Source organism: Roseateles sp. UC29_93 (assembly GCF_042695725.1).
GTDB lineage: Bacteria > Pseudomonadota > Gammaproteobacteria > Burkholderiales > Burkholderiaceae_C > Roseateles > Roseateles noduli_A.
The window spans coordinates 1022851-1932231 of the sequence record NZ_CP170545.1; the positions used below are offsets into that span (position 1 = coordinate 1022851).

At 68.6% G+C, this 909381-nt stretch carries 768 protein-coding genes, 5 tRNA genes, 1 other RNA gene, 79 pseudogenes and 3 riboswitches (2 of these 856 cut by a window edge); of the genes and pseudogenes, 409 read left to right on the forward strand and 444 right to left on the reverse strand.

Translation table 11 applies throughout. From position 1 onward, the window contains the following. The 7 genes from rplD to rpsL all read right to left on the reverse strand — a co-directional run. Window positions 1-360: the 5' portion of a 50S ribosomal protein L4 gene (rplD, locus tag ACFJIX_RS04770; protein WP_377158106.1), read on the reverse strand. 261 nt of this gene lie to the left of the window's left edge; 360 of the gene's 621 nt are visible here — the first part of the coding sequence; it begins with the start codon at window positions 358-360; its stop codon lies beyond the left edge, outside the window. Continuing rightward, window positions 360-1031 (reverse strand): 50S ribosomal protein L3, encoded by a 672-nt coding sequence (gene rplC / locus ACFJIX_RS04775; RefSeq protein ID WP_377158107.1) that lies wholly within the window; start codon window positions 1029-1031, stop codon window positions 360-362. The genes rplD and rplC overlap by 1 nt, the downstream gene beginning before the upstream one ends. A 306-nt stretch (window positions 1032-1337) precedes the next feature. Then, complete coding sequence (gene rpsJ, locus ACFJIX_RS04780) at window positions 1338-1652, reverse strand: 30S ribosomal protein S10 (RefSeq protein WP_067278868.1); 315 nt, start codon at window positions 1650-1652, stop codon at window positions 1338-1340. Between the two features lie 134 nt (window positions 1653-1786). After that, a complete protein-coding gene (gene tuf / locus ACFJIX_RS04785) occupies window positions 1787-2977 on the reverse strand; it encodes an elongation factor Tu (protein ID WP_377158110.1) in 1191 nt (396 codons plus the stop codon). A gap of 157 nt (window positions 2978-3134) precedes the next feature. Further along, window positions 3135-5240: an elongation factor G gene (gene fusA / locus ACFJIX_RS04790; RefSeq protein WP_377158111.1), complete on the reverse strand. Its 2106-nt coding sequence runs from the start codon at window positions 5238-5240 to the stop codon at window positions 3135-3137. A 69-nt stretch (window positions 5241-5309) separates the two neighbouring features. Then, entirely contained in the window at window positions 5310-5780 is a 471-nt protein-coding gene (gene rpsG / locus ACFJIX_RS04795) for a 30S ribosomal protein S7 (protein WP_067070490.1), read from the reverse strand. Window positions 5781-5940: 160 nt separating this feature from the next. Continuing rightward, window positions 5941-6315, reverse strand: coding sequence for a 30S ribosomal protein S12 (rpsL, locus tag ACFJIX_RS04800; RefSeq protein WP_067278874.1), 375 nt, complete (start codon window positions 6313-6315; stop codon window positions 5941-5943). A gap of 233 nt (window positions 6316-6548) precedes the next feature. On the opposite strand from rpsL, the gene ACFJIX_RS04805 reads away from it, so the two are divergent. Beyond that, window positions 6549-7052: a putative toxin-antitoxin system toxin component, PIN family gene (locus tag ACFJIX_RS04805; RefSeq protein ID WP_377158114.1), complete on the forward strand. Its 504-nt coding sequence runs from the start codon at window positions 6549-6551 to the stop codon at window positions 7050-7052. Between the two features lie 88 nt (window positions 7053-7140). On the opposite strand, the gene rpoC is transcribed toward ACFJIX_RS04805, so the two are convergent. The 13 genes from rpoC to ACFJIX_RS04870 all read right to left on the reverse strand — a co-directional run bounded on the left by rpoC (window position 7141) and on the right by ACFJIX_RS04870 (window position 21337). After that, window positions 7141-11358 carry a DNA-directed RNA polymerase subunit beta' gene (gene rpoC, locus ACFJIX_RS04810; RefSeq protein WP_377158116.1) on the reverse strand — a complete coding sequence of 1406 codons (4218 nt, stop codon included), beginning with the start codon at window positions 11356-11358 and terminating at the stop codon, window positions 7141-7143. A gap of 18 nt (window positions 11359-11376) precedes the next feature. After that, on the reverse strand, window positions 11377-15498 hold the full coding sequence (rpoB, locus tag ACFJIX_RS04815) for a DNA-directed RNA polymerase subunit beta (RefSeq protein ID WP_377158118.1): 4122 nt from the start codon (window positions 15496-15498) through the stop codon (window positions 11377-11379). Between the two features lie 380 nt (window positions 15499-15878). Continuing rightward, window positions 15879-16259: a 50S ribosomal protein L7/L12 gene (rplL, locus tag ACFJIX_RS04820; RefSeq protein ID WP_067278882.1), complete on the reverse strand. Its 381-nt coding sequence runs from the start codon at window positions 16257-16259 to the stop codon at window positions 15879-15881. Window positions 16260-16308: 49 nt separating this feature from the next. Next, window positions 16309-16836: a 50S ribosomal protein L10 gene (gene rplJ / locus ACFJIX_RS04825; protein ID WP_377158119.1), complete on the reverse strand. Its 528-nt coding sequence runs from the start codon at window positions 16834-16836 to the stop codon at window positions 16309-16311. 290 nt (window positions 16837-17126) lie between these two features. Then, window positions 17127-17834, reverse strand: coding sequence for a 50S ribosomal protein L1 (gene rplA / locus ACFJIX_RS04830; protein WP_377158121.1), 708 nt, complete (start codon window positions 17832-17834; stop codon window positions 17127-17129). Window position 17835: 1 nt separating this feature from the next. Further along, the gene (gene rplK, locus ACFJIX_RS04835; RefSeq protein ID WP_067278896.1) at window positions 17836-18267 is read right to left on the reverse strand and encodes a 50S ribosomal protein L11; all 432 of its coding nucleotides are present in this window, start codon (window positions 18265-18267) and stop codon (window positions 17836-17838) included. A 212-nt stretch (window positions 18268-18479) separates the two neighbouring features. Beyond that, the gene (gene nusG / locus ACFJIX_RS04840; RefSeq protein WP_377158123.1) at window positions 18480-19064 is read right to left on the reverse strand and encodes a transcription termination/antitermination protein NusG; all 585 of its coding nucleotides are present in this window, start codon (window positions 19062-19064) and stop codon (window positions 18480-18482) included. A 22-nt stretch (window positions 19065-19086) separates the two neighbouring features. Then, complete coding sequence (gene secE / locus ACFJIX_RS04845; protein WP_377158125.1) at window positions 19087-19470, reverse strand: preprotein translocase subunit SecE; 384 nt, start codon at window positions 19468-19470, stop codon at window positions 19087-19089. A gap of 146 nt (window positions 19471-19616) precedes the next feature. Then, window positions 19617-19692 (reverse strand) — tRNA-Trp (locus ACFJIX_RS04850). A gap of 17 nt (window positions 19693-19709) precedes the next feature. Continuing rightward, window positions 19710-20900 carry an elongation factor Tu gene (gene tuf, locus ACFJIX_RS04855; protein ID WP_377158110.1) on the reverse strand — a complete coding sequence of 397 codons (1191 nt, stop codon included), beginning with the start codon at window positions 20898-20900 and terminating at the stop codon, window positions 19710-19712. 49 nt (window positions 20901-20949) lie between these two features. Beyond that, a tRNA-Thr gene (locus ACFJIX_RS04860) sits at window positions 20950-21024 on the reverse strand. A 71-nt stretch (window positions 21025-21095) separates the two neighbouring features. Continuing rightward, window positions 21096-21169 (reverse strand) — tRNA-Gly (locus ACFJIX_RS04865). A gap of 82 nt (window positions 21170-21251) precedes the next feature. Then, window positions 21252-21337: transfer RNA gene (locus tag ACFJIX_RS04870), tRNA-Tyr, on the reverse strand. Between the two features lie 486 nt (window positions 21338-21823). Here ACFJIX_RS04870 and ACFJIX_RS04875 point away from each other — a divergent pair. Next, window positions 21824-24463 (forward strand): TonB-dependent receptor, encoded by a 2640-nt coding sequence (locus tag ACFJIX_RS04875; protein WP_377158127.1) that lies wholly within the window; start codon window positions 21824-21826, stop codon window positions 24461-24463. Between the two features lie 128 nt (window positions 24464-24591). Here ACFJIX_RS04875 and ACFJIX_RS04880 read toward each other — a convergent pair whose 3' ends face one another. From ACFJIX_RS04880 to trpE, 15 genes and pseudogenes are all read right to left on the reverse strand, one after another. Further along, the gene (locus tag ACFJIX_RS04880; protein ID WP_377158129.1) at window positions 24592-25302 is read right to left on the reverse strand and encodes a DUF6445 family protein; all 711 of its coding nucleotides are present in this window, start codon (window positions 25300-25302) and stop codon (window positions 24592-24594) included. A 28-nt stretch (window positions 25303-25330) separates the two neighbouring features. Further along, entirely contained in the window at window positions 25331-26404 is a 1074-nt protein-coding gene (locus tag ACFJIX_RS04885) for an acyltransferase family protein (RefSeq protein WP_377158131.1), read from the reverse strand. A gap of 19 nt (window positions 26405-26423) precedes the next feature. Next, entirely contained in the window at window positions 26424-27218 is a 795-nt protein-coding gene (locus ACFJIX_RS04890; protein WP_377158133.1) for a glycoside hydrolase family 16 protein, read from the reverse strand. 224 nt (window positions 27219-27442) lie between these two features. Further along, window positions 27443-28792 carry an MFS transporter gene (locus ACFJIX_RS04895; RefSeq protein ID WP_377158134.1) on the reverse strand — a complete coding sequence of 450 codons (1350 nt, stop codon included), beginning with the start codon at window positions 28790-28792 and terminating at the stop codon, window positions 27443-27445. A 52-nt stretch (window positions 28793-28844) separates the two neighbouring features. Continuing rightward, complete coding sequence (gene nagZ, locus ACFJIX_RS04900; RefSeq protein WP_377158136.1) at window positions 28845-30326, reverse strand: beta-N-acetylhexosaminidase; 1482 nt, start codon at window positions 30324-30326, stop codon at window positions 28845-28847. Window positions 30327-30420: 94 nt separating this feature from the next. Next, entirely contained in the window at window positions 30421-31431 is a 1011-nt protein-coding gene (locus ACFJIX_RS04905; RefSeq protein WP_377161612.1) for an SIS domain-containing protein, read from the reverse strand. Continuing rightward, a pseudogene (nagA, locus tag ACFJIX_RS04910) lies at window positions 31421-32642 on the reverse strand (N-acetylglucosamine-6-phosphate deacetylase). The gene ACFJIX_RS04905 and the pseudogene nagA overlap by 11 nt, the downstream one beginning before the upstream one ends. Next, entirely contained in the window at window positions 32639-33382 is a 744-nt protein-coding gene (locus ACFJIX_RS04915; RefSeq protein ID WP_377158138.1) for a GntR family transcriptional regulator, read from the reverse strand. The pseudogene nagA and the gene ACFJIX_RS04915 overlap by 4 nt, the downstream one beginning before the upstream one ends. Window positions 33383-33396: 14 nt before the next feature. Beyond that, window positions 33397-34341: a BadF/BadG/BcrA/BcrD ATPase family protein gene (locus tag ACFJIX_RS04920; RefSeq protein WP_377158140.1), complete on the reverse strand. Its 945-nt coding sequence runs from the start codon at window positions 34339-34341 to the stop codon at window positions 33397-33399. Between the two features lie 175 nt (window positions 34342-34516). Further along, window positions 34517-35218 carry a uracil-DNA glycosylase gene (locus ACFJIX_RS04925; protein ID WP_377158141.1) on the reverse strand — a complete coding sequence of 234 codons (702 nt, stop codon included), beginning with the start codon at window positions 35216-35218 and terminating at the stop codon, window positions 34517-34519. Between the two features lie 40 nt (window positions 35219-35258). After that, window positions 35259-36050, reverse strand: a complete 792-nt coding sequence (gene trpC, locus ACFJIX_RS04930; RefSeq protein WP_377158143.1) for an indole-3-glycerol phosphate synthase TrpC — start codon at window positions 36048-36050, stop codon at window positions 35259-35261. Window positions 36051-36130: 80 nt separating this feature from the next. Continuing rightward, window positions 36131-37171, reverse strand: coding sequence for an anthranilate phosphoribosyltransferase (trpD, locus tag ACFJIX_RS04935; RefSeq protein ID WP_377158145.1), 1041 nt, complete (start codon window positions 37169-37171; stop codon window positions 36131-36133). A 13-nt stretch (window positions 37172-37184) separates the two neighbouring features. Continuing rightward, window positions 37185-38255, reverse strand: a complete 1071-nt coding sequence (gene ltaE, locus ACFJIX_RS04940; RefSeq protein WP_377158147.1) for a low-specificity L-threonine aldolase — start codon at window positions 38253-38255, stop codon at window positions 37185-37187. Then, window positions 38252-38836 (reverse strand): anthranilate synthase component II, encoded by a 585-nt coding sequence (locus tag ACFJIX_RS04945; protein WP_377158149.1) that lies wholly within the window; start codon window positions 38834-38836, stop codon window positions 38252-38254. The genes ltaE and ACFJIX_RS04945 overlap by 4 nt, the downstream gene beginning before the upstream one ends. A 27-nt stretch (window positions 38837-38863) precedes the next feature. After that, window positions 38864-40348, reverse strand: a complete 1485-nt coding sequence (trpE, locus tag ACFJIX_RS04950; protein WP_377158150.1) for an anthranilate synthase component I — start codon at window positions 40346-40348, stop codon at window positions 38864-38866. 480 nt (window positions 40349-40828) lie between these two features. Here trpE and ACFJIX_RS04955 point away from each other — a divergent pair. Next, a pseudogene (locus ACFJIX_RS04955) lies at window positions 40829-41418 on the forward strand (chalcone isomerase family protein); the annotation flags it as partial. Window positions 41419-41463: 45 nt separating this feature from the next. Here ACFJIX_RS04955 and gph read toward each other — a convergent pair. Beyond that, the gene (gph, locus tag ACFJIX_RS04960) at window positions 41464-42123 is read right to left on the reverse strand and encodes a phosphoglycolate phosphatase (protein ID WP_377158152.1); all 660 of its coding nucleotides are present in this window, start codon (window positions 42121-42123) and stop codon (window positions 41464-41466) included. A 20-nt stretch (window positions 42124-42143) separates the two neighbouring features. After that, complete coding sequence (locus tag ACFJIX_RS04965) at window positions 42144-43076, reverse strand: LysR family transcriptional regulator (RefSeq protein ID WP_377158153.1); 933 nt, start codon at window positions 43074-43076, stop codon at window positions 42144-42146. 156 nt (window positions 43077-43232) lie between these two features. On the opposite strand from ACFJIX_RS04965, the pseudogene ACFJIX_RS04970 reads away from it, so the two are divergent. Beyond that, window positions 43233-44341 (forward strand): annotated as a pseudogene (locus ACFJIX_RS04970) (alkene reductase). A 43-nt stretch (window positions 44342-44384) separates the two neighbouring features. Here ACFJIX_RS04970 and ACFJIX_RS04975 read toward each other — a convergent pair. Together ACFJIX_RS04975 and ACFJIX_RS04980 are read right to left on the reverse strand one after the other, a co-directional pair. After that, window positions 44385-45903, reverse strand: a pseudogene (locus ACFJIX_RS04975) (methyl-accepting chemotaxis protein). Between the two features lie 105 nt (window positions 45904-46008). Continuing rightward, window positions 46009-46650: an ATP-binding protein gene (locus tag ACFJIX_RS04980; RefSeq protein WP_377158155.1), complete on the reverse strand. Its 642-nt coding sequence runs from the start codon at window positions 46648-46650 to the stop codon at window positions 46009-46011. Window positions 46651-46700: 50 nt separating this feature from the next. Between ACFJIX_RS04980 and ACFJIX_RS04985 the strand changes: the two genes are divergently transcribed. Then, window positions 46701-46994 (forward strand): hypothetical protein, encoded by a 294-nt coding sequence (locus ACFJIX_RS04985; RefSeq protein WP_377158157.1) that lies wholly within the window; start codon window positions 46701-46703, stop codon window positions 46992-46994. 40 nt (window positions 46995-47034) lie between these two features. Here ACFJIX_RS04985 and ACFJIX_RS04990 read toward each other — a convergent pair whose 3' ends face one another. From ACFJIX_RS04990 to ACFJIX_RS05000, 3 genes and pseudogenes are all read right to left on the reverse strand, one after another. After that, on the reverse strand, window positions 47035-47568 hold the full coding sequence (locus ACFJIX_RS04990) for a hypothetical protein (RefSeq protein ID WP_377158159.1): 534 nt from the start codon (window positions 47566-47568) through the stop codon (window positions 47035-47037). Next, a complete protein-coding gene (locus ACFJIX_RS04995) occupies window positions 47543-48244 on the reverse strand; it encodes a heavy metal response regulator transcription factor (RefSeq protein ID WP_377158160.1) in 702 nt (233 codons plus the stop codon). Before ACFJIX_RS04995 ends, ACFJIX_RS04990 begins: the two co-directional genes overlap by 26 nt. A gap of 73 nt (window positions 48245-48317) precedes the next feature. Beyond that, window positions 48318-49407: pseudogene (locus ACFJIX_RS05000) on the reverse strand (alpha/beta fold hydrolase). Between the two features lie 41 nt (window positions 49408-49448). Here ACFJIX_RS05000 and ACFJIX_RS05005 point away from each other — a divergent pair. Together ACFJIX_RS05005 and ACFJIX_RS05010 are read left to right on the forward strand one after the other, a co-directional pair. Continuing rightward, the gene (locus tag ACFJIX_RS05005) at window positions 49449-50576 is read left to right on the forward strand and encodes a patatin-like phospholipase family protein (RefSeq protein WP_377158162.1); all 1128 of its coding nucleotides are present in this window, start codon (window positions 49449-49451) and stop codon (window positions 50574-50576) included. A gap of 23 nt (window positions 50577-50599) precedes the next feature. Further along, complete coding sequence (locus ACFJIX_RS05010) at window positions 50600-51769, forward strand: hypothetical protein (protein WP_377158164.1); 1170 nt, start codon at window positions 50600-50602, stop codon at window positions 51767-51769. Here ACFJIX_RS05010 and ACFJIX_RS05015 read toward each other — a convergent pair. Together ACFJIX_RS05015 and ACFJIX_RS05020 are read right to left on the reverse strand one after the other, a co-directional pair. Next, the gene (locus tag ACFJIX_RS05015) at window positions 51747-53354 is read right to left on the reverse strand and encodes a CHAT domain-containing protein (protein ID WP_377158166.1); all 1608 of its coding nucleotides are present in this window, start codon (window positions 53352-53354) and stop codon (window positions 51747-51749) included. The two genes, ACFJIX_RS05010 and ACFJIX_RS05015, sit on opposite strands and share 23 nt — an antisense overlap. Beyond that, a complete protein-coding gene (locus ACFJIX_RS05020) occupies window positions 53347-55845 on the reverse strand; it encodes a GAF domain-containing protein (protein WP_377158168.1) in 2499 nt (832 codons plus the stop codon). The genes ACFJIX_RS05015 and ACFJIX_RS05020 overlap by 8 nt, the downstream gene beginning before the upstream one ends. A 331-nt stretch (window positions 55846-56176) precedes the next feature. Between ACFJIX_RS05020 and ACFJIX_RS05025 the strand changes: the two genes are divergently transcribed. Next, on the forward strand, window positions 56177-58555 hold the full coding sequence (locus tag ACFJIX_RS05025) for an FdhF/YdeP family oxidoreductase (protein WP_377161614.1): 2379 nt from the start codon (window positions 56177-56179) through the stop codon (window positions 58553-58555). Between the two features lie 13 nt (window positions 58556-58568). Continuing rightward, window positions 58569-59480 carry a bestrophin family protein gene (locus tag ACFJIX_RS05030; protein ID WP_377158170.1) on the forward strand — a complete coding sequence of 304 codons (912 nt, stop codon included), beginning with the start codon at window positions 58569-58571 and terminating at the stop codon, window positions 59478-59480. An 87-nt stretch (window positions 59481-59567) separates the two neighbouring features. Here the strand turns inward: ACFJIX_RS05030 and ACFJIX_RS05035 are convergent, their stop codons facing one another. Further along, window positions 59568-60995: a PLP-dependent aminotransferase family protein gene (locus ACFJIX_RS05035; protein ID WP_377158172.1), complete on the reverse strand. Its 1428-nt coding sequence runs from the start codon at window positions 60993-60995 to the stop codon at window positions 59568-59570. A gap of 300 nt (window positions 60996-61295) precedes the next feature. Between ACFJIX_RS05035 and ACFJIX_RS05040 the strand changes: the two genes are divergently transcribed. Together ACFJIX_RS05040 and ACFJIX_RS05045 are read left to right on the forward strand one after the other, a co-directional pair. After that, window positions 61296-62156 (forward strand): endonuclease/exonuclease/phosphatase family protein, encoded by an 861-nt coding sequence (locus tag ACFJIX_RS05040; protein ID WP_377158174.1) that lies wholly within the window; start codon window positions 61296-61298, stop codon window positions 62154-62156. After that, window positions 62153-62563: a hypothetical protein gene (locus ACFJIX_RS05045; protein ID WP_377158176.1), complete on the forward strand. Its 411-nt coding sequence runs from the start codon at window positions 62153-62155 to the stop codon at window positions 62561-62563. Before ACFJIX_RS05040 ends, ACFJIX_RS05045 begins: the two co-directional genes overlap by 4 nt. Window positions 62564-62768: 205 nt before the next feature. Here the strand turns inward: ACFJIX_RS05045 and ACFJIX_RS05050 are convergent, their stop codons facing one another. After that, window positions 62769-64928, reverse strand: coding sequence for a sigma-54-dependent Fis family transcriptional regulator (locus tag ACFJIX_RS05050; protein WP_377158178.1), 2160 nt, complete (start codon window positions 64926-64928; stop codon window positions 62769-62771). A gap of 271 nt (window positions 64929-65199) precedes the next feature. On the opposite strand from ACFJIX_RS05050, the gene adh reads away from it, so the two are divergent. Beyond that, window positions 65200-66720 carry an aldehyde dehydrogenase gene (adh, locus tag ACFJIX_RS05055; RefSeq protein ID WP_377158180.1) on the forward strand — a complete coding sequence of 507 codons (1521 nt, stop codon included), beginning with the start codon at window positions 65200-65202 and terminating at the stop codon, window positions 66718-66720. Window positions 66721-66849: 129 nt separating this feature from the next. On the opposite strand, the pseudogene ACFJIX_RS05060 reads toward adh, so the two are convergent. Next, window positions 66850-68341: pseudogene (locus ACFJIX_RS05060) on the reverse strand (methyl-accepting chemotaxis protein). Window positions 68342-68590: 249 nt separating this feature from the next. On the opposite strand from ACFJIX_RS05060, the gene ACFJIX_RS05065 reads away from it, so the two are divergent. From ACFJIX_RS05065 to ACFJIX_RS05085, 5 genes are all read left to right on the forward strand, one after another. Next, entirely contained in the window at window positions 68591-69691 is a 1101-nt protein-coding gene (locus ACFJIX_RS05065) for a carbohydrate kinase (RefSeq protein ID WP_377158182.1), read from the forward strand. Window positions 69692-69768: 77 nt separating this feature from the next. Beyond that, on the forward strand, window positions 69769-70698 hold the full coding sequence (locus ACFJIX_RS05070) for a pseudouridine-5'-phosphate glycosidase (RefSeq protein ID WP_377158184.1): 930 nt from the start codon (window positions 69769-69771) through the stop codon (window positions 70696-70698). 230 nt (window positions 70699-70928) lie between these two features. Further along, complete coding sequence (locus ACFJIX_RS05075) at window positions 70929-72239, forward strand: efflux RND transporter periplasmic adaptor subunit (RefSeq protein WP_377158186.1); 1311 nt, start codon at window positions 70929-70931, stop codon at window positions 72237-72239. 69 nt (window positions 72240-72308) lie between these two features. Next, window positions 72309-75398: an efflux RND transporter permease subunit gene (locus ACFJIX_RS05080; RefSeq protein WP_377158187.1), complete on the forward strand. Its 3090-nt coding sequence runs from the start codon at window positions 72309-72311 to the stop codon at window positions 75396-75398. A gap of 320 nt (window positions 75399-75718) precedes the next feature. Continuing rightward, window positions 75719-76201, forward strand: a complete 483-nt coding sequence (locus ACFJIX_RS05085) for a hypothetical protein (RefSeq protein WP_377158188.1) — start codon at window positions 75719-75721, stop codon at window positions 76199-76201. A 26-nt stretch (window positions 76202-76227) separates the two neighbouring features. On the opposite strand, the pseudogene ACFJIX_RS05090 reads toward ACFJIX_RS05085, so the two are convergent. Continuing rightward, window positions 76228-76834 (reverse strand): annotated as a pseudogene (locus ACFJIX_RS05090) (DNA-3-methyladenine glycosylase I). A 134-nt stretch (window positions 76835-76968) separates the two neighbouring features. Further along, window positions 76969-77307: a hypothetical protein gene (locus ACFJIX_RS05095; RefSeq protein WP_377158190.1), complete on the reverse strand. Its 339-nt coding sequence runs from the start codon at window positions 77305-77307 to the stop codon at window positions 76969-76971. Here ACFJIX_RS05095 and ACFJIX_RS05100 point away from each other — a divergent pair. From ACFJIX_RS05100 to ACFJIX_RS05110, 3 genes are all read left to right on the forward strand, one after another. Further along, complete coding sequence (locus tag ACFJIX_RS05100; protein ID WP_377158192.1) at window positions 77302-79203, forward strand: hypothetical protein; 1902 nt, start codon at window positions 77302-77304, stop codon at window positions 79201-79203. The genes ACFJIX_RS05095 and ACFJIX_RS05100 overlap by 6 nt on opposite strands. A 79-nt stretch (window positions 79204-79282) precedes the next feature. Further along, window positions 79283-81565, forward strand: coding sequence for a hypothetical protein (locus ACFJIX_RS05105; protein ID WP_377158194.1), 2283 nt, complete (start codon window positions 79283-79285; stop codon window positions 81563-81565). Between the two features lie 56 nt (window positions 81566-81621). Further along, window positions 81622-82080 (forward strand): hypothetical protein, encoded by a 459-nt coding sequence (locus ACFJIX_RS05110; RefSeq protein WP_377158196.1) that lies wholly within the window; start codon window positions 81622-81624, stop codon window positions 82078-82080. Here ACFJIX_RS05110 and ACFJIX_RS05115 read toward each other — a convergent pair. From ACFJIX_RS05115 to ACFJIX_RS05125, 3 genes are all read right to left on the reverse strand, one after another. Further along, the gene (locus tag ACFJIX_RS05115) at window positions 82077-82553 is read right to left on the reverse strand and encodes a low molecular weight protein-tyrosine-phosphatase (protein ID WP_377158198.1); all 477 of its coding nucleotides are present in this window, start codon (window positions 82551-82553) and stop codon (window positions 82077-82079) included. The two genes, ACFJIX_RS05110 and ACFJIX_RS05115, sit on opposite strands and share 4 nt — an antisense overlap. Before the next feature lie 19 nt (window positions 82554-82572). Then, window positions 82573-83259 (reverse strand): ribulose-phosphate 3-epimerase, encoded by a 687-nt coding sequence (gene rpe / locus ACFJIX_RS05120; protein ID WP_377158199.1) that lies wholly within the window; start codon window positions 83257-83259, stop codon window positions 82573-82575. Between the two features lie 113 nt (window positions 83260-83372). Continuing rightward, entirely contained in the window at window positions 83373-84056 is a 684-nt protein-coding gene (locus ACFJIX_RS05125) for a substrate-binding periplasmic protein (RefSeq protein ID WP_377158201.1), read from the reverse strand. A 10-nt stretch (window positions 84057-84066) separates the two neighbouring features. Between ACFJIX_RS05125 and ACFJIX_RS05130 the strand changes: the two genes are divergently transcribed. The 4 genes from ACFJIX_RS05130 (at window position 84067) to ACFJIX_RS05145 (ending at window position 88150) form a co-directional block, all read left to right on the forward strand. Next, window positions 84067-84201, forward strand: a complete 135-nt coding sequence (locus ACFJIX_RS05130) for a hypothetical protein (RefSeq protein ID WP_377158202.1) — start codon at window positions 84067-84069, stop codon at window positions 84199-84201. Window positions 84202-84362: 161 nt separating this feature from the next. Then, complete coding sequence (gene apaG, locus ACFJIX_RS05135; protein ID WP_377158204.1) at window positions 84363-84737, forward strand: Co2+/Mg2+ efflux protein ApaG; 375 nt, start codon at window positions 84363-84365, stop codon at window positions 84735-84737. After that, on the forward strand, window positions 84737-86812 hold the full coding sequence (locus tag ACFJIX_RS05140) for a site-specific recombinase (RefSeq protein WP_377158206.1): 2076 nt from the start codon (window positions 84737-84739) through the stop codon (window positions 86810-86812). Before apaG ends, ACFJIX_RS05140 begins: the two co-directional genes overlap by 1 nt. A 165-nt stretch (window positions 86813-86977) precedes the next feature. Next, a complete protein-coding gene (locus ACFJIX_RS05145) occupies window positions 86978-88150 on the forward strand; it encodes a murein transglycosylase A (RefSeq protein WP_377158208.1) in 1173 nt (390 codons plus the stop codon). Here ACFJIX_RS05145 and ACFJIX_RS05150 read toward each other — a convergent pair. Next, a complete protein-coding gene (locus ACFJIX_RS05150) occupies window positions 88140-88421 on the reverse strand; it encodes a DUF427 domain-containing protein (RefSeq protein ID WP_377158210.1) in 282 nt (93 codons plus the stop codon). The genes ACFJIX_RS05145 and ACFJIX_RS05150 overlap by 11 nt on opposite strands. A gap of 11 nt (window positions 88422-88432) precedes the next feature. On the opposite strand from ACFJIX_RS05150, the gene ACFJIX_RS05155 reads away from it, so the two are divergent. Together ACFJIX_RS05155 and ACFJIX_RS05160 are read left to right on the forward strand one after the other, a co-directional pair. Next, on the forward strand, window positions 88433-88699 hold the full coding sequence (locus tag ACFJIX_RS05155; protein WP_377158212.1) for a hypothetical protein: 267 nt from the start codon (window positions 88433-88435) through the stop codon (window positions 88697-88699). Window positions 88700-88789: 90 nt separating this feature from the next. Continuing rightward, window positions 88790-89401: a Fic family protein gene (locus tag ACFJIX_RS05160; protein WP_377158214.1), complete on the forward strand. Its 612-nt coding sequence runs from the start codon at window positions 88790-88792 to the stop codon at window positions 89399-89401. Between the two features lie 3 nt (window positions 89402-89404). On the opposite strand, the gene ACFJIX_RS05165 is transcribed toward ACFJIX_RS05160, so the two are convergent. Together ACFJIX_RS05165 and ACFJIX_RS05170 are read right to left on the reverse strand one after the other, a co-directional pair. After that, window positions 89405-91075 (reverse strand): GDYXXLXY domain-containing protein, encoded by a 1671-nt coding sequence (locus ACFJIX_RS05165; protein WP_377158216.1) that lies wholly within the window; start codon window positions 91073-91075, stop codon window positions 89405-89407. Beyond that, the gene (locus ACFJIX_RS05170; protein WP_377158218.1) at window positions 91072-92022 is read right to left on the reverse strand and encodes a DUF2157 domain-containing protein; all 951 of its coding nucleotides are present in this window, start codon (window positions 92020-92022) and stop codon (window positions 91072-91074) included. Before ACFJIX_RS05170 ends, ACFJIX_RS05165 begins: the two co-directional genes overlap by 4 nt. Before the next feature lie 112 nt (window positions 92023-92134). Here ACFJIX_RS05170 and ACFJIX_RS05175 point away from each other — a divergent pair, with 112 nt between their 5' ends. Further along, window positions 92135-92806, forward strand: coding sequence for a dienelactone hydrolase family protein (locus tag ACFJIX_RS05175; protein ID WP_377158220.1), 672 nt, complete (start codon window positions 92135-92137; stop codon window positions 92804-92806). 12 nt (window positions 92807-92818) lie between these two features. After that, window positions 92819-94312 (forward strand): M28 family peptidase, encoded by a 1494-nt coding sequence (locus tag ACFJIX_RS05180; RefSeq protein WP_377158222.1) that lies wholly within the window; start codon window positions 92819-92821, stop codon window positions 94310-94312. A gap of 130 nt (window positions 94313-94442) precedes the next feature. On the opposite strand, the gene ACFJIX_RS05185 is transcribed toward ACFJIX_RS05180, so the two are convergent. The 7 genes from ACFJIX_RS05185 to ACFJIX_RS05215 form a co-directional block, all read right to left on the reverse strand. Next, complete coding sequence (locus ACFJIX_RS05185) at window positions 94443-95129, reverse strand: YciI family protein (protein ID WP_377158224.1); 687 nt, start codon at window positions 95127-95129, stop codon at window positions 94443-94445. Between the two features lie 60 nt (window positions 95130-95189). Continuing rightward, complete coding sequence (locus ACFJIX_RS05190; RefSeq protein ID WP_377158226.1) at window positions 95190-95633, reverse strand: methylglyoxal synthase; 444 nt, start codon at window positions 95631-95633, stop codon at window positions 95190-95192. Window positions 95634-95669: 36 nt separating this feature from the next. Then, entirely contained in the window at window positions 95670-97028 is a 1359-nt protein-coding gene (locus tag ACFJIX_RS05195) for a glycoside hydrolase family 18 protein (protein WP_377158228.1), read from the reverse strand. A 98-nt stretch (window positions 97029-97126) separates the two neighbouring features. Further along, window positions 97127-97834, reverse strand: coding sequence for a hypothetical protein (locus ACFJIX_RS05200; protein ID WP_377158230.1), 708 nt, complete (start codon window positions 97832-97834; stop codon window positions 97127-97129). A gap of 73 nt (window positions 97835-97907) precedes the next feature. Beyond that, window positions 97908-98561, reverse strand: a complete 654-nt coding sequence (locus ACFJIX_RS05205; RefSeq protein WP_377158231.1) for a hypothetical protein — start codon at window positions 98559-98561, stop codon at window positions 97908-97910. 117 nt (window positions 98562-98678) lie between these two features. Next, a complete protein-coding gene (locus ACFJIX_RS05210; protein ID WP_377158233.1) occupies window positions 98679-99569 on the reverse strand; it encodes an EamA family transporter in 891 nt (296 codons plus the stop codon). Window positions 99570-99765: 196 nt separating this feature from the next. Then, window positions 99766-100341, reverse strand: a complete 576-nt coding sequence (locus tag ACFJIX_RS05215) for an Lrp/AsnC family transcriptional regulator (protein ID WP_377161616.1) — start codon at window positions 100339-100341, stop codon at window positions 99766-99768. Window positions 100342-100581: 240 nt separating this feature from the next. Here ACFJIX_RS05215 and ACFJIX_RS05220 point away from each other — a divergent pair, with 240 nt between their 5' ends. The 3 genes from ACFJIX_RS05220 to ACFJIX_RS05230 all read left to right on the forward strand — a co-directional run bounded on the left by ACFJIX_RS05220 (window position 100582) and on the right by ACFJIX_RS05230 (window position 105993). Next, complete coding sequence (locus ACFJIX_RS05220; protein ID WP_377158236.1) at window positions 100582-104142, forward strand: indolepyruvate ferredoxin oxidoreductase family protein; 3561 nt, start codon at window positions 100582-100584, stop codon at window positions 104140-104142. 197 nt (window positions 104143-104339) lie between these two features. Beyond that, complete coding sequence (locus ACFJIX_RS05225) at window positions 104340-105254, forward strand: DUF2167 domain-containing protein (RefSeq protein WP_377161618.1); 915 nt, start codon at window positions 104340-104342, stop codon at window positions 105252-105254. Between the two features lie 4 nt (window positions 105255-105258). Then, complete coding sequence (locus tag ACFJIX_RS05230; protein ID WP_377158238.1) at window positions 105259-105993, forward strand: site-2 protease family protein; 735 nt, start codon at window positions 105259-105261, stop codon at window positions 105991-105993. Between the two features lie 22 nt (window positions 105994-106015). On the opposite strand, the gene ACFJIX_RS05235 is transcribed toward ACFJIX_RS05230, so the two are convergent. The 6 genes from ACFJIX_RS05235 to ACFJIX_RS05260 form a co-directional block, all read right to left on the reverse strand. Continuing rightward, complete coding sequence (locus tag ACFJIX_RS05235) at window positions 106016-106531, reverse strand: hypothetical protein (protein WP_377158240.1); 516 nt, start codon at window positions 106529-106531, stop codon at window positions 106016-106018. 97 nt (window positions 106532-106628) lie between these two features. Then, window positions 106629-108236, reverse strand: coding sequence for a CYTH domain-containing protein (locus ACFJIX_RS05240; protein WP_377158242.1), 1608 nt, complete (start codon window positions 108234-108236; stop codon window positions 106629-106631). Beyond that, on the reverse strand, window positions 108236-109972 hold the full coding sequence (locus ACFJIX_RS05245; RefSeq protein WP_377158244.1) for an alkaline phosphatase D family protein: 1737 nt from the start codon (window positions 109970-109972) through the stop codon (window positions 108236-108238). Before ACFJIX_RS05245 ends, ACFJIX_RS05240 begins: the two co-directional genes overlap by 1 nt. Next, the gene (locus tag ACFJIX_RS05250) at window positions 109969-113739 is read right to left on the reverse strand and encodes an alpha/beta fold hydrolase (protein WP_377158246.1); all 3771 of its coding nucleotides are present in this window, start codon (window positions 113737-113739) and stop codon (window positions 109969-109971) included. Before ACFJIX_RS05250 ends, ACFJIX_RS05245 begins: the two co-directional genes overlap by 4 nt. A gap of 350 nt (window positions 113740-114089) precedes the next feature. After that, the gene (locus ACFJIX_RS05255) at window positions 114090-115892 is read right to left on the reverse strand and encodes a hybrid sensor histidine kinase/response regulator (protein ID WP_377158248.1); all 1803 of its coding nucleotides are present in this window, start codon (window positions 115890-115892) and stop codon (window positions 114090-114092) included. 327 nt (window positions 115893-116219) lie between these two features. After that, on the reverse strand, window positions 116220-116798 hold the full coding sequence (locus ACFJIX_RS05260; protein WP_377158250.1) for an HD domain-containing protein: 579 nt from the start codon (window positions 116796-116798) through the stop codon (window positions 116220-116222). Window positions 116799-117125: 327 nt separating this feature from the next. Here ACFJIX_RS05260 and ACFJIX_RS05265 point away from each other — a divergent pair, with 327 nt between their 5' ends. The 3 genes from ACFJIX_RS05265 to ACFJIX_RS05275 all read left to right on the forward strand — a co-directional run bounded on the left by ACFJIX_RS05265 (window position 117126) and on the right by ACFJIX_RS05275 (window position 119129). Beyond that, a complete protein-coding gene (locus tag ACFJIX_RS05265; RefSeq protein WP_377161620.1) occupies window positions 117126-117689 on the forward strand; it encodes a cytochrome b in 564 nt (187 codons plus the stop codon). Between the two features lie 169 nt (window positions 117690-117858). After that, on the forward strand, window positions 117859-118419 hold the full coding sequence (locus tag ACFJIX_RS05270; RefSeq protein WP_377161622.1) for a YceI family protein: 561 nt from the start codon (window positions 117859-117861) through the stop codon (window positions 118417-118419). A gap of 140 nt (window positions 118420-118559) precedes the next feature. Beyond that, window positions 118560-119129 (forward strand): YceI family protein, encoded by a 570-nt coding sequence (locus tag ACFJIX_RS05275; RefSeq protein ID WP_377161624.1) that lies wholly within the window; start codon window positions 118560-118562, stop codon window positions 119127-119129. Window positions 119130-119199: 70 nt separating this feature from the next. On the opposite strand, the gene ACFJIX_RS05280 is transcribed toward ACFJIX_RS05275, so the two are convergent. Continuing rightward, window positions 119200-120015: a hypothetical protein gene (locus ACFJIX_RS05280; RefSeq protein ID WP_377158252.1), complete on the reverse strand. Its 816-nt coding sequence runs from the start codon at window positions 120013-120015 to the stop codon at window positions 119200-119202. 546 nt (window positions 120016-120561) lie between these two features. On the opposite strand from ACFJIX_RS05280, the gene ACFJIX_RS05285 reads away from it, so the two are divergent. From ACFJIX_RS05285 to ACFJIX_RS05295, 3 genes are read left to right on the forward strand one after another with little or no spacing between them, the layout of a single operon-like run. Further along, complete coding sequence (locus tag ACFJIX_RS05285) at window positions 120562-122040, forward strand: sensor histidine kinase (protein ID WP_377158254.1); 1479 nt, start codon at window positions 120562-120564, stop codon at window positions 122038-122040. Then, on the forward strand, window positions 122037-122492 hold the full coding sequence (locus ACFJIX_RS05290) for a hypothetical protein (protein ID WP_377158255.1): 456 nt from the start codon (window positions 122037-122039) through the stop codon (window positions 122490-122492). Before ACFJIX_RS05285 ends, ACFJIX_RS05290 begins: the two co-directional genes overlap by 4 nt. Before the next feature lie 56 nt (window positions 122493-122548). After that, window positions 122549-123385 carry a LytR/AlgR family response regulator transcription factor gene (locus tag ACFJIX_RS05295; RefSeq protein ID WP_377158257.1) on the forward strand — a complete coding sequence of 279 codons (837 nt, stop codon included), beginning with the start codon at window positions 122549-122551 and terminating at the stop codon, window positions 123383-123385. A gap of 26 nt (window positions 123386-123411) precedes the next feature. On the opposite strand, the gene ACFJIX_RS05300 is transcribed toward ACFJIX_RS05295, so the two are convergent. Further along, window positions 123412-123903 (reverse strand): hypothetical protein, encoded by a 492-nt coding sequence (locus ACFJIX_RS05300; RefSeq protein ID WP_377158259.1) that lies wholly within the window; start codon window positions 123901-123903, stop codon window positions 123412-123414. On the opposite strand from ACFJIX_RS05300, the gene ACFJIX_RS05305 reads away from it, so the two are divergent. From ACFJIX_RS05305 to ACFJIX_RS05315, 3 genes are all read left to right on the forward strand, one after another. Continuing rightward, window positions 123869-125419 (forward strand): hypothetical protein, encoded by a 1551-nt coding sequence (locus ACFJIX_RS05305; protein WP_377158261.1) that lies wholly within the window; start codon window positions 123869-123871, stop codon window positions 125417-125419. The two genes, ACFJIX_RS05300 and ACFJIX_RS05305, sit on opposite strands and share 35 nt — an antisense overlap. A gap of 55 nt (window positions 125420-125474) precedes the next feature. Beyond that, on the forward strand, window positions 125475-125747 hold the full coding sequence (locus tag ACFJIX_RS05310; RefSeq protein ID WP_377158263.1) for a hypothetical protein: 273 nt from the start codon (window positions 125475-125477) through the stop codon (window positions 125745-125747). Between the two features lie 96 nt (window positions 125748-125843). After that, entirely contained in the window at window positions 125844-125984 is a 141-nt protein-coding gene (locus ACFJIX_RS05315; RefSeq protein WP_377158265.1) for a hypothetical protein, read from the forward strand. Window positions 125985-126072: 88 nt separating this feature from the next. Here ACFJIX_RS05315 and ACFJIX_RS05320 read toward each other — a convergent pair whose 3' ends face one another. The 3 genes from ACFJIX_RS05320 to ACFJIX_RS05330 form a co-directional block, all read right to left on the reverse strand. Next, window positions 126073-126771: a lysoplasmalogenase gene (locus tag ACFJIX_RS05320; protein ID WP_377158267.1), complete on the reverse strand. Its 699-nt coding sequence runs from the start codon at window positions 126769-126771 to the stop codon at window positions 126073-126075. A 162-nt stretch (window positions 126772-126933) separates the two neighbouring features. Next, a complete protein-coding gene (locus ACFJIX_RS05325; RefSeq protein ID WP_377158269.1) occupies window positions 126934-127497 on the reverse strand; it encodes an ImmA/IrrE family metallo-endopeptidase in 564 nt (187 codons plus the stop codon). Between the two features lie 98 nt (window positions 127498-127595). Continuing rightward, the gene (locus ACFJIX_RS05330; RefSeq protein ID WP_377158271.1) at window positions 127596-129692 is read right to left on the reverse strand and encodes an ATP-dependent helicase; all 2097 of its coding nucleotides are present in this window, start codon (window positions 129690-129692) and stop codon (window positions 127596-127598) included. Window positions 129693-129756: 64 nt separating this feature from the next. Between ACFJIX_RS05330 and ACFJIX_RS05335 the strand changes: the two genes are divergently transcribed. Continuing rightward, complete coding sequence (locus tag ACFJIX_RS05335) at window positions 129757-130125, forward strand: DUF1304 domain-containing protein (protein WP_377158273.1); 369 nt, start codon at window positions 129757-129759, stop codon at window positions 130123-130125. A gap of 140 nt (window positions 130126-130265) precedes the next feature. Here ACFJIX_RS05335 and ACFJIX_RS05340 read toward each other — a convergent pair whose 3' ends face one another. The 3 genes from ACFJIX_RS05340 to ACFJIX_RS05350 form a co-directional block, all read right to left on the reverse strand. Next, on the reverse strand, window positions 130266-131084 hold the full coding sequence (locus ACFJIX_RS05340; protein WP_377158274.1) for a substrate-binding periplasmic protein: 819 nt from the start codon (window positions 131082-131084) through the stop codon (window positions 130266-130268). 68 nt (window positions 131085-131152) lie between these two features. Then, the gene (locus ACFJIX_RS05345) at window positions 131153-131635 is read right to left on the reverse strand and encodes a hypothetical protein (RefSeq protein ID WP_377158275.1); all 483 of its coding nucleotides are present in this window, start codon (window positions 131633-131635) and stop codon (window positions 131153-131155) included. Window positions 131636-131883: 248 nt separating this feature from the next. Then, on the reverse strand, window positions 131884-132900 hold the full coding sequence (locus ACFJIX_RS05350) for a hypothetical protein (protein ID WP_377158277.1): 1017 nt from the start codon (window positions 132898-132900) through the stop codon (window positions 131884-131886). A 210-nt stretch (window positions 132901-133110) separates the two neighbouring features. Here ACFJIX_RS05350 and ACFJIX_RS05355 point away from each other — a divergent pair, with 210 nt between their 5' ends. The 3 genes from ACFJIX_RS05355 to ACFJIX_RS05365 are packed head-to-tail and all read left to right on the forward strand — an operon-like array spanning window position 133111 to window position 135522. Further along, a complete protein-coding gene (locus ACFJIX_RS05355) occupies window positions 133111-134151 on the forward strand; it encodes a hypothetical protein (RefSeq protein WP_377158278.1) in 1041 nt (346 codons plus the stop codon). Next, complete coding sequence (locus ACFJIX_RS05360) at window positions 134151-134777, forward strand: hypothetical protein (protein WP_377158279.1); 627 nt, start codon at window positions 134151-134153, stop codon at window positions 134775-134777. Before ACFJIX_RS05355 ends, ACFJIX_RS05360 begins: the two co-directional genes overlap by 1 nt. Next, window positions 134746-135522 (forward strand): alpha/beta hydrolase family protein, encoded by a 777-nt coding sequence (locus ACFJIX_RS05365; protein ID WP_377161626.1) that lies wholly within the window; start codon window positions 134746-134748, stop codon window positions 135520-135522. Before ACFJIX_RS05360 ends, ACFJIX_RS05365 begins: the two co-directional genes overlap by 32 nt. Before the next feature lie 166 nt (window positions 135523-135688). Here ACFJIX_RS05365 and ACFJIX_RS05370 read toward each other — a convergent pair. From ACFJIX_RS05370 to ACFJIX_RS05385, 4 genes and pseudogenes are all read right to left on the reverse strand, one after another. Then, window positions 135689-136581 (reverse strand): annotated as a pseudogene (locus ACFJIX_RS05370) (neutral zinc metallopeptidase). After that, entirely contained in the window at window positions 136578-137771 is a 1194-nt protein-coding gene (locus ACFJIX_RS05375; protein ID WP_377158281.1) for an ATP-binding protein, read from the reverse strand. Before ACFJIX_RS05375 ends, ACFJIX_RS05370 begins: the two are co-directional and overlap by 4 nt. Further along, window positions 137768-138889: a hypothetical protein gene (locus ACFJIX_RS05380; RefSeq protein ID WP_377158283.1), complete on the reverse strand. Its 1122-nt coding sequence runs from the start codon at window positions 138887-138889 to the stop codon at window positions 137768-137770. The genes ACFJIX_RS05375 and ACFJIX_RS05380 overlap by 4 nt, the downstream gene beginning before the upstream one ends. A gap of 15 nt (window positions 138890-138904) precedes the next feature. After that, on the reverse strand, window positions 138905-139762 hold the full coding sequence (locus tag ACFJIX_RS05385) for a substrate-binding periplasmic protein (protein WP_377158284.1): 858 nt from the start codon (window positions 139760-139762) through the stop codon (window positions 138905-138907). A 187-nt stretch (window positions 139763-139949) separates the two neighbouring features. Between ACFJIX_RS05385 and ACFJIX_RS05390 the strand changes: the two genes are divergently transcribed. Together ACFJIX_RS05390 and ACFJIX_RS05395 are read left to right on the forward strand one after the other, a co-directional pair. Then, window positions 139950-140567 carry a helix-turn-helix domain-containing protein gene (locus tag ACFJIX_RS05390; RefSeq protein ID WP_377158285.1) on the forward strand — a complete coding sequence of 206 codons (618 nt, stop codon included), beginning with the start codon at window positions 139950-139952 and terminating at the stop codon, window positions 140565-140567. Window positions 140568-140595: 28 nt separating this feature from the next. Then, entirely contained in the window at window positions 140596-141315 is a 720-nt protein-coding gene (locus ACFJIX_RS05395) for a response regulator (RefSeq protein WP_377158286.1), read from the forward strand. Between the two features lie 21 nt (window positions 141316-141336). Here ACFJIX_RS05395 and ACFJIX_RS05400 read toward each other — a convergent pair whose 3' ends face one another. Further along, on the reverse strand, window positions 141337-143451 hold the full coding sequence (locus ACFJIX_RS05400; RefSeq protein ID WP_377158288.1) for a primosomal protein N': 2115 nt from the start codon (window positions 143449-143451) through the stop codon (window positions 141337-141339). Window positions 143452-143769: 318 nt separating this feature from the next. After that, a complete protein-coding gene (gene hemE / locus ACFJIX_RS05405) occupies window positions 143770-144864 on the reverse strand; it encodes a uroporphyrinogen decarboxylase (RefSeq protein WP_377158289.1) in 1095 nt (364 codons plus the stop codon). 172 nt (window positions 144865-145036) lie between these two features. On the opposite strand from hemE, the pseudogene ACFJIX_RS05410 reads away from it, so the two are divergent. The 3 genes and pseudogenes from ACFJIX_RS05410 (at window position 145037) to ACFJIX_RS05420 (ending at window position 147237) form a co-directional block, all read left to right on the forward strand. Further along, window positions 145037-145659: pseudogene (locus ACFJIX_RS05410) on the forward strand (LemA family protein). A 124-nt stretch (window positions 145660-145783) separates the two neighbouring features. Then, entirely contained in the window at window positions 145784-146689 is a 906-nt protein-coding gene (locus tag ACFJIX_RS05415; RefSeq protein WP_377161628.1) for a TPM domain-containing protein, read from the forward strand. Next, the gene (locus ACFJIX_RS05420; protein WP_377158291.1) at window positions 146689-147237 is read left to right on the forward strand and encodes a TPM domain-containing protein; all 549 of its coding nucleotides are present in this window, start codon (window positions 146689-146691) and stop codon (window positions 147235-147237) included. The genes ACFJIX_RS05415 and ACFJIX_RS05420 overlap by 1 nt, the downstream gene beginning before the upstream one ends. A gap of 3 nt (window positions 147238-147240) precedes the next feature. On the opposite strand, the gene ppk2 is transcribed toward ACFJIX_RS05420, so the two are convergent. The 42 genes and pseudogenes from ppk2 to ACFJIX_RS05630 all read right to left on the reverse strand — a co-directional run bounded on the left by ppk2 (window position 147241) and on the right by ACFJIX_RS05630 (window position 181960). Continuing rightward, the gene (gene ppk2, locus ACFJIX_RS05425) at window positions 147241-148131 is read right to left on the reverse strand and encodes a polyphosphate kinase 2 (protein ID WP_377158293.1); all 891 of its coding nucleotides are present in this window, start codon (window positions 148129-148131) and stop codon (window positions 147241-147243) included. 133 nt (window positions 148132-148264) lie between these two features. Then, window positions 148265-149110, reverse strand: coding sequence for a D-hexose-6-phosphate mutarotase (locus ACFJIX_RS05430; RefSeq protein WP_377158295.1), 846 nt, complete (start codon window positions 149108-149110; stop codon window positions 148265-148267). Between the two features lie 14 nt (window positions 149111-149124). Then, window positions 149125-149880 carry a 4'-phosphopantetheinyl transferase family protein gene (locus ACFJIX_RS05435; protein WP_377158297.1) on the reverse strand — a complete coding sequence of 252 codons (756 nt, stop codon included), beginning with the start codon at window positions 149878-149880 and terminating at the stop codon, window positions 149125-149127. 29 nt (window positions 149881-149909) lie between these two features. Continuing rightward, a complete protein-coding gene (locus ACFJIX_RS05440) occupies window positions 149910-150512 on the reverse strand; it encodes a hypothetical protein (RefSeq protein ID WP_377158298.1) in 603 nt (200 codons plus the stop codon). 55 nt (window positions 150513-150567) lie between these two features. After that, window positions 150568-150975 carry a hypothetical protein gene (locus ACFJIX_RS05445; protein ID WP_377158300.1) on the reverse strand — a complete coding sequence of 136 codons (408 nt, stop codon included), beginning with the start codon at window positions 150973-150975 and terminating at the stop codon, window positions 150568-150570. Between the two features lie 13 nt (window positions 150976-150988). Beyond that, a complete protein-coding gene (locus tag ACFJIX_RS05450) occupies window positions 150989-151459 on the reverse strand; it encodes an excinuclease ATPase subunit (protein WP_377158302.1) in 471 nt (156 codons plus the stop codon). A gap of 55 nt (window positions 151460-151514) precedes the next feature. Further along, a complete protein-coding gene (locus ACFJIX_RS05455; RefSeq protein ID WP_377158303.1) occupies window positions 151515-152744 on the reverse strand; it encodes a beta-ketoacyl-ACP synthase in 1230 nt (409 codons plus the stop codon). Beyond that, the gene (gene fabG / locus ACFJIX_RS05460; RefSeq protein ID WP_377158305.1) at window positions 152741-153487 is read right to left on the reverse strand and encodes a 3-oxoacyl-ACP reductase FabG; all 747 of its coding nucleotides are present in this window, start codon (window positions 153485-153487) and stop codon (window positions 152741-152743) included. Before fabG ends, ACFJIX_RS05455 begins: the two co-directional genes overlap by 4 nt. Window positions 153488-153561: 74 nt before the next feature. After that, window positions 153562-154119: a 3-hydroxylacyl-ACP dehydratase gene (locus ACFJIX_RS05465; protein WP_377158307.1), complete on the reverse strand. Its 558-nt coding sequence runs from the start codon at window positions 154117-154119 to the stop codon at window positions 153562-153564. Beyond that, window positions 154112-155309: pseudogene (locus tag ACFJIX_RS05470) on the reverse strand (beta-ketoacyl-ACP synthase). The gene ACFJIX_RS05465 and the pseudogene ACFJIX_RS05470 overlap by 8 nt, the downstream one beginning before the upstream one ends. Window positions 155310-155311: 2 nt before the next feature. Next, window positions 155312-155971 (reverse strand): DUF3261 domain-containing protein, encoded by a 660-nt coding sequence (locus ACFJIX_RS05475; protein ID WP_377158309.1) that lies wholly within the window; start codon window positions 155969-155971, stop codon window positions 155312-155314. Window positions 155972-155979: 8 nt separating this feature from the next. Then, entirely contained in the window at window positions 155980-157101 is a 1122-nt protein-coding gene (locus ACFJIX_RS05480; protein ID WP_377158311.1) for a class I SAM-dependent methyltransferase, read from the reverse strand. Beyond that, the gene (locus ACFJIX_RS05485; RefSeq protein ID WP_377158313.1) at window positions 157098-158795 is read right to left on the reverse strand and encodes an MMPL family transporter; all 1698 of its coding nucleotides are present in this window, start codon (window positions 158793-158795) and stop codon (window positions 157098-157100) included. Before ACFJIX_RS05485 ends, ACFJIX_RS05480 begins: the two co-directional genes overlap by 4 nt. Next, window positions 158789-159511: a hypothetical protein gene (locus tag ACFJIX_RS05490; RefSeq protein ID WP_377158315.1), complete on the reverse strand. Its 723-nt coding sequence runs from the start codon at window positions 159509-159511 to the stop codon at window positions 158789-158791. The genes ACFJIX_RS05485 and ACFJIX_RS05490 overlap by 7 nt, the downstream gene beginning before the upstream one ends. 7 nt (window positions 159512-159518) lie before the next feature. Beyond that, a complete protein-coding gene (locus ACFJIX_RS05495) occupies window positions 159519-159920 on the reverse strand; it encodes an outer membrane lipoprotein carrier protein LolA (protein ID WP_377158317.1) in 402 nt (133 codons plus the stop codon). 267 nt (window positions 159921-160187) lie between these two features. After that, entirely contained in the window at window positions 160188-160652 is a 465-nt protein-coding gene (locus tag ACFJIX_RS05500; RefSeq protein ID WP_377158318.1) for an acyl-CoA thioesterase, read from the reverse strand. Further along, window positions 160642-162198 (reverse strand): histidine ammonia-lyase, encoded by a 1557-nt coding sequence (gene hutH / locus ACFJIX_RS05505; protein ID WP_377158319.1) that lies wholly within the window; start codon window positions 162196-162198, stop codon window positions 160642-160644. The genes ACFJIX_RS05500 and hutH overlap by 11 nt, the downstream gene beginning before the upstream one ends. After that, window positions 162185-163168, reverse strand: coding sequence for an acyltransferase (locus ACFJIX_RS05510; RefSeq protein ID WP_377158321.1), 984 nt, complete (start codon window positions 163166-163168; stop codon window positions 162185-162187). Before ACFJIX_RS05510 ends, hutH begins: the two co-directional genes overlap by 14 nt. Beyond that, window positions 163165-163899: a glycosyltransferase family 2 protein gene (locus ACFJIX_RS05515; protein WP_377161630.1), complete on the reverse strand. Its 735-nt coding sequence runs from the start codon at window positions 163897-163899 to the stop codon at window positions 163165-163167. The genes ACFJIX_RS05510 and ACFJIX_RS05515 overlap by 4 nt, the downstream gene beginning before the upstream one ends. Continuing rightward, complete coding sequence (locus ACFJIX_RS05520) at window positions 163896-164249, reverse strand: 3-hydroxyacyl-ACP dehydratase FabZ family protein (RefSeq protein WP_377161632.1); 354 nt, start codon at window positions 164247-164249, stop codon at window positions 163896-163898. The genes ACFJIX_RS05515 and ACFJIX_RS05520 overlap by 4 nt, the downstream gene beginning before the upstream one ends. Before the next feature lie 505 nt (window positions 164250-164754). After that, window positions 164755-165654 (reverse strand): annotated as a pseudogene (locus ACFJIX_RS05525) (AMP-binding protein); the annotation flags it as partial. Between the two features lie 83 nt (window positions 165655-165737). Continuing rightward, window positions 165738-166295: a hypothetical protein gene (locus ACFJIX_RS05530; protein ID WP_377158322.1), complete on the reverse strand. Its 558-nt coding sequence runs from the start codon at window positions 166293-166295 to the stop codon at window positions 165738-165740. Window positions 166296-166301: 6 nt separating this feature from the next. Then, window positions 166302-166565: an acyl carrier protein gene (locus ACFJIX_RS05535; RefSeq protein ID WP_377158324.1), complete on the reverse strand. Its 264-nt coding sequence runs from the start codon at window positions 166563-166565 to the stop codon at window positions 166302-166304. Between the two features lie 27 nt (window positions 166566-166592). Beyond that, entirely contained in the window at window positions 166593-166859 is a 267-nt protein-coding gene (locus ACFJIX_RS05540; protein ID WP_067279176.1) for a phosphopantetheine-binding protein, read from the reverse strand. Next, window positions 166840-167649, reverse strand: a complete 810-nt coding sequence (locus ACFJIX_RS05545) for a lysophospholipid acyltransferase family protein (protein WP_377158326.1) — start codon at window positions 167647-167649, stop codon at window positions 166840-166842. Before ACFJIX_RS05545 ends, ACFJIX_RS05540 begins: the two co-directional genes overlap by 20 nt. A 9-nt stretch (window positions 167650-167658) precedes the next feature. After that, window positions 167659-168471: a beta-ketoacyl synthase chain length factor gene (locus ACFJIX_RS05550; RefSeq protein WP_377158328.1), complete on the reverse strand. Its 813-nt coding sequence runs from the start codon at window positions 168469-168471 to the stop codon at window positions 167659-167661. Window positions 168472-168531: 60 nt separating this feature from the next. Next, complete coding sequence (locus ACFJIX_RS05555; protein WP_088405913.1) at window positions 168532-168948, reverse strand: F0F1 ATP synthase subunit epsilon; 417 nt, start codon at window positions 168946-168948, stop codon at window positions 168532-168534. Window positions 168949-169029: 81 nt separating this feature from the next. Beyond that, entirely contained in the window at window positions 169030-170442 is a 1413-nt protein-coding gene (gene atpD / locus ACFJIX_RS05560) for a F0F1 ATP synthase subunit beta (protein ID WP_377158329.1), read from the reverse strand. Window positions 170443-170490: 48 nt separating this feature from the next. Further along, window positions 170491-171366, reverse strand: a complete 876-nt coding sequence (atpG, locus tag ACFJIX_RS05565; RefSeq protein ID WP_297530792.1) for a F0F1 ATP synthase subunit gamma — start codon at window positions 171364-171366, stop codon at window positions 170491-170493. 59 nt (window positions 171367-171425) lie between these two features. Next, entirely contained in the window at window positions 171426-172979 is a 1554-nt protein-coding gene (gene atpA, locus ACFJIX_RS05570; protein ID WP_377158330.1) for a F0F1 ATP synthase subunit alpha, read from the reverse strand. A gap of 91 nt (window positions 172980-173070) precedes the next feature. Next, complete coding sequence (locus ACFJIX_RS05575) at window positions 173071-173604, reverse strand: F0F1 ATP synthase subunit delta (RefSeq protein WP_377158332.1); 534 nt, start codon at window positions 173602-173604, stop codon at window positions 173071-173073. Window positions 173605-173606: 2 nt separating this feature from the next. Further along, window positions 173607-174077, reverse strand: a complete 471-nt coding sequence (locus ACFJIX_RS05580; RefSeq protein WP_377158334.1) for a F0F1 ATP synthase subunit B — start codon at window positions 174075-174077, stop codon at window positions 173607-173609. Between the two features lie 38 nt (window positions 174078-174115). Beyond that, window positions 174116-174385, reverse strand: coding sequence for a F0F1 ATP synthase subunit C (gene atpE / locus ACFJIX_RS05585; RefSeq protein ID WP_067066400.1), 270 nt, complete (start codon window positions 174383-174385; stop codon window positions 174116-174118). A gap of 80 nt (window positions 174386-174465) precedes the next feature. Further along, the gene (gene atpB / locus ACFJIX_RS05590; protein WP_377158336.1) at window positions 174466-175335 is read right to left on the reverse strand and encodes a F0F1 ATP synthase subunit A; all 870 of its coding nucleotides are present in this window, start codon (window positions 175333-175335) and stop codon (window positions 174466-174468) included. A gap of 16 nt (window positions 175336-175351) precedes the next feature. Beyond that, a complete protein-coding gene (locus ACFJIX_RS05595; protein WP_377158338.1) occupies window positions 175352-175843 on the reverse strand; it encodes an ATP synthase subunit I in 492 nt (163 codons plus the stop codon). A gap of 180 nt (window positions 175844-176023) precedes the next feature. Beyond that, window positions 176024-177064, reverse strand: a complete 1041-nt coding sequence (locus tag ACFJIX_RS05600; protein WP_377158340.1) for an SMP-30/gluconolactonase/LRE family protein — start codon at window positions 177062-177064, stop codon at window positions 176024-176026. An 81-nt stretch (window positions 177065-177145) separates the two neighbouring features. Further along, entirely contained in the window at window positions 177146-177637 is a 492-nt protein-coding gene (locus ACFJIX_RS05605) for a GNAT family N-acetyltransferase (protein WP_377158342.1), read from the reverse strand. A 58-nt stretch (window positions 177638-177695) separates the two neighbouring features. Next, a complete protein-coding gene (locus ACFJIX_RS05610; protein ID WP_377158344.1) occupies window positions 177696-178358 on the reverse strand; it encodes a glutathione S-transferase C-terminal domain-containing protein in 663 nt (220 codons plus the stop codon). Beyond that, complete coding sequence (locus tag ACFJIX_RS05615) at window positions 178355-179098, reverse strand: alanyl-tRNA editing protein (RefSeq protein WP_377158346.1); 744 nt, start codon at window positions 179096-179098, stop codon at window positions 178355-178357. Before ACFJIX_RS05615 ends, ACFJIX_RS05610 begins: the two co-directional genes overlap by 4 nt. Before the next feature lie 40 nt (window positions 179099-179138). Beyond that, window positions 179139-179774 carry a VOC family protein gene (locus tag ACFJIX_RS05620; protein ID WP_377158347.1) on the reverse strand — a complete coding sequence of 212 codons (636 nt, stop codon included), beginning with the start codon at window positions 179772-179774 and terminating at the stop codon, window positions 179139-179141. A 4-nt stretch (window positions 179775-179778) separates the two neighbouring features. Continuing rightward, window positions 179779-180618: a PhzF family phenazine biosynthesis protein gene (locus ACFJIX_RS05625; RefSeq protein ID WP_377158348.1), complete on the reverse strand. Its 840-nt coding sequence runs from the start codon at window positions 180616-180618 to the stop codon at window positions 179779-179781. A 127-nt stretch (window positions 180619-180745) separates the two neighbouring features. Next, the gene (locus ACFJIX_RS05630; protein ID WP_377158350.1) at window positions 180746-181960 is read right to left on the reverse strand and encodes a PLP-dependent aminotransferase family protein; all 1215 of its coding nucleotides are present in this window, start codon (window positions 181958-181960) and stop codon (window positions 180746-180748) included. Between the two features lie 119 nt (window positions 181961-182079). Here ACFJIX_RS05630 and ACFJIX_RS05635 point away from each other — a divergent pair. Next, window positions 182080-183523 (forward strand): annotated as a pseudogene (locus tag ACFJIX_RS05635) (PLP-dependent aminotransferase family protein). Window positions 183524-183658: 135 nt separating this feature from the next. Here ACFJIX_RS05635 and ACFJIX_RS05640 read toward each other — a convergent pair. Next, a complete protein-coding gene (locus ACFJIX_RS05640; RefSeq protein WP_377158352.1) occupies window positions 183659-183997 on the reverse strand; it encodes a hypothetical protein in 339 nt (112 codons plus the stop codon). Window positions 183998-184092: 95 nt separating this feature from the next. Between ACFJIX_RS05640 and ACFJIX_RS05645 the strand changes: the two genes are divergently transcribed. Next, window positions 184093-184878, forward strand: coding sequence for a fumarylacetoacetate hydrolase family protein (locus ACFJIX_RS05645; protein WP_377158353.1), 786 nt, complete (start codon window positions 184093-184095; stop codon window positions 184876-184878). Between the two features lie 981 nt (window positions 184879-185859). On the opposite strand, the pseudogene ACFJIX_RS05650 reads toward ACFJIX_RS05645, so the two are convergent. After that, window positions 185860-187738: pseudogene (locus ACFJIX_RS05650) on the reverse strand (ATP-binding cassette domain-containing protein). A 116-nt stretch (window positions 187739-187854) separates the two neighbouring features. Then, entirely contained in the window at window positions 187855-188787 is a 933-nt protein-coding gene (locus ACFJIX_RS05655; RefSeq protein ID WP_377158354.1) for a helix-turn-helix domain-containing protein, read from the reverse strand. Between the two features lie 146 nt (window positions 188788-188933). Here ACFJIX_RS05655 and ACFJIX_RS05660 point away from each other — a divergent pair, with 146 nt between their 5' ends. Continuing rightward, window positions 188934-190361 (forward strand): cytochrome P450, encoded by a 1428-nt coding sequence (locus ACFJIX_RS05660; RefSeq protein ID WP_377158355.1) that lies wholly within the window; start codon window positions 188934-188936, stop codon window positions 190359-190361. 5 nt (window positions 190362-190366) lie between these two features. Here ACFJIX_RS05660 and ACFJIX_RS05665 read toward each other — a convergent pair whose 3' ends face one another. After that, entirely contained in the window at window positions 190367-190984 is a 618-nt protein-coding gene (locus tag ACFJIX_RS05665) for a helix-turn-helix domain-containing protein (protein WP_377158356.1), read from the reverse strand. A gap of 92 nt (window positions 190985-191076) precedes the next feature. Here ACFJIX_RS05665 and ACFJIX_RS05670 point away from each other — a divergent pair, with 92 nt between their 5' ends. Next, window positions 191077-192297: an MFS transporter gene (locus ACFJIX_RS05670; RefSeq protein ID WP_377158357.1), complete on the forward strand. Its 1221-nt coding sequence runs from the start codon at window positions 191077-191079 to the stop codon at window positions 192295-192297. On the opposite strand, the gene ACFJIX_RS05675 is transcribed toward ACFJIX_RS05670, so the two are convergent. Together ACFJIX_RS05675 and ACFJIX_RS05680 are read right to left on the reverse strand one after the other, a co-directional pair. Then, on the reverse strand, window positions 192219-193214 hold the full coding sequence (locus ACFJIX_RS05675) for a Bug family tripartite tricarboxylate transporter substrate binding protein (RefSeq protein ID WP_377158358.1): 996 nt from the start codon (window positions 193212-193214) through the stop codon (window positions 192219-192221). The two genes, ACFJIX_RS05670 and ACFJIX_RS05675, sit on opposite strands and share 79 nt — an antisense overlap. Window positions 193215-193310: 96 nt before the next feature. Further along, the gene (locus tag ACFJIX_RS05680; RefSeq protein WP_377158359.1) at window positions 193311-193832 is read right to left on the reverse strand and encodes a MarR family winged helix-turn-helix transcriptional regulator; all 522 of its coding nucleotides are present in this window, start codon (window positions 193830-193832) and stop codon (window positions 193311-193313) included. A gap of 72 nt (window positions 193833-193904) precedes the next feature. On the opposite strand from ACFJIX_RS05680, the gene ACFJIX_RS05685 reads away from it, so the two are divergent. The 4 genes from ACFJIX_RS05685 to ACFJIX_RS05700 all read left to right on the forward strand — a co-directional run bounded on the left by ACFJIX_RS05685 (window position 193905) and on the right by ACFJIX_RS05700 (window position 197248). Then, a complete protein-coding gene (locus tag ACFJIX_RS05685) occupies window positions 193905-195191 on the forward strand; it encodes a flavin-dependent oxidoreductase (RefSeq protein WP_377158360.1) in 1287 nt (428 codons plus the stop codon). Window positions 195192-195338: 147 nt separating this feature from the next. Further along, on the forward strand, window positions 195339-195800 hold the full coding sequence (locus tag ACFJIX_RS05690; RefSeq protein ID WP_377158361.1) for a hypothetical protein: 462 nt from the start codon (window positions 195339-195341) through the stop codon (window positions 195798-195800). A gap of 83 nt (window positions 195801-195883) precedes the next feature. After that, window positions 195884-196195 carry a hypothetical protein gene (locus tag ACFJIX_RS05695; protein WP_377158362.1) on the forward strand — a complete coding sequence of 104 codons (312 nt, stop codon included), beginning with the start codon at window positions 195884-195886 and terminating at the stop codon, window positions 196193-196195. Between the two features lie 333 nt (window positions 196196-196528). Next, on the forward strand, window positions 196529-197248 hold the full coding sequence (locus ACFJIX_RS05700; protein ID WP_377158363.1) for a Uma2 family endonuclease: 720 nt from the start codon (window positions 196529-196531) through the stop codon (window positions 197246-197248). 42 nt (window positions 197249-197290) lie between these two features. Here the strand turns inward: ACFJIX_RS05700 and ACFJIX_RS05705 are convergent, their stop codons facing one another. From ACFJIX_RS05705 to ACFJIX_RS05740, 8 genes and pseudogenes are all read right to left on the reverse strand, one after another. Beyond that, on the reverse strand, window positions 197291-198034 hold the full coding sequence (locus ACFJIX_RS05705) for a metallophosphoesterase family protein (RefSeq protein ID WP_377158364.1): 744 nt from the start codon (window positions 198032-198034) through the stop codon (window positions 197291-197293). A gap of 32 nt (window positions 198035-198066) precedes the next feature. Continuing rightward, the gene (locus ACFJIX_RS05710; RefSeq protein WP_377158365.1) at window positions 198067-199581 is read right to left on the reverse strand and encodes a hypothetical protein; all 1515 of its coding nucleotides are present in this window, start codon (window positions 199579-199581) and stop codon (window positions 198067-198069) included. Between the two features lie 17 nt (window positions 199582-199598). Beyond that, on the reverse strand, window positions 199599-200459 hold the full coding sequence (gene fghA / locus ACFJIX_RS05715; protein ID WP_377158366.1) for an S-formylglutathione hydrolase: 861 nt from the start codon (window positions 200457-200459) through the stop codon (window positions 199599-199601). 61 nt (window positions 200460-200520) lie between these two features. Further along, window positions 200521-201504: a glutathione synthase gene (gshB, locus tag ACFJIX_RS05720; protein WP_377158368.1), complete on the reverse strand. Its 984-nt coding sequence runs from the start codon at window positions 201502-201504 to the stop codon at window positions 200521-200523. 23 nt (window positions 201505-201527) lie between these two features. Next, window positions 201528-202695: pseudogene (locus ACFJIX_RS05725) on the reverse strand (benzoate/H(+) symporter BenE family transporter). Between the two features lie 10 nt (window positions 202696-202705). Then, a pseudogene (locus tag ACFJIX_RS05730) lies at window positions 202706-204588 on the reverse strand (potassium transporter Kup). Window positions 204589-204704: 116 nt separating this feature from the next. Next, window positions 204705-206663, reverse strand: coding sequence for a TonB-dependent receptor domain-containing protein (locus ACFJIX_RS05735; protein ID WP_377158369.1), 1959 nt, complete (start codon window positions 206661-206663; stop codon window positions 204705-204707). Then, window positions 206566-207660: a TonB-dependent receptor plug domain-containing protein gene (locus ACFJIX_RS05740; RefSeq protein WP_377158371.1), complete on the reverse strand. Its 1095-nt coding sequence runs from the start codon at window positions 207658-207660 to the stop codon at window positions 206566-206568. The genes ACFJIX_RS05735 and ACFJIX_RS05740 overlap by 98 nt, the downstream gene beginning before the upstream one ends. A gap of 211 nt (window positions 207661-207871) precedes the next feature. On the opposite strand from ACFJIX_RS05740, the gene ACFJIX_RS05745 reads away from it, so the two are divergent. Further along, complete coding sequence (locus ACFJIX_RS05745; RefSeq protein WP_377158372.1) at window positions 207872-208780, forward strand: LysR family transcriptional regulator; 909 nt, start codon at window positions 207872-207874, stop codon at window positions 208778-208780. Between the two features lie 438 nt (window positions 208781-209218). Further along, a complete protein-coding gene (locus ACFJIX_RS05750) occupies window positions 209219-209476 on the forward strand; it encodes a hypothetical protein (RefSeq protein WP_377158374.1) in 258 nt (85 codons plus the stop codon). Here ACFJIX_RS05750 and gshA read toward each other — a convergent pair. Next, on the reverse strand, window positions 209467-210762 hold the full coding sequence (gshA, locus tag ACFJIX_RS05755; protein ID WP_377158375.1) for a glutamate--cysteine ligase: 1296 nt from the start codon (window positions 210760-210762) through the stop codon (window positions 209467-209469). The genes ACFJIX_RS05750 and gshA overlap by 10 nt on opposite strands. Window positions 210763-211089: 327 nt before the next feature. Between gshA and ACFJIX_RS05760 the strand changes: the two genes are divergently transcribed. After that, complete coding sequence (locus ACFJIX_RS05760; protein ID WP_377158376.1) at window positions 211090-211884, forward strand: hypothetical protein; 795 nt, start codon at window positions 211090-211092, stop codon at window positions 211882-211884. On the opposite strand, the gene ACFJIX_RS05765 is transcribed toward ACFJIX_RS05760, so the two are convergent. The 7 genes and pseudogenes from ACFJIX_RS05765 to ACFJIX_RS05795 form a co-directional block, all read right to left on the reverse strand. Then, window positions 211863-215516, reverse strand: a complete 3654-nt coding sequence (locus tag ACFJIX_RS05765; RefSeq protein WP_377158377.1) for a hydantoinase B/oxoprolinase family protein — start codon at window positions 215514-215516, stop codon at window positions 211863-211865. The two genes, ACFJIX_RS05760 and ACFJIX_RS05765, sit on opposite strands and share 22 nt — an antisense overlap. Before the next feature lie 21 nt (window positions 215517-215537). Beyond that, entirely contained in the window at window positions 215538-216776 is a 1239-nt protein-coding gene (locus tag ACFJIX_RS05770) for an MFS transporter (protein ID WP_377158378.1), read from the reverse strand. Window positions 216777-216804: 28 nt separating this feature from the next. Next, a pseudogene (locus ACFJIX_RS05775) lies at window positions 216805-217618 on the reverse strand (putative hydro-lyase). Between the two features lie 123 nt (window positions 217619-217741). Further along, window positions 217742-218686, reverse strand: coding sequence for a LysR family transcriptional regulator (locus tag ACFJIX_RS05780; protein WP_377158379.1), 945 nt, complete (start codon window positions 218684-218686; stop codon window positions 217742-217744). 95 nt (window positions 218687-218781) lie between these two features. Continuing rightward, the gene (amt, locus tag ACFJIX_RS05785; protein WP_377158381.1) at window positions 218782-220326 is read right to left on the reverse strand and encodes an ammonium transporter; all 1545 of its coding nucleotides are present in this window, start codon (window positions 220324-220326) and stop codon (window positions 218782-218784) included. A 123-nt stretch (window positions 220327-220449) separates the two neighbouring features. Next, window positions 220450-220788 (reverse strand): P-II family nitrogen regulator, encoded by a 339-nt coding sequence (gene glnK / locus ACFJIX_RS05790; RefSeq protein ID WP_067279313.1) that lies wholly within the window; start codon window positions 220786-220788, stop codon window positions 220450-220452. A gap of 10 nt (window positions 220789-220798) precedes the next feature. Next, window positions 220799-221521, reverse strand: a complete 723-nt coding sequence (locus tag ACFJIX_RS05795) for a TorF family putative porin (RefSeq protein WP_377158382.1) — start codon at window positions 221519-221521, stop codon at window positions 220799-220801. Window positions 221522-221757: 236 nt separating this feature from the next. Here ACFJIX_RS05795 and ACFJIX_RS05800 point away from each other — a divergent pair, with 236 nt between their 5' ends. The 6 genes and pseudogenes from ACFJIX_RS05800 (at window position 221758) to ACFJIX_RS05825 (ending at window position 226910) form a co-directional block, all read left to right on the forward strand. Then, window positions 221758-222381 (forward strand): ImmA/IrrE family metallo-endopeptidase, encoded by a 624-nt coding sequence (locus tag ACFJIX_RS05800; RefSeq protein WP_377158384.1) that lies wholly within the window; start codon window positions 221758-221760, stop codon window positions 222379-222381. Between the two features lie 35 nt (window positions 222382-222416). After that, window positions 222417-222950, forward strand: a complete 534-nt coding sequence (locus tag ACFJIX_RS05805; protein ID WP_377158386.1) for a hypothetical protein — start codon at window positions 222417-222419, stop codon at window positions 222948-222950. A gap of 22 nt (window positions 222951-222972) precedes the next feature. Then, window positions 222973-223635: pseudogene (locus tag ACFJIX_RS05810) on the forward strand (magnesium chelatase domain-containing protein); the annotation flags it as partial. A gap of 36 nt (window positions 223636-223671) precedes the next feature. Further along, window positions 223672-225309, forward strand: a complete 1638-nt coding sequence (locus ACFJIX_RS05815) for a recombinase family protein (RefSeq protein ID WP_377158388.1) — start codon at window positions 223672-223674, stop codon at window positions 225307-225309. Between the two features lie 170 nt (window positions 225310-225479). Further along, window positions 225480-226121 carry a hypothetical protein gene (locus ACFJIX_RS05820; protein ID WP_377158390.1) on the forward strand — a complete coding sequence of 214 codons (642 nt, stop codon included), beginning with the start codon at window positions 225480-225482 and terminating at the stop codon, window positions 226119-226121. 3 nt (window positions 226122-226124) lie between these two features. Continuing rightward, the gene (locus tag ACFJIX_RS05825; RefSeq protein ID WP_377158392.1) at window positions 226125-226910 is read left to right on the forward strand and encodes a hypothetical protein; all 786 of its coding nucleotides are present in this window, start codon (window positions 226125-226127) and stop codon (window positions 226908-226910) included. A 181-nt stretch (window positions 226911-227091) separates the two neighbouring features. Here the strand turns inward: ACFJIX_RS05825 and ACFJIX_RS05830 are convergent, their stop codons facing one another. Beyond that, a complete protein-coding gene (locus ACFJIX_RS05830; protein ID WP_377158394.1) occupies window positions 227092-227472 on the reverse strand; it encodes a helix-turn-helix domain-containing protein in 381 nt (126 codons plus the stop codon). 321 nt (window positions 227473-227793) lie between these two features. Between ACFJIX_RS05830 and ACFJIX_RS05835 the strand changes: the two genes are divergently transcribed. Further along, the gene (locus ACFJIX_RS05835) at window positions 227794-228552 is read left to right on the forward strand and encodes a hypothetical protein (RefSeq protein ID WP_377158396.1); all 759 of its coding nucleotides are present in this window, start codon (window positions 227794-227796) and stop codon (window positions 228550-228552) included. Window positions 228553-228585: 33 nt separating this feature from the next. Here the strand turns inward: ACFJIX_RS05835 and ACFJIX_RS05840 are convergent, their stop codons facing one another. Then, a complete protein-coding gene (locus ACFJIX_RS05840; RefSeq protein ID WP_377158397.1) occupies window positions 228586-229992 on the reverse strand; it encodes a hypothetical protein in 1407 nt (468 codons plus the stop codon). Window positions 229993-230788: 796 nt separating this feature from the next. On the opposite strand from ACFJIX_RS05840, the gene ACFJIX_RS05845 reads away from it, so the two are divergent. After that, on the forward strand, window positions 230789-232201 hold the full coding sequence (locus tag ACFJIX_RS05845; RefSeq protein ID WP_377158399.1) for a hypothetical protein: 1413 nt from the start codon (window positions 230789-230791) through the stop codon (window positions 232199-232201). Between the two features lie 387 nt (window positions 232202-232588). After that, a pseudogene (locus ACFJIX_RS05850) lies at window positions 232589-232798 on the forward strand (ATP-binding protein); the annotation flags it as partial. A 514-nt stretch (window positions 232799-233312) separates the two neighbouring features. On the opposite strand, the gene ACFJIX_RS05855 reads toward ACFJIX_RS05850, so the two are convergent. Further along, a complete protein-coding gene (locus ACFJIX_RS05855; RefSeq protein ID WP_377161634.1) occupies window positions 233313-233732 on the reverse strand; it encodes an HAD domain-containing protein in 420 nt (139 codons plus the stop codon). 76 nt (window positions 233733-233808) lie between these two features. Beyond that, window positions 233809-234450 (reverse strand): hypothetical protein, encoded by a 642-nt coding sequence (locus tag ACFJIX_RS05860; protein ID WP_377158400.1) that lies wholly within the window; start codon window positions 234448-234450, stop codon window positions 233809-233811. 78 nt (window positions 234451-234528) lie between these two features. On the opposite strand from ACFJIX_RS05860, the gene ACFJIX_RS05865 reads away from it, so the two are divergent. Continuing rightward, the gene (locus tag ACFJIX_RS05865; RefSeq protein WP_377158401.1) at window positions 234529-234783 is read left to right on the forward strand and encodes a helix-turn-helix domain-containing protein; all 255 of its coding nucleotides are present in this window, start codon (window positions 234529-234531) and stop codon (window positions 234781-234783) included. A gap of 36 nt (window positions 234784-234819) precedes the next feature. Here ACFJIX_RS05865 and ACFJIX_RS05870 read toward each other — a convergent pair whose 3' ends face one another. The 8 genes from ACFJIX_RS05870 to ACFJIX_RS05905 form a co-directional block, all read right to left on the reverse strand. Next, window positions 234820-235035, reverse strand: a complete 216-nt coding sequence (locus ACFJIX_RS05870; RefSeq protein WP_377158402.1) for an antitoxin Xre/MbcA/ParS toxin-binding domain-containing protein — start codon at window positions 235033-235035, stop codon at window positions 234820-234822. Window positions 235036-235893: 858 nt separating this feature from the next. Continuing rightward, window positions 235894-236292 (reverse strand): DUF3331 domain-containing protein, encoded by a 399-nt coding sequence (locus ACFJIX_RS05875; RefSeq protein ID WP_377158404.1) that lies wholly within the window; start codon window positions 236290-236292, stop codon window positions 235894-235896. Window positions 236293-236368: 76 nt separating this feature from the next. Then, entirely contained in the window at window positions 236369-238024 is a 1656-nt protein-coding gene (locus ACFJIX_RS05880) for an HAD-IIIC family phosphatase (RefSeq protein WP_377158406.1), read from the reverse strand. Window positions 238025-238351: 327 nt separating this feature from the next. Then, entirely contained in the window at window positions 238352-239716 is a 1365-nt protein-coding gene (locus ACFJIX_RS05885) for a patatin-like phospholipase family protein (protein WP_377158408.1), read from the reverse strand. An 89-nt stretch (window positions 239717-239805) separates the two neighbouring features. Beyond that, complete coding sequence (locus ACFJIX_RS05890) at window positions 239806-241083, reverse strand: NAD(P)/FAD-dependent oxidoreductase (RefSeq protein ID WP_377158410.1); 1278 nt, start codon at window positions 241081-241083, stop codon at window positions 239806-239808. Further along, window positions 241080-242534, reverse strand: coding sequence for a TolC family protein (locus ACFJIX_RS05895; RefSeq protein WP_377158411.1), 1455 nt, complete (start codon window positions 242532-242534; stop codon window positions 241080-241082). Before ACFJIX_RS05895 ends, ACFJIX_RS05890 begins: the two co-directional genes overlap by 4 nt. Before the next feature lie 12 nt (window positions 242535-242546). After that, window positions 242547-245606, reverse strand: coding sequence for an efflux RND transporter permease subunit (locus tag ACFJIX_RS05900; RefSeq protein WP_377158413.1), 3060 nt, complete (start codon window positions 245604-245606; stop codon window positions 242547-242549). Between the two features lie 10 nt (window positions 245607-245616). Continuing rightward, window positions 245617-246642, reverse strand: coding sequence for an efflux RND transporter periplasmic adaptor subunit (locus tag ACFJIX_RS05905; RefSeq protein ID WP_377158415.1), 1026 nt, complete (start codon window positions 246640-246642; stop codon window positions 245617-245619). 331 nt (window positions 246643-246973) lie between these two features. Between ACFJIX_RS05905 and ACFJIX_RS05910 the strand changes: the two genes are divergently transcribed. Further along, a complete protein-coding gene (locus ACFJIX_RS05910) occupies window positions 246974-248011 on the forward strand; it encodes an AraC family transcriptional regulator (protein WP_377158417.1) in 1038 nt (345 codons plus the stop codon). Here the strand turns inward: ACFJIX_RS05910 and ACFJIX_RS05915 are convergent. After that, the gene (locus ACFJIX_RS05915; RefSeq protein ID WP_377158418.1) at window positions 247994-248344 is read right to left on the reverse strand and encodes a hypothetical protein; all 351 of its coding nucleotides are present in this window, start codon (window positions 248342-248344) and stop codon (window positions 247994-247996) included. The two genes, ACFJIX_RS05910 and ACFJIX_RS05915, sit on opposite strands and share 18 nt — an antisense overlap. After that, entirely contained in the window at window positions 248337-248867 is a 531-nt protein-coding gene (locus ACFJIX_RS05920; protein ID WP_377158419.1) for a heteromeric transposase endonuclease subunit TnsA, read from the reverse strand. Before ACFJIX_RS05920 ends, ACFJIX_RS05915 begins: the two co-directional genes overlap by 8 nt. Window positions 248868-249150: 283 nt before the next feature. Here ACFJIX_RS05920 and ACFJIX_RS05925 point away from each other — a divergent pair. Then, window positions 249151-249816, forward strand: a pseudogene (locus ACFJIX_RS05925) (ATP-binding protein); the annotation flags it as partial. Window positions 249817-249963: 147 nt separating this feature from the next. Here the strand turns inward: ACFJIX_RS05925 and ACFJIX_RS05930 are convergent. Together ACFJIX_RS05930 and metH are read right to left on the reverse strand one after the other, a co-directional pair. Continuing rightward, window positions 249964-250632 (reverse strand): glycine zipper 2TM domain-containing protein, encoded by a 669-nt coding sequence (locus ACFJIX_RS05930; RefSeq protein ID WP_377158421.1) that lies wholly within the window; start codon window positions 250630-250632, stop codon window positions 249964-249966. A 163-nt stretch (window positions 250633-250795) separates the two neighbouring features. After that, the gene (gene metH, locus ACFJIX_RS05935; protein ID WP_377158422.1) at window positions 250796-253579 is read right to left on the reverse strand and encodes a methionine synthase; all 2784 of its coding nucleotides are present in this window, start codon (window positions 253577-253579) and stop codon (window positions 250796-250798) included. 81 nt (window positions 253580-253660) lie between these two features. After that, window positions 253661-253765: riboswitch (S-adenosyl-L-homocysteine riboswitch) on the reverse strand. 166 nt (window positions 253766-253931) lie between these two features. On the opposite strand from metH, the gene ACFJIX_RS05940 reads away from it, so the two are divergent. Beyond that, a complete protein-coding gene (locus ACFJIX_RS05940) occupies window positions 253932-255137 on the forward strand; it encodes a hypothetical protein (RefSeq protein ID WP_377158424.1) in 1206 nt (401 codons plus the stop codon). Between the two features lie 3 nt (window positions 255138-255140). Here the strand turns inward: ACFJIX_RS05940 and ACFJIX_RS05945 are convergent, their stop codons facing one another. The 3 genes from ACFJIX_RS05945 to ACFJIX_RS05955 are packed head-to-tail and all read right to left on the reverse strand — an operon-like array spanning window position 255141 to window position 258004. After that, window positions 255141-256217: a homocysteine S-methyltransferase family protein gene (locus ACFJIX_RS05945; protein ID WP_377158425.1), complete on the reverse strand. Its 1077-nt coding sequence runs from the start codon at window positions 256215-256217 to the stop codon at window positions 255141-255143. A gap of 40 nt (window positions 256218-256257) precedes the next feature. Then, window positions 256258-256935, reverse strand: a complete 678-nt coding sequence (locus ACFJIX_RS05950) for a DUF4197 domain-containing protein (RefSeq protein ID WP_377158426.1) — start codon at window positions 256933-256935, stop codon at window positions 256258-256260. Then, window positions 256916-258004: a fumarylacetoacetate hydrolase family protein gene (locus ACFJIX_RS05955; RefSeq protein WP_377158427.1), complete on the reverse strand. Its 1089-nt coding sequence runs from the start codon at window positions 258002-258004 to the stop codon at window positions 256916-256918. Before ACFJIX_RS05955 ends, ACFJIX_RS05950 begins: the two co-directional genes overlap by 20 nt. Before the next feature lie 34 nt (window positions 258005-258038). Between ACFJIX_RS05955 and ACFJIX_RS05960 the strand changes: the two genes are divergently transcribed. The 19 genes and pseudogenes from ACFJIX_RS05960 to pssA all read left to right on the forward strand — a co-directional run bounded on the left by ACFJIX_RS05960 (window position 258039) and on the right by pssA (window position 279230). Continuing rightward, a complete protein-coding gene (locus ACFJIX_RS05960) occupies window positions 258039-258917 on the forward strand; it encodes a hypothetical protein (protein ID WP_377158428.1) in 879 nt (292 codons plus the stop codon). 218 nt (window positions 258918-259135) lie between these two features. Further along, window positions 259136-259441: a DUF3567 domain-containing protein gene (locus ACFJIX_RS05965; RefSeq protein ID WP_067279348.1), complete on the forward strand. Its 306-nt coding sequence runs from the start codon at window positions 259136-259138 to the stop codon at window positions 259439-259441. Window positions 259442-259760: 319 nt separating this feature from the next. Further along, window positions 259761-262095: pseudogene (locus ACFJIX_RS05970) on the forward strand (ATP-binding protein). Window positions 262096-262201: 106 nt separating this feature from the next. Next, window positions 262202-262390, forward strand: coding sequence for a hypothetical protein (locus ACFJIX_RS05975; RefSeq protein ID WP_377158430.1), 189 nt, complete (start codon window positions 262202-262204; stop codon window positions 262388-262390). After that, window positions 262390-263346, forward strand: coding sequence for a TraB/GumN family protein (locus ACFJIX_RS05980; protein ID WP_377158432.1), 957 nt, complete (start codon window positions 262390-262392; stop codon window positions 263344-263346). Before ACFJIX_RS05975 ends, ACFJIX_RS05980 begins: the two co-directional genes overlap by 1 nt. Then, window positions 263298-263969, forward strand: coding sequence for a MarC family protein (locus ACFJIX_RS05985; RefSeq protein ID WP_377158433.1), 672 nt, complete (start codon window positions 263298-263300; stop codon window positions 263967-263969). The genes ACFJIX_RS05980 and ACFJIX_RS05985 overlap by 49 nt, the downstream gene beginning before the upstream one ends. A gap of 126 nt (window positions 263970-264095) precedes the next feature. Beyond that, complete coding sequence (locus tag ACFJIX_RS05990; protein ID WP_377158435.1) at window positions 264096-264824, forward strand: PhaM family polyhydroxyalkanoate granule multifunctional regulatory protein; 729 nt, start codon at window positions 264096-264098, stop codon at window positions 264822-264824. A 29-nt stretch (window positions 264825-264853) separates the two neighbouring features. Further along, on the forward strand, window positions 264854-265993 hold the full coding sequence (locus tag ACFJIX_RS05995) for an FIST N-terminal domain-containing protein (RefSeq protein WP_377158437.1): 1140 nt from the start codon (window positions 264854-264856) through the stop codon (window positions 265991-265993). Continuing rightward, window positions 265993-266934, forward strand: a complete 942-nt coding sequence (locus ACFJIX_RS06000; protein WP_377158439.1) for a substrate-binding periplasmic protein — start codon at window positions 265993-265995, stop codon at window positions 266932-266934. The genes ACFJIX_RS05995 and ACFJIX_RS06000 overlap by 1 nt, the downstream gene beginning before the upstream one ends. Before the next feature lie 47 nt (window positions 266935-266981). After that, on the forward strand, window positions 266982-268508 hold the full coding sequence (locus ACFJIX_RS06005; protein ID WP_377158440.1) for an FAD-linked oxidase C-terminal domain-containing protein: 1527 nt from the start codon (window positions 266982-266984) through the stop codon (window positions 268506-268508). Between the two features lie 74 nt (window positions 268509-268582). Next, on the forward strand, window positions 268583-269671 hold the full coding sequence (gene glcE / locus ACFJIX_RS06010) for a glycolate oxidase subunit GlcE (protein ID WP_377161636.1): 1089 nt from the start codon (window positions 268583-268585) through the stop codon (window positions 269669-269671). A gap of 95 nt (window positions 269672-269766) precedes the next feature. After that, window positions 269767-271024 (forward strand): annotated as a pseudogene (glcF, locus tag ACFJIX_RS06015) (glycolate oxidase subunit GlcF). 407 nt (window positions 271025-271431) lie between these two features. Beyond that, window positions 271432-273249, forward strand: coding sequence for an alkaline phosphatase family protein (locus ACFJIX_RS06020; protein WP_377158442.1), 1818 nt, complete (start codon window positions 271432-271434; stop codon window positions 273247-273249). A gap of 114 nt (window positions 273250-273363) precedes the next feature. Next, window positions 273364-275238: an ABC transporter ATP-binding protein gene (locus ACFJIX_RS06025; protein ID WP_377158444.1), complete on the forward strand. Its 1875-nt coding sequence runs from the start codon at window positions 273364-273366 to the stop codon at window positions 275236-275238. Window positions 275239-275416: 178 nt separating this feature from the next. Beyond that, complete coding sequence (locus ACFJIX_RS06030; RefSeq protein WP_377158446.1) at window positions 275417-276091, forward strand: hypothetical protein; 675 nt, start codon at window positions 275417-275419, stop codon at window positions 276089-276091. Between the two features lie 41 nt (window positions 276092-276132). Beyond that, entirely contained in the window at window positions 276133-276432 is a 300-nt protein-coding gene (locus ACFJIX_RS06035) for an HPr-rel-A system PqqD family peptide chaperone (RefSeq protein ID WP_377158448.1), read from the forward strand. Further along, window positions 276429-277343: an HprK-related kinase A gene (locus tag ACFJIX_RS06040; protein WP_377158450.1), complete on the forward strand. Its 915-nt coding sequence runs from the start codon at window positions 276429-276431 to the stop codon at window positions 277341-277343. The genes ACFJIX_RS06035 and ACFJIX_RS06040 overlap by 4 nt, the downstream gene beginning before the upstream one ends. Continuing rightward, complete coding sequence (locus tag ACFJIX_RS06045; protein ID WP_377158452.1) at window positions 277340-278494, forward strand: nucleotidyltransferase family protein; 1155 nt, start codon at window positions 277340-277342, stop codon at window positions 278492-278494. Before ACFJIX_RS06040 ends, ACFJIX_RS06045 begins: the two co-directional genes overlap by 4 nt. Window positions 278495-278635: 141 nt before the next feature. After that, window positions 278636-279230: pseudogene (gene pssA, locus ACFJIX_RS06050) on the forward strand (CDP-diacylglycerol--serine O-phosphatidyltransferase). 74 nt (window positions 279231-279304) lie between these two features. Here pssA and ACFJIX_RS06055 read toward each other — a convergent pair. Then, entirely contained in the window at window positions 279305-280726 is a 1422-nt protein-coding gene (locus ACFJIX_RS06055) for a S41 family peptidase (RefSeq protein ID WP_377158454.1), read from the reverse strand. Here ACFJIX_RS06055 and ACFJIX_RS06060 point away from each other — a divergent pair. Next, the gene (locus ACFJIX_RS06060; RefSeq protein ID WP_377158456.1) at window positions 280703-281488 is read left to right on the forward strand and encodes a hypothetical protein; all 786 of its coding nucleotides are present in this window, start codon (window positions 280703-280705) and stop codon (window positions 281486-281488) included. The two genes, ACFJIX_RS06055 and ACFJIX_RS06060, sit on opposite strands and share 24 nt — an antisense overlap. A gap of 18 nt (window positions 281489-281506) precedes the next feature. Here the strand turns inward: ACFJIX_RS06060 and ACFJIX_RS06065 are convergent, their stop codons facing one another. Continuing rightward, window positions 281507-282892, reverse strand: a complete 1386-nt coding sequence (locus tag ACFJIX_RS06065) for a S41 family peptidase (protein WP_377158458.1) — start codon at window positions 282890-282892, stop codon at window positions 281507-281509. A gap of 409 nt (window positions 282893-283301) precedes the next feature. Then, window positions 283302-283532, reverse strand: a complete 231-nt coding sequence (locus ACFJIX_RS06070; protein ID WP_377158460.1) for a DUF2917 domain-containing protein — start codon at window positions 283530-283532, stop codon at window positions 283302-283304. 257 nt (window positions 283533-283789) lie between these two features. On the opposite strand from ACFJIX_RS06070, the gene ACFJIX_RS06075 reads away from it, so the two are divergent. Continuing rightward, on the forward strand, window positions 283790-285253 hold the full coding sequence (locus tag ACFJIX_RS06075; protein WP_377158462.1) for a PLP-dependent aminotransferase family protein: 1464 nt from the start codon (window positions 283790-283792) through the stop codon (window positions 285251-285253). A 7-nt stretch (window positions 285254-285260) separates the two neighbouring features. Here ACFJIX_RS06075 and ACFJIX_RS06080 read toward each other — a convergent pair whose 3' ends face one another. From ACFJIX_RS06080 to ACFJIX_RS06105, 6 genes and pseudogenes are all read right to left on the reverse strand, one after another. Beyond that, the gene (locus ACFJIX_RS06080) at window positions 285261-286295 is read right to left on the reverse strand and encodes an alpha/beta hydrolase family protein (RefSeq protein WP_377158464.1); all 1035 of its coding nucleotides are present in this window, start codon (window positions 286293-286295) and stop codon (window positions 285261-285263) included. Next, the gene (locus ACFJIX_RS06085) at window positions 286292-287278 is read right to left on the reverse strand and encodes a DMT family transporter (RefSeq protein WP_377158466.1); all 987 of its coding nucleotides are present in this window, start codon (window positions 287276-287278) and stop codon (window positions 286292-286294) included. The genes ACFJIX_RS06080 and ACFJIX_RS06085 overlap by 4 nt, the downstream gene beginning before the upstream one ends. Window positions 287279-287299: 21 nt before the next feature. Next, window positions 287300-287695: a helix-turn-helix domain-containing protein gene (locus tag ACFJIX_RS06090; RefSeq protein WP_377158468.1), complete on the reverse strand. Its 396-nt coding sequence runs from the start codon at window positions 287693-287695 to the stop codon at window positions 287300-287302. A 97-nt stretch (window positions 287696-287792) separates the two neighbouring features. Continuing rightward, window positions 287793-288128, reverse strand: a pseudogene (locus ACFJIX_RS06095) (AraC family ligand binding domain-containing protein); the annotation flags it as partial. Between the two features lie 78 nt (window positions 288129-288206). Beyond that, the gene (locus tag ACFJIX_RS06100; protein WP_377158470.1) at window positions 288207-289331 is read right to left on the reverse strand and encodes an AraC family transcriptional regulator ligand-binding domain-containing protein; all 1125 of its coding nucleotides are present in this window, start codon (window positions 289329-289331) and stop codon (window positions 288207-288209) included. Then, on the reverse strand, window positions 289328-290257 hold the full coding sequence (locus ACFJIX_RS06105) for a GGDEF domain-containing protein (RefSeq protein WP_377158472.1): 930 nt from the start codon (window positions 290255-290257) through the stop codon (window positions 289328-289330). Before ACFJIX_RS06105 ends, ACFJIX_RS06100 begins: the two co-directional genes overlap by 4 nt. A gap of 132 nt (window positions 290258-290389) precedes the next feature. On the opposite strand from ACFJIX_RS06105, the gene ACFJIX_RS06110 reads away from it, so the two are divergent. From ACFJIX_RS06110 to ACFJIX_RS06125, 4 genes are all read left to right on the forward strand, one after another. Beyond that, window positions 290390-291259: a hypothetical protein gene (locus ACFJIX_RS06110; RefSeq protein WP_377158473.1), complete on the forward strand. Its 870-nt coding sequence runs from the start codon at window positions 290390-290392 to the stop codon at window positions 291257-291259. Further along, window positions 291256-292005 (forward strand): hypothetical protein, encoded by a 750-nt coding sequence (locus ACFJIX_RS06115; protein WP_377158475.1) that lies wholly within the window; start codon window positions 291256-291258, stop codon window positions 292003-292005. The genes ACFJIX_RS06110 and ACFJIX_RS06115 overlap by 4 nt, the downstream gene beginning before the upstream one ends. Before the next feature lie 156 nt (window positions 292006-292161). Beyond that, window positions 292162-293049: a TonB-dependent receptor plug domain-containing protein gene (locus ACFJIX_RS06120; protein ID WP_377158476.1), complete on the forward strand. Its 888-nt coding sequence runs from the start codon at window positions 292162-292164 to the stop codon at window positions 293047-293049. Beyond that, the gene (locus ACFJIX_RS06125; RefSeq protein WP_377161638.1) at window positions 293027-294772 is read left to right on the forward strand and encodes a TonB-dependent receptor; all 1746 of its coding nucleotides are present in this window, start codon (window positions 293027-293029) and stop codon (window positions 294770-294772) included. Before ACFJIX_RS06120 ends, ACFJIX_RS06125 begins: the two co-directional genes overlap by 23 nt. Here ACFJIX_RS06125 and ACFJIX_RS06130 read toward each other — a convergent pair. After that, window positions 294739-295461: a hypothetical protein gene (locus ACFJIX_RS06130; protein WP_377158478.1), complete on the reverse strand. Its 723-nt coding sequence runs from the start codon at window positions 295459-295461 to the stop codon at window positions 294739-294741. The two genes, ACFJIX_RS06125 and ACFJIX_RS06130, sit on opposite strands and share 34 nt — an antisense overlap. Here ACFJIX_RS06130 and ACFJIX_RS06135 point away from each other — a divergent pair. After that, window positions 295424-296485: a phytase gene (locus ACFJIX_RS06135; protein ID WP_377158479.1), complete on the forward strand. Its 1062-nt coding sequence runs from the start codon at window positions 295424-295426 to the stop codon at window positions 296483-296485. The two genes, ACFJIX_RS06130 and ACFJIX_RS06135, sit on opposite strands and share 38 nt — an antisense overlap. 105 nt (window positions 296486-296590) lie before the next feature. Beyond that, window positions 296591-297052: a GNAT family N-acetyltransferase gene (locus tag ACFJIX_RS06140; RefSeq protein WP_377158480.1), complete on the forward strand. Its 462-nt coding sequence runs from the start codon at window positions 296591-296593 to the stop codon at window positions 297050-297052. A gap of 46 nt (window positions 297053-297098) precedes the next feature. On the opposite strand, the gene ACFJIX_RS06145 is transcribed toward ACFJIX_RS06140, so the two are convergent. After that, on the reverse strand, window positions 297099-297707 hold the full coding sequence (locus tag ACFJIX_RS06145) for a diguanylate cyclase domain-containing protein (protein WP_377158482.1): 609 nt from the start codon (window positions 297705-297707) through the stop codon (window positions 297099-297101). Between the two features lie 311 nt (window positions 297708-298018). Between ACFJIX_RS06145 and ACFJIX_RS06150 the strand changes: the two genes are divergently transcribed. The 3 genes from ACFJIX_RS06150 to ACFJIX_RS06160 are packed head-to-tail and all read left to right on the forward strand — an operon-like array spanning window position 298019 to window position 301769. Further along, entirely contained in the window at window positions 298019-298573 is a 555-nt protein-coding gene (locus ACFJIX_RS06150; RefSeq protein ID WP_377158483.1) for an ECF-type sigma factor, read from the forward strand. Between the two features lie 58 nt (window positions 298574-298631). Further along, window positions 298632-301358, forward strand: a complete 2727-nt coding sequence (locus ACFJIX_RS06155; protein WP_377158484.1) for a serine/threonine protein kinase — start codon at window positions 298632-298634, stop codon at window positions 301356-301358. Between the two features lie 30 nt (window positions 301359-301388). Continuing rightward, on the forward strand, window positions 301389-301769 hold the full coding sequence (locus ACFJIX_RS06160; RefSeq protein ID WP_377158485.1) for a hypothetical protein: 381 nt from the start codon (window positions 301389-301391) through the stop codon (window positions 301767-301769). Between the two features lie 140 nt (window positions 301770-301909). Here the strand turns inward: ACFJIX_RS06160 and ACFJIX_RS06165 are convergent, their stop codons facing one another. Beyond that, the gene (locus tag ACFJIX_RS06165; RefSeq protein WP_377158487.1) at window positions 301910-302512 is read right to left on the reverse strand and encodes a hypothetical protein; all 603 of its coding nucleotides are present in this window, start codon (window positions 302510-302512) and stop codon (window positions 301910-301912) included. Between the two features lie 63 nt (window positions 302513-302575). Here ACFJIX_RS06165 and ACFJIX_RS06170 point away from each other — a divergent pair, with 63 nt between their 5' ends. Continuing rightward, a complete protein-coding gene (locus tag ACFJIX_RS06170) occupies window positions 302576-303100 on the forward strand; it encodes an outer membrane protein assembly factor BamE (protein ID WP_377158488.1) in 525 nt (174 codons plus the stop codon). A 169-nt stretch (window positions 303101-303269) separates the two neighbouring features. Further along, on the forward strand, window positions 303270-305246 hold the full coding sequence (locus tag ACFJIX_RS06175; protein WP_377158489.1) for an RDD family protein: 1977 nt from the start codon (window positions 303270-303272) through the stop codon (window positions 305244-305246). A gap of 88 nt (window positions 305247-305334) precedes the next feature. Here the strand turns inward: ACFJIX_RS06175 and ACFJIX_RS06180 are convergent, their stop codons facing one another. From ACFJIX_RS06180 to glpD, 8 genes and pseudogenes are all read right to left on the reverse strand, one after another. Beyond that, window positions 305335-305811 (reverse strand): TerB family tellurite resistance protein, encoded by a 477-nt coding sequence (locus ACFJIX_RS06180; RefSeq protein WP_377158491.1) that lies wholly within the window; start codon window positions 305809-305811, stop codon window positions 305335-305337. Between the two features lie 111 nt (window positions 305812-305922). After that, window positions 305923-307696 (reverse strand): annotated as a pseudogene (locus ACFJIX_RS06185) (ABC transporter substrate-binding protein). Window positions 307697-307759: 63 nt separating this feature from the next. Beyond that, the gene (locus ACFJIX_RS06190) at window positions 307760-308068 is read right to left on the reverse strand and encodes a DUF2160 domain-containing protein (RefSeq protein ID WP_377158493.1); all 309 of its coding nucleotides are present in this window, start codon (window positions 308066-308068) and stop codon (window positions 307760-307762) included. Window positions 308069-308080: 12 nt separating this feature from the next. Then, window positions 308081-308893, reverse strand: coding sequence for a carbohydrate ABC transporter permease (locus ACFJIX_RS06195; protein ID WP_297526369.1), 813 nt, complete (start codon window positions 308891-308893; stop codon window positions 308081-308083). Then, window positions 308886-309770: a carbohydrate ABC transporter permease gene (locus ACFJIX_RS06200; RefSeq protein ID WP_377158496.1), complete on the reverse strand. Its 885-nt coding sequence runs from the start codon at window positions 309768-309770 to the stop codon at window positions 308886-308888. Before ACFJIX_RS06200 ends, ACFJIX_RS06195 begins: the two co-directional genes overlap by 8 nt. Beyond that, a complete protein-coding gene (locus ACFJIX_RS06205; protein WP_377158498.1) occupies window positions 309767-310942 on the reverse strand; it encodes an ABC transporter ATP-binding protein in 1176 nt (391 codons plus the stop codon). The genes ACFJIX_RS06200 and ACFJIX_RS06205 overlap by 4 nt, the downstream gene beginning before the upstream one ends. Next, complete coding sequence (locus tag ACFJIX_RS06210) at window positions 310942-312012, reverse strand: ABC transporter ATP-binding protein (RefSeq protein ID WP_377158499.1); 1071 nt, start codon at window positions 312010-312012, stop codon at window positions 310942-310944. Before ACFJIX_RS06210 ends, ACFJIX_RS06205 begins: the two co-directional genes overlap by 1 nt. A gap of 105 nt (window positions 312013-312117) precedes the next feature. Then, complete coding sequence (gene glpD, locus ACFJIX_RS06215) at window positions 312118-313701, reverse strand: glycerol-3-phosphate dehydrogenase (RefSeq protein WP_377161640.1); 1584 nt, start codon at window positions 313699-313701, stop codon at window positions 312118-312120. A gap of 255 nt (window positions 313702-313956) precedes the next feature. Between glpD and ACFJIX_RS06220 the strand changes: the two genes are divergently transcribed. Continuing rightward, window positions 313957-314721 carry a DeoR/GlpR family DNA-binding transcription regulator gene (locus tag ACFJIX_RS06220; RefSeq protein ID WP_377158500.1) on the forward strand — a complete coding sequence of 255 codons (765 nt, stop codon included), beginning with the start codon at window positions 313957-313959 and terminating at the stop codon, window positions 314719-314721. 56 nt (window positions 314722-314777) lie between these two features. After that, on the forward strand, window positions 314778-316271 hold the full coding sequence (glpK, locus tag ACFJIX_RS06225) for a glycerol kinase GlpK (RefSeq protein ID WP_377158501.1): 1494 nt from the start codon (window positions 314778-314780) through the stop codon (window positions 316269-316271). Window positions 316272-316731: 460 nt separating this feature from the next. Here the strand turns inward: glpK and ACFJIX_RS06230 are convergent, their stop codons facing one another. From ACFJIX_RS06230 to ACFJIX_RS06240, 3 genes are all read right to left on the reverse strand, one after another. Next, entirely contained in the window at window positions 316732-317310 is a 579-nt protein-coding gene (locus ACFJIX_RS06230; RefSeq protein WP_377158503.1) for a TMEM165/GDT1 family protein, read from the reverse strand. Between the two features lie 78 nt (window positions 317311-317388). Further along, a riboswitch (yybP-ykoY riboswitch) is annotated at window positions 317389-317523 on the reverse strand. Further along, on the reverse strand, window positions 317503-318915 hold the full coding sequence (locus tag ACFJIX_RS06235) for a M16 family metallopeptidase (protein ID WP_377158505.1): 1413 nt from the start codon (window positions 318913-318915) through the stop codon (window positions 317503-317505). Its footprint overlaps the riboswitch before it by 21 nt. Then, a complete protein-coding gene (locus tag ACFJIX_RS06240; protein WP_377158507.1) occupies window positions 318912-320189 on the reverse strand; it encodes a M16 family metallopeptidase in 1278 nt (425 codons plus the stop codon). The genes ACFJIX_RS06235 and ACFJIX_RS06240 overlap by 4 nt, the downstream gene beginning before the upstream one ends. 199 nt (window positions 320190-320388) lie before the next feature. On the opposite strand from ACFJIX_RS06240, the gene ACFJIX_RS06245 reads away from it, so the two are divergent. After that, window positions 320389-320772: a VOC family protein gene (locus tag ACFJIX_RS06245; protein ID WP_377161642.1), complete on the forward strand. Its 384-nt coding sequence runs from the start codon at window positions 320389-320391 to the stop codon at window positions 320770-320772. Window positions 320773-320800: 28 nt separating this feature from the next. Here ACFJIX_RS06245 and ACFJIX_RS06250 read toward each other — a convergent pair. Beyond that, window positions 320801-322109 (reverse strand): annotated as a pseudogene (locus ACFJIX_RS06250) (NAD(P)/FAD-dependent oxidoreductase). A 62-nt stretch (window positions 322110-322171) separates the two neighbouring features. Here ACFJIX_RS06250 and ACFJIX_RS06255 point away from each other — a divergent pair. Then, window positions 322172-322864, forward strand: a complete 693-nt coding sequence (locus ACFJIX_RS06255; RefSeq protein ID WP_377161644.1) for a helix-turn-helix transcriptional regulator — start codon at window positions 322172-322174, stop codon at window positions 322862-322864. A 72-nt stretch (window positions 322865-322936) separates the two neighbouring features. Here ACFJIX_RS06255 and ACFJIX_RS06260 read toward each other — a convergent pair whose 3' ends face one another. Next, window positions 322937-324076: an acyltransferase family protein gene (locus ACFJIX_RS06260; protein WP_377158509.1), complete on the reverse strand. Its 1140-nt coding sequence runs from the start codon at window positions 324074-324076 to the stop codon at window positions 322937-322939. Between the two features lie 124 nt (window positions 324077-324200). Further along, window positions 324201-324770, reverse strand: coding sequence for a CoxG family protein (locus tag ACFJIX_RS06265; protein ID WP_377158510.1), 570 nt, complete (start codon window positions 324768-324770; stop codon window positions 324201-324203). A gap of 67 nt (window positions 324771-324837) precedes the next feature. Between ACFJIX_RS06265 and ACFJIX_RS06270 the strand changes: the two genes are divergently transcribed. Continuing rightward, window positions 324838-325845 carry an XdhC family protein gene (locus ACFJIX_RS06270; protein ID WP_377158512.1) on the forward strand — a complete coding sequence of 336 codons (1008 nt, stop codon included), beginning with the start codon at window positions 324838-324840 and terminating at the stop codon, window positions 325843-325845. Between the two features lie 33 nt (window positions 325846-325878). Here ACFJIX_RS06270 and ACFJIX_RS06275 read toward each other — a convergent pair whose 3' ends face one another. From ACFJIX_RS06275 to ACFJIX_RS06295, 5 genes are all read right to left on the reverse strand, one after another. Beyond that, a complete protein-coding gene (locus ACFJIX_RS06275; protein WP_377158514.1) occupies window positions 325879-326256 on the reverse strand; it encodes a type II toxin-antitoxin system VapC family toxin in 378 nt (125 codons plus the stop codon). Continuing rightward, entirely contained in the window at window positions 326253-326465 is a 213-nt protein-coding gene (locus tag ACFJIX_RS06280) for a hypothetical protein (protein WP_377158515.1), read from the reverse strand. The genes ACFJIX_RS06275 and ACFJIX_RS06280 overlap by 4 nt, the downstream gene beginning before the upstream one ends. Before the next feature lie 274 nt (window positions 326466-326739). Continuing rightward, entirely contained in the window at window positions 326740-327252 is a 513-nt protein-coding gene (locus ACFJIX_RS06285; RefSeq protein WP_377158516.1) for a hypothetical protein, read from the reverse strand. A gap of 14 nt (window positions 327253-327266) precedes the next feature. Then, window positions 327267-327674, reverse strand: coding sequence for a metalloregulator ArsR/SmtB family transcription factor (locus ACFJIX_RS06290; protein WP_377158517.1), 408 nt, complete (start codon window positions 327672-327674; stop codon window positions 327267-327269). Window positions 327675-327810: 136 nt separating this feature from the next. Continuing rightward, complete coding sequence (locus ACFJIX_RS06295) at window positions 327811-328425, reverse strand: DUF6515 family protein (RefSeq protein ID WP_377158518.1); 615 nt, start codon at window positions 328423-328425, stop codon at window positions 327811-327813. A gap of 313 nt (window positions 328426-328738) precedes the next feature. Between ACFJIX_RS06295 and ACFJIX_RS06300 the strand changes: the two genes are divergently transcribed. Next, a complete protein-coding gene (locus ACFJIX_RS06300; protein ID WP_377158520.1) occupies window positions 328739-329401 on the forward strand; it encodes a glutathione S-transferase family protein in 663 nt (220 codons plus the stop codon). Between the two features lie 67 nt (window positions 329402-329468). Here ACFJIX_RS06300 and ACFJIX_RS06305 read toward each other — a convergent pair whose 3' ends face one another. The 10 genes and pseudogenes from ACFJIX_RS06305 to ACFJIX_RS06350 all read right to left on the reverse strand — a co-directional run bounded on the left by ACFJIX_RS06305 (window position 329469) and on the right by ACFJIX_RS06350 (window position 338700). Next, window positions 329469-330248, reverse strand: coding sequence for a hypothetical protein (locus tag ACFJIX_RS06305; protein WP_377158521.1), 780 nt, complete (start codon window positions 330246-330248; stop codon window positions 329469-329471). A 102-nt stretch (window positions 330249-330350) separates the two neighbouring features. Next, window positions 330351-331088 carry a penicillin acylase family protein gene (locus tag ACFJIX_RS06310; protein ID WP_377158523.1) on the reverse strand — a complete coding sequence of 246 codons (738 nt, stop codon included), beginning with the start codon at window positions 331086-331088 and terminating at the stop codon, window positions 330351-330353. Window positions 331089-331207: 119 nt separating this feature from the next. After that, a pseudogene (locus tag ACFJIX_RS06315) lies at window positions 331208-332790 on the reverse strand (penicillin acylase family protein). Next, window positions 332787-333383: a response regulator gene (locus ACFJIX_RS06320; RefSeq protein ID WP_377158525.1), complete on the reverse strand. Its 597-nt coding sequence runs from the start codon at window positions 333381-333383 to the stop codon at window positions 332787-332789. Before ACFJIX_RS06320 ends, ACFJIX_RS06315 begins: the two are co-directional and overlap by 4 nt. A gap of 230 nt (window positions 333384-333613) precedes the next feature. Next, window positions 333614-335137, reverse strand: a complete 1524-nt coding sequence (locus ACFJIX_RS06325) for an ABC transporter substrate-binding protein (protein WP_377158527.1) — start codon at window positions 335135-335137, stop codon at window positions 333614-333616. A 9-nt stretch (window positions 335138-335146) separates the two neighbouring features. Next, the gene (locus ACFJIX_RS06330; RefSeq protein ID WP_377158528.1) at window positions 335147-335791 is read right to left on the reverse strand and encodes an ABC transporter ATP-binding protein; all 645 of its coding nucleotides are present in this window, start codon (window positions 335789-335791) and stop codon (window positions 335147-335149) included. Between the two features lie 159 nt (window positions 335792-335950). Beyond that, a complete protein-coding gene (locus tag ACFJIX_RS06335; protein ID WP_377161646.1) occupies window positions 335951-336406 on the reverse strand; it encodes an oligopeptide/dipeptide ABC transporter ATP-binding protein in 456 nt (151 codons plus the stop codon). A gap of 9 nt (window positions 336407-336415) precedes the next feature. Continuing rightward, window positions 336416-336869, reverse strand: a pseudogene (locus tag ACFJIX_RS06340) (ATP-binding cassette domain-containing protein); the annotation flags it as partial. A 33-nt stretch (window positions 336870-336902) separates the two neighbouring features. Beyond that, window positions 336903-337712 carry an ABC transporter permease gene (locus ACFJIX_RS06345; protein ID WP_377158530.1) on the reverse strand — a complete coding sequence of 270 codons (810 nt, stop codon included), beginning with the start codon at window positions 337710-337712 and terminating at the stop codon, window positions 336903-336905. A gap of 10 nt (window positions 337713-337722) precedes the next feature. Further along, window positions 337723-338700, reverse strand: coding sequence for an ABC transporter permease (locus ACFJIX_RS06350; protein ID WP_377158532.1), 978 nt, complete (start codon window positions 338698-338700; stop codon window positions 337723-337725). Between the two features lie 224 nt (window positions 338701-338924). On the opposite strand from ACFJIX_RS06350, the gene ACFJIX_RS06355 reads away from it, so the two are divergent. Further along, window positions 338925-339653, forward strand: coding sequence for a cistern family PEP-CTERM protein (locus tag ACFJIX_RS06355; RefSeq protein ID WP_377158534.1), 729 nt, complete (start codon window positions 338925-338927; stop codon window positions 339651-339653). Between the two features lie 53 nt (window positions 339654-339706). Here ACFJIX_RS06355 and ACFJIX_RS06360 read toward each other — a convergent pair whose 3' ends face one another. The 4 genes from ACFJIX_RS06360 to ACFJIX_RS06375 form a co-directional block, all read right to left on the reverse strand. Then, the gene (locus ACFJIX_RS06360; protein WP_377158535.1) at window positions 339707-341947 is read right to left on the reverse strand and encodes a S8 family serine peptidase; all 2241 of its coding nucleotides are present in this window, start codon (window positions 341945-341947) and stop codon (window positions 339707-339709) included. A 229-nt stretch (window positions 341948-342176) separates the two neighbouring features. Next, window positions 342177-343556, reverse strand: coding sequence for an MATE family efflux transporter (locus tag ACFJIX_RS06365; protein WP_377158537.1), 1380 nt, complete (start codon window positions 343554-343556; stop codon window positions 342177-342179). A 202-nt stretch (window positions 343557-343758) separates the two neighbouring features. After that, a complete protein-coding gene (locus ACFJIX_RS06370; protein WP_377158538.1) occupies window positions 343759-344022 on the reverse strand; it encodes a hypothetical protein in 264 nt (87 codons plus the stop codon). A gap of 93 nt (window positions 344023-344115) precedes the next feature. Then, window positions 344116-345324, reverse strand: coding sequence for a phospholipase A (locus ACFJIX_RS06375; RefSeq protein ID WP_377158539.1), 1209 nt, complete (start codon window positions 345322-345324; stop codon window positions 344116-344118). Window positions 345325-345422: 98 nt separating this feature from the next. Here ACFJIX_RS06375 and ACFJIX_RS06380 point away from each other — a divergent pair, with 98 nt between their 5' ends. The 7 genes and pseudogenes from ACFJIX_RS06380 to ACFJIX_RS06410 all read left to right on the forward strand — a co-directional run. Beyond that, on the forward strand, window positions 345423-346826 hold the full coding sequence (locus ACFJIX_RS06380; protein ID WP_377158541.1) for a hypothetical protein: 1404 nt from the start codon (window positions 345423-345425) through the stop codon (window positions 346824-346826). A 193-nt stretch (window positions 346827-347019) separates the two neighbouring features. Continuing rightward, complete coding sequence (locus tag ACFJIX_RS06385; RefSeq protein ID WP_377158543.1) at window positions 347020-347838, forward strand: N-acetylmuramic acid 6-phosphate etherase; 819 nt, start codon at window positions 347020-347022, stop codon at window positions 347836-347838. A 98-nt stretch (window positions 347839-347936) separates the two neighbouring features. Beyond that, window positions 347937-349238 carry an MFS transporter gene (locus ACFJIX_RS06390; RefSeq protein WP_377158545.1) on the forward strand — a complete coding sequence of 434 codons (1302 nt, stop codon included), beginning with the start codon at window positions 347937-347939 and terminating at the stop codon, window positions 349236-349238. Beyond that, window positions 349235-350413, forward strand: a complete 1179-nt coding sequence (locus ACFJIX_RS06395) for an acyltransferase family protein (protein WP_377158547.1) — start codon at window positions 349235-349237, stop codon at window positions 350411-350413. The genes ACFJIX_RS06390 and ACFJIX_RS06395 overlap by 4 nt, the downstream gene beginning before the upstream one ends. Before the next feature lie 53 nt (window positions 350414-350466). Beyond that, a complete protein-coding gene (locus tag ACFJIX_RS06400; protein ID WP_377158549.1) occupies window positions 350467-352083 on the forward strand; it encodes a glycoside hydrolase family 10 protein in 1617 nt (538 codons plus the stop codon). Between the two features lie 510 nt (window positions 352084-352593). Beyond that, entirely contained in the window at window positions 352594-355068 is a 2475-nt protein-coding gene (locus tag ACFJIX_RS06405; protein ID WP_377158551.1) for a TonB-dependent receptor, read from the forward strand. A gap of 278 nt (window positions 355069-355346) precedes the next feature. Then, window positions 355347-355823: pseudogene (locus ACFJIX_RS06410) on the forward strand (ATPase); the annotation flags it as partial. On the opposite strand, the gene ACFJIX_RS06415 reads toward ACFJIX_RS06410, so the two are convergent. Then, a complete protein-coding gene (locus ACFJIX_RS06415; RefSeq protein WP_377158553.1) occupies window positions 355733-356176 on the reverse strand; it encodes a hypothetical protein in 444 nt (147 codons plus the stop codon). The pseudogene ACFJIX_RS06410 and the gene ACFJIX_RS06415 overlap by 91 nt on opposite strands. A gap of 107 nt (window positions 356177-356283) precedes the next feature. On the opposite strand from ACFJIX_RS06415, the gene ACFJIX_RS06420 reads away from it, so the two are divergent. From ACFJIX_RS06420 to ACFJIX_RS06470, 11 genes and pseudogenes are all read left to right on the forward strand, one after another. Next, window positions 356284-357132, forward strand: coding sequence for an N-acetylmuramoyl-L-alanine amidase (locus tag ACFJIX_RS06420; protein WP_377158555.1), 849 nt, complete (start codon window positions 356284-356286; stop codon window positions 357130-357132). 45 nt (window positions 357133-357177) lie between these two features. After that, window positions 357178-358183: pseudogene (locus ACFJIX_RS06425) on the forward strand (ABC transporter permease subunit). Window positions 358184-358270: 87 nt separating this feature from the next. Beyond that, complete coding sequence (locus ACFJIX_RS06430) at window positions 358271-359182, forward strand: ABC transporter permease subunit (RefSeq protein WP_377158557.1); 912 nt, start codon at window positions 358271-358273, stop codon at window positions 359180-359182. Further along, window positions 359182-360126 carry an ABC transporter ATP-binding protein gene (locus ACFJIX_RS06435; RefSeq protein ID WP_377158559.1) on the forward strand — a complete coding sequence of 315 codons (945 nt, stop codon included), beginning with the start codon at window positions 359182-359184 and terminating at the stop codon, window positions 360124-360126. Before ACFJIX_RS06430 ends, ACFJIX_RS06435 begins: the two co-directional genes overlap by 1 nt. Further along, on the forward strand, window positions 360123-361109 hold the full coding sequence (locus tag ACFJIX_RS06440; protein WP_377158561.1) for a dipeptide ABC transporter ATP-binding protein: 987 nt from the start codon (window positions 360123-360125) through the stop codon (window positions 361107-361109). Before ACFJIX_RS06435 ends, ACFJIX_RS06440 begins: the two co-directional genes overlap by 4 nt. 118 nt (window positions 361110-361227) lie before the next feature. Continuing rightward, window positions 361228-362826, forward strand: a complete 1599-nt coding sequence (locus ACFJIX_RS06445; RefSeq protein WP_377158563.1) for an ABC transporter substrate-binding protein — start codon at window positions 361228-361230, stop codon at window positions 362824-362826. A gap of 141 nt (window positions 362827-362967) precedes the next feature. Continuing rightward, window positions 362968-363363 (forward strand): annotated as a pseudogene (locus ACFJIX_RS06450) (LysR family transcriptional regulator); the annotation flags it as partial. Window positions 363364-363490: 127 nt separating this feature from the next. After that, window positions 363491-363832 carry a LysR substrate-binding domain-containing protein gene (locus ACFJIX_RS06455; protein ID WP_377161648.1) on the forward strand — a complete coding sequence of 114 codons (342 nt, stop codon included), beginning with the start codon at window positions 363491-363493 and terminating at the stop codon, window positions 363830-363832. 40 nt (window positions 363833-363872) lie between these two features. Beyond that, window positions 363873-364511, forward strand: a complete 639-nt coding sequence (locus tag ACFJIX_RS06460) for a M15 family metallopeptidase (RefSeq protein WP_377158565.1) — start codon at window positions 363873-363875, stop codon at window positions 364509-364511. A gap of 18 nt (window positions 364512-364529) precedes the next feature. Further along, a complete protein-coding gene (locus ACFJIX_RS06465) occupies window positions 364530-365582 on the forward strand; it encodes an LD-carboxypeptidase (protein ID WP_377158566.1) in 1053 nt (350 codons plus the stop codon). Between the two features lie 69 nt (window positions 365583-365651). Continuing rightward, window positions 365652-366281, forward strand: coding sequence for a hypothetical protein (locus ACFJIX_RS06470; RefSeq protein WP_377158568.1), 630 nt, complete (start codon window positions 365652-365654; stop codon window positions 366279-366281). 13 nt (window positions 366282-366294) lie between these two features. On the opposite strand, the gene dacB is transcribed toward ACFJIX_RS06470, so the two are convergent. Further along, window positions 366295-367728, reverse strand: coding sequence for a D-alanyl-D-alanine carboxypeptidase/D-alanyl-D-alanine-endopeptidase (dacB, locus tag ACFJIX_RS06475; RefSeq protein WP_377158570.1), 1434 nt, complete (start codon window positions 367726-367728; stop codon window positions 366295-366297). A gap of 236 nt (window positions 367729-367964) precedes the next feature. Here dacB and ACFJIX_RS06480 point away from each other — a divergent pair, with 236 nt between their 5' ends. Beyond that, window positions 367965-370826, forward strand: coding sequence for a TonB-dependent receptor domain-containing protein (locus ACFJIX_RS06480; RefSeq protein WP_377158572.1), 2862 nt, complete (start codon window positions 367965-367967; stop codon window positions 370824-370826). On the opposite strand, the gene ACFJIX_RS06485 is transcribed toward ACFJIX_RS06480, so the two are convergent. Both ACFJIX_RS06485 and ACFJIX_RS06490 read right to left on the reverse strand, forming a co-directional pair. Beyond that, entirely contained in the window at window positions 370827-371243 is a 417-nt protein-coding gene (locus ACFJIX_RS06485; protein ID WP_377158574.1) for a helix-turn-helix domain-containing protein, read from the reverse strand. Beyond that, window positions 371215-371610 carry a type II toxin-antitoxin system RelE/ParE family toxin gene (locus ACFJIX_RS06490; protein ID WP_377161650.1) on the reverse strand — a complete coding sequence of 132 codons (396 nt, stop codon included), beginning with the start codon at window positions 371608-371610 and terminating at the stop codon, window positions 371215-371217. Before ACFJIX_RS06490 ends, ACFJIX_RS06485 begins: the two co-directional genes overlap by 29 nt. A 175-nt stretch (window positions 371611-371785) precedes the next feature. Here ACFJIX_RS06490 and ACFJIX_RS06495 point away from each other — a divergent pair, with 175 nt between their 5' ends. Together ACFJIX_RS06495 and ACFJIX_RS06500 are read left to right on the forward strand one after the other, a co-directional pair. Further along, window positions 371786-372115, forward strand: a complete 330-nt coding sequence (locus tag ACFJIX_RS06495) for a hypothetical protein (RefSeq protein WP_377158576.1) — start codon at window positions 371786-371788, stop codon at window positions 372113-372115. Then, on the forward strand, window positions 372105-372584 hold the full coding sequence (locus ACFJIX_RS06500) for a hypothetical protein (RefSeq protein WP_377158578.1): 480 nt from the start codon (window positions 372105-372107) through the stop codon (window positions 372582-372584). The genes ACFJIX_RS06495 and ACFJIX_RS06500 overlap by 11 nt, the downstream gene beginning before the upstream one ends. On the opposite strand, the gene ACFJIX_RS06505 is transcribed toward ACFJIX_RS06500, so the two are convergent. From ACFJIX_RS06505 to ACFJIX_RS06535, 7 genes and pseudogenes are all read right to left on the reverse strand, one after another. Beyond that, a complete protein-coding gene (locus ACFJIX_RS06505; protein ID WP_377158580.1) occupies window positions 372574-372933 on the reverse strand; it encodes a hypothetical protein in 360 nt (119 codons plus the stop codon). The genes ACFJIX_RS06500 and ACFJIX_RS06505 overlap by 11 nt on opposite strands. A 17-nt stretch (window positions 372934-372950) precedes the next feature. Beyond that, window positions 372951-373481, reverse strand: a complete 531-nt coding sequence (locus ACFJIX_RS06510) for an LD-carboxypeptidase (protein ID WP_377158582.1) — start codon at window positions 373479-373481, stop codon at window positions 372951-372953. A 52-nt stretch (window positions 373482-373533) separates the two neighbouring features. Further along, the gene (locus ACFJIX_RS06515; protein WP_377158584.1) at window positions 373534-374790 is read right to left on the reverse strand and encodes a hypothetical protein; all 1257 of its coding nucleotides are present in this window, start codon (window positions 374788-374790) and stop codon (window positions 373534-373536) included. Between the two features lie 9 nt (window positions 374791-374799). Then, entirely contained in the window at window positions 374800-375303 is a 504-nt protein-coding gene (locus ACFJIX_RS06520) for an FAD-dependent oxidoreductase (protein WP_377158586.1), read from the reverse strand. A 79-nt stretch (window positions 375304-375382) separates the two neighbouring features. Next, window positions 375383-376066 (reverse strand): annotated as a pseudogene (locus tag ACFJIX_RS06525) (FAD-dependent oxidoreductase); the annotation flags it as partial. A 38-nt stretch (window positions 376067-376104) separates the two neighbouring features. After that, complete coding sequence (locus tag ACFJIX_RS06530; RefSeq protein ID WP_377158588.1) at window positions 376105-377418, reverse strand: hypothetical protein; 1314 nt, start codon at window positions 377416-377418, stop codon at window positions 376105-376107. Window positions 377419-377546: 128 nt separating this feature from the next. Continuing rightward, window positions 377547-378740 (reverse strand): aromatic amino acid transaminase, encoded by a 1194-nt coding sequence (locus ACFJIX_RS06535; RefSeq protein ID WP_377158590.1) that lies wholly within the window; start codon window positions 378738-378740, stop codon window positions 377547-377549. Window positions 378741-378880: 140 nt separating this feature from the next. Between ACFJIX_RS06535 and ACFJIX_RS06540 the strand changes: the two genes are divergently transcribed. Continuing rightward, the gene (locus tag ACFJIX_RS06540) at window positions 378881-379282 is read left to right on the forward strand and encodes a PaaI family thioesterase (protein ID WP_377158592.1); all 402 of its coding nucleotides are present in this window, start codon (window positions 378881-378883) and stop codon (window positions 379280-379282) included. A gap of 136 nt (window positions 379283-379418) precedes the next feature. On the opposite strand, the gene ACFJIX_RS06545 is transcribed toward ACFJIX_RS06540, so the two are convergent. Further along, complete coding sequence (locus ACFJIX_RS06545; RefSeq protein WP_377158593.1) at window positions 379419-380726, reverse strand: glutamate carboxypeptidase; 1308 nt, start codon at window positions 380724-380726, stop codon at window positions 379419-379421. 174 nt (window positions 380727-380900) lie between these two features. Between ACFJIX_RS06545 and ACFJIX_RS06550 the strand changes: the two genes are divergently transcribed. Further along, window positions 380901-381218 (forward strand): putative quinol monooxygenase, encoded by a 318-nt coding sequence (locus tag ACFJIX_RS06550; protein ID WP_377158595.1) that lies wholly within the window; start codon window positions 380901-380903, stop codon window positions 381216-381218. 22 nt (window positions 381219-381240) lie between these two features. Here ACFJIX_RS06550 and ACFJIX_RS06555 read toward each other — a convergent pair whose 3' ends face one another. The 4 genes from ACFJIX_RS06555 to ACFJIX_RS06570 form a co-directional block, all read right to left on the reverse strand. Next, entirely contained in the window at window positions 381241-382380 is a 1140-nt protein-coding gene (locus ACFJIX_RS06555) for a DUF2332 domain-containing protein (RefSeq protein WP_377158596.1), read from the reverse strand. A 43-nt stretch (window positions 382381-382423) separates the two neighbouring features. Then, a complete protein-coding gene (locus tag ACFJIX_RS06560) occupies window positions 382424-382921 on the reverse strand; it encodes a glutathione peroxidase (protein ID WP_377158597.1) in 498 nt (165 codons plus the stop codon). A gap of 60 nt (window positions 382922-382981) precedes the next feature. Beyond that, on the reverse strand, window positions 382982-383119 hold the full coding sequence (locus ACFJIX_RS06565) for a hypothetical protein (RefSeq protein ID WP_377158599.1): 138 nt from the start codon (window positions 383117-383119) through the stop codon (window positions 382982-382984). 264 nt (window positions 383120-383383) lie between these two features. Next, window positions 383384-383842 (reverse strand): DMT family transporter, encoded by a 459-nt coding sequence (locus ACFJIX_RS06570; protein ID WP_377158600.1) that lies wholly within the window; start codon window positions 383840-383842, stop codon window positions 383384-383386. A gap of 477 nt (window positions 383843-384319) precedes the next feature. Here ACFJIX_RS06570 and ACFJIX_RS06575 point away from each other — a divergent pair, with 477 nt between their 5' ends. Then, entirely contained in the window at window positions 384320-385015 is a 696-nt protein-coding gene (locus ACFJIX_RS06575) for a hypothetical protein (RefSeq protein ID WP_377158602.1), read from the forward strand. 164 nt (window positions 385016-385179) lie between these two features. Here ACFJIX_RS06575 and lplT read toward each other — a convergent pair. Continuing rightward, a pseudogene (gene lplT / locus ACFJIX_RS06580) lies at window positions 385180-386456 on the reverse strand (lysophospholipid transporter LplT). 218 nt (window positions 386457-386674) lie between these two features. Here lplT and alr point away from each other — a divergent pair. From alr to ACFJIX_RS06615, 7 genes and pseudogenes are all read left to right on the forward strand, one after another. Beyond that, window positions 386675-387778 (forward strand): alanine racemase, encoded by a 1104-nt coding sequence (alr, locus tag ACFJIX_RS06585; RefSeq protein ID WP_377158604.1) that lies wholly within the window; start codon window positions 386675-386677, stop codon window positions 387776-387778. Window positions 387779-387809: 31 nt separating this feature from the next. Next, entirely contained in the window at window positions 387810-388217 is a 408-nt protein-coding gene (arfB, locus tag ACFJIX_RS06590; protein ID WP_377158606.1) for an alternative ribosome rescue aminoacyl-tRNA hydrolase ArfB, read from the forward strand. A 36-nt stretch (window positions 388218-388253) separates the two neighbouring features. Further along, window positions 388254-389021, forward strand: coding sequence for a hypothetical protein (locus ACFJIX_RS06595; protein WP_377158607.1), 768 nt, complete (start codon window positions 388254-388256; stop codon window positions 389019-389021). Window positions 389022-389113: 92 nt separating this feature from the next. After that, the gene (locus tag ACFJIX_RS06600) at window positions 389114-389983 is read left to right on the forward strand and encodes a PEPxxWA-CTERM sorting domain-containing protein (protein WP_377158609.1); all 870 of its coding nucleotides are present in this window, start codon (window positions 389114-389116) and stop codon (window positions 389981-389983) included. Between the two features lie 46 nt (window positions 389984-390029). Beyond that, complete coding sequence (locus tag ACFJIX_RS06605; protein WP_377158610.1) at window positions 390030-390875, forward strand: PEP-CTERM sorting domain-containing protein; 846 nt, start codon at window positions 390030-390032, stop codon at window positions 390873-390875. Window positions 390876-390929: 54 nt separating this feature from the next. Next, entirely contained in the window at window positions 390930-391160 is a 231-nt protein-coding gene (locus ACFJIX_RS06610) for a hypothetical protein (protein ID WP_377158612.1), read from the forward strand. A gap of 516 nt (window positions 391161-391676) precedes the next feature. Continuing rightward, window positions 391677-391799 (forward strand): annotated as a pseudogene (locus ACFJIX_RS06615) (PEP-CTERM sorting domain-containing protein); the annotation flags it as partial. Here the strand turns inward: ACFJIX_RS06615 and ACFJIX_RS06620 are convergent. The 4 genes from ACFJIX_RS06620 to ACFJIX_RS06635 form a co-directional block, all read right to left on the reverse strand. Continuing rightward, on the reverse strand, window positions 391789-392187 hold the full coding sequence (locus ACFJIX_RS06620; RefSeq protein ID WP_377158614.1) for a type II TA system antitoxin MqsA family protein: 399 nt from the start codon (window positions 392185-392187) through the stop codon (window positions 391789-391791). The pseudogene ACFJIX_RS06615 and the gene ACFJIX_RS06620 overlap by 11 nt on opposite strands. A gap of 1 nt (window position 392188) precedes the next feature. Next, window positions 392189-392485, reverse strand: a complete 297-nt coding sequence (locus tag ACFJIX_RS06625) for a type II toxin-antitoxin system MqsR family toxin (protein WP_377158616.1) — start codon at window positions 392483-392485, stop codon at window positions 392189-392191. A 196-nt stretch (window positions 392486-392681) separates the two neighbouring features. Continuing rightward, entirely contained in the window at window positions 392682-393566 is an 885-nt protein-coding gene (locus ACFJIX_RS06630) for a DMT family transporter (protein WP_377158618.1), read from the reverse strand. A gap of 146 nt (window positions 393567-393712) precedes the next feature. Continuing rightward, window positions 393713-394345, reverse strand: coding sequence for a LysE family transporter (locus tag ACFJIX_RS06635; protein ID WP_377158620.1), 633 nt, complete (start codon window positions 394343-394345; stop codon window positions 393713-393715). A 203-nt stretch (window positions 394346-394548) separates the two neighbouring features. Here ACFJIX_RS06635 and ACFJIX_RS06640 point away from each other — a divergent pair, with 203 nt between their 5' ends. From ACFJIX_RS06640 to ACFJIX_RS06680, 9 genes are all read left to right on the forward strand, one after another. After that, window positions 394549-396024 (forward strand): sodium:solute symporter, encoded by a 1476-nt coding sequence (locus ACFJIX_RS06640; RefSeq protein WP_377158622.1) that lies wholly within the window; start codon window positions 394549-394551, stop codon window positions 396022-396024. Between the two features lie 25 nt (window positions 396025-396049). Continuing rightward, window positions 396050-396994, forward strand: a complete 945-nt coding sequence (locus ACFJIX_RS06645) for a hypothetical protein (RefSeq protein WP_377158623.1) — start codon at window positions 396050-396052, stop codon at window positions 396992-396994. Between the two features lie 61 nt (window positions 396995-397055). Then, window positions 397056-398414: a DNA repair protein RadA gene (gene radA / locus ACFJIX_RS06650; RefSeq protein WP_377158625.1), complete on the forward strand. Its 1359-nt coding sequence runs from the start codon at window positions 397056-397058 to the stop codon at window positions 398412-398414. Window positions 398415-398557: 143 nt separating this feature from the next. Continuing rightward, window positions 398558-398965, forward strand: coding sequence for a hypothetical protein (locus tag ACFJIX_RS06655; RefSeq protein WP_377158626.1), 408 nt, complete (start codon window positions 398558-398560; stop codon window positions 398963-398965). Between the two features lie 52 nt (window positions 398966-399017). After that, window positions 399018-399941, forward strand: a complete 924-nt coding sequence (locus ACFJIX_RS06660; RefSeq protein ID WP_377158628.1) for a branched-chain amino acid transaminase — start codon at window positions 399018-399020, stop codon at window positions 399939-399941. Window positions 399942-400005: 64 nt separating this feature from the next. Next, complete coding sequence (locus ACFJIX_RS06665) at window positions 400006-400224, forward strand: zinc-finger domain-containing protein (protein WP_067279675.1); 219 nt, start codon at window positions 400006-400008, stop codon at window positions 400222-400224. A gap of 64 nt (window positions 400225-400288) precedes the next feature. Continuing rightward, window positions 400289-400750, forward strand: coding sequence for a YybH family protein (locus tag ACFJIX_RS06670; protein WP_377158630.1), 462 nt, complete (start codon window positions 400289-400291; stop codon window positions 400748-400750). Between the two features lie 11 nt (window positions 400751-400761). Then, window positions 400762-401736: a YheT family hydrolase gene (locus tag ACFJIX_RS06675; protein ID WP_377158632.1), complete on the forward strand. Its 975-nt coding sequence runs from the start codon at window positions 400762-400764 to the stop codon at window positions 401734-401736. Window positions 401737-401795: 59 nt separating this feature from the next. After that, window positions 401796-402335: a DUF2946 family protein gene (locus ACFJIX_RS06680; RefSeq protein WP_377158634.1), complete on the forward strand. Its 540-nt coding sequence runs from the start codon at window positions 401796-401798 to the stop codon at window positions 402333-402335. A 56-nt stretch (window positions 402336-402391) separates the two neighbouring features. On the opposite strand, the gene ACFJIX_RS06685 is transcribed toward ACFJIX_RS06680, so the two are convergent. After that, window positions 402392-402997: a c-type cytochrome gene (locus ACFJIX_RS06685; RefSeq protein WP_377158635.1), complete on the reverse strand. Its 606-nt coding sequence runs from the start codon at window positions 402995-402997 to the stop codon at window positions 402392-402394. Between the two features lie 285 nt (window positions 402998-403282). Between ACFJIX_RS06685 and ACFJIX_RS06690 the strand changes: the two genes are divergently transcribed. From ACFJIX_RS06690 to ACFJIX_RS06705, 4 genes are all read left to right on the forward strand, one after another. Beyond that, window positions 403283-403357, forward strand: a tRNA-Arg gene (locus ACFJIX_RS06690). Window positions 403358-403595: 238 nt separating this feature from the next. Continuing rightward, window positions 403596-404171, forward strand: coding sequence for a hypothetical protein (locus ACFJIX_RS06695; protein WP_377158636.1), 576 nt, complete (start codon window positions 403596-403598; stop codon window positions 404169-404171). Beyond that, complete coding sequence (locus ACFJIX_RS06700; RefSeq protein ID WP_377158637.1) at window positions 404161-404457, forward strand: hypothetical protein; 297 nt, start codon at window positions 404161-404163, stop codon at window positions 404455-404457. The genes ACFJIX_RS06695 and ACFJIX_RS06700 overlap by 11 nt, the downstream gene beginning before the upstream one ends. A 51-nt stretch (window positions 404458-404508) precedes the next feature. Next, window positions 404509-405534: an NAD-dependent epimerase/dehydratase family protein gene (locus ACFJIX_RS06705; RefSeq protein ID WP_377158638.1), complete on the forward strand. Its 1026-nt coding sequence runs from the start codon at window positions 404509-404511 to the stop codon at window positions 405532-405534. Here ACFJIX_RS06705 and ACFJIX_RS06710 read toward each other — a convergent pair. The 7 genes from ACFJIX_RS06710 to ACFJIX_RS06740 form a co-directional block, all read right to left on the reverse strand. Continuing rightward, window positions 405521-407074: a methyl-accepting chemotaxis protein gene (locus ACFJIX_RS06710; RefSeq protein ID WP_377158639.1), complete on the reverse strand. Its 1554-nt coding sequence runs from the start codon at window positions 407072-407074 to the stop codon at window positions 405521-405523. The genes ACFJIX_RS06705 and ACFJIX_RS06710 overlap by 14 nt on opposite strands. 141 nt (window positions 407075-407215) lie before the next feature. Then, the gene (locus ACFJIX_RS06715; protein ID WP_377158641.1) at window positions 407216-409021 is read right to left on the reverse strand and encodes a hypothetical protein; all 1806 of its coding nucleotides are present in this window, start codon (window positions 409019-409021) and stop codon (window positions 407216-407218) included. A 271-nt stretch (window positions 409022-409292) separates the two neighbouring features. Further along, window positions 409293-409976 (reverse strand): sulfate/molybdate ABC transporter ATP-binding protein, encoded by a 684-nt coding sequence (locus ACFJIX_RS06720; RefSeq protein WP_377158643.1) that lies wholly within the window; start codon window positions 409974-409976, stop codon window positions 409293-409295. Beyond that, entirely contained in the window at window positions 409973-410641 is a 669-nt protein-coding gene (modB, locus tag ACFJIX_RS06725) for a molybdate ABC transporter permease subunit (RefSeq protein WP_377158645.1), read from the reverse strand. Before modB ends, ACFJIX_RS06720 begins: the two co-directional genes overlap by 4 nt. 36 nt (window positions 410642-410677) lie before the next feature. Further along, window positions 410678-411448 (reverse strand): molybdate ABC transporter substrate-binding protein, encoded by a 771-nt coding sequence (modA, locus tag ACFJIX_RS06730; protein WP_377158647.1) that lies wholly within the window; start codon window positions 411446-411448, stop codon window positions 410678-410680. Between the two features lie 61 nt (window positions 411449-411509). After that, complete coding sequence (locus tag ACFJIX_RS06735) at window positions 411510-411833, reverse strand: winged helix-turn-helix domain-containing protein (RefSeq protein ID WP_377158649.1); 324 nt, start codon at window positions 411831-411833, stop codon at window positions 411510-411512. 108 nt (window positions 411834-411941) lie between these two features. Further along, on the reverse strand, window positions 411942-414008 hold the full coding sequence (locus ACFJIX_RS06740) for a diguanylate cyclase domain-containing protein (RefSeq protein ID WP_377158651.1): 2067 nt from the start codon (window positions 414006-414008) through the stop codon (window positions 411942-411944). A 301-nt stretch (window positions 414009-414309) separates the two neighbouring features. Between ACFJIX_RS06740 and ACFJIX_RS06745 the strand changes: the two genes are divergently transcribed. From ACFJIX_RS06745 to ACFJIX_RS06760, 4 genes are all read left to right on the forward strand, one after another. Further along, window positions 414310-415737, forward strand: coding sequence for a circularly permuted type 2 ATP-grasp protein (locus ACFJIX_RS06745; RefSeq protein WP_377158653.1), 1428 nt, complete (start codon window positions 414310-414312; stop codon window positions 415735-415737). Between the two features lie 83 nt (window positions 415738-415820). Beyond that, window positions 415821-416789, forward strand: a complete 969-nt coding sequence (locus ACFJIX_RS06750) for an alpha-E domain-containing protein (protein WP_377158654.1) — start codon at window positions 415821-415823, stop codon at window positions 416787-416789. Between the two features lie 79 nt (window positions 416790-416868). Further along, window positions 416869-417708, forward strand: a complete 840-nt coding sequence (locus ACFJIX_RS06755; RefSeq protein WP_377158656.1) for a transglutaminase N-terminal domain-containing protein — start codon at window positions 416869-416871, stop codon at window positions 417706-417708. Between the two features lie 50 nt (window positions 417709-417758). After that, window positions 417759-418493: a peptidase gene (locus tag ACFJIX_RS06760; RefSeq protein ID WP_377158657.1), complete on the forward strand. Its 735-nt coding sequence runs from the start codon at window positions 417759-417761 to the stop codon at window positions 418491-418493. A gap of 24 nt (window positions 418494-418517) precedes the next feature. On the opposite strand, the gene ACFJIX_RS06765 is transcribed toward ACFJIX_RS06760, so the two are convergent. From ACFJIX_RS06765 to ACFJIX_RS06825, 13 genes are all read right to left on the reverse strand, one after another. Continuing rightward, a complete protein-coding gene (locus ACFJIX_RS06765) occupies window positions 418518-419195 on the reverse strand; it encodes a penicillin-insensitive murein endopeptidase (RefSeq protein WP_377158658.1) in 678 nt (225 codons plus the stop codon). 50 nt (window positions 419196-419245) lie between these two features. Then, window positions 419246-419812: a TlpA family protein disulfide reductase gene (locus ACFJIX_RS06770; protein ID WP_377158659.1), complete on the reverse strand. Its 567-nt coding sequence runs from the start codon at window positions 419810-419812 to the stop codon at window positions 419246-419248. 55 nt (window positions 419813-419867) lie between these two features. Next, window positions 419868-420287, reverse strand: a complete 420-nt coding sequence (locus ACFJIX_RS06775) for a YybH family protein (RefSeq protein WP_377158661.1) — start codon at window positions 420285-420287, stop codon at window positions 419868-419870. Window positions 420288-420405: 118 nt separating this feature from the next. Continuing rightward, window positions 420406-420816 (reverse strand): hypothetical protein, encoded by a 411-nt coding sequence (locus tag ACFJIX_RS06780; RefSeq protein WP_377158662.1) that lies wholly within the window; start codon window positions 420814-420816, stop codon window positions 420406-420408. Continuing rightward, window positions 420813-421520 (reverse strand): DUF433 domain-containing protein, encoded by a 708-nt coding sequence (locus ACFJIX_RS06785; protein ID WP_377158663.1) that lies wholly within the window; start codon window positions 421518-421520, stop codon window positions 420813-420815. The genes ACFJIX_RS06780 and ACFJIX_RS06785 overlap by 4 nt, the downstream gene beginning before the upstream one ends. Before the next feature lie 100 nt (window positions 421521-421620). Next, on the reverse strand, window positions 421621-422370 hold the full coding sequence (locus ACFJIX_RS06790; RefSeq protein ID WP_377161652.1) for an amino acid ABC transporter ATP-binding protein: 750 nt from the start codon (window positions 422368-422370) through the stop codon (window positions 421621-421623). Window positions 422371-422452: 82 nt separating this feature from the next. Next, window positions 422453-423106 (reverse strand): amino acid ABC transporter permease, encoded by a 654-nt coding sequence (locus ACFJIX_RS06795; protein ID WP_377158664.1) that lies wholly within the window; start codon window positions 423104-423106, stop codon window positions 422453-422455. Further along, window positions 423099-423833 carry an amino acid ABC transporter permease gene (locus tag ACFJIX_RS06800; RefSeq protein ID WP_377158665.1) on the reverse strand — a complete coding sequence of 245 codons (735 nt, stop codon included), beginning with the start codon at window positions 423831-423833 and terminating at the stop codon, window positions 423099-423101. Before ACFJIX_RS06800 ends, ACFJIX_RS06795 begins: the two co-directional genes overlap by 8 nt. Window positions 423834-423893: 60 nt before the next feature. After that, complete coding sequence (locus ACFJIX_RS06805) at window positions 423894-424682, reverse strand: transporter substrate-binding domain-containing protein (RefSeq protein ID WP_377158666.1); 789 nt, start codon at window positions 424680-424682, stop codon at window positions 423894-423896. 32 nt (window positions 424683-424714) lie between these two features. Next, the gene (locus tag ACFJIX_RS06810) at window positions 424715-425509 is read right to left on the reverse strand and encodes a GntR family transcriptional regulator (RefSeq protein ID WP_377158667.1); all 795 of its coding nucleotides are present in this window, start codon (window positions 425507-425509) and stop codon (window positions 424715-424717) included. 156 nt (window positions 425510-425665) lie between these two features. Then, window positions 425666-426424, reverse strand: a complete 759-nt coding sequence (locus ACFJIX_RS06815) for a hypothetical protein (protein ID WP_377158668.1) — start codon at window positions 426422-426424, stop codon at window positions 425666-425668. 98 nt (window positions 426425-426522) lie between these two features. Next, window positions 426523-427383 (reverse strand): carboxylating nicotinate-nucleotide diphosphorylase, encoded by an 861-nt coding sequence (gene nadC, locus ACFJIX_RS06820; protein ID WP_377158669.1) that lies wholly within the window; start codon window positions 427381-427383, stop codon window positions 426523-426525. A 27-nt stretch (window positions 427384-427410) separates the two neighbouring features. After that, window positions 427411-428109 carry a fumarylacetoacetate hydrolase family protein gene (locus tag ACFJIX_RS06825; protein ID WP_377158670.1) on the reverse strand — a complete coding sequence of 233 codons (699 nt, stop codon included), beginning with the start codon at window positions 428107-428109 and terminating at the stop codon, window positions 427411-427413. A gap of 99 nt (window positions 428110-428208) precedes the next feature. Between ACFJIX_RS06825 and ACFJIX_RS06830 the strand changes: the two genes are divergently transcribed. Beyond that, window positions 428209-429465 (forward strand): septal ring lytic transglycosylase RlpA family protein, encoded by a 1257-nt coding sequence (locus tag ACFJIX_RS06830; protein WP_377158671.1) that lies wholly within the window; start codon window positions 428209-428211, stop codon window positions 429463-429465. Between the two features lie 4 nt (window positions 429466-429469). Here the strand turns inward: ACFJIX_RS06830 and ACFJIX_RS06835 are convergent, their stop codons facing one another. After that, the gene (locus ACFJIX_RS06835) at window positions 429470-430291 is read right to left on the reverse strand and encodes an SDR family oxidoreductase (protein ID WP_377158672.1); all 822 of its coding nucleotides are present in this window, start codon (window positions 430289-430291) and stop codon (window positions 429470-429472) included. A gap of 44 nt (window positions 430292-430335) precedes the next feature. On the opposite strand from ACFJIX_RS06835, the gene ACFJIX_RS06840 reads away from it, so the two are divergent. The 3 genes from ACFJIX_RS06840 to ACFJIX_RS06850 all read left to right on the forward strand — a co-directional run bounded on the left by ACFJIX_RS06840 (window position 430336) and on the right by ACFJIX_RS06850 (window position 432679). After that, window positions 430336-430860: a hypothetical protein gene (locus tag ACFJIX_RS06840; RefSeq protein WP_377158674.1), complete on the forward strand. Its 525-nt coding sequence runs from the start codon at window positions 430336-430338 to the stop codon at window positions 430858-430860. Window positions 430861-430970: 110 nt separating this feature from the next. After that, entirely contained in the window at window positions 430971-431489 is a 519-nt protein-coding gene (locus tag ACFJIX_RS06845; protein ID WP_377161654.1) for a GGDEF domain-containing protein, read from the forward strand. Continuing rightward, complete coding sequence (locus ACFJIX_RS06850) at window positions 431489-432679, forward strand: GGDEF domain-containing protein (RefSeq protein ID WP_377158675.1); 1191 nt, start codon at window positions 431489-431491, stop codon at window positions 432677-432679. The genes ACFJIX_RS06845 and ACFJIX_RS06850 overlap by 1 nt, the downstream gene beginning before the upstream one ends. Window positions 432680-432776: 97 nt before the next feature. Here the strand turns inward: ACFJIX_RS06850 and ACFJIX_RS06855 are convergent, their stop codons facing one another. The 3 genes from ACFJIX_RS06855 to ACFJIX_RS06865 all read right to left on the reverse strand — a co-directional run bounded on the left by ACFJIX_RS06855 (window position 432777) and on the right by ACFJIX_RS06865 (window position 438731). Further along, window positions 432777-434960 (reverse strand): TonB-dependent siderophore receptor, encoded by a 2184-nt coding sequence (locus ACFJIX_RS06855; protein WP_377158676.1) that lies wholly within the window; start codon window positions 434958-434960, stop codon window positions 432777-432779. Between the two features lie 508 nt (window positions 434961-435468). Further along, a complete protein-coding gene (locus tag ACFJIX_RS06860) occupies window positions 435469-437145 on the reverse strand; it encodes a diguanylate cyclase domain-containing protein (RefSeq protein WP_377158677.1) in 1677 nt (558 codons plus the stop codon). A 53-nt stretch (window positions 437146-437198) separates the two neighbouring features. Then, a complete protein-coding gene (locus ACFJIX_RS06865) occupies window positions 437199-438731 on the reverse strand; it encodes a CoA-acylating methylmalonate-semialdehyde dehydrogenase (protein WP_377158678.1) in 1533 nt (510 codons plus the stop codon). Between the two features lie 212 nt (window positions 438732-438943). Here ACFJIX_RS06865 and ACFJIX_RS06870 point away from each other — a divergent pair, with 212 nt between their 5' ends. Continuing rightward, window positions 438944-439852, forward strand: a complete 909-nt coding sequence (locus ACFJIX_RS06870; protein ID WP_377158679.1) for a LysR substrate-binding domain-containing protein — start codon at window positions 438944-438946, stop codon at window positions 439850-439852. Here ACFJIX_RS06870 and ACFJIX_RS06875 read toward each other — a convergent pair. Further along, window positions 439833-440402, reverse strand: coding sequence for a hypothetical protein (locus ACFJIX_RS06875; protein ID WP_377158680.1), 570 nt, complete (start codon window positions 440400-440402; stop codon window positions 439833-439835). The two genes, ACFJIX_RS06870 and ACFJIX_RS06875, sit on opposite strands and share 20 nt — an antisense overlap. A gap of 210 nt (window positions 440403-440612) precedes the next feature. On the opposite strand from ACFJIX_RS06875, the gene ACFJIX_RS06880 reads away from it, so the two are divergent. After that, entirely contained in the window at window positions 440613-441122 is a 510-nt protein-coding gene (locus ACFJIX_RS06880; protein ID WP_377158681.1) for a DinB family protein, read from the forward strand. On the opposite strand, the gene ACFJIX_RS06885 is transcribed toward ACFJIX_RS06880, so the two are convergent. Then, a complete protein-coding gene (locus tag ACFJIX_RS06885; protein ID WP_377158682.1) occupies window positions 441119-441595 on the reverse strand; it encodes a GNAT family N-acetyltransferase in 477 nt (158 codons plus the stop codon). The two genes, ACFJIX_RS06880 and ACFJIX_RS06885, sit on opposite strands and share 4 nt — an antisense overlap. A 402-nt stretch (window positions 441596-441997) precedes the next feature. On the opposite strand from ACFJIX_RS06885, the gene ACFJIX_RS06890 reads away from it, so the two are divergent. After that, window positions 441998-442834 carry a YecA family protein gene (locus ACFJIX_RS06890; protein WP_377158684.1) on the forward strand — a complete coding sequence of 279 codons (837 nt, stop codon included), beginning with the start codon at window positions 441998-442000 and terminating at the stop codon, window positions 442832-442834. 28 nt (window positions 442835-442862) lie between these two features. Here the strand turns inward: ACFJIX_RS06890 and ACFJIX_RS06895 are convergent, their stop codons facing one another. The 5 genes and pseudogenes from ACFJIX_RS06895 to ACFJIX_RS06915 all read right to left on the reverse strand — a co-directional run bounded on the left by ACFJIX_RS06895 (window position 442863) and on the right by ACFJIX_RS06915 (window position 448911). Beyond that, complete coding sequence (locus ACFJIX_RS06895) at window positions 442863-445367, reverse strand: prolyl oligopeptidase family serine peptidase (RefSeq protein ID WP_377158686.1); 2505 nt, start codon at window positions 445365-445367, stop codon at window positions 442863-442865. A gap of 114 nt (window positions 445368-445481) precedes the next feature. Beyond that, a pseudogene (locus tag ACFJIX_RS06900) lies at window positions 445482-446811 on the reverse strand (Hsp70 family protein). Window positions 446812-446908: 97 nt separating this feature from the next. Further along, window positions 446909-448234: a D-amino acid dehydrogenase gene (locus ACFJIX_RS06905; RefSeq protein WP_377158688.1), complete on the reverse strand. Its 1326-nt coding sequence runs from the start codon at window positions 448232-448234 to the stop codon at window positions 446909-446911. Window positions 448235-448291: 57 nt separating this feature from the next. Next, complete coding sequence (locus ACFJIX_RS06910; RefSeq protein WP_377158689.1) at window positions 448292-448555, reverse strand: LysE/ArgO family amino acid transporter; 264 nt, start codon at window positions 448553-448555, stop codon at window positions 448292-448294. Next, window positions 448552-448911 carry a LysE/ArgO family amino acid transporter gene (locus tag ACFJIX_RS06915; protein WP_377158691.1) on the reverse strand — a complete coding sequence of 120 codons (360 nt, stop codon included), beginning with the start codon at window positions 448909-448911 and terminating at the stop codon, window positions 448552-448554. The genes ACFJIX_RS06910 and ACFJIX_RS06915 overlap by 4 nt, the downstream gene beginning before the upstream one ends. Window positions 448912-449061: 150 nt before the next feature. Between ACFJIX_RS06915 and ACFJIX_RS06920 the strand changes: the two genes are divergently transcribed. After that, the gene (locus ACFJIX_RS06920) at window positions 449062-450045 is read left to right on the forward strand and encodes a LysR family transcriptional regulator ArgP (protein WP_377158692.1); all 984 of its coding nucleotides are present in this window, start codon (window positions 449062-449064) and stop codon (window positions 450043-450045) included. Here ACFJIX_RS06920 and ACFJIX_RS06925 read toward each other — a convergent pair whose 3' ends face one another. Continuing rightward, window positions 450046-450249, reverse strand: a complete 204-nt coding sequence (locus ACFJIX_RS06925) for a hypothetical protein (RefSeq protein WP_377158693.1) — start codon at window positions 450247-450249, stop codon at window positions 450046-450048. Window positions 450250-450544: 295 nt separating this feature from the next. Between ACFJIX_RS06925 and ACFJIX_RS06930 the strand changes: the two genes are divergently transcribed. Beyond that, window positions 450545-450766, forward strand: a complete 222-nt coding sequence (locus tag ACFJIX_RS06930; protein WP_377158694.1) for a hypothetical protein — start codon at window positions 450545-450547, stop codon at window positions 450764-450766. A gap of 71 nt (window positions 450767-450837) precedes the next feature. Here the strand turns inward: ACFJIX_RS06930 and ACFJIX_RS06935 are convergent. Continuing rightward, window positions 450838-451261: pseudogene (locus ACFJIX_RS06935) on the reverse strand (universal stress protein). Between the two features lie 141 nt (window positions 451262-451402). On the opposite strand from ACFJIX_RS06935, the gene ACFJIX_RS06940 reads away from it, so the two are divergent. Beyond that, window positions 451403-452245 (forward strand): metallophosphoesterase, encoded by an 843-nt coding sequence (locus ACFJIX_RS06940; RefSeq protein ID WP_377158695.1) that lies wholly within the window; start codon window positions 451403-451405, stop codon window positions 452243-452245. A 54-nt stretch (window positions 452246-452299) separates the two neighbouring features. Here ACFJIX_RS06940 and ACFJIX_RS06945 read toward each other — a convergent pair. From ACFJIX_RS06945 to ACFJIX_RS06960, 4 genes and pseudogenes are all read right to left on the reverse strand, one after another. Beyond that, a pseudogene (locus ACFJIX_RS06945) lies at window positions 452300-453094 on the reverse strand (citryl-CoA lyase); the annotation flags it as partial. A 52-nt stretch (window positions 453095-453146) separates the two neighbouring features. Next, a pseudogene (locus ACFJIX_RS06950) lies at window positions 453147-454350 on the reverse strand (CaiB/BaiF CoA transferase family protein). A gap of 19 nt (window positions 454351-454369) precedes the next feature. Beyond that, a pseudogene (locus ACFJIX_RS06955) lies at window positions 454370-455204 on the reverse strand (Bug family tripartite tricarboxylate transporter substrate binding protein). Further along, a complete protein-coding gene (locus ACFJIX_RS06960; RefSeq protein WP_377158697.1) occupies window positions 455192-455359 on the reverse strand; it encodes a hypothetical protein in 168 nt (55 codons plus the stop codon). Before ACFJIX_RS06960 ends, ACFJIX_RS06955 begins: the two are co-directional and overlap by 13 nt. 93 nt (window positions 455360-455452) lie before the next feature. Here ACFJIX_RS06960 and ACFJIX_RS06965 point away from each other — a divergent pair, with 93 nt between their 5' ends. Further along, window positions 455453-456253 carry an IclR family transcriptional regulator gene (locus ACFJIX_RS06965; protein WP_377158698.1) on the forward strand — a complete coding sequence of 267 codons (801 nt, stop codon included), beginning with the start codon at window positions 455453-455455 and terminating at the stop codon, window positions 456251-456253. 78 nt (window positions 456254-456331) lie between these two features. On the opposite strand, the pseudogene ACFJIX_RS06970 reads toward ACFJIX_RS06965, so the two are convergent. The 3 genes and pseudogenes from ACFJIX_RS06970 to ACFJIX_RS06980 form a co-directional block, all read right to left on the reverse strand. Further along, window positions 456332-456430, reverse strand: a pseudogene (locus ACFJIX_RS06970) (SEC-C metal-binding domain-containing protein); the annotation flags it as partial. Between the two features lie 97 nt (window positions 456431-456527). Next, the gene (locus tag ACFJIX_RS06975) at window positions 456528-456902 is read right to left on the reverse strand and encodes a hypothetical protein (RefSeq protein ID WP_377158700.1); all 375 of its coding nucleotides are present in this window, start codon (window positions 456900-456902) and stop codon (window positions 456528-456530) included. Next, complete coding sequence (locus ACFJIX_RS06980) at window positions 456878-458113, reverse strand: LysR family transcriptional regulator (RefSeq protein ID WP_377158702.1); 1236 nt, start codon at window positions 458111-458113, stop codon at window positions 456878-456880. Before ACFJIX_RS06980 ends, ACFJIX_RS06975 begins: the two co-directional genes overlap by 25 nt. Window positions 458114-458395: 282 nt before the next feature. On the opposite strand from ACFJIX_RS06980, the gene ACFJIX_RS06985 reads away from it, so the two are divergent. Then, a complete protein-coding gene (locus ACFJIX_RS06985; protein WP_067279865.1) occupies window positions 458396-458638 on the forward strand; it encodes a hypothetical protein in 243 nt (80 codons plus the stop codon). Window positions 458639-458841: 203 nt separating this feature from the next. Here ACFJIX_RS06985 and ACFJIX_RS06990 read toward each other — a convergent pair. After that, window positions 458842-460706: pseudogene (locus ACFJIX_RS06990) on the reverse strand (phosphoenolpyruvate carboxykinase (GTP)). A gap of 529 nt (window positions 460707-461235) precedes the next feature. Here ACFJIX_RS06990 and istA point away from each other — a divergent pair. Then, window positions 461236-462768: pseudogene (istA, locus tag ACFJIX_RS06995) on the forward strand (IS21 family transposase). Beyond that, window positions 462761-463549 carry an IS21-like element helper ATPase IstB gene (gene istB / locus ACFJIX_RS07000; protein ID WP_377155421.1) on the forward strand — a complete coding sequence of 263 codons (789 nt, stop codon included), beginning with the start codon at window positions 462761-462763 and terminating at the stop codon, window positions 463547-463549. Before istA ends, istB begins: the two are co-directional and overlap by 8 nt. Before the next feature lie 82 nt (window positions 463550-463631). On the opposite strand, the gene ACFJIX_RS07005 is transcribed toward istB, so the two are convergent. Further along, window positions 463632-463892, reverse strand: a complete 261-nt coding sequence (locus ACFJIX_RS07005) for a DNA-binding protein (RefSeq protein ID WP_377158703.1) — start codon at window positions 463890-463892, stop codon at window positions 463632-463634. A gap of 422 nt (window positions 463893-464314) precedes the next feature. On the opposite strand from ACFJIX_RS07005, the gene ACFJIX_RS07010 reads away from it, so the two are divergent. The 5 genes from ACFJIX_RS07010 (at window position 464315) to ACFJIX_RS07030 (ending at window position 467787) form a co-directional block, all read left to right on the forward strand. After that, entirely contained in the window at window positions 464315-464830 is a 516-nt protein-coding gene (locus ACFJIX_RS07010) for a hypothetical protein (RefSeq protein WP_377158704.1), read from the forward strand. Further along, on the forward strand, window positions 464827-465066 hold the full coding sequence (locus tag ACFJIX_RS07015) for a hypothetical protein (protein WP_377158706.1): 240 nt from the start codon (window positions 464827-464829) through the stop codon (window positions 465064-465066). Before ACFJIX_RS07010 ends, ACFJIX_RS07015 begins: the two co-directional genes overlap by 4 nt. Next, on the forward strand, window positions 465063-465608 hold the full coding sequence (locus ACFJIX_RS07020; protein WP_377158708.1) for a hypothetical protein: 546 nt from the start codon (window positions 465063-465065) through the stop codon (window positions 465606-465608). Before ACFJIX_RS07015 ends, ACFJIX_RS07020 begins: the two co-directional genes overlap by 4 nt. Window positions 465609-465899: 291 nt before the next feature. After that, entirely contained in the window at window positions 465900-467255 is a 1356-nt protein-coding gene (locus ACFJIX_RS07025; protein WP_377158710.1) for a GAF domain-containing protein, read from the forward strand. Beyond that, a complete protein-coding gene (locus ACFJIX_RS07030; RefSeq protein ID WP_377158711.1) occupies window positions 467221-467787 on the forward strand; it encodes an MOSC domain-containing protein in 567 nt (188 codons plus the stop codon). The genes ACFJIX_RS07025 and ACFJIX_RS07030 overlap by 35 nt, the downstream gene beginning before the upstream one ends. Before the next feature lie 77 nt (window positions 467788-467864). Here the strand turns inward: ACFJIX_RS07030 and ACFJIX_RS07035 are convergent, their stop codons facing one another. After that, window positions 467865-468941, reverse strand: coding sequence for an alkene reductase (locus ACFJIX_RS07035; protein WP_377158712.1), 1077 nt, complete (start codon window positions 468939-468941; stop codon window positions 467865-467867). Window positions 468942-469866: 925 nt separating this feature from the next. Here ACFJIX_RS07035 and ACFJIX_RS07040 point away from each other — a divergent pair. Beyond that, window positions 469867-470376: a hypothetical protein gene (locus ACFJIX_RS07040; RefSeq protein WP_377158713.1), complete on the forward strand. Its 510-nt coding sequence runs from the start codon at window positions 469867-469869 to the stop codon at window positions 470374-470376. Between the two features lie 4 nt (window positions 470377-470380). On the opposite strand, the gene ACFJIX_RS07045 is transcribed toward ACFJIX_RS07040, so the two are convergent. Continuing rightward, the gene (locus ACFJIX_RS07045) at window positions 470381-470578 is read right to left on the reverse strand and encodes a hypothetical protein (protein WP_377158714.1); all 198 of its coding nucleotides are present in this window, start codon (window positions 470576-470578) and stop codon (window positions 470381-470383) included. Beyond that, window positions 470565-472226: an anti-phage dCTP deaminase gene (locus ACFJIX_RS07050; protein WP_377158715.1), complete on the reverse strand. Its 1662-nt coding sequence runs from the start codon at window positions 472224-472226 to the stop codon at window positions 470565-470567. Before ACFJIX_RS07050 ends, ACFJIX_RS07045 begins: the two co-directional genes overlap by 14 nt. 258 nt (window positions 472227-472484) lie before the next feature. Between ACFJIX_RS07050 and ACFJIX_RS07055 the strand changes: the two genes are divergently transcribed. Beyond that, window positions 472485-473339, forward strand: coding sequence for a 23S rRNA (adenine(2030)-N(6))-methyltransferase RlmJ (locus tag ACFJIX_RS07055; protein WP_377158716.1), 855 nt, complete (start codon window positions 472485-472487; stop codon window positions 473337-473339). Window positions 473340-473517: 178 nt separating this feature from the next. On the opposite strand, the pseudogene ACFJIX_RS07060 reads toward ACFJIX_RS07055, so the two are convergent. After that, a pseudogene (locus ACFJIX_RS07060) lies at window positions 473518-474160 on the reverse strand (NAD(P)-dependent oxidoreductase). Between the two features lie 142 nt (window positions 474161-474302). Between ACFJIX_RS07060 and ACFJIX_RS07065 the strand changes: the two are divergent. From ACFJIX_RS07065 to ACFJIX_RS07080, 4 genes are read left to right on the forward strand one after another with little or no spacing between them, the layout of a single operon-like run. Beyond that, window positions 474303-475274, forward strand: a complete 972-nt coding sequence (locus ACFJIX_RS07065; protein WP_377158717.1) for a LysR family transcriptional regulator — start codon at window positions 474303-474305, stop codon at window positions 475272-475274. Continuing rightward, entirely contained in the window at window positions 475264-476115 is an 852-nt protein-coding gene (locus ACFJIX_RS07070; RefSeq protein WP_377158718.1) for an AraC family ligand binding domain-containing protein, read from the forward strand. The genes ACFJIX_RS07065 and ACFJIX_RS07070 overlap by 11 nt, the downstream gene beginning before the upstream one ends. Before the next feature lie 40 nt (window positions 476116-476155). Continuing rightward, window positions 476156-476563 (forward strand): DUF2000 family protein, encoded by a 408-nt coding sequence (locus tag ACFJIX_RS07075; RefSeq protein ID WP_377158719.1) that lies wholly within the window; start codon window positions 476156-476158, stop codon window positions 476561-476563. Between the two features lie 54 nt (window positions 476564-476617). Beyond that, complete coding sequence (locus ACFJIX_RS07080; protein WP_377158721.1) at window positions 476618-477292, forward strand: CAAX prenyl protease-related protein; 675 nt, start codon at window positions 476618-476620, stop codon at window positions 477290-477292. Window positions 477293-477313: 21 nt separating this feature from the next. Here the strand turns inward: ACFJIX_RS07080 and ACFJIX_RS07085 are convergent, their stop codons facing one another. Next, window positions 477314-478078 carry a helix-turn-helix domain-containing protein gene (locus ACFJIX_RS07085; protein ID WP_377158722.1) on the reverse strand — a complete coding sequence of 255 codons (765 nt, stop codon included), beginning with the start codon at window positions 478076-478078 and terminating at the stop codon, window positions 477314-477316. Between the two features lie 152 nt (window positions 478079-478230). Here ACFJIX_RS07085 and ACFJIX_RS07090 point away from each other — a divergent pair, with 152 nt between their 5' ends. The 5 genes from ACFJIX_RS07090 to ACFJIX_RS07110 all read left to right on the forward strand — a co-directional run bounded on the left by ACFJIX_RS07090 (window position 478231) and on the right by ACFJIX_RS07110 (window position 483497). Next, window positions 478231-479652 (forward strand): amidohydrolase family protein, encoded by a 1422-nt coding sequence (locus ACFJIX_RS07090; RefSeq protein ID WP_377158724.1) that lies wholly within the window; start codon window positions 478231-478233, stop codon window positions 479650-479652. 53 nt (window positions 479653-479705) lie between these two features. Further along, window positions 479706-480179, forward strand: coding sequence for a YiaA/YiaB family inner membrane protein (locus ACFJIX_RS07095; RefSeq protein ID WP_377158725.1), 474 nt, complete (start codon window positions 479706-479708; stop codon window positions 480177-480179). Window positions 480180-480241: 62 nt separating this feature from the next. Next, a complete protein-coding gene (locus tag ACFJIX_RS07100) occupies window positions 480242-480685 on the forward strand; it encodes a hypothetical protein (protein WP_377158727.1) in 444 nt (147 codons plus the stop codon). Next, entirely contained in the window at window positions 480682-481512 is an 831-nt protein-coding gene (locus ACFJIX_RS07105; RefSeq protein ID WP_377158729.1) for a DUF2145 domain-containing protein, read from the forward strand. Before ACFJIX_RS07100 ends, ACFJIX_RS07105 begins: the two co-directional genes overlap by 4 nt. A gap of 59 nt (window positions 481513-481571) precedes the next feature. Then, on the forward strand, window positions 481572-483497 hold the full coding sequence (locus ACFJIX_RS07110; RefSeq protein WP_377158730.1) for an MFS transporter: 1926 nt from the start codon (window positions 481572-481574) through the stop codon (window positions 483495-483497). A gap of 460 nt (window positions 483498-483957) precedes the next feature. On the opposite strand, the gene ACFJIX_RS07115 is transcribed toward ACFJIX_RS07110, so the two are convergent. From ACFJIX_RS07115 to tgt, 3 genes are all read right to left on the reverse strand, one after another. Further along, a complete protein-coding gene (locus ACFJIX_RS07115; protein WP_377158731.1) occupies window positions 483958-484419 on the reverse strand; it encodes an STY0301 family protein in 462 nt (153 codons plus the stop codon). Between the two features lie 64 nt (window positions 484420-484483). Beyond that, complete coding sequence (locus ACFJIX_RS07120) at window positions 484484-484984, reverse strand: hypothetical protein (RefSeq protein ID WP_377158733.1); 501 nt, start codon at window positions 484982-484984, stop codon at window positions 484484-484486. A gap of 182 nt (window positions 484985-485166) precedes the next feature. Beyond that, window positions 485167-486294, reverse strand: coding sequence for a tRNA guanosine(34) transglycosylase Tgt (tgt, locus tag ACFJIX_RS07125; RefSeq protein WP_377158735.1), 1128 nt, complete (start codon window positions 486292-486294; stop codon window positions 485167-485169). A 112-nt stretch (window positions 486295-486406) separates the two neighbouring features. Between tgt and ACFJIX_RS07130 the strand changes: the two genes are divergently transcribed. The 3 genes and pseudogenes from ACFJIX_RS07130 (at window position 486407) to argG (ending at window position 489276) form a co-directional block, all read left to right on the forward strand. Then, window positions 486407-487189, forward strand: a complete 783-nt coding sequence (locus ACFJIX_RS07130; protein ID WP_377158737.1) for a substrate-binding periplasmic protein — start codon at window positions 486407-486409, stop codon at window positions 487187-487189. 40 nt (window positions 487190-487229) lie between these two features. Next, entirely contained in the window at window positions 487230-487823 is a 594-nt protein-coding gene (locus tag ACFJIX_RS07135) for an IMPACT family protein (RefSeq protein WP_377158738.1), read from the forward strand. 111 nt (window positions 487824-487934) lie between these two features. Next, a pseudogene (gene argG / locus ACFJIX_RS07140) lies at window positions 487935-489276 on the forward strand (argininosuccinate synthase). 91 nt (window positions 489277-489367) lie between these two features. Here argG and ACFJIX_RS07145 read toward each other — a convergent pair. From ACFJIX_RS07145 to ACFJIX_RS07170, 6 genes and pseudogenes are all read right to left on the reverse strand, one after another. Continuing rightward, window positions 489368-490042 (reverse strand): PEP-CTERM sorting domain-containing protein, encoded by a 675-nt coding sequence (locus ACFJIX_RS07145; protein WP_377158740.1) that lies wholly within the window; start codon window positions 490040-490042, stop codon window positions 489368-489370. 195 nt (window positions 490043-490237) lie between these two features. Next, window positions 490238-490648 (reverse strand): hypothetical protein, encoded by a 411-nt coding sequence (locus ACFJIX_RS07150; protein ID WP_377162143.1) that lies wholly within the window; start codon window positions 490646-490648, stop codon window positions 490238-490240. Between the two features lie 123 nt (window positions 490649-490771). After that, window positions 490772-491086 (reverse strand): annotated as a pseudogene (locus ACFJIX_RS07155) (hypothetical protein); the annotation flags it as partial. Then, window positions 491044-491265 (reverse strand): annotated as a pseudogene (locus ACFJIX_RS07160) (sigma factor); the annotation flags it as partial. The pseudogenes ACFJIX_RS07155 and ACFJIX_RS07160, both read right to left, overlap by 43 nt. Window positions 491266-491391: 126 nt before the next feature. Beyond that, window positions 491392-492435: a tRNA preQ1(34) S-adenosylmethionine ribosyltransferase-isomerase QueA gene (gene queA / locus ACFJIX_RS07165; RefSeq protein WP_377158742.1), complete on the reverse strand. Its 1044-nt coding sequence runs from the start codon at window positions 492433-492435 to the stop codon at window positions 491392-491394. 16 nt (window positions 492436-492451) lie between these two features. Continuing rightward, window positions 492452-493204: a substrate-binding periplasmic protein gene (locus tag ACFJIX_RS07170; RefSeq protein WP_377158743.1), complete on the reverse strand. Its 753-nt coding sequence runs from the start codon at window positions 493202-493204 to the stop codon at window positions 492452-492454. 260 nt (window positions 493205-493464) lie between these two features. Between ACFJIX_RS07170 and recG the strand changes: the two genes are divergently transcribed. Next, window positions 493465-495612, forward strand: coding sequence for an ATP-dependent DNA helicase RecG (recG, locus tag ACFJIX_RS07175; protein ID WP_377158745.1), 2148 nt, complete (start codon window positions 493465-493467; stop codon window positions 495610-495612). Between the two features lie 45 nt (window positions 495613-495657). On the opposite strand, the gene ACFJIX_RS07180 is transcribed toward recG, so the two are convergent. The 3 genes and pseudogenes from ACFJIX_RS07180 to panB form a co-directional block, all read right to left on the reverse strand. Further along, entirely contained in the window at window positions 495658-496377 is a 720-nt protein-coding gene (locus ACFJIX_RS07180) for a peptidylprolyl isomerase (RefSeq protein WP_377158747.1), read from the reverse strand. A 208-nt stretch (window positions 496378-496585) separates the two neighbouring features. Beyond that, a pseudogene (gene panC / locus ACFJIX_RS07185) lies at window positions 496586-497418 on the reverse strand (pantoate--beta-alanine ligase). Between the two features lie 2 nt (window positions 497419-497420). After that, window positions 497421-498183, reverse strand: a pseudogene (gene panB / locus ACFJIX_RS07190) (3-methyl-2-oxobutanoate hydroxymethyltransferase). A gap of 201 nt (window positions 498184-498384) precedes the next feature. Between panB and ACFJIX_RS07195 the strand changes: the two are divergent. The 3 genes from ACFJIX_RS07195 (at window position 498385) to ACFJIX_RS07205 (ending at window position 501766) form a co-directional block, all read left to right on the forward strand. After that, a complete protein-coding gene (locus ACFJIX_RS07195) occupies window positions 498385-499305 on the forward strand; it encodes a hydrogen peroxide-inducible genes activator (RefSeq protein WP_297532779.1) in 921 nt (306 codons plus the stop codon). Window positions 499306-499517: 212 nt separating this feature from the next. After that, a complete protein-coding gene (locus tag ACFJIX_RS07200; protein ID WP_377158748.1) occupies window positions 499518-501002 on the forward strand; it encodes a catalase in 1485 nt (494 codons plus the stop codon). A gap of 239 nt (window positions 501003-501241) precedes the next feature. After that, window positions 501242-501766, forward strand: coding sequence for a Dps family protein (locus ACFJIX_RS07205; protein WP_067280034.1), 525 nt, complete (start codon window positions 501242-501244; stop codon window positions 501764-501766). Here the strand turns inward: ACFJIX_RS07205 and ACFJIX_RS07210 are convergent, their stop codons facing one another. Further along, window positions 501767-502720: a phosphate acetyltransferase gene (locus ACFJIX_RS07210; RefSeq protein WP_377158750.1), complete on the reverse strand. Its 954-nt coding sequence runs from the start codon at window positions 502718-502720 to the stop codon at window positions 501767-501769. A gap of 119 nt (window positions 502721-502839) precedes the next feature. Here ACFJIX_RS07210 and ACFJIX_RS07215 point away from each other — a divergent pair, with 119 nt between their 5' ends. From ACFJIX_RS07215 to ACFJIX_RS07245, 7 genes and pseudogenes are all read left to right on the forward strand, one after another. Next, window positions 502840-505116, forward strand: coding sequence for a DUF3141 domain-containing protein (locus ACFJIX_RS07215; RefSeq protein ID WP_377158751.1), 2277 nt, complete (start codon window positions 502840-502842; stop codon window positions 505114-505116). Beyond that, window positions 505113-505904 (forward strand): enoyl-ACP reductase FabI, encoded by a 792-nt coding sequence (fabI, locus tag ACFJIX_RS07220; RefSeq protein WP_377158752.1) that lies wholly within the window; start codon window positions 505113-505115, stop codon window positions 505902-505904. Before ACFJIX_RS07215 ends, fabI begins: the two co-directional genes overlap by 4 nt. A 3-nt stretch (window positions 505905-505907) precedes the next feature. Further along, window positions 505908-507131: an acetate/propionate family kinase gene (locus ACFJIX_RS07225; RefSeq protein ID WP_377158753.1), complete on the forward strand. Its 1224-nt coding sequence runs from the start codon at window positions 505908-505910 to the stop codon at window positions 507129-507131. A 2-nt stretch (window positions 507132-507133) separates the two neighbouring features. Continuing rightward, on the forward strand, window positions 507134-507511 hold the full coding sequence (locus ACFJIX_RS07230) for a hypothetical protein (protein WP_377158754.1): 378 nt from the start codon (window positions 507134-507136) through the stop codon (window positions 507509-507511). A gap of 77 nt (window positions 507512-507588) precedes the next feature. Continuing rightward, a complete protein-coding gene (locus tag ACFJIX_RS07235) occupies window positions 507589-508194 on the forward strand; it encodes a DJ-1/PfpI family protein (RefSeq protein WP_377158756.1) in 606 nt (201 codons plus the stop codon). Window positions 508195-508367: 173 nt separating this feature from the next. Further along, window positions 508368-510004: pseudogene (locus tag ACFJIX_RS07240) on the forward strand (peptide chain release factor 3). Between the two features lie 147 nt (window positions 510005-510151). After that, window positions 510152-510973 carry a substrate-binding periplasmic protein gene (locus ACFJIX_RS07245; protein WP_377158757.1) on the forward strand — a complete coding sequence of 274 codons (822 nt, stop codon included), beginning with the start codon at window positions 510152-510154 and terminating at the stop codon, window positions 510971-510973. Here ACFJIX_RS07245 and ACFJIX_RS07250 read toward each other — a convergent pair. Then, entirely contained in the window at window positions 510924-512033 is a 1110-nt protein-coding gene (locus ACFJIX_RS07250; protein WP_377161656.1) for an NAD-dependent epimerase/dehydratase family protein, read from the reverse strand. The genes ACFJIX_RS07245 and ACFJIX_RS07250 overlap by 50 nt on opposite strands. Window positions 512034-512158: 125 nt before the next feature. Here ACFJIX_RS07250 and ACFJIX_RS07255 point away from each other — a divergent pair. After that, window positions 512159-513147: pseudogene (locus ACFJIX_RS07255) on the forward strand (LysR family transcriptional regulator). On the opposite strand, the gene ACFJIX_RS07260 reads toward ACFJIX_RS07255, so the two are convergent. Next, window positions 513148-514101: an MBL fold metallo-hydrolase gene (locus ACFJIX_RS07260; RefSeq protein ID WP_377158759.1), complete on the reverse strand. Its 954-nt coding sequence runs from the start codon at window positions 514099-514101 to the stop codon at window positions 513148-513150. It lies immediately after the preceding pseudogene. A gap of 434 nt (window positions 514102-514535) precedes the next feature. Here ACFJIX_RS07260 and ACFJIX_RS07265 point away from each other — a divergent pair. The 8 genes and pseudogenes from ACFJIX_RS07265 (at window position 514536) to ubiA (ending at window position 522136) form a co-directional block, all read left to right on the forward strand. Continuing rightward, window positions 514536-515308: pseudogene (locus tag ACFJIX_RS07265) on the forward strand (ABC transporter ATP-binding protein). Between the two features lie 106 nt (window positions 515309-515414). Next, window positions 515415-516122, forward strand: coding sequence for an ABC transporter ATP-binding protein (locus ACFJIX_RS07270; RefSeq protein WP_377158760.1), 708 nt, complete (start codon window positions 515415-515417; stop codon window positions 516120-516122). A 117-nt stretch (window positions 516123-516239) separates the two neighbouring features. Continuing rightward, window positions 516240-517448, forward strand: a pseudogene (locus ACFJIX_RS07275) (ABC transporter substrate-binding protein). 20 nt (window positions 517449-517468) lie between these two features. Continuing rightward, window positions 517469-518355: pseudogene (locus ACFJIX_RS07280) on the forward strand (branched-chain amino acid ABC transporter permease). Further along, complete coding sequence (locus ACFJIX_RS07285) at window positions 518352-519338, forward strand: branched-chain amino acid ABC transporter permease (RefSeq protein ID WP_377158762.1); 987 nt, start codon at window positions 518352-518354, stop codon at window positions 519336-519338. Before ACFJIX_RS07280 ends, ACFJIX_RS07285 begins: the two are co-directional and overlap by 4 nt. A gap of 122 nt (window positions 519339-519460) precedes the next feature. Further along, window positions 519461-519802, forward strand: a complete 342-nt coding sequence (locus tag ACFJIX_RS07290; RefSeq protein ID WP_377158763.1) for a helix-turn-helix domain-containing protein — start codon at window positions 519461-519463, stop codon at window positions 519800-519802. A gap of 10 nt (window positions 519803-519812) precedes the next feature. Further along, a complete protein-coding gene (locus tag ACFJIX_RS07295) occupies window positions 519813-521162 on the forward strand; it encodes a type II toxin-antitoxin system HipA family toxin (protein WP_377158765.1) in 1350 nt (449 codons plus the stop codon). 47 nt (window positions 521163-521209) lie between these two features. Further along, a complete protein-coding gene (ubiA, locus tag ACFJIX_RS07300) occupies window positions 521210-522136 on the forward strand; it encodes a 4-hydroxybenzoate octaprenyltransferase (protein ID WP_377158767.1) in 927 nt (308 codons plus the stop codon). A 45-nt stretch (window positions 522137-522181) separates the two neighbouring features. Here the strand turns inward: ubiA and ACFJIX_RS07305 are convergent. The 8 genes and pseudogenes from ACFJIX_RS07305 to ACFJIX_RS07340 all read right to left on the reverse strand — a co-directional run bounded on the left by ACFJIX_RS07305 (window position 522182) and on the right by ACFJIX_RS07340 (window position 529901). Further along, window positions 522182-523008, reverse strand: a pseudogene (locus tag ACFJIX_RS07305) (ATP-binding protein). A gap of 462 nt (window positions 523009-523470) precedes the next feature. Further along, window positions 523471-524385 (reverse strand): tetratricopeptide repeat protein, encoded by a 915-nt coding sequence (locus ACFJIX_RS07310; protein WP_377158768.1) that lies wholly within the window; start codon window positions 524383-524385, stop codon window positions 523471-523473. After that, complete coding sequence (locus tag ACFJIX_RS07315) at window positions 524385-524864, reverse strand: hypothetical protein (protein WP_377158770.1); 480 nt, start codon at window positions 524862-524864, stop codon at window positions 524385-524387. The genes ACFJIX_RS07310 and ACFJIX_RS07315 overlap by 1 nt, the downstream gene beginning before the upstream one ends. 173 nt (window positions 524865-525037) lie before the next feature. Then, complete coding sequence (locus tag ACFJIX_RS07320) at window positions 525038-525652, reverse strand: DUF4337 domain-containing protein (RefSeq protein WP_377158771.1); 615 nt, start codon at window positions 525650-525652, stop codon at window positions 525038-525040. A gap of 145 nt (window positions 525653-525797) precedes the next feature. Next, window positions 525798-526964, reverse strand: a complete 1167-nt coding sequence (locus ACFJIX_RS07325; RefSeq protein WP_377161658.1) for an HPP family protein — start codon at window positions 526962-526964, stop codon at window positions 525798-525800. Window positions 526965-527180: 216 nt separating this feature from the next. After that, window positions 527181-527525: pseudogene (locus tag ACFJIX_RS07330) on the reverse strand (chorismate--pyruvate lyase family protein); the annotation flags it as partial. Window positions 527526-527594: 69 nt separating this feature from the next. Then, window positions 527595-528314 carry a pyrroline-5-carboxylate reductase gene (proC, locus tag ACFJIX_RS07335; protein ID WP_377158773.1) on the reverse strand — a complete coding sequence of 240 codons (720 nt, stop codon included), beginning with the start codon at window positions 528312-528314 and terminating at the stop codon, window positions 527595-527597. Between the two features lie 147 nt (window positions 528315-528461). Then, window positions 528462-529901 (reverse strand): annotated as a pseudogene (locus ACFJIX_RS07340) (PLP-dependent aminotransferase family protein). Between the two features lie 132 nt (window positions 529902-530033). Between ACFJIX_RS07340 and ACFJIX_RS07345 the strand changes: the two are divergent. Then, window positions 530034-530483, forward strand: coding sequence for a hypothetical protein (locus ACFJIX_RS07345; protein ID WP_377158775.1), 450 nt, complete (start codon window positions 530034-530036; stop codon window positions 530481-530483). A 571-nt stretch (window positions 530484-531054) separates the two neighbouring features. On the opposite strand, the pseudogene ACFJIX_RS07350 reads toward ACFJIX_RS07345, so the two are convergent. Beyond that, window positions 531055-534018: pseudogene (locus ACFJIX_RS07350) on the reverse strand (L-glutamate gamma-semialdehyde dehydrogenase); the annotation flags it as partial. Between the two features lie 114 nt (window positions 534019-534132). Between ACFJIX_RS07350 and ACFJIX_RS07355 the strand changes: the two are divergent. Together ACFJIX_RS07355 and ACFJIX_RS07360 are read left to right on the forward strand one after the other, a co-directional pair. Then, window positions 534133-534603 carry an Lrp/AsnC ligand binding domain-containing protein gene (locus ACFJIX_RS07355; RefSeq protein WP_377158776.1) on the forward strand — a complete coding sequence of 157 codons (471 nt, stop codon included), beginning with the start codon at window positions 534133-534135 and terminating at the stop codon, window positions 534601-534603. A 163-nt stretch (window positions 534604-534766) separates the two neighbouring features. Beyond that, on the forward strand, window positions 534767-535144 hold the full coding sequence (locus ACFJIX_RS07360) for a hypothetical protein (protein WP_377158778.1): 378 nt from the start codon (window positions 534767-534769) through the stop codon (window positions 535142-535144). 27 nt (window positions 535145-535171) lie between these two features. Here the strand turns inward: ACFJIX_RS07360 and ACFJIX_RS07365 are convergent, their stop codons facing one another. Together ACFJIX_RS07365 and ACFJIX_RS07370 are read right to left on the reverse strand one after the other, a co-directional pair. Then, window positions 535172-537475 (reverse strand): EAL domain-containing protein, encoded by a 2304-nt coding sequence (locus ACFJIX_RS07365; RefSeq protein ID WP_377158780.1) that lies wholly within the window; start codon window positions 537473-537475, stop codon window positions 535172-535174. A gap of 172 nt (window positions 537476-537647) precedes the next feature. Continuing rightward, window positions 537648-539709, reverse strand: a pseudogene (locus ACFJIX_RS07370) (FAD-dependent oxidoreductase). Window positions 539710-539928: 219 nt separating this feature from the next. On the opposite strand from ACFJIX_RS07370, the gene ACFJIX_RS07375 reads away from it, so the two are divergent. From ACFJIX_RS07375 to ACFJIX_RS07390, 4 genes are all read left to right on the forward strand, one after another. Beyond that, the gene (locus ACFJIX_RS07375) at window positions 539929-541218 is read left to right on the forward strand and encodes a DUF4397 domain-containing protein (protein ID WP_377158782.1); all 1290 of its coding nucleotides are present in this window, start codon (window positions 539929-539931) and stop codon (window positions 541216-541218) included. Between the two features lie 359 nt (window positions 541219-541577). After that, window positions 541578-542852 carry a DUF4397 domain-containing protein gene (locus ACFJIX_RS07380; protein WP_377158784.1) on the forward strand — a complete coding sequence of 425 codons (1275 nt, stop codon included), beginning with the start codon at window positions 541578-541580 and terminating at the stop codon, window positions 542850-542852. A 91-nt stretch (window positions 542853-542943) separates the two neighbouring features. Then, window positions 542944-543678, forward strand: a complete 735-nt coding sequence (locus ACFJIX_RS07385) for a hypothetical protein (RefSeq protein ID WP_377158786.1) — start codon at window positions 542944-542946, stop codon at window positions 543676-543678. 109 nt (window positions 543679-543787) lie between these two features. Next, window positions 543788-544333, forward strand: coding sequence for a GFA family protein (locus ACFJIX_RS07390; RefSeq protein ID WP_377158788.1), 546 nt, complete (start codon window positions 543788-543790; stop codon window positions 544331-544333). Here ACFJIX_RS07390 and ACFJIX_RS07395 read toward each other — a convergent pair. Next, a complete protein-coding gene (locus ACFJIX_RS07395) occupies window positions 544309-545148 on the reverse strand; it encodes a hypothetical protein (RefSeq protein ID WP_377158790.1) in 840 nt (279 codons plus the stop codon). The two genes, ACFJIX_RS07390 and ACFJIX_RS07395, sit on opposite strands and share 25 nt — an antisense overlap. Before the next feature lie 317 nt (window positions 545149-545465). Between ACFJIX_RS07395 and ACFJIX_RS07400 the strand changes: the two genes are divergently transcribed. After that, window positions 545466-547058, forward strand: a complete 1593-nt coding sequence (locus ACFJIX_RS07400) for a thioredoxin family protein (RefSeq protein ID WP_377158791.1) — start codon at window positions 545466-545468, stop codon at window positions 547056-547058. A gap of 19 nt (window positions 547059-547077) precedes the next feature. Here the strand turns inward: ACFJIX_RS07400 and gstA are convergent, their stop codons facing one another. Then, window positions 547078-547686: a glutathione transferase GstA gene (gene gstA, locus ACFJIX_RS07405; protein WP_377158793.1), complete on the reverse strand. Its 609-nt coding sequence runs from the start codon at window positions 547684-547686 to the stop codon at window positions 547078-547080. A 74-nt stretch (window positions 547687-547760) separates the two neighbouring features. On the opposite strand from gstA, the gene ACFJIX_RS07410 reads away from it, so the two are divergent. The 5 genes from ACFJIX_RS07410 (at window position 547761) to ACFJIX_RS07430 (ending at window position 551837) form a co-directional block, all read left to right on the forward strand. Then, a complete protein-coding gene (locus ACFJIX_RS07410) occupies window positions 547761-548240 on the forward strand; it encodes a MaoC family dehydratase (protein ID WP_377158795.1) in 480 nt (159 codons plus the stop codon). 66 nt (window positions 548241-548306) lie between these two features. Further along, complete coding sequence (locus tag ACFJIX_RS07415) at window positions 548307-549629, forward strand: alpha/beta fold hydrolase (protein ID WP_377158797.1); 1323 nt, start codon at window positions 548307-548309, stop codon at window positions 549627-549629. Then, window positions 549511-549855, forward strand: a complete 345-nt coding sequence (locus tag ACFJIX_RS07420) for an alpha/beta hydrolase (protein ID WP_377158799.1) — start codon at window positions 549511-549513, stop codon at window positions 549853-549855. Before ACFJIX_RS07415 ends, ACFJIX_RS07420 begins: the two co-directional genes overlap by 119 nt. Then, window positions 549852-550661 carry an ATP-binding cassette domain-containing protein gene (locus ACFJIX_RS07425; protein ID WP_377158801.1) on the forward strand — a complete coding sequence of 270 codons (810 nt, stop codon included), beginning with the start codon at window positions 549852-549854 and terminating at the stop codon, window positions 550659-550661. The genes ACFJIX_RS07420 and ACFJIX_RS07425 overlap by 4 nt, the downstream gene beginning before the upstream one ends. 402 nt (window positions 550662-551063) lie before the next feature. Continuing rightward, window positions 551064-551837, forward strand: a complete 774-nt coding sequence (locus tag ACFJIX_RS07430) for an ABC transporter permease (protein WP_377158803.1) — start codon at window positions 551064-551066, stop codon at window positions 551835-551837. A 15-nt stretch (window positions 551838-551852) separates the two neighbouring features. On the opposite strand, the gene ACFJIX_RS07435 is transcribed toward ACFJIX_RS07430, so the two are convergent. Then, window positions 551853-552143, reverse strand: coding sequence for a hypothetical protein (locus ACFJIX_RS07435; protein ID WP_331614106.1), 291 nt, complete (start codon window positions 552141-552143; stop codon window positions 551853-551855). 313 nt (window positions 552144-552456) lie between these two features. On the opposite strand from ACFJIX_RS07435, the gene ACFJIX_RS07440 reads away from it, so the two are divergent. The 4 genes from ACFJIX_RS07440 to ACFJIX_RS07455 all read left to right on the forward strand — a co-directional run bounded on the left by ACFJIX_RS07440 (window position 552457) and on the right by ACFJIX_RS07455 (window position 556940). Next, on the forward strand, window positions 552457-553170 hold the full coding sequence (locus ACFJIX_RS07440) for a helix-turn-helix transcriptional regulator (RefSeq protein ID WP_377158805.1): 714 nt from the start codon (window positions 552457-552459) through the stop codon (window positions 553168-553170). Window positions 553171-553295: 125 nt separating this feature from the next. After that, complete coding sequence (locus tag ACFJIX_RS07445) at window positions 553296-553481, forward strand: hypothetical protein (RefSeq protein ID WP_377158806.1); 186 nt, start codon at window positions 553296-553298, stop codon at window positions 553479-553481. A gap of 50 nt (window positions 553482-553531) precedes the next feature. Then, a complete protein-coding gene (locus tag ACFJIX_RS07450) occupies window positions 553532-554779 on the forward strand; it encodes an HlyD family secretion protein (RefSeq protein WP_377158808.1) in 1248 nt (415 codons plus the stop codon). After that, window positions 554772-556940 carry a peptidase domain-containing ABC transporter gene (locus ACFJIX_RS07455; RefSeq protein WP_377158810.1) on the forward strand — a complete coding sequence of 723 codons (2169 nt, stop codon included), beginning with the start codon at window positions 554772-554774 and terminating at the stop codon, window positions 556938-556940. Before ACFJIX_RS07450 ends, ACFJIX_RS07455 begins: the two co-directional genes overlap by 8 nt. A 30-nt stretch (window positions 556941-556970) precedes the next feature. On the opposite strand, the gene ACFJIX_RS07460 is transcribed toward ACFJIX_RS07455, so the two are convergent. After that, entirely contained in the window at window positions 556971-557972 is a 1002-nt protein-coding gene (locus tag ACFJIX_RS07460; RefSeq protein ID WP_377158812.1) for a Bug family tripartite tricarboxylate transporter substrate binding protein, read from the reverse strand. A 125-nt stretch (window positions 557973-558097) separates the two neighbouring features. Next, on the reverse strand, window positions 558098-558355 hold the full coding sequence (locus ACFJIX_RS07465) for a YkgJ family cysteine cluster protein (protein WP_377161660.1): 258 nt from the start codon (window positions 558353-558355) through the stop codon (window positions 558098-558100). Between the two features lie 209 nt (window positions 558356-558564). Between ACFJIX_RS07465 and mnmG the strand changes: the two genes are divergently transcribed. From mnmG to ACFJIX_RS07485, 4 genes are all read left to right on the forward strand, one after another. Beyond that, window positions 558565-560529, forward strand: a complete 1965-nt coding sequence (mnmG, locus tag ACFJIX_RS07470) for a tRNA uridine-5-carboxymethylaminomethyl(34) synthesis enzyme MnmG (RefSeq protein WP_377161662.1) — start codon at window positions 558565-558567, stop codon at window positions 560527-560529. Window positions 560530-560551: 22 nt separating this feature from the next. Beyond that, window positions 560552-561220: a 16S rRNA (guanine(527)-N(7))-methyltransferase RsmG gene (gene rsmG / locus ACFJIX_RS07475; RefSeq protein WP_377158814.1), complete on the forward strand. Its 669-nt coding sequence runs from the start codon at window positions 560552-560554 to the stop codon at window positions 561218-561220. Between the two features lie 38 nt (window positions 561221-561258). Next, window positions 561259-562032 carry a ParA family protein gene (locus tag ACFJIX_RS07480; protein WP_377158816.1) on the forward strand — a complete coding sequence of 258 codons (774 nt, stop codon included), beginning with the start codon at window positions 561259-561261 and terminating at the stop codon, window positions 562030-562032. A 138-nt stretch (window positions 562033-562170) separates the two neighbouring features. After that, window positions 562171-562821 (forward strand): GNAT family N-acetyltransferase, encoded by a 651-nt coding sequence (locus tag ACFJIX_RS07485; protein WP_377158818.1) that lies wholly within the window; start codon window positions 562171-562173, stop codon window positions 562819-562821. Window positions 562822-562825: 4 nt separating this feature from the next. Here the strand turns inward: ACFJIX_RS07485 and ACFJIX_RS07490 are convergent, their stop codons facing one another. Both ACFJIX_RS07490 and argC read right to left on the reverse strand, forming a co-directional pair. Beyond that, entirely contained in the window at window positions 562826-563272 is a 447-nt protein-coding gene (locus tag ACFJIX_RS07490) for a GNAT family N-acetyltransferase (protein WP_377158819.1), read from the reverse strand. After that, window positions 563272-564237, reverse strand: coding sequence for an N-acetyl-gamma-glutamyl-phosphate reductase (gene argC, locus ACFJIX_RS07495; RefSeq protein WP_377158821.1), 966 nt, complete (start codon window positions 564235-564237; stop codon window positions 563272-563274). Before argC ends, ACFJIX_RS07490 begins: the two co-directional genes overlap by 1 nt. 68 nt (window positions 564238-564305) lie before the next feature. On the opposite strand from argC, the gene ACFJIX_RS07500 reads away from it, so the two are divergent. The 5 genes from ACFJIX_RS07500 (at window position 564306) to ACFJIX_RS07520 (ending at window position 571166) form a co-directional block, all read left to right on the forward strand. Next, a complete protein-coding gene (locus tag ACFJIX_RS07500) occupies window positions 564306-564896 on the forward strand; it encodes an RBBP9/YdeN family alpha/beta hydrolase (protein WP_377158823.1) in 591 nt (196 codons plus the stop codon). 69 nt (window positions 564897-564965) lie between these two features. Then, entirely contained in the window at window positions 564966-565874 is a 909-nt protein-coding gene (locus tag ACFJIX_RS07505) for a ParB/RepB/Spo0J family partition protein (protein WP_331614092.1), read from the forward strand. A gap of 425 nt (window positions 565875-566299) precedes the next feature. Continuing rightward, a complete protein-coding gene (locus ACFJIX_RS07510) occupies window positions 566300-568222 on the forward strand; it encodes a PrkA family serine protein kinase (RefSeq protein ID WP_377158825.1) in 1923 nt (640 codons plus the stop codon). 32 nt (window positions 568223-568254) lie between these two features. Beyond that, on the forward strand, window positions 568255-569544 hold the full coding sequence (locus ACFJIX_RS07515; RefSeq protein ID WP_377158827.1) for a YeaH/YhbH family protein: 1290 nt from the start codon (window positions 568255-568257) through the stop codon (window positions 569542-569544). A gap of 113 nt (window positions 569545-569657) precedes the next feature. Then, complete coding sequence (locus ACFJIX_RS07520; protein ID WP_377161664.1) at window positions 569658-571166, forward strand: SpoVR family protein; 1509 nt, start codon at window positions 569658-569660, stop codon at window positions 571164-571166. Between the two features lie 13 nt (window positions 571167-571179). Here the strand turns inward: ACFJIX_RS07520 and ACFJIX_RS07525 are convergent, their stop codons facing one another. Then, window positions 571180-572625 carry an FAD-binding oxidoreductase gene (locus tag ACFJIX_RS07525; RefSeq protein WP_377158829.1) on the reverse strand — a complete coding sequence of 482 codons (1446 nt, stop codon included), beginning with the start codon at window positions 572623-572625 and terminating at the stop codon, window positions 571180-571182. 177 nt (window positions 572626-572802) lie between these two features. On the opposite strand from ACFJIX_RS07525, the gene ACFJIX_RS07530 reads away from it, so the two are divergent. Both ACFJIX_RS07530 and ACFJIX_RS07535 read left to right on the forward strand, forming a co-directional pair. After that, a complete protein-coding gene (locus ACFJIX_RS07530) occupies window positions 572803-573111 on the forward strand; it encodes a hypothetical protein (RefSeq protein ID WP_377158831.1) in 309 nt (102 codons plus the stop codon). An 85-nt stretch (window positions 573112-573196) separates the two neighbouring features. Then, window positions 573197-573817 carry a cob(I)yrinic acid a,c-diamide adenosyltransferase gene (locus ACFJIX_RS07535; protein ID WP_377158834.1) on the forward strand — a complete coding sequence of 207 codons (621 nt, stop codon included), beginning with the start codon at window positions 573197-573199 and terminating at the stop codon, window positions 573815-573817. Between the two features lie 18 nt (window positions 573818-573835). Here the strand turns inward: ACFJIX_RS07535 and ACFJIX_RS07540 are convergent, their stop codons facing one another. Then, complete coding sequence (locus tag ACFJIX_RS07540) at window positions 573836-574816, reverse strand: helix-turn-helix transcriptional regulator (RefSeq protein WP_377158837.1); 981 nt, start codon at window positions 574814-574816, stop codon at window positions 573836-573838. A 161-nt stretch (window positions 574817-574977) separates the two neighbouring features. On the opposite strand from ACFJIX_RS07540, the gene ACFJIX_RS07545 reads away from it, so the two are divergent. After that, window positions 574978-576066, forward strand: a complete 1089-nt coding sequence (locus ACFJIX_RS07545; protein WP_377158840.1) for a hypothetical protein — start codon at window positions 574978-574980, stop codon at window positions 576064-576066. Window positions 576067-576081: 15 nt separating this feature from the next. Here the strand turns inward: ACFJIX_RS07545 and ACFJIX_RS07550 are convergent, their stop codons facing one another. The 9 genes and pseudogenes from ACFJIX_RS07550 to ACFJIX_RS07590 form a co-directional block, all read right to left on the reverse strand. Beyond that, a complete protein-coding gene (locus ACFJIX_RS07550; protein WP_377158843.1) occupies window positions 576082-576300 on the reverse strand; it encodes a hypothetical protein in 219 nt (72 codons plus the stop codon). Between the two features lie 15 nt (window positions 576301-576315). Next, window positions 576316-576798, reverse strand: coding sequence for a putative toxin-antitoxin system toxin component, PIN family (locus ACFJIX_RS07555; RefSeq protein ID WP_377158846.1), 483 nt, complete (start codon window positions 576796-576798; stop codon window positions 576316-576318). Then, entirely contained in the window at window positions 576795-577115 is a 321-nt protein-coding gene (locus ACFJIX_RS07560; protein WP_377158849.1) for an AbrB/MazE/SpoVT family DNA-binding domain-containing protein, read from the reverse strand. The genes ACFJIX_RS07555 and ACFJIX_RS07560 overlap by 4 nt, the downstream gene beginning before the upstream one ends. 4 nt (window positions 577116-577119) lie before the next feature. After that, window positions 577120-577638, reverse strand: a complete 519-nt coding sequence (locus tag ACFJIX_RS07565) for a GNAT family N-acetyltransferase (protein ID WP_377158852.1) — start codon at window positions 577636-577638, stop codon at window positions 577120-577122. A 152-nt stretch (window positions 577639-577790) separates the two neighbouring features. Next, window positions 577791-578453 carry a PolC-type DNA polymerase III gene (locus ACFJIX_RS07570; RefSeq protein WP_377158854.1) on the reverse strand — a complete coding sequence of 221 codons (663 nt, stop codon included), beginning with the start codon at window positions 578451-578453 and terminating at the stop codon, window positions 577791-577793. Next, window positions 578450-578764: a nucleotide pyrophosphohydrolase gene (locus ACFJIX_RS07575; protein ID WP_377158857.1), complete on the reverse strand. Its 315-nt coding sequence runs from the start codon at window positions 578762-578764 to the stop codon at window positions 578450-578452. The genes ACFJIX_RS07570 and ACFJIX_RS07575 overlap by 4 nt, the downstream gene beginning before the upstream one ends. 383 nt (window positions 578765-579147) lie before the next feature. Beyond that, window positions 579148-579794, reverse strand: a pseudogene (gene queE / locus ACFJIX_RS07580) (7-carboxy-7-deazaguanine synthase). Next, window positions 579791-580912 (reverse strand): 6-pyruvoyl tetrahydropterin synthase family protein, encoded by a 1122-nt coding sequence (locus ACFJIX_RS07585; protein WP_377158859.1) that lies wholly within the window; start codon window positions 580910-580912, stop codon window positions 579791-579793. The pseudogene queE and the gene ACFJIX_RS07585 overlap by 4 nt, the downstream one beginning before the upstream one ends. Window positions 580913-581253: 341 nt before the next feature. Continuing rightward, window positions 581254-582303 (reverse strand): S1/P1 nuclease, encoded by a 1050-nt coding sequence (locus ACFJIX_RS07590; RefSeq protein WP_377158862.1) that lies wholly within the window; start codon window positions 582301-582303, stop codon window positions 581254-581256. A gap of 284 nt (window positions 582304-582587) precedes the next feature. Here ACFJIX_RS07590 and ACFJIX_RS07595 point away from each other — a divergent pair, with 284 nt between their 5' ends. The 7 genes and pseudogenes from ACFJIX_RS07595 (at window position 582588) to ACFJIX_RS07625 (ending at window position 592945) form a co-directional block, all read left to right on the forward strand. Then, window positions 582588-582806, forward strand: coding sequence for a molybdopterin-binding protein (locus ACFJIX_RS07595; protein WP_377158865.1), 219 nt, complete (start codon window positions 582588-582590; stop codon window positions 582804-582806). A 31-nt stretch (window positions 582807-582837) separates the two neighbouring features. After that, window positions 582838-583458, forward strand: coding sequence for an RBBP9/YdeN family alpha/beta hydrolase (locus ACFJIX_RS07600; RefSeq protein WP_377158868.1), 621 nt, complete (start codon window positions 582838-582840; stop codon window positions 583456-583458). A gap of 149 nt (window positions 583459-583607) precedes the next feature. Next, a complete protein-coding gene (locus tag ACFJIX_RS07605) occupies window positions 583608-584054 on the forward strand; it encodes an SRPBCC family protein (protein WP_377158871.1) in 447 nt (148 codons plus the stop codon). Window positions 584055-584365: 311 nt separating this feature from the next. Then, a pseudogene (locus ACFJIX_RS07610) lies at window positions 584366-584839 on the forward strand (protein-disulfide reductase DsbD domain-containing protein); the annotation flags it as partial. 1195 nt (window positions 584840-586034) lie between these two features. Beyond that, window positions 586035-586535 (forward strand): thioredoxin family protein, encoded by a 501-nt coding sequence (locus tag ACFJIX_RS07615; RefSeq protein WP_377161666.1) that lies wholly within the window; start codon window positions 586035-586037, stop codon window positions 586533-586535. 194 nt (window positions 586536-586729) lie between these two features. Beyond that, window positions 586730-587254 (forward strand): annotated as a pseudogene (locus tag ACFJIX_RS07620) (redoxin domain-containing protein); the annotation flags it as partial. Window positions 587255-587524: 270 nt separating this feature from the next. Beyond that, complete coding sequence (locus ACFJIX_RS07625) at window positions 587525-592945, forward strand: diguanylate cyclase (RefSeq protein WP_377158874.1); 5421 nt, start codon at window positions 587525-587527, stop codon at window positions 592943-592945. A 99-nt stretch (window positions 592946-593044) separates the two neighbouring features. Here the strand turns inward: ACFJIX_RS07625 and ACFJIX_RS07630 are convergent, their stop codons facing one another. The 9 genes and pseudogenes from ACFJIX_RS07630 to ACFJIX_RS07670 all read right to left on the reverse strand — a co-directional run bounded on the left by ACFJIX_RS07630 (window position 593045) and on the right by ACFJIX_RS07670 (window position 604332). After that, window positions 593045-593971 (reverse strand): TIGR02285 family protein, encoded by a 927-nt coding sequence (locus tag ACFJIX_RS07630; protein ID WP_377158877.1) that lies wholly within the window; start codon window positions 593969-593971, stop codon window positions 593045-593047. Window positions 593972-594209: 238 nt separating this feature from the next. Further along, window positions 594210-595169: a sulfate ABC transporter substrate-binding protein gene (locus tag ACFJIX_RS07635; RefSeq protein WP_377161668.1), complete on the reverse strand. Its 960-nt coding sequence runs from the start codon at window positions 595167-595169 to the stop codon at window positions 594210-594212. Between the two features lie 255 nt (window positions 595170-595424). Then, entirely contained in the window at window positions 595425-598196 is a 2772-nt protein-coding gene (locus ACFJIX_RS07640) for a TonB-dependent receptor plug domain-containing protein (RefSeq protein ID WP_377158880.1), read from the reverse strand. Window positions 598197-598360: 164 nt separating this feature from the next. Beyond that, window positions 598361-599308 (reverse strand): CysB family HTH-type transcriptional regulator, encoded by a 948-nt coding sequence (locus ACFJIX_RS07645; RefSeq protein WP_377161670.1) that lies wholly within the window; start codon window positions 599306-599308, stop codon window positions 598361-598363. A gap of 267 nt (window positions 599309-599575) precedes the next feature. Then, a pseudogene (locus ACFJIX_RS07650) lies at window positions 599576-600463 on the reverse strand (CysB family HTH-type transcriptional regulator); the annotation flags it as partial. Then, complete coding sequence (locus tag ACFJIX_RS07655; protein ID WP_377158882.1) at window positions 600460-601533, reverse strand: sulfate/molybdate ABC transporter ATP-binding protein; 1074 nt, start codon at window positions 601531-601533, stop codon at window positions 600460-600462. The pseudogene ACFJIX_RS07650 and the gene ACFJIX_RS07655, both read right to left, overlap by 4 nt. Then, window positions 601530-602420: a sulfate ABC transporter permease subunit CysW gene (gene cysW / locus ACFJIX_RS07660; protein ID WP_377158884.1), complete on the reverse strand. Its 891-nt coding sequence runs from the start codon at window positions 602418-602420 to the stop codon at window positions 601530-601532. The genes ACFJIX_RS07655 and cysW overlap by 4 nt, the downstream gene beginning before the upstream one ends. 1 nt (window position 602421) lies before the next feature. Then, a complete protein-coding gene (gene cysT / locus ACFJIX_RS07665) occupies window positions 602422-603303 on the reverse strand; it encodes a sulfate ABC transporter permease subunit CysT (protein WP_377158887.1) in 882 nt (293 codons plus the stop codon). A 36-nt stretch (window positions 603304-603339) separates the two neighbouring features. After that, complete coding sequence (locus ACFJIX_RS07670; RefSeq protein WP_377161672.1) at window positions 603340-604332, reverse strand: sulfate ABC transporter substrate-binding protein; 993 nt, start codon at window positions 604330-604332, stop codon at window positions 603340-603342. A 623-nt stretch (window positions 604333-604955) separates the two neighbouring features. Here ACFJIX_RS07670 and ACFJIX_RS07675 point away from each other — a divergent pair. Then, a complete protein-coding gene (locus ACFJIX_RS07675; RefSeq protein WP_377158890.1) occupies window positions 604956-605459 on the forward strand; it encodes a GAF domain-containing protein in 504 nt (167 codons plus the stop codon). Beyond that, window positions 605459-605866 carry a hypothetical protein gene (locus tag ACFJIX_RS07680; protein ID WP_377158892.1) on the forward strand — a complete coding sequence of 136 codons (408 nt, stop codon included), beginning with the start codon at window positions 605459-605461 and terminating at the stop codon, window positions 605864-605866. The genes ACFJIX_RS07675 and ACFJIX_RS07680 overlap by 1 nt, the downstream gene beginning before the upstream one ends. 13 nt (window positions 605867-605879) lie before the next feature. Here the strand turns inward: ACFJIX_RS07680 and ACFJIX_RS07685 are convergent, their stop codons facing one another. Next, window positions 605880-606692, reverse strand: coding sequence for a glycosyl transferase (locus ACFJIX_RS07685; RefSeq protein WP_377158894.1), 813 nt, complete (start codon window positions 606690-606692; stop codon window positions 605880-605882). A gap of 255 nt (window positions 606693-606947) precedes the next feature. Here ACFJIX_RS07685 and ACFJIX_RS07690 point away from each other — a divergent pair, with 255 nt between their 5' ends. The 4 genes from ACFJIX_RS07690 to ACFJIX_RS07705 are packed head-to-tail and all read left to right on the forward strand — an operon-like array spanning window position 606948 to window position 610724. After that, window positions 606948-607898 carry a TauD/TfdA dioxygenase family protein gene (locus ACFJIX_RS07690; RefSeq protein ID WP_377158897.1) on the forward strand — a complete coding sequence of 317 codons (951 nt, stop codon included), beginning with the start codon at window positions 606948-606950 and terminating at the stop codon, window positions 607896-607898. 57 nt (window positions 607899-607955) lie between these two features. After that, a complete protein-coding gene (locus ACFJIX_RS07695) occupies window positions 607956-608912 on the forward strand; it encodes an ABC transporter substrate-binding protein (protein WP_377158900.1) in 957 nt (318 codons plus the stop codon). A 2-nt stretch (window positions 608913-608914) separates the two neighbouring features. Beyond that, window positions 608915-609823 carry an ABC transporter ATP-binding protein gene (locus ACFJIX_RS07700; protein ID WP_377158903.1) on the forward strand — a complete coding sequence of 303 codons (909 nt, stop codon included), beginning with the start codon at window positions 608915-608917 and terminating at the stop codon, window positions 609821-609823. A gap of 10 nt (window positions 609824-609833) precedes the next feature. Beyond that, window positions 609834-610724, forward strand: a complete 891-nt coding sequence (locus ACFJIX_RS07705) for an ABC transporter permease (protein ID WP_377158906.1) — start codon at window positions 609834-609836, stop codon at window positions 610722-610724. A 14-nt stretch (window positions 610725-610738) separates the two neighbouring features. Here the strand turns inward: ACFJIX_RS07705 and ACFJIX_RS07710 are convergent, their stop codons facing one another. From ACFJIX_RS07710 to ACFJIX_RS07730, 5 genes are all read right to left on the reverse strand, one after another. Continuing rightward, window positions 610739-611137, reverse strand: a complete 399-nt coding sequence (locus ACFJIX_RS07710) for a type II toxin-antitoxin system VapC family toxin (RefSeq protein WP_377158909.1) — start codon at window positions 611135-611137, stop codon at window positions 610739-610741. Next, a complete protein-coding gene (locus ACFJIX_RS07715) occupies window positions 611137-611346 on the reverse strand; it encodes a type II toxin-antitoxin system VapB family antitoxin (protein WP_377158912.1) in 210 nt (69 codons plus the stop codon). The genes ACFJIX_RS07710 and ACFJIX_RS07715 overlap by 1 nt, the downstream gene beginning before the upstream one ends. Before the next feature lie 95 nt (window positions 611347-611441). Then, window positions 611442-612236 (reverse strand): amino acid ABC transporter permease, encoded by a 795-nt coding sequence (locus tag ACFJIX_RS07720; RefSeq protein WP_377158914.1) that lies wholly within the window; start codon window positions 612234-612236, stop codon window positions 611442-611444. Window positions 612237-612266: 30 nt separating this feature from the next. Continuing rightward, complete coding sequence (locus tag ACFJIX_RS07725) at window positions 612267-612968, reverse strand: amino acid ABC transporter permease (RefSeq protein ID WP_377158916.1); 702 nt, start codon at window positions 612966-612968, stop codon at window positions 612267-612269. 94 nt (window positions 612969-613062) lie between these two features. Then, window positions 613063-613899 carry an ABC transporter substrate-binding protein gene (locus tag ACFJIX_RS07730; RefSeq protein ID WP_377158919.1) on the reverse strand — a complete coding sequence of 279 codons (837 nt, stop codon included), beginning with the start codon at window positions 613897-613899 and terminating at the stop codon, window positions 613063-613065. A 175-nt stretch (window positions 613900-614074) separates the two neighbouring features. Between ACFJIX_RS07730 and ACFJIX_RS07735 the strand changes: the two genes are divergently transcribed. The 6 genes and pseudogenes from ACFJIX_RS07735 to ACFJIX_RS07760 all read left to right on the forward strand — a co-directional run bounded on the left by ACFJIX_RS07735 (window position 614075) and on the right by ACFJIX_RS07760 (window position 620375). Continuing rightward, window positions 614075-615097 (forward strand): isopenicillin N synthase family dioxygenase, encoded by a 1023-nt coding sequence (locus tag ACFJIX_RS07735; protein WP_377158922.1) that lies wholly within the window; start codon window positions 614075-614077, stop codon window positions 615095-615097. A gap of 191 nt (window positions 615098-615288) precedes the next feature. After that, entirely contained in the window at window positions 615289-616665 is a 1377-nt protein-coding gene (locus ACFJIX_RS07740) for a pyridoxal-phosphate dependent enzyme (RefSeq protein ID WP_377158925.1), read from the forward strand. Further along, the gene (locus tag ACFJIX_RS07745) at window positions 616662-617867 is read left to right on the forward strand and encodes a trans-sulfuration enzyme family protein (RefSeq protein WP_377158928.1); all 1206 of its coding nucleotides are present in this window, start codon (window positions 616662-616664) and stop codon (window positions 617865-617867) included. Before ACFJIX_RS07740 ends, ACFJIX_RS07745 begins: the two co-directional genes overlap by 4 nt. A gap of 313 nt (window positions 617868-618180) precedes the next feature. Continuing rightward, window positions 618181-619120, forward strand: a pseudogene (locus tag ACFJIX_RS07750) (LysR family transcriptional regulator). A 117-nt stretch (window positions 619121-619237) separates the two neighbouring features. Next, window positions 619238-619951, forward strand: a complete 714-nt coding sequence (locus tag ACFJIX_RS07755; protein ID WP_377158930.1) for a Bax inhibitor-1/YccA family protein — start codon at window positions 619238-619240, stop codon at window positions 619949-619951. A 22-nt stretch (window positions 619952-619973) separates the two neighbouring features. Beyond that, window positions 619974-620375, forward strand: a complete 402-nt coding sequence (locus ACFJIX_RS07760; RefSeq protein WP_377158932.1) for a hypothetical protein — start codon at window positions 619974-619976, stop codon at window positions 620373-620375. 13 nt (window positions 620376-620388) lie between these two features. Here ACFJIX_RS07760 and ACFJIX_RS07765 read toward each other — a convergent pair whose 3' ends face one another. The 4 genes from ACFJIX_RS07765 to ACFJIX_RS07780 form a co-directional block, all read right to left on the reverse strand. Beyond that, a complete protein-coding gene (locus ACFJIX_RS07765; protein WP_377158935.1) occupies window positions 620389-621030 on the reverse strand; it encodes a glutathione S-transferase family protein in 642 nt (213 codons plus the stop codon). 62 nt (window positions 621031-621092) lie between these two features. After that, window positions 621093-621653 carry a GNAT family N-acetyltransferase gene (locus ACFJIX_RS07770; RefSeq protein ID WP_377158937.1) on the reverse strand — a complete coding sequence of 187 codons (561 nt, stop codon included), beginning with the start codon at window positions 621651-621653 and terminating at the stop codon, window positions 621093-621095. 11 nt (window positions 621654-621664) lie between these two features. Beyond that, window positions 621665-622228 (reverse strand): hypothetical protein, encoded by a 564-nt coding sequence (locus tag ACFJIX_RS07775; protein WP_377161674.1) that lies wholly within the window; start codon window positions 622226-622228, stop codon window positions 621665-621667. Further along, a complete protein-coding gene (locus tag ACFJIX_RS07780; protein ID WP_377158940.1) occupies window positions 622138-622707 on the reverse strand; it encodes a Gfo/Idh/MocA family protein in 570 nt (189 codons plus the stop codon). Before ACFJIX_RS07780 ends, ACFJIX_RS07775 begins: the two co-directional genes overlap by 91 nt. Before the next feature lie 193 nt (window positions 622708-622900). Here ACFJIX_RS07780 and ACFJIX_RS07785 point away from each other — a divergent pair, with 193 nt between their 5' ends. Then, on the forward strand, window positions 622901-625150 hold the full coding sequence (locus ACFJIX_RS07785) for a M3 family metallopeptidase (RefSeq protein WP_377158943.1): 2250 nt from the start codon (window positions 622901-622903) through the stop codon (window positions 625148-625150). A gap of 92 nt (window positions 625151-625242) precedes the next feature. Here the strand turns inward: ACFJIX_RS07785 and ACFJIX_RS07790 are convergent, their stop codons facing one another. Further along, the gene (locus ACFJIX_RS07790) at window positions 625243-625800 is read right to left on the reverse strand and encodes a DUF2242 domain-containing protein (protein ID WP_377158946.1); all 558 of its coding nucleotides are present in this window, start codon (window positions 625798-625800) and stop codon (window positions 625243-625245) included. 164 nt (window positions 625801-625964) lie between these two features. Further along, window positions 625965-626312: a hypothetical protein gene (locus tag ACFJIX_RS07795; protein WP_377158949.1), complete on the reverse strand. Its 348-nt coding sequence runs from the start codon at window positions 626310-626312 to the stop codon at window positions 625965-625967. A 229-nt stretch (window positions 626313-626541) separates the two neighbouring features. On the opposite strand from ACFJIX_RS07795, the gene ACFJIX_RS07800 reads away from it, so the two are divergent. The 3 genes from ACFJIX_RS07800 to ACFJIX_RS07810 all read left to right on the forward strand — a co-directional run bounded on the left by ACFJIX_RS07800 (window position 626542) and on the right by ACFJIX_RS07810 (window position 627674). Next, complete coding sequence (locus tag ACFJIX_RS07800) at window positions 626542-626736, forward strand: hypothetical protein (protein ID WP_377158952.1); 195 nt, start codon at window positions 626542-626544, stop codon at window positions 626734-626736. Between the two features lie 37 nt (window positions 626737-626773). Next, window positions 626774-627088, forward strand: coding sequence for a BON domain-containing protein (locus ACFJIX_RS07805; RefSeq protein ID WP_297524751.1), 315 nt, complete (start codon window positions 626774-626776; stop codon window positions 627086-627088). Window positions 627089-627233: 145 nt separating this feature from the next. Beyond that, a complete protein-coding gene (locus tag ACFJIX_RS07810; protein ID WP_377158955.1) occupies window positions 627234-627674 on the forward strand; it encodes a response regulator transcription factor in 441 nt (146 codons plus the stop codon). On the opposite strand, the gene ACFJIX_RS07815 is transcribed toward ACFJIX_RS07810, so the two are convergent. Further along, window positions 627652-628284 (reverse strand): response regulator, encoded by a 633-nt coding sequence (locus ACFJIX_RS07815; RefSeq protein ID WP_377158957.1) that lies wholly within the window; start codon window positions 628282-628284, stop codon window positions 627652-627654. The two genes, ACFJIX_RS07810 and ACFJIX_RS07815, sit on opposite strands and share 23 nt — an antisense overlap. Before the next feature lie 45 nt (window positions 628285-628329). Here ACFJIX_RS07815 and ACFJIX_RS07820 point away from each other — a divergent pair, with 45 nt between their 5' ends. The 6 genes from ACFJIX_RS07820 to ACFJIX_RS07845 all read left to right on the forward strand — a co-directional run bounded on the left by ACFJIX_RS07820 (window position 628330) and on the right by ACFJIX_RS07845 (window position 637136). After that, on the forward strand, window positions 628330-629835 hold the full coding sequence (locus ACFJIX_RS07820) for a CHASE3 domain-containing protein (RefSeq protein ID WP_377158960.1): 1506 nt from the start codon (window positions 628330-628332) through the stop codon (window positions 629833-629835). Between the two features lie 189 nt (window positions 629836-630024). Beyond that, on the forward strand, window positions 630025-630471 hold the full coding sequence (locus ACFJIX_RS07825) for a BON domain-containing protein (RefSeq protein WP_377158963.1): 447 nt from the start codon (window positions 630025-630027) through the stop codon (window positions 630469-630471). 249 nt (window positions 630472-630720) lie between these two features. Beyond that, the gene (locus ACFJIX_RS07830) at window positions 630721-632859 is read left to right on the forward strand and encodes an esterase-like activity of phytase family protein (RefSeq protein ID WP_377158966.1); all 2139 of its coding nucleotides are present in this window, start codon (window positions 630721-630723) and stop codon (window positions 632857-632859) included. Window positions 632860-633029: 170 nt separating this feature from the next. Then, on the forward strand, window positions 633030-633854 hold the full coding sequence (locus ACFJIX_RS07835; RefSeq protein ID WP_377158969.1) for a hypothetical protein: 825 nt from the start codon (window positions 633030-633032) through the stop codon (window positions 633852-633854). Window positions 633855-633967: 113 nt separating this feature from the next. Then, window positions 633968-636094: a M13 family metallopeptidase gene (locus tag ACFJIX_RS07840; protein WP_377158972.1), complete on the forward strand. Its 2127-nt coding sequence runs from the start codon at window positions 633968-633970 to the stop codon at window positions 636092-636094. 43 nt (window positions 636095-636137) lie between these two features. Beyond that, window positions 636138-637136 carry a hypothetical protein gene (locus ACFJIX_RS07845; protein ID WP_377158975.1) on the forward strand — a complete coding sequence of 333 codons (999 nt, stop codon included), beginning with the start codon at window positions 636138-636140 and terminating at the stop codon, window positions 637134-637136. On the opposite strand, the gene ACFJIX_RS07850 is transcribed toward ACFJIX_RS07845, so the two are convergent. After that, complete coding sequence (locus ACFJIX_RS07850) at window positions 637129-637500, reverse strand: H-NS family nucleoid-associated regulatory protein (RefSeq protein WP_377158978.1); 372 nt, start codon at window positions 637498-637500, stop codon at window positions 637129-637131. The genes ACFJIX_RS07845 and ACFJIX_RS07850 overlap by 8 nt on opposite strands. A gap of 318 nt (window positions 637501-637818) precedes the next feature. Here ACFJIX_RS07850 and ACFJIX_RS07855 point away from each other — a divergent pair, with 318 nt between their 5' ends. Then, complete coding sequence (locus ACFJIX_RS07855; protein WP_377158981.1) at window positions 637819-638529, forward strand: GntR family transcriptional regulator; 711 nt, start codon at window positions 637819-637821, stop codon at window positions 638527-638529. A 24-nt stretch (window positions 638530-638553) separates the two neighbouring features. Here the strand turns inward: ACFJIX_RS07855 and ACFJIX_RS07860 are convergent, their stop codons facing one another. Further along, window positions 638554-639021, reverse strand: a complete 468-nt coding sequence (locus ACFJIX_RS07860; protein WP_377158984.1) for an Lrp/AsnC family transcriptional regulator — start codon at window positions 639019-639021, stop codon at window positions 638554-638556. A 90-nt stretch (window positions 639022-639111) separates the two neighbouring features. Here ACFJIX_RS07860 and ilvB point away from each other — a divergent pair, with 90 nt between their 5' ends. Next, window positions 639112-640845, forward strand: a complete 1734-nt coding sequence (ilvB, locus tag ACFJIX_RS07865; RefSeq protein ID WP_377158987.1) for a biosynthetic-type acetolactate synthase large subunit — start codon at window positions 639112-639114, stop codon at window positions 640843-640845. A gap of 40 nt (window positions 640846-640885) precedes the next feature. On the opposite strand, the gene ACFJIX_RS07870 is transcribed toward ilvB, so the two are convergent. Beyond that, window positions 640886-643366 carry a BACON domain-containing protein gene (locus ACFJIX_RS07870; RefSeq protein WP_377158990.1) on the reverse strand — a complete coding sequence of 827 codons (2481 nt, stop codon included), beginning with the start codon at window positions 643364-643366 and terminating at the stop codon, window positions 640886-640888. A 230-nt stretch (window positions 643367-643596) separates the two neighbouring features. Beyond that, window positions 643597-644760 (reverse strand): mandelate racemase/muconate lactonizing enzyme family protein, encoded by a 1164-nt coding sequence (locus ACFJIX_RS07875; protein ID WP_377158993.1) that lies wholly within the window; start codon window positions 644758-644760, stop codon window positions 643597-643599. A 136-nt stretch (window positions 644761-644896) separates the two neighbouring features. On the opposite strand from ACFJIX_RS07875, the gene ACFJIX_RS07880 reads away from it, so the two are divergent. Both ACFJIX_RS07880 and ACFJIX_RS07885 read left to right on the forward strand, forming a co-directional pair. After that, window positions 644897-645850, forward strand: coding sequence for a LysR substrate-binding domain-containing protein (locus tag ACFJIX_RS07880; RefSeq protein ID WP_377158996.1), 954 nt, complete (start codon window positions 644897-644899; stop codon window positions 645848-645850). 90 nt (window positions 645851-645940) lie between these two features. Then, window positions 645941-646930 (forward strand): tripartite tricarboxylate transporter substrate-binding protein, encoded by a 990-nt coding sequence (locus ACFJIX_RS07885; RefSeq protein ID WP_377158999.1) that lies wholly within the window; start codon window positions 645941-645943, stop codon window positions 646928-646930. 48 nt (window positions 646931-646978) lie between these two features. Here the strand turns inward: ACFJIX_RS07885 and ACFJIX_RS07890 are convergent, their stop codons facing one another. Beyond that, window positions 646979-647638 carry a GntR family transcriptional regulator gene (locus ACFJIX_RS07890; protein WP_377159002.1) on the reverse strand — a complete coding sequence of 220 codons (660 nt, stop codon included), beginning with the start codon at window positions 647636-647638 and terminating at the stop codon, window positions 646979-646981. Between the two features lie 204 nt (window positions 647639-647842). Between ACFJIX_RS07890 and pcaC the strand changes: the two genes are divergently transcribed. The 5 genes from pcaC to ACFJIX_RS07915 all read left to right on the forward strand — a co-directional run bounded on the left by pcaC (window position 647843) and on the right by ACFJIX_RS07915 (window position 652505). After that, window positions 647843-648241 carry a 4-carboxymuconolactone decarboxylase gene (gene pcaC / locus ACFJIX_RS07895; RefSeq protein ID WP_377159003.1) on the forward strand — a complete coding sequence of 133 codons (399 nt, stop codon included), beginning with the start codon at window positions 647843-647845 and terminating at the stop codon, window positions 648239-648241. Between the two features lie 12 nt (window positions 648242-648253). Then, window positions 648254-649117 (forward strand): NAD(P)-dependent oxidoreductase, encoded by an 864-nt coding sequence (locus tag ACFJIX_RS07900; RefSeq protein ID WP_377159005.1) that lies wholly within the window; start codon window positions 648254-648256, stop codon window positions 649115-649117. A 4-nt stretch (window positions 649118-649121) separates the two neighbouring features. Continuing rightward, the gene (locus ACFJIX_RS07905) at window positions 649122-650513 is read left to right on the forward strand and encodes an NAD-dependent succinate-semialdehyde dehydrogenase (RefSeq protein WP_377159007.1); all 1392 of its coding nucleotides are present in this window, start codon (window positions 649122-649124) and stop codon (window positions 650511-650513) included. Window positions 650514-650662: 149 nt separating this feature from the next. Further along, complete coding sequence (locus tag ACFJIX_RS07910) at window positions 650663-651595, forward strand: tripartite tricarboxylate transporter substrate-binding protein (RefSeq protein ID WP_377161676.1); 933 nt, start codon at window positions 650663-650665, stop codon at window positions 651593-651595. 43 nt (window positions 651596-651638) lie between these two features. Next, window positions 651639-652505, forward strand: coding sequence for a GNAT family N-acetyltransferase (locus ACFJIX_RS07915; protein ID WP_377159009.1), 867 nt, complete (start codon window positions 651639-651641; stop codon window positions 652503-652505). Here ACFJIX_RS07915 and ACFJIX_RS07920 read toward each other — a convergent pair. Then, on the reverse strand, window positions 652453-653157 hold the full coding sequence (locus ACFJIX_RS07920) for an SDR family oxidoreductase (RefSeq protein ID WP_377159011.1): 705 nt from the start codon (window positions 653155-653157) through the stop codon (window positions 652453-652455). The two genes, ACFJIX_RS07915 and ACFJIX_RS07920, sit on opposite strands and share 53 nt — an antisense overlap. Before the next feature lie 101 nt (window positions 653158-653258). Beyond that, a complete protein-coding gene (locus ACFJIX_RS07925; protein WP_377159013.1) occupies window positions 653259-653924 on the reverse strand; it encodes a TetR/AcrR family transcriptional regulator in 666 nt (221 codons plus the stop codon). A 381-nt stretch (window positions 653925-654305) separates the two neighbouring features. Here ACFJIX_RS07925 and ACFJIX_RS07930 point away from each other — a divergent pair, with 381 nt between their 5' ends. Next, a complete protein-coding gene (locus tag ACFJIX_RS07930) occupies window positions 654306-655733 on the forward strand; it encodes an aldehyde dehydrogenase family protein (protein ID WP_377159015.1) in 1428 nt (475 codons plus the stop codon). A gap of 45 nt (window positions 655734-655778) precedes the next feature. Here the strand turns inward: ACFJIX_RS07930 and ACFJIX_RS07935 are convergent, their stop codons facing one another. Continuing rightward, entirely contained in the window at window positions 655779-657143 is a 1365-nt protein-coding gene (locus ACFJIX_RS07935) for an alpha/beta fold hydrolase (RefSeq protein ID WP_377159017.1), read from the reverse strand. 233 nt (window positions 657144-657376) lie between these two features. On the opposite strand from ACFJIX_RS07935, the gene ACFJIX_RS07940 reads away from it, so the two are divergent. From ACFJIX_RS07940 to ACFJIX_RS07965, 6 genes and pseudogenes are all read left to right on the forward strand, one after another. Then, entirely contained in the window at window positions 657377-660568 is a 3192-nt protein-coding gene (locus ACFJIX_RS07940) for an ATP-binding protein (protein WP_377159019.1), read from the forward strand. Window positions 660569-661313: 745 nt separating this feature from the next. Then, window positions 661314-662606 carry a sensor histidine kinase gene (locus ACFJIX_RS07945; protein ID WP_377161678.1) on the forward strand — a complete coding sequence of 431 codons (1293 nt, stop codon included), beginning with the start codon at window positions 661314-661316 and terminating at the stop codon, window positions 662604-662606. A 311-nt stretch (window positions 662607-662917) separates the two neighbouring features. Further along, window positions 662918-663589: a DUF4148 domain-containing protein gene (locus ACFJIX_RS07950; RefSeq protein WP_377159021.1), complete on the forward strand. Its 672-nt coding sequence runs from the start codon at window positions 662918-662920 to the stop codon at window positions 663587-663589. Window positions 663590-663672: 83 nt separating this feature from the next. Beyond that, window positions 663673-665517, forward strand: a complete 1845-nt coding sequence (locus ACFJIX_RS07955) for a cytochrome c biogenesis protein DipZ (protein ID WP_377159023.1) — start codon at window positions 663673-663675, stop codon at window positions 665515-665517. A 93-nt stretch (window positions 665518-665610) separates the two neighbouring features. Next, window positions 665611-666298, forward strand: a pseudogene (locus tag ACFJIX_RS07960) (response regulator transcription factor). A gap of 8 nt (window positions 666299-666306) precedes the next feature. Next, window positions 666307-666711 carry a response regulator transcription factor gene (locus ACFJIX_RS07965; RefSeq protein ID WP_377159024.1) on the forward strand — a complete coding sequence of 135 codons (405 nt, stop codon included), beginning with the start codon at window positions 666307-666309 and terminating at the stop codon, window positions 666709-666711. 33 nt (window positions 666712-666744) lie between these two features. Here the strand turns inward: ACFJIX_RS07965 and ACFJIX_RS07970 are convergent. The 6 genes and pseudogenes from ACFJIX_RS07970 to ACFJIX_RS07995 all read right to left on the reverse strand — a co-directional run bounded on the left by ACFJIX_RS07970 (window position 666745) and on the right by ACFJIX_RS07995 (window position 673178). Next, window positions 666745-668231 (reverse strand): annotated as a pseudogene (locus ACFJIX_RS07970) (sodium:solute symporter). Beyond that, on the reverse strand, window positions 668228-668443 hold the full coding sequence (locus ACFJIX_RS07975; protein WP_377159025.1) for a DUF3311 domain-containing protein: 216 nt from the start codon (window positions 668441-668443) through the stop codon (window positions 668228-668230). Before ACFJIX_RS07975 ends, ACFJIX_RS07970 begins: the two are co-directional and overlap by 4 nt. Window positions 668444-668447: 4 nt before the next feature. Further along, window positions 668448-671296, reverse strand: a pseudogene (locus tag ACFJIX_RS07980) (molybdopterin-dependent oxidoreductase). Then, on the reverse strand, window positions 671196-672056 hold the full coding sequence (locus ACFJIX_RS07985) for an FAD binding domain-containing protein (RefSeq protein WP_377159026.1): 861 nt from the start codon (window positions 672054-672056) through the stop codon (window positions 671196-671198). The pseudogene ACFJIX_RS07980 and the gene ACFJIX_RS07985 overlap by 101 nt, the downstream one beginning before the upstream one ends. A gap of 41 nt (window positions 672057-672097) precedes the next feature. Next, window positions 672098-672766 carry a TetR/AcrR family transcriptional regulator gene (locus tag ACFJIX_RS07990; protein WP_377159027.1) on the reverse strand — a complete coding sequence of 223 codons (669 nt, stop codon included), beginning with the start codon at window positions 672764-672766 and terminating at the stop codon, window positions 672098-672100. A gap of 223 nt (window positions 672767-672989) precedes the next feature. After that, window positions 672990-673178, reverse strand: a complete 189-nt coding sequence (locus ACFJIX_RS07995; RefSeq protein ID WP_377159029.1) for a hypothetical protein — start codon at window positions 673176-673178, stop codon at window positions 672990-672992. Window positions 673179-673349: 171 nt separating this feature from the next. Here ACFJIX_RS07995 and ACFJIX_RS08000 point away from each other — a divergent pair, with 171 nt between their 5' ends. From ACFJIX_RS08000 to ACFJIX_RS08015, 4 genes are all read left to right on the forward strand, one after another. Further along, window positions 673350-673805, forward strand: a complete 456-nt coding sequence (locus ACFJIX_RS08000; protein WP_377161680.1) for an alpha/beta fold hydrolase — start codon at window positions 673350-673352, stop codon at window positions 673803-673805. A gap of 20 nt (window positions 673806-673825) precedes the next feature. Beyond that, window positions 673826-674839, forward strand: coding sequence for an alpha/beta fold hydrolase (locus ACFJIX_RS08005; protein ID WP_377159031.1), 1014 nt, complete (start codon window positions 673826-673828; stop codon window positions 674837-674839). Window positions 674840-674903: 64 nt separating this feature from the next. Beyond that, on the forward strand, window positions 674904-675326 hold the full coding sequence (locus tag ACFJIX_RS08010) for an organic hydroperoxide resistance protein (RefSeq protein WP_377159033.1): 423 nt from the start codon (window positions 674904-674906) through the stop codon (window positions 675324-675326). A gap of 40 nt (window positions 675327-675366) precedes the next feature. Beyond that, window positions 675367-675873: a cytochrome P460 family protein gene (locus tag ACFJIX_RS08015; protein WP_377159034.1), complete on the forward strand. Its 507-nt coding sequence runs from the start codon at window positions 675367-675369 to the stop codon at window positions 675871-675873. Window positions 675874-676010: 137 nt separating this feature from the next. Here ACFJIX_RS08015 and gyrB read toward each other — a convergent pair whose 3' ends face one another. From gyrB to dnaA, 3 genes are all read right to left on the reverse strand, one after another. Beyond that, window positions 676011-678539: a DNA topoisomerase (ATP-hydrolyzing) subunit B gene (gene gyrB / locus ACFJIX_RS08020; protein WP_377159036.1), complete on the reverse strand. Its 2529-nt coding sequence runs from the start codon at window positions 678537-678539 to the stop codon at window positions 676011-676013. A 120-nt stretch (window positions 678540-678659) separates the two neighbouring features. Beyond that, window positions 678660-679784 carry a DNA polymerase III subunit beta gene (gene dnaN / locus ACFJIX_RS08025; RefSeq protein WP_377159037.1) on the reverse strand — a complete coding sequence of 375 codons (1125 nt, stop codon included), beginning with the start codon at window positions 679782-679784 and terminating at the stop codon, window positions 678660-678662. A gap of 70 nt (window positions 679785-679854) precedes the next feature. After that, window positions 679855-681381: a chromosomal replication initiator protein DnaA gene (dnaA, locus tag ACFJIX_RS08030; RefSeq protein ID WP_377159039.1), complete on the reverse strand. Its 1527-nt coding sequence runs from the start codon at window positions 681379-681381 to the stop codon at window positions 679855-679857. 302 nt (window positions 681382-681683) lie between these two features. On the opposite strand from dnaA, the gene rpmH reads away from it, so the two are divergent. The 5 genes from rpmH to mnmE all read left to right on the forward strand — a co-directional run bounded on the left by rpmH (window position 681684) and on the right by mnmE (window position 686035). Then, entirely contained in the window at window positions 681684-681818 is a 135-nt protein-coding gene (rpmH, locus tag ACFJIX_RS08035; protein ID WP_067065970.1) for a 50S ribosomal protein L34, read from the forward strand. 209 nt (window positions 681819-682027) lie between these two features. Then, entirely contained in the window at window positions 682028-682357 is a 330-nt protein-coding gene (locus ACFJIX_RS08040; protein WP_377159041.1) for a ribonuclease P protein component, read from the forward strand. Between the two features lie 26 nt (window positions 682358-682383). Next, the gene (yidD, locus tag ACFJIX_RS08045) at window positions 682384-682710 is read left to right on the forward strand and encodes a membrane protein insertion efficiency factor YidD (RefSeq protein ID WP_377159043.1); all 327 of its coding nucleotides are present in this window, start codon (window positions 682384-682386) and stop codon (window positions 682708-682710) included. Further along, window positions 682703-684385, forward strand: a complete 1683-nt coding sequence (yidC, locus tag ACFJIX_RS08050; RefSeq protein ID WP_377159044.1) for a membrane protein insertase YidC — start codon at window positions 682703-682705, stop codon at window positions 684383-684385. The genes yidD and yidC overlap by 8 nt, the downstream gene beginning before the upstream one ends. A 273-nt stretch (window positions 684386-684658) precedes the next feature. Continuing rightward, window positions 684659-686035, forward strand: coding sequence for a tRNA uridine-5-carboxymethylaminomethyl(34) synthesis GTPase MnmE (mnmE, locus tag ACFJIX_RS08055; protein ID WP_377159046.1), 1377 nt, complete (start codon window positions 684659-684661; stop codon window positions 686033-686035). A 6-nt stretch (window positions 686036-686041) separates the two neighbouring features. Here the strand turns inward: mnmE and ACFJIX_RS08060 are convergent, their stop codons facing one another. The 5 genes from ACFJIX_RS08060 to ACFJIX_RS08080 all read right to left on the reverse strand — a co-directional run bounded on the left by ACFJIX_RS08060 (window position 686042) and on the right by ACFJIX_RS08080 (window position 690328). After that, entirely contained in the window at window positions 686042-686602 is a 561-nt protein-coding gene (locus ACFJIX_RS08060; RefSeq protein WP_377159047.1) for an adenine phosphoribosyltransferase, read from the reverse strand. A 35-nt stretch (window positions 686603-686637) separates the two neighbouring features. After that, on the reverse strand, window positions 686638-687183 hold the full coding sequence (locus ACFJIX_RS08065; RefSeq protein ID WP_377159049.1) for a GGDEF domain-containing protein: 546 nt from the start codon (window positions 687181-687183) through the stop codon (window positions 686638-686640). Beyond that, window positions 687167-688153, reverse strand: coding sequence for a PAS domain-containing protein (locus tag ACFJIX_RS08070; RefSeq protein ID WP_377159050.1), 987 nt, complete (start codon window positions 688151-688153; stop codon window positions 687167-687169). Before ACFJIX_RS08070 ends, ACFJIX_RS08065 begins: the two co-directional genes overlap by 17 nt. A gap of 157 nt (window positions 688154-688310) precedes the next feature. Further along, window positions 688311-689570: an acyl-CoA dehydrogenase family protein gene (locus ACFJIX_RS08075; RefSeq protein ID WP_377159051.1), complete on the reverse strand. Its 1260-nt coding sequence runs from the start codon at window positions 689568-689570 to the stop codon at window positions 688311-688313. Window positions 689571-689581: 11 nt separating this feature from the next. Continuing rightward, window positions 689582-690328, reverse strand: a complete 747-nt coding sequence (locus ACFJIX_RS08080) for a histidine phosphatase family protein (RefSeq protein WP_377159052.1) — start codon at window positions 690326-690328, stop codon at window positions 689582-689584. Between the two features lie 234 nt (window positions 690329-690562). On the opposite strand from ACFJIX_RS08080, the gene ACFJIX_RS08085 reads away from it, so the two are divergent. Continuing rightward, window positions 690563-692650, forward strand: a complete 2088-nt coding sequence (locus tag ACFJIX_RS08085) for an acyltransferase family protein (RefSeq protein WP_377159054.1) — start codon at window positions 690563-690565, stop codon at window positions 692648-692650. A 115-nt stretch (window positions 692651-692765) separates the two neighbouring features. Here ACFJIX_RS08085 and ACFJIX_RS08090 read toward each other — a convergent pair whose 3' ends face one another. Then, window positions 692766-694763: a cation:proton antiporter gene (locus ACFJIX_RS08090; protein WP_377159056.1), complete on the reverse strand. Its 1998-nt coding sequence runs from the start codon at window positions 694761-694763 to the stop codon at window positions 692766-692768. A 133-nt stretch (window positions 694764-694896) separates the two neighbouring features. Here ACFJIX_RS08090 and ACFJIX_RS08095 point away from each other — a divergent pair, with 133 nt between their 5' ends. The 3 genes from ACFJIX_RS08095 (at window position 694897) to ACFJIX_RS08105 (ending at window position 697734) form a co-directional block, all read left to right on the forward strand. Further along, window positions 694897-695508: a hypothetical protein gene (locus tag ACFJIX_RS08095; RefSeq protein WP_377159057.1), complete on the forward strand. Its 612-nt coding sequence runs from the start codon at window positions 694897-694899 to the stop codon at window positions 695506-695508. Window positions 695509-695619: 111 nt separating this feature from the next. After that, window positions 695620-696204: a hypothetical protein gene (locus ACFJIX_RS08100; protein WP_377159058.1), complete on the forward strand. Its 585-nt coding sequence runs from the start codon at window positions 695620-695622 to the stop codon at window positions 696202-696204. Between the two features lie 258 nt (window positions 696205-696462). Continuing rightward, window positions 696463-697734 carry a Glu/Leu/Phe/Val dehydrogenase gene (locus ACFJIX_RS08105; protein ID WP_377159060.1) on the forward strand — a complete coding sequence of 424 codons (1272 nt, stop codon included), beginning with the start codon at window positions 696463-696465 and terminating at the stop codon, window positions 697732-697734. Between the two features lie 76 nt (window positions 697735-697810). Here ACFJIX_RS08105 and ACFJIX_RS08110 read toward each other — a convergent pair whose 3' ends face one another. After that, window positions 697811-698389: a DJ-1/PfpI family protein gene (locus ACFJIX_RS08110; protein ID WP_377159061.1), complete on the reverse strand. Its 579-nt coding sequence runs from the start codon at window positions 698387-698389 to the stop codon at window positions 697811-697813. 69 nt (window positions 698390-698458) lie between these two features. After that, on the reverse strand, window positions 698459-699208 hold the full coding sequence (locus ACFJIX_RS08115; protein WP_377159063.1) for a phosphatase PAP2 family protein: 750 nt from the start codon (window positions 699206-699208) through the stop codon (window positions 698459-698461). 162 nt (window positions 699209-699370) lie between these two features. On the opposite strand from ACFJIX_RS08115, the gene ACFJIX_RS08120 reads away from it, so the two are divergent. The 6 genes from ACFJIX_RS08120 to ACFJIX_RS08145 are packed head-to-tail and all read left to right on the forward strand — an operon-like array spanning window position 699371 to window position 704586. Further along, window positions 699371-700033, forward strand: a complete 663-nt coding sequence (locus ACFJIX_RS08120) for a response regulator transcription factor (protein WP_377159064.1) — start codon at window positions 699371-699373, stop codon at window positions 700031-700033. Beyond that, complete coding sequence (locus ACFJIX_RS08125; RefSeq protein ID WP_377159065.1) at window positions 700030-701367, forward strand: sensor histidine kinase; 1338 nt, start codon at window positions 700030-700032, stop codon at window positions 701365-701367. The genes ACFJIX_RS08120 and ACFJIX_RS08125 overlap by 4 nt, the downstream gene beginning before the upstream one ends. Window positions 701368-701397: 30 nt before the next feature. Next, window positions 701398-702387 (forward strand): SIS domain-containing protein, encoded by a 990-nt coding sequence (locus tag ACFJIX_RS08130; protein WP_377159066.1) that lies wholly within the window; start codon window positions 701398-701400, stop codon window positions 702385-702387. Window positions 702388-702431: 44 nt separating this feature from the next. Further along, entirely contained in the window at window positions 702432-703031 is a 600-nt protein-coding gene (locus ACFJIX_RS08135) for a KdsC family phosphatase (protein WP_377161682.1), read from the forward strand. Continuing rightward, a complete protein-coding gene (gene lptC / locus ACFJIX_RS08140) occupies window positions 703031-703813 on the forward strand; it encodes an LPS export ABC transporter periplasmic protein LptC (RefSeq protein ID WP_377159067.1) in 783 nt (260 codons plus the stop codon). The genes ACFJIX_RS08135 and lptC overlap by 1 nt, the downstream gene beginning before the upstream one ends. Further along, entirely contained in the window at window positions 703810-704586 is a 777-nt protein-coding gene (locus tag ACFJIX_RS08145; RefSeq protein WP_377159069.1) for an SDR family oxidoreductase, read from the forward strand. The genes lptC and ACFJIX_RS08145 overlap by 4 nt, the downstream gene beginning before the upstream one ends. Window positions 704587-704788: 202 nt before the next feature. Here ACFJIX_RS08145 and ACFJIX_RS08150 read toward each other — a convergent pair whose 3' ends face one another. Continuing rightward, entirely contained in the window at window positions 704789-705307 is a 519-nt protein-coding gene (locus ACFJIX_RS08150) for an RNA-binding protein (protein WP_067280428.1), read from the reverse strand. Window positions 705308-705655: 348 nt separating this feature from the next. Between ACFJIX_RS08150 and ACFJIX_RS08155 the strand changes: the two genes are divergently transcribed. From ACFJIX_RS08155 to ACFJIX_RS08185, 7 genes and pseudogenes are all read left to right on the forward strand, one after another. Further along, window positions 705656-706528, forward strand: a complete 873-nt coding sequence (locus ACFJIX_RS08155; protein ID WP_377161684.1) for a helical backbone metal receptor — start codon at window positions 705656-705658, stop codon at window positions 706526-706528. Window positions 706529-706536: 8 nt separating this feature from the next. Then, the gene (gene creB, locus ACFJIX_RS08160) at window positions 706537-707271 is read left to right on the forward strand and encodes a two-component system response regulator CreB (RefSeq protein WP_377159071.1); all 735 of its coding nucleotides are present in this window, start codon (window positions 706537-706539) and stop codon (window positions 707269-707271) included. Window positions 707272-707946: 675 nt separating this feature from the next. Beyond that, window positions 707947-708021, forward strand: a pseudogene (locus ACFJIX_RS08165) (hypothetical protein); the annotation flags it as partial. Window positions 708022-708121: 100 nt separating this feature from the next. Next, window positions 708122-708223 (forward strand): annotated as a pseudogene (locus ACFJIX_RS08170) (hypothetical protein); the annotation flags it as partial. Between the two features lie 90 nt (window positions 708224-708313). After that, window positions 708314-708796 carry an ATP-binding protein gene (locus ACFJIX_RS08175; protein WP_377161686.1) on the forward strand — a complete coding sequence of 161 codons (483 nt, stop codon included), beginning with the start codon at window positions 708314-708316 and terminating at the stop codon, window positions 708794-708796. A 62-nt stretch (window positions 708797-708858) separates the two neighbouring features. Beyond that, window positions 708859-710283, forward strand: coding sequence for a cell envelope integrity protein CreD (gene creD, locus ACFJIX_RS08180; protein WP_377159072.1), 1425 nt, complete (start codon window positions 708859-708861; stop codon window positions 710281-710283). Window positions 710284-710353: 70 nt separating this feature from the next. After that, window positions 710354-712057 (forward strand): GMC family oxidoreductase, encoded by a 1704-nt coding sequence (locus tag ACFJIX_RS08185; protein WP_377159073.1) that lies wholly within the window; start codon window positions 710354-710356, stop codon window positions 712055-712057. 10 nt (window positions 712058-712067) lie between these two features. Here the strand turns inward: ACFJIX_RS08185 and ACFJIX_RS08190 are convergent, their stop codons facing one another. After that, window positions 712068-713444 (reverse strand): leucyl aminopeptidase family protein, encoded by a 1377-nt coding sequence (locus ACFJIX_RS08190; protein WP_377159075.1) that lies wholly within the window; start codon window positions 713442-713444, stop codon window positions 712068-712070. A 201-nt stretch (window positions 713445-713645) separates the two neighbouring features. Beyond that, entirely contained in the window at window positions 713646-714056 is a 411-nt protein-coding gene (locus tag ACFJIX_RS08195; RefSeq protein ID WP_377159077.1) for a thioredoxin family protein, read from the reverse strand. A 221-nt stretch (window positions 714057-714277) separates the two neighbouring features. Between ACFJIX_RS08195 and ACFJIX_RS08200 the strand changes: the two genes are divergently transcribed. After that, a complete protein-coding gene (locus tag ACFJIX_RS08200) occupies window positions 714278-714442 on the forward strand; it encodes a hypothetical protein (protein ID WP_377159078.1) in 165 nt (54 codons plus the stop codon). 54 nt (window positions 714443-714496) lie between these two features. Here ACFJIX_RS08200 and ACFJIX_RS08205 read toward each other — a convergent pair whose 3' ends face one another. The 4 genes from ACFJIX_RS08205 to ACFJIX_RS08220 form a co-directional block, all read right to left on the reverse strand. Next, window positions 714497-716827: a DEAD/DEAH box helicase gene (locus tag ACFJIX_RS08205; RefSeq protein ID WP_377159079.1), complete on the reverse strand. Its 2331-nt coding sequence runs from the start codon at window positions 716825-716827 to the stop codon at window positions 714497-714499. Between the two features lie 50 nt (window positions 716828-716877). Beyond that, window positions 716878-718029 (reverse strand): hypothetical protein, encoded by a 1152-nt coding sequence (locus ACFJIX_RS08210; protein WP_377159081.1) that lies wholly within the window; start codon window positions 718027-718029, stop codon window positions 716878-716880. An 81-nt stretch (window positions 718030-718110) separates the two neighbouring features. Further along, a complete protein-coding gene (locus ACFJIX_RS08215; RefSeq protein ID WP_377159082.1) occupies window positions 718111-718614 on the reverse strand; it encodes a hypothetical protein in 504 nt (167 codons plus the stop codon). Further along, window positions 718611-719294, reverse strand: coding sequence for an RNA polymerase sigma factor (locus ACFJIX_RS08220; RefSeq protein ID WP_377159083.1), 684 nt, complete (start codon window positions 719292-719294; stop codon window positions 718611-718613). The genes ACFJIX_RS08215 and ACFJIX_RS08220 overlap by 4 nt, the downstream gene beginning before the upstream one ends. 603 nt (window positions 719295-719897) lie before the next feature. Between ACFJIX_RS08220 and ACFJIX_RS08225 the strand changes: the two genes are divergently transcribed. Then, window positions 719898-720659 carry a TSUP family transporter gene (locus tag ACFJIX_RS08225; protein WP_377159085.1) on the forward strand — a complete coding sequence of 254 codons (762 nt, stop codon included), beginning with the start codon at window positions 719898-719900 and terminating at the stop codon, window positions 720657-720659. Between the two features lie 127 nt (window positions 720660-720786). After that, window positions 720787-721605 carry an HDOD domain-containing protein gene (locus ACFJIX_RS08230; protein WP_331612937.1) on the forward strand — a complete coding sequence of 273 codons (819 nt, stop codon included), beginning with the start codon at window positions 720787-720789 and terminating at the stop codon, window positions 721603-721605. A gap of 45 nt (window positions 721606-721650) precedes the next feature. On the opposite strand, the gene ACFJIX_RS08235 is transcribed toward ACFJIX_RS08230, so the two are convergent. Beyond that, on the reverse strand, window positions 721651-722961 hold the full coding sequence (locus ACFJIX_RS08235) for a diguanylate cyclase domain-containing protein (RefSeq protein ID WP_377159087.1): 1311 nt from the start codon (window positions 722959-722961) through the stop codon (window positions 721651-721653). 309 nt (window positions 722962-723270) lie between these two features. After that, a riboswitch (FMN riboswitch) is annotated at window positions 723271-723443 on the forward strand. A gap of 104 nt (window positions 723444-723547) precedes the next feature. Between ACFJIX_RS08235 and ACFJIX_RS08240 the strand changes: the two genes are divergently transcribed. Further along, the gene (locus ACFJIX_RS08240) at window positions 723548-724033 is read left to right on the forward strand and encodes a 6,7-dimethyl-8-ribityllumazine synthase (RefSeq protein WP_377159088.1); all 486 of its coding nucleotides are present in this window, start codon (window positions 723548-723550) and stop codon (window positions 724031-724033) included. A gap of 32 nt (window positions 724034-724065) precedes the next feature. Here the strand turns inward: ACFJIX_RS08240 and ACFJIX_RS08245 are convergent, their stop codons facing one another. From ACFJIX_RS08245 to ACFJIX_RS08255, 3 genes are read right to left on the reverse strand one after another with little or no spacing between them, the layout of a single operon-like run. Further along, the gene (locus ACFJIX_RS08245; protein ID WP_377159089.1) at window positions 724066-725007 is read right to left on the reverse strand and encodes a pseudouridine synthase; all 942 of its coding nucleotides are present in this window, start codon (window positions 725005-725007) and stop codon (window positions 724066-724068) included. Window positions 725008-725037: 30 nt separating this feature from the next. Next, the gene (locus ACFJIX_RS08250) at window positions 725038-725934 is read right to left on the reverse strand and encodes a TIGR02285 family protein (RefSeq protein ID WP_377159090.1); all 897 of its coding nucleotides are present in this window, start codon (window positions 725932-725934) and stop codon (window positions 725038-725040) included. Window positions 725935-725942: 8 nt separating this feature from the next. Beyond that, window positions 725943-727244: a UDP-N-acetylglucosamine 1-carboxyvinyltransferase gene (locus ACFJIX_RS08255; protein WP_377159091.1), complete on the reverse strand. Its 1302-nt coding sequence runs from the start codon at window positions 727242-727244 to the stop codon at window positions 725943-725945. A 300-nt stretch (window positions 727245-727544) separates the two neighbouring features. Between ACFJIX_RS08255 and ACFJIX_RS08260 the strand changes: the two genes are divergently transcribed. Genes ACFJIX_RS08260 through ACFJIX_RS08270 form a run of 3 tightly spaced genes read left to right on the forward strand, consistent with a single transcriptional unit; the run spans window position 727545 to window position 730505 of the window. Next, window positions 727545-729140, forward strand: coding sequence for an anti-phage dCTP deaminase (locus ACFJIX_RS08260; RefSeq protein ID WP_377159092.1), 1596 nt, complete (start codon window positions 727545-727547; stop codon window positions 729138-729140). A 2-nt stretch (window positions 729141-729142) separates the two neighbouring features. Further along, entirely contained in the window at window positions 729143-729352 is a 210-nt protein-coding gene (locus ACFJIX_RS08265; protein WP_377159093.1) for a hypothetical protein, read from the forward strand. Between the two features lie 49 nt (window positions 729353-729401). Then, window positions 729402-730505: an RDD family protein gene (locus tag ACFJIX_RS08270; RefSeq protein WP_377159094.1), complete on the forward strand. Its 1104-nt coding sequence runs from the start codon at window positions 729402-729404 to the stop codon at window positions 730503-730505. 2 nt (window positions 730506-730507) lie between these two features. On the opposite strand, the gene ACFJIX_RS08275 is transcribed toward ACFJIX_RS08270, so the two are convergent. Next, complete coding sequence (locus tag ACFJIX_RS08275; RefSeq protein ID WP_377159095.1) at window positions 730508-731425, reverse strand: rhodanese-related sulfurtransferase; 918 nt, start codon at window positions 731423-731425, stop codon at window positions 730508-730510. Window positions 731426-731553: 128 nt separating this feature from the next. On the opposite strand from ACFJIX_RS08275, the gene asd reads away from it, so the two are divergent. From asd to ACFJIX_RS08295, 4 genes and pseudogenes are all read left to right on the forward strand, one after another. Further along, on the forward strand, window positions 731554-732402 hold the full coding sequence (asd, locus tag ACFJIX_RS08280) for an archaetidylserine decarboxylase (RefSeq protein ID WP_377159096.1): 849 nt from the start codon (window positions 731554-731556) through the stop codon (window positions 732400-732402). Between the two features lie 90 nt (window positions 732403-732492). Beyond that, window positions 732493-733807 (forward strand): annotated as a pseudogene (locus ACFJIX_RS08285) (tryptophan--tRNA ligase). 148 nt (window positions 733808-733955) lie between these two features. Next, on the forward strand, window positions 733956-735662 hold the full coding sequence (locus ACFJIX_RS08290) for an AMP-binding protein (RefSeq protein ID WP_377159097.1): 1707 nt from the start codon (window positions 733956-733958) through the stop codon (window positions 735660-735662). A gap of 34 nt (window positions 735663-735696) precedes the next feature. After that, window positions 735697-736098 (forward strand): YkvA family protein, encoded by a 402-nt coding sequence (locus ACFJIX_RS08295; protein WP_377159098.1) that lies wholly within the window; start codon window positions 735697-735699, stop codon window positions 736096-736098. A 22-nt stretch (window positions 736099-736120) separates the two neighbouring features. On the opposite strand, the gene ACFJIX_RS08300 is transcribed toward ACFJIX_RS08295, so the two are convergent. Both ACFJIX_RS08300 and ACFJIX_RS08305 read right to left on the reverse strand, forming a co-directional pair. Beyond that, window positions 736121-737017 (reverse strand): LysR family transcriptional regulator, encoded by an 897-nt coding sequence (locus ACFJIX_RS08300; RefSeq protein ID WP_377159099.1) that lies wholly within the window; start codon window positions 737015-737017, stop codon window positions 736121-736123. A 429-nt stretch (window positions 737018-737446) separates the two neighbouring features. After that, window positions 737447-737770: a DUF4148 domain-containing protein gene (locus tag ACFJIX_RS08305; protein WP_377159100.1), complete on the reverse strand. Its 324-nt coding sequence runs from the start codon at window positions 737768-737770 to the stop codon at window positions 737447-737449. A gap of 324 nt (window positions 737771-738094) precedes the next feature. Here ACFJIX_RS08305 and ACFJIX_RS08310 point away from each other — a divergent pair, with 324 nt between their 5' ends. Both ACFJIX_RS08310 and ACFJIX_RS08315 read left to right on the forward strand, forming a co-directional pair. After that, a complete protein-coding gene (locus ACFJIX_RS08310) occupies window positions 738095-738763 on the forward strand; it encodes a LysE family translocator (protein WP_377159101.1) in 669 nt (222 codons plus the stop codon). Between the two features lie 78 nt (window positions 738764-738841). Next, window positions 738842-740188, forward strand: a complete 1347-nt coding sequence (locus tag ACFJIX_RS08315; protein WP_377159102.1) for an MFS family transporter — start codon at window positions 738842-738844, stop codon at window positions 740186-740188. A 3-nt stretch (window positions 740189-740191) separates the two neighbouring features. Here the strand turns inward: ACFJIX_RS08315 and ACFJIX_RS08320 are convergent, their stop codons facing one another. The 5 genes from ACFJIX_RS08320 to ACFJIX_RS08340 all read right to left on the reverse strand — a co-directional run bounded on the left by ACFJIX_RS08320 (window position 740192) and on the right by ACFJIX_RS08340 (window position 746066). Further along, window positions 740192-741835, reverse strand: a complete 1644-nt coding sequence (locus ACFJIX_RS08320; protein WP_377159103.1) for a SulP family inorganic anion transporter — start codon at window positions 741833-741835, stop codon at window positions 740192-740194. A 100-nt stretch (window positions 741836-741935) separates the two neighbouring features. After that, window positions 741936-742730 (reverse strand): hypothetical protein, encoded by a 795-nt coding sequence (locus ACFJIX_RS08325; protein ID WP_377159104.1) that lies wholly within the window; start codon window positions 742728-742730, stop codon window positions 741936-741938. A 136-nt stretch (window positions 742731-742866) separates the two neighbouring features. Further along, window positions 742867-744009, reverse strand: a complete 1143-nt coding sequence (locus tag ACFJIX_RS08330; RefSeq protein WP_377159105.1) for an HD-GYP domain-containing protein — start codon at window positions 744007-744009, stop codon at window positions 742867-742869. A 192-nt stretch (window positions 744010-744201) separates the two neighbouring features. Beyond that, window positions 744202-745323 carry an alkene reductase gene (locus ACFJIX_RS08335; protein WP_377159106.1) on the reverse strand — a complete coding sequence of 374 codons (1122 nt, stop codon included), beginning with the start codon at window positions 745321-745323 and terminating at the stop codon, window positions 744202-744204. A gap of 38 nt (window positions 745324-745361) precedes the next feature. Next, window positions 745362-746066 (reverse strand): SDR family oxidoreductase, encoded by a 705-nt coding sequence (locus ACFJIX_RS08340; RefSeq protein ID WP_377159107.1) that lies wholly within the window; start codon window positions 746064-746066, stop codon window positions 745362-745364. Between the two features lie 96 nt (window positions 746067-746162). On the opposite strand from ACFJIX_RS08340, the gene ACFJIX_RS08345 reads away from it, so the two are divergent. Beyond that, on the forward strand, window positions 746163-747074 hold the full coding sequence (locus tag ACFJIX_RS08345) for a LysR family transcriptional regulator (protein ID WP_377159108.1): 912 nt from the start codon (window positions 746163-746165) through the stop codon (window positions 747072-747074). A 58-nt stretch (window positions 747075-747132) separates the two neighbouring features. On the opposite strand, the gene ACFJIX_RS08350 is transcribed toward ACFJIX_RS08345, so the two are convergent. Further along, window positions 747133-747999, reverse strand: coding sequence for an alpha/beta fold hydrolase (locus tag ACFJIX_RS08350; protein WP_377159109.1), 867 nt, complete (start codon window positions 747997-747999; stop codon window positions 747133-747135). A 182-nt stretch (window positions 748000-748181) separates the two neighbouring features. Between ACFJIX_RS08350 and ACFJIX_RS08355 the strand changes: the two are divergent. Together ACFJIX_RS08355 and ACFJIX_RS08360 are read left to right on the forward strand one after the other, a co-directional pair. Then, window positions 748182-748784, forward strand: a pseudogene (locus ACFJIX_RS08355) (LysR substrate-binding domain-containing protein); the annotation flags it as partial. Between the two features lie 55 nt (window positions 748785-748839). Then, window positions 748840-749082 carry a LysR substrate-binding domain-containing protein gene (locus ACFJIX_RS08360; protein ID WP_377159110.1) on the forward strand — a complete coding sequence of 81 codons (243 nt, stop codon included), beginning with the start codon at window positions 748840-748842 and terminating at the stop codon, window positions 749080-749082. Window positions 749083-749085: 3 nt separating this feature from the next. On the opposite strand, the gene ACFJIX_RS08365 is transcribed toward ACFJIX_RS08360, so the two are convergent. Further along, on the reverse strand, window positions 749086-749553 hold the full coding sequence (locus tag ACFJIX_RS08365) for a Cd(II)/Pb(II)-responsive transcriptional regulator (protein WP_377159111.1): 468 nt from the start codon (window positions 749551-749553) through the stop codon (window positions 749086-749088). Between the two features lie 56 nt (window positions 749554-749609). On the opposite strand from ACFJIX_RS08365, the gene ACFJIX_RS08370 reads away from it, so the two are divergent. From ACFJIX_RS08370 to ACFJIX_RS08390, 5 genes are all read left to right on the forward strand, one after another. Continuing rightward, the gene (locus ACFJIX_RS08370; protein ID WP_377159112.1) at window positions 749610-752024 is read left to right on the forward strand and encodes a heavy metal translocating P-type ATPase; all 2415 of its coding nucleotides are present in this window, start codon (window positions 749610-749612) and stop codon (window positions 752022-752024) included. Between the two features lie 217 nt (window positions 752025-752241). Continuing rightward, window positions 752242-753783, forward strand: coding sequence for a peptide MFS transporter (locus tag ACFJIX_RS08375; RefSeq protein WP_377159113.1), 1542 nt, complete (start codon window positions 752242-752244; stop codon window positions 753781-753783). 351 nt (window positions 753784-754134) lie between these two features. After that, entirely contained in the window at window positions 754135-755328 is a 1194-nt protein-coding gene (locus ACFJIX_RS08380) for an efflux RND transporter periplasmic adaptor subunit (protein WP_377159114.1), read from the forward strand. Between the two features lie 18 nt (window positions 755329-755346). Next, on the forward strand, window positions 755347-758643 hold the full coding sequence (locus ACFJIX_RS08385; protein ID WP_377159115.1) for an efflux RND transporter permease subunit: 3297 nt from the start codon (window positions 755347-755349) through the stop codon (window positions 758641-758643). A 20-nt stretch (window positions 758644-758663) separates the two neighbouring features. Then, window positions 758664-760079, forward strand: a complete 1416-nt coding sequence (locus tag ACFJIX_RS08390; RefSeq protein WP_377159116.1) for an efflux transporter outer membrane subunit — start codon at window positions 758664-758666, stop codon at window positions 760077-760079. A 1-nt stretch (window position 760080) separates the two neighbouring features. On the opposite strand, the gene ACFJIX_RS08395 is transcribed toward ACFJIX_RS08390, so the two are convergent. The 10 genes and pseudogenes from ACFJIX_RS08395 to ACFJIX_RS08440 form a co-directional block, all read right to left on the reverse strand. After that, window positions 760081-761997 (reverse strand): alpha/beta hydrolase domain-containing protein, encoded by a 1917-nt coding sequence (locus ACFJIX_RS08395; protein WP_377159117.1) that lies wholly within the window; start codon window positions 761995-761997, stop codon window positions 760081-760083. A gap of 201 nt (window positions 761998-762198) precedes the next feature. Next, window positions 762199-763020: a LytR/AlgR family response regulator transcription factor gene (locus ACFJIX_RS08400; protein WP_377159118.1), complete on the reverse strand. Its 822-nt coding sequence runs from the start codon at window positions 763018-763020 to the stop codon at window positions 762199-762201. An 84-nt stretch (window positions 763021-763104) separates the two neighbouring features. Further along, on the reverse strand, window positions 763105-764283 hold the full coding sequence (locus ACFJIX_RS08405; protein ID WP_377159119.1) for a sensor histidine kinase: 1179 nt from the start codon (window positions 764281-764283) through the stop codon (window positions 763105-763107). Window positions 764284-764472: 189 nt separating this feature from the next. Next, window positions 764473-765228 (reverse strand): class II glutamine amidotransferase, encoded by a 756-nt coding sequence (locus tag ACFJIX_RS08410; protein ID WP_377159120.1) that lies wholly within the window; start codon window positions 765226-765228, stop codon window positions 764473-764475. A 54-nt stretch (window positions 765229-765282) separates the two neighbouring features. After that, window positions 765283-766530 (reverse strand): NAD(P)/FAD-dependent oxidoreductase, encoded by a 1248-nt coding sequence (locus ACFJIX_RS08415; protein ID WP_377159121.1) that lies wholly within the window; start codon window positions 766528-766530, stop codon window positions 765283-765285. Between the two features lie 187 nt (window positions 766531-766717). Next, window positions 766718-769396 (reverse strand): TonB-dependent receptor plug domain-containing protein, encoded by a 2679-nt coding sequence (locus ACFJIX_RS08420; protein WP_377159122.1) that lies wholly within the window; start codon window positions 769394-769396, stop codon window positions 766718-766720. A gap of 427 nt (window positions 769397-769823) precedes the next feature. After that, window positions 769824-772730 carry a TonB-dependent receptor domain-containing protein gene (locus ACFJIX_RS08425; protein ID WP_377159123.1) on the reverse strand — a complete coding sequence of 969 codons (2907 nt, stop codon included), beginning with the start codon at window positions 772728-772730 and terminating at the stop codon, window positions 769824-769826. Between the two features lie 364 nt (window positions 772731-773094). After that, entirely contained in the window at window positions 773095-774981 is a 1887-nt protein-coding gene (locus ACFJIX_RS08430; RefSeq protein WP_377159124.1) for a TonB-dependent receptor domain-containing protein, read from the reverse strand. Window positions 774982-775105: 124 nt separating this feature from the next. Then, entirely contained in the window at window positions 775106-775783 is a 678-nt protein-coding gene (locus tag ACFJIX_RS08435) for a TonB-dependent receptor plug domain-containing protein (RefSeq protein ID WP_377159125.1), read from the reverse strand. A 334-nt stretch (window positions 775784-776117) separates the two neighbouring features. Then, window positions 776118-778325 (reverse strand): annotated as a pseudogene (locus ACFJIX_RS08440) (malate synthase G). A gap of 173 nt (window positions 778326-778498) precedes the next feature. Between ACFJIX_RS08440 and ACFJIX_RS08445 the strand changes: the two are divergent. Together ACFJIX_RS08445 and ACFJIX_RS08450 are read left to right on the forward strand one after the other, a co-directional pair. After that, complete coding sequence (locus tag ACFJIX_RS08445; protein ID WP_377159126.1) at window positions 778499-779425, forward strand: LysR family transcriptional regulator; 927 nt, start codon at window positions 778499-778501, stop codon at window positions 779423-779425. After that, complete coding sequence (locus tag ACFJIX_RS08450) at window positions 779422-779877, forward strand: DUF2214 family protein (protein ID WP_377159127.1); 456 nt, start codon at window positions 779422-779424, stop codon at window positions 779875-779877. The genes ACFJIX_RS08445 and ACFJIX_RS08450 overlap by 4 nt, the downstream gene beginning before the upstream one ends. Window positions 779878-779997: 120 nt before the next feature. On the opposite strand, the gene ACFJIX_RS08455 is transcribed toward ACFJIX_RS08450, so the two are convergent. The 3 genes from ACFJIX_RS08455 to ACFJIX_RS08465 all read right to left on the reverse strand — a co-directional run bounded on the left by ACFJIX_RS08455 (window position 779998) and on the right by ACFJIX_RS08465 (window position 781879). Continuing rightward, on the reverse strand, window positions 779998-780327 hold the full coding sequence (locus tag ACFJIX_RS08455; protein WP_377159128.1) for a PsiF family protein: 330 nt from the start codon (window positions 780325-780327) through the stop codon (window positions 779998-780000). Between the two features lie 167 nt (window positions 780328-780494). Next, window positions 780495-781592, reverse strand: coding sequence for a serine/threonine-protein kinase (locus tag ACFJIX_RS08460; RefSeq protein ID WP_377159129.1), 1098 nt, complete (start codon window positions 781590-781592; stop codon window positions 780495-780497). After that, window positions 781517-781879: a hypothetical protein gene (locus ACFJIX_RS08465; RefSeq protein ID WP_377159130.1), complete on the reverse strand. Its 363-nt coding sequence runs from the start codon at window positions 781877-781879 to the stop codon at window positions 781517-781519. Before ACFJIX_RS08465 ends, ACFJIX_RS08460 begins: the two co-directional genes overlap by 76 nt. Window positions 781880-781965: 86 nt before the next feature. On the opposite strand from ACFJIX_RS08465, the pseudogene argS reads away from it, so the two are divergent. The 13 genes and pseudogenes from argS (at window position 781966) to ACFJIX_RS08530 (ending at window position 794997) form a co-directional block, all read left to right on the forward strand. Next, window positions 781966-783697 (forward strand): annotated as a pseudogene (argS, locus tag ACFJIX_RS08470) (arginine--tRNA ligase). Beyond that, window positions 783694-784368: an SPOR domain-containing protein gene (locus ACFJIX_RS08475; protein ID WP_377159131.1), complete on the forward strand. Its 675-nt coding sequence runs from the start codon at window positions 783694-783696 to the stop codon at window positions 784366-784368. The pseudogene argS and the gene ACFJIX_RS08475 overlap by 4 nt, the downstream one beginning before the upstream one ends. A 117-nt stretch (window positions 784369-784485) precedes the next feature. Further along, window positions 784486-785166 (forward strand): thiol:disulfide interchange protein DsbA/DsbL, encoded by a 681-nt coding sequence (locus ACFJIX_RS08480; protein ID WP_377159132.1) that lies wholly within the window; start codon window positions 784486-784488, stop codon window positions 785164-785166. A 191-nt stretch (window positions 785167-785357) separates the two neighbouring features. After that, window positions 785358-786281 carry an SPFH domain-containing protein gene (locus ACFJIX_RS08485; RefSeq protein ID WP_377159133.1) on the forward strand — a complete coding sequence of 308 codons (924 nt, stop codon included), beginning with the start codon at window positions 785358-785360 and terminating at the stop codon, window positions 786279-786281. A 169-nt stretch (window positions 786282-786450) separates the two neighbouring features. Continuing rightward, entirely contained in the window at window positions 786451-786957 is a 507-nt protein-coding gene (locus tag ACFJIX_RS08490; protein WP_377159134.1) for a hypothetical protein, read from the forward strand. Window positions 786958-786975: 18 nt separating this feature from the next. Then, entirely contained in the window at window positions 786976-787248 is a 273-nt protein-coding gene (locus ACFJIX_RS08495) for a hypothetical protein (RefSeq protein WP_377159135.1), read from the forward strand. Window positions 787249-787315: 67 nt separating this feature from the next. After that, the gene (locus tag ACFJIX_RS08500) at window positions 787316-787954 is read left to right on the forward strand and encodes a TetR/AcrR family transcriptional regulator (RefSeq protein ID WP_377159136.1); all 639 of its coding nucleotides are present in this window, start codon (window positions 787316-787318) and stop codon (window positions 787952-787954) included. A 354-nt stretch (window positions 787955-788308) separates the two neighbouring features. Next, window positions 788309-789595 (forward strand): solute carrier family 23 protein, encoded by a 1287-nt coding sequence (locus tag ACFJIX_RS08505; RefSeq protein ID WP_377159137.1) that lies wholly within the window; start codon window positions 788309-788311, stop codon window positions 789593-789595. 98 nt (window positions 789596-789693) lie between these two features. Beyond that, entirely contained in the window at window positions 789694-791889 is a 2196-nt protein-coding gene (locus ACFJIX_RS08510) for a diguanylate cyclase domain-containing protein (RefSeq protein WP_377159138.1), read from the forward strand. Between the two features lie 56 nt (window positions 791890-791945). Continuing rightward, entirely contained in the window at window positions 791946-792314 is a 369-nt protein-coding gene (locus ACFJIX_RS08515) for a hypothetical protein (protein ID WP_377159139.1), read from the forward strand. 1078 nt (window positions 792315-793392) lie between these two features. After that, a pseudogene (locus tag ACFJIX_RS08520) lies at window positions 793393-793578 on the forward strand (GGDEF domain-containing protein); the annotation flags it as partial. 196 nt (window positions 793579-793774) lie between these two features. Beyond that, window positions 793775-793960, forward strand: coding sequence for a hypothetical protein (locus ACFJIX_RS08525; protein WP_377159140.1), 186 nt, complete (start codon window positions 793775-793777; stop codon window positions 793958-793960). A gap of 45 nt (window positions 793961-794005) precedes the next feature. Further along, window positions 794006-794997: pseudogene (locus tag ACFJIX_RS08530) on the forward strand (Bug family tripartite tricarboxylate transporter substrate binding protein). Between the two features lie 144 nt (window positions 794998-795141). On the opposite strand, the gene ACFJIX_RS08535 reads toward ACFJIX_RS08530, so the two are convergent. After that, window positions 795142-795927, reverse strand: coding sequence for an exodeoxyribonuclease III (locus ACFJIX_RS08535; protein ID WP_377159141.1), 786 nt, complete (start codon window positions 795925-795927; stop codon window positions 795142-795144). A gap of 350 nt (window positions 795928-796277) precedes the next feature. Between ACFJIX_RS08535 and ACFJIX_RS08540 the strand changes: the two genes are divergently transcribed. From ACFJIX_RS08540 to ACFJIX_RS08550, 3 genes and pseudogenes are all read left to right on the forward strand, one after another. Continuing rightward, on the forward strand, window positions 796278-798539 hold the full coding sequence (locus tag ACFJIX_RS08540) for a TonB-dependent receptor (RefSeq protein WP_377159142.1): 2262 nt from the start codon (window positions 796278-796280) through the stop codon (window positions 798537-798539). A gap of 213 nt (window positions 798540-798752) precedes the next feature. Beyond that, window positions 798753-799453 (forward strand): annotated as a pseudogene (pyrE, locus tag ACFJIX_RS08545) (orotate phosphoribosyltransferase). Further along, window positions 799453-800214 (forward strand): hypothetical protein, encoded by a 762-nt coding sequence (locus ACFJIX_RS08550; RefSeq protein ID WP_377159143.1) that lies wholly within the window; start codon window positions 799453-799455, stop codon window positions 800212-800214. The pseudogene pyrE and the gene ACFJIX_RS08550 overlap by 1 nt, the downstream one beginning before the upstream one ends. 51 nt (window positions 800215-800265) lie before the next feature. Here the strand turns inward: ACFJIX_RS08550 and gatB are convergent. The 3 genes and pseudogenes from gatB to gatC form a co-directional block, all read right to left on the reverse strand. Further along, window positions 800266-801721 (reverse strand): annotated as a pseudogene (gatB, locus tag ACFJIX_RS08555) (Asp-tRNA(Asn)/Glu-tRNA(Gln) amidotransferase subunit GatB). A gap of 5 nt (window positions 801722-801726) precedes the next feature. Further along, window positions 801727-803217: an Asp-tRNA(Asn)/Glu-tRNA(Gln) amidotransferase subunit GatA gene (gene gatA / locus ACFJIX_RS08560; protein ID WP_377159144.1), complete on the reverse strand. Its 1491-nt coding sequence runs from the start codon at window positions 803215-803217 to the stop codon at window positions 801727-801729. Next, complete coding sequence (gene gatC / locus ACFJIX_RS08565) at window positions 803214-803513, reverse strand: Asp-tRNA(Asn)/Glu-tRNA(Gln) amidotransferase subunit GatC (protein WP_377159145.1); 300 nt, start codon at window positions 803511-803513, stop codon at window positions 803214-803216. Before gatC ends, gatA begins: the two co-directional genes overlap by 4 nt. Before the next feature lie 308 nt (window positions 803514-803821). Between gatC and ACFJIX_RS08570 the strand changes: the two genes are divergently transcribed. The 5 genes from ACFJIX_RS08570 to rodA are packed head-to-tail and all read left to right on the forward strand — an operon-like array spanning window position 803822 to window position 809680. Further along, window positions 803822-804865, forward strand: coding sequence for a rod shape-determining protein (locus ACFJIX_RS08570; RefSeq protein WP_067280645.1), 1044 nt, complete (start codon window positions 803822-803824; stop codon window positions 804863-804865). A gap of 55 nt (window positions 804866-804920) precedes the next feature. Continuing rightward, window positions 804921-805901 (forward strand): rod shape-determining protein MreC, encoded by a 981-nt coding sequence (gene mreC / locus ACFJIX_RS08575; protein WP_377159146.1) that lies wholly within the window; start codon window positions 804921-804923, stop codon window positions 805899-805901. Continuing rightward, entirely contained in the window at window positions 805898-806419 is a 522-nt protein-coding gene (mreD, locus tag ACFJIX_RS08580; RefSeq protein ID WP_377159147.1) for a rod shape-determining protein MreD, read from the forward strand. Before mreC ends, mreD begins: the two co-directional genes overlap by 4 nt. Window positions 806420-806441: 22 nt before the next feature. Beyond that, window positions 806442-808529: a penicillin-binding protein 2 gene (gene mrdA / locus ACFJIX_RS08585; protein ID WP_377159148.1), complete on the forward strand. Its 2088-nt coding sequence runs from the start codon at window positions 806442-806444 to the stop codon at window positions 808527-808529. Beyond that, window positions 808526-809680, forward strand: coding sequence for a rod shape-determining protein RodA (rodA, locus tag ACFJIX_RS08590; RefSeq protein ID WP_377159149.1), 1155 nt, complete (start codon window positions 808526-808528; stop codon window positions 809678-809680). The genes mrdA and rodA overlap by 4 nt, the downstream gene beginning before the upstream one ends. On the opposite strand, the gene ACFJIX_RS08595 is transcribed toward rodA, so the two are convergent. Next, window positions 809586-811217 (reverse strand): sensor histidine kinase, encoded by a 1632-nt coding sequence (locus ACFJIX_RS08595; RefSeq protein ID WP_377159150.1) that lies wholly within the window; start codon window positions 811215-811217, stop codon window positions 809586-809588. The genes rodA and ACFJIX_RS08595 overlap by 95 nt on opposite strands. Window positions 811218-811288: 71 nt before the next feature. Beyond that, a pseudogene (locus ACFJIX_RS08600) lies at window positions 811289-811961 on the reverse strand (response regulator). Window positions 811962-812279: 318 nt separating this feature from the next. Here ACFJIX_RS08600 and recA point away from each other — a divergent pair. From recA to ACFJIX_RS08665, 13 genes and pseudogenes are all read left to right on the forward strand, one after another. Then, the gene (gene recA / locus ACFJIX_RS08605; protein WP_377159151.1) at window positions 812280-813326 is read left to right on the forward strand and encodes a recombinase RecA; all 1047 of its coding nucleotides are present in this window, start codon (window positions 812280-812282) and stop codon (window positions 813324-813326) included. A 15-nt stretch (window positions 813327-813341) separates the two neighbouring features. Continuing rightward, window positions 813342-813905 carry a regulatory protein RecX gene (locus tag ACFJIX_RS08610; RefSeq protein WP_377159152.1) on the forward strand — a complete coding sequence of 188 codons (564 nt, stop codon included), beginning with the start codon at window positions 813342-813344 and terminating at the stop codon, window positions 813903-813905. A gap of 439 nt (window positions 813906-814344) precedes the next feature. Beyond that, a pseudogene (gene sucC / locus ACFJIX_RS08615) lies at window positions 814345-815506 on the forward strand (ADP-forming succinate--CoA ligase subunit beta). 27 nt (window positions 815507-815533) lie between these two features. Next, a complete protein-coding gene (sucD, locus tag ACFJIX_RS08620) occupies window positions 815534-816427 on the forward strand; it encodes a succinate--CoA ligase subunit alpha (RefSeq protein WP_297524421.1) in 894 nt (297 codons plus the stop codon). A 191-nt stretch (window positions 816428-816618) separates the two neighbouring features. Continuing rightward, window positions 816619-817351, forward strand: a pseudogene (locus ACFJIX_RS08625) (TerC family protein). Window positions 817352-817435: 84 nt separating this feature from the next. Beyond that, a complete protein-coding gene (locus tag ACFJIX_RS08630) occupies window positions 817436-818437 on the forward strand; it encodes a serine/threonine-protein kinase (RefSeq protein ID WP_377159153.1) in 1002 nt (333 codons plus the stop codon). Further along, the gene (locus ACFJIX_RS08635) at window positions 818434-819228 is read left to right on the forward strand and encodes a Stp1/IreP family PP2C-type Ser/Thr phosphatase (protein ID WP_377159154.1); all 795 of its coding nucleotides are present in this window, start codon (window positions 818434-818436) and stop codon (window positions 819226-819228) included. Before ACFJIX_RS08630 ends, ACFJIX_RS08635 begins: the two co-directional genes overlap by 4 nt. Before the next feature lie 40 nt (window positions 819229-819268). After that, a complete protein-coding gene (locus ACFJIX_RS08640) occupies window positions 819269-819925 on the forward strand; it encodes an FHA domain-containing protein (protein WP_377159155.1) in 657 nt (218 codons plus the stop codon). A 239-nt stretch (window positions 819926-820164) separates the two neighbouring features. Further along, complete coding sequence (locus tag ACFJIX_RS08645) at window positions 820165-820947, forward strand: MBL fold metallo-hydrolase (RefSeq protein WP_377159156.1); 783 nt, start codon at window positions 820165-820167, stop codon at window positions 820945-820947. A 285-nt stretch (window positions 820948-821232) separates the two neighbouring features. Next, the gene (locus tag ACFJIX_RS08650) at window positions 821233-821646 is read left to right on the forward strand and encodes a pilin (RefSeq protein WP_377159157.1); all 414 of its coding nucleotides are present in this window, start codon (window positions 821233-821235) and stop codon (window positions 821644-821646) included. A gap of 529 nt (window positions 821647-822175) precedes the next feature. Then, window positions 822176-823138 carry an O-antigen ligase family protein gene (locus tag ACFJIX_RS08655; RefSeq protein WP_377159158.1) on the forward strand — a complete coding sequence of 321 codons (963 nt, stop codon included), beginning with the start codon at window positions 822176-822178 and terminating at the stop codon, window positions 823136-823138. An 11-nt stretch (window positions 823139-823149) separates the two neighbouring features. Then, entirely contained in the window at window positions 823150-823917 is a 768-nt protein-coding gene (locus ACFJIX_RS08660) for a pilus assembly protein (RefSeq protein ID WP_377159159.1), read from the forward strand. 78 nt (window positions 823918-823995) lie between these two features. Next, entirely contained in the window at window positions 823996-825786 is a 1791-nt protein-coding gene (locus ACFJIX_RS08665; RefSeq protein WP_377159160.1) for a Wzy polymerase domain-containing protein, read from the forward strand. A 41-nt stretch (window positions 825787-825827) separates the two neighbouring features. On the opposite strand, the gene moaC is transcribed toward ACFJIX_RS08665, so the two are convergent. Continuing rightward, window positions 825828-826310: a cyclic pyranopterin monophosphate synthase MoaC gene (gene moaC, locus ACFJIX_RS08670; protein ID WP_377159161.1), complete on the reverse strand. Its 483-nt coding sequence runs from the start codon at window positions 826308-826310 to the stop codon at window positions 825828-825830. Between moaC and ACFJIX_RS08675 the strand changes: the two genes are divergently transcribed. Continuing rightward, a complete protein-coding gene (locus ACFJIX_RS08675) occupies window positions 826309-827943 on the forward strand; it encodes a M48 family metalloprotease (protein ID WP_377159162.1) in 1635 nt (544 codons plus the stop codon). The two genes, moaC and ACFJIX_RS08675, sit on opposite strands and share 2 nt — an antisense overlap. A 7-nt stretch (window positions 827944-827950) precedes the next feature. Here the strand turns inward: ACFJIX_RS08675 and ACFJIX_RS08680 are convergent, their stop codons facing one another. Further along, entirely contained in the window at window positions 827951-828307 is a 357-nt protein-coding gene (locus ACFJIX_RS08680; protein ID WP_377159163.1) for a phage holin family protein, read from the reverse strand. A gap of 302 nt (window positions 828308-828609) precedes the next feature. Between ACFJIX_RS08680 and ACFJIX_RS08685 the strand changes: the two genes are divergently transcribed. From ACFJIX_RS08685 to ACFJIX_RS08730, 10 genes are all read left to right on the forward strand, one after another. After that, window positions 828610-829599, forward strand: a complete 990-nt coding sequence (locus tag ACFJIX_RS08685; protein ID WP_377159164.1) for a TerC family protein — start codon at window positions 828610-828612, stop codon at window positions 829597-829599. A 353-nt stretch (window positions 829600-829952) separates the two neighbouring features. Then, complete coding sequence (locus ACFJIX_RS08690; RefSeq protein WP_377159165.1) at window positions 829953-832211, forward strand: catecholate siderophore receptor Fiu; 2259 nt, start codon at window positions 829953-829955, stop codon at window positions 832209-832211. A gap of 101 nt (window positions 832212-832312) precedes the next feature. Beyond that, complete coding sequence (locus ACFJIX_RS08695; RefSeq protein WP_377159166.1) at window positions 832313-832993, forward strand: Fe2+-dependent dioxygenase; 681 nt, start codon at window positions 832313-832315, stop codon at window positions 832991-832993. Further along, a complete protein-coding gene (locus tag ACFJIX_RS08700) occupies window positions 832990-833640 on the forward strand; it encodes a PepSY-associated TM helix domain-containing protein (protein WP_377159167.1) in 651 nt (216 codons plus the stop codon). Before ACFJIX_RS08695 ends, ACFJIX_RS08700 begins: the two co-directional genes overlap by 4 nt. Before the next feature lie 127 nt (window positions 833641-833767). Next, window positions 833768-834313, forward strand: a complete 546-nt coding sequence (locus tag ACFJIX_RS08705; protein ID WP_377159168.1) for a DUF2271 domain-containing protein — start codon at window positions 833768-833770, stop codon at window positions 834311-834313. Between the two features lie 44 nt (window positions 834314-834357). Continuing rightward, window positions 834358-835218 carry a DUF4198 domain-containing protein gene (locus ACFJIX_RS08710; RefSeq protein WP_377159169.1) on the forward strand — a complete coding sequence of 287 codons (861 nt, stop codon included), beginning with the start codon at window positions 834358-834360 and terminating at the stop codon, window positions 835216-835218. Further along, window positions 835215-835838 (forward strand): FAD:protein FMN transferase, encoded by a 624-nt coding sequence (locus tag ACFJIX_RS08715; protein ID WP_377159170.1) that lies wholly within the window; start codon window positions 835215-835217, stop codon window positions 835836-835838. The genes ACFJIX_RS08710 and ACFJIX_RS08715 overlap by 4 nt, the downstream gene beginning before the upstream one ends. Further along, window positions 835736-836299 (forward strand): FAD:protein FMN transferase, encoded by a 564-nt coding sequence (locus ACFJIX_RS08720; protein WP_377159171.1) that lies wholly within the window; start codon window positions 835736-835738, stop codon window positions 836297-836299. Before ACFJIX_RS08715 ends, ACFJIX_RS08720 begins: the two co-directional genes overlap by 103 nt. Further along, a complete protein-coding gene (locus ACFJIX_RS08725) occupies window positions 836299-837753 on the forward strand; it encodes a sulfite reductase subunit alpha (protein ID WP_377159172.1) in 1455 nt (484 codons plus the stop codon). Before ACFJIX_RS08720 ends, ACFJIX_RS08725 begins: the two co-directional genes overlap by 1 nt. Window positions 837754-838037: 284 nt before the next feature. Further along, a complete protein-coding gene (locus ACFJIX_RS08730) occupies window positions 838038-838460 on the forward strand; it encodes an SWIB/MDM2 domain-containing protein (RefSeq protein WP_377159173.1) in 423 nt (140 codons plus the stop codon). A gap of 104 nt (window positions 838461-838564) precedes the next feature. Here ACFJIX_RS08730 and ACFJIX_RS08735 read toward each other — a convergent pair whose 3' ends face one another. Continuing rightward, window positions 838565-838942 (reverse strand): response regulator, encoded by a 378-nt coding sequence (locus tag ACFJIX_RS08735; RefSeq protein WP_377159174.1) that lies wholly within the window; start codon window positions 838940-838942, stop codon window positions 838565-838567. Window positions 838943-839249: 307 nt separating this feature from the next. Between ACFJIX_RS08735 and ACFJIX_RS08740 the strand changes: the two genes are divergently transcribed. Continuing rightward, window positions 839250-840041, forward strand: coding sequence for an MHFG family PEP-CTERM protein (locus ACFJIX_RS08740; RefSeq protein ID WP_377159175.1), 792 nt, complete (start codon window positions 839250-839252; stop codon window positions 840039-840041). A gap of 165 nt (window positions 840042-840206) precedes the next feature. Here the strand turns inward: ACFJIX_RS08740 and uvrA are convergent, their stop codons facing one another. Next, on the reverse strand, window positions 840207-843215 hold the full coding sequence (uvrA, locus tag ACFJIX_RS08745) for an excinuclease ABC subunit UvrA (protein ID WP_377159176.1): 3009 nt from the start codon (window positions 843213-843215) through the stop codon (window positions 840207-840209). Between the two features lie 191 nt (window positions 843216-843406). On the opposite strand from uvrA, the gene ACFJIX_RS08750 reads away from it, so the two are divergent. The 3 genes from ACFJIX_RS08750 to ACFJIX_RS08760 all read left to right on the forward strand — a co-directional run bounded on the left by ACFJIX_RS08750 (window position 843407) and on the right by ACFJIX_RS08760 (window position 846374). Continuing rightward, window positions 843407-845416, forward strand: coding sequence for a putative bifunctional diguanylate cyclase/phosphodiesterase (locus ACFJIX_RS08750; RefSeq protein WP_377161688.1), 2010 nt, complete (start codon window positions 843407-843409; stop codon window positions 845414-845416). A gap of 155 nt (window positions 845417-845571) precedes the next feature. After that, a complete protein-coding gene (locus ACFJIX_RS08755; RefSeq protein WP_377159177.1) occupies window positions 845572-845754 on the forward strand; it encodes a hypothetical protein in 183 nt (60 codons plus the stop codon). A 317-nt stretch (window positions 845755-846071) separates the two neighbouring features. Then, window positions 846072-846374, forward strand: coding sequence for a hypothetical protein (locus tag ACFJIX_RS08760; RefSeq protein WP_377159178.1), 303 nt, complete (start codon window positions 846072-846074; stop codon window positions 846372-846374). Window positions 846375-846562: 188 nt separating this feature from the next. Here ACFJIX_RS08760 and recQ read toward each other — a convergent pair whose 3' ends face one another. Next, on the reverse strand, window positions 846563-848431 hold the full coding sequence (recQ, locus tag ACFJIX_RS08765) for a DNA helicase RecQ (protein WP_377159179.1): 1869 nt from the start codon (window positions 848429-848431) through the stop codon (window positions 846563-846565). 126 nt (window positions 848432-848557) lie between these two features. On the opposite strand from recQ, the gene ACFJIX_RS08770 reads away from it, so the two are divergent. Both ACFJIX_RS08770 and ACFJIX_RS08775 read left to right on the forward strand, forming a co-directional pair. After that, window positions 848558-849469, forward strand: coding sequence for a diguanylate cyclase (locus ACFJIX_RS08770; protein ID WP_377159180.1), 912 nt, complete (start codon window positions 848558-848560; stop codon window positions 849467-849469). 237 nt (window positions 849470-849706) lie between these two features. After that, complete coding sequence (locus ACFJIX_RS08775; protein WP_088408626.1) at window positions 849707-850264, forward strand: single-stranded DNA-binding protein; 558 nt, start codon at window positions 849707-849709, stop codon at window positions 850262-850264. 147 nt (window positions 850265-850411) lie between these two features. Here ACFJIX_RS08775 and ACFJIX_RS08780 read toward each other — a convergent pair whose 3' ends face one another. The 9 genes from ACFJIX_RS08780 to ACFJIX_RS08820 form a co-directional block, all read right to left on the reverse strand. Beyond that, window positions 850412-851365, reverse strand: coding sequence for a hypothetical protein (locus tag ACFJIX_RS08780; RefSeq protein ID WP_377159181.1), 954 nt, complete (start codon window positions 851363-851365; stop codon window positions 850412-850414). A 566-nt stretch (window positions 851366-851931) separates the two neighbouring features. Then, on the reverse strand, window positions 851932-852405 hold the full coding sequence (locus ACFJIX_RS08785; protein WP_377159182.1) for a RidA family protein: 474 nt from the start codon (window positions 852403-852405) through the stop codon (window positions 851932-851934). Next, window positions 852356-853132 (reverse strand): YoaK family protein, encoded by a 777-nt coding sequence (locus ACFJIX_RS08790; protein WP_377159183.1) that lies wholly within the window; start codon window positions 853130-853132, stop codon window positions 852356-852358. Before ACFJIX_RS08790 ends, ACFJIX_RS08785 begins: the two co-directional genes overlap by 50 nt. After that, window positions 853129-853521, reverse strand: coding sequence for a DoxX family protein (locus ACFJIX_RS08795; RefSeq protein WP_377161690.1), 393 nt, complete (start codon window positions 853519-853521; stop codon window positions 853129-853131). Before ACFJIX_RS08795 ends, ACFJIX_RS08790 begins: the two co-directional genes overlap by 4 nt. A 152-nt stretch (window positions 853522-853673) precedes the next feature. After that, window positions 853674-855524: an amidohydrolase gene (locus tag ACFJIX_RS08800; protein ID WP_377159184.1), complete on the reverse strand. Its 1851-nt coding sequence runs from the start codon at window positions 855522-855524 to the stop codon at window positions 853674-853676. Between the two features lie 71 nt (window positions 855525-855595). Then, the gene (locus ACFJIX_RS08805; protein WP_377159185.1) at window positions 855596-855886 is read right to left on the reverse strand and encodes a XapX domain-containing protein; all 291 of its coding nucleotides are present in this window, start codon (window positions 855884-855886) and stop codon (window positions 855596-855598) included. A gap of 31 nt (window positions 855887-855917) precedes the next feature. Continuing rightward, entirely contained in the window at window positions 855918-856571 is a 654-nt protein-coding gene (locus tag ACFJIX_RS08810) for a hydrolase (protein ID WP_377159186.1), read from the reverse strand. 85 nt (window positions 856572-856656) lie between these two features. After that, the gene (locus ACFJIX_RS08815) at window positions 856657-857649 is read right to left on the reverse strand and encodes an alpha/beta fold hydrolase (protein WP_377159187.1); all 993 of its coding nucleotides are present in this window, start codon (window positions 857647-857649) and stop codon (window positions 856657-856659) included. Between the two features lie 132 nt (window positions 857650-857781). Beyond that, entirely contained in the window at window positions 857782-858414 is a 633-nt protein-coding gene (locus ACFJIX_RS08820) for a response regulator (RefSeq protein ID WP_377159188.1), read from the reverse strand. A 217-nt stretch (window positions 858415-858631) separates the two neighbouring features. Between ACFJIX_RS08820 and ACFJIX_RS08825 the strand changes: the two genes are divergently transcribed. The 4 genes from ACFJIX_RS08825 to ACFJIX_RS08840 all read left to right on the forward strand — a co-directional run bounded on the left by ACFJIX_RS08825 (window position 858632) and on the right by ACFJIX_RS08840 (window position 863487). Beyond that, window positions 858632-859444, forward strand: coding sequence for a LuxR C-terminal-related transcriptional regulator (locus ACFJIX_RS08825; RefSeq protein ID WP_377159189.1), 813 nt, complete (start codon window positions 858632-858634; stop codon window positions 859442-859444). An 82-nt stretch (window positions 859445-859526) separates the two neighbouring features. Next, window positions 859527-862814 (forward strand): two-component regulator propeller domain-containing protein, encoded by a 3288-nt coding sequence (locus tag ACFJIX_RS08830; protein ID WP_377159190.1) that lies wholly within the window; start codon window positions 859527-859529, stop codon window positions 862812-862814. An 80-nt stretch (window positions 862815-862894) separates the two neighbouring features. Beyond that, the gene (locus ACFJIX_RS08835; RefSeq protein WP_377159191.1) at window positions 862895-863356 is read left to right on the forward strand and encodes a hypothetical protein; all 462 of its coding nucleotides are present in this window, start codon (window positions 862895-862897) and stop codon (window positions 863354-863356) included. A gap of 56 nt (window positions 863357-863412) precedes the next feature. After that, window positions 863413-863487: non-coding RNA, sX9 sRNA (locus ACFJIX_RS08840), on the forward strand. Between the two features lie 10 nt (window positions 863488-863497). Here the strand turns inward: ACFJIX_RS08840 and ACFJIX_RS08845 are convergent. The 3 genes from ACFJIX_RS08845 to mnmA all read right to left on the reverse strand — a co-directional run bounded on the left by ACFJIX_RS08845 (window position 863498) and on the right by mnmA (window position 866785). Then, a complete protein-coding gene (locus ACFJIX_RS08845; protein ID WP_067280760.1) occupies window positions 863498-864145 on the reverse strand; it encodes a response regulator transcription factor in 648 nt (215 codons plus the stop codon). Window positions 864146-864178: 33 nt separating this feature from the next. After that, window positions 864179-865507 (reverse strand): sensor histidine kinase, encoded by a 1329-nt coding sequence (locus tag ACFJIX_RS08850; protein ID WP_377159192.1) that lies wholly within the window; start codon window positions 865505-865507, stop codon window positions 864179-864181. Window positions 865508-865660: 153 nt separating this feature from the next. After that, window positions 865661-866785, reverse strand: coding sequence for a tRNA 2-thiouridine(34) synthase MnmA (gene mnmA / locus ACFJIX_RS08855; protein WP_377159194.1), 1125 nt, complete (start codon window positions 866783-866785; stop codon window positions 865661-865663). A gap of 237 nt (window positions 866786-867022) precedes the next feature. Between mnmA and ACFJIX_RS08860 the strand changes: the two genes are divergently transcribed. Then, entirely contained in the window at window positions 867023-867901 is an 879-nt protein-coding gene (locus tag ACFJIX_RS08860; RefSeq protein ID WP_377159196.1) for a response regulator, read from the forward strand. Between the two features lie 70 nt (window positions 867902-867971). Here the strand turns inward: ACFJIX_RS08860 and ACFJIX_RS08865 are convergent, their stop codons facing one another. Then, the gene (locus ACFJIX_RS08865) at window positions 867972-868466 is read right to left on the reverse strand and encodes an NUDIX hydrolase (RefSeq protein WP_377159198.1); all 495 of its coding nucleotides are present in this window, start codon (window positions 868464-868466) and stop codon (window positions 867972-867974) included. 135 nt (window positions 868467-868601) lie between these two features. After that, on the reverse strand, window positions 868602-869123 hold the full coding sequence (locus tag ACFJIX_RS08870) for a hypothetical protein (protein WP_377159200.1): 522 nt from the start codon (window positions 869121-869123) through the stop codon (window positions 868602-868604). Between the two features lie 209 nt (window positions 869124-869332). On the opposite strand from ACFJIX_RS08870, the gene ACFJIX_RS08875 reads away from it, so the two are divergent. The 9 genes from ACFJIX_RS08875 to ACFJIX_RS08915 all read left to right on the forward strand — a co-directional run bounded on the left by ACFJIX_RS08875 (window position 869333) and on the right by ACFJIX_RS08915 (window position 881217). After that, entirely contained in the window at window positions 869333-870451 is a 1119-nt protein-coding gene (locus ACFJIX_RS08875; RefSeq protein ID WP_377159202.1) for a Re/Si-specific NAD(P)(+) transhydrogenase subunit alpha, read from the forward strand. Between the two features lie 65 nt (window positions 870452-870516). Continuing rightward, window positions 870517-870813 (forward strand): NAD(P) transhydrogenase subunit alpha, encoded by a 297-nt coding sequence (locus ACFJIX_RS08880; RefSeq protein ID WP_377159204.1) that lies wholly within the window; start codon window positions 870517-870519, stop codon window positions 870811-870813. 106 nt (window positions 870814-870919) lie between these two features. Then, window positions 870920-872341, forward strand: a complete 1422-nt coding sequence (locus ACFJIX_RS08885) for an NAD(P)(+) transhydrogenase (Re/Si-specific) subunit beta (protein WP_377159206.1) — start codon at window positions 870920-870922, stop codon at window positions 872339-872341. A gap of 414 nt (window positions 872342-872755) precedes the next feature. After that, entirely contained in the window at window positions 872756-875131 is a 2376-nt protein-coding gene (locus tag ACFJIX_RS08890) for a hypothetical protein (protein WP_377159207.1), read from the forward strand. A 136-nt stretch (window positions 875132-875267) separates the two neighbouring features. Continuing rightward, on the forward strand, window positions 875268-877358 hold the full coding sequence (locus ACFJIX_RS08895) for a sensor histidine kinase (protein WP_377159209.1): 2091 nt from the start codon (window positions 875268-875270) through the stop codon (window positions 877356-877358). 190 nt (window positions 877359-877548) lie between these two features. Next, window positions 877549-879222: a long-chain-fatty-acid--CoA ligase gene (locus ACFJIX_RS08900; RefSeq protein ID WP_377159211.1), complete on the forward strand. Its 1674-nt coding sequence runs from the start codon at window positions 877549-877551 to the stop codon at window positions 879220-879222. Window positions 879223-879616: 394 nt separating this feature from the next. Beyond that, window positions 879617-879859 (forward strand): hypothetical protein, encoded by a 243-nt coding sequence (locus ACFJIX_RS08905; protein WP_377159213.1) that lies wholly within the window; start codon window positions 879617-879619, stop codon window positions 879857-879859. Between the two features lie 53 nt (window positions 879860-879912). Continuing rightward, entirely contained in the window at window positions 879913-880470 is a 558-nt protein-coding gene (locus ACFJIX_RS08910) for an NADPH-dependent FMN reductase (RefSeq protein ID WP_377159215.1), read from the forward strand. A 3-nt stretch (window positions 880471-880473) separates the two neighbouring features. Next, complete coding sequence (locus ACFJIX_RS08915) at window positions 880474-881217, forward strand: 16S rRNA (uracil(1498)-N(3))-methyltransferase (protein WP_377159217.1); 744 nt, start codon at window positions 880474-880476, stop codon at window positions 881215-881217. Between the two features lie 20 nt (window positions 881218-881237). On the opposite strand, the gene ACFJIX_RS08920 is transcribed toward ACFJIX_RS08915, so the two are convergent. The 10 genes from ACFJIX_RS08920 to ACFJIX_RS08965 all read right to left on the reverse strand — a co-directional run bounded on the left by ACFJIX_RS08920 (window position 881238) and on the right by ACFJIX_RS08965 (window position 890493). Then, a complete protein-coding gene (locus ACFJIX_RS08920; protein WP_377159219.1) occupies window positions 881238-881456 on the reverse strand; it encodes a hypothetical protein in 219 nt (72 codons plus the stop codon). A 37-nt stretch (window positions 881457-881493) separates the two neighbouring features. Then, complete coding sequence (locus tag ACFJIX_RS08925) at window positions 881494-881784, reverse strand: type II toxin-antitoxin system RelE/ParE family toxin (protein ID WP_377159221.1); 291 nt, start codon at window positions 881782-881784, stop codon at window positions 881494-881496. Further along, complete coding sequence (locus ACFJIX_RS08930; RefSeq protein ID WP_377159223.1) at window positions 881784-882044, reverse strand: type II toxin-antitoxin system ParD family antitoxin; 261 nt, start codon at window positions 882042-882044, stop codon at window positions 881784-881786. Before ACFJIX_RS08930 ends, ACFJIX_RS08925 begins: the two co-directional genes overlap by 1 nt. Window positions 882045-882112: 68 nt before the next feature. After that, the gene (locus ACFJIX_RS08935) at window positions 882113-883399 is read right to left on the reverse strand and encodes a class I SAM-dependent RNA methyltransferase (protein ID WP_377159225.1); all 1287 of its coding nucleotides are present in this window, start codon (window positions 883397-883399) and stop codon (window positions 882113-882115) included. A 144-nt stretch (window positions 883400-883543) separates the two neighbouring features. After that, entirely contained in the window at window positions 883544-885067 is a 1524-nt protein-coding gene (locus ACFJIX_RS08940) for an RNA polymerase factor sigma-54 (RefSeq protein ID WP_377159227.1), read from the reverse strand. Window positions 885068-885082: 15 nt separating this feature from the next. Further along, window positions 885083-885850 (reverse strand): LPS export ABC transporter ATP-binding protein, encoded by a 768-nt coding sequence (gene lptB, locus ACFJIX_RS08945; RefSeq protein WP_377159229.1) that lies wholly within the window; start codon window positions 885848-885850, stop codon window positions 885083-885085. Then, window positions 885847-886470, reverse strand: coding sequence for a lipopolysaccharide transport periplasmic protein LptA (lptA, locus tag ACFJIX_RS08950; protein ID WP_377159231.1), 624 nt, complete (start codon window positions 886468-886470; stop codon window positions 885847-885849). Before lptA ends, lptB begins: the two co-directional genes overlap by 4 nt. A 336-nt stretch (window positions 886471-886806) precedes the next feature. After that, complete coding sequence (locus ACFJIX_RS08955) at window positions 886807-888501, reverse strand: ABC transporter ATP-binding protein (RefSeq protein ID WP_377159233.1); 1695 nt, start codon at window positions 888499-888501, stop codon at window positions 886807-886809. Window positions 888502-888505: 4 nt separating this feature from the next. After that, complete coding sequence (locus tag ACFJIX_RS08960; protein WP_377159235.1) at window positions 888506-889558, reverse strand: ABC transporter permease; 1053 nt, start codon at window positions 889556-889558, stop codon at window positions 888506-888508. Beyond that, window positions 889555-890493 carry an ABC transporter permease gene (locus ACFJIX_RS08965; protein WP_377159237.1) on the reverse strand — a complete coding sequence of 313 codons (939 nt, stop codon included), beginning with the start codon at window positions 890491-890493 and terminating at the stop codon, window positions 889555-889557. Before ACFJIX_RS08965 ends, ACFJIX_RS08960 begins: the two co-directional genes overlap by 4 nt. Window positions 890494-890945: 452 nt before the next feature. On the opposite strand from ACFJIX_RS08965, the gene ACFJIX_RS08970 reads away from it, so the two are divergent. The 4 genes and pseudogenes from ACFJIX_RS08970 to ACFJIX_RS08985 all read left to right on the forward strand — a co-directional run bounded on the left by ACFJIX_RS08970 (window position 890946) and on the right by ACFJIX_RS08985 (window position 898856). Then, window positions 890946-892712 carry an ABC transporter substrate-binding protein gene (locus tag ACFJIX_RS08970; RefSeq protein ID WP_377159239.1) on the forward strand — a complete coding sequence of 589 codons (1767 nt, stop codon included), beginning with the start codon at window positions 890946-890948 and terminating at the stop codon, window positions 892710-892712. A gap of 443 nt (window positions 892713-893155) precedes the next feature. Further along, window positions 893156-894610 carry an ABC transporter substrate-binding protein gene (locus ACFJIX_RS08975; RefSeq protein ID WP_377159241.1) on the forward strand — a complete coding sequence of 485 codons (1455 nt, stop codon included), beginning with the start codon at window positions 893156-893158 and terminating at the stop codon, window positions 894608-894610. 33 nt (window positions 894611-894643) lie between these two features. Then, window positions 894644-896557, forward strand: a complete 1914-nt coding sequence (locus ACFJIX_RS08980; RefSeq protein WP_377159243.1) for an ABC transporter substrate-binding protein — start codon at window positions 894644-894646, stop codon at window positions 896555-896557. Between the two features lie 246 nt (window positions 896558-896803). Continuing rightward, window positions 896804-898856, forward strand: a pseudogene (locus tag ACFJIX_RS08985) (acetoacetate--CoA ligase). 130 nt (window positions 898857-898986) lie between these two features. Here the strand turns inward: ACFJIX_RS08985 and ACFJIX_RS08990 are convergent. Beyond that, the gene (locus ACFJIX_RS08990) at window positions 898987-899475 is read right to left on the reverse strand and encodes a hypothetical protein (RefSeq protein ID WP_377159245.1); all 489 of its coding nucleotides are present in this window, start codon (window positions 899473-899475) and stop codon (window positions 898987-898989) included. A gap of 390 nt (window positions 899476-899865) precedes the next feature. On the opposite strand from ACFJIX_RS08990, the gene ACFJIX_RS08995 reads away from it, so the two are divergent. The 3 genes from ACFJIX_RS08995 (at window position 899866) to ACFJIX_RS09005 (ending at window position 903724) form a co-directional block, all read left to right on the forward strand. Then, window positions 899866-900510: a PEP-CTERM sorting domain-containing protein gene (locus ACFJIX_RS08995; protein WP_377159247.1), complete on the forward strand. Its 645-nt coding sequence runs from the start codon at window positions 899866-899868 to the stop codon at window positions 900508-900510. 10 nt (window positions 900511-900520) lie between these two features. Beyond that, window positions 900521-902713, forward strand: a complete 2193-nt coding sequence (locus tag ACFJIX_RS09000) for a phosphocholine-specific phospholipase C (RefSeq protein ID WP_377159249.1) — start codon at window positions 900521-900523, stop codon at window positions 902711-902713. Between the two features lie 108 nt (window positions 902714-902821). Next, window positions 902822-903724, forward strand: a complete 903-nt coding sequence (locus ACFJIX_RS09005; RefSeq protein WP_377159251.1) for a hypothetical protein — start codon at window positions 902822-902824, stop codon at window positions 903722-903724. Window positions 903725-903751: 27 nt separating this feature from the next. On the opposite strand, the gene ACFJIX_RS09010 is transcribed toward ACFJIX_RS09005, so the two are convergent. The 4 genes from ACFJIX_RS09010 to ACFJIX_RS09025 form a co-directional block, all read right to left on the reverse strand. Then, window positions 903752-905566 carry a hypothetical protein gene (locus ACFJIX_RS09010; protein WP_377159253.1) on the reverse strand — a complete coding sequence of 605 codons (1815 nt, stop codon included), beginning with the start codon at window positions 905564-905566 and terminating at the stop codon, window positions 903752-903754. Window positions 905567-905580: 14 nt separating this feature from the next. Continuing rightward, window positions 905581-907284 (reverse strand): Hsp70 family protein, encoded by a 1704-nt coding sequence (locus tag ACFJIX_RS09015; protein ID WP_377159255.1) that lies wholly within the window; start codon window positions 907282-907284, stop codon window positions 905581-905583. A 156-nt stretch (window positions 907285-907440) separates the two neighbouring features. Next, window positions 907441-908370 carry an SDR family NAD(P)-dependent oxidoreductase gene (locus ACFJIX_RS09020; protein ID WP_377159257.1) on the reverse strand — a complete coding sequence of 310 codons (930 nt, stop codon included), beginning with the start codon at window positions 908368-908370 and terminating at the stop codon, window positions 907441-907443. Window positions 908371-908387: 17 nt separating this feature from the next. Further along, window positions 908388-909158, reverse strand: a complete 771-nt coding sequence (locus tag ACFJIX_RS09025) for an SDR family oxidoreductase (RefSeq protein ID WP_377159259.1) — start codon at window positions 909156-909158, stop codon at window positions 908388-908390. A 168-nt stretch (window positions 909159-909326) separates the two neighbouring features. Here ACFJIX_RS09025 and ACFJIX_RS09030 point away from each other — a divergent pair, with 168 nt between their 5' ends. Next, on the forward strand, window positions 909327-909381 hold the 5' end (the start) of the coding sequence (locus tag ACFJIX_RS09030) for a LysR family transcriptional regulator (RefSeq protein ID WP_377159261.1). It continues 863 nt past the right edge of the window; 55 of the gene's 918 nt are visible here — the first part of the coding sequence; the start codon lies at window positions 909327-909329; its stop codon lies off the right edge, out of view.

A 909381-nucleotide genomic window follows, 5' to 3' on the forward strand; every position in this document is an offset into this window, starting at 1 on the left:
TTCACGAGCCAGTTGCGACAGGATCGCAGCCATGCCAGCGCGGTACATCTTCTTGTTCAGCTTGTGCGAGAAGTTCTCGTCGGGCTTGTTCGGGAAGATGCGACCGCCCCCACGCCACAGCGGCGAGGAGGTCATACCAGCACGCGCGTTGCCGGTGCCCTTTTGACGGAACGGCTTCTTCGTCGAGTGACGGACTTCAGCGCGGGTCAGCTGGGCGCGAGTGCCTTGGCGGGCGTTGGCCTGATAGGCCACGACCACCTGGTGCACCAGGGCTTCGTTGTAATCACGAGCGAAAAGGGTGTCGGGGGCGTCGACTTTCGACGTCGCCTGACCCTGCTCATTCAGGAGCTCGAGTTGCATCAGTTGGCTCCCTTCTTGGCCTTGACCTTGACGGCCGGATGGATCACGACGAATCCTTCCTTCGCGCCAGGAACCGCACCACGGACCAGAACCAGCTGGCGGGCTTCGTCGATACGGACCACATCCAGATTCTGGACGGTCACGGTGACGTCGCCGAGGTGGCCCGACATCTTCTTGCCCGGGAACACCCGGCCCGGATCCTGCGCCATCGAGATGGAGCCCGGAACATTGTGCGAGCGGCTGTTACCGTGCGAAGCGCGCTGCGAACCGAAGTTGTGGCGCTTGATGGTGCCTGCGAAGCCCTTACCGATCGACGTGCCCTGCACATCGACCAGTTGGCCGGCGGCGAACAGCGTCACGGGGACTTGCGCGCCAGCCTTGTATTCGGCGGCGACCGCAGCATCCACGCGGAATTCTTTGATGATTTCACCGGCTTCAACACCAGCCTTGGCGAGGTGACCCGCTTGCGGCTTCGTGACACGGGACGCCTTGCGCGCGCCGTAGGTCACTTGGATGGCGCTGTAGCCGTCGGTTTCTTCGGTCTTGATCTGGGTCACGCGGTTGTTGGACACGTCCAGCACGGTCACGGGGACGGTATCACCGTCGACCGTGAACACACGCATCATGCCCACCTTGCGGCCCAGCAATCCGAGACGATTGCTAAGACTCATGGTTTTCTCCTGACCCCGAACGCACCGACGGAGACACCGCCGTGCACCTGAAGTCATTTCACACACCCGACATCGATTGGCCGGGCCGACAAGCACCGCTCCTTCGATGAGACCAGGGGTAAAGGCCCCAGACCCTTCGACGGCGATGCGACGAAACCGCACCCGGAAATCCCGGCGCGGAAAAGCTGCGGAGTATAGCGCCAACCCTGACCGCACCGCAAGCAGCGCGCCAGCTGCGCCAGAGAAAAAGGCGACCCGAAGGTCGCCTTCCAGAGAGCAGCTGGATCACTCCAGCGCCCAGCCGCATCACTGCAGCTTGATCTCGACGTCCACGCCGGCCGGCAGGTCCAGCTTCATCAGCGCGTCGACCGTCTTGTCGGTCGGATCGACGATGTCCATCAGACGCTGGTGGGTGCGGATTTCAAACTGGTCGCGCGACGTCTTGTTGACGTGCGGCGAACGCAGGATGTCGAAACGTTCCTTGCGCGTCGGCAGGGGCACGGGACCCTTGACGATCGCGCCGGTGCGCTTGGCTGTTTCCACGATTTCCAGAGCCGATTGGTCGATCAGCTTGTAATCGAAGGCCTTCAGCCGGATGCGGATCTTTTGCTTGGTAGACATGACTTTTCCTTCAAAGAGCGACGCGATGCGCGAAGCATCGCGGAGGCAGCGATGGCGCCGCCGAGTTCGGGACTCGCCGCCCGCCGAAACGGGTGGCGCGCCTCACAGGTACCCGGCGGGTACCAGCAAAAGATTTACTCGATGATGGTGGCCACGACGCCCGAGCCGACGGTACGACCGCCTTCACGGATGGCGAAGCGCAGACCTTGCTCCATGGCGATCGGAGCGATCAGCTTCACGGTGATGCTGACGTTGTCGCCAGGCATGACCATTTCCTTGTCCTTCGGCAGCTCCACGGCGCCAGTCACGTCCGTCGTGCGGAAATAGAACTGGGGACGGTAGTTGTTGAAGAACGGGGTGTGACGGCCGCCCTCTTCCTTGCTCAGAACATAGATCTCAGCGGTGAAGTGGGTGTGCGGCTTGATCGAGCCGGGCTTGGCCAGCACCTGGCCGCGCTCGACGTCTTCACGCTTGGTGCCGCGCAGCAGGATACCGACGTTGTCGCCGGCTTGACCCTGGTCCAGCAGCTTGCGGAACATTTCCACGCCGGTCACGGTCGTCTTCTGGACTTCGCGGATACCGACGATCTCGATTTCCTCGCCGACCTTGATGATGCCGCGCTCGACACGACCCGTCACCACGGTGCCGCGGCCCGAGATCGAGAACACGTCTTCCACCGGCAGCAGGAACGCGCCGTCAACGGCACGGTCAGGCTGGGGGATGTACGTGTCCAGCGCGTCAGCCAGGCGCATGATGGCCTGCTCGCCCAGATCGCCCGTGTCGCCTTCCAGCGCCAGCTTGGCCGAACCCTTGATGATCGGCGTGTCGTCGCCCGGGAAGTCGTACTTGCTCAGCAGCTCGCGGACTTCCATCTCCACCAGCTCCAGCAGCTCGGCGTCGTCCACCATGTCGCACTTGTTCAGGAAGACGATGATGAACTTCACACCCACCTGACGCGCCAGCAGGATGTGCTCGCGGGTCTGGGGCATCGGGCCGTCAGCGGCCGAGCACACCAGGATCGCGCCGTCCATCTGCGCCGCGCCCGTGATCATGTTCTTCACATAGTCAGCGTGGCCCGGGCAGTCAACGTGCGCGTAGTGGCGGTTGGCCGTCTCGTACTCGACGTGCGCGGTGTTGATCGTGATGCCACGCGCCTTCTCTTCCGGCGCCGCGTCGATCTGGTCGTACGCCTTGGCTTCGCCGCCGAACTTCTTCGACAGCACGGTCGCGATCGCGGCCGTCAGCGTCGTCTTGCCATGGTCAACGTGACCAATCGTGCCCACGTTCACGTGCGGCTTGGTACGTTCAAACTTGCCTTTTGCCATTTCAATTCTCCAAAAAGAGCATTTGCCCGGTCTGTTGGTTTAGCGTTTCCGCAGCGTCCTGTATCCCGGCGACCGGCAACCGGGAGGAGTCACTGCGAAGACGATTCGATGATCGAGAACGAAACGAGCCGGCACCCCAGAGCACCGGCTCAGGTCATCACTTTGCGCGAGCAGTGATGATCGCGTCAGCGACGTTCTTCGGAGCTTCGCTGTAGTGCTTGAACTCCATCGTGTACGTCGCACGGCCCTGCGTGGCCGAACGCAGCGAGGTCGAGTAGCCGAACATCTCGGACAGAGGAACCTCCGCCTTGATGATCTTGCCGCCACCGATCATGTCGTCCATGCCTTGCACCATGCCACGACGGCTGGACAGATCGCCCATCACCGTACCAGCATAGTCTTCCGGCGTTTCGACTTCCACGGCCATCATCGGCTCGAGAATGACCGGGCTGGCGCGACGGCAGGCTTCCTTGAAGCCCATCGAGGCGGCCATCTTGAACGCGTTTTCGTTCGAGTCCACGTCATGGTACGAACCGAAGGTCAGCGTGACCTTCACGTCCACGACCGGGTAGCCGGCCAGCACGCCGTTCGGCAGGCTGTCGATGACACCCTTCTCGACCGCGGGGATGAACTCGCGGGGCACCACGCCGCCCTTGATGGCATCGACGAACTCGAAGCCCTTGCCGGCCTCTTGCGGTTCCAGCGAGAACACGACGTGGCCGTACTGGCCCTTGCCGCCCGACTGGCGCACGAACTTGCCTTCAACGTCGGTCACCGACTTGCGGACCGTTTCGCGGTAGGCAACTTGCGGCTTGCCCACGTTGGCTTCCACGCCGAATTCGCGCTTCATGCGATCGACGATGATTTCCAGGTGAAGCTCGCCCATGCCGGAAATGATGGTCTGGCCGGACTCTTCTCGTCGGTGCGCAGACGGAAGGACGGATCTTCGGCCGCCAGACGACCCCAGCGCGATGCCCATCTTTTCCTGGTCAGCCTTGGTCTTCGGCTCGACGGCCTGCGAGATCACCGGCTCCGGGAAGACCATGCGCTCCAGCGTGATGATGCTGTCGGGGTCGCACAGGGTTTCGCCCGTGGTGACGTCCTTCAGGCCCACGCAGGCAGCAATGTCGCCCGCCAGAATTTCCTTGATTTCTTCACGCTGGTTGGCGTGCATCTGCAGGATCCGGCCGATACGCTCCTTCTTGCCGCGGACCGGGTTGTAGACGGTCGCACCCGACTGCAGCACGCCCGAGTAGACGCGCACGAAGGTCAGTTGGCCGACGTACGGGTCGGTCATCAGCTTGAAGGCCAGCGCCGAGAACTTTTCTTCGTCGGTACGCTGACGCGAGATCGGCTGCTCATCTTCGTCCGTGCCCGAGACCGGCGGGATGTCCAGCGGCGACGGCAGGAAGTCGATGACGGCGTCCAGCATGCGCTGCACGCCCTTGTTCTTGAACGCGGTGCCGCACAGCATCGGCTGGATCTCGGTCGCGATGGTGCGCTTGCGGATCGCCAGCTTGATCTCTTCCTCGGTCAGGTCGCCCGTCTCGAGGTACTTGTTCATCAGCTCTTCGGTCGCTTCCGCAGCGGCCTCAACCATCTTCTCGCGCCATTCGTTGGCGGTATCGACGAGGTTGGCCGGGATGTCCTGGTACTCGAACTTCATGCCCTGGGACGCTTCGTCCCAGATGATGGCCTTCATCTTGAGCAGGTCCACCACGCCGGTGAAGTTCTCTTCGGCGCCGATGGGGATCACGATGGGCACCGGATTCGCCTTCAGGCGGGTCTTCATCTGGTCGACGACCTTGAAGAAGTTGGCACCGGTACGGTCCATCTTGTTCACGAACGCCAGACGCGGCACGCGGTACTTGTTGGCCTGGCGCCAGACGGTTTCCGACTGGGGCTGCACGCCGCCGACGGCGCAGTACACCATGCAGGCGCCGTCCAGCACGCGCATCGAACGCTCGACTTCAATCGTGAAGTCCACGTGTCCGGGCGTGTCGATGATGTTGAAGCGATGCTCGGGGTAGGACATGTCCATGCCCTTCCAGAAGCAGGTCGTCGCGGCCGACGTGATCGTGATGCCGCGCTCTTGTTCCTGCTCCATCCAGTCCATCGTGGCAGCGCCGTCGTGCACTTCACCGATCTTGTGGTTCACACCGGTGTAATACAGGATGCGTTCCGTCGTGGTGGTCTTGCCGGCATCGATGTGCGCCGAGATACCGATGTTGCGGTAGCGCTCGATGGGGGTCTTGCGGGACATGGTGTCACTCCAAATGCATGGAGCCGCCATCGGGTCAGTAGTAACCCGAGGCGGCCAGAGAGGTCTTGATTAGAAGCGGAAGTGCGAGAACGCCTTGTTGGCGTCTGCCATGCGGTGGACTTCGTCGCGCTTCTTCATCGCGCCACCACGGCCTTCGGAGGCCTCCAGCAGTTCGTTGGCCAGACGTTGGGCCATCGACTTCTCACCACGCTTGCGCGCGGATTCCTTCAACCAGCGCATGGCGAGGGCCAGACGGCGGACGGGGCGAACTTCCACGGGAACTTGGTAGTTCGCACCGCCAACGCGACGGGACTTCACTTCGACCATGGGCTTCACGTTGTTGATCGCGATCATGAAGATCTCGAGCGGGTCCTTGCCGGACTTCTGCTCGACTTGCTCCAGCGCGCCATAAATGATGCGCTCAGCAACGGCCTTCTTGCCCGATTCCATGATGACGTTCATGAACTTGGACAGATCAACGCTTCCGAACTTCGGGTCCGGCAGGATCTCGCGCTTGGGTACTTCGCGACGACGTGGCATGGGATTCTTCCTTCAATGCTTCAGTTGGTCAGGGCTCTCGCCCCGCCGCGGATCTCCACCGACATCTGGGGGGATCCACTTACTCGGCTGCCGGTGCACATACACTCGGGCCGCAAATATTCGATGACCTCTCGGCCACCAAGACCTTGGCTGTAGAGCCTTACTTCTTCGGGCGCTTCGCGCCGTACTTGGAACGCGATTGCTTGCGATCCTTGACGCCTTGCAGGTCGAGCGAGCCGCGCACGATGTGGTAGCGCACACCCGGCAAGTCCTTGACCCGGCCGCCGCGCACGAGCACGACGCTGTGCTCTTGCAGGTTGTGGCCTTCACCGCCGATGTACGAGATGACCTCGAAACCGTTGGTCAGGCGAACCTTGGCAACCTTACGAAGCGCCGAGTTCGGCTTCTTCGGGGTGGTGGTGTACACGCGGGTGCAGACGCCACGACGTTGCGGGCACGACTGCATCGCCGGCGACTTGGATTTCGTCACCTCGGTCTCACGACCGTGGCGAACGAGCTGATTGATGGTTGGCATAAGTAACTTGTTCCCGTTTGAAGTCACAACCCCAGCCGGTCTTGGCCTTCAGGAAGTCCACGAATTCGCGGCATCCCACAAGCGACAAAAGCGCAGCGCCTTGCGGCACCACGCTCGAATCAACCCGGGGCCGGTTCGAAACCTGGACCCGGGACGCATCAAGACATGCTGGAGAGCCGGCGATTGTAGGCGAGTTCAACCAAAACACACAAGGCGCTATGCTCCCGGACCCTATGAGCACCGCCGTCTCCGCCGCTTTTCCGCTGCATCCGGGCAACGCCGACGACTCGGCGCCCCTGGTCGTCCTCGACACGCAGGTCGTCATGGACTGGCTGGTCTTCAACGAGCCCAGTCTCGCTCCATTGATAGCCGCGGTAGTAAGCCAGCGCTTGCATTGGACGGCCACGGCAGCCATGAAGGCGGAGCTTCTGCATGTGATCGGACGAGGCGTGGCCGCGCGCTACGCACCGAACCTGGCGCGGGTGCATGAAGCGTTCGCCCGGCACTGCTGCATTGTCGACGAGCCCATACTCGGCATTGCGCGCCCGCGCTGCAGCGATACCGATGACCAGAAGTTCATCGATCTCGGCCTTGCATTGGCGACGACGCATTCGACGAGCTTGATCTCCCGAGACAGGGCCGTGCTCAAGGTGGCCAAACGCGCCGCGAAGCTCGGACTCCCCATCCTTTCCCCCACCGCCTGGCTGAAGCTGAACGCGGCGAGTTCCACGCCCTGATTTCGTCGCGCCAATGAAAAAGGCTGCCGCCCTTGCGGGACGGCAGCCTTCGGATCAAGCCGCAAGCGGCTCGATGCAGTTGGTGCGTTTACTCGCCGGTGCCGGCGTCGCTGGCCGCGTCGAGCGCGGACAGCTGCACCGCCGCCATTTCCTCGGCTTCCTGGATGGCGATGGAACGGCGCTCGGCGTCGTCCATTTCTTCCTTGGCGCGACGCGCCTGGTGGAAGGCCATGCCGGTACCGGCAGGAATCAGGCGACCCACGATGACGTTCTCCTTCAGACCACGGAGTTCGTCGCGCTTGCCCATGATCGCGGCTTCGGTCAGCACACGGGTCGTTTCCTGGAACGACGCCGCGGAGATGAACGAGTCCGTGGACAGCGAGGCCTTCGTGATACCGAGCAGCACGTCGGCGTGCGTCACGGTCAGCTTGCCCTCGCTGCGCAGGCGGTCGTTGGTGTCCAGCAGCTCCGAACGCTCGACCTGCTCGCCGGCGATGTAGGCCGAGTCGCCCGGGTTGACGATCTGCACGCGGCGCAGCATCTGGCGAACGATCACCTCGATGTGCTTGTCGTTGATCTTCACACCCTGCAGACGGTACACGTCCTGCACTTCGTCGACGATGTAGCGCGCCAGTTCCTCGATACCCAGCAGACGCAGGATGTCCTGCGGATCGGCCGGGCCGTCGACCACCAGTTCACCGCGGTTCACCACCTGGCCTTCGTGCACCAGGATGTTCTTTTCCTTGGGCACCAGCAGCTCGTGCTTGCGACCTTCCGGATCGGTGATCTCGAGGCGGACCTTGCCCTTGGTCTCCTTGCCGAACGAGACCGTGCCGGTCTGCTCCGCCAGGAAGCCAGCGTCCTTCGGGGAGCGGGCTTCGAAGAGCTCGGCAACACGCGGCAGACCGCCGGTAATGTCGCGGGTCTTCTGACCTTCCACCGGGATACGGGCCAGGACTTCACCAGGAGCAAGCTCCTGACCGTCGCGGATCTGGACCAGCGAGCCGACCTGGAAGCCGATCGTCACCGAGTGATCGGTGCCGGGGATCTTCACTTCCTGGCCATTGGCGTCGAGCAGCTTGACCTGCGGGCGGATGACCTTGGCAGCACCGCGGCGCTTCGGGTCGATCACGACCAGCGTGGACAGGCCCGTCACTTCGTCGACCTGCTTGGCCACGGTGACGCCTTCCTCGACGTTCTCGAACTTCGCCTGACCGGCGAATTCCGTGATGATCGGGCGGGTCAGCGGGTCCCAGGTCGCCAGGATGGTGCCGGCCTTGATGGTCTGGTCAGCCTTGATGTTCAGCAGGGCGCCGTAAGGCACCTTGTGACGCTCGCGCTCACGGCCATGCGGATCGGAGATGACGATTTCGCCGGAACGCGAGATCACCACCAGTTCGCCCTTGCCGTTCGTGACGTAGCGCATCGTGGCGTTGAAACCGATGATGCCGTCCGACTTCGCTTCCACGCTCGAGGCCACCGCCGCGCGCGACGCCGCACCGCCGATGTGGAACGTCCGCATCGTCAGCTGGGTGCCGGGTTCACCGATCGACTGGGCGGCGATGACGCCGACCGCTTCGCCGGTGTTCACCATGCCGCCACGACCCAGGTCGCGGCCATAGCACTTCGCGCACAGACCGAAACGGGTGCCGCAGGTCAGCGGGGTGCGGACCTTGACCTCGTCCACGCCGGCAGCTTCCAGCATGTCCAGGATGTCTTCATCCAGCATGTTGCCGGCGGTCAGCAGGACGCCTTGCGTTTCCGGATGCACGACATCGATCGCAGCCACGCGACCCAGGATCCGGTCACGCAGGGACTCGATCACCTCACCGCCTTCCACCAGGGCGCGCATGTTGATGCCGTTGTCCGTGCCGCAATCGGATTCGGTCACGACCAGATCCTGCGTCACGTCGACCAGGCGGCGGGTCAGGTAACCCGAGTTCGCGGTCTTCAGCGCCGTGTCCGCCAGGCCCTTACGAGCACCGTGGGTGGAGATGAAGTACTGCAGAACGTTCAGGCCTTCGCGGAAGTTCGCCGTGATCGGCGTCTCGATGATCGAGCCGTCCGGCTTCGCCATCAGGCCGCGCATGCCGGCCAGCTGACGGATCTGCGCCGCGGAACCCCGCGCGCCCGAGTCGGCCATCATGTAGATCGAGTTGAACGACTCCTGCTCGACTTCCTTGCCGTGGCGGTCCAGGATCTTTTCCTTGGACAGCTGCGACATCATGACCTTGCCGACTTCGTCACCGGTCTTGCCCCAGATGTCGACGACCTTGTTGTAGCGCTCGCCGGCGGTCACGAGACCCGAGACGTACTGCTGCTCGATCTCCTTGACTTCCTTCTCGGCCCGGTCGATCAGCTCGACCTTCTGCTTGGGCACGAGCATGTCATCGATGGCGATCGAGATGCCCGCGCGCGTGGCCAGCTTGAAACCGGCCTGCAGCAGCTTGTCTGCCAGCACCACGGTTTCCTTCAGGCCGCACTTGCGGAAGGACGTGTTGATCAGCTTGGAGATTTCCTTCTTCTTCAACGCCTTGTTGATGTTGGAGAAGGGAAGGCCCTTGGGCAGGATCTCGGACAGCAGCGCACGGCCCACGGTCGTGTCCGTCAGCTTGGTCTGGGCGACCCATTCCTCGCCGTCCTTGACGTACTCGGTCAGGCGCACGCTGATCTTGGCGGTGATCTCCACCGCGCCGTTCTCCAGCGCGCGGATCATCTCGGGGATGTCCGAGAAGACCATGCCCTCGCCCTTGCCGTTGGTGCGCTCGCGGGTCGCGTAGTACAGACCCAGCACCACGTCTTGCGACGGCACGATCGACGGCTCGCCCGAGGCCGGGAACAGCACGTTGTTCGAAGCCAGCATCAGCACGCGGGCTTCCATCTGCGCTTCGATCGACAGCGGCACGTGGACGGCCATCTGGTCACCGTCGAAGTCGGCGTTGAACGCCGCGCAGACCAGCGGATGCAGCTGGATCGCCTTGCCTTCGATCAGCACCGGCTCGAACGCCTGGATGCCCAGGCGGTGCAGCGTCGGTGCGCGGTTCAGCAGGACCGGGTGCTCCTTGATGACCTCTTCCAGGATGTCCCAGACGACGGGGGTGCCGCTCTCGACTTCCTTCTTCGCGGCCTTGATCGTGGTCGCGATGCCCATCGCTTCCAGACGCGAGAAGATGAAGGGCTTGAACAGCTCCAGCGCCATCAGCTTCGGCAGGCCGCACTGGTGCAGCTTGAGCGTCGGGCCCACGGTGATGACCGAACGGCCCGAGTAGTCGACGCGCTTGCCCAGCAAGTTCTGACGGAAGCGACCGCTCTTGCCCTTGATCATGTCGGCCAGCGACTTGAGGGCACGCTTGTTCGCACCGGTCATCGCCTTGCCGCGACGGCCGTTGTCCAGCAGCGAGTCGACGGCTTCCTGCAGCATGCGCTTTTCGTTGCGCACGATGATCTCAGGGGCCTTCAGCTCGAGCAGACGTGCCAGGCGGTTGTTGCGGTTGATGACGCGGCGGTACAGGTCATTCAGGTCCGACGTCGCGAAGCGACCACCGTCCAGCGGCACCAGCGGACGCAGGTCCGGCGGCAGCACCGGCAGCACTTCCAGCACCATCCAGTTCGGCTTGATGCCCGAGCGCTTGAAGGCCTCCATCACCTTGAGGCGCTTGGAGTTCTTCTTGATCTTCAGCTCGGAGCCGGTCATGTCGTTGCGCAGGCGGTCGATCTCGACGTCGAGATCCATTTCCGCCAGCAGCTTCTGGATGCCTTCGGCGCCCATCAGCGCGATGAACTCGTCACCGAACTCGATGCGCTTCGCGTCGTAGTCGTCCTCGGACATGATGCTGAACTTCTTCAGCGGGGTCATGCCCGGATCCACCACGACGTACGCTTCGAAGTACAGCACGCGCTCGATGTCGCGCAGCGTCATGTCGAGCACCAGGCCCAGACGCGACGGCAGCGACTTCAGGAACCAGATGTGCGCGCAAGGAGCGGCCAGCTCGATGTGGCCCATGCGCTCACGGCGCACCTTGGTCTGGGTGACTTCGACGCCGCACTTCTCGCAGATCACGCCACGGTGCTTCAGGCGCTTGTACTTGCCGCACAGGCACTCGTAGTCCTTGATCGGGCCGAAGATCTTGGCGCAGAACAGGCCATCACGTTCCGGCTTGAACGTCCGGTAGTTGATGGTCTCGGGCTTCTTCACTTCACCGAACGACCACGAGCGGATCTTCTCGGGCGAGGCCAGCCCGATCTTGATCGCGTCGAAATGTTCGTCCGGCGTGAATTGCTTGAACAGGTCCAACAAACCCTTCATACGATTCTCCTGTTCTCTTTAGTTGCGCTCGAGCTCGATGTCGATGCCCAGCGAACGAATTTCCTTCACCAGCACATTGAACGACTCGGGCATGCCGGCTTCGATCGAGTGCTCGCCCTTGACGATGGACTCGTACACCTTCGTACGGCCGTTCACGTCGTCGGACTTGACCGTCAGCATTTCCTGCAGGATGTACGAAGCGCCGTAGGCTTCCAGCGCCCACACTTCCATCTCGCCGAAACGCTGTCCGCCGAACTGCGCCTTGCCGCCCAGCGGCTGCTGCGTGACCAGCGAGTACGGACCGGTGGAACGGGCATGCATCTTGTCGTCGACCAGGTGATGCAGCTTCAGCACGTGCATGTAGCCGATCGTCGTGGGACGCTCGAACTGCTCGCCGGTGCGGCCGTCATACAGGAAGGCCTGCGTGCGCGTGGGCGTGAGGCCCTTCTTCGCCGCGATGTCGTCCGGATAGGCCAGCTTCAGCATCGCGCGGATTTCGCTTTCCTTCGCACCGTCGAAGACGGGGGTGGCGAAGGTGGCGCCGTGCTGCAGGTTCTGGGCCATGCCGAGGATCTCGTCATCGCTCAGTTGCGCGAGCTCTTCGGACTTGCCGCCGTTCTGGTTGAACAGCTGGTCCATGAAGTCGCGCAGCTCGGCCACACGGGCCTCGCGCTGCAGCATGTCGCCGATGCGTTGGCCAATGCCCTTGCCAGCCCAGCCCAGATGGACTTCCAGCACCTGACCCACGTTCATCCGCGACGGGACGCCCAGCGGGTTCAGCACGATGTCGGCAGGCGTGCCGTCGGCCATGTAGGGCATGTCTTCGATCGGCGTGATCTTGGACACGACACCCTTGTTGCCGTGACGGCCGGCCATCTTGTCGCCAGGCTGCAGGCGGCGCTTGACGGCCAGGTAGACCTTGACCATCTTCAGCACGCCGGCCGGCAGCTCGTCGCCTTGCGTCAGCTTCTTGCGCTTCTCGTCATAGGCGAGATCGAAGCTGTGGCGGGTCTGCTCCAGCGAGTTCTTGATCGATTCCAACTGGTTGGCGATGTCGTCCTCGGCGGGACGGACGTCGAACCAGTGGAACTTCTCGACCTCGGCCAGGTAGTCCTTCGAGATGACGGTGCCCTTGGCGATCTTCTTCGGACCACCGTTGGCGACCTTGTTCACCAGGAGCTTCTCGACGCGGTCGAACGCGTCGGCTTCCACGATGCGCAGCTGGTCGTTCAGGTCCAGGCGGAAGCGCTTCAGCTCGTCGTCGATGATCTGCTGGGCGCGCTTGTCGCGCTGGATGCCTTCGCGGGTGAACACCTGCACGTCGATGACCGTGCCGTTGGTGCCCTGGTCCACGCGCAGCGACGTGTCCTTCACGTCCGAAGCCTTCTCGCCGAAGATCGCGCGCAGCAGCTTCTCTTCCGGCGTCAGCGTGGTCTCGCCCTTCGGCGTGACCTTGCCGACCAGCACGTCGCCCGGGTTCACCTCGGCACCGATGTACACGATGCCGGATTCGTCCAGACGAGCCAGTTGCTGTTCGCTCAGGTTCGGGATGTCGCGGGTGATTTCCTCACTGCCCAGCTTCGTGTCACGCGCCATGACCACCAGTTCCTCGATGTGGATCGAGGTGTAGCGGTCTTCGGCCACCACGCGTTCGGAGATCAGGATCGAGTCTTCGAAGTTGTAGCCGTTCCACGGCATGAACGCGACCAGCATGTTCTGGCCCAGCGCCAGTTCACCCAGGTCGGTCGAGGCGCCGTCGGCGATGATGTCTTCGGCGGCGACCTTGTCGCCACGCTTGACGATCGGACGCTGGTGGATGTTGGTGTTCTGGTTGCTACGCTGATACTTGATCAGGTTGTAGATGTCGACACCGACTTCACCGGCCACGGTCTCGTCGTCGTTCACGCGGATCACGATGCGGTTCGTGTCCACGTAGTCGACCACGCCGCCGCGGCGAGCCGCGACCACCGTGCCCGAGTCCTTCGCGGCCACGCGCTCGACGCCCGTGCCGACGAACGCCTTTTCAGGACGCAGGGTCGGAACGGCCTGACGCTGCATGTTCGCGCCCATCAGCGCGCGGTTCGCATCGTCGTGCTCCAGGAACGGCACCAGCGACGCCGCCACCGACACGATCTGGGTCGGCGCCACGTCCATGTACTGGATGCGTTCCGGCGAGGTCAGCACCGATTCACCGTTCTCACGCGCGGAGACCAGTTCGTCGACCAGTTGACCTTGTTCGTTTAGCGACGCGTTCGCCTGGGCGATCACGTACTTGCCTTCTTCGATCGCGGACAGGTAGTCGATCTGGTTGGTGACCTTCGAGTCCACCACGCGGCGGTACGGGGTCTCCAGGAAGCCGTACTCGTTCAGGCGCGCATACAGCGCCAGCGAGTTGATCAGACCGATGTTCGGGCCTTCCGGCGTTTCGATCGGGCAGACGCGGCCATAGTGGGTCGGGTGCACGTCGCGGACTTCGAAGCCGGCGCGCTCGCGGGTCAGACCACCCGGGCCCAGGGCCGAGACGCGACGCTTGTGCGTGATCTCGGACAGCGGGTTGGTCTGGTCCATGAACTGCGACAGCTGCGACGCACCGAAGAACTCCTTCAGCGCCGCGGAGATCGGCTTGGAGTTGATCAGGTCGTGCGGCATCAGGGCTTCGGTCTCGGCCTGGCCCAGACGTTCCTTGACGGCCTTCTCGATACGGGCCAGGCCGGAGCGGTACTGGTTCTCGGCCAGTTCGCCGACGCAACGGACGCGACGGTTGCCCAGGTGGTCGATGTCATCGACCTCGCCGCGGCCATTGCGCAGCTCGACCAGGATCTTGACGACGTCGAGGATGTCCTCGTTCGACAGCGTCATCGCACCGGTCGGGATGTCGCGGCCCACGCGGGCGTTGAACTTCATGCGGCCGACGCGAGACAGGTCGTACGTGTCTTCGCTGTAGAACAGACGGTTGAACAGCGCTTCGACCGCGTCTTCCGTCGGCGGCTCGCCGGGGCGCATCATGCGATAGATCGCGACGCGGGCCGCCAGCTGATCGGCGGTCTCGTCCGAGGCCAGCGTCTGGCTGATGTACGCGCCTTCGTCCAGCTCGTTGGTGAACAACGCCTGGATGTCCTTGATGCCGGCGCCGCGCAGCTTCTTCAGCAGCGAGTCGGTCAGCTCATCGTTGGCCTTCGCGATGATCTCGCCGGTGTCCGGGTCGACCATGTTCTTGGCCAGCACACGGCCCAGCAGGAAGTCTTCCGGCACGGTCACATGCTGCGTGCCGGACTGCTCCAGCTGACGCACGTGACGGGCGGTGATGCGCTTGTCCTTCTCGACCAGCACGTTGCCGCTCTTGTCGGTGATGTCGAAGCGCGCGACTTCTCCCTTCAGGCGTTCGGCCACGAACTCCATCTGGGCGCCCGAATCCATCAGGCGGAAATTGTCGAAGACGAAGAAGTGCGCCAGGATCTGCTCGGGATTCAGGCCGATGGCCTTGAGCAGGATCGTGACCGGCATCTTGCGGCGGCGGTCGACGCGGAAGTACAGGATGTCCTTCGGGTCGAATTCGAAGTCCAGCCACGAGCCGCGATACGGAATGATGCGGGCCGAGAACAACAGCTTGCCGGACGAGTGGGTCTTGCCCTTGTCATGCTCGAAGAACACGCCGGGCGAGCGGTGCAGCTGCGAGACGATGACGCGCTCGGTGCCGTTGATGATGAACGAGCCGTAGTCGGTCATGAGCGGCACTTCGCCCATGTAGACCTCTTGCTCCTTGATCTCCTTGACCGTCTTAGGCTGCGGGCTCTCCCGGTCGTAGATGATCATCTGCAGCTTCGCGCGCACGGCGGCGGCGAAGGTCAGACCACGCTGCTGGCATTCGCGGACGTCGAACGGCGGCTTGGCGATGTTGAATTCGAGGAACTTCATTTCCACGAACCCGTTGTGCGACGTGATCGGGAACGTGGAGAGGAACGCCGCTTGCAGGCCTTCCGGTTTGCGCTTCAGGGGAGCGACATCCTTTTGCAGGAAGTCGACATACGACTCCTTCTGCATCGTCAGCAGGTACGGAACGTTGAGCACGCTCACGCGCTTGCCGAAGCTCTTGCGGATGCGCTTGCGCTCGGTGTAGCTGTAGGGGGTTGCTTGCGCCATAAAGACTCCGTGTCGAGCGCGCCCCTGGCCTGGAGGCGTGCTGCGTCGGCGACTGGCTGTTCGGGCGTTGCACCACGAAGCTTGGTGGTTGGCCACTACCAACCGCTGGCGGACAACCCCGATCACCGGGCGGCACGGAGGGCGTTGCACCCCACGCGTGACGCACGGCTTGACCGCGGTCCGACCAAACCGTTCTCTGCAGTCGGATCAGAGAACACTCGAAAGAACCGTGCATGATACAGCACGATGCTTTCGATTGCTCTTTGTCAACCGAAACCATCCCAGGACAAACCCTGAAACGAGGAAAGGGGAGGCCCCATGGGACCACCCCTCTCGCGGTGCGGAACCCGGTGAACGCGCCACCGGATCCCCACAAGGTCTTACTTGAGTTCGACCTTGGCGCCGGCTTCTTCCAGCTTCTTCTTGGCAGCTTCGGCGTCGGCCTTGGCGATGCCTTCCTTGACGGGCTTCGGAGCGCCGTCGACCAGGTCCTTGGCTTCCTTCAGGCCCAGGCCGGTGATTTCGCGAACGGCCTTGATGACCGAGACCTTCTGAGCGCCGGCGTCGGTCAGGACGACGGTGAACTCGGTCTTTTCTTCAGCGGCGGCAGCGCCACCGGCGGCAGCGCCACCAGCAGCCGGAGCGGCCATCGAAGCGGCGGACACGCCGAACTTCTCTTCAATCGCCTTGACCAGGTCGTTCAGTTCCAGAACGGTCATGCTGTCCAGGGCAGCCAGGAAAGCGTCTTTGTCGAATGCCATGATAGGTTCCTAAATACAGAGAGATTTGAATGCGCGAATGCAGCGTCGATCAGGCCGCGGCGGGAGCTTCTTCGGCGACGGCTTCGGCGCCGCCACCCTTCTGCTGAGCCAGGGCAGCCAGCACGGCCGCGGTGCGTTGCACCGGCGACTTGAGCAGGCCGGCGATCTGCGACAGCAGGACTTCCTTGCTCGGGACAGACGCGAGCGCTTTCACGCCGTTGACGTCCAGAGCCTTGCCGCCGTAGGCACCACCCTTGATGACGAGCTTGTCGTTGGTCTTGGCAAAGTCAGCGATGACTTTGGCAGCCGCGACAGCGTCTTCCGAAAAGCCGTAGATCAGCGGGCCGACCATGGCATCCGTTGCAGCCTCGAACGAGGTGCCGGCGACAGCACGACGCGCCAGGGTGTTCTTCAGGACATGAAGGTACACGCCTTGGGCACGCGCGGTGACGCGCAGCTTGTTCAGGGCTTCAACGGTGAGGCCACGATACTCAGCCAACGCCAGCGTCTGGGACTTGGCGGCTTGCGCTGCCACGTCGGACACGACGGCTGCTTTCTCGTTGCGATTGAGACTCAAGGTCTACTCCTCACATTTCGCCCTCGACGCGATGTTTCACCATCGCGTCTCGGGGCACCGGAATCAGCGACCTCCTGTCAGGAACCCATCGCGACGAATCGCGATTCGAATCCTTTCAGCGGGACCGCCATCTGCGCTGGCTGGGGGCCGGAGCCTCCGATTAAGCGATCTCCCCGGAATTGCGGGATCTCTCGCCAGCGGTCTTGGATGACCTGGCCGGATTGCTCCGGCCAGCCCACCAATTCATCAGCGTCACGCCAGACTCGCGCGACGCCTCGATTGAATGCAGCTTAGGCAGCGGCCGCGGCGTTGATCGTGCCGACGTCCACGCGGGCGCCAACGCCCATCGTCGACGAGACAGCGACCTTGCGCAGGTAGATGCCCTTGCTCGAGGCCGGCTTGGCCTTGTTCAGGGCTTCGACCAGCGCGCGCAGGTTGCCTTCCAGCTTGTCGGTGTCGAACGAACGACGGCCGATCGTGCCGTGGATGATGCCGGCCTTGTCGACGCGGAACTGGACTTGACCAGCCTTGGCGTTCTTGACGGCGGTGGCGACGTCCGGGGTCACGGTGCCGACCTTCGGGTTCGGCATCAGGCCGCGCGGGCCCAGGATCTGACCCAGGGTACCGACGATACGCATCGTGTCCGGCGAGGCGATCACGACGTCGAAGGGCATGTCGCCCGCCTTGACGCGCTCGGCCAGGTCTTCCATGCCGACGACGTCGGCGCCGGCGGCCTTGGCTTCTTCAGCCTTGGCGCCTTGGGCGAACACGGCGACGCGCTTGGTCTTGCCGATGCCGTTGGGCATCACGACGGCGCCACGGACCACCTGGTCCGACTTCTTCGCATCGACACCCAGCTGGATCGACACGTCGATGGCTTCATCGAACTTGGCGGTGGCGCATTCCTTGACCAGGTTGATCGCGTCGGACAACGCGTACAGCTTGGTCGATTCCACCTTGCCCTGCAGGGCTTGTTGACGCTTGGTCAGCTTGGCCATGTCAGACACCCTCCACGATGATGCCCATCGAACGGGCGGAGCCGGCGATGGTACGGACTGCGGCATCCATGTCGGCGGCCGTCAGGTCCTTCTGCTTGGTCTTGGCGATCTCTTCCAGCTGGGCGCGGGTCAGCTTGCCGACCTTGTCCAGATGGGGGCGCTGCGAGCCCTTTTCGATCTTGGCAGCCTTCTTGATCAGCACGGTCGCCGGGGGCGACTTGATGATGAACGTGAAGCTCTTGTCCGCGAAGGCGGTGATCACGACGGGCAGCTTGAGGCCCGGCTCATAGCTCTGCGTCTGGGCGTTGAACGCCTTGCAGAATTCCATGATGTTCAGACCACGCTGACCCAGCGCGGGACCGACCGGAGGCGACGGATTCGCCTTGCCAGCCGGGATTTGCAGCTTGATGTAGCCGACAATCTTCTTGGCCATGTTTTCTCCTGATGGCAACGCGACGGCCACGCCGCATCGCCTGAGTGCTAACGCAAGGGGCTGGTCAGAGACTTACCCTTGCTCCTCTTGTCCGCCTCTCGTTGCGGACTGGTCACGGAAGGTCGTGCCGGCCTGCGCCGTCGAGCACCTTCAAGCTCTTGTTCCTGAAACGACCGATGGCGGCCAGAGCCGCCATGCCGTCTCGCGCGCGATCAGACCTTCTCGACCTGGGCGAAATCCAGCTCGACGGGCGTCGCGCGGCCGAAGATCGTGACCGAGACGCGCAGCTTCGACTTGTCGTAGTTGACTTCTTCGATGCTGCCGTTGAAGTCGGTGAACGGACCTTCCTTGACGCGGACGATCTCGCCGACGATCCATTCCACCTTCGGACGCGGTTTGTCCACGCCCTCTTGCATCTGGTTGACGATCTTCATGACCTCGGCTTCCGAGATCGGCGCCGGGCGGTTCTTCGCGCCACCGACGAAGCCGGTGACCTTCGACGTGTGCTTGACCAGATGCCAGCTGTCGTCGTCCATGAACATCTCGACCAGCACGTAGCCCGGGAAGAAGCGGCGCTCGGTCACGGCCTTCTTGCCGTTCTTCAGCTCGACGACTTCTTCGGTCGGCACCAGGATGCGGCCAAACTTGTCTTGCATGCCGGCACGGTCGATGCGTTCACGCAGGTTGCGCTCCACCGCCTTTTCCATGCCGGAATAGGCGTGAACGACATACCAGCGCTTGGCCGGGCCAGCGGGCGCGGTCGACTCGGTCGCAACGACGTTTTGATCTTCGCTCATCTTGGTCCCTATCCGTTCCCGCTCAGCGCTTCCAACCCAGGATCAGGTCGTAGAACACCCATTCCAGCGTCTTGTCGGTGAACCACAGGAACAGCGCCATCACCACGACGAACGCGAACACGTACAGCGTCATCTGGCGGGCCTCCTTGTGGGTCGGCCAGACCACCTTGCCCACTTCCTTGATCGAATCCTGACCGTAGGCGATCAGCGACTTGCCGGATTCCGACGTGAAGAACGCAGCCACGGCCGCGGCCAGCAGCGCCAGCAGGGCGCCCCATTGCACCCACGGACCCTGCTTGCTCAGCACATAGAACGCCACGATCGCCGCGATCAGCAGCACCACGGCGCCGGCCAGCTTGACCTTGTCGGCGCCCGTCGTGACGGTTTCGACTTGAGGATTGGACATTGAACTCACTTCCGTGCCGCGACACGATGTCGCGGCCTTTGTCCGCCCAAACATTTGGACGAACCCACCAGCAGCAAAGCCCGCCGAGATAACTCCCGCGGGCTTGCCTTGACCACTAGGACCAACGTTCGCTTATCGCTGATCGTTGGCAGGGGCAGAGGGTCTCGAACCCCCAACCTTCGGTTTTGGAGACCGACGCTCTGCCAATTGAGCTATGCCCCTGTGGCCTCAAACTTAAATTACTCGATGATCGTCGCCACGACGCCCGAGCCGACGGTACGACCGCCTTCACGGATGGCGAAGCGCAGACCCTGCTCCATGGCGATCGGAGCGATCAGCTTCACGGTGATGCTGACGTTGTCGCCAGGCATGACCATTTCCTTGTCCTTCGGCAGCTCCACGGCGCCAGTCACGTCCGTCGTGCGGAAATAGAACTGGGGACGGTAGTTGTTGAAGAACGGGGTGTGACGGCCGCCCTCTTCCTTGCTCAGAACATAGATCTCAGCGGTGAAGTGGGTGTGCGGCTTGATCGAGCCGGGCTTGGCCAGCACCTGGCCGCGCTCGACGTCTTCACGCTTGGTGCCGCGCAGCAGGATACCGACGTTGTCGCCGGCTTGACCCTGGTCCAGCAGCTTGCGGAACATTTCCACGCCGGTCACGGTCGTCTTCTGGACTTCGCGGATACCGACGATCTCGATTTCCTCGCCGACCTTGATGATGCCGCGCTCGACACGACCCGTCACCACGGTGCCGCGGCCCGAGATCGAGAACACGTCTTCCACCGGCAGCAGGAACGCGCCGTCAACGGCACGGTCAGGCTGGGGGATGTACGTGTCCAGCGCGTCAGCCAGGCGCATGATGGCCTGCTCGCCCAGATCGCCCGTGTCGCCTTCCAGCGCCAGCTTGGCCGAACCCTTGATGATCGGCGTGTCGTCGCCCGGGAAGTCGTACTTGCTCAGCAGCTCGCGGACTTCCATCTCCACCAGCTCCAGCAGCTCGGCGTCGTCCACCATGTCGCACTTGTTCAGGAAGACGATGATGAACTTCACACCCACCTGACGCGCCAGCAGGATGTGCTCGCGGGTCTGGGGCATCGGGCCGTCAGCGGCCGAGCACACCAGGATCGCGCCGTCCATCTGCGCCGCGCCCGTGATCATGTTCTTCACATAGTCAGCGTGGCCCGGGCAGTCAACGTGCGCGTAGTGGCGGTTGGCCGTCTCGTACTCGACGTGCGCGGTGTTGATCGTGATGCCACGCGCCTTCTCTTCCGGCGCCGCGTCGATCTGGTCGTACGCCTTGGCTTCGCCGCCGAACTTCTTCGACAGCACGGTCGCGATCGCGGCCGTCAGCGTCGTCTTGCCATGGTCAACGTGACCAATCGTGCCCACGTTCACGTGCGGCTTGGTACGTTCAAACTTGCCTTTTGCCATCATGCGCTCCTGGCGATCAGATCAATCAAGAAACGGGATAGAAGAGAGGTGGTGCCCATGGCGCGGATCGAACGCGCGACCTCTCCCTTACCAAGGGAGTGCTCTACCACTGAGCCACATGGGCATCGACACAGGATTGATGACCTTATCAGCAAACCTGTGTCGATATCTCGACACAACACCTTTAACTTCCGATGGAGCGGGAAACGGGAATCGAACCCGTGTCATTAGCTTGGAAGGCTAAGGTTCTACCATTGAACTACTCCCGCCCGGGAGTTTTCCAATTCCAGCTGCCTGAACCGCGAAGCGGGTGTCGATCACCCGCTTCGTTGCTCGTGCATCTGTTCGCCTTGGTGGAGGAGGCTGGATTCGAACCAGCGTACGCGTTAGCGGGCAGATTTACAGTCTGCTGCCTTTAACCACTCGGCCACCCCTCCGAGGCGAGCCCACGACTATAGCACCGTTATTTTTTGGCGCAAACAAAAAATCCGCCAGGAACTGCACGCGTGCGATTGGCGCTCTCTGGCAACACCCCAACGACCGACGCCAGAGCGATGCCCCGCTCTTCGGCAAATGTGCCCCAGCGCACACACCTGCACGCGACGAAACGGACCACTTTTAATACCAATTTGCGACCAAGTGGTCTCATCGACACCCCTCCACGCCCAGGGGTCGAGGTCCGACGAGTGGACGCCCAGACACCGCTGTCCATGCGGGTCGCGGCGATGCCACAGCAGGGAAAACACCGGCGTTAAATTGGTAGCAAAGTGGCTTTACCGCTCGTTATAGTGGCATGGCATTGGTTGCATTGAGGTGTATCGGGGGCGCCAGCTGCATGCCACTCCGCCGAAGGGTGTCGTGATTTCAGGTGCCGAGTCTTCATCACGGCCACAACTCCCTGGCCATACGAGGAGCAGTTCATCATGAAGGTCAACAAGACCCCAATCGCGGCAGCGGTGACGCTGACGTTGCTGAGCGCGGCGTTCGCCGTGCAGGCGCAGGAACAGAAGAAAGAAGAAAACACGCAGCTGGATCAGGTGGTCGTCACCGGCATCCGCGCGTCGCTGGAATCGGCGGCCAACATCAAGAAGAACGCCAGCGCCGTCGTGGACGCCGTGACCGCCGAGGACGTGGGCAAGCTTCCCGACTCCGACGTCGGCCAGGCCCTTGGCCGCATCCCCGGCATTTCGGTGGGTCGGGCGTTCGGCCAGGGCGCCTCGGTGTCGATCCGCGGCACCGACCCGCAGATGACGTACACCACGCTGAACGGCCAGACCGTCGCGTCCACCGGCTGGTATGACCAGATGGACATCGACCGGTCGTTCAACTATTCGCTGCTGCCCTCCGAAATGATCGGCGGCATGGAGGTCTACAAGTCCTCGCAGGCCAACCTGACCGAAGGCGGCATCGGCGGCACGGTGATCGTCAAGACCCGCAAGCCCCTGGACCTGAAGGCCAACACGGTCTTCGGCAGCGTGCGCTACGGCGACGGCACCATCAGCGACTCGGAGAAGGAAGTCTCCGGCCTGTACAGCTGGCGCAACGAGGGCCGCACCCTGGGCGTGCTGGTCGCCGCCGGCCTGTCCAAGGGCGACTACATCCGCCGCGGTGTCGAGGCCGACAGCCGCTGGAACAGCGACGTGGCCCCCACCGCCTTCGTGGCGGAGCGCAAGCGCACCTCGTTCAACGTCGCCCTGCAGGCGCGCCCGGTCGAGGGCTTCGAAGTCGGCCTGAACCTGCTGAAGCTGAAGCTGGATTCCGACAGCTCCAACGCCAGCGACTACCTGATGCATGACGCGAATTGCGACAAGCGCAATACCGAGGTCAAGTCCGACTTCAACCCGACCGGCATGTGCCTGCACAGCACGACCACGGCCGCCAACCCGCTGCCGCACAAGTTCTTCCAGGTCTGGGCGCGCGGCGCCAGCATGGACTCGGAAAGCGCCGTGGCCGACGCCCACTACACCCTCGGCAGCGCCAAGTTCGACCTCGTCGTCGGCACGACCAAGGCTGACGGCGGCACTTCGGCGACCACCAACTACCAGACCGCCGCCTTCGATGGCGCCGCCGGCCCCTTCACGCGGCCGAACTGGCAGGGCACGATCGACGCCACCGGCAAGCAGATCAGCATCAATCCGAGCAACAACCAGTCCTGGGGCATCGGCGCCCTGCCGGCGCAGATGTCGCCGGAAACCTGGGCCACCTCCGCCGGCCCCAACAAGGACAAGGAGAAGTTCGGCCAGCTCGACGCCACCTTCGACCTGGACTGGGGCGTCATCAACGCCTTCAAGACCGGCGTGCGCTTTGCCGACCACACCTTCGAAAAGCGCAGCTACCGCCCGATCTGGAACGCGACGATCACCCCGGTCGCCACCTCCAGCCTGTTCGACGGCTCGGTGAACGTCGGCGGCTGGACGGTGCCGCGCGCCAACATCGGCGCGATGCTGGACAACACCAACCGGAACATCGCCGGCTGGGTCGAGGACCGCTCCGGCTATGGCGAGCTGAACGAGAAGAACCGTTCGGCCTACGGCATGTTCGAGTTCGAGACCAAAGGCCTGCGCGGCAATTTCGGCGTGCGCTACGTCTCCACCAAGGCCACCAGCACCGGCTACAAGTTCGACGGCGTGACCCCGGCCGACCAGTACGCCGGCAACCAGAACTGGGCGACGACCACCGCGTCGACCAAGTCGTCCTACAACGACGTGCTGCCAAGCATCAACCTGGCCTTCGACCTGAAGAGCAACCTGGTGCTGCGGGCCACCGCCTCGCAGGCCATCACCCGCCCGAACTTCGCCAACATGTTCGGCGTGACGGTGTCCGGCTACAACGACGACCGCAACGGCAACGAGACCTGGACCATCGGCAACATCGGCCTCAAGCCGATGAAGTCGAGCCAGGCCGACATCGGCCTGGAGTACTACTACGGCCGCGGCAACATGATGTCGGCCACCTACTTCGTCAAGGACATCTCCAACTTCGTCGTCGCCAACGCCACGCCGAACCAGAAGGTCGGCCTGGTCGACCCCAAGACCGGCGTCGACAACTGGACGGTGCAGAGCTTCCAGAACGCCGGCGGCGGCAGGATCCGCGGGCTGGAGCTGCAGGCCAACCACGCCTTCGGCAACGGCTTCGGCGCGCAGGGCAACTACACCTTCACCGAAGGCACGGCGCCGGCCAGCAGCTACCTGGACCAGTTGGGCGTGTTCACCCAGTCCTCCAAGCACAACGTGAACCTGGTCGGCTACTACGAGAACGAGCAGTACTACGCCCGCCTGGCCTACAACTGGCGCTCGAAGTACATGATCCGCGAAGGCGCGTACTGGTACGGCAACCGCATGCACGATGACTACGGCACGCTGGACGCCAGCGTGGGCTGGAACATCACCAAGAACCTGCGGCTGTCATTCGAGGCGATCAACCTGACCAAGGAAGACGACGTCCAGTACGGCGCCGCCGCGGCCTCCAACACCGCCATCAAGGACCCGCTGCGCGCCGGCTACCCGGCCTGGAGCTTCAAGGGCGAGACCACCTACAAGGTGGGCCTGAGCGCGAAGTTCTGACCGACGCCGCTGCGTCACCTCGAAAGCCCGGCGGCCGCCGGGCTTTTTTCATTGCGCCGCGTGGCTGAGCAGCCGGGCAGCCGCGCAAACAAGAGGGGCCGTGTCCGCCGACCGGCAGCGCTCGTGCGCTAGAAGTCGTAGAAGGTGGTGATGGTCAGCCGGCCCAGGCGCGGGTCGCTGCTGAGCCCCGTCGCGGGGTTGACGATGGCCGAATGCAGCAGGCTGCCCCGGTAGGCCACCAGGCGGTTGAATCGCGCCGGCAGCATGCCCAGCAGCTCGAAGCAGTCGTCCGAATCGCTGAAATAGCGCGGCGGTGCCGGGTTACGCGCCATCTCCGCATAGATCAGGTCGCCGTAGCGTTCGCGCTGATCGGCGGTGATCTGCTGCAGGCCGCTGGCCTTGTGGCGATAGAAGGCGGTGCCGCCATGGCGCTCGTCGCAGAGGTAGAGCATCACGGCCATGAAGTGCGGCGTGCTGGCATCGAAATGCGGCACCCGCTGCAGGGGTCCCAGGTCCTCGGGTGCCACCGTCGTCAGCGAGAAGGTGCACGGCGACTTGCGCAACGGCAATTCCTCGGGAACGCCGAAGTTCAGCCGGATCAGCGGGTCGAGCAGCTCGGTCAGGCGTTCGGTATAGGCTGCGGGCACAGGCGCTCGCAGCCCTGGATAGCCTTTGCGCTCGTCAGCGCCCGGGCAGCGCTCGAAGCGGGCTTGGCAGGCTGCCTCGACCAGGGCCTGCGGATGCGCCATGAAATCGTCGATGACGACGACCGGGTGCTCGCCGACCCGCACCGCGCGGATGTCGGGCGGCATGCGGATGGCGAAGGTCTCCGGGCTCATGGATCGGTATTGTGCGGGCGCAGGCCGCTCAGATCTTCCAGTACCAGCGGCGCCGGTCGAGCACGCGCACGATCGCCCACCAGACGGCGACGAACGCCAGCGCGAAGGCGAGTGAGCGCCCATGCGGCCCGACGAGCGGCTCCAGCCAGCCGAAGCCGTGCGTATAAACCGGGCCCATCCAGCCGAAGCCGACGAGCGCGACGGTGCAGCACCACGCGCCAGCGTAGGCGGCGATCGCGTTGACGCCGAAGCTGCGGAACAGTGGTGGCCAGCCGAGGCGATCGATCAGCCCGTGCGCGCCGAGCAGCGCCAGCGCGGCGAGACCGCCGGTGAAGAGGACGAACGAGGGCGTCCACAGGTTCTTGTTGATCGGCATCAGCCCGATGGCGTCGATCGCGAAGCCCGCCGCGGCGGCCGTGATGCCGATGGTCGCGAGCTGCTTCAACGCGCCGGTGCGCAGCGCCTCGCCGCAACGCCAGCCGAGCAGCGTGGTCGCGAGCGCGCCCAGCGTAGCGACGATGCCCTCGGGATCGTGGCCGAGGCCGGTGGCCGCGTCCCATTCATAGCCATGAGGCCCCAGCAACCACGCGTCGATGCGGCTGGCGATGTTGCCGGCCTTGTCGAGCGGGCCGCCCCACAGCAGCAACGCGCCATAGCCGAAGAGCAGCGCCGCGATCCAGACGCGCTGCCCGGTCGCGCGCCACTGGATCGCGATCAATCCGGTGAACGCGAAGCACAGGCCGATCCGCTGCAGCACGCCGGGAATGCGCAGGGCCGGTTTGCCCATCACGAGCCAGGCCAGCACGTGCAAGGCCAGACCGAGCACCAGGATGCGCAGCGCGCGCTTGACCACGGTGCCCCGCAGCGCATCGCCGCCGCCGGCCTCGATCCGCGCGCCCATCGCGAGCGACAGCGACACGCCCACGATGAACAGGAAGAACGGGAACACGAGGTCGGTGGGAGTCCAGCCGTTCCAGGCCGCGTGCTCCAGCGGCGCGTAGACGTAGCCCCAGTCGCCGGGGTTGTTGACCAGCAGCATCGCGGCAACGGCCAGACCGCGCAGCGCGTCGACGGACGCGATGCGTTTCGAGGGAGCGTTCATGGGAATGAGGTCGGAAGGATCAGAAGTCGCAGCGGCTCTCGAGCGCCGGCTCGGCGGCAGGCACCTGATCGAGGCGCGCAACGCCGCCGGCACGCCAGCGCTTCACCTGCGCCTCCACCTGGGCGGGGCTCAGCACGGTGTCCTTCGCGTGGAAGACCCAGTCGACGTCCTCTTCGTACACGCGTGGTGGTCCGCCTGCGGGCCCCTGCGGAAGAGGCCCCTCCGGCGAGAACCACAGGTTGAAGTTGATCGACATCGGCACCACCGGGTAGTTCCGCCCGCCGTGCTGGTCGATCTTGCGGCCGTCGATGAACCAGTGCGTGCGGCCGTCGGCGACCTGCATGACCAGCGTGTGCCAGTCCTTGCCAGGCGCCCCCAGCGCGCCAAACTCTTCATGCTGCTGGTTGAAGGCGAGCCAAGGGTCCAGCCGCACCGTCTGCCAGGTGATGCCGTAGATCCGCGTCTTCTCGCTGCCCCAGCCGCCGTTGGGCAGATACTCCCAGTCGAGCTCGCTGAACTCGGGATCGAAGTCGTGCTTCAGCGGGCTCACCACGTAGAAGGTCTGGATCACCGGATCGCCGTCGGCACCACTCACCGGCTGATCGCTGAAGCGCACGCGCGCGGCGTAGGTCCCGGCGAGGTACTTGCGCTGGTGGCAGACCTGCACCTGCGTCGTGCCCGCGCCGGTGCCGTCCGTCGTGCCGCGCAAACGCAGCTTGCCGTCGAAGACGCTCAACGCCTCCGGCGACCAGCGCGCGCCCGGCAACCCCGGATGACCGGCCGCGTGGCGCGCCGTCCATCCCTGCTTGAACATCGCCGCCGTATCGGCGTAGCTGAAGTCGTCGAAGAAGAACTGCGGGGGGGCAGCTTGAGCGCCCGTTGTCGCAATGAGCGTCGCGGCGACCGCCCACCTGAGAAGGCCTGAGCGTTGGCCGCCAGTGCATGGGGCCTTGGCGGCAAGCGCCAAAACCCCAAGCACAGCCGTCCCCGACGACCGCCGTCCTGCAACGGATTTGCTACCGAGGACTTCGTGGGCGTTCATGTCGCGCTTTCGATCGGGGTCGGCGCATTGCCGTTGCTCTTGTCCTTGTCCTTCTCCTTCTTGCCGGGCATGTGGACGAAGAGCAGCAGGATCAGCGCCGGCACTCCGCAACCAATCGTCCACAGGAAGAAGTGCTCGTAACCCATCGCGATCTGGATGTCGCCGCTGATCGTCTTCGACAGGATGAAACCCAACTGCATCACGCCGGAACCCAGCGCGTAATGCGCCGTCTGGTACTTGCCCGGCGCCACGGCTTGCATGATGAACAGGATCATCCCGACGAAACCGAAGCCGTAACCCAGCATCTCGATCGCCACGGCGGCACCGACATGCCACAGGTCCGCCGGCATCGTGACCGCCAGGTAGTAGAAGGTCGCGTTCGGCACCGCCATCGCCACGATCAGGAACGGCATCGCGCGACGCAGGCTCAGCCAGCTCGTGAAGTAACCGCCGACGATGCTCCCGACCAGGAACGCCGCCGTGCCCACGGTGCCGTAGATGCCGCCGACCTGCTCCGTCGTCAGACCCAGGCCACCCTTCTCGCGCGGTTCGATCAGGAACAAGGGGCCGATCGTCTGCACCTGACCCTCGGCGAAACGGAACATCACGATGAACAGGATCATCAGCCAGATGCCCGGCTTCTTCAGGAAATCGGCGATCACCTCGCGCAGGGTCTGCCACACGCCCTCGACGGTGAGATCGCCGTGATCGGTGTTGAGCATGCCGGGCAAGGCATAGGCGTTGTAGCTGGCCAGCACGAACAGCAGCACCGCCAGCATCGCGAAGATCACCGACCAGGCGTTCATCACGCCGATGCCGCGCTCCAGATGCCCCGCCAGCACGAGCAGTCCGCCAAGCGTCAGGAACTTCGAGGCATTGAAGAACGCACCCTGCCACCCGGCATAGGCCGCCTGCTGCCGGTCGTCGAGCGAGGCCATGTAGAGCCCGTCGCAGGCGATGTCATGCGTCGCCGACGCATAGGCCAGCAGGAACAGTACCGCGATGCTGGCCGCGAACCACATCGGCAGCTGCAACGCCACCGCCATCAGGCCCAGTCCCACCGCGCCGGTGTACTGCCCGGCAACGACGATCAGCTTCTTGCTGCGCGCCAACTCCAGGAACGGGCTCCACAACGGCTTGAACGCCCAGGCCAGGCCGAGCAGGCCGGTCCATCGCGCGATCTGGTCGTTGGCGACGCCCATGTTCTTGAACATCAGGCCGGCGATCAGCATGACGACGAAGAACTGCATGCCCTGCACGAAGTACAGGCTGGACACCCAGCGGATGGGGCTGCGGTCGCTGCGCGCTGCTGCGGCGGCGGCGGGGGGAATCTTCGAAGAGCTCATGGGGGAGGACCTCGGTGCGATGCGGTGCTGTGCGGGGCGGCGGATGCCAGCGTCAATCCAGCGTGACCGGCGACTGCCCGCCGGCCTCGCCGCGACCTTGCAGCCAGGCACCGAGCGCACCCAGCGCGCCGTCGGCATAGCCCCAGCTGATCACCGTGGGGGCCGAGACATCCAGCGCCTGGAACGGATTCCACAGCACCAGGTGCAGGTCCGGCCGCCATGCGGCGGCGTTGGCGCCGTAGCGCGCGCGGTGCGTGGAGGCCACGATCGTGAAGCGGCCGTCGTCCGGCACGATGGACCAGTCGAGCGTCGCGATGTCGCCGAGCGAGACGAACTCGACATCGCCGTAGCCTTCGAACAGCGCGCGCACCTGCGCGCCGGTCGGGCCGGCCTCGGACACGCCGTCGGTTGGCACCTCGTCCTGCACTAGCACGCGGATCGGCCGTTCGATCGCCGGCGGCTTCGCGCCGCGCAGCGCACTCAGACCCGCGGCCCAGGCGCGGCGCATCAGCACGTCGTCGGCCTCGCGCTGCGCGCCTCGGTAATCATCGACGCGGATGGGGTAATCACGCGCCAGCTTGTCCAGCCGCGCCTCGGCCTGACGGCCGCGCTCAACGCTCAGGGTCCCGCGCGTCAACGCGTCCTGCAACGCGTGGATCGCCTGCGCCTGCTCGTCCAGCGAGCCCTGCGCCAGGATCATGTCGGCGCCGGCGTTGATCGCCAGCACCGCAGCCTTCGCAAAGCCGTAGCGCTCGGCGATGGCTTTCATCATCAGCGCATCGGTGATGACGACGCCGTCGTAGCCATACTCGTCGCGCAGGATGCCGCCCAGGATCGTCTTCGACAAGGTGGCGGGGTATTGCGGGTCGATCTTCGGATAGACGATGTGCGCCGTCATGATCGACGGCGCCACGTCGCGCAGCGCCTGGAAGGGCTTGAGTTCGAGCGCGTCCAGCTCGGCGCGGGACTTCTCGACCGTCGGCAGGTCCAGGTGCGAGTCGACGTGCGTGTCGCCGTGCCCCGGGAAGTGCTTGATGCAGCAGGCGACGCCCGCCGCCATCGAGCCCTTCATCCACGCGCCGGCCAGGCGCGTGACGGTGTCCGCGGTCTCGCCGAAGCTGCGCTCGGCGATCACCGGATTGGCCGGGTTGTTGTTGATGTCGGTGACCGGCGCGAAGTTCCAGTTGATGCCGATGCCGCGCAGCCCGCGCGCCACCGCCGCGCCGACCTGCTCGGCCAGGCCTTCGTCACCCGCCGCGCCCAGTGCCATCGCCGACGGCGGCTGCGGCAGGAAGGTCGCCCGCACGACGGAGCCGCCCTCCTGGTCGAGCCCGATCAGCGCATCCGCGCCCATCGCGTCGCGCAGGTCCTGCGTGAGCTGGCGGACCTCCGCCTCGGTGCCCAGGTTCTTGCGGAACAGGCACACCGCGCGGATCCGGTTGTCCCGCAGGAAGGCCGCGGTCGCCGCATCCAGCGTCTTGCCCTGGATGTCCACCATCACCAGCCGGCCCGGATGGAATGCTGTCTCGCTCATGTCGCTCTCTTCTGCCTGGCCCGCGGGTCGACGGCTGGGTAATTCGGATGGATCGCGGAAGTCCGCGGAGGCCCGGCGGCGCCGGGCCCGTCCCTCAATGCGTCTTGGTGACCTTGGCCAGATGCCGCGGCTGGTCGGGGTTCAGGCCCCGCGCCTGCGCCAGCGCCTCGACCATCGGATAGAAGCTCTGCACCGCCGCGATCGGATCGAGGTCCTCGTTGCCGGTGCAGGTCAGCGGCAACTCGGCGCCCGGCGTGCCCTCCGGCGCCGCCAGCAGCACGCGCGCGCCACGGCCGCGCATCTCCTCGGCCAGCGCCAGCAGACCGGCCTGCGCGGGACCGCGCGGCGCGAACACCAGCAGCGGATAGCCCTCGTCCACCAGCGCCATCGGACCGTGCTTCACTTCCGCGCCGGAGAAGGCCTCGGCCTGGATGCCGCAGGTCTCCTTGAACTTCAGCGCCGCCTCCAGCGCGATCGGCAGCGAGGTACCGCGGCCGATGACAAACAGCTTGTCCGCGCCCTTGAGCACGTCGACCGCCACGTCCCAGCGCTGCTTCGCGGCCTGCTCCATCGCCTGCGGCAGGGTCTGCAGCGCGGCGGACAGGTCCTCGTCGCCCTGCCAGGCGGCCACGACGCGCGCGCCCGCCACCAGCTGCGCGATGTAGCTCTTGGTCGCGGCGACGCTCTGCTCGACGCCGGCATGCAGGCGGAACACGTACTCGGCGGCAGCCTCCAGCGGCGAGCCGTCGGCGTTCACGAACGCCACCGTGCGCGCGCCGTTGGCGCGGAAGTACTGCGTCGGCGAGACCAGGTCCGGGCTCTGGCCCGATTGCGAGAACGCGAACGACACCAGCCCCTGGCTCTCGATCTTGCTCTGGTAGAGCGTGATCAGCGACATCGGCAGCGAGGTCACCAGCCGGCCCAGCCGCGCCATCACGAGGTAGGCGAGGTAATGGGACGCGTGGTCCGAACTGCCGCGTGCGATCGTCAGCAGCGAGGTCGGCGGCTGCTCGCGCAGTGCGTTGCCCAGCGAGGCATAAGCGTTCTGATCAGCGGCCAGTTGACGGGCCACCACCTGCGGCGCGCTCAGCGCCTCATCCAGCATTCGCGAGGTCAATTGCTTCTCCTTCAACGACCACGCACTGCAACTGCAAGCCACGGTCCATCACCACGAAATCCGCCCAGGCGCCCGGCGCCAGACGGCCCCGATCGTCCAGACCCAAATAATCCGCCGCGTTCGTCGAGACGCGCTTCGACGCGTCCTCGATCGGCAGGCCCAGTTTCAGCACCAGGTTGCGCAGCGCCTGGTCCATCGTCAGCGTCGATCCCGCCAGCGTGCCGTCGGGCAGGCGCACGCCGCCGAGGGCACTTGGTGACACGGTGGCGGCCCAGGCGGTATTCGCCATCGGGCATGCCGGCGGCCGCCGTCGAATCGGTGACGCAGAACAGGTGCGGGATGCTGCGCAGCGCGACGCGGATCGCGCCGGGATGCACATGCAGCAGGTCCGGGATGATCTCGGCGTACTGCGCGTGCGCCAGCGCGGCGCCGACCATGCCGGGCTCGCGGTGGTGCAGGCCCGTCATCGCATTGAACAGGTGGGTGAAGCCGCCGGCGCCGCGACCGAGCGCGGCCACGCCGTCCTCGTAGGTGCCCAGCGAATGGCCGATCTGGACCTGGAAGCCGGCCTCGCGCAACTGCGTGACGAGGTCGAGGTGCGCCGGCAGTTCCGGCGCCAGCGTGATCAGGCGGATCGGCGCGATCGCGTGCAGCTCGCGGATCTCGGCGATCGACGCGACCTTGGCGAAGTCCGGCTGCGCGCCGAGCTTGCCGGGATTGATGTACGGCCCTTCGAGGTGCACGCCCAGCACGCGCGCGCCGCCCTCGGGGCGCACGACGCAGAGCTCGGCCAGCCCGCGCATCGCCTGCCGGATCTCGTCCAGCGGCGCGGTCATCGTCGTCGCGAGCAGCGAGGTGGTGCCGTGTGTCGCATGCAGCTTCGCGAGCTGCGCGGCGGCGTCGCCGCCTTCCATCGTGTCGCGGCCGGCGCCGCCGTGGACGTGGGTGTCGATGAAGCCGGGCAGGACGATCGGCAGGTCCTGCGCGCCGTGTCGAACCTCGTGCTCGGACACGGCGGTGCCGTCGATGCGGACGATGCGACCGGCCCGGGGAAGCGCCGGGCCGCCCCAGGCGCCCGGGCCCCCCTCGGGGGACGGGCTGGCCGCAGACCCGCCCTGGGGGCCGTTGTCAAATTCCAGCACACCGCGGATGAACCCGTCAGGTGTCAGTATGAATCCGTCGATGTGCTGGGTCGTCATCCGTCTCGCCTCATCTCCGCGACGAAGTCGTAGTAGTCGCTGCGGCAGTAGGAATGGGTGAGCTCCACGGCCTGACCCTGGTCGAGGTAGCCCACGCGGGTGATGAACAGCACCGCCTGCCCCACCGGCACCTGCAGCAGGCCGGCCAGACGCGAGTCCGCATTGATGGCGCGGATGTGCTGCAGCGCGCGCACCGGCGCGCCGCCGTGCTGGGCGAGGTGCTCGTACAGCGAGGACTCGACCTTCTGCGGATCGGGCAGCACGGCCTCGGGCAGGACCGAGAGCTCATAGGCCATGACCACGGCATCCGCCAGGCGCAGGCGCTCCAGGCGCGCGACGCGTTGGCCGGTCGTCAGGCCGAGCGAGAGCTGCTCATCCGGCGCCGCCATGGCGAAGCCGCGCGTCAGCCAGCGGCTGCTGGGCTTGAAGCCGCGCTGGTGGAGTTCCTCGGAGAAGCTGGTCAGGCGCGACAGCGGCTGCTCCAGCTTGGGCGCGATGTAGTTGCCCGAGCCGCGCTTGCGCACGATCAGGCCCTGTTCGACGAGGCGGTCGATCGCCTTGCGGGCGGTGACGCGCGAGAGGTCGAGCGACTCCGAGAGTACGCGCTCCGACGGCAGGGCCTCGTCGGCCTGGTACTGGCCTTCGCGGATCGCTTGCGCCAGCTTGTGGGCCAGCTGCATGTACAGCGGCGACGCGGCGGCGGGGTCAGGCTTGAACTGGAAGGGCAGCTTGGTGCTCATCGGGCTTCTCGTCTTCAACGGGGGTCGGAGAGAGCGCCGCGGACCAGCCGCAGCGCGCCGTCGGCCGAGTCGCCCTGGGGCGACACGCAACGGGCCCGAATGTTGCCTGAGAAAAGCGCGGCGAGCCGCTGCGCCACGCTGCCCGCGAGCGACAGCGGCAGTTGCCGCGCCGGGTCGAGCGCGAGCGCGAGCTGCTCCAACTCCGCGACCGCCTGCGCGACGAGCGCCGCGGCGGCCGGATCGGATTCCGCCTGCTCGAACACGAGCGGCGCCAGCTGCGCGTACGCGTGCTGGCCGGCCTGGGCGACCCAGGCGTTGATCGCATCGCGGTCCTGGTCGTTGCCGCATCCGGCGGCGGCCCACACGGCGCGGGCCAGCGGGCCGGCGTCGACGCGGCCGTCCATCGCCTTCTGCGCCAGCCGCATCGCCTGGATGCCGAGCCACGCGCCGCTGCCTTCGTCACCGCCGATCCAGCCCCAGCCGCTGACGCAGACCAGCGAGCCGTCGGCGCGCAGCGCCTCGCCCACCGTGCCGGTGCCCGCCGCGATCACGCCGCCGGGCCGGCCCGCATGGGCGCCGATGACGGACGTGGTGCCGTCGTTCACGAGTTCGATGTGGGCGTAGCCGGGCTGCTGCGCGATGAAGGCCTGCGCCTGCGCGGCGACGCCGGCGCCCGAGAGACCGAGGCCGATCGCCGTTTCGCCGAGCGGCAGACGCTCGATCCCTGCCTTGGCGGCCGCTTCCTGGACGGCCGTCTGGATGTGGCGCCAGGCCTGGGCGATGCCCTGCCCCAGGGCCGACGGCCCCGCCCATCCCTGTCCGAGCAGCTGTCCGTGGACATCGCTCAGCCGGACCCGCGTGCCGGTGCCCCCGCCATCCACTCCCACCAGGAAGCGGACGCCCGCGAAGCGCGGCTGCAGAGGTGCGGACCAGGCGTCCGCCAGGGGGTGGCTTGTCATGATTAATACCAGTTTAGTACCAAAAAACGCGCAGCGTCAATTGGTAGCGCACTGGACTTAACCCTGATGTCCGAGCCCCGTTCGGAGGGGCGTCGTGGTTATAACCACCAACGTACCAGTTATGGCTCTGCGGGAAATCGGGAGGACCACGTAGCAGACGATCTTGGCAGAACCCTCAATCCAGGGACCAGCCGAGCTCGATGCCCTGGCCTCGGAGCCAGTCGCTTGCGGTGGAGAAGTGGCCGCAGCCGATGAAAGGCGCGGGACCACGCGTGGCGGAGAGCGGCGAGGGATGGTTGGCCTGCAGCACCAGGTGCCGATGGCTCGCGGCCTCGATCAGCGGCGCCTTCGCCTGCGCATGAGCTCCCCAGAGGAGGTAGACCTTGGGGGCCGGGTCTTGCGCGGTCGCGGCGATGAGCGCGTCGGTCAGCGACTCCCAGCCCTTCTTCGCATGCGAGGCGGCGGCGCCGTCCTCGACCGTCAGGCTGGTGTTGAGCAGCAGCACGCCGCGCCGCGCCCACTCGCCGAGATGGCCCGACATCGCCGGCTGCTGCCCGAGATCGCGCTGCAGTTCCTTGAAGATGTTGCGCAGCGAGGGCGGCAGCTTCTCGCCCACCGGCACGGAGAACGAGAGCCCCTCCGCCTGCCCCGGCCCGTGGTACGGGTCCTGGCCGACGATGACGACCTTGACGTTCGTCAGCGGCGTGAGGCGCAGCGCGCGCAACGGATCGGGCGGATAGATCACCGCGCCCTCGGCGAGGCGGGCCTTCAGCAAGGCCTCGATGCGCTGGCCGTCGGCGCTGTCGCGCCAGGCGTCGATGAGGGGCTGCCAGCCGTCACCGGCCGACCAGTCGAGGGTCTTGAGCGTCGCAGTCATCGGCAATGGGCGTTCTTCAGCAGGACCGGGCAGCGATCCATCAGCGGAACAGCGCCGACAGCGCCGCGCCCGGATCGGGCGCACGCATGAACGCCTCGCCGACGAGGAAGGCATGGACCCGCGCGTCGCGCATGCGCTGCACGTCGGCGGGGCCGAGGATGCCGGACTCCGTCACCAGCAGACGATCCGCCGGCACGTGCTTCAGCAGTCCGAGCGTCGTGTCCAGCGTGACCTCGAAGGTCTTCAGGTTGCGGTTGTTGATGCCGACCATCGGGGTCTTCAGGCGCAACGCACGCTCGAGTTCCGCGCCGTCATGGACCTCGACCAGCACGTCCAGGCCGAGGCCCAGCGCGCAGTCCTCGAGCTCGGCCATCAGACCGTCGTCCAGGCTCGCCGCGATCAGCAGGATGCAGTCGGCGCCCATCGCGCGGGCTTCGTAGACCTGGTACGGATCGATCATGAAGTCCTTGCGCAGCACCGGCAGCGCGCACGCCGCGCGGGCCTGCTTCAGGAATTCGATCGAGCCCTGGAAGTGCGGCGCATCGGTCAGCACGCTCAGGCAGGCCGCACCGTGCTGCTCGTAGCTGCGGGCGATGTCGGCGGGACGGAAGTCCTCGCGCAGCACGCCCTTGCTCGGGCTGGCCTTCTTGACCTCGGCGATGACGCCGCTGCGGCCGTCGGCGATCTTGGCGCGCAGCGCCTTCACGAAACCGCGCGTCGGCTCGGCGCGGGATTCGGCTTCAGCGCGCAGCGCGGCGAGCGGCACGCGCGCCTGCGCCGCGGCGACTTCCTCGCGCTTGACGGCGTTGATGCGATCCAGGATGTCAGACATAAGACTCTCACTTCATGCCGGCGCGAGGGCCGGGCGCTACCGCGGCGAGGCCCGATCGGCCCTGCCGCGTCTCGGACGTCTCAGGCTTGCGCGGCGGCCTGCCGCTGCGTCTCGGCCACGAACTGATCCAGCTTCGCGCGTGCGGCGCCGGACTCGATCGCGACTCGCGCCTTGGCGATGCCGTCGGCGATGGACTCGACCACGTTGGCCGCATACAGCGTCGCGCCCGCGTTCAGCAGCACGATGTCGCGCGCCGCGCCGGGCTCGTTGCCGAGCACGCCCAGCAGCACCTGGCGGCTCTCTTCCGGCCCGCTGACGCGCAGGTTGCGGCTCGCGACCATCGGCATGCCGAAGTCCTCGGGATGGATCTCGTACTCGCGGATCTCGCCGTTCCTCAGCTCGCCGACCAGCGTCGCCGCGCCCAGCGAGATCTCATCCATGTTGTCCTTGCCGTAGACGACCACCGCGTGCTGCGCGCCCAGGCGCTGCATCACGCGGACCTGGATGCCGACGAGGTCCGGGTGGAACACGCCCATCAGGATGTTGGGCGCGTCGGCCGGGTTGGTCAGCGGTCCCAGGATGTTGAAGATCGTGCGCACGCCGAGTTCCTTGCGGACGGGCGCGATGTTCTTCATCGCCGGATGATGGTTGGGCGCGAACATGAAACCGATGCCAGTCTTGCGGACGCACTCGGCGACCGCCTGCGGCGGCAGCGACAGCGTCACGCCGAGGGCCTCCAGCACGTCCGCGCTGCCGGTCTTGGACGACACGCTGCGGTTGCCGTGCTTGGCGACCTGCGCGCCGGCCGCGGCCGCGACGAACATCGAGCAGGTCGAGATGTTGAACGTGTGCGCGCCGTCGCCGCCGGTGCCGACGACGTCGACCAGATGCGGCCCGGGCTCGATCGGCACCTTGACGGAGAACTCGCGCATCACCTGCGCGGCGGCGGTGATCTCGCCGATGGTTTCCTTCTTGACCCGCAGGCCGATCAGGATCGCCGCGGCGGTGACCGGCGAGATGTCGCCGCTCATGATGCGGCGCATCAGCGCCAGCATCTCGTCGTGGAAGATCTCGCGGTGCTCGATGACGCGGGTCAGCGCCTCGTTGTCGGTGATGGGCATGGCGATCTCCCGCTCAGGCGTTGAAGAACCGGCGCGTCGCCGCGACCGCGCGATCGACGCCCGTGGCGTCCACGTCGAGATGGGTGACGAAGCGCAGCTTGTACAGGCCGGTCGTGAGCACGCCTTCCGACTTCAGATGCTCGACCAGCTTCGCCGCAATGCCCTTGTCGACGTCGCAGAACACGATGTTGGTCTGCGGCGCTTCGACCGTCAGACCCGGCAGTCCTTGCAGGCCTTCGGCAAGGCGTTTGGCCAGCGCATGGTCCTCGACCAGGCGCTTCACCTGGTGATCGAGCGCGTAGTGCGCCGCCGCCGCGAGCAGCCCGGCCTGGCGCATGCCGCCGCCGAGCATCTTGCGCCAGCGGTGCGCGCTCTTGATGAGCTCGCGCGAGCCGCACAGCACCGAACCGACCGGCGCGCCCAGGCCCTTGGAGAAGCAGACCGACACGCTGTCGAAGTGCGAGCAGATGCGCCTGGCCGCGTCGTACGGATCGCTCCCATCGCGCGCGGCGACGGCGACCGCCGCGTTGAACAGGCGCGCGCCGTCGAGGTGGCGCGACAGGCCATGGCGCTTCGCCAGCTCGGACGCCGCGGCAAGGTAGTCCATCGGCAGCACCTTGCCGCCGATCGTGTTCTCGAGCGCCAGCAGCCGGGTGCGCGCGAAGTGCGCGTCGTCGGGCTTGATGTTGGCCTCGATGTCGGCCAGCGGCAGCGAGCCGTCCGGCGCGTGGTTCAGCGGCTGCGGCTGGATCGAGCCCAGCACCGCGGCGCCGCCGCCTTCCCAGCGGTAGGTGTGGGCGAACTGGCCGACGATGTACTCGTCGCCGCGCTGGCAGTGCGCCATCAACGCGCAGAGGTTGCTCTGCGTGCCGGTGGGCATGAACAGCGCCGCCTCGAAGCCGAGCCGCTCCGCCAGCGCCGCCTGCAGCGCGTTGACGCTCGGATCGTCGCCGAAGACGTCGTCGCCCAGCGCCGCGGCCGCCATCGCCGCGCGCATCCCGGCGGTCGGCTGCGTGACGGTGTCGCTGCGCAGATCGACGAGGTCTGCGCGGGGGTGCGAGGCCGTGTTCGTGCTCGTGTTCATCGTGCCAACTCCAGGAAGTTCTTGAGCATCGCGTGGCCGTGCTCCGAGAGGATGGATTCGGGATGGAACTGGACGCCTTCCAGCGGCGTCGCGGTGCCGGCCAGCGCGCGGTGACGCACGCCCATGATCTCGCCGTCCTCGCTGCGGGCGCTGATCTCCAGCGCCGCGGGCATCGTCGATTCCTCGATCGCCAGCGAGTGGTAGCGGATCACGTCGAAGCGCTCGGGCAGTCCGCTGAAGACGCCCTGCGTGTCGGTCGTGATCGTCGAGGACTTGCCGTGCATCTGCACCTTGGCGCGGATGATGTTGCCGCCCAGCGCGGCGCCGATGCTCTGGTGGCCCAGGCACACACCCAGGATCGGCAACTGGCCGATGAAGCGCTGGATCGCCGGCACGCAGACGCCCGCTTCCTTGGGCGTGCACGGGCCGGGCGAGAGCACCAGATGCGTCGGGTTCAGCGCGGCGATCCCGTCGAGCGTGATCTGGTCGTTGCGGACCGTCTTCACCTCGGCGCCGAGCTCGGCGAAGTACTGCACCAGGTTGAAGGTGAAGCTGTCGTAGTTGTCGATCATCAGCAGCATGTCGTTGCTCCTTCGTTCACTTCAGCTTCAGAAGCCTTCTTCGACCAGTTCCGCGGCGCGCAGCAGCGCGCGCGCCTTGGCCTCGGTCTCCTTCCATTCGAGCTCGGGCACCGAGTCCGCCACGATGCCCGCCGCCGCCTGCACGTACAGCACCTGGTCCATGACGATGCCGGTGCGGATCGCGATGGCCAGGTCCATGTCGCCGCCGAAGCTCAGGTAGCCGCAGGCGCCGCCGTAGATGCCGCGCTTGACGGGTTCGAGCTCGTCGATGATCTCCATCGCGCGGATCTTGGGCGCGCCCGACAAGGTGCCGGCGGGGAAGCTGGCGCGGAACACGTCCATGTTGCCGATGCCAGGTTTCAGGATGCCTTCGACATTGCTGACGATGTGCATCACGTGCGAGTAGCGTTCGACCGCGAAGGCGTCCGTCACCTTCACGCTGCCGGTCTGTGCGATGCGGCCGATGTCGTTGCGGGCCAGGTCGATCAACATCAGGTGCTCGGCACGTTCCTTCGGATCGGCCTTGAGCTCGACCTCGAGCGCCTGGTCCTGCTCCGGCGTGCCGCCGCGCGGACGCGTGCCGGCCAGCGGACGGATCGTGACCTTGCGGCCGTCGGGCGTCTGCTCCTGGCGCACCAGGATCTCGGGCGAGGCGCCGACGATCTGGAAGTCCCCCATGTCGTAGAAGTACATGTAGGGGCTGGGATTCAGCGAGCGCAACGCGCGGTAGAGGCTCAGCGGCGACTCGGTGTAGCGCTTCTTCAACCGCTGGCCGAAGACGATCTGCATGCAGTCGCCGGCGGCGATGTAGGCCTTGGCCTTGTCGACGGAGGCGAGGAAGTCGGCCTTGGCGAACTCGCGCTCGACCGGATGCGCCTGCGCCCGCGCGACGCGCGGCGCGGCGACCGAATAGCCCAGCTTGTCCTTCAGCTCGGTGAGGCGCTTCTTCGCCTTGAAGTAGGCCTCGGACTGACCAGGGTCGGCGTAGACGATCAGGTAGAGCTTGCCCGACAGGTTGTCGATGACGGCCAGCTCCTCGCACTGCAGCAGCATCACGTCGGGCGTCGGCAGGCCGCCGGGCGCGGTGGATCCGGCCAGGCGCGGTTCGATGTAGCGGACGGCGTCGTAGCCGAAGTAGCCGGCCAGTCCGCCGCAGAAGCGCGGCATGCCGGGCCGGAGCGCGACCTTGAAGCGCTGCTGGTAGGCCTCGATGAAGGCGAGCGGGTCGCCCTCGTGGGTCTCGATCACGGCGCCGTCGCGGATCACGCGGGTGACCGGCCCTTCGCTCTTCAGCACGGTGCGCGCGGGCAGGCCGATGAAGGAGTAGCGGCCGAAGCGCTCGCCCCCGACCACCGATTCCAGCAGGAAGCTGTGGCGGCCCGGGCCGTTGCCGGCACAGAGCTTCAGGTAGAGCGAGAGCGGGGTCTCGAGATCCGCGAAGGCCTCGCTGATCAGCGGGATGCGGTTGTAGCCGTCGGCGGCCAGGCTCTGGAATTCCAGTTCGGTGATCACGTCGTCAAACCTCTCGTCGGTTGCGGCGTGTCGTCAGTGACGCAGGGCATCACGACGCGCGCGCAAGCGGTAACTCAGGTCGCCTGTTGGACCTGCCCCGTACGGTAGGGTGCAGAGGATGTGTGACGGTTCCCGCGTCCGGGGGATAGGGGTGGACGGCGGGTGGCAAGCATCAGGCGGCTTCAGGTGAAGTCGTGCCAGGATCGCCAGGGCCAGGCTCCCCGGTCGTTCGACCCCTTGATGTGCTTGCGCGTGATAAACATGGTGCGGACCAGTGTAGCAGGCGGCGTAGCAGGAGGATTCCCGGAGGCCCCGCTTCGGGTGCCTGGCGGATACTTCGCATCCAGAGCCGACCGTGGAGCCGGCCGACCCCTGGAGGGAAAGAGACAACATGTCCAAGCGCAAAGTCCTGAAGGCCGCGGGCGTGCTCGCGATCGCGATGCTGGCGCCGTTCGCGGCGTCGGCCCAGTCGACGCCCCGGCCGCCTCCGCGGCCGCTGCGGCCACCGCGCCGATCGAGGTGGCCGGCGTCAAGTACGACGGCACCGTGGAGGTGGCCGGCCAGAAGCTGCTGCTCAACGGCGCGGGGATCCGCTACAAGGCGATCTTCAAGGTCTACACGGCCGGCCTCTACATGAACGCGAAGGCGACCACGCCGGAGGCCGTGCTGGCCAACAACGGGCCCAGCGCATCCACATCCAGATGCTGCGCGACATCGACGGCGAGGAGCTGGGCAAGCTCTTCACCAAGGGCATGGAGCAGAACGCGTCGCGCGAGGAATTCGGACGGTCGATCTCCGGCGTGCTGCGCATGTCGGAGATCTTCGTGCAGAAGAAGAAGCTCAAGACGGGCGAGAGCTTCGGCGTGGACTACATCCCCGGGACGGGCACGGTGGTCTTCGTCAACGGCCAGTTGATCCCCGGCGACCCGATCAAGGGCGAGGACTTCTTCAACGTGCTGCTGAAGATCTGGCTGGGCAAGTCGCCGGCGGACAGCGACCTGAAGGTCGCGCTGCTCGGCGGCGCGAAGGCGGTGGCGAGCAACCGCAACGCGGCGGGCAGCGGGCGCTGAAGCGCCCCTCCTCCGAGCCCTTCCCCGGCGGCGCTTCCCGGACGCTCAGCCGAGCAGTTCGTCGAGCCGATCGATGTAGCGCTCCGCGGGCACCTCGCGGATCGGCTGCCCGTGGTTGTAGCCGTAGCTGACGAGCGCGATCGGGCAACCGGCGGCATGCGCGGCGCGGGCGTCGTTGCTGGAGTCGCCGATCATCCAGGTCGTCGCGGGCGCTGACCCGAGCGCCTCGCAGGTCTTGAGCAGCGGCATCGGATCGGGCTTCTTGCGCTCGAAGTCGTCGCCGCCGAAGACGCGGTCGAAGTAGCCGTCCAAGCCCTTGCGCTTGAGCAGTTCCCGCGCGAACGCGGCCGGCTTGTTGGTCAGGCAGGCCATCGGCAGGCCGAGCGCCTTCAGCGCGTCCAGCCCTTCGATCACGCCGGGGAACACGTCGGCGTGCTCGCCGTTGAGCACCTCGTAGTGGCGCTGGTAGAGCGCCCAGGCCTGCTCGTAGTGTTCCTGAGGCGCGCCGGCTTCGGCGAGCACGCTGCGGATCAGATGCTCGCTGCCCTGCCCGATCGTGTGTTCGATGAAGTCGCGCTGGACGGCGGGCAAGGCCATGTCGGCCATCACGCGGTTCAGCACCGCGACGAAATCACCCAGCGTGTCGACGAGCGTGCCGTCGAGGTCGAGCATGAAGGCGGTGGGAGTCGGATCGAGAGCGGGCATGCCGTCATCCTAGCCGCGCCTCACGCCTTCTTCGACGAAGCCACCTCGCCTTGCGCCGCCACCTCGGCCGCGACCTCCGCCACCAGCGCCCTCAACCACCGGTGCGCCGGATCGTCGCGATATCTCACATGCCACGCGATCTCCACCGGGAAGGTGCCGAGGTCCACCGGCGACGGCAGCACCTTCAGCCGCTTGTCGGAGGCCAGCTTGCGGCAGATCTGCGCCGGCAGCGTCGCACAGTAGTCCGTCACCGCGACGACCTCCGGCACCGCCAGGAAGTGCGTCACCGACACGGCGACCTCGCGCTTCAGGCCCTGCTTCTCCAGCGCCTGGAACAGCCCCACGCGCAGCCGGCCCGGCGGCAGCACGTTCACGTGCTTGAGCTGCTCGTACTGCTTGCGCGTCAGCTTGCGATCCACGGCAGGATGTCCGCGCCGCACGATGCACGCCAGCCCGTCCTCCATCACCTTCTGCACCACGAGGTTGTCCGGCGGCTCGACCACCCGGCCCAACACCATCGCCGTCGAGCCCGAGATCACGCCGGTCTCCGCCAGGTCGGTGCCGAACGGCGTCAGCCGCACCGCCATGTTCGGCGCCCGCTGCCGCAGCCGCGCGACGATCGCCGGCACCAGCACCAGCTCGACATAGCTGTTCGGCGCGAGCGTCACCAGCTGCGTCGACTTCCCCGGATCGAAGTCCTGCTGGCCGAGGATCGCCGCATCCAGGCTGGCCAGCGCGGCGGCAATGATCGGCGCGAGTTCCTCCGCCTTCTGCGTCGGCTGCATGCCGTAGCGCTCCCGGATGAAGAGCGGATCCATCAGCATCGCCCGCAACCGCGTCAGCGCGTTGGACAGCGCCGGCTGCGTGATGCCCAGCCGCTGCGCCGCGCGGGTCACGCTGCGCTCCTCCATCACCGCCAGGAAGACCGGCAGCAGGTTCAGGTCGTATCGCATCCAGCCATGTTGCCCGACGCATATCTGTTGTTCAACGGATAAATTGGATGAATGTGGCGCCGATGCCCAGACTTCGTCCTGTCATCGAGCCGCCGACACGATTCCTCCGACATCAGACGGCTCACCACGCTCCGACTCAACGTGAAAGGAACCGTCATGTCCACCCCCATCGCCGCCTCCGACCAGAAGCTCTTCACCCCCGGCCGCATCGGCGCGATCGAGGTCCGCAACCGCGTCGCGATGGCGCCGCTGACCCGCTCCCGCGCCAGCGCGGACGGCGTGCCGTCGCCGCTGGCCGTCGAGTACTACCGTCAACGCGCCTCCGCCGGACTGATCGTGGCGGAGGCGACCAACATCTCCCGCCAGGGCCGCGGTTATGCGTGGACGCCGGGCATCTACACGCCCGAGCAGGTCGAGGCGTGGAAGCGCGTCACCGATGCCGTGCATGCCGACGGCGGCAAGATCGTGCTGCAGCTCTGGCACGTGGGCCGCATGTCGCATGTGAGCCTGCAGGAGGACGGCGCCGCGCCGGTCGCGCCGTCCGCCCTCCAGGCGGGCACGGTCGTCTTCACCGAGGCCGGCTTCGAGCCGCCGTCGGCGCCGCGCGCGCTGGCGCTGTCCGAGCTCCCCGGCCTGGTCGAGGACTACCGCCGCGCCGCGGTCAACGCGAAGCTCGCGGGCTTCGACGGCGTGGAGATCCACGCGGCCAACGGCTATCTGCTGGAGCAGTTCCTGCGCGATAGCACCAACCGTCGCACCGACCCGTACGGGGGATCGATCGAGAACCGTGCGCGCTTCGTGCTCGAAGTCGTGGATGCCGTGACCGAAGTGTGGGGCGCGGACCGCGTCGGCCTGCGCCTGTCGCCGCTGTCGACGGCGATCGGCGATACGCCGATCGACAGCACGCCGGCCGAGACCCACGGCTACCTGGCCCGCAAGCTCGGCGAGCGGGACTGGCCTATCTCCACGTCGTGGAGGGTCAGCTGCATGCCGGCAACGGCGCCGATGCCTTCGACGTCGAAGCGCTGCGCTACGCCTTCGGCGGTGCCTACATCGCCAACAACGGCTACGACCGCCAGCGCGCGTTGAATGCCACGTCCTCAGGTCACGCGGACATGGTCGCCTTCGGCAAGCCCTTCATCGGGAACCCGGATTTGGTCGAGCGTCTGAAGGGCAATCTGCCGCTGTTCGACGCGCCGCAGTCGGCGTACTTCGGCGGCGGCGCGGAGGGCTACACGCAGTTCAGCGAGCAAGCCGCTGCATAGACCCCGTCTTGCTCCCTCTCCCGCAAGCGGGAGAGGGCGTCATTCAGGAGAACACGCCGACGGCGGTCACCAGCACCTGCGACTGCTGCTCCAGCGATTCCGCCGCTGCGGACGCCTGCTCCACCAGCGCCGCGTTCTGCTGCGTCGCCTGGTCCATCTGCGCGATGGCCTGGTTGATCTGCTCGATGCCCGAGGTCTGTTCCTGGCTGGCGCTGGAGATCTCGCCGACGATGTCGGTGACCCGCTTCACGCTGCCGACGATCTGCGACATCGTTGCGCCCGCCTGGCCGACCAGCACGCCGCCCGCCTCGACCTTCTGCACCGAGTCGCCGATCAGCGTCTTGATCTCCTTGGCCGCCGTCGCGCTGCGCTGCGCCAGCGTGCGCACCTCCGAGGCCACGACCGCGAAGCCGCGCCCCTGCTCACCGGCCCGTGCCGCCTCCACCGCCGCATTCAGCGCCAGGATGTTGGTCTGGAACGCGATCCCGTCGATCGTGCCGATGATGTCGACGATCTTGTTGGACGAACTGCTGATCGACGCCATCGTCGCCACCACCTCGTCGACCACCTTGCCGCCCTGCACCGCGATCTCGGACGCGGACATCGCCAGCTGGTTGGCCTGGCGCGCGTTGTCGGCGCTCTGCTTGACCGTCGCCGTCAGTTCTTCCATCGAGGCCGCCGTCTCTTCCAACGCGCTCGCCTGCGATTCGGTGCGCGAGGACAGGTCGCGGTTGCCGGCGGCGATCTCGCCGGCGGCCGTCGCGATCGTGTCGGTGGAGCCGCGGATCTGGCCGACGGTCGTCGACAGGCTGCGCTGCATGCGGTCCATCGCGGACAGCAGGCTGTCGGCGTGCGCGCCGCGCAGGTCGACCGCCACGTTCAGGTCGCCCGCGCCGATGCGGTGGACGATGTCCGCGGCATACGCCGGTTCGCCGCCCAGCTGCCGATAGATGCTGCCAGCCAGGCGCCAACCCAGCACGCCGACCACCGCCATCAGCGCCAGGCCGATGGACAGCAGCACCACGGCGCTGCGCCAGAAGGCGTTGTCGATGTCATCGATGTAATCGCCAAAACCGATGATCCAGTCCCAGGGCTCGAAGCGGACCACCGCGTAGAGCTTCTCGACCTCGTCCTTCGTGTTGGGCCGCGTGCCCAGCGCGATCACGGTGCCGACCTTCTTGCCTTCCAGCGCGGTGCGGTAGCGCACGCCGGCTTCCTTGCCGCCCCTTGGCGTCGACGATGCCGACGCGCTTCGGGTTCGGGTGGACGAGGTTGACGTCGTCGCTGTACCCGCGGACGAAGAAGTAGAGCTCGTCCTTGCGGAAGCTGCCGATGATCAGCTTGCCCTGCTTCTGCGCCTCCTCGCGGGTGATCTTGCCCGCGGTCTCCTGCTCATGCAGCTTTTCCAGCGCCGACTGCGCCAGCACCACCAGCGTGGACAGCTGCGCGGTGCGCTCTTTCATCATCGTCTGGCGCAGCGTCGTCAGGGACACCGCGGCCAGGACCACCATGCCGATCAGCGCGGCAAGACACAGGAAGAGGATTCGGGTTCGGAGTTTCATGAGGACGTGTGGAAGGCTGGCGGCCGCACGCGGCGGACGGGATGGCCCGAACGGGCCATCCGGGTTTATCGGCCAGTTCCCGCGCCTGCCGAGCCCAGGCCCCGGCTAACGCACGGTGTTATCCGTCACAACCGCACGGATCGGGGTCCGGAGCGTGAAACCGATTTCGGTCTTCCCGTCGGCCGACGCCGCGAAGGTCTCGCCGCCATGCATGCGGGCGACCGCGCGCACGATGGCCAGCCCGAGGCCGAAGCGGTCCCCCGCCTTCGAGCGCGAGGACTCGCCGCGCCAGAAGCGGTCGAACATGCGCCGACGAATGTCCTCGGGAATCGGATCGCCCGGGTTGATCACGACGATCTTCACGCCGTCGGCGTCACCCGTCATGCCCTCTCCGCGGCTCACATCGCGCAAGCCCTGACCCTCCCCGGCGCGCTCGATCCGCACCGTCAGCGTCGCGCCATCCGGTGCGTGCCGCGACGCATTGGTCAGAAGATTGACGAGCGCTCGTCGCAGCAACGCGCGGTTGACCGGCATCCGATGGTCGCCTTCGACCGCCAGCCGCTGCTGCTTCTCGTCGAGCAGGATCTCGACGAACTCGCCCACGCCCAGCGCCTCGTCGCGCAGCGACAGCTCGACCAGATCGGCCGCCGCATCGCCCTGGTCGGCGCGCGCGAGGAACAGCATGTCGTTGATCATCGACGCCATGCCACGCAGTTCTTCGAGGTGGGACTCCAGCACGTCGCGCATCTCGGCCTCCGGCCGGTCCCCGCGACAACACCACCTCGGCGCCGTTGATCATGATCGCCAGTGGCGTGCGCAGCTCGTGGGCGACGTTCGCATTGAAGCCCTCGAGCTGGTGCCACGCCTCCTCCATCCGCGACAGCACCTCGTTGAAGCGCTGCGCCAGCGGCATCAGCTCGGCGCTGTCCTCGGGCAGCGTGAGCCGGCGCGACAGCGCGCCGGGCTGGATCACGGCGGCCTCGCGCGACAGCGCCGACAACGCGCGCAGTCCGCGCCGCGTCGCCAGCCACGCCAGCGCAATCGTGCACAGCACGCCGGCCACGCCGACCATCAGGCCCGCGTCGTCATAGGTCGACAGCATCTGCTGGCGCGGCCTCGGGTCCATTCCGATCAGCACCTGCGCATCGGGGAACACCGCGTGATCGGCAGACGGAAATGCGCGCCGCGCAGCTCGACGCCATCCTGCCGACGCAGCCAGACCTTTTCGCCGTCGCGCTGCACCGACGGCGGCATGGGTTCCGCGCCGTACAGCAGCGCGCCATCGCGCCCGACCAGCCACACGTTCCAGCGGAAGCGCCCGCCGACGCTCGTCGCCGCCAGGTGGCGGCGCAACATCGGCAGATCGTCCATCGATCGCGCCTCGCCGATGAAGTGCTTCACGACCTCCGTCTTGCCGAGCAGGTCGGCGCGCTCGTCGGCGATCAGCACCTGCTCCAGCGCCTTGTGCAACAGGAAACCGGCGGCGGAGAACACCACCACCGCCACCAGCGCCAGCATCAGCACCAGCCGCGCGGAGATCGAGCCCAGCCGGCCCGCGCTGATCGGGACGCCTTCGTGAGCACGATCGGCCGGGTCGGCCGGGTGGGCCGCATCGGCAGGAACGGCGGCACCGGGCGCCTCATGTCGAGGGCACCTCCAGCACATACCCCATGCCGCGCACGGTGCGCAGCATCTTGGTTTCGAACGGGTCGTCGACCTTGGCGCGCAGACGCCGCACCGCGACATCGACGACGTTGGTGTCGCTGTCGAAGTTCATGTCCCAGACCTGCTCCGCGAGCACGGTGCGCGACAGCACCTCGCCGCGACGCCGCATCAGCAGCGCGAGCAGTTGAAACTCCTTGTTGGTGAGCACTATGGACTGACCGCCGCGGAAGGCCTTGCGTCGCGCGAGATCCAGCTGGAGATCGCCGAGCGTGAGCATCGTTTCCGACATGCCGCCCGCACCGGCGCCCGATCCCGAGCGCACGCCGCGGCGGCGCAGCGCGGTCAGCCGCGCGAGCAGCTCCGAGAACGCGAAGGGCTTGACGAGGTAATCGTCGGCGCCCTCCTGCAGGCCGTGCACGCGGTCCTCGACGCCGTCCCGCGCGGTCAGCATCAGCACGGCGACGTCCTTCTCCGCCTTGATCGCCTTCAGCACGCTGAAGCCGTCGATGCCCGGCAGCATCACGTCGAGCACGATCAGGTCGTACTCGCCATTCAGCGCCAGGTGGCGGCCGTCGATGCCGTCGGCCGCCACGTCGACGACGTAGCCGTTCTCCGTCAGTCCTTTGCGGAGGTAACCGGCGAGCTTCGGTTCATCTTCGACGACGAGGACACGCATGTCTGCTCCTTGATCGCCGCCGCCGCCGGGCTCCCTGCCCGGCGGCGGCGCGTGGCGGATTATCGGCAGCAAGTCAGCGCTGGCCCTGCGCGGCCTTGACGATCAGGTCGGCGACCGCCTGCGGCTGAGACAGCAGCGAGACGTGGCTGGCATTCAGTTCGATCGTCGCGGCCCCCATGCGCTGCGCCATGAAGCGCTGAAGCTCGGGGTTGATGGTCCGGTCCTGCGTCGACACGGCGTACCAGGTCGGCTTCACGCGCCAGGCGGCGACCGTCGTCTTGCCGCTCGCCACGGCGCGGGCGAAGGGCTGCTGCACGGCGAAGTAGCTGAGCGCCTCGGCGGACGGCAGGTCCCCCGCGAAGTCCTTCAGGAAGGCGTCCTGCGACAGGCTGCCCCAGTCGCCGCTCCACTTCAGGCCGGCGGCCGCGGGGGGCCGTCGGGAACTTGCGGGTCAGCGCGGGGTAGTCCTCGCCGGCGTCCGGCGCGCGCGCCGCGATGTAGACCAGGCCGCTGACCTTGGGATCGGCGCCGGCCTCGGTGATCACCATGCCGGCGTACGAGTGGCCGACCAGCAGCGTCGGGCCGTCCTGCTGCGCCAGCGCGCGCTTCACGGCGTCCGCGTCGTCCTGCAGGCTGGTCAGCGGGTTCTGCACCGAAGTCACGTGCAGGCCCTTGGCCTGCAGCAGCGGGATCACCTTGCCCCAGCTGGAGCCGTCGGCGTACAGGCCGTGCACCAGCACGACGTTGTGGACGGCGATCGGCGCGGACTTGGCCGTGACGGGCGCGGACTGCGGGGAAGGCGCGGCATCGGTCTCGGCATGCGCGGCGCCGAGGGACACGGTCGCGACGAAGGCGGTGGCCATCAACTGGCCGAGGAAGGTCTTGCGGTTCATGAGGCTCTTTCGCGTGGATCGGACGCCGTCATCGGCGTCCTGCCTATAGGGAAGATTCGGGAAGATTCGGGTGAGAGTCGCAGCGGCCCGGTGCCGACTGCTTGGAATGAACTGTAGAAACCGGGCTCCCACGCCAGACGCACAGCCACATGACAAGTTTGAAATCTTCGCGGGCAGGTGCCGGCCGCCACCCCCTGCGCCATCGCGCGTCCCGTCTCCCTGCGGCATCCGGGCCGGCACCCCCAACTTGACAGATTGCGGACCGCCCATGCGAGGCCTAGGCTCAACGATCCACACTGCGGGAGACCGCCATGCCCTTCGACCATGACGCGCGCACCAGCGGCATCGCGCTGGCACTCTCGGGCGGGGGCTTCCGCGCCGTGCTGTTCCACGTCGGCGTGCTGTGGCGGCTCAACGAGCTCGGCGTGCTGGGCAGGCTGGCGCGGATCTCCAGCGTGTCCGGCGGCTCCATCGCCTCGGGGTTGCTGGCCGTGCGCTGGCCTCGGCTCGCGTTCGACAAGGACCGCCGCTCCGCGCTCTTCGAGGCCGAGGTCGCCGCGCCGCTGCGCGAGTTCTGCGCGCGCAACATCGACGTCGCCTCGGTGCTGTCCGGCGCGTTCAATCCGTTCCGCTCGGCCGGAGAAGCCGTCGCCGACGAGTACCGCAAGCGCCTGGGCCTCGACGTCTCGCTGCAGTCGCTGCCGGACGAACCGCGCTTCGTCTTCAACGCCACCAACTACGCGACCGGGGTCAGCTTCCGCTTCTCCAAGCCCTATGCGGGGGACTACCGCATCGGCCTGATCCCGAAGCCGCGCTTCGACGTGGCGACGGCGGTCGCCTGCTCCAGCGCGTTCCCGCCGGTGCTGGCGCCCATCGAGCTGGACGTCCACCCCGAGGACTTCACGAAGGTCGACGGCGCCGATCTCTACGACCAGATCGACTACCGCCGCCGGCTGATGCTGGCCGACGGCGGCGTCTACGACAACCTGGGGCTGGAGACGGTCTGGGGCCGCTACGAGACGGTGCTGGTCAGCGACGCCGGCAAGCCCTTCGACATCGACGCGGGCATCGGCACGATGGCGCCGCGCCAGATCATGCGCACGATGGACATCGGCCTGAACCAGGCGCTGGCGCTGCGCAAGCGCATGCTGATCGCGGCCTACGCCCGCGGCGACGCGAAGGGCGCGTTCTGGGCCATCGACACCGACATCGCCGACTACCCGGCCACCGAAGAGGCCCAGTTGCCCGTTGCTCTCGCGCGTGTCGCCGACCTGGCCGCGATCCGGACCCGGCTCGACCGCTTCAAGGAGCAGGAACAGTGCGAGCTGATCAACTGGGGCTATGCCGTCAGCGACGCCGCGGTGAGATCGCGCGCACCGCACGTGGCACTGCGGCATCAGTCGCCGGCGTGGCCGTATCCGAAGCACGCGCTGAACTGAGGAAGCCCGGCTGACGCCGCGCCATGGCCGACATCTTCCGCATCGAGCTGCTGCCGGCGCGCCATGGCGACTGCCTGCTGCTCGAGTACGGAGACGCCGCGCGACCGCATCGCGTGCTGATCGACGGCGGTCCGATCGGCGCGTACGGCGCGCTGTCGCAACGTCTGGCCGCGCTGCCCGACGACGAGCGCGAGCTGGAACTGCTCGTGATCACGCACGTCGACGGCGATCACATCGAGGGTTGCCTCAAGCTGCTGAACCACCGCGAGCTGGCCACCTTCCGCGACATCTGGTTCAACGGCTGGCCGCACATCGCGCAGCCGCTGAAGGAGCCGCCGCCGCCCCGGCCCGGCGCGACGGGCGGCCACGGCGCCACGGACGTGAACGCCCAGCGCAGCGCGCTGCAGGGCTCGATGATCAGCGTCCGCATCGAGGACCGGCAGTGGAACGCGGCCTTCCAGGGCGCGCCGATCTTCGTGCCGGCGATCGGCCCGCTGCCCGTGCGCGAGTTGCCCGGCGGCCTGCGCCTGACGCTGCTGTCGCCGACGCTGGAGAAGCTCGAGAAGCTGCGCGCCGCGTGGGACCGCGCGCTGGAGCGCGCCGAGCTGGACGCCACCGATGAAGCGGCACTCGGCGCTCGCCTCGAAGGCCGCGCCGCGTTCCGTTCCGGCGGACTGCGCCGGCGTCCGAAGCCCGAGGAGATGCTGTCCTCGACGGCGCTGGCGCTCGGGCCCATCGACAACGCCGTGGCCAACGGCTCCAGCATCGCCGTGGTCGCCGAGTACCAGGGCCGCCGCATCGCGCTGCTCGGTGACGCGCACGCGCCGACGCTGACCGCCGCGTTGCGGCGCCTCGCCGGCGCGGCGGGCGAACCGCGCCTGCGACTCGATGCGGTGAAGATGGCCCACCACGGCTCCGCCGCCAACCTGAGCGAGGATTTCCTCAGCCGGATCGAGTGCAGCACCTGGCTGATCTCCACCGACGGCAGCATCTTCAACCACCCGGACGACGAGGCGATCCACACCGTCGTGCGGCACGTGCCGGGCGCGCGGCTGCTCTTCAACTACCGCTCCGCGCGCACGGCGCCGTGGGACGAGCCGGCCATGCGCGCCGCGCACGGCCACGAGGCCTTCTACCCGGCGGACGCCGCGGCGGGCCTCTCGCTCGACCTCATGACGGGACACCCGACGTGACCAGCATGGCCGAGGCCCAGGCGTTGTCCTGGCCTTCGTAGCGGCGGTAGAGCCGCCGCCGCGCGTGCCCGAAGGCCGCGTCCAGCGAGCGGCTGCGCTGCAGCATCCGGTAGAAGAGCAGCGCCTGCACGGCCGCCGTGCGGTCGTTGACCCGGCAGCGATAACCGAGCACGGCGTGGATGCCGGCCTCGGCGGCCAGCGTCGCGAAGCCCGAGTTGCCGCTCTCGCAGCTGCTCAGGTAGACGAAGCGCGTGTCGCGCAGGTAGCTGAGGATGTCGCCGAAGTCGACGCATTGCGGCTCTTCCTTCGGTCCGACGAACAGGAAGCCGGTCCCGCCCAGCTGCCGCGCACCGGCCGGCTGGAAGCAGGTGTGGCCGGCGAAGTGGATCAGGTCCCAGCCGCCGTCGCCCAGCGCCGCCACGAGGCTCTCGCGGCTGAGCGGGCCGTCGAGGCCGATCACGCTGACGTTGCGCTCGTGGAAGAGCGGCTGGCCGCTGCGCGGGTCGGGCCGCGTCAGCAGCTTCTTCACGCGCGCGCACTCGCGCCGGACCGCCGTCAGCGGCGCGAGCTGCAGCGCGCCGCCCTTGAGCTGGTCGTCGTAGGCCGTGCCGTGCGTGTCCGCGCAGATCAGCAGCGCGCGGCGGGCCGCCACGGGGCCGGCGAACAGGCTGCTCTGGCTCTCCTTCGAGGCCGCGAGCCGCCGCGACATCGACGCTGCCTTGGCCAGCCAGGGGACCTCCTGCGAGGGCTCGAACATGGCCTCGAGCAGCAGCGGATAGCAGTCCTCCGACACCTCGAAAGTGATGCGGTCCGTCACGTCCTTGCCGGCCTCGCCGAGCTGCTGGAAGGCCTTGAGCCGCGCGTTCTCGCGCTGCAGGCGGAAGCTCTCCTGGTCCTCGCACAGCGCGATGCGGATGCTCTTGCCGATGCGGGAGAACTCCTTGTACCAGTCCGGCTCGTGCATGTACTGGGCCTGCCAGTCGAGCCGTGCCGACTTGCTGACCGTCAGCGGCCCCGCGCCCTGGAACTGGAAGTCGATGCCATGCATCTCGAAGCGCCAGTTGTCCGCGATCGCGGAGACCCGGATGTCGAGGCAGGGATTCAGCGCGGCGACGCGTGCCCGGCCGCCGCGGCCCGCGAGCGCGCCGTTCCCGGCGTCGCCCCCTGCATCGCCACCCGCGCCGGAGCCCTCCGCTTCGGACGACTCCAGACCCAGCAGCTCCAGCGCGAAGCTCCCGGCCGACGCCGGATCCGCATGCAGCGTCACCCGCAGCCGGATGCAGGCCATGTTCAGCTCGGTGGTCATCGCCGGCGCGAGCAGCATCATCGGCGTGTTGCCGAGCACGCGAACCTCGCGGCAGAAGGCCAGGCCGCCGTCCTCCGCGACGACCGCGCCCGCGTCGTCGGCCAGCTGGCTGCCGACGATGATGTAGTCGAAGGGCTGGCCGGTCAGCAGCTCCAGTCCGGTCTCGCGGTTGGTCTCTTCCTGGATCGTGTGACGGCCGAGCTGCCGCAGCTGCTTCTTGATCTGCGGGCCGAGGCTGCCCTGCTGCTGCGGGCTGAGCACGAGGAGGATGTCAGCCATGGACCCTCCTGCGCAGGAAGCTCAGCACGAACTCGGTGTCGCCGTCCGGCAGCACGCTGGCCTTGAGCGCGCCGCCCTGGTTCTTCATCAGCTTGCCGAGCAGCGGATTGGCCAGCCGCAGGTCCGCCTGCGCCGCCTCGGGCGCGGAGAAGCGCTCGCCATGGCGCCGCGCCGGCGGCAGCCGGCCGCGCAGCCGCAGGAAGACCAGGTCGTCGTCCGGCACCAGCGTCAGCCGCACCATCGCCGTCTCCGGCGCCGCGCGCAGCAGCACCGACAGCAGACTCTCCACGACGATATGCAACTGCATGTGGTCGGCCTCCACCTCCACCTTGCGCGCCGCGGTCTCGAACACGACCTTGCGTCGCTCCGATGCAGCCAGGCTGGAAAGCAGCGCGTCGATCTCGCAGTCCAGCCGGATGGTGCTCGCGACGCGCGAGGCGACCCGCGCCTCGCGGTTGTACATGGCCAGCCGCGTGAACGCGTGCTTCACGCGCCCCAGCTGCCGGAGCACGGTCTGCAGCTCCCGGCCGCGCGCCTGCTCACGGGCCGCGTCCGAGCCGAACGCCGCCTCGAGCTGATCCTCCAAGCACGACATCGCCATGCCCAGCGGCGCCTGCGTCTCGACGGCCAGTTCGTAGGCGGTCTCCTCGAGGAACTCCAGCTGCACCGAACGCCGGATCGGCCGCAGGTCGCGCGCGATGAAGACATGCCCGCCGAGCTTGCCGGGGAAGTCGCGCCGCGTGATGAAGACCGGCAGGCCGCCCGCCTCCGACGAGGTGTCGGGCACGGCAGCGATCGCGGCCTCGGGCGCCTCGTCGACGGCGACGCCCCTGCGGCACACGCGCAGTTCGCCGATGCGGTCCCCCGCCTCGGTGCCGTCGAGCAGCGCCGCCAGCGGCTCCGGGTTCTGGAACAGTTCCAGCAGGCTGCGCCCTTCCAGCGTCTTCGGCGCCGCGCCGAACAGCGCCTCCGCCGCCGGATTGACGCGGCGGATGCGCAGCTTGGCGTCGGTCGCGATGATCGGATCGGAGACGTTGTTGACGCACTCCGTCATCAGCGTCAGGTCGCTGATGCGCTCCATCGCGCCGGCCACCTCGTGCGCGATGTCGGTCAGTTGCCGCACGTGTTCCCGGGAGAACGCGTTCACCCGCGGATCGTCGACGTTGACGATGAAGCGCACCCGCTCGCCTTCCGAGAACATGATCGGCACGGCCAGTTCCGAACGGATCGGTTCGCCGTCGGGGGTCCGGAGGTACTCGGCATCGCGCGTGACGTCGGGGATCTTCTGCGGCTGCATCGTCCGCACGACCCGGCCGAGGATGCCCTGGCCGATGCCCTGCGAGTAGTCGCCCCAGGACACGCCGGTGTCCACGGCGAATCCGTCGTCGCCGAGCCGGGCCGAGGCCACGCGCACGATCGCCTCGCGCGCGCTGTCGATCCGGAACAGCGACACGTGCCGCCAGTCGAAGATCTCGACCAGCGCATCGGACAGGCACCGGCACGCGCCCTGAATGTCGACGCAGCGGTTGAGCGCGCGGAACATCTGCAGCTGGCGTCGGTCGCGCTCGCGATCCGCGTGGTCCAGGCTGCACAGCACCGCCTCGATCAGCGGGAGCTGGTTGAACAGCGCGAGGTGCTGCTCGTCGTAGGCGCCGCGCTCGCGGCTGAGCAGCGTCATGATCGCGACGGTCCGCTCGTCCTCGCCTTCGCCGCGCGTGATGCGGCGCCACATGCTGGACTTCAGGTCCATGGCGTGCATCTGCCGGCACATCGGCTCGTCGGCCATGTCGGCCCACGGGGGTTCGCTCATCACCGTCTCGAAGTCGTGGACGCCGCCGTCGTTGTCTTCCATGAACGCGCGTTGCGCGGCGTTCAGCTCATACCAGGCCGTCGGCACGTCCTGCCGGAATGGCGGATGGTTGAAGACGATCTCCGATTCCCAGGCACTGTCGTCCTCCACGACGCGCGACACCAGCATCAGGTCGAAGGGCAGTTCCCGGCGCAGCGCCTCGGCCACCAGCGGCAGCAGGTCCGGGCGACCGGCATGGCTCAGCGTCAGCGCGCGCACCTGGTCGGTCAGCACCTGGTGCTGCAGGCTGCGGAAGAAGCCCAGCGAGCCCACGACCGTGCCGCGCTCATCCATCAGCGGCAGGCCCGTCACCTCGACGGCCACCTGCCGCTCCGGATCGTCCTGGCAGGTCAGCGTGACGCGGTAGGCGCCGAGCTCCCGGTTGCGACGCCCGCGCGTCTCCTCGTCGAGCACGCGACCCGCTTCGCCGGCGAAGAGCCGGTCCAGGCGCAACTGCCCGACATGCTCGACCCCGCTCATCGCCAGCGCGGCCGCGTTGGCGTAGAGCACGTTGTTGTCGAGGTCGCGCTGGATCACCGCGATCCGCGAGCCGTCGAAGACCGCCCGCTTCATCTGTCCCAGCATCGCGGCGGCTGCCGCCGAGGTGGGTCGCTGTGCGGAGTCTTGTGCGGAGTCATCCATGAGGCCGCCTCCTGGCCATCCCTGGCCCTCGTTCCCTTGCCGACATCCCTGGCCGGCATCCCTGCCGACCGCCTGAAGGCTACGCCGATTGATCGGCCGACGCGCCTGACAACATAGGGGTCCGAGGCCCGGGAGGCCCCATTTCATCGGTATTCCCCCGATGTCCGCCGACATCCGGCCGGCATTCCGTGGCCGCGGCGCCACGCGATGCTGGCGAACTGTGCTCCTTTGCGGCGGTCCGAACTGCATGCCCCACGGGGCGGCGCCGCTCTCCACCATGGAGTCCGGAGTGCGCCACCCCCTGGAAGCCCTGGAGTCCCCGATGAGCAAGATGCCCCCCCGCCCCCGCCGCGAAGTCCCCGGCATCCGTCGCTACGACGGACCTGCCGGCGGCTGGGGCGCGCTGCGCGCCACCGCGCAGGCGGTGCGCCAGCAGATGGAGATCGTCGAGGCGCCCATCGTCCTGATGCGCACCAACCAGCCCGTCGGCTTCGACTGCCCCGGCTGCGCCTGGCCGGACAAGGAGCACAAGTCCACCTTCCAGTTCTGCGAGAACGGCGCCAAGGCCGTCACCTGGGAAGCGACCAGCAAGCGCGTGACGCCGGACTTCTTCGCGCGGCACACGGTGTCGTCGCTGCTGGCGCTGTCCGATCACGAGCTCGAGAACTTCGGCCGCCTGACGCATCCCATGGCCTACGACGCGGCCACCGACACCTTCCGCGCCGTCGAGTGGGACGCGGCCTTCGCCCGCATCGGCGAGGTGCTGCGCGGCATGGCGTCGCCGGACCGCGTCGAGTTCTACACCTCGGGCCGCGCGTCCAACGAGGCCGCCTACCTGTTCCAGCTCTTCGCCCGCGAGTACGGCACCAACAACTTCCCCGACTGCTCCAACCTGTGCCACGAGGCCACCAGCGTCGGCCTGCCCCGGTCCATCGGCATCGGCAAGGGCACGGTGTCGCTGGCGGACTTCGAGTCGACGGAGCTGATCCTGTCCATCGGCCACAACCCCGGCACCAACCACCCGCGGATGATGGGCACGCTGCACGAGTGCGCCCGCCGCGGCGTGCCCATCATCGTGCTGAACCCGCTGCGGGAGCGCGCGCTGGAGCGCTTCGCGGATCCGCAGGACGTCGTCGAGATGGCGACCAACCGCTCGACCGACATCGCGTCGACCTACCTGCAGGTGAAGGCCGGTGGCGACGCGGCCGCGCTGAAGGGCATCATGAAGGCGCTGCTGGCGCTGGACGCCTGGGCCGGCCAGGGTGCCGGCATCCTGGACCGCGACTTCATCGCCGAGCACACCAGCGGCTTCGACGCGCTGGTGGAGGACCTGTACGCCACCTCCTGGGCCGAGATCGAGGACGAGTCCGGCCTGCGCCGTGCCGACCTGGAGACCGTGGCCCAGGCCTATGCCAGGTCCGGGGCGACGATCGTCACCTACGGCATGGGGGTGACGCAGCACAACACCGGCACCGCCAACGTGCGGCTGATCGCGGACCTGCTGCTGATGCGCGGCAACATCGGCAAACCCGGCGCCGGCATCTGCCCGTTGCGCGGGCATTCCAACGTGCAGGGCAACCGCACTGTCGGCATCACCGAGAAGCCGTCCGGGGACTTCCTCGACCGGCTCGAGGACGTCTTCGGCTTCACGCCGCCGCGGGCGCACGGCCACGATGCGGTGAGGGCGATGCGGGCCATGGAGACCGGCGAGGCGAAGGCGCTGATCTGCCTGGGCGGCAACTTCGCCGTCGCGTTGCCCGATCCCGAACGCTGCTTCCCGGCGATGAAGTCGCTGGCGCTGAGCGTGCACCTGGGCACCAAGCTGAACCGCTCGCACCTGCTGGTCGGCAAGGAGACCTTCCTGCTGCCGGTGATCGGCCGCACCGAGCTCGACCTGCAGGCGAGCGGGCCGCAGTCGATCACGGTGGAGGACTCGATGTCGATGGTGCACGCCTCGGCGGAGCGGCTGCGGCCGGCGTCGCCGCAGCTGCGCTCGGAGCCGGCGATCGTCGCGGGCATGGCGCGCGCGACGCTGCCGCACAGCAAGGTCGCCTGGCACGCGCTGGTGGAAGACTACGACCGCATCCGCGACCTGATCGAACGGACCATCCCCGGCTTCGACGACTACAACGGCCGCATCCGCACGCCCGGCGGCTTCCGGATGCCGCTGCCGCCGACGGAGCGCCGCTGGCCGACGCCGACCGGCAAGGCGATGTTCTCTGTCTTCCGCGGCGTGCGCGAGCGCTACGAGCCCTGGTCCGCCGACGCGCTGCGCCTGGTCACGATCCGCAGCCACGACCAGTACAACACGACGGTCTACGGCCTGGACGACCGCTACCGCGGCGTCTTCGGCCGGCGCGACGTGCTGTTCATGCATCCGGACGATCTCGCCGCGCAGGGCCTGGAGCACGGCGACGTCGTCGACATCGAGACCGTCGCCGAAGGCCGGTCGCTGCGACTGCCCGGCATCACGGTGATCGAGTACGACATCGCGCGCGGCTCCGTCGCCGCCTACTACCCCGAGGCCAACGTGCTGGCGCGGCTGGACTACATCGACCAGGACAGCGGCACGCCGTCGTACAAGTCGATCCCGGTGCGGCTGGTGCGGACGGCCACTGCCTTGGCCGCCGCCACGCCCGCGATGGCCGCGGCGCCGGCGACATCGGCGGCATCGGCGATCTCGGTCGCATCCTCCGCATCGCCCGCCTGATCGGAGATTCGCGATGATCATCCGACCAAGACAGAGCTGGTTCCGGCTGCTGTTCGTGTGGCACGGCTCGGTGCTGCCGTCCATCCTCCCGCAGCTGGGTTTCATGGCGGCGGTCAGCGTGCTGGCGGTGGCGACGCACGGCCAGGTCTTCGGCGAAAAGATCCCGCTGAACGCGACGCTGATGACGCCGTTCGGTCTGACGCTGGCGATCTTCCTGGGCTTCCGCAACAACGCGAGCTACGAGCGCTTCAACGAGGCCCGGCATCTGTGGGGCAATCTGCTGATCGCCTCGCGCGCGCTGGTGTCCGAGCTGCTCTGCTACCTGCCCGACAAGGCGATGGCGCAGCCGGCGACGGATCGGCTGCTGGCGGCGGTCTACGCGCTGAAGCACGAGCTGCGCGGCACGGATCCCGAAGAGGACCTGGTGCGCCTGGTCGGCCAGCGCGAGGCGTTCCGGCTGCGGCGCGATCCGCAGACCTCGAGCGCGGCGCTGCACGCGGTGCGCGAGCGGCTCTGCGCGCTGCAGGACGACGGCCACCTCGGCGATGCCCGCTTCTGGACGCTGGACACGCAGCTGACGGAGATCGGCAAGGCGATCGGCGGCAGCGAGCGCATCGCGTCGACGCCGATCCCCTTCGCCTACGGGGTGCTGCTGCATCGCACGGTCTACACCTACTGTGTCCTGCTGCCCTTCGGGCTGGTGGACGCGACCGAGTTCTTCACGCCGCTGCTGTGCGTGTTCCTCTCCTACACGCTGATCGCGCTGGAAGCGGTGGCCAACGAGGTCGCCGAGCCCTTCGGCCTGGCGCCCAACGCGCTGGCGCTGGATGCGATGGCGCGGGGGATCGAGCGCTCGGTGCTGGCCCTGAGCGGGCGCGCGATGCCGGAGCGCGTCACGCCGACGGAGGCCTTCCAGTTGACCTGATCGACGCTTCTGCTGGATCCGCTCGATCTGCCTGGTCTGCCCGACTTGCGCAAGAAGCCAGGCCTGCCTGCTACCGAGTCGATCGTCTCAACAGTTCTGTCGCGCGCACGTGGCGGCCAGCTTGCCGACGGTGATCACCGCCTGCTCGATGTCCTTGGACCACGGCGTGCTGTAGTTCAGCCGGATGAAGTGCCGATAGCTGTTGCTCACCGAGAACATGTAGCCGGGCCCGATGGTGATGCCGCGCTCCAGCGCGAGCTCGTAGAGCCGCAATCCATCGATGGCCGGCGGCATTTCCACCCAGAGCACGTAGCCGCCGACGGGCGTCGAGACGCGCGTGCCCTCCGGGAAGAAGCGCAGCACGATCGCGCGCATCAGGCTGGCCTGCTGCGCGAAGGTCTTGCGCAGTCGACGCAGGTGGGCCTCGTAGCCGTCGCGTTCGAGGAAGCGCGCGATGGCGACCTGCGGCAGCGGCGGCGTGGTCAGCGTGTTGAGGAACTTCAGCTTCTCGACCTCGTCGCGATAGCGGCCCGGCAGCGCCCAGCCGATGCGGAAGGTCGACGCCAGCGTCTTCGAAAAGGTGCCGCAGTGCAGGACCAGGCCGCGCGTGTCATAGGCCTTGAGGGTGCTGGGCGCGACGGCGCCGTAGTAGAGCTCGTTGTAGACGCCGTTCTCGATCAGCGGCATGTCGAGCCGCGCCGCGAGCGCGACGAGCGCGCGCTTGCGCTCGTCCGGCATCTGGAAGCCGAGCGGGTTCTGGAAGTTCGGCATCACCATGCAGGCGGCGATCGGCTGCGTCGCGGCGATGGCGGCCAGCGCGTCGACGTCGAGTCCCCGCACCGGATCGGTCGGGATCTCCAGCGCGCGCATGCCCAGGCGCTCGATGGCGTGGAGCATCGCGTAGAAGGTCGGCGTCTCGACGGCGATCACGTCGCCGGGTTTGGCCACGGCCTGCAGGCAGAGGTTGAGCGCCTCGGTCGCGCCCATCGTGACGAGGATCTCGGCCGGATCGACGGCCTGGCCCTTGTCGAGGTAGCGACGCGCGATCTGGCGGATCAGCAGCGGATGACCGGGCGGCAGCGCGTCCTTGAGCGTGCGCAGCGCCGGATCCTGGCCGGCGGCGAAGGCGTAGCGGTTGAGCTTCTCGAAGGGGAAGCTGCCGGTATCCGGATACGGCGAGCCCAGCGGCACCGCGTCATGCGCGGCGATCGAGCGCAGCGTGGACAGCACGAGCCGGCTGACGTCGACCGAGGACGAGACGGCGATCGGCCGCGGCGTGGCGGGCGCCTCGAGCTCGGCGGCACCGGGCTTGATCTGGACGTAGTACCCGGACTGCGGTTTGCTGACGATGAGTCCCCGGCTCTCGAGCAGCACATAAGCGCGCAGCACGGTCGTGACGCTGAGCTGACGCTGCTTGCTGGTCTCGCGCACGGACTGCAGCCGGTCGCCGTGGCGGAAGACGCCGCCGCGGATCTGGCGTTCGATGTCGTCGGCGAGCGTCTCGTAGAGCTTCATGGAGCGCGGTTGAGAGTGTCCACCGCAGGTATCGGTGGGTGCGCTAGTTTATGAGCGGTATCGAGGCTTGAAAGTCCACCAATTCGAGAGCGCTCCAACGCTGGCATCGCGAATTCCACCCCCGTAGAGTGACTGCCCTCCCCGCGAATTTTCGCAGTGGAGCAGGCGCCGGCAGCCAGGGCTCGGCGATGTGGAACAGACTCTGCCAAGGACATGCTTCGGCCCATGACTCCCGATCCCATTCCGCCCGAGACGGGCCTGCGCATCGCATGGTGGAACACCAAACTCTCGCCGGCGCACGTGGCCGCCACGATCAGCGACGCCGTCGCCCTGGCCGCGGCCGATGTACTGATGCGGCTGATGAACGTGGTTCTGGCCGACATCATCATCCTGGGCGAGATGTCCGACAGCGCCATCGCCGCCCTGCGGGACAAGTGCCCGGATGCGGTCGCCCGCTATACATGGCTGCCGGCCTGCCACCCTGCGGGGAAAAGCCGCTTCTCCGTGTGCGTCTTGAGTCGCAAGGACTACGTGCACGTCCAGTTCCAGGATCCGATCCTGCTCGAGGACGGGAAGTCGGTGACCAAGGTAGGCCTGCGTTTCGCGGTCCGCCTGTGGGACGACAGCCAGTGGATCCATCTCATCGTCTCGCACTGGCCCAGCCGTCTGCACCTGGATCGCCATGACAGTGGACGAACCCACATCGCGGCGTTCCTCCGCCACTGGATCGAGGACAAGATCTTCCGCGGCAGTTCCCATCCGAACATCGTGCTCGTGGGCGACTTCAATGACGAACCCTTCGATGAAGGATTGGAGCGCTATCTGCGTGCCACCAGGGACCACGACAAGATCAAGCGCAATCCGAAGCTCTTCTACAACCCGTTCTGGCGACACCTGAGCTCGTTCGAGCATCGACTCGTCAAACACCATGCCGCTGATCCGGGCACCTACTTCCATCGTGGTGGCAGGGACACCTGGTGGCGGACCTTTGATCAGTTGATCGTCTCTTCCGCAGTGCTCTTCGGCACGTCCGGCTGGCGCCTGGACGAGGCGTCCACGCGTGTCGTCCCTGAAGCCCAGGCCGGCTTCGAGATCCGCTCGACGCGACGGATCTTCGATCACCTTCCCATCGTCGGACACATTGAAAGGCAATACCCATGATCGACTTCGACAGCCACATCCGCGCCGGCATCGACAACGCCACCACAGCCGATGGAGAGCTCGCCGAGATCGAGCGCATCCTCGGCAAGCTGGACGAAGCCATCCGCCGCAGCACGTCCGGCAAGGGCAAGCTGTTCGTCGGCAAGTTCCACAACGCCGAAGAAGATGAAGCGATGCGGCTCGCAAGCGTGCCCCTCCGGCTCGTCATCCAGAGCACGGAGGACGAACGTGACGGACGAGTCATCGCGGGTTGGGAGACCGGCTCGAACGGTGGATACGCCACGCACCTGGTCTACGAGTTCCAAAGCCTTTACTGCGGCGATGGCGACGAGTTGCTGGAAGAGCTGGGCAACCTTCTCGAAACGGCCCGCGTCGGTCGCGCGATCCAGTACTTCGCCAACCGGTGAGCCCCAAAAGACGAAGGCGGACATCCTTTCGAATGTCCGCCTTACCCATTGACGTCCGGCTTGCGCCTCTGCGGATCCACCACCAGAAACCCGGACCGCATGAATGAAAGGATACGCAGCGGCCGTCGATCCCGGAAGGCGGGTTCACCCCATCGCGGCTTCGGCGGATGGCTGATGCGCGCGTGAGGCGATGCCCTACGCCGCCCTACGCGTCAGGCTCCTTGAGCAGCCGGTACAGCGTGTTGCGCCCGATGCCCAGCCGCCGCGCGGCTTCCGAATGGTTGCCGTCGCAGGCGGCGAGGACACGACGGGCGTGGGCCCAGGACTGGGCTCGCAGCATCGCCGGCGCGGCGTCCGTTGTGGCGTCCGTTGTGGCGTCCGTTGTGGCGTCTGTTGCGGCGTCTGTTGCGGAGACTGTCCGCGGCGACGCGCCCGATCGCCCCGCCGCCGAGGTCGACATCCGCGCCGCGACCGGGACCAGCACCGGGATGACCAGGCGCTCGTCCTGGTCGAGGTCCTCGACGAGATCGTCCGGCAGATGCCCGCGCCGGATCACCGACTCGCCGGGTTCCATCAGCGCGCAGGCGATGCGCAGCGCCTGCTCCAGCTGGCGCACGTTGCCGGGCCAGCGGTAGGCCGCCAGCTCGCGCGCCAACGGCGGATCGAGCACCACCCGCCGCATCGGCTCCAACGCGGACAGCAGGCGCTCCACCAGCACCGGCAGGTCCTGCCGCTCCCGCAGCGGCGGCAGGCACAGCGTGAGCCCGTTGAGCCGGTAGTAGAGGTCCTCGCGGAACAGCCCCTGCGCGACCAGCGGTCGCAACGGGCGGTGACTCGCGCCGATCAGCTGGAAGTCCACCTGCACCGACGGCCCGCCGCCCAGCGGCTGCACCTGCCGATCCTGCAGCACGCGTAGCAGCCGCGCCTGCAGTGGCAAGGGCATGTCGCCGATCTCGTCAAGGAACAAGGTGCCGCCGTGCGCCTCGCGCAAACGCCCTGGCGCGCCCTCGCGCGACGCCCCGGTGAACGCGCCAGGCCGGTAGCCGAAGAGCTCCGCCTCGATCAAGGACTCCGGCAGCGCGGCGCAGTTCACCGCCACGTACGATCGACCGCGGCGCGGACCGCTGTCGTGCACCGCGCGGGCGAACAGGTCCTTGCCAACGCCCGACTCGCCCTGCAGCAGCAGCGGGATCGGCTTGTCGAGCACCCGCCGCGCCCGGACGACCGCCTGATGCATCGCCGCGTCGCCGAGGTCCAGCGCCTGCAAGGCGTCTTCCACCGACAAGGCTCGAAACGCGGACTCGACGCCCGGATGCGTCGCGACGATCGTGCCCCGCGGCACGTCCGTCGAGGAACGGGCGAGGACATCGGCATCGACCACCGCCGGGGGCGCGCTGGCAGCATTCGATGCCGGCGGCGCGGGATGTCGCCATCCGCGCGGCGCCAACAGCCGCATCCACAGCGGCGGAGCGTCCTCGCGATGCAGCAGCCGCGCGCCCTCCCCATCCTGTCGCGCCCAATCCATCAACTCGGCCCATCGCAGCGGCAGCACCGACTCCAGCGGACTCGGTCGCGCCGCGTCCGTCCCGAGCCACGCCTGCGCCGCCGCGTTGCAGCCCAGGATCCAGCCGTCCTCGCTCAGCGCGAGCAGCCCTTCCGTCGGCGTGCCCAGTCCCTCGGGCTGGATGTGGATCTGCAGACGCAGTCCATCCGCGTGCCGCGTCTGGAACAGGCGGTGTTCCACCATCCGCGCCGCCGAGCGCACCAGCGCCAGCGTGTGCCGCTGGAAGCCGTGCTGCTCGCCGGAGAGGTCCAGCACGCCGAGCACGCGCCCTTGCGGATCGCGGATCGGCGCCGCCGTGCAGCTGAGGAAGGCATTGCGCTCCAGGAAGTGCTCGCCGCCGAGCACCGACACCGGCCGCTGCTCCACCAGCGCGGTCCCGATCGCGTTCGTGCCCCGCCAGCGCTCGTCCCAGATCGCACCGGGCCGCAGCGCGACCCGCTGCGCGCGATCGACGAAGCGGCCGTCCCCCAGCGCCCCGAGCAGCAGCCCCTGCGCGTCGGCCAGGATCACGAGGCCGTCGCCGTCGCGGGTCTGCTCGAAGAGGTCCTCCATCACCGGCCTCGCGTGGGCGACCAGCTCATGCTGGCGCTCCAACGCCCGTCGCAACTGCGCGCCCGACGCGTGCGGCGCGCCCGGCGGCCGTCCGACCGGGCTCAGGCCGAAATCGCGGCTGCGAAGCCAGCTGCGGCTCAGCCCTTCGTCGAGCGTCGCGACGCTGAGCCGGCCCGTGTCCAGCAGCTCGCGCCGCGCCGCGCGCAGCAGTCGCGGCGCCATGGCGGCGTCGCTCGGGGTTTTCACCATGCCGTTGTCTCCTTGGGCGCTGGGTGCGCGCTCATCGGGTCTTGCCCGCCGGTTTGAACCGGTCTCGACACCCCGGGTGTTCCATTCCGGAACACCTGTGCCACCGATGACGTGCCTGCGCCATGCCGGACCGATCCTGACCAAAGCCAGCCGGATTGGGAAGAGGCATTCCGCCCATCAGGCAGGGTCTTCGGCGCGAAGGCGGCGTTGGCACGGCCCATGCAATACGCCCCCAGGCGTCCTTCGCCTCAACAACCACGGAGACAACACCATGATCTACGCCAAGCCCAACGCGGCCGGCGCGCCGCTGCAGTTCAAGAAGCGCTACGACAACTTCATCGGCGGCCAATGGACCGCGCCGCGCGACGGCCAGTACTTCGACGTGATCACGCCCATCACCGGGCAGGTCTACACGCAGGCGGCGCGATCGACCGCCGCCGACATCGAGCTCGCGCTGGACGCCGCGCATGCCGCCGCCGAGAAGTGGGGCGCCACGCCCGCGGCCGAGCGCGCCAACGTGCTGCTGCGCATCGCCGACCGCATCGAGCAGAACCTCGAGCTGCTCGCCTACGCGGAGACCGTCGACAACGGCAAGCCGATGCGCGAGACGCTGAACGCCGACCTGCCGCTGGCGGTCGACCACTTCCGCTACTTCGCCGGCTGCCTGCGGGCGCAGGAGGGTGCGCTCAGCGAGATCGACGCCAACACCATCGCGTACCACTTCCATGAGCCGCTGGGCGTCGTCGGCCAGATCATCCCGTGGAACTTCCCCCTCCTGATGGCGGCCTGGAAGCTGGCGCCGGCGCTGGGCGCGGGCAACGCGGTCGTGCTCAAGCCGGCCGAGTCGACGCCGATCAGCATCCTGTTGCTGGCCGAGCTCGTCGCCGACCTGCTGCCGCCGGGCGTGCTCAACATCGTCAACGGCTACGGCAAGGAAGCCGGCATGCCGCTCGCACAGAGCAAGCGCATCGCCAAGATCGCGTTCACGGGCTCGACCGCGACGGGCCGCGTTATCGCGCAGGCGGCGGCGACCAACCTGATCCCGGCCACGCTGGAGCTGGGCGGAAAGAGCCCGAACGTCTTCTTCCCCGACATCGCCGCGCAGGACGACGACCTGTTCGACAAGGCGATCGAGGGGCTGGTGCTCTTCGCGTTCAACCAGGGCGAGGTCTGCACCTGCCCGTCGCGCGCGCTGATCCACGAATCGATCTACGACAAGTTCATCGCCCGCGCGATCGACCGCGTGAAGGCCATCAAGCAGGGCAACCCGCTGGACACCGACACGATGATGGGCGCGCAGGCCTCGTCGATGCAACTGGACAAGATCCTGTCCTACCTCGAGATCGGCAAGCAGGAAGGGGCGCAGTGCCTCATCGGCGGTGGCCGCGCGCAGCTGGGTGGCGATCTGGCCGGCGGCTACTACATCGAGCCCACGCTCTTCAAGGGCACCAACGACATGCGGATCTTCCGCGAGGAGATCTTCGGCCCCGTGCTGGCGGTGACGACCTTCAAGACCGAGGAGGAGGCGCTGCGCATCGCCAACGACACGCCGTACGGGCTGGGCGCGGGCGTGTGGTCGCGCGACATCAACACGGCCTTCCGCATGGGCAAGGGCATCAAGGCCGGACGCGTGTGGACCAACTGCTATCACGCCTACCCGGCGCATGCGACCTTCGGCGGCTACAAGGAATCCGGCATCGGTCGCGAGACCCACAAGATGATGCTGGACCACTACCAGCAGACCAAGAACCTGCTGGTGAGCTACTCGCAGAAGAAGCTCGGGTTCTTCTGACGGAGTCCTAAGTCCAAAGGCCCGCGGGCAGCGAGCGCGCGTGGGGCCGGAATGTCGCTGGGGGTTCCCGGAGGGACGCCCCCTGCGACGTGGAGTGCCCGCGCTTGTCCGCCCGCAGTCGGTCTCCGCTCAGCTCATCCGAAACACGGCCACGGCTTGAACCAGCTGCGTGGCCTGTTTCTCGAGGGAATCGCTCGCCCCGGCGGACCGCTGCACCAGTGCCGCGTTCTGCTGGGTCGTGCGATCGAGTTCGCTGACCGCCTGACTGACCTGGGAGATCCCGGTCGCCTGCTCACGCGTCGCATTGCCGATCGTCGAGATGAGCGCCGAGACGCGCTTCACCTGCTCGACGATCTCGTGCATCGCCTTGCTGGCCTCGTCGACCTGACGGCCGCCGGCCTCGACGCGCTCGACGCTCTCCCCGATCAGCTGCTTGATCTCCTTGGCCGCCGCGGCGCTGCGTTGTGCCAGCGAGCGCACCTCGCTCGCGACCACCGCGAACCCGCGTCCCTGCTCGCCGGCGCGTGCCGCCTCGACCGCCGCGTTCAGCGCCAGGATGTTGGTCTGGAAGGCGATCCCGTCGATGACGCCGATGATGTCGGCGATCCGCTTGCTGGACGTCGTGATGCCGGCCATGGTCTCGTTGACGTGACGGACCACCTCGCCGCCCTGCGCGGCCGCGACGCTCGCGCCCTGCGCGAGATCTTCGGCCTGGCGTGCGGCGTCGGCGTTGCTGCGCACGGTGGCGCTCATCTCCTCCATCGACGCGGCCGTCTGCTGCAGGCTCGCCGAGGCCTGCTCGGTGCGCGAGCTGATCTCGTTGTTGCCGTTGAGGATGTCCCCGCTGGACGACTGCACCGTCACCACCTGCGCCGCCACGTCGTCGATGACCCAGCGGAACATCAGGCCCAGCTGGTTGAGCGAGCGCAGCGCCATGCCGACCTCGTCGACGCGGTCCATCTGCAGCGGCTCGCGCGTGTCGCCGCTGGCGACGCGCTTCGCATGCCGCGCCAGCGATTCCATCGGCGCCACGATCTGCGCCTGCAGGAACCCCATCGCGAGCAGCGAGACGACCACGAGGGCGCCGATCCACGTCGCCGCGACGGCCAGCGTGGCCGCGCTGCATCCACGCGGACAGGATCGCCGCGATCATCAGCGCGAGCACGGGCAGCCGCACGCGCCAGCGCACCGGCATCGTCTTCATCATCGAGGTCCACGCCATCGCGCCCTGGCGCACCACGACGCCCTTGTGGATGCGCAGGTGCTTCGCGCGGCCTTCGCGCATGTCGGCGTAGAGGCGCTCCGCGCCGGCGATCTCCTCGGCCGACGGCCGCGTGCGCACCGACATGTAGGCCACCGGCTGGCCGTTGCGCATCACCGGTGTCGCGTTCGCGCGGACCCAGTAATGGTCGCCGTTCTTGCGCCGGTTCTTCACCAACCCGGTCCAGGACTCGCCGCCCTGCAGCGTCTGCCTCATGTCGCCGAAGGCCTCGGGCGGCATGTCGGGATGCCGGACGATGTTGTGGGGCTGGCCGAGCAACTCCTCCGTCGTGAAGCCGCTGGCCTCGACGAAAGCCTCGTTGGCGTAGGTGACCCGACTCTTCGTGTCCGTCGTGGACATCAGCGTCGCGTCGGCGGGGAAGTCGTACTGGCGCTGGGTGACGGGCAAGTTCTTCCGCATGGCGTCCTCCTTGACTGTTTGATGCGGTGCGCTTCCCGCCGTGTGCCGGTCTGTGGAAGCGCGTTAAGCGTATGAAAAGTTCGCTTATCGCGCGACCCCTTCATATCAACGCCAGCAACGACTGACAAATGTTTTAATGAAAGACATTTGTTTGATCATGCATAGGCTGGCGCCCTAGAATCACGCGCCATGACGCCTCCCAAGGAACTTTCCTCGAAGGAACAGCTGCTGGCCTTGGTCGAAGCCAACCCCTTCATCGGCCAGCAAGAGCTGGCGGACCAACTCGGCCTGTCGCGCTCCGCCGTGGCCGGCCACCTGGGGCAGTTGACCCGCGAGGGCCGCATCCTCGGCCGCGCCTACGTGCTGCCGCAGCGCCAGCCCATCGTCTGCATCGGCGGCACGAACCTGGACCGCAAGCTGCGCGCCGTCGACCCGCTGCGCATGGGCAGCTCGAACCCGGCACGGCAGCATGAATCGGCGGGCGGCGTCGCCCGCAACATCGCGGAGAACCTGGCGAGGCTCGGCCTGCCGGTCCACCTGCTGACCGCCGTCGGACGCGATGCCGCAGGGCAGACGCTGCTGGCGCAGCTGCAGGGGCTGGGCGTCGATTGCGCCGGTTGCCTGCAGGCTTCCGACGCGGCGACGGGCAGCTACACGGCGGTGCTCGATCCCGACGGCGAGCTGGTGCTGGCGCTCGCGCACATGGAGTTGACGGACCGGCTCGATCCTGCCTTCCTGCGCCAGACCGCGCCGCAGCGGGCGCCGGCACGCTGGCTGGTCGCCGACCTGAACCTGCCTCGCGAGACGCTCGACGAGTTGCGCGCCGAAGCGCGGCTGCGCGGCCAGCGCCTGCTGCTGGTGGCCGTGTCGGAACCGAAGATGGCGCGGCTGGGCGCCGATCTGCGCGGTGTCGAATTGCTGGTGCTCAACCGCGGCGAGTTGCAGGCGCTGTCGGGCCGGGCCCTGCCAGACGACGACGCCTTGCACGCCGCGTGGCGATCGTTGCGGCAAGCCGGCCTGCAACGGCTCGTGATCAGCGACGGCGCGGACGGCGTCCGTTTCTCCGACGGTGACGCGCTCGTCCTGCTCCCCGCGCCGCCGCTGGATCCGGCGTCGATCCGCGAGGTCACCGGCGCCGGCGACGCGATGACCGCCGGCATCGTCGCCGCGTTGCACCGCGACCCCGACGACCTGCGCGGCGCCTGCGCGTTCGGCCTGCGGCTGGCGGCGCTGACGCTGCAGAGCGACGCCACCGTCAGCGAGGCGCTGAGCCCGGCATTGCTCGTCTGAGCCCGAGCGTCGCGCGCACGAATCCCAATCCCAATCCGAGTCCGAGACCCCTCAGGCTCGAATCCAAGAGAGAACCCATGAGCACGCAAGACCTGATCGACCAGAACCTCATCGACTTCTCGCCTGAGGTGGCGGCCGCGCGGGCGCAGGGCCGTCCGCTGGTGGCGCTGGAGTCCACGATCATTTCCCACGGCATGCCCTACCCGCAGAACGTGCAGACGGCGCGCGAGGTCGAGGCCATCGTGCGCGAACACGGCGCGGTGCCCGCGACGATCGCGGTGCTGGACGGGAAGATCCGCGTCGGCCTGAACGAGGCGCAGCTCGAACTGCTCGGCCAGTCCCCGGACGCAATGAAGCTGAGCCGCCGCGACCTGCCCTTCGCGCTCGCGACCGGCCGCGTCGGTGCCACGACGGTGGCCGCGACGATGATCTGCGCACGCCTGGCCGGCATCGAGGTCTTCGTCACCGGCGGCATCGGCGGCGTGCACCGCGGCGCGGAGACGTCCTTCGACATCTCCGCCGATCTGCAGGAACTGGCCCGCACGCCGGTGGCCGTGGTCTGCGCGGGCGCCAAGAGCATCCTCGACCTGGCGCTGACGCTGGAGTACCTGGAGACGCACGGCGTGCCGGTGCTGTCCGTGGGGCAGGAGAACTTCGCCGCGTTCTACACGCGCGACAGCGGCCTGAAGGCGGACTTCCGCATCGACGCGCCGGCCGACCAGGCGCGTTTCCTGCGGACGAAATGGGCGCTCGGGCTGAGCGGCGGCGCGGTGATCAGCAACCCGGTTCCGGCGGCGCATGAGATGCCGCGCGCCGTCATCGACGGCTTCGTGGAGCAGGCGCTCGCGGAAGCCTCCGCGCAGGGCATCAGCGGCAAGGCCGTGACGCCCTACCTGCTCGCCCGCATCAAGGACCTGAGCGGCGGCGCCAGCCTCGTCACCAACATCGCGCTGGTGAAGCACAACGCCGTCGTCGGCGCGGCGCTCGCCAAGGCGCTCGCACTCTGACGGCCGCTGGCCCTCACCCCTTCCCTCTCCCGCAAGCGAGAGAGGGTGACAAGCTCCTTTCAGCCATCTCCGAAAACGTTCCTTCACGCTCCAATCGCACAGGTTTTCCTCCCGCTCGCGCAGGATTAACCTGAACGAAACAATCATCGAAAGAGCCGGACTTAACCTTCCGCGCCCTCAGGGAGCTTTGCAAAGCGCGCCCTGGATGACTGTCGTTGGAGAACGTGTTCATGCGCCGCAAGCCCCTTGTCCTGTCATTGATCGTCGTCCTGCTCATCGCGGGCGGAGGCTGGTGGTGGAAGTCCCGGGCGGCCTCGCGCGAAGGCGGCGAGGCAGGACCCGCCGCGGCCGCGCGCGGCGCGACCGGAGCGTCGGGCCCCGCCGGCACGCAGACCGTCGGCGTCGTCACCGCGCAGCGCCGCGACGTCCCGGTCACCGTCGAAGCCTCCGGCACCGTCACGCCGATCAACCAGGTCGACCTCCGCGCCCAGACCACCTCGACGATCCGCGACGTGCTGGTCCACGACGGCCAGACGGTCACCAAGGGTCAGGTCTTGTTCCGCTTCGACGAGCGCGCGGACCGCGCCAACCTCGACAAGGCGCGGGCCCAGCTCGCCCGCGACAAGGCCAGCCTCGGCGACCTGCAGCGCCAGTACGAACGCGCCAAGGACCTGCTGGCGCAGAACTTCGTCGCGCAGAGCGCCCTGGACACCGCGCTGGCCAGCCTGCAAGGCGGCCGCAGCCTGGTGGACGCGGACGCCGCCGCGGTGGAATCCGCCGCCGTCGCGCTGAGCTACAACGAGATCCGCGCGCCCTTCTCCGGCCGCGCCGGCGCCGTGAACGTCTGGCCCGGCAGCCTGGTCCAGGCCAGCGCGACCGGCACGCCGCTGGTCAACATCGTCCAGATCGATCCCATCGCCATCAGCTTCAACCTGCCCGAGACGGAACTCGCGCCCGTGCTCGACGCGATGCGTCCCGCCGCCACGGGCGCCCAGGTCAGGCCGCCCGAGGTGCAGGTCGTCCTGCCGACCATCGAAGGCGGCCCTTCCCGGAAAGACAGCAAGGGCGGCAAGTCCGTCGAATCGGTCGCCCACGGCAAGCTCACCTTCGTCGACAACCTCGTCGACGCGACCACCGGCACCATCAAGCTGAAGGCCGAGTTCACGAACGACGCGCAGAAGCTCTGGCCCGGCCAGTACCTGCGCGTGCGCATGACGCTGCGCAGCATGAAGGACGCGGTCGTGATCCCGCAGGCCGCGATCATCCTGCGCGGCAGCGACCGCCAGGTCTACGTCGTCGGCCCCGACAAGACCGCCCAGCTCAAGCCGGTGAAGCTGCGCTACGCCTTCGGCGAGATGGCCGTGGTCGACGGCGTCGACGCGGGCGCGACCGTGGTGCTCGACGGCAAGCAGAACCTGCGCCCCGGCACGCCGCTGCGCACGCAGCCCGCCGCCGTCGATCCAGCCGCCGCCGCGCGTCTGGCCGCGGCCTCGGCCGCCGCGGGCGGTGGCGCCTCCGGCAACGACGTCGCCGCGCCCTGATCCGGCCGTCCGGCCCACGCCTTCGACGTCCCTGACGTCCCGACGCCTTCAGCCCCCGCGGAAGCTGCCATGAATCTCACCGAACTCTTCATCCGCCGGCCGGTCATGACCGTGCTGCTGAACGTCGCGCTGGTCGTCGCCGGCATCGCCGCGTGGAGCCGCATCCCGGTCGCCGCGCTGCCCAGCTTCAACACGCCGGTCATCAACGTGCAGGCCACGCTCCCCGGCGCCAGCCCCGAGACGATGGCCTCGTCCGTCGCGCTGCCGCTGGAGAAGCAGTTCTCGACGATCGCCGGCATCACGACGATCTCCTCGACCAACACGTTGGGCAACAGCTCGCTGACGCTGGAGTTCGACTCCGCGCGCGACATCGACGCCGCCGCGGTCGACGTGCAGGCTGCGCTGTTCCGCTCGCTGCGGGCGCTGCCGGTCGAGATGACGACGCCGCCGTCCTACCGCAAGGTCAACCCGGCCGATGCGCCGGTGCTGCTGGTGGCGCTGACCTCCCCGTCGGTCAACCTGTCCGAGCTCAACGACTACGCCGAAAACCTGATCACCCCCAGCCTGTCGACGATCGACGGCGTGGCGCAGGTGTCCATCTACGGCCAGAAGCGCTTCGCGGTGCGCATCAAGGCGCGCAACGAGCTGCTCCAGCAGCGCAACATCACGCTCGACGAGCTGCAGGCCGCCGTCAAGGGCGCCAACGCCAACACGCCGGTCGGCACGTTGGACGGCGCGCGCCAGACGCTGACCATCCAGGCCAACAAGCAGCTGCGCGACGCCAACGCCTTCGGCGGCATCGTCGTGGCCACGCGCAACGGCGCGCCGGTGTTCCTGCGCGACGTGGCCGACGTCGAGGACAGCTACGAGACCGTCAAGTCCTTTTCCAACTTCAACGGCGAGCGCTCCATCGTGCTGGCCGTGCAGCGCCAGCCCGACGCCAACACGGTGAAGGTGGTCGACGCGGTGAAGGCGATGCTGCCGCGCTTCGCTGCGCAGTTGCCGGCGTCGGTGCAGATGAGCACGCTGAACGACCGCTCGGTGTCGATCCGCGAGGGCCTGCACGACGTCTACTTCACGCTGGCGCTGACGGTGGCGCTGGTCGTGATGGTGATCTTCCTGTTCCTGCGCCGCATGGTCGCGACGCTGATCCCGACGCTGTCGCTTCCGATCTCGCTGATCGGCGCGGTGACGCTGCTGTTCGCGCTGGGCTACAGCCTGGACAACATCTCGCTGCTGGGCATCACGCTGGCCGTGGGGCTGGTGGTCGACGACGCGATCGTGATGCTGGAGAACATCTACCGCCACGTCGAGGACGGCATGGCGCCCTTCGACGCCGCAATCCGCGGCGCGCGCGAGATGGCGTTCACCATCATGTCGATCTCGATCTCGCTGATCGCGGTGCTGATCCCGATCTTCTTCATGCCGGGTGTCATCGGCCTGCTGTTCCACGAGTTCGCGGTCGTCGTGTCGCTGGCGATCGGCGTGTCGGCGGGGGTGTCGCTGACGCTGGTGCCGATGCTGTGCAGCCGCTTCCTCAGCAGCCACCACGAGGTCGAGGAGAACGCGCTCGGCCGCACGTTCGAGGCCGGCTTCGGCTGGGTGCTGAGCAAGTACACCGCGTCGCTGGACTGGGCGCTGGCGCGCCGCTGGGTCGTCGGCGTGGTGGCGCTCGCCACCTTCATCGCCAGCGCGTGGCTCTGGATCGCCATCCCCAAGGGCTTCTTCCCGGAAGAGGACATCGGCCAGATCCAGGCCAGCACCGAAGCGGCCGAGGACATCTCCTTCGCCGCGATGACGGTGCTGCAGGAACGCGTCGCGCAGATCGTGCAGGACGATCCGTCGGTGTCGTCGGCGTCCGCCGCGGTGGGCGGCGGCGGGGGCGGCGGCAACGTCAACACGGGGCGCCTCTTCATCAACCTGAAGTCGCGCGGCGAGCGTCCCCCGATGCCGCAGGTGCTGGAGCAGTTGCGCAAGAAGCTGCGCGGCGTGCCCGGCATCGCGGTCTACCTGCGACCGGTGCAGAACCTGCAGCTCGGCGGGCGGCAGTCCAAGAGCCGCTACCAGTTCACGCTGCAGTCGGTCAGTACCGGCGAGCTCAACACCTGGGCCGTGAAGCTGCAGGACAAGCTGCGCAACGACCCGGTCTTCCGCGACGTCACCAGCGACTCGCAGCTGCGCGGGCTGCAGGCCAACCTCGTGATCGACCGCGAGCGCGCGACGCTGCTGGGCGTGCAGATGCAGGACCTGCGCAACGCGCTGTATTCGGCCTTCGGCGAGCGCCAGGTCTCCAGCATCTACGCGGAGAGCAACACCTACCAGGTGATCATGGAAGCGACCGACAGCGACCGCCTCAGCGAGGACGCCTTCGACAAGATCTACCTGCGCGGCAAGAACAACACGATGGTGCCGCTGACGGCCTTCGCGAGCGTGAAGCGCGAGCTCGGCCCGACGGCGGTGAACCACCAGGGCCAGCTGCAGGCGATCACCCTGAGCTTCAACCTCGCGCCGGACGTGCCGCTGGGCACGGCCACGGGCAAGATCGACCAGTTCACCAAGGAGATCGGCCTGCCGCCGTCCATCATCACCAGCTACGGCGGCGACGCGGCGGTGTTCAAGGATTCGCAGGGCGGCCAGCTGCTGCTGATCGTGCTGGCGATCGCGGTGATCTACGTGCTGCTGGGCGTGCTCTACGAGAGCTACATCCACCCGCTGACCATCCTGGCGGGGCTGCCGTCGGCGGCGGTGGGCGCGCTGCTGACGCTGCAGCTCGCGGGCATGGAGCTGACGATCATCGCGACCATCGGCATCCTGATGCTGGTGGGCATCGTCAAGAAGAACGCGATCATGATGATCGACTTCGCGCTCGACGCGCAGCGCAACGGCGGCATGACGCCGCAGCAGGCGATCCGCGAGGCCTGCATCCTGCGCTTCCGCCCGATCATGATGACGACGCTGGCCGCGCTGATGGGCGCGCTGCCGATCGCGCTGGGCCTGGGCGCCGGCGCGGAACTGCGCCAGCCGCTGGGACTGGCGGTGGTCGGCGGACTGGTCCTGTCGCAGGCGGTGACGCTCTACATCACGCCGGTGATCTACCTGGCGCTGGACCGCTTCAGCGGTAGGGGCCGGATACGCGGGAGGTGGAGCACACGCGACTGACGGAACATCCGGCGCAGCCAGCTCCCGGCCACGCGGACTGACCACGAGACGAGGCGTCTGTAAAACGAACTTTGAACATTTGTGGATCGGCATCAACTCAGTTGTCATGTCAATCGAACGCACCAACCCCACCTCATCTTCCCTATCGCCTCCGTCGCTCGCACCCGATCCGCCGTCGGCAGCGTCGTGGCCCACAGACCAGGCCTTTGCCGCACATCTTCAGAATCTGAAATTCTTCTCCCGCCGGCGCGAGCCGCTCGCCATCCGCAGTTCTACAGACGGAACACATCTACGACCTTGCTTCGCCCATCAAGCGATTCGTGGACGCGTCCGAGCTGCCCCCCAACAGCTTCGTCCTGCAAGACAGGGTGGCGATGATCGCGGCTGCCGTTCGCAACGGGGATCTGCCCGTGGAACACGCTCGACGCCTCCTGGTACCGAGCGAACCTTCGTGGCTGACCAGCTTGAACACATCGTGGCGCATCCGTCTGGCGCATGACACGCTTCAGACCCTCACAAGAGCTTCCGTATTGAGCGACGGGACGGCGACCGCCGCCAGCCAATCGCTGTTACGGGGGCTGCTCGAGACCGAAGGGAACTCGCCGAGCGAGGTGCTACTCAGCATGGCCCTGTTCGACAAGGTCTCGTGGCTGCCACCTCTCGACGGCCAGAGGGCCATCCTGGCCAGTCGTATGGTCGACTTCATGTACCAGATGCAATTCACCGAGGCCGAGATCGGCCAGGTCAGCACTGTCCCGCGCAAGAAGGCGCCGCCGTTCCCACTGGCTTCGCAACCCGCATGACCTGACCCCTCGCCACGCCCGCCGGCTCAGCCTGGCGGGTTGAAGCGCCGACGTGCCAGCGCCGCCGCATCGCGTCCGATGCATCCCGGCGCGTGATCGTTGACGAGCCCCATCGCCTGCATGAACGCATAGACCGTCGTCGGGCCGACGAACTTCCAGCCGCGTTTCTTCAGTTCCTTGGACAGTCGGATCGACGTCTCCGACGTCGCCCTCACATCGCCGCCCTCCTCCGGATCCTCGAAGCGCCAGAAGAACGCGGCCAGCGAGCCGGCGTCCTTCTGAAGCTCGAGCGCGCGGGACGCGTTGTGGATCGCCGCCTCGATCTTGCCGCGATGACGCACGACGCCCTCGTCCGCGAGCAGTCGCGCCATGTCGGCCTCGCCGAACTTCGCGACCCTGGCGATCTCGAACCGCTTGAAGGCCTTCCGGAAGTCTCGCGCTTCGCGAGGATCGTCCGCCACGACAACCCCGACTGGAACCCCTCCAGGCAGAGCTTTTCGACAGTCGCCGGTCCTCGTCGACCGGGTAGCCCCATTCGTTGTCGTGGTAGTCGCGGTACATGTCGAAGCCCGGCGCCTCGCACCACTTGCATCGCCATTGGCCGTCCGGGCCTTGCGCCAATCGTTCCGTCATCACCTCTCCGCACGGCCTCGACGCGGGCCCTGACTGGCGATTCTGCCGGCAAGCGTGCCCCCGACGCGCAGAACGCTCCCCCGCCCAGTGCCACTGCACGCGCCATGCATCCACTGATCGCCGCGTTCACGTCCTCATTTCTCCAGGACCCTGCGCTCGACGCCGCGGTGCCCGTGACCGCCAGCACGGCCGAAGGACGGGCGCACGACCCCTGGTGGTATCAGCCCGGATCCCGGCAGTCGCCTGAAGCGTTCGCGCGCGGCAACGGCTTCGATCGATTCGCGTCCAGCCTGTCGGCGCGCATCTCGGCCTTGGCGGCGATCGTCGGCACGGCGTCGATCGAAGCCGACGCCTTCGTCACCTTCCAGGCCCATGTGCTGGACGTCGACAGCAAAGGCGCCAACCGCCACTTCGGTGACGCCGCCGGCAACGTCTATGGCGAGGGCGCCCAGTACCTGGATCGCCTCGTGCACCTGATCGGCGACCCTCGCCTGACGCCGGAGACGCGCATCACCGCATTGCGCGAGCTCGCCCCGCAATTGGTCGAGTGCGGCAACGGTGCCGTGGTCGCCCTTCAGCAGAGCGTCGCGCGCCTGGATCCGGACGGACGGGGTCTGCGAGGGAAATGCCGCACGCTCATGGAACTCACCATCGACAGGTCGCCGCCGAAGTCCTCGACCGGCGTCACGCCAGGGCATTGTGGGCGGCACCGGGCATGCATCGGCACCATGTGGCGGGCCTGCAGACGCGCCTGTACGGCGCACTGGGCCTGCCCTGGCGTCCGTCCAACGATCCGATGGCCAAGGCCACGTTCCCCACCCCGGACCATCGAGAGTTGCCTCCAGCAACTCGGCAGCGTGTTGACGCCATCCGCCCTGGCATTGACGTTGGCGGAGGACTATCTCGCGAGATGCACGGAGGCCCTCCGCGACGCCGGCGCGTGCCGCCCGGACGCGCCGCTCACGATCGGCGAGATCGACGCGGGGACGCTGACGCTGCTCCACGAGTTCAATGTGACGCCGACGCACGACGCGTTGGTTCGCGTGGACGCGGACGCCGGCAGTTGCGTGCTCCAGGACGATCCGATCCTGGTGGGCCTCCAGTTCCTCGAAGAACTGTCGAAGGCCGACGTGGTCCATGCGGCGTGCCACGAACCGGTCGCTTCATGGATCGACGGCAGCGGTGAGCCGGTGCAGTGCTTCGTCAACGGGGCGCTGTCGTGGGCCGTCCAGGACGGCCGGCCACGGCCGCTGATCGCATCGGACCTCCCCGGGCTGGCGACCTTGACCGTCGCGCCGCTGAACGCGGCGGCCAGGCGGTCGCTCAGGCTGGCCAGCACGCCATCGGCGTTGGCCGCGCACGTCGATCCGCGCCTGCTGCGGGACGCCGACACCTGCACCTGGTTGTGCGACCAGTTCGACGACGCCGGTCTGGCGTCGCTGTTGAGCGATTGGCATGCCAGGCAAGCCTGGACCCCGGAGCAGTTCACCTGGATTGCGCACGCGCTCGCTGCCCAGGGCCGCGTCGATCTGTTCACAAGCCTGCCCTTCGACTGGCCCGCCAACGCCCGTCTCGCGGTCATCGTCCGCGCACTGGACGCCAAGCCGCCGAAGCTGGATCCCGGCGGTCTGCGGCAGGTCCTCGCCATGACGGTCCAGGATCAACAGTCGCTGCTGGAATGCGTCCTCCTGAAGGCGGACCTGCCCCTGTGCTGCCGCTTTCTGGATGCGCTGACGACCCGGGCCCGCGCGGGGGAGCTGGAGATCGGCACCTGGGAGGTTTTCACCGATGCCGCCATGGAGAAGTCGGGCATCGCCGCGCGCCTCTACCGGTCCACGGGGACCTACTGTTCGCTGACCAGACTGTTCCAGCATCGCAATCTGCAAGGCCTGCTGATGAAGGGCACCAGCTCGCCCAGACAGTTGGCCACGGACCTGCTCCCTCCCGTGAAGGGGATATTTCCACGGGTCATCGATACGAACGATGAGGGTCACGTCCTTGCCGCGTTGCTGGCCGTCGAGGTCATCGGAAAGTATGCCTGGGGAGGCGACAAGGCGCGCGGCCGCCACACCTTGCGTGCGCTGCTCGAGGGCCCCGGCCGATGCGCCTCCGGGGCCCTGCAGCGTCTGCACGGGCCGCGCACCGAGGACCTCTTCATCGCGCTGCTGGCGGAGACCCTCCGGGCGATGCGGCGGTTGTCCTTCAGCCGGGAGGAAGCGAGGGCCCTGCTTCGCATCCGTCCCTCCTCGGCCTCCGCGAAAGTGGGCGAGATCCTGGACGAAGTCGCCCGGCAGATCGACAGCGCGACGGACGACGAACAGCTCCCGGAGTCGCTCGACGACTTGTTGACCTACACCCTCGCCCGATGACGCCGGGGCGAGCCGGCCGCCCGTCGCGCCGCCGTCGCGAATCGACGGATCGACGAATCGACGAATCGACGAATCGATCATGTTTGTTCGCACACTCACCGCGCATGCCTGTCATCCACGATCTGTACTCTTCCACCTTCCTCGCCGAGGCGCCGATCGTCGACGCCAGCCGCCGCCGCCCGCACCTGCCGATGCGACGTCGGACGGCGATTGGACCTACAACCCCCAGCGCCATGGCGCCTTCGAGGCGTTCTTTCGACACGCGGACTATCCGCCGTTCCGCGAACGCGTCGAACGCAACATCGACGATCTGATCGCCTTCGCCCGCGCCGGCGACCTGCGCGGCGCCGTCCCGCACCTCGAGGCCCTGCGCAACAAGCTGTTCGACATCGGCGTCGACGGGCATCCCCTGAGCGTCAAGCCGTACGAGGTCATCAAGTCCTATGGCCCCCTGGTCGAGTCCCTGGACCGACTGGTGCCGCTGTTCCACGACGAGACGATGCGCCTCGAGAGCCGGCGCACGGAACTGCAGCGGCTGGCGCCGGAGCTGCCGGTCTGTGCCAACGGCGCGCTCAACGCCGTGCAGTCCGCGCTGATCCAGCTCGAGCTGAAACGCTCCGGTCTGTGCGGGAAGTTCCGCGCCACGGTCGAGCACATCGTCGAACAGGCGGCCACCGATGCCGTCGAGATCAAGTACCAGCGCGACTTCCACCTGGCTCACCTGGAGCAGCGGCACTACGTCGCCGGATTGAAATCGAAGCTGTATCAGGAACTCGGACTGCGCTGGGAACTGCCCGCGGACGACTCCGCCTACCGCCGGCACTCCGAGAACTTCGTCCGGCGCGTGGCCGGATCCCTGACCGAGGCCATCGCGCCCGGGGCGGTGGCCCGTGTGATGGCGGAGGACTACCTCGCGCGTTTCACCGACGGCATGAACGAGACGCTCAGGCCGCGCGGCGCGGGGGCCTGGCCCACCGACGGGGATGTCGAGGACTGCACCGCCCTGCTGTCGTTGGAGTTCGGTCCGCCGCCGCCGCGCCATGGCCTGCTGCGACAGCACCCGGACGGCATCGGTTGGGAATGCCTCACCGACCCCACGCTCGTCGCGGCGCACCTGCTGGACAGCCTGCACGACGCCGGCATGCTGCAGCAACGCCGCGCGCCCAGCACCGTCGCCCGCTGGACGACCGTCGACCTGCCGCCGGCGCACTGTGAGCTCCAGTCGGTCGATGGGCTGACCTGGGTGGCAGAGAACGGCCATCGGCGCCCCTTGGAGGCCGAGGATCTGAAGCAGCTGAACGACCGCGCCGCCCTGAGCGCGCCGATGGTCCTGGCGGCCATCGCGAACAGTCCGCCCGACACCGTCGCCACCCTGGCGGAGCCCGATTGGCTGCTGAACCGCGAGGTGGGCGACCGCCTGCTGGGTCGCGTCGGGCTGGGCGGGGTCGCAGCGCTGGTCGAGGCACGACGTGCCGCCGGCACCTGGACCGACGAGCTCGACGCCTGGTGGACCGGCGTCCAGGAGGCACACGGCCCGAACCCGCCCCCCGCGGGTCGCATCAGCTGGTCGGACGCCCAGGGACAGCATCAGCTCGCGCCCGTCCAGATCAGCGATCTGCTGGGCGCCCGGATCGGGGATCTGCTGGACCAGCGCGAGCTCGGCCCGTTGTCCACGGAGACGCTCACCCACCTGAGCGACCTGCTGAGCTTGACCTTGACCGAGCCGACGCCGAGGGCCCCTCGCGCCGTCGACGCCTCCGACCTCACCAACGCCGCCCGCGCGGCCCGGGAGGCCCGGAACGCCTTCAAGCGTGCGATGGCGATCGAAGAACCCATCCGGACGTGGTGGGCCACGGTCGGCGAGGCCCTGCGCGCCGACCCGCCGCGGATGACCGGCGACGCCTTGGCGGATGTGCTGACGACGGCAGGCAGCGAGTCGACCGTCCCGTTCGTCCGCGCCCTCACCGTGGCGGACGACAACGTGCGGCAGGTCTTCATGGACGGCCTGACGGAGTTGCAACGCGATGGTCTTCTGGCCACGGATCGACTGGTCGCGCGGCTGACGCAGCCGCACGCGGCCTCCGACGGGCTGACCGCACGGCTGACCTCGCCGGAATTCGACCTGGAGACCCTGCTGGCGTTCACCACGAGGGCGGTGGCCGACGGCCATCTCGAACGCGAACGTGGCCTGGAACTGCTTCTTCGGATCCGCACCGATCGCCGCCTCGTCGACGCCCCTGCCGCTCGTCCTGTTCGAGCGCGCCGACGCGCGCGCCGACAAGCGCCTGCGAGCCTATTTCTCCGCGCTGAGAGAGGCGGCGTCGCGCGGCGTGGTCACGCCGGGACGAGCTCCTGCGATTGACCGGCCACGGACGCAGCGCCCATCCCGTGGCCGATGCCTGGCAGGCCACGCCCTCGATGACGAAACGTCCCCCCGCGTCGGCCTGGTTCCTGGGCATCGCTCAACTGTGTGCGGAAGGCCACCTGGCGGTCGAGGAGGCGGAAACACTGCTGGTCCCGCCCCCAGCAGGCAACGTGTCGGCCTGGGGGGATCTCGCGGACAACTGGCAACAGCAGCAGGTCCTGAACATCCTGTGGTCCGTGCCGCGCCCCCGCTTCGCGGGGCTTCGCGAGCCGTTGCCGCCTGAGCCGACGGAGGTCGCGCAGCGGCGTCGTCAGCTGTTGAGCGCCGTGACCGGTACGGGTTCCGGAACGCCCTGCCGCTTGATCAGGGCGCTGCACGACGCCGTCCCGGACCCGGGCGCGGGGTTGAGGTCCTTCATCGAGCAGCAGTTGGCGTTGACGATGACGACGCTGGGCTTCGGCGCCGAGGAGATCGCCGCCGCCGTCGGCAAACCCGTCGACGCGGTCGCCTAGCCCGGGTCGCGGTGAAACCGCGCGCGGTCGCTCGGCCAGGTGTGGGCGCGCGCCTCGATCAGGTCGAGCACCTGCACGAAACCGCTGGCGGCGCCGTAGTAGGGATCCGGCACCTCGTCCAGGCCCAGCCCCGTCATGCCGGCCAGGAACAGCCCGAGCTGCGCCTGCGCCGCCGGCGGCCGCATCGCCTGCAGGCCGCGCAGCACCTGGCGGTCCATCGCCAGGATCAGGTCGTAGCGGTCGAAGTCCTCGGGCTTCACCTTGCGCGAGCGCCAGCGCCGGTCCATGCCGTAGCCGCGCTGCTCCAGCACCGCCAGCGCGCGCTTGTCGACGGCGTGCGCGCGCGACGACGCGAACACGCCGGCCGAGTGCACCTCCGTCAGGCCGAGCTCGGGGGCGCGCAGCCGCAGCACCGCCTCGGCCATCGGCGAGCGGCACAGGTTGGCCGCGCAGACCAGCAGCAGTCGGGTCACCGTGTCGACGCGTCCGGGTTCAGAGCGCCAGCTCGGCGCGCATCGCGTCGATGACGCCCTTGTAATCGGGCTTGCCGAAGATCGCCGAGCCCGCCACGAAGGTGTCCGCGCCCGCGGCCGCGATCTCGCGGATGTTGTCCACCTTCACGCCGCCGTCGATCTCCAGGCGGATGTCGCGGCCGCTGGCCAGGATCATGGCCTTGGCCTGCTGCAGCTTCTTCAGCGCGCCGGGGATGAAGCTCTGCCCGCCGAAGCCGGGGTTGACGCTCATGATCAGCACCAGGTCGACCTTGTCGATGACCCACTCCAGCACATCCAGCGGCGTGGCCGGGTTGAACACCAGGCCCGCCTGCGCGCCTTCGGCCTTGATCAGCTGGATCGTGCGGTCGACGTGCGCGCTGGCCTCGGGGTGGAAGCTCACCAGGTTGGCGCCCGCGCGGCAGAAGGCCTGCGCCAGGCTGTCCACCGGCTGCACCATCAGGTGGACGTCGATGGGCGCCGGCGTGCCGTCGGGCTTCACGGCGTGTTTCTTCAGCGCCTCGCAGACCATCGGGCCGAAGGTCAGGTTGGGCACGTAATGGTTGTCCATCACGTCGAAGTGGATCCAGTCCGCGCCGGCGGCCAGCACGTTGCGGACTTCCTCGCCGAGATTGGCGAAATCGGCGGACAGGATGCTGGGGGCGATGCGATAGGTGGGCGGGTTCATGGCGGGGCGGGCGCGGAGCCGCTGGCGGGGAAAGTCGACGATTGTAGAAAGGCCGGCGCGCGAGCGGGCGCCGCCCGGCCATGACACCCGTCGATGGCGCTCGACGACGGCGCTCAGCGGTAGCGTTCGGCCAGCCGCGCGATCTCCCCGGACGCGCTGAGCTGGCGCAGGCGGTCGGTCAGGCGCTCCACCACCGCCTCGGGCAGCTGGCGCGAGACCACGACGTACTGGGTTTCCTCCTCGAAGACGTGAGGCCCGATGCGCACGCGCGACGCCAGGCCCTCGCCGCGCGCGGCCTGACGCAGGTTGAAGTCCTGGCCATAGACCCCGCCGGCGCGGCCGCGCACCAGCATCTGCAGCGCCTCCTTGTCGCTGCGCGCGGATTCGATGAACGACACGTCGGCCTCCTGCAGGGTGGCGGCCAGCTTGGTCCCCTGGGCCAGCAGCAGCGGCTGGCGCCGCGAGAAGGCGCGCAACTCGTCCCAGCTGCCGGGCGCGCGTTCCTCGCCGACGCGCATCGCCAGCACATGCGAGATGCGGTACAGCGGCACCGGCAGGTAGCGCATCAGCGCATGGCGGTGCTCGGACTTGAGCAGGCAGAAGAACACGTCGAGGTCGCCGTTGCTCAGCATCAGCTCGAGGCGGCGCAGCGGCACCTGCTGGGTCAGGCCCTCGATGCGCAGGTCCGGATCGGTCCGCATCACGGCCTCGGCGATCTCGCCGCACAGACCGGGGCGCTGCGGGTCGCCCGACGCGTACTTGGCCGGCGCGCCGGCCTGCGCGGCGCTGCGCAGCATCAGCGGTCCCGTGGCGCCGGCCCCCGGCACCGCGGGTGCCGCGGGCCCGGACGGCGCCGCCATCGCCGAGTTCGCGGCCACCAGCCCGAACCTGACGCCCGCGGCCACGCCGCCGGCCAACGCGCAGCCGCGCGCCATGGCCTGACGTCGATTGGGCCGGGGGGATGCCGGCGGGTGTCCTGCCCTTGTCTCCATGACGGATGGCGTCCGGTGCGTGCCGGCCGCGTGGGGTGGTCCGTTCGAGCGGGTCCTGCTTGTGCTCTGTGCGATAGCCAGCATAGCCGAGGCGGCGCCTAGAATCCGCCGATGGCACATCCGCATTTCCACTGCAGCGTGGCCGTCGAGCCGCTCGCCGATCAGACCTTCCCGGATCGCAACGAGTTCGCGTACGGCTATACCGTGACGATCGAGAACCGGGGCGACGTCACCGCCCAGCTCATCGGCCGCCACTGGACCATCGTCGACGGCAACGGCAAGGAGCAGGAAGTGCACGGGCTGGCCGTCGTCGGCCACCAGCCGCTGCTGCAGCCGGGCGAACGCTTCCAGTACAGCTCCTGGGCGCAGATCGCGACCCGCCACGGCACGATGAGCGGCCGCTTCCTGTGCGTCACGGACAAGGCCGAGGTCTTCCACGCCGACGTGCCGGAGTTCCTGCTGGCCGACTCCGGCTCCCTGCATTGATGTTCCGTCGCCAGGGCTGGGACCTCACCGCGCTGCTCAACGCGGCGCATCCGCAGGCACCGCTGGCCGAGCGCAACCTCTGGCTGGTGCGACTGATCGAATGGCTGCGGCACGCGCCGCTCAAGGACGACCGGGCGCCGGCGCCGGCCGCCACCGCCGCGGGCGCGGCGACCCCGTCGACCCTCGGGGACGAGCCGGCACCCGCGGCGCCTGCCGTCGCGCTCGCCGCCGCGCCGTCCGCCCCGCTGCCGGTCCGCCGTCTCAAGTACCTGCTCCGCATGCTGGAGCGCCATCCGGATCACGCGAAAGCCTTCGCCGAGGTCATCGCCAGCGTCTGGGCCGACGTCGACGCGATCAGCCTGTTCGCCGAGGTCGGCTTCGCGCCGCGGATGGCGTTGTGGAACGAGTTCCTCGGCCGCCTGCGCCGGCGCCTGCTGCCGCTGAGCGCGGACACCCGGGACCTGTCCGAACTCTTCGAGCTGCTGTTCCCGCACGAGGCCGACGAGCAGTGGATCAACGCCGTCGACGACGAACTGCTGGAGCGCCTGGGACTGCTCTTCGCCGGCGCGCCCGAGGGCGACTGGCGCGAGGAGATGCGCGCCGCGATCACGGTGCTGGTGAGCTCGGTGCGCTCGGCCGGCCTGTCCGGCGCGCTGCGCGTGCGCATGGATCCGCAGCTGCTGGCCAAGCGCCCGTTCCGCAACCTCGCGACCGCCTGGGAGCAGGTCGAGCACGCGCTGGTCGAACACGACCGCGCCACGCTGCCCGGCAGGCTGCAGTACCTGCGCGGGCTGCTCGATGAATGCCGGGCGGCGGTGCGTTCCGTGCCGGATCACCTGGAGGAACACGGCGTCTCGGTGGACCTGATGTTCGGCGTCGAGCAGATGCAGGCGCGGCTGCGCCGCGTCGAGGACCTGCTCGCGGTGCTGCTGGCGGATCACCCCGAGCGCGAGCTGCTGCGGCTGGTGGCGAGCCTGGTGGCCGTCGTGCACGATCGACGCAGCATCCGGACGCTGTTCGCGCGGCACTACTCGCTGCTGGCGCGCAAGGTCGCCGAACGCAGCGCCGAAACCGGCGAGCACTACATCACCCGCAACCGCGAGGAGTACGGCGACATGCTGCGCCGCGCCGGGGGCGGCGGGCTGGTGATCGCGGGCACGACCTTCATGAAGTTCGCGATCATGGCGGTGGGCCTGTCCGCGTTCTGGGGCGGGTTCTGGGCGGGCGTGAACTACGCGGCCAGCTTCGTGCTCATCCTGCTGCTGCACTGGACCGTCGCGACCAAGCAGCCGGCGATGACGGCGCCCGCGCTGGCCGACAAGCTCCGCCACATCGACAGCGACGCCGGCCTGCAGGCCTTCGTCGACGAGGTGGCGCACCTGTTCCGCTCGCAGACGGCGGGGATCATCGGCAACCTCGCGCTGGCGGCGCCGATGGTGCTCGTCGTGCAACTGGCGGCCTGGTTGAGCTTCGGCAAACCGCTGGTGGGCGTGAAGGAAGCCGAGCACGTGCTGCATTCGCTGACCGTGCTGGGGCCGTCGCTGTTCTTCGCGGCCTTCACCGGCGTGCTGCTGTTCGCGTCCAGCCTGATCGCGGGCTGGGTCGAGAACTGGTTCGTCTTCCATCGGCTGGACAGTGCGATCGCGTGGAACCCGCGCATCGTCGCGCGGCTGGGCGCGAACCGGGCGGGACGCTGGTCGCGCTGGTGGCGCGACAACATCTCGGGGCTGACGGCCAACATCAGCCTGGGCCTGATGCTCGGGCTGGTGCCGGCGCTGCTGGGGTTCTTCGGTCTGCCGATCGAGGTCCGGCACGTGACGCTGTCGACCGGTCAGCTGGCCGCCGCAGCCGGGGCGCTGGGGCTGGACGTGCTCAAGCACTGGCCGTTCTGGCTCTGCGTGATCAGCATCCTGGGCACCGGCGTGCTGAACGTGGGCGTCAGCTTCTACCTCGCGTTCAAGGTGGCGTTGCGCTCGCGCGGGATCCGGCTCGCGGACCAGAAGCGCGTGCGCGCGGCGATCTGGACGCGGATGCGCCGCCAGCCGCTGAGCTTCCTCGTGCCGCCGAAGGGCTGAGGCTCGAACGCCGACGCTCGAGGGCTGACGCCTGAACGCCGGGCCGCTCAGGCGGCGTCGCGGTCGTCGGGCCGTTCGCCGCCCTTGCGGCCGGAGAACATCGTCCACCAGACGATGAAGACGAGCAGCGCGAGGGCGCCGAGCGCCTCCAGCAAAATCACGCCCATGATTCGTGGTCCGATCCGTAGCAGAACTCGCCGCTGGAGCGCGGCGCTGGCGATTCTAGGCGCGCTGGGGGCGGCCTCCGGCGCCCTCGTCGCTCCATTGGCCTTCGCGACGGGATTGCCCATCGATCCCGAGAAGCTGCTCAACGGCGAGGACGACACCGCCGGCCGCCACGTGCTGCAACGCGAGCGCGCCCGCTGGGTCGCCGCGGCGTGGAACGAGTTGCCCGGCTGGGGCCAGGACCGAGCGCTGGAATGGTGGCCCGCGATGCTGCGCGGCTGCGAGAAGCCCATGCCGGGCTGGGCCGCGATCTGCGCGCAGGCTCGCGGCTTCAAGCCGGGCGACGACTGGGACGCGATGGTCTGGTTGATGAAGCGGCTGCAACCGTATCGCGTCGAATCGCCCGAGGGCCAGCGCGAAGGCGTGGCGACCGGTTACTACGAGCCGGAGCTCGCGGCGCGGCGCCAGTCGCAGGGCGAGTTCCGCGTGCCGCTGCTGGCGCCGCCGCAAGACCTGGCACAGCGCAAGCCTTACGACACCCGTCAGCAGATCGAGAGCAACGCGTCGCTGTCGCGGCTCAGCCTGGCCTGGGTGCAGGACCCGCTGGACGCGCTGGTGATGCAGATCCAGGGCAGCGGCCGGCTGCGGGTGACCGAGCGCGATGGCACCAGCCGTTGGGTGCGGCTGTCCTTCGCGGCGCACAACGAGCAGCCGTACCGCTCGATGGGTCAGTGGCTGATCGCCCAGGGTGAGCTGCGGACCACGGAGGCGTCGTGGCCGGGCATCAAGGACTGGGGACGGCGCAATCCGCAGCGGCTCAAGGAGGCGATGTGGGCGAACCCGCGCTATGTCTTCTTCCGCGAAGAGCCGTTGCCCGATCTGGCGGTGGGTCCGCGCGGGGGTCAGGGCGTGCCCCTGACGCCGGGGCGCTCGATCGCGGTGGACAAGGCCAGCATCCCCTACGGCACGCCGGTGTGGCTGGACACGACCGAACCGCTGTCGACGACGCCGATGCGGCGGCTGGTGATGGCGCAGGACACCGGCGCGGCGATCGTCGGCGCGGTGCGGGCGGACTACTTCTGGGGCTGGGGCGAAGCGGCCGAGGCGCAGGCCGGCCGCATGAAGCAGCCGCTGCGGCTGTGGGTGCTGTGGCCGAAGGCGCTCACTCGGTGACCTGGACGCCCTTCCAGAAGGCGACGCGGTCCTTGATCTCGGCGGCGGCCTCGGAGGGTTCCGGGTAATACCAGACGGCGTCCGGGTTCATGTCGCCGTGGACCATCAGGCTAAAGTAGTGCGCCTGGCCCTTCCACGGGCAGGACGTGCGGTGATTGCTGAACGTGGTGAACTCGCGCTTCAGCGAGGTGACGGGGAAGTAATGATTTCCCTCGACCACCACGGTGTCGTCGCTCTCGGCGATGACTTCGCCGTTCCAGATTGCCTTCATTCCAACTCCTCGTGCTCAAACGCTATTTCGCCCATCGGGGCAAGGACATCTTCGTCACCGCCGGGTCTGCGAGAGACCTGACACCCGGCAGCTTCGGGATCTGCGCGATCGGGGGCGGCGCGGAAGGCTGGTCCGTCGTCCACGTCGGCCCGGATGGCGACGCCGCCGACCTCGGCGGGGAGTACTACTTTGCCACCTCCGAGGAAGCCCTGGCGTTCCTGAAGGAACTGATCGACCTGATGGTGGATGGTGGCGAGCCGGAGGGGCTGGCGGAGTGACCCCCTGGATGAGGCGATTCCCCGATCAGATCGACTCAGAATTCGAGGCGATTCTCAGCCCGATCGTCTCGCGTACCTGGCGGGCGGTGGGTGCGGTGGAAGGCGCGCTCTCGGCCGTTTCACCGGCAGATCGAGGATCCGCTCGTGGTCGCGGGCGTGGCACACCTGTGGTTCGAAACCATCCATCCCTTCGAGGACGGCAACGGCCGGGCAGGCCGAGCGCTGATCGATCTGCTGATGGCCAGGCAGATCGGGACCGCCACGCGTCTGATCCGAACGTCGGAGCGTCTGCTCGAAAAGCGCAGCGAGTACTACGAGGGGCTCCGGGCGACGCAGCACGGTGAAGCGCCGGTCAAAGCCTGGGTCGTCTGGTTTCTTGAGCAGGTGCGCGCATCGTGCGAATGCGCGACGCAGGCGATCGACGGCAGATTGGCCAAGTCTCGCTTCTGGGCAGAGCACGGAGGCCACGACATCGGGCCGCGGCAACGCGCCGTGCTGAACACACTGATCGATGCGGGTCCCGCCGGGATCGAAGGCGGAATGAGCACGCGCAAGTACGAGCAGATCGGCGAGACCTCGCGCGCCACCGCATCCCGGGAACTGCTGGAGTTGGAAGCACTCGGATGTCTGCGGCGCTTTGGCGCGGGAAGATCGACCCACTATCAGATCGCCATCGACGGCTGGAACCCGGCTGCGAACTGACGCTCACAACGGCTTCAGATCCTCCCCCACCACCCGCACCAGCAGGCCTTTGCCTTCGGGGGTCACGCGGAACTCGCCGTACTTCGCCGGCTGCCAGCGTTCGGCCTCGCCTTCCTTGAAGAACCAGGCGTCGGACACGAAGGTCCATCGGCCGTCCTTGGGCGTGAGTTCCAGCAGTTGCGCTCCGGCTGGAGAGGCCTCGCCTGGTTCGAGCATCCGCGCAGACTGCACGACGCCGCGAGCATCGACCGTCGCCGCGATCTGCAGACGATGCCCCCACAGCGGATCCTTCTCCCGCGATAGCCGGGTCCATGTGACATTCCCCAACGTGCGGCTCCAGCTCACCCCGGGCAGGTCGTAGCTCAACTGCATGTAGTCTCCCTGCATCAGCGAACGCGGATCGACCGGCGCCAGCTTCACGAAGACCGGGCGGCCATTGGCGATGAGCTGCTCCCGACTGGCGATCAGGACGTTCACCAGCACGAGCGACAGCACGCCCGCGCCGAGCAGCACCGCTGCCGCGCCACGCAGCGCGAGCGCCGGTCGCGCCTCGCCATCGGACAAAGGCGCCGCCGGATGCCACGCCAGCCAGCGGACCCATGCGGCGAGCGCCGCGCCGGCGGCCACCAGCGCGAGGGACTTGTGGGCGAGCGGCAGTTGCCACTCGTAGTACAGCGCCCCGATCGCCCACACCGCCGCCGCGCCGGCGAGCGCGGCCAGGCGCCAGCGTCGCGTCGACGCCATCAACGCCAGCACCAGCAGGATCCCGCCGAGCGCCGGCATCAGCGCCGAGAGCGCCGCCATCAGCAGCACCGGCGGCAGCAGTCGCGCGGCGCCCGTGGGCCGCCAGCGGCGCAGCAGCCACATCGCGCCAGCGAGCGCGAGCAGCGCCGACAGGGCACGGCTCGCCCCCACAAGGAACACATGGGTGCTCGTCAATTCCCGGGTGAGGCCACGCAACATGTCGCCACTTGAGAACGCACCGACGGGTGTGAACGACCAACCCGCGGCCACCGCGTGCATCACCAGCACGGCGACCCACCAGCCGCTCAGCGCCGATTCGAGCGCCGCTGCGGCAGACGCGGTGCGGGCATCACGACCCAACCGGGTTTGCAGCAGCCACAGCAACCCGCCTTCCGCCAGCAGCATCGCAGCGGCCATCAGAGACAGTCCGCCGTCCCATTCGTACCAGGCCCTCGGCGCGATGCCCTCGATCCACAGGTGCCCGAGGTAGCCCGCCAACGCCGCCATCCCGACGCCGAGCAGTCCGCGCAGCCAGCCCTGCTTGAGCAGCACGATCAGCGCCGCGCCGATGGCCAGGCCGATCCACGCCGCGCCGGCGTGCGAGAGATCCCGCTGCAGCCCGTAGCCGAGGCACACGAGCCCCGTCGGCAGTAGCGGCACCGCCGCCTGCTCCAGGAACAGCGGAATGGCCCGCGCCCGCAACAGCACGACGGACAGCGCGATCAAGGCGATGCCTTCGATGTACGGCATCGGGCCGCGATCCCAGTCGCCCCCGAACAGCATCGCGAACAGGAAGAGGAACGGCGGCACTGCCAGCCAGGCGCCGAGCGCCGTCAGCAGCACCACCGGCCAGGGCCGCTCCGGCACATCGGTCCCGGCGGGCACCAGCCCCTCTGCGCGCGCTTGCGCGATCCAGTCAGCGCCGCTCATGCACGCGCCTCCAACGCGCGTACGCGCCGCATGATCAGGCTGACGCTCACCGCAAGTAGTGCGCAAGCCACCAGGCCGATGAGGAAGACGCCGCCGATATCGCCCTTGGCGTCGATGATCAAGCGTGCCAGCCCGACGACCAGCAGCGTGTCGACCGCCAACGCCAGCGCGCTCATCGCGTAGACCTCGCCGCGTCGCCACGCCAGCACGAGGCTCACGCCCATCACCCCGAGGCCCAGGTAATACTGCGGCGCCACGTCCCTTGCGAACAGCCCACCCAGCGCCGTCCCCGAGATCGCGATCACAGACGCCAGCACCGCCAGGCGCCATGCCCAGGGCTGCGCGAGCGCATCCGGTCGCAGCGCCAGCCCGGCGCACAGCAGGCCGTAAGCGACGAAACCGATCGCATGCACCGGCACCGTGGACGCATCGAAGCGCCACGAGTGCCCGCCGAAGGTCTCCATCCACAAGCCGATGCCGGTCGCGACCACGAGAGCCCATGGCGTCCACGTCAGGTCCGAGCGCGACGCCCACGCGATCGGCAGTCCGAGCGCGGCCCAGAGCGCGAAGAGCTGCCAGGGATCGGCGCCCGTCTGGTAGGTCTGTCCGAAGAAGGCCAGCAGGCCGCCCAGCGTCAGGAAGGCCACCATCGCCAGCGGCGCGCGCCACGGTCGCAGCGTCGCCGCCGCGATCAGGCTGACGGCGAGCACCGCCTGCAGCAGCCCGAAGCGCATGACGCGCCCGAAGTCGTCCCAGTTCGCCGCGACCCACAGGATCAACCCGAACCCGATCAACCCTGCCGCCAGCGCGCCCGCGCCGCGGCGCAGCGGCGTCCACGGATCGCCCGGCGGATCATCGACACCGCTGAGCGCCCGCAAGCGCCGTGCGCTGCTCGCATCCAGGCCCTGGCGGGCCGTCCATTGGTACAACTGCTCGTGCAGACTCACGGGTTCCTCCCTCAGGATGCGACCGCCCGCAGGGGTCGCCGGTGATGTTCTTCGAGGGAGCCGATTCTTCCTCATCCTTCGCTTCTTCCTCTTTCGGCACTGGGAGTTCCAAATGGGACAGATGATCGACTACGAACGCCCCGACGGCGGCACCACCGCCGGCTACCTCGCCAGCGCCGGCGACGGCGCGCCGGGCATGATCCTCATCCAGGAATGGTGGGGCCTCAAACCCCACATCAAGGACATCGCCGAGCGCCTGGCCTCCGCCGGCATCACGACGCTGGCGCCCGACCTCTACCGCGGCCGCATCGCCGCCGACGCGGACGAGGCCAGCCACATGATGGACGGCCTGGACTTCGTCGACGCCACCACGCAGGACCTGCAGGGCGCGCTGACGCACCTGCGCGAGCACCTCGGCTGCGGCCAGGTCGGCGTCATGGGCTACTGCATGGGCGGCGCGCTGACCATCCTCGCCGGCGTGAACCTCAAGGACCTGCAGGCGGCGGTCTGCTACTACGGCATTCCGCCGGCCGAGTTCGCCGACCCGGCCAAGATCGAACCGCCCTTCCTCGGCCACTTCGCGACGCGCGACGACTGGTGCACGCCCGAGAAGGTCGACGCCCTGGAGGCCCGGATGAAGTCGGCCGGCAAGCAGCCGGTCATCCACCGCTACGTCGCGGACCACGCGTTCTCCAACAAGACCCGCCCCGAGGTCTACGACGAGGCCGCCGCCGAGCTGGCCTGGTCGCGCACCCTGGACTTCCTCAAGCAACACCTCGCCTGATCGACTGAGCCCATGACCCTCCATCGCCGCCGCCTGATCCCCACCGCCGCCGCTGTCTGGGCGCTGATCGCTGCTTCCGCCATCGCACAGACCACGCCGGCCTCGGGTCCGGCGTCGGCGACGGCGCGCGCCGCCTCGGAGACCGCGGCGCCGCCGCTGGATCCGCGCGTGGCGCCGCTGCTCGCGGACATCTCCGCCGAGCGCATCGAGCAGACCATCCGCAAGCTGGCCGCCTTCGGCACGCGCCACACGGCGTCGGACACGAAGAGCGACACGCGCGGCATCGGCGCCGCGCGGCGCTGGATCGAGCGCCAGCTGAAGGACTGCGGCGCGAAGGCCGGCGGCCGGCTGCAGGTCACGATGGACGCGTTCATCGAGCCGGCGGGCAATCGACTCTCGGCGCCGACGGAGTTGGTGAACGTCGTGGCCACGCTGCCCGGCGCGTCGGCGGGCACGCCGCGCGAGCGCATCCTCGTGGTGAGCGGGCATTACGACTCGCGCAACAGCGACGTGATGGACGCGCAGGGCGAGGCGCCTGGCGCCAACGACGATGCCTCCGGCACGGCGGCCGTCATGGAGATGGCCTGCGCGGCGGCCAAGCAGCGCTTCGACGCGACGCTCGTGTTCATGGCGGTTCCGGGCGAGGAGCAGGGCCTGCTCGGCGCCCGCCACTGGGCCCGGCGCGCCCGCGCGCAGGGGTTGAACGTCGAAGGCATGATCACCAACGACATCGTCGGCAGTTCGCGCGGCGACAAGGGCGAGCACGATCCCAAGCGGCTGCGCCTGTTCGCCGACGGCTTCGATCCGCTGCTGCGCCTGCTGGTCAACGCGAACGCCAACAGCCCGGCCAACGAGGACGAGGTCAAGACCAACGCGGCGATCCGCGCGCAGCTGCAACCGCTGGCGGTGGCCGGTGGCGGCGAGGAGCTGCCGACGCAGCAGTTCGGCCGCCACCTGAAGGCTGAGGGCGAGCGCTACCTGCCGGGCTTCCGCATCGACCTGATCCAGCGCCGCGACCGCTACCTGCGCGGCGGCGATCACCTGCCCTTCCTGGACCGCGGCTACGCGGCGGTGCGCTTCTCCGAGCCCTTCGAGGATTTCCGCCACCAGCACCAGAACCTGCGCACCGAGAACGGCGTCGTCTACGGCGACCTGCCGGAGTTCGTGGACTTCGGCTACGTGGCCGACGTGGCGCGGGTCAACCTCGCGGGACTGGCGACGCTGGCCTGGGCGCCATCGCCGGTGAAGGGCGCGCGCATCGACGCACGCGAGCTGACGAACGACACGACCTTGCTGTGGACCGCGAACGTCGATCCGGAACTGGCGGGTTACCGCGTCGTCTGGCGCCGCAGCGAATCGCAGGCGTGGGAGGGCGCGAAGGACGTCGGCAAGGTCACGACGGTCACGCTGCCGCTGTCCAAGGACAACCTGATCTTCGGCGTGCAGGCGGTGTCGACGTCAGGCCATGCAAGCCTGGCGAGTTATCCGTTGCCGCTGGGGCGCTGACAAGGGCCCGAACGCCTCGGTGTCCTGGTCGGCGGGAGCCGGGGTGCCCCGGGCGATTTAGCGGAGCCTGCGAGCGTATGAGCCCGGGGGTGCCCCGGCTCCCGCCGACCTGCTCGGTCCAACGCAGGACCTATCGCAGCACGCCCTTCCCCAGCCACTGCCCCCAGATCTTCATCGTCACGCGCTGATCGGAGAGTCCGGGGTATTCGGCCATGGTCTTGCGCAGCGCCGTCTCGTCGGTGCCGCGCGAGAACACGACCTCGCCGATGGGCCCGTCCTCCAGCGAGTACCAGGCGCCGATGACGCCCTGGTCGAGCGCGCGTTGCAGGAAGATCGGGACCGCGTCCTTGTCCTGCTCCTGCGCGCGGCTGAACAGCACGATGCGGTGCTCCTCGATGCCGTTGGGATCGATGCCGGTGTGGTTCAGCGCCTGGTGCACCGTGGCGGGCTGGGCGTTGACGACCATGTAGCCCTCACGGACGTACTGGTCGGGCTCGAAGTAGCTCAGCAGGATCTGCCGGTTGGGGGCCTTGACCACGACGATGCCGCGCTTCTGCTTCAAGGGGTCGCGCATCGGTCCGGCCGCGAAGAGCTTCTCGTCGGCGAAGAGCCGCTTGAAATTCTCGAGGTGCCCGGCCTGCATCGCCGCGACAGCCGCCTTGTCGTCGGGGACCGGCTTGCCGGTCTCCAGGAAGATGAAAAAGTACTGCTCGGCTGCGATCATTGGCGGACGGGTCTGTGCGTGGGCCGGCAGCGCCGCAAATGCGGATAACGCGGGGAGAGCCGCCGCCGTGGCGATCAGGGAACGTCGTTGCATCGGAGTCTCCTTCTGTCGTTGACCGGGGCCAGCGTCGGACTCCGGCGTCGACAGATGACTCTACTCCCGGCCGCCGCCCGTGCCGAGCACCTGCAGCGAGCGCAGCATCAGCCGCCCGCTGGTGACGTTGGTGGCGCAGGCGACGTTGTGGACGTCGCAGGCGCGGACCAGCGCGTTGATGTCCGGTTCATGCGGCTGCGGCGTCATCGGGTCGCGCAGGAACACGACCGCGTCGACCAGCCCGACCGCCAGCCGCGCGCCAATCTGCAGGTCGCCGCCGTGCGGCCCGGACAGCATCCGCTCAACCGTCAAGCCGACCTCGGCCGTCAGGCGCGAGCCGGTCGTGCCGGTCGCCACCAGGTCGCAGCCACCGAGGAAGCCGGCGAACTCGGTGGCGAGCATCACCATCTCGTCCTTCTTGCCGTCGTGGGCGATCAGGGCGATGCGCAGGCGCGCGGGCGCGGCGGTCGTCGTCGCGGAATCAGGAGCGGTGGAGGCAGTCATGGCCGCGATCGTAGGCCCGGAGGAACGGCGCGCGAGTTACCGGCGCGGTTCTTTCTGCGTCGCCAGCGGCACGTTGCCGACGCCCCGGTTCATCGCGTTCAGCAAGTCGCCGTTGTCCTGGCTCAGTTCCCAGGCGAAGACGCCCGCCAGGCCCTGGTCGCGCACGAAGCGCCCCTTGGCAAGCACGGCACGCGGATCGTCGTAGCCCATCCAGAGCTTCTGCGTCGGATTGAACAGCGACCACGACTGCGTCACCGGGTCCCAGACGGACTGGTAGCCTGCGCGGCCCTTGCCCTTCGCATCGAGGATGCGGCCGGCGATCTCGCGATAGCCCTGCGCGCCCTCGCCGCCCGGGTACGCGCCGGCCTTCGCGGCGCCCGCTTTTGTCTCGCTCACGCCGGTGAAGCCGCGGCCGTACATCGCGACGCCGGCCACCAGCTTCGAGCGCGGCACACCGGCCTTCTCCAGGTTGGCCACCGCGCGCTCCAGGCTGTCGTCCGCCTGCGGTGACGACGAGCGCAGCGTCGTGTGATGCCCCGCCACCGGCGACCACATGCCGTAGAAGTCGTAAGTCATCATGAAGACGAGATCGAGCGGCTTGGACGCGTCCTTGAAGTTGATCTTGCCGACGATCGAGTCCATCGGATTCACGGCCGTGGTCAGCAGGTAGGGACGGCCCGTCTCCGCGGTCAGCGCATCCAGCGCCTTGCGCAGATCGGCCATCAGTTCCGCATAGGACTGGCCGTCCTGCGGACTGCCGAGCTGCACGCCGTTGGCCGCGCCGTTGTTGCCGGGATGCTCCCAGTCGATGTCGATGCCGTCGAAGGCCGGATGATCGCGGAGGAACTGCTGCGCCGAGGCCGCGAACACCGCGCGCTTCGCCGGATCGCCGACCAGGTGGAAGATCGGATCCGACCCGCCCCAGCCGCCCACCGAGGCGACGATCTTCAGATGCGGCGCGCGCTGCTTGTAGCGTTGGAATGCGTCGTTGAAACGCGTGTCGATCGGGCCGGTGCCGATCTCGAAATCCTTCTTGCCGACGCACTTGGCGGCGTCCTTCTCCAGCTGGCCCGGGCCGCACAGGCGCAGGAAGGCGTAGAGCACGTGGGTCAGGTTTTGCGGCGGCACGCGCTCGATCAGCTCGACCGGCTCCCAGTTGGGCACGTAGATGCCGACGATCTTCCCGCCGGTGCGCTCGAACTCGACCGGCTTGGCGCCGAAGAGCGCGTATCCCGGCGCCTGCGCAGGGGCCTCCGACTTCGCCGCGGCCTTGGCGCCGGGCTTGACCTCGGCGGCCGGTGGTGCGGCCATTGCGGCCGAGGCGGCGATCGCACCCAGTGCGGCGATTGCAGCGATCAGCGGGGTCGGAATGCAGGACAGGACTCGAGCAGACATGCGGGGCCTCCAATGGACGCCGCAGCTTAGCGGATCGAGCCGAAAATTAACACCAGTCAAATACCAATTCGACTGATTCACCGAGTTCGGAGAAACCTTTATGGAGCCACTTCGACCCGAAGCTGCAGTTCGCGGAGCTTCTGCACCTCCGCGTCCCGCGTGCTGTAGGTGTTGCGGCCAGCACTCGACGTCACGCTGCCGGTGCGCGCGATCGTGACCCAGATGCCGAGCGGGGCCTGGACGGTGCTGAGGACGTCGGTGTTCGGCCGCTGCTGGCCGTCGGGCAGCGACGTGCCATAGGCGCCCCCCTGCGGCATCTGCGCCTGGTCGGAGGCCCGGACCTCGACATCCACCGGGCTGCGGCCGCCCGGCCACTTCGGTCGGACGACGATGCCCCGCACACGCTCGGCCATGCCCTGGCGCGGCACGACGACCACGCGATCGCGCTCGCCGCGCTGGCGGTCGAGCGCGACATCGACCCATTGGATCGGCGTCGATTCGGTCATCGTGAACGAGGCCTGCGAGCCGTTGAGCACCAGCAGGCGCGGGAACAGCTGCTGGCGTTGCTCGCGGTTCTCGGTGGAGAGCGTCACGCCGCCGCGTGCCGACACGCTGCCGCCGGTGCTGACCACCGTGCTGCCGTCGCGGATGCCCGCGACCGTCGAGCCGCTGAGCTCGGACTCGACCCAGCGGAGCTCGACCTGCAGGTTCTGCTTCGGGCCTTGCGCGTGGACCGGCGTCATCACGGAAACACCGACGCCGAGCGCGGCGGCGGCAAGAACGGCGAAGCGGCGATGCAGATTCATCACGCCAGCATACGCCGCGAGGACGTCCATCACGACCCCAGTCACGCAGCCCATCCCGAGGCCACCCAGGACCTCACCGGTTCAGCGCTCTGCAACGGTCGATGTCGCAGGCGGTGGGCAGCATCGAGCGGTACTCGACGACGCTGCCCCAGCTCTTCGGATCGCGCAGCGCGCAGCGTTCGCCCTTGCCGTTGTCGTAGTAGGACATCGTGTCGACGCAACGCTTCGAATGCGCCATCAGGCCGAAGAAGTGGCCCATCTCGTGCGAGAGCACCATCTGCAGCGTCTGGTCCGCCGGGTGCTTGGGATTGCGCTCGCGCAGCAGCGCGAAGAGGCCGGGCCCGATCGACAGGCTGCGCGCCGTCACGTTGGCCAGCGCGAACTGGCCGCGGCTGCCGACGTCGCTCCAGAGGATCTGGATGGCGTCCTCCGGCGGCACCTGGCCGCGCGGCACGGCGATGACGGCGAGCTTCAGTCCGCAGGCCGACCAGGCCTCGGCGGAGCGTGTCACCAGCGCCATCACCTGCGGCTCGCGGAACCAGGGCGGCGCGTTGTCATGGCGATAGGCGAAGCGCAACGAGCGCGTCGCGATCGCGCGATCGCGGCCATCGCCCCAGGTCTGCACCTCGCCGGGCAGGCATTGGGCGATCTCCTGGTCGCGCACGGAGGGAATCGTCGTGGGCGCCTTGCCCTTCTCGGGCGGGGACGAACTGAGCGTTCGCGCCACGGGGCGTGAGCGCACCGAGCAGCGCCAGGGCCAGGGCCAGGGCGGCCAACGCGCCGGCAAGCCGGCGATGCGCGCGCGCGCCGAGGCGCATGTCCATGCGCATGCCGGCGCCCATGCTCATGCCTTCGCGGTCCGCAGCACGCCGCGCACATGCGGCCACAGCAGATTGATCGCGAGCCCGCTGATGACCAGCGCGGCAGCGATCAGCTTCCACGGCGGCAGGCCTTCGCCGAGCAGCAGCGCCGAGCAGCTCATGCCGAACACGGGCACCAGCAGCGCCATCGGCACGATGGTCGCGGCAGGGTGGCGCGACAGCAGCCAGCTCCACGCGCCGTAGCCGAAGAGCGTGTTGCCCACCGACTGCCAAAGCACGGCGCCCCACGCGCCGACGCTGGCGTTCTGGATCGCCTCACCCATCTGCGCGGGACCTTCGACGATGAAGGAAAGTACGAACAACGCGGGCGCGGCGAAGGCGCTGCTCCAGACGACGTAGGCCAGCATGTTCACGGCGCCGGCGCGCTTGCCGACGATGTTGCCGCTGGACCAGCAGAGCGCGGCGAGCAGCACCATCGCCAGACCCAGCACAGTGGTCGTGCCGTCGGTGTGCGACGCGATGACGCCGATGCCGGCCGCGGCCGTGACCAGGGCGAGCCACTGGAAGCCCTGGACGCGTTCGCCGCTCATCTTCATGGCGAGCAGCAGCGTGAAGAAGACCTGCGTCTGGATGACGAGCGACGCGAGCCCCGGCGAGATCTGCGAGCGCATCGCCAGGTAGAGCAGCGCGAACTGGCCGACGCCGACGAAGGCGCCATATGCGGCGAGGTTGCGCCAGCCGACCTTCGGACGCGGCAGCAGCAGCATCGCGGGCAGCGCGGCGAAGGTGAACCGCAGGGCCGCGAACAGCAGCGGCGGGAACGCGTTCAGGCCCCAGCGGATCACGACGAAGTTGCTTCCCCAGATGGCGACCACGGACAGCGCGAGCAGGAAATGGCGGAGCGGTAGCGTCATGGCGGCCGGGGAACGAGGGGGGATCGCCGACTATGCCAGCGGGGCTCTCGGCCGAGCCGGTACAGGGGATTGCGAGTGCGACCGGTACAGGACCCGCGTACTGCGTCGCCCGCTGGCCCTCACCCCCCGCCCTCTCCCGCAAGCGGGCGAGGGAGCCCGACCCGTGCCAGGACATGGGTGACACCGGTACAGCTGTTCAACCCTTCGGCTTCAGATGCCCCAGCGGCAACGCGCCTCCCGCTTTGACCTCGCCAAGCGAGAAGCTCGTGTGGATGTCCTTCACGTTCGGCAGGTTCAGCAGAGTGTCGATCGAGAACCGGCTGAACGCATCGAGGTCGGTGGCCATCACCTCCAGCTCGAAGGTCCCGGCGCCGCTGATGTAGTGGCAGGCGATCACCTCCGGCAGTTGCCGGATCGCCTCTTCCAGCTGCTTGGTCGCCGCGCCGTTGTTGCGGTCCGCGTCCACGCGCACGAACGCCAGCACGCCCAGGCCAAGGCGGCGGCGGTCGATCTCGGCGCGGTAGCCGGTGATGAAGCCCTGCTCCTCCAGCCACCGCACCCGCCGCCAGGTCGGCGCCGGCGACAGGCCGATCCGGGTCGCCAGCTCGGCGTTGGACAAGCGCGCCTCGCGCTGCAGCTCACCCAGGATGGCCACGTGATACCGGTCGAGTTCGCCGCTTGCCGGAGCACCGGATCCGCCCGCGTCCTCTCCCCGATCGGCGCTCCGGTCGACCCCCTCGTCGACGCCCGCGGAACCCGCCGTCGCCCTCATGGTTTTCCCTGAGGCGCCATTTTTCGATGCCATTTGAATCCCTTTCGCCATTCCGGGAAAGATTCTTGCTCAAACGACCGCCGCCGGCGCGGAACTAGCAAACACTCGCCGGGCATTGTTTCCTACACTGTTCTCTGCGTTTTCCGCGCGCCGCCATACTCGGCGCGACGGCAGCCAAGGCACACGGCCTCGCCACAAGCGGGGACCGGAGGTCAGCCACCCATCAGGAGACTCCCCCGCATGAACGCCCCCTTGCCCGAACACATCCTGCGCGCCCTCGAGAAGGTCACGCTGGATGACAAGTACGCACTCGACGAGGGCCGCGCCTTCATGAGCGGCGTCCAGGCGCTGGTCCGCCTGCCGATGCTGCAACGCACCCGCGACGCCATCGCCGGCCTCAATACCGCCGGTTTCATCTCGGGCTACCGCGGCTCCCCGCTGGGCGGCTACGACCAGGCCCTGATGGCCGCGAAGAAGCACCTCGCCAAGCAGCACATCGTCTTCCAGCCGGGCGTCAACGAGGAACTCGGCGCCACCGCCGTCTGGGGCACCCAGCAGCTCGCGCTCTTCCCGGAGAAGGCGAAGTTCGACGGCGTCTTCGGCATGTGGTACGGCAAGGGCCCTGGCGTGGACCGCTCCATCGACGTGTTCAAGCACGCCAACATGGCCGGCACCTCGAAGCACGGCGGCGTGATCGCCATCGCCGCGGACGACCATATCGCCAAGAGCTCCACCGCCGCCCACCAGAGCGACCACGTCTTCAAGGCCGTCGGCTTCCCGGTGTTCTTCCCGAGCAGCGTCCAGGAGATCCTGGACATGGGCCTGCACGCCTTCGCGATGAGCCGCTTCTCCGGCCTGTGGTCGGGCATGAAGACGATCCAGGAGATCGTCGAATCGTCCAGCAGCGTCAGCGTTGATCCCGACCGCGTCGAGATCCTGATGCCCGAGGACTTCCAGATGCCCCCGGGCGGCCTGCACATCCGCTGGCCCGATCCGCCGCTCGATCAAGAGGCGCGGATGATGGACCACAAGTGGTACGCCGCCCTCGCCTACGTCCGCGCCAACAAGCTCAACCACAACGTCATCGCCACGCCGCATGACCGCATCGGCCTGATCGCGTCGGGCAAGGCCTGGAACGACACCCGCCAGGCGTTGCACGACCTGGGCCTGGACGACGACAGCTGCCGCCGCCTGGGCATCCGGCTGCACAAGGTCAACGTCGTGTGGCCGCTGGAAGCGACCATCACCCGCGACTTCGCCACCGGGCTGCAGGAGATCCTCGTCATCGAGGAGAAGCGCCAGATGATCGAGTACCAGCTCAAGGAAGAGCTGTACAACTGGCGTCCGGACGTCCGCCCGAACGTGCTGGGCAAGTTCGACGAGACCGACGGCGACCGCAGCGGCGGCGAGTGGAGCCACCCGAACCCGAGCAGCAACTGGCTGCTGCGCCCGCAGGCCGACCTGACGCCGGCCATCATCGCCCGCGCCATCGCCAAGCGGCTGAAGAAGCTCGGTGTCGACGCCGACACCGCCGCGCGCCTGGACGCCCGCATGGCGCTGATCGACGCCAAGGAGCAGTCGCTCAAGAGCGAAGAGAAGACCGCCGGCGGCGCCGACCGCACGCCGTGGTTCTGCTCCGGCTGCCCGCACAACACCAGCACGCGCGTGCCGGACGGCTCGCGCGCCGTGGGCGGCATCGGCTGCCACTACATGGTCACCTGGATGCCGGGCCGCAACACGGCGACCTTCACCCAGATGGGCGGCGAAGGCGTGCCCTGGGTCGGCCAGGCGCCGTTCACCGACGAGAAGCACATCTTCAGCAACCTCGGCGACGGCACCTACTTCCACAGCGGCATCCTGGCGATCCGCCAGTCCATCGCCGCCGGCGTGAACATCACCTACAAGGTGCTGTACAACGACGCGGTCGCGATGACCGGCGGCCAGCAGGTCGGCGAGCGCCCCGAAGGCCACAGCGTCACGCAGATCATGAACAGCCTGGTCAGCGAAGGCGTGGCCAAGCTGATCATCGTCACCGACGAGCCGGAGAAGTACGACGGCAAGCCGCTGGCGCCCGGCGTCACGGTGCATCATCGCGACGAGCTGGACGCGCTGCAGCGCCAGTTCCGCGAGATCCCCGGCACCACGGTCATCATCTACGACCAGACCTGCGCGACCGAGAAGCGCCGTCGCCGCAAGCGCGGCAAGCTGGTCGATCCGGCCAAGCGCACCGTCATCAACGAGCTGGTCTGCGAAGGCTGCGGCGACTGCTCGGTGCAGTCGAACTGCCTGTCGGTCGAACCGCTGGAGACCGAGTTCGGCCGCAAGCGCCAGATCAACCAGAACACCTGCAACAAGGACTTCAGCTGCGTGAAGGGCTTCTGCCCGAGCTTCGTCACCATTGAAGGCGGCGAGCTCAAGAAGCCCAAGAAGGACAAGCGCGTCAGCCCGTTCGACGCGTCGCTGCCGGTCATCCCGCAGCCGACGATCCCGAACGCGGTCGAGGCCTGGGGCATCGTCGTGGCCGGCGTCGGCGGCACCGGTGTGATCACGATCGGCCAGTTGCTCGGCATGGCCGCGCATCTGGAAGGCAAGGGCGTCATCACGCAGGACGCGGCCGGCCTCGCCCAGAAGGGCGGCGCGACTTGGAGCCACATCCAGATCGCCAACACGCCGGACGCGATCCACTGCACCAAGGTCGGCACCGCGGAGGCGGACCTGGTCATCGCCTGCGATTCCATCGTCGCCGCCAACAAGACGACGCTGGCCGTGATGCGCGAAGGCCGCAGCTTCGTCGCGCTGAACACGCACGGCTCGCCGACCGCGACGCTGGTCAACGACGCCAACTGGTCCTTCCCCGGCGCCGCCTGCGAGGCCGCCGTGCAGAAGGCGGTCGGCGCCTCGCACCTGGGCATGTTCGACGCGGAAGAGGTCGCGGTGAAGCTGCTGGGCGATTCGCTCTACACCAACCCACTGATGCTGGGCTTCGCGTGGCAGAAGGGCCGCGTGCCGCTGAGCCTCGCCGCGCTGATGCGCGCCATCGAGCTCAACGGCGTGCAGGTCGACAACAACAAGGCCGCCTTCGAATGGGGCCGTCGCTGCGCGCATGACCTGGCCGCGGTGCAGTCGCTGTTCGCCGCGCAGCAGGTCATCAACTTCGTCAAGCGCCAGGGCGTGGACGAGTTGATCGCCAAGCGCGTCGAGTTCCTGACCGACTACCAGAACGCCGCCTACGCCGAGCAGTACCGCGCCTTCGTCGAGAAGGTCCGCCAGGCCGAGGCACCGGTGGGCGGCACGCGCCTGACGGAGGCCGTCGCGCGTTATCTGTTCAAGCTGATGGCCTACAAGGACGAATACGAGGTCGCCCGCCTGCACACCGACACGAAGTTCCTCGACAAGATCAAGGGCCAGTTCGAAGGCGACTTCAAGGTCGTGCATCACCTGGCACCGCCGATGCTCGCCAAGAAGGACGACCACGGTCATCTGCAGAAGCGCCCCTTCGGCGGCTGGGTGCGTCCGGCGATGGGCGTGCTGGCCAGGCTGAAGGGCCTGCGCGGCACCGCCTTCGATCCGTTCGGCTACACCGAGGAACGCAAGACGGAACGCCGGCTGATCGCCGACTACCGCGCGACCATCGAGTCGATCCTGGCGAAGGGCCTCAGCACCGAGCGACTGTCGACGGCGGTCGAGTTGGCCCGCATTCCGGAAGACATCCGCGGCTATGGTCACGTCAAGGAGCGCCATCTGAAGGCGGCGCGCCTGAAATGGGACCAGCTGCAGAAGCAGTGGCAAGAAGTGGCCTGATCCGATCCATTTCCCGTCCGCGATACGGCCCGCCCCGGGATGCCTGGGGCGGGCCGTATGTCTTTCGTCACTCAACAAGTTTTTTGACGCCCCCCGATGGGGGAAGTGCGGCTTTCCCGATGACTCGGATCGATAGACTCGCACCCTTCGGCCCGCCAGAGGCCAGGTTCGACACACCATTTCGAGGGAAATCCATGATCGCCACCCCCTTCGCCCGCTCGCTGCGGACCTTCGTCGGCGCACTTGCCGGCGCGATGTTCATCGCGGCCGCGCCCGCCTCGGCGCAGACCGGCGAGAACGAGTTCGCCAAGGTCCTCACCGCTGCCCAGAACGACATCGTCAAGGGGCCGCAGGACGTGAAGTTGTCCAGCCAGGCGGTGCTGCATCTGCCCGAAGGCAAGGTCTACATCCCGCAACCGCATGCGGCCAAGCTGATGCGCGCGATGGGCAACCCGGGCGACTACGGCGACCTGGAAGGCGTGGTGTTCCCGCGCGGCGACGCCGACTGGTTCGCGACGCTGCGTTTTGAGAAGTCCGGCTACATCAAGGACGACGACGCCAAGCACTGGGATGCGGCGGACATGCTGAAGAGCTTCAAGGAAGGCACGGAGGCCGCCAACGAGGAGCGCAAGAAGATGGGCGTGCGCGGGCTGGAGATCACCGGCTGGGCGCAGGAGCCGACCTACGCGGCGGACTCGCACCGTCTGGTGTGGGCGATGAAGTCGCGCGAGGTCGGCGCACAGGCCAACGAGCCGCAGGGCGTCAACTACAACACCTACGCGCTGGGCCGCGAGGGCTACATGAGCCTGAACCTGGTCACGGGCCTGGACGATCTGCCGAAGTACAAGGGCGACGCGCAGCAGTTGCTGGGCGCGCTCGAGTTCAACGACGGCAAGCGCTACGCCGACTTCAACAGCAGCACCGACAAGGTCGCCGAGTACGGCCTGGCCGCGCTGGTGCTGGGCGTCGGCGCCAAGAAGCTGGGGCTGCTGGCGGTGATCGGGGCGTTCTTCCTGAAGTTCGCCAAGATCATCATCCTGGCGGTGGTCGGCTTCGGCGGCGCGATCATGAAGCTGTTCGGCCGCAAGAAGAGCGAGTCCGCGGAGTCCTGAGCCGATGACCAAGCTCCTGTTCCTGCTGTTCTCGGGCGTCAAGCTGAGCAAGCTGCTGTTCAGCGGGGGCACGATGCTGCTGTCGCTGCTGCTGTACGCCTGGATCTACGGCTGGCGCTACGCGGTGGGGTTCGTCGCGCTGCTGTTCGTGCACGAGATGGGTCACTACCTCGCCGCGCGTCAGAAGGGCCTGAACGTGGGCCTGCCGACCTTCATCCCCTTCGTCGGCGCGTGGATCGAGCTCAAGGAGATGCCGCACGACGCGCAGACCGAGGCCTACGTCGGCCTGGGCGGTCCGCTGCTGGGGACTGTCGGCGCGACCGTCTGCTACCTGCTGGCGCGCAGCTGGAACCTGGACTGGCTGCTGGCGGTGTCGTACGCGGGCTTCTTCCTGAACCTGTTCAACCTGATCCCGATGTCGCCGTTCGACGGCGGCCGGATCACGGCGGTGCTGTCGCCGCGGATCTGGTTCGTCGGCGTGCCGGTCCTGGTCGGACTGTTCCTCTACCGGCCCAGCCCGATGCTGCTGCTGATCGCGCTGCTGGCCGCGCCGCAGCTGATGAAGGCATGGAAGTACCGCTCCGACAGCGAGGAGGCGAAGACCTACTACGCAGTCCCCGCCCGCGTGAAGTGGGAGTACGCCGCGTATTACATCGGCCTGGCGGCATTCCTCGCGGTGATGACGCACGACGTCCACGAGATGCTGGGCGCGGCGCGGCATCTCGGCGGCGACACCTGACGGCGGCGTCCGGGCGCGTCGATCAGTCCGGCGCGCCGGGCGCCCGGTAGAACATCGCGGTCGGCGTCTTGCCGCCCTGCCCGCTCGCCCAGCGGAAGTGCGGGTAGGTCGCCTGGTTGTCGACGACGATCATCTCGTCCTGGTTGACGCATCGGACCACCAGGAAGACGTGGTCCTCGCCGTGGTGCTTGTCCTCGCGGCAGGTGCTGCCGACGTCCCCGCCGCGCTGGCTGCCGGGAGGCACCTCGATCCAACCGCGCGCGAGCAGCGTCGCCGGCACGTCGATCGCCCAGCAGAGCTCGGGCACATCGAATCCCGCCGCCCGCATCAGCACCGACAGCGTCATCGCGCATCCGTCGGCGGGATAGGTGCCGCCCTCGGGATCCAGCAATCTGCGCGCGGCGAGCGCCTGCGCGGCGCTGAGCCGGTCGGGATCGACCGCCAGCGCCAGCAGCCCGGGAATCCGGGCGCGATCCGGGACATCCTCGGCGGGACGGGGAGGAAGTTCGGTGAACGGCAGAGGATGGAACAACGGCATGGGGGCCTCGCAGTGACTGGAATGAGGGAGTGCGTCCCGTCGCCTCGGCATGAGGCCGCGGGCGCCCTCTTCAGTGAAGTCAGTCGGCCAAAATGCTTCAGTCCTGCTTGCGGCGCTGCGACGGCTTGGCAGTCTTGGCGCGCTTCGAGGCGTCGCCCACGCCCACGAGCTTCACGGCCTTGACCGCCTTGGTCGCCTTCTCCAACGCCTGCCGCTGACGCGGCCTCAGCCATCCCAGGGCGAAGCCGGCTGCCGCCGCCGCAGGCACGTCGCTTCGTGCCATCGCCAGCGCGAGTTGCTCACGCGCCTGGGACAGGCCGACCTCGAGATCGTTCAGCGCACCGAGCCGCTGCGCGGCCTCGTGGACACGGGCGAGCTCCCGGGCCCGGCGTTCGATGTCCTTCTTGGTCAACTTGCCGCCGTCGACACCGGCAGGGACCGCGAACGTCAGCTCCATCGCCAGGCGCAGGCGTCTCAGGCGGCGCCGCAGGTGATGCCGTCCCTCGACATCGAGACGATCGAAGCGTCTGACCTGCTTGTCCGTCGCGGCGCGCCACTGCGCGAGGTGGGCATGGATGGGGGCCAGGCCTTGCGTCCCTTCGGGCGCGTGGTCCGGCGCGGGGCGCGCGAGCCAGCCGATGACCGCGAGCAGCCAGCCCTGGACCTCCGGCGTGAGCAGCAGGCCGGCGACGTCGATGGGCGCTGCGGGCGAGACCTCGGAGGCCGCGGACGGACGCTCGGCGCGCCAGGCGGCAAGCATCGTCGCGCGCCAGCCGGCTTCGGCCTGCGCATCCGCGTCGCGCGCGGCGGTGAGCCGTCGCGACAGCTGCCCGGCGCCCTCGGCGAGCGCGAGCAGCGCGACGTCGTCGTCCGCCGCCAGCAGCCGCAGGCCGGCGCGCAGGCGGCGCAGACCGACGCGCATCTGATGCAGGTGCTCGGGCCGATGCCGGCCGCTCGCGATCTGCGAGGCATTGCCGACGACCGGCTCCAGGCACTCGCGCAGCAGCACGTGGAGCGCGTCGTCGCAGCTCATGTCCCCGGTCCAGTGGATCGCATGGGAATCGGCGACCGGTGCGCAGTCGAGCTGGCGCGCGAGCAGGTCGCCACGCAGCGCTTTCGTACGCAGCTCCAGCGACAGCCCGAAACGCTCGATGGCCCATTGCCGCGCCGTTTCGAGCACGGCGCGGGCTTCGCCGCTCTTCAGCTCGATCTCCAGCTCGGCGACCGGCGTGCTGCGCAGCGAGTCGCCCTCGCCCGCGAGCAGCGCGCCGTGATCGAGCGCCAGTTCGACCGTGCCATGCGGCGTGCGCAGCGGCCGCGTCAGGCGGGTGATGTCGGTGCGGAACAGCGCCTGCAGCGCGCCTTCGGGCAGAGAGGCCAGCAGCGTCTGCAACGCCTGCCCGGCGGGATGGCCGGCGTGCCGGGCGACGTCGAGCCGGGGAATGTCCGCGCCGAGCGGCACGTTGTGTTCGAGACGGGTCATGCCGTCTGGCGCGGAGCCCTTGAGCGTCTGCACCCAGACCTCGCCCTCGCGCCGCAGACGCAACGCGAAGCCGGCGCGCGCGAGGTCGCGCTCGGGCGTATCGAAGTACGAGGCCTGCAGGCGCTCCTGCGCCGCGACGGACTTGCCCGCCCCCGCGACCCAGCGGCGCACGGCGGGCCATTGCGATTCGGGGATCTGGAAACGCAGTTCGATTTCGGTCATCAGGCAGTGTCGCATGGGCGAAATGACAGCACGGCATCCGGTTCGGCCCGCACCGCACCGGCTCGGTCAAACCAGAGTTCGACCTCCCCACCTCGCACGCGGAGCACCGCGAAGCCATCGCCCGGATGGTCGGCCCATGCGCTGACGACGCATCGCAGCCGCTGACCATCCGGGCCGTCGAACTCGAACACGTCGGGCGCGGCCAGCTCCTCGGCCGCCGTGATCGCGAATGGCCACGGCGCGTAGAGCGCGGAGCTGTGGACCGAGTGGATGCGCACCGGGCCACGGTCGTCACCGTCGACGGCGGAGATCTCCGCGCTCACCCAGCCCGAGCGGTGCTCGTCGCCCGACAGGAACACCAGTCCCGAGGCACGATGCCGCCACACCAAGCCCAACAGTTCATGCAGGCTGTGCGGGTAGCCGTCCCATCCATCCGAACGCAGGCAGCTCGCCGCGTGCTCAACGCTCATCCGGCGTCGCGGCAGCGGCAGCGATCCGCTCAGCACGAACTTCGGCCGAGACGCGCCGCGCGACAACCATTCGTTGAATGCATCGCGTTGGGTGGTCGACCACAGGCGCGCGCTCGACCAGTTTGCGACGCGTCGTGCCTCGCGCTCGCAGCGCGCGTCGGCGGTGAAGAAGGCAGCGCCGCGCCAGTCGAACTCGTGCCACAGCAGTTCCGGGCCGCCCACGCGCGGGCCGGCTTCCCACCGGTGATGCCAGGCGGCCTGGCGCGCGACATCGAACCAGGGGCCGTTGCCGCCGTGGCTGGCGCCAGGACCCGGTTCCCAGTTGTCGACGATCTCGTGGTCGTCGATCGCCTGCACGACGCGCGCCACCGTCGGTGGCAGCAGCCGCACCGGACCGGCCTTGAACTCGCCGTAGGCGCGCGCGTACCGCTCAATGCCGCTGCGCGAGTCGGCCAGTCCGCCGCTCGCATCCGCATAGATCTGGTCGCCGGCGAACAGCACCAGCGAGCAGTCCTGTCCTCGCGCCGTGGATCGCGTGAACTGGTGCAGTCTCGCCAGTGACGCAAGACCTGGCCCCGCCTGCGACGCATCGAGTTCCCACCCCGGACTCACATCCAGCAGGCCCGGTGGGTACTGGCACGCGGCAAGCGCGAAGCACAGGCCTCCGTCGTCGACGGTGACCTCCGACCCGCCCGGCGAGGGCACGAAGCCATGCGCCCAGCGATGCGGCGGCAGATCGAAGAACTGATCCAGCGCGCCTTCGACCTGCGCGTGCAACTCCTCGTGGCCAAGCTCGTGCATCACGCCGCGATGCGCGCCTTCCATGGCCAGCGCGCGCGGCTCCAGGTACAGCGCCACCAGCAGCAGGCCGTGGATGTCGATCTCATGCTCGTCGCCGTCGGCGCCCGTCGCGGCCTCGTCCTTCGGGTGACCCGCTGCATCGGACATCGCGCGCGGCGGCACAGGGAACGCCTCCACGGCCTGCGAGGTCCGCCAGGGCGCGCCCGGCTGCCCCACGCCCGGTGGCACGAAGGACTCGATCCGCCAGGGCTGCGGCAATTGCTCGTAGGTCCAGCCACCGCGCCACCGCATCGGCACCCACAGCAGCCAATGCGGCCAGCCACGCTCCGGTCGCAGCGCTGTGAGCAGTGGCACGCGGCCGGTCTCCGGCGGCGCCCGCTCGATGCGATGACCCGGCGCCTCGGCGCCAATCAGCAGCGCGCTGGCCGGCGCGCCCCGGCGCGTGCCGTGCAGGACCCCGCTCATGACTGCGGCTCCTCGGCCAGGAAGGCCAGCACGTGCGGGAACACCTGCGTCGCGACATGGCGTCCGATCAGGCAGTCCTGATGCCCGTGGCCCGCGATCACCCGGTAGCGATAACGGCCCGGCGCGGCCTGGTCGTAGTAGTCCTTCAGCAGCTCGGCGCTGTCGGCGCTGCACAACCCGTTGTCCTCGCCGTGCAGCGACAGGACCGGGAACGCCTTGAGCAGCGCCAGGCTCTTCGCCAGACTGTCGAGATAGACGCTCGCGCCCTGCCAGTCGGTGATCTCGTGGCATCGGGCGAAGTGGATCGCCTGCGCGACCGTGTCCATGTTCAGCGGCCCGAAGTGGTCGTCGATGAATGCCAGCACCGCGCGATCGACGTTGCCGATCGCGAAGTCGCGCCCGTACAGCAGGTCCATGCGGTGCCGCGTGGCGGTCCAGGGCGTGCGCCTCATCCGCCATGGCGGCCAGGGCGGCGGGTTCTCCAGATCGAACTCGGCCTCCGGATACGGCAGGCTGGCCAGCAGCCGGTCGAGCAGGTGATCGAACAGCGTCGGCGTGCCCTCGGGCCGGAACGCGTACCCGCCCAGCGGCAGGTAGGGCCTCAGGTACTGCATCAGCACGCCGCGCAGGCTGTTCGTCGGCGACATCACCATCAGTGGCGTGACCTGCGAGATCACCAGCTTCGAGATCCGGTCCTTCAGCGCCGCGCGCAGTGCGAAGCAGCGTTCCCACGGCTGCTCGCGCGGCTCCAGCAGCGCCATGTGCAGCATCACCGATCCCATGCAGTGCGCGAGGACGTTGAGCCGCTCCCGACCGGTCTCGCGCAGCACACGATCGACAGCCAGCGGGATGTCGTTGAACGCGGATTCCTCGAAGGTCCACGGCAGCCTGGCCGTCGGCAATCCCGCGCTGGTGCGCAGGTCCAGCAGCCAGACGTCGTGGCCCGCGTCCCACAGCAGCTGGGCCGGACCGGGGCGCACCGAGTGGTGCGCGAAGGTCGTGCCGCTGGCGCTGTAGCCATGGATCATCAGCACGGGTTCGCCGCCCGGCCGGCCGTAACGCGTCAGGCGGATCAGCACCGGCCGGTCGTCGTCCTCGCGCGTCGGGCGGTCCAGGTCCTGGCGCTGCGCGCCCGCGTCGCCCCAGCGGCCGGCGGCCATCTCGATCACCACGGGATCCGGCAGTCCCGGCACCGTGCCCGGCAGGCGCGAGATGCGCCGACGCGGGGCCTCGTCGGGCTTGCGGAAGGTCCAGGCATGCAGCCCGATCGTCATCCGCGCGATGTAGGCCATCAACGCGCCGACGTCGCGCGCCGCCGAAGGGATGTCGCGCGCCTGCCGGATGCGCAGCAGCGGCAGCCGCTCGCGGGCGAGGTGGTGCATGTCCAGCGTCAGGACGATGTCCCGCGCGCCCGGTGGCGGCGCCATGCCGGCGGCCGGCGTCAGCGTCATGCGGCTCAGCTGCGTCCAGGGATTGCCGCGCCGCGTGTAGCTGATCCGCTTGCATCCGCGCAACGACTGCCCGCGCAGCCCGGCGGCCCACGCGGGCAGGTCCGCGGCCGGGTCGATGAGCACCTGGTAGCGCATCACCCGCGCCTCGCCCGCATGGCCCGAGAGGTGCCAGGCGTTGACGGCCCGCGCGCGCAGGCCTGCTCGTGCCGCGCCCGGCGTCCTGGGCGGCGATCTGCGCCCCGCCCAATCGATCAGACCCTGCCAGGCGTCGCGCACGCCGCGGTTGATCGCCCAGGCCCACAGCCCGCGCGCATGCCGCCGCAGCGATCCCGAGTCCTCGCGCTGGAACAGCGTCAGCACGCCTTCCGCCAGCGGCGCGGTGAACAATGCGTGCTCATCGCCGCGTTCCTCGTGCGCCCAGAGGCGACCGTCGCCCGGCTTCGGGCCGACGATCTCGAAGCATCCGGGCCGTCGCTCGCGAGCCTCGAAGACGCGAAGCCGGCTGCCCGGCGCCACGATCAGTCGTCGCTCGGGGCCAGGTCTCAACAGCTCCACCAACGCCTTCGGACGGAAGACGACGCAGAGCTCCACGTACTTCACCGGCGAGCCCGGCGCTCCGGACCAGCGCACGAAGCCGCCGAGGCGCTCGCGCACCTCGATCACCGTGGCATCGGGGGCACTGGCGGCGCCGTCGCTGCTCGCGCTGCCGCCATTGCCGGAGTGACCGGCGGCGGAGGACGGCGGCCCACCCCGTCCAGGCCCGGCAGGCAGGCGGAACACGGGACGCTCCGGCTCCCGGCGCCGGGCCACCGGCGATGGCGCGCCCAGTCGCCAGAGGACGGCGAGCCGGTCCAGCGCCCGCTGCGCCAGCGCGCTGATCGTCAGCGCCGGATTGATCGCGATCGAGCCCGGCACGATCGAGCCGTCCAGCACGACGAGCCCGTCGTGCACCGCCTCGCCGTCGCCGGAAAACACCCGCCCGATCGCGTCGACGACGCCGTCGCTGCCGAGGTCCCCCATCGCGCAGCCCCCCAGCGGATGCACGCTGACCATCGGCCCGCGGGCGTCGTTCGTCAGGAAGGCCATGTCCGGCGGCAGCAGCTGCCACAGCGGATTGCGCAGCAGTCGCGCGCCCTGGGTGTGGCAATGACGCGCCAGCGCCTCGTGACGGCGCGCGATCGCGGGTTCGTCGCGCAGCCCGGGCCAGTCGACCTGCAGCCCGCCTGGCTCCTCGAAGCCTTCCCGTCGGACCAGCCGGCCGGTGCCGCTGTCGCGACCGACGATCGCCAGCGGCAGCTGCCGCTCGGTCACGGAAGGACGGACCGCGAAGGGATCGTCGAAATCGGCGCGCTCCTCATGCGGGCCGGCGTTTGAACGGGCCAGCGCATCCAGCGTCGCCGCCAGCGCGAAGCCCTCCTCGAAGACCGGACGCAATGCGCCGGGAATCGCCAGGTCCTCGACGACATGATCCGGCCCGGCGTCCCACACGCCGGTGATGGTCGGCCCCACCTGGCGCGCCGCGGGCGGCTGGTCCTCGTCGGCGACCGCATGGACCGCCCGCGGCCAGCCGTGGCCGACCGCGATCACGTCGCCGTTGGCCGAGAACGCCTGCCCCAGCATCCGCGACAGCGTCAGCCCCCGGTCCCGCGAGCGCATCAGGATCTCGGTCGACCCCAGGCTGCCGGCGGCCAGGATCACCCGACGGGCGAGCACCTCGAACGGCTCGCCCTGCCGCCGGCGCAGCAGCTCGTCGGTGTGCTGCAGCGTGACGCGCCAACCGGCGCCGGGGGCCGCCACCAATGCTTCGACGCTCGCGCCGCAGACCAGCTCCGCGCCCTGCCGCCAGGCCTGCAGCAGCAGGCTCGTGTCGAGCGACTGCTTGGCCTCGTGGTTGCAGCCGGTCGCGCAGTCGCCGCAGGCGATGCAGGGCTGGTGCGACCATTCGGCCGCACCGCGCGGGCGCGCGTCCATCGCGACCTGGATCCTCGCCGCGCGTGTGCGCGCCGGGTCGAGCGCCTTCAGCGCCTCGAGCCGGCGCGTCTTGAAGCCGGCCTTCGCGCGCAGGCGTTCGATGGTGTTGTCGCCCTCGTCGTCGCGGACGCCCAGCAGCCGCTCGGCGCGCTCGAACCAGGGCGTCATGTCCTCGCGCAGGAAAGCCTGCGGCCAGCCGGGTTCGCGGAACACCGTCGGCGCGGGTCGCTCCATCACGCCCGCGTTGATCAACGATCCGCCCCCCCAGGCCGTTGGCCAGGGCGACACAGACATCCGGTCCCAGCCGCAGGTCGAAGAGCCCTTCGCGACGTCCCGTCGGCGCATCCGCGCCGGGACGCGCCAGCCGCACGTGACCGGGCAGATCGGCGAAGCGGCTGGGGAACGCCCCGGGCAGGTACTCACGCCCGCGCTCGAGCACGACCACGCTCAGCCGACGGCCGTCCTCGTCGCGACGTCCCGCGAGCGCATGCGCCGCCGCGGCGCCGCCATAGCCGCTGCCGACGATCAACACGTCCACGGCGGCCGGGCCCGGCTCCGGGACCGACAGCCGCCCGGCCATCCAGTCCTCGAGCGGCCGCGACAGCCAGCGCGTGCCCGAGGGTCTCGGCCGCCGAGCGTCGGTGCCGTCCGACGTCACGCGAGCCGCCGTGTCGGACGACGCGGCAGACGGGGCCTCAGAGGGGACTCTCGGCGCCTCCTCGAACGGTCGAGACATCGGCACCCTCCCTGCGATATTCGGCCAGCGCGGCCTGCATCGCGTTGATGAGCAGCTCCTCGGTGACCGGTTTGTGCAGCAGCGTCAGGCCCGCCTCGTGGGCCTCGCGCAACCGCTCGGGCGCAGTGTCGCCGCTCACGATCAGCGCGGGCAGTCCCGGGAACGCGCTTCGCAGCGAGCGCACCGCGCTGATGCCGTCCTCCCCGCCGCGCAGCCGGAAGTCGGTCAGCAGCAGGTCCGGCTGCTGGCCCATGCTCTTGAGCAGGCCCTCGCGGGTGCTGCCGGCCAGCAGCACCTGGCAGCCGTGCGCCGTCAGCAGCGCGTGCATCGCGACCCGCACCGGCTCCTCGTCGTCGATCACCAGCACGCGCATGGGCGGCAGCGCCGGGCCCTGCGTCGGCGTCGAGCCGGGCCTCACCAGCCCGATGTCGGCGGCGGTCACGTTCAGCATGAAGCTCGAGCCGTGCCCCGGCGCCGACCGCAGCGCCAGGTGCAGGTCCAGCAGGTCCACCAGCCGCGTCACGATCGACAGGCCCAGACCCAGGCCCTTGGCGCGATCGCGCTCCGGGTTCCCGACCTGGTAGAACTCGTCGAAGATCCGCTGCTGCTCGTGTTCCGGGATGCCCATGCCGGTGTCGCGCACCGTCAGCCGCCAGACTTCCTCGTCCTGGCCGCGATGGACCTCGATCGCCACCTCGCCGCGCGCCGTGTACTCGAGCGCGTTGTCGATCAGGTTGCGCACCACGCGCTCCAGCAGCACGGGGTCGCTCTCGACGCAGGCCTCCGGCGGGCAGTCCAGTCGCAGCAGCAGGTGCTTGCGCAGCGCGGTGGGCTGGAACTCCCGCTGCAGCCGGCCCAGCCAGGGCTGCAAGGCGAAGACCTGGTTGTTCACCGGCACGACGTTGGCGTCGAGCTTCGAGATGTCCAGCAGCGCATCCATCTGCGAGGACAGCGAGTGCAGGGCCAGGTTCATCTGCGTGACGATGACGCGGCCCTCGTCGTCGAGCGGGCGCTTGTCCAGCGCCGCGCCGAACAGGGACAGCGTGTGCATCGGCTGGCGCAGGTCGTGGCTGGCGGAGGCCAGGAAGCGCGTCTTCGCCGCCATCGCCGATTCCGCCTGCGACAGCGCCTGGCGCAGTTGCTGGTTGCTCTTGTTCTGCTGCAGCCGGATCAGCACCGACTCGGCGAAGACGCGGTAGGTGTCGCGCGCCAGGCCGGTCAGGATCAGGCCGAAGAAGACGATCAGCGCCGACAGCACCCAGTCCAGCCAGCGGTGCTCCGCGCCGGGCTCGTGGAACAGCCCCCACGACAGCGCGGTGGCGAGCGTCACCGGCCAGAGGAAGACCTGGAACACGACGCGGTGCCCGGCGGTCGTCGCGACCGCGCCGGCGCACAGGCCCAGCAGCACGATGGTCTGCACCATCCGCTGGAAGTCGCTCAGGTGGGGGGCCGCGATCAGCGAGGCGCTGAAGACCAGCCCGTTGGCCAGGCTCAGCCACACGGCCCAGTCCATGCGCTGTTCCAGCGGGCGGTCCTGCATTTCCGGCAGGCGGCCCAGCACGGCCCAGCGCGTCACCAGTACCGCGTACACGGCGGCCAGCCAGCCGTAGGCCAGCCAGGGCGACATCACGCTGGCCGCCATCACCGCCATCATCAAGGCGGCAATGCTCACCGGATAGGGGACGCGACGACCCTGCTTGCCGATCAGCCGCAGCAGTTCGAGCTCGACGCTCGCCTGCTCGGCGCTGCGCTCACCCGCCATGACCGGAACAGACAGCGCCTGGCCACTGCCGCGAATGGAAATGCATGGGTTGTGTAAGGCTTGTTCTGGGCCGGCAATATATCGTGCCGTGCCGAAAACGTGCCGCGCAGATAAAACTATGCCGACCACCGCCACCCTTGCGGGCTTTGGTAGGTCGGCATAGCGCTCCTCCCCTTGATCACGACGCTGAGGTCCAGGCAGCGCGCGATCGGTACCCAGTATGCAAAGCGACTCGGGGGTCCGATATCCCCCTCAAGAGGGAGACACGCTTTGACATCGACCCATTCCGCATGTGCTCATACGGAATGCGCCTATGCCGCCCGCGCCTCAGGCGATGCGCACCCGTTCCGGGGCCCGCGTGTCGTGCAGCAACTCTTCGAGCAGCACCAGGTAGTAGCCGAGCGGCGGCGTGCGCATGCCCGGCCGCTTGGCCAGATCGTCCCAACGGCGCAGCTGCAGCGAGGCGCTCGCGTGCGGGTGGGCCATGAAGAGCAGCCGTTCCTCCGCATTCATCGGCCCGCCCTGCAACGCCAGGCTGTGGCGCGAGGCGTCCGACAGCCCCGGTCCGTATGCCGGGTCGGTGCTGACCAGGTAACGCTTGGCGGCGACGTGCAGGCGGATCGGCTCCACCACGGCCGGGCCCAATCCCCCGGCGCGCAGCAGCGGCAGCGCGGTCAACTCATGTTCGTCGTCCCGCAGAGGGGCGCCAGAACCGCCGTCCATCAGCTGCCCGATGTCGTGCAGCAGCGCGGCGGCTACAAGGCTATGCTCCGCGTGGGCCCACTCGGCCAGTTGGGCGCATCGGAGCGCGTGCTCCAGCGCGGTGACGGGCTCCCGGCGCTCGTCGCCGTACTGCAGGTGTCCGCGGCGGCGGAACACCGCCTCGATCTTGGCGATCAGGTCCATGGCAACTCCTAGCCATCGCTCCAAGGGCGGAGCGGGCGCCAGTCTCGACCCCGCCGATGACGGATCTGTGAAGCATGGCCGGGGCTCCCATTCAAATTGGATGAACAGTGGCCTCAGTTCCGGTGAACCGACGATGTACGGCGCACGCGGACACTTCATGCCATTCCGGACCTCCCGACGCCCCAGGTCTTCCCAAGGACGCGAGCCGACATGACTGCCATCGACAACCAGAACAACGACCCTGACCAGCAGCCCACGCTGCCCGCCGAGACCCACGATGGCACCGCGGCCCCCATCGCCGCGTCGCCAGCGCCCGCGTCCACGGCGATGCCGCCGGTGCCGGCCGCGGTGCCGCCCACGGGCAAGACCCGGTACGACGGCCTGGCGATGCTCTTCCACTGGGTGCTGGCGATCGCGATCATCGGCACCTTCTCCGTGGGCTGGTACATGGCTGACCTGCCGTTCTCGCTGACGCGGCTGAAGCTCTTCAACTGGCACAAGTGGGCCGGCGTCACGATCCTGGCGCTGTCGGCGCTGCGGCTGCTGTGGCGCCTGACGCACCGCCCGCCGGCGGACCTGCCGATGCCGGGCTGGCAGAAGCTGGGCGCCCACGCGGTGCACTGGCTGCTGTACGCGGCCTTCTTCGCGGTGCCGCTGAGCGGCTGGGCCTACAGCTCGGCGGCGGGCTTCCCGATCGTGTGGTTCGGCGTGCTGCCGCTGCCGGACTTCGTCGGCAAGGACAAGGAACTGGCCGAATCGCTGAAGCAGGTCCACCAGTTCTTCGCCTACGGGCTGGGGCTGCTGGTGCTTGCCCACCTTGGCGCCGTGGTCAAGCATGTCGTCCTCGACAAGGACGGCCTGCTGCGGCGCATGCTCCCGGGCCGCGCCTGAGCGGCACGGCGACAGCCCCGGCCCGGACCGCAAGAAACAACACCTGACAACACCTGACCCCCAAGATCCACGACTGGCAGAGGACCTCATGACCGCACGCATGGCCACCCATCTCTCGATCACCGCGCTGTCGGTGCTGAGCGCCGCCCTCCTCCTGGCCGCGCCGGCGATGGCGCAGAACAAGCCGGCGGCAGCGCCCGCCACGGCAGCCGCCGCGACGACGGCGGCCGCGCCCAAGCTGGTGCCGGCGCAGAGCGACATCGCCTTCACCTTCCGCCAGATGGGCGTGCCGGTGGACGGCCACTTCAAGAAATTCGATGCGCAGCTGGCCTTCGATCCGAAGAACGCCGCGGCGGGCAAGGTCACCTTGTCGATCGAGCTGGGCAGCGCCACGCTGGGCGACGCCGCGACCGACGCGGAGCTGGTCAAGCCCGAGTGGTTCAACGTGAAGAAGGTCCCGACGGCCACGTTCCAGAGCACCTCGCTGAAGGCGCTGGGCGGCGGCAAGTTCGAGGCCGCCGGCAAGCTGACCATCAAGGGTCAGGTCAAGGACGTGGTCGTCCCGGTGGCGCTGGCCCAGGCCGGCGGCACGACGACGGCGACCGGCGCGTTCGCGATCAAGCGGCTGGACTTCAACATCGGCGAAGGCGAATGGAAGGACACCTCCATCGTCGCCAACGACGTGCAGGTGAAGTTCAAGCTGGCCATCACCGGCATGGCGCCGCTGTAAGCCGATTCCGAGGCCCATCCGCAGCCTCTCCCGATTTCTCCAACCGGTCCGGGTCCTTCGCCCGGTTCCTTCTCCACCGCGGTACCCGCCGCGGTTCCATCACTGTTCCGACAACTGTTCGACAAGGACCCACCACCATGATGAAGAAAGCCCTGCTGCTCGCCTCCCTGCTCGCCGTCGCCGGCCTGGCCCAGGCCCAGAGCGCGACCTACGCGATCGACCCGACGCACACCTACGCCACGTTCGAGATCAAGCATTTCGGCACCTCGACCAACCGCGGCCGCTTCGACAAGAAGGAAGGCACCGTGCAGTTCGACAAGGCTGGCAAGTCGGGCAAGGTCGAGATCACCTTCGACATGAACGGCATCAGCACCGGCTCGTCGCAGTTCGACACCCACCTGAAGAGCAAGGACTTCTTCGACGTGGCCAACAACCCGACGGCCAAGTTCGTCGGCGACAAGTTCACCTTCTCGGGTGACAAGGTCGCCTCGGTGGCCGGCCAGCTGACGCTGAAGGGCAAGACCGCGCCGGTGACGCTGACGGCCACCAACTTCAACTGCTACGAGAACCCCATGCTCAAGCGCGAAGTCTGCGGCGGCGACTTCGAGACCACCTTCGACCGCACCGCCTTCGGCGTCGACTACGGCATCCAGTACGGCTTCTCGAAGGACATCAAGGTCATCGTCCAGGTCGAGGCCGTGAAGCAGTAATCCCCTCGGGAACACTTCACAACCATGCCGGAAGGCCCGCGGAAGCGGGCCTTTCGCGTTTGTGGCGTTGCTACGCGGGCGCGTTGACGGGGATGCCGGCAGCCATGGATATCAGCCGCCCGCTGGTCGCATGGTCTTCCATGAAGGCCTTCACTGCATGCGTCGTGCACAGCTTGTTGAACCAGTCCCAGGCGAACGAGGCCCGATAGGCCGCCGCGCACTCCGGCGAATTCCATGCAAGCAATTGCTGCAGTTCCTCATGAAACTGTCGGAACGCCGCTACCGCATGGCTCCAATGGCGACTGGGCGGATTCCCGCGCGCGAACCAGTGCGGCTTCCAGATGGGTTCAAAGTGACAGACGCGGTTCCTCAACTGCTGAAGGCGCTTCACCTGGAACAGCACGGGTTGCCTGTTGATATCCCGGCTCCAATACGGCGGCTTCGAATGCGGGTGATGGGGGAAGACCTCGGTGAACGTCCTCGGCGCGTATCGATGGGACAGGCCCTCCAGCAGATTCGGCCAGAACCCGAAGGACAGGCAGGCCACGACGGCGTCCGGTGAGGGTTGCAGTTGCCTGCGCGTGGGCGGGGTGCCTTCGGACAGCAAGGATTCGATCCGCTCGAGCGATTTCCCTTTCAACGGGACCGCGCCGGGTACCGCCCGGTCGTACCAGGGAAAGGATGCACTGGACTGCGCCGACACCTGCATCGAGAGGGAGCGATGGATCGCGTTTCGCAGCACGACCTCGACCAGTCCAACGAAGGGATGAATGCTGGCGCTGAGCGCCTGCGCCCACTGGTAGCAGCCCAAGGTCGCTGCATCCGATGCCGGCGCAAACGCCACACCGTACGGCGCCATCCGAGCTGCAGACAGGCGATCCAGCACGTCGGCAGCGGAAGGGGGCCCCGCAGAGTACGAGATCGTCAATTGCGGTGTTCGCACTCGTGGAAGGATTTGACTCGTCAAGTTCAACTCGCTACTCTCCCGCCCCGTAGGCACTGCGGATCCCACTCCCGCACCTCTTGGCAGGTTCCAAAGCCGGTGATGCCCGCAGCAGCAGTAGAGCAAGACGCCACCTTCGGGTGGCGTTGAGCTTTCTGAGTCGCAGAACGCTGCGGGGGCGCCAAGCGAAAGACGCCTATCGTCCATCGCCGACGGGTGCCTCGGCACCAGCTGTGAACAACTGCACGCAGGCAATTTGACCAATCACGACTACGGCCAGCCATCGGCTGACCGGGCCACGCTTGCGCGCCCCATCGGCCTCCGGCCTGTCGCCGATCGGTGCAGTCCATCCCGCCGTCTTCACGGCGCGTCGCCCGCCGCCCCGGGAGCGCCGGGGTCTTGCGTAAAGTGCGAGCCATACGACAGGTCCTCCCATGAACGCGCCGACTCCCGCCTCCCCCCACCCCGCGCCAGCGCTGGCAGAGCTTCATGAAAGCCGCCGAGCAGGGCTTCCACGCCTACGGCAACTGGCTGGTGTCCATCACCTGGAAGCGCTTCACGCTGCTGGCGGTGATGCTGATCATCGGCGCCAACATCCTCCAGACCCTCCCGCCCTTCTCCTTCAGCTGGCAACTGCCGGTCGAGACGACCGAGACCATCCATCCGCCCAAGGACCTGCGCCGCGACCGCGACACCGACCGCGAACGCCGCGAGAAGCAGCGCGCCGCCGAAGCGGAGAAGAAGGTGGCCGAGGCGCAGAAGAAGATCGACAAGGCCACGAAACCCGCCGACTCCGCCGAAGCCGGCTCCGAGGCGGGTCACGGCGCATCCTCCGCGGTCGACGGCGACGGCCTGCGCTACGAAGTCCAGATCGACAGCCGCGGCGTGCGCATCGTGCCGCGCCATCCGGCCTCGCCGGCCAGCGCCGCGTCCGCAGCCGACGCCGAAGGGGCCGTCGACCCCAACCTGCCGTCCGTGGACATCCGCATCCCCAACGAGAAGCAGCGCGAGGCCATCCGCGACGCGGTGAAGTCCGCCGCGGCCGACGCCAAGCGCGCCCTCGAGGAGGCGGCGGAAGAAGCCCGGCAGGCCAAGGCCGATGCCGAGGAAGCGCGTGACGAGCTCGAACAGGTCCAGCGCGAGACCTCGCGCAAGACGCGTTATCGCACCGTGCACCTGGGCGACTTCCTCGACAAGCTGGCCATCCTGGTCGTGCTGGCCTCGGCGCTGCTGAAGGCCACCTACAAGGGTCGCCTGCAGGCCGAGGTGAAGGCCGCCAAGGCCACCGAGACCGCCGAGGCCGAGTCGCTGCGCCGTCAGGTCGTCGAAGCCCGCATGGCCGCGATGCAGGCGCAGGTCGAGCCCCACTTCCTGTTCAACACGCTGGCGTCGATCGACCACCTGATCGAGACCGATCCGCCGCGCGCCTCGCAGATGCAGAAGAACCTGATCGCGCTGCTGCGGGCCTCGATGCCGACGATGCGCGAGGCCAACGCCAACGGCGGCGTGCGCGACCTGGGCCGCGAGATGGCCGTCATCCGGCCCTACCTCGAGATCCTGCAGGTCCGCATGGAAGAGCGCCTGGTGTCGCGCATCGAGGTGCCCGACGGCCTGCTGTCCGCCGAGTTCCCGCCGATGATGATCCAGAGCCTGGTCGAGAACGCCATCAAGCACGGCCTCGAACCCAAGGCCGAGGGCGGCAGCCTGCTGCTCAAGGCCGAGATCGTCCACGGCAAGCTGCAGGTCACCGTCGCCGACACCGGCCTGGGCTTCGGCCGCGCCGCGACCTCGGGCACCGGCGTCGGCCTGGCCAACATCCGCGAGCGGCTCTCGCTGCTCTACGGCAAGGCCGCCAGCGTCACCGTGGCCGAGAACCAGCCGTCCGGCACCGTCGTGATCATCACCGTCCCCTACCGGACCTCCGCCCACCACGCGCCCGAACAAGGAACGCAAGGAGCACACGCATGAAAACGCTGTTCAAGACCCTTCTTGTCCTCGGATTCGTCCTCGTCGCCGGCGCGCTGCTGCTGGGCTGGGGCGTGATCCATCTGCTCGGCGACGTCCCTGGCGTGCACCTCACCGTCGACGGCGAGGAAGTCATCCTGAGCGGCATGGGCATCGCCGACGCCTTCGGCGCCGGGCTCGGCCTGATCATCGCCATCGTCGTGATGTGCCTGGTCGTGCCGCTGGTGCTGCTGCTCGGCCTGGGCCTGCCGCTGCTGATCCTGGGCGGGCTGGCGCTCGTGGCGCTGGCCGCGCTGGCGGGCGTCGGCGCGGTGGTGGGCTCGCCGCTGCTGCTCATCGGCCTCGTCGTCTGGCTGATCGTGCGCGACAAGCCGCGCAAGGCGCCGCGGGTGCCGCCCGCGCCGGCAGCGCCCGCCATGACGTCCACGCCGGCCGAACCGTCCCTCCACGCCTGAGACCACGCGCGGGTCCACCGCCGGATCGCCCCTCACCTGCCCTAACATCGCCTCCCATGAGCGACACCAGCGACACCCACCACGCCCCCCGCGCCGTCCTCGCGGACGACGAACGCCTGATGCGGGAGCAGCTGCGCAGCCGCATCGCCGAGGTCTGGCCCGAGCTGCAGATCGTCGCCGAGGCCAAGAACGGCCTGGAGGCGGTCGAACTGGTCAAGGAGCACAAGCCCGACCTGGTCTTCCTCGACATCCGCATGCCGGGCCTGACCGGCGTCGAGGCCGCCAAGCAGATCGCGCAGCTGCCCGACGACGACGACTGGCCCCTGCCCGAGATCGTCTTCATCACCGCCTACGACCAGTACGCGGTCGAGGCCTTCGAGCAGGGTGTCTGCGACTATGTGCTCAAGCCCGCCGAGCGCGATCGCCTGCTGGTCACGGTCGAGCGCATCAAGAAGCGCCTGGCCCTGCGCAGCGGCGAGGTGGAGCCCGAAGGCCCCAGCACCGGCACGCTGCAGCAGCTGCTGCACTCGCTGTCGGCGCGGGTCAACAACACCAGCGGCTCGCCGCAATACCTGCAATGGATCCAGGCCTCGGTCGGCCAGACCATCCAGATGATCCCGGTCGAGGAAGTGCTGTTCTTCATCAGCGACGAGAAGTACACCCGCGTCCAGACGCCGACCGTCGAGGCGTTGATCCGCAAGCCGATCAAGGAACTCGTCGACGAGCTGGATCCGAAGCTGTTCTGGCAGATCCACCGCTCGACGCTGGTCAACGTCAAGGCCATCAACGGCATCAGCCGCGACTTCCGTGGTCGTCAGCTGGTGGGTGTGCGCGGACTCGATGAAAAGCTTGAGGTCAGCCGCAGCTACACGCACCTGTTCAAAGGGATGTGACGCGGCCCAGAATCGGGCACACCGCGTCAGCGTGGCGGACCTTTCAGCTTGACGCCTGCCGCCGCCATCGCGCGGCGGACTTCGGGGGCGTCCTCGAAGGCCGACTCGAGCTCCGGCTGCAGGGTCTCCAGTTCCAGGCGGGAATCGGGATCGCCCGGGCGATGCGACTTGCGTGACGACGCCCGCAGGCCCAGCCCCAGCGCCATCAGCGCGTAGAACAGGAAGGCGATCCGCGGCGCGTCGATGAGGCTGTCGAAGAGCCCCACGATCACGAAGCCCGCCAGCCCGCCCACCACCGCCGGCGCCAGCGGATGGTGGCGCCCCGCGCCGAAGCTCAGGCGCACCAGCACCGTCACCAGCAGGCTGGTCCACAGCGCCAGGCCGAACAGGCCCTGCTCGAACAGCACGTGCGCCGGCAGGCTCTTCATGTGGAAGGGCATGTGGTTGCGGTCGCTGGTGAAGAACCAGCGCGCCAGACCCTCGTTGAAATCGCCGTTCCGCAGCAACGGACCGTGCACGCTGTCGACGATCGAGATCGACGCGATCTCCAGCACGCCGCCGCGCCAGTTCTGCGTCACCGAGGCCACCAGACGTTTCGGGTGCCCAGGACCGGCCACCGAAGTCGGCCGGCGCCTGGCCCAGCTTCAGTTGCACCGGCTGCCAGGCGCCGCCCAGCGGCTCCACATCGGTCTCGCGGTCGACGCAGCGCAGCGGGTAGAGCAGGAACTTCTCGCAGATCTCGACGCGCAGGCGCGTCTTGAACTGCGTGCGCAGCGTCACCGTCGCCGCGACTTCGCCGGCGACCGCCGGCACGCGCTGGCTGAGCCGGAACATCTCGCCGTGCCCCATCTGGTGCAGGCCACTGGTCAGCGTCACCGTCGGATGCGGGAACGGCTCCGTGCCGGGCAGGCCGGACGCGGGCAGCTCGGAACGCGCCGCGTTCAGGTGGTAGTCACCGACGCGTTCATCGAAGGGCCCGCCGTTGGCGAAGCTCGCCGGGAAACGGCCGCTGCCCTTGCCCAGCAGCCATTCGTCCATGGACTTGAGCAGGCCCAGGCCGACGCGCCGATGCTCGAGACGACCTTCGAGATCCTGCTGTCCGGTCGACATCCGCTGACCGATGTAGGCGCCACCACCCAGCGCCGCGACCACCGCGCACGCCAGCAGACAGCCCGTCCACACGAGGCCGCGGATGCGCCAGCCGGCGGTGCGCAGATCGGCGCCGACGCGCGGCGACCATTGCGTCGCGATCCACGCGATCGCCAGCACCGACAGCACGGCGGCGATCGCCACCACGTCCTGGCCGCCGCCCCAATGCGCCGCGACGAGCCCCGTGCCGGCGAGCGTCGCCATCCACACGATCGCCAGCGCGAAGGCCTGCGAGGGCTGCGTCAGTCCGCCGCGCCACAGCCAGGCCAATCCGAGGCCGAGCAGGACGACAGCGCCGTCGATCAGGTAGGCGCCCTTGGGCACGAGATCGATCAGCAATCCGCCGAGCAAGGCCAGCAGCAGCGCCGGCAGCGGCGACAGCGCCATCAGCGCCCGCTGCTGTCCGCGCGGCCACGCTGCGCGCGAGGCCGGCATCGCGAGCAGCACCGCGACACTGCCCGCCAATGCGAGCAAGGCGCGATAGCCACCAGCGCCGAAGAGCACCCAGGCGGCGACCGCGGTACCGATGATCACGCCGGCCGACCACGCAAGCGGCACCGTCCCGCGCGCACCGGGGAAGACATGCGACGACGGCGCCCCATCCGGTCGCGGCGCGTTCCGTTCCTCGCGGCGCTGCACCGCCCACAGCAGCGCGCAAAGCGCCATGCCGGACGGCACCGCCAGATAGACACCGCGCGAGAACGTCGTCAGCGACGCGTAGAACGCCAGCAGCATCACCGCCAGCGCCATCACGAAGCGCAGCGGGCGGCGCTCCCGCATCGCCCACAGCATCGCGAAGGGCAGGCTCAACGCCAGCGCGCCATCCAGCGACGCTCCGCCGACGTTCATCTCCCAGAACAGCGAGGTCGTGCGGTAGTCCGATGAGAAGTCCAGCAGCCCCGTGTAGACCCAGCGCTCCCACAACGCGCCGAGCGAGGTCGTGACCAGCACCAGCACCCAGGCCGCGCGCGACAGGCGCTGCACCGACGAGGGCCGCAGGTCCGACGCCTTCTGCCACAGCGGCAGCAGCAGCAGGACCAGGAAGAAGCTCTTGCCGGCGCGCAGGCTGTTCATCGGCTCCTGGAAGCCTTGCCAGAAACCGAACTGCACGCCGCCGGCCTGGTCGAAGCCGCGCCAGACGGCGATGAAGGCCGACAGCGCGAACACGGCCATCAACACCCGCACCGCGGCGCGCCAGCGCAGCGTCCGATAACGCCACGCCACCGGCTTGTGCGGCGGCTCGGTCACGGCGATCGCGGTGTAGCCGCCGGCGGCGACGGCCAGCACCAAAAGGTCGAGTTCCTCGAAGGTGATCCAGCCGGTCCACGGCGCGAACCCGATCACCGGCACCAGCGCGGGCACCAGCAGCGGCAACGAGCGCCATCCGAAGAAGCTGGCCACCGCGATCGCCACCCACAACGCGGTGGCGGCCACTGGTTCGACCGGGTAGTGCCGCATGAGCCAGAGCCCGACGGCGGCGCTGGCCACGCCGGTCACCAACGTGGCCAGCGATGAAGGGCGCCGAGGCAGGACGAATTTCATGCGCGGGGCCGTTCCAGGCTGCTGGCGATGCACCACTGCGCCGGCCAGTAGCTCGCGAGCACCCAGAAGCTGGCCATCTCCAGCGGGCCTGCGAACTTGTTGATCGCCAGCATCGCGTCGGAGAGCACGAACAGCGTGCCGCCCCACGCGGCCCAGCGCGCGAGCGGTTCATCGGGCTGGCCGACGCTGCCGCGCCACCAGGCCCAGGCCTGCGCCGCCATGGCCGACAGGCAGACGACGTAGACGACCACCGGTGCGCGCAGCTCGGCGGGGATGTGCGGCCAGAGCCGCCCCAGCACTGCCGCCGCGATGATGCCGAACATCAGGAAGGGCCAGCGCACGGCGCCCAGCTTCTTGCGGGTGCAGAAGCCGACGATGTAGCAGACATGGGCGGCCAGGAAGCTCACCAGACCGGGCAGGAAGCCCTGCGCCGGCCACAGCAGCGCGATGTCGCCCGCCAGCGAGCACAGCAGCCCGGCACGCAGCCAGCGCGCCAGCCGTAGACGCTCGGCGCCACGACGCCAGGCGTAGAGCAGGATGAGGATCGTCGTCAGCGGCTTGAAGACGAAGGCCAGGGCCGGCGGCAGTTGCGCGGGCTGTGACAACGCGAGGATGGCGGCAGCCGCGCTGAGGAGGGTCAGCAGCGGGAGCGCGGCGGCGAGCCTGGTGGCGGACTTGGCGGCGGAGGCTGTCATGCGCCGGCATTTTGCCGTTTGCCGACGACGCCCACCCCCCGGTTCCGGGTGACATGGCAGACCTTACAGGGTCGATGCGGCGCTTGACGCTGACCGCCGCACCATGTCGATCACCGCCCGTGGCGCGCGCGAAGCGCACGAGGCGCACGGCATGCGCGAGGATCACAGATGCGACCAGTGCCGATCCAGGGCCTGCAGGCGTTCGTGGACGGCGGACTCGGGGACGAAGAACTTCTCCGAGAGCCTGCGGGCACTGACGATCCCCTGGTTCATCAGCCGGTAGATCGCGAAGTCCGGCATCAGCAGGTCCAGCGCGAAGCGATGGGCGTCCTGCTCGATGCGGCGCGGGCTGTGAATGGAGAGATTGGACGCCGTCTCCGGCGGTACCGCACCGTGCCCGAGCAGGTGATGGCCCAACGCATGCGCCAGCACGATGCGGCGTCGCATCGGGTCCTCGGCGAGGCTCAGCTCGATCACCGGGCGCTCGTCCAGATAGAGGAGCCGGCCGCGATGGGGATACATCGGCTCCCGCGGGCCGCCGCGGTCGCGGATCTCGACGCCGACGCCCTCCGCCAGTTCGTGGGCGTTCAGCGGCAGCGTGGCCTGGTCCCAGTGCGTCTTGCGCAGTTCATCGGCGAGGGCGTCGATGGCGCGGTGGCGCGCCGCGGCGTCGGCCGGCTCGGGGGATTCTCGGAAGGGGTGGCAGGAAAGCGGGGCAGCGTCCATGGTCGGTCTCCTCGGCGGGCGCAGAGGGACCGGATGCTAGAAACGCGCGCCTCGCCGCGAAATGACTCGAACCAGTAAGAATCGTTCGCCCACCACCGTCACTGACTGTTCGAGTGACAGGTCTTGCTCGAGCGATCGTCCTTCGCCGCCTGCGCCTGTTTCGCCGCGGTATCGGCGGCCTTGGCGGCAAGCTGCTCGCGCATGCGCTTGAGTTTCTCGCGGGGGTCTTCCTTGACCCCGCCCTCGCCGAGTTTCATCTCCGCGATGAAGCGGCTGGGCACGCCGACGACCGTCTCGCGGTTCTTCTTCCGCCGCCGCAGCGTCGACACCGCCAGCGTCCGCCGCGCCCGCGTGATGCCGACGTACATCAGCCGGCGCTCTTCCTCGACGCGCTGGGGCGTGAGCTCGTCGTTCTCGGCCTTGAACGGCAGCAGGCCTTCGTTGACGCCGGCCAGCATCACGTGCGGCCATTCCAGGCCCTTGGACGCATGCAGCGTCGTCAGCACGACCTGGTCCTGTTCCTCCTGGCGCTCGGCCAGCGAGAGGATCACGCTGATCGTCTGCGCCACTTCGAGCAGCGTCTGACGCGGGCTCTCGGTGGTGATGCCACCGTCGGTCGAGATCTCACCGCCGCAGCGCTTGGCGACCCAGTCGACGAAGTCGAGCACGTTGCTCCAGCGGGCCTGCGCGACCTTCTCGTTGTCTTCCTGGTCGATCAGGTACTGCTCGTAGGCGATGTCCTTGAGCCATTCCATGATCAACGCCTTGCCCTCCTCGCCGCCGACGGCGTGACGGGCGCGGTACTCGAGGTCGACGACATAGCGGCCGAACTCGTGCAGCCCGTGCAGCGCCTTGCTCGACAGCGTCGCCTTCAGCGACTCGGCGAACAGCGACTCGAACATGGACAGCTTCCACTTCGCCGAGAACTCGCTCAGGTGCCCCAGCGTCTGGTGGCCGATGCCGCGCTTGGGCGTGGTCACGGCGCGCAGGAAGGCCGGGTCGTCGTCCTGGTTCACCAGCAGCCGCAGCCAGGCGCAGAGGTCCTTGATCTCGGTGCGGTCGAAGAAGCTCTGCCCGCCGGACACCTTGTAGGGGATCTCCGCGCGGCGCAGCGCCTGCTCGAAGATGCGCGCCTGGTGGTTGGCGCGGTACAGGATCGCGAAGTCGGAGAACTTCGTCGTCGGATGGTTGGCCCGGATCGACTGGATGCGGGCGACGGCGCGTTCGGCCTCGTGCTCCTCGCCGTCGGCCTCGATCAGCGTGATGGGATCGCCTTCGCCGAACTCGCTCCACAGCGTCTTCGGGAACAGCTTCGGATTGCCGCCGATCACGTTGTTGGCGGCGCGCAGGATCGCGCTGGTCGAACGGTAGTTCTGCTCCAGCGGAATGATCTTCAGCTGCGGGAAATCGACCGGCAGCTTCTTGAGGTTCTCGATCGTCGCGCCGCGCCAGCCGTAGATGGACTGGTCGTCGTCGCCCACGGCGGTGAACATCGCGCGATCGCCGACCAGGCACTTCAGCAGCTCGTACTGGACCGCGTTGGTGTCCTGGTACTCGTCGACCAGCACGTAGCGCAGCGTCTCCTGCCACTTGCCGCGCGCCTCTTCATTGGTCTGCAGCAGCTTCAGCGGCATGCCGATCAGGTCGTCGAAATCGACCGCCTGGTACGCGGTCAGCCGCTCCTGGTAACGCTGCATGACGACGGCGGCGGCGCGCTCCATGTCGTCCTTCGCGTAGGCCAGCGCCTGCTGCGGGCTCAGGTTCTGGTTCTTCCACAGCGAGATGGTCCACTGCCAGGACTTCGCCGTCGCCGCGTCGGTCGTGCCGCCGGCATCGCGCAGCACGGACAGCACGTCGTCCGAGTCGAGGATCGAGAACTGCTCCTTGAGCCCGAGATGGCGCCCGTCCTGGCGCAGGATGCGCACCCCCAGCGAGTGGAAGGTCGACACCAGCAGCTCCGAGCCCGCCTTGTTGCCCACGAGGTGCTTGGCGCGCTCGCGCATTTCCTGCGAGGCCTTGTTCGTGAACGTGATCGCGGCGATGTTCTCGGGCCGGTAGCCCTCGGACATCAGCTTGGCGATCTTCTGCGTGATGACGCTCGTCTTGCCCGAGCCCGCGCCCGCGATCACCAGGCACGGCCCCGAGAGGTGATGCACCGCCGCCAGTTGGGCGGGGTTGAGCTGGGCTTTGGACATGGAACGTGGGGGACAGGAAAGCGCGGAGGGGCCGGGGATGATAGCGGGACGTACAGTGCGAACCATGAACACAACACTTGCCATTGCCGCCAATGTCGTCGTCGCCCTCGTGGCGCTGATCCACGTCTACATCCTGATCCTGGAGATGTTCCTCTGGACCACGCCCAAGGGTCGCAAGGCCTTCGGACTGACCCAGGAATTCGCCGAGGCGAGCAAGGTGCTGGCCGCCAACCAGGGGCTGTACAACGGCTTCCTCGCGGCCGGGCTGATCTGGGGCCTGGTGCTGGGCGCGGCCGGCGGACCGGTGAAGATCTTCTTCCTGGCCTGCGTGCTGGTGGCGGGCCTGTATGGCGCCGCGACGGCCAGCCGCAAGATCCTCTTCATCCAGGCCATCCCGGCGGCGATCGGCCTCGCGTTGCTGCTGTTGAGCTGAGGCAGCGCGGTCCGGGCCCAAAATGCCCGATTCGCCCGATTCGCCCGATTCGCCCGATTCGCCCGATTCGCCCGATTCGCCCGATTCGCCCGATTCGCCCGATTCGCCCGATTCGCCCGGGTCGCCCGCCGGGACGCCGTTCAGTCCGGCAGCGCAACGCCGCGTCGTGCCGCCATCTGCTGCAGTTCGCCGCTGGCGCGCAGGCGCTGCATGCCGGCATCGACCAGCGCCGCCCAGGGCTCGCCCGCAGCGTCGCGACTGAAGGCGAAGTGGCCGCGCAGCTGCGCGAACGGCGGCGCGCACAGCACGACCTGGTCTGCCAGTCCCAGCTCCTGGATCACCGGCTCCGAATTGCGCTGGTTGGCCGCGATCAGGTCCAGCCGGTTGAGCTGCAGCATGCGCAGCGCGGTGGCCAGGTCCCGCACGGCGGTCACGTTCAGGCCCGCGCGCGCCTGCTCGAAGCGGTCGCCGTAGACCCACCCCTGCACCGCGCCGATCCGCAGCGGCTGCAGCGCCCGGAAGTCGTCCCACCAGAGTCCTTCCTCGCGGCGGCGCGCGTAGAACACCAGCGCGTCCTCGTAGAAGGCCAGGCGGGAGAAGCGCATCGATCGCTCGCGCTCCGGCGTGCGATACGGTCCGACGAGGATCTGCGCCGGACCATGTTCGATCATGGACTGTGCGCGCAGCCAGGGATAGAACTCGTAGCGCGGCTGGTGGCCGGCGGGGATCAGGATCGCGTCGAGCAGGTCGACGGCCAGGCCGCGCGGCTTGCCGCCGTCCATCCCGGGTTCGAAGAGCCGCGCGAAGGTCGTGCCCGCCACATGCACCTGCGCCGACCGCGGCCGTCCAACGCCGGGCGCACCGGTCAACGAAGGCAGCGCACCCGCCGCGCCCGCCATGCCGACGGCCATCGCGCCGAGCGCGGCATCACGGAGCAGGTGTCGACGGAAGGCGTCCATGGGAGTGCCCATGATAGGCGCGCGCTTCGTGCGCGGGCAGCCCCGCGACACGGGGTGGCGGACGTCCTTCAATGCCCGCGGGTCTCGGCGGCGAGGTCCTCCGGCACCAGCGCGCCGGGGATGAAGATGGGCGTGCGGATGGGATCGCGGCCGATGTCCTCGCCATGGGACCCGTGGACCGCGAACGCCGCCGAGAGCACGGCATGGACCTGCCCCATCGTCTCGTAGGACGGCGACGAGCCGCCGGCGAAGAACACCTTGGCGTCCCCGATGCCCAGCCCGCACAGCCCGTAGAGCCGGTCGCCGACGCGGGCGCAGAACTGGTCGGCGATCTGGCGTCCGATCAGCGAAGGCAGCCGGACCAGGTAGTCCCCCGTCCCCCATCCACGGCCCAACGCACCGACAGCCGCATCCAGTGCGCGTTCTTCCCGTCGATGCAGCTCTCGAGCACGCCGCGAAGCCAGGGCGAACAGTCGGGATCGGTGACCGAGTCCCGCCAGCAATTGCGCCAGTCCGCGGCGGACATCGGTCGAATTTCGAAACTCACGCACATCCTCCTCGCGTCGCGACCCATGGCGACAGAAGGACGATCGTAGGCAGAGGCACCCCGCTCGGACAATCCGCCTTCATCGACCGCTGAATGACTCTTCCAAGTCGCTCTGAAGCGCGAACTTGTCGATTCGCATGGGCGTTTCCGATGGGTCCTGCCTCACCCCTGCGGGAGCACTAGTGCATCGAGGTGGGTCGCCGACTCATCGGCGGAAGGACGCGAAGGAGGGCGAAAAGGGGCGCGGCGCGTTCAGGCGCCCCGCAGCAGCAGCCAGGCGACGATCGCCGCCAGGGCCAGGACGAAGGCGAGGCCCGCCAGCCGTTCCGCCCATGACGCGCCGGGGGACGCCGGGCGCTCGTCGTCGGCCTCGAGCGGTGGCGGCAAAGGCAGGAGCGGCATCGGCGCCGATGCTGAGGCTGCAGGGCCGGATCCGGCACGTGGAGCGGCGGGCTCGACCTCGATCCAGTCGCGCACGGCCTGCGCCAGCAGCTGCCGGTCGGTGAACGAGCGCCCGTCCATCATGGCCCGGTCCAGCAACTGGTCCAGGCTCTCGCGCTGCGCGGCCGTCAGCGACATCCACGACTGCAGCGACGCCACGGGCGTGGCGCCGGGTTCGGGCTCTTCCTCGAAGCCGTCCTCGGTCGCGTCGCGTCGCGGCAGCCGGCCGTTGACGAGCATGCCCAGCAGGCGGCCCAACGCGTGGGTCTCGCTGTTGGCGTCGGGGCGGCCGCCGGCGCGTTGACGCGCGTTGGCCAGCGGCTCGGCGGCGCGCACCAGCGCGGCAGGCGCCTGGCTGTCGCGCGGTGCCAGCCCTTGCCCCAGCCAGTGCAGCTGCTGCGCCGGGCTCAGCCACAAGGTGCCGGGATCCAGTTCGTGGAGGACCAGGCCATGCACGTGGGCGGCGTCGAGCACATCGATCAGGTCCAGCAGCAATTGCATGCGCCGCTTCAACGGCAGCGCCATCGCCACGCGCAGCAGCGGCGCGCCCTCCATCGCCGGCACCACCAGGTAGGGCAGGCCGGTCGGGCTGAGTCCGCTGTCCAGCGGCGCGCCGAAGGCCGGATGCCGGAAGCGCGACAGCGATTCCGAGTCCTCCGCGAAGCGCATCAGCACCGCCTGCGCATCGGACTCGTGGCGGTAGACCAGCGCCAGGCCGGTCTGCGCGGCGGCCTTGCCGTGCTCGACGCGGAACCACACGCCGGAGGCGCACTCGAAGAGCACGGCCGAGACGCGCCAGACGCCCAGCCGCTCGCCGACGGCCGGCACCGCGGCCGGGGCCCGGGGGGCTGGCTCGTGCGGTGCGCGGGGGTCCTGCGCGTGCGGGGGCGGGGGGTTCGATCATGGGCGCGAATCCTAGCGCAGCGATACTTCGGCCCCATGTCCTCCCGCGTCCCCTCTGTCGGCCTGAGCCATCCGCCCGTCGGTGCCCTCGACGCCCTTGATGCACCGACGGCGCCCCTCCCGTGGCTCCGGCGCATGACCGTCGCCCTGCTCGCCACGGCGCTTTCCGGGCTGGCCGCCGCGGCGCCCGCGCCGTACAAGCAGCCGTCCGCGGCGATCCGCGAGCTGCTGGACGCGCCGGCGCTGCCGCGGCTCATCCCGTCGCCGGACCGGGCCGCGCTGGCGCTGGTCGAGCAACGCCGCTACACGCCGCTCGAGGAACTGGCGCGACCGGGACTGCGCCTGGCCGGCGCGCGATTCGATCCACGCAACGCCAGCCAGCAGAACCTGATCGCGGTGCAGCGCGTGCGCCTGCGCTCGCTGCTCGACCCGGAGGCCACGGAACGCGACGTCGAGCTGCCGGCCGGCGGCACCTGGCACAACTTCATCTGGGCGCCCGACGGGCAGCGTTTCCTGCTGTCCCGGCGCACCGACACGGCGGACGAGCTGTGGGCGGGCGCCACGTCCAACGGCCAGCTTTGGCGCATCTACAACGTGCGGCTGAACAACGCCGTCGATGCCGACGACATCGCCTGGCTGAACGCCCGCGAGGCCGTCGTGCTGACGGTGCCCGACGACCGCGGCGCCGCGCCCAGCCGGGCGCAGACCGGGCCGGCGATCCAGGAGACGCACGGCAAGGCCTCGCCGGAACGCACCTATCCGGACCTGCTGCGCAATCCGCGCGACGAGGACCTGTTCGAGCACTACGCCCGCTCGCAGCTGACGCTGATCGACGTCGCCAGCGGACAGAGCCGCGACATCGGCACGCCGGGGCTGTTCACCAGCGTCTCCAGCATCGGCACCGGCCAGGCGCTGCTGACCGAACGGCTGGTGCGGCCGTTCAGCTACAACCTGACCTTCGACGATTTCCCGACCGTGGTCGAGGTCCGCCAGCGCGACGGCAAGGTCATCCGCGAACTGGCCAAGATGCCGCTCAAGCAGGGTGTTGCGATCGACGGCTCGCTGGCGGGACCCGGGTGTTCTACCCGTCGCCGACAAAGGATGCGGCCATCTATTGGGTCGAGGCGCTGGACAGCGGCAACCCCGCCAACCGCGCGGCGTTCCGTGATCGCGTGATGCGGCTGGATCCGCCCTACACCGGCGATCCTTTCGAGGTGCAGCGCATGCCCTACCGCTTCACGCGGCTGCGCTTCCTGGACGACGGCATCCACGGCCTGCTGACGGAGGAAGACCGCAGCCGGGGCTGGTCGCGGACCTACCTGCTGCCGCTCAACGGCAAGCAGAGCCGGCCCCTGTTCGAGCACTCCGTGCGCGAGCGCTACCGGCATCCGGGCTTTCCGTTCATGCGCACGCTGGCCAACGGCCACCAGGTGGCGCAGACGCTGGGCGGCGACCTGCTGCTGTCGGGCCAGGGCGCGGGCCCGAAGGGCGACCGGCCGTTCCTGGACAAGCTCTCGCTGAAGGACCTCAGCGTGCAGCGGCTGTTCCAGTCGGCGGAGGGGGGTGTACGAGCAGCCCGTGGCGCTGCTCGAGGATCGCCGGCTGCTGACGCAGCGCGAGACCGAGCACGAGCCGCCCAACCTGGTGCTGCGCGAGAACGGCAAGGTCACGCCGCTGACGCGGATCAAGGATCCGACGCCGCAGTTGAAGGGCGTGCGGCGCGAGCTGGTGAGCTTCAAGCGCAACGACGGCGTGGAGCTCTCGTTCTGGATGTACCTGCCGCCGGACCAGCGCGAGGGTGAGAAGCGACCGGCGCTGGTGTGGGCCTACCCGCTGGAGTTCAACGACGCGGCGATCGCGGGGCAACTGAGCGGATCACCGGGCCGGTACATGAGCTTCTCGGGGATCAGTCCGCTGAACCTGCTGATGGATGGGTACGTGGTGCTGATGGATGCGACGATGCCGGTGGTGGGCGACTCGCGCAACATGAACGACAGCTTCATCGAGCAGATCACCGCCAACGCGCGGGCGATCGTCGACAAGGCCGAGGATCTTGGCACGGTGGACCCGAGGCGGGTGGCGATCGGCGGCCACAGCTACGGCGCCTTCATGGCGGTGAACCTGCTGGCGCACACGAAGCTGTTCCGCTGCGGCATTGCGCGCAGCGGCGCCTACAACCGGACGCTGACGCCCTTCGGATTCCAGAGCGAGCGTCGCTCACTCTGGGACGCAAAGGACGTCTACCTGAAGCTGTCCCCCTTCCTCTTCGCCAACCAGATCAAGGATCCGCTGCTGCTGATCCATGGCGAGGCGGACAACAACTCCGGCACCTTCCCGATGCAGAGCGAGCGCCTGTACCAGGCGCTGGCGGGCCTGGGCGGCACGGCCCGCTACGTCCTGCTTCCTTTCGAGGCGCACGGCTACACTGCGCGCGAGTCCGCGGGCCAGGTGCAATGGGAGATGAGCCAATGGTTGAAGGGCTGCGTGGGCGACCCGCGAGTCGAGCCCAAGCCTCGCCCCACAGCCGGATCCGGCGCCTCGCAGTAACCGGACGGTGTGGACTCGCTTGGCCGGGGCCGCCGGCGAAGCCGAAGCTTCCAGGACTGACCAGGCGCGTTCTGTCTGACCAAAGCGAGCCGCAGGCGAGCGGCGGGAGTTGAGCGCCCCAGCTTCGGCTTCGCCGGCGGCCCCGGCCAAGCGAGTCGCGCTCGACCTAAAGCTGCTTCGCCGAAAACGTATCGCAGTCCCGCAGATCTCCTTGAGCCATCCCCCGCTTGAACCAGCGCTGCCGCTGATCACTGGTGCCATGGGTGAAGCTCTCCGGCACCACCGCGCGCCCGGCGCTGCGTTGAAGCGTGTCGTCGCCGATCTTCGCGGCGGCATTCAACGCTTCGTCGATGTCGCCGGCTTCCAGCCAGCCTTTGGACTGCTGCGAGTGATGGGCCCACACGCCGGCGAAGCAATCGGCCTGGAGTTCCACGCGGACGCTGGTGGCGTTGGCCGCCTGCTCGGACTGACGACGGCGGGCGGCGTCGACCTTGTCGGTGATGCCGAGCAGATGCTGGACGTGGTGTCCGACCTCATGGGCGATCACGTAGGCCTGGGCGAAGTCCCCGGGGGCCCGAGCCGGTCGCGGAGGGTCTGGTAGAAGCCGAGGTCGATGTAGACCTTGCTGTCGCCGGGGCAGTAGAACGGTCCCATGGCGGCTTGTCCGAGCCCGCAGGCGGTGCGCGACTGGCCTTCGAAGAGGGTCAGCGTCGGCGCCTGGTAGGTCTTGCCGCCGGCCTTGAAGAGCGGCGTCCAGACGTCCTCGGTGTCGGCCAGCACGACGCTGACGAACTTTGCGGGCGTGTCCTGGGGGCGGCTGTGCTCGACGGGGCGCTGGGCCGGGCCGGGCGTGGTCTGGACCGCGCTGCCGTCCAGCGCGCTGAGCACCGTCAGCGGATTGATGCCGAACGCCCAGGACGCGAGCAGCGCCACCACGATGCCGCCGATGCCGATGCCACGTCCGCCGATCATCGGCAGGCCGCCGCCGCCGCGGCTTCCACCGCCGCTGCCGCGCAGATCCTCGACGTTGTCGCTCTCGCGATTGCCTTCCCACTTCATGATGTGCTCCTGATGCCGTCCCGCCGGCACGAACCGCTTGCAAGGATCGCACAGCGCGTGGGATGCGACTGTCGGACGGGGCCCCGAGAGCGCCCTCCCCGTCCCCCTGGATCAGGGGACAAGGCACTCAGTCGGCTGCCTGGGCCTCGCTGCCCGCCGCCAGCGAGTCTTCGGCGGGGAGGATCAGATGGAACTCGGCGCCCCCCGCCCTCGCGATTGGCGGCATAGAGCTGGCCGCCGTGCATCTCGACGATCCGCCGGCTGATCGGCAGGCCGAGGCCGGTGCCTCCGGAGCCGTCCTTGGTCGCGCTGGATTGGACGAAGGGATCGAAGATGCGCTCCAGTTCGTCGACCGGGATGCCCGGTCCCCGGTCGGCGACGCAAAGGTGCAAGGCCCCCTCGGGCGTGCGACCGCCGCGGAGCTCGATGGTGCCGCCCTGCGGCGCGAACTTGATGGCATTGGCCAGCACGTTGCGCACGGCCTGCTGGAAACGCAGCGGATCGACGCGCCCCGGCATCGGCGCCGGCAGGTCGGCGGCCATCGTCAGCTGGCGCTTCGCGGCGAGCGGCGCGAGCTCACGCATCACCGCGTCGACCGGCCCGCGCAAGTCCTCCGCGCGCAGTTCCAGCGCGCCGACGGCATCCAGCTTGGACGCGTCGAGCAGGTCGTTGACCAGCGCCAGCATCCGCTGCCCGGAGCCGTGGATGTCCGAGAACATCGCCTGCAGCCGCTCCTGCCCGCCGCTGCGCATGATGCCGAGCTCGGAGAACCCGAGGATCGACTGCAGCGGCGTGCGCAGCTCATGGCTGATGTTGGCGAGGAACTCGGTCTTCGTCCGCGAGGCCTCCTCCGCCGCGTCGCGCGCCTGGCGCGTCAGCCGTTCGGCGGCGGCGCGTTCGGTGATGTCGACCGCGCTGCCGGCGTAGCCGAGCAGGTCGCCGTCGCGACGCAGCGGCACCGTGGCGATCTGGTAACGGCGCGGCGCGCCCTCGCCGTTGCGGATCGTGGCCTCGACGCTGCGCACCCCTTCGTCGCCGCCGAACAGGCTCGCCACCGCGTCGCGGTCGGCCGGCTCCGCGATATCGGCCAGCCGGCGCCCCACCGCCTCGTCCGGACGTCCGCGGTGCAGCGTCGTCCAGCGCGCGTTCACGAAGGTCAGCGTGCCCGCCGGGTTGGTCCGGAAGATCACCTCCTGCACGCTCTTGACAGCACGCGCATGTCGCGCTCGCGATCGGCGAGCTGCTCATGCGCGCCCTCGAGCGCTTCCACCGCCTCCGCCCGCGCCTGCAGGCTGCGCCGCACGGTGATCGTCGCCAGCGCGATCAGGGCCAGGGCCAGCGCGCCGATCAGCAGCAGCCAGCGCAGCCCCGCATGCCAGCGGGCCAGCACCTCGTCCATCGACTGCTCGACGCCGACCATCAACGGACGCCGCGGCGCCGCGCGGTAGGCAACGATGACCTCGCCCGGCAGCGCGCCTGCGCCGATGTAGGTGTCGTGCTCGCGCCCGCGGCGCAGCCCGTCGAAGGCCGGGTGCCCATCCAGCCGCTGACCGGGCAGCTGATGCAGCGTTTCCATCGCGGCGAGCAACTGCCCGTCGGTCGAGGCCAGCCATGCGGCGCTCCGGCCGGTCGGCAGCGCGCGCTGCTGGACCTGCGTCAGCGCGTCCGGATTGATCAGCGCCAGCAGCCAGCGCGGGTCGCGCTCGCGCGTGCCCGGCGAGATGCCCACGGGCGCGGAAGCACCGCTGGCCGGCGCGTCGGGCGACGGCGACAACTGCAGCAGCAGCGGCAGCATGCCGACCGGCGAGCCTCGCGCCGCGCGTCCCTTCGCGAGGTCCGCCAGCCCCCGTCCCGGCCGCAGCGGCAGCAGCAGATCGCGGTCCGGCGCCGGCAGGCGGCCAAAATCGTCGAGCGGAATCTCCAGGCCGATCTCGTCGGCATTGGTGCTGATCAGCACCCGCCCGCGCGTGTCCAGCAGCGACACGCTGCGAATGAAGGGCAGCCCCACCAGCACATGGCTGAAATGCTCCTCGAGGTGCTGCGCCTCGTGCGGGTCGGCGACCGTGCGCGTCAGCCCGTCGCCGATCGCATGCAGAGACAGCGAGGCGGTCTCGATCGTGCGGCTCGCGTCGCTCTCGAGCACCTGCGCCAGCAGCGCGCCGCGGGCGCGCGCCTCGTCGATCGCTTCCTGGCGGCCGATCCAGGCCGGTCCGATCAGCCCGGCCAGCGTGCCCGCCCCGACGGCCACGCCCGCCCACAGCGTCGCACGACGCAGACGCAGGAGGGATCGGACGGCCGGACCGAGCATCGCTGCGACTCCGCCTCAGGGCACGACGATCGCGCTCAGGCCGTGGCGCTCCGCGGCGGCGCGCAGGCGGCCGTCGCGCTTGATGCGCCCGACGAATTCGTCCAGCCGCGCCAGCCAGACGGCATCGCCGCGCTTGATCGCGTAGGCATACGGCAGGACGTGGAAGGGCTTGGGCGACGCGATCAGCTGCGCCCAGTCGGCGTTGTCCAGCAGCCGGCGGCTGTACGGATAGTCGGTCATGAAGACGTCGGCGCGGCCGGACTCCAGTTCGCGCTCGCGCGTCGCGGGGGGCTGCACCACCAGCAGCGTCGCGCGCTTGAGCGTGTCGCGCATCACCTGCTCCGTCGACGTGCCGGTCTGCACGGCGACCACCACGCCCGGCTGATCGATGTCCTCCCAGCGCTTGACGACGCGGCTCGCGCGACTCGCGATGGCGTAGATGTCGCTCTGCAGATAGGGCTGCGTGAAGGACAGGGCCACCGCCCGCTGCGGCAGCACGGCGACGGCGAACATCGCGACGTCGCAGCGCTCCGCCTCGAGGTCCGGGATCAGGCGCCGGAACGAGGACTCGACGTACCGCAGGCGAACGCCGAGTTCCTTGGCCAGTTCATTGGAAAGATCGATGTCGATGCCGCTGAGCGTCTCGTCGCGCGGATGCCGGTAGGTGATGCCGTAGTAGTCCGGCCAGATGCAGACGCGGAGCACGCCGTGGGCGAGCACGCGTTGCAGCGCCGGGCTGGCGGCGGCGTTGACGGGCGCAGGCGCGGACGCCGGGGCGCTCCATGCGCCCGGCGCCACCGCCACCAGCAGTCCCGCGGCCCAGGTCCGGGTCAGCCGGAGCGTCGCGGTCTGTCCGGTCCATCGCTTCGTCATCGCATCTCCTCGGCTCCGGATTGCACCAGAGTTCGCGCCACTCGACCGCGAGGGATGCCCCCACCCGCCACCGAAGTCACACCCGATATCAGTTTTATCGCTTATAAATGGGGATATTGCCCACCTACAAGTTTGGTTAATTCGGCAAAATCGACTCATGACTGCCATTGCCCGTACACCTGACGACATGCAAGAGGATTTCAGCACGCGCGAAGTGGCGCAGCGCCTCGGCATGGCCGTCCGATCGGTGCAGCTGATGGTCGACCGCGGCGAGCTCCAGGCCTGGCGCACGCCGGGCGGGCACCGCCGGATCCTGCGTGCGTCGCTGGACGCGTGGCTGACCGGCCGCGGCCTGGCGCCGACCAAGCCGGCCGACCTGTCGCCCGCCGACGGCGCCCCGCAGCGCCTGAAGGCGCTGCTGATCGAGGACTCGGTCCACTACCAGAACCTCGTCATGCTGCTGGCGCAGCAGGAGTTCCCCGACCTGGACCTGCACACGGCCAACGACGGCATCGGCGGTCTGGTCATGTACGGGCAGCTGCAGCCCGAGATCCTGCTGGTCGACATCCTGCTGCCCGGCATCGACGGCGCGGCGCTGGTGACCAGCCTGCGCTCGCAGCCGCAGTTCGCCAGCAGCGAACTGATCTTCGTCACCGCGCTCGACGAGCAGCAGCGCGCGCCCTACGCATTCGCGCTGGCCGGCCTGCCGCTGGTGCACAAGCCCCGGCTCGTGACCGATCTGCCGCCGCTGCTCGGCGCCGCCATCCAGCGCATCCAGGCCCGTCAGCCGCAGTTCGCCGGTTGAAGCCGGTCGACCTCGGCGGGTTTTGATCATGGCGTCCCGCGTCCGGGTCCTCCTGGTAGAGGACGACACCACCCTGCAACGCTTCGTCTCCATGGCCCTGGAGGATGACGAGGTGCGCCTGCAGGCCTGCATCTCCGTCGACGAGGCGCTGCTCGCGCTCGCGACCCAGAGCTTCGACCTGGTCATCAGCGACCTGATGCTGCCGGGACGGCACGGCCTGGACCTGCTGCAGACGCTCAAACAACGGCCCGAGCTGCGCGGCACGGCGCGGCTGGCCGTGTTCAGCGCCGGACTCAACCCGGCCGTGCGCGAACAGCTGGAGGCGCTCGGCGTGACGCGTTTCCTGTCCAAGCCCTGCTCGCTGGGGGATCTGCAATCCTGCCTGGACGGCCTGCGCGATGTGCCGCCGCCCGCGGCGATGCCGTCGATCCACCAGGCCGCCATCGAACAGTACTTCGGCGGCAACGCCGCGCTGTACCAGGCCTTCCTCGCGCGCTGCCGGATGCAGTTCCCGCTCGACATCGCCAACGGGCGCCTCGCCTGCGAACGCGGCGAACACGTCAAGCTGCGCCATCTCGCGCACAGCCTCAAGAGCGTGCTGCTGACGCTGGGGCATGCCGAGGCGGCCGAGGTCGCGAGGCAGCTGGAGCTCGATGCCGAAGAGGCCGCGACGGGCTCCGAGGACGCCCTGGCCGCCGCGCGCGCCGCCTGGCCGGTGCTGGAAGAAGCGCTCTCGCGCCTGCTCTGAATCCGCGGCGACCGGGCTTCCCTAGATCGCCAACGGATCCACGTCCACCGCCCACCGCGTCAGGCCCTTCTGACGCCGCTTGAGCGCGTGCAGCTCGGGCAGCCAGGCGCGCAGGAAACGTTGGAGCTGCGCGCGGTTGCCGGCTTCGATCAGCATCTGGAAGCGCTCGCTGTCGGCCACGCGCGCGATGGCCATCGGCACCGGCGGATAGAGCAGCAGGCCCAGCGACAAGGGCAGCGCCTGCGCCGCCTCCTGCGCGGCGGTGAGGAAATCGCGCGCGGCCTCGACGCTGCGCCCTTCCGCCCGTACCAGCGCCAGATGCGCGAACGGCGGCAGGTTCGCCGTCATCCGCTCATGCAGCTGGCTGCCGGCGAAGGCCTCGTAATCGTGCTTCTGCAGCGACTGGTAGAGCGCGTGCTCGGGATACCAGGTCTGGATCCACATCTCGCTCGCGGCCGCCTGCGCGGCGTCGCGCCCCGCGCGGCCGCCCGCCTGCATCAGCAGCGAGAAGAGCCGCTCCGGCGCGCGGAAGTCGCTGCTGAACAGCGCGCCGTCCGGGTTCACGGCGGCCACCAGCGTGATGCGGCGGAAGTCGTGGCCCTTGGCGACCATCTGCGTGCCGACGAGGATGTCGACCTCGCCGTCATGCACCGCGGCCAGCTGCGTTTCCAGGCTGCCCTTGAGCCGGGTCGTGTCCGCGTCGATGCGCGCCACCCGCGCGCCGGGCAGCGCCAGCGCGAGCTGCTCCTCCAGCCGCTCCGTGCCGCGCCCCAGCGGGGCGATGTCCGGGTTGCCGCAGGACGGGCAGGCGCGCGGCACGCGCGTCGTCACGCCGCAGTGGTGGCAGCGCAGCGTCCTGTCCTCCTTGTGGAAGACCTGGTGCGCGCTGCAATGCGGGCAGTCGCTCTTCCAGTTGCACTGGTCGCAGTGCAGCACCGGCGCGTAGCCGCGGCGGTTCAGGAACACGAGGCTCTGCTCGCCACGCTCCAGCCGCTTGCGCATCGCGTCCAGCAGCGGCACCGACAGCGCCGTCGTCACGCCCTTCTTGCGTTCGAGCCGGTTCATGTCGAAGAGCCGGACGCGCGGCAGCGCGCCGCCGCCGATGCGCTCGGTGAGATCGATGCGCCGATAACGGCCGCCCAGCGCGTGCTGCCAGCTTTCCAGCGACGGCGTCGCCGAGCCGAGCACCACGGGCACCTTCTCCAGATGGCCGCGATAGACGGCCAGATCTCGCGCGGAGTAGCGTGCACCGTCCTGCTGCTTGTAGGAGGGGTCGTGCTCCTCGTCGACGACGATCAAGCCCAGCCGCGGCATCGACGCGAACACCGCCAGCCGCGTGCCCAGCACCAGTTGCGCGCGCCCCAAGTGCGCCGCGAGCCAGTTGCGCAGGCGCTGCGCCGGCGTCAGCGCGCTGTGCAGCGACACGATCGAACGACCCGCGAAGCGCTCGGCGAAACGTGCCTCGAGCTGCGGCGTCAGATTGATCTCAGGCACCAGCACGAGGACCTGCTGCCCGCGTTCCAGCGCGGCTTCGGCGGCGCGCAGGTAGATCTCGGTCTTGCCGCTGCCGGTCAGTCCCCACAGCAGCGCGGGCGGTGGGGCGTCGCGGCCGGCCAGCTCGGCCAGCGCGTCCAGGGCCGCCTGCTGCTGCGCGGTCAGCGCCGGGCGCTCCGGCGAGGCCGGCGACCCGTCCTGCACTTCGGCCACGGCCTTCGCCGCTGCCGCATCGGCCTTGTCGAGCTTCTTCAGCCGCGCCTGCAGCTGCTTCGCGTCGAGGTCCCGCAGTTGCGGCGGGAGCACCGCCAGCGCCAGCTCGCCGACGCTGCGCTGGTAGTACTGCGCCGCGAAGTCGAGCAGCCGGCGCCAACGATCGGACAAGGGCGGCAACGCATCGAGGGCCTCGCCCACCGGCCGCAACTCCGACTCGGGCAGTTGCTCTTCCTCGGGCAAGTCCTGGCCCTCGGGCAGGTCGTCCCACACCAGCCCCATCACGTTGCGGCGGCCCAGCGTCACATGCACCAGGGTGCCGGGGGTCAAGTCTTGCGGGCCGAGGTAATCCAGCGGCCCGGTCAGCCCGCTGTGCTGCGGCGCCTCCACGGCCACCCGCACGCGGCGCAGGGGCGGACTCTCGCTCATCGGCCCGGCCCCCGGCGCCGGATATCACCGCTCGCGCCGTCCCCTCCGGCCTCCACCGGCCATGAGGAAAACGCGCCAAGTGCCTGATTTCCAAAGGTGTTCACAACGGGGTCGAAAGCCTGTGGATAACTTTGTGGGAAACGCGCTGGCTTTTCTGGGGCCGCCAGGATTGGCGCCGCGGCGCCTCTCGGGCGTCAAATTCCGGGGAAACGCGGACACCCCTTTGAAATCAACGACTTACGCGCCCATCGGGGAAAGCCCTAGCTCCGATGCCACGCATGTGCTGCGTTTCGGTGACATGCACGAATTTGGGGATAACTACGCCGTGCCCTTGCGCAGTTTGCGCGAATGCTTATGCACTTCGTCGACCAGTTCGGCGACGCTTTCCGGCGGCGTGAACTGGCTGATGCCGTGGCCCAGGTTGAACACGTGTCCGCCCCAGCCGCCGTCCGCGCGCTGCGGCGCGCCGAAGCTGTCGAGCACCGCGCGCGCCTGCTCGCGCACCGCGGCCGGCGGCGCGAACAGGACGTTCGGATCGAGGTTGCCTTGCAGCGCGACGCGGTCCTGCACCTGCGCCCGCGCGCGGCCGAGGTTGACCGTCCAGTCCAGGCCGACGACGTCGGCGCCGGCCGTGGCGATCTCGTCCAGCCACAGCCCGCCGCCCTTGGTGAACAGCAGCTTGGGGATGCGGCGGCCGTCGTGTTCGCCCTTGAGCTGCGACAGCACGCGGCGCGAATACGCCAGGCTGAACTGCTGGAACTGGCCGTCGGCCAGCACGCCGCCCCAGGAATCGAACACCATCACCGCCTGGGCGCCGGCCTCGATCTGCGCGTTCAGGTAGGCGGCGACCGCATCGGCGTTGATCGACAGGATGCGGTGCATCAGGTCGGGACGCGCGTACATCAGGCTCTTGACGTGGCGGTAGTCGTCGGAGCCGCCGCCCTCGACCATGTAGCAGGCCAGCGTCCACGGGCTGCCGGAGAAACCGATCAGCGGCACGCGGCCGTTCAGCGCGGTCCGGATCGAGGTCACCGCGTCGAAGACGTAGCGCAGCTTGCCCATGTCCGGCACGGCCAGCGCGTTCACGGCGGCCTCGTCGCGGACGACCTTCTCGAACTTCGGACCCTCGCCCTGCGCGAACGACAGACCCAGGCCCATCGCGTCCGGCACGGTCAGGATGTCGCTGAACAGGATCGCCGCGTCCAGCGGATAGCGCTCCAGCGGCTGGAGGGTGACCTCGGTCGCATAGTCCCTGTTGGTGGCCAGCCCCATGAAGCTGCCCGCCTTGGCACGCGTGTCGCGGTACTCGGGCAGGTAGCGGCCCGCCTGACGCATCAGCCAGACGGGGGTGTACTCGGTGGGTTCGCGCAGGCAGGCGCGCAGGAAGACGTCGTTCTGAAGGGGGGCGCTCATGGGGAGGGGATTATGCTCGGGCCCCCGCTCTTGAATTCCGGGACCCGGCACACGATATGCCGCTGCGCACTAGGAGGATCCGCTGATGACTTCGACCCTGTCCCGCCCATTCAACGCCATTCGCTCGTCGCTTCGCGCCACCGCGGCCGCCGCGCTGATCGTGGGCGCGCCGATGGCGCTCACCGGCTGCGGCTACAACGAGTTCCAGAGCCTGGACGAGCAGGTCAACGCCAGCTGGTCCGAGGTGCTCAGCCAGTACCAGCGCCGCAGCGACCTGATCCCCAACATCGTCAACACGGTGAAGGGCGAAGCCAGCTTCGAGCAGGACACGCTGACCAAGGTCGTCGAGGCGCGCGCCAAGGCCACCAGCATCCAGGTCACGCCCGAACTGGCGCGGGACCCCGCCGCGCTGCAGAAGTTCCAGGCCGCGCAGGGCGAGCTCTCCGGCGCGCTGAGCCGGCTGATGGTCGTCAGCGAACGCTACCCGCAGCTGCAGGCCAACCAGGGCTTCCGCGACCTGCGCGTCCAGCTTGAGGGCACGGAGAACCGCATCACCGTTGCACGCAACCGTTACATCAAGTCGGTGCAGGAATACAACGTGCTGACCCGCCGCTTCCCGACCAACCTGACGGCGAAGGTCTTCGGCTACGACACCAAGCCCAACTTCACCGTGCAGAACGAGGCGGCGATCTCCGCGCCGCCGACGGTGGCTTCGACAAGCCGGCTACGCCCGCCACCCCGCCGGCGACGACAACGCCGGCCCCGGCCCCGGCGGCCTCGCCCGCGTCGAACTGAGGCCCCGCGCATGCGGGCGGCCTCGCTCCCGTTGCCGCACCGGCGGCTGTCGTCGCATCACTTGTCGCGACACGTGTGGCGGTTGCTGGCGCTGGTCTTCTTCGGCCTGCTGATGAGTGTCGGCATGCTGCCGCGCGCGCGGGCGCAGGACGTCCAGCCGATACCGCCGCTCAGCGGCCGCGTCATCGACCAGACCGGGACGCTGAGCACCGCGCAGCGCGAGGCGCTCGACGCGAAGCTGGCCGCCTTCGAGCGCGAGGCCGGCCCGCAGATCGTGGTGCTGATGGTGCGCACCACCGCGCCGGAGGACATCGCCGCGTTCGCGCAGCGCCTCGGCGACCAGTGGAAGATCGGCCGCCGCGACGTCGGCGACGGGCTGCTGGTCATCGTCGCGAAGGATGACCGGCGCATCAACATCCAGACGGCCAAGGCGCTCGAGGGCGCGGTGCCCGACCTCGCCGCCCGGCAGATCATCGAGCGCGACATCACGCCCGCGTTCAAGGCCGGCGACTACGCCGGGGGACTGAACCGCGCGATCGACTCGCTGCAGGCGCGCATCCGCGGCGAGCACCTGCCGGCGCCGACGCCGCGGTCATCGAAGTCCGGCGGCGGCCACAACATCGACATCGGCGAGATCGCGATGATCGCCTTCCTCGCCGTGCCGCTGGTGGGCGCGGTGCTGACCTCGATCTTCGGCCGCAAGATCGGCAGCCTGTTCACCGGCGTCGGCGCGGGCGCCGTCGGCTGGGGCCTGAGCAACAGCCTGCTGCTGGGTGCCGGCGCGGCGGTCGCGTCGCTGATCCTGGTCGGCGTGCTCGGCATCGGCGCGGCGCGACGGCGCAGCGCGAGTCCTTCCTACAGTGGTTACCGGCGCAGCGCCCATGGGTCCGGGGGCATCTCGCCGCCGATCATCTGGGGCGGCGGTGGTGGCGACGGCGGCGGCAGTTGGGGTGGCGGCAGCGACGGCGGCGGCTTCTCGTCCGGCGGCGGCGGCGACTTCGGCGGCGGCGGCGCTTCGGGAGACTGGTGATGGACCGACCCACCGATCACGACGTCCGCCACGCCGGCGACACGAGCCGGCTGGGGCGCTTCTTCCGCCACCGCTTCTGGGACGAGGCCGACGTGCGGCGCGTGCTGCCGGCCGCGGCGCTGGCGCGCCTGTCCGCGCGGGTCACCGAGAGCGAGCTGAGCCACGCCGGCGAGATCCGCCTGTGCGTGGAAGCCAGCCTGCCGATCAGCTACCTGTGGCGCGGCCTGACGGCGCGACAGCGCGCGCTGGCGCTGTTCGGCAAGCTGCGCGTCTGGGACACCGAGCACAACAACGGCGTGCTCATCTATCTGCTGCTCGCGGAGCACGCGATCGAGATCGTCGCGGACCGCGGCTTGAACCGGCGCGTCAGCGCGGCGCAATGGCAGCCCATCGTCGACGGGCTGCGGGAGTCGCTGCGCGGCGGTCAGTTCGAGCAGGGGCTGGTGGAAGCGATCCGTGCCGTCGAGGCGCTGCTGGCGCAGCACTTCCCGCCCGAAGCCGGCGCGGTGCCGCGCAACGAGCTGCCGGACGCGGTCGTCGTGCTCTGAGATTCAAAGGCTCTTGATCGGCTTGAGCTTCCAGCCGAAGCGCTCTTCCTTCAGACCGCCCTTCACCGGCGGGAACTTCAGTTCCTTCGCCGGCACGGTGACGTCCGGCAGATGGTCCAGCAGATGGCGGATCACGGTCAGACGGCCGCGGCGTTGATCGTTGAAGTCGACCAGCGTCCAGGGCGCCTGCTTCGTGTGCGTGTGTTCGAGCATGCGGTCGCGCGCGCGGCCGTAGTCCTCGTAATGCTGTCGCGCCTCAAGGTCGATCGGCGAGAGCTTCCACTGCTTCAGCGGATCCTCGGCGCGCTCGGCGAAGCGCTCTTCCTGCTGCTGCTGATCGACCGTCAGCCAGTACTTGAACAGCAGCACGCCGTCGTCGACGAGCAGCCGCTCCAGCACCGGCGCCTGCTTCAGGAAGTCCTCCGTCTGCTGCGGCGTGCAGAAGCCCATCACCGCCTCGACGCCGGCGCGGTTGTACCAGCTGCGGTCGAAGAGCACGATCTCCCCCGCCGACGGCAGGTGCGTCAGGTAACGCTGGAAGTACCACTCGCCCTGCTCGCGCTCGCTGGGTTTGCCCAGCGCGACGGTGCGGCACTGGCGCGGACTCAGCGTCTCGGAGATCGCACTGATGACGCCGCCCTTCCCGGCAGTGTCGCGGCCCTCGACGATGATCAGCAGCCGCTTGCGCGTGTGCTGCAGCCAGCGCGCGAGGTTGTTGAGCTCGACCTGCATCGGCTGCAGGCGGTCCAGGTAGTCCGACTTCGACAGCTTGCCGTTCTTGCCGCTGCCCTTGTCGTTGCCGCCCTTGTCGCTGCTGCCTTTGTCGTTGCCGCTCTTGGCGCTGCTCCTGTCGTCGCTGCGCTTGCCACCGCTCTTGGACTTCTTGTCGGCCATGCTGTCTCCGTGCCGTGAAGGACGGGCCAGCTTACCGCGCATCACCGCCGACGCGGAGGTGGCGCCGCAGCTGCCGTGCTGCTGCTGCTGCTGCTGCTGCTGCGCTGCTAAGGCGATGCGCCGATGCGGCGGATCAGAGCAGTTCGAGCGTCTGCATCCCCGCCCAGGTCTCGCCCGGCGGCAGCTCGATCGGCTTGAGCACCTGCGCGGCCTCGACGCACAGCATCTGCTTCCAGCCGCCCTCGGGCATGTCGGCGAGCGCGTCGCCCTTCTCCTGGCCGGGATTCCAGATCACGGCGTCGGTGAAGCCCTGCTGGCGGATCGCCACGCGGCGGTCGCCGTCGCGCAGGGTCAGGTCGTGCCGGGCGTCCTGGTAGATGCGATCCATCTCGCCGTCCAGACGCAGCAGGTCTTCGTGCTGGGTGCCCGCGCGTTCGGCGGCGGAGTCCCAATACGCCAGACCCGACAGACCCTGCACCGAGGCCGACATGATCTGCGTCAGCCGCAGGTAGGTGTGCAGCGCGGCGGTGAAGGACAGCGGGGCGTCGCCCTTGTTCTCGCAGGCGAGCTCGATCTGCAGCGCGCGGCCGGCGATGCGGATGCTGATCTCGGCCTCGAAGGCGTGCGGCCAGACCATGCGGGTGGCGTTGTCGTCGCTCAGGCGCAGGACGGCGAGCGCGTCTTCCTTGCCCGACTCGGCGCTGACCAGCTGCCAGGGCTTGCCGCGCGCGAAGCCGTGGCGCTGCAGCGGGCCGCGGGTCGCGAACTGCGGAAAGATCACCGGCACGCCGCCGCGGATCGCCTGGCCGGTGGCGAAGGCGCTCTTCGGCGACAGGAAGAGCTGCTCATCGGCGCCGGCGGGCACCCACGACACCAGATGGGCGCCGTGCAGCAGCAGCGTCGCGCGGGCGCCGCCGGGGGCGCGGAGTTCAAGGGCTTCGAGGCCCTGGTGACGGGTGATGGCGATCGGGGTGGACATGGGCGACAACAACTTCAGGCGGAGGGCCGCGATTCTAGGAGTTGCCAGCGCAGCGGTTCGCCGGCCATCTCCTCGGGAAGGTCATGCGGGCGCAGACCGCGCCCCGGGAGAGCGCCCTCCACGACGACGGCGAGCATCAGGCCGAGGCCTTCCATGCGGGCGCAGGCGCAGTCCGCGCGCCGCGCGTCGACGTCGACATGGGCATCAGCGTTGGGATCGACAGTGGGATCGGCATCGGCCGACACGCCGGTGTCGTCGATCGGTTGGAATTCGAGGGCGCGCATCTGCGCGAAGTCGAGTCCGCGTCCCCGGCACTTCAGCCACGCTTCCTTGAGCGTCCACCAGCCGTAGAACACCGCGAGTGCATCGCCGTCGCGGCCGAGGGTCCGCAGCCGCTCGATCTCCGCGCATTGCGCCTCGCCGTGCACCTGCCGCGACAACGCGAGCAGGTCGCCGCGACGTGGTCGCAGCACTTCGATGTCGACGCCGATCGGCAGCGCGCAAGCGCCGGCGAACAGCCAGTCGCCGCTGTGGGAGAGATTGATGTGCCCGGACGGCAGCGTGCTGCGTCCGTCGGCATCGATATCGGGAGGAACAGTCGTCAGTTGCCGCAGCAGCCGACGTCCTTCGACGAAGCGCTCCCGCGCGTCGTCGTTGCGGCGTCCCGCGAGCCGGGCGCGCTCGCCCGGCAGCAGGTCTTCGGGCGACAACGGCGGACCGGACAGACCGGTCCGCGTCGTCAGCGCCAGGCGAAGGAACGGCGGCGACACGCGACTTTGATCGCCTGCCGCCATCCTCGTCACTTGGCGGTGGCAGTGGCGGGAGCCAGCGCCTTGTCGTCCGCGCCGGTCGGGCCGCCCTTGGCGACGCTGTAGTTCGCCAGCACGTAGCCGCTGGCCAGGTTGGCGACGCGGGTCAGCATGATGTTGTCATGCACGCCCATCACGAAGCCAGCGGCCATGGCGTCGGCGCGCTGGAAGAACTCCGGCGTCGCGACCACGCGGCCCTTGTCGTCGATGATGCGCAGACGCAGCAGCACGCCCGAGCTGCCGGCCAGCGGTCCCAGCAGGATGCGCTTGGCGCCGTGCGTGAACTGCAGCTGCTCGAGCACTGGCAGGATGGTCAGCTTGCGGCCGTTGTCCGGGCCGGCGTTCCACTCGGGCAGCGCGGTGGACAGATCCTTGGTCAGGTTCTCCTGGATCTTGGCCACGCCCGCCGGGCTGGCCTTGATGCCGTCCGCCACGCGCAGCGGCTGCACTTCGATGCGGCCGAAGGCCTTGAAGGCTTCCGTGGGCGGCGGGTTGTCGAGCGCGGTGGCCTTGACCCGGGTGGCGCAGCCCTGCAGGGCGGCAAGGCCCATCAGGCCGGCGATCGCGAAGACGCGAAGGAAATGACGACGCATGGAGAACTCCCTGAAAAGTCGTTGTTGTGGTTGAGAAAAGGAAAACGGCGCGCGCTCAACGGCGCGCCGCGGCTTGGATGTCCTTGGTCAGGGACGGCAGCCACTTGTTGTAGTTGGGATGGATCTGAGGAACACCGTCCTTGACTTCATAGCCCAGCTCGCGGCTGGACACGTAGCTCATCTGCAGGCTGTCCGCGTCATAGGCCACGGCGATGACGCACTCGATGCGGCCGTTGTCCTTCGTGTAGACGAGCTCGATCCGACCGGGCTCTTCCTTGCCAGGCCGCCAGCCGCGCTTGGCGCTGCCCTCGACGATGGACTTCCTCATGAGTTCGACCCCGGGCGTCCGGCCGTCGATGTTGGTGATGGTGGTCCGCCCGGGTTCCACCATCGGCACGGAATCGCGCGCCTGCGACAGCGTGGTGGCCGCGATCAGCGCGGCGGCAATCAGGAAACGCTTCATGTCGACCCTCCGATCAGTTGGCAACCTTGGCGTATGTGCCCTTGAGCGCGACGCCGATGATCACGCCGCCGGCATGGCATTCGAAGGTGGTGTCGCTGCGGGTCTCGTTCTTCTTGTAGTAGCTGACCATGTCGACCACGGCGTTGGCGCCTTGGCGTTTGGCGCTGTTCTGGAACTGGATCAGCGCGCTCAGGGCGGCCCACTTGCAGCCGAACTCGTCGGACTTGCCGATGCCATTGGTCTTCTGGTTGGAGCTGTCCGACCCCATGCGCTTCTCGACGCGAGGCGTCTTGGCGCCGGCCAGGAAGAACTTGACCGAACCGTCGAGCTTGCCTTCGGCTTCCGGCATGGCGAGCACGTCGGCCAGCGGGATGTTCAGCACCGTGTCGCGCGCCTGCGCGGCACCGGCGGCCAGGCCCAGCGCGGCGACGCCGACGGCCAGCGAGCGCTTCATGACGAGGGCGTACTTGTTCTTCGTGGTCATGGATTCCCTTTCTTGAGGACGGTGGTGAGGGGGGCGGGTTCCGCAATCGCGGCCCTCAGATCCGGCGGAAGATCAGCGACGTGTTGATGCCGCCGAACGCGAAGTTGTTGCTCATCACGAGGTCGGTCTGCAGCGCGCGGCCGTCGCCGGTCACGTAGTCCAGCTCGCCGCAGCGCGGGTCGACCTCGGTCAGGTTGAGCGTCGGGGCGAACCAGCCCTCGCGCATCATCTCGATGGTCATCCACGCTTCGAGCGCGCCGCACGCGCCCAGCGTGTGGCCCATGTAGCTCTTCAGCGAGGAGATCGCGACCTTCGGCCCGAACACCTCGTTCGTCGCGCGCGACTCGGCCACGTCGCCGTGCTCGGTGGCGGTGCCGTGCGCATTGACGTAGGGGATCGCGGCCGCATCGAGGCCGGCGCTCTCCAGCGCCAGGCGCATCGCCTGCGCCATCGTCGGCGCGTTGGGCTGCGTGACGTGGCAGCCGTCGCTGTTGGTGCCGAAGCCGATCACCTCGGCCAGCATCGTCGCGCCGCGCGCCTTGGCGTGCTCGTAGTCCTCCAGCACGAAGGTGCAGGCGCCCTCGCCCAGCACCAGGCCGTCGCGATGGACGTCGAACGGGCGCGGCGTCAGCGACGGGCTGTCGTTGTGCTTGACGCTGGTGGCGAACAGCGTGTCGAAGACCGCCGCCTCGGTGGCGTCGAGTTCCTCCGCGCCGCCGGCCAGCATCGCGACCTGCTGGCCGCTGCGCACCATCTCGTAGGCGTAGCCCAGGCCCTGGCTGCCCGACGTGCAGGCGCTGCTGGTCGTGACGACGCGGCCGGTCAGGCCGAAGGTGACGCCGATGTTCACCGGCGCCGTGTGCGACATCATCTTGATGTAGGTCGTGGCGTTGATGCCCTCGGTGCTCTTCTCCAGCAGCATGCGGCCGAAGTCGCCGATGGCCTTGGGCGTCCCGGCGGACGAGCCATAGGACACGCCGACCTTGCCGCCCTTGAGCACCGGATCGCCGAGCAGACCGGCCTGCTCCAGCGCCATCTCGCTGGCACGCACCGCCATCAGCGCGACGCGGCCCATGCTGCGCGTGGTCTTGCGGTTGTAGCGGACCGGGTCCAGGTGGAAGGGCGCGGCGGGCACGCCGACGCGGGTGTTCAGGCCCTCGTACTCGTCCCACTCGTCGATGTGCTGAACGGCATTGCGGCGGCTGCGCAGGTGGGCCAGCACCGAGGCCCAATCGCAGCCCAACGGGCTGATCGCCCCAATGCCCGTGACGACGACGCGCCTCATCCCACCATTCCTCCGTTGACCGAGATCACCTGTCGGGTGATGTAGGCCGCGTCCTTGCCCATCAGGAAGGCCACCGTGGCGGCCACCTCCTCCGGTGTCCCGACGCGTTGCGCCGGGATCAGCTTCATCGCTTCCTCGAGGACCCGCTCGTCCACCATCTCGGTGGCGATCAGGCCGGGCGCGACGCAGTTCACCGTGATCTGCCGGCTGGCCAATTCGACCGCCAGCGCTTTTGTGGCGCCGATGATACCGGCCTTGCTGGCGCTGTAATTGACCTGACCCCGGTTGCCCATGACACCCGACACGGAAGCCAGCGTCACGATGCGACCCGGCTTGCGGCGGCGCACCAGCGGCATCGTCAGCGGGTGCAGCACGTTGTAGAACGCATCCAGGTTGGTGTGGATGACCTGGTCCCAGTCCTCGCCGCTGAGCGCCGGGAAGGCGCCGTCCCGGGCGATGCCGGCGTTGCAGACGACGCCGTAGTAGCAGCCGTGCGCCTCGACATCGGCCAGCAGCGCGGTCGACGCGGCCTCGCGGTCCGCGACGTCGAACTGCAGCACGCGGGCCTGGCGGCCCAGGGCCGTGATCTCGGCGGCGACGGCGTCGGCTTCCTCGACGCGGCTGCGGCAATGCACCACCACGTCGTAGCCGTCGCGCGCCAGGCGCAGCGCCACCGCGCGCCCGATGCCCCGGCTGGAGCCGGTCACCAGGACGGTGTCGTTGGAATCGTTGTTGTTCTTCATGGAGCGGGGTAAGCGTTCTTCTTTGGAATTCTCGTCGGGCGGGCGAGACCTCTTCGGACCTCGTCACGCCATTTTCATGGCGCCATGCCGGCCAGGAAAGCCGCCGGATCAGGCGGCCCGAACACGGTGAGCTGGGCCTGGGCCAGCGGCGGCGCCTCCGGCGAATGCGGCGCATCGCCGGCGAGGTGCACCACGCAGGCGAACTGGCCCAGTCCGTTGTCGGCCTGGAACTCGCGCGCGATCTCGATGCGCAGCGTCTCGCCGGCCTCGAAGCGGGCGCGCGTGCTGCGGTACTTGCGGCAACCGAGCAGCAAACCGATGCGCGGCGCCTCGCCCTGGGCGCGGCCCTGCACACCGGCCCACGCGGCCACGGCCTGCGCCATCAGCTCGATGCCGATCCAGCCGCCGATGCCGGTGCCCTCGCCCTGGCTGTCGTGAAAGAGCTGGTCGCCGTCGAGCACCGCCTCGGCCACCAGACGGTCGCCCTCGCAGGCCAGCACGCGCGTCAGCAGGCTCATGCGACCGGCGTGCGGCACCAGCTCGGCGGCCGGCATCGGGAACACGAGGTCGAAGGCGGCGTCAGACGGATTCGACGGGTTCGACGGGTTCGACGGGTTCATCGGCTCAGACATCGTGTCGGCTCAGGATCAGCGCGGCATTGCTGCCGCCGAAGGCGAAGGAGTTGCTCAGCACGTGACGCGGCGGACGGCCCAGGCGCTCGCCCGGCACGGCGAGCCGGATCGCGGGCAGCGCCGGATCGCGGCGGCCATCCCACCAGTGTGGCGCGAGGCGGCCGTCCGGGTTGTCGCGCAGGTGTATCCAGGCGATCGCGGCCTCCAGCGCGCCGGCGGCGCCGAGCGTGTGGCCGGTCAGCGGCTTGGTCGAGCTGCACGGCAAATCGAGCCCGAACAGCGCCTCGACCGCGCGGCTCTCCATCGCATCGTTCTGCGGCGTGGCCGTGCCGTGGAGGTTGAGGTAATCGATGTCGGACGGCGCCAGTCCGGCCTGCGTCAGCGCGGCGCGCATGGCCGCCAGCGCACCGGTGCCGCCCGGTTCGGGCGCCGAGATGTGATGCGCGTCCGAGGTCTCGCCCCAGCCGGCGAGTCGCACCGGGCCGGGCTCGCGCGTCATCAGGAACAGGGCGGCGGCCTCGCCGATGTTGATGCCCTCGCGGCCTTCGCTCATCGGGTTGCAGCGTGCCTCGGCGACCGAGTCCAAGGCCGCGAAGCCGGCGACGGTGAAGCGGCACAGCGAGTCCGCGCCACCGCAGACGACCGCGTCGCAGAGGCCGGCGCGCAACAGCCGCGCGGCGCTCGCGAGCGCCTTGGCACTGGACGAGCAGGCGGTCGAGATCACGTGCCGCGGACCCGCGGCGCCGAGCTCGCGCGCGAGCATCAGCGCAGGCGCGCCGATCTCCTGCTGACCGACGTGGAAGGACTCGGGGAGTCGAGACCCATCGCCACCGGCCTGCGCCGCGGCGTTCCAGGCCGCCTCGGCCTCGCCGACGCCGGATGTACTGGTCCCCCAGCACCACGCCGATGCGACCGGCACCGAAGCGCGCGATCGCGGCGTCCACGGCCGGCCGGATCTGCGCGAGCGCCTCCAGCAGCAGCGCGTTGTTGCGGCTGCGCTCGGCGAGCGGCCGCGCAGCGACGGGCGGCAGCGCGGCGTTCACCGCGCCGAGGTGCAGCGTGCGCCCGGGCCAGATCGCCTCGTTCGGCGCGACGCCGCCCGGCGCGTCCGCGAAGACGCCCGCGCGCAGCGCGTCCACGCCGCTGCCCAATGCGCAGACGACGCCCAGTTCATGCAGATAGGCGGCCACGCTCATCGGCCGGACTCCAGGGGTCGGGATTCGATCAGGAGCCGATAGTGCTCCCGCTGGTTGGTGATGACGATCCGGCTGTCCCCCCCGAGGTCCCCGGAGACGGCGACATCGACGACCGGGTGTGCGACGTCCGCGCCCGCGATCAGCTCGCGGCGGCCCGGCGTCTCGCGCAGCGTCCAGCCCGACGGCAGCGCGCCGCGCAGCGCGGCCATGGGCCAGTAGACCAGCGTCATGTCGCGCAGCATGCGCTGCTCGTCGACCTCGGCGGGCAGGCGCGGATGGCGCTGCGTCTTCAGCTCGCGGCCATCCCACTGCATCAGCAGCACGCGCTGGCCGATCGCGAAGGCGGCCAGGCGCAGGCCCTCGCGGTCGATCTCCAGCTGCACGTCGACGACCTGCGGCTCGCGCCCGCTGCCGTCCAGCGGCGTGACCGTGAGCCGCTGGCTCAGGCTCGCGTCGCGCTCGAGCAGCGCAGGGGCCAGCCGCAGCATCGGCAGCGGCGTCTCTTCGCTGGCAGGCGCCGAGGCCGACGCCGACGTCGGCGCCGCCGCTCCCGTCGACGCGGCAGCAGGCAGCCGCGAGGACGCGCACCCCGTCATCGCCACCGCGAGCGCGGCGAACGGGACGAGGAGCGACGCCTGCAGCCCCCTGAGGCTCATCGGACGCATCACGCCTTCGTCAGCCGCATCAGGCTGTGGCAGTAGCCGATGTTGTCGCGCATCGTGACGAGCTTCAGGCCGGCCTGCGCGGCCAGGCGCAGGTAGTCGCCGCTCTGGTAGACCTTGGAGTTGCCGCTGGCCATCGCGGTGAAGTACGGCGAGGTGTTGATCAGACAGTACGCGGCGATGTCGTAGCGCTGACGGTCCCACAGCGTGTCCAGGATCAGCACCTGGCCGCCGGGCGCCAGCGCGTCGGCCACGCGGCGGAAGATGCTGGCGATCTGCGGCTCGCCGAAGCAGCTCAGGAACTGGCTCATCCAGATGATGTCCATGCCTTCGGGCAACGCGGCGTTGTCGTCGAGCATGTCGCGGCCGTGGAACTTCGCGCGGCCGACGGTGCCGGCCTCGGTCAGCGTGGCGCGGGCCAGTTCGAGTTGCTGCGGCAGGTCCACCAGGTTCAGCTCGAAATCGGCGTTGTAGGCCAGCGCCGCGCGGCTGAACTTGCCGGTGTTGGCGCCGATGTCCATCACGCGCCTGGGCGCGGTGGCGAAGACGTCGGGCAGGATGTCCGGGAACGAGGTGTCGGAGTAGAAGTGGTCGAACTCGAACCAGCTCGTGCGCGCCGGCTCCTGCAACTGCGACAGGCCTTCGTAGATCGTCGGCCAGGGGCCCAGGTGGGCCAGGCCCAGCGGGCGCTCCTCGTCGAGCGAGCGCTCCAGGTCGAACAGCCCCTGGTAGCAGACGTCCTGGACGAAGTTGATGTTGATCTGCGTGATGCGGTCGCTGATCAGGCAGTAGCCGGTCTTGTCCAGCGTCCAGCGGCCCTGCTTCAGTTCGACGACGCCGGCCGACAGGCAGGACTCCAGCGCGAGCTTGAGCGCGTAGGCGGTCCATCGACCGTCGGCCACCAGCTGTTCCATGCTGAGTCCAGCGTCACCGGCGCCGGCCAGCGTTTCCAGCATGCCGCGCTTCCACGCGTAACGCACGCATTGGAAGACGACCGGACCGAAGGCGATCTTCTGGGCCTCGTAGCGCGCGGCGAAGGCGCTCTGCTTGGGCGGGGAGAAGCGCTTGTCGATGGCCTCGGTGGCACCGTGCGCTGCGGTGTCCTGGGTCGCGGTCGTGGTCATGGAGTCCCTTGTGATGAAGGTGGTGTGGGCGCGGTGGCGCCTCTCGGATCGTTGGTCTGGTCAGGGCGCGTGACAGCGTCGGCGTCGGTGCCGGTGTCGGTGTCCGCGGGCATGAAGAGCGGCGTGAGCCACCAGGCGAGCGTGACGCCGACCAGCATCGTCAGGCCGAAGGCGCGCAGCGCCGGCGTGGTGGACAGCGCCAGCAGGCCGAAGGCCAGCAGCGTGGAGAGCGCGGCCAGGCTCACGGACAGGAAGGGCTGGATCTCGCGGCGGCCCGGTTGTTCGAGCAGGAAGATGCCGTAGTCGACGCCCAGGCCGAGCAGGATGAGCAGCGGCAGCAGGTGGAACAGCGTGACGGGGACGCCCGCCATGCCGAAGACGGCGAGCGTGAGCAGCGTGGCGAGCGAGGTCGGCACCAGCGCCCGCCACGCCCGGCGGCCGAAGCGCGGCATCAGCGCGAGCCACACCAGCAGATGCCCGGCCACCACCATCACGCCGAACAGCGACGCGTAGCGGCCGAGCAGCGCGGAGATCTCGCCGACCTTGTCGACCCAGACCGCGCCGGGGATCTGGCCGATCGCCGCGGACAGTCGCGCGGCGTCCAGCGGCGCATCGCCGCCTCGCAGCAGCACGGCGCTGCGCCAAGCACCATCCGCGCCGCGGCCCAGCCATTGATGACGCAGCGGTTCCGACACCGGCGACGCGAGCCACGGTGCCGGCAGCAGCGGCGATGCGACGGCGGCGGGCGCGGGCAGCGTCTCGTCGAGCATCGTCGACAGCGCGCCGTTGATCTCGGCCGCACGGCGCGCGATCAGCGCGGCGTCGTCGCGTTGCGCCTGCCGTGACGGCAGCCATTGCGACACCGCCTGCGACTCGACGCCCAGCGCACCGAGGGCCCGCACCACGGCCTCGTCGCGGGTCAGCAGTTGCTCTTCGCTCTCGCCCTCGACGAGCACGAAGCGCGCGACGCCGGGCAGGCCCATCACACGGCCGACCTCGCGCTGCTGGTCGATCAGCGCCGCGGGCGCGCTCTGCAGCTGGCGGATGTCGTCGTTGCGCGTGAGCTGATACAGCCCGATCAGGATGAACATCGACGTGAAGATGATCAGCGTCGACGCCCAGCGGCGCAGCGGGGCATGGGGCACGCGGGCGCGCAGGCCGCCGAGCCACAGTCCGAAACGCGTCGGCGGCGCGGCCTCGCCGTCCAGCCACGGGAACCAGAGCATCACGGTCACGAACGCGCCGAGCAGACCGGCCGACGAGAACACCGCGATCTGGCGCAGTCCGGGGAACGGTGCGATGCCGATCAGCGCGTAGGCGATCACCGTCGTCAGCATCGCCAGGCTCACGATCGGCCACTGCCGCCGCAGCATGTCCCAGCGCGCCGCGCGCGGCAGGCCCATGCGGGCGCAGAAGTAGTTGCTGCCGTAGTTCTCCGCGACGCCCAGCAGCGTCGCGCCGAACACCAGCGTGATCAGGTGCAGTCCGCCGAAGAGCGCGTGCGTCACCGAGACCGCCGCCGCCAGGCCCACGGCCATCGACAGCGTCACCAGCACGCGCGGCCGCAGCGAGCGGAACGCGCACCACGTCAGCAGCACGATGCCGATCAGCGAGCCGACGCCGATGGTGTGGATCTCGCGCTCGGCCTGCGCCGCGGCGGACGCCGCGAACAGCGGCACGCCGCCCATCAGCACGCGCGCGCGTCCGGCACCGTGGTGCGTGCGGCGTCCGCTGCGGCTTCAAGTCGCGCGACCAGCGCGCGCTGCGCCGACACCGCGAAGGCCGGCGCCGTCGATTCGGCCATCAGCACCGCGTAGATCGTGTCGCCGTCGGTCACCGTGAGTCGCCCGTCCTGGACACGCACGCGGCTGATGCCGGCGCGCTCGGCGAGCCAGCGGCCGCGCAGATTCAGCGGGTCCTCGGCCCAGGAGCCGATGCGCGGCAGCCCCACCGGCTGGTGCAACGCGCGCAGCGCCTGCTGGGCGAGCGCTTCGGTCGACTGCGTCTGCAGCGCGCGGCGGTCCGTCTCGGTCAGCAGCGCGGCGCGCCACGGTGCGTAGAAATTGAGCCAGGCGCCCTGCTCGCCCTCGTCGACGCGCCAGCGCAGCGCGACCTCCTTGCCCAGCGCCTCGGCGAACGCGTCGCCCGCACGGCGTGCCTGCGCCGGATCCTTCGTGCCGATCAGCACGACGACGCGTCGCTCGCCCGCATCGGCCAGCGCGCGCGTGGCCGTGGCGACGGCGGGGCGGCGCTCGTCGCGCGGCAGCATCGCGAGCACGTCGCTGTCCAGCACGCCGGCCGGTCGCGTCCACAGCCACGCCTGGTGCGCCGCGATGACGAGCACCACCGCCAGCCACAGCCAGGCAAGCAGGCGGTGACCGCGCGGAGGACGCGACGCGAGGGCGGTCATGCGGCGATCAGTCGAAGAGCCGCGCACCGCCCTCGGGGGCGGATTCGCGCAGATTGGAGAAGACGATGCGCGTGATGTCGCCGCCGGCCTCGACCAGCTCGACCGCGCGCACGTGCGTGTCGCCGCTGAGCGCCAGACGCTGCAGGACCTGCAACCACGCCGCCTGGCGCGGACGCAGGTCCAGCTTCCAAGCGGCGGTGCCGGTCAACTCGCCCTCCATCGCGAAGAGCTTGGAGAGCGCGCCCACATCGCCGCCGAGCAGCGCGAACATCATCTCGTTGACCAGCCGCAGTGCGGGCTCTCGCTGGGCGTCCATCCGCATCGCCGTCGCGCCGCCCTGGCTGGCGCGGATCTCGTCGCGCGTCAGGCGCAGCTCGCTCTCGAACGGCGTGCGCGTGTGCCACAGCACGCCGCGGGCCGCGCGCCACGACGAAGTCGCCGCGCGAGACCACCGGCTTCTTGAATCCGGGCACCTGCTTCGATTGCTCGAAATCGCCGCGCAGCCAATCGGGCTGACGCAGACGCGACTGCACGCCCTTCATCAGCGCGGCTTCATCGGTCGCAGCCAGCGCCGAAGTCGGCAACACGAAGGCCGACAGCGCGCCGACAGCGAGCAGTCGGCGACGGATCGGATCGACGCTCGTCGTGCCCATCTTGTGCATCGTGGTCATCGCCGTCACGCCGGGCGCACGCCCAGCTTGTCCCACAGGATCCGCGGGCAGACGTACTGCATCTGCCGCGACGCGATCTCCAGCGCGACCTGGATCGTGTAGGCCTTGTTGAGCACGCGGCCCGTCGCGGCGTCGCGCACCTGGTACTCGATCTTCAGGCGGTTCTCCCACTCGACGATCTCGGCGCGGATGCGCACCGCCTGGCCGTACTCGACCATGCCGACGTACTTCAGCCGGATGTCCACGATCGGCCACGCGTAGCCGGACGCCCGCATCTGGGGATAGTCGTAGTCGAACTTCTGCAGCAGCGCGCACCGCGCGAGCTCCAGATACTTGACGTAGTGGCCGTGCCAGACGACCTCCATGAGATCGATGTCATGGAACGCCGGCGAGAGCTCGATCTCGTGGCTGAGGTCCGGCGGGCTGTTGTCGGCACGGTCGAAACCGCTGCCGTCGGCGTCAATCGTCATGGAGCCTCCACTGCCGCTCGCGCAGCGCGTGCACCAGCGCGAGCAGTTCGCGATCGAGCGCGCGGTCTTCCTCGATGAGGGGGATGCGGGCCGAAAGCTCCTCCAACATCGCGGCGGCGCCGGTGCCCAGCGCCAGCGGTTCCGGCTGCAGGAGCGCGCGCAGCGCGAGGCCCTGGCGGGCGGCGATCAGCATGGCGGCGACGACCTGCTCGGACAGCTCCAGCACGCGCAGGCAGTCGCGCGCGGCGATCGTGCCCATGCTGACCTTGTCCTGGTTGTGGCACTCGGTCGAGCGGCTGAAGACCGAGGCCGGCATCGTCTGCTTGAGGGCCTCGGCGGTCCAGGCCGACACGCTGATCTGCAGCGCCTTCAGGCCGTGGTTGATCGCGGCGCGCTCACCGGACGCACCTGACAGGTTGGACGGCAGACCGTGGTTGTAGCGCGTGTCCACCAGCAGCGCGAGCTGCCGGTCCAGCAGATCGGCGACGTTGGCCACGGCGTTCTTCAAGGTGTCCATCGCCAATGCGATGTGACCGCCGTAGAAATGGCCGCCGTGCAGCACGCGCTCGTTCTCGGCGTCGATCAGCGGGTTGTCGTTGGCGCTGTTGAGCTCGTTCTCGATCAGCTGGCGCAGGAAGGGCAGCGCGTCCTCGAGGACACCGATGACGTGCGGCGCGCAGCGCAGCGAGTAGCGGTCCTGCAGGCGATGCGAGTTGCGGCTCGGCGCGTCGACGGCCAGATCGGCGCGCAACCGCGCGGCGATCTTCTGCTGGCCCGGATGCGGCTTGGCGGCGAACAGCGTCTCGTCGAAGTGGTGCGCGTTGCCGGCGCTGGCGACGACGTTCATCGCCGTCAGGCGCGTGGCCATGCGGTTCAGGTAGTCGGCGCGCGTCCACGCGAGGCAGGCCAGGCCCGTCATGACGGCCGTGCCGTTCATGATCGCGAGGCCCTCCTTCGGGCGCAGTTTGTGCGGGGTCAGACCGATGGCCTTCAGCGCGTCGGCGGCAGCCATGCGCTCGCCGCGCCACATCACCTCGCGCTCGCCGCACAGCACGGCGGCGACGTAGGACAGCGGCGTCAGGTCGCCGCTCGCGCCGACCGACCCTTCCGACGGGATCAGCGGCAGCACGTCGTGGCGCAGCAGCTGCTCCAGGCCTTGCAGCAGCTCCAGGCTCACGCCCGACATGCCCTGCGCCAGCGAGTTCAGCCGCGCGGCCAGGACGGCGCGCGTCTGCTCGGCCGTGAGGTAGGCGCCGGCGCCGCAGCCGTGGTACGTGTACAGGTGGTGCGGGAGTTCCGTGACCAGGTGCGGCGGGATCACGACGGTGCAGGAATCGCCGTAGCCGGTCGTGACGCCGTAGATGACGCCGTCCTCGGCCAGCAGGCGGGCGACGAAGTCGGCGCCCGCGCGGATGCGCGCCTGGAAGGCGGCATCGGTGGACAGGCGCGCCTCGGCGCGGCGCTCCGCGATCGCGGCGACGTCCTCGATGCGCAGCGGGCCGCCGTCGAAGATCACGGTGGGCAGCAGGGTCTCAGGACTCGACATCGGGTTGATTCCAGAACGGGAAGAAATTGAACCAGTCATGCGGCGAGCGCCGCAGGCAACGCGTCAGCGCCGCGACGTAGGCGAGCGCCGGATCGGTCATCGCGCGCTCGCGATCGCCGCGCGGCAGGGCGATGCGATCGGCCAGGCGCTCGAAGCGCAGCGCATAGCCGCGGCCCTCGTGCACGCAGCCCATGAAGAAGAGCGGGCACTTGAGCAGCCCGGCGATCAGGTACGGCCCGATGGGGAAGCGCGCCGGCTCGCCCAGGAAGGGCAGCGTCAGCGTGCGGCCGCTGTTGACCGGCACGCGGTCGCCGGCGATGACGACGCACTCGCCGGCCGAGATGCGCTCGGCCAGCTGCATCGCCAGCGCGGGATCGATGCCGGTCACCTCGATCAGGCGCACGCTGGCGCCTTCCGCGATGGCGTCGGCGCCCTGCAGCCGGTCGAGGATGCGGTTGAAGCTCTGCGCGTGGCGCGTGTGCACCAGCACGTTGAGACGCAGGCCCGGCATCCGGCCGGCAAGCGCGCGGCACAGCTCCAGGCAGCCGATATGGGCCGTCGCGAGCACCAGGCCCTGCCCGGTACGCAGCTGCGCAAGGACCTCGTCCTTGCCGTCGACGCTGACGCGCTCCGCCGGATAGCGGCCGGCCATCGCCAGCAGCTTGTCGAGCATCGTGTCGGCGAACAGCGCGACATGCGCGAGGCTGTCGCGCCAGGTCGGCGCCGGGCGGCCGGCGACGGCATGCACGCGGCGCAGATAGTCGAGGCTGTCACGGCGCAGCGTGGGCCGGCTCAGCCAGTGCACGAACACCACGGGGAACATCGCCGCGCGGAACAGCCATCGTCCCGCCACGCGATGCACCGCGTAGAGCAGCCAGATGCCGGCGACGAAGGTCGTCTCGCCGAACTGGGCCCAATGGCGCGGTGCGTCGGCGGGACCCGACCCGGAGGCGGGGTGCGGATCGCTCACGGGGCCACCTTGCGCCACAGCAGCAGCGGCAGGCGCGGCAGCATGCCGAAGAACAGCCGCGTGTGCATCCACGAGATCAGCAGGTTGTCCCGCAGCGCGCGGAAGTGCGAGACGCCGTCCTCGGGATAACGCACGCGGGTCGGCACGTTGCGCACGCGCACGCCGTCCCAGACCAGGCGCACGGCGATCTCGACATCGAAGTCCATGCGTCGGCCGATGCGCGTGCGCGTCAGCCGCGCCACCGTCGGTGCCAGCGGATAGACGCGGAAGCCGCACATCGAGTCCTTCACCGCGAAGGACAGCGTGTTGATCCACACCCAGACGTGCGTCGCGTAGCGGCCGTAGAGCCGCCCCTTGGGCACCGACGCGTCGTAGACGGGGCAGCCGCAGATGAAGTGATCGGGGAAGGCCTCGGATTCGGCCAGGAAACGCGGCAGATCGCCGACGTCGTGCTGGCCGTCGGCGTCGATCTGCAGCGCGTGGGTGAAGCCCAGTCGTTGTGCTTGCGTCAGCCCGGCGATCATCGCGCCGCCCTTGCCCTGGTTCACCGCGAGGCGCAGCAGGCGGACCTCGGCATCGGCGGCGGACAAGGCATCCAGCACGGCGGCACAGCCGGGCTCGCTGCCGTCGTCGACCAGCAGCACCGGCAGCCCCTGGGCGCGCAGGGCCTGCACGACGCCGCCCACCGGACCGCCGTGGTTGTAGACGGGCACGACGGCCGTGAGGCTCATGCGGTCGCTCCCTGCAGGCGGATCTTTCCGGCGGCGTGAGCGCCGGCGGCCGAGCGATAGCTGAAGCTCAGCAGCGGCGCGGTGAACGCGAGCGTGAGCTCCACCGTCATCCCGGGCGCGATGACCTGCTGGAACTTGAGGTTGTCGATGCCGGCGAAGTCCGCCTGCCCCGCGGCCTGACCCGCCGGCGGCAAGGGCAGCCACTCGCGCGCCAAGAGCATCACCCAGTCGAGCTGCGCGACACCCGGAAGGACGGGATGGCCGGGGAAGTGACCGTCGAATTGCGGCAAGGTCGCATCGACGCTGAGGCGCAACGTGACTTCGTGGGCCGACCGCGCCAGCAACCGCACCCCCCGGCCGTCGCGGGTCGAAGAGCCGCGTCAGCGCAGCCACCGTGACCTTGCCCTGCGCGTTCACCGGCAACTGCGAGAGGAAGCGCCAACGCCGCGGCAGCGCGATGCGCTCCAGGTGCGGCGCGAGCCGGTCCCTGAGCTTCTGCGCGAATGCGGCCTTGCCGTGCGCGTCGTGCTCGGCCCAGCCGGCGTCGTTGAGCTGCACGGCGACGGCGAGCTGCTCGCGCGCGCCGGGCTCCAGCACGAAGACGCGCAGATCCTCGATCCAGCCGCTGTCGCGCAGCACCGTCTCGATCGTCTGCAGCGACACGCGCTTGCCTTCGATCTTCACGATGCGATCGGCGCGGCCCAGCAACTCGAAGCCGTCGGCGGTGAGGCGCACGCGATCGGCGCTCTCGAACCATTCAGCCGGATCGGGCAGGTGATGCGATCGGATGCGCAGCGTGCCGGATTCGTCAGCCTGCCACTCGATGCCGGGCAGCGCGGTCCAGGTCGTCGGTGCGCCGACGTCGCGCTGGCGCCAGGCCACGCCGCCGGTCTCGCTGCTGCCGTAGACCTCCAGCGGCGCCTGGCCGAAGAGGCGGCGGCAATCGGGCACGGCCTCGTCGGGCAGCGGACCGCCGGACGAGAAGATCAGCGCCAGATGGGCGGCCTCGACTGGAGGCGCGCTGTCGGCGGGCGGCAGACGCTTCAGGTGCGCCGGGCTGGCGACGACGGCGAAGCGCGGGCCCGCGTGCAGAGCGGCGAGCAGGGTCTCGATGTAGGGCAGGCGCTCGGCATGCAGCACGCGGCCCGCGGCCAGCGGCCACAGCACCCGGTACAGCAGGCCGTAGATGTGCTGGTGGGACACGAGGCCCAGGATCTCGGCGCCATCGAGGCGGGCGCCGAAGGCCTCCTCCAGCGCGTCGACCTCGGCGAAGAGCTCGCGCAGCCGCTTCGGGATCGCGCCTGGCTGGCCGGTGCTGCCGGAAGTGAAGATGACGAGCCGTTCGGCCTCGGCGTCGAGCGGCTCGAAGGTCCGGTCGTCGGGCGTCGCGGCGGCCTCGATGCGCGGCAGCGCGGCGTCTGCGACATTCATGGCGCCTGCGGCCGGCGCCGACATCGCCGTCGTCGGTGCATCGCTCGCCAGCGCGCTCACGCGCCCGCGCAGCGCCTGCAGCGTCGCGGGCTGGAGATCACCCGGCAGCCACGCCGTGCCGCCCACGGCCCAGAGGCCGAACAGCGCGGCGGAGAATTCAACGGTGTCCTCGAAGTGCAGCGACACGTGCGGCGCACCCGAGGTGCCACTCGACAAGCCCCCCACCGCTGCGTCTGCATGGCCTCGATCCAGCGCCGCGAAAAGCGGCCGCCCAACGGCGCGTCCGCGCGTGGAAGCCGGCCTCGTCCACCAGCCCGCCCGCACGGCGGGCCACCGGTCGACCGGGGCGCGGAGGCGCGCTCATCAGCGCGCACAGGGTCTTCAGCAAGCTCATGGAGGAGGAAGGATCAGGTCTGGACCGCGTCGCGCCGACGCACCCACAGGCGCATCAGGTACTCGCCGCCCATCAGCAGTCCGATCAGCACGTAGGACACCAGCCCGTTGTACAGCGCCCAGACCTTGTCGTCGGCCCAGAGCGCCGTCGCCAGGGCGATGCCGCCGTTCATCACGAAGAACCCGCACCAGACCTGGGTGACACGGCGCGTGTAGCGTTGGCCGCGTTCATCGAGATCGGGCTCCGTCAAGCGCGCCAGGCGTTCGACGATCGGCGGACCGTGCCACAGGCTCACGCCGAACAGCCCCAGCAGCCCGGCATTCACCAGCACCGGATAGAGCTTGAGCGGCAGGCTCTGGTTCATCAGCGCGGCCGCGCCGGCGAGCAGCGCGGCGCCGGCGGCGCTCCACCACCAGAGACGGGCCTCGGCGCTGCCGCGACGGGCGAGCGCGCGCAACGCGGCCAGCGCCGCCAGCAGCAGCGCGAGGTCGCGCGGCTGGGCATGCGCCAGACCGAGATACACGAGCAGGGGATAGGCCGCCGTCAGCAACCACAACACGGCGCGGGCCATGGAGACTCAGGCGCTGGCCGTCTCCGGCGTCTTGATCAGGCCTTGCAGCGCGTCGACGACGTCCTGCAAGGTGCGCACGGCCTTGAAGGCCTCGGGCTGCAGCTTCTTGCCGACCATCGGCTTGAGCTTCACGATCAGGTCGACCGCGTCGATCGAGTCGATGTCGAGGTCCTCGTAGAGGCGGGCCTCGGGGGTGATGCGATCGGCTTCGATGTCGAAGGTCTCGATCAGGATGTCGCGCAGGCGCGCGAAGATGTCTTCATTCGTCATGTCGTGGATCCTCCCTGCCGGCTTGAATCAGGCCGCGACCTTGCCGTGCTCCGCCACGAAGCGGGCCAGCGCGCGGATGCTGGCGAAATGCCGGCGCGTCTCTTCCGAGTCCGCAGCCATGCTCACGCCATATTTCTTCTGCAGGGCCAGCCCCAGCTCCAGCGCGTCGATCGAGTCCAGCCCCAGGCCGGTCACGAAGAGCGCGTCTTCCGCGTCGATCTGCTCGGGCGTCAGGTCCTCGAGATTCAAGGCCTCGATCAATAGCAGTTTGATGTCACGTTCCAGCGCCTGCATGGCTCCCTCGTTCATTCGAAAAATAATGGATCAGATGGTCCGTCAACCGCCTTGCCGCCAGGGCGGGTTCGCCGCCGCTGGCCGTCAGGAACGGCGCCACCGCAATGTCTTCACCCACGCAGATGTCGAAGTGCAGTCGCCGCGATGCCACCTGCCACCACGGCTGGCCCTTGGTCAGGCCCAGCGGGGTGCATCGGATGGTCACCGGTGTGATGTCCTGGACGGCGCGCGTCGCGATCTGGGCGGCGCCGCGCTGCATGCGCAGCGGCTCGCCGGGCCGCGTGCGCGTACCTTCCGGGAAGATGATCAGGTTGCCAGACGCTGCGAGGCTGTCCATACAGGATTGCAGCAAGTCGGCCCCAGAATTGTTGCAGATGTAGGCTGTTGACCGCACGGGGCCCCTGGTGAAGGGATTGCTCGCCAGCGTGGACTTCACCACGCAGTCTGCGTTTCGCACGAGGGCGATCAGGAACACGACGTCGATCAAGGTCGGGTGGTTCGCCAGGATCAGCAGACCGCCGCGATGCAGACGTTCGCGATGACGGATCTCGAAGCCGATCAGTCCCAGCACCCGCATCCAGCCGATGAACAGCCGGAATGTTCGATGCACTGCCCCGCGGGCCAGCGCGACGCGACGTTCGCGGTTGCGGACCAACAGGTCCAGCGCCGGGAACCAGACCAGCCAGAGGATCAGTCCGCCGACGCCGAAGCTCGCGAAGGCGATCGCGGTTGCGAGCACGCGCCAGGCGCGGCCGACGGTGCGGTCGAGGAGGTCGAGCAACGGGCCCATGGCATCGGCTCAGGGCGTGTCGGCCGGACGGCGCGTCCAGCGCCAGCCGCCGGGCTGCCCGGCGATGAGACGGTCCAGCGAGACGCCTTCCCGCGCCGCGCCGGCTTCGTCTGCCGCGGCGAGCAGCGCCAGCACCGGGAGGCTGCCGCTCAACCATGGTGAGGACGGTGCCTCCGGCGCGAGTGCGTCGGCCGCCACCGGCTCCAGCTCGAAGGATGGCGAACCGGCCTCCGGCCGCGCGAGCACGCAGGCCCACGCGACGAGCGCCGGATCCGCCGTCGAGGGGTCGATCTGTCCGAGCGCCGCGTAGGCATCGGGCAAAGGCGCATCGACATGCGCGACCAGCACCTGCGACGCGCCTTCTGCCAGCAGGCCAAGCGCCTCGCAGAAGGCGGCTTCCGCGCTGTGTTCGCCGCCGGCGACGGCGAGGTAGTTCTGGCGGTCCTGCCGCGCCATCGAATACAACGCGCCGGACGCGTTGTGCACCGAAAGGCTGAAGTGCGTCGGCGACAGCGGCTCACCGCCGGCCAGTTGCTGCAGCAGCGTCAGCGAGCGGGCGATCTCGCCCCAGCGTGACGCGAAGATCACCGGCATCGCGCCGGCGCCCTCTTCCGGCGTGCCTTGCGCCCACCACGCGGCCTGCAGCGCGGCGCGGCCCAGCGGGTCGATGCGACGGCGCATCATCGCCGGCACTTCGGCCAGCGGCGGTTGGCCCTCCGCGGCGATCGGCGTGGGCGAAGCGAGCCAGGCGCGCCAGGCTTCCCGGGAATCGAGACCCGGAGCCCAGGCGGCCCAACGAACGACGCGGAAGCGGTGATTCATGATGAAGAAAGCCCGCCTCGATGTCGCGAGGCGGGCTGCTCGGCTGGGGCCGGAAGGGGTTCAGCGCTTGGCGCGGAACTTCCGCAGCGCCGCGATCTGCGCGGCCATCGCCGCGAATTCGCTTTGCGCCTTGGCGAAGTCGATGTCGCTCTTGGCGTTCTTCATCGCGTCTTCGGCGGCCTTCTTCGCGGCCTCGGCGCGGGCCTCATCGAGGTCCTTGCCGCGGATCGCGGTGTCGGCCAGCACGGTCACGACGTCGGGTTGCACTTCCAGCAGGCCGCCGGCGACGAAGACGAACTCTTCATCGCCGTTGGGACGCTGGATGCGCACGGCGCCCGGCTTGATGCGGGTGATCAGCGGGGTGTGCTTGGGCAGGATGCCCAGCTCGCCGCCTTCGCCCGGCAGCGCCACGAATTTCGCCTCGCCCGAGAAGATCTGCTCTTCCGCCGAGACCACGTTCACGTGGAGGGTTGCCATTGCGTTTCCTTGATCGAAAGGTGGGAAGTCCGTTCAGCTCATCGACGGCGGGTCCGTCAGGACCGCGCCGTCGAACGGGCTTTACTGGATCTTCTTGGCCTTCTCGAAAGCCTCGTCGATCGTGCCGACCATGTAGAACGCTTGTTCCGGCAGGTGGTCGCATTCGCCGTTCACGATCATCTTGAAACCACGGATGGTTTCCTTCAGCGGGACGTACTTGCCGGGCGCGCCGGTGAACACTTCCGCGACGTGGAACGGCTGCGACAGGAAGCGCTGGATCTTGCGAGCGCGGGCCACGGCCTGCTTGTCTTCCGGCGACAGCTCGTCCATGCCCAGGATCGCGATGATGTCGCGCAGTTCCTTGTAGCGCTGCAGCACCGACTGCACCGAACGCGTCACGTTGTAGTGCTCTTCGCCGATGACGTTCGGGTCGATCTGACGCGAGGTCGAGTCCAGCGGGTCCACGGCCGGGTAGATGCCCAGCGACGCGATGTCACGCGACAGCACGACGGTGGCGTCCAAGTGGGCGAAGGTCGTGGCGGGCGACGGGTCGGTCAGGTCGTCCGCAGGGACGTACACGGCCTGGATCGAGGTGATCGAGCCGACCTTGGTCGACGTGATCCGCTCCTGCAGGCGGCCCATTTCCTCGGCCAGCGTCGGCTGGTAGCCCACCGCGGACGGCATGCGACCCAGCAGCGCGGACACTTCGGTACCGGCCAGCGTGTAGCGGTAGATGTTGTCCACGAAGAACAGCACGTCACGGCCTTCGTCGCGGAACGACTCGGCCATGGTCAGGCCGGTCAGCGCCACGCGCAGACGGTTGCCCGGGGGCTCGTTCATCTGGCCGTAGACCATCGCGACCTTCGACTTGCTCAGGTCCTCCTGGTTCACGACGCCCGCGTCGGACATCTCGTGATAGAAGTCGTTGCCCTCACGGGTACGCTCGCCGACACCCGCGAACACCGACAGACCCGAGTGAGCCTTGGCGATGTTGTTGATCAGCTCCATCATGTTGACGGTCTTGCCGACGCCGGCGCCGCCGAACAGGCCGACCTTGCCGCCCTTGGCGAACGGACAGATCAGGTCGATGACCTTGATGCCGGTTTCCAGCAGCTCCTGCGACGGGCTCAGCTCGTCGTAGGCCGGGGCCTTGCGGTGGATGGACGCGGTCTGCGCGCGCGAGACTTCGCCGCGCTCGTCGATCGGGTTGCCCAGCACGTCCATGATGCGGCCCAGCGTGGGCTGGCCGACCGGGACCTGGATCATGTCGCCGGTGTTGTAGACCTCGCTGCCGCGGCGCAGGCCGTCGGACGAGCCCAGCGCAATGGTGCGCACCACGCCGTCGCCCAGCTGCTGCTGAACTTCCAGCGTCAGGGTCGAGCCTTCCATCTTCAGGGCGTCAAACACCTTCGGCATCTGGTCACGCGGGAATTCCACGTCCACCACGGCGCCGATGCACTGAACGATCTTGCCCACCGATTGAGTGTTAGCCATTTCTTCGTTCCTTCAATTCAAATCTGTTGCCTGCGATCGATCGCGAGATCAACCGCTGATGGCGGCCGCGCCGCTGACGATTTCCGACAGTTCCTTCGTGATCGCGGCCTGGCGGGTCTTGTTGTAGACCAGCTTCAGCTCACCGATCAGCGTTCCGGCGTTGTCGGTCGCGGCCTTCATGGCCACCATCCGCGCGGATTGCTCCGACGCCATGTTCTCGGCCACGGCCTGATAGACCAGGGCTTCGGTGTAGCGCACCAGCAGCTCGTTGATCACGGTCGGGGCGTCGGGTTCGTACAGGTAGTCCCATGCGTGACCCGCGGCATCCGTCTCCAGCGACTCGGCCGTCAGCGGCAGCAGCTGCTGCACCACCGGCTCCTGCTTCATCGTGTTGACGAAGCGCGTGTAGCAGAGGTAGACCGCCGACAGCTTGCCGTCCGCATACGCGTCCAGCAGCGTCTTGACCGGGCCGACCAGCTTCTCGAGCTGGGGGCTGTCGCCGAGCTGCGTCGCATGCGCGACGACCTTGGCGCCGATCCGGTTCATGAAACCCAGACCCTTGTTGCCGATCGCCACCACTTCGGACTTCTGACCCGCGGACTCAACTTCCTTGAGCTTGCCGGTCGCCGCGCGAAGCAGGTTGGTGTTCAGACCGCCGCACAGACCCTTGTCCGTCGTGACCACCACGAAGCCCACCGACTTGGCGTCCGGGTTCGCCACCATGAACGGGTGACGGTACTCCGGATTGGCCTTCGACAGATTGGCGGCGATGTTGCCGACCTTCTCCGCGTACGGACGGGCCGCGCGCATCCGATCCTGCGCCTTGCGCATCTTCGAAGCGGCGACCATCTCCATGGCCTTGGTGATCTTCTTGGTGTTCTCGACCGACTTGATCTTGCCGCGAATTTCCTTGCCTGCTGCCATGATTTCTCCTGTGAGGGCCGGGTCTTGCCTGACTTCAACGAGACCCGGTCATGGGTTGCTTAGGCGAAGGACTTCTTGAACGACGTGATCGCGGCGTTCAGTTCGGCTTCGGCATCCTTGTCCATGGCCTTGTCGCTTTCCAGCTTCGTCAGCAGGGCGGCGTGCGAGGACTTCAGGAACTGGTGCAGACCGTGCTCGAACGGCAGGACCTTCTTGACGTCGATGTCGTCCATGAAGCCCTTGTTCGCGGCGTACAGCGACGCGCCCATCAGGCTGATGGACAGCGGGCTGTACTGGGCCTGCTTCAGCAGTTCCGTCACGCGGGCACCGCGGTCCAGCTGCTTGCGGGTCGCGGCGTCCAGGTCCGAGGCGAACTGCGCGAACGCGGCCAGCTCACGGTACTGGGCCAGGTCGGTACGGATACCGCCGGACAGCGACTTGATCAGCTTGGTCTGCGCAGCGCCACCGACGCGCGACACCGAGATACCGGCGTTGATCGCGGGACGGATGCCGGCGTTGAACAGGTTGGTTTCCAGGAAGATCTGGCCGTCGGTGATCGAGATCACGTTCGTCGGAACGAAGGCGGACACGTCGCCGGCTTGCGTCTCGATGATCGGCAGCGCGGTCAGCGAGCCGGTCTTGCCCTTGACTTCACCCTTGGTGAAGGCTTCGACGTACTCGGCGTTGACGCGGGCGGCGCGCTCCAGCAGACGGCTGTGGAGATAGAACACGTCGCCGGGGAAGGCTTCGCGGCCCGGGGGACGGCGCAGCAGCAGCGAGACCTGGCGGTAGGCGACGGCCTGCTTGGACAGGTCGTCGTACACGATCAGCGCGTCCTGGCCGCGATCGCGGAAGTACTCGCCCATCGTGCAGCCCGAGTAGGCCGACACGTACTGCATCGCGGCGGATTCCGACGCGGACGCGGCGACGACGATGGTGTAGTCCATCGCGCCAGCGGCTTCCAGGGCGCGCACGACGTTCTTGATCGACGAGGCTTTCTGGCCGATCGCGACGTACACGCAGGTCATGTTCTGACCCTTCTGGTTGATGATCGCGTCGATCGCCACGGCGGTCTTGCCGGTCTGGCGGTCGCCGATGATCAGCTCGCGCTGGCCACGGCCGACGGGCACCATCGAGTCGATCGACTTCAGACCGGTCTGCACCGGCTGGTCGACGGACTTGCGGGCGATCACGCCCGGGGCGACCTTCTCGATGACGTCGGTCATCTTGGCGTTGATCGGGCCCTTGCCGTCGATCGGCTGACCCAGCGCGTTCACGACGCGGCCGATCAGCTCGGGGCCGACCGGCACTTCCAGGATGCGGCCCGTGCACTTGACGGTGTCGCCTTCGGAAATGTGCTCGTACGCGCCCAGGATCACGGCGCCGACGGAGTCGCGCTCCAGGTTCAGCGCCAGACCGAAGGTCTGCGTGCCGTCCGGGGCGACCGGGAACTCCAGCATTTCGCCTTGCATCACGTCGGACAGGCCGTGCACGCGCACGATGCCGTCGGACACGGACACGACGGTGCCCTGGTTGCGCACGTCGGTGGACGCGCCAAGGCCTTCGATGCGGCTCTTGATCAGTTCGGAAATTTCAGCAGGATTCAGTTGCATTGCTTGCTCCCAGCGGCATCCCGCCGAAGCGGGACACCAGGGTGAATCGGGGGGATCTCAGGCAGTCGGGCCGAAGCCTGAAGCCGAGGCTTCAGGCAGTCAGCGCCACTTTCATGCGTTCCAGACGGGCCTTCACCGAGGTGTCCAGCACCTCGTCGCCGACCACCACACGGATACCGCCGATCAGGCCAGGCTCCAGCTCAACCTGCGCTTGCAGCTTGCGACCGAAGCGCTTCTCCAGCGACACGACCACGTCGGCCAGTTGGGCCGGCTCGATCGGGAACGCGCTGTAGATGTGCGCATCGGACACGCCGGAAGCGGCATTGGCCAGTTCGTGGAACTGCTGGACCATCGCCGGCAGCGCCGACAGGCGGCCGTTGGCGATCACCTCGCGCAGGAAGTTCTGAACGCCGGGCACCAGCGACTGGCCGCTCGCCGCGGACACCACCTGGAACACCTGTTCGGTGCTCACCTTGGGGTCTTCGGCGAACTGGCGCAGTTGGCTGTCGCCGGCGACGAGCGCCAGCGCGGCGAGCTGCTCGCTCCAGGTCTTGAGGTCCTGGGAGGACGCGACCTGGAACAGCGCTTCGGCGTAGGGACGGGCAATGGTTGCGAGTTCAGCCATGATTACAGCTCCGTCTTGAGACGGTTCAGCAATTCGGCGTGCACGCCGGCATTGACCTCGCGCTGCAGGATCTGCTCGGCGCCCTTGACGGCCAGCGCGGCGACCTGCTCGCGCAGGGCCTCGCGGGCGCGCACCGACTGCTGCTCGGCTTCGGCCTTGGCAGCGGCGATGATCTTGGCGCCTTCGTCTTCCGCACGCTTCTTCGCTTCGTCCACGATCGCGGCGCCACGCTTTTCAGCGTCGGACAGCAGCTTGGTGGTTTCGTTGCGGGTCTGCGCCAGTTGCTCGTCGACCTTCTTGTTGGCATTGGCCAGTTCGGCCTTCGCCTGGTCAGCGGCGGTCAGGCCGGCACGGATCTTCTCCGCGCGCTCGTCCAGTGCCTTCACGATCGGCGGCCAGATGAACTTCATCGTGACGAACACGAGAAGCGCAAACGGGATCCACTGGATGAAGAGGCTAGCGTTGATATTCACGGCACGATCCTTTCAGTCGTGAAAGGGTTCGGGCTCAATCAGCGAGCGACGGTGGCCAGCAGCGTAGCGGCGAACGGGTTGGCGAACGCGAACAGCAGGGCGATGGCGACGCCGATCAGGAAGGCGGCGTCGATCAGACCGGCCAGGATGAACATCTTGGTTTGCAGTTCGTTCATCAGCTCGGGTTGACGGGCCGACGATTCCAGGAACTTGCCGCCCATCAGCGCGATGCCGATGGAAGCGCCGATCGCGCCCAGACCAACGATGATGCCGCAAGCCAGAGCGACCAGACCGAGGATGTTTTCCATGTTTTGCTCCTGAGAGAGTTAGATAAAAGGGAAAGGGAAAAGGAATCGAGAAATCGCGGGGATCGAGCTGTCCGGCCGGATCAGTGCGCGTCGTGCGCCTGGCCCAGGTAGATCAGCGTCAGCATCATGAAGATGAAGGCCTGCAGCGTGATCACAAGGATGTGGAACAGCGTCCAGACCGTGCCGGCCAGGACGTGGCCGATGGCCAGGCCGATGCCGGTTCCGGTCAGGGCCCAGCCGCCGCCCATCAGGGCGATCAGCATGAACACGAGTTCGCCGGCGAACATGTTGCCGAACAGTCGCATGCCATGAGACACCGTCTTAGCGACGAACTCGATGACCTGCATGGCGAAGTTGGCGGGGTAAAGGAACCACTTGTCGCCGAACGGCGCGGCGATCAATTCGTGACCCCAGCCGCCCAGGCCCTTGATCTTGACGCTGTAGAAGAACACCAGCGCCAGGACGAAGGTCGACAGGCTCAGCGTGGTCGACAGGTCGGCGGTCGGCACGACGCGCTGATAGGCGTGGTGCGCGTCATGGGCGACGTAGTTGGTGAACAGCGTGGGCAACCAGTCGACCGGCAGCATGTCCATCGCGTTCATGAAGAAGATCCACACGAACACGGTCAGGGCGACCGGACCGATGACCTTGCGGCTCTTCTCGTTGTGGATGACCGACTTGGCCTGGTTGTCCACCATCTCGACGAGGATCTCGATGGCGGCCTGGAAGCGGCCCGGCACGCCGGCATGCGCCTTGCGTGCGACACGCCAGAGGATGAACACGGCCAGCAGGCCGAGGACTGTCGAATAGATCAGCGAATCGAAATTGAAGACGCTGAAGTCGACCAGACCCGTCTGCTTGACGTCTTCGAAGGCGAAATTCTTCTGCCAATGCTGCAAATGGTGGGTGATGTATTCACCCGAAGTCGGCGCGTGCCCTTCTGCTGCCATGGTTGTATTTCCGTCTCTATTTTCTGATTCGACCCCGCCGAAGCAGGGCCAGCCAATTTGCCTTCAGGGTCACGACGAGGGTCGAGAGCAATGCTGCCCAACTCAACGACGGGAAACCCGCGGCGACCGCCACCAGGATGGCGACCGCCAGAATGATCTTCACCAGCTCCCAGACCACGAACGACAGCATCGGAGTGCCGGCATCCACGGTCTTGCGCCGCGTCACGCCCCACGCCATCAAGGCGTTCGGCACGACGACCGAGACGGCACCGAACAGCGCCGACCAGGTTTTGTCGGCTTGCAGGGACAGCAGCCCCCACAGCGCGACCATGGTGGCGCCCGCCGCCGCCTGCCAGGTCAACAACGACCAGACGGACATCACCGGGAGCCGGGCCCGCAAGTCCTGCGCTTCTTCTCGCGTCAGGGGCTTGAAAGCCGGTTCGCCACCCGCATTTCCTTCTGTTCCGTCGTCCCAAGCATCCTGGCTGGCGGTGCCACGGTCGTTCATCTGAACGGGCCGGTGCGGCTCTGCGGGCGGCGCAACGGGTGCGCGCGCTGGATGGGGATTCACGGCGTCAGGGGGCGAGCTGCAAAACCACGGGATTATAGGGGTTCTGGCCTTACGAACCCTTAACAGGCCGTGGCGCCGGCCCATCCGCGCCGACTTGACAGGCTGCGCGAACCGCGACTAGGGCTCTCCCGAGCCCTGTTCATCGGCTTTCGGAACACTCACCCTACCAGAGCGGCGCGCTGTGCGCACGCAACACCTGTCCCCTCCCCGGGCGCTCAGTCGTCCCAACGCGCGAACTGCACCGGCAACCCCGCCACCGGCACCCGCATCTTCAACACGCAGCCGGCCCAGGGCTGAGCGGCGAGCTCGGCCTCGCTGCGCTTCCCGTGCGGTGGTGACGAAAAGGGTGCACATGTCTGCACCACCGAAGGTCGGCATGGTGGCGCAGCGCACCGGCAGCTCGACCCGCGTGAGCACCTCGCCCGACGGCGACAGCCGCAGCAACTGCTGCCCTTCCATCATGGCGATCCAGTAGGCGCCCTCGACGTCCACGGCCGCGCCATCCGGCCGGCCGCCGTAGGTCTCGAGCGGCTGCTCCGGCGCGCGCTTGTCGAAGCTGATGAAGGTCTCACGCGCGCCGACGGTGCCGGTGTCGGCATCGAAGCTCAACCGGTAGACCTCATGGGCCTTGGTGTCGGCCCAATACATCGTGCGGCCGTCGGGGCTCCAGGCCAGGCCGTTGGACACGGTGATGCCGTCCAGGACCTGTTCGAACGCCCCGTCGCGCAGGCAGTAGAGCGCCGACTCCGGCTCGCGCGCGTCATCGATCGTGCCGACCCACAGACGCCCCTTCGCATCGGCCTTGCCGTCGTTGAAGCGGCGCTTGGACGCGTCGTAGGGCGGGTCGAGCAGCCTTTCATACGCGCCGGTCGCCGGATCGAAGCGCCACAGCCCGTTGCGCTGCGGGATCAGCAGCTTGCCGTCGGTCAGCGGGACCACGCAGCCCGGCTCGTCGTTGAGCGCCCAGCGGGTCGGCGTCTCCGCGCGGTTGTCGAGCCGGAACAACGCTTTGCCCGGGATGTCGACGTAATAGAGGCATTGCTCCAATGGATGCCAGAACGGCGACTCGCCGAGCAGCGCCGGCGTCAGCGATGCGGGCTCGAGGCGGAAGAAGTCGTCCGAGGACGTCGTCGAAGCGGCGTGGGGCTGTGAGCTCATGCCCCGATGCTATGCCCGTAACCCGACGAAACCGATCCCCCTGCCGGCGAACAGGCCGGTCGGGGCCACGGCATCGTCGGATCAGTCCAGATCGACCTTCAGGTAGTGCGCGCCGGCGATCGGATTGAAGTAGTACGGCGGGATTTCCTCGAAGCCGAGGCTCTCGTACAGATCGCGCGCCGCTTCCATGTCATCGAGCGTGTCGAGCAGCATGCTGGAGTAGCCGGCCGTGGTGGCGCGATCGATCAGCGCCTGCGCCATCGTGCGGCCCAGGCCGAAGCGGCGGAACGCGGGGCGGATGAACAGGCGCTTCATCTCACAGGCATTGGCGTAATCGGAATCGGTCATCGGCCGGAAGCCGCCGCAGCCCGCGATCTGGCCGTCGACGAGTGCCAGCAGCAGCGCGCCTTGCGGCGCGTCGTACTCGCCGGGCAGCGAGGCCAGTTCCTCGTCGAAGTTCTGGAAGTCCAGGTCGACGGCCAGGCTCTGCGCGTATTCGCGCATGATCACGCGCGCTTCTTCCCACAACGTGGGCGAATCGGGGCAGATCAGTCGTATCTCAGGGGTGTCCACAGCGGGCGAGTGTAGCGAGGCCGTCCCGGCGATCAAGTGCCGCGTCTAGAGGCGTCCATCAAGGACCGGCGGCCGGGCCGTGCGTGGCGAAGCCGGGACGCGTCAGCAGTCGCTGGTACCAGGTCTCGACAGCGGGGAGGTCCGCATGCGCGATCGGCGCGGCCCGCCAACGATGGGCGGACAGGCCGAGCACCACATCCGCGAGCGTGAACGTCCCGCCGAGCACGAAGGGCCCGCCGGAGCGCGCGAGTTGTCCGTCGAGCATCGCCATGTGCCGGTTCCAGTTCGCGATGCCCGCCTCGATCTGCGCGGCGTCCTGATGTTGCGCGCTCTTGCGCACGGTCGCCATGAACGCATAGCGCCAGCTGTTGTTCAGCTCGCCGCCTTGCCAGTCCATCCACATCTCGACCAACGCACGTTGGCGGGGCTCGTCGGGCAGCAGGTCGACGCGCCCCTCGCGACGAGCGAGGTAGCGACAGATGCTGTTGCTCTCCCACATCGAGAACGGCTGATCGTCCGCTGCTTCCGACGCCGATGCCGGCGCCGCGGCGTCATCGTCGATCAGCACCGGCATCATCGCGTTGGGATTGAGCCGGCGGAACGCGTCCGCCTTCACGTCGACGTCCTCACGCGACAGGTCCAGGCCCAGTTCGACACCGGTCCACAACACCTTGCGGACGTTGATGGACGCCGCGCGTCCGAGCACGCGAAGTCCGCTCATGACGATGTCGCGGTCGCCACCGAGTCCGCGGGCGCAAAGCCCAGCACGACGCGGCGCGTCCTGGCCGACTTCTTCTCGATCTTCGTGACGACCACCGCGCCGATCTCCGACGTGTTGGCGACATGCGTGCCGCCGCAGGGCTGCAGGTCGACGCCATCGATCTCCAGCAGCCGCACGCGACCGGTGCCGCGCGGCGGCTGCACGCTCATGCTGCGCACGAGCGTCGGATTCGCGTCGAGTTCCTCGTCGCCGATCCAACGGTGGCCCACCGGATGTGCCTCGGCGACGAGCCGGGCGATGCCGGCCGTCAGCGCGTCCTTGTCGAGCGCCTCGGTCATGTGGAAGTCCAGCCGCGCGTAGCCCGCCGTGATCGAGCAACCGTCGACCGGATGCGGCACCAGCGCGCACAGCAGATGCGTCGCCGTGTGGAAGCGCATGTGGGCATGCCGGCGCGCCCAGTCGATGCGCGCGGTGACCGCCGTGCCGGCTTCGAGTCCGCTCAGGTCCTGGTCCGGCGCGGGCAGGTGCAGGATCTCGCCGCCTTCGCCCTTGCGGGTGTCGACGATCCGCAGTTCCCGCCCGCCCGGCAAGGTCAGCACGCCGGCATCGCCCGCCTGGCCGCCGCCTTGCGGATAGAACACCGTGCGGTCCAGCAGCAGACCGCGCTCGTCGACGCGCAGCAGCGTCGCCTCGCATTCGCGCAGTTGCGCGTCCTCACGGAAAAGATCCAGCGTGCTCATCGGATGCTTGTCAGCGCCCCGGCGGGACCTCGGCGACACGTCATTCGAGGTCTCCATGGCCCGTCGGCGCATCGGACAAGGTGCCCTCGATCGCCTCCAGTTCGACCGTGCCCTTGGGCGTCGAGAGCTGCGCACGCAGGCCGTCGCGGGCCTCGAAGCTCAGCAGCTGCACGCCGCTCTCGGGCAGCTTGTCGGTCGGATGGGCGTCGCCCTTCCATTCGATCGGCACGGGCAGGCCTTCCTTGCGCAGGCGGCGACCGTCTTCGCGCAAGGCGATGCGCCAGCTCAAGTCGCCCCGCGCGGCCTCGACCGCCTCGCCGGCGTCGATGCCCTCACCCGCCCAGGTCGCCAAGGTGGCGTCCAGGCTCTGCACGCGCGCGACCCAATGCAGCAGCGACGGACCGTCCTGCTTCAGGCGTTCGCGCACGGCCGGCTGGTCCAGGTCGAACCAGCGCGGCCGGCCCGGATCCGGGGCCTCCGGGTCGATGGCGATGATTTCCAGGTAGCAGCGCGGATAGGTCGGCGGCCCGCTGATGTTGAGCAGCAGGTTGTGCGTGCCCATCAGCGCATGGCGCCCACCGGGCTGAGGGGACACACCGAGGACGCGTTCGCACCAGGCGCGGCCCTCCTCGAGGGTGTTCGCGGCGACAACGAGATGATCGACTTCCATGCTCATGGCTTTACAACCTCACCTGACCGTGGATCAACGGCGTGACATCGCCGCCAATCCAGCAATGTCCGCCCTCTTTCGCCACATGCACCCGGCCGGCACGCCCGAGGGCGGCGCCCTGGGCGGCCACATAGCGATCGGGCGCCAGACCGGCGCCTTGCAGCCATAGTGCCAGACCCGCGTTCAAGCTGCCCGTCACCGGGTCTTCGGCAGGACCGAGGCCGGGCACGAAGGCCCTCACCTCGAACTGCAGCGGCGAGCCCGCAGGATAAGCGCCAACAACGCCCAGCTTGAGTCGCCCCATGGACACGTAGTCCGGTTCGAGGGCGAGGACCGCCTCGGCCGAGGCCAGCCGTGCCGCCATCCAGTCGGGGCCGTTGTTCACCCAGACGACGTCCAGCAGGTCCGCGTCGGCGACGCGCAGCGCGCGCGCCACCTGTTCGCGCAGCGCCGGCTCGACCGGTCCTTCGCGCCGCAGCGGCGGCGCGGCGAACGCCAGCCGCGTGCCGTCGCGGCGGATGCGCACCAGACCGATGGCGCATTCCTGCACCACCTCGCCGGGCCGCTTGGGATCCCCGCCGCTGGACAGCCACGCGTGACAGGAGCCCAGCGTCGGATGCCCCGCGAAAGGCAGTTCGCCGCCCGGCGTGAAGATGCGGACGCGGTAGTCGGCCTCGGGATGCGTGGGCGGGAGCAGGAAGGTCGTTTCGGAGAGATTCGTCCACTCGGCGAACTTCGCCATCGTGGCCTCGTCCAGGCCCGCGCCGTCGATGACGACGGCCAGCGGGTTGCCCTTCAACGCCTCGGCGGTGAAGACATCGACTTGAACGAAGCGGCGGAGTTCGGACATGCGGAACCTCGGAAAAACAGGGCGAGTCGATCCGTACCGCCTGACGAGGCAGTGACGGGGCGGTGACGGGTGACGGGAACAGGGGACAAGCCCCGACCCCCGGGCGGGGTCGGTGACGGCTCGTCGATCAGGGCGCCGTTTCGGCGGTCGTCAGCGCGAGCGCCTCGTGCAGCACGCGACCGAGCTTGTCGACGCCTTCGGCGATCAGGTCCGGCGTCAGCGTCACGAACGACAGGCGCAGCGTGCGCGTGTCCGGCTGGTGCGCGTAGAACGCGGCGCCCGGCACGTAGGCGATGCCGGCGTCGACCGCGCGCGGCAGCAGCGCCATCGCGTCCAAGCCCTCGGGCAGGCGGATCCAGAAGAACATGCCGCCTTCCGGGGTCTGCCATTCGCAGCCGGGCGGCAGCGATTCCGCCAGCGCCTTGGCCATCGCGTCGCGGTTGGCCTTGTAGCGGGCGCGGATCTTGGGCACGTGCTCGTCCAGGAAGCCGCCCTTGATGACCTCGTGCACGACGCGCTGGTTGAAGCCCGGCGTGTGCAGGTCGGCGGCCTGCTTGGCCTGCAGCAGCTTCGGGTAGAGCTCGGTCGGGGCGACGATGTAGCCCAGGCGGAAGCCCGGCGTGAGCACCTTGGAGAACGAGCCCAGGTAGATGCTGCCCTCGGGCCACAGCGAGCTCAGCGAGGCCGGCGGCGCCTGGTCGAACCACAGGTCGCCGTAGGGGTTGTCCTCGACGATGGGCACGCCGGCCTTGCGGGCGGCGGCGACCACGGCCTGGCGGCGCTCGGCGCTCATCACGCGGCCGGTCGGGTTCTGGTAGTTCGGCAGCAGATACGCGAAGCGCGTGCCCGGCGCGTCGTGCGGCAGGGCCTCGATGGCCGAGGGCAGCGGGCCTTCGTCATCGCTGGCAAGGCTGGCGAAGATCGGCTCGTACGGCGTGAAGGCCTGCAGCGCGCCGAGGTAGGTGGGCGTCTCGACCGCGACCGGCGCGCCCGCGTCGCACAGCAGCTTGCCGACCAGGTCCAGGCCCTGCTGGGAGCCGCTGGTGATCAGCACCTGGTCCGGCGAGGCCTGGATCCCCAGCGTCGCGACCTTGGCCGCCACCCATTCGCGCAGCGGCGCGAAGCCCTCGCTGGCGGCGTACTGCAGCGCCTCCTTGGCGTTGTGCGTCAGCACGCGGTCGCAGGCGGTCTTGATGGCTTCCACCGGGAACGTGTCCGCGCTGGGCAGGCCGCCAGCCATGGACAGGATGCCCGGCTTCTCGGTGACCTTCAGGATCTCTCGGATGATGGACGGGTTCATGCGCGCCGCGCGGCGGGCCTGCGTCCAGGGACTGCGGTTCATGGGGGTTGTCTCCGGTTGAGCGGACCAGTCTAAGGGGTCGACCAGCACAGGACCAATACACTGCGCCATACCACCGCATGATCTGTATCGGCATGGACACCAGCACAGCCAACGCCGGCATGAGCGCGCCCAACAGCGCGAATGTCGCTCCGGTCGCCCTCTCCCGCAACGCCAGCCAGCCGCTCGCGCAGCAGCTGGCGCAGCGCTTCGCGGCGCGGATCCAGCAGCGTCTGCTGCTGCCGGGGGCGCGGCTGCCGTCGGTGCGGGATTGCGGCGCGGCACCACGGGGTCAGTCCGTACACGGTCGTGGCGGCCTACGACCAGCTGCTCGCGCAGGGCCTGCTGGAGGCGCGCAAGAAGCGTGGGTTTTTCGTTCGCGAAACCCGGACGCCGCCGCCCCGGGCGACGGTCGCCCACGACGTCGCCCCCGCGCCACTGCCGCCCCCGGTGGACGCCAGCGCACTGATCCGCGGCATGTTCCAGGCGGATGCGCGGCGCTCGCCGGGCCTGGGCACCTTGCCGGCGGAATGGCTGGACCTGGGGCTGCTGCAATCGACGCTGCGCCGGCTCGCGGCGAACGCGGACGACGCGCTGCTGTCCGGCTACGGCGAGCCGCTCGGCGACGAGCGTCTGCGGCGCGCGCTGTCGCGGCGGCTGCTGGACATCGCCGTCCAGGCCGCACCGGACCAGATCATGAGCACCGTCGGCGCGACGCACGGACTGGACCTGATCACACGCGCCTTCCTGGAGCCGGGCGACGCCGTGCTGGTGGACGACCCGGGCTGGGCGATCGAATACGCGCGTCTGTCCCAGGCCGGCATGCGGCTGCTGCCGGTGCCGCGCGGCGCGCACGGGCCGGACATGGCGGTGATGCGGCGGCTGATCGAGGAACACCGGCCGCGCATGTACGTGACGGTGTCGGTGCTGCACAACCCGACCGGCGCGACGCTGGACCTGGCGCATGCGCACCAGGTGCTGCAGCTGGCGCACGCGCACGACCTGCTGATCGTCGAGGACGACACCTACGCGCTGTTCGCGCCCAACCACGCACCGCGGCTGGCCGCGCTCGACCAGCTGCGGCGCACGATCTACGTCTCGGGCTTCTCGAAGATGCTGTCGCCGGCGTGGCGCGTCGGCTTCGTGGCGGCGAGCCCGGAACGCATGGCGCGGCTGACCGACCTGAAGCTCCTGGCCTCGCTGACGACCAGCCCGCTGATGGACCGCGCGGTCGCGTTGTGCCTGGAGCAGGGCCTGCTGCGCAAGCACGCGGAACGGATCGCGGCGCGACTGGTGTCCGCGCGTCAACGCTGCGTGCGGCTGGCCGAGGACGCCGGCTGCCGCTTCGCCGCGACGCCGGCCGGTCTGTTCGGCTGGGTCGACGTGGGCGCCGACACCGAGCGCCTGGCGCCCGCGCTGATGGACCAGGGCTGGCTGATCGCACCCGGCATCCTGTTCAGCCCGACGCGCACGCCGGGCACGCTGATGCGCATCAACTTCGCGACCTCTCAGGATCCGAAGTTCTGGCAGGCGCTGGAGCGGGCGCGGGAGGCGCTCAGGCGCTGAGTCGCGGAATCACTGGCGATCGCCCTCGTCGCGCACCGGCGCCCAGGGACCGATCAGCCGGTAGCCCTGCCGCCGCGTGCAGATCACGGCGACCGGCTCGCCGCGCAGCGTGGCGGGTCGGGACGCGCCAGTCCTTCATCGCCACGTGAACGTGGGTGATGAAGGTTCGGTCGGCCCCTCGGCCAGGGTCAACGGCTCCACGCGGCCCTGCGCGTCGACCTTGAACATCACGACGACATTCGCGTCGTTGCCGTTCATCAGGTGGGTCGCCGGGTACATCGTGTCGCTGCCGAACTCGAGGTAGGGCGCGACATCGTGCGGCCCCTTGCAGCCACCGATCGCGCCGGGCTTCAGCACGTTGTCGGTGTCGTAGGGACGGCCGAACGGGTTGAGCGGCTGCGGGGCGCAGGCACCGAGCAGCGCGGCCCATGCGAGCACCGCGGCGCCACCCGCGTGCAAGGAGCGGATCATCATCGGGGAACCTCCCTGGGCGCGTCCCGCATCGCGCGGACGGCGTGTGTACGTTGTTGTCGCGCCCATCCTAGCGACGGCGCCTAAGATCCGCGCTCATGACGATCCCTAGCTCCTCCTCCCCCGCCGACCTCGGTGCCGCGCTCGCCGAGGCCTGGACCGCCGACACCCTGCTCGACGACACCGCGTGGTCGCTGCCCGACGAGGCCGCGGCCTACGCGGCGCAGGCCGAGCTCGCCAGGCGGCTCGACTGGCTGCCGCCGGGCCGGGTGCAGTTCTGGAAGTGCGGCGGCTCGTCGCGCGAAGGGGCGCTGGGCAGTTCGCCGCTGCCGCCGCTGCGCGCGCGCGAAGTACGCGGCCTGCGCAACGGCGGTGACTTCGGCGACCTGACGCTGGTCGGCGCCGAAGCGGAGATCGCGCTGCGCCTCGGTCAAGACGTGACCCCGGAGATGGCCGCGGCGCTGGTGCCCGGTCAGGCCGAGCACCTGATCGACGCGATGTGCGTCGCCGTGGAATGGCTGGGCTCGCGCTGGCAGCGCGGCCTGGCGGCGGACAACACCTTGCGCCTGGCCGACGCACAGACGCACGGCGCGCTGGCGCTGGGTCCGTGGCAGGCGTGGAAGCCGGGCCACGACTGGGCGAACCAGCCCTGCGAACTGATCGTCGAAGGCCAGCCCCCGATGGGCGGCATCGGTGGTCACGGCCTCAACGACCCGGCCTGGGTCGTCGCCGGTTGGCTTCAGACCGCGACGCGCGGCGGGCTGACGGTGCCGGCGGGCAGCGTCGTCACGACGGGTTCGTGGCGCGTTGCGACGAAGCTCGCGAAAGGCGCGACGGTCACCGCGCGCTATGAGGGCCTGGGCGAACTCGTCGTCCGCTGCTGAGCGTCCGCGCCGCCGGCGTGGCGGCATGACTGAGGCGCATCCGCCTCGCGACCTCCCCGGATCCGAAGTTCTGGCAGGCGATGCGCCCAGAGCCGCACGCCAGCGCTGCATCGGCACGAGCAGTTGCTCGTGCATCCCGGCACTGCGGTGGCTCACTTCGGTGGTTCGGGAGGCAAGCCCATCGGGCGCCTGCCGAAAACTCCAGGCCGACATGATCGGGCAGCTTCCGTCATCCTCACCCTGGAGCGAGTCCGAGCGCGAGACCTTCACGTTCGTCCCACCCACCACCTCCCGGATCGAAGCGTTGCGCCCCAACAGGATCCGCGTCCCCGGGATGGGACATTCGACACGCCCGACCGACGCTCCCGGCAACAGACAGAGATTGGGTGGGAAGTCCGGATAACTGGCCGCAGGGCTCAGTTCCATCGCATCGACATGACATCCGGACCCGACAAGGGTCGACGCGGCGGCGACGCGGACTCGTCCTTCGATGTGCACGTTCTTCTCCGGGCAGAACTGCGTCGTGTGGATGTCGCCTTTCACGGAGGTGTTGCAGGCCGAGAAGCCAAGTGTCCCGCCGCAGACGATGTCGCCGACCACGGTGACCGAATCGAGAAGAACCCCGCCGCGTTCAGATGCCAGTACCGGTCCTGGATGCCCTGGCACGTTCAGCGTCGATCGCTCCAGCTTGACGCCGAAGTCGTCCGCAACGATCGGTGCCGACAAGTACGCGTCCTTGACGAACAGCGCGCCGCCTTGGTGCTCCACGCGTTGGTTGCAGCGGCCACCGGCGATCTGCCGGCCGCCGTGCACGTCCCTGCTGTCACCGGCGAGCGGCCCGTCCTCGGCCGCGCAGGGCTGCGGGTGAATTGCTTGCGCGGCGTCCGCCGCAGCCACGGTCTTGAACATCGCGATCCCCTTGGCAAAGGGGGGATCAGTGCGACATCGCCCCAAGCGGTTCAGACGTTCGGCGAGCGTCCTTCACTTGGCATCAAGCTCTTCCCAACGCGTCATCAGCGTCAACAGTTCGTCGTCGATCTCCGCGGCGCGGTTGGTCACCTCGGTGATCCGGCCGGCGCCCTGCTGGTACAGCTCGGTGCTGTTGAGCAGCGCCTGCAGGTGCTTCTGCTCGGTCTCGAGCGCACCGATCTGCTTGGGGATCTCGTCCAGCTCGCGCTGTTCCTTGTAGCTGAGCTTGCGCTTCGTGGCGACGACCGGAGCCGGTGCGGGCGCCGGTGCAGGGGCCGGGGTCGGCGCGGCGGCCGGGGCCTGGCGCGCCTTGATCTCGGCGGCGCGCTGCGACTGCTGCAGCCAGTCCTCGATGTCGCCTTCGTACTCGCGCCACTTGCCGCCGCCTTCGCTGACGATGGTCGAGGTCACGACGTTGTCCAGGAAGCGACGGTCATGGCTGACCAGGAACACGGTGCCGTCGTACTCGGCCAGCAGTTCCTCGAGCAGCTCCAGCGTCTCGATGTCCAGGTCGTTGGTCGGTTCGTCCAGCACCAGCACGTTGGCAGGCCGGGCGAACAGGCGCGCCAGCAGCAGCCGGTTGCGTTCGCCGCCGGACAGGCTGGACACCGGCGATTCCGCCCGTGCCGGCGAGAACAGGAAGTCGCTCAGGTAGCTCTTGACGTGCTTGCGCTGGTTGCCGATCTCGATCCACTCGCTGCCCGGGCTGATCGTGTCGGCCAGCGTCGCGTTGAGGTTGAGCGCGTCGCGCATCTGGTCGAAGTAGGCGACCGACATCTTCGTGCCCAGGCGCACCGCGCCGCTGTCGGGCGGCAGCTCGCCGAGGATCATCTTCAGCAGCGTCGTCTTGCCGGCGCCGTTCGGGCCGATCAGGCCGACCTTGTCGCCGCGCAGGATCGTGCCGGTGAAGCCGTCGACGATCACGCGATCGCCGAAGCGCTTGGAGACGTTCTCCAGCTCCGCCACGATCTTGCCGCTCGAGTCGCCGGTGGCCACGTCCAGCCGCACCTTGCCCTGCACGTCGCGGCGGGCCTGGCGTTCGTTGCGCATCTCGGTGCAGTCGCTGGACGCGGGCCACGCTGCGCGTGCGGCGCGCCTCGACGCCCTTGCGGATCCAGACCTCTTCCTGCGCCAGCATCTTGTCGAAGCGGGCGTTGGCGAGCGCCTCGTTTTCCAGCTCGTAGGCCTTGGCCGCCTGGAACGCGGCGAAGTTGCCGGGATAACCGCGCAGCTGGCCGCGGTCGAGCTCGACGATGCGGTTGGCGACGTTGTCCAGGAAGGCGCGATCGTGGGTGATCAGCAGCAGCGAGCCCTTGAAGCCGTTCAGCAGCTCTTCGAGCCAGCGGATCGCGTCGAGGTCCAGGTGGTTGGTCGGTTCGTCGAGCAGCAGCACGTCGGGCTGCGCGACCAGCGCGCGGGCCAGCGCGACGCGCTTCTTCAGCCCGCCGGAGAGTTCGCCGATCTTGCGTCCGCCGTCCAGGTCCAGGCGGTGCAGCGTCTCGTCGACGCGCTGCTCCCAGTTCCAGGCGCCGATCTGCTCGATGCGCTCCTGCACCCAGCCGAGGTCGTCGTTCTCGTCATGCGCCTCGTAGCGTTCGCGCAGCGCCTTCGCTTCGGCGACGCCTTCGCTGACGACGTCGAAGATCGTGGCCTCGGGGCGCAGCTCGGGCTCCTGCGGCACGTAGACGCTGGTCAGGCCCTTTTCGAGCTGCAGCAGCCCGTCGTCGAGCTTTTCGATGCCCGCGAGGACCTTCAGCATCGAGGACTTGCCGGTCCCGTTGCGACCGATCAGGCCGACGCGGTCGCCGGTTTCGAGGGAGAAATTCGCGCCGTCGAGCAGCGGCACGTGGCCGAAAGCGAGGTGGGCGTTGGAGAGGGAAAGGACAGCCATGGCAGCGATTGTCCTCGATGGCGCGACACGGCCTCAGCACTGCCACCGCCGCTGGCCCTCACCCCTGTGCTCTCCCGCACGCGGGAGAGGGAGGAATGCGGCGGTGGCGGTCTGGCTCAGACCCAGACGCGATAGGCCCAGAACGCTTCGTCCTGCGCGACGCGGCGGCGCAGCTCCTCGGGGCTGAAGCCGCTGAGCCGGCGGGTCTCGCGGCACAGGTGCGCCTGGTCGGCATAACCGTGGTCTTGCGCCAGCGCGCTCCAGATCACGGCACCCTCGTCCTCGTCGAGCTTGCGCACCTGCTGGAAGGCGGCCTCGGCGCGGCTGACGACACGCAGCGCGCGCAGACTCTGGCCGCTCCATTGCTTGATGCGACGTTCGGCCTGCCGGACGCTGCGACCATGACCCGCCGCGATCGCGCGCAGCGCCAGGTGTTGCATCCAGCCGGCGTAACCGCGCGGGGGTGGATCCTCCGACAGCACCTCGTCGCGCACGGCGCGCCAACGCGGCAGGAGGAAGTCCTCCAGCGTGCGGCGGGCCTCCTGCTCGTCGCGGCAGCTCAGCATCGCGGCGTCGAGCGCGCGCCACGCCGGATCGTCGATGAACGACAAAGGCAGCATGCGGTCCTTGAGCAGCGCGAGATCGATGCCCGTCATGGCCCGCAGCGCCTCCGGCCGGATCGCGACCATGAACGCCCGGCAGTCGGGCGTCGCCTGGAAGCGCTTGGGGCCGCCACGCGGACCACCGATGACGCTGGCGGGAAGCCATGGCTCTGCGTCACCATCGCCATCGCCATCGCCATCGCCATCGCCATCGCCGGCATCCTGCATCCCGACGTCCAGTTCGCGTACGCGCCCGCTCAAGGTCCAGCTGAGGCCGCACAGCGGCGTCGCGGGAAACCAGCTCTGGCATTGCGCGTCGGTCAAGGTCTCGCCTTGCGCGGACGCCGCTGACAGGTCTCGCCAGAGACAGGCGTAGAGGCAGCCCTCCAGCGCGCGAGGCGGGATGTGCAAGCGGGCGACGGTGCCGGGATGCAGGGGAGCGTCCATGCGTCGCAGTCTAGGCGCCCTTCTTACTCCCTCTCCCGCTTGCGGGAGAGGGTGGGGGTGAGGGCCCGCGGCGGGGGAAGTACGAGCCCGGACGATGTCGCTTCGATTCAAGACGTCTCGGCAAGACACGGAGACGATGCGACCTCATGAGCCACGTCCTTGCGATCCCCGACACCGTGCCAGGTCCGCGTCCGCGCTGGGCCGGTCTGCCCGAAGTCCTGTCCATGCGCCGCGACTATCTGGGCCACATGCGGCGGCTGCACGAGCGCTACGGCGACGTCGTCCACCAGCGGCTGCTCGGCCTGGACGACTTCAACTTCTTCCATCCCGACCAGGTCCGCGAACTGCTGATCGCCGGCCACGACGGGATGATCCGCTGGGAACGCGCGACGCAGGTCTTCGCCGACGCGCACGGCCAGAGCGTGCTCGTCGCCGAAGGACCGGCCTGGCAGCGGCAGCGCAAGCTGCTGCAGCCGGGCTTTGCGCCGCAGCGTGTGCAGGGCTTTCTGCCCTTGATGGTGGACGCCGCCCATCGCGCGCTGGACCGCCTTCCCGGCAAGGCGGCGAGCGGCTCGGGAACGGCGCGCCGCATCGGTGGCGTCGATCGCGCCGGTGTCGTCGACATCGACTTCGAGCAGCTCATGACACTGCTGACGATGGACGTGATCCTGCGCACGCTGTTCTCGACCGGCGACGGCGAAGCGGTCGTCGCCGAGGCGTCCTGGGCGGTGCACGAGCTCGGCAAGGTCGCGATGGGCGAGATGTACGTGCCGGCCAGCGCGCCGCTGTGGGCGCCGTGGAAGCGCGGCAAGCGCCGCGCGTTGCGCGCGCTGGACACGCTGATCGGCGGCCATCTCGCCGCACGCCGCGATTGCGCCTCACGCGGCGAGCCGTCGCCCGACGACCTGCTCGCGATGCTGATGTCGCTGCGCGACGCCGATGGCGCGGCGCTGGACGACACGGCGCTGCGCGACGAATGCATGACGACCTTCCTGGCCGGCCACGAGACCAGCGCGGCCGCACTCACCTGGTGGGGCTGGTGCATGGCCGCGCATCCGGCGGCACAGCAGCGTGCGGCCGACGAGGTCGACGCCGTGCTCGACGGCCGGCCGCCGACGGCGGCGGACCTGACGCAGCTGCCATGGCTGAGCCTGTGCATCAAGGAGACGCTGCGCCTCTACCCGCCGGCGCCGGCGCTGTTCACGCGCCAGCTGACCGGCGAGCTGGAGATCGCCGGCCTACGGCTCCCGCGCGGCGCGATGCTGCGGCTGACGCCGGGCGTGATCCAGCGCGATGCCCGCTGGTTCGACGAACCGGATGCCTTCCGCCCGGAGCGCTTCGATCCCGCGTCCGGGCATCGCGAGATCCCGCGCGGCGCCTGGATGCCGTTCGGCGCGGGACCGCGGGTGTGCCTCGGCAGTCACTTCGCGCTGATGGAGATCACGCTGATCGCGGCGATGGTGCTGCAACGGCACCGGCTCGCGCCGGTGCCCGATGGACCGCCGCCTTCGCCGGTGCTCAACATCACGCTGCGTCCGGCGACGTCATTGCGGCTGCGGCTGCGGCCGCGCTGAATCTTTTATTCGTGGACGGCGGGCGAGGCGGTCCGTAGCCTCGCGGCATGACCGCCTTCCGAGATCGTCTCGGTCAGCCGCACGAAGCTCCCGTCCGACAGCTGGAAGCGCACCCAGCGCATCCGGCTCGGGACGATCGGCATGTCCTGCTCCACCGAGGCGCCGGTGTCGAACTCGACCGCGCCGGGCGCCGGCTCGTACCAGCCGAGCGCGTCGAGCCGCGCTTCCTGCGCGACGATCTCCGGCGTCGCGTAGCACCACAGCGCGCGTCCGATCAATTCGGAGCGTGGCAGACGGCAATGGCGCTCGCGTCCGCGCGACATCGCCAGCAGACGATGGCTGAGATCGCAGATCAGGTGCACCGCGCCGGGTGCGCGCTCGACCAGGCGACCCAGCTCGAAGTCGGCGGCGCTGTCCAGTCGCGCGGCCATCAGCCGGCGCAGGGTCTGCTGCTCGTCGAGCGAGGGCGCGGCCAGTCCCGATTCCCAACGCGACACCGTCGTCTGCGACACGCCCAGTTCGGCCGCCACGCTCCCCTGCTTCAGACGGCGCAACGTGCGCCACAGGCGCAGGCTGCGGCCGAGCTGGCGGGCATCGCAGGAGAGCAGCGGCGAGTCGTTCATGGAGCGGCGGCGGGCAGGAGTCAGGACGAGGGATCGAAGTCGAAGTCGAAGTCGAAGTCGAAGTTCAGGATGAACGGAAACGAGGGATCGAAGTGAGGATTCTGCTGTACTACCTCTGCGGCGTGTTCGCCGCGGCGCAATTGGGCAAGCTGGCGGCCCTGTCGCCGCCGATCGCCCGCGAGCTCCAGCTCGGGCTGGCGGCGATGGCCGCGTTGACCTCGCTGCTGGAGGTCTGCGGCGCCACGCTCGGCGGCGTCGCGGGTCGTTGGCTCCCGCGCATCGGGCTGAAGCGCGCGCTGGCCGCGGCGGTACTGGCGCTCGCGGTCGGCGCGGCCGCGGCGGGATTCGCCCAGGGCGTGGCCCTGCTCGCGCTGGCGCGGCTGGTCGAAAGCCTGGGCTACCTCGCGATCGTCGTCGCCGCGCCCGTGCTGATCGCCCGCGCGGCGGAGGGTCGGCGCCAGGCCGCCGCGATGGCGCTGTGGAGCACCTTCCTCCCGGTGGGCATGGCGATCGGCGCGTGGGCGTATGCGCACGCGGCGGGCTGGGCCGGCTGGCGGCCCGCGCAGGCGCTCAGCGTCGCGGGCGGCGTGCTGCTGTGGCTCGGGCTGCGATCGATCCGTGTGGACGACGACCCGCACGCCATCGAATCGCGGCATCCGCCGGGGCCGACCGGCGCGCTGCTCTGGGCGCTGGTCGCCGCCTTCGGCGCATACGCGATCGCGGAGGTGGGCCTGCTCGCACTGCTGCCCAGCCTGCTCACGCAGGGCGGCATGCCCTTGAGCGCGGCCGGCACCTGGACCGCCGCGGCCGCGCTGGCCAATGTGCCCGCCAGCGCCCTCGGCGCGTGGCTGCTGCGACGACACGGCGCGCTGTCGCGCGCGATCGCCGTCGGCATGGCGGCGTCGCTGGGCGCGTCAGGGCTGCTCTATCTCGGCGTGATGCGGGACGGGGGCGATGCCTCGTGGCAAGCGATGCTCGCCATCGGCATCAACGCGGCCTCGGGCGTGTTCCCGAGCCTGGTCTTCGCGCTGCTGCCGCTGGCCGCGCGCACGCCGGAGCGCCTGTCGCTCGCCAGCGGTCGCCTCACGCAGTTCGGCGCTTCGGGCGCGCTGCTCGGGCCGCCGCTGATGGGCACGGTCGTCGAGCGCTGGGGGTGGAGCGCGGCGGGCGGCCTGTCGCTCGCGCTGTCCCTGCTGGCGATCCCGCTGGCGCTCTTCGCGTGGCGGCGGCTCGCTCAATCGTCCGACGAGAACCCCGACGCCGCCACGATCGGTCCCCACTGCGTGCGTTCGGCCGCGAGCCGGCGCGCGTAGTCCGCCGGCTGCATCGCCAGCGGTTCGCAGCCGAGCTTGGCCAGGCCCTCGACGACCTGCTTCTCGCGCAGCGCGACGCGGACCAGGTCGAAGACCTTGTCGACGATCGCGGCCGGCGTCTTCGGCGGCAGGAAGAGGCCGTAGGTCTCCACGCCGATGATGCCCTTGAAGCCCTGCTCGCCGAAGGTGGGCACCTCCGGCGCGAAGCGCGAGCGCTCGTGATCGGTGACACCGAGGATGCGCACCCGCCCGCCCGCGACGTAGGGCAGCAGGTCGCCCAGGAGGAAGCAGCCCGACGCGATCTGCCCGCCCATCAGGTCCTGCAGGCCGGGCGCGGCGCCGCGGTACGGCACGTGCGTCAGCGTGATGCCGGCGGCGCGCTTGAACTGGTCGCCGAGGAAATGCGGCATCGCCCCGGCCGCGGGCGAGGCGTAGGACGACTGGTCCGGATGCGCCTTGGCCCAGGCGGCGAAATCGCCCATCGTCTTCACCGTCGCCGGCACCATCGGCCCGACGCCGAAGCCGCAGGTCGCGTTGGCCATCGGGGAGACCGCGATCGCGTCGGTCTCCGGCTTGTAGGCCAGCTTGCGGTAGACGTGCGGATAGATCGTGAACATCGACGACGGACTGACCAGCATCGTGCCCCCGTCGGGCGGCGCGTCGCGCAGCGCGGTCACCGCGAGCCGGCCGCCGGCGCCGACGCGCTGCTCGACCAGGACGTTCTCCGCGAGGCGTCCGCGCCACGCTTCGGCGAGGCGCCGCGCACTGACGTCCACCGAGCCGCCGGCGGGGAAGCCGACGAGGATGCGCGGCATCGCCGCGGTCTGCGCGCGCAGCGGTCCGGCGAGTCCGGCCATCGCAGCGCCGAGCAGCAGGCCGGCGTCACGCCGGGTGAGCTTCCGATCGAGGTCGTTCATCGCTTGTCTCCGTCGTTGTTGTCTGTCGTCGTTCTCTGTCTTCGGCATCCGTCGCGGCCATCTGTCCCCGCCATCTGTCGTCGTCGGCCGTCGACGCTATCGGTCGTTGTCGTCCGTCGTGGCGATCTCCGCCAGGCGCTCCAGGTCCGCCTTCAGGCGCGCGGCGCGATCGCCGAGCCGGCTCATCAGGCGCTCGTCGTGCGCGCGGACGCGGCGCTCCAGCACCGTGAGCTGACGCTTGCCGGCCGGCGTCAGGAACAGGCCCCAGCGACGCGCGTCCTCGGCGTCGTCACGCCGCTCCACCCAGCCGCGGCCGGTGAGCCAATCCGTCAGACGCAGCGCGCCGCTGCGGTGCAGGCCCATCGCCTGCGCGAGCAGTCCCTGCCGCATGCCGGGATTGCGTCCGACGAGGACCAGGGCGGCGAAACGCTGCGGGCTGACGTCGAGCTCCGCGGTCGCCCGGTAGAAGTCCAGGTAGAGCGCATTCTGGGCGCGCCGCAGCGCGTAGCCGAGCAGGTCGTCGAGGACGCCGTAGTCCAGGCCGGGAACGGGCAGCAGCGGCGCCTCGGGCGGCTCGCGCAACTCGGAAAGGGTTTTCGGCGGCGTGGCTCGGCTCATTGGGATCAGCTTAGATACTGTTGCATAGCGCAACTATCTCGCTTACCCTGATCTGATCGATTGGAGATCCCCATGGCCCTCGACATCCTGATCGCCGGCGGCGGCATCGGCGGACTGACCGCGGCACTGGCGCTGCAACGCGACGGCCACCGCGTGACCGTCTGCGAGGCCACGGCGGAACTCAAGCCGCTGGGCGTGGGCATCAACCTGCTGCCGCACGCGGTGGCGGTCCTCGACGGGCTGGGGCTGATGCCGACGCTGCAGGCGATGGCGGTGCCGACATCGGCGCTGATCTTCGCCAACCGGCATGGCCAGACGATCTACGAGGACCGCCGCGGACTCGCCGGCGGCTACAGCCATCCACAATTCAGCGTGCATCGCGGCGAGCTGCAGTTGATGCTGTGGCGCGAGGCGGTGGCGCGGCTCGGCGCGGAACGCGTCGTCAGTGGCTGGCGCACGACCGGCGCGCGCAACGACGGGGACGCGGTCATCGTGCTGGGCACGGACGCGAGCGGTGCACCCGTGCAACGTCGTGCGGACCTGCTGATCGCGGCGGACGGCATCCATTCCGCGATCCGTCGCCAGTTCCATCCCGACGAAGGCGCACCGCGCTGGAACGGGATGATGATGTGGCGCGGCACCTCGCTGGCGAAGCCCTTCCTCGATGGGCGGACGATGGTGCAGGCGGGACACCGGCGCGCGAAGTTCGTCGTTTATCCGATCGCACCGCCGCGGCCGGACGGGCTGCAGCTGATCAACTGGATCTGCGACCGGCGCCTGCGCGAGGACGGCCTCGGCGGCGGCCTGACCGCGCCGGGTCGCGAGGACTGGAACAAGCCCGGCTCCATCGACGATCTGCTGCCGACCTTCGGCGGCTGGCGCTTCCCATGGCTCGACGTGCCGGGCGTGATCGGCAGCGCGACGCAGCTGCTGGAATGGCCGATGGTCGACCGCGATCCGTTGCCGCGCTGGCGGCACGGCCGCATCACGCTGCTCGGCGACGCGGCGCATCCGATGTACCCGATCGGCTCGAACGGCGCGACGCAGGCGATCCTCGACGCCGAAGCGATCGCGCGGGCGCTCCGCGAGGAACCACGCGTGGAGACGGCGCTCGATCACTACGAGGCCGAGCGCCGGCCCATGTGCGCGCGCATCGTCGAGCTGAACCGGCAGGAGGGGCTGGACTACATCCTCGACATGGTCGAGGAACGCGCGCCGGACGGCTTCGAACGCCTGGAGGATGTGATCGATCCGGCGGAGGTGGATGCGTTCGTCAAGCGCTACAAGGCGGCGGCGGGACATCGCCAGACGGCGGTGGCGGACGAGCCGCCAGAGGCCTCTCCGGCGCCCGCGCCGTAGCATCCGGAACCGCCCTGCTCATCTCGGTCACCCAGTCTCCTTGGATCGGGGACTGCGCCTGGATTTCATGCCGATTGAGGTGAGAGACGTCAGGCGACTCACCTCGAAGAATCACTGCTCCTTCCACAACCAAGCAAGGAGCGGTGAATGGCCTACGCATATTCGGACCGCCTGATGCCCACCAAGCCGATCCCGCCGCGCGCGCCACCGGCGCGTCAAAGCGAACCGCAGCAATCCCACACGACCGAAGCGCAATGGATGGCCGTCGAAGAACGCCTGGCCGAGTTGGCCGCGCTGACTGCCAACTGGAACGATGACGGGGCGCCGCCCATCTCCGCATTGGCACTGGAGATCACCCGGCAACTCCTGGCACTGCGTCCACCGCTCATCCGGCTCGGCGAGTTGTTTCCATCCCCCGACGGCGGTGTGCTGATGGAATACGTTCGAGGCACTTGGGACCTCACAGTGGAGATCAGTGCCGACGGCACGCTGGAGATCTTCGGTTTCGAGATCGACGGCACGCACAAGCTGTTTCCGCATCCCTATCCCTCCATGAACGCCGAGTTTCTCGAAGCGCTCGACACCGTGGGAGGTCCGGAATGGCTGTGAGGTTGAGTAACGCGGATGAGGTCCTGTTCCGTCAGATCCATCCCAGTGGTCTGAAAGCTGGACACCCTTGCAGCTCCTGCTTCATGCCCTCGAAGTCGGACAACGGTCTGCTGTCGGTCGACCGGTCGACTCTCACGACGGCCGAGCAATCCCATCGGCTCTACACGCGCAACGACAAGGTATCTGTCGCGGTCTACGGACTGAGCGTTGCAGAGTTCATGGCATGCGGCGTGAGCTGCATCGAAGACCCAGTACAAGATCATCCGACTTTGGTGGATAACCCCGCGCATGCCCTTGCTGACTTCTCCGCTCAGACTCAGACGAGTCGGCGGGTCACTGCGAAGGAATTGAAGCGTCTGGCCATCCGACGTGGTCGTCTATTCGGTGCCTCATGAACGCGCAGGAATTCCTTGAATGGCAGCCGATCTGGGATGACGTGCATGAGCTCGTCGACGGCATTCCAAGGGCAGTGCGCGCTGGCAGACCGCCCTTCTTCCGGGTTGTCGCAAATCTGTCCTCGGCGTTCAAGCGGCATTTGAAAGATGCCGCGTACGCGACGCTGATTCGAGGGCAAGCGCTGCAGGTGGACGACCGAAACGTCCTCTACCCCGATGTCTTCGTGGTCGAAGATTCGGAAGACTGCTGGGCGCCACGTCTGGTTGCTGCGGTCTTCTCTCCCTCAGACCCCGCGTCTTCGGTACTTCGTCAGATCCCGCGCCGCCCGAGGCGTGAAGTCAGTTCAGGAGATCCTGCTGATCGATGTCCACAAGCGTCGCATCGAGCGGCATCGACGCAATATGGACGCCACTTGGACGACACAGGTCATCGAAGCCGACGGGACATTGACGCTCAGCTCATTGAACCTGGATCTGCCGGTCGCGACAGTGTTCGATCAGTTGGACCTGCCCGAGCGTGCTTTGACGGCTAAGGAGTTCCTGGATTGGGACCAGGACGAAGAGTTTCGGCATGAATTCATCGGAGGTCGAATCGTGACGACGGATGGATCAAAGGGTGGGCATCTTCAGGCGATCGTTCACATCCAGCTTGCACTGCGTGCCCTGCTTGAAGGAAGCGGTCGTCGAGTCGACTATGTAGACCACCCCGAAGCAAGAACCGATCTCGACGAACCGTTCTTCTTTGATATCGGGATGTTCGAGCACCAGGAGGACGTCGCGGCAGTCAAGGATGTGTCGCAGCCAGCCTTGCTCGTCGAGGCACACTCCGGGACGATCGGGCGGCGCGATCGTGTGACACGGTTGCGAGAACGACTTCAACGTCCATCGTTGCGGGAGTACGTGCAGATCGACTGCCATCGGCGTCGGATGACCGTTCACCGAAGGGATGCGAACGGCATCTGGACAAGTCTGCTCATGCCGGACGGCGCCCCGTTGGAGCTTGCAACGATCGGAGCGTCCCTCAGCGCAGAAACCATCTTTCGAAGGTTCTAGCCAGCAGCAATGCAGCGCCCGCCGTGCCCGCTGTGCCCTCCTTCACTCGTCCGCCCACCCCGTCCTCAACCACCTCGCCCAATCCTCCCGCCCATTCCTGGAAGCGATGCTCCCCATCGCTTCATGGTCGTACGGCACGCTGATGGACTCGGTCATCCAGCCCTGCGCAGTCCGCGCCACGATCGCGTAGCGCGCATCGGGCGAGCCGTTCTCGGCGACATAGCGGATCGGATGGTCGTCGTCCCACGCTTGCAGTCCGACGCTGCCGGGATTCACCAGCCACTGTCCTCGCGCGCTGCGCAGTACGCGCGGGACGTGCGTGTGGCCGCAGCAGACCAACATGGATGCCTGCTCGCCGAGCCGATCGGCGATCTCCGACGCGGTCGCCATCCGCAAGCGCGGACCGTCCTGCGTGTCGAGGAAATACTCGATGTCGCTGCGCGGCGTGCCGTGGCAGAGGAACACCTCATCGGTCAGCTGCATCGTCTTCGGCAGCCGGCGGAGCCACGCCAGCTCCGGCTCGCCCAGACGCTCACGCGCGAAGCGGTCGGACGCCCCGCCCGGCTTCTCCGCCGTGATCGCGAGCAACTGCCGCTCATGGTTGCCGGCGATCGTCGGCCAGTCTTGCGCCATCAGGTACTGCGCCGTCTCCAACGGCTGCAGCGGCCCGGACAGGATGTCGCCCAGGTTCACGATCTGATCGACGCCCCGTCGCCGCGCATCGGCCACGACGGCCTCCAGCGCGAGCAGGTTTCCGTGGATGTCGGACAGCAAGGCGATGCGCATAAGAGGTCCCCATTCGGACCGAGCCGCGCGTCTCAGCGCGCGTTCGGCCGTTCCGTGTCGCCGGCGCCGTACCGCTGCCGCAGCGCCTGGATTTCAGCGAGCTGCGACCGATCATCCAAGGCGGTGGCGACCTCGTGCAGTAGCAACAGGACATGCACGCCGTCCGGCGCGCGCGTTCCGCTGGGAGCGTCCGACATCCAACGCAGCGCCAGTCCGCCGAAACGCCGGGCTGTCTCACGTTGTCCGGCCTCCATCAGCCTGCGGGCGGCGTCAGCCACCGGCCCGACATAGGACAGCCGGACCAGCTTCATGGCATCCAGCTTATCCAACGTGGCCGTCATCAGGTCGAAGCGACGCGCGGCGAGCTGCACCTGGAACTGCGACGCCCGCTCGTTCAGCAACATGCCGCTGGTGGGACCGAAAGCACGCTCAAGTCCCGGCATCGCCGCTTCGTACAACGCCACCGCCTCTGCCGGATCGCTCGCGGCCAACATCCTCGCCAGTCGCGCCCGCTCCGTCGCCACGACAGCGTGACCCTCGCCGCGTTGACGGATGATTTGCGCCAGCTGACTCTTCCTGAGGGCCACCGCACGCGGCAGGTCGCCGATGAGAGCATAGGCGTCGCTCAGCAAGGCCGTTGCCTGCATCGCCTCCAGATTCATCGGCCCGTGCGCCGCGCTCAATGAAGCTTGTGCCGCCGACAGCGCCGTCACCGCCGCAGGCCCTTCACGATCCCGCAGTCGCCATTGCCCCAACTGAAGCCAGGCGCGGCCACGTTCCTCTTCGGAGGCCTCGGCGCGTCGCGCCGCTCGCTCCGCGGAGGCATAGGCGCCGCGGACATCGCCAGTTTCCCTCGACACTCGGTCAAGCATTAACTGATAGCTGAACTCCTCGTCCGCATCCGTCGGCGAGCTCGGATGCCGCAGCATGGCTTCGGTGAGCCAAGAGGCAGCGGCCGCCTCCCGCCGCGCGACGCCAGCCTCCGCCAACAGCAGATACAGGAAGGACGCGGGTGCCGATGGCCCCGCGCTCGCCCGTGCGAGCGCCTGCAGCGCCGGCACCCGGCATTCGGTCTGGAAGTCGACGAAGCCGCCATCCAGGCCGTTGCGGCACCAGGCGATCAGGGACCGCAAATGCGCCGGGCTGCCTGCGCCGCGAGCCGCACCGAGCGTCACCGCTTCCTGCAGCGTGCTGCGGGCGGACGGTCCATCGCCCGACCAGGTCAGTGCACGGCCCCCTGCGAGCAGCGCGGCCAGCGCTTCATCGCTCGCGTTGCCGCTGTCGGCCAACTGCGCGGCGCGCCGTGCGGATTCCGCCGCGGCCGTCAGTTCACCGCGGGAAAACTGCCGCTCCGACTGCAGCCGCCAACTCGCAGCATCAGTCGGCGTGGTCGAGGCAGCGGCAACCCATACGCGGTCGGACCCAAGTCGCCTGTCGCCCTCCGTCGCGCGGAGCGGACTCTCCGCCATCGCGTCCCGTGTCGCCACGGCGGCCATTACAACCGCCACGCCGAGCACCAGCGCACGATGACGGGCGGAACGCGGCATGACAGGCATGGCTCGAATCAGCCCGCCAGCTGCCGCGCGTGATGCGCCAGGTGATCGTCGATCACCGTCGCGATGAAGTAGTAGCCGTGGTCGTAGCCGTCATGGCGGCGCAGCGTCAACGGCTGGCCGATCGACGCGCACGCCGACTCCAACGCTTCCGGATACAGCTGCTCGACGAGGAACTTGTCCGCCAGACCCTGGTCGACCAGGATGCCATGCGGATAAGGCGCGCGCTCCTGTGCCTGGAACAGCGCGCTCGCGTCATGCGCGGGCCAGGCGTCGCGGTCCTCGCCGAGGTAGCCGGTGAACGCCTTCACGCCCCAGGAGCAGCGGCTTGGCGCCGCGATCGGCGCGATCGCCGACACGGACGCGAACGCGCCCGGATGCCGCAGCGCCAGCGTCAGCGCGCCGTGACCGCCCATCGAGTGCCCCGCGATGCCCGTCTTCGTCGCGTCCAGTCCCAGCGACGCCTGCACCTGCGGGATCAGCTCCCGCATCAGGTAGCTCTCCATCCGCCAGTGCGTCGCCCACGGCGCCTGCGTCGCATCGAGGTAGAACCCCGCCGCGACGCCGAAGTCCCACGACGCCGTCGCGCCCGGCACCGCGCTCACCGCCTCGCCGCGCGGACTCGTGTCCGGCATCAGCAGCGCGAGTCCCAGCTCCGCCGCCTTGCGCTGCGCGCCGGCCTTCATCGTGAAGGTCTCTTCGCTGCAGGTCAGCCCCGCCAGGAACACCAGCAGCCCCTTCACCGCCCGCGCGCCACCCGGCGGCAGGAACAGCGCGAAGCGCATCGGCAGGCCGATCTCGGCCGAGTCATGGCGATGGAAACGCTGCACGCCGCCGAAGCTGGCGTGCTCGCTGATCAATTCGAAAGTCATGTCGATGTCCCGGTGCGGCTCACGATCACGTCGGTGACCTGAGCGGAGATCCTCGCCGCGCTCAACGCGCCGCGGCGACCGCCGCTTCCAGCGCGTCGATGAACACGGCGCCGACGTCGAAACCCGTCTGCTCCATGATTTCCTGGAAGCAGGTCGGGCTGGTGACGTTGAGCTCGGTCATCCTGTCGCCGATCACGTCCAGCCCCACCAGCAGCAGCCCGCGCGCCGCCAGCACCGGGGCCAGCGCCTCGGCGATGCGGCGGTCGTCGTCGGTCAGCGGCTGCGCGACGCCCTTGCCGCCCGCGGCCAGGTTGCCGCGCACCTCGGTCCCCTGCGGGATCCGCGCCAGCGAGTACGGCACCGGCTTGCCGCCGATCAGCAGGATGCGCTTGTCGCCCTTGACGATCTCCGGCACGAAACGCTGCACCATCACCGACTGCGCGCCGTTCTTGTTCAGCGTCTCGATGATGCTGCCCAGGTTCAGCGCATCCGCCTTGACGCGGAAGATGCCCATGCCGCCCATGCCGTCCAGCGGCTTCAGGATGATGTCCTGGTGCTCCGCATGGAACGCCCGGATCGCCGCCGCCGAGCGCGTCACCAGCGTCGGCGCGATGAACTGCGGGAACTCCAGGATCGCGAGCTTCTCCGGATGGTCGCGCAGCGAGGCCGCCTTGTTGAAGACCTTCGCGCCTTCGCGCTCGGCCTGCTCCAGCAGGTGCGTGGCGTAGAAGAACTCCGAATCGAACGGCGGATCCTTGCGCATCAGCACCGCGTCGACGTCGGCCAGGGCCAGGTCTTGCGTCGCGGTGACCGCGTGCCACACGGCGAGCTTCGTGCCGGCCTGGCTGGCGACGGCCTCCGGCGTCAGCGTCAGCCGCTGTGCCGCATGCGCGGTCACGCGCCCGCCGCTGACCCACAGCAGGTCCGGCACCTCGCAGACCCAGAGCTCATGGCCGCGCCGGGCCGCTTCGCGCATCATCGCGAAGGTGGAGTCCTTGTAGGTGTTGAAGGTCGACAGCGGATCGGCGACGAACAGCAGTTTCATGGGCAAGGCTTTCAGCAAGGAACTCAACGAGCCTTGAAGTGTTGCACCAAAAGAGAAACCGCACCGGCGACCACGCCCCAGAACGCCGACCCGATGCCCAGCAGGCTCAGTCCCGACAGCGTCACCAGGAAGGTCAGGATGGCGGCGTCGCGGTGGTGCTCGTCCTTCAGCGCGGCGGACAGTCCGCCGGCGATCGTGCCCAGCAGCGCCAGGCCGGCCACGGCGGCGATCAGCTCCCGCGGGAAGGCGGTCAGCAGGCCCACGACCGCGCCGCCCGCCAGGCCGATCGCGAGGTAGAACACTCCCGCCATCGCCGAGGCCATGTAGCGCCGGGCGGGATCCTCGTGCGCTTCGCGCCCCATGCAGATCGCCGCGGTGATCGCCGCCAGGTTGAACGCATAGCCGCCGAAGGGCGCGAAGACGATGGACGCGAACCCGGTCGCCGCGATGCTCGCCGACACCGGCGTCTGGTAGCCCGAGGCCCGCTGCGCCGCGACGCCGGGCAGGTTCTGCGAGGCCATCGTCACCAGGAACAGCGGCAGCGCCACGCCGACCAGCGCGGTCACGGAAAACGACGGCGTGACCCACACCGGCATCGCCCAGCTCCAGTCGACGGCCTCGAGATGCAGCCGCCCCTGCGAGGCCGCGACAGCCACGCCCGCCAGCAGCACCAGCGGCGTCGCATAGCGGGGAAGGAAACGCCGCGCCAGCACATAGGTGAGCGCCATCGTCAGGACCATTGCCGGCGCGGTCTTCGTGGCCAGCACGGCGTCCAGGCCGAAGCGCGCCAGCACGCCGGCCAGCAGCGCGGAGGCGATGGCGATCGGGATGCGGTCCATGATCCGTTCGAACCAGCGCGTCGCGCCGGCGATCAGGATCAGCACGCCGCAGACGATGAAGGCGCCGACGGCCTCGGACATCGAGATGCCGGAGACGCCCGCGATCAGTGCCGCGCCCCGGTGTGGACCACGCGGTCAGCACCGGCTGGCGGGTCCACAGCGACAGGCCGAGGCTGGTCAGTCCCATGCCCAGGCCGAGCGCCCAGATCCAGGAGCTGGTCTGCGCGGACGTTGCGCCGAGCGCCTGCGCGGCGTGGAACACGATGGCCACCGAGCTGGTGAAGCCCACCAGCACGGCGACGAAGCCCGCGACCACGGCGGACAGGGACAGGTCTTTCAGCCAGCGATTCATGGCGCGGGGGTCAGATCTCGACCTTCGACCCCAGCTCCACGATCCGGTTGGCCGGCAGGTGGAGGAAGTCCGCCGCCGCCGCCGCGTTGCGGTGCATGCTCGCGAAGAGCTTCTCCCGCCACAACGCCATGCCCGAGCCGATCGTCGGAATCACGATGTCCCGCGACAGGAAGTAGCTGGTCTCCATCTCGTCCAGATGCACGCCGCGCTGCTCCAGGAGCTTGAGCGCGTCCGGCACGTCGGGCTCGTTCTTGAAGCCGAAGTGCAGCGTCACCTGCCAGCAGTCGTTGTCCAGGCTCTCGACCTCGACCCGCTTCTCGAAGCCGATCCACGGCACCTCGTGATGCTTGACGCTGACGAACAGGTTCTGCTCGTGCAGCACCTTGTTGTGCTTGAGGTTGTGCAGCAGCGCGTTGGGCGTCGTGCCCTGCTCCGCCGACAGGAACACCGCGGTGCCCTGCACCCGCGTCGGCGGGTTGATGAACACCGCCTCGAGGAAGCTCTTCAGGTCGATCGCGTCCTCGCGCAGCTTGTCCGACAGCAGCCGGCGGCCCTGCTTCCAGGTCAGCATCAGCGTGAACATGCCGAAGCCGATCAGCAGCGGGAACCAGCCGCCGTGCAGCACCTTCAGCAGGTTGGACGCCAGGAAGGTGGCGTCGATGACGAAGAATGCGCCCGTCGCCAGCACGCACAGCCACAGCGGGTACTTCCAGCCGAAGCGGATCACGAAGAAGGTCATGACCGTGGTGATGGTCATGTCGATGGTCACCGCCACGCCGTAGGCGCCGGCCAGCTTGCTCGACGACTCGAAGAACGCCACCGCCACGACGACGAAGGCGAACAGCCCCCAGTTGACGAACGGGACGTAGATCTGGCCGATGTCGCGCACCGACGTGTGCACGATGCGCATGCGCGGCAGCAGCCCCAGCTGCACCGCCTGCTTGGTCACCGAGAACGCCGCCGTGATCAGCGCCTGCGACGCCACGATCGCCGCCAGCGTCGCCAGCACGAACAGCGGGATCTCCGCCAGCTCGGCGCGAGCAGGAAGAACGGGTTCTTGATCGCCTCCGGCCGGTCCAGCAGCAGCGCGCCCTGGCCGAAGTAGTTCAGCGTCAGCGCCGGCATCACGAAGCTGTACCAGGCGATGCGGATCGGCTGCTTGCCGAAGTGGCCCAGGTCGGCGTAGAGCGCCTCGCCGCCGGTCACCACCAGCACCACCGCGCCCAGCGCGACGAAGGCGATCCAGCCGTAGTGCGTGCAGAAGTCGATCGCCCACATCGGGTTGATGGCCTGCAGCACATGCGGATTGCCGATGATCTTGGGCACGCCCAGCAGCGCCAGCGACGTGAACCACACCAGCATCACCGGCCCGAAGGCCTTGCCCACCCCGCCGGTGCCGAAACGCTGGACCGCGAACAGCCCCGCCAGCACCACCAGCGAGATCGGCACCACCGCGTCGTGGTACTGCGGCGCGTAGACCTCGATGCCCTCGACGGCCGAGAGCACCGTCATCGCCGGCGTGATCACCGCGTCGCCGAAGAAGATCGCCGTGCCGAACAGCCCCACCAGCATCAGCCCGCGCCGCAGCGTGGGCTTCTCGCGCACGGCCGTCGTGGCCAGCGCGAGCATGGCGATCAGGCCGCCCTCGCCGTTGTTGTCGGCGCGCAGGATCAGCAGCACGTACTTGAACGAGACCACGATGGTCATCGTCCAGAACAGCAGCGACAGCACCCCGAGGATGTTGTCGTGCGTCATGGGGACATGCGCGCCGTGGAAGACTTCCTTGAGCGCGTAGAGGGGACTGGTGCCGATGTCGCCGTAGACGACACCGAGGGCGCCGATGGTCAGGCCGGCCAGGGCGGCCGGCGAACGGGGCGCGTGATGTGAACTCACAAGGATCGCGGCGGCCGCCCGGGCCGCCGGAAGTCGAAAACGCGTATTGTCTGCCTTCCGTTGTGCGGTGCGTCAATGGCCCCCGCCACCGTCACGGGGGCGGGGGTTGACGGCGATCACTGGAACACGTAGCTCGCCCCGACGTTGAAGCGCCGGCCCAGCACGTTGGACGCGCCGCTGTCGTAGTAGCTGAACACGGTCGGGATGCCGTTGGCGCGGTCGTAGTCGTTGGTGACGTTGATGACGCTGGCCGACAGCGTCAGGCCCTTGATGCCGCTGTACGAGGCGCCCAGGTCGATCGTGCGGTCGCGGCCCACGCGGCAGCGGTTGAGGTTGCTCAGGAAGGCCCGCTGCGCCGCGGTCAGCGACGAGCACACCGTGCTCGACAGCGGATCCGCGTGGTTGAAGCGGATCCAGCCCCGCGCCCGGTCGGTGTCCCACTTGAACGTCGCGCTGGCGCGGGTCTTGGAGATGTCCGACGCCGTGGTGCCGACCTGGTGCTGCACCTCGCCGCCCTTGAGGATCAGCTGGTCGTAGCGCGCCGTGTAGGTGCCGTTGACGTTCATGCTGAACTTGCCCCACGCCATCGCCGGCAGGCGGATGTTGAGGTCGTAGTCGATGCCCGAGGTCTTGGTCCACTCGTTGTTGCCGTACTGGCGCACCAGCATGATGATCGGGCCGCTGTTGGCCACGCCCGGCAGCCAGGTCTCGGGATTGGGATCACGCACGACCTGCACGTTCCCCGAGCTCGGGTTGGCGTTGTAGTCGTCCATGATGTCCACGCCGCGCTGCGAGCGGATCTCGTTCTTGCGATGGAAGTACCAGCCGTCGATCGCCAGGTCCGCGTACTTGCTCGGCGTGAAGATCATGCCGGCGGTGAACGAATTGGACTTCTCCGGCTCCAGGTTCGGGTTGGCGCTGATCACCGTCGGGATGCTGCCCGGGTTGGTCGTGCCCGACGGCACCGCGCTGAAGCCCAGCACGTTGCAGTCGCGGTTCACCGACACCGGCGCCTTGCTGACCGGGGCGTTGGGGTTGCTGGTGTCGCAGCGCAGGCTGTCGAAGACGCGGCGCTCCTGGAAGCTGTGGAAGGACAGCGCGAACGAGTTGCCGATCTGCGAGATCGCCGGCGCGCGGAAGCCCGTCGCCGCCGTGCCGCGGAACACCATCAGCGACGGCAGCGCCGTCCACTTGAAGCCGGCCTTGCCGGTGGTGCTGTTGCCGAAGTCGTCGTAGTGCTCGTAGCGCGCCGCGGCCTGCAGCTCCAGCTGCTTCACGACGGGCAGGCTCAGCTCGGTGAAGGCGGCATACGACTTGCGGCTGCCCGAGGCGCCGTTGGCCACCAGGCCGATGTAGTCGCCGGTGCCGTAGACGTCGTCGGGGATGGCGTCGAGCTTCTCCTTGCGCAGCTCGGTACCGACGGCGATCGCGGCCGGGCCGCCCGGCAGCTGGAACAGCTCGCGGCTGCCGCGCAGGTCCACGACACCAGCTGCGACTTGCCCTCGTTGTAGGCCGTCGACGACACGCTGTTGATCGCCTCCTGCGAATTGGTCTTGCCGAAGCGGTAGGTGCCGTTGGCGATCGCCGCGTTCAGCAGCGAGCTGCGCACGCGCCCTTCCTGGAAGCGCTCGTTGTTGTTCTGGCTGACCAGGATCGCGGTGTCGAAGTCCCAGCCGAAGGCGGTGCCTTCGAGGCCCGCCGTCAGGCGCGTGGAGCGCAGGATGTTGATGTCGCCCCGGGGCAGGTCCTCGAAGCGGTAGATCAGCTGCACCTGCTGCTGGTTCGCCGTGCCGTTGGTCGGGTTGTCCGGGTGGCCGACGGGCAGGATGATCGCGTTCTGACGCAGGAAGCTGCCGTCCAGCTTGGGCCAGGTCGTCGCCACCGGGTTGCCCGAGGTCACCAGCGACGTCGTCATCGCGTACGGCACGCGCTGCTCGGTCGTCTTGGTCTTCGAGTACATCAGGTCGGCATACGCGGTCAGGTCGTTGTTGATCGCGAAGGTGCCGCGCACCATGCCGCTCTGGCGGTCCTGCTTGGCGACGATCTCGTCCGCGTCGTCGAGGCTGAAGCGGCACAGTCCCGTCGGCAGCGAGCCGGTCGTGGGCAGGAAGCCCGCGGGCCGGTTCGGCACGCCCTGGCCGACAGTCCGGTCCGCCGGGCAGCCCGACGGGTGCCCAGGTAGTTGGCGCCCGACAGGCTGTTGTTGGCGACGCTGATGCCGCCGATCGTGGTGGAGCCGGTCAGGCTCGTCGGCACGCGGTAGTAGTTGCCGTAGAACGATGCCGACGAGTCCGGCGTGAAGCGCGCCAGCGAGCCGTTGGACGTCAGGTACTGGTTCTGCAGCGCAAGGTTGCCGCGGTCCTTCAGCTCGTTGGCCATGACGCTGTCGCGCTTGGAGACCTCCAGGCCGCCGAAGACGTTGAAGCGCTGCGTGGCCAGGTTGCCGAAGCCGAAGGTGATCGCGCCGTTCTTCGTCGCGCCGACGCCCTGGTCGTTGGCGCCGTAGGAGGCGCTGCCCTCGATGCCCTGGTAGTCCTTGCGCAGGATGTAGTTGATGACGCCGGCCATCGCGTCCGAGCCGTACATCGCCGAGGCGCCGTCCTTCAGGATGTCGATGCGTTCGATCGCCTCCTTGGGGATGGTGTTGACGTTGATCATCGTGCCGCGGCCGAAGTTCACGTCCACCGCCGCGACCGGCGCGGTGCGGCGGCCGTTGATCAGGATCAGCGTGCCTTGCGAGCCGAAGCCGCGCAGCGAGATCGTCGACAGGCCGCCGACGAAGCCCGACGCGGCGCCGTCGCCGATCGAGCCCAGGTCGACGGCGGAGTTCGCACGCAGCAGCTCCTCGACGTTGGCATATCCGGAGTTGCGGATGTCTTCGCGCGTGATACTTTGGACGACCGACGGCGTCTCCTTGTCGGTGCGCTTGATCAGCGTGCCGGTGATCTCGACGCGCTCCAGCTTCTTCGAGTCATCCGCCGAAGGGGACGTGGCCGCGGCCGATGCGGCGGCGGCGGGGGGCCTGCTGGGCGTGGGCCTGGCTGGCGAGCGCGAGGGCGATGGCAGCCGCAAGCTGCAAGGGCTGCACCGGAAGCAGGCGCTGCGGACGGGAAATTCGACGGACCATGAAAGAACACTCCTGTGACGGGACTCGGGGGAGACGGGGTCACGGTAAGGAGGGGCGTCTTCGGGCCATGATGCTTTGTGATGGACTTGTGAAACTTTGGTTATGAATGCGTCATCGACGTCGCCCGAGGCCGCCGAACACTTCGTCATCCGACGCATGTCGCTGCGCCACGCACGGGTGCTGCTGGCCCTCAACGACACCGGCAGCATCAGCGCTGCCGCCGATCAGCTGCATGTGACGCAGCCCGCGGTGAGCAAGACGCTGGCGGAGCTGGAGCAAGGGCTGGGACAAACCCTGTTCCTGCGGCGCGGACGCAACATGCAGCCCACGCCGCTGGGGCGTCGTCTGCTGACGCTGGCGCGCAAGCTCGATGCCGACCTGCAACGCGCCGCGGGCGACGTCGCCACGATGGTGCGCGGCGCGTCCGGCGAGGTGCGCATCGGGGCGACCAACGCATCGCTCGCGCGCCTGCTGCCGGTAGCCATCACGGCGATGAAGCGCGAGAACCCCGGCGTCACGCTGAGCGTGCGCACGCATGCGTTGCGCTCGCTGTTCGCGGAACTGCAGGCGGGGACGCTGGACCTGGTCGTCGCCCGCGCGATGCCGCAGGACGAGCCGCTCGGACTGGCGCGCGTGTCGCTGCTGCCGCAACCCGAAGTGCTGACGATGAGCGCGCAGCATCCGCTGGCGCGCACGCCCAAGCTGAGCTGGGAAGTGCTGAGCCACCAGCGCTGGATCTGGCAGCTGCCGGGCACGCGCACGCGGATGCTGATGGACCGGCTCTGGCAGGAGATGGGCCTCGCGCCGCCCGCCGACCTGATCGAGAGCGGCGACGCGATGCTCGCCTTGAGCCTGATGCGCGAGATGCCGCTGGTCGCCGTCATGCCGCACGACATGGCCATGACCGCTGCGAAGCAGGAGGTGGTCGTGATCCTGCCGCACGCCGTCGATCTGGGGCTCGGCCCGATGAGCGTCTGGCACCTGCCCGAAACGCAGGTCGAGGCGGTGGAGCGCTTCAGGCAGCTGCTGGTGGAGACGGCGGGTGCCGAGAGCGGCAAGCACTGACCCGCCCGCCAGGCCCGTGGAGGCGCCGGACGAAAATCGGGCGACCGGTGGAACCAGGGATGCCCGCTGACAACTGAGCCTGGCAACCATGAGGTGGTCTCATGGATCAAAGGTCTCCATGTTCACCCCCACTCCCCTCCCGCGCGTCCACCGCAACGTATCGGGTGCTTCGTACGCAGGGCGTCCCGACAACGCCCGACTGCTGGATCCCGACCCCAGACCCGATTCACCGAGCGCCTGTTGAATCTTCCGACCGCCCGCACCGCCCACGGGCTGTCCCCGGCCTCGGGCCAGCGGAGCAACAAGGGCCCGGCCCCTCAGCCGCCGCGATGGCAACAGCCATGGACGCCCCCCGCGGTACTGCGCCTGGAATCCGTGAACGCATCAGTGGACGCATCCGTGAACAAAGCGCGGCCCCAGTCAAGCGGTTGGGAGGAAGTGAGCGAGGGAGAGGCCCGCTCGCTGCTGCGTCCCGGCCAGGCGCCGAAGAGCCCCTCGGCCCGCGCACCACACCCTCTCGGGGGCGCGCTGCCATTGCACCTGGCGGACCCGCCGCCCACGCGGTACCAGCGCGTCAAGCAGCGCCTGGCGAATGCCGTGCCGCTGCCGCTGCGTCGGGCCTGGCGCGCTGTCGACGCCGCCGTGCATCGGCTGATCGACCGCCTGCGTCCGCAGGCGGCCTCGGCTCAGGCGTAGTCCTCGGCGTCCGGATCGGTCGTCTCCAGCTCGTAGCTCGCCGCGAGCATGGCGAGGCGGCCGATCACGCCGTACATGTAGAAGCGGTTGGGCGCGCTGGCGCCGGGCTTCTCGCCCGGGGCGGGCAGGTGCGACGAGTGCGCGAAGGCCAGCGGCACATAGCTCGATCCCGGCGCGTTGAGGTTCTCGTCCTCGGCGCGGTCGGCATGCACGCGGTAGAAGCCGCCGACGACGTAGCGATCCATCATGTACACGACCGGCTCGGCGACCGCCTCATGCATGCGCTCATGCGTGACGACGCCTTCCTGCACCAGCACCTGCGACAGCGCGGGCACGCCCTCGAGTCTGGCCAGCTTGTCGCGCGCCTTGATCGCCAGCACGTCCAGGTCCTTCGCGTCGCGGATCGTCATCACGCCCAGGCCGTGCGTGCCGGCGTCCGGCTTGACGACGACGAAGGGCTTCTCCTGGATGCCATATTCCTTGTACTTGCGGCGCGTGCGCGTCAGCGTCGCGTCGACCTGCGCCTGCAGCGCGTCCAGGCCGGCGCCCGTCGCGAAGTCCAGCCCGTCCACCGCCACCGAGTGCGGATAGATCAGCCACGGGTCCATGCCCAGCAGCTTGGCGAACTTCTTCGAGACTTCCTCGTACGCGCGGAAGTGCTGGCTCTTGCGGCGCTGCGCCCAGCCGGCATGCAGCGGCGGCAGCAGGTACTGCTCGTGCAGGTGCTTCAGCACGTCCGGGGTGCCGGCCGACAGGTCGTCGTTCAGCAGGATGGTGCAGGGATCGAAGTCCTTGAGCATCAGCCGCGAGCGCTGGCGGACCAGCGGCTCCAGCGTCAGCGAATTGCCGTCCGGCAGCGCGACCGTGGTCGGCTCCTTGACCGACTCGTCCAGCGAGCCCAGCCGCACGTTCAGCCCCGCCATCGAGAAGATGCGGACCAGCGTCGCCAGGTTCGACAGGTAGAAGCTGCCGCGGTTCTTCGCTTCCGGGACCAGCAGCAGGTTCTTGGCCTCGGGGCAGATCTTCTCGATCGCCGCCATGGCCGCCTGCACGGCCAGCGGAAGCATCTCCGGCGTCAGGTTGTTGAAGCCGCCGGGGAACAGGTTGGTGTCCACCGGCGCCAGCTTGAAGCCGGCATTGCGCAGGTCCACCGAGCTGTAGAAGGGGGGCGTGTGCTCCATCCACTCGAGCCGGAACCAGCGTTCGATCGCCGGCATCGACTCGAGCACGCGCTGCTCCAGTTCATTGATGGGCCCGGTCAGGGCGGTGATGAGGTGAGGGACCATGATGGGCAGCGGCCGCCGGGAGGCGGACCTGAGGGGAGTAAGCCGATTCTAGGCATGCGCAACTGGGGGCGACATGCCGCAAGTCAAGAGGCTGCGTTCCTTCCCTCGAACTCAAGAGGTCCGGCGACAACTCATCAGACGACACCACTTCGCAAATCCCCATGCTGAACTACCTGCTGCCGAGCTTCTTCACCGCTCGATCGGAGCCCACACTGCCGGCCGAGATCCCGTCGGCGGATGACACGGTCGTCGTCTACGCCAATCCCCAGCGTGGTCGTCGCCTCTACCAGGAACTGGAGCGTCGGACCGGCTTCTCCGGGCCGCCAGGTGGCACTGGCGACGTCGGCCGCCTGCCCGGCAAAGCGGCGTTGTCCCCTGCATACCCCTCGACAAGGCGGGAACGATGCGCCGCTGCGCGGCCATCTCGTCGATAGCCACACGCTGGTGCTGCGGGCGCCTGATGTCGATGACGCCAGCCGGGCCCGCCTGATCGGCGCGCTGATGCATCACAACGTCGGCCTCATCGTCGACCTGAGCACCGGGGAGTCCTGCCGCACGGGCCCCCACGGCCTGTCCTCCACCTGGGACGGCGAGTTGCCCACCGGCGAACGGGCGGACATCTGTCGGGTCGACACGCCGCCGACGCAGGGCCTGCCCGAGCGCGCAACGACCGTTCAGCTCGATCTGATGCTGGCTCCGCCGGCACGCCATGGCAGGGCGGCGGCGCGGACGCAGAAATGCAGCATCGATCTGGTGGAACTCGGTCGGACGGACCCAAGCGACGCCCTGACGGTGGCAGAAGCGCTCGCCCTCGTCCGCCATTGCCAACGCCACCGCCAGGACTGCCCTGACGAGCGGATCGCTTTCCTGTCCGTCGACGGACGCGGGCCTGCCGCCGCGCTGGCCGGCATGGAACGCATCTTCACGGACTGGACCGGGCACCGGCTGCGCCGTGCCGAAGTCGACGCCGTCACGCTGCGTCACGCCCGTGATCTGACAGCGCTATGCGGCGCCTTCTCCCTGATGGAGAAGGATCTGACGACGATGGCCGACTTCACCGAATACCTCGCCGCAAATCCCCTGAGCGGCGCTCCGGACGATCAGCGCCGGTCCGCGCCGTAACCCCCGCCGCCGGGCGTGCGGATGACGAAGACATCCCCGGGCGCCATCTCCACCTGGCCGATGTGGCCCAGCGGCTCGATCCGGCCGTCGGCGCGCTCGACGAGGTTCTCGCCGACCGCCCCCGGCTGGCCGCCGGCCATGCCGAAGGCGCCCGACGTCCGCCCGTTGCTCAGGATCGAGGCCGTCATCGGCGTCAGGAAACGGATGCGGCGTTCCCCGCCCTCCCCGCCGGACCAGCGGCCCGCGCCGGCCGACCCCTGCCGGATGGCATAGCTGTCCAGCCGCACCGGGAAGCGGAACTCCAGCACCTCGGGATCGGTGAGCCGCGAGTTCGTCATGTGCGTCTGCACGACCGAGGTGCCTGCGAAGCCCGGCCCGGCGCCGGAGCCGCCCGAGATCGTCTCGTAGTACTGGTGCGTCGCATCGCCGAAGGTGAAGTTGTTCATCGTGCACTGGCCGGCCGCCATCACGCCGAGCGCGCCGTACAGCGCGTTGGTCACGCACTGCGAGGTCTCCACGTTGCCCGCCACCACCGCCGCCGGATAACGCGGATTGAGCATGCAGCCCTCGGGCACGATCACGTCGATCGGCTTCAGGCAGCCGGCGTTCAGCGGGATCGCGTCATCGACCAGCGTGCGGAACACGTAGAGCACCGCCGCCATCGTGATCGACCTGGGCGCGTTGAAGTTGTTGGGCTGCTGCGCGCTGGTACCGGTGAAGTCGACGGTCGCGCGGCGCGCCGCCGTGTCCACGGTCACCGCCACCTGGATGCGGGCGCCGTTGTCCAGCGGCAGCGTGAACGCGCCGTCCTTCAGCACCGAGATCACGCGCCGCACCGAGGCCTCGGCGTTGTCCTGCACGTGCTGCATGTAGGCCTCGACGGTGGCGCGGCCGAACTGGGCCACCATCGCCTGCAGCTCCTGCACGCCCTTCTCGTTGGCGGCCACCTGGGCGCGCAGGTCGGCCAGGTTCTGCGCCGGATTGCGGCTGGGGTGCGGCCCCGAGCGCAGCAGGGCCTGCAGCTCGGCCTCCCGCAGCCGGCCCTGCTCGACCAGCTGGAAGTTGTCGATCAGCACGCCCTCCTCGGTGATGTCCCGCGAGAACGGCGGCATCGAGCCCGGCGTGATGCCGCCGATGTCGGCGTGGTGGCCGCGGCTGGCGACGAAGAAGCCGGGACTGGCGTCGTCCTCGTCCAGGAACACCGGCGTCACGACGGTGATGTCGGGCAGGTGCGTGCCGCCGTGGTACGGGTCGTTGAGGACGTAGACATCGCCGCGCTTCATCGACGGGTTGCGCTCGATCACCGAGCGGATCGATTCGCTCATCGAGCCCAGGTGCACCGGCATGTGCGGCGCGTTGGCGATCAGCTGGCCCTGCGCGTCGAACAGCGCGCAGCTGAAGTCCAGCCGTTCCTTGATGTTGACCGAATGGGCCGTGTTCTGGAGCCGCAGGCCCATCTGCTCGGCGATGTTCATGAAGAGGTTGTTGAAGACCTCCAGCACCACCGGGTCGGCCTCGGTGCCGAGCGCCCGCGTGCGGGTGCGTTCGCGGACGCGGGTCAGCAGCAGGTCGCCCGAGGACTGCAGCTCGGCGCGCCAGCCGGCGTCGACGACCGTGGTCGCGTTGCGCTCCGCGACGATGGCCGGACCGTCGATGCGCGCGCCCGGGCGCAGCGACTCGCGGTGGTGGAGTTCGGCCTCGCGCCAGCCGGCGGGCGACTCGTCGGCCAGGCAGTACATGCGCACGCGCTCCAGCGGCTCGGGGCGATGCGCGCTCGCGATGGCGGCCTCGACGGGCGCCTCCAGCGACGCGCCCGCGGCCAGCGCCTCGACCGAGACCGCCTCGATCACCAGCGCGCGGTCCGGCATCAGGAAGGCGAAGCGCCGCCGGTAGGCCGATTCGAAGGCTTCGCGGATGGCGGCGATCGCGGCCGGCGCCGACCCGTCGAGCGGCAGCGGACAGGTGAGCGCCGTGTCGGTGCCCTGGTAGCGGACCTGCGCCCGCGCGATGGTGCGCAACGCGCCGGCGGAGACGCCCTGCGACGCCAGCTCGCCGCCGGCCTGCGCGGCCAGCGACGCCGCCGTCTCGCGCGCGGCGGACAGGCCGTCGGCATCGAGCGCACGCTCGATCGAAGCCTCGCGCATGGCGGTCTGGTCGGCCAGGCCCATGCCGTAGGCGCTGAGCACGCCGGCGAACGGATGCGCCAGGATGCGCGTCATGCCGAGCGCGTCCGCGACCAGGCAGGCGGCCTGGCCGCCCGCGCCGCCGAAGCATTGCAGCGTGTAGCCGGTGACGTCGTAGCCGCGCGCGACCGAGATGCGCTTGATCGCGTTCGCCATCGCGCCGACGGCGATCTGCAACGCGCCGGCGGCGGCGTCCTCCGCCGTCATCGGCTTGCCCGCGGCGGACATCTGTGCGGCGAGCTCGGCGAAGCGCGTCTTCACGACCTCGCCGTCCAGCGGCTCGTCCGCGCCCGGTCCGAAGACCTTGGGGAAATGCGCCGGCTGGATGCGGCCCAGCATCACGTTGGCGTCCGTCGTCGCGAGCGGGCCGCCGCGGCGGTAGCTCGCGGGACCGGGGTTCGCGCCGGCCGAGGCCGGCCCGACGCGCAGACGCGCCCCGTCGAAGGCGATCACCGAGCCCCCGCCCGCCGCCACCGTGTGGATGCTCATCATCGGCGCACGCATGCGCACGCCGGCGACCTCGGTGTCGAAGGCGCGCTCGAACTCGCCGGCGAAGTGGCTGACGTCGGTCGACGTGCCGCCCATGTCGAAGCCGATGACCCGGTCGTGGCCGGCCGCCTCGGCCGTGCGCACCATGCCGACGATGCCGCCGGCCGGGCCGCTGAGGATCGCGTCCTTGCCCTGGAAGCGACGCGCCTCGGTCAGGCCGCCGGAGCTCTGCATGAAGAACAGCCGGACGCCGGGCATCTCGGCCGCCACCTGGTCGACGTAGCGCCGCAGGATCGGACTCAGGTAGGCGTCGACGACGGTCGTGTCGCCGCGCGGGATCAGCTTCATCAGCGGACTCACCTCGTGCGAGACCGAGATCTGCGTGAAGCCGATGTCCTGCGCGAGGCGCTTGGCCGCGAGCTCATGCGCCGGCGCGCGCCAGCCGTGCAGGAACACGATCGCGCAGGCGCGCAGGCCGGCGTCGAACGCCGATTGCAGCTCCACGCGCAGCGCGGCGTCGTCCAGCGGCGCGATCTCGCGGCCCTGCGCATCGACACGCTCGTCGGCCTCGACGACGCGCTCGTACAGCAGCTCGGGCAGCTGGATGTGGCGCTCGAAGAGCCGGGGCCGCGCCTGCGTCGCGATGCGCAGCGCGTCGCGGAAGCCGCGCGTCGTCACCAGCAGCGTGCGGTCGCCGCGGCGCTCCAGCAGCGCGTTGGTCGCGACGGTCGTGCCCATCTTGACGCAGTCGACCCGCTCCGCCGTGATCGGCTCGCCGTTCTTCAGGCCGAGCAGGCGGCGGATGCCCTCGACCGCCGCGTCGCGGTAGTGCTCGGGGTTCTCCGACAGCAGCTTGAGCGTTTGCAGCGTGCCATCGGGCGCGCGTCCGACCAGATCGGTGAAGGTGCCGCCGCGGTCGATCCAGAACTGCCAGCGATCGGGGGAAGGGGTGGCTTGCATCGTGAGGTCCCAGGAGTTCATTCAGGCTGCCGCGGGCGCGAGTTCGCGTCCACGGGTCTCAGGCAGCGCCAGCGCCGCGACGATCACGAGGCCATAGCACAGCGCCGCGATCCATCCCAAGGTCTGCCCGAGAGGGTACTGCGTGCTGAAGTGTCCGATCAGCGCGGGACAGGCCGCGCCGAACGCCCGTCCGATGTTGTAGCAAAAGCCCTGGCCCGAGCCCCGCACGTCGCTGGGGAACAGCTCCGACAGGAAGGCGCCCATGCCGGAAAAGATGCCCGAGAGGAAGAAGCCCAGCGGGAAGCCCAGCACCAGCATCAGGCTGTCGGTGATCGGCATCTGCGTGTAGGCCAGCACCAGGATGCCGCCCATCAGCGCGAACAGCATGAAGCAGCGGCGCCGGCCGATCGCGTCGCAGAGCCACGCGCTCGTCAGGTAACCGGCGAAGGAGCCCGCGATCAGCACCAGCAGGTAGCCGCTGGTGCCCAGCACCGACAGGTGGCGCTCGGTCTTGAGGAACGTCGGCAGCCAGGTCGTCACCGAGTAGTACGCGCCCTGCATGCCGGTGGCCAGCACGCTGGCGAGCACCGTGTTGCGCAGCAGTTCTGGCGAGAAGATCCGCAGGAAGTTCGCGCGCTCCCCGCGGGCCTTGGCGCGCGCCTGCTCAGCCAGGTAGACCGGCGGCTCGTCAAGGTTGCGGCGGATGTAGAGGATCAGCAGCGCCGGCAGGATGCCAATCCAGAAGAGCACCTTCCACGCGGTCTCCGGCGGCAGCACCGAGTACAGCCCCCAGAACGCCAGCGCCGACGCCGCCCAGCCGATGGCCCAGCTGCTCTGCACCAGGCCGGCGGCCTTGCCGCGATGTTTCGCCTTGATCGTCTCGGCGATCAGCACCGAGCCGACGGCCCACTCGCCGCCCATGCCGAAGCCCTGCATCGCACGGGTGAAGAAGAGCTGCTCGAACGAGGTCGTGAATCCGCTGAGGAACGTGAACAGCGCGAACCACAGCACCGTCCACTGCAGCACGCGGACACGGCCGAAGCGGTCCGCGAGGACCCCGGCCGCCCAGCCGCCGACCGCCGAGGTCAGCAGCGCGCCGGTGGCGATCGCGCCGGCCTGTCCCTTGCTCATGCCCCAGGCCGCGATCAGCGTGGGGATCAGGAAGGTGTAGATCATGTAGTCGAAGCCGTCGACGGCGTAGCCGGCGAAAGTCGCGGTGAGCGTGCGCCGTTCGGTCGGCGTGGTGTCTCTGAGCCACATGGTGTCGTTCCTTGTTGTTGGACCGCGATCAGGCCGCGATGAGATCGCGGTTCAGGAGGTCGGTGACGAGCATGTGCCCCGGCGCATGCGTGATGCAGAACGGCGGACGGGCCGTCGCGATCGCCGATTGCGGCGTGACGCCGCAGGCCCAGAACACCGGGAGCTCGCCGTCCCGGATGTCGACGGCGTCGCCGTAGTCGGGCCGGGCGATGTCGTCGATGCCGATGCGCGACGGATCGCCCAGGTGCAGCGGCGCGCCGTGCACCTGCGGCAGCTTCGACGTGATCTGCACCGCGCGGATCGCATCGGCGGCGGTCAAGCGGCCGCATCGACACGACGGTCGGTCCGCGGAAGACGCCGGCCGGCGCGGTCTCGATGCTGGTGCGGTACATCGCGACGTTGCGGCGCTGCTCGACGTGACGCAGCGGAATGCCCTCGGCCAGCAGCGCGTGCTCGAACGAGAACGAACAGCCGATGACGAAGGCGACCAGGTCGTCGCGCCACCAGCGCGTCACGTCGGCGGGCTCGTCGACGAGTTCACCGTCCCGCCACACGCGGTAGCGCGGCACGTCGGTGCGCAGGTCCAGGTCGACGCCGAGCGCGGCGAGCGTCGGATCCCCAGGCTCGGTCACGCCGAGCAGCGGGCAGGCCTGCGGGTTCAGCGCGCAGTAGCGGCGGAAGTCCGCGGCCAGCGCCGCCGGCAGGATGGCGAGATTCGCCTGCACGAACTCGCTGGCCAGGCCGCTGGTGTGGCCGGTGAAACCGCCGCGACGCGCGGCGAGTCGGACGTCGAGCGCGCTGGAGGACGCGTCGATATCGAGGGAATCGGTCGGGTGGCTCATGGCGGGATCGCGAAGGCTGTCTGACGATGCGGCGGATTGTGGAAGCCGCCCGGCATTGCGATCCAACGGAAATTTTCCGCCTCGTCTCATCGATTTTTTCGATGAGCCCAGCAGTGCTTCCGCTTAGCGCGGGGTCGACGTTCCGGCCATGCGGGGTTTCCCGGAAGCCCGCGCCGCGCGCTGCTGCCGCGCGACGAAGTCCAGCGCGGAGTCGAGCACCGTCTCGGTGAGCTGCGAGCTCGGATCCTCGCGGTAGCTCGCGTGGATGGGCAGCGCCACCAGGTCGGTGTCGCTGCGCAGCACGCGCAGCGAGAGCCGCTTCGCCAGTTGCTCCGCCACCGCCACCGGCAGCGTGGCGATGCCGAAGCCCCCCTCCACCAGCTGCACCATCGCGGAGATCGACGAGATCGCGTGCACGCGCGGCAGCGGCAGGCCGGATTCCTGGAACATCTGCAGCAGCGCCTGGTGCGGCTGCGAGCCGCGCTGGAAGGTCAGCAGGTCGTGGCCCGCCAGGTCCGACAGCCCGTAGCGGCGCTTCGTGTGCAGGTCCGACCGGCCGACGAAACCCATCGGCATCGACGCCATCGCCCGCGTGCGCACGCCGCCGGCGTCGGCCGCGGGGATCGCCGCGAAGACCAGGTCCTGCGCGCCCCGCCGCACCTGATCGACCAGCACCGGCGAGGTCTCCACCGTCAGCTCGAGCTCGAAGTCCGGATTCGCCGCGCGCATCTCCTGCAGCCAGCCGGTGAGCCAGCTGTGCACCACCGACTCGATCGCGCCGATGCGCAGCACCACGGGCCGCCCCGCGCCGCCGGCGCCGCCCATCTCCTCCTTCACCTGCCGCTGCACGTCGAGCAGGCGCTGCGCCAGCGTCTGGAAACGCTGGCCGGCCACGGTCAGACGGAACTGCTTGTCGCGACGGTCCAGCAGCACCACGCCGAGTTCCTCCTCCAGCGACGCGATGCGGCTGGACAGCGCGGACTGCGTGATGTGCAGCTTCTCCGCCGCGCGCGTGACGCTGCGCAGCGAGGCGGCCCAGTGGAAGGCTTCGACAAAGCGGAGGTTCATGGCGGCGGATTATGGGGATGCACCGACGAAAAAAAAGCCGCCCCGAAGGGCGGCTTTGAGCATTGCAGGAGACTGGAGATCTACTTCTCGAATGCTTACTTGTGATACGCGGTTTCACCGTGCGACGCGATGTCCAGGCCCTCGCGCTCTTCCTCTTCGGAGACGCGCAGACCGATCACCAGGTCGACCACCTTGAACGCGATCACCGAGACCACGCCCGACCACACGATGGTCAGCAGGACGGCCTTGAGCTGCGTGAAGACCTGCGAGCCGATCGAGTAGGCGTCCGGCGCGATCGTCGCGGCGGTCACCCAGTCGCCGACGGCCGAGGGGCCGCCCAGGCTCGGGGAGTTGAAGACACCGGTCAGCAGCGCGCCGACGATACCGCCCACGCCGTGGACGCCGAAGACGTCCAGCGAGTCGTCCGCGCCCAGCAGCTTCTTCAGGCCCGACACACCCCACAGGCAGGCGAAACCAGCGACCAGGCCGATCACCAGACCGCCGCCGATGCCGACGTTGCCGGCAGCCGGCGTGATCGCGACCAGACCGGCCACGGCGCCCGACGCGGCACCCAGCATCGAGGCCTTGCCCTTGAGCAGCGCTTCACCGACGCACCAGGCCAGCACCGCGGCGGCGGTGGCGAACAGCGTGTTGATGAAGGCCAGCGCGGCGAAGCCGTTGGCTTCCAGCGCGGAACCGGCGTTGAAGCCGAACCAGCCCACCCACAGCAGCGAGGCACCGACCATCGTCAGCGTCAGGCTGTGCGGCGTGAACGCTTCCTTGCCGTAGCCGATGCGCTTGCCGACCATGAAGGCACCGACGATGCCCGCGACGGCGGCGTTGATGTGCACCACGGTGCCGCCGGCGAAGTCCAGCGCGCCCCATTGCCAGATCAGGCCGGCCTTGCTGTTCATCTCATCGACGACCGCCGCCGAGGCATAGGCGTCCGGACCCATCCAGAACCAGACCATGTGGGCCATCGGCGCGTAGCTGAAGGTGAACCAGAGGACCATGAACAGCAGCACCGCGCTGAACTTGATGCGCTCGGCGAAGGCGCCGACGATCAGGCAGCAGGTGATGCCGGCGAAGGTGGCCTGGAACGCGGCGAACACGATCTCGGGGATGTAGACGCCCTTGCTGAAGGTCGCCGCCGGCGCGAAGGTGCCGGCCACGTTGTCCCAGATGCCCTTCATGAACAGCCGGTCGAAGCCGCCGACGAACTTGTTGCCTTCGGTGAACGCCAGGCTGTAGCCGTACAGGGCCCACAGCACCAGGATCAGCGAGAAGGTCACCATCACCTGCATCAGCACCGACAGCATGTTCTTGCTGCGGACCAGGCCGCCGTAGAACAGCGCCAGGCCGGGAACGGTCATGAGGATCACCAGCAGGGTGGAGACCATCATCCAGGTGGTATCGCCCTTGTTGGGGACCGGCGCGGGCGCGGCGGCGGCCGAGGCGGCGTCGGCGGGGGCCGAGGCGGCGGGCGCGGCGGCCACCGGCGCCGTCGGCGCGGGGGCCTGGGCGGTCGTCTCGCTGGCGACGGCGGCGGGCGCGGAGGCCGCATCCTGCGCCATGGCCGCGGGGGCCAGGCTGGTGAAGGCTGCCGCGGCCAAGGCCAGGCAGGCGAGTAGTTTCTTCATGATCGGGACTCTCTTCGTTGGATCTTGATCGGCGCACGCGCGGAACTGCTGCGCGCGGGGACGGCGAAGGACTGCTGCGGAGTGCGCGGCCTCCCTCGGGGGCCGCGGCGGATCAGGGGGCGATCAGAGGGCGTCCTGCCCGGTCTCGCCGGTACGGATGCGGATCACCTGGTCCAGCGGGGAGACGAAGATCTTGCCGTCCCCGATCTTGCCGGTGCGGGCGGCGTTCTCGATCGCCTCGATGACCTGCTCGACCACGGTGTCGGAGACCGCGGCCTCGATCTTCACCTTGGGCAGGAAGTCGACGACGTACTCCGCGCCGCGGTACAGCTCGGTGTGGCCCTTCTGGCGGCCGAAGCCCTTGACCTCGGTGACGGTCAGCCCCTGGACGCCGATGGCGCTCAGCGCCTCGCGCACTTCATCCAGCTTGAAGGGCTTGATGACGGCAGTGATCAGTTTCATGCGTAGCTCCTCAGAAGACCTTCTTGACGGACACGACCACACCGTTCTTGCCCAGGTCCTTGCCCTTGCCGCCGATGTAGTTGTCGGTGTTGGTGGCGACGAAGCCGGCGCCGAAGGTGAAGCCGGACCAGTCCTTGTTCACCGTGAGCGAGTAGTCCGTGTAGCTGAAGTCGCCGTTGTTCTTGACCTTCTGGTGACCGATGTGCGGGGTCAGGGTGAAGCCGCCGCCGACGTCGAAGGTGGCGCTCAGGTCGAGGTAGCCGCTCTGCTTGGAATCGGCGAAACCGAACAGGTTGCTGATCGAGTGCGAGTACTTCAGCGTGGCGGGACCGAAGGACACCGCGCCGTACAGCTCGTTGGTGTTGGCGCTGGTGGGCAGGTCGTTGCCAGGGTAGTTGTAGCGCAGGAAACCGACGTCGACGGTGACGCCGCCGCCGACCTCGGTCTTGTAGCCGGCGTAGGTGTCGATCTCGATGTCGGCGTCGCCGCCGCCGTCCTTGATCCACTTGATGGTCGAGGCCCAGGCGCCGATGTAGAAGCCGCTCGAATGGGCGTAGTCGACACCGCCTTGCAGGGCGGGCTTGAGGCGGGTCTGCGAGATCCCGCGATAGCGGTAGTCGGAGGTGACGCTGACGTTGAAGGACAGCGGGTTGGCCTCCTGCGCCAGCGCCGGGAGGGCGATGGCGGCGATGGCGGCGACGGCTGCGGCGCGGACGACGGCGATGGGATTCATGCGCGGGGGCTCCTGATTGTTTGGGGCGACTCTGGGCGACTGCTTCCGGACGTGGCTTTGCAGCTTTTGTGCCAAGCGGGCCTCGGCGAGTCCCTTCCCCCATGAAGGGGCCCCATTCCGGCTCACATCGCCACGAACGGTTGCCGATCACGCCCCGTCAAGCGTCAAAGCGCACCAAATGCATGCACAAGCGGGGGAGTGGTTAACCCTGGAAACGCCCCAACAGGGTGCTAGGCGTGAAATCGTTCGCTGCGGACACTGCGGAGCTCATGAACCGAATGGGTGCGGAAGGAATGCAGATGCAAGGCGACGGATCGAACGAGAGGTCGAACGGCGGGTCGAACGGCGAATCGAGCAACGTGACGGTGCGGTGGCCGGTGGACCTGTCGCACCTGCGGCCGGAGGACGCGGCGGAGTGGGTGGTGGCGCGGTACGGCGATGGCGCGATGCCGATCCTTCCGGAGAAGATTGCCGAGCAGATGGGGATCCGTGTGTGTGCCCTGGCTGATCACCATCGCCATTCGGTGTACGCGGGTCCGGACGGTGGACTGCGGATCGTGATCGACACGAACGGCAGCAACCATCGCAAGCGTTTCGCGGTGGCTCATGGCCTGGGGCATATCCTGCTGCGTCACGAGCATCCGCCGCTGGAGGCGTGGAACTCGTTCGGAAACCACCCACCCGACCCGCGGGACCATGCGGCCAACATGTTCGCGGCCAGTCTGCTCGTGCCCACCGAGAAGCTGCGGTGGTGCGTCACGAGCGGCTGGATGAGAAACGTCGACCACATCGTCAAGACGCTCTGGGTTCCATTGGAACTCCTCGAATTCCGATACCAACAGCTGCTCCGACGTCGTTGACTCGATGACGCCGCCTGCTGCTCAAGGAGCTGCAAATGTCCCAACTTCCCTCGGAGCACGCACCGGACCGACAAGGGGAGGCGGAGGCCGCGATCACACCCGAGATCCCGCTTCTCCGCGTCTCTGACGACTCGATCGAAGCGCGCGCCCGCATGTGCTTCCGCGCGTTGTCGCTGTGCCTCGCCGCCATGGTGCTAGTCCTCACCACACTCGGCCTCCACGCCGTGATATCCGGCTTTGTCAGCGATGTGCATGCCGGGCAGTACGACGCTCCACATGCGACACCCGCGAGCCTCGACACGGCGACCGACGTGGACGCCACCAACGGTTCACCGGCCCAAGCCTGGCCGCACGCCGTCGTTGCCGTGATCTCGATCCTGTTGATTGGCGAGGTTGTCCTGGCGATCGGACTGGTCCGCGCAACGTTCTCGATGAAGGTCAATACGGATGTGCCTTCAACGCCCGAGAAAGAGACCTCCTCCGCAGGCGGCGGTCTTCCCGGCATCGAGCTGCTCAAAGCCGCGACAGACACCATTGAGATGGTGCTCAAGGGCCTGCCCAAACGCTGACGCTGGGCGACGTCACATGGCGATGTCCCTCTCCATCATCCACAGCCGCGCGCTGGACGGCCTATCCGCCGCGGCCGTTGAAGTCGAGGTCCATCTGGCCAACGGGCTGCCGAGCTTCACCCTGGTCGGTCTCGCGGACCTGGAGGTCAAGGAGTCCCGCGAGCGCGTGCGCGCCGCGTTGCAGAGCAGCGGGCTGGAGTTCCCCGCGAACAAGCGCATCACGGTCAATCTGTCGCCGGCCGACCTGCCGAAGGAAGGCGCGCGCTTCGACCTGCCGATCGCGCTCGGGCTGCTTGCGGCGAGCGGGCAGATCGACGCGGACATGCTCGCGAACATCGAATGCGCGGGCGAGCTCGGACTTTCAGGCGAGCTGCGGCCGGTCAAGGGCGCGCTGGCGATGGCGCTCGCGCTGCGCGCCGCCAAGCTCGATCGGGAACTGGTCCTGCCGCGCGGCTGTGCCGACGAGGCAGCGCTGGTGCAAGGCCTGGTGGTGCGGGAAGCCGCGCACCTGCTCGACCTCGTGAATGCGCTGCAAGCCCGCAGCGAAGCGCCCTTGCCTCGCGTGCAGCGCGATCCGCCGCCGCGCGGCGAGACGCCGCTCGACCTGCGCGACATCAAGGGCCAGACCGGGCCGAAGCGCGCCCTGGAGATCGCCGCGGCAGGCGCATTGAGCATCCTCATAATAAGGTCGTGAAACCCAAACTCTCGCCACCTTGTTGAAATGACCACCCCGGCTACCGCTCGCCCAAAAGCTTTCAGCTACGTGCGCTTCTCTACTCCCGACCAACAGAAGGGCGACTCCTACCGTCGGCAGGTGACCATCGCACGTCGATATGCCGACCAGCACGGTCTGGACTTGGATGAGTCTCTCGATCTTCACGACCTCGGACTGAGCGCCTTCCGTGGCGCGAATGCCGAAAGCGGAAGGCTTGCAGATTTCCTTGAGCTGTTACGCGATGGGCACATCCCAAAGGGCAGCTACCTCCTTGTCGAGTCGCTCGACCGCCTGTCCCGGCAGACAGCACGTAAGGCATTGCGTACCCTGGAGGACATCATCGAGGCTGGGGTCAATGTAGTGACGCTCTTCGATGAGCGGATCTACGATCTGAAGAGCCTGGAAGGTACAGACCTTCTCATCGCACTCTTGTTCATGATTCGTGCAAATGAAGAGAGTGCGACGAAGGCCAGAAGACTCCGCCACGCGTGGGAACAAAAGCGCGAACAGGCGTCAGCTTCACCAGGCGGGCGACTCACCTCTCTGGCTCCTGCTTGGCTGCGAGCAACTGACAACGGCTTTGTCGTGATCGAGGAGTATGCAGAGGTTGTGAGAGACATCTTCGCGATGGCCCTGTCGGGCCAGGGAAGACAAACCATCGCTGCAACTTTGAATGTCCGAGGCACGGCCCCCTTCGCCTGGGAGCAAGGGCGACGGCGGCGGGCAGGATCGTCTGGTTGGCACGCTAGCTACGTGGGGCGCATTCTCTCGAACAGCGCGGTGATCGGCACTATGACACCGCATACGTATCAGCACATCGCTGGCAAGTCCACCCGGGTAGCGTTGGACGCAATCCCCGGCTACTACCCAAACATCGTTGAGGAGGAGGTTTGGGCAGCTGTCCAAGCACTGCGCTCAGTCCGCAAACCCAGGGGTGCTGCAAGCAAGAGTCCGGTTAAGAATCCGCTTGGTGGACTCCTGCGCTGTCACTGTGGCCGTTCGATTGTTCGAGCGAATAAGGGCAAAGGTGCAGACGGCACCGTATGGTCGTACTACATGTGCGTTGGCAGCAAGGAGAAGGGGGCACTGCGGTGCGGATTCTTCAAGCCGATGCGTGCGGAACAGGTCGAGTCTGCCATCTGGGATCAACTGCCCGCAGCTCTCCGTTCTTGCCCCGGGGAGGGTGAGCGAGCGAAGGAACTAAGCTGGAACCTTGGAGCGGTCATGGTCGCGCTTGGACGTGTGGAGCAAGCGCTCAGCGCCCTTGTGACTGAAGCCGAGTCCTCTTATCTCTCACCCACTGTCCGGAGCCGGATCGACTCGTTGGAAGCGGATCGCGCAAGACATCGAGCCGAAGCAAATTCTCTTGAACGAGAGCTTCAGCAGATCGCCCCAGGGATTTCTCAACGGAGGTCGTTGTCGCTTGCGGACGCATTGGACGCGGGCGCAGCCTCAGCAGAAGAAACCAACGCCATTTGTCGCTCCATCTTCACGGAGGGAGCTTATGACCCGCTGGAACGCTTGATCCGGCTCACTTGGCGTCACGGAGGCTCTGTGAGCATTCAGCTGCCAACGCTCACGCGGGCTCCTCGCGTCAATGTGCAGAGTAGAGGGAAGGCTGGCCGTTTTACTTCTAGCCGGTGATCAGTCTGCTGGACTTCCACGTTGGCCAGAACTTCTCGTCGCGCATGACGCTTACCCCCTGATCGCGGGGACGCCTACTGGCGAGATCGGCATTCGCAATCGCGCTTCTATGCCGCTTGGCTCTATCCTTGTAGGATCCTAGAACAACAACCTGATACAGGGAGGAATTCATGGCGAAGTTCAAGGTATCGCTCAAACTCCAGGGCCTGGAAGTCAGCATCGAAGGTGAAAAGGACGACATTCCAGCGCTCACGAGAGGCATCTCCAATCAGCTAACTGGACTGCTTGCTCCGGCTATAGGTGCTGCTACGGGGGTGTCAGGCCATCAGGAGGGCGAGCCACCCGCCCCGCCTACCACTGCTTCGGCGTCTCCTCCTGCAGCGCTCGAAATGGTCCAAGAGGTTCGCCGCAAAGGGAGCCGAAAGCCCAGCTCCAAGAGAAGCGCCCCAGCGACGGAAACTGTGTCCACCGTGGTTGACTGGCCGCACGATCCAACGAAGTTCGGAAATCCACTCCAGACATGGAAGACCAGTGACAAAGCGATCTGGTTGCTGTACGTCGTCGCCAACCAGACGAGTCATAAAGACCTGTCGGCACGCGGCATCGCCGACACCTTTAATAAACACTTCCGGCAGTCCGGCACCATCCTTACCTTTAACATTAACCGAGACCTAGGAAAGGCTAAAACGAAAGCCGGTCCGGCCGTAGTTGGAGAGGATACGACCCGCAATCCCTCCGCCTGGTATCTCACCGATGCGGGAGAGGCTTACGCACAAAGCCTAGTGGCCAAAGCATTGGGCCGGACGGAGTAATTGATGCCGATTGTGGACAGAGCACAGTTGCTTACTCAGCTGTCGCCGCCGCTAGACCATCTGCTTTGTAGCCAGCTTCTAGACGAATTCATCTCTGCTGAGAAGCGTTTCATCCAGCGCGACTGGGAACCGGCCGAACTCGATGGAGGCCAGTTCTGTGAGATTCTGGCTCGCATCATTTACCACAAGGACTCTGGCAACCTCAGCAATGCAAAGTCTTTCGATGACTGCAACAAGTACATTGAGAATGACCAAGTAAACCATGCGATACAGCCAAGGCAGAACGCACTCCACCTAGTGCGGGTACTTAAGACGGTCTACAAATTCCGAAGCCAGCGAGGTGCTGTGCACATCAGCCCAAGCTACGCACCCAACCACATGGATGCAAAGCTTGTTATCGAGTGCATTCGTTGGGCTATGAACGAGACGCTTCGTCTGTTCTGGAATGGAGATCGAGAACAGGTAGCAAAAGCGATCAGAGAGCTGCTTCAGTTCGATGTTCCCTGCATCGGAAAGTTTGAAGACGTGCTACTCGTTCAACGAACCGACTTGTCGGCTGAGGAAGAGCTTCTTGTGCTTCTGCACTACGCGGGCGAGCAAGGCTTCTCTCGGACGGAATGCGGGCGTCACAGCCAATCGGCTGCGTCAACAGTCACTCGGGTACTCCAAAAGCTCACTGATCCAAGCGTGCGCCAAGTAGTCGTACTCCGCAACGGCAACTATCGGCTAACAGACCTCGGCTCGCGACGCATCCGGAACGAGTTGGCCGCAAAGCTTTTGCTTGAATAGACCCCAAACCTGTCACCTGTCGCTACTGCCCTGCTCGATCTGTTCACAGGTTGTTCAAGATCGTAGTAGCGCTGCAACGAACGGACGGCAAGGGGGTCAGATGGTCAATGGCCGTGACCATTGGCCCCGTCCGACGCTTCGGCATCTTGGCTGTACAAAGCTCGGCCAGTCCTACCGGACCTCAGCTGCCTTTTGCTCTCGAAGCAAGATGATCTCGCAATGCCTTGAGCGAACGTCTGATGAAAGCGACGTCGCTCTGCGTCAAGCCCCCGATGAGCGCTTCCATCTCGTGAGCTTCAGAAGTTACCGCAGCTGGAGCTTCGTCAAGTAGTTCGGCGCAGGTCGCTAGCAGCTCCGCCGCTAAGCGTTCCAACGTCATCAGCGAGGGCGCATGCTTGCCGCGCTCGAAGCGCGAGAGCGTCTCGGTATCCACCCCTAGCCGCTCGGCAAGGTCGGCTTGGGTAAGCCCGAGCGCCTTCCGTCTCGACGCGATGTTCCGTCCAAGCCGGATAGGCAGGGCCTCCCGGACAGCCAGGTCAATTTTCTTGGAGGGCAAGGTCAACCAACGTTGTCGTGTAGCGAGCCAACACGCATGGTTGTCTTCAACGTCCGCTCAAGCCAGAATGCAATTTGTCGTCCTTGAACACGACAAATTACACCGATATGCGGCTTTGGTCGCGACCGGCATTCGAGGTTAAGTACAGGAGGGGGGCGCCTTGGACGGAATTCATGAAGCATTGGTCATCGGGTCAATAAATAGGCCGAGCCGGGCTGTTGATCGTGAGGGCGTCAGCGCCTGCCCCCAGCTTCATCGCGGGGAGTACCTCACCTCCAGGGGCTCCAGCTCGCTGCATGTGCCGCGAGAAGCATTGCCGAGCTCGCCATGCTGCGCATAACCGGCTACAAGTTTGCGGACCAACACCTCTCGCAACTGCGCGATGGCTTGTCACGCCTGCAACTCACAACTGGGGTAACGGTATCGGCAACGCTGGGATCGTCTGCTGGCTTTGACGCTGTAGTCCTGCGGATCGAAGCCCAGGAATTTGCATTCAGCGCCGATGTGGCCATGGTTCAAAGTGCACCAGACCAGAAGGGTGGGGTCTGGTTCGGGCCACTTTCCTCAGAAGGAGAGCAACTTGGACCGCATTCAGCCTATCGCGACTTCCGCGAGGCTCTAGTCTTTGCGGAGGTGCGAGTTAGGCAAGTAATCGAGTCTTTGAAGGCACGCGAGGAGCGAAGCCCTCAGCACAGCTCCGCTACAGCTATTGAGAGTGCCTTGCTCTCTCAGTCAGAGGTGCTCTTGGTGCAGGAATTCGCGAACAGCCTCGGACTTCACGCGAGGCTCCCTGGCTTTGTTCGATTCACCGAATTCGCTGCCGGCGCTACGTCTATGGCGGTAGGGCTTATGCACAACGACACGCCTGTGCTGCTCGCCTCAATCGTTGTGTCGACGAGGCCAGAGGGTGGACAGCTCTGTACCGTCCGCGACTTCAACAACCAGCCGCTACCAGGACCACAGAGCTACGAAAGCATTTCGGCAGTGCTTGTCTCTCAGCGTTCATACTTTCTGAAGGTGGCGGAGATTGCGTCGAAGCACCTACGTCCGACCCTACTTGGTCGCTTGAAAGCAGCTCTGCGCTGATCATCTGACGCTTCGACCCACCTTGCCGGAAGGCTAGGCATCGTCTTGAACGATATACGCTCCACGCCGCAGGAAGTCCTCAAGCGTCGGGGCTGGCTTGTCTGCATCGAGGATCATCGACTGAGACCAAAGTATCTGATGTGGATAGTGGCTGGCACAGACCACTTCCCCATCCTGCATGAACCAATGGGTAGCTTCAGGGAGCAGGCGGCGAGGTGCCGGATGCCGCGCGAAAGGGTTATGGAAGACCTCCAACTCGGCGGACCAAGGCTCTCGCTCGCCCGGCCATAGGGCTCTGTACTCATCGGACATGATGTCCATGCAGAAGGGTCGCCCTTCGAGTGCGCCTGGTGCTCTGTCAAAGAATCGACCCATGCGCATGTAGCGCAACCCAGCGGGTGCGCCGAAGGTTGTGATCGCCACTCGATTGAGCTTAGCGATGCTGCAGGCGTTGGAGAAGACGACTGCACTGAGTTCCGCACAGGCCTCGTTCGCGAACAAGCCAGCAGGGAATCGTGAAGGCCCTAGTAGATGCGTGAAAGGTAGGGACCTCGGCTGCTTGAGGCCAGCCACCTCGACCACTTCCGCGCCATGCCCATAGAGGTATCCGATCAGGGCCTCACGCGACCACTTCATCGAGCCTGCCGCGTGAAAGTCGGCAAGCGCAATCATGAAAGGCTGCCCCTTCACATGCGGCAGTTGGTCGTACCGGCGGAGTAGCTTGTTCCCAAGCGTCTTCGCAAAACGCACGGCCGCAGCACCGGCGAAAACCTCCATCGGTTCCGTTGGCGGAGCGACCTCCTGCGCGTTGAAATGGTTGTACGGGACAGAGGGATTGGCGGTAACCGCCTCAACCCATGCCGAGTCTCCGCGTCGGTTCTCGATGCGGAAATCTGGAGACTCTTGGGGTTGCGTGACAAGGTGGCCCTGCTCCCTAAAGGCCCCCAGGAGGATCGCTTCCCAGAGCCGAGTGTGGAAGTTGCCTGTCTGGCAGTCGCTTACCCAGTTCGCATCTGGTCTAGGAAGAGCGAGATAGAGCTGATTGAGCATCCATGCGGCTCGGTGATGCGTAGGGGCAGCGAGAAGCCCGAACACATCACTCGCGGTTCTACTGCCCAAGTCATACAGCGCAGCGCGCGGTGGAACGCCCGATGGGACGGGCTCACGTGCCTTCCCCTCGACTAACGCCTCGCCGATACGACGCATCGCTTGGTCGCGATCCGAAATGCCGTCTGCCGCATCGGTGATCGTCCACACATCATCGACACGGCGTCGCATCACGAGCACCCCAAAAACGTTGGAGTCGTCGCGCGTCAATACTCCAACTGAAGCGCCGTCATCGGTAGTCCAGGCCCCCGCTGGCGGCCTCGAACCAAAGCCATGGCCACGAGGAAGAGATAGCGCGTAGACAGCGAAGAGTGGCTCAGGAAGTTCCTTCATTTCTTGCGTCCGGCGCTGATCCTGCGGGTCCCGCAACGACTTCGTGGCGAGGGCTCGCCCACGTCCACCGTCACCCATCAAGGTCCGGCGACCAGTCAGCAGAGCCAATTCGGTACCGTATCAGAGCAGTACGTGCAACTTCTGCACGCGAGGCTGGCAAATCGGTACCGGATATAGAGGGCAGGCAGCTCTCTTGAACGCCTTCGAGCTGTTCCTGCCCCCTCCCTCTCGGCCACCAACGTCTTTCGACCGTAGGTAGCCACAACCATTCATCGCTCCCGCACCTTTTCCAGGTGAGGCGGAGCCCTGAACTAACCAACTCGATATGCACTCTATCAATGAAGAAGTACATCCCGCACACCTTGAGGGTGGCAACTGTTGCTCGCCAACTCCTCAATCGCCGTCCACTCTGGAGAGGCTCAGCTCGCTCGCACACAGCAAGGTGCTCGCAGCCCTTCGAGGTTACGGAAACCAGATCAGCTCAACGCATGGGCAAGCGCTCCTAGACCTGAGCAAAGCGCTCAGCGGTCAAGCCCTCGGCGTCCTTCCAGGACGGTTCGCGTATGCGATGCCTTGTGGTGCCGGAAAGACTCAGAGCGTCGTTGCTTGGATCACTGCCGTTCATGAGCTACGACTCGGACTGTCCGTAGCCGTTTCAGCATTTCAGATTGACGCCCTCTGCTCGATCAAGCTGGACTTGATGCGGGCAGGAGTTCCAGAGTCAATGATCGGCCTTAGGCATAGTCAAGGCGCCAACGCGAGACTTCCCGATACGGGTGAGGATGATCGACCCATCATGCTGGTGTCTCACGCGCGGATTCGAGGGCAGCGTGACTCATCGACGTTTGCACTGCACAAAGGAGCCAAACGCCACCTCCTGATTTGGGACGAGAGTCTCATCACCGCCGACGTCCAAGTTCTAACTTGGCTGGACGTTAAGTCGGCTGTCGAGCGACTACTTCCTGAGTTGCATGACTCCTGCTTGGCCCACTGGCTCAGGGATGCACTTCTAGCGATGCAGGCCGATCTCGATGCTCAACGCATGGGAGTGAAGCCCCAGCCCATTGATCTCCGCGGCTCTCTCGATCTGGATGAGATCCAGGCACTAGCCTGCCAATTGCGGTCTGGAGGGAGTCCACTTCGCGTTGCGGCGGTTAAGGCGGTGCGGCAGTTGACCAAGCTAGCCACGCATCCGATCTCGATGGCGTTGACGGGCAACGGCATGTCAGGCGATGGTCTGATCCGTTACACCGTCGCCGTACCAGCCGAACTCGACAACATCGCAGTTCTGGACGCCAGCTATCCGATTCGGGAACTGACGCACAACCACGCGATCCTCGATGGGACAACTTCAGCGATGAGGACGTGCAAGAGGTATGACCGAGTCTCGGTACGACAACTCTGCCTAGCGACTGGACGGACAACACTCCAGACTCATCCTGATCGTCTTAAGGAAATGGTCTCTGCCCTTGCCGCAAGCGTCGCCGACATCCCGATGGACGAGGCCATCTTGATCTTTACCTTCAAGGGTGATGACGATGCAACTTTGCTTGCGAAGGTACGGAGAGAACTGGGAGAACGCGGTGTCGATCTCGAGGCTCGGCTGTTCAACGGTCGTGCCCGAATCAACTGGCTGACATGGGGGAACGAGACAAGCCTGAGCGAATACAGCCACTGTCAGCACATCCTTCTAGGTGGCGTACTTCGTCGAAGTCCGCTTGACCTATCAGCAAGTGCTGCGGGACGTGAAGATGACTTGTGCTATCGACCTACGTCCGAGCAACTGAGGGCGATTCAACTGTCAGAAGTGGCTCACTGTGTGCTCCAGGCGATGAACCGAGGGAGCTGTCGGAATGTGGATGAAGACGGCATGGCCCATGCGATGTCGCTAACTGTCCTAGCAGATATCAAAGGCTTGCACGAAGCCCTCGCCGAGAGCTTGCCCGGCATCGTGTGGAAGATCGTCCCTGATCTCAAACTTGGTCCGCTCACGCAGAGCCTCTCAGCACGGATAAAAGCTCATCTGCTGACGCAGCCAGCTTCCGTGAATCGGCTAAGTATCCGGAGCATCAAAGCGGGGGTTGCCGTTCCAGCCGATCGGCAGACCTGGCGGGACGCGTTGACGTTCGCTCTGGTTTTCGTGAGGCTTCAAGATCCAAGCCAAACTTGGCAGCGAGCCGGTCAATCCGTGATCCGCTCGATTCGCTGACAAACGTGGGGGGTGAGCCCAATAGAACACCTTATGGAGCTACCCCCCTCGTTTCGTCGGCCCGGCCTGCTGACGGCTTGAAGTTGACTCGTCGGTCAGACAACGGAAACTCGGCGCGGCTCAAATTTGCTAGACATTTTTGAGGGGGCACCTTCGAACAAATGCATGCACGCTTCCCCCCCGCGCCCCCTTCGAAGACCGCTAGCGGGCACCTCACCTCCTCTATGCGCCTAGCCGTGCCGATGTGGCGTGCGGCCAAGTTTGTGCCCAATGTAAGCACGCTCATCTACTCGGCGAACTTGGTACGCGGCACGGGAGCACGGCCATCTGTCTCATCCTCTAGCGGAGTGGCAATGTGCTAAGTCCGTATTTGGGCTTGACAAGCCTAGCGTGCTCCTGGTCGGCCCGCCGGGTACCGGCAAATCGATGCTCGCGCAGCGGCTGCCGACGCTGCTGCCGCCCTTGTCGGAGTCCGAGGCGCTGGAGTCCGCCGCGCTGCTCAGCGCCAACGGCCAGTTCCGCCCGTCGATGTGGGCGCAACGCGCCTTCCGCGCGCCGCATCACAGCGCCTCGTCCGCCGCGATGATCGGCGGCGGCTGTCGGCATCTCAAATAATTGCGACTCACTCTAAATAGCTGCGACTGGATTTCGCCGCTGGCCCAGCGTCGCATAAACGGGCGCACCTCGGGCTGCCGAGCTCGGGGGATACGAGTCTTGAACTCCGTCGGCGGACGGCTCAAGTGCGGTCATTCGGGTGGTGACTGTCAATTATTTGGAATTATGGTGGGCGGATAATTTCCCCCTGATAGCCTTGAACGAATTATTCGTGAAGTGGAATCGCTATCGAAGAAAGGTAGTTGCGCCGCTCGACTATGTCGAAGGCGTCGATTGGATGCTGCGAGCGTCCCGCTCGACGGTCTGGACCGGGAATTGGCAGCCATCGAATCAGAGCCCAGACATCCGGAACGACCAACGCGACGAGTGGCGCGGTCAAGAGGTGAACGCGCTCATCGCTGCACCCGCTCCGTGCTTATTGGGAAGCACAGAGGAGCCCCGATCGGTGAGCTAAGTCCGAGCCTCTAGGTCCGCGGCACCGCGTGAATGCGGTCGCCTAGTTCGTGCTTCCCCCCTTCAACCAAACCACAAGTCGTTCTTGCAGCCGGGGGCATGACACCCCGAGGCTCGGATCGCAAACGAGGATCTGTACGCCCCTGATTGAAGGAAGCTCCTCAGCTTGGTCGTCCAGGACCACTGATTCGCCGATCTCTGGGTGTTCTTCCAAGTATCTTCGAATGGCATGCGCCTTATGGCCTGGAGGCGCGACGCCCTTGAAGGCATCGCCCAAAGGCTCAAGGAAGTCCCGCATGTACTCTTCCGAATACGAATCCCGCCAGCTGGAGTGGACGACGACGCCCACATCGCGGAACGGTCCAACGATCGCCGCGAGCTGCGGCAACCACTCGAAGGGCAGGACCTCACCGGGCTTGCCGCCGGCTGGATGAAGTACACCATCGAAGTCGAGAAAAAGCACTCTCAAGCAGCAGCTCCCGCGAGTCTTCGACCATTCTCCACGAGGTCCCCGGGCGCCCGGCCGGCGGCCTGATCCCTCAGGAGGCAGATCGCAGCGCCGCGGCGCCGGCCTCGTTAATCTGCGCTGCCAGCTGCCGAGCACGAGCATCCGGTCCAATATTGCTTCCAACGAAAAGCCATGCCAGCACTCCGACGACCGCACCGACGCACAGCCAGCCCAGGGCCATCGCGGCTTGATTGTCGAGCGGCCCCTTCGACACAAAGAATGCGATGGCCGCCAGGAGGCCGGCAAACGCGGCGGTCCAGCGCAGCAAGCTGCCCAGCGCCCCCACATTGATTCCCCAGCTGCGAAGCGCCGTGCGTAGCACAGTGATGTCGCACACCATGTCCCCACTCGAATGGTTCCGAGCACCAAAGCTAGCCCCGTCTCGCAACCACGCAGGTGCGCCGAAGAGCACGGACACGCGGTGCCCCTCGCGCGCCGGCAGCACGAAGCCATTCAACTGAACGAAGCGCTCTACACCAGCCTCGTCTTGCAGCCAGAACCCCTGAACATCACCTCCCATACGGGCACCTACAACAAAGTCGTTGGTCAAACTCAATTCGGCGGTCTTGCGCCCGGAACCAACGCGATCGCTTGGAGCGCTGATAACGATCCCCGTAAGCGTGGCGAGTCGAATTCGTTGGCCGTTGTCGAGAACTACTTCGGTGAGTTTCATGTCTGCATCCCTTGGATCGCGTAGATTGTGACTTAAACGCGGGTGACGCAAAGACGACTAGCGTGAAGACTTCCACAGGTGTCTTCACCACGGATCAAGCCAATAGAGATTGCCTCCAGTGCCCGCGAACTGCTGGCGCTGAATCTCATCCGGCTTCGAAGTGAACGGGGTTGGTCCCAGGAGGCGCTGGCATTTGAGAGCGGCTTGCACCGCACGTTCATCGCGCACGTCGAACGACTGCATCGCAACGCCTCGATCGACAACATCGAGCGTCTCGCTCAGGCCCTTGAAGTCCCGGTGCGGGACCTGTTTGCTCCGCGTCTCAAGAAGTAGCCAGCATGGGGGCGCTTGAGGTCCGCCAGCGGACTTTTAGGCGGCGCCGCCGTACTGCAGCGCAACTAGCAGATCTCTCACTTTTCCAGCCCCAGCCGAGGTTCGAGCGGCATCAAGGGGCGACAACCCGCCGAGCAACGGGTGAGGCGCGGCAAGCCAAGTCTTTGCGTCCTCACAGGTGGAAAAGATGCGCTGCGCCAAATCCTCGATCTGGTACCAAGTGATGACCTGCTGTTCTGCAGAGGCGGGCATGTTGCGCGGCGGACGCTTGAGTCAGTCAAGGATACCAACGATCCGTGCTTGGCAAGGCATAGTTGATGGAATGGCGCTGCGGGAAATGACTTCGGACTGGGCGGGGCTAGCAAGTACATTTGCCTGATCGCAGCCTCCGACCTTCAGAGGAAAAAAGTGATCACTTCTCGCCTTGACGCCGATGGACGCGTGGCGTTGCCTCGCAACGTTATCGATGCATTCGAGCTCCAGGATGGGGACGCTGTGGAGTTCGTTCAGCTGGGACCTCATCGCTTTGAGTTACTCGTGCGCAACCGGTCGGTCGCGGAACTCAGGCGACTCTTTGTAGCGTCAAGAGGCGTCTCCATCGACGAGATCAACGAGGCAATCAAAGCCCAAGGCGCCTCGGCGAACATTGCCAATCACCGGACCCAGTTTGGCGACCGCCAACAAGAGCCTGCAGCGATCCGCCCCCCACCCGAACATGAGGACTAGTTGCTAGGCGAGCCTCGTTGGCAGATGGACTTGCGCGCTTTGCTCATCGCCCTCGATGGGTGGCCTGAGCACATCAAGCATGCGCGTCCGTCTAGATGCCGCTGCGGACCCGACAGTCTCGAACAACGCTTTGTCGATGCCGTGACCTTCGAGCGCAGGGACGGTTAGCTGATCCTTTATGCGTGCTGCGGGCGCTGGTCGCGATTGACCGGCACGCTTGCCCGCCCTGACCGCCTCACTGTTCCTAACCAGACTGCCGCTCTGCAGCCGACGCTGTCGGTCGCGGCGTGAAGGAAGGCTCACGCTCTGGGGTCGAAAGCGATCAACGGCTCACTGGTTGTTTTACGTTCGGCGCGGACCGCAGTCGTGATGACGGACAGCGATTCAGCCGCCCACCTGGACGACCGAAATCATCATGTCTGCGTTTCTTGGCATCGGATCCATGGCCTTGGGCACGTAGACGAGGTCCCCGTCGGCTATGGCCGCGCCGGTCAAGCTGCAAAGTGCGCTGCGCCGCGCAACTGCTTGAGTCCAGACCTGGTACCCATAGTGATACTCACCAGGCGCCCAACAAGCGACCGCAACCGTCCTCGGACTTGGGCGATCAACGATGGCAAGTCTGGGGCGCTCTTGCAACCTGTTTGCCCGCCCGCGGTGGAGAGGCAGCCCATGTTCGTCAGCATCATGCAGCGACCCGAAGCTGTGCGGAATCGCTCCAGACGTCGCCGAGAGCGATTTCGTTGAACTCGATGAACTCATCCGTTGTCTCCTGCATCCCGGCATCAGGCGGCACGTGATCGGCTAAGTTACGACAGCTTCAAACGGCCACTGATGCTCTGCCGACTAGTGCGCCGCCTAGTCATTGGAAGCTGATATGAGCATCCTCGCCGCAAAGAACTGCGGTTGAAACCAGGAATTGCTCCTCCTTTTCGATACCGATGGAGCGGACAAATCGTTCGAATGCGGCATTTTTCCCGGTTTGAAGAAATCGCACTCTTGCTTCCGCGATACCTTCACTGGCCAAAGCATGGCCGAGCAAAAGTCGCTCAATCTGCAGCCCCGCGATCCGACACGACATCACAAACTGAATCACATCGCATCCATGCAGACGCAAAAAGCAGACGTCGCCGTGGTGTCCGAAACGGTCTTCAACAGAGAATCCGAGTAGCGTTTCCCCACGGGCCTGGGCAGCAGCAAGAATATCCAGGCTCACCTTCTCGCCGGTCGAGTTCCATTGATTGGTCTTGTTGATGAGTTCGATGGCGCGCAATTCTCGACTGGTGCCCACACCTGGAGTAACCTTAAACATGTGCGCTTTCACACCGAGCTCGCGCAAGTAGTCTTGCGCGCTGACAGAATCTTTCCACTTGAGTCGGCTTTCATTTGCTTGAATCATCTTGGTCCGATGCGCCGATTCGGGGCTGACTCGCGCCACCTGCATCTCAGGTGCGTGTAGCAATATCTGTCGACTGTAAAGAAAGTACCGACCCAACACACGCATGCTTGGGAATGCAGTTTGCATTTGCGCGCGCTCGTGGGGATTGTCGTCAATAAAAATTGTATTGCCCGGAAGGATATTGGTGCGGGAGAGCATCGTCGCCATGTTTTCTGGCTTTGACGAAAAGTTCACCAGAACACTTGCAAAATCTTCGTATTTCAGCCGACTCCCAAAGATTGCAGGAAAAACTTTGCGAATGAAGTCCTCGTCGTTACGCGAAATGATGCCGAGTAGGACGCCACGCTTTTTGCAGTAGAGCAACGCTTCCGCCAGTCCCAATGGCCATCCCTCAACTAGCGCGCGAAGTGAGCCCTCGGTCAACTCAGCCTCTGAAAGAGCACTGTCGCCTATGACGCCACGCCACAGAGTGTCGTCAAGATCGACAACGACCAGCTTGATCTGATCCTGCTGGCGCAGTATTTTCAGCTGAGCCAAAAGCTCGCAGACCACGGCATCGGCTATGGTCTGAGGAGACATCAGCGTGAAATGCTCAACAATGCTCGGGGTGGATTCCATCCGACTCCCATTGCTCCCATCCCGAGGCACGGGAAACATAGATCCGTGTGAATACCACTCAACGAATTCGTCAGTGAAATACATCTTCCCGTACGTGCTCAGAATTGCATCGAAGTCGACCGCGTGACAATTGGAAAGATCTCTGCAAATCCGGTCGAGATCCAGATTTAACTGATGGATGAAATGACGGATGTTCCCGAAAGAATCGGCGGGCATCAACCGACCATTTGGATTGAGAACAGGCTCGCAGAAGTTGAGGAAAAATGCGGGGCACTGCCCCTGCTCCGCCACCTCGTGCAATCGCCGAACTTGCTGTTCCATGTCGCGACGGGTTTGACGGTAGAGCGCTTGGTACGCCAACTCATCGCCCATCGGGGTATGCCAAAGGGCGTCGTCGGGCAGTAGCTCCCGCAACGTTAGTGCAAAAAGGACGGCGTCGTAATGATTGATCGGCTCTGGAAGTTGCGGCAATGGGCCCGCGTGGTATAGAACCAGATCCATCGCCGCGAGCGAACTCCTGGCGATTTGCTCAAGTGTGCACGGCCCCACCGCGAGAAGCCTCGAAGCCCCCCCGGCGCCCAAGATTGTGGGATTCCGAAAGTTCGCCCCCCGGAAGTGAGCGCTGTACTCAGCAAAAGGGATGGAATCTAGCGTTTTCATTTCAATTTGCAAAACTCAGGCATTGCGCCTTCAATTTGTATCTGTCTCCGGGGGCACGACTTGGCAGTCTCGAAGACACGTGGATTACTCGGCGATCTATTTCATTTGGCGTAGCTTGCGCTTCGCCTCTCTTAAAAGACGCCTTGGCTCAATCGCCAGGCAAATACTTCAACGGGGAGCCTGGAGATTCGCTAGTGACTCCTGCAGCGCTTTGAACTCAGGCGATCTCCTGAGCGCGGCCGCTCCAGCGCGCTGAAGTTCAATCACATCGCTGCGCTCGATGGTGAAAGCCGTGGGCACACGCAGGAGCGAGTGGCGGACCTTGTCGTCGGGCACGTCGTGCAGGCTGACGCTGATGACATGAATTTCGGCATCGGCTGCGAAAGGGCTTCCCGGCTGGCCGCGGATGCGTTCGACCTCTGCGCGCCAGCGCTGCAGGTCGTCGTTGAGTAGGGCCAGCGTGAGTTGTGTTTCGCGCGAGCCAGCGCCGAAGATGAGGGACTCAAGCACCTGCGTCGTGGATGGCACCCGGTCGCTGCTGTCGATTCGTTCAGCCAGACCCCGCTCCGAGTTCACCGTCACGAGTACTAGCCGACGCAGCGTGCCGGGCTTCACGTCAGCGAAGTTGGCGCTCATCGACCCAACGGCCACCAGCCGGTCTAGCATCAGCCTCACGCCGAGGTTGTCGGTAACGCCACCGTCCACAAGATGGATGAAGGGGCGCTCTTGAGCATTGCCGTAGCTGTCGACGCTGCTCTGCAGCATGCGGGTTCGGTAGTCCTGTCCCTTCGACACTGGGACGGTGGGTAGTGGACAGGTGCCGGCATGGTTGCGTACCGTCACCGGCGACAACAGCAGCGGGACCGCTGAAGATGCCGCCACCGCAAAAGACAGCGGCGTGGCACCCAGGTCCGAGCAGATCAGCTGGAACTGCTCAGCGGTGAAGTCGAAAGGCGCACCAGTGGTCAGGTCGGTAGCCGTGATCATCAGGTCGGGCGCCCCGGGGCGCTGGCGCACGTCTGCGAAGGTGCGACCTTCGAAGAGTTCGTCCAACCGCTGCGCCAGGATCTGGCTACGGCCGTACCAAGGAGAGGTGAGCTTGTAGAGCCGTTCTGGCCAGAGCGCCTCGCGGATCAGGCGGCTCTCAAATGGCACCAGCAGGAAGTCCGATTCGAAGCGATCAAGCGTCGCGTCACCGAAGGCAGCGTAATGCGCTGCAAGGATGCTGCCTCCCGACACTCCGCTGATCAACGCTGTGTGGTCTAGCAGAGTCGTGGGCTGGCCGTTGAGGGTGAAATTGGTGGCCTTGAGTTCGCGCAGCACGCCCAGCCCGAAGGCCGCGGCCCGCGCTCCGCCGCCCGAGAGCGTGACCGCCATCATCACCGGTTGCGATGCTGCTTGCTGCGTGGAGCGCAGTGGCTCCTCGGGTGAAGACACGGGGGCCAGCGGTGGGTTGATCCAGGGCCGATAGCTGGAACAGCCAGTCAGCATCCCCAGCGCCAGCAGCGCTGCGCACCGCATCCATCGGTTCAAGGACGTTGCCTGCGCAACTGTCGGTGCCGCATCATTCCCTCGGAACATGTATGGGTAGGCCATGCTGGTGCCGTTCGCTGCGTCTCGATTCAACTCAGCCGGATGGGCGGTAGCGCGCGGAGGTGCAACTGCTCGGTTGCCCATAGCAGACCAGTGCGCGCCCAACCCAGAACCGCTGCTTGGTGGCGCCGATGCAGCCAGTCATGCCCGAGTTGAGCCACCTTTCCACTGAGGAAATGGCCCGGCAGCACGCCGGCACTGCCGAGCGTGCCGTAGGCGCTATAGCGGCTCAAGGAAACCAGTGCACCTAGATCACGGTGGCGGAAGTCCGGCACCTTCCGTCCGCACAGCAGTGCCGGAAAGTGGCGGACCAAGTGCTGGGCCTGCTGGGTAGCGACCTGGGCGGTGGGGGGCAACTGGCGTTCGCTACCGCCCTGCCGCAGGCTCGCGCAATCACCGATGGCAAAGATGCGCTCATCCCCCGTGCTGTGAAGCCCGGGAGCGACGTGCAACTGTTGCTGGCCGTTGCTAGCCAGGCCGCCAATTCCGGACAGCACGTCGGGCGCTTTCACGCCGGCTGCCCAGACGGTAAGGTGAGTCCGTTGGTGGCTCAGTCCCGCCACATCAACGCCGCTGGCCGAAACTGATCGCACTCGCGTGCCGGTATGGATCTCGAAGCCCAACGCCTGCAACGTCTCTTGGCTGGCCGCCGCAATGCGCTCGGGGAAAGCGGCTAGAAGCCGGGGCGAACTCTCGAAAAGGCTGAGGCGCAACCGTCGCCGCATGCTCGCGTCGCCGAAGCCAGAGGCCAATTCCATCAACTGGCTGAGTTCAGCTGCAAGTTGCACACCCGTGGCGCCGCCGCCGACGATGGCCACGCGCACTTCCGTGTCATGAAGGGCTGCGCGCAACAGCTGAGAGCGCAGCGCGGTGTTGAAGCGCTCAGCCTGCTCTTGACTATCGATGGCGTGCGCGTGCGTCCGAACACCTGGAGTGCCGAAGTCGTTGATGCCGCTGCCCAGCGCCAGCACAAGCCAGTCGTAAGGCAGATCACGAGCCTCGACGGCCACTGAGCCGTCGGCGGCGAGCAGCGGTGCCAGGCGCACGCGACGCGCGACACGGTCCAACGCGACCAACTCGCCCGGCTCGAATGCATAGCCATGGCGCTGCGCGTGGGCGAGAAAGCTCACCCGCTGCAGTTGCACGTCCCGAGTGCCGGCAGCCAAGGTGTGCAGCATCGGCTTCCACACATGCGTGAAGCTGCGATCCACCAGCGTCACCCGAGCTTGGCCTTTTCGGCCCAGGCCAGTAGCGAGTAGAAGGCCGGCAATCCCTCCGCCGACAATAACGATGCGCGGCGCGGTCATTGCTTGGTCTGCGGCTGCCAAGCAGCCAGTGCCAGCTGCACCTGGGCGTAGGCAGAAAGGGCCTGAGCCTGCTGCTGAAGATGCTGCTGCTCGGCGGCCAGCTGCTGAAGGCGAGCGGCAAGTGCTGAGCCTTCCGGTTCCAGCCCAAGCGTTGAGCGGCGGCTTGTGTATGCCAGCATTTGATCCGCCGCCTGCAGCGCCGCATGTGCCTGCTGCCAGCTCTGCCATTGGGCTTGCCAATTACGTAGGGCCGACTCGCTTTCGGCCAGCGCATTGAGCACGGTTTGCTCGAACTGTGCCCAGACTCGCTCGTTGCCAGCCCTCACGGCGGCGGTTTGCGCAGCGCGGCGCCCACTGTCCAGCCACTCCCAACGCAACACTGGCCCAGCGGCGTAGCGTACGGCGTTGGACTGACCAAGGTTACCGGCGGTTTGCTGCAGACCCAGCGTGGCGGCAAGCGACAGGGTGGGCAGGTGGGCACGTTCAGCCAACACCTGCTGGCCAAGTCCGGCGCGCAGCAGCGCGTCAGCCCGGGCCACATCGGGCCGGCGGCTGAGAAGGTCGGCGGGGACCGTCAGCGTTGCGTCGTCCGGCACACTGGGCAACGCGCTCGGTGGCAGCAGGCGCTGCAGCGCGGCACTGGGCCGTGCAGGTGATTCGCCCAATAGCACAGCGAGCGCGGCAAGTTCCACCGACCCCTGGGCGAGCCAGCTGGCATGGGCTGCCCGCAATTGGGCCAGGTCTGCCGTGGCCGCATCGACCTCGCGGGGATCGGTCAAGCCAGCGCGAGTTCGAGCTTGTAGCCGAGCCAGTCTCTGTTCGCCTACAGCCACCTGCTCTGCCGCGAGGCGTTCTGCCCGCTGAGCGTGGCGCAGGGCCACGTAGCGGCGAACCACTTCGGCCTGTAGCAGCGCTTGGGCCCCTCGTGCGTCGGCGGCGCTGGCATCCACCTCGCGCTCAGCCGCAGCGCGGGCCGTGCCGGCGCGACCGAACAGATCGATCTCCCAGCTCAATGCCTGACCAAATGTGATGAGACGCCGCTCGGGCGGTCGGGGCAAACTTTGACGATAGGGGTCTACCTCAGTCAGTGCCGGGCGCGTAACCTGGGCCTGAGCGTCAAGGCTGCCGAGCGGGCGGGATTCGGCCTGCACGCCACCGGCACGTGCGCGTGCCTCGCGGACGCTGGCCAGGGACGCCTGCAGATCGAGGTTTCGCGCTTCGGCCTGGGCGACAAGTGCATCGAGAGCGGGATCGCGTAAGTCCTGCCACCAGGCACGACCTGCGGTGCCAGCCGTCGTCGTTCGGCCGGCTGCGGCGGGCAGTGTCCCGTCGTGGCGGGCCTGAAGCGACGCCAGCTGCGAGCCAGGGGACACCGACGCACAGCCACTCAGGATCAGCGACAGGACCAGGGCGGCCGGCATGAAGCGGCGGCAAGGAAGGGTTGCAGTCATGGCTTCGAAGGGTCAGGCGGCCGGACGGGCCGGGGCCGGCACGCGATAGGCGACGGCGTAGAGCGCAGGGATGAGTCCCAGAGTGATCAGCGTGCCCAGAGCTAGCCCCCCCATCATCACGACGGAAAGACTGTTCCAGACCGCGCCGCCGAAGAGGTACAGCGGCACCAGACCCAGGATGCAAACCATCTTGGTCATGACGATCGGTCGCAGCCGCTTCGCGGCCGCATCCTCGATGGCCTCAAGCGCTGGCATGCCGCTGGCGCGGGCCTCGTCGATTGCGTCAAGCAGCAGCACCGCGTTGTTGACGATGATGCCTGCCAGTGCAAGCAAGCCCAGAGTGCCGACGAAGGTAAGGGTGGTGCCTGTGACCTTGAGCGCTATGGCCGCGCCGATGCTGACGAAGGGAATGCTTGCCAGCACGATGAGGCTCTTTCGCAAGCTCTCAAACTGCCAGACGAACAGGAGGAACATCGCGACCACGCAAGCGGGAAGCAGGGACGAGATAGCGCCGTTAGCGCTGGCGTTCTCTTCGATCTCCCCACCAAGTGCGATACGCACCTTGCCATCGTTCTGAAGGACTGCGGTCTCTTTCGCCACGGCGTCGGCCAGGGTCTGGGCGGTCCAGTGAGCATGCTTGGCCGTGACGGTGATCGTGCGCTCTTGGTTGTAGCGCTGGATGACCGAGGGTTCGGCGGCAAGCCGCACTTGCGCCACTTGGCCCAAAGGCACGGTGCCACGGCCATCGGGGCGCAACAGCGGCGTGGCGCGTAGTTGCTCGACGCGCTCGCGTGCGTCCGCTACGCCGCGCACCACCACTGGCAGCAACGTATCGCCGTCACGGAACTGCGTGACGGCCTGGCCGGCAAGCAGGGTGTCGAGCTGGCGGGCGATGTCAGCGCTGGACAGACCGGCAGCGGTAGCCTTGAGCTGATCCACCTGCACTTGCAGTTGAGGAATGGCACGCTCGGCGTCGCTGCTCAGCTCGACGATACCGGGCAGACTGCGCAGTGCCTCGGTGAGCTTTGCGGCCGCCTCGTGGTGGGAATGGCCGTCTGCACTGGAAAGGCGGAACACCGCCAGTCCTGACTCTGCAGACCCCATTGAGAATCGTTTGGGTTCGAAACGCACGTCCGGGAAGAGCTTGGGTAGGTCCTCGCGCAGACGTTTGAGCGCCTGATCATGGGTCGTGTTTGGCGCAAGGCTCAGCACTGCGTATGCACGGTGCGAGGCGGGTGTGGGTGGGTTGAGCGCCAGGATGAAACGCGGTCCGCCGTCGCCCACGTAGACCGCTTGACTTTGAATCTCAGGGAAGCGCTTCGCATCTGCCAGAGCCTCGGAGATGCGGCTGGCGGTCAGCAGCGTGGTGTTGCCGCTGCTGTCGGGCGCCAGCTCGATGGACATCTGCAGCTGGCGCCGCTCGGAGGCCGGCATCAGCTCTGATGGCACATGGCCGAATAGCCAGCCCGCAGCCACCAGCAGCGCCACCATGCTGCCGATGTACAAAGTCTTGTGACCCAGCACCCATCGCACTTTGCCGCGGTACCAGCCTGTCAGCGCTTCGACGGCACGTGCCGTGCGGCTGAGCTGCGCATGATGGTGTGCAAACCGCTGGCACAGTAATGGCGTCACAGTGACCGCCAGCACGAGCGACAGCAGTAGCGCGATCGCCATAACGATGCCCATGCTGCGCAAGTACTCACCGGTTTCGGTCTGACTCAGCACGAGCGGCATGAACGTCAGAATGATGGCCAGCGACGACACAAGCAGTGGCACGAACATCGTACGCCCAGCCTGCGCTGCGGCCTGCTCCCGCGGCTCCCCCAAACTGAGTCGCCGCTCCATGTCTTCGGCGACAACGATGGCGTTGTCAACGAACAGGCCCAGAGCGATGATGACTGCGCCGGTAGAGATGATGTGTAGGTCGATGGAGAGCAGCTTCATCACCACCAAGCTGCCTAGCACCGTGGTTGGAACGATGGCGCCGACGATGAGGCCTGTGCGCATGCCGAGGAAGAGAACCACGATGCCCATGACGATGACGGTGGTCTCCAGGAACACCTGTCCGACCTGCTTGAGTTGCTTCCCGACGACCTGGGCCTGGTCAGTGATGGGCACGAGCGACATGCCAGCCGGTAACTGACCTTCCAATCGGCTGATTTCCTCGCGCAGCCTCGTTGCAAAGCTGGTCACGTTCAGCCCGGGGTCCATAGACACCGCGAGTACTGCAGCCGACTGGCCGTTGACAAAGGCGCCAGAGCTGGCCGGGTCGACTGGCAGGCGTTCGATGCGGGCCAGTTGTCCCAGCGGCAGCCAGCCCCCGCGCGGCAGAGGCACCGGTGTCTGGGCCAGTTCTGAGATGCTCGTGGCATCCCCGCTGACCTGCAGCGCAAGGTGTGCGCCACCGACCTGCACGAAGCCGGCCGGCGCCACAATATTGCGGCGAGAAAGCGCATCGGCCACTGCCGTCGGGGCAAGACCTTGAGCAGTCAGCGCTGCCATGTCGAGGCTAACCTGCAATTGCTCGTCACGTACGCCATGCAACGTGACTCGCTCCACTCCTGGCAGGTGGTAGAGGCGATCACGCATCAGCCGAGCTTGGTCACGCAACTCGCCAGGCGTATAGCCGTTACCGGTCAGGCCGAGGGTGAGCACGGCCACGCGGCCGAACTCGTCATCCACGATGGGGCCAACAGCACCCTGTGGCAAGCGTGGCTGCACCTCAGCCAGCCGGTTGCGAAGACGCTGCCAGACGGCAGGTAGCGCTTGAGGTCCGACGCTAGCTTCCAGCTCGACGTAGCTGAACGCAAAGCCGGGGCGCACGGTGGTCTTCACGCGCTTGACCTCCGGCAGTGTCTGGATGGCCTCCTCCGATGGACGCGCCACCAACTGCTCCATGCGCTCGACGGAGGCACCTGGCACAAGCGTGAGGACGGTGGCCGTGCGAATGGTGATCTGCGGCTCCTCCGTGGATGGGAAGTCCATCACTAGCCAAAGACCGGACAGGACCAGAAGCAGCGCGGCGAGGAACGCGAAGCGCGGCCGCTTCAGCGCGTAGGATGCAATGCTCACAGTGTGCTCCTCAGCGCAGGCGGCTCACTGCCATAATCCGTTCACCGGCAGCCAAGGTTTGACCACCAGCCACAACGACCTGCTCGCCCAGCTTCAAACCACTGCGCACCTCTACCCGTTCGCCCTGCACGTCGCCAAGTTGAACGGTCACGCTGTCCGGCACGTCTTTGCCTTCGGGCAGGCGCAGCACACGACCTTGGCCCGGGTGCGCCGAGTCCAGCTGCACTGCCCGCAGCGGCACCAACAGCGCTGCATTGCCATCGGACGGCCAAAGTTGCACCGACACAGCTTCGCCCGTGGGCCATTCGTCTGGCACGCTGAGCAGCACGCGACGGGTGCCCCCGGCTTCCAGTCGGGCGCCGATTTCCTGCACTTTCCCGATGGCCACGTTCGCAGCTCCGCGCATCTTCACGGACTGGCCCGCAGTCAGCGCGAGCGAAGCCGGCAGCGCCAGCCACAATTCACGACCGCGGCCCTCGACGGCCAGCACCGGAGCGCCAGCGCCGACCGCTTGTCCGACCTCTAGCTGGCGCATGGCAATGCGGCCATCAAAAGGGGCCCGCAACTCAGTCTGCTCCCGGCTCCAAGCTGCGGCGGTGCGCTGCGCATGCGCGGAAGCCACCGTGGCACGGGCAGCCCGTACTTCAGCTTGAATGGCGGTCCATTCCGCCTCGGTGGCCGCACCGCTATCGCGGGCGGCTCTCAACCGTACTTCTCGGCGCTGGGCTTCGTCTAGCGCGGCCTGCAGACGTTGCCCCTCCGCGTCGGCAACTGCGAGTTGAGCCTGCTGCGGCGTCGGGTCGATGAGTGCGAGCAGTTGTCCTCGATGCACGGTTGCGCCGGGCTCAACCCGAACATGTCGTACTACGCCGGACACTGCGAAAGCCAGTTCTGCGCGTTCTCGGGCTCTCACTTCACCGGCAAAGCTCAGCCCGCCAAGCGGCGCTTGCACCACTGGGGCCACCAGTACGGGTCGCGGCGCGGTTCGCGACGCAGCGCTATCTGCGTTGTTGCCGCACCCTGCGAGGATCAGCATGGAGACAGCGGAGACGATCAGGGTGCTCGCCGTGAGGACGAGGGAGGAGGCAGACGTAGGAATTGCGGACATGGAACTTCCGGCGGACCGATGCAGGTGTCGATGGGCTCGCACTCTAGGGATCAAGGTTCCCTAAAAAGGGAACTAATTCGGCCACATTGGGGGCAATTGGGGCCAAGCCACATCCTTCGAAGACACCTTCGGACGCACGGCGTGATTTACTAGTCGGCTATATCGCCGAGGTCATCCTGGCCCAGGGCTTTGCTGTTGTGCGCGCTGCGCCAACGGGCCATCAGGAGCCGAATCGGCCAGGTTCCCACCCGAGTTCGCCATGACTGAATCGCAATCCGAGAAAGATCCCTTCGAAGGGCGCCGCATCGCCAACCTAGTACCCGGGGTGGCTCGCATGGTGTTGGGGCTCGCCGAGGATCGCGGGATATCACCAGAGCGGCTTTGTCGTGGCCTAGGACTGAGCCCGCAGGATTTGACGATGCCCGATGTGCTCGTCTCACACCAGCAGACTCGCGCGCTCATTTTGCGAGCCCAGCGCATGCTGGATGAACCCGCACTCGGGCTGGCGGTGGGTGCGCGCGAAACGCCAGTGTCCTGGGGTCTGGCAGGCCTGGCCATGCTGACCTGTGAGACGCTCGGGGAGGCTGTGCACTACGGCCTGGAACGTCAGACGCAAACGGGATCGCTGCTGGAACATCACGTGATAGCCGACGGCCAGCGCGTTCATCTAAGCGCATCGCCTCGCCTATTCGACTTGGAGATCGAAGCATTTTTGGTGGAGGAGGCGTTTGCCGGCTCAGTAGCGGTCGTGCGTGCGATGGTCGGTCCAGGCTTTCGGCCACTGCAAGTCGACCTCGCTTATCCAAGCGGCGATCACCACAGGCTGTATGAACGATTTTTTCGCTGCCCTGTGCGCTTCCAGGCAGACGAGCATCGTTTGACCATCGAGGCCAAGTGGCTGCAAGCGCGTCTGCCGGGCCATGACCGCATAACGAGTGGTCTAGTTCGTCAGCAACTCAACCGGCTGCTGCAAGTGCCCATCGGCCAGGACGACCTCATAGAGTCGGTGGCGAACCGATTGCGTTACGGCCTGCAAGACGCTCCGCGCCAAGAGCAACTGGCAAGCCTAGTCAACGTTAGCGAGCGAACGTTGAGGCGTCGGCTTGAGCAACGCGATACAAGCTTCCGTGCGCTGCGGGACAGCACTCGCTTGGAACGTGCGCGCGATCTCCTCGCAAACACCACTATGACCATCTCAGAAGTCGCACAAGCGCTTGGTTATGCGGATGCTCGTTCTTTTCGCCGTGCCTTCAAGCGCTGGACAGGGCAGCTGCCCACATCACTTCGCGATGGATAGGACACGCGTGGGAGTTCCTGACTCAAGCAGCGGTCGGATGATCTCGTAACGCGCTCTTGCTTCGGCCCAGTCAGGCTCAGGGATACCCTCAACCGCCTGCGTCGAAGCGGGCGGGATCTGGCTGCCGATGGCTTCCAACTCCGCAACTCGAAGCACCTCCGGACGGCCAGTGTCGAGGTTGCGCGCAAAGACCGACTCCAGCCCAAGCACCTCGTCGACCCGGAAAACACCGCTCGCGTGTTTGACGAGGGCCCCCTGCGCGATGACGAAGGTGGACAGGTTCATCGTCACGGCGGCGTCAGCACTGCCGTCGTTCTCCTTCTCTTTAGCCATTCGTCGGAATCCAGAGGAAGGTGTTCAGGTTCAGTGGCAGACAGACATCGCACTCGATCCTGCGCTTCGCCACGAGGCTCCATAGCTGCGCAATGCCCTCGGCGCGATGTACGGTCGGGAAGTACTTGGTGAGCAGGTAGTCGAAGGTCGTCGTGCCTAGTTCTCCGAGGTCCTCCACGATGCAGTCGCTGAGCGCCTCATCGAACTCCAAATCGTCATACCGACGCAGGAAGTTAATGTTGTCCAGTGCCAAGGTACGAATCCGGCTCTCGTCCATGATGGTGAAGCGCCAACCCATGGAGATCGCATAGCGCCGAGCCGCCTTCCATTTCGAGCTCCACTCGCGCCAGTGCAGTTGCCAATCCTTCTGCGGCTTCACCTCCACCAACAGTGGCTTTCGCTGCATGTCGACCGGGGCAGTGGTCGAGCGGTAAATCACCAGGAAGTCCGGCGTGTAGGTGTACTGGCGGCCCGTCGGCGCGACGAAGGGAATCTCACAAGGCTGGGAGACGACCGCCGACACGGCCAGACTGTGCCTCTGCAAGTACAGGTAGTCCCGCTCAAGAAGCGACTCAAAGGGAACCCCTTCGTCGGAGTCACGAAAGAACACTTGTCCTGTGACGTTCCGGTAAGACCTTGGGATCTTTCGAACGGAGCGCGGGCGATCTGGGTAGTCGCAGCTATTTGAGGAGTATTGTGGGGCGGTCGCAGCAATTTTGCTCATATCCGTCGCAGCAATTTGAGAGTAGTTCGCGCTAAGTCATTGTGGCCCGTGTAACCGTGTCGCAGCAATGGAAAAATGCCACAGCGGCTCGCCGCCGCGGCCGGGCGAGATCACCCTCGCCCAGCACGGCGTGCTTTTTCTCGACGAACTGCCGGAGTTCCAGCGCATGTCACTCGAAGCCCTGCGCGAACCGCTCGAGACCGGCCGCGTCCACATCTCGCGCTCGGCGCATCAAGCGGAGTTCCCGGCGCGCTTCCAGCTGGTCGCGGCGATGAACCCCTGCCCCTGCGGACACCTGGGCAATCCGACCAAGGCCTGCCGATGTTCGCCGGATCAGGTCACGCGTTATCAGAACCGCCTGTCAGGTCCGCTGCTGGATCGCATCGACCTGACGGTGGAGGTGCCAGTGCTGCCGCCCGCGATCCTGTCGGCGGCCGCGGACGGCGAGACCAGCGCCGCCGTTGCCGCCCGCGTGGCTGCGGCCCGTGACCGCGCCATCCGCCGGCAGGGATGCACCAACGGACTGCTCGGGGCGGGACAACTGGACCGGCATCTCGCCATGGCGCCGGAAGCCGAAGCGATGCTGCATCGCGCCGCGGCGCGGCTGGCCTGGTCCGCGCGCAGCTTCCATCGGGTGCTGCGGATCGCGCGCACTGTCGCCGACCTGGCGGAGAGTGACGCCATCACGGCATCGCATGTCTCCGAAGCGATCCAGTGGCGCCGCGCGCTGCCGGGGCGCGATGCGTGAGCGATGGCGGAGCGCCCGTGTCAGTCCTCGTTCGGATCGAACTGATGGAGCGGGCTGTAGCCGGCCCGGGTCGGCGCTTCGAAAACGACAACGCCGACCCGGAGGTCGGCGTCGGTCGCAACACCGGGCAAGCCCGGGACGCAGCGTTTACTGGCGGATCAGCTGACCGTCGCTCACGCGCACGATGTCGCCGTTCTGCACACCCGGGTCGTGGCTGAACGTCATCGTGCGGTTGCTCTGGTCGGCGTTGCGCATCTTGACCACCCACACGGTGGTGCTGCGCTGGCGCTTCTCGATCTCGTTGCCGGCGTAGCCGCCCGCGACCGCACCGCCGACCGTGGCGATCTTCTTGCCCGTGCCGCCGCCGACCGCGCTGCCCAGCAGGCCGCCGACCACCGCGCCGCCAACGACGCCGATGCCCGTGCCCTGGCCTTCACGCGCCTCGGTACGGACCGACAGCACCGTCGCGCAGGATGCGCACAGGCGGGACTCGGTCTGGCCCGCGCCGGACGTGCCGGCGTTGTCCGCATAGCCGGTCGAACCGCCGTCGCGCGGCGCCTGCTGCTGCGCGACGCGGCGCGAGTCGTTGGCCGGACGCTGCTGGACGGCGTCATCGCCGGAGCGGCGGGCCGCCCGGGCCTCGTCCGCGGCGTTGGCGCCATTGCGGTCGACGATGTTGCCTTGCTGCTCGGTCGCCGCCACCGGCGAATCCGGCAAGGTCGGCGCGGCCTGCCGGCCCGCGAAGAAGGCCGCCACGACCAGCACGGTCGCCCCAACGGCCCCAGCCGCGATCTTCTGATTGGTATTCAACGCCATGATTCACCTCTTATGGTTTTCCCCTATCTCGGGGGATGAGCGAAGAATGCCACGCTGTTACAAGTCGCGGGGGCCTAAAACTGTCCCGTTTGTAAAGGGGTGAAACGCCGCCTGTAGGACAAGGCCGCGTCCTGCGGCTTTCGTTGCGCGGACGCGTCGCGCGTCAGCCGAGCAGCGGCGCCAGCGCCCGTTGCGCGGCCTGATGGTCGAGCGCCATCCGTGCCGCCCAGTCGGCGACCTGGTCGTCCCCGATGCGGCCGACGTTGAAGTACGTCGCCTCCGGATGCGCCAGGTAGAAGCCGCTCACGCTGGCCGCCGGCGTCATCGCCATGCCCTCGGTGAGCGCCATGCCGATGTCCTCGGCCTGGAGCACGCGGAACATGTCCCGCTTGACCAGGTGATCCGGGCAGGCCGGATAGCCCGGCGCCGGACGGATGCCGCGATACGACTCCGCGATGAGTTCCTCGTTGCTGAGGGTCTCGTCCGCCGCATACCCCCACAGATCCAGCCGCACGCGCTGGTGCAGTCGTTCGGCGAAGGCTTCGGCCAGGCGGTCCGCCAGCGCCTTCAGCATGATCGCGGAGTAGTCGTCCAGGTCGTCGATGAACTGCTGCTCCTTCTTGTCCACGCCGAGCCCGGCGGTGACCGCGAACAGCCCGATGTAGTCCGGCACCGTGCCCTTGGCGGCGATGAAGTCGGCCAACGCGCGATTGGGCCGGCGCACGCCGTCGACCACCGGCCGCTCGGTCTGCATGCGCAGGCCGCGCCAGGTCATCAGCACCTCGGTGCGCGACTCGTCGCTGTAGATCTCGATGTCGTCGTCGTTGACCTGCGCGGCGGGGTACAGGCCCATCACGCCGCTGGCGGTCAGCCAGCGGCCCTCGATCAGCCGCTGCAGCATGCGCTTGCCGTCGCTGAAGACACGCTGCGCCTCGGCGCCGACGATCTCGTCCTTCAGGATGGCCGGGAACGGCCCCGCCAGGTCCCAGGTCTGGAAGAACGGGCCCCAGTCGATGCACTGCGCGAGTTCGGCCAGGTCGTAGTTGCGGAACTGGCGCCGGCCGATGAAGCGCGGCACCGCCGGCGTGTAGCTCGTGAAGTCGGCGCGGTGCTTGTTCGCGCGCGCCTGCGCCAGCGTCACCAGCGGGGTCTGCTTCTTGTTGGCGTGGAGCTCGCGGACCTTCTCGTAATCGGACTTCAGCTCGTCGATGAAGCGCGTCGCGCGTTCGTCGGACAGCAGCTCCGAACACACGCCCACCGAGCGCGACGCGTCCGGCACGTAGACCACCGGGCCTTCGTAGTGCGGCGAGATCTTGACGGCCGTGTGCACGCGGCTGGTCGTCGCGCCGCCGATCAGCAGCGGGATCTTCTTCATGCGGAAGTAGTCGTCGCGCTGCATCTCGGCGGCGACGTACTGCATCTCCTCGAGGCTGGGCGTGATCAGGCCCGACAGCCCGATGATGTCCGCGCCCTCGACCTTGGCCTTCGCGAGGATGTCCTGGCACGGGACCATCACGCCCATGTTGACGACCTCGAAGTTGTTGCACTGCAGGACCACCGTGACGATGTTCTTGCCGATGTCGTGCACGTCGCCCTTCACCGTCGCGATGACGATCTTGCCCTTGGAGCGCACGTCCTCGCCGGCGGCGGCCATCAGGCGCTTCTCTTCCTCGATGTAGGGCACCAGGTGCGCCACGGCGGACTTCATCACGCGGGCGCTCTTCACCACCTGCGGCAGGAACATCTTGCCGGCGCCGAACAGGTCGCCGACGACGTTCATGCCGGCCATCAGCGGCCCTTCGATCACGTGCAGCGGCCGGCCGCCCTGGGCAAGGATGCCCTGCCAGGCCTCCTCGGTGTCCTCGACGATGAAGTCGGTGATGCCGTGGATCAGCGCATGCGACAGCCGCGCGGCGACGTCGCCGGCGCGCCAGGCCAGCTTGGCGCTGTCGTCCTTGGCGGCGCCCTTGACCGTCTCGGCAACCTCGAGCAGCCGCTCGGTCGAATCCTCGCGGCGGTTCAGCACCACGTCCTCGACGCGCTCGCGCAGGTCGGCGGGGATCTCGTCGTAGACGCCGACCATGCCGGCGTTGACGATGCCCATGTCCATGCCGGCCTGGATCGCGTGGTACAGGAAGACCGTGTGGATGGCCTCGCGCACCGGCTCGTTGCCGCGGAAGCTGAACGACACGTTCGAAACGCCCCCGCTGACCTTCGCGCCGGGCAGGTTCTTCTTGATCCAGCGCGTCGCCTCGATGAAGTCGACGGCGTAGTTGTTGTGCTCCTCGATCCCCGTGGCGATCGCGAAGATGTTGGGGTCGAAGATGATGTCCTCGGGCGGGAAGCCGATCTCGTCGACCAGCATGCGGTAGGCCCGGGTGCAGATCTCGATCTTGCGCTGGTAGGTGTCGGCCTGGCCGGTCTCGTCGAAGGCCATCACCACCGTGGCCGCGCCGTAGCGGCGGATCAGCTTGGCCTGGCGGCGGAACTCCGTCTCGCCTTCCTTCAGCGAGATCGAGTTGACGATGCCCTTGCCCTGGATGCACTTCAGGCCGGCCTCGATCACCTCCCACTTGGACGAGTCGATCATGATCGGCACGCGCGCGATCTCGGGCTCCGAGGCGATCAGGTTGAGGAAGCGCACCATCGCGGCCTTGCTGTCGAGCATGGCCTCGTCCATGTTGATGTCGATGACCTGCGCGCCGTTCTCGACCTGCTGACGGGCGACGCTCAGCGCGGCCTCGAACTCGCCGTTCAGGATCAGCCGCGCGAAGGCCTTCGAGCCGGTGACGTTGGTGCGTTCGCCGATGTTCACGAACAGCGTGCCGGCGCCGATGTTCACCGGCTCCAGGCCGGAGAGCTTCATCGGCGGCACGGCCACGGGCGAGGCTGGCGCGGCGGAAAGATCGGAAGCAGCGGAAGCGGAGGCGGAATTCGGGGCGGACATGGCGGCGGCGCTTTTCGAAGCTGGACGTGAGCTGAAACGAAAGACGGGGCCGCGCAACTCACCGCAACCCCGCGGAACGCGGGTCGGTGAGCGCCGTTGTGAGGCGGGGTCCAGGGGTCCGACACCGCCGTTCCGAGCCTGGCGGGAACCCGGGTGACGGGACCTGTCGCAACGCTCCTCGGAAACCACCGCCGCCGCAGGGGCGCGGTGCGGCCTTGCTGGTAGCGGGAACAGCGTGCATTCTACCGGTCCGGCCCTGGTTTGTTCGTGCCGTATTGCCTTCCCGGCCCAGGTGCGCCCGTATCCTGCGCGGCACAACGACAAGACGACGACACGTCGATGGGAAGCCACCGTGGATCTGGTCCAACTTCCTCCCAACAGCCTGCGCGTGGGACAGGTGCTGACGTTCTCGCTGCGCGACGCGGCGGGACATCTGCTGTTCGCCTCGGGGCATCCGCTGCCCGACACGCCGCAGGTGCGCGACCTGCTGGCCCGCGGGCCGTGGGTGCAGGCGCACGAGACGCGCGAGTACCAGCGCGCCCTCGCCCACAAGCTCGACACGATGATGCTGCAAGGCGCGTCGATGTCGGCGCTGGCCAACGCGACCGCGGAATACAAGCCCACGCGTCCGATGCCCATGCCGCAGTCGACGTCGCCGGCGCACACCGCCATCTGGGCCGACCTGCAATGGCATGCGCAGCAGGTGCTGCGTGATCCGCGACGGCCGGAATTCCTGCTGCGCCTGAGCGAACTGCTCGACAAGGTGCTGGCCCGGCTGACGCAGCAGCCGGACGCCTCGCTGGCGATGCTGGTGCACGACGCCGGCCAGGAGCCGCTGCAGTACAGCGCGCGGCATGCGCTGCTGTCGCTGGCGCTGGTCGAGATGACGACGCGCCAGCTCGGCTGGGGTGAAGGCCGCCGTCGCACGCTCGGGCTCGCGGCCTTGACGATGAACCTGGACAGCGGCGCGCAGCAGGACCAGCACGCGATGCGTCCGCAAGCGCTCGGCGACGCGCAGCGCGAGCAGTTGGCCGGGCACGGCGACCGCGCGGCGGCGACGCTGCAGGCGATCGGCGTGGACGACGAGGACTGGCTGACCGCCGTGCGGCTGCATCACGACGCCGGTCCGGGCCCCCTGGCGGGCCGATCGGACGGCGAGCTGATGGCTCGGCTGCTCCGGCGCATCGACGTGTACGGCGCCCGCCTCAGCCCGCGACGCAGCCGCCGGCCGCTGTCCGCGGCACAGGCGGCGCGGGCGGTCTACCTCGACGAACTCCAGCAACCCGACGAGGCCGGTGCCGCGCTGATCAAGGCGATCGGTCTCTACCCGCCGGGCTCGTTGGCCCGGCTGGCCAACGGCGAGGAAGGCATGGTGCTCAAGCGCGGCCACAGCGCCAACGCGCCGCTCGTGGCCTCGCTGGTCGGCCGCAGCGGCACGCCGTTGACCGTGCCGGTGCTGCGCGACACGCGGCTGCAGGCGCAGGCCATCACGGCCAGCCTCGCGCCGCATGAGATCCGCCTGCGGATCAACATGGACGCGATGCTGAAGTTGTATTGAGGCTCAGACCTCTTCGGCGACCAGCCCGCTGAAGAGCTTGCTGCCCCAGCGACGCGGCTGGTAGGCGGAGACCTTCTGCGCGATCGCCCGGATGTGATCCGGCGTCGTGCCGCAGCAGCCGCCCGCGATGTTCAGGAAACCCGCGGCGGCGAACTCGCCGACCAGACGGCCGGTGACGTCCGGCGTCTCGTCGAAGCCGGTGTCGCTCATCGGGTTGGGCAGGCCGGCGTTCGGATAGCAGGAGATCGGCGTGTCGCCGGCCGCCTTCGAGAGTTCCTCGATGTAAGGCCGCATCAGCGCCGCGCCGAGCGCGCAGTTCAAGCCGATCGCGATCGGCTGCGCGTGCCGCACCGAGTGCCAGAACGCCGTCACCGTCTGCCCCGACAGGATGCGGCCCGACGCGTCGGTCACCGTGCCGGAGATGATCACCGGCAGACGCTCGCCGGTGTCGTCCATCAGCTGGTCGACCGCGAAGATGGCGGCCTTGGCGTTCAGCGTGTCGAAGATGGTCTCGATCAGGAACAGGTCGACGCCGCCTTCCAGCATCGCCTTGGCCTGGTCGTAGTACGCCGCGCGCAGCGTGTCGAAGTCGACATTGCGCGCACCGGGGTCGTTGACGTCCGGGCTGATCGAGGCCGTGCGCGGCGTCGGGCCGAGCGCACCGGCCGCGAAGCGCGGCTTCTCCGGCGTGCTGAACGCATCGCAGGCCTCGCGCGCCAGGCGCGCGGCGGCGACGTTCATCTCGTAAGCGTAGGCCTCGAGGCCGTAGTCCTCCTGCGCGACGGTGGTCGTGCCGAAGGTGTTGGTCTCGATGATGTCGGCGCCGGCGTCGAGGTACTGGCGGTGGATCTCGCTGATGACCTCGGGCTTCGTCAACACCAGCAGGTCGTTGTTGCCCTTGAGGTCCTTGGGATGATCGGCGAAGCGCTCACCGCGGAAGTCGGCCTCCGTCAGCTTGTAGCGCTGGATCATCGTGCCCATCGCGCCGTCGAGGACGGCGATGCGTTGCGCCAGGATGGCAGGCAAGGCGGCGCCGCGGGTGTAGGCGACGGCGGGACGGGCGGAGGTCGGGGCGTTCATGGGGCTCGATCGTAGGAAGCCCCACCCCGCCCCATCGTTCTCAACCGCCGAAGACCTTCTTCAGGATGGCGCTTCCGGTGCCGACCGGGTCCTGGCGGATCTTCTTCTCCTCCTGGCCGATCATGAAGTACAGGCCGTCCAGCGCCTTGTCGGTGACGTAGCCCTGCAGGTTGGCGTCTTCCTTGCGGATGAGGCCGAACCCGGAGGCCTTGCCGGCGACCGCGTTGTACTTCTCGCTCAGCGACTGGCGCTCGGTGGCCTTCGTGACGATGGGCAGGAACTTCGTCGTCAGCGGCGAGCGGGTCTTGTCCTCGAAGAACTGCGTCACCGCGTTGTCGCCGCCACGCACGATCCTCACCGCGTCCTCGACGCTGATGTTGCGCACGGTGGTCACCAGCAGCTGGCGCGCCTCGGGCATCGCCTGTTCGGCGGCGCGGTTCATCGAGGTGATCAGGTCGTCGATGCGCCTGCCCTGGCCGGTCGTGCGCAGCAGGCGCGCGGCGTCCTTCAAGGCGCCGGGGAGCTCGATCTTCACCTGAGGGTTGCCGAGGAAACCGTCGGTGCGACCCAGGTTGGCGAGCGCCGCCTGGGCGCCGCGCTCGAGGGCCGCGCGCACGCCGGAGGCGGCGTCGCCCTCGCTCAGGCTCAACGCCATCGCCCACGGCGAGGCGCAGCCCGCGCCCAGCAGCGCGATCAGGTCACGGCGAAGCAGGTTCATCGGTGTCTCCTTCTTGAGCTTCAGTGGGGGTCGCTTTCTCGGCTTCGATCGCCGCCTCGGCAGCGCCTTCCGAGGCGGCGGCGGCGTTCGAGGGCCTGTCGTCGGTGTTCTCGGCCTTCTCGGTGTACTCGGTGTTCTCGTCCAGGCCGGCGTCGTCGGACGTTGCATCTTCCGACTCCGCGAGATCCATGTCGATGGCGCCGAACGGGCCGGGACCGTCGCCGAGCTTGAACTCGATGCGCAGGCTGTCCCCGGCCTCCAGCACCACCGGCTTGCCGAGCACCGGCGTGCCCGCGCCGACCAGCGTGCCGGCGCGCAGCGGCCGGTTGAGGGCCGCCTCGGCGAGCAGGTCGCCGAAGGACCAGCGCATGCCGGTCTTCGCGTCGACGACCGCCTGCTTGCGTCCGTTGCGCATCACCTGCAGCTGCAGCGCCGCGCGTCCGAGGTACCACGCACCGGGCAGTTCGTCGGGTGTGACGGCGACCGGCGCGAACTGCAGCGCCGGGCGGCTGTGCAGCGCCGGCCAGCCGTTGGCGAGTTCCTCCTGCTGCACCGGCCGCAGCACCCAGTCGCTGACCAGCATCAGCAGCCGGATCGACTCCAGCGCCTGCGACGGCACCGCGCCCTGCGCCAGGTCGCCGGTGAGCACGGCGAGCTGCGGCTCGGGTTCCAGCCCCGGCGTACGCAGGTCCAGGAGTTCGGTCGGACCGAGCAGCGCCTCGGCGCCGCCGGCACGCAGCAGCGGGGCGCTGAGGCGCTCCGGCCACGCGAGGCCGCGCTCGCGCAAGGCCTGACCCTGGTCCGGGTAGGCCTCGCCGGCGATCCAGCCGGCCAGGCGCGGCAGCGGTGCCAGGCATTGCTTCGGGTCGAACGCGAACGCATGCCGCGCGCGGCCGTGATTCAGCGACTGCGACAGCATCTCCAGCTGAGGCGCCATGAAATTCCAGTCGTCGAGCACCTGTTGCAGGCGCGTCGCGATGCCGTTGGCATAGCATGCCTGACTCAGGTCTCGCGACACGACCACCAGTTGGCCGTCGCGGGATCCGTCGCGGTAGGTTGCGAGTTTCATTGTGGTGGGCGGACAGTCATTCGTCGGGCGATCGTTGGCGGCATTTTCACCTCAGGATCGGGTCGCGCTCGCGACGGCCGTCGCGGGGGCGCTGGTGCTGCACGCCGCGGCGATCGGTGCGCTGTCTCAGCGTCCGCCGCCGCAGGCGATCGATGCGCCGGTGGTCACGACCCGCGTCATCGAGGCCCCGCGCCCGCCCAAGCCCGAAGCGGTCGCGCCCGTGGTCACTCCGCCCGCCACGCCGCGCACGCCTTCGCGTCCCAGGCCCGCTCCCGATCCCGAAACCCGGCCCGTGCCGGCGCTGCTCGCGCTGCCGCTGCGCGGCGACGGCGCCCTCGCCTACGCCTTCGTCATCGACGGCCAACCCGGCGAGGCCGCCTTGAACTTCCACATCGGGAACGGGCGCTACGACATCACGCTCGAACGCCGCTCGGGCGATCGCGAGCTGCCGGTCTGGCACAGCGAGGGCCGCGTCGGTCCGCAAGGTTTGCAGCCGGAGCTGCACCGCGTGTCGCGCCAGGGTCGCGAACGGGAGCTGCAGATCTTCGACCGTGACGCCGCGCGTCCGGTTCTGCTTGTAGGCGCGCGCGCCTTTCCGCTGTCGGCTGGCACGCAGGACCGCCTGTCGTGGTGGCTGCAGGTGGCCGCCATGATGGCCGCGGAACCCGCGCCCTGCATCGGGCAGCGCCTGCGCGTGCCGGTGGCCGGCCCGACGGGCGTCAACGACTGGGATTTCGAGGTGATCGCGCGCGACGGCGGCCGGTGGCTGCTGCGGCGCGACCTGGCCCGCGGCGCGGGCCGCCCGGCGCTGCAATGGTCGGTCTGGCTCGACGGTCAGCGCGGTTTCCTGGCCGTCGACCTGCGCTTCAGCCTGGACGACGACGAGCAGTGGGCGCTCCGATTGCTGGAGTGACCCTGTCCGCCGCGTGCATGTCCGCTTGATCTCGATCCCGTGTGTGCGCGTTACGGTTCGTGAATCCGTGAAACCCTGTGCGGTTGGCACCACAAATGCTTGAGACACGGTGCAGCGTGTTCCGCGAGATCTGCCACCATGGGTCATGGCCTGGTTGGGAGCGACGGGTCTTGAATCTGTCGCAACAGGCCATAACTCCTCCAACCAAGGAGTCCTTCATGCACATGCTTTACGACTCACCGAGCTACATCGTCGTCCAGTTCGATGTACCGGTCGCTCCGTCCGCTGGCGATGCCGCGCACGCCGCCCAGGTGGACCACACGAACCTGCCATCGCTGCAGCGTGACGGTTTCGAGATCGTCGACAAGTTCACCCGCAAGGAGATCTTCATCGAAGGCGCCCTGGCGCAGACCTTCCAGGAGGGCGTCGAAGCCCTGATCGAGCAAGGTCCCGACGTCGACGACCTCGACGCCTTCATCGCGCAGTACGCGAACCTGGGCCAGCAGCCCGTGATCATGCATTGATCCCCCACACCACCCGCCCCTGACAGGCAGTCGACCACTGCCCCGCAAACGGGCAGTCAGCGATTGCTGGTGGGGCCGGAGTGGCGCTTGGGGTTCCCGGAGGAAGGCCCCATGCACCGCGGAGAGCCCGCGCCTGGCCTCCCGCACGCTGACCGCCGCTGATTCCGTCAGCCGGGGCTTGTCCCCAAACCATCCCTGCGCCAAGATCGTGCAGCCGCGCCCCTTCGAGGGGTGACGCGGCAAGCGGCGCCCGGGTCCGGGGCCATGTCCGCGTCCTCGACGCCGTCCTCGTTCCGGAGATCCCCCTCCCGCACGAACCATGGGCAAGCGCGCGCAACTTCCACTGGACTCCCCGGGCCTGTCCGACAGCCCGGTGCTGGACCGCATGTGCTCGCACTTCGTGCTGACGCTGACGGTCCGCCACGCCAACCGCTTCAATCCGCGCCGCGACCTCAGCGGCCTGCTGGCGCTGACGGCGCGGCACCTGGTCTGGCCGCCGCAGGTGCTCACGCGTGTGCGGGGCTATCTGGCGCGGCGTTGCCAGGGCCACTCGCTGTGGGCCGGCCATGAACGGCTGGGCGACGCCGCCTTCCTCGCCCGCCACGGCGTGTGGCGCGGCCCGTTCGCCGAAGGCACGGTGTTCTTCTACCTCGACGAGTACGTCAAGGATGCGCCGAAGGACCTCCTCGCGCTGCTGTCCTGCACCTGCGACGCCCTCGACGGCCAGCTGCGCAGCCGGTCCACGCTGGTCGAGCAGAACATCGACGTGCTGGGCCGCCTGCTGCAGCTGAACGCGGCCGAACGCGCGCTGCTGCTCTACGGCACGCTGGCGCGATATCAGCGCGAATTGCGCGGCGCGCTGGTCGAGTTCAAGGTCAACACCGCGCAGGAAGCCTTCGCCGCGATCGCGGACCTGGCCGGCGTCGACCCGCACGAGGTGGCCGACGCGCTGCGCGCCGGGTCGCGGCTGGAGCGGGTCGGGATGATCGAGAACCTGATCGCCGAACACAACATCACCGATCTCTCCGACCTGATGAAGGTCAGCGAGCAGTTGCCGCCGGTGCTGATGCGGGCCTATGACGGTCCGCAGGACCTGATGGCCGTGTTCACGCGCCCGGTGACGCCGAGCCCGCTGCAACGCGCGGACTTCGACTTCATCGCCGAGGACGTGACGCTGCTCGCGACCCTGCTGCGCCAGGCGGTGGCGCAGGGACAGGCCGGCGTGAACGTGCTGCTCTACGGGCCGCCCGGCACCGGCAAGACGGAGCTCGCCAAGGTCGCCGCGCGCGAGGCCGGCCTGGCGCTGTACGAGGTGGAGTACGCCGACCGCGACGGCAATGCGCTGAGCGGCCGCGACCGCTACCGTTCGCTGCAGATCAGCCAGGTGTTCCTGAAGGCGAGCCGCGACGTCGCGCTGCTGTTCGACGAGGTCGAGGACGTCTTCCCGCACCTGAGCGGCGACACCGCGCATCTGATGGCCCGGCTCGACGCGGCGCTGGAACTGCCGGCGACGATGGCCGTCAACGGCAAGGCCTGGGTCAACCAGATCCTCGAGAGCAACCCCGTTCCGGTGCTGTGGATCACCAACCGCATCGAGCACATCGACCCCGCGTTCCGGCGCCGTTTCCAGTACCACCTGGAACTGACCTCGCCGCCGCCCGGCGCGCGGCTGGGGCTGGTGCGCAAGGCGCTGGAGGAACTGCCGGTGCCCGAGGGCTTCGCCGAACGGCTGTCCGAGCGCCGCGGCCTGACGCCGGCGCAGGTCCGCACCGCCGTGCGTTTCGCGCGGCTGGCGGGGGCCGGACGGGGAGGCGACGACAGCGCCGCCGATCCTGCCGAGGTCGCCGCCGCCAACGAGCGCCTCGTCAGCCGGCAGCTGCTGCACGCCGACAAGGCGCTCGGTCTGGTCGATGCCTCGCCCCAGTCGCGGCCGTCGGCGACGCGTTACTCGCTCGACCTGATCCACTGCGAATGCCGCTTCGCGCTGCCGCGCCTGATCGAGGCGCTGCGCCGCCGCGGCATGGGGCAGCCTGTGCTTCCACGGCCCGCCGGGCAGCGGCAAGACCGCGCTGGCCGAGCACATCGCCTCCGAACTGCAACGGCCGCTGATGGTGCGGCTGGCCAGCGACCTGATGTCCAAATACGTCGGCGAGACAGAGCAGAACATGGCCCGCATGTTCGAGACCGCCGCCGCCGAGGGCGCGCTGCTGCTGCTGGACGAGGCCGACAGCTTCCTGCGCAGCCGCCGCGCCGCCGAGCGGCACTACGAGGTCAGCGAGGTCAACGAGATGCTGGCCGGCATGGAGCGCCACGCCGGGCTCTTCATCTGCACGACCAACGCCTTCGACGATCTGGACGAGGCCGCGCTGCGCCGTTTCAGTTTCAAGATCCGCTTCAAGGCGCTGCGGCCGGACCAGCGGCTGACGATGTTCGAGCGCGAAGTCGGCGTGGCGCCCGACGATGCGCACGCGGACCGGCTGGGCGCGCTGGACGCGCTGACGCTGGGCGACTTCGCCGCGGTGCGGCAGCAGGCCGAGATCCTCGGCGAGGCGTTGTCGCCCGACGAATTCCTGACGCTGCTCGAGGCCGAGCATCGCGTGAAGCCGGAAGTCCGCCAGCGCCGCCCGATGGGCTTCCGCGCCGGCGAGGCCTGACCCCGGCCCGTTCATCCGCCCCAGCCGATCTCCCGCGTCGCGCCGGAGAGCGCGGTCGTGCACCGCCTGCCTCGAACCGCGCCGGTTCTATGGCATCGTGCCGCCCATGCTGAACCCGTTCCTCTCGACGCTGCTGATGCGGGCCTCTCGCGGTCTCGCCACCGGCTCGCTCGCCTTGTTGGCGCTGCTGGCCGGCGCCGGCGCGCTGGCCGCGCCGCCCAAGCCCTCCTGCCCCCCGAGCCCGCGCCGCTGCCGGCCGACCGCCTCGCCGCCCAGGCCAGGGATCGCGGGCTGATGTGGACGCTCAAGCGCGACGGTCGGACCTCCTACCTGTACGCCAGCCTGCACGTCGGCAAGCCGGGCTGGGCCGCGCCCGGTCCCCGCCTGCGCAAGGCGCTGGACGAGGTCGACGCCGTCGCGCTGGAACTGGACCCGCTCGACCGCGACGCCTGGAAGATGCCGCCGATGCCCGAGCTGCCGCTGGACGCCGCGATGCGCCAGCGTCTGGATGCGCAGGCCGTGGCGGTCTGCCTGGAGCCGCACGCCCTCGCCGCGATGCATCCGCTGCTGCAGACCAGCACCTACATGCTGCTGCGCGCCCGGTCGCTGGGGCTGGACGTGCGTTACGGCCAGGAGATGCTGCTGAGCCAGTGGGCGCGCGACCGCGGCCTGCCGGTGCTGGCGCTGGAAACGCTGCAGGGCCAGCTCGAAGCTCTGCTGCCCGCCGACGTGGACGCGGCGCGGCACGAGCTGCGCTCGAACCTGCAGCAGCTCGAACGCCCGAAGTCGCTGCTGCGCACGCTGGACACGATGGTGGGCGTCTATGACCGCGGCGACCTGGCCCGCCTGAACCGATACGCCGAGTGGTGCGACTGCGTGACCGACGCCGCCGATCGCGCGGCGCTGCAGCGCATCAACGACGGGCGCAATCCGGCCCTCGCCCAGCGCATCTCCGAGCTGCACCAGCGCGGCCAGTCGCTGCTGGTGGCCGTCGGCGCGATGCACATGACCGGCCCCCCGCGCGCTCACCGCGCTGCTCAAGGAGCAGGGTTTCGAGGTAACCCTGATGCCGCGATCCGGATCGCGGTGACCGAGTTGCGGCACACTGGGCCGCGCCGGCCTGGCCGGGCCTTCCCGCCGGTCTTCCCCACCCCCCTTTCCACCGACCTTTCCACCGACTTTTTCCTCTGGAGTCGCGCATCTTGGACAACCTGCCGTCCTTCCTCCAATCCCTGTTCCTGGTGCCGCTGACGCTGCTGCCGATCATCAATCCGGTGGGCGTGGCCCCGATCGTCATCGGCGCGGCCGGCGGCGACGACCGGGTCCTCAAGCGGCTCGCGCGCCAGGTCGCGATCAACGGCTGGGTCGTGATCATGGTGTCGCTGCTGGTGGGGACCTACGTGCTGGACCTGTTCGGCATCTCGCTGCCGGTCGTGCGCGTCGGCGGCGGCCTGCTGGTGGCCTACAGCGCCTGGGTCATGCTGACCCGCAACGAGACCGACGACGTCCAGACCGCCGTCGTGCACGCCTCGCCCGGCGACATCAGCGAGACCGAGATCGTCCGTCGCAGCTTCTTCCCGATCACCTTCCCGCTGACCACCGGGCCGGGCAGCATCGCCGCGGCGATCGCGCTGGGCGCGCAGATCCCGCGATCGCCGGTGCCGTACGTGATGGGCGCGGGCATCGCCGCCATCGGCGCGGCCTTCACCGCCGCCGTGGTCTATCTGGTCTACCGCAACGGCGGCCGGCTGCTGATGAAGATGGGCGAGGTCGGCACGCTGGTCATGATGCGGCTGATGGCCTTCGTGCTGCTGTGCATCGGCATCCAGATCCTGTGGACCGGCTGGGCCGACCTGAACCACATTCCGACCTGACGCGGCCACCGCCCTTCCCGACATCGGGCGGCCGCCGCCAGGACGTAGGATCGAGCCCATGGCCGCCCCCGGGGCGCCCCTGCGCACGCCGGGGTCCCTGGCGAGGACGGCTCCCGAGGAGACACCATGGCGGACACCGACTTCAGCAAATTCGTTCCGGGCTTCGACTTCCTGCAAGGGCTGATGAAGAACGCCGGCGCCGCGATCCCCGGCTTCAACCAGTGGGTCGCGCCGACGCTGGACCCGCAGGAGCTGGACAAACGCATCGACGAGCTGCGCACCGTGCAGTTCTGGCTCGAGAACAACGCCCGCATGCTCAACGCGACCATCCAGGCGCTCGAGGTGCAGCGGATGACGCTGTCGACGCTGCACGCGATGAACGTGCCCATGGCCGACCTGAAGGACGTGCTGAAGACGCAGGTGCCGCCGCGCCCGTCGCCCGCGCCGAGACCCCAGGAGCCTGCCGCCGCCGCCGCGACGCCGGCTCCCCAGGACGCGCCGGCCGACGCGAAGGGCGAGGCAAAGGGTGAGGCAAAGGGTGAGGCGAAGGCCGGCGACCCGGCCGGGCCCAAGCCTGCCGGCGCCGACCCGATGCAATGGTGGAACGCGCTGACGCAGCAGTTCACGCAGGTCGCGGCCAACGCGATGAAGACGGCCCAGACGGCGGCGACGGCCGCCACGTCGGCCGCGACGTCCTCGGCTTCCGCAGCCTCGGCCCCGACGTCCACCGCGAAGCCGGCGACGAAGACTTCGCCGGGCGCGGCGAAGAAGACTTCCGCCACGTCCACGGCCAGGCCAGCCGCGAAGAAGGCGGCGCCCGCGCGCAAGACCGCTCCCAAACGCAAGGCTCCCTGAGCCATCCCCAGTTTCCCCGAGGGCCGTTCATGCCTCGTTTCCTCCAGGCGCACGCCACCCATCCCGATCCCCACATGGCGCTGGCGCTGGCCGGCGCGCAGCTGGAGGGGCAGCGCGCCGGCATGACGCCGACGCTGGGTTTCCTCTACCTCACGCATCCCTACGTGCCGCACGCGCAGGCGCTGCTGGACGAGGTCCGCGAGCGCTGGCCGGGCTGCGGCTGGGTCGGGGCCTCGGCGCTGGCGGTCAGCGCCAGCGGCGTCGAATACTTCGACGAGCCGGCGCTGGTCGTCATGCTGTGCGACCTGCCCGCCGACCAATGGCGGATCTTCTCGGGACTGCGGCCGCTGACGCCGGACTGCGAATCCCGCAGCCTGCTGCTGCACGCCGACGGCGGCACGCCCGACCTGCAGGAGTTGATCGCCGAGCTCGCCCAGCGCTGCAGCAGCGGCTACCTCTTCGGCGGGCTGGTCAGCGGCGGCGACGACGCGGTCCAGATCGCCGACGGCATCTTCGAAGGCGGCCTGTCGGGCCTGGCGCTGGGCCCGGACGTGCGCTGGATCTCGCGCGTCAGCCAGGGTTGCCAGCCGCTCGGTCGCGAGCGCCGCGTCACCGCCTGCGACGGCCCGCTGGTCACGGAGCTCGACGGCCAACCCGCGCTCGACGCACTGCTCGAGGATCTGAAGCTGCCCGCCTACACCGGCGAATCCGGTTCCCTGCGCCAGGCGATGCCGCTGTTCCGCCGCACGCTGGTCGGCCTCAGCGACGAACCCGGCGCCCGGCGCGAGTACGGCGCCGAGGTCCGTGTGCGACATCTGGTCGGCCTCGATCCGGGCCGACGCGGCATCGCCGTCGCCGAGCAGATGCGCGAGGGCGAATTGCTGAGCTTCTGCGAACGCCACCCCGACGCCGCCCGGCGCGACCTGGTGCGCATCTGCACCGAGATCCGCGCCGAGGCCGAGGAGCGCGGCGCGCGCATGGCCGGCGCGCTGTACTTCAGCTGCACCGGTCGCGGCGGTCCGCACTTCGGCGCGCCGTCGGCGGAGCTGCAGTGGGTGCAGCACGCGCTGGGCGAGGTGCCGCTGGCCGGCTTCTTCGCCAACGGCGAGATCGCCCACGCGCGGCTGCATGGCTATACCGGCGTGCTGACGGTCTTCCTGGACGCCTGATGCCGGGACGCCGCGACCTGCTGCAGGCCGCCGCGGCCTCGGCCCTCTCCGCCACGCTGCCTGCGCTGTCCCTCCTGCCGGGCCGCGCCACGGCCGCCCGTGCTGCGCCGGCGGCCCCGCTCGCCGCGGCGCCGCTGGAGCCGGCCACCGTCATCTATCCGCGCCACCTGCCGCAGCAGGACCGGCAGGTCGACTACTTCATCAGCCTGTTGCACGCCGCGTTGCAACGCAGCGGCGCGCGCTATGCGCTGGTCCAGACGCAGTCGGAGATGGTGCAGAGCCGCGCGCTGCTGGAGATGGCGAGCAACGACCCCAGCATCGACGTGTTCTGGACAATGACCGACCCGCAGCGCGAGAAGAGCCTGCTGCCGATCCGCGTGCCGCTGGACCGCGGACTGATCGGATGGCGCCTGTGCCTGACGCGCGCCGCCGACCGCGACCGCCTGCGCGAGGTGCGGGACCTGAAGGACCTGGCACGGCTGACCGCCGGGCAGATGCACGACTGGCCGGACACCGCCGTGCTGCGCGCCAACGGGCTGCCGGTGCAGGTCAGCACGCATTACCAGGGGTTGTTCCAGATGCTGTCGGCGGGCCGCTTCGACTACTTCCCGCGGTCGATCTTCGAGATCGACGCCGAGCTCGGCAGCTTCGCCGACCAGAACCTCGTCATCGACCCTTACCTGCTGTTGCACTATCCGGCGGCGCTCTACATGTTCGTCCGCCCGGGGCGTCCGCGCCTGGCGGCGGACCTCACGCGGGGCATGAACGCCCTGGTGGCCGACGGCACCTTCGAACGCCTGTCGCGGCAGATCTTCGGCGATCTGCTGCAGCGTCACCGGATCGACCAGCGCCGCGTGCTGCGGCTGCGCAACCCGCTGCTGCCGGCGCAGACGCCGCTCGACCGCAAGGCGCTGTGGTGGCCGCTGCCGGGTATGCGCTGACGCCGCGTTCAGGCCGGGGTCAGCGCGCGGGGCTACAGTTCGACGCCATGACCGCCGTCCTCCCTTCGACCCACGAGCCGCCCGGCGGCCAGGCCGCCGCGCTGGCCGGTTTCCGCGCCGGGCGTCGCGCGCAGCTGGTCCAGGCCCTGCGGGCCGAGCTGCCCGCGCACGCGCTGCTGTGGCAGGACGAGCAGACCCGCCCCTACGAGTGCGACGGCCTGACCGCCTACCGCGAGCGTCCGCTGGCCGTGGCGCTGCCCGAGACCGAGGCCCAGGTCGCCGGCGTGCTGAAGGCCTGCCATGCGCTGGGCGTGCCGGTGGTGGCGCGCGGCGCCGGCACCGGCCTGTCCGGCGGCGCGATGCCGCACGCCGAAGGCCTGACGCTGGCACTCGGGAAGTTCAACCGCATCGTCGCGATCGATCCCCTGGCACGGACCGCCCGCGTCCAATGCGGCGTGCGCAACCTGGCGATCTCCGAAGCGGCCGCCGCGCACGGCCTGTACTACGCGCCGGACCCGAGCAGCCAGATCGCCTGCACGATCGGCGGCAACGTCGCGGAGAACTCCGGCGGCGTGCATTGCCTGAAGTACGGCCTGACGCTGCACAACGTGCTCAAGGTGCGCGGATTCACCGTCGAGGGCGAGCCGGTCGAGTTCGGCTCCGAGGCGCTGGACGCCGCCGGCCTGGACTTGCTCAGCGTCGTGATCGGCAGCGAAGGCATGCTGGCGGTGGTGACGGAGGTGGTGGTCAAGCTGACGCCCAAGCCGCAACTGGCGCGCTGCATCATGGCCAGCTTCGACGACCTGCGCCGTGCCGGCGACGCGGTGGCGGCGATCATCGCGGCCGGCATCATCCCCGCCGGCCTGGAGATGATGGACAAGCCGATGACCGCGGCGGTCGAGGACTTCGTCCACGCCGGTTACGACCTGGACGCCGAGGCCATCCTGCTGTGCGAGAGCGACGGCACGCCCGAGGAGGTCGAGGAAGAGATCGGCCGCATGAGCGCGGTGCTGAACGCCAACGGCGCCACCCGGCTGGAAGTCAGCGAGAACGAGGCGCAGCGCCTGCGCTTCTGGAGCGGCCGCAAGAACGCCTTCCCGGCGTCGGGGCGCATCAGCCCGGACTACATGTGCATGGACTCGACGATCCCGCGCAAGCGGCTGGCCGACATCCTGCTGGCGATCCAGGCGATGGAGCGCAAGTACGACCTGCGCTGCGCCAACGTCTTCCATGCCGGCGACGGCAACCTGCATCCGCTGATCCTGTTCGACGCGAACGATCCGGACCAGTTGCACCGCTGCGAGCGCTTCGGCGCGGACATCCTCGAGACCAGCGTCGCGATGGGCGGCACCATCACCGGGGAACACGGCGTGGGCGTCGAGAAGCTCAACAGCATGTGCGTCCAGTTCTCGCCGCAGGAGCGCGAACGGATGCTGGCCCTGAAGCGGGCCTTCGATCCGCAGGGCCTGCTGAATCCCGGCAAGGTGATCCCGACGCTGCAGCGCTGCGCCGAATACGGCCGCATGCACGTGAAGCGCGGCGCACTCTCATTTCCAGAACTGGAGCGATTCTGATGGCAGTGCAAGCAGCAGGTGTCGCGGCGGCGGACACGGACCCGTCCCCCGGCTTCGTCCCCGCGACGCAACTGATGGCGACGCTGGAGGCGATGGCGGCCCGCTTCGCCGAAGGCCGGCCGGTGCGTTTCACCGGCCACGGCAGCAAGGACTTCTACGGCGGTCCGCTGGGCGACGCCGAGCCGATGTCGACGCTGTCGCTCAACGGCGTGATGGCGTATGAGCCGAGCGAGCTCTACGTGACCGCGGCCGCCGGCACGCCGGTGGCGGACGTGGAGGCGCTGCTCGCGCGGCACGGGCAACACCTGGCCTTCGAGCCGCCGCGTTTCGTCGGCGCGGCCTCGGGCGGCACGGGCACGATCGGCGGCATGGTCGCGAGTGGGCTGTCGGGCCCGGCGCGCGCGACGGCCGGCGCGGTGCGCGATCACGTGCTCGGGCTGACGATGCTGGACGCCAAGGGCGAGCTGCTGCACTTCGGCGGCACGGTGATGAAGAACGTCGCCGGTTACGACGTGTCGCGGCTGATGGCCGGATCGCTGGGCGTGCTCGGGCTGATCGCGCAGGTGACGCTGAAGGTGCTGCCGCAGCCGGTCGCGACGGCGACGCTGCGCTTCGAGGCCAAGCAGGACAAGGCCCTGCTGCAGATGAACCGCTGGGGCGGGCAGCCGCTGCCGGTGTCGGCGAGCGCGTGGTGGGACGGCGCGCTGGTGGTGCGGCTCTCGGGCGCCGAGGCGGCGGTCCGCGCGGCGATCCACAAGCTCGGCGGCTCCGCGATTCCGGAGGCGATGGCCGCGCCGTTCTGGCAGGGCCTGCGCGACCAGTGCGACGAGTTCTTCCTCGGCGCGCGCCGGGCGGTGCAGGGTGGCGCGACCTTGTGGCGCATCGCCGTGCCGTCGACGACGCCGCCGATGCCGCTGCACGGCGAGCAGCTCGTGGAATGGGGCGGCGCGCAGCGCTGGGTCGTCACGCCGATGGCGCCCGCGCAGGTGCGCGAGGTGGTGGCCGCGGCCGGCGGCCACGCGACGATGTTCTACGCCAACGACAAGTCGGCCGGCACCTTCTCGCCGCTCGGCCCGCAGCTGACGCGCATCCACAAGGAGTTGAAGCGGCAGTTCGATCCGGCGGGGATCTTCAATCCGGGGCGGCTCTATCCGGATCTTTGATTCGAACCTCTGACCCGGGCCGTTGAACCGGATCTCCGAAGCGAGACGTCTCCTCCAGCCTCACGACGCGCAGCAAGCCCACAGCAAGCCGACCGATGCAAACCCACCTGGCCCCCGAATTCCAAGGCACCCCGGAAGGCGAGACCGCCGAGGCCATCCTGCGGCGCTGCGTGCACTGCGGCTTCTGCACCGCGACCTGCCCGACCTATCAGCTGCTGGGGGGATGAGCTCGACGGACCGCGCGGCCGCATCTACCTGATCAAGCAGGTGCTCGAGGGCGAGCCGCCGACCGCGGCGACGCAACTGCATCTGGACCGCTGCCTGACCTGCCGCAATTGCGAGACGACCTGCCCCTCGGGCGTCCAGTATGGCCAGCTCGTCGAGATCGGCCGGCAGATCGTCGACGCGAAGGTCGAGCGCCCGCGCGAAGAGCGCCTCAAGCGCTGGCTGCTGAAGGAGGGGCTGACCTCGCCGCTGTTCAAGCCGGCGTTGCGGATCGGGCAGGCCCTGCGTCCGCTGGTCCCGGGCGCGCTGAAGGACAAGGTGCCGCCCAAGCCCGACGCGCGCGCCCACCAGTGGCCGCAACGCACGCATCCGCGCAAGGTGCTGATGCTGCTCGGCTGCGTGCAGCCCGCGATGATGCCCAACATCAACGCCGCCACCGCCCGCGTGCTCGACGCCGCCGGCGTGCAGACGCTGGTCGCCGACGAGGCCGGCTGCTGCGGCGCGATCCGCACGCACATGAACGACCACCACGGCGGCCTCGACGACGCGCGGCGCAACATCGACGCCTGGTGGCCGATGGTCGACGGGCACGGCGAGCAGGTCGAGGCCATCGTGATGAACGCGTCCGGCTGCGGCGTGCAGGTCAAGGACTACGGCCGGCTGCTCGCGCACGACCCGGACTACGCGGCGAAGGCCGAGCGCGTGTCCGCCCTGACCCGGGACCTCAGCGAGTTCCTGCCCGAACTGGTCCAGCCGCTGCGCTCGCGCATGGGCCAGGACGCGTCGACGGCGCCGCGCCCGAAGCTCGCCTATCACCCGCCCTGCACGCTGCAGCACGGCCAGCAGTTGCGCGGCGGCGTCGAGGGCCTGATGCGCGAGCTCGGCTTCGAGATCTCGGTCGCCCCCAGCGAAAGCCACCTCTGCTGCGGCTCCGCCGGCACGTATTCGGTGCTGCAACCGCTGCTGTCCAAGCAGTTGCGGGAACGCAAGCTCGCCGCGCTCGCGCCGCTGGCGGCCGAGGCCATCGTCTCGGCCAACATCGGCTGCATCCAGCATCTGCAAAGTGGCACGGACGTCCCGGTCCGACATTGGGTCGAAGTGCTGGACGATGCACTTCTACATCGATGAGTCATTGACTCGCGCCCCGAATCTCTTGAGGAAGCGTCGCTTCGGCGCATCACTTCGCGCCTAAACCCTTCCCACTTGAGGAGGAGTTCTCACGTCAATCGCCCCACCTCGGGCAAACCCGGGCATGCCCTTTGCCTGCGGCCCGCAGAATCGCCTCCCATAACAGGAGGGGAGCGCGTCAAGCGATCCAACCAGAAAGTGAAATGGGCCGGTCACCGCGTGGTGACCGGCCTTTTTTCCGTCCAGGCGCCTTCGGCTTCCCGGCAGGATCCCGGCCGCCCGGTCAGGGTTTCCCCGCCGCGCAGAGCGAGCAGATGCGCCGGCAGCCGCCCCGACACCGCGAGCGGGAGGCGGATACTCCGCTGTCATATCTGTTTCAGCGGCTTCGTCCGGAGCCCCGATCCGCCATGACCCTGACCCGTCGCACCTGGCTGCTGGTGCCCGTCCTGGCGGCGCTGGCCGCCTGCGCCAACGCCCCGTCCTCCCCGACCTCGGACGCCGGCACCGCCCCGGCAACACCTGGCCCCGTGGCCCCCGCCTTCGCGGCGAAGAAACCGCCCAGGATGGTGGTCTTCATGGTGGTCGACGGGCTGCCGATCCGGCAGGTGCTCGGCTACCGCGACCAGCTGCAGCCGGACGGCTTCAAGCGCTTCCTGGACCGCGGCGCGTGGTTCGCCAACGCGTACTACGGTCACGGCTACACGGTCACGGCCGCCGGCCACTCGATCATGCTGAGCGGCGCCTATCCGCAGCGCAGCGGCATCATCGGCAACGAGTGGCGCGATCCGATGACCGCCGCCCCGCAGTACAACACCGCCGATGCGCGCTACCAGTACATCGGCAACAAGACCGAGCCGCTGGCCGGCACGAGCCCGAACAACTACAAGGTCGAGACCGTCGGCGACGTGCTGCGCACGCTGCAACCGGGGTCGAAGGTCATCGGCATCTCCGGCAAGGATCGCGGCGCCATCCTGCCGGCCGGCCACAAGGGCACGGCCTACATGTACATGGGCGGCAGCGGCGAATTCGCGTCGTCCACCTACTACATGGACAAGCACCCCGCCTGGGTCGACGCCTTCAACGCGGCCAAGCCGGCCGACAAGTTCTTCGGCAAGACCTGGTCCCCGATGCTGCCGGAGGCGGCCTACGCGCGCAGCGTGCCGGACGGCCAGCCCTGGCAGGCCAACAGCGGCAACGGCAACAAGCTGCCGGCCGTGCTGGGCGCCGGCATGGACGGCCCGGGGCCGCGCTTCTACGGCAACATCCTGCCCTCCCCCTTCGGCGACGAGCTGACGCTGGCCTTCGCCAAGGCGGCCGTCGAGGGCGAGCGGCTGGGCACCGACGACCAGACGGACATCCTGTCCGTCAGCCTCTCCAGCCATGACTACATCAACCACGCCTTCGGTCCCGAGTCGCGGCTGTCGCACGACCACTTCCTGCACCTCGACGCCTGCCTGCAGGACTGGTTCAAGTACCTCGACGCCAAGGTCGGGCGCGACAACTACGTCGCCGTGCTGACCGCCGACCACGGTTTCACCGACACGCCCGAATGGGCGAAGTCGCAGGGCCGGGACGCCGGGCGCATCAACCCGGCGCAGGTCGTGGGCGTCATCAACGCGGGCCTGTCGAAACGCTTCGGCGAGTACCGCTGGGCACTCAACATGTCCGGATCGGGCGTGATCTTCGACGAGGTGGCGATCAAGGCCGGCGGCCTGAACCCCGACGACGTCTATGCCGTCGCCAAGGCGTCGGTCGAGCAGATCGATGGCATCCAGGTGGCCTTCACCCGCGCGCAGCTGGCCGGGACGGACACCACGACGCCCTACCTCGAGCAGTTCCGCCGCTCCTGGTACCCCGGCATCGCCGCGCCGCTGCAGGTGGTGCCGAAGGCGGGCTGGATGTTCGGTTCCCGCGCGACCGGCACCACCCACGGCAGTCCCTACGAGAACGACACCCACGTTCCGCTGCTGACCTGGGGGACCGACGTGGGTCGGCCAGGGCCGCATCGAGCAGCGCGTCGAGATCGTCGATCTCGCGCCGACGCTGTCGGCCCTTCTGCACATCCCCGCGCCGAAGCAGGCGCAGGGCCGGCTGCTGCCCCTGCCGGCGAAGTAACCCAACCGAGCGCGGATTCCCCCCGTTCACCCCACCCACCCGCCACCGAAGCGGGGGTGGGGTGCGCCCGCCACACGGCTCCTGTAGGCTCACCGGTCTCGCAGAAGTGACAGGGAGACCGCCGTGTTTGGCTGGTTCGAAAACTCGTCGATCCGTTTCCGCAGACCCCGGCGCCTCAGCCGCCCAAGGGGTTCTTCGCCTTCGTCTGGGCCGGCTCGCACGGCATGCGCGGACTGGTGGGGGTGCTCATCGTCCTGACCGCCGCCATCGGCGCCTTCGAGGCGCTGCTGTTCTCGATGCTGGGCTCGGTCGTCGACTGGCTCAGCCAGGTCCCGCCCGCGCAGTGGTGGGCGACGCAGCAGGACAAGCTGCTGATGCTCGGCGGCATCCTGCTGGCCAGCCCGCTGCTGATCGCGCTGCAGTCGCTGAGCAAGTACCAGGGCCTGTCCAGCAACTTCCCGATGCGGCTGCGCTGGAACTTCCACCGCCACCTGCTCGCGCAGAGCATGAGCTTCTACCAGGACGAGTTCGCCGGCCGCGTCTCCGCCAAGCTGATGCAGACCGCGCTGGCGGTGCGCGAATGCTGGCTGATCGTCACCGACATCCTGGTCTTCATCACGATCTACTTCGTGACGATGCTGGGCGTCGTCGGCAGCTTCGACGCGACGCTGCTGCTGCCCTTCCTGGGCTGGCTGGCCTGCTACGTGGTGGCGCTGAGCTACTTCGTGCCGCGCCTGGGCAAGGCCGCCACCGCGCAGGCCGACGCCCGCAGCCTGATGACCGGCCGCATCACCGACGCGTACACCAACATCAGCACGGTCAAGCTGTTCTCGCACTCCAACCGCGAAGCCGGTTTCGCCCGCGGCGCGATGCAGGACTTCCTGAACACCGCCTACCGCCAGATGCGGCTGATCAGCGGCTTCGAGATCGTCAACCATGCGCTGTCGATGGGCCTGATCGCCTCGACCGCCGGCATGACGGTGTGGCTGTGGACGCAAGGCCAGGTCGGCATCGGCGCGGTCGCCGCCGCCACCGCGATGGCACTGCGCCTGAACGGGATCTCGCACTGGATCATGTGGGAGATGGCCAGCCTGTTCGAGAACATCGGCACCGTGCAGGACGGCATCACGACGTTGTCGCGTCCCATCGCGATCCAGGATGCGGACGACGCCAGGCCGCTGGACGTGACCCGGGGCGAGGTCCGCTTCGAGCATGTCGACTTCAGCTACGGCGGTCGCAAGACCGTGCTGCACGACCTGACCCTGACGATCCGCCCCGGCGAGAAGATCGGCGTGGTGGGCCGCTCGGGCGCGGGCAAGTCGACGCTGGTCAACGTGCTGCTGCGCTTCTACGACGTGGACAAGGGCCGCGTCCTGATCGACGGCCAGGACATCGCCACGGCCACCCAGGACAGCCTGAGACGGCAGGTCGGCATGGTCACCCAGGACACCAGCCTGCTGCACCGCTCGGTGCGCGACAACCTGATGTACGGCCGTCCCGACGCGACGGAGGAGGAGATGCGCGCCGCCGCCGAGCGGGCCGAGGCGGTGGATTTCATCGACGGACTGACCGATCCGAAGGGCCGGCAGGGCTACGACGCCCACGTCGGCGAGCGCGGCGTGAAGCTGTCCGGCGGCCAGCGCCAGCGGATCGCGATTGCCCGGGTGATGCTCAAGGACGCGCCGATCCTGCTGCTCGACGAAGCGACCAGCGCACTGGACTCCGAGGTCGAGGCCGCGATCCAGCGCAGCCTGTACCGGCTGATGGAAGGCAAGACCGTGGTGGCGATCGCGCACCGGCTGTCGACGATCGCAGCCATGGACCGGTTGATCGTGATGGACCAGGGCCGCATCGTCGAACAGGGCGACCACACGGCGCTGCTGGCCCAGGGCGGCCTCTACGCGAAGCTGTGGGCGCACCAGAGCGGCGGCTTCCTGGTGGAGGACGACGTGGACGTGGAGGAGGACACCCCGGCGCAAGGGCGGGCGCGGGCGTTGTCGCCTGAAGCCGTCACGGGCATGGGCCATCCGCCTCATGCCGTCGGATCCACCGTTGGACACATGGATCCAGCGTCAACGACAGCAAGGGATTCCGCGTAAGCAGGCGCTGACTTATCTGGCGCGGGACGGACACCGCACGCCACCCGTTCAAGGGGTTGGGCGGGGTATCCGGTGGCAGGCTTGTATGGAACACTGCGATCGCAGGTCGGACGGGAGCGCCGATCCGCTTGAGCGTCCGCAGGAATCAGGACGGCATAGCACCACGAAAGCTGAGCATATGGACAACAGCAGCGACACCACCCCGCAGTCTTCGGCCACCCCGACCCCGGTCAAGGGTTCCGTCGTCTCGCAACGCCGCCGCCGTTTCATCCAGGCAGGCGTGGTGCCGGTCGGTCTGACGCTGGCCAGCCGTCCCGCGATGGCGTGGCACTGCAACACGACCTCGGCCTGGGGCTCGGCGATCCTGCGCAACGGCGGCGCCAGCGTGCAGGCGCGTGCCGACGCGGCGGTGATCAACAACACCGAGTGCTGGTACATCTCCAACTGGAAGGACAACTCGGGCCGGTCCCAGGTGCGCGGCGGCAACGCCCCCTGGAACTACGTCATTGCCCAGTACTACTCCGGCAAGACGCTGACTTACGCGCGCAACAACCTGACCGTCTCCAAGCTGTTCCCGGGCGGCCTGAAGAACGTCAGCGGCACGGCCAACGTCTACAACCTGCTGAAGAACGACCCGTCGGGCTACGGCACGATGATGATCGTCGCGCGGCTGAACACCTTGTTCGCCGGCAACAGCGTCGGTCAATGCGTGCTGTCGGCGACCGGCCAGGACATGCTGCTGCAGATGGCCTCCCAAGGCCCCGGCCTCTTCAAGCCGACCAACTCGACCGGCGCGGCCTGGACCCAGGCGGACTTCAAGAACTACCTGTACAGCAACTGGCTCGTGGCCTGATGGCCGGAGCCGCCTGGCGCTGCAGGCAACCGATCGCTGAGGTGCTGCTCGCCTGGGAGGGCGAACAGCACGCGGTCTATTTCGACCCCGACAGCGGGGACACCCACCTGATCGCCGCGCTCGGCGCGCAGCTGGCCGAATGGCTGGCCGCCGAGCCGCTGGACCGCGACCAACTCCTGGCGCGCCTGGCCCGGGACGTCGACTGGGACGAGCCGCCCACCCCCGAGGCCCTGTCCGAACTGCTGGACCTGCATCTGCGCCGCCTGGCCGACATCCACCTGCTGATGCCGACGGACCTGGCGGATGCGGTGGCGGAGGCGGCGGAGGAGCCGGTCGCTTGAGACTGCAGGACGTCGGCACCGCCGGGCTGCGGGCCCGGATGCGCGACGGCGGCGTGACGCTGCGGCTGTCGCCCTTCACCGTGCGCGTGCGCTCGGACATCCCCCATCTCGCGGCCGACGTCGCGGCCATGTACCAGGATTTCGAGCTGGCCGGCGACGAGGAGTTCGTCGACTTCCACGTCGCCGTCCTGCGCAGCCCCCATTGGCTGAGCCGTCTGCAGGGCCGCGCCGAGTTCTGGTTCGACGGCCAGCGCTCCTTCACGCCGCTGCCGGCCGCGCAGGCGCTGGCGATGCTCGAATGGGGCATCAACTGGTGCATCGCCGCCCACGCCCATCAATACCTGCTGATCCACGCGGCGGTGCTCGAGCGCGACGGCCGCGCGCTGCTGATGCCGGCACCGCCGGGCTCCGGCAAGAGCACGCTGTGCGCCGCGCTGGCGCATCGCGGCTGGCGGCTGCTGTCGGACGAACTCGGCCTGCTGGACATGGCCACCGGCCTGGTGCATGGCATGGCGCGGCCGATCAACCTGAAGAACGCGTCGATCCCGTTGATCCGATCCTTCGTGCCGGAGGCGCATTTCAGCGCGTCCATGCCCAACACGTCCAAGGGCACGGTCGCGCTGGTGCGCGCGCCGCAGGACGCGATCGAGCACCGGCTCGCGCCCGCCCGGCCCGCCTGGGTCGTGCTGCCCGCCTGGCGCGCCGAGGCGGCCGCGCAGCTGCTGCCCATCGAGCGCGCCCGCGCCTTCATGGACCTCGCCGAGCAGTCCTTCAACTACGACGTCCATGGCCAGGCCGGTTTCCAGACGCTGGGACGGCTGGTCGACGCCTGCGCGTGCTACCGCTTCGAGTACAGCCGGCTCGACGAGGCCGTGGCGCTCTTCGAAACGCTCGCGGAGGCGGCGCCATGAGCGCGCGTCATGGTCGCGGTCACGGCGAACGCCGCCGTCCGCTGCTGGTCCGCGTGCTGCTGCAGCCCGCGATCGCGGCCGGATTGAGCCTGACCGACTGGGACCTGCTGCTGCGCCAGGCGCGGCGGTCCAACCTCGCCGGCAAGCTGGCCGCGCAGATGGAAGCCGGCGGCTGGCTGGCCACACTGCCCGAGCCGGTGCAGCCGCATCTGCGCTCGGCGCTGCTGCTGTCGCGGCGGCAGGCGCAGATGCTGCGGCGCGAGGTCGACCTGCTGCGCCAGACACTGGCCGAGCTGCCCGGGCCGCTGATCCTGCTCAAGGGCGCCGCGTATGCGCTCGGTGGACACGCCCCGGCGTCGGGGCGGATGTTCAGCGACATCGACCTGCTGATCCCGCCCGAACAGCTGCCGCGCTGCGAGACGACGCTGCTGGTGCACGGCTGGGACTTCGACGACGGCCTGGACGCCTACGACCAGCGCTACTACCGCACCTGGATGCACGAGCTGCCGCCGCTGCATCACAAGCGCCGGGGCACCTCGCTGGACGTGCACCACACGCTGCTGCCGCCGACGGCGCGCACGCCGCTGGACAGCCGCGCGCTGTTCGACGCCCCGCGGCCCCTGGACGGTCTGCCTGGCGTCTTCACGTTGCCGCCCGAGGACATGCTGCTGCACAGCGCCGCCCACCTGTTCCACGAGGGCGAGTTGCCCAACGGCCTGCGCGACCTGTTCGACCTCGACGCGCTGTTGCGCGAGTTCGGCGCGATCGAGGGCTTCTGGCCGCGGCTGGCCGAGCGCGCGCGGCGGATCGGCCTCTCCCGCCCGCTGTGGCTCGCGCTGCGCTACACGCGGATGCTGCTGGACACGCCCTATCCGGACACATTGCCGTCGGCACTCGGCCCGCCGCCGGGTCCGGTGGCGCTGCGACTGCTGGACGCCTGCTATCGCCGCGCGCTGCGGCCGGCCCACGACAGCTGCCGCCTGCCCGGCCACGCGCTGGCCGAGGTCGCGCTGTACGTGCGGTCGCACTGGCTGCGGATGCCGGTCGGGTTGCTCGCGCTGCACCTGGGGCGCAAGGCCTGGGGCCGGATGACGGCGGTGCCGGAGGCGCCCCCGGTCGACGCGCCCGGCGCGACCCGGGGCGACGGCTGAGAGCCCTCCCCCGCCCTCTTCTTCCCTTCTCAGCTCGCGAGACTGGGCCGAGGTGAGGGCCTGCCCGGGCGCGGCCTTTGCCACGTGGGCCAAGGCCTTCGCTTATGCTCGCTTCCCATGAACCGACCCAAGCCTTTCTCCATGATCCGCGAGTTCCACCTGGCGGACTGGTTCACCCTGGGCAACGCCTTCTGCGGCGTCGGCGCGCTGTTCTCGGTGATGACCTTCCTGCAGACCGGCGCGGTGCAGCACCTGTACTACGCGTGCGCGCTGATCCCGGCGGCGCTGGTCTTCGACGTGCTCGACGGCCGCATCGCGCGCTGGCGCCAGAAGAGCTCCGCGATGGGGCGTGAGCTCGACTCGCTGGCCGACGTGATCTCCTTCGGCGTCGCGCCGGCGGTGATCGCCTACGGCTGCGGCATGCAGGGGCTGTGGGACCGCATCGTGCTGGGCTTCTTCGTCGCCTGCGGCGTGTCGCGTCTGGCCCGCTACAACATCACCGCCGAGACGCTGTCCGGCGGCAACGACAAGGTCGCCTACTTCGAAGGCACGCCGATCCCCGACCTCGCTGCTGATCGTGATCGTGCTGTGGATCGCCGCCTGGCAAGGCGCGATCGGCGAGGCGCTGTGGTTCGGCGGCGTCAAGCTCGGCGGCTTCACGCTGCACCCGCTGGTGCTGCTGTTCGCGATCTCGGGCTCGCTGATGATCAGCCGGATCAGGATTCCGAAGCTCTGATCCGGCGCGACGGTCAGGTCGGCATCATGCCGACTGACCGCCGCCAAACCGCCGCCAGACCGCCGCCGCCGCCCTCAGTGCGGCGGCGTCGTGACGATCGCGCCACCGCGCAGCAGATCGCGCCAGGGCGCCCGCGGCGCCGCATCGGCGGGCCGGTCTTCCGATGGCCTCGTCACCCGGCACTGGCCGGTGGCGGCATGGATCAAAGCCGCTTTCAGCAGCGCCTCATCGGGATCGCTGAGCTCATGGGCGAGATCGTCCACCACGAAGCAGCCCTGAACCCCATTGGCGCCCGATCCGCCCGGCACGAATCCCTCGCCGTAACCTGAGAATCCCTGGGCGTTGCTCACGACATGGTCCAGCGGCAGGTAGGTGTGGCCGCAGTTGGCCCTCGGGCTGGCGGCATAGGGGCGACCGCAGGTGGTGCTGCCGATCAGCACGACATCCACGCCGACGCCCCGCAGGCCGTTGATCAAGGCCTCGCTGGCCGCGCATGTGCCGGCCTGGGTCAGGACGTACACGCGCCGAAGATGGCCGGCATCGAGCGTGGGCAGGTCAGGCGTCAGACAGCGCCCGCTCAGGTCGGCGCAGCCACGGAACGGCAGCTCCGTGCCGCTCAGTTGCCCGCCCTGGAGGCGCGAGAAGGCTTGTCCCATGCTGCGTTTGCCAGCGACCATGTAGGGCAGTTGACTGGCGACGGACAAGTCGCCGCCCTGGTTGAAGCGCAGGTCGATCACGAGGTGGTCGATCCGCGCCTCGCTGAAGTCATTGATCGCGCTGACCAGCTCGGCGGTCGCGTGCGCGCCATGTTCCTGGAACAGCAGATATCCGACATCGTCCTCTCCCATCTTGATGAGCTTCGCCACCGGCACGGGCTGCCTGGCGAGGCCGCTGGTCAAGGTCACGGTCCTCGTCGAAGCGTCGCCCTCCGACCTCAAGATGAAGCGGTGCTCCGTTTCCATGTCGCGCGGAAACATCAACGCCGCGAGGAGGGCCGCGCGTTCCTCGTCGTCGTCGTCGGCCTCGACGCCGGCGGCTGCGACCAGCGTATCGCCCCGCTTGACGCCTTGCCGCTCCGCCCGGCTGCCGGGCTGAACGAAAGCGACCCGGATGTTCCTTGGCGGCGTGTGCGATCCCACGGACCATTCGATGCCGAAACCGGGCACTTTCTCGCCGCTCATGAAGGCATTGAACGCGGACGTGGGCACGACCTGGGTGTATTCATCCCGGCGCTTTCCGCCGGGCTTGAACGCGGGCGAGCGCAGCGCGTCCAGATAGGCCGACAGGGCTCGCGACACGTCGTTGTCGTCGAGTCCATCGACATATGGCACGTCCTGGCGCCAGAGGTAGACCTCGTCCATGAGTGAACGCACCCAGTTCCGCTCGATTGCCAGGCTGCCGGTGGGCGCTCCGTCCCGGGCGTTCTCCGCTTCGACGTTGTCCGGGGCGCACTGCCCGGCGTAGACCGAGCTGTGCTGAAAGGCGCGATTCAGCACCCGACCGGCGTCCACGCCGTCCTTGCCGTCCGCGCCAGCCGGACCACGCGGGCCTGGAAAACCGGGCCGGCCTGGAAGACCTTCCGGACCAGGAACGCCCGGCTCACCACGTTCACCCGGATTGCCGGGCGAGCCGTCCTTGCCATCCCGCCCGTCCTTGCCCGCCGGTCCGGGCAGGCCCGCGTCGCCGGGCAGACCGCGAAGCCCGTGCAAGCCGTCCTCGCCATCCCGTCCATCCTTGCCCGCCGGTCCAGGCAGGCCCGCTTCGCCGGGCAGACCGCGAGGTCCGGGCATGCCGTCCTCGCCATCCAGCCCATCCTTGCCATCCCTGCCCGCCGGTCCGGGCAGACCGGCCTCGCCAGGCAGACCGCGAGGTCCGGGGGAGCCGTCCATCCCGGCCATCCCATTCGTCCCGTTCGTCCCGTTCGTCCCGTCCCGGCCATCCTTTCCAGCCGGCCCCGGCGGGCCGTCCTTGCCATCGGCCCCGTCCACGGCCATCACGTCTTCGCCGCCGTCATGGCAGCCTTGCAAGACCGCGACGCAAGCGGCGCACATCACGATGATCGACGCACGCTTGGCCGCGCGCTCGATCCAGGTTCTCTTGGTCATCTCTGCTGTCCGCCGAACGAATCGGCCGCCTCTGTGGGAGAAGGCGACTTTGTCGAAGCGCTGCGGGCAGGGTTCCGTTGCCCAGTGCAACAAATCGGCGCGCGCGACAACGAAAAAGCCGCTCCGGGGAGCGGCTTCTTCAGTGCGCCATGAACGGCGCGGACCGACGGCTCAGGGCCGTCCGCCGACGATCCGGTTGCTGCGCGCCGCGAGCTTCTTGAGACTCAGCGCGATCGCATCGCCGTCCGCCGCCCGCACGCCCATCGCGCGGGCCCGGCCCGTTTCAGACGACTGCGCCGCCGGGCAGGTGCCGTTGGCCCGGTACTGCAGCGCCGCGGCCAGCATCGCCTCGCTGGTGTCGCCCAGCGCGTGGTCGAAATCGTCCGCGACCTGGCAACCCTTGACCCCGGTCGCGCCCGTGCCCGCAGGGACGAAGCCGTCCGCGTACTCGCCGAAGCCCTTGTTGTTGGTGCCGACGAACTCGATCGGGAAGTAGCTGTAGCCGCAGTTGTCCTTCGCGGAGAAGCCGTAGGGCTTGCCGCAGGTGGTCCCGCCGACCAGCACGACCTCGATGTCGACGCCGCGCAGGCCGTTGATCAGCGCCTCGCTGGCCGAGCAGGTGCCCGACTGCGCCAGCACGAACACGCGCTTGAGGTTCAACGCCGGCAGCGGCTGCTGGGACGTGCAGTTGTTGCCCGACAGCAGGCAGGACTCGCTGTAGAACGGCGTCTTCGAATCCGGGCTGTTGGTTTCCGCGCTGCGCTTGCTGTTGTAGCGCAGCTGCTCGAAGGTCTTGCCCGACGTCGCCGTGCCGCCCGCGATCATGTAGGCCAGCTCGCTGGCGATGAACAGGTAGCCGCCGCCGTTGTAGCGCAGGTCGACGACCAGATCGCTCACGCCGCTGGCGCCGAAGCTGCGCATCGCGCTGATCAGCTGCGCCTCCGCCGTCAGGATGTGGTCGTTGAAGACCAGGTAGCCCACCTTCGCGCCGTCGGCGGCGGTGAGCACCTGGCTGGTCGGCACCGGCGTCTTGGTGACATTGCCGGCGACCAGCGAGACGTCGCGCGGCAGCCCCGCGTTGGACGTCAGCACCAGGCGGTGGCTGCCGCCCGCGGTGTCGGGGAAGAGCGCCGCGTTGAGCGTGTTCACGCCGGCCGCATCGGCGGCATCCGCGGCCGCGCCGTCCGCGGTCACCAGCGTGTCGCCGCGGCGCACGCCGGCCCGGTCGGCGACGCTGCCGGGTTCCACGAAGGCGACGCGCAGACCGCGCGGCGGCGTCGGCGACTTCATCGACCATTCGATGCCGTAACCGACCTCCACGCCGCTCTGCGACAGCGCGTTCCACTCGCGCGTGCTCATCATGAAGCTGAACTGGTCCTTGCGCTTGCCGCTCGCCGTGAACGCCGGCGACAGCAGGTCCTCGAAGTAGGCGTTCAGCGCGGTCTCCACGTCGCTGCCGCTGTAGGCCGCCGCCGAGGCGTTGATCGACGGCACGTCCTCGCGCCACAGGTAGGCCTCGTCGAGGTAGGAACGGACCCAGCTCTTCTCCGTGGACAACGAGGCGGTGCGCAGATTGGCCGCCGCTTCCGTGTTGCCCGGCGCGCATTGCTGGGCGTAACTGGCGCTGGGCTGGATCGTGGTCTCGCCCCCCGGTGTTCCCGCCGGTGTTGCCCCCGCCGCCGACGGAGCCGCCGCCGTTGTTGCTGCCGCCGTTGCTGCCGCTGTTGCTGCCGTTGAGCGGCGTGCCGCTCTCACCGCCCCCCGCCGCCGCAGGCGCTCAGCATCAACACGCCAACAGCGCCGGCCACGGCCAGACGCGCCACCCGGCCCATCACGGATCGATTCATCGCAACTCCCTCGTGGGACTTCGGTCCCATGTCTTGTAGGTTGGCTGACATCGTCGTGATGTCATCGGGAAACCTTCGAGGGCCGATTTATAGCGAAAAACCGGTGACAGGCCTTGGACTTAATCGAGGGTCTCCGCCCTCAGGGTGACGAGTGATGCGCCCTCGCCACTGGCGAAGATCCGCCAACCGAACCAACCCGGGGGCGCCGGCAGGTCCAGCGTCTGGCCGGGTTCCAGCCAGTGATCGTCCGGCCAGCCGACCCGGGTGATCCAGGCCCGGCCGCCGAAGACCCGCAGCCGCACGGGGCGCCGCAGGCGCAGCGCGACCGGGCGGCCGTCGGTCGGCAGCACGAGGGCGTCGGGACCCGGCCCGGGAGGGACAAAAGCCGGCGCGGGCCAGACCTGGGGCTGGAGGCGGGGCCGGAACGGCGAGGGGAGCAGGCGGAGCGGTTGCATGCCGTCACCTTAAAAAATATGGCTGTCGCGCTCCATCCACAGCCGCCGACCGACACGAGGCATACAGCCCGCGCACGAACCGGGCCTGTGCTGGCCGGCTTGCCGCTCATCTGTATCGGTCATCGCCGGGTGGGAACACACAGAATCGATGCATGGACGCGCCGCTGTTACCGCTGTACATGCAACTCGCCGACCGGATGGCCCGGTCGATCCGCTCGGGCACCTTGAAGCGCGGCGAGCGGCTGCCGTCGGTGCGGGAGCTGGCGGGACAGCACGGCGTCTCGCTGTCGACGGCGGTCCAGGCCTACCGGTGGCTGGAGGACGCCCGGCTGATCGAGGCCCGGCCGCGCTCGGGCTACTTCGTCGCGGCACGCCCGCCGCGGCTGCCGGAACCGCGCGTCTCGCGCCCCGACACGGCGTCCCGGATGGTGCAGCTGGACCAGCTCGGCGTGCAGGTGATGGCGCTGTCGCAGGACCCCGCCTTCATCTCCTTCGGCGCGGCCTGTCCGGGCCCGGAGCTGTTCGACCAGGACCGCGTCCGCCGCGCGATGGCGCGCGCGGTGATGCGCCATCGCGACCTGCTGTGCACCTACCCGCTCGGCCCCGGCATGGAGGAGGCGCGGCGCGCGGTCGCGCGGCATGCGCTCGGCCTGGGCTGCGTGCTCGACCCGGACGAGGTCGTCCTCACCAACAGCTGCATGGAGGCGATCAGCCTGTGCCTGCGCACGGTGTGCAAGCCCGGCGACGTGGTGGCGCTGGAATCGCCGACCTATTACGGCTTCCTCGAGATCCTGCAGAGCCTGCACCTGCGCGCACTGGAGATCCCCACGCATCCGCGGCACGGCATGTCGCTGGACGCGCTGCAGCTGGCCTTCGAGACCCAGCAGGTCAAGGCGGTGCTGACGGTGCCGACGCTGTCGAATCCGCTGGGCGCGTCCATGCCGGTGCCTGAGCGCCGCCGGCTGGCGGCGATGCTGGCGCAGCACGACGTGGCGCTGATCGAGGACGTGCTCTACAACGACCTGTCCGAACAGGAGGACAAGCGCCGCGCGGTGAAGTCCTTCGACACGACGGGGCACGTGATGATCTGCGGCTCGTTCTCGAAGACGATCGCGCCCGGGCTGCGGCTGGGGTGGGTGGAAGCGGGCCGCTGGGGCCAGGTGTTGCGGCGGACGAAGGCGGTGCAGTCCGGCGGCCAGACCAGCGTGCTGGAGCTGGCGCTGGCGGACCTGCTGACGCAGGCCGGCGGCGGTGCCGCGTTGCGGCAGCTGCGCGCGACGATCGCCGCGCGCGTCGACCACGCCCGCCAGATGATCGCGGAGAGCTTCCCGAAGGGCACGCGCGTGTCGGACCCGGCCGGCGGCTTCATCCTGTGGGTGGAACTGCCTGACGGACTGGACACCGCCCTGCTGTACGAGGCCTGCCTGGCCGAGCACATCGTGATCGCGCCGGGGATGATGTTCTCGGCGAGTCCGCGCTTCCGGAACTGCGTGCGTCTGGGTGTCGGCGGCCAGTGGGGCGAAGCGCACCCGCGCGCGCTGCGCCGCATCGGAGCGTTGGCGAAGGCGCTGCTCATGGCCCCTTCCAACACGTCCAACGACGAGCTCGCGGCTTAGCAGTCGCTCATCCCTGAAGCCATTCGTCCTTGGCGTCCAGGCCCTTCGGTGACTTCAGGCGCGTCAGCGCGCCTTCGTCCTCGAGCAATCGCCAGCGCCACCAGTCCGTACTGATGGACTTGATGAGCGACGCGTGGTGCGCGGCGAGCTTCTCCGGAGCGCCCTCACGCGCCCGCCCCAGCAGCCGCTGCCCGAAACCCGCGCCTCGCTCGCCGCCGCCGCCGAAGCTCATGTGATCGGCGCCCTCGAGCCACAGCTGCGCCTTGGCGCCGGCGGGCAGCGTGTCGTAGACGACGCGGCGATAGCGGCCGTCGCGCTCCTGGCCGATCGGGTTGCCGTCGAGGCTGCCGGTCAGGCACAGCATCGGGCGCGTGATGCCCTTGATGCCGCCCGGGAAGTGGCCGGCCGACGGACTGAACGCGGCGAAGGCCCTGAAGTGCGAGTCGGTCAGGTCCGGCGCGTTGCGCACCTGGAAGTCGCGTCCCGCGACCGCCAGCGTCGTCTGGGCGCCGAACGAGTGGCCCGACATGCCGAGCGCCTTGGGCGACACGCGCGCCCACGGACCGCTGCCATCCTTCTGCAGATTCAACATCTGCCCGACGGCGAACTGCACGTCGTGGCCGCGTTCGATCAACTGCTCGACGCTCGCGGCGGCCTTCACCGCCTGCAGCCCGCCGCGCCAGATCGCGCGATCGCTTCCCGCATGCTGCAGATGCAGCGTCGCGATGCCGGCCTCGGCCCAGGCCTGCCCCCACTCGGTGCCGCCGTCCAGGCTGCCGCCCAGGCCGTGCGAGAACACCACCAGCGCCATCGGCCGGTCGCCGTCGGGCAGGCGCAGCCGCCAGGGGATGTCGCGCAGGCGGGACTGATCGCGCCAGACGCCTTGCTGGACGCCGGCATCCGGCGCGCTCTGCGCACGCGCGGGAAGCCATGCGGCGGCACCGAAGGGGAGGCCCACGGCCGTCACGGCGGAGAAGGCGGAAAAGGCGGAAGCGCGCTTCAGGAGCGCGCGGCGAGCGGGGTCGTGAGGCAGAAAATTCATGGCGACGAGGCGGGCAGATGCCGTTCCCGCCCCGGTGGCGGCACCGGCTTGAGGCGCAGGGCCCAGGAAACGCCGCCGACCAGCAGCGCCACGCCGGCCACGCCCATCAGCGGCGGCCACTCGGCGCGATGCCACTGCGCATAGGCGAGCGCGGCCAGCGTCTCGAAGACGATCAACTGGCCCACCAGCGCGGTGGGCAGGCGCTGGCTGGCCTCATTCCAGCACAGCGTGCCGAGCCAGGACGCGAACAGCCCGACGGCGGCCATCAGTCCGACATAGGGCCACAGCCGGGGACCGGTGGGGAAGTCGAAGCCGGCGGGCAGCAGCGGCAGCCCGGCGCCGTCGGCGATCGCGAGCACCACGAAGGCCAGCACCGCCATCGGCAGCGTCACCAATCCCTGCGCGGTGGCCCAGGCCCGGGGGTTGCGATCGGCGTGCGCGCGCAGCCAGTCGGCGTTGCGGATCGGGTACCAGGTCCAGCAGGCCAGCGCGATCAACGCCAGACCCGCGCCCTGCAGGTAGCGGCCCAGTTGCTGGGGCGCGACCGCGGCCTGCTCGACCTGGTTGACGCAGCCGATGCCCAGGGCGATCAGCAGCAGCGCCGGCGCCAGGTCGCGCCAGCGGTAGTGGCCGTCGCGCGCGGCGTTGCGATGGTTGGAGCAGACCGCGATGACCACGGGCAAGGTGCCGATGATCATCGTCGGCAGCGGTCCGCCGGCGCGCTGGATGGCGGCGGCCAGCGTCAGGTAGTAGAGGAAGTTGCCGATGGCGCTGAGCTTCACCGCGTCGACCCAGTCCGCGCGGGTGAGGCGCTTCAGCTCCCGCCAGTCGATCGACGCCAGCGGCACGGCCAGCAGGCCGAACGCGAGGTAGCGGCCGGCCATCAGCATGGCGGCGGGGTAGTCGGGCAGCAACAGCGGGGTGACGAACACCAGGCCCCACATCAGGCCGGCGGCGAGCGCGAACAGGAATCCGGACAGCATGCGGCGCAGTGTCGCCGGGCGTCAGGGGCGGCGTCTTGTACCCAGTTGCTGCTGGTAGCGCGCCGGCGTCACGCCGTAGCGACGCGCGAAACCGCGCGTCAGGTGCGCCTGGTCGGTGAGTCCGACGGCGGCCGCGACCTGCGCGGGCGCGTGGCCGGCGGCGAGTTGCCGCTTGGCCTCGTTGAGCCGCAATGCCATCAGCGCCTGCTGCGGCGTCGCATGGTGCTGCGCCTTGAAGCTGCGCAGGAAGTGGAACGGGCTCAGGCCGGCCACGGCGGCCAGGCGTCCGGTGTCCATCGACTCGTCGAGGTGGGCCCGCATGTGCTCGATCACCGGCGCGAAGCGCGGCGCGCCGCCGTCGGGGCGGACCGGCGCGCGATGCGCGTGGCGGCTCAGTCCCTGGACCAGTTCGAGCAAGGCACTGTCGAAGGCCAGCGGCTCCGCGCGCGCGCCACAGCGCGGCGATCAGCGCGGCGGCGCGCGTGGCGGCCGCCGCATCGTGCGCCACCGCGACGTCGAAACGCCACGCCGGGCCGCCGTACAGCTCGGCCAGCAGCGCCTCGTCGAGGTAGACCATCCGATATCCCCAGGCGTCGGCCGTGGCCGCCTCGCCGGTGTGGATGTCCTCGGGGTTCATGAGCATCAGCGTCGCCCGGGGCGCGAGGTGCTCGCCGCCCCGCCAGCGGAAGCGCCCGACTCCGTCCGTGATCGCGCCCAGGCCGTAGGCCTCGTGCGTGTGCGGCTCGAAGCTGTGGCGCAGGATGTGGGCGTGGTACAGCTCGACGCCCGCGCGATGCGCGGGACGCCGGTACTGGGCCTGGTCCTCGGGATGTTCGAACGCCGTGGGCATGAGGCCGAGTCTATGCGGGCCTCGCGCCACGCGTCGGCGCCAGCCTTCGCGGCTTCGGAAGTCCGTGGATCGCGCCGCTCAGAGCAATCCCGGCGTCATCCCCGTCCAGCGCTTGAATGAACGCCGGAAGTTGCTCTTGTCGGTGAAGCCCAGCGAGCGCGCCACCGCCTCGCCGCGCTGGCCGCGCATCAGCATGAGGTAGAGCGCCGCATGCGCGCGGACCTGGTCCAGCTGCGCCTGGTGGTGGGTGCCGAGCTGGGCCAGCTGGCGCTTCAGCGTCGCCGGGCTGACGCCGAAACGCCGCGCGCTGCGTTCCAGCGACGGATCGCCGCCGACCTCGGCCAGCAGGTGGTCGTAGAGCGCCGCGAGCTGGCCGCGCGAGGCGGCTTCCGGATCCGCGCCCTGCGCCAGCGCGCTGGCCGCCATGGCCGGTCGGCCGGGGACTGCCGCGGGCCAGGGCGCGGTCGCCGCCGCCAGGGGCAGGCGCATCGCATCCACCTGGCAACCGAAGCGGAGATCGCTGCCGAGGTAGGCCGCGTGCTGCGAGAGCTCCCGCGGGCGCGTGCGGTTGAAGCTGAAGGACCAGGGCAGCGCCTGCCCGCCGCCCAGCCATTGCGCCATCGCGACGACGGCGCTCATCTGCATGTCCACGAGCAAGGGCTGCAGGCTGGCCGGCGCGCCGCAGGATTCGGTCCAGACGAGCAGCAGTTCGTCCGAGGTCTCGACCAGCCGAGGCGTGAGCAGCGGCGACAGACGTGCCGGCCAGTCGCACAGCACGCGCAGCGCCTGGCCCAGGTCGCCGGCCTGCTGCATCGCCTGGCTGGCGAGGCCGTAATGCCCCGGCAGGCTCAACTGGCCGACGACGAACCCGACGTCGCGCGCCAGCGGCTGCAGCGCGGCCAGCATCGACAGCAGTTGCCGAGGCGACAACACCTGCCCCGGCACCACCCCGCAACGGCCCAGCCATTCCTGCGGTTCGAACGCGCGGCTCCGGGCGAACTCGGCCAGCAGCGCGCCCTGGTAGGCCCACGGGATGAAGGCGCGGTCCGCGCCGTGATGCGGCACGGCGCGCGTCGGCAAGGCCTGACGCAACGCGGCCAGCGCATCGTCGGACGCAGCGGTCGCGCCGGTTGCGCCGGTCGCTGCGACCGCGCCCACCGCGGCGCTGGCAGCGGCGTCGGCTTCGTCCGCGACGAGCCTCACCGCAGCCGCTCCAGCAGGCGCAGCAGCTGCGTCTCCGCGTCTTCCTGCGGATCCAGCGCGGCGCTGGCCATGCGGGCGCTCAGCCGCGCCCGCGTGCGTCCGTCGGCGCACGGATGCACATGGGAGGACAAGGCCCCCAGCAGATCGCCCGGCAGCGCCGAATCGGCGTCCGGCAACACGGCCACGAAGCGGTCGGCCGCATAGCGGCACAGCAGGTCGCCGCCACGCAACTGCAGCAGCAACAGCGGGCCGGTGGCCTGCAGCAGCCGGTCGGCTTCGGCCAGCCCGTGCTGGCGCGCGAGCGTGGACAGGTCCAACCAGCCCAGCATGACCAGCGTGGTGCCCACCGCCGCCGTGCCCGCCGACGTCGCGTTCGACGCTCGTGCCAGGTCTTGCTGGCGGCGGATCTGATCCAGCAGGTAGGCGCCGTCGCCGAGTTGCGTCAGGCCGTCGATCTGCGTGTGTTCGCGATAGCCCCGCTCGCGCCCGGCGCGCAGCGCATTCAGCGCGAGCTGCTCCTGCCGCCACAGGTGCAGGCCGAAGGTCAGGCCCGTCATGCCGATGACGTGGAAGGTCGACTCCATCCCCATCAGCAGCGTGAACTCGCGCGGGAACTTCCAGAACTCGTCCATCAGGTCGGCCCAGCCGCCCAGCAGCATCCCCGACAGGCCCAGGCACAGCCAGGTCGTCACGCGGCCCGCAGGCCGGCTCGCGCGCAGCTGGACGAGCCACAGCGCCAGCATCGCGACGATCGAGGTCTCGCTGACAAGGTCGATCCAGCGCCAGATCGCCATCGGCTTGGCCACGGCCCAATAACCGAAGGCCCAGGTGATGCCCGCCATGGCCAGCAGCAGCGCATGGCCGAAATGACGCGAGCCCGCGACCGGAGCGAGCACCAGCGGCGGGCGAGGCAGCACGACTTTCATGGCGCGCGATGCTAGGCGGCGTGTGTGACAGCCGTTGTCACACGGCGGGGACGGGGTCGTTTCGGCTCACGAACGCCCGGCCAACGCCACTCACCGGCCTCCGTGGCCCCGCCACGTCAACCGGAGAACCTCTTGCCGAACCGCGTCCTGTCCCTCACCCCGATCGCCGCCGCGCTGCTGGCGCCATTGACCGTTTCCGCCCTGTCGACCGCCTTGCCTCCCCGATCCGTCACGGTCGTCACGACGCTCCCACCGCCGATGGTGATGTGCGGCAACGAGCCGATGCCCATCCTCGAAGCGCCCTACCAGGTGGTGTGCGCGCTCAACGAGGGCGTGATGGCCGATTCGGGGGCTGACCAGGGCGACAACATCCGTGCCGCGCTGGAACGCCTGGCCGACAAAGACACCGGCCTGTACTTCCCGACGGGCCGCTACCTCGTGTCGGGGCACCTCTGGCTGCGCAGCGGCAACGTGCTGGTGGGCAGCCGGTCCGGGGTCACGCACTTCGTCAATCCGGCCGGGAAGACGTCTTCCATCGATCAGACCTTTCACAGTGCCAACAACATCCTGGTCGAGGGCCTGGTCCTGGACAACATCGCCATCAACTTCACGCACGCCGGCACCAGCGTGGCCCGCTACAACGGCTTTCGCAATACTGCGTCCGAACAACCGCAGATCTGGACCCACGGGGCGGACAGGATCGTGGGCAACGTGCTGTGGCGTGAGCCGGACCATGCAGGCCGCGGCATCGCCGACTACGGCGGTCGCGGAGCGCTCATTTCGGGCAATCTGCTCGGCAGCGGCGACGCGAGCTCGACCGCAGGGATGAAGCGTCTGGCCGTCGTCGACGCCCGCACGCTGAAGCTCGCCAAGCGGATGACGTGGCTGGCCGCCATTGACGGGATGGTGCCCGACGCAGGCCAGCCTCAGGGTTACTTCACCGTTGCCCTTCATGTCGACGGCACCCGCGGGGGCAGATCACCAGGAATGACGTCTCGGTGAACGGTTCGCGCGGCGGCGAGGTCGGCCCCGCGGGCCAGGTGGCCCAGCTGAGGAACGTTCAGGACCTGTCCCTGATGGACAACCGTTTCGCCGTCGACGGCGACGCGGCCACCACCGGGCTGCCGCTCCTGATCGAGGCGCCGCAGGACACGCACATCACCGGGAACACGCTTGAGGGCGTCCCGCTGCAGCTGGTGCCAGACGCCGAGGGGAAACGTCCGACCAAGCGAACCATCGTCAAGACGAATGACCTGGTCGGCACTGCCGTGAGCGTCACCCAGCCTGTCACCGGCGACGACAAGGCCAGCACCACGATCGACGACCTGTCCTTCGTCCAGAACCGCTTCTGGCGGGTGGACCGCTCGCACTGCATGATCGACGCCCCGGTCCCCGTGCAACCGGGCAGGACCTTCGGGGAAATGGGCAACGTGCGGGTCCCCGGCAACGAGCCGGCGAAGACCTGCAATCTCCGCCCCTTGTCTCGCAAGGTGCCGGCGGGGACGACGGAGATCAAGCCGTCGGCAGAGGGTCGCCCTCCCGAAAGGACCACGTCCACGCCCGCCCCCGGCGACGGCAATGCGACGGCACCGATTCCCGAGGTCGCGATGCGACCGGTCCCAGCGACCGACGACCGGCAGCCCGAAGCACCCAGGAAGCGCCGCTGGTACCAGCGAGCGTCCGAGTTCATCGACGAGCAATCCGACGAGATCATCGACAGGCTGAGGGCCATGATCCGGCGGCTCTGACGTCGCCTGCGCGCCACCAGGGGGTCGGATCGGCTCACCGCGCCCCCGCGACGGAGCCGTCCGGGCCGGCACGACACGAGAATCGCGCGCTGTCACGGACCCGCCATCCGCGGTTCCTAACGTGCGTCGCCATCCGTGACTCACCGACCCCCGACCATGCGCACGCCTCCCCGCCCTACCCTGCTCGCCCTCTGCCTGTCCAGCCTCTTCGCCGCCGCGCCGGCCCTGGCCCAGCAGACGCAGGACCCGAAGAACGACGCCAGGACCGCATCGAAGGCCGAGGCGACGTCCGACGCGAAGGCCGATGCGAAGGCCGATGCGAAGAAGAACGCCAAGGACTCGACGCCCGAGGCGAAGCAGCTCGAGACCGTCGTCACCGTCGGCCAGGCCGCGTCGCTGCGCTCCGCGCTCGACAAGCAGACCGCCGCCTCGGGCATCGTCAACGTCGTGCACGCCGACGGCATCGGCCAGTTGCCCGACAACAACGCCGCCGAGGCGCTGGCCCGCATGCCGGGCGTCTCGGTCGAGCGCGACCAGGGCGAAGGCCGCTTCATCCGCGTCCGCGGCCTGGGCCCGGACTACAACGCCGTCAACATCAACGGCGCGCTGACGCCGGCCTCGGAGTCCGACCGCCGCGCGCCCGGCCTGGACCTGGTGCCGGCCGGCCTGATCCGGTCGCTCGAGGTGCAGAAGACGCTGACGCCGGACCAGGACGCCAACTCGCTCGGCGGCACGGTGACCGTGCGCACGCTGAGCGCCTTCGACCAGCCGGGACGGCTCTTCACGATGGAGCTCGGCGGCAACTACGACGCCAATGCGTCCAAGACCAAGCCGCGCGGCTCGGTGGCCTTCGCCGACCGCTTCGCCGGCGGCACGCTGGGCGTGGCGATGGCGCTGTCCGGCGACCAGCGCCGCTTCGCCAGCGACAACGTCGAGACCGGCGGGGATTCGGGACGGCGAGAAGCTCAACAGCTTCGAGCTGCGCCGCTACACCATCACCCGCGAGCGCGTCGGCGCCGCGCTGAACCTCGACTTCAAGCCTGACGACGCGTCGCTCTTCTACCTGCGCAGCTTCACCAGCAGGTTCACCGACCAGGAAAGCCGGCAGTCGGTCGCCGTCGAGTTCGAGGAGCCGCAGGCCCCCGGCGAGACCGGCGAAGGCACCGTCAGCCGCGGCCTGAAGGCGCGCAAGGAGATCAACAAGTCCAGCGCCGTGGTGCTCGGCACCGAGCTGTCGCGCGGCGACTGGAAGTTCTGGGCCGAGGCCGGCGCCGGTCGCGCCAGCGAGAACAAGCCCGACACGCTGGCCTCCTCCTCGTTCACGGCGGACTTCTCCGGCCTGGGCTACACGGACACGGTCAAGCCGATGCCCACGGCCGTCACGGGCCTGAACGACCCGTCGCGGTATGCCTTCAACAAGGCCAAGATCGAGAAGAGCAGCGCCACCGACCGCGTGCGCCACCTGAAGGCGGACGTGCAGCGCGAGTTCGACCTCGGCGGCTGGGACCTCGACCTCAAGACCGGCCTGAAGGCGACCCGTCGCGACAAGGACAACGAGCAGGAGACCTACGCGCCCAGCGCCAAGCTGCTGAAGAAGGCGCCGTACAACGTGCCCTCGTCGCAGCTGGGCCTGGGCGGCTATGTCGGCGGCGGCCCGGTCGACTATCCGTGGACCTCGTTCGGCCCCGGCATCGATGTCGGCAAGCTGCGCGGCCTGTACGGCGGCTACGACCTGAACGCGTTCCGCGACGAAGTCGATTCGACGGTCAACGACTACGGCATGAAGGAACGCACCGACGCCGGCTACCTGCAGGCGACGCTGGAGAGCGGCGGCACGCAATGGCTGGTCGGCGTGCGCCACGAGCGCGTGCGCTTCACCGCCGACGGCACCGCCTGGAAGGACGGCGTGCTGAGCCCGGTGCACGAGGAGACGCGCTCGCGCCATTGGCTGCCGGCGGTGCTGCTGCGCCAGAAGTTGAACGAGGGCCTGGTGCTGCGCGCGGCGCTGACGCATTCGGTGGTGCGGCCGGCCTTCGGGCAGTTGAGCCCCGGCGTGACCGTCGACGGCGACGAGGCCACCATCGGCAACCCGCTGCTCAAGCCGCTGCGGGCGCGCAACCTGGACCTGGGCCTGGAGCAGCGCCTGGGCCGCGACGGCGCGATGTCGGCCTACGTCTTCCACAAGAAGATCCGCGACTTCGCGTTCCAGACCGACCTGGCGGGCACGACGGGCTGGGAGGACTTCAGCCATGTCGAGGCCTTCGCCAACGGCGGCGACGCGACCGTGCGCGGCGTGGAGCTCTCCTGGAGCCAGGCGTTGAGCATCCTGCCCGCCCCGTGGAACGGCCTGGTGATCGGCGCGAACGGCAGCTTCGTGAAGTCGCGCGCGACCATCGGCGGCTACGACGCCGGCCAGTTCGTCAGCCGCCGCATCGCGCTGCCGAGCCAGTCCGACCGCAGCGTCAACCTGAGCCTGGGGTGGGAGTCGCCGGCCTTCGGCGCGCGGATCGCGCTGAACCACAAGTCGCCCTACCTGCTCGAAGTCGGCGACGTGCTGGACGCCCGCCAGGACCGCAAGGTCGACACGCAGAACCAGATCGACGCGTCGATGCGCGTGCAGCTGACCCCGCAGCTGCAGCTCCAGTTCGAAGCGCTCAACCTGAGCAACGAGCGCTACTACGTGTACCAGGGCAGCAAGGCCTTCAACACCCAGTACGAACAGTACGGCCGCGCCTACAAGCTCAGCCTGAAGCTGGCGATGTTCTGAGGCGGCGGCGCGGGATGACGATGATGACAAAGACGATTCGCGCATTCGCGTCCACTGCACTCGCCGCGACGCTGTCGGTGGCGGGGTTCTCCGCCGGCGCGGCGACGCCGAAGGCGGCGCTCGAACTCGGCAAGAGCGGGCTGCGCCTGCTCGACGACAAGGGTCAGGTGGTGGACGAGTTCGGCGTCCGGGCCAAGCGCTGGGATCGCCGCCAGTTGGCGGACGGGACGACGGTCGCGCTGCTGCAGGACGCCGATTCCGGCGCCCTGCGCCTGATCGAGGTGGGCGATCGGCAGCTGCGTGAACGCGCGCACTGGCATGGCCCCGCCTTCGATGTGGAAGCCATCTGCCTGTACCTGGAGCCACGGCAGCAGACGCTGCAGGCGTTCCTGCTGAGCAGCGACGGGTTGGCCGAGCAATGGGTGCTGGGGCCGTCGAACCAGGGCCAGGGCAGCGCCAAGAGCAACAGCAGCGGCAGCGGCAACAGCAAGGACGGTGGCAAGGATTTCGCGAGGGGCCAGGTGTTGCGTCAGCTCGCCACGGTCCCCGATGCCAAGGCTTGCACGGTGCGCGACGACGAGGCGACCTTGTACGTCGCCGAGGCTGGCGTCGGCCTGTGGGCCTTCGTCGCGGATGCGGAGCGCGCGGGCCGTGAGCTCGTCGCCCCCCGGTCTGGCGCCGCAGGACATGGCGCTCTGGCTCGACGCTCGCGCGGCGCAGCCGCGTCCCGTGATCCCGGTCGCGACGCCCTCGGCGCAGACCGAGCCGGTGCGCGGCGGCGGCGATGCGGCGGACGACCCGGCGATCTGGGTCCATCCGACCCGGCCGTCCCGGAGCCGCATCCTGGGCACCGACAAGAAGCGCGGCCTCGCGGTCTACGACCTGCAGGGTCGCGAGACGCAGTTCCTGCCGGTCGGCCGGGTCAACAACGTCGACCTGCGCCAGCGCGTGCGCGACGGCGATCGCACCTGGGACCTCGCGGTCGCGACGCAGCGCGACCAGCGCAGCGTGCTGCTCTTCGGCATCGACGGCGCGGGCAAGGTCTCGACGCTCGCCGAGCTGCCGACGGGGCTGGACGAGGTCTACGGCGTCTGCAGCGCCCGCCATCCGGCGGGCGGGCTGGATGTGTTCGTCAACGACAAGGATGGCCGGCTCCTGCAGATGCGCGTGACGCGCAAGGCCGGCGTGTGGACGTCGGAGACGGTGGCGTCGATGAAGCTGGCGACGCAGCCGGAAGGCTGCGTCGCGGACGAGCCCGGCCGGCAGCTGTTCATCGGCGAGGAGAAGCGCGGCCTGTGGCGCGTGGCGCTGGACGCGGACGGCCGGCTCGGCGACGCGACGCTCATCCTGCCGGTCGGCGAGGTGCTGCATGCCGACGTCGAGGGCATGGCGGTGCATCGCAGCGCGGCGGGCGCATGGCTGGTGGTGTCCTCGCAGGGCAACGACAGCTACGTGGTGCTCGACGCCGACGCGCCGCACGCGGTCAAGGGACGCTTCCGCGTCGGACTGAACCCGGCGCGCGGCATCGACGCGGCGTCGGAGACGGACGGCCTGGACGTGACCTCGGCATCGCTCGGCGGCGAATACGGCGAGGGCCTGCTCGTCGTCCAGGACGGCCACAAGCGCTGGCCGATGGGCCGGCAGAACTTCAAGCTGGTGCCGTGGCGCGAGGTGATGAAGGCGATCGAGGCGCCAACCACGCCGGTGCGCTGAGACGTCCGCTCACCCCGCGCGCCGGCGACGGCTTGATCGTGCGGACACCAGGGCTGATGATCCGGGCCTTTTCAACCCCGGGCTCGGCCCTCAGCTTCACCGCGCATGTCCTCAGATCTCGTCGTCCGTCCGATCGCTCCGTCCGACCTCGCCGCCTGGCGTCCGCTCTGGGACGGCTACAACGCCTTCTACGGACGCGTGGGCGAGACCGCCCTGCCCGAGGCCGTCACCGCGTCCACGTGGTCGCGCTTCTTCGACGAGCGCGAGCCGGTGCACGCCTTCGTCGCGGAACTCGACGGCCGGCTGGTCGGCCTGACGCACTACCTCTTCCATCGCAGCACGTCGCGGATCGAGGACACCTGCTACCTGCAGGACCTGTTCACCGCCGATGACGTCCGCGGCCGCGGCGTCGGACGTGCGCTGATCGCGGCCGTCACGGCCGCCGTCCAGGCGCGAGGCGGCCATCGCCTCTACTGGCAGACGCACACGACCAATGCCGCCGGTCGCGCGCTGTATGACCGCGTCGCGGAACACAAGGGGTTCATCGTCTACGGCCAGGATTTCTGACCGGGGGGAGATCGCGACGGCGGAGGCGCCGGATCCTGATCCGGTCTCAGCGCATCCGCCGGCGCAGATCCTGGCGCGCGCTTTCCGCGAGATCGGTGCCGCGCGCGCCGCCTTCCGGGAAGGACGCCATGCCCATCTGCAGGCGCACCTGCATCGTCACGGCACCGACGCCGTACGGCCCGTTGAGCGCGGTCTCCAGACGGTGCTGCACCAGGTGAGCCTCGGCGACGCCGGCATCCAGCAGCAGCACCGCGAAGCTGGTCTCTCCCACCTGCAGGACCATGTCGGTCCCACGCACCCGGCTGCGCACGCGACGACCCACGGCCGTCATCAGCCCGTCCCGGACCTCGGCCGCGGCGGCGCGTTCCCGGGCGCCCTCGCCCTCGCCCTCGTCCTCGTCCTCACCGACATCGTCGGCACCGGCCATGGCCTGCGCCGCGGTCGCCGCCGCCTCGGCCTCCAGCCACAGCACCGACAGGTGCCCGCCGTAGCGGCGGCACTGTGTCAGCTGGCGCGAGATCATGAGGCCGAACTCGGCCAGCGAATCCACCCGCGGCACCCACAGCGCCGGCGTCTGGCGCGTCGGCTTGAGGAGCCCGACCGGGGCCTGCTCCAAGGCGTCGGCGGGCGCTGCGGCGGCGGTGGACGGACTCATGCGCAACTGCTCCAGGCGGAAGACGGGTCACGCCCGCGCCTTTGCCTTTGATCGGCCTTCCGCGGGTGCGAATGAAGAGGGTGAGGACACGACCCGCTGAAGCAGCCCGATCCATGCCGGCCTCCCTTGCCACATTGACCAAGCCGTGTCCTCATCTATCTAAAACGGATCCCCGGCGGCCATCCCGACATCCGCTAACAAAAATCTTCTCAGTGGAAACCCTTGAATTGACGCCGCCATGGCGCTGATCGCGTCATCCGTCGCCCGCGCCTGTGTAACAGGGTCATACGGGGCCGCTAGAGTTCTGCTCCATGAAGGACATCACCGAACTGCTGCACGACGCCGGTCAAGGGGACCGGTCCGCCGCTGACCAGGTGGTGGCGCAGCTGTACGGCGACCTTCAGCGCCTGGCGCGGCAGCGCATCCGGCAGGCAGGAGACCTGACCCTGCTGGACACCACTGCGCTGGTGCACGAGGCCTGGCTGCGGCTGGCCGGTTCTCAGGGCCAGACCTTCCCGGACCGGCGGCACTTCCTGGCCTACGCGGCCCGCACCATGCGCCACGTGGTCATCGACCTGGTGCGCGCGCGCCAGGCCGAGCGCCGCGGCGGCAACCAGCCGGACCTGACGCTGAACACCGCCGTCGTGGAAGGCACGCCGCAATCCGACGACAGCATCCTGCGTGTGCATGAGGCGCTGGAGGAGCTGGCGACGATCGATCCGCGCCTGGCGCAGGTGGTCGAGATGCGCTACTTCGGCGGGCTGCTCGAGCAGGAAATCGCGGAAGCCCTCGGCGTCACCGAAAGGACCGTCCAGCGGGACTGGCAGAAGGCGAGAATCCTGCTTTCGATGAGCCTCAAGGACTGACCCCCGCCCGGGTCGGGTCCGAGACCCGTCGTCCTCACCGACACAAGACGCCCGACCGATGGACGCACTCGATAAACAGCGCTGGATCGCGCTGAGTCCGCTGCTCGACGAACTCCTGGACCTGGAGGGGCCGGACCGCGTCCGCCGGCTCGAGGAGATCCGGGCCGGCGACGTCGCCATGGCCGAGCACCTCGAGGCGCTGCTCGCGCGCGACGAGGCCCTGAACGACGACGGCTTCCTCGAGCAGCCCGCTGCGGAGGCGCTGCAGGGACCGGTGCCGTCCGCGGTGCCGCCGCTGGACTTGCGCGGCGAATCGCTCGGCCCCTACGAGCTGGAGCGCGAGATCGGCCAGGGCGGCATGGGCGCGGTGTGGCTCGCGAGCCGGGCCGACGGCCGCTTCGAGGGCCAGGTCGCCGTCAAGTTCCTGAAGTCCGGCCTGTTCGGCAAGGGCGACAGCGGGCGCTTCGAACGCGAGGGACAGATCCTTGCGCGGCTCTCGCATCCCAACATCGCGCGGCTGCTCGACGCGGGCGTGCACAACGGGCACCAGCCCTACCTGGTGCTGGAGTACGTCGACGGCCTGCCCATCGACCGCCACTGCCAGATCAACGCGCTGGACATCGAATCGCGCATCCAGCTCTTCCTCGACGTGCTGGCGGCGGTGGCGCACGCGCATTCGCGGCTGATCCTGCACCGCGACCTCAAGCCCAGCAACATCCTGGTCACGCACGACGGGCAGGTGAAGCTGCTGGACTTCGGCATCGCCAAGCTGCTCGACGACGCCACGCATTCGGGCGCGGCGACGGAACTCACGCAGCGCGCCGGCAGCGCGTTCACGCCGCAGTACGCGGCGCCGGAGCAGGTCCAGCAGGCCGACGTCACGACCGCGACGGACGTCTACGCGCTGGGCGTGCTGCTCTACCAGATGCTGGGCGGCCGCCATCCGACGGCGGACGACACGCAGACCCACCTCGACCGGCTGCGCGCCGTCGTCGAGCTCGTGCCCAAGCGGCTGTCGGAGGTGGCCAGCGACCAGCTCGACCCGGTCATCGCGCGCCAGGCCAAGCTGCTGCGCGGCGACCTGGACACGATTGTCGGCAAGGCGCTGAAGAAGAAGCCGTCCGAGCGCTATGCCAACGCGGAGTCGATGGCCGTCGACCTGCGGCACTGGCTGGCGCATGAGCCGATCACGGCAAGACCTGACACGCGGCTCTATGTGTTGGGGCGGTTCGTCCGGCGCCATCGGTGGAGCGTGGCGGCCAGCAGCGTGGCCGTGCTGGCGATGGTATCGCTGACCGGGCTCAGCGTGCTGCAGGCGCGGCGTGCCGAGCGGGCCGAACATCAGGCGCAGGAGCGGCGGCAACAGGCGGACGATCTGCTGAGCTACATGCTCGGGGAACTGGCAGACAAGTTGCGCCCTGTCGGCAGACTCGAACTGCTGGATAGCGTGGGCAGCAAAGCGCTCACCTATCTTGCACAGGATTCAAATGCTACTCCCGTCGAGCGTCTGCAGAGGGCCAAGGCGCTGATGGTGCTCGGCGAAGTGCGGATCACCCGACGCGACCTGAAGGGCGCGCTCGAGCCTTTGGAACTCGCTCGACGATTGCTTGAAGGCGCGCCCCCGGAGCCATCGCTTGCCGCAGAGTGGCGCAGGGCACAGGGTGCTGCGGCATTCTGGGTCGGCAATGTCCATTACTACGCGCGCGACACCGACAAGGCAACCTCCGCCTGGCTGGCCTATCGCGACGCCGCCCAGGCTTGGCTCAATGTCCAGCCTGACGACAAAGAAGCCCTGATGGAGCTCTCCTATGCCTACAACAGCCTGGGATCGGCGCGAATGCTCAATGTGGACCTGCCTGGCGCCTCAACCTACTTTGTGCGTTCGATTGAACTGAAGCGGCGCAGTCTCGGAGATGGCAGCAAGTCAGACGCAGCCGCGCAGATAGATCTGTCCGACAGTCTCAGCTGGTTGGGCAGCGTCTATCTTCAACAGGGACTGGATGCTGCTGCAGCGCGCATGTATGCGGACGGCGCCGAGATCATTGCCGCTGTGCGCGCCAAGGCTCCGGGCGACGACAAGTGGGGTTACCACGAGTCCATCGTGCGCCGCTGGCACGCGGTCGCGCTCTCTCGCCTGGGTAGCCAGGACGCCGCCGCCCAAGAGTCAAAACTTGGCCTGGGAATTCTTCGCACGCTTCAGCAGCAGGATCCGACCAACCTTCAGTGGCGGATCAATCTGCTGATTTCCGAAGGATTCGATCTCGAGATCCGCGCTGCGAGGCTCGTGCCCGCTGAGTCGGCCGAACAAGCCCGCGCGCTGTTGACCCGCGTCAACGAGGCGATGGGGGCTGCGAATGCAAATACGAAGAACAAGCTGCTGGAGTTGACTGGCAGTCTGTCCAATGTGTTGGCTCAATCACTGCTCCGCCTTGGCGACGCGGGAGGTGCGTTCGAGGCGCTTGATGAAGCGGCGCGTGTGCAGGATACGACGCTCCCGTCCCGATCAACGGACCTGGGCTTCTTGACCAGTTATGTCGAAACGCGTCGTATGCGGATGATGGTCGAATCGTTGACCCGGCGACCAGCACCGAGCGAAGCGACCAAGGCCGCATGTCAGCAGATTCTTGACGCTACCGTGAAGATAGATGCGGCGATCCGGGTTCATCAGAGGATTACCCAGGCATGGGTTGAGGCCCAATCCTGCCTGGGTCAGGGAGAGCGGGATGACGTGAAGCGAGCCGCTGCTTGGTTGCTACGCGACAGATCGGCCATGCCGCACCCTTGATCCTGGCAATCAACCCCAAGGAGGAAAAAAATGTCCTACAACGTGTACGTCGAGGCGAACATCAGTACGGACGGCAACTTCGCCGACTGCAAGTACTTCAAGGATCGGGAGGCTACCCAGCCCATTGAAGGTTCCGAGATTCACATTCCTACAACGTCCGGCGCGTGCACCTTTGGCCAAGCCGACACGACCGGGTTGCTGCTGATCGGCGCGACCTTCAAGACCATTGGCTCCACGCCAGGAATGAACGCCAGCAATTTCTGCCCGGCCAATGATGAAAACGAGGTGGCGGTGACGATGCCGACGGATGCAGTCATCACCAAAGGCGTCGTACTGCTGTTCTCCACGCCTGGCAGCGTGCAGAGCCTCTATCCGAGCAGCGACCCGCAGGTGATGAACGACTCGCACTGAGATCCGATCGGGATACTTCCAGAAGGCCGCTGAACCGCACCTGCGTTACGTGCCGGCATGACGCTGCAGGCGGATCTGGTGCTTGAGGAACGCCGGGTCGAGGAGTACCTGTTCTCCCCCGTCCTGGGGCTGTCCAGAAATCATTGAGACCGGAGCGCGCCGAGCGCCTCCTCCGCCATGACCCGTCCCAGCCGGGACGGGTTCACGCGATCCATCACGCGCGCGTCGAGCGCGAATTCCTTCTGCTGCGTGTAGGCCACCGCGCCGATCCTCGGCACGCTGCCGGCCGCCTGCGGCCCGAGCATCCCCAGCACCGGATAGACGCGCAGCCGCGCGATCAGCAGCCCCTGCGCCGCATCGGCGAACACCGCCGTCTCCAACACCCGCGTGCAGCCGCGCCGCTGCACCTCCGCCACCAGTCCCTGCAGATTGCGTGGCACATCCGTCGCGGACACCGGCAGCACCACGTTCACCACCGGCAGGCCCGCGGCCACGAGCGGCTCGCGCGCGGCGAGGTTGAAGGCCCCGTTGGCCTCGTCCCAGCGGCGGTTGGCGGCGGGCTGGTCGGGATCGAAGTTGCGGCCCTGGCCGAACAGCAGCACGCACGGCGCGCCGCTTGCCACGGTGGCTGGCGCGGGCGTCGGAGCGGACGCTGGCGTTTGCGCCTGCGACGGCCCTGCGGCCACGGCGAAGGCGACGAGGGCGGCGTTCTCAAGCGCCTTCCGGATGTGCGATCTCGACATGGCGCGGATTGTGCGCTGCCCCGATCGCCGCACAATGGCCGCTCCGCCTTGCAGGAGACAACGATGCGCGAATGGACGAGCCTGGGCACCCTGTGCGCCACGACGATGGCCGTGGTGGCGACCGTCGCTCTCAGCGGCTGCGCGACGCCGGTGAAGGATGAGCGGATGAGGGCCGGCGTGACGACCAGCGCCGACGTGCAGCAGTACTACGGCGCCCCGACGCGTGTCTGGCCCGAGGCCGACGGCGGCCGCACGCTGGAGTACGCGACCCAGCCGTTCGGCCAGACCTGCTACATGGTCCGTCTGGACGCGCAGGACCGCCTCGTCGGCACGACGGACGGCCTGTCCGCGGCGAACCGCGCCCGCATCGTGCCGGGCCTGACGACCGATCAGGTCACGCGGATGCTCGGCCGGGAGCGCAAGCGCGTGTTCTTCAGGCTCAGCGGCGAGGACGTCTGGGACTGGAACATCCCGCCGGAGATGAACGGCTACCTGCTGCGCTTCAACGTCCACTTCAAGAACGGCGTGGTGGTCCGCACCTCGCAGAGCGTGGTCTACCCGGACCGGCGCTTCTTGTGGGATGACTGAGGGACTCGCCACCTCTCTGCCGCTGAGAACGACCTGCTCTCCTCCCAAAGGGGGAAGCCCACCCTCATGCCTGTGACGGAATGAATACAGCTCCCGCGCTGTCGTCGAGCTGACGCACGAAGCCGTTCACACCCTCTTTACACTTCCCGCCCTGGAGGGAGAGAAGAGGATGTCGAACCAATCCGTCGGCCTGGCGCCCCGCGCACTGGCCATGGTCATCGACGGCGTTTTGATGATCGCCGCGAGTACCTTGTTGATGTGGGCCGTGTACGGCGACCCCGTGTCGAAGTGGAACGATCTGCGGCCAGGCACCATCGCCATCAACTGGCTGTTGCCGCTGATCGTCTGCGTCGCGTTCTGGACCTGGCAGGGCGCCACGCCCGGCAAGCTCGTCGCTGGCATCAAGGTGGTGGACGCCCGCAGCGGCGGTCGTCCGAGCCCCGTGCAGGCCGTGATCCGCTGGGTCGGGTATCTGATCTCCGCGATCCCGCTCTTCGCCGGCTTCCTGTGGGCGCGCGTCGACGCCGAGGGACGCACCTGGCATGACCGTCTGTCCCGCACCGCCGTCGAGCGCAGCCGGCCCGCCCCGGCCGACGGGGAAGGCCTGCTCATCGGCTACATCGCCAGCCACTGGCGCGGCGAGCAGAGCCTGGCCCAGAGCTTCTGGATCAACCACGTCCTCCTGACCTGGCCCCTCGCCGCCGGCGTGCAGGGCCTGGTCGCCTGGCTCGCCACCAAGAGCGACGGCCTGCAGGGCGTCGCGATCGCGCTGCTGATCGTCTGGCCGCTGCTGATCCTCGTCGAGATCTGGAGCACCGTCGGCACCTGGCGCTCGGTGCGCGGGTATGTCGACGCCGGTGGCTCCTTCCTGATCTCCGGTTTCGCCCGCCTGTGCCTGCTGTTGTCGTTCCTGCAGATCGCGTTCTCGCTGGCGCTGGGCGTGTTCGGGGAACTCCCCGAGCTGTGGAAGCTCGCGCGCGGCATCGACCCGATCGGCAACGCGCGCCTGGTCGTCAGCACCGACGGCCGCACGATGCAGCTCAACGGCCCCATCGGCGCCGGGGACGCCGGCCGGCTGGGCACGCTGCTCGCAGCCTCGCCGGCCGTGCGGCTGCTGGAGGTCGCCTCGCCCGGCGGCCGCGTGACCGAAGCCGAACGCATGGTCCAGCTGATCCGCCAGCGCGGCGTCGGCACGCGCGCGATCGGCAATTGCGAGAGCGCCTGCACGCTGGTCTTCCTCGCCGGCAACAAGCGCCAGCTGATGCCGGGCGCGCAGCTCGGCTTCCACCGCGCCAGCAGCGGCACCTTCAATCCGGCCTTCGACGAGATCGCCAACCAGGAACTCGCGCGCACCTATCGCCGCATGGAGCTGCCCGAGGAATTCATCCAGAAGACGCTGAGCACGCCGTCGCGCACCATGTGGTATCCGCCGCCCGTCGACCTGGTGCGTCACTCGCTGATCCAACCGCCGCCGAAGACGCTGGACGTCGCCCTGCCCGAGGGCGACAAGCCCGGCCAGTACGCGCCGCTGAGCGACTACGTCAACGCGCTGCGCGCCAGCGATGCCTGGTTCCGGCTCGACCAGCGTTTCCCCGGCCTGATCGACGAGGCCGCTGGCCGCATGCGCGCGGCGCAACTCGCGCTGGGTGATTCGGAGCACGCCGTCGCCGGGGCCCAGATCGCCGCACAGAGCGTGCTGGCCCCCAATGTGCGTGAGATGCTCCTGAACGGATCGCGCGACCTGCGCCGCCGCTACCTGCAAGTGCTGCGCGCGCAACTGACCGCCGCGCAGACACTGGGCGCCGAAACCTGCCAGTCCTGGTTGTCCGGCTCCCCCGTGCCGCGCCGGCTGCTGCCGGAGGACGCCATGGCACTCGAAGCCCTCTGGCTGACCGACGCCGCGGGGGAAGCCCTCCCCACGCGCGCCCGCGCGCCGCAAGCGACGCCGCTGGAACTCGAGGTCGTGACCCGCACGGTCGGCGCCACGGCCCCCGGCGCGTTCTCCAAGCTGTGGACCGACGGCAATGCCGGCCCCGCCCCCATCACGTGCGAGCGTGCCGGCCAGGTGCTGGACCACATCCAACGCCGGACCGTGGGCGCGCCGCGCGAGCTGGCGGAACGGGTGGTGTTCCAGAACGCACGCTGACCCCGCGACCGCGCGGAGTCCCCACGAAGAAGGCCCTCCTCAGGAGGGCCTTTCCGTTTCGGGTGGTCGATTCAGCCGGCGTGGCGGGTCAGTCGTCCTCGCCGAGGCCGGCCGCCGCCTTCGCGCGGATCCGTGCGTGGTGGTAGGCGCCTTGCGGGATGTGCAGCAGGTCGGCGATGCGCCACATCGTGTGGCGCTCGATGTCGCCGAGCTTGCCGTCGGCGTAGGCCACGCCCCACATCAGTTCGACCAGGCGCAGCTTCGCGGGCATGTCCCAGCGCTCGTCGACCGGCGAGGTGAAGGCGAACAGGTCGGACGCCGTGCGGGCGGTGCGCTCGGCCTGCGCGGTGAGCGCGTCGGCCTCATCCTCGGACAGCGCGAACAGCACGGTGAGCGCCTTGCCCACCGCCGAGCGCTCGACGCCGGAGAAATCCGCGTCGGAGCGCATCACCTCGACGAGCAGCACCGCGGCCGCCAGCGGCAACGACGGCGCGCCGCCCCGCGAGCCACCGAACGCGTCGTCCGGCGCCAGCGTGTCGAAGAGGTCCATGAGCGACTTGAACATGGGCCGATGGTGGCACGGCGCCCGGAGCGGGCCTTATGCCCGTCTTAAACGCGCAATGAAAAGGGCCGTGCCACCGGCACGGCCCTATCGAGTCTCAGCCCGGGTGCGCGATCACCGCACCTTGCCGTCCTTCCACGCATTCAGCAGCTTCTCGTAGGCGATGGTCTCGCCCTTGGGCTTCTCGTTGGCCAGCTTGGCCCACGGCGCGCCCTTGTCGGACAGCCACTTCTTCGGGTCTTCCTTCTTGTTGAGCTTGGGCGCGCACTTGGCCATGCCGGCGCGCTCCAGCCGCGCCATCACCGCGTCCATCTCGTCGGCCAGCGTGTCCATCGCGGCCTGCGGCGTCTTCTCGCCGGTCACCGCCTGCGCCACGTTCTTCCACCACAGCTGCGCCAGCTTCGGATAGTCCGGCACGTTCGTGCCCGTGGGCGTCCACGCCACGCGCGCCGGCGAGCGGTAGAACTCGATCAGGCCGCCGTACTTGTTGGCGTTCTTGGTGAAGTAGTCGCTGCGGATGTCGCTGTCGCGGATGAAGGTCAGGCCCTGGATGCTCTTCTTCAAGCTCACCGACTTGGCCGTCACGAACTGCGCGTACAGCCAGGCCGCCGCGGTCCGGTTGGCGTCATGACCGCTGAAGAAGGTCCAGCTGCCCACGTCCTGGTAGCCGTTCTGCATGCCGTCCTTCCAGTACGGCCCGTTCGGCCCCGGCGCCATGCGCCACTTCGGCGTGCCGTCCGCGTTCACCACCGGCAGGCCCGGCTTGACCATGTCCGCCGTGAACGCCGTGTACCAGAAGATCTGCTGCGCGATCTGGCCCTGCGCCGGCACCGGGGCCCGATTCCCCGAAGGTCATCCCGGTCGCTTCCTTGGGCGCGTACTTCTTCATCCAGTCGACGTACTTGGTCAGCGCGTAGACCGCCGCCGGCGAGTTGGTCGCGCCGCCGCGCGCCACCGAGGCGCCCACCGGCGTGCACTTGTCGTCGGCGACGCGGATGCCCCACTCGTCGACCGGCATGCCGTTGGGGATGCCCTTGTCCGCCGCGCCGGCCATCGACAGCCACGCGTCGGTGAAGCGCCAGCCCAGCGAGGGGTCCTTCTTGCCGTAGTCCATGTGGCCGTAGATCGGCTTGCCGTCCAGCGTCTTCACGTCGTTGGAGAAGAAGGCCGCGATGTCCTCGTAGGCGCTCCAGTTCAGCGGCACGCCCAGGTCGTAGCCGTACTTGGCCTTGAACTTGTCCTGCAGGTCCTTGCGCGCGAACAGGTCGGCGCGGAACCAGTACAGGTTGGCGAACTGCTGGTCGGGCAGCTGGTAGAGCTTGCCGTCCGGCGCCGTCGTGAAGCTGGTGCCGATGAAGTCCTTCAGGTCCAGGCCCGGGTTCGTCCACTCCTTGCCCGCGCCGGTCATGTAGTCGGAAAGATTCATGATCTTCCCGTACCGGTAGTGCGTGCCGATCAGGTCGGAGTCGGAGATCCAGCCGTCGTAGATGCTCTTGCCCGACTGCATCGAGGTCTGCAGCTTCTCGACGACGTCGCCTTCCTGGATCAGGTCGTGCTTGACCGTGATGCCGGTGATCTCGGCGAAGGCCTTGGCCAGCACCTTGCTCTCGTACTCGTGCGTGGTCAGCGTCTCGGACACCACCGAGATCTCCTTCACGCCCTTGGCCTGGAGCTTCTTGGCCGCCTCGATGAACCACTTCATCTCGGCCGTCTGCTTGTCCTTGGACAGGGTCGACGGCTGGAATTCGCTGTCGATCCACTTCTTCGCCTCGGCCTCGCCGGCCCACGCGGCGTTTGCTCCCAACGCCAGCAATGCGGCCACGGCCAGCGCGGAATACTTGCTCTTGTTCACGCTTGTCTCCTGTGTCTGTCGAATCTCCCCCTGCATGAGGACGAATCGCGGCTCCGGGGGAACGGGGAAGCCGAATTCCTTGAAGCTTGAACTACTCGATCATCCCTTGCGCAGGATCAGGCCCAGCACCAGCATCGACGCGATGAAGCTGATCCAGACGCTGGGTTCGGCCTCGAGCTGGAACCATTCGGCCATCTTCGCGCCCAGGCCGACGAAGGCCAGGTTGATGTACGCGGCCGTCAGCAGGCCGATGAACAGCCGGTCGCCGCGCGTCGTGCGCATCGGCAGCCAGCCCTTGCGCAGCGTCGTCGGCGACTTGATCTCCCACACCGTCATGCCGACCAGCATCAGCACCACACAAGTGAAGAAGACGGCCACGGGCGTGGTCCACACCATCCAATCGAACATCGCGGACCTCCCTTAGACGCGGCCCATCGCAAAGCCTTTTGCGATGTAGTGACGGACAAACCAGATGACGATCGCGCCCGGCACGATCGTCAGCGTGCCGGCCGCGGCCAGCGTCGCCCAGTCCATGCCGGAGGCGCTGACGGTACGCGTCATCGTCGCGACGATGGGCTTGGCGTTGACGCTGGTCAGCGTGCGCGCCAGCAGCAGTTCCACCCACGAGAACATGAAGCAGAAGAACGCCGCCACGCCCACGCCCGCCTTGATCAGCGGCAGGAACACGGTCAGGAAGAAGCGCGGGAAGCTGTAGCCGTCGATGTAGGCGGTCTCGTCGATCTCGCGCGGGATGCCGCTCATGAAGCCTTCCAGGATCCACACCGCCAGCGGCACGTTGAACAGCAGATGCGCCAGCGCGACCGCGATGTGCGTGTCCATCAGCCCCAGCGTCGTGTACAGCTGGAAGAACGGCAGCAGGAACACCGCCGGCGGCGTCATGCGGTTGGTCAGCAGCCAGAAGAAGACGTGCTTGTCGCCGAGGAACGAGTAGCGGCTGAACGCATAGGCGGCCGGCAGCGCCACGCTGACCGAGATCACCATGTTGATGCCGACGTAGATCAGGCTGTTGATGTAGCCGCTGTACCAGGACGGGTCGGTGAAGATGGTCTTGTAGCTGGCCAGCGAGAAGTGCTGCGGCCAGAGGCTGAAGCTGGAGAGGATCTCCTCGTTGGTCTTGAAGCTCATGTTGACCATCCAGTAGATGGGCAGCAGCGCGAAGAGCAGGTACGCGATCAGGAAGATCGTGCGCTTGCGGAAACGGCGTTCATCCATGAGCGCTCTCCGTTTTGTCTTGCGTGCCGAGCGACTGCATCCAGTTGTAGAGGATGAAGCACAGCAGCAGGATGATCAGGAAGTAGATCAGCGAGAACGCCGCCGCCGGGCCGAGGTCGAACTGGCCGACCGCCTTCTGCGTCAGGTACTGGCTGAGGAAGGTCGTCGCATTGCCGGGACCGCCGCCGGTGAGGACGAAGGGCTCGGTGTAGATCATGAAGCTGTCCATGAAGCGCAGCAGCACCGCGATCATCAGCACGCCCCGCATCTTGGGCAGCTGGATGTAGCGGAACACGGCGAACTTGCTGGCGCCGTCGATGCGCGCGGCCTGGTAGTAGGCATCGGGGATGGAGCGCAGTCCGGCGAAGCACAGCAACGCCACCAGCGGCGTCCAGTGCCAGACATCCATGACCAGCACCGTGATCCACGCGTCGGTCGCATCGCCCGTGTAGTTGTAGTCGACGCCCAGCGCCTGCAACGACGCGCCCAGCAGCCCGATGTCCGCGCGGCCGTAGATCTGCCAGATGGTGCCGACGACGTTCCAGGGGATCAGCAGCGACAGCGCGACGATGACCAGCACCAGCGACGAGCGCCAGCCCTGCGCCGGCATCGACAGCGCCAGGCAGATGCCCAGCGGGATCTCGACCAGCAGCACCGCCAGCGAGAAGCCGAGCTGGCGCAGCAGCGCGCCGTGGAGCTCCTCGTCGCGCATCACCGCGGCGAACCACTCGGTGCCGACGAAGACGCGCCGCTCGGGCGAGATGATGTCCTGCACCGAATAGTTCACCACCGTCATCAGCGGCAGGATGGCCGAGAAGGCCACGCAGATGAGCACGGGCAGGACGAGGAACCAGGCCTTCTGGTTGATCGGTTTCATGCGAGGCCCTCCGGAGCACCCGAGGTGATCGCCGCGAAGGTCGCGGCCATGGGTACCGCGCCGACGATCAGCCGCTCGTCGGCACCGTAGAAACAGGTGTGGGGATTGAGGACGCGCAGGGCCACCGTGGCGCCGGCCGCGGGCGGCTGCGCATGGGCGGACAGACGCGCCTTCAGCGTGTGCGGTCCCACCTTGGCGGTGAGCAGCCAGTAGGTGCCGATGTCCTGGACCTGGCTGACCACGCCGGTCACCGTGCCCGGCAGCGCCGGCACGCCGTCACCGACATCGTCGACCTCGACATATTCGGGTCGGATGCCCACCATGAACGGCTCCGCCCGGGAGAGCGCGGCCCCGGCGACGGGATCGACCGAACCCGCGACCGGCTGCCCGGCGACGCTCAGTCCGCCGCCGTCCTCCAGCGCCGCCGGCAGGAAGTTCATGCCCGGCGAGCCGATGAAGTGGCCGACGAAGCGGTGGCTCGGGCGCTCGAACAGCTCGCCCGCCGAGCCGACCTGCACCGCGCGACCCCGCGTCATGACGACGATCTGGTCCGCGAAGGTCAGCGCCTCGACCTGGTCGTGGGTGACGTAGATCAGCGTGAGCTTGAGCTCGTTGTGGATCTGCTTGAGCTTGCGGCGCAGCTGCCACTTCAGGTGGGGATCGATGACGGTCAGCGGCTCGTCGAAGAGCACGGCCGAGACGTCCTCGCGCACCAGCCCGCGGCCCAGCGAGATCTTCTGCTTGGCGTCGGCGGACAGCCCGGAGGCGCGCTGGTTCAACTGGCCGTTGAGCTCGAGCATCTCCGCGATCTTCCCGACGCGGGCCTTGATCTTGTCCGCCGCCACGCCGCGGTTGCGCAGCGGGAAGGCGAGGTTCTCGGCCACCGTCATCGTGTCGTAGATGACGGGGAACTGGAACACCTGCGCGATGTTGCGCTGCTGCGGCGTCAGCCCGGTGACGTCGCGGCCGTCGAAGCGCACGGTGCCCTGCGAGGGCCGCAGCAGCCCGGAGACGATGTTCAGCAGCGTCGTCTTGCCGCAGCCCGAGGGGCCGAGCAGCGCATAGGCGCCGCCGTCCTCGAAGCTCATCTTCAGCGGGAGCAGCGCGTAGTCGCTGTCTTCCTTCGGATCGGGCCGGTACGCGTGGGCGAGGTCCAGGTCGATGCGGGCCATCAGCGGGCTCCCTGGCGCTCGGGGGCGCGCGTCAGCAACCCGGCCGCGTCGAAGACGTGGACATGGGCGGCATTGAGGTACAGCGTCAGCGGGGCGCCGAGCTCGAAGTCGTGCACGCCGGTCAGCTGCGCGACGAGTTCGCCGACCTCGGTGTGGGCGTGGACGAAGGTGTCGGAACCGGAGATCTCGGCCAGTTCCACCTCGCCCTTGATCGCGATGTCGCCGGGCCGCTGCGTGACGTGCAGCGCACTGGCACGCACGCCCACCGTCACGCCGCCCTGCCCCGGCAGCGCCAGGTCGAGCCCCGGCCGCAGTTGCAGCCGGTCGCCAAGTCCCTGGGCGATGACGAGGTTCATCGGCGGATCGCTGAAGGCCCGCGCGACGCGGAGCGACGCGGGTCGGTGGAAGACCTCGGCGGTGGGACCGTATTGCAGCAGCTCGCCGGCGTCCATCACCGCGGTGTAGCCGCCGAGCTGGAGCGCCTCCGCCGGTTCGGTCGTCGCGTAGACCACGGTCGATTCCCCGGCGGCGAACAGCTGGCCGAGTTCCTCGCGCAGTTCCTCCCGCAGCTTGTAGTCGAGGTTCACCAGCGGCTCGTCCAGCAGCATCAGCGGCGCCTGCTTGGCCAGCGCGCGCGCCAGCGCGACGCGCTGCTGCTGACCGCCGGACAGCTGCGCGGGCAGCTTGTCGAGGTGCATCTCGATGTGCAGCTTGTCGGCCAGTTCGTCGACGCGCTTGCGGATGGCGTCGCGATCGAGCTTGCCGCGCAGCTTCAGCGGAGACGCGATGTTGTCGCGCACGCTCATCGACGGGTAGTTGATGAACTGCTGGTAGACCATCGCGACGTCGCGCTTGCGCACCGGCCAGCCGGTGACGTCCGTGCCGTCGACCGTCACGCTGCCGTCGCTGGGCTTGTCCAGGCCCGCCATCAGGCGCATCAGCGTCGTCTTGCCGGCCTGCGTCGCGCCCAGCAGCACGGTGACCGCGTTCGGCACCAGCCGCAGGTCCATCGGGTACAGGTGTTGCTGCGCGCCGACCTTGTGGCTCACGCCGCGCAAGGTCAGCTCCATGATGTCGGCTCCATCGGGGTGTCTCTTCGCATGTCGTTCTTGTGGATCGGTCTCTGGATCGGTTGCCCGATCGGAGTCGGGATCGGCGCCCGCGCCGGGGTCAGGTCATGCCGCCGCGGCCGGCGGCTTGGCCCAGAGGTGCTCGCGCTCGGCGAACCACTGGACCACCGCCATCCGCTGCGCCTCGGTGTAATGCAGTCCCAGCTTGGAGCGGCGCCACAGCACGTCGTCCGCGGCGCGCGCCCACTCCTCGCGGACCAGGTATTCGAGTTCCGCCTGGTGCAGCCCCGGGGCAATCTCCGGGCCAAGGTCGTCGATCCGCTCCGCGCCGCCGAGCACGCGCCCGAGACGCGCGCCGTAGGCCCGCGCGAGGCGCCGCGCCAGCGACGGCGGCAGCCACGGATGGCGCTGGCCGACGGCGGACAGCAGGCGCTGGAAATCGGTGTCGGGCCGCTGCGGCGCGCCGATCCAGTCGCGCAGGTCGCCGCCGGGAAGATGGGCGTGCTCGGTCCAGGCCCGGCGACGGTCGCCGAGCAGGTCGCCCAGCAGGTCGGCCGCATCCTCCGCCAGCTTGCGGAAGGTCGTGATCTTGCCGCCCCACACGCTCAGCAGCGGCGCGCCGCCGTCGGCGTGGGTCTCGAGCAGATAGTCGCGCGTCACCGCCGACGGATCGCCGGACGCGTCGTCCAGCAGCGGCCGCACGCCGGCGTAGGTCCAGACCACGTCCGACGCGACCACCGGCTCGCGGAAGTAGCGGCTGGCCTGCTCGCAGAGGTAGGCGATCTCGCGCTCGTCGATGCGCGCCTTGCCAAAGCCCGCCAGCGCGTCCGGCGCCAGCTCCACGTCGGTCGTGCCGATCAGCGTGAAGTCGTCTTCGTAGGGGATGGCGAAGATGATCCGCTTGTCCGGGTTCTGGAAGATGTAGGCGTGGTCGTGCTGGAAACGCTTGTGCACGATGATGTGGCTGCCCTTGACCAGGCGCAGGCTCTTCGTGGCGAGCGCCTCGCCACGCGCGGGCGCGGCGACCTCGCGCAGGAAGCCTTCGGCCCACGGACCCGCCGCGTTGACCAGCGCGCGCGCCTTCAGCGTGCGGTCGCCGTCGGCACAGCGCAGCGTCGCGGTCCAATGATCCGCGTGTCGCTGCGCGGCGGTGACCGTCGTGCGGGTGTGCAGCACGGCGCCGTGCTCACGCGCGTCGAGCGCGTTCAGCAGCACCAGCCGCGCGTCGTCGACCCAGCCGTCGGAATAGACGAAGCCCTTCGTGTACTCGGCCTTCAGCGGCTCGCCGTAGGGCGAGCGCCGCAGGTCCACGCCCTCGGAGCCCGGCAGCACCTCGCGCCGCGCCAGATGGTCGTAGAGGAACAGGCCGATGCGGATCATCCAGGCCGGGCGCATCGCCGCGTCGTGCGGCATCACGAAGCGCAGCGGCCACATGATGTGCGGGGCACTGCGCAGCAGGACCTCGCGCTCCTGCAGTGCCTTGCGCACGAGCGAGAACTCGTAGTACTCGAGGTAGCGCAGCCCGCCATGGATCAGCTTGGTCGAGGACGAGGACGTGTGCGCCGCGAAGTCCGAGGCTTCCGCCAGCACGACCTTCCAGCCGCGGCCGGCCAGGTCGCGCGCGATGCCGGCGCCGTTGATGCCGCCGCCGACGACGAGCACGTCGCAGTCACCGATCGCGCCGCCCACGCCGGCGGCGTCGCGCGCGCCGGCGACGCCTGCATCGAGGGAGGCGCGGTCAACGGAGATCGGTTCGGGGATCGAGGCGGCGGTCAAGGTGTCTCCTTGGAGCGAATTGGCCGGACAGTCAAACGGCCACCCTGCGATGGCCGTTGGAAAGTTCGCAATTCTGTTCTCCTTTTTTCTTTTTAGCGCGAATATGCGCGTTTCGATTGAGGGTTAACCCGATCAATTGTTCGTTTCGGTTCCTTTAGCCTGCGCGCCATGAATCCGAACCCTCGTCAGAACAATCTGCTGCAGGAGGTGCGCGCCCATGGATCGGTGAGCGTCGAGGCGCTGGCCGAGAAGTTCGGCGTGACGCTGCAGACGGTGCGCCGGGACGTGCAGCGCCTGGCCGAGGCCGGCCTGGTGCAGCGCTTCCACGGCGGCGTGCGCGTGCCGTCGTCGACCACGGAGAACATCGCCTACCGCCAACGCCAGGCCATGCAGGCCGACGGCAAGGCGCGCATCGCGCGCGCCATCGCGGCGCGCATCCCGGCCGGCTGCTCGCTGATCCTGAACCTGGGGACGACGACGGAGGCGGTGGCGCACGCGCTGCTGCGCCACAAAGGCCTGCGGGTGATCACGAACAACCTGAACGTCGCGATGATCCTGAGCGACAACCCGGACTGCGAGCTGGTGATGGTCGGCGGCTCGGTGCGGCACCGCGACCGCGGCATCGTCGGCGAGGCGGCGGTCGACTTCATCCGCCAGTTCAAGGTGGACATCGGGCTGATCGGCATCTCGGGCATCGAGTCCGACGGCAGCCTGCGCGACTTCGACTATCGCGAGGTGATGGTCGCGCGGACCATCGTCGAGCATTCGCGCGAGGTGTGGGTCGCGGCGGACGCGACCAAGTTCAACCGGCCGGCGATGGCCGAGGTGGCCCGCCTGCCGCAGATCGACGCGCTGTTCACCGACGAGCCGCCGCCGGAGCCCTTCCCCGCGCTGATGGCCGATGCGGGCGTGGAGCTCGTGGTCGCGCCGTAGCATCGCGACGGGTTCTTTCCAAAAGCAGTTCAAGAACACAACGAGCGAGACAAGCCATGACCTATCTGCTGGCCCTGGACCAGGGCACCTCGAGTTCGCGCGCGATCGTCTTCGACGCGCAGGGGCGCATCGTCGCGATGGCGCAGCGCGAGTTCCGCCAGATCTATCCGCAGCCCGGCTGGGTCGAGCACGATGCCGATGAAATCTGGGAGACGCAGCTTGCCGTCGCCCGCGAGGTGCTGACCAAGGCGTCGCTGAAAGCCGCCGAGGTGAAGGCGATCGGCATCACCAACCAGCGCGAGACGACGCTGGTGTGGAACCGCAAGACCGGCCGCCCGATCCATCACGCGATCGTCTGGCAGGACCGGCGGGCGGAGCCGCAATGCGCCGCGCTGCGCGAGCAGGGCCACGGCGCTCGCATCCAGGAGAAGACGGGGCTGGTGGTCGACGCGTACTTCTCGGGGACGAAGCTGCAGTGGATCCTCGACAACGTCGCTGGCGCGCGCGACGCGGCGGAGCGCGGCGAGCTCGCCTTCGGCACGATCGACAGCTGGCTGATCTGGAAGCTCACGAACGGCGAGGTGCACGTCACCGACGTGAGCAACGCGTCGCGCACGATGCTGTTCAACGTGCGTGAGAACCAATGGGATGAAGAGCTGCTCGCGCTGCTGCGCATTCCGAAATCGCTGCTGCCCGAGGTGAAGCCGTCGGCTTCGGACTTTGGCCGTGTCGCGCCGGAGCATCTCGGCACGGCGCTGATGATCGGCGGCATCGGCGGCGACCAGCAGAGCGCGCTGTTCGGCCAAGCCTGCTTCGAGGCGGGCATGGCCAAGAACACCTACGGCACCGGCTGCTTCATGCTGATGCACACGGGGCCGCGCTTCCAGACCAGCGCGAACGGGCTGATCACGACGAGCGCGGCGCAGATCGACGCGACGCCGCAGTACGCGCTCGAAGGCAGCGTCTTCATCGGCGGCGCGGTGGTGCAGTGGCTGCGCGACGGGCTGAACGCGATCAAGGGCAGCGGCGAGGTGCAGGGGCTCGCGGAGAGCGTTCCCGACGCGGGCGGCGTGATGTTCGTGCCGGCCTTCACTGGCCTGGGCGCGCCCTACTGGGACGCGGAGGCGCGCGGCGCCATCGTGGGCCTCACGCGCGGATCGACAGTGGCGCATATCGCGCGCGCGGCGCTGGAGAGCATCGCGTTCCAGAGCGCGGCGCTGCTGCAGGCGATGAGCCGCGATGCCGTCGCGGCCGGCGGCGCGCCGGTGAGCGAGCTGCGCGTCGACGGCGGCGCGTGCGTGAACGACCTGCTGATGCAGTTCCAGGCGGACCTGCTCGGCATCCCGGTCGTGCGTCCGAAGGTGATCGAGACGACGGCGCTCGGCGCGGCCTACCTCGCCGGCCTCACGGCGGGCGTCTACGGCAACCTCGGCGACATCGGCCGCAACTGGCAGACGGAGCGCACCTTCCGCCCGACCATGTCGCGCGACCGCGCCGAGACGCTGATGGCGCAGTGGGAACGCGCGGTGAGGCAGGCCTCGGCGCGCTGAACGGCCCCTCTTCGGAAGGCCCCATTCAGGGGGTCAGGTCTTCACCCCTCAATGACAAGTTTGAGGAAGTGCCAGACGGAATCGGCGTGCCTAGAGTTGCGAGCTTCTTCCATTGAGAGCTTGAATCTGCCGATGCCCAAATTTCACTTCCGCGAAATAGGTCCGTTTGCAACGATCGATGAATGCAATCGAGTCACGATACCTGACCAAGTATTGAAAGAGTTCCATCTGGAGCCCGGTGACCAAGTGGAGTTCTCGTCGCTCAGTGACGACGAGTTTCTCTTCTACATCAGACCCAGGCCTCCGCTTGGCGAAGGTCCTCAGCCCAACCGATTCGGTCGCCCGTTGACGATCGAGGAGATGAACGACGGAATCGGCGAGGCGGTGGTCGAGAGCTATCTCCGGTCGGTTGGTGAGTTACCTCGCGTGCGCGCACGCTATCGCGATGACAACAGGGGCCTCACAGCCCCAGCGACTCCCCTGCCCCCAGAAGCGTGAGCACCCCCAGCACCGCGAAGATGATCGCCGCGATGCCGTGAACCAGCCGCACCGGCAGCTTGTGCGCGAGCTTGTCGCCCACCAGCACCGCCGGCACGTTGGCGATCATCATGCCGAGGGTCGTGCCCGCGACCACCATCCACAGGTCGTTGAAGCGCGCCGCCAGCGCCACTGTGGCGATCTGCGTCTTGTCGCCCATCTCGGCCAGGAAGAAGGCCACGATCGTCGTGCCCAGCACGCCCAGGCGGAACTTGCCGCCGGTCTCCTCTTCGTCGATCTTGTCGGGGATCAGCGTCCACGCCGCCATCGCGATGAAGCCCACGCCCAGCACCCAGCGCAGCGTCTGCGGCGACACCTGCGTCGTGATCCAGCTGCCGACAGCACCCGCACAGGCGTGATTGACCAAGGTCGCGATCAGGATGCCCAGCACGATCGGTCCCGGCTTGCGGAAGCGCGCCGCCAGGATGAAGGCCAGCAACTGGGTCTTGTCGCCGATTTCGGCGAGGGCCACGAGGCCGGTGGAGATGAGGAAGGCTTCCATGAAAGACTCAGCGGCCGAGACGAACCAATGACCACGTCACCGCCGGCCGCAAAGTCCGGGGACATGGTCAAAGGTCTCGCCAGGCTGGGAACCGGTGGGTTCCTGGCTACCTCGCGCCATGAGCCAAGGCTCAAGTCTGTTGACGCGGGTCTGCTGAATCGGCCCGTCGGGCGACGGGCGGGGGTGCAGCGGCTACTCCCCAATGACAGCCCGCATTGTAGTCAAGGCCAGCCCCGGCCACGCGCGCTGCGCCGGCTCCGGCGACCCGGCATCGCCCAGCAGCAGCAGATGTGTGCGGCCTTCGCGCCAGCTGGACGCCATCAGCAGCTGCAGCACCGGCGCGCTCACTGCGCGCACGCGCTGCGGCCAGTGGACGCAGTCCTCGAGTTCCCCCACCGCCAGCGCCTGCGCCAGCAGCGCATCCGGCGCTTCGGTGAGCTCGAACTCCCAGTCCCCTTGTGCCAGTGCCTGCGCGAGCGCCAGGTCCTCCGGCGTCACCGCCTCGGCCGCGAGCAATGGCAGTTGCTCGCGCAACAGCGTGAGCTGCTCCGGCACCGCCGACGCCGGCAAGGTCACGCTCAGCCGCCAGCACAACGCGCCGCCGAGGGACTCCATCTCACTCTCCCACGGCCACGGCAGCCGCGCCGCGAGCCGTTGATGCATCAGCGTGCGCGCCAGCTCGCGCAAGGCGGGCGGCGTGCCGCGCGGCACCGGCGTCTGCACGATCAGCCGGCAGCCCTGCCCCTGCGGCAACGGCAGGAACTGCGCGATCGCCGGCGTGGGCGCCGCGGCGGGCAGCGCCACCGCCGGCGTCGGACCGGTCGCCGGCACCTTCGGCACGCGCCAGCCGCCCATGAAGTCCTCGGCTAGCCCGCGCGCCGTCTGCAAGCTCAGGTCGCCGGTGAACAGCAGCACCGCGCGCTCCGGCCGCCAGTGCTGGCGGTGGAAGGCCAACACGTCCTCGCGGCGCAGCCGCTTCAGGCTGGCCGTGGTCTGCACCGGCTGCGCGCGGCCCCGGAACTGCCGCCGCGCCGCCCACGGCGCGAGCAGCAGCGCATCGGCGCGACGCAGCACCAGCGCATCGATGGCGCGGCTGCGGATGTGCTCCAGCGATTCGAAGGCGAGCAGCGGCCGCTGCGTCAGGTCCGCCAGCAGGTTGACCGCGTCGTCGCACTGATCGGGCAAAGCCTCCAGCACGATCTCCGCCGTCGACGGCGTCAACTCCAGCCGCAGCGGCAGGCCCAGCAGATCGCCCGCATAGGCGATGTCGGCGGATTCCATCTCCTCGCCGTCGCGCTTCGCGCCTTGCGCCAGCATCGACAACGCCACCTCCGCCAGACCGTCCTTGCCCGCCGGGTCGCGCAGCCAGCCGCCTTCGCCGATCAGTCGGACCGCCGTGCGCGGCGCGCCGGGACGCGGCAGCACGATGACGCGCAATCCGTTCGCGAGCTTCGTCTGCTCGAGCGGCAACGGCTGCGGCGCCGGGGCCGAAGGCGCCTCGGGCGGTCGGTCGAAACCGTCCTGCGCCAGCGCCGGCCAGGCCGCCGATCCCGACACGATCGCCGTGCCGAGCATCAGCCCCCGGCGGTTCAGATCGACCGTCATGCGGCGACCCCCGCGGCGGCGCCGATGTCCGCCAGCAGCGTCAGCACCGGCGCCTGCACGACCTGTTTGCGCCAGAACTGCTGCACCTCGGCACCGCTCAGCTTGACCCACGTCGCCATGTCCTTGGCCGGTGCGCCGGCGTCGCCCCGCACCGCCCAGGCCGTGCCGAGCGAACGCGCTAGGCGGTCCGCGGTCCAGTCGTCCGACAAGGTCTGGCGCCGCAGCAGCGCCTTGGCCTTGTTGAGTTCCTCGTCAGTCACCGGCTCGTCGGCCAGGCGCAGCACTTCCTGCTGCAGGGCCTGCGCCACCGGCGCGGACGTCTGCCCGTGGGCCGCCAGCGCCTGCGCGACCAGCAGCCCCGCGTCCCGATGCGTGTCCAGACGCAGGCTGAGCTGATGCGCCAGCGCCTTCTCGTCGACCAGCGTGTCGATCAGCCGGCCGGAACGACCCAGTCCGAGCAGCGCGTGGGCGAGCTGCCAGATCGGCAAGGTCGGATCGTCGGCGCGCGGCACCTGCCAGACCAGCGCGGCGGCCGGCAGCGGCGCCTGCGCGAGCGACAGTTTCTGAGTCTGACTCTGGGGACGGCGCGACTCGCGAACGTCGACCGGCTCGGACGCCGTCGCGGGCGGCATCGGCGGCCGGATCGAGCCGAAGTAATGCATCACCCAGCGCGCGACGGCCGCTTCATCGAACGCGCCCGTGACGACGAGCAATGCGCGGTCGCAGCCGAAGCGGTTGGCATGGAAGGCCCGCACGGTGTCGATGTCCAGGTCCTTGAGCTGCTCCGGGTCGCCGAGCGCGCCGCGCTGGTACGGATGCGTCAGGTAGCCGTGGCGCTGGACGGCGAGGTCCAGCCGCGCATACGGATGGAGCTGCGGCGCCTGCACCGCCTGGCGCAGCTGTTGCCGCGCCGTGACGAGCGCGTCCGGCTCCAGCCGCGGGTTGCTCATGCGTTCGGCCTCGGCCCACAGCACGCGTTCGAGCTGATGCGCGGGCACGACGGTCTGCAGCGCGGCGAAGTCCTCGTCGATCTCGATGCCGCTGCGACCGCCGGCCGAGGCGATCAACCGATTGAACTGGCCGGGCTCCAGGTAACGGCTGGCGCCGGCGACGAGTCGCAGCACCAGATGCGTCATGCCGCTGCGGCCGGTGGGATCGTCGCGTCCGCCGCAACGGTAGACGACGCGCACCGCCGCCTGCGTGCTTGCGACCGGACGCGCCAGCCAGAGCAGGCCGTTGGGAAGCCGTTGCGGCTCGAGGGACGGGGCACTCATGGGCGGCAATCCTAGCTGCCAATCCGCTGTCAGCAGCCGGTCCGCATCATGGACGCGACGTCGTCCTACACGATGGCCCACCCGAATCGGGGGGCCTCGGGTCAGGGCGACGGGGGAGCCGGCTCGCGCCGACGCCCCGCGCGCAGGGGACATGTGCCCCGCTGTCATCGTCCTTCCACGGAGAGCCGCCATGAGCGCCTTGAACTTCGCCTACACGATCGTCTACGTCGAGGACGTGGGTGCGTCGCTGGACTTCTTCGAGCGCGCCTTCGGGCTCCGGCGACGTTTCCTGCACGAGTCCGGCGCCTATGGCGAGCTGGAGACCGGCGTCACGACCCTGTCGTTCGCGCGGCACGACATCGCGCGCGGCAATCTCGGCCAGGACTACCGGAAAGCCGAGGACGGCGCGCCCCTGGGCATGGAGATCGGACTCTCCACGCAGGACGTCCCCGCCGCCTACGCCCTGGCGCTGGCCGCCGGCGCGCAAGGCCTGACCCCGCCGATGACCAAGCCCTGGGGCCAGGTGGTGGCCTACGTCCGATGTCCCGACGGGACGCTGGTCGAGATCTGCACGCCCATCTGAACGCCCATCTGAACGCTGCCGACGCGTCCTACGCGTCGTCTCCAACGCCCGGGCGCGGCTCGACCACGATCCGCGCGTGGCGCTGGAAGGTGAAGTACGCCCAGGCCCAATCCGCGAAGACGCGGACGCGGTTGCGGAAGCCGATCAGGAAGTACACGTGCACGAACAGCCAGAACAGCCACGCGGAGAAGCCGCTGAACTGGATCGTCCCCAGGTCGGCGACGGCCGCCTTGCGGCCGATCGTCGCGAGGTTGCCGTAATCGCGGTAATGGAACGGCGGCTCCGAACGCCCTTGCATCCGCGCCAGGATCTGCCGCGCGGCATGCCGGCCGGCCTGCTTCGCACCGGGGCTGACGCCGGGCACCGGCTTGCGGCTGCCGTCCTTCTCGAGGCTGGTCGCCGCGGCCATGTCGCCGACGACGTAGATCTCCGGATGGCCGGGGATGTTCATGTGCTCGTCGACGACCACGCGACCCGCGCGATCGAGCGGCACCTCCAGCGTGCGGGCCAGCGGCGACGCCGCCACCCCGGGCCGCCCAGACCTTGGTCCGCGACGCGATGCGTTCCGTGCCGCCATCGGCGGTCTGGAGGTCGACGCCCGCCTCGTCGATGCCGACGACGCGGCAGCCGGTCCGCACCACCACGCCGATGCGTTCCAGCTGCGCCTGGGCCTGCGCCGACTGCGCCGGCTTGAACGCTGCCAGGATCCGGTCCGAGCCCTCGACCAGCAGCACCTGCGCGCGGCTGGGATCGATGCGGCGGAATTCGTCGCGCAGCGTGTGGCGGGCGATCTCGGCCAGCGTGCCGGCCATCTCGACACCGGTCGGCCCGCCGCCGATGACGACGAAGTTCAGCCACGGCGCGCGGCTGGCGGCATCGGGCAGCGTCTCGGCACGCTCGAAAGCGCTCAGCAGCCGGGCCCGCAGCTGGAAGGCGTCAGCCAGCGTCTTCAATCCGGGCGCGTGCGCCTGCCACTGGTCGTTGCCGAAGTAGCTGTGCGTGGCGCCGGCGGCCACGATCAATTGGTCATACCCCACGCGCTGGCCATCGGCGAGCACGATCTCCCGCGCGTCCTTGTGGATGGCCTCGACGTCGGCCATCAGCACCGTGAGATTGCGCTGGTGCCGCCGCATGTGGCGGATCGGCGAGGCGATCGACGGTGCGGACAGCCCTGCCGTCGCGACCTGGTACAGCAGCGGCTGGAACAGGTGGTGGTTGCTGCGGTCGATCAGCGTGACGCGGACCGGCGCGCCGTCGAGGACCTTGGTGGCCTCCAGGCCGCCAAAACCGCAACCGACGATCACGACATGGGGAAGCACAACATGTGGGTCAGCCATGCGACACATCGTAGCGGGGATGACGACCTGGACAGGTCATGCCCATGGCCGACAATCATCGGATGCGCCGCGCCGACCGCCTGTTCCAGATCGTCCAACTCATCCGTGGACGCCGTCTCACGACGGCGGAGTTCCTCTCCCAGCGGCTGGAGGTGTCGATCCGCACCGTCTACCGCGACGTCGCCGCGCTGCAGCAGCAGGGCGTGCCGATCGACGGCGAGGCGGGCGTCGGTTACCGCATGCGGGTGGGCTTCGAATTGCCGCCGCTGATGTTCAGCGCCGAGGAAGCCCAGTCGCTGGTCGCCGCGGTGCGGCTGGCGCAGCCGCAGCTCGACGCGGTGCTCGGCCAGCGCGCGGAGGAGGCGCTCGGCAAGATCTTCGCGGTGCTGCCCGGCACGGCGCGCGCGGCGGCCGAAAGCCTCACCGTCTACGCGCCGCAGCGCGGCCTCGACGACGCCACCCGCGAGCGCCTCACCCACCTGCGCCAGGCCACCGAATCCCGCACCAAGCTGCGCCTGCACTACCTCGACCTCAGCGACCAGACCAGCACGCGCCTCGTGCGGCCGCTGGCCTGCTTCTTCTGGGGACCGGTGTGGACCTTCTCCGCCTGGTGCGAGTTGAGAGAGGATTTCCGCAGCTTCCGCGTCGACCGCGTGCAGCAGCTCGAGATGACGGAAGAGCGCTTCCGCGACGAGCCCGGCAAGACGCTCGCCGATCTGCAGCGGCGCGAGAACGCGCGCGAGAACTGGGCCTAGTCCGAACGGACCGGCGTCAGCGGTCCTGGATCAGCGGACAGGCATCGGCGGCTCCAACGCCGTCGAGCGGTATCAGCGGACCGCCACGCCCTGCGGCAGCACCGCGGCGCGCGGACGCCAGCGCAGCAGCGGCGCCTCGATCCAGCGATGGAAGGGCAACGCGGCCAGGTTGCTGAGGAACCAGGCGGCCACCAGCGCCAGCGGCGCGAGTGCATCCAGCATGGGGGCGGGACTCTCGGCGCGGTGCTCGTAGATCGCGTTCACGAGCAGGCAGACCGGGAAGTGCACCAGGAAGAGCGCATAGGCATGACGCGCCATGGCCTGGACCGGCGCCTGTCCGCGCCGTTCGAACCATGCCGGCAGCGTGCCGCGACGCCACATCACGATGACCACGGCCGTCAGCGCGGCGACGACCAGACGCTCCCGGAACTGCAGCGCCAGCGCGACCACCATCAGGCCGCCCAGCGCCAGCAGTCCGGCGCGGCGCGCGGCCGGCGCCCAGCCCTGGCACCAGTAGAGCAGCACGCCCAGGCCATAGGCGCCGAAGAAGTAGATCGCGTAGGCGTCCATGTCGGCCATGCGGTTGAACTTCAGCAGCGACGCGGCGCACAGGGCGCCGACGACGGCCGGCGCCATCCACTGCCGCGACGCGCGCGTCAGCGGCAGGCAACGCAGGCCCCACATCACCAGCAGCAGCAGGGCGAAGAGCTGGAAGTCGATCGCCACGTACCAGGCGCCGACGGTCAGCGCCTCGACCGACATCAGGTCGTGCAGCAGCAGCGCATGGGCCAGGATCTGCGTCAGGTGGACCTGGGTCGGGACCAGTTCGGGCAGCAGGGGCTGGACCAGCCAGGACGCCAGCAGCGTCAGCCCGACGGCCGCCATGAAGGGCGGCACCAGGCGCCAGTAGCGCTGCGCCAGCAGGGCCGGCGCGGAGCGGCGCAGTTGCGGCTCCTGCGCCGACAGCGCCCGCGCGCTGAGATAGCCGCCCAGGACGAGGAACACCTGCACGGCCATGCGACCGTAGTCGTAGAGCCATCCCGACAGCAGCGGGAACAGGCCGTGCATCGCCTCGGCGATCGGTCCGTAGACCGACAGGTGATGCAGCACGATCAATTGCGCGGCGGCCGCGCGCAGCGCGTCCAGCGGGAAGCAGGCGAGAAGCCATCGGGGGTCGGCGGATTCGGTCGCCGACGATCCTGGGGAGCGCATTCGGCGGAAAACGAAGCGGCCACCGCGAGGTGGCCGTTGGATTGCGCCGGATTCTATAAGCAAATCAACAAGTTACATCGAGGCACAGATGCGGTGGCGGTCGCATGACGCCCGGGTGTCGCGCTCAGCGCTTGTCGCGCGGGCCCGGAGGACGCGGTTTCGGCGCGGGAAACAGCGTCCCGTTGAAGATCGCCGCGAACCAGCCGAGGTACCAGTCGACCAGCCGCTGCGGCCACGGCTTGGGCGGTGCTTTCACCGGCAGCGGGCGGTCGGAGGGATGGCGGCGCTCGACCGCGGCGGCAAAGGCGACGAGCCTCGCCCGGAGCGCCTGCAGCCCGGCGACCTTCGACGGCGTGGCGCCCTCGGCCTGGATCACGATCGCCACATGCAGCAGCGTGCGGTCGTCGCCGAGCGACTCCAACCGGAGTTGCGCCTGGCCCGTCACGGCGCCGGTGCGAGGGCCGCGCCCGTCGAAGCTCAGGCGCAGTCGGCTGGGCGCGTCGAGATCGAGCTGCAGGACACGTCCGTCGAATCCCGCCAACGCCAGCGTGAACGCGCCCGGCGCATCGCCGGCCTGGAGGCGGGCGCCCTCGGGCAGGCTGTCCGCGAGCAGGGTCAGGTCGTGCAGCGTCTTCCAGGCCAGGGCCTGCGGGACGGGCAGCACGAGGTCGTCGTTGAGGGCGAGCGTGGGCATGTCGACGATTGTGAGCCTGCATGCCCGGTCTGACGCAGACGGGAGCGAAATTCGCTATGGTGCGCGGATGGACAACATGGACCTGCAGGTGCTGCGCCAAGTGCAGCAATGGATCGACGCCGACCAGCGCGTCGTGCTCGGCACCATCACGCGGACCTGGGGCTCGGCGCCGCGGCCGGTCGGATCGATCGTCGCGGTGCGGGCGGACGGACTGATCACCGGATCGGTCTCCGGCGGCTGCATCGAGGACGACCTGGTCGCGAAGATCCGCGAGGGCGCGCTGTCCCTGGAAACGCCGGAGCTGATCCGCTACGGCGTCGGGGCGGAGGCGGCGCAGCGCTTCGGCCTGCCCTGCGGCGGCACCTTGGAGCTGATGCTGGAGCCGGTCGGCGCGCACTCGGCGATCGCGCCGCTGCTGGAGCGGCTGTCGCGCGGCGAGCGCGTGCTGCGCACGCTCGACCTGGCGACCGGCGCCGTCTCGCTCGCGGAGCCCGGCGCGCATTCGCGCGACGGCGCGGACCGGCTGGTGCTGAGCGACACCCAGCTGGTGACGCACCACGGGCCGCAATGGCGGCTGCTGATCATCGGCGCGGGGCAGATGAGCCAGTACCTGGCGCAGATGGCGTTGGCGCTCGACTACCAGGTGCAGGTCTGCGATCCGCGCGACGACTACCCGTGGACGCTGATCGCTGCGCCGCTGACGCGCGAGATGCCGGACGACGTCGTCCAGCGCCTGAAGCCCGACGGCCACACGGCGATCGTGGCGCTGACGCACGACCCCAAGCTCGACGACCTGGCGCTGATGGAGGCGCTGCGCGGGCCGGCGTTCTACGTCGGCGCGATCGGCTCGCGCGTGAACCAGGCCAAGCGCCGCGCGCGGCTGAAGGAACACTTCGACCTGACCGACGCGCAGCTCGATCGGCTGCACGGCCCGGTGGGCCTGCACATCGGCGCCCGCACGCCGCCTGAGATTGCGCTGGCGATCCTGGCGCACATGACCGCGGAGCGATATGGGGTGCAGGTCAGCAGCAGCGGGGCACCGTCGGATGGGAGCGAGGCGGGTTGCGTGGTCTGACCACACGTTGATCATCCAACATGCTCGCTCCTTTCAGACCTGCACGATCAATTCGCTGTACTGCGGCAGCTGCCCATCAGCCGTGATCAGATGCGCCGCCTCGCTGATCGCTTGCGCAATGAGCAGGCGGTCGAAGGGGTCGTGGTGGTGCAACGCCAGAATCATGGTGGTCGCAGCATGTTCAGCGCTGACCGGTAGTTCCACAAAGCCACAGATCTCGATCTTCCTGACCAGTTGATCAGGGTCCACATCGAGTCGACCAATTCGAGCCTTGATCGCAAGTTCCCAGATCGAGACGGCGGAGACGTATACGGCGTCCGCCGTATCAATGAGATTTCGCGTCGCTGCGGTCAGTCGTTGGGAGCCCTCGACCACCCACAGGAAGATGTGCGTGTCGAGAAGCAAGGTCATACGCGGCCTTCGAAGCTTGCGAGAATATGTTCGGGCAGCGGTGCGTCGAAGTCTTCGGAAATGCGGATCTGCCCTTTGAGAATGCCATATGGGACGCGTCGCTTCTTCAGCAGCAGGCGGCCATCTCCGGCTGACGTCTGAGCGACGATTGGTGGGCAGAGAGAGGTTGGAAACGGGAACCGCTCCGCGGGCTTGGGAATCGTGTTCATCTTGAGCGCTGTTCAAAGAGAAGGGGACGAATCAGTCTAGGACTCGTCTCTCTCCAGGTGCTTCGATGAGGCGCTCAATTCGACGGCTGCTTGTCCTCCGTCAAAGATCTGGTCGATGGCTGCCGCCAATCGTTGCGAGAACCCTCTCAAGGGCATCTCTTTCGAAATCGCGAAGGCAGATCTGTGGCAAGCGAGATGCATCGCCTCGCTCCCGCGCGAGATGCCGCAGGACATGATCCAGCGCCTGAAATCTACTTGGCGGAGACCCACCCGCTCAGGCAGGTTGCGATGCCGATCGACCGGACTCCCAGGCTGCGGCCATCGGCAGCAGCGCCGCCGCCGCCCAGCTCGCCAAGGCACCTCGCGCAGAGAGGCTGACGCACAGCGCGGGCAGGCCGCGCACCACCTGGCCGGTGCCTTGGACGTGCACCAAGTCCCGCAGCTCGTGCTGACGCAGCAGTCCCAGCGGCCCCGCGAGGCCGACCTGGACACCGAACCAGATCAGCAGCCGCTCGAGCCAGCGCGGCGCTTGATAGCTGTCGTGGATCAGCTTGCGATGGCTGCCGAGCGAGTGGCCCAGCAAGAGCACCGTGACCGTGGCCATCACGAACATCAGCACGGCGGACCAGCACAGGAAGAACCAGACGCCGACGAGCGCGCCAGCCAGATTCGCGAGCAACCAGAGCGACTTCAGCGGCGAGTAGCGGACCTCGCCGATGAGGACGTCTTCCGGCGCATCGACATGCACGCGATGGCCGTCGAGGGATTCAGGGGCGGCGAATGGCATGGTGGTCTCCAGGATCAGCCTTTGGCGGGCTTGGCTCGTTTGGCGGCTGCAACGGTCTTGACGGCCTTCGTGACCTTCGCCGTCCTGGCGGGAGTCGATGGCGCCGCGGCCTTGGCAGCACTGGCGCGCGCCTTTGCCTCCTGCTTGAGCGGCCGGCCGACCGGGCAGACCTCCAGCGCGTAGCCGGTCAGGCTGTTGACGAGGTTGTCCGAGTTCAAGCGATACAGGACGAACTGCCCCTGGCGCTCGCTGCTGACGAGACCGGCCAACTCGAGGACGGAGAGATGACGGGAGATCGCCGGCGCGCTCATGTTGAAGCGCTCGGCGAGCGCGCTCGTGCTCAGTTCGCCGCCGGACAGATACGCCAGGATCTGGCGACGCGGCCCGGAGGCCAACGCTTCGAAGACGCGATCGAGTTGCATGCGAATCAGCTATTAAGCAATTTGTTAATAGCTTATCTCCAGTACACGTCGCCTGACAAGTGGGAGATCGAAATGACGAAGGGCCAGCACGCGGCCGGCCCTTGCTCGACGTCAATGCCCTCGCCGAGGGTCGCGTTCAACGCATGCTGTATCCCCGCCCATCCATGCATGCCTCCACCGCGCGGTTGAACACGCCGGCGTCGTTCATCGACGAGGGCTGCGTCGTCGCCCAGCGGTTGCATTCCTGGCGGTCGGCTTCGGTCTGGCCGGCGGACTGTCCGTTGCGCGGATAGATGATCGGATCGGGCCGCGGCGGCGCGACAGGCGCGGGTGTCGCGGCGTCGGCACCCGGCGGCGGCGCGACGACCACGTAGCCAGGCCCCGGCGAGGCCACCGTGTAGTAGGCGCCGTTGGCGTAGTAGTACGGGTAGCCGCCGATGCGCAGCGTCACGTAGGCGCTCGGCAGGATCGGCACCACGAAGCCCAGCGGCGGCGCGATCACGCGGAAGCTCGGACCCCACGGCTGGTACCAGACGCCGCCGTGGTACCAGTAGCGGTTGCCCACGAACACCGCGCCGCCCGGCAGGCCGCGTGCGACGTAACCCGGCGCGGGGTAGTAGTGGTCATGGTGGTAGCGGCTGTCCAGGCGCAGGCCGATGTCGACGCGCGCACCGCCGCCGTGATGTTGCGCCGACGCCAGCCCCGCGGACAGGGCCAGTGCGACGGGAATCAACCAACGAAGCTTGTTCATGTTGCTCATGATCTGCTCGCGCCGTCCAACGGCGCCCAGGAAGTCCAGATGGCTTATTCAACGCCGCAGCGCTCGGCCACGTCTACGGGAGGGCGTTTCGCCGGGGTAAAGAACCGTTGCTTCCGAAGCCCCCGCGCACACCGTCATGCACGCCGTCATGCACGCCGTCATGCACGCCGTCACGCCGGGTCGCGGCCGGACCCGCCGCCGGATCGGCGATGATGCCCGCCGCCTGGCGCCTCCCCCGTCATGGCACACCTCCACGAGAGATTCACGAGACATTCACGCCGCCGCCACGCGCCACCCCGACGCCATGATCGAGCTCTACTACTTCCCCAGCAACGCCAGCTTCGCGCCTCACGTTGTCCTGCATGAACTGGGCGTTCCGTTCCAGCTCCGGCTGGTCGACCGCGACAAGGACGAACACAAGTCGCCCGCGTTCCTCGCGATCAACCCGAACGGCCTGCTGCCCGCGATGCGCGACACGCGCGCAGGCGCGGACGACCTGGTGCTGTTCGAGACCGCGGCGATCCTGCTGCACCTCGCCGACACCCACCCCGACGCCGGCCTGATGCCGCCGCTCGGCAGCGCCCAGCGCGCGCACGCCTACAAGTGGCTGATGTGGCTGACCAACACGCTGCAGCCCACCGTCATCGCCTACTACTACCCCGATCGTTTCGTCGCGCCGGGCAACACCGCCGGCAGCGCCGAGGTGAAGGCACAGGCGCAGGTCCGGGCCGGTGCGCAGCTGGATCTGCTCGCCGCCGAGTTCGAGCGACATGGCGGCCCCTTCATGCTTGGCGAGCGCTACTCGGTGCTGGATGCCTTCGCGTTCATGCTCTGCCGCTGGACGCGCAACTTCGCCGATCCGGCGCGCAACCGCCCGGCGCTGGGCGCCTTCCTCGAACGCATGGCGCAACGCCCCGCGCTGCAGCGCGCGATCGAGACCGAGAAATTGCCGAAGCCCTGGTTCTGAGCCGACCGACGCGCATCCCGCGCGTCCCGCTCGTCGTCGGCATGTTGCCGGCGCGTCGCCGTGTCCGTCAGCGCGGGGGCAGCGCCTGCAGGTAGTCGTAAAGCCGCTGCGCGATGGCGGCACGTTCGTCCGCCGGCCTCTCGACGACCAGCGGCGGCATCGTCGTGCCGGGGCGCACCGCGGCGGGCTCGAGCAGCCAGCGCTTCCACGCCGCGGCGTCGTAGCCCTTGACGACCACGTCGAGGTCCAGCGGCATCTTGTCGCCGCCGTAGCCGCGGATGCGGTGGCAGCTCAAGCAGTACGTGCGGGCCAGGTCCGCCGCGTCGGCGTACTTCGCCGCCAGGCCGTCCGGCAACAACGCGCGCGTGGAGGACGGCCCCACGCTCACCGACGCGACCTGGTACGGCCACAGGGCGCCGCCCTCGGCCTGCAAGGCTTTCGACGAACGGTTGTCCCAGACCAGATAGAACGGGCCGAGCGGCACCTGCTTTTCGCCCTGCAGGTGGTTGTCGACCTGGAACGGCTGCCCGTCGGCACGCGCGTAGACCAGCCACGCGCGATGCTGCGCGAAGCGTTCCACCGGGATGCGCGAGACGAAACCGTCCAGCGCGCGGAACTCGAGCTCCTGGCCGGGCGCGCGCCATCCCTTGCCGAGCACCGCCGTCAGCACGGCCTCCGCCGGGAAGCCGACATAGCGCACCTCGGGCATGCGGCCGTCGTGAATCAGATGGGGATCGAGAACGGCCACAGTGACCGCCGCGCCATTGCGCGTCGTCTTCCCGCCCGGGCCCTTGTCGACCTCCGGGGCCGACGCCCTTGCCGGCTGGCGCAGCCAGTTCCCGGCCAAGGTCGGCCGGCTTCGGCAGTTCGACGGCGAGGACCGGCATCGCGGCCCACGCACCCGATATCGCGATCGCCGCGGCGATCGACTTGGCGACTCGCATCGCGTTCATGGTTTCAGGATCAGCATCCCGCGAGAGTGGGCCTGAACGTCCGTCTCGTTCAACCACTCGCGACGGTATTGGCCTTTGGCCAGCAGCTCAGCCTGATCGCTGTAATGCGCATCGGGCCAGACGCCGCTCTGGCCCACCGGATTGACGCCGAGCGCCTCCTGCGGCCGCGCGAAGTCGATCAAGCGTCGCGTCGACGGCCCGTAGACCACGCCCCATGGCGCGCTGCCGTTGCGCTGCGCGAGGTTGTTGGGCACCTCGTGCCCGCCGGGCACCGGGAACGGGCCGACGTTGAACACCCGGTCGAGCGGCTTCTGCTTGCCCAGCGGGTGTTCGTGCGTCAGCGTGTGGACGCTGTCCCAACGCCACTTCGTGCTGTCGGCGCCGAGCGTCATGGTCAGGTGCGCGACCGCCGCCTTCCAGGCGCGACGCACGATGTCGGTCTGCGTCTCGCGCTGCGGTGTCGAGCGGTCGTCCCACCACGGCGAGTCGGTGTCCGCGGTCAGCTTCGGCAGCGCCTGATCGAGCGCACGCGTGCGGCGCAGGTTGTCGAACTGCGCGTCACCGAGCTCGTCCTTCATCGCCGCGCGCAGCAGCTCCGCCGCGAACTGCTGGAACAGCACCGGCGCCACGGCGTCGGCCTTGTAGGCGCCGTTCCAGCGCACCAGCGCCTCGACCAGCGACTGCTCCTCGGCCGAGGCCGAGCCGCGCAGCAACGGGATGATCGGCCGCAGCACCGCGCGGGCCGTAGTCGGTCTGCACGTCGAGCTGCAGCGCCTGGCTGTTGTGGATGTCCCAGCGCTTGCCCTGGTTCAGCAGCGCGTCGAGGCGGATGCCCCGCTCGGCCAGGTTGTAGTCAGCCCGGCACCGGCGTGTCGCCCGGCGGCTGGAAGTTGGCCGACACGATGTAGCCGCGCGCCGGATTCTCCTCGTGCGGATTCGCGGAGAACGGCAGGAAGCCGGGCTTGTCGGCCTCCTCCGTCGCGCCGTCGAGCACGAAGGTCGGATTCACGCCCTCGGGCCGCATCGGCAGCTTCGCCGCGGCCCACCAGGCGATGTCGCCGGCCGCGTTGGCCCAGACGACGTTCAGGCCCGGGGCGTGGATCAGGCTGACGGCCTCGCGCGCCCGGTCCAGCGTGTCCGCGCGGCCCAGCTTGTAGAAGCCGTCGAGCACCGGGTTCTCGGTCTCCAGGAAGGCCCACCACATCGCGACGGGGCGCTCGCCGCGGTCGCCCGGGATCGCGTCGTTGACGATCGGTCCGTGCGGCGAGCGGCGCAGCGTCAGCACCTGGTCCGGCTGCCCCTTGACCTTGAGCACCTCCTGGCGCGAGGTCATCGGCACCCAGCGGTCCTTGATCCAGACCTCGTTCGGATTCTCCGGGTTGACCTTCTCGGCGATCAGGTCGACGTCGTCGTTCTGGAACATCGTCAGGCTCCAGCCGAAGCGCTGGTTGTGCCCAGCAGCGCCATCGGATTGAGCGCGAGGTGATGCCCGTAGAGCTCGAACTGCGGCGTGCGCAGATGCGCCTCCCACCACACGGCCGGCGTCGAATACGCGATGTGCGGATCGCCCGCCAGCAGCGGCTTGCCGCTGGCCGTGCGGCTGCCCGAGACGACCCAGGCGTTGCTGCCTTCGAACTGCGGCAGGCCGGCGAGTTCCGCCGCGCGTCCGCTGACCTCGGCCAGGCGCGCCAGCACCGGCGCCACGTCGGCGAAGCGGCGGTCCGCGCCGTCCGGCGCGCGGGGAGTTCCCGGCGCGTTCAGCGCCTGCGGCTCCAGCGCGCCTTTCGGACGCCACGCGAGATCGAAGATGCGCAGGTAGTCGGGCCCGAGCTGATCCCGCACCGCCGTCAGCGCCGGCTCGGTGCGGAAGGCCGCCGCGAAGCTGTAGGCCAGGTACCCCGCGATGCTGTAGGTGTCCGCCGCCGTGAACGGGCGTTTGGGAATGCCGAGGATCTCGAACTCCAGCGGCGCCGGCCGGGTGGCCTGGTATTGGTTGATGCCGTCCAGGTAGGCGTACAGCGCCCGGACCGCGCCCGGTTGCGCGGTGATCGCCGACGAGGCCGCGGCCAGTTCATCGGCGCGCTGCCGGATGCCGAGCGTGCGGAACAGCCGGTCGGTCTCGACCAGCTTGGGGCCCAGCACTTCCGCCAGTTCGCCGCGCGACAGCCGGCGCAGCATCTCCATCTGGAACAGCCGGTCCTGCGCATGCAGATAACCGAGCGCGCGGTAGAGGTCGTCTTCGTTGCGCGCGTCGACGTGGGGCACGCCCCATTCGTCGTAGCGGACGGTGACCGGCGCGCTCAGGCCCGAGAGCTGCAGTTCGCCGTCCCGCACCGGCAGCTTCTTGTAGACGTGCCAGGCCGCGCCGGCCGCGCCGATGGCCACGAGCACGGCGAGCGTGATCGCGCCGCGCCTGAGCCAGCGACCGACGCTCATGGGCGGACCGGTGCGCGCAGGTGGGACAGCGCCTCGACGCGCTTGATCAGCTCGCGGTCGTTCCAGGGCTTGTGGAACATGCCGTACAGCCCCTGGATCTGATGCAGTCGCGCATGCAGCTCCTCGTGGCCGGTGATGGCGATCATGGGCAGGTCCTCGGTGGCCAGCGCCCCCTGCACCGCCTTGATCAGCTCGAAGCCGTCCATGTTGGGCATCTCGAGGTCGGTGATCAGCACGCCGAAGCGGGTCTGGCCGAGCAGCTCCATCGCCTCGACGCCGTCACGCGCGGCGACCACCTCATGGCCGGCCTCGCTGAACAGCTTCAGCAGCTTGGCGCGCACCACGGCCGAATCGTCGACCACCAGCAGCGGCAGGCGCTCCGGCGCGGCGCTCGGAGCGACCGGCGCCGGCGGAGGAACGGTGGCGGCCGTCGGCGCCGGCGGCTGCGGTCGCGACACGGGCGGCGGCGGCGCGCCGAAGTCACGGTAGTCGCCGCGGCGCACCGTGATGATGATGATCAGGATGGCCAACGGGACCACGATCAGCAGCGGCAGCAGGAACGGCTGCAGGGTCTCAGGCAAATCAAACGGCATTCGTCTCTCCGACTCCTCCCCAAACCGGGCACGCTACACGGTCGAGGGGCGTCACTGTAGAGGAAAAGCCCTCTCGGTGGATGGCCGGTGGATGACGACCGACGAGCCGCCACTGGGTTCCCGGGGCCGATGCGCTCGCACCACAGCCCTTTGTGGCGCCGTCCCTGCATCAGGGGGCTTGTGTGACCTCCGGCCTGGACGCCGTCGCACCGGGCTCGCGCCGAGGCGGATCAGGCCCAGCTCAACGCCGACAGGTCGTTCGCGAACAGCGGGGTGCGTGTCCACAGGCCCTTCAGGCCGGCACGCGCGACGGTGATCCATTGCGGCTGGTACAGGAAGGCGGCGACGGCGTCTTCCGCCACCTGACGCTGCGCCTCGCCGAAGCGCTTCATCCGCTGCGCCGGATCGGCCGCGTTCTGCATGAGTTCGTAAAGCGCATTGAACTGTTCGCTGCGGTAGCCCCAGTAGTAGTCGGGCCGCGCGAAGTTGCCGAAGTCGTGCGGCTCGACATGCGAGATCACCGTCAGGTCATAGGCCTTGCTGCCGTAGACGCTGGACAGCCACTGCGCCCATTCGATCTGCTCGATCCTTGCCGTGATGCCGACGGCCGCCAGTTGCGCCGCGATCAACTCGCCGCCCTGGCGCGCGTAGGGCACCGGCGGCAGCTTGAGCGAGAGCGACAGCCCGGTGGCCTTGGCCTCGGCCAGCAGCGCTTTCGCGGCGGCGGGGTTGTAGGCGTTGATCGCGGTGCAGTCCACGTAGCCCGGCGTGTCCGGCGTGACGAAGCTGCCGATGGGCACGCCGAAGCCGTCGGCGCTTGCCTGGATGACGGCCTTGCGGTCGATGGCCATCGCGATCGCGCGACGCACGCGGACGTCGCTCAGCGGCGCGCGCTGGTGATTGATCGCCAGGATGGTCTTCGCACGCGAGGACGCGGTGATCACCTGGAAGCGCTTGGGCTGCGCCTTGAACTGCGTCATCGCGCGTGCCGCGGCGACGCGCGGGAAGACGTCGACATCGCCCGCCAGCAGGGCCGCGACCTGCGCGGCCGGCTCGCTGATGAAGCGGAACTGCACGCGCGGGATCCGGATCGCCGCCGCGTCGCGGAAGCCCGGCCAGGCGACGACGCTCAGGCTCGCGCCGCGCTGCCATTGGGCGACGCGATAAGGCCCGGTGCCCACCGGGTTCTGCGCGTTGCCCGCGGCGCTCTTCGGCTCGACGATCACCGCCGGCGACTGGGCCAGCAGTGCGGGCAGCTCAGGTTCCGGATGCTTGAGCGTCAGCACCACGGTGAGCGGATCCGGCGTGCCGATCGCGGCGATGTTCTCGAAGACGCGCCGGTCCTTGTTCAGGCTGTTGGGCGCGCCCGCGCGCTCGAAGCTGAACTTCACCGCCTTCGCGTCGAACGGCTCGCCGTTGTGGAAGCGCACGTTCGGTCGCAGCGTGAAGGTCCAGCGCTTCTGATCGGACGACACGTTCCAGCGCAGTGCCAGCAGCGGCAGCGCCGAGCCGTCCTCCGCGACCTTGGTCAGCGGCTCCATCACGTTGTAGAGCACGATCTCGCCGATCGCGGCGGCGGCACCCGTGGTCGGATCCAGGCCCGGCGGTTCGAGCGTCATGCCGAGCACGAGCGGACGCGCGGCGCTGCCCTGCGCCAGCGCCGGCAACGAAGCGCCGAGGGTCGCGCCGGCGGCGCCGAGCGACAGCAGATGAAAGCGGCGGCGGTCCAGGGCAATCTCCAGGAGGGGGTCCATGGCGGCGGATCATGCCAAAGCGGCGAGCAGGTCCTGCGTGTACGGGTGTCGCGGCTCGCCCAGGACGCGCGCGGCGGGTCCGTGCTCGACAGCCTCGCCGCCGCGCAGCACCAGCGCGCGATCGCACAGGACCTCGATCGCCGGCAGGTCGTGGCTGACGATGACGAGGCTGATGCCGTCGCGTCGCTGCAGCTCGCGCAGCAGCGCCAGGATCTGCGCCTGCACCGAGACATCGAGCGCCGACAGCGGTTCGTCCGCGACGATCAGGCGAGGCCGTGTCGACAGCGCCCGCGCGATCGCCAGCCGCTGGCGCTGGCCGCCGGAGAACTGATGCGGGAAGCGCAGCGCGGCGTCGGCCTCGAGCCCGACGGCGGCCAGCACCTCGGCCACGCGCTCGCGGCGCTGGGCGTCGTTCATGGGCAAGGCCTGGAGCGGCTCCATCACGCTGCGTCCGACGCGCCAGCGCGGATCGAGCGAACCGTACGGATCCTGGAACACCATCTGCACCCGCGGCCGCAGCGCGCGCCGATCGCGCGCCGCCATCGCGTTCACGTCCTGCCCGTCCCACCACACGCGCCCCTGATGCGGGCGCTCCAGCGCCATGACGAGCCGCGCCAGCGTGCTCTTCCCCGCGCCCCGATTCGCCGATGACACCGAGCGACTCGCCGGGCATCAGCGTGAAGTCGATGTCGCGCAGGACCGACCGACCGCCGTAGCGCTGGCCAAGACCCTCGACCTGCAGCAACGGGGTCGCCGAGGGTGGCGGCTTCACCGGGGATGCCGGAGAAGGCACCGTCATCGAGGACGGCCCGGTCATGGTGTCACCTCCCAGCAGGCCAGGCGGCCGTCGAAGCGCGGAGGCTCCGCGGCGCAGCGTGCCGTCGCCAAGGGACAGCGCGGCGTGAACGGGCAACCCTCGCCGAGCTGCGTCAGCGCCGGCACGTTCCCCTTGAGCGGATGGAGCGCCTGGTCGCGCCCGGCCCCCAGCCGCGGCCGCGCGGCCCACAGGGCCTGCGTGTACGGATGGCGCGGGTGGTCGAGCAGCTCCGGCCCGGCGCCCTGCTCCATCACGCGCCCGCCGTACAGGATCGCCAGGCGGTCGACGCGGCGCGCCGTCAGTGCCAGGTCGTGCGAGATCAGCAGCAGCCCCATGCCGCGTTCGGTCACCAGGTCGCGCAACAGGTCCAGCACCTGCACACGCAGGCGCGCATCGAGCGCCGTGGTGGGCTCGTCGGCGATCAGCAGGTCGGGCTCCGCGGCGAGCGCCATCGCGATCAGCGCGCGCTGCCGCTGACCGCCGGACAGTTGATGCGGGTAGGCGCGCGCCTGGCGCTCGATCGAGACCCACGCGCGTCAGCAGCGTCATCGCGCGCTCGCGGGCGGAGGCGCGGTCCGGCAGCAGCCGATGGAGGAGGATCGGCTCCGTCACCTGCGCCAGCACGCGCTGGAGCGGATTCAACGCCGTCAGCGGCTCCTGGAACACCATCGCGAGGCGACGGCCCCGCAGGCCGCACCAGCCGTCCTCATCAAGCGTGAGAAGCTCGCGGCCGTCGAGCGCGATCCGTCCGGTGACTTCGGCGCCTTCGGGCAGCAGGCCCATCGCGGCGAGCGCCGTCAACGTCTTGCCGCTGCCGGACTCGCCGATCAGCGCGAGGCTCTCGCCGCGCGCCAGCGACAGGTCGATGCCGCGCAGCGCGTGCAGACGCTCGCCGCGGCGCCCCGGCAGATGCACGTGGAGATCGCGGATCTCGAGCAGCGGGGCGCTCTATCGCGGCTGCTCCTTCGGATCGAGCCGGTCGCGCAGGCCGTCGCCGAGCAGGTTCAGCCCGAGCACCGCCAGCGTGATCGCGACGCCGGGCGCGAGCGCCAGCTGCGGCGCTTCGAACATCAGCGTCTGGGCCTCGGCGAGCAGCCGGCCCCAACTGGCCTGCGGCGGCTGGGTGCCCAGGCCGAGGTAGGACAGGCCGGCCTCGGCCAGGATCGCGAGCGCGAAGCTGGTCGTGCCCTGCACGATCAGCAGCGGGAGCAACTGAGGCAAGACATGACGCCACGTGATCGACCACGGCCCCTGGCCGGCGACGCGGGCGGCGAGCACGAAATCGCGCGCCCACCAGCTCTTGGCGCTGCCGTTGACCAGTCGCGCGAACGAGGGCACCGCGTGCAGCCCGATCGCCGCCATCGCGACCGTCATGCCGGGGCCGAGCGCGGCGGCCAGCAGGATCGCGAGCAGCAGCGCGGGGAAGGCGTAGCCGAGGTCGGCGCCGCGCAGGATGAGCGCCTCCACCGGACCGCGCCGCGCGGCCGCGAGCAGGCCCAGCGCCGTGCCCGCGATCAGCCCGATGCCGACGGCGACGATGCCGACCAGCCAGGCGCTGCGCGCGCCGGCCATCAGGCGGCTGAACACATCGCGGCCGAGCTGGTCGCAGCCCAGCCAGTGCGCGAGGCTCGGCGACGCGAGCCGGCGGGTCATGTCGATCTGCTCGGGCGGCCACGGGGTCCAGGCCAGCGACAGCAGCGCGGTCAGGAGCAGCAGCGCGGTGAGCATGATGCCCGCGAAGAATCCGGCGCGTTTCATGTCCCGGCCCTCATGCCTCGGTCCTCGTGCGCAGCCGCGGGTCGATCCAGCCGTGCAGCAGGTCGATCGCGAAGTTGAGGAGCAGCACCAGCGCCGCGAGCCCCATGACGCCGTTGCGCACGACGATCAGGTCGCGGTTGGCGATGGCCTGCGCCATCAGCCGACCGAGTCCGGGCAGGGTGAAGACGTTCTCGATGACGATGGTGCCGGCGAGCAGGTTGGCGAACTGCAGGCCGCCAAGGGTCAGCAGCGGGATCGCCGCATGGCGCAGGCCGTGGCGCCACAGCGCCGCGCGGCGCGACAGGCCCTTGGCGCGGGCGCTGCGCATGAAGTCCTCGCGGACGATGTCGAGCAGCGCCGAGCGCGCGATGCGCGCCAGGATCGCTGCCTGCACCAGCGCCAGCGCGGCGGCGGGCAGCAGCAGCGCGCGCAGGCCGGGCCACAGGCCGCCGCCGAGGTCCTCGCGCCAGCCGGGGAAGCCGCCGGCATCGAACCACTGCAGCTTCACCGCGAAGAGCAGCACCAGCAGCATGCCGAGCCAGAAGCTGGGCACCGCCAGACCGAGCTGGGTCAGACCCATCACGAGGTGATCGCCGGCACGCCCCTGCTGGCTCGCGGCCCACCAGCCGGCGGCCAGCGCCAGCACGACGGTCAGTGCCATCGCCATCAGCGCGAGCGGCAGCGTCAGCGCGAGCCGCTCCAGGAGGAGATCCATGACCGGCGCGCCGTAGGCATAGGACAGACCGAGATCACCGCGCACGAGCCCGGTGAGCCAGTCGACGTAGCGGTGCCAGGCGGGCTGGTCCAGGCCCAACTGACGCGCAAGCGCGGCGACGGCCTCGGGCGGCGCCTCGGGGCCCATGATCAATTGGGCGGCATTGCCGGGCAGCCATTCCAGCGCGCCGAAGATCAGCGCCGAGGCGGCCAGCAGCGTCAGCAGCAGCACGGCCAGGCGCTTGAGCAGGTAGTTCATCGCGGGCGGGATCATAGGGGTCGCCAGCGTCTCGCCCGCCGCCCTGTCGGGCCATCCAGGCCGCGCAATCGGCGTGCCGTACGGTGTCGCACTTTTTTACAGTTTCACCGGCATCTTTATCACATTGGCCAGAAACAGCCGCTGGATCAAGCACTTGGCGCATTGGCCCGGCTTATGCGTATCCCGGACACAGGGGGACCAACAAGAAGCCACGTGCACTGCCCGGAAAGGGGTCGGTCATGAAACCAACAAGGATCCGTTGGGTCGTCGCCGCGGCGGCGCTGAGCCTCTGCAGCCAGGCGCAGGCCGCGGCTGTGCTGTTCAACAGCCTCAACAGCACGGCGACGCTGCTGTTCACAGGCGCCCAGGACGGGGCGACGCTGAACGCCACGGTCAAGTTCACGCTGACCTCCTGGTCGGCGCAGACGGCGACCTTCTCGACCATCGTCACCAACAACTCAAGCGGCCCGGGCCAGAACGTGCTGATGGCCTTCGGCATCACCGCGATCTCGCCGACGCTGACCGGAGCCAGCACCAATTCGGCGGCCTGGGGGGCGGGCATCGACGTCAACTTCCCCTCGTTCCAGAACATCGATCTCTGCCTGCTGTCCGGCAACCAGTGCGCGGGCGGATCGATCAACGACGGCCTCGGCATGGGCGGGTCGTCCTCCTTCAACCTCACGCTGACGACCGACGCGTCCGACAACTTCATGACGCAGGGCATCGGCTTCACCAGCCCCTACGCCATCAAGTTCCAGGGCGTGGGGACCCTGGGCAGGTCGATCGAGTTCGAGGGCTGCATCCAGGGCACCGGGGCCTGCGGCGGCGGCGGTGGTGGCGCGGGCGGCAGCAACGGCAACGTGCCGGAACCGAACGCGCTGGCGCTGCTGGCGGCCGCCGCGCTGGCAGCCGGGTTGGCGCGCCGCCGGACGCCGCGGTTGCCGTGGCTGCCCAGCTTCTCCCGCTGAGCACAGCGCACTGAAGGAAGGCCCGCCTCGGCGGGCCTTTTTCGTGGTGCGTCCTACTTCGAGACCGTCGTCGTGGCCACGCTGGTGTTGCCGGCCGCGTCGCGGGCGACCGCTTGGATCGTGTGCGCGCCCGTCGACGCCTTCTTGACGTTCCAGGTGTAGCTGAGGCTCGTTCCGGTGCCGCTGGCGACCAGTTCGCCGTCGATGTAGATCGTCTGGCGGATGCCGGCCGCGCCACCGTTGTCGGCGGCGCTCGTCGAGATGGTGACGGTATTGCCGGCGACCTTGCTGTTGCTGGCCGGCCTGGTGATCGCGATCGTCGGCGGCTCCGTGTCGGCCAGGGCCGCATTGGCGACGGTCAAGGTCACCGGCGCACTGGTGGCGCTGTTGCCGGCCGCGTCGACCGCGGTGGCGGTGATCGTGACGGGGCCGTTCGCCACCGCCGCCGAGTTCCAGCTGAACCCATAGGGCGCCGAAGTGTCGGAGGCGACGACCGCGCCGTTGACGCGCAGATCGACGCGCACGACGGCCTGGTTGTCGGCGGCGGCGGCGTCCACCGCGACCAGCCCGCTGACGAGCGCGCCGGGCAGCGGCGCGCCGACCGAGACGACGGGCGGCTGCGTGTCGGGCGCCGGCGCGGCCAGAACGGCCTGCATCGCGGCACCGGCGTTGACGCGGCCCCAGCCGTAGAACGGATCGCGGCCGGCGGCACCGAGATCCGTGGCGGTGCTGAACAGCACGTTCTGGATCGCGCCACCGCTCATCGTCGGGCGGGCCGACATCAGCAGCGCCACGGTGCCGGCGACGACCGGGCTCGCGAACGAGGTGCCCCACCACGCGCCGTAGCCGCCGCCGCGGTTGGTGGTCCAGATGTTCTGTCCCGGCGCGGCGATCGCGACAAAGGCGCCGTAGCTCGACCAGCTCGTGCGGTTGTCGGTCTCGTCGGTGGCCGAGACGGGAATCATGCTGGCCGTGGGGGCGAGGCCCTCATCGATCCCGTTGTTGCCGGCGGACACGATCACCAGCCCGCCCCTGCTGCGCATGTCGTCGGCGGCGCCCTGCACGGTGGCGCTGCCGGCGACGCCGCCATAGCTGATGTTGGCCACGCGGGCACCCTGGTCCGCGGCCCAGTTCAGGCCCTGGGCCACGGTGCTCCAGTACGCATAGGCGTTGGCGTCGGCGATGCGCACCGGCATCAGCGACGCCTGCCCGGCCACGGCGGCGACACCGATGCCGTTGTTCATCGCCGCAGCCGCGGCACCGGCCACCGCGGTGCCGTGGCCGTGCACGTCGCTGGTGTCGGCGTTGCCGTCATAGAAGTTCCAGCCGGGGACCAGGCGGCCGGCCAGGTCGGGGTGGGTCGCGTCGACGCCGGTATCCAGGATCGCGATCCTGATGCCGGCCCCCTGCGCGCTGTCCCAGGCCAGCGGCGCGTTGATCCGCGCGAGGTGCCACTCGCTGCCCAGGTAGGGGTCGTTGGGTGTCATCGCCGGGGAGATGCGCATGTCGAGTTCGGCCGACTTCAACTGCGGATGGCGCGCGAGCAGCATCGCGACGGCCGTCTCCGACGCATTGGGAGGCAGATCGACGATCGCCAGCGAAGAGCGGCCGATGCGGCGCGCCTTGCCGCCATGCGGCGAGAGGATCTTGTCGAGGTCCTTGTCGCCCAGGCCGGCGCGCATCTGCACGAGCACGCGCTGGCGCGCCCAGCCGTTGGCGGTCCCGGCGGCGGGCGGCGGCATCTCGAGCGCCGACTGCGGTCCCCCGGGGCGCACACGCAGCGCCTGCGCAAGTGCGTCGAAGGCATCGGGCTTGCGACGCGTCAGGCGCGCGAGCATGCGGCCGTCGACGGTCATCGCCACGCAGTGGTCGCCTTCGCAGAACACCAATGCGCTGGCCTCGTCGGAGGCCTTCCACGCGGACAGATCGAGCCGGTCGCAGAGTTGGCCGCCGATCAGCGCGTGGCGGATCTCGTCGTCATAGCGGTACTGCCCGCTGACGCCGGCGCGGCCGAGCATGACGAGGTCGTCGACGCGGAGGTCCGCGATGCGCTGGGCGAGCTGCCTCCGGACGTCGGGACTGAGATCGGTGTAGCGGTCCAGACCGCTCGCGGCGGACGCGTCGTCGCGCAGCAATTCGGGCCGGGCGGGTGCGCACGGCGGCGCGGAAGACGGCATCGCCGTCGAAGCCGCGGCTGCGGCGAGGACGAAGGAGGCAAGCATGGGCATGACGATCCCCTCGACTCCGCCGGGTCCGCCGACCTTGCCGGCGAACGCCGCGGGGCGTGTTGTCACCCCCCTGCTCCTCGCCGACGCGTCTGCGCGCGACCGGCACGCAAGACGCAGCAAGCCCCGGGCCAGCGCGGCAAGTGGCGATGGGCATTGAGAATTTTCAGTGCCGCGATCGGCACGCGCGCGGGAGTGTCAATTTCGCCGACGGTGAGACCGGGATCCACGCCGCGCTGCGCTGACGAACGCCGGGCTCAGTGCCGCGAAATCCCGGCACCACGGTGGCGGTCGCGACTCAGTGGCCCCGTGCCGCCAGACGCAGTCGCCGATGCACCGCCCTCGCCTGCGGCACCCAGCCCAGCCGCGCCCAGCGGCGCCACATCAGCAGGCCGCGGATCCACTCGTCGGCGGCGTAGGCGATCCACAGGCCCACCAGGCCGAGTCCCAGCACCTCGCCCAGCAGCCAGCTGCCGCCGGCCAGCACGAGGAGCATCGACCCCGCGCCCACCATCACCGGGTACTTCGCGTCGCCCGCCGCGCGCAGCGCGTTGATGACGACGAGGTTGAAGGTCCGCCCCGGCTCCAGGATCACCGTGATCCACATCAGCACCACCGCGCTGGCGAGAATCTTCTGGTCGTGCGTGAACATCTGCAGCAGCCACGGCGAAGCCGCCGCCGCACCGGCCGCCACCACGACGCTGATCAGCAGCCCGCGGGCGAGCGCGCGTCGCACCAGGCGGTGCGCCTCGTGCAGCTGCCCCGCGCCGATCAGGTGGCCGACGACGATCTCCGCCGCGAAGCCCGTCGCCAGGCCCGGCAGCAGCACGAAGTACATCAGCTGCGAGGTGTAGCTGTGCGCCGCCAGCGCCGACGCGCCGAGGTGCCCCGCGATCGCCACGCTCACCATGTAGGCCAGCCGGTAGGCGATGTTCTCCGCCGCGCCCGGCAGGCCGATGTGCAGCACGCCGGCGAGCTCCGCGCGCGGCAGGCGCCACCAGTCCGACGCCTTCGGCCGCAGGTCCAGCCGCGCGCGCCACAGCCACACGTGCAGGCCGAGGCCGAACGCCCGGCTCACCGCCAGCGCCACCGCGAAGCCCGGCAGGCCGAGCTGCGGCATCAACGTGATCGACAGCAGCAGCTGCGCCACCTGCATCGCCACCAGCACCATCAGGGTGTCGCGGCTGCGCAGGTGGGCGCGCATCACGCTCGCCATCGAGGCATTCCAGGCGTCGAGCATCATGGCCGGCGCCAGCGCCATCAGGAAGGGCTGCGACAACGGCAGCACCTCCGCCGGCGCATTCATCAATCGCAGCAGCGGCCCCGCGAAGAGCAGCGCCATCAGCGCCGTGACGCCGCCCAGCCAGGTGCTCGCGCCGAGCGCCGCCCGCGCCGTCGCATCGGCCACCGCGCGACGGCCTCCGCCCAGCGCCTGCGTGATCACCACGCTGATGCCGGCGCCGATGATGCGGAACAGGATGAACAGCGTCGCCGCCAGCTGGTTGGCCAGGGCGAATGCGGCGCCGGCGGGATCGGAGATCCGCGCCGCCAGCATCGTCCCGATCACCCCGATGGCGATGCCCAGGCAGAGCTCGAGGAACAGCGGCCAGGCCAGTGCGAACAGGCGGGGCGACGGCGTGGGAGGCGACTGGGACGAATGGGACGAGGGGGACGACATGGACGGCGGCGGCAGGGAGGTCCCGCGCCGCCGCTGACAGCGGTGGACACGACGCGCGGAATTCTCGCGTGATGCCTTCGGGCCGGGGGCCGTAACCGCGATGAAACCGACATGAAACCGTGACGGCGCCGGAAGGACGCCCGGGTCTGTGGTTTCGCCGCCACCGCGGCGGGCGATCATCGATCGCCCGAGGGCCGCCGGTTCAGCCCGACGCGGGTCCCGGCGGGGTGGCGACCGGGCACATCGGCAGCCCGCCGGCCATGAGCGTGGCGCGTTCGGCGTCTTCGGCCCGCCGCAGCGAGACCAGTTCCGAACGCGCGCCGTAGAGCTCGTCGAGCTCCTCCAGCAGCAGCGCGCGCACCTGCGCCTCCGTCGTGGGCGGTAGCGCACGGACCCATTGGCGGTCGCGCCCGTCCAGGCGGTAGACCACGACCCAGATCACGCAGGTGTCGATGAATGCGGACATCCGCGCAGCCTAGTCCAGCCGCACCGGGCTGACGATGGGGACTGCCCCGACCTGTGCGCCATATTCATCGAATCAAAGCCCCAGGAAGAGGCATCAGCGCCACTCGACGACCGACACCCCCAGCCCGATCCGGGACTCGCGGAAGTTGTAGTCGATGAGGCTCTCCCCGTAGCCACTGAACAGCTGCAGGTAGCCGTGCAGCCCGCCGCCGATCGGGAAGGCCCACTCCAGCTGCGCCGATCCGCGCGAACGATCGCCCCCCTTCAGGCTGTGCCGCGCCGTGAGGGCCAGGACGTGCCGGCCCAGCTTCTGCGTCACCAGCATCTCGCCGCGGCCGACATAGTCCTGGATGCCCGGGTTGTCGTCGCTGCCGGTGTTGAGGATCCGCCACCAGGGGCGCAGGCTCACCGTGGTCTCGCCGCGCTCCAGGCTGAGCTCGCCGATCACCCGGTTCCAGCTGCGCGACAGCGGCACCGCCCGCCCGTTGGACTGGTGGTTCAGGCTCAGGCCCACCATGCTGGCCTTCCAGCCGAACGGCAGCTCGACGTCGGTGCCGTGGGTCACGATCAGCTCGGGCTCGTAATTGGTCTCGCGGAACGGTCGCGACTCGCGCCCGTTGTAGATCTGCCAGCGTGAGTTCTGCGTGTACGCGCCCCACACCGACAGGGTGCCGTGATCGTCGAGCGCCCAGATCTTGGACTTCAGGCTGATCTGGAACTTGGCCTCGTTCTTGTCCAGGTCCAGCGCCTGGACCACGCCGTTGTCCGGGCTTTCCGACGAGGACGGCGCCGGGGTCCGGTTGGATCGCGAGGTCCACGACACCGGCAGCAGGTAGACCGGCCGGTGGGGGCGCGGCAGGAAGCGCGGCATCTGGTCGCGGCAGGACAGTTCCCAGCGCTCCGACAGCGTCGAGCCGAGGTAGTCGCGGGCGCTGCCGGAGGCCTCCGGCAGACGCGTGCAGGGATCGTCCACACGCGGCGAACTCGCCGCGGCGGCCACCGGCAAGGCGGCCGGCACCGGCTGGAGCCGGACCTGGGCCGCCGCGGAGGGCGGCGGCGCGTCGGGGGCCCGGCCGTTCAGGCGGTCATAACAAGCCAGACGCGCATCGTTGTCGCGGATCAGGGCGCAATCGGCCGGCGTCCTGGCCGACGAGGCCGCCGACATTGCCGGGTTCTCCGTCGGCAATGCCGCAATCTGCGCGGACGCGTCCTGCGGCATGGCCGCGATGAGCGCCGCCAGCGCGGCGGCCGCCCATGTCATCGCCATTGCCAGACGGCGGCGGAACTCCCTGATCGACATCATTGTGCTTGGCCCTTGTTCAGTCGGGCCGTCGAGTGCAAACAGCGTTCCTGGGTCCACATGGCAGAACTTTCCGCCCCGCGTCCCTAGAATCGGCCGCCATGCAGATGTATCCCTTGGTCGACCATGCGCCGGGCAAGTCCTGGCCCCGTTGGGCCGCGCTGGTCGCGCCGCTGCTTCTGGCGGCCTGCTCGCAGTTGCCCCGGATGCCGGCACCGTCCCCCGAGCCGACACCGGGCGGCGCCTTCAGCCCGGCGGCACTGCAAGCATTGCGACCGGAGCAGTTCCGCTCGACGGTCGGCTCCGCCGTCCAGGCCCAGGACCGGTGGACCACTGACCGCGCCCGCATCCGGACGGCCTCCGCGCAGGCCTTGGCCGCGCCGCAGGACGGCGCCGCGCTGCGCGAGTTCGCCCAGGCCCTTCGTCTCGTCGCCCACTACCGGACCGAGATCGACACCGCCCGACCCGCGCTGCTCGCGGCGCTGCCGGCGCTGGACAGCCAACCGGCGGACATCCAGCGTCCGCTGCTGACCGCGGCGTACACGCTCTACGCGGTCGACGCCGCGCCGCTGCTGCGTCCGCTGCTGCCGCGATTGAACACGCCGCGCGAATTCGCGATCGCCGCCTACGCACTGATGCAGACGCGCCAGCCCGCGGACCTGGCACTGATCCAGTCCCAGCTCGCGCAGCGTGACCGCGACGAGCCGCGCCTGCAGGCGCTCGCACAGGCGGTGTCCACCGCGCAGGGCGTGCCGCAGCCGGCGCGTCCGCCGCTGGCCGACCTGCTGGCGATCCGTCCGGGCCATCCCGTCGTGTTCAGCTTCCAGCGGCCTGGTCGCCAGCAGATGGGTCTGGCGCTGGTGCGACAAGCCGACGGCCGCTTCGTGCGGCGTCCCGACGGCGGCCTGTTCAACATCGAGCAACTGGCGCTGTCCAGCAGCGGCCTGCCGGGCACGATCACGCTGGGCAACACGCCGCAGGGACTCTTCACGATCCAGGGCGCGGGACGCGCGGCGTCCAACATCTGGATCGGCCCGACCCCGTACCTGCACACGAAGGTGCCCGGCGAAGCGAGCGTGGCCGAATACGAGCAGCGCGCCCCGGGCCCGAACGAGCCGGCCTGGTCGCTGGACCGCTACCGGGCCTTGCTGCCGGCCTCTTGGCGCGACTACGCGCCGCTGCAGGAAGCCTGGCTCGCCGGCCGCGCCGGACGCGACGAGATGCTGATGCACGGCAGCACGATCGATCCGCGCTACTACGCCGGCAGCCGCTACTACCCCGGCACGCCGTCGGACGGCTGTCTGGTGGCGATGGAGTACTGGTCCCCGGACGGCGTGATGGTGCACAGCGACCAGATCGCCCTGCTGCAGGCCTTCACCGCGCAGGGCCGCGACCGCGGCTACATGGTGCTGGTCGAGCTGGACGCCGCCCCCACGCCAGTGGCCCTCGCCGAGGTGATCCAGTCCGTGCTGGACGCCGAAGCCCGCACGAACGGACGCCGATGAGGCTTCTGGATTACCGTGGGTTATGACGCTCCCGCCGGGTTTCATTGGCAGCGGAGGCCGTCTCCCCACTAGAGTAGGCCGCACCTTGCGGGCCTCCCCTTCCGCTCCGGCCGAGCCATGTCCCACCCTCTGAAGACCGAAACCCCCCAGCGCCCACCATCAAGACCTGGACCTGTACGACAGTGCCCGCCTGATGGAGGTCTTCATCGACGACCAGCGGTCGGCGGTGGAGGCGGTGCGGGCGGCGGCGCCAGCGCTGGCCGCCGCGGTGGACGCGGCGTTGCCGCGCATCGCGGCGGGCGGCCGGCTGCTGTATGCCGGCGCCGGGACCTCCGGCCGGCTGGGCGTGCTGGACAGTGTCGAGCTGGTGCCGACCTTCTCCTGGCCGCGTGACCGCGCGGTGGCGGTGCTGGCCGGCGGCGAAGGCGCGATGTTCGTCGCCGTCGAAGGCGCGGAGGACGACGAGCCCCAGGGCCGTCGCGACATCGAGGCGCTCGCGCCCACGCCGCAAGACGTGCTGATCGGCATCGCCGCCTCGGGCCACACGCCCTACGTGCTGGGCGCGCTGGCCGCGGGCCGCGCCGCCGGTTGCCTGACGATCGCGATGGCCAACAACCCGGGCGCCGCGGTCCTGGCCGCGGGCGACCATCCGGTCCTGCTGGACACCGGCGCCGAGGTGATCTCCGGCAGCACGCGCCTGAAGGCAGGGACCGCGCAGAAGATCGCGCTGAACACGTTCTCCAGCGCGCTGATGGTCAGGCTGCACAAGGTCTACGGCAACCTGATGGTGGACATGAAGGCCACCAACGCGAAGCTGGTCCGGCGCGCCGTCGCGTTGACGATGCGCGCCGCCGGCGCCGACGAGTCCGCCGCGCGCGCGGCGCTCGATCAATGCGGCTTCCACGTGAAGACGGCCGTCGTGATGCTGCTGCGTCAGCTCGACGCGGCCGGGGCGCAGGCGCTGCTCGCGCGACACGCCGGCGACGTGCGAGGCGCGCTCGCCGATCGCTGATCGCCGAGCTCACACCCGCCGGCCCTGCACGGTCCTCGCACGCAAGCGCTGCAATCCCCGATGCGACGCCCTCCCGGTTTGCGCCGACACTGAGCGTCATGCACGCTTCTTCCCTTCCGTCGGGTGCCGCCCCGGGCGCTCGCAGCCCCTGGCACTGGGTGCCCACGCTGTACTTCGCGCAGGGCATGCCGTACGTGGTCGTGATGACGCTGTCGGTCATCATGTACAAGAACCTGGAGATCTCGAACACCGACATCGCGCTCTACACCAGTTGGCTCTACCTGCCCTGGGTGATCAAGCCGCTGTGGTCGCCGCTGGTCGAGATGCTGGGCACCAAACGGCTGTGGGTCGTGACCCTGCAGTTCGCCGTCGGCGCGGCGCTCGCGATGGTGGCGCTGACGCTGCCGATGGAGCGCGCGTTCCAGATGTCGCTGGCCGTGCTCTGGCTGATGGCCTTCGCTTCGGCCTCGCACGACATCGCCGCCGACGGCTTCTACCTGCTCGCGCTGGAGAAGCATGAGCAGGCCGCCTTCGTCGGCGTGCGTTCGACCTTCTACCGGGTGGCCAACATCGGCGGCCAAGGCGGCCTCGTCTGGCTGGCCGGCGAGCTGCACGACCGCGGCGACAGCTGGGTACTCGCCTGGCAGGGCGTGATGGCGGTCCTCGCGGGCGCCTTCCTGCTCCTCGCGGCGTATCACCTGTGGCGCTTGCCGCGCCCGGCCGTCGATGCCCCGCTCCCCCGCGACCAGCGCGATCCGGGCACCTTCTTCCGGATCTTCGCCGCGTTCTTCCGCAAGCCCGGACTCGCGGTGACGCTGGGCTTCCTGCTGCTCTACCGATTCCCGGAAGCGCAGCTCCTGAAGCTTGCCACGCCCTTCCTGCTCGACCCGCTGGACAAGGGCGGCCTCGCGCTGACCAACAAGCAGGTCGGCCTGGCCTACGGCACGGTCGGCCTGATCGCGCTCACGCTCGGCGGTCTGCTCGGCGGCTGGATCATCTCCCGCGTCGGCCTGAAGAAGGCGCTCTGGCCGCTGGTGCTCGCGATGCACCTGCCCAACGTCGTGTTCCTGGTCATGGCCTACGCGCATCCGGGAAGCCTCACCGTCATCAGCGCGGCGCTGGCGGTCGAGCAGTTCGGCTACGGGCTCGGCTTCACGGCCTACCTGATGTACATGGTCCTGGTCGCCGAGGGCGCCCACAAGACCGCCCACTATGCGATCTGCACCGGCTTCATGGCGCTGGGCATGATGCTGCCGGGCATGTGGAGCGGCTGGTTGCAGGATCACCTCGGCTATCCGCACTTCTTCGCGTGGGTGCTGATCGCGACGGTCCCGTCGCTGGCCATGACCGCCCTCATCAGGATCCCCGAGAACTTCGGCCGCAAGGAGTCCACCGCGTGAGTGCCGCCTCGACCGGCGCCGGTCAGGGTGTCGGCCACGGTGGCAGCGACCGCCTGCTGTCGCTCGACGCCTTCCGCGGCTTCGCGATCGCGGCCATGCTGCTGGTCAACAACCCGGGCGACTGGTCGCAGCTCTACGCGCCGCTCGAGCACGCTGCCTGGCACGGCTGGACCTTCACCGACTGGATCTTCCCGTTCTTCGTCTTCATCAGCGGGATCTCGATGAGCTTCAGCCTGGCCCGCCGCGGCCAGGCGGCCGATCGCGTCGCCCTGCTGCGCCACATGTGGCGACGCGGCGCCACGATCATCCTCATCGGGCTGGCGCTGAATCTCTTCCCGTTCTTCCACTTCGAGACACTGCGCATCCCCGGCGTGCTGCAGCGGCTGGGCCTGATCACGATCCTGGTGGCGCCGATCGCGCTGTGGTGCGGCTGGCGCGCCCAGCTCGCGTGGTTCATCGGCCTGCTCCTCGGCTACGGCCTGGTGCAGACCTTCGTCGCCGTGCCGGACGCGCAAGGCGTCTGGCATCGCGGCTCGCTGCAGCCGGGCGAGGACGTCGGCGCCTGGCTCGACCGGACGCTGCTCGGCGGCCACCTCTGGGCGAAGAGCAAGACCTGGGACCCCGAAGGCCTGTTGAGCACGCTGCCCGCCGTCGCGAGCCAGATCGCCGGCCTGCTCGCCGGACGCTGGCTGGCGCTGCGCGGTCGAGATCCCGGCGAGAAGGCCGCCTGGTTCATGGTGGCAGGTCTTGCCTGCCTGTGGATCGCGCAGGTACTCGACGCCTGGACCCTGCCCATCAACAAGAATCTCTGGACGCCCGCCTTCGTTTTCCTCACGACGGGCTGGGGGTGCCTGGTCTTCGGCGTGTTCTACTGGCTGCTCGATGCCGCGCCCCTGCCGCGCATGCGCGACGCGATGGCGGGACGTTTGCGCCCGCTGGTGGTGTTCGGCATGAACGCGCTGTTCCTCTTCGCGCTGTCGGGCCTGGTGGCCCGGCTGCTCGGGTTGATCCACGTCGCCGAGGGCGTCACGCTCAAGGCCTGGCTTGTCGCGCCGCTGCGCGCGCTGCCGGTGGATCCGCGCTTCGCGTCGCTGCTGTTCGCCATCGGTTTCGTGGCGGTGTTCTACGGCATCGCGTGGGCGATGTGGCGGCGCGGCTGGATCGTGAAAGTGTGAGCGGCCCCTGCGGCGCCGCCCGGTGAGAGCCTTCAATGCGACGACGACAGTGGATGACCGCGGCCCTGGCCGCGCCGGTGCTGGGTTCCCTGGGCACGCTCCCGGGCTGCGGCACCGCCCGGCCCCAGGCGCTGCCCGCGTTGCCGGGTCCCGCGCCCGACGATGCCCCGCCGCCGGCGCCGCGCGAGTTCCGCGCCGCCTGGGTCGCGACCGTCGCCAACATCGACTGGCCGAGCCGTCGCGGCCTGAGCGACGCGGCGCAGATCGCCGAGATCCACGCGATCCTCGACAGCGCCCGCGCGCTGCGCCTGAACGCGATCGTGCTGCAGGTGCGCACCAGTGCGGATGCCCTCTACCGGTCGACGCTGGAACCCTGGAGCGAGTACCTCTCCGGGGTCCAGGGCCAGGGACCGGGCTACGACCCGCTGACGCTGTGGATCGAGCAGGCGCATGCGCGCGGCCTCGAGCTGCACGCCTGGCTGAACCCGTACCGCGCGAAGCAGAGCGGCGGGAAGTCCGCGCCCGCCGCCACGCACCTGAGCCGCACCCGGCCCGAGTGGGTCAAGAAGTACGGCGACCAGCTCTGGATCGATCCGGGCGAGCCGGCCGCTGCCGATCACACGCTGGCCGTCTGCCGCGACCTGCTGACGCGCTACGCCGTCGACGGCCTGCACATCGACGACTACTTCTATCCCTACCCGGTCCAGGACGCGGCCAAGCAGGACATCGACTTCCCCGACGACGCGAGCTGGCTGCGCTACCTGCACGGCGGCGGCACGCTCGCGCGCGCGGACTGGCGGCGGGACAACGTCGACCAACTGGTGCGGCGAATGTACGAGCTGGTCCGCGAGTTGCGCCCCACCGCGCGCGTCGGCATCAGCCCGTTCGGTCTGCCGCGCCCGGACTTGCGCCCGGCGGGCATCACGGGGTTCTCGCAGTACGACAAGCTCTATGCCCACGTCGAGCACTGGATGGCGATGGGCTGGCTCGACTATGTGGCGCCGCAGCTCTACTGGCCCCGCGCGCAGAAACCGCAGGCCTTCGAGCCGCTGATGCGCGCCTGGCAGGGCGTCAATCCGCTGGGGCGGCATGTCTGGCCGGGCCTGTTCACGAGCCGGGCCGCCAACGAGGCCGAAGGCTGGCCGGCCGACGAGATCCCGGCGCAGATCGAAATCATGCGCACCGCGCCGTCGACCGGCGGACACCTGCACTTCAGCATGGTCGCATTGCTGAAGAACCGCCGGAGCATCGCGGATACCTTGCGAGCCGGCGCTTACCTTCATCCCGCCCTGCCGCCTGAAACGCCGTGGCTGACCGCCCCCCGCCTGCGGTGCCGTCACCCTGGAACGTCTGGCCGACGGCCGCCTCCGACTGTCCGCCCCGGAGGGCGCCCCGCCCCGCGCCTTTGCGCTGTGGAGGCGCGAGGCGCGTCGCGTCGACTCGCCCTGGCGCTTCGACCTCATCGGCCCGGACGGCGACCTGGGCGCCATCGGCGACGGCTGGCTGCTGAGCGCCAGCGCGGTCAACGCCGTCAATCGCGAAGGGCCTCGAGCAACGTTCTCGAATTGAACGTTACTGGCCCAAAACTGTCGATTCCACGCAACGACGAGTCAGCGCGGGGGCGCGCCCAGACTCCGTGGAAACCCTGTATCGCCCTGGTGCGCCAATAGCCCGGAAGAGCCCGTTTCAGGGCGCGCTCCGCCCGTTCCGTCGCGTTCGACAAACAGGTGGGAACGGCCTGGCGCCCCTGTCATTCCTTGTCACAAACCCACAACATCCCGCAAAGAGACTCACGCCCGTGCATCGCCAAGGCGGTTGCCGGAGCCTCCGGAATCCGCCCAGCAACAGGGCCCGCAAGCGCGAAAAGCCCCCCGCACGGCGGATTTCGCCGCATTGCTGGGGGCTGTCTCGACTGGTAGGCTTTTTGCTTGAGATGAAGGAGGAGCCGCGGCAAGACGGCTCCCGACACACGCGGGCTGGTACGAGCAGAGCTTGGCCGAGGATGTTTTCCTGGGCCGGAAAAACCAACGTAAAACGTTTGCGAGCTTGAGAAGTTCAAGCCTTCGATAGACGAAAACGGTTGCGCGAAGAATCTGCCGACGGAGGGGCGGAAGCCCTCCCCAGCTGCACCAGGTTTCAGTTGTTAGTTCAGTTTGGTCTCGTCGCACAGGAGCGCAGGAATGAGTCAGAAGAATTGGTCGGGTTTCCGCAAAACCGCCTTGGCAGCCGCCGCGGCATTGGTCGCCGTCATGCCGGCCATGGCCCAGGAAGCCAAGAAGGACGCCGACACGTCCGCCGATGACGGCGCGCCGCGCGCCAAGGAAGACAAGGTCCGTCTGGGCACGATCACGATCGTGGGCAGCGGCGGCAAGCTGGCCGCCGGCCAGATGCTGAACGAGGACGGCGCCAAGTCCCGCAGCACGGTGACCCGCGAGGCGATCGACAAGGACCGTGCGTCGGGCAACCCGTTCCAGGCGCTGGCCCTGCTGCCGGGCGTGAACACCTTCAACTACGACGCCACCGGCCTGTTCGGCGGCGGCCTGACGGTCCGCGGCTTCGGCGCCGACCAGATGGGCATGATCATCAACGGCGTGCCGGTCAACGACTCCGGCAACTTCGCGGTCTACCCGCAGGAGTACGCCGACCAGGAGAACCTGTGCACGCAGTCGCTGGCCCAGGGCACCCCGGACGTGGACTCTCCTAACGCCGGCGCCACGGGCGGCAACATCACCGTCACCAGTTGCGACCCGGAAGACAAGCAGCGAATCCGGTTCAGCCAAGGCTTCGGCGAACTGCGCTACATCCGCTCTTTCCTGCGCTACGACACCGGCCGGTTCTTCAATAACAGCGCCAAGGTCTTCATCAGCTATTCGCACACCGAGGCTGACAAGTGGAAGGGCGACGGACAAGCCAAGAAAGACCACATCGACGCCGCGTTCCGCTGGGACATCGACCAGGACAACGTGATCCTGGGCTCGGTGCTCTACAACCGCGCGATCAATAACAACATCAACAGCATCAGCCTGGCCCAGCGCAATGCCAACGGCTACAACTTCGACTTCAACACGAAGTTCCCCGGCCACCTGACTCCCGGCCCGGGCGCGCAGGACGAAAGCAAGATCGCCACGTCGCCGGCGTACTACAAGCTGGCCAACAACCCGTTCGAGAACGCGGTCGTGTCGATGTCGGGCTCGTTCAAGATCGCCGACCAGACCTACCTGAAGGTCCAGCCTTACCTCTGGTACGGCTTCGGCAACGGCGGCGTGCAACAGACGACGTTGAAGGAAGACAAGATCTTCCTGGCCGGCCCCAACAATCTGACCGGTTCCAAGGACCTGAACGGCGACGGCGACACGGCGGACACGATCATCGTCGGCCGCGCCAGCGTGACGCGCACCTCGCGTCCTGGCGTGACCACCGAAGTCAACTCTCAACTGGGCGACCACTTCCTGAAGGCCGGTGTCTGGTTCGAGCGCGCCAGCCACAAGCAGACCCAGCCGGCGGTCACTGTGAGCAACGATGGCGAACTGGCCAGCGTCTGGCTGAACTCGGGCTACATCCTCCGTCCGGACGGCACGCGCTACCAAGGTCGCGATTGGGAAACCGTCAGCACCGCATCGCAGTTCTACGCCAGCGACGCCTGGTCCTTCGCCCAGGACAAGGGTCTGCTGACGGTAGGCTTCCGCACGCCCTACGTGAAGCGTGACGTCCAGAACTTCGCGAACGAGACGACCCCGGTCGACTACAACTTCAAGAAGACCTACAGCGACTTCCTGCCGCAGGTCGGCGTGCGCTACCAGCTCACGACTAGCCAGCAGGTCTTCCTGAACGTCGCGAAGAACTTCCGTGCACCGCCGAACTTCGCGTTCACCGGCACGAACGTCAACGTCAGCACGGCCGGCGTAGCCACGCTGGCCCGCGAAGCGAAGGCCGAGACCTCGATCAACACGGATCTGGGCTACCGCTTCCAGACCCGCGACATCTCGCTGTCCGCGACGCTGTTCAACGTGGCCTTCAAGGACCGCCAGGCCAACGCCTTCGACTGGGAACAGCAGAAGAGCACCTACATGAACGTGGGCAAGGTCAATACCCACGGTCTGGAACTGGAAGTCGGATCGGGCACCTTCAAGGGCTTCTCGGCCTACGGCTCGCTGACGGTCCAGAAGAGCGAAGTCAAGAATGACATGTCCATCGGTCGCGTGAACGTTGCACCGACTGGACAGACCCCGGTCTACGAGCAGGTCTACCTGCCGACCAACGGCAAGAAGATGACGCTGACGCCGGACATGATCCTGGGCGGCTCGGTGCAGTACACCTACGGCCCGTTCTATGCCCGTGTGAAGGTCAAGCGCACCGGCAAGCAACAGGCGTCGCTGATGAACGACGAGGAAGTGCCGGCGTACTGGGTCGGCGACGTCGACGCCGGCTACAACTTCGGCAACGTCCGGGACTGGCTCAAGAACATCCAGCTGCGCCTGAACGTGAGCAACATCGGCAATGCGGAATACCGCAACCCCAGCTCGGGCACGATCACGAACACGAAGGCGTACAGCACCACGGTGGCGGGCAAGCCGTTCACGCAGAACGGCAGCACGGTCTTCTACTACTGGGGCGCCCCGCGCTTCGTGTCGATGAACCTGAGCGCCGACTTCTAAGTCGTCGCACCGAAGCGGCTCCGGCCGCTTCGCACGAAAACCGCGCCCTTCCGGCGCGGTTTTTTTTCGTCCGGCCGCCGGCGGTACAGGCCCCGCCGCGAAGCGATGCCTGACCCTCTCCGGCCCATGAGCCTGACTCATACCTGCCACGCGCATTGACAATGGCAAACGCACGAAGCCCCTCGTAAGCTCCGCGCGCCAACGCCGCCATGAGTCCGACGCCCTCCGCCACCGCCGATTCCCTCGCGCCTGACCGCCCAGCGCCGGTACGCGCGGGCATGTCATCCGGGCCGCTGGGACTGGGCCTGGACGCCGGCGGCACACAGACACGCTGGGCCCTGGCCCGCCCCGACGGCACCCTCGTCGCACGCGGCGAGGTCGGCGGATTCACCGCGCTGCTGCTGGACACCAGCGCCGGTCGCGTCGTGCTGGCGCAGACACTGCAATCGCTGGCCGCTGCGGTCCTGGCGCACGCCGCGCCCGGAGCGCTGCACGGGCTGCAGGCGGGCATCACCGGACTCGGCGAACCGGACGGCCCCGCCGGCCGGCAATTGCGCGCGCTGCTCGCGCAACAGCTGGGCCTGGCGCCTGCGCAGATCCAGTGCGACAGCGACATCGCCCAGGCCTGGCATGCGCTGTTCCGACCCGGCGAGGGTTACCTCGTCTACGCCGGCACCGGCGCGATCGCGGCCTTCATCGACGAGGCCGGCACGCTGCACCGCGCCGGCGGCCGCGGTCCGCTGCTGGGCGACGAAGGCGGCGGCCAGTGGATCGCGCGCGAGGCGCTCGCGCTGGTCTGGCGCCGCGAGGACGAATCACCCGGCGCCTGGAACGATTCCCGGCTTGCGCAGCATCTCTTCGACGAACTCGGCGGCGCCGACTGGCCGACGACGCGTGCCTTCATGTACGGCGGCGACAGCGCGGCACGCCGCGGCTCGATCGGCCGTTTGGCGCTGGCCGTCGCGCGCGCGCCGCGGCGGACGACGACGCCGACGCGCTGGCCCTGCTGCATCGCGCCGGCCGCGAACTCGCCCGGCTGCCGCTGGCGCTCGTGCGCCGTCTGGGCGTGCGTCCCGTCAGCGCCGCCGGACGTGTGCTGCAATTGCATCCCGCGATCGAATCAGGCCTGCGCGACGCCCTGCCGCAAGACCTGTCCCTCACCGTTCATCAACCCGACACCGCTTTGGCCGCCGCGAGGCGGGCCGCGCTCGCCTCATGAAAACCAAGCTCCTGACCCTCGCCGCCGCCGCGCTGCTGGCGGCCTGCGCCACGCCCACGAGCACGTTGCAGATCGATCGCACCCACGTCTCCGAGAACCAGGACAGCCGCGCGCAGTTCCTGATCCTCCATTACACGGTGCTCGACTTCGACAAGTCGATGAAGGTGCTGACCACCGGCGGCAAGGTCTCGGCCCACTACCTGGTGCAGGAGAAGCCCTCCAAGGTCTACCAGCTGGTCGACGAGAACCGCCGCGCCTGGCACGGCGGCGTCAGCTACTGGGGTGGCGCGACCAACCTGAACTCGGCCTCGATCGGCATCGAGATCGTGAACCCCGGCTTCACCGAGACGCCGATGGGCCGCGTCTACGCGCCGTATCCGCAGGAACAGATCGACGACGTGATCAAGCTGGTCAAGGAGATCGTCGCGCGCCACGGCATCCGCTCGGATCGCATCCTCGGCCACAACGACATCGCGCCGGGCCGCAAGCAGGACCCGGGTCCGGAGTTCCCGTGGAAGCAGCTCGCCGACGCCGGCCTGATCGCCTGGCCCGACGCGACGCAGGTCCAGATCAAGCAGGCGATCTACCAGGTCGGGCCGGTGCCGGACGCCGTCTGGTTCCAGAAGCGGCTCGCGCAAGTGGGCTATCAGACGCCGCAGACCGGGATGCTGGACACCGCCACGCGCGAGGTGATCAGCACCTTCCAGATGAAGTACCGGCCCGCCGACTTCTCCGGGAACATGGACGCGGAGACGGCCGCGCTGCTGGAGGTCGTCACGACGCCCGGCGGCCTGCTGATGAAGAAGCCGCTGCCGGCGGACAGCCGGCCGCGTTCAGAGTATTGATGGTTCCCCGCTGACCCCATCCCCGCACGTCCGCCGCCGCCCGCCTTGCTGAACTTCCTCCTCCGCCGCCTGGCCTCGTTGCTGCCGACCCTGATCGGCGTGACGCTGGTCGCCTTCGGCCTCATCCGGCTGGTGCCGGGCGATCCGATCGCGATCATGATGGGAGAGCGCGCGCTCGACGACGCCACCCATGCGCGGTTGATGCACGAGCTCGGCCTGGACCAGCCGCTGTGGCGCCAGTACGCGGACTACGTCGGCGGGTTGCTGCACGGCGACCTGGGACGCTCGCTGGTCTCGCACGAGCCGGTGTCGCACGAGTTCCTCGCGCTCTTCCCGGCCACGGCGGAACTGGCGCTCTTCGCGCTGCTGCTGGCGATCGTGCTCGGCATGGCGCTGGGCACCGGCGCGGCGCTGCGACGCGGCTCGCTGCTGGACCAGGGCGTGATGGGCGTGGCGACGGTGGGCTACTCGATGCCGGTGTTCTGGTGGGGGCTGATCCTCATCATGTTCTTCTCGGTGGGCCTGGGCTGGACGCCGGTATCGGGCCGCATCGCGGTCGAGTACGACGTCCAGCGCGTCACCGGCTTCATGCTGATCGACGCGGCCTTGCACGACGAGGCAGGCGCGTGGCGTTCGGCGCTGCGGCACCTGCTGCTGCCGGCGCTGGTGCTGGGCACCAGCACGATGGCGGTGATCGCGCGGATGACGCGCTCCAGCCTGCTGGAAGTGCTGCGCGAGGACTACATGCGCAGCGCCCCGCGCGCGCGGCCTGTCGCCGGCGCGGGTGGTGCTGGTGCACGGCTTGCGCAACGCGCTGATCCCGGTGATCACGGTGATCGGATTGAAGGTCGGCAGCCTGCTGGCCGGCGCGGTGCTGACCGAGACCATCTTCAGCTGGCCCGGCATCGGCAAGTGGCTGATCGACGCGATCGCGCGGCGCGACTATCCGGTGGTGCAGGCGGGGATCCTGATCTCGGCCTGCACCTTCATCGCGGTCAACCTGCTGGTGGACCTGCTGTACGGCGTGGTGAATCCGCGCATCAGAAAATGAGCCCCCCAGTCGATCCGCTCCTGCCCCCGAGGGGCGCAGTCCGCCTTGGGGCGGCCCGGCGGCGGACATGGCAGGGATGAGACGACCATGAGCGCCCTCCCCACCACGTCATCCGCCACGGCGGCGGTCGCGCCGCCCGGCCCCTTCGCCGAGTTCTGGCGCGGCTTCAGCGCCAACCGCGGCGCGCTCGTCGCGCTGGTCGTCTTCACGCTGCTCGCGCTGGCGGCGCTGCTCGCGCCCTGGATCGCACCGCACGATCCCGTCCGGCAGTACCGCGAGCACATGCTGACGCCGCCGATCTGGATGGACGGCGGACAGACCCGTTTCCTGCTGGGCACCGACGAGCTCGGCCGCGACCTGCTCTCGCGGCTGCTGCACGGCGCGCGCGTGTCGCTGGGCATCGGCCTGGCGTCGGTCGTGCTGTCGCTGATCCCCGGCGTGCTGCTGGGATTGCTGGCGGCGTTCCATCAACGCCTGCTCGCCCCGGTCGTCATGCGCGTGATGGACGTGATGCTGGCGCTGCCGGGGCTGCTGCTGGCGATCTGCGTGATCACGGTGCTCGGCCCGGGGCTGACGAACACGGTGATCGCGATCGCCGTCGGCAGCCTGCCGGAGTACGTCCGGCTCACCCGCGCCGCGGCGCTGGCGGAGCTCGGCAAGGACTACGTGACCGCCAGCCGCGTGGCCGGCGCGTCGACCTGGCGGCTGATGTTCTCGGCAGTGCTGCCGAACTGCCTGGCGCCGCTGATCGTCAACGCGTCGCTGAGCTTCTCGGCGGCGATCCTCGAGGCGGCGGGCCTCGGCTTCCTCGGCCTGGGCGTGCAGGCGCCGATGGCGGAGTGGGGCACGATGCTCTCGTCCGCGCGCGACTACATCGTCCGCGCCCCCTGGGTGGTGACGCTGCCGGGACTGGCGATCCTGCTCTCGGTGCTGAGCGTCAACCTGATGGGCGACGGGCTGCGCGACGCGCTCGACCCCCGCCTGAAGAGGGTCTCGTGATGCTGGAGATCCGCGACCTGCGCGTGCGCTTCGGCGCGTTCCCGGCGGTGGACGGCGTCGACCTCGACGTCGCGCCGGGCGAGGTGCTGGGCATCGTCGGCGAGTCCGGCTCCGGCAAGTCCGTCAGCATGATGGCGCTGATGGGATTGATCGATCCGCCCGGACAGGTGAGCGCGACCGCGCTGCGCTTCCAGGGTCAGGACTTGCTGGGCATGAGCGCCTCGCAGCGGCGCCGGCTGATCGGCAAGGACATCGCGATGGTGTTCCAGGACGCGTTGGCGAGCCTCAACCCGAGCTACACCGTCGGCCACCAGCTCGAGGAAGTGTTGCGCGCCCACCTGGGCCTGCGCGGCGCCGCGGCGCGCCAGCGCGCGACGGAGCTGCTGGAGCAGGTCGAGATCCCCGACGCCGCGAGCCGGCTGAAGGCCTATCCGCACGAACTTTCCGGCGGCATGAACCAGCGCGTGATGATCGCGCTGGCGATCGCGTGCTCGCCGAAGCTGCTGATCGCCGACGAGCCGACGACGGCGCTCGACGTCACGATCCAGGCGCAGATCATGGACCTGCTGCTGCGCCTGCAGCGCGAGCAGGGCATGGCGCTGGTGATGATCACGCACGACCTGGCGGTGGTGGCGGAGATGGCGCAGCGCGTCGCCGTCATGTACGCGGGCCAGGTGGTAGAGACGGGCGCGTTGCCCGATGTCTTCGAGTCCCCGAAGCATCCGTACACGGCCGCGCTGATGGCGGCGATCCCGGAACACAACCGCGGCGCGCGCCGGCTGCAGGCGCTGCCGGGCATCGTGCCGGGTGCGCTGGACCGGCCGGCGGGATGCCTGTTCTCGCCGCGCTGCCCGCGCGTGCAGCCGCGCTGCCGCGCGGAGCGTCCGGAGGTCGTCGACGGTGTGCGCTGCTTCTATCCCTTGATCGAGGAGGCCACCGCATGAGCGCCGTGCCAGACAAGCCGGTCGCTGCCGATGCGGCACCGCTGCTGGTGGCGCGCGATCTCGCCCGGCACTACCGCGTGAGCCGCGGCTGGCTCGCGCCCAAGGCGACGGTGCGGGCGCTCGACGGCGTGAGCTTCTCGCTGTCGCCGGGCAAGACGCTGGCCGTGGTCGGCGAATCGGGCTGCGGCAAGTCCACGCTGGCGCGGGCGCTGACGCTCATCGAGACGCCGACCTTCGGCGACCTGCGGATCCATGGCCGCGACGCCGCCGACGCGTCGGCGCGCAAGGCCTTGCGGCGCGACGTGCAGATGGTGTTCCAGAACCCGTACGCCGCGCTGAATCCGCGCAAGACGATCGCCTCCACGCTGGCGGAGCCGCTGGTGATCAACACGTCGCTGAGCCGCGCCGAGCGGCAGGAGCGCATCGAGGCGCTGGCCGCGAAGGTGGGGCTGCGCCAGGAGCATCTGCAGCGTTACCCGCACATGTTCTCGGGCGGCCAACGCCAGCGCATCGCCATCGCGCGGGCGATGGTGATGCAACCAGGCATCGTCGTCGCCGACGAGCCGACGTCGGCACTGGACCTGTCGATCCAGGCGCAGATCCTGAATCTCTTCATGGACCTGCAGGAGGAGTTCGGGACCGGCTACGTGTTCATCTCGCACAACCTGGCGGTGGTGGAGCACGTGGCGGACGAGGTGATGGTGATGTACCTCGGCCGCGTGGTGGAGCACGCCGACAAGCGCCGCCTCTTCGCGAAGCCGCTCCACCCGTACACGCAGGCGCTGATCAGCGCCACGCCGGCGCTGCGCCCGGCGGATCGCCGCCAGCGCATCCGCATCCACGGCGAGCTGCCCAGCCCGCTGAAGCCGCCGACGGGATGCGCGTTCCATCAGCGCTGCCCGATGGCCGTCGCGCGCTGCGCGGAGGTGCGGCCGGAATTGCGGGAGATCGATGGGCGGCTTGTGGCCTGCGATGTGATTTGAGGACGGGGCGATAGGCGCGATCGGCTCCACATAACCCAGTGTTATGGTCCAACCCGCCCATTTCAGTTGTGACCTGGGGAGCGGCGTTTCCACAATGCGCCGGCTTGCCCTCCTCCCGATGCGCTCAGTCCTCCCCCTCTCGCTGGCTCTGCTCCTGTCCGCCGCATTCCCCGCCGCTCACGCGGCCGGCGCCGCCGCGGTCAAGCCGCTCGTGTACTGCACCGACGCCAGCCCCGAGGGCTTCGACCCGGGGTTATGGGATTCGGCCAGCACGAACAACGTCAACAACCAGATGTTCCAGGGGCTGGTCCGCTTCGAGCGCGGCGGCACCGCGCTGCAGCCGGCTCTCGCCACCCGCTGGACCATCAGCCCCGACGCCCGCGAATTCACCTTCACGCTGCGCGAGAACGTCCACTTCCACACCCGGCCCTGGTTCACGCCGACGCGCACGTTGAACGCCGACGACGTGCTCTTCACCTTCGGACGTTTCCTCGACCGCGAGCACCCGTTCAACAAGGCCTTCCCCGCCAACTTCATCTATCCGCAGAACCTCGGCCTGGCCAAGGCGATCGCGAAGATGGAGAAGCTCGACGACCGCACCGTCCGCTTCACGCTGGCGCAGCCCAACGTCACCTTCGTCACCTGGTTCGCGATGGCCTTCGCCGGCATCCAGTCGGCGGAGTACGGCCAGCAACTGCTGCGCGACGGCAAGGCGTCGCAGATCAACCGCCTGCCCATTGGCACCGGTCCGTATCGCTTCCGCAGCTATGCGAAGGACGACGTCGTCCGCATGGAAGGCAACCCCGACTACTGGGGCGATCCGCAGAAGACGCAGAAGCTGATCTTCAGCATCAGCCGCGAGGCCCCGGTCCGCGTGCAGAAGCTGCTCGCGGGCGAGTGCCAGATCACCTCGCCGCTGCGCGACATCGACGTGGCCGCGATCGACCGCCATCCGGAACGCATCAAGCTCGAGAAGATCCAGGCGCTCAACATCTCCTACCTGTCCTTCAACCTGCGCAAGGCGCCGACCGACAACCGGCTCGTGCGCGAGGCACTGGACATCGCCGTCGACCGCGACGCGATCTTCCGCGCGCTGTTCCCGCGCGGCGACGCGATGCAGGCGGTGAATCCGTTCCCGCCCGCGATCCCCGGCTACAACCGGTCGATCAAGAACGAATACAACCCCGATCGCGCCAAGGCGCTGCTCAAGCAGGCCGGTTTCCCGAACGGGCTGGACCTCGACCTCTGGGCGCTGCCGGTCACGCGGCCCACGAATCCGAACGGCCAGCTGATGGCGCAGCTGATCCAGCAGGACTGGGCCCGCATCGGCGTGCGCGCGCAGATCCGCACCTACGAATGGGGCGAGTACCTCAAGCGCGCCAACGCCGGCGAACACACCGTCTACATGAGCGGCTGGTCCGGCGAGAGCGGCGACGCCGACGACTTCCTGACGCCCAACCTCAGCTGCGCCACCAACAAGTCCGGCGTGAAGTTCTGCAACCCCGAATTCGAACGCCTCATCGACGCCGCCCGCGCCACGGCCGATCAAGGTCAGCGGATCGCGCTCTACGAGAAGGCCCAGGAGATCTTCAAGCGCGAACGGCCATGGATCACGATGGCACACTCGACGGTGTACATCCCCACCAGCAAGGACTTGCGCGGCTTCAAGATGCAGCCGAACGGCGGGGTGGTCTTCGAGAACGTCTACCGTGAATAAGCCTCCCCTCCTTCTTAGCGCGCCGGCCCGAGCGCCGGGCCGCCCCACGCCGGGCCGGGCCCCCTCGGGGGGCCGGACGACGTCCCCGTCGGACGGGGGGCCGACATGAGGCTCCGTCACATTGAAGTCTTCCACGCGATCATGCAGGCCGGCACGATCAGCGGCGCCGCGCAGTTGCTGCACATCTCCCAGCCCGCGGTGACCAAGGTGCTGCAGCACTGCGAGCTGCAGCTCGGCATGCCGCTGTTCGACCGCGTCCGGGGCAAGCTCTACCCGACGCCGGAAGCGCAGCGGCTCTTCGTCGAGATCGACAAGCTCAACCGCGACCTCGTCGCGATCCGGCGCCTCGCGGCGAACCTGCGCAGCGGCGAATCCGAATCGCTGCGCCTGATGGCCACGCCGACGCTGGGCGCGTCGGTGATCCCCGCGGCGATGACGCACTGGGCGCAGGCCTTCCCGCGCAGCCGCTGCCAGCTCAGCACCAACCACACGCGCGAGATCGTCTCCGCGCTACTGCTCGGCGAGGCCGATCTCGCGCTCAGCCTGCAGGACCCGCGTCACCCCGGCATCAAGGCCGAGGTGCTGGCCAGCGGCACGATGATGGCGCTGTGCCCCATGCACAGCCCCCGAGGCGCAAGGCACCGGCCCGCTGCCGCTGGAGGAGATCCAGTCCGAGCTGATCGCGATGGCCGAGGACGACCCGCTCGGACACATGCTGCACAACGCCAGCGAGGCCGAGGGCCGCCACCTCGACAGCCGCATCACCGTCCAGACCTACCAGCTCGCCCGCGCGCTGGTGGAAGCCGGCGTCGGCATGACCGCCGTCGACCCCTTCACCGCCGCCTCGGCGGACCGCACCCGCGTGAAGGTCCGCCCGCTGGCGCCGTCGATGAGCATCCAGCTGTACCTGCTGACCTCCGCCAGCGCACCGCTGGCGCAAGCGGCGCGCCGGCTCGTCACCTACCTGCGGGATGCCGCCCGCGCCAACCTCGAGAGCCTGGAGTGACGCGCCGCGGCGCCTGCTCTCTTTCCACGCCTTGCTTCGCATGACCCCGGACGACGCCGCCACCGCCCCGCCACCGCCCATCCCCTGCGAGGAGATCGCCGCGCACGCGGAGTTCCGCTCGCTGCTGACGATCCCCGGCATCGCGGTGGACCTGCGCTACGCGACGCCCGACAACTTCGTCGGCCGCAACGTCTACGGCGGACTGGACTGCGCCTACCTGCGCCGCGAGTCGGCGGATGCCGTTGCGCAAGCGGCCGCCTACCTTGGCCGCCACTGCCCCGGCGTGACGCTGGTCGTGCTGGACGCGCTGCGGCCGCAGCGCGTGCAGGAGGCGCTGTGGGCCGAACTCGAAGGCACGCCGCTGACCCGGTACCTCGCGCATCCGGCGCGGCGCTCGATCCATTCGTTCGGCATGGCGGTCGACGTCACGCTGCTCGACGCCGAGGGCCGCGAGCTCGACATGGGCACCGGCTTCGACGAGATGACGCCGGCCTCGCACCCCGAGTTCGAGGCCGAGCAGCTCGCCACCGGCGGCCTCACCGCCGACCAGCTCCGCCACCGCGGCTGGCTGCGCGCGGCGATGCGCCACGCCGGCTTCCAGACCATCAGCACCGAGTGGTGGCACTTCGACTTCGGCGACCGCGAACGCGTCCGCCGCGAGCTGCCGCTGGTGATCTGAGCGTCTTCCGGAGACTCCATGACCGCTTCCCGTCGCCAGATCCTGACCGGCGCCGCCACTGCGGCGGCCACCGCGCTCGGCGCGCTGCCAGCCGCACAAGCCCAGAAGGCCCTGCCCGAGCCGCTGCGCGCACGGCGGCTGAAGGTCGGTGACACGATCGGCCTCGTCAGCCCCGCCAACGCCACCTACGAGCGCGAGCCGCTGGAGATCGCCGTCGAGTCGCTCGAGGCGCTCGGCTTCAAGGTCAAGCTCGGCGCCAACGTGCGCGGACGCTACGGTCAGTTCGGCGGCACCGACGTCCAGCGCGCGGCCGACATCAACGACTTCTTCGCCGACGACGACGTGGCCGGCATCCTGGCGCTGACCGGCGGCTCGGGATGCAACCGCATCGTCGACAAGCTGAACTACGCGCTGATCCGCCGCAAGCCGAAGTTCTTCGGCGGCTTCTCGGACCTGACCAGCCTGGTCAACGCGATCCACCGGCAGACGGGGTTGATCACCTTCCATTGCCCGGTCGCGGGCTCGGAATGGAACGAGTTCTCCCTCCAGCACTTCCGCGCCGTCGCGATGGACGCGCAGGCGGACCTGCTGCAGAACCCGCAGGGCGAGCGCGGCGCCAACCTGGTCCAGCGCGAGGACCGCATCAGCACGCTGCGTCCGGGCCTCGCCCGCGGGCCGCTGGTCGGCGGCAACCTGGCGGTGCTGAGCTCGCTGGCGGGCTCGCCCTTCTTCCCCGACACCCGCGGCGCGATCCTGTTCCTGGAAGAGGTCAACGAGTACATCTATCGCGTCGACCGCATGCTCTCGACGCTGCGCCTGTGCGGCGCGCTGGACCAGCTCGCCGGCGTCGTGCTGGGCAAGTTCACGCAGTGCGGACCGGGCGACGGCAACTTCGGCACGCTGACACTGGACGAGGTCTTCGACGACTACTTCCTGCCGCTGAACGTGCCCGTCTACCGCGGCGCGATGATCGGCCACATCAAGCGCAAGTTCACCGTGCCGGTGGGCCAGCCCGCCGAGATGGACGCACGGGCCGGCACGCTGCGCCTGCTGTCGCCGGCGGTGCGCTGAAGGGTCGCGGATGACGCGGTGGGCCCCGCCCACTGACCGGGCGTCTCCACTCTTCCGAAAGGTGCTGTCATGGACCCGGCGGCCCCCGAATTCATCCCCGCGACACCGCCGGCCAGCCTGTGGGCGGACGGCACCGCGACCCCCGCCACAGCTGGCGTCTCAAGAACCCCTGATGAACTGGCGCAGGCTGCGCTCCATTGGGAAAGCACCTGGCGCATCGGGCTGCGGTGGGCCGCCGCGACGCTGACGACCGCCTATACGCCGCAGGTGCGAGAGGCGCTGCGGGGATGGGGACTGCACCTCGAGACCATGGCGAAAGGGGTGAAGGCGCGGGCGCAGGCCGGCAATGTGACGGGCATCGAAGAACGCCTCGCCCAGTTCGATCGGATCTGGTCCGCCAACCAGCGCATCCTCCTGAGCATCGGCAACAAGGATGGCCGGCCGATCGAACAGGTCGCCCAGGACCCCGCCCAGCAGGCGATGGTCTTTTTCCTGCACCACCGGAATGCGTTCTTCAACGCGTACGAGCAGGGCCGGTTCGACCCTGTGAGACAGCTGCCGCTGCCGGATCGCGACCAGTTCAACGCGCTCATGGACCGGTTGGAAAGCTGCAGCGATCCCGCCGTCGGCGGCGATGTCCTGCGCTTGCTCGATCGCTATCTGCCGCAGGCCAGTCGCGCCCCGTGGCGTCGCTTCTGACCCGTCACGCGGATCAGCGCCGCGCCACCCAGTCCACCAGCGCGTCGATCGCCGGACGCGCCTTGGCCGCCTGATCGTCGTTGACGATCGCGACCACGATCCAGGTCTTGCCGGTCGAGTCCGGCACGAAGCCGGCCAGCGCCACGACGTCGCGCAAGGTGCCGGTCTTCATCCGCGCGCGGCCCTCGGCCGCGGTGCCCTTCATGCGACGGACCAGCGTGCCGTCGACGCCCGCGACCGGCAAGGTGGCCAGCAACTCGGGGCCGTGCGCGCCGCGGGCCGACGCCTGCAGCATCGCCGCCAGCTGCGCCGCCGAGGCGCGCTCGCTGCGCGACAGGCCGGAGCCGTTCTCCAGCGTCAGGCCGGTGGTGTCGATCTTCTGCGCGGCGAACCACTCGCGCACGACGCGTACGGCGGCCTCGCGGGTGTCCTCGCCGGGCTGCGCCGCCGAGGCGCCGAGCCGCAGGAACAGCATCCGCGCCAGCGCGTTGTCCGAGGACTTCAGCACCGGCCGCAGCAGCTCGGCCAGCGGGCGGTCGCGGTGCTGCGCCAGCACGCGGGCGCCTTCGGGCGTCATGCCCTCGCGGATCTCGCCCGACAGCGTGCCGCCCAGCGAGCCCCACAGCTGCCGCAGCGCCTGGGCCGTCTCCCACTGGCGGTCCAGCACGTTCAGCGATTGCGAGACCTGGCACCCGCGCGGGAACTCGCCGGCCAGCACCAGGCGTCCGCCGCCGTCGGGCAGCGCCTCGAAGCGCGACGGCTTCCAGCCGTCGTCCCAGTCCTTGCACGGCTTGTCGTTCAGCCGGACCGCGCTGGCGTCGATCGCGAGCCCGCCGAACTGCGGATACGGCCGCACCGTCAGGCCCCGGTCGTCGGACCAGAAGTCGTACTGCAGCAGGCTGCCGTTGAGGTGCAGCGCATCCGGAATGACGTTGTACGGGAACTCGGCCTGCTCGTCGAAACGCGGCGCGCCGATGTCGAGGCGCGCCGGGTTGAACAGGCCGCGATCGACGACGATGCCGCCGGCCAGGTCGCGCACGCCGTGGCGCTCGCGCACCTCGCGCAGCAACGCCCACAGCGCGGGCCAGTCGAGGTCCGCGTCGCCGCCGCCCTTGAGCACCAGCGGTCCGTCGAGGCGGCCGTCGCGCACCTCGCCCGCGGCCAGCAGCTGCGTCTGTCCCCGACTGTTGGGACCGAGCCGGTCCAGCGCCACCACCGCGGTGATCGTCTTCATCGTCGAGGCCGGCGCCATCGGCCGGTCCGCGTTCAGGCGCAGCCCGGTGCCCGTCGCGTCCAGCGGATAGGCCACCACCGCCAGCGACGACGCCGGCACGCCGGCCTGTCGCAGCGCGGTCTCGACCGGCGCGGGCGGGGTGTCGACGAAGGTGGCGCAGCCGCTCGTCGCGAGCGCGGCAACCAGGAGCACGAAGGCGGGGATCGATCGCATGAGCAGCGACTGTATATTCCCGGCCCCGCTGCATTCCCGCAGGTTATACGCGCGAGACAAGCATTCATCGGGACGGAAACAACAAATGGGTGACGTTCCTATGACGGTGAAAACCGCTCGTGCTTGAAGATCATTCACAGCTCGCAACACAGCACCCCAAGGGTCGGCCGCGCATCGGACGACCCCAGTCGTTGGAGGCGTTCCAGGACGCCGGTCCGGTTAACAAGGAGAAGGTCGTGAAACTGAATCAACTCGCCCGTTGCCTCGTCGTGGTGGGCCTGGGCGCCCATGCGGCGGCCTGGTCGCAGGAAGTCCAGAAGATCGAGCGGGTGGAGATCACCGGCTCGAGCATCAAGCGCATCCAGGACGAGGGCGCGCTGCCGGTGCAGACCATCTCGCGCCGCGACCTCGACCGCCAGGGCATCGTGTCGGCCGAGCAGCTGATCGCCACGCTCTCGTCCAACGGCAACGGCCTGGACAACCTGGCCTCCAACGCGGACGTGGTCTCGGGCCAGTCCCGCGGCAACAACGGCGCGACCTCCGCCAACCTGCGCCTGCAGGGCGCCAACGCGACGCTGATCCTGCTGAACGGCCGCCGCATCGCGGCGCACGGCCTCAACGGCGGCGTCGTCGACCTGAACCAGATCCCGATGGCCGCGATCGAGCGCGTCGAGGTGCTGAAGGACGGCGCCTCGTCGACCTACGGCACCGACGCCGTCGGCGGCGTCATCAACTTCATCCTGCGCAAGGACTACACCGGCCTGACCGTCAGCGGCTTCACCGACGTGACGCAGCACGGCGGCGGCAACATCTACCGCGGCTCGGTGACGGGCGGCGTGGGCAACATCGACAAGGACGGCTTCAACGTCATGGCCGTGCTGTCCATGACGGACAACAAGCGCCTGGACGGCTCGCAGCGCGACTTCGTCAACAGCTTCCAGCCCGAGCGCGGCCTGTCCCCGGACACGCGCGGCACGCCGTTCGCGACGGTCTTCTTCTCGCCCACGATCACGCCGCCGGTCTACAACGGCGCCACCCTCACCAGCGCCAACATCCTGGACCTGCCGGGCGGCGCGGGTTGCGCCTCGCAACCCGGCATGGCGCCTTACGCCGAGAAGCTGTGGAACTCCGCCGCCGCGTCGCCGGCCAACCAGTTCGGTTGCGCCTGGGACTCGGGCAAGGCGGCGGTGATCCAGCAGCCGGTGAAGAACACCAACCTGGTCACGCGCGGCATGCTCAAGCTGGGCGAGCACACGCTGACCGGCGAGGTGCTGCTGGGCAAGTCGGAGTCGCAGAAGATCTTCTCCGCCAACCAGATCAGCAGCGGCAGCGCCACGGCGACGATCGGCCTGCCCAACGGCACGGCGGTGCCGAGCCCGTTCCGCAGCCTGGCCTATCCGTCGTCCGGCGCCAGCTACCAGACCGTGTGGAACGCGCTGGTCGGCGCCTTCCCGTCGCTGGCCTCGCAGGCCGGCAAGCCGCTGGCCTTCCGCTGGCGCTGCATGGAGTGCGGCTCGCGTGAATTCGAGACCACCACCGACACCGGCCGCTACCTGCTGAGCATGGACGGTCCGCTGCCCTTCCTCAAGGACTGGGACTACAAGGTCGGCGCGTCGCAGGCGTTCAGCAAGAGCAACTCGGTGCTGGGCTCCGGCTACCAGAACTGGGTCGGCCTGGCCAACCTGATCAACACCGGCGTGCTCAACCCGTTCCTGCTGGCCGGCCAGTCGCAGACGCCGGCCGCGCTGGCGGCGCTGGACGCGATCTCGGCGGAAGGCACCAAGCTCTACGGCGGCAAGTACACGACCGACGAGTACGACGCGACGGCGTCCGGCCCGCTGTTCAAGCTGCCGGCCGGCGACGTGATGGGCGCGGTGGGCGTGGACTACCGGATCGAGAAGTACCGCTTCGACGGCAACCAGACGGTCAACACCAACGACATCAACACCTGGATCTTCAACGCGCCGTTCGACAACGTGAACGCGCTGAACGGCGTGAAGCGCAAGGTGGGCGCGATCTTCGGCGAGACCATCATCCCGATCGTCAAGAACCTGGACCTGAACCTCTCGGTGCGCTACGACAAGTACACCGGCTTCGGCAGCACGACCAACCCCAAGGCCTCGATCCGCTACGCGCCGATCGACAGCCTGGTGTTCCGCGCGTCGTACAGCACCGGCTTCCGCGTGCCGACCTTCAACCAGCTGTTCAACGGCGTGACCGAGTCGCCGTACACCGGCGCCGGCGTGCCGGACCCGTCGACCTGCCCGACCAACGTGGTCAGCAACGCACCGGGCTGCCAGGCGGTCACCTTCAACACGCTGTTCGGCGGTCGCTCGGACCTGAAGCCGGAAGAGTCGAAGATGTCCAACATCGGCTTCGTGTGGCAGCCGGTGAAGGACTTCAGCGCCTCGGTCGACCTGTGGGACATCCGTCGTGACGGCCAGATCCAGAGCCTGACGCTGACGCAGATCCTGAACAACTACCAGCTGTTCCCGCAGGCCTTCCAGCGCGACGCCAACGGCGTGCTGCAGACGGTGGACACCCGTTGGGTGAACACCGGCGAGACGCAGACGCGCGGGCTGGAGCTGTCGATGCGCGGCAGCACGCCGATGAACGGCGGCCGCCTGAGCGCGGGGCTGGACGGCACCTACCTGCTGAAGAAGCGCTCCAAGCTGCTGGACAACGTGGCCTTCGGCCCGAGCGAGATCGGCCAGTTCACGCGGTCGAGCGAGCTGGGCATTCGCTGGAAGCACAGCGCGTACATCACCTACACGTATGGCGACTGGGCCTGGTCGCTGCGCCAGCAGTACAGCACCGGTTACTACGGCTATGTCCCGCCGGGCGTGGCCAACGGCAACGCGTCGGCGCCGGCCTTCGATCCGTGGGTCAAGCCCTACTACCTGCACCACGCGAGCGTGGCCTACAGCGGCATCAAGAACCTGACGGTCACCGTGGGCGTGAAGAACATCTTCGACCAGGACCCGCCGTTCGCGAACAGCTACGACACGAACACCGGTTCGGGCAGCTCGTGGGAGCCGCGTGTGGCCGACCCGCGCGGACGTTCGTTCACGCTGGGCCTGGACTACAAGTTCTTCTGATCAAGCACTGTCTGCCGCCTCGCGCGGCGGGCCTTCGGACACCAAGCCCGCCGGGAGACCGGCGGGCCTTTTCGTGATGCCGCCGAGTGCACGGGAACTCAGGGGAAAAACGTTCCTCATGCCCTGTTCCCGGATCGTGTGCAGCAGTCGGAGGACGGGTCCGGTGGGTCGGGTCATTCCCTGCTCATAGCGGCGCAGCAGACGCGCCGTCGTGTTGAGCATGTTGGCGAAGACATAGAGGTTCAGATCCTCCTCCTCCCGGATGGCGCGGACCTCCTCGGGCGTCAGGTCCCCAGGAGGCGCTATGCCGCCCCATCCCAGACGCTGCATGTGTTCGTCGCTCATCAGCCCGAGAGCGTGCATGCCTCGTCCGGTCTTCACCATTCGGTCAATCGAGTCGTACTTGCGCTTGCGCATCACAGTTCACCTCTTTCAAGAATCCTGAGTTGATGGCGGTTTCAAGATGGCCTGCGTCCATTGCGGAAAGGAAAACACTCATGGTCCTGCAGTTATGCAACTGCTGCTCATCCATGTTGGCGATGACGTTTTTCGCGTAGCCCTCAATGAAGAACCACGGAGCGCCTTGTCGATGGGCCATGATCACGCGATACCCATCGCGCTTGCCGGCCCCGGATCGTGCGATCCGCTTCTTGAAGAGTCCACTACCGAGATTTGCATCGATCAGCCCGCGTTCCATTTCCGCCACGGCGCGGCAGAGGTCGGCGTCTCTGCATGGCCTGCTTGCGCATCCAACGTTGAAAGCCTTCGACCAGATAGACGGCATGCGCCACATCGACCTCCTCGCACTGTTGCGAGCGGAGTGAGTGACAGGTCATGCCCGGGACTGATTCGTCCTGAAGTCGGCCCTCCGATGGGGGAGATCCCGTCGTGTGGCGCCCGCGCCGCGCATTCCAATTTCTTGACGGAATCGGAGTGGTTGTCATCGGCGCGAGAACAAGATGCTCGACACGCTTCGTCGTCAACCGGTCTATCGCATCGTCAAGACCAATCCGCCCTCGGGTCTCGACTTCCGCACGCATGCGGAACTCGGCATCGCCACGAAGGCAGATCCGTGTCGCCGACAAGCACTCTCGGTCTTCTCGTCCTGGCGAGAAGCACGACATCGCCAGATGAGCTCACCCCATCTCGGCGCTCACATTGCTATGGCGACGCTGACGCCCCTGCACGGCCCGATCAGTCGCCCCCACACCAGCGGCCACATGGACTGGTGGCCATTCAACGACATGCTGGATGCCAACGATTTCGAGGTGACCGCCCATGACCATTGATCTCGACCTCGCCGCCAAACTTCCCGATGGATTGCTTCCGATCCCGCTCATCGAAGAACGCGTGCTGTACGAAGCCGAGCAACCCATCGTCTATCTGACGCGCAACAGTCATCGCCAGATCATGCTGGCCTATCTGGCAGGCGAGGACGCGCACTTCCGCTTCACGCTGCTGGCGCCAATCTCGGGGCGTGATCTGCGCCTGCTCGAGCAAGGACAATTGAGCATCCGTGATGCATTGACCGGCACCTGGATGTGGCTCCTGCGAGAGAGTCAGCTGACGGGCGAGTTTGGGCTCTGGGCAGTGAGCATCGATCAGATGCCGCGAGACCATCTCCCCGCACCGGGCACCCCGCTGCTGCCGGAACACGACTTGATCGAGTCGTCAAACGCGCCAGGAACTCATCGCACTTCGGTGGTGGCGCCCGCTGGTGCCACGGTGATCTGGGGCGTGCCGTCGCTCAAGCCCTGAGCGTTCTTTCGACCGGATCCAAAGTCACCGCCACGCCGATCGGCAATGGCAGGTTGGGCGTCGTATGGCCGCTCGGCCAGCCGGCGAGGACCGGGATGCCGAGGTCGCCGAAGTAGTCGGCGAGCACCTCGTCGGGCATGTCGGCATCGGTGAAGCTGCCGAGCAGCACACCGGCGATGTCGTCGAACACGCCGCCCAGGCGCAGCTGGCACAGCAGGCGATCGATCTTGTACGGGTCCTCGCCGATGTCCTCGAGGAACAGGACCGCGCCGCGCAGGTCCGGCATGAACGGCGTGCCCATCAGCGCGACGAGCACCGCCAGGTTGCCGCCGCTCAGCACGCCGCGCACCGGCGTCGAGCCACGGTTCAGCGGATGCGGCGCGAGCGCAGGTCCAGAGAGTCACCCGCACGAAGCCCGCGGCGCAGCCGCTCGGCCAGCGCGACGGCATCGGCCCAACCGGCGTCGCCCTTGTGCCAGTCCGAGGCCGGCATCGGCGCGTGCCAGCCGGCGACACCCAGTTGCTGTCGCAGCGCGTGCAGCGCGGTGAGATCGCTGTAGCCGATCAGCGGCTTCGGTGATCGACGCAGCAGCGCGCGATCGATGCGGTCGAGCAGGCGCAGGCAGCCGTAGCCGCCGCGCAGGCCGATCACCGCGTCGACCTGGCGGTCGTCCAGCGCTTCATGCAGGTCGGCCAGCCGTCGTCCATCGTCCGCCGCAAGATGACCGAGGAACGCCGGTCCATGGCAGCTCGGGAAGAGCTTGGCGCGAAAACCCAGCCGCTCGATCAGCGGCACCACGAGGTCGAGCGTGCCGTCCCGCGGCGGTCCGGCGGGGGCGATCACGCCGAGGCAGGCGCGCTCGGGCAACGGAGGCAGCAGGAAGGTGTCTTCAGCCATGAGCAGCGTTGAGGAACAACATCGGCGGCGCGCGCCAGGAACATCGTCGGAATCAGGATTCCAGCCACGCCGCCATCCGCGCGTCGATCGCGGCGCCGAGCGCCGGGATGCGCCAGGTCGTGGAGCAGCTGGGGTGCGGAGCGTAGCGCGAGCCGAGGTTGCTCAGCAGCGCGATCAGGTAATGCCGGCGCCGCGGCAGGATGCCGCGCACGATGCCCGCGTCGGACGTGTAGTTCTCGGTGTTGCCGGTCTTGTGGGCGAACCAGACCTCGCCCCCCGTGGCGAAACGGCGCAGGTCACCGGGCAACGACACCTCGCCCGCGTGCAGCGCGCCGTCGGGAAGCAGCCACCGACCCGGCAGGCGCGCCGGCAGACCCGGCACCCAGCCGGGGACGCCGCCGAGCGCGCTGCTCGACAGCACCTGGTGCAGCGCCTGGTCCTGCAACGCATGCATGGCCTGGTTGCGGCTCTCGGCCGACAGCCGCGGCGCATCGGCGCGCAACCACGGCGCGCGCGGCGCCACCGGGTCCAACCACCACAGCAGCCGCACCGTGTCCCACGCGGTCATCTGGATCTGACCCACGCCCGATCCCGAGCCGTTGCCCCAGCCGCCCTCCGCCGTCGTGTTGGCGAAGCGCAGCGTCGTCAGCCCGAGCGAGGCGAACAGCGTGTGCAGCTCGTTGCGCACCTCGCGCCCGCCGTCGCGGCGGATGGCGCCGGCCGCGTGCATCAAAGTGACCAGCGCCGAGGTCGCCTCGTTGCTGCTCCACGTGACCATGTCGTAGGCCCAGTCGGACACCGCGCGCTCGCGGCCGTTGTAGGTCAGCGGCTGCCACCAGCCCGCCCGGCCCTGGTCGACCAGACGGCCCACGCCCACCAGCAGCATCAGCTTGAGCAGCGATGCCGGGTACGGCGCCACCACGCGACCGCCGCCCTCGCCCACGTCGCCGGCCAGCGGTACCCAGTCCATCGCGGACCAGTCGGACGCCGGCCGCCAGGCGATCGAGTTGCCCTCGGCATCGCGCTGATCTGCGAGATACCGGATGTTGCGCACGGCGCCCGCGCCCGCCGCGATATCGGCGACCAGGCCCTCGGGAAACTCACGCGAGAACAGCACGTTCGCCGCGACCGGCGCGCCCCGTTCCGGGAACGCGACCACGGCGAGGTCGATGCTCGGGAAATGCCGGATCGACCGGCCCTCGTCCTGCGGATCGCGCGTGGCGCCGAAGTCCTGCGCCAGCACCGCGGCGCGCAGCGCCTTGGCGAGCGAGGCCGCGTCCAGCGCGACGGGCTTGCCGGCCATCGTCATCACGGCCCCTCAGGCGGCGCGGAGTTGCAGCCCGTCCAGCGCGATCGGGCTGGGCTTGCCGGAGATGAGGTCGGCCACGATGCGGGCCGAGCCGAACGAGAAGGTGAATCCCAGGGCGCCATGGCCGACATTCAGCCACAGCCCGCGCAGCGGCGTCTCGCCGAGCATGGGTGCGCCGCTCGGCGTCGCCGGGCGCAGGCCAGCCCAGGGCACGGCATGCTCGTAGTCGGCCGCCCTCGGGAAGGTCTCGCGCACGTTGCGCTGCAGCGCCGCCAGGCGCTTGGGGTCGATGCTGGTGTCGTCGCCGACCAGGTCCACCATCGCCGCGACGCGAAGTTGATCGCCGATGCGGGCGTAGAGCGTCTTGCGTTCGAAGTCCGTGACGCTGACCGTCGGCGGTCGATGCACACCGTTGATTGGCGCGGACAGGCTGTAGCCCTTCAGCGGGTACAGCGGCAGCCGCACGCCGACGAGCTCCGCCAACGCCGCGCTTTGCAGGCCGGCGGCCAGCACGACGCCGTCCGCGACCAGATCCCCCCTGGTCCGTCCTCAGCGCGACGACGCGGCCGCCCTCGACGACGAATCCGGTGGCACTGGCCTTCACCCGCCCTCGGAAATTCGGATGCCGCGCGAGCCGCTCGCCCAGTTGCACGCTGAGTGCATGGCAGTCGGCGACGGCCTCGCCGGACGTGAAGATGCCCCCGGCCAGCCATTGCGCGCCGCCGTCGCCGAGCGAGGGCTCGATCGCCAGGCACTCATCGCGGGTCAACGCCCGTTCCGGCCCGCCGGCGGGCGTGCGCGCGGCGACGCGGGCGAATTCCTCCGCCTTGCGGTACACGACCAGCTTACCCGGCGTGCGCAGCGCAATGGCATCGAGCGCCGCGTGCCGCTGCAGTTCGCCGAAACATTGCTGGCTGAAGGCGCCCAGTTCGAGCAGCCGCTCGGTCGTGCGTTGATTCACCGGCCCGCGGCAATGCGCAAGGAACGAGGCCAACCAGCGCCATTGCGCGGTCGTGCCGTCGGGCTTGAAGCGCAGCGGGCCGTCCGGATCGAGCAGCCAGCGCAGCGCCTTCAGCGGCACGCCGGCATCGGCCAGCGGCGACACGTAGCGGTAGCTGAGCTGCCCGCCGTTCGCACGGCTGGCGCCGGTGGCGAGCGTGGCCTCGCGCTCCACGAGCGTCACCCGGTGCCCCGCCTCCGCCAGGGCCCAGGCGGTGGTGACGCCCACGACGCCCCCACCGATCACGACTAGCTGCTTCATCCCGGACGAAATCATTCTTGAATGGTCCGGGAGGTTACGGACTCGTGACGACGTCAGCCAATGAAAGCGGTGCCGCTACCCATAACCTTGTTGAATGCGCGCAAGGGTGATGCCTGCGGCTTCCGTGACGTGGCGGACTTCGCCGTCCCCCTGGGGCCTGGGTCGCTCCCCACCCAGCATCCCACGTTGGGACGTCCTGTGCGGTGGTCGATCGGGTGGTGCGGCGTCCATCCGGCATCGACCATGCACTGCCGGATCGCCTCCTTGATCAGATCCTCGCCGTGACTTCCCACGACAACGGTGGTCTGCCGGTTGATCACCTGCTCATTCAACAGATGACGGAAGATGGCCCGCGCCACCTCCGTGCAGACGCCCTTTCGTTCGTGCTCCGCGCCTGACTCGACGGCTCGACTGTGCAAGTCCAGCTTGTTGCTGTCCTTGTCGTAGCCCAGGCAGTGTTGGAAGGCCCCGCACGCGACGGCGTCTCTCAGATGCCTGCTTACCTGACGCCGATCGCCACCCTTCTCCAGCGCGGAGATCAGCGTGCTGTAGATGCGCGCATTCGGCTGGATGCCTTGCGCCAGCATGTGCTCGAAGCATCGGACGGCACCTTGCGTGTCGGCACGCCTGGCGTGCGCCAAGATCAGCGCGCCGTAGGTGAAGATGTCCGGCTCGATGCCGTCGCTCACCATCTGATCGACCCGGTCGCTGGCCCCTTCCGGGTCCGCAGCCTTCGCATACGCCGAGATCAGCGCGTTGTACGTGACAGCGTTCGGCTCGACGCCGTTGTTCACCATGTGCTCGAACCAATCGGCGGCGCGTTTCGGGTCGGCGAGCCTTTCATGCGCCGAGATCAGCGTGCTGTAGGTGACCACGTCCGGCCTGATGCCCTTCTTGAGCATCTTCTCGAACCACTGGACGGCGCCGTCCGGGTCCATGGCCTTCACATGCGCCGAGATCAGCGCGTTGTAGATGAACCGGTTGGGACTGGCCCGAGCGTCGCCCGACCGACGAGCCGCCCGGTCCAGCTCCTCGAAGCAGGCCAGCGCGTCAACAGTCCTGGCGCCGCATTGGTGGATCGCCGTGACGGTCCGTTTCAGCGCGCTCAGCCCATTGCAGCGCCGGTCCAGGAACTCATCGATGATGCCCGCGTTGTGAGCCCGCCCGTGGCCTGAGCCCTGCTGTCCGCGCAAAGCGGCCGCGCCGGCGAAGGTGGCGGCATGGGGCACTGGCCGCTGTCTGCGAGGCCCTGCCGCCTGCCACGAGGAAGCGTCCGGTTCATTTGACAAACCACCATGAGGCTCGGCGGCATCGACATCCGCCGCCAGATGAACTTGACGGACTGCGGACAACGGAAGGGGATACATGGGACATCCTGGTACGAGGGGTGCACGAAGTGCGCCTGCAAACCAAGAAAGTTCGTCCCGATCGTTCGAGAAACGAAAAGGGCAGCCTCCCGGCTGCCCTCCAAACATCCGGCACTGACCGGGTCAGGTCATGCCAGGACGGCCGCCATCGCGTTCGCCGTCGCTTCGACGTTGCGCGTGTTCAGGCCCGCGATGCACATGCGGCCGGAACGCAGGATGTAGACGCCGAATTCCTCCCGCAGACGGTCCACCTGCTCCGGCGTCAGGCCGGTGTAGCTGAACATGCCGCGCTGCTTCAGGAAGTAGTCGAAGTTGCGGCCCGGCACCTTGGCCGACACGACCTCGAACAGCGCGTTGCGCATCGCCAGGATGCGCTCGCGCATTTCCTCGACCTCGCCTTCCCACAGCGCGCGCAGCTGCGGGTCGCCCAGCACCTTGGCCACGACCTGGCCGCCATGCATCGGCGGGTTCGAATAGTTGCGGCGGATCGTGAACTTCAGCTGCCCCAGCACGTTGGCCGCCTGCGCCGCGTCCGGACACACGACCGACAGCGCGCCGCAGCGCTCGCCGTACAGGCTCATGTTCTTGGAGAAACTGTTCGCGACGAAGAAGCTCAGGCCCGCCGAGGTCAGCGCCCGGATCGCGAAGGTGTCCTGCTCCAGCCCGTCGCCATAGCCCTGGTACGCCAGGTCCAGGAAGGGGATCAGCTCACGCTCCTGCAGGACCGGGATCAGCGCGTCCCATTGCGACTGCGACAGGTCCACGCCCGTCGGGTTGTGGCAGCACGCGTGCAGCAGCACGACGCTGCGGGCCGGCGCCTCCGACAACGCCTGCAGCATCGCGTCGAAACGCAGGCCGCCGGTCCTGGCGTCGTAGTACGGGTAGCTGCGGCACTCGATGTAGGAGCCCTCGAAGACGGCGCGGTGGTTGTCCCAGGTCGGGTCGCTCAGGTAGATCGCGCTGTCAGGGAAGTAGCGCTTGATGAAGTCCGCGCCGACCTTCAGGCCGCCGGACGAGCCCACGCCCTGGATCGTCGCGACGCGCTTGCTCTGCAGCGCTTCGCTGTCGGCGCCGAAGAGCAGCTTCTGCACTTCGGTGCGGAAGTTGGCCGCGCCTTCCATCGGCAGGTAGGGTCGCGCGCCCGCCTGTTCCACCACGGCCAGCTCGGCCCGGCGCACCGAGTCCAGCATCGGGATGCGACCGTCGTCATCGAAGTAGATGCCGATGGACAGGTTGATCTTCTGCGTGCGCGGATCCTTCTGGAAAGCCTCGTTCAGGCTGAGGATGGGATCGCCCGCGTAGGCGTCGACGTGCTGGAACATGCTGGGAACTCCCCGTTGGACTATCGGCTCGCGTCATTATCCCCAGCCACGCCCGCCCGCACCGGAACAGCCCCCGTGCCGATGCGCCGATACAGGCCGACGACAATGCCGGCTTCGCATCACCCGCTCCACAGAATCACATGATCAACGACTTCAACGCGCGCGGCGCCGCCTGCCTGCCCGGCCACATGGGCATCGAAATCGTCGAGGTCGAGAAAGGCCGCGTCTTCGCCCGCCTGCCAGTCACCCAGCAGGTCATGGCGCCCAACGGCTACCTGCACGCCGGCAGCGTCGTCACGCTGGCCGACACCTGCTGCGGCTACGGCTGCATCTCGTCGCTGCCCGAAGGCGCCCAGAACTTCACCACGGTCGAACTCAAGTCCAACCACCTGGGCACCGCCCGCGACGGCGTCATCGAGTGCACCGCCACCGCCGTCCACATGGGCCGCACCACCCAGGTCTGGGACGCGACCGTCACGCACAACGGCAAGACGATCGCGCTGTTCCGCTGCACGCAGATGGTCCTGTATCCGAAGGGCTGAATACGCCTGGTCCTGCCACCTGTGGCGCGCTTGGCCGCCATGGCATGGGGCCCCGGACGCAAGGTCCGAAACCCCACGCCATGCCGTCCCCGAACGACCGAGGACTGCGGCCTTCTCCGGGCCACCGAGGGCTGCGTCAGAGCGCCTTGCCGCTGCCGATCGCCATCACCAGGCGCGTGACCAGCACCAGCTTCGGCGCGATGGCGTCGACGACGACGTACTCGCTGTCGCTGCTGTGCGCGCCGTAGCCGCGCACGCCCAGGCCTTCGATCACCGCCGCCTTGGTCGCCATGGCTGCATAAGCGGCATCGGTGCCGCCGCCGGTTGAACGGTCGCGCACGACGAGCTCCAGCTTCTGTTCGTCAGCCAATGCCTTGACCTTGGCGGCCAGCGCGCGCGACGCGTCGTTCGGCTGCAGTGGCGGGCGTCCACGGACAAAGCTCAAAGTCACTTCGGCGTCCGGGATCAGCTTGTTCTGGATGCGCTTGCGCAGTTCGGCTTCCATGCCGTCGAAGTCGGCGAAGCGGTCCGCGCGCGCGTCCCCCTGGGCCTCGGCTCGCTCGGGAATCGCGTTGCGGACCGAGCCCGCCTTGGACATCGTCCAGTTCAGGTGCAGGCCGCGCTTCGGATCGGACAGGTCGCGCGTCTGCAGGATCTGATGCGACAGCTCGGTCAGCGCGTTGATGCCCTTCTCCGGCGCCGCGCCCGCGTGCGACGAGCGACCCTTGACCTTCAGGTCCACCGAGGCGATGCCGCTGGTGGCCAGGCGCACCGTGTCCGGCGATGTCGGGGCGCCGCCGCCTTCGAAGGACAGCACGGCGTCATGCTCGCCGCCGAGCTTCGTGATCAGCGCATTCGAGCCGGGGGACCCGATCTCCTCGTCGCCGTTGATCAGCACAGTGATCTCGGCGTAGTCCTTGAAGCCGACCGATTTCAGCATCGCCAGCGCATGGAGGATGGTGGCGACGCCCTGCTTGTCGTCGGCGATGCCCAGCCCGTAGGCGTGGTTGCCGTCGATGCGGAAGGGTTGCTGCTTCAGGCCGCCGCGCTGGTAGACGGTGTCCATGTGCGCGATCAGCATCAGGCGCTTGCCGTTGGCGTTGCCGCCCTTGAACGACGCCCGCACGATCTGGCCGACCTTGGCCGGCCCGTCGCCCGCGTCCGAGGTCGGCGAGGCGATGATCGTGTCCGGATCGATCAGCTGGACCTGTCCGCCGAGCTCACGCAAGCGCTGCGCGATGACGCCGGCGATGCGGTCCAGGCCCTGGCGGTCGGAGCTGCCGGACTCGATCTCGACCAGTTGCTGCAGCGTCTTCATCAACGCGGGCTGTTCCTTGGCGGCGAGCGCGTTGAGCTCGGGCACCGTCTGCGCCTGGACGCCGAGGACGGTCATCGCGGCCAGGGCCAGCGCTGCGCGGCGCAAGGTGGGAAGGGTAGCGAGCATTGGCGAAGTCTCCAGATCGTTCTTGAAGGAACCGCCCCCTCGGGAGCGAAGGAAGGGCCGATCCTATCGGGGTCGCGTTCTTGCGTCCGGGTTGAAAGTGTTTCGTGTGCGAGGGGCTGTCGCGTTGGACGCGGGGCGCCTAGCATTCGCCGCTTTCCTTCCCTGGAGCGCCTCATGAGCCTGACGGACCCCTCTTCTCCCCGCCTGCTGACGATGATCGCGGTGCTGACGGCTGCACCCGGCCGTCGCGACGACCTGCGGGCCGCCCTTGCCGGACTGGTGGCGCCGACACGGCTGGAGCCGGGTTGCCGGGATTACCGCCTCTTCGAAATGCTCGACGAGCCCGGTACGTTCCAGATGCATGAGGCGTTCGACGACGAGGCCGCGTTGGAGGCCCACCGCGCCACGCCGCATTTCCGCGCGTTCGAGCGGCAAGCCGGGGAACTGCTCGGCGCGCCGTTGCGTCTGGTGAAGCTGACGGCCGTGGCTTGAGGTCGGAGCGACGGGGAGTCGCTCAAGCCGAGCGGACACCCTCGGCGTCCAGCCATTCGATCCACCGTCCGTGCGGATGCGACCAGGCGAGCGGCTCGGTGCGAACCTCCCCGCCGTCGCGCCATTGCAGCGTCCACAGCGTGCCGCTGCCGGGCGATTCCCCGGCCGGGCAGTCCGGGGGCGACGGGAGCGGCGCGAGCTTGCCCACTTCGCCGCTGATCCAGGCCAGACCACGCTTGCGCACCAGACGACCGATGCGCTCGACATGCGTCTTGAACGCCGCGGCGTCGAAGTAGGCCAGCACCCAGACGTTGAAGATCACCGGCGTGACGCCGGCGGGCAGCTCATCGAGCCAGCGCTCCAGGGCCGAGAGCCCATCCTCCGATTGCACCAGCGGCAACGGATGCCGTCGTGCATCGGAGAGTGCGCGGTCGAGGCGCTCGCGACGCGCGGCATCGCCCGGCCAAAGACACGCGCGGAGCCACCGGGCCGCGGCGTCGTCGGCGGGATCGATGGGATGCAGGTCGACGCCCATGCGGCGGCTGGCCCGCCAGCGTGACGCACCGAGCAGCGCGGCGGGGCGCTCACCCCGCCAGGCGCTGCGGATCAACGGCGCATCGGCGCGCTCGCCGGGCGTCGCCTGGACCCCATCGTCGTAGGCGTAGCGATCGACGCCGAGGATCAAGCCCGCGCTGCAGCCGAATTCGAACAACGCCAGCTCGACCGGCTGGTCGTCGGTGCCGCCCAGCCGCGTGGCAAGCGTCTGCAACGCGGGCCGCAGCACGGCGCAGCGGCCGGTCTCGTTGGTCTGCGTCGTGCGCGAGCGGATCAGCGCACGCAGCGCGGCATCCTCCCGATGGACGAAGTCCCTGAGCAGCGGTCCCAGGTCGCCGCCTGGACGCCGCGTGCCGCCGACGCTCGCGTAGTACGCGGCCAGCGGGTGCGGCGCGCCCGCGAGGATCCGGTCGTGCAGCGCGGCCAGCAGCAGCACCGGCTTGCGTTGCGTCTGCGGCGCCTCGAGCAGCAGGGCCATGAGCTCCGGATCCGCCGCGATGACCGCGGCGAGCGCCTGGTACAGCGCGTCGTCCGCGCCGTCGGTCTCGGCAAACCGGGTGAAGTGGTGGGCGATGCGCCCCAAGGCTTCGCGGTCGGCGTCGTGCATGTCGTCGATGAGGTGGAAGGCGGAACGCCCCCCGCCGTGAGGCTCAGTCCGCCAGCGCCGCCTCGATCTCCCCGCGGATCGAGTCCGGCGAGTCGTTCGGGGCGAACCGCTTCAGCACCTGGCCGTCGCGGCCGACCAGGAACTTGGTGAAGTTCCACTTGATCGCCTGCGTGCCCAGGATGCCGGGCTTCTCGCCCTTGAGCCATTGCCACAGCGGGTGCGCCTCCCCGCCGTTGACCTTGATCTTGGCCATCATCGGGAAGCTCACGCCGTAGTTCAGCTGGCAGAACGACGAGATCTCCTCGTTGCTGCCCGGGTCCTGGCCGCCGAATTCATTGCTGGGGAAACCGACGACCACCAGCCCGCGCGCCTGGAAATCGCGCCACAGGTCCTCGAGCCCCTTGAACTGCGGCGTGAAGCCGCATTCGCTGGCGGTGTTGACGACCAGCAGCACGCGGCCGCGGTACTGCGACAGCTCGACCGGTTCACCGGCGATGCTGACGGCGTCGAAGTCGAACGCAGTCTTGCCATTGGCGCTCATGGGGGACCTCCTCGTTGCGGACCGGTTGGACCGGGGTGCATCCTAGCGCGGCGGCACGGATCAGGCGCGACGGCGTTCCAGTGCCGCCAGCATCGCCGCGGCCAGGATCGCGGCGCCGCCCGCCGCGGTCTTGCCGTCCAGCGTGCCGCCGCCCAGCAGCAACGCCGAGACCGCCGCCACCGGCACCTCCGTCAGCATGACCACCGCCGTCACATTGGCCGGCAGCCGCGCCGCCCCCGTATTGCAGCGACAGGTTGGAGACGAAGAACAGCAACGCCATCCCCGCCAGCGGCAGCAACCAGGCCGCGCCCGGCAGCGACGGCCACGGCGCGAGGCCCTGGCCGGCCATGGCCGTCGCGGACAGGCCCGCCACCAGCACGCCGCCGGCGAACATGGCCAGCGCCCGCGCGCCGGAGCTGCGGGCGGCTTCGCGGCGCAGCATCACGTTGTTGAACGCGAAGGTCATCCCCCGAGCAGTCCGAGCACGTCCGGCAGGCTGGACGGCACCGGCCAGCCGCCCTCCGACGGCGCCAGCACCGCCAGCGCGCCGCCCAGCGCCAGGGCGATCCGCAGACCGGCCGACGCCGTCAACGGCTCGCCCAGGACCAGCCGCGCCAGCAGCACCGCCCAGAGCGGCATCAGGTAGAAGAGCAGCACCACCCGCACCACGTCGCCGGTCGACACCCCCCAGTTGAACGCGGTGTTGGTGATCCCGGCCGCCAGCGTCACCACCCACAGGCCGGGGCAGCGCAGCCATTCCGCCATCGCCCCGCGCTGGCTGGCCAGCACCACGATCAGCGACAGGACGTACAGGATCACCGTCGTCCACAAGGGGTGCATGCCGGCCCCCTCGAACTGTCGGAACGGCCACCAGGAGAGCCCCCAGATGGTGGCGTTGAGCATCAGGGCGAGGATCGGCATTCGGGAACTGGGGACAGACGAAGGAACGGGGGGGACGCCCAAGAGGTGGGGCTTGTGCAACAGTCCCCCCGACGGGGCTTGGATCCGGGCTGCGGACCGGCCAACAATGCCCAGGGTTTGTAGCATGGCGCAAGGACTGACCCTGACCTCCAATCGGGGCGCCGTGCGCCTGTCATGCACGCGGCCTACCCTGTCGCGTGTGACCCGTCCACCAAAGTAGGGAGAGCTTCTTGGATCACCTGGCCTGTTTCGCCCCCGAGGATTTGCAGTCCAAGCCCGGGCCCGACCTGCAGACTTATCACTGGCGGCTGCTGGCTCAAGGAGACTCCTGGTTCTCGACCGCCCAGGCCAAGCTCAGCGCGCACGCGAACCTGCTTCAGGAACTGGTGCTGACCAAGGCCGCCGTCGCGATCAATTGCGCCGGACAGCGCGAAAGCCTGTCCAAGGTGGTTGAACTGGCGTCTTCCCCCCGACTTCGTGCGCCTGCTCACCGCGCCCGAGGCGCCGGTCTGGGACGGCATCCTGCTGTCCGTCGGCGGCAACGACCTGATCCAGGCGGCCCAGACGCCGACGCAGATCGACGGCGTGGAAGTGCCGCTGCATCTGCGGCTGCTGCGCAACCAGACCGAATGGGGGCCGCCGTCCGCCGGTGTCGGCCGCTACTTCTCGGAGCCCGGCTGGGCCACCTACGCCGAGTACCTGAAGGCCAACCTGCGCCACCTGCTGACCTTGCGCGACCAGGGGCCGTCCGCGGGCAAGCCGGTCTTCATCCATTGCTACGCAGTGCCGATGCCGCGCCCGGCCGGCGCGGAAGACGCCGGCCACGGCCCGTGGCTGTATCCAGCGCTCAAGGCCTACGCGATCCCGGCGGCCGACTGGGCGGCGGTCAGCCGACTGATGGTCATGCACCTGGCGCTGCTGCTGAAGACGCTGATGGCGGACAAGGAGCAGTTCCCGGGGCTGTTCGTGTTCGACTCGACCGCCGTCCCCCTGGCCGCGGCCACGCCGGGCGCCAGCGGCATCAGCGGCGACTGGCACAACGAGATCCATCTCAACCACAGCGGCTGCCTGAAGATCGGCCGCGCCTGGTCGGAGCACATCGACCAGGTGCTGACCACCGGCGGCATCGTCGTCGCGGCGCCGCCGACCGGGCGCGGGCGCGCGCGGCGCTGAGGGCTTCAGGACTGCCACCGCCGCTGGCCCTCACCCCTGCCCACTCCCGCAAGCGGGGAGAGGGAGAGGGAGAGGGAGAGGGAGTAAGAATGAACGCCACAAACGACGACGGCCCCGCGAGGGGCCGTCGTCGTTTGAGCGGAAACCTCCGCCCGGCGTCGCGCTCAGTGCTTGTCGCTGCGCGCGATGGCCAGCAGGCGGTTGAGCTCTTCGGCGTGCTCGATCTTGTTGTGCGCGTGCCAGCGCCCGACCACCCACATGATCCCCGCCACCAGCAGGCCGAAGATCGTGATCGATCCGAAGGCCGAAGTGCCGAAGCGCGTCAGCATCGTGTACAGCGCGCCCAGGCCCAGGATGCAGGCCTGCTCGTTGAAGTTCTGCACGGCGATCGAGCGGCCCGCGCCCATCAGGTTGTGGCCGCGGTGCTGCAGCAGCGCGTTCATCGGCACGACCAGGTAGCCGCCGATCCCGCCCAGCACGATCAGGAAGGGGATGGCCAGCCAGAGGTTGTTGATGAAGTTCAGCACCAGCATCAGCAGGCCCATGCCGATGCCCAGCGGGATGACGCTGGTGGCCTTGTCCAGCCGCACGACCATCGAGGCCACCACGGCGCCGACGGCGGTGCCGATCGCCACCACGCCGGCCAGCGCCGACGCCTGCGTCGTGCCGTAGCCCAGCGCCGCCGCGGCCCAGGCGAAGACGATGTAGCGCATGTTCCCCGACACGCCCAGAACAGCGTCGTCATGCCGAGCGAGATCTGGCCCAGCTTGTCCTGCCAGAGCCGCGAATTGCAGGCGGCGAACTCGCGCACCAGGTCGGTCGCGTTGTGCGCGATCGGCTGCAGCGGAGACTCCGTGCGGGGGATGCGCAGGTTGAAGAGCGCGGCGATGAAGTACAGCACCACCATGAAGGCGATGGCGGCCTCGGGCGGCGTGTCGATGCCGGTGTCGATGAAGGGGACGTCGATGGCCAGCAGCCACGCCGACGCCTTGTCGCCGATCAGTTGGCCGCCGAAGACGGCGCCCAGGATGATGGAGGCGATGGTCAGGCCCTCGATCCAGCCGTTGGCCTTCACCAGTTGCGACGGCGGGAGGAGCTCGGTCAGGATGCCGTACTTGGCTGGCGAATAGGCGGCGGCGCCGAGACCGACGATCGCATAGGCGATCAGCGGGTGCACCCCCACCAGCATGCTCAGGCATCCCAGCACCTTGATGGTGTTGGAGATGAACATGACCTTGCCCTTGGGCACCGCGTCCGCGAAGGCGCCGACGAAGGGTGCGAGCACCACGTAGAACAGCGCGAACATGGGCACCAGCGCGGCACGCTGCCACTCGGCGGCGCCGCTGGTGCGGAGCAGTTCAACGGCGGCCACGAACAGCGCGTTATCAGCCAGCGAGCTGAAGAACTGCGCTGACATGATGGTGTAGAAGCCTTTTTTCATCGACCCGGCATACCTGGAACTGCGGTGAACACGCTGGGTCCACGGGGTGGGGAAGGCAGCGCTGCGGCGGGTTTATAGCATGCGCTCGTTTTCGTAACAGCGCTTCACGGGACAGTGTCCCTGTGCTATCCAGCACCGCTTTTCCGTCTCCCGGACGCCCTCCCCCTCGCGCCGCGCGGGGGCGTGAACCCGTTCATGGCGCGGCACAATGGGCGACCATGCCGCGTCCGATCGAAGCCCTCATCCACCAGCCCGCACTGGCCCACAACATCGCCCGCGCCCGCGCCTGCGCGCCCGACGCGCAGGTGTTCGCGGTGGTGAAGGCCAACGCCTACGGCCACGGCATCGAGCGCGCGTTCGACGCGCTGCGCAGCGCCGACGGCTTCGCGATGCTGGACCTGGACGAGGCCCAGCGCGTGCGCGATCTCGGCTGGCGCGGCCCGATCCTGCTGCTGGAAGGCTGCTTCGAATCGCGCGACCTGGAACTCTGCTCGCGGCTCAAGCTCTGGCACACGGTGCATCACGAGCAGCAGGTCGACTGGCTGGCCATGCACAAGACCCATGAGCCGCACCGCGTGTTCCTGAAGCTCAACAGCGGCATGAACCGGCTGGGCTTCACGCCGAGCGCGTTCCGCGGCGCCTGGACGCGGCTGAACGCGCTGCCGCAGGTGGACGAGATCTCGCTGATGACGCACTTCTCGGACGCCGACGGTCCGCGCGGCATCGCGCACCAGATCGCCGTCTTCAAGGAGGCGACGGCCGACCTGCCGGGCTCACGCACGCTGAGCAACAGCGCCGCGATCCTGCGTCACAGCCAGGACCCGGCGGTGCGGGCCGACTGGGTGCGCTCGGGGATCATGACCTACGGCAGCGCGCCGGACTTTCCGGAGCACGACATCGCCCACTGGGACCTGAAGCCCACGATGACGCTGCGGGCCAAGGTGCTGGCAGTGCAGCACCTGAAGGAAGGCGACAGCGTCGGTTACGGCAGCAGCTTCGTGGCGCAACGCGCGATGCGCATCGGCACGGTCGCCTGCGGCTATGCGGACGGTTATCCGCGTCACGCCGTGCACGGCACGCCGGTGCTGGTCGGCGGCCGGCGCAGCGCGACGATCGGTCGCGTGTCGATGGACATGCTGGCGGTCGACCTGAGCGATCTTCCCAACGAAGGCATCGGCAGCGAGGTCACGCTGTGGGGCCAGGGTCCCCACGGCTCGGTGCTGCCGATCGACGAGGTGGCCCGCGCGGCCGGCACGATCGGCTACGAGCTGATGTGCGCGGTGACCCGGCGCGTGCCGGTGCACGTCGAGACGCTGGGCTGAGGCCCGGCGATCGTCCGGCTCCGTCGGCGTCATGCACCTGGACTGGACGCCGGCCGACTGGGAGCTCGAGATCTCCGCGATCCGGGCCAGCGGTCCCGGCGGCCAGAACGTCAACAAGGTCAGCAGCGCGGTGCACCTGCGCTTCGACATCCGGCGCTCCACGCTGCCGGCGCTGATCAAGGAACGCCTGCTGGCGCTCAGCGATCAGCGGATCACGGCCGAGGGCGTCGTGGTGATCAAGGCCCAGGAATCGCGCAGCCAGGAGCAGAACCGTGCCGATGCGATCGCGCGCCTGGTCGCGCTGGCGCAGAGCGTGGCGCACACGCCGAAGACGCGTCGGGCGACGAAGCCGACCTACGGCTCGCAGAAGCGCCGCCTGGAGGCCAAGAGCCAGCGCGGCGACATCAAGGCCGGGCGCGGCAAGGTCCGCGGCGACTGAGCCGGCCGGGACCGCAAGATCGATGAGGGAGAGGACATGTTCAAGGCATTGCGGATCCTGATCCTGCTCGGGATCCTGTTGACGGTGGCGGTGACCACGCTGGTCGGCCGCTGGCAGGCCCAGTCCTGGAAGCGGCCGCAGGTCGTGACGCTGTATCCGATCAACGCGTCGGGCGACGCCGTGACGGACCTCTATCTGGAGCGACTGGACGCCGCCGCCTTCGCGGGACTGGCGCCCTACTTCCAGCGGGAGGCGGCCCGGTACGGCGTGTCCTTGTCCGAGCCGGTGCGGATCGTGCTGGGCAGCCGTGTGCGTGTCGCGCCACCCGCGGTGCCGCGCGACGCGGGGCCGCTGTCGGCGATCTCGTGGAGCCTGCGGATGCGCTGGTGGGCCGGGCGCCAGACGCCGCCGAGCTCGCCGGTGCCGGACGTGAAGCTCTTCCTGATGTACCACCCGCCGGACTTCGCCGGCGCGCTGCCGCATTCGATCGGACTGGAGAAGGGCCGGCTCGGACTGGTGCACCTGTTCGCGTCGAAGGGACAGCAGGCGCAGAACGAGGTCGTCATCGCGCACGAGGCGCTGCACACCTTCGGCGCGACCGACAAGTACGACCCGTCGACGCTGGCGCCGGTATTCCCCGAGGGCTTTGCGGAACCACGCCAGGAGCCCCGATATCCGCAGACGGCGGCCGAGCTGATGGCCGGCCGCATCCCGGTACGTGAGGGCGAGCAGCGGATCCCATCGGGCCTGGGCGAGACGGTCATCGGTCCGGCGACGGCGGTGGAGATCGGCTGGGTGAAGTAAGCGGGCGTTGCGGCCCCCTCCATTCGAGGGGGCCTGCCGACGCTTTGCAAAGCTGACATGGAGAAAATCCCGCCCGAGAGGGAAGGAACTCCATGAACAAGAAGATCGGCGAGCTGACGCTCGCCCTGGCGGCCGTCACGAGCATGGCCGCTTCACCGGCGCGCGCGGAGCGCTTCGAAGCCACGTTCACCGGCACGCTGACGCGGATGCAGTCCACCGTCGGCTGCCAGGACTGGGAAAGGATCGTCTGCGCATCGCGGCAGGATCTGTCGCCGGTGGCGCCGATCACCTTCACCCGCTCCTTCGTGTTCGAGGTGGGCGGCCCGGGGATGAGCACCGCCGTCGGCACGGGCGTCTTCGAGCCCTCCGTCGACTGGTACGGCCGCCCCATGCGCTACGAGCTGGGCGACCAGGCGATGGGCAGCCTGACGAGCAGCAAGCCGGTCTCCGGGGCGCTGATTCCGGCCGGTGTCCTGGCGCACGCACAACTCACGGCGCCGGCTGCCATCGACGGCAGCTACGTCAGCACCTTCCACATCCGGGACATCAGCACATACCTCGATGCGGCCGGCGGAGAGTCCCGGGCGGACCTGTGGGGCGCCAACGAGAGCGTCGGCTGGACGACCGCGAGCGGGCAGAACGTGAGCCTGATGTTCCAGTTCATGCAGGCGATGCCGTTCGCGGTGACCCAGCAGAACCTGTCCGAGGCGATGTCGGTGAGCGATTTCATCGCGCGCATGAACCAGGACTTCTGGTGCCAGGGCTGCACGCAGACGCTGATCGTCTCGGCGACGGTGGCGGGCGGCGGCACCATCAGCGATTACCTGTTCCACGGCTCGATCGGCGCCTTCAGCGTGCGACAGCTCGGCGCCTCAGCGGTGCCGGAACCGGCGACCTACGCGCTGATGCTTGCCGGCGTGGCAGTGGTCGGCTTTGCCGCGCGGCGTCGCAAGGCCGTCTGAGCGCCGGGTCGCAACGATTCACGACAGTCCGAGGGAGAACGAAACAATGACGAAGCGCTGGATGGTCGCCCTCGTGGGCGCGATGCTGAGCCCGGTCGCGATGGCGACGGTCACCGTGACCTTCGAGGGGTTCTACACGTCGCAGAATCAGGCGATCGATTGCGCGCCGATGGACTCGTCCTGCGTCGGCACGACGACGACGCTGGGCACCCCGATCGCGTTCTCGCAGTCGTTCTCGTTCGAATACGGCGTGTCGCCGGGCCGGCTGCCGTTCGTCACCACCTTGTCGCATGGTCAAGACGGCACGGGACGTGCCTATGACTGGATGACGGCATCGCAGCGTTATTCCAACTTCCTGACCCACGATCTGGCGGATGCTCAAGTCCCGAGGCTTCCCATCGCCACATTCGATCCGGTGGATCGAACGGGCGCGCAGCTCGACGTCAACAGCGTAGCGCGCCGCATCCGCTCCGTGCACGCATGGACGGACACCGGTGAGACGCTCCGAAGCGATGAAGCCTTTTCGTTGAACCACGCGGTGATCTGGACCAACGCCGATGGGTCCTACTCCCAGGACAGTTTCAGCATCAGCCCGGCCAGCTCCCCGTCTTTCGAGGGCACAGTGGCCAACGCCTACGACGTTACGTCGGACGCCTACTTCCTGACCCTGATGGACCGCCTCGGTGGCTGCGCGGGCTGCCTCACCGTGAGCTTGTCGAACAGATACGCCCGTGCCGACGGCGTGACCGGCAGCACATCGCTGACGGGCTTCGGCCGCATCGTCTCGATCACCGAGACCGCCTCGGCGGTGCCGGAACCGTCGACCTATGCGCTGATGCTCGCCGGCGTGGCGGCGATCGGCTTTGCCGCGCGGCGTCGCAAGTCGGGCTGACGAGCGACGTCGCAGCGCGACCCACGCATTGATCACAACGAGAGGGAGGACGCCATGAAGAAACAGTGGATGGCCATCACGCTGAGCGCGGGGCTGTGCCAACTGGCGATGGCCGATGTGAAGGTCACCTTGCAGGGTGAACTGGCGGGCGGCTGGAAGACCATCGATTGCCCGGCGACGGCGGACGTCTGCGCGGACAACCCCATCGCCTTGGACGCGACCCCGTTCACACTGACCTTCACCTTCAAGGAGGGGCTGTCCCCGGGGCCGCCCCCTCGTCAATGAGCATCCGGCCCCGCACGGACCCGGTGACCGGCCTCATCTGACGAGGATCTCCGCTTCACCCAGAACCATGCCAGCTGGCGCTCCGGCGACCCTGCCGTTGCGCAGGTGCCTGCGATCCCGTCGGCGACGTGGAATCCGCTTGAGGGCGACCCGGACGCGACACTGCTGGCCACGACCTCCGCCAACCGCACGCGCTCGTTGACGCACTGGTTCAGAGACTTCGACGGTCATTCGGTGACCACGACCACGTTCGAATCCTGGACCCTGGGTTCCACGCTGATCTGGCAAGGGAGCGACGGTTCTGCCTTCCAGAGCCGCATCAGCATGAGTGGCAGCGTCCGCTTCCCCACGGATGCCACCAACTTCGACGACCTGCAGTCGGACGCCTACTTCCGCAACCTGCTGTCAACCTCGATCGGCTGCAATTACTGCATGCAGCTTCAACTCACCGACGCCTACTTCGACGCGGCCGGCAACTACAGCGGCGTCACCGCCGCGGGTCTCGCCCGGATCGTGTCCGTCGTCGACACCGCTTCCGCGGTGCCGGAGCCGTCGACCTATGCGTTGATGCTGGCGGGAGTGGCAGCGGTCGGCTTCGCGGCACGGCGCCGCCGTGCAGAAGAAGCGATCAAGCCCTGATCTCTTCCAGCAGATCCGGGTGGCGGTCAAGAAGCCGCAGCAGCTTGATCAACGCCAGCGGCGGCTGAGTCTTGCCGGTCTCGTAGCGGGAGAAGGCGTTCACGCCACCGCCGAAGATTTCTCCGGCTTCGCGCTGATCCAGCGCGAGCCTCTTTCGGACCTCCGAGATGAAAGACGGATCGACCTGCGACGCATTCACCTGCTTCGAGAATGCGCTCACCGCGCGCATGACGCGCCCAGACTCGTCCATGTCCATCGTCACCTCATCGCAAGATGGGCAGAAGTCTCCGGTAACCGCGGGAATGATCGTGGACATGCCCTTGTAGACATGCTCAATATCTCGGGTGTCGCGTACCGTCTTCGCGAATCCGCAGGCCGGACATTTCATTTCACAACTCCTTGAATGAGACGAGCACAACTTCCTCGGCCACGCTCAACTTCAGGTAGACCCAACCTCGAAGCGTCGTAGGCCGGTAGACGTCTTGCCACTCGCGATGATCGTGATACGTGGTCATGCTCTTGTAGAAGTCACCCCGGCCCAGCGCCAGCACCACGTCGGACATCTGTTCCTCGTCGAAGCCCAGGGCCTCAGCTCCGAGGGACGCCGAGAGCGTTGCTCGAATGCGCCCTTGTGACACCAGTTGCTTGACCGTGGCCAGCGGGTAATGCGCCTTGTGCTTTTCCATCGAATATTAACCTAGTTGGTTAGTGACGGAAATCCGCATTGGCGCTCCGTCATCGAGGGCGAAGCGTGTGATCGAATGAGGCGCGAGACCTTGCGATTGCGCAAGACCTGGCCCCGCTTCCCGCTTCAGCGGGAAGCCATCAGCGAGGCATCAGGAAGAAATCAGGAAGAATTTCGAACCGAACGAGAGAAGCCGCTCACCGCTGCGGCCTTGTCGCCACGTAGATGCTGCTCAGGCAAAGCACCATGCCCGCGAGCGCCAACATCGTCGGCCGCCAGCCTTCGAAGATCGCGGAGATCCCCAGCGCGATCACCGGGATCACCACGCCGGTCAGCGCCGCCCGCGCGGTGCCCTGGCGTTGCGCCAGCTTGAAGTACAGGACGAAGGCGATCACCGAGCCAAACACCGCCAGGTACAGCAGGCTGAACACGTATTCCGGCGTCCACGCGAAGTTCAGGCCCTGCCCCGTCGTCACCGACGTGACCAGCAGGAACACCGCCCCGTAGCCCATGCTCCACGCCAGCACCGGCACCAGCGGCAGGCCGCGGCGGGTCAAGGTCAGCGTCAGCACGTTGCCGATGCACGCGGCCAGCACCGCCGCCAGACCGATCGCCAGGCCGTAGGCCGCCGTCGGGCGGGCGCCGGTCGAGGCGATCTCCGGCCAGAAGATCATCACCACCCCCGCCACCGCGCCCGCCGACACCGCCAGGAAGCGGCCCGTCACCCGCTGGGCGAAGAAGATCCGGCCCGACAGCGCGTTGCCGAACACCATCAGGCAGAACAGCACCGCCACCAGGCCGCTGGGGATGTGGCGCTCGGCCTCGTAGACAGAGTAGTAGTTGCCGCTGTACTGCACGATCCCAGTCGCCAGCATCAGCCCATGCGCCGACCACGGCAGCTTCAGCGACAGCTTCTGCCAGCGCGCGAATCCCGCCAGCATCAGCGCCGCCAGGCCGAAACGCCAGCCCACCGAGTTCAGGATCGGCACGCCCGAAGCGAGCTGATAGAGGATCACGTGCCAGGTGCTGGCCCAGATCAGCGTCGGGCCCCAGAACAACCAGCGGTCGGAAACGGTGGACATGATGTGCGGCAGCGATCTGTACCGGCCGCCCACGTGGGGAAGCATTCAGCGGGCCGGTGAAAGCGACGAGGCCGCCCTTTGGGGGCGGCCTTCGGTGGGGGGCGACACCCTTGTGGGGGGTCACCTGATGTTCTGGAATTGGCGCCTCAGTCGGCGGCCTTCTTGAAGGTCGCCAGCAAGGCGCCGGCACCGACGAACAACGAGCCGAAGATCCGGTTCATCGCCTTCAGGTGCGATTCCGACTTCAGCGCCCGCAGCACGCGCGCGGCCAGCAGCGTGTAGCCGGCCATCACGACGGCGTCGGTGAAGGCCAGCGTCGCGCCGATCACCGCGTACTGCTGCGGCAGGCTCTGGTGCAGGTTCAGGAACTGCGGCACCACGGCCAGCAGGAAGACCGTCCCCTTGGGGTTCACCGCGTTGATGCCCCAGCCGCGCAGCACCAGCTCACGACGCGACACCTGCCGGCCTTCGGCCTGCTCGGCCACCAGCGGCCTGGCCGGGGAACGCCATTGCTGGATGCCGAGGTACACGAGGTAGGCCACGCCGGCCCACTTGACCACCGCGAACGCCTGCTCGGACGCCGCGATCAGCGCGCCCAGTCCGGCGCCAACCACCACGATCTGGGTCAGGATGCCCAGGATCAGGCCCATCGTCATGAAGTAGCCGCGCTGGAAGCCGTGATTCAGTCCGGCGCTCATCGCCGCGATGGCACCGGCGCCCGGGGACAGGCTGATGGCCCAGGAGGCCGCGAAAAACCCCAGCCAGACTGACAACTCCATGATCGACTCCTTCAAGGGAGCCGAGGTTGTAGCACGCCACCTCCCCACCAACGAAGGTCAGGGTTAACGCGTCCCCGTGCCCATCGGCCTTGCGGGCCACCGACCGTCCCCTGGGAGGGTGGACTGGCGGGCATCGGCCCGGTTATGCCCCCCGCCACATTCGGAATGCCGCCCGGACGGCGGCGCTCCAATAATCCCGCGCCATGTCCGCCTCCGTCCTGCTCGTCGTCGTCGTCGCCTACTTCTCGCTGCTGCTGGCGGTGGCGTGGTGGACCTCGCGCCGCGCCGACAACGACAGCTTCTTCATCGGCAACCGCAACAGCCACTGGGGCCTGGTCGCCTTCGGGATGATCGGCACCTCGCTCTCCGGCGTGACCTTCATCAGCGTGCCGGGCTCGGTCGGCGCCGGCGCGTTCAGCTACTTCCAGATCATGATCGGCCAGTTCGCCGGCTACGCCGTCGTCGCCTTCGTGCTGCTGCCGCTCTACTACCGGCTCAACCTCAGCTCCATCTACCGCTACCTCGGCACCCGCCTGGGCGTCGCCGCGCACCGCACCGGCGCCGGCTTCTTCATCCTGTCCCGCACGCTCGGCGCGACCGCCCGGCTCTACCTGGTCGTGCGCATCCTGCAGGACCTGGTGCTGGCCCAGTTCGGCATGCCGTTCTGGCTCAGCGCGCTGCTGGTGCTCGTGATGATCCTGCTCTACACGCTCGAGGGCGGCGTCAAGACCATCGTCTGGACCGACACGCTCCAGACCACCGGCATGCTCGGCGGCCTGGTGATCTGCGTGGTGTTCCTGCTGCACGCGCTGGGCCTGGACCTGGCCTCCGGCTGGTCGACGATGCGCGCGGCCGGCCTCGCCGACGTCTTCGTCACCGACCCGATGAGCGCCTCGCACTGGGCCAAGCAACTGCTCGCCGGCGCGGCGATCGCCGTCGCGATGACCGGCCTGGACCAGGAGATGATGCAGAAGAACATCTCCGTCAAGCGCCTGGCCGACGCGCAGAAGAACATGATGGTGATGGCGGCCATCATGACCGTCGTCGTGCTGCTGTTCCTGTTCCTCGGCGGCCTGCTGACGATGTATGCGCAGCAGCAGGACATCAGCGCCCACGGCGACCGGCTCTTCCCCGCCGTCGTGATGGGGCACCTGCCGGCCTGGGTGCAGCTGATCTTCGTGATCGCGCTGATCTCGGCGCTGTTCCCGAGCGCCGACGGCGCCATCACCGCGCTCACCTCCAGCACTTGCATCGACCTGATCGGCCTGCAGGAGCGCCGCGACTGGGACGAGGCCCGCAAGCGCCGCGTCCGCAAGACCGTGCACCTCGGCTACGCCCTGCTGTTCCTGCTGCTGACGCTGGGCTTCCGATGGCTGGACGACCCCAGCATGGTCAACCTCATCCTCAAGCTGGCGGGCTACACCTACGGCCCGCTGCTGGGGTTGTTCGCCTTCGGCATCCTCACGACGCGAACCTTGCGGGCGGGCATCCTGCCGTGGGTCGCACTCGCGGCCCCCGCGCTGTGCTGGGTCATCGACGCGCATCAGGCCACCCTCTTCGGGGACTACCGGATGGGGCTGGAGCTGCTGCTGGTGAATGCCGCGCTGACCTTCGGCGGGCTCTGGGCCGGTTCGCGTTCTTCGATGGGCGGCATCGAACGTTCCGCAGTGGCGGACTGACACGCGCCCGCTATCCTGCGGCGACATGCCCACGCCGCACGTTCCGCCGCAACCCCTGCCGCGCGCCGATCACTCCCGTCAGGCCCATCACGCCTCGGCGCCCCTGACGTTCGCCCAGCGCCACCACGCGCGTCTGCACTGGATCCAGAGCCTGCGGCAGCGGCTGCGCGGCCAGTTCCTCCTGCGGCTGCACGTCTTCGTCATCGCGCTGCTGATGCTGGGAGCGCTGATGCTGGGCGGCGCCGGACTGAGGGCGCTCGGCGTCGAAGCGCTGGCCTGGCGCTACGCGCTGCTGCTGCCGATCAGCTACCTCTTCTACCTGGGTCTGCTGCGCCTGTGGGCACTGGCACTGCTGCGTGGCGACGGATCGCCGCTCGAGGCCACACCGGACCTGCTGGATCTCGGCATCCGACTGAGCGGCAACCTGGGACGCCCGACGCCACCCGTGCCGTTCCGGACCGGCGGTGGCGGCAACTTCGGCGGCGGCGGGGCTTCCGGAGACTTCTCCACAAGCGCATCCACATCCTTGTCCACCGACTTGCCAACATCCTTGTCCACAGGTTTTCCAGTGGACTTGCCAACAGCTTCTCCCTTGGACTTGTCCCCAGCCGGCGATGCGCTCGGCGCCGCTGGCGACGCCGTGGGCGGGCTGGACGAGGGCGCCCTCGTCGCCGTGCCCGTGCTGCTGATCGTCGGGATCGGCGCGGCACTGGGCTTCTGCGTCTTCGGGCTGTTCGGCGTGGAGGTGCTGTTGGCGGTGTCCGTCGAACTGGCGCTGGCGAGCGTCGCGGGCGGCATGGCCTGGCGGCGCCTGCACGAAGAAGGCTTCTGGCGATGCGCGGTCCGGCGCACCTGGCTGCCGGCCCTGTCGCTGGTGGTGGTGGGCGTGCTGCTGGGTGCGGCCGTCGACCGCTGGATCCCCGCCGCCGACTCGCTGCCGCATGCCTGGCAACTGATCCGGTTGAAGTAGCGGCGAGGGCGGGCGGGCTCCTGCCGCGAGCGGGTCGGGCCGGCGGCGACAATTCCGCCCCATGGCTGCTCAGAAATCCCACTACGTCTGCTCCGAATGCGGCGCCACCAGCGCCAAGTGGCTGGGCCGCTGCCCGTCCTGCAGCGCCTGGAACACCCTCGTCGAAACCGCCGCGGAACCCGCCGCCGGCAAGAACCGCTTCCAGGCGCTGGCCCGCAGCCAGCCCGTCGCGACGCTGTCCGAGATCGAGGCCCGCGACTTCGAACGCACCCCGACTTCGCTGGAAGAGTTGGACCGCGTGCTGGGCGGCGGCATCGTCACCGGCGGCGTGGTGCTGATCGGCGGCGATCCGGGCATCGGCAAGTCGACGCTGCTGCTGCAGGCGGTCGACGCGCTGTCCCGGCAGATGAAGGTCCTCTACGTCACCGGCGAGGAGTCCGGCGCGCAGGTCGCGATGCGCGCCCGCCGTCTGGGCCTGGACGGCTCCCAGGTGCGCGTGCTGGCCGAGATCGGCCTGGAGAAGATCCTCGCCACGATCGAGGTGGAGCAGCCCGACTTCTGCGTCATCGATTCGATCCAGACGATGTACTCCGAGCAGCTGTCCTCGGCGCCCGGCTCGGTCGCGCAGGTCCGCGAATGCGCCGCGCAGCTGACCCGCACCGCCAAGTCCGGCGGCTGCGCGATGGTGCTGGTCGGCCACGTCACCAAGGAAGGGGCGCTGGCCGGTCCGCGCGTGCTGGAGCACATCGTCGACACCGTCCTCTACTTCGAGGGAGACACCCACAGCAGCTACCGGCTGGTCCGCGCGATCAAGAACCGCTTCGGCGCGGTCAACGAGATCGGCGTCTTCGCGATGACCGAGAAGGGCCTGAAGGGCGTCACCAACCCGAGCGCGATCTTCCTGTCCACGCACGGCGAGCCGGTGCCCGGCTCCTGCGTGCTGGTCACGCTGGAGGGCACGCGGCCGCTGCTGGTGGAGCTGCAGGCGCTGGTCGACGGCGGCGGGCCCAGCCCGCGCCGGCTGTCGGTGGGCCTGGAGCGCGACCGCCTCGCCATGCTGCTGGCGGTGCTGCACCGGCACGCGGGCGTCGCGACGATGGACCAGGACGTCTTCGTCAACGCCGTCGGCGGCGTGCGCATCAGCGAGCCGGCGGCCGACCTGGCCGTGCTGCTCGCCATCCAGAGCTCACTGCGCGGCAAGCCGCTGCCCAAGGGCTTCTTCGCCTTCGGCGAGGTCGGCCTGGCCGGTGAGGTCCGCCCCGCGCCGCGCGGCCAGGAGCGGTTGAAGGAAGCCGCCAAGCTGGGCTTCTCGATCGCGGTCGTGCCGCAGGCCAACGCGCCGAAGAAGCCCATCGACGGCCTGACGGTCCACCCGGTCGCCCGCATCGAGGACGCCATCGAGATCCTGCGCGGCCTGTGACGCCGCACGGGCCGGCGACGGCAATGGCGATGGCGGCATCCGCAATCGCCACACCCCTCGCCGCGGCGGCGCGACGACAATCGCGGGTTCCGCCCGGCCACCCCGCCCCGGCCCCCGGCTTCACCCCTTCGGAGTTCCCCCGCATGAACCGCCTCGCCGGCATCCTGCTCGCCCTCGCCGCCATCGTCCTCGGCACCTACTTCTTCGGCTGGAAGGGCGCCATCCTGGGCACGTCCGCCGTCATCTTCTACCTGCTGCTGCAGTTCTCGCAGCTGATGCGCGTCATGCGCACGGCCCAGAACTCGCCGCTGGGGCACGTCTCCAGCGCCATCATGCTGAACTCGAAGCTGCACGCCGGCATGAAGCTGATCGACCTGATCCGGATGTGCAAGTCGCTGGGCATCAAGGTCGGGCAGGACACCTACCGCTGGACCGACACCGGCGGCGACGCGGTAGACGTGGTCATGGAACGGGGCGTCGTCGCGCGATGGACGCTGATCCGCGCCCAGGAGCCGGAATCGGCCGCCCCCGCCGACACACCGGCCGCATAAAATCCCCGACTTCGCAGCACCCGGCCCATTCGCGGCCGACAAAGGAAGACTCATGTCTCTGGACGATCGCGACGGCAAGATCTGGATGGACGGCGAGCTGGTGGACTGGCGCGACGCCAAGATCCACGTCCTGACGCACACGCTGCACTACGGCTGCGGCGCCTTCGAGGGCGTGCGCGCCTACCAGACCGACAAGGGCACCGCCATCTTCCGGCTGCGCGAGCACACCGAGCGCCTGTTCAACAGCGCCAAGATCCTGCGCATGAAGATCCCGTTCTCGATCGAGCAGGTCGAGGAAGCGCAGAAGGCCGTCGTCCGCGAGAACCAGCTGGCCAGCTGCTACCTGCGTCCGCTGACCTGGATCGGCAGCGAGAAGCTGGGCGTCAGCCCCAAGGGCAACAAGATCCACCTGATGGTCGCCGCCTGGGCCTGGGGCGCCTACCTGGGCGAGGAAGGCCTCAAGCGCGGCATCCGCGTCAAGACCAGCAGCTACACCCGCCACCACGTCAACATCACGATGACGCAGGCCAAGACGGTGTCCAACTACACCAACTCGATCCTGGCCAACATGGAAGCGACCGAGGACGGCTACGACGAGGCGCTGCTGCTGGACGCCTCGGGCTTCGTCTCCGAAGGCGCGGGCGAGAACCTCTTCGTCATCAAGAACGGCGTCGTCTCCACGCCGGACCTGTCGGCGGGCGCGCTCAACGGCATCACCCGCAACACGATCTTCGCGATCTGCGAGGACCTGGGCCTGAAGCTGGTCGAGAAGCGCATCACCCGCGACGAGGTCTACATCAGCGACGAGGCCTTCTTCACCGGCACCGCCGCCGAAGTCACGCCGATCCGCGAGCTGGACCGCATCGAGCTGGGCAGCGGCAGCCGCGGCCCGATCACCGAGAAGATCCAGTCGGCCTTCTTCGACATCGTCAACGGCCGCAATCCCAAGTACGCCCACTGGCTGAGCGTGGTCTGAGCGGGCGGCCTCTGCCTCCCGCCCACCGGACCGCCAGCCTCCGCAAGCTTTCAAGAACAAGATCATGAGCGCCAACACCACCACGCCCAAGGCCACCGTCGAAGTCACCGCCCAGGACCTGCAAGGTCCGGGCGTCGTCTTCTGCCCGAATCCCAAGATGCCGCTGTGGAGCAACCACCCGCGCGTCTTCATCGACCTGAGCCACACCGGCGAAGGCGCCTGCCCGTACTGCGGCACGCTGTACAAGCTGAAGGCCGGCGAGCATCTGCCTTCCGGCCACTGAGCCACGACGGCCGACCGTCCCCCGATCGGCCGACGCCCGCTCCCTTGAACAAGGAACGAGACCCATGGTGCGCAAGCCTCAGACCGCCCTGCTGCTGGCCTCTCCCGAGGACACCGAAGCGCAGTTCTACGAGGCCCTGCAGGCCGGCGACCTGGAGCGGCTGATGGCCGTCTGGGGCGACGAGGACGAGGTCTGCTGCGTGCATCCCGGCGGGCCGCGCGTCGTCGGCGCGGCGGCGATCCGGGCGAGCTTCGAGCAGATCTTCGCCAGAGGCTCGATCCCCGTTCATCCGGAGTGCCAGCGCAGGCTCGTCAACGGCGAGACGGCGATCCACCAGGTGCTGGAGCGCGTCGAGATCACCGACGAGGACGGCGTGCAGAGCGCGTGGGTCGTCGCGACGAATGTCTACCTGAAGACGGCGCTGGGCTGGCGCATGGTCGCGCACCATGCCAGTCCGGGCACCTCGCAGGACGTGAAGCAGGAGCTGTCGATCGTGTCCGCTGGCGCGCCGACGACGCTGCATTGAGAGGGTTGTCCATGCAGTACCAGGCGCCTCCCTGGTTGCCCGGAGGCCATGCCCAGACGATCTGGCCCGCGCTGTTCGCGCGGCGCTACGACGGTCCCCCGCCGCAGTTCCGCCGCGAACGCTGGCAGACGCCGGACGGCGATTTCGTCGACGTCGAGCACCTCGTCGATGCCGCGGACTCCCCCGCCGAGCGGCCGTTGCTGGTCCTCTTCCACGGCCTCGAAGGCTCGGTGGAGAGCCAGTACGTGCAGGCCTTCGCGGCGATGGCCCAGCGACGGGGCTGGGCCTTCGCGATGCCCTACTTCCGCGGGTGCTCGGGCGAGCTCAACCTCGCGCCGCGCGCGTACCACTCCGGTGACTACCTCGAGATCGGCTGGATGCTGGAGCAACTGCGCGCGTCGCATCGCGGCCCGATGATCGCCGTCGGCATCTCGCTCGGCGGCAACGCGCTGCTGCGCTGGGCGCAGGAAGCCGGCGAGAGCGCCGCGTCCACAGTGAAGGCCGTGTGCTCGGTCTGCTCGCCGCTGGACCTGACGGCCGCCGGCCATGCGATCGGCAAGGGCTTCAACGGGCTGGTCTACACGCGGATGTTCCTGCGGACGATGATGCCCAAGGCGATGAGCAAGCTGAAGCAGCACCCGGGCCTGTTCGACGCCGAGCGGATGCGGCGCGTGCGCAACCTCTACGAGTTCGACAACATCTTCACCGGGCCGCTGCACGGCTTCCGGGACGTCGACGATTACTGGCTGCGCGCATCCGCCAAGCCGCATCTGGCGCGCATCCGCATCCCGGCGCTGGTGCTGAACGCGCGCAACGATCCGTTCGTGCCGGCACACAGCCTGCCCGAGCAGAGCCATGTCGGCGCAAATGTGACGCTGTGGCAGCCGCGCGAGGGCGGGCATGTCGGCTTCCCGTCGGGCCGTCCGCCCGGCCACGTGCGCACGATGCCCGAGCGCGTGACCGACTGGCTCGCGACGCGGCTCTGAGCCGCACGCGCCCACCCACAGCGGCCCGCCTCGCGGGCCACGACCGGAAAGGAACGCTCATGGACGCGATCGTCGAAGCCGCGCTGAAGAAGTGGCCCAACGTGCCGCACTGCTACGGCTGGCTGGCGCTGGACGCGCGCGGCGACTGGTACATGCGCGATGAGCGCATCCAGGCTGCGGGCCCGTTTCCGGCGGTGAAGGGCAGCCGCATCGTGCATGACAAGCTGATCGGCTTCATCGACCGCAACTACGCCTCGGACGACCAGGGCGCCTGGTTCTTCCAGAACGGGCCGCAGCGGGTCTACGTGGAGTTGGAGGCCGCGCCCTGGATCTGGCGCCTGCAGCCGGACGGCCGCGTGCTGAGCCATACCGGACGCGAGGCACAGGTCGTCGGCGCGGTGCTCGATGAGCGGGACCGGCTGTTCCTCGAGACGGATCTCGGCCTGGGACTGGTCCACACGCAGGACATGGGGCCGGCCGCGGACGCGCTGGAGGCAGGCCGCTGGGCGATGTCGAACGCCACGCACGCCGAGCTGATCGCCCGTCATGGGGTGTTGCTGGCGCCCCTCGACCCAAAGGGGGAGTCAGGCAAGTCCTGACCCTCCATGAAAAAGCCGACCCGTGGGTCGGCTTTCGTGTCTCTGGCGGGCGCGGTTTACTGCGACGCGGCGGAGGCCGGGGCAGCGGCGGATGCGCCGGCATCGGCGCCCGAGGCGGCCGCAGCGGGCAGCTTCGGCTCGTCGAACTTGGCGCCGCCCTGGTTGGCCATGTAGACGACGGCGCGGGAGATCTCGAAGTCGCTGAAGTCGCCGCCGCCTTGCGGGCCCATGTTGCCCTTGCCCTTGAGGGCGGAGTGCACCAGGGTGTCGAAGCCGGTCTTCACGCGCGGGCCCCAGGCGTCATGGTCGCCGAGCTTGGGCGCGCCGGCCGCGCCGGTGGCGTGGCAGGCCGCGCACTGGCCCTGGAAGACCTGTTCGCCGGTCTTCATGGCTGCGGGGTTCGTGAGGTCCTTGAGCTCGATCGAGCCCACGGGCTGGATGCGGGCGGCGACGGCCTGCGCCTCGAGGCCGGTGCCGCCGGCGCCGGGCTTGATCTCGCTGGACACGTAGTTCGCGAGCATCACGATGATCACGATCGGAATGACGAAGGCGAAGAAGACGGCGACGACCAGTTGCTTGGGTGTCTTGATCGGGCCCTCGTGGGCGTCGTGTCCTTCGGCGTGCGTGTCCTGGGCGTTGGCGTGGTCCTGGGTTCCGCTCATGAATTCCTCGTGGATCGAATCGAATACGGCAGAAGCGAGTCCGAGTTTCGAAGGGGGTGTCGGATGACGTGGCGCCCTGGGAAAACCGGACCGGGGAACAGCAAATCGGCGCAGTATAGCCAGCCCCCTGTCGCCCCACCCTGGGGCTTTCGTCAAGGTCGGCACGTTGGTGGGGCAGGTGTTGCGCGAGGGTCGCGCAGGTGTTCGCGATGGTTCCGTTTTGCCGGGACGCGCGCGGTCGGGTCGGGGAGGGTCAGAAGAAGGCTAGAATGCGCGCTTCCCGCGGCGACCGTGGTGAAGTGGATATCATTGGGCCCTCCGAAGGCTTAGTCGCAAGTTCGATTCTTGCCGGTCGCACCAGAATACCGAGAAGCCGGTTGTCACGAGCGTGGCAACCGGCTTTCTGCTTTCTGGCGTGGCACGGCGCGACCCCCCGTCGGCGGGACCGCCGACACGCAAATTCGCTCATGCGGGTGCCGCCATTTGTGCGATTGATCCGCGAACGGATTTCCCTAGAGTTCCTCACCTCTGCTCCAGCGGGACCGGTCAGGTCGGCGCTTCGCCGGAGCTGACTTCACGCCCGCCAAGAGGTCTTCGGATGGAACTGCTCAAAGAGAACTGGATCAGGCTCGCCTACGGCGCGGCCAGCATCGGCATCGTGTGGGCCGCGTATCACTTCCGCGTCGAAGTGCTGGCGGACAAGGACACCTTCGACCGCTTCAGCTACATCGGCGGTGTCGCGACCTTCATCGGTCTTCTGATCACGGTGTCTGAAGTGCTGCAAGCGATCAGCATCTCCAAGGGCATCCGCGCCGAGGCGCGGGCATTGCTCGCCGAAGCACGAAAGGTGGATCGAGCGGCCCTGTTCAGCGAATGCCTGCTGATGATCGATCGCATCAACGACGACGTCATCGACAAGCGATTCGGAACCGCCCTGCAAGGTCTCCAGCAAGTCCGCCGCTCTTTCCTCCGCGCGGCGATGCCGAGCACCAGCCCGGAGGCGCTGTCTGGAAAGCTCGCGGAGGTTGAAGAACTCTTGCAGGACTCGGTCCGAGCGGCCGCCACGGCATCCCGCTCAAAGCGCGGCTCGGTCGAGATCCAGCAGGCGCTTCTGGCTGCCAAAGAGATTCTTGAACAACTCATTTCTGGAAGGACTGCGAATCATGTTCCCTGACAAGATCCGACGCTTCATTGCCAAGCTCGTTCAACGAACCGAGGCCGGTGAGATCCCGTGGGAATACGACCTGTTCGACGCGGTCGCCTGGAAGGAAAAGGACTTCGCTGTCTCCCTCCATTACTCGTTCAATGGCAGGGAAGACTGCGGCGTCTTCCGTTTCGTCTATCGAGATGCGCAAGGGAGCGACTTCGAGTTCTACACAAACAGCGACAGCCCCGACTATCCGCTGACGAAACATCTCTTCGACAGCGCCCAGGCGACCAAGATGGAACTTCCGTTCTAATGATCGGCGAGGCGGATACTGGATCATCCCCATGTCCACCGACGAATCGCCATGCGCCTGCTCATCCTCGGCGGCACCGTCTTCCTCGGTCGCCACGTCATCGACGCCGCGCTGGCGCGCGGTCACACGGTCTCGATGCTGAATCGTGGCCGGCACGGCCCGGGTCTGTTCCCGGAGGTCGAGCGCCTCATCGGCGATCGCGACGGCGACATGAGCGCGCTGCGCGGTCGCGAGTTCGATGCGGTCATCGACTGCACCGCCTTCAACCCCGCGCAGATCGAGCGCACGGTCGCCGCGCTCGACACGGGCGCGCCGCACATCGTGCTCGTGTCCTCGATCTCGGCGTACGGCGTGTTCCCGCCGCATCGCGTCTTCGACGAATCAACGCCGCTCGCTGAAGGCAACGAAGGCTACGGTCCGCTGAAGACCCGTGCCGAGGAAGCACTCGCCCGCGCCCTGCCCGACCGCCACGCGATCGTGCGCCCGGGGTTGATCGTCGGCCCGCATGACCCGACCGGTCGATTCACCTATTGGCCGACGCGCGTCGCGCGCGGCGGCGAGGTGCTCGCGCCGGGGCGGCCCGAGCGGCCGGTGCAGGTCATCGATGTCCGCGACCTCGCCGCGTTCTGCGTGACGCTCGCGGAGTCACGGACCACCGGCGCGTTCAACGCGGTCGGCCCGCCACTGCCGATGCAGACGCTGCTCGACGCTTGCCTGCAAGCCGCGCCGGGCAGCGATGCCCGCTTCCACTGGAAGCCGGACGCCATGCTGCTCGTGCTCGGCGTGGCGCCGTGGACCGGGCTGCCGCTGTGGCTGCCCGAAGAGGATCCGACCCACGGCGGCATGCTGCTGGGCGACGCATCCCGCGCCGTCGCCGCGGGTCTCATGACCCGGCCCATCCAGGAGACGGCCGCCGACACCCTCGCCTGGGCGAAAGCACCGCGCGAGGCGGGCTGGGATGCCAGCAAGCTCGTCACGACGCTGTCGCCGGAGCGCGAGGCCGAGATCCTCGCCGGCCACTCCGCCACGAGCCGGCCGAGCGGCCCGGGCGGCTCCGGCCACATCACGTCAACCTGAACACCCCGATCGCCGTCGACAGACGCAGCGACTGGTCCTTGAGGCTCTCCGCCGCCGAGGCCGCTTCCTCGACCAGCGCCGCGTTCTGCTGCGTCATCTGATCCAGCTGACCCACCGCGGCGTTCACCTGGTTGATGCCGTCGCTCTGCTCCTGCGACGCCGCGCGGATCTCGGCAATGATGTCCGTCACCCGCTGCACGCTGGTCACGATGTCGTTCATCGTCGAACCCGCGTCGCTGACCAGCCGCGATCCGGATTCCACGCGGTCCACGCTCGTGGCGATCAGCGTCTTGATCTCCTTGGCCGCCTGCGCGCTGCGCTGCGCCAGCGAGCGCACCTCGCTCGCCACCACCGCGAAGCCCCGGCCCTGCTCGCCGGCCCGCGCCGCCTCGACCGCCGCGTTCAGCGCCAGGATGTTGGTCTGGAACGCGATGCCGTCGATCACGCCGATGATGTCGGCAATGCGCCGCGAGCTGTCGCTGATCTCGCCCATCGTCGCCACGACCTGACCCATCACCGCGCCGCCGCGCTGCGCCGTCTCCGCCGCCGATCCGGCCAGCTGATTGGCCGTCGTCGCCGCGTCCGCGGTCTGCCGCACCGTGCCCGTCAGCTGCGTCAGCGACGCCGCCGCCTGCTGCAGGTTGGACGCCGTCTGCTCCGTGCGCGCCGACAGGTCCATGTTGCCCGTGGCGATCTCCGCGCTCGCCGTGCTGATGCTGTCCGTCGATCCGCGCACCTCGCCGATCAGGCGGACCAGCGCGCCCTGCATCTCGCTCAGCGACCGCAGCAACTGGCCCGTCTCGTCGCCGCCCGTCGTCTCGATGCGGCCCGTCAGGTCGAAGCGCGCGATGGCGTCGGCCACCTCCGCCGCCTTGGCGAGCGGACGCGTGATCGATCGCGTCAGCCACACCGCCAGGGCTCCGCCCGCCACCAGCGCCACCAGCCCGAACACCACCAAGGCGGTCCGCGCCCGCGCGTTGGTCTCCGCCAGCGCCTTCAGCGCCGAATCGAGCTGATCACGCTGCTGCTGCGCGATCACGCGGATGCTCTCCAGATACGCCGCCGCAGCCGGCTTGAACTGCTCGTCGAAGAGCTGCTTCGCCCGCGCCGGATCGCCTTGCTTCTTCGCCTCGGTGATCGTGTCGCGCACCTTGATGTAGGTCTTGCGCAGATCGATCACGCGGTCGAAGGCGGCGCGTTCCTCCGGCGAGTTCAGCAGCTTGTCCATCCGACCCTGCAGCTCCGTCGAGGACTTGGTCGACTCCGCCGCCTGCTCGGCGAAGAAGGTCGCCAGGGCCGGGTCCGCGCTCACGGCGATCGCCGTCGTGCGCGTCCCGCCGTTGAAGACGTTGCGGTACCAGTCGGAGGCCACCCGCTCGGTGACGATGGTCTCCTGGTACATGGACTCCGTCTGCGCCGCCACGCGGCTCAGACCCAGATATCCCATCGCCGATCCGATCAGCGCAATCACCAGCACCAGGGCCTGCACCAAGCCCAGTCGCCGGCCGATGGACCCGCGGACGTTCACGTTGGACGCCATGTTTTTTCTCCTCGGTCGCCGGCCCGAAGGGAGATCGGACCCCGCGCGGCACGATGTTGGCACCCCCACCGTACACCCATCTCAAGCCGCCGTTAAGAGGCGTCGGCCCTGTGGAAAGCTTGGCACAGGTGTGGGCGATGCTCAGATCCGGGGCGTCAATCGCACCTGAGGGAGGGGCTTGAGCGAGCCGACATCCAGCGTGCGCGGCTGACCCGAAAGCTTGCGCGGCGTCGCGGCGCCGATGCCGTCCAGGCCGGTGAGGAACCGCGCCGCCTCGGCCCGCATCGCCGACGAGCGCTGGTAACGCGTATCCGTGTCGAGCAGCACCAGCCAGTCCGCCACCGTCCCCGACCCGGTGCTCCTGCTCGTGCCTGTCGCCATCACCGACGCCATCACCGACGCCAACTCCACGGTCGCCGGCTGCATCACGCCGAGGAAGGTCGTCAGCCTGGCGCGCCGATGGCTGTCCCAGCCTGCCCCGCCCTCGGCGCCCGACGGGTGGAAACGCGCCACCAGGCGCCGAGCCGCCATGTCGCCCGCCTCCGCCAGCGCGGCGATCGTGCCGGCGGGCATCGCGAGGTTGAGCCCGCCCTCGTCGGCCTTCTGGCTGATCTGGACGATGCGGTCGCGGAAGCCCGGCGTGGGGAACAGGATCTCGTCGCGCCAGTTCTGCATCGTCGCGACGATGCTCCACAGGAAGCCGGCCAGGCCCGCCAGCGGCGCCTTCTCCCGCGCCTGCGGCGGGTGTTGCTCCCAGCCGTCGACCAGGTCCGGCTCCGGCCAGTAGCGCAGGCGGCCGCCGCGGTCGTCCTCGGGCAGGTAGATCCGCCCGCCCTCGTTGCCCGGGTCCTCGGGTCGGATCACGTGGTCCGGATGCGGGCGCTTCAGGTTGACCGCGAAGGTTGGATGGCGCGGCAGCATCGCGTCGAACAGGTGCAGCGGCAGGTTGCTGCCGATGCCGCCGTCCGAGAACCAGATGCGCGTCGCCCGCAGTCTCAGGCCGCGGCGCTCCTCGGCCGTCACCGCGGCCTGCGTGCGCTGGTTGGCCGTGCGCGACCAGTCCACGGCGTACAGCGGTACCGCCGACAGCAGCAGCGGAAAGCTGAGGCTCATCCGGATCGCCACCACCACCGGCAGATCGCCATGCCGGGGCAGCGGGCGCAGCTCGCGGCCCTGGGCGCTCTCGATCACTGGACCGTCATGGCCACTGCCGAACGGGGCCGCCAACGCCGCCATCACCGCGGGCGGGAACAGCCGCGACCACTCCGTCGGGTCGTAATAGAACATCGGCGTCCCGGGCCGGAACGGGATGCTGTAGACCATCTGCTGGCTGACCGCGCTGGTGATCACCTCGAGGTTGATGCGCCGCGTCGCCGGGTCCGGTCCCCACAGGTCGCCGAAGCTCAACGGCGGGCCATCGACGCTCTTGCCGGCGAGCTCGTTGAAATAGACGTGGAGCCAGTCGGTGAGCGCGGCTGGTCCCTCGTGGCCCGGCTGGGTCTGGCCGCTGCACAGGCCATAGCCGTTGTCCTTGAGCCCGCGGAGCAAGCCTCGGGTGAAGAGCAGCAGCACGGTCCCGGCAACGGCTGCCGCCACGAGTGCCACGATCACCGCCAGCCCCGCGACCGCGAGCAGCTTCTGCCAGGGCCCGGTCCCTGCGTCCGGCATGAGCAGCCCGGCATAGGGCACAAGCAAGGCGGCGCCAATGCCGGCGATCGCCAGTGCCGCGAGGCCGTGCATCGCGACCATCCCGCCGAGGACCGACGCCACCGCCGCGCCCACCGGCTTGCCGAGCGCCCGCGTCAGCACATCGAAGTGGCGGCGCAGCGCGGGGACCGGCTGGAAGAGCGTGAACAGCCGGCTGCGAGCGGGGCCGCGTCTTGCCCCGGGGAGTTCGGCGCCCGAGTTCCTCCGGCAGCCGGGCCAGCCGCTCGAAAGCGCCGGCATGGCCGCGCTGACGGCCGAATTCCGCCGCGGCGCTCGCCCCGGCCGCGATCGCGCCGGCCGAGGTGCCGCCGATGTTCTTGAACCGGTATCGATCGGAGAGCCCGGCCACCAGCCGCGGATAGATGACGCCGCTGGTGACACCGCCCTTCATGACAAGGTCGCAATGACTGACCCCGTCCGCCTCCGGCCCCGCCTCTGACTGCCGCATGTCGTCGCTTCCCACGTCGCCCTCCATGACGCCTGATTCTCAGGGTCCGGACGACGAGCGCTGTCAGGATCCTTCGGACTCGGCCTCGCGCACCCTGCCGTCGCGGAGCATCACGCGGTGGTCGCCGAAGCGCGCCAGATCCTCGGGGTCGTGCGTGATCATCAGCATCGGCACGCCGACGCGCTCGAGCAGCGTATCGAGCTCCGTCCGCATGCGGCCGCGCAACGCCGGATCCAGCGCGGAGAACGGCTCGTCGAGCAGCAGCGCGCGCGGCTCGTTCACCAGCGCGCGCGCCAGCGCGGTGCGCTGACGCTGTCCTCCGGACAACTGGTGCGGTCGCTGCTGCGCGACGCGTTCCAGCTCGAAGGCCTGGATCCAGCGGTCGACCGCCTCGCCGCCCTCGTGGCGTGACGGGTTCCGCCAACCGCGCTTCAGGGCGAAGGCGATGTTCTGCCGCACCGTCAGCCGCGGGAACAGCGCGTAGTCCTGGAACAGATAGCCCAGCCGCCGCTCGCGGGCCGGCACGTCGATGCGCGATGCGCTGTCGAAGACCGGATGACCGTCGATGTGGATCGTGCCGGCGTCGGGCTTCAACAGGCCCGCGATCGCCTGCAGCGTCAGGCTCTTGCCGGCGCCCGAGGGCCCGTAGATCACCGTCCGCCGCGCGTCGGTGCGGAAGGCGACATCGAGCTCGAAGCGACGCCCGCCGCCCTCGACATGCTTGCGGATGCGCACCTCGAAGCTCATGCGCCGCTCCTCGGTCCGGCCAGCCGGCCGGCGGCCAGCAGCACCACGACGCAGGTCAGCGACACGATCAGCACCAGCAGGTTGGCGGTGTCGTCCTGCCCGGCCTGCACCGCCTCGTAGACCGCGACCGACAGCGTCTGCGTCTTGCCCGGGATGCTGCCCGCGACCATCAGCGTCGCGCCGAACTCGCCCAGCGCGCGGGCGAAGGCCAGCAGCACGCCGGCCAGCACGCCGCGCCACGCCATCGGCAGTGTCACGCGGAAGAACAGCGCCCATTCATTGAGCCCCAGCACCCGGCCGGCGCGCTCCAGCTGCGGATCGACGCCCTCGAACGCGGCACGCGCGGACTTCATGACCAGCGGGAAGGCGACGATCGTTGCCGCGATCACCGCGCCCTGCCAGGTGAAGATCAGGTTGATGCCGAAGGTCTCCCACAGCCACGCGCCCAGCCAGCCGCGCTTGCCGATGACCACGAGCAGGTAGTAGCCGAGCACCGTCGGCGGCAGCACCATCGGCAGCGTCAGCACGGCGTCGAGCAGCTCCCGGCCCGGAAAGCGCAGACGCGCGAGCGCGAAGCCGGCGACCACCCCGAGCACCAGATTGAGCGCGGTCGCCCAGCCGGCGACCTTCAGCGACAAGGCGAGCGCGATCCAGGCAGGTTCCACGGGGGTGCCGCTCCTCAGCCGGATGTCAGCGGCCGTTCAGGGCTTCTGGAAGCCATGTCTGGCCAGCACCGCCTGACCGGCGGCCGAGGCGACGAAGTCCAGGAACTGCCTGCCGCCCGCGGCATTCGTGCCGCCGTTGGTGATGGCGATCGGATAGGAGATCGGCGTCTCGGTCGGCACGCTGAACAGGATGCGGACCTTGTCCTTCAGCACGAGGGCGTCGGTCGCGTAGACGAAGCCGGCCTCGGTCTCGCCGCGCGAGACGTAGTCCAGCGCCTGGCGCACATTCTGCGCGTAGACCGCCTTCGGCTCGACGGCTGTCCACAGCTTGGCCTTCTCCAGCGCGCCCTTGGCATAACGGCCGGCAGGCACGCCTTCCGGCTTGCCGAGGGCGATGCGCTTCACGCCCGCCTGCTGCAGATCGGCGAGCGTCTTCAGCGCGACGCCGTTCTCGGCCGGCGTGATGACGACCAGCGCGTTGCTGACGAAGTTGCGCCGCGTGCCGTCGACCAGCAGCTTCTGCTGCTGGGCCTTGTCCATCGTCTCCTGGTCGGCCGACGCGAAGACGTCGACCGGCGCGCCCTTGGTGATCTGTGCGAGCAGCGCGTCCGACGCGGCGAAGTTGAACTGGACCTTGGTGCCCGGATGCGCGGCCTCGAAAGCCGGGGCCAGTTCCTTGAACGCGTTGGTCAGGCTGGCGGCGGCGGAGACGGTCACGTCCGCTGCTTGCGCGAGGCTGGCGGCCATCAGCGCGAGGCTCAGCACGGCGGCTCGGCGAGCGATCTGGACGGGAAGAATCGAGCGCATGGCGAGTCCCTGGAAGGGCGGACACGGAGGAGGCTCGCAATATATCCCAGGATATTGCGCCTCAGGCGGCGAGGAGCTTCATCAGCTGCTTGATCTCGCCTTTGCAGGCTGCCAGTGCGGTCTCCTCGATCTGCCGATAGAGCGAGATCAGCGCCCGACCGGACTCGGTGAGCGCGCTCCCGCCGCCTTTGGCGCCACCGGCGGCGGTGGCAACGGCGGGTTCCTTGAGCGCGCGGTTGGTCTCATCGATCAGCAGCCACGCGCGGCGATAGGACATGTCCAGCGACTTCGCCGCCGCGGTGATGGAGCCTGTCTCGTCGAGCGCTTCCAGCAACGCGATCTTGCCGGGCCCGATGGCGATGACTTCGCCGATGGTGACGCGCATGCGGAACTTGAGCGCTGGCTTCAGCGCCGGTTTGGACGTGGACGGAGCGGGAGTCGAGCGGGCAACCATGTCGCGCATTACACCCGAAGCCGCGCCCGGAGCGCGCGCTCAGTCCGCCAACTTCCAGCAGCCTCGTCCGGCGGCCTTCGCGGCATAGAGCGCGTTGTCGGCGCGGCCGAGCAAGGCCACGTCGCCCTCGGCCCCGCCGTCATGGCAGGCGATGCCGATGCTGGTCGACAGCTGCAGGTCCTGCCCCTGCAAGGTCAGCGGCGCCTTCACCACCGCCAGCACCTTCTCCGCGACGAGCGCCGCCTCCTGGGGGGCATGCAGGTTCTCGATGATCAGGACGAACTCGTCGCCGGCCAGGCGGCAGAGCTGGTCGGTCTCGCGGATCGCGCCGCGCACGCGGTCGGCGAAGGCCCTCAGCACCACGTCCCCCGCCGCATGCCCCATCGAATCGTTCACCTGCTTGAAGTGGTCCAGGTCCAGGAACATCAGCGCCATCGTGCGCTCGTTCCGACGCGTGCGGGCGATGGCGTCGGCGAGGCGGGACTCGAACTGGCGCCGGTTCGGCAACCCGGTCAACGGGTCCACGCGGCTGAGCTGGTCCAGTTCCCGCTCCACCTGCTTGAAGGGCGTGATGTCGGTCGCCAACGTGTACACGCCCGCGACGCTGCCGTCGGGACGCAGGTCGGGCACGTACTCGGCGAGCATGTCGCGCACCACGCCGTTGGATTCGGAGCGCGTCTCGAAACGCTGCCGCGCACCGGCCAGCGCCGCCTTCAGGAAGGGTTGCCGCTGCGCATGCAGCACCGGCCCGATGACCTCGGCCAGCGGCCGGTCCAGCGCGGCCTCCGGCTCCATGCCCATCCAGGTCCGGAAGGTCGCGTTGAGGAAACGCAAGCGCTCCTCCGCGTCGATGTAGGAGATCAGCACCGGGAGGTTGTCCGCGATCGTGCGCAGCCGGCGCTCGCTGGCCTCCTGCCGCAGCATCGCATCGTGCAGCTCCAGCGTGCGCGCCTCGACGCGCAGCTCCAGCGACGCGTTCAGCTCCGCCAGCGAGCGGTCCTGCGCCACCTGCCGTTCCGCCAGCTCGTTCAGCGCGTGCGACAGCACCGCCGCCTCGCGGTAGCCGCCGACAGTGGGGAGCGCGTCCTCGCTCAGGTGACGGCGCTGCGCGATCGCCTTGGCCAGTTGGTGCAGCGGCCGGCTCATGCGCCGCGCCAGCCACCAGCTCAGCGGCACGGCCATCGCCAGCAGCAGCAACGCGCTGAGCATGATCTGGCGCCGCAACCCGTAGTAGTCCGCCAGCGCCACCGCCACCGGCTGCCTCACCAGCACCGTCCAGCCCAGGCCGGGATAAAGGCCGTAACCCTGGCTGGGCACGCTGACGGCGAAGTAGTCGACCCCGTCGGCCTCGTGGTGCCGCAGGCCCTGGCCGTGCTCGGTGCCGATCGGCATCGGTTTGCCCTCTCGGTCCGACGGCCCCAGGATCACCACGCCATCCTTGCCGAGCACCAGTGCATCGGCCTGGTGGGAGGCCATCGTCGCGTCGATCAGTTCGCTCTTGATCTGCCGCGCCCAGCCCCAGCTCAGGTGAACGCCGAACACGCCCTGCAGCTGGCCGCGGCTGTCGAGCAACGGGATCGCGAAGTCGACGAAGCGCCACGGCTCGTTCTGGCGCGGCAGCAGCTTCTCCAGCAGCAGGGCCGCATGCACGTCGCCAACGAAAGGCTGGCCGCCCTTCGCCCCCTGCCACCATGGACGCTTGGAAACGTCGACACCGTCCAGCAGCCCCCCGGCGGCCGCCAGCACCTTGCCCTGCCCGTCGGTCACGCCCAGCCACGCGAAGTGGTCGAAGCCCACCTGCACCTGATCCAGCGCGCGGCGCATCGCCTCGGGATCGTCGAAACGTCGGAAGGGCTCCAGCTGCGCCAGCACCCGCACTTCCTTGAACTGCTGCGCCATGCCGCGATCGAGCGCGTCGCGGAAGTCGACCGCGACCTGCCGCAGCGACTCGACCGCGCGGCGCTCGGCATGGGCGCGGGCGAAGTTCTCGATCAGCACCGCAGAGGTCAGCAGCGCCACCGCCACCGCCGCCAGCACCATGGCGGTCAGCCAGCGGCCCAGCGAGGCGCGCGAGCCGCGCGGGGGGACGAAGCCGTCGGCGTTCACGCCGCCGGAACCGGGGGGCCCGCCGGGGGCTGGCGGGGGGGCAGGACCTGCGTGTTCTCATGCATCGCGACAGTTGTAGCGAGAGCCGGGCCGACCCGCAACGCGGGATAGTGCCACTGCACCAGCGGCGGGCAAAGACCGACCCTGTCCGGGCACCGTCGCGGGGCGGGCTTTGCAGGCGCACCAAAAGCGATCAAGCTGGAGGCGTTGCCCGCCCGTCCGCCGGACCGGGGTGGGCACGAGGCTTGCAACCTGCCCTTCCCGACCGCCAACCGGAGGCGGTCCGTCCCCTGGAGACCTCATGCATGCGCTGACCCTTCCGGCCGCTGGCCACTATGACGAGATGCTGCTGCAAAGCGGCGCGATCCGGCCCAGTTACCAGGACTTCGCGGACTGGCTGCACGCGCAGACGCCCGACGCCCTCGCCAAGAAGCGGGCCGAGGCCGACCTGCTGTTCCACAAGGTCGGCATCACCTTCGCCGTCTACGGGGACGAGGCCGGCGCCGAGCGCCTGATCCCCTTCGACACCGTCCCGCGCATCGTGCCCGCCGACGACTGGCGGATGCTGGAGCGCGGTCTGCGCCAGCGCGTCACCGCGCTCAACCGCTTCCTGTGGGACATCTACCACGACCATGAGATCGTGAAGGCCGGCCTGATCCCCGCCGAGCAGGTCTTCGCCAACGCGCAGTACCAGCCGGCGATGCAGGGGCTGGACCTGCCGCTGGGCGTCTACGCCCACATCACCGGGGTGGACCTGATCCGGCACTCCGACGGCGGTTATTACGTGCTGGAAGACAACCTGCGGGTGCCTTCCGGCGTCAGCTACATGCTGGAGAACCGCAAGATGATGATGCGGCTCTTCCCGGAGCTGTTCGCGAAGTATCCGATCGCGCCGGTCGCGCACTACCCGGCGCTGCTGCTGAACACGCTGCGCCAGGCCAGCCTGGCGGACAACCCGACCGTCGTCGTGATGACGCCGGGGCCGTTCAATTCCGCCTACTTCGAGCATGCCTTCCTCGCGCAGCAGATGGGCGTGGAGCTGGTCGAGGGCCAGGACCTGTTCGTCAAGGACGGCTTCGTGTTCATGCGGACCACCGTCGGCCCCAAGCGCGTCGACGTGATCTACCGCCGCATCGACGACGCCTTCCTCGACCCGCTGGCCTTCCGGTCGGATTCGATGCTGGGCGTGCCGGGGCTGCTGTCGGTCTACAAGCAGGGCCACGTGGTGCTGGCCAACGCGGTCGGCACCGGCGTGGCGGACGACAAGTCCATCTACCCGTACGTGCCGGACATGGTCCGCTTCTACCTCGGCGAGGAACCCATCCTGCACAACGTGCCGACCTGGCAGTGCCGCAAGCCGCAGGACCTGGACCACGTGCTCGCCAACATGGCCGAGCTGGTGGTGAAGGAGGTGCACGGCGCCGGCGGTTACGGGATGCTGGTCGGACCGGCCTCGACCGCCGCCGAGGTCGCGGCCTTCAAGGAACGCGTCAAGGCCGACCCCTCGAACTACATCGCGCAGCCGACGCTGTGCCTGTCGAGCTGCCCGACCTTCGTCGAGCGCGGCATCGCGCCGCGTCACATCGACCTGCGGCCCTTCGTGCTCTCGGGGCGCGAGGTCAACATGGTCGCCGGCGGCCTGACGCGCGTGGCGCTGAAGGCAGGCTCGCTGGTCGTCAATTCGTCCCAGGGTGGCGGCACCAAGGACACCTGGATCCTGGAGAACTAATGATGAAGCCCCCACGCTCACTTCGTTCGCTGCCCCCCGAGGGGGCGCACGCCCCCCTTGGGTCGGCCCGGCGGGAGGCTTGAATGCTCAGCCGTACCGCCGCACAGCTCTACTGGATGAGCCGCTACATGGAGCGCGCCGAGAACCTGGTGCGCATGCTCGACGTCACGCATTCGCTGTCGCTGCTGCCGCAATCGCGCGGCGCGGCGACGGAACTCGCCGCGCCGCTCGCCGTGACCGGCACGCTCGAGGCCTATCAGGCGCGGCACCCGCAGTTGAGCGCCGCGCAGCTCTTCCGCTTCATGGGGATCGACCTGGAGAACCCGGCCTCGGTGCTGTCCTGCATCCGGCAGGCGCGCGAGAACGCGCACGCGGTGCGCGGCCAGATCACCGCCGAGATGTGGGAAGCCATCAACACCAGCTGGCTGGAAGCCCGCGAGCTCGCGCGCAAGGGCGTGGCCGAGCCTTCGTCGTTCTTCGACTGGGTGAAGGAGCGCTCCCACCTGTTCCGCGGCGCGACCTACGGCACGCTGCAGCGCAACGACGCGTACTGCTTCATCCGGCTCGGCACCTTCGTCGAGCGCGCGGACAACACCGCGCGGCTGCTCGACGTGAAGTCGCAGCTGATCGCGCCGGCCGTGGACACGCTGGCGCCGGTCGACGCGCCGAGCGAAAGCGCGCCCGACTTCTACGCCTGGAATGCGCTGCTGCGGTCGCTGTCGGCGTTCGAGGCGTACCACGCGGCCTATCGCGACAGCTTGAACGGCCGCCGCGTGACCGAGCTGCTGATCCTGCGTCCGGACGTGCCGCGCTCGCTGCGCGCCTGCTGCGACGAGATCCGCGCGGTGCTGCCGCAGATCGAAGCGCGCGAGGGCGCCGAGGACGCGGGCCGCAATGTCAAGCAGAGCGCCGGCCGGCTCGCGCTGCGGCTGGAGTATGGTGCGGTGGATGAGATCCTCGACCAGGGGCTGCACCCCTGGTTGACGGGCTTCCTGCAGGATTCGGCACGGCTGGGCCGCGACATCCAGCAGGCCTACTTCGAGGCGCAGTGACGGCAGGCGGGCGACCGCCCGGCCGCACGACCCCTTCGATCCTCCGGATCCGAGGGCCCCACCGCACAGAAAGAGCGCCATGCATCTGCACATCTCGCACGAGACCGTCTACGCCTATGACTCACCCGTGGCGCGCAGCACGCAGTACCTGCGGCTGACGCCGCGCCCGACGCGCGGCCTGCGCGTGCTGCACTGGCAGCTGGAACTGCCGTCGCCCGCCAGCGCCTGCAAGGACGCGTTCGGCAACACCATGCACGTGCTGAGCCTGGACGGGCCGCGGCGCGACATCGTGCTGCGCGCGATCGGCGAGGTCGACACCGATGACGCGCCGCCCACGCCGGACCCCGAAGAAGAGTTGCCCTCCCCGCTGTTCCTGCGCGACAGCGCGCTGACGCGCGCGGACGAGCAGTTGCGGCTGTTCGCCGGTGGCTTCGCGGACGCGGCGAAGGCCGACGCGCACGGCGCACTGCTGGCGTTGATGGCGGCCATCGGCGAGCGCATGCCTTACGTGCGGGGCTATACCGATGCCGCGACGCCCGCGGCGGAGGCCTTCGAGACGGGTCACGGCGTCTGCCAGGACCATGCGCAGGTCTTTGTCTGCTGCGCGCGGCTGCTGGGGCTGCCGGCGCGTTACGTGTCGGGTTACCTCGCGACGGATTTCGAGCATGTGGCGAGCCACGCCTGGGCGGAGGTGCGCCTGCCCGCGGCCGACGCCACCGCCCCCGCGCACGGCATGGCCGGAGGCTGGCTGGGCTACGACATCAGCAACCAGTGCCTGGCGGACGGGCGCTACGTGAAGCTGGCGACCGGCGCGGACTACCTGGACGCCTGCCCGGTGCGCGGTGTGCGCACGGGGGGCGGACTGGAGACGATGCGGGCGGAAGTGCACGTGAAGCCCGGCACGACCGACCAGCAATGAGCATGCACCACGACGGCGCGCCGCCAGCCTGATGCGCTAACCTTCCGCCCATGACTTACTGTGTTGCCATGCGGCTGCGTGCCGGCCTGCTGTTCGCGTCGGATTCGCGGACGAATGCGGGCGTGGATCACATCGCCACGTTCCGCAAGATGAATCTGTTCGAGCAGCCCGGCGAGCGCCTCGTCACGCTGCTCACGGCCGGCAATCTGGCGACCACGCAGAGCGTGGTGAGCCTGCTGCGCCAGCGCGCCTCGGCCGACGGCCGGCACCTGATGAACCTGACGTCGATGTACGACGTCGCGGAGCTGGTGGGCAAGACGCTCAAGGAAGTCGTCGCGCGCGACAGCGACGGCGTCGGCCAGCTGAACCAGGGCGTGGACTTCGGCGCCAATTTCATCGTCGGCGGGCAGATCCGGGGCGAAGCGCCGCGCGTCTTCCACGTCTATCCGCAAGGCAACTTCATCGAGGCGACGGAGGACACGCCCTACGTGCAGATCGGCGAGTCCAAGTACGGCAAGCCGATCATCGACCGCGTCATCGACTTCGACAGCTCGCTGGCCGAGGCCACGAAGTGCGCGCTGATCTCGTTCGACTCGACGATCCGCAGCAACCTGTCCGTGGGGCTGCCGATCGACATGCTGCTCTACAAGACCGACAGCTTCGCGCCGGCCGAACCGCACCGGATCACCAAGGATGATCCCTACTTCAAGACGATCAGCCAGGGCTGGGGCGGCGGCTTGAAGCGCGTGTTCGAGCAGCTGCCGGACGAAGACTGGTTCGCGTGAGCGGACCGGGCCGCTGCTGGCGGCTCAAGAGCGAGAGGCTGTCGACGCCGCCTTGCAGCGGATCGCGAAGTCCACGTGGTAATGCTCGTCATGGCGCACCCACGGCTTGCTTCGCATGAAGCTGAGGTGCTTCTCCAGCCACGGGCCGCGCTTCGTGGCGAAGAGTTTCGGCAGAAAGGCACGATCGAAGATCACCTGCGCAATGCCCGTGCCCTCCGCTCTCGCCGCTACGTCGAGCTGGTAAAGATGCTCCGCCATCGCCTCGAAGTCGATGCGGTACTCGCCATGCCGCGCCGCCCGGTCGAACTCGATGTCGTAGCCGAAGCGCTGCGTGACGGGCGTGGGCAGCGGCACTGACCGGTCCTTGCCGTCCCTGACGGGGACGAAGAAGTCCACCGAGGTGCCGTTCTGATGGGTGCGATGCGGCTTGAAGCGCCCACCGTCGGCGAGGCCGGTTTCGCCATAGACGAAAACGGTGCCTGGGAGCGCGGTCTCCAAGGTCCGGTAGCTGCGCTCGACGATCTGCGCCACCGACGAGTGCACGTAGGTTCGGCCCGCACCGGCGGCGATCGTGCTGTACGCCGAGAAGTTCGGACCGCTCAACGGGAGGCGGACGCTGTCGGCGATGCGCCCGTTGGCCACGGTGCCGAAACAACGGCTTTCGGCGGCGGCTCCGATCGACGGGAGGAAAGCGATCGCCACCGAGACGCCAAGGAGCCACGGCGTCGGTCGCCGCAGTGCTGTCGTGCGATTCAAGGCGCGGACGGTCCGGATGTGGCCGCGCCACCCTCGGCCGCCGGCGGGACCGGCTTCGCGAGCTGCGCGTTGATCTCTTCGAGGATCCGTTCCAGCGAGTCCTCGCCGTAGCCGCGGTGCATCGCGGCGATGCGGCCGTCGCGGTCGATGATGAACAGATGCGGCAGCGCGTTCACGCCGTAGGCCCGCTGCGCAGACTTGTCGGCGTCGTTGACGAGCTGGAGCTTGAAGTCCTTCATGATGCCGGCCACGCGGCGGAAGACCTTCTTGTCCTCGGTGTTCACCGCGATCACCCGCAGACGCTCCTTGGCGACGCCCTGCAGGCTTTCGAGCTGAGGCAGCTCCTTGAGGCAGTACGGGCACCAGGTCGCCCAGAAGGTGACGACGACGATCTGCCCGCGATGCTTGGCGAGGTTCAGCTCGTCCCCGTCCAAGGTGCGGCCGAGCCGTTCAGGCGCGAGGTCGCCGCGCTTCAGGCCTTCGGCGTGCACAGTCCCTGCGATCAAGGCGCACGCGGCCAGCAAGGTTCCCGCCAGACGGCGCGCTCCGACCTCGAATCTCATGGGTGACTCCCTGTCACGGCTCGCGGTCGAGACGCCGCGTGCGTGGGGAGTGATGCTAACGCGGCGGCTTGCAGTCGCAGACCTCGCTGCCGTTGTCGAAGACGACCCGCCAGCGGCCGTCGGCGCCGAGCCGCCATGTGGAGGCGAAACGCGCGACCAGCTTGTCCTTCACATGCACCGGTCCGGTGGAGTACCCGAGCTTGCCGTCGGGCAGCACTTCGACGAGATCGGGCGCCCAGGAGAACGGCGCTTCTGCGCCGTCGAAGAAGCGCTTCCAGTGCGCCAGCACGGCGGCCCGGCCGCGCAGCGGCTGCTTCCCGTCGATGAAGACGGCGTCCTCGGCGATGAACTCGGCGAAGGCCTTGAAGTCCCGCTTCGCCATCGTGGCCGCGAAGGCGACTTCGGCGGCGCGCACAGGATTGCTGTCGCCGACGCTGGCTTTGGCGGAAGACGCCGCAGCCGTCGAGGAGGTCATGGCGGTCGCACTCGAACGCACCGGACGTCAGCGCAAGCGAGGATCGAAGGATCAAGCGGCGATCGGGCATGGCGGGGCTCCTCGGAGTTCGAGGCGAAGTCTAGGCACGAACCGATCTTCAGCAGGAAGTCAGCTGACGCGCCGTGCCCTTCTTCCAAGGAACGCGGTAGACGCCAGCGCTCGCGGTGCGCGCATGCAGGACGATGAGCGGCCACCAATCGACCAACCGGGAGGCCATCGGCCAGAACGTCTGGGACGCCCATTGGTTGTCGAGCACATAGGCGATCAAACCGTTTCGTCGTATCGCCTTGCGCTCTTCACCCGCCCGCTTGTTCAGCTGATCGCGCGTGATCACGACCCAGCAAGATCCCTGCACTCCGAGTCCATCCATCCATGCCGTGTCGGCCATGTGCGCAGGAAACACTTCCTGCAGATGCACGACCCGCTCCGCGAGATGCTTCTCCTCGGACAGAACCGCCATCGCGCGAGCAATGGTCTCCGAAAGGTTGTTGTCGAACATCACCTTCATGCGGCGACCCTTTGCTCGAACTCGACGGCCGCCATGACTTCCTGAGGTGTCGCACGCCAGAGCCTCGAGACGAAGTCCAAGGCGCCCTTCTCTGCCATGTAGGACTGGTGGACGGTGATGGTCGGAACGCCGGTACGCTCGATGATGGGATGCCCGAACTGGCGGGACGGATCAATCACGATCAGTCGCTTCCTCGGCAACGGAAACCATCGCAAAGGCTGACCGTTGCCGTCGAAGTCGATCTGATCTTTCAAGGCCGGCCTGACGATCCGATCGAAAACGTACTGACGCCGCCGAACATCCACCAGCCGTCGATCCTGCGCGGAGGCGCCGACCACATCCATGAAGATGCGCTTTCCATCTGTCAGGAAGCGCTTGGACTGCAACGGGTATGGACCCAGGTCTTCCCGGGCCACTTCAATCGTCGCGCGGACCGCCTGCAAGGACACGCCTTGCCGGATCAGCTGCGTGACCATCCGCAGTTCCATCAGGTCCTTGAAACCCAGCACGTAGTCGCCGCCGATCTCTTCATCGTCGGCGTACTGGAGAAGCCACAAGGGCTGGGTGATCGACGTCCCTGAGGCCGTCCGGCGCGAATAGCCTTTCAGCCATCGGCGCACGTTGCGCACATCGGCGCCGACCAATTGGGCAGCGCGAGGAATGCGGTAAAGACCGGTACCGACAAGCGAATGACGTTGACTCATGACGAAGCAGTTTAGGAACGCCTCGTGAGTCCGGCATCGAGCCGGCGGGGGATGTTGCCGCTGGGACACGCCCCATCGGGCGCCCCCCTTCAGTGGGTACTCAATCGTCGAGTGATTTCAGGAACTGCTTCAACTCCGGCGTCCTCGGCGAGCCGAAGACATCGGCCGGCGTGCCGATCTCGTGCACCCGGCCTTGATGCATGAAGATCACCCGGTCCGCGACCTTGCGCGCGAAGTTCATCTCGTGCGTGACCATCAGCAGCGTCATGCCCTCGTCGGCCAGCGATTCGACGACGCGCAGCACCTCGCCGACCAGCTCCGGATCGAGCGCCGACGTGATCTCGTCGCACAGCAGCACCTGCGGCTCCATCGCCAGCGCCCGCGCGATGGCCACGCGCTGCTGTTGGCCGCCGGACAGCTGGTCCGGCATCGCGTCGAATTTCTCCGCCAGGCCCACGCGCGCCAGCAGCGCGCGTGCCTGCTCGGCGGCGTCCTTCTCGGAACGCCGCTTCACCAGCGTCGGCGCCAGCATCACGTTGCGCCCGACGCTCAGGTGCGGGAACAGGTTGAAGCTCTGGAAGATCATCCCGACCTGCTGCCGCAGCGCGCGCATCGCCATCGCGCTGTCGTGCAGCAGCGGCTTGTCGGCCACGCGCAGCGAGCCGTCCTGGAACTGCTCCAGCCCGTTGATGCAACGCAGCAGCGTGCTCTTGCCCGAGCCGCTCTTGCCGATCAGCGCGATCACCTCGCCGCGCATCACGTCCAGGTCGATGCCCTTCAGCACCTCGTTCGTCCCGTAGGACTTGCGCAGCGCGGTGATGCGCACGATGGGGACGCCCGGGGCGGGCATCGTCGTCGGTGCAGTCTCGCCGTCGATGGCGTTGTCGACGGCCCCGCCCATGGCGTGGTCGATCACGTGATCGATCGTCTTGTCAGGCAGTGCGGCCATGCTGCTTCCTTTCGAGGTGTTGGGCGGCCAGGCTCACGGGGAAGCACAGCACGAAATAGAACAGCGCCACGCAGCCGAAGACCAGGAAGGGCTTGAAGCTCGCGTTGGCGATCATCCCGCCGGCCTTGGTCAGTTCCACGAAGCCGATCACCGACGCCAACGCGGTCCCCTTGATGACCTGCACCAGGAATCCGACCGTCGGCGCGATCGCCAGGCGCGCGGCCTGCGGCAGGATCACGTGGCGCAGTTGCTCGCCGAAACTCATCGCCAGGCTGCGCGCGGCCTCCCACTGGCCGCGCGGCACGGCCTCGACACAACCGCGCCAGATCTCGACCAGGTAGGCGCTCGTGTAGAGCGTCAGCGCCAGCGAGGCCGCCGTCCAGGCCGAGACCTCGATGCCCAGCAGCGAGACGCCGAAGTAGGCGAGGAACAGCTGCATCAGCAGCGGCGTGCCCTGGAAGACCGCGACGTAGGCGCCGATCACGCGCTGCGTCTTGGCCCCCAAGCCGATGCGCAGGCACAGCAGCGTCGCGCCGACCAGGCCGCCGCCGATGAAGGCGATCAGCGACAGCGCCACCGTCCAGCGCAAGGCGAGCGCCAGGTTGCGAAGAATGTCCCAGAGGGTGAACTCAATCATGGGCGCCTCCCGTTCCGGTGCCGGCACCTGCCAGCCGTCGCCACAGCGGCGGCTTCAGGGCGACCGGCGTGCCGCCGAACAGCCACTTCGGCCCCGCCCAGAGCAGGAAGCGCCGCGTGATCATCGACAGCGCCAGATAGATGGCCAACGCGACGAAGGTCGCTTCGAACGCACGGAAGTTGCGGCTGTGGATCAGGTTGGCGGCGTAGCTCAGCTCCTCGGTGGAGATCTGTCCGCACACCGCCGTGCCGAGCATCACGATGACGATCTGGCTGGTCATCGCCGGCCACACGCGCTTGAACGCCGGCGGCAGGATCACGCGCGTGAAGACCTGCGTCGGACCGAGGGCCAGGCTTTGCGCCGCTTCCCACTGCCCCTTGGGCGCGGCCTGGATGCCGGCGCGAAGGATCTCGGTGCCGTAGGCGCCGAGGTTCAGCGTCATCGCGATGAGCGAGGCGGCCTCGGGCGACAGCTTCACGCCGAGCGCCGGCAGGCCGAAGAACACGAAGAACAGCTGCACGATGAAGGGCGTGTTGCGCAGCAGCTCGACATAGACGCCGACGCCGCGCCGCAGCGCCGTCGACCCGCAGGCGCGGGCCCACGCGCCCAGCGTCGCGATCAGCAGGCCCAGCGGCACGGCGATCACCGTGAGGCCCACGGTCCATGCGAGGCCACGCAGCAGCAGCGGCCATTCGGCAAGGACGGCACCGAAGTCGAACTCGATCATGGGCGGCTCCCGAAGTGCCTGCTATGCGCAATCAATGCCGGAGGGCAGCGGGCTCACCGCTCAGAGCGGCAGCTCGCCCGCGCCGCGGCCCAGCCACTTCTTGGAGAGCGCCTCGAGTTCCCCGCCCTGCTTGGCCGCGGCGACGATCGCGTTGACCTTCGCGAGCAGGGCGTCCTCGCCCTTGGCCACGCCGATGAAGCACGGGCTGTCCTTGAGCAGCAGCTTGTATTCGATGTTCAGGCCGGGCTGGCGCTGCATCAGGTTGCCGGCGACGGCGGCGCTGGTGGCGACCACCTGCGTCTGGCCCGCGGCAAACGCGGCGATGGTCGCGTTGTTGTCCTCGAAGCGCTTGAACTCCAGCGTGGCCGGCGCGACCTTGGCGAGCTCCTGGTCCTCCATCGCGCCGCGCGTCACCGCGACGGTCTTGCCGGCGAGGTCGGCGAAGCTCTTGATCGCCAGGCTCTTCGGCGCGAAGACGGCTTGATAGAACGGGGCGTAGGCCGAGCTGAAGGCGATGACCTTCTCGCGCTCCGGGTTCTTGCCGAGCGTCGAGATGACGAGGTCGGCCTTCTTCGTCTGCAGATAGGGGATGCGGTTGGCGCTGGTGACCGGCACCAGCTCGACCTTCACGCCAAGCTTGGCGGCGATCAGCTCGGCCATCGCGACGTCCAGGCCTTGCGGCTTCATGTCGGGACCGACGAAGCCGTAGGGCGGGTAGTCGGTGGGGATCGCGATCTTGATGGTCTTGGACTTGGTGATCGTGTCCAGCGCGGTCTGCGCGTGCGCGCCCGGCGCCATGACACCGATGCTGAGGCCGAGGCCGGCGGCCAGCAGCAGGCGACGCGGCATGAGAGTGCGGACGGAGGGACGGACGGCGTGGCTCATAGCAGGGCTCCTAGGTAGGGGGCGGGGGCGGAATCGGCGGCGTCGGCCGCCACCGTGCGCGCGCGGGAACGGCGCGCCGGCGCGGCGGGGGAAGCTGGGGAAGACGCGGAGGCACTCGACGCCATCGGCGTGAGCGCCTGCCGCAGGTGATGCAGCGGGTCGTCGGTCTGTGTCTCGAGCTGCAGGCCGGCCTGCACGCTGGCGAGGTGCTCGGCCATCAGCGCCTCGGCGCGGACGGCGTCGCCCTGCTCGAGCGCGGCCACGATGGCGACGTGCTCCTGGCAGGACTGCGCCGCGTCGTGCGACGACTGGTAGAGCATCGCGATCAAGGTGGTGCGCGCGGTGTAGTCGCGCAGCGTGTCGGCGAGCAGGCTGTTGCCGAGGCACTCGGCCAGACAGACGTGGAAGTCACCCAGCAGGAAGCTGCGCGCGCCGATGTCGTCACCGCGCAGCGCGGCCTTCTCCTGCGCGAGGTGCTTCTTCAGACGCGTGAGCGCGGGCTTGTCGAGCGGTCGCCGACCGCGCAGCAGGCCGAGCTCGATGACGCGGCGGGCCTCGAAGGCTTCACGGGCTTCGTCGCGGGAGGGGGCGATGAGGTACCAGCCGCGACGAGCACTGACGGTGACGATGCCGCGCGCGGCGAGCCGCGTCAGCGCCTCACGGACGATGGTGCGGCTGCAGTCGAAGAGCAGCGCGAGCTGCTGCTCGCCGAGGCGGGTGCCCGGCGCCAGCTTCTGCGCGAGCACCGCATCGATGATGCGCTGGCTGATGTCGGTGGCGGTGATGCCCATGCACGGGGCTTTGCAGCTTCCGTGCCAGTGCGGGTACTCCCTGCCTTCCCAGGCTCATCTGTCTTGTATGCAAGCCAGAACGACACCCACGCACCGCCGTTGCGCACAAGCTTGGTGTGGCGGGCACTGTCGCAGTGCCCGACCGGCACCTCATCGTCACGCTGCTGCGGCGCTCTCCTGCCTCACGTCAGGCTGCGAGGGTGAACGCTCTACGGCACCTTTCAGAAATGGAGCGTGCTTGATGTGCCCGTAGAGATTGAGAAGCCGCTTCTCCGCTCGTTTCAAGATGGTCTCGTACAGCATGGGGCGGATCCTCACGCCGATCGGGTACGGGGCTTCGAACTCTTCGCCGGACTCGATGCAGTCGCCCAGGATGTATGCATCCACACGCGTGTGCGGCTTGATGCAGCCGACCTTACGAAGTTCCTTGTAGTACTTCCAGACCTGTTCACGCTCGCGGCTACCGATCTCCTTGCCCGTCGTCTTCAGTTCAATGATCACCAGGTGATCGATGCCATCGACCTCATGAATATCGTCAAACGAAGGACAGGCATAGAGCCCGACGCTGCTGTCCGGCAGTACGACGAAGTCGGGACGGCACCGGGACCCAGTTCCCTCTGGAAGCTTGAGGAGCCGCTGGATGACCGTAGTCATCCCCTCATTTGCGGTGAACTCCGCGGACTCGAAGTGAGGTCCGAACATCCAAAGTCCGCGTTTGAAGAGTGGCTGGAGTTCATGGACCTCGTCAACACCGATGACGCTGAGCTTGCCTCGCAGCTCGGCCATGAGTCGCAGACGACACTCCACCTCATTCAGCACCAGTGCGGCCATGCTGGCCGACCAGCGGCTCAGGATGTCGCGGAGGGCACCCGAATTCGCATCGGGCAAGTGTTCATCGTTGCTTGCTTCAATCACTTCTGTCTCCTGCGGTTGGGAAGACAGCCAGTGTCTGAAAGAACTTCGGCGCCGAATATGGCGCCGAATTGCAGGAGTCGCTGATATGGAAGTCAGTGTCAGCCGTCGACCCGCATCGAGTAGTCAACCGCCTTCGCGTCCTTGGTCAACCGTCCGACCGAGATGCGGTCGACGCCCGTCGCCGCGATCCAGCGCAGCTGGTCGATGGCCACGCCGCCGGAGACCTCCAGCAAGGCCTGACCCCCGGCGATCGCCACCGCCTCGCGCATCATCGGCTCGCTGAAGTTGTCCAGCAGCACGCTGACCGCGCCGGCCTTCAGGGCCTCGCGCAGTTGCTCGATGGTCTCGACCTCGACCTGGATCGTTACGCCGGCGTCCAGCGCCTGCGCCTGCTGCAGTGCCTGCATCACGCCGCCGGCCGCGGCGATGTGGTTCTCCTTGATCAGGATCCCGTCGTAGAGGGCCAGGCGTTGATTCGCCCCGCCGCCCACGCGCACCGCGTACTTCTGCGCCAGTCGCAGGCCCGGCAGCGTCTTGCGCGTGTCCAGCACCGCGCAGCCGCGCGGGTTCGGGCTGGCGCCTTCGATCGCGCGTGCATGTGCGCGCGTCGTCGTCGCCGTGCCCGACAGCAGCTGCAGGAAGTTCAGCGCCGGCCGCTCGGCCGACAGCAGCGAACGGCCTTCCGCCTCGATGCGGCAGACCACCGTGTCGGACGCCATGTCGGCGCCTTCCTCATACGACCACTCGATCCGCGACGACCCGTCCAGCGCCAGGAAGACGCCCTCGAACCAGTCGCGGCCGCACAGCACCGCCGCCTCGCGCACGCGGACATGCGCCGTCACGCGCCGGCCCGCCGGCACCAGCCGCGCGGTCCAGTCGGCGACGCCGATGTCCTCGAACAGCGCATCGCGGATGTTGCGCGCGCGGGCTTCGTCCAGGGTCTCGTTGTGATCGAACATCGTCGCGGGTCTCTGACTGGCGCCGGGTTACTCGGCCTCGCCGATCGTGATCGACAGCTCGCCGAAGCCCTCGATCACGCCGACGATCTTGTCGCCCGGCTTCACCGGACCGACCCCTTCCGGCGTGCCCGTGTAGATCAGGTCGCCCGGCTCCAGGTGATAGAACTGCGACAGGTTGGCCACCAGCTCCGGAATGCTCCAGATCATGTCCGACAGGTCGCCGCGCTGCTTCTCCACGCCGTTCACCGACAGCGTGATCGCGCCCTTGCTCAGCTCGCCCTGCTCCGAACGCGGCACCAGCTCGGTGATCACCGCCGAGTGCTCGAAGCCCTTGCCCAGGTCCCAGGGCCGGCCGATGGCCTTGGCCTCGTTCTGCAGGTCGCGGCGCGTCATGTCCAGCCCGGCGGCGTAGCCCCAGACCGCATCGCCGGCCTGCTCGGGCGTCGCCTTGAACACCGGCTTGCCGATCGCGACGACCAGCTCCATCTCATAGTGCAGGTTCTTCGTGCCCGGCGCGTAGGGGATGGTGCCGCCCGACGGCGCCAGCGCGCTGGCCGGCTTGGTGAAGTAGAACGGCGGCTCGCGATCCGGATCGCTGCCCATCTCGCGGGCGTGGGCGGCGTAGTTGCGGCCGACGCAGAAGATGCGGCTGACGGCGTAGAGCGCGTCGGTGCCGCGCACGGCCACGGCGGCCTGCGGCGCTGGGGGGAAGAGGTAGTTGCTCATGACGGTGCGGACGTAACGATCGAAACGATCATGAAAGGAAAGAAGGGTGCGCGCAGCATAACCTTGGCAAATCCGCGCCGCATTGCTAGGGTTGCGGCCATGTTTGAAGCCCGCCCCGCCGGTCAGCGCCTGACCGTCCTGACGTGTGCCCTGATCCTGGCCGCCTGCGCCAGCCCTGGCCCCTCCTCCACCCGTTCCTCCTCCGGCGGCGCCAAGGTCTCCTCCTGGCCCGACCGGGACGGCCCCGACGCCGTCGTTCCCCCCGATCTCAAGAAGGTCCCCGATGCGGTGCCCCGGCTGGAGTCCATCCGCAAGGGCGGCCCCAACAAGCCGTACGAAGTGCTCGGCGAACGCTACGAGCCGATCGCCGAGGACAAGCCGCTGGTGCAGAAGGGCCTGGCGTCCTGGTACGGCCGCAAGTTCCACGGCAAGCCGACGTCCAGCGGCGAGATCTACAACATGTACGCGATGACCGCCGCGCACGCGACGATCCCGATCCCGAGCTACGCCCGCGTGCGCAACCCGAAGAACGGCCGCGAGATCATCGTGCGCATCAACGATCGCGGACCCTTCCACAAGGGCCGCATCATCGACCTGAGCTACACCGCCGCGCTCAAGCTGGACGTGCTCAACGGCGTGGCGCCGGTGGAGATCGAACGCATCACCTACGAGGACATCCGCACCGGCGCGTGGACACGCGACCGCGACACCCTCTCGCCCGATCCGAAGGTCGCCCCCGACACGCCGGTGTATGCCGCCGCCACGCCCAGCGGCGCGCCCGACCTGACGACCACCGCACAGATGCGCCCGCCGGTCACGCCGGTGCCGGCGCAAGTGCCGCTGCCGGCGCCGCTGATCCCGCCGGTGGCCAAGGCGGACCGGCCCGCCGCGTCCTCGACTTCCTCGACGGCGACGGCCTCTCCGTCGACGCTTCCTTCGACGTCTCCGTCAGCGGCGCCCGATGCGGGCATGACGCCGATTCCGATCACCGCGCTGCCGCCCGGCAGCGACTTGCCGCCGTCGGGCCAATCCAAGGCCGACGCGATGGCGACCGCCACCGCCGGCGCGATCGCCGCGACCGACTCGCAGGCACCGGTGCCCGCGCTGAAGATCGCCGCCGCGCAGGGCTACTGGCTGCAGTTCGGCGCGTTCTCCCGCATGGAAGGCGCCGAGCAGCTGCGCGAGCGCTTCACGCGCGGCATGGAAGAACTCGCGCCGATGCTGACGATCTTCAAGGACAAGAACCTGCACCGCCTGCAGGCCGGCCCGTTCGCGAGCCGCGAGGATGCCCGCGCCGCCGCGGACCGCGTCCGCACGTCGATGGCGCTGACACCGATCCTGGTCGAGCGGCGCTGAGGACTCAGCGCCCGCCGGCCACGTCCAGCGTGGCACCGACGGTGTAGCTGGCCGCGTCGGACATCAACCAGACGATGACTTCGGCGATCTCCTCCGCGCGGCCGAGCCGGCCGATCGGAATGCCCTTGGCCGCCTCCGCCAGCCGGGCCTGCAGCTCGTCCGCCGGAAGGCTGTCGGCATGGATGTCGGTCTCGATGACGCCAGGGCGTACACCGTTGACCCGGATGCCCTGTCCGATCAGCTCATGCCCGAGGCTCAAGGTCAGCGTGTCCACCGCGCCCTTGCTGGCGGCGTAATCCGAATAGAGATTCGCCGATCCGCGCTGCGCCGCGCGCGACGACAGGTTGACGATCGCGCCGCCGCGTCCGCCGTGCGCGGTGCTCATCCGCACGGCGGCCTGCTGCGTGCAGTAGATGAGGCCGAAGACATTGACCTCGAAGACACGCCGGATGCGGTCGGGGGTCAGGTCTGCCAACGAGGCCATGCGTCCCACCATGCCGGCGTTGTTCACCAGCCCGGTGAGCCGGCCGAGCCGCGCGTCGACCTGCGCGAACATCGCCGACACCTGCTGCGGATCGGCAACGTCGGCGCGGATCGTCACCGCCCGCCGTCCCAGCGCCTGCACACGCCGCGCCGTGTCTTCGGCGGCATCGACGTCCTGCCGATAGTTGAGTGCGAGGTCGTGGCCACGCGCCGCCAGCAGCAGCGCGGTCGCCGCGCCGATGCCGCGGCCGGCGCCGGTGATCAGCGTGATCGGGCGATCGGCCTCATCGGTCGTCGCGGCGGGCCCGCCGGCCCCCTCGGAGTCAGGGACATCATTCGTCATGCGCGCGATTGTGCGCGCGGCATCGCTTTGCGATGATGATCCGCATGCCGCCGCTCGACGCCGCCACGCTGCTGATGGTGATCGCCGTGATCGACGCCGTCGCGTGTGTCGTCTGGCTCGCGCTGGGCGAGGCGCTGCGCATCGCGCCGCGGGCCTCGCGGCGGATCTCGGCGTATCACGGCCTGCTCGCACTGGCCTGGTGGCCGACGCTCCCGGACTCGATGGAGCGGCTGGTCGCGTTGCCGCTGGACCTGGTCTCCGCGGGCCTGCTCACCGCCGGCGTGCGCGCGCTGACACGGGTCCGCGACGGCGCCTGGGACATCGTCGCCATCGTCGGCCTCGGGCTCGTCGCCACCGCCTTCACGGCCGGCGATCCGGACCTGGCGACCGCGCGCGCCATCTCCAACCTCGTCGGCGGGGTGCTGGCGCTGATGGCCGCATGGACGTCGCCATCGGCGCGGGCTTCCGGATCGGACTCACCAGCGTCGTCGTGCTGCCGTACGGCGTGCTGGCCGCCGGCTGCATCTGGCGCGCGGGCGGACTGCTCGGCTGGCTCCCGGCGGGACTGAGTCCCGCGGGCCTGGGCGCCAATGCGCCACTCGCGCTGTTGCGTCTGGTGGTGGATCTGTCGATCGCCACCGGACTGGTCGCGCTCGTCATCCAGCGCCTGATCGCGCGGGTGCGCCATCTGACCCGTCGCGATGCGTTGACCGGCCTGCTCAACCGCCGCGCGCTGGAAGAGCACCTCGCCCGCCTGCAGGCGCAGGCCGAGCGCGGCCGCCGCCATGCCGTGCTGGTGCTGGACGTCGACCACTTCAAGCGCATCAACGACGAGCTCGGTCACGCCGGCGGCGACGCCGCGCTGCAGCACCTGGCGGGCGTGCTCGGGGCGACGCTGCGCGACACCGACTGTTTCGGGCGTCTGGGCGGCGAGGAATTCGCCGTGTTGCTGCCGGACTCCGACCTGGACGGCGCGATGCTGGTCGCCGAGCGCCTGCGCGAATTGCTGCAGAAGCAGCCGCTGGCGTGGGGCGACAAGCTCTGGCCGATCAGCGCGAGCTTCGGCGTCGCAACCATGCATCCGGGCGACGCCAACGGCCACGGCGCGCTGTCGCGGGCCGACGCGGCGATGTACGCGGCGAAGGCGCGCGGACGCAATCGCGTGCTGCGCGCCGCCGGCGAGCCGGAACTCGCCTGATGCTGCCCGTCGCCGATCCCGTCACGCTGATCGCCGCATTGGTGGCGCTGTTCGGCGTCGCGGCGGTGGTCTGGCTCATGCTCGCCGTCGGTCTGCGCGAGTCGCCCTGGGCATGCGCCAGCGTGGCCGGCGCGAACGCGGCGCTGGCGGGCTCGTTCCTGCTGCATGAGGCGCTGGGTCTCGCCCCGCGCATGAACGACGGGTGGTCGGACTTCCTGTCGCTGGCGGCCTTCGGCCTGGTCCGCGTGACGGTGCCGCTGGTCGGCGAGCGGCCCGCGCCATGGCGTTCGACCGCGCTGCTGATCGTGGCTGTCGGACTCGGCACGGCGCGGTTCACGGGCGGACCGGGGACGCTGCCGCACACGCTGGTGCTCTTCGGCGCCATGAGTGCGCTTGCGCTGCTGTCGGCCTTCGACGCCTGGCGGCTGATGCGCGCGCGTGGGCTGAATGCGCGGGCGGCGCTGGTGCTCGCCTCCCCGCTGGTGGTCGTCGGGTTGCTGCTGCTCTCGCGGCCGGTGGAGGCCTCGCTCGCGCCGGGCCGCACCGGGGACATCGACGTCGCCAGCGCCTTCAACATCGCGTGGTTGTGGGCCTCGTTGGTGCTGGCGCTGTTGATCAACGGCTGGATCGCGTTCCTGCTGCTGATGAAGCTGGTGCTGGAGATCCGCCGCTTGACCGAGCGCGACCCGCTGACCGACGCGCTGAACCGGCGTGCGCTGTCCGAGGCCGTGGACCTCGAGCATTCGCGCCAGATGCGCGGTCACGGCTACGCGCTGGTGCTGCTGGACATGGACCGCTTCAAGCAGCTGAACGACACGCTCGGCCACGCGGCCGGCGATGCGGCGCTGAGGTCGCTGGTGACGCTGCTGAAGCCGTGCCTGCGCGAGGTGGATCGCTTCGCGCGTCTGGGCGGCGAGGAGTTCTGCGTGCTGCTGCCCCACACCGGCATCGCCGGCGCCGCCCTGGTGGCGGAGCGGATGCGGACGCTGCTCGCGGAACACCCGTTCGCCTGGGAAGGACAGGGCTGGCCGCTGACGGCCAGCTTCGGCATCGCCGAGTCCATGACTGGAGACGCCACCGCCGCCGACGTGCTGCGACGCGCCGATCAGGCGCTCTACCGCGCGAAGGCGCAGGGGCGCAACGTGGTGCAGGCGGTGGAACTCGAACTGGCACGGAGGCCGGAGCGCTGATCTGCTCCGGCGATCCGTTTCAGGGGTCCGCTTCAGGGATCCTCTCTCGGCCCCCTTCAGCGAAGTGCCAGTGTGAAGCGCTCAGGTGCAGCCCCCGTCAGAACCGGCCGCGCACGCTCAGCATCACGCTGCGCGGATCCCCGTAGTTGGGATAGTCGAGGTTGGCCCAGTAGGTCTTGTCCAGCGCGTTGCGGACCGACAGGCCGAGGCTGAAGTGGTCGTTCAACTGGTAGTTGGCATGCAGGTTCAGCAGCACGTAGCTGCCCTGCGTGACGGTCACCGTGCCCAACGTCGGATGCGGGATGCCATAGCCCGCCACCGTGCTCTGCGCATTCACGCCGGCGCCGACGGTGAGCCGCTCCCACGCGCCGCGCAGGCGGTAGCTGGTGCTGAGCTGCACCGTGTGACGCGGCAGGTTCGCGTAGATCAGGTCCAGCGCGTTGCGCGTGATGCGCGTATTGGCGTAACCCGCGTTCAAGGTCCAGCCGGGCGCGAGCTGGCCGGCAACGTCGAGCTCGAAGCCCTTGGTCTTCGTCCCGTTGACGCCGATGTAGGCGGAGCCGCCGTCGGGCAGCGTGCCCTCCGGCACCGACGAGTCGCGCACCGCGTAGTGGTCCTGCTTGGCCTCGAACACCGCGGCCGACACCGCCAGGCGCTTGTCGAGGAACTCGCCCTTGATGCCGAACTCGGTGTTGCTGCCGCGGACCGGCGCGAGCAGGTTGTCGTTCTTGTCCTTGTAGTTCTGCGGCTTGAACAGGTCGGTGTAGCTCGCGTACAGCGAGACCGCGTCGCTGATGTCGTAGACGACGCCGAAGTACGGCGACACCTCGTCGGTCACCTTGTAGGCGCCCGTCCGGGCCGTGAAGTTGCCGGACGCGTTGAAGGCGTCGGTGCCGGTCTTCCAGTAGCTCAGCCGCGCGCCGGTGATCACCGACAGCGGCTCCAGGACCTTCCATCGGCCCATCGCGAAGACGCCGCTCTGTTCGGTCTCGGCGACGCGCTTCGCGCCGGTGGCGCTGAAGGTCGGCGCGGGCGCGTTGCCGTCCCAGTTGTGGATGTCGGGGATGTTGTAGCTCCACGAGGCGACCGAGGTCAGCGTCGGCGTGGTCGTCGTCGTCTTCACGCCGTTGGCACCGATCACCAGGTCGTGCTGGCGGCCGAACAGCGTCAACGTGCCCGAGGCGTAGAGATCCAGGCTGTCGCGCTTCTCCCAGCTCTTGCCGACGGCGGCGAGCAGTTTCAGCCCCGCGCCGGTCTTCGGGTCCGGATAGCCGCTGGCATAGGTGCGCAGGCTGAAGGTGTTGCCTTCGCTGTGGTTGACGATGGCCTTCAGCGTCCAGTCGCCGCCGAGCTTCTGCTCGAGCTGCGCGTAGCTCGTGCCGTTGTGGCGCGACCAGCGCGTCCACGGCGGCGAGAAGCTGGTCTCGCGTGGCAGGTCGGCGAGCGAGCCGTCCGACCCGAAGCGCGGGATCGTGCCCCAGATCGGGCCCTTGGGCACGTTGTTCTGGTCCTGGTAGCCGAGGGTCAGCGTCGTGCTGTCCGTCAGGTCGGCTTCGACGGTGGCCATGAAGGCGGTCTTGGTCTCGCTGTGGCGATCGCGATAGCCGTCCTTCTCCTGCGCCGAGGCGATCAGGCGTGCCCGCACGCGGCCGTCGCGGGTGATCGGCGTGTTGAGGTCGGCCTCGACACGATGGAAATCCTCGGAGCCCATCACCAGCCCGCCGTAGGCCGAGAACGCCTTCTCCGGCCGCTTGCGGATCATGTTGACCGTCGCGGACGGAATGCCGGCGCCGGTGGTCAGGCCGTTGGCGCCGCGCACGACGTCGATGCGCGAGTAGAAGACGGTGTCGTACTCCTGCTGCGTGCCGCCGCTGTAGGTCGGCACGCCGTCGGTCTGGAAGTCGGTGATCTGGAAGCCCCGCGCGAAGTACAGCGGACGCTGCGTGTCGTAGAAGGACACGTTCACGCCGGTGATGTTCTGCATCACGTCGTTGATGCTGATCAGCGTCTCGTTCTCGAGGCGGCTCGCGTCGAGGCTGCTCATCGACTGCGGCGTCTCGCGCGCGGTCAGCGGCAGGCGCGTGCTCGCTCCCTCGAGCTTCTTGCGCGCGGCGCTGATGGTGACGCGGTCCAGCGCACGGCGGCGGTCGGCGCGGGTCGCGCCCTCGCCGGTGGATTCATTGGCAGCTTCGGCGGCAGGTTCAGCCGCAGCTTGGGCGGCATCAGCGTCGACATGCGGGACATCGACATCGCGGCCGGACGCCGGCATCGACTGGGCCATGGCGGCACCGGCGGACAAGAGCAAGGCGACCGCAGCCGCGACAGGGGTTCGAGAGGAGCGTGACATGGGGAGGAGCAGCAGCAAGCAGGCGTGAGCCCGCATACCGGCGCGCGCAAGCGCACCGGCCCCGGGGAGGGAGGTGAATGACGGAGGCTTGCGGGATCGGCTCCAGCGTCGCGCGGCGTGTGCAACGGACGTTGCCAGGCGCGGGGGAGCGGAAGATCAGGCTGGCAGGAAGTTCATCGGCGGGGAGTTACCCGACAGATGAGAACTGTTCTCATTGTAGAAACAGATTCGGCCAGCAGTCGGGCAAGACCTGTCACCGTGTGCGGGCTTCAGGCTGGGCCTCATTCGAGTCGCCAAGCGCGGGCTCTCCACGGGGCATGGGGGATCCCTCCAGGACCCCCAAGCCCCATTCCGGCCCCAGTGACGTTCGAGCGTTCGAGCGTTCAAGCGTTCGAGCGTTTGTGGCGTTCGTGGCGGCAGGTGTGTTCGTCGACGGCCGTGCTCAGGCCAGGGCGACACGGTTGCGGCCCAGGTGCTTGGCGCGTTCGACGGCGGCGTTGGCGCGCGCGATGAGCAGGTCGGTCGCGTAGGGCGGCGCGCTCGCCAGGCCCATGCTGAGCGTCACGTCCAGGCCCGGTGCGAGCTCATGCCACGGGTGCACGGAGACGCTGGCGCGGATGCGCTCGCAGACCTCGAAGCCGCGGTCCGCGATGGTGTCGGGGAACACGACGAGGAACTCCTCGCCGCTCCATCGCAGCAGCAGGTCGGAGCCGCGCGTGTTCTCGCGCAGGAGTTCGGCGAGCTCCTGCAGCACACGGTCGCCGATCTCGTGGCCGTGGCGTTCGTTGATGTTGCGCAAGCCGTCGGCGTCGATCAGGGCGACGGTCAGCGGACGCGCCTCCTGCTCCGCCGTGCGCAGCAGCGGCGGCAGGCGGGTTTCCAGGCAGCGCCGGTTGCCCAGGCCGGTCAAGGGATCCTTGAACTCGGCGGCATCGCGCGCGGCGACACTCGCCGGGTCGGTGGCGAATTCCGCCTCCATGCGCGAGACGAAGTACTGCGATTGCGCCATCAGCTGCGAGACCGCGCGCCGACGCTCCAGCGTGCGCGCCTGTTCGAGGTGGAACAGCGACGGCCCGAGCAGCGCGAGCGCCTTCGCGGCCCGATAGCTGGCCTGGTGCAGCCGCACGCGCAGGAACAGCGGCACGTCGTGAAGCGCGGGACTCGTCGCCGCTGCCGGTGCATCGGTGGTGGCGACGTGCTCGGTCTCCGCGCACAGCACCTGCAGTTGCTGCCAGGCCATGCGAGCCTGTCCGCGCGCGAGCTGCAGCTCGGCGAGCATGCAGCGCAGGCGCCAGTCCAGCAGCCGGAAGCCGGCGCGCTCGCATTCGTCGCGGGCCTCGATCAGCATCGGCTCGGCCTCGTCGAGGCGTCCCATCAGCAGCAGCACCTCGGCGAAGTTGGACGCGGTCAATGCGATGCCGTAGCGGTCGCCGAGCTGCAGCGAATGCGGACGCGCCTCGCGGGCGAGTTCCAGCGCGCGTTCGAGCGTGCGCGTCGCCTGCGCCGGCGCGGCGCCGTCGCGTTGCAGGTGGTAGGCGCCGAGCGCGACCGTGCACAGGTTGGTCAGCGTGACGACCTGCTCGAACGGCGTGGCATTGCTGCGGAGCAGGCCCGCGGCCTCGCTCATCAGGCGCTCGGCCTGCCAGGGATCGCCCATGCGCTCGAAGCAGGCGCCGAGGCCGTTCAGCGCGACCGCATGCAGCCGCATGTCGCCGAGCTCGCCGGCGAGCTTGAGCGCCTCATGCGCGCAGGCCAGCCCTTGTTCGTACGCGCCGAGCTCGCAGGCGGCGAGGCTCATCCAGCGCAGCAGCTCGCACATCGCGGGGCTCGCGCCCAGCGGACGCATCAGGCGCAGCGCACGCTCGCCGACGTCGAGCATGCCGGGCAGATCGCCCATGCGCAGCCGGAAGAAGCTGCGCAGCTTGCCGGCCTCGGCCTGCTCGTTGATGAAGCCTTCGGCTTCGGCGCGATCCCAGATCGCATCGGCCAGCGCAACGCCGTCGTCGAGCCGCGCCTGCTGCTGCGCGAGGCGCGCGCGCTCGAGCAGCTCGCTCAGCGGAACGCCGTCGAAGGCGGGCGCCGGAACCGGGACGGAAGAGGAAGCACCATGCGGAAACATCCGGCAAGGTTAGCCGATCAGGCAGCGTGCGACGGCTGCGGTCCCTGCGGGGCCTACTTGCTCGTGGGCATCACGAACTCGGCGCCCTTGGCGATGCTGGCGGGCCAGCGCTGCATGACGCTCTTCTGCTTCGTGTAGAAGCGGACGCCCTCTTCGCCGTAGGCGTGCATGTCGCCGAAGAGGCTCTTCTTCCAGCCGCCGAAACCGTGCCAGGCCATCGGCACCGGGATCGGCACATTGATGCCGACCATGCCGACCTGCACGCGGCGCGCGAACTCGCGCGCGACGTTGCCGTCGCTGGTGAAGCAGGCGACGCCGTTGCCGAACTCGTGCGCGTTGACGAGGTCCAGCGCCGCGCCGAAGTCCTTGACCCGCACGCAAGCCAGCACGGGGCCGAAGATCTCTTCCTTGTAGATGCGCATCGACGGCTGGACGTGGTCGAACAGCGTGCCGCCGGTGAAGAAGCCGTCAGGCAGGCCGTCGACGCGGTGGCCGCGGCCATCGACGACCAACGTGGCGCCTTCCTCGACGCCGTGGGCGATGTAGCCCTCGATGCGGTCGCGCGCTTCGCGCGTGACGATCGGCCCCATCTCGGCGTCGAGCGCCATGCCGTTCTTGATCTTGAGCGCCTTCGCGCGCTCGGCGAGCAGCGGCACGATGCGGTCGGCGACGTCGCCGACCAGCACGGCCACCGAGATCGCCATGCAGCGCTCGCCGGCCGAGCCGTAGGCGGCGCCGATCAGCGCATCGACGGCCTGGTCGATGTCGGCATCGGGCATGACGACCATGTGGTTCTTCGCGCCGCCGAGCGCCTGCACGCGCTTGCCGTTGCGGGCGCCGGTCTCGTAGATGTACTGCGCGATCGGCGTGGAGCCGACGAAGCTCAGCGCCCGCACGTCGGGGTGATGCAGCAGCGCATCGACGACCTGCTTGTCGCCCTGCACGACCTGGAAGATGCCGTCGGGCAGACCGGCCTGCTTGAAGAGTTCGGCAACGGCGAGGCTCGGCGACGGGTCGCGCTCGCTGGGCTTGAGGATGAAGGCGTTGCCGGTGGCGATGGCCAGCGGGGCCATCCACATCGGGACCATGAAGGGGAAGTTGAACGGCGTGATGCCGGCGACCACGCCCAGCGCCTGGCGCGTGGTCCAGTTGTCGATGCCGGTGGAGACCTGCTCGGTGTAGTCGCCCTTGAGCAGTTGCGGCACGCCGCAGGCGAACTCGACGACGTCGATGCCGCGGCTCACCTCGCCCTGCGCGTCGGTGAAGACCTTGCCGTGCTCGGCGGTGATCATGGCGGCGAGGCGGTCGCGATGCTGGTTCAGCAGCTCGAGGAACTTGAACATCACGCGCGCGCGGCGCAGCGGCGGCGCATCCGCCCAGGCGGGGAAGGCGGCCTGCGCGGCAGCGACAGCGGTGTTCACGTCCTCGACGTTGCCGAGCTGGAGCTGACGGGCGACCTGGCCCGTGGCGGGATTGAAAACCGCTTGGCTGCGACCCGATGTCGCCGGGACTCGCTCACCAGCGATGAAGTGGGTGATGTCGGCGCTGTCGGTGAAGGCGGCGGGGGCATGGGCGGACGAGGTCACGGCGGTCTCCTGCTTCTTGGGGGTTGGGATGAGTCTAGGCACCGGGCCCTCCCCTGCCTAGCCCAGATCACCGATCACATTGTTCGATAGACTGAACAATCATGGCCACCCGTCCCTCCCCCCGCTCCCCCGCTCCTGCTGTGCCCGCCCCCGCAAGCCTGCCCTCGGAGGGTGTTGGTCCTTCGTCCATACGGGGGGACGCGCGCGATGAATTGCTGTGGTCGCAGCTGCAGGCGCTGATCGCGGTGGCGCGGCTCGGCAGCTTCACCAAGGCAGCGCAGCGGCTGGGGCTGTCGAAGGCGGCGATCAGTCAGCGGGTGGCGGAGCTGGAACGCCACCTCGACCAGCAGCTGGTGCAGCGCACGACGCGCTCGGTGCGCCTGAGCGAGGCGGGGTTGCGGCTCGTCGAGCAGGCGGAGCCGGGCCTCGTCCTGCTGAACCGCAGCCTGAGCGAAGCGCGCGAGGCGGCCGGCGCGCCACGAGGATTGCTGCGCGTCACGGCGCCGGTGGCGCTGGGCAGGCAACACGTGGCCCCGGCGCTGCCGGCCTTCTTCGAGCGCTATCCGGAGTTGCGGATCGAGCTCGACCTGTCGGACCGGCTGGTGCCGCTGGCGCAGGAGGGCTTCGACCTGGCGATCCGGCACACGAGCGCGCCGCCGGAGACGCATGTGGCGTTCAAGCTGTGCGCGTCGCGGGCGCTGCTGACGGCGAGTCCGGCCTATCTGGAGCGGGCCGGCGTGCCGCAGCATCCGGCGGAACTGGCGCAGCACCGCTGCCTGCCGTATCTGCGGCCGGGACCCGCGCAGTGGTTCTTCGAACGCAGCGCGGGCGACGCGGAGCCCGAGCGCATCCGCGTGCCGGTCCAGGGTCACTTCCGCGCCAGCAACAGCGAGGTGCTGCGGGACGGCGCGCTGTCGGGGCTGGGCATTGCGCTGTTGCCCGACTTCAGCGCGCGCGATGCGATGCGGGAGGGTCGGCTGGTCGAGGTCCTGCCCGACTGGCGCGCGGTCGGCTTCTTCGGTGATGCGATCTACGCGATCCACCCGTGGAGCAGCCACACCCCGCAGGGGGTGCGATTGCTGATCGACCACCTCAAGGGCGTCATGAGCGAGGGGTATTGACCGCGGCGCCGATCCCCGAAAGGGCATCCAGCCGCGCGCGAAGGTCGGCGATCTCGGCGGCGAAGTTGTCACGGGCGGTGGTGGCGCCGACGAGCTCCATCTCGGCGGCGAGGCGCTTGTCGGATTCCGCGGCGGAGGTCGCGACCTGGCGCTCCAGCTGCTGGCGGAGGTCGGCGAGTTGTCCGTCCTTGCCCGCGATGGCGAGCTGGTCCTTGGCCTTGCCGACGAGCGCGTCCGAGGCGATGTCGCGCGCGTGGCGCAACTCGATGGTGAGGCGCTCGATGCTGGCGTCGCGTTCGGCGACGCGGGAGAGCGCTTCGTCCCGGTCGGCGGCGGCCCGGTCCAGATGCGCCTGCAGCTCGTCGCGCTCGGCTTCCGCGCGCTCGTTCAGGTGCAGCAGCGCGGCGAGGTCCGTCTCCGTCCGCGCGAGGCTGTCGCGCCAACGGGCGGCGACGTCCTCCATCAGATGCCGGGCATCGCGGAAGGTCGCGGAGATGCCGGAGGTGGCGGCCGGCGCGGCGACGGCCGCGTCGTCGAGTGTCGTGTCCATGTCGGTTCCCAATGAGATCCGTGAGCCGGAGGGATCACGGCGGCGACCGAGTCGTGTGTCGGGCGCCCATGGACGTGAAGGCGACCGTGGGATGTCGATGCTTTAATCGCCCCCCTCCTGGAGGCTGACGTTTGGTTGGCGAGCCCGTCACTGCCAAGATGACGACCAGCCGACGCCCGTCGCAGGCCGACCGCCAAGGAGTGACCGACCATGAGCACCGTCTCCATCCTGTCGAAGCTGTTCCGCCACCAGGCCTGGGCCCATGACGGGTTCCTTCAGGTCCTCGAGACGCCCGACGCCGGGCAGCACCCCGAAGAGCGCCAGACGGCCCTGCGGATCCTGAATCACTGCTACGTGGTCAACCAGATCTTCACGGGGCACCTGACGGGCCGGCCGCACGGGTACACGGCCAGCAACACCGTCGAGACGCCGACGCCGGAGGCGCTGCGTGCGGCGCACGCGGCGTCGGATCGATGGTTCCTGGACTACGTCGCGTCGGTCACGCCGGAGCAACTGGCCGAGCGCATCGCATTCACCTTCACCGACGGCGATCGTGGCGCGATGACGCGCGAGGAAATACTGTTCCACGTCGCGACCCACGACGGGTTTCATCGTGGCGAGGTCGGGCGCCTCCTGAAACAGATCTCGTTGTCGCCGCCGCGGGACACCTTGGCCGTGACGCTGCACCGGGAAGAGCCGGAGCGGCGCGAGCACGGCTAAGCCGCGATGTCCCGGTCCAGCGGGCGGAGGTAGTAGCAATCGAACTCGCCTTCGTCGACGAGCTCGAATCCGTGCCGCTGGTAGAAGCGATTCGAGTCGCTCTGCTTCAGCGCCCCGACCCGCACCGGCAGGCCGAGCCGCCGCGATTCATCGAAGACGTCCGCCAGCACCGCAGCGCCGATGCCGCGACCTTGGCTCGACGGATCGATGTAGAGGTGATCGAGCGACAGCCATTCCACCTGCGGCGTCGTGACGACGAAGCCGACGCGATGTCCGTCGACGACGATGTGCCGCGTGCGCGTCGGATCGAAGGTCGACAGGAAGCGCTCGCGGGCGCGCTGGGGATCGAAGCGGCCGATGCGCTCGAGGCTTTCGCGCATGGCGGCGATGCGCAGGGCCACCAGAGCATCGGCGTCCGTGGACTCAGCGCGCTGGAACTGAACGATTGGCAGGGAGCCAGGAGCGTGGATCATGGCGACGGATTCTCCGCGCGTCCTCAGCGGTCATCCGGTCATCGCGGAAGAACAGTCCGAGCCGCCTCCCAGGCTCGCGATCCACAAAAAAGGACGCCCGACCAGCAGAGCTGACCGGGCGTTGCAAGTCCTAGAAAGGACGTCGTTGGGATCGGTGCCGTCCATCGGGGCCTTGCGGGCCGCGCCGTTGGAGGGCGTAGATGCACTCTAGGGCGAACCCTGAGCATGCGGCATCCCCTCAAGGTGGGATACATGCGAAAAATGGTCAGCAGGTGTAAGAGCGACTCCGCATTACGGAAAACTGCACGCTACCGCCTTGTTCGCACCATGACTTTCGTGCGGTGGCGAACAGAAGCCACGTGACAGACCTGCCGTGACGGGCCCACCCGGATAATCGCCCCCATGACCGCGCCCAAGCACCCCAACAAGTCCGCGCCTCGCAGGCCCGCTCCCAAGACTTCCGGGAGCCCCGCCAAGGCTGGCACGCCAGCGCGGGGTCCGCGGCCGCAACAGGGATTCGCCGGCCCGGGCCCGTCCGCTCCGCCCGCCGCGGCGCCTGGCGCGCCGCCCGAGGCCTGGAGCGATGCCGATCTCGAGGAGCTGCAAGCGCTGCTCGACGAGGTGCCCGCGCCGCTGGAACCGCTCGACGTGTCGATGCTCGACGGCTTCCTCGTCGCCGTGATCCTGCAACCCAAGCCGGTCCCGCTGTCCGACTGGTGGCGCTGGGTGCTCGACTCCGAGGAGGGCCGGCCCGCCCCCGCCCGCTACGACGCGCGGCCGCTGCTGCAACTCGTCCAGCGCCGCGAGCACGACCTCAAGCAGGCCATCGCCGATCGCCAGTGGTTCGATCCCTGGGTGTTCGAACTCGACGAGGACGCCTCCGCCTCCGAGACGGTGCTGCCCTGGGTCGCGGGCTTCGCGCTCGCGGCCGATCTGTTCCCGGCATTGATGAACCTGGACGAGACCGAACTCACCGAACCGCTCGCCCAGCTCTACATGCATCTGGATCCCGAGGACCTCGAGGACGCCGATGCGCTGCTTGAGGAGATCGAGAGCCTGGAGCCGCCGGAAGAGCTCGACGACGCGGTCGAGAGCCTCGTCCGCGCCAGTCTGCTGCTGGCGGACGTCTCCCGGCCGCAGCCCGCCCCCAAACCGCAACGGCCAGGCGGCCATCGCGGGGGGCCTGGCGGTCCGGGCGGCCCGCGCCGCGGCGGACCGCCGCCCCGTCGCCTGCGCTGAGGTCGTCAGCGCAGCGCGACTTCAGCGCTCAGCGCTGAGGAATCGCCGCGCCGGGTCCGACCTGGCGTTTCATCCACTCGCTCATCTCCCAGAGCGTGTGTCCCACCGATTCGCGCGCCGAATAGCCGTGCGACTCGAACGGCAGCGTGACGTAGCGCACCGTGCCGCCCGTGCCCGCCAGAGCCTGGTACAGCCGCGCGCTCTGGATGGGGAAGGTGCCGGAGTTGTTGTCCGCCTCGCCGTGGATCAGCAGCAGCGGCTCCTTCAGCTTGTCGGCGTAGTTGAACGGCGAGAGCTTCTGGTAGACGTCCTGCGCCTCCCAGTAGGTGCGGCGTTCGCTCTGGAAGCCGAACGGCGTCAGGCTGCGGTTGTACGCGCCGCTGCGCGCGATGCCCGCCTTGAACAGGTGGGTGTGCGCCAGCAGGTTGGCCGTCATGAACGCGCCGTAGCTGTGCCCGCCGACGACCATGTGCTCGCGGTCGCTGACACCCAGCTCCACCGCCTTGTCGATGACCGCCTGCGCGTTCGCCGTGATCTGCGCGATGAAGCTGTCGTTGACCGTCTTCGGGTCACCGACCACCGGCATCGTCGCGTCCATCAGCACCACGTAGCCGTCCAGCAGCAGCATCAGCGGGCTGGTGGCCGCGAAGCTGTTGAAGCGGTTGCCGGAGCCGCTCACCTGACCCGCCGTCGACGCGTCCGTGTACTCCAGCGGATAGGCCCAGACAAACGTCGGGCGACGCTCGCCGGCCTGGTAGCCCGGCGGCTTGTAGAGCCAGAACGACAGCTCGACGCCATCCGCGCGCTTGAAGCGGACGAACTCGCGCTGGATGTCGCGCAGCTGCGGCGACGGGTCCTTCACCTCCGTCAGCGCCTGCGCCGTGGCGAGCGCAGCGCCGCCGCGCAGCGTCACGTTGCCGGGCTCGCTGACGCTTTCGCGCACCGTCAGGACGCGGGCGCCTTCGGTGTCGAGCACGGCCAGCGGGCGCTCGTAGTGCGCGCTGTCGCCACCGTTGGCCTCGGCGCCGGACTGGAACACGCGCGTCCTCTTGTTGTCCGCGAGCACGAGCCGGTCGATGAAGGGCTTGTCGCCTTCGGGGCTCGCACCCGTGCCGAAGTACCAGATCGCATCGCCGTCCAGGCGCACCACCGCGCGACCCGTCGGCTGCATCCGATGCACCGGCGTGCCCGGATCGCGATAGCGGTCGCGCACCGAGCGCTCGACCAGGCGTTGCGCCGGCGACGTGCCGTCCGTCGTGACGAGCTCGGTCGACGTGCGCATCTTCGTCAGGTCGAAGTCCTGCACCAGCGCCTGCTTGCCGCCTTCGAGGAACTCAAGCCGCGACAGCCGCTGCGGGACGCGATGCACCTCGCGCGCCTCGCCGGTGTAGGGCGCATCCAGGCGCATCAGCCGGTCGCGATGGGGCACCTGCGCGCGGTTGTCGCCGCCGTCCAGCGCCTCGACCCAATAGACCGCGCCGTCCGCGCCGGGCGATGCGAAGAAGTGGCGCGGGCCGGTGATCACGCCTTCGACCGGCACGCCTTCCTTCAGCTTCACCTTGCCGATCGCCGCGACCTTGCCGTCGATGCCGCGGACCTCGGCCTGCGCGGCGAAGTCATCCCAGCCGACCTGGTAGCTGAACGGCGGCAGCAGCCGCATCGTCAAGACCTGACCCGGCGTGCCCAGCGCCTCGAGGTGACTGAAGAGGCCCGGCTCGCCGACCGGACGCACCGCGCCGGTGTTCAGGTCGATGCGCGCCAGCTGCGAGGTCGCGTGATGCGCGAAGACGGTCGCCTCTTGCGCATTGGTCAGCAGGTCCTGCTGGGTGCGCTCCGGCGAGTTGCGTGCGATGGATTCCTGGATAGCCGGACCCGACGGCGCGGCGAAGGTCGGCGCCGGACCGCGCCTGGCCGGCACCGTCAGCGTGACGAGCTCATGATCATTGAGCCACACGACGTCGTTCTCGAGCATCGTGTGCAGCTTGAGCTTGGGCACGGCCTTGAGCTTGCCGGTCGCGACGTCGCCGACCCACAGCTCGACGGCCGTGTCGGTGCGACGGTTCAGCAGGAAGCGCTTGCCGTCCGGCGAGAAACGCAGGTGATGGAAGGCGCCACCCGCGGGCAGCACGACGGGACGCGCGACGCCGTCCGCGCCGTTCTGAAGCGGGCGCAGCGACAGCGATTCGATCGTGGTGATCAGCTGCGGGCTGTCGGTCGCCGGGTCGTAGCGCAGGCCGGCCTGACGCAGCACCGGCCGCGCGAGCTCGGCGATCGCGCGCGACTTGCGGTTGACGACGATCGCCAGCGTGCGCTGGTCCGGCGAGACCTGGAAGACCGGCAAGGCCTTCGCGTCGAGCACCGCGCGGATCGCCTCGGACGGCTGCTGATAGATCTGCGCCAGCGTCGCGGCGGAGGTCAGGGCCGAGGTCGACGCGGCCTCGTCCGCCGGCGCCGCGATCGCGGAGAGACCGCTGAACGCGGCGGACAGGGACAGGGTCAGCGGGATCAACGACGAGGCGCGAGGCGTGGGCATGTGTCGGCACCGTTAAGCAGAGGAAGGCGGCAATCTAGCAGCGCCCTCCCCCGATGTCCGACGTCAGCCCCCCGGGTGATCCCGAGGTTTCAGGCTCCCGGCCTCACGTCCGAATCACGCAGCGAACAGACGCGCCGCATGCAGGCCCAATCCGGTCGCGACTGACGCGAAACGGTCGCCGCGCACCGTCTTGGCGTCGGGGTAGTCCGCCGCGATGCGGTCGGCCAGCACGGTCAGGCCGGTCGAGCCGCCGGTGAAGTACAGCGCATCGATGTCCGACGGCTTCAGCCCCGCGCGCTCGACCGTCTCGCGACCCGCCTGCGCGATGCGCTCGATGTCGCCGCGCAGCGCATCCAGCGCCACGGCTTCCGAGAGCGGCACCGTCAGGCCGGACTCGATCAGCTGCAGGTCGATCGTGCAGTCGCCGCCGCCGGCGACTTCGATCTTGGCGTCTTCCGCGCGGTTCGCGAGCTCGTGGCCGAGCCGCTCGTCCAGCACCGTCATCAGTCGCTGGTGATGGCGCGGATCGCCGTAGAAGCCCTTCATGTTGCGCAGCTCCAGCACGCGCTGCGGGCTGTAGCAGGTGTTGATCAGGTGCCAGGTCGCGAGGTCGAAGTAGACGCCGCTGGGCACCTCGCGCGGCGTTTGGCCGGGCTTGGCGGGGCCGAGCGCGCGATAGCCGAATTCGCGCAGGATGCCGGTCAGCTCGATGTGGCGGTCGAAGTCCGTGCCGGCGATGTGCACGCCGTGGTTGGCGAGGATGTCGTCACGGCGATCCAGCCGCTTCGCGCGGTCGGGGCCGACGCGCACCAGCGAGAAGTCGGAAGTGCCGCCGCCGATGTCGGCCACCAGCACGAGCTGCTCGCGGTCGGCCTGTTGCTCGAAGTCGAACGCCGCCGCGATCGGCTCGAACTGGAAGTGCACGTCCTCGAAACCCACCGCCCGCGCGGCGGCAGCCAGCGAGGCCTGCGCCGCGGCGTCGCGCTCAGGCTCGCCGTCGACGAAGTAGACCGGCCGGCCGAGCACGACGCGGCGCGGTTCGTGGCCGTGCGAATCGGACAGGCCGGCCTGCTTGCGCAGGCGCTTCAGGTAGCCGCTGAGCATGTCGATGTACTTCACGCCGCGGCCGCCGCCGACGTCGGTGACCTGGTCGATCAGGCTGGTACCGAGGATGCTCTTCATCGAGCGCATCAGCCGGCCGTCGACGCCCTCGACGTAGGCGTTCATCGCCGCGCGGCCGAAGGCGCGCGGCGGGCCGTCGGCGTCGTCGGCGCCCCTCGGCGAAGTAGAAGACCGCCGTCGGCATGGTCACGTTGCCGCCTTCGAGCGGCACCAGGCGCATCGCGCCGGGGCGTTCGATGTCGGGCACGGCGACCGCCGAGTTGGAGGTGCCGAAGTCGATGGCGCAGAAATCGCGCGGCAGGTCGGAAAGCAGAGAGGACATGGCGGCGCGGCGGAAATGCGAAAAGGGCGCGGATTCTAGCCGCGCCCTGGTTTCGGGGCTCCGGCGCTCCGATGACGCCGGGAGGGGTTCCGCCGGATCAGGCGGGCTGCAGGCTCCGCACGGCCTGGGCAGGCAACGCGTCGCCATAGAAGCCGAAGTCCAGTTCGGGCCGCTTGCCGCTCATCAGTTCCGCCAGCGCGCGGCCGGAGCCGGCGCCGTGCGTCCAGCCCAGCGTGCCGTGACCGGCGTTGATCCACAGGTTGGACGCCTTCTGGCTGCGGCCGATGTAGGGCACGTTGGTCGGCGTGCTCGGGCGCAGGCCGGTCCAGAAGTTCGGCTCGGAGAGGTCGGCGACGCCCGGGAACAGCTCTTCATAGCGACGCACCAGCGACTCGCAACGGACCTTGGAGGTCGGGCTGTCCAGGCTCGTGTCCAGGCCCACCAGTTCGGCGGTCCCGGCGATGCGGACGAAGTCGCCCAGACGCGAGATCGCGATCTTGCGCGCGTCGTCCAGCAGGCTCACGGTGCTGGCCTGCTCCGGCTTCTTCAGCCGCAGCGTGGCCGAGTAGCCCTTGGCCGGATAGATGTTGAGGTGCTCGCCCAGGGACTTCGTCAGGGCCGGCGCATACGACGCCAGCGCCACGACGTAGGCGTCGCCCTTGAGCCATTGCGTCTGGCCAGTCTCGCGCGACTGGATCTGCACGCCCGCGATCTCGGTCCCCTGCGCGCCGCCCTGCGACTGCAGGGTCACGATGTCGTGGTTCCACAGGAACTGCGCGCCGCGCTTCTCGGCCAGCTTCGCCAACGCCTGCGTGAAAACGCGGGCGTCGCCGGATTCGTCGCTCGGCGTGTAGGTGCCGCCGAACACCGCATGCTGGGCCGAGCGCAGCGCGGGCTCGATCGCCAGGACTTCGTCGCGGCTCAGCACGCGACGGTCGACGCCGTGGCGGCGCATGATCTCGGCGCCCTGCGCGCCGGCCTCGAAGTCGGCTTCGCTGCCGAAGAAGTGCAGGATGCCCTTCTGGAGGCGGTTGTATTCGATGCCCGTTTCCGCGACGAGCGATTGCAGCGACTCATGGCTGTAGCGGCCCAGGCGCACGAGCTGCTCGACGTTGCGCTCGAACGCGGCCGTCGTGCACTGACCCAGGAAGGACAGCCCCCAGCGCCACTGCGCCGGATCCAGCCGCGGGCGGAACAGCAGCGGCGCGTCGTCCTTCAACAGCCACTTGGCGACCTTGAAGGGCGCCCCGGCGTTGGCCCAGGGCTCGCAGAAGCAGACCGAGATCTGCGCGCCGTTGGCGAAGCTGGTTTCCAGCGCCGCATCGGGCTGGCGGTCGACGACGACGACATCGTGACCCTGGTCCAGCAGGTACCAGGCGGTGTGGATGCCGATGATGCCGGCGCCGAGAACGATGACCTTCATGGAGAGCTCCAGGTGAACTTGTGGTTCTGCTGCGGTTCAGCGTTGGACATGCATGCTTCAGGCCAGCGGGCGCAGGATCAGCTGCAGTCCCAGCACGGCCATCACGACGGCGATCAAGGCATCGATGCTGCGCCAGACCGCCGGCCGGCGCAACGCCGGCGCGACCGCCGCCGCGCCGAAGCCCAACAGCGAGAACCACATCCAGGACGCCACCGAGGCGCCCGCCGCGAACGGCAATTGCAGGCCCGCCGGCTGCTGCGCACCGACGGTGCCCAGCAGCACCACCGTGTCCAGGTAGACATGCGGGTTCAGATACGTCATCGCCAGCGTGCTGCCCAGGACCGTCGGCAGCGAGGCACTGCCCGCCTGCGCCTGCAGACCGGCCTGGGGGACAACGCGCGCAGCGCCGCCTTCGCGCCGTAGGCCAGCAGGAAAGCGGCACCACCCCAGCGGAAGGCTTCCATCAGCAGCGGGCTGGCGGCGATCAATCGGCCCAGCCCGAACACGCCCAGCCAGATCAGGAGCATGTCCGACAGCGCGCACACCACCACCACCGGCGCCACGTGCTGGCGCATCAGGCCCTGCCGCAGCACGAGCGCGTTCTGCGCGCCGATGGCGACGATCAGACCGGCTCCGGTGAGCCAGCCTTGCAACAGGGCTGCGCTGGACGATGACATCGGAGGGATCCGTCTGAAACGGAGCGGGAGAAAGAAGGTGTTGGGGCGAGCGTTGCCACCCGTCCGAAGGAACGGTTCGCCGGATTGTCGGGAGCACACCCTCTTTCATGAAGCGGGATTAATATCTCAGCGTCTCCATTAGGAACGCTTATGAAAGACCTGGACGCCGCCGGCCTGGATTGCCTCGCCGCGCTGGCCGACGAACGCAGCTTCGAACGGGCGGCAGAGACGCTGGCCATCACGCAGAGCGCCGTGTCGCAGCGGCTGCGCAGTCTGGAAGCCCAGGTCGGACAGCTGCTGGTCGTGCGCTCCCGGCCGTTGCGGCTCACCGAACCGGGCAAGCGCCTGCTGCGTTATGCGCGCCAGCTGGCGGCGCTGCGCTCCGACGTCGTCCGGGAACTCGGCGTGCAGGCGGCCCAGGCCGAGCGGCTGCCGATCGCGGTGAATGCCGACAGCCTGGCGACCTGGGTGCTCCCGGCGCTCGACCCGCTGGTGCAGCGCGGGATGCGGGAGGGATTCGGGCTGGAGCTGGTCGTCGACGACCAGGACTTCACCCATGACTGGCTGCGCCAGGGCGAGGTGCTGGGCTGCGTCACGACCGTGCCCCAGGCCCTGCGCGGATGCATCGCCCAGCCGCTGGGCGTGATGCGCTACATCGCCGTCGCCAGCCCCGACTTCGTCGCGAGGATGCTGCCCGACGGCCTGGGGGCGGCCAACTTCGCGCAGGTGCCCTTCCTGGTCTTCAACCGCAAGGACGACGCCCAGCAGCAGTGGGTCCGCCAGGCAATGGGGCTGCGCTCGGCGCGGCTGAACGCCCGATACGTGCCATCCAGCGAGGGCTACGTGAACGCGGTGCGGATGGGCTGGGGGGTCGGCGTCGCGCCGGAGCTGCAGGTCCGGCCGCTGCTCGCGAGCGGGGAACTGGTGGCACTGCGACCGGAGGTGCAGGTGGAGGTCGCCCTGTACTGGCACCAGTGGAAGCTCGGCGGGAGACCGCCGCCGGCGCCGCGGGCGTCGCCAACGCCGCAAGAACCGGGAAAGCCGGACAGGCCTCAGCGCCGGAAGGCGGTGCGCCTCCGGCGTTGCTGGACCAGATCGGAGAAGCGCTGGCCCGGGGTGCCCGGGACGCCTTGATCAGCGCTTGAGCGACGCGACCTGCACCTGGGTCTCGGCTTGCGCCTTCAGATGCGCGGGGACCACGGTCGGTGCGGCCGATGCGGGCGTGGCGCGCTGCTCGGCCAGACGCAGCCGGTAACCGCCGCGCTCGTGCTTGTCCTGCACGGAATTGGCCAGCCAGGCGGAAGTCAGCACGACGCTGCTGACGATTGCCCAGGTCATCGATTTGTGAATCAGTGGAGACATGAGAAAGCAATGGCTTCCACGAACTAGGGAAGGTCCGGAGCATAGTCACCCCTGAATGAGGGGGGCATCACACCTAAGAGGGGCGCGTGGTTATTTCGCCGCACCTGTGGTGGGCAGGCCCCAATCTGTGTGTATTTGTGAACGCGATTCCACCGCACCCGCGATCTGGGGATTTGCCTGAAGACAAAGACGCGCAAACTGTGTTTCACCGCGCGGCGCAGCATCGGCACCGGGCGGCGGTCACACCCCGTGCTTTTCGACGAGGTCCATCATGCGAATCACGTCTGCCCTGCGCCTTTTCCGTCGCAACTCGTCCGGCACTCACGAACCGGAGCCGGCCGACATGGGCACCGCCTTCGGGATGGAAGCCAGCTTTGGCGACGACAGCGAGTACGAGGACTTCCGGCGCAGCGACTACGGCCTGGAGTCCGAATCCGCCCCGCCGGCCACGATCGAGTCGCCCCTGTCCTGGATGGCCGCCCGGCGCGGCTGACGCGGCAAGGCGCCCTCTGCGGGCGCCTTTTGCATTCCAGTGACGCCGCCCATGCGGCTCTGGGGCGCGGATCAGCGGATCAGCAGCACCGGCACGTCGCTGTGGGCCATGACCTTCGTGGCGACCGCAACCCAGCACCAGCTTGCCCAGCGCCGTGTGGCCGTGCGAGCCCATCATCAGCAGATCGAAGCGACCCTTTTCGGCAACGGCCGTGATCGCTTCCGACGCATGCCCGGTCTTGACGACGTACTGGGCCTTGATGCCGCGCTTGTCCATGAACGTGCGGATTGGTTTGAGGACCTTCGCGGCCTCGTCCTCGTAATACTCGGCGAGCACGGCCTTGTCGAGGACCGCGGCGGCGCGCGGCGGCACGCCCGGGACCACGTGCACCACCGTGTAGTCATGCGATCCGCCCAGCCACTCGTCGTGGGCGGAGAGATAGGCCAGCATGCGCTTCGAGTACGTGCTGCCATCGACGGCGACGAGGATCTTCATCGTGGGGTCCCTCTCTGACGGCCGACGTCCGGCCACGGAACAGTGTGGCACAGGGTCGGTTCCGGAAAGCCGCTTGCGAGCCGCAGGTTGCTTCGTCCTTGACGTTGGACAATCGCGCTTTCCGCCCTCCGCTGATCCGCCGTGCGCCTGCAACTGATCTCCGACCTCCATCTCGAGCGCCAGACCGACTTCCAGACCGTGGCCGCGCCCGACGTCGACCTGCTGGTGCTGGCCGGCGATGTCGGCTCGTACCAGGCCGGCTCGCGGCTGGTGACGGACGACTTCGGCCTGGGCCGCTTCTCGCCGAAGCGCGACGGCGCGCCGTGGTCGCGGGTGCTCTACGTGCCGGGCAACCACGAGTACGACGGCATCGACTTCGCCACCGCCCATGCGCGGCTGCGCCAGACCTGCGCCGATCTCGGCATCGAGTGGCTGGACCGCGAGGAGATCGTCATCGGCGACGTGCGTTTCCTCGGGACGACGCTGTGGGCGGACTTCGACGCGCTGGCCGCGCGCGAGGCGACGCCGACCAAGCAGCTGGCGGCGCGCGAGAAGGCCTTCCGGGCGGCGAATCATTACCTGCGCCGGTTCTCGACGTTGGTCGACGGGCAGCACATGCTGGCCGAGCGGCAGCGCGACCTGGCGCTGGAATGCCAGGCCTGGCTGCGGGAAGCGCTGGCGCGGCCTTTCGACGGCCGGACGGTGGCGGTCACCCATTACGCCCCGACCCTGCGCAGCGCCGACCCGCGCTACGGTCTGACGCCGGGCACGGCCGGTTTCTGCAATTCGCTCGACGACCTGCTGCCCTTCGCGGACCTGTGGCTGCACGGCCACCTGCATTGCGGCCACGACTACGTCGTCGAATCGCCGTCCGGGCCGCGCGGCGAGGTGCCGCATCGCTGCCGCGTCGTCGCGAATCCGCTGGGCTACGCCAACAAGGGCGAGCAGGAGGACTACCGGCCGGACCTCGTCATCGAGGTCTGAGCCCAGGTCTCAGCTCGCCGAGCCCGACCGCACTCGGCCGGATGTGGCTCAGCCTCAGCGCTTGGCCGGCGGACCATCGTAGGTCCACAGGTACTCGCGCGGCATCGGGCCCTTGTTGCGGCCGCCTTGCTGCGTCTGTTCCCACGCGTGCGCCAGGATCCCGACCGAGCGCGAGATGCAGAACAGCCCCCGCGCCAGGGGCGCCGGGAAGCCGAGCTCGGCGTAGATCACGGCCGTCGCGCCGTCGATGTTCATCGGAATGCGGCGGCCGTCCTTGCGCCTTCGCAGTTCCGCCTCAACGGCCCGGCCGATGGCCGCGAAGCGGCCCGACACGACGCCGAGCTGGGCCGCCTCGTCGACCAGTTCCAGCAGACGGGGCGCGCGCGGATCCACCGGATGAAAACGGTGCCCGAAGCCCGCCACGAACTTGCCGCGCAGCTCGATCGCCTCGTCCAGGCCCGCGACGGTCGCGTCCTCGAGCGAGGCGCCGGCGTCCATCCGCGCCGCGATCGACTGCAGCATCTCCACACACTGCTCGCCCGCGCCGCCGTGCACGTCGCCGAGCACGTTGATCGCCGACGCCATCGCGTTGTTGAGTCCGACGCCGCAGGTCGCCGCCATGCGCGCGATGGCGATGCTCGGTGCCTGCGGGCCGTGGTCGACCGCGGCCATCAGCGCAACGTCCAGCAGCTTGGCCTGCTCCGAACCGGGCAGCTCGCCGCGCGTCATCAGCCAGATCATCTGCGCGAAGCTGACCTGTCCGATCAGGTCCTGGATGGCGTGGCCGCGATAGCGGATGACGCCCGGCGACATCTCGATGATCGAGGTGCGCCACCAGTCCGGGCACGCGTTGGTCTTGCACCGGCCCGTCGCCTGCGGGCGCCTTGTCGTCGTCTGGTGCTCATACGGCTTTCCCCTCTTTCAGCGCGGCGCGCTCGGCGGCGCCATAGCCCAGTTCTTCCAGGATCGCTTCCGTGTCCTGACCGAGCCGCGGTGGCGGCGTCGACACCGACGGCGCGTGGCCATTCAGCTTGAAGCCGGTGCGGAGCACGCGGACGTCCCGGCCGACGCCAGGCACGTTCTCGAAGTGGGCGACCATCCCGCGATCGGCCACCTGCGGATGCGCGAGCGCCTCCTTGACCGAGTACACCGGCCCCGCCGGCACGCCCGCGTCGTTGAAGCGCTGCCACCAATCCGCAGCGGGGCGGTCGCTCATCGCGGCCTCCAGCAGGTGCTTGAGTTCGGCGCGGTGCTTCAACCGCGCGTGGCGATCGACGAAGCGCGCATCGGTCTTCCATTCCGGATGACCGACGGTGTCGCAGACCGCCTCGAACTGCTCCTGCTTGTTGGCCGCGATGTTGAGCAGGCCTTGCCCCGTCCGGAAGGTGCCCGAAGGACTGGCCGTCACGTTGTCGTTGCCCATCGGCTGGGGCTCGCGTCCTGCGACGAGCAGGTTCGACACCGCCCACCCCATCGTCGCCATCGCGGCCTCGAGCATCGACACGTCGATGAAGGTCGCCTCGGCGCGTTCCTTGTCGGCCAGCGCCGCGGCGATGGCCATCGCCGCGGTCAGGCCGCCGATCGTGTCCGCCACCGGATGGCCGACGCGATAGGGCGCGGTGTGCGGATCGCCGGTGATGCTCATCATCCCGGACATGCCCTGGATGATCTGGTCGTAGGCGGGCAGGTCGCGCAGCGGGCCGTCCTGGCCGAAGCCCGAGATCGCGCAATAGACCAGCCGCGGATTCACCTGTCGCAGCTCGTCGAATCCGACGCCCAGGCGCTGCATCACGCCGGTCGGAAGTTCTCGACGACGACGTCCGCCGTCGCCACCAGCTTGCGGAACACCGCCTTGCCGGCGGGCCGCTCTGAGGTCGATCGTGATCGAGCGCTTCCCGGGGTTCTGCGCCAGGAAGGACACGCCCATGTGCGCCTGGTTCAGCGCCGTGTCGGCGCCGAGCTGGCGGGCGAGGTCGCCGGTCTCGCGCGCCTCGACCTTGATCACGTCGGCGCCCAGGTGAGCCAGCTGGTGGCAGGCGAAGGGGCCGGCCAGCACATTGGTCAGGCTCGAGGACGCGGACGCCGCGGAGCGGAGATCGACTCATGCGAGGCTCCGTCGCGCGCTCAGTCGACCTTGACGTTGCCGCTGCGCACCACGTCGCCCCAACGCTTCTGCTCGCGCAGCAGGAACTGCGCGGCCTGCTGCGGCGTGCCGGCCATCGGCACGCTGCCTTCGGACTGCAGCTGCCCGATCATGGCCGCCTTCGAGAGCGCCTTCTGCACCTGCGCGTTCATCCGTGTCACGACTGCTGCCGGCGTGCCGGCAGGCGCGACGATCATCTTCCAGTCCGAGGCGTCGAAGCCCTTGAAGCCGCTCTCGGCCACCGTGGGCACGTCGGGCAGCACCGGCAGCCGCGCGGCGGAACTGATCGCCAGCGCGCGCAGCTTGCCGGCCTTGATGAAGGGCACGACCGTCTGCGGCGTCGCGAAGTAGTAATCCACCTGCCCGCCAAGCAGATCCGTCGCCGCCGGGCCGGCCCCCTTGTAGGGATGTGGGTCACCTGGATGGCGGCCTGCCTGGAGAACAGCTCCCCCGTCAGATGGCCCACCGTGCCATTGCCGGCGGAGGCCATGGTCAAGGTGCCAGGTTTTGCCTTGGCGGCGGCAACGAGATCGCCCACGGTCTTGAAGCTCGAGGACGACGAGACCACCAGCACCACCGGCTGCCCAGCCACCAGCGCGACCGGCGTAACGCCTTGGCCGCGTCGTACGGCATCTTGGGATAGAGCGTGGGGTTGATCGCCAGGTTGGCGGTCTGGCCCATGCCCAGCGTGTAGCCGTCGGCCTTGCTCTTGGCGACGGCGTCCAGCCCGATGTTGCCGCCGGCGCCTGCCTTGTTGTCCGCGACGAAGGTCCAGCCGGTGTCCTCGCGCACCTTCTCGAGGATCAGCCGCGACACGATGTCGGTTCCGCCGCCCGGGGGAACGGAACGATCAGCTTGATGGGCTGCGTCGGGAACGCCGCATCGGCAGCCAGTGCCGCCGTCGTGGTCACGCCCGCGCTGGCTGCGGCGATCAGGGTGAAGGCGGTGCCTCGGATCAGGAACTGCGTCATGTCGCGTCTCCGTGTTTGTTCTATCTAGCAGAACGTCGGTTTGTTTGGTAGAACTGTAGGACGTCTCACCGGGCATGAGACGAGGGATTACCCGTGGCCGACAAAGACGACTCCTCTTCCGATACCGCCGACAGCACCGCCGCATCGAGCGGCGTGGCCGTGCTCGATCGCGCGTTCGCACTGCTGGGCGCGTTCGGCCAGGACGACGACGCCCTGTCGCTGGCGGAGCTGTCGCGGCGCACGGGCCTCTACAAGAGCACCGTGCTGCGGCTGCTGGCCGCGCTGGAGCACGGCGGCTTCGTGCGGCGGCTGCCGGACGGCCAGTACGCGATCGGACCCGCGCCGCTGCGCCTGGCGACGATCTACCAGCGCTCGTTCCATGTCGGGCCGATCGTGGAACCGTTGCTCAAGCAGCTCAGCACCGACACGGGCGAGACCGCGTCCTTCTACGTCCGTCATGGCGAGGCGCGGATCGCGCTCTATCGCTGGGAGCCGGCGCGCTCGGTGCGCGCGGCGGTGGCAGTGGGGCAGCAGTACGCGCTGCACCAGGGCGCGTCCGGCAAGGTGTTGTGCGCGTTCTCGGACGCCTTGAGCGATCGGGACGAGGGCCTCGCGGCCATCCGCGAACGCGGATGGGCCGCCTCCTATGGCGAGCGCGAGCCGGACACGGCCTCGGTCGCCGCGCCGGTGTGGGCCATCGACGGGCGCGTGCAGGGCGCGATCGCCCTTTCCGGACCGCGCGTGCGGCTGTCGCCGCCGGAGACGATGCTGGACGCCTGCCGCGCCGTGCTCGGCGCCGCGCGCGAGGCCAGCCGGCTGCTCGGCGGCGATGTCGCGTTGCTGGAAAACGCGTTGCGCACGGTGTCGGTCGCCGACTTCGCGGCCGGCGGCTGAGCATGAAAAACGCCGGCACAAGGGCCGGCGTCGGGAGTCTCTACCGCTCCCCGGGAGCGGCGTGACGATCGGCGGCGATCAGGCCGCGCCGTGGCAGTTCTTGAACTTCTTGCCCGAGCCGCAGTGGCACGGATCGTTGCGGCCCAGCTTGGGCGTGTCGCGGCGCACCTGCTCGACGTGGTAGCGCTGCTGCTCCGTCGCTTCCTGCAGGTCGACGACCGTCAGGATCAGGTCTTCGATGGCCTCGTCGATGTTCTGAGCGGATGCTCCTCGTTCAACAGCTCGACGATCTCCACCTCTTCCGGCGTCTCGGCCGGCAGATGGCGATACAGGCGCGCCAGCAGCGCGTTGATGTTGTCGTCGGCCTGCTCATGCAGGTCGGGAAGGTCACCGCGGCGTACTCGAAGCCGCCGACCCACGGCAGCAACGCCTGGGTGATCGGGTCTTCGGGCAACTGCGGCGCGTCCGGATCGACGGGCTCTTCAGCCTCCGCGTCGACGGCGGCGTCGGCAGAAGCCTCCGCGGCGCCCTCGGCGGGGGCTTCGCCGTCTTCCGCAGCCGCTTCTTCGGCCTCCAGGTCCAGCACCACCGGGTAGAACCAGCCCTGCTCCAGCATGCTCTGGTTCAGCGAGGCGAAGCGGCGCTCCACCAGCGAGCGGATGCGCGCCAGCCAGGCGCGGTCGATGTCGTCGGGCAGCGCGCGGCCTTCGTAGTCGAAGATCGGCGGCAGCCATTCCTCGATCGGGGATCAGGCGGGGCTGCACCAGCACGCCGGCCAGGTAGCCGTCCAGCATCGAGGCGTCCAGCGGCTCGAGCGGCTCGGGCGTGATGGCGAGGAGTTCGTCGAGTTCGTCGAACTCGGCGTCGGAAAGGTCGTGGGCAATGCTCATGGGCGCGATCGTCGCCGGTCGCGTCGGCAGGGGTGTCGACGGACGGCGGCCGCACCGCGTCGATCAGCCGTTCGCGCATCCAGCGCTGGGCGCTGCGGTCCTCGTTGCGCAGGTGCCAGAGCACGTCGACGTGCACCGGCGACAGCGGCATCGGCAGCGGCCGGTAGATCAGCGCCTCCTGGTAGCCGGTGGCGCTGATGAAGGACTGCGGCAGCACCGTCAGCAGGTCGGAATGCGCGACCACGCGGCCGGCGGTGAAGAACTGGTTGACGGTCAGCGCGATCCGGCGGCTGCGCTTGAGCGCCGCCAGCGCCTCGTCGACGAAGCCGTAGGGCCGACCCGAGAAGCTGACCAGCAGGTGATGCGCCTGGCAGAAGGCGTCGAGCGTCAGCTCCTGGTCGGCCAGCGGATGGCCGCGCCGCATCACGCAGACGTAGTACGAGTCGTACAGCCGCTGCTGCCGGATCGCCGCCATGTCGCCCTGCCCCTTCAGCGCGGCGACCGCGTTCGGGAAGTAGCCGAGCGCGAAATCCGTCTCGCCCTGTTCCAGCAGCAGGCGCGGGTCGCGGGTCGTCAGCGGCAGCACGTGGACGTTGGCCAGGGCCCGCATGCGCTCCAGCTGCTGCATCAGCGGCGGCAGGATCAGCGCGGCCGTCGCGTCGGCCATGGCGAGGCGGAAGGTGTATTCCTCCGACGTCGGCTGGTAGTCGCCGGGATCCAGCGCCACGCGCAGCCGCGTCAGGGCCGATCGGACGTCCGGCCAGAGCCCTTCTGCCCGCGAAGTCGGCTTCATCCCGAAGGCCTGGCGCACGAACAGGTCCTCGCCGAGCGCCTCGCGCAGCCGCTTCAGCGCATGGCTGACCGCCGGTTGCGTCATCGACAAGCGCTCCGCGGCGCGCGTCATGGAGCGCTCGGCCATCACGGCGTCGAACACCTTCAACAGGTTCAGATCGAGGTTCCGGAAGCTCATGGAAGGCACTTTTTCACGGAAAACGCGCGAAGGTGGCGGTGGCGCAACGGGACGAAGAAGGCCCTCAAACAGGTCATCGTGGCCCCAGCTTGCGCATTCCTTGGCACTCGGCGCGGGGCGGCGTGACGGCCATCACGGGTTGAACGCGATCCGCCCAATGATATGCACGCTGTTTATACATTCGATGCCCATCTTTCATTGGCGGCATGCCTAGGGGAAACCCTATAGTTCGCTCATCGGTTCTACAGAGCCGACCCAACAAGCCAATCAAAGGAAATCGCCATGAGCGTCGCTACCCAAACCTTCGGTCTTCCGCTGAGCCGCACGGTGCGTCGCGGCGGCACGTTCGCCACCATCGGTGCCCGCGTCTGGGCCCGTACGATCACGAACGTCAAGGCCCGCATCGAGTCCGCCAAGATGGCTCGCGCCGAGCGCGAGATCCTGGCCCTCGCCGCCCAGTACGAAGAGAGCATGCCCTCCTTCGCCGCTGAGCTGCGCGCCGCGAACGCCCGTCGTAACGGCTGATCAGCCGACCCCGCCGGGCGCCGTACGGGCCCGGTCGCTGGTCCGGAGACGGTGTGATGTGAGCGCAGGCTCTCATTGGCCATCGCACTCGGACTAAGCAAAAGAAAAGCCCGCTTCGAATCACTTCGAGCGGGCTTTGCCTTTTCGGGCTTCCCCGGACCCGCCTCTTTCGAGGCGGTCGCCGGGTGGAATTCGGGGAACGATCAGGCCTGGGCCAGACGCTGTTCGATCTTGGCCTTGGTGGCGGGCAATTCCGCCGGCAGGCCTTGGGCCAGTTGCACGAACAGTTCGTCGTGAAGCTTCAGCTCCGTCGCCCAGTCCTCGTTCGAGATGTGGGTGACGGTCTTGTACTGTTCCGGCGTGAAGGCCAGGCCTTGCCAGTTCAGGTCCTCGTAGCGCGGGCTGGTACCGAAGGCGTGCTCGACGCCCTGACCCTGGCCGTCGACGCGCTCGAGCATCCACTTCAGCACGCGCATGTTCTCGCCGTAGCCGGGCCAGACGAACTTGCCGTCGGCGCCTTTGCGGAACCAGTTGACGCAGAAGATGGCCGGCAGCTTGGCGCCGGACTGGGCCAGCTTGGCGCCCAGCGTCAGCCAGTGCTGGAAATAGTCCGCCATGTTGTAGCCCATGAAGGGCAGCATCGCGAACGGGTCGCGGCGCACGACGCCCTGCTGGCCGGCGGCCGCGGCGGTGGTCTCGGAGCCCATGGTCGCGGCCATGTAGACGCCTTCGGTCCAGTCGCGGGCCTCGGTCACCAGCGGCACGGTCGTCGAGCGGCGGCCGCCGAAGATGAACGCGTCGATCGGCACGCCGGCGGGGTTGTCCCACTCGGCGTCCAGCGCCGGGTTGTTGGTCGCGGCGACGGTGAAGCGGGCGTTCGGGTGGGCGGCCTTGGCGCCGGTTTCCTTGGCGATCGCCGGGTCCAGTCCTTGCCCTGCCAGTCGACCAGATGGGCCGGCGGCGTGTCGGTCATGCCTTCCCACCAGACGTCGCCATCGTCGGTCAGCGCGACGTTGGTGAAGATGACGTCCTTGTCCAGGCTGGCCATGCAGTTCGGGTTGGTCTGCACGTTGGTGCCCGGGCGACGCCGAAATAGCCGGCTTCCGGGTTGATCGCGTACAGGCGGCCATCCTTGCCGGGCTTGATCCAGGCGATGTCGTCGCCGATGGTGGTGACCTTCCAGCCTTCGAAGCCGGTGGGCGGGATCAGCATCGCGAAGTTGGTCTTGCCGCAGGCGCTCGGGAAGGCGGCGGCGACGTGGTGCTTCTTGCCTTCGGGCGAGGTCACGCCCAGGACGAGCATGTGCTCCGCCAGCCAACCCTGATCGCGACCCATCGTCGACGCGATGCGCAGCGCGAAGCACTTCTTGCCCAGCAGCGCGTTGCCGCCGTAGCCGGAGCCGTAGGACCAGATCTCGCGGGTCTCAGGGTAATGGACGATGTACTTCGTCTTGTTGCAAGGCCACTTGACGTCGGCCTGACCGGCTTCGAGCGGCGCGCCGACGGTGTGGACGCAAGGGACGAACTCGCCGTTGTCACCCAGCGTGTCCAGCACCGCGCGACCCATGCGGGTCATGATGCGCATGTTCACGGCGACATAGGGGCTGTCGGACAGCTCGACGCCGATGTGGGCGATCGGGAGCCGATCGGGCCCATCGAGAACGGCACGACGTACAGGGTGCGTCCGCGCATGGCGCCGCGGAACAGCGCGTTGTCGCCGTTCTGCAGCAGCGCGCGCATCTCGGCAGGTTCCATCCAATTGTTCGTGGGACCGGCGTCGAGCTTGTTCTTCGTGCAGATGAAGGTGCGGTCCTCGACGCGCGCGACGTCGCTCGGATCGCTCCACGCGAGGTAGCTGCCCGGCGCTTGGCCGGGTTCAGCTTCTGGAAGGTGCCGGCGTCGACGAGCTGCTGGCACAGGCGGTCGTACTCGGCCTGGCTGCCGTCGCACCAGTAGACGTCCTTCGCCTCGGTGAGGGCGGCGATCTCGGCGACCCAGGCGACGAGACGCTGGTGTTTGACGTAAGCCGGTACGTTCAGGCGCAAGCCTTCCATTACGGGTTGGTTCATGGCGGTTCCCAATTTGAGGATATGAAAAGCGGAATTGGGTCAGCTCCGTTCCGGTGGCTCCCGCCCCTGTTTTTCAGAGGAGGAGACCGCGGAGCTGACCCAATGCCGCGCCTCAGCGTGGTGCTTCGCCGAACACTGCTTCCAATGTAATCACGCCGTAACTCCAACGCGCGCGGGGGTTATGCGTTTCTGGAATGGTTTGATGCTCGGCTTGCCAAGGCCGCGCGCGAAGGCGTGGGCAAGCGGGGTGCCAAAAGCTGTCGAAGGTGCTTCATCTTGGAACGATGTGTGGTTCATCTTGGAATGGATTCGCTCAGCTCAACCGCTTCGATGCACACCAAGCTGAAAACTGAGTCTGGCCAATAGGCCCACGCCAGGGGTAGCGCTAGTGATCGAGTGCTGCGAGCGCTCACGAGCCCCCGTCTGTTGATTGCCGCCGAATCCTGACCCACCGGCCGCACTGATTTCCGTTCAAACCTGACCCACGTATGAACCCTAGCCTGCCGCAACTTGCGGCAGGAGCATTGGAGTGATTGACGTGGCGACACTAAGTGTCATCAGGCGATGGGCCCTGCGTGAGCAGTTGTCCATCCGAGATAGCCCGGCGCACCGGCCTGTCTCGCAACACCATCCGGAAGTACCTGCGCAGCGACGACAAGGAGCCGTCGTACGCCAAGCGAGAGAGCCGCAGCCGGCTCGATCCGTTCGCGGAGAAGCTGGCCCAGTGGCTCAAGACCGAGTCCGGCAAGAACCGCAAGCAGCGGCGCACCTTGAAGCAGATGCACGCTGAGCTTATGGAACTCGGCTACGACGGCTCCTACAACCGCGTGGCCGCCTTCGCGCGGGACTGGGCGCTCAGCGCCAGGAGGCCCAGAAGACCACGGGCCGCGGCACCTTCGTGCCACTGGTCTTCGAGCCCGGCGAGGCCTTCCAGTTCGACTGGAGCGAGGACTGGGCCGTGCTCGCCGGCGAGCGCACCAAGCTGCAGGTGGCGCACTTCAAGCTCAGCCACAGCCGGGCCTTCTACATGAGGGCCTACCTGCTGCAGACGCACGAGATGCTGTTCGACGCTCACAACCACGCCTTCCGCGTGTTCGGTGGCGTGCCCAAGCGCGGCATCTACGACAACATGAAGACCGCCGTGGACAAGGTCCTGAGCGGCAAGGCGCGCGACGTCAATGCGCGCTTCGCCGCGCTGGTCAGCCGACTACCTCTTCGAGGTCGAGTTCTCCTGAACCCAGCCTCGGGCTGGGAGAAGGGCCAAATCGAGAAGAACGTGCGCGACGCCCGGCACCGGCTCTGGCAGCCTGTGCCAGCCTTCCCCTCGCTGGACGCGCTCAACGTCTGGCTGGAGGAGCGCTGCAAGGCGCTGTGGACCGAGATCTCACACGGCAAGCTGCCAGGCACCGTGCACGACGCTTGGCAGGAGGAGCGGCCGCTGCTGATGCAGTTGCCACGCCCCTTCGACGGCTTCATCGAGCACACCAAGCGCGTCTCACCGACCTGCCTGGTCACCTTCGAGCGCACCAGGTACAGCGTGCCGGCGTCGTACGCCAACCGGCCGGTGAGCCTGCGCGTCTACGCCGACAGACTCGTCGTCGCAGCCGAAGGCAACATCATCTGCGAGCACCAGCGGTTCATCGACCGCCGGCACGACACGCTCGGCAAGACGATCTTCGACTGGCGTCACTACCTGGCGGTGCTGCAGCGCAAGCCTGGCGCGCTGCGCAACGGCGCGCCGTTTGTCGAGCTGCCGCAGGCCTTCAAGCGGCTGCAGGCCGAGCTGCTCAAGAAGCCTGGCGGTGACCGAGAGATGGTCGACGTCCTGGCGCTGGTCCTGCACCACGAGGAGCAGGCGGTGCTGGCAGCCGTCGAGCTGGCCCTGGAGGTCGGCGCGCCGACCAAGATGTACGTGCTCAACGTGCTGCACCGGCTGGTGGACGGGAAGGCCGCGCCACCGCCCGTGGACGCCCCGCACGCGCTGCGCTTGACCAACGAGCCGCAGGCCAACGTGAACCGCTACGACGCACTGCGCGAAGAAAGGAAGGTCCGCAATGCGTGACTCAGCAACCAACGGGCTCATGACCGCGCTGCGCGAGCTCAAGATGTTTGGCATGGCGCAAGCCGTGGGCGACCTGGCCGAGCAAGGCGCACCGGCGTTTGAAGCCGCGCAGCCCTTCCTGGCTCAGCTGCTCAAGGCAGAGTCCGCCGAGCGCGAGGTGCGGGCCGTCGCGTACCAGCTCAAGCAGGCCAAGTTCCCGGTTTACCGTGACTTGGCTGGCTTCGAGTTTGCGCACAGCGAGGTGAACGAGGCGTTGGTGAAGCAGTTGCACCGCGGCGAGTTCATGGACCGGGCCGAGAACGTCGTGCTGGTCGGTGGGCCGGGCACGGGCAAGACCCACCTGGCCACTGCCATCGGCGTGCAGGCGCTAGAGCATCACCGCAGGCGAGTGCGCTTCTTCTCCACGGTAGAACTCGTGAACCTGCTGGAGCAGGAGAAGCTGAACAACAAGACGGGCCAGATGGCGCACCGGCTCGCCCATATGGACCTGGTGATCCTCGACGAGCTCGGTTACCTGCCGTTTAGCTCATCGGGCGGCGCGCTGCTCTTCCACCTGCTGAGCAAGCTCTACGAGCGCACCAGCGTCGTCATCACGACGAACCTGAGCTTCAGTGAATGGGCCAGCGTCTTCGGCGACGCCAAGATGACCACAGCCTTGCTGGACCGGCTCACCCACCACTGCCATATCCTTGAAACCGGCAACGAGAGCTACCGGTTCAAAAACAGCTCAGCACAACCCACCCAGAAGGAGTCCAAAACCAAGAAGTTACCCACAGCCTGAGCCTCAGTGGCTCGAACAAGGGTGGGTCAGGATTAGATGGAAACGGCGGGTCAGGATCGAGTGGAAATCAACACTACGTGCGCTACATGTTGTTCTCCTCTGCTGATATCGGTAGGGGCGGACCGAGCGGCTCCGGCTTCAGCCCCAAGGCCACAGCTATGCGATGGGCCTCGCCTCTTGTCGCAAGTGTGCGCCCACTCAAGACCTGATAGACAGCATATGGTCGGAAGCCTTGCCGCTTCGACCAGTCGGCGATCGATTCCCCACGAGCAGTGAATTCGCTTCGGACTGAAGCTCGAAGTTCTTCGTACCTGCCGTGAGTGAAAGTGGTGCGATTTGTCATGAGTGGCCACCCTTTGGGGCGCGCCGACTGTAAGAGCTATCGCACCTCCGTATCAACCCCTTGCGCCCTGATCGGACATTACGCTCGATTGGCGTTTCTTATAATATAATTCGCGCGCCGATGAGATTATGTGCAAATAGTATATTCTCCTCGCACATAATCTGATCGACTCGCGAGACCTGGCTCATTGCCACTAAGGTCCGAGGACCGGGAATGTTGGCTAGATGCGATCGCCTACGGCAATGATGACCGTGCGCAATCCTCCTGGTGCCCGCTCTTGGCGCCAGACATCTGGCGCGCCGGAAGGTATGACTTCGCTCCAGTTGACGTTAGCCACTTTCGCAGGCCAGCGGCCGTGGAATCTTCGGCTGGTACTTGGGCAACCGTAGTTGAGCCCATCTCCACGAAGAAGGAACTCGAACGTGCCCAGCGACCGCCCCTTGACCAGCGCCAGTGCCCACCTGCCCTTAGGCTCGACGCGAGCCGCGGCGCCGCCTTTGGTGATGTACGTCAACAAGGTCGGTAGTGACGGATGGCTGCAGGCCCTAGCCGAGGGATCCAATCAGCGTCTGTCGCTCTTCAAGTACACGAAGGTGTCGGGAGTCCAGAGCCGCGGTGGGCGCACGTACTTCACGGTCATGGAAGGCGCGGCGAAAGGTCGCGTGATGAGCCTCACCGATGCCAACGCGAAAGAGCACCTTGGCTTGATCGCGCCGAAGGCGACGCCGGCACACATCACAGTCACGTATGGCAAGTACGAGGAGAGTTGGTACTCCCAGGCCCGCAACGAGCGCCTCCCCCAACAGACGGCAGTGCTAGACGTTGCGGGGATCAAGTCGACGGTGACCATGAACACCGTGTGGGGCACCGGATTTTTCCCGTTGCCGCCGGGCACGTACACCGTGCTTCTGCCTGACGTCCCCACGATGCAAACATGACTCGCTTTTACCGGCGAGTGGAACCTCAACTGACGTTCGATCAGGTGTGGTTCCCGATCCTGTTCGGCAACAACAGCCGTTACGTCCACATCGGCAACGTCTCCGATGGCTGCGTGACGGTGATGGACTTCGCACGTTGGCCGGCGATTCATGAAGCGCTTCTCAGCCACCGCACCGCCGACGGGCGAGGAGTCGCCCTTCTGACCGTTAAGGGCAAGCCGGAGCGCGAACGATGAGCACCAAGGCACCCACGCGCGCCCTCTTCGCCCCAGTCTTGGCCTCGCTGCTTGCAGTTCAGCTGGCATGCGCCGGCGAAGTCACCACTGCGACCACTGAGGATCGGAAGGCTGCGGCCGCACTGAACGATGAAGGGGACCGGGCCTATCGAGAGGGGCGATTTGATAAGGCGCTGAAGGCCTACATGAACTCCTACCCCAACCACGCGAACGCCCATGCGTACCTGATGGCCGGCGATACCTACTGGCGAGCCGTCATCGCGGCCAATCAGCCATCAGCCTCGTCGAAGGGGACGGATGCTTGCCCACTGACGAACGCCTACTTTGCGCAGGACACGGGACGAAGCCTCGACCAGTACTACCGCCCCGGACTGGCGCTGACGGACAAGGCGACTGCCGGCGACAAGGGACTGGCAGAGCTCAGCCAGCGCTCGCGTTCCGCAGCCAGTTGCTTGGCCGCGGTTCAGGCGAAATATGCGGCGCTTCCCGGAATGCCTGCGTGGACCTGCGTGACGTCACCGCGTGCGTGGGCGAGCCTCTAAAGCCGTAGAGTTCAGCTCGCTGGATCGGGGCTGCACCTCACAGCAACGCTGGGCGGCCGGCGCTTCCGCGGTCGTTCCAACATGAAGCGCACGTTCTTCCGGAAGATTCCAAGATGAGCTGCATCTTGGGGATCAGGATGAAAAAGCAGCGATCCTCTAAGTGATTGATGCGCCTAAGGCTCAAGTTCCAAGATGGGGCGACTTCGACAAAAGCCCCCAATGCCTCGGGGATCGGCTCCCCCATCGAAACACCCTATGCTCGGCGCCTCCTCCGCGAGGTCTCCGACGCCCATGTCCGCACCCACCGGCCTCTCGCTCCGCGCCCGCCTCTACCTGGTCCTGGGCCTGGCGCTCGCCTTGGTTGCCGCTTCCGCGCTGCTGGGGTGGTGGCAGTCGAAGCGGCTGGCCGGGATCGCGCAGTCGCTGTATGAGGACCGCCTTGTCCCCGTCGACCTGCTCCGCGAACTCGAGCACGCGCTCGGTCCCCACCAACTGGGCACGCTGCTGATCACGCAGACGCAACAGCCCGATGCCGGCAAGCTGGACAGCGGCGGCCGCCGTCTCGCCGACACGACCCGCCAGCTCTGGACCCGCTACCTCGCCACGCGCATGACGCCGGCCGAGAGCGCCCTCATCGCCCGCACGCAGCCGCTGCTCGACCAGCTCTGGACCGCCCTCACCGCGAGCCAGGGGGCTTCGCCGGACACGCTGCGCGAGCTGAACCGGCGCCGCCTCGCGACGACGCGGATGCTCGACGAGCTGATCGCCTTCCAGCTCAGCCAGGCCCGCGTCGATACCGAGCGCGCCCAGCAGGCCGCCACGGAGGCCGCGCACCTGGGCCTGCTGCTGGTGCTGCTGACCGGCGGCCTGTGCAGCGTCGTCGTCTGCACCGTCTGGACGCGTTATGACGACGAGCGCCGCCTCAGCCAGGATTCGCGCGAGCAGCTCCAACGGCTCTACGTCGCGTTGTCGCAGACCAACCAGCTCATCGTGCGCCGCGAGGCCGAGGCCTTCGATGATCCTCGGGCCGAGCAGCATCTGTTCGAGGGCCTCTGCCGCATCTGCGTCGAGACGGGCCATGCCCGCTTCGCGGCCGTGGTGCTGTTCGATGGCGATCACTTCGAGCGTGTCGCCGAGCACGGTCCCGGCGACCGACTGATGCCCGGCGCGCCCCGCGAGTGGTCGCGCGACTCGCCCTTCGCGCGCAGCTCGATGGCGACGCGCGCGATCCTCGAAGGCACGCACCAGGTCAGCAACCGGGCGCTGGAGGACCCGAGCCTCGCCGTCCCCGGCGCGCCGCTGATCCCGCCCGGCGTCGAGGCCATGGCCGCCTTCCCGCTGCGCCGTCGCGGTGAGGTCGTGGGCGCGCTCACCCTGCTCGCCGGCGAGCCGGGCTACTTCAGCCCGCAGGTGCTCGGGCTCATGGACGAGATGGCCGGCGACCTGTCCTTCGCGCTCGACCATCTGCGGCGCGAGCGCGATCAGGCGCGCGAGCTCGACGGCCTGCGCGACGCGCTGCGTCGACAGGAGGCTGGTCTCGTCGAGACCACGCCGGCCGCCTTCCGGCCTCCGACGCCTCCGCCGCCGCTGAGGCCTGCGGCAGAATCGCCCGATGCAACTGATCAGTCTGAACACGGCCCGCGCTGAACCGCTGCTCATCGACGGGCGCCCGGTCATGACGGGCATCCGCAAGCGTCCGGTGGACGGCGCGATCGAAGTCCGGCCCCTCGGCCTGGAGGGCGACGAGCAAGCCGATCCCAGCGTCCACGGCGGCCTGTCCAAGGCCGTCTACGCCTACCCGTCCGAGCACTACGCCTTCTGGCGCACCGTGCGCGCGCAGGCGCAGGTCGCGGGCTGGGACGACGCGCTCCCGTGGGGGGCGATGGGCGAGAACCTGACGATCTCCGGCCTCGCCGAGGGCGACGCCTGGATCGGCGACGTGCTGGTCTTCCCGGACTGCGAGCTCGCCGTCAGCGAGCCGCGCTATCCCTGCTTCAAATTCAACGCGGTGATGGGCTTCAACAAGGCCGCGAAGATGATGACCCAGAGCGGATGGTGCGGCTTCTACCTCGCGGTGCGGCAGCCCGGCACGATCACGGCCGGCCAGACCTTCACCGTGCGCCCCGGCCCGCGCGAGGTCTCCATCGCGGAGCTCTTCCGGGCTAAGACCCAGCGCTGATCGCCCTTCTTGCTCCCTCTCCCGCTTGCGGGAGAGGGTGGGGGTGAGGGCCAGCGGCGGTGGCAGTACTGAAGCCCTCAGTCCGCCAACGCCGGATAGTCGGTATACCCCTCGGCGCCACCGCCATACATCGTGGCCGAGTGGGCCTTCTGCAGCGGGGCGTTGAGCTTCAGCCGGCGCACCAGATCCGGGTTGGAGATGAAGCTGCGGCCGAAGGCGACCGCATCCACATGGCCCTTGGCGACAGCGTCGATCGCCATCTCGCGGGTGTAGCCGTTGTTGGCGATGTACACGCCCTTGAAGCGCTCGCGCAGCGCGTCGTAATCGAACGGCGCGACATCGCGCGGCCCGCCGGTGTGACCCTCGATGACATGCAGGAAGGCCAGCTTCATCGGCGACAGCTGCTCGACGACATGGTTGAAGAGCGCCTGCGCATCGCTGTCCTGGCCCGCGTCGTTGACCGGCGTGACCGGGGACAGGCGCAGCCCGGTGCGATCGGCACCGATCGCGCCGGCGATGGCCGCCATCACTTCGAGCAGCAGGCGCGAGCGGTTCTCGATCGAGCCGCCGTAGGCATCGGTGCGGTCGTTGATGCTGTTGCGCAGGAACTGGTCCAGCAGGTAGCCGTTGGCCCCGTGAACCTCGACGGCGTCGAAGCCCGCGGCCATCGCCGCCTTCGCCGCATGGACGTAGGACTGGACGACACCGGGCAGTTCCTCGGTCTTCAGCGCGCGCGGCGCGGCGACATCGACGAAGCCATCCTTGGTGAAGGTCTTGCTATTGGCCTGACGATCCGTCGCCGACAGCGGCTTGGCGCCGCCGGGCTGGAAGTCGGCATGGGAGATGCGGCCCACGTGCCACAGCTGCACGGCGATCTTGCCGCCGGCTTCATGGACAGCGTCCGTCACCTTTTTCCACGCCGCGATCTGCTCGGGCGAGTGGATCCCGGGCGTGTCGAGGTAGCCCTGCCCCTCCTGCGTGATCTGGGCGCCTTCGCTGATGATCAGGCCGGCGCTGGCGCGCTGGCGGTAGTACTCGATCGCGAGCGGTCCCGGCACCAGGCCGACGGAGCGGTTGCGCGTGAGCGGCGCCATGACGATGCGGTTGGCCAGGGAGACGGCGCCGACTTGCAAGGGATCGAAGAGACTGGGCATGTCGATATCGAGGATGCGGAATGGATGTGGCGTGAAGCCCGGCGGGGCCGGACAAGGATGGATCGCAGCTTAGCGAGCGAAAGGGTCCGTCGCAGCGCCTAGGCGACAGCCCGGACGCCGGCTGGGGCCTTGCGTGACCTTCACGGCCGCGCTGAAACGCTTGGCTACACTCGCCCGGCTGCCGGGGGACGCCGACCCCCTCCGCGCGGCGCCCCTCCTCCACCGCCACGACTCGGGAGCCTGTCGATGCCCTTCGGTTCCTCGCTCGAATCTCGACGCCGCCGGCTTCTGCAGGCCGGCGCCTCGCTGGGGCTGGCGCCCTGGCTGCTGTCGGCTCGCGCGCAGCGAGGCGGCGCGTCGGGCGCCGTGATGCACGTGGGGCCCGACCATCCGGTGAAGACGCTGGCGGCGGCCGCCTCGCAGGCGAAGGCCGGCATGACGATCGAGGTGCAGGCCGGTGACTATGCCGGCGACGTCGCCGTCTGGCCGCAGGACGACCTGACCCTGCGCGCCGTCGGCGGCCGCGCCCGGATGGTGGCCAAGGGCGCGCATGCGCAGGGCAAGGGGATCTTCGTCACGACCGGCAAACGGATGACGATCGAGGGCTTCGACTTCGTCGGCGCGCGTGTGCCGGACCGCAACGGCGCGGGCATCCGCCTGGAGCGGGGCTCGCTGACGCTGCGCGACTGCCGTTTCCAGGACAACGAGAACGGCCTGCTCGCCGGCAACGACGCCGGCATCGAGCTGCGCATCGAGTCCTGCGACTTCGGCCCGATCGCGCCTGGAGAGGGCCGCACGCACACCTGCTACGTCGGGGCGATCGGCAAGCTGTCGGTGGTCGCAAGCTACTTCCACCACGGCGCATCGGGCCATCTGCTCAAGTCGCGTGCCGCGGTGAACCACCTCTTCTACAACCGCCTGACCGATGAGACGGGCCGCGCGAGCTTCGAGCTCGAGTTCCCCCAACGGCGGCGTCGCGCTGGTGATGGGCAACGTGATCCAGCAGAGCCCGTCGAGCGAGAACTACCACCTGATCGCGTATGGCAGCGAGGGGCTGTCCAACCGCCGCAACGAGCTGCACCTGATCAACAACACGCTGGTCGACCGGCGCCAGGCCGGTGGCGTGTACCTGCGCATGGCGCAGCAGGCGCAGAAGCTGCGGCTGATCAACAACCTGCTGTGCGGCAAGCACGAGCTGCCGGCCGGACCGGACCGCGAGCAGCACCACAACTACTTCGTCGAGCTGGACAGCTTCGTCGACGCGGACCGCTACGACTTCCGGCTGCGGCCGGACTCGCCGCTGATCGGGCGTGCGGTGGATGCGGGCGTCGTCGACGGCCAGGTGCTCAAGCCGGCGATGCAGTACCAGCACCCGTGCGGGCTCAAGGAAGTGCCGGCGGGGACGACGTATTCGCCGGGGGCGTTTCAGGTTTGACCGCTCAGCAGGTGTAGGTCGCGCGCTCCCGAGCCTCGGCCATCCGGCGGCCACGAGTGATGTCGATGTGGCGGACGCTGTCACGGATTGCGGCGTAGATGGCGTGGCGTATCGCCGATTCCCTTCGAGCCCTTGCTTCGTCCAGGTACACCACGCTGGCACCCGTCGTCGTCTGTTGCGCGATCGGTTCAGGTTGCTTCATGTTCAGCAACTCCGTTTGTATGAGGAAGCTTGGACTCGTCGTCGGCAATCAAGCTGCGCTCTCGCAGCGATTCGATGACAAGTGACTCCAGCACGGGCAAGGCGGCCAAGCTCTTCTCCAGCTTTGGCGTGGCGGCGCCCGACGGGATTTGTAGAAGCTTGCCTGCCCTTTTCCGAGAGTCGGGCGCCATCTTGAAGAGACTCAAGTAACGCGCGGGTGCCACGCCGTCATACGGAATCAGCTTCACCCTGCCGGGCTGGTCCGACTCCGTCAGCGCGTCTGCATGCAGCTTGATCGCGAGACTCTTTTTGTATGGCTCGATGAAGTGGATCTGCCGGATGCCAGCGGCCACCAGATGTCGGGCGCAAGCGTGGCACGGGTAGGTGGTCACGAAGATCGAGCCTCCTAGAACCCGCTCGCCGGTCTGGCGCAATGCAGTCAGGAGCGCGTGCATTTCCGCGTGGATCGCTCGCGAAAACTCGACCAGGCCACGCAGCTTCTTGTTCTTCGCGACCACTTCCGTCGCGCGCCGGTGCTCACCATCCTTGATCAGCGGAGCCAAGGCATCGACCACGTGCGCAGCGAACAGGCTCTTCTCCTCGTCGTTGTGGCACTTCTCGCCAAAGTTCCAGCAACGCTTGTCGCGCTCGCCGCTCGGATCGGAGGCAAGGTCGGTGACGTAAAGATCCCCGAAGGGACGTGGCACATCATTCCATCCGATTGCGAGCACCTCGCCGGATTCATCCGTGACGGCCGCTCCCACCTGCCGCGACAGGCATGCGGAATTGCCTGCGGCGGAGGCTGCCGCATACATGGCCGTCTCGCTGCGGGTCGGCGTGATGACCCGCGATCCCAGCACGAGATGCAGGAACCGTTCGACGCGGGTGCGAAGTTGCGATTCCGTGTAGGAGTCCATGCGCAGAAAGAAGTCGCATCGGGAGAAGGTCTGCTCCACCGACTGCCCAACTGCAACCTCCTCGCCCGATTCCCGATCCATAAGTGCCGCGATGTCGGAGATCTCCAGACCTTCGGCCTTCAACATGACCTCGCGATCGGACAAGGGCGAGTGCACGCCAATCACGTAGAGCAGTTCCCGGTACACCGTGCGCAGCAGATCGAGCTCCTGCGGGCTCTTGATGGAATCAATGATGTGGCAGATGCGACGCGCCCCAGCTTCATGGCTGCCATTGGCGATGGCGGTCCTCCCGCGACCGTACCGGATGTGGTTGACGGCGAGTTCTGCAAGGACGCTCACTCCGAATTCGGTGCGCATCAGACTTCCGTACTCGATCAAGGCACTGCGTCGTTCGGCCGGCCGCTGCGGGAGCGCCTGCCCTTGACGTGTTGCGAAGTCTTGGACGTACTGGTCCACCCGAAGGACCACTGTCTCGTAGTCGAACACGTCGCGGAGCACCTGCTCCAACTTGCGCGCGACGTCGTTCATGGGCGAGCCAAGGGGCCCGCACAGGGCGATGACCAGTTCTTCCGTGTGCGTCGAATCAATCCTTTCCTTGGCGGTCAGGTGTTCGAACCGCATTTGACCGAACTGGGCGGCGGGCGGGGTCACGACTTTCAGTTTCGAGTTCATCCAGATCTCCGGCGGCAACAGACCGAAATCCTGCGCCCGTTCCGAACGGTCGAATTTCACCCGGCCTCGACGCCGTCGTGAGTCCGCGACGCCCTTTTTCGCTCCTGCAAATCCAAGTCATGCCTCGCCGCCCGGTAGCGCACCAGAGCGCCGCCATGGACAGCTGAAAGTGAGTAAAAGCAGGATGAAAAATGCATGTCGCGCTCATTGACAGTGCTCGCCGTTCTCGCGCGCTCCGCCGCGAAAAGGCGCGTCGTCGACATGAACCGCGTCCGGGCGGACTGAGCAGTCCCGGGCCGGCGCGCTACAGTCCTGCCCATGCTCGCTTACCGACACGCCTTCCACGCCGGCAACCACGCCGACGTGCTCAAACACCTGGTGCTGGCCGAGGTCCTCCGCTACATGGGGGAAAAGGACAAGCCCTACACCGTCGTGGACACCCACGCCGGCGCCGGCGGATACGCCCTCGACGGCCGCTACGCCCAGAAGAACGCCGAACACGCCGGCGGCATCGCCGCGCTCTATTCGCGCAAGGACCTGCCCGAGCCGCTGCAGCAGTACGTGCAGCTGGTGCACGACTTCAATCCCGGCAAGAAGCTCGAGCAGTACCCCGGTTCGCCGGCCATCGCGCGCATGCTGATGCGCTTCGACGACCGCCTGCGCTGCTATGAGCTGCACGGCACCGACCACCGCATCCTCGCCAGCTACCTCGAGGACCGCGCCAACACGCAGGTCCTGCAGCAGGACGGCTTCGCGTCGCTGAAGGCCGAACTGCCGCCGCCCTCGCGGCGCGGCGTCGTGCTGATGGACCCCTCCTACGAGATCAAGGCCGACTACGGCAAGGTCGTCGCCGCATTGCGCGAAGGGCTGCAACGCTTCGCCGACGGCACGATCGCGATCTGGTATCCGCAGCTGCAGACCGTCGAGTCCGCGCAGCTCGTGCAGCGCCTGAAGTCGGCCTCCGAGCCCGTCGCCAAGAAGGGCTGGCTGCACGTGCGCCTCACCGTCACGCAGGCCGACGAGCGCGGCTTCGGCATGATGGGCAGCGGCATGTTCGTCGTGAACCCGCCGTTCGTGCTCCACGACAAGCTGGCCGAATGCCTGCCCACGCTCGTGGACACGCTCGGCCAGTACGACGACGCCAACTACCTGCTGGAACAGCAGACCGCCTGATCGCGCTCCCGCGCGCATCCGGGCTCCGGGCTCCGGGCTCCGGGCTTTGGGCTTTGGGCTTACACGAAGTTCTCGCTCGGAGCAGCGGAGGCCGGTGCCCCTGGGAGCGAATTCCGAGCGGCGAGGAGGAGATTGAGCGGACAGGGGCACCGGCCTCCGCTGCGATCTCCGGCAGCGATCAATACCCGACCGTGAACCGCCGACGGATGTGCTGCGGGCGTTCGAGCTCGTCGACGATGGCGACTGCCAGGTCGGCTGTCGACACGTGCGCAGGGCCGTTGGCGTCCATCACCGGCGTATCGAGGCTGACGCGATAGCTGCCGCGGCGCTCGCCGGGTTCCAGGTGGGGTGCGGGCGACAGGAAGGTCCAGTCGAGCGACGACTCCAGGCGGATCAGGTTCAGCGCTTCACGCGCGGCCAGGGCGCCTTGCTTCCATTGGGCCGGGAATTCCGGCAGGTCCACGATCTGCACGCCCGGGGCCGCATACAGGCTGCCCGCGCCGCCGACCACCAGCAGGCGCTTCACGCCGGCGCGTTTCACGCCGTCGTAGATCGCGCGGGTGCCGTCCAGGAACTCGGTGTGGATGTCCGGCACCCGACCAGCCCGGGTTGTAGGCGCTGACGACCGCGTCGCTGCCTTCGACGGCGGCGGCGACCTGGTCCGCCTGCTTCGCGTCGGCCTTCACCACGGTCAGGCCGGCGCGGGTTTCCAACTTCGACGGATCGCGCGCCAGGGCGACGACCTCATGGCCGCGGGACAGCAGTTCCTTGAGCACTTCCTTGCCGACAAAGCCGGTCGGTCCGATCAGGGCGACTTTCATGGGGATTCCTTTCGAGGGAGATTCCGAGGGATTCGGGGGAGCGACGGGGGTGTCGCGATGAAGTGAACTGTAGAAACTTCACAATCGCCGCAGAAGTCCTCAGAATCCGACTCCATTCTTTAGACGATCTACACAATCCCCGATGCTGGACCAACTCCGCCGGATGGCCGTGCTGGCGACCGTCGTCGAACAGGGCAGCCTGGTCGCCGCGGCGCGGCAGCTCCAGACCACGACCTCCGCGGTCAGCCAGCAGCTGCGCGCGCTGGAGCGCGACATGGGCGTGACGCTGCTGCACCGCTCGACGCGGCGCATCAGCCTGACGCCCGCTGGCGAGCGCTTCGTGCAGGGCTGTCAGGCGATGCTCGCCGCCGCGCGCGAGGCGCAGACCCAGCTGCACCACCTGCGCGACGCGCCCGAAGGCGAGCTGCGCATCAGCGCGCCGGTCGGCGCCGCGCGGCAGATCGGGCCGGCGCTCGGGCCGCTGCTCTCAGCGAACCCGGGGATGAGCCTGCACCTGGAAGTCGACGACGGCTTCACCGACCTTGTCGCCAAGCGCATCGACCTGGCCGTGCGCTTCGGCCGGCTGCCCGACAGCAACTGGGTCGCGCAGCGCATCGGCCAGCGGACGGTCGGTCTCTATGCGGCGCCCGCTTACCTGGCGCGGCGCGGCGTTCCCACCTCGATGTCGGACCTGACGCGGCACGACTGGGTGTTCCTGCGCTCCGACAGCGGCGCGATGCGCAGCCTCTCGCTGGTCGGCCCCGAGGGGCGCGAGGAGGTGCTGCGCGTCAGCCCACGCGCGAGCAGCAACAACCAGCTCAGCCTGCAGCAGTTCTGCGAAGCGGGCATCGGGCTGGCGCTGCTCAGCGCGGAGGATGTCGATGAGTCGCAGGCCCAGGGCCGCCTGTTGCCGCTGCTGCCGGGCTGGTCGTTGCCGACGCTGCCGGTCTACGTGATGACGCCGCAACGCGATGCGCAACCGGCCAAGGTCCGGCATGCCATCGAGGCGCTTCGTCCGGCGTTTTCGGGCTCGCCCTCGACAGCGCATCCGACATCGTCGGCATCCTCCGCATCGTCGACCGCATCCGCCAGGAGCGCGCCCGATGGCCGATGACCACTGGATCCAGCTGCGCCGCGACCCGCGCACCGGCATCGAGACCGTGCGGGCGCACTTCACCGGACATGCGTACGACCCCCACGGCCACGACGAGCTCCTGATCGGCATCACGCAGCAAGGCGTGCAGCGCTTCCGTTGCCAACGCGCGCTGCACACGAGCACACCCGGGCGCGCGATCCTGATCGAACCGGGCGCGGTCCACGACGGCCATGCCCCGGAGGATGCCGGCTTCACCTACGCGATGCTCTACCTGCCGCAGGACTGGACGACGCGGTTGCTGGCGCAGCACGGGCTCGGCGGGTTGTCCGCGATCCAGCCGGCGTTTCGCGACACGCTGGCGGAGGATCCGCGCCTCGTCTCGGCGATCGGGCAGGCCTTCGACGCCCTGCACGCCGGCGAGTCGCGCCTGGGCTGCGACCAGCACCTCGACCGCCTGATCGGGCTGCTCGCGCGGCATGTCGGTGTCTCGGACGAACCGGTCCGCGGCGATTCGTCGCGGCTGGCGGATCGCGCCCGCGAGTTCCTCCATGACCGGATGGCCTGGGACGTCGGCCTCGACGATCTGGTCGCGCACACCGGGATGGATCGCTTCCGGCTGACGCGGCAGTTCAAGCAGTCCTTCGGGCAATCGCCGCACGCCTACCTGGTGAGCCTGCGGCTGCGTGCCGCGCGGGCGCTGCTGGCGCGCGGCCATCGACCGTCCGAAGTGGCGACCGAGGTCGGCTTCTCCGACCAGAGCCACCTGGGCCGCTGGTTCCAGCGGGCCTATCGCCTCACGCCGGCGGACTACCGGCGTCGCTGCACAAACGTTCTAGACCGGGATCCGGGGCCGCCGTGAGGATGCGGTCTTCGCAGTTGAAGCACGCAGTGCGACGTCCATGTTTGATACGAAAGTGGCGATCATCGTCCGCAACGACCTGGCGACCTGGCAACGGCTGAACGTGACCGCGTTCCTCGCGACGGGCGTGGCGGCCTCCGCGCCGGAGGCCATCGGGGAGCCGTATGTCGATGCCCTGGGGCGCCGTTTCGCGGCCATGCTCGGCCAGCCGATGCTGGTCTTCGAAGCCGACCTCGCCGGCCTGCAGACCGCGCACCGCCGGGGCATCGACAGCGACCTGACCCTGGTGCCCTACGTCCATGCGATGTTCTCCACCGGCCATGACGAAGCCAACCGCAACGTCTTCCTCGCGGAGGACGCCCACCACCCCGACCTCGTCGGATTGGCGCTCCGGGGACCGAAGAAGGCAGTCGACAAGGCCATCAAGGGCCTCTCGCTGCACCGCTGACGGTTCCTCGGTTGTCCGCATGGCACGGTCACGGCTCGCCGGTACATTCGCCGGATGCCATTGAGTCAAGCCGCCTGGGCCCGCATCGTCCCCTTCGCCCTCTTCATGTTGCTGCTGGCGCTGCGGGGCGCCTTGCCGGAGCAGAACGCGCTGGGCCTCGATCCGCGCTGGATCTACGCATTGAACCTGGTGGTGGTCGGCGGCGCGCTGGCCTGGTTCTGGCGCGGCTACGGCGAATTCGACCGGCAGAACCGGCCGCGTCTCGGCGAGGCCGGGTTGAGCATCGCCGTCGGGTTGATCGTCTTCGGGCTGTGGATCCATCTGGACGCGCCATGGATGCAGCTCGGCGAGGCGACCGCCGCCTTCGTGCCGATGACGGCGGACGGTCGCGTGGACTGGCCGCTGATCGCGGTCCGCTGGCTCGGTGCGACGCTGCTGGTGCCGGTGATGGAGGAGCTGTTCTGGCGCAGCTTCCTGATGCGCTGGATCGCGAGCCCGCAGTTCGAGACCGTCGATCCGCGCGCCGCCGGCCTGCGCGCGCTGGTGCTGTCGACCTTCGTCTTCATGCTCGCCCACACGCTGTGGCTGGCGGCGATCGTCGCCGGCGCGGCCTATGCATGGCTCTACATCCGCACCGGCAAACTGTGGTGCGCCGTCATCGCGCATGCGGTGACGAACGGGGTGCTCGGGATCTGGGTCGTCTGGAGCGGGCGCTGGGAATTCTGGTGACCGGCCCGAAGGCGCCGCCGCTCAGCGCTCGAGCACCTTCGTCACGGCCGCCGGCCGCTGCAGGTGCTTGAAGCGCTCGAACAGCCAGCAGCGCATGCCCATCACGAGCGTGAACTGGCGCTTCTCCTCATCGGGCAGCTTCTGGTCGAGCAGGTGCTGGCGCGCGAAGTCCTCGGCGACGCGCTGAAGCCGGTCGCGCAGTTCGCGCGCCATGCCCGGACTGAGCTGGCCGTGGACCAGCATCAACAGTTCCGCGTCGTTGTCGAAGCCACCGGCGAAGAAGTCCTGCATGACGTTCTCGCGGAAGAAGGCCATTACCGGACCTTGCGGCCGCCAGCGGAAGGTCTTCGCCACCTGCAGCCGATATCGGTTCAAGGGCCGCAGCTCGATGATGCCGAGCCGATCCAGTTGCACCAGCGCGCGCGTCACGTCCGGCTCGCCCATGCGGTAGGTCGCGACGATCTGCTCGAAGCTCCACTGGCTCAGGCAGCAGATGGCGGTCAGCAGCAGCCTCTCGTCGGCGACGACCTCGCGCTCCTGCTGCAGCGTCAGCTCGCGGCGCAAGGGCTGCAACTGCGCCAGGCGCTGCGAGAGCTCGGCGAAATCGGTCTTCAGCACGCGGCAGATCTCGTCGATGCGCGACAGCGGCATCTCGCCGCCCGACGCGAACATGCGCTTCACGCTGGACTCCGACAGGTCCAGCGCCGTCGCCAGCTGCGCATAGCTGATGCCGGACTGCTTCAGCTCGGCCTTGATGAGATCGATGAGGGATTGCGTGCTCGCCATGGGGGCGGACGTTAGCGCAACTCGCTGGCACGACCGGGTACCGGGATTCGAGACCGGACGGCCCGCGCCGCGATACCGCCGCACATGAAGCGCGTCACGGCCGGCGCGCGTCCCGACCATCGCGTCCGTTCCAACTTCCACGGGCGCCGACCATGCTCAGCCGACGTCATCTCCTATGCTGCGGCGCCGCCGCGGCGGCGGGTCTCTTCAGCGCGCTCGCGGCCGATGCGGCCGGTCCGTTGCGCAATCCCTGCGGCCATGCCTCTCTGCCGATTCCGGGCGTCGATCCGCAGTGGCTTGAACGGATCTGGGACGGCCTCGACCTCCAGCAGCTCTGGGACGTCCACGCCCATCTGATCGGCACCGGCGATTCGGGTTCGGGCTGCTGGATCGCGCCGTCGCTGTCGCAGTGGTGGCATCCGGTCGAGTTCGCCCGCAAGCACGCGATCCTCAACGGCGCCTGCGTCGATCCGCGCGCCGTCGCCGCGGGCGATATCGACCGCGCGTACGTCCGCCGCCTCACCGCGCTGGCCGATGCGTTCCCGGTCGGCGCACGCTGGCTGCTCTTTGCGTTCGACGAAGCCGTGGACGCCGCCGGCCACCGACGGCCCGACTGGACGACCTTCCACGTTCCCGATGCGTATGCCCGCGCCGTCGCGGCCGCACGACCCGACCGCTTCGGTTGGGTCGCCAGCATCCATCCGAACCGCGAAGACGCGCTGACACGGCTGGACCGTGCGATCGCCGGCGGCGCGCTGGCGATCAAATGGCTGCCGAGCAGCATGGCCATCGATCTGCGCGACGCCCGGCTGCGGCCGTTCTACGACCGTCTCGCCGCGGCACGCCTTCCGCTCATCGTCCATTGCGGGGAGGAGCACGCCGTCCCCGGCGCGGACCGCCAGGACCTCGGCAATCCGCTGCTGCTGCGCGAACCGCTGCGCCACGGCGTGCGCGTGATCGCGGCGCACTGCGCCTCGCTGGGTCACGCGATGGACCTGGACCTCCCGCGCCCCCGCTCCGTGCCCGCCTTCGAACTCTTCGCCCGCCTGATGGACGAACCGGCCTGGCAGGGCCTGCTGCTGGGCGACGTCTCCGCGATGTTCCAGTTCAACCGCCGGCCCGAGGTCTGGCGGACCGTGCTGCGTCGCCAGGACTGGCACGACCGGCTGCTGCACGGCTCCGACTACCCGCTGCCGGGCGTGCTGCCCCTGGTCCGGCTGCCCCAACTCGTCCGGGCGGGTGTGCTGGACGAGGCCCACGTCGCTCCTTTGGGGGCATTGCGCGACCACCACCCCCGATGTTTGATCTCACCCTCAAGCGGCTCGCCCGGTGGCAGGGAGACGCACTGGCCGCCCCGGTCTTCGCGACCGCCCGGCACTTCCCTGTGCAGGCGGCGTGAAGGACACCCCGGAACCCCGGGGCCTACCCAGGCGACCGGGGCCCGACCGAGCGGTAGCACCGATCGATACCGGGACAGGCGGCGGGTGATACTCGCCGCAAATCTGCAGGGGGACCGGACCGCTCGCGACGACAGTCGCGCCATCGCCACCGGAAACCACTCAAAGGGGCGATGACCCCGGCAAACACACCGGTCCTGACCGACCGGCCCACAGGAGGAAACGTAGACATGAGCACCCCGCACATCCGCATCCAGCGCGACACGCAAGCCTGGCGCTACCAGGTGTGGATCTCCTTCGGCATCAGCGTCGCGCTCTGCGCGATCGGTCTGGCCTGGCTGCCCGGCGCCGACCTGGACCGCGCCTTCATGGTCATGGGCTACGTGTTCTGCCTGTCCGCCGCCTTCGCGTTGTCCAAGTACATCCGCGACAACCAGGGCGCCCGCACCGACACGCCGATGTGGGGCCTGGTCGTCTGGAGCGGCTTCGCGCTGGCGATGTCGCTCACCGGCTGGGGCCTGTGGCGCATGGAGGTCCAGCCGGTCTGGAAGGCCTACCTGCTGGTCTGCTGGCTCTACCTGATCTCCAACGTCTTCACCCTCGCCAAGATGCTGCGCGATGCGCACGAGGCCGACCTGGCCGAGGCGCGCCAGCAAGGCCGCCGCGAGGCCCAGCGCGAAGCCGTGCCGGCCGCCGCTCAATGAGCGCCGCCGCCGACCTCGCACCGTCACCCTCTTCGACTGTCCCGACCGCAAGGAGTCTTCCCATGCGTCCCCGTTCGTCCCTCATCACCCTGTTGACTGCCGCCGCCCTCGCCTTCGGGGCGACCGGCGCGGCCCGCGCCCACGGCGGTCCCAGCGACGCCAGCGTCGCGTTGTCCGCCGTCCCGGTCGCCATCTCCGTCGTCGCGCCCTCCGCGGTGCTGGCCGGCGGCGCGGCCTTCGTCGTCGTCGCGGTCGAGAGCACCGCCCGCGGCACCGTCTGGGTCCTGGAGCGCGCCTCCGACGGCGTGCGCATCAGCGTCGAGTTCTCCGGCAAGGTGGTGGTCGGCGCCGCGACCTCCGTCGGCACGGCCGTCGTCGTCACGGCGATCAGCACGGGCTATGTGATCTCCGCCGCGGCCGAGGCCATCGCCTTCATCCCGAACGAGATCGGCGCCTCGCTGCTCTACAACGAGCGCGTCACCAACAAGGACCGCGTCACGCGATGAGCGGCGGCCCTGCCATGAAGGCGGTCCTGGCGGCTGCCGCGCTGGCGGCGACCCTCGCGACGGCACCGGCCCACGCGGGCCGGCCCTGCGAGGACAAGGAGCCCACGCTCGACCAGATCCGGCGCGGCATGGACCTGGCGCAGGCGACCGCCGCCGCGCTGGACCGCAGCGGCGCGGACGTGGTGCTGCTGGCGCGCGCGGGCCAGAACCTCAGCGAGTACGGGCTGCGCTGGTCGCATGTGGGCTTCGTCTATCGCGACACGATGGGCAGCGGCGCCGATGCCAAACCGGTCTGGCGCGTGATGCACAAGCTCAACCAGTGCGGCACGGCGCTGGCCGACCTGTACCGGCAAGGGCTGGGCGAATTCTTCATGGACAGCCCGTTCCGCTACGAGGCGGCGTACTCGGTGCTCAAGCCCGAACTGCAGCAGGCGCTGCTGCCCTTGCTGCGCGAGAACGCCCGCGTCGCCGCGCTGCACACGCCGGCCTACAACATGGTCGCGTACCCGTGGTCCCGCGAGTATCAGCAGAGCAACCAGTGGGCGCTGGAGACCCTGGCGGCGGCCGCGGCGCCGCGCGAGGTCTTCAACCGCGCGCAGGCGCAGGACTGGCTCAAGCGCCAGGGCTACGAGCCGTCGGACCTGCGCCTGTCGACCGCGAAGCGCCTGGGCGCGCGCATCGGCATGGCCAACGTGGCCTTCGACGATCATCCGTCCGCGAAGCGCTTCTCCGGCCACATCGAGACCACCACCGCCGACACCATCTTCAGCTGGCTGACCCGCAGCGGCTACGGCCAGGCGCCGCAGAACGTCAAGGCCGCGCCCTGACGACCGCGCGCCAGGTCACTGATCGATCTCCTCCCCCGACTTCCATAGCGAGCCCTCCCATGAGCGACTCTTCCCACACCAGCCAGTTCGCATTGCTGAGCCAGCGCCGCTTCGCGCCGTTCTTCTGGACGCAGTTCCTTGGCGCGGGCAACGACAACCTGTTCAAGTTCGCCTTCACCGTGCTGGTGACCTACCAGCTCAACGTGAGCTGGCTGCCGGCGGCGCAGGCCGGGCTGGCGATCGGCGCGCTGTTCATCCTGCCGTTCGTGCTGTTCTCGGCCACCAGCGGCCAGCTCGCCGACAAGTACGACAAGGCGCGGCTGATGCGCCTCGTGAAATCGCTCGAGATCGTCATCATGGCGCTGGCCGCCTACGGCTTCTACGCCGTCAACGTGCCGGTGCTGCTGGGCTGCGTGTTCCTGATGGGGCTGCACTCGACGCTGTTCGGGCCGGTCAAGTACGCCTACCTGCCGCAGCATCTGAACGATCACGAGATCACCGGCGGCAACGGCATGGTGGAGATGGGCACCTTCGTCTCCATCCTGCTGGGCAACCTGGCGGGCGGCCTGCTGGTCGCGACGCCGATCGTCGGGCCGCAGCACGTCGCGATCGCCTGCGTGGTGGTGGCGCTGCTCGGTCGCGCGACGGCGCAGGCGATTCCCGCCAGTCCGTCGACGGATCCGAACCTCGTCATCAACTGGAACCCGGTCAGCGAGACCTGGCGCAACCTGAAGCTCGCGCACGGCCAGCTGGCGGTGTTCCGCTCGCTGCTGGGCATCTCGTGGATGTGGTTCTTCGGCGCGGTGTTCCTGGCCAACTTCCCGTCGTTCGCGAAGGAAGTGCTGCACGGCAACGAGCAGGTGGCATCGCTGCTGCTGATGGTGTTCTCGGTCGGCATCGGCGTCGGCTCGCTGCTGTGCGAGGTGCTGTCGCGCCGACAGGTCGAGATCGGCCTGGTGCCGCTGGGCGCGATCGGGATGAGCGTCTTCGCGATCGACCTGTACTTCGCGTCGCGCGGGCTGCCGCCGTCGGCGCCGATGAGCGTGGGTACCTTCCTCGCGAACCATGCGCACTGGCGCGTGCTGGCCGACCTGGGCCTGCTGGCGCTCTTCGCCGGCCTGTACAGCGTGCCGATGTACGCGCTGATCCAGATGCGTGCCCAGCCGTCGCACCGCGCGCGGATCATCGCGGCCAACAACATCCTCAACGCGCTGTTCATGATCGCCAGCTCGATCCTGGCCGGTGCGCTGCTGGGCGCCGGGCTGTCGATCCCGCAGCTGTTCCTGGTGGTCGGCATCGCCAACGCGCTGGTCGCGTTCTACATCTTCCTGGTGGTGCCGGAATACCTGCTGCGCTTCTTCGCCTTCGTGCTGTCGCGCGTCATCTACCGCTTCCGCGTCAGCGGCGATCAGCACATCCCGACGCAAGGCGCGGCGGTGCTGGTGTGCAACCACGTGAGCTTCGTCGACGCGGTCCTGCTGATGGCGGCGAGTCCGCGGCCGATCCGCTTCCTGATGGATCACCGCATCTTCCGGGTGCCGGTGCTCGGCTGGCTGTTCAAGCTGGCCAAGGCGATCCCGATCGCGCCGCAGAAGGAAGACGCCGCGACCTACGACGCCGCGTTCGCCGCCGCGCAGGCGGTGCTCGACGACGGCGAGCTGGTGGGGATCTTCCCCGAGGGCGGCCTGACGCGCGACGGCTCGCTGCAGACGTTCAGGGGCGGCGTGATGAAGCTGCTGGAGGGGCGCCCCGACATGCCGGTGGTGCCGATGGCGCTGCAGAACCTGTGGGGCTCGTTCTTCTCGCGCGTCGAGCAGGGACAGGCGATGGTGCGGCCGTTCCGGCGCGGGCTGTTCAGCCGCGTGGGGCTGGTGGCGTCGGCGCCGATCGCGGCGAAGGATGTGACGCCGGAGTTGCTGCGGGAACGGGTGGCGGCGCTGCTGGGCCCGGAAAGCGCTGTGGTGGCTCAGACAGCGAAGGCGTGAGCTGACATGAGGCTTGTGGCATCACAGCGTTGGAAGCTATGGCTCTGCGCAGCGAGCGTAGCGGCGGTTGGTGCTTGCTACCTCATCCCAGATGCTCTTGCCACTCTGCTCGGTACGAGTCCAGCCATGCTCAAGCTCGCGGCGTCGCTTACTGGGCTTTTCGTGCTCGTCGGGGCCTGTCTGGCTATCCGGTGCCCCTCCTGCGGCTTGAGCCTTGTCTGGCATGGGATCTCGAAGATGTCGAGCAACGACTGGCTCGCTTGGCTGCTTGACGTTCGAACCTGCCCCCGCTGCGGGCACGAAGCACCGGATCGCCAATGAGGAAAGGCCGCCGTTCCGAGGGAACAGCGGCCTTTGAAGATGCCAACGGGCGGCGACATGTTGTCAACACGCTTACCGAACGCTTGATCCGCAAGAGGGCCTTCTGCTCTTGAGCCTCACAAGGCTCTTCGAGGCGAAATCAACGGCAGCTCGCCGACGCCATCTTGAAATCGCTGTTCTTCGAGCGCTTGTAGACCACTTCGCAGCTGGAGTAGCCGTCGAGCGAGCGCGCCAGCTCCACGCGAGTGCGGAAATAGCTGCAGACGGCGAAACCGCCGGTCATGCCTTGCAGGTTCCAGCTCTGCGTGCGAGTCGCGCCGCCCTTGCCGTCCTTGCGCTCTTCCTCCTTGTCGTAGATCTCGCCGTTGGGCGAGCCGACTGGTCCGGCGTTCAAGGCGAAACCGGAGAGTTGGTGTTGCGTACGCTCGGAGCCTGCGGTGGTGGCTTCCCAGCCGGCGGGAACGGTGGTGAGCGACTGATTCGTGAGGGGCAGTTGCGCCGGGCAACTGAAGGGCTCCGGCGCAGCGGCCGCCTCCAATCCGAAGCCGGCAGACAGCATCGCGAGGGTGATGAAACGGACGGGCGACAAGGCGATGCGCATGATGGAGAGGCAGTCTAGGAGGCCTGAGCGCCGAAGCCACTGACCATGGTCATCCCGCTCAATATCACGCGCTACGCGCGCCTCGCCGCATCAGCCGCCTGATCCGCAACTTGATCGCCCTCGCCGAGCGCCACACCGCGCTCGCGCGCACCCAGACCAGCAGGCCTTCCTTCCACACGGTCCAGCGCCCGTAGAGTCGCGCGAACCAGGGCAGGCTCATCAGCGCGGGCTGCGTCAACGCGAAGATGCGCGCCACCACTGCCGTGCCGACGACCTTGGCGAGGACGATGACGGCGAGCCCCAGACCCGGCCGGCCGATGCCCATGAGCCAGAGCGCCAGCAGCTTGATCGGCAGCAGCAGCAGGCCCGGCAGGAAGAAGACGACGAGCGCCACATACGGCGGAAGCCGTCTCACGACGGCTTCCAGCTGGCGCAGCACCGGCAGGCGGCCGATGGCGCCCATCACGCGCTGCAGCGGCTCCCAGCCCCATTCCTCGAAGAGGATGATGATGGCCAGGACGACGCGGATCAGCCAGCGGAACGGCGCGACGAGCAACTTCAGCATCACGCCATCTTTGCACGCCCGAACTTAGGACCTTCTGAAGTCCCCGGTCGCAAAACCGTGGAAGGACGGCGTTGATGGGGGACGGCGATGCGTGGGGTTTTGGCGCTTGCCGCCAAGGCCCCATGCATCGGCGGCCAACGCCCCATCCTCAGCAGGTAGGCGCCTTCAGCAGGCAGGCGGTCTCACACCCCGCGCGCCCGATCCGCCGCGAACCGCTGCCGGAACCCTTCGAAGTCGCCGGCATCCAGCGACTCGCGGACTTCCTTCATCAGGTTCAGGTAGTAGTGCAGGTTGTGCACGCTCGTCAGCATCGGGCCCAGCATCTCACCGCAGCGGTCGAGGTGATGCAGGTAGGCGCGGCTGAAGTTCTGGCAGCAGTAGCAGCTGCAGGTCTCGTCCACTGGCTTCTCATCGGACTTGTAGCGCGCGTTGCGCAGCCGCAGGTCGCCGAAGCGGGTGAACATGTGGCCGTTGCGCGCGTTGCGCGTCGGCATGACGCAGTCGAACATGTCGACGCCCTGGCGCACGCCTTCGACCAGGTCCTCCGGCGTGCCCACGCCCATCAGGTAGCGCGGCTTGTCCGCCGGCAGCTGATGCGCGATGTGATCGAGGATGCGGAGCATGTCCGCCTTCGGCTCGCCCACCGACAGCCCGCCGATCGCGTAACCCGGCAGGTCCAGGTCCTTGAGCCCGGCCAGCGACACGTCGCGCAGGTTCTCGAACATTCCGCCCTGCACGATGCCGAACAGCGCGTTCGGGTTCTCCAGCTTCGTGAACTCGTCCTGGCAGCGCTTGGCCCAGCGCAGGCTCATCTCCATCGACAGCCGCGCTTCCTTCTCGGTCGTCAGCTGGCCCTTGGATTCATACGGCGTGCATTCGTCGAATTGCATGACGATGTCGCTGTTGAGCACCGTCTGGATCTGCATCGAGATCTCGGGCGTCAGGAACAGCTTGTCGCCGTTCACCGGCGACGCGAACTTGACGCCTTCCTCGCTGATCTTGCGCATCTCGCCCAGCGACCAGACTTGGAAGCCGCCTGAGTCCGTCAGGATCGGCTTGTTCCAGCTCTCGAAGCGGTGCAGCCCGCCGAACTGCTTCATGATGTCCAGGCCCGGCCGCATCCAGAGGTGGAAGGTGTTGCCCAGGATGATCTGCGCGCCCATTTCCTCGAGCGACCTCGGCATTACCCCCTTGACGGTGCCGTAGGTGCCCACCGGCATGAAGATGGGCGTCTGCACGACGCCGTGGTTGAGCGTCATGACGCCGCGTCGCGCGCGGCCTTCGGTCTTGAGCAGTTCGAACTTCAGCATGGGCGCGATTATCGGGCCCCGCGTCCGATGGGGGTCGCGCCGAGGCGAGGCGTCATGGCCGCGGCGTAGACTCCTCTCGCAATCGGGAGCACAGACTCCCCGGAGAAGCATCTTGAGGTCCTGGATCGCCGCCCTTGTCGCGACGGCCGCCGGCACCATCGCGCCGGCGCCCGCGCTCGCCTGCGGGCCGTACACGGTCGGCCTCTACGAGTACAGCGGGCTCTACTATCGCGACGCCCAGGGTCATTGGACCGGCATCGACAAGGACGTCGTCGACGAAGTGGCCCGCCGCAGCGGCTGCAAGCTCTCGGCCATCACCGAATCGCGCGTGCGCATCTGGGCGCGGCTCGCCTCCGGCCAGATGGACATGACGGTCTCCGCGATGATGACGAAGGAGCGGGAGCTCCTCGTCGAGTTCATCCCGTACATCGAGTCGAAGCAGTTCGTCGTGATGCGCCCGGCGCTGGCAGCCGCTAGCGGAACGCCCGCGGCCTTCCTCGCCGACAAGCGGCGCCGCGTCATCGTCGTGCGCGGCTACGTCTTCACGCCGACGGTGGAATCGTGGCTCACGACCCTGCGCATCCAGGGCCGCGTCGACGAGGCGCCCGATCAGCCCACCGCGATCCGCATCTTCAAGGCCGGCCGCGGCGACGCCGTCGTGCTGGGCGCGCACAGCCTGGCCCTCGCGCGGCGCGCGGATCCGGTGTTCGCAGCCTTCACCGCGCTGTCCTTCGCGCCGAACGAGCGCAGCATCGGCGCGCTGGCGCTGTCCCGCGAACGCATTCCGCAGGCCGATCGCGACCTCATGCGGCATGCCGTCGACGAGATGCTGAAGGATGGGACCATCGAGGGCTTCAAGCACAAGCATCTCGGCGATCTGTCCCAGACCCCGTGAGGCAATCGCGTCGGACGACGCGGACGCGACAATCCCGCCCATGCCCCACAGCCTCGCCGCGCCGGTCCACGCCGAACTGATCATCAAGAAGAGCCGCTTCATCGGCTGCGTGGAATCGGTGCCCGATCGCGCCGCGGCACTGGCGCGCGTCGAGCAGCTGCGCGCCGAACACCCCGGCGCCGCCCATGTCTGCTGGGCGCTGATGGCCGGCGGGCAGTCCGCCGCCAACGACGACGGCGAGCCCGGCGGCACCGCCGGCCGCCCGATGCTGGAGGTGCTGCGCCACCAGGACCTGGAAGGCGTGCTGGCGACGGTGGTGCGCTACTTCGGCGGCGTGAAGCTGGGCGCGGGCGGGCTGGTGCGGGCCTACACCGACGCGGTCGCGCAGGCGCTGCTGAAGGCCGACAAGGTGCCGGTGATCCGGCTGCGGACGCTGCGCTGCACCCTGCCCTACGCGCAGGAAGGCCTGCTGAGGCGCGAGGCCGAGAAGGCCGGGGCGCAGTTGGTGGACGTGGCGCATGGGGCGCTCGTTGACGTGACGCTGCGATTGCCGGAGAGCGCCGCGGACGCCTTCGTCGCCCTGCTCAACGAGGCAGGCCAAGGGCGGATCGGCTGGCTGAAGACCGACGATTGAAAGCCACGTCCGCGGCGCCCCGCCGACGTGTCTCGCCCATCCGCGAAGCCTCGCCGGCCTCCGCAGCCTAGAATCGCCGGCTGTTTTCCCCACTACCGCGCGAGACTGCCCGTGGCCGCAACCATCCTCCAAAAGATTCCCGCCGGCGAGCGCGTCGGCATCGCCTTCTCGGGCGGCCTGGACACCAGCGCCGCGGTGCACTGGATGCGCGGCAAGGGCGCCGTCCCCTGCGCCTACACCGCCAACCTCGGCCAGCCCGACGAGAGCGACTACGACGAGATCCCCCCGCAAGGCCAAGGCCTACGGCGCCGAGATCGCCCGCCTGGTCGACTGCCGCGCGCTGCTGGTCGCCGAAGGCATCGCCGCCCTGCAGTGCGGCGCGTTCCACATCAAGAGCGGCGGCGCCACCTACTTCAACACGACCCCGCTGGGCCGCGCCGTGACCGGCACCGCCCTGGTCGTGGCCATGCGCGACGACGGCGTCAACATCTGGGGCGACGGCTCGACGTTCAAGGGCAACGACATCGAGCGCTTCTACCGCTACGGCCTGCTGGCCAACCCGGCGCTGAAGATCTACAAGCCCTGGCTGGACCAGACCTTCATCGACGAGCTCGGCGGCCGCAAGGAGATGAGCGAGTACCTCATCGCCAACGGCTTCGACTACAAGATGAGCGTGGAGAAGGCCTACTCGACCGACTCCAACATGCTGGGCGCCACCCACGAGGCCAAGGACCTGGAGTTCCTGAACCAGGGCATGAACATCGTCAACCCGATCATGGGCGTGGCCTTCTGGAAGGAAGACGTCGTCATCAAGCCGGAGACCGTGTCGGTGCGCTTCGAGGAAGGCGTGCCCGTCGCGATCAACGGCCGGACCTTCCCGGACCTGGTCGAGCTGTTCCTGGAAGCCAACCGCGTCGGCGGCCGCCACGGCCTGGGCATGTGCGACCAGATCGAGAACCGCATCATCGAGGCCAAGTCCCGCGGCATCTACGAAGCCCCCGGCATGGCGCTGCTGCACATCGCCTACGAGCGCCTGGTCACCGGCATCCACAACGAGGACACGATCGAGCAGTACCGCATGAACGGCATGAAGCTCGGCCGTCTGCTGTACCAGGGCCGCTGGTTCGACCCGCAATGCCTGATGCTCCGCGAGACCGCCCAGCGCTGGGTCGCCCGCGCGATCACCGGCGAAGTGACGCTGGAGCTGCGCCGCGGCAACGACTACACGATCCTCGACACCGTCAGCCCCAACCTGACCTACGCGCCGGAGCGCCTGTCGATGGAGAAGGTCGAGGACGCCGCCTTCACGCCGGCCGACCGCATCGGCCAGCTGACGATGCGCAACCTGGACATCGCCGACACCCGCGAGAAGCTCGGCGTCTACAGCCGCAGCGGCCTGCTGGGCAAGAACTCGGAAGGCTCGATCCCGCTGCTGACCGGCGGGGGCGAATAAGCACCGAGTCGGCACCGAGCCGGAAAGCAAAAAGCCGCTGATCGCTCAGCGGCTTTTTTCATTCGCGGGGCCGACGCCCCGATCCCGGCGATCAGCCGCGGCGGCGGCGCACCAGGAAGCCCAGCGCGCCCAGGCCCGCCAGCATCAGCGCGTAGGTGTGCGGTTCCGGGACGGCCGGGGCAACCGCGGCGTTGACGTTGGAGCTCAGGAACTCCGCGCGCAGGCCGGTGAAGTTGTAGGTCTGGTCGACCGTGTCGGTCACGACGAACTGCAGCGTGTTCACGCCCGCGAGGAAGCCGCTCGAGGCCGCGAACGAGGTCCAGTCCGCGTAGCCGCGCTGGCCGGAGATCGTCGAGATCGCCACGCCGTTGAGCAGCAGCACGCCGTTGTTGTCCGCCGCCCAGTGGCCGCTGAACGAGGCGCTGCTGGCGTCGAAGCCGGTCAGGTCGAAGTTCAGCGTCCAGGTGAACGTCGAATTGCCCGTCGGGCTGTAGTTGGTGTTCTGGTCGGCACCCGGGATCAGCCACGACGAGGTCGCCGTGTTGGGCAGCCAGCTCGGGAACGGATCCGCGCTGCCGTTGCTGACGACGCCGAAACCGGACAGGCCGGCCGCATTGCCGGTGGCCGTGTACTTGTAGTTGGTGTCGGTGCTGCCGGTCGACTGTCCGGCGCCGGTGTTCACCAGGCCGCCGATGGAGGCGGCGGCGGCCAGGCCGCTGAACAGCGCGGCGGCGGCGGCGATCGAAGTACGTGCGAACAGCGTCATGGTGAATCCCGAGCAGAGGTAGATCTTGTAGGCTCGATTGTCCCTAAACATAGGGATTCCCAAACACGCCCAACCCCCCGTGGGCACGGGGGACACCACAGTCCGAAGGAGGGGGTCGGGTGTTGCCTCCCCGGTCATATCGCGCCAGAACGGCGCGGAACTGCGCTGTGTGGGCGCATCGCGCCCACTTTCGGCTCACGCCGCACCGTCGCCGGGCGGGGCGGAAACGGACGGCGGCACGGCCCCGGAAACCACGAGCGGCTCGATCCTCGGCAGGTGACCGAGCTTGTCGGGATTGCGCTGGACATAGATCGCGCTGACCCGGCCCGGTTGCGGCGCGGGTCGCAGCGCGACGGTCTGGATCGGTTCGCCGGCGACGTCGTAGACGATGTAGCCCGGCAGACCGTTGACCCGCGCCGGGCGGACGCGCCAGTCGCGGGCGGTCGGCATCTTCACGAAACCCACGAAGGTCCTCGCCACCAGGGCGCCGCCTTCGAGCATGCGCGGCACCGCCGAGACCTTGCCGCCGCCGTCCGCCAGCAGGATCGCGTCGTCGGTCAGCACCTTGGCCAGGCCCTCGACGTCGAAGGACTGCAAGGCCCCCATGAAGGCCTGGAACAGGCGCTGGCGCTCCTCATCCTCGACCTCGTGGCGCGCGTAGTCGGCCTTGACGTGCTGCCGCGCGCGGCTCGCCAGCTGGCGGCAGGCTGCGGCGCTGCGGCCCAGCCGGCGCGCGATCTCGTCGAAGTCCAGCTCGAACACCTCGTGCAGCAGGAAGGCGGCGCGCTCCAGCGGGAGAGCCGCTCCAGCGTCAGCATGAATGCCACCGACACGTCCTGCGCGAACTCGGCCTGCGCCTCGGGGCTCGGCGACCAGTCGCCGGCCTCGTCGACCAGCGGCTCGGGCAGCCAGACGCCGACGTACTGCTCGCGCCGCATCGCCGCCGACTGCAGCCGGTCCAGGCAGAGGTTGGTCACCAGCCGCGACAGGAAGGCGCCGGCGTGGCGCACGGTCGACTCGTCGACATCGGCCCAGCGCAGCCACGCTTCCTGGACGATGTCCTCGGCCTCGGCGCGCGATCCCAGCATCCGGTAGGCCAGCGCCCGCAGCGATCGGGCGTGATCGCGGTCGTAGCGCAGCGCGCGCGCGGCGGGCGAAGGGTCGAGCGCCGGGCCGTTGGCGGCGGGAGCGTCGGGAGCAGGGTCGGGAACGTGATCGGTCATGGCGCGTCGTCCGGAGTCGTCTTGCTCACAAGACGACGCAGCCTACTCCGATGTGACACGACCGGTGAGCGCAGCCGCCCCTCGTCGGCCGACGGAGGGCGGGCCCGGGAACGGGACCCGCGTCGATCAGCGCCCGGCGCGCTCCAGCAGCATGGCGTCGCCGTAGCTGAAGAAGCGGTAGCGCTGCGCGATCGCATGGCGGTAGAGCGCCATGATGGGCTCGTAGCCGGCGAAGGCCGACACCAGCATCATCAGCGTGCTCTTGGGCAGGTGGAAGTTGGTCACCAGCCGGTCGACGACCTGGAAGTCGAAGCCCGGCGTGATGAAGATGTCGGTCTCCCGCGCGCCGGCCTTCAGCCCGCCGCCGAGCGCCGCCGACTCCAGCGCGCGCAGCGTCGTGGTGCCGACGGCAGTCACCTTGCCGCCCGCGGCGCGGCAGCGCGCGATCGCGTCGACGGTGTCGGACGTGACCTGGAACCACTCGCTGTGCATCTTGTGCTCGGCCAGCGATTCGACGCGCACCGGCTGGAAGGTGCCGGCGCCGACATGCAGCGTCACGTGCGCCGTGCCGACGCCGCGTTCTGCCAGCCGCGCCAGCAGGGCTTCGTCGAAATGCAGCGCGGCGGTTGGCGCGGCCACGGCGCCGGGCTCGCGCGCGAACACGGTCTGGTAGCGCCGCACATCGTCCGCCGAGTCGCCGTGCTCGATGTAGGGCGGCAGCGGCACATGGCCGTGCTGCTCGAGCAACTCGAACGGGTCGCCGGACAGGCGCAGGTGGAAGAGACCGTCGTCCGGTCCGCAACGGCCGAGGACCTCGGCGTCGAAAGCGTCGGCGAAGCGCACCACGGCGCCCGCCTTCGGGCTCTTGCTGGCGCGCATGTGGGCCCAGACCTCGCGGGTGCCGGGCAGCACGCGCTCGACCAGCGCCTCGACCGCGCCGCCGCTGGCCTTGGCGCCGTACAGGCGGGCCTTGATGACCTTGGTGTCGTTGAACACCAGCAGGTCGCCGGGATTCAGCAGATCGGGCAGTTCGCGGAACACGCGGTCGACGGGCGGATCGGACCGGCCGTCGAGCAGACGCGAGGCGCTGCGTTCCGCGGCGGGGTGTTGGGCGATGAGGTCGGGAGGCAGAGCGAAATCGAAATCGCTCACCGAGAAGGTTCGGGACATGGGAACGATTTTCCCACTACTGCCAGCGCGCCCCCTGCTGCAGCAGCATCGCCAGCCGCCCGCTGCCCTGCAGATCGCCGATGCCGCGGCTCAGCGCGGCGGCGAAGCGCTCGCCTTCGGGCCGGATCTTCGAGAACACCGTGAACAGCGGGATCTCCGACACCGAGGGCTCCAGCCACACCAGCTTGCCGGCGGCCTCGCGCAGGTGCGTCTCCAGCAGATGGGCGCCGACGCCCTTGTCGATCAGCGCCAGATCGACGCGACCGGCCAGCAGCTTGCGCAGGTTGGCGAGGTCGTCGACGGCGCTCTCGATGGGCAGGTTCGCGGCGTCGAAACGGGGCGGATTCGCGTAGCCGTTGACGACGCCGATGCGCACCTCGCGCAGCGCGGCGAGGTCGTCGACGCGAAGCCTGTGATCCGCGCGCGCCATGAAGCCGACCTGGTTGAGGATGCCCAGCGCTTGCGGGAAGCGCATCGTGCGCTCGCGCTCCGCCGAGCGCCACGCGCCGATGACGCCGTCATGTTCGCCGCGCTGGAATTCGAGCAGCGCCCGCGCCCAGGGGCGGAAGGTGAGCGTCATCGACCGGCCCGACTGACGCAGGGCCGCGCGGGTGACTTCGCAGGCGATGCCGCCGCCCGGCAAGGTGCTGCCGGTGTAGGGCGGGAATTCGGTGGCGACCATCCGCACCGGCGCATCCTCCGCCTGCGCCGGCAGCGCCGGCATGGCGGTGGCGGCGAGCCAGAGCAGGCTCTTGCGGCGGGTGGTCATGGGCGGACGGGGTGAGTTGGATCGATGAGGGCGGACGGCCGGCAGGCGCGTCTGGGCCAGCCTAGCAGCCGTGAGTGGCGAGCGACTCCCCTCCGACCCGGGTGCGAACGCCAGAACGGCGGGCCTAACGGGCAATCGGTCACGGCCACGCGCGAAATGCATCGGTATCGGGCCGGCCGTTCGATGTGCCCATCCGCCGTCGTCCGCCCTCCCTGGTCACGTCCGGGACAGGGCGGCGTCCGAGGCAGAATCCTGCCCATATGTCCGAGGCCAGCACCGCTCCATCGTCGTCGCCGCCGCCCGCGAAACCGGGTCGCGCGGGAGCGGGCGGAGAGGCCGCGCCGTCCAAGTCCGCGCCGCAGAAGGCGATGGAAAAGATGGGCCTGACGCGCGACATCGACCTCGCGCTGCACCTGCCGCTGCGCTACGAGGACGAGACCACGCTGACGCCGCTGGACCGCGCCCGCGATGGCGACACGCTCCAGTGCGAAGGCGAGGTCATCGAGAGCCGCATCGAGATCCGCGGCCGCCGGCAACTGCTGGTCAAGCTGCGCGACGACGACGGCGCACTGCTGACGCTGCGCTTCCTCCACTTCTATCCCGCGCATCAGAAGACGATGGCGGTCGGCACCCGCGTGCGGGTGCGCGGCGAGATCCGCGTGGGCTTCTTCGGTCGCGAGATGGTCCATCCGAGCTTCCGCAAGGTCGACGTGGACACGCCGCTGTCGACCTCGCTGACGCCGGTCTACCCGACCAGCGCCCAGCTGCCGCAGGCCTACCTGCGCAAGGCCGTCGCGTCCGCGCTGCGCAGAGCGCCGCTCGACGAGGTCCTGCCGCTGGCGCTCGTCCCCAAGGGGCTGCCCGCGCTGCGCGACGCGCTCAACTTCCTGCACCACCCGCCGCCGTCGGCCGGCCTGTCGACGCTGGAGGACCACACCCATCCGGCCTGGCAGCGGCTCAAGTTCGAAGAGCTGCTCGCACAGCAGCTCAGCCAGCAGCGGGCCCAGCGCGAGCGGGCCCATCTGCGCGCACCGCCGTTGCGGGGCAGGCCCGGCGGCCTGCATGAACGGCTGCTCGCCGCCCTGCCCTTCGCGCTGACCGGCGCGCAGCACCGTGTCGCCGAGGAGGTCGCCGCCGACCTGGCCCGCCCGCAACCGATGCATCGCCTGCTGCAGGGCGACGTCGGGTCGGGCAAGACCGTGGTGGCGGCGCTCGCGGCCGCCGTGGCGATCGACGCCGGCTGGCAATGCGCGCTGATGGCGCCCACCGAGATCCTGGCCGAGCAGCACTTCCGCAAGCTCATTGGCTGGCTGGAGCCGCTGGGCATCCGCGTCGCCTGGATCACCGGCAGCATCAAGGGCAAGGCGCGGCAGAAGATGCTCGACGCGGCCGCCTCGGGCGAGGCCACGCTGATCGTCGGCACGCACGCGGTGATCGAGGACAAGGTGCGCTTCCACCGGCTGGGGCTGGCGATCATCGACGAGCAGCACCGCTTCGGCGTCGCGCAGCGGCTGGCGCTGCGCAAGAAGCTCGCGGACGAGGCCACCGGCGCCGCGGGCGCGGGCGCCTCGGGCTCAAGCCCGCTCGAGCCGCACCTGCTGATGATGAGCGCCACGCCGATCCCGCGCACGCTGGCGATGACCTACTTCGCCGACCTGGACGTGTCGACGATCGACGAACTGCCGCCGGGACGCAGCCCGATCGTCACGCGCGTCTTCGCGGACAGCAGACGCGACGACGTCATCGAGAAGATCGCCGCGGCCGTCGAGGACGGGCGGCAGGTCTACTGGGTCTGCCCGCTGATCGAGGAGTCGGAAGCGCTCGATCTCAAGAACGCCACCGAGACGCATGCCGAGCTCGGGGCCGCGCTGCCGGGGAAGATGGTCGGACTGCTGCACGGCCGCATGCCGTCGGCGGAGAAGGCCGCGGTGATGTCGCTGTTCAGCGGCGGGCAGATGCAGATCCTCGTCGCGACGACCGTCATCGAGGTCGGCGTCGACGTGCCCAACGCCAGCGTGATGGTCATCGAACACGCGGAGCGCTTCGGCCTGTCGCAGCTGCACCAGCTGCGCGGCCGCGTGGGGCGGGGATCGGTCGCCAGCGTGTGCGTCCTGATCTACACCGGGCCGCTCTCGGACACCGGCAAGTCGCGCCTGCGCGCGATGGCCGAGACCACGGACGGCTTCGAGATCGCGCGACGCGACCTCGACATCCGCGGACCGGGGGAATTCATGGGCGCGCGCCAGAGCGGCGCGCAGTTGCTGCGCTTCGCCGATCTCCAGGAAGACGCGCCGCTGCTGAGCGCGGCGCGGGCGCTGGCGCCCCGGCTGCTCGACGAGCAGCCGCGCGCCGCGCAGCTGCAGGTCGAGCGGTGGCTCGGTCACAAGACCGAGTACCTCAAGGCCTGATCGCTCAAGGCCTGATCGCTCAGGGCCTGATCGCTCAGGGCCGGATCACTTCAGCTGGATGGCCCAGTACAGCAGGACTTCGGTCGCCGGGGTCTCGGCGCCGCTGTAGAGCTGCGGCTCGGCGTTGATCTTGTCGACCGTGGCCTGGCCCGAGATCACGCGGCCGAAGGCGGCGTAGCCCGGGTCGGCGGCGGTCTTGTAGTCCAGCGTCGCGCTGTTGTCGACGGAGTTGAAGAAGAACTGGCTGGTCGCCGAGTCGGCCACCGAGGTGCGCGCCATCGCGATCGTGTACTTCACGTTGGACACGCCGACGTTGGTCTCCAGCTTGATCGCACCGCCCAGGTCGGTGCCGGGGGTCTTGGCCACGTAACCCGTGATGAAGCCGCCGCCCTGCGCGACGAAGCCCGGCACGACGCGATGGAAGATCGTGTTGTCGTAGTACTTCGCGTTGACGTACTTCAGGAAGTTGGCGGTCGTGATCGGCGTGCGGGCGTCGAGCTCGACGACCATCTCGCCGTCGCTGGTCAGCATGCACACGACGCGCGCGGCCGTGCTCGCGTTCGACGCGGCGATGCCGGCGGCGCTGCAGGACGTGGTCGGCGCGACCGGCACCGGGTTCGGCTTCGGCGTCTGCACCGGATTGCCGCTGTCATTGTCGCTGCCGCCGCCGCAGGCGGCCAGCATCAACGCGCCGCCCAGCGCGGCGGACAGTGCCAGCAGACGGGGCTTGGAGGAGATCGGGGAGAGGAGGGTGATCGACTTCATGTGGGCTCGCGATGGGAGCTTGTGGCTCCCGCTTTCTGGCAAAGAAGGGCGAAGTATCGTGGGCGCGCTGACACAAGTCATGGGGCCCGGTGCGGGCGCCGCACGAAATGAGGCGGTGCTTTCCCTAACGCCGCGTTTACAGAGTGTCGGACCTCACTCTGGCGGTTCTGGAGTGCCCAGGATTCCCGCCGGAAAGACACGTCCCGTTTCAGAACTCGAGGTTGTCGATCAGGCGTGTTTCGCCGATCCGCGCGGCGGCGAGCGCTACCAGCGGCTCGCCCTCGCGCGCCGCGCCGAGGTCGTGGCGACGGCGCAGCGTCAGATAGTCCGGCGCCCAGCCGGCGTCGCGCAGCGACGCCATCGCGTCGGACTCGATGCGATCGAGGTCGCGCTCGCCCGCCTGCCAGCGCGCGATCATCGCTTTCAGCGTGCGCGACAACAGCAGCGCGTCCCGCTTCTGCTGCTCGCTCAGGTAGCCGTTGCGCGAGGACAGCGCCAGGCCGTCGGCGTTGCGCTCGGTCTCGCCCGCCAGCACGCGGATCGGCATCGCCAGCTGGTCGACCATGCGGCGGATCACCATCAGCTGCTGGTAGTCCTTCTTGCCGAAGACGGCCACGTCCGGCTGGACGATCTGGAACAGCTTCGCGACCACCGTGCAGACGCCGATGAAGAAGCCGGGCCGGAAGTGACCCTCGAGGATGTCGGCCAGTTCCGCCGGCGGATGCACCTTGTAGCCCTGCGGCTCGGGTACATCTCCCGTTCGTCGGGCGCGAAGACCAGGTCGCAGGTGGCGCCTTCCAGCAGCTCGGCGTCGCGCGGGAGCGTGCGGGGGTAGCGGTCGAAGTCCTCGTGCGGCGCGAACTGCAGCCGGTTGACGAAGACGCTGGCGACGACCAGGCCGTCCGGACCGACCGCGGCACGAGCCTGGCGCACCAGCGCCAGATGGCCGTCGTGCAGGTTGCCCATCGTGGGCACGAACGCGACCGGGCGGCCGCCCGCGAGCGCGGCGCGCAGGCCGGCGATGTCGTGGTGGATCTTCATGATCAGTAGGTGTGCTCGGCGGCGGGGAAGGCGCCGGACTTGACCTCGGTCACGTAGCGCGAGAAGGCGTCGCCGATCGAGGCCGCGCCCTGCATGAAGTCGCGCACGAAGCGCGGCTTGCGGCCGCCACCCCACGCCCAGCATGTCGTGCATCACCAGCACCTGGCCGGAGCACTCCGCGCCGGCGCCGATGCCGATGACGGGCACGCCCAGCGAGCGCGTCAGCTCGCCGGCCAGCGCGGCCGGCACCATCTCCAGCAGCAGCATCTGCGCCCCCGCGTCGACGAGTTCGCGCGCATGCGCCTTGATGCGCGCGGCGCCGGCTTCATCGCGCCCCTGCACCTTGAATCCGCCCAGGGCGGTCACGGTCTGCGGCGTCAGGCCGAGGTGGGCGCAGACAGGGATGCCGCGCTCGGTCAGGAAGCGGACCGTCTCGGTGGTCCAGCCGCCGCCTTCGAGCTTGATCATGTGCGCGCCGGCTTGCGCCAGCTGCATGGCGTTTTTCCAGGCCACCTGCGGGGACTCGTGGTACGTACCGAACGGCAGGTCCGCGATGACCCAGGCGACGCGGCGCGCGCGCGCCACGTTGGCCGTGTGATAGACCATCGCCTCCAGCGTGACGGGGACCGTCGTCTGCAGGCCTTGCACCACGTTGCCCAGCGAATCGCCGATCAGGATCGAGTCCACGCCGGCGTCTTCCATCGCGTGCGCGAAGGTGGCGTCGTAGGCGGTCAGCATCGCGATCTTCTCGCCGGCGGCATGCATGTCGAGCAGGCGCTGCAGCGTGACGGGCTTGCGGTCGGGCGACGAGCCCGCGGGCCGCGGCACGGCGTAGAGGGAGGTCGGGGGGGAGGTCTGGTCGGTCATGCGTGTCCCCTGGAGGCAGGTCCGGGGAGGGTCCGGGGGGTGGGGCGGCAGTGTACCGGGACGGTGCCACGATGCCGCTTTCTGAGGACAATGCCGGCCATGACCCTGACTGAACTGCGCTACATCGTCGCCGTCGCCCGCGAGCGCCATTTTGGCCGCGCCGCGGAAGCCTGCTTCGTCTCCCAGCCGACGCTGTCGGTGGCGATCAAGAAGCTGGAGGAGGAACTCGACGTCAAGATCTTCGAGCGCGGCGCCAACGAGGTGACGATGACGCCGCTGGGCGAGGACATCGTGCGCCAGGCCCAGTCGGTGATCGAGCAGGCCAGCGCGATCAAGGACATCGCCAAGCGCGGCAAGGACCCCCTGGACGGGCCGTTGCGGCTGGGCATCATCTACACGATCGGACCCTACCTGCTGCCGGAGCTGGTCAAGCACTGCATCGACCTCTACCCGCGCATGCCGCTGATGCTGCAGGAGAACTTCACCCAGAAGCTGCTGGACATGCTGCGCACCGGCGAGCTGGACTGCGCGATCATGGCCGAGCCCTTCCCCGACGCGGGCCTGGCGGTGGCGCCGCTGTACGACGAGTCCTTCGTCGTGGCGGTGCCGGCGGTGCATCCGCTGGCGAAGAAGCCGCGCATCAGCGCCGAGGAGCTCAAGGCCGAGACGATGCTGTTGCTGGGCAACGGCCACTGCTTCCGCGATCACGTGCTGGAGGTCTGCCCGGAGTTCGCGCGCTTCTCGACGGACGCCGAGGGCATCCGCAAGAGCTTCGAGGGCAGCTCGCTGGAGACGATCAAGCACATGGTGGCGTCCGGGATGGGCGTCACCGTGGTGCCGGCGCTGAGCGTGCCGGACCACGTCCCGCCGCACCTGCGCTACGTGCCCTTCGAGGACCCGGCGCCGACGCGTCGCGTCGTGCTTGCCTGGCGCCGCACCTTCACCCGTTACGAGGCCGTCGCGGCGCTGCGCAACGCAGTCTATGCGTGCACGCTCAAAGGGGTGACGTTGCTGTCGTGACTTGCCGCAAGACCCGACCCCTTGCCTAAGCCGCCCTCGGGCGGCTTTAGTTTTTCCTTATCGCGACACTTAAGCTATCCAAATATCGCCATCGATAGCAATTCCCTAAAGTCCTCCTCATGCGCCGTCGCCGTCCTCCTTCCGGGAGAGTTCAGCGCCGGTCCGGACCTCTACAAAAGCGTCCCTGTCTGAAGCATCGAGGAGTGCCCCGAATGAGCGCCAAGCCCCAACATCCCGCCCAGTGCCCGGTCATGACGACGAGCGCCGGCGCGCCGATCGCCGACAACCAGAATTCGCTGACCGCCGGCCCGCGCGGCCCCGTCCTGATGCAGGACTACCAGCTGATCGAAAAGCTGGCCCACCAGAACCGTGAACGCATTCCTGAGCGCGTCGTGCATGCCAAGGGCTGGGGCGCCTTCGGCACGCTGACCGTCACGCAGGACATCACCCGATTCACCCGCGCGAAGCTGTTCGGCGAGGTCGGCCAGCAGACGCCGATGCTGGCGCGCTTCTCGACAGTCGCCGGTGAGCAGGGCGCCGCCGACGCGGAACGCGACGTCCGCGGCTTCTCGCTGAAGTTCTATACCGGCGAAGGCAACTGGGACCTGGTCGGCAACAACACCCCGGTGTTCTTCATCCGCGACCCGCTGAAATTCCCCGACTTCATCCGCACGCAGAAGCGTCACCCGGTGACCAACCTGCGCTCCGGGACCGCCGCATGGGACTTCTGGAGCCTCTCCCCCGAGAGCCTGCACCAGGTCACCATCCTGATGAGCGACCGCGGCATCCCCGTCAGCCCGCGCTTCATGGACGGCTTCGGCTCCCACACCTACAGCTTCTGGAACGCGGACGGCGAGCGCTTCTGGGTGAAGTTCCACTTCAAGACCCGCCAGGGTCATCGCACCCTGACCAACGCCGAGGCGAGCACGGTCATCGGACAGACCCGCGAGAGCTACCAGGAAGACCTCTTCGGCGCGATCGAGCAGGGGCAGTTCCCGCAGTGGACGATGTCCGTGCAGGTGATGCCGGAACTCGACGCCGACAAGACCTCGTACAACCCCTTCGACCTGACCAAGGTCTGGCCGCATGCCGACTATCCGCTGATCGAGGTCGGCGTGCTCGAGCTCAACCGCAACCCGGAGAACTACTTCGAGGAGATCGAGCAGGCCGCGTTCTCGCCGAGCAACATCGTGCCCGGCATCGGCTTCAGCCCCGACAAGGTCCTGCAGGCGCGCATCTTCAGCTACGCCGACGCGCACCGCTACCGCCTCGGCACGCATTACGAGGCGCTGCCGGTGAACGCGCCCAAGTGCCCCGTCCATCACTATCACAAGGACGGCGCAATGAAGTTCTTCCGCACGCCGACGGGCAATCCGAACGCGTACTACGAGCCCAACAGCTTCGGCGGCGCGACGCAGGATCCGTCCGTGGCCGAACCGCCGCTGCGCCTGCAGGGCGACGCGGCGCGCTTCGACCATCGTGTCGGCAACGACGACTACGCGCAGCCCGGCGCCCTCTTCCGCCTGCTCGGCGAAGAACAGCAGCAGCGCCTGGGTCGCAACATCGCCGAATCGATGCGCGGCGTGCCGGCCTTCATCATCGATCGGCAGCTGGGCCACTTCGACAAGGCCGATCCGGCCTACGGCCGTGTCGTGCGCGCCGCGCTGAGCGCGCTCGACATCGAGTTCACCGTCTGACACCGCCGGATTTCATCTGTAAGGAGCAAGACATGACCCCACGATCCGGACAGCGCACACTGGGTTGGTTGCTGGTGGCCGCCGGCGCCGCGCTGAATGCACAGTCATTGATCGACTGGATGCAACACAGCGTCGCCTGAGCAGCACCCGCCTCGCGCCCCACGGTCATGTTGCCGATCACCTGGATCGGTTAGGCTGCGGGGCGTCTTTTGTCTTCCATTCCCGTAAGGAGTCCCTCGATGGCCAAGAAGAGCCCCTCGCCCGCCAAAGCCGCCTCCGCCAAGGGCGCGCCGTCCATCCAGATCGGCATCAGCGACAAGGACCGCGCCGCGATCGCGCAGGGCCTGTCCAAGCTGCTGGCCGACACCTACACCCTCTACCTGACCACGCACAACTTCCACTGGAACGTGACCGGGCCGATGTTCAACTCGCTGCACGCGATGTTCATGGCCCAGTACACCGAGCTGTGGAACGCCGTGGACCCGGTCGCCGAGCGCATCCGCTCGCTGGGTCACAAGGCGCCGGGCTCCTACGCGCAATTCGCGGCGCTGAGCTCGCTGCCGGACGCACCGACCACGCCGCCCAAGGCGCTGGACATGGTCCGCATCCTGGTCGACGGTCATGAAGGCGTCGCCCGCACCGCGCGCGCGCTGTTCGACCTGGTCGACAAGGCCAGCGACGAGCCGACCGCCGACCTGCTCACCCAGCGCCTGACGGTGCACGAGCAGACCGCGTGGATGCTGCGCTCGCTGCTGGAAGAGTGATCAGCCCACGGCCTTGATGCGCCCGTCCCGCCGGGCTTGCGCCAGCATCGAGGCCAACGCGCACGACGCGAGCCGCGCCGTGCGCGAATCGGCGCGGCTGGTCAGCACGATCGGCACCTTCGCGCCGAGCACCACCCCCGCTGCGTAGGCCTGCGCCAGGAAGCTCAGGCTCTTGGCGAGCATGTTGCCCGCGTCCAGGTCCGGCACGATCAGCACGTTGGCCTTGCCCGCCACCGGCGACACGATGCCCTTGATGCGCGCGGCCTCGGGATCGATGGCGTTGTCCATCGCCAGCGGGCCGTCCAGCACCGCGCCGGTGATCTGCCCGCGGTCGGCCATCTTGCACAGCGCCGCCGCGTCCATCGTCGACGGCACCTTCGGATTCACCGTCTCCATCGACGACAGCAGCGCCACGCGCACCTCCGGCAGACGCAGCGCATGCGCGAGGTCGATCGCGTTCTGCACGATGTCGACCTTCTCCTCCAGCGTCGGCTGGATGTTGATCGCCGCGTCCGAGATGATCAGCGGCTGCGCATGCCCCGGCACGTCCATCACGAAGCAATGGCTGATGCGCCGCGCGGTGCGCAGGCCGCCTTCGCGCCGTACCACCGCGCCCATCAGTTCGTCGGTGTGCAGGCTGCCTTTCATCAACGCGTCGACCTCGCCCTTGAGCGCCATCGCCACGCCCATGTCCGCCGCAGCATGGCTGTGCGGCACGTCGACCAGCGTGTAGCGCGACAGGTCCACGCCGGCCGCGGCGGCAGCCTCGGACACCTTGCCCGCCGGGCCGATCAGGATCGGTTCGATCAACCCCAATGACGCGGCCTCCGTCGCCGCGAGCAGGGACACGTCGTTGCAGGGGTGGACGACCGCCATGCGCAGCGGCGGCAGGTGGCGCACCGCCTCGATGAGGCGGTCGTAGTGCGGATGGGCACTGGGCGCTTGTTCGGTCATTGTTCGATCACCCTGCGTCTCCCTGGGACATTGGCAACGAGTCGCGGTCGATGATGCATGCTGCGGTGCAACAAATCAAGCCGAGCGGACCTCGCGAGGCAGTGCTGGGAGCAAAGCGAATGTCCGGAACGTCCGACTGGATCCACGACTGGCAAGCGTACGCGACCGACGCGTGGCAGCGCACGCTGCTGACGCTGGACACGATGCGCGAGCGCGGCAACGTGTTCCTCGACCATCTGCAGGCCGGCAAGCCGGCGCTGCTCAAGTTCGAACATGAACTGCTGATCGACGGCCGCGACCTGCCGCAACCCTGCAACTACGCGCTGCTGCGCATCCTGCCGGCCGACGGCGACATCGTCGATCCCGCGCGCCGGCCCATCGTCGTCATCGATCCGCGCGCGGGCCACGGCCCCGGCATCGGCGGCTTCAAGCCGGACTCCGAGATCGGCGTCGCGCTGCGCGCCGGTCATGCGGTGTACTTCATCACCTTCGAGCCGGAACCGGTCGAGGGTCAGACCTTGCTCGACGTCGCCCGGGCCGAGGCGCAGTTCATCGAGGAAGTCGCCCGCCGCCATCCGAAGGCGCCGGGACTGCCGGCGGTGATCGGCAACTGCCAGGCCGGCTGGGCCGTCGCCGCGCTGGCCGCCGTGCGCAGCGACCTGATGGGCCCGATCGTGCTGAACGGCGCACCGCTGTCGTACTGGGCCGGCTCGCCCGAGCAGAACCCGATGCGCTACGCGGGCGGCGCGCTCGGCGGCGCCTGGATGTCGGCGCTGTCGGCGGACCTCGGCGGCGACCGCTTCGACGGCGCGCACCTGGTCTCCAACTTCGAGAACCTCAACCTCGCCAACAGCTGGTGGGACAAGTACTACCACCTCTATGCCAACGTCGACACCGAGCGCGAGCGCTTCCTCGACTTCGAGCGCTGGTGGGGCGGCTACTTCCGGATGACCGGCGAGGAGATCGAGGCCATCGTCGAGAACCTGTTCATCGGCAACCGCCTGGCGCGCGGCGAAGTCGAGCTGGAAGGCTATCGCCTGGACCTGCGCAACATCACCGCGCCCATGGTGATCTTCGCGTCCTGGGGCGACAACATCACGCCGCCGCAGCAGGCGCTGGACTGGATCATCGACGTCTGGGGCAGCGAGAAGGCGCTGGTCAAGGCGGGCCGCACCATCGTCTACATGCTGCATCCGAAGATCGGCCACCTGGGCATCTTCGTCGGCGGCGGCATCGCGCGGCGCGAGCATGAGCAGATCTTCGACACGCTCGAACAGATCGTCGCGCTGCCGCCCGGTCTCTACGAAATGAAGATCGATGCCCGCGATCCCGACGCACCGCTGGCGGCGCTGGAATCGGGCGACTACTCCGTGAGCTTCGAGACCCGCACCGTGGACGACCTGCGCGCGCTGAATCCGGAATGCCGCCGCGACGAGGCGCTGTTCAGCACGATCGCGCAGGTGTCGGAGATGAACATGCGCCGCTACCGCCAATGGCTGCAACCGGCGGTGCGCGCGGTCGGCAGCAAGGCGCTCGGCGAGTGGCTGCGCTGGACGCACCCGCTGCGCCTGCAGCATCTGGCGATCTCCGACCTGCATCCGCTGGCGCCGTGGCTCAAGCAGGCCGCCGACCACGCGCGCACGCAGCGCCAGAACGTCGATGCCGAGAACCCGTGGCTGAAGTGGGAGCAGCTCGGCTCCCGCGCGATCAGCGAATCGCTGGACCGGCTCGGCCACCAGCGTGACGCGACGCTCGTGCACTGGGTCGAGGCGGTGTATGGCCCGAGCGGGCTGGGCGCGGTGCTGCCACCGCGTGACTCGGACCTCGCGTCCGGCGTCGCGCACGCGGCCGCCGACGAGCGCGAAGGCCGTCGCATGGCGCTGGAGCAGGTCGAACAAGGCGGATTCGCGGACGCGGTCTGCCGCATCCTGCTGGCGGGGCTGGCCCATCGCGGCGTCGTCCAGCGGCGCGGGCTGGTCCTGGGCCAGCTGCTGGCCGATTCCCACCGCCGCATGGCCGAGGAGGCCGAAGGTGCCGTCGCCGCTGCGGCGGTGCCCGGCGAGGACTGGGCGACGCTCCTGCATCGGCAGGCGCTCATCGTGACCTTCGCGCCCGACGAGGCGATGGCCGCGCTGCCGACGCTGCTGCCGACGCTCGAGGACCGCGAGCAGGCGGTGGCCCTCGCGAGCGCGGTGCTGATGGCCGAATCCGAGCTCGCCGACCCGCAGTCGCCCGCGGCGCGCTACGTCCACGAGCTGCTGCACGTCGATCCGGCACGAGTCGCCGACATGGCGCTCGCGTTGTCGGCACCGATCGCGGCGACCACGGCGACGGTCTCGATCGCGGCCTCGACGGCGGCGGCCAAGCCCGCGCGTCGCCGCAAGGCGGTGGCATGAACTCCGCCGCCGTCCAGTTCGGCCGCCTGCTGGCCGGGCGCAAGGTGCTGATCACCGGCATCGCCAACGATCAGTCGATCGCCTACGGTTGCGCCCGGGCCTTCCGCGCGATGGGCGCCGACCTGGCGCTGACCTACCTCAACGACAAGGCCCTGCCGCACGTGAAGCCGCTGGCCGACGCGCTCGGCGCCGAGCTGCTGCTGCCGCTGGACCTGCGCGAGCCCGAGTCGCTCGACGCCCTCTTCGCCGCGGTCTCCGAGCGCTGGGGCGTGCTGCACGCGGCATTGCACTCGATCGCGTTCGCACCGAAGGACGATCTGCACGGGCGACTCGTCGACAGCAGCGCGGCCGGCTTCGCGCTGGCGATGGACATCTCGTGCCACAGCTTCATCCGCATGGCGCGCCTGGCGGAGCCGCTGATGCGCACCTCCGGCGGCACGTTGTTCACGATGAGCTTCCAGGGCGCGAGCCGCGTCGTCGAGCACTACAACCTGATGGGTCCGGTGAAGGCCGCGCTGGAAGCCTCGGTGCGCTACCTGGCGCACGAGCTGGGTCCGGCCGGGATCCGGGTGCACGCGATCTCGCCGGGGCCGATCGCGACACGCGCGGCCTCGGGCCTGGAGGAGTTCGACCAACTGCTCGCCGATGCCGCCGCCCGCGCGCCGGCCCACGCGCTGGCGACGATCGACGACGTCGGCTACGCGACCGCGATGCTCGCGGGCGACCACGCGCGGCTCATCACCGGCTCGACGCTGTACGTCGACGGCGGTTATCACATCATGGGGTGAGCGATGGATCCACGACTTGAAGGCGAATTCATCGCGGTGGTCAACGCGGGCTCATCCAGCATCAAGCTGTCGATGTACTCGCTGCACGAGGACCGCCGACTGGGCCCGCTGCGGCTCGAATTGCGCGCGCAGGTCGAAGGGATCGGCACCGCGACGCCGCACTTCGAGGCCTCGCATGCCGACGGCTCGAAAGCCGGCTCGCGCGACTGGCCGGTCGGCGAGGCGCTGACGCACGAGGGCGCGCTCGATCACCTGGTCGAGTTCGTCACCCACGAGTTCCCCGGCATCGAGATGCTGGGCATCGGCCACCGCGTCGTGCACGGCGGGACCGCGTTCGCGCAGCCGGTGCGGGTGACGCCGCCGGTGCTGGCGCAACTGGAGACGCTGGTGCCGCTCGCGCCGCTGCATCAGCCGCACAACCTGGCGCCGATCCGCCGCGCGTTCTCGGCGCTTCCGGGGCTGCCGCAGGTCGCGTGTTTCGACACGGCCTTCCATCGCGGCCAGTCCGACGTCGCCGACGCCTTCGCGCTGCCCTACGCGCTGTTCGAGGCCGGCGTGCGCCGCTACGGCTTCCACGGGCTGAGCTACGAGTACATCGCGTCGCGGCTGCCGGCACTGTCGCCGCGGCTGGCCGACGGACGCACCGTCATCCTGCACCTGGGCAACGGCGCCAGCGCCTGCGCGCTGCACCGCGGCCGCAGCATCGCCAGCAGCATGGGCTTCACCGCCGTCGACGGCCTGCCGATGGGCACGCGCAGCGGCGCGGTCGATCCCGGCGTGCTGATCTACCTGATGGACGAGCAGCGCATGGACGCGCGCGAGCTCGAAACCCTGCTCTACAAGCAGTCCGGCCTGCTGGGACTGTCCGGCATCTCCAGCGACATGCGCCAGCTGCTGGCCAGCGACGCGCCGCGGGCGCGTTTCGCGATCGATGTCTTCGTCCACCGCGTCGCCCGCGAGATCGGCGCGCTGGCGGCGGAAATGGGCGGCCTGGACGGCCTGGTGTTCACCGCCGGCATCGGCGAGCACGCTGCGGAGATCCGTCGGCGGGTGCTGTCGCGCTGTCTGTGGCTGGGCGTGTCGACGCAGGAGGCCGCCAACCGCGAGGGGCCAGCCGAGCGCCGGATCAGCACCGTCGACAGCCGGTGCGAGGCCTGGGTCATCCCCACCGACGAGGAACTCATGATGGCCCGCCACACGTTCCGGCTGCTCGCCGGGGAGGAGTGACCATGCGAACGCCCAAGCAACGCTACAGCCACGAGGAGTGGGAGAAGACCGTCGAGGACGTGGACCTGCAGATCGCGCAGCTGGCGATCATGTGCCACGTGCGGCTGCTCGATCCCGGCGTCATCGAGCGCGTGCTCGACAACGACCTGCGCATCTGCGGCGACGGCCACGAAGGCGGCTTCGAGAAGCTGCGCGGCATGCTCTACCTGCACTACGAGGTCCAGGCCCGGCTGGCCGAGGAACTGGGCCCGGTCGACGCGGCCGAGGTCGTCCAACGCGTGCGCCAGCACCTGCTGGTGCGCATCGGCACGCAGCTCGGCACGCTGGGCACGCCGCAGGCGCAGAGCGGCGGCAACGGCGGCGGCGCCAGCAGCCAATAACCCCGACGGCTTGGGCCGGGCGGGCGGCGGCGCTACAGTGGGCCGCATCGCCTTGCGGGCCTCTCGAGTCTTCCCCCATGCGCATCGCCATCCTCTCCTTCGACGGCTTCAACGAGATCGACAGCTTCATCCCGCTGGGACTGCTGAACCGGCTCAAGCCGCTGGGCTGGTCCGCCGAGCTGTGCGGCCCGGGACCGGCGGTCACCTCGATGAACGGCGTGACCGTGCAGCTGAAACATCCGCTCGAATGGGCCAACGAGGCCGACGCCGTCTGGTTCGGCTCCGGCATCTACACGCGGGCGATCGCGGAGAACTCGGCGCTGCTGGACCGGCTGCAGCTCGATCCGACGCGGCAACTGATCGCGTCGCAGTGCTCCGGCGCCTTGCTGGTGGCACGGCTGGGCTTGCTCGGCGATGCGCCGGCCTGCACCGATTCGTCCACGCGACCCTGGCTGGTCGAGGCCGGCGTGCGCGTCCTCGACGAGCCCTTCCACGCCCGCGGCCCGGTGGCGACGTCGGGCGGCTGCCTCGCGTCGCAGTACCTGTCCGCGTGGCTGATGTGGAGCAAGGCCGGCGAGAGCGCCGCGCGTGATGCGCTGACCTACGCCGCGCCGGTCGGCGAGAAGGACGAGTACGTCGAGCGCCTGCTGGCCCGTGTCCGCCCGTTCATGACGCCCGCATGAAGGGTCCCAGGACACCCACCCTCTGGAGTCGGCGGCAGCCGGCCCCGGGGGATGCGACCTGCGGTTGAGCCCCGCCAGCGTGGGAGCAGCCCCCGGGGCCGGCTGCCGCCGACGGGCGCGGTCAAAGAAGGAAGACTGCCCGATAATCGCGGGTTCGCCGCCCCACAGCCGCCATGTCCACCGACCCTTCCCGCATCCCCGCCGAAGTGCGCCGCCGCCGCACCTTCGCCATCATTTCCCACCCTGACGCGGGCAAGACCACGCTGACGGAGAAGCTGCTGCTGTTCTCCGGCGCGATCCAGATCGCGGGCTCGGTGAAGGCGCGCAAGGCCTCGCGGCATGCGACGTCCGACTGGATGGAGATCGAGAAGCAGCGCGGCATCTCGGTGGCCTCGTCGGTGATGCAGATGGAGTACCGCGACTGCGTGATCAACCTGCTGGACACCCCCGGTCACCAGGACTTCTCGGAAGACACGTACCGCGTGCTGACCGCCGTCGATGCGGCGCTGATGGTGATCGACGCGGCCAACGGCGTCGAGCCGCAGACCCGCCGGCTGATCCAGGTCTGCCGCGCGCGCAACACGCCGATCCTGACCTTCGTCAACAAGATGGACCGCGAGGTCCAAGAGCCGCTGGCGCTGATGGACGAGATCGAGCGCGAGCTGGGCATGACGGTGGTCCCGTTCACCTGGCCGGTGGGCATGGGCAAGCACTTCCACGGCGTGATGGACCTGCGCCAGCAGCGCATGCGCGTCTTCGCGCCCGGCGAGGACCGCGCCGCCGGCACCGAGGAGGTGCTGGACGGGTTGGACAACCCGGCCTATGCCGAGCGCTTCGGCATGCAGTACGACAACGCGCAGGGCGAGATCGAGCTGGTCAACGAGGCCGCGCCGGCCTTCGACGAGGCGGCCTTCCTCGCCGGCCAGCAGACGCCGATGTTCTTCGGTTCCGCGGTCAACAACTTCGGCGTGCAGGAAGTGCTGGACGCGCTGGTCGAGCTGGCCCCCGCGCCGGCCGAGCGCGCCGCGATGCAGCGCGTCGTGCAGCCGGAGGAGCCCAAGTTCACCGGCGTCGTCTTCAAGATCCAGGCCAACATGGACCCGGCGCACCGCGACCGCATCGCTTTCCTGCGCGTGGCCTCGGGCCACTTCGAGCGCGGCATGCGTCTGAAGGTCGTGCGTTCCGGCAAGGAGCTGCGTCCCAACACGGTGGTGAGCTTCCTGTCGCAGCGCCGCGAGCTGCTGGACGAGGCTTTCGCCGGCGACATCATCGGCATCCCCAACCACGGCGTGCTGCAGCTCGGCGACACGATCACCGAGGGCGAGGCGCTGCAGTACACGGCCTGCCCTTCTTCGCGCCGGAAATGTTCCGGTCGGTGGAAGTGGCGGACCCGCTCAAGACCAAGCAGCTGCGCGAAGGTCTGCGCCAGCTCGGCGAGGAAGGCGCGATCCAGGTCTTCCGCCCCGAGGCCGGCAGCGTGCTGCTGCTGGGCGCGGTCGGCCAGCTGCAGTTCGAGGTCGTCGCCCACCGCCTGGAGCATGAATACGGCGTCAAGGCCCGCGTCATGCCGGCGCGCTACAACGTCGCGCGCTGGGTCACCTGCGACGAGGCCGACGGCGGCGAGAAGGAACTGCGCCGCTTCATCGACCACAACGCGCATCGCGTCGCGTGGGATGCGGTGAACGCGCCGACGGTGCTGCTCGAGTACGCCGGCGAGCTCCGCGCCATGCAGGAGAACTGGCCCAAGATCAAGTTCCACGCGCTGCGCGAGCACGCGGGCCTGGTCTTCCAGAAGCAGATGGACGCCTGAGGTTCACGACCCGTCGGCGAACGGATCGGATCAGGAAACGGAACAGGGGTCAGGTCTTTCGTCCGCCGTCCGGGTGTCGTGACCTTGTTGGCGTTTATGCAACGACATCGTTGTCGGCCTGTCATCGCCCCTTCCTACACTGCCGCGATGCCCCACGAGATCCAGCCCCTGCCGGAGCGCCGTCTGTGCTGCCTCCTGCTGGCGGCGGGACTGCTGCCGGGCGCGCTGCCCGCGGCGCTGGCGGCGCCCGCGGCCCGCGCGCGGACGATCGCGGGCATGGCGGCGGGGCCGACCGAGCTGGTCGCGTTCACCGAGAACCTGCCGCCCCTGAACTACAACGAGGGCGGCGCGGCGCGCGGCTTCAGCACCGAACTCCTGACGCTGATGGCGGCCGACGCCGGCCTGCCCTTGCGCGTCCAGGTGCTGCCGTGGCAACGGTCGGTGCAGGAGGCCGGTCGGCACCCGGACAGCGTGCTGTTCTCGCTGACGCGCACGCCCGAGCGCGAGACCCAGTACCGCTGGGTCGGACCCATCAGCCCGCGACGCATCCTGGTCTATCGGCTGAGCCACCGCACCGATGTGCGCCCCGCCAGCCTCAAGCAGCTCAACGGCTTGCGTCTGGGCGTGTCGCGCGATTCAGCCGCCGCGAAGCATCTGATCGCCGAGGGGCTGCGGCCCGAGACCGAGCTGGAACTCGGCCTCGACGACGCCACCAACCTGCGCAAGCTGCTGGCCGGCCGCATGGACCTCATCGTGTTGCTGGACTGGGCCGCGGCCTGGCACCTGCGTGAGCTGAAGCTGCCCTACGCAACGCTGGCGCCCGTGCTGCCGATGGACGTCGACAAGTCCTACTGGTACGGCCTGCCGGCGGACAGCGATCCGGCCTTGGCTCGACGCCTGCAGGCCGCGCTGGACCGTCTCAGGCGGGATGGGCGCTACGAGCGCCTGCGGCAGCAGTATTTCGATTGAGCGGCGCCGCACCGGCCGCCCCTGCGGCGGCAGGCGCGGCGGGCAGGCAGCCCAGTGCTTCCAGGGTGCGCTCGATCGCCGCATCGAGCGGCGTGTGCGGCACGCCGCCATCCCTGGCCAGTTCGGCCGCAAGGCGCGCCTCGTCCATGCGCATCGGCTCGCGCCACAGGTAGCGCATCTCGGCCAGCTCGCGGAACAGCGGCACCACCGGCTGGGCCAGCCGCACCGCCCACCACGGGAAGCGGGTGACCCGCGGCTGCGTGCCGGTGCGCCGCCGGACGACGCGGCGGATCGCCTCTGCCATCTGGCGTCCGTCGGCATCCCAATGGCCGGCGAAGTGGAAGCGGGCGAAGGCCGGCAGCGTGTCGCAGCGCTCGATCAACGCCGCCATGGCCGTCGCGACGTCGGGCAGATAGGCCCATTGATGGCCCACACCGTCCGTGCCCGCCTGCTGGATCCGCGTCACCGGCTGGCCCGGCGTCACGAGCCCCTGCGAGAACCAGCTGTTCGCCGCGCCCGGGCCGAAGAAGTCGCCGGCCCGGAGCACGATCGCCCGGAAGGCGCCCCGCTCGGCGCCTTCCTGCAGGCGGCGTTCCATCTCGACGCGGATCGCGCCCTTGCGCGTCAGCGGGCGCTGTGGCGAGTCTTCGAGCGGGTGCGGCATTGCGTCGGGCCCGAAGTTGTAGACGGTGCCAGGCAGCACGATGGTCGCGCCCCGGGCCGACGCGGCGGCGATGGTGTTGTCGAGCATCGGCAGCACCAGCTCGTTCCAGCGACGGTAGCCGGGCGGGTTCACGGCGTGGACGATCACGCTGCAGCCCGCCGCGGCGCGCTGGACGTCCTCGGCCTCCAGCGCATCGCCGCGCAGCCACTGCAGGCCGTCACGGTGTTCCGATTCGGTGGCCAGTCCGCGCTTGAGCGCGCGCACCGTCCAGCCCGCGTCGCGCAAGGCCCTGGCCACCGCGCCGCCGACACCGCCGCTCGCGCCGAGCACCAGCGCCGTCCGCCGCGCCACCGCCGTCATCGCGGCCAGCACACCGATCGCATCCATCGAAGTCATCGCATCCATCGTCAGCTCCTGTTGGACCGGGCCGGTCCGGTTGGGTGAAGGCATGGGACGGATTCTGGAAAAGAGCGGCTTTCCTGAAAATTACCGAGCATCGACAGGCGGCTATACATTTCTGCATGGCTTTGAAGACTTCCTCGCGGACGACGGATACCCCCACTCCTGCCGGCGCCGCCGACTCCGCCGGTGCGTCCAGTTCCGGCATCGCCTGGGAGTGGTATCGCTCTTTCCTGGGCGTGCTGCGGGAGGGCTCGCTGTCCGGGGCCGCGCGGGCGCTGGACCTCACCCAGCCGACGGTGGGCCGGCACGTGACGGCGCTAGAGGCGCGGGTGGGGCAGTCCCTCTTCGTGCGGACGCCCGCCGGCCTGCTGCCGACCGAGGCAGCGCTGGCGCTGCGGCCTTACGCCGAGGCGATGGACAGCACGGCAGCCGCGCTGGAGCGCACCGCGCGCAGCCACGGCGACGGCGTGCGGGGCATCGTGCGGGTGACCGCGAGCGAGGTCATCGGCGTGGAGGTGCTGCCGCCGCTGATCGCCGAACTGCGCGAGCGCCACCCGGCGCTGATCGTCGAACTGGTGCTGAGCAACCGCGTGCAGGATCTGCTGAGACGCGAAGCGGACATCGCGATCCGCATGACGCCGCCGAAGCAGGAGCAGCTGATCGCGCGGCGCGTCGGCGTGATCGAGGTGGGTCTCCACGCCCACGAGCGCTACCTGGCGGCGCATGGGACGCCGGGCTCGATGAAGGCGCTGGTCGCGGATGGTCACGCGCTGATCGGCTACGACCAGCCGGCCCCCTACGTCCGCGAGCTGGCGCGGCGCTACCCGGTGATGGACCGCGAGCACTTCGCGCTGCGCGCCGACAGCGACCTGGCGCAACTTGCACTGATCCGGGCGGGCGCCGGACTCGGGCTGTGCCAGGTCGCGCTCGCGAAGCGCGATCCGGCGCTGCATCGTGTGCTCGAGGACGAGCTCAGCATCCCGCTGGAGACCTGGGTCACGATGCACGAGGACCTGCGGACAGTCCACGATGCCGGGCGGTGTTCGACGTGCTGGTGGCCGGCCTCGAGCGACATGTCGAGGCCGGCGGCGGCGCCGCGCTCAGCTGATCACGGCTTGATGCTGTAGTTCGCCGGCACCCAGCGATAGCCCTTGCCGTCCGCGGCCACGTGGCCGAGGCCCGGGAAGGACACGTGCGCGATCGCGACCCAGTAGCCGTTCTTCGCCGCGTCCGCGTAGGCCTTCTGGCGCTGCGGCATCGCCAGCTTCGAGTCGCTGTCGAAGTTGATCGTCACCGTCGGATCCGGGAACTGCACTGCCGCGACGTGCATCAGGTCGCCCCACACCGCCAGCTTCTGGCCCTGGCTCTCCACCATGTAGACCGTGTGTCCCGGCGTGTGGCCATAGGCCGCGTGCGTGCGGATGCCCGGCACCAGCTCGGTCTCGCCGCTGAACGGCTTCAGGCGGCCCGCGTCCTGGTACGGCTTCAACGCCGCGATCGCCGCGCCGAAGAAGTCCTTGTGGCCGGGCGCGGCCTTCGCGGCGTTCGCCGCATTCAGCCAGTAGTCGGCATCGTGCTGGTCCATCCGCACCACGGCGTTCGGGAACACCGCCTGGCCGTCCTTCGTCAGGCCGGCCGCGTGGTCCGGGTGCAGGTGGGTGATGTAGACCTCGTCGACCTGCTCCGGCTGGTAGCCCGCCGCCTTCAGGTTGGCGAGCAGCTTGCCCGTCGTCGGACCGAACGCGCCGTTGGCGCCGGTGTCGATCAGCACCAGCTTGGTGCCGGTGTTGATCAGGTAGCCGTTGATCGATGTCTCCACCGGCGGCTTCAGGGCGTTCTTCGCCAGCGCCTTCACCACCGTGCCGGGCTTGGCCTTGTCCATCAGCTGGTCGACCGGCAGATCGACCGTGCCGTCGCTCAAGGCGGTGATCTCGAAGTCGCCGAGCATCAGCCGGTAGTAGCCCGGCGCCTGTGTCTTCACCTGCGGCGCGGCCGCCTGCACGCCAGCGGCGGCCAGTGCGAGCGCCAGTCCCAGCGCGGCGAATTTTCCGGAACGGATCATGGGGAATCTCCTGTGCATGTGATGCGTGTGTGGGGCGTGATGAGTGTGTTCCAAGCGATGCGTGCGTTGTTGGAACCGCTGTGTTCGAACTGGCGCGCAGCATAGCCACGCCCGCGCGCCCGCCACCCTCCCCGTTCGGAAGAAGCACCCTTCCCCCGCAGGAGATTCCGGTGACACGCGCTCTTCAGGACGGCGTTGTGGCATGTCCTGGCCCCTTCTGGAAATCGCCCCGGCGACGCTGCACGTCAGCCTCGTGAAAGACGCATGCGGCGTCATGTGGAACCCCCGCGTCGCCGCGACCACGGAGGCCCGAGGGTTAGCCCTTGCGCAATGCTGCTTAAAGGGTTTTACGCTGTCGACGGGACCTCGCCGGGGCCCTAAATTCCTGGCTCCACTACAGAGGCACCGGACCACCGGCGCCCACCCTTGCGCCGATGAGCAACCTCATCCTGGAGACACGCAAACTGACCAAGGAGTTCAAGGGCTTCACCGCCGTGGACTCGGTCGACCTGCAAGTGCAGCGCGGGCATATCCACGCGCTGATCGGCCCCAACGGCGCCGGCAAGACGACCTGCTTCAACCTGCTCACGAAGTTCCTGACGCCGACCCGCGGCCAGATCCTCTTCAACGGCCACGACATCACCGGCGAGAAGCCTGCGCAGATCGCCCGGCGCGGGGTGATCCGCTCGTTCCAGATCAGCGCGGTGTTCCGCACCTGACGGTGCTGGAGAACGTGCGCATCGGCCTGCAGCGCTTCACCGGCACGAGCTACCACTTCTGGAAGGGCCTCGGCGGCCTGTCCAGGCTGGACGGCCGGGCGCTCGAGCTGCTGGAACTCGTCGACCTGCGCGACATGGCCGCGCTGCGCGCCGCCGACCTGCCCTACGGCCGCAAGCGCGCGCTGGAGATCGCCACGACCATGGCGATGGAACCTGAACTGATGCTGCTGGACGAGCCCACGCAGGGCATGGGCCACGAGGACGTGGACCGCGTCACCGCGCTGATCAAGCGCGTCGCCGAAGGACGGACCGTGCTGATGGTGGAACACAACATGAAGGTGATCAGCAGCATCGCCGACCGCATCACCGTGCTGGCCCGCGGCGCCGTGCTGGCCGAGGGCGACTACGCCACCGTGTCCCGCCATCCGAAGGTGCTGGAGGCCTACATGGGCTCCGAGGCCACCGAGCTGCAAGGGGCACATGCATGAAGCCGACGTGCCGTTGCCGCTCGGCGTGCGCCGCGCCCGGGCCGCCCCAAGCAAGCACGCGTCCCCTGGGGGACCGGCCGATGCTGGCATCGGACGAGGGGCTCCAATGAACGCACTCGAGATCAAGGGACTTCAGGCCTGGTACGGCGAGAGCCACATCCTGCACGGCATCGACCTGGCGATCCCGCAGGGTCAGGTCTTGACGCTGCTGGGCCGCAATGGCGCCGGCCGCACGACGACGCTGCGCGCCATCATGGGCCTGACCGACCGCCGCAGCGGCTCGATCAAGGTCCACGGGCAGGAGAGCGTCACCCTGCCCACGCATCGCATCGCGCGCCTCGGCCTGGGCTACTGTCCGGAGGAGCGCGGCATCTTCGCGTCGCTCAGCACCGAGGAGAACCTGCGCCTGCCGCCCGTCTTCAAGAGCGGCCGCGGCAAGGTCATGTCCGAGGACGAGATCTACGCGATGTTCCCCAACCTCTCCGAGCGCCGCCACAGCCCGGGCACCCGGCTGTCCGGCGGCGAGCAGCAGATGCTGGCCGTGGCCCGCATCCTGCGCACCGGCGCGGACATCCTGCTGCTGGACGAGATCTCCGAGGGCCTGGCCCCCGTCATCGTCCAGGCGCTGGCCCGCATGATCACCGCGCTGAAGGCGCAGGGCTTCACCATCGTGATGGTGGAGCAGAACTTCCGGTTCGCCGCGCCGCTGGCGGACCACTTCGTCGTGATGGAACACGGCCAGGTGGTCGAGTCCTTCAGCGCCGCGCAGCTCGACAGCAAGCGCGCGCTGCTCGACGAGCTGCTGAGCGTGTGACGGACGCGCGCCGCCTCCGTGACGCACGATCCCGACAGCCGACATTTCCAGGATTCCGAGCTTCGAGTCTGAAACCCGCATGGGCCCGTTGAGGCCGTTAGAACAAGGAGACAAGCGATGAAGACGACCCTCAAAACCGTTGCCCTGGCCTCGGTGCTGGCCTGCGGCAGCCTCGGCGCGCAGGCGCAGATTTTCCGGCGACACCGTCAAGATCGGCATCATCACCGACATGTCCAGCGTCTACGCCGACATCGACGGCGCCGGCGGCGTGGAGGCGATCCGCATGGCCATCGCCGACGCGAAGGGCATGGCCGCCGGCAAGAAGATCGAACTGGTCTTCGCCGACCACCAGAACAAGGCCGACGTCGCCGCCTCCAAGGCGCGCGAATGGTTCGACACGCAAGGCCTGGACCTGCTGATCGGCGGCACCAACTCCGGCACCAGCCTGGCGATGGCCAAGGTCGCGGCGGAGAAGAAGAAGCCCTTCATCTCGATCGGCGCCGGCACCTCGCGCCTGACCAACGAGGAATGCACGCCCTACACCATCCACTACGCCTACGACACGGTGGCCCTGGCCAACGGCACCGGCGCGGCGGTGACCAAGTCCGGCGGCAAGACCTGGTTCTTCCTGACGGCGGACTACGCCTTCGGCACGTCGCTGCAGTCCGACACGTCGGCGGTGGTGACGAAATCCGGCGGCCAGGTGCTGGGCGCGGTGAAGCATCCGCTGAACGCGAGCGACTTCTCCTCCTTCCTGCTGCAGGCGCAGAGCTCCAAGGCGCAGATCCTGGGCCTGGCCAACGCGGGCGGCGACACCATCAACGCGGTGAAGGCGGCCAACGAGTTCGGCATCACCAGACGATGAAGCTGGCCGGCCTGCTGATGTTCATCAACGACGTGCACTCGCTGGGCCTGAAGACCACCGAAGGCATGTACCTGACCGACAGCTGGTACTGGAACCAGAGCCCCGAGGCGCGCGCCTGGGCGCGCCGCTTCTTCGAGAAGATGAAGCGCATGCCCTCGTCGCTGCAGGCGGCGGACTATTCGGCGGTGTCGCATTACCTGAAGGCGGTCGAGGCGATCAAGTCCGACGACGGCGACAAGGTCGTGGCGCAGATGAAGGCCACGCCGATCAACGACTTCTACACGAAGGGCACGATCCGCAAGGAAGACGGCCGCGGCGTGCACGACATGTTCCTGCTGCAGGTGAAGTCGCAGAAGGAATCCACCGAGCCGTGGGACTACTTCAAGGTCGTGACCCGCATCGCGGGCGATGACGCGTTCACCAAGCTGGCCGACTCCAAGTGCCCGCTGGTCAAGAAGTGAGCTGAGGCCGGAGACACCGCATGACCGACTTCTTTGGCGTCCCGTTGCCGGCGCTGCTGGGCCAGCTCCTGCTGGGGCTGGTGAACGGGTCCTTCTACGCGATGCTGTCGCTCGGGCTTGCGGTGATCTTCGGCATGCTGAACATCATCAACTTCGCCCACGGCGCGCTCTACATGATGGGCGCGTTCCTGGCGTGGATGGGGCTGGAGTACTTCGGCATCAACTACTGGGCGATGCTGCTGATCGCGCCGCTGATCGTGGGCGTGTTCGGGCTTGTCATCGAGCGGCTGCTGCTGCAGTGGCTCTACAAGCTGGACCACCTCTACGGCCTGCTGCTGACCTTCGGGCTGACGTTGGTGATCGAGGGCGTGTTCCGCTCCTTCTTCGGCGTCGGCGGGCAGCCGTACGCGGCGCCGGAGGCGCTGTCGGGCGCGACCAACCTGGGCTTCATGATCCTGCCGAACTACCGGGCCTGGGTGGTGGTGGCCTCGCTGGTGGTGTGCCTGGGCGTGTGGGTGCTGATCGAGAAGACCTCGCTGGGCGCGACGCTGCGCGCCGGCACCGAGAACCCGAAGCTGGTGCAGGCCTTCGGCGTCAACGTGCCGCGGCTGGTGTCGCTGACCTACGCCGGCGGCGTGGCGCTGGCCGGCTTCGCCGGGGTGCTGGCGGCGCCGATCCTGCAGGTCAACGCGCTGATGGGCTCCAACCTGATCATCGTCGTCTTCGCGGTGGTGGTGATCGGCGGCATGGGCTCGATCCTGGGTCGATCCTCACCGGCCTCGGGCTGGGCGTCGTCGAGGGCCTGACCAAGGTCTTCTATCCGGAGGCGTCCAACACGGTGGTGTTCGTCGTCATGGCCCTGGTCCTGCTGGTGCGTCCCGCCGGCCTGTTCGGCAAAGAGAAATGAACAAGAAACCGCTGGGCTACGTGGCCCTGTTCATCGCCATCGCGCTGCTGCCCTTCCTGGGCGTGTATCCGATCTTCGCGATGAAGGTGATGTGCTACGCGCTGTTCGCGTGCGCCTTCAACCTGCTGATCGGCTTCACGGGGCTGCTGAGCTTCGGCCACGCGGCCTTCCTGGGCGCGGCGGCCTACGGCGCCGGGCATGCGCTAAAGGTCTGGGGCTTCCCGCCGCTGGTGGGCATCGCGTTCGGCACGCTGATGGCGGCGCTGGCGGGGCTGGTGTTCGGGCTGCTGGCGATCCGCCGGTCGGGGATCTATTTCTCGATGATCACGCTGGCGCTGGCGCAGATGCTGTTCTTCTACTTCCTGCAGGCGCCGTTCACCGGCGGCGAGGACGGCCTGCAGTCGGTGCCGCGCGGCAGCCTGCTGGGCATCAACCTGGAGAACGACAGCGCGCTGTACTACCTGGTGCTGGCGATCTTCGTCTTCGGGTTCTGGTTGATCTACCGGACGGTGCATTCGCCGTTCGGGCAGGTGCTGACCTCGATCCGCGAGAACGAGGCGCGCGCGACCTCGCTGGGCTACGACGCGGCGCGGTTCAAGCTGATGGCCTTCGTGCTGTCGGCGGCGCTGGCCGGGCTGGCGGGCGCGACCAAGACGCTGGTGCTGGGCTTCGCGACGCTGACCGATGCGATCTGGACGACGTCCGGCCTGGTGATCCTGATGACGCTGGTGGGCGGCATGGGGACGATGGTGGGGCCGATCGTCGGGGCGCTGGTGATCATCGCCCTGGAGAACAAGATCGGCGACCTGGGCCAGTGGCTGGCCAGCCTGACCGGCATCCAGTGGTTCGGCGGCCTGGGCGAATCGGTCAGCCTGGTCACCGGGCTGATCTTCATCGTCTGCGTGCTGGCGTTCCGGCGCGGGCTGGTGGGCGAGGCGGGGGCCTTGTGGGAGCGGCTGCGCAAGCCAGTAAATGCTCGTTAAATCGAGCGGTATCTCGTTAATGCTCGATTTAACGAGCACCATGGTCGCATCGCCGAACTAGCAATTTCGGCGACATGCTCGTAATATCGAGTCTTATCGCGTTAAGGCTCGATTTAACGAACATGAAGGTCGATCAGTCGTCCGTGCTTCCCGTGCGCCTCCAGACCGAGAGCGCTCAACTGGGGCAGCGCCTCGCACGTCTGCGGGTGGCCCGGCAAATCAAGCAGACTGATGCGGCCGTCCGGGCGGGGCTGTCCCGCAATACCGCCTACCGGATCGAACGGGGTGACCCCGGGCTCGCCATCGGCCAGATCCTGCGCTATCTGGACGCCATCGCACCGGGTCTGACGCTCACGCACCTCCTGACCGAAAGCGACCCAGCGCTCTTCCAGCAGCAGCAGGAAGAGCAGCGCCAGCGTGTGCGCGGGCTGACGCAGGCTGAAATGCTGGAACTGGACTTCTGAAGGGCGACTCATGGCGGCCAAGGAAGCCAAGCTCACCGTGTTCGCGCATTTGGGATCCGCCTGGGCGCCATGCGGCCAGCTTCAACTGAACGAGCAGGATCAGGAACTCCAGGGTTCGACCCTGGCTTACGGTTTGAACTACCTGCGACGCCCCGACGCCATCGAGATCGATCCGGTGAGCCTGAGTCTGGTCGATCGTGAACGGGTCCGCGGTCAACGGCTGCGCCCCATCAACAACCTGCCCTTCTTCGGCGGCATCCGCGACGCGGCGCCGGACGCGTGGGGACGCCGCGTCATCGAGGCCAAGCTGCGGGTACCGGCCAACAGCCTGCCGGAGTCCCAATACCTGATCCATGCAGGCAGCGAACGCGTCGGCGCGCTCGACGTGCGGGCAGGGCTGGCCGACGGACCGAGTTCGGGCGTCAGTTCCTGGCACACGTTGCAGCACCTGATGGAGGCCGCCGAACGCATCGAGGAAGGTGCGCCCGTCCCCGCACATCTGGATGCCATCTTCATGGACGGCGCATCGCTGGGAGGCGCGCGCCCAAAAGCCTCTGTACGAGACGACGACGGGGTGCTGTGGCTGGCGAAATTCGCCAGTCGCCAGGACCGCATGGACATCCCCGCCATCGAATGCGCCGCGTTGCGGCTGGCAGCCGAGGCCTCGCTGTCCGTACCACCCGTCAAGACGCTGACCATCGGCGATCGCCACGTCATGCTGATCCGACGTTTCGATCGCTACTGGTCCTCCGATCACCTGTCCGACGTCGAAGACGATCCCACCTTGCTCAAGGCCTCGCCGGCCGACGGTTTCGGAGAACGTCGGCTGGCCTTCAACAGCGGGTTGACCTGGCTGGGCTGTGACGAGAGCGAGTCGCGCACCAAGTCCTATGCCGACCTCGCCGATGCGATCCGCCGCTACGCGCACCCCGACATGATCCGTGCCGGCAATACCGAACTCTTCAAGCGCATGGTGTTCAACATCCTCGTCAGCAACGACGACGACCATCTGCGCAATCACGGCTTCCTGTGGGATCCACGACTGCAGGGCTGGCGGCTCAGCCCCCTCTACGACGTGATGCCCCGACCCGGCCTGGCGAGCGAGCGATTCCTCCATCTGGGTATCGGCCCGTCAGGCCGACTGGCTACGCTCGACAATGCGCTGGCGGCGCACGCCGGATTCACGCTCTCCGAGCGCGATGCCGCGCAGGCCATCGACGACGTCTGGCGCGTCGTCCGTCAATGGCGCATGTACTTCGAGCAGTTCGGCGTCAGCCCCCTGGAGATGGACCGCATCGCTACGGCGTTCCGCCACATCGACGACATTTCTACCGTGGAGCTGCGACGCAAGCTCAACTGAGCGATCCCCGACATGCGAACAGCTCCCGCCGCGTAACAATGAAGGCCATGACCTCCGCCGCCCCCGCTCCCGCCGCGCCGTCGCGTCTGTCGCTCTACCTGAACCTGATCCGCTGGGACCGCCCGGCGGGCACCTACCTGCTGCTGTGGCCGACGCTGGCCGCGCTGTGGATGGCCACCGACGGCTGGGCCGGCTGGCCGGGCTGGCACCTGCTCCTGGTCTTCTGCCTCGGCACCTTCCTCATGCGCAGCGCCGGCTGCGCGGTCAACGACGTCGCCGATCGCGACTTCGACAAGCACGTCAAACGGACCGCCCAGCGCCCGGTCACCTCGGGCCTGGTCTCCGTCAAGGAGGCCCTGGTGCTCGGCGCCGTCCTGGCGCTGATCGCCTTCGCGCTCGTGCTGACGACCAATCCGCCGACCATCATGCTGTCCTTCGCCGCGCTCGCGGTGACGGTCCTCTACCCCTTCACCAAGCGCTGGGTGTCGATGCCGCAGGCGGTGCTGGGCGTCGCCTTCTCCTTCGGCATCCCGATGGCCTTCTCCGCCGCGCAGGGCGGGCGCGAATGGGGATGGCACGCGATCTCAGCCTCGGTCCCGGTCGAGGCGTGGGGGCTGCTGGTCGCCAACCTGTTCTGGGTGCTGGCCTACGACACCGAGTACGCGATGGTCGACCGCGACGACGACATCCGCATCGGCATCAAGACCTCCGCGCTGACGCTGGGCCGCTTCGACGTCATCGGCGTGATGGCGTTCTACGTCGCGTTCCTCGCGCTGTGGGCCGCGCTGGGACTGCGGCTGGGCATGGGCCACTGGTTCCTGGCCGGCCTCGCGGTCGCGGCGGCGCAGGTCGTCTGGCACTACACGCTGATCAAGGACCGCAGCCGCGAGGGCTGCTTCAGGGCCTTCCGCGAGAACCACTGGGTCGGCTTCGCGATCTTCGCCGGCACCGTGGCCGACCTGGCCCTGCGCTGAGACAGGGTCGGCAAGGTCGGTGAGGGCCCGCACGGGCCCTCGCGTTCACAGCATCCGGTGCTGCTTCAGGTAGGCGCCGACATCGCGATAACTCGCGTCCTCGCCGGCGTACTTGACCACGTTGCGCACCGTGCGCAGCCACTCCAGCGTCGACGGCTGCTGCGTCTGCAGCGCGGCGTCGAAGTCCGCCATGCGCAGCCCCCGCTCGTCGCCCGCCAGACCGTCCAGGACCGCCGACTCCTTGGCCAGGTCGATCAGGCCGTCGATGTCCGCGCCCGAGCAATGCGGCGTGCGCGCCGCCAATGCCGCGAGGTCGAGCGACTCCACCGGCACGCCGGTGAGCTTGATGCGCAGCATCTCCTCGCGCGCCGACTCGTCCGGCGGTGGCACGAAGACCTGCCGCGCGAAGCGGCCCGGCCGCTTCATCGCGTCGTCCACGTCCCAGGGCATGTTGGTCGCGGCCAGCACCAGCACGCCCTGGTTGTTCTTGCCCAGGCCGTCGAGCTGCGTCAGAACTCGTTGACCACGGTCCGCGTGCTCGCGCTCGACGACTTGGACCGCGCATAGGCCAGCGCGTCGAGTTCGTCGAAGAACAGCACGCACGGCGTCTGGCTGCGCGCCCGCTCGAACATCGCCGCCAGGTTGCGCTCGCTCTCGCCCTGCCACATCGTCAGCACGTCGGACACGCCGACGGAGATGAACTCCGCATTGCATTCGTTGGCCACGGCGCGCGCCAGCAAGGTCTTGCCGCAGCCGGGCGGGCCATAGAGCAGGATGCCGCCGCCGCTGTTCATGCGGAAGCGCTGGAAGAGCCCGGGCTTGAGGAAGGGCTCGATGATCTTGAGCCGGATGGTCTTCTTCAGCGCCTCCATGCCGACGATGCTGGAGAAGCGCACCTTGTCCTCGGGCACCTGCTGGATCGCCGCGACCTTGGCGGACTGGCCGCCGCCGACCAGCTGCAGCCGCGGCGCCTCGGCCGCCGGCACTTCGCCGCGCGCCGGATGGGCATGCGCGGCGAGATCCTCCAGCGCCGCCTCCGGCTCGAAGCCGGACGCGCGGCGCGCGCGCAGGTACAGGTCCAGCGCGGCGGCGGGCTCGCGCTCGAGCCGGCACAGCGCCTGGATCACCAGGGCCGCCGCCTCGTCGGGCCGCTGCTGGGCCAGGAGGCCGGCCTGGACCTCCGCCTCGTCGATGCGGCGCGCGTCCAGCAGCGCGCGCGCGCATAACGGGCGCGCAGCCCATGATCGAAGGGCGCCTTCAGCAGCGCCTGTTCAAGTTCCTGCATGGCAATGAATCCGGAATTCCGAGATGAGACGAAGCGCGGCGATGGCCGCTCAGCGGGCCGCCAGACGACGCACCAGGGGCGGAGCGATCCAGCTGTAGACCGCATAGACCAACCAGCAGATCCAGAAGGTCGCCGCCCATTCCGGCGCCTGCCGCTCCAGCAGCCGGCCGATGGCGACCGCCGCAACCCACAGGCCGACCGAGGCCTGCCAGCCCCAGCGCTGCAGTGGCCACAACGGCCGCAGCGCCCAATGGGCCTCGCCGGCGAGCGCCTTCACGCGCTGCAGCGCGAAGGGGTCGTCGGGCTGCGCGCGCAGGAGTTCCTTGGACAGGCGGTAGGCCTCGCGGATACGACCGCGGTCGATCAGCGCGTTGATGACCAGGGACAGTGTCTCGCGGCTGCCCGGATCCTCGACCAGCAAGCGCCGCATCGCGGCCGTGTCACCGCGCCGGCCGTCGACCAGGTCACAGAGCGCGGCGGCCTGCAGTGCGCCGTGGCTGTCCGGGGCCAGGCGCAGCGCTTCCGCCACCAGGCCGCGGGCCTTGTCCACCTGCAACGCTCTGAGCATCAGGCGGGCGTAGGACGTGTAGAACCCGGGGGCGCCCGGGAACTCGCGGATCAGGGCGAGGATCACCGCTTCGGCCTCCGCCGCCTCGTCCATGTCGGTGAGGACGTGGAACAGCAGGTACCGGCCCTCGAAGTGCGACGGGTCCTTGACCAGGACGCCGCGCACCAGGTGCAGCGCCTCGTCGTTGTCGTTCTGCGCGAAACGCGTGCGGGCCAGCTCCGTCAGCAGGGTCAGGTTCTCGGGTTCGAGCGCGAGTCCCTGGCGCAGCACGGTTTCGGCCTCGCGCCAGCGGCGGCGCTCGATCAGCAGTTCGGCGCGCTCGATCAGCGCGTCGACGCCGGGTGGCTCTTGGATGGCGGGACGCAGGTCGGAGACGTCCGGATCGACGGGTTCCATCAGGACATCCTCATGACAGCGTTGAACAGGTAGGACAGGCCCGCCGACACCACGACCATGGCCAGGCAGGCGGCGAAGGCGCCGTTGACGCGCAGGCCCATCAGGTCCGCGGCACGGCGCTGGCGCTGGTGGCGATGGATGGCCGCCAGCGCGGCCAGCGACGTGCACAGGGTGGTCCAGGAACCTGGACCGCTGCGGCCCAGCAGATCGACGAGCCAGGCGCGCAGCGGTGCGCCGGCAGCCGTCTGGGGCAGCAGGACGGCGCCGAACAGGATCACGATCAAGGCGGCGAGGAACAACGCGTCCTGGCGCCAGCGGCGCAGGCGATGGATGCTGCCGACGAAGCAGAACACCAACCCCAGCGGACCACCGAAGACACCGGTGAGGAACTGGGCGCTGGCGGAAAACGGCGCGCGGGCGGGGGGTTCGGCGTGGTCCAGGCTGGGCTGGAGAAGCCGCTCGATCGAGGCATCGGACATGGCTGGAGACTTGTTCTCGTGTGAGCGCCGGCGTCCTCCCTGGACCGCCTTCGACGGGCGCGGGCGCGATTGTGCCCGGCCTCGCGGCGCATCCGCACCGGCGCCGACCCTCATGGGCGATCAGGACACGAGGTTCCCCGCGCTCAGCCCTTCATCCCCTCATCCCCGGGGACTCACGACAGCCATTGCACGATCGCGTCCGGATGAAGCGGCCAGCCGCCGAGCCCCGCCAGCCCCATCAGCAGGCCGAAGACCGTCGGCACCATCGCCGCGGCGTACAGCCACCACAGCTGCGTCAGCGCGGTCACCGCCAGCATCGCGATCGCGATGGCCAGCAGCGCATCGGACAGGTCGAACTGGTCGTCCCGGTAGTTGAGCGCGTCGTAGCGTTGCTGGTCAGCCTCCGCCTGCTTGCGCAGCTCGTCCTTCTTGGCGGCCTGGTCGGCGGCAAGCGTCTCGTAGTGCGCGATCGCCTGCCGGTAGCCGTCGGCGGCCGAGGCCGGCGCGCCGATCGCCTGCAGCTTCAGCTGCGTCAGCGCGGCCTTGGCAACCTCCTCCCGCGCATTGCGCGCCTGGTAGAAGGCCCAGTGGTCGATCTTGTCCGCCTGCGCCTGCTGCATGCCCTGGCCGATGTTGTCGTCCTTGATCTTGCACAGGCCCATGAAGGTCGCCAGCAGCGCCACGGTCAGCGCGACCGCCACGTTCAGCCGCGATTGCGGCGCCGCGGTCTCCGTCCGCTCGTTGGCCTGGCGGGCGGTCTCGATCAGTTCGTCGGGGTCGATGTCCATGGGCGGCACGGTCTTCATCAAAGGCCGCAGCAGCATACCGAGCGAAGCTGAGCGGGACCTGTACGTTCGCTTAGCCCGTGCTGAGCCCATGCTCAGGCTGCCCGGCCCCGGGGTCTGCGCGCAGGCCCCCCTGGGAGCCCTTTGCTCAGAGCCCGTCCACCCGCGCCAGCGCCGCCACCAGGTCCGACTGCGTCAGGATGCCGACCAGCCGCGCCTCGTCGCCGACGATGGGAATGTGGTGATGCCCGGTCGCCGCGAACAGCGGCACCAGGTCGGCCAGTGGCCGGTCCGCGCTGGCCACGCGCACCTGCCGGCTCATGATCTGGCCGACCACTTCCGGCTTGTCGCTGTGCGTGGTCGGCGTCGGGCGGATCAGATGGCGCAGCCGCGTCGCCCAGTCGTCGTGCACGTCCAGCGACGCGCCGCGCATGAAGTCCGCCAGCGTCACGATGCCGACCACCCGCCGGGCGCGGTCCACCACCGGCAGCGCCTTGATCTGATGCGTCCGCATCAGCGACCACGCCTCCTGCAGCGGCGTGCCCCACTCGACCGCCTTCACGTCGCGCGACATCACGTCGGCGCAGCGGAGCGTCGTCATCCGGCGCCGCGCGGCGAGCAGACCGGCCTCGTCGACGATCGCCTGCAGATCGTCACGGGGAACGTCCAGGACCTGGTTGTAGTGCGCCAGCACCGTGTCCAGGTCGACACCGCTGAAGACGGCGGTTCCGGGCTCCGTGCCGCCGGACCCGCTCGTCGCGCCCGTCGCCGGCCCCGCGGCGGGCACGGTCATCTGCGGGTGCGGGTACCTGCGGCCGGTGACGCCGTTGTAGGCCATGCCCGCGAGCACCATCAGCACCGAGTTCAGCAGCACGGGGTCGAGCGCGAAGTGCCAGTCGTGCACGCCGGTGAGCACCATCAGCAGCGCCGCGGCGCCACCGGGCGGGTGCAGGCAGCGCAGCAGGAACATCAGCCCGATCGCACCGCCGACGGCGATCGCCGCGGCCAGTTCCGGTGTGCCGCCGAAGAGGTGCGCGCACGCGATACCGACCAGCGCCGACGAGGTGTTGCCCATCACCACCGCCCAGGGCTGCGCCAGCGGACTCGCCGGCACGCCGAACACCAGCACCGCGCTCGCGCCGAGGGGCGCCACCAGCCACGGCACGCCGGGGACATGACGGGACAGCAGTTCCGTGAGCACCCCCGTCAGCAGCAGCCCGACGATGGCGCCGGCCACCACGCGGAGCCGCTCGCGCGCGTCGACGCGCATCGGCGCGGGACGGAACGCCTGCAGCCAGCGGCGGAGTCTGCTCATCACCGACGCGGCCTCGACTTGCGCCGCAGCGGCCCGGGATCGCGCAGCGCGACGTCGGGCACGAACATTTCCATCACCCGCAGCTGCTGCCCGTGGCGGGTGAAGACCGAATTGCGCGACCACTGCATCGACGCCGGTGCCTCGGTTCCCGTGGCTGCCAGCCATTGGCGCTGCATCTGGTGGTGCGTCGCACCGTGCCCGCGTGACGCGTCGCGGTTGCAGCTCGCTGCGATGGATGCGGGGATCGTCGTACAGCAGATGGCCGAGCGGCCGGCTGCCCAGACCTTTCAACGCCTTCCACGGACCGGCCACCGCGTGGCCGTGCACCGCCGACCGCGCCCACACGAGCGGTTGGCCGTCGACGCGCAGCAGCACTTCGCGCACGAGCGTCAGCCCCCGCTTCGGCAGGCCGAGCGCGGCGCGCTCCTGCGGACGCAGCGGCGCCGTCGTCTGGCGCAGCACCTGCACCTCATAGCGGCGACCGGTCGCGGCCAGGCGCTTGCTCAGCGAGCCCGGCGCACGCAACCACGCGCGCAGGCCCCAGCGATCGGCGATCCCCATCGGTTGCAACAGCTCTCGGAAGTCAGGAAGTCGGCGGCACGCCGGCGGACGATCGTGAGGCGGCGCGCATCAGGCGCGGCCGAACTCGTCGCCCAGCTCGCCCGCGCGGCGGTGCGCGGCCTTCACGGCGCGCTCGACCGCCTCGCCGACGCCGTCGGCCTGCAGGCTGGTGATCGCGGCGTGCGTGGTGCCGCCCTTCGATGTCACCTTCTCCCGCAGCGCGGTCGGCGAGTCGCCCGACTGCAGTGCCAGCGCCGCGGCGCCGCCGCAGGTGGCCAACGCAAGCTCGCGCGCCTTGGCCTCGTCCAGGCCCAGCGCGCGCGCCGCTGCGACCATGTGCTCGACCAGGAAGAAGAAGTAGGCCGGCCCCGAGCCCGACAGCGCGGTGACCGTGTCGAGGTCGCCCTCGTTGTCGACCCAGACCGTCCGGCCGGTGGGCTGAAGCAGTTGCTCGACCAGCGCGCGATCGTCGGCCGTGACGGCCGCGCTTGCGCAGAGGCCGGTGATCCCCTGCCCGATCAGCGCCGGCGTGTTGGGCATGCCGCGCACGACGCGCGCGGCACCGGTCGCACGCGCGATCGCGTCACTGCGCAGACCCGCCATCACCGACAGCTGCAGCGCGCCTCCAACGTGCGGCGCCACCGGTACGGCGGCTTCCTGGAACAGCTGCGGCTTGACCGCCCAGACCACGGCGCGGGCCCGCGACAGCGAGGCCTCCGCCGCGGCGAGCGGCCGGATGCCGAAGTCGGCGGCGAGACGCTCGCGCTGTGCCTCGAAGGGCTCGACCACCAGCAGATCCTCCGCCGGAAAACCGCCCGGCGCAGGCCGCCGACGATGGCGCTGGCCATGTTGCCGCCACCGATGAATGCGATGCAGGAATTCATGGGCGGGCAGTGTAGTCCCGCCTCATGGCGGGTGCGCCCTGGATCCGGGCGTTCAACGTGCTCTCAACATCGACGTGCAGAGCTCGCCCAGCGTCGCGATCGCGCGCCGTTGCGTGTCATCCATCGGATTGCCGGCGTTGATGCGGATGAAGTTGTCGAAGCGCTCGGAGTTCGAGTACATCAGCCCCGGCCCCAGCCGGATGCCCTTCTCCAGCGCGGCGTCGAACAACGCAAGCGAGGACAGCCCCTCGGGCAATTCGACCCACAGGCTCGGGCCGCCTGGCGGCAGGCTGAGCCGGGTGCCGGCCGGCAATTCGTCGGACAACGCCGCCACCATCTGCTCGCGCTGCGTGGCGAGCTTCGCCCGCAGCGCGCGCAGGTGGCGCTCGATCTGGCCGCCGGCCAGGAACTCCGCCAGGATGGCCTGACCCAGCATCTCGTTGGGCCGGCTCTGCGCGTACTTGAGGATCTCCACGCGCGGCTGCCAGCGCCCCGCCGCGATCCAGCCCACGCGCATGCCGGGCGCCAGCGTCTTGTGCAGCGACGAGCAGAAGATCACCCGCCCCGTCGTGTCCCAGGACTTGATCGCGCGCTGCGGCGTGTCGCACAGCAGCGCGTAGGTGTCGTCCTCGATGAGGGCGAGATCGCGGGCCTCGCAGACCGCCAGCAGCGCCTGCTCGGCATCGTCCGGCATCACCGCGCCGAGCGGGTTCTGCAGGTTGGGCACGACGACCACCGCCTTGAGCCGGGGCTCGTGCATCGCGGCGGCCTCGAAGGCCTCGACGGACAGGCCCGTGTGGGGACTGGTCGGGATCTCCAGCGCGCGCAGGCCCAGGCTCTCCAGCAGCTGCAGCAGGCCGTAGTAGGTCGGCGACTCGACCGCCACCGCGTCCCCGGCGTCGTCACCGCGCGCAGCGCGATGCCGAGCGCCTCGGTGCATCCGTGGGTGATCACGAGCTGCGACGGGTCGAGCTGGATCTGTGCGTTCAGCGCCAGGCGCGACAGGCCCTGGCGCAGCGCGAGCAGGCCTTGCGGGATCGGGCTGGATGCCGAGGATCTCGGGTCGGCGGCGCAGCAGCCGCTGGCCGTGCAGGGCCAGCGCACGGGTCGGATACAGCGACGCATGCGCGCAGGCGCCGGACAGGTTGACCTCGGGCTTCGCGGCGATGCCGCGGGTGAGGATCTCGGAGATGCGCTCGTGCACGCCGACGAAACGCGCCGGATCGGCCTGCGTCTGGCGCGGCTCGGCGGCGCGCGCCAGCCGGTTCGGGCGCGGCGGTCTCACGAAATAGCCGGCGCGTTGACGGGCCTGCAGCAGGCCCTGGCTTTCAAGCAGACGGCAGGCCTGCAGCGCGGTGCTCAGGCTCACGCGGTGCAGACCCATCAGCGTGCGCACCGACGGCATCCGGCTCCCCGGCGGCATCGTGCCGGCCGCGATGGCCTGGCGGTAGTGCGCGGCGACCTGCGCGTACAGAGGGTCCGAAGCGTCCATGCCGGCGATTCTGCGCCCGCAGGCGCGCGCGACACCGGAACAGCCGGCGCCCCGTCGATACGGAACAGCCCGGCGACGATGGCTGTTACGCAGAACAAAGGGCGCCGCTGTGCCTGTCACACCGCGTCGTCGATGGGAACACTGGACACCCATCCCATCGAGGCGCCTTCGGGCGACGCCGTCATGTTCCTCGCCGCCGTCCTGCGATCCTTGCCCATCCCCTGGCCCTGGCAGGCCGCGCCACCGCACACCGTGCCCGCGCTGGCTGCGCCTACCCGCGTGCGGCAGCCTTCGACGGGGCCGCAGGAACTCCGGCTGGTCGCCGGCCAGTCGCTGATGCTGAAGCTCGCACGAGGCACCGTGATGCACGTGCAGGCCGGCGTCGTCGATGTCGAGGACGCGCCCGCGCTCTGGGCTGACCACTGCTGGCCGCAGGCGCGCCGCTTCAGGAGCGGCGAGGTCTGGGTCGTGCCGCGCACCGGCTGGTGGCGGCTGGAGGGCCGGGTCTCGCGCGACCCGGCCAGCCGGATCAGTGCACGCCCGCCAGCAGCGCGGCGTTCCCGCCCGCGGCCGCCGTATTGATCGTCAGCGTCTGCTCCGCGACGAGGCGGTAGAGCTGGCGGGCATCGGCCAGCTCGACCATCGGCACGACCGGCAGGATCGCGCCATCACGGCCCGCGAGCTCGCGCTGCACCGGCACCTGCAGCGCCGCCGGCGCGATGACGCCCGCCAGTCGCGTCGCGCGCAGCACCGCTCCCAGCTGGTCCGCCGGCAGCAGCTGCATCGCCGCCGCGGTCACGCCGCCGCGCATCAGCGCCGTGCGCAGGTCCTGCGCCACGTCGCCGCCGCCCACGATCGCGACCGCGTTGCCGGCCACCAGCGCCGCACCGAGCGCACGCGCCAGCTCCTCCTGCGACGCGCCCTGCGCCAGCACCGCGATCACACCGCGGCCGTGCAGGCGCAGTTCGTTGCTCTCCCCGGTCGGGCCGGGCAGCTTCACGTCGACCAGCGAGCGCCGGGCGCCCGCGGCCAGCGTGCGCCAAGCCCCGGCGACCACCGGCGACTGGCCGGCCGCGGAGCGTTCCAGCGCCGTTGCGCGCTCGTCGACCGGGCGCTCGGCCCAGGCCTCGTGCGCGGTGAACAGCGGCGACAGGTCCGCGCCCGCGCCGGTCGTCGACAGCGCCGGCGCGTCGGCTGGCGCTTCCACCTTCGGCTGTGCGACGAAGCGCAGCAGGTAGTGCGGACCACCGGCTTTCGGACCGGTGCCGGACATGCCTTCGCCGCCGAACGGCTGCACGCCGACCACCGCGCCGATGATGTTGCGGTTCACGTAGACGTTGCCGATGCGCGCTTCCGACGCAAGCCGCAGCGCCCGACTGTCGATGCGGGTCTGGATGCCCAGCGTCAGGCCGTAGCCCAGCGCGTTGATCTCGCGCACGACGCCGTCGACGTCGCCGCTCCAGCGCACCACGTGCAGCACCGGACCGAAGATCTCCTTCTTCAGCGAAGCGATCGTCGGCAGCTCGACCGCCACCGGCGGCAGCAGGCGCGGGCAGCCGTCGGCCGGCACCGCCTCGGCGATCAGCGTCGCTTCGCGCTTGAGGCGCTGGACGTCCTTGGACACGCCCTCGAAGGCTTCGTCGTCGATCAGCGGGCCGACATCGGTCGACAGGTCCGCGGTATCGCCGACACGCAGTTCCTTGACCGCGCCGCGCAGCATCTCGATGACGCCGTCGGCGACCGCCTCGTGCACCGCCAGCAGTCGCAGCGCCGAGCAGCGCTGGCCCGCGCTGCGGAAGGCCGATTGCACGACGGCATCGATGACCTGCTCCGGCAGCGCCGTCGAGTCCACGATCATCGCGTTCAGGCCGCCGGTCTCGGCGATCAGCGGCAGCGCCGCGGCGCCGGGCTTGGCCGCGAGCTGGCGGTTGATGATCTGCGCCACCTGCGTGGAGCCGGTGAAGCACACGCCCGCCGTCTGCGGCGCGGCCACCAGGCGCGCGCCGACGGTCTCGCCGCGGCCGTGCACCAGTTGCACCGCGTCGACGGGAACGCCCGCCGCGTGCAGCAGCGCGACGCACTCGCGAGCAACGGCCGGGGTCTGTTCCGCGGGCTTCGCGGCGACCGCGTTGCCCGCGGCCAGCGCCGCGACCACCTGGCCGGCGAAGATCGCCAGCGGGAAGTTCCACGGCGAGATGCAGACGAACACGCCGCGCCCGTTCAACGCGACGCCGTCGGCCGCCAGGCGCTCGGCCTCGTCGGCGTAGTAGCGCAGGAAGTCGATGGCCTCGCGCACTTCGCTGATCGCGTCGCCCAGGCTCTTGTAGGCCTCCTTGACCAGCAGCGCGCAGTACTGCGGCAGCTGCGCCTGCAGCGCGTCGGCGGCGCGGCGCAGCACGGCGGCGCGCTCGGCCACGGGCGTCGCGTTCCAGCCGGCGAAGCCGCCTTGCAGTCGCGCCATCGCGGCGTCGACCTCCTCCGGCGAGGCCTCGACCATCACCGGCACCGTGCACTGCGCCAGCGCATCCAGCAGCGTCTGGCGCTGCTCGGGCACGGCGAGGTCCAGGCCCGACGAGTTGTCGCGGCCGCGGCCCGCCGCGTCGCGGTACAGGGCGATCGGCAGCGGCAGCGAGGCTTCGTCGCGGATCTCGGTCATCGGCGACGCCAGCAGCTCTTCCGGCGCGACGGTCGGATCGGCCAGCTGATGCACGAAGGACGAGTTGGCGCCGTTCTCCAGCAGGCGACGGACCAGATAGGCGAGCAGGTCACGGTGCTCGCCCACCGGCGCGTAGACGCGGCAGGGGATCGAGCCGTCCTTCAGCACTTCCCGATAGACGCCCTCGCCCATGCCGTGCAGGCGCTGCATCTCGAACTTGGCGCCCAGCGAGCGCGCCATCTGCAGGATGGCGGCGATGGTGCCGGCGTTGTGGCTCGCGAACTGCGGATAGATGACGTCGTGATGCCGCAGCAGCGCCTGTGCGCAGGCCAGGTAGGAGACGTCGGTATGCGGCTTGTGCGTGTAGACCGGGTAGAACGGCAGGCCCTGCTCCTGGGCGCGCTTGATCTCGCCGTCCCAGTAGGCGCCCTTCACGAGGCGCACCATGAATTTCAGCCCGTGTTGGCGGGCGATCGCGGCGACCGCCTCCACGACGTCGCGGGCCCGCGTCTGGTACGCCTGCACCGCGAGGCCGAAACCGCGCCATTGCGGGAAGTGCGTCGCGATGCGCGCGGCCAGGGCGTCCAGCAGCTCGAGCGAGATCTCGAGCCGGTCGACTTCCTCGGCATCGATCGTCAGGTTGATGTTGGCCTGCGCGGCCTTCTCGACGAGTTGCCACACGCGCGGCAGCAGCTCGGCGTAGACGCGCTCGCGCTGCAGGACCTCGTAGCGCGAGAACAGCGCCGAGAGCTTGATCGAGATGCCATCGCTGCCTTCCGGCGACTCGGCCTTGCGGCCGGCGGCGATGGCGGCGATCGCGTTGAGATACGAGGCCTGGTAGCGCTCGGCGTCGCGCTCGGTACGGGCGCCTTCGCCCAGCATGTCGTAGGAGAAGCGCAACTGGTCCTGCACCTTGCGCGCGGCATCAGCCTCCTTCATCGCTTCCTGGATGTTGCGACCCAGCACGAACTGGCGACCCAGCAGCTGGATCGCGCGCACCGTGGCGGCAACCACGGTCTGCGCGCCCAGGCGCTTCATCAGGCCGGAGTCGGCCTCGGCATCCGGGAGGAATTTCTTGGACAGCGAGATCGCGCTCGCCGCCAGACCGGCCAGCATCTTGTGCGGGCCGTCCGAGGCGCCGTCGAAGTCGGCGCGGCCGAGCTGGTCGGCCGTCAGCGCGATGGCGGTCTCGGCATCGGGCACGCGCAGCAGCGCCTCCGCCAGACGCATCAGCGCCAGACCTTCAGCGCTGGTGATCGGGTACTCGCGCAGCAGCGATTCCATGGCCCAGAACGGCGCCGGATTCCCGCGCACCTGCTGCACCCAGGGGCGCGCCTGGTCGACGATCGCCTGCCAGTTCAGCGCCTGCATTTCCGCGGCGAGCGCGCGCACCAGCGGCAGTTCCTCGCGATACGGGTCCGGCAGGCGGGAGGTTTCCGGCGGGAGGGGGAAGGCGGTCATAGAATCCTCGGATGTTCGTGCGAGGGGCGCTCCCCTAGCGAATGGCGGGAGTTTAGGAAGTAACACGCCGAATTACTCACCAATGTTGTCGACCTTCGCCGGATGGAATCCAGCATGAGCAGCCTTGAAGACCTGGACAAGATCGATCGCCGCATCCTGGGGCTGCTGCAGCAGGACGGCCGCATCAGCAACCTGAAGCTGGCCGAGGAAGTGCAGATGTCCGCGACAGCGGTGCTGGAGCGCGTCCGGCGCCTCACCCGCGACGGCTTCATCCTCGGCTACGAGGCGCGGCTGAACCCGGCCAAGCTGGGCGCGCAGATGCTGGTGTTCATCGAGATCCTGCTCGACCGCACGGTGCACGACGTCATGGACAACTTCCGCGCCGCCGTGCAGGCCCGGCCGGAGATCCTGGAATGCCACCTGGTGGCGGGCGGCTTCGACTACCTGCTCAAGACCCGGGTGTCCGACATGACCGCCTACCGGGAGTTCATCGGGGCGGTGATCTGGACCCTGCCCGGCGTCCGCGAGACGCGGACCTACGCCGTCATGGAAGAGGTGAAGAACACCACCGCGCTGCCGCTGTGAACGGGATCGCGCTGTCCCTGTGATTTACACACACCGCCGACAGTTGCAAGCGAATTCAAGGGGGAGATGTCCTCCCCCTTCAGCCCCTCCATCTGCGGGCTGACGGTCGGGCTGCGACAGGATCACCATGGAGTGCCTCTCCCGTGATTCCGAGGTTTCCGAGATGAAGTACCGGCCCTCCCAGACCCCGTCCCAGCTCCCGCGCGCCGCGTCCAGGCCGTTCGTGGGCGCCGGCGGCCCCGACAGCGAGCTGCCCAGCCACTACGGCGACAGCCGGTTCAGCCATGGCGACAGTCGCTACTCCGACAGCGGCAGCAGCTTCGGCGATTCCGACTTCGGCGCGGAACCACCGCCACGGCGAACGCTCGCCGGACCGGTGGAAAGCTGGCATGACTCCAGTTTCATCCTGCGCCGCGGCCTCGAGGTCCGCGAAGTCAGCGCGAAGGAATGGCGCGTGTGGGCGGAAGCGCCCGCAGCGCCCTCGGCGACCGCCGCGCCGGCGACGCCGCGACGTCGGATGAATGGCGATGGCGACGCGTGATCGGGCCTCGGCCCGCAAGCAAGGCGATCAGGCCAGCTGCAGACGCTTGGGCGCGCGGCGCAGCGGCTCGGGCGGCGGCGTGACGACGAAGTCTTCCGGCGGCATCGGGCGGCCGTAGTACCAGCCCTGCGCCCAGTCGCAGCCCTCGCGGCGCAACCACTCGGCCTGCTCGATCGTTTCGACGCCCTCGGCGAGCACGTCGAGGTTCAGGCTGCGCGCCAGCACGATGACCGTGCGGGCGATCGCGGCGACGTTGGCATCGCTGCTCAGCTCGTTGACGAAGCTGCGGTCGATCTTCAGCGTGCTGACCGGCATCCGCTTCAGGTAGGCCAGCGACGAGTAGCCGGTGCCGAAATCATCGATGGCGATGCGCACGCCGCGGTTGGAGATCCGCGTGAGCAGGCTGATGGCCTGCTCGGCGTCCTCGAGCAGGAGGCTCTCGGTGACCTCGAGCTCCAGCGCGCTCGGCGGGCAGCCGGTCTCGCCGAGGATGAAATCCAGCGTCTCGATGAAGTCCGGCTGGCGCAGCTGCCGCGCCGAAACGTTGACCGCGACCTGCTGCGGCTTGCCCTCCTGGCCCTGCCAGCGCGCCACCTGCGCGCAGGCCTGCTCCAGCACCCAGCGGCCGATGGGGATGATCAGGCCGGTCTCTTCGGCCAGCGGGATGAAGTCCGCCGGCGAGATGGGCCCGCGCGTCGGATGGCGCCAGCGCAGCAGCGCCTCCGCGCCGATCAGCGCGCCGTCGCTCAGCCGCACCTGCGGCTGGTACTCGAGGCGGAACTGCGCGGCCTCGTTGGCCTGCCGCAGCGCGTGCGTCAGCTCGAAACGCTGCTGCACCGCCTGCGTCAGCTCTGGCCGGTAAGCCTGGACCGAACCGCGCGCGTGCAGCTTGGCGCGCACCATGGCGACCTCGGCGTTGCGCAGCAACTCGTCGACGTGCGTGCCGTCGGCCGGGAACAGCGCCAGGCCGATGCTGGCGCCGACGTTGAAGCGGTGATGGTCGATGATGATCGGCTCGTCCATCGCCTGGATCAGCCGGTCGCCGAGCCGCATCGCGGTCTCCTCGTCGACCAGGCCCGACAGCACGACGACGAATTCATCCGCGCCGACGCGCGCTACCGAGTCGCTCAACCGCGTCACGTTGGCGAAGCGCGCCGCCGCGGTCAGCAGCACCTGGTCGCCCGCGGCATGGCCGGCGATGTCGTTGACGTCGCGGAAACCGTCCAGGTCGATGTACAGCACGGCCACGCAGGTGTGCTCGCGCTGCGCGTTGCCGACCTGGCGCGAGATGCGGTCGCGCAGCAGCGCCGCGTTGGGCAGGCCCGTCAGGCTGTCGTGCAGCGACTGGTGCAGCAGCTCGGCCTCGGTCTGCTTGATGCGGGAGATGTCGGTCAGCACGCTGAGGTACTGCACCTGCTCCGGATCGCCCGACGGTGCCGGCACCTTCACGAAGGTCGCCCACATCGGGATCGAGTCGCCGTTCTTGTGGCGCTCGGTGACCTCGCCGCTCCACTTGCCGCGGGTCTCGATGTCGGTCCACAGGGCACGGAGCTTTTCGGGGTCCTGTTCGGCGTCGCGCAGCAGCAACGGGCGCTTGCCCAGCAGCGTCTGCCGGTCGTGGCCGACCATCGCCACCAGGGCCGGGTTGACGTCGACGATGCGCAACTGGTGGTCGATGACCATGATGCCCTCGCCGCAGTGCTCGTACACGGTGGCGGCGCGGCGGGCGGCGTCGGTGGCCTGCTGCAGCTGGGTCACGTCGCGCGCGATGGCGACCTGGCCCAGGTACTGGTCGTCGTCGAACACACGGGCGCTGGAGACGTCCAGGCAACGTGTCCCGCCGCCGGTCTCGCTGCTGTCGTCGCGCCAGGTCAGGAGGCGGCCGTCGGACTGCGTGTCCACCCAGCCCGGAGGGTTCGGCAGGTCGGCGTCGCGGCGTCCGATCAGTTCCTGCTCGGTGAGGCCGACAGCCCGCTCGAAGGCCGGATTGCAGCCCTCATAGGCGCCGTTGGCATCCTTGAAATACATCGGATCGGGAATCGCGTTCAGCAGCGCGCTGAGCCGGGCGCGCTCCCGGCGCACGCGTCGGAGTTCCTCGCGGCGGCCTTGCAGACGGCCGCGCTGCTGCACGAACAGGCTGACCATCACGCCCAGCGTCAGGCCGCCGATCACGCAGCCGGCGCCCAGCCAGAACACGGTGGAGCCGGAATCGATCCACGCCGGCAGATGCGCCGCCATCGACCGCGCCGCGGACGGCACCGCCGCGGGGACAGACGCGGACGCACCCGCCCACGCCGACGTGCTCAGGCACGCAGGCAGCAGCGCGGACACGACAAGGCATCCCCAACGACGGTTCAGGCGAAGACGCATGGCTCACCCAAGGATCTTTTTATGAATGGAGGGGCAACAGCTGGCCCCATGTCGGCGCCGCCCGCGGGTCGCGGGCGTTCCCTCATGCACGACCGCCGGAGTATCGACGCCGGTAAGAAAACGTTGCTAGGGGTTACAGCGAGGCCGCCACACGCGTTCCCTGCAGGATTGCACGCTTTGCATCCAATTCTTTGGCCTCGGCCGAACCGCCGATCAGCTGCACCGACCGGCCCGCCGCGCGCAGCGGCGCTTCGAGTTCCCGCAGCGGTTCCTGACCCGCGCACAGGACGATGGTGTCGCAGTCGATGCGCTCGGGATCGGTGCGATCTTCGCCCTGGCTGATCCACAGGCCGTGCTCATCGATGCGCTCGTACTGCACGCCGCCGACCATCCGTACGCCGTGCGTCTTCAAGGCGGCGCGATGGATCCATCCGGTGGTCTTGCCCAGGCCCGCGCCGAGCTTGCCGGCGCGCCGTTGCAGCAAGGTGATCTCCCGCTCGGCGGGCTCGGGGTTGCGGACGCGCGAGCCCGCCTCGCGTCTGCTCCGGATCGCCGACACCCCAGTGCTTGCGCCACGCCGGCGCGTCGAGCGCCAGCGAGTGCCCCTGCTCGAGCAGGAACTCCGCCACGTCGAAGCCGATGCCGCCCGCGCCCACGACCGCCACACGACGCCCGACCGGCTTCTCGCCGCGCAGGACCTCGAGGTAGGTCAAGACCTGGCCCCGGGCGATGCCTTCGTCCTGGCCGGGGATGCGCGGATCGCGCGGCGTCACGCCGGTGGCGAGGAGCACCTCGTCGTAGTCCATCAAATCACCGGCGCTCACGCGACGTCCCAGTCGCGGCGTGACGCCGAGCAACTCCAGCCGCCGCTTGAAGTAGCGCAGCGTCTCGTGGAACTCCTCCTTGCCCGGGATCCGCTTGGCCAGGTTGAACTGGCCGCCGATCTCCTGGGCGGCGTCGATCAGCGTGACGTGGTGGCCACGCTCGGCGAGCGTCGTCGCGGCCGCCAGGCCGGCCGGTCCCGCGCCGACGACGGCGACGCGCTTGCGCAGCTGCCCGGCGGCAACCGGGACGATGCGCAGCAGGGTCTCGTGACCGGCGCGCGGGTTCACGAGGCAGGACGCCACCTCCTGCTTGAACACGTGATCGAGGCAGGCCTGGTTGCAGGCGATGCAGGTGTTGATCTCGTCGGCCCGCCCCTCCGCGGCCTTGCGCACGAAGGCCGGATCGGCCAGCAGCGGGCGCGCCATCGACACCATGTCCGCCGATCCGTCGGCCAGCACCGACTCGGCGACCTCGGGCGTGTTGATGCGGTTGCTGGTGATCAGCGGCGTGCGGATGCCCTCGGCATGCAGCTGGTCGCGCAGCTTCTTCGTGACCCAGGCGAAGCCGGCACGCGGCACGCTGGTCGCGATCGTCGGGATGCGGGCCTCGTGCCAGCCGATGCCGGTGTTGATGATGGTGGCGCCGGCCTTCGCGACGGCCCTCGCCAGCTGCAGCACCTCGTCCCAGTTGCCGCCCTCCGGCACGAGGTCCAGCATAGACAAGCGGTAGATGATGATGAAGTCGGGGCCGACGGCCTCGCGCATGCGGGTGAGGATCTCGACGGGCAGCCGCATGCGGCGTTCGAAGTCGCCGCCCCACGCATCGGTGCGCTGGTTCGTGGCGGCGATCAGGAACTGGTTGATGAAGTAGCCCTCGGAGCCCATCACCTCGACGCCGTCGTACCCGGCCTCGCGCGCCAGCACGGCGCAGCGGACGAAGGCGCGGATCTGGCGCTCGATGCCGCGCTCGCTCAACGCATGCGGCGTGAACGGCGAGATCGGCGACTTCAACGCCGACGGCGCGACGTTGAACGGGTGGTAGCCGTAGCGGCCGGTGTGCAGGATCTGCAGCGCGATCTTGCCGCCCTCGCCATGCACGGCCCGCGTGATGGCCTGGTGCCGGCGCGCGGCCCCGCCCGTCATGAGCGTGCCCGCGAAGGGCTTGGTCCAGCCGGCGATGTTGGGCGCGTAGCCGCCGGTGACGATCAGGCCGACCTGGCCGCAGGCGCGCTCGGCGAAGTACTCGGCCAGGCGGTCGATGTGCTTGCGCGAGTCCTCGAGCCCCGTGTGCATGCTGCCCATCAGCACGCGGTTCTTGAGGGTCGTGAAGCCCAGGTCCAGGGGCGACAGCAGCTGCGGGTAGGCGTTCATCGCGCGGATGCTAGCGCCGGAGCCCGCGCGCGTTTAGAGAGGCGATACCAAGAGGCCCGGCGCCCAGACCTCGGCACCGATACCGGGAACGGACACCCGAGGCGCCCCGCAACTCTGTGTCGGCCTTGATATGGAAGTTCACAAAGCTGGCAATCGGCCACAAGCCCCAGCAACACGGCCCGCGTTCAATCGCCGCATTCTCAATCGGAGTGTTGGACGATGCGATTCAAGACCTGGGCCTGGGGCCTGAGCGTGGCCACCGCCGCCCTGCTGACCGCCTGCGGCGGCGGCAGCGACAGCAGTTCGGCGCAGATGCGCCTCCTCAACGCCAGCATCGGCTACGCCGCGCTGGACATGGCCGTGGACAGCACGACGGTGAACTCCGGCGTGGCCTATGCCGGCGTGGGCAGCTATGCCGACGTGAAGACCGACGCCACCGGCACCGAAGTGCAGAGCAACAACGTCGGCAGCACGCTGGCGTCGTCGACGCCGACGCTGGCCGCCGGCAGCCACTACACGATGATCGCGTACGGCTCGGCCGGCTCGGTGCGCACGACGCTGCTGCAGGAAGACCAGGACGCGGCGGCCACCGGCAAGTCCAAGCTGCTGGTGCTGAACCTGGCGCCGGACGCCGGCGCGATGGACGTGTACGTCACCGGCGCCGACGACTCGCTGGACACCGCCTCGACCGTGGCGAGCGGCATCGCGACCGGCTCGGGCAGCGGCTACATCACGCTCAACAGCGGCACCTTCCGCGTGCGGATCACCGCCGCGAGTTCCAAGACCGACCTGCGGCTGGACATCCCCAGCATCACGCTGCCATCCGCCGGTGTCTCGACGCTGATCCTGACGGGCAGCACCGGCGGCGTGCTGGTCAACGGCATCCAGCTGCTGCAGCAGGGCGCGCCGTCCAACTTCCCCAACTCGACCGTCCGGGCCCGCCTGGTGGCCGCGGTGGGCGGGAGCGCGCTGGTCTCGGGCTCGATCGGCCAGACCTCGCTGATGCCGACCTCCGTGGCGCCGACAATCGGCGACTACACGACGGTCGCGGCCGGCACGGCGGACCTGTCGGTCTACGTCAACGGCGCGCTGATGTCGTTCACGAAGCCGGCGCTGACCGCGGGCAGCGACTACACGCTGATGGTGTGGGGCACGGCGGCGGATCCCAAGCTGGCGGTCCTGACCGACGACAACCGCCTGCCGACCAGCCCGACCACGACGGCCAAGATCCGCCTGGTCAACGGCGTGGCGAGCGCCACCACCGGACTGACGCTGAACGTCGACTACAGCGCGCTGGCCTCGAACGTGGTCGCCGGCACCTCGTCGTCGCCGCAGGCGACCGCCGCCTCGACCTCCGCGCTGCTGACGGTGACCTCGCCGTCCTCGACGACGCCGGTCTACAGCCTGAGCGAACTGGGCATCCAGGCGGGCTACGTCTACACCGTGTTCGTGATGGGCGACAGCAACGCAATGGTCGGTTCGCTGCGTCGCGAGCGCTCTTCCAACTGATCCGACCGAACCCATGATGCGTCGCTGAGCGCATCGGCCGGGAACAACGCCCGGCCCCGGGACCACTGAATGCGCGTCACAGCGCGACGGTCACCACGACCGCGGCCCGGTGCACCCTCCTCCCTGTTGGCCACGTCCTCTCACGAGGCGTGGCCTTTTTTTCGTCCTTCGGAAACGTCGCCCGCCCTTTCCAGTCATTTGGGTCAGCAGACTCATTCATTTGAGTCAGCGGACACCTTCTTTCACTAGAAGCCGTCGGCAGTTCCACCCATCCGAGTTGATGTGTCGGCAAAGCCTGCCCCCTAGTCTGCGGAGACCTCATCCACTCGATGTCCGCTGCCCGGGCGGCCACTCCGACCATGCACATCCCCGACCGCACCACACGATGGCTGATGCCGCTCGGCGTCATCGCCGCCACACTGCTGACCGCTGCCTGCAATGGCGGTGACGACAAGGACGCGCAGATCCGCCTGCTCAACGCGAGTCCCGAGTTGGCGAGCGCCGATCTGGCCGTCGACAAGGACAAGGTGGCGGGCCCGGTGTCCGCGCTCACGCTGGGGTCCTATGCGAACCGCGGCGATGGCCCCGTGTCCCTGCAGGTGCTCAACAGCAACGGAAGTGCCACCGTGGCCACGTCGCCCGCGACCTTGAAGGCGGACACGCACTACACCTTGATCGCGTACGGGCCCGCAGGCGCGGTGCGCACCAGCCTGCTGGAGGAGGAGCAGGAAGCGCCTGTCTCCGGCCAGAGCAAGCTGCTGGTCCTGAACGTCGCACCGGACGCCGGCCCGGTCGACGTCTTCCTGACCGAGCCAGCGGCCGACCCAGCCGACGCGCCGCCGTTCGCCACCAACGTGCTCGCCGGCGGATCCAGCGGGTTCCTGATGCGCAGCAGCGGCACCTACCGACTGCGCGTCACCGGCGCGGGGAAGCGCGACGATGTGCGGCTGGACCTCCCCGCCGTGACACTGGACTCGGCCAAGGTGTCGACGCTGGTGTTGCGAGGGGGAGCAGGTGGCGTTCTGGTCCACGCGTTGATGCTCCCGCAGCGCGGCGAGCTCACGCGCCTGGACAACGCATCGGCGCGCGTGCGGATGATCGCGGCGATGCCGGACGGGCGCGTCGACGGTGCCCTCGGAGGACAACCCCTGTTGGCCGGTCAGGCCTCGCCGACGATCGGCGACTACCGCATGGTGCCGGCCAGCGCGCCGTCGCTGACGGCTTCGGTCGACGGTCGTCCTGTCGCGGCCACGCTGCCGGCGCTGGTGGCTGGCGGGGACTACACCGTGCTGCTGCGCGGCGTGTCCGCCACGCCTGTCGTGACCGTGCTGACCGACGACAACCGCCTGCCAGCGGTGCCCGGCCAGGCGCGTCTGCGGCTGGTCAACGGTCTGGACATTTCGACCACGATGAACTTCGACTACAGCCCGGTCGTGGCCGCCGTCGATCCGGGCAGCTCGGGCTACGCCACCGTGGAACCGGCCAGCGCCGCGTTGTTGACGGTCACCTCGACCCAGTCCATCGCGCCGCTGTACGCCGCGCGCGACGTCGCGATCGGCGCCAACGGCGTGTATGCCGTGTTCGTGGCGGGAGACCCCGCCGCACCCGCCGGCATCCTGCGGCGCGAACGCTGACCGGCCGCGGGTCCGGGCCGCCGGAGGGATTCCCCGTCGCGCATCGCTCCTCCTGACGGTCCCTGGCGGGGACATGCGGCAACATCGCTGCATGTCCCTGCCCGTCTACCGTCCCACCGTGACACAGGTCCGCCGCCTGCGCCAGCTCTGGCGCTCAGCCGGCTGGCCGTGCCAGGACATGCTGGAGGTGGAACTGCTGGCGCTGGGCTGGCTCGAGCGTCGGGTCGATCCGCACGGCCGTGAGACCTTGCGACTGACTGAGGCCGGCATCGAGGTGCTGCACCTCGGACTCCAGAAAAACCGCACCGCACGCCACCGCCACGAGGACCTGGTCGCCCGCATGGCCGTCGAGCTGCAACGCGCGGGGCGTGTCGTCTGGCGGGGGCTGTCGCTGCGCGCCGGCCTCCCGCGTGAGGACGAGCCCGAGCGGATGCGATGGGTCAACGCGATGCCGGACGTCTACTCGGTGCGCAACACCACCGTCGAGGATTACCTCGAACCCGCCGTGCACGAGATCAAGGTCAGCCGGGCCGACCTGCTGTCGGAGCTGCGCCGCCCCGCCAAGGCGCAGGCCTACCTCGCACTCAGCGGCCAATGCTGGTACGTGCTGCGCGCCGGCATCGCCGAGGTCGAGGAAATTCCGCCGGCGTTCGGCGTGCTGTTCGCGCACGACTTGAGCGGCGGCGAGGGTTTCCGTTTCGAGCTCGGCCGCCCGGCGCCGCGCCGGCCGATGAAACCGGACTTCGGCACGTGGATGACGCTCGCCAAGGCATATCCGGAGCCCGCGCCGCTCGACGAGGGTCAGGACTTGCTGGGCGAGGTCTGAGGTCCGGCGACGGGTGACCTCCGTCGTCCCCGGTTCTTGTGGCCGGGCGGCGGTGCAATGGCCGTTTTCGGACCGCTATCCTGCGCGCTCGCATCACGAGGGAGACGCCATGACCGACACGCCTGACACGCCTGACATCTTCGAAGGCGGCTGCGACTGCCGCCAGGTCCGCTACCGCATGACCGGCCGACCGCTGATCGTCCACTGCTGCCACTGCCGCTGGTGCCAGCGTGCGAGCGGCGCGGCCTTCGCGCTCAACGCGATGATCGAGGCCGACCGCGTCGAGCTGCTGGCCGGCGAACCGGTGCCGTTCTTGAACCCGAGCGAAAGCGGCAAGGGCCAGAAGATCTGGCGTTGCCCGAGCTGCGCGATCGCCGTCTGGAGCAATTACGCCGGCGGCGGCGACGCCGTGCGCTTCGTCCGCGTCGGCACGCTCGACGAGCCCGACCGCCTGCCGCCGGACATCCACATCTTCACCGCCTCCAAGCAGCCCTGGGTCCAGCTGCCGCCCGAGGCCGTCGCCGTGCCGGAGTACTACGACGTCCGTCAGCACTGGTCCCCCGAAAGCCTCGAGCGCGGAGCGATCCTGCGGGCGAAGCGTCCGTCCGGCACGGGGACGGCCCCCACGACTCAGGATCCGCCGCGCGGGGCCTGAGCGTCGTCGGGCGGGCCCAGGAAGCGCCGGAGAAAGCGCACCGCCCGATGATCCGTCGGCCAATGTCCCGTCAAGGCGCGGGCGAGCAGCCACACGGCGAGCGCCTCCCGGGTGGGTGCCTCAGCCGCGTCGCGCCCACGTTCTTCCAGATGGAGGGCGCGCAGGAACTGATCCTCGCGGCCACGCGGCGATGCGACTGCTTCCAGCATGTGCGCCACCGCGAGCCAGATCGCGGACACCTCGGCACTGTCCGGCCGCGCGCGCTGGAGGCTCTGCTCGACGTCCAGCGCTTTCCACTGTCGACTCGTACCCGCGACAAAGATCCGCCGCTGCCCTTCATCAAGCGAAACCTGCGGCCCATGGGTCAGGACCGTCCCGATCGATGTGACCGGCACCATCCCCCGAGCGATGTCCGCCGACGGGACGGCAATGAAGCGCACCTCACGCAACAGATCCTTGGCAGGTGCCGGCAGGTTCGATCTGAACTTCAGGATCGCACTGAGCGCCTCGCCGCTGACTGTCGAGCGAGCGGTCGTCGCCATGGCCGTCGCTCCAGGAACAACGCCATCGCGCGCCGGGTCCTTGCCCTCCGGGTCGGCCGCTGAATCTCGCTGAGGCTGCAAGGCACCGACGTCGCGCCGGACATCGTGCAACCACGCCCGGATCGACGCGATCGTGGCAGGATCCGGGTGGTCCCTGTTCAGGTCCGACTGGGCCTTCTTCGCCTGCAAGGCGTGATGGCACCACGGCTCACCTTCGTTGCGGCGCAGGGTCATGAGCATCACGACCCAGACCCAGCGCTGCAGTTCGACCAACGTGCATCGGTCGAAATCGTCCGAGCAACGATGCCAGTCCGAGTTCGACTGCCAGCTTGGCCGGGACAAGGGCGCTTGAGACGTGGCGGATGCGGATGCCGAGCCCGCTTCGGTCTCGTCAGGCGAGGCGGGTGGCAGGGAAGGCAGGGAGCCAGGAATCATGGCGGATGCCAGGCGCGTCTTGCGCCCGGGGAAGGGGCAGAGGGTCCCTAGTGCCGTGCAAGGTTAGAAGCGTCCCGCATATCGGGTTCTGCGGCGCGGCGCCACAATGCCAGCTTCCTCGACATCGACCGGCTCACGAGGCCGCGATTCCTGCCATGACCTTCCCCACCTCGATGGCCCGTCGTCTCCGCTCGGCCGCCCGTCTGACCGCCCTCGCCGCCGCGTTGTCCACGATCGGCGCGCTGCCGGCGCTGATGCCCATGGCCATGGCCGCGAGCGCCTCGGCCTCGGTGTCGTGGCAGGAGGCCTCCGGCGACGCCGACATCGAGCGCGCCTTCACCCAGGCCCGTGGCGAGAAGAAGCCGGTGCTGCTGTACTGGGGCGCCAAGTGGTGCCCGCCGTGCAACCAGCTCAAGGCGACGCTGTTCAACCGCGCCGACTTCATCGAGCAGTCGCGCGCCTTCGTCGCGGTCCACATCGACGGCGACAACCCCGGCGCCCAGCGCCTGGGCGCGCGTTTCAAGGTGCGCGGCTACCCGACCATGATCCTGTTCAGCAACGACGGTCAGGAACTCACCCGCCTGCCGGGCGAAGTCGATGCGCCGCAGGTGCTGCGCGTGCTGCAGCTGGGCCTGGCCGGCGGTCGTCCGGTGAAGACCGTGCTGGCCGACGCGCAGGCCGGCAAGAAGATCTCCGCCAACGAGTGGAAGCTGCTGGGCTTCTATTCGTGGGAAACCGATGAGCAGCAGCTGGTGCCCGCCGCGCAGCGTCCGGCGTTGCTCGCGAAGCTGGCTGCGGCGAGCCAGGGCGTCGATGAGGAGACGACCACGCGCCTGTGGCTGAAGGCGCTGGCCGCCACTGAAGGCGGCGGCGCCCTGAAGGCCGACGCCGCCCTGCGGGCGCGTGTCGATCAGGTGCTGGCAGACCCGGCCGCCGCCCGTGCGCAGATGGACGTGCTGAGCAACAACGGCGACGACATCGTTCGCGCGCTCTCCCCCGCGGCTGGCGCGGACCGGCAGGCACTGGTCGCGAAGTTCGATGTGGCGCTGAAGCGCTTCGAGGCCGACGCCTCGCTGTCGCGCGCCGACCGGCTGCAGTCGCTGCTGGCGCGTGTCGAGTTGGCACGCCTCGACCAGAAGAAGGATGAGCTCGCTCCCAAGCTGCCGGCGCCGCTGCTGGCCGAGGCCAAGGCGCATGCCGCCAAGGTCGACAAGGAAGTCACCGACGGCTATGAGCGCCAGGCGGTGATCACGTCGGCGGCCTACCTGCTCGGACGTGCCGGCCTGTGGAGCGAGAGTGACGCGCTGCTGAAGGCCAGCATCGCCAAGAGCCACAGCCCGTACTACCTGATGAGTTCGCTCGGCAGCAACGCCCGCAAGCAGGGCAAGAAGGACGAGGCACTGCGCTGGTACGAGGAGGCCTTCAACAAGAGCGAAGGCCCCGCCACCCGCCTGCAATGGGGATCGAACTACCTGAGCGCGCTCGTCGAGCTGGCGCCGCAGGATTCGGCCCGCATCGAGAAGGCCGCGGCGCAGCTGCTGGCCGAGGCCGAGAAGGACAAGGGCGCCTTCTACGAGCGCAGCGCGCGCTCGCTGCAGAAGGTCGGCAGCCAGCTGGTGGCGTGGAACGCGAGCGGGCAGCACGACGCCTCGCTCACTCGTCTGCGCGCCCAGCTGGACGGCGTCTGCGCCAAGCAGGACGCCGGCGACAAGGGCGCCTGCGAGTCGCTGCTGAAGAAGAAGGGCTGAGGCCCCTCCTCGTCCCGAGTTACTTCAGCAGGCCCTCAGCCTTCATCGATTCCTGGACCGCCGGCCGCGCCGCGATGCGGCCGCGGTAGGCGACCAGGTCCGGATAGCCGGCCAGGTCGACGCCAACGTGCTGGCCCCAGTTCGAGACGGTGAACAGGTAGGCATCCGCCACCGAGAACTGGTCGCCCATCAGGAACTGCTTGCCCGCGAGCTGCCCGTCGACCCACTTGAAGCGCTCGTGCAGCTTGGTCCGGAAGACGCCCTTGGCGTCCTCGGAGATCGCCGGATTGAACAGCGGGCTGAAGGTCTTGTGCAGTTCGGTGGTGATGAAGTTGAGCCACTCCTGCAGCCGGTAGCGCGCCATCGTGCCGTTGGCCGGCGCGAGCTGCTTGTCCGGCGCCTGGTCGGCGATGTATTGGATGATCGCCGGCCCTTCGGTCAATCGCTGGCCGTCGTCCAGCTCCAGCAGCGGCACGTAGCCCTTCGGATTGATGCCGTAGTAGTCGGTGCCGTCCTGCAGCTTGTGGGTCTTGGTGCTGGCCATCACCGGCTCGAAGGCCAGGCCGGCCTCGCGCAGGACGATGTGAGGGGACAGCGAGCAGGCGCCGGGACTGTAGTAGAGCTTCATGGGGGGTCTCCTTCTGACTTGTCGATCGTACTCGTACAGTCTGCCAGTCCCCACCGCGTCCAAGGGCCTCCTCCATGAGCACTGCTTCCTCCGCCAAGACCTACGCGTTCGAAGACTTCACCGTCGGCCAGGTGCGCGAGTTCGGCTCGCGCCGGGTCGACCGCGAAGAGGGTCTCGCCTTCGCCGCCGCCTACGACCCGCAACCGCTGCATCTGGATGAAGCCGCCGCCGATGCCTCGGTGCTGGGCGGCCTGTCGATCAGCGGATGGCAGACCTGTGCGCTGGTCATGCGCATGATGTGCGACGCCTACCTCCTGGACTCCACCAGCCAGGGCTCGCCCGGCATCGACAACCTGCGCTGGCTCAAGCCGGTGCGCCCTGGCGACACGTTGCGCGTGCGCATGCGCGTGCTGGAGACCAAGGCCAGTCGCAGCCGTCCGCAGATCGGCCTGGTGCGTTCGGCCTGGGAAGTCTTCAACCAGAAGGACGAGCAGGTGATGAGCATGGAAGGCTGGGGCATGTTCGGTCGCAGGGAAAGCGGGTCGGAAAGCTGACCGAAGGCACCCGCCCGCGCGCCTCCCGCTCGCCATAATCGCCGGGCACCAAGGAGGAGCGAGTTGATGACGATGCGTCCCGGGGCAAGCCCTGTCCCCCGAACCTGGCCGATCCGCGCCCTGGCCCTGACGGCGATGGCCGCCGTGGCGGCCTTGTCCGGCGTCGAAGCGCGGGCCGATGCTCCTGGCCGAGCGCTGCAACCCTGCCGCGTCGAGGGCGTGCCCACCGAGGTCCTGTGCGGGAGCCTCAAGCGCCCGCTTGATCCCGCCCGACCGGATAGCGTCCGCATCGACGTTCACTACGTCGTCGTGCCTGCGCTGGCGCGCAACAAGCTGCCAGATCCGGTGCTGCTGCTTGCCGGCGGGCCCGGTCAGAGCGCCATCGCGCTGACGGCCACGGTGATGCCCCGCCTGTCCCGGCTGAACTACCGCCGCGATCTCGTGTTCATCGACCAGCGGGGCACGGGACGGTCGGCACCGCTGGCCTGCCCGGACAACAGCGGGCGCAGCCTCGACGAACTGCTGAAGCCCGGCGCCAAGGTCCGGCTGCTGGAACAGTGCCGCGATGCGTTGAAGCAGCTGCCCTACGGCGACTTGCGCTTCTTCACGACGACGATCGCGATGCAGGACATGGACGCGGTCCGCGCGGCGCTTGGCGTCGAGCGCTGGAACCTGGTCGGCGCGTCCTACGGCACGCGGGCGGCGCTCGAGTACCAGCGTCAGTTCCCTGATCGCGTGCGCCGCAGTGTCATCGACGGCGTCGCGCCACCCGACATGGTGCTGCCGGTCACGTTCTCGCAGGACTCGCAGCGGGCGCTGGACACGGTGTTCAGCGCTTGCGCGGCCGATGCGTCCTGCGCCTCGCGTTTCCCCGGTCTGCAATCCGAGTGGCAGGGGCTGCTCAAGAGTCTGCCGCGCAAGGTCTCGTTCACGCAACCGCTGACCGGCCGGCCGGAGGAGGCGACGCTGACGCGTGAGGGCCTGCTCGGGCTGGTCCGGCCGACGCTGTATGCCCCCAGCGTCGCCGCGGCGCTTCCGGCCGCGTTGCACGAGGCCTCGCTGGGTCGCTTCGACGCGCTGGCCGGTCTGGCCGGTCAACTGGGCGGCGGATCGCGGGCGATGCGGATCTTCGAGGGCATGCACTTTTCCGTCGTCTGCGCCGAGGACGCGCCGCGCATCGCGGCCTCGACCGAAGCGCCCGCGCCCCGACTTCGGCACCCTGGACCGGGACCTCTATGCCCGTGTCTGCGGCGCGTGGCCGCGCGGCGAGGTGCCGCCGGCTTTCTACACGATCCCGACGGCCAGGTCCCCGGTCCTGCTCACCAGCGGCGGGAACGATCCCGCCACGCCGGAGCGGCACGGGCAACGCGTGAAGGTTGCGCTCGGTGACCAGGCGCGTCACGTCGTCGTCGGTGCCGCCGGCCACGGCGTCGCGCTGACCCTGCCCTGCATGCGCGACGTGCTGTTCCGCTTCATCGACGCGCCGCGCGACGCCGACGCGCTTCAAGTGGATGCGAGTTGTGCCAAGGGCGTGCCCCGTCCGCCCGCGTTCCTGCCCCCCACGCCGGCCGCCATCGCGGCCGCCGCCTCCGCCGCCCGGGAGTCCGACCGATGATCCGCCTGCATGCACTCCACAAGACCTTCCAGACGCGCGGCGGAGGGTCGCTGGCGTCGATGTTCGGAAAGAAGGCCCAGGCCCGTACGGTCATCGCCGTGGAGCACCTGAACCTCGACGCACCCAACGGTCGCATCACCGGCCTGCTCGGCCCCAACGGCGCCGGCAAGACCACGTCGTTGCGGATGCTCGCGGGCCTCTTCCCGCCCGACCGCGGCACGATCGAGGTCGACGGCCTCGACGTGCTGAAGCAACCGCGCGCGGCCTTGGCGCGGATGGGCATCCTTGGTGACGCGCACGGCCTGTACCCTCGACTCACGGCACGCGAAAACATCGTCTACTTCGCGCGGTTGCAGGACATGCCGATGGACGAGGCGCAGGCACGGACCGAATCGCTGGCCGAGTTGCTGGACCTTCGCGCGATCCTTGATCGCCGCGCCGAAGGCTTCAGCCAGGGCGAACGGATGAAAACCGCTCTGGCCCGCGCGCTCGTCCACGACCCGGCCAACATCGTGCTGGACGAGCCCACCAATGGTCTGGACGTCGTCGCCACGCGCGCGTTGCGCGAGGTCCTGCGCCACCTGCGCTCGCCCGAAGGCGGTGGCAAGTGCATCGTCTTCTCCAGCCACATCATGCAAGAGGTGGAACAGCTCTGCGACCAGGTGGTCGTGATGTCCCACGGCCGCTCGGTGGCCACGGGCACCGTCGACGGACTGCTGGCGCAGACCGGCCGCCAGCGCTTCGAGGACGCCTTCGTCGACCTCGCCTTCCCCGAAGCCGCGCCCGCGCGCCTGGAGTCCGCATGAACGGTCCGTTCTTCAAAGCCTTCCGGACGGTCTTCGCCAAGGAGGTCCTCGATGCCCTCCGCGACCGCCGCACGCTCCTGCGCCTGCTGATCCCGTCGGTGCTGATGGGCCCGCTGATGCTGACCCTGATGTCGGGCTTGGCGGCCTCGCTGCAGGAGCGCGCGGAGCAGCGCGAGGTGCTCGTCGCGGGCATCGAGCACGCGCCGACCCTGCGCAACTACATCGAACGCCAGACCTACACGATCAAGACCGCGCCCGTCGACTACGAAGCGCGGCTGCGCGATTCGAAGCTCACCGATCCGGTCCTCGTCGTGCCGGCGGACTTCGAGACGCTGCTCGCTGGCGGCGAGCCGGCGACGGTGGAGATCGTGAGCGACAGCGCCAACCAGCGCGCGGAGGCCGGTGTCGCGCGCGCTCGGCCGCCTGCTGCAGGGCTTCAGCAGCGAACGCGCGACGCTGACCCTCGCGATGCGCGGCATCGGCGCGCAGCAGCTCCGCCCGATCGACGTCCAGGAACGCGACCTCGCCAGCATGCAGGCGCGCTCCACGCGGCTCACTCAGATGTTGCCGATGTTCATCATGATGGCGGTGCTCTACGGCGCGCTGACCGCGGCGCTCGACAGCACCGCCGGCGAACGCGAACGCGGTTCGCTCGAACCGCTGCTGGTCAACCCGGCGCCTCATTCAGCGATCGTCGCGGGCAAGTGGGCCGCCGTGCTGATGGCCGGGCTGCTGGTTGCGGTGCTGTCCAACCTCAGCTTCCTGCCCGGCCAATGGTTGATGCGCAGCGACGCGCTCGCCGCGATGTTCCAGTTCGGCTGGGGCGAGGCGTTGCGCTTCCTGCTGCTGCAGATCCCGCTGGGCGCGGGGCTGTCCGCTGTGCTGATGGCGCTGGCGATCCGCACCAAGACCTTCAAGGAGGCGCAGGCGAGCACGACGCTGGTCATCACCGCCATCGCCCTGACGCCGATGGTGGCCATCGTCAATCCAGGGGGAGAGGCCTCCTGGCACTTGTGGGTGCCGGGGCTCGGTCAGAACCAGCTCATGATGCAGGTGCTCAAGGGCGAACCGCTGACCTTTGCGAAAGTGATGCCGACGGTGATCGTCGGTGCCGCGCTCACGTTCGGCGGACTCGCGCTGGTGGCCCGCTCGATGCGCGCCGCGGTGGCGCGATGAGCGGCACCAGGGTACTCAGTGGCGCGTGGCGAGCGCCAGCTGGACCTGCTCCTGCCAAGGCAGCATGTGCACGATGCCATTGAGCTGGATCGCCGATTCGATCGGCGCGAGCACCTCGCCCTCACCATTCAGGAACTGCATGTTGGTCACGAGCGCCATCGGATCGACCATCGACACCACCCCGTAAGGCATGCGCACCCAGTCCCACGCCACACCGGCTGCACCGAATTCAGATTCGCCGCTCCACAGGGTTTGCCCCATGGCCGGGTGATCCTCGTCTCCCGTCACCAACACGCGCGTGCTCAAATGCGCGAACTGTAAGCGGGGCAAACGCTGGACATCACACAATATTCGTGGCCACGCGTACACAATCCAAGCTGGTGTCATTGTCAGAATTGTTTGGTTTGGCTATTGCGGATCGGCGGTTGCTGCTTCTCCCCTTGACCAGAAGTGTGGTCACGAAGCGGTCGGCTCGCCAGCTGTAAACCCTGTCAGGGGCGTGAATGCGTCACGTGACCTATGCGGCCCGATGGGGCGCGTGGCGGATCACAGACAGGCGAGCAGGTCCGCCACAGCGACCGAAGAGGCCCACTAGGCCGGCCACGGGCCGGAGCGATCAATGCTGCAAGGCGGTTATCAATCAGTCCTGGAAGCGCGCTCACGCGAAGAGTTCCGCAGTGAGGTGATCCGCTTCGCGCATAAGCTGGACTTCCAGACGGTGTCGGCCATCACGGTCGTCGATCACACGCTGGCCGAGACCGAGTTCATCACCATCGACAACTGCCCCGTGGGCTACGCCGAAGTGATGCACGCACCGGAGTTCGGCCGCCGCGATCCGGTGATGCAGCATTGCAAGCGCAACAGCATGCCGATCGTCTGGGACCGTCAGACCTACGCCCGTCACGGCGCGAGCGACATCTGGGAATCGCAGGCGCAATTCGGCTACAGCACCGGCATCTGCCTGGCGCTGCATCTGCCCGAGGGGCGGCATTTCGTACTCGGCGTCGATCGCGATCAGCCATTGCCCAGCGACTCGGGCCAGTTGACGCGCATGGTCGCGGATCTTCAGCTGTTCGCCGTGCACGCGGTGGACACCGCGCTGCGCGTGCTGCTGCCGGAAGAGAAGGTCATCGAATCTCCCCGGCTCACGCCGCGCGAACTCGAGTGCCTGCATTGGACGATGGAAGGCAAGACCGCCTGGGAAGTCGGCGCGATCCTCAGCATCACCGAGCGGACGGCCGTGTTGCACATCAACAATGCGATGCACAAGCTGGCCTGCTCGAACAAGCACCAGGCGGTGCTCAAGGCCCTGCGGCTGGGCCTGATTCGCTGATGCTGCCTTCGGCGCCAGCTTGTAAACACTGTAAGAGCTGACAGTTATGCGGGCGTCCGCACGCTGCTTCAATCCGTTCCGTGCTCAACACATTCCTGGGCACGTCACCGAATCTGGAGCCTCTCATGCAAGCCCAACCCCAAAACATCGCCGTCAACACGCAAGTCGAAGAAGGTCTGGTCGAGTTGGACCTGCAGTCCCTGGTGCATGTCGGCGGTGGCGCTCCGAAGGGCACGTGGCTGGTGGGGCAGACTGTCCTCGTCGATGTGTCCGCCGCGGAAGTCGAACCCGCACCCAAGGGCACTTGGTAAACCCTCCATGTTTCGCGAACCGTCAGGTTCGCAACAAGGCGTAGCAAATCGTGGTGGCGCTGTTCCGCGCCGAGGCGCAGGCCTCGCAACAGCAGGCCTGGCTGGGTTCGGTGCAATTGCATCGACCGACCACGTTGAAGTGGCTGAGCATTCTGGCGCTGGGCGGTGTGATCGCAGTCGGTGCCTTCCTGTTCAGTACCGAATACACCCGCAAGGCCCGCGTCAACGGCTTGCTGGTGCCCGAGCGGGGCGTGATGCGGCTGAGCGTGCCGCAAAGCGCCACCGTCATGGCACGACCCGTCCAGGACGGGCAGCAAGTCCGCGAAGGTGACGTGCTGTTCGTGCTGTCGCTCGACAGCGCCAACCCGACTGGCGATGGCCTGTCGCGGACCTTGAAGGATCGTGAGCAATCGCTGGGTGCCGCGCAGGCGCAGCAGCGGGAACTTGCGCAGAGTCAGGCGGCGTCGCTGAAGGCGCGGGTCGTCACGCTCGCATCCACACTGCAGCAGGCAGACGCCGAGCTGCAGCTGCATGCCCAGCGCGAAGCACTGGCGCAGCAGAGTCTGGGACGGCTCGAATCGCTGGCGAAGGACCAGTTCGTTTCGAGTGCCCAGGTCCAGACCAAGCGGGAGGAGTTGCTTGGCTTGCAGGCCCAACGGCAGGCGCTGGCGCGAGAGCGCGAGAACCTGCAGCGGGAGGCGTTGGGCTTGCAAGCTGAGCTTCAGTCGATTCCGTTGAAGGCGCAGGTCCAGCAAGGGGAACTCGCACGCGACATCGCCGCGCTGCAGGCGCAAGGCGTCGAAAACGAAGCGCGCCGACGACTGGTGTTGCGTGCGCCCAGCGACGGTCAGATGAGCACCGTGCTCGCCGAGCCTGGCCAGGTCGTTCAGGCCGGCACGCAGCTCGCCGCCCTGCTGCCAGCGCGCACGCAACTGCAGGCCCACCTCTACGCACCGTCCAGCGCCGTCGGCTTCCTGAGACCACATCAGGCGGTGCTGCTGCGCTACCAGGCGTTTCCGTATCAGAAGTTCGGCCAGCAGCAAGGCGAGGTGCTGCAGGTCTCGCGTACGCCGCTACAGGCAGCGGAACTCGCGCAACTCGGTCTGCCTGCCGCGATGGCGCAAGGCGAGCCGATGTATCGCATCACGGTGCAGCTCCAACGCCAGTCGGTCGAGGCCTACGGGCAGGACCAGACGCTCAGCCCCGGTATGCTTCTCGAAGCCGACGTGCTTCTTGAGCGGCGCCGTCTGATCGAATGGATCTTCGAACCGCTGTTGAGCCTCGTCCGCCGTGTCTGATGCCCCCTCTTCCGGCGCCCCTGTCTCGGGCGCCACGCCCGACGGCATCCTGTCGCGGCTGAACCTCGGCTGGCGCCGCCGCCGTCCCGTCATCCTGCAGACCGAGGCCGCCGAGTGTGGCCTCGCGTGCCTCGCGATGGTCGCCGGCGCGCATGGCCAGCGCTGGACGCTCGGCGAGCTGCGCGACCGTTTCGCGGTCTCCCTCAAGGGTCTGACCATGGCGGATCTGGTCCGCATGGGCGCGCAACTGGGTCTCACCGCCCGCGCCCTGCGCGCCGAGCCGCAGACGCTGCACAAGCTGCAGACGCCCTGCATCCTGCACTGGGACTTCAACCACTTCGTCGTGCTGGAACGTGTCGACGGCGACCGTGCCGTCGTCCTCGATCCCGCGCATGGCGAGCGCAGGCTGATGCTCGCCGAGGTCTCCAAGCATTTCACCGGGGTCGCCCTCGAACTACGCCCGGGCATGGACTTCGCGCGCAAGGCGCCTGCGCCTGCGCCGAAGTGGCGCCAGCTGCTCGGTCACGTGACCGGCCTGAAACGCTCGATCGCGCAAGTCCTGGCCCTCGCGCTGGGGCTGGAGCTGCTCGGCCTCCTCGCGCCGTTCCTGCTGCAATGGACCGTCGACGGTGTCATCGTCAGCGCCGATCGCGACCTGCTCGTGACGCTGGGCATCGGCTTCGCGCTGCTGGTCCTGCTGCAAGTGGGTGTCGGGCTGCTGCGCTCGTGGGCGGTGATGATCCTGTCCGCATCGCTGAACCTGCAGTGGCTTTCCAACGTGTTCTCGCATCTGCTGCGGCTGCCGCTCGCCTGGTTCGAGAAGCGCCACCTGGGCGACATCTGGTCTCGGTTCTCCAGCGTGCAGGAGATCCAGAAGACGCTCACGGGCAGCTTCATCGAGGCCATCCTCGACGGTCTGATGGTGCTGCTGACGCTGGCGATGATGGTGCTTTACAGCGGTCGTCTGACGGCTGTCGCGCTGGCCGCAGTGGCCGGCTATGCGCTGCTGCGCTGGGCCTGTTTCCGACCGCTGCGCGACGCGCAGGAAGAAGCGTTGACCCACGAGGCGCGCCAGAACACGCATTTCCTCGAATCGCTGCGCGGCGCGCAGGCGATCAAGCTCTTCAATGCGCAGGCGGATCGCGGCGCGCGCTTCGCCAACCTGATCGTCGAGCAGATGAACGCGTCACTGACCGGCCGCAAGCTCGAACTCGGCATGACACAGGGCAACAAGCTGCTGTTCGGTCTGGAACGCGTGGTCATCGTCGCAATGGGCGCGATGCTGGTGCTGGACAACGCGCTGTCGGTGGGCATGCTGTTCGCTTTCCTCGCCTACAAGGACCAGTTCAGCCAGCGCATCGCCGGGCTGATCGACAAGGTGGTCGCGCTGAAGATGCTGCGGCTCCAAGGCGAGCGCTTGGCCGACATCGTGCTGACCGCACCCGAGGCGGAGTTCGAAGCACCCGGCCGCGCGGTGCCGCACGACGCGGCGCTGGAACTCGATGGCCTGCGCTTCCGCTACGCCGATGGTGAGCCGGAGGTCATCGCCGGCTGCTCTCTTCGCATCGAACCCGGGGAGTCGGTCGCGATCGTCGGGCCTTCGGGTTGCGGCAAGACGACGCTGATGAAGCTGATGCTGGGCATCCATGCGCCGCAGCACGGTGAGATCCGCATCGGCGGCGTGGCGCTGACGCAGTTGGGCGCTAACGCCTGGCGCGAACGCATCGGCACGGTGATGCAGGATGACCAGCTTTTCGCCGGCAGCATTGCCGACAACATCAGCTTCTTCGACCTCGACGTCGATCCGGACTGGGTGCGCGAGTGCGCAAGGCTGGCCTGTGTGCTCGAGGATATCGAGGCCATGCCGATGCGCCTGCAGACGCTGATCGGCGACATGGGCTCAAGCCTGTCCGGCGGTCAGCGCCAGCGCATCCTGCTGGCGCGCGCGCTGTACAAGCGGCCGAGTTTCCTGTTCCTGGACGAGGCCACCAGCGCACTCGACGTCGAGCGCGAGCGGCTCGTCAACGCGAGCCTTCGCCAGCTGTCGCTGACGCGCATCGTCATCGCGCACCGCCCCGAAACGATCGCGGCGGCGCAGCGCGTCGTCAGCCTGCAGGGCGGACGGGTGGTGCTGGACCTCCGCTCGGTCCAGCACCGCTGAGCTGCGCCCCGCAGACGCCGTCTCTTCCGTTCAATCCGGCTTGATCTTCGCGCGGGCCACGACCTGCTTCCAGCGCTGCTGCTCCTGCGCGATGAATGCCGTGAACTGCGCGGGCGTGTTGCCCACAGCCTCGGCCGCGTCATGGCTCAGACGCTCCCGGGCCGACGCGGAACGGATCGCCTTCACCGATTCGACCGCCAGCTTGTCGACGTTGGCTTGCGCCAGGTTGGCCGGCGCGCACAGCCCGTACCACTGCGTCATCTCGAAGCCGGGGTAGCCCTGTTCCGCGACCGTCGGCACATCGGGCAGTTGCGGCAGGCGCTCCTTGGAGCCGGTCGCGATGCAACGTAGCTTGCCTGCCTTGATGAACTGCATGATGGCCGGCGCGCCCACGGAGGCCGCCTCGAGGCGCCCCGCGAGCAGGTCCGTCAACTGCGGGCCGGTGCCTCGATACGGCACGTGCAGGATGAAGAGGTCGGCGACCATCTTCAGGTATTCCATCGCCAGGTGCCCCGCACTACCGTTGCCCGCAGAACCGTAGCTGAACTTGCCCGGGTTCTTGCGCACGAGAGCCACCCACTCCTTCAGGTTGCGCGCCGGCACGTCGGGGTGGACGACGTAGAGGCTGGGCACCTTGGCCAGCAGCGTGATGGGCTTGAAGTCGCGGTTGGGGTCGTAGGGCAGCTTGTCGTAGATGTACGGGTTCACCGCCAGCGTGCCGATGTGGCCGAGGATCAGCGTGTGCTGATCTTCCGCGCGGGCAACCTCGCTCATCGCGATGTTGCCGCCGCCGCCGGGCTTGTTGTCGACGTAGACCGACTGTCCCAACGTCTTGCTGAGTTCGGCGGCGGTTGCGCGGGCGACGATCTCGCTACTGCCACCCGGAGCGAAGGGCACGACGAAACGCACGTTCCGCGATGGCCAGGTCGATTGCGCAAAGGCAGGGAACGACGCGCCGAGGGCGGCGCCAGCGGCGCCGAGCGCAGTGGACTGCAGGAGGAAGCGGCGGCGGTCCTCGTCGATGGGGATCATGCGGAGTCTCCGATAGGTTCTTCTGGAAAGTCCGACTCTACGCGGGGCCCGCTGTCAGCGTGCTTTCAGGGCCCTGGGCCGGGCGGCCGCCGCCCCCACCCCGGCGAGAGGGGTCGACAGGACGCTCAAAAGGGTCGCGTCTCTTCTTCCATCCAGCCCAGCCAGCGCATCGCCTGTTCGCGGGAGTCGCCGCACATGTCTTCGGAAGGGGGCAAGGAACCGCACACCGCGGGCCGCTCCGGTTGGCCAAAGATCTTGCAGCGCAGCGCTTCATCGAGCTGGATGCAGCGCACCCCGGCCGGCTTGCCGTCAGGCATGCCGGGGATCGGACTGCTGATCGACGGCGCGATGCAGCAGGCGGCGCAGGAGGGGCGGCAATTCATGGGAGACGGATTGTCGCCGCTCGCCGTGAATGGCGCCAACAAGGTCCTTTGGCGATGCCCATGAGGCAGTGACTTATCCACAGCCCCGCGTAAAATCGCCCCCTTCCCTCATCTGAACGCCAGCCGGCTTCCATCGCCTGATTTCGCGCCTTGGGCGCGTCGCGATGGCCTTGATCCATCTGATCGCCGATTTCGCTGGACGCCTTGCCATGCTTTATCCGAAAGAGTTCGACGTGATCGTGGTCGGTGGCGGCCATGCCGGTACCGAGGCCGCGCTGGCAGCCGCCCGCATGGGCGTCAGCACATTGCTGCTGACCCACAACATCGAGACGCTGGGGCAGATGAGCTGCAATCCGTCGATCGGCGGGATCGGCAAGGGCCATCTGGTCAAGGAAGTCGATGCGTTGGGCGGAGCGATGGCCGCGGCGACCGACGAGGGTGGCATCCAGTTCCGCATCCTGAACGGCTCCAAGGGTCCGGCCGTGCGCGCCACCCGCGCGCAAGCCGATCGCATTCTCTACAAGGCGGCCATCCGCCACCGGCTGGAGAACCAGCCCAACCTGATGCTGTTCCAGCAGGCCGTGGACGACCTGATGGTCGAGGGCGACCGCGTCGTCGGCGCCATCACGCAATCGGGTCTGCGTTTCCGCGCTCGCGCCGTGGTGCTGACCGCAGGGACCTTCCTCGACGGGAAGATCCACATCGGTCTTGAGAACTATGCAGCCGGCCGCGCCGGCGATCCGCCGGCGGTATCGTTGTCGGGACGGCTCAAGGAGCTCAAGCTGCCTCAAGGCCGCCTCAAGACCGGCACCCCGCCGCGCCTGGATGGCCGCACCATCGATTTCTCGAAGTGCGCGGAGCAGCCAGGCGATCTGGACCCGGTGCCTGTGTTCAGCTTCATGGGGAACGCCGCGCAGCATCCTCGGCAGCTTCCCTGCTGGATCACGCACACCAACGAGCGCACCCACGAGATCATCCGTTCCGGCTTCGACCGCAGCCCGATGTTCACGGGCGTCATCGAGGGTGTCGGCCCGCGCTACTGCCCGTCCATCGAGGACAAGGTCAATCGTTTTGCCGACAAGAACTCGCACCAGATCTTCCTGGAGCCCGAGGGCCTGACGACGCACGAGTTCTATCCGAACGGCATTTCGACCTCCCTTCCCTTCGATATCCAGTTGGCCGCCGTCCGGTCGATCCCCGGCCTGGAGAACGCGCACATTCTTCGGCCCGGGTACGCGATCGAGTACGACTACTTCGACCCGCGGGAGCTGAAGTCCAGCTTCGAGACCCGCGCTATCGGGGGCCTGTTCTTCGCTGGTCAGATCAACGGCACGACCGGCTATGAAGAGGCGGCGGCGCAAGGATTGTTCGCCGGATTGAATGCGGCGCTTCAGATCCAGGGCAAGGATGCTTGGCTCCCGAGCCGCGACCAAGCCTATCTGGGCGTGCTGGTCGACGACTTGATCACCAAGGGCGTCACCGAGCCCTACCGGATGTTCACGAGCCGTGCCGAGTTCCGCTTGCAGCTTCGAGAAGACAACGCCGACATGCGCCTCACCGAAGCTGGCCGCCAACTGGGGCTGGTCGACGATGCTCGCTGGGATGCCTTCAACCGGAAGCGCGATGCTGTTTCACGTGAAACAGAGAAGCTGAAATCGACCTGGGTGAATCCGAACATCCTTCCAGCGGCCGATGCCGAGCGGCTGGTGGGCAAGGCGCTGGAGCGTGAGTACAACCTCATCGACCTGCTGCGTCGACCGGGGGTCACGTTCGACACCATCGCTGAAGTGGCATCCATTGCACGCCCTGGCGCCGGCGTCACTCGCACCGCCCTTGCTGAATCACTGGGAACCGATCTCGCCGCGGCGGTCATTGAGCAACTGGAAGTTGGCGTGAAGTACGCTGGCTACATCAGCAAGCAGCAGGAAGATGTTGCCCGTGCATCAAACTACGAGCACCTGAAGCTGCCCGACGACCTGGACTACGGCTTGGTCACCGCCCTCTCCTTTGAAGCTCGCCAGAAGCTGGGCAAACATCGCCCGGAGACGCTCGGCCAAGCATCGCGGATTTCCGGCATCACGCCAGCGGCGATCTCGCTCCTATTGATCCATCTCCGGAAGGGCCGCTTCAAGGGCTTTACCGATCACACCTTGGTCGACTCGACTGCCGCTTGATTCCTTCCTCATCCGCTCATCGATGACCGACCTCGACCGCCGTTCCCGCCTCGCTACCGCCGCTGAAACACTTGGGCTCGCCCTCACTGACGAGCAACTTGACCGGCTGATCGCTTATCTCGACCTGCTGTCGAAGTGGAACAAGGTCTACAACCTGACTGCCGTTCGCGATCCCCAGGCGATGCTGACTCAGCATCTGGTGGACAGCCTCAGCCTGATCCCGCCGCTGCGGCGGCATGCTGCCGGGGAACCGCTCCGGCTGATGGACGTGGGGAGCGGCGGCGGCCTGCCGGGCGTGGTCATCGCCATCTGCGACGCGACCATCGATGTCACGTGCGTGGACACCGTCGGCAAGAAGGCTTTCTTCATCGCCCAAGTCGCTGCGGAGATTGGATTGCCCAATCTGCACGCTGAGCACTCTCGGGTAGAGCAACTGAAGACGGCGCCCTTCGACGTCATCACTTCGCGGGCATTCGCCTCGCTTGCCGACTTTACCGAGTGGACCCGGATGCACTTGAAGCCGGGGGCTGTGTGGGCAGCGATGAAGGGCCAGCATCCCACTGAAGAGCTCGCCGAACTCGCCCAACGTGCCCCGGATCTGTCGGTGTTTCACGTGGAACAGCTGAACGTTCCGGGTCTCGACGCTCAACGTTGCCTGCTGTGGATTCGTCCGACGGCCGCCATCGGTTAAGCTGCGCCCCTCTCCAGAGCCCTGCCCACCGACCATTCATGGCCAAGATTTTTTGCGTTGCGAACCAAAAAGGCGGCGTCGGCAAGACGACCACCACCGTGAATCTGGCTGCCGGACTCGCCAAGGTCGGGCAGCGCGTGCTGGTGGTGGATCTTGACCCCCAAGGTAACGCGACGATGGGCTCGGGCATCGACAAGCGAGCACTGTCGCTGACCGTCTATGACGTCCTGCTGGAGTCGGCCACCATTGCCGAGGCGAGGCAGCGGAGCGAGAAGGCCGGCTATGACGTGCTGGGCGCCAATCGTGAGCTGGCTGGTGCCGAGGTGGAGCTGGTAGAACTCGACCGCCGCGAGCAACGCTTGAAGACGGCATTGGCTGCCTCGGCACAGGATTACGACTTCATCCTGATCGACTGCCCTCCCTCGCTGTCCATGCTGACGCTGAACGGACTGTGCTCGGCGCATGGCGTCGTCGTCCCGATGCAGTGCGAGTACTTTGCGCTGGAAGGCCTCACGGACCTGGTCAACACGATCAAGCAGATCCACGCCAACCTGAATCCGGACCTGCAGATCATCGGCCTGCTGCGCGTCATGTTTGACCCGCGCATCACGCTGCAGCAGCAGGTCAGCGAACAGCTGAAGGCGCACTTCGGCGAGAAGGTGTTCGACACCGTCATCCCTCGCAACGTCCGCCTGGCCGAAGCCCCCAGCTATGGCCTGCCTGGCGTCGTTTTCGACGCGGGCTCCAAGGGTGCGCACGCCTTCATCGATTTCGCCAAGGAAATGGTGACTCGCGTCGGCGCGATGCGCTGAACGATGTCGGCCGAGCTGCACGCCCTCGCCCGCCGTGCGGAACTGGCCGGCTTGAACGCGGCGTCCTCGCCACGTGAAGCACAGGTCGAGGGTTGGCTGCTGCGACTCTCCCCGGGCAAGGCCAAGCGCTCGCGATGCGTGAACGCGCTCGCGGGGGGCACCCTTCCTCTCGACGACCTGCTGCGCCGCTGCCGCGCCAGCTTCGAGCAGGCGGGACTGCCGCTGATCCTTCGGCTCACCCCATTCAGCCAACCCGCCGATCTTGACGATCAACTCGCCGCCAAGGGGTGGATCCGGTTTGATCCCGCCGACGTGATGGTGCTGCCATCATTGGATGCCTTCGCTGACGCGAACGGGTTGATGTCGCTGTCGCCCGTCGAGTACGCCGCACTGATCGGCGCACTGCGCGGTTCCAGTGCCGAGGAGATCGACGGCCATGCGCGTCGCCTCGAGCAAGCCAGCATCCCGCATCAGGCCTTCAAGATGGAGCACGACGGCGTGCTGCTCGCCTGTGGCCAAGTGGCCATCGATCCGGGTCCCGACGGAGCGCCGGCAGGCGGAATGGCGGGGCTGTTCGACATCTTCACGCCCGAGGACCAACGCGGTCGCGGTCATGGCCTCCGGCTCTGCGCGGCCCTCCTGGCCGAGGCGCGCCGCCAGGGCGCCCTGAGCGCGTATCTGCAGGTGGGAGCCGACAACGCGGCCGCGCAGCGGCTGTACGACCGCCTGGGCTTCCTGCAGGCCTATCGCTACCACTACCGCAGCGACGACCCTCGCGCCTGGGCGTGAGCGCCTAGTCGCGCGGCTGCCAGACCTTCAACAGCGTGTGGCGGGTGAAGCCCGGCACGAAGTCGTGCACGTGGCTGATGCAGGCGTAGCCCAAGTGCTCGTACATCTCGGCGGTCTCGTCCAGCACCGTCTCGATCAGCGCGTCGACGCACCCTCGTTTCAATGCCATTGCTTCGAGCTGGCGCAGGCAATCGCCGCCGATACCCTGCCCACGACGGTCCGCGTGGACCCACAGGTAGTTGACGTAGAGGCGCTGGAACTCGGTGCGCCCGGAGGCGCCGGCGATCAACTCCTCGCCGTCATACAGCGCCACGGCGATGTCTTGCGCATCGCTGCCCTGCGCCTGTTGACGTCCGTAGCGGATGACGCCGTCGCGAAGCAGCTCGAGGTCGCGCTGGGTGACGGCGCCATCCCGGCGCCATTCCCAGCCAGCGCCCTTCGTCGATGCCATCAGATGTCGTTGACGTCCGGACCGGTCAGGCCCAGCGACTCGTCCACGCCCAGATGCACATTCATGCTCTGCACCGCGGCACCGCTGGCGCCCTTGCCCAGGTTGTCCAGACGGGCCATCACGAGGATCTGCTGCTCGCTGCCGAACACGAACAGGTCGACGTTGTTCGTGTCATTGCAGGCCTGCACATCGAAAAAGCCCATGGCCAGCGTGTCCGCATCGCGCAGCGGTTTCACGTGGATGAAGCGCTCGCCTTCGTAGTGGGCGGCCAGGGCGTCGCGGACCTGTTGCGGCGTCGTGCCGGCGCGAAGCTGGCTCAGGTGCAGCGGCGCGGTCACCGCCAGGCCCTTGTAGAAGTTGGAGACGATGGGCATGAACACCGGCGCCGTCTTCAAGCCGGTGTGAGCCATCATTTCCGGCAGATGCTTGTGGGCCAGGCCCAGCGCGTAAGGCCGCGGCGCGATCAGCTTCGGATTCCCGCCCGCCTCGTACTCCGCGATCATGGATTTGCCGCCTCCCGAGTAGCCGGTGATCGACGTCGCCGTGACCAGCGCGTCGGGCGACAGCAGGCCGGCATCGACCAGCGGGCGCACCGCCAGGATGAAGGCGCTGGCGTGGCAGCCCGGGTTGGCGATTCGCTTCGAATCGCGGATCGCGGCACGCTGGCCCTTTGCCAGTTCCGGAAGACCGAAGGCCCAGCCCGGCGCGGTACGGTGCGCGGTGCTGGCGTCAATCAGACAGGTCTTGGGATTGCTGACCATGGCCGCGGCTTCCCGCGAGGCGGCGTCAGGCAAACAGAGGAAGGCGACATCGGCGGCATTCAGCAGTCGCGCGCGCTCGGCGGCATCCTTGCGCTTGTCGGCGTCGATGCGCAGCACCTCGATGTCGGCGCGCTGCGCCAGATATTCATTGATGCGCAGGCCGGTCGTGCCTTCCTGCCCGTCGACATACACCGCGTACTTCATCGCCGCTCCTGCAAAATCCGCTGCCTCCGGGACCCTCCCGAAGAAAGCGCGAAGCATAAGGCCAACCGATGTCAACACACGCCATTCCGCCGAATGACCCGGACCTCTCCCCGATCACGCGGCCCGTCTACCTGCTGCCGGGGTGGTTGAACTCCGACCCCGATCACTGGCAGAGCGAATGGCAACGCCTTCACGGCGACAGCCGGGTCGAGCAGAACGACTGGGAGTGGCCACGCCGCGGCGACTGGATGGCCCGGCTTGACGAAGTGCTGCAGCAGGACGGTCGCCTGCACGACCAGCCGGCGCTGCTGGTCGCGCACAGCCTCGGCTGCCAGTTGGTGGCAGCATGGGCGGAGCATTCGGCCCACACGCGGCTGGTGGCCGGCGCGCTGCTCGTCGCGCCTCCCGACACCGAGCGCGAAGAGATGCCCCCGCAGCTGCACAACTGGAGGCCGATCCGGCGCCCGCGGCTGCCCTTCCCCGCGATCGTCGTCGCATCGAACGACGATCCCTTCTGCACACCGGAACGTTCCGCCGGCATGGCGGCAGACTGGGGCGCGGAGTTCGTGCTGGCAGGACCGCTGGGACATCTCAACGCCGCGTCCGGCCTCGGCGCGTGGCCGCAAGGGCGCGAGATGCTGAAGCGTCTGGCCGGCTGACACAGCCGATCAGGCGACATCCGACATCGGGCCGACGGCCCTCCCCGGAATCACGGAGAATCGCGCCCCATGGCGACAAAGAAACCCAAGGGCCTGGGCATGGGCCTGGAGGCCCTGCTCGGCCCCAAAGTGAGCGACGCACCGGCGGTGCGCGAAGGCGAACCCGGCGTGCTCCCGCTGGCGCAGATGCAGGCCGGCAAATACCAGCCTCGCACCCGCATGGATGAAGGCTCGCTCTACGAGCTGGCCGAAAGCATCAAGGCGCAAGGGATCATGCAACCGATCCTGGTGCGTCCGATCGCGCCCAACGGCGCGGTCCGCTACGAGATCATCGCGGGCGAACGGCGCTTCCGCGCCGCGAAGCTGGCCGGCCTGGCCGAGGTGCCGGTGCTGGTCAAGCCGGTGCCCGATGAGGCCGCCGCCGCGATGGCGCTGATCGAGAACATCCAGCGCGAGGACCTCAACGCCCTGGAAGAGGCCCAGGGCCTGAAGCGGCTGGTCGATGAATTCGGACTGACCCACGACCAGGCGGCGCAGGCGGTGGGCCGCTCGCGCAGCGCGGCCTCCAACCTGCTGCGCCTGCTCAACCTGGCCGAACCCGTCCAGAACATGCTGATGGCCGGCGACATCGACATGGGCCACGCACGCGCGCTGCTGGCGCTGGACGGCGCCCACCAGATCACCAGCGCCACAGAGATCGCCGCGAAGAAGCTCAGCGTGCGGGAGGCCGAGAAGCTGGTCCAACGTCAGCAGGGTGGCGGCCGGCAGGCGCCGCTGCTGCGGGTGAAGGCGAACAAGAGCCGGGACGTGCTCCGACTCGAGGAAGAACTTTCCGACCTGCTGACGGCGCAGGTGGAAATCCGCGTCAAGAAGAAGACCAAACGCGGCGAACAGGGTGAGGTCGCGATCAGCTTCGGCTCGCTCGATGAACTGAACGGCTTGCTGCAAAAACTGCGTCCCGCCGGCGCGGACGAGTGACGCCGCGCGCGGCCTCCCACGGAGGCTCGCCGATCGGCCAATCCGCAAGAATGGCACGCGGGATGCGTGCTGTCTTCTTCGTACTTCCCACAGGTGCCCCACGTCGGGGGATCGTCAACTTTCGCGCTTCACAGGCGTTGGACATGGGAGTACAACGGGGTCATGTCTTGCTATCGCGCATCGCTTCCGATGGGCGTAGCATGACCCGGTAAAGCCGTACCGCGCTCAAGGTCGTCGATCGGGACCTTGCACAGGACGGCGGACTTTGGACCAGCATGGGCTGGCCGTTTGCTGAATGCTTGCTGAGCTCGGAAAGCTCTGATGACGCCTTGAGTCATGGACGTCGCCAGAACTTCCTGGACGATGCGAGGTCCGTTGTCGCACGGACGCGCGTCGCCTCCCAATGAACCACCCTGGAGGTCAGCATGGATGTGATCAGCCATTTCGCGGCACGCTACGAACGCAGCAAGGTCGAAGAACTCACGCTGGAGGAGTACCTCGACGAGTGCAAGCGCAATCCCCTCGCCTACGCCACCGCCGCCGAGCGCATGCTCAAGGCGATCGGCGAGCCGCAGATGCTGGACACGCGCAATGACTCGCGCCTGTCGCGGATCTTCCAGAACAAGGTCATCAAGATCTATCCCGCCTTCGCCGAGTTCTACGGCATGGAGGACGCGATCGAGCAGGTCGTCAGCTACTTCCGCCACGCGGCGCAGGGGCTGGAAGAGAAGAAGCAGATCCTGTATCTGCTGGGCCCGGTCGGCGGCGGCAAGAGCTCGATCGCCGAGCGCCTCAAGCAGCTGATGGAGCACGTGCCGTTCTACGCGCTCAAGGACAGCCCCGTGAACGAGAGCCCGCTCGGGCTGTTCGATGTCGTCGAGGACGGCCCGCTGCTGGAACGCGAGTACGGCATCCCGCGCCGCTACCTCAACCGCATCCTGAGCCCGTGGGCGGTGAAGCGCCTCGACGAGTTCGGCGGCGACATCCGCAAGTTCAAGGTCGTCAAGCGGCTGCCGAGCGTGCTCAAGCAGATCGGTGTCGCCAAGACCGAACCGGGCGACGAGAACAACCAGGACATCAGCTCGCTGGTCGGCAAGGTCGACATCCGCAAGCTCGAGACCTACGCGCAGGACGATCCCGACGCCTACAGCTATTCCGGCGGCCTGTGCCTGGCCAACCAGGGCCTGCTGGAGTTCGTCGAGATGTTCAAGGCGCCGATCAAGGTGCTGCACCCGCTGCTGACCGCGACGCAGGAAGGGAACTTCAAGGGCACCGAAGGCTTCGGCGCGATCCCCTTCGACGGCATCGTGCTGGCGCACAGCAACGAAAGCGAGTGGAAGACCTTCCGCAACAACAAGAACAACGAGGCTTTCCTCGATCGCATCTACATCGTCAAGGTGCCCTACTGCCTGCGCGTCAGCGAGGAAGTGAAGATCTACGAGAAGCTGATCCGCGGCTCCTCGCTGGCCGAGGCCAAGTGCGCCCCCGGCACCTTGAAGATGATGGCGCAGTTTGCGGTGCTGACCCGGCTGAAGGACCCGGAGAACTCCAGCGCCTTCAGCAAGATGCAGATCTATGACGGCGACAACCTGAAGGACACCGACCCGAAGGCCAAGTCGATCCAGGAATACCGCGATTACGCCGGCGTCGACGAGGGCATGGCCGGCATCTCGACGCGGTTCGCGTACAAGATCCTGTCGAAGGTCTTCAACTTCGACTCGACCGAGGTCGCCGCCAATCCGGTCCATCTGATGTACGTGCTCGAGCAGCAGATCGAGCGCGAGCAGTTCCCGCAGGAGTCGGAACAGAAGTTCGTCGGCTTCATCAAGGAGGTTCTGGCACCGCGCTACGCCGAGTTCATCGGCAAGGAGATCCAGACCGCCTATCTGGAAAGCTACAGCGAGTACGGCCAGAACATCTTCGACCGCTACGTGACCTACGCCGATTACTGGATCCAGGACCAGGAGTACCGCGACACCGACACCGGCGAGGTCTTCGACCGGTCGGCGCTGAACGCGGAGCTCGAGAAGATCGAGAAGCCCGCGGGCATCAGCAACCCGAAGGATTTCCGCAACGAGATCGTCAACTTCGTGCTGCGCGCGCGCGCCAACAACGCCGGCAAGAACCCGCTGTGGACCAGCTACGAGAAGCTGCGCACGGTGATCGAGAAGAAGATGTTCTCCAACACCGAGGAACTGCTGCCGGTGATCAGCTTCAACGCCAAGGCCAGCGCCGACGAGGCGAAGAAGCATGAGAACTTCGTCCAGCGGATGGTCGACAAGGGCTACACGCCGAAGCAGGTCCGGCTGCTCTGCGAGTGGTATCTGCGCGTGAGGAAGTCGAGCTGAGTCGAACGAATGCCACCGGAAAGGTCCCCCTCATGACAGGCCTTCAACAAATCATCGATAGACGGCTGTCGGGCAAGAACAAGTCGATCGGGAATCGGGAGCGCTTCCTGCGCCGCTACAAGGACCAGATCCGCGACGCGGTGCGGCGCGCGGTGGACAAGCGCGGCATCCGGGACATGGAGCGCGGCGAGGATGTCCAGATCCCCAAACGCGACCTGAGCGAGCCCGTCTTCAGCCACGGAGAAGGCGGGACCCGCGAAGTCGTGCGGCCCGGCAACACGGAGCACATCAAGGGTGACCGCATCGGCAAGCCGCAGGGCGGCCAGGGCGGGGGCGGCGGCTCTCAGGCGAGCGACTCCGGCGAGGGCGAGGACGACTTCGTCTTCCACCTCAGCAAGGAGGAGTTCATGCAGGTCTTCTTCGAGGACCTGGCGCTGCCCAACCTCGCCCGCACAACGCTGGCCGAGACCCCCGAGTACAAGACCGTGCGGGCCGGCTACGTCACCGACGGCACGCCGACCAACCTGCACGTGGTGCGCTCGATGCGCGGCGCGTTGGGGCGTCGGATCGCGCTGGGCATGGACAAGCGGCGCGAGCTCCACGAACTCGAGACCCGGCTGCTGACCCTCCAGCAGGAAGAGGACCAGCGCCGCCCCGAGATCCAGGCGCTGATCGCGGAGACCGAGGCACGCATCGTGCTCCTGCGCCAGCGCCTGTCCAACATCCCGTTCCTCGACCCGATCGACCTGCGCTTCCGCAACCGCATCAAGGTGCCGCAGCCGACGACGCGGGCGGTGATGTTCTGCCTGATGGATGTCTCGGGCTCGATGGACGAAAGCCGCAAGGACCTGGCCAAGCGCTTCTTCATCCTGCTCTACCTGTTCCTGACGCGGCACTACGAGAAGATCGAGGTCGTCTTCATCCGCCACCACACCCAGGCGCAGGAAGTCGACGAGCAGAACTTCTTCCACGCCACGGAGACGGGCGGCACGGTGGTGTCGTCGGCGCTGGTGATGATGGAAGAGATCATCCGCGCGCGTTATCCGGCCGGCGACTGGAACATCTACGGCGCGCAGGCCAGCGACGGCGACAACTGGCACCACGACAGCGGCCGCTGCCGCGAATTGCTGGCCGACAAGATCCTCCCGCTCTGCCGCTACTACGCCTACGTGCAGGTGGCGGAGGCCGAGCAGAACCTCTGGGAGGAGTACGCCAAGCTGGAGCAGGAGGTGCATCACTTCGCCATGCGCAAGGCGGTCGACGTGGCGCAGATCTATCCGGTCTTCCGCGACCTGTTCAAGAAGGAAGGGGCGACCGCGTGACCGCGGCGCCGGAGGGCATCACCATGAGCAGCCTGGAGAATCGCCGCAATGTCGGTGTCGGCGTCGGTGCTAACGAATACGGCGGCCGCCGTGTCCGCGCGCCATTGACGCAGATGCGGCCGCTGGAGAAGCGGCCCGACCATCCGCTCCCGTCGCCGAGCGACTGGACCTTCGAGCTCGTCGAGCAGTACCACGACGTCATCCGCCAGACGGCCGAGCGCTATGGGCTGGACACCTATCCGAACCAGCTCGAGGTCATCACCGCCGAGCAGATGATGGATGCGTATGCGTCGGTCGGGATGCCGGTGAACTACCGGCACTGGAGCTACGGCAAGGAGTTCATCTCCACCGAGCGCAACTACAAGCGCGGCCAGATGGGTCTGGCCTACGAGATCGTCATCAACTCCGACCCTTGCATCGCCTACCTGATGGAGGAAAACACGATGGCGATGCAGGCGCTGGTGATTGCGCATGCCTGCTACGGCCACAACAGCTTCTTCAAGAACAACTACCTGTTCCGGATGTGGACCGACGCGTCGTCGATCATCGACTACCTGGTCTACGCGAAGAACTACGTCGCCGACTGCGAGCAGCGCTACGGCCTCGACGCGGTGGAGTCGACGCTGGACTCGTGCCACGCGCTGATGAATCACGGCGTCGACCGGTATCGCCGGCCAGCCAAGCTCTCGCTCGCGCAGGAGCAGGCGATGCGCAAGGACCGCGAGTCCTATGCGCAGCTGCAGGTCAACGACATGTGGCGCACGCTGCCGCGGCGTATGGAGGACGAGGCCAAGGAAGAAGAGAAGCGCCGCTTCCCCAGCGAGCCGCAGGAGAACCTGCTGTACTTCATCGAGAAGAACGCGCCGCTGCTGGAGCCGTGGCAGCGCGAGATCGTGCGCATCGTCCGCAAGATCGCGCAGTACTTCTATCCGCAGCGTCAGACGCAGGTCATGAACGAAGGCTGGGCGACGTTCTGGCATCACAAGCTGCTCAACACCATGTACGACGACGGCTACCTGTCGGACGGCATGATGATCGAGTGGTTGAAGTCGCACACCAACGTGGTGGCGCAGCCGGCGATGGCGCAGCTCAATCCGTATGCCTTGGGATTCGCGATGTACACGGACATCAAGCGCATCTGCGAGAAGCCGACCGACGAGGACCGCGAGTGGTTCCCCGCGATCGCCGGCAGCGACTGGCTGCCGACGCTGGACCACGCGATGCGCAACTTCAAGGACGAGAGCTTCATCGCGCAGTACCTGAGCCCGAAGATCATGCGCGATTTCCGGCTGTTCTCGATCCTCGACGACGAGCATCAGGCGGAGTACGAGATCTCCGCGATCCACGATGAACAAGGCTACCAGTACGTGCGGCAGGCGCTGTCCCGGCAGTACGACCTGTCCACGCGCGAGCCCAACATCCAGGTGTGGAACGTCAACCTGCGAGGCGACCGTTCATTGACGCTGCGCCACCAGCAGCATCAGGACCGCCCGCTGCATGACGGCGCACAGGAAGTGCTGAAGCACGTCGCCCGACTCTGGGGATTCGGCGTCCAGCTCGAGAGCGTCAATGCACGCGGCGACGTGTCACGCCGCTGGAGCGTGCCGGCACCTCAGCACTGAGATTCCGGGCCCGTCAGGCGAAGATCTTCCCGGGATTCATGATGTCGTTCGGATCGAGCGCCCGCTTGAGCGCTCGCATCTGATCGACCGCGCCCTCCCCCGCCTCCTGCAGCAGGAATCCCTGCTTGTGCAGGCCGATGCCGTGCTCGCCGGTGCAGGTGCCTTCGAACGCGATGGCCCGGGCCACCATCTGCGCGCTCAGGCGCTCGGCGGTGTCGCGCTCCGCGGGAATGGCCGGATCGATCAGGTACCCCATGTGGAAGTTGCCGTCGCCGACATGGCCGACGATGAAGTACGGCAGCCCGCTGGCCTCGACCTCCTCGACCGAGACGTTGATCGACTCCGCCAGTCGAGAGATCGGCACGCAGGTGTCCGTCGTCACCGCCCGGCAGCCGGGCTTCGTCTGCAGCGCCGACAGGTAGGCGTGATGCCGCGCGGTCCAGAGTCGCGTGCGCTCCTCCGGCGTCGTCGCCCATTCGAAGCCGGTGCCGCCGTGCTCGGCCGCGATCTCCTGCACCGTCGCGGCTTGCTCCGCGACACCGGCCTCGGAGCCGTGGAACTCCATCAGCAGCATCGGCGCCTCGCGCAGGCTCAGCTTGTCATGGCGGTTGACCGCCCGGACGGCATGCGCGTCGAGCAGCTCGCAGCGCGCGATCGGCACGCCCATCTGGATGATCTCGATCGTCGTCCGGACGGCGGCGTCGATCGATTCGAAGGAGCACACCGCCGCCGACACCGCTTCGGGCAACGGATACAGCCGCAGCGTGATCTCGCAGATCGCGCCCAATGTCCCCTCGCTGCCGACATACAAGCGCGTCAGGTCATACCCCGCGCTGCTCTTGCGGGCCCGGGAACCGGTACGGATCAGCCGGCCATCCGGTGTCGCGACGGTCAGCCCGAGCACGTTCTCCTTCATCGTCCCGTAGCGCACAGCGTTCGTGCCACTCGCGCGCGTCGCCGACATCCCGCCGATCGAGGCATCCGCGCCCGGGTCGATCGGAAAGAACAAGCCCTGATGACGGACCTCGGCATTGAGCTGATTGCGCGTCACGCCGGCCTGGACGGTCACCGTCAGATCCTCGGCATTGACCCGCAGGATGCCCTTCATCCGAGACAGATCCAGGCTCACGCCGCCCTGCACCGCCAGCAGATGCCCTTCCAGCGAGGTCCCGGCGCCGTAGGGGATCACCGGCACGCGATGCGCGTTGGCCAACGCCAGCACCGCCGCCACCTCTTCGTTGCTCTCGGCAAAGACGACGGCCTCCGGCGGTGGCACGTCGAACGGCGACTCGTCGCGACCGTGCTGCTCGCGCAACGCCATTGCGGTGCTGCAGCGATCCCCGAACCGCGCCTTCAACGCGTCCAGCATCGCCGCCGGCATTGGCCGCGGCGCATGGGACGGCTGATGGGCCGACGCGTGTGGCGTCGGAGGGTCACCGAGTTCTCGAGGCGCATTCATCGCTGTCTCCTGGTTCCACGCGGTCCGATGCGGAGGAACTCCGTGGCCGGTGTTGTCCGGTCGATTCTAGGAAGCGCGGTCGCTGCATCCGCTTGCATCGTCGCGCTTGCGTCGCGACCCGCACAGTGACAGCATGGACGGACCGCGCGCTGGCTCGCGCGACATGAGGAGTCCGCCATGTCCCATCTGTGGTTATGGACGATCTGGGCCCTGCTACTGGCGCTGCTGGTGGTCGCCACGCTGCGCATGGATTGGCTGAAGGTCTGGTGGATGGATCAGCTCCGCCACCTGCCCAACGACGCGGCAGCCCGCGACATCGATCCCGGCGTTCCCGCCGACGCGCCCGAACCGGGCACGCGCCCGCAGGCGCATCACGTGCCGAGACCTGTCGGCATTCCGCGCCACGCGGTCCACGACATCCACGGCCATTCGACCGGCATGTCCCACCACCGCCCGGTATTCCATCGCAGCGGCAGCCGGAACTGACGGATCTGACGGCGCTCGGTCCACGGGTCGGACGAGTTGCGGCAAGATGCCGGGTTTGCACTCCGCAGCCCGCGCGGCACCCGCCATGGCCAATCGACTCTCCCAGATCGCGACCCGCACCGGCGACGACGGCACGACCGGCCTCGGCGACGGCACCCGCGTCCCCAAGGACCATCTGCGCGTGCAGGCGATGGGCGATGTGGACGAACTGAATTCCCAGATCGGCGTGTTGCTGGCCGAGCCCCTGCCCGACGACGTCCGCGACCTGCTGGTCACGATCCAGCACGAGCTGTTCAACCTCGGTGGGGAGCTTTGCATGCCCGGCTACAGCCTGCTGAAGGAAGCCGCGGTCCTGCATCTCGACCAGGCACTGGCCGATCACAACGCCGCCCTGCCCCGCCTGGCGGAATTCATCCTTCCCGCCGGCACCCGCAGTGCCGCCATTGCCCATGTCTGCCGCACGATCGCCCGGCGCGCCGAGCGCGCCGTGGTCACGCTGGCAGCGCACGAGACGATCAACACCGCGCCGCGCCACTACCTGAACCGCTTGTCGGACCTGCTGTTCGTGCTGGCGCGCGTGCTGAATCGGGCCAATCTCGACGGCAAGGGCGGCGATGACGTCTACTGGAAAAGCGAGCGTCTGGCCCGATACGCGGCCGAAGAGGCCGCGGAACAAGCCCAGGAAGGCCCCGGGAACGCCTCCTGAGCGCCTGAACGGCCTCCCTCAGGCCACGGCGGCCGCCGCGGTCCTGAGGCGCTTCACGTAGGCCTCGCGCAGCGCGGGCGGCGCCACCACGTCGACCTGGCCGGCGTGCCGCAGCAAGTCCATGAGCAGCTCTGTCGCATCGACGAAAGGCAGCTCCAGACGCCAGCGTCCATCGGGCAACCATTCGCTGCGCTGTGCCGGATGCCATTCCTCGCTGGAGACCCAGGCCGCGATCTGCTCGCTGAAGATCACCGTCGCCCACTGCGGATCGCCGCCGGCGAAGATCCCGTAACCCTGGTCGAGTTCTCCCTCGAGTTCCTTGAGCGGCAGGCTGCGCGCCGCCTGATCCTCCAGCACGGCCGCATCCTCCATCGCATCGAGCGCGAAGCGTCTCAGCCCGTCGCTGGCGTGACACCACGCATCGAGGTACCACGTGTTCCGGTAGTGGACCAGGCGCTGAGGGGACACCTCGCGCTCGCTGACCGACCCGCCGCCGGGTCCGCGCTTGCGGTATCGCAGCTTCAGCCGCAGACGCTTCACGACGGCGCTTCCGACCGTCTCGAAATGCTCTGACGGCACCCGCCGCCGCGCCGTCGAGATCAGCTTGATGCGACGCGTCATTTCCTGCGCCTCGACCTCGTCGCCGCCGAGCATGCCGGTGAGCTTGTCCAGCATCGGCTGCAGGTGCCGGCTCAACAGTCCGTTCTCGTCGAGCCCGGCCATCATCTGATGCATGGTCAGCAGCGCGTGCAGTTCCTTCTCGCTGAACCAGACGCCGGGCAACTCGTGCCGCTGGCCGCGCCACTGCTGGCCGAAGCGATAGCCGTTCTCGGTGGCGTCGTACTCGATCGGGGCATCCATGCGTTCACGCAGGTACTGCAGATCGCGCTTGAGCGTCGCCGGCGACACCTCCAGCAGCTCCCGCATCTCTGCGAAGCTCACGCAGCCGCGACTGCGGATCAGCATTTCGATCTTGTAGAAGCGCTCGGTGCGGTCCATGCGGGTCCTCTCCTGACAGATCTGGGTAGTCGACCCTCAACTTTCTGTCGACTGGGGATGGGATGGCTCATTCTATGAGCCACCCAACTTGAATACTTGATCCCAAGCCTGAAGCAGTCATGCCCCAGGTCCCGGTTTCCAAGTCCTCAAGGAGAACCCACATGGTCGCCACGATCCACCGCAACGCCGACGACATCGCCATCCAGCAACTGCCCTTGCCGATGACCGCGGTCGACGACCTGGGTGACACGAAGGAGGAGACCGGGGCCTCGAGCCATGAGCGCGTCGGTTTCGAACTGGGCTGGGACTACGCCCACCACGGGCTGACGCCGCCGGTCGAGCAGCTGTTCCGTCAATCGCCGCTGCAGCAAGGCTGGCAACTGGGCCGGTCGACCTTCGGCGCGCGCACGCTGAAGTCGCACCGCCATACGCAGCTGTGGCTCTCGCTGCGCCTGCATGCCTGGCAACGCGGCCGCAGCTTCGAGACGCTGCTGGTCACGCCCAACTACCTGCAGCAGTTGGACACGACGCACTGCCCGGTCAGCCGCCTGGGGTTCAGTGACGAGGACGGGCACCCGCAGCGACGCTCGATCGACCGCGTGCGCGACGACGCCGGCTATGCGGCAGGCAACCTGGCCTTGATCAGCCACGCGGCCAATGTCGCGAAGCTCGACCGCGGATGGCAGCAATGCTGGGCGATGGCGCAGAGCCTGCGCCAGGGACCGATGACGATGGCCGGCGGACTGAACGCCGACGCCTGGGAACGCATGGCGATCCTGACGAGCTTCGTGACGCCGATGTCGCATGAACTGGCCGCACAGCTGCCGATGCTGGCCCTCCCGCCGAACCGCCTGCGGATGTTCAACCCGGTGCAGGCCTTGCAGGCCCTGGTCACTCGCCAACTGGCCACACCCGGATGGAGTCAGCGCCTGACGCGTCTCGAAGCACTGATGGCCGCGCAGCAACGCGCCGACTTTTCGAAGTTCGTCCTGGCGCTGGTCCCCCGCGTGCTGCGCTGCCAGTCGCTCACCGACCCGATGGACATCCGCTGGGCGCTGGAGGATGCGTGGCGCGATCCGCTGCTGCAGAAGCGCTGGACGCACTTCGCGCAACAACTGACCCCGGAACAGGCGGAACAGCTGGTGCAACGCGCCGCCAGCAAGCGGCTGAGCACCGTGCGCGTCCAGAGCCACGTTGCCCCCACGGACGGTTGGGCGCTGGAACGTCAGGGATTCCGATCGGCGGCCTGAACCCCACCGCGAGCTTCAGCCCGGAAGCCCCACGTGCAGCTTTTCAAGGCTGCCGTTCTGGTCCTGGAGCGCGACGTGGTAGCCCTGCTCCTTGAACCAGTCCGCCCACTGACGGGCGTGCGATTTCTGAGGGAGCCAGGGCCCGGTGCGGTCGAGGTGGACGCGATTGCCGCGGCGTTCGTAGAACACCACGCGCCACATGTTGCTGGGGATGCGGTCGTGGAAGCTGGACATATGCGACCGCGGAATCTAGCAAAGCAGCATGTCACGCTGGGAGGGGGGCAACACCTGGAACCATGCAGACATCGCACGGACCGTGCAGAGTTGCCGAGCCGCCTGGCTGCGACTGTTCGCAGACCATGCCGACAGCACCGAGTCGTCGCACAAGAGCAGTGAAGCACCCCCTTGCAGCGCGAGTTCGACGAGCGATTGCATCGACTCGGAAACGCCCGCGATCCTTGGTCCACGCGCCGGCTTCACGACCTCGGCATACGGCAGGAAGTCCGCGAGCAGTTCCTGTTGTTGCACCTCGGACAGCACAAGCTTCGGATAGGCAAGTGCCCGCATCAGCGTCGCCGCGAGATCAGGACTGACCAGTGGCCGCAGCACACCTTGCTGCCACGCACGGCGCAGGCCGAGCGCTTCACCCCCCGACATCAGCAACGCGCGCAGGATCAAAGCCGGATCGATGACGGCGAGCTCCGGCGCCGTCTTCTTCGATCGACGCGTCATGCGGATCTGCGAGCGGTCTTGCGAACGGCGGTCTTGCCCGTGGTGGCGGGCGTTTTCACGGCCTTCTCGACCTTCACGGCCTTGGCGGCAGGCTTCGCTGCCTTCGACGAGAACGCCATTGCCTTGGCGATGACGCCATCATCGAGCTCGAGTTCCGCCAGCTTGGCCCGGACCGCATCGCCGCGCTGGATGCGCACCGGCGTCAGCACCACCTGCCCCGCCTGCAACAGCACTTCGAAGTACTGCACGGGACCGAGCTTGTCGGTGACGCTTTTCGGCAGGGTCAGCTGGTTCTTGGACGTCAGCTTCGCCAGCACAGGCTCAGACCAGCGAACGTTGCAGGCGGAGCTGTTCCAGCGCGCGGCCTTCGACGTCGACGGCCTTGACGCTGTCCGTCTCGGCGCGGAAGCCGGCGAGCTCGAAGAATCGCATCGCACGCTCGTTGTTCTTGTAGGTCCACAGCGTGACGCGGGTGCAGCCTTCTTCCTGAAGACCTTCCTGAGCCGCTTCGACCAGCGCCTGGCCGACGCCCTTGTCCCAATGGGCAGGCATCGCGTACATGGCCCAGATCTCACCGGTCGTGGAGGGCGTGCCCTTGTCGCGGGAGCGGTCGAAGCCGACGAAACCCATCACCTCGTTGTCCAGGTGCGCGACCAGCACTTGCGGTTCGCACATGTTGATGGCTTCGCGCCAGTAGGCCTGGCGTTGGGCGACGGACAAGCCGTTCAGGGCGGTATCGGGCCAGAACTCCTTGTACGCGTCCTGAGCGGAACTCACCTGGATCTGGGCGATGGCCTTGGCATCACGCAGTGTGGCCGGGCGAATCTGAATACTCGACATACTTGGAGAACAAACGCATTTCGGGGAAAGGGCGGGATTGTCCCAGTCAATGCGACCAAACGGGGACCTTGACAGCAAATGTTTTGCTGATCTTGATCGCCGCAGGGGCGCATCGAGCCATGTCGCGCCACCAGGCTAACGACAGGCGAACTTCAAACCAGTGAAACCTGCAGATGACGCCGGAAGTCGCGGGCAAAACCGGTGGCGGCCTTATGCCAGTGAGGACGCGCCACGGCTTGCAAGCGCAGCAACAGCTCGTGTTCGACGCTCAGTTCCCCGAGAAATTCGGCGAGTTCGACGCCGATGTCGCGCTGCATCCGTTGCACCAGTTGAGCGGTGGTCAATGCGTCTGCGAGCGCGCGGTGGGCACGACCGTTATCCGGCAGGCGATGAAAGCGGGCGAGCGTACCCAACTTGCAGTTCGGAGAATCCGGATAGAGGCGACGAGCCAGCTTCACGGTACAGGCGAACTCGGGCGCAATGCGCGGCGAAGCGTCGGCACGATCAAGCTCATGCAGCCAGAAGCCGCGATCGAAGCTCGAGTTGTGCGCGACGAAGCCGCAGCCTTCGGTGAACGTCGCGACCTCACGCATGACCTTCGCCGCATCGGGTGCGTCCTCGACCATCTCGTTGCTGATGCCGGTGAGGCGCTCGATCATCGGGGGGATCCACGCGCCGGTGTTCATGAGGCTCTGGTACTGGCCGACGATCTCCCCGTCACGCAGCAGCACGGCGGCGATCTCGGTGGCTCGGCCTCCGCCTTGCGGGGAGTTGCCCGTGGTCTCGAAGTCGATGACGGCGATGGTGCGCTTCATGCGGTCGGAGCGGGATATTTCTTGGCGTTCATCGCGATCTTGCGATCGACCGCGGCCGGCACATCGATGCCGGCACGATCGGCGATCTGCAGCAGGTACATCAACACGTCGGCGATTTCCTCGCCCAGATGCTGATGCTCCTCGGGCGACAGCTGCCGAGACTCCTCGGCGGTCTTCCACTGGAAGATCTCGACGAGCTCGGCTGACTCCACGACCAGCGCCATCGCCAGGTTCTTCGGCGTGAGGTAGGGGTCCCAGTCGCGAGCTGCGGCGAAGTCGCGCAGCCGTCGTTGCAGGTCGGCTATGTCCATGGCTTCGCAGTGTGCAAGTCCGACGCGGCCTGCTCAAGCGCCGTGTGCGCTGCAGGCACACGACAGCAACGTCGCAAAGATTTTCTCGCCTCTGTTTTCAACATCAAGGTTTTAAATATCTCTTTAGTCGTCTTAGTAGAGGGACGATCTTTTTGTGGACAAGTCAGAAATTCCCTTTAGAACCAAAGACTTGAGCTGACTGAAACCTTGTGTGTGGAGGACCTCGTTGGCGTTGCACGGATCGACAACAACAGGTGACTCCCCGTGCCGGCCTGTGGAGAAGTGGCCAGTTGCCAGAAAGTTTTCCACAGCGTTGTTGGCTATACAGCGGCGTCCGACTTGCGCTAGCACCGACGGAAACGGGGATAACTTCCCCGTTCGCCTCAATCGATCCCGACCACCTTGTGCATCTGGATCGACAACTTCCATTGCGGATGGTCCATGCAATACGCAATGGCCGCCCTGGTGTTCTGCTTCTGCAGGATCGAGTCCATGGGCTGGAGGAAGAAGTGGTCGAAGGCCAGATCCGCGAAGCGTTCCGGCAAGGCCAAGGGCTGTGGATAAACCAGCTTCAACTCGTTGCCCCGGGTGAGCACGACTTCCGCATCGGCCTTGGGGCTGACGCAGATCCAGTCCAGGCCTTCAGGTGCGGGCTGGGTGCCGTTGGTCTCGACGGCGATCTCGAAGCCGTGAGCCTTCAACGCGGTGATCAACGGACCATCGAGCTGCAGCAGCGGCTCGCCGCCGGTACAGACGACGTACGGCGTGCCGGTCTTGCGGCCGTGCTCGTCCTTGGGCCACTTGGCGTCGATGGCTTCCGCGAGGGCATCGGCCGCGGCGAACTGCCCCCACCCTGCCCGTCCGTGCCGACGAAGTCGGTATCGCAGAAGGTGCAGACGGCCTTCTCCCGGTCCTGCTCGCGACCGGTCCACAGGTTGCAGCCGGCGAAGCGGCAGAACACGGCCGCGCGGCCGGCCTGAGCGCCCTCGCCCTGCAGCGTGTAGAACATTTCCTTGACGGCGTAGGTCATACCGGAATCAGCTCCTCGAACGGACCATGGCTGACGATCGCTCCGCTGCCACGGGTCTCGTACAGGTCGACGCGCTCCAGGGGCGGCAGCTGCGCCTTGGCCTGCTGCAGCACCCAGGCCGCGAGGCTGGCCGTGTCGGAATCCGGCAGGCCGGCGAGTTCATGCAGCGGGTGATGGTCGATCGCCTTGAAGATGGGATCGAACAGCAGCTTCACATCGCTGAAGTCCATGGCCCAGCCGTAGACCTGGTCCAGCGGCGCACTCAGGTGCAAGCGCAGGGTGAAGGTGTGGCCGTGGATGCCCGCCAGCGGATGCCCCGCCGGCGCGCGATCGAGCTTCACCGCGCTGTCGAGGGTGAACTCCTTCCAGATCCGGTAGCGCTCGCCGTCGAAGTTGGCGCCGCTCGAACCGGTTTCGTAGACGGTGACCCAGCTCAGCTCGGGCAGCTGTGGCTTCAGGCGTGCCCATAGCCAGGACGAGATCAGCTCGCTGGTCGGATTGGACAGGCCTTCGATCTCGTTCAGGCACTGGTAGTTCAACTGCGCATGGAACGGTGCCCACAGCTCGTCGAGGTGGTCGTAGTCGATGCTCAGGTCGCGCTCACCGAGATCCTGGTTGGCATGCAGGATCAGTTCGAACCCGTGACCGTGCATGCGGCCGCACTTGTGGCCCATCGGGACGTTGGGCAACTGATGGGCGGCCTGGAAACGGTATCGACGCCAGACATGCGCGTGACCGTTGGCGTCCAGGTCGACGCCGGAGTTCGATGTGCTCTGGATGCCGACCTGCGTGATGCCGGGGACCTTGAACTCGGTCTCGAGACGGTGCCGGATCCAGCGCGCGATGTTCTCGTCGGTCGGCTGCGTGATGTGCTGGTTCAGCAGCGCATGGTCGAGCGGGGCGATGCACCGTTCGAGGCAGTCGCGCAGCGCGCTGACTTCGCCTCCGGGGAACGGTGCCCAACCGGCGGGCAGTTCGGCGCGGACCGTGGCCAGATAGCTGTGACCATGCAGACCGCGCGAGCGGTGTCCTGGGGGGAGCGCGTCGATCTGACACGCTGACTCGAACCCCGCCGAGGCGGTGAAAAGTGAAGCGGGAGAGGCAGGTAAAGCAGACATTCCGAGAGTGTGACATGCCCGCTTTTCTTATCTTCTTGTATTGAATATCTTCTTGGTCGTATTAGTAGGTGTTCGCGGGTTCGTGTGGACAACGCCCGAATTGCTTGTCGGAACAAGGACTTGCGAGCAGGGCAATGGTGTGGGCCGAACCCGGTGCAACTGCGGGATGGAAAGACAACAAGTTCTGGCGCCGCGGAACCGATGTGGACAACCTGCCAGTTGTTCATCGCTCATCCCCAGGGTTGTGCACAGGCCCGCCGATCAAGACAAGTCGTCCGTCAGGACGAAAAAAGCCCCGCGATGGCGGGGCTTCCTGAGGGTGTGGAAGCGAGTTCCGAGGGTCACCTCTTGTCCCCCTTGTCCGGCCAGATGCTCTCCAGCATCTGCGCCAGGCGGGCGCCGCCCTTGATGACGTTCAGACGCGTCTGCTCGAGGCTGCGAGCGTCGTAGCCCGCCGGAGGCGTGGCCAGCCAGCGTGGACCTCGCAGGCTCTGCTGGCGGGCGCCGAAGCTCATGCCGTCGAACGCATCGCGCGCCCCCAGCAGCGACTCGCTTGCCCACTGCACGGGCCAGTCGTTCGGATTGCCCGTCGCTGGCGGCACGTCCTTGGCCAGTGCGGGCATCGCCGCCAGTTGCTCGGCGCTCAGCCGACCCGGCAGCCCGTCCCAGAAGCTGTGCAGGTTGCCGCCCGGGGTGCCGTCCGGCTTCGGCAGCGTGATGGCGTTCGCGCCCACCGTGTGCGTCTGCGCGTCCGCCCCCTGCGTGTCCGGGTCATACGGCTTGCCGTCCGCGTCCAGGTACAACGAACCCATGTGCAACGGCTGGTGCATGTCGCCAATCGCATGCACGACCAGCGCCAGCGCCTCCCGTTCGTTGAAGTCCATCGGTGGTGTCTGTTTGCCGGTCTTCAGCACGAGGATCGCCGCCTTCAACGCCGGCACCAGGTCATGATCACTGGTGCCGATCGCACCGGGGATGTAGCGGCCACGCTGGATGGCGACGTTGGCATAGTGGTACTGCTTGTTGCAGGACTCCTCGCCCGGCTTGGGCTGGCACTGCTCGAAGTTGCGCTTCACGTAGTCGCGCATCCGGGCTTCTTCCTCGGCGTTGTTCTCGAACACCGCGCACTCGGCGAAGCGACCGGTCACGGCGTACTTGAAGTCGTTGCCGGTGTCGATGCCTTTCACGCAGTCGTCCCACACGGCGATGTCACGCAGCGAGACCGGACCGAGGATGCGCTTGACCTCGGTTTCGGCGCGGTGGCCCTTGATCAGCTGGGCGGCGATCTCACCGACGGTGTTGTGGCCGACGGCCCCGAATCCGAAGGCCTGACCGCAACAAACGGCCATCAGCGACAACGCGGCCAGGCCGCGCGCAAACGATTTGGTCATGACAAGAAACCCATGTCGAACGATGCGCCGGCGGCGGCCGGCAGGGGATGGCGGATCGTGCACGGGGCTCCGTGACAGCCTTCAACGGAGATTCCCGCGTGACGGCGCCGGCGGGGCGCATCGCGCAGCGGCGACACCGGCTTTACCTCCGCTTTACCGCTCTCGCCCTCCCCCGCCCTCCCACGCCTCTTATGCGGCCAGCGCATGTTGATCCATCAAGCGCTTCGTTCGGCAAATGAGCCCCGCTGCCTAAGCTGGTCCCCATCTTTTCAGGAGCCCCTCACATGACCATCACCGCCATCAACGTCCGCAACCAGTTCCGCGGCACCATCAAGGAAATCGTCGAAGGTCCGGTCGTTTCGGAAGTCGACGTGCAGACCGCCGGCGGCCTGATCGTCACGTCGGTGATCACGACGCGCTCGGTGAAGGAGCTCAACCTGACCGTCGGCAAGGAAGTCGTCGCGCTGGTGAAGTCCACCGAGGTGTCGATCGCCACCCTGTGAGCCGCTGGCCCGAGTCAAGCAGGAGATCGCCATGGCGCTCTACCCTCTCCGTGCGACACAGCACAACGGCAGCGCCGAGCCGCGCCTGCTGATCATCCCCGGCCTGCACGACAGCGGGCCGGCGCATTGGCAGAGCTGGCTCGAGCAGCAGTACCGCGACGCGCACCGGGTGCGCCAGCGCGATTTCAGCCATCCGGATCTGGAGCGCTGGTCGGAGCGCATCCATGCGCGCATCGACAACGCCGGCCCCGGCGAATGGATCGTCGTGGCGCACAGCTTCGGCTGCCTGGCGCTGGCGCATCACCTGCAGCGTCATCCGGACTCGCCGGTGCGCGAGGCGCTGCTGGTCGCGCCGGCGGAGCCGGACAAGTTCGGCCTGGCGGAGAGCCTGCCGCACCAGCGACTGGGTCGTCCGACGGCACTGATCGCCAGCCAGAACGATCCCTGGATGAGCGCATCGAGCGCGCTACGCTGGGCCACGCGCTGGGGCAGCAGCTACAGCAACATCGGCCTGGTCGGACACATCAACACGGAGTCCGGCTTCGGTCCGTTCCCGCTGGCCAAGCGTTGGGTCGAGGCCGCCAAGGCCCGTGCCGCGCGAGAGCGCCGGCCCGAGCGCGCCGGCATCCTGGAGTGGTCGTTCTCGGTCTGAGCAAGGCCTGACCCGCGATGAACCGCGGTGAGCCGCGGTCGCAAGACACCCTCCTCCGTGGAATCCCTGTCAGGGGCGCGGGGTCTCGCGCCGGACACCTTCCGAGGCTATGGTGATTCTCCATTCGCGAACGAATCCAGGAGACACCGATGCCCTTCACCATCCGTCTGCACCGCGTCCTGAAAGCACCGCCGGCACGCGTCTATCGCGCCTTCACCGATGCGGCCGCGATGTGCAAATGGCTGCCGCCGCATGGCTTCACCGGCACCATGCATCATATGGATCCGAGGGTCGGCGGCACCTGGCGCATGTCGTTCACCAACCTCTCGGCCGGCGGGTCGCACAGCTTCGGCGGGGAATACCTCGAGCTCGAGCCCGGGAAGAAGCTCCGCTACACGAGCCGTTTCGACGACCCCAATCTGCCCGGCGACATGACGACGACCATCGAGCTGACGGCCGTTTTCTGCGGGACCGAAATGAACGTCACGCAGGAAGGCATCCCCGATGTCATCCCTGCCCAAGCCTGCCATCTGGGCTGGCAGGAGTCGTTGATGCTGCTTGCCCAACTCGTCGAGCCCGATATTCCGAACGGCTGATTCCGGCGTTCATTCCTGGCAGGGGTTGTCAGGCTCTCAGCGTTTTTGTGCGATGGTTTTTGCGCTTTTTGAGGTCCCTGGACACCGCTTGGCCAAGCGCGGGCTCTCCACGGGGCATGGGGGATCCCTCCTGGACCCCCAAGCCCCATTCCGGCCCCACTCGCACCCGCTGACCTCCCCTTTCTTGGCGACTTCACGGGTGGCGTGGATCGCGGATGTCGGATTTTCCGGTTTCCTCGAATCGTGGAAGTAAGGAAACAAGGAAGGTCGACGCCTTGTGAGGGTCAGGACCATTGCCTAGCATCGCGCCCATGCGACTTGTTCCCTTGAACCTCCTGCGATCGGCAGCGGCAACGACGTTCGTCGCGCTGGTCACCCTCGCGTCCGCCGCGGACGCCGCACCTCCGACGGATCGCTCCGCCACCGACGAGGTCCAGGTCCGACTGATCAGCGCGTCCTCGCAGGTGGCACCAGGCCAGACGCTGCTACTCGCGCTCGAACAACGCATCGCTCCCCATTGGCACACGTACTGGAAAAATCCCGGCGACTCCGGCCAGCCCACCAGCATCGAATGGACGCTGCCCAAGGGCGCGACCGCCGGCCAGATCCTCTGGCCAGCACCCAAACGCTTCGACGTCGGTCCCATCACCAACTACGGCTACGAGGACCAGGTCCTGTTGTTGACCGAAGTCCGCCTGCCGCAAGACCTGACCCCAGGACAGACGACGACCGTGACCGCCGAAGCCTCCTGGCTCGTCTGCCGCGAGGAATGCATCCCGCAGCAGGCGACGCTCGCGTTGTCGATTCCCATCGGTGCCGCAGCGAAGGACTCGGCGGAAGCCACCATCTTGTCCACCGCGCGCGCCGCCCTGCCCGGCAAGGCATCGTTCCAGGCCGCCGCCCGCTTGGAGGGAAAGGACCTGCTCGTGACGTGGCCCGCGTCGGCCACGCCCGAGGTCAAGCAGGCGCTGTTCATGCCGCAGGACTGGGGTCGCATGCAGCATGCCGCGAAGCCGCAGCTCGACCGCGTCGGTGATGACTGGCGATTGCGCGCGCCCGTCGGTGAAGCACCCGCCCCGGCCGGCAAGCCGTTGAACGGTCTGCTGCTGGTGGATGGCCAGGCATGGGAAGTCAGCCTCCCGGTCAGCGGCACGGCGCCGACGTCGACGACGCCTGCAACGGTCGTGACACCGGTGGAGGCGTCAACGGCGGGCACATCCTCCGCCAGCGGATCCAGTATCAGCCTTTGGGGAGCAATGGGTCTCGCGTTGATCGGCGGTCTGATCCTGAACCTCATGCCCTGCGTGTTCCCGGTGCTGGCGATCAAGGCGTTGGGCTTTCTGCATGGCAATGCCGGCGAGCATCGCCGCCAGGGTCTGGCCTATACCGCGGGCGTGTTGATCGCTTTTGCCGCGCTCGGCGGCGTGCTACTGGCGTTGCGCGGTGCGGGCGGCAGCGTGGGCTGGGGCTTCCAGTTCCACTCGCCGCTGTTCGTGCTGTTGCTGGCCTGGCTGATGTTCGTGCTGGGCCTGTCGCTGGCAGGCCAGCTGCAGATCGGTGCGGGTTTCGCGGGCGTGGGACAGGGCCTGGCGAGCAAGCCCGGCCTCTCCGGTAGCTTCTTCACGGGCGTGCTCGCGACGGTGGTCGCGACACCGTGCACGGCGCCGTTCATGGGCGCGGCGATGGCGTATGCGCTGGCGCAACCGGCGGCGGAACTGATGGCCGTCTTCCTGTCGCTCGGACTGGGCCTGGCGTTGCCCTATCTGGCCCTGGCCTGGTGGCCTGCGCTGCAGCGACGCATGCCTCGTCCGGGCGTCTGGATGGACGTGCTCAAGCAGGCGCTTGCATTCCCGATGTTTGCGGCGGCCATCTGGCTGGTGTGGGTGATTGCGCAGCAGGCGGGACCGATGGGCGTGCTGGTGGCGCTCGCGGGCATGGGCCTGTTGGCGCTGGCCGCCTGGATCCGTTCGGTGAGCCGGAATGCGTCGTCGCGCTGGCAATGGACCGGCACGGGCGCAGCCATCGCGTCGCTGGTGGCGGCCGCGGCGCTGTTGCCGATGCTGTCGGCGATCGGCGGCACCGAGTCACCAGACGCGGCGACATCGGGCGGTCCCCCAACGAGCCGCAGCTGCCGATCACGAGCCCTACTCGCCCGAACGTCTGGCCCAGCTGCGCGCGCAAGGCAAGCCGGTGTTCGTGAACCTGACCGCGTCGTGGTGCATCACCTGTCTCGTGAACGAGCGCGTCGCGCTGTCCACCGACGAAGTTCGCGATGCCTTCGAGAAGCAGGGCGTGACCTACCTCAAGGGCGACTGGACCCGTCAGGACCCCCGCATCACCGAGCTGCTGAAGCAGCACGACCGCAGCGGCGTGCCGCTGTACCTGTTCTATCCGGCCGGGACGGGCAGCGGCGCGCAGGTGCTGCCGCAGCTGCTGACGCCCGGCATCGTCACCACGGCCCTGAGGGCTGGCACTTCCTGAGCCGCCGGCCCACGCCGTTCCCGTCCTATCGCCGTTTTCATCCTGGAGACCTCGCCATGAATCACCCGATGACTTCCATGACCTCATCGTTCCGCGGCGCGCTGTCGCGGCGCGCCGTCCTGGCCGGTGCCGCGATCGCGGCGTCGATGGCCATGACCGGACTGGCGCATGCGCAAGCGCAGATCGACCAGCCCGCGCCCGCCTTCAGCGCGACCACGGCAGACGGCAAGACGGTCACGTTGGACAGCTACAAGGGCAAGACCGTCGTGCTGGAATGGACCAACCACGACTGTCCCTTCGTGAAGAAGCACTACGGCAGCGGCAACATCCCGGCGCTGCAGAAGGAGGCCACCGCGCAAGGCGTCGTGTGGCTGCAGGTGATCTCGTCGGCGCCCGGCCAGCAGGGCCATGTCGACGGCGCGACGGCGACGAAGCTGAACAAGGATCGCGGCGCGGCGCCGACGCAGGTGCTGCTCGATCCGAGCGGCCAGCTGGGCAAGGCCTACGGCGCGCAGACCTCGCCGCACCTGTTCATCGTCAATCCGCAAGGCGTGCTGGTCTACAAGGGCGGCATCGACAGCATCGCGACCGCCAAGGCCGACGACATCGCCAAGGCCGATCCCTACGTGAAGACGGCGCTGGGCGAGCTGGCCGCCGGCAAGAAGATCACGCACGCGAGCACCAAGCCCTACGGCTGTTCGATCAAGTACGGCAGCTGAAGCCGATTGCAACGGACAGTGCCGCCAGGCGCCAATGAACGAGGGCCGCATCCAGCGGTCCTCGCCGCTTCGTTTCTTGATCGAATCGGTGATCTGCCGCGGGTCCCGTGCCCGCACGCGGGACAGCGCCGTGCACGCCACGCCACGAAGCCGGGCGGATCTGTCGCTTTCTTCCGCTTCCTGCCGCGGGCGTCGTCGCCTTGACGGTGGAGGAAGGCTGGCCCGTCGTAGCCAGCCGTTACAGTCCGTGGACAACAGAGAGCGGATGGGATGAAGGACAGACGAGCGTGGGAGGCGACCGACCCAGGTGCCTGGCAGGCCGAGCAGATGCTCCACCAGGGCCGCCGGAGCGAGGTTGTCCGGGTCGGCGATGGCCAAGGCGGCACGGCGCTGCTCAAGCGCCTGCGGGACGCCCGCGCCGATGCCGCCGCCGTGGCCCGGCTGCGCCGCGAGTTCGAGCTGGCCCAGCGCCTCGACCCCGCCTTCATCCTGCGCCCCTCGGCGTGGATCGCGCCTGACGGCCGTCCGGCGCTGCTGCTGCCCGATCTCGGCGCGGAGACCCTGCGACACCGCCTGCGCCGCGGCACGCTGGGCAACGATGCGCTGATCCGCATCGCGCTCGACCTGGTCGAGGCGCTCCAGCACCTGCACGGACAGGGCCTCATCCACCGCAATCTCGGACCCGGCCAGATCGTGCTGCTGCCCGGCGCGGGCCGTGACGCGCGCAAGGTGCTGATCGCGGACCTCGGGCTCGCCGCCGAGATCGAGCGCGAGCGACCGCTGGTCCAGCGGGCCGAACTGATCGAGGCGTCGCTCGCGACGCTCGCGCCGGAGCTGACCGGTCGCATGAGCCGCGATGTCGACTACCGGGCCGATTTCTACAGCCTCGGTGCCACGCTGCTGGAAGCACTGACCGGCGCGCCGCCATTCGACATCGACGATCCCGCGCGCGCCGTGCATGCGCATCTGGCGCTCGCGGCGCCGATGGCGACGACGCGCAATCACCAGGTCTTCGCGCCGCTGGCGCAGGTCGTCGCGCACTGCCTGCACAAGGAGCCCGAAGGCCGCTACCAGAGCCACCAGGCGCTGCGGCACGACCTGCAGCTCTGCGAGGCGGCGCTGGAGCAGGGCCGCGGGTTGCCGGGCTTCGAGGCCGGACAGGGCGACGCGGCCGTGCGCTTCCAGCCGAGCGGGCGCCTCTACGGCCGCGAATCGGCGCAGGCGCAACTGGGGCTGGCCTTCGAGGACGCCGCCCAGGGGCAGGCCGGCGGTGCGGGACTGGTGGCCGTGTCGGGCTTCTCCGGCATCGGCAAGACCGCGCTGGTGCTGGCGGCGCAACGCAGCCTGCTCGCGCAGCGCGGGCACTTCGCGGCTGCCAAGTTCAACCAGTACGGCCAGGACCGTCCGTACGGTCCGCTGCTGCACCTGCTGGTCCAGCGCGCCGCGCAGGTGCTGGCGTTGCCCGCGCCTCAGCAGACCGTCTGGCGCGATCGGCTGCGCGAGCGCCTCGGCGCGAATGCCGCGCTGCTTTCGCAGGCGCTGCCGGAGATGACGCCGTTGCTGGCCCTGGATGCACCGCTGATGCCGGTCGGCCCGGCCGAGGCGGAGAACCGCTTCCTGCGCGCCGTCAGCCAGGGCTTCGCCGCGCTGGCGCGCGAGGGAGAGCCGCAGACGCTGTTCCTCGACGACTGGCAATGGGCCGACCGCGCCTCGCGCCGACTGCTGCGCGAATGCCTGCACGACGCGACCTTGCGCCACACGCTGTTCGTCGTGGCCTATCGCGACAACGAGGTCCCGCCCGGTCATCCGGTCGCGCAGGAACTGGCGGAACTGCGTCAGCAACTCGGCGAGCGCTTCATGCCGTTGCGCGTCGGCCCTCTCGGACTCGACGACACGCGCCATCTGCTGGCCGACAGCCTGCATCGGGATCCGGCCGAGGAGGACGCGGGACTCGACGAGCTCGCGCGCCTCTGCCAGACCCGCACGGCGGGGAATCCGTTCTTCCTTCGCCGGCTGCTGGAGGACCTGGTCCGTCGCGGCCTGATCCACTACGACGCCACCGCGCAGCGCTGGGATCACGCGCTGGAGCGCATCGCGGCCACGCGCACGGCGGACAACGTCGTCGCGCTGATGCTGCAGCAGCTCGAGCGTCTGCCCGACACGACGCGGCAGGCGTTGAGCGTGGCGGCGCTGCTGGGCGCAGGCTTCGGGCTCGACAGCCTGGCCACCGCGCTCGATGTCCCGGCCGATCTGCTCGCCACCGATCTGCTGCCGGCGCTGCAGGCGCAGCTGCTGGTGCCGGCGAGCGCGCTGTACCGCTACGCGCCGCAGCTGCAAGGCCATGCCAGCGAGTCGGTCCGTTATGCCTTCGCCCATGACCGCGTGCAGGAGGCGGCCTTGCAGCGCATCGCGGCCGACCAGCGTCCCGCCCTGCAGTTGCGCATCGGCCGGCTGCTGCGCGACGGTCATCGCGCCTTGCATCCGGATGTGCCGCTTCCCTACACGGTGCTGCATCACCTGAACGCGTCGCGCCTGCTGTTGCACGAGGCCCACCACGACGCCGAACGCCAGGCGCTGGCCGGCTTCAACGCCCTGGCGTCCCGGCAGGCGATGGACGCCGCCGCTTTCGAGCCGGCGGCGGATTACGCGGAGCTCGCGCTCGAGCTGGCGCCCAACTCGCCGCATCGTGCCGCCTGGCTGCATCACGCGGCGCGGATGGCCTATCTGGCCGGGCGTCCGGCCCGCATGGACGCGCTGCTCGAATCGGCGATCGCCGATGCCGAGGACAACGCGCAACGCGCGCGGCTGCTGGAAGTCCGCATGGAGGCCTTCTACGCGCAGGGTCGGCTCGCGGAGACCGTCGACCTCGGACTGGAGCTGTTCCTGCTGCTCGGTGCGGAGCTGCCGCGCGCCGGCGGTCCCGACGCGATGGGGCAGGTCATGCAGCTGCTGGCCGCCTTGCAGCAGGAGATCGCCGCCATCGGCCTGGACACGCTGGCCGAACGCGGACCGATGCGCGACGAGCAGCGGCTGCTGCTGATCTCGATCGCCGCCAAGATGACCGCCGCGGCCTACATCGTCCGGCCGGCGCTGCTGCCGCTGCTGACGCTGTTCCAGGTCCGGCTGATGGTCGACCACGGCCACGTGCCGCAGGCGCTGTCGGCGTACTCGGTGCTGGGCCTGATGTGCGCGGAATTCCTCGGCGACTACCGCTTCGCCCACGACCTGGGCCGCATGTCGACGGCGCTCGTGGAGCGGCACGGCTGGATGCAGGTCTTCGCGCACGCGGGCTTCTCGTTCCACGCCTTCCTCAGCCATTGGGTGCAGGGGCTGCGCGTCAGCATGGACGGCCTGATGCAGACGCATCGCAACGGGCTGGAGTTCGGCAACCTGCGCCATGCGGGCCTCGGCCTGTACGTCCACGACGTGCATGCGCTGCTGTCGGGCATGCCGCTGCCGGCGCTGGAGGATCAGCTGGTCACGCACGGGCAGCGCCTGCGCGCGATGCGCCAGCCGGTCGCGGCGGACTATGAGGACGCGCTGCTCGGACTCGTGCGCGCGTTGCGGCAGCCCCGGTTGCCGGAGGATGGCTTCGAGGGGATGGAGGCGCTCGTGCGGACTTACGGTGAGCGCCAGGACCAGACCGGATTGATGTTCCTGCACGGCTGGCAGGCGGTGCTGCATTTCATCGCCGATCGGCCCGAGCCCGCGCTGCGCCTGGCGCTGGAGGCGCGAACGCGCTTCGCCGCGGGGCGCGGCATGCATGCGCAATCACTGCTGCTCTTCATCGCCGCGTGGGCCGCGCAACGCGTTGCGTTGGCGGGCGGAGCGCGCGATCAGGCGCTCGAGGACGACGCGCTGCGTCGCCTGCAACGCTGGTGCGACGCGGGTCCCGGGCATCTGCACGACCGCATCGCGCTGCTGCTGGCGCAGCAGGCGATGCTGGCGGCCGCGCCGGAGGAAGAGATCGATCGTCTGCTGGCCCAGGCGCTGGCAGCGGCGGAGGGACCGCAGGGAACGCCGCTCGACGTGGCGGCCGTCCTGCGGGCGCAGGTCGACGCGTGGCGAGACCGCGCGCCGGCGCGCGCCGGTCAGGCCCGATGGCGGCTGCAGAAGACCTGGAAGGACTGGGGCATCACGGCGCTCGCGGGCGAGGCGATGTCGCTGCCGGCCGAGGACCGGGACGCCTCGATCGACGCAGGCGCCGAGGGGGGCGAGATCCGCGCGGATGCCGCCGATCTCAGCACGCTGACGAAGGCGGTGCAGGCGATCAGCAGCCAGCCCGATCTGCCGCGCCTGTTGCGCCGCCTGCTGGAGGTCGTCGCCGAGAACGCCGGCGCGCAGCGCGCGGCGATCGTGCTGGCGAGCGGCACGGCCGGTCCCTCGCGCTGGGTGCTGCAGGCGGAGGCGACGCTCGGCGAGTCGCCGACACTGCACCTGCTGGAGCAACTGCCGCTGGAGCGCGCTGGGCAGCAACTGCCGATGACGCTGATGAGCCGCGTGCTGCGCGACGGCCGGCGCGAGTTGATCGTCGACGCGCGCGGCCTGGCGACGATGGAAGACTACTTCCAGCGCCACCCCTCGCCGCCCCGCTCGGTGCTGGCGCTGCCGCTGCTCAAGCAGGGGCAGACGGTGGGCGCGCTGTACCTGGAGAACGCCGCCGCGGCGGGCGTGTTCACCGAGGCGCGCGTGAGCTTCCTGGAGCTGCTCTGCGCCAACGTCGTCAACGCCGTGGACAACGCGCGGCTGGTGGCCGAGCTGCAGGAGCTCAACGCCAACCTCGAACGCCGCGTGGCGCAGCGCACGCGCGAACTCGCCGACAGCGAGGAGCGCCTGCGCGCGGTGCTGGATCACGCGCCGATCCCGATGGTTGTGACGCGCGAGCACGATGCCCTGATCGTGTACGCGAACGGACCGTCGGCGGCGATCGTGGGACGTCCGCTGGACGACCTCGTCGGCAAGCCGGCGATCAGCTTCTACCGCGAGCCCGGCGAGCGGGACCGCATGCAGGTGAAGTTCAAGGAACAAGGCCGGCTGCAGGGCGAGGAGATCTGCCTGCTGGCGGCCGACGGCAGCGAGCTGTGGATGCTGCTGTCGATGGTGCCGGTGGTGTACGACGGCGCGCCGTCGGTGCTGAGCACGCTGGTGGACTTCACCGACCGCAAACGCCTGGAGATCGAGCTGCAGCGGCTGGCGACGACGGACGCGCTGACCGGCGCGGCCAACCGGCGCTGCTTCCTGGAGCATGCCGACGCGGAACTGGCGCGCAGCCGGCGCTACGGGCTGGAGATGTCGCTGGTGATGATGGACGTCGACCACTTCAAGCGCATCAACGACACGCTGGGCCACGCGCGCGGCGACGCCGCGCTGTGCCACCTGGTGCAGCTGTGCGCGCAGATCGTGCGCAAGCAGGACCTGCTGGGGCGGCTCGGCGGCGAGGAATTCGGACTGCTGCTGCCCCAGACCTCGCTGGAGGACGCGACGCACCTGGTGGAGCGCCTGCGGCATCACATCGAGATCAGCGGGCTGGCGCTGCAACCGGGCTCGCCGCTGGCGTCGCTCACGGCCAGCTTCGGCGTGACGGCGCTGCGACCGGAGGATCTGCGGGTGGAGGAGCTGCTCGGTCGTGCCGACCAGGCGCTGTATCGCGCGAAGGACGGCGGTCGCAACCGCGTCGAGCGGCAGTCCTGAGCGTCACCAGCGCCACGCGCGGCAGCGTCGGGCCCGTCGGCGGCCGCCGGCGTTCACCGGCAAGCTCCAACGAGGACCGACGAGGACCGACGGTGTCGTTCAGGGGTCGATGCGGGACGGCTTGCTGCGTTCGCGATAGAACGCATCGAAGCGGGCCGCGTAGTGGGCCTTGGTTTCCGGCGTGAGCCAGCGCATGAGGCCCCGCCGCAGGGTGGCGGCGCCCTCGGGTCGGCCGTAGGCCTTGTCGATGCCGCGGATGGCGGCGAGCCCCCACGGCGTGCGCGGGCAGGCGATGCCGGCCATCACCAGGTCGCTGGCGCCCTGGATCGGCACGCTGACCAGGTCCTCCGGATTCCCGGCCATGACGAGCGCCATGTCCATCTCCACCGAATAGTCGGCGCGCCCGAGGCTGAGCATCTGCAGCAGGCGCGCGCCGAAGTCCTTGGGCGAGTAGAGCGAGACCGCGCTGTCGGCGGGCCGCGCGGCAAGCATCTCGTCGAGCACCGGACCGTAGCTGCGGCCGTCGATCAGCGCGCCGCGCAGCGACGGATCGGCGAGCAGCCGCGCCAGCTGCACTTCACCGGCGGCGTTGCGCGGGAGGCGCTTGAGCTTGTCGCGGCGCACGATCAGGCCCGGCGGCGGCGTGAGCTGGGTGTTGATGAAGTAGGCCGCCTTCTCGCGATCGGGCGTGCGGACCACGTTGGCGCGGCACACCTCGTCGCCGTTCTCGATCATCTGCCAGCTGCGTTTGGCGTTGGCGAAGACGATCTCGTGCCGGACGCCCGGCCATTGCTTCTCGAGGTAGGCGATCACGCGCCCGGTCACGCCGCTGGCGTCGGCGCCCGTCATCTGCGGCGCATGGTCGGAGGCGAGCCAGGTGATCCTGGTGACGGCCGGCGCGGGGGCAGGTGTTGCGCCGGGCCCTTGCGCGCCCGCGTGCGGCGCCGCCAGCAGCAGGACGGTCGACGGCAGGAGGGCGACAAGGCGCGAACGGATCGGAGCGAGGAACTTCACGGGCCACAGCATACGGGGATCGTTGCTGGCCGCTGTCGCACGGCGCCCCTGTCCTGCGCCGTGGAGCGGTAGTTGGTCACTGCCCAGCACGTTCCGGCGGGGCGGACGAAAAAAGGCCCCGCCGACTTGCCGCCAGCGGGGCTGCTCGCACAGAGCGAACGGTCTGGTTGCCTATGACGCCGCTTGCGCGGCGCCCGAGACCGACCGAGGAGACAAACGTTGACAGCGTGAAGCGCAGTCCCGTCGGGACTCAGCGCACCGCGCTGATCTGGTCGAAGACGCCGCCGTCGTCGAAGTGGGTCTTCTGCGCATTGCGCCAGCCGCCGAAGACCTCGTCGATGGTCACCAGCTTCACCGGCGCGAAGGTCTTGGCGTACTTCGCGGCGATCTTGGGGTCCCGCGGGCGGTAGTAGTTCTTGGCCGCGATCTCCTGGCCTTCCGGCGAGTACAGGTACTCCAGGTAGGCCTGCGCCACCTTGCGCGTGCCCTTCTTGTCGACCGTCTTGTCCACCACCGACACCGGCGGCTCGGCCAGGATCGACAGGCTCGGCGTGACGATCTGGAACTTGTCCGGACCCAGCTCCTTCACCGCCAGGTAGGCCTCGTTCTCCCAGGCGATCAGCACGTCGCCGATGCCGCGCTCGACGAAGGTCGTCGTGGCGCCGCGGGCGCCGGAGTCCAGCACCTTGGTGTTCGCATAGATGCGCTTGACGAAGGCCTTGGCCGAATCGGCGTTGCCGCCCGGCTGCTTCAGCGAATACGCCCACGCGGCCAGGTAGTTCCAGCGCGCGCCGCCCGAGGTCTTCGGATTCGGCGTGATCACGTCGATGCCGCTGCGGGCCAGATCCGGCCAGTCGTTGATGTGCTTCGGGTTGCCCTTGCGCACCAGGAACACGATGGTCGAGGTGTAGGGCGACGCGTTGCTCGGCAGGCGCTTCTGCCAGTCGGCCGGCACCAGCTTGCCGTGGTCGTGCAGCGCGTCGATGTCGTAGGCCAGCGCCAGCGTGACGACGTCCGCATCCAGGCCGTCGATCACCGAGCGCGCCTGCTTGCCCGAGCCGCCGTGCGAGTTCTTCACCGTCACCGTCTCGCCGGTCTTGGCCTTCCAGTACTTCGCGAACGCGGCGTTGTAGTCCTGGTAGAGCTCGCGCGTCGGGTCGTACGACACGTTGAGCAGCGTGACCGAGCCCTGCGCGTGGGCCAGGGGCATCAGCGCGGCACCGCCAAGCAGGGCGGCGGTGGCGAGCAGCGAGACGGTGCGACGGAGACGGCGAATGGGGTTCACGGGATTCTTCTCATCACGGGGGGTTGAGGGGAGCGCTCAATGTAGGCAAGCGCACAGTCAAAGGGAACGAAGAAGATCTGCTTTGCTTTGCATCGTTCCCGGAAAAAAGGGCCGCCCCCTCGTGAGGGGCGGCCCGCAAGCCGGGGCGGGGTCGCCGCGGCAGTCGGAACGGTGCGGCGCTCAGGCGCCGAAGCGGTGTTCCAGCTCGATCCAGCCTTGCCGCCCGTGCGGCGAGTAGTAGCCGACCGGGTAGTACGGCCAGGTGGCGCTCGGATCGCGGCGGATCTTGTCGAACAGGTTGTTGACGATCAGGCTGACGCGCGTCTGCTTGCCGATCTGCCACGCGGTGCTGGCGTTGAAGTTCCAGTAGGGGCCCAGCGTGCCCTCGTGGTCCTCGCGCGCGATGCGGCCGTTGCGCTGCGCCGAGACGGCGTGCGTCCAGTCGCCGGTCTGCCAGACCACGCTCGCGTTGAGCCGGCTGGGCCAATCGCTGAAGTCCGCCGTGCCCACGACGTTGCGGTTCTCGTCGCCGGCGAACTGCTGGTACTTGAAGCTCTTGACCCGCGTGTACTTCGCGTCGACCGTCCATTTGCCCCACGTGGCCGTCGCCCAGGTGTAACGCGTGCCGACGTCGAGGCCCCAGGTCGATTCGCTCGCCGCGTTGATCGGATTGACACGGACCTCCGCGACCTCGCCCGGGCGGACCAGTGCGTCGGCCGGGTTGCGGCGCACGCGGGCGATCGCGTCCACGCAGGTCGGCGACTGGATGTCCTTGATGCCGGTGCGGCAGACCGACTCGTCGCGCAGCACGCCGTCGGCGCTGAGGTCGGTGACCAGGTCGCGGATCGCGATCTTCCACAGGTCCAGCGACACGTCGAAGGACGAGGCCGGTTGCCACACCGCACCCACGCCCCACGAGCGACCTCGTTCCGACTTCAGGTCCGACGAGCCCGTGCGCACGAAGTTGAAGCCGGGCGAGACGTCCGCGAAGTCGCAGGTCGACAGCGGCTGCCCGGTCTGCGCGCAGCGGTAGTAGTCCGTCGACGACGAGTAGTAGCCCTTCGTCTGCTGCGCAAAGATGTAGTTCATGTCCGGCGCGCGGAAGCTGGTCGCGTGCTGCGCGCGCAGCAGCAGCGTCGAGAGCGGTCGGAACTCGAGGCCCGCGTTGTAGGTCGTGCTGCCGTCGCTGCGGCCGGCGAATTCGTAGCGGTCGTGCCGCGCGGCCAAGGTCGCGGTCAGCTGCTTCGTGATCGGCGCATTGAGTTCGCCTCCCAGCGCCAGCCGCTCGCGCGTGCCGCGCACGGTGGGCGAGGTGCTCGTGTTGTAGAAGACGCCTTGGCCCAGCCGCGGGTCGGCTTCGTTGCGGAAGCCTTGCGTGCCTGCCTCAGCCACGACGGCCGCGCGCACCGGACCGCCGGGGAGCTTGAACCACTCGCCGCTGGCGGACGCGCTCAGCTGCTGGTTCCAGCTGGCGTTGCGCGTCCAGCTGCGGTCGGTGACGCTGTCGATCTCCTGCGGCGTCAGCGGGCGGAACAGGCGTGCCGGATCGGCCGCATAGATCGCCGTGCCGTCCGCCTCGGTCCCGAGCTTCTGTCCGAGCAGCAGCTGTTCGATGCCCGCCGTCAGTCGCGGCGTCGTGGTGCGGTTCAGGTAGTAGGAGCTGTTGGCCGACACCTCGAAGGTCCAGGATCCGGCCAGCTCGCCACGCGCGCCGACGGCGACGTTGTGCGTCGAGTCCTGCCACTTGCGGTTGAAGCGGTCCACGCCGCCGATTTCCTCGGGCGCGAAGCGACGCGTCCAGATCTCCAGCTGGCCCGTCGTGGCATTGCGGAAGTAGCCCTTGCCCGCGATGTCCGAGGTCCAGCTCGGTCCACGCGTGTTGTTCTCGGTCCGCGCCCAGCCGAACTGGCCCTCGGCGAACAGCTCGAGGCCGTGGTCCAGCGCGAGCGTCAGCGCGCCCGCCGCCTGCGCGCTGCGGTTGCCGGTCTGCGTCGTCCAGTACGTCGGCGACGCGCGGCCGCTGCCGCAGTAGGTGCCGTTCCTCGCCGTGTAGGCCGAGACCGAGCCCTCGAACAGCGTGCCCGCGCCCGCGCAGCCGTCGGTCGGCGTGAGGTAGGCGCCGCCGGTCGCGTTGCGCCGGCCGAAGACGACCGTCGGCGCGGCGCCCTGCAGCGTCGTGTCGGCCATGAAGTCGCGCTGGCGGCTCCAGATCGGCTCGCGGCTGCTGAGCTCGACGCCCCACACGCCCTGCAAGGCGCCGGCATCGAGGCCGCCGGTGATCTGCGCGCGCGCGTTCTCGCCGCCACCGCGTTGGGTGCTGCCGGCGCGCAGGTTGACGGTGACGCCGTCGACGTGCTTCTTCAGCACGATGTTGACGACGCCCGCGATCGCGTCGGAGCCGTACACCGACGAGGCGCCGCCGCTGAGCACCTCGATGCGGTCGATCAGCGCGGACGGGATGTTGGCGATGTTGACGAAGTTGACCGAGCCCTCATAGGCGGTCGGGTAGTCGGCCACGCGCCGGCCGTTGACCAGCACCAGCGTGTGGTTGGGGCCGAGGCCGCGCAGGCTGATCGCATTGGCGGCCGGCGTGAAGGTGTTGCCGAAGTCCTCGCCCTGCGTGAAGCCAGTGTTCTCGGTCAGGCTGCTCAGTGCGTCGGAGACGTTCTTGTAGCCGAGCCGGTCCAGGTCTTCCGACTTGATCACCGTGATCGGACTTGGCCCCTCGCTGTTGACGCGCGAGATGCGCGAGCCGGTGACGACCACCGACGGCAGCGGCGCTTCCTTGGCCGTGTCCTGTGTGGACGCGGCGGCCGATGCGGACACAGTGGGCCCAGCGGGCGGCTGGGCCTGCGCGAAGGCGCCGGTGACGGGATAGGCCGCGGCGAGGGCCGCGGCCAGCGTGGCGGCCGGTCCGGTAAGGCGGGCCACGTGGTCGACGAACTGCTTCAAGAGACTTCCTTGTGGGAGTGAACAGGTGAGCCCGTCACTCTAGGAAGCGCCCTCTCCGCGTTGAACCAATGCTTTCTGCGTTGCTTAGCTGTGCACCCGGACTATGCACATGCGGAATTTCTTTTGGCACCCCTCGATGGGACCATGCGCCCATCGATCGACGGTCAATCCGAGCCGTTGGGCGCGACGCGCGCCTGCTCGACCAGCTCGCGCGACAGCGGCGGCGCGAAGGTCTCGATGAAGGCGTAGACGTAGTCGCGCAGGTAGGCGTCGCGGCGCACGGCGAGCCGCGTCAGGTTGTCGGCGAACAGGTGCCGTGCGTCGATCGAGCGCAGGTGGCGGTCGCGTTCCTCGTCGTAGGCGATCGCGGCGACGATGCCCACGCCCAGGCCCAGCTCGACATAGGTCTTGATCACGTCCGCGTCCATCGCGACCAGCACGACGTTGAGGTCCAGCCCCGCCGCCGCGAAGGCATCGTCGATGTGCGAGCGGCCGGTGTAGCCGGTCTCGTAGGTGATGACCGGGAACTCGGCCAGGCGCTCCAGCGACAGCGGCGTGCCCGCGTTGGCTTCAGCTTCCAGCGGATGGCCGGGCGGCACCAGCACCGTGTGGGTCCAGCGGTAGCAGGGCAGCGTCAGCAGCTGCGGATGCAGCGCGAGCGCTTCGGTCGCGATGCCGATGTCCGCCTCGCCGTCGATCAGCAGCCGCGCGACCTGCTGCGGCGAGCCCTGCGTGAACTGCAGGCTGACCTCGGGATGCGATTCACGGAAGTCGCGCACTGCCGGCGGCAACGCATAGCGCGCCTGGCTGTGCGTCGCCGCGATGCGCAGGTGGCCGCTGTCGGCGCGGGCGAAGTCCTCGCCGGCGCGGCGCAGGTTCTCGGCCTCGCGCAGCAGGCGCTCGACGATGGGCATCACGTTGCGGCCCGGCTCGGTGAGCCCGGTGAGCCGCTTGCCGGCACGGATGAAGATGTCGATGCCGAGCTCGTCCTCGAGCTCGCGGATCTGGCGGCTCACGCCGGGCTGCGAGGTGTGCAGCGCCTGGGCGACCTCGGTCAGGTTGAAGTTGCGGCGCTGGGCCTCGCGGACGGATCGGAGTTGCTGGAAGTTCATCGTCGGCCACACATCGGGGGGAACGTCAGCCGATGCGGGAGACATCGGAAAGCGTCGGAGACGTCAGGAAACGTCGGGAAAGCGGATTGCTTATGCGGATTGATTATTCGAATCCGCGACCCCGGTGTCCTCCAACAAAAATCGATAAGCATTCCCGCGCTGGAGGCATGTGGATAGAAGGCCTAAGCTGCAAACCTTGCCCGCCGTCGCGCAGGGATGCGCGCGTGGGCTCACGCGTCCCGGATCCATCGCCTCGCGCACGGCGTCCTCGGTCAGCTCGGCGACGCATTCCTGCAGGAAGCGATAGGCGAAGCCGCGCAGGTAGTGGCCGCGCTTGAGCGCGATGCGTGTCGTGTTGGGCGGGAACAGGTGGGTCGCGTCAATCAGTTGCAGGCCGGAGTCGCGCGCGGGCTCGAAGGCCATCGCCGCGATCACGCCGACGCCCAGCCCGATCTGCACGTAGGTCTTGATGACGTCCGCATCCAGCGCCGACATCACCAGGTCCGGCGCCAGGCCGGCCGCGGCGAAGCTGGCGTCGATGCGCGCGCGGCCGGTGTAGCCCTCGTGGTACGTGATCAGCGGCTGCTCGGCGAGTGTTTCCAGCGTCAGCGGCTGGCGCGTCAGCGCGTGCCCTTCCGGCACGACCACCGCATGGCGCCACTCGTAGAACGGGAAGGTGACGAAGGCGTCGTCCTTGCCGAGCGCCTCGGTGGCGATGCCGATGTCGGCCTCGCCCGATTGCAGCAGCGAGACGATCTCCGACGGACTGCCCTGGTGCAGCACCAGGTGCACGCGCGGATAGGCCGCCTTGAAGCGCGCCACGACCTGCGGCAGCGCATACCGCGCCTGCGTGTGCGTCGTCGCGATCGTCAGCTGACCCTGGTCGGCGCTGCTGAACTGCTGCGCCAGACGCTTGATGTTGCGCACGTCCTGCAACATGCGGTCGACGACGACCGCCAGCTCCTTGCCCGGCTCGGTCAGGCCGAGCAGGCGCTTGCCGCGGCGCTGGAAGAGCTCGACGCCGAGTTCGTCCTCCAGGTCCTTGATGTGCTTGCTCACCCCCGACTGCGAGGTGAACAGCGCCGCCGCCACCTCGGTCAGGTTGAAGTTCTGCTGCACCGCCTCGCGGACGATGCGCAGCTGCTGGAGGTTCATGCCGCCTGGTCGATGCCGAAGAGACTCAGGCGCGAGGCCTGCAGACGCACGTGCTGACCGGCGGACAGCTGCAGCGCCTCGGCCTGCTCGCGGCTGAGTTCCGCTTCCAGGTGCTCGCCCTGCGCGCCGCGCAGCTCGACACGCGCGGCGGCGCCGAAGGCGAGCACGCGCTCGACCGTCGCCGGCAGCCCCGGCGCATCCTGCGACGGGATGATCACCAGCTCATGCGGACGCGCATACGCCTGCACCAGGCCATGCTGGGCGCCTTCGATCGAGGCCGCGGCGCCCTGCGCCAGCGTCTGGTCGCCGACGCGCACGATGCCGCTGTCCACGCGGCCTTCGAAGCGGTTGACCGCGCCGAGGAAGCCGTAGACGAAGGGCGTCGCCGGGCGCTGGTAGACCTCGATCGGCGAGCCGACCTGTTCCACGCGCCCGTGATCCATCAGCACGACGCGGTCGGCGACTTCGAGCGCCTCTTCCTGGTCGTGCGTGACGAAGATGCTGGTGATGTGCAGCTCGTCGTGCAGGCGGCGCAGCCAGCGGCGCAGTTCCTTGCGGACCTTCGCATCCAGCGCGCCGAAGGGCTCGTCCAGCAGCAGCACGCGCGGCTCGACGGCCAGCGCGCGGGCCAGCGCGATGCGCTGACGCTGGCCGCCGGACAGTTGCGGCGGATAGCGATCGGCCAGCCAGTCCAGCTGCACCAGCTGCAGCAGCTCATGCACCTTGCGCTTGATTTCCGCTTCCGGCGGACGCTGCTTGCGCGGCTTCACGCGCAGGCCGAAGGCCACGTTGTCGAAGACCGTCATGTGGCGGAACAGCGCGTAGTGCTGGAAGACGAAACCGACTTCGCGCTCGCGCACATGCGTGTCCGACGCGTCGGCGCCGTCCAGCAGCACCTGGCCGCGGTCGGCCGTCTCCAGCCCCGCGATGATGCGCAGCAGCGTGGTCTTGCCGCATCCCGACGGGCCCAGCAGCGCGGTCAGTTCGCCGGTGGGGAAGTCCAGGCTGACGTCGCCCAGCGCGGTGAAGCTGCCGAAGGACTTGTGGATGTTGCGGACCTGGATGCTCATGCTTCTTCCTTCACGACACTACGCGTCGCTTGCCATTCCACGAGCTGCTTGAGCCCGAGGGTGACCAGCGCCAGCAGGGCCAGCAGCGATGCGACCGCGAATGCCGCGGCGAACTGATATTCGTTGTAGAGGATCTCGACCTGCAGTGGGAGCGTGTTGGTCTGGCCGCGGATGTGGCCCGACACCACCGACACCGCGCCGAACTCGCCGAAGGCGCGCGCGTTGCACAGGATCACGCCGTAGAGCAGGCCCCACTTGATGTTGGGCAGCGTCACGTGCCAGAAGGTGCGGAAGCCGCTGGCGCCGAGCACCGTGGCCGCTTCCTCTTCATCCCGGCCTTGCGCCTGCATCAGCGGGATCAGCTCCCGAGCGACGAACGGGAAGGTCACGAACACGGTGGCCAGCACGATGCCGGGCACGGCGAAGATGATCTTGACGTCGTGCTCCTGCAGCCACGGGCCGAACCAGCCCTGCGCGCCGAAGATCAGCACGTAGATCAGGCCCGCGACCACCGGCGACACCGAGAACGGCAGGTCGATCAGCGTGATCAGCAGCTGCTTGCCGCGGAAGTCGTGCTTGGTGATGGCCCACGCGGCGCAGACGCCGAAGACGATGTTCAGCGGCACCGAGATCACCGCCGCCAGCAGCGTCAGCTTGATCGCGGAGACCGCGTCGGGCTCGATCAGCGAGGTGAGGTAGGTGTCCCAGCCCTTGCGCAGCGCCTCGGTGAAGACGGCCGCCAGCGGCAGCAGCAGGAACAGGGCGAAGAAGGCCAGGCCCAGCGTCAGCAGCGTGTAGCGCACCCAGCGCTTCTCTGCCGTGGCGGGGTTCCCCTGGTAGTGGCCGGCGGTGCGCCCGCGGCCCAGCGTTGCGGTGGATCCAGCCATGTCAGCGCTTCCCGTCCACACCGTTGCGGCGCAGGCTCCAGGCCTGCAGTCCGTTGATGCCCAGCAGCAGCAGGAACGAGAACACCAGCATCACGACCGCGATCGCGGTGGCGCCGACGTAGTCGTACTGCTCGAGCTTCGTGATGATCATCAGCGGGGTGATCTCGCTGACCATCGGCATGTTGCCGGCGATGAAGATCACCGAGCCGTACTCGCCCACCGCGCGCGCGAAGGCCAGCGCGAAGCCGGTCAGCAGCGCCGGCGTCAGCATCGGCAGCACCACCAGGCGGAAGGCCTGCCAGCGGTGCGCGCCCAGCGAGGCGGCGGCTTCCTCGAGCTCCGTGTCCAGGTCCTCCAGCACCGGCTGCACCGTCCGCACGACGAAGGGCAGACCGATGAAGATCAGCGCGATCAGCACGCCCAGCGGCGTGAAGGCGACCTTGATGCCCAGCGGCTCCAGCCACTTGCCCATCCAGCCGTTGGGCGCGTACAGCGCCGTCAGCGCGATGCCGGCGACGGCGGTGGGCAGCGCGAAGGGCAGGTCGATCAGCGCGTCCACCAGCTTCTTGCCCCAGAAGTCGTAGCGCACCAGCGACCAGGCCAGGATGAAGCCGAAGATCACGTTGATGAACGCGCCCAGCAGCGCCGCGCCGAAGCTCAGCCGGTACGAGGCCAGCACGCGCGGCGACGTGGCCGCGGCCCAGAAGGCCTCGGCGCCGTGGCCGGCGGACTTCAGGAACACCGCGCACAGCGGGATCAGCACCAGCAGCGAGAGATAGAAGAGCGTGAAGCCCAGCGTCGGCGCGAAGCCGGGCAGCACGCGGCGACGCTTGCGGGCGGGCGCGGGCGCGGCCTGCGTCGCGGGGAGCACGGCGGTGTTCATCGTCGGGTCAAGGAAGCGGAGATCGGGGTCGGACGATCAGCGGCGCGAGGCCATGATCTGGTCGTAGGTGCCGCCGTCGGCGAAGTGCGTCTTGCCGACCTTGGCCCAGCCGCCCAGCGTCTGGTCGACGGTGAAGAGCTTGATCGGCGCGTAGCGCTTCTCATGCTTCTTGAAGATCGCCGCATCGCGCGGACGGAAGTTGTTCTGCGCGATGATTTCCTGGCCTTCCGGCGTCCACAGGAAGTCCAGGTAGGCCTTGGCCAGCGCGGCGGAACCGCGCTTGGCGGCGACCTTGTCGACCACCGCGACCGGCGCGTCGGCTTCGATCGAGATGCTGGGCGCGACGACCTCGAAGTTGCCCTTGCCGAATTCGTTCTCGATGAGCTCGGCTTCCGACTCGAAGGTCAGCAGCACGTCGCCGATGCCGCGTTGCGTGAACGTGGTCGTCGCGCCGCGGCCGCCGCCGTCCAGCACCGGCACGTTGGCCAGCACCTTGGAGACGAAGTCCTTGGCCTGGGCGTCCGTGCCGCCCTTGGCGATCACGCTGCCCCACGCGGCCAGGTAGCCGTAACGGCCGTTGCCGGTGACCTTGGGGTTAGGGATGATCACGGACACGCCGGGACGCGCCAGGTCCGCCCAGTCCTTGATGCCTTTCGGGTTGCCCTTGCGGACCAGGAACAGCATCGTGGAGCTGTACGGCGCGGCGGCGTTCGGGAGCTTGCTGCGCCAGTCGGCGCCGGTGAGGCCCTTCTCGGCCAGCGTGTCGACGTCGGTCGCCTGGTTCATCGTGACGACGTCGGCCTCCAGGCCGCCGATCACCGAGCCGATCTGCTTGGACGAGCCGCCGTGCGACTGGTTGACCGTGATCGTCTGGCCGGTCTTGGCCTTGTACGACGCGACGAACGCCGGATTGACCTGCTTGTAGAGCTCACGCGCCACGTCGTAGGAGACGTTCAGCAGCGTCGTCGGCTGATCGGCCGCAGCTGCCAGCATCGGCACGCCCAGCAACGGCACCACCGCGGCCAGCATCAGCGCCTGGCGGCGGGAGGCGGAGAACAGGGAACGGGTGTTCTGGCGGGCGTTGTTCTGGGTCATGGCGGACTGGGCAAGCGGGCGTGGGCCGGCGACGTTGAGGGTCGGGCTGCGAAGCTTGCCAAACAGTCCTTATTCCAGGAACGATTGTTTGGGCATTTGCTTATCTCGCATAACGCATATGCAAGAAAGGCAGAAGGCGGAGGCAGAAGAAAAGCGCCAGGACCGCGATCGGACACCGCCGGAAGCGCCTCCCCCAAGACCCCGAGGGCGGCCCCCGGTCGCGACCTGGGCTCTCACCATGCCTTCCCGGCGGCCGTACTGCCGCCGCCGGCGGGGGCGACATGGGCGCGCCCCGTGGAACGGAGTCTGGGCCGCGATGCGCCGCATCGCCAATGCGCAATGGGCGCAAGCTGCTGCGGGCCCGTCATATGCCCGGTCGGGCAAGGGCCGGCGCCCCGGCGGCGAGGTGTTCCCACGGTCATCCCCCGTCGTTCCCTCTCAAGGGCGACCCGGGTGGCGTCCTCTGGACAGCTCGGATAGTCTGGGGTGTCGACGGCGTGGCGGCAGTCCGGTCGCCCAGGGAAAGAACGACATCGGAAGAGCGAGGTGCCGCGTCCATGATGAATGCCCCGATTCCCGACAACGAAGCCGAACGGCTCCAGGCACTGCGCGAGCTGCTGATCCTGGACACGCCGCCAGAGGAGCGCTTCGACCGCATCGTCGCGTTCGCCGCCGAGGAGTTCGGCGTGCCGATCGCGCTGATCACCCTGATCGACGACGATCGCCAATGGTTCAAGGCCCGCTTCGGCTTGGCGGTCTGCGAGACCGACCGCAAGAGCAGTTTCTGCGGCCACGCGATCCACGTCCCCGAGGTGATGGTGGTGGAGGACGCGACGCAGGATCCGCGCTTCGCGGACAACCCGATGGTGCTGGGCCCGCCGAACATCCGTTTCTACGCGGGCGCGCCGCTGGAGGTCCGTCCCGGGGTGCGCATCGGCACGCTGTGCCTGATCGACCGGCGGCGACGCACGCTGGACGACACCGATCTGGCCATCCTGATGAGCCTGCGCGACCTGGTGGTCTCCGAGCTGCTCGGGCAGGCCGTCGAGGAGGACCGCTGATGCCGGGTCCCCAGCGTCAGCTCCTGCTGGTCGATCCCCACTCGCTGTTCCGCCGCACCGTCGCCATGGTGGCCCGGCAGCTGCAGATCGCGGAGGTCCACGAGTCGAGCAGCCTCGAGGCGGCCCATCGCCTGCTGGAGAGCCAATCGATGGACGGCCTGTTGCTGGACATCGGCCAGGGGCTGGACGCCCTGGCGCTGCTGCAGAGCGTGCGGGCCGGGGCGTTGCGGTGCGCCGCCGACACGCCGGTCGCGCTGACCGCGGAGGCCTGCGACCTGCCCACCGCCCAGCTCTACAAGGAGCTCGACGTGCGGCGGATCATGCTCAAGCCGTTCAAGGTGAAGACGGCGCTGGAGGTGATCCAGGACCTGGCGCGGCCGGGCTCGCCGCCCGGCACGCCGCACTAGCCCGCGAAGGGCCTTACTCCACCCAATGCTGCGCCACCCACGGGGGCGGCAGCACGAAGCTGCGCAGATGGCGCCAGCGGTGCTTGACGCCGCCGGCGAAGGCCGCGCGGAAGTGGTCCCACGGCTTCTCGTGCGGCGGGTCCTGGGTGTTCCAGCGGCCCAGCAGCACGTCCGCCGGGTTCGGGCCGCCGGGGAAGGTCACGATGCGCGCGCCCGAGGGCAGGCGCGCCGGCTTGAAGTAGCGCAGCGGGAACGGCGGCAGGCAATGCAGGCGGAAGTGCCGCGTCCACAGGTGCGGCCAGAACTTGATGCCGCCGGGCACGGACGCGGTGACCCAATGCTGCTCGAAGCCATGCTTGTCCGCGACCGCCTGCGGGTTGGCGCGGAAGTTCTCGATGATGTGCGGGTACTTGCCGACCGGGAAGCGGAACACCGAGGTCTGACCCAGGCGCTGCATCGGCTTGGCCCAGTTGCGAGCCAGGATGACGTCGTCCGGATGGCCGTGGCTGAAGTAGCCGTCGATGTTGTCGACGATCACCGAATCCAGGTCGACGAACAGCACCGGACCCGACAGGCCGGTCTTCTCGCCCATGTCGGCGCTCCACATCACGAGCTTGCGCCACTTGCCCAGCGACTTCTTGGGCCATTCGCAGCCCAGCTCGGGCAGGTCGTAGGCGTCGACCTCGGGACGAAGGCCTTCGGCGTTGTCGGTCAGGCAGACCAGACGGAAGTCGCCGGTGATGTGCCGACGCAGCATGCCGTACAGACGGTTGACGTACTCAGGGCCGTAGGCGGTTCCCCATTTGACGCAGATGACTTGTTTCATGGGGCTCGTGCTCCTCTGGTTGTTATCCCTACTGGCTTCGGGGAAGTCCGTCACTATACGCATGCAGTTGTAAATGGTTTGCAAACGGGGCATTCCGAGGCGTGACGCCTGGCATCCCGGGATGGCGCCGTCCTCGCCCAACGGGGCGATCCTCGGAACGCGTGGCATTCAGGACGTCGCTTATTCGATTTCTGCGCTTGGACATGCCGTCAGCTTCGTTCCGGCCAGGAAGTCCGATGCCTAGAGTCGGCGACCATGACAGCCCTCGCCCCGCCCCTTTCCACCGCGGCTGCGGCCCACGCGACCGTCCCGGTGACGCCCGCGTCGGCGGCCTTCGCCGATGCGCCGTCGCAGCACTTCGAGATCAACGCCTTCGATGAGCCGCTCGGCGCCGAGGTGGTGGGGCTGGACCTGACGCGAGCGCTGAACGACGCCGACTTCGCCCGGCTGCATCGCGCGCATCTGGATCACCACGTGCTGGTGTTCCGCGACCAGCGCATCACGCCGGCGCAGCACATCGCGTTCAGCCGCCGCTGGGGACCGCTCCAGATCCACGTGCTGCGCAACTTCCAGCTGGCGGGTCACCCGGAAATCCTGCAGGTCTCCAACGTGCGCGACGCGCAGGGCCAGCCGGTCGGCCTGGGCGACGCCGGGCAGTACTGGCACTCGGACCTCTCGTACAAGGAGCGCCCCAGCCTGGGCTCGCTGCTGCACGCGCAGGAGCTGCCGTCGGAAGGCGGGGACACGCTCTTCGCCAATCAGCATCACGCCTACGACGGCTTGCCGCTGGCGCTGAAGACCGCGATCGCCGGCAAGCGCGCCGAGCACAGCTACCTCGCGAAATACGAGGAGCTCCGCGCCCGCAACCCGTGGCGCCCGAAGCTGACGCCCGAGCAGATCGCCGAGGTGAAGCCGGTCCCGCAGCCGATCGTGCGCACGCATCCGGAGACCGGACGCCGCGCGCTCTTCGTCAGCGAGCACTTCACGACGCGCATCCTCGACGTGCCCGAGGACGAAAGCCGCGACCTGCTTGCGCAGCTCTTCGAGCACAGCAGCCGCAAGAGCATCGTGTACCGCCACCAGTGGCTGCCCCACGACCTGGTGTTCTGGGACAACCGCTCGCTGCTGCATCTCGCCACGGGCTGCCCCGATCACCTGCGTCGACACCTCTACCGCACCACCATCGAAGGCGACGTTCCGGCATGAAGCTCCAGAAACTTTCCTCCCCTGCTGCTCTCGGGCGCGCTCGCCGCGACCGTGGCGTTGTCGGCGACCTCCGCGCATGCGGAAGGCAAGATCCGCATCGCCGAGCAGTTCGGCATCGTGTACCTGCTGCTGAACGTCGCGCAGGATCAGCAGCTGATCGAGAAGCACGGCAAGGCCGCGGGCGTCGACATCCAGGTCGAGCGCGTGCAGCTCTCCGGCGGCCCGGCGATCAACGAGGCGCTGCTGTCCGGCAGCATCGACATCGCCGGCGCGGGCGTCGGCCCGCTGCTGACGCTGTGGGACAAGACGCAGGGCAAGCAGAACGTGCGCGGCATCGCCTCGCTGGGCAACTTCCCGTACTACCTGACCAGCAGCAACCCCGCCGTCAAGACCATCGACGACTTCGGCGACAAGGACCGCATCGCGCTGCCGGCGGTGGGCGTGTCGGTGCAGTCCCGGATCCTGCAGCTGGCCTCGGCCAAGCGCTGGGGCGACGCGCAGTTCAACAAGCTGGACCGGCTGCAGGTCGCGCTGCCGCACCCGGAGGCGACGGCGGCGCTGATCAAGGGCGGCACCGAGATCAACGCGCACTTCGGCAATCCGCCGTTCCAGGAACAGGGCCTGGCGGGCAACCCGAACGTCCACATCGTGCTGAACAGCTACGAGGTGCTCGGCGGGCCGGCGTCGGCGACGGTGCTGTACACGACGGAGAAGTTCCGGCGCGACAACCCGAAGACCTACAAGGCCTTCATCGGCGCGCTGGCCGAGGCGGCGGACTTCATCTCGAAGAACCCGGAGCGCTCGGCGGACATCTACATCAGGAACGAGAACTCCAAGGTGCCCAAGGAACTGCTGCTGAAGGTGATCAAGAACCCGGAGGTGCAGTTCAAGATCACGCCGCAGAACACCTTCGCGCTGGCGTCGTTCATGCATCGCATCGGCGCGATCAAGAACAAGCCGGCGTCGGCGAAGGACTACTTCTTCGACGACCCGCACAACGCGGCCGGAAGCTGAGCATGAGCGCGGTGCTGGAGCAGCTCGACGCGGTGCCCGCCTGCGAGGCGTGCGGCGACCTGGCGGGCGCCCGCCCGCAGGACCGGCAGGCACGCCTGCGGGTCGACGGCGTCAGCCTCGACTACCGCAGCGATCGCGGCGTGGTGCGCGCGACGCATCGTGTCGGTTTCGACGTGCTGCCCTCGGAGCGCTTCGTGCTGCTCGGCGCGTCGGGTTGCGGGAAGTCCTCGCTGCTGAAGGCGGTCGGCGGGTTCGTCACGCCCGCGGAGGGGCGCATCCTCGTCGACGGCAAACCCGTGAACGGCCCAGGGCCGGACCGCATTGCGGTGTTCCAGGAATTCGACCAGCTGCCGCCGTGGAAGACGGTGCTGGAGAACGTCGCGTTCCCGCTGATCGCGTCGGGCACTGCATCGCGCAAGCAGGCGTTGGAGCGTGCGCGCGACTGGCTGTCCCGCGTGGGGCTGGCCGACTTCGCGTCGGCCTATCCGCATCAGCTGTCGGGTGGCATGAAGCAACGTGTCGCAATCGCGCGCGCATTGGCGATGAAGCCGCGCGTGCTGCTGATGGACGAGCCGTTCGCGGCGCTCGACGCGTTGACGCGTCGCCGGATGCAGGACGAGCTGCTCGCGCTGTGGGAGCAGGAGCGTTTCACGCTGCTCTTCGTGACGCACTCGATCGAGGAAGCGCTGATCGTGGGGCACCGGGTGCTGGTGCTGTCGCCGCACCCGGGCCGGGTGCGCGCGGAGCTGAATGCGCAAGGCCTGACACCGTCGCAACGCGTTGCGCAGGCGCAGCGCATCGAGCATCTGCTCTTTGGCGATGAGCCGATCGCGGAGTCGGCGACTCCCGTTGCCGCCACTGCCACCGGCGCCGCCACGGCAGCCGCCGCTGCGGCCGTGGCGCTGAACTGAGGATTCCTTGATGACCGTCACCGCGCTGCCGACGCAGCGGCCGCTCGATCCGCCGCTGCGCGCCGAGCGCGAAGAAGCGCTCGCCGATTACGTGCCCGTGCAGGTGGCGTCGATTCCGCTGTGGCGCCGCGCGCTGGATTCCAGCGCCTGGCGTCAGGCGGCGTTGCTGGCATTGCTCGCCGGGCTCTGGGAAGTTGCCGCACGCGCGGCCGACAACGACCTGCTCTTCCCCTCGTTCTTCGCTGCGGCGCGGGCACTGTGGGACGGCCTGTACGGCGGCGAACTGCTGGTGCGGGCGGGGATCTCGCTGAAGCTGCTGCTGCAGGGATACGCGCTGGGTGTGGTGCTGGCGCTCGGACTGACGGCGCTGGCGACCTCGTCGCGCTGGGGTCGGGACTTGCTCTCAAGCCTGACGGCGATGTTCAACCCGCTGCCGGCGATCGCCTTGCTGCCGCTGGCGCTGCTGTGGTTCGGCCTGGGATCGGGCAGCCTGATCTTCGTGCTCGTGCACGCGGTGCTGTGGCCACTGGCCCTGGCCGCATCGGCGGGCTTCTCGTCCGTGCCGGAAACGCTGCGCATGGCGGGCCGCAACTACGGACTCACGGGACCGCGCTACGTCGCGCAGATCCTGCTGCCGGCGGCGCTGCCGTCGATCCTCTCGGGCCTGCGCGTGGGCTGGGCCTTCGCGTGGCGGACGCTGATCGCCGCCGAGCTGTTCTTCGGCGCCTCCTCGGGCCAGGGCGGCCTGGGCTGGTACATCTTCCAGAACCGCAATGAACTGCAGACCGATCGGGTGTTCGCAGGGCTGGCCCTGGTCATCCTGATCGGATGGCTGGTCGAGCGGCTGGTCTTCAGCACCATCGAGAAGGCGACAGTCACGCGGTGGGGCATGCAGCGGTGAGTTCGTCCCGCCGTTCAGTTCTGCTTGTGGGGTCGCCCGTTCATCAACGGGATTCCCAACAGCGTCGCAAGTCGTTCCATCTTCTTGTCACGAGACCAAAGCTTGGCTTTGGGAGTCCTCATGGTGGCGACCAGGACGGCAATGTCGATCAGTCCGCAGCCTTTTCCATAAATCTCCTCATCCTCGACAAACGCCAGAACTTCGTCGAGGTCGACGGGTTCCATGTGAAAGAGATCGGAGAAGAAGCGTAGGGAAGACGCGCGCGGATTCGGCGGGGTGCCGCAACGCAGTTCACCGATGAGCAGTTCATGCGTGAGGACGCGGTTCTCGCTGATGAGCTTCAGCAGCGTCGGATTGCGTTCGCGGAAATGCGCGATCCAGACGGAGGAGTCCACGACGATTCGAGTGGTCATCAGGAGTCCTCCTGGGGGTCCCAACGACGGCGCGGGATGTCTTCCATGTCAGGTGCACAACCTCCCAGTTCACCCAGACGGTAGCCCGCCTGGAGTGCGATATAGGTCTTCATCGCCAAGGTCACGAGCTCGTCCGGACTCATCGGAGAGTCGGAGAGTTCGAGTGCGCGTTGATAGAGGGCCTCGTCAACCATGATCGTCCTTTGCATGACCTCGCTCCGATGTGCCGCCACGGAAATCGCTTCAGTGTCTCGACACACATCGGATCGCGAAGTCATCAGGTTGATCTCATTGCCCTCCGACGTCACTGGCTGGTTCTTGTGTTCCTTGCCATCGCGCTCACTGAGTTCCGTAGTCCGCATCGCATAAAGGCGTAGAAGCGGTCGGCGGTGGATGGCGTGACGACGAGAGTGGCGCGCTGGCGACTGCTTCTCCGCTCCACCGCATGGGCGAGTCGCGACAGCCCGAAGCACATCACGAAGTAGCACCCGGCCAGCGTGCCGTAGACCGCGACCGGCTGCACCAGCACCTGCGCGTTGACCTGGCCGGCGATGAAGGACAGTTCCGACAGCCCGATGATCGTGCCCAGCGAGGTCTCCTTGATCGTCGACGCGAACTGGTTGACCAGCGAGGGCAGCATGTGCCGCAGCGCCTGCGGCAGCAGCACCAGACGCAAGGACTGACCCCGCGACAGGCCCAGCGCCTCCGCGGCCAGGCGCTGGCCGGGCGGCAGCGACTGCAGTCCCGCACGCACGATCTCGGCCAGGTAGGCGGCGTCGAAGATCACCAGCGCCGCCAGCATCGTGTTGAACTGGTCCGTCTTGTGGCCGGTCACCGCCGGCAGGAAGAAGTAGGCCCAGAACACCACCATCAGCAGCGGCGTCCCGCGCACCACATAGACCAGCGCGGTCACCGGCCACCGCAGCCAGGTGCGGCGGCTCACGCGCGCGATGCCGAGCAGCACGCCCAGCGGCAGCGCCAACAGGAGGCCGAGCGCGGCCAGCAGCACGGTCAACGCCAGCCCGCCAAGAGGCCCGTTCGGATACTGCCCCACCAGCACGTACAGCCAGTAGGTGTCGATCATCTCGGCGATGCTCATCGCGATGCGCTCCTCTTCATCACGATCGGTTCAATGGCCTGCGGGCCGGACCGGATAGCGCCGCTGGTACAGAACGCCGGCGCCGGTGATCAGCATCGACACGCCGAGGTAGGTCGCCGTCGCCATCGCGAAGGTCTCGAAGCCGCGGAAGGTCGCGGACTCCACGCGCTGTGCCTGGTACATCAGCTCGGCGGCGCCGACGACCGTCGCGATGCTGGTGTTCTTCCAGAGATTCAGCGTCTGCGAGATCAGCGGCGGCACCGTCGCCCGCAGCGCCTGCGGCAGCACGACCCATCGCACCGAGCCGGCGAAGCGCAGACCCATCGCGCGTGCAGCCTCCCACTGTCCGGGCGGCACCGACCGCAGGCCCGAGCGCACGTCCTCGGCCATGAAGGCTGCGGTGTAGACCACCAGCGCGGCCAACGCCGCCGCCGCTTCGATGTTGCCGGCGTAGAGCCAGGCCTTCACGCCGTCGGGCAGCAGCTCCGGCACCGCGAAGTACCAGAACAGCATGTGCGCCAGCAGCGGCACGTTGCGCACCGCTTCGACGTAGGCCCAGGCCAGCGCGCGCAGCGGCGGGAACGGCGCCAGCCGCGCCAGCGCGATCAGCGTGCCCAGCGGCAGTGCGATCACCAGCGCGAGCAGCGTCAGCGTCAGAGACAGCCGCACGCCGGCCAGCAGCCAGTCGAGGAACTGCCCTTGCAGCAGCACCGAGAAATCGAGATGAGGCATGGAATCAACGCGGCTCGCAATAAACAACGCCCCGGCCGAAGCCGGGGCGTGCTCGCATCGGATGACAAGGTAGATCAGTTCATCTGGGTCGTGCTCAGCCCTCCACTTGGTCGCTATCGATCTTGAAGCTGCGCGTCTGGAACTTCAGACGCGTCGCCGGTCCGTACCACTTGTTGAACAGCTGCTCGGCGGTGCCGTTGGCCTCGAGCTCACGCAGCGCGCCGTCCACCTGTGCCTTCAACTTGGTCTCGCCCTTGCGCAGGCCCAGCGCCAGCGGTTCGACGCTGAGGTTGGCCGACAGGATCTCGTACTGGGACGCCGCCGGGCCGAGCTTGGCGTACTGGTCCAGCAGCGACACCTCGTCGTTGACGAAGGCCACGCCCTTGCCCTGCTGCAGCGCCTGGAAGGCCTGCGGACCGGTGTCGAAGGTGACGACGTCGACCGACGGCACGGCCTTGCGGACGTTGGGTTCCTGCGTGCCGCCCTTGATGGTCACCACCTTCTTGCCGGCCAGCTGGTTCAGCGCCTTGATGCCGCTGTCCTTCTTGACCAGCACCTTCTGTCCGGTGACGAAGGTGGTCAGCGAGAAGTCGATCACCGCCTCGCGTTCCTTGTTGTGCGTCAGGCTCGCGGCCAGCACGTCCACGTGGCCCTGCTGCAGCTCGGGAATGCGCGCCGCCACCGCCAGCTGCTTCAGCCGCAGCTTCACGCCGAGCTTCTGCGCCACCGCCTTCGCGAGATCGACCTCGTAGCCGACGATCTCGCGCGTCTTCGGATCGATGAAGCTGTTGGGCTCGTCGGTGCCGAGCACGCCGACCACGAGCTCGCCCTTCTTCTTGATGTCGTCCAGCTGGTCCGCATGGGCGATACCCAGCATGGCGGCCGAGGTGGCGATCACGAGCAGGGCGCGGCGGGTCACGTTCAGGGTCATGGCGTCGGTGTCCTTTTTTGGGAGCAGTGGAGCGGTGGTTCACGATGGACATCAGCTTAGGAAGCTCGACCTTCACGCGGAACGAACGGATGGGCATATGCAAACGCGGCTTTCGCACGTCCCCCGTCCCGTCCCCTTCATCGACGCGGGTTCGCGCTTGCGGCATGCTCGACCCATGACCCTCCTCCACGACCGCGTGCCCGTCATCGACATCTCCGGGCTGCACGATCCGGCGTCCAGCGATCCCGCCTCGCCCGGCGGCCATCTCGCGGCCGTGCAGATCGGCGAGGCCTGCCGCGCGCACGGCTTCTTCTACGTGAGCCATCACGGCGTCGATCCCGCGCTGATTGCGCGGCTCGACCGGCTGGCGCGCATGTTCTTCGCGTTGCCCGGAGAACAGAAGCAGCGCTGGCCGATGAGCGACGGCGGCAGGGCCTGGCGCGGCTACTTCAGCACCGGCGGCGAGCTGACCTCGGGCCGGCCGGATTGGAAGGAGGGGCTGTACCTCGGCGCCGAACTGCCGCCCGACGACCCGCGCGTGCTGGCCGGCACGCCCTTGCACGGCGCCAACCTCTGGCCCGACGTGCCGGGATTGAGGGACACGGTGCTCGAGTACCTCGCCGCCGTGACCGCCGTCGGCCAGCGCGTGCTGGGTGGCATCGCGCTCAGCCTCGATCTGCCGCCCGCCTATTTCCTGACGCATGCCACCGCGGACCCGCTGGTGCTGCTGCGGCTCTTCAACTACCCCGCGGTGCCGGCCGGGACCGACGTCGACGCGCCCTGGGGCGTCGGCGAGCACACCGACTACGGCCTGCTCACGCTGCTGTACCAGGACGACAGCGGTGGCCTCGAGGTCCATGGCCGCCGCGGCTGGATCGATGCGCCGCCGCTGCCCGGCACCTTCGTCTGCAACATCGGCGACATGCTCGACCGCATGACCGCCGGGCTCTATCGCAGCACGCCGCATCGCGTGAAGCTCAACCGCGGCGCGCACGACCGGCTGTCGGTGCCGCTGTTCCTCGATCCGTCCTTCACCAGCCGCGTCCAGCCCATTCCCGGCCTGCCGCCGGCCGAAGACGACAGCGCGTCGCGCTGGGACGCGAGCAACCTGCACGTCTTCGCCGGCACCTACGGCGAGTACCTGTTGGGCAAGGTCGGCAAGGTGTTCCCGGCGCTGGGCGCGGCGGTGCTGCCATGAGGGCGTTGGCCGCTCATGCCATCCGCGGATAAGCTGCTGCGACAACCGCGCTTGGAGGCCATCGCTTCCAGCGGATAACCTACGCGGTTTGCCCGCGCCCGGCACGACCCCCCGCCGGACGCGCCGCCCGACCATCCCACCAGGATCACAAGGAGCGCCCATGAGTGCCAAGGAGACTTCTTCCACCCCCCGTGCAGCAACCGCCGGAGCGGCCTGCGGTGCTGGACCTGATCGGCAACACGCCGCTGGTCCCCGTGCATCGGCTCGACACCGGCCCCTGCCAGTTGTTCCTGAAGCTCGAATCGCAGAACCCCGGCGGCTCGATCAAGGACCGCATCGGCCTGTCGATGATCGAGGCCGCCGAGCGCGACGGCCTGCTGCCGCCCGGCGGCACCGTCGTCGAGGCGACCGCCGGCAACACCGGCCTCGGGCTCGCGCTGGTCGCGCGCGCGAAGGGCTATCGCGTCGTGCTGGTCGTGCCGGACAAGATGTCCGCCGAGAAGGTGCTGCAGCTGAAGGCGCTCGGCGCCGAAGTCCACATCACGCGTTCCGACGTGGGCAAGGGCCACCCCGACTACTACCAGGACCGCGCCGCGCGCCTGGTCCAGGACATCCCCGGCGCCTGGTACGCCGACCAGTTCAACAACCCCAACAACCCGCTCGCCCACGAGACCACGACCGGTCCGGAGATCTGGCAGCAGGTCGGCCATCGCATCGACGCGATGGTCTGCGGCGTGGGCTCCGGCGGCACGATCACCGGGCTGTCGCGCTTCTTTGCGAAGGTGCGCCCGGGGCTCGACATGGTGCTCGCCGATCCGGCGGGTTCCATCCTCAAGGACTTCATCGAGACCGGCAGCTTCGGCGAGGCCGGATCGTGGGCCGTCGAAGGCATCGGCGAGGACTTCATCCCGCCCATCGCGGACCTGAGCGGCGTGCGCCACGCCTACTCGATCACCGACGAGGAGAGCTTCGCCACCGCGCGCGACCTGTACCGCGCCGAAGGCATCCTGGCCGGTTCCTCGACCGGCACGCTGCTGGCCGCGGCGCTGAAGTACTGCCGCGCGCAGACGACGCCCAAGCGCGTCGTCACGCTGGTCTGCGACACCGGCACCCGCTACCTGTCCAAGGTCTACAACGACCCGTGGATGTTCGACCAGGGCCTGCTCAAGCGCGCGACCAAGGGCGACCTGCGCGACCTGATCGCCCGCCTGCCCGAGGACGGCGCCGTCATCAGCGTGAGCCCCGAGGACACGCTGGCCACCGCCTTCTCGCGCATGCGCCAGGCCGAGGTCTCGCAGCTGCCGGTGCTCAAGGACGGCAAGCTCGTCGGCCTGCTCGACGAGTCCGACCTGCTCGCCCAGATGCACATGGACGCGCGCCACTTCAAGGACAGCGTGGACAGCGCGATGAGTCATGATGTGCAGACCCTGCCTCCCGGCGCGCCGCTGTCCGACCTGATCGCGCAGCTGCGCAAGGGCCTGGTGGCCGTGATCGCCGACGATCGCGGCTTCCACGGCCTCGTCACCCGTTTCGACCTGTTGAACCACCTGCGAAAGGGCTTGTCATGAGCCACGACTCCGACAACGACAACAAGAACTCCCACGGCGCGGATCTGCGCTTCGACACCCGCGCGATCCACGGCGGCCAGCATCCCGATCCGACGACCGGCGCGGTGATGCCGCCGATCTACGCGACCTCGACCTACCGCCAGCAGAGCCCCGGCGTGCATCAGGGCTACGAGTACGGTCGCACGCACAACCCGACCCGCCAGGCCTACGAGCGCGCGATCGCCAGCCTGGAAGGCGGCGTGCAGGGTTACGCCTTCTCGTCGGGCCTGGCCGCGATGGCCACGGTGCTGGACACGCTGGACGCCGGCTCGCACATCGTCGCCGGCGACGACCTCTACGGCGGCAGCTACCGCCTGTTCGAGCGCGTGCGCAAGCGCAGCGCCGGCCTGCAGGTCACCTACGTCGACAGCAGCAAGCCGGAGAACGTCCGCGCCGCGCTGCGTCCCGAGACGAAGATGATCTGGATCGAGACGCCCAGCAACCCGCTGCTGACGCTGACCGACCTGGCGGCCGTCGCGAAGATCGCGCGCGAGCACGGCGCGCTGGCCATCGCCGACAACACCTTCGCCAGCCCCTGGTCGCAGCGCCCGCTGGAACTGGGCTTCGATGCGGTGATGCACTCGGCCACCAAGTACCTGAACGGCCACAGCGACGTGATCTCGGGTGTGGTGGTGGTCGGCGGCGAGCAACGCCAGGCGGCGCTGCGCGAGCAGCTCGAGTTCCTGCACAACGCCGTCGGCTCGATCGCCGGGCCGTTCGACAGCTTCCTCGCGCTGCGCGGGCTGAAGACGCTGGCGCTGCGCATGGCGCGGCACAACGAGAGCGCGCTGGAACTCGCCGGCTGGCTGGAGGCGCAACCCAAGGTCCGCCGCGTCTACTACCCGGGCCTCGAAAGCCACCCGCAGCTCGCGCTGGCCAAGCGCCAGATGCGCGGCGGCGGCGGGATGATCAGCGTGCAGCTGGACACCGACCTGGCCGGCGCGCGCCGCTTCCTGGAGCGGGTGCAGATCTTCTCGCTGGCGGAAAGCCTGGGCGGCGTCGAGAGCCTGATCTCGCTGCCCGCGCTGATGACGCACGCGTCGATCCCGGTCGAGACGCGCGAGCGTCTCGGCATCACCGACTCGCTGGTGCGGATCTCCGCCGGCATCGAGGACATCGAGGACCTGCGCGATGACTTGAAGGCGGGTCTCGCCGCCATCTGACGAGGCGATCGGACGATGCCGATCTGACGACCACGCGGACGACAGCGTCCGTGACCCAGGGAACGCGCCGGGGCCGGGAGGCCGCCGGCGCGTTCTGCTTTTCCGAACCGCAGTCCGCACAAGAAACGAAGTGGGGCGTGAAGAATGCGTGAAGATATGCGCGTCAACCGCGCGCTGAACTCAACCGCCAGGGGCATGGACTCCACCTGACCGGACCGACGCGCTGTCGGAAAAACCTTCGCTTGGCTCGTCTTAACTTCCGTTTAAGCGAAGTTCGTTATCATCCAGCTTCGTCTTTCTCGGAGGCCCTGCCATGTCCACCCTCAACTACCGTCACCTCCACTACTTCTGGGTCGTCGCCAAGGAGGGCGGCTTCGCCCGGGCGGCCGACCGCCTGGGGCATGGCGGTGCAGACGATCAGCGCGCAGGTGCGGGAGCTGGAGCGCTCGCTGGGCCACCAGCTGCTCAAGCCCGAAGGTCGCGGCCTGGTGCTGACCGAAGCCGGCCAGGCCGCCTTCGCGAGAGCGGAGGAGATCTTCCAGATCGGCCAGATGGTGCCCAACGAGGTCCACGAAGCGGCCACGCAGCGCGTGCAACGGCTGTCGGTGGGCCTGTCGGACGGGTTGTCGAAGCTGGCCGCGCACGCCCTGCTCGCGCCGGTGCTGGACACCCCGCAACTACGCCTCGTCTGCCATGAAGGCGAGGTCGACCAACTGATCGGCGAACTCGCGCTGCACCACCTGGATCTGGTCCTCACCGACCAGCCCGCCCCGGTCAATCCGACGCTGCGCATCACCAGCCAGCTGCTGGCGAGCACGACCGTCGACTGGTACGGCCCGTCGGAGTTGATCGAGCGCGCCCGTCGTGCGCCGAACAAGGGCTTCCCGTACGTGCTGGAGACGCTGCCGGTCCTGCTGCCGACCCGTCACGCGTCCCTGCGATCGGGCCTGGAGCGCTGGTTCGAGCAGCACCACATCCGTCCGCAGATCGTCGGCGAGTTCGAGGACAGCGCGCTGATGAGCGTCTTCGCCGCCCGCGGCCTGGGCGTGTTCCCGGTCAGCCGACTGGGCGCCGACGACCTCTCGCTGATGGCCGGCCTGCACCTGCTGGGCCAGACCGAAGTGGTCGAGGACGTCCATGCGATCTACTCGCGCCGCGGTCAGAACCACCCCCTGGTGGCCAAGCTGCTGGAGCGGCGCGGCACCCCGATCCCCCTGAATGAACTCGAAACGGAAATTGCTTCAGCAAAATGAGCAATAAGCAGGTTTATTCGATGTGATGATGGCGTTAAGGTCGGGTCCTCATGCGCGCGCGAGCGCGCTTCCCGTTCAACGGTCTACACGGCTTCCACGGCTCCAGGAGAACTTCTCATGAGCGACTTCCAACGACAACCGGCGTCCCCCTCGAGCTGGACGCCCGCCACCGCCAACGGCGGCGATTCGGTCTTCACCCAACGCGCCGACGTGGCGCGCGTGCTGCGCAACACCTACGCGCTGCTGTCGATGACGCTGCTGTTCAGCGCCGCGGTGGCGGCCGCCGCGGTCGCGTACCGGCTGCCCGCGCCGGGCATGATCCTGACGCTGATCGGCTATTTCGGCCTGCTGTTCGCGATCCACAAGACGCAGAACAGCGCGGCGTCGGTGCCGCTGGTGTTCGCGCTGACCGGCTTCATGGGCTACACGCTGGGCCCCTTGCTGGGCGCGATCCTGAAGATGGCGGGCGGCGCCAGCATCATCGCCATGGCGATGGGCACCACCGGCGCGACCTTCCTGGTGCTGTCGGCCTACGTGCTGGCGACCAAGAAGGACTTCAGCTTCATGGGCGGCTTCCTGTTCGCCGGCATGATCATCGCGATCCTGGCGTCGCTGGCCAACCTGTTCTTCCAGCTGCCGCTGCTGTCGGTGGTGGTGTCGGGCGTGGTGGCGCTGCTGTCGGCGGGCATGATCCTGTTCCACACCAGCATGATCGTGAACGGCGGCGAGCGGAACTACGTGATGGCCACCGTCAGCCTGTTCGTGTCGCTGTTCAACCTGTTCACCAGCCTGCTGAGCATCTTCGGCTTCGCCGGCTCCAGCGACGACTGATGCGGACCGGGCAGGACACGCGATGAAGACCTTCCTGTGGTCCGTGACCGGGCTGTTCGCGCTGCTCTGGAGCGGATTGGCCTGGGCCACGGCGGGACTGGTGCGCTGGACGGTGGAGGCCCTCTCCACCGGCCGCGCGGCCGAGCTCGGCAAGGGCGCGGTCGAGTTCAAGTTCCCGGCCTGGGTCGAGCCCTTCCTCGACACCGGCCTGCTCGAGGCCGTGCAAGGCGCCGTGCAGTGGTTGATGGCAATGGCCGGCACCGGCGCGCCGATGGCGGGCACGGCGATCGGCTGGCTGGTCCCGGTGGTCTGGGTGGCCTGGGCCTTCGGGCTGACGGTGCTGCTCGTGATCGCGCTGGTGCTGAATCACCTGATCAAGCGCCTGCCTCGCACCGGCGTGCCGCTGGCCGCGGCGCCGCGCTGAAGTCGTCGGGCGTTCAGCCCCCGCAGGGCTGGACGATGCCGTCGCCGTGAGGCGCGGCCCGGAACTCCGGCAACTGCTCCACCGCGCTCGCATACGCGATCAGCGTCTGCAGCCGGTCCGCCGGCGGCAGCAGCTCCGGCGTCATCTGCCGGACGAACTCCCACATCACGCCGATCGTCACGCCCGCCAGGCCGATGCCATCGCGGGCGGCGGACAGCGGCGCCTTCGCCATCTCGGCATCCAGCTCGATCAAGGCCGCGCGCAGCTGGCCGCCGACGCGCTCCAGCCAAGGCGCGTGCTGCTTGTCGTTGGGACGCAGCTGCTGCTCGTAGACCGCCTGCACGCTCTTGTCGGTGGCCGCGAGGGCGAGGCCCGTCAACCGCAGCGCGCGCTTGAGCGCCGGATCGCTGGGCGGCAGCAGGGCGCGGCCGGGCGACAAGGCCTGCGCGTACTGCAGGATCAGCGTGGAGTCCATCAGCACCGTGCCGTCGTCGCAGACGAGGGTCGGCGCCTTGACGACGGGGTTGATGCGGCTGAACTCGTCGAAGGTGCGGAACACCGAGAGCGACTGGTGCTCGAAGTGCAGGCCGAGCAGCTGCATCGCGATCGCGGCGCGGCGGACGTAGGGAGAGTCGAGCATGCCGATGAGCTGCATGGCGGGTCCTTTCGGCGTTTGAGGCAATGACGCGGTGGCGCCGGCCGGTGCGCTCGGCGCGCTCAGGCGCCGGGCGGCAGCACCACGGTGAAGCGGTAGAGGCAGCACTCGTCCTCATGGAGCGTGCGGACCTCGCGGGTGATCTCGCCGACGGCCTGGCCGCGGATGACGCCCGGCCAGAACTGCGCGGCCGGCGTGTTGGCCATCAGGTGGTAGACCTCCCAGCGGCCAGGGAAGCGGGCCAGCACCTCGCCCGCGGCACGCGCCGCCAGGCCGTGGCCGCGATAGCCGCGCGCGAGGAAGAAGTAACCCATGTTGTGGTCCGAGTCCGGCTGCTCGCATTCGCCGTCGACGACGGCGAAGCCCGCGAGTTCATCGCCCACCCAGATCAGGAACGGATGCACGTCGGCCTGCGCCCAGTACGGGGCCTTGGGTCGCAGTTGATAACGGCCCTCGTGCGCGAACGCCACCGGTGTCCACTCGCTGAGGTCGTAGTTGTAGAACTGCATGAGGTTCTCGATGCGCGGCAGGTCGTCCGGCGCGGCGCGCTCGATCCTGAGCGTCGGCGTGTCCGGCAGCGGGACCGGGATCGAGTCGTCAAAGGACGCGGGTCGTGTCTCCATCGTGGCTCTCTTCAAGCGCTTGTCGGGAACGCGTCGTCGAACGGAGACCTCACGCCGGCGAGCGCCCGGATGCGATCCATCCAGCCCAGCACCGCGAGTGTCTCCGCATGCGGCACCACCGGACTCTCGATCTCGCCGGCACGCGCGCAGCGCATCGCTTCGCGGATCTCGTACTCGAAGCCGTTGATCTCGAAGCGGCGCTCGATCGTCTCGGGCGTGCCGCGCGCCGGCAGCCACTGGGCACGCGTCGCCTCCCAGAAGGTCTCCGGCAGCACGATCGCGCCCGCCCCGCCGAGGATGTGCATCGTGTTCGGCGCGAAGGTGTCGATGGCGCACTGGAACTGCGACGTCAGTCCGTCGCCGAAGTCGAGCGTCACCGCCAGTCCGGCGTCGACGCCGGTCGGCGCCAGCCGGGCCTTCACGGCCAGATCCACCAGGGGCGGGACTTCGCCGAGCGCGTGCTGCAGCACCCATCGCGTGGCGGTCAGGTTGTAGATGCCGATGTCGAGCAGCGCGCCGCCCGCCAGCGCGGGGCTGAAGATGCGGCTGTCGGGTCGTAGGGCGCGGGGAAGCAGAAGCTCGACTGCATGCCGCGCAGCGCGCCGAGCCGGCCTTCGCGCAGCCAGGCCGCCAGGTCCTGGTACAGCGGCAGGAAGCGCGTCCACACCGCCTCCATCAGGAAGACGCGGTGCGTGCGCGAGGCCTCGACCAGGCGCCGGCCCATCTCCCGGTTCGGCACCAGCGACTTCTCGCACAGCACGGCCTTGCCGGCCTGGAGCGCGGCCAGGACGTACTCGTAGTGCTGACCGTGCGGTGTCGCGACGTAGACGCCATCGACGACCGGGTCGTTCATCACCGCGGCGGGATCGGTGTGGGCGAGCACGGCGGGCTCGCCCACCGTCGACCAGCGCTCGGCGAACTGCCGCGCGCGATGCGCGTCGCGGCCGCAGACCGCGTGGAGACGGCAGCCGTCGAGTTGCGCGACGGCTTCGGCGAAGCGCTGCGCGATCGAGCCGGGGCCGATGACGGCCCAGTGGAAAGTGCGTTCGGACATGAGCGGTGATGCTAATCGGGCGGACCCGTCGCGGGCGGCCGACGGACCCGGAACGCGAGACTCTCAGGGTTGTCCCGGGGCGGGTTCTCCACGGGGCGGACGGCGCCCATGGCGTTCGGCTTCGAGAGGCGCTTCGGCTAAGGTGACGGACTCGCACAACACGAATGCCCGCCCACAAGACGGGCCGTCTCCCATGAGGATTCCCTTCGTCCTGGCCGCCACCGTGGCCCTCGCCGCTCCCGTGATGGCCCAGACGGCCGCGCCCGCCGCGGCCGCCGTGTCCACCAACGCCTCCGCCGGCAAGCCGGCCACGGACACGACCGCGGCCAGCGCGGCCAGCGTCGCGAACCCGCTGCTCGCGCCGAGCACGCTGCCGCTGCAATACCCGCCCTTCGACAGGATCCGCGACGCCGACATCGGTCCCGCGATCGACCAGGGCATGGCCGAGCAACTGGCCGAGGTCGCCGCGATCGCCGACAACCCCGCGGCGCCGACCTTCGACAACACCATCGTTGCGCTGGAGCGCGGCGGTCGCACGCTGGGGAGAGCCACCACGCTGCTGATGAGCCTGACCGGCGCCGACGCCAATCCCGCGCGTCTGAAGCTGCAGGCCGACTACGCGACGAAGCTGGCCGCGCACCGCGACGCGATCCAGCTGAACCCGACGCTGTTCGCGCGCATCGAGTCGCTGTACCAGCGCCGCGCGTCGCTCGGCCTGGGCGCCCAGGAGCAGCGGCTGATCGAGCGCCAGTACAACCAGTTCCTGCGCGCCGGCGCGAAGCTGGACGAGGACGGCAAGGCCCGCATGAAGGCCATCAACGCCGAGATGGCCCAGCTGGGCGCGCGCTTCAACCAGAACGTGCTGGCGGAGGTGAACGACTCGGCCGTGATCGTCGACAGCCTCGACGAGCTGAAGGGCCTGAGCGATGAGCAGATCTCCGCCGCCGCATCCGCCGCGAAGGAACGCGGCCTGGACGGCAAGTACCTGATCGCGCTGCTGAACACGACCGGCCAGCCGGTGCTGGCGCAGCTGGAGAACCGCGCGCTGCGCCAGCGGATCTACGAGGCCTCGGTGGTGCGCGGCTCGCGCGGCAACGCCTACGACAACACCGCGCTGGTGTCGCGCGTCGTTTCGCTGCGTGCCGAGCGCGCGAAGCTGCTCGGCTTCGCGACGCATGCGGACTTCGTGCTGAAGGACGAGACCGCCCGGAACCAGCAGGCCGTGAACGGCATGCTGCGCCAGCTGGCGCCGGCGGCGGTCGGCGCCGCGCGCCGCGAGGGCGCGGATCTGCAGGCGATCATCGACCGCGAGCAGAAGGCGAAGAAGCAGCCGTCCTTCCAGTTGGCGGCGTGGGACTGGAGCTTCTACAGTGAGAAGCTGCGGGCCGAGAAGTACGGCTTCGACGAGGCGCAGCTCAAGCCCTACTTCGAGATGAAGCACGTGCTGGAGAACGGTGTGTTCTACGCGGCGGGGCAGCTGTACGGCCTGAAGTTCAAGCAGCGCCACGACCTGCCGGTCTACCACCCGGACGTGCTGGTCTACGACGTGTTCAATGCGGACGGGTCGCAGCTGTCGATCTTCATCGCCGACATGTACGCGCGGCCGTCCAAGCGCGGTGGCGCGTGGATGAACGCGTATGTCGACCAGAGCGGGCTGATGAACCAGAAGCCGGTGGTGGCGAATCACCTCAACATCCCGAAGCCGGCGGACGGCAAGCCGACGCTGCTGACGTGGGACGAGGTGACGACGATGTTCCACGAGTTCGGGCATGCGCTGCACGGCATGTTCTCGAACGTGAAGTACCCGAGCATGGCGGGCACCAAGGTGCCGCGCGATTTCGTCGAGTACCCGTCGCAGGTCAACGAGATGTGGGCGGACTGGCCGAGCGTGCTCGCCAACTACGCGAAGCACTACAAGACGGGCGAGCCGATGCCGCGCGCGTTGCTGGACAAGGTGCTGGCGGCCAAGCAGTTCAACCAGGGCTTCGCGACGACGGAGTACCTGAGCGCGGCGAGCCTGGACCAGCGCTGGCACCAGCTGCCGCTGGACCAGGTGCCCGACGCCGACGGCGTGATGGCTTTCGAGGCCAAGGCGCTGCGCGAGGAAGGCTACGACTACGACGCGGTGCCGCCGCGTTACCGCACGCCCTACTTCAGCCACATCATGGGCGGGTACGCGGCGGGTTACTACGCCTATATCTGGTCGGAGGTGCTCGACGCCAACACGGTGCAGTGGTTCAAGGCCAACGGCGGCCTGAAGCGCGAGCTGGGCGACGCGTTCCGCGCGAAGCTGCTGTCGCAGGGCGGCAGCCAGGACGCGCTGACGCTGTTCCGCGGCGTCGTCGGCCACGAGCCGCAGATCCAGCCGCTGCTGGAGCGCCGCGGCCTGGTCATCGAGAAGACCCGGACGGCGGGCAAACCGCAGGCATCGACGCCACAGTAATCTGGGGGAGACGGGCCACCCGGAGGTGGGCTGTCACCTGTGGTTCGTCAAAGGGCGCTCATCGAGGCGCCCTCTTTCGTTTTTGAGAGGCCTCACCCGCCCGTCTTGTCCAGATCGCTCGCGTCTTCGTTCCCCTGCTGCGTGATCAAGCGCTGCATCAACGCGAAGAACCGGTCGTAGAACTGTCCGGCGGGGATGGTTTCGGAGGCAACCTTCACGAGCGACTCCGTCGACGACGACAGCGGCACCGAGATCGAGCCGATCGCGCTCACGCCCAGGCTGGTGGAATTCGCGCTGCGCTTGACGTTGTAGCGGTCCTGCAGGGCCGAGACGTAGGCCGTCGCCAGCTTCCCGCTACCGCCTTCCGGCACGCACACCACGGTGAAGCTGAGCTCCACGTGCACCTCGCCCTCGGGCTGGAAGCGCTTGGTGCCCGAGATCGAATCCGGCAGCGCCGCGTTGATCACGTAGCCCTGGCTCAGCAGCGCGCGCCGCGCCGCTTCGCAGGTGTCCTGCACGCTCGAATCGAACAGGCGCGAGAAGGTCTCGTCCGACGCGAAACGCTCGTTCTGGTAGACGGAGTTCTTGCGCTCGGCGCTTGTCCCGAAGGTGCCGCAGCCCGTCATCAAGGTCGCGGCCAAGGCGGCCATCGCGAACGGGCGCAGCGATGCGGGGAGAAAAGGAAAAAGGGCGTCGGATCATCGTCGTCAGGCCGTGATCGGCCAGCGACAGATTATCCGCGCCCTGACTTAGAGGAGGTTGAGGCGAGGGCTCAGTGCGTGCTCAGCGTGCTCGACAGGTGCTCGACACGCGCTCAATGCGTCGTCTGCGCGGTCAGCAAGGTCTGCCAGTCGCCGTCGACGCGGGCCGACAGCCGACGGGCGCAGCCCGGGCAACGTTGCCAGTGCTCGGTCGCCGCGGACAGCAGGGCGGGCCAGTAAGGACGGTCGCCTTCGCAGCGGCTGCGCGGGATGACCAGCGCGATCTCCTGATCATCGGCCTGACCGTTCGCGTCGATGTAGGACAGCTGCGCGCGCACCACCACCGTCAGCGGCGTGGAGAGCAGCAGCTCGGCGTTCACGCAATGGGAGGGGCGGAAGTCGGGATGGATCGGGGCCGGAGCCCGGGGAGCGCTTCCAACGGCGGCGGAGAAGGTGTTCATCTTGTTCTCGTCTCAGGTCTTTGTTCGATGCCCACATCCTAGGGAGAGAGGCTCGCGACGCCTGTGAGGCCCCCGCGCGACGCCCTGTAGGACAACGCCGCATTCGGCCCGTCGGCAACGCCGTTTCCGCTTGTCCTACAAGACATCGCGGACGCGGACGACAGGGCGGACTGTTCGGGATACGTAGAGTCAATCCCAGCGCACCACGGGGTGCACAAGGAGCTGACAGATGGGCATCGCCGACCACCATTCCCTCGCCTTGCACGTTCATGAATTCGCCTGCCAGGTCCAATGGACCGCGGTCAGCGACCACGAACCGGTGCTGGGTCTGGAAGCGGCGCTTCCTTATCTGCTGGACCACGCCCCCGCGACGTTCGCCGAGCCGGCCCCTGCTGTCGTGTCGTCAGACCGCCACGCCGCGTGAGTCCGAGCCTTTTCATCAATCGAAGGAGATCAACATGATGATTCGAGCCACCGTTCTCGCCCTGGCCACCGCTGTGGGCGCCCTGACCCTGCTGCCCGGCTGCGCCGTGACGCGCGGTCAATCCTCCGTCGGCGAATATGTCGACGACGCGGCCGTCACCACCGCGGTGAAGTCCAAGTTCGTCGAGGCCAAGTCGGTCGACGCCAGCTCCATCCACGTGGAGACGCTGCAAGGCGAGGTGATGCTGACCGGCTTCGCCAAGAACGCCACAGAGAAGTCCGACGCGGAACGCCTGGCGCGTGAAGTCAAGGGCGTGAAGCGCGTCAAGAACGAGATCGCGATCCGCAACTGATGCGCTGACGCGATTCCCCTGAACGTGTGTCCGACGGCGGCTTGACCACCCGCTCCGGGCGCACCGCGCGAACGGACGGTCTGCCAGTGCAACCCGTCCGTTCGCGCTTACCCGCTTGTGGTTTCGAGCAGTTCACGAGCCCGCCATGGATGTCCAGCCCGCCAGCGCCGCCCTCACCTGCTTCCTCGTCGAGGACAACGCCGTCATCCGGGAGAACCTGGTGGCGACGCTCGAGGAGATGGTGGACCTGCGCGTCCTCGGCCATGCGGTCGACGAGAACGGCGCGCTGAACTGGCTGTCGGAAGACCATCCCGGCTGCGACCTGCTGATCATCGACATCTTCCTCGCGCAGGGGACCGGACTGAACGTGCTGCGCGCCGCCGGCGAGCGCATGCCCGGAGCACGCCGCGTCGTGCTCAGCAACTACGCCACGCCGGACATGCGCCAGCGCTGCTTCGCGCTGGGCGCCGACAAGGTCTTCGACAAATCGGCCGAGCTGGAAGACCTGCTGGCCTACTGCGGCGGCCTGGTCGACGCGGCCAACCGGGACGCCGGCGATGCGGCTACTCGATCAGCCCGTTCTTGAGGGCGTAATACGTCAGCTCGCTGTTGGTGCTGAGCGAGAGCTTCTCCAGCACGCGCGAGCGGTAGGTCGACACCGTCTTCACGCTCAGCGACATGCCGTCGGCGATGTGGCCCACGGTCTCTCCGCGCGCCAGGCGCAGGAAGACCTGCAGCTCGCGCTCGGACAGCGTGTCGTGGGCGGCCTGGTCGGCCGGCGCGCCGAGGCCGTCGGCCAGCAGCTCCGCCACGGCCGGCGTGATGTACTTGCGGCCGCGGAAGACCGTCCGGATCGCCGTGGCGATCTCCTCGGGGTCGCATTCCTTGTTGAGGTAGCCGCTGGCGCCCTGGCGCAGCAGCGTGGTCGCGTAGTGCGTCTCCGGGAAGCCGCTGAGGATCAGCACCGGCAGTTCCGGCTTGCGGGCCTTGATGGCGGCGAGGGTCTCGACGCCGCTCTGGTCGGGCAGCGAGAGGTCCATCAGCATCACGTCGAGCTCGCCGGCGCGCACGAGGTCCAACGCCTCGCGGCCCGAGCCGGCTTCGCCGGTGACGCGCAGGTCGACCTGTTCGGAGAGGAATTGCCGCAGCCCGGCGCGGACAATCGCGTGGTCGTCGACGATGGCGATTCGGATCATGGTGGCGATGGTCAAGTGAGCGAAATCGCTCAGGGAGTGTAGAGGATGAGCCTGAAGGACACCGTCACGAACCTGGGTCGCAAGACGTGGGCGATGCCGCTCGGCGTGTTCGTGGCCCTGCTGATGATCCTGATCAGCGAGCTGGCCTACTTCGGCGCCGTCTCGCAGATGGACCGTCTGGACACGCTGGGCCGGGCCCGGATGGAACTGCTCCGGCTGATGGCCCGCGTGACCGACGCGGAGTCAGGGCAACGGGGATACCTGATCACCCGCCGCCCGGAATACCTGGACCCTTACCGATTCGCCGCGGAAGACGCGTCGCAGGGCCTGAACTCCCTGCAGCGCATGTACGCGCAGGTCGGCGCCGAGGATGCCGAGCACCGCAGCAAGGAGATCGCCGGCGCGGTCAGCGCCAAGCTGAGCGAGCTGCAGGAAGTGCTCAAGCTCTACGAGAGCGGACGCGAATCGGCCGGCCGCGAGCTGATGATGACCGACATCGGCCGCGACCAGATGGAGCAGATCCGGCGCCGTTCGGCGGAACTGCTGACCGACGAGAACCGCCGCATCGCGCTGGGCACCGGTCAGGTCTACGACACGCTGATGCTCAGCCGCATCGGCGTGGCCGGCATGACGCTGCTGAGCCTGATCGTGTTCGTGCTGTTCGTGCGCAAGAGCCGGGCGCTCGACGTCCAGCGCGCCGAGCAGGCCCAGGAGGTGCGCGCGGAGCGCGACCGGCTGGAGGTCGAGGTGTCCCGCCGCACCGCCGAGCTGACGCAGCTCGCCCGGCACCTGCAGACCGCGCGCGAGGACGAGCGCGCCCGTCTCGCCCGCGACCTGCACGATGAGCTGGGCGCCCTGCTGACGGCGGCCAAGCTTGACGTCGCGCGGCTGCGGCCCAAGCTGCAGGCCGGCGCGCCGGACCTGATGCAGCGGCTCACCCACCTGACCGAGACGCTCAACAGTGGCATCGCGCTCAAGCGCCGGATCATCGAGGACCTGCGTCCGTCGACGCTCGATCAGCTGGGCCTGGTGCCGGCGCTGGAGATCCTGTGCCGCGAGATGTCCGAGCGGCTGGGCGTGCCGATCGCGGTGGAACTCGATCCCGCGGTGGATCTGGTCCCGAGCGCGCAGCTGACCGCCTTCCGGCTGGTGCAGGAGGCGCTGACCAACACCGCCAAGTACGCCCATGCGACCGCGGTGACCGTGGCGCTCAAGCGCGAATACGCGCAGGCGATGGTCATCGTCACCGACAACGGCCAGGGCTTCGACCCGGGCCGCCTGGCGCTCGGCTCGCACGGGCTGCTGGGCATGCGCTTCCGCGTCGAGGCCGAGCGCGGCCAGTTGCGGCTGCGCAGTGCGCCGGGGCAGGGCACGGAGGTCTGTGCCTGGCTGCCGCTCAAGCAGGACGAGCCGGACATCCCGCGGATCGATTTCCCGATTCCCGGCCTGACTGCCATGTCCAGCGCCATGCCGGGTGCGGCGCCATCGCCGGCCCAGGCGCCGACGCCCGCGGGTGAGGGCGGCCTGCCGCCGGCCGGCGGCGGCCTGTAGGTGCGCTCCTACGGCGCGCCGGGACGCCGGGCGACCGGCGCTTCCGGCGGCAGCCGACCCCGTGCCGATGGGGGGATGTCTAGAGTGAAGTCATGGATCCGCGGCCACCCGCGGACTGTTTGCGGACCTTCCGCCTCATCCGCGATGCGCCGCGATATCAGCGATTCGCACCGCGAAAGGAGCCTCGCCATGAAGCACTCTTACCGCCCGACCGCCCTGTCCCTGCTGCTGCCTGCCGTGGTGGCCGCCGTCGCCCTGACCGCCTGCGGTCGCGAGGATGATGGCCGCACCGCCGGCCAGCGCCTGGACGATGGCATCGCCAAGATGGAACAGAAGTCCGAAGCCGCCAAGCAGGACACCGAGCAGGCCATGGACAAGGCTGGAGCCAAGATGGAACGCGCCGCCGACAAGGCGGGCGCCGCCATCGACGACGCCCAGATCACGACGTCCATCAAGGCCTCGCTGGCCGGCGATCCGAAGCTGAGCGCGCTCGACGTCAAGGTCGAGACCGAAAAGGGCCACGTGACGCTGGACGGCACCGCGCCGGACCTGGCCGCGCGGGACCGCGCGGGCTCGATGGCATTGGCCGCCAAGGGCGTCCAGTCCGTCAACAACCGCATCAAGGTGAACGGTTGATCAAGGTCAACGGCTGATTCCCTCCTCTGCCGTCCGTTGACCGGAGCCCCGGACCGCGTCTGATGACGCGGCGCCGGGGCTTTCTGCATGGCGGTCGCCCGGTCCGGGCCGGGATTCCCTCGGGAATTCCCGCCTTCTTGTCGTATTCGTGTCGATTCGTGAAGCCGCTTAACGGCGCTGTCATCAGCGCTGCCTAGCGTGCCGCCCTGTCCCGCCACGGCGGGCCTCCGCGATCCACGAAAGAACGACATGACGAAGACGACCGCACGATCCGCCTCCACCCTCGCCGCCCCTCGGGCCACCCGTATCCGTCGCCCGCAACTCCCGCTGATCACCTTGATCGCGGCCGCGGCGCTCAGCGCCTGCGGCAGCGGCGACGATGAACCGGTCGTGCCGACGATCCAGTCGCGCCTCGTGGACGCGCCGGTGGAGGGCGTCAGTTATGCGCTGGCACCGAGCGGCACGAGCGGCAAGACGGCCGCGAATGGCGCCTTCACCTGCAAGACCGGCGACACGGTGAGCTTCACCGTCGGCGGCGTCGCGGTGGGCAGCGCGAAATGCGGCGAGACGATCTCCGTCGGCGACCTCGCCGGCTCCGCGACCTTGACGGACGACAAGCTCGCCAACCGCCTCGTGTTCCTGCAGGCCCTGGACGAGGACGACGATCCCACCAACGGCATCAAGATCCCGGCGGCGGTGCATGACGCCTTCGCGGGCAAGACGCTGGACTTCGCGGCCGCCGCGACCGACTTCGACAAGGCCTTCGCCGCGCTGCTGCCGGCCGGGCAGAACGACGTCTACGGCCAGGCGTATGCTGCCCGCACGATGAATGCCAACCGCCGCGCCGCCGCCGTCGAGCATTACGAGTCCACGCTCGCCACGTTGCTGGGCAAGACCGAGACGAGCACCGTCGCGCAGGCCACGGCCGGCGGCGCCGTCGCGATCACCAAGTTCCAGATCAAGGCGGCCGACAACCAGTATGTGCCCTACGAGGGCAGCAACGCCGACGCGAAGAAGGACTTCCCCAAGGGCTTCTACCCGGCGGTCGGTTCGGGCCTGGTCTACAAGGGCAAGAACGCCGCGGGCGCGCTCGAGTTCTGGGGCATCACCGATCGCGGCCCCAACGGCGACAGCCCCAACGCGCCGCGCCCCGACAACGGCGCCATCGTCACGACGAAGATGTTCCCCGCGCCGAGCTTCTCGCCGTCGATCGGCGTGATCACGCTGGGCAAGGACGGGGCGGTCATCTCCGCGCTGAATCCGCTGAAGAATGCCGACGGCTCCGCCGTCACCGGCCGTCCGCTGCCCTTCGGCGCGGTCGGCAGCAGCGCCGAGGTGCCGCTGTCCGACACGCTGAAGTACGACGGCACCAAGGGCGCCTTCGACGCCAACGGCCTCGACAGCGAGACCCTGGTCTACGACGACGCCAACAAGGTGTTCTGGACCTCGGACGAATACGGCCCGTTCATCGTCAAGATCGACGCCGCGACCTTCAAGATCATCAAGCGTTATGCGCCCGGCAGCTTGCCCGACGTGCTGAGGAATCGTCGCGCGAACCGCGGCATGGAAGGTCTGGCGATGGATGTCGCCGGCGGCAAGCTGCACGGCTTCCTGCAGAGCCCGATCGATCCCGTGGACAACGCCGGCAAGAGCATCGAGGTCGTCGACAGCGCCGACCTGGACCAGGACGGCAAGAACACCGACAAGGTGAAGGTCCGCGACTTCGCGCAGTTCGCGCGCTGGATCGAGTTCGACCCGAAGACTGAGACTTCGAAGCTGTACGCCTACCCGCTGAGCTACCCGCTCGCCGCCAAGGGCGAGAAGTGGGATCGCAACCGCACGGGCAGCGCCAAGCTGGGCGACCTGGTGTCGCTGGGCAACGGCAAGTTCATCGTGGTGGAGCAGGGCGCCGATGCGAATGGCGCGGTGCGCAACTTCCTGATGCTCGTCGAGGTGCCGGCCACGGCGACCGACATCGCCGCGATCGGCATCGAGCTCGAGAAGAACAGCATCGACGGCGTGACGACCTCGGCCGTGAGCTGGGCCAACGTCGTGAAGCTGAAGAAGACGGTGCTGCTCGACCTGAACGCCGCCGGCTGGAAGGCCGAGAAGGCCGAGGGCCTGGCGATCGTCGACGGCAACACGCTGGCGCTGATCAACGACAACGACTTCGGTCTGAAGACGGTGCTGGCGGATGCCAAGGGCAAGCCGGTCGCCGGCGATCCGACCGAGTGCACGGTCGATGTCAACGGCGTGATCGCCCAGGACGGCACCTGCGCGGCCGGCGCGGTCCTGTCGCGCGTCACGCGCGGCAACGAGGTCGACCGTCTGACGCACCTGTGGCTGTTCAAGTTCCCGAAGGCGCTCAACACCTTCAGCGCGCAGTAAGCGGGTGCGGCGCGGGGCGCAGGGCGCTCCGTGCCGCTGGTTCGCGTCCCCCGGCAGGAGTGACGTCAGGTCGAGCTGAAAAATCCCTGCTCGCTGCTGCTGCTTTTCCACTGATGCCTGCGCGTGGTCCTCGGTCTGCGCGCTCTCACCCTGGAAACGCGGCCGCAAAAATGAAAGTTCACTCCTCACAGACGACACTGCAACCCCCCGAGTTGGAGCCGGCGTCGGCGTCGGCTTCGGTGCCGGCTTCGGCACCCACGCCGGAAGAGGAAGGTGCGCTACCGGCTGTGCGCGCCGAACATCCGAACGATGCCGTCATCCGCGCTCAGAAGAAGGCGACAGCGCAACACTTCGCCGAGAAGGCCTTCAAGGAATCGCAGGCATTCAAGGAGTGGGGCGACGCCAGCACAGACAGAGGTCGCGCCTTGGACGCGTTCATGCGACGGGAAGTCGAGGTGCTGACGCGCAGGAATGACGCCGGTCCGCTCAAGCCTTTCAGGTCGAGTGATTCCTACGGTGCGGGCAAGGCGATCAAGGAATTCTGCAGCGAGCCGCTCAAGCACGAACATCGAGCCCTCCTTGAGCAGATCGAGGGAGACGTCGATCGCGCATTCGTCGACTTCTCGCTGGACAAGCCCTCCGCCAGAGCGTTGATTCTCGCGGCACGCATGTCCCACGTCGTCAAGGGGCTGAGCGATGGGCAGCTCGACAAGTGGATGAAACGGGTGACGACAGATAACTATTGCGCCGTCGTCAGCCGCATGTCCGACATGCGTGGGAATGGCGTCGACTACCGCAGGGTCATGGCAGACCGGCTGTGGCCGACCATGGCCCTGGTGCGCGCGGAGCACGACCGTCGCGCGGCGCTCCCGAAGCGGACGGAGCCGGCGGGTGCCACGGCGCCTGCTGATCCCACGGCCTTGCCTGATCCCGCAGCGCTGGGTCTTCGCGAGGAGCAGGGCCTCGACTATGAGCAGGTGACCCCGAAGGTCTGAGGCGCCGTCCCTGCACCGCGCCAAGACGGGTCAACCCGAGGTGTCGTCCGGCACCCTGCAGTGGGAGGCCGCTGGCGGAGAATGCCGGCAGCACACACTCTCCGCTGTCGAGCATGACCTCTCCCCTCCTCGCCCGCACCGCCGCGGCCGCGCTTGTCGCGGCCGTTTCCTTTGGCGCCGCCGCCGACGCGCTGGCGCAGAACGCGACGCCGGCCGCAGCGGCCAGCGCAGGCGTCACCGCGGCGCCGGAAGGGCCGCTCGACCAGTTGCCCTACACGCCGAGTCTCGACACCGCGGCGATGGACCGCAGCGCCGATCCTTGCGAAGACCTCTACCAGTACGCCTGCGGCGGCTGGATGGCCGCCAATCCGATCCCGCCGGACCAGGCGCGCTGGTCGGTCTACGCCAAGATGGCCAACGAGAACCAGCGCTACCTCTGGAGCATCCTGGACAAGCTCTCGGCGGCCGACCCGCAGCGCACGGCGAATCAGGCCCGCATGGGCGACTACTTCGCCGCCTGCATGGACGAGTCTGCCGCCGACCGCCACGCGCTGACGCCGCTGCGCCCGCTGCTGTCGCGCATCGATGCGCTCAAGGACCGGCGCGAACTGCCTGCGCTGCTGGCCGCGCTGCACCTCGCGACCAACAACGAGCGCGTGCTCTTCCACTTCACGTCGGGCCAGGACATGGCCGACTCGACGCGCGTGATCGCGTTCGCCTACGCCGGAGGCCTGAGCCTCCCCGACCGCGAGTACTACTTCAAGGCCGACGACAAGTCGCGCGCGTTGCGCGACCAGTTCATCGCGCACGTGGCACGCAGCTTCGAGCTGCTCGGCGACACGCCCGAGGCCGCACGCACGCAGGCCCGGCAGGTGATGGCCCTCGAGACCGCGTTGGCGCGGGCCTCGCTGAGCCGGGTCGACAAGCGCGACCCCTACAAGGGCTTCCATCCGATGAAGGCCGCCGGCCTGCAGGCATTGACGCCGGGCTTCGACTGGGCCGCTTACCAGCGCGGGCTGGGCCTGGACCCGCAGGCGACCTACAACGTCACCGAGCCCGCGTTCTTCAAGGCGCTGTCGAAGGAACTGCGCCAGCGCGACCTTGCGCAACTCCGCAACTACCTGCGTTGGCAACTGGTCAGCAGCCAGGCGCCGACGCTGTCGGGCGCGGCTGTCCAGGCGAACTTCGAGTTCTTCGGCCAGACGCTGCAAGGCGTGCCGCAGCTGAAGGCCCGCTGGAAGCGCTGCGTCGAGCTGGTCGATGCGCAGCTCGGCGAGGCGCTGGGCCAGGAATTCGTCGCGCGCAACTTCAGCCCCGACCTGAAGGACAAGACGCTGACGATGACCAAGCAGATCGAGGACGCGATGGCCGCGCGCATCCGGTCGCTGAGCTGGATGAGCGAGACGACGAAGCAGCGCGCGCAGGAGAAGCTCCACGCGATCGTCAACAAGGTCGGTTACCCGGATCGCTGGCGCGACTACGGCGCCCTGACGGTGGCGCGCGACGACTTCGCCGGCAACGTGATGCGCGGCAACGACTTCGAGCTCAAGCGTCAGCTCGCCAAGATCGGCAAGCCGCTGGACCGTGGCGAATGGGGCATGACGCCGCAGACGGTCAACGCGTACTACGACGCGCAGATGAACGACATCAACTTCCCTGCCGGCGTGCTGCAGCCGCCGCTGTTCGATCCGAAGCTGGACGACGCGCCGAATTACGGCAACACCGGCGGCACGATCGGCCATGAGCTGATCCACGGCTTCGACGACGAAGGCCGGCAGTTCGACGCCAAGGGCAACCTGCGCGACTGGTGGACGAAGAAGGACGGCCAGGCCTTCGAGCAACGCGCGGCCTGCGTGACGAAGCAGTACGCGCAGTACGTGGTCGTCGACGACATCCGCATCAACAGCAAGCTGACGCTGGGCGAGGACCTGGCCGACCTGGGCGGCCTGGTGCTGGCGCACGCGGCGTGGAAGGCGCAGATCGCCGACATGTCGCCGAAGCCGGCGGACCGCGACGGCCTGACGCCGGAGCAGCGCTTCTTCGTCGGATTCGCGCAATGGGACTGCAGTCATGCCCGACCTGAATATGCGCGGGTGCATGCGTTGACCGACCCGCATTCACCGGGGCGCTACCGGATCAACGGCGTCGCCGTGAACATGCCCGAGTTCGAGCAGGCCTTCCGCTGCAAGCCGGGGCAGAAGATGGTGAAGCCGGACGCGGAGCGCTGCCGGGTGTGGTGAGGCGGTTTTTCCGCCGAACCACGTGGGTTTGCATGAGTGACTGATGGATGGTCCCGGCCGCGCAACGCGTGCCGGGCCGATGTCTTTCCACTCCATCCGTCAGGCCATGCCCCTCCACCTTCCTCTCCGCACCTTTCAGTCGCCCACGACTGATCCCATCCACGACGATGCGACGTCGACATCCGGTCCCGCGGACGTGGGGGCTGCGCCTCACGACGTCGATTCGGTGGTGCCATATCGCGCCGGCGCGAAAGAACTGAACTACATCCAGATCGAGTTTCAGAAGCATCCCCTCGGCGGCCGGCGCCTCAAGAAGAAGGCCGACGCCGACGTGCTCTACACCACGATCGACGCCATCCAGACGAAGGCGCTCAAGCTCGCATCACCGGGCATCGATGCGCATCGACCACCGCCCAAGCCGTGTGCGGGCGGGTTGCGACCGCTACCGCCGCCACGGCCGCTACCGCCGGTACCGCTGCGAGTCCGGACGGCCGCCGCAGAACCGGCGGCGGCGATCCATGCCCCGTCGAAAGCCTCGGCCGTCCCGGCCAAGGACAGGTTGACGCTGGACCAGGCGCGCAAGGCCATGGAGTCCGTCGTCAAGGAAATGGTCCAGGAGTTCGTGACGTCGAATCCCGCGCGCTTCAGGAAATTGACTGGCGCACCGAAGGCGTCCTTCGGTGCTGGCGTTTCAGCGAAGACGCTGGCAGATCGTTTGAGAGGAGCGCGCTTCGAACAATGCGTCGACGCCTATGTCGTGGCCGCCCGTGCGGCGAAGCGCTTCGAGCCCCGGGAGATCCACGAACTGGCCGGAAAGGTCGCATCGATGGCGACCCTTCAGGCGCTCTCCGAGTTGACGAAAGGGCAGAGAAGGGTCTTCCAGCGTCATGCGCGGAACCTGCCCGCGGCGGAACGCGCCCTGCTGGCGTCGGAGCCCATCATGGATTCCATGGCGTGTGCGAACGCGCGCGACGGGGTCCTCCTGGCAATGAAGGACTTCCTGGCCGACAGTGCCACGCCGCGCGCGGTGGCACTCAGCTGATCAGCAGGTCCTCGGCCGTCTTCCCGGCGGCCAGCGCGTCCTTGAACCAGTTCGGGCGCTTGCCCACGCCGGTCCAGGTGCGACCGGCGCCGTCGTGGTACTTCGGAGCGCCCGCGCTGCGCGAGGCCTTGGCCTTGCGCGGACCCGCGGCGGCTTTCGCGACCTTGCCTGCCTTGGCCGCTCTGCCCCGGCCCGACGACTTCGTCGCGGCCGTGCCGAACAGCTCTTCGGCCGTGAGTCCGTAATGATCGATGGCCTCACGGATGCGCTCGACGACGCCGGAGATCTCCTTCGCGCGCAGCGACTCGGCTTCCTTCTTCAGCTTCTCGATCTGGGACAGGACTTGCTTCAAGGACTTGGCCATTCAACGGGCTCCATTCGGGTGTTTGACATCGGGCATTCGCCTCTAAGTCGCAGACCTCCCGGTCGCGACTGTAGCGCTTGGTGGTCACCGATGCGGAAACAACACAGCGACTTCCTTCGATGCGGGATCGATTCCACTGATTCCGGTAGGGTGCGGCGCGACAAATGCGTCGATGGGGCAGTCGATCCGGCGTCCGAATGCGCATTCATTGCGCTTCAGCAGAACGCCGATTCAGGGGCGATTCGGCGTGGCAAAGGGCGTTCATCTCTCCGTAGAGTGATCCGTGATTCACCACAGTTCACCGGACGGAGTGCCGCGATGGTTCGTTCCACACACCCGATCAATACGCCGACCTATCTGCGGCTGCGCGACCAGATCCGCAGCGACATCGAGGACGGCTGCTGGCGGCTGGGGCAGCACCTGACGCTGCATGAGCTGAGCGCGCATTACAGCGTCAGCAATGTCCCGGTGCGGGAGGCGCTGCTGCAGCTGCAGGGCGACGGCATGGTGGACATGCGGATGAACAAGGGCGCGGTGGTGCGGGCGGTCGACGCGCGTTTCATCGACGAGTATTTCGATGTCCGCGAGGCGTTGCAGTCCATGCTGCTGGCGCGGGCCTGCCGGACGATGGGAGCGGGCTCGGCCCAGACGCTGTCCGGCGTGAACGCGCTGCTGGGGCCGTTGGAGGACGCCACGCGCGCCGGCCGCGTGCGGGAGCTGCTGGCGGCGGACGAAGCCCTGCAGGATCACCTGGGTCGCCTGGGTGGCAACGACCAGGCCCTGGGCATGCAGGCGTCCCGCGGGCGTTTGCTGGAGGCATTCCGGCGCGCGCGGGTGGCGCTGTGGGCGCCGGAACTCGAGATCCTGGCCGCGCAGGGACGCGCGATGCTGCAGGCGCTCATGCACGCCGATCCCGCCATCGCCAGCGAGGCGGTGCGCCGCCATGTGGCGGCGTCGCGCGCCTACATGCTGCGGATGCTGAAGGTGCCGGAATCGCCGGTGCCACCGACGCCGCCGGTGCCGAGGTGACGATGTCTCGCGCCGCAGCCATCATCAAAGCGGCAGCGAGCTCGCCTTCAGGCAACGCAGCACGAAGCTCGACTTGCTGTGCCGCACGCCGGGGATCTTGTAGAGCTTCTCGCGCAGCAGCCGCTCGTAGTCACGCGTGTCGCGGACGGACAGGCGCAGCACGTAGTCGTAGTCCCCGGACACGAGATACGCGTCGATCACCTCGGGGATCGCTTCGAGGTGCCGCGCGAACTCCGCCATCGCCGCGTCGGTGTGCTTGTTCAGCGTCAACTGGACGATGAGCTGCTCGGGGCGGCCGATCTTCTCGGCGTTGACCTTGACGGTGTAGCCCTCGATCACGCCCGACTCCTCGAGCCGCTTGATGCGCGTCCAGCACGGGGACGTCGTCAGGCCCACCTCTTCGCTGACTTCCTGGAGGCTGGCCCGCGCATTGCGCTGCAAGGCCCGCAGGATGGCGCGATCGAACTTGTCGAGTTTGATTTCCTGATCCATGTCGCTTTTGAAGGAAAGTTTGCTGCGATGGCGATTCTAGGAGGCAAGAACGGCAACGCTTCCCGGGAGGGGCCCGGGATACTGACCCGCATGAATGCATTGATCGACGGCGCCGTGCTGGGCGCCCCTGAAGCCACGACGCGCAACGGCGCGCAGACGCTCCTCGACACGCTGGTCGCCTGCGGGGTCGACACCGTCTTCGGCTATCCCGGCGGCGCGGTGCTGCCGCTGTATGACGCGCTGCATGGCGAGCCGCGGCTGCGGCACATCCTGGTCCGTCACGAGCAGGCGGCCGTGCACGCCGCCGAGGGCTACGCGCGCAGCACGGGACGCCTGGGCGTGGTGCTGGTGACCTCGGGGCCGGGGATGAGCAACACGACGACGGGGTTGCTGGACGCACTGTGCGACTCGATCCCGGTGCTTTGCATCAGCGGGCAGGTGAACAGCGCCGTGATCGGCACGGATGCGTTCCAGGAGTGCGATGCGTTGGGCATTTCGCGTCCGGTGACGAAGTGGAACGCGCAGTTGCGGCCCGGCGACGATGTGGCGGCGCGCTTGCGGCAGGCCGTGGACATCGCGCGGGGCGGACGGCCGGGGCCTGTCCTGCTGGATGTGCCCAAGGACGTGCAGCTGGCGCCAGCGCGTCAGACCTCGAGCCTGCCGATCAGGACGCTCAGGGAGATGCCGGCCGTGGACGTGCGCGCGGTCGAGCAGGCGGCGGACTGGATCGCGACAGCGCAGCGCCCGGTGTTCTACGGCGGCGGCGGGCTGATCAACGCAGGGGACGTGGCCTGCGCGGCGTTTGCGGCCTCGGTTGCGCTGAGCGGCGCGCCCTGCACGTTGACCTTGATGGGGCTCGGAGCGGTGCCTGCGTCATCGCCGCAGTGGTTGGGCATGCTCGGCATGCACGGCACGCTGGAGGCCAACCTGGCGATGCATCACGCCGACCTGATCGTGTGCGCGGGCGCGCGTTTCGACGATCGGGTGACGGGGCGCCTGGACAGCTTCGCCCCCAACGCCCGGGTGATCCATCTGGACGTCGATCCGGCGTCGATCGACAAGGTCCGCCGCGCGGATCTCGCGCTGTGCGGCGATGCACGCGTGCTGTTGCCAAGGCTGCGGCGCGCGCTGGAGCAACGCGCGATGCCGCCGGAACGGCTCGTGGACTGGTGGAGGCGCATCGATGCCTGGCGGTCGCAGCGTTCGCTGGCCTTCGAGGACACGCCGGACGTGATCGCCCCGCAGGCATTGATGACGCGGCTGCAGGCACAACTCGCCGGCCGCGACGCGATCGTGTCGACCGATGTCGGCCAGCATCAGATGTGGGCGGCGCAGCACCTCGCGTTCGAGCAGCCGCGGCGATGGCTGACTTCGGGCGGCGCAGGCACGATGGGTTACGGCCTGCCCGCGGCGATCGGCGCGCAGGTGGCGCATCCAGAGCGGTTGGTCGTCTGCGTCAGCGGGGATGCGTCGATCCTGATGAACCTGCAGGAGATGGCGACGGCGCGCCAGCATCGCGCGGCGGTCAAGGTCGTGCTCTGCAACAACGGGCACATGGGCATGGTGCGGCAATGGCAGGAGCTCCACCATGGCGAGCGCTACAGCCACAGCTACAACGCGTGCATGCCGGACTTCGTCGCGGTCGCGAAAGGCTTCGGTTGGCAGGCCTTGCGCGTCGAGCGCCGGGAGAACCTCGACGCCGCGCTGTCCGAGTGCCTGGCGAGCGACGGTCCGTACTTCCTCGACGTCGACGTCGCGCCGGCGGAGAACTGCTTTCCAATGATCCCGGCGGGGAAGGGGCATCAGGAGGTGATGCTTCGATAGGCGGGAATGACACTTCCCGTCGCTCCCGCCTTCCCTTCGATCAGTAGCCGATAGGCACGATCGCGAGCTTGGGATCGTCCGTCGGCACGACCACCACGCCGCCGTCCGCGCTGACCACGAGCTGGCGCGGCAGCAAGGCCCGGGCGTATCCGGCAACCTTGTAACCCTGAACCAGCGCGCCAGCCGGTGTGTGGACCCAGAAGTCGTAGGTCGAGTACCAACCCTGGATTCCGCAGATTGCGCGGCCGTCACTGGTGACCTCGATGTTGTTTGGATATGCGTCGCCGCCAGGCAACGCGGTGGGCGTGGTGCCGTTTCCGCGATTCTGCACGACGCACCGGTAGCCGCCGACGCTGCTGGCGGCCGCCGAGTAGACCCGCGTGGCGTCTGGCGAGTAGGCGGCATCGACAACGTTGCCCGCATCCTGAAGCGTGAACTGGGTACCTTGGAGGAACAGGCCGCCATTTACGACGGAATACTGGATGCCGCTCTCACCGATGCCCAAGCCGATCGAGCTCTGGCCGTCCGGGCTCACGGCAAACTGATTCGCCGTCATGCCGCCGAGCACATGGCCGTTGGGTTCCGTTGCGCTGACGCGATAGACATCGCTGCCGGCGTAAAGCACTTCGACACCTGACGGACGGCCGACCGCCAGGAACTGCGGCGTGTCGGCGGTGCGGCGTTGCGGTACGGCACGAAGCTTCACGAAGTCCGGCAGGCGCAGGACGGCGAACTCCTTGCGCACGTTGTCATGCAGGTACAGCAGGCCGCCGTCGGGCGAGACTGCCATGGCGTCCAGCTGTGTGCCCGGCAGCGTCACGGTCGTCTCGATCGCGCCGGTGTGCGCGTTGACGACGTCGATCGACGCTCCGAGCGCGCTCGCATACACCCATGGCCGGATCGTGTCCGCGACCACGCGCTGGTAGGCGGTGTTGATCGTGCGCGCGACGGCGCCGGTCGTGCCCTTCCACAACGCCACGCGAATCTTCGACGGTTCCACGTCGGCGTCGGAGGTCGTCAGCGTTACCGTCGCGTAGCTGATGGCGTCGTCCGGCAACGTCGCAGGATTCGCAGTCACCGTGAGCTGGTTGCCCGCCGTGGCCACGGCAAGCCAGGCTGTATCCGAGCTTGCGCTCCACGGGACCGCAGCGCCATAAGACGTGCCCACCTGGACGACGCGGGTCAGGACCTGGCCGAGCGGCGTACTTGCGAGACCGATGCCTGCGCGCTGCGGCAACAAGCGGCGCTGGTCCCGCTGAACGCTCAGCGGCACGTCGACGATGAGCGTGTCGCCGTTCACCAGCGCGGTCACCCTGGCGTTGACAACCGTGCTGCCGATGGGTGCGGCCACGTTGCTGAAACCCACGGAGAAGCTCGCTGGGGCCGCGCCGCCGACATTGCCGCCCGCCGGTGCCGACAGCCAGGACGGCAGGCCGGTGACCGTGAAGGGCCAGCTGTTGCTTCCCGTGTTGAGGGTCAGGTCGATGGGCTGCGCCACTTGGAAACGGCCGTGGATGCCGCCGAGGTAGATCATGCCGCCCGGTGCGGCGAGCGTCGCCGGCACCAGATTGAGCTTGACGGGGATGCTGGCCGAGGCCAAGCCCGTGGACACGAACTCCGCATTCGCGTTGTAAGTGCCCGAGCCGAGGCGAGGCGTGTTCGCGTCCGCGGTAAGGGTCACTTCGGCAGGTGCCGTGCCGGTCAACGGCGAGATCTTGAGCCAGCTCTGCGTGCTGGAAGCCTGCCAGGGCGAGTTGCCGGCGTTGTTCAGGTCGACCTGGATCGACTGCGGAGGGATCGGTGCGCCGTTGACCGCCGTGAAGATTGCCCCCTCCGCCTTTGAGAACACAAAGGCGGTAGGCAGAATCTCCAATTGGACGGACTGAGTGGCGAGACGGCCGTCCGCGGTCTTCACGGTGACGGTGCCGGTGTACTTGCCCATGGCCAGACCTGCTGCGTCGGGACGAAGCGTCAGGCCGACGTTGCCGGTGCCGGAGAGTGGCTCGGCGCGCAACCACGCGCTGTCGGAGGTCGCGGTCCAATTCGCATCCGCCGTGCCGCTAAGGGCCACCGTGCCGGACACCCCGCCTTGGTGCACCGTGAAGCTGGTCGTGCCCGCGGCGGTCAGCGAGAACGGACGCGCGTTCACGATGATGTCGTAAGGCAGGGACACCGGAGAACCGGGATACTGGGCGCTGCAGCCGGCGTCTCGGCAGAGCTTGATCTGAAGCGTGCCGGTGTAGCGTCCGGCGCTCAGTCCGGCAGCCGTGCGCAGTGTCGCGACCAGCGTGTTTCCGGTCAGCGGCCCGAGAGAGACAGTGCTGTCGAGGACTCCCTTGTCGTCAACGACCACGGCGTAGACCGTGCCCGAGAAGGCTGCCGGATCGTTGACCGTGGCGGTGACGGCCAACGTCGATGCCCTGCCGGCGACAATATCGGAGGGAGCGCTGATCGGCGCGAACGACACCGGGGGGCGGTGCTTGATTGCCGCTATCTCCGCCACCGCCGCCACCACCGCCACATGCGGTCAAGAGGGCGCTGGCGAGAATGCCGATGCCGAGCAGCACGAACGAGCGTCCGCACAGGTTGTGAGTCATATGAGTTTTCCCTCGGTCAAGGCGCGGAGGAGGCGCACCGATTTTTTTTTGGAACCGCAGTGTTGCGGCCGAGGGATTCTGTCATTGCGGCGTTAAGGGCCGCCAGCCGGGCTCCGCCTCTTTTGGGGGGCCGATGCTCTTGTGCGGATTGCGCTCAGTCCGACAACGCCCGCATCACCGCATACAGATCCGACTTCCCCTCGAACCCGATCCCCGGCAGGTCCGGCAGCGTGACGTAGGAGTTCTCCACCTTCACCCCGTCAGGGAAACCGCCGAAGGGCTGGAACAGGTCTGGATAAGACTCGTTACCGCCCAGGCCCAGGCCGGCCGCGATGTTCAGCGACATCTGGTGCCCGCCGTGCGGCACGCAGCGGCTCGCGGACCAGCCGTGTTCCTTGAGCATGTCCAGCGTGCGCAGGTACTCGACCAGGCCGTAGCTCAGCGCGCAGTCGAACTGCAGCCAGTCGCGGTCCGGCCGCATGCCGCCGTAGCGGATCAGATTGCGCGCGTCCTGCATGGAGAACAGGTTCTCGCCCGTCGCCATCGGATTGGCGTAGTAGTTGCGTAGCGTCGCCTGCAGCTCGAAGTCCAGCGGATCGCCGGCTTCCTCGTACCAGAACAGGTCGTACTTCGACAGCGCCTTCGCATACGCGATCGCCGTGTCCAGGTCGAAGCGCCCGTTGGCGTCGACGCACAGCTTCTGCCCGTCGCCCAGCACGCTCAGGATCGAGTCGATGCGGCGCAGGTCCTCGTCCAGCGACGCGCCGCCGATCTTCTTCTTCACCACCGAGTAGCCGCGGTCGATGTAGCTGCGCATCTCGTCCTTGAGCTTGCCGTGGTCCTGGCCCGGGTAGTAGTAGCCGCCCGCGGCATAGACGAAGACCTTGCGGTCCGGCGTGCCGGTGCCGTAGCGCTCGGCCAGCAGCTGGAACAGCGGCTTGCCTTCGATCTTCGCGACCGCGTCCCACACCGCCATGTCGATGGTGCCGATGGCGACGGAGCGCTCGCCGTGACCGCCGGGCTTCTCGTTGGTGAACATCGCGTCCCAGACCTTGTGGGCATCGAGGATGCCGCGGCTGTCCAGCAGCGAATCGGGATCGGCCTCGAGGATGCGCGGGATGAAGCGCTCTCGCATCAGCGTGCCCTGGCCGTAACGGCCGTTGGAGTTGAAGCCGTAACCCACCACCGGCTTGCCGTCGCGGATCACGTCCGTGATGACCGCCACGAGGCTCAGGGTCATCTTGCTAAAGTCGATGTAGGCGTTGCGGATGGGGCTGCTGATCGGCAGCGTCTTTTCTCGGATCTCGACGATCTTCACGGGGAACTCCACTTCAGGTTGGCTCGAATGGGTCGCATGATCCCGCCGCACCCCCTCGCGAGGCCAATTCAGTTTTCTTAGCTTTTGATGCCTTGCGGGCACCGCCTCCTCGCCCCCTGCTTCCACCCCCACCGCCATGACCCTGAACCTGAGCTGGATCGATGACTTCATGGTGCTGGCCGCCAGCGGCAACTTCTCGCGCGCGGCGGAAGAGCGCCACATGACGCAGCCCGCCTTCAGCCGGCGCATCCGCGCGCTGGAAGAGTGGCTGGGCACGGACCTCTTCGATCGCAGCTCCCAGCCCGCGCGGCTGACCGACGCAGGCGTGTGGTTCCGAAAGACCGCGCAGGAGCTGCAGGCGCATGTCGCCCGCGTCCCCGGCGAGGCGCGCGCCATCGCGGAAGCCAGCTCGCAGACGCTGCGCTTCGCGGCGACGCATGCGCTGTCGTTCTCGTTCATGCCGCGCTGGCTGCGCGCGCTGGAAGCCCGCACCAGCGTCGGTCCGGTGAACCTCGTCTCCGACACCCAGCAGAAATGCGAGGCGCTGCTGCTGCAGAGCCAGGTGCAGTTCGTGCTCGCGCATGGGCACCGGCAGGTGCAGGGGCCGTTGGACGAGGCGGCGTTCGCCCGCGTGGTCGTCGGCCAGGATGAACTGCTGCCGGTCTGCGCGCCCGATGCGGACGGCGGGCCGGCGCATCCGCTCGAATCCGGGAAGGGATCGAAGGGGGCCGCGGTACCGCTGCTCGCCTACAGCTCGGAGTCCGGACTGGGTCGCATCCTGCGCGAGGTCAAGGGCACGGCGCTGGACCGGCTCAACGTGCAACCGGTGTTCACGGCGCATCTGGCGTCGGTGTTGCGCACGATGGCGCTGGACGGCCGCGGTGTGGCCTGGCTGCCGAAGATCCTCATCGGCGACGACCTCTCCGCTGGGCGGCTGGTGGTCGCCGGGGGCAAGGACTGGCACCTGGACCTCGACATCCGCCTGCATCGCGATCGCGGCGCGATGGGCGCGGCGGCGGAGACGTTCTGGGCGGCGGTGGACGGCGGTGCCGGCGCGGCATCAAAGCCAACTAATCCGGCATTGGTGTGAAGCGGCGCGGGTCTCGATGATCGGCACAGGCCGGGGCGGTCGCCTCGGGCTGAGCCACAGATCCCATCAGAGGACATCGAGGAGACACGCATGGACAAGATCCGCAGGCGGCTGGCGTTGACCGGCATCGCGGTGGCGCTGGGCGTCGTGACGACGCTGGCGCGCGCCGAATTCCCGGACAAGCCGGTGACGCTGATCGTGCCGTTCGCGGCCGGCGGGCCGTCGGACAAGATCGCCCGCGACCTGGCCGAGGCGCTGCGCAAGAAGCTCGGCCAGACGGTCATCGTCGAGAACGTCGGCGGCGCGGGTGGCACGCTGGGCACCTCGCGCGTGGCCAAGGCGCCGCCGGACGGCTACACGCTGCTGGTGCACCACATCGGCTTCGCGACCGCGCCGTCGCTCTATCGCAAGCTGCCGTACAAGGGCATCGACGACTTCGCCTTCCTCGGCCTGATCAACGAGGCGCCGTCCACGCTGATCGCCAAGCCGTCGATGCCGGCCAAGACCTTCGACGAGCTGCGCAAGGTCATCGCGGCCGACCCGTCGAAGATCAACCTCGCGCATGCCGGCGTGGGCTCCGCGTCGCAGCTGTGCGGGCTGATGCTGCAGTCGGCGTTGAAGACCAACCTGACCTCGGTGCCGTACAAGGGCACCGGCCCGGCGATGACCGACCTGATGGGCGGCCAGGTCGACCTCATGTGCGAGCAGGCCACCAACGCCGTGCCGCAGATCGAGGGCGGCAAGGTCAAGGCCTACGCGGTGACCAGCACGCAGCGGATGGCGCTGCCGGCGCTGGCCGCGTTGCCGACGCTGTCGGAGGCCGGGCTGAAGGACTTCAGCGTGACCGTCTGGCACGGGCTCTACGCGCCGAAGGACACCCCCGCGCCGGTGCTGAAGAAGCTCAACGACGCGCTGAAGGCCGCGTTGAAGGACCCGGACCTGGTCAAGCGTTCGGAGGCGCTCGGCATCAGCGTCGTCAACGACGGCCGGCTCGAACCGGCCGGCCACAAGCACTTCGTCGAGACCGAAGTCGCGCGCTGGAAGAAGGTGATCGAGGCGTCGGGGCAGTACGCGGATTGATCGCCGATTGACGCCCACCGCCGCTCCCAACGGGAGCGGCGGTAGCCCTCAACCCATGCTGCGGAGCACGTTCTCCGCCGCCTGCTTCACATGCTCGCCGCACAACCGCGCGGCGAGCTCGCCGTCGCGCTGCTCGATCGCCGTGACGATCGCATCGAGCTCCCGCAGCGTCTCGGGCAGCCGCCCCGGCTGCGCCATCGAGATGCGGCGCAGCACCGTCACGCGGTTGTTCAGCTGCTTCAGCATCTGCCCCGCCACGGTGTTGCCGCAGCCCTCGACCAGGATGTCGTAGAACTGGTTCTTGATCGTGAGGATCCGGGCCCGGTCGCCGGCGGCATGCGCCTGCGCGAGCTCGGTCAGCTTGGCGCGCAGCGCCGCCCGCTGGGGGTCCGACGCGTTCGTCGCGAAGCCACGTCCGGCCAGGCTCTCCAGGCTGGCGCGGACCTCGTAGATCTCGCGCACCTCGTCGCGCGAGATGCTGGTCACCTCCGGCCCGCGGTGCGGAATGATCGTGATGAGCCCCTCGGCCTGCAGGTGCTGCAGCGACTCCCGCACGCAGGAGCGGCTGACGTCCAGGCTCTCGCAGAGCTCCCGCTCCGACAGCTTCTGACCCGGCGCGAGCACGCCGTCCAGGATGGCGGTGCGCAGCGCCTGGGTGGCGCGCTGGCGCAGTGACGTCTCTTCGCGGGCAACTTTGACGAGGCTCATGAGCCGGATCCTACCTGTGGGCGGGCGATGTCCAGACGGACAGATCACCTGATGTTCATACAGACGGATTGTCATACAACACGTCCACCGCGCTTTCAATCCTCGTATTCCTAGTGTCGGATTGTCCGACAATCCGACTACATTGGGCCATCGACCGGCCGCAGACGGCTCGTCTCGTCCCCACCCCATCACCAGGAGTTTCCGATGACCCGTGCGTACGCCCCGAAGAACCAGGCCCTGTTCGACCAAGGTCTCTCGACCCGCCGCGAGGTGCTCGGCGCCGAGTACGTCGACGCCTCGATCAAGAACGCCACGGACTTCAACATCGACATGCAGGAGCTGGTCACGCAGTACTGCTGGGGCGACGTGTGGAACCGACCGGGGCTGGACCGCCGCACGCGCTCCTTCCTGAACCTGGCCATGATCACCGCGCTGAACCGCCCGCACGAGCTGAAGCTGCATGTGCGCGGCGCCATCAACAACGGCCTGACCCGCGACGAGATCAAGGAAGTCTTCCTGCAGACGGCGATCTACTGCGGCGTGCCGGCGGCGATCGACTCGTTCCGGGTCGCCGCCGAGGTGTTCAAGGACATGGACGCCTGAGGAGCCGCCGCCATGACCCGCATCGGATTCATCGGCCTGGGCATGATGGGCACGCCCATGGCCCACCTGCTGCACGCCGCCGGCCACGAGCTGGTCGTGCAGGACGCCCGGCCGGAGGTCGCCCGGGCCTTCGCTGACGCCCACGCCGGCGCGCGCATCGCCAGCGGCGCCTCGGACTTCGCGGCTTGCGAGGTCCTCGTGACCATGCTGCCGAACTCGGACATCGTCGACGCCGTCGTGGGGCCGCTGGCCGCGCAACTCCAGCGCGGCGCGGTGGTGGTGGAAATGAGCTCCGCCGATCCCAATCGCACCCGCGCGCTCGCCGAGCGTCTGGGCGAGGCCGGCATCACGCTGATCGATGCGCCGGTCTCGGGCGGCGTCAAGAAGGCCGTGGCGGGCACGCTCGCCATCATGGTGGGCGGCGACGTCCCCGCCTTCGAGCGGGTGCGTCCGGCGCTGGAGACGATGGGCAAGGCCATCACCCATGTCGGCCCGGTCGGCGCCGGCCATGCGCTGAAGGCGCTGAACAACTACGTGTCCGCCGCCGCGCTGATCGCCACCGCGGAAGCGATCCATGTGGGCGAGGCCTTCGGCATCGACCCGGCCACGATCGTCGATGTGATCCAGGCCTCGACCGGGCGGAACAATACGACCGAGAACAAGGCCCACCAGTTCATGCTGAACGGTGCGTTCAACTCGGGCTTCTCGCTGGCGCTGCAGGCGAAGGATGTGGGCATCGCCGCGTCGCTGGGCCGCGCGATGGGCCTGCCGATGGCCCTGGCGCAGGACGTGTACGCGATGACCGCGGAGGCCTCCGAATCGCTCGGTCCGGCCGCGGATCACACCGAGCTCTTCCGTTTCGTCGGCAGGGCCTGACGCGATGAGCGCTTCCTTCGACGTCGTCAACCCCGCGACCGGCGAGCGCGTCGCGCAGGTGCGCAAGGCCTCGGCGCCAGAGGCGCAGGCGGCCATCGAGGCGGCGCGCATCGCACAGGTCGATTGGCGGCGGCGCGGCGGTCACGCCCGCGCCGAGGTGCTGCAGCGTTGGTTCGAGCTCGTCATCGCGAAGACCGACGAACTGGCACGCGTCATGGTCTCCGAGCAAGGCAAGCCGCTGGCGGAAGCGCGCGCCGAGATCGTCTATGCCGCGAGCTACATCCGCTTCTACGCCGAGGAGGCGCGGCGCTTGCATGGCGAGACGATCCCGGCCTCGTCGCCGGATCGCCGGCAGCTCGTCGTGCGCGAGCCGGTGGGCGTCTGCGCCGCGATCACGCCGTGGAACTTCCCCGCCGCGATGATCACGCGCAAGGTGGCGCCGGCGCTCGCGGCCGGCTGCACGATGGTGCTGAAGCCGTCGGAGCTGACGCCGCTGACCGCATTGCGACTCGCGGAACTCGCGCTCGACGCCGGCCTCCCGGTCGGCGTGCTGAACGTCGTCATCGGTGATGCCGTCGAGATCGGCGCGGCGCTCACGTCGTCGCCGACGGTGCGGATGCTCAGCTTCACCGGCTCCACGCCGGTGGGCCGCCTGCTGATGGCGCAATGCGCGCCGACGGTGAAGAAGCTCGGTCTGGAGCTCGGCGGCAATGCGCCGTTCATCGTCTTCGACGATGCGGACCTCGACGCGGCGGTGGAGGGCGCGATCGCCTCCAAGTTCCGCAACGCCGGCCAGACCTGTGTCTGCGCCAACCGGCTCTTCGTGCAGCGCGGCATCTACGAGGACTTCGCGGCGCGGCTGATCCAGCGTGTCCGCGCGCTGCGGACCGGCAACGGCCTGGAAGAAGGCGTGACGCAAGGTCCGCTGATCAACGAGGCGGCGCGGCGCAAGGCGCTGTCGCACGTGCGCGATGCGCTGGACCGCGGCGCACGCCTGGGCACCGGCGGCCAGGCGATCGACGGACCCGGCTGGTTCATGCAACCGACCGTGCTGCTCGACGTGAAGGCGGGCATGCGCTGCCTGGACGAGGAGACTTTCGGTCCCGTCGCGCCGCTGGTGGCCTTCGACACCGAAGCGGAGGCGATCACCTGGGCCAACGCGAGCGAGTTCGGCCTGGCGAGCTACTTCTACTCGCGCGATGTCGCGCGCTGCTTCCGCGTTGCGGAGGCGATCGAGTCGGGGATGGTCGGCATCAACACCGGCGCGATCTCGAGCGAGACGGTGCCGTTCGGCGGCATCAAGCAATCCGGGCTGGGGCGCGAAGGCTCCCGGCACGGCCTGGACGAATACACCGAGCTGAAGCTGATGAGCTTCGGCGGCATCGGCGCGGCCTGACGGCTCGCGTCGAGGCGCATTTCATTTCCTGCATCGACAGACACGCAGCGGCCGGCGATGGACCGGAGGCGCACTTCCTTACCCCCTTGGAGCGAGACATGCGAAAGATTGCGAAGAAGGTCCTGACCGTCACGGTGACGACGGTATCGATGGCGTTGGCCACGGCGGCATCCGCCGCGTATCCGGACAAGCCGATCACGATGGTGATTCCCTACGCGACGGGCGGCTCCACCGACGTGATCGGCCGGCTGATCGCCGAAGCGATGACGCGCGACCTGGGCCAGCAGGTGATCGTGGAGAACGCGGGTGGCGCCGGCGGCACGATCGGCACGGCCAAGGTGGCGCGGGCGCCGGCTGACGGCTACACGGTGCTGCTGCACAACATGGGCATCGCGACGGCGCCGGCGCTGTATCCGAAGCTGCCGTTCGATGCCACGAAAGACCTGGTGCCGATCAGCCTGGCGGGTGACGTGCCGATGATCCTGGTGGGGAACAAGGACTTCGCGCCGGCGACGGTCGCCGAAGTCATCAAGCAGATGAAGGCCAAGCCCGGCGAGGTGCGGTTCGCGCATGCGGGCGTCGGCGCGACCTCGCATCTCTGCGCGATGCTGTTCAGCCAGACCACGAACACCACGGTGACGATGGTGCCGTACCGCGGCACCGGGCCGGCGCTGCAGGATGTGATCGCCGGCAATGTCGACCTGATCTGCGACCAGCCGGTGGCGACGGGCCCGCACGTGGCCTCGGGGGCGCTCAAGGCGTATGCGATGGCGACCAAGGCGCGCGTGTCGCAGCTGCCGAACGTTCCCACCTTCGCCGAAGGCGGCCTGCCCGGCTTCGAGCTGGCCGTGTGGCACGGGGTCTATGCGCCGAAGGGCACGCCCGCGGCGGTCGTGACGCGCCTGAACACGGCGCTGCGTCATGCGCTGGTGGATCCCAACGTCGTGAAGCGCTTCCAGGAGATGGGCGTCGTCCCGCCGCAAGGCGACCGCCTCAAGCCGCAGGCGCTCGGCACGCAGACGGCCGCCGAGATCAAGAAGTGGGATCCGGTGATCAAGGCGGCGGGCGCGAAGGCGGAGTGATCACGCAACAGGGCGGCGTTGGGCGAGGAGAAACCGGCGCGTCGTGAATGACCGCCGGGATGTCGCGGGCGACGGTGGCGCCACGACCGCTGACCGCCTAGAGTGCTGGCGCATGAACATCGCGCCGACTTCCCCTGTCCCTCAGCCTCCCGACGACTCGCCGCTCGATCATGTGGTCTGGCATGCGCTCACCAGCCGTCAAACCTCGTTGGCCGTCAGCGAGGGTGATGCCCGACGATTCCTGCCGGACGTCGCCCCCTTCGGGGCGATCCGCCCGCCGTCGAACGGCTCGCCTGAACAACTGTCGGCACTGCTGCGCGTCGGATCTCCCGTCGTCCTCGTGACGGCGGAGGACGAACGTCCGTTCGGCGGCATCGTGCCGATCAAGCGGGCGCCGGTCGACCAGATGGTGCTGGTGGATGCATCGGCGCTGGCGCCCGTGCCGGACATCGAGACGCTGACGCTCGGTGCCACGGACGTGCCGGACATCCTCGAGCTCGTGCGTGCGACGCAGCCCGGGCCCTTCGGGCTCCGCACCCTCGAGCTGGGCCGCTACATCGGCGTCCGACTGGAGGGGCGGCTGGTGGCGCTGTCGGGCGAGCGGATGAAGGTGCCCGGCTTCACCGAAGTCAGCGCGGTCTGCGTCGACCCCTCGTGTCGTGGCCGCGGCTTTGCCGCGTCGCTGATGAAGGCGGTCGCGCAGGGCATCTTCGACCGTGGTGAGACGCCCTTCCTGCACGTGTTCAGCGACAACGTCACGGCGATCGCGCTCTACGAGCGCCTGGGCTTCCGCCTGCGACGCCGGTTCAGCGTGAACTTCTTCGACGCGTCGAGCGCCCTTGCGGCACCCGGCACGCTCAGCGCGCCAGCGGATCCATCAGGTACACCCCGTCCGACAGCGCCTTCTTGACCTGGCGCGTCGAGTCGTCGACGGTGATCTCGACGGCACCCTGTTCGATCCCGTCGAGCGAATCTCGCACCACGTCTTCGGGACGGGCCTTGGGCACGTCGAAATCCCGGATCATGTCCGTGTCGATGAAGCCGCCGTGGAAGCCGGCGACCAACGTGCCCTGCGGCGCGAGCTCGGCACGCAGGCTGTTGGTCAGCGCCCAGGCCGCGGCCTTGCTGACGCCGTAGGCGCCGAGCATCGGCGTGTTCACCCAGCTGAGGATGGACAGCATGTTCAGGATCGCGCCGCCGCCGTTGCGGCCCAACACCGGCGCGAACTCGCGTGCGACATGGAAGATGCCGAACAGATTGGTCTCGAGCTGCTCACGCAGGACGATCTCGGCGTTGTCGCTCGCGATCCCGCCGACACGGCCAATGCCGGCGTTGTTGATCAGCAGCGTGACGTCGCCGCAGGCGCGTGCCGCGGCGGCGGCCTGCTCGGGCTTGGTCACATCGAGCTGCACCGGCACGACGCCGGGCAGCGTGATGGTCGAGATGTCGCGAGCCGCCGCGTAGACCTTCTTCGCGCCGCGGGCCAGCGCCTGTTTCGCGAATTCGAGCCCGAGGCCCCGGTTCGCACCGGTGATGAAGACGACGGCATCCTTGATCTGCATGGAACTTCCTTCTGCGCCGCAGCGCGTTGATTTCATATGACGCCCGTCATATATGTGGGCAAAGAGAAGGGACCCGAGAGTCCCTGAACGAAAAACAGGAATCAGCGCACGGGGCGTGCGGACCGTGCCGGCTGCGCGGCTTCGGTGTGTTGAGCCAGCAGTGAGCGCTTCGTGCTGGCGAGGATGGCGAGCGCCTGGTCCCTGTCGCCGACGGCGCGGGCCAGTTGCAAGGCGCCGATCAGCGTTGCGGCGATCGGCCAGGCGGCCTCTGCGGGAGCGTCAGGCCCCAGCGCCTCCGAGACCATCCGCTGAAGCTGCAACACGAGGCCACGTCCTTCGTCCTGGACGGCGCTCGATTGGCGAGGCATCTCCGAGACCAGCGCGGCGACGGGGCATCCGCACTCGATGTTGTCGAGGCCGGCCTCATGCAGATAGGTTTCCACCACCGCGCGAAACGGCGGGACGCCCGCGGCGATGAGGCGGTCGACATGCCCTTGATGGACCTGCCGGCTGTCCTGCCCCGCGCGCACTGCGGCGGCGATCAGCAGATCGTCGCGGGACGGGAAATGCGCATAGAAGCCGCCGTGCGTCAGCCCGGCCTGCTTCATCACGTCCGCCACGCCCACGCCGTCGAAGCCGGCGCGCCGGACGGTGCGGGAGGCGACGTCGAGGATGCGGTCGCGGGATTCTTCCTTGCGGGTGGAACGGGAAGAGGAGGACGAGGCGCTCATGGGGCGAAGATTAATATGATCATCATCATATGTCAATCGACCTGCCTCGACCTGCCTCGACCTGCCTCGACCTGCCGGTGACCGTCTGCCGACAGACCGCTCTTCTGCGGCGAGGTCAGCGCCCCGTTGATGTCGAAGATCGCGTGGGCGTCTTCCGGCCGTTGAGCGTGTTGAAGCCGGCGCCGGTCCGGAGGCTTGGCTTGACGCCGATCGACTGGGCCTGGACAGGGCCGTTGCAGCCAGCAGGCCGAGCGACAGGGGATCGCGGACATCGACGCGGCACGAAAGGCAATGGCGTGCATGACGGAGCTCATGTCGTCATCGCGTCGCGGGCGCCCTGGAAACCTTCGTATGGTTACCTGCCGTTGTGGTGCTCCCTACATTGATGGCTTCCCGTATTCCTTGAGGGCATCAGCCATGCTGAACATCGAGCACAGCTACATCGACGGCCGCTTCGTTCCGACCGCGGGGGACGAGATCGTCGAGATCGTGAACCCCGCCAGCGAGGCCGTCATCGGCCGCGCAAGGCTGGCCAACCGCGAGGACGTCCGACGCGCCATCGACGCCGCGGCGAGGGCGCAGCCGACCTTCGCGCGGACCTCGAAGTCCGAGCGCATCGGCATGCTCGAGCGCCTGCAGGCGGCGATGCTGTCCCACGCCGATGCGCTGCGGGAGTCCTCCATCCTCGAGTACGGCGGTCCCTTCTCTCGCTCGCAATGGGTGTCGACCTACGCGGCCGAATGCCTCGGACAAGCGGCGCGCACGCTGGAGCATTACGCCTTCGAACGCCCGGCGGGCGCGGACGGCATCTCGACACTGCGCATGGAACCCGTCGGGGTGGCGGGACTCTTCGCGCCATGGAACGCCGCGGCCGGGACGATGGCGAGCAAGCTGGCTGGCGCGCTCGCCGCCGGCTGCGCCACCGTCGTGAAGCCCAGCGAGTTGAGCCCCTGGCAGGCGCAGGTGATGGCTCAAGCGGTTGACGACGCCGGCCTGCCGCGTGGCGTCGTGAATATCGTGACCGGACGCGGCGCGGATGCCGGCGCGGAACTCAGCAGCCATCCTGCCGTCGCGAAGTTGTCCTTCACCGGCTCGACCCCCACCGGCAAGCTCATCGCGCAAGCCGGCATCGACGGCCTGAAGCGCGTCAGCCTGGCGCTGACGGGCAAGTCCGCTTCCCTGTTGCTGGACGACGCCAGGTTGGGCGTTGCCGTGCCCCTGGCCGTCGCGGCCGCATTCACGAACAGCGGCCAGGCGTGCGTCGCAGGCACGCGGCTGCTGGTCCCACGACACCGGATGGCGGAGGTCGTGGCGCGCGTGCAAGCCGCCGTGGCCGCCCTGCGGGTCGGAGACCCGGGCGATCCGGCAACGGCCGTCGGCCCCATGGTCGGCCGTGCCCACTTCGAGCGCGTCCAGTCCTATATCCACCGCGGAATCCAGCAAGGCGCGACGCTGGTGGTCGGCGGGCCTGGTCGCCCGCCCGGCATCGAGCGCGGCTGGTTCGTGCAGCCCACGGTGTTCGCCGACGTCCGCAACGACATGACCATCGCCCGCGAGGAGATCTTCGGTCCGGTGCTGTCCATCCTGGCGGTGGACGACGAGGACGACGCGGTGTCGGTCGCCAACGACTCGCCGTACGGGCTGCAGGCCTATGTCTTCTCCGACGACATCGCCGCGGCGAGACGCATCGCCGCCCGCCTGCAGGCGGGCACGGTGCTGATCAACCGCGTGGCGCCGGATCTGCTGGCGCCGTTCGGCGGGGTCAAGCAGTCGGGCCTGGGACGGGAATTCGGCGTGATGGGGATGGAGGCCTTCCTGGAGCCCAAGACCATCACCGTCGGCTGAACACCGGGCGGCGAGCCGCCGCCCGGCAGGCGGCGGCCGACAGACTCAGCGCAGTGAACGGAAGGCCGCCCGCATCTCCGAGGCGAAGAGTTCCGGCTGCTCCCACGCGGCGAAGTGTCCGCCGCGATCCACTTCATGGAAGTAGGCCAGGGTCGGATACGCCCGTTCGGTCCAGGACCTCGGCGCGCGATAGATCTCGCCGGGGAAGATCGTGACGGCGACCGGCAGGCGGATCTGCGCGGTGCGCTGGTGCTCGGCGCTGAAGTTGTTGTTGTTGTTCTCCCAGTAGAAGCGCGAGGACGACGCACCGGTGTCGCTCAGCCAGTAGAGCGTGATGTCGTCGAGGATCTCGTCCTTGGACAGCACGCGCTCCGGGTGGCCGTCGCTGAAGGTCCATTCGGCGATCTTCTCGAACATGAACGCCGCCAGCGCGGCCGGCGAGTCGCACAGCGCGTAGCCGATGGTCTGGGGCCGCGTGACCATCAGCGCGCCGTACGCCGCGTTGCGCGCGAAGAAGCGGCTCAGGGTCTCGAAGGCGACGCGCTCCGGCGTGGAGAGCCCCGCCGGCGCCGCGTCGCCGGCGTTGATCGGCTTGACGAGTTCCGGAGGCACGGTCGGCGGCATGCTGACGTGGATGCCCGCCAGTCCCGGCACCTGGAGCCGCGCCATCGCGTTGGAGATCACCGAGCCGTGATCGCCGCCTTGCGACACGTAGCGTGCATAGCCGAGCCGTTCCATCAGCACCGCCCAGGCCTGCCCCACGCGCTCGGGGCCCCAGCCCAACTCCGTCGGCCGACCCGAGAAGCCGTAGCCGGGGATCGACGGAATGACCACGTCGAAGGCGTCCGTCGCCGCGCCGCCGTACGCGGTCGGATCGGTCAGCGGACCGATGCTCTTGACCATCTCCAGGATCGAGCCGGGCCAGCCGTGCGTGATCAGCAGGGGCAGGGCGTTCGGGTGTCGCGACTTCACATGCAGGAAGTGGATGTCCACGCCGTCGATCTGGGTGACGAACTGGGGAAGCGCATTCAGCGAGCGCTCGAGACGACGCCAGTCGTACGGCCCGCCCCAGTAGGCGCAGAGCTTGCGCAGCGTCGCCAGCGGCACGCCTTGCGAGGTGTCACGCACCGTCTCCCGGTCGGGCCAGCGCGTGGTGGCCAGACGCCGCCGCAGGTCGTCCAGCGCCGCCTGCGGGACGGCGATGCGGAACGGCCGGATGCTGGCATCGCCCGCGGCGACCTGCGTGGGTCCGGCGCCGACGGCGCCGCTCCAGGAGGCGCTGGCCGTGGCGCCGTGGCTGGCCTCGGCGGACCGGGTCAGCAGGCTCAGACCGGATGCGCCTGCGATCGTGGAAGCAGCGAGGAAGTGACGTCGGGCGGCATCGGCGCGCGGCGGATTCGAGTCGGACATGTGGGTTCTCCAGAAGAGAGTGGGTCAAGGCGACGCATCACATCAAAACCGGCGCGTGCGGCCCATAGCACCCTCGTTCAGCAGGCTGCAACCAAGGTATGGGCCCCGGGCGCCGCCGCGATGACGCGGCATGCCGACGACCGCGCTCCGACGGGATCCCACCGCCCGGCTTGCGAACCGCGGCGACTGCTCCTATGATCCAGTTTCATGTAGCGTTCCCTACATAAAACAAGATGCCGCCACTCGCAGACCTGCCCTACGAATCCGCCCGCCGCCTCGGCGCGCGGTTGCATCGCGTCTGGCTGGAGGACGGGTCGTCCCGGCTGCTGGCCGGGAGCCGGAACGATTCCGCGGCCCTGCTGTCGCTGCTTCAGCGCGAGTACGCGTTCCGGCATGCGCTGCACGGCGACTGGGCGGTGCAGCCGGAATCGCTCATTCCGAGTGGACAGCGGTCGCTGCTCCTGGGCAGCGATCCCGGCGGCCTGCCGCTGCGTGAGTTGGCCCAGCCCGCCCTGCCGGTGCGCAAGTTCCTGCGGCTGGCCTGCGCGGTCACGACGGCCATCGCCGCGATGCATCGGTCGGGCGTGCTGCACCGAGCGCTCACGCCTGACCGGATCCTGGTGGATGAGCGCCTGCAATGCGCGCACCTCATCGGCTTCGGCATGGCCTCGCGCCTCGGGGGCGACGAGCAGGCTCCCGCGGACGATCCCGTCGAATGGGATGACGCCAGCTTCGACTATCTGGCGCCGGAACTCGGCGCGCGGATGAATGTCCGGGCCGATGTTCGGGCCGACCTGTATGCGCTGGGCGCCATCTTCCATGAGCTGCTCGTCCACGCGCCGCTCTTCGAAGCCCCCGACGCCGCGGCGCGCCTGCATGCGCATGCCACCCGGCGGCCCGCCCTGGCCCATCGCCTGAGGCCCGACGTGCCGATGCAGCTGTCGCGCATCGTCGGCCGCCTGCTCGAGAAATCGCCCGAGCTGCGTTATGCCGATGCGGCGGCGCTGCTGGCCGACCTGACGGCGTGCGAAGAACTGCTGGACGAGCACGGCGGCATCCCGACCTTCCCGCTGAACGCCGGCTCCGCGATGGCGGATTGGGACCACGCGATGCCCGTCCTCGGGCGTGACCATGAACTGCGCCAGCTGCAGGCGCTCTACCAGTGTGTCCGGACCGGCGGGGGCGCGCGCACCGCCTTCGTCCATGGCGACGCGGGCATCGGCAAGTCGCGTTTGCTGCGCGAGCTGGTCGCGCGCCTGGAGGGCGACGGCGCGCCACTGGTTGCCTCGGCGAAGTGCATGTCCGCGGGCACCGGCCTGCCGTTCGACGTGATGACGCGCGCGCTGCGGCCCTTGCTGCAGGTCGCGCTCAGCAGCGCCGAGCAGGAGTTCGCGAGGTGGCGCCAGCGCCTGCGCGAGGCCACGCATCCGGTCTCCGCGACGGTGGCCGGCCTGCTTCCCGACCTGCGTCCCCTGCTGGATCTGACCCCCGAGGACGTTGCGCCGTCCCTCGCCGACATGGCGCTGGTCTTCGAACGGGAGCTCGTGCTGCACGCGATGGGCCGCATGATCGCCTGCTTCGCGCGGCCGGAGCGCCCCTTGGTGCTGATGCTGGACGACCTGCAATGGGCCGATGTCGAGACGCTGCGACTGCTGGATCGTCTGCTGGCCGATCATGCCGATGCGGCCCTGCTCGTGCTGGGATCGATCCGGTCCTCGGGCCCGGGCCATCCGCGGCATCCGTCACCCGCGCCCAGCGCGCGCGTCGCGCCCCTGCACCTGGATCTCGCGCCGATCGACAGTGCGTCGACGCGCCGGCTCATCGCCGGCGCCCTGGGACAAGCCATGTCCGATGCCGCGGCGCTGGCCGATCTGCAGCAGTTGGTGGAGAAGTGGACCGGACGCAACCCGTTCTTCATCCGTCGGCTTTTGAACCGTCTGCTCGCCGCCCGCTTGCTGCGGCACGACCCGGTGCGCCGTGCCTGGACCTGGGACCTCCACCGCATCCGCGCGGAGCCCGGGCTGTGCGATGTCGGCGGACTGCTGGCCTTGGACCTCGATGAACTGCCCGGCCCCACGCTGTCGCTGCTGAGGACGCTGGCGGCGCTCGGCGACCGCGTCGCCGGCCCCTTGCTGGCGCTGGCGGGCGGCGTCGCGCCCGAGGCCCTGCCGCCGGCCTTCGCGGCGGCCGCGGAGGCGGGCTTCGTGAGCGCGGACGGCGACGAGTGGGCCTTCACCCACGATCACGTCCGTGAAGCCGTGCTGGCGTCGCAGCCTCCGGCGGCGCAAGCGGCGCTGCATCTGTCCATCGCGCGCCGGCTGATGACGGCACCGCCGTCGACCGTGCCGATCTACCTCCTGGCGACGCAGGCCAACCTCGCAGCGCCGTCGCCCGGCCCGCAGGACGAGCGGCGCGCCTTCGCGCTGGTGAACCTCGAGGCGGGCCGGCGCGCCAAGGCCGCGACGGCCCATCAGGCGGCGCTGGACTACTTCCGCCATGCGCTGCGCTGGTTCGACGGCGATCGCGGCGAGGAGGCGCTCCAGGCGGCCCTGCTCTGCGGCGAAGCCGAGTTCATGACCGGCGCGCTGGCCGACGCCGAGGCGCGGCTCGCCGGCCTGGCGGACCTGGCCGGCGACGGCGTGTTCGGCGCCGAGCTCGCGCGCCTGCGTGCCGCGCTGTACACCGCCCTGGGGCGCTATGACGACGCCCTCGACGTGGGACTGGGTTTCCTGCGGCAGGCGGGTTTCGAGTTGCCGCGGCGCCCGGACGACGCGCAGGTGGAGGCCGAGTACCGCCTGGTGCGCCAAATGGATCGACGCGCACGGCATGGCGGCGCTGCGCGATCTGCCGGACGACACCGATCCGCGGCGCCGCGCCATGGTCGACGTCTTCGCGGACCTGCTGCCGCCGGCGCTCTATTCCGACCAGCGCCTGGTCGACCTGATGCTGCTCCGGATGGTGCGGCTGGCCATCGCCAACGGTCATGCGGATGCCTCGGCCAACGGCTACGTCTGCATGATCCAGCTGTTCGGCGCGCGCCATGGCGACTTCGCCACGTCACGCGCGTTCGGCGAGCTGGCCCTGCACCTGGTGAACGAGCGGGGCCTGAGCCGCTACCAGGCGCGGGTCTATCACACGTACGCCACCTTCGTCGTCCCGTGGACGGCGCCGGCGCGCAGCGCGCGCCCGCATTTCGACCGCGCCTTCGAAGTCGCCACGCGCGTCGGCGACCACACGTTCGCGCTGTACTGCGGTCGCAACCGGGCGACCGGCATGCTGTTCGCCGGGGAGTTCCTGGCCGACGTGCGCCAGAGCGTGGAACCCGCGCTGGCCCGGGCGCGCGACGCGGGCTTCAAGCTCGTCGTCGACGCACTGCTGGCGCAGCGGACGCTGCTGAGCGAGCTGCAGGATGGCGACCGCGGTGACCGTGGTGAAGGCGGCCACGGCGGCTCGGGCCAGGCCGTGATGGACGAGACGATGGCCGAGCCCGTCGAGTCGGCGGCGCCCACGTTGGTCGACCTTGCCTACTGGGTGTACCGGCTGCAGGTGGGCGTGCTGTTCGGCGATGCGGCCATGGCGCGCCGGGCGCGCCTGCGCGCCGAAGCCTGCCAGGGCGCAGGACGGGCTTTCGCCGAGTACGGCGACCTGCCGTTCTATGGCGCGTTGGCACTGCTCGCGGGCGCGGACGCGCCGGCGCCCGATGAAGACGCACAGGCGCTGGAACGTCACATGGCAGCCCTGGCGGGATGGTCGACGCACTGTCCGGAGAACTTCGGCGCCCGCTGGGCGCTGGTCCGCGCAGAACAAGCGCGCCGTCAGGGTCGCGGCGCCGACGCGGCCGCGCTCTACGCCGACGCGGTGGCACAGGCTCGACGCCATCAACTCACCCAGGTCGAGGCGCTGGCGGCGGAGCTGGCCGCGGAGTTCCATCTGGCGCAGGGTCGCGACATCGAGGGGCGCGCCTATCTGCGACACGCGCTGGCCGCCTGGCAGCGCTGGGGCGCGACGGCCAAGCAGCGCGAGCTCCAGTCGCGCCACGCCGACCTGCTGGAGCCGGAGGCCACGAGTTTCCCGACGACGCGGCTGCACACCCTCGATGTCCAGGCGGTGCTGCGGATCAGCCATGCGCTGGGGGGCGAACTGGTGCCCGAGCGGGTCGTCGACACGACCATGCGCACCGCGCTCGAGAGCGCGGGCGCGGAGTACGGGACGCTGGCGCTGCTGCGCGGCGACGCCTGGCTGGTGCGCGCCACGGCGCGCGTGCAGGCCGGCGCCATCGTGGTCGCGCAGAAGCCGGCCCCGCTGTCGAGCGAGGTGCTTCCCGTGTCGGTGGTGTACGCCGTGGCCCGGGCGCAGCAGGCGGCGCAGTTCGACGACGCGCGGGAATCGCAGGCCCTGGCCCAGGATGACTACGTGAAACGTCATCGGCCCCGGTCGCTGCTGTGCGTGCCGATGATGCGCCGCGGTCAGCTGATCGGCGTGCTCTATCTGGAGAACAACCTGGCCCCGCGGGTGTTCACGGCGGCCAAGGCGGAACTGCTGGAGGTGATCGCGTCGCAGGCCGCATTCGCGCTGGAGAACACCCGGCTCTATGAGGAGGCGGTCGACCAGAACCTGCAGCGCGCCGCGGCCGAGGAGCGCCTGCGCGCCGCGCTCACGGAACTCGAGCGGGCCAGCCGGCTGAAGGCGATGGGCGAGCTGGTGGCCTCCATCGTGCACGAGATCGGCCAGCCGCTGAGCGCCATCGACACCTCGGCGAGCGCCGCGGGCCGCTGGCTGGACCGTAGCCAGCCGGAGGTGGGCGAGGCGTTGGCGATGGTCCGTCACGTCGGCCTCAGCGCGCGGCGGGCCAAGAGCATCATTCAGGGCCTGCGGGCGATGACGCGCAAGGTCGAACCGCGACTGGCCGAGGTCGACCTCGGCGATGCCCTGCGCGAATGCGCCACGCTGGTGGGCGGCTCGCTCGCCGAGCTGGGCGTCGCGCTCGACCTCGCCGACACCGGGGCGTCGACGCGGGTGATGGGCGATCGTGTGCAGCTCCAGCAGGTGGCGATCAACCTGTTGATGAACGGCGCGGAGGCCATGCTCGACGTGCCGGCCGACCGGCGTCGCCTCTCGCTGTCCTGGGGGACCGAGGGGGCCGGACGGGTGCAGGTCGTGGTCGAGGACCGGGGCGACGGCATCTCGCCCGAGGCGCTCGGCCAGATCCTGGAGCCGTTCTTCACCACCAAGGCCACGGGCATGGGCATGGGCCTGGCGATCTGCAAGTCCATCGTCGGCGCGCATGGCGGGACGCTGGCCTTTTCGCCGGCGCTGCCGCACGGCACCCGGGTGGTGCTCGATCTTCCGGCCGCCGATGCGCCCGCCGGCCTGCCGGACGACGGGCCGACGGCTTCGCGGATCCTCGGCTCGGCGCCCGCTGCGGTCCGGGTGGACGCGGACACCGGACCGGTGCTCGCCTGAGGCGGCCCGCTTTCCGGCCGGCGACGTGGCCGCCGCCGCCACCGCCGGCATGCCACGCCCTGGCCGCAGGGACGGGGTCGACGGCCCGTTCGCAGGGGGCGGGGGCCGCGGTCGTTTGACCCCGCACAAACCGTCGTAGGGGGCGCGTCATCCCAGGGTCCGATTGGTCGACGCACGTCGCCCTGGTCCGATGGAGGCATCGCGGATCGAGGCCGACGGCCCACGCACCGCGATCCGCCATCCCGGCGGTGGGCCTCGCGTCTGGCGTCGCCCGCGTCGCCGGGGGCCCCTGATGCATGGAGCTTCACATGATGAACCGCACGTCCCCGTTCCCTTCGTTCTCCGGCGCACGGAGCGCCAGCCCGCAGCGTCTGCTGCTCGCCATCACCCTGGGTGGTGCCCTCCTGGCCGGCCTGATGTCCGTCGCGCTGGCCGCGGAACCGTCCTCCGCCGGCATGGGGCCGCTGACCCGCGCCCAGGTCCTGCAGGACCTGAAGGCTTACCAGGACTCTGGCCTGGCCGCCCTGGAGCACGACGATTCCCAATCGCAGGTCGGCACCGAGGCCTGGCGTCAGGCGCGCCGGCGCTACCTCGCGTTGACGCACATGGCGGCCGGCGCCGCCAAGCCGTTGACGCGCCAGGAGGTGCTCGAGGACCTGCGCCACTATGAGGTGTCCGGCCTGGCGGCGGCCGAGCGGCGCGACGGCGAGCAATCCAATGTCTCCGAGGCGCTGCTGCAGGCGCAGGCGCGTTACGACGAGCTCAGCATGATGGGCGACATGAACGACAAGCCGCTCAGTCGCGCGGAGGTGCTTGCCGATCTGCAGGTCTATCGCGAATCGGGCCTGGCCGCGTTCGATCGCAGCGAGGGCGACTTCTCGCGCAGCTCGCCCGACTACGTCGCGGCACGAGCGCGCTACGAGACGCTCAAGCACGGCGATCGCTACCAGACGCTGGTCTCGGCCCTGCGCATGCCGGGCTGAGTCTGACGACCCTGGCGCCGGGGCGCGGCCACGCCCGGCACCTCGACCACGTGCTGGCACGTCCGCCCGATCCGGAGCCCCCGATGACCTTCCTGCTGCTTGCTTTCGCCGCCGGCGCCCTGGCGCTGTTGAGCCCCTGCATCCTGCCCGTGCTGCCTTTCGTGCTGACCGGATCCGGACGACCGCTGCGCCGCGGCGCGCTGCCGTTGCTGCTGGGCATGGCCGGCAGCTTTGCGGTGTTCGCGTCGCTGACGGCGCTCGGCGGCGGCTGGGTGCTGCGATCGAGCGTGCTGGCGCGGGAGTTCGCGCTGGTCTGGCTCGCCGTGGTCGGGATGAGCCTGCTGTTTCCGGGCCTGGCCGAACGTCTGGCCGCGCCGGTCACGCGCTGGTCGGATCGGCTGCTCGCCAGGAAGGCGGGGCCGGCGGGCGGATCGGAAGACGGCAGCGCATGGTCACTCGCGGTCACGGGCATGGCGACCGGCCTGCTGTGGGCCCCCTGCGCGGGTCCCGTGCTGGGTCTGGTGCTGGCGGGTGCCGTGGCCGGCGCGCCGCCGCTGACGACCTTGCTGCGGCTGCTGGCCTTCGGTGCCGGGGCCGCCTGCGTGATGGCGCTCGTGATCGGCGCGGGCCGGCGGCTCGCCCTCGCCGCGCGGCGGACGGCCCAGGTCGTGGCCGCGCTGAGACGGGTGATCGGCGCCCTGGTCCTGCTGTCGGTCGCCGCGGTGGCATCGGGCGGATGGGAACAGGCGCTGACGCGGCTGCCGTCCGTCGCGCTCCAGGCGGCGGAACAGCGTCTGCTCGACGGGTGGAGCCGCGCGCGTTCCGCCGATCCGACCGGGTCGCGCTCGGCGGGAGACCTGCTGGTCGAGGACACGTCGGAGGATGACGGCCCGCGGGTCGGCGCCGTGCCCGTGGCCTGGTGGCGCCGGGCACCCGACGCCACGACGACACCGGACGCCGCCGACCTGCCCGACGAAGGCCGCTTCCCAGGCTTCCAGGGCGCCACCGGCTGGCTGTCCGGCGGACCGCTGGACGCGCAGGCCCTGCGCGGCAAGGTGGTCGTCGTCAACTTCTGGACCTACTCCTGCATCAACTGCCTGCGCACGCTGCCGCACGTGCGCGCCTGGGCGCGCCAGTACGCGTCGCAGGGCCTGGTGGCGGTGGGCGTCCACACGCCGGAATTCGCATTCGAAAAGGACAGCGACAACGTGGCCGCCGCGATGCGGCGCCTGCAGATCGACTATCCGGTCGCGCAGGACGACGGCTACCGCGTCTGGCGCGCGTTCGGCAACAGCTACTGGCCGGCGATCTACGTCATCGACGCGAAAGGCCGCATCCGTCACCACCAGTTCGGTGAAGGGGGCGAGGCCCGCACCGAGCAGGTCATCCGGGCGCTGCTGGCCGAAAACGGCGCGGCACCTCCCGCTTCGGACGCCGTGGCCGACACGGGCGGCGTCGGGGCCTCGGCGGACCTGGCGACCTTGCGTTCACCGGAGTCCTACATCGGCTACGCGCAGGCCACCGCGATGGTCTCGCCGGGCGGCGCCGTCCATGACCGTCCCTCGCGCTACCGCATCGGCGATCTGGCGCTGAACGACTGGGGGCTGTCCGGCACCTGGACCGTGGGTCCCGAGTACGCCACCCTGGCCGCGGCCGACGGTGTGATCGCCATGCGCTTCCACGCGCGCGACCTGCACCTGGTGCTGGGCGTGCCGCCCGGCGGCGCACCCATGAGATTCGTGCTGACCCTCGACGGCGCGCCGCCCGGGGAGGCCCACGGCCTGGACGTCGATGCGCAAGGTCGCGGCGTGGTCAACGCCAGCCGCCTCTACCAGCTGGTCCGCCAGCCGCAGGTGCTGCGCGACCGCCGGGTCGAGATCCGCTTCCTCGACCCCGGCGTGCGGGCCTACGCCTTCACGTTCGGCTGAGCCCCGATCACCCTGCCGACATCCCTTCGTATAGGAGACGCCGACCGGTAGCCTCTGCTACCGTTCGCGCCTGATGCGATCCCGATAGCCACCATGCAGCACGTGTTCTCCCCGACCGCTCGATCGGTCCCCACGCCGGAGGCCGCGTCGCGGACCGATTCGCCCCGCACCGTCTACGTGGTGGATGACGAGCCGCTCATCCGCACGGCGCTGGCTGGGCTGTTGCGCTCGATGGACCTGCAGGTGCGCGACTTCCCGTCGACCGAGGCCTTCCTCGCGGCACCCGAAGCCGGCCGGGCCGTCCTGCCTCGTGCTGGATGTGCGCCTGCGCGGCGAAAGCGGCCTGGCGTTCCAGCAATCGCTGGCCGGCCACGGGCTGGGCCATCTGCCGGTCATCATGATGACCGGCCACGGCGACGTGCCCATGACCGTCCGCGCCATGAAGGCCGGCGCGCGCGACTTCATCGAGAAGCCGTTCCGCGACCAGGACATGATCGACGCGGTCGTCGCGGCGCTGGAGGCCGATGCGCGCCGGCTCGCCCTGGACCAGTCGCTGGAGGGGCTGCGCGACTGCTGGACCAGCCTGACCGCGCGCGAACGCGAGGTGCTGGGCCTGGTCGCCACCGGACTCATGAACAAGCAGATCGCGGACCGCATGGGCATCGCCGAGATCACGGCCAAGATCCATCGGGGCCAGGCGATGCGCAAGATGCAGTCCAGGTCGGTCGCGGACCTGGTGCGCAAGATGCAGTCGCTGGGCCTGCTGGACGCGGCCGTCTGAGCACGCGCATGCTGGTCCACCCGGCCCCGATCCCTGCCACGGCGCTCATCGTCATCGTCGACGACGACCCGTTCGTCCGCACCGCCACGAGCAGCCTCGTGCGCGCCTTCGGCTGGCAGGCGCGCGCCTTCGCGTCCGCGCCCGAGTTCTTCGCCGCCGATGTCGCGGCGCGGATGCACTGCCTGGTCTGCGACATCCACATGGATCCGCTCGACGGCATCGGCCTGCTCGCGCAGCTGCAGGCCGAGGGCTGCCATGTGCCCACCGTGTTCATCACGGCGCTGACCTCGGAGTCCGTCCGGCGCCGGGCGCTCCACCAGGGCGCGCTGTGCGTCATCGACAAGCCGATCGACGCCGCGGAGCTGGAGGACTGGGTGCGACGCGCGCTCGAGGAGACGGCCCGCGAAGGTTGAGCGCCGGCGCATGCGCCGACGCCGTCGCCCGACTCAGGACGCGGGCAGCCGGTCCGTGTCGGTTCGCGGCCGTGCGCCCGCCGACGACCGCGTCAGCCGGCTCGACGCGAACATCACGGCGGCATTGAGGATCAGGCCGACGAAGCCCGGGTGCAGGTCCTGCAGCCAGGACGGCGCCCACGGCAGCAGATCGCGCAGGGCCACGCCGCCGATGGCGGTGGCGCAGACGAAGCCGACGCCGGTGATGATGCCGGCCATGGCCCCCACGTGATTGGCCGCCGACGGTGCGATCAGCACGGTGAGCAAGGCCGGCGCGAGCTGGGCCACGACGGCGAAACCGATCAGCAGCAGCACGACGATGCTGGCGCCGCCGTTCAGCGTCAACGCCACGGTCACCGCCATCAGCAGCGGCACCGCGACGCGGGACACGCGCATCAGGTGCGCGTCCGAGCTGCCGGGCCGCAGCGGCCGGTAGAGGCTGCGCGCCAGCAGCGTCGAGGCGGAGATCAGCATGATCGAGCCCGGCACGAGGGCCGTCAGCATGCCCGCCGCCCCGATCACGCCGACGAACCAGGGGTCGAAGGCGCGGATGGACAGCGCCAGCAGCGCCAGATCGATCCGTCCTCCGCTCAATCCCGGCACGTTCAGGACAGCGGCATATCCCGCGAACATCGAGAACAGCATCACCAGCGCGTAGAGCGGCATCACCGCCGCGTTGCGGCGGAAGATGCGCGGCGACTTCGCGGTGAAGACGGCGCTGAACGCGTGCGGCCACAGGTACATGCCGATCGCGGACATGGCCACCGTGGAGGCGAACCAGACGGTGTTCCGCCCGGTGTCCGGCAGGGCGAGGAAGCCGGGCCGCGCCGCCTCGATGCGCTCGAACATCGCCCCCAGTCCGCCGTGGAAGTGCGCCGGCAGGTAGAGGCCGAGGAAGACGCAGACCGCGAGCACCAGCACGTCCTTGACCACGGCCGTGACCGCCGATCCGTGCATGCCCGACAGCATCACGTAGGCGGTCATCGCGACCGCCCCTGTGAGGATGGCCAGGGCCGGCGACAACGCGCCGTAGGACGTCACCTGGACGATGAGGCCCAGCCCTTTCATCTGCACGACCAGGTAGGCACCAGCGCCAGCAGGGCCACCGCGGACACGAGCAGCCCGAGCGCCGGACTGCCGTAGGCCGCGGCGAACACCTCGGGCTGCGTCATCGCGCCGTGCCGCCGCGCCAGCCGCCAGATCGGAGGCAACAGCCAGTACGACATCACGAAGGCGAGGCAGGTGTAGACCAGGACGTACAGCGCCGCTCCGCCATGTCCGTAGGCGAAGCCGCTGGCGCCGAGGAAGGTGAACGTCGTGTAGAGCTCGCCCGCCATCAGCACGAAGACCAGCACGGTGGAGAAGCCGCGTCCTCCGACGCTCCATTGCGCCAGGTCCATGCATACGCCCCGCCGTGCCCACAGGCCGGCGCACAACGCGAAGACCAGCGTGAGCAGGATGACGGACAGCGCGACGTTCATTCCTCCTCCTCCTGCCTGTCTCGCGGTCTGCGGTTGGCCGGATCGAGCCGATACACGCAGGCCATCACGAGCGCGCTGAGCAGCACGCCGCCGATGATCCAGGCCATGAAGAAGGGCAGGCCCAGCACGAAAGGCGTGACGCGGTTGGCGACCGCCAGACCGAGCGCCGCGTGGAGGAAGGGCAGCAGGCCGAGCCAGTGGTGAAGGCGCATCGCGTCAGTCCTTGTGGGTGCCGGGCGGCAGCTGCGATCCGGCGTCCGCCATCGCGCGCAGCACGGCGTCCGGCGTGGCCGGCGCCTCGCGCACGCGGACGCCCGTGGCGTGGTGGATGGCGTTGAGGATCGCGGCGGCGGTCGGCACCAGCGCCGGCTCGCCGATCCCCTTGGCCCCGTATGGACCCAGCGCCGTGGGCGCCTCGATGAAGAGGGTCTCCACCTCCGGCACGTCGCGGACCGTCGGGATGAGGTAGTCGTGCAGGTTGTTCCCCGAACCGGGCTCGTAGCGCTCCATCAGCGCCATGCCCACCCCTTGGGCGATCGCGCCTTCGACCTGGCCCTGCAGCAGGGTGGGATTCACCATGCGGCCCACGTCGTGGGCCGCGACGACGCGTCGCACCCGCACGCGTCCGGTGTCGAGATCGACGACGACCTCCGCCATCTGCGCCCCGAACGCGTAGGCCGCATAGGGCCGGCCCTGGCCGTCGTGGTCGAGCGTGGTGGTGGGCGGGTCGAAGCGCTCCTCGCTCTTCACTGCATAGCCCTGCGCGTCGACCGGCAGTTCGGAGAGCACGAGTCGCACGCCGGCGACCTCCACCCCGCCGTCGCCGAAACGCACCGGCGCCGCCTCGTCCGCACCCGCCATGCGGCGGAGCTTGCCCAGCAGCGCCTGTCCGGCGAGGAAGGCGGCTCGCCCGGTGACGAAGGTCTGGCGCGAGGCCGACGTGCGGCCGCAGTCCGGCGTCAGGTGGGTATCGGCGCCGACGATGTGCAGCCGGGCCAGCGGGATGCCGAGCGCATCGGCGGCGATCTGGGGATGACCGTGTTGGCGCCCTGACCCGCATCCACGGCCCCTTGGTGCAGCACCAGCGTGCCGTCGGGCCGCAGGCCGATGCGGACGGTCGAGGGGTTCGGCAGCGCGGTGTTGCCGCACCCGTAGAAGAACGCGGCGAGACCCACGCCCCGCCGTTCCCGCGGTCCGGTGTCGCCGGTGCGCGCGCGCGCGGCCCGCCAATGGGGTCGCAGGGCCTCCAGGCAGGCGACCAGGCCCACGCTGTCGTCCAGCATCTGACCGGTCGGCAAGGTATCGCCGGGACGCAGCGCATTGAGCAACCGGAACTCCAGCGGGTCCCAACCCCCGCGCACGGCCAGCTCGTCGATGAGCTGTTCCTGCGACATGGTCGTCTGCGGCACGCCGAAGCCCCGGAAGGCGCCGGCGGGCGTGACATGGGTGTGGCGCGCGCGGGCCCGGGCGCGGTAGTGGGGGATGCGGTACGGTCCGCCGGCATGCACCGGCACGCGATTGGCCACGGCCGTGCCCCAGGACGCGTAGGCGCCGGTGTTGTAGTCGCCCTCGAAGCTCACCGCCAGCAGCCGGCCCTGCGCATCGGCAGCCATGCTGGACGCGATGCGCGCGGGATGGCGCTTGGTCGACGTGGCCATCGATTCCTCCCGCGTGTACACGAGCGCCACCGGCCGATCCATGTGCCAGGCGGCGACGGCGAGCAGCGGCTGCACCGTCATGTCCAGCTTCCCGCCGAAGCCGCCGCCGACCGCCGTCGGCACGAAACGCACCCGGTCCGGAGCGATGCCGAGGACGCGCGCCAGATCCTCGCGATGCGGATGGGGCGCCTGCGTCGGCGAGTGGATCTCCATGCCGTCTCCCGTGCGGCGCGCCCATCCGGCTTCGGGTTCCAGATAGGCGTGCTCGACGAAGCTCGATTCGAAGCGGCCCGCCACGACCAGCGGCGCGTCGCGCAGGGCGGCTTCCACATCGCCGCGCTGGACCTGGCCCTCGATGAGCAGGTTGCCCGGACGATGCGCATGGAGCAGGGGACTGTCGGCGCGGGCCGCCACGTCCACGTCGGCCAGGGCGGGTCTCGGGGTCCACGTGATGGGGAAGGACGCCAGATCCAGGGCGGCCACGGCGTCCGCCTCGCCCACGATCAGGGCCACGGCCTCCAGGTGATGGCGCGCCTCGCCGTCGGGCAGCACCGGCTGGTCGGCATAGGGCGCGGCCACGCCATGCACGTTCCTGCCCGGCACGTCGACATGGGTGAGCACCCGCAGCACGCCGGGGTGGGCCTGGACGAAGGCCTGCAGATCGCCGAAGACGAAGCCCGCGCGCGGATGCGGGCAGCGCACGGCGCGCAGGTGGAGGCTGTCCACCGGAATGCCGTCGGCGCCGAAGCGATCCGTTCCCGTCACCTTGGCGGCGCCATCCAGCCGCGTCAACGGACGGCCGACGGCGAGGCCGTCGTCCGGCAGGGTGAGCGGGCGCGGCGCGGCGTCGGTGGCCACGTCCAGCACCGCGTCGACGATCTTGCGATAGCCGGTGCAGCGGCACAGCACGCCGTCCAGCGCCGCCTCGGCATCGGCCCGATCGCGCACGCGTCCGGCGTCGATCGCCGCGCAGGCCGACATCAACATGCCGGGGATGCAGTACCCGCACTGCACCGCCTGATGGGCCAGCATGGACTGCTGCAGGCGCCGACCGCAGGCGCTGCCCGCGGCAAGCCCCTCCACGGTGAGCACGCGGCGGGCTCGCAGCTGGGCCACGGGCGTGATGCAGGCATAGCGCGGTTCGCCGTCGACGACGATGGTGCAACTGCCGCAGTCGCCTTGGCCGCAGCCGACTTTCGTGCCGGTCAGTCCCAGGCGTTCGCGCAGGAAGTGCGTGGCCGGCCGCGAGAGGTCCTCGGGCAGCGGATGTCGCTCGCCGTTGACCTCGACCCAGCCGGGCATGGCGTCAGCGGCGGCCGTCATCGGGTGCCTCACAACGCGCGCAAGCGCGCTCCACGGCGACGCGCGCCCAGTGGCGGCGCAGCGCGGCCGAGCCGCGACGATCATCGATCGGCGACAGCTCCGGCATCGGCGTCTCGGCGATCAGGTGACCGACCGCCTCCCGGGGCACCCCCTCCAGCCGTGACTCGAGCGTGCGCAGCCGCACGGCGACCTCCGATGCGCCCCCCACGGCGATGGCCGCGTGGGCGAGCGTCCGGTCGTCGCGCCAGCGCAGGCGCACCGCGGCGGCAACCACCGCGATGGCCGAGGCCTCGCGCTGTGCGAGCTTGATGAAGGCGGTCCGTTCGTCGGGTCGTTGCGACTCGACCAGGACCGCGACGAGCAGTTCCTCCGGCAGCAGCGCCGTGCGCTGCCGGCCGAGCACGAACTCGGACAACGGCAGCTGGCGCTCGCCGCGCTGGCCGCGGAGCGTGACGCGCGCATCGAGCACCAGCAATGCCGGCATGCCGTCGGCGGCCGGCGACGCATGGCACAGGTTGCCGCCCAGGCTGCCCCGCAGCCGGATCTGCCGTGATCCGACGGTGCGCGCGGCCTCCCGCAACACCGTGGGCACATGCTCGCACTGGTCGATCTGGTCCCAGGTGACGGCCGCGCCGATCCGCAGCGCCGATCCGCAGGGCGCGATGCCCTGCAGGGCGTCGACGGCGCTGACGTCCAGCCACGCCACCCCGGAGGGTGATGCGGTGGCGTCAGCGTACGCGTCGGTCGCGCCGCAGACGATGCGGCGCGGCCCGCGTTGCAGCGCGGCCAGTGCGTCGTCGAGGGAATTCGCGCAGAGGTAGTTCATCGGGAGCGGCCGTGGCACGGCGTGTCGACGGCATCCTACAGGCCGGGCGTCCGGCTGCCCTAGTCGGCCTGCGCGCGCACCACGCGCAGCACGCTGTCGACGACGAAGTCCGCCCATTCCTCGACCGCGCCGGGACGCTCCAGCGATTCGCCCAGGAAGGCGGAAATGGTGAAGCGGTTGGAGGTGAAGAAATAGGCGGTGGAGACGATCAGCAGGTAGATGTCGCGCGGCCGCAATCCGGGCCGGAAGCGGCCCTGGGCCACGCCCCGCTCGAGGATCCCCGCGATCAGGTCGACCGCATTGGAAGAGAACTGCGTCGCCTTCTGAGACTTCGCCACATGCCGGCCCTTGTGAAGGTTTTCGGTGTTGAGCAAGGTGACGAACTCCGGATGCCGACGGTAGTAGGCCACCTTGAACCGGATCAGTGCCGTGAGCGCCTCGACCGCGTCGGGCAGGACGGGGGCGGCCTTGGCCTCCGCTTCATCCATGCGCTGATAGATGCCCTCCAGCACCGCGATGAACAGTCCCTCCTTGCTGCCGAAGTAGTAGTAGATCATCCGATCGTGCGACTTCGCGAGGCTGGAAATCTTCTCGATGCTGCCGCCGTCGTAGCCGTAGCGCGCAAATATCCGCGTCGCCGCCTTGAGGATGCTGTCGCGCGTCGCCTGGGCCGACGCCTCCCGCACGCCCGTGCCGCGGACCGTCTTCGTCTTGCTGGTGTGTGCCATGGGATCCGATGTAGCAGTTACTACATTTGCTGCGCGAGGCACGCATCATAAAGGCCGCCGGGAAGACCGGGTCCGGCGGCGCGCCATCGGGAGATGGGCGGCGGACAGGGGACCAAACGAAGGTATGAGCCCGCGCTCCGCTCGTTCAATACCCGGCGTGGCGGACCGCTGCTCTGATAGGCCCCGAGGCGCTGGAAGCCCAGCTTCCGCGCCGATCCCCCACTCACGCAGAGGCCCTCATGACCCGCTTCATCATCCGCCCGTTCGCCGCCTTCGCACTGATCGCCGCCGCGATCGCCGCGCCCGCCTTCGCCACCGACGCCCTGTCGGACAAGCCCACCATCGTGCTGGTGCACGGCGCGTTCGCCGATGCCTCGAGCTGGAACGGCGTGGCCGCCGAATTGCGCGACAAGGGCTACCCCGTGGTGGCAGTCGCCAGACCCGCTGCGCTCCGTGTCCGGCGACGCGCGCTACACCGCCAGCCTGATCGACCGCATCCCCGGCCCGATGGTGCTGGTGGGCCATTCCCTACGGCGGCTCCGTCATCAGCGGTGCCGCCGAGGGCCAGGCGCGCGTCAAGGCCCTGGTCTACGTGTCCGCCTTCGCGCCGGAGCGAGGCGAGTCGGTGGCCGAGCTCGCCGGCAAGTTCCCCGGCAGCACGCTCGGCGATTCGCTCGCGGCACCGGTGCCGCTGCCCGAAGGCGGCAGCGACCTCTACATCGACCAGCAGAAGTTTGCCGCCCAGTTCGCGGCCGATGTGAAGCCCGCGCAGGCCCGCCTGATGGCGATCGGACAGCGGCCGGTGGCCGAGGCGGCGCTGTCGGAGCACAGCCAGGGCACCGCCTGGAAGTCGCTGCCGGTGTATTTCATCTACGGCGCCAAGGACAAGAACATCCCGCCCGCGGCGATGGCCTGGATGGCTGAGCGCGCCCATGCGCGCAGCACGGTCGTCATCCCCGGCGCGTCCCACGTCCCGCAGGTCAGCCACCCGCACGAGGTCGCGGCGCTGATCGACACCGCCGCCCGCGCGGCCCGATGAACCCTCTCAAGGAGACTGCCATGTCCAACGAGACTTCCCGTCGCGATTTCCTCGCCCAGGCCACGGTCGCCGGCGCCGGCCTGGCGTTGTCCGGCCTCTCCCGCGCGTTGCCGGCCGCGTCCGCGTCCGCGAGCACGGGCTTCGGCCCGCTGCGCCAGATCGATGCCGGCGCTCTGAATGTCGGCTACGTCGATATCGGCCCGCGCGACGGCCAGCCGGTCATGCTCTTCCACGGCTGGCCCTATGACATCCACTGCTACGAGGAAGTGGCCCCGCTGCTGGCCGCCAAGGGCCTGCGCGTGATCGTGCCCCACCTGCGCGGCTACGGCACGACCCGCTTCCTGTCGGACGCGACCCTGCGCAGCGGACAGCAGACGGCGCTGGCCGCGGACGCGATCGCGTTGATGGATGCGCTGGGCATCCGCAAGGCCGTCGTGGCGGGCTGCGACTGGGGCGCGCGCAATGCCTGCGTGATGGCCGCCCTGTGGCCGGAGCGGTGCCAGGCGCTGGTGTCGGTGAGCGGATTCCTGGTGCTCGACCGCGCCACGGCACTCACGCCGCTGGCGCCGGCCGATGAACTCACCTGGTGGTACCAGTATTACTTCGCCACGGAGCGTGGCCGCATCGGCTACCAGACCAACCTCAAGGCGTTCGCCAAGCTGATCTGGCGCCAGGCCTCGCCGCAATGGCGCTTCGACGATGCCACGTTCGAACGTTGCGCGCAGAGCCTCGTGAACCCCGACCAGGTGGCGCTGGTGGTCCACAACTACCGCTGGCGCATCGGTGCCGCGGAAGGCGATCCGCAGTACGACGCGCTCGAGCGCCAGCTCTCCCAGGTCAAGACCGTGGCGCTGCCGGCCATCACGCTGGAAGGCGACGCCAACGGTGCGCCGCATCCGCCGCCGGCCGCCTACGCCTCTCGCTTCACCGGCCGCTATGAACACCGCAACCTGACCGGCGGCATCGGCCACAACCTGCCGCAGGAAGCGCCCGCCGAATTCGCCCGCGCCGTCCTCGACGCGAGCCGGTGGTGAGGCGCCTCTCCCGCCCTTCGACGCACCGCGTGCGTCGCTTCATTCTCGACAACAAGGCCTCTTCATGACCCGCATCATCGACAACGTCCTCTACACCGCCGAAACCCGCACGACGGGCGGCCGCGAGGGCCACGGCACCTCCAGCGACGGCGCGCTCGACGTGCGTCTCAGCACGCCCGGCGGCACGGGCACGGGCACCAATCCCGAGCAGCTCTTCGCCGTGGGCTATTCAGCCTGCTTCATGGGCGCGATGCGCCGGGTCAAGGCGACCCCGCCGATCCGTGTGCCCGACGACGCGTCGATCCGGGCGCAGGTCTCGCTCGGCACGACCGCCGACGGCGGCTTCGCATTGGCGGTGAAGCTGCATGTGGAACTGCCCGGACTCGACGAGGCGCAGAAGTGGGCCCTGGTCGACGGCGCCCATCAGCTCTGCCCCTACTCGCATGCGACGCGGGGAAACATCGAGGTGGCGTTCAGCGTCGCGTGATCGCAGGCTCGTCGCTGCTCAACCTGGCAGGAAGTGACCCATGAATTCGAACCGCATTGCATCGGCGCTCGTCCTGGCGCTGTTCGCCGCCACATCGACGACCTCGTCGGCCGAAGAGGCCGCTCCGAAGCCGGCGTCGCCCCTCTATGGCGTGGTGGTGCCCGAGGACTATCGCCATTGGCAACTGGTCGGCGTCGCCACGGAGGATGCGCCGCTGGACGAGCTGCGCGCGGTGGTGGGCAACCGCATCGCCATCGACGCCTATCGCCTGGGCCAGCTGCCCTTCCCCGATGGCGCCATGCTGGTCAAGCTGGCATGGAAACGCCAACGGTCGACCGAGTTCCCCGCAGCGACGGTGCCCGGACAACCGACCACGGTCCAGGTCATGGTCAAGGATTCGAAGCGCTATGCCGACAGCGGCGGATGGGGGTACGGGCGATTCGTCGACGGCCAACCCGTCGACAAGGCCCAGCATCAAACCTGTTTCGCCTGCCACAACGCGCTGGTGAAGGCGCGGGACGACGTGTTCACGAAGTTCGCGCCTTGAGACCTCCGCCCGGAGCGGGGACCGGCCAGCGATCCATCCGTGCGGCTTGCTGCAGCCGGTGCCGACCCCTTGGCGGCACCAACAAAAGCCCCTGACTCCTTGCGGATCAGGGGCTTTGTGCTTCGGCGGTCCGACGCTCACACGTCGATGTTCGCCGCCCTCAGCGCGTTCTGCTCGATGAACTCGCGGCGCGGTTCCACCTCGTCGCCCATCAGCATCGTGAACACGCGGTCGGCTTCGATCGCGTCCTCGATCTGCACGCGCAGCAGGCGGCGGACCGTCGGGTCCATCGTCGTTTCCCACAGCTGCGCGGGGTTCATCTCGCCCAGGCCCTTGTAGCGCTGGCGGCCGACGCTGGACTCGGCCTGCGTCATCAGCCACGCCATCGCGGCGCGGAAGTCCGCGACCTTGCTTTCCTTGGCCTTCTCGCCCTCGCCCTTGCGGATCACGGCTTCCTCGCCGACCAGACCCTTGAAGGTCGTGCCGGCCGCGGCCAGGACTTCATAGTCCGCGCCGTGCACGAAGTCCGCCGTGATGATGCTCGAACGCACGTTGCCGTGGTGACGGCGGCTGATGCGCAGGAACTGCTTGTCGGTGCGCGGATCCGTCTCCGCATTCACCACCGCGTCGTGCAGCGTCGTCTGCAGCGCCGTCGCGGCGATCTGCGCCGCCTCCGGCGTGTCCAGGCTGATCGACAGGCCGGACGCCAGCAGGTGCAGCGCCTCGCCGTCCATCCAGGCCGACAGGCGCTCGATCACGTTCTGCGCCGCCACGTACTGGCGCGCCATCGTCTCGAGCGGCTCGCCCTTGAGCACCGGGCCCGTGCCCACGCCGGCCGTGTGCAGCTCGGCGTCGTTCAGCGCGACCTTCAGCAGGAAACCGTCCAGCTCGTGGCCGTCCTTCAGGTACTGCTCGTGCTTGCCGACCTTGACCTTGTACAGCGGCGGCTGCGCGATGTAGATGTGGCCGCGTTCCACCAGCTCCGGCATCTGCCGGTAGAAGAAGGTCAGCAGCAGCGTCCGGATGTGCGCACCGTCCACGTCCGCGTCGGTCATGATGATGATGCGGTGGTAACGGAGCTTCTCGGGGTTGAAGTCGTCGCTGCCCGCGCCGCGCCCGATGCCCGTGCCCAGCGCCGTGATCAGCGTGATGATTTCATTGCTGGTCAGCAGCTTCTCGTAGCGCGCCTTCTCGACGTTCAGGATCTTGCCGCGCAGCGGCAGGATCGCCTGGAACTTGCGGTCGCGGCCCTGCTTGGCGGAGCCACCGGCGGAGTCGCCCTCCACGATGTAGATCTCGCACAGCGCCGGATCCTTCTCCTGGCAGTCCGCCAGCTTGCCCGGCAGGCCCATGCCGTCCAGCACGCCCTTGCGGCGCGTCATCTCGCGCGCCTTGCGCGCCGCCTCGCGCGCACGCGCGGCTTCGACGATCTTGCCGCAGATGATCTTGGCGTCGACCGGGTTCTCCAGCAGCCAGTCCGTCAGCTTGCTCGCCACGACCTCTTCCACCGGGCCGCGCACTTCGCTCGACACCAGCTTGTCCTTGGTCTGCGAGCTGAACTTCGGCTCCGGCACCTTGATGCTGATCACGCAGGCCAGGCCTTCGCGCATGTCGTCGCCGGTGACGTCGACCTTGGCCTTCTTGGCCAGCTCGTTGTCCTCGATGTACTTGTTGATCACCCGCGTCATCGCCGCGCGCAGACCCGTCAGGTGGGTGCCGCCGTCGCGCTGCGGGATGTTGTTGGTGAAGCAGAGGACGCTCTCGTTGAAGCCGTCGTTCCACTGCATCGAGACCTCGACACCGACGTTGGTGTTCTGGTCGGACATCTTGTCGCCTTGCGCGTGGAAGATGTTCGGGTTCAGCGGGGTCTTGCCCTTGTTGATGAACTCGACGAAGCCGCGCACGCCGCCCGCGAAGGCGAAGTTGTCTTCCTTGTTGTTGCGCTCGTCGACCAGGCGGATCTTCACGCCGTTGTTCAGGAACGAGAGCTCGCGCAGGCGCTTGGCCAGGATGTCGTAATGGAACTCGGAGTTCTGCGTGAAGATCTCCGTGTCGGGCAGGAAGTGCACCTCGGTGCCGCGCTTGTCGGTCTCGCCGACGATCTTCATCGGGCTGGTCTCGACGCCGTCGCGGATCTCGATCACGCGGTCCTGCGGGAAGCCCTTCTTGAACTCGAGCTGATGGACCTTGCCCTCGCGGCGCACGATCAGGCGCAGCGTCTTGGACAGCGCGTTCACGCAGGACACGCCCACGCCGTGCAGGCCGCCCGAGACCTTGTAGCTGTTCTGGTTGAACTTGCCGCCCGCGTGCAGTTCCGTCAGCGCGATCTCGGCCGCCGAGCGCTTGGGCTCGTGCTTGTCGTCCATCTTCACGCCGGTCGGGATGCCGCGGCCGTTGTCGATGACGGAGATCGAGTTGTCCGTGTGGATCGTGATGACGATGTCGTCGCAGTAGCCGGCCAGGGCCTCGTCGATCGAGTTGTCGACGACCTCGAACACCAGGTGATGCAGACCCGTGCCGTCCGAGGTGTCGCCGATGTACATGCCGGGGCGCTTGCGCACCGCCTCCAGCCCTTCCAGGATCTGGATGCTGGACTCGCCGTACCCCGCGCCGTCGTTCTGCGGCACGGGCGTCGGGGTGTTCTCAGGAGTGCTGTTGTCGGTCATCAGTGGGTATTCCAGGCCGCCCCGCGGCCGTTTGACTGTCTAGCGAGAGCCCCCGCTTGGCGGGGGCGGGGGGTGCGCCACACTCACCGCGGAACGCGGATCCGAGGCCGCCCCGCGGCCTCAGATCCTCATGGGCATGACGACGTACTTGAAGCCGCTGTGCTCGGGGATGCTGAGCAGCGCGCTGGACGAGCTGTCGTTCAGGTCCACGCGCACCATGTCCTGCGACATGTTGGCCAGCACGTCCATCAGGTACGTGACGTTGAAGCCGGTCTCGATCTGGTCGCCGCCGTAGTCGATCTCGAGCTCTTCCTTGGCTTCTTCCTGCTCGGCGTTGCTCGATGCGATCGACAACAGGCCCGGGTCGAAGGACAGGCGCACCGCCTTGAACTTCTCGCTGGTCAGGATCGCCGCGCGCTGCAGCGCGGCCAGCAGCGGCTGGCGGCCGATCAGCACGTGGAAGCGGTGGTTCTTCGGGATGACGCGGTTGTAGTCGGGGAACTTGCCCTCGACCAGCTTGGTCACGAACTCCATGCCGCTGAAGCTGAACTTGGCCTGGTTGCCGGCGAAGCGCATCTCGATCGGCGCGCTCTCGTCGTCGCCCTTGCCGCCGTCCTTCAGCAGGCGCATCAGCTCCAGCACCGTCTTGCGCGGCAGGATGACTTCCTGCTTGGGCATCTCGGTGTCGGTCTCGGCCTGCGCCAGCGCCAGGCGGTGGCCGTCGGTCGCGACCAGCGTCAGCATCTTGCCTTCGGCCACGAACAGGATGCCGTTCAGGTAGTAGCGGATGTCATGCACCGCCATCGCGAAGTGGACCTGGTTGATCAGGCCCTTGAGCGTCTTCTGCGGCACGCTGAACGCGGGCCCGAAGTCGGCCGCTTCCTGCACCAGCGGGAAGTCGTCCGCCGGCAGCGTCTGCAGCGTGAAGCGGCTCTTGCCGCCCTGCAGCGTCATCTTGCTCTGGTTGGACGTCAGGCTCACCGTCTGGTCCGACGGCATCGAGCGCAGGATGTCGATCAGCTTGCGCGCGCCGATGGTCGTGGAGAAGTCGCCGTCGTCGCCGTCGAAGTCGACCGTGGTGCGGACCTGGATCTCCAGGTCGCTCGTGGTGAGCTCGACCTGCCGGCCCTGCTTGCGGACCAGCACGTTGGCCAGGATGGGCAGCGTGTGGCGCCGTTCCACGATGCCGGACACGGCCTGCAGCGCGGCAAGCACTTTGTCCTGGCTGTCTTTCAACACGATCATGTCAACCTCTCTCCACTGTTGGCTGTACGGGCGAACGCGGCATTTTCGCTGAAGGCGAAGGCGTTTTTTCTCATCCCTTCAGCGTTTGCTCCAGGACGTGCAACTGCTGGTTCAACTCGGTGTTCTTCTGGCGCTCTCCGCCGATCTTGCGGACCGCGTGCAGCACCGTGGTGTGGTCGCGGCCGCCGAACAGCTCGCCGATCTCCGGCAGGCTCTTCTGCGTCAGTTCCTTGGCCAGGTACATCGCGATCTGGCGCGGGCGGGCGATGCTCGCCGGGCGCTTCTTCGAATACATGTCCGCGACCTTGATCTTGTAGAAGTCGGCCACGGTCTTCTGGATGTTCTCGACGGAAATCTGCCGGTTCTGGATCGACAGCAGGTCCTTGAGGGCCTCGCGCGCCAGCTGGATGTTGATTTCCTTGTGCGAGAAGCGGCTGTAGGCCAGCACCTTGCGCAGCGCGCCTTCCAGCTCGCGCACGTTGGCGCGCACATTCTTGGCGATGAAGAAGGCCACGTCCTCCGGCATCGGGGCGTTCTCGGCGTCGGCCTTCTTGATCAGGATCGCGACACGCATCTCCAGCTCGGGCGGCTCGATGGCCACCGTGAGGCCGGCGTCGAAACGGCTGGTCAGGCGCTCGTCGATGTCCACCAGGCCCTTGGGGTAGGTGTCCGACGTCATGATGATGTGCGCCCGCTTGGCCAGCAGCGCCTCGAACGCATTGAAGAACTCTTCCTGCGTCCGGTCCTTGCCGGCGAAGAACTGCACGTCGTCGATCAGCAGCAGGTCCAGCGAGTGGTACTTGGCCTTGAGTTCGTCGAAGGTCTTGCGCTGGTAGTTCTTGACGACGTCCGAGATGAACTGCTCGGCGTGCAGGTACAGCACGCGGGCGTCGGGACGGTCCTTCAGCAGCGCGTTGCCGACGGCATGGATCAGGTGGGTCTTGCCCAGGCCGACGCCGCCGTAGATGAACAGCGGGTTGTACATCTGGCCCGGCGCGCCGGCCACGTGCAGCGCGGCGGTGCGCGCCATCTGGTTGGCGCGGCCGGGCACGAGCGTGTCGAAGGTCAGGCTCGTGTTGATGCGGTGGCGCGTGGCGCTGGGCGGGAGGTTGGCCGGGACGTTGGGCGCCGCGGCCTGGATCAGGCTGGCGGCGGTGGCCGGCACGGCGGGTGCCGCCGCGGCGGCCGGGCGCGTGGCCACGGATGCCGGGTCGGTCGCGGGCTGGGCGGCGCCGCCGCGCAGGCCGTGCTGCTGCAGCACCTGGCCCATCGTCATGCCGGACGGCGAAGTGCGGGGCAGCGGCGCGATGGCCTCGCGCGGCGCCAGCGACAATTCCAGGCGCGCGGGCTTGCCGGCGAGTTCGGTCAGGATGGCCTCGATCCGGCCGGCATACTGGCTGCGGATCCAGTCCAGCTTGAATCGGTTGGGGACGCGGAGCGACACCAGCACGGCCTCGTGGCCGTTCTCGTCTTGCTGGGCGACCTCCGCGGGGGGCAGCGGCCGGATCCAGGTATTGAATTGCTGTTCAGGCAGTTCGGCGGCCAGGCGTTCGCAACCGCGCTGCCACAGGGCCGCACCCGACAAGTCTGCGCTCATTGTGGAAAACTTATTCTTCGAGCGGCCCGATTGTACCGATCCGAGGCCGCGGAGTCTGGGTTATCCACAGATTTTTTGCCCCGGTCAAGTGCTGGTATTCCCCGTGGCGAATTGCATCCGGATTGACCCTGACGCAAATCTTTGCTGTAATCGCGGGTTTTCCGGACGCCCGGACGTAGCTGCGTGGGCCTCCGCTTTTCGAGCGGCTTCCGACATCCCCCGATGTCCGTGCGCGGCGCCACAGGCCAACAGGCTCGTGGCGCGAGGCGACGGGAAGTTCCGAGATTTCCTAGAGGTTGAACATGAAACGCACTTATCAAGGCTCCAAGACCCGTCGCGCCCGTACCCACGGCTTCCTGGTCCGCATGAAGACGCGTGGCGGCAAGGCCGTCATCGCTGCTCGTCGCGCCAAGGGCCGCAAGCGCCTGGCCGTCTGAGCGAAACGCCAGACGACCTCGTCAGCACCGTGATCGGCCGCGTCGTACGATCGGCCGATTTCGAGCGCGTGCTGGGCACGCCCAGCCGCGCGCGCAGCGCGCACTTCGCCGTGCATCATCTGGCTGACAGCCCCTCGCTGCCCAAGCGCCGTCCATCCACAGGAACGGCTGACTTGTCCACAGGTGATGCACCGTTTCATCCACAAGCTGTGGATGAAACGCCCGTCGCGACGATGGCGCCCACTCCTGCAGCACCGCCTCCAGCCGCGCCCGACCGGGCTTGGCTGGGCTACGTCGTGCCCAAACGGCACGCGAAGCGCGCGGTCACGCGGACGCTGTTGAAGCGCCAGATCCGCGCGGTGTTCGGCGATCTGCCCGAACTGCCGCCCGGCCTGTGGGTGGTGCGGCTGCGCATGCCTTTCGATCGCAAGCAGTTCCCCAGCGCGTCCTCGGACGCGCTGCGCGCCGTGGCGCGCGCGGAACTGCTGCAGCTGACCCGCAAGCTGGCGCGTCCGCCAGCGTCGGCGGCGGCGGGCTGACCGGATCCCGGTTCGGAAAAACGACCATGGATCCCCGCCCCGGCCTGTCGACGCGTTTGCTGATGGGGCTGGTGCGCGGCTACCAGTTGCTGTTCAGCGCCTGGCTGCGCGCGGGTTGCCGCTACAGCCCGAGCTGCTCCAACTACGCGATGCAGGCCCTGCGCCAGCATGGCGCGGCCGCCGGCACCTATCTGGCGGCCGCACGGATCCTGCGTTGCAACCCATTCTGTCTGGGCGGACACGATCCCGTGCCCGACAATCCGCCCCGCCTGTTCACCCGACTGCTGCGTCCGTCCGGATGCCGTCCGGGGAGAGCCTCTTCAACCGCCAATCCAAAAGCTTCCCATGACTGATATTCGCCGCACCATCTTGTGGGTGGTGTTCACGATGTCGCTGGTCCTTCTGTGGGACGGCTGGCAGCGGCACAACGGACAGCCCTCGCTGTTCCACCCGGCGCCGGCGAAGGTCGCGACCGCGCCGGCCGGCCCGGCGTCGGCCGCCTCCGCCGCCGCGCTGCCGGCTGCTGCCGGCGCTTCCGCCGCCGGTACGACCGCCGCGGCCCCGGCACCGATCAAGAACGAGCTGGTCACCTTCACGACCGACGTCGTCAAGGCCACGATCGATACCCGTGGCGGCAGCCTGGTGCGCGTCGAGCTGCTCAAGCACGCGGACGACACCAACCCCAGCGGCCATGTCGTCGTGCTGGATCCGCTGCGCAACTACAGCGCCCGTTCCGGCCTGCTGAACGTGCCGAACGCGCCCAGCGACCAGACGGTGCTGACGCTGATCGACGGCCCGCGCGAGCTGAAGGACGGACAGGACACGCTGACCGTGCGCCTGGAAGCCGACCAGGGCGGCGTGAAGCTGGTCAAGACCTACACCTTCAAGCGCGGCGACTACGCCATCGCGGTGAACCACGAGGTCACCAACACGGGCGCCGCCGCGGTGACGCCGCAGCTGTACCTGCAGCTGGTGCGTGACGGCCACATCGACCATACGGGTCCGTCCTTCGCGCCGACCTCGTTCTCGGGCCCCGCGATCTACACGGACAAGGCGAAGTACCACAAGCTCGCGTTCGACGACCTGAAGAAGGGCAAGGCCGAGTACGAGAAGAACGCCGACGACGGCTGGGTCGCGATGGTCCAGCATTACTTCGTCAGCGCCTGGATCCGCAACGACGCGGGCCCGCGTGAGTTCAACGTCCGTGCACTCAACGAGAACCTGTACACCGCCGGCGTGGTGATGAACTTCGCCGCCGTCGCCCCCGGCGCCTCGGCGAAGCTGGACAACGTGCTGTACGTCGGTCCGCAGGAAGAGAAGAAGCTGGAAGTCCTGGCCCCGGGCCTGGAGCTGGTGAAGGACTACGGCATCTTCAAGATCCTGTCCAAGCCGCTGTTCTGGCTGCTGGACGTCCTGCACTCGCTGCTGGGCAACTGGGGCTGGGCGATCATCCTGCTGGTCGTGATGCTGAAGGCCGCGTTCTACGGCCTGAACGCCAGCGCCTACCGCAGCATGGCCAAGATGAAGGCGGTGAACCCGCGCATCCAGGAGATGCGCGAGCGCCTCAAGGACAAGCCGCAGCAGATGCAGCAGGAGATGATGCGCATCTACAAGGAAGAGAAGATCAATCCGCTGGGCAGCTGCCTGCCGATCTTCCTGCAGATGCCGTTCTTCATCGCGCTGTACTGGGTGCTGCTGTCGAGCGTCGAGATGCGCGGCGCCCCGTGGGTGATGTGGATCCACGACCTGTCCAAGCCGGACAGCCTGTTCGGTCACCTGTTCGGCGCGCCGATCGGTCCGCTGCCGCTGCTGATGACGGCGTCCAGCCTGCTGCAGGTGTGGCTGAACCCGCAACCGGCCGACCCGGTGCAGGCCAAGATGATGTGGATCATGCCGCTGGCCTTCAGCGTGATGTTCTTCTTCTTCCCGTCCGGCCTGGTGCTGTACTGGCTGGTGAACAACATCCTGTCGATCGCCCAGCAATGGATGATCAACAAGCAGATCGGCGGCGCGGCCGTGAAGAAGTAAGGGAGAGCGGCGCGGGAGGCATTCGGCAATTCCTCACGCGCGTCCCCGAGCCCCCGCACCCCGGGGGCTTTTTTTCGTCCCGCGCGCAGGCGCTTAATCGAACGCATGCGGGGGTCGCTTCTCCACCCGGCTTGAGGTGGTGGAGAACCGGAGGCGCCAGGCGTCGGCTCACGAGAGACGGCGACGAGGCCTACCCCGCGCCATTCACGACAACGGCGATGCGTCTCACGGCGCATCGCCGTTTTTCATGGGCGCTGCGAGACAATCGTGTCCATGCTGTCGCGCCACCAGGATCCCATCGCCGCCATCGCCACCGCGCCAGGACGAGGGGCGGTCGGCATCGTGCGGGTGTCCGCGCCGCAAGACCTGACCCCGCTGGTGACGGCGATCTGCGGCCGCGCGCTGAAGCCGCGCGAGGCGACCTATCTGCCCTTCCGCAGCGCGCAGGGCGAGGCCATCGATCACGGCCTGGCGCTGCTGTTCCCCGCGCCGCACTCGTACACCGGCGAACACGTGCTGGAGCTGCAGGCCCATGGCGGACCCGTGGTCCTGCAGCTGCTGCTGGCGCGATGCCTGGAGGCCGACCCCGCGCTGCGGATGCGCCTGGCCGAGCCCGGCGAATTCACGCGGCGCGCGTTCCTGAACGGCAAGCTGGACCTGGCGCAGGCCGAGGCGGTGGCCGACCTGATCGATGCGAGCACCGAAGCGGCGGCCCGCAGCGCTGGACGGGCGCTTGCCGGCGCGTTGAGCGGCGAGGTCGGCGGCTTGCGCGATGGGCTGATCCAGCTGCGCATGCTGGTCGAGGCGACGCTGGACTTCCCCGAGGAGGAGATCGATTTCCTCGAGCAGGCCGATGCGCTGGGCAAGCTGCGGCGATTGCTGACGCGGGTGGAAGCCCTGCTGGACCGAAGCCGCCAGGGCGCGATCCTGCGCGAGGGCATCAAGGTCGTGCTGGCGGGGCAGCCGAATGTCGGCAAGAGCTCGCTGCTGAATGCGTTGGCCGGCGCCGAGTTGGCGATCGTGACGCCGATTCCCGGCACCACGCGCGACAAGCTGAGTCAGACGATCCAGATCGAAGGCGTGCCGCTCCACATCAGCGACACGGCGGGCCTGCGCGATACCGAGGACGAGGTGGAACGCATCGGCGTGGCGCGGAGCTGGGATGCGATCGCGGATGCGGACGTGGTGCTGTTCCTGCACGACCTGACCCGCGTCGGCCATGCGGACTACGAGTCCGAGGACGCCGAGATCCGCGGACGCCTCGCGAGTGTTGATCCCGCGCGGATCCTGCAGATCTACAACAAGGCGGATGCGCACGCGCCGGCGTCGCTGCCTGCGGGCGCGCTGACGCTGTCTGCGAAGACAGGCGAGGGCCTGGATGGGCTGCGCCACAAGCTGCTGGAGCAGGTCGGCTGGCACGCGGTGCCGGAGGGTCTCTTCATCGCGCGCGAGCGCCATGTGCAGGCACTGCGTCGGACGCGCGAGCACATCGAGCTGGCGCTGCTTCAGGCGGAGGCGCTGCCCCCGGCGCTGGATCTGATGGCGGAGGAACTGCGCCTCGCGCATGACGCGCTCGGCGAGATCACCGGCGCGTTCACCGCCGACGACCTGCTGGGGGAGATCTTCAGCAGGTTCTGCATCGGGAAATGACCGGGCTCAATGCCCGTCGAACTCGACCAGCGAGAACACCTTCAATCCCCCGTCGCGCAGCCGTTTCGAGCCGCCCAGCTCGGGCAGATCCACGATCGCCGCGCCTTCGATGACCTCCGCGCCGAGGCGCTCCAGCAAGCGCTTGCCGGCCATCATCGTGCCGCCGGTCGCGATCAGGTCGTCGATGAGCAGCACGCGATCGCCGGCCTTCACCGCATCGGTGTGCATTTCCACCGTGGCGCTGCCGTACTCCAGCTCGTAGGTTTCCTGCACCGTCGTGAACGGCAGCTTGCCCTTCTTGCGGATCGGCACGAAGCCGACATTCAGCTCATACGCCAGCACCGAGCCGATGATGAATCCGCGTGCATCCAGGCCGGCGATCGCATCGGGACGCGCGTCGAAGTAGCGATGCACGAACTGGTCGATCAACACCCGGAACGCCCGAGGGTTGGACAGCAGCGGCGTGATGTCGCGGAACTGCACGCCCGGCGACGGCCAGTCCGGCACGGTGCGGATCTGCTGCTTCAGGAAAACGATCGGGTCCTGGAGGGGGTCGACGTGCGGCATGAGCGCGATTGTCGCGCTGCCGTGACGTCGGCGGTTCAGGCCGTCTGCTGCTGGCAGATCAGGCGCGCCCTGCCAGCCTGCTTGGCCTCATACAACGCTGCGTCCGCCGTCTGGATCAGGCGTTGTGCCGCGTCGCCGTTCTGGGGAATGAAGGACGCCACCCCGATCGACAGGCTCACCGAACGTCTCACCGGCGAGCCCACATGCTCGATCGCGGCCAGTCGCACGCTGTCCAGACAGCGTTGCGCCACCACCTGCGCACCGGCCAGGTCGGTGTCCACCAGCAGCACCGCGAATTCCTCGCCGCCGTAGCGGCAGACCGACTCGCCGCCCCGGCCCGCGCAACTGCGCAGCAGTGTCGCGACGCGGCGGAGGCAGTCGTCGCCGGACACGTGACCGTAGCAGTCGTTGTATTGCTTGAAGTGGTCGATGTCGACCATCAGCAGCGCCAGCGGCCGGTTCGCGCGGGTGGCGCGGTGCCATTCGGTCTGCAGCAGCTGGTCGAAGAGCCGCCGGTTGCCCACGCCCGTCAGGCCGTCCGTCGTCGACTGCCGCGCGAGCAGTTCATTCGCGCGGCGCAAGCGCTCTTCCTGGCGCTCTGCGCTCCGTGAGGTCGGTGACGATGCAGACGTACAGGTGGATGGTGTCGGTGCGGACTTCGGCCAGTGTCAGCTGCAGGTGCAGCGCCTCGCCACTGCGATGCCGCGCCGTGAATTCGCGCGGCTGACCCAGCAGTGCCCGCGGGTCGAGCGCCGCGTCCGGCGTGGCCCCCGGCTCCGGCACCGTCGCGGTGGCCGCGCCCAGCAGCATCCCGAGGTGCACGCCCTGCAGCTCCGCCGCGGTGAAGCCGAACAGCAGCTCGCAGCTCGGGTTGGCCTCCAGCACATGCCCGCCCGAATCGAGCGTCAGGATCCCGTTGGCCGCCGATTCGATCGTCGCGCGCAACTGCGCCCGGCTGGCGGCCAGCCGCTGCTGTTCATGGATGAGGTCCGTCACGTCCATGCGCACGCCGACGATGCCGCCCGACGGGGTGCGCGACTCGTAGATGCGCAGCCACATGTCGTCATGCACGCGCTGCAGCAGCGGTGATGTCTGCTGGCCGCGCGCCTGCTTGCGCTCCTCCAGCCATTCCGGCTCGCGCCCCCGGGCCTCGGGGATGCCGCCGCGCGCCAGCGATTCGCGCACCAGGTCCTCGAAGGTGCACTTGTGCTGGAAGTGCCGCAGCATGTGCGGATAGATCTCGACCAGCCGGCGGTTGTAGGCGATCAGGCGATCCTCGGCGTCGAAGATCTCCACGCTGGCCGGCAGGGCGTCGATGGCCTCTTCCATCGTGCGCTGGGCCAGCTTCGCCCGGGCCTGCGTGCGCGCCAGCGTCGACACGACCGCCACCGCCAGCAGCACCGTCAGGACCAGCGAGGCCATGCCGACCCACGCCAGCCAGCCATCCACCGCGTAGCCGCCCAGGCTGACCGTCAGCACGATGGCCTGCAGGCCGACCAGCAGCGCGAACGCCAGCAGCGGCCAGGTGCGGACTTCGGCGAATCGGTTCATCGCGGGAGCGGCGCGGGAGGGCGACCGGAAAAAAGGGTGGCTGATCCTAGCCACCGGGCTCCGCGATGGAAACCGCTCTCCGGGGGGAGAAGCAGGTTCCTGCGACGCCCCCCGTTGGTGTGGTGCCACGCTTTGGGCGTGACGGTGTACGAAAAGCTCAGCCGCCGCGGGTGATCGGCATGTCGCCGGCGCCCGGCAGGGTCATGTGGCGGGCGAGCTCCAGCTTCGCCAGGGAGTTGCGGTGGACCTCGTCCGGACCGTCGGCGAAGCGCAGCGTGCGCTGGCCCGCCCACATGTAGGCCAGCGGCGTGTCGTCGCTGACGCCCATGCCGCCATGGACCTGCATCGCCCAGTCGATGACCTTCAGCGCCATGCTCGGCGCGACGATCTTGATCATCGCGATCTCCGCCTTGGCGACCTTGTTGCCGACGGTGTCCATCATGTAGGCCGCCTTCAGCGTCAGCAGCCGGGCCTGCTCGATGCTGCAGCGGGCCTCGGCGATGCGCTCCTGCGTCACCGTCTGCTGCGCGATCGTCTTGCCGAAGGCCACCCGCGAGATCGCCCGCTTGCACATCAGTTCCAGCGCCCGCTCCGCCGCGCCGATCGAGCGCATGCAGTGGTGGATGCGGCCCGGGCCGAGGCGGCCCTGCGCGATCTCGAAGCCGCGCCCCTCGCCCAGCAGGATGTTGTCCACCGGCACGCGCACGTTCTTCAGCTCGATCTCCATGTGGCCGTGCGGGGCGTCGTCGTAGCCGAAGACGCTCAGGTGGCGCTTGACCGTGAGACCCGGCGTGTTCGCCGGCACCAGCACCATCGACTGCTGCTCGTGGCGGCCCGCGTCGGGGTTGGTCTTGCCCATCACGATGTACAGCGCGCAGCGCGGATCGCCGGCGCCGGAGGACCACCACTTCGTGCCGTTGATGACGTACTCGTCGCCGTCGCGATCGATGCGGCATTCGATGTTGGTCGCATCCGACGAGGCCACGTCCGGCTCCGTCATCAGGAAGGCGGAACGGATCTCGCCGCGCAGCAGCGGCTCCAGCCAGCGGTCCTTGTGGGCCTCGCTGCCGTAGCGCGCGATGGTCTCCATGTTGCCGGTGTCCGGCGCCGAGCAGTTGAAGACCTCCGGGGCCCAGTACACGCGGCCCATGATCTCGCACAGCGGCGCGTACTCGAGGTTGGACAGGCCTTCCGGCGCGCGCGGCGAGCGCGGCAGGAACAGGTTCCACAAGCCGGCGGCGCGGGCCTTGGGCTTGAGCTCCTCGATCACCTTCGTCGGGATCCACGCGTTGCCGCCGCGGCGGTTGGCGTCGATCTCCTCGTGATAGCGCTTCTCGTTGGGATAGATGTGCTCGTCGAAGAAGGCGAGCAGGCGCTCGCGCAACTGGTCAACCTTGGGGCTGTAGTCGAAGTTCATGGGGAGGTCCTTCAGCCGCGTTGGCTGCGATAGCGGAGGTATTGCGTGTGCAGCGCCTCCATCGTGGTGGCCCGCTCGTCCGCATGCAGCGGATGCGACGGGGCGAAATTGCAGACGCGCAGCAGCCAGCTGGCGGGCGCGTCCCCGGCTGGCGGCGCGACGTCCAGCACGTTGATGCAGGCCGGCGACTGGACCCAGCTGCCCAGCATCACCCGCTGGCCGCCGGTCACCGCGTGCGAGAGGATGGCCGCGTTGACCACGCCGTGCAACACCAGCAGCGCGCAGTCCCAGTCGGGATCGGCCTGCAGGCGTGCGACGCCGCCCAGCACGCGGTCGAGCAGCTCGCCGACGCGCTCGCCGTTGAGGAAACGTTGCGACTCCGCGACCGGGCTGCGCTGCAGTCCGTTGAAGGACTCGGCGAGATCTTCGTTGCGGATCTCGCCCAGGCGGCCGCCGCGGATCTCCTGCCACTCGGGCCAGACCTGCGGTTTCAGATCCGGCTGCCCGGAATGGCGCAGCACCAGGTCCGCGGTCTGGACGGTGCGCGGCAGGCCCGACACGATCACGCGGTCGAAGCGCACGCCGGCGGCGCGGAAGGCCTCGCCGGCGGCTTGGGCCTGGACGATGCCGTCGTCGTTGAGCTGCACCTGCTCGGGCAGCACCGGGCGACCGGTCGAGCCATCGAAGTAGGTCACCGCGCCATGGCGCATCAGGTAGATGCGACGGCGTTGCGGGCTGCGGGGCTGGGTGTCCAACATGGCAGGCAGTGTGGCGCAACGAAGGAAGCCGCACTGTCACGCAGGCGGCACCTCCCCGCAGCCGCCGCGACTCTGCTTTGGGCGCCCCGCGTCGTTGCAAATCCTCGCCATAGCTGGGCTATGGCTCCGGTTTGCGCCTAGCGGTGCATCCCAAAGCAGAGCCGCGGCGGCCGCGGGGAGTCGAGCTTCAGGAGCCACAATCGCGCGCTTTCCGTTGATTCATCTGATGCCTTGGTGACCAGCCTTTTTCCGACGCTTTTCCATCGCCCTCACGGTCCGCATGCGACCGGCGAAGTGCCGCTGCGCGACGACATCCAGGCACTGCGTGCGATCGCCGTGCTGTGGGTGCTGCTGTATCACGCGCAGATCCCCGGCGCGTCGGGCGGCTACCTCGGCGTCGACATCTTCTTCGTCATCTCCGGCTACCTGATCACCGGATTGATCCAGCGCGCGCTGCAGCGCGGCGACTTCTCCTTCCGCGCGTTCTACGGACGCCGCGCGCGGCGCCTGCTGCCGGCCGCGTACGTCGTGCTCGGCGTGACCCTGCTCGCGGCGCCATGGGCCCTCAACCGAACCGAACAGATCGACTTCGTCGGCCAGTTGCTCGGTGCGCTCGGCTTTGCGAACAACGTCGTGCTGTGGCGGCAGACAGGCTATTTCCAGGGCGCGTCCGACCTCAAGCCGCTGCTGCACTTCTGGTCGCTCGCGCTCGAGGAACAGTACTACCTCGTGCTGCCCGCATTGCTGGTCTTCAGTCCGGCGCGACTGCGGGCCGGCATGGCAATCCTCGTCACGGCGGCCAGCCTCGGCCTGCTGATCTGGTGGCAACCGATCGACGCCAGCGGCGCGTTCTACCTGCTGCCGACCCGCGCGTGGGAACTCGGCCTCGGATCGATCGGCGCGTTGATGAGCAGCAGGGGGCCGGGTACGGCGCCGCAGCCGCAGCCGATGAAGACAACGAAGGCGATGCAGACGATGCAGGCGGCGCTGCGATGGCTCGCATGGCCAGCCTGGGCCCTGCTCATCGCCGTTCCGACTGCGCCGCAGTGGTTCGGCGCCGCGCATCCCGGACCGGCGGCGCTGGTCGTCGGACTCGCGACCTTGGTCCTGCTCCTGCGCGAGCCCGCTCGCCTGCCGCGCGTGGCCGCGCCGCTGATCCGCATCGGCGACTGGTCCTATGCGCTGTACCTGGTCCACTGGCCGCTGATCGCGATCCTCCACAACGCCTGGGTCGGACTGAAGGCCGATCCGCAGGCGCTGATGGCTTGGCGACTGGGCGCGGTGCTGCTCGCGTTCCCCTTGGCGTGGGCGTTGCATCGCGCTGTCGAGCGGCCCGCCAAGGCGTTGCTCACGGGCCGTCGTGGCGCATGGATCCTGGGAACGGGGACGGCGTTGCTCGCGTTCGGCGGCATCGCGTTGGCACTGCACAAGCCGGCGCCGGGCGCGATCGATTTCGTCGAACTGCGCAAGGCCAACTACGGCCTGTCCGCCAACTGCGATGCCGAGGAGCCCTTCGACGGCCGCGAGGACTGCCGCACGCGCCCCGGCGCGCGCTGGATGGTCTGGGGCGACTCCTATGCGATGCACCTGGTGCCAGGACTTGTCCGCGTGGCCAGCGACCAGGGCCTGGTGCAGGCAACGAAGTCCTCGTGCGGGCCCTTCCCCGGCCTGACGCCGGTGCGGCCGGCGCTCGGCCGTGGCAACAGCTTCGCGTCGCCGTGGATCGAGCAGTGTCAGGCCTTCAACGCGTCGGTGCTGCGCTGGCTGGAGCGGCATCCGGAGATCGACACGGTCGTCCTGTCGAGCCTGCTGACGCAATACCTGGACGAGTCGAAGTACGAGCTCCAACGCACGCGCGGCGGCGAGCGCCTGCGAGGCGAAACGGCCATGCGCGCGGCGTTGCTCGACGACATGACGGCGACCGTGAAGCGGCTGAAGGCGATGGGCAAGCGGGTGATGGTGGTGGCGCCGCCGCCGTCGGCGCCGTTCGACATCGCGGGCTGCCTGGAACGTCGTCAAGCGCGTCGCTGGACGATCGGCGCGACGCCGGGTTGCGTGATCGACGAGCGCGACGACGAACGCCGGCGCGCTGCCGAGCATCGCTTCATCGCCGACCTGGCGAAGTCGGACGCGCGCCTGCCGGTCCTGCGCTTCGAGCCGCTGCTGTGCGACGGCAGGACGTGCCAGGTCGAGCGCGACGGCGTGCCGCTCTACCGGGACCAGGGCCACCTGAGCCATGAGGGCTCGCGCCTGCTGATGCCGGCGGTGATGTCCGAGTCACTCGGCGAGCGGCAGCTGGCCCTCCTCCGAAGTCCCCGGTAGCAAAACCGTCGAAGGACGGCCGTGGTTGGGGACGGGAGGGCATGGGGTTTCCGCGCTTGCCGCGGGGCCCCATGCCCTCGCGGCCAACGCCCCAGCCATTGCAGGCGGGCGGTCTTCAGCCCACCAACAACCCGTGTTCAGCGCGCGCGAGGGCTTCCGGCGTCCCCGACACGACGAGCGTGTCACCGCCCTGGAGCACCAGATCGTCGCTCGCGTCCTTCACCGCCCCATTGGGCCGGCGCACGAACACCACGCTGACGCCCCAGGCGACCAATCCGATCTCCCCGAGCGTGCGTCCTTCGAGGATGCTGGCCATGGGCAGGCTGATGGACTGGAGCCGGGCCTGGTCGCGTTCTTCGGAGGTGTCGTCGTCGGCGCCGTGGAAGTAGCCGCGGAGCAGCCCGTAGCGGCGATCCCGCGCATCCCGCGCGATGCGCAGCACCCGCCGCATCGGCACGCCGACGAGCGCGAGCGCGTGGCTCGCGAGCATCAGCGAGCCTTCGATCGCTTCCGGCACCACCTCGGTCGCGCCGGCGGCGCGCAGTTTCTCGAGGTCGGTGTCGTCGATCGTGCGCACGACCACCGGCACATGCGGCGCATGGCCGCGGACCTCATGCAACACCTTCAGCGCCGATGCCGTGTCGTGGTACGAGATGACCACCGCGCTCGCGCGTGTCAGGCCGGCGGCGATCAGGCTGGGCAGCCGTGCCGCATCGCCGAACACCACGCTTTTCCCCGCCGCAGCCGCCTGCCGCACGCGGTCCGGATCCAGGTCCAGCGCCATGTAGGGGATGTGCTCCGCCTCCAGCAGCGTCGCCAGGTTCTGCCCGCTGCGGCCGTAGCCGCAGATGATCACGTGCGCATCGGTCTTGATCGACTTCTTGGCGATGGTCGTCAGCTGCACCGACTGCAGCAGCCAGTCGCTCGCGGACAGCTTCATGACGATGCGGTTGCTGTGCTCGATGATGATCGGCGTCAGCAGCATCGACAGCACCATCGCCGCCAGCACCGGGCTGACCCACTGCGCGGCGATCAGGTTCTGCTGGGCGCCCAGTGTCAGCAGCACGAAGCCGAATTCCCCCGCCTGCGCGAGGTACAGGCCGGTGCGCAGCGCGACGCCGGTCGGCGCGCGGAACAGCTTGGCCAGTCCCGCCACGAGCACGAACTTCGCCAGCGTCGGCACCAGCGTCAGGATGATCACCAGCGGCCACTGGTAGACCAGCGTCTGCCAGTCCAGCCGCATGCCGATGGTGATGAAGAAGAGCCCCAGCAGCACGTCGTGGAAGGGCCGGATGTCCAGTTCCACCTGATGCTTGTATTCGGTCTCCGCGATCAGCATGCCGGCGACGAACGCGCCCAGCGCCAGCGACAGCCCCGCATGCTCGGTCAGCCAGGCCAGACCCAGCGTGACCAGCAGCAGGTTCAGCATGAAGAGCTCCTGGCTCTTGCGCCGCGCCACCAGCGTCAGCCAGCGGCGCATCAGGTGCTGGCCGCCGGTCAGCAGCAGCACCAGCAGCACGACCGCCTTCAGCGCGGCCCAGCCGAGCGATTCGATCATCTCCGCGCCGCTTCCGCCCAGCGCCGGGATCAGCACCAGCAGCGGCACGACGGCCAGATCCTGGAACAGCAGCACGCCGATCACGCGCCGGCCGTGTTCGCTTTCCAGCTCGAGCCGCTCGGACATCAGCTTCACGACGATGGCCGTCGAGCTCATCGCCATCGCCGCCCCGAGCGCCAGCGATCCCTGCCACCCGAGGTCCCAGGCCCAGCCCATCACGCCGAACAGCCAGCGCAGGAAGAGGTTGCCCGCCATCGTCCCGCCGATGGTCACGACCACCTGCAGCAGCCCCAGTCCGAACACCATCGACCGCATGCTGTGCAGCTTCGGGAGGTTGAACTCCAGGCCGATCACGAACATCAGGAACACCACGCCGAACTCGGCCAGGTGCTGCACGCCGGGCACGTCGCTGGCGAGCGCCAGCGCGTTCGGTCCGATCACCACGCCCACGACCAGATAGCCCAGGATGGGCGGCAGCTTCAGCGAACGGCAGACCACCACGCCCAGCACGGCGGCGATCAGGTAGATGAGTGTCAGGTCCAGCGCGGTGAGCATGGCGGCGATGGTACTGGGCCCCCACCCCGGGCGGTCCCGGTTGCGACAAGACTGAGGCTCGATATAGTTTGCGACTCGACGTCCGTCGCATTCCATACACACATCGGACGCGTTTCACGAGGGAGATCCACGCATGACTGCCATTGTCCGCGGCGCCAGCCTGGCGCGCGCGCTGGGCGCTTTCGCGCTCGCCATCGGCCTGACCGGCTGCATGAGCGTCTATGTCGACAACCGGCCGGCCGAAGTGCCGGCCAGCCAGTTCGCCAGACCCGCCGAACCGAAACCGGTCCAGCTGTTCTTCGAGTTCCAGACCAAGGGCGTGCAGAACCAGCAGGCCACCGCCCTGCTGAAGGGCCGCATCACGGACCAGGTCCGCACCAGCGGCGTCTTCAGCAGCGTGTCCGAGACACCGGTGGACGGCGGCGCGTCGCTCAGCATCGTGCTGGACAACGTGCCCACCTCCGACGACGCGTTCAGCAAAGGCTTCGTCACCGGGCTGACCTTCGGCCTGGTCGGCTCGCAGGTCGGCGACGGCTACCTCTGCACCGCGACCTACCGCGCGCCCGGCGCCGCCGAGCCCGTCGTCAAGAAGGCCCGCGGCATCCTGTGGGCCACCGTCGGCGCCAAGTCGTCGCCCGAGGGCGCGACCAAGGCCGACAGCATCGACGCCGCCATGACCCGCATCAGTCGCCAGGTCGTCAGCAATGTGCTGAACGACGTGACGCGCGATCCGGCGTTCCGCTGATCGCGCTGGATCGTGGTCGATCGCGGCTGATCGCCGCGGTCCTCCGCCTGTCCAGCTCCCCCCTTTCGTCCAGGTTCCTTTTCCCTTTCAAGTTTCGAGAAAGCACTTCCCATGACCTCGTTCCTGATCCGCGCCGCCCGCCTGACCGTCGTGCTGGCCGCCACCGCCGCGCTGACCGCCTGCGTGACCGCCAAGATGCCTGCGCCGTCGTCCAGTGCCGCCAATGTCGAGAAGCTGCGCGCCGCCAAGGCCGCGCCGTCGCAGGTGGGTACCTTCAAGCTCGCCGCCGGCAAGCCGGCCGGCATGGACACCGAACTCGGCGGCCTGCGTGGCTCGTCGATGCAGCCGTCCGCCGGCACGTTCTCGGGCCAGTTGCGCGATGAACTCGCCGCCGAACTGAAGGGCGCCGGCCTGCTCGATCCGAACAGCCCGGTCGTCATCGACGGCGAGCTGACCGACAGCCGCGTCGACGCCGCCATCGGCACCGGCACGGGCCGCCTGGCCGCGCGATTCGTCGTCAAGCGCAACGGCCAGAAGGTCTTCGACAAGGAACTGGCCGCCGAGTCGAGCTGGGAGTCCAGCTTCGTCGGCGCGACCGCCATCCCGCTGGCGATCAACCAGTACGGCGCGCTCTACAAGTCGCTGATCGGCAAGCTGCTCGACGACGCGGAGTTCCGCGCCGCGATCAAGGGCTGATCACCGCCCGTCGATCTCGCGCCGGCTGACGGCGCGCGCTGAACAGGCCCTGCGGGGCCTGTTTTTCATGGCGCGGGCCGGAGACGATCACGCCGCGGTCTCGCCCGAAGGGGCTTGGCTTTGGTCATGTCCGAGGCGCAAACTAGCCCCCTTATGCATGGGGCGCATGCCCGCATGTGCACTCGGCTTTGCCGCACGTGGCGGACGGGCAGGGCTTCGGGGTACCGTTCGCGCCACCGAAAAGTTACGGAGCATTTCATGCCCAACCTGTCTTTCGTTTCCCCCACGCGCAACAGTCCCTGGGGCACCTACCTGTCCCAGATCGACGCCGTCGAGCCCTACCTGGGCAAGCTGGCCCGCTGGGTGGAAACGCTGCGTCGCCCCAAGCGCGCGCTGATCGTGGACATCCCCATCGAACTCGACAACGGCACCATCGCCCACTTCGAGGGCTACCGTGTCCAGCACAGCCTGACCCGCGGTCCCGGCAAGGGCGGCGTGCGCTACCACCCGGACGTCACGCTGGAAGAAGTGATGGCGCTGTCGGCCTGGATGACGGTCAAGAACGCCGCGGTCAACCTGCCCTACGGCGGCGCGAAGGGCGGCATCCGCCTGGACCCGAAGACGCTGTCGCTGAAGGAGCTGGAGAAGGTCACCCGCCGCTACACCAGCGAGATCGGCATGATCATCGGCCCGACGCAGGACATCCCCGCGCCTGACGTGAACACCAACGGCCAGATCATGGCCTGGATGATGGACACGTACTCGATGAACGTCGGCGCGACCGCCACCGGCGTCGTCACCGGCAAGCCGATCGCGCTGGGCGGCTCGCTCGGCCGCGTGGCCGCCACCGGCCGCGGCGTGTTCGTCGTCGGCCGCGAAGCGATGCGCCGCCTGAACGTGAACCTGGAAGGCGCGCGCGTCGCCGTGCAGGGCTTCGGCAACGTGGGTTCCGTGGCCGCGAAGATGTTCGCCGCCAATGGCGCCATCATCGTCGCGGTGCAGGACCACACCGGCACGATCCTGAACGAGAACGGCCTGGACATGACCGACCTGCTGGACCACGTGGCCCGCACGGGCGGCGTGGGCGGCTTCAAGGGCGCCGACCGCATCGACAACGAGAACTTCTGGGACGTGAAGTCGGACATCCTGATCCCGGCCGCGCTGGAAGGCCAGATCACCGGTGAACGCGCCAAGCGCGTGCAGACCCGCGTGGTGATCGAAGGCGCGAACGGCCCGACGACCCCGGACGGCGACGCCGTGCTGGCGGACCGCGGCATCATCGTCGTCCCCGACGTGATCGCCAACGCGGGCGGCGTGACGGTCTCCTACTTCGAATGGGTGCAGGACTTCTCGTCGTTCTTCTGGACCGAAGACGAGATCAACGTCCGCCTGGACAAGATCCTGGTCGGCGCGTTCAAGGGCATCTGGGATACCGCGGAACAGCACAAGATCCCGCTGCGCACGGCCGCCTTCACGGTGGCCTGCACGCGGGTGCTGGAAGCGCGCGAAGAGCGCGGGCTGTACCCCTGAGCCACCGACCGCGGTTTCTCGCGGTTTCTCGCGGTTACGGGACGAACGGGCGCCTCTGGCGCCCGTTTTTCTTTTCCTAGTGCGTGATCTTCGTGCCGAGCACTTGCAGGAACTGCGCAATCCAGGCGGGATGCGCGGGCCAAGCCGGCGCGGTGACGAGCTTGCCGTCAGTGACCGCCTGGTCGACCGGAATGTCGGCGTAGCTGGCGCCAGCCAGCTCGACCTCCGCGGCGCAGGCCGGATAGGCCGAGACCTTCTTGCCACGGATGATGCCGGCCGCGGCCAGCAACTGAGCGCCGTGGCAGATCGCGGCGATGGGCTTGTCGGTCTTCGCGAAGTGCTGCACCAGCGGCAGCACGCCCGGCATCGTGCGCAGGTACTCCGGCGCCCGTCCGCCCGGGATCACGAGCGCGTCGTAATCCTCCGGCTTGATGTCGTCGAAGCTCGCGTTCAACGTGAAGCGGTGACCCGGCTTCTCCGAGTAGGTCTGCGCGCCCTCGAAATCATGGATCGCCGTCAGCACGAAGTCCCCGGCCTTCTTGCCGGGGCAGATCGCGTGGACCTGGTGACCCACCGCCTGCAGCGCCTGGAACGGCACCATCAGCTCGTAGTCCTCGACGTAGTCGCCGGCCAGCAGCAGCAGCTTCTTGCCCATCGCATCTCTCCAGAGTCGTTGCAGGAGCGCCGATTCTGGAAGGCCGCGATCGTCAGGGCCATGAATCCGTCATGTACCCGCGTCGGCGTCGCGGACTCGCAGCCAGGGCACGGCGAGGACCGCGAGCGTCCAGCAGATCCAGGCGGTCCACATCGTGTGGCTCGGGTAATGCGCGCCGCGCGCCATCTGCGCGAAGCCGTAGAGCACGCCCATCGTCAGCACCGCGCCCAACGCGAACCGCGCCTGTCGCGGATAGGCGCGACGCAGCATGAAGAACAGGCTGAAGAAGGCAAAGGCGGAGCTCGCATGCCCCGAAGGGAAGCAATGACCCGGGCCGCCGTCCCGCACGCCGAAGTGCCAGTGCGACACGTAGTGCGCCACGCCGCCGAACTCGGCCAGGTCCCAGGGACAGCTGGTCGTGCTGCCCTGCTTCATCAATGGAATGACGATCAGGCTGACGGCCGTCAGTACCACCGCGCCCCAGCGTTCACGGCGCGTGAGTCCGGGCCACAGCGGCCGGACCGCGTTGATCACCAGCATCACGGCCAGGCCGGTGGCGACCCAGCGTCCGCCTTGATGCAGCAGGCCCGAGGTCAGCCAGTGATCGCGCAACGTGAAGCCATGCGCGTCCGCGAACAGCCGCACGACCGTGAGGTCCCATCCGGCGGCGTCCCACAGCAGCAGCGCTGCCAGGCCGGCCAGCGCGACGAGCCATCCGCGCCGCAGCGCCGGCAGCGACATCGCCCCGACGGGCGACAGGACCGGCGCCGAGGTCGAGCCGGCGCCGAGCTGGAGGGAGGACAGGGGATGCGGCTTCACGGGACGCAGTGGGCGCGCCGGCACTGAAGTCGCCCTGAAGCCAAGCTGAAGGCCGGCTGAAGACCCCCGCCGTTTCGCACATCGGCGGGGGTGCTCGCGCGCCGCCCCGGCGGCTGCTATCTTTCCCGCTCGCCGACCCGGCCTGAAGGCCGCCCCCACGCCATGCGACTGCTGCTGCTCGAAGACGACGAACTCCTGGGCGAGGCCCTGCGCGACTTCCTGCGCGCCGAGGGTCACACGGTGACCTGGGCCCGTCGACTGTCGGAGGTGCTGCCCCGCCAGCACGAGGAATTCGAGGCGCTGCTGGTCGACTGGCAGCTCCCGGACGGCTCGGGCCTGGACTGGCTGCGCGGACTGCGCCAGCGCGGCGTGTCGACCCCGGCGCTGATGCTGACCGCGCGGGACCTGCTCGCCGACCGCCTGCAGGGCCTGGACGGTGGCGCCGACGACTACCTGGTCAAACCCTTCGCGCCGGAGGAGCTCGCCGCCCGCCTGCGCGCGGTCAGTCGCCGCCATGTGGGCGCGAGCAGCTCTCAGCGGCGTCATGGCGATGTGGTGCTGGATCTGGCGGCCAAGCGCGCGACGCGCGACGGCCATGCGGTCGAATTGACCGCCCGGGAATGGGCGGTGCTGGAGGCGCTGGCGCAGCGCGCCGGCCGGTTGTATCCGAAGCGCGATCTCGAGCTGCAGGTGCTCGGCGACGACGCCGAAGTCCTGAGCAACGCGCTGGAGGTCCATGTGTCGAGCCTGCGCCGCAAGCTCGGCCGGGAACTGATCGAGACCGTCCGCGGCCTGGGCTACCGGCTCGGGCCGGAGGCCGCGTGAAAGTGGCCGTGAACGTGGCCGTGAACGCGCCCCCGGGACCACGCCGACCGTCGATCGCCGGCCGCCTGGCGCGCCAGCTCCTGATGATCTCCGCCTTCTGGGCGCTGCTGGCGGGCGTCAGCGTCTGGCTGGTCGTGCAGGAGGAGGTGGACGAGCTGCTCGACGAGACGCTGCAGGCGTCCTCGCAAGTGCTCGGACAGCTGCTGCGCCAGGGCAGCGCGATGCCGGCCGAGATCGCCGACAGCGATGACCTCAGCACCCACTTCGCCTGGCAGCTGGTGGGCTCGGACGGCGCGCTGCTGCATCGCTCGCCGCTGGCGCCGGTGAACGCCTGGAAGCTGCCGCCCGGCTTCAGCGACTGGAAGGACGACGGCACCGATGGCGATGACTGGCGCGTCCATGTGCGTCCGCTGCCGACGGTCGCCGGGTCGGGCTGGCTGATGGTCGCGCAGACCAGCGCCGAGCGGACGGAAGTGCGCAGCCGCGTCGGGCTCGCGAGCGCCTTCTCGGCCCTGCTGGTCGGTGGCCTCTGCATGATGTGGATGAACCGGCGCGCGCGCGCCGAGCTGGCGCCGCTGGCCGAGCTGTCCCGCGCGCTCGCCGACTACGACCCGCTCGACACGCGCCAGCTGCTGCCCGAACAGCACCGCCAGGAACTGGCCGGGATCCGTGCCGCGGTGCTCGACCTCGGCCAGCGCCTGGCGCAACGCGTGGCCAACGAGCGCGCCTTCAGCGCGCACGCGGCCCATGCGCTGCGCACGCCGCTCGCGGGCATGGATGCGCAGCTCGCGATGGCGCTGCGCGAGGCCCCGCCCGAATCGCGCGCCCGGCTGCAGCGCACCCGCGAGGCCGCCGACCGGCTGCGTCGCGTCGTGACCGCGCTGCTGACGCTGTTCCGCACCGGCATGAGCCTGCGCTGGCAGCGCCTGGACCTGATCGAGCTGCTGGCGATGCTGCCGCTGCCGGACGGCCTCGAACTGGATCTGCCGGAGGACGAGGCCGGCATCGACGCCGACCCCGACCTGCTCGCCGCCGCGCTGATCAACCTGCTCGACAACGCCTGGCGCCATGGCGCGTCGCGGGTGCAGCTGCGGCTGCACCGCCAGCCCGACGGTGGCCTGCTGCTGCAACTCACCGACGACGGCGAGGGCGTGGCCGACTGGCAGCGCGTGGATCTCAACGACGCGCTGGAGCGCCAGCAGTACGAAGGCCGCATGGGCCTGGGGCTGATGATGGCCGACCTGGTGTCGCGCGCCCACGGCGGCGACCTGCGCCTGCCCCCCGTGGACGGGGGCTTCGGCGTGGCGATGCGGCTGGGTCCGGCGCCGGACTGAATCGACCCCGGCGGCTACACTTTCGCCCTTATGACGACCCATGCCGCCCTCACCCATTCCCGCGCGCTCGACGTGGCCCGCGCGGCCTTGAAAGTCGAGGCCGACGCGCTGCTCGCGCTCGGTCCGCGCCTCGGCGAGTCGTTCGAGCAGGTGGTCCGGACGATCCTCGACAGCGCCGGTCGTGTCGTCGTGATGGGCATGGGCAAGAGCGGCCATGTGGGCCGCAAGATCGCCGCCACGCTGGCGTCCACGGGCACGCCGGCCTTCTTCGTCCATCCGGGCGAAGCCAGCCACGGCGACCTCGGCATGGTCACCCCCGGCGACATCGTCCTGGCGCTGTCCAACTCCGGCGAGAGCGACGAGCTCAACGCCATCATCCCGGTGCTCAAGCGCCTGGGCGTCACGCTGATCGGCATGACCGGCGGCTTGTCGTCGTCGCTGGCCAAGCATTCGAACTTCGTGCTGGACTCGCGGGTCGAGCAGGAGGCCTGCCCCCTCAACCTCGCACCGACGGCGAGCACCACTGCGCAGATCGCGCTCGGCGACGCGCTGGCCGTGGCGCTGCTCGACGCCCGCGGCTTCCGCGCCGAGGACTTCGCCCGCTCGCACCCAGGAGGCTCGCTGGGCCGCCGCCTGCTGACGCACGTGCGCGACCTGATGCGCAGCGGCGATTCGCTGCCCCGCGTGAGCGCGGAGATGCCGCTGCTCGACATGATGCGGGTGATGTCCGACAAGGGCCTGGGCTGCGCCGTGCTGGCCGATGCCGACGGCCAGGTCGGCGGCATCTTCACCGACGGCGACCTGCGCCGTCTGATCGAGCGCGGCACCGACCTGCGTGGCCTGACCGCCGGGCAGGTGATGCATCCGAATCCGCGTACGGTGGCCGCCGACGCGCTCGCCGTCGTCGCGGCCGACCTGATGGAGCAGGCGCGCATCACGCTGGTCCTCGCCGTCGACGACGAGCAGCGCCTCGTCGGCGCGATCAGCATCAACGACCTGATGCGCGCGAAGGTGATCTGATGAGCGGCACGCCTTCCTACACCCCGGGCAATCCGGCAGCGGCGATGCCGGCCGTGGTGCGTGAACTCAAGCCCGCGCTGTCCTTCCCCCCCGAGCTGCTGCTGAAGGCGCAAGGCCCGGCCCTCGGGCTCAAGGCCGCGATCTTCGACGTCGACGGCGTGCTGACCGACGGCCGCATCTACCTGAGCGAGGCGGGCGAGACGATCAAGGCCTTCGCCACGCTCGACGGCCATGGCATGAAGCTGTTGGCGCAAGGCGGCATCGTGCCGATCGTGATCACCGGTCGCGACTCGCCGGCCGTGCGGCGCCGCGTGGCCGACCTCGGCCTGCCGCACGCCGTCTACGGCGCGAAGAACAAGCTGGCCGCGGCGCAGCCGCTGCTTGACCAGCTGGGCCTGCACTGGGACGAGGTCGCCGCGATCGGCGATGACTGGCCCGACCTGCCGCTGATGGTGCGCGCCGGCTTCGCGTGCGCGCCGGCACAGGCCCATGCCGAGGTGAAGGCGGTGGCGCATCATGTCACCGCCACCGCCGGTGGCCACGGCGCCGCGCGCGAGTTCTGCGACCTGCTGCTGATGGCTGCCGGCCAGTACGCGAAGCTGCTGCACGGCCACCTCGAGACGCTGGACGGGAGCGGGCACTGATGGCGGCACTCGTTCCGCCGCCGACCGCCCCGCGCCGTCGCGCCCAGCCGCTGCTGTGGCGCCTGCAGTCGATGCTGGCCAACTACGTGCCGCTGCTGCTGATGGCGATGCTGGCGGGCTTCACCTGGTGGCTCATCAAGAACACGCCGCAGCTCGAGGCGCCGCGAGAGAAGGCCGCGCCCAAGCATGAGCCGGACTACCGGATGAACGGCTTCGAGGTGCAGCGCTTCAGCAGCGACGGCCGGCTCACCGGCCGGATCATCGGCACCGAGATGCGCCATTACCCGGACAACGACACGCTGGAGATCGATACGCCGCAGCTGCGTGCCTACGGCAAGCTCGACGAGCTGCTGGTCGCCGACGCGCAGCGCGGCGTGTCCAACGGCGATGGCAGCGAGGTGCAGCTGCTCGGCGACGTGAAGGTCAAGCGTTATCCCAACGGCGATACGACGAAGCCGCCGGACCTGGAGCTCTATGGCGAGTTCCTGCACGCCTTCGTGCCGCAGCAGCAGATCCGATCCCACCTGCCGGCGCGGGTGGTCGGCATGGGCGGCGAGATGCAGGTGAAGAGCTTCGTCTACGACCAGCTGACCGGTCGCCTGACTTTCAGCGGCGGTGGTCGCGCGACCTTCGCCGCGCAGCCCGGCGCGCGCCCGTCCCTGCAGCCCGCCAAGGCCGCCGCGAAGGCTGCCGGCACTGCCGCGACCAGCGCTGTCGCCAAGCCGGCTGCCAGACCGGCCGCGGCTGCTTCCGGCACCGCGACCTTCAGCAGCAAGCCATGACCCGACTTGTCTACATCACCGGTGCCTCCAGCGGCATCGGTCAGGCGCTCGCGCTGCAGTACTACCGCGAGGGCTGGCACCTGGCGCTGGTGGCGCGCCGCGTCGAGGAACTGGCTGCCTGGGCCGAGCAGCAGCGGCTGGAGCCGTCGCGCTGGCGCGTGTACCGCGCCGACGTCAGCGACGTCGAGGCCATCGCGGCCACCGGTCGCCGTTGCATCGCCGAGCAGGGCCTGCCCGACGTCGTCATCGCCAACGCCGGCATCAGCATCGGCATGGACACGGCGATCTACGAGGACCTCGCGGTGATGCAGCGCCTCTACGCCACCAACAACATCGGCCTGGCCGCGACCTTCCATCCCTTCGTCGGCCCGATGCGGACGCGCCGCAGCGGCACGCTGGTGGGCATCGCCAGCGTCGCGGGCATCCGGGGACTGCCAGGACATGGCGCTTACTGTTCCAGCAAGGCCGCGGTGTTCAGTTATTGCGAGAGCCTGCGCGGAGAATGTCGGCCCGATGGCGTCAAGGTCGTGACGATCGCGCCGGGGTATGTCGATACTCCGCTGACGCGCGAGAACCGGTATGGCATGCCCTTCCTGATGCAGCCCGAGGACTTCGCGCGCAAGGCTTATTCGGCCATCGCGGCGGGCGCCAGGGTTCGATTCATACCGTGGCAGATGGGCGTCGTCGCCCGTGTCATGCGACTGCTGCCGGGCGCGGTTTTCGACCGCCTGCTGGCGGGGCGTCCGCGCAAGCATCGGCAGGGCGAGACCTGACCCCGCTTCACTCCACGGCTGCTGGCCCTCACCCCCAACCCTCTCCCGCAAGCGGGAGAGGGGGCAAGACAAGACCTGGCATTGCTGGGCATCTGCTGGTCTGCTGGGAGGGTGATCAAAAGCTGATCACCAAAAGAAAAAGGCGCTCCGAGGAGCGCCTTTCTCATTGCAAGGCGGGATGAACCCGCCTGCCGTGCGTGGCTCAGTAGCCGCCGCGACCGCCGCCGTAGCTGCCGCCGCCGCCACCACCGTAGCCGCCACCGCCGCCGCCGCCGTAACCGCCGCCGCCGCTACGGCCACCGCCGTAACCGCCGCCGCCGCCACTGCGACCACCGCCGCCGCCACCACCGTAGCCGCCGCCACCACCGCCGCCGTAGCCGCCGCCACCGCTGCGACCACCGCCGCCGCCGAAGCCGCCGCCACCGCTGCGGCCACCGCCGCCGCCGAAGCCGCCACCGCCGCCCGGACGGTCTTCGCGCGGACGAGCCACGTTGACCACGATCGCGCGGCCGTCGAGGGCCTGACCGTTCATGCCGTTGATGGCAGCCTGCGCTTCATCGTCCGTCGACATTTCCACGAAGCCGAAGCCCTTGGAACGTCCGGTCTCACGATCCATCATGACCTTGGCGGAAATGACGGTGCCGAATGGCGCGAATGCCTCCTGGAGCGACTCGTCTCGCACGCTGTAAGCGAGGTTGCCCACGTATAGCTTGTTTCCCATGGGGGAAGCCCTTTCAAAACCAAATAACCCAATGTGCTGCTTCAACCCATCGTGAACCACTCATACGAAGGCGCTGCATTCAGGCGATCCGATTATGTGTGACAGGATTGGCGGTTCGCAACGCGTCAAGCTGGTTGTTGTTTTTCAGCCGATGCGCGCAAACCCCGAGCAGTGTCAGAGGCGCTCGACGATCTCCGCCTCCGGCGTCTTGGTGGGGCAAAGCATGCTCCTGAGTTGCTCAGTGTTTTCCACTATGCGGATGCAACCCTGCTGAAATCGCACAACGTGTCGTCCATCGCCCCGCAACACCCGCTCCCGGACGAGGCCTCGGCCACGCCGCGGCTGCGCATCGTCTCGCTCGTCCCCTCGGTGACGGAACTGCTGTTCGCACTCGGATTGGGCCCCTGGATCGTGGGCCGCACCGGTTTTTGCATTCACCCGGCGCCGGCGGTGTCAGCAATATCAAAGATCGGTGGGACGAAGGACGTCAACCTCCCGAAAGTGAGGGCGCTGGCCCCCAGCCATGTGGTGGTCAACGTGGACGAGAACCGCCTCGACACGGTCGAGGCCCTGCGCGCCTGGATCCCCCATGTGGTGGTGACCCACCCCTGCGGGCCGGCGGACAACCTCGCCTTGATCGCGCAGATCGTCGAGATGGTGGAGGTTTTTGCCGCCGAACTGGGGGTCAGGTCTGAACCCACCGGCAGAAATGTCCTGCCGCCGGCCGACTTTGCCTACGCCGAAGTCGCGCTGCCGGATGTCCCCGATCTGCGTGACCGGGCTGAGCGTCTCGCCGCCGGGTTGCAGGGGGAGTTGGCCGCGTGCCGGTCCTTCCTCGCCGATCTTCGGCGGGCCCAGCTGGGGCGCCGCGTGCTCTACCTGATCTGGCGGGCGCCCTGGATGACGGTGGCGCGGGACACCTACATCGCGCGCATGCTCGCCGAAGTGGGTTGGGAGACCTGGCCCCCCGTCGAAGGCGGTCCGCATGGCGCGGCGCGCTACCCGGTCGTCACCGGCGACGAACCGTGGCTGGCGGAGATCGACGAACTGCTGCTCAGCTCGGAGCCCTACCGGTTCGGTGAGGAGCATCTGGCCGAAGCGCAGGCGCTCTGTCCTAATGCCCGGGTGCGGCTGGTCGACGGTGAACTGATCAGCTGGTATGGCCCGCGCGCCGCGCAGGGGCTGCGCTACCTCCGCGAACTGGCCCAGGCTCCGCGATGATCACGGACATGAGCACGCCTTCCATCGCCACCTCATCCGCCACGTCGCCGTCGTCCGTACCGTTCGCCGGCCAGATCCTGCTGCTGGAGGACGACCCGGCGATCGCCCAGACCGTCAGCTTTGTCCTGGAGCGCGAGGGCTACCGGGTCCGCGCCTGCGGCTGGCTGCACGAGGCGCGTTCGGCCTTGGCCTCGAACGCGCCGGACCTGGCGATCCTGGACGTCGGCCTGCCGGACGGCAACGGCCTGGACCTGTGTCGCGAGCTGCGCCAGGGGCCGCTGGCGCGACTGCCGGTGCTGGTCCTCAGCGCCCGCAGCGAGGAAGGCGACAAGGTGCTGGGCCTGGAGCTGGGCGCCGACGATTACCTGGCCAAGCCGTTCAGCAATCGCGAACTGGTCGCGCGGGTGCGGGCGTTGCTGCGCCGCGCCCAGGCGCCGGTGGCGTCGACCGCGCCCGCCGTCGCCGGCTTCGTGGTCGAGGCCGAGGGCTCCCGCGTGCGCTTCCACGGCGAGCTGTTGCCGCTGACCCGCCGTGAGCTCGGCCTGCTGCTGCGCCTGCTGAAGGCGCCGGGGCGCATCCACAGTCGCGACAGCCTGCTGGACGCCGTCTGGGGGATGGATGCCGACAGCGGCGACCGCACCGTGGACACCCACATCAAGACCTTGCGCGCCAAGCTGCGCCAGGTGCGGCCCGACCTCGACCCGATCCGCACCCACCGCGGCATGGGCTATTCGCTGGAGTGACGGCGGATGCGCCTCGGCCTGCGACTGTTCCTCGGCTTCTTCCTGGTGGCGGGGCTGAGCGCCTTCATCCTGCTGCGCGTCGTGCTGGGCGAATTCAAGCCCAGCGTGCGCGAGGTGATGGAGGACATGATGGTCGACACCGCCAACCTGGTGGCCGAGCTGGCGCGCGACGAGCTCGCCGCCATGCCGCCCGGCGGCGATCTGAGCGGCACGCGCTTTGCGCAGCGCGTGCGCGACTACGCCGAGCGCCCCGTCGACGCCCGCATCCTCAGCGCCCGCAAGCGCTCGCTGGACTTCCGGATCTACGTGACGGACGCGGCCGGGCGTGTCGTGCTCGACACCAGCCCGGTCCCGGCGGTGGGCCAGGATTACTCCGCCTGGAACGACGTCGCCCGCACCTTGCGCGGAGAGTACGGCGCGCGCTCGACGCCCGAGAAGCCGACGCTCTACGGCAATGCCGGCGAACTCGGCAACGGCAAGGATGCGCAGGGCAGTCCGGTGATGTACGTGGCGGCGCCGGTGCGCCTGGACGGGCGCACGATCGGCGTCGTCACCGTCGCCAAGCCGGCGGCCGCCGTGCAGCAGATCATCTATCGCGCCGAGCGCCGCATCTGGATCGCCGGGCTGGGACTGCTGGCGGTCTCGCTGGCGGTGGGCGTCGCGGTGACCGCCTGGATGATCCTCACGGTGCGGCGCCTGCGGCGATATGCGCAGGAGGTTCAGCTCGGCCAGCGCCAGCCGCCGCCGAAGGTGCCCGGCGAACTGGGCGACCTGGCCCAGGCGATGGACGCGATGCGTGAGCGCCTCGACGGCCGGGAGCGCCTGGAGCATCTGGTGCGTGCGCTGACGCATGAACTCGAAGAGTCCGCTGGCCGCGTTGCGCGGCGCCGGCGAACTGCTGCAGGACGAACTGCCCGGCGCCGACCGGCAGCGCTTCGCCGCGCAGGTCGTCTCGCAGAGCGAGCGCATGACGGAGCTGGTCGAGCGGCTGCTCGCGCTGTCCACGCTGGAACTGCGGCGCGGGCCGGAGCATCCGCGTCCGGTGGCGCTGGTCGACGCGGTCGACGAGACGCTGGCGCAGCTCGGCGACCGTCTGGCGCAGCAGGCGCTGACGGTGCGCTGGCTGCGCCGTGACGCGGTGGAACTGCAGGCCGACGCCGAGATGCTGGCGCTGGCCATCAGCAACCTGCTGACGAACGCGATCGACTTCGCACCGGCCGGCTCCGAGCTGGCGCTCCAGGTGGGGATCGAGCCCGCGACCGACGCGCAGGCCCCCCGCGCGTTCTTCGAGTTGCGCGACCACGGACCGGGCGTGCCGGCCGGCGCGTTCGCGCAACTGGGCGAGCGCTTCTTCTCGACGGCCCGGCCCGGTAGCCTGCGCAAGGGGTCCGGCCTGGGCCTGGCCATCGTGCGCCAGATCGCCGGCCTGCATCGCGGCGAGTTGCGATTCGAACCGGCCGGGCCCGGCCTGCGTGTGCGACTCGCCTTCCCGCTCTTCACCGCCGGCTCACAAACTTCGTCCTGAGCTCACGGCCGCTGCCGAGACTGCCGCCTTCCGTGGATCGCCGAGGGGCGAGGAGAAGGACGATGCAGATGAAGGCGCTGTGGTGGAAGCTGGTGATCCTGGGCGGCGTGACGCTGCTGTTGCTGCTCGTGCTGTTGCGGATCGGCTGGCTCGTCGACGAACGCCAGGATCGTCAGCGTGCCGCGGAAGCCAGCGTCGCCGCGGCGCAGGCAGGCCCGCAGGTGCTGCTCGGCCCGATGCTGCAGCGCAGCTGCTCGGAGGAGTGGGAGTCCGTCAGCGGCACCGGCAAGGACATCACGAAGACGCCGGAACGGCGCGACTTCGTGCTCTCGGCGGTTCCCGCGGAACTCAAGGTCGACGGCACGCTGAACCAGGAGCAGCGCGAGCGTGGCCTGTTCAAGGTGAACGGCTATGTGGGCGAGGTGGCGCTGCAGGCCCAGTGGGCCTCCCTCGGCGCGCTGATCCCGGTGGCGGAGCACAAGGGCAAGCTGAGCTGCGAGGACCCGCGCGTGATGGTCGCCGTCAGCGACGCGCGGGGGCTGCGCGCCGTGGCGGTCAAGCGCGGCGCCCAGGCCTTGACGGTGAGACCGGGCACCGGTCACGACAGCTATCCGCACGGCCTCCATGCGCAGCTCCCGGACCAGGCGCTGGACCAGCCGCTGACGCTGTCGTTTGCGATCCACCTGGTCGGGATGACCGACTTCGGCATCGTTCCCGCCGCGTCCGCGACGCAGGTCAAGCTGCGCTCGGACTGGCCGCATCCGAGCTTCGGCGGCCGCTTCCTGCCGATGTCCAAGCGCATCGACGAGCGCGGCTTCGAGGCGCAATGGCAGGTGACCGAGCTCGCCACGACCGCGCCCCGCGATGTCCTCGCCGGGTTCTCGCTGCCCGGCGTCGAGCGCGACCCGGACGCGGGCCGGGCCTATGCGCCGAATCCGGCGCCCGGACGCGAGGGCAAGTCGGGCATCGTGGCGGACACGCTGGCGTTCTCGATGATCGATCCCGTGAATCCCTACGTGATGAGCGACCGCGCGATCAAGTACGGGCTGCTGTTCATCGTGCTGACCTTCGTCAGCGTCGGCCTGCTGGAACTGCTGTCCGGCCGGCGCGTCCATCCGGTGCAGTACCTGCTGGTGGGCCTGGCGATGACGCTGTTCTTCCTGCTCCTGCTGAGCCTGTCGGAACACCTGAGCTTCGCGCTGTCCTATGCGCTGGCGGCGGGCGCGGCGATCGGACTGCTGACCTTTTACGGGACGGCCATGCTCGGGGCGGTCAGGCGCGGGCTGGGATTCGGTGCCCTGGTGACGGTGCTCTACGCCGCGCTGTTCGTGCTGCTCAACCTGGAGAAGGCCGCGCTGCTGGTCGGAACCTCGCTGCTCTTCGCGGTGCTGGCGGCGGTCATGGCGCTGACGCGACGCATCGACTGGTACGCGCCGAACGGGCGCACTGCGGAGCAGCCGGAAGAGGAGGCCATCGGCACTTGGTGACAACGTGGTTGCCGGCCGCCCGTGGCTCGGTCAGCATGGGTCTTCACAGACCCATCACGACAAGAGAGACATGGGCGGAGACAACCCAACGAGCCACCGCGACGCGGCCCCCGAGACGGCCTCAGGCCGCTTCGACTACATCATCGTGGGCGCCGGCACCGCCGGCTGCCTGCTCGCCAACCGGCTGAGCGCCGACACGTCCAAGCGTGTGCTGCTGCTCGAGGCCGGCGGTCGCGACGACTACCACTGGATCCACATCCCCGTCGGCTACCTGTACTGCATCGGCAATCCGCGGACGGACTGGCTGTTCAAGACCGAGCCCGACGCGGGCCTGAACGGGCGCAGCCTGCGCTACCCGCGCGGCAAGGTGCTGGGCGGGTGTTCGAGCATCAACGGGATGATCTACATGCGGGGCCAGAGCCGCGACTACGACGGTTGGGCCGAGGCCGCCGGCGACGACGCGTGGCGCTGGGACGCGGTGCTGCCGTACTTCCGCGAGCACGAGGACCATTGGCGCCTGGACGAAGGCGCCGAGCGGCCGCCCGGCTTCGATCCGGCGATGCATGGGCACGGCGGCGAGTGGCGCGTCGAAAAGCAGCGTCTGCGCTGGGCGGTGCTGGACGCGTTCGCGACGGCGGCACAGGAGGCCGGGATTCCGGCGACGCCCGACTTCAATCGCGGCAACAACGAGGGCGTCGGGTACTTCGAGGTCAACCAGCGCGCCGGCTGGCGCTGGAACACGGCGAAGGCCTTCCTGCGCCCGGCCTGCTACCGGCGCCCCAACTTCGAGATGTGGACCGGCGCGCACGCGCAGCGGCTGCTGGTCGAGCAGGTCGACGGCGAGGTGCGATGCGACGGCGTGCTCGTGCGCACGCCCCATGGGCTGGAGACTGTCCGCCTGAACCCGGGCGGCGAGGTGCTGCTTGCCGCCGGTGCGATCGGTTCGCCGCAACTGCTGCAGCTGTCGGGCCTCGGGCCGGCGGCGCTGCTGCAACAGCATGGCATCGAGGTCGTGAAAGACCTGCCCGGTGTCGGCGCCAACCTCCAAGACCACCTGCAGATCCGCGCGGTCTTCCAGGTCGACGGCGTCAGTACGCTCAATACGCTGGCGTCGAGCTGGTTCGGCAAGGCGCGCATCGGGCTCGAATACGCGCTGCGTCGCACCGGTCCGATGAGCATGGCGCCGTCGCAACTCGGCGCGTTCGCGAAGAGCGGGCCGGACAAGGACTGGCCCGACCTGGAGTACCACGTGCAACCGCTGTCGCTCGACGCCTTCGGCGAGCCGCTGCATGCGTTCAACGCGTTCACGGCCAGCGTCTGCAACCTGAATCCGACCAGTCGGGGCACGGTCGCGATCCGCAGTGCAGATGCGGCCGATGCGCCGTTGATCGCGCCCGACTACCTCAGCACCGCGGAGGACCGCGACATCGCGGCGCGCAGCCTGCGGCTGACGCGGCGCATCGTCGAGCAGCCGGCCCTGTCCCGCTACCGGCCGCGCGAGCACAAGCCGGGCATCGAGTTCCAGACCGATGAGGAACTGGCCCGCCTGGCCGGCGACATCGCCACGACGATCTTCCATCCCGTCGGCACCTGCCGCATGGGCCGCGCCGACGACGAGCGCGCCGTCGTCGACAGCCGCCTGCGCGTGCGCGGCGTCGGCGGCCTGCGTGTCATCGACGCCAGCGTCATGCCGACGATCACCAGCGGGAACACGAACTCGCCCACGCTGATGATCGCGGAGCGCGCCGCCGCCTGGCTGCGCGCCGGGGAGTGATCGGCGCCGGTCAGGCGCTGAAGCGTTCCTCGATGTAGGCCAGCAGCGTCCGGATCGTCTGGGCCTCGCCGCCGACCGGGCGGCCCGGACGCGCGATGTCGTTCCAGGCGAAGAGGTCGATGTGCAGCCAGTCCTGCTCGGCCGGGATGAAGGCCTCGAGGAACAGCGCCGCGTTGATCGCGCCGGCCAGCGCGCTGCGCCCGGTGTTCACGATGTCGGCGATGCTCGACGTGATGCCTTCCTTGTAGGGCGACCACAGCGGCATGTGCCACAGCGGATCGTCCATCTTCAGGCCCAGGTCGACCAGGTCCCGCGCCGTGTCCATGTGCTTCGAGAACAGCGCGGGCAACTGCGCGCCCAGCGCGATGCGCGCGGCGCCGGTCAGCGTGGCCAGGTCGATGATCAGCTCGGGCCTGGACTCGGTGGCGTAGGCCAGCGCGTCGCACAGGATCACGCGGCCTTCGGCGTCGGTGTTGCCGATCTCGATGTGCAGGCCCGCGCGGGTCTTGATCACGTCGCCCGGACGGTAGGCGTTGCCGCTGATCGAGTTCTCCACCGCGGGGATCAGCACCTGCAGGCGCACCGGCAGCTTCAGCGCCATGATCAGCGTGGCCAGGCCCAGCGTGTTGGCCGCGCCGCCCATGTCCTTCTTCATCTGGCGCATGCCGTCGGCCGGCTTGATGTCCAGGCCGCCGGTGTCGAAGCACACGCCCTTGCCGACCAGCGTCAGCCGCGGATGCTTGTCGCTGCCCCAGTTCAGCTCGATCAGGCGCGGCGCGCGGGTGCTCGCGCGGCCGACGGCGTGGATCGCGGGGAAGTTCTTCTTCAGCAGGTCGTCGCCGACGATCTCCTTGAACTTCGCGCCGTGCTGCTTGCCGACGACGGCCGCGGCCTTCGACAGCTCTTCCGGCCCCATGTGCTCGGCGGGCGTGTTGACCAGGTCGCGCACCGCGCTCATCGCGGTCGCGATCGCCAGGCCGCGCTGGCCGTCCGTGCTGCTCTTGATGAGCAGTTGCGCCGGCTCGCGCTTGCGCGGCTTGTAGAGGTCGAACTGGTAGCAGCCCAGCTCCCAGGACATCGCGGCGGCCTCGTCCTGCAGCGGCAGGCCGTCGGGCGACAAGGTGTAGGCGCCTTCAGGGAGCGCGAGCGGCAAGGCCGACAGGGCGAACGGATGGGCCGCGTGCGCCACGCCCGCAAAGACCTGCGCGAGCTTGCCGTCCTCGCCCGGCACCAGGGCGAAGGTGTCCGGGGCGGCGGAGAAGCCCAGCGTCGCCAGCCATTGCTGGGTGCGCTTGGGCAGCTTCGGGGCGAGGGCCTGGTAGGCGGCGCGATCCAGCGCCAGGATGGGCGTGGCGCGAGCCACCGAGTTCTTGAATTGGACGTTCATCGATGCAGCGGCCCGCCGCGGGTCGCGCGGAGAGCCGGCCTTGGGGGTTGGCGGTGGCGCATTCTCGCTCGCCCTCCCTCCGGAGGTGGGGGTCGCCGCGCTGTTCGGAGCCGGGCTGCCGACGAGCGTCACTCTCTGGGCGGAAGGCGTCAAACGACGGGCGAAAGACGCACGGCGACCGGGGCGCCCGCGCGAGTCAGATCAGCAGGACTGTCGCAGACGCGACAGCAGGGCCTGTGCCGCGGCGGTCGTGCCGGCCGGTGCGTTGGGGCTGGCGGCGGACATCGCGGGGTTGTCCTGCGCGGCCTGGATCAGCCGCTGGGCCGCGGCCGGTCCCGGCAGCACCGGACCGATGAAACACACCCGCTCGCCCTGGCCGATCAGCAGCGTCGGGAAGGTCTCGACCTCCAGGTCGTCGACCAGCTCCGAGTCGTCCTCGATGTCCACCCACAGGAAGCGCGCGCCCGGGTGCTGCTGGCGCAGCGTGGCGAAGTCGTCCCGATAGGTGTCGCAGGTCCGGCACCAGGCGGCGCACAGGCAGGCGACCAGCAGGTCGGAAGACCCCTCGGAAGCGGGAGCCGGCAGGGGCGACGAGGGCGAAACAGCGGACATGGGGCCGGAGCTTAGCCGAGTTGCGCCGAGGGCGAATTCGTTCGCTATACGTCCAAAGCACCGTCTTGGTGCCGTGTGCGTGACGATGGCGCGAGCTTTGTGCAGATTTGTGAGGAGGCTGTCAACGGCGTCCCAAGGGCTCGCGTTAGCTGGCACAAAGCGGTCTTTGCCAGCGGTCTTCCCCCGCTCCCGGCCGCCGAAAGCCAAGAAGGTCCACGACCATGATGAAGTCTCATACCCGTACCGAATCCCAGCCGCGCCGCCTCCCGATGCCGGAACTGGCGCAGCACGACAAGGGCCGCAAGCACGAAGCCTTCGAAGTCGCCAGCCTGGGCTGCGACCGCCGCAGCGTCGCGCGCGCCCTGCGCTTCGACCGCAAGCGCTGATTCCCCGAGCGGGGTCGCCCCGAGTCCGGGCGGCGGTCCCGCCCCTCGCGTCCGTCAGTCCTCGTCGTCCGGGGACTGCAACGGCGCCAGCAGCCGATCGATCTCGTCGGCGCTGAACTTCTCCAGACGCTCCCCCCCGTCACGGCCCAGCAGGCCGTCCGCCAGCGCCCGCTTGCGGGCCTGCAGTTCGAGCATGCGCTCCTCGATCGAGCCCTCGATGGCCAGTTGGTGGACGAACACCGGCCGTGTCTGGCCGATCCGGTGCGCGCGGGCATGGGCCTGCGCGTCGACGGCCGGGTTCCACCACGGGTCGACCTGGATGACGGTGTCTGCCGCCGTCAGCGTCAGTCCCACCCCCCCCGCCTTCAGGCTCACCAGCATGAGGGGCGCCTCCCCCGCCTGGAAGCGACGCACCACATCGCCCCGTTTCCCCTCCGGCGTGGCGCCGGTCAGCTTCATGAGCGGGATCCGGAGCTCGTCCATCGCGGCCTCGATCAGGTCCAGCATGCCGGTGAACTGAGAGAACACCAGGATCGTCCGACCCTGGCTGATCATCTCGGGCACCTTCTCCCGGATCCATTCCAGCTTGGCGGCCTCCATGCCCTGCGGGACCTCGACCCCTGGGACCAGCCGCGGATCGCAACAGACCTGGCGCAGCTTCAGCATCGCGTCCAGCACGGACATCAAGCCGGAACCGAAGATCTCCGACTCCTTCAGCAGCCGCCGCACCAGATGGTCGGCGCCGATCCGCACGCTTTCGTACAGCTGACGCTGGCGCCCTTGCAGGGGGATGCGCTGGGTGAGGACCGTCATCGGGGGGAGGTCCTTGGCGACCTCCTCTTTCAGGCGCCGGAGGATGAATGGCCGCACGCGCGAGGCCAGTTCCCGGGCACGACGGGCGTCGCCGGTCTGTTCGATCGGCTTGCGCCAGTGCCGGGCGAAGGAACGCGCCTCGCCGAGGTAGCCCGGCATCAGGAAATCGAACTGGGTCCAGAGCTCGCCGAGGTGATTCTCGAGCGGGGTGCCGGTGAGCACGAGGCGTTGTTCGGCCTGGAGTCGGCGCAGTGCCCGCGCGGCCCGCGAGCGTGGGTTCTTCACCGCCTGGGCCTCGTCCAGCACCAGCACCGAGAACTTCGGTTTCGAGAGCGCCCGGACTTCCCGCCACGCCAGCCCGTAGCTGCACAGCAGCACGTCGATCTCGCCGAGACGCTTCATCACCTGGACCCGCTCCTCGGGATCGGACAGAGTGGCCACGCGGAGGTCGGGCGCGACGCGCGCGGCTTCCTGTGTCCAGTTGAAGATCAGCGAGGTCGGCGCGACGACCAGCGCCGGCGACCTCAGCCGCCCGGCCTGCTTCTCGACCAGCAGATGCGCCAGGGCCTGGGCCGTCTTGCCCAGCCCCATGTCGTCGGCCAGGATGCCGCCGAGCTCCTGGCGGGCCAGGTACTGGAGCCAGGCCAGGCCTTGCAACTGATAGGGGCGCAGCGTGATCCCCAGACCCTCCGGCGCGGTCGATGCCGGCGGAGGACCGGCGTCGCGCAGGCGCTCCCACATTGTTCGCAGCTCGTCGGCCCCGAAGACCTGCCAGCGGCTGTCGGGGACGTCGAGCGCCGCCAGCCGCGCCGCTTCCCACGAGGTGAGCTTCACCGGTCCGCGCCGTGAGCGCTGGGCGACCAGGACGTCCAGCAGGTTGAGCATCAGCCGCTTCAGCGGCGCCGCCGTCGAATGCAGCCGGCGCCCGCCCGGCGCCTTCAGGCTGATGATGGCGTCGTCATCGATGCCGGCGATCGCGTCGGCGTAGAGCCAGCGGCGGTCCTTGCGCAGCAGATCCCAGATCATCGGTGCGAGATCGACCCGCTGACCTTGGACCGTCACGCCCAGGCTCAGCATCCACGAGCCCTTGCGGCGCGAGAGCGCCAGCGTCGGCAAGCGGTCGCCCGTGCCCGGCGCGATGGCGGTCTGGACATCGACCGGCTCGTCGCCTTCGGGCTGGATCTCCAGCGACCACGCGTCGATCGCGACGCTGTGGTGCGCAAAGCCGGGGAGGACATCGATCTCCCAGCCGAGCTGGCGCAGGCGGGGCACCTCGTCGGCGGCGAAGTCGGGGAACAGGTCCTCCTGCTCCAGCGTCCAGCACGGGGTCAGGCCCCGCCCGAACGAGGCGTCGCGCCACTGCAGCATCCCGGCGTCCACCGGATGCAGCGGCAGCGCCTGCCACTGCTCGAGCGCCGCCGGATCCGCCGGCCAGCGCTCCAGCCGAAACAGCGACACGCGGTCGCCGCGCGGGCCCAGCTTCCCGTGCGGCCGCATGCCGAGCAGGCCGTCGCCGCGGTTGAGCGTCTGCAGGATCAGCTTTGGCGGGAGCGGGGAAGGCGGCGCGGTCATCGGGAACGCATTGTCGACGCGCCGCCGACCCGCCGGCTCGATCCGCCAGCTCAGCCCTCCTTGCGCTCCTTGCCGTCCTTCGGCGGACGCGGCTTGGGCAGACCCGTCTTTGCGAAGTCCGCCGGCACGCGCATCAGCGCGGCTTCGGGTTCGGCACGGCGGATGTTGCGCAGCTGATAGTTCTGCTCGCCGCTGCGCGGATCCTTGGTCTGGACGCTGACCGTGACCTTCAGGTCGGGCGACGTCCACACCTCGCGGGAGATGACGATCGGCTTCTCGTTGCCGATCTTGCCCGCCGGGATCGTGCGCGTCGTGCGCCCGCCGGTGACCTTGAGGCCGTCGATCTCCTTGGGCGGCAGATTGTTCGGCTGCGTATCCTGTCCGTTCAGGATCAGGGGCTCGACCCGCATCGCCACGGCCGGTGGCAGGGGCGACATCGGCGACAGCGGGCCCAGCGGGGTCGGCGGCGTCTCGACACGGATGACGCGGACCTCCTGGCCGCCCTCTCCCGGAGCGATCACGACGGGTGTTGCGATGCGCACCGTGGTCGGTGCCGCAGGCGCGGCCGGTGGCTTCGGCGCCTCGACGCGCTGCGCCGCGTCGCCGTGGCCGAAGTTCTCGCGGGCCCAGTCGCGCATCTTTCTGCCGTACTCGCGCATCTTGTCGTTGTAGTCCCGCATCTTGTCCTGGTACTCGCGCATGCGTTCGCCGTACTCGCGCTGCGCGTCAGCGTCCGCGCGGCCGCCGCCGAGGTAACGCGCCGTCTTGCGTTCGGGATCGAGCAGCCAGTTCTCGCCGCTCACGGCGTCACGCAGATAGACCACCTTGCGCCCCTGGCGTTCGACCTCCTGGCGCGTCCGGCCTTCGCCGTCACGGCAAAGCTGGCTGGTCTGCTGATGGACGATGCGATTGCCGTCGGCCAGCGGCTGGACGGTCTCGTGCACGGCCTGGGCGCAGTAGGGCGCGCCCTTGACCACGCGCTCCGCGCTGAGGATGTGCATCGCGACGCCGGACTCGGCGATCAGCTCGGCCACATCGGGCACGGGCGGTGTCGGCGGAACGGGTGGGACAACGGCGGGCATCTCGGGCGGCGCCGGTGGTGCCGGCTGCGCGCTGGGATCCGGCGATGCGTGCGCGGCGGGCTGGGCCTGGACCGCGATGGCGGCGAGTGCCAGGGCAAGGGTGGTGAGGGAAGTCTTCATGGCGGTCTCCAGGGAGGGGAGCGGGACGTCGTTCAAGGGAGCGGGAACAGGGTTGCGGCGGGACGGGCGATGCCGGAACGTTCAGGGCATGACCCGCATCGCGAGCACATCGCCGGAGGCGTGCACCAGCAACTCGGCGCGCACTGGCGCGGCGGCATCGGCGGGGTCGTAGGGCAGGCCCAGCAAGGCGAGTCGTTCACGCGGGACCTCCGCGGGGACAAGCCACGCGGTGCCGGCGCCGGCTTTCTCGAAGGCGGCCCAGCGATCGGCGGACACGAGCACGATGAAGCCGCTGCCGGGATTGCCCATGACGGTGGCGCCCGATTCGCCCGGCGGCGCGGAGCCGAGCAGCCAGACGCAGGCGGCCAGCACCGAGGCGCACAAGGCCGGGCCGGCGAGCGCCCATCTCCAGCGGCCGGCCTTGCCCGCCTTCTGACGGGCGGCGAACTGCTGGCGCATTGCGCCGAGCACCGCGTCGTCGCGCTCGAACGGCGGCGTGCGCTGGCGCAGGTCCTGGGCCACGGCCCACAGCCAGTCGGCCAGACGCGCGGTGCGGGGCGGGGAGGTGTCGGTGGTCTTCATCATGCGGACTTCGATGAGCGTTCGATCGCGTCCGCCGCGGCGGACGACAGGGGCCGGGACTCGTCCTGCAACGCGGCCAGCAGGCGCGCACGGCCCCGGTGGAGCCGGGTACGCAAGGTGTTGAGCTCGACGCCAGCGATGCGGGCGGCCTCGGCATAGGCCCGTTCCTGCAGATCGACCAGCACGATGGCCTCGCGGAAGGTCCACGGCAGGGTGTGCAACGCGGCCCATACACGCGCCTGGTCCTGCGCGCGGACCAGCTGCTGCTCTGGCGCGTCGGCGTGGTCGTGGTGAAGGTCTTCCTCGGCCTGCTCCTCATGGGCGACCGGCAGATCCCGCCATCGCGCCAGCAGGTGATGCCGCGCCATGCCGGCGAGATACGCGCCGAGCGGGCCTCTGCCGGAATCCCAGCCCTCGGGCCGGCCGGCAAACTGCACGAAGGCTTCCTGCATCGCGTCCGCCGCCCAGTCGGACTGGCCGCACAGCGCCAGCGCGTAGCGGTAGACGCCGGGCGATTCACTGCGATACAGCGGTTCCAGGGCGCTCGCGTCGCCCTGGCGCAGGCGGCGCACCAGCGCTTCGCCGACGGCGGCGTTGGAAGGCGGCGGCTGGCGCTCGCCACCGTCAGGCGCGGCGGCGGGATCGGGGCGGCCGCGGCCAGCCAGGCGGGTCCAGAAGCTCATCGGGCGTTGGGCGTGCGTTGCGGGGGTGGATGCGAGACCGTTCTCTCGCAGCATGAACGTATTGCGCCAACTGTTCAGAAAGTTCCCGGCTCGCACACAAGAATCTGACTGCCCGGCGTTCTTGCCTGGAGAGGCCCCCCACATCAGATCGATCGTCCCCCGTGTTTCAGGGGAATGACACCTCCACGCCACACCGGGCGAGCATCGCCCGGAAGTCGAGAACAGTGCACCGTGCGATGTTCGCAAATCGTTTTCGTCGGGGCCATTTCACGCAAGTGAGCGCCGGCCAACCGTTCCATCTTGGTGCATTCGCCGAGTGAAAACCCCAAGTGCGTGCATGGGGGTGCGGTCCTAGCATCCACCCCACTCGACGCGACACCCGTCCCGGGTCGGCGACAAGCCGGCGCAAATGGGGGTTGCCTACGGGGGCTGAGGAGACAAACAGATCAAACCAACACCAACGAATAGCAGTGACACTGTCACAATTCGCGGGCACCTGAATCAGGTGCCCGTTTTGTTTTCGTGGCCTGGTTTTGCGCGCACCCTGCGATCGTTCTCGGCCCGTGTCCGCGGCCCCGAGGCCGCTCTTGCGAGTCGTTGCTGATGATCGAGTTGTTGACCGCGGCCGTGGCGTCGCTGCTGGCCGGATTCGTCGATGCCGTCGTGGGCGGCGGCGGGCTGATCCTGGTGCCCGCGCTGTTCAGCGTCTATCCGAATGCCGCGCCCGCCACCCTCTTCGGCACCAACAAGGGCGCCGCCATCTGGGGGACGGCCTGGGCCACCCATCAATTTTCCAAGCGTGTCTCGCTGCCCTGGCTGGCCTTGATGCCGGCGGCGGCCGCCGCGCTGGCCGGCAGCTTCGCCGGCGCCTGGGCCGTCACGCAGGTGGACCCCAGCGGCCTGCGCAAGGCCCTGCCGGTGATCCTGTTGGGCGTGCTGCTGTACACGCTGGCGAAGAAGGACCTCGGCCGGCACCACGCGCCGCGCCACGAGGCCACGGCGCAGACGCTGATCGCCAGCGTCATCGGGCTGACGATCGGCTTCTACGACGGCTTCTTCGGACCGGGCACGGGCAGCTTCTTCGTCTTTCTGTTCGTGCGGCTGCTGGGCTTCGACTTCCTGCACGCATCCGCGACCGCCAAGCTGATGAACACGGCGACCAATTTCGCCGCGCTGGTGCTGTTCGCCTCCAAGGGCCACGTCTGGTGGCACGTGGCGGCGGTGATGGCGGTGGCCAACGTCGCCGGCAGTCTGGTGGGAACGCGCCTGGCCCTGGCCAAGGGTGCGGGCTTCGTGCGCGGCATGTTCGTCGTCGTCGTGTCGCTGCTCATCCTCAAGACCGGCTACGACGCCTTCCTGCGCTGAGGCGGCGCGCCGCCCTCCGGGCGCGCGAGACGCTATCCGAACAACATGCACCGGGTGTCCGCCAAAGGCGGGATGCCCGGCAGCCCATCGCCCGGGCTACCATCCGTCCAAACAACCGCTGACCACCATGCCTGTCGATCCTCAACTCCGCGCGCTGGATATCGAGATCCCCACCCAGCCGGACGTGCTGGTCAAGCTCTCCCTGCTGATGGCGGACGAGGACATCGACCTGCAAGCCGTCTCTGGCCTGGTGGAGACCGACATGGCCCTGGCCGCCGCCGTGCTGAAGGCGGTGAACTCGTCGCTGTACGGCCTGCGCGGCCGCGTGCAGACGGTGCACCAGGCGCTGACCTACCTCGGCATGCGCGAGGTCGCTGCGATCACCTTCGAGATGGGCCTGCGTGCGGCCTTCCCGCCGGCCGTCGAACTGGAACCCGTCTGGACCCGCGCGGCCAAGCGCGGCCTGCTGATGGGCCGCATGGGTCAGATGCTGGGTGTCGATCCGTGGGCGGCGCACTCGGCGGGCCTGTTTGAGGAATGCGGCAAGGCGGTGCTCTACCGCCATGCACCGGGACACTATCCGGCGATGCTGCGCGCCACCGCCAGCGACAAGGAGCTGGTCCAACTGGAGCACACCGCGTTCGGTGTCAGCCACGACGCGCTGGGCGCGGCCCTCTGCGAGAGCTGGGGCCTGGCGCCCGCCGCCGTCGCCAGCGTGCGGTACCACGTGCAGCTGCAGCATGAACTGCTGATGCCGGAGGCGATGCAGCGCCGCGGCGTCGGCGCGATCTCGCTGGTGGCATGGACGCTGATGAACAAGCCGGAAGCGCTGGACGAGACGGTGATGGAGATCGCCCCGCAGGCGCAGCTCGACGAGACGCTCATGCTGCGCGCTGCGCGCCGTGTCGAGGAGCAGCTGCAGCAGGCCGAGTCCCGCGGTCGCTGACAGCGGCTCGCGCTGCTCTCGCCTCCCGCGGCGAGGCCGCCGCGCTCACGACGCGAGGCAGAGCCGGTCGCGTCCCATGTGCTTGGCAAGGTAGAGCGCTTCGTCCGCCGCCTGCAGCAGCGCCTGCGGGCTGAGGTAGGGATGCCCCGGCTGGGAGGCCGCGAGGCCGGCGCTGATCGTCACGATCCCGTCGTCCGTCTTCCCCTCGGGCGTCCCCTCCGGCAGCGCCCCATGCGGCACGGCCAAGGCCCGCCAACCCTCGCGCAGCGCTTCCATCAGCCCCTGCGCGGACTCGATGTCGAAGCCGGGCAGCAGCACCGCGAATTCTTCGCCGCCCAGGCGGGCGACCAGGTCGGTGTCGCGCTGGAAGTGCTCGGCGAGCAGCCGCGCGAGCCGGCGCAGCACCTCGTCGCCGGCGCTGCGTCCGTGGCGCTCGTTGAACGGCTTGAGGTGGTCCACGTCGAGGATCGCCAGCGCCAGTCGCCCCTGGTCGCGCTGCGCGCGCTTGAACTCACGCCGCAGCGCGGCATCGAATTCCCTCCGGTTGGCGATGCCCGTCAACGCGTCGTGGCGTTCCATGGACGCCAGTTCGCGCCGCTTCGCTTCCAGGGATCGCTCCGCCTGCTGCAGCGCGCGGTGCTGGCGGGCGATCTCCTCCCGCAGTTCGCGCCCGCGGGACTGCTCGCGGTGCAGCTCGTCACCCAGCGAGGTCCGGACATGGTCGAGCGCCTGCTCCAGTTGCAGCAGCTCGCGGGGCCGCGGTTCGCCGGGCTCGAGCCAGGTCAGGGTCTGCGGCGGCAGCGTCGGATCGAAGCGGCGGGCCTGCGCGGACAGGTGGTTCAACTGCCGCAGCAGCCAGCGGTCCAGCAAGAGCGCGGCGACCAGGCCCAGCACGGTCGCCAGGGTCAGGTGGATCAGCGCGGAGCGCAGCAGCGGATCGCGGCGCAGCGTGTCGCCGATCGTCGAGGCCGACGCCTGCAGTCGCAGCTCGCCGCTGCCGGCGAGCGAGAACTCGGCGCTCTGGCCCGGTTCACCGTCGTCATCGGACAGGGCACGGAACTGCTGGCCATCGCGCGTGCGCAGCTCGACGCGGCGCAGGTTGTGGCGGGTGAGGATGTGATGGAGCAGGCCGTGCAGCGCTTCGGGCCGCTCCAGCCGCTGCTGGAGGCTGTAGGCCAGCGGCCCGGCATACAGCAGCGGGATGGCACTCAGTTCCGCGTCGGCCTCCACGGCGCGGCGCTGCGTCGTTTCGCGCAACTGCCAGCCGCTGGACAACGCGACGAGCAGCAGTCCGAACACGAACAGCGCCAGCAGTGGGCGGGCGCCCACCGAGATGCGGATGGCCTTGTGGGTCATGCGTGGATGCCGAGCTTGCGACGGAAGTTCCGCCATACATCGTCAAGTCATCGTCGGGCCATTGTGCCGAGCCGTGTTCGCTGGTTTCCCCGGGGAAACTCCGAGCCGTGACGGGTCCCCGAATGGTCCTGACGGGCCGGAACGGTCGCCTGGATCGACCTCGGCGGACTCGTCGCACTCGCGGCGGCCCACCTCTGGGGGAACACCTGTCGCAGCCGTGGGGACATGCGGACCGCGTCGCTCGGATCCGCGTTCGGAAACCTAGAATCCGCCCCGCCCCGCACACCCTCCTTCCGAAGGCGTGCAGGGCAGCGTTCTCAGGGCGGGGTGGAAGTCCCCACCGGCGGTATCCGGGGCGCGGTCGACAGACCGACGACCCCGGGAGCCCGCGAGCGCCCGGCACCGCCCTTGTGGTGCCGGGGTCAGCAGACCTGGTGAGAAACCAGGGCCGACGGTCACAGTCCGGATGAAAGAGATCGCGTCCATCGTCGGCCTCGCGGGCCGGCGCAAGCGTTCGCGCCTGCGCCGCCGGGCGGCCGCGTTGTGCGTGCGCGCCCTGATTCATCGTTCCAACCGAAGGGTTCACATGAATCAGACCAACCACCTCCACTCTCCCTCCTCCGCCGTTCCGCGCGTGGCCATCGTGTCCGCGAGCTGGCATGCCGACCTGGTCGGTCGATGTCGCGAGGCCGCCATCCGCGGACTCGAAGCCGGCGAGCCCGTCCGCGTCGAGACCTTCGAGGTCCCTGGCGCCTTCGAGATCCCGCTCCATGCGATGAAGCTCGCGCGCAGCGGGCAGTTCGACGCGGTGCTCGCCTGCGCGCTCGTCGTCGACGGCGGCATCTACCGGCACGACTTCGTCGCGCAGGCCGTCATCGACGGACTCATGCGGGTGCAGCTCGATACCGGCGTGCCGGTGTTCTCGGCGGTGCTCACGCCGCTGGCATTCCATGAGCACGCCACGCATCACCGGTTCTTCCATGAGCACCTCGTGATCAAGGGCACCGAGCTCGCCGGCGCCTGCCGGGCGACGCTGGAGGCGTTGCGCAAGCTCGACGCGTTGAGCGCTTGAGCGTCGGGGCCCAGTGAGACTCGTGGGGCGCGCTATGAGCGCGTCGCCGCGGCGGTCAGCTGGAGCGAGGTCACGAACTTCCTCGGCTGACCGCTCACCGGATCAATGAAGGCGATCTCGCGTGCGAGCAGTTGCAGCGGACGCGTGAAGTCCACCGTGTCCTCGACAGGCTGCAGCAACGGATAGATGCGATCGCCCTCGATGGGCAGCCCCAGCGCACACAGCTGCGCGCGCAGCTGATGCTTCACGCCGCTGTGCGGGCGCAGCTCGTAGCGGGCGAGATCGGCGCCGAGACGCTCGATCAGCGCGATACGCGTGCGCGCATTCGGCGTGGATTCCGCGTCGTCCACGGTGCGCATCTGCATGAAGTCGACGGGATGCTCCTCCAGTCGGCTTTCGTACTCGAATGGGAGTCGTGCGCCGATGTCGTCGCGCCACGGCGCAATGGCCTCGTAGACCTTCTCGACGTCGCGATCGCGGAACAGCCGTTGGTACGCGTCGCGCGTGGCCGGCTGCACGGAGAACAAGGTCAGCCCCGCCGTCTCGCGATCGAGCCGGTGCACGGGGCTCAGGTCCGCCAGGCCGGTCTCGCGACGCAGGCGCGTCAGCAGCGTCTGCTGGACATAGCGACCCTTCGGCGTGACCGGCAGGAAGTGCGGCTTGTCGGCGACAAGCAGATGCTCGTCGACGTGCAGGATGCGTGCCTCGAAAGGGACTGGCGGCTCGTCGTCCAGCCAGCGCCAGTAGTAGAGGCGGCGTTGCGCGCGATAAGGCGCATCGGGCGGCAGCGGCGTGCCCGTGTCGTCGAGCACGTCGCCGCGTGCCATCCGCGCGGTCCAGTCGTCGCGCGCGACCAGCGGCAGACGCTCGGCCAGGAAGTCCAGCACCCGTGTCCACGGGCCCGGCGGGCAGGCGAGTGCACTCGCGGCGACGCCGTCGCGCAGCGGCAAGGCGAGCTTCGGCGGACGGGCCATGGGAACTGAACCTTCAACCGGCGGCGGTGTTCACTCGATCTGCGCCGGACCGCGGGCGCGCTCGTCGAGGAAACGGTTCAGGCGCTGCAGATCGTCGGTATCGATCGGCGCACCGTTGCGCCAGGCCTTGATCCACGCATCGCGCTGCGATTCGGCGGCCAACTGCCGTGCCGCCTGGTCCATCGCCTCGATCGCGCGGCGACCCTCCGGCGTGCGACTGCAGCCCGCGGTGGCCACCGATGTGCTGCGACCCTCGGCCAGCGGCAGCTTGGCGAGTTCGGGCGGGCCGGGATGCGTCGCGTTGTACTCGTCCACCATGATCGGATACTCGAGCGTGTAGTCCATCCGCCTGGCCCGCAGCATCGGCAGCAGGTGGGCACCGCGGCCCGCGACGATCGAGCGCGGCGCGCGTTCCGGACTCGCGGCGAGGAGCTTGTCGATGCGCGGCCCGTAGCTGCGGTCGCGCGTCAGCAGACCGGTGAGATCGGTGCGACGCAGCAGCTCCGCGAGCTGCAGCGGCTGGCCGTTGGATTCGAAGCGGGCGAGGTCCTCGCGTCGGACGATCACATGGATCTGGCGCGACATCATCGGCGGGAACAAGGTGGTGAAGTACAGCCACTGCAGTCGCTCGGGCGTGCGCACGTGCAGCACGGAGCACAGCGTCTCGCCCTGGCGCACCTGGGCCTCGAAGCGGGGCAGGCTGAGCTCGATGAACTCGTGCCGGTATTGCGGCATGCGCTCGATGAGCAGACGCAGGAAGCCGTCGACCTCGCCCTGGCCGAGGTCCTCGGCGCGCTGCGGCGGCTTGCCGTCGCGATAGACGAAATGCGGCGGCATGTCCTGCACGAGCCAGCGCAGCACGGGCGGGGCCGGCGGCGGCGATGGCTGCGCCACCGCGGGCGCGGTGGTCACGAGTGCGGCGAGCACCGCGACGATCAGTCGCCCTCGACCCATTCCACCTTGGCGCCGAGGCGGGTGATGTTCTCGGCGAACTGCGGATGGGCGCGGCGGACCGGCGTCGCGTTGCGGATCACGGACTTGCCGGGGATGCTGGCCGCGACCATCAGCAGCGCGATGGCGACGCGGATGATGTAGGGGCTCTCGACCTCGGCGGGGCTCAGCGTCTTGCCGCCGAAGGTCACCATGCGGTGCGGATCGGACAGGAAGGCGTGGGCGCCGAACTTGGACAGCTCGGTGGTCCAGCCCATCGCGCCGTCGTAGACCTTGTTCCAGAACATCACGCTGCCCTCGGCCTTCACGCCGAGCGCGACGAAGATCGGCAGCAGGTCGACCGGCAGGTAGGGCCACGGCGCCGCTTCGACCTTCTGCAGGATGTTGCGGGTGAAGGGCTCCTTGACCTTGAGCTTGCCGTCGACGACGGAGCGCGACCAGCCGTCCTCATGGATGATCTGGACGCCGAACTTGGCGAAGGTGCGGTCGATCAGCGGGAACTGCTCGGGCTGCGAGTTCTTGACCCGGACGTCGCCGCCGGTGATCGCGCCCAGCGCCAGGAAGGTGACGATCTCGTGGAAGTCCTCGGCGAAGGTGAATTCGCCGCCGCCCAGGGCCGCGACGCCGTGGATGGTCAGCCGCGAGGTGCCCAGGCCTTCGAGCTTCGCGCCGAGCATCTGCATGAACTGGCAGAACTCCTGCACGTGCGGCTCGCTGGCGGCGTTCATCAGCGTCGACGTGCCGTGGGCCAGCGCGGCGCAGAGGACGAAGTTCTCGGTCGTGGTGACGGAGGCGTAGTCGGTCCAGTGGTCGTTGGCGCGGAGCTGGCCTTCGACCTTCACGACCAGGCCGTCGGAGGCGCGGTCGACGTTCGCGCCGAAGCGCTGGAAGACCTCGACGTGCGGATCGATCTCGCGCGCGCCCAGCGTGCAGCCCTTGACGTCGTCCTCGATGCGGGCGGCGCCGAAGCGCGCCATCAGGCCGGGGACCAGCATGATCGAGGAGCGCATCTCCTCCGGCAGGTGGTCCTTGGCCGGATCGAAATGGGTGTCGAGGTGGTGCAGGTCCAGCACGCCGCTCTTGAAGTCCACGGACACGCTGCTGCCGAGCTTGCGGAAGACCTCGAGGATCTTCTTGACATCGGTGATCTCGGGCACGCCGTGCAGCCGGACCGGCTCACGCGTGAGCAGGGTGGCGCAGAGGATGGGCAGGACGGCGTTCTTGTTGGCCGAGGGAACGATGCGGCCCTTCAGGGGCGAGCCGCCGTGGACGATGAGGTTGGACATGGCCTGGCGCGGGCGCGCGGATGGAATTCGGTGGACGAGCGCGAATTATCGGGGGTCGCGGGATGGCCCGGCGCTCGAACGGGACATCGATTTGCATCTTGCAACCTGGGCCTCGCGGATGCCAGCGAGCTTGTGTTCCGGCGACGGAGGAAATCCTCCGGGGCGAGCGGTTCGAGGGCGGCTGACTTGCATGAGTCGGTTGGCCTACGAATCCAGGGAGGATTCGCTCGAATGACTCCTATCCTGGGCAGGTGTTGGAAGAGGAACTGATGCCTAGAGTCGATGCTTTTGGAGGTGCACATGCAGCACGGGACGGAAGCAGCGAATGATGATTCTCGGATCGCGGATCGGTCGACCCCAAAAGACTTGCCAGAGGGCCTGCCGGAGCTGTTCTTCGGATTTGTAGGGCCGACAGGGGTCGACCTGAGCCTCGTCTGCGAGACCTTGGCGAGCCAGCTGAACTTGGCGGGCTATGAGACGGGGGTCGTATCGTTAGGCGATCTGATTGACCCCTTCATGGGCTTGGTCCATCGCCCTGGCAATGAGTTCGAGCGCATGGATGCGCTCATTAGCAAGGGCACGAAGTTGCGGCGCGCGACAGGCAATGCGGACATCGTGGCACGGCTGGGTCTGGCGCACATTCGAGTTCTTCGCGAGCAGATCACGGGAAGCATGGATGTCCGCGCGACTCATGGCCTTGCCTATCTCGTGAAGTCGTTCTGTCGCCCCGAGGAAATCGCGCTCTTCCGAGAAGTCTACGGTCAGGCCTTCCTGCTCCTTTCCGCCTATGCGCCCAGGGAAAGTCGACGTCGCAATCTCGCCCTGAGGTTTGCTGGTCTTCAGCACGGGAACGCGGGACCAGAGGAACTCGCGATCCGCCTCATTGCCCGCGACCATGCTGAAGACACCCCGTTGGGACAGAAGGTGGGCGACGTGTTTCCGCTGGCGGACTACTTTGTGTTGGCGGGCCGCCTTGCGGCGCTGAGGGCAAACCTGAAGCGACGGGTCCAGTTGGTCTTTGCCGAGCCCTTTGTCTCGCCCACGCGCGACGAGCAGGGCATGTTCTTCGCGCATCCGGCCGCGCTCCGCTCGCAGGACCTGTCCCGACAAGTCGGCGCCGCCATTACCTCCGCAGAAGGAGACATCGTCGCGACAGGATGCAACGAGGTACCGAAGTCGGGTGGCGGCCTGTACTGGGCGGAGGATGACATCGTGGTCCGGGATGCGGAGCTTGGGCATGACGCGAACGTCGGTGCAAAGACTGAGTTGGTGACCGACACACTCTCCCGGATGAAGGATCGTGGTTGGTTGGCGCCGCATCTGGCGGACCAGACGCCGCAGGCATTGGCGCGGGCCGCGCTCCTTGGGCGAGATCCCTTCCTGCGTCGATCTCGCGTGTTCGACGTCATCGAGTATGGACGCGCCGTACACGCGGAAATGGCGGCCATCACGCAGGCAGCCAAGGATGGCCGTTCTCTGAAAGGGACGCGCCTGTACTGCACGACCTTTCCCTGCCACCTCTGCGCCCGGCACATCCTTGCAAGCGGCATTGCGGACGTGCTCTTCATCGAGCCTTACGAAAAGAGCCGCACGGATCAGCTCCACGCGGACGCCATCAGCGTGGAGCCCGAGGAGCCGTCTCGGATTCGCACCAACTTCCGGGCCTTTGTAGGCGTTGCGCCTCGGCGCTACATGGAGTTCTTCTCCGTAGGCACAGCGCCCCGCAAGACCGACGATGGGCAAGTCACGCAACGCGCTATCCGAGGCTGGGGCCCGCGATTCCGGGCGACATCCATGGACTACGTCACCGAGGAGCAGCGCCTCATCCGCGAGCTTCCCGATGCCGGGCCTGACAGTGGGCCCGGAGCACCCCTGCACACCACGAAGGCGGCCTGACCATGACATTCAACAGCAACGATTACCCATTCCTCCGAGCGATCCAAGAGGCCAAACGAGAGGTCGACAGCTGGCCGGAATGGAAGCAGCGCTCTGTGCGCATGAGGATCTGGGCTCCCGGCGTACCCAGCACGGTCTATCTCATTGATGATCGCATCTACCGGGACATCCCCCTCTGGTACCGCGAGGAGCAAGAGCGTGGCGAGAGCTAGGGAAGTCATGGGCCTCGGAGAGGGAACGCCCTCGCGACAATCCTGCCCCATGATCCCGCCCGTTGAACCGCCCACTTCCGAGACCGTTCCCCCGGTGCCGGAAGCGCCCGTGCCTTCGCCTTCGCCAGCGACATCCCCTGTCCGCCGGCTGCTCGCGAAGCGGCGCGCCGCGGCCGAGGCGCCCGAGGACCCGCGCGACTGGATCACGCCCGAAGACCTCAACGTCGCGCCGGCCCTGCTCGGTCTGCCGCTGGCCTCTCCCTGGCAGCGCGCCAAGGCGATGGCCGTCGACGTGGCGCTGGTGACGCTGCTCTCTAACTTCGGCAACACGCCGCTGCTGGCCGGCTGCTGCTGGGTCGCGTGGCGCTGGTACAAGCTGCAGCGCGCGTCGCGCGGGGAAGTCCGCAAGGAATCCGGCTGGCTCGGTTGGGCGCCGGCGCTGTGCCTGGTCGCGTTCGGGCTCTACTCGAGCACCATGGAGCACATCGACGAGCCGACGAAGCAGGCCCGCCGCGAGGCCGCCGCGGCCGCATCGACTGACAAGGCCGCCTCGACCGAGAAGGCCGACCGCCACGACGAGGACAACGACACGTCCGAGGTCCACGAGGACGTCAAGGACCTCGTGAAGCACGCGATCGCGACGGCCGCGACCGCGGCGTCGGCCGCCTCCGCATCGGCCTCCGGCGGGCTGGAGCAGGAGGTGATCCGGCAGGTCGAGAAGGACGGCGAGCTGCAGCGCAAGGCCGACCGCCTGCGCATCAAGGCGCTGCAGGAAGAGGTCCGCTCGCTCAAGGACGAGGCCAAGCGCTCGCCGCTCGAGAAACTCCGCCATTGGTGGGAGGTGGTGGGCCTGAACCTGGTCTGGGCCTTCGTGTACTTCGTGGCCTTCCCACTGATCTGGCCGGGCCAGACGCCGGGCAAGAAGCTGATGGGCCTGCGCATCGTCGAGCTGACCGGCAAGCCGCTCAAGCCGATGTTGTGCGTGCGCCGCTACGGCGGTTACGCGGCCGGCGCGACGACCGGCGGCATGGGCTTCCTGCAGATCCTGTGGGACGCCAACCGTCAGGGCTTGCACGACAAGGCCGCGCACACCGCCGTCATCGACACGCGCAACCCGCGTCGCCTGCGCCTGACCGAAGACCTGACGGGCTGAACTCAGCCCTTCGGATCGAGCCGCTTCGCCCGCGCGAGCCGCCAGGCCTCAGCGGGATCGTCGCCATAGACCTCTTCCGCCGTCGTCGCGGTCTCGCGTCGATGCGTGTCGATCGCGATGCGCTTGTCGAAGACGAAGCACTCGCCGCGCCAGTCCGCGTCGGCATCGGGCATCTGCTCGAAGTAGTTGAGGATGCCGCCGTCCAGTTGCCGCACGGTCAGTCCGCGCGCGGTCATCCAGCCGGACAGCTTCTCGCAGCGGATGCCGCCGGTGCAATACATCGCGACGGTCTTGCCTTCGCGCTGCCAGACGTCGGCGTGGGCGTCGATGTAGGCGGGAAAGTCGCGGAAGTGCCGCACGCCGGGATCGATCGCGCCCTCGAAATGGCCGAGTTCGAATTCAAAGTGGTTGCGGTTGTCCAGGAGGACGACGTCGTCGCGCCGGATCAGCTCGCGCCATTCGCGCGGCGAGACATGCGTGTCGCGCGTATCGGCCAGTCCCGTGACGCCATCCAGCCCGAAGGCGACGAGCTCCGGCTTCTCATGCACCTTCAGCAGCGTGAACGGGCGCGTCGCGCAGAAGCTGCGCTTGAAGTGCAGGTCGGCGAACGGTGGCTCGGCACGCAGCGCGGCTTCGTAGGCATCGAGCGCCTGCGGCAGCCCGCCGATGGCGCCGGTGATGCCTTCGGGGGCGAGCAGCAGGTTGCCGCCGATGGCGCGTCCCAGGGAGTCGTTGACGTCGCGCAGCCGCTGCGCGAGCGCCCCCGTCTCGTCCAGCCGGACGAACTTGTAGAACGAGCTGTGCTCATGCGCATGCTCGTGCGCGTGTTCGTGCTGCTGCGCGGGGAAGACATCGGAGGGACCACTGAAGACGGACGCCGTAAGGCAGGCAGGCAGGCAGGAAGGCGGGCAGGGCGTCATGGTACCGACCTTCCGCGCAGGCCCGTGGGAGGGCGCGAAGCCCGCCCAGGAGCAACCCGGGTGTGGGACCCGTACTTGCCCGCCTAGAATCCGCCACCCATTTTTCGCCCCTTCGGGGGCCCGATGCCGTGTCCGATCGCCTTGCCGTCCTGCCTCAATACCTGATGCCCAAGGGCGCCATGACGCGGCTGGCCGGTCGGCTGGCGAGCGCGGAACTGGGTGGCTTCACGACCTGGACGATCAAGCGCTTCATCGCCAAGTACGGCGTGAACATGGCCGAGGCGGTCGAGTCCGATCCGACCGCCTATTCGACCTTCAACGACTTCTTCACGCGCGCGCTGAAGCCGGGCGTGCGCCCGCTGGCCGACGCGCCGCTGATCTGCCCGGTCGATGGGGCCATCAGCCAGTTCGGTGCGATCCGCGCGGACCAGATCTTCCAGGCCAAGGGCCACCAGTACTCGACCACCGCGCTGGTCGGCGGCGACCAGCAGCTGGGCGCGCAGTTCCGCGACGGCCACTTCGCGACGATCTACCTGAGCCCGCGCGACTACCACCGCATCCACATGCCCTGCGCCGGGCGCCTGGTGCGCATGGTGCATGTGCCGGGCGACCTGTTCTCGGTGAACCCGACGACCGCCCGCGGCGTGCCGGGCCTGTTCGCCCGCAACGAGCGCGTGGTCTGCCTCTTCGAAGGCGAGCATGGCCCGTGGGTCCTGGTGCTGGTGGGCGCGACCATCGTCGGATCGATGGCCACCGTCTGGCACGGCGTGGTCAATCCGCCGCGGCCGGGCCGCCTGCGCACCTGGCACTACGAGAACGAGCACTTCAGCTACGCGCAGGGCGCGGAGATGGGCCGCTTCCTGCTCGGTTCCACCGTCGTGCTGCTGTTCCCGAAGGACCTGCCGATGCAGTTCAACGCGCAGTGGCAGCCCGGTGGTGCGGTGCGCCTCGGCGAGTCGATGGCCACGCTGGGCTGATCGCCGCGCGCTGGCAACCCCTGTCCCTCCGACGGGGGGCCGCCTTTGCGGGACAATCGCCGTTTTGCGAAACGACGGCGACGAGTTCCCATGACCCTGCGTGTCCTGACCGGCATCACGACCACCGGCACCCTGCACCTCGGCAACTATGTCGGCGCGGTGCGCCGCGCCATCGCGGCCAGCCGCGAGCCCGGCGCCGAGAGTTTCTTCTTCATGGCCGACTACCACGCGCTGATCAAGTGCGACGAGCCGGCCCGCATCGAGGGCCTCGCGCCTGCAGATCGCCGCGACCTGGCTGGCCGCCGGCCTGGACACGAGCCGGGTCGTCTTCTACCGCCAGAGCGACATCCCCGAGATCCCCGAGCTGACCTGGCTGCTGACCTGCGTCACGTCCAAGGGCCAGATGAACCGCGCGCATGCCTACAAGGCGTCGGTCGACGCCAACGTGGCCGCGGGCGAGGACCCGGACGCCGGCATCACGATGGGCCTGTACAGCTATCCGATCCTGATGGCCGCGGACATCCTGATGTTCAACGCGCATCGCGTGCCGGTGGGCAAGGACCAGGCGCAGCACATCGAGATGGCGCGCGATGTCGCGCAGCGCTTCAACCACACCTTCAAGACGGAACTCTTCGTGCTGCCCGAGGCGAGCATCGACGAGGAGATGGAGCTGCTGCCAGGCCTGGACGGCCGCAAGATGTCGAAGAGCTACGACAACGTGATCCCGCTGTTCGAAGGCGGCGCGAAGGCGTTGCGCGAAGCGATCTCGAAGATCGTCACCGACTCGCGCCTGCCCGGCGAGCCCAAGGAGACCGAGGGCTCGCACCTGGTCCAGATCTACGACGCGTTCGCCTCACCCGCGCAACGCCAGGCGTTCCGCGCGGCGCTGCAGGGTGGCCTGTCGTGGGGCGAGGCCAAGGACCAGCTGTTCGCGCTGATCGATGCGGAGATCGGCCCGATGCGCGCGCGCTATGACGCGCTGATGGCCAATCCCGAGAAGATCGAGGAGATCCTGATGGAAGGCGCCGCGAAGGCCCGCGCCATCGCGGGTCCGCTGCTGGCGCAGGCGCGCGAGGCCGTCGGCCTGCGACGCTTCCAGCCGTTGGCCACGCCGGTCGCTCAGGCGACCAAGGCGAAGTCGACGGTGCCGGCGTTCAAGCAGTACCGCGAAGCCGACGGGCTCTTCTACTTCAAGCTGCTCGCGGCCGACGGCACTCTGCTGCTGCAGAGCACCGGCCTGCCGCAGGGCAAGGAAGCCGGGCAGTGGGTCGCCAGAATCAAGCGCGAAGGCGCGGCGGCGTTGGGCGACGCGCCGGTGGCCAAGGAGACCGGCGACGACGTGCTGCTGCCGGCGCTCGAGGCGCTCGTGGCCGCCGAGCTGGAGGCCGCCGCGGCGAAGGGCTGAGCCTCCTGGCGTTTCGAAAGGAAACCCTGGTTTAGGGTGCCAAGTCGATCACGTTCATCGAAGAAACCCGCTCGTTCCTCGACGCGAGGCGTCGTAGTCTCCAACGTTGATTCCGTCACGATTCAACACCACAACAAGGAGACCACCGATGTCCACGACGACCCGCCTGCCTGCCGACTCCCTGGCGCTGCAACGCCTCTATGCCTGGGAGCTGGACACGCCGGACCGGGTCACGTTGCGCCAGCCGATGGGCGGGGGCGTCGTCAAGGACTTCACCTGGAAAGAGGTCGCCGATCAGGCGCGCCGCATGGCCGCGCACCTGAAGACGCTGGGCCTCGAACAGGGCTGGGAACCCGGCGCCCGCGTCGCCATCCTGTCCAAGAACTGCGCGTGGTGGCTGATGAGCGACCTCGCGATCTGGATGGCCGGCTACGTCAGCGTGCCGCTGTATCCCACGCTCGCTCCCGACACCATCCACCAGATCCTCAGCCACAGCGAGGCCAAGCTGCTGTTCGTCGGCAAGCTCGACGGCTGGGAAGGGATGCGCCCCGGCGTGCCGCTGGGCCTGACCTGCATCTCCTATCCGGTCTCCCCCGACGACGCCCAGGACACCTACGACCACTGGGACGCGATCTGCGCCGAGACGCAGCCGCTCAAGGGCAAGCCCATCCGCGCCGCCGACGACCTGGCGACCATCATCTACACGTCCGGCACGACAGGCACGCCCAAGGGGGTGATGCATTCGTTCGGCAACTTCGCGTGGGCCATCGCCACGGGGCTCAAGCGCATCCCGCTGAGCGAACGCGATCGCATGTTGTCCTACCTGCCGCTGGCGCACGTCGTGGAACGCGCGCTGGTCGAGCACGGCTGGCTCCACACCGGCATGACGATCTACTTCGCAGAGAGCCTGGACACCTTCGCCGCCGACCTGCAGCGCGCCCGGCCGACGGTGTTCTTCTCCGTGCCGCGGCTGTGGACCAAATTCCAGCAGGGCGTGCAGGCCAAGGTGCCGCAGCCCAAGCTCGAGCGCCTGTTGAAGCTGCCCTTCATCGGCAACCTCGTGCGCAAGAAGATCCTGAAGGCGCTGGGCCTGAACGAGTGCACCTTCGCCGCCGGCGGCGCCGCGCCGATGCCGGTCGCGCTGCTGAAGTGGTACCGCGCGCTGGGCCTGCCGATCAACGAGGGCTACGGCATGACCGAGAACCTGGCGCTGTCGCACATCACCGTGCCGGGGCGGGACCAGATCGGCAGCGTGGGCCCCGCCTATGACGGCGTGCAGACGCGGCTGGATCCGATCACCGGCGAGCTGCAGATGAAGAGCCAGGCGCTGATGCTGGGCTACTACAAGCAGCCCGAGCTGACCGCCGAGACGCTCACCGCCGACGGCTGGCTGCACACCGGCGACAAGGCGGAGATTTCCGACAAGGGCGCGCTCGCCGGCTGCGTGCGCATCACTGGACGGGTGAAGGACCTGTTCAAGACGAGCAAGGGCAAGTACGTGTCGCCGGCGCCGATCGAGGACCGTCTGTCGACGAACCCCGCCATCGAGGCCTGCGCGGTCACCGGCGCGAACTTCGCGCAGCCGGTGGGCATCGCGATGCTGTCGCCGGAGGCCGCCGCGCGCGATCGCGCCGGGCTGGAGCAGGAATTGACCGCGCATCTGGAGAAGGTCAACGCGCGCCTCGATCCGCATGAGCAGCTCGACTGCCTGATCGTCACGGCGACGCCGTGGACCGTCGACAACGGCCTGATCACCCCGACCTTCAAGGTGCGCCGCAATCGCGTCGACGAGGTCTACGGTCCGCGTCTGGAAAACTGGATCGCCCAGCGCCGGAAAGTCATCTGGGCGGACTGACGCGCCGCCCCCGCGGCTGGCGCATGATGGGCGGATGAAACGCGGATCCCTCAAGCGCTGGGCCGCCCTGCTCAAGGGCGAGCTGCTCACCGTCTTCTACGCGGCACGCGATCCGGAGGCGCCCTGGCTGGCGCGCTTCGTGGCGATCGCGGTCGCCGCCTACGCGCTCAGCCCGATCGATCTGATCCCGGACTTCATCCCGGTGCTCGGCCTGCTCGACGATCTGATCCTGGTACCGCTCGGCTTCTGGCTGGTGCTGCGGCTGATGCCGCCGCAGGTGATCGCGCGGGCGCGCCTGCGTGCCGCCGAGCAGCGCGGCCGGCTGCCGCGCAACCTCAAGGTCGGCGCGGCCATCGTCGTGCTGTGGGTGCTGCTGATGGTGCTGCTCGTGGTGTGGCTGGCCGGCCGCGGCGGCGCGCCGGCCGGCGCCGTCTGAGCGATCGACGCCATCGACCGGATCAATCCGGGCCGAGGCCTTTTTTCGCCAGCGTCTCGGCCACCCACTCGATGAACACGCGCATGCGCGCCGACACGTAGCGGTTGGGCGAATAGACCAGGTAGACCGGTACCGCGTTGTGGTGCCACTCCGGGAACAGCGGCACGAGCTCGCCGCTCGTGAGCTCGTCCTGGACCGCGTATTTCGCCAGCTGGACGACGCCCAGTCCCGCCAGCCCGGCGGCGACGTAGGCGTTGCTGTCATTGACGTCGAGCCGGCGGCGGCCCTCGACCTCGATGCGCTCGTCGCCGCGATGGAACACGAACGGGAACACGCGCCCGGTCCGCGACGAGAAGTAGCCCACGGCCTGGTGGGGCTCTCGGTCCAGGTCCTCGGGCGTCTCCGGCGTGCCGTGCTTGGCGAGGTAGGCCGGCGACGCGCAGGTGCAGAACTGGATCTGCCCGACGCGACGCGCGACCAGGCCGGCGTCCTGCACCGCGCCGACGCGCAGCACGAAGTCGACGTTGTCGACCAGCAGATCGATCGCGCGGTCGCTGACACCCAGGGCGATCTGGATGTCGGGATAGCGCTCGTGGAAGTCTCCGAGCGCGGGAATCAGCACCCGCGATCCGGTCAGCGTCGTCACGTCGACACGCAAGCGGCCGCGCGGCTTGCTCTGGTCGTGGAGCATCCCCTGGTCGATGGCCTCGAGCTCGCTCAAGAGGGCCATCGTCCGCTCGTAGTAGGCGGCGCCATCCTGCGTGACGGTCACCTTGCGGGTGGTGCGCGTCAGCAACTGGACCCGCAGCCGCGCTTCCAGCGCCTGCACCAGCCGCGTCAGGCTGGCCTTGGGGAGATCCATCGAGTCAGCCGCCTTGGTGAAGCTGCCGGTTTCCACCACCCGGGCGAACGCCCGCATTTGCACGATCCGGTCCATCCGATGCCCTTGATCTGGCGGCCCGAAGAGGGGGACTGCTGGGGGGCCGCGGGGCGATTCTCCGGGATTCCGCACGGTCGTGCGCGTTGCGCGCCGCATTCCCGTGTCACACGCGGTTCCGGGGAGATGTGGGCGAATGCCGGATGAATATGTCGCCCCTGCCGGTTGAATATCGGAAGGAGTATCGGACAGCGCGGAGACTTAATTGGTGCTTAAGCAAAAGAAAACCCCCTCGGCGAGTAGTGGCTCATCCGAGGGGGTATAGGCGGTCGGTGACGGACAGGAGGGAGGAGTGCGGAGAACCGCCACCGACCAGGGCCGGAGCCCTTGACCTCAAAAAATGCTCTCTACCAATCTATTGTTCGAGTTCTCTCTCAGGGGGTGCTTGCAGGCGGGTATCAGGAACGGGAATCAGCGGCCGGCGACGGAAGTGGCCGGGGCGCTGCCACCGAACTTCTTCACCAGCGTCGCGTAGTACGGCGAGCTGCGCAGTTGGGCGTACTTGGCCTGGGCGGCATCGCGGCGGGCGTTGTCGTAGCCGTAGGTTTCCGACTGCTCGACGGCGGCCAGGCCGGACTCGCGGTAGATCTCCAGGTCGGCCAGCACTTCGGCGCGGCTCACGGCGCTGGGGGTGTTGACGGGCTGGGTGTGCGGGTTGTCGTTGGCCATCGCGCTGCCGGCCACCAGGGCGGCGGAAGCGAACAGGACGGAAGCCAGGATGTTCTTGGTGCTCATGATCTTTCCTTTCAGATTCGGTCCCAGGGCAACAGCGAAGGGGCACGGGGTGGATGATTCGACCCGTCGATTGCGCCAGGGATTCAATTCGGTTTCGTTTGAAATCCGTCGGTTGCCCGGAGGTTTCAAGCCGTCGCCTTGTGGAGATTCCCGGAAGCGGTTTCGGTGTGTCGATGGGATGAACTATGAACGATAAGGGTTCACCCTTAAATCCATTCCTTCGCAACAGTCCGTTGAAAAGATCGGAACAATCACTGCGCGAATCTCGCGCGGTCCGCGCAAGCGGGGGCGGGCATGATGGCGGCCTTTCAGGAGATGCATTCGATGCTCGGCACCCACGACCTCGGCCTCTTCATCGCTTCCGGCCTGCTGCTCAACATGACGCCGGGACCGGACTCGCTGCTGATCATGGCGCGCAGCGCCACGCAGGGCTTCCGCGCCGGCTCGGCGGCGGCGCTCGGCATCGGTGCCGGCACCTGCGTCCACATCCTGGCCGCGGCGCTGGGCCTGTCGGCGCTGCTGTCGGCCTCGACGGCGGCGTTCACCGTGGTGAAGCTGCTCGGCGCGGCCTACCTCGTGTACCTCGGCGTCGGCATGCTGTTCAAGCGCCGCGCGGCCGAGGCCCGGGCGGAGGACGCGCGCCAGGAGCAAGGCCCGACGCCGCTCCCCGCGGCCCCGCTGCGGAAGATCTTTGCGCAGGGCTTCCTCACCAACGTGCTGAACCCCAAGGTCGGACTGTTCTTCCTGGCCTTCGTCCCGCAGTTCATCTCGGCCGACGCGCCGAGCAAGGCGGTCGCCTTCCTGTTCCTGGGCGCCGTCTTCAACGTGAACGGGATGCTGTGGTGCCACCTGCTCGCCTGGTCGAGCGCCGTGGCGGGCGCCCGCGCACGTGGGCAGGGGTGGGCGCGCGCGCTCGGGCGATGGCTCAACCGCGGCATCGGCGCGCTGTTCCTGGCCTTCGGCGTGCGATTGGCGGTGGCCGAAATGGGGTAGCCCATCCGTGGTGCGCGTGGCGTTCGGTTCGTCCGAACCACGCCTGCGGGTTTTCCATCGCGGGAGTAGGCTGCCGGCATGAATGCCAACACCCCTCCCCTGTCCGGCGGCGCGATGTCGCCGGCGTCCGGTGTCCCCGGGCACTACACCGCGCACGAGAAGCGCGATCGCATCTTCGCCATCGTCGGCGCGTCGTCCGGCAACCTGGTCGAATGGTTCGACTTCTACGTCTACGCGTTCACGTCGATCTATTTCGCGCACGCGTTCTTCCCGAAGGGCGATCCCACGGTCCAGCTGCTCAACACGGCGGGCGTGTTCGCGGCGGGTTTCCTGATGCGGCCGATCGGCGGCTGGCTGTTCGGCCGGATCGCCGACCGCAAGGGCCGCAAGACGGCCATGATGATCTCGGTGCTGATGATGTGCGGCGGCTCGCTGGCCATCGCCTGCATGCCGACCTACGAGACCATCGGCGTCCTGGCGCCGGCGCTGCTGCTGGCGGCGCGGCTGTTCCAGGGCCTGTCGGTGGGCGGCGAGTACGGCACCAGCGCCACCTACATGAGCGAGGTCGCGCTGCGCGGCCAGCGCGGGTTCTACGCGTCCTTCCAGTACGTGACGCTGATCGGCGGCCAGCTGCTGGCGGTGCTGGTCGTGGCGGTCCTGGAGCAGACGCTGACCGAGACGCAGATGCATGACTGGGGCTGGCGCATCCCGTTCGCGGCGGGCGCCGCGACGGCGGTGATCGCGTTCTACCTGCGCCGCTCGCTGGCTGAGACCGCGAAGGCGGAGCAGCTCGACCGCAAGGAATCGGGCTCGATGCGCGAGCTGTTCAGCAAGCACATGCGTTCGTTCCTGATCGTGCTGGGCTTCACCGCGGGCGGGTCGCTGGCCTTCTACACGTACACGACCTACATGCAGAAGTACCTGGTGCTGAGCGTGGGCATGGACAAGAAGGTGGCGAGCACCGTGATGACGGCGGCGCTGTTCGTCTACATGTGCATGCAGCCGCTGTTCGGCGCGTTGTCGGACCGCATCGGGCGGCGGACCTCGATGCTGTGGTTCGGCATCCTCGGTGCGCTGTGCACGTGGCCGATCCTGTCGGCGCTCAAGGGCGTGCAGAGCCCGTACGCGGCCTTCGGGCTGATCATCCTGGCGATGGCGATCGTGTCGCTGTACACCTCGATCGGCGGGCTGATCAAGGCGGAGATGTTCCCGCCGGAGATCCGCGCGCTGGGCGTCGGCCTGTCGTATGCGATCGGCAACGCGATCTTCGGCGGCTCGGCGGAGTTCGTCGCGCTGAGCCTCAAGTCGGCGAACGTCGAGAGCGCGTTCTATCTGTACGTCTCGGTGATGTGCTTCTTCGCCTTCCTCGTCTGCTTCCTGATCCCCGACCTGCGCAAGCATGGGCATCTGAACGAGGTGCATTGAGCGTCAGCCCGCGTCGCGCATCCCCAGGTGATGCGACAGGTACAGGCGCCCGCGGAACCACGATTCCCAGCCGCTGGCCTTGAGCCGGTCGAGCACCGGCCCCTTGACCTCGCTGAGGTCGAGTCGCCGGCCCTGGCGCTCGAGCGTCTCGTGCAGTTCCTTCAGCGCGCTCAGGCCGCTGAAGTCGATGCTGTTGACCGGCGACATCTGCAGCAGCACGCGCCGCGTGGTCGGGTGCGTGTCGAGGTGGGCCTGGACGACGTCGGCCAGGCTGCGGCCGTTGAGGAACAGCAGGCTCTCGTCGATGCGCAGGCCGAGGACTTCCGGATCGAGCTCGACCTGGTAGCGCTCGACGTTGCGATAGTGCTCGGTGCCGGGAATGCGTCCGATCAGCGCGACGTGCGGCCGGGCGCTGCGCTGCAGCAGCAGCGCGATCGCGCTCGCCACGCCCAGGCCCAGGGCCGCGGTGATGCCGACGAAGATCACCAGCAGCGTCACCGCCGTCATGAGCAGGGCCTCGGCGCGGTCGTAGCGCCAGGCATCGGCATAGGGACCGAACTTCAGGCCCGACAGCACCGCGACCATGATGCTGGCCGCCAGCACCGGCTTGGGCACCCAGGCCAGCAGCGGTGACAAGGTCAGCAGCACGAGGCCCATCATCGCGGCGACGAAGACGCCGGTCATGCGCGTGCGGCTGCCCGCGTCGCTCATCAGCACGCTGCGCGAGAAGCTCGCGGCGGCGGGCATGCCGCCCGAGATCGCCGCCGCCAGATTGGCGACGGACAGGCCCATCAGTTCGCGCCGCGCGTCGACGCGTTGACCGACCCGACGCGCCAGCGATTCCGCCACCGCGAGGCTGGACACGTAGCCGAGCAGGCCGATCAGCGCGGCGCCGGGCAGCATCGCGGTCCAGAGCTCGGGATCCAGCCGCGGCAGCGTGAAGACCAGCGCCAGCGGCGGCAGCTCGCCGACACGCGGCAGGCCCTGCGGATCCCAGCCCCACGCGACGCCGATGCCGATGAGCAGCACGGCCAGCGGCGCGATCCGGGAGACGAAGCCCTTCGGCAACCGCCGCACCACGACCAGCGCCAGCAGCGACACGACCCCGAACAGCGCCGCGACGCCGCGCCAGTCGAAGCCGTGGGCCGACAGCGAGCGCCACAGCTCCGGCAGCGTGCCGCCGGTCGCCGTCGAGCCGATCAGCACCGGCAGCTGGCTGGCGGCGATGGCGATCGTCGCGCCCGATTCGAATCCGTGCAGCACCGGCACCGACAGCAGCGCGGCCAGCGCGTGCAGGCGCAGCAGCGCCGCCGCGCCGAGGAACAGGCCGACCTCGGCGGACAGCACCAGCGCGGCCTCGCTCGGGCTAACGCCGGCGGGCGCCAGCTGCAGCGTCTGCATGATCATCAGCGCCAGCACCGCGACCGGGCCGATGTTGAGGAAGGGGCTGGAACCCAGCGCCGCGTAGAACAACGGCGGCAGCAGGCTCGCGTAGAGGCCCACCTGCGGCGGCAGCCCCGCGAGCATCGCGTAGGCCAGGCTCTGCGGGATCAGGAGGACGCTGACCACCACGGCGGCGACGAGATCGTCGCGCAAGGCGTCGCGCAGATAGGGCCGGAAGGCGGCGAGGGAGGGCAGCGTCGGCATGGGGGGAGGCCGCAGGAGCAGCGCGCGGCAGTATAGGTGCCACCTTCCCCGCGGGTGCCCCGGCCGACGCGCGTGCGGACCTCGTCTCGCCCATCGGCGCTCAGAGGATCAGCGACCCGGCGGGATGGTCCGGCGGCACGCGCGGCAGCGGCGGCGTCCGCGGCTCCAGCAGGTCGATCGACACGCGCAGCGTCAGCTCCTCGCCGCGCGGCAGCGGCTGCAGCCGCGGCGTGTCCGGGGTCATCAGCCGGAGCTGGACCGAACTCCGCGTCGCATGGCGCTCGAAGCTCAAGGTGTCCAGCGGCGGCTCGCCGCGCAGCAGCGCGATGCGCCCGCCGGCGCCGCTCAGCGAGGCGATGCCGCACCAGGGATCGCGCCGCTCCGCTTGATCGCGGCCGGAGAGCTTCACCACGTCCAGGGAGTCGTCCAGCCACGCGGCGTCGGCGAAGTCTTCCGGGAAGTTCAGCAGCCACCCCAGGCGCGCCGGCATCGGCATGCGGCTCAGGTTGCGCACCGACAGGCTCCAGTCCAGCCGGTGTTCGTCCAGGCGGAAGGTCTGGCTCGCCTGCAACCCCCAGGTGCCCGGCGAGGGGCTGCGAGGATGCAGCATCAGCGTCATCGCGTCGGGCGCCTGCTGGGTGACGCGCCAAGGCTCGTCGAAGGCGCCCGGGTCCGGGACCAGGACCGCCATGTCCTCGGGCACGTCGGACGGAGGCGCCAGTCTCACCGCGCCGCCGCCGATCAGCCTGCCCCGCTCGATCAGCAGCGGGCGCAGCCACGGTTGACGACCGCCGGGCCCGCTCTCCCCCAGCCAGCGCAACCGTCCGCCGCGATCCGGCGCGATCACCGCGCGCCAGCGCCCCGATTTCAGTTCGACGACTTGACCCACATGCATCCCCCATGTCCAAAAGCGGCGGAGTCTGCGCGCGAGGGCATGGGTCCAGCTCTACCGAAAGAGGGGTGGATCCTTGCAGGTGTGATGCATCGAGGTGGGTCGGCTGCAAGGCTTTGCAGGGCGCCCCTCGTGGCCGCTACGCGCTGGCGATCAGCGCGGCGATGCGCTCGTCGGAGAGGCGGATCGGCGAGGCGTGCGTGGGCAGCAGGGCGACCACGGCGTGGTCCTCGCGGCTGCTGTCGCGCAGCACCGGCGTGTGGCGCGGCTCGCCATTGGCGTTGGTCAAGGCCGACACCATCGGACGGTGCGCCTTGTCGCCGTTGCGCACGACCAGCCCCACCTCGCCGCTGGCCAGCCGCACCAGGCTGCCCGGCGGAAAGATGCCGAAGGACTTGATCAGCGCCGCCGCCAGCGGGCTTTGCGCCGCCATCTGGTGGAGCTCGCGACCCGCCTGTGCGGCGCTCATCGCGGGCCGGTTGGCCCGGCTGCTCAGGCGCGCGGTGTAGATGTCGGCGTAGCGCAGCATCTCGGCCAGTTCGCCGACGTCGCTGATCCCGTGCGGGTAGCCGCGTCCGTCCGGCGTCTCGTGGTGCTGCAGCACGGCGTCCAGCCAGTCGGGATCGTCGATGCCAGCGGCGCTCAGCATTTCGACGCTGCGGATCGGATGTTCATTGATCGCCTCGCGCTGCATCGACGTCAGCGGCGAGACCTGGCTGGACAGCCGCGCCTGCAGGTCCAGCATGCCCAGGTTCATCGTCAGCGCGGCCTGGAAGGCGCGCCGCTGGTCGTCCGGACCCCAACCCAGATAGCGGGCCGCCGCGTGGCACGCGGTGGCTGCATGCAAGGAATGCGTAACGCCGTAGTGCCCGCTAGTGGATTCAGGCTGTCGCACCACCTGTGAGAGTGCGACCTCGGGCGAGCTGTCGATCAGGGTCAGCATCAGCGCCGTCGCGCCGTCGAGCGCCCCGGCCATGCGATCGGGCGACGCCGAGAGGGCGTTGCGCACATCCTGCATGCCGCGGTCCCATTCCTCGGGCAGCCGGTCGCGCAGGTAGGCGGCGGAGCGCGTCGGCGCGGGCGTGGCCTGGCGCGCGGACTCGGCGAGTTCGTTCGCGTCGACCAGCGCGCCGCGACGCATCAGCGCGTCGAGCTGCGCCGCGTCGGCGATCACCTGCCCGCGCGCAAGCAGCAGCGTCCTGTCGGTGTCGCGCACGCTGAAGGCGAGCGGCTGACCGAGGACGATCCGGTTCTTGACCGATGACAGTGAACAGACACGCATGACAGACGTGGGGAGCGGAGGGCAGGCCGGCCACGTGTCGACATGTCTTGAAGTTGTAACGTGGGCGGCCCGGACTCTACATCGTCCGTTCGGGCTCCGACCTGAACGGTCGCGGCAGCCCCCGCGCCCCGGTGGGGCGGGAAAGCGCCGACTCCGTCACGGATCGGCGCCCGGGGACAGGCGGCTGGCCGGTCAGGCGGCGACGGCCGTGACGCCCGCGGCGGTCTCGGTGGCCGCCGGATAGTCGCTGTACCCGGCCGCGGTGCCGCCGAAGAGCGACTTGGCGTCGAAGCCCGCGAGGGGCAGGTCTTGCCGCAGCCGCGCTGGCAGGTCCGGGTTGGCGATGAACGCGCGCCCGAACGCGACCAGGTCCACCAGACCCGAGGCCAGCAACGACCGGGCGCGCGCGGCGTCGTAGCCACCCGCGACGATGATCCTGCCGTCGTAGGTCTCGCGCAGCGCGCGGCGGAAGTCCTCCGGCACCTGCGGCGCATCGTCCCAGTCTGCCTCGGCCAGATGGAGGTAGCCGACGCCTCGGCGGGACAGCTCGCGCGCGGCCTGCAGGATGGTCGGGATAATGTCGGGGCAGTCCATGTTGCGCGCGGTGATGAAGGGCGCCATGCGCACGCCGATGCGCGCCGGATCCACCTCGGCGGCCACGGCGTCCACCACCTCCAGCAGGAAGCGCAGGCGGTGCTCGCGGGGACCGCCGTACTCGTCTTCTCGGTGGTTGGAGGTCGTGCGCAGGAACTGGTCGATCAGGTAGCCGTTGGCGGCATGGATCTCCACGCCGTCGAAGCCCGCGCGCATCGCGTTGGCGGCGGCGCGACGGAAGTCGTCGACGACGGCGCGGATCTCGTCGCGCGACAGCGCGCGCGGCACCAGGCAGTCGACCATGCGGCCGATGCCGTCCTCGCCGGCGACCCAGACGCGCGCCTCGGGCGACAGCGCCGACGGTGCGACCGGCAGTCCGCCGTCGTGGAAGACCGGATGCGACATCCGGCCGACGTGCCACAGCTGCAGCACCATGCGGCCGCCGGCGCGGTGCACCGCCCGGGTGACGAGCTGCCAGCCGGCGACCTGTTCGTCGCTGTGGATGCCCGGCGTGAAGCTGTAGCCCTGCCCCTGCGGCGAGATCTGCGTGGCTTCGCTGACGATCAGCGCGGCGCTCGCGCGCTGTGCGTAGTAGTCGGCCATCAGCGTGTTGGGGATGTTGCCGGGCTGGGTGCTCCGGGCGCGGGTCATCGGCGCCATCACGACGCGGTGGGGCAGCGTCAGCGGGCCGAGGATGATCGGGGTGAAGAGATCGGTCATGGGGATCCTTGAGGAGGGGTCGGGCGAATCGCCCCGGGTCACTGGATGAGGGCGCCGCCGTCGATGTCGATGACGGCGCCGGTGACGAACGGGTTGTCGATGACGAACAGATATCCGGCGGCAATGTCCTGCGGGCGACCCGCGCGGCCGGCGGGCAAGGTCGACGCTGCCCTGGTCAGCATCGCGTCGCGTGCCGCGGGCGCCATGCCGTCGTAGGCCTCCGTGTCGGTCAGTCCGGGGCTGACGACGTTGATGCGCAACGGGGCCAGTTCGCGCGCCAGCACCTTGGCGCCGGCCTCGATCGCGGCGTTCATCGCCGTCTTGACGAAGGTGCCGGGCGTGGCGCGTCGCGCCAGGAAGCCCGAGGTCAAGGTCAGCGTGCCGCCCGGGCGCAGCCGGCCGGCGGCCGCTCGGGCCACGGCGATCGCGCCCCAGAACTTGACGTCGAACGCCGCCTTGGCGGCGGCCAGGTTCAGCGAGGCGACGGGGCCGCCCGGCGCTTGCGACCCCGCGGTGACGACGACATGGTCCACCGGTCCGATCGTGGCGAGGAAGGCCTCCACGGCCGCCGGATCGGCGATGTCCAGGTCGGTCGATCGACCCGCGACGACGACGCGGCCCGGGCGTGCGCGGAGCGCGTCCGCCATGGCGCGCCCGATGCCGGAGGTGCCGCCGAAGACGACGCTGACGGTGTCCGCCGTGAAGGCGGAGGAGGCATGGGCTGGGGCGGGTTGAGTGTCCATGTTTGTTCCAGGCTGTTTGATGGTTGACAGTCTGGAACGGACGGGCTCGGGGTTGAGGTCCCTGGCGGACGAAGCTTTTTCAAAGAAAATCGAACAATGGCCCGGATTGCTGACCTCGAACTGCTGGTGCGCATCGCCGACCTCGGCAACCTCACGGCCGCGGCGAAGGCCCTGGACTGGTCACCCGCCGCTGCCAGCGCGTCGCTCAAGCGCCTGGAGGAGGAGCTGGGCTTCCCGCTGTTCGTGCGCAGCACCCGCAGCCTGCGCCTGTCCGGGGAGGGCCAGCGCTACCTGCCGCATGCGCGCGCCGCGTTGCGGGCGCTGATCGATGGGCGCGATGAAGCGCTTGCAGGGCGCGAGGCGCTCAGCGGCGAACTGCATCTGACGGTGCCCTCCGACCTGGGCCGCCATGTGCTGCTGCCGTGGCTGGAACAGTTCCAGGAACGCCATCCAGCGCTCACGCTGCGATTGCAGATCGGCGATCCGCTGACGGACCTGCTGCGACGCCCCGTCGACGCCGCCGTCCGCTACGGCCAACCGGCGAGCGGTGCCCAGGTCGCGTTGCCGCTGCTGCCGGACTGCCGCCGGGTGCTGGTCGCCGCGCCGCATTACCTGGCGCTGAATGGCATGCCGGCGTCGCCCGAGGACATGCCGCGCCACGAGGCGCTGCGCTACCTCGTCGCCGGCGAGGTGCCGACCCACTGGCCCGTCGAGATCGCCGACCAGCCAGTGGGACTGCCGCTCGCCGGACGTCGCGTCGCCGACGACGGCGAGGTCGTCAAGCGCTGGGCGCTGGCCGGCCTGGGGCTGGCCTACAAGTCGTGGCCGGACGTGGCCCAGGAACTGGCCAGCGGCCAGCTGGTCCACGTCAATCCGCACTGGCGCGGTGACCCGGCGCCGCTGCACCTGATCGTGCCGGGCCGCGCACAGCTGTCGCCCGCGCTGCGGTTGGTCCGGGACGAACTCCGCCGACGGCTGGAGGAATTCGCCCGGGCCATGCCGCGCTGAGCCGAGGCGCCGGCTCGTCCCAGGCTCACCCCTGGTTCATCCCTGGTTCATCCCTGGTTCAGCCGAAGACCGCCTTGATCTCCGCCGCGACCTGCGGGGCGAACTCATCCAGCACGAAGTGGCCGCCGTCCAGCCAGACCAGCCTGGCCTCGGGCAGGTCGTTCAGGTAGGCACGCGCACCGGGCGGGATGAAGATCGGATCGTTCTTCCCCCAGACGATCAGCGTTTTCGGGCGGTAGCGGCGGAAGGCGGCCTGCCACTCCGGATAGAGCGCGACGTTGGTCTTGTAGTTCTCCAGCAGGTCGACGTTGGCGTCCTGCATGCCGGGCCGGTCCAGCAGCGCCTGATCGACGATCCAGTGATCCGGGTCGATCAACTCGGGGTCCTTCACGCCGACCAGCCAGTGCCACTTCGTGCCGGCCATGGTGATGAGCTGGCGCGCGGGCGCTTCGCTCTCCGGCGTGCGCGATGCCCACAGCGGGCCGAACACCGACTTGGCTTCCTCGCCCACGCCGTCCAGGTAGGCGTTGGCGTTCTGGATGATGAAGCCCTTCACCTGCTCGGGCCGTTGCTGAAAGAGACGGAAACCGATCGGACCGCCGTAGTCCTGCATGTAGAGCGTGTACGAGCTCAGTTCGAGTGCGTCGACGAGCCCGGCGACATGCGCCGCCAGGTGGTCGAAGGTGTACGCGAAGTCCTCGCGCTTGGGCGCGTCCGAGTGACCGAAGCCGATGTAGTCCGGCGCGATCACGTGGAAGCGGTCCGCCAGCAGCGGGATCAGCGGATTGAACATCCGGCTGCTGGTCGGCAGCCCGTGCAGCAGCAGCAAGGTCGGCGCGGTCGGGTCGCCGGCCTCGCGATAGAACACCTGGCGACCGAGAACGGTCGCGGTGCGGTGGCGGATGGCAATGTTGGTGGCGCTCATGGCGGTGTCCTTGGCGCCCTCCCCGGGTCGGCGACCCGCCTTGGAAGGCATGGGATGCAGTCTCCGCATTCCCGGATTCCTGCGGAAGCCGCTAGGATCGAGAGCAATCCTCCCGAAAACTGGAAGGCCTGGCCGCTGACGCCCGGTCGCGAGTGCGCATGGATCGAATCGACGCAATGGCGATGCTGATCGCCGCCGTGGACGCCGGCAGCCTGTCGAAGGCGAGTCAGCGGCTCGGGCTGCCGCTGGCGACCGTGAGCCGCAAGGTCGCCGACCTGGAGAAGCACCTGCGCGCGTCCCTGCTGATCCGCTCGGCCAAGGGCCTGGACCTGACCGACGCGGGACGCTCCTACGTGGAGGCGGCGCGGACGATCCTCGACCAGCTCGACGAAGCCGAGCGCGCCGCCGCCGGCGAGTACACCGAGCCGCGCGGCGAGCTGATCGTGACCGCGCCGACGATGTTCGGGCGCTTGCACGTGCTGCCAACGGTGATGGCGTTCCTGGATGCCTTTCCCGAAATCGCCGTGGAGCTCAAGTTCACCGACCGGGTCACGCATTTCCTCGACGACCAGATCGACGTCGCCCTGCGCATCGGCGAGTTGCCGGACAGCAGCCTGGTCGCCACGCGACTCGGCGAGTGCCGCCACGTCCTCTGCGCCTCGCCCGCCTACCTCGCCAGTCACGGGGCGCCGGAGACGCCGGACGACCTGCGTCGCCACCGCGTGGTGTCCTTCGGGAGTCTCTCCAGCGACGGCGCGTGGCCGTTCCGGCAGGATGGCGCGGTGCGCACTGGGACGTTCCGATCGCGCCTGAGCGTGACGACGATCGACGCCGCCATCGATGCCCGCGCGCGCCGGCGCGGGCCTGGCGCGGGTGCTGTCGTACCAGGTGAACGAGGACGTCCGGGCAGGTCGGCTGCGACTCGTGCTGGAGCCCTTCGAGCCCGCGCCGCGGCCGGTGCATCTGATGTATGCGCCGCGCAGCCAGAGCCGGCTGCCATTGAAGCTGCGGGCGTTCATCGACTTCGCGGTACCGCGGCTGCGGGAGCGGCTCGTGCAGGCCGCGCTGCCGTCGGCGGGCTGAGCGTCAGGTACGAGCGACGCTGCTGCGCGGCGCTGTCGGCGCCTCATCCGGATGGCAGGCGCACGCCTCGCCATGCGCCGCCGACACGAGCTCTTCGAGGATCCCGCAGGCGTGATGGTCGTGGTCCGCGTCGCAGCGCTTCTGCAGGGCGACGAGCTGCGCCTCCAGCGCCCGCATGCTCTGCAGCCGAGCGCGGACCTTGCCGAGCTGCGACGCCACCAACACGTCGACCTTCACGAGCTCCTCCGGATCGCGGGTCTCCAGACTGTTCAGCAGCAGCGTGACGTCCGCCAGCGACATGTCCAGCGCCCGGCAGTGCCGGATGAAGGCCAGACGCTCCAGGTGCTCATGGGCGTAGTCGCGGTAGCCGTTCTCGCTCCGCGCGGGCGGAGGCATCAGGCCGCTCTTCTCGTAGAAGCGGATGGTTTCGATGTCCACGCCGGTGGACTTGCTCAGTTCGCCGATTCGCATGTCGATCAGGATAGCCGCTTGACCTTGGAGCGGCTACAGACTATCCAATCGACCCCATGGCACATCAGGAACACGATCACCGCCCCGCCGCGCCCGAGTCTTCGGCTTCGTCCTGCGGGGGATGTTGCGGTCACGCCGCCGACGTCGCGACAGCGCCACCCGTCGCGCCGGCCCCGACGCCCGCGCATCGACACGCGGGCCATGCGCACGGACACGGGCAGGGTCACGACCACGACCACGACCACGACCACGACCACGACCACGACCACGACCACGGGCATGGCGCATCGTGCGCGGCGCCCGCGCCGAAGTCTCCGGCCCCGAGCGCCGAGGAACTGGCCGGCACCACACGCCAGCGCTACTTCATCGCCGGCATGGATTGCCCCACCGAGGAAGGCCTGCTGCGCAAGCAACTCCAAGGCAAGCACGGCGTGGTCGCGCTGGAGTTCGATCTGATCAACCGCCTGCTCGATGTGCACCACCGCCTGCCCGACGACGCGCCGTTGCGCGCCGCGATCAGCGCGGCCGGCATGAGCGCCGAGGCCATCGAGGCCGAAGCCCCGCCGCCCGTGCCGCCGCCGGCGATCTCGACCAGCCTGCGCTGGCGCATGGCGGTCGCCGGCGTTGCCGCGATCGCGGCGGAGACGCTGGCGTTCTCCGGATTCGACGAGTCCGGTCCGCTGGTGATCGCGCTGGCGGTCGCGACGATGCTGCTCGGCGGTCTGCCGACCTTGCGCAAGGGCTGGATCGCGCTGAAGAGCGTGACGCTCAACATCCACCTGCTGATGAGCCTCGCGGTCATCGGTGCGATCGTGCTCGGCCAGTGGCCGGAGGCGGCGATGGTGGTGTGGCTGTTCGGCCTGTCCGAGATGATGGAAAGCCTGAGCCTGGCTCGCGCCCGCGACGCGATCCGCGCGTTGACGCAACTCGCGCCGGAGACCGCGCAGGTGCAGGGTGCCGAGGGTCGTTGGACCTCGGTGCCTGCGGCCGACGTGGCGATCGGCGCGCGGGTTCGTGTCCCTCCGGGCGAACGCGTGCCGCTCGACGGCCGCCTGCTCACGGGCCGCTCCAGCCTGAACGAAGCGGCCCTGACCGGCGAGGCGATGCCGGTCGACAAGGCGCCCGGCGATGCGCTCTTGGCCGGCAGCATCAACGGTGACGGCTTGCTCGAAATGACCGTCACCGCCGGCAAGGGTCACACGCTGCTCGACCGCATGGCCGCGGCCGTGCAGCAGGCCCAGTCGCAGCGCGCGCCGACGCAGGCCTTCATCGACCGCTTCGCCCGCGTGTACACGCCGGCGGTGGTGCTCGTGGCCGTCGCGCTGGCGGTGCTGCCGCCGCTGCTGGGCTTCGGGACCTGGAGCGACTGGATCTACAAGGGCCTGGTGCTGCTGGTGATCGCGTGTCCCTGCGCGCTGGTGATCTCCACGCCGGTGACGGTCGTCAGCGGCTTGGCCGCGGCGGCGAGGCGCGGCATCCTGATCAAGGGCGGGCTCTACCTGGAGCGCGCCCGGCAGCTGAAGACGCTGGCCTTCGACAAGACCGGCACGCTGACCGAAGGCAAGCCGCAACTGGCGGCGGTGCAGCCGCTGTACCCGTCGGTGAACGCCGATCAGGCGCTGCACCTGGCCGCGCGGCTCGATGCCGGCAGCACGCACCCGCTCGCACAGGCGATCGTCGCGGCGCACGCGCAGCGCGTGGGGTCCGTGCTGGAGCCGGTCGATCACCTGCAGAACCTGCCGGGCCTGGGCCTGACCGCGCAACTGGACGGCGCCGAATTCGCGCTCGGCAACGAACGTCTGGCCGAGCAGCGCGGCGCCGTCGACGACGAGGCTCGCAACGCGGCCCGCGCGCTGCAGGCGCAGGGCCACACGCTGGTCTGGCTGATGCGAGGCGCGCAGACGCTGGCCTTGCTGGCGCTGTCGGACACGCCGAGACGCGAGGCCGCCGAGGTGCTCAAGACGCTGCGCGCGCGCGGCCTGTCGCTGACGATGCTCAGCGGCGACCAGCGCGCGAGCGCCGTCGCGATGGCGGGCCGCCTCGGCATGCCGGAGGTCGCCGTGCGCGCGCCGCTGCTGCCGCAGGACAAGCTCGACGCGATCGCGACGCTCGCGGACGAGCAGGGACCGGTCGCGATGATCGGCGACGGCGTCAACGACGCGCCGGCGCTGGCCCGCGCCGACATCGCGATCGCGATGGGCGCCGCCGGCAGCGCGACCGCGCTGGAGACCGCCGACATCGCGCTGATGCAGGACGACCTGCGCAAGCTGCCCGAGCTGATCGACCTGTCCGAGCGCGTCGCGACGGTGTTGAAGCAGAACATCGTCGTCGCGCTGGGGCTGAAGGCGATCGTGGCGGCGTTGACGCTCGCGGGCATCGGGTCCCTGTGGCTGGCGGTGCTGGCCGACGCGGGCGCGAGCCTGCTGGTGGTGCTCAATGGCTTGCGGCTGCTGCGCGAAGAGCGCCCCTGACGGCCATCCCTACCTAGGGTGAGCCCTAGTGCCGACGGGCCGGTTCCAGCTGACCTTTGGCTGACAATGGCGCCGCCTGCCGCTGGCGGGCCCCAAGGGATCGGATCGATCCGGGGCCTGGACCAGCGGCAAACGCGTTCTGATCCCTGGAACGCGGTTTCCCGTGACCCGGAGCGCCGGGTCATTGATCCCTCAGCGATCCATCACGGAGCGTCGTTTGAACACAATTCAAACTCCCGGAGCGCGGCAGACCATCCTCGGCCAGCCCAACAGCCTGTTCGTCCTGTTCTTCACCGAAATGTGGGAACGGTTCTCCTACTACGGCATGCGGGCGCTGCTCGTGCTGTACCTGATCTCCGAGGCCGCCAAGGGCGGCTGGGGCTGGACGCGCGAGGAGGCGACGAGCCTCTACGGCACGTACACGATGCTCGTGTACCTGACGCCGATCATCGGCGGCTACATCGCGGACCGCTTCCTCGGCACGCGGCGCTCGGTGGTGCTGGGCGGCTTCATCATCGCGGCGGGCCACATCGCGCTGTTCTTCGACACCAAGGCGACCTTCTACGTCGGTCTGGGTCTGGTGATCCTGGGCACGGGCCTGTTCAAGCCGAACATCTCGGCGATCGTCGGCCAGCTCTACAACAAGGACAACGAGGGCCAGCGCGACGGCGGCTACACGCTGTTCTACATGGGCGTGAACGCGGGCGCGTTCTTCGGCATCTCGCTGTGCGGCTACATCGGCGAGAAGATCGGCTGGCACTACGGCTTCGGCCTGGCGGCGGTGTTCATGATCCTGGGCGCGCTGCAGTTCTGGCTGGCGCAGGGCATCTTCGGCGACATCGGCGGTGCGCCGGGCAAGGACGCGCCGCTGGTGGACGCGAGCGAGCCGCTGGACGACACGCCCGCGCACATCGTGCGCGACCGGCTGATCGCGATCGGCGTGTTCTCGTTCTTCACGATCTTCTTCTGGTTCGCCTTCGAGCAGGCCGGCGGATCGATGACCATCTTCGCTGCGGACTACACCGACCGCGCGCTGGTGGGCACGAGCGGGCTGATCTTCAAGATCGTCAACTCGCTGATGACGCTGATCCCGGTGGCGATCCTGAGCTGGCTGCTGGTCAAGCTGGGCCGCAGCACCGAGGGCCTCTACAAGCTGTCCAACGCCCTGCTGGCGCTGGCGCTGGCGGTGATCTGGGGCCTGTCGCTGTGGATGCTGGGCCGCGAGTTCCAGATGGAGCAATCCGAGATTCCGGCCACCTGGTTCGGGGTCCTGAACTCCTTCTTCCTGGTGATCCTGGCGCCGATGTTCAGCAAGATGTGGGAACGTCGCTGGAACCCGAGCGGTCCGGTGAAGTTCGGCGTCGGCCTGGTGCTGCTGGGCCTGGGCTTCGCGGCGCTGTCGTATGGCGCGTCGGGCATCCCGGCGGGTGCGAAGACGGCGCAGGTCAGCATGATCTTCCTGACGCTGGCCTACCTGCTGCACACGATGGGCGAGCTCTGCCTGTCGCCGGTCGGCCTGTCCTACATCTCCAAGCTGGCGCCGGCGCGCCTGCTGGGCCTGATGTTCGGGGTCTGGTTCGTCAACGCGGCGATCGCCAACAAGATCGCCGGCATGACGGGCTCGTACATCGACGCGATCTCGTCGACGTACTCGATGTCCACCTTCTTCCTCATCTTCACCATCGTCCCCGCGGGCGCCGGCGTGCTGCTGATGCTGCTCAGCCCGGTGATGAAGAAGCTGATGCACGGCGTGCATTGAGCAACGCGCCAGGGTCCTCATGGACTCACCAGGAAGAACCCGGGCCATGCCCGGGTTTTTTGTTGCCCGTGATGCGGCGCGCGAAGGGATGACCGGCCGACCGAAGCACCAATCTGGTTCAGTCCGGCGTCCTTGCCCAATCCTCCGAGCCCCCAGCCTCCTGACGTTTTCCGGCAGTGTCTCCCGCGAGACTTGCTCACAACCTTGCCCAGGCAGTCAATCAGGTTGATGTATGCCCTCCAGCCTAGGGGCAGGTATTGCCCCAGGCACTGGTCGGTGATTCGTGTACCGCGTACATTCCGCCGCACGCTGCGGTGCAACAGATGCCGCGGGCGTTTTCGGGAGTGATGCATGGCTGGACCTTCTTTCAATCGCAACGCCGTCGCCGGTGCCTTCGTGGCGCTGCTGCTGACCGCCTGTGGACAACAGGATCAACAACAACAGCATGGCGGCCCTCCGCCCGTGACGGTCGCCCCGGCGATCTCGCGCGAAGTCCAGGACTTCGATGAATTCACCGCGCGCCTGGAAGCGCCCGACACCGTCGAGATCCGCGCCCGTGTCGCCGGAACACTCGACAAGGTCCACTTCCGCGAAGGCCAGGTCGTCAAGAAGGGCGACCCGCTCTTCACCATCGACCCGCGTCCGTTCCAGGCCGAGCTCGCCCGCGCCGAGGCGCAGGCCGCCGCCGCCCGCACCGCCGCCGACCTGAGCAAGTCCGACCTGGGCCGCGCCGAGAAGCTCGTCGCCATCCAGGGCGTCAGCCAGCAGGAGATCGACCAGCTCAAGGCCGCCGTCCGCAACAACGAGGCCAACATCCGCGCCGCCGAAGCCGCCGTCACCCAGGCGAAGCTGAACGTCGAGTTCACGCAGGTCCGCGCCCCGGTCGCCGGCCGCAGCTCGCGCGCCAACGTGACGCCCGGCAACCTCGTCAATGTCGGCGAGCCGGTGCTGACCACCGTCGTCTCCAGCGACAAGGTCTACGCCTACTTCGACGCCAGCGAGGCCACCTTCCTGAAGTACGCCGCCGCCGCTCGCGCCGGTGGCGCCAAGCGCGAGCAGGCCAACAGGATCCGTCTCGGCCTGGCCAACGAGCAGGGCTACCCGCACGAGGGCCGCATGGACTTCGTCGACAACCGCCTGAATCCGGCCACCGCCACCATCCGCGGCCGTGCCGTGTTCGACAACAAGGACGGGCTCTTCACCCCGGGCCTGTTCGCGCGCGTCAGGCTGGAAGGGTCCGGCTCCTACACCGCCACGCTGATCCCCGACCGCGCCATCGGCACCGACCAGGCCAACAAGGTCGTGATGGTGGTCGGCGCCAACAACATCGTGGCGCCGCGTCCGGTCGTGGCCGGCGCCCTGTTCGACGGCTACCGCGTGGTCCAGGGCGTCAAGCCCGGCGAGCTCGTGATCATCGACGGCCTCCAGCATGTGATGCCCGGCGCGCCGGTCACGCCGCAGCAGGCCAAGCTCGACGACAAGGGACGCCCCGTCGCCGCGTCGCAAGGCGCCGCCCCCGCCGCTCCTGCCGCGTCGTCGAAGTAACCCGACGCGAGGCCGTCCATGGATATCTCACGCTTCTTCATCGAGCGGCCGCGCTTTGCGTCGGTCCTCTCGATCTTCATCTTCCTGGTGGGCCTGCTGGCGATCTTCCGGCTGCCCATCTCCGAGTACCCCGAGGTCGCGCCGCCGCAGGTCGTCGTGCGCGCCCAGTTCCCCGGCGCCAATCCGCGCGTGATCTCCGAGACGGTGGCCACGCCGCTCGAGGAACAGATCAACGGGCTGGAAAACGTCCTGTACTTCGACAGCCAGGCCACCGCCGACGGTGGCATGACGCTGACGGTCACCTTCAAGATCGGCACCAACCCGGAAGCCGCGGAAACGGCGGTCCAGAACCGCATCAACCGCGCGCTGCCGCGCCTGCCCGACATCGTCCGGCAGATCGGCGTGACGACCGAGAAGTCCAGTCCCAACCTGACCATGGTCGTCCACATGGTCAGCCCGGACAACAGCCGCGACGCGCTGTACCTGCGCAACTACGCGCAGCTGCAGGTCCGCGACGAGCTGCTGCGCGTGCAGGGCATGGGCTCGGTGCAGGTCTTCGGCTCCGGCGACTACGCGATGCGCGTCTGGCTGGACCCCGCCAAGCTGGCCGGTCGCGGCCTGACCGCCTCCGACGTCACCAACGCCATCCGTGAGCAGAACACGCAGGTGGCGGCCGGTGTCGTCGGCGCGCCGCCGGCGCCCAAGGGCACCGACTTCCAGCTGCAGATCAACACGCAGGGCCGCCTCGTCACCGAGGAGGAATTCGCCGACGTCATCATCCGCACCGACACCGCCACCGGCGGGCTGGTGCGCGTGCGCGACGTGGGCCGTGTCGAGATGGGCCCCGGCACCTACGCGCTGCGCAGCCTGCTGAACAACAAGGAAGCGGTCGGTATCGGCATCTTCCAGGCCCCGCAGTCCAACGCGCTGAACATCTCCAAGGATGTGCGCGCGACGATGGAGCGCCTGAAGACCAGCTTCCCGGCCGGCGTCAGCTACGACATCGTCTACGACCCGACGCGCTTCGTCGCCACGTCCATCGAGAAGGTCATCCACACCCTGATCGAGGCCGTGCTGCTGGTCGTGCTGGTGGTGATCATCTTCCTGCAGACCTGGCGTGCGTCGATCATCCCGCTGCTGGCCGTGCCGGTGTCCATCGTGGGCACGTTCGCGGTGCTGCTGCTGCTGGGCTACTCGATCAACACGCTGACGCTGTTCGGGCTGGTGCTCGCCATCGGCATCGTCGTCGACGATGCGATCGTGGTCGTCGAGAATGTCGAGCGCAACCTCGAGGACGGCCTCACGCCGCATGCCGCGACGATCAAGGCGATGCAGGAGGTCTCCGGCCCCATCATCGCGATCGCGCTGGTGCTGTGCGCGGTGTTCATCCCGCTGACCTTCGTGCCGGGCCTGTCGGGCCAGTTCTATCGCCAGTTCGCGGTCACGATCGCGATCTCGACGGTGATCTCGGCGTTCAACTCGCTGACCCTGTCGCCCGCCATGGCGGCCTTGCTGCTGCGTCCGCACGACGCGCCCAAGGACCCGATCATGAAGGTGATGGACAAGCTGTTCGGCCGGTTCTTCCACTGGTTCAACTGCTTCTTCCAGCGCCGCAGCGAAGGCTACAGCCGCGGCGTCACCGGCATCCTGAAGCGCAAGGGCGGCGCGCTGGTCGTCTACGCGATCCTGCTGGGCCTGACCGCGCTGCTGTTCACGCGCATCCCGTCGGGCTTCGTGCCGGCGCCGGACAAGCAGTACCTGATCGGCATCGCGCAGCTGCCGGCCGGCGCCACGCTGGACCGCACCGAAGAGGTCATCCGGCGCATGAGCGACATCGCGCTGAAGGTGCCCGGCATCCGTGACTCGATCGCCTTCCCGGGCCTGTCGATCGCCGGCTTCTCGGCCGCGCCCAACGAAGGCATCGTGTTCTTCGGCCTGGACGAATTCGAGAACCGGACCTCCGCCGACAAGTCCAAGGACGCGATCCTGGGCAAGGTCAACGGCGCGATCCAGCAGATCCAGGGCGCGCGCATGTTCGTCGTGCCGCCGCCGGCGGTGGACGGCCTGGGCAACGCGGGCGGCTTCAAGGTGCAGGTGCAGGACCGCTCCGGCCTCGGCGAGCAGGCGCTCTACGGCGCCGTCTGGGGCACGCTGGGTCCGATCTACGGCGACCCGAAGAGCGGCATCGGCACGCCGTACTCGACCTACGACATCAACGTGCCGCAGCTCTTCGCCCACGTCGACCGGGTCAAGGCCAAGCAGATGGGCGTGAAGCTGCAGGACATCTACGACACGCTGCAGATCAACCTCGGCTCGCTGTACGTCAACGACTTCAGCCGCTTCGGCAAGACGTATCAGGTCATCGTGCAGGCGGACGCACCCTTCCGTTCCAACGCCGGCAGCATCACCGACCTGAAGACGCGCAACGAGAAGAACGAGATGGTGCCGCTGGGCGCGCTGATGAACGTCGATCCGACCTTCGGACCGACGCGCGTGACGCGCTACAACGGTTTCCCGAGCGCGGACATCAACGGCGCGGCCAAGCCCGGTTTCTCCAGCGGCCAGGCCGAGGCGGAGATCGAGCAGCGCCTGAAGAACCTGCCGCGCGGCATGACCTACGAGTGGACGGAGCTGACCTACCAGGACCGGCTGACGCGCGACATCAAGGTCGGCGGCTTCTCGATCCCGACGCTGGGCGCCGTGCTGGCGATCTCGGTGCTGCTGGTGGTGCTGGTCCTCGCGGCCCAGTATGAAAGCTGGTCGCTGCCGCTGGCCATCATCCTGATCGTGCCGATGTGCATCCTGTCCGCGCTCTTCGGCGTGTGGCTGTCGCACTTCCCACCGTTCGCGCAGGCCGGGGATCTCAACATCTTCTCGCAGGTGGCGCTGGTGGTGCTGGTCGGGCTGGCGTGCAAGAACGCGATCCTGATCGTCGAGTTTGCCAAGGAACTCGAGGAACGCGGCGAAGCGCTGCACGACGCGATCATCCACGCCTGCCGCATGCGGCTGCGTCCGATCCTGATGACCTCGATCGCCTTCTGCGCGGGCGTCATCCCGCTGATCCTGGGCTCCGGCGCGGGCAGCGAGATGCGTCGCGCGATGGGCATCGCGGTGTTCTCCGGCATGGTCGGCGTGACGCTGTTCGGCATCTTCCTGACGCCGGTCTTCTACGCGCTGCTGCGCAAGAGCACCGAGAAGAAGCGCGCCCACGCGGTCGAGCTGCGTCATCAGATCGATGCCGCCGCCCATCCGTTCCACCCGGGCGTCGACGACGCCGACACGCCCAAGGGCAACCCGACCAAGGGGGGCGCATGATGTTCTTCCGAGTCTCTCTGATGGCCGCTGCGGCGGCCGCGACGGTGGCGCTCACGGGCTGCTCGACAGCCCCGGCGCCGAAGAAGTCTGAAGTGCCGCTGGCGAATGGCTTCGCCAACGCGCCGCAAGGCGACGGCGCCACGCTGGCGCAGGCGCCGGTGGGGCGCTTCTGGCAAGGCTTCAACGACAGCGGGCTGGACTCGCTGGTGAACCGCGCGCTGCAGGCCAACACGGACCTGCGCATCGCCTCGGCCAACCTGCGCGAAGCGCGGGCGCTGTCGCGCTTCGCCGATGCGCAGCTGTTCCCGACCGTCGACCTGACGGCCGGGGCCGGCCGCGCCCGTGCGCCGGACTACCAAGGCAATCCGCAGAGCAGCAACGCGTTCTCCGTCGGCTTCGACGTGCGCTGGGAGGCGGACCTGTTCGGTCGCCTGTCCGACGAGCGACGAGCCACTGCGGCCGAGCTGCTGGCCGGCGAGGCCGGCCTGCGTTCGGCGCAGGTCAGCGTCGCGGCGGAAGTGGCGCGCAACTACTTCGAGCTGCGCGGTCTGCAGGAGCAACTGCGCGTTGCCCAGCAATCGCTGGAGACGCAGCAGGGCGCGCTGAAGCTGGTGGCCGGTCGCCAGGAGGCGGGCCGCGGCAACGGCTTCGACACCGAGCGCGCCCGCGCGCTGGTGCAAAGCACAGCGGCCACGATTCCCGCACTGGAAATGGCGCTGGCGCGCACGCGCTACCGCCTCGCGGTGCTGACGGGTCAGCCGCCGACGGCGCTCGACGTGGAGCTGTCCGACGTCAAGCCCTTGCCGGGCCTGAAGACGATCGCGCTGGACCGCATCGGCACCCCTGAGGACCTGCTGCGTCGTCGCCCGGACGTCCGCGCTGCAGAAGCGCAGGCGGCCGCGGCTGCAGCGCGTGTCGGCGTGGCGCGTTCGTCGATGTTCCCGCGCATCACGCTGGGTGGCACGATCGGCCAGAACGCCTCGCGCATCGGCGACCTGGGCGATGGTCCGGCGTACGCCTACAACCTCGGCGCGCAGCTGGTGTGGAACCTGATCGACTTCGGTCGCATCCGTGCTCAGATCGCTGCGGCGGACGCGCGCAACGAAGCGGCCTTCATCAGCTACGAGCGCACCGTGCTCGCCGCGCTGGAAGAGACCGAAGGCGCGCTGGTGACCTACAACCGCAGCCAGCAGCAGGCGCAGGCGCTGTTCGATGCGGCGGTGTCGGCGGAGCGCGCAGCCAACATCGCACGCGAACGCTTCAAGGTCGGCATCAGCGACTTCCTCGCCGTGCTCGACGCCGAGCGCGAACTGCTCACCGCACGCAACCAGCTGGCGCAATCGCAGACGGCGGCGGCGACCTCGCTGGTCGGCGTCTACAAGGCGCTGGCGGGCGGCATCGACGCCGAGGCGCCTGCACCGACGGCGATGCGCTGAGTCAGCGCAGCACCTCGCTCTCGGAGGCTTCCTTGAGCAGACGATCGCGATCGGCGGACAGGAGAAATCCTTCCGCCGATGCTTTTTCTGCGGCCGCTTTCACGGCGGCGACGTAGCCTGCGTGATCGCGGTAGCGCTCTTCCAGCGACAAGCGCGGGTCTCCCTTGGCCTCGCGCTCCGCGCGCGTGCGCGCGAACGGCACATAGCCGCCGGCGTAGTTGCAGACCTGCCCGGCATGGATGCCGTTGGCGGTGATGTTCCAGCCGAGGTAGGTCCCCAGCGGTGCCATCGTCAGCACCGTCGGTACGCCGCCGACCTCGTTGCCATCGGCATCGACGCGCGGCACCTTCGCCGGCAGCACGCGTTTGATCTTCGGCGGGATCTGGTCCGGCACGCCTGACGCTTCGACGCGATCGAAGCCAGGACCCCAGTCGTAATCGAAGACGGGGAAGATGAAGTTCTCCGGCAGGAACACGCGCTCAGGAATCCCCGGCACGCCGCGCGGGAAGCCCATCGCCGCGCGCGTCGGATCGGCGAGCTCGCCGCGGGCCAGCGTCGGATAGCGACTCGGCGGCGGCGACGTGCCCTTGAGCACCCAATCGCGCATCGCCGCGCTCAACACGTTGCGCAGCTCGCGATGCGGCACCGGATTGGGCGCCAGCGTCGCCTGCCCGAAGTGATTGCCCGGACAGCTGAACGACGTGCTCTCCGCCTCGTGACGGAAGCCGCCAGCCCCGCCGCCATGCGGGCTGCCGGCGACGTAATAGCGGCGCACGTTCGGCGGGAGCGGGATGTCGGTATCCGCCGACGATCCCACCCATGCCAGCGACAGCTTCAACGCGTAGACCTCGGCGGCGCCGAAGTGCTCGAACACCTTCGGGCAGGTCCTGCTCGCGGTACACCGGGTCAGCAATCCCTTCGCGGGCAGGCCCCGCGCCTTGTCGGCCCAGTCGACCCACCATTGCGGCCCTTCGCTGCCCATCTGGAAAAGCTCCAGCACGCCGTCCGGTTGCGCCCAGCGCGCGTTCGCCGCGACGCGCCGTCCCGCGATGATGGCCCACGCGCCGTCGTGGACCTGGCGGCCGGCCTCGTCCTGGTTCAGGCCCATGAACAGGAACTGCCGGACCATGTTCCCCGATTGCGAGACACCCCGGATCGCGCTGCCCCGCACCTGGCCGGCGATCGGGTTGGGCGTGCCGGCGTCATCCGCCTTCGCGTGGCGGAAGAAGGCGCCGACGTCGCGGAACGCCGCCATCCCCACGCCCAGCACGTAGGCGTTGCCGGCCGTGTAGACGAGCTGGTAGACCTTGTCCGCTTCGAAGCCATTGCGCAGGCAGACGTGGATCGGCAGGTTGGCCGGCGCGCGCGCCGGATCGATGTCGATGGGCGTGCCGGGGAAAGCTTGTCCGCGATCGCAGCGGGCGAAGGCCCAGTCCTTCGGGTCGCCGGTGCCGGCCGTCGTGATGCGGCCGTCGACGGTCTCCTTCGTGTGGACCGTCAGCGTGGCGCCCCTCGTGTCCAGCGAGACCGGCAGGTAGGGCATCGGGTTGCCCTGCACCATCAACGGCTGCGAGTCCGGCCCGCTGCGGTTGACGATGCGCGCCACCACGCTGCCGGTCACCGGCTTGCCGTCGATGCGCGCGATCGGCACGCGGACGTAGTGGTTGCGGGCCGCTTCAGGACGCGTGCGCGGCACGCCGGTGTTGCCCGCGTTGTCGGCCTGCCAGCCGCTGCGCAGGCCGATGTCGCCGGCGGCGAGTTCCCCGGGCTGCAGCCGGACGTCGCCACCGCGATTGGGCACGTCGTGCCACAGGAAGCCGCTCGAAGGCTTTCGACCGACGGGCCGGGTGAGCACCCAGTTCGTCTCGTAGCGCACGAGGCCGTCGGCATCGGCGCCCAGCTTCAGGTCGGTGATCACCGCGTTGTGCGGATCGGCCGGATCGAGCTCGCCGAACGCGCGTCCGCGGGATCTGCTCGTAGCCGCGCTGCTCGCCGATCAGCGGCGACACCTCGTCGACGACGATGCGCGTCACGCGCGCCTGTGCCGCGCCGGCGGCGAGCAGGGCCATCGTCAGCAGCGTCGTTGCCTGGAGGCCTCGTCGCGTGCGGCGATCCCGCATCACTGGCCCTTGAACAAGCCCTGGAACTGCCGCGATACCGGCAGCTTCTCCACGCAGCCCTTCAGCGAGAGCTGCATCGTGTTCTCGTCGACGCGCGTCGCGCTGGTGATGAAGCGGCTGTTGACCAGCACCGAGCGGTGGACCTGCCAGAACACGCCCGGGTCGAGGTCGCTCAGCAGTTCCTTGAGCGCGGTGCGGATCCAGGCCTCGCCGTCGCGATGCACGACGCGGGTGTAGCGGCTGTCGCTCTGGAAGAACAGGATGTCGTCGGGGGCGATCAGCTGGATCTCGCGGCCCTGGCTGGCCTGGATGGGGCGCATCGAGGGCCGCTGCGCGGGCAGCAGCTGGCGCAGCAGTTCCAGCGTGGCCGCGGGCATCGCCGCCGAGGTCGCGCGTCTGTCCTCGCCGTCGTTCGATCTGTCGTCATCGGAGGCCGTGCCGTTGGAGGCCTGCCGCTGCCGCAGTCGCTGGAGGCATTGCTCGAGCCGCGCATCCTCGACCGGCTTCAACACGTAGTCGACCGCGCCCGCCTCGAAGGCCGAGAGCGCGTGGTCGCCATAGGCCGTGACGAACACGACCTGCGGCGGCTCCGCCAGCTGTGACAGGCGCTGTCCGACCTCCAGGCCGGACATGCCCGGCATGCGGATGTCCAGGAAACACAGATGCGGCTCATGTTCGAGGCAGTCGTCCCAGGCGTCGCAGCCGTTGACGCTCGCCGCCACGATCTCGATCTCCGGCGCCAGCCGGGCCAGCGCGGCGCGCAGCTGCTCGCGCGGGCCTTCCTCGTCGTCCGCGATCAGGGTGCGGATCTTTGTCGTCATGCGTGTTGTCTCCCCGATGTGACCGATGAGGTCTTCGATGTGTCCTTCGGACTGTCCCGACGGCGGCCGCCGATCCTGCGACCGTCAGGCGGTCGGCACCTCGACCCACGCGAGGCACCCGGGCGCTTCTGCCGAACCCGACTCCAGGCCCAGCGCGGCGCGGGCGCCGAACTGGGCGCGGAGCCGCTCCCGCGTGTTGGCGAGCCCCAGACCCTCGCACGCCCCTGGCGGCAGGCCCTGGCCACCATCCTGCACCTCCAGGCGCAAGTGCCCGTCCGCCGCCTTCACCCGCACGGCGATGTGCCCGCCGCGCAGGCTGGGCTCGATGCCGTGCGTGATCGCGTTCTCCGCCAGCGTCAGCAGCGTGCCCGGCGGCAGGCTCGTGCGGGCGATCGCGGCCTGCGCCGTCTCGTCGGTGTCCAGCGACCAGCTCAGGCGCTGCCCCAGCCGCGCCTGCATGATGTCCAGGTAGCTGCGCACGATCTGGAGCTCCTGCTCCAGCGGCAGCCGGTCCTGCTCGAACATCGGCAGCGTCGCCCGCAGATAGCGCGTCAGCGAGCGCAGCATCGGCCCGGCGCGGTCGTCGCGGGTGTCGACCCAGTGCTGCAGCGACGCGAGCGTGTTGAAGAGGAAATGCGGCTGGATCTGCGCCGTCGCCAGCCGCTGCGCCATCGCGATGCGCTCGTCCTGGGCGTCGAGCTCCGCGAGCCGCGCGCCCAGCTGCTGCGTCCGGTACAGCGTCAGGAACCACCAGGACGAGACCGTCAGCGTCATCCCGCCGGCCACGAAGGGCAGCAGGTCGCGGGCTTCCTCGCGGAAGCCCGCCTTCACCATGCCCAGCGTGAACAGCACCATCAGCACGCTCAGCGCGAGCGTCGCGCCGTTGAAGCGGGTGCGGGTCGGCTGGCGCCACAGCCAGCGCGCGACGGCCAGTCCCACCGACGCCATCGCCAGGCCGCCGATCAGGATCACATGCGCCAGCTCGCGCGGCAGCATCGTGTAGAAGACCAGCCCCAGCACCAGCACGTTGCTCATCACGTAGCTGTCGATGGCGGTGGACCACCGCTTCAGGCCGGAGCGCTCGATCTCCGCCTCGCTGAACGTGCGCCGCGGGCCCGGGAACAGCCACTGGGTCCAGTCGACCTGGACGGTGCCGGCGTCGGCCGATGGGGCCGTTGCCGTGGCGGTCGGTGCCGCGGTGCCAGCCGCCACGGGCGGCTTGGCGTCAGGGACCGCGTCGGCGGGAGCGCTGGGCGAAGTCATGGGGCGAGTCTAGGCGAGGGGTCCGGCAAGCGCCTCCGGATGCGGCGAATGGCGGTCGGCAGCGACGGTTGGCCGACTGCGAGGGTTGGCCGACTGCGACCGAGCGGACGCCGTGGCGGCCGGTGCCCCGTTCCGCTCAATCGCCTCCTCACGCTCGGCATTCGCTTCACGGGGCACCGGCCGCCACGGCTAGCAGAGCGGCTCGCCGCCGACGAAGACCTTCAGCGTGCCGGGCTCGATGGGGAGCCAAGCCTCGTCGCGCGTGAGCGGCTCGGTGGCGACGATCGCGATGCGGTCGTCCTCGGTGGTCTTGGCGGCCAGGTCGACGCTCACATCCTCGTCCTGCAGCGTGACGTGGCCGAACGGCGGCCGGCGCAGCAGGTAATGCAGCTTCGTCGAGCCGTGCGCCCAGAGCGCCTGGCCGTTGGACAGCAGCATGTTGAAGGTGCCGTGGCCGTTGAGACGCGGCAGCAGCTCGCGCAGCGTGTGGTTCAGCTCCTCGATCGCCGGCATGTCGGCGTGCGCCTTGGCCAGTTCCTGCATCAGCCAGCAGAAGGCCTGCTCGCTGTCGGTCTGCCCGACCGGCTTGAACGCCGCATGCAGACGGGGCGTGAAGCCCTTCAGGTCGCCGTTGTGCGCGAACACCCAGTAGCGGCCCCACAGTTCGCGCACGAACGGGTGCGTGTTCTCCAGCGACACGACGCCCTGCGTCGCCTTGCGGATGTGCGCGATGACGACGTCGCTGCGGATCGGGTAGGTCTTGACCAGCTCCGCCAGTGGCGAGACCCGCGCGCTGTGGTGGTCGACGAAATGCCGCAGCCCGCGGCCCTCGAAGAACGCGATGCCGAAGCCGTCCTTGTGCTCGTGCGCCCGCGTCGCCAACCCGGCGAAGCTGAACATCACATCGGTCGGTCGGCGGGCGTTCATGCCCATCAGCTGGCACATCGCGGTCTCTCCAGGCTCAGGTCGCGGCGCTCATCCTAGGCGACTTGCCGAATCTCATTCGAGGAACAGCCGCGTGAGCCCCTTCAGGCTCACCAGGTTGCCGGGATTGCTGGTCTCGTTGAGCACGCCGCTCATCCGCTTCAGCAGGCGCGGGCTCTTCTGCGCGCGCCAGATCAGCAGGTCCGCCAGCCAAGGGAAGCGGTTCACGCGGTTGCCGCGCTCATAGAGGTCGTACTTCGGCTGCAGTGCGCGCAGGCCCTGCTCGTACTGCTCGCGGACCTGGACGTCGACTGCGGCGGCCGTCGTTCCGGCCCGGTGCGCCAGGATGGCCTCCGCGGCCAGCAGGCCGGTCTCCATCGCCTTGCCGATGCCCTCGCCGGTGAACGAGTAGGTCGAGCCGGCCGCCTCCCCGGTGACCAGCAGGCCGGGCCGTGTCCAGCGCGCGCCGTTGAGCGTGCAGCGCAGCGGCGCGCCCTTGAGCTCGCCGATCAGTTCGCCCTCGGCCATCAGCCGTTTCGCGGGCGGGTAGTGCTCGACGAAGGCATCGAAGATGGCGCGCAGGTTCACGTCCTTCTTCTGCCCCTTGCCGGCCATGTCCTTGTGGCTGTCGGTCACACCGACGCCGATGTTGAAGCTGCCGTCCGGCGCCGGGAAGATCCAGCCGTAACCCGGCTGCACCGGCTTGCACCAGACCACCTCCAGCGCCTTGATCTCGCCGACCATCGAGGGCGCGCGCACGTAGCCGCGCAGCGCGACGCCGCTGGGGGTGTGGCGTTCGCACATGCCGGCGGCCGTGAGGGCCTTGGGCACGGCACCGGTGGCCAGGATCACCCAGTCGGCGGCGATCTCGTGGGGCTGGCCGTCGATGGTGAGCCGCGCGCCGCGCACGCGGCCTTGATCGTCTTCCAGCGCCGCTTCGAAGCGGGCCGGCGCCAGGAATCGCGCACCGGCCTCCTGCGCGCCGAGGTTCAGGATCTCGTCGAGCTGCTTGCGCGGCAGCACCGCGAGGTGACCCGGCACGTCGATCCGGCCGCCGCGCGGCCCGATGCAACCCACGTGCGCCGAGCGTTGCGCCCTGGCCATCACGCGGTCCAGCAGGCCCAGGCGGTCGAGCGCCTTGTGTGCGTCCGGGATCAGCCCGTCGCCGCAGACCTTGTCGCGACCCAGCGGCTGCTGGTCGGCGAACACCACGTCCACGCCCGCCTTGGCCAGCCAGCGCGCCGCCGCGCTGCCGGCGGGGCCGGCGCCGATGATGAGGATCTGGCAGGCGGCGGGCAGACCCGCGGGAGACTCGACGGACATGTGGGCGCTTCGAACGGAGACGAGGAACCGCCCATTCTAGGGAGCCTGCCGACCCGCCGGGACCGGCGATTCCCACCCGTCGCGCCGTGGCTGGGCACGGACGAAAAAAACGAGAGGAGGATCCCTCTCGTTTCGTGCCACTGGCGCGGGACGCCGGAACGCCGAAGCGTCCCGGCCTCGCCGGCGATCAGTAGTTGTAGGTGGCGCGGATGTAGTACGCGCGGCCCGTCGCGTCGGCGTAACGCGAGTCCCAGCCGCCGGCCTGGAACAGGTCGGTCTGGTTGGTGAACGGCGGATCGCGGTCGAACAGGTTGCGCACGCCCACGGTCAGCGACAGGGCCTTCGCCGGCGACCACGTGCCGTAGACGTCGGTCGTCGTGTACGACGGGACGAACGGATGGGCCTTCGGGTCGAAGTCGACATAACCCGACTTGTAGCGGACGACGAAGCCGCCGCCGAAGTCGTTGTAGTGCCAGTTCGTCGCGAAGTTGTGCTGCCAGCGGAAGACCGGACCCGACTCGCCGTACTGACCCACGGCCGAGACCCAGTAACCGTTCTTGAAGTCCTGGAACTCGTACTTGTTGACGTAGGTGCTGTTCAGCGCGAAGTCGAAGGCGCCGATCTGCGACGACAGGCGGTACTGGGTGCTGAAGTCCAGGCCGTTGGTGCGGACCTTGCCGAGGTTCTGCAGGGTCTGGTCGACGTAGCCGCACTGCGCGCTCGGGCAGTTGCTGATCACCGACAGCTGGCCCGTGCCGGTCGGGTGGAAGTACTGCTGCAGCTGCGGGTAGTTGGCGTAGTTGTTGAACAGCGCGAACTGCGGGATCGCGCCGATCGAGTCCTTCAGCCGCACGGACCAGAAGTCCACGCCCACGCTCAGGTTGTTGGCCGGCTGGACGACGACACCCAGGGTCTGGCTCTGCGACTTTTCAGGACGCAGGTTCGGGTTGCCCGAGTTCAGCACCTGGAACTGCGCCGAGCACTGCGAGCCGGTCGTGCCGTCCGGGCAGGTGATCGGGTTGGCGTAGTTGCCGGCGGTGTTCGTGAAGGCCGGGTTGCCGTACAGCTCATACAGCGTCGGCGCGCGGAAGCCCGTCGAGGCGGAACCGCGGAACAGCACTTCCTTGATCGGCTGGAAGCGGAAGCTCAGCTTGGGGTTGGTGCTGCTGCCGAAGTCGCTGTACTTGTCGTAGCGCAGCGAGCCGGTGATGTCCAGGGTCTTGAGCACGGGCAGGTTCAACTCGCCGTACAGCGCGTAGACCTTGCGGGAGCCTTCGGCGTGCGAGTCCGGCGCGACGCCGGTCGACACTTCCACCTTCGACGCGAAGTCGGGCTCGGCGACCGACTTGAACTTCTCGTAGCGGGCTTCGACGCCCAACGCGAGCTGCGTCGAGCGGCCGGCGCCGAACCAGTCGCCGAACTCGCGGCTGGCGTGGGCGTTGACGTCGTAGACCTCGCCGATGGCGTGCTGGAGCTTGCCGTTCAGGGCGGCGTCCTGCAGCAGCTTCGTGCCGGCGGCGGTCTGGGCACCGAAGGGGTTGATGATCCCTTCCAGCAGGCCTTCGCCGATCATGTCTCCATCGCCGTAGCCACCGGTCAGGAACTGCTGCACCTTGTTGTGGTTGTACGAGGTCGCGACCGAGTAGTCCCAGCCCAGCGTCGCACCTTCAGCGGTCAGCAGCAGGCGCTGCTGGTCGTTCTGGTTCATCTGGGCGCGCGAGCCGTTCGGGAAGTCGCGCCACAGCACGTAGACGAAGCCCGGCTGCACGTTCACCGGGTTGGGGAACGCGCTGGTCGGTGCGAACGCCGGCGCGCCGGCGCTGCCGTCGTCGAACGTGCCGCTGATGTTGGTGTTGCCGGTCGGGTAGTACGCCGTGCCCGGATTGATGTAGTAGCCGCCGTAAGGCACCGGCGCGACCAGCGTCGTGACCTTGCTGCGGGTGGCGAAGACCTCGGCACCCAGCGTCAGGTCCTTGTTGACCGCCAGCGAGCCCTTGAGCATGCCCGAGTACACCTCGGTCTTGGGCTGGAAGTCGACGAAGGCCGGGGTGACGATGCGGCACTCGCCGTTGACGTTCTTGACCTGCGTGCCGGAGCAGTCCGGCAGCGTCGGGTTGTAGTAATGCTCGAAGTCCTGCGTGTAGTTCGCCGGATCCGTGCTGTACGACAGGCCGCCGACGACGCGCTTGTTGAAGTCGCGCTGCGAGCCGGAGATGTTGTCCGTCTTCTTGTAGCTGGCGAAGCCGAAGACGTTGAAGCCTTGCGTCTCCAGATCGCCGTAGCCGAAGCCGGCGTTCACGCTGCGGGTCTTGCCGCCGGCGTGCTGCGGCGAGTCATAGCCGCCGGTGATGGTGACGCCCTGGTAGCTCGACTTGGTGATGAAGTTGATCACGCCGCCGATGGCGTCGGTGCCGTACAGCGACGAGGCGCCGTCCCGCAGCACTTCGATGCGGTCGATGGCCGCGAACGGGATCATGTTCAGGTCGGGTGCCGAGCCGTCCACCGCGTTGTTCGCGATCCGCTGGCCGTTCAGCAGCACCAGGGTCTTGTCGGCACCGATGCCGCGCATGTCGGCGAAGCTCGCGCCGCCGCTGCTGGAACCGATCGACTGGGCCGTGTTCGTCGACGACTGGACCGAGGTCAGGTTGGCCATGATCTGTTCGACCGACGTCACGCCCGACTTGCGCAGGTCGTCCATCTTGACCACGGTCACGGGGACGGCGGTTTCGGCGTCGATGCGCTTGATCGCCGACCCCGTGACCACGACCTTCTCCAGCGTGGAGTTGTCGCTCTGCGCCAGCGTCGGGAAGGACGCGGCCGCGAGGGTGGCGGCGACTGCCAGGCTCACCGCGTTCAGCTTGTACATATGCACCTCTAGGGAGAGCGCCCGCCCTCCTCGTGGGTGCGGCGAGCCGGAATTGAAACGGCCCCGCATCGCGAGGCCTGACAAAAGTGTGCTGACGAATTGCCAGAGGTCATAGGTGCCTGTTCGTAAAGCGCGCGAATTTGGAGCCGTGCGCGCCGAAACGGCCTGTTTTTGCGGGTTTCTCCTTACCGTTTGGTGACGGTTCGGTCGTACCTGCGCCACAGTTTCGGAATTTACGAACGCTTAACTCGCATTGAAATGTCGGATTTCAAATTGCGGGGTTTCGGTCGGTGGTCGCCCTAAACGTTTATTGACCGTTTGTCGGGTGTTAAGAGATTGAGAAGATTCGTATGCGGACAGCAACAGTGAATTTATCGATTCAATTTGATGAATATGGAAAATGTTCGTAGATCCAATGATTTACGAATTACTGGTGGGGGATGGAAACAATACTTAACGTGGACATAAGTGCCATGAGGGCTTGCGACGAATTCATGCCCGTGGCAGCCAAAGAAAAAGGACTCCCGGAGGAGTCCTTGTCGTGAAGCGGCCGATGCCCCGCCGTGGTGCGGCGGGACGTCGCGATCGCGATCAGAAGTCGTAGCTGGCCTTGACCTGGAAGGTCCGGCCCATCGGGCTGTAGTAGCGGTAGTCGAAGCCCAGCATGTGGCCGCCGTTGGCGCGCAGCGACAGGGGAGGTTCCTTGTCGAACACGTTCTTGATGCCCAGGGCGACCGTCAGCTGCTTGTTCCAGGTGTAGGCGGTCTGCCAGTCCAGGGTCACGTACGGCTTGACCTTCAGGCGGACCTCGTCGACATCGCCGTTGGCCAGGTTCTCGACTTCGGTCGGGAAGTCCTTGTAGCCCGACTGGAAGTTGATGTTGGCCGTGTTCGCCCAGTTGCCGGTCACCAGCGTGTTGCTCAGCTGGCCCTTCCAGCGGAAGGTCACTTCGCCGATCGACGGGTGGTTGTCCGCGAGGGTCGAGAAGTACTGTTCGCCGGCCACCAGCTGGCGCTTGTCGCTCAGCATGTAGGTCGCGTGCAGGTTCGACGTCAGGCGGCCGATCGGGGTGTTCGAACCGGCCGGTCACGTCGAAGTCGATGCCGCTGACGAAGCGCTTGCCCAGGTTGGTCGTGCTGGCGTTGTAGGCCAGGAACTTCTCGCCCGTGACCGGGTCGGTGTAGACCAGGAACAGGTTGGAGTACTTCTGGGCGTTGTTGAACGCCTCGTTCTCATCGACCGAACCGAAGGTCTTGTCGATGCCGGCCCACCACCAGTCGGCGCCGAACGAGAAGGTGCTCGTCGGCTCGACGCGGAAGCCCAGCGTCGCCTGCTTGGACTCTTCCGGCTTCACGGAGTCCACGCCGCCCGTGTAGACGTTGTACTGCTTGCTGCCCGGCTGGCAGGCCGCGCCCAGGCTGGCCGCGACGGCGGCCATTTCCGGCGTGCAGTCGTAGGGCGTGGCGGTCACGCCGAATTCCTGCAGCGGACGGTAGAGCTGGCGCAGCGTCGGGGCGCGGAAGCCCGTGCCGACCGAGCCGCGGACCAGCACTTCCGGCACCGGGGTGTACTTGAACGAGACCTTGCCGTTGACCGCGCTGTCGACGTGGCGGTAGTTGTCGTAGCGCACGCCCGCGGTGACTTCGAGGTTCTTCACCACCGGCACGATCAGCTCGGCGAAGGCGCCCATCGAATCGCGGCTGGCGCTGTAGGGGATCACGACGGTGCTGTCGCCGAAGCGCTGGTCGTCGCCGTTGACGCCGCCCTCACCGCGCGCCACGGCGCCCGGATCGTCGGTGACCTTGTCCTTCTGGAACGCGGCGCCCAGCGCCAGGTAGGCCGGGCCGGCCGAGGTCGAGAACAGCTCGCGCGAGGCGCGCAGGTCGGCGTTGAACAGCGTGCTGGTCTCGGTGTCGTAGACGCCGGAGATCATGATCTGCTTGACCGCGTCCTTGGCGGCCTGCGACTGCTGGCCGGCGAGCACGAACGGGTTGTAGACGCCGCTGCGCAGCAGGGCGCCGAAGGCCTTGGCCAGCGGGTAGCCGGAGTTGCTTTCCTCGACTTCCGCGCGCTGGTAGCCGGCGGTCGCGGTGTAGTCCCAGCCGGCCACCTGGCCGTCGAGCTGCAGCCACAACGCCTTGTTGTCGCGCTCGAAGGTGCTGGTGCGGTTGCCCAGGTCGAAGGCGCGGTACGACACCGACGCGATGCGGTTGGGGTCCAGGCCGATCGAGGTCAGGTAGGCGGGGGTGTAGCCGACCGCGGCCAGTTCGGCGGCGAAGGGGCCGTTCGGGTCCACGGCGACCGCGCCCGGCACGGCGGCGATCTTGCCGCTGGTCTTGGTCTTGCCCAGCAGCACGTCGGCGCGCAGCTGCTGGCTGCCCAGCTTCACCGTGCCGGAGCCGAAGAAGTTGGTGCGCTCGCGGTCCGGGAAGGCTTCCACGGTGCCGGCGTAGTCGAAGTAGCAGGACGCGCCGACCTGGACGTTGCGCTCCGCGCAGGAACCGTTCTGGGCCAGGTACACGTTGCGCAGGTCCGAGCCCAGCGTGCCGTCGGCGTTGCGCACCGGCACGTTCACGTTGCCCGGGATGGCGGACGGCGAGCCGTTGAAGAACTGGTACTCGTTGCCGTTGTGACCGAAGTTGATCACGCCGGTCTTGCTGAAGTCGCGCTGGCTGGCGGTCAGCGAGTCGCGCTTGTCGACCGACAGCGCGGCCATGATGTTGAAGCCGTCGCTGTCCAGGTCGCCGAAGCCGCCGGACAGGGAGGCGCGACGTTCCTTGCCGCCCTTGTGTTGCGGGATCGAGACTTCCGCGGCGATGGTCTTGCGGGTGGAGTTCGTGCGGGTGATGAAGTTCACCACGCCGGCCACGGCGTCGGAGCCGTACAGCGCCGAAGCGCCGTCGGTCAGCACGTCCACGCGCTCGATGATCGACAGCGGGATCATGTTCAGGTCCACCGCGCCGCCGGCTTCGCCGATCAGGCGACGGCCGTTCAGCAGCACCAGCGTGCGATCGCCGCCGAGGTTGTGGATGGACACGGTGGCCTGGCCGCCGCCGCCGCCGCCGACGGTGTCACCCTCGGTGATGCCGCCCTGCACGGACGACAGGTTCTGCATCAGCTCGACCACCGAGGTCACGCCGCTGCGTTCGATTTCGGCACGGGTCACGGTCTGCACGGGCACGGAGCCCTCGACCGCGATCCGCTTCACGGCCGAGCCGGTCACGACGACGCGCTCCAGCTGGGTCTGGTCCTGGGCTTGGGCGATCGCGGCCGACGACGCGATTGCAATGGTGGCGGCGACTGCCAGGCTCACCGCGTTCAGTTTGGTCTTCAAAGAAACACTCCTAAAGGTGTCGAGCGGCGGCGCTTGTGACGTCGCGCGAAACATGTCCGGACGACCTTGGTCCGCAGAATTGCGTGAAGGTCGCGTGAAAGAAGTGTCAATGACTGGAATTCGACAACCGGCGCGGGTTCCTACCAATTGAGGCAGTACCGGTCCCCGGGAAACGGGGCATCCCCGGAAGGACCGATACCCCTGCATGACCGGCGTCACGGGTGACTTCCGGCCATGCAGGGGTATCGGCGGGCAATCCTCTCCCGAGGATTGCCCGATTCATCATGCGCCCAACTCGTTGTTGAGTAGCAACAAACAGTATCCCGGCTGCCACAGGCGGCCGGAAGGGTTTGTCAGGGATTCATCAGAAACCGTACGCGGCGCGCACGAAGAAGGCCCGGCCCAGCGGGTCGGAGTACCGCGGGTCGTAACCACGCTGCGAGCGCGAGGATTGGTTGGAGAACGGCGGATCGGTATCGAACAGGTTCTTCACGCCCAGCGTCAGCGAGGTCGCCTTGCTGAACTTGTACGTGCCCGACAGGTCGACCAGCGTGTACGAGTCGACATTGCCGTAGAACGACGGGCCGCCCACGACGGTGGTCGGATCGTTCTGGTCGCGGTAGCCGGACTGGTGGCGGATCGCCAGGCGAGCGCCCCAGTTGTTCATCGCCCAGGCCGCCGACACGTTGTGCTTCCAACGGAACACCACGCTGCCGTCGTTGTAGACGCCCAGACGGGTCTTGAACGCGTCGGCCGGGCTGGTCTGGTAGTCGTACCGGTGGACGTAGGTCGCGTCGTAGCCGAGCGACAGGTTGCCGAAGCCACCCAGGCTCTGGCTGTAGGCAGCGCTCAGGTCCAGGCCGTCCGTCTTCACGCGGCCGATGTTCTCGTTGTGCGTGATCAGGTAGCCGATCGCCGGGCTGTTGGCCCACAGGCCGCCGCAGCGCTGCAGGTTGACCTGCTCGGCGGCGGGCAGCTGGTTGCAGCGGATGATGCGGTCGGCGTAGCGGGTCGCATTGGCCAGCATCGAGTCCACCGGCAGCACGTCGATCTGGTCGCGCAGCTTGATGTTCCAGTAGTCGACCGACAGCGTCAGCGCCTTCATCGGCTCGAAGACCGCACCCAGGGTGAAGGTCTTGGACTTTTCCGGCTTCAGGTTGGCGTTGCCGCCGTTCTGCACCTGGGGTTGCTGACCGCAATCGCGGCTGGCAATGCCCCCTGCCGAGGTGATCGGCTTGCCCTGCGCATCGCACAGCAGCGGGTCGTTCTTGGCGCCGGCCGTGAAGGTGACCGCCAGCGGTGCGTACAGGTCGTCCAGCGCGGGGGCGCGGAAGCCGGTGTTGTAGGACGAGCGGATCGCCAGTTCCTTCATCGGCTGGAAGCGCAGGCCGATCTTCGGATTGGTCGTGCGACCGGCGTCGGAGTAGTCGTCGGTGCGCAGCGCCAGCTGGACTTCGACCATCTTGTGCACCGGCAGCAGCAGTTCGACACCGATCGCCTTCACGTCGCGTTCGCCGCCGACATGGTTGGGCGAGCGGCCGGCCGAGGGGATCGCCAGCACGACGGCGTCGTTGGTGTCGCTCTTGTAGAACTCCTTGCGGAACTCGGCGCCGATGGCGACCGCGGCGGGACCGCCGGGCAGGTCGAAGATCTCCTTGCTGACGCGGGCGTCGACGCTCTTGGTCGTGCCGAGCGCATTGGCGAAGACGCCGGCGCGCTTGGCCTGCTGGATGATCGCCAGCTGGGCCGGCGTGGCTTCGCCGAACGGGTTCAGGTTGCCGGCGGCGACCTGGGCGCGCACGAAGGGCGCGTTGACGTAGCCGTCGACGGCGGCGTCATTGGCGGTGCTGCGCGAATAGAGCGCGCCCAGCTTGTAGTCCCAGCCCAGGATCACGCCGGACAGGTCGGCCACCAGGCGTTGCGCCTCGGAATGCGCGCCGTTCGTGCGCGGACCCGCCGGCACCATGCGCCAGCCGACGCTGATCGGCTGGGTCAGGTTGATGCCGGGCGTGGTGCGCGGGAAGAAGGGGTTGCTCGGCTGCATCGTGATGCCGGTGACCGGATCCGGCGCAACGCGCGAGGTGTTGTCGTTCGTGGTCTGCGTGCCTTCGAGCGAGAACTGGTGGTTCTCGTTCAGCTTGAAGGTGAAGCGGCCGGCCAGGGTTTCCTGGTCGACGTCCGGGATGATGTCGATCGTCGAGCTGAAGTCGAAGATGCAGTTCGCGGCGTTGGTCGGGTTGGCGACCGACAACGGCGCCTGGCAGCCCGGCGCGCTGGGGTTGCCGCCGCCGGTGCCTTGCGTGAAGTTGCCCGGGAAGGTGGTGCCCGAGCTGCCGGCGACGCCGCGCTCGCGGATGATGCCGGTCTTGGAGAAGTCACGGTCCAGCGCGCGGACACGGTCCTGGCGACGCTTGTCGTAGGAAGCCCAGAAGTTGACGCGGTCCTTCTCCAGGTCGCCGAAGCCGACCGTGACGGACGCGCCTTCCTTCTTGCCGCCGTCCTCGCTGGGACGGGTCGCTTCCCACCACGACCTGGCCGCCGCGGTAGCTGGTCTTGGTGATGAAGTTGATGACGCCGCCGATGGCGTCCGTGCCGTAGACGGCGGAGGCGCCGTCGCGCAGCACTTCGACGCGGTCGATCACCGCGAAGGGGATCGAGTTCAGGTCCACCGCGGTGGCGCCGAAGGCGAAGGCCGTCATGCGACGGCCGTTCAGCAGCACGAGGGTCTTGTTGGTGCCCAGGCCGCGCAGGTTGGCGTAGGCCGCGCCGCCGGTGCTCGAACCGATGGAGTTGGAGCCCGTGCTGCTCGACTGGCTCGAGGCCAGCAGGTCGATGATCTGCTCGACGCTGGTCACGCCGGACTGGCGCAGTTCTTCCGCCTTGATGATGGAAATGGGCAGGGCGCCTTCATCGGCGATCGAGCGCTTGATGGCGGAGCCGGTGATCTCGATGCGTTCGAGCTGCGTGGCCGATTGGGCTTGCGCGGCGCCGATCGAAGCCGCAGCAATCGCGGTAGCGATGCAGACGCGGCGGAGTTGATGCGAAGGGGTCATGCCTGTTCCGTGAAATGGCAAAAATGATTGCTGAGCCGATGGGTTTTTGTCACCGGACACTGCGCGTAAGTGAAGAAACTTTAAGGAACAGGAAATGCCGTCCACCCCAGGGCCCTCCCCTAAGGGTTTCCCATGCTTGAAGGTTCATGTTTCGCCCTTTGCGGTATGTCGCAGGGCATGCGTATGCCGAAAGTCACTCGGACTGGTTTTGCCGAAGTGCTGAAAGTGACAGGGCCGCAACGAGAAAAGCGGCCCGGAGGCCGCTTTCGCATGTGGAGACGTACGCCGCACGATGGCGGCGATACGCTGCAGATCGTTACCGTTGCCGCGTCATTCAGTGACCGGTGGCGTTGCCGGCGGCCTTGCGTTTCTGCCGCCACGCGTGCAGCAGCGGCTCGGTGTAGCCGCTCGGTTGCTCACGTCCCTTGAACACCAGATCGAGCGCCGCCTGGTACGCCATGCTGTCTGGATGGCCGGCCATCGGTGCGTACAGCGGGTCTCCAGCGTTCTGGCTGTCGACAACGGCTGCCATCCGTTCGAATGTCGCCGAACCTGTTGTTCGGTCACGACGCCGTGGTGCAGCCAGTTCGCCACGTGCTGGCTCGAGATGCGCAATGTCGCACGGTCTTCCATCAGGCCGATCTGGTTGATGTCCGGCACCTTCGAGCAACCGACGCCCTGATCGATCCAGCGCACCACGTAACCGAGGATGCCCTGGATGTTGTTGTCGAGCTCCTGCTGCTTCTCCGTGTCGCTCCACGACGGGGCCGCCGCCACGGGAATCGTGAGCAGGCGCTGGAGCAGCTCGGCGCGATCGACGCCGGGCGCCTCGGCCTCGATCTGCTGCTGGACCTGCGCGACGTTGACCTGGTGGTAGTGCAGCGCGTGCAGCGTCGCGGCGGTCGGGCTGGGCACCCAGGCGGTGTTGGCGCCGGCCTTCGGATGGGCGATCTTCTGATCGAGCATCGCGGCCATCAGGTCGGGCATCGCCCACATGCCCTTGCCGATCTGGGGCGCGGCCGCGCAGGCCGGCGCTCAGGCCCGTCAGCACGTTGTTGCGCTCGTAGGCCTGGATCCAGGCGCTGGCCTTCATGTCGCCCTTGCGCAGCATCGGACCGGCGAGCATCGCGGTGTGCATCTCGTCGCCGGTGCGGTCCAGGAAGCCGGTGTTGATGAAGGCGACGCGGCTCGGCGCCGCGGCGATGCAGGCCGCGAGGTTGACGCTGGTGCGGCGCTCCTCGTCCATGATGCCCAGCTTGACCGTCGAGGCCGGCAGGCCGAGCAACTGCTCGACACGGCCGAACAGCTCGTTGGCGAAGCCGACCTCGGCCGGGCCGTGCATCTTCGGCTTGACGATGTAGATCGAGCCGCGGCGCGAGTTGCGCAGCCCCGAGCCCGAAAGCTGCTTCAGGTCGTGGATCGAGATGAGCGTCGTGATGACGGCGTCCAGGATGCCTTCGGGGATCTCGCGATCGCCGTCGAGCAGGATGGCCGGGTTCGTCATCAGGTGGCCGACGTTGCGGACGAACAGCAGCGAGCGGCCCGGCAGCACGACGTCGTCGCCGCCGCCGGCGGCCTTGTAGACGCGGTCCGGATTCAGTCGGCGGACGAAGGTCCGGCCGCCCTTGCTGACCTCCTCGGTCAGCGAGCCGCGCAGGATGCCCAGCCAGTTGCGGTAAGCCAGCAGCTTGTCCTCGGCGTCGACGGCGGCGATCGAGTCCTCGAGGTCGAGGATGGTCGACAGCGCCGATTCCATCAGCACGTCCGAGATGCCGGCCGCGTCGCCCTGCCCGATCGTCGAGGTGCGATCGAACTGGATCTCGAGGTGGATGCCGTGGTGGCGCAGCAGGATCGCGGCCGGTGCCGCGGCATCGCCCAGATAGCCGATGAACTGGGCCGCATCGGCCAGCGCGACCGTGCGGCCGTCCTTCAGCGCAACGGACAGCGCGGTGCCGCTGACCGTGTAGCCCGTCGCGTCGGCGTGCGACGCGCCCGTCAGCGGCGCGGCCTGATCCAGCACCTGGCGCGCGAAGGCGATGACCTTCGCGCCGCGGACCGGGTTGTAGCCGCCGGCGCGCTCGGCGCCGTCGGTCTCGGGAATGACGTCGGTGCCGTAGAGCGCGTCATAGAGCGAGCCCCAGCGCGCGTTCGCCGCGTTGAGCGCGTACCGGGCATTCAGGATCGGCACCACCAGCTGCGGACCGGCCTGGATCGCGAGCTCGGCGTCCACGTTGGCGGTCGTCGCCTTCGGGTCCGCCGGCAGCGGCACCAGATAACCGATCTGCTTGAGGAAGGCCTGGTAGGCGGCCATGTCGGTGATCGGGCCAGGATGGGCGCGATGCCAGCCGTCGATCTCGGTCTGCAACCGGTCGCGCTCGGCCAGCAGCGCGGCGTTCTTCGCGGCCAGCTCGTGCGCCAGCGCGTCGAAGCCCTGCCAGAACGCGGCTGGCTCGACGCCGGTGCCCGGCAGCGCCTCGGTTTCGATGAAACGGGCCAGGGCGGCATCGACCTGGAGACGGTGGTGTTGGCTGCGTGCGGTCATGGCGACTCCCAAAGGCGGTTCAACGGTTCAGCGGTCCGTCGACTGTAGGACGTGCGGGGGTGCCGATTCATGTCGGCCCTGGTCGAAGATCCCTGACTTTTTTGCACAAATAACAACGCTCAGGGTCGTCATTCATTGCTCCGGGCGGCGCAACGGGCCAACAATCGTCGCCCATGGACCGCCTCAAACAGATCGAGTCCTTCGCCCTGGTCGCGACCAAGGGCAGCCTGACCGCCGCGGCCCAGGCCGAGGGCGTGGCGCCGGCGGTGATGGGTCGCCGCCTCGACGCGCTGGAGGCGCGGCTCGGGGTGAAGCTGCTGCTGCGCACGACGCGCAAGCTCACGCTGACGCACGAGGGGATCGCCTTCCTCGAGGACTGCCAACGCCTGCTTGCCGAGTTCGCCAGCGCGGAGGCCAGCGTCAGCGCCGGCGGCGTGAAGGCCAGCGGACACCTGCGCATCACCGCGCCGGCGGGCTTCGGCCGGCGCCACGTCGCACCGCTGGTGCCGGACTTCCTGTCGCGGCATCCGGAGGTCAGCGTGTCGCTGAACCTCAGCGATCGCGTCGTCGACATCGTCAACGAGGGCTTCGACTGCGCGGTGCGTGTCGGCGACCTCAGCGATTCCAGCCTGATCAGCATGCGCCTGGCCGACAACCGACGCCTGTGCGTGGCCGCGCCGTCTTATCTGAAGCGCGCCGGCACGCCGAAGCATCCGTCCGAGCTGATGCGGCACGAATGCCTGACGCTGAGTTCCGACGCGAGCCAGACGCGGGGTTGGGCCTTCCGCATCGACGGCCAGGTGCAGCACCTGCGGCCCAGTGGGCGGCTCGACTGCAGCGATGGCCAGGTGCTCCACGACTGGTGCCGGCAGGGACTCGGCCTGGCCTGGCGCAGCACCTGGGAAGTGGCCGCGGCACTGCGCGCGGGCGAACTGGTCAGCGTGCTCGACGACTTCGCCGCGCCGCCCAACGGCATCTTCGCCGTGCTGCCGCAGCGCAAGCACCTGCCGCTGCGGGTGAGGCTCTGGATAGACTTCCTGAAAGAGCACCACGGCAGCCCCGACTACTGGGCGCGTGCCTCCACCTGGGAGACCCCATGACCCTCGAAGCCCTGCTCGCCGGCCTGCACATCGTGGCCATCCTCAGCCTGGTCGTGTTCCTGTCGAGCCAGGCGGCGCTGTGCCGCAGCGAATGGATGAATCCGGCCGTCGTGCGTCGGCTGTCGAGGCTGGACATGATCTACGGCATGACCGCGGTGGCGGTGCTGCTGACCGGCCTGGCCCGCACCTGGTGGGGCATGAAGGGCCTGGGCTGGTACTGGCACCAGCCGCTGCTGCACTTCAAGTTCGGGATGTTCGTCGTGATCGGGCTGATCTCGATCAAGCCGACGCTGACCTACCGGCGCTGGCTCAAGACGCTCGACGGCGGCGGCGGCCTGCCCAGCGAGACCGAGGTGCGCGCCACGCGCCGCCTCGTGATGATGCAGGCGCACCTGCTGATCCTGATCCCGATCGCCGCGGTGATGCTCGCGCGCGGCGTGCTGGTCAAGTAGCGCTCAGTCGGCGGAGGAACGCGGCGTCGCATTGGGATGCCCCGCCAGACGCAGACCGGAGCCATGGCGGCGCCATGGCGACGATCTGCAACGAGGCGGGGCGCCCAATGCGGCGTCGCGTTACTTCGCCGAGAGGCATTCCTTCATGAACGCCTTGCGCGCATCGCCGGTCTTGCCCTTGGCGTCGGCATTGCAGGTCGTCATCTTGGTCTGCTGAGCGGTCTTCGCCGGACCCGAGGCGGTCTCGCCCTTCAGGCAGGCGCTCATGAAGGCCTTGCGCTCGTCGCCGGACTTGTCCTTGGCGTCGGCGTTGCAGCTCTTCATCAACTGCTGCTGCTTCAACTGCTTCTCGGACGGCGCCTTCTTCGCGTCGTCCGCGGCGTGCGCGCCCAGCGCGGCCAGGGCCAGCAAGGCACCGGCGAACAGCGAGGTCGGGGTCAGGTGTTTCATCACTCTCTCCTACGGGGCTACAGGGGGTTTGGGGAAGGACCTGTGCAGCAGTTGAGCATACGAACGAACCGTCCTCAAGTGCGGTTGACGTACGTCAAGAAACCCGGTGACCGGAACCGGCTGACATCCATTCGACTCGCGCTTCCCGACGCGAGTCAGATGACCACTCACATGATCCGGCGCGGAGAAGCCAGCGCCTCATGGGCGAGATGGAGTCGCCTGACAAGAACCTGGATGAAAGCCCGGTCGAAGCGGTGCTGGCACTCGGGACTGAGCTGCCCCAGTGACTCCGGCGTGAAGGACACGGTTGTGCAAAGTTGGGTCACCCGGATGTCGGTGCTGTGGCGGCGCAGATCGGGATTCGGCGCCAGGTAGGCCATCTCGCCGACGGAGGTGCCGGTGCCCAGGGTCGCGACCAGCGCCTCGTCGCGCCAGACCTCGACCTCGCCCTGCGTGATGATGTGGAAGGTGTTCCCTTCCTGGCCCTTCTTGAACAGCAGGTAGTCGAGCGGATAGCGGCGCCAGCGCGCACGCCGCACGACCTCCCAGAGCTCGACGTCGCCGAAGCCCGCGAAGAACTCCAGCCCGCGCAGCAGGTTGAAGCGCTCCGAGTCCTTCACCTCGTTGAGCCGCGCCAGCGGCACCAACTGCTTTGCGACCAGCTCCGACAGCGCCTGGCCGAAGGACTCCCAATCCGGGTAGCGCTCGGACGGGTGCTTGTAGAGCGCCCGCTGGATGACCGCGTCCAGTTCCGCCGTCACGCCGCCGCGCTGGCCCAGCAGCGGCTGCGGCGCCTGGTGGTAGATCTGATGCATCAGCGCCATCTGGTTGGGCGCGTCGAAGGGCGGCCGGCCGCTGACCAGGTGGTACAACACGGCGCCCAGCGCATAGATGTCGGCCTGCGCGCCGACGTCGCCGCCCTCGATCTGCTCCGGCGGCATGTAGGCCAGCGAGCCGACGCGATGCACCTGCGTCATGTCCGCGTTGAGGTTGAGCGCGCTGCCGAAGTCGCTGACCTTGACGTCGGTGACCTGACCCTGGTTGTCGAGCACCGCCAGCAGGTTCGCGGGCTTGATGTCCCGGTGGACGACGCCCTGGCGGAAGACATACGACAGTGCCATCGCGCACTTGAAGCCGAGCTCGACGATCTGGTCCAGCGGCAGCAGCCGGTCGTTGCGGCAGAAGTGCTTCAGCGTGACGCCGTGGACGAACTCCATGACGAGATACGGCAGGTCGCCGTCCTGCACGGCGTCCAGGATCTGCACGACGTTCGGGGTGCTGCAGCCGGCCGGCCAGCGCGGCCTCGGCGGCGAAGAAGCGGATGCTGAGCGTGTCTTCCTCGGTGCCGGCCGCCGGCCGACCAGGTGCGCATGCGCTTGATGGCGACCTCCTGGCCCTTGAAGTCGTCCATCGCGAGGAAGACGTCGCTGGTCGCGCCTTCGCCCAGTCGTCTCAGCACGCGGTACTTGCCGATCTGCTCCGGCAGGTCGGCCAGTCCGCCGAGCGTCGAATCGGAAAAGGCGGAGGGACGGAGATCGTCGGAGGCGCTCATCGGAGGGCCATCCTGCCCCAGGGAGAGGGTGCGGGCAAGGGGGGCACACGGTCTCTTACAGGGGAGGTCCCCTAAAATGCGGCCCCATGATCCAAGCCAAGCAGGAATTGCTCGCCGCCCTCGGCACCGTGCTCCAGGGCCTGAGCCAGGAGGCCGTCGACGCCGGCCTCATCGCCGCCGCGCCCGCGGCCGCCTTCGAGAACCCCAAGCAAGCCTCCCACGGCGACTTCGCCTGTACCGCGGCGATGCAGCTGTCCAAGGCGCTGAAGAAGAACCCGCGCGAACTGGCGCAGACGCTGATCGCCCAGCTGCAGGCGCAGCCCGCGTTCGAGCGCTGGGTCGACGCGCTGGAGATCGCCGGCCCCGGCTTCATCAACATCCGCCTGAAGCCCGCGGCCCGGCAGGCCGTGGTCGGCGAAGTGTTCGCGGCGACCTCGCGCTTCGGCCATCAGCCGGCGCGCGACACGTCGGCGCTGGTCGAGTTCGTCTCCGCCAACCCGACCGGCCCGCTGCACGTCGGCCATGCGCGCCAGGCGGCGCTGGGCGATTCGCTCTGCCACCTGTTCGCGACGCAAGGCTGGAAGGTCAGCCGCGAGTTCTATTACAACGACGCCGGCGTGCAGATCGCGACGCTGGCGCAGTCCACGCAGTCGCGCCTGAAGGGCCTGAAGCCGGGCGATGCCGGCTGGCCCGAGTCGGCCTACAACGGCGACTACATCCAGGACATCGCCGACGCCTTCCTGCGCCAGGAGACGGTGAAGGCGGGACGACCGCGAGTTCACCGCCTCCGGCGACATCGAGGACCTCGACGGCATCCGCCAGTTCGCCGTGGCCTACCTGCGTCACGAGCAGGACCTGGACCTGCAGGCGTTCGGGCTGCGCTTCGACAACTACTTCCTCGAGTCCTCGCTGTACAGCGGCGGCCAGGTCGAGGACGCCGTGTCGCGCATCATCGCTAACGGCAAGACCTATGAAGACGGCGGCGCGCTGTGGCTGCGCTCGACCGATTACGGCGACGACAAGGACCGCGTGATGCGCAAGTCCGACGGGACCTTCACCTACTTCGTCCCGGACGTCGCGTACCACGTCAACAAGTTCAAGCGCGGCTTCTCCAAGTGCATCAACGTGCAGGGCAGCGATCACCACGGCACGATCGCCCGGGTGCGCGGCGGCCTGCAGGCCACCGGCGTCGGCATCCCCCCCGGCTTCCCCGACTACGTGCTGCACAAGATGGTCACGGTCATGAAGGGCGGCCAGGAGGTCAAGATCTCCAAGCGCGCCGGCAGCTACGTCACGCTGCGCGACCTGATCGACTGGACCAGCCGCGACGCGGTGCGCTTCTTCCTGATCAGCCGCAAGGCCGACACCGAGTTCGTCTTCGACATCGACCTCGCGCTCAAGGCCAACGACGAGAACCCCGTGTTCTACGTGCAGTACGCGCATGCGCGCATCTGCTCGGTGCTGCGCAAGGGTGCGGAGCAGGGTCATGACGAGGTGTCCGTGGCCGGCGCCGACCTGTCGCTGCTGACCGCGCCGACCGAGTCCGCGCTGATGCTCAAGCTGGCGGACTATCCCCGCATGCTGACGGCGGCGGCGCAAGACCTGGCCCCGCACGACGTCGCGTTCTATCTGCGCGACCTGGCCGGCGCGCTGCACAGCTACTATGGCGCCGAACGCGTGCTGGGCGACGACCCGGCCCTGACGCGCGCGCGCCTGGCGCTGCTGGCCGCGACGCGGCAGGTGATGCGCAACGCGCTGGCGGTGCTGGGGGTGTCGGCCCCGGACGCGATGGAACGTGACTCGCAGGAGCAGCAATGAGCAAAGAGAAGCAGCGCGGCGGATTCGCCATGGGCCTGATCGTGGGCCTGCTGCTGGGGCTGGGGATCGCGCTGGGCGTGGCCCTGTACGTGACGAAGGCCCCGGTGCCGTTCGTCAACAAGCTGCCGCAGCGCACCGCGGAGCAGGACGCCCAGGAAGCGGAACGCAACCGGAACTGGGACCCGAACGCGCCGTTGGCCGGCCGCGCCGGCGCGAAGGCCGCGTCGGGCGTGGTGACGCCGGCGGTGGCGCCGCCCGCGACCCAGCCGGCCCCGCAGGTCAGCACGGGCACGACGCCGGCACCGGCGGTCGAAGGCCGCCCGGTGGAACGCGCCCCTGCGGTTCAGCCGCAGGCCCAGAGCCAGATCCCGTCCGTCAAGCCGGAGCAGCGTCCCACCGAGCCGCGCGCCGACGGCGCGCGTCCCGACGGCTCGCGCGGCAGCTTCTTCGTCCAGGCCGGCGCCTACACGCGCATGGAAGACGCCGAGCAGCAGCGCGCCAAGCTGGCGATCCAGGGTTTCTCCGCCAAGGTCATGGAACGTGAGCAGTCCGGCCGTACCGTGTTCCGCGTCCGCCTGGGGCCCTTCGACACGCGTGACGAGGCCGAGGCGCAGCAGAAGAAGCTCGAGGGCGCCGGCGTCGAGGCCAACCTCGTGGCGATCCAGCGCTGAGCGCCTGAACGGTGTCCGTACCGCCTCCGTACAACGTTAATGCCGCTCTAAGTTTGACTTTCTAGGATGGCCGGCCGCTGCGGCGCCGGTCGAAGCGGAACCAACAAGGAATCGAAGATGAAGCGTCGCGAATTCAACGCCCTCACGGCCCTGTCGACCGCCGCGGGCGGTGGTGCGCTCCTGGCCGGCGCGCCGGCGCAGGCGCAGGGCGGCCCGGTCGAAGGTCGCCAGTACCAGCGCCTGGCCACGCCGGTGGCCGGCTCGGTGCCGGGCAAGGTCGAGGTGATCGAGTTCTTCTGGTACGGCTGCCCGCACTGCTACGTCTTCGAGCCGACGATCGAGGCCTGGGCCAAGCAGTTGCCAGCGGACGTGGTGTACCGCAAGATCCACGTGGCCTTCCGCGCCAACGTGAAGATCCACCAGCAGCTGTTCTTCACGCTGGAAGCGATGGGCAAGGAAGCGCAGGTCCGTCCGGCCATCTTCAACGCCATCCATCGCGGCAACCAGAGCCTGCTCGACGTGGAGGAGATGGCCAAGTTCCTGGCGCCGCTGGGCGTGGATCCGGCCAAGTTCAAGGAAACCTTCAAGTCCTTCACCGTGCAGTCCAAGTGCCAGCAGGCCGAGAAGCTGCAGAACCAGTACAACATCGATGGCGTGCCCAGCGTGGCGATCGGCGGGCGTTTCCTGACCTCGCCGGCGATGGCCGGATTCGGCCTGCGCGTCAGCGAGGAAGAGCTCGGCCAGCGTTGCATCGCTGTCGCCAACTACCTGCTGCCGCTGGCGCGCAAGGGCGCCTGAACGGTCTGATCGACGTACTGCCCCGGCGGCTGCCCCTCACCCCCGCCCTCTCCCGCGGTGAGGGAGAGGGCGTCCAGCCGGAGTCCTCAGTAAGCGCCCCTCGTGGGCGCTTTCTGCTTTTTCGGTGCCAGGACTTGCGCAACCGTGCGTCCGGGGCTTAAAGTGATATCACCTTTTTGGAGGAGTTGGTGATGAGCACGACCGCAGTCCCGAAAACCCCCCCGTTGCGCGCCGCGGCGCCGGCGACGATGGAGCGCCGCGCCGGGACGGCCAACGGCTACGCCGCGCTGCTGATCGGCCTGGGGCTGCTGGCCTTCGCCGTCTGGCGCGTCATCGCGTTTCGCCACGATGCGATCGACCTGACGCAGTTGACGCTGATCCTGGCGGGTCTGATCCTGCTGTCGGGCCTGTACATCCAGCAACCCAACGAGGCGCGCCTGCTGACGCTCTTTGGCCGCTATGTCGGCACCGACCGCGTGTCCGGCCTGCGCTGGACGATCCCGCTGTTCATGGCGAAGCGCCGTCTCTCGCTGCGCGCGCGCAACCTGGACGCGCCGACGCTGAAGGTCAACGACAAGCGCGGCAATCCGGTCGAGATCGGCGCGGCCGTGGTCTGGCGGGTCCAGGACACGGCGCGCGCGGTGTTCGAGGTCGACGACTTCGAGCAGTACGTCAGCATCCAGGCGGAGGCCGCGATCCGGCATGTCGCCTCGCAGTTCGCCTACGACGAGGGCGATGACATCGACAGTCAGGAGATCACGCTGCGCGCCGGTGCAGACGAAGTGATGGCCGCGATGATCGACGAGCTGCAGGCGCGTCTCCAGCCCGCCGGCGTCAGCGTCGAGACGGCCATGCTGACCCACCTGGCCTATGCGCCGGAGATCGCGCAGGTGATGCTGCGCCGCCAGCAGGCCGAGGCCATCATCAGCGCCCGCAAGAAGATCGTGCACGGCGCGGTCAGCATGGTCGAGGAAGCGCTCAAGGGCCTGAGCGAGCGCGAGATCGTGCAGCTCGACGATGAGCGCAAGGCCGCGATGGTGTCCAACCTGCTGGTGGTGCTGTGCTCCGACAAGGACACGCAGCCGATCATCAACGCGGGCACGCTCTACAACTGAGCGCGGCAAGGAGCAGGCATGGCCACGACACCGCGGACATCACGCGCATCACGCACGCCATCGACCGGGACCTCCGCGGAGACGGTCATGCCGTCGAAGGGGGGGCGGCTGGAGCCCCTGGCGGGCCTTGTTCCTCGCGTGCTGGGGCGCGCACCTCTCGTTCATCCTGTTGTCCGCCGATTCGTTGCCGGCCGTCGTGGTGGATCCTGCCCACGGGGGCAAGGCCTGGAGCCGGGACGCTTATCTGGCGATCTCGCTTGGCATGGGAGTCTTCGTGCCCGCGATGTGCACCTGGGGCGTGACCTTCATCGCCCGGCACTTCACCGGTGCGCTGAACATGCCGAACAAGGACTACTGGATGGCGCCGGCGCGTCGCGCATCGACGCTCGCCGCGCTGGGCCGTCTGATGTGGCCGCTGGGGCTGCTGATCGTCCTGGCGCAGGTGGGATCGACCGTCGCGGTGCTGGCGTCGGTGATGCATTGGCCACTGCCCCCCGAGGCGCCTATCGCGGGTGGGGTGCTGTGGGCCGTGGCCATGGCGGCCTGGGTGGTCGTGGTGCTGCGCACTTTCCGCCTGCCCGAGCGCCCATCGATGTCGTCGTCATCATCGCTGCCGTCGGCGATGCCCGGCGATCGTCAGAGACCGCGCACCCCCCACCGCCGTCCCGGGCGCTGACGACGGAGCGACGCAGCGATGGGCAGTCCCGGCAAGAAGCAGTTTCCGCTGCGCCTCGATCCCGCGTTGTGGGAGGAGATCGAGCGGCTGGCCGCGGTCGAGCTGCGTTCGTCCAACGCGCAGATCGAGCTGCTGCTGCGCGAGGCCCTGAAGCGCCGCGGCATCAAGCCTGCGCTCTCGCCCACGCCACGTCGCGGTCGCCCGCCGGCGGTCGACGCGGACGCCGACGCCAGCGGCGGCGGGGCGAGCGACGAGGCCCCTGGCCATCCTGGCGACCACGCGGACGAATAACCCGTCCGCTGTCCCCGCCATCGTGGTGAGCAGCGAACTTCGCACGACCGTGCTAGAATTGCGCTTCATGGAAGCCGAGACCGCCCGCAGCGAACTGACGCAGAGCGCCATCGTCGATGTCGCGCTGGAGATGGCGCGCCTGGACGGTCTGGACAGCCTGTCGATCGGCGAGGTGGCCAAGCGGCTGAACCTGTCCAAGAGTGGCGTGTTCTCTCGCATCGGCTCGCGCGAGGCCTTGCAGGCCGCGGTGCTAGATGCGTTCGAGAAGATCTTCCAGCAGGAGGTCATCCTGCCGGCGCTGCGTGAGCCGCGTGGCCTGCCGCGGATGGACGCCATGGTGCGTGCCTGGCTGAACCGCGTCGACGGACCGCATGGCAACTGCCTGTACGTCGCCGGCGCCTTCGAATACGACGACCGCGACGACGTGATGCGCGATCACCTGCTGGACGGCGTGCGACGCTGGCGCGGGACGCTGCGACGCACGCTGCTGCAAGCGCAGGACGCCGGCCAGCTGCGCGCCGATGCCGACCTGGATCAGTTGATCTTCGAGCTCGACGGCCTGTTCACCGCGCTGGTCCGCGAGGTGCGTTTCCTGCGCACGCCGGACGCCGTCGATCGGGCCTGGACCAGCTACCGCCGCCTGATGGCGCCGGCGCTGGTCGCGGGCGATCCGCCCACCCCCGTTTCCCCCGTTTCCTCCGTCTGAGGCTGCCGACCATGAACCGCCTCGTCCGCATCGTTTCCACAAATTTCGCACGACCGTGCGAAGTCGTTTGCGGCGTGCGCCGCGACGCCTCTTTATGACCTTCAAGGAGTCGATCATGACCATCCTGTTGATCCTGAGCCTGCTGTCCGGTGGCGCGCTGTGGCGTGCCTGGGCGTCCTGGCGCCGCCTGCTGCGGCAGCTGCCGCGGCGCAATCGCGACATGGTGCTGTTCTGATCCCGCGCCGCGGGGACGCCGATCCGCCGTCGGCCGACCACCCGGTCACGGGATAAGCCGGAGTGGCGATGCCATGAGCGCTCCTTACACTCGACGGCTTGTCCCATTGAGGAAAGTCCATGGCGTGGTTGATGCGCTGGCGGCCCGTGACCGTCGGCCCCGAGAAGGCGATTGCTCCCGATGAACGCCTGTCCTGGCCGCAGACTGCGGCGCTCGGCCTGCAACATGTGATCGCCATGTTCGGCGCCACCGTGCTGGCGCCGCTGTTGATGGGCTTCGATCCCAACGTCGCCGTGCTGATGAGCGGCGTGGGCACGCTGCTCTTCTTCTTCCTAACCGGCGGCCGCGTGCCGAGTTACCTCGGCTCGAGCTTCGCGTTCATCGGCGTGGTCATCGCCGCGACCGGCTATGCCGGCAGCGGTCCCAATCCCAACCTGCCGCTCGCGCTGGGCGGCATCATCGCCTGCGGTGTGCTGTACACCGCCATCGGCCTGCTGGTGTCGGCCACCGGCAGCGGCTGGGTCGAGAAGTTGATGCCACCGGTCGTGACCGGCGCCGTGGTCGCAGTGATCGGGCTGAACCTCGCGTCGGTACCGATCAAGAACATGGCGCCGACGCCTTTCGACGCCTGGATGCAGGCGGCGACCTTCGTCAGCGTCGCCGTGGTCGCGGTCTTCGCGCGCGGCATGCTGCAACGACTGCTGATCCTTGCCGGCCTGATCCAGGCCAGCCTGATCTACGCGCTGCTGACCAACGGCTTCGGCCTGGGCGCCCCGATCGACCTGTCCAAGATCGCGGCGGCGGCATGGATCGGCTTGCCGCAATTCCATGCCCCGGTCTTCGATGGCGCCGCCATGCTGATGGTCGCGCCGGTCGCGCTGATCCTGGTCGCGGAGAACCTGGGCCACCTGAAGGCGGTCGGCGCGATGACGGGCCGCGACATGACGCCCTTCCTCGGTCGCGCGTTCATCGGCGACGGCCTCGCGACGATCGCCAGCGGCGCTGTCGGCGGCACCGGCGTCACGACCTACGCCGAGAACATCGGCGTGATGGCCGCGACCCGCATCTATTCGACGGCGGTTTTCGTCTTCGCGGCATTGATGGCGCTGGCGCTGGGCTTCTCGCCGAAGTTCGGCGCGCTGATCCAGGCCATCCCGCTGGCCGTGATGGGCGGCGTCAGCATCGTCGTGTTCGGGCTGATCGCGATCGCGGGCGCCCGCATCTGGGTGGACCACCAGGTCGACTTCCGCGACCCGCGCAACCTGATGGTGGCCGCGATCACGCTGGTGATCGGCACGGGCGACTTCACGTTGAAGCTGGGTGGGTTTACCCTGGGCGGCATCGGAACTGCCACCTTCGGCGCGATCCTGCTGCATGCGCTGCTCCGGCGCGGCCGCACGGACTGACCCCAACGCCGCATGCACGAGCGCGAACTCGTGCACGCTTCACCTGTTCAACAGGGTTGGACCTCAAGTAACGAGACATACAACTCGACATCAGCACGATGAGCAAGGTTGGGGTGTTGCGAGCAGCGGTGACAGCAGGGTCGTCGGCGGGCGTGGCCGATGGACGCGTGCGTCCGCCCGCCCGCCGCTCGGCGTCCTTCATCCGCCTGGTGCTCCCGGCGCTTCCGGATCTCTGTGCAACGGCGCTGGCGCTGGCGGTGAGCCTCGCGCTGCTGTCCGGCTGCGGGCCCGGCGACGGCGCCGGATCGCGCGGCAGCGCCGCCTCGGCCGGGTCCGCCGGACCGGCCATGCAGGATCGCGCGCTGCAGGCCGAGCTCGAACAGCAGGAGCGCGTCGGTCAGGCCCATCCCCGCGAGCATGTGCGGGAACTGCAAGCCATCGAGGCGCGCGCCCCGGTGGGCAGCGCCGAGCGCCTGGAAGCGCTGAGCCAGCGCGCGGCGCTGCTCGCGCAATTGCGCGACCGCAGCGGTCATGAGGCGGCGCTCGAGCAGCTCAAGGCCTGGCCCGAGGCCGCGCCGACGCGGGGGCAGATTCCGCTGGCGCTGATGCTGGCGCGCGCGCAATGGCTCAAGGCGAACGGTGAACTGGGTGCGGGCGTGCGGCTGCTGGGCGGGCTGTCCGACATCGACGCCGCCACCGCCGACCGCCGCATGATGTGGCGCGCGACCGAGTTGCGCGCCTACATCCAGGGCGATTACGGCGAGGTCGACGCGGCGGTCGAGAGCGGACTGAAGGCGCTGGATCAGGCACGCGCGATGGAATCGCGCTGGCGCGCCGCGACCACCGAGGCGACCCTCGCCTTCAACTACTACCGCAGCCAGCAGATCGACCATGCCAAGCGCACCGCGCGCGACGCGTTGCAGGCCGCGCAGCAGGATCCCGACCCGGTGCTGCTGTACTCGGTCCACACGATCCTGGGCATCGTGTACTCGCAGGACGAGGATCCGAAGTTCAGCCAGCAGGCCCGCGAGCAGGCGCTGCAGTACGCCCGCGAGGCGCAGGCCCAAGGCCTTCAGGCGCTGGCGCTGGGCAACCTGGCGGACTACGAACTGCGCAGCGGCAACTACGCGCGGGCCCTGGAGATGTCGACGCAAAGCCTGGCACTGGCGCACGAGAGCGGCGACATCTCGACCGAGATCCTGGCACGGCACAACTCGGGCATCGCCAAGATCGGCCTGCGCAAGCTGGAGGAGGGCAAGCGCGACGTGCTGCAGGCCATCACGATGGATGCCCAGCGCGAGGCCGGCAGCTACACGGCCGAGTCGTGGCTCGAGCTTGGCATCTATCTGGAGAAGTTCGACGACCTGCCCGGCGCGATCGCGGCCTTCCATCAATCGCGCAAGGAATTCGACGAGGTGCTGCGCGACGAGACCCGCAAGGCCGTGCTCGAGGCGCAGGCGCGCTTCGAGGACCAGCAGCGCCAGCGGGAGATCCGGCTGCTCAACCAGGACAACAGCCTCAAGGCCGAGCAGATCCGCACGCGGGACCTGCAGCTGAAGCTGTGGGCGGAGGTCGGCGGCTGCGTGCTGCTGTCCGGCGCGCTGCTGGCGCTGGCCTATCGGCGCATCCGGCGCACGAACGCGGCGCTGGCGCAGACCAACGAATCGCTGCGCGTGCAGAGCGAGCGCGATCCCTTGACGGGACTGGCGAACCGGCGTCACTTCCAGCAGGCCATCGCGTCGCGCACCCGCGAGGGCGGGCTGCGCGGCAGCCTGTTCCTGATCGACATCGACCACTTCAAGCGCATCAACGACCAATGGGGCCATGCGGCGGGCGACACCGTGCTGGTCGAGGTCGCGCGCCGTTTGCGCGGCGTGCTGCGCGAGCAGGACCTGGTCGTGCGCTGGGGCGGCGAGGAGTTCCTGATCCTGGTGAATTCCGAGGCCACCGAGGATGCGCGCCAGCTCGGCCAGCGCCTGCTGGACCAGATGGGCGGCCAGCCCGTCGACCACGGCGCGCTGCGCATCCCGATCAGCGCGTCCATCGGCTTCGCGAGCTTCCCGATGGCGCCGCAAGACCTGACCCTGGAATGGGAGCGCGCCATCGATCTCGTCGACACCGTGATGTACATGGCCAAGGCGCACGGCCGCAACAAGGCCTACGGTGTGGCGGCGATGCAGGCGCGCGATCGGGATCAGCTGCTGGCACTGGCCGGGCGCATCGAGTCCGCCTGGCACCAGGGGCAGGTGCAGCTGGTCAGCCTGCTCGGGCCGACGCAGGAGCCGCGCGCATGAGGACAGGGTTCCGCGCCTGCTTGATGACGGCCGGGACGGCCCGGACGGCCGCCAGGATGGCCGTCCTGACGACCGTCCTGCTGGGCCTGGGTGCGACCCAGTCGCGCGCGGAGATCCCCGACCGCGCGCTGGATGCGCAACTCGCGCAGCTGGACCGCTTCGGCTACAACGAGCCGGGCAAGGCGGGCCAGCAACTGCGCGCGCTGCTCGCGGAGCCGGCGCATGCGCCACATCGTCTCCACATCGAGTACACGCTGGGTCGCAACGCGGTGCAGGCCGGGCGTCCCGAGGAGGTGCGCCGCATTGCCCGCGAACTGGAAGCCAAGCCTGGCGCGGCCGCTGTCGCGCATGCTGCTGGCCGAGTTGCAGGATCGGCAGGGCCAGACCGGTCGCTCCGGCGAGATGGCCCAGCTGGCGCTGGATGAATTGGCGCCGGCCTGTGCGTCCGCGTCGGCGTCGACGATTCCACCTGGCTGCGATGCGCGCGTGATGATCCAGGCCCTGCGGCTTATCGCCCGGGCCCAGGGCGCGCGCGGCGAGTACGCCTTCGCCGAGACCTCGTTGCGGCGCGCGTTGGCGCTGGCCCAGGCGATCCAGGACCACAGCGTGACCGGCACGATGATGGGATCGCTGGCGGTCAACAGCCAGGTGAGGGACGAGTCCACGGCGGCCCAGCAATGGATGGCGCAGGCGTGGCAACTCGCGCAGGGCGACGTCTCGGCGATGAGCCGCGCGAAGATGGTCGAGTCGATGGTCGCGTCCCGGCGCGGGGACCGGACGACCCAGCTGGCCGCGCTGGAAGATGCGCTGCGGCTCGCCGAGCAGGCGGGCGGCCGGCGCGATGTCGCGCTGCTGCAGAACAACCTGCTCGACGCCTACATCCATACCAACCAGTCCGCCAAGGCCGTGCAGCTCGCGCGACTGGCGCTGCCCGTGGTGCAGTCCTCAGACGACCAGACGGTCGAGCGCACGCTGCGCCACAACCTGTCGGTGGCGCTGGTTCAGCAGCGGCAGTTCGAGGCGGCGCGGCGCGAGATCGCACGGGTCCTCGAGCTCGCGCAGGGCGACTTCGATCCCGTGCGTCGCGCGCTGCAGCTGCGGGAACTGGGCGAGGCTTACGCCAAGGTCGGTCAGGCCAAGGAAGCGCTGCGGCTCTATCACGAGGAACGCGCGCTCAGCGCGGACACGGCGCGACGCAACCGCGAGTCCTCCTTGCAGCAGCTGCGGCTGAAGTACGACAGCGAGGCCAAGCAGCGCGACCTGGAACTGCTGCGCCGCGAGCAGACGCTCAAGGACCGCGAGCTCGGCAACCGCCGGCTGGCGCAGTATGTCGGCGTCGGGCTGGCGGCGCTGCTCGGGCTGTCGCTGATCCTGATGGGCGTGATGCTGGCGCGCGTGCGCGAGGCCGACCGCAAGCTCAAGGCCAACCAGAGTCTGCTGCGCGCGGCGAGCGAGCGCGATCCGCTGACGGACCTCGCCAACCGCCGGCACTTCCTCGCGGTCATGGACCGCCATGCGAAGGACATGTTCACCGGCGCGCTGCTGATGATCGACATCGATCACTTCAAGCACGTCAACGATCGCCACGGCCATGCGGCCGGGGACGCCGTGATCATCGAGGTTTCCCGGCGCATCGCGCAGGCGGTGCGGGCGGAGGACCTGGTGGTGCGCTGGGGCGGGGAGGAGTTCCTGGTCTTCGCGCGCAACGTCGCGCCGGACCAGCTGCAGCTGCTGGCCGAGCGCGTCCTGTTCATCGTCGGCGAGACGCCGGTGCAGACGGGCGGCGGGGCCGCTGCGGGTGACCTGCTCGATCGGCTTCGCGCATTTCCCGCTGCCGCCGGCGCAGCTCGCGCTCCACTGGGAGCAGGCCGTCAACTGGGCCGACATGGCGCTGTACACGGCCAAGTCGCAAGGGCGCAACCGCGCGCGCGGCATCGTCACCGTCGAGGCCGGCGACGCGCAGGCGCTGATCCAGATCGAGGCCGACTTCGACGCGGCCTGCAGCTCGGAGCGCGTGCAGCTCCAGACCATCCTGGGTCCGGAGTCGCCCGAGGTGCCCGGCGCGGACTAGTCACCCATACTGGGGCGGCCAAGATCACAACATCGGAGACGCCCCATGAGCCTGAACCGCCGCGCGCTGCTCGCGCTGTCGTCCACTGTCTGGCTGCCGGAACTCGTCCGCGCGCAAGCGGCCTGGCCCTCGCGCCCGCTGCGCATCGTCGTGCCGTTCCCGCCGGCGGGCACCACCGACCTCCTCGCCCGCGCGATGGCGCCCGAGCTGCAGAAGGCGCTCGGCCAGCCGGTCGTCGTGGAGAACAAGCCGGGCGCGGGGGGCGACACCGGCTCCGCCGACGTGGCCCATGCGACCGATGGGCACTCGCTGCTGATGGGCACCGTGGGCACGCATGCGATCAACCAGTCGCTGTATCCGAAGATGCCTTTCGATCCGGTCAAGGACTTCGCGCCCATCACGCTGGTCGCGGCCGTGCCCAACGTGCTGGTCATGAATCCGGCGAACGCGCAGAAGTACGGCATCGACGGCGTGGCCGACCTGGCCCGTGTGGCCAAGGCCAACCCGGCAAGCTGAACATGTGCTCCAGCGGCAACGGCACCTCCATCCATCTGGCGGGAGAAGTCTTCAAGAGCCTGACCGGCACCTACATGATCCACTTCCCGTACCGCGGCTCGGGGCCGGCGCTCCTGGACCTGATGGGCGGTAACATGGACCTGATGTTCGACAACCTGCCCTCGGCGCTGCCGCACATCAAGTCCGGCAAGCTGAAGGCGATCGCGGTGACCAGCGCGAAGCGCAGCGAGGCGCTGCCTGACCTGCCGACGATCGCCGAGAGCGGCGTGCCGGAGCTGAAGGCCTTCGAGGCCTCGTCATGGTTCGGATTGCTGGCGCCGATCTCTCAGCCGGCCGATCAGGTCGCGCGCGTGCAGCGCGAGGTCGCCAAGGCCCTGTCCACGCCCGTGATCAAGGAGCGCATGGCCGCGCAGGGCGCGGTCCCCGGCGGTGGCACGAGCGCGGAGTTCGCCGCGCTCATCGCTCGCGAGACGACCAAGTGGGCGAAGGTGGTGAAGGCATCGGGCGCGAAGGTCGACTGAACGCGTCTAGGCGATGGCGCCCCTCGACCCGAAGCCGGCGCTGCCGGTGCCCCTCAGAGCGAATGCCGAGCGTGAGGAGGCGATTGAGCGGCGAGGGGCACCGGCAGCGCTGGCTGGCGCAGTCAGAGAACGTCTTCAAAAGACTCAGAACTTGAAGTCGTAATCGATCGTCAACGGCGCATGGTCGCTGAAGCGCTGCTCGAGGTAGATCGCTTCGCGCGTGGCCAGGTGGGCCATGCCGGGGGTAGCCAGGTGGTAGTCCAGGCGCCAGCCCACGTTCTTCGCCCAGGCCTGGCCGCGGTTGCTCCACCAGGTGTATTGATCGGGCTTGTCGTTGAGGAGACGGAAGACGTCCACCAGACCAACGTCCTTCTCGAGCAGGCGCGTCATCCAGTCGCGTTCCTCGGGCAGGAAGCCGCTGTTCTTCTGGTTGCTCTTCCAGTTCCGGAGGTCGATCTCCTTGTGGGCGATGTTGACGTCGGCCACGAGGATGAACTCGCGCTCCGCGCGCAGGGCCATCAGGTAGGGGTACATCTCCGCCAGGAAGCGGAACTTCGCGGCCTGGCGCTCCTCGCCGCTGGAGCCGCTGGGGAAGTAGCAGCTGATGAGGCTGAGCTTGCGTCCCGGCTTGTCGAAGCGCTTCTCGATCCACCGGCCTTCGTTGTCGAACTCGCTGCTGCCGAAGCCGACGATCACGTCGCTGGGTGTCTCCTTCGTGTAGAGGCCGACGCCGGAGTAGCCCTTCTTCTGCGCGTAGTGGAAGTGGCCGCTCAGGGTGTCGTAACCCGCGAACTGCGATTCGACGACGTCGGCTTGCGCCTTGAGTTCCTGGACGCCGACCACGTCGGCCTGCTGCGGCGGCAGCCAGTCGAAGACGCCCTTGGTGGCGGCCGAGCGGATGCCGTTGAGGTTGAGGGTGATGAAGCGCATGGGCGGTGGACGGGTGACCCTGGAAGAGGGCGGCAGTATCGCAAAGCCTCGTTCCGAAGTTGGCAGCAGCGGGGGGAATGCGGCCCGCCGTCGAGGGATCACGCTGCACCACGTAGCGCCCGCTTCATGCGCCGTCCACGCTCATTCGGGCGACACGCGATCAGGTGCAGTGTTTGGGCAACAGAAAGCGCACCGCCGTGGTGCGGAGGGTGACGTCTTTATGACGAACTTGCTAGATTCGCGTCCACCGCGCCAACCGGCGCCCACATTTTTGCCGTCTGTGAACCCGGTTTACCCGTCGGTGTCCCGGTCGGCCTCCCGGTTTTCCATCCTTCCCCCGGAGTCCATCCATGAATCGATTCGCCACCCAGCGCGCCGCCGTCCCGGCGCTGCGCGAGGCCGCCGCGGCCGTGTCGCTGGCCCTGCTCGCCTGGCCCGCACTGGCGCAGGACGCCCAGACCGATGCCGCAACCAAGGAGAAGGGTCAGCTCGAGACGGTGACCATCACCGCGGAGCGTCGGGTCGAGAACATCAAGGAAGTGCCGAACGCGGTCACGAAGATCTCCGGCGAGAAGCTGGACGTGCTGAATTCCGCCGGCCAGGACGTGCGCTTCCTGTCGGGCCGCGTGCCCAGCCTGAACATCGAATCGTCGTTCGGCCGCGCCTTCCCGCGCTTCTACATCCGCGGCTACGGCAACACCGATTTCCGCCTGAACGCGTCGCAGCCGGTCTCTCTGGTGTATGACGACGTGGTCCAGGAGAACCCGATCCTGAAGGGCTTCCCGGCCTTCGACCTGGCCGCCGTCGAAGTGGTCGCCGGCCCGCAGGGCACGCTCTACGGTCGCAACACGCCGGCCGGCGTCGTGAAGTTCGATTCGGTCAAGCCGTCGCAGCGCCAGGAGGGCTACCTGAACGTCTCCTACGGCACCTACGGCACGATGAACCTGGAAGGCGCCGCCAACGTGCCGCTGACCGGCGACTGGGCCGCCCGCATCTCGGCGCAGATCCAGCACCGTGACGACTGGGTCAAGAACCAGGTGCCCACCGGCAAGACCGGCGAGCTCGAGGGTTACGACGACCGCGCCCTGCGTCTGCAGGCGCTGTACCAGCCGCACAAGGATTTCAGCGCGCTGTTCAACTTCCACGGCCGCGACCTGAAGGGCAGCGCGCGCGTGTTCCGTTCCTCGATCATCAAGACCGGCACCAACGATCTGGTCGACGGCTTCGATCCCGAGAAGTCCTACACCGACGGCGTCAACGAGCAGACCCTGCACGCCACCGGCGGCAGCGCCCGTCTGCGCTGGGGCCTGGGCGCGATCAACCTGTACTCGATCACCGGCTACGAGTCGGTGCGCCCCTTCAGCCGCGGCGACGTGGATGGCGGCTTTGTGTACTTCGGCCCCAAGCCGTACACGCAGGAAGGTCAGGCGACCTTCCCGGCCGAGTCGTCGAGCTCGATGAGCGGCCATCGCCAGATCACGCAGGAGTTCCGCGTCGAGTCCGCCGCGGCCGGCCCGCTGCGTTGGCAAGGCGGTCTGTACTTCTTCGACGAGCGCTACACCGCGCGCAGCACCGACTACACGACCGCGACCGGCCTGGCCGCCGGTTATGTCGACACGTACCAGAAGAACACCGCGTGGGCGGCCTTCGGCTCGGTGAACTACGCGGTCACGCAGGACTTCCAGCTGCGCGGCGGCCTGCGCTTCACGCACGACAAGAAGGACGTCAAGGTCAGCAGCGACTACACCGACCTGAACACCTCCACCGGTGTCACCGCCAACACCGGCGACTCCAAGTGGAACTGGGACGTGTCGGGCACCTACAAGGTCACGAAGGACACCAACCTGTATGCGCGCGTGGCCACCGGCTTCCGCGCCTCGTCCGTCCAGGGCGCGTCGCGCTTCGCCGGCCAGTCGCAAGCGACGCCGGAGAACGTCACCTCCTATGAAGTGGGCGTCAAGTCGGACTTCTGGGATCGCCGCGCGCGTCTGTCGGCCAGCGCCTTCACCTACACCGTGAAGGACCTGCAGCTGACCGCCGTCGGCGGCCAGAACAACGCCAACCGTCTGCTGAACGCCAAGAAGGCCGAAGGCAACGGCGTCGAACTGAACCTGGAAGTGCTGCCGGTCGATCAACTGCTGATCACCCTGGGCGGCAGCCTGAACAACACCAAGATCCGCGACAACACGCTGTCGCTGCCGGCTTGCGGCGGCGGTTGCACGATGACGGATCCGCTGGTGGCGGGCTCGACGACCAACTACAGCATCGACGGCAATCCGCTGCCGAACGCGCCGAAGTGGGTCGCCAACCTGACCGCGCGTTACTCGATCCCGACCGCGGCCGGCAACGAGTTCTACATCTACACCGACTGGGCCTACCGCTCGAAGGTCAACTTCTTCCTGTACGAGGCCAAGGAGTTCACCGGCAAGTCGCTGACCGAAGGCGGCCTGCGCGTGGGCTACATCTGGAGCAACGGCAAGTACGAAGTCGCTGGCTTCGTCCGCAACATCACGGACCAGATCCGCGTCACCGGCGCGATCGACTTCAACAACAACACCGGCTTCATCAACGACCCGCGCACCTACGGCGTCCAGTTCAAGGCGATCTTCTGATCGGCTGAACCACACCGCGTCGCGCAGCACAGTGGCCCGCGGGCCACCCTGCAAAAAGTGGGCCTGCTTCCGGCGACGGAGCAGGCCTTCTTCTTGCTTCAACAACTGCTGAATTCAGGCGACATGACGCGCTGCGTCACCCGTGGGGTGGCCAAGACCGACGCCCTACAATTCCGGCCCAATTTCAATCTCACGTCTCGACGTCCCGCTGCCATGACCACCGCCGCCAATCGCCAGGCCCAGAGCCCGGATTCCCAGGACGCCCTGGCCCAGGAATTCGTCGCCTTCGCCGTCGACACCGGCGTGCTGCGCTTCGGCGAGTTCAAGACCAAGGCGGGTCGTCTCAGCCCGTACTTCTTCAATGCCGGCCTGTTCGACGACGGCCTCAAGATCGGCCGGCTGGCGCAGTTCTACGCGCAGCGGCTGCTGGCCTCGGGCGTCGAGTTCGACATGATCTTCGGCCCCGCCTACAAGGGCATCACGCTGGCCGCGGCGGTCGCGATCGAACTGGCGCGGCTGGGCCACAACAAGCCGTTCGCCTACAACCGCAAGGAAGCCAAGGACCACGGCGAAGGCGGCACGCTGGTCGGCGCCAAGGTCCAGGGGCGCGTGCTGATCATCGACGACGTCATCTCCGCCGGCACCTCGGTGCGCGAATCGATCGCGATGATCCAGGCCGCCGGCGCCACGCCCTGCGGCGTGGCCATCGCGCTGGATCGCCAGGAGAAGGCCGCCGAGAACGGGCAGGATCTCCCTGGTCGGCGGTACAGTACGTGCGCGACCAGTTGAAGCTGCCGGTTGTCGCCATTGCGGGCTTGTCGGACCTGCTCCAGTATCTGCAGACCACCAGCAGCACCGCCGTGTCCGCCCATGCGACGGCGGTCCATGCCTACAGAGATCGCTACGGAGTCTGATGCGCGCTTCCCTCTCACGCCGTCTGCTGTCCCGCCTGATCATGAGGTCGACGCTGTCCGGTCTGCTGCTGACCGGCGCGCTCGCGGGCGCCGCCTGGGCGCAGACGAAGGCGCCGCCGCCGTCCAACATCTATACGTGCACGACGCCCGATGGGCGCCGGCTGACGTCGGATCGCCCGATCCCGGAATGCCAGTCGCGTGAGCAGCGGGTGCTGAACTCCGACGGCTCGGTCCGCCGGATGCAGCCGCCGGCGATGTCGCCCGAGGAGCAGGCGGCCTTCGATCAGCGCAAGCGCATGGAGGAAGTCCAGCGCGCCGCCCAGCAGGACGCGGTCCGACGCGACCGCAACCTGTTGCAGCGTTATGCCGATCAGGCCGCGCATCAGCGCGCACGCGAGGCGGCGCTCGACGACATCCGTGAAGCGATGCAGCAGTCCGAGAAACGCTTGCAGGTGCTCGCGGCCGAGCGCAAGCCGATGCTCGACGACGCGGAGTTCTACAAGGGCAAGCGGATGCCGATGAAGCTGCAGCACCAGCTCGACATGAACGACGCTTCCGCCGCCGCGCAGCGCGAGTCGATCGACAACCAGAAGGCCGAGATCGTGCGCGTCAACAAGCTCTATGACGATGAGTTGGCGCGCCTGAAGCGGCTGTGGGCCGGCGCGGCGCCGGGCTCGCTGGAGAAGTCCGCGACGTCCTCCCCGTCGCAGCCCGCGCCGGCGAAGCCGGCGGTGCAGGCCTCCCCGGCCAGCGGGCGCTGACGCGCACCGCAAAGGCCGTTGGGACGGCCTTCGCCGCCAGCCTGCCGGTCGTCAGGCGCCGAGCTTCTTCTTCAGCAGCTCGTTGACGGTGGCCGGATTGGCCTTGCCCTTGGCCGCCTTCATCGCTTGGCCGACCAGCGCGTTGAACGCCTTCTCCTTGCCGGCGCGGAATTCCTCGACCGACTTGGCGTTGGCGGCGAGCACCTCGTCCAGGATGCGCTCGATCTCGCCGGTGTCGTTGGACTGCTTCAGGTCCTTGGCGTCGATGATCGTGTCGACATCGGCGCCCTCGCCCGTCCACAGCGCCTCGAACACCTGCTTGGCGGAGTTGTTGTTGATCGTGCCGTCATGGATGCGCTTGATCAGCGCGCCCAGTTGCGCGGGCGTCACCGGCGCGCTGTCGATGCTGCGTTCCTCGCTGTTGAGCCGGCGAGAGACCTCGCCCATCACCCAGTTCGCGACCAGCTTCGGCGCGCCGCAGAGGTCGCGCGCGGCCTCGTAGAAACGCGCCGTCGCCAGGCTCTGCGTCATCATTGTCGCGTCGTAGGCGGGCAGGCCGTCGGCCTCCTGGAAACGCGCGGCCATCACGGTCGGCAGCTCCGGCATCTCGCCGCGCACGCGATCGACCCACTCGGCCGAGATCATCAGCGGCGGCAGGTCCGGGGTCAGGGAAGTAGCGGTAGTCGGCCGCGTCTTCCTTGGTGCGCATCGAGCGGGTCTCGCCGGTGTCCGGGTTGTAGAGCACCGTCGCCTGCTGGATCTCCAGGCCGTCCTCGATCTGGTCGATCTGCCAGTTGACCTCGTAGTTCACCGCGTCGACCAGGTAGCGGAAACTGTTGAGGTTCTTGATCTCGCGACGCGTGCCGAAGGGCGCGCCGGGCTTGCGCACCGAGACGTTGACGTCGCAGCGGAACGAGCCCTCCTGCATGTTGCCGTCGCAGATGCCCAGCCACATCACCAGCGCGTGCAGCGTCTTCGCGTACTCGACGGCCTCCTGGCCGGAGCGCATTTCGGGCTCCGAGACGATCTCGAGCAGCGGCGTGCCGGCGCGGTTCAGGTCGATGCCCGACTGGCCGTGATAGTCCTCGTGCAGGCTCTTGCCGGCATCCTCTTCCAGGTGGGCGCGAGTGAGCTTCACGACCTTCTTCTCGTCGCCGACGAAGAACTCGATGTGGCCACCCTGCACGACGGGAATCTCGTACTGGCTGATCTGGTAGCCCTTGGGCAGGTCCGGATAGAAGTAGTTCTTCCGCGCGAAGATCGACAGCGGCGCCACCTTCGCGCCGACGGACAGGCCGAAGCGGATGGCACGCTCGACCGCGCCGCGGTTCAGCACCGGCAGCGTGCCGGGCAAGGCCAGGTCGACGGCGCTGGCCTGCGTGTTGGGGGCCGCGCCGAACGCGGTCGACGAGCCGCTGAAGATCTTCGATTCGGTCGAGAGTTGGACGTGGTTCTCCAGGCCGATGACGACCTCGTAGCCCCGCACCAGTTGACTGTTCTTGCTCATGACGTTCACACCCCCGCCGGATGCTGGCGATGCCAGTCGGTGGCCTGCTGCAGCGCGTGCGCGGCGTGGAGCAGGGTGCCTTCCTTGAAGTAGTTGCCCAGCAGCTGCAGGCCCACGGGCATGCCGCCCTCGCCACTGCCCACCGGCACGCTCATGCCGGGCAGGCCGGCCAGCGAGCCGGGCAGCGTGAAGATGTCGGCGAGGTAGGCCTTCACCGGATCGTCCGCGCCCTCGCCCTGCTTCCATGCGACCGTCGGCGCCACCGGGCCGGCGATCAGGTCACAGTGCTGGAAGGCCTGCTGGAAGTCGTCCGCGATCATGCGGCGCAGCTTCTGCGCCTGCAGGTAGTAGGCGTCGTAGTAGCCGTGCGAGAGCACGTAGCTGCCGATCATGATCCGGCGCTTGACCTCGGCCCCGAAGCCTTCGGCGCGGGTCTTCTCGTACATGTCGATCAGGTTGCCGTAGTCCTTGGCGCGGTGCCCGAACTTCACGCCGTCGAAGCGCGACAGGTTCGAGCTCGCCTCGGCCGGGGCGATGATGTAGTAGACCGGGATCGCCAGCTCGGTGCGCGGCAGCGACACGTCCACCAGCGTCGCGCCCAGCTTCTCCAGCTCCGCCAGACCGGCGCGCACGGCACCGTCCACGTCGGCGGACAGCGCCGCCGGGAAGAACTCCTTGGGCAGGCCGATGCGCAGGCCCTTGAGCGGCTGCGTGGCGGTCGCGCCTTCACGCGGCGTCAGCATCTGCGCGCTGAAGTCCTGCGGCGGCTGCTGGACGCTGGTGGCGTCGCGTTCGTCGAAGCCGCTCATCGTCGACAGCAGCAGCGCGCAGTCCTCGGCCGAGCGCGCGAACACGCCGGCCTGGTCCAGGCTGGAGGCGAACGCGATCATCCCGTAGCGCGAGCACACGCCGTAGGTCGGCTTGATGCCGGTGATGCCCGAGAAGCTGGCCGGCTGGCGGATCGAGCCGCCGGTGTCGGTGCCGGTCGTCGCGGGAACGAGGCAGGCGGCCACGGCGACGGCCGAGCCGCCCGACGAGCCGCCCGGCACGCGCGTGCGGTCCCAGGGGTTCAGCGCCTTGAAGTAGGCGCTGTTCTCGTTGGCCGAGCCCATCGCGAACTCGTCGCAGTTCAGCTTGCCCAGCGAGACCGTGCCGGCGGCGTTCAGGCGCTCGACGACGGTGGCGTCGAAGGGGCTGAGGTAGCCCTCGAGCATCTTCGAGCCGGCCGTGGTCGGCATGTCGCGGGTGACGAAGATGTCCTTGTGCGCGAGCGGCACGCCGATCAGCGCGCCCGCTTCACCGCTGGCCAGTCGCGCGTCCGCGTCCTTGGCCCGGGCGAGCGCGTAGTCCGCGTTCACGTGCAGGAAGGCGCCGAGATCCTTCGCCGCGGCAACACGCGCAAGCAGATGTTGCGTCAGTTCGGTGCTGGAGACCGTCTTGGCGCGCAAGGCGCGGCCGAGCTCGGCCACGCCGAGGTGGTGGAGAGGCGTGGTCATTCGATGACTTTCGGGACCAGGAACAGGCCATCCTCGACGGCGGGGGCGCTGCGTTGGTTGAGTTCGCGCTGGTCGGTTTCGGTGACGCGGTCCTCGCGCAGCCGCAGGGCCACTTCCTGGACCGCCGACAGCGGCGTGTAGAGGGGGTCGACACCGCTGGTGTCGACCGCGCTCATCTGCTCGACGATCGAGAAGAAGCCATTGAGCTGCGGCAGCAGCGCGGCCTGCTCGTCGCCGGAAAGTTCCAGCCGGGCCAGTTTGGCGATCCGGCTGACGTCGTCGTGGGTGAGTGCCATGGAGATTGAAACGCTTACGGATGGCTTGCAGACGGGCCAAACCAGGGGGTGATCAGTTATTATCCCCGCTTATCTCCATGAGCCGAGGCTGCCAGTGCAGAATCGTTCCTTATGGCAAGGAATCTCGCTCGCGCGGACGCCGCCGGTCCGCGCGGTTACCCGACCCGAACCGCCCCGAATCGCAGCCGCCCGGACAGAACGCAGACGAACGCCGCTTGATGCCGTCGAATGCCGCCGATTGCGTGTAGTTCGACGTTGACCAGCGGCTCCAGGTGCCGAAGCGTCTTGTCCAGGTCTTGCCTACACACATGTTCGCCTCCCTGCGCCGCTATTTCTCCACCGACCTCGCCATCGACCTGGGCACCGCCAACACGCTGATCTACGTCCGCGGAAAAGGCGTGGTGCTGGACGAACCGTCCGTCGTCGCCATCCGCCACGAAGGTGGCCCGAACGGCAAGAAGACCATCCAGGCCGTCGGCCACGAAGCCAAGGCCATGCTGGGCAAGGTGCCCGGCAACATCGAGGCGATCCGCCCGATGAAGGACGGCGTGATCGCCGACTTCGTGGTGACGGAGCAGATGATCAAGCAGTTCATCAAGATGGTGCACGACACCAAGCTGCTGCGTCCGTCGCCCCGCATCATCATCTGCGTTCCCTGCGGCTCCACGCAGGTCGAGAAGCGCGCGATCCGCGACGCCGCGCTGGGCGCGGGCGCCTCGGAGGTCTACCTGATCGAGGAGCCGATGGCGGCCGCGATCGGCGCGGGCCTGCCGGTGTCGGAAGCATCGGGCTCGATGGTCATCGACATCGGCGGGGGAACGACCGAGGTCGGCGTGATCTCGCTGGGCGGCATGGTCTACAAGGGCTCGGTCCGCGTCGGCGGCGACAAGTTCGACGAGGCCATCATCAACTACATCCGCCGCAACTACGGCATGCTGATCGGCGAGCCGACCGCGGAGTCCATCAAGAAGAACATCGGCTCGGCCTTCCCCGGCTCCGAGGTCAAGGAGATGGAAGTCAAGGGCCGCAACCTCAGCGAAGGCGTGCCGCGCAGCTTCACGATCTCGTCCAACGAGATCCTGGAAGCGCTGACCGACCCGCTGAACCAGATCGTCTCGGCCGTGAAGAACGCGCTGGAGCAGACCCCGCCGGAGCTGGGCGCCGACATCGCCGAGCGCGGCATGATGCTGACGGGCGGCGGCGCGCTGCTGCGCGACCTGGACCGGTTGCTGGCCGAGGAAACCGGCCTGCCGGTGCTCGTGGCCGAAGACCCGCTGACCTGCGTCGTGCGGGGTTGCGGCATGGCCCTGGAGCGCATGGAACGCCTGGGTTCGATCTTCACGAACGAATAAGTGGATGCGGCCTCAGATGGCCGCTTTGCGTTGAATCTCCTTCGCTGAGATCTTCATGCCTCTCGGCACCCTCGACCGCAATCCACCGCCGCTGTTCCGCGAAGGCCCGTCAGCACTGACGAAGCTGGCCTTCTGCGCGGCATTGGCGGTCTTCCTGATGGTGGCGGACTCCCGCTTCCAGGTCACGGCGCCCGCACGCGCGGGGCTGGCGCTCGCGCTGCATCCGCTGCAGCGCGCGCTGCTGGCGCCCGTCGATGCCTGGGAGCAGGCCGGCGACTACGCCCGCGGCATGGAGAAGGCCACGGAGGCCGAGAACCAGGCCCGGCAGCAGCTCGCCTCGCAGGCGGTGATCCTGAGCCGCGCGGCGCAGCTGCAGGCCGAGAACACGCGCCTGCGCGCGCTGCTCGAGCTGCGCGAGGCGCTGCCGGTGAAGGGCCTTGCCGCCGAGGTGCTCTACGAGGCGCCGGATCCCTTCTCGCGTCGCATCATCATCGACCGCGGCGGCCATGGCGGCGTGCGGCTCGGCGCGCCGGTGGTCAACGATGCCGGCGTGCTCGGCCAGGTGACGCGGGTCTATCCGCTGTCGGCCGAGGTGACCCTGCTGACCGACCGCGACGCCACCATCCCCGTGCTCAATACGCGTACCCAGCAGCGCGGCGTCGCCTATGGCGGCGAGCGCGGCGTGATGGAGCTGCGCTTCATCGCCGCCAACGCCGACATCAAGCCCGGCGACGCGCTCGCGACGTCGGGCCTGGACGGGCTCTATCCGCCGGGCCTGCCGGTGGCGAAGGTCGCCGAGGTCGAACGCCGCGGCGACACCAGCTTCGCGCGCGTCGGATTGGCGCCGATCTCGCAGCCCGACAGTGCGCGCCACGTGCTGGTGCTGGAGCCGCTGGAAGGTCAGGAGTCCGCCCGCACCGAAGCCGCGCAGGAAGCGGCCAGCGCCGCGATTGCCGCCGCCGCTGAAGCCGCCAGCAGACCGGCGCGCGGCCGCGCGGCATCGGCCGCGTCCGCGCCGAAAGGAGGCACACGATGATCATGCCCCGTGGCGCAAGCCAGCTGCTGTTGCCCGCCAACCCCCTGTTCATCGCGTTCAGCCTCATCGTCGGGCTGCTGATCGACATGGTCCCCGTCGGCCGGCAACCCTGGATGCCGGACGTGCTGGCGCTGGTGCTGGTGTTCTGGAACGTCCATCAGCCGCGTCGCGTCGGCGTCGGCTGGGCCTTCGTCTTCGGCCTGATGATCGACGTCCACCACGGCGCGCTGCTCGGCCAGCATGCGCTGGCCTACAGCCTGCTCGCCTTCGGTGCCGTCGCGCTGCACCGCCGGCTGCTGTGGTTCACGCTGGGCGCGCAGGCACTGCACGTGCTGCCGCTGTTCGTGCTCGCGACAGCGATCGCCGTCATCGTCCGGCTGATCGTCGGCGGCATGTGGCCGGGTTGGAGCCTCTTGCTGGCGCCGCTGCTGCAGGCGGCCTTGTGGCCGATCGCCGCGGCGCTCCTGCTCGCGCCTCAGCGCCGCGCGCCGGATCCCGACGCGCACCGTCCGCTCTGAGGGTGCCGGGAACAAGCCCGCGATGACGGTCATCAAGAACCTCCAGGCGGAGCTGAGCCGCTTCCGGCTGCGGCTGTTCGCGGCGGCGGCGTTCGTGCTGTTCTGCTTTGGCCTGCTCGTCGCACGCCTCGTCTACCTGCAGATCACGCAGCACGATACGCTGCTCGAGCGCGCCGAGACCAACCGCGTCTCCGTCGTCCCCATCGTGCCCAACCGGGGCCTGATCGTGGACCGCAACGGCGTGGTGCTGGCGAGCAACTACTCGGCCTATACGCTGGAGATCACGCCGTCGAAGGTGCCGGACCTCGAGCGCACGATCGACGCGTTGTCCGCGGTCATCGAGATCCAGCAGCGCGACCGTCGCCGGTTCAAGCGGCTGATGGAGGAAAGCAAGAACTTCGAGTCGCTGCCCATTCGCACGAAGCTGACGGACACCGAGGTCGCGCGCTTCGCCGCGCAGCGCTTCCGCTTCCCCGGGGTGGACATCAAGGCCCGGCTGTTCCGCAGTTACCCAATGGGCGACATCGGCGCGCACATGCTGGGCTACATCGGCCGCATCAACCAGGCCGAGAAGAAGGCGATGGACGACTGGTCGGAAGAGGACGTCGCCAACTACCGTGGCACCAAGTACATCGGCAAGCTCGGGTTGGAGCAGGCCTATGAGCGCGAACTGCACGGCCAGACCGGGTTCGAGGAGATGGAGACCAGCGCGGGCGGCCGCGCGGTGCGCCGCCTGCGCAACCGCCCGCCGACGCCTGGCAACACGCTGCACCTGTCGGTCGACATCAAGCTGCAGGCACTGGTGGAGCGGCTCTTCGGCGACCGACGCGGCGCGCTCGTCGCGATGGATCCGCGCAACGGCGAGGTGCTGGCCTTCGTCTCCAAGCCGACCTTCGATCCCAACCTGTTCGTCGACGGCATCGACGCGGACAGCTGGCGCGAGCTCAACGAGGACATCGACAAGCCGCTGCTGAACCGTGCGTTGCGCGGCACCTATCCGCCGGGCTCGACCTTCAAGCCGTACATGGCGATGGCGGCTTTGAACACGGGCAAGCGGGCCGCCAACGTGGTGATCCAGGACAACCTGAACTTCAGCTTCGGCGGCCGTGTCTTCGGCAGCGCCACCGGCGACCGCGCGGGGCCGAAGGACATGCGGCTGGCGATCGTGACGTCGTCGAACGTCTACTTCTATTCGCTGGCCAACGAGATGGGTGTGGACATGATCCATGACCAGCTCGAACCTTTCGGCTTCGGCCGCAAGACCGAGATCGACCTCCAGGGCGAGGTCACCGGCCTGTTGCCCAGCACCGAATGGAAGCGCCGGGCATTCAAGCGGCCCGACCAGCAGAAGTGGTACGCTGGCGAGACGATCTCGCTGGGCATCGGCCAGGGCCAGAACAACTTCACGATGCTGCAGCTGGCGACGGCGATGTCGACGCTGTCCAGCGGCGGCGAGCGTTACCGGCCCAGGCTGGTGCGGGAGATCGAGGACGTCGTCAAGCACGCGCAACGGCGCGTGGCGAGCGATGCCTTGGCGCCGCTGGCGCTGCGCAAGGCGGACGTCGACGTGATCCGCAACGCGATGCACGACGTGACGCTGGAAGGCACGTCGCGCGCGGTGTTCGCGGGCGCGCAATACCAGAGCGCCGGCAAGACCGGGACGGCGCAGGCGGTGGGCCTGCGTGCCGGCCAGACCTACAGCAGCATCAAGGCGGACGAGCGCAAGCGCGATCACTCGCTGTACATCTCGTTCGCGCCTTACCAGGCGCCGACCATTGCGCTGGCCTTGATCGTCGAGAACGCGGGCTTCGGCTCCGAGTCGGCCGCGCCGATCGCACGCCGCGTGTTCGACTACGTGCTCACCGGGATTTACCCGAGCGAAGAGGACATCGCCAAGGTGCGGGTCGGCCAGGTCGGCGCGCCGATCGGCACGCCGCGCCGCGTCGAAGACATTCCGCTACCCAACGCCGCGGCCAGCGCGCCGGAGGCGGCGGCCTCGGCGGTCGCCTCGCCCGCCGCTGCCCCTTCGCGGGCCTCCGCGCCTTCGGCGCCGGCCGCGCCCGTCGCGCGGGCCGCCGCGTCGCGTCCCACCCAGGGAGCCTCACGATGAGCGCCGTCTTCAGCAAACCCAGCCTGCTGCAACGGGTGAAGCCGCTGTTCCAGGGCTTCGACATCCCGCTGCTGCTCGCGATGGCCTGGCTCATGGGCCTGGGCCTGATGTGCATGTACTCGGCGGGCTACGACCACGGCACCCGCTTCGTCGATCACGCCCGCAACATGGTGCTGGCCATGGGCGTGCTGTTCGTCACTGCGCAGGTGCCGCCTCAACGGCTGATGCAACTCGCGTTGCCGCTCTACGCCGTCGGCGTGACCCTGCTGGTGGCGGTGGCGCTGTTCGGCATCACGAAGAAGGGCGCGACCCGCTGGCTGTACGTCGGCACGCAGATCCAGCCGTCGGAACTGCTGAAGATCGCGGTGCCGCTGATGCTGGCCTGGTGGTTCCAGAAGCGCGAAGGCCAGTTGCGGCTGCCCGACTTCGTCGCCGCCTTCATCCTGCTGGTGGTGCCGGTCGGGCTGATCGCGAAGCAGCCGGATCTGGGCACGTCGCTGCTGGTGCTGGGCGCGGGCCTGTACGTGATCTTCTTCGCCGGGCTGTCGTGGAAGCTGATCATCCCGGCCCTGGTGCTGGCCGGCGCGGGCATCACGGCGCTGGTCTTCAGCGAGGACCAGATCTGCCAGCCCGACGTGAAATGGGTCGTGCTGAAGGACTACCAGAAGGACCGTGTCTGCACCTTGCTGGACCCGACGAAGGATCCGCTGGGCAAGGGCTTCCACATCATCCAGGGCGAGATCGCGATCGGCTCCGGCGGCGTGACCGGCAAGGGCTTCATGAAGGGCACGCAGACGCACCTGGAGTTCATTCCGGAACGGACGACCGACTTCATCTTCGCGGCCTACGGCGAGGAGTTCGGACTGATCGGAGCGGCGGGACTGCTGATCGGCTTCACCGCGCTGATCCTGCGCGGACTGGCGATCGCGCACGAGGCGCCGACCTTGTTCTCGAGACTGCTCGCGGGGGCGATCACGTTGAGCTTCTTCACCTACGTGTTCGTGAACATGGGCATGGTCACCGGCATCCTCCCTGTGGTGGGTGTGCCACTGCCGTTCATCTCCTATGGGGGAACGGCGATGGTGACGCTGGGCTTGTCGCTCGGGATGCTGATGTCGATCGCCAAGAGCCGGGGCGGGACGCAGCGCTGAGCGGGCGGCGGCTTCCGGTGGCGGAAGCGGTCAGGAGCCGGCGTTCTGCAGCGGGTGCGCGGCGAACCGGACCGTGAATCGCGCGCCCCGGCCCTGCGCCTTCCGATTCCGCCTGTCGACGCGCTCGCGTGTCATCGACCGCAATCTCCGCTTCATGCTGCTGGACGATCTCGCGCACGATCGCCAGCCCCAGTCCGGAGCCGTCGACGTTGGTGCCCAGCGCGCGGTAGAACGGCTGGAAGATCTGCTCGCGTTCCGACTCGGCGATGCCCGGTCCGGAGTCTTCCACCTGCAGCACGCAGACCTGTCCGAACGGGTCCTCGACCACGCGCACCGTGACCGTTCCGTCACTCGGCGTGTAGAGCAGCGCGTTGTCGACGAGGTTGCGGATCAGCTCGCGGATCAGCAGCGGATGCCCGCTGATGCGCAGCCCGGCCTGGCTCGCTTCCGGTCCCTCGTAGCCAAGGTCCAGCCGCTTCTCCATGGCCCGCGGCACGAAGTCGCGCACGGTCTCGATCGCCAGCACGGCGAGGTTCACTTCGCTGCGCCGGGCGGCGTGCTCCTGGTCCTCGGCGCGGGCCATCGCCAGCAGCTGGTTGACCATGTGCGCGGCGCGCTGGCTCGACACCGCGATCTGCTTCAGCGATCGGCGCAGCTCCGCAGGCGAGCTGCGTCCCTCGTCGATCTCGCGCTGCGCCAGCTCGGCTTGCGTGCGCAGCCCCGCGAGCGGCGTCTTCAGCTGATGCGCGGCGTCGGCCAGGAAATGCTTCTGCGACCGGATGGACTGGTCGAGCCGCTCCAGCAGATCGTTGATCGCCTGCACCAGCGGCGCGACTTCGTCGGGGATGCGCTGTTCATCGATGGGGCTCAGGTCCGAGCTGTCGCGGGAGCGGATGCGCCGCTGCAGGTCGTTCAACGGCGCGATCCCGCGCGCCAGTGCCAGCCACACCAGCAGCACCGCCAGCGGCAGGATCACGAACTGCGGCAGGATGACGCCCTTGATGATCTCGTTGGTCAGCCGCGAGCGCTTGCCCAGCGTCTCCGCGACCTGCACCAGCATCATCCGGTCGCTGCCCGCCATCCCCTCTGGCACCACCCACAGGTAGGACACGCGCACCGCCTCGTTGTTGATCTCGTCGAACCGGCGATTCACCTCCCAGGGAACGATCGGCGGCTCGACCTCGGGCACCGGCAGCAGCGCATCGCCGCTCAGCAGCTCGCCGCGCAGGCCCAGTACCTGGTAGTAGACGGTGTCGGATTCGTCCGCGCGCAGCAGGGCGGCGGCCTCGGGCGCGAGCGCGTAGCGCGACCGGCCGCGCCGCGCCGCCGCATCGCCTGGCCCGGGCTCGGTCACGACCTGCAGGCCGAGCGTGCGCGCCATCTCGTCGAGCTCACGGTCATAGGGCTTGTTGGCGATGCCCTGGGCCACCAGCCAGGTCAGGGCGACGCTGATCGGCCAGATGACCAGCAGCGGCGCGAGCATCCAGTCGAGGATCTCGCCGAACAGCGAGCGATGGCCGGTGGAATCAGTCGCCATGACGCGCACCGTGGGTCAGGCGTCCGCGCGGAGCTGTCCCGCGCCTCGCGCGGCCAGGCCCACGCGACCGCTCAGCCGGGAATCTTCTCAAGGCAGTAGCCCAGTCCGCGCACCGTCGCGATGCGGGATCGGGCCCTGCTCGATCTTCTTGCGCAACCGATGGATGTAGACCTCGATCGCGTTGTTGCTGACCTCTTCGCCCCACTCGCACAGGCGCTCGACCAACTGGTCCTTGCTGACGAGGCGGCCGGCGCGCTGCAGCAGCACTTCCAGCAGCGACAGCTCGCGCGCCGAGAGTTCCACCATCTGGTCGTTGATGTAGGCGACGCGTCCCGTCGCGTCGAAGGTCAGCGGACCGTGGCGGATGACGCTCGAGGCGGTGCCCAGGCCGCGGCGCGTGAGTGCGCGCACGCGGGCTTCGAGCTCCTGCAGCGAGAACGGCTTGGCCATGTAGTCGTCGGCGCCCAGGTCCAGGCCCTTGACGCGTTCCTCGATGCTGTCGGCCGCGGTCAGGATCAGCACCGGCACGGAGGATCCTCGTGCGCGCAGCCGCCTCAGCACCTCCAGGCCGTGCAGCTTGGGCAGGCCCAGATCGAGGATCAGGAGATCGAATTCATGCGAGGCCAGCGCGGCATCCGCCTCGCTGCCGCTGCCGACCTGATCGACGGCGCAGCCCGACGCCCGCAACGAGCGCAGAAGGCCGTCGGCCAGGACCTGGTCGTCTTCGGCGATCAAGATGCGCATGTGTCGTCCCCTCTGGTTATGGAGACATTCTAGGGAGCGGCCTGCTGGTGTTCCCTAGGCGTTTCCGAGGCGTTCGCTCGGCATGCGTCGGGCGTGGCGACTCACACCGACGACAGCGCGGCGTGGGGATGACTCCCACCGAAGGCGGAAAAAGGTGGGAACTGCGACGGCTGGCTCATCCAGTGAGCCATCTGGTGCTTAGGATGCCTACATCGACCCGTTGCCGGCACCGCAAAGCGCATCCGGCCGCTTCGACAAAGTACTGTACAGATATACAGATTGCGCCATAATCCGCCGCAGCCAACAGGAGAAGATTGCATGGACGCCCCCGTGAAGAACGCCAACACCGAAAAAGCCAAGGCCCTGCAGGCCGCCCTCGCCCAGATCGAAAAGCAGTTCGGCAAGGGCTCCATCATGCGGCTGGCCGAAGGCGAGAAGATCGAGGACATCCAGGTCGTCTCCACCGGCTCCCTGGGTCTGGACATCGCGCTGGGCGTCGGCGGTCTGCCGCGCGGCCGCGTGGTCGAGATCTACGGTCCTGAATCCTCGGGCAAGACCACGCTGACGCTGCAGGTCATCGCCCAGATGCAGAAGCTGGACGGCGTGTGCGCCTTCATCGACGCCGAGCACGCGCTGGACGTCCAGTACGCGCAGAAGCTGGGCGTCAACCTGCAGGAACTGCTGATCAGCCAGCCCGACACCGGCGAACAGGCCCTGGAGATCGTGGATTCGCTGGTGCGCTCGGGGTCGGTGGACCTGATCGTCATCGACTCGGTCGCCGCGCTGACGCCGAAGGCGGAACTCGAAGGCGAGATGGGCGACTCGCTGCCCGGCCTGCAGGCCCGACTGATCAGCCAGGCGCTGCGCAAGCTGACCGCCACCATCAAGAAGACCAACTGCACCGTCGTCTTCATCAACCAGATCCGGATGAAGATCGGTGTGATGTTCGGCAGCCCGGAAACGACCACCGGCGGCAACGCGCTGAAGTTCTACGCTTCGGTGCGCCTGGACATCCGCCGCATCGGCTCGATCAAGAAGGGCGAGGAAGTCATCGGTTCCGAGACCAAGGTCAAGGTCGTCAAGAACAAGGTGGCACCGCCGTTCAAGACGGCGGAGTTCGACATCCTCTACGGCGAAGGCATCAGTCGCGAGGGCGAGATCATCGACATGGGCGTGGCCGCCAAGATCGTCGAGAAGGCCGGCTCCTGGTACGCCTACAGCGGCGAGAAGATCGGCCAGGGCAAGGACAACGCGCGTGAGTTCCTGCGCGAGAACGCGGACCTGGCGGTCGAGATCGAGAACAAGATCCGCGAATCCCTGGGCATCCCCTTGTTGGGGGCAACGCCCGGCGGCGACGCCGAGTAAACGCGGGGCTTTCACATGACCCCGCCCGACGGTCGGCGGGGCCGGGCCTCGCAGCCGCTGTCGCTGAAGGCTCGCGCGATTGCGTTGCTCGCGCAGCGCGAGCACAGCGCGATGGAGCTGCGACGCAAGCTGCTGCGCATCGCGCGTGATCGGCAAGCCGAAGCCAGCGAGGCTTCGGAACCGAGGGGCGACGAATTCGCGGATGAAGCCGGGTCGAAGGGCCTGGACGACGAAGTCGATGCGGTCCTCGATTGGCTCAAGGCCAACGCTTATTTGGACGAGTCGCGGTTTGTCGAATCCCGCATCCACGTACGCTCTCAGCGCTTCGGTCAGCGACGTATCGAGCAGGAGCTCGCCCAGCATGGGCTCGCTTTGGACGCGGAACAGCGCTCGACACTTGTGGCCGGCGAATTGGATCGCGCCTGCGAATTGCTTCGGCACAAGTTCGGTGATGGCCCCGCCCTCGATGCAGCGGCGCTAGCCAAACGCCTGCGTTTCCTCATCGGACGGGGATTCGGTTCGGATCTCGCGCGCCGGGCGGTTCGACGCGTCGCCGAGGAAAACGATGCCGATGCGTGAAGCGCGCGTCGGACTGGTCACCGGTCTTGCCGCCTGAATGAGCGACAGGGGCTGAAACTCCCCGAAACTTCGTGCGTCATGAGCACCTTGCGGCGCGCTGACAAGCCCACGCCAGTGCGCGTCTCAACCGCGCCAAGGGCTTGATGCAACGCAGCATGCTACATTTTCGGCTTCGCAAAACAGCCCGCCGGCGTTCGTCCGCGGGCGTGTTTTCGCGTGTTTGCATCGGTTTTATGTCTTCCTCCGCCTCCCCCGAGCGCCATCCACCGCATCATCGTCGCGCCGTCGACGTGCGGTCCTTATGGTCGCGACGACGGGTTCCTTGTCGCGGAGACCCGGTTGAATCCGGCGTTGCAAACCTCCTCTCCACGCCGGCACCGCGGAGCGCCCGCGGCACTGGCAGCCTCTTCCTGATTCATCCATCAAGCGAGACCTCCCTATGAAGATTCACGAGTACCAGGGCAAGGAAATCCTGCGCCAGTTCGGCGTGCCGGTGCCGCGCGGCATTCCCGCGTTCACGGTGCAAGAGGCGGTCGAAGCCGCGCAGAAGCTGGGCGGCCCGGTCTGGGTGGTCAAGGCGCAGATCCACGCCGGCGGCCGCGGCAAGGGCGGCGGCGTCAAGCTGGGCAAGAGCCTGGACGACGTGAAGGCGCTCTCCGAGCAGATCCTGGGCATGCAGCTGGTCACGCACCAGACCGGCCCGGTCGGCCAGAAGGTCCGCCGCCTGTACATCGAAGAAGGCGCGGACATCAAGAACGAGCTGTACATCTCGCTGGTGACCGACCGCGGCACGCAGAAGGTCGCCTTCATCGCGTCGAGCGAAGGGGGCATGGACATCGAGGAAGTCGCCCATTCGACTCCCGAGAAGATCATCACCGAGTACATCGATCCGCTGACCGGCATCACGGCCGAGCAATCGAAGAAGATCGCCGCGGCCATCGGCCTGAGCGGCGCTTCGGTGGATCAGGCCATCGACCTGTTCGCGAAGCTGTACAAGTGCTACATGGACACGGATGCGTCGCTGGTTGAAATCAACCCGCTGAACTGCGATTCGAAGGGCAACCTGATCGCGCTGGACGCGAAGTTCAACTTCGACGCCAACGCCCTGTTCCGTCACCCGGAAATCGTCGCCTACCGCGACCTGGACGAAGAAGACGCGGCTGAAATCGAAGCCTCGAAGTTCGACCTGGCCTACATCTCGCTGGACGGCAACATCGGCTGCCTGGTGAACGGCGCCGGTCTGGCGATGGCCACCATGGACACCATCAAGCTGTTCGGCGGCGAGCCGGCCAACTTCCTGGACGTGGGTGGCGGCGCCACCGCCGAGAAGGTCACCGAAGCCTTCAAGATCATGCTGAAGAACCCCGAGGTGAAGGGCATCCTCGTGAACATCTTCGGCGGCATCATGAAGTGCGACACCATCGCCGAAGGCGTGATCACGGCCTGCAAGGCCGTCAACCTGAACGTCCCGCTGGTCGTCCGCATGAAGGGCACCGAACGAGGAGCTGGGCAAGAAGATGCTGGCCGAGTCCGGCCTGCCCATCATCGCCGCCGACACCATGGCCGAAGCCGCGACCAAGATCGTCGCCGCCGTCAAGTAAGCCGAAGACCCAGCCAAGGAATACGACATGAGCATCTACATCAACAAGGACACCAAGGTCATCACCCAGGGCATCACGGGCAAGACCGGTCAGTTCCACACCCTGGGCTGCCAAGCCTACGCCAACGGCAAGAACGCGTTCGTCGCGGGCGTGAACCCGAAGAAGGCGGGCGAGAAGTTCTCGGACATCCCCATCTACGGCACCGTGAAGGAAGCCGCTGCCCAGACCGGCGCCACCGTGTCGGTGATCTATGTGCCGCCGGCCGGCGCCGCCGCCGCGATCTGGGAAGCCGTCGAGGCCGATCTGGACCTGGCGATCTGCATCACGGAAGGCATCCCCGTCCGTGACATGCTGGAAGTGCGCAACAAGATGAAGGCCAAGGAACTGGCTGGCGGCAAGAAGACGCTGCTGCTGGGCCCGAACTGCCCCGGCCTGATCACGCCCGACGAGATCAAGATCGGCATCATGCCCGGCCACATCCATCGCAAGGGTCGCATCGGCGTGGTCTCGCGCTCGGGCACGCTGACCTATGAAGCGGTGGCGCAGCTGACTGAAATCGGCTTGGGCCAATCCTCGGCAGTCGGTATCGGCGGCGACCCGATCAACGGTCTGAAGCACATCGACGTGATGCAGGCCTTCAACGACGATCCGGACACCGACGCCGTCATCATGATCGGTGAGATCGGTGGCCCGGACGAGGCGGAAGCCGCCCGTTGGTGCAAGGCCAACATGAAGAAGCCGGTGGTCGGTTTCATCGCGGGTGTGACCGCGCCTCCCGGAAAGCGCATGGGCCACGCTGGCGCGCTGATCTCCGGCGGTGCCGACACGGCCGATGCCAAGCTCGCCATCATGGAAGAGTGCGGTTTCACCGTGACGCGCAACCCGTCGGAAATGGGCAAGCTGCTGAAAGGCCTGCTGTAAATAGCAGGAAAAACCTGATGCCAGGAGCTGTTGCTGCGTAATTTCACGCACTGCGGTTCCTGGGGGCGGGCGCGGACAATCCAGCCGTACCCCCCAAACGAATGAAGGGGCCCATCGGCCCCTTCATTCGTTTGCCCTCCAACGCTTTAGACTGGGCTCTCGTTGCGCGAGGCCCGGCGCGGGTTCCCTACATGGACATGCTCACCAGCCCCGAGTTCTGGCTCGCCGTCGGCCAGATCATCCTGATCGACATCCTGCTGGGTGGCGACAATGCCGTCGTCATCGCGCTTGCCTGCCGCAAGCTGCCACCGAATCTGCGCACCAAAGGCATCCTTCTGGGGCACCGCAGGTGCCATCGTGCTGCGCGTTGTGCTGATCTTCTTCGCGCTGACCCTTCTCAAGCTCCCGTTCCTCAAGCTGGTAGGCGGCGTGTTGCTGCTGTGGATCGGCATCAAGCTCCTGATCCCGGAAGGCGAGGACGACCACTCGAAGATGGAGGCGAGCGACAAGCTCTGGGGCGCGGTGAAGACCGTCATCATTGCGGACTTCGTGATGAGCCTGGACAACGTCATCGCGATCGCCGGCGCTGCTGAAGGCGCGGGCGGTCAACATCAGATGCCGCTGGTGATCTTCGGCCTGTTGGTGTCGATCCCCATCATCGTCTGGGGTAGCCAGCTGGTGATCAAGCTGATGGACAAGTTCCCGATCGTGATCACGCTGGGCGCGATGCTGCTGGGTTGGATTGCCGGCACGATGGTGGTGACCGATCCCGCGCTCAATGCCTGGGTGCCGATGCAAGCGGGCAGCAAGCCCGGTACGACGGAAGTGCTGCCGCAGGTGTATTACGCCCTGGGTGTCGGCGGCGCGCTGTTCGTCCTGCTCGTCGGCAAGCTGCTGGCCGCGCGCCGTCCGGCGCAAGCCTGACGAAAGGCCTGTCATGTCATGAGCGCCTCCGGCTTCCTGAAGAGACTTCTGGGCCGAGGCGCATCTGACGATGGGAGTCTGGGTGTGTCCGACACCTTGCCGACGACGCAGCCGATGCCGCGATCGGCGGCTGTGGCGCTGGACGACTACGACATCGGCGAGGAAGTTGGCCGGGGTGCGATGGCCGTCGTTCATCGGGCTGTCGACCGCCGTAGCGGCCGGACCGTCGCCATCAAGCGCCTGGCGCTGCAACGTGAGTTTGCGGCGGAGGACCTGATCGACGTTCGCGACCGCTTCATGCGTGAAGCGAGCGCGGCCCGGCATCTGGATCATCCCGACATCCTGCGCGTGCTTGACGCTGGCGAATGCGCTGGCGAGACCTGGATCGCGATGGAATACGTCGTGGGGCAGGATCTCAGCCACCACACGCGGCCTGGCCAGCTGCTGCCCTTGCGCGAGGTACTGCTGCTCGCCGCGCGCCTGGCGCGGGCGCTCCAGTACGCCCATGGTCACGGGGTCGTACATCGCGATATCAAGCCCGCCAACGTCATGCTGGAACGGGAATCCGGCAGCGTGAAGATCATGGACTTCGGCATTGCTCGTGTCGCCGATGGCAGTCGGACGCGGACGGGATTGGTCCTGGGTACGCCGTCCTACATGTCGCCGGAACAACTGGCCGGCCTGCAAGTGGATGGTCGCAGCGACCTCTACTCGTTGGGCGCGATGCTGTTCCAGCTGTTGACCGGCCACCTTCCGCATCAGACGGAGTCGATGGCGACGCTGATGCACCAGATCATGAATCAGCCGGCAGCGGATGTCCGTCGTCTAGGCCTGAGTTGCCCGAGTCGCTGGCCATGGTCGTGGCGTTGGCGCTGGAAAAGCGTCCCGAATTGCGCTACCAGCGCGGCGACACGCTGGCCCAGGATCTGGAGGCGGTGCTGGCTCAGATTCCAGTGGAACTGGCCAATAGCACGGGTGCCACCCCCCCCACCGGCGGGACAGGCATTCGAGCAAACTTTGCGGCTACAGTCCCAGGGCGCAGTGCACAATCCCCTTCCCCCAGCCGATCCCGCCAGCAAGACATGACCCTGGAGTTCTTCAGCGCCACCGATACCGGTCGTGTGCGCGACAACAATGAAGACTCGGTCGCCCTGGAACCGGGCGTCGGGCTCGCGGTGCTTGCCGACGGTATGGGGGGGTATAACGCGGGGGAGGTCGCCAGCCAGATGCTGACGACGTTCATCAAATCGGAGTTGGGTCGATGGCTGGCCGAGTCTGGCCAGCATGCGACAGACATCGATGTGCGACGGGCGATGGACATTTGCGTGGACAACGCCAACCGCGCGATCTTCAACGCCGCCAACACCAATCCGCGCTATGCGGGGATGGGGACGACGCTGGTGCTGGCGGTCTTCCGGGAACAGAGCCTGTTGCTCGGGCATGTGGGCGATTCGCGGGCCTATCGCTATCGGGAAGGCCAACTTGTCCAGCTGACGCGTGACCATTCGTTGCTGCAGGAACAGATCGATGCAGGTCTACTGACGCCAGAGGAAGCCGTCTTCAGCAGCAACAAGAATCTGGTCACGCGAGCCGTTGGCGTCGAGGATACGGTGATGCTGGAGGTGCATCAGCACGAGCTGTTGCCCGGGGACCAGATCCTGCTGTGCAGCGATGGCCTGTCCGACATGGTCGATGACGCCAGCGTGGCACAGGTGCTGCAAAGCCACAACGATCTGCCTGAAGCAGCGCAGGCGCTGGTGGACACGGCCAATGATCTGGGTGGCAAGGATAATATTGCGATCGTTCTGGTTCGCGCGGAAAGTCGCACCAAGCCATGGGCGTGGTGGCCATTCAGTCGCAACAATGGGCGCCGTTGAGGCGGCCCTCTACAAATAAAGACAGGACTCGAGGTCAAGCATGGGCAAGCTGGTGGTGTCGCTCGATGGCGTGGTGATCAAGGAAGTGCAGATCACCAAGGACAAGACCACGCTCGGCCGGCGGCCGTACAACGACATCGTCATCGACAACCTAGCGGTCAGCGGCGAACACGCCGTGCTGCAGATGGTCGGGGCGGATGTGTTCATCGAGGACTTGAACTCGACGAACGGCACGTACATCAACGGCAAGGCGATCAAGAAGCAATTGCTGTCGCACAGCGACGTGATTGAGGTCGGCAAATACAAGATCAAGTTCCTGCTCGAGGACAATGGCGACTACGAGAAGACGATGATCCTGCGGCCCGGCACTGCGCCGAGCAGCGGTTTCGGTCTGCCTTCCTCGTTCGGTGGGCTGGGTCCGGCGCCGGTGTCGACCGCGCCAGCGGCGATCAAGGTGCTGAACGGACCCGCGGCGGGCCGCGAGGTGTCGCTCACCAAGGTCGTGACGACGGTAGGCAAGCCGGGCGTGCAGGTAGCGTCGATCACCAAGAGACCGAGCGGCTATGTGTTCGCGCACGTCGAGGGTGGCGCCCGGCCAGTGGTGAATGGCGCGCCGTTGACGGCCGAATCGGTCCCCCTGAAGAACGGTGATGTGATCGAACTGGCTGGTACCCAGATGCAGTTCGTGCAGGCTTGATCGGTCCATCTCGATGCGAAGGGGCCCACGGGGCCCCTTTTGCTGCCCGGTCGGTGATCCAGCGGCGTGGTTTAGGCGCACCATCCTGTATCGAGATGATTCGGTGCTGTCGGGCGAACACCTACACGCGTGCAGGTTTTCACGGCATGGCGGCGGGGTCGCGTAAGCGACGGCAATAAACCTTCGAATCGAGGATTCGGCGCTTAGCGCCACACGAGGGTGCCTCTACAGTCTTCCGCATGAAGATTCGCGTGCTTGGTTGCGCTGGCGCCCTGGCGGCCGGCTACAGGACCACTTCCTTTCTGCTCGACGACGATGTGCTCATCGACGCCGGCAGCGGCGTGGCTGAGCTCACCGTGGACGCGATGGCCAAGGTGGACCACATCCTGGTGACGCATTCGCATCTCGATCATGTTCTGGCGATCGGCCTGCTGGCAGATACGGTCCAGCGTCGACGCGCCCAGGCTGGTCGTCCCCCGGTCAAGGTACACGCGCTGCCCGAGACTCTGCAGGCACTGCGTGCACATGTCTTCAACGGCGTGATCTGGCCCGACTTCACGCGCCTCCCCTCGCTGGAGCGGCCGGCTCTGACCTTCCATGAGTTTGCGGTGGGTGACCATCTCGATCTGGGCGGTGGCCGTCGAATCGAGGTCATCAGCGCCGCGCACACCGTGCCAGCTGTGGGATTTGCAGTCGATGGCGGCGCACCGGGTCACTGGGTCTTCACTGGCGACACCGGCCCGAACCCGGCGCTCTGGCAGCGACTGTCGGAAATCAAAGTGGCGCATCTGATCATCGAGTGCGCCTTCGGCGACGACGAGTGCGGTCTGGCTGGCATCAGCAAGCACCTGTGCCCGACGACGCTTCGCGACGAACTTGCAAAACTTGGCGGTGCAATCGACGTGCACATCACCCACATCAAGCCAGGAGAACGCGCGGCAGTGATGGACGCGGTCATGGGGCTTCACACAACCCATCGCATCTCGGCATTGGAGAATTTCCAGGAATTCACGCTGGCTTGATGTCTTCTTGCCGCATGCCTTGGCACTTGCAGCCCGCGCCGGACGTCCGCCGCGGGCTGCGTCGCTTCTGGACGCCGGATCTCCGCGTCGGCGTGATCTGACAAACCTTGTCAGCATCGGGAAAGGTGACAAATCTGGGCGTGTCGCCTGACAAAAAGCGTCACTTGAAGCCATGCCTGACTCCGCCAGGCCGTGATGTCATGCACAAATCAAGGACGGAATGAGCTGGCACGAGCCCTGCGTACATACCGCTCGTCTCTACCCCACTTCCTCTCTGGAGTTTTTATGAAGCGCGTTCAACAAGGTTTCACCCTGATCGAACTGATGATCGTCGTGGCGATCATCGGTATTCTGGCTGCCGTTGCTCTGCCGGCGTACTCGGATTACATCAAGAAGACCAAGGTTTCGGAAGTGATGGCCGCCGCTACGCAGCCCAAGGCTGCCATTCAGGAGTTCTACACGGTGAAGAACGAACTGCCGTCGAGCGCCAATATTCCGATGGAGAACATCAAGAGCCAGTACGTCGCCTCCGCCACTTGGGACGGCACGAAGGTCACGGCGACGTCGAAGAACATTACCGGTGCCGACGGCGACATCGTGCTGACCCCGACCCCCACTGCCGGTGGCGAATCGCTGAATTGGGCCTGCACGACGACCATCGACAAGAAGTTCGTCGCTGCTAGCTGCAAGCCGACCTGATCAGACGATCACTCTTGAAAACGGGGCCTCGGCCCCGTTTTTTGCGTTTGCGTCCATCCGCACCTTATCGCCATGAAGCTCATGCTCCGCCGATTGACCATTCTTCCGGCCTGCCTGGTGCTGATCCTGGGCCCATTTCTTTCCACGCTCATCTCGACGACACTGTCCGAGCATGATCTTGCGCGCGCGATCCAACTCCCGCTGCTATTAACGGCGGCGCTGGTGCTCGCCATCGATAGGGTTCCTTCGCCCCGCCCGGATCGATGGACTGTCGGTCTACTGGTCTCGCTTTTCATTCTTGTGAGCTTGTCCGCTGCCGGCTCGACCATGCCGATGGCGGCTTGGCGCGAGATCGCGCTGTTTGCGGGCCTATGCGCCTGGGCCGTAATGGTTGCGAGGACCTCGAAAGGCAATACCGGTGCGCTTTGGTTGGGGGCGATTGGGCTCTCACAACTTCTGTATGGGCTGACATTTTTCGGGGCTTATCGCTGCGGCGCTAGCGAATCAACTGCCCGTCCTGCTGTGGGAAATGAGCTTCGGATACGACAATCCTCGTTTCCTCAACCATGTTCAGGCTGCGGCGCTGCCGTTGCTGCTCGGTATTGCCGCGAGACCAGGTGCGACGTGGCGCATGCGTGCGATGGTCATCGTCGCATTGACCCTTCAACTGTTCCTGCTCGCGGCGACGCTAGGCCGCTCAACGATGGTGGGACTGCTGGCGGCGACGGCGATTGTCTTGCTTGTCCTTGGCCGGGATGCCCGTCGTTGGCTTGTGATCGGATTGGGTGCTGCGGTCTTCGCGGGCACCATCTACGCGGGGCTTCAATCGGGAGCGGCGCGGCTGCAGCAGACCGTCGGATACGCGCCGACGGTGAAGGAACTGACCAGCGATCACTCACGCGAGTATCTATGGGACATGGCGCTATCGGACGCCCGGAGTTCCCCGTGGCTTGGTGTTGGACCGATGCACTTTGCGCATGAGGTCAACGCCAAAGGCGCGCATCCGCACAACCAATACCTCCAGGCTGCCGCCGAACTGGGCTGGCCGGCAACGATGATTCTAGTTGCATTGATGTTGCGGGGAATTTGGGCGATGGCGCGCGCGCTGCGCATGGAACGGGATGTGGACCGTCGAGCAATCGGAAGCGGGCTAATTGGTGCTTGTGTTGCTGTGGCGGTCGATGCGTGCTTCTCCGGAAATCTGGTGATGCCCGTTTCGCAGATTTGGATCTTCTTGGTGATCGGGCTTTCGTTCGACTGGTACCGTGGTCGCTCTCGGTCTGCTGATGGCGTGACCGCCCCTCCCATCGCAGGTAGCGCTCCGGTCTGGTTGGTGGTGCGTATGGCGCTGGTAGCGGTTGCGCTTTGGTCATGTGCCGCAGCTCTCGAGGAAATCCAGACACCCACGCCACATCTGCATCTGGAAGGTGGTCGTGTGCCGTCTCCTCACGATGTCTCCCGGCCGCGCTTTTGGTCTTACGGCTGGTTCTAAACTTCGGCATCATGAATGCCTTGCTTCGCGCTCGCATCCGAGCCTCTTTGATTCACTTGGGCTTCAGTGCCCTTGTCGCGATTTCAGCCGCCGCGGCGGTTTTTCTTCTCTGGTACCCCTGGCCGTACACGGAAATATCAGGTGGTGCACAACTCTTCCTGCTGGTGACCGGTGTCGACCTTGTGATGGGTCCCCTGATCACTTTGGTGATCTTCGACGTACGAAAGCCGCGCAGGGAGCTTTGGCGCGACCTGTGCATCGTGGTTATCCTGCAGTTGAGCGGATTAGGTTACGGTGCCTACACCATGCACGAGGCTCGGCCTGTCGTGTTGGCGCTCGAGGAGGATCGCTTCCGCGTTGTCATCGCGGCCAGCGTGCAGACTCAAGAGCTGCCGCAGGCACCGACGGAGTTGGGGACTTTGTCGCTGACGGGGCCGCGGCTGGTCGGCACCCGACAGCCTGATAGCACGGACCGCGCGGACGCGGTGTTCCAGGCCTTGGCAGGCTCCGATCTCGGCATGCGGCCCCGTTATTGGACGGCTTGGGACGCTTTATCTCGCGCCAAAGCGCTCAATGCGGGGTTCCGGCTCGAGACGATGATCAAGGAGCGGGCCGGCGGAAGGCCTGGACCTGAACTGGCCGAAGCAATCGCCCGGACCGGGCTACCGGTGCAGCAACTGCGCGCCGTGCCCCTGATCGCTCGTCGAGATGGATGGTCGGTCCTTGTTGACGAAAGGACCGGAGATCCTGTCGGTTTCGCACCCATCGATAGCTTCTAACCCCTTGCCGGATGAGGTCGTGTCCCGCGCTCTCGTCGCAGTTAGAGTTCCGCCCTGTCCCCACGACCCGGACCGTTCATGACGCTCGCCGCGACAGCGCCCGCCGCCGATCTCCCTGCCTCCTCTACCGCGCCGCACTTCCAGGTCCTGACGCTGATCGGCTTGCTGCTGGGCGTAACGCTGGCGCCCCTCGTCGCCTATAACCAAACCCCCTCGGCCACGCTTTACAACCAGTTGGCGGCATTCGCAGGGCTGGGCCTGCTGGTCGCTGGTTTGGCTTGGGGACGATCGTTGCTGGCTGGCTGGCGCGTCGATGGCGTTTCCCTTGGGCTGTTGCTGATGACGGTGGTGGCTGTCGCCGCACCTTTCACCCACGAACTGCCCTGGTCGATGGCGCTGACCAGCATCGCCATGCTGCTCGGCGTTCTGCTGGCGGTACAGACCGGTCGAGCCGTGACACCCGGCCAGCGTGACGATGTGCTCACGCTCTTCTGCGTCGCGCTCGTGCTTGCAGGGCTGCTGAGCGCGATGGTCAGCTTCGTCCAGATGTTCTTCCCGTCGCTGGCCGACGGCACCTTCATCGCTCGTTCGGGCTTGGTGGGTCGCGCTGTCGGCAACATGCGCCAACCGAATCACCTCGCCAGCCTGCTGATGTGGGCCTGCGTGGCGTCGGTATGGCTGGCACAGAGCGGCTGGCTCGCGCGGAGGCTGGGCGGCGCGCTGCGAGGCACGATCTCGCTGTACCTGCTGCTGTTCCTGTTTGTGTTCTGCGTCCTGCTGAGCGCGTCCCGCACCGGGATGATCGGCATCGGCATGCTGGCGATCTGGGGCGCGATCGATGGCCGTCTCTCGCGCCGCGTGCGCATTGCCTTGGGGTCGACGCTGATCATGTTCGCGATCGGCTGGGGCCTGCTCGAGTGGTACACCGCCGTCAGCCATCACGCCTTCGGCGCGCAGTCGCGCGTATCGGAAGAAGGCGCCGGCTCCCCGTCCCGCATTGCGATCGTGAAGAACGCCATCGGCCTGCTGCAGCGTTACCCGCTCACCGGCTCCGGGTGGGGTGATTTCAATTTCGCCTGGACGATGACGCCGTTCCCGGATCGCCCGGTGGCCTTCTTCGATCACACCCACAACCTCGAACTGCAACTCCTCGTCGAGATGGGTCTGCCGCTGGGTCTGCTCACGTTGGGTTTGCTGGCCTGGGGGTTCTGGACCGGTCTGAAGCGGTCGATCGCTGGCAGTGCCGCTACTCGCTGTGCAGGGATGCTGGTCGCGATGATCGGTCTGCACAGCCAGTTCGAATACCCGCTCTGGTATGCCTATTTCCTGCTGCCTGCGGGGCTGGCATACGGCCTGTGCATGGTCGAGGACACGAAGGCCGCGGGCTCGAAGACCGAACCGGGACAGCGCCGTCCTGCGCTGGCTGCGCTCGGTCTCTTGACGGCGGCACTGGTGCCGCTCGTCGTGGTGGACTACCTGCGCATCGTTCACATTTACGCGCCGCCGGCGGGCGCCGTGTCGCTCGACGATCGCATCGCTGCGGGCCAGCGCTCCCCACTGTTCGCGCTGCAGGCCGACTACGCCGAAGCGACGGTTCAGCCGCCCGGCGCGGTGGCGCTCGAGGCCTCGCGGCTGACCGGTCATCACCTCATCGACACGCGGCTGCTGATGTCCTGGGCGAAGTCGCTCAACGCGGTGGGAGAGACCGACAAGGCCCGCTACCTGGTGCAGCGGCTACGCGAGTTCCGCAACGCAGCGAGCGAGGAATGGCTGGCCGAATGCGATGAAGTGGCGGCGCTCGGCGCGGCGGCGAAGCCGTTCCAATGCGAGGCTCCGCAGCGCGAGTACAGCTTCCGCGAGCTGCGCTGAGGGCGTCGATGAAGGCGAGATCGGTCGGGTGACCGACGCGCTCAGACCTCAGCGTGCCAGTCGCCCGACTTTCCGCCCTGCTTCTCCAGCACGCGGATCTGCTCCATCACCATGCCTCTGTCGGCGGCCTTGCACATGTCGTAAACGGTGAGCAGACCGACCTGAACGGCTGTCAGCGCCTCCATCTCCACGCCGGTGCGTCCGAGCGTCTCCACCTGCGCCGTGCAGATCACCGCGCTCGATCGCTCATCCAGCTCGAACTCGACCGTGACACGTGTAATCGGGAGCGGATGGCACAGCGGGATCAGATCCGAAGTTCGCTTGGCGGCCTGGATGGCCGCGATGCGTGCGACACCGATCACATCGCCTTTCCTGGCATTTCCATCGCGGATCAGCGCCAGTGTCTCGGCCTTCATCCGGATGCGACCGGCGGCCCGGGCCACACGGTGCGTGACATCCTTGCCGGAGACGTCCACCATGTGGGCTTGTCCGTTGGCGTCAAAATGGGTCAGAGGCGAGCTCATGAGCGCGGCAACAATCGCGAAACCGAAGAGGCGTCATCATAGTTCCCGCCCTGGAGATCCCTTGAAGCGAACGAACCCCATTCCCTTCACCCGGCGTTGCCTGGCGGCGCTGCTCAGCGCGGCGTTGCTTGGCCAGGGCGCCGTTGCGCAGGTGAACCTGCCGGCCTTGGGCGACTCGGTGTCGGCCGACGTCAGCATCAGCGCAGAGAAGAAGCTCGGCGATCAGGTCATGCGGCAGATCCGTCCTGACCCGGACTACCTCGACGATCCGCTGCTGCTCGAGTACGCGCAGAACACCTGGCAGCCGCTGGTGGATGCCGCGCGTCGACTCGGCAACATCAGCGATGACACCAGCGATCGCTTCGCCTGGGAGCTCTTCCTGGTCCGCGACCGGTCGGTGAACGCGTTCGCGCTGCCGGGCGGCTACGTGGGGATCCACCTGGGCCTGATCGCGATGACCGGGGCGCGCGACGAGATGGCGTCGGTGATGGGCCATGAGTTGTCGCACATCACTCAACGCCACATCGCGCGCAGCATCGTCGGAGACTCCCGCACCAGCGCGCTCGCCACGGTGGGTCTGCTTCTCGGCATCCTGGCTGCGGCGAAGGCTCGCAGCATGGACGGCGCTCAGGCGGTGATCGTCGGCAGCCAGGCGGCCGCTGCACAGGCGCAATTGAACTTCTCGCGCGACATGGAGCGCGAGGCTGACCGCGTCGGCTTCCAGGTCATGACGCAGGCCGGCTACCAGCCGGCCGGCATGGCTAGCATGTTCGAGCGCATGGAGCAGGCTTATCACCTGATGGATTCGGGGCAGTACCCCTACCTGCGCAGCCACCCGTTGACCAGCGAACGCATTGGCGAAGCGAAGGCCCGACTGGGCACGAGCACTCAAGCCAAGCTGGTCGGAACTCCGGAGCACGCCTTGATGGCGGCACGTGCGAAGGTGTTGATGGACCAGCGGACCGACCCTTGGCGGGTGCTCCAGGGCCTGGACGCCGGATCGAGAGCCGGAGAGAAGAACATCGACCAGTTGGCCGCCCGATACACGAGCGCGCTCGCGTCGATCAAGCTGCGTGACTTCTCGCGCGCCGAAGCCACCTTGAAGACGGCCGATGCCTTGGCCGGTCTGCTCGGCGCAGACCCGGGCGCGAAGCGCCTGCTCGTGTACGCGCATGCCGAGCTGGAAGTGGCACGAGGCAAGCCCGAAGCCGGCTTCGCGGCACTGGAGCCATTGAAGAACGAACGCTCGCGTCCGATGCTGATGATCCGTGCAGACCTCGCGCAGGCGGATCCGCGGCCGGAGGTGAAGCGCGAAGCCGCCGAGGCCCTCCAGACCCACCTCGCCCTGCATGCCCAGGACGCTCTGGCCTGGCAGGAAAGCGGGACCTTGTGGCAGCAACTCGGCCAACCGCTGCGCTCGTTGCGGGCGCAGGGGGAGACGCGGGCGGCGCTTGGGGACATCACTGGCGCGATCGACCGGCTCGCCTCCGCGGAACGGCAAGGTCGGGCGAGATCGGCCGACCAGTTCGAAGCCTCGGTGATCGACTCGCGCCTGCGGGACCTGCGCTACGAACGTCGCCAGATGCTCATGGAGATGTATCCGCGCGGCGTTCCGCCAGGCGCTGAGCCCTGATCGGGCGTTACTCGCTGTCCGGGAACAGGCGTTCGATCAGCACGTCGATGGCCATCCCGCACAGCGAGTAGATCAGCGAGCCGATCAACGCCGCGCCGAAGCCCGCGACGGTGAAGCCGTCCAGCACGCTGGCCGTTGCCCAGAACAGCAGCGCGTTGATGACGAACAGGAACAACCCCAGCGTCAACAGCGTGACCGGGAGCGTGAGCAGCACCAGCACCGGCCGCAGGACGGTGTTGAACAGGCCCAGCACGAAGGCCGCGATCAGCGCGGTGACGAAGCCCTTCACCTGGACGCCAGGATAAAGGTGCGCCACCAGCAGCAGTGCGGCGGCCAGCAGCAACCAGCGGGTCAGCGTTTTCATGTGCTCAGCATACCGGTATCGATCATCAGGAAAATACGAAGTTGAAGTTTTAAAAGTGAAGGATAATCCGAACCTTCCGAAGGGGGAGTAGCCGCGCGGCGCAGGCCGCGGCAGACGCCCGTCAAGACGTTGCCGTGAAGGCAGCCGGGCCCTGCACCTGATGCTGGATTCGAGAGGTCGTCAGACCCCGAGCCGCATCAGCCTTGCAAGACCCTTCGGCCTCAGCGTGCCACCCTGGCGGCACGCTGTCGTTGAAACCGGGACGGCGCTTGTCCGCCGTCCGCTTCTTGCAAGGAGCTCTCATGAGCACGATCGTCCCCATGTGGCTGTGGGTGGTATTCGTCGGCATCGTCGTGGTGTCCCTGATCCTGGACTTCGTCGTCCTGCGCAAGCAGGGCGCGCACGACGTGGGCGTCAAGGAGGCGATCAACTGGTCGCTGGTGTGGGTGGCGCTGAGCGTCGCCTTCATGGGCCTGCTCTGGTGGGCCGTACGCGACGGCACCGGCAGCACGGAACTCGCCAACACGAAGGCACTGGAGTTCATCACCGGCTACCTCATCGAGAAGTCGCTGGCGGTCGACAACATCTTCGTCTTCCTGATGATCTTCACCTACTTCGCGGTGCCCTCGGCCTACCAGAAGCGGGTGCTGATGATGGGCATCATCGGCGCCATCGTGCTGCGCACGGTGATGATCCTCGTGGGTGGCTGGCTGATCGCGCAGTTCCACTGGATCCTCTACCTCTTCGGCGCCTTCCTGCTGATCACCGGCATCAAGATGTGGTGGGCGGCCGGCCAGGAGCCCGACCTCGAGGACAACCCCGCGCTGAAGCTGCTGCGACGTGTGCTGCCGGTCAGCAAGAACTTCGACGGGGAGCGCTTCTTCACGCTCGAGAACGGCAAACGGATCGCCACGCCGATGCTGCTGGTGATCGCGCTGGTGGGCATGACTGACGTGATCTTCGCGGTGGACTCGATCCCGGCGATCTTCGCGATCACCAACGATCCGTTCATTGTGCTGAGCTCCAACATCTTCGCGATCCTGGGCCTGCGCGCGATGTACTTCCTGCTGGCGGCGATGGCGTCCAAGTTCCATCTGCTCAGCTATGGCCTGGCGGTGGTGCTGGTGTTCATCGGCGCGAAGATGATGCTGATCGACGTGATCAAGATCCCCGTGCTGCTGTCGCTGGGCGTGGTGGTGGCGATCCTGGCCATCACCATGGTCTGGAGCCTGCGCACCGCGCCCAAGCTGCCGGCACGCCACTCGGACGAGCCCCAGAAGGCGGCCGACTGACGCCGGGCTGACCGGATCCGGGCGAATGCCGGGTCCGGCGTTCATTGGCCCTTGAAACCCGCGCGACGCGCCAGCGTCCCGCGGGTTTTTGCTTTACAGAACAGAAACAGGGGCGTCGCGCGTTCGCCACGCGGAATGACCGCGGAACAGCAATCCTTTGACACAGTCAAATGAGAATGCTTAGCATTTGCGGCTTTTGAGCCCAACCGCTCTCAATCACTCGCCACCGCCAGCCAGACGCGATCAGGGAGGAGGCCCGCCACGTGCGCCGTGAAGCGCCGGGACGACGCCGCCAGCACGCGCAGCCAGCCGAGCCGATTCCTACAAGAACTTTTCCCTCGGAGCTCGATTCCATGTCCCGCTACATCAAGAGCCGCAAGCACGCGGTGGCCCCGCTGGCCGCGCTGGCAGCCTCCCTGACCCTCCCGCTGGCCCACGCTGCTGACACCCCGGCTCCCGCCGACGCCTCGACCGCCTCCGCCGCTGCCGCGCCCTACCTGCCGCAGGTGAAGGTCGAGGGCACCGCGCAGTCCGACTACAAGGCCGACAAGAGCGCGTCCTCGAAGCTGACCCAGCCGCTGCTGGAAACGCCCAAGACCATCTCGGTGATCAAGAAGGAAGTGCTGCGCGAACAAGGCGCCGTCTCCCTGATCGAGGCGCTGCAGAACACCCCGGGCATCACGATGCAGCTGGGTGAGAACGGCAACACCTCCGCCGGCGACACCTTCCAGATGCGCGGCTTCTCGGCCAGCACCTCGACCTTCGTCGACGGCATCCGCGACCTCGGCGCGGTGACCCGCGACGTGTTCAACATCGAACAGATCGAAGTCGTGAAGGGCCCGGCGGGCGCCGACACCGGCCGTGCCGCGAGCGCCGGCTACATCAACCTGATCAGCAAGCTGCCGCAAGTCGAGAACTCGATCGACGGCTCGGTGACCATCGGCGACGCGAGCCGCAAGCGCGCCTCGGTCGACGTCAACCAGAAGATCTTCGACAACAGCGCCGTGCGATTGAACGCGGTGTGGCAGGACTACGGCGTCCCGGGTCGCGACGAGGTCAAGCGCAAGAACTACGGCATCGCCCCGTCGATCGCCTTCGGCCTGAACACGCCGACCCGCTTCTTCCTGTACTCGCAGCATCTGCGTCAGAACAATCGCCCGGACGGCGGCATCCCCACGATCGGCTGGCCCGGTTATACGGCGGTGTCCTCCGCGACGGTGACCCCCGCCCAGGCGGCCGCGCTGATGGCGGCCCCGAAGATCGACAGCAAGAATTTCTACGGCAGCGTCCACGACTATGAGGACGTCAAGGCGGACATGGTCACCGCCAAGCTGGAGATGGACATCGGCAACCAGATGACGGTGCGCAACATCTCGCGCTACGGCCGCACGTACATGGACCGCATGGTCACCGGCATCAACACGATCGTCGCGGTGAACCCGGCCGACCGCAGCACGTGGACGCTGAGCCGTTCACGTCAGCGCGTCAACCAGACGAACGAGATCCTCGCCAACCAGACCAGCATCAACACGACGCTGTCGACCGGGGGCATCAAGCATGACCTGTCGACCGGCATCGAGCTGATGTACGAGAGCCAGGACAACCGCGCCTTCACCGCCGCCGCCGCGACGCCCGCCAACCTGTACAACCCGAACCCGAACGTCGACCTCGGCGGCTCCACCCGCAACGTGGCCGGCGACACCTCGGGCAGCACGACCACCACCGCGATCTACGCGCTGGACACCATCTCGGTCACCGACGCGCTGAAGCTGACCGCGGGCCTGCGCACCGAGCACTACAAGGTGAAGTACGCCAGCGTCGCCACCGGCGCCCTGGACACCGGCAAGTGGGTCACCAGCTGGAACGTTGCCGCGCTGTACAAGCTGGCCGAGAACGGCACGGTCTATGCCGCCGCCGCCAATTCGCTGACCCCTCCGGGCGGTGCCAACTCGACGCTCGCCGCCTCGGGTCAGAACTCGACGGCCGCCGATGCGCAGGAAGCGAAGAACTACGAGATCGGCACGAAGTGGGACCTGCTGAACAAGCGTCTGAACCTGACTGCCGCGCTGTACCGCAGCGAGAACGACGGCCAGGTCAGCGTGGACTCGGTGACCAACGTCGCGACGCAGGGGGGCAAGACCCGCGTGCAGGGGATCGAGCTGGCCGCGGTCGGCCAGATCACCAACTTCTGGCAGATCACCGCCGGCGTCCAGACCATGGATGCCAAGGCGCTGAATCAGCGCAGCGTCAACGCGACCACCGGCGTGCAGACCGTCACCGACGGCGTGCGTTGGACGCCGAAGTGGTCCGCCACGCTGTGGAACTCGTACCAGTGGAACGACTTCACCATCGGCGGCGGTGTGCGCCACACGGCGGACCAGAAGCGTGTCGTGACCGTGGCCGCGACGCCGTCGAACGGCCTGTCGACGCTGCCGGCCTACACCGTGGTGGACGTGATGGGCGCCTACCGCGTCAACAAGAACCTCAGCCTGCAGCTGAACGTCACCAACCTGTTCGACAAGGAATACATGTCCTCGCTGAACAACGGCGGCAGCCGCCTGGTGCTGGGCGCTCCGCGTGCCGTGACGCTGATGGCCAACATCGGCTTCTGAGCCTGGCCTGACCGTTTGAGGTAGGGTACGACCGGCCCGTCCCTGTCCTGGCAGGGGCGGGCCGCCGTCGTCCCGGCCTCCTGAATTGATTCGATCCGGACATGCTTCTTCACATCCCCGAAGTGCTCAGCAAGCAGGACGTGCGCGAGATGCGCAAGCTCCTGGACGCCGCGGACTGGACCGACGGCCGCGCCACCGTCGGTGAGCAGGGCGCGAAGGTCAAGCACAACCGGCAACTGCCGGTCGAGCATCCGGCCGCGCGCGAGATCGGCGCACACATCCGGGAGGTGCTGGCGCGGCATCCGCTGTTCATCTCGGCGGCGCTGCCGCTGCGCACGCTGTCGCCGCTGTTCAACCGCTACGAGGGCGGCGAGCATTACGGCTTCCACGTCGACGGCGCGATCATGCGCCAGCAGGGCACCGACCAGCCGCTGCGCAGCGACGTGTCCTCGACCCTCTTCCTGAGCGAGCCCGACGAGTATGACGGCGGCGAGCTCGAGGTCGTCGACACCTACGGCACGCACGAGGTGAAGCTGCCCGCGGGCGACCTCATCGTCTACGCGAGCACCAGCCTGCATCGCGTGACGCCGGTGACGCGCGGCGCGCGCATCTGCTCGTTCTTCTGGACGCAGAGCCTGATCCGCCAGGACTGGCAGCGCGCGATGCTGTTCGAACTCGACCAGACCATCCAGAAGCTGCGCGGCCGACTCGGCGACGATGCCGAGACCACCGCGCTCACCGGCCACTATCACAACCTGCTGCGCCTCTGGGCCGAGACATGAACGGACCCAAGAGTGCGAATCCCGGCAGCCCCGCGAAGCGGTCCGGCTGGCTGAAGCAGCTGCACCAGTGGCACTGGATCAGCTCCGCGATCTGCCTGATCGGCATGATCCTGTTCGCCGTCACCGGCATCACGCTGAACCACGCCGCCGACATCGAGTCCAAGCCGGCCATCGTCAGCAAGACCGCGCAATTGCCGGTCGAGCTGGCCGCGCCGCTGAAACCGAAGTCCGCCGACGAAGCCGACAGCAAGGCCCCGGTGCCCGCCTCGGTGCGCACGTGGCTGGCCAAGGAACTGGGCCGCGCGATCGACGGCCGCGAGGCCGAGTGGAACCGCGATGAGATCTACCTCGCGATGCCGCGCCCCGGCGGCGATGCCTGGGTCCGCATCGCGCGCGACAGCGGCGAGGTCGAGTTCGAGGACACCGACCGCGGCTGGATCTCCTACCTCAACGACCTGCACAAGGGCCGCCACACCGGTGTGGCCTGGAGCTGGTTCATCGACATCTTTGCCGTCGCCTGCCTGCTGTTCTCGATCACCGGGCTGCTGATCCTGAAGTTCCACGCGGTCAGCCGACCCAGCACCTGGCCCCTCGTCGGCCTGGGGCTCGTGATTCCCGCGCTGCTGGCGCTGTTGCTGATCCATTGACCGTCCGACGACCGACACGCGCCGCTCCGACGGCGCGGTGGTCGTCTTCCAGTTTTCTCGCCGCTTCCTCTTCTTCTCCGCTCCGAGCCGCCGCCAGGACCTCCCCACCTTCAACCGAGACTCGACCATGAATCGCTCCGCAAGTCGTACCCTCCTCCAGATCGGTGCCCTCGGCACGCTGGGCACCCTGGCCGTCGGCTCGTCCGCCTGGGCCACCACCGTCCAGCTCAAGCTGGAAGTGCCGCGCCTGAACGTCGCCGAATACCACCGCCCCTACATCGCCGTGTGGGTCGAGAAGGCCGGCGAGTCCGGCCCGGCCGTCGCGCAGCTGGCGGTCTGGTACGACACCAAGAAGCAGAACAACGCCGGCACCAAGTGGCTCAAGGACATGCGCCAGTGGTGGCGCCAGGGCGGCCGCAATCTCACGGTGCCTGCCGACGGCGTCACCGCCGCCACGCGCGCGCCGGGCGAGCACGCGATCTCGCTGGACACGAGTGCCGCGCTCGCCGCGCTGCCTCCGGGCAAGTACGAAGTCGTCGTCGAATCGAGCCGCGAAGCCGGTGGCCGTGAAGTGCAGCGCCTGCCGCTGACCTGGCCGGTCAAGGCCGCCGCGACGGCCAAGGCGCAGGGCGAGCACGAGCTCGGCGCGCTGGAACTGACGGTCAAGCCCTGATCGCGCCGCGACAGGCTCCATGACAAGACACGGAGGAACTCACCATGATGAAGACTTCGATCGCTTCGCTGATCGGTACCCGCATGGCGACACGCGTCGCTCCCGTCGCGCTGGCCATCGCCGCGCTGCTCCCGCTGACCGCGCACGCGCACATGACCTGGCTGCTGCCCAACAAGGCGGCCTTCGACGGCAAGGAGCCGGTGGCATCGTTCGACGCCGCCGTCTCGGAAGACCTCTTCAACTTCGAGCGCGCGCTCAAGCTGGAGACCGTGCGCGTCACCGCGCCCGACGGCAAGACCGTCGAGGCCGAGAACCGCAGCGCCGCCCGCCATCGCGAGAGCTTCGACGTGAAGCTGACGCAGGACGGCACCTGGCGCATCAGCAACGTCAGCCAGTCGCTGATGGGCGCGTACAAGCAGGGCGGCGAGACCAAGCGCTTCCGGGGCACCAAGGAAAGCTTCGCCAAGGACGTGCCGGCCGATGCCGAGGTCACCGCGCTGACAGTGATGAGCAATCGCCAGCAGACCTTCGTCAGCAAGGAAGAGGCCGGCAAGGTCGACTTCAAGCCCGAGGGCGACGGCCTGGAGCTGCTGCCGCTGGGCCCGGTCACCGACCTGAGCCACGGCGACAAGACGAAGTTCCGTCTGGTGCTGGACGGCAAGCCGGCCGCCGACGTGCAGCTCAAGCTGATCCGCGAAGGCAACCGCTATCGCTACAAGTTCGGCGAGGTCGAACTCAAGTCCGACGCGAAGGGCGAGTTCACCGTCGAATGGACGGAGCCGGGCCGCTACTTCATCGGCGCCAGCACTGGTCCGGCGCGCGGCCCGAACGCGCCCACCGGCACGCGCGAAGCGCCGGTGCAGCGCGCCAGCGTGAGCGCCACCTTCGAGGTGTTGCCGAAGTGAGCGCGACCAGCGGGACGATGGCGACGCGCGGCGCGGGCATCGCGCCCGAGCCCCGCGTTCTCGTCCCGCTGCGCATCGATGGCGAGCCGCCGGCGCTCGGCCAGGCCGTGCATGCGCTGGCCGGCGAGACGATGGGGACGACCTGGTCCGTGCGATTCATCGGTCCGTCGGGACTTCGCCTCGCTGCGATCGAGGCGGCGGTCGTCCACGCCTGCGACGAGGTCATCGCGCAGATGAGCAGTTGGGACGCGAGCTCGGACCTCAGCCGTTTCAATGGCGCCGCAGCGGGCACCGCGTTCCCCTTGCCCGAAGGTTTCGCCACCGTCGTCGACGCGGCGCTGCGCATCGCGGCCGAGAGCGACGGCGCCTATGACCCGACCGCCGGCGCGCTCGTCGCGCTGTGGGGCTTCGGCCCCTCGGGCGAGACCGCGCGCGCGCCGCGCCACGATGCGCCCGACTTCCATGCGCCGACGCCCGAGGCCTGCGAACGCGTCCATTGCGGCTGGCAATCGCTGCCATGGGACGGCACGCGGCACGTGCTATCCAACCGGGCGAGGCGACGCTGGACCTGTCGGCGATCGCCAAAGGCTTCGCGGTCGACCGCGTGTCCGCAGTCCTGACGGCACTCGGCATGCCGGACCACCTCGTCGAGATCGGCGGTGAACTCCGCGGGGCCGGGCTCAAGCCCGAGGGGCAGCCCTGGTGGGTCGACCTGGAGCCGCCGTCCGCCGATTGCGGCCTGGCGCCGGTGCGCATCGCGCTGCACGGACTGTCGGTCGCAACGTCCGGCGACTACCGGAAGTTCTTCGAGGAGGCCGGCGGACCGCGACGTTCCCACACCATCGATCCGCGCACCCGGCGGCCGATCGAGCACGGCCTGGCATCGGTCACGGTCCTGCACGACAGCGCGATGTGGGCCGACGGCTGGTCGACGGCGCTGATGGTGCTCGGGCCGGATGACGGCCTCGCCTTGGCGGAGCGACTCGGACTGGCTGCGCTGCTGGTGCGGCGTCGCGCGTCGGCTGAAGGCGGCGGCTTCGAGGAGCGCTTCTCCACCGCGATGCGCGCGCTGATGCTCTGATGGCTCCGATCCTGTCCCGACCCGCGGTGGCGCTGCTGCTGATCGCGCTCTATCTGCTGATGTGCGCCGCGGTCTGGTGGCGTCATCGTCGCCGACTGCGCCAGGCCGCCGACGCCGCCGCCGCGCTGCTGCCCGCCGCCGACGCGGGACCGCCGGTGCTGGTGCTGCACGCGAGCCAGACCGGTCAGGCCGAGGAGATCGCCTGGCAGACCGCCAAGGCGCTGCACCTGGCTGGCATGCCGGTGCGCGTGGCAGCGCTCGGCGAGATCGATCAGGAGGCCTTGCGCGGCGCGCGACATGCGCTGTTCATCGCCAGCACCTACGGCGAAGGCGACGCGCCGGACAGCGCGGCGCCATTCGCGCGCGACCTGATGGCGGCGGAGGGGAGCGGCCTGGATCTGTCCTCGCTGGAAGTCGGCGTGCTGGCGTTGGGCGACTCGACCTACACGCATTTCTGCGGCTTCGGCCGCGCGCTCGATGCCTGGTTGCACGAGCGCGGCGCGCGTCCGATGTTCGATCGCATCGAGGCCGATCGCGCCGACGAGCATGCGCTCGCCTCATGGCGCCAACGGCTCAGTCACTTCGCCGGCACCGCCGATCTCGCCGAATGGGAGATGCCGGTCTTCACGCCGTGGCGTCTGCGCGCGCGGCGACATCTGAATCCCGGCAGCCAAGGCGGCCCGGTGTTCCATCTGGAACTGACACCGGCGGACGGCTCGCCGCTGCCGGGCTGGGAGGCGGGCGATCTCGTGCAGGTGAGCGTCGCGGCCGATGGCGCCGACGACGCCGATCACGACGCGCAGCGGCCGCGCGAGTACACGATCTCCTCGCTGCCCTCGGACGGGCGCGTCGAGCTGATGGTCCGACGCACCGCGCGCGAGGACGGCACGCCCGGACTCGCGTCGGGGTGGCTGACCGGAGGGCTGCCGCTCGAAGGCACCGTGGCGATGCGCCTGCGCTCGCACGCGAGCTTCCGCATCGGTGCGAACGCCGATCGCAAGTTGATCCTCGTCGGCAACGGCACCGGACTGGCGGGACTGCGCGCGCACCTGAAGGCGCGCGCGGCGACCCGCATGGACACGACGAACCCCGCCGGCCGGCCCGTCGATCACGACAAGGCGCACGCACCGGTCTGGCTGCTCTTCGGTGAACGCCAGTCGGCGCACGACGCGCACTACCGCGATGAGATCGAGGCCTGGCAGCGCGACGGCCTGATCGCGCAGGCGGACTGGGCCTTCTCGCGCGACCAGACCGAGCGCGTGCATGTGCAGCATCTGCTCGCGCGGCACGCGCAGCAGCTGCGCGAATGGGTCGCCGACGGCGCCGCGTTCTACGTCTGCGGCAGCCTGCAAGGCATGGCCGGCGCGGTCGACGCGGTGTTGCGCGAGACGCTCGGCGAGGCCGATGTCGACGCCCTCATCCGCGATGGCCGCTACCGTCGCGACGTCTACTGAGCGCGCCGACCTGGATGCGGACGACGATGCGCGCGCGGCGCGATGACCACGGGGAACCCCGTAGGTGAAGACGTGCGGCGCGCGTAGGACACGCGGAGATTGATGCGCGGCTGCGACAAACACGGGCCACGACGTTGACTTCGAGGCCGTTTTCCCCCGGTAAAGCCTTCTCAATGACAGAGGTGCGCAGTACCATTGCCCGCGCAGGGTGCCATCGAGTACCGAAGGCGTCAGACCTTCACCAGGGCCCGGCACATCAACAACCCTTGATGGAGAGAATCGAAATGGCAACTGCGAAGAAGGCTGCGCCCGCCAAGAAGGCGGCACCGGCCAAGAAGGCGGCTCCGGCGAAGAAGGCCGCCGCTCCCGCGAAGAAGGCGGCTCCGGCGAAGAAGGCCGCGCCCGCGACGAAGGCGGCAGCCCCTGCGAAGAAGGCTGCTGCTCCCGCGAAGAAGCGCACCCCCAACGCCGCCTTCATGAAGGCCCTGACCCCCAGCCCCGCGCTGGCCGCGATCGTCGGCGACAAGCCGCTGCCGCGAACCGACGTGGTGAAGAAGGTCTGGGAATACATCAAGAAGCACAACCTGCAGGACGCTGCGCAGAAGCGCGTCATCAACGCCGATGCCAAGCTGAAGGAAATCTTCGGCAAGGCCAAGGCCGACATGTTCGAGATGACCCGACTGATCAACAGCCACCTGAAGGATTGAACGGAGGGGTCGCGAGACCCCGCCGCATTCCGGACAAGGCCCGCCTCGCGCGGGCTTTTTTCTATGTCCGCCGGTCGGCCGCGCTCAGCGCGGCTCAGCGAGGCTCAGAGCCGTTCAAGGGCCGCGCGCAACTGGCGCACGTCGATCGGCTTGAGCCAGTAATCCTGGAAGCCCGCGGCACGCGCACGCTGGCGTTGGTCGTCCATCACGTCGGCGGAGAGCGCGATGCAGCGCAGCTGAGTGAGTTGCGGCTGGGCCCGGACCAGGGCCATCAACTCCAGGCCGTTCATGTCGGGTAGGTTCATGTCCATCAGCACCAGCGAGGGCGTGACGCGCGACAGCGCGTCCATCGCCTGCGCGCCGGTCTCGGCGATGTCCAGGGTCCAGCCGGGCATCAGACGGAACACCTCTTCCATCAGCACGATGTTGATGCGGTCGTCCTCGACGTAGAGGACGTGACGGGCGGCGGTGGGGGACGACATGGCGGTGGCTGGCAGGGGACACGGCACGATAACAGCGAATTTCCGAGAGGGCAGCGTTGTCCATGCCGCCGGTGCTTTTACCCTGGGTGTGCGAACTGCGAGAGCAGTGTGACAAAAACCACGCGCGACCACACCCCCGGCTGAGGGGACGGCCCGTAGCGACGGGGTTTCGCTCCCTACACTCCCGACCAATTCCTGTCACATCCCGTGATTCAAGCGCACGGATGGATACAGGAAAGACTGCCGGCAAGGCCTGACCCCGACGAGGTGTTCTCACGGAGGCGGCCGCCGAATAAAGAGATCAGTCATGTCGTTGGTGGCCGCATTCGCGTTGGCCGCGTCCACGGTGACGCTGCCGAACTGTTCCTGGGATCGACCCGGCGTGAACCCGTTCATGGGGGATCTCGTCGCGGCCGTGGACCGGTACAAGGACATCCCGGCGGCCACGCGCGCCAAGCTGAAGACCCGCATGGCGGCGCGTCAGTACGACGAGATCGTCGACATCCATCGCGACAGCATCGTCGGCCGCTACGACTACGGTGCGGAGATCCGCGACATGCACTTCGGCGCCGGATCGGTCTGCAAGACCGTCACGCGCGGCAAGTGGACCGAGCAGACGCTGGAACGCGGCCTCGTGTATTGCGAGGACGGTCAGTGCATCCTGGTGCCGACGGTCTGCCGCAATGTGAGCCGCATCTCGCGCGGCCAGCTCAAGCCCGCCGCGGGCGGCGCGCAGACGGCGAAGAACGAGGAAGGGCCGCTGATGTTCGAACCGCCGGCGGCCGGTGCCGCCGAAGGCGCGGGCGATCCGGGCAGCTTCTCGCGGACGGCAGCGCTGCCGCCAACAGCGACGTCCGATACCAGCCTGCTCGCGCCCACCACGCCGCGCAGCAGCAGCAGCGGACTGAGCGGCGGCGCGGCGCCCCCTGCGGGTGGCAGCCCCGGCATCATCACGCTGCCGCAGATCCCGCAGAACAGCGGTGGCAACGGCGGCACGCTGCCGGTGGTGCCGGGTGTGCCGGAGCCGCAGACGTGGCTGCTCTTCGCGTTGGGACTGGGCGCGCTGGCATTCGCGGTGAAGCGCAAGACCGTCGCTTGACTGCACCGGTCGGCGCGCGATCAAGCCGACCTCAGCCCCTCTTCTCCATCTCCCTCCTTCACTTGCCTACCGGCAAGTGAATTCCCTCTTAAGTTCCGAAGAGGGGCTGAGGTCGTCTCGATCCGAACGATCGAGTGGTGCGAGGAGCGAAGTGCGGAGCGTTGATCAGCCGCGGGCGAGCAGCGGCTTCAGATAACGACCCGTGTGGCTGGCCTCGCAGGCGGCAACGTCCTCGGGCGTTCCTGCGACGAGCAGGCGGCCGCCACCGGATCCTCCTTCGGGACCCATGTCGATCAGCCAGTCGGCCGTCTTGATGACGTCGAGGTTGTGCTCAATGATCACGATGGTGTTGCCCGCGTCGCGCAGTTGATGCACGACCTTCAGCAGCAGCGCGATGTCCGCGAAGTGCAGGCCGGTCGTCGGCTCGTCCAGGATGTAGAGCGTGCGGCCGGTGTCGCGCTTGGACAGCTCCAGCGCCAGCTTGACCCGCTGCGCCTCGCCACCCGACAGCGTCGTCGCGCTCTGCCCCAGCTTCACGTAACCCAGCCCGACATCCATCAGCGTCTGCAGCTTGCGCGCCAGCGTCGGCACCGCGCTGAAGAAGGTCAGCGCGTCCTCCACCGTCAGGCCCAGCACCTCGGAGATGTTCCGGCCCTTGTAGAGAACCTCCAGCGTCTCGCGGTTGTAGCGCTTGCCGAAGCAGGTGTCGCACGGGACGTAGACATCAGGCAGGAAGTGCATCTCCACCTTCAGCACGCCGTCGCCCTGGCAGGCCTCGCAGCGGCCGCCGGCCACGTTGAAGCTGAAGCGGCCCGCGCCGTAGCCGCGCTCGCGCGCGGTGGGCATCTCGGCGAACAGCTCGCGGATCGGCGTGAAGAGGCCGGTGTAGGTCGCCGGGTTCGAACGCGGCGTGCGGCCGATCGGCGACTGGTCAACGTTGATGACCTTGTCGAAGGCGTCCATGCCCTCGATCTCGTCGTGCTCGGCCGGCTCGGCGTGGCTCTGGTAGAGCTTGCGCGAGACCGCCGCGTACAGCGTGTCGTTGACCAGCGTGCTCTTGCCCGAACCGGACACCCCCGTCACGCAGGTCAGCAGCCCGACCGGGAACTCCGCGGTCACGCCCTTGAGGTTGTTGCCGCGTGCGTTGACGATCTTCAGCGTGCGCGGGTCGGGGCTGTCCGCCAGCGCATGGCGCTTCTTCGGAACCTCGATGCGGTCGAGACCGCTCAGGTAGCGACCCGTGGAGGACTCATGATTCGCCGCGACTTCCTCGGGCGTGCCCTGCGCCATGATCCGGCCGCCGTGGACGCCCGCGCCCGGACCGAGGTCCAGCACGTGGTCCGCCGCGCGGATCGCGTCCTCGTCGTGCTCGACGACGAGCACCGAGTTGCCCAGGTCGCGCAGTCGCCGCAGCGTGGCGATCAGGCGGTCGTTGTCGCGCTGGTGCAGGCCGATGCTGGGCTCGTCCAGCACGTACATCACGCCCGTCAGGCCCGAGCCGATCTGCGACGCGAGCCGGATCCGCTGCGCCTCGCCGCCCGACAGCGTGTCGGCGCTCCGGTCCAGGCTCAGGTAGTTGAGGCCGACGTCGTTGAGGAAGTGCAGCCGCGAGGCGATCTCGCGGATCACCTTGTCGGCGATCTCGGCCTTGGCGCCCTTGAGCTTCAGCCCCTCGAAGTAGTGCAGCGCCTCGCGCAGCGTCGCGTGCTCGACCTCATAGATCGGCTTGCCGCGTTCGCCCTCGGCGGCTTCGGCCGGTTGCAGCAGCACGTTGCGGGCTTCGCGGCGCAGCCGCGAGCCGTCGCACTGCGGGCAGGGCTTGGCGCTCTGGTAGCGCGCGAGCTCCTCGCGCACGGCGGCCGAGTCGGTCTCGCGATAACGCCGCGTGAGGTTGGGCAGGATGCCTTCGAACGGGTGGGCGCGCTTGACGCTGCGCTTTTTCCCGTTCGCACCCTCGGCCTCGTAGGTGAAGCTGATCTCGTCCTCGCCGGAGCCCTGCAGCAAGACCTGACGCGCCTGCTCGGGCAGGTCCTCGAACGGCAGCTCGATGTCGAAGCCGTAGTGCTTGGCGACCGTCTCCAGCATCGAGAAGGTGTAGGCGTTGCGCCGGTCCCAGCCCTTCACCGCGCCGCTGGCCAGGCTCAGGGTGGGGAAGGCGACGACGCGCTCCGGATCGAAGACCGTGACCTGGCCGAGGCCCTCGCAGGACGGGCAGGCGCCCACCGGGGAGTTGAACGAGAACAGCCGCGGCTCGAGTTCCGGCAGCGAGTAGCTGCAGATCGGGCACGCGAACTTGCTGGAGTAGATCGCCTCCGTGCCGCTGTCCATGTTCAGCACCAGCGCGCGGCCGTCGGCCAGGCGCAGCGCGGCCTCGAAGCTCTCGGCCAGGCGCTGGCGCAGCGTGTCGGCGCTGTCGTGGCGCAGCTTGATGCGGTCGACGACGACGTCGATGTCGTGCTTCTCGGCCTTCTTCAGCGCGGGCAGCTCGGTCACCTCGACGGTCTGGCCGTCGACGCGGAAGCGGACGTAGCCCTGCGCCTGCAGGTCCTGGAACAGCTCGACGAACTCGCCCTTGCGATCGCGCACGACCGGTGCCAGCACCATCAGGCGAGACTCGTCCGGCATCGCCAGCACCGCGTCGACCATCTGGCCGACGCTCGACGCCTCCAGCGGCAGGTGATGGTCGGGGCAGAACGGCGTGCCGGCGCGCGCATAGAGCAGGCGCAGGTAGTCGTGGATCTCGGTGACCGTGCCCACGGTGGAGCGCGGGTTGTGGCTGGTGGCCTTCTGCTCGATCGAGATGGCCGGCGACAGGCCCTCGATGACGTCGACATCGGGCTTGTCCATCAGCTGCAGGAACTGCCGAGCGTAAGCCGACAGGCTCTCGACGTAGCGGCGCTGTCCCTCGGCGTACAGCGTGTCGAAGGCCAGCGAGGACTTGCCCGAGCCGGACAGGCCGGTGATGACGACCAGCTGGTTGCGCGGCAGGTCGACGTCGATGTTCTTGAGGTTGTGGGTACGGGCGCCCCGGACGCGGATCATCGGCGTCTCGCCGACCGGTCGCAGCGCCTGTCCCAGGTATCGGCCGGCGCCCGACTGCAGCTCTGCGCCCGCCTTCGGCTCGGCGCTCGGCTCGGACGGGGCGGGGACGGCGGGCGGGACTTTCTTGGACATGGGGGCCGGGAGACAGCTGGAGTCGAACTCGCCATGATAGGGCCAGGGCTGGTTCCGCGCCGGGCCCTGCTGACACCGCGTGGCAGCGGGAGGAATGCCTAAATCCTTCCCGGTGACCCCGTCTTTGCGGGGGGGCTCCCACATTTCGGACGTGCAGAATCAGCCATCCCCCTCCTGCCCCACCCTCCTTGATGAAGCTCAAAGCGCCGTCGCTGTCGCTGCGCAGCGTGATCCTGCTTGCGGTGGTGATCGGAATCGCCGTGCCGGCGCTGGCGCTGGTGGCCTTCAGCGATGCCTTCATCCGGCGCAGCCTGGAGCCGGTGCTGGAAGGCCAGCGCGCGGCCGTGCTGACGCTCGCCGCGAACGGCCTGGCCGAGCCGCTGTGGACGGTGGACAGCCCGGCGGTGCAGCGGGCGCTGGATCAGCTGCTGTCGGACGTGAACGTCTGCGCGGTCGAGCTCAGCGAGGAACGCGCCGACACCCGCGATGTCGTCCGCACCAAGTGCAGCCCCGGCTGGCCGACGGTCACGCTGGCGGCGACCATCCAGCGCGACGCGCAGGTGCTGGGCAGCCTGCGGGTGCAGTTCGACGACGCCGCGCAGGAGCGCATGCTGGAAGAGGGCCGTCAGCAGACGGCGCTGATCGTGGCGTTCCAGGTGGCGGCGGGTGTCGTCATCGTGCTGCTGGTCTTCTATCTGCGTCTGGTGCGACCGATCGACCGCCTGAAGCAGCTGGCCAGCGCGATCGCCGAACGCCAGCCGGTCCCGCGCCTGCGCTGGAACCGCAAGGACGAGCTGGGCCAGCTGGGCGTCCACCTGGACCAGATGGGCCAGCAGATCGCCGGCCTGCTGGCGGACATGGAAAGCAAGAACGCGCAGCTGCATCAGCTGGCGATGTACGACCACCTGACCGGACTGCCCAACCGGACGCTGTTCCGCGAGGTGTTCCTGCACGAGGCCGCCGTGGCGCGCCGCGAGCAGACGCATCTGGCGCTGCTGTTCGTCGACCTGGACCGCTTCAAGGCGATCAACGACTCGCTCGGCCACGCGGCCGGCGATCGCATGCTGCTGCAGGCCAGCGAGCGCCTGCGCCAGGCCGTGCGTGAATCGGACCTGGCCTGCCGCGTCAGCGGCGACGAGTTCCTGCTGCTGATGCGCGATTCGAGCGAGCACGTCGGGCATGCGGCGCAGCGGCTGATCGAGGCGCTGAACGCGCCGCTGCAGCTCGAAGGCGGCGTGGCGAGCGTGTCGGCCAGCGTCGGCATCGCGCTGTTCCCGCGCGACGGCGAGGACTTCGACACGCTGGTCCGGCACGCCGACCTGGCCATGTACCGCGCCAAGCAGATGGGCCGGTCGCGCTACAGCTTCTTCCAGCAGGACATGGACGCGGCGGCGGTGGAGCGGATGGAACTCGAGCGCGAGCTGAAGCTGGCGCTCGAACGCGACGAGCTGCTGCTCCATTACCAGGCCGTCGTGGACGCCCGCACCGGCGAGTGGTCGGGGCTGGAGGCGCTGATGCGCTGGCAGCATCCGCAGCGGGGTCTGGTCATGCCGGGCCAGTTCATCGAGCTGGCGGAAGAGACGGGGCAGATCCTGGCGCTCGGCTGGAGCACGATCGAGCAGGCCTGCGCTCAGCTGGCGCGCTGGAAGACGGCGGGGCGGCACCCGGGGCCGATCTCGATCAACCTGTCGGCGCTGCAGTTCCGGGAACCCCGGCTGGCCGAGCGCATCGCCGAGTCGATGCGCCGCCACGCCGTCGCTCCCGGCGAACTGGCGATCGAGCTGACCGAGAGCTCGCTGCTGACCGACACCGACACCGTCCTGCAGACGCTGGCGCGTCTGTCGGAACTGGGCCTGAGCCTGTCGGTGGACGACTTCGGGACGGGGTATTCCTCGCTCGCCTATCTGAAGCTGCTGCGCCCGGCGCGCCTGAAGATCGACCGGGCCTTCGTCCGCGACCTGCCCAACAGCGCCGACGACCGGGCGCTGGTCCGCGCCATGATGGGCATGGCCGAGGCGCTCAGCATCGACGTCGTCGCCGAGGGCGTCGAGACCGAGGCGCAGCGCGACGCGCTGCTGGCGCTCGGCTGCTGGCAGCAGCAGGGCTATCTCTACTGCCGGCCGCAGCCCGCCGTGGCGCTGGCGGACCGGCTGGCCGCCTGGCCGCCCCAGGCTGGGGCATCGCTCGCCGCGAGCGTCTGAGACCACCCCCCTAACTTCCGTTCAGCCGGCTGGCCGGCATTTCGGCGCGCGATTGCGGCAATTCGTCGCGTCCGGATGGCCTTGTCATGGACGGCGGCGCACAGTGCAACCTCGTTGAACCTTCCAGGACAGGAAAGACACCGCAGGGGACCACCATGAACGACGCCGCAAAGACCTTCCTCACCGCCCTGGCCGCCGTGGCCAGTGCCGCCGTCATCGCCTTGTGGCTGGCGGACACGAACGAGGCCGCGCGTCCGTCCAACACCCTGCCCCTGCACTGGGCCGAGCAGACCATGCCGGGACCTCAGGCCGATGAGGCCAGCAAGCCGCGCGGATGACCGTGCGGCCTGCGCTCCGATAGACGCCACGCTTCCCCCCGGCATTTCGAAGCCCGCCTGACCAGCGGGCTTCTTTTTTTCGCCCGCTCCGGGTGTCCGCAGTGTCCGATGTGTCCGCGGACACAGGAAGCCCGATCGCTCAGAACATCGATGGAATGGGCGATCCCGGCGATCGATGCCTTCCACTCATCCATTCGTCGCGATTCCGCGCAGTTCACTCCGCCGCCGCGCGCATTCGTCGCTTGTGGCTCGCGAAGCAGGGCCGCAATGACGACACTGACTTCACTGACACACGCAACCCCTTCAAGGAGATCGACATGAGCACCACCACTTCCAAGACCCGCTCCACCCGCAGCCCGCGCATCGGCATGACCGGCGCCGCGAGCTTCAAGGCCTTCGCCTTCGGCATCGGCGCCACGCTGGCGATCGCATTCAGCCTGCTCCACGTGCAGGAACAGCGCGAGCAACGCGCCGCCGTCATCACGCTGGATCCGGTGGTCATCACCGCCAAGCGCACGCAGCTGCCCACGGTCTACATCACCGGCCGCCGCGACACGTCGGCCGACGGCCGGCAACTGGCCGCGGCCGCGCAGGTCGGTTGCACCACCCAGCTCTGCTGAGCTCCCGCGGTTGCGCTGTCAGAGCGGCGACCGCGGCAGATCAGCTGTAGCGCTCGCCAACGAAAACGCCCGGCATTGCCGGGCGTTTTCCTTTTCATCAGGGCGATCGCATGACGATCGCATGACGATCGCATGACGATCGCATGACGCGACGAAGGGCTCGACGGGGCCGCGGGGTCAGTCCTCGCTCAGTCCTCGCTCAGCACGCGCAGCAGCGCGTCGCCGTAGGCCTCGAGCTTCTTCGCGCCGATGCCGCTGATGCCGGACATCTCGTCGAGGGACTTCGGTTGCACGCGCGCGAGCTCCGCGAGCGTGACATTCTGGAAGATCACGTAGGCCGGCAACCCGTGTTCGCGTGCCACCTCGGCGCGCCAGGTCTTGAGCGCGTCGAAGCGCCCCTGCGCCGCCGCGTCCAGATCGGCCTCCGCTTCCGAGCGCCGGGCCGACGATGCGCCCGTGCGGCTGGACTTGCTCCGCTTGGTCGGCGTGGCGGGCTGACGCAGCAGCATCCGCACTTCGCCGCGCAGCACGGCCTTGGCCTCGCCGCCGAGGGAGAGCGTGTTGTATTCGCCCTCCGTCACCGCGTAGCCCAGCGCGATCAGCTGGCGGATCACCGCGCGCCACTGCTGCTCGCTGAGCGATGCGCCGACGCTCCAGGTGCTCAGCTCGTGGTGCCGGTACTGCTTGACCTTGTCGGTCTCCTTGCCGCGCAGCACGTCGATCAGGTGGCCGGAGCCGAAGCTGAATCCCGTCACCTGATGGAAGCGGTAGATGCACGACAGCGCCATCCGCGCCGCCTCGGTCGCATCCCAGGTTGCGGGCGGGTTCAGGCAGTTGTCGCAGTTGCCGCAGGGCTGGCTGTCTTCGCCGAAGTAGGCCAGCAGCCGCACTCGCCGGCAGTCGATGGCCTCGGCCAGCGCGAGCAGCGCGTCGAGCTTGCCGCGCTGCACCTGCTTGAATTCGTCGGTGGACGGGCTCTCGTCGATCATGCGCCGCTGCTGGACGACGTCCGCCAGGCCGTAGGCCATCCATGCCTCGGCCGGCGCGCCGTCGCGACCGGCGCGGCCGGTCTCCTGGTAATAGCCCTCGATGTTCTTGGGCAGGTCCAGGTGGGCGACGAAGCGCACGTCGGGCTTGTCGATGCCCATGCCGAAGGCGATGGTCGCGACCATCACGATGCCGTCCTCGCGCAGGAAGCGGTCCTGGTGGCGCTTGCGCTGGTCCTGCTCCATGCCCGCGTGGTACGGCAGCGCGTTGATGCCCTTGGACCGCAGCCAGTCGGCGGTCTCGTCGACCTTCTTGCGGCTCTGGCAGTAGACGACGCCGGCCGCGTCCTCGTGCTCGTCCTGGATGAAGCGCAGCAGCTGCTCGCGCGGGCTGTCCTTCTCGACGATCAGGTAGCGGATGTTGGGCCGGTCGAAGGACGCGACGAAGACCCGCGCCTCTTCGAGCTGCAGCCGCTCGATGATGTCGGCGCGGGTGATGTCGTCGGCGGTGGCCGTCAGCGCGATGCGCGGGATGTCGGGGAAGCGCTCGTGGAGCAGGCTCAGCGACAGGTATTCACTGCGGAAGTCGTGGCCCCATTGGCTGACGCAATGCGCCTCGTCGATCGCGAACAGGCTGAGCAGGCCGCGCTCGTACAGCGACTGCATCTGCGCGATGAAGCGCGGCGTGTTGACGCGTTCCGGCGCGGCGTACAGCAGCGTGATGCGGCCGGCGAGCATCTCGCGCTCGATGCGCTGCGTTTCCTCGGACGTCTGCGTGGAGTTGAGGAACGCGGCTTCGACGCCGGCCTCCTCGAGGGCGCCGACCTGGTCGTGCATCAGGGCGATCAGCGGACTGACGACCACGGTGACGCCATGGCCGGCGCGCTGGCGCGCGATCGCGGGGATCTGGTAGCAGAGCGACTTGCCGCCGCCGGTGGGCATGAGGACCAGCGCGTCGCCGCCGGCGGTCACGTGATCGACGATCGAGGCCTGCTGGCCGCGAAAGGCGCTGTAACCGAACACCTCTTGCAGGATGTCGAGCGGGACGGGATGATGGCTGGACGAACTCATGGAGCTCTCGATTGTCCCGCACATCGACGGGTCCGCCGTTGACCCGATCCCGATCGGGCCGAGATCCGGGCCCCGGTCGGCGCAGAGCGGCATCGAACCTCCACAGCACAGGCAGACACGTCGACCATGATCGCTGCGCCGTTGCCCGATGACGAGAACGCCCGCCTGTCCACGCTGCGCGTGCTGCAGGTGCTGGACACGGATCCCGAGGAACGCTTCGACCGCCTGACGCGGATGGCCAGACGGCTGTTCCAGGTGCCGATCGCGCTGGTCAGCCTGATCGACGCGGACCGGCAATGGTTCAAGTCCGCGCAGGGCCTGGACGTGCGCGAAACACCGCGCGACCTCAGCTTCTGCGGCCACGCCATCCTGTCGGAAGACATCCTGCTGATCCCCGACGCGCATGCGGATCCGCGCTTCGCCGACAACCCGCTGGTGACCGGCCCGCCGCACATCCGCTTCTACGCGGGCTGCCCGGTGCGTGCGCCGAGCGGTCACCGGCTCGGCACGCTGTGCCTGATCGACCGCGTGCCGCGCGGCTTCGACGCGGACGACCAGGCGACGCTGCGCGATCTGGCCTTCATGGTCGAACAGCAGTTCGCGGCGATGTACATGGCGATGGTCGACGAACTCACGGGTCTCGCGAACCGGCGTGGCTTCGAATCGCAGGCGGGCCACGTGCTGGCGCTCTGCCGACGCCAGCAGTGGCCGGCGACGATGCTGTACTTCGATCTGGATCACTTCAAGCACGTCAACGATCGATACGGCCACGCGGAGGGCGACTGGGCGCTGAAGTCCTTCGCGGACATCCTGCGCTTCTGCCTGCGGGCGTCGGACGTGGTGGCCCGCACCGGCGGGGACGAGTTCGTGGCGCTGCTCAGCGGCACGGCCACCGAGCAGATGGCCCCGGCGCTGGAGCGGGTGCGGGCGCAGGTCGGCGCGCTCAATCTGCGCGCGCAGCGGGGCTACGAGTTGGCCTTCAGCGTGGGTGACGCGGCGATGTCCGCGCACAAGCAGTCGAGGCGGCGGCTGGACTGAGCCGCGGGCTCCCGATCCAGGTCGTTCAGCGACTTGGAGATGCCATCGGATTGGTGTTTGCTTGGAAGTGTCCTGGGAAAGGGCAGGCGGCATAATCCGACCCCTGCGCCGCGTTTCGGGAAGCCGAACCGGTCCGAAACAGCTCAATGCAACCCGAAACGCCTGTTCCGGGCGATTGGCGGCGCAAAAGCATCCTTTTCAGAACACCCCAACCATACGCAAGCGAAGGCAACCACCATGGCCTCGGTCAACAAAGTCATCATCCTCGGCAACCTGGGCCGTGATCCCGAACTGCGCTACACGCCGAGCGGCAGCGCGGTGTGCAACGTGAGCATCGCGACGACGCGCAACTGGAAGAGCCGCGAAGGCGGCGAGCGCCAGGAAGAGACCGAATGGCACCGTGTGGTGTTCTACGACCGCCTGGCCGAGATCGCCGGCGAGTACCTGAAGAAGGGCCGCCCGGTCTACGTCGAAGGCCGCCTGAAGACCCGCAAGTGGCAGGACAAGGAAGGCAAGGACAACTACACCACCGAGATCATTGCCGAGCAGATGCAACTGCTGGGCGGCCGTGACGGCGGCGATGAGATGGGCGGTGGCGGTGGTGGCGGCTACAGCCGCGAGCAGCGCGGCGGCGGTCAAGGCGGTGGCCAGGGTGGCGGCGGCAGCGGTCGCGACAGCGGCGACTTCGACGCGCCGCGCGCGCCGGCTCCCCGCGCCGCAGCCCCTCGCGCCCCGGCCCCCGCGCCGAAGGCCGCGACCGGCTTCGACGACATGGATGACGATATTCCGTTCTGATCGCCATGGAGCGCAGGCTCCTTTGGCATCTGGCCCGTCGCTCAAAGCCGCGGGCCATTTTTTTGCCCGGGGTCTCCACCGGTCGGACTGAAAGTCGGGCCGCGTGCCGGAGCGCCGCAGGGGCGCCGTGAGGCACCCCTCGCTACATCAGAAGAAGTAGCAGTACGGCTGCACCGGCGTGTTGGGGCAGAAGACCTCGTTGATGTAGGTCCGGTTGTCCCACAGCGCGAAGTTGTAGCCGTTGAAGTTCAGCGAGAACACCGGGTCGTTCGAGGTCGCCGTATGCGCGTACCCGGTCGGACCGTGGATGTAGTGCTTCGGATCACCGATGGTCATCGTCAGGTCGATGGACCAGAACGCGTTGGCCAGGTCCGACTTGAAGCTCGGCCACAGGTCCGAGCCGTTCACGACGAACAGGTTGTTGGGCAAGGTGTCCAACCCCATCAGCTGAACCGGCGCCAGCTTGCTGACCTCGCCCAGCGCGTTGTAGGCCGCGCGGACGCCGTCGGCGATGGCCTGGTCGACGTAGTGGTCGACGACGGCATCCACCACGATGTTGACGAACGGGATCCAGTCCAGGCTGGTGTCGCAGGTGTACGACGGCGTCACCGAGAAGTTCTCGACATTGGCGAAGGTGAACACGCCGGTGTACGGGTCGATCGTGCCGTTGACGCGCGTCGACGAACTGATCGTGGCCTGGACCTGGCAGCTCACCGTGACGCCGAGCTTGGACTGCTGCACGCGGACCGATCCGGTGGCCTGCAGACCCCAGAAGGAAGCGACGCCGTTCTTCAACTGCAGGTAGACCGGTCCGCTGACGGTCGAGGCCGCGCTGTTGGCGACGGCGCCATTGACCGACTGCAGTGCCTCCTTGATCTTGGGCTGGATGGCCGACTTGATCTTGGACATCACCGCGGTCTGGGCATCGACGATCGGCCGGTAGACGCTGCCGGCCTGAGCCTGGTCGAAGCGCGTGTTGCGGCCATCGGGCAGGACCAGCGTGCCGCTGTAGACATTGGTGCTGGCGAACGCGGACAACGAGGTCAGTCCGCCGAGGGCCAGCGCGGCGATGACGCCCAGTCGGGACAGAGTTCGATTCATGACAGAGAAGCTCCCTTGTTGAGTGGCCCAGCGACGGCCCATCGGGACACATGGCCGCGGATCAGTCAGGAGAGCGTGCTCACGCCGCGATCGGACATGCGGCGGCCTGCGAAGGCAGCGTCGCTTCTTTCCTGTCGTGGTGGAGCCCTCCCCTGGGCTTGTCCGCGTGTAGTCTGGTGTCGGACGGCGACGGCGCTTGGCGCCTGTCGCGAGGCCATGCTAGCGATGACCTTTCGCGGGCTCGTGCAGTGGAAACCCTGGACGGACCTCAGGCGTTCGCACTGAAGCGATCCGGCTCACGCGATCTTGACGAGGCGCATCGTCATGGCCCGTGTCCCGTCGCAGGCCGCCGCGAACCCCGCTCGCTCGACCGCGACTGAGCCGACGCCTCCTGCCCGTCGCCAACGAAGATGACGGATGTCAGGTCGTCGAGGCGGCTGTAACGGGCGTGCACTTTCCATCCGTTCGTGCACGGGACAAACCTACGTCGGCGCGGCGTCTCCCGCAAATGCCGATCAGCAACGCGACGATGCGACGGGTGGGAGGCGCCCGTCGTCCTCCGCCCGTCAGGGCTGGACGGCGACCGTCAGATCCAGCTCCACGCTCGCATTCTTCGGCAGCGCGTAGACACCGACCGATGTCCGCGCATGCGTGCCCGCCGGGCCGAGGATCTGCACCAGCAGCTCCGACGCGCCGTCGGCCACTTCGCTGAGCTGGGTGAAGTGCTCGGCACCCTGCGTGAACACGTTGAGGCGCAGGATCTGCTTCACCGCGTCCAGCGATCCGAGCGAGCGCTGCAGCAGCACGAGCGCGCGCATCGTGCAGATCTTCGCGGCGAGTTGCGCGCGGGCCAGGTCCACCTCGGCTCCGACGCGGCCCGTGACCACGACGGTGTCCTTCACGCGCGGCACCTGGCCGCTCACGTAGACGACGTTGCCGTCGCGGATCAGCGGCTGGTAGTTGCCGCCGGCCTTGATCTCGCCGTCGAAGTCATAGCCCAGTTGCTGGGCGGCCTGGGTGAGGGCCTGGTCTCTGCTCATGGTGTTCTCGTCGAAAGGGAATGACCCATTCTGACGCGATCACCCCTTGTGATCCGTCCTCACATCCATCACGACCAGACCGACGAGCATCACCAGCGGTAATAGCAGGGACCCAGAACTTCCACCCTGCATACGCGAACGCTCCGGACAGCGCGCCGACCGCGAACGCCAGCACCGGCCAGATGAACCGCTTCAACCGGTCCCGCACCTCCGGGCCCGCCGCGCCGCGCAGCAGGTCGACGCTGTCGATCACCACCTGCGTGACGTTGCCGGTCATCACCGTCGTCGGCGTCAGCGCCGGCCATGCCAGCCGTCCCGCCGCGTTCTGCACGGCCATCGCGGCCGTCATGAACAGCCCCGTCGCCATCGCCCATGGCGCATCCGGCGCGAGCACCGCGCCCGCCGGCACGCTGCAGACCAACGCCACCAGCAGCAGCACCGTCTGCATCACCAGCAGCGGCCGGCTCGCCACCGTCTTCGTCCGCTCGCAGCGCAGTGCCACCAGCCGCGCAAGCGCCACCGCCGCGATGAAGGTCGGGAACACCAGCAGCTTCAGCAGCACGCTGTTGGCGCTCGCGCGGCTCAGCTCCGCGCCGATCAGCACGAAGTTGCCCGTCACATGCGCCGTGAACAGGCCGAACAACGCCACGAAACCCACCGTGTCCACGTACCCGCCGATGAAGCCCAGCGCGAGGCTTGCCAGCAGCAGCTTCTTCGCGCCGGTCATGCCGCCCCCTTGCGCTCGAGCACGGCGATCCTCGCCGCCATCGCCAGCGCGCAGATCAGGCCGAGGTGCTCGAAGAACGCGTTCTTCGCCATGAAGCGCGCCTGACCGCTCAGGTCCCAGAAGTTGTTGGCGACGAGCATCGCCACCAGCGTCAACACGCCCAGCGCGCCGGCCGCCAGCCACACCTGGCGGTTGACGATCAGCAGCACCGCGCCGACCAGCTCCACCGCGATCGCCAGCACCGCCCACAGCGCCGCCGGCTGCAGGCCGAAGTGCGCCTGCTCCGCGACCGCGCCGGGGAAGTCCATCGCCTTGTCGATCCCGCCGATGAGGTAGGCCGAGGCCAACCCCACCCGAAGCAGGAGCCCGAAGGTGGGCCATTGCAGGATCCTCTCGACCCACCGCGGCGCCGCGGGGGCAAGGTCTTCAAGGTTCGGAACTCGCTCATCACACTGCTTTCATCACGCGTCGCCCATCACACAGCGCCCATCACAGCGCCCATCAAAGCGCCCATTACACGGCGCTCCCTGCACGTCGCTCTTCACACCGCCCAGCACGCGCAACCCAGCGCGCCCCAGAAACCGCGCAGGTCCGACGCCGGAATTTCCGACGCCCACGCGTTCGCATGCGCATGCCCGTGGACGCCGCACGCCGTATCGCAGCAGGCGACGCGTTGCATCGCCGCCTGCAGCGGCTTGCCTTCCGAACCCCAAGCGCCGTAGCCGCCGAAGCGCCGCACCGGCGACCAGTCCGGCATCGCCGGCGGCGGTGCCGAGTCGTCGAGCTCCGCGAACTCGCCCGCGCCCCACACGACCTTGCCGCCGACCATCGTCAGCAGCGCGCTCGTGTCCGCGATGTCCGATTCCGGGCAGCCGAAGAAGTCGCGGTCCGGCACGACCAGGTCGGCGAGCTGGCCCGCCGCGATCTGACCCTTGTTGCCCTGCTCGTTCGAGAACCAGGTGACGTTCTCCGTCCACATGCGCAGCGCCGCCTCGCGGTCCAGGCAGTTGCGCTGCGGAGTGATCTGCAGCCCGCCGACGGTGCGTCCCGTCACCATCCACGACAGCGACACCCACGGGTTGTACGAGGCCACCCGCGTCGCGTCCGTCCCCGCCGAGACCTTCATGCCCCGGCGCAGCATCTCGGCCACCGGCGGCGTCGCCTCGGCGGCGCGGGCGCCGTAGCGCTCGACGAAGTACTCGCCCTGGTAGGCCATGCGGTGCTGCACCGCCACGCCGCCGCCCATCGCCGCGATCCGGTCCATCGAGCGCGTCGAGATCGTCTCCGCATGGTCGAAGAACCAGTTCAGCCCGTTGATCGGCGTGTCGCGATGAACCTTCTCGAAGACATCGAGCGCGCGCGAGATCGTCTCGTCGTAGGTCGCATGCATGCGCCACGGCCAGCGGTTCTGGACCAGGATGCGCACCACCTCCTCGAGCTCGCCTTCCATCTGGTCGGGCATGTCCGGCCGCGGCTGGCGGAAGTCCTCGAAGTCGGCGGCGGAGAACACCAGCATCTCGCCCGCGCCGTTGTGGCGGAAGTAGTCGTCCCCCTGCTTGTAGGTGACCGACTGCGCCCAATGGAGGAAGTCCTCCTTCTCCTGGCCCGCCTTCTGGGTGAAGAGGTTGTAGGCCAGCCGGATCGTCAGCTGTCCGGCGTCGGACAGCTTCTGGATGATCTGGTAATCCTCGGGATAGTTCTGGAAACCGCCGCCGGCATCGATGGCGCCGGTGACGCCGAGCCGGTTGAGCTCGCGCATGAAGTGGCGCGTGCTGTTGAGCTGGTACTCGGGCGGCAGCTTCGGCCCCTTGGCCAGCGTCGCGTAGAGGATCGATGCATTCGGCTTGGCCAGCAGCAGGCCAGTGGGATTCCCGGCGGCGTCGCGCAGGATCTGGCCGCCCGGAGGCTCGGGCGTCTCGCGCGTGTAGCCGACGGCCCGCAACGCGGCGCCGTTCAGCAACGCGCGGTCGTAGAGGTGCAGCAGGAAGACCGGCGTGTCCGGCGCGACGGCGTTCAGCTCGTCGATCGTCGGCAGCCGCTTCTCGGCGAACTGGTGCTCGGTGAAGCCGCCCACCACGCGCACCCACTGCGGCGCGGGCGTGATGTCGACCTGCGCCTTGAGCATCGCCATCGCGTCGGCCAGGCTGCGCACGCCGTCCCAGCGCAGCTCCATGTTGAAGTTGAGCCCGCCGCGGATGATGTGCAGGTGGTTGTCGATCAGGCCCGGCAGCACGCCGCGGCCCTTCAGGTCGATGCGGCGCGTCGCGGGGCCCGCGAGCGCCAGGATCTCCTGGTTGGCGCCGACGCTCTGGAAGCGGCCGTCCTTGATCGCGACCGCCGCGGCGCGCGGCCGCGCGCGGTCCAGCGTCGTGAAGCGGCCGTTGAACAGCACCAGGTCGGGCCAAGGCCGCCGCAGCGGAAGAAGCCGCCGAAGCGGCCGTCGATGAGGAGGTGGATCCTGTCTCAGACATCATGGGTCTCCGCCTTGGCCGGGGTCCCGGCCTGTGCCTTCGCCTGATCGCACCCGGGCATCTGCCCGAACATGTGCGGGCGCACCTTCTGCTCGATCCAGCTGGCCTGGTGCGTATCGCGCTGCAGCCATTGCCGCACCAGCGGCGGGATCTGCTCGCCGGCGAGGATGCCCAGCAGGCCCACCAGCGCGATCACCGGCGGCGCCGGCGATCGCACGTTGAGCACGCCGTAGATCACCCCGACGAGCAGCCCCACGGCGGCCGACAAAACATATGCATTCATGAGGGCCGCCTTTCCGCGGGAACGAGGGCCATCAGCCCTCGTGGGCGTTGAACATCGTCTTGGCGTAGTTGATGCCGATGCCGTACGAGCCGCCGACCTTGCGCGCGATGCCGGTGGTCAGGTCGTAGGTCTCGCCGCGCGCCCAGTCGCGCTGCAGCTCCAGCAGGTACTGCAGCGACGTCATCGGCTGCGCGCCGGCCTGCACCATGCGTTCGACCGCGCGCTCATGCGCCTCGGCCGAGACGTCGCCGCAGGCGTCGGTGATCACGTAGACCTCGAAGCCCTGGTCGATCGCCGACAGCGCCGGACCCACGATGCACACGCTGGTCCACAGGCCGGCCAGCACGATGCGCGGCTTGCCGATGCGGTTGATCTCCTCGATCACCGCCGCGTCCTCCCAGGTGTTCATCGAGGTGCGGTCCAGCAGCTTCTGGCCGGGGAAGGGCGCGGTGATCTCCTCGAACATCGGGCCGGAGAAGCTCTTCTCGGCGACCGTGGTCAGGATCGTCGACACGCCGAAACCGGCCGCCGCCTGCGCCACCAGCGACGCGTTCGTGCGCAGCTCGTTGGCGGAGATCGAATGCGTGGCGAAGGCCATCTGCGATTGGAAGTCGATCAGGACCAGCGTGTGGTCCTTCGGGTTCAGCAACTTGGCGCCGGGGGCGGCCTTGGCGGTCGGGGTCATGGGAATCTCCTTCGGGGAATGAGGGGCCGATCGATGCCCGTCGGCGCGGGGGCCGGCGAGCGGGCGGGCGATCGACCCGGGACGATCAGGACTTGGCGAAGGCCAGCAGGTCGGCGTTGAGCTGGTCCTTGGCGGTGACCGCCAGGCCGTGGGCGCCGCCCTTGTAGACCTTCAGCGTGGCCTTGGGCGCGAGCTTCACCGACAGCTCGCCGGCGTTGCCGATCGGCACGATCTGGTCGTCGTCGCCGTGGATGATCAGCGTGGGCACGGTGATCTTCTTGAGGTCTTCGGTGAAGTCGGTTTCCGAGAACTGCTTGATGCAGTCGTACTGCGACTTCAGCGAGCCCTGCATGCCCTGCAGCCAGAAGCTGTCGCGCGCGCCTTGCGACACGACGGCGCCGGGGCGGTTGGCGCCGAAGAACGGCGTGGTCAGGTCCTTGTAGAACTGCGAGCGGTCCTTCTGGACGCCGGCGCGGATGCCGTCGAAGACCTCCTTGGGCAGGCCGTTCGGATACGCGGCGGACTTCATCATCGTCGGCGGCACGGCGCCGACCAGCACGACCTTGGCCACGCGCTTCGTGCCGTGGCGGCCCACGTAGCGGGTGACTTCGCCGCCGCCGGTCGAGTGGCCGACCAGCACCGCGTTCTTGACGTCCAGCTTGTCGAGCACCGCGGCCAGGTCGTCGGCGTAGGTGTCCATGTCGTTGCCGTTCCAGCTCTGGCTGGAGCGGCCGTGGCCGCGGCGGTCGTGCGCGATGACGCGGAAGCCGTTCTGGCCGAGGAACAGCATCTGGTCTTCCCAGGCATCGCTGCTCAGCGGCCAGCCGTGCGAGAAGACGACCGGTTGGCCGCTGCCCCAGTCCTCTGAGAAGATCTGGGTACCGTCCTTGGTGGTGACGTAGCTCATGGGGGCTCCTGGCAGGGTGTGATCGGATGAAGAAGAGGAAGAGGCCGCCGGGGTCGCGGCCGCGGCGCCGTCGGCCAGCGCGAGCGGCAGTGCCGCGGCGAGCGCGAACTGGCCGCCCAGCGCGAGCACGTCGCGGCGGGTGGGATCCGTGGGGATCGAGGGAGTGGTCATCGAGGGTCTCCGGGGAATGCCACCATCGTAGGAACGGCTCCCCGGTGGAACCAGCCGCCGATGGCGCACCCGATGCTCTCCCGTCGGAGGCAGGCCGGCGTGACGCCCCGTTGCAGTCGGGGCCCGGACGGATTACAGACGCAACAGACCGCGCTTGAGCGCGAGCACGACGGCATGCGTGCGGTCGCGCGCGTCGAGCTTGGACAGGATGGTCTTGACCCGCGCCTTGATGGTGTCCTCGGACAGCGAGAGCAGGCCGCCGATCTCCCGGTTGCTCCGGCCCTGCGCGATGTGCTCCAGCACGTCGATCTCGCGGCCGGAGAGCTGCTCCTGGCCGGCGTGGGCGGCGATCTCCTGCGCCACCTCGTTGGGGATCCAGCGGTTGCCGCGGTGCACGGCGCGGATCGCGTCCAGCAGCTCGGTGCGCAGCTGCGTCTTGAGCAGGTAGCCGCTGGCGCCCAGCTTCAGCGCCTGCCAGGCCTGGCCGTCCGACTTGAAGGTCGTCAGCACGATGACGCGCGCCGCCGGGCTCAGCGCCCGCAGCCGCGCCAGCGCCTCCAGCCCGTCCATGCCCGGCATCTGGATGTCCATCAGCGTGACGTCGGGACGCAGCCGCTCGAAGGCCTGCAGGCCCTGCCAGCCGTTGTCCGCCTCGCCCACCGGCGTCATGTCCGGCTGCTCGCCCAGCACCGCGGCGATGCCCTCCCGCATCAGCGGGTGGTCGTCGACCGTCAGGACTCGGATGGGATCGGACGCGGGCACCATGGCGGCGATCATAGGGGCGCCCCCTCGCCACCGTCCCCGTTCCAGGGGGCCGATACCCTTTCGGGTAGGCGTTGTCGACTCGACCGGGGCTATCGCAGTGCAGCATCGCTTCCGATGATCGGCGCAGTCCTTCGAGAGAGCGCTTTCAGCGTCTCCCAGCGGCCCTCCTCCGGTCCGCCTTCGCCATCACCGCCCTTCAACGCCCTGGGAGCCGTCCATGTCCCTGATCGAGCGCCTTCATGCCGTCCCGGATGCCGTCCTCGACGCGATCGTCCTCCACCGCAATCCGCTGCTGCGCGCCGGCATCGCCGCCGCGTTGTCGCCGTTCTTCCGCGCCCATGACGCGAAGGATGACGCCGGCCTGATCGCCGAGTCCGGCGTGCTGCCGACACTCGCCGCCGGACCGTCCGGCCGCGCCGAGCCGATCCGGCTCGTCGTCGCCGACCACGACGGCGCGCTGCAGGCGCTGGCCGGCGAGCCACGCCGGGCCCCGGTCGGCGGAGCCGGCGCACTCGGGCGTCATGCCGGCGCCGGACTGCCCGGGCCGCATTGGCTCGTTGTCAGTCCCGTGGTGCACGGCGGCCGGGTCCGCCAGGCCATGGCCGCAGGGGTGCTCGGCTACGTGCATGCCGCCTGCGCGCTGGAGGAATTGCGCGACGCCGCGCGCGCGGTCGCGGCCGGCCGTCGCCACCTCTGCCGCACCGCGGCCGCCGCGGTCGCCGAAGGCTGGCTCGGCGACGACCTCACCCCGCGTGAGCGCGACGTGCTGCGCATGCTGTGCCTCGGCCTGGACAACAAGTCCATCGGCCTGCGGCTGGGCGTCGCGGCCGGCACGGTCAAGACGCATGTGAAGACGCTGCTGCAGAAGCTTGGCGCGCGCAGCCGCACGCAGGCGGCCACCGAGGCGCTGCGCCGCGGGCTGCTCGACGACGAGCCGCTGATCGACGACCCCTTCCCGCATCCGGTGCGCGTCGCCGTGCGCGGGGCGGCTCACGGCCTGTACGGGCTCCGTCCGCTGCCGGCCGCATGAACGGTCCAGCGCGCGCTTGACCCCGGGCGGCGCACAGGGTCACAGTCGGTGCCGGACCGGCATCGGAACAGGGAGGACGCGTGTGGCGAGGTGGTGGGCGGGACTGATCCTGGCGGCGGCGAGCCTCGTCGGCGCGGACCATGCGCCGGTGCGCGCGGCCGAGGGCGGCCTGGCCGATTTCTCCCACCGCTCGTGGAGCGTCCGCGAAGGCGCGCCGCCGGACGTCTGGACGATGGGCGGCGGGCGCGAGGGCGAGCTCTGGCTCGGCACCGGCATGGGCCTGTACCGCTTCGACGGCCTGCGTTTCGAGCGCTACCGGCCCGGCGATCCGTCGCTGCCGGCGGTCAACATCAACGCGCTGCTGGTCGACGACGACGGCACGCTGTGGCTGGGCCTCTTCGAAGGCGGCGTGCTGCAACTGCGTGAAGGGTCCGGCGCGCGCGAGGGTCAGGTCGTGCGTCACGGCGCGGCCCAGGGACTGCCGGGCGGCCGCGTGCTGCGCCTGGTGCGGGCGTCGGGCGCGCTGTGGGCCGCGACGGGCAAGGGGCTCGCGCGTTTCGACGGCCGGCGCTGGTCCCGCATCGGCGAGCAGGAGGGCTATCCGGAGCCCGCCGCCGAATACCTGTTCCGCGATCGGCAAGGCACGCTCTGGGTCAGCTCCGGCGAGCGGCTCTACCGCCTGGCCGCCGGCGCCGAGCGTTTCGAGTTCACCGGCGTGCGGACGGGGCGCTCCGCCGTGATGACGCAGGACGTCCAGGACCGGCTCTGGCTGGCGGACGGGCGCGGCGGCGTGCGGCCGCTCGGACTGCCGGGCTCGTGGCGTGCGTGGACGGCGCTGCCGGGCACGGCGCCGGCGCCGGGACCGCTGCGGGCCGACGATCTCGCCGCGGCGCCCTTTTCCCCCAGCGTGGTGTCCTCACGCGACGGCCAGCCGGTCACGCTGGTCAAGCAGATGCTGTTCGCCAGCGACGGCGGGCTGTGGGTCACGGTGAATGGCCGCGGCGTGTTCCGGACCGATGCCGCGGCCACGGCGCGGCTGCTGGCGGGCGAGCAGCTCGACTGGACGCGCGGACGCTGGTTCACCGTGGCGGACGGGCTGGGATCGTCGATCACCGTGCCCTTGCTGGAGAGCGATGACGGCGAGATCTGGGTCGGCACCAACGTCGGCGTGAGCAGCCTGCGCCAGCACCGCATCCAGCGCGTCACGCGCCTGGAAGACGCGGCCGCCACCGGCTTCAGCGTGCAGCCGGACGGCAGCGGCGTGCTGCTGTCGAGTTCCTCCGCCAGCTGGCGCGTCGACCCGCCCGGCGGCCCGGTGCGCGACAACGGCGTCGATCCCCGACCCTTGTCGCGGCGGCCGGCCACGCAGGCGATCCGCGCCACCGACGGCGCCCTCTGGCTGTGGGACAACGAGACCCTCTGGCGCTCGCTGCCCGGCGGGCGCTGGGACCGCTGGGACCTGTCGCTGCCCTCCGGCGCGATGGCGGCCGCGAATGCCATGGCGGCCGATCCCACCGGCGGGCTGTGGCTGTCGCTGCAGGACGTCGGCGTGTTCCACGCGACCCGCGCCGGCGTCGAACGGGTGAAGGACGCGGAACTGGACGGCGCTCCGCCGGCGGCCTTGGCGGTCGATGCGGACGGTGCGGTCTGGTTCGGACACGACGGCGTGCTCACCGGCATCGACGACCGCGGCCGACGCCTGCGCTTCGGTCCGGAGCAAGGGCTGCGGACCGGCCGCATCCACACGATGATCAACACCCGCCACGGGCTGGTCGTCGCCGGCGAGAACGGCGTGGCCCTGGGCAGGAACGGCGGCTTCGCCACGATCACGCTCGCCCGCGATCCCGCCTTCGCGCGGGTGTCCGGCGTCGTCGAGTCCCTGGACGGCGACCTCTGGCTCAACGGCGCGCGCGGGCTGGTGCGGCTGGCCGCGGCGGAGGTGCCGTCGCTGTTCGACGAGTCCGCCCATCCGCTGAGCTACCAGTTGCTCGACGCCGCCGACGGGCTGCCGGGCATCGCGCGGCAGGCCTCGGCGACGCCCACCGCCGTGCGCGACGCCCGCGGCCGGTTGTGGTTCGTGACCAACCTCGGCGTGGTCTGGCTCGATCCTGCGCGGACGCCGCGCAGCTCGCGCGAGGTCCGTGTCGACGTGCAGGCGCTGATGGCCGGCGGGCAGAACTATCCGGCCGCGCAGGGCCAGCAGCTGCCCAGGGGAACCAACGCGCTGACCTTGCGCTACGCCGCGCGCGTGCTGAGCAAGGCCGAGCAGGTCCGCTACCGCTTCCGGCTGGTCGGCGTCGACGCCGACTGGCGCGACGCCGGCACGCAGCGCGAGGCGACCTACGCCAACCTCGGTCCCGGCGACTACCGCTTCGAGGTGCTCGCCTCGAATCCGGACGGCCTCTGGAGCCGCCAGCCGACGGTGCTGGCCTTCCGCATCGCGCCGATGCTCCATCAGCAGCCGGCCTTCCGCTGGGCGGTGGCGCTGGCGCTGATCGTGGCCGTCTGGGGCGGCTACCGGCTGCGCGTCCGGTCGCTGCAGGCCCGGCTGCGTCTGCGCCTGGCCGACCGCCACCGCGAGCGGGAACGCATCGCCCGTGACCTGCACGACACCCTGTTGCAGGGTTTCCAAGGCTTGTTGCTGGGCCTGGATGCGAGCGTGCGGCGCGTTGCCGACGCGGCGTTGCGCCACAAGATGGAACGCGATCTGACCCGCGCGGAGGCGCTGCTCGCGGAGGGCCGCGATCGCGTCGGACAGCTGCGGCAGCGCATCGACGACGAGGATGCCGCCGAGCGGCAGGAGCGGCGAGGTCGTGACCGCGATGACCGCGATGACGGTGGGAGCGATGACGGCGCCGATCGCCACGGCGGCGGCGGTCATGGGGGCGGCGATGGCGATGGCGATGGCAGGCGTGATGGCCGTGCCCTGGCCGACGGTCTGGCGCGCGCCGGGCAGGATCTGATCCGCCCGCCAGGCCAGTTCCGGATCCGGGTGAGCGGAACGCCGCGCGCACTGCCGGCGCCGGTGGAGGACGAGCTGCTGCTGATCGCGCGCGAAGGCCTGACCAATGCCGATCGCCACGCCCGGGCGACCGAAGTGACGCTGGCGCTCGACTACCGGGCCGACGTGGTGCTGCTGACCGTGCGCGACAACGGCATCGGCCTGGCGCCGGACTGGGAGTCGCGCCAGGCGCGAGGCGTGCGTTACGGCATGTGCGGGATGCGCGAGCGGGCGCGGCTCATGGATGCGAGCTTTACCGTGCACAGCGTGCCCGGTGCGGGCACTGAGCTGGTCCTGCGCGTGGCCGATGCGCGACACGCGGGCTGGCTCGAGCGCTGGCGGCAGGTGCGCGCGCCTGTCTCCCCGTGAAGTCCCGAAGGGTCAGGGCAAAACCCGCTCCCTAGAATCGGCCGCGCAGTCGAAGTCCGACGCATGACGAGGGAAGAGAGATGAAGAAGTTCGCCGCGCTGTCCGCGCTATGCCTGTCCTTGACCGCCGCGCTGCCGGCCTTCGCCGATCCGGCGCCGGTGCCCGACACCGCGCAGGCCCAGTCGCTGCGCGACGCCGTCCGTGCCGACCGCAAGGGCGTCGTCCTGAAGGCGCTGGCCCTGGACGAGGCCCAGACCAAGAAGTTCGTGCCGGTCTATGAGGCTTACGAGCGCGAACTCGCCGCGCTGAACCGCCAGTTCACCCGCATGTCGGTGGAGTACGTGCAGATCGGCGACAAGCCGACCAATGCGCAGTCGAAGTACTTCTCGCGCGGCTACCTCGGTTACGTCGACGCCGAGCAGAAGCTCTACAAGAAGTACCACCCGCGCGTCGTCAAGGCGATCGGCGAAGTGGGCGCGGCCCGCTTCCTGTCGGTGGAGCGCCGCATCCGCGCCCTCCAAGACTACGACCTCTGGATCTGAGAGCGGGGGCTGCTGCGCGAACGTCATGCGTCGTTGGTCGGATGCTCGGAATCCTCACGTACAGGAAGTACGTTCCGGTTCCTCCGCTCCGCCCGCCTCGCCTGACGTCCGCTCGCGACGCCCCGAGAGACGGAGCCGGATTCAAATCCAACCGAGGTCGATGGCTCTGAGGACCGCCTGGGTGCGGTCTCTCACGCCCATCTTCGCGAACACTGCCGAGCAGTGGTTCTTGATCACGCCCTCGCTGTTGCCCAGCAGCGCGGCGATCTCGGTGTTGCTGCGGCCGCTGGCCACCAGACGCAGCACCTGAAGCTCCTTGGGGCTGAGCGTCTCGGGCTCGGGCGTCGCGGCGAAGGCGCGCTCGACCGGCGCGCGCTCCATGCGCTCGGTCAGCAGCGGCCGCAGCGCGGTCGATCCGCCGACCACGTCGCGCAGCGCCTGCACCAGCGTGTCCGGGCTGATCGCCTTCAGCAGGAAGCCCCGCGCCCCCGCCCGCACCGCCTCGTCGAAGGCGGCCGTGTCGTCGAAGGTCGTCAGCAGCACCACCGGGATCTTCAGCGCCCGCGCCGCCAGCGCGCGGATCAACCCGATCCCGTCCAGCCGCGGCATGCGCATGTCCGACAGGATCACGTCGGGCTGTTCGCGCGCCAGCAGCTCCAGCGCCTCCGCCCCGTCGGACGCCTCGCCGATCAGGCGGATGTCGTCGTGCAGCGCCAGCAGGCCCTTCAGGCCCTCGCGCACCAGTTGCTGATCTTCCACCAGCAGCAGCTTGATCGTGTTCTCGCTCATGTCGTCTCCTTCCCTGGATGGCGCCGGCCCGCTTCAGGCGCGCCGCGGGCAGTTCAGTTCGATCAGGAATCCGGGGTGATGCCGCAGCACCTGCATCGTCCCGCCCAGTTCGGCCATGCGCTCCTGCATGCCCTTCAGACCGTTGCCCTCGCGCAGCTTGCGCGTGCCCCGGCCATTGTCGTCAACCCGCACGCGCACCTGTGATCCCGCGGACAGCAAGGCGGCCGGGCCAGGATGACCGCCGACGAAGGCCGTCTCGCCGGCCCTGACCGGTGCGACCGGCGCGGCCGACTCCACCGCTTCCAGCGTCACCCGCACATGCGTCGCGCCGGCATGGCGCACCGCGTTGGTCACCGCCTCCTGCACGCAGCGCAGCAGCGCGTGCGCGCAGCGCGGGGTCAGGTCCTGCGCGACCGGGTCCAGCGCCAGCTCGATCTGCGTGCTGGCGATGCCGTCCGCCAGCGTGCGCAGCGCCGCCTCGAGGTTGATGCGCTGGCTTTCGCGCTCGCGCGACACGGCGGCGCGGACTTCCGCCAGCAAGCCCGCCGCGCCGAGCCTGGCCTTCTCCACCGCCTGCGCCGCGCCCGGCTCGTCGTGGCGCTTGAGCAGCGCTTCGCTGAGCTGCAGGTGCAGGTTGAGCGCGGTCAGGTGGTGGCCCATCACGTCGTGCAGCTCGCGCGCCATGTGCAGGCGCTCGGCATAACGCAGCTGCTCGATCTGCAGGCGCTCGCCGGATTCCTTCTCGGCCAGCATCGCCTGGAACCAGCGCCGGCGTTCGCCTTCAGCCGCGGCCAGCCGCCCCAGCCCGAAGGCCATGCCGTGCAGCGCCACCATCGACATCGACAAGCCCACGCTGTTCAGCCACCAGGGCATGTCGGGCTGGATCTGTTCCAGCCGCTGCGCCTCGCTGGGCAGCAGCCAGTACAGCGCGACGTTGATGACGACCTGCGCCAGCGCGAAATTGAAGGCGCGCCGCACGTTGAGCAGCAGCGCCGCCAGCACCGTGACCAGGAAGGGGAGCCCCGGCGTCACCAGCAGCGCCAGCAGGTTGAGCAGCACCACGCGGGAGAGCGCGTTGCGCGGCGGCAGGTCCAGGTGTTGCTGGCGCGCCAGGCGCCAGAAGTGCCAGGCGAACACCATGACCAGCGCCAGGCAGGTCAGGACGAAGGGCGCGTCGTGCGTGGTGCCGCCGGTGCGGCGGTAGAGGCTGGCCAGGACGCCGTCGTACGGCTCCGTCTGGTTGCCCATCAGGCCCCAGATCGCCGAGCCCAGCTCCAGCAGGCAGATCGCCAGGGCGGCGATGCGCAGCACGAAGGCGGGCTGGGCGATGCGGGCGAGGAGACGATCGAGGGGGCGATCCACAGGGCGATCCAGACGAAGCAGACACGGAGCGACAAGCCGCCAGCGTGCCACAGGCGACGTCCGGCAGGGAAGGTGCGCATTGTCATGGGACACCCGCGGGGCGGTTCCGCCCATGCGACGAGTGCCCCGAATCGCTGGATGAGTTGCGGAGGCCTACGCGATCGCTTCCGCGATCACGCCGCCGCCCAGGCAGACGTCGCCGTCATAGAGCACGGCGCTCTGGCCCGGCGTGACCGCCCATTGCGCCTGCGGGAAGTCGAGCCGGATGCTGCCTTCAGCCGGACCACCCGGTTCACCCGGCGTCATCGCGCAGGCGGCGTCGGCCTGCCGGTAGCGGGTCTTGGCGCCGAAGCCGCCGAAGGCCGGCGCCTCGTCGGTCCAGCTCAGGTCCTGCGCGACCAGGCCGCGGCTCTGCAGCAGCGGGTGATCGTGGCCCTGGACGACGACCAGCGTGTTGGTCGCCAGATCCTTGCGGGCGACGAACCACGGCGCGTGCTCGCCGCCGCCGCGCGGGGCGCCCTTCTCCTTGATGCCGCCGATGCCCAGTCCCTGACGCTGGCCCAGCGTGTAGAACGACAGGCCGACGTGCTCGCCCACCTTGCGGCCGCGGTCGTCCTTGATCGGACCGGGCTTCTGGGAGAGATAGCGGTTGAGGAACTCGCGGAACGGGCGCTCGCCGATGAAGCAGATGCCGGTCGAGTCCTTCTTCTTCGCGTTCGGCAGGCCGATCTCCTCGGCGATGCGGCGCACCTCGGTCTTGGGCAGGTCGCCGACCGGGAACATCGTCTTGCGCAGCTGCGCCTGGTTGAGCCGGTGCAGGAAATAGCTCTGGTCCTTCAACGGATCGAGCCCCTTGAGCAGTTGCACGCGGCCGTCGACCTCGCGCACCCGGGCGTAGTGGCCGGTGGCGATCTTCTCCGCGCCCAGGCGCATCGCGTGGTCGAGGAAGGCCTTGAACTTGATCTCGGCGTTGCACAGCACGTCCGGGTTGGGCGTGCGGCCGGCCTGGTACTCGCGCAGGAACTCGGCGAAGACGCGGTCCTTGTACTCGGCGGCGAAGTTGACGTGCTCGATCTCGATGCCGATGACGTCCGCGACGGCGGCCGCGTCGACGAAGTCGATGTTGGAGGAGCAGTACTCGCTGTCGTCGTCGTCTTCCCAGTTCTTCATGAAGATGCCGACGACCTCGTGGCCCGCCTGCTTCAGCAGCCAGGCCGTCACGGCGGAATCAACGCCGCCGGACAGCCCGACGACGACGCGTTGCTTCTTGGGATTCATGGGGCGGCATTGTCCCAAAGGTGGACATCACCCGTCCCCCGCGGGGTTGACCCGAGCCCCGAGGCGCGGTGGTCTCCGATCCGTGACGCAGTCCTCGCCACGAGGGGCGACCCCCGATTCGCGTGTCAGGGATGGCTGACAAGGGATTGCGCCAACGCTGACAGGGGCTCGCGGCAACGCCGGCTCCACCGCCACGCGGGGCGGGAAGAAACTGGATGAAACAGGGAGCACAAGGTCATGAACATCGTCATCGTCGATGGATCCATCACGGCACGGGCGCAATGGCAGGCGCTGCTGGCACGGGAGCGCCAGATCCACGTGGTGGGAGAGGCCGGGTGCGAGCGCTCCGCCATCGAGGTGATCGCCCGGGCGCAGCCGGACGTGGTGCTGATGGACCTGGCCTTGCAGCCGGGCAGCGGGCTGCGGGTGCTGCGGGCGATCCGGCAACTGGGCGTCGGCGCGCGGGTGATCGTGATGACCCACAGCTACTACGAGGAGATGCGGCGGGCCTGCGCGGAGCACGGCATCTCGGGCTTCTTCGACAAGGGCCGCCAGACCGACGAGGCGCTGGCGATGCTGCGAGGCTGGCGCGCGCCGCTGCCGGTCGACGAGGACGAACGCCAGGCCGCCGTGGACGGGCTGGACCTGCAGTCGCGGGTGCACGTCGCCTTCGACGAACTGGCCGATCTGGCCTGCGACATCAGCGGCGGCGCCATGGCGGCCGTGGGCCTGGTCGACGGCGACCAGTTGCGGCTGATCGGCACCTCGGGCCTTCACCTGCGGCTGATGCCGCGGGCCCGGGGCCTGTGCACGCACGTGATGCACCACGGCAGCCTGCAGGAAGTGCCGGACACCTGGCATGACCAGCGATTCCTCGATCACCCGCTGGTCCAGGGCGCGCCCTACGTGCGCTTCTATGCGTCGGTGCCGCTGTCGCTGTCGACCGGCGAGGTGGTCGGCAGCCTGTGCGTGATGGACCGGCTGCCGCGCCGCCTGCGGGACCGGCAGCGCGAGTCGCTGACGACGCTGGCGCGCTGCGCGGTCAACGAGCTGGAAGCCTGCCGGCGCGAACCCCGCCACAGCCAGCAGGCCATCAGCGCCGCGATGACGCTCTGAAGCCGGCGCCGATCGCTCCGACCGCGCGTGACGACAGGCCCTCCGGGGCCTGTCGGCGTTCCGGGGCCGCTCAGTGCGGCCAGGCCCGGGGCGCGTAGAGCGACGGGTGGCCGCTCACCGCCTCGATCGGCAGGCGGCGACCGGCGGCGTGATCCTCGATGCACTGCAGGATCAGCGGGCTGCGGTGGCGGTCCTGGCTGGCGCGGATCTCGTCCAGCGTCAGCCACAGCGTGCGCTGGATGGGCTCGTCGAACGGGCGGCCCGGGATCTGTTCCCCGACCCGGCCGGTGAAGGCGAGCCGGACATAGGTGACATCGTCGTTGCGGTCGGGCCGCAGGAAGCGCGACATGTAGACGCCGAGGAAGGCGTCCGGCGTGAACGGCCGGGCGGTTTCCTCGAGGACTTCGCGCACGACGGCGTCGATCGCCGATTCCGCCTGCTCCAGGTGGCCGGCGGGGTTGTTCAGCAGCAGTCCGTCGCGGGTGAGTTCCTCGACCAGCAGGTAACGGCCCTCCTGTTCGATCACGGCGGCGACGGTGACGCTGGGCTTGAATCGTTCGGTCATTGGTCCTTCCTGAAAGGGCGGCTCGAGCCGCGGCGCCAATGCCGGGAACGGCCACCTCGATGGGTGCGGGCCGCATTGTGAACGCCGAAAATGAAAAACCCCGGCAAGCCGGGGTCTTGTCATCGGGACAGGGGATCAGCGACGGCCGCGGTCGTGGTCATCGCGGTCGCGATCGGGACCGCGTCCGTGATCCCGGTCGGGGCCCCGACCATTGTCCCGGTCCGGGCCGCGGTCATGGTCGCGGTCATGGCCACGGCCATGACCGTGGTCGTCGCGCCAGTCGCGGCGGCCGTCCGGGCGCCAGCGGTACTCGGTGTGTTCGCGACGATATTGCGGCGCGTAGACGTCGCGATACCAGGTGTCGCGAACGAAGTACACCGGGCGGCCGCAGGCGTTGTAGCGCGCGCAATGACGCGCCCAGTTCTTCTGGTGGCCCGGGGGCACCAGCAGGTAGACGGCGGGCTGTGGCGCCGGGACGCGCTCGACCAGCACCGGCCGCTCGTACACCACCTGCGGGCGGACGTTGCCGATGTCGATCTGGCCATAGAAGCCCGGCTCGCCGATGCTGACCGACACGCCGACATCGGCCGCCCGGGAAGTCATCGGCACCAGGGCCGCGATTGCCAACGCACTGCTGAAAACCATCTTCTTGATCATGGGTGACTCCTTTCGGGGGTCATTGGACGCCCCAATTTAACGCTGCTTTCACCCCTGCGGACGACAGCGGTTCACCTTTCGAAACAGCATTGCCCCCACGTTGCGGGGTGGCGTCTCCCTGGTGAAAACCCCTGTCGCGGGCGAGGCTCGCCCAGGGCGGTCGCCCGGTTAAGCTCGCCTCGACCCGGATTCGGACGGAGGGACTCCAGATGCTGATCGGTGTGCCGCAGGAAACCGCGGCGGGAGAGACGCGCGTCGCCGCGACGCCGGAAACCGTCAAGAAGCTCGTCGCGCAGGGCCATGTGCTGCGCGTGGAGCAAGGCGCGGGCCTGAACGCCAGCGCCACCGACGAGGCCTATGCCGCCGCCGGGGCGGAGATCGTCGCCCGGGAGGCCGCCTTCGGCGCCGACCTGGTGCTCAAGGTGCGGTCCCCGGACCCCGGCGAACTGCCGCTGTTCAAGCCCGGCGCGGTGCTGGTCGGCATGCTGAACCCGTTCGACCGGGACGGCCTGGAGCGTCTGGCCGGGGCCCGCCTCACCGCCTTCGCGCTGGAGGCCGCCCCGCGGACGTCCCGTGCGCAGAGCATGGACGTGCTGTCCAGCCAGGCCAACATCGCCGGCTACAAGGCCGTGATGCTGGGCGCCTTCCACTACCAGCGCCTGTTCCCGATGCTGATGACCGCCGCCGGCACGATCAAGGCCGCGCGGGTGGTGGTGCTCGGCGTGGGCGTCGCCGGTCTGCAGGCGATCGCGACGGCCAAGCGGCTGGGCGCGGTGATCGAGGCCTCGGACGTCCGGCCCGCCGTCAAGGAGCAGGTCGAATCGCTGGGCGCCAAGTTCATCGAGGTGCCCTACGAGACCGACGAGGAACGCGAGGCGGCCGTCGGCGTCGGCGGCTACGCCCGCCCGATGCCGCCGGGCTGGCTGCAGCGCCAGCAGGTGGAGGTCGCCAAGCGCGTCGCGCAGGCCGACGTCGTCATCACGACCGCGCTGATTCCCGGCCGCCCGGCGCCGGTGCTGGTCACCGAGGAGATGGTCCGCGCGATGAAGCCCGGCTCCGTGATCGTCGACATCGCCGCGCCCGCCGGCGGCAACTGTCCGCTGACCGAGCCCGGCCAGACCGTCCGCAAGCACGGCGTCACGCTGGTCGGCGAGACCAACCTGCCCGCGCTGGTCGCGGCGGACTCGTCCTCGCTGTACGCGCGCAACCTGCTGGACTTCCTGAAGCTGGTGCTGACGAAGGAGGGCGGCTTCGCGCTGCCCGCCGACGACGACATCGTGACCGCCTGCCTCGTCGCGCACGAAGGCCAGGTGCTGCGCAAGGCCTGACCCCGGATCCGCGCCCCGTTCCCGCTGTTCCCGCCGTTCCCGTTTCCCCGGAAGGAGCTCTCCGCATGGACGCCGTCTCCCCCACCCTGATCAACCTGACGATCTTCGTGCTGGCCATCTACGTCGGCTACCACGTCGTCTGGACCGTCACGCCCGCGCTGCACACGCCGCTGATGGCCGTGACCAACGCGATCTCCGCGATCGTCATCGTCGGCGCGATGCTCGCCGCCGCGCTCACCGAGACCACGCTCGGCAAGGGCCTGGGCACCTTCGCCGTCGCGCTGGCGGCGGTCAACGTCTTTGGCGGCTTCCTCGTCACGCGACGGATGCTGGAGATGTTCAAGAAGAAGGAGCGCAAGTGACCCACCGCCGCATCGACGTGGACCGGGCCGAGCGCCGGGCCGCTCCCAAGCCGGCCCGAATCCCCTCGTGGGATCGGGCGACGTACCCATCGACCGGGGGGGCCACATGACGATGAATCTCGTCACCCTGCTGTATCTGATCGCCAGCGTCTGCTTCATCCAGGCGCTGAAGGGCCTGTCGCATCCGACGACCTCGATCCGCGGCAACCTCTTCGGCATGGTCGGCATGACCATCGCCGTGCTGACGACCGGCGCGCTGATCCTCAAGCTCGCCGGCGGACAGACGCTCGGCCTGGGCTACGTGCTCGGCGGCCTGGTGATTGGCGGCGGCATCGGCACGGTCATGGCGCAGCGCGTCGAGATGACCAAGATGCCGGAGCTGGTCGCCTTCATGCACAGCATGATCGGCCTGGCCGCCGTGTGCATCGCCGGCGCCGCGGTCGTGGAGCCGCATGCCTTCGCCATCGCGCCGCGCGGCGCGCCCATCCCCGGCGGCAACCGCATCGAGCTCGCGCTCGGCTGCTTCATCGGCGCGGTGACCTTCTCCGGTTCGGTGATCGCCTTCGGCAAGCTCAGCGGCAAGTACAAGTTCCGGCTGTTCCAGGGCGCGCCCGTCACCTTCCCCGGCCAGCACTGGCTGAACGCGCTCCTCGGCCTGGCCGCCGCGTTCTTCATCTTCGGCTTCTGGCATTCGCAGAGCTCGATGGATTTCATCCTCGTGGCGCTGCTGGGCTTCGCGCTCGGCGTGCTGCTGATCATCCCGATCGGCGGCGCCGACATGCCGGTGGTCGTGTCCATGCTCAACAGCTACTCCGGCTGGGCGGCGGCGGGCATCGGCTTCTCGCTCAACAACAGCATGCTGATCATCGCGGGATCGCTGGTGGGCAGCTCGGGCGCGATCCTGAGCTACATCATGTGCAAGGCGATGAACCGCTCGTTCTTCAACGTGATCCTGGGCGGCTTCGGCGCCGAGGCCGGCGCGGCGGCCGCCACCACGCAGCAGCGCAACGTCAAGAGCGGCAGCGCCGACGATGCCGCCTTCATCCTCGGCAATGCCGAGAGCGTCATCATCGTCCCCGGCTACGGCCTGGCGGTGGCGCGCGCGCAGCACGCGGTGAAGGAGCTCGCGCAGAAGCTCATCGACAAGGGCGTGACGGTCCGCTACGCGATCCATCCGGTCGCCGGCCGCATGCCCGGCCACATGAACGTGCTGCTTGCCGAAGCCGAGGTCCCCTACGACCAGGTGCACGAGATGGAGGACATCAACGCCGAGTTCGGCCAAACCGACGTCGCGATCATCCTCGGCGCGAACGACGTGGTGAACCCCGCCGCGCTGCAGAAGGGCAGCCCGATCTTCGGCATGCCCATCCTCGAGGCCTACAAGGCGCGAACCATCATCGTCAACAAGCGCTCGATGGCCGCGGGCTACGCCGGCCTGGACAACGAGCTGTTCTACATGGACAAGACCATGATGGTCTTCGGTGACGCGAAGAAGGTTGTCGAGGACATGCTCAAGGCCATCGAGTAGCACATCCGCGGGGCGGAGCTCGCGCGGCTCCGGTCATCTTCCAGCCTTATTGGTGGCTGGCCTACCGACTTGGGTGGGAGCTGTCGCCATTTGCTGCAAATCGAGGCTGGTGCGGGCGGGCGCTGACCTGAAGAGACTGCAGGGTCCTTTCTTCTGCTGTGTCCATGATGTCCGCCAACCTAGATCTGTTGCCCGGCGCGCCTGCGCCATTGACCTCGAAGGGCAATCCTGCGCCACGCGCGCACGACCGCCGTGTCCGACCTGACAAGGACGAACGTCTGGACGAGGCAGCCACCGAGTCCGGCAGCGCCCCGCCGGACTCGCCCGCCGCCAGCACGCTGGAAACCGCGGCCACTCCGGACGCCCCTGCGGTGTCGGACGTCCCTGCGTTGCCGGACGCCGCCGCGATGCCGGATGGCGACGCCGGTGCTACCGAAGCACTCCCCCGCCGCCGCCTCGGCCAGCGGCGAACGCCATGACGACCGCTCCTCGGCGCTGCTGGCCGCGGGCCTCGGCCTGCTGGGCATCGGCGGCGCGGCGGGCCTCGCGGGCTCGTCATCCGCAGGGGACTCGAAGCCGATCGGCGCCATCGATCCTCCGAAGTCCGATCCTCCGAAGTCCGATCAACCGAAGTCGGATCCGCCCGTGTCGGAACAGAAGCCGGACCCCGGAACGTCGACGCCGGGCACGGATCAACCTTCAGCGGACCATCCGCCAGCAGATCAGTCCCACGCGGGTCAGTCTCAACAGCCGGACCCTGGCAAGTCGGATCCCGACCCCTCGCCGCCGGCCGATCCCGCTCAACAGCCACCCGCGCCCGTGCCGGTCGCACCGACGCTGTCGCTCGCGGTCGACACCGGTCGCAGCGGGCAGGATCACATCACCTCCTCGGGCGCGGTGAACGTGTCGGGGCTGGCGCCGGGGGCCACGCTCTCGGTCAGCCTGGACGAGGGCAAGACCTGGACCTCGCACAGCGGCGACGAGCAGTTGCCGGAAGCGCTGTTCGGCGCCGACGGGATGAAGCATCTGGAGGTCAGGCAGATCGACGCGAAGGGCAACGCGGGCGAGGTGGCTGAACTGTCCTTCACGCTCGACCGGACGGCGCCGGACGCGTTGCATTGGTCGATGCCGACCGACAAGACCGCGCTGGGCCTCGCTGACACGATCGCCGTCCAGGGCGTCGAAACGGACGCGATCGTCCAGTACCGCCCTGACGCGCAGACGCCGTGGCTCGCCGCCGCGGGCGGCCTGATCCCGGTCTCGATGTTCCAGCACGACGGCGCCGGGCAGGTCGAAGTGCGCCAGATCGATGTGGCCGGCAACGAGAGCGCAAGCACTACGCTGGTCGCCCGTGTCGATGTGACCGCGCCTGCGACTCCGACGCTGTCGCTCGCGGTCGACACCGGTCTCGATCGTCACGATCGCGTCACTGCTGCCGGCCCGGTGAACATCGAAGGACTGGAGCCGAACGCCACCCTCGCCATCAGTCTCGACGGCGGCCAGACCTGGACCCCGCGCAGCGGCGACGCGCAGCTGCCGGAGGCGCTGTTCGGTGCCGACGGATTGAAGCAACTGCTCGTCAAGCAGATCGACGCGAGCGGCAACGAGAGCGACGCCGCCCAGCTGTCCTTCCAACTCGACCGAACGGCGCCGGGCGAGTTGCAATGGACGATGCCGGCCGGCAAGCCCGCGCTGGGCATTGACGATGCCATCCAGGTCCACGGCGCCGAAGCCAATGCGCTGGTGGAATACCGGCTTGATTCGGCGGCACAGTGGTTCCCCGCCAACAACGGCCGCATGCCGGTCTCGGAGTTCCACCAGGACGGGACGCAGCAACTCCAGGTGCGCCAGTCCGATCTGGCGGGCAACGACGGCCCGGTGACCACGTTCAACGTCCCTGTCGACGTCACCCCGCCCACCATGCCCACGCTGAAGCTGCTCAACGACACGGGTGTCAGCAGCACCGACGGGATCACGTCGTCGGGCAAGGTTCATGTCGACGGTCTGGAAGGCGGCGCGACGCTGCTGGTCAGCACGAATGGGGGCGACTGGCAGGCGTTTGCCGAGGGCACGACCGTGGTGGATTCGGATTGGCTCTTCCCCTTCGGCGGCGGCAAACCGAGCTTGCTGGTCAAGCAGGTGGACGCCGCTGGCAACGCCAGTGACGCGGCCAGCTTGAGCTTCACGCTGGACAACCAGGCGCTGAATCCCAGCTGGATGTCCTCCGGCAAGGACCACGGCGGGGGAGAAGGGCCGGCGCAGGTCACCCTCGGTGCGCAGGACTTCTTCCAGGTCAATCGCTACAGCGGCTGGGACGCCCGCCAGGACGTCGTGTCCTACCGCGTCGATGGCAGCACCTGGAAAGAGGTGCCCGCCGACGGTCGTCTGCCATTGAGCGCCTTCGGCGCCGACGGCAAGCACCAGCTGGAGATGCGCGAGACGGATCTGGCAGGCAATGTCGCCATCAGGCCGGTCGAGATCACCCTCGACACGTCGCCGCCGAGTGCACCGAAGCTCTCGCTGGAGCACGACGACGGCGCGAGTTCGACGGACTTGATCACTTCCAATCCGATCGTCCTCGTCGGCGGCCTGCAACTGGGTGACACCTTCCGGTCTCGAACGAACGGAGGCGAATGGGGGCCCAGCGAGCCATGGGTCCCGGGTGTCGGAACGGGTGGATGGGTCATCGGTTCCAACACGGTCGAGGTCTACGCGATCGATGCCGCCGGCAACGCGGGTCCGAGCAGCCAACTGACCTACCAGTACCAGTTCGCCGGCGCTGTGATCTGACCTGAGACGCCCCCTAGGTCCGAGGTGTCGCCCAGACCCGTGATGACCTAGCATCTCCCGCGGCCGGTTCCTCGCGGAGCCGGCCGTTCCCTTTCATGTGCGGCGTGGGGGTGATTTGGCGGTATTCACGCGATCGATGGAGGTCCGTCCGGCAGCGGCGATGGTGTCGATCCGGCGGCTGGCGCTGCTGGTGGCGCTACCGTTGCTGATGCTCGGCGTCGTCCATCTGTTCTCCCAGCAGTACGGCACGGCGACGCCGCCGCAGGTGCTGCGACTGACCGAAGCCCGCCTGCTGCCAGGCGATGCGCTCGATCCCGCGCAGATTCCCGGAGCATTGCCCGATGCGCGGTCGGGCGCGCGACTGCGGACCGGGCCTGCCTCCGCGGACTCGGCCGCGTCGTCCGTCGTGTCCCGGCCGTTGAGTCCGACGGCCACCCCGACGCCGATGCCCTCGACGATGCCGACCACGCCCGCCGTGCCCCTCGCACCGGGCCACGTGGTCGCGCTGCCGGTCCAGATCCACGACACCGACGCGCCGGGCCCGCTCTGGCTCGCGCTCGATTTCCACCTGGACCGGTCCGCCGAGGCGCCGTACTGGCTCGTGATCCAGCACCGGCCCGCGGCGACGGTCTATCTGGACGGGCAGTTGATCGCGACTTCGAGCCCGGGCAGCGGTTATGCGTCCGAGGACGAGGACGATCTCGCGCAACGCGGCCTGCTGCTCGCAGGTCGCCGGCTGCAGGTCAGCATCCCGCCCGCCATGCTGCCGGCCGGCGAGCATCGGCTCAGCCTGCGGCTCGCACGTCCGGGCTTCGAAGGCGCGGGGCTGTCAGCGCCGCTGCTGGGCCCGTCCGCGCAGATCCGCGCCTTGCAGGAGGGGCGCCGCTTCTGGCAGGTGATCCGCGTCACCACGGCGTTGGCCGGCATCGTCATCGGTGCGTTCATGCTGATGGTGTGGCTCGCGCTCCGCCAGGAATGGCTGTATGGCGTCACCGGCCTGTTCTGCCTGTGCACCGCGCTGCTGCTGTCGCCCTACCTGCTCAACGGCGCGCTGTTCCCCGCGCCCTGGTGGCGCGTGACGCTGGACCTGGCCGACGTGCTCTCGAAGGCGGGCCTGCTCTTCCTGGTCGCGCGGCTCTCGGGCATCGGGGCGCGCTGGCCCGAGAAGATGGCCATGGCCTACCTGGTGCTCGGCACCGTGATCGACGGCGCCGCCGCCTTCCTGGGCTGGAGCTGGACCGACTTCCATCACCCCTGGCCGTGGTGGGCGCTCGGCAGTCGTGCCGTCGTGCTGGGCGCCGCGGCGGTCCTGGCGGCCCGGGCCGCGCTCGCGACGCCGCGTTACGCCCACCTGGTCGGCGCCTGCGCCGTGGCGCTGTCGGCCTGGGTCTGGCTCTATGTGAGCTGGTTCGCGCTGGTGTTGTCGAAGCAGATGAGCGTCGTCGACATCAACGTCGTCGGACACGCCGTGCTGATCGCGATCGCCGGCGTGGCGCTGCAGCGGCGCTTCGTCGGGTCGCTGCGCGACGAGGCGATGGCGCGCATCCGGCTCGAGCAGGCGCTCGATGCGCGCACCCGCGAGCTGCAGGATCGCTGGGAAGACCTGCAGGACAGCGAGCGTCAGCGCACGGCCGCGCAGGAACGCGAGCGCCTGCTGCAGGAGATGCATGACGGTCTGGGCTCGCAGCTCGTGACCGCGCGGCTGTGCGCCGAGCGCGGCGTGACTTCGCAGTCGCTGGTCGGGCTGCTCGACGAGTGCATCCGCGAGATGCGCCTGACCGTCGACGCGCTCGCCGTCACGGACGGGGATCTCACGCTGCTGCTCGCCAACCTGCGGCACCGGATGGCGCCGCGGCTGCAGGACGCGGGACTCGAGCTCGACTGGCAACTGACCGACATCCCGCTGCTGCCGACCTTGCGCGGCACCGGCGGCCGCGAGTTGATCCGCATCGTGCAGGAGGCGCTCAGCAACGTCATCCACCATGCCGGCGCCACGCGGGTCCGCTTCTCGACGCGCGTGGACGAGGCGCGGGGACAGGTCTTGCTGTCCATCGTCGACAACGGACGCGGCATGGCGGCCGACCTGCGCCAGGGCAACGGCCTGCGCGGCATGCGCCGCCGCGCCGAGCGGATCTCCGCCGACATCGACTGGCGCGCGTCGGAAGAGGCGCCGGTCGAGGGCGGCACCGAACTGCTGCTGTGGCTGCCGCTGCACGTCGACCCGTGAGCGCAACGCGCGTGCGCGGGCACGCCGCGGGCCCGCAATCGCGTGGCATTCAAGCCGCATTCAAGCCGTTCCCGATGCGTTCCCGATGCGTTCTGGAGTCATCTCTCCACTTTGTGCGGTCTATCGAATCCCCTGATGGGGCCCCGATGGCGATCGGCGAGAATCCGCGCCGTACCTTGGAGACAGAACAATGGAGAAGAACTGGCTGAAGCACTATCCGGCGGGAGTGCCTGCCGAGATCGATGCGGACGTCTATCCCTCGCTCGTCGAGCTGATGGAAGCGGCGTTCAAGCAGTTCCCGGAGCGCGCCGCCTACAAGATGCTGGGGCGCTCGATCAGCTTCGAGCAGATCGACGAGGCCTCGCGCGCGTTCGCCGCGTACCTGCAGGGCCTGGGCCTGGAGAAGGGCGATCGCGTCGCGATCATGATGCCCAACGTGCCGCAGTACCCGGTCGCCGTCGCGGCGGTGCTGCGCGCCGGTTTCGTCGTGGTCAACGTCAACCCGCTGTACACGCCGCGCGAGCTGGAACACCAGCTCAAGGACGCCGGCGCGAAGGCGATCGTCATCATCGAGAACTTCGCCGCCACGCTGCAGCAGGTGCTCGCGAACGTGCCGACGAAGCACATCGTCCTGGCCGCGATGGGCGACATGCTGGGCTTCGCCAAGGGCATGGTCGTCAACTACGTCGTGCGCAAGGTCAAGAAGCTGGTGCCGGCGTTCGAGCTGCCTTCGGCCGTGCGCTTCAACGACGCGGTCTCGAAGGGCCGCGGTCAGACCTACAAGCGTCCGACGGTCGGCCCCAACGACATCGCGGTGCTGCAGTACACCGGCGGCACGACCGGTGTCTCCAAGGGCGCGGTGCTGCTGCATCGCAACCTGGTCGCCAACACGCTGCAGTGCGAGGCCTGGTACCAGCCCGCGCTGAAGAAGAAGCCCGCCGATGAACAGCTGATGAGCGTCTGCGCGCTGCCGCTGTATCACATCTTCGGATTCACCACCAACCTGATGCTGTCGATGCGCGTCGGCGGCTGCAACGTGCTGATCCCCAATCCGCGGGACCTGCCCGCGGTGTTCAAGGAACTCAGCCACCACAAGATCCACAGCCTGCCCGCGGTCAACACGCTCTTCATGGCGATGGCCAACCACGCGCAGTTCAACACGGTGGACTGGAGCGGGCTGGTGATCTCCGTCGGCGGCGGCATGGCCGTGCAGCAGGCGACGGCACGGCTGTGGCTGGAGAAGACCGGCTGCCCGATCGTCGAAGGCTACGGCCTGTCGGAAACGTCCCCGGTCGCGTGCTGCAACCCGACGGACAGCACGGCCTATACCGGCTCGATCGGTCTGCCGCTGTCCGGCACCGAGGTGACGCTGCTCGACGACGACGGCAACGAAGTGCCGACCGGCAGCAGCGGCGAGATCGCGATCCGCGGTCCGCAAGTGATGGCGGGCTACTGGCAGCGGCCCGACGAGACCGCCAAGGTCATGACGGCCGACGGCTACTTCCGCACCGGCGACATCGGCACGGTGGACGAGCGCGGCTTCTTCCGCATCGTCGACCGCAAGAAGGACATGATCCTGGTCAGCGGCTTCAACGTCTATCCGAATGAGATCGAGGACGTGCTGACGCAGATGCCGGGCGTGGCCGAGTGCGCCGCCGTCGGCGTGCCGGACGAGAAGGCCGGCGAGGCGGTGAAGGTCGTGATCGTGCGCCGCAATCCGGCGCTGACCGAGGCCGACGTCAAGGCCTTCTGCGAAGCGAACCTGACGGGCTACAAGCGCCCCCGGGTCATCGAGTTCCGGACCGAACTGCCAAAAACTCCGGTCGGCAAGGTGTTGCGCCGTGAATTGCGCGACAAGAAGTAGCAGTCGGTAGCAGTTTTAGGGATTGCACTTGGGCGAAACCCGCCCTTGACACCCTAAAGTTCGCCCTCCTGAGGAGGAGGCAAGGCCGTGCTCGAAGAACGTTACGAAAAGACCGAGGCCGGGCGTGCGGAAATCAAGTCGCGCGCGCTGGTGCAAGCGCGCGTGGCGCGCAACCTGCTGCTGGTGATCGACGCCAGCAAGACCGGCGGCGACTGGGTGGGGGTGGTGCAAGGCGCCACGTCCGCCGATCTCGAACTGCTGGTGCAGCATCAGCTCGTGAAGGTGACCGCCGGTGCGCCGCTGTCGCGGCCCATGGGCCCGGCATCGATCGCGACCCCGCTGGGATCGGGCGGGCCGTCGTCGCGCATGAGTCGGCGCCTCGGCGTCGCGACCCGTGCCGTCGCGGCTGGCGGGCGCGCCCACCTCGTCGCTGCCCTACCAGGAGCTGTACACGGCGCTGAGCACTTTCGCCAAGCAGCAGGGGCTGCTGAAGGGCTACAAGATCGCGCTGGAGGTCGAGCAGTGCGCCGACATGAGCCAGCTGCAGACCCTGGCGCTGGACATCATCGACCGCGTGCGCGCCGCCAAGGGTGACGCCGCGGCGCACGAACTGCGTGCGACACTGGGGTTCAACTGAACCGGACCGCCTGACATCCTGGAGGCGGTCCTTCCATTGTTGGGAGCCCCTCCATGTCCACGTCCTACCGCGTCGCGGTACTGGTCGGCAGCCTGCGCAAGGCGTCGTTCAACCGCAAGCTGGCCCTCGCGCTGGCAAACCTGGCCCCCGCTGAGCTGAAGCTCGAGATCGTCGAGATCGGCGCGCTGCCTTTCTACAACGAAGACGAGGCGGCCGAGCCGCCGGCGGCGTGGGTCGACTTCCGCAAGGCGGTGAAGTCCGCGGACGCGCTGCTGTTCGTGAGCCCCGAATACAACCGCTCGATCCCCGGCGTGCTGAAGAACGCGCTGGACGTGGGATCGCGGCCCTACGGTCAGAGTGCCTTCGACGGCAAGCCGGCCGCGGTGATCACGCTGTCGCCGGGCGCGCTGGGCGGCTTCGGTGCGAACCACCATCTGCGCCAGGTGCTGGCCTGCCTGAACACGCCGCTGCTGCCGTCGCCGGAGGTCTACCTCGGCGGCGCGGCCGACATGTTCAAGGATGACGGCAGCATCGCGAAGCCGGAGACGGAAGCCTTCCTGCGCAAGGTCCTGACGGCTTTCGCCGCCTGGGTGGGCAAGAACAAGGGGTGAGCGTTGGCGGCGAGGTTGTTTGTCGAGCAGCCGCTGGGTGCGGTGGGGCTCGACGCTGAACTGGCGCTGCCCCCCGGGGCGGCGCGTCATGTGCAGGTGCTGCGGCTGCAGCCGGGGGACGAGGTCACGCTGTTCGATGGCAGCGGCGACGAGTGGACCGCGGCGGTCACGGCGATGGGGCGCAGCGAAGTCCGCGTCGCGCTGAAGGCGCGTCAGGCGGTCGATCGTGAGCTCAAGCGCACGGTCACGCTGGCTGTCGTGATGCCGGCCAACGACCGGATGGACGGCATCGTCGAGAAGGCCTGCGAGCTCGGCGCGGTAGCGATCCAGCCGCTGATGAGCGAGCGCTCCGTGCTTCGCCTCAACGGCGATCGCGCGGACAAGAAACGCGCGCACTGGCAAGGCGTCGCGATCGCGGCGGCCGAGCAGTGCGGTCGTTCGAAGCCTCTGCAGGTCGCGCCGGTGAAGACGCTGGTAGCGTGGCTCGCCGAGCTTCCCGCCGATGCCGACGAGCAGCGCTGGCTGCTGAGCCCGGTGGCCGCGCAGCCCTTGTCGACACTGACGTCGTCATCGACCGATGCGCAGCGCATCACCGTCCTCAGCGGCCCCGAAGGTGGTCTCAGCGAAGCTGAGGAGCAGTCCGCCCGATCACGCGGGTTCAGCGCTGCGAAGCTCGGTCCCAGGATCCTGCGGGCCGACACTGCGCCGCTCGCCGTTCTTGGCTGGTTAGCGCTGACCGAAGCTTGAGCGGGCTCTGCCACCGTGCCTCATCGCAGGTGAGGGTACTTCTCGAACAGTCTTTTGAAGGCTAGCTCAGCTGGAATACCGCCACCGGCGTTGATCTCGGCGAGGCCACGCTCAATCGATGCGTCGAAGGCGCTTAACTGCGCCGCTGCTGACTTCTGTGGCTTCTTATCATTGCCGAGCACTTTCGTACTTGATGAGGCATTCGCGCTCTCAATCAGATTTCGTTCTTCGACTTTCAATTCGCGTCCCTCTCCCTTCGGGCAAATTCGGCCGGCGCTAAAGAAGCTCGATCATGTTGATATCCCGCGCCGAATGGAGAACGCGGATGATCGTCACGCGGTTGAGACGAGGAATGAGCCGAAACAGGATCAGGTAGCGGCCGTGCAGCCGCCGTCGAATGTCACCGAGACCGATGAGCGGATGAGCTTCCGGCCTGTGAGACAGCGACGCGATCTTTCGGCGCAATTCGAAGATAAAAGCGTCCGCATTTCGCTCGTCGTACCTGGCGATGTACTTGTGAATATCGAGCAGATCCTTTTCAGCCTCCGCGAGGAGGTGAACGTGCATCAGGATCCTTCGGGACGCTTGCGAGTCTTAGCCACTAGTTCGTCGAAGAACTCGTCGGCAGGGCGACCGAGGCCGTTCTCCGAGTCCTCGATGCCCTTGTCGAGCATGGCCTTGAAGGCCTTCAAATGCTCCTGCTGCTGAAGGAGAAGGACGCCTTCCTTCAGCACTTCCTGCCGGGATGAATACCGACCGCTGTCGATCAACTGCTGCACGTAGGCCTCCAATTCAGGTCCAAGTTCAGCGTGAATCATCTCGGTCATTCCCTCGAAAAGAAATCGCATCGTCGGGGGAGGCGCATCCCCACCAAGGGGGCCTACCTTCGGCGGAGTTACTCGTCGGAGTCAGTGTTGCCGGCGTTCTGCTTGCGGGCCGATCCTGCGACAAGATCGAACTTGAAGAGCCGGCATTCGATCGGTCCGTTCCACATCGGGATGCGGCGCGACTCCTTGAGTCGCATCTTGCTGGGCAACTTCATTTCCGGGCACAGCAGCCACGCGGTCCATCCCGCCGGATGCTGCGTGTAGGCGCGCTTCCAATGCGCGGAGAGGCGCGGGAAGAAGTCGTCGCCCGCATCACGCTCCTCCGACAGCGCGCCGCCGTCCATGCGCTGCGTGCCGGCCTTGCCGCGCACCTCGATCCGTTCGCCGTAGGGCGGGTTCAGCATCAGCGTGCCGGGCATGTCGTCCGGCAGCGTCGGCGCCGGACGTTCGAGCGCGTCTCCGCCGTTGAACTGGATGTACTGCGCGACGCCGGCGCGCTCCGCGTTGCGACGCGCGAAGTCGACCATCCGGAACGACACGTCGCTCGCGAAGATCGGCACCTCGGACGGACGCTCCGCCGCGCGCGCCTGTTCCTTGATCGCGCGCCAGGTCGGCAGCAGCGTCTGGAACGGCTTCAGCTTCTCGAACGCGAAACGACGCTGGATGCCCGGCGCGATGTTGCAGGCGATGGTCGCCGCCTCGACCGGGATCGTGCCCGAGCCGCAGCACGGATCGTGCAACGCGCCGCCGGCCTCCCGCGTGCCCTTCCAGCCCGCCGCGGCCAGCATCGCGGCCGCCAGCGTCTCCTTCAGCGGCGCGTCGCCCTTGTCCTCACGCCAGCCGCGCTTGAACAGCGATTCGCCCGAGCTGTCGACATAGACCGTCGCCAGGTCCTCGGTCAGATGCAGCTGCAGCGGCAGGTCCGGCCAGCGCGTGTCGACGCTGGGCCGCTCGCCGGTCGCGTCGCGCAGGATGTCGCAGACGGCATCCTTCACCCGCAGCGTCGCGAAGTTCAAGCTGTGCAGCGGCGAGCGCTGCGCCGTCGTGTCCACACGCAACGTCTGCTGCGGCGTGATCCAGCGCGTCCAGTCGACGGTGCGCGCGATCGCGTAGATGTCGTCCTCGTGGCGGTACTCCTCGCGCGCGACCTCGATCAGCACGCGCTGCGTGAGCCGGCTGTGCAGGTTGAGCCGCATCACCGCCGCGAGCGTGCCGTACAGGCCGACGCCGCCGCGGAAGGCCTTCGGGCCCTGCAGACACTCGTGCGGACCGAGGATGTCGCGCACCTCCGCCTCCAGCCAGTCTTCGACGCCGGCGGCGCAGGGCAGGAACAGGTGATAGGCGGAATCGGACATCGTGCGTGCAGCGTGAATCGGGCGCCGCGGCGCCCGGGAGGATCAAGCAACCGATTGTCCCACCGACGTCGACTGTGGCTTGACGCCCTCTCCCGCTTGGGGGAGAGGGCAGGGGTGAGGGCCAGCGGCGGTGGCAGTGCGACGTCAGCGCGACTTGCGCAGATTGGCCGGCGCGAGCTTGAGCGCCTCGCGGTACTTCGCGACGGTGCGTCGCGCCACGGTGATGCCCTGCTCGCCGAGCATCGTCGACAGCTGGCTGTCGGACAGCGGGCTGGTGGTGTCCTCGGCCGCGATGAACTGCTTGATCAGCGCGCGCACCGCCGTGCTGGACGCATTGCCGCCGGCCTCGGTCGACAGGCTCGACCCGAAGAAGTACTTCAGCTCGAAAGTGCCCCACGGCGTCGCCATGTACTTGGCGGTCGTGACGCGAGAGATCGTCGATTCATGCAAGCCCAGCTCGTCCGCGATCTCGCGCAGCACCAGCGGCTTCATCGCCAGCTCGCCGTGCGTGAAGAATCCGCGCTGGCGCTCGACGATCGCCTCGCTGACACGCTGGATCGTGTCGAAGCGCTGCTGGATGTTCTTGATGAACCAGCGTGCTTCCTGCAGCTGCCCGCCCAGCGGCGAGTTGCTCACGCCGCCGCGCGTCGCGCGCAGCGCCTGCGCGTAGAGATCGTTGATGCGCAGCTTGGGCAGCACGTCCGGGTTGATGGAGACGCGGAAATTGCGCCCCGCCTTCTGCACGATCACGTCGGGGATGACGGGCCGGTTCTCGCTGCGCGCGTAGCGACGGCCCGGCTTGGGCTCCAGGCCGGCGATCAGCGATTGCCCGTCGCGCAGCAGCTCCTCGTCGGCGCCGGTCAGCGACATCAGCCGGCGCCAGTCGCGCTTGGCGAGCAGGTCCAGGTGCCGGCGGCAGATCACGATCGCCAGCGCCTGCTCGGGCGAGCGCGGCAGCGTGCGCAGCTGCAGCTCCAGGCACTCGCCGAGGTCGCGCGCGCCGACACCGGCGGGCTCCATCGACTGCAGCCACTTGAGCGCGACCTTGAAGCGGTCCAGCAGCTCCTCGCGCTGCTCCAGATCGGCGTCCTCGCCGAGGATCGCGGCGACCAGCTCCTCGAGCGGGTCCTCGAGATAACCGTCTTCGTTGAGCGATTCGATCAGCGCCAGCAGCGCCGCGCGATCCACCGCGCTGAGGTTCATGCCGGGGATCTGTCCGCGCAGCACGTCCTGCAGCGATTCGTCGGGCGCTTCGGTCTCGGGCCGCTCGTCGTCGTCCCCGGATGAGGAGGACGCGCTGCCCGGCGTTTCCCGGATGCCGTCGAAGTCGTCACGCTCGGTGCCGTTCTCCCAGTCGTCGCGTTCGGTGGTGCCGAACTCCTCGGCACGCATCTCGTCGCCGGCGGGCGTGTCCCCGGCGGGCGCGTCCGATTCCGTCTGCGCGACGCGCTCCTCGCGTTCCTCGCGCTCGGTCAGACGCTCCTGCGTGGCGGTCGGCAGCGGGGCGTCGAATTCCTCGTCGGTCTCCAGCAGCGGGTTGCTCGCGAGCATCTGCTCCACCTCCTGATGGAGCTCCAGCGTCGACAACTGCAACAGACGGATGGACTGCTGCAGCTGAGGCGTCAGCGCAAGATGCTGGGACAGGCGAACCTGTAGCGTCGGCCTCATGTCGACTCCCGGCCCTTACATCTTGAAGTGTTCGCCGAGGTAGACCCTGCGCACGTCCTGATGCTCGACGATGTGCTGGGGCGTGCCTTCGGCGAGCACCGCCCCTTCGCTGATGATGTAGGCGCGGTCGCAGATGCCCAGCGTCTCGCGCACGTTGTGGTCGGTGATCAGCACGCCGATGCCACGCTGCTTCAGGAAGCGGATGATCCGCTGGATCTCCAGCACCGCGATCGGGTCGACGCCGGCGAAGGGCTCGTCCAGCAGGATGAAGCGCGGCTGCGTGGCCAGCGCGCGGGCGATCTCGACGCGGCGGCGCTCGCCGCCGGACAGCGCCGGCGCGGGCGTGTCGCGCAGCTTTTCGATCGACAGTTCGTTGAGCAGCTTGTCCAGCTCCGCGTCGATGCGCGACGAGGGCCAGGCCTTGCCCTTCTCGTCGAGCTGCAGCTCCAGCACGGCGCGGATGTTCTCCTCGACGTTGAGCTTGCGGAAAATCGACGCCTCCTGCGGCAGGTAGCTCAGCCCCATGCGCGCGCGCTGGTGGATGGGCATCGTCTGCACCGGCTGGCCGTCGATCTGGATCTCGCCGGCATCGGCGCGGACCAGGCCCACGATCATGTAGAAACTGGTCGTCTTGCCGGCGCCGTTCGGGCCGAGCAGGCCGATCACCTCGCCGCTGTGCAGGTCGATGTGGACGTCCTTGACCACCTTCCTGACGCCGTAAGACTTCTGCAGCCCCCAGGCCTGGAGGCGGCTCCGGGGAGCGTTCGTGCGGGCTTCCGTCATTGCTGGGGGGACTGGCGAGGCGTCAGGTTGATGCTGGGGCGCAACGGCAGCGGGGCGCTGCTGGCGGGCGGCGGTTCGCTCGCGGCGTTGCGCGGCATCAGCACGACACGGCCGCGGCCGCTCGGATGCGGCGAACCGGCGCCGGTCTCGACGATCAGGCGTTCGGTGCGGTTGTCGTAATTCAGCGTGGCGCCGGAGAGCGCCTGCTTCAGCTGGTCGCCCTGCATCACCCGCGCTTCGGCGTTGCCGACCAGGCGGATGGTCTCGGTGCGGGTGTCGTATTCGATCTGGTCGGCGCGGCCTTCGATGCGCTCGCCGGGGGTGTCACGGTCCTGGCGAAAATGCACCTGCTTGGCGGAGGTGCCGTTGGCGTAGGCCTGGTAGTAGCCGTCGCTGGTCTCCTGGACATCCATCCGGTCGGCGCGCAGCTCCATCGAGCCCTTGGTCATGATCACGTTGCCGTTGAACTCGGACCGCTGCTTGACCTTGTCGATCGCGCCTTCACGATCGAAGACCAGGTTCAGGGGCTTGGCGCGGTCGTCCTTCGCGGCCTGCGACAAAGGCGCGGCCAAGGCCAGCGCGAGCGCGGTCGACAACAGCAAAGGGCGGCGAAGCGACATGGGGGGGATCCTGACGGCACAAAACTTGCTGGCCATTCTAGCCATCGCTGGAGGAGCGAGCAGGGGGTCGTCCCGCGTGAGCGAGGGGCTAGTCTTCGCGCTTGTGGAAAGTTCGGTTTTGGTGCATTCGGGGGCGGGCGGGGGCAAGGGGTTGAGGGACCGAGCGGGAGCCGACCGAACAGGGGCCCCTTTTCTCCATGCCTGGGGCCAGAGGCCCCAGGCCTTCGCTAGGCACAAACAGTCCTCAGGACTGTTTGTGTCCGAGCGAAGTCCCTCCGCCGGCGGAGCCGGCAATTCCCTCCTTGACCTCCGAAAAAGGGGCCCCGTCCGGTCGGCTCAGGCGACGCTCGCTGTGGGCTCCGTGCCTTGATAGCCGCGTGGCACGGCACCCAACAGACGCTTGGTGTACTCCTGCTTGGGTGCTGCCAGCAGCGCGCGGGCATCGGCCTGCTCGACGACGTCGCCGTGCTGCATGACCAGGACCTCGTCGGAGATGAACTTCACCACCGCCAGGTCATGGCTGATGAAGATGTAGCTCAGGCCGAATTCGTCCTGCAGATCCTTCAGCAGGTTCAGCACCTGGGCCTGGACCGAGACGTCCAGCGCCGAGACGGCCTCGTCCAGCACCAGCACTTCCGGCTGCAGCGTCAGGCAGCGCGCGATGGCGATGCGCTGGCGCTGGCCGCCGGAGAACTCGTGCGGATACTTGTGCAGCGCCGACTCGTCCAGCCCGACCTTCTTCAGCAACGCGCTGGCCGTGGCCACGCGCTCGTCGTGGCTCTTGCCGATGCCGTGGATCTCCATCGGCTCCAGCAGCGTCTGCGCGATCGTGAAGCGCGGGTTCAGCGAGGCATACGGGTTCTGGAAGACGACCTGGATCCGGCGGCGCATCTTCTGCCAGTCCGGCCCGTTCATCTTCAGCAGGTCCTTGCCCTCGAAGAGCACCTCGCCGCCGGTGGGCTCGTGCAGCCGCAGCAGCGTCAGGCCCATCGTGGTCTTGCCCGAGCCGGACTCGCCCACCACGCCCAGCGTGTGACCCTTGCGCAGCTGGAAGTCGACACCCTTGACCGCCTTGAACTCGGTCTTGCTGAACAGGCCCGACTTGAAGAAGAAGCTCTTCTTCAGACCCTTGACCTCGAGGATCACCGGCGCAATCGGATCCTTCGCCTTGCCCGTGCCCTCGGACACCAGGCGGCCGGCGATGTGGTCGTCGATGACCATCAGCCGCGCCGGGTTCTCCGTCAGCGACGGCCGGCAAGCCAGCAGCGCCTTCGTGTAGGCGTCCTGCGGGTGGTGGAAGATGTCCGCCACCGGCGCCTGCTCACGGACCTCGCCATGACGCATGACGACGACGTGGTCGGCGATCTCGCCCACCACGCCCAGGTCGTGCGAGATGAACAGCATGCTCATCCGGTGCGATTCCTTCAGGCGCGCGAGCAGCTCCATCACCTGGCGCTGGATGGTCACGTCCAGCGCGGTGGTCGGCTCGTCGGCGATCAGCAGCTTGGGGCTGCAGGCCAGCGCCACCGCGATCATCACGCGCTGCTGCTGGCCGCCGGACATCTCGTGCGGATAGCTCTTCAGCCGCCGCTTGGGGTCGGGGATGCCGACCTCGTTGAGCAGCTCCTCGGCGCGCACCAGCGCCTGGCGCCGGCTCATGCCCAGATGCTTGATCAGCGGCTCCATGATCTGGTCAGCGACCGGGAACACCGGGTTCAGCGAACTCATCGGATCCTGGAACACGCAGGCGATCTCGCGCCCGCGCACCGACTGCAGTTCGCGCAGCGAGGTCTTCAGCAGGTCGCGGCCCTGGAACAGGATCGCGCCGGTGCGCTCGGCGTTGTCGGGCAGCAGGTTGAGGATGGACATCGCCGTCACGCTCTTGCCCGAGCCCGACTCGCCCACCAGCGCCACCGTGCGGTTCTCCGGGATGTCGAAGCTGACGCCCTTGACGGCCAGCTGGCGCTGCATGGCGCCGTCGACCTTGCCCATGCGGAAGGCGACCTTCAGGTCTTGAATGCTCAACAGCATGGCGTTACTCCAGACCGCGCAGTTTGGGATCGAGCGCGTCGCGCAGCGCATCCGTGAAGAGGGCGAACGCCGTGACGAACACCGCCATGAAGCCGGTCACCGCGGCCAGCTGCCACCAGTAGCCCAGGATCAGCTCGCTCTGCGCCTCGGCCAGCATCGTGCCCCAGGACACCTGGTCCACGCTGACGCCCAGGCCCAGGTAGGACAGGATGACCTCGCTCTTGATGAAGCCCACCACGTGCAGCGAGAGCTGCACCAGCGCGACGTGCGAGACGTTGGGCAGGATGTGCTTGAACATGCGCGAGCTCTTGCTCGCGCCGATGGCCTCGGCGCTGCGGACGTATTCGCGCACCGAGTGCTTCATGAACTCGGCGCGCACCAGGCGGTAGATGCCGGTCCAGCCCGCCAGGCCCAGGATCATCACCACCGGCAGCACGCCGCGGCCGAAGACCACCGCGAAGGCGAAGATCAGCAGGATGTTGGGCATCGCCGTGAAGACGTTGTAGACCCACTCCAGGAAGTCGCCGACCTTGCCGCCGTAGAAGCCCGACAGCGCGCCCAGCACGGTGCCGATGAGCGTGGCCACCAGCGCGGCCAGGACGCCGACCATGATGGAGATCTCGGCGCCCTTGATGGCCTTGGCCAGCACGTCGCGGCCCAGGCGGTCGCCGCCGAAGGGCAGCGTCTCGGCGCGCGGCGCCTCGTCGGTCTTGTACTGCTTGGCCTTCTCGGTCCACTCGGCGTACTTGGGCGCGAGCGGGTCGATGTCGCTCAGGTCGACGTTCGGGCCCTTGGGCTGCGCGATCGCGCCGGCGCTCTCGGCCGGCGCGGGGCCGACGAAGGTCGGCGGCGCGTTGGGCACGCCGGTCTCCTTCTGCCAGTCGCGGGCCACCAGGCCCAGGCCGGCGGCCAGCACCAGCAGCAGCGACAACGCGACGACGACCATCGCGAACATGCCGAGCTTGTCGGACTTCAGACGCCGCCACGAGGCGTACCAGACGCCGCGCGAGCGCTGGGGCTTCACGCCCACGGGTTGGTTGGACAGCACTGCGCTCATTTGAGGACCACCCGCGGGTCAACCAGCTTGTAGAGAAGGTCGGTGATCAGGTTGACCACCATCGTCAGCGCCGCGATGTAGATTGCGAAGGCCTGGATCACCGGATAGTCGTTGCGGTTGACCGCCAGCAGGATCTCGCGGCCCAGGCCAGGGATCGAGAAGAACACTTCCAGCAGGAAGGAGCCGACGAACACCCCCGGCAGCGCCACCGAGATGTTGGTCATGATCGGGATCATCGCGTTGCGCAGCACGTGCTTGAGCAGGATGGTCTTCTCGGTCATGCCCTTGGCGCGCGCGGTGCGGACGTACTCGTGGCCGATCTCGTCAAGGAAGAAGGTGCGGTACAGCCGCGTGTACGGCGACAGCGCGACGGCCACCGCGACCAGCACCGGCAGCGGCGCGTAGGTCGTCAGATTGGTCCACAGCGAATCGCTCCAGCCCTGCACCGGGAACCAGCCCAGGCGGAAGGCGAAGAAGTACTGCGCGACGATCACGTAGACCAGCAGCGAGATGGACACCGCGACCGTCGTGAGGATCATCACCGCGCGGTCCGTGAGGCTGCCGCGCATGTAGGCGACGGCCAGCGCGAACGGGATCGCCAGGATCACCTCGAGCACCAGGATCGGCAGCATCACCGTCAGCGTGGCCGGCATGCGCGTGGCGAAGAGGTTGGCCACGGACTCGTTGGTCGCCCAGCTCTTGCCCCAGTCGAAGGTGACGATCTGCTGCAGGAAGATCCACAGCTGTTCCCACACCGGCTTGTTCAGCCCGAGCTGATCGCGGATGGCCTCGATCTGGTCCTGGCTGGCGTTCAGGCCGCCCAGCACTTCGGCGGGATCACCGCCAAACCATTTGAAGAGGAAGAACACCAGCAGCACGACACCCAGCAAGGTGGGGATCATTTGCCACAGGCGCCTGATGAGATAGGCCGCCATACGCGCGGAACTCCAAGCAAGCGCCGCCGAGCCCGTCTTCGAACGCGGCGACCGATAAAGACAAACCCCGGACGCTTGTGACGGCCGGGGCCTGAGGGTCGAAAACCACGCGCGAGTCTACGTGAGCGCCTGCAAGCCCCGCACCGGCATTTGCCCTGAATCCATCGAAGAAAACTGATGATGGACCCTCGTGGAAACAGGTGTGTTCATCCGCAATGCGCCCCCGCTCGCCCTTGCGTTCAAGCTCTCGGGGTTGTTGGCATGGCGGGCGCGGACATCGCCCACTAGACTGGCGCGCTTTCGAATTCAAGGACGGCATCCAGATGCGACGCGGCACGGCCGGGACACAATCCCAGGCGCTCTTACTTTCGGCATCCCTCGCGTCATCCCTGGCGATCCTGGCGACCCTGACGGCGATCCCGTCGAGCGCGCAGGCCGCTGGCGATGCGCCCGTGAACACGGCCGCGACGGCCCCCGCGCCCAAGGTGCTGCGCTACGCGATCCGCGTCGCGGAGACCGGCTTCGATCCGGTGCAGGTCACCGACCTGTACTCGCGCAACATCACGGCGGCGATCTTCGACGCGCCGCTGCGCTACAGCTACCTGGGCCGCCCGTATCGCCTCGAGCCCAACATCACCGACGGCATGCCCGAGGTCTCCGACGACTTCAAGCGCTTCGTCTTCAAGATCAAACCCGGCATCTACTTCAACGACGATCCGGCGTTCAAGGGCCAGAAGCGCGAGCTGGTCGCCGACGACCTGGTGTACACGGTCAAGCGCCACTACGACCCGCGCAACAAGAGCGGTCACCTGTATCGCCTCGAAGGCGCGAAGATCCTCGGCCTGTCCGAGGTGCGCGCCGAGGCGCTGAAGAACAAGACGCCGTTCGACTACGCGCGGCCGGTCGACGGCGTGCGCGCGCTGGACCGCTACACGGTCGAGATCCGCGTCGCCAACAGCGATCCGCGCTTCCTCATGCACTTCGCCGATCCGATGGTGGGTCTGATGGCGCGCGAGGTCGTCGAGTTCTACGGCGACCGCATCATGGAACACCCGGTCGGCACCGGCGCCTGGCGCCTCGCCGAGTGGCGCCGTTCGTCGCGCATGGTGCTGGAGAAGAATCCCAACTTCCGCGATGTGCGTTATCACGAGGAAGTCGGCGCGGACCGTCCGCCCGCGCTGGTCGAGGCGGTCAAGCGCCTGCAGGGCCGCAAGCTGCCGATGGTCGACCGCGTCGAGATCTCGGTGATCGAGGAAAGCCAGCCGCGCTGGCTCGCGTTCCTGCGCAAGGAATTCGACTTCATGGACGAGCTGCCGGAGGACTTCGCGCCGGTGGCGATTCCGCAGAACAAGCTCGCGCCCAACCTGGTCAAGGACGGCATGCGGGCGGTCCGCTACGAGCGCGCCGACATCTCGGCCTCCTACTTCAACATGGAGGATCCGGTCGTCGGCGGCTACACGCCGGAGAAGATCGCGCTGCGCCGCGCAATCGCACTGGGCGTCGACGTCGAACGCCAGGTGCGCCTGCCCCGCAAGGGCCAGGCGATCCCCGCGCAGGGGATCATCTCGCCGGGCGTCACCGGCTACGACAAGGCCTTCAAGACCGAGATGAGCCAGTACGACCCGGCGCGCGCGAAGGCGCTGCTGGACCTCTACGGCTATGTCGACAAGGACGGCGACGGCTGGCGCGACCTGCCCGACGGCAGCCCGCTGGTGCTCGAGTACGCGACGCAACCGGACGGCCGCAACCGGCAACTGGTCGAGCTCTGGCAGAAGGACATGGACGCGCTGAAGGTCCGCATCAAGTTCAAGATCGCCAAGTGGCCGGAGAACCTGAAGGCCGCCAACGCCGGCAAGCTCCAGATGTGGGGCATGGGCTGGAGCGCCGACATCCCCGACGGCGAGAACTTCCTCGGCCTGGCCTACGGCGGCAGCAAGGGCCAGTCGAACAAGGCCCGCTTCGACCTGCCCGAATTCAACACGCTGTTCCGCAAGCAGCACTCGATGGCCGACGGCCCCGAACGCGTCGCGGTCATGCAGGACGCGCAGCGGCTGCTGACGGCCTACATGCCCTACAAGGTCGAAGTGCATCGCATCTACACCGACATCACCCAGCCCTGGGTGATCGGCTACGACAAGAACCTCTACCAGCGCGACTTCTATACGTTCGTCGACATCGACCCGGATGCGTTGGCCAAGGCTCACGCGAAGAAGCACTGACGCCACACCGCCGCCCATGACGATGCTCCGCGCCCGACGCTTCCCTTCGATCCTGCGCGGGGCACTCCTCGCGTCCGCGCTGGCGATGGCCGGCGCGAATGCCGGTCATGCGGCGGACGGCGCCAGCGCGCCGGCAGGCGCGGGCTCTTCGGCCTCCGCGCCCAAGGTCCTGCGCTACGCCTTCCGCGTCGCGGAGACGGGCTTCGATCCCGCGAAGATCTCCGACATCTACTCGCGGACGATCACGCCCCACATCTTCGAGGGGCTCTACACCTACGACCAGCTCGCGCGCCCCGCACGCATGAAGCCGCTGACCGCGGCGGCGATGCCGGAGACCTCTGACGACTACAAGGTCTGGACGGTGAAGCTGCGCCCGGGCATCCGTTTCGCGGACGACCCCGGCCTTCAAGGGCAAGTCGCGCGAACTGACTGCCGAGGACTACGTGTATTCGATCAAGCGCTTCGCCGACCCGGCGGTGGCGTCGCCGGCCTGGAGCGAAGTCGAGGAACTCCTGCTCGTCGGCCTCAACGAGTACCACGAGCAGGTCCGCAAGTCCGGCAAGCCCTTCGACTACGACAAGCCCATCGAGGGCCTGCGCGCGCTGGACCGCTACACGCTGCAGTTCAAGTCGAAGGAGACGCGGCCGCGCCTGATGGAGGTCTTCGCGCAGGGCGACCTGTACGGCGCCGTCGCGCGCGAGGTGATCGAGGCCTATCCGGGCGATTCGATGGCGCATCCGGTGGGCACGGGGCCGTTCGTGCTCAAGCAGTGGCGGCGCAGTTCGCTGATGGTGCTGGAACGCAACCCCGTCTACCGCGAGCGTTTCTACGACCAGGAAGTGGATCCCGCGCCCGACGACGCGGAGGGCCAGGCGTTGAAGGCGCGCTTCAAGGGCCGGCGCCTGCCCATGGTCGATCGCGTCGAGATCGGCGTCATCGAGGAGAACCAGCCGCGCTGGTTGTCCTTCCTGAACGGCGAGTACGACTTCATCGAGCGCACGCCCGAGGACTTCATCACCCAGGCGATGCCCAACGGCAGGATCGCGCCCAACCTCGAGAAGCAGGGCAAGCACGCGTACCGGACCGTCGCGTCGGACGTGCTGTTCACCGTGTTCAACATGGAGGACCCGGTCATCGGCGGCTACACGCCGGAGAAGATCGCGCTGCGCCGTGCGATCGGGCTGGCGATCGACGTCTCGCGCGAACTGCGCCTGGTGCGCCGCGGACAGGCCATGCTGGCGCAGTCGTTGTACATGCCGGGCACGACCGGCTACGACCCGGACTTCCGCAGCGACATGAGCAGCTTCGACCCGGCGCGCGCGAAGGCGCTGCTCGACCTCTACGGCTACGTCGACAAGGACGGCGACGGTTGGCGCGACAGGCCCGACGGCAGCCCGCTGCTGCTGGAGAGCCTGACCACGCCCGAGCAGTTCCAGCGCCAGATCGACGAGATCGTCCAGAAGAACCTGAACGCGATCGGCCTGCGCATCGCATTCAAGCCGGCGAAGTGGCCGGAGAACCTGAAGTCGCTGCGCGCCGGCAAGTACCAGATCTGGTCGCTGGCGACCTCGGCGTCCAAACCCGACGGGCAGGACTCGCTGGCGCGCATGTACAGCGGTCAGATCGGGGCGCAGAACTACGCGCGATTCCGGCTGCCGGCGGTCGACAAGCTCTACGACGAAGCCTCTCATCTGCCCGACGGGCCGGAACGCATGAAGATCTTCGAGGAGACCAAGCGCTATGCGGTCGCCTACATGCCGTACAAGTACCGCGGCCACCGCTTCATCACCGACATCGCCCAGCCGCAGATGAGCGGCTACCGTCGTCCGCAGTTCTGGCTGAACTGGTGGGAGTACGTGGACATCGATCCCGACGCCGCCGCGAAGTTCAAGCACTAGGCCCGACGTTCAAGTTCCGAGGTTCCGACTCCCATGCGCGCACGCTGCCCCGTTCCGTTCCATCGCGCGGTCGCCGCGCTCGCCGCGTTGACACGGAGCGCCGCGGCGCTCGCCGTCGCGGTCGTCGCGACGACCGCCACCGTGGCGACGATGGCCCTCGCCGCGCCTCCTCCGGTGGCGAAAGCCTCCGAGGCGCCGCCGCCGGCGAAGCAGGAGGGGCAGGAGAAAGTGCTGCGCTACGCCTTCCTCGTCGCCGAGACCGGCTTCGATCCCGCGCAGTTGAGCGACCTGTACTCGCGCATCGTCACGGCCCACATCTTCGAGTCGCTCTACAACTACGACTACCTCGCGCGGCCGTTCAAGCTCAAGCCCAACACGGCGGCGGAGATGCCGGAGGTCTCGGAGGACTTCCGCACCTGGACGATCAGGATCCGTCCCGGGATCTACTTCGCCGACGATCCGGCCTTCAAGGGCAAGCGGCGCGAGCTGACGGCCGAGGACTACGTCTACAGCCTCAAGCGCTTCTACGACCCGGCGACGAAGGGGCCGCTGTACTCGAGCTTCAAGCAGGAGGGCATCCTCGGCCTGGAGGAACTGCGCGTGGCGGCGCTGAAGACGAAGAAGCCCTTCGACTACGACAAGCCCGTCGAGGGCGTGCGCGCGCTGGACCGCTACACGCTGCAGTTCAAGCTGGCGGAGCCGCGGCCGCGCTTCATCTACAACCTGGCGGGCGGCGACACCTACGGCGCGGTGGCGCGCGAGGTCATCGAGGCCTATGCCGGCAAGACCATGGAGCATCCGGTCGGCACCGGGCCGTTCATGCTGGAGCGCTGGCGGCGCGGTTCGCTGATCCGGCTGGTGAAGAACCCCGGCTACCGCGACGTCTTCTACGACGCGCAACCCAATCCCGGCGACACCGAGGGCGAGCAGATGCTCGCGCGCTTCAAGGGCCGCAAGCTGCCGATGGTGGACGCCGTCGAGGTCAGCATCATCGAAGCCGGTCAGCCGCGTTGGCTGTCCTTCCTGAACCGCGAGTTCGACCTGCTCTACCTGCTGCCCGAGGAATACGCGGACATCGCGATCCCGCACGGCAAACTCGCGCCCAACCTCGACAAGCAGGGGGTGAAGCTGTACCGCGTGCTGGCCAGCGACCGCACGATGTACTACTTCAACATGGAGGATCCGACGGTCGGCGGCTACACGCCGGACAAGGTCGCGTTGCGCCGCGCGATCGGCCTGGCCACCGACGTGCCGACCGAGATCGCCACCACGCGCCGCCACCAGGCGGTGCCCGCGCAGTCGGTCATCGCGCCGGCGACCTGGGGCTACCAGGAGGACTACAAGAGCGAGAACAGCGACTTCGACCTGGCGCGCGCCAAGGCGCTGCTCGACACCTACGGCTACGTCGACAAGGATGGCGACGGCTGGCGCGACAAGCCGGACGGGAGCCCGCTCGTGCTGGAGGTGGCGTCGACGCCGGACTCGCGCTCCAAGCCCTATGACGAGCTGTGGAAACGCGACATGGACAAGCTCGGTGTCCAGATCAAGATCCGCATGGCGCAGTGGCCGGAGAACCTGAAGTCGGCGCGCGCCGGGCAGCTGATGATCTGGCAGCTGGGCTTCAACAGCTCGACGCCGGATGCGCAGCTCGGGCTGGAGTTGCTCTACGGACCGGCGTCCGGCGGACAGAACCTGGGCCGTTTCAAGCTCGATCGATACGACGAGATCTACCGCCGCATGATGGTGCTGCCCGACGGCCCGGAACGCGCCGAGCTGCTGCGCGAGGCGCAGAAGCTGCTCACCGCCTACATGCCGCAGAAGTTCCGCGTGCACCGCATCGTCACGGACCTCGCGCAGCCGTGGCTGGTCGGCTACCGGCGTCCATTCTTCAACCAGATCTTCTGGCCCTACGTCGACATCGAGACGGACAAGCTGCCGAAGCGCTGAGGCCTTCTGCACTGCCACCGTCGCTGGCCCTCACCCCCCACCCTCTCCCGCAAGCGGGAGAGGGTGCGAGAGTGCACCGAGCAGTCCTCCCGATCGCATCACCCTTCTTGCTCCCTCTCCCGCGTGCGGGAGAGGGCAGGGGTGAGGGCCAGCGGCCGTCGCAGTACGGAAGACCCAACCGGTCACGCGCGTGACGGCGAGCCGAAGGGATCTCGGCTACCGTCAGGACTCGACAAGGAGTCCCGCATGCCCCCGACGCCGCAGATCGATCACTACCGCCGTTTCCTGTACGAGCAGCGAGGCCTGGTCTTCGACGACTACGCGTCGCTCTGGGGCTGGTCGGTGACGGAGCTGGACGCGTTCTGGCGCAGCATCTGGGACCACTTCGACCTGCGCTCGGAGACGCCGTTCGAGGCGGCGCTCTGCGAGGAGCGCATGCCCGGCGCGGTCTGGTTCCGCGGCGCGACCCTGAACGTCGCGGCGCAGGCGCTGCGGCATGTCGACGCGGCGGAAGCCGCCGGCCATCCGGCGATCGTGCATGCCAACGAGGCGATGCTCGCGCGCGGCGAGCTCGGCGAGATGAGCTGGTCGGAACTGCGTCGTCAGGTCGGCGCGCTCGCGGCCTCGATGCATGAACTCGGCGTGCGGCGCGGCGACCGCGTCGCTGCCTACCTGCCCAACGTGCCGGCGACGGCGGTCGCTTTCCTTGCCGTCGCGAGCCTCGGCGCGGTGTGGTCGGTGTGCTCGCCCGACATGGGGCCGGTGGCGGTGCTGGACCGCTTCCGCCAGATCGAACCCAAGCTGCTCATCGCCGCCGACGGCGTGCGCTACGCCGGGCAGGACATCGATCGGATGGCGATGCTCGGTCAGCTGCTCGACGAGTTGCCGACGGTGACGGACGTGGTGCTGCTCGGCAACCTCGATCCCGAGGCGGACCCGGCGCCGTTGGCCACATCCTCGAGCGCAGCGGGTGTGACGAAGACGGCACGCGGCGCGCATCGATGGGATACGCTGATCGCCAACACGCAGTCGCATGCGCCGGAGGCGGTGCCCTTCGACCATCCGCTGTGGATCGTCTATTCGAGCGGCACGACCGGTCTGCCCAAGCCGATCGTGCACGGCCACGGCGGCGTGCTGCTGGAGATGCTCAAGGGCTCGATCCACAACAACGTCGGCGCGACGGTGGCAACGGGCGATCGCTTCCACTGGTACAGCTCGACGGGCTGGATCATGTGGAACTGCCAGGTCGGTGCGCTGATGGGCGGCACGACGATCTGCCTGTTCGACGGCAGCCCGGCCGGCCCGAAGGACGCGCCGGACTGGAGCACCTTGTGGCGCTTCGTCGCGCTGTCCCGGGGCGACCTTCTTCGGCGCTGGCGCGGCGTTCTACGCGAGCTGTCTGAAGGCCGGCGTCGAGCCGTTGAAACACGGTGACCTGAGCCATCTGCGCGCGATCGGCAGCACGGGCAGTCCGCTGGCGGACGAGAGCTACGACTGGATCTGGGCGAACTGCCCGAAGCCCGACGGCCAGCCGATCTGGATCTGCATCATCAGCGGCGGGACGGACTTCGCCGGCGCGTTCCTGACGGGGCTGATCACGGAGCCGCTGGTGCGCGGCCAGATGCAGGTGCGCAGCCTGGGCGCGGCGGTGCATGCGTTCTCGGAGGTGGATGCGGACGGTCAGGGCAAGCCGCTGATCGATGAAGTCGGCGAGCTCGTCTGCACGCGGCCGATGCCGTCGATGCCGCTGTACTTCTGGGGCGACAAGGACCACGAGCGCTACCTGTCGAGCTACTTCGACATGTACCGCGGCCCCAACGGCGAGGGCCTCTGGCGCCACGGCGACTGGCTGCGCGTCACGCCCTCGGGCGGCGGGATCATCTATGGGCGATCGGACGCGACGATCAATCGCCACGGCATCCGGATGGGCACGTCGGAGCTGTACCGCGCGGTGGAGGCGCATCCGGAGGTGCTGGACAGCCTGGTCGTGGACCTGGAGTACCTGGGCCGGCCGAGTTGCCTGCTGCTGTTCGTCCAGCTCCGGGACGGCCTTCCGCTGGACGAGGCGCTGCAGCTGCGGCTGAAGACATCGATCAAGAAGGCGCTGTCGGCGCGCCACGTGCCGGACGAGATCCATCAGGTCGAGGCGATCCCGCGGACGCTGTCAGGCAAGAAGATGGAGCTGCCGATCAAGAAGCTGCTGCTCGGCGCGGCGGCGGAGCAGGTGATGAAGCGCGATGCGATGGCGAACGCCGATGCGGTGGCCTGGTATCAGCGGTTTGCCAAGGACCGCGCGTAGTCCGCGCCCCGACGCCACCTTTCAACGTGTGAGACGTTGGGGGGTCAGAGATGGAGTTCACGTGCGAGCCTGTGCCAAGCGCTGGGTTTGTTGGACATGACGAGCTCCAGGAATCTGCGTGGACAAGCTATCAGCAGGGGCCACCATCGGTCAGACGAAGGTAGAACGAATCGCGATCCAGGCGGCGACTTCGGAGGACGTCGTCGAGTCGTTTGTCCCAGGTGTTCGCATCCTCGTAGTCCAGCGAGGTATGCACGTCATATCGCGCCCAAGATCCTTCCTCGGTTTGGAAGGTGCAGAGCCAGGGCTCGCCGTCGAGGCGAATCCGATGGCGCCTCAGGAACTCTCCGGTCAGGTGCAGCATGGCCAATGCATCCGAAGCTGAAATCCTGTGGTGCTTCAGGACTTCCTTCAATGCCTGCGCGGAGGCGTCCCAGTCTTCCATTGCACATCGGGCGATGAGGTCGGCGTCGGCTGCAGCGCCAAAGGCGACATGGGGGTGTCGCAACGCGTGAATCAGCGCGTCGAAATCTGCCTCGCTCGAATGGGTTCGTTGAACATGCAGTGACGTCGTCGCGATCTCGGCATCAGTACGATCGTTCTTGAATTTCACGCTCATTGTTCGCTCACTTTCGTCGGTGGGTTCCGTGATCCGATACCTGCAGTTTCGGCAAGTGGGGACCTCGCGTCTTTCCTCCAAATTGCGGTCTCGACGGGGGAACTGGTCCGGGTAGGTCATTCCCCCTCCCGATACTGATCAAAGCCATTGCGCCTCAGCGTTACATGACGCCTTCGCGTCGCTCCCGCGACGCGCCCCTGCTTCCAGGGACGACCGCCCCGCGGGCAAGTTCCGGGCCCGTCGCTGACACCGACCGGTCACCGGTCTGTCACCCCGTCCTCCGAACATCCGCCCCGTCCAACCGCGACCGCAGCGTCAAGACCTGACCCCAAGGGCAGATCGACGCGCGGGCGCGGCGCTTCCCGTCCGCCCGACCTCCCTGGAGTCTCCATGCGCAAGCCCTTCGCCCGCTCCCTCTCCCATGCGTTCACGCACGCCATCCCCCGCGCCTGCCTGCCGCTGGTGCTGGCCATCGCCGCGCCGTTCGCGTCCGCCACCGTCGTCACCTTCGACGACCTGACCGACGACGGCCTCGTCCCCGCCAACTACGCCGGGCTCGACTGGTCCGCCAGCTCCTGGTTCCAGTACGGCGGCGAGCAGGCGCCGTACACGCCGCATTCCGGCGACCGCCGCGCCACGCTCGGCTTCGATGGCGGCAGCGCCACCAGCGCCATCGGCTTCCTCACGCCCAGCACCTTCCAGGGCGCCTGGTTCGCCGGCTTCGACGGCGTCAACGTCGCGATCGACCTGTACTTCGGCGGCTCGCTCGTCGCGTCGACCTCGCTGCTCAACCTGAGCGACAGCCCCGCGTTCCTCGGCAGCGGCTACGCCGGACTCGTCGACCGCCTCGTGTTCCGCAGCAACGATCCGGCCTTCTTCGTCATGGACGACCTGACCTTCGCCGCCGTGCCGGAACCCGCCTCGGGCGCGCTCGCGCTCGGCGGCCTCGCCGTCGCCGCGCTGGTGATCCGCCGCCGCAAGACCTCGGGACACGCCGACGTCAACGCCACCGCCACCGCCACCGCCACCGCCTGAGGAGCCCGCCATGACGCAACAGCAACCGCCCCGCCGCCAGTTCCTCCGCGCCGTCGCGGGCGCCGCCGGCGCCACCGCCGCGATGACCAGCTTCCCGCCGGCCATCGCCCGCGCGCTGTCGATCAAGGCGGCCGTGCGCACGGGCACGATCCAGGACGTCGAGCACATCGTCATCCTGACCCAGGAGAACCGCTCCTTCGACCACTACTTCGGCACGCTGAACGGCGTGCGCGGCTTCGGCGATCCGTTCCCGGCGCCGGTGGCCGACTCGGCCAACGTGAAGGGCCGCTCGGTCTGGATCCAGCCCACCGTCAACAACGCCGCGCCCGGCGCGATCGCGCCCTTCCACCTGAACACCGCGCAGAACTTCGCCTTCATGCGCGTCAGCGGCACGCCGCACTCGTGGACCGACGCGCAGGCCGCATGGGACCACGGCCGCATGAACAACTGGCCCAAGGCCAAGCAGAACCATTCGATGGGCCACTTCAAGGAGCAGGAGCTGCCCTTCCAGTTCGCCCTGGCCAACGCGTTCACGCTGTGCGACGCGTACCACTGCGCGACGCAGACCGGCACCAACACCAACCGCCTGTTCATCTGGACCGGCACCAACGATCCGCTGCGCCTGGGCAACGGCCCGTCCACCGACAACAGCCACGACTGGTTCAACCCGAATCCGCTCGACGACTACACCTGGACGACCTACCCCGAGCGGCTGCAGTCGGCCGGCATCAGTTGGCAGGTCTACCAGAACATGGCGGACAACTTCACCGACAACTCGCTGGCCGGCTTCAAGGTCTTCCGCGACGGCTGGTACAACCGGCCGGGCTTCTCGCAGGTGCTCAAGGACCGCGGCATCTCCACGCGCGACCTCGACCTGCTGCGCGACGACGTCATCAACAACCGCCTGCCGCAGGTCTCGTGGGTCGTCGCGACTGCGGAAGGTTCCGAGCATCCCGGTCCGTCCAGCCCCGCGCAGGGCGCGGACTACACCGCCAAGGTGCTGGACGCGTTGACCTCGAATCCCGACGTGTGGGCCAAGACCGTCCTGTTCATCAACTTCGACGAGAACGACGGCTTCTTCGACCACGTGCCGCCGCCGGCCGCGCCGTCGTACGTGACCTGGAACGCGAACCCGGCGCAGGCCGTGATCGCCGGCGCGTCGACCGTCGACACGACGGGCGAGTACTGCGAGATCCTCAACGGCGCGTCGGCCACCTACCTGCACCGTCCCTACGGCATGGGCCCGCGCGTGCCGCTGTACATCGTGTCGCCGTGGAGCAAGGGCGGCTGGGTCAACTCCCAGGTGTCGGACCACACCTCGGTGCTGCGCTTCATCGAGGCGCGCTTCGGCGTGAAGGAGACCAACATCGGCCCGTGGCGCCGCGCGGTCGCGGGGGACCTGACCTCGTGCTTCAACTTCGCGGATCCGGAGGACAGCGAGTTCTTCTCGAAGCTGCCCGACACCGTGGCGCTTGCCAACAAGGCGCGCGCGCTGCCCGGCACGACGACGCCGGCGATTCCCGGCGCGTTGCAGCTGCCGTCGCAGAACGCCGGCGTGCGTCCGGCACGTGCGCTCCCGTATGACCTGCAAGCCACCAGCGCGCTGACGCCGGGCGCGGGCCCGAATGCGACGTCGATCGCGGTCACGTTCCAGAACACCGGCAGCGCCGCCGCCGTGTTCCATGTCTACGACCGCACGCGGCTGGGCGAGATCCCGCGACGCTACACGGTCGAAGCCGGCAAGCAGCTCACCGGCAGCTTCGCGCCGCAGGCTGCGGGCGCCTACGACCTGTGGATCCTCGGCCCCAACGGCTTCCACCGCCATCTCGCCGGCAATGCACGGCGCGCGGCCGCGGCGGGTCAGCCCAATCCGGATGTCATCGCGAAGTCCGCGCCGGCCACCGGCGAGCTGGTGCTGACGCTGGTGAACACGGGGCCTGTTGCCGCGACCTTCACCGTCGCGCACAACAAGTACCAGGGCACGGCGCCGCGCACCGTGAACGTGCCGGCGCGCAGCAGCAGCGAGCTGCGGATCGGTGTCGCCGTCGCGGCGCATTGGTACGACGTGTCGGTGCGCGTGAACGGCCAGGCCGATTTCCTGCGCCGCTTCGCCGGGCACATCGAGACCGGCGCGCCGTCGGTCAGCGATCCGGCGATGGAAGGGGTGGCGAAGGCGGATCAGTACCGCGTGCAGGGCGCGTGAAGGCGCGCTGAGCGGTGCAGCGGGGCGTGAGCCCCGCCGCAGGTTGGGCGAGCCGCAGGAGCGATGCTTGCCCAACCCGGGCCTCCCCATGAAAACACGGAGGTCCTCATGTCCGTCATGCGTCTTCGTCTCCAACGACAACCGCGTTCCGTTCTCCGATCCACCCTGACCGCGATCGCGGCCACGGCCGCGTTCTGCGGTGCAGCAGGCGGCGCGTTTGCGCAGTCCGCAGGCGTCCCTCAAGACGCGATCGGCTTCACCGAGTACGTCGCCTCGCAACTGCGTCAGCAACTGGGCGATGGCACCGTCGTCGTCCGCGAGCCGCTGACGCTCGGCGTCGCGGACCAGCGCACGCGGCTCGACAAGCTCTATGCGGGCTGCCAGACGAATCGCGGCAACTGCGCCGACGACGTGAACGTGTTCGTGAAGACGACGACGCAGCAGTTCCGCGCGTCGACCATCCCCGCGACGCGCGAGTCGCTGCGGCTGGCGGTGCGCACGGCCGCGTCGGTGCAGCAGGCGCAGCGCGAGGCCGGCGGCGACGCGACGACCTTCCGGCCGCGGCCCTTCATCGGTCCGCTGGTGACGGTGCCGGTCTTCGACACGATGCGCGCCTCGCGGCTGGTCAGCGAGAAGGACTACAAGACGCTGAACCTGTCGGTCGACCAGGTGCGCGAGACCGCGCGCAAGAACACCTACGACGCGATGCCGCAGGTGCTGCAGCAGGCCAGGCCGGTGCCTGCGGGCGAGGTGGGCAAGCTCGACGGCGCGGTGCCGCAGCCGAGCCGGCTGGTCTTCATCGACGACTGGAAGCCGCTGGCCGATGCGCAGAAGGGCAAGCTGATCGTCGCCGCGCCGGCCAACGACACGGTGCTCTACGTCAGCGACGACGATGCGTCGACGCTCGATGCGCTGCGGGCGCAGGTGCGCGAGCTGATGGGCAAGTCGCCCAATCCGTTGACGGACGTGCTGCTGCGGTGGTCGCCGTCCGGGTGGGTGCCGGTGCAGTGAGCGCGTCGGCGGTGTCCATGGCGGCGCTCAGGCCCGGCTCATGTGCGGACGGACCAGCCGCCGGCCCAGCGCCCAGCCGACGCGCTGCAGCGCGAGCAGCCATCCGCCGCTGAGCCACAAGGCGCCGAGGGCCGCCAGCGCGAGCACCGTCGGCGGACTGCCCGCGGGCAGCAGCGGCGGCAGCACGCTGGCGAGCAGCAGGGCGCCCAGCGTCATGCGCAGCCCCGCGATGCCGGACAGCCAACTCGTGAGCACCGGCAGGCCGACCGTCATCAACACGGGGATGGCCGGCCAGCCGCCGTGCGGCCGCGCGGGCTGCAGGCGCCAGACCGGATTCGGCGTATACAGCCCGGCGCGCAGCACCATCGGACCCGCCAGGACCCACGCGGCGAGTAGACCCGCCGGCAGCGGCGCGACGGCGCCCGGCAGCGTCAGCAGATAGAGGTAGAGCCCCGTCTGCGTCATGCCGGTGGCGAGGTCGTCCGGCATCGCCAGCATCACGCCGAGCAGGGCAGCGAGGATGGCCAGCGGCACCAGCCACGCGTGGATGGGGTCCGTGATGGGGACCAGGCTGTCGAGGTAGCCGGCCACGCCGCTCGCCGCCAGCAATCCCACGCCGATCCAGGACCACAGGTGCGGCAGACCTCGAACGCGCAGGCGTCCGAACGGCGACTCGGCGACCCGCTTCCGGCCTTCGCGCAGCGAGCCCATCAGCGTGTCGAAGACGACGATGCCCAGCGGCACCGAAATGCCCAGGACCACCGCGTGGCTCACCGCGCGCGGCCAGTCGTGGCCGATCGCGAGGTGCAGGCCGAAGAGCAGGATCAGCAGGAGCAGGAAGTGCCATCCCTGCACGCGCTTGATCAGCGTGAGCGCCGCCTGCTGGTCGCCACGATCGGCGCCGAGCCGGCGCAGCAGGAAGCCGCCGGCCTGATGCAGGTGCAGGTGGAAGGCGTAGCCCATCATCGCCGCGGCCAGCGAGGCGATCGAGCGGTCCCGGTCGCGCACCGATCCGGCCAGCCGCGCGACGGCGGCCGTCGGGCCGAACTCGCGCAGTACCGCCGGATCGGTCACCGGGCGCGGGAACTCGCGCAGCAGTTCCATCAATCCCGCCATGCGCTCGGGGCCGAGGCGGCGCTCGGTGCGGAAGTCCTGCTCCCACGCGAAGTGGTCGCGCAGCAGGTCGATCATCGCCACGGGCAGTTCGGCGTGGGTCTCGAGGATCAGGTGCGCGAAGCAGATCGACGCGTGGTCGCGTGCCTCCAGCGGCATCGCGAGCAGTTCGTCGCGCAGCGCCGGGACGGCAGCGGCCAGGCGCGGCTGGCCTTGGCGGCGCAGCTGCATCAGTTCCTCGCAGATCACCTCGGGCGCCCGCCATGCCGGCAGCGTCGGGGTGTCGGGTGCCGGATCCGCGTGGTGGAGAGGTCTGTCGCGCTGCAGCACGTCGTCGTCGCGCGGCAGCGGCAGCGGCGGCAACTTCGCCAGAGCCGCCTCGCGCGTTGCCGCGTCCTGGTCGGACGACGTCGGAGGCTTCGCGGGCGGCTCGTCGGTCGCGATGGCGGTCGTCAGGGCGTCGGCCACGTCGGCCACGTCGGCCACGGCGGGGGGCTGGGCCGCCGCTTCAGCTTCGGCGCGCTCCACGGACTGCTGATGCCACCGCGCATGCCCGACGACCCGGTCATACGCCTCGCGCAGCGCCTGGTAGGCCTGCGCGTCATCGTCGGGTCGCGTCTTGCGCAGCGTCTTCGCGTAGGCGCGCTTGATCTCGCCGAGGTCGGTGCTCGGCGCTGCAAGCCCCACCGTCTCGCAGTCCTGACGCCAGGCCTCCTGCCAGTCTTCCATCGCGACGCTCTCCGTCAGAAGCGGAAACCGCCGTCGATGCTGTCCAGCGCCTCGCGCATCTGCTGGCGGGCGTGGCGGATGGCGCGCGGATCCTGCGTGTCCAGCGCCTGCTCGAACTCGCCCAGCCACGACTGGATCGCGCTGCGCTGCTCGCCGAGCCGGTCCTCGTAGAGCCGCTTCGCGCGCTCGACCAGATAGCGGTTCTCTTCCTCGTCGCGCGGATGCCGCTTGAGCGCGCGCAGCTGCTTGAGCGCCTCGGTCATCTGCGCCTCGCTCATCTCGGTCGCGGTGTTGCGGATCAGCGTGCTGGCGGTGTGGCCGCCCAGCACGTCGCGCACGTCCGCCTCCAGCAACCCGTTGGCGTCGTAGGTGAAGCGCACTTCGATCGAGGCCTCGCCGGCCGGCGCCGGCGTCAGCGCGATCTCCAGCTTGCCCAGGTGCAGGTTCTCGCTGCCGATCGGGGACTCGCCCTGGCGGATGTCCAGCTCCACGGACTTCTGCTGGTCGCTCACGCTGAAGTAGCGCTGCATCCGCGACACCGGCACCGGCGTGTTGCGCTCGATGATGGGACTGAAGCGGTCGTCCACCCGCTGCTGGCCGACGCGCTGCGACGTGATCACGCCCAGCGAGAACGGCATCACGTCCGTCAGCACGACCTCGTCCAGCGCCGCGTCGCGGGCCTTCAGGCCGGCCTGCACGGCCGCGCCCTGCGCGATCGCCTGATCGGGATCGATGGTCCGCAGCGGCAGGCGCTGGAACAGCCGCGTGATCATCTGGCGGATCATCGGCATGCGCGTCGCGCCGCCGACCAGCACCACCTCGTTCAAGGCGCCCGGCGAGAGCTGCGCATCCTGCAGCGCGCGCTCGATCGGACGGCGCAGGCGTTGCAGCAGCTCGGCGGTGGCGGACTCGAAGTCGGCGCGGGTGATCTCCAGCTCGGCGCGGCGCCCGTCCAGCATCAGGCCCATGACGGCGCTCTCGCGCTCGCTGAGGTCGCGCTTGGCCTGCTCCGCAGCGCGCCACCACAGCGCGGGATCCTTCTGCAGCCGCTCGCGCTCGGCCAGCGACAGCGCGCCGCAGCGTTCGATGAACAGCTTGCCCATGGCATGCGCGAAGTCCTCGCCGCCCAGGCGCGTGTCGCCGGCGCTGGCGCGCACCTCGACGACGCCGTCGAAGTACTCCAGCACCGACACGTCGAAGGTGCCGCCGCCCAGGTCGAAGGCCAGGAAGGTGCTGTTGTCCGGCCGGTCCTGCAGGCCGTAGGCCAGGCCGGCGGCGGTCGGCTCGTTGAGCAGCCGCTCGACCTTGAGTCCGGCGAGCTCGCCCGCGGCGCGCGTGGCGCGGCGCTGGGCCTCGTTGAAGTAGGCGGGGACGGTGATGACGGCCTCGGTGACCGGCTCGCCGAGGAAGGCCTCGGCATCGGCCTTCAGCGACTGCAGCACCAGCGCGGACAGCTCTTCCGCGCGCAGGTTCCGATCGCCGAGCCGCACCGTGCGGTCGGTGCCCATCAGCCGCTTGAAGGCCTGCGCGGTGCGGGCCGGATCGGTGGCGGCGCGTTCGCGGGCGGCCAGGCCCGTGATGAGCTTGCCCGCGTCGTCGATCGCGACCGCCGAGGGAGTCGCGAAGTCGCCCAGGGCGTTGGGGATCAGCTGGGGACGGCCGTCGCGGAAGACCGCGATGAGGCTGTTGGTCGTGCCGAGGTCGATGCCGACGATCATGGAATTCGGAGGGGTCGGGTGTTGCGCGGCGGAGGGCCGCAGGCGCGCCTGAGCGCGAGGCGGCGGCAGGATATCAGCGCCCCGCCGCCGCGGGCCCCTCGTCCACCCGGAGGCCCCCCCACGGGGGAGGCCTTCCGTGGCGAATCCGGCGACCTGTCACACCGCGGTGGCGCCGGCGTTGCGCACCGTCAACAGGTCGCCGAGCTGGACACGGCGCAGGAACTCCGACCGGATGCGGTCGGCGACCGCGCTGACGACGTTGCTGCCGTCCTCCGACGGGTCGATGTGGACGCGGAACGGCCGCTTGCCGAAGGGCGTGCCGACGACGTCCACGACGGCGCGGGCCACCTCGGTCGGATCCGCGTCCGCCGGCTCGGCGGCGGCGAGCTTGGTCATGATCTCCTGGGCCAGGCCTTGCGTCGGACCGCTGTCATAGGCCGCGACGCGCTCGACGTCATCCGGCGAGCCCGAGTGCACGAAGTGGTTGGTGCCCTTGGTGAAGGCGCCTGGAACGACGATCGCGGTCTCGATGCCCCAGCGCGCCAGTTCGCCCGCATAGCTGACGGCGACCGCGTCCATCGCCGCCTTGGCCGCGAAGTAGGGCGCGAGGTACGGTGGCGTCCCGCCGCGCGTGCTGCTGCTGCCGATCCACAGCAGCAGGCCGCGACCCTGGCGGCGCAGCTGCGGCAGCGCCGCGCGGTTGACGCGCTGCGCGCCGATCACGTTGACGTCGTAGAGCTGCGCGTACTGCTCCGGCAGGAAGGCCTCCGCCGGGCCGAAGGCCATGTGGCCGGCGTTGTGCATGACGACGTCGAGCCGGCCCTGCTCGGCCACGATGCGCGCGATGGCGGCGTCTGCGGACTCCTGCGACTGGACGTCGAGCTCCAGCGCATGGAGCTTCACGCCGTGCTCGCGGGCATAGGCGTCGACGGCCGCGACCTGCGGCGCGTTGCGGCCCTGCGTGGCGCGCATGCTGGCGTAGACGATGTGGCCGGCATCGGCCAGCGCGCGGGCGCTCATGGCGCCGAAGCCGCTCGAGGCGCCGGTGACGATGATGACCTGGGAAGAAGAGGTTGAAGTGCTCATGACAGTGCTCCCATTTCTCAGGCGAAGCCGCCGTTGGCGCGCAGGACCTGGCTATTGATCCATCCGCCGTCCGGGCCGACGAGGAAGGACACGGCGTTGGCGATGTCCTCGGGCGTGCCGAGGCGTTCCAGCGGAGCGACCTTGGCGACGCTGTCGATCTGCTCCTGCGACTTGCCCTTGAAGAACAGCTCGGTGCCGACCGGCCCCGGAGCGACCGCGTTGACGGTGATCGAGCGGCCGCGCAGCTCGTTGGCCAGCACGTGCACCAGGCCTTCGACGCCGGCCTTGGACGCGATGTACGGGCCGTAGTTGGGGAAGGACTTGGCGATCACGCTGGTCGACAGCACCACGATGCGGCCGCCGGCGGCGACCTTCTCCGCGGCGTGCGCCAGCACCAGGAAGGCGCCGCGCAGGTTGGTGTCGATGACCTGGTCGAAGGTCTCCAGGCTGGACGGCTTGATCGCGGCCATCGGCATCACGCCGGCGCTGTGCACGACGGCGTCGAGGCGGCCGTAGCGACGCAGCGTCTCCTCGAACAGCGCGGCCACCTGACCGGCGTCGGACACATCAGCCTGCACGGCGGTGGCACGACCACCGGCGGCCTCGATGGCGGCGACGGTCTCCTGGGCTGCCGCGGCGTTGCCGGCGTAGTTGACGACGACCGAGTAGCCGTCGGCGGCCAGCCGCCTGGCGATGGCCTGGCCGATGCCGCGCGAGGCGCCGGTGACCAGGGCGGTGCGCAGGCCGCGGTCGGTGGAGATCGAGGTCGGGATGGAAGTGGCGGTCATGGTTCGCTCCAAGGGGTGAGGGAAGCGCCTGAGAGGGGGAGGCGGGAGGGGGAAGGGCTTCCGGGTTGCGATGGAACGAATTCTGGTTGTTGATCTGATCCGGAAAAAGGCGTGACAATTGACTTGTCAGTTCAACCTGACTCAACAAACGCCTGCGAGGATGCTGGCATGGACCGATTCGAGACCCTTCAGCTGTTCACCCGGATCGTGGAGCTGCGCAGCT

Excerpts from the sequence above, each read along its gene's own strand:
- rplC (WP_377158107.1), bottom strand. The coding sequence starts at position 1,031 with ATGAGTCTTAGCAATCGTCTCGGATTGCTGGGCCGCAAGGTGGGCATG.
- rpsJ (WP_067278868.1), bottom strand. The coding sequence starts at position 1,652 with ATGTCTACCAAGCAAAAGATCCGCATCCGGCTGAAGGCCTTCGATTAC.
- tuf (WP_377158110.1), bottom strand. The coding sequence starts at position 2,977 with ATGGCAAAAGGCAAGTTTGAACGTACCAAGCCGCACGTGAACGTGGGC.
- fusA (WP_377158111.1), bottom strand. The coding sequence starts at position 5,240 with ATGTCCCGCAAGACCCCCATCGAGCGCTACCGCAACATCGGTATCTCG.
- rpsG (WP_067070490.1), bottom strand. The coding sequence starts at position 5,780 with ATGCCACGTCGTCGCGAAGTACCCAAGCGCGAGATCCTGCCGGACCCG.
- rpsL (WP_067278874.1), bottom strand. The coding sequence starts at position 6,315 with ATGCCAACCATCAATCAGCTCGTTCGCCACGGTCGTGAGACCGAGGTG.
- ACFJIX_RS04805 (WP_377158114.1), top strand. The coding sequence starts at position 6,549 with ATGAGCACCGCCGTCTCCGCCGCTTTTCCGCTGCATCCGGGCAACGCC.
- rpoC (WP_377158116.1), bottom strand. The coding sequence starts at position 11,358 with ATGAAGGGTTTGTTGGACCTGTTCAAGCAATTCACGCCGGACGAACAT.
- rpoB (WP_377158118.1), bottom strand. The coding sequence starts at position 15,498 with ATGGCGCAAGCAACCCCCTACAGCTACACCGAGCGCAAGCGCATCCGC.
- rplL (WP_067278882.1), bottom strand. The coding sequence starts at position 16,259 with ATGGCATTCGACAAAGACGCTTTCCTGGCTGCCCTGGACAGCATGACC.
- rplA (WP_377158121.1), bottom strand. The coding sequence starts at position 17,834 with ATGGCCAAGCTGACCAAGCGTCAACAAGCCCTGCAGGGCAAGGTGGAA.
- rplK (WP_067278896.1), bottom strand. The coding sequence starts at position 18,267 with ATGGCCAAGAAGATTGTCGGCTACATCAAGCTGCAAATCCCGGCTGGC.
- nusG (WP_377158123.1), bottom strand. The coding sequence starts at position 19,064 with ATGAGCGAAGATCAAAACGTCGTTGCGACCGAGTCGACCGCGCCCGCT.
- secE (WP_377158125.1), bottom strand. The coding sequence starts at position 19,470 with ATGTCCAATCCTCAAGTCGAAACCGTCACGACGGGCGCCGACAAGGTC.
- tuf (WP_377158110.1), bottom strand. The coding sequence starts at position 20,900 with ATGGCAAAAGGCAAGTTTGAACGTACCAAGCCGCACGTGAACGTGGGC.
- ACFJIX_RS04875 (WP_377158127.1), top strand. The coding sequence starts at position 21,824 with ATGAAGGTCAACAAGACCCCAATCGCGGCAGCGGTGACGCTGACGTTG.
- ACFJIX_RS04880 (WP_377158129.1), bottom strand. The coding sequence starts at position 25,302 with ATGAGCCCGGAGACCTTCGCCATCCGCATGCCGCCCGACATCCGCGCG.
- ACFJIX_RS04885 (WP_377158131.1), bottom strand. The coding sequence starts at position 26,404 with ATGAACGCTCCCTCGAAACGCATCGCGTCCGTCGACGCGCTGCGCGGT.
- ACFJIX_RS04890 (WP_377158133.1), bottom strand. The coding sequence starts at position 27,218 with ATGTTCAAGCAGGGATGGACGGCGCGCCACGCGGCCGGTCATCCGGGG.
- ACFJIX_RS04895 (WP_377158134.1), bottom strand. The coding sequence starts at position 28,792 with ATGAGCTCTTCGAAGATTCCCCCCGCCGCCGCCGCAGCAGCGCGCAGC.
- nagZ (WP_377158136.1), bottom strand. The coding sequence starts at position 30,326 with ATGAGCGAGACAGCATTCCATCCGGGCCGGCTGGTGATGGTGGACATC.
- ACFJIX_RS04905 (WP_377161612.1), bottom strand. The coding sequence starts at position 31,431 with ATGCTGGATGAGGCGCTGAGCGCGCCGCAGGTGGTGGCCCGTCAACTG.
- ACFJIX_RS04915 (WP_377158138.1), bottom strand. The coding sequence starts at position 33,382 with ATGAGCACCAAGCTGCCCTTCCAGTTCAAGCCTGACCCCGCCGCCGCG.
- ACFJIX_RS04920 (WP_377158140.1), bottom strand. The coding sequence starts at position 34,341 with ATGACAAGCCACCCCCTGGCGGACGCCTGGTCCGCACCTCTGCAGCCG.
- ACFJIX_RS04925 (WP_377158141.1), bottom strand. The coding sequence starts at position 35,218 with ATGACTGCGACGCTCAAGACCCTCGACTGGTCGGCCGGTGACGGCTGG.
- trpC (WP_377158143.1), bottom strand. The coding sequence starts at position 36,050 with ATGTCTGACATCCTGGATCGCATCAACGCCGTCAAGCGCGAGGAAGTC.
- trpD (WP_377158145.1), bottom strand. The coding sequence starts at position 37,171 with ATGCCCATCACCGACAACGAGGCGCTGACCCGCGTCATCGAGCACCGC.
- ltaE (WP_377158147.1), bottom strand. The coding sequence starts at position 38,255 with ATGAACACGAGCACGAACACGGCCTCGCACCCCCGCGCAGACCTCGTC.
- ACFJIX_RS04945 (WP_377158149.1), bottom strand. The coding sequence starts at position 38,836 with ATGCTGCTGATGATCGACAACTACGACAGCTTCACCTTCAACCTGGTG.
- gph (WP_377158152.1), bottom strand. The coding sequence starts at position 42,123 with ATGCCCGCTCTCGATCCGACTCCCACCGCCTTCATGCTCGACCTCGAC.
- ACFJIX_RS04965 (WP_377158153.1), bottom strand. The coding sequence starts at position 43,076 with ATGCGATACGACCTGAACCTGCTGCCGGTCTTCCTGGCGGTGATGGAG.
- ACFJIX_RS04980 (WP_377158155.1), bottom strand. The coding sequence starts at position 46,650 with ATGCGCGACGTGCTGGAGTCCCACCTCGAAGAACTGCGTGGCATGGCG.
- ACFJIX_RS04985 (WP_377158157.1), top strand. The coding sequence starts at position 46,701 with ATGATCGCCAGTGGCGTGCGCAGCTCGTGGGCGACGTTCGCATTGAAG.
- ACFJIX_RS04990 (WP_377158159.1), bottom strand. The coding sequence starts at position 47,568 with ATGTGCTGGAGGTGCCCTCGACATGAGGCGCCCGGTGCCGCCGTTCCT.
- ACFJIX_RS04995 (WP_377158160.1), bottom strand. The coding sequence starts at position 48,244 with ATGCGTGTCCTCGTCGTCGAAGATGAACCGAAGCTCGCCGGTTACCTC.
- ACFJIX_RS05005 (WP_377158162.1), top strand. The coding sequence starts at position 49,449 with ATGCCCTTCGACCATGACGCGCGCACCAGCGGCATCGCGCTGGCACTC.
- ACFJIX_RS05010 (WP_377158164.1), top strand. The coding sequence starts at position 50,600 with ATGGCCGACATCTTCCGCATCGAGCTGCTGCCGGCGCGCCATGGCGAC.
- ACFJIX_RS05015 (WP_377158166.1), bottom strand. The coding sequence starts at position 53,354 with ATGGCTGACATCCTCCTCGTGCTCAGCCCGCAGCAGCAGGGCAGCCTC.
- ACFJIX_RS05020 (WP_377158168.1), bottom strand. The coding sequence starts at position 55,845 with ATGGATGACTCCGCACAAGACTCCGCACAGCGACCCACCTCGGCGGCA.
- ACFJIX_RS05025 (WP_377161614.1), top strand. The coding sequence starts at position 56,177 with ATGCCCCCCCGCCCCCGCCGCGAAGTCCCCGGCATCCGTCGCTACGAC.
- ACFJIX_RS05030 (WP_377158170.1), top strand. The coding sequence starts at position 58,569 with ATGATCATCCGACCAAGACAGAGCTGGTTCCGGCTGCTGTTCGTGTGG.
- ACFJIX_RS05035 (WP_377158172.1), bottom strand. The coding sequence starts at position 60,995 with ATGAAGCTCTACGAGACGCTCGCCGACGACATCGAACGCCAGATCCGC.
- ACFJIX_RS05045 (WP_377158176.1), top strand. The coding sequence starts at position 62,153 with ATGATCGACTTCGACAGCCACATCCGCGCCGGCATCGACAACGCCACC.
- ACFJIX_RS05050 (WP_377158178.1), bottom strand. The coding sequence starts at position 64,928 with ATGGTGAAAACCCCGAGCGACGCCGCCATGGCGCCGCGACTGCTGCGC.
- adh (WP_377158180.1), top strand. The coding sequence starts at position 65,200 with ATGATCTACGCCAAGCCCAACGCGGCCGGCGCGCCGCTGCAGTTCAAG.
- ACFJIX_RS05065 (WP_377158182.1), top strand. The coding sequence starts at position 68,591 with ATGACGCCTCCCAAGGAACTTTCCTCGAAGGAACAGCTGCTGGCCTTG.
- ACFJIX_RS05070 (WP_377158184.1), top strand. The coding sequence starts at position 69,769 with ATGAGCACGCAAGACCTGATCGACCAGAACCTCATCGACTTCTCGCCT.
- ACFJIX_RS05075 (WP_377158186.1), top strand. The coding sequence starts at position 70,929 with ATGCGCCGCAAGCCCCTTGTCCTGTCATTGATCGTCGTCCTGCTCATC.
- ACFJIX_RS05080 (WP_377158187.1), top strand. The coding sequence starts at position 72,309 with ATGAATCTCACCGAACTCTTCATCCGCCGGCCGGTCATGACCGTGCTG.
- ACFJIX_RS05105 (WP_377158194.1), top strand. The coding sequence starts at position 79,283 with ATGTTTGTTCGCACACTCACCGCGCATGCCTGTCATCCACGATCTGTA.
- ACFJIX_RS05110 (WP_377158196.1), top strand. The coding sequence starts at position 81,622 with ATGACGAAACGTCCCCCCGCGTCGGCCTGGTTCCTGGGCATCGCTCAA.
- rpe (WP_377158199.1), bottom strand. The coding sequence starts at position 83,259 with ATGAACCCGCCCACCTATCGCATCGCCCCCAGCATCCTGTCCGCCGAT.
- ACFJIX_RS05125 (WP_377158201.1), bottom strand. The coding sequence starts at position 84,056 with ATGCTGCGCAGCGCCGCGCAGGCCGGCGCGCCGGCCAAGTACGCGTCG.
- apaG (WP_377158204.1), top strand. The coding sequence starts at position 84,363 with ATGGCACATCCGCATTTCCACTGCAGCGTGGCCGTCGAGCCGCTCGCC.
- ACFJIX_RS05140 (WP_377158206.1), top strand. The coding sequence starts at position 84,737 with ATGTTCCGTCGCCAGGGCTGGGACCTCACCGCGCTGCTCAACGCGGCG.
- ACFJIX_RS05145 (WP_377158208.1), top strand. The coding sequence starts at position 86,978 with ATGATTCGTGGTCCGATCCGTAGCAGAACTCGCCGCTGGAGCGCGGCG.
- ACFJIX_RS05150 (WP_377158210.1), bottom strand. The coding sequence starts at position 88,421 with ATGAAGGCAATCTGGAACGGCGAAGTCATCGCCGAGAGCGACGACACC.
- ACFJIX_RS05165 (WP_377158216.1), bottom strand. The coding sequence starts at position 91,075 with ATGAGCGGCGCTGACTGGATCGCGCAAGCGCGCGCAGAGGGGCTGGTG.
- ACFJIX_RS05175 (WP_377158220.1), top strand. The coding sequence starts at position 92,135 with ATGGGACAGATGATCGACTACGAACGCCCCGACGGCGGCACCACCGCC.
- ACFJIX_RS05180 (WP_377158222.1), top strand. The coding sequence starts at position 92,819 with ATGACCCTCCATCGCCGCCGCCTGATCCCCACCGCCGCCGCTGTCTGG.
- ACFJIX_RS05185 (WP_377158224.1), bottom strand. The coding sequence starts at position 95,129 with ATGCAACGACGTTCCCTGATCGCCACGGCGGCGGCTCTCCCCGCGTTA.
- ACFJIX_RS05190 (WP_377158226.1), bottom strand. The coding sequence starts at position 95,633 with ATGACTGCCTCCACCGCTCCTGATTCCGCGACGACGACCGCCGCGCCC.
- ACFJIX_RS05195 (WP_377158228.1), bottom strand. The coding sequence starts at position 97,028 with ATGTCTGCTCGAGTCCTGTCCTGCATTCCGACCCCGCTGATCGCTGCA.
- ACFJIX_RS05200 (WP_377158230.1), bottom strand. The coding sequence starts at position 97,834 with ATGAATCTGCATCGCCGCTTCGCCGTTCTTGCCGCCGCCGCGCTCGGC.
- ACFJIX_RS05210 (WP_377158233.1), bottom strand. The coding sequence starts at position 99,569 with ATGACGCTACCGCTCCGCCATTTCCTGCTCGCGCTGTCCGTGGTCGCC.
- ACFJIX_RS05215 (WP_377161616.1), bottom strand. The coding sequence starts at position 100,341 with ATGAGGGCGACGGCGGGTTCCGCGGGCGTCGACGAGGGGGTCGACCGG.
- ACFJIX_RS05220 (WP_377158236.1), top strand. The coding sequence starts at position 100,582 with ATGAACGCCCCCTTGCCCGAACACATCCTGCGCGCCCTCGAGAAGGTC.
- ACFJIX_RS05230 (WP_377158238.1), top strand. The coding sequence starts at position 105,259 with ATGACCAAGCTCCTGTTCCTGCTGTTCTCGGGCGTCAAGCTGAGCAAG.
- ACFJIX_RS05235 (WP_377158240.1), bottom strand. The coding sequence starts at position 106,531 with ATGCCGTTGTTCCATCCTCTGCCGTTCACCGAACTTCCTCCCCGTCCC.
- ACFJIX_RS05240 (WP_377158242.1), bottom strand. The coding sequence starts at position 108,236 with ATGACCGAAATCGAACTGCGTTTCCAGATCCCCGAATCGCAATGGCCC.
- ACFJIX_RS05245 (WP_377158244.1), bottom strand. The coding sequence starts at position 109,972 with ATGAGCGGGGTCCTGCACGGCACGCGCCGGGGCGCGCCGGCCAGCGCG.
- ACFJIX_RS05250 (WP_377158246.1), bottom strand. The coding sequence starts at position 113,739 with ATGCGCCGACGGGACGTCGCGAAGGGCTCTTCGACCTGCGGCTGGGAC.
- ACFJIX_RS05255 (WP_377158248.1), bottom strand. The coding sequence starts at position 115,892 with ATGGCGGGTGAGCGCAGCGCCGAGCAGGCGAGCGTCGAGCTCGAACTG.
- ACFJIX_RS05260 (WP_377158250.1), bottom strand. The coding sequence starts at position 116,798 with ATGGACCTGATCGCCAAGATCGAGGCGGTGTTCCGCCGCCGCGGACAC.
- ACFJIX_RS05265 (WP_377161620.1), top strand. The coding sequence starts at position 117,126 with ATGCCGCCGGTGCCGGCCGCGGTGCCGCCCACGGGCAAGACCCGGTAC.
- ACFJIX_RS05270 (WP_377161622.1), top strand. The coding sequence starts at position 117,859 with ATGGCGCAGAACAAGCCGGCGGCAGCGCCCGCCACGGCAGCCGCCGCG.
- ACFJIX_RS05275 (WP_377161624.1), top strand. The coding sequence starts at position 118,560 with ATGAAGAAAGCCCTGCTGCTCGCCTCCCTGCTCGCCGTCGCCGGCCTG.
- ACFJIX_RS05285 (WP_377158254.1), top strand. The coding sequence starts at position 120,562 with ATGAAAGCCGCCGAGCAGGGCTTCCACGCCTACGGCAACTGGCTGGTG.
- ACFJIX_RS05290 (WP_377158255.1), top strand. The coding sequence starts at position 122,037 with ATGAAAACGCTGTTCAAGACCCTTCTTGTCCTCGGATTCGTCCTCGTC.
- ACFJIX_RS05295 (WP_377158257.1), top strand. The coding sequence starts at position 122,549 with ATGAGCGACACCAGCGACACCCACCACGCCCCCCGCGCCGTCCTCGCG.
- ACFJIX_RS05320 (WP_377158267.1), bottom strand. The coding sequence starts at position 126,771 with ATGACAGCCTCCGCCGCCAAGTCCGCCACCAGGCTCGCCGCCGCGCTC.
- ACFJIX_RS05325 (WP_377158269.1), bottom strand. The coding sequence starts at position 127,497 with ATGGACGCTGCCCCGCTTTCCTGCCACCCCTTCCGAGAATCCCCCGAG.
- ACFJIX_RS05330 (WP_377158271.1), bottom strand. The coding sequence starts at position 129,692 with ATGTCCAAAGCCCAGCTCAACCCCGCCCAACTGGCGGCGGTGCATCAC.
- ACFJIX_RS05335 (WP_377158273.1), top strand. The coding sequence starts at position 129,757 with ATGAACACAACACTTGCCATTGCCGCCAATGTCGTCGTCGCCCTCGTG.
- ACFJIX_RS05340 (WP_377158274.1), bottom strand. The coding sequence starts at position 131,084 with ATGGACGCCTTCCGTCGACACCTGCTCCGTGATGCCGCGCTCGGCGCG.
- ACFJIX_RS05355 (WP_377158278.1), top strand. The coding sequence starts at position 133,111 with ATGACCGTCGCCCTGCTCGCCACGGCGCTTTCCGGGCTGGCCGCCGCG.
- ACFJIX_RS05360 (WP_377158279.1), top strand. The coding sequence starts at position 134,151 with ATGCGGCTGGATCCGCCCTACACCGGCGATCCTTTCGAGGTGCAGCGC.
- ACFJIX_RS05365 (WP_377161626.1), top strand. The coding sequence starts at position 134,746 with ATGTACCTGCCGCCGGACCAGCGCGAGGGTGAGAAGCGACCGGCGCTG.
- ACFJIX_RS05380 (WP_377158283.1), bottom strand. The coding sequence starts at position 138,889 with ATGCTCGGTCCGGCCGTCCGATCCCTCCTGCGTCTGCGTCGTGCGACG.
- ACFJIX_RS05385 (WP_377158284.1), bottom strand. The coding sequence starts at position 139,762 with ATGACGAAGCGATGGACCGGACAGACCGCGACGCTCCGGCTGACCCGG.
- ACFJIX_RS05390 (WP_377158285.1), top strand. The coding sequence starts at position 139,950 with ATGCAAGAGGATTTCAGCACGCGCGAAGTGGCGCAGCGCCTCGGCATG.
- ACFJIX_RS05395 (WP_377158286.1), top strand. The coding sequence starts at position 140,596 with ATGGCGTCCCGCGTCCGGGTCCTCCTGGTAGAGGACGACACCACCCTG.
- ACFJIX_RS05400 (WP_377158288.1), bottom strand. The coding sequence starts at position 143,451 with ATGAGCGAGAGTCCGCCCCTGCGCCGCGTGCGGGTGGCCGTGGAGGCG.
- hemE (WP_377158289.1), bottom strand. The coding sequence starts at position 144,864 with ATGAGCGCCCCCCTTCAGAACGACGTCTTCCTGCGCGCCTGCCTGCGC.
- ACFJIX_RS05415 (WP_377161628.1), top strand. The coding sequence starts at position 145,784 with ATGCTGCCGCGCGCGCGGGCGCAGGACGTCCAGCCGATACCGCCGCTC.
- ACFJIX_RS05420 (WP_377158291.1), top strand. The coding sequence starts at position 146,689 with ATGGACCGACCCACCGATCACGACGTCCGCCACGCCGGCGACACGAGC.
- ppk2 (WP_377158293.1), bottom strand. The coding sequence starts at position 148,131 with ATGGCCGACAAGAAGTCCAAGAGCGGTGGCAAGCGCAGCGACGACAGG.
- ACFJIX_RS05430 (WP_377158295.1), bottom strand. The coding sequence starts at position 149,110 with ATGTCCACCCCGATCGCCATCACCCGTCACCAGGGCCTCGAAGCCCTT.
- ACFJIX_RS05440 (WP_377158298.1), bottom strand. The coding sequence starts at position 150,512 with ATGCGTCGTCATTTCCTTCGCGTCTTCGCGATCGCCGGCCTGATGGGC.
- ACFJIX_RS05445 (WP_377158300.1), bottom strand. The coding sequence starts at position 150,975 with ATGAAGCGTTTCCTGATTGCCGCCGCGCTGATCGCGGCCACCACGCTG.
- ACFJIX_RS05450 (WP_377158302.1), bottom strand. The coding sequence starts at position 151,459 with ATGACCACGAAGAACAAGTACGCCCTCGTCATGAAGCGCTCGCTGGCC.
- ACFJIX_RS05455 (WP_377158303.1), bottom strand. The coding sequence starts at position 152,744 with ATGAGGCGCGTCGTCGTCACGGGCATTGGGGCGATCAGCCCGTTGGGC.
- fabG (WP_377158305.1), bottom strand. The coding sequence starts at position 153,487 with ATGAAGAACAACAACGATTCCAACGACACCGTCCTGGTGACCGGCTCC.
- ACFJIX_RS05465 (WP_377158307.1), bottom strand. The coding sequence starts at position 154,119 with ATGTCTGAGCCGATGAACCCGTCGAACCCGTCGAACCCGTCGAATCCG.
- ACFJIX_RS05475 (WP_377158309.1), bottom strand. The coding sequence starts at position 155,971 with ATGAGCCTCAGGGGGCTGCAGGCGTCGCTCCTCGTCCCGTTCGCCGCG.
- ACFJIX_RS05480 (WP_377158311.1), bottom strand. The coding sequence starts at position 157,101 with ATGACCACGACCGCGACCCAGGACACCGCAGCGCACGGTGCCACCGAG.
- ACFJIX_RS05490 (WP_377158315.1), bottom strand. The coding sequence starts at position 159,511 with ATGACCGCCCTCGCGTCGCGTCCTCCGCGCGGTCACCGCCTGCTTGCC.
- ACFJIX_RS05500 (WP_377158318.1), bottom strand. The coding sequence starts at position 160,652 with ATGACGATTGACGCCGACGGCAGCGGTTTCGACCGTGCCGACAACAGC.
- hutH (WP_377158319.1), bottom strand. The coding sequence starts at position 162,198 with ATGTCGAGTCCTGAGACCCTGCTGCCCACCGTGATCTTCGACGGCGGC.
- ACFJIX_RS05515 (WP_377161630.1), bottom strand. The coding sequence starts at position 163,899 with ATGAGCCTCACGGCCGTCGTGCCCGTCTACAACCACGGCGGTCCGGTG.
- ACFJIX_RS05530 (WP_377158322.1), bottom strand. The coding sequence starts at position 166,295 with ATGGCCCGCGCCGTGTTGTGGTTGCTGACGGCGGCCTATCCCCTGCTC.
- ACFJIX_RS05535 (WP_377158324.1), bottom strand. The coding sequence starts at position 166,565 with ATGACGAATGAAGACATCTTCGCGCGCCTGCGCGACATCCTGATCGAG.
- ACFJIX_RS05540 (WP_067279176.1), bottom strand. The coding sequence starts at position 166,859 with ATGCAGGCGCTGGAACGTGACATCAAACTGCTATTGATCGAGGCCTTG.
- ACFJIX_RS05545 (WP_377158326.1), bottom strand. The coding sequence starts at position 167,649 with ATGGGCCCGTTGCTCGACCTCCTCGACCGCACCGTCGGCCGCGCCTGG.
- ACFJIX_RS05550 (WP_377158328.1), bottom strand. The coding sequence starts at position 168,471 with ATGAATCACCGCTTCCGCGTCGTTCGTTGGGCCGCCTGGGCTCCGGGT.
- ACFJIX_RS05555 (WP_088405913.1), bottom strand. The coding sequence starts at position 168,948 with ATGGCAACCCTCCACGTGAACGTGGTCTCGGCGGAAGAGCAGATCTTC.
- atpD (WP_377158329.1), bottom strand. The coding sequence starts at position 170,442 with ATGGCTAACACTCAATCGGTGGGCAAGATCGTTCAGTGCATCGGCGCC.
- atpG (WP_297530792.1), bottom strand. The coding sequence starts at position 171,366 with ATGGCAGCAGGCAAGGAAATTCGCGGCAAGATCAAGTCGGTCGAGAAC.
- atpA (WP_377158330.1), bottom strand. The coding sequence starts at position 172,979 with ATGCAACTGAATCCTGCTGAAATTTCCGAACTGATCAAGAGCCGCATC.
- ACFJIX_RS05575 (WP_377158332.1), bottom strand. The coding sequence starts at position 173,604 with ATGGCTGAACTCGCAACCATTGCCCGTCCCTACGCCGAAGCGCTGTTC.
- atpE (WP_067066400.1), bottom strand. The coding sequence starts at position 174,385 with ATGGAAAACATCCTCGGTCTGGTCGCTCTGGCTTGCGGCATCATCGTT.
- atpB (WP_377158336.1), bottom strand. The coding sequence starts at position 175,335 with ATGGCAGCAGAAGGGCACGCGCCGACTTCGGGTGAATACATCACCCAC.
- ACFJIX_RS05595 (WP_377158338.1), bottom strand. The coding sequence starts at position 175,843 with ATGAACGACCGTGGCACCGCCAGCCAGGATGCTTGGGACGACGGAACA.
- ACFJIX_RS05600 (WP_377158340.1), bottom strand. The coding sequence starts at position 177,064 with ATGAGCTCACAGCCCCACGCCGCTTCGACGACGTCCTCGGACGACTTC.
- ACFJIX_RS05610 (WP_377158344.1), bottom strand. The coding sequence starts at position 178,358 with ATGAGCGGACTTCGCGTGCTCGGACGCGCGGCGTCCATCAACGTCCGC.
- ACFJIX_RS05615 (WP_377158346.1), bottom strand. The coding sequence starts at position 179,098 with ATGAGCACGCTGGATCTTTTCCGTGAGGACGCGCAACTGCGCGAATGC.
- ACFJIX_RS05620 (WP_377158347.1), bottom strand. The coding sequence starts at position 179,774 with ATGAGCATGGAAGTCGATCATCTCGTTGTCGCCGCGAACACCCTCGAG.
- ACFJIX_RS05625 (WP_377158348.1), bottom strand. The coding sequence starts at position 180,618 with ATGTCCGAACTCCGCCGCTTCGTTCAAGTCGATGTCTTCACCGCCGAG.
- ACFJIX_RS05630 (WP_377158350.1), bottom strand. The coding sequence starts at position 181,960 with ATGAACCGCAGTCCCTGGACGCAGGCCCGCCGCGCGGCGCGCATGAAC.
- ACFJIX_RS05640 (WP_377158352.1), bottom strand. The coding sequence starts at position 183,997 with ATGATGATCCGCTCCTTGCACGCGGGTGGCGCCGCGGTGCTCGCATGG.
- ACFJIX_RS05645 (WP_377158353.1), top strand. The coding sequence starts at position 184,093 with ATGACGATCCCTAGCTCCTCCTCCCCCGCCGACCTCGGTGCCGCGCTC.
- ACFJIX_RS05655 (WP_377158354.1), bottom strand. The coding sequence starts at position 188,787 with ATGGACGCTCCCCTGCATCCCGGCACCGTCGCCCGCTTGCACATCCCG.
- ACFJIX_RS05660 (WP_377158355.1), top strand. The coding sequence starts at position 188,934 with ATGAGCCACGTCCTTGCGATCCCCGACACCGTGCCAGGTCCGCGTCCG.
- ACFJIX_RS05665 (WP_377158356.1), bottom strand. The coding sequence starts at position 190,984 with ATGAACGACTCGCCGCTGCTCTCCTGCGATGCCCGCCAGCTCGGCCGC.
- ACFJIX_RS05675 (WP_377158358.1), bottom strand. The coding sequence starts at position 193,214 with ATGAACGACCTCGATCGGAAGCTCACCCGGCGTGACGCCGGCCTGCTG.
- ACFJIX_RS05680 (WP_377158359.1), bottom strand. The coding sequence starts at position 193,832 with ATGAGCCGAGCCACGCCGCCGAAAACCCTTTCCGAGTTGCGCGAGCCG.
- ACFJIX_RS05685 (WP_377158360.1), top strand. The coding sequence starts at position 193,905 with ATGGCCCTCGACATCCTGATCGCCGGCGGCGGCATCGGCGGACTGACC.
- ACFJIX_RS05690 (WP_377158361.1), top strand. The coding sequence starts at position 195,339 with ATGGCCTACGCATATTCGGACCGCCTGATGCCCACCAAGCCGATCCCG.
- ACFJIX_RS05695 (WP_377158362.1), top strand. The coding sequence starts at position 195,884 with ATGCCCTCGAAGTCGGACAACGGTCTGCTGTCGGTCGACCGGTCGACT.
- ACFJIX_RS05705 (WP_377158364.1), bottom strand. The coding sequence starts at position 198,034 with ATGCGCATCGCCTTGCTGTCCGACATCCACGGAAACCTGCTCGCGCTG.
- ACFJIX_RS05710 (WP_377158365.1), bottom strand. The coding sequence starts at position 199,581 with ATGCCGCGTTCCGCCCGTCATCGTGCGCTGGTGCTCGGCGTGGCGGTT.
- fghA (WP_377158366.1), bottom strand. The coding sequence starts at position 200,459 with ATGACTTTCGAATTGATCAGCGAGCACGCCAGCTTCGGCGGCGTGCAG.
- gshB (WP_377158368.1), bottom strand. The coding sequence starts at position 201,504 with ATGAAACTGCTGTTCGTCGCCGATCCGCTGTCGACCTTCAACACCTAC.
- ACFJIX_RS05745 (WP_377158372.1), top strand. The coding sequence starts at position 207,872 with ATGTCGCTGCGCCACGCACGGGTGCTGCTGGCCCTCAACGACACCGGC.
- gshA (WP_377158375.1), bottom strand. The coding sequence starts at position 210,762 with ATGGTCCCTCACCTCATCACCGCCCTGACCGGGCCCATCAATGAACTG.
- ACFJIX_RS05765 (WP_377158377.1), bottom strand. The coding sequence starts at position 215,516 with ATGCAAGCCACCCCTTCCCCCGATCGCTGGCAGTTCTGGATCGACCGC.
- ACFJIX_RS05770 (WP_377158378.1), bottom strand. The coding sequence starts at position 216,776 with ATGTGGCTCAGAGACACCACGCCGACCGAACGGCGCACGCTCACCGCG.
- ACFJIX_RS05780 (WP_377158379.1), bottom strand. The coding sequence starts at position 218,686 with ATGAACCTCCGCTTTGTCGAAGCCTTCCACTGGGCCGCCTCGCTGCGC.
- amt (WP_377158381.1), bottom strand. The coding sequence starts at position 220,326 with ATGAAGAAACTACTCGCCTGCCTGGCCTTGGCCGCGGCAGCCTTCACC.
- glnK (WP_067279313.1), bottom strand. The coding sequence starts at position 220,788 with ATGAAACTGATCACTGCCGTCATCAAGCCCTTCAAGCTGGATGAAGTG.
- ACFJIX_RS05795 (WP_377158382.1), bottom strand. The coding sequence starts at position 221,521 with ATGAATCCCATCGCCGTCGTCCGCGCCGCAGCCGTCGCCGCCATCGCC.
- ACFJIX_RS05805 (WP_377158386.1), top strand. The coding sequence starts at position 222,417 with ATGTCCCAACTTCCCTCGGAGCACGCACCGGACCGACAAGGGGAGGCG.
- ACFJIX_RS05815 (WP_377158388.1), top strand. The coding sequence starts at position 223,672 with ATGACCACCCCGGCTACCGCTCGCCCAAAAGCTTTCAGCTACGTGCGC.
- ACFJIX_RS05820 (WP_377158390.1), top strand. The coding sequence starts at position 225,480 with ATGGCGAAGTTCAAGGTATCGCTCAAACTCCAGGGCCTGGAAGTCAGC.
- ACFJIX_RS05825 (WP_377158392.1), top strand. The coding sequence starts at position 226,125 with ATGCCGATTGTGGACAGAGCACAGTTGCTTACTCAGCTGTCGCCGCCG.
- ACFJIX_RS05835 (WP_377158396.1), top strand. The coding sequence starts at position 227,794 with ATGCTGCGCATAACCGGCTACAAGTTTGCGGACCAACACCTCTCGCAA.
- ACFJIX_RS05840 (WP_377158397.1), bottom strand. The coding sequence starts at position 229,992 with ATGAAGGAACTTCCTGAGCCACTCTTCGCTGTCTACGCGCTATCTCTT.
- ACFJIX_RS05845 (WP_377158399.1), top strand. The coding sequence starts at position 230,789 with ATGCTGGTGTCTCACGCGCGGATTCGAGGGCAGCGTGACTCATCGACG.
- ACFJIX_RS05860 (WP_377158400.1), bottom strand. The coding sequence starts at position 234,450 with ATGAAACTCACCGAAGTAGTTCTCGACAACGGCCAACGAATTCGACTC.
- ACFJIX_RS05870 (WP_377158402.1), bottom strand. The coding sequence starts at position 235,035 with ATGCCCGCCTCTGCAGAACAGCAGGTCATCACTTGGTACCAGATCGAG.
- ACFJIX_RS05875 (WP_377158404.1), bottom strand. The coding sequence starts at position 236,292 with ATGCCGGGATGCAGGAGACAACGGATGAGTTCATCGAGTTCAACGAAA.
- ACFJIX_RS05880 (WP_377158406.1), bottom strand. The coding sequence starts at position 238,024 with ATGGATCTGGTTCTATACCACGCGGGCCCATTGCCGCAACTTCCAGAG.
- ACFJIX_RS05890 (WP_377158410.1), bottom strand. The coding sequence starts at position 241,083 with ATGACCGCGCCGCGCATCGTTATTGTCGGCGGAGGGATTGCCGGCCTT.
- ACFJIX_RS05895 (WP_377158411.1), bottom strand. The coding sequence starts at position 242,534 with ATGACTGCAACCCTTCCTTGCCGCCGCTTCATGCCGGCCGCCCTGGTC.
- ACFJIX_RS05905 (WP_377158415.1), bottom strand. The coding sequence starts at position 246,642 with ATGCTGATCCTCGCAGGGTGCGGCAACAACGCAGATAGCGCTGCGTCG.
- ACFJIX_RS05910 (WP_377158417.1), top strand. The coding sequence starts at position 246,974 with ATGACTGAATCGCAATCCGAGAAAGATCCCTTCGAAGGGCGCCGCATC.
- ACFJIX_RS05915 (WP_377158418.1), bottom strand. The coding sequence starts at position 248,344 with ATGGCTAAAGAGAAGGAGAACGACGGCAGTGCTGACGCCGCCGTGACG.
- ACFJIX_RS05930 (WP_377158421.1), bottom strand. The coding sequence starts at position 250,632 with ATGGCGTTGAATACCAATCAGAAGATCGCGGCTGGGGCCGTTGGGGCG.
- metH (WP_377158422.1), bottom strand. The coding sequence starts at position 253,579 with ATGTCCGCCCCGAATTCCGCCTCCGCTTCCGCTGCTTCCGATCTTTCC.
- ACFJIX_RS05945 (WP_377158425.1), bottom strand. The coding sequence starts at position 256,217 with ATGAACGCCCCGACCTCCGCCCGTCCCGCCGTCGCCTACACCCGCGGC.
- ACFJIX_RS05950 (WP_377158426.1), bottom strand. The coding sequence starts at position 256,935 with ATGAACCTGCTTCGCCGTGACCTGATCGCGCTGCTGGGCGCGGGCTGC.
- ACFJIX_RS05955 (WP_377158427.1), bottom strand. The coding sequence starts at position 258,004 with ATGAAACTCGCAACCTACCGCGACGGATCCCGCGACGGCCAACTGGTG.
- ACFJIX_RS05965 (WP_067279348.1), top strand. The coding sequence starts at position 259,136 with ATGCACATGCTTTACGACTCACCGAGCTACATCGTCGTCCAGTTCGAT.
- ACFJIX_RS05975 (WP_377158430.1), top strand. The coding sequence starts at position 262,202 with ATGCTGAACCCGTTCCTCTCGACGCTGCTGATGCGGGCCTCTCGCGGT.
- ACFJIX_RS05980 (WP_377158432.1), top strand. The coding sequence starts at position 262,390 with ATGTGGACGCTCAAGCGCGACGGTCGGACCTCCTACCTGTACGCCAGC.
- ACFJIX_RS05990 (WP_377158435.1), top strand. The coding sequence starts at position 264,096 with ATGGCGGACACCGACTTCAGCAAATTCGTTCCGGGCTTCGACTTCCTG.
- ACFJIX_RS05995 (WP_377158437.1), top strand. The coding sequence starts at position 264,854 with ATGCCTCGTTTCCTCCAGGCGCACGCCACCCATCCCGATCCCCACATG.
- ACFJIX_RS06000 (WP_377158439.1), top strand. The coding sequence starts at position 265,993 with ATGCCGGGACGCCGCGACCTGCTGCAGGCCGCCGCGGCCTCGGCCCTC.
- ACFJIX_RS06005 (WP_377158440.1), top strand. The coding sequence starts at position 266,982 with ATGACCGCCGTCCTCCCTTCGACCCACGAGCCGCCCGGCGGCCAGGCC.
- glcE (WP_377161636.1), top strand. The coding sequence starts at position 268,583 with ATGGCGACGCTGGAGGCGATGGCGGCCCGCTTCGCCGAAGGCCGGCCG.
- ACFJIX_RS06020 (WP_377158442.1), top strand. The coding sequence starts at position 271,432 with ATGACCCTGACCCGTCGCACCTGGCTGCTGGTGCCCGTCCTGGCGGCG.
- ACFJIX_RS06025 (WP_377158444.1), top strand. The coding sequence starts at position 273,364 with ATGCGCGGACTGGTGGGGGTGCTCATCGTCCTGACCGCCGCCATCGGC.
- ACFJIX_RS06030 (WP_377158446.1), top strand. The coding sequence starts at position 275,417 with ATGGACAACAGCAGCGACACCACCCCGCAGTCTTCGGCCACCCCGACC.
- ACFJIX_RS06045 (WP_377158452.1), top strand. The coding sequence starts at position 277,340 with ATGAGCGCGCGTCATGGTCGCGGTCACGGCGAACGCCGCCGTCCGCTG.
- ACFJIX_RS06075 (WP_377158462.1), top strand. The coding sequence starts at position 283,790 with ATGGACGCGCCGCTGTTACCGCTGTACATGCAACTCGCCGACCGGATG.
- ACFJIX_RS06080 (WP_377158464.1), bottom strand. The coding sequence starts at position 286,295 with ATGAATTTTCTGCCTCACGACCCCGCTCGCCGCGCGCTCCTGAAGCGC.
- ACFJIX_RS06085 (WP_377158466.1), bottom strand. The coding sequence starts at position 287,278 with ATGCTGTCCGGATTCCTGTTCGCGCTCGCCGCCGGCCTGATGTGGGGC.
- ACFJIX_RS06105 (WP_377158472.1), bottom strand. The coding sequence starts at position 290,257 with ATGAAAGTCGTGCTGCCTCGCCCGCCGCTGGTGCTCGCTCCGGTCGCG.
- ACFJIX_RS06120 (WP_377158476.1), top strand. The coding sequence starts at position 292,162 with ATGCGCACGCCTCCCCGCCCTACCCTGCTCGCCCTCTGCCTGTCCAGC.
- ACFJIX_RS06130 (WP_377158478.1), bottom strand. The coding sequence starts at position 295,461 with ATGTCCTGCGGCGCCAGACCGGGGGGCGACGAGCTCACGGCCCGCGCG.
- ACFJIX_RS06140 (WP_377158480.1), top strand. The coding sequence starts at position 296,591 with ATGTCCTCAGATCTCGTCGTCCGTCCGATCGCTCCGTCCGACCTCGCC.
- ACFJIX_RS06145 (WP_377158482.1), bottom strand. The coding sequence starts at position 297,707 with ATGAGTCCGTCCACCGCCGCCGCAGCGCCCGCCGACGCCTTGGAGCAG.
- ACFJIX_RS06150 (WP_377158483.1), top strand. The coding sequence starts at position 298,019 with ATGAAGGACATCACCGAACTGCTGCACGACGCCGGTCAAGGGGACCGG.
- ACFJIX_RS06155 (WP_377158484.1), top strand. The coding sequence starts at position 298,632 with ATGGACGCACTCGATAAACAGCGCTGGATCGCGCTGAGTCCGCTGCTC.
- ACFJIX_RS06160 (WP_377158485.1), top strand. The coding sequence starts at position 301,389 with ATGTCCTACAACGTGTACGTCGAGGCGAACATCAGTACGGACGGCAAC.
- ACFJIX_RS06165 (WP_377158487.1), bottom strand. The coding sequence starts at position 302,512 with ATGTCGAGATCGCACATCCGGAAGGCGCTTGAGAACGCCGCCCTCGTC.
- ACFJIX_RS06170 (WP_377158488.1), top strand. The coding sequence starts at position 302,576 with ATGCGCGAATGGACGAGCCTGGGCACCCTGTGCGCCACGACGATGGCC.
- ACFJIX_RS06175 (WP_377158489.1), top strand. The coding sequence starts at position 303,270 with ATGTCGAACCAATCCGTCGGCCTGGCGCCCCGCGCACTGGCCATGGTC.
- ACFJIX_RS06180 (WP_377158491.1), bottom strand. The coding sequence starts at position 305,811 with ATGTTCAAGTCGCTCATGGACCTCTTCGACACGCTGGCGCCGGACGAC.
- ACFJIX_RS06190 (WP_377158493.1), bottom strand. The coding sequence starts at position 308,068 with ATGTTCGATTGGATGGTGTGGACCACGCCCGTGGCCGTCTTCTTCACT.
- ACFJIX_RS06195 (WP_297526369.1), bottom strand. The coding sequence starts at position 308,893 with ATGGATGAACGCCGTTTCCGCAAGCGCACGATCTTCCTGATCGCGTAC.
- ACFJIX_RS06200 (WP_377158496.1), bottom strand. The coding sequence starts at position 309,770 with ATGAAACCGATCAACCAGAAGGCCTGGTTCCTCGTCCTGCCCGTGCTC.
- ACFJIX_RS06205 (WP_377158498.1), bottom strand. The coding sequence starts at position 310,942 with ATGGCCCGCATCGACCTGGACCTCGCCCACGCGTACCGGCCCGATCCG.
- ACFJIX_RS06210 (WP_377158499.1), bottom strand. The coding sequence starts at position 312,012 with ATGGAGCTGACCTTGCGCGGCGTGAGCCACAAGGTCGGCGCGCAGCAA.
- ACFJIX_RS06220 (WP_377158500.1), top strand. The coding sequence starts at position 313,957 with ATGAATCCGAACCCTCGTCAGAACAATCTGCTGCAGGAGGTGCGCGCC.
- glpK (WP_377158501.1), top strand. The coding sequence starts at position 314,778 with ATGACCTATCTGCTGGCCCTGGACCAGGGCACCTCGAGTTCGCGCGCG.
- ACFJIX_RS06230 (WP_377158503.1), bottom strand. The coding sequence starts at position 317,310 with ATGGAAGCCTTCCTCATCTCCACCGGCCTCGTGGCCCTCGCCGAAATC.
- ACFJIX_RS06235 (WP_377158505.1), bottom strand. The coding sequence starts at position 318,915 with ATGACGGTCGATCTGAACCGCCGGGGGCTGATGCTCGGCACGGCGATC.
- ACFJIX_RS06240 (WP_377158507.1), bottom strand. The coding sequence starts at position 320,189 with ATGAGTGCCCCGTCCCTCGAGCCGCAACGGCTTCCCAACGGCCTGCTC.
- ACFJIX_RS06255 (WP_377161644.1), top strand. The coding sequence starts at position 322,172 with ATGCGCCGCGCCGACCGCCTGTTCCAGATCGTCCAACTCATCCGTGGA.
- ACFJIX_RS06260 (WP_377158509.1), bottom strand. The coding sequence starts at position 324,076 with ATGCGCTCCCCAGGATCGTCGGCGACCGAATCCGCCGACCCCCGATGG.
- ACFJIX_RS06265 (WP_377158510.1), bottom strand. The coding sequence starts at position 324,770 with ATGCCCACGCTCGCCCTCAACGACGACCTCGTGCTGCCCGTCCCGCAG.
- ACFJIX_RS06270 (WP_377158512.1), top strand. The coding sequence starts at position 324,838 with ATGGACAACATGGACCTGCAGGTGCTGCGCCAAGTGCAGCAATGGATC.
- ACFJIX_RS06275 (WP_377158514.1), bottom strand. The coding sequence starts at position 326,256 with ATGACCTTGCTTCTCGACACGCACATCTTCCTGTGGGTGGTCGAGGGC.
- ACFJIX_RS06280 (WP_377158515.1), bottom strand. The coding sequence starts at position 326,465 with ATGAACACGATTCCCAAGCCCGCGGAGCGGTTCCCGTTTCCAACCTCT.
- ACFJIX_RS06285 (WP_377158516.1), bottom strand. The coding sequence starts at position 327,252 with ATGCCATTCGCCGCCCCTGAATCCCTCGACGGCCATCGCGTGCATGTC.
- ACFJIX_RS06290 (WP_377158517.1), bottom strand. The coding sequence starts at position 327,674 with ATGCAACTCGATCGCGTCTTCGAAGCGTTGGCCTCCGGGCCGCGTCGC.
- ACFJIX_RS06295 (WP_377158518.1), bottom strand. The coding sequence starts at position 328,425 with ATGAACAAGCTTCGTTGGTTGATTCCCGTCGCACTGGCCCTGTCCGCG.
- ACFJIX_RS06300 (WP_377158520.1), top strand. The coding sequence starts at position 328,739 with ATGATCGAGCTCTACTACTTCCCCAGCAACGCCAGCTTCGCGCCTCAC.
- ACFJIX_RS06320 (WP_377158525.1), bottom strand. The coding sequence starts at position 333,383 with ATGCCGTTTGATTTGCCTGAGACCCTGCAGCCGTTCCTGCTGCCGCTG.
- ACFJIX_RS06325 (WP_377158527.1), bottom strand. The coding sequence starts at position 335,137 with ATGGACCCCCTCCTGGAGATTGCCCTGGACCGCCGCCGCTTTCATCTG.
- ACFJIX_RS06335 (WP_377161646.1), bottom strand. The coding sequence starts at position 336,406 with ATGGCGCTCGCCGCGGAGCCCGACCTGCTGATCGCCGACGAGCCCACC.
- ACFJIX_RS06345 (WP_377158530.1), bottom strand. The coding sequence starts at position 337,712 with ATGAAACGCGCCGGATTCTTCGCGGGCATCATGCTCACCGCGCTGCTG.
- ACFJIX_RS06350 (WP_377158532.1), bottom strand. The coding sequence starts at position 338,700 with ATGATCCCGCCCGCGATGAACTACCTGCTCAAGCGCCTGGCCGTGCTG.
- ACFJIX_RS06355 (WP_377158534.1), top strand. The coding sequence starts at position 338,925 with ATGAAACCAACAAGGATCCGTTGGGTCGTCGCCGCGGCGGCGCTGAGC.
- ACFJIX_RS06365 (WP_377158537.1), bottom strand. The coding sequence starts at position 343,556 with ATGTCGTCCCCCTCGTCCCATTCGTCCCAGTCGCCTCCCACGCCGTCG.
- ACFJIX_RS06370 (WP_377158538.1), bottom strand. The coding sequence starts at position 344,022 with ATGTCCGCATTCATCGACACCTGCGTGATCTGGGTCGTGGTCTACCGC.
- ACFJIX_RS06375 (WP_377158539.1), bottom strand. The coding sequence starts at position 345,324 with ATGATGTCGATCAGGGAGTTCCGCCGCCGTCTGGCAATGGCGATGACA.
- ACFJIX_RS06380 (WP_377158541.1), top strand. The coding sequence starts at position 345,423 with ATGCAGATGTATCCCTTGGTCGACCATGCGCCGGGCAAGTCCTGGCCC.
- ACFJIX_RS06385 (WP_377158543.1), top strand. The coding sequence starts at position 347,020 with ATGGAGGTCTTCATCGACGACCAGCGGTCGGCGGTGGAGGCGGTGCGG.
- ACFJIX_RS06390 (WP_377158545.1), top strand. The coding sequence starts at position 347,937 with ATGCACGCTTCTTCCCTTCCGTCGGGTGCCGCCCCGGGCGCTCGCAGC.
- ACFJIX_RS06400 (WP_377158549.1), top strand. The coding sequence starts at position 350,467 with ATGACCGCGGCCCTGGCCGCGCCGGTGCTGGGTTCCCTGGGCACGCTC.
- ACFJIX_RS06405 (WP_377158551.1), top strand. The coding sequence starts at position 352,594 with ATGAGTCAGAAGAATTGGTCGGGTTTCCGCAAAACCGCCTTGGCAGCC.
- ACFJIX_RS06415 (WP_377158553.1), bottom strand. The coding sequence starts at position 356,176 with ATGCAATTGCAGCACACGTCCGGCGGCGCTGACGGGACGCACGCCCAG.
- ACFJIX_RS06420 (WP_377158555.1), top strand. The coding sequence starts at position 356,284 with ATGAAAACCAAGCTCCTGACCCTCGCCGCCGCCGCGCTGCTGGCGGCC.
- ACFJIX_RS06430 (WP_377158557.1), top strand. The coding sequence starts at position 358,271 with ATGAGCGCCCTCCCCACCACGTCATCCGCCACGGCGGCGGTCGCGCCG.
- ACFJIX_RS06435 (WP_377158559.1), top strand. The coding sequence starts at position 359,182 with ATGCTGGAGATCCGCGACCTGCGCGTGCGCTTCGGCGCGTTCCCGGCG.
- ACFJIX_RS06440 (WP_377158561.1), top strand. The coding sequence starts at position 360,123 with ATGAGCGCCGTGCCAGACAAGCCGGTCGCTGCCGATGCGGCACCGCTG.
- ACFJIX_RS06445 (WP_377158563.1), top strand. The coding sequence starts at position 361,228 with ATGCGCTCAGTCCTCCCCCTCTCGCTGGCTCTGCTCCTGTCCGCCGCA.
- ACFJIX_RS06460 (WP_377158565.1), top strand. The coding sequence starts at position 363,873 with ATGACCCCGGACGACGCCGCCACCGCCCCGCCACCGCCCATCCCCTGC.
- ACFJIX_RS06465 (WP_377158566.1), top strand. The coding sequence starts at position 364,530 with ATGACCGCTTCCCGTCGCCAGATCCTGACCGGCGCCGCCACTGCGGCG.
- ACFJIX_RS06470 (WP_377158568.1), top strand. The coding sequence starts at position 365,652 with ATGGACCCGGCGGCCCCCGAATTCATCCCCGCGACACCGCCGGCCAGC.
- dacB (WP_377158570.1), bottom strand. The coding sequence starts at position 367,728 with ATGCGATCGATCCCCGCCTTCGTGCTCCTGGTTGCCGCGCTCGCGACG.
- ACFJIX_RS06485 (WP_377158574.1), bottom strand. The coding sequence starts at position 371,243 with ATGCGCAAGCGCAAGTACGACTCGATTGACCGAATGGTGAAGACCGGA.
- ACFJIX_RS06490 (WP_377161650.1), bottom strand. The coding sequence starts at position 371,610 with ATGCCGTCTATCTGGTCGAAGGCTTTCAACGTTGGATGCGCAAGCAGG.
- ACFJIX_RS06495 (WP_377158576.1), top strand. The coding sequence starts at position 371,786 with ATGCTCGACACGCTTCGTCGTCAACCGGTCTATCGCATCGTCAAGACC.
- ACFJIX_RS06500 (WP_377158578.1), top strand. The coding sequence starts at position 372,105 with ATGACCATTGATCTCGACCTCGCCGCCAAACTTCCCGATGGATTGCTT.
- ACFJIX_RS06510 (WP_377158582.1), bottom strand. The coding sequence starts at position 373,481 with ATGGCTGAAGACACCTTCCTGCTGCCTCCGTTGCCCGAGCGCGCCTGC.
- ACFJIX_RS06515 (WP_377158584.1), bottom strand. The coding sequence starts at position 374,790 with ATGACGATGGCCGGCAAGCCCGTCGCGCTGGACGCGGCCTCGCTCGCC.
- ACFJIX_RS06530 (WP_377158588.1), bottom strand. The coding sequence starts at position 377,418 with ATGTATCCCCTTCCGTTGTCCGCAGTCCGTCAAGTTCATCTGGCGGCG.
- ACFJIX_RS06535 (WP_377158590.1), bottom strand. The coding sequence starts at position 378,740 with ATGTTCCAGCACGTCGACGCCTACGCGGGCGATCCCATCCTCAGCCTG.
- ACFJIX_RS06540 (WP_377158592.1), top strand. The coding sequence starts at position 378,881 with ATGATCAACGACTTCAACGCGCGCGGCGCCGCCTGCCTGCCCGGCCAC.
- ACFJIX_RS06545 (WP_377158593.1), bottom strand. The coding sequence starts at position 380,726 with ATGCTCGCTACCCTTCCCACCTTGCGCCGCGCAGCGCTGGCCCTGGCC.
- ACFJIX_RS06550 (WP_377158595.1), top strand. The coding sequence starts at position 380,901 with ATGAGCCTGACGGACCCCTCTTCTCCCCGCCTGCTGACGATGATCGCG.
- ACFJIX_RS06555 (WP_377158596.1), bottom strand. The coding sequence starts at position 382,380 with ATGCACGACGCCGACCGCGAAGCCTTGGGGCGCATCGCCCACCACTTC.
- ACFJIX_RS06560 (WP_377158597.1), bottom strand. The coding sequence starts at position 382,921 with ATGAGCGCCAATGGCAAGACTGCGTTCGACTTCGACGCCGTCAGCATC.
- ACFJIX_RS06565 (WP_377158599.1), bottom strand. The coding sequence starts at position 383,119 with ATGCTGACGGAGGTGCCGGTGGCGGCGGTCTCGGCGTTGCTGCTGGGC.
- ACFJIX_RS06570 (WP_377158600.1), bottom strand. The coding sequence starts at position 383,842 with ATGCCGATCCTCGCCCTGATGCTCAACGCCACCATCTGGGGGCTCTCC.
- alr (WP_377158604.1), top strand. The coding sequence starts at position 386,675 with ATGCCGCGTCCGATCGAAGCCCTCATCCACCAGCCCGCACTGGCCCAC.
- arfB (WP_377158606.1), top strand. The coding sequence starts at position 387,810 with ATGCACCTGGACTGGACGCCGGCCGACTGGGAGCTCGAGATCTCCGCG.
- ACFJIX_RS06595 (WP_377158607.1), top strand. The coding sequence starts at position 388,254 with ATGTTCAAGGCATTGCGGATCCTGATCCTGCTCGGGATCCTGTTGACG.
- ACFJIX_RS06600 (WP_377158609.1), top strand. The coding sequence starts at position 389,114 with ATGAACAAGAAGATCGGCGAGCTGACGCTCGCCCTGGCGGCCGTCACG.
- ACFJIX_RS06605 (WP_377158610.1), top strand. The coding sequence starts at position 390,030 with ATGACGAAGCGCTGGATGGTCGCCCTCGTGGGCGCGATGCTGAGCCCG.
- ACFJIX_RS06610 (WP_377158612.1), top strand. The coding sequence starts at position 390,930 with ATGAAGAAACAGTGGATGGCCATCACGCTGAGCGCGGGGCTGTGCCAA.
- ACFJIX_RS06620 (WP_377158614.1), bottom strand. The coding sequence starts at position 392,187 with ATGAAATGTCCGGCCTGCGGATTCGCGAAGACGGTACGCGACACCCGA.
- ACFJIX_RS06625 (WP_377158616.1), bottom strand. The coding sequence starts at position 392,485 with ATGGAAAAGCACAAGGCGCATTACCCGCTGGCCACGGTCAAGCAACTG.
- ACFJIX_RS06630 (WP_377158618.1), bottom strand. The coding sequence starts at position 393,566 with ATGTCCACCGTTTCCGACCGCTGGTTGTTCTGGGGCCCGACGCTGATC.
- ACFJIX_RS06635 (WP_377158620.1), bottom strand. The coding sequence starts at position 394,345 with ATGGAGTTGTCAGTCTGGCTGGGGTTTTTCGCGGCCTCCTGGGCCATC.
- ACFJIX_RS06640 (WP_377158622.1), top strand. The coding sequence starts at position 394,549 with ATGTCCGCCTCCGTCCTGCTCGTCGTCGTCGTCGCCTACTTCTCGCTG.
- ACFJIX_RS06645 (WP_377158623.1), top strand. The coding sequence starts at position 396,050 with ATGCCCACGCCGCACGTTCCGCCGCAACCCCTGCCGCGCGCCGATCAC.
- radA (WP_377158625.1), top strand. The coding sequence starts at position 397,056 with ATGGCTGCTCAGAAATCCCACTACGTCTGCTCCGAATGCGGCGCCACC.
- ACFJIX_RS06655 (WP_377158626.1), top strand. The coding sequence starts at position 398,558 with ATGAACCGCCTCGCCGGCATCCTGCTCGCCCTCGCCGCCATCGTCCTC.
- ACFJIX_RS06660 (WP_377158628.1), top strand. The coding sequence starts at position 399,018 with ATGTCTCTGGACGATCGCGACGGCAAGATCTGGATGGACGGCGAGCTG.
- ACFJIX_RS06665 (WP_067279675.1), top strand. The coding sequence starts at position 400,006 with ATGAGCGCCAACACCACCACGCCCAAGGCCACCGTCGAAGTCACCGCC.
- ACFJIX_RS06670 (WP_377158630.1), top strand. The coding sequence starts at position 400,289 with ATGGTGCGCAAGCCTCAGACCGCCCTGCTGCTGGCCTCTCCCGAGGAC.
- ACFJIX_RS06675 (WP_377158632.1), top strand. The coding sequence starts at position 400,762 with ATGCAGTACCAGGCGCCTCCCTGGTTGCCCGGAGGCCATGCCCAGACG.
- ACFJIX_RS06680 (WP_377158634.1), top strand. The coding sequence starts at position 401,796 with ATGGACGCGATCGTCGAAGCCGCGCTGAAGAAGTGGCCCAACGTGCCG.
- ACFJIX_RS06685 (WP_377158635.1), bottom strand. The coding sequence starts at position 402,997 with ATGAGCGGAACCCAGGACCACGCCAACGCCCAGGACACGCACGCCGAA.
- ACFJIX_RS06695 (WP_377158636.1), top strand. The coding sequence starts at position 403,596 with ATGGAACTGCTCAAAGAGAACTGGATCAGGCTCGCCTACGGCGCGGCC.
- ACFJIX_RS06700 (WP_377158637.1), top strand. The coding sequence starts at position 404,161 with ATGTTCCCTGACAAGATCCGACGCTTCATTGCCAAGCTCGTTCAACGA.
- ACFJIX_RS06705 (WP_377158638.1), top strand. The coding sequence starts at position 404,509 with ATGCGCCTGCTCATCCTCGGCGGCACCGTCTTCCTCGGTCGCCACGTC.
- ACFJIX_RS06710 (WP_377158639.1), bottom strand. The coding sequence starts at position 407,074 with ATGGCGTCCAACGTGAACGTCCGCGGGTCCATCGGCCGGCGACTGGGC.
- ACFJIX_RS06715 (WP_377158641.1), bottom strand. The coding sequence starts at position 409,021 with ATGCCGGCGCTTTCGAGCGGCTGGCCCGGCTGCCGGAGGAACTCGGGC.
- ACFJIX_RS06720 (WP_377158643.1), bottom strand. The coding sequence starts at position 409,976 with ATGAGCTTCGAGGTGCGCATCCGCAAGCATGTCGAGGGCGGCGGGCGT.
- modA (WP_377158647.1), bottom strand. The coding sequence starts at position 411,448 with ATGCGCTCGATTCTTCCCGTCCAGATCGCTCGCCGAGCCGCCGTGCTG.
- ACFJIX_RS06735 (WP_377158649.1), bottom strand. The coding sequence starts at position 411,833 with ATGCGCGTCACCATCGGCGAAGTCATCGCCATCGGGCCCGGCAAGATC.
- ACFJIX_RS06745 (WP_377158653.1), top strand. The coding sequence starts at position 414,310 with ATGCATGCGCTGACCCTTCCGGCCGCTGGCCACTATGACGAGATGCTG.
- ACFJIX_RS06750 (WP_377158654.1), top strand. The coding sequence starts at position 415,821 with ATGCTCAGCCGTACCGCCGCACAGCTCTACTGGATGAGCCGCTACATG.
- ACFJIX_RS06755 (WP_377158656.1), top strand. The coding sequence starts at position 416,869 with ATGCATCTGCACATCTCGCACGAGACCGTCTACGCCTATGACTCACCC.
- ACFJIX_RS06760 (WP_377158657.1), top strand. The coding sequence starts at position 417,759 with ATGACTTACTGTGTTGCCATGCGGCTGCGTGCCGGCCTGCTGTTCGCG.
- ACFJIX_RS06770 (WP_377158659.1), bottom strand. The coding sequence starts at position 419,812 with ATGAGATTCGAGGTCGGAGCGCGCCGTCTGGCGGGAACCTTGCTGGCC.
- ACFJIX_RS06775 (WP_377158661.1), bottom strand. The coding sequence starts at position 420,287 with ATGACCTCCTCGACGGCTGCGGCGTCTTCCGCCAAAGCCAGCGTCGGC.
- ACFJIX_RS06780 (WP_377158662.1), bottom strand. The coding sequence starts at position 420,816 with ATGAAGGTGATGTTCGACAACAACCTTTCGGAGACCATTGCTCGCGCG.
- ACFJIX_RS06785 (WP_377158663.1), bottom strand. The coding sequence starts at position 421,520 with ATGAGTCAACGTCATTCGCTTGTCGGTACCGGTCTTTACCGCATTCCT.
- ACFJIX_RS06790 (WP_377161652.1), bottom strand. The coding sequence starts at position 422,370 with ATGCCCGCCCCGGGCGTCCCCATCGTGCGCATCACCGCGCTGCGCAAG.
- ACFJIX_RS06795 (WP_377158664.1), bottom strand. The coding sequence starts at position 423,106 with ATGATTGAGTTCACCCTCTGGGACATTCTTCGCAACCTGGCGCTCGCC.
- ACFJIX_RS06800 (WP_377158665.1), bottom strand. The coding sequence starts at position 423,833 with ATGATCGAGTTCGACTTCGGTGCCGTCCTTGCCGAATGGCCGCTGCTG.
- ACFJIX_RS06805 (WP_377158666.1), bottom strand. The coding sequence starts at position 424,682 with ATGCCGCGTCGCCTGCTGCTGGCCGCCGGCCTCGGCCTCAGCATCGGT.
- ACFJIX_RS06810 (WP_377158667.1), bottom strand. The coding sequence starts at position 425,509 with ATGGGCATCACCGCCACCGACATCAGCCAGCGCATCATCGATGCGGTG.
- nadC (WP_377158669.1), bottom strand. The coding sequence starts at position 427,383 with ATGTTCGATCACAACGAGACCCTGGACGAAGCCCGCGCGCGCAACATC.
- ACFJIX_RS06825 (WP_377158670.1), bottom strand. The coding sequence starts at position 428,109 with ATGAGCAACTACCTCTTCCCCCCAGCGCCGCAGGCCGCCGTGGCCGTG.
- ACFJIX_RS06830 (WP_377158671.1), top strand. The coding sequence starts at position 428,209 with ATGTTTGAAGCCCGCCCCGCCGGTCAGCGCCTGACCGTCCTGACGTGT.
- ACFJIX_RS06835 (WP_377158672.1), bottom strand. The coding sequence starts at position 430,291 with ATGACGAATGATGTCCCTGACTCCGAGGGGGCCGGCGGGCCCGCCGCG.
- ACFJIX_RS06840 (WP_377158674.1), top strand. The coding sequence starts at position 430,336 with ATGCCGCCGCTCGACGCCGCCACGCTGCTGATGGTGATCGCCGTGATC.
- ACFJIX_RS06850 (WP_377158675.1), top strand. The coding sequence starts at position 431,489 with ATGCTGCCCGTCGCCGATCCCGTCACGCTGATCGCCGCATTGGTGGCG.
- ACFJIX_RS06855 (WP_377158676.1), bottom strand. The coding sequence starts at position 434,960 with ATGGCCCAGTCGATGCCGGCGTCCGGCCGCGATGTCGATGTCCCGCAT.
- ACFJIX_RS06860 (WP_377158677.1), bottom strand. The coding sequence starts at position 437,145 with ATGTTTCCGCATGGTGCTTCCTCTTCCGTCCCGGTTCCGGCGCCCGCC.
- ACFJIX_RS06875 (WP_377158680.1), bottom strand. The coding sequence starts at position 440,402 with ATGGACACGACACTCGACGACGCGGCCGTCGCCGCGCCGGCCGCCACC.
- ACFJIX_RS06880 (WP_377158681.1), top strand. The coding sequence starts at position 440,613 with ATGAGCACCGTCTCCATCCTGTCGAAGCTGTTCCGCCACCAGGCCTGG.
- ACFJIX_RS06885 (WP_377158682.1), bottom strand. The coding sequence starts at position 441,595 with ATGATCCACGCTCCTGGCTCCCTGCCAATCGTTCAGTTCCAGCGCGCT.
- ACFJIX_RS06890 (WP_377158684.1), top strand. The coding sequence starts at position 441,998 with ATGACCGCGCCCAAGCACCCCAACAAGTCCGCGCCTCGCAGGCCCGCT.
- ACFJIX_RS06895 (WP_377158686.1), bottom strand. The coding sequence starts at position 445,367 with ATGCCCACGCCTCGCGCCTCGTCGTTGATCCCGCTGACCCTGTCCCTG.
- ACFJIX_RS06905 (WP_377158688.1), bottom strand. The coding sequence starts at position 448,234 with ATGAAGGTCATCGTTCTCGGCGCCGGCATCATCGGCATCCACACCGCC.
- ACFJIX_RS06910 (WP_377158689.1), bottom strand. The coding sequence starts at position 448,555 with ATGACGTATCTGAACCCGCATGTCTACCTGGACACGGTGGTGCTGCTG.
- ACFJIX_RS06915 (WP_377158691.1), bottom strand. The coding sequence starts at position 448,911 with ATGTCATCGTCCAGCGCAGCCCTGTTGCAAGGCTGGCTCACCGGAGCC.
- ACFJIX_RS06920 (WP_377158692.1), top strand. The coding sequence starts at position 449,062 with ATGAAAGACCTGGACGCCGCCGGCCTGGATTGCCTCGCCGCGCTGGCC.
- ACFJIX_RS06925 (WP_377158693.1), bottom strand. The coding sequence starts at position 450,249 with ATGACCTGGGCAATCGTCAGCAGCGTCGTGCTGACTTCCGCCTGGCTG.
- ACFJIX_RS06930 (WP_377158694.1), top strand. The coding sequence starts at position 450,545 with ATGCGAATCACGTCTGCCCTGCGCCTTTTCCGTCGCAACTCGTCCGGC.
- ACFJIX_RS06960 (WP_377158697.1), bottom strand. The coding sequence starts at position 455,359 with ATGACGCAGTTCCTGATCCGAGGCACCGCCTTCACCCTGATCGCCGCA.
- ACFJIX_RS06980 (WP_377158702.1), bottom strand. The coding sequence starts at position 458,113 with ATGAGCTTCCGGAACCTCGATCTGAACCTGTTGAAGGTGTTCGACGCC.
- ACFJIX_RS06985 (WP_067279865.1), top strand. The coding sequence starts at position 458,396 with ATGAGCGTCGCTACCCAAACCTTCGGTCTTCCGCTGAGCCGCACGGTG.
- istB (WP_377155421.1), top strand. The coding sequence starts at position 462,761 with ATGCGTGACTCAGCAACCAACGGGCTCATGACCGCGCTGCGCGAGCTC.
- ACFJIX_RS07005 (WP_377158703.1), bottom strand. The coding sequence starts at position 463,892 with ATGACAAATCGCACCACTTTCACTCACGGCAGGTACGAAGAACTTCGA.
- ACFJIX_RS07015 (WP_377158706.1), top strand. The coding sequence starts at position 464,827 with ATGACTCGCTTTTACCGGCGAGTGGAACCTCAACTGACGTTCGATCAG.
- ACFJIX_RS07020 (WP_377158708.1), top strand. The coding sequence starts at position 465,063 with ATGAGCACCAAGGCACCCACGCGCGCCCTCTTCGCCCCAGTCTTGGCC.
- ACFJIX_RS07025 (WP_377158710.1), top strand. The coding sequence starts at position 465,900 with ATGTCCGCACCCACCGGCCTCTCGCTCCGCGCCCGCCTCTACCTGGTC.
- ACFJIX_RS07030 (WP_377158711.1), top strand. The coding sequence starts at position 467,221 with ATGCAACTGATCAGTCTGAACACGGCCCGCGCTGAACCGCTGCTCATC.
- ACFJIX_RS07035 (WP_377158712.1), bottom strand. The coding sequence starts at position 468,941 with ATGCCCAGTCTCTTCGATCCCTTGCAAGTCGGCGCCGTCTCCCTGGCC.
- ACFJIX_RS07040 (WP_377158713.1), top strand. The coding sequence starts at position 469,867 with ATGAGACGGGCCGCGCGAGCTTCGAGCTCGAGTTCCCCCAACGGCGGC.
- ACFJIX_RS07045 (WP_377158714.1), bottom strand. The coding sequence starts at position 470,578 with ATGAAGCAACCTGAACCGATCGCGCAACAGACGACGACGGGTGCCAGC.
- ACFJIX_RS07055 (WP_377158716.1), top strand. The coding sequence starts at position 472,485 with ATGCTCGCTTACCGACACGCCTTCCACGCCGGCAACCACGCCGACGTG.
- ACFJIX_RS07065 (WP_377158717.1), top strand. The coding sequence starts at position 474,303 with ATGCTGGACCAACTCCGCCGGATGGCCGTGCTGGCGACCGTCGTCGAA.
- ACFJIX_RS07070 (WP_377158718.1), top strand. The coding sequence starts at position 475,264 with ATGGCCGATGACCACTGGATCCAGCTGCGCCGCGACCCGCGCACCGGC.
- ACFJIX_RS07075 (WP_377158719.1), top strand. The coding sequence starts at position 476,156 with ATGTTTGATACGAAAGTGGCGATCATCGTCCGCAACGACCTGGCGACC.
- ACFJIX_RS07080 (WP_377158721.1), top strand. The coding sequence starts at position 476,618 with ATGCCATTGAGTCAAGCCGCCTGGGCCCGCATCGTCCCCTTCGCCCTC.
- ACFJIX_RS07085 (WP_377158722.1), bottom strand. The coding sequence starts at position 478,078 with ATGGCGAGCACGCAATCCCTCATCGATCTCATCAAGGCCGAGCTGAAG.
- ACFJIX_RS07090 (WP_377158724.1), top strand. The coding sequence starts at position 478,231 with ATGCTCAGCCGACGTCATCTCCTATGCTGCGGCGCCGCCGCGGCGGCG.
- ACFJIX_RS07095 (WP_377158725.1), top strand. The coding sequence starts at position 479,706 with ATGAGCACCCCGCACATCCGCATCCAGCGCGACACGCAAGCCTGGCGC.
- ACFJIX_RS07100 (WP_377158727.1), top strand. The coding sequence starts at position 480,242 with ATGCGTCCCCGTTCGTCCCTCATCACCCTGTTGACTGCCGCCGCCCTC.
- ACFJIX_RS07105 (WP_377158729.1), top strand. The coding sequence starts at position 480,682 with ATGAGCGGCGGCCCTGCCATGAAGGCGGTCCTGGCGGCTGCCGCGCTG.
- ACFJIX_RS07110 (WP_377158730.1), top strand. The coding sequence starts at position 481,572 with ATGAGCGACTCTTCCCACACCAGCCAGTTCGCATTGCTGAGCCAGCGC.
- ACFJIX_RS07115 (WP_377158731.1), bottom strand. The coding sequence starts at position 484,419 with ATGCGCATCGCCTTGTCGCCCGTCCGTTTCATCACCCTCGCGATGCTG.
- ACFJIX_RS07120 (WP_377158733.1), bottom strand. The coding sequence starts at position 484,984 with ATGCTGAAGTTGCTCGTCGCGCCGTTCCGCTGGCTGATCCGCGTCGTC.
- tgt (WP_377158735.1), bottom strand. The coding sequence starts at position 486,294 with ATGCTGAAGTTCGAACTGCTCAAGACCGAAGGCCGCGCGCGACGCGGC.
- ACFJIX_RS07135 (WP_377158738.1), top strand. The coding sequence starts at position 487,230 with ATGCCCCACAGCCTCGCCGCGCCGGTCCACGCCGAACTGATCATCAAG.
- ACFJIX_RS07145 (WP_377158740.1), bottom strand. The coding sequence starts at position 490,042 with ATGACGCTGTTCGCACGTACTTCGATCGCCGCCGCCGCCGCGCTGTTC.
- ACFJIX_RS07150 (WP_377162143.1), bottom strand. The coding sequence starts at position 490,648 with ATGGGGGCCTTGCAGTCCTTCGACGTCGAGGGCCTGGCCAAGGTGCTG.
- queA (WP_377158742.1), bottom strand. The coding sequence starts at position 492,435 with ATGTCCCGAACCTTCTCGGTGAGCGATTTCGATTTCGCTCTGCCTCCC.
- ACFJIX_RS07170 (WP_377158743.1), bottom strand. The coding sequence starts at position 493,204 with ATGACCACCCGCCGCAAGAGCCTGCTCTGGCTCGCCGCCACCGCCATG.
- recG (WP_377158745.1), top strand. The coding sequence starts at position 493,465 with ATGTCCGAGGCCAGCACCGCTCCATCGTCGTCGCCGCCGCCCGCGAAA.
- ACFJIX_RS07180 (WP_377158747.1), bottom strand. The coding sequence starts at position 496,377 with ATGAAGTCGATCACCCTCCTCTCCCCGATCTCCTCCAAGCCCCGTCTG.
- ACFJIX_RS07195 (WP_297532779.1), top strand. The coding sequence starts at position 498,385 with ATGACCCTGACTGAACTGCGCTACATCGTCGCCGTCGCCCGCGAGCGC.
- ACFJIX_RS07200 (WP_377158748.1), top strand. The coding sequence starts at position 499,518 with ATGAGCGCCAAGCCCCAACATCCCGCCCAGTGCCCGGTCATGACGACG.
- ACFJIX_RS07205 (WP_067280034.1), top strand. The coding sequence starts at position 501,242 with ATGGCCAAGAAGAGCCCCTCGCCCGCCAAAGCCGCCTCCGCCAAGGGC.
- ACFJIX_RS07210 (WP_377158750.1), bottom strand. The coding sequence starts at position 502,720 with ATGACCGAACAAGCGCCCAGTGCCCATCCGCACTACGACCGCCTCATC.
- ACFJIX_RS07215 (WP_377158751.1), top strand. The coding sequence starts at position 502,840 with ATGTCCGGAACGTCCGACTGGATCCACGACTGGCAAGCGTACGCGACC.
- fabI (WP_377158752.1), top strand. The coding sequence starts at position 505,113 with ATGAACTCCGCCGCCGTCCAGTTCGGCCGCCTGCTGGCCGGGCGCAAG.
- ACFJIX_RS07225 (WP_377158753.1), top strand. The coding sequence starts at position 505,908 with ATGGATCCACGACTTGAAGGCGAATTCATCGCGGTGGTCAACGCGGGC.
- ACFJIX_RS07230 (WP_377158754.1), top strand. The coding sequence starts at position 507,134 with ATGCGAACGCCCAAGCAACGCTACAGCCACGAGGAGTGGGAGAAGACC.
- ACFJIX_RS07235 (WP_377158756.1), top strand. The coding sequence starts at position 507,589 with ATGCGCATCGCCATCCTCTCCTTCGACGGCTTCAACGAGATCGACAGC.
- ACFJIX_RS07245 (WP_377158757.1), top strand. The coding sequence starts at position 510,152 with ATGCCCCACGAGATCCAGCCCCTGCCGGAGCGCCGTCTGTGCTGCCTC.
- ACFJIX_RS07250 (WP_377161656.1), bottom strand. The coding sequence starts at position 512,033 with ATGACTTCGATGGATGCGATCGGTGTGCTGGCCGCGATGACGGCGGTG.
- ACFJIX_RS07260 (WP_377158759.1), bottom strand. The coding sequence starts at position 514,101 with ATGATCCGTTCCGGAAAATTCGCCGCGCTGGGACTGGCGCTCGCACTG.
- ACFJIX_RS07270 (WP_377158760.1), top strand. The coding sequence starts at position 515,415 with ATGAACGCACTCGAGATCAAGGGACTTCAGGCCTGGTACGGCGAGAGC.
- ACFJIX_RS07285 (WP_377158762.1), top strand. The coding sequence starts at position 518,352 with ATGAACAAGAAACCGCTGGGCTACGTGGCCCTGTTCATCGCCATCGCG.
- ACFJIX_RS07290 (WP_377158763.1), top strand. The coding sequence starts at position 519,461 with ATGAAGGTCGATCAGTCGTCCGTGCTTCCCGTGCGCCTCCAGACCGAG.
- ACFJIX_RS07295 (WP_377158765.1), top strand. The coding sequence starts at position 519,813 with ATGGCGGCCAAGGAAGCCAAGCTCACCGTGTTCGCGCATTTGGGATCC.
- ubiA (WP_377158767.1), top strand. The coding sequence starts at position 521,210 with ATGACCTCCGCCGCCCCCGCTCCCGCCGCGCCGTCGCGTCTGTCGCTC.
- ACFJIX_RS07310 (WP_377158768.1), bottom strand. The coding sequence starts at position 524,385 with ATGGAACCCGTCGATCCGGACGTCTCCGACCTGCGTCCCGCCATCCAA.
- ACFJIX_RS07315 (WP_377158770.1), bottom strand. The coding sequence starts at position 524,864 with ATGTCCGATGCCTCGATCGAGCGGCTTCTCCAGCCCAGCCTGGACCAC.
- ACFJIX_RS07320 (WP_377158771.1), bottom strand. The coding sequence starts at position 525,652 with ATGGACATCGACCCCGACGAACTGATCGAGACCGCCCGCCAGGCCAAC.
- ACFJIX_RS07325 (WP_377161658.1), bottom strand. The coding sequence starts at position 526,964 with ATGAGCAGACTCCGCCGCTGGCTGCAGGCGTTCCGTCCCGCGCCGATG.
- ACFJIX_RS07345 (WP_377158775.1), top strand. The coding sequence starts at position 530,034 with ATGGGAACACTGGACACCCATCCCATCGAGGCGCCTTCGGGCGACGCC.
- ACFJIX_RS07355 (WP_377158776.1), top strand. The coding sequence starts at position 534,133 with ATGAGCAGCCTTGAAGACCTGGACAAGATCGATCGCCGCATCCTGGGG.
- ACFJIX_RS07360 (WP_377158778.1), top strand. The coding sequence starts at position 534,767 with ATGAAGTACCGGCCCTCCCAGACCCCGTCCCAGCTCCCGCGCGCCGCG.
- ACFJIX_RS07375 (WP_377158782.1), top strand. The coding sequence starts at position 539,929 with ATGCGATTCAAGACCTGGGCCTGGGGCCTGAGCGTGGCCACCGCCGCC.
- ACFJIX_RS07380 (WP_377158784.1), top strand. The coding sequence starts at position 541,578 with ATGCACATCCCCGACCGCACCACACGATGGCTGATGCCGCTCGGCGTC.
- ACFJIX_RS07385 (WP_377158786.1), top strand. The coding sequence starts at position 542,944 with ATGTCCCTGCCCGTCTACCGTCCCACCGTGACACAGGTCCGCCGCCTG.
- ACFJIX_RS07390 (WP_377158788.1), top strand. The coding sequence starts at position 543,788 with ATGACCGACACGCCTGACACGCCTGACATCTTCGAAGGCGGCTGCGAC.
- ACFJIX_RS07400 (WP_377158791.1), top strand. The coding sequence starts at position 545,466 with ATGACCTTCCCCACCTCGATGGCCCGTCGTCTCCGCTCGGCCGCCCGT.
- gstA (WP_377158793.1), bottom strand. The coding sequence starts at position 547,686 with ATGAAGCTCTACTACAGTCCCGGCGCCTGCTCGCTGTCCCCTCACATC.
- ACFJIX_RS07410 (WP_377158795.1), top strand. The coding sequence starts at position 547,761 with ATGAGCACTGCTTCCTCCGCCAAGACCTACGCGTTCGAAGACTTCACC.
- ACFJIX_RS07415 (WP_377158797.1), top strand. The coding sequence starts at position 548,307 with ATGACGATGCGTCCCGGGGCAAGCCCTGTCCCCCGAACCTGGCCGATC.
- ACFJIX_RS07425 (WP_377158801.1), top strand. The coding sequence starts at position 549,852 with ATGATCCGCCTGCATGCACTCCACAAGACCTTCCAGACGCGCGGCGGA.
- ACFJIX_RS07440 (WP_377158805.1), top strand. The coding sequence starts at position 552,457 with ATGCTGCAAGGCGGTTATCAATCAGTCCTGGAAGCGCGCTCACGCGAA.
- ACFJIX_RS07445 (WP_377158806.1), top strand. The coding sequence starts at position 553,296 with ATGCAAGCCCAACCCCAAAACATCGCCGTCAACACGCAAGTCGAAGAA.
- ACFJIX_RS07460 (WP_377158812.1), bottom strand. The coding sequence starts at position 557,972 with ATGATCCCCATCGACGAGGACCGCCGCCGCTTCCTCCTGCAGTCCACT.
- ACFJIX_RS07465 (WP_377161660.1), bottom strand. The coding sequence starts at position 558,355 with ATGAATTGCCGCCCCTCCTGCGCCGCCTGCTGCATCGCGCCGTCGATC.
- mnmG (WP_377161662.1), top strand. The coding sequence starts at position 558,565 with ATGCTTTATCCGAAAGAGTTCGACGTGATCGTGGTCGGTGGCGGCCAT.
- rsmG (WP_377158814.1), top strand. The coding sequence starts at position 560,552 with ATGACCGACCTCGACCGCCGTTCCCGCCTCGCTACCGCCGCTGAAACA.
- ACFJIX_RS07480 (WP_377158816.1), top strand. The coding sequence starts at position 561,259 with ATGGCCAAGATTTTTTGCGTTGCGAACCAAAAAGGCGGCGTCGGCAAG.
- ACFJIX_RS07490 (WP_377158819.1), bottom strand. The coding sequence starts at position 563,272 with ATGGCATCGACGAAGGGCGCTGGCTGGGAATGGCGCCGGGATGGCGCC.
- argC (WP_377158821.1), bottom strand. The coding sequence starts at position 564,237 with ATGAAGTACGCGGTGTATGTCGACGGGCAGGAAGGCACGACCGGCCTG.
- ACFJIX_RS07500 (WP_377158823.1), top strand. The coding sequence starts at position 564,306 with ATGTCAACACACGCCATTCCGCCGAATGACCCGGACCTCTCCCCGATC.
- ACFJIX_RS07505 (WP_331614092.1), top strand. The coding sequence starts at position 564,966 with ATGGCGACAAAGAAACCCAAGGGCCTGGGCATGGGCCTGGAGGCCCTG.
- ACFJIX_RS07510 (WP_377158825.1), top strand. The coding sequence starts at position 566,300 with ATGGATGTGATCAGCCATTTCGCGGCACGCTACGAACGCAGCAAGGTC.
- ACFJIX_RS07515 (WP_377158827.1), top strand. The coding sequence starts at position 568,255 with ATGACAGGCCTTCAACAAATCATCGATAGACGGCTGTCGGGCAAGAAC.
- ACFJIX_RS07520 (WP_377161664.1), top strand. The coding sequence starts at position 569,658 with ATGCGGCCGCTGGAGAAGCGGCCCGACCATCCGCTCCCGTCGCCGAGC.
- ACFJIX_RS07525 (WP_377158829.1), bottom strand. The coding sequence starts at position 572,625 with ATGAATGCGCCTCGAGAACTCGGTGACCCTCCGACGCCACACGCGTCG.
- ACFJIX_RS07530 (WP_377158831.1), top strand. The coding sequence starts at position 572,803 with ATGTCCCATCTGTGGTTATGGACGATCTGGGCCCTGCTACTGGCGCTG.
- ACFJIX_RS07535 (WP_377158834.1), top strand. The coding sequence starts at position 573,197 with ATGGCCAATCGACTCTCCCAGATCGCGACCCGCACCGGCGACGACGGC.
- ACFJIX_RS07540 (WP_377158837.1), bottom strand. The coding sequence starts at position 574,816 with ATGGACCGCACCGAGCGCTTCTACAAGATCGAAATGCTGATCCGCAGT.
- ACFJIX_RS07545 (WP_377158840.1), top strand. The coding sequence starts at position 574,978 with ATGGTCGCCACGATCCACCGCAACGCCGACGACATCGCCATCCAGCAA.
- ACFJIX_RS07550 (WP_377158843.1), bottom strand. The coding sequence starts at position 576,300 with ATGTCCAGCTTCCACGACCGCATCCCCAGCAACATGTGGCGCGTGGTG.
- ACFJIX_RS07555 (WP_377158846.1), bottom strand. The coding sequence starts at position 576,798 with ATGACGCGTCGATCGAAGAAGACGGCGCCGGAGCTCGCCGTCATCGAT.
- ACFJIX_RS07565 (WP_377158852.1), bottom strand. The coding sequence starts at position 577,638 with ATGTCGAGTATTCAGATTCGCCCGGCCACACTGCGTGATGCCAAGGCC.
- ACFJIX_RS07570 (WP_377158854.1), bottom strand. The coding sequence starts at position 578,453 with ATGAAGCGCACCATCGCCGTCATCGACTTCGAGACCACGGGCAACTCC.
- ACFJIX_RS07575 (WP_377158857.1), bottom strand. The coding sequence starts at position 578,764 with ATGGACATAGCCGACCTGCAACGACGGCTGCGCGACTTCGCCGCAGCT.
- ACFJIX_RS07585 (WP_377158859.1), bottom strand. The coding sequence starts at position 580,912 with ATGTCTGCTTTACCTGCCTCTCCCGCTTCACTTTTCACCGCCTCGGCG.
- ACFJIX_RS07590 (WP_377158862.1), bottom strand. The coding sequence starts at position 582,303 with ATGACCAAATCGTTTGCGCGCGGCCTGGCCGCGTTGTCGCTGATGGCC.
- ACFJIX_RS07595 (WP_377158865.1), top strand. The coding sequence starts at position 582,588 with ATGACCATCACCGCCATCAACGTCCGCAACCAGTTCCGCGGCACCATC.
- ACFJIX_RS07600 (WP_377158868.1), top strand. The coding sequence starts at position 582,838 with ATGGCGCTCTACCCTCTCCGTGCGACACAGCACAACGGCAGCGCCGAG.
- ACFJIX_RS07605 (WP_377158871.1), top strand. The coding sequence starts at position 583,608 with ATGCCCTTCACCATCCGTCTGCACCGCGTCCTGAAAGCACCGCCGGCA.
- ACFJIX_RS07615 (WP_377161666.1), top strand. The coding sequence starts at position 586,035 with ATGCGTCGTCGCGCTGGCAATGGACCGGCACGGGCGCAGCCATCGCGT.
- ACFJIX_RS07625 (WP_377158874.1), top strand. The coding sequence starts at position 587,525 with ATGAAGGACAGACGAGCGTGGGAGGCGACCGACCCAGGTGCCTGGCAG.
- ACFJIX_RS07630 (WP_377158877.1), bottom strand. The coding sequence starts at position 593,971 with ATGCTGTGGCCCGTGAAGTTCCTCGCTCCGATCCGTTCGCGCCTTGTC.
- ACFJIX_RS07635 (WP_377161668.1), bottom strand. The coding sequence starts at position 595,169 with ATGCCCCTGGCCCACGCGCAGGGCTCGGTCACGCTGCTCAACGTGTCG.
- ACFJIX_RS07645 (WP_377161670.1), bottom strand. The coding sequence starts at position 599,308 with ATGAACTTCCAGCAACTCCGATCCGTCCGCGAGGCCCAGCGCCGCAAC.
- ACFJIX_RS07655 (WP_377158882.1), bottom strand. The coding sequence starts at position 601,533 with ATGAGCATCCAGGTCCGCAACATCCACAAGTCCTTCGGCAGCTTCACC.
- cysW (WP_377158884.1), bottom strand. The coding sequence starts at position 602,420 with ATGGCTGGATCCACCGCAACGCTGGGCCGCGGGCGCACCGCCGGCCAC.
- cysT (WP_377158887.1), bottom strand. The coding sequence starts at position 603,303 with ATGAACACCGCCGTGCTCCCCGCGACGCAGGCCGCGCCCGCGCCCGCC.
- ACFJIX_RS07670 (WP_377161672.1), bottom strand. The coding sequence starts at position 604,332 with ATGCTGGCCGCGGTGGTGCCGTTGCTGGGCGTGCCGATGCTGGCAGCT.
- ACFJIX_RS07675 (WP_377158890.1), top strand. The coding sequence starts at position 604,956 with ATGATGAATGCCCCGATTCCCGACAACGAAGCCGAACGGCTCCAGGCA.
- ACFJIX_RS07680 (WP_377158892.1), top strand. The coding sequence starts at position 605,459 with ATGCCGGGTCCCCAGCGTCAGCTCCTGCTGGTCGATCCCCACTCGCTG.
- ACFJIX_RS07685 (WP_377158894.1), bottom strand. The coding sequence starts at position 606,692 with ATGAAACAAGTCATCTGCGTCAAATGGGGAACCGCCTACGGCCCTGAG.
- ACFJIX_RS07690 (WP_377158897.1), top strand. The coding sequence starts at position 606,948 with ATGACAGCCCTCGCCCCGCCCCTTTCCACCGCGGCTGCGGCCCACGCG.
- ACFJIX_RS07700 (WP_377158903.1), top strand. The coding sequence starts at position 608,915 with ATGAGCGCGGTGCTGGAGCAGCTCGACGCGGTGCCCGCCTGCGAGGCG.
- ACFJIX_RS07705 (WP_377158906.1), top strand. The coding sequence starts at position 609,834 with ATGACCGTCACCGCGCTGCCGACGCAGCGGCCGCTCGATCCGCCGCTG.
- ACFJIX_RS07710 (WP_377158909.1), bottom strand. The coding sequence starts at position 611,137 with ATGACCACTCGAATCGTCGTGGACTCCTCCGTCTGGATCGCGCATTTC.
- ACFJIX_RS07715 (WP_377158912.1), bottom strand. The coding sequence starts at position 611,346 with ATGCAAAGGACGATCATGGTTGACGAGGCCCTCTATCAACGCGCACTC.
- ACFJIX_RS07720 (WP_377158914.1), bottom strand. The coding sequence starts at position 612,236 with ATGAGCATCGCCGAGATGATCGACACCTACTGGCTGTACGTGCTGGTG.
- ACFJIX_RS07725 (WP_377158916.1), bottom strand. The coding sequence starts at position 612,968 with ATGCCTCATCTCGATTTCTCGGTGCTGCTGCAAGGGCAGTTCCTCGAC.
- ACFJIX_RS07730 (WP_377158919.1), bottom strand. The coding sequence starts at position 613,899 with ATGACCCTGAACGTGACCCGCCGCGCCCTGCTCGTGATCGCCACCTCG.
- ACFJIX_RS07735 (WP_377158922.1), top strand. The coding sequence starts at position 614,075 with ATGACCCTCCTCCACGACCGCGTGCCCGTCATCGACATCTCCGGGCTG.
- ACFJIX_RS07745 (WP_377158928.1), top strand. The coding sequence starts at position 616,662 with ATGAGCCACGACTCCGACAACGACAACAAGAACTCCCACGGCGCGGAT.
- ACFJIX_RS07755 (WP_377158930.1), top strand. The coding sequence starts at position 619,238 with ATGAGCGACTTCCAACGACAACCGGCGTCCCCCTCGAGCTGGACGCCC.
- ACFJIX_RS07760 (WP_377158932.1), top strand. The coding sequence starts at position 619,974 with ATGAAGACCTTCCTGTGGTCCGTGACCGGGCTGTTCGCGCTGCTCTGG.
- ACFJIX_RS07765 (WP_377158935.1), bottom strand. The coding sequence starts at position 621,030 with ATGCAGCTCATCGGCATGCTCGACTCTCCCTACGTCCGCCGCGCCGCG.
- ACFJIX_RS07770 (WP_377158937.1), bottom strand. The coding sequence starts at position 621,653 with ATGGAGACACGACCCGCGTCCTTTGACGACTCGATCCCGGTCCCGCTG.
- ACFJIX_RS07780 (WP_377158940.1), bottom strand. The coding sequence starts at position 622,707 with ATGTCCGAACGCACTTTCCACTGGGCCGTCATCGGCCCCGGCTCGATC.
- ACFJIX_RS07785 (WP_377158943.1), top strand. The coding sequence starts at position 622,901 with ATGAGGATTCCCTTCGTCCTGGCCGCCACCGTGGCCCTCGCCGCTCCC.
- ACFJIX_RS07790 (WP_377158946.1), bottom strand. The coding sequence starts at position 625,800 with ATGGCCGCCTTGGCCGCGACCTTGATGACGGGCTGCGGCACCTTCGGG.
- ACFJIX_RS07795 (WP_377158949.1), bottom strand. The coding sequence starts at position 626,312 with ATGAACACCTTCTCCGCCGCCGTTGGAAGCGCTCCCCGGGCTCCGGCC.
- ACFJIX_RS07800 (WP_377158952.1), top strand. The coding sequence starts at position 626,542 with ATGGGCATCGCCGACCACCATTCCCTCGCCTTGCACGTTCATGAATTC.
- ACFJIX_RS07805 (WP_297524751.1), top strand. The coding sequence starts at position 626,774 with ATGATTCGAGCCACCGTTCTCGCCCTGGCCACCGCTGTGGGCGCCCTG.
- ACFJIX_RS07810 (WP_377158955.1), top strand. The coding sequence starts at position 627,234 with ATGGATGTCCAGCCCGCCAGCGCCGCCCTCACCTGCTTCCTCGTCGAG.
- ACFJIX_RS07815 (WP_377158957.1), bottom strand. The coding sequence starts at position 628,284 with ATGATCCGAATCGCCATCGTCGACGACCACGCGATTGTCCGCGCCGGG.
- ACFJIX_RS07820 (WP_377158960.1), top strand. The coding sequence starts at position 628,330 with ATGAGCCTGAAGGACACCGTCACGAACCTGGGTCGCAAGACGTGGGCG.
- ACFJIX_RS07825 (WP_377158963.1), top strand. The coding sequence starts at position 630,025 with ATGAAGCACTCTTACCGCCCGACCGCCCTGTCCCTGCTGCTGCCTGCC.
- ACFJIX_RS07830 (WP_377158966.1), top strand. The coding sequence starts at position 630,721 with ATGACGAAGACGACCGCACGATCCGCCTCCACCCTCGCCGCCCCTCGG.
- ACFJIX_RS07835 (WP_377158969.1), top strand. The coding sequence starts at position 633,030 with ATGAAAGTTCACTCCTCACAGACGACACTGCAACCCCCCGAGTTGGAG.
- ACFJIX_RS07840 (WP_377158972.1), top strand. The coding sequence starts at position 633,968 with ATGACCTCTCCCCTCCTCGCCCGCACCGCCGCGGCCGCGCTTGTCGCG.
- ACFJIX_RS07845 (WP_377158975.1), top strand. The coding sequence starts at position 636,138 with ATGGATGGTCCCGGCCGCGCAACGCGTGCCGGGCCGATGTCTTTCCAC.
- ACFJIX_RS07850 (WP_377158978.1), bottom strand. The coding sequence starts at position 637,500 with ATGGCCAAGTCCTTGAAGCAAGTCCTGTCCCAGATCGAGAAGCTGAAG.
- ACFJIX_RS07855 (WP_377158981.1), top strand. The coding sequence starts at position 637,819 with ATGGTTCGTTCCACACACCCGATCAATACGCCGACCTATCTGCGGCTG.
- ACFJIX_RS07860 (WP_377158984.1), bottom strand. The coding sequence starts at position 639,021 with ATGGATCAGGAAATCAAACTCGACAAGTTCGATCGCGCCATCCTGCGG.
- ilvB (WP_377158987.1), top strand. The coding sequence starts at position 639,112 with ATGAATGCATTGATCGACGGCGCCGTGCTGGGCGCCCCTGAAGCCACG.
- ACFJIX_RS07880 (WP_377158996.1), top strand. The coding sequence starts at position 644,897 with ATGACCCTGAACCTGAGCTGGATCGATGACTTCATGGTGCTGGCCGCC.
- ACFJIX_RS07885 (WP_377158999.1), top strand. The coding sequence starts at position 645,941 with ATGGACAAGATCCGCAGGCGGCTGGCGTTGACCGGCATCGCGGTGGCG.
- ACFJIX_RS07890 (WP_377159002.1), bottom strand. The coding sequence starts at position 647,638 with ATGAGCCTCGTCAAAGTTGCCCGCGAAGAGACGTCACTGCGCCAGCGC.
- pcaC (WP_377159003.1), top strand. The coding sequence starts at position 647,843 with ATGACCCGTGCGTACGCCCCGAAGAACCAGGCCCTGTTCGACCAAGGT.
- ACFJIX_RS07900 (WP_377159005.1), top strand. The coding sequence starts at position 648,254 with ATGACCCGCATCGGATTCATCGGCCTGGGCATGATGGGCACGCCCATG.
- ACFJIX_RS07905 (WP_377159007.1), top strand. The coding sequence starts at position 649,122 with ATGAGCGCTTCCTTCGACGTCGTCAACCCCGCGACCGGCGAGCGCGTC.
- ACFJIX_RS07910 (WP_377161676.1), top strand. The coding sequence starts at position 650,663 with ATGGCGTTGGCCACGGCGGCATCCGCCGCGTATCCGGACAAGCCGATC.
- ACFJIX_RS07920 (WP_377159011.1), bottom strand. The coding sequence starts at position 653,157 with ATGCAGATCAAGGATGCCGTCGTCTTCATCACCGGTGCGAACCGGGGC.
- ACFJIX_RS07930 (WP_377159015.1), top strand. The coding sequence starts at position 654,306 with ATGCTGAACATCGAGCACAGCTACATCGACGGCCGCTTCGTTCCGACC.
- ACFJIX_RS07935 (WP_377159017.1), bottom strand. The coding sequence starts at position 657,143 with ATGTCCGACTCGAATCCGCCGCGCGCCGATGCCGCCCGACGTCACTTC.
- ACFJIX_RS07940 (WP_377159019.1), top strand. The coding sequence starts at position 657,377 with ATGCCGCCACTCGCAGACCTGCCCTACGAATCCGCCCGCCGCCTCGGC.
- ACFJIX_RS07945 (WP_377161678.1), top strand. The coding sequence starts at position 661,314 with ATGCGCACCGCGCTCGAGAGCGCGGGCGCGGAGTACGGGACGCTGGCG.
- ACFJIX_RS07950 (WP_377159021.1), top strand. The coding sequence starts at position 662,918 with ATGAACCGCACGTCCCCGTTCCCTTCGTTCTCCGGCGCACGGAGCGCC.
- ACFJIX_RS07955 (WP_377159023.1), top strand. The coding sequence starts at position 663,673 with ATGACCTTCCTGCTGCTTGCTTTCGCCGCCGGCGCCCTGGCGCTGTTG.
- ACFJIX_RS07965 (WP_377159024.1), top strand. The coding sequence starts at position 666,307 with ATGCTGGTCCACCCGGCCCCGATCCCTGCCACGGCGCTCATCGTCATC.
- ACFJIX_RS07975 (WP_377159025.1), bottom strand. The coding sequence starts at position 668,443 with ATGCGCCTTCACCACTGGCTCGGCCTGCTGCCCTTCCTCCACGCGGCG.
- ACFJIX_RS07990 (WP_377159027.1), bottom strand. The coding sequence starts at position 672,766 with ATGGCACACACCAGCAAGACGAAGACGGTCCGCGGCACGGGCGTGCGG.
- ACFJIX_RS08005 (WP_377159031.1), top strand. The coding sequence starts at position 673,826 with ATGTCCAACGAGACTTCCCGTCGCGATTTCCTCGCCCAGGCCACGGTC.
- ACFJIX_RS08010 (WP_377159033.1), top strand. The coding sequence starts at position 674,904 with ATGACCCGCATCATCGACAACGTCCTCTACACCGCCGAAACCCGCACG.
- ACFJIX_RS08015 (WP_377159034.1), top strand. The coding sequence starts at position 675,367 with ATGAATTCGAACCGCATTGCATCGGCGCTCGTCCTGGCGCTGTTCGCC.
- gyrB (WP_377159036.1), bottom strand. The coding sequence starts at position 678,539 with ATGACCGACAACAGCACTCCTGAGAACACCCCGACGCCCGTGCCGCAG.
- dnaN (WP_377159037.1), bottom strand. The coding sequence starts at position 679,784 with ATGATCGTGTTGAAAGACAGCCAGGACAAAGTGCTTGCCGCGCTGCAG.
- dnaA (WP_377159039.1), bottom strand. The coding sequence starts at position 681,381 with ATGAGCGCAGACTTGTCGGGTGCGGCCCTGTGGCAGCGCGGTTGCGAA.
- rpmH (WP_067065970.1), top strand. The coding sequence starts at position 681,684 with ATGAAACGCACTTATCAAGGCTCCAAGACCCGTCGCGCCCGTACCCAC.
- yidD (WP_377159043.1), top strand. The coding sequence starts at position 682,384 with ATGGATCCCCGCCCCGGCCTGTCGACGCGTTTGCTGATGGGGCTGGTG.
- yidC (WP_377159044.1), top strand. The coding sequence starts at position 682,703 with ATGACTGATATTCGCCGCACCATCTTGTGGGTGGTGTTCACGATGTCG.
- mnmE (WP_377159046.1), top strand. The coding sequence starts at position 684,659 with ATGCTGTCGCGCCACCAGGATCCCATCGCCGCCATCGCCACCGCGCCA.
- ACFJIX_RS08060 (WP_377159047.1), bottom strand. The coding sequence starts at position 686,602 with ATGCCGCACGTCGACCCCCTCCAGGACCCGATCGTTTTCCTGAAGCAG.
- ACFJIX_RS08070 (WP_377159050.1), bottom strand. The coding sequence starts at position 688,153 with ATGAACCGATTCGCCGAAGTCCGCACCTGGCCGCTGCTGGCGTTCGCG.
- ACFJIX_RS08075 (WP_377159051.1), bottom strand. The coding sequence starts at position 689,570 with ATGAACTTCGACTACAGCCCCAAGGTTGACCAGTTGCGCGAGCGCCTG.
- ACFJIX_RS08080 (WP_377159052.1), bottom strand. The coding sequence starts at position 690,328 with ATGTTGGACACCCAGCCCCGCAGCCCGCAACGCCGTCGCATCTACCTG.
- ACFJIX_RS08090 (WP_377159056.1), bottom strand. The coding sequence starts at position 694,763 with ATGCTCACCGCGCTGGACCTGACACTCATCTACCTGATCGCCGCCGTG.
- ACFJIX_RS08095 (WP_377159057.1), top strand. The coding sequence starts at position 694,897 with ATGACTGCCATTGTCCGCGGCGCCAGCCTGGCGCGCGCGCTGGGCGCT.
- ACFJIX_RS08100 (WP_377159058.1), top strand. The coding sequence starts at position 695,620 with ATGACCTCGTTCCTGATCCGCGCCGCCCGCCTGACCGTCGTGCTGGCC.
- ACFJIX_RS08105 (WP_377159060.1), top strand. The coding sequence starts at position 696,463 with ATGCCCAACCTGTCTTTCGTTTCCCCCACGCGCAACAGTCCCTGGGGC.
- ACFJIX_RS08110 (WP_377159061.1), bottom strand. The coding sequence starts at position 698,389 with ATGGGCAAGAAGCTGCTGCTGCTGGCCGGCGACTACGTCGAGGACTAC.
- ACFJIX_RS08120 (WP_377159064.1), top strand. The coding sequence starts at position 699,371 with ATGCGACTGCTGCTGCTCGAAGACGACGAACTCCTGGGCGAGGCCCTG.
- ACFJIX_RS08130 (WP_377159066.1), top strand. The coding sequence starts at position 701,398 with ATGACGACCCATGCCGCCCTCACCCATTCCCGCGCGCTCGACGTGGCC.
- ACFJIX_RS08135 (WP_377161682.1), top strand. The coding sequence starts at position 702,432 with ATGCCGGCCGTGGTGCGTGAACTCAAGCCCGCGCTGTCCTTCCCCCCC.
- lptC (WP_377159067.1), top strand. The coding sequence starts at position 703,031 with ATGGCGGCACTCGTTCCGCCGCCGACCGCCCCGCGCCGTCGCGCCCAG.
- ACFJIX_RS08145 (WP_377159069.1), top strand. The coding sequence starts at position 703,810 with ATGACCCGACTTGTCTACATCACCGGTGCCTCCAGCGGCATCGGTCAG.
- ACFJIX_RS08150 (WP_067280428.1), bottom strand. The coding sequence starts at position 705,307 with ATGGGAAACAAGCTATACGTGGGCAACCTCGCTTACAGCGTGCGAGAC.
- creB (WP_377159071.1), top strand. The coding sequence starts at position 706,537 with ATGAGCACGCCTTCCATCGCCACCTCATCCGCCACGTCGCCGTCGTCC.
- creD (WP_377159072.1), top strand. The coding sequence starts at position 708,859 with ATGCAGATGAAGGCGCTGTGGTGGAAGCTGGTGATCCTGGGCGGCGTG.
- ACFJIX_RS08185 (WP_377159073.1), top strand. The coding sequence starts at position 710,354 with ATGGGCGGAGACAACCCAACGAGCCACCGCGACGCGGCCCCCGAGACG.
- ACFJIX_RS08190 (WP_377159075.1), bottom strand. The coding sequence starts at position 713,444 with ATGAACGTCCAATTCAAGAACTCGGTGGCTCGCGCCACGCCCATCCTG.
- ACFJIX_RS08195 (WP_377159077.1), bottom strand. The coding sequence starts at position 714,056 with ATGTCCGCTGTTTCGCCCTCGTCGCCCCTGCCGGCTCCCGCTTCCGAG.
- ACFJIX_RS08200 (WP_377159078.1), top strand. The coding sequence starts at position 714,278 with ATGATGAAGTCTCATACCCGTACCGAATCCCAGCCGCGCCGCCTCCCG.
- ACFJIX_RS08205 (WP_377159079.1), bottom strand. The coding sequence starts at position 716,827 with ATGACCGCGCCGCCTTCCCCGCTCCCGCCAAAGCTGATCCTGCAGACG.
- ACFJIX_RS08210 (WP_377159081.1), bottom strand. The coding sequence starts at position 718,029 with ATGAAGACTTCCCTCACCACCCTTGCCCTGGCACTCGCCGCCATCGCG.
- ACFJIX_RS08215 (WP_377159082.1), bottom strand. The coding sequence starts at position 718,614 with ATGATGAAGACCACCGACACCTCCCCGCCCCGCACCGCGCGTCTGGCC.
- ACFJIX_RS08220 (WP_377159083.1), bottom strand. The coding sequence starts at position 719,294 with ATGAGCTTCTGGACCCGCCTGGCTGGCCGCGGCCGCCCCGATCCCGCC.
- ACFJIX_RS08225 (WP_377159085.1), top strand. The coding sequence starts at position 719,898 with ATGATCGAGTTGTTGACCGCGGCCGTGGCGTCGCTGCTGGCCGGATTC.
- ACFJIX_RS08230 (WP_331612937.1), top strand. The coding sequence starts at position 720,787 with ATGCCTGTCGATCCTCAACTCCGCGCGCTGGATATCGAGATCCCCACC.
- ACFJIX_RS08235 (WP_377159087.1), bottom strand. The coding sequence starts at position 722,961 with ATGACCCACAAGGCCATCCGCATCTCGGTGGGCGCCCGCCCACTGCTG.
- ACFJIX_RS08240 (WP_377159088.1), top strand. The coding sequence starts at position 723,548 with ATGAATCAGACCAACCACCTCCACTCTCCCTCCTCCGCCGTTCCGCGC.
- ACFJIX_RS08245 (WP_377159089.1), bottom strand. The coding sequence starts at position 725,007 with ATGGCCCGTCCGCCGAAGCTCGCCTTGCCGCTGCGCGACGGCGTCGCC.
- ACFJIX_RS08255 (WP_377159091.1), bottom strand. The coding sequence starts at position 727,244 with ATGTCCAACCTCATCGTCCACGGCGGCTCGCCCCTGAAGGGCCGCATC.
- ACFJIX_RS08260 (WP_377159092.1), top strand. The coding sequence starts at position 727,545 with ATGCAGCACGGGACGGAAGCAGCGAATGATGATTCTCGGATCGCGGAT.
- ACFJIX_RS08265 (WP_377159093.1), top strand. The coding sequence starts at position 729,143 with ATGACATTCAACAGCAACGATTACCCATTCCTCCGAGCGATCCAAGAG.
- ACFJIX_RS08270 (WP_377159094.1), top strand. The coding sequence starts at position 729,402 with ATGATCCCGCCCGTTGAACCGCCCACTTCCGAGACCGTTCCCCCGGTG.
- ACFJIX_RS08275 (WP_377159095.1), bottom strand. The coding sequence starts at position 731,425 with ATGACGCCCTGCCCGCCTTCCTGCCTGCCTGCCTGCCTTACGGCGTCC.
- ACFJIX_RS08290 (WP_377159097.1), top strand. The coding sequence starts at position 733,956 with ATGTCCACGACGACCCGCCTGCCTGCCGACTCCCTGGCGCTGCAACGC.
- ACFJIX_RS08295 (WP_377159098.1), top strand. The coding sequence starts at position 735,697 with ATGAAACGCGGATCCCTCAAGCGCTGGGCCGCCCTGCTCAAGGGCGAG.
- ACFJIX_RS08300 (WP_377159099.1), bottom strand. The coding sequence starts at position 737,017 with ATGCGGGCGTTCGCCCGGGTGGTGGAAACCGGCAGCTTCACCAAGGCG.
- ACFJIX_RS08305 (WP_377159100.1), bottom strand. The coding sequence starts at position 737,770 with ATGAGCACCAAGAACATCCTGGCTTCCGTCCTGTTCGCTTCCGCCGCC.
- ACFJIX_RS08310 (WP_377159101.1), top strand. The coding sequence starts at position 738,095 with ATGCTCGGCACCCACGACCTCGGCCTCTTCATCGCTTCCGGCCTGCTG.
- ACFJIX_RS08315 (WP_377159102.1), top strand. The coding sequence starts at position 738,842 with ATGAATGCCAACACCCCTCCCCTGTCCGGCGGCGCGATGTCGCCGGCG.
- ACFJIX_RS08320 (WP_377159103.1), bottom strand. The coding sequence starts at position 741,835 with ATGCCGACGCTGCCCTCCCTCGCCGCCTTCCGGCCCTATCTGCGCGAC.
- ACFJIX_RS08325 (WP_377159104.1), bottom strand. The coding sequence starts at position 742,730 with ATGCATGTGGGTCAAGTCGTCGAACTGAAATCGGGGCGCTGGCGCGCG.
- ACFJIX_RS08330 (WP_377159105.1), bottom strand. The coding sequence starts at position 744,009 with ATGCGTGTCTGTTCACTGTCATCGGTCAAGAACCGGATCGTCCTCGGT.
- ACFJIX_RS08335 (WP_377159106.1), bottom strand. The coding sequence starts at position 745,323 with ATGACCGATCTCTTCACCCCGATCATCCTCGGCCCGCTGACGCTGCCC.
- ACFJIX_RS08340 (WP_377159107.1), bottom strand. The coding sequence starts at position 746,066 with ATGGACACTCAACCCGCCCCAGCCCATGCCTCCTCCGCCTTCACGGCG.
- ACFJIX_RS08345 (WP_377159108.1), top strand. The coding sequence starts at position 746,163 with ATGGCCCGGATTGCTGACCTCGAACTGCTGGTGCGCATCGCCGACCTC.
- ACFJIX_RS08350 (WP_377159109.1), bottom strand. The coding sequence starts at position 747,999 with ATGAGCGCCACCAACATTGCCATCCGCCACCGCACCGCGACCGTTCTC.
- ACFJIX_RS08360 (WP_377159110.1), top strand. The coding sequence starts at position 748,840 with ATGCCCGCGCGCGCCGGCGCGGGCCTGGCGCGGGTGCTGTCGTACCAG.
- ACFJIX_RS08365 (WP_377159111.1), bottom strand. The coding sequence starts at position 749,553 with ATGCGAATCGGCGAACTGAGCAAGTCCACCGGCGTGGACATCGAAACC.
- ACFJIX_RS08370 (WP_377159112.1), top strand. The coding sequence starts at position 749,610 with ATGGCACATCAGGAACACGATCACCGCCCCGCCGCGCCCGAGTCTTCG.
- ACFJIX_RS08380 (WP_377159114.1), top strand. The coding sequence starts at position 754,135 with ATGGCTGGACCTTCTTTCAATCGCAACGCCGTCGCCGGTGCCTTCGTG.
- ACFJIX_RS08385 (WP_377159115.1), top strand. The coding sequence starts at position 755,347 with ATGGATATCTCACGCTTCTTCATCGAGCGGCCGCGCTTTGCGTCGGTC.
- ACFJIX_RS08390 (WP_377159116.1), top strand. The coding sequence starts at position 758,664 with ATGGCCGCTGCGGCGGCCGCGACGGTGGCGCTCACGGGCTGCTCGACA.
- ACFJIX_RS08400 (WP_377159118.1), bottom strand. The coding sequence starts at position 763,020 with ATGACGACAAAGATCCGCACCCTGATCGCGGACGACGAGGAAGGCCCG.
- ACFJIX_RS08405 (WP_377159119.1), bottom strand. The coding sequence starts at position 764,283 with ATGACTTCGCCCAGCGCTCCCGCCGACGCGGTCCCTGACGCCAAGCCG.
- ACFJIX_RS08410 (WP_377159120.1), bottom strand. The coding sequence starts at position 765,228 with ATGTGCCAGCTGATGGGCATGAACGCCCGCCGACCGACCGATGTGATG.
- ACFJIX_RS08415 (WP_377159121.1), bottom strand. The coding sequence starts at position 766,530 with ATGTCCGTCGAGTCTCCCGCGGGTCTGCCCGCCGCCTGCCAGATCCTC.
- ACFJIX_RS08420 (WP_377159122.1), bottom strand. The coding sequence starts at position 769,396 with ATGTACAAGCTGAACGCGGTGAGCCTGGCAGTCGCCGCCACCCTCGCG.
- ACFJIX_RS08435 (WP_377159125.1), bottom strand. The coding sequence starts at position 775,783 with ATGACCCCTTCGCATCAACTCCGCCGCGTCTGCATCGCTACCGCGATT.
- ACFJIX_RS08445 (WP_377159126.1), top strand. The coding sequence starts at position 778,499 with ATGGACCGCCTCAAACAGATCGAGTCCTTCGCCCTGGTCGCGACCAAG.
- ACFJIX_RS08450 (WP_377159127.1), top strand. The coding sequence starts at position 779,422 with ATGACCCTCGAAGCCCTGCTCGCCGGCCTGCACATCGTGGCCATCCTC.
- ACFJIX_RS08455 (WP_377159128.1), bottom strand. The coding sequence starts at position 780,327 with ATGAAACACCTGACCCCGACCTCGCTGTTCGCCGGTGCCTTGCTGGCC.
- ACFJIX_RS08465 (WP_377159130.1), bottom strand. The coding sequence starts at position 781,879 with ATGAGCGCCTCCGACGATCTCCGTCCCTCCGCCTTTTCCGATTCGACG.
- ACFJIX_RS08475 (WP_377159131.1), top strand. The coding sequence starts at position 783,694 with ATGAGCAAAGAGAAGCAGCGCGGCGGATTCGCCATGGGCCTGATCGTG.
- ACFJIX_RS08480 (WP_377159132.1), top strand. The coding sequence starts at position 784,486 with ATGAAGCGTCGCGAATTCAACGCCCTCACGGCCCTGTCGACCGCCGCG.
- ACFJIX_RS08485 (WP_377159133.1), top strand. The coding sequence starts at position 785,358 with ATGAGCACGACCGCAGTCCCGAAAACCCCCCCGTTGCGCGCCGCGGCG.
- ACFJIX_RS08495 (WP_377159135.1), top strand. The coding sequence starts at position 786,976 with ATGGGCAGTCCCGGCAAGAAGCAGTTTCCGCTGCGCCTCGATCCCGCG.
- ACFJIX_RS08500 (WP_377159136.1), top strand. The coding sequence starts at position 787,316 with ATGGAAGCCGAGACCGCCCGCAGCGAACTGACGCAGAGCGCCATCGTC.
- ACFJIX_RS08505 (WP_377159137.1), top strand. The coding sequence starts at position 788,309 with ATGGCGTGGTTGATGCGCTGGCGGCCCGTGACCGTCGGCCCCGAGAAG.
- ACFJIX_RS08510 (WP_377159138.1), top strand. The coding sequence starts at position 789,694 with ATGAGCAAGGTTGGGGTGTTGCGAGCAGCGGTGACAGCAGGGTCGTCG.
- ACFJIX_RS08515 (WP_377159139.1), top strand. The coding sequence starts at position 791,946 with ATGGCCGTCCTGACGACCGTCCTGCTGGGCCTGGGTGCGACCCAGTCG.
- ACFJIX_RS08525 (WP_377159140.1), top strand. The coding sequence starts at position 793,775 with ATGGCGCTGTACACGGCCAAGTCGCAAGGGCGCAACCGCGCGCGCGGC.
- ACFJIX_RS08535 (WP_377159141.1), bottom strand. The coding sequence starts at position 795,927 with ATGCGCTTCATCACCCTCAACCTCAACGGCATCCGCTCGGCCGCCACC.
- ACFJIX_RS08540 (WP_377159142.1), top strand. The coding sequence starts at position 796,278 with ATGAATCGATTCGCCACCCAGCGCGCCGCCGTCCCGGCGCTGCGCGAG.
- ACFJIX_RS08550 (WP_377159143.1), top strand. The coding sequence starts at position 799,453 with ATGCGCGCTTCCCTCTCACGCCGTCTGCTGTCCCGCCTGATCATGAGG.
- gatA (WP_377159144.1), bottom strand. The coding sequence starts at position 803,217 with ATGACCACGCCTCTCCACCACCTCGGCGTGGCCGAGCTCGGCCGCGCC.
- gatC (WP_377159145.1), bottom strand. The coding sequence starts at position 803,513 with ATGGCACTCACCCACGACGACGTCAGCCGGATCGCCAAACTGGCCCGG.
- ACFJIX_RS08570 (WP_067280645.1), top strand. The coding sequence starts at position 803,822 with ATGTTCGCCTCCCTGCGCCGCTATTTCTCCACCGACCTCGCCATCGAC.
- mreC (WP_377159146.1), top strand. The coding sequence starts at position 804,921 with ATGCCTCTCGGCACCCTCGACCGCAATCCACCGCCGCTGTTCCGCGAA.
- mreD (WP_377159147.1), top strand. The coding sequence starts at position 805,898 with ATGATCATGCCCCGTGGCGCAAGCCAGCTGCTGTTGCCCGCCAACCCC.
- mrdA (WP_377159148.1), top strand. The coding sequence starts at position 806,442 with ATGACGGTCATCAAGAACCTCCAGGCGGAGCTGAGCCGCTTCCGGCTG.
- rodA (WP_377159149.1), top strand. The coding sequence starts at position 808,526 with ATGAGCGCCGTCTTCAGCAAACCCAGCCTGCTGCAACGGGTGAAGCCG.
- ACFJIX_RS08595 (WP_377159150.1), bottom strand. The coding sequence starts at position 811,217 with ATGGCGACTGATTCCACCGGCCATCGCTCGCTGTTCGGCGAGATCCTC.
- recA (WP_377159151.1), top strand. The coding sequence starts at position 812,280 with ATGGACGCCCCCGTGAAGAACGCCAACACCGAAAAAGCCAAGGCCCTG.
- ACFJIX_RS08610 (WP_377159152.1), top strand. The coding sequence starts at position 813,342 with ATGACCCCGCCCGACGGTCGGCGGGGCCGGGCCTCGCAGCCGCTGTCG.
- sucD (WP_297524421.1), top strand. The coding sequence starts at position 815,534 with ATGAGCATCTACATCAACAAGGACACCAAGGTCATCACCCAGGGCATC.
- ACFJIX_RS08635 (WP_377159154.1), top strand. The coding sequence starts at position 818,434 with ATGACCCTGGAGTTCTTCAGCGCCACCGATACCGGTCGTGTGCGCGAC.
- ACFJIX_RS08640 (WP_377159155.1), top strand. The coding sequence starts at position 819,269 with ATGGGCAAGCTGGTGGTGTCGCTCGATGGCGTGGTGATCAAGGAAGTG.
- ACFJIX_RS08645 (WP_377159156.1), top strand. The coding sequence starts at position 820,165 with ATGAAGATTCGCGTGCTTGGTTGCGCTGGCGCCCTGGCGGCCGGCTAC.
- ACFJIX_RS08650 (WP_377159157.1), top strand. The coding sequence starts at position 821,233 with ATGAAGCGCGTTCAACAAGGTTTCACCCTGATCGAACTGATGATCGTC.
- ACFJIX_RS08655 (WP_377159158.1), top strand. The coding sequence starts at position 822,176 with ATGAGCTTCGGATACGACAATCCTCGTTTCCTCAACCATGTTCAGGCT.
- ACFJIX_RS08660 (WP_377159159.1), top strand. The coding sequence starts at position 823,150 with ATGAATGCCTTGCTTCGCGCTCGCATCCGAGCCTCTTTGATTCACTTG.
- ACFJIX_RS08665 (WP_377159160.1), top strand. The coding sequence starts at position 823,996 with ATGACGCTCGCCGCGACAGCGCCCGCCGCCGATCTCCCTGCCTCCTCT.
- ACFJIX_RS08675 (WP_377159162.1), top strand. The coding sequence starts at position 826,309 with ATGAGCGCGGCAACAATCGCGAAACCGAAGAGGCGTCATCATAGTTCC.
- moaC (WP_377159161.1), bottom strand. The coding sequence starts at position 826,310 with ATGAGCTCGCCTCTGACCCATTTTGACGCCAACGGACAAGCCCACATG.
- ACFJIX_RS08680 (WP_377159163.1), bottom strand. The coding sequence starts at position 828,307 with ATGAAAACGCTGACCCGCTGGTTGCTGCTGGCCGCCGCACTGCTGCTG.
- ACFJIX_RS08685 (WP_377159164.1), top strand. The coding sequence starts at position 828,610 with ATGAGCACGATCGTCCCCATGTGGCTGTGGGTGGTATTCGTCGGCATC.
- ACFJIX_RS08690 (WP_377159165.1), top strand. The coding sequence starts at position 829,953 with ATGTCCCGCTACATCAAGAGCCGCAAGCACGCGGTGGCCCCGCTGGCC.
- ACFJIX_RS08695 (WP_377159166.1), top strand. The coding sequence starts at position 832,313 with ATGCTTCTTCACATCCCCGAAGTGCTCAGCAAGCAGGACGTGCGCGAG.
- ACFJIX_RS08700 (WP_377159167.1), top strand. The coding sequence starts at position 832,990 with ATGAACGGACCCAAGAGTGCGAATCCCGGCAGCCCCGCGAAGCGGTCC.
- ACFJIX_RS08705 (WP_377159168.1), top strand. The coding sequence starts at position 833,768 with ATGAATCGCTCCGCAAGTCGTACCCTCCTCCAGATCGGTGCCCTCGGC.
- ACFJIX_RS08710 (WP_377159169.1), top strand. The coding sequence starts at position 834,358 with ATGATGAAGACTTCGATCGCTTCGCTGATCGGTACCCGCATGGCGACA.
- ACFJIX_RS08720 (WP_377159171.1), top strand. The coding sequence starts at position 835,736 with ATGGGACGGCACGCGGCACGTGCTATCCAACCGGGCGAGGCGACGCTG.
- ACFJIX_RS08725 (WP_377159172.1), top strand. The coding sequence starts at position 836,299 with ATGGCTCCGATCCTGTCCCGACCCGCGGTGGCGCTGCTGCTGATCGCG.
- ACFJIX_RS08730 (WP_377159173.1), top strand. The coding sequence starts at position 838,038 with ATGGCAACTGCGAAGAAGGCTGCGCCCGCCAAGAAGGCGGCACCGGCC.
- ACFJIX_RS08735 (WP_377159174.1), bottom strand. The coding sequence starts at position 838,942 with ATGTCGTCCCCCACCGCCGCCCGTCACGTCCTCTACGTCGAGGACGAC.
- ACFJIX_RS08740 (WP_377159175.1), top strand. The coding sequence starts at position 839,250 with ATGTCGTTGGTGGCCGCATTCGCGTTGGCCGCGTCCACGGTGACGCTG.
- uvrA (WP_377159176.1), bottom strand. The coding sequence starts at position 843,215 with ATGTCCAAGAAAGTCCCGCCCGCCGTCCCCGCCCCGTCCGAGCCGAGC.
- ACFJIX_RS08750 (WP_377161688.1), top strand. The coding sequence starts at position 843,407 with ATGAAGCTCAAAGCGCCGTCGCTGTCGCTGCGCAGCGTGATCCTGCTT.
- ACFJIX_RS08755 (WP_377159177.1), top strand. The coding sequence starts at position 845,572 with ATGAACGACGCCGCAAAGACCTTCCTCACCGCCCTGGCCGCCGTGGCC.
- ACFJIX_RS08760 (WP_377159178.1), top strand. The coding sequence starts at position 846,072 with ATGAGCACCACCACTTCCAAGACCCGCTCCACCCGCAGCCCGCGCATC.
- recQ (WP_377159179.1), bottom strand. The coding sequence starts at position 848,431 with ATGAGTTCGTCCAGCCATCATCCCGTCCCGCTCGACATCCTGCAAGAG.
- ACFJIX_RS08770 (WP_377159180.1), top strand. The coding sequence starts at position 848,558 with ATGATCGCTGCGCCGTTGCCCGATGACGAGAACGCCCGCCTGTCCACG.
- ACFJIX_RS08775 (WP_088408626.1), top strand. The coding sequence starts at position 849,707 with ATGGCCTCGGTCAACAAAGTCATCATCCTCGGCAACCTGGGCCGTGAT.
- ACFJIX_RS08780 (WP_377159181.1), bottom strand. The coding sequence starts at position 851,365 with ATGAATCGAACTCTGTCCCGACTGGGCGTCATCGCCGCGCTGGCCCTC.
- ACFJIX_RS08785 (WP_377159182.1), bottom strand. The coding sequence starts at position 852,405 with ATGAGCAGAGACCAGGCCCTCACCCAGGCCGCCCAGCAACTGGGCTAT.
- ACFJIX_RS08790 (WP_377159183.1), bottom strand. The coding sequence starts at position 853,132 with ATGACCGGCGCGAAGAAGCTGCTGCTGGCAAGCCTCGCGCTGGGCTTC.
- ACFJIX_RS08805 (WP_377159185.1), bottom strand. The coding sequence starts at position 855,886 with ATGAATGCATATGTTTTGTCGGCCGCCGTGGGGCTGCTCGTCGGGGTG.
- ACFJIX_RS08810 (WP_377159186.1), bottom strand. The coding sequence starts at position 856,571 with ATGACCCCGACCGCCAAGGCCGCCCCCGGCGCCAAGTTGCTGAACCCG.
- ACFJIX_RS08815 (WP_377159187.1), bottom strand. The coding sequence starts at position 857,649 with ATGACCACTCCCTCGATCCCCACGGATCCCACCCGCCGCGACGTGCTC.
- ACFJIX_RS08820 (WP_377159188.1), bottom strand. The coding sequence starts at position 858,414 with ATGGTGCCCGCGTCCGATCCCATCCGAGTCCTGACGGTCGACGACCAC.
- ACFJIX_RS08825 (WP_377159189.1), top strand. The coding sequence starts at position 858,632 with ATGTCCCTGATCGAGCGCCTTCATGCCGTCCCGGATGCCGTCCTCGAC.
- ACFJIX_RS08835 (WP_377159191.1), top strand. The coding sequence starts at position 862,895 with ATGAAGAAGTTCGCCGCGCTGTCCGCGCTATGCCTGTCCTTGACCGCC.
- ACFJIX_RS08845 (WP_067280760.1), bottom strand. The coding sequence starts at position 864,145 with ATGAGCGAGAACACGATCAAGCTGCTGCTGGTGGAAGATCAGCAACTG.
- mnmA (WP_377159194.1), bottom strand. The coding sequence starts at position 866,785 with ATGAATCCCAAGAAGCAACGCGTCGTCGTCGGGCTGTCCGGCGGCGTT.
- ACFJIX_RS08860 (WP_377159196.1), top strand. The coding sequence starts at position 867,023 with ATGAACATCGTCATCGTCGATGGATCCATCACGGCACGGGCGCAATGG.
- ACFJIX_RS08865 (WP_377159198.1), bottom strand. The coding sequence starts at position 868,466 with ATGACCGAACGATTCAAGCCCAGCGTCACCGTCGCCGCCGTGATCGAA.
- ACFJIX_RS08870 (WP_377159200.1), bottom strand. The coding sequence starts at position 869,123 with ATGATCAAGAAGATGGTTTTCAGCAGTGCGTTGGCAATCGCGGCCCTG.
- ACFJIX_RS08875 (WP_377159202.1), top strand. The coding sequence starts at position 869,333 with ATGCTGATCGGTGTGCCGCAGGAAACCGCGGCGGGAGAGACGCGCGTC.
- ACFJIX_RS08880 (WP_377159204.1), top strand. The coding sequence starts at position 870,517 with ATGGACGCCGTCTCCCCCACCCTGATCAACCTGACGATCTTCGTGCTG.
- ACFJIX_RS08885 (WP_377159206.1), top strand. The coding sequence starts at position 870,920 with ATGACGATGAATCTCGTCACCCTGCTGTATCTGATCGCCAGCGTCTGC.
- ACFJIX_RS08890 (WP_377159207.1), top strand. The coding sequence starts at position 872,756 with ATGGCGACGCCGGTGCTACCGAAGCACTCCCCCGCCGCCGCCTCGGCC.
- ACFJIX_RS08895 (WP_377159209.1), top strand. The coding sequence starts at position 875,268 with ATGGAGGTCCGTCCGGCAGCGGCGATGGTGTCGATCCGGCGGCTGGCG.
- ACFJIX_RS08900 (WP_377159211.1), top strand. The coding sequence starts at position 877,549 with ATGGAGAAGAACTGGCTGAAGCACTATCCGGCGGGAGTGCCTGCCGAG.
- ACFJIX_RS08910 (WP_377159215.1), top strand. The coding sequence starts at position 879,913 with ATGTCCACGTCCTACCGCGTCGCGGTACTGGTCGGCAGCCTGCGCAAG.
- ACFJIX_RS08925 (WP_377159221.1), bottom strand. The coding sequence starts at position 881,784 with ATGCACGTTCACCTCCTCGCGGAGGCTGAAAAGGATCTGCTCGATATT.
- ACFJIX_RS08930 (WP_377159223.1), bottom strand. The coding sequence starts at position 882,044 with ATGACCGAGATGATTCACGCTGAACTTGGACCTGAATTGGAGGCCTAC.
- ACFJIX_RS08935 (WP_377159225.1), bottom strand. The coding sequence starts at position 883,399 with ATGTCCGATTCCGCCTATCACCTGTTCCTGCCCTGCGCCGCCGGCGTC.
- ACFJIX_RS08940 (WP_377159227.1), bottom strand. The coding sequence starts at position 885,067 with ATGAGGCCGACGCTACAGGTTCGCCTGTCCCAGCATCTTGCGCTGACG.
- lptB (WP_377159229.1), bottom strand. The coding sequence starts at position 885,850 with ATGACGGAAGCCCGCACGAACGCTCCCCGGAGCCGCCTCCAGGCCTGG.
- lptA (WP_377159231.1), bottom strand. The coding sequence starts at position 886,470 with ATGTCGCTTCGCCGCCCTTTGCTGTTGTCGACCGCGCTCGCGCTGGCC.
- ACFJIX_RS08955 (WP_377159233.1), bottom strand. The coding sequence starts at position 888,501 with ATGCTGTTGAGCATTCAAGACCTGAAGGTCGCCTTCCGCATGGGCAAG.
- ACFJIX_RS08960 (WP_377159235.1), bottom strand. The coding sequence starts at position 889,558 with ATGAGCGCAGTGCTGTCCAACCAACCCGTGGGCGTGAAGCCCCAGCGC.
- ACFJIX_RS08965 (WP_377159237.1), bottom strand. The coding sequence starts at position 890,493 with ATGGCGGCCTATCTCATCAGGCGCCTGTGGCAAATGATCCCCACCTTG.
- ACFJIX_RS08980 (WP_377159243.1), top strand. The coding sequence starts at position 894,644 with ATGCGCGCACGCTGCCCCGTTCCGTTCCATCGCGCGGTCGCCGCGCTC.
- ACFJIX_RS08990 (WP_377159245.1), bottom strand. The coding sequence starts at position 899,475 with ATGAGCGTGAAATTCAAGAACGATCGTACTGATGCCGAGATCGCGACG.
- ACFJIX_RS08995 (WP_377159247.1), top strand. The coding sequence starts at position 899,866 with ATGCGCAAGCCCTTCGCCCGCTCCCTCTCCCATGCGTTCACGCACGCC.
- ACFJIX_RS09000 (WP_377159249.1), top strand. The coding sequence starts at position 900,521 with ATGACGCAACAGCAACCGCCCCGCCGCCAGTTCCTCCGCGCCGTCGCG.
- ACFJIX_RS09005 (WP_377159251.1), top strand. The coding sequence starts at position 902,822 with ATGTCCGTCATGCGTCTTCGTCTCCAACGACAACCGCGTTCCGTTCTC.
- ACFJIX_RS09010 (WP_377159253.1), bottom strand. The coding sequence starts at position 905,566 with ATGGAAGACTGGCAGGAGGCCTGGCGTCAGGACTGCGAGACGGTGGGG.
- ACFJIX_RS09015 (WP_377159255.1), bottom strand. The coding sequence starts at position 907,284 with ATGATCGTCGGCATCGACCTCGGCACGACCAACAGCCTCATCGCGGTC.
- ACFJIX_RS09020 (WP_377159257.1), bottom strand. The coding sequence starts at position 908,370 with ATGAGCACTTCAACCTCTTCTTCCCAGGTCATCATCGTCACCGGCGCC.
- ACFJIX_RS09025 (WP_377159259.1), bottom strand. The coding sequence starts at position 909,158 with ATGACCGCCACTTCCATCCCGACCTCGATCTCCACCGACCGCGGCCTG.